This window comes from Niveibacterium umoris (assembly GCF_014197015.1).
In the GTDB taxonomy this organism is placed as follows: domain Bacteria; phylum Pseudomonadota; class Gammaproteobacteria; order Burkholderiales; family Rhodocyclaceae; genus Niveibacterium; species Niveibacterium umoris.
The window spans coordinates 344821-1258608 of sequence record NZ_JACIET010000001.1; the positions used below are offsets into that span (position 1 = coordinate 344821).

General features: G+C 63.1%; 811 protein-coding genes, 8 tRNA genes and 1 pseudogene (2 of these 820 cut by a window edge). 433 read left to right on the forward strand and 387 right to left on the reverse strand.

From position 1 onward, the window contains the following. Both GGR36_RS01510 and GGR36_RS01515 read right to left on the reverse strand, forming a co-directional pair. A protein-coding gene (locus tag GGR36_RS01510; protein ID WP_183631141.1) for a sensor domain-containing protein crosses the window boundary here: on the reverse strand, window positions 1-1224 show its 5' end (the start). The gene continues 1251 nt to the left of window position 1, outside the view; the window shows 1224 of its 2475 coding nt (coding positions 1-1224); the start codon lies at window positions 1222-1224; its stop codon lies beyond the left edge, outside the window. 165 nt (window positions 1225-1389) lie between these two features. Further along, window positions 1390-2109: a type 1 glutamine amidotransferase gene (locus tag GGR36_RS01515; RefSeq protein WP_183631143.1), complete on the reverse strand. Its 720-nt coding sequence runs from the start codon at window positions 2107-2109 to the stop codon at window positions 1390-1392. A gap of 211 nt (window positions 2110-2320) precedes the next feature. Between GGR36_RS01515 and speB the strand changes: the two genes are divergently transcribed. From speB to GGR36_RS21780, 3 genes are read left to right on the forward strand one after another with little or no spacing between them, the layout of a single operon-like run. Beyond that, the gene (gene speB, locus GGR36_RS01520; RefSeq protein WP_183631145.1) at window positions 2321-3247 is read left to right on the forward strand and encodes an agmatinase; all 927 of its coding nucleotides are present in this window, start codon (window positions 2321-2323) and stop codon (window positions 3245-3247) included. Continuing rightward, window positions 3244-4560 carry an NAD(P)/FAD-dependent oxidoreductase gene (locus GGR36_RS01525; protein ID WP_183631148.1) on the forward strand — a complete coding sequence of 439 codons (1317 nt, stop codon included), beginning with the start codon at window positions 3244-3246 and terminating at the stop codon, window positions 4558-4560. Before speB ends, GGR36_RS01525 begins: the two co-directional genes overlap by 4 nt. 28 nt (window positions 4561-4588) lie before the next feature. Further along, a complete protein-coding gene (locus GGR36_RS21780; RefSeq protein ID WP_183631150.1) occupies window positions 4589-4954 on the forward strand; it encodes a cupin domain-containing protein in 366 nt (121 codons plus the stop codon). 55 nt (window positions 4955-5009) lie between these two features. Here GGR36_RS21780 and GGR36_RS01535 read toward each other — a convergent pair whose 3' ends face one another. The 3 genes from GGR36_RS01535 to pdxR all read right to left on the reverse strand — a co-directional run bounded on the left by GGR36_RS01535 (window position 5010) and on the right by pdxR (window position 8628). Next, window positions 5010-6077 carry an OmpA family protein gene (locus tag GGR36_RS01535; RefSeq protein ID WP_183631152.1) on the reverse strand — a complete coding sequence of 356 codons (1068 nt, stop codon included), beginning with the start codon at window positions 6075-6077 and terminating at the stop codon, window positions 5010-5012. A 361-nt stretch (window positions 6078-6438) separates the two neighbouring features. Continuing rightward, entirely contained in the window at window positions 6439-6873 is a 435-nt protein-coding gene (gene dksA / locus GGR36_RS01540) for an RNA polymerase-binding protein DksA (protein ID WP_183631194.1), read from the reverse strand. A gap of 204 nt (window positions 6874-7077) precedes the next feature. Further along, window positions 7078-8628, reverse strand: coding sequence for a MocR-like pyridoxine biosynthesis transcription factor PdxR (gene pdxR, locus GGR36_RS01545; RefSeq protein ID WP_207064331.1), 1551 nt, complete (start codon window positions 8626-8628; stop codon window positions 7078-7080). 131 nt (window positions 8629-8759) lie between these two features. Between pdxR and ald the strand changes: the two genes are divergently transcribed. From ald to GGR36_RS01630, 17 genes are all read left to right on the forward strand, one after another. Then, the gene (gene ald, locus GGR36_RS01550) at window positions 8760-9863 is read left to right on the forward strand and encodes an alanine dehydrogenase (RefSeq protein WP_183631196.1); all 1104 of its coding nucleotides are present in this window, start codon (window positions 8760-8762) and stop codon (window positions 9861-9863) included. A 16-nt stretch (window positions 9864-9879) separates the two neighbouring features. Continuing rightward, complete coding sequence (locus GGR36_RS01555; RefSeq protein ID WP_183631198.1) at window positions 9880-10632, forward strand: gamma-glutamyl-gamma-aminobutyrate hydrolase family protein; 753 nt, start codon at window positions 9880-9882, stop codon at window positions 10630-10632. Between the two features lie 146 nt (window positions 10633-10778). Continuing rightward, window positions 10779-12149: a glutamine synthetase family protein gene (locus GGR36_RS01560; RefSeq protein WP_183631200.1), complete on the forward strand. Its 1371-nt coding sequence runs from the start codon at window positions 10779-10781 to the stop codon at window positions 12147-12149. Window positions 12150-12232: 83 nt separating this feature from the next. Further along, window positions 12233-13624 carry an aspartate aminotransferase family protein gene (locus GGR36_RS01565; RefSeq protein ID WP_207064330.1) on the forward strand — a complete coding sequence of 464 codons (1392 nt, stop codon included), beginning with the start codon at window positions 12233-12235 and terminating at the stop codon, window positions 13622-13624. A gap of 153 nt (window positions 13625-13777) precedes the next feature. Then, entirely contained in the window at window positions 13778-14890 is a 1113-nt protein-coding gene (locus GGR36_RS01570) for a polyamine ABC transporter substrate-binding protein (protein ID WP_183631202.1), read from the forward strand. Between the two features lie 36 nt (window positions 14891-14926). After that, window positions 14927-16024, forward strand: coding sequence for an ABC transporter ATP-binding protein (locus tag GGR36_RS01575; RefSeq protein WP_183631204.1), 1098 nt, complete (start codon window positions 14927-14929; stop codon window positions 16022-16024). A gap of 12 nt (window positions 16025-16036) precedes the next feature. Beyond that, window positions 16037-16978, forward strand: a complete 942-nt coding sequence (locus GGR36_RS01580) for an ABC transporter permease subunit (RefSeq protein ID WP_183631206.1) — start codon at window positions 16037-16039, stop codon at window positions 16976-16978. Then, window positions 16978-17838 (forward strand): ABC transporter permease subunit, encoded by an 861-nt coding sequence (locus GGR36_RS01585; protein WP_183631208.1) that lies wholly within the window; start codon window positions 16978-16980, stop codon window positions 17836-17838. The genes GGR36_RS01580 and GGR36_RS01585 overlap by 1 nt, the downstream gene beginning before the upstream one ends. 43 nt (window positions 17839-17881) lie before the next feature. After that, a complete protein-coding gene (locus GGR36_RS01590) occupies window positions 17882-19321 on the forward strand; it encodes a DUF3138 family protein (RefSeq protein ID WP_183631210.1) in 1440 nt (479 codons plus the stop codon). Between the two features lie 101 nt (window positions 19322-19422). Next, the gene (gabD, locus tag GGR36_RS01595) at window positions 19423-20880 is read left to right on the forward strand and encodes an NADP-dependent succinate-semialdehyde dehydrogenase (RefSeq protein WP_183631212.1); all 1458 of its coding nucleotides are present in this window, start codon (window positions 19423-19425) and stop codon (window positions 20878-20880) included. A gap of 160 nt (window positions 20881-21040) precedes the next feature. Continuing rightward, the gene (locus GGR36_RS01600; protein ID WP_183631214.1) at window positions 21041-22534 is read left to right on the forward strand and encodes an aldehyde dehydrogenase; all 1494 of its coding nucleotides are present in this window, start codon (window positions 21041-21043) and stop codon (window positions 22532-22534) included. A gap of 17 nt (window positions 22535-22551) precedes the next feature. Then, the gene (gene gabT / locus GGR36_RS01605; protein ID WP_183631216.1) at window positions 22552-23823 is read left to right on the forward strand and encodes a 4-aminobutyrate--2-oxoglutarate transaminase; all 1272 of its coding nucleotides are present in this window, start codon (window positions 22552-22554) and stop codon (window positions 23821-23823) included. Beyond that, complete coding sequence (locus GGR36_RS01610; protein WP_183631218.1) at window positions 23823-24953, forward strand: ABC transporter substrate-binding protein; 1131 nt, start codon at window positions 23823-23825, stop codon at window positions 24951-24953. The genes gabT and GGR36_RS01610 overlap by 1 nt, the downstream gene beginning before the upstream one ends. A gap of 61 nt (window positions 24954-25014) precedes the next feature. Further along, the gene (gene glnT, locus GGR36_RS01615; protein ID WP_221229473.1) at window positions 25015-26382 is read left to right on the forward strand and encodes a type III glutamate--ammonia ligase; all 1368 of its coding nucleotides are present in this window, start codon (window positions 25015-25017) and stop codon (window positions 26380-26382) included. Window positions 26383-26562: 180 nt separating this feature from the next. Next, a complete protein-coding gene (locus GGR36_RS01620) occupies window positions 26563-27753 on the forward strand; it encodes an esterase/lipase family protein (protein ID WP_183631220.1) in 1191 nt (396 codons plus the stop codon). Further along, entirely contained in the window at window positions 27750-29000 is a 1251-nt protein-coding gene (locus tag GGR36_RS01625; protein ID WP_183631222.1) for a right-handed parallel beta-helix repeat-containing protein, read from the forward strand. The genes GGR36_RS01620 and GGR36_RS01625 overlap by 4 nt, the downstream gene beginning before the upstream one ends. Before the next feature lie 132 nt (window positions 29001-29132). Next, the gene (locus GGR36_RS01630; RefSeq protein ID WP_183631224.1) at window positions 29133-30575 is read left to right on the forward strand and encodes a right-handed parallel beta-helix repeat-containing protein; all 1443 of its coding nucleotides are present in this window, start codon (window positions 29133-29135) and stop codon (window positions 30573-30575) included. 130 nt (window positions 30576-30705) lie between these two features. Here GGR36_RS01630 and GGR36_RS01635 read toward each other — a convergent pair whose 3' ends face one another. From GGR36_RS01635 to GGR36_RS01645, 3 genes are read right to left on the reverse strand one after another with little or no spacing between them, the layout of a single operon-like run. Then, the gene (locus tag GGR36_RS01635; protein ID WP_183631226.1) at window positions 30706-32229 is read right to left on the reverse strand and encodes a SpoVR family protein; all 1524 of its coding nucleotides are present in this window, start codon (window positions 32227-32229) and stop codon (window positions 30706-30708) included. Next, window positions 32226-33491, reverse strand: a complete 1266-nt coding sequence (locus GGR36_RS01640) for a YeaH/YhbH family protein (protein WP_183634858.1) — start codon at window positions 33489-33491, stop codon at window positions 32226-32228. Before GGR36_RS01640 ends, GGR36_RS01635 begins: the two co-directional genes overlap by 4 nt. A 59-nt stretch (window positions 33492-33550) precedes the next feature. Next, the gene (locus GGR36_RS01645; RefSeq protein WP_183631228.1) at window positions 33551-35473 is read right to left on the reverse strand and encodes a PrkA family serine protein kinase; all 1923 of its coding nucleotides are present in this window, start codon (window positions 35471-35473) and stop codon (window positions 33551-33553) included. Between the two features lie 424 nt (window positions 35474-35897). On the opposite strand from GGR36_RS01645, the gene tig reads away from it, so the two are divergent. The 8 genes from tig (at window position 35898) to GGR36_RS01685 (ending at window position 44343) form a co-directional block, all read left to right on the forward strand. Beyond that, window positions 35898-37208: a trigger factor gene (gene tig, locus GGR36_RS01650; RefSeq protein WP_183631230.1), complete on the forward strand. Its 1311-nt coding sequence runs from the start codon at window positions 35898-35900 to the stop codon at window positions 37206-37208. Window positions 37209-37221: 13 nt separating this feature from the next. Then, window positions 37222-37872, forward strand: coding sequence for an ATP-dependent Clp endopeptidase proteolytic subunit ClpP (gene clpP, locus GGR36_RS01655; protein ID WP_183631232.1), 651 nt, complete (start codon window positions 37222-37224; stop codon window positions 37870-37872). A 27-nt stretch (window positions 37873-37899) separates the two neighbouring features. Next, a complete protein-coding gene (clpX, locus tag GGR36_RS01660; protein ID WP_183631234.1) occupies window positions 37900-39165 on the forward strand; it encodes an ATP-dependent Clp protease ATP-binding subunit ClpX in 1266 nt (421 codons plus the stop codon). A gap of 77 nt (window positions 39166-39242) precedes the next feature. Continuing rightward, window positions 39243-41660, forward strand: a complete 2418-nt coding sequence (lon, locus tag GGR36_RS01665; protein WP_183634859.1) for an endopeptidase La — start codon at window positions 39243-39245, stop codon at window positions 41658-41660. A 228-nt stretch (window positions 41661-41888) separates the two neighbouring features. After that, entirely contained in the window at window positions 41889-42161 is a 273-nt protein-coding gene (locus tag GGR36_RS01670; RefSeq protein ID WP_172200722.1) for an HU family DNA-binding protein, read from the forward strand. 41 nt (window positions 42162-42202) lie between these two features. Further along, window positions 42203-42278 (forward strand) — tRNA-Val (locus GGR36_RS01675). 24 nt (window positions 42279-42302) lie between these two features. Further along, window positions 42303-42379, forward strand: a tRNA-Asp gene (locus GGR36_RS01680). A gap of 62 nt (window positions 42380-42441) precedes the next feature. Further along, the gene (locus GGR36_RS01685; RefSeq protein ID WP_183631236.1) at window positions 42442-44343 is read left to right on the forward strand and encodes a SurA N-terminal domain-containing protein; all 1902 of its coding nucleotides are present in this window, start codon (window positions 42442-42444) and stop codon (window positions 44341-44343) included. 77 nt (window positions 44344-44420) lie between these two features. Here GGR36_RS01685 and fabI read toward each other — a convergent pair whose 3' ends face one another. Further along, window positions 44421-45206, reverse strand: coding sequence for an enoyl-ACP reductase FabI (gene fabI, locus GGR36_RS01690; protein ID WP_183631238.1), 786 nt, complete (start codon window positions 45204-45206; stop codon window positions 44421-44423). Window positions 45207-45317: 111 nt separating this feature from the next. On the opposite strand from fabI, the gene GGR36_RS01695 reads away from it, so the two are divergent. Then, window positions 45318-46508 (forward strand): methyltransferase, encoded by a 1191-nt coding sequence (locus tag GGR36_RS01695; protein WP_183631240.1) that lies wholly within the window; start codon window positions 45318-45320, stop codon window positions 46506-46508. Between the two features lie 48 nt (window positions 46509-46556). Here GGR36_RS01695 and GGR36_RS01700 read toward each other — a convergent pair whose 3' ends face one another. Both GGR36_RS01700 and GGR36_RS01705 read right to left on the reverse strand, forming a co-directional pair. Then, window positions 46557-47429: an HDOD domain-containing protein gene (locus tag GGR36_RS01700; RefSeq protein WP_183631242.1), complete on the reverse strand. Its 873-nt coding sequence runs from the start codon at window positions 47427-47429 to the stop codon at window positions 46557-46559. Beyond that, the gene (locus tag GGR36_RS01705; protein ID WP_183631244.1) at window positions 47426-48727 is read right to left on the reverse strand and encodes a putative bifunctional diguanylate cyclase/phosphodiesterase; all 1302 of its coding nucleotides are present in this window, start codon (window positions 48725-48727) and stop codon (window positions 47426-47428) included. The genes GGR36_RS01700 and GGR36_RS01705 overlap by 4 nt, the downstream gene beginning before the upstream one ends. Before the next feature lie 361 nt (window positions 48728-49088). Between GGR36_RS01705 and GGR36_RS01710 the strand changes: the two genes are divergently transcribed. Further along, on the forward strand, window positions 49089-51482 hold the full coding sequence (locus GGR36_RS01710) for a penicillin acylase family protein (protein WP_183631246.1): 2394 nt from the start codon (window positions 49089-49091) through the stop codon (window positions 51480-51482). Window positions 51483-51569: 87 nt separating this feature from the next. Here GGR36_RS01710 and GGR36_RS01715 read toward each other — a convergent pair whose 3' ends face one another. Then, on the reverse strand, window positions 51570-52712 hold the full coding sequence (locus GGR36_RS01715; RefSeq protein ID WP_425576928.1) for a S1C family serine protease: 1143 nt from the start codon (window positions 52710-52712) through the stop codon (window positions 51570-51572). A 224-nt stretch (window positions 52713-52936) separates the two neighbouring features. Here GGR36_RS01715 and GGR36_RS01720 point away from each other — a divergent pair, with 224 nt between their 5' ends. From GGR36_RS01720 to GGR36_RS01730, 3 genes are all read left to right on the forward strand, one after another. Then, window positions 52937-53374 carry an Hsp20/alpha crystallin family protein gene (locus GGR36_RS01720; RefSeq protein WP_183631248.1) on the forward strand — a complete coding sequence of 146 codons (438 nt, stop codon included), beginning with the start codon at window positions 52937-52939 and terminating at the stop codon, window positions 53372-53374. Window positions 53375-53386: 12 nt separating this feature from the next. Beyond that, window positions 53387-53758 (forward strand): Hsp20/alpha crystallin family protein, encoded by a 372-nt coding sequence (locus GGR36_RS01725; RefSeq protein WP_183631250.1) that lies wholly within the window; start codon window positions 53387-53389, stop codon window positions 53756-53758. A 408-nt stretch (window positions 53759-54166) separates the two neighbouring features. Continuing rightward, complete coding sequence (locus GGR36_RS01730; RefSeq protein WP_183631251.1) at window positions 54167-55498, forward strand: magnesium and cobalt transport protein CorA; 1332 nt, start codon at window positions 54167-54169, stop codon at window positions 55496-55498. On the opposite strand, the gene GGR36_RS01735 is transcribed toward GGR36_RS01730, so the two are convergent. From GGR36_RS01735 to GGR36_RS01755, 5 genes are all read right to left on the reverse strand, one after another. After that, window positions 55495-56664 carry an MFS transporter gene (locus tag GGR36_RS01735; RefSeq protein WP_183631252.1) on the reverse strand — a complete coding sequence of 390 codons (1170 nt, stop codon included), beginning with the start codon at window positions 56662-56664 and terminating at the stop codon, window positions 55495-55497. The genes GGR36_RS01730 and GGR36_RS01735 overlap by 4 nt on opposite strands. A 10-nt stretch (window positions 56665-56674) precedes the next feature. Then, window positions 56675-57577 carry a carbohydrate kinase family protein gene (locus GGR36_RS01740; protein ID WP_183631253.1) on the reverse strand — a complete coding sequence of 301 codons (903 nt, stop codon included), beginning with the start codon at window positions 57575-57577 and terminating at the stop codon, window positions 56675-56677. Between the two features lie 3 nt (window positions 57578-57580). Beyond that, a complete protein-coding gene (malZ, locus tag GGR36_RS01745; protein ID WP_183631254.1) occupies window positions 57581-59410 on the reverse strand; it encodes a maltodextrin glucosidase in 1830 nt (609 codons plus the stop codon). Between the two features lie 94 nt (window positions 59411-59504). Beyond that, on the reverse strand, window positions 59505-60527 hold the full coding sequence (locus GGR36_RS01750) for a GGDEF domain-containing protein (RefSeq protein WP_183631255.1): 1023 nt from the start codon (window positions 60525-60527) through the stop codon (window positions 59505-59507). A gap of 190 nt (window positions 60528-60717) precedes the next feature. Next, complete coding sequence (locus GGR36_RS01755; RefSeq protein WP_183631257.1) at window positions 60718-62706, reverse strand: DUF1631 family protein; 1989 nt, start codon at window positions 62704-62706, stop codon at window positions 60718-60720. Between the two features lie 235 nt (window positions 62707-62941). Here GGR36_RS01755 and GGR36_RS01760 point away from each other — a divergent pair, with 235 nt between their 5' ends. Continuing rightward, the gene (locus GGR36_RS01760; RefSeq protein ID WP_183631259.1) at window positions 62942-64213 is read left to right on the forward strand and encodes a Glu/Leu/Phe/Val family dehydrogenase; all 1272 of its coding nucleotides are present in this window, start codon (window positions 62942-62944) and stop codon (window positions 64211-64213) included. A gap of 55 nt (window positions 64214-64268) precedes the next feature. On the opposite strand, the gene GGR36_RS01765 is transcribed toward GGR36_RS01760, so the two are convergent. Then, the gene (locus tag GGR36_RS01765; RefSeq protein ID WP_183631261.1) at window positions 64269-66221 is read right to left on the reverse strand and encodes an ABC transporter substrate-binding protein; all 1953 of its coding nucleotides are present in this window, start codon (window positions 66219-66221) and stop codon (window positions 64269-64271) included. Between the two features lie 26 nt (window positions 66222-66247). Next, entirely contained in the window at window positions 66248-67492 is a 1245-nt protein-coding gene (locus GGR36_RS01770) for an EAL and HDOD domain-containing protein (RefSeq protein WP_183631263.1), read from the reverse strand. A gap of 555 nt (window positions 67493-68047) precedes the next feature. Between GGR36_RS01770 and GGR36_RS01775 the strand changes: the two genes are divergently transcribed. After that, the gene (locus GGR36_RS01775; protein ID WP_183631265.1) at window positions 68048-69934 is read left to right on the forward strand and encodes a potassium transporter Kup; all 1887 of its coding nucleotides are present in this window, start codon (window positions 68048-68050) and stop codon (window positions 69932-69934) included. Window position 69935: 1 nt separating this feature from the next. On the opposite strand, the gene GGR36_RS01780 is transcribed toward GGR36_RS01775, so the two are convergent. The 3 genes from GGR36_RS01780 to GGR36_RS01790 form a co-directional block, all read right to left on the reverse strand. Further along, complete coding sequence (locus GGR36_RS01780) at window positions 69936-70127, reverse strand: hypothetical protein (RefSeq protein ID WP_183631267.1); 192 nt, start codon at window positions 70125-70127, stop codon at window positions 69936-69938. Between the two features lie 110 nt (window positions 70128-70237). Next, the gene (locus tag GGR36_RS01785) at window positions 70238-71614 is read right to left on the reverse strand and encodes a phosphomannomutase/phosphoglucomutase (protein ID WP_183631269.1); all 1377 of its coding nucleotides are present in this window, start codon (window positions 71612-71614) and stop codon (window positions 70238-70240) included. Window positions 71615-71666: 52 nt separating this feature from the next. After that, window positions 71667-72644: a hydrolase gene (locus tag GGR36_RS01790; protein WP_183631271.1), complete on the reverse strand. Its 978-nt coding sequence runs from the start codon at window positions 72642-72644 to the stop codon at window positions 71667-71669. A 125-nt stretch (window positions 72645-72769) separates the two neighbouring features. On the opposite strand from GGR36_RS01790, the gene GGR36_RS01795 reads away from it, so the two are divergent. Next, window positions 72770-73591 (forward strand): hypothetical protein, encoded by an 822-nt coding sequence (locus GGR36_RS01795; RefSeq protein ID WP_183631273.1) that lies wholly within the window; start codon window positions 72770-72772, stop codon window positions 73589-73591. Here GGR36_RS01795 and GGR36_RS01800 read toward each other — a convergent pair. The 4 genes from GGR36_RS01800 to GGR36_RS01815 all read right to left on the reverse strand — a co-directional run bounded on the left by GGR36_RS01800 (window position 73561) and on the right by GGR36_RS01815 (window position 76220). Then, window positions 73561-73992, reverse strand: coding sequence for a YybH family protein (locus GGR36_RS01800; protein ID WP_183631275.1), 432 nt, complete (start codon window positions 73990-73992; stop codon window positions 73561-73563). The two genes, GGR36_RS01795 and GGR36_RS01800, sit on opposite strands and share 31 nt — an antisense overlap. Beyond that, window positions 73989-75011 carry a lipopolysaccharide heptosyltransferase II gene (waaF, locus tag GGR36_RS01805; protein ID WP_183631277.1) on the reverse strand — a complete coding sequence of 341 codons (1023 nt, stop codon included), beginning with the start codon at window positions 75009-75011 and terminating at the stop codon, window positions 73989-73991. The genes GGR36_RS01800 and waaF overlap by 4 nt, the downstream gene beginning before the upstream one ends. A gap of 75 nt (window positions 75012-75086) precedes the next feature. Then, a complete protein-coding gene (locus tag GGR36_RS01810; RefSeq protein WP_183631279.1) occupies window positions 75087-75287 on the reverse strand; it encodes a zinc-finger domain-containing protein in 201 nt (66 codons plus the stop codon). A gap of 12 nt (window positions 75288-75299) precedes the next feature. Next, window positions 75300-76220, reverse strand: a complete 921-nt coding sequence (locus GGR36_RS01815; protein WP_183631281.1) for a branched-chain amino acid transaminase — start codon at window positions 76218-76220, stop codon at window positions 75300-75302. A 134-nt stretch (window positions 76221-76354) separates the two neighbouring features. Between GGR36_RS01815 and GGR36_RS01820 the strand changes: the two genes are divergently transcribed. Genes GGR36_RS01820 through GGR36_RS01835 form a run of 4 tightly spaced genes read left to right on the forward strand, consistent with a single transcriptional unit; the run spans window position 76355 to window position 78573 of the window. Further along, window positions 76355-76801, forward strand: coding sequence for an NUDIX hydrolase (locus GGR36_RS01820; protein ID WP_183634861.1), 447 nt, complete (start codon window positions 76355-76357; stop codon window positions 76799-76801). A 24-nt stretch (window positions 76802-76825) separates the two neighbouring features. Further along, the gene (gene mnmA, locus GGR36_RS01825; RefSeq protein ID WP_183631283.1) at window positions 76826-77920 is read left to right on the forward strand and encodes a tRNA 2-thiouridine(34) synthase MnmA; all 1095 of its coding nucleotides are present in this window, start codon (window positions 76826-76828) and stop codon (window positions 77918-77920) included. A 31-nt stretch (window positions 77921-77951) separates the two neighbouring features. After that, window positions 77952-78194, forward strand: a complete 243-nt coding sequence (locus GGR36_RS01830; protein ID WP_183631285.1) for a hypothetical protein — start codon at window positions 77952-77954, stop codon at window positions 78192-78194. After that, entirely contained in the window at window positions 78175-78573 is a 399-nt protein-coding gene (locus GGR36_RS01835) for a hypothetical protein (RefSeq protein WP_183631287.1), read from the forward strand. Before GGR36_RS01830 ends, GGR36_RS01835 begins: the two co-directional genes overlap by 20 nt. Before the next feature lie 8 nt (window positions 78574-78581). Here GGR36_RS01835 and GGR36_RS01840 read toward each other — a convergent pair whose 3' ends face one another. Then, the gene (locus GGR36_RS01840; RefSeq protein WP_207064327.1) at window positions 78582-80057 is read right to left on the reverse strand and encodes a wax ester/triacylglycerol synthase family O-acyltransferase; all 1476 of its coding nucleotides are present in this window, start codon (window positions 80055-80057) and stop codon (window positions 78582-78584) included. 96 nt (window positions 80058-80153) lie between these two features. On the opposite strand from GGR36_RS01840, the gene GGR36_RS01845 reads away from it, so the two are divergent. Next, window positions 80154-80411 carry an acyl-CoA-binding protein gene (locus tag GGR36_RS01845; protein WP_183631291.1) on the forward strand — a complete coding sequence of 86 codons (258 nt, stop codon included), beginning with the start codon at window positions 80154-80156 and terminating at the stop codon, window positions 80409-80411. Window positions 80412-80453: 42 nt separating this feature from the next. Here GGR36_RS01845 and GGR36_RS01850 read toward each other — a convergent pair whose 3' ends face one another. Beyond that, a complete protein-coding gene (locus tag GGR36_RS01850; protein ID WP_183631293.1) occupies window positions 80454-80735 on the reverse strand; it encodes a polyhydroxyalkanoic acid system family protein in 282 nt (93 codons plus the stop codon). A gap of 86 nt (window positions 80736-80821) precedes the next feature. Here GGR36_RS01850 and fadD point away from each other — a divergent pair, with 86 nt between their 5' ends. Then, window positions 80822-82501 (forward strand): long-chain-fatty-acid--CoA ligase FadD, encoded by a 1680-nt coding sequence (gene fadD / locus GGR36_RS01855; RefSeq protein WP_183631295.1) that lies wholly within the window; start codon window positions 80822-80824, stop codon window positions 82499-82501. Between the two features lie 174 nt (window positions 82502-82675). On the opposite strand, the gene GGR36_RS01860 is transcribed toward fadD, so the two are convergent. After that, the gene (locus GGR36_RS01860) at window positions 82676-83020 is read right to left on the reverse strand and encodes an ArsR/SmtB family transcription factor (protein WP_242533114.1); all 345 of its coding nucleotides are present in this window, start codon (window positions 83018-83020) and stop codon (window positions 82676-82678) included. A 133-nt stretch (window positions 83021-83153) separates the two neighbouring features. Between GGR36_RS01860 and GGR36_RS01865 the strand changes: the two genes are divergently transcribed. From GGR36_RS01865 to GGR36_RS01885, 5 genes are all read left to right on the forward strand, one after another. Then, the gene (locus tag GGR36_RS01865; protein WP_183631297.1) at window positions 83154-84176 is read left to right on the forward strand and encodes an efflux RND transporter periplasmic adaptor subunit; all 1023 of its coding nucleotides are present in this window, start codon (window positions 83154-83156) and stop codon (window positions 84174-84176) included. A 10-nt stretch (window positions 84177-84186) separates the two neighbouring features. Continuing rightward, window positions 84187-87402 (forward strand): efflux RND transporter permease subunit, encoded by a 3216-nt coding sequence (locus GGR36_RS01870; protein WP_183631299.1) that lies wholly within the window; start codon window positions 84187-84189, stop codon window positions 87400-87402. An 18-nt stretch (window positions 87403-87420) separates the two neighbouring features. Further along, window positions 87421-87639: a YgaP family membrane protein gene (locus tag GGR36_RS01875; protein WP_183631301.1), complete on the forward strand. Its 219-nt coding sequence runs from the start codon at window positions 87421-87423 to the stop codon at window positions 87637-87639. 66 nt (window positions 87640-87705) lie between these two features. Continuing rightward, window positions 87706-88137 carry a thioredoxin TrxC gene (trxC, locus tag GGR36_RS01880; RefSeq protein WP_183631302.1) on the forward strand — a complete coding sequence of 144 codons (432 nt, stop codon included), beginning with the start codon at window positions 87706-87708 and terminating at the stop codon, window positions 88135-88137. 13 nt (window positions 88138-88150) lie between these two features. Further along, a complete protein-coding gene (locus tag GGR36_RS01885; protein WP_183631303.1) occupies window positions 88151-88603 on the forward strand; it encodes an OsmC family protein in 453 nt (150 codons plus the stop codon). Between the two features lie 246 nt (window positions 88604-88849). On the opposite strand, the gene GGR36_RS01890 is transcribed toward GGR36_RS01885, so the two are convergent. From GGR36_RS01890 to GGR36_RS01935, 10 genes are all read right to left on the reverse strand, one after another. Next, entirely contained in the window at window positions 88850-89686 is an 837-nt protein-coding gene (locus GGR36_RS01890; RefSeq protein WP_183631304.1) for an outer membrane lipoprotein, read from the reverse strand. Window positions 89687-89816: 130 nt separating this feature from the next. Next, complete coding sequence (mnmC, locus tag GGR36_RS01895; RefSeq protein WP_183631305.1) at window positions 89817-91739, reverse strand: bifunctional tRNA (5-methylaminomethyl-2-thiouridine)(34)-methyltransferase MnmC2/FAD-dependent 5-carboxymethylaminomethyl-2-thiouridine(34) oxidoreductase MnmC1; 1923 nt, start codon at window positions 91737-91739, stop codon at window positions 89817-89819. 33 nt (window positions 91740-91772) lie between these two features. Further along, window positions 91773-93281 carry a lysine--tRNA ligase gene (gene lysS, locus GGR36_RS01900; protein WP_183631306.1) on the reverse strand — a complete coding sequence of 503 codons (1509 nt, stop codon included), beginning with the start codon at window positions 93279-93281 and terminating at the stop codon, window positions 91773-91775. A 257-nt stretch (window positions 93282-93538) separates the two neighbouring features. Then, complete coding sequence (locus GGR36_RS01905; RefSeq protein WP_183631308.1) at window positions 93539-94642, reverse strand: GGDEF domain-containing protein; 1104 nt, start codon at window positions 94640-94642, stop codon at window positions 93539-93541. Between the two features lie 58 nt (window positions 94643-94700). Further along, on the reverse strand, window positions 94701-97490 hold the full coding sequence (locus GGR36_RS01910) for an AAA family ATPase (protein WP_183631310.1): 2790 nt from the start codon (window positions 97488-97490) through the stop codon (window positions 94701-94703). Between the two features lie 5 nt (window positions 97491-97495). After that, window positions 97496-98206 carry a hypothetical protein gene (locus GGR36_RS01915; protein ID WP_183631312.1) on the reverse strand — a complete coding sequence of 237 codons (711 nt, stop codon included), beginning with the start codon at window positions 98204-98206 and terminating at the stop codon, window positions 97496-97498. A gap of 6 nt (window positions 98207-98212) precedes the next feature. Beyond that, window positions 98213-98491 carry a DUF1294 domain-containing protein gene (locus GGR36_RS01920; protein WP_183631314.1) on the reverse strand — a complete coding sequence of 93 codons (279 nt, stop codon included), beginning with the start codon at window positions 98489-98491 and terminating at the stop codon, window positions 98213-98215. Between the two features lie 2 nt (window positions 98492-98493). Next, window positions 98494-99756, reverse strand: coding sequence for a hypothetical protein (locus GGR36_RS01925; RefSeq protein ID WP_183631316.1), 1263 nt, complete (start codon window positions 99754-99756; stop codon window positions 98494-98496). 33 nt (window positions 99757-99789) lie between these two features. After that, window positions 99790-100894 (reverse strand): peptide chain release factor 2 gene (gene prfB / locus GGR36_RS01930; RefSeq protein WP_183631318.1). Its coding sequence is split into 2 segments (ribosomal slippage): window positions 99790-100812 and window positions 100814-100894, totalling 1104 coding nucleotides; the frame shifts between segments, so codons are not numbered across the junction. A gap of 52 nt (window positions 100895-100946) precedes the next feature. Next, a complete protein-coding gene (locus tag GGR36_RS01935) occupies window positions 100947-102947 on the reverse strand; it encodes a site-specific recombinase (RefSeq protein ID WP_183631320.1) in 2001 nt (666 codons plus the stop codon). Between the two features lie 157 nt (window positions 102948-103104). Here GGR36_RS01935 and GGR36_RS01940 point away from each other — a divergent pair, with 157 nt between their 5' ends. After that, on the forward strand, window positions 103105-103308 hold the full coding sequence (locus tag GGR36_RS01940) for a DUF2116 family Zn-ribbon domain-containing protein (protein WP_183631322.1): 204 nt from the start codon (window positions 103105-103107) through the stop codon (window positions 103306-103308). A 33-nt stretch (window positions 103309-103341) separates the two neighbouring features. Beyond that, complete coding sequence (rpoZ, locus tag GGR36_RS01945; protein ID WP_183631324.1) at window positions 103342-103548, forward strand: DNA-directed RNA polymerase subunit omega; 207 nt, start codon at window positions 103342-103344, stop codon at window positions 103546-103548. 73 nt (window positions 103549-103621) lie between these two features. Here the strand turns inward: rpoZ and aceK are convergent, their stop codons facing one another. From aceK to GGR36_RS01975, 6 genes are all read right to left on the reverse strand, one after another. After that, on the reverse strand, window positions 103622-105463 hold the full coding sequence (aceK, locus tag GGR36_RS01950; RefSeq protein WP_183631326.1) for a bifunctional isocitrate dehydrogenase kinase/phosphatase: 1842 nt from the start codon (window positions 105461-105463) through the stop codon (window positions 103622-103624). Between the two features lie 70 nt (window positions 105464-105533). After that, a complete protein-coding gene (locus GGR36_RS22215; RefSeq protein ID WP_183631333.1) occupies window positions 105534-106802 on the reverse strand; it encodes a diguanylate cyclase in 1269 nt (422 codons plus the stop codon). Between the two features lie 98 nt (window positions 106803-106900). Beyond that, window positions 106901-109039: a prolyl oligopeptidase family serine peptidase gene (locus GGR36_RS01960; RefSeq protein WP_183631335.1), complete on the reverse strand. Its 2139-nt coding sequence runs from the start codon at window positions 109037-109039 to the stop codon at window positions 106901-106903. A 138-nt stretch (window positions 109040-109177) separates the two neighbouring features. Further along, window positions 109178-110242, reverse strand: coding sequence for a type VI secretion system protein TssA (gene tssA, locus GGR36_RS01965; protein WP_183631336.1), 1065 nt, complete (start codon window positions 110240-110242; stop codon window positions 109178-109180). An 80-nt stretch (window positions 110243-110322) separates the two neighbouring features. After that, window positions 110323-113382: an efflux RND transporter permease subunit gene (locus GGR36_RS01970; protein ID WP_183631337.1), complete on the reverse strand. Its 3060-nt coding sequence runs from the start codon at window positions 113380-113382 to the stop codon at window positions 110323-110325. Beyond that, complete coding sequence (locus tag GGR36_RS01975) at window positions 113379-114506, reverse strand: efflux RND transporter periplasmic adaptor subunit (protein WP_183631338.1); 1128 nt, start codon at window positions 114504-114506, stop codon at window positions 113379-113381. The genes GGR36_RS01970 and GGR36_RS01975 overlap by 4 nt, the downstream gene beginning before the upstream one ends. A gap of 326 nt (window positions 114507-114832) precedes the next feature. Between GGR36_RS01975 and icd the strand changes: the two genes are divergently transcribed. Further along, window positions 114833-116080, forward strand: coding sequence for an NADP-dependent isocitrate dehydrogenase (icd, locus tag GGR36_RS01980; RefSeq protein ID WP_183631339.1), 1248 nt, complete (start codon window positions 114833-114835; stop codon window positions 116078-116080). A gap of 162 nt (window positions 116081-116242) precedes the next feature. Then, entirely contained in the window at window positions 116243-116644 is a 402-nt protein-coding gene (locus GGR36_RS01985; RefSeq protein WP_183631340.1) for a hypothetical protein, read from the forward strand. A gap of 100 nt (window positions 116645-116744) precedes the next feature. Here the strand turns inward: GGR36_RS01985 and GGR36_RS01990 are convergent, their stop codons facing one another. The 3 genes from GGR36_RS01990 to GGR36_RS02000 all read right to left on the reverse strand — a co-directional run bounded on the left by GGR36_RS01990 (window position 116745) and on the right by GGR36_RS02000 (window position 118793). Further along, window positions 116745-117350, reverse strand: a complete 606-nt coding sequence (locus GGR36_RS01990) for a hypothetical protein (protein ID WP_183631341.1) — start codon at window positions 117348-117350, stop codon at window positions 116745-116747. Window positions 117351-117359: 9 nt separating this feature from the next. After that, window positions 117360-117989 carry a glycoside hydrolase family 19 protein gene (locus GGR36_RS01995; protein ID WP_244971034.1) on the reverse strand — a complete coding sequence of 210 codons (630 nt, stop codon included), beginning with the start codon at window positions 117987-117989 and terminating at the stop codon, window positions 117360-117362. Between the two features lie 189 nt (window positions 117990-118178). Continuing rightward, a complete protein-coding gene (locus tag GGR36_RS02000; protein ID WP_183631343.1) occupies window positions 118179-118793 on the reverse strand; it encodes a TetR family transcriptional regulator in 615 nt (204 codons plus the stop codon). A 242-nt stretch (window positions 118794-119035) separates the two neighbouring features. Between GGR36_RS02000 and GGR36_RS02005 the strand changes: the two genes are divergently transcribed. Genes GGR36_RS02005 through GGR36_RS02015 form a run of 3 tightly spaced genes read left to right on the forward strand, consistent with a single transcriptional unit; the run spans window position 119036 to window position 124810 of the window. Then, a complete protein-coding gene (locus GGR36_RS02005) occupies window positions 119036-120211 on the forward strand; it encodes an efflux RND transporter periplasmic adaptor subunit (protein ID WP_221229475.1) in 1176 nt (391 codons plus the stop codon). 17 nt (window positions 120212-120228) lie between these two features. Further along, window positions 120229-123390, forward strand: coding sequence for an efflux RND transporter permease subunit (locus GGR36_RS02010; RefSeq protein ID WP_183631347.1), 3162 nt, complete (start codon window positions 120229-120231; stop codon window positions 123388-123390). Further along, on the forward strand, window positions 123383-124810 hold the full coding sequence (locus GGR36_RS02015) for an efflux transporter outer membrane subunit (protein ID WP_183631349.1): 1428 nt from the start codon (window positions 123383-123385) through the stop codon (window positions 124808-124810). The genes GGR36_RS02010 and GGR36_RS02015 overlap by 8 nt, the downstream gene beginning before the upstream one ends. Window positions 124811-124838: 28 nt before the next feature. Here GGR36_RS02015 and GGR36_RS02020 read toward each other — a convergent pair whose 3' ends face one another. After that, complete coding sequence (locus tag GGR36_RS02020) at window positions 124839-125297, reverse strand: universal stress protein (protein ID WP_183631352.1); 459 nt, start codon at window positions 125295-125297, stop codon at window positions 124839-124841. 180 nt (window positions 125298-125477) lie between these two features. Here GGR36_RS02020 and GGR36_RS02025 point away from each other — a divergent pair, with 180 nt between their 5' ends. Further along, on the forward strand, window positions 125478-126599 hold the full coding sequence (locus GGR36_RS02025) for an ABC transporter substrate-binding protein (RefSeq protein ID WP_183631354.1): 1122 nt from the start codon (window positions 125478-125480) through the stop codon (window positions 126597-126599). Further along, on the forward strand, window positions 126596-130105 hold the full coding sequence (locus GGR36_RS02030) for an ATP-binding protein (protein WP_183631356.1): 3510 nt from the start codon (window positions 126596-126598) through the stop codon (window positions 130103-130105). Before GGR36_RS02025 ends, GGR36_RS02030 begins: the two co-directional genes overlap by 4 nt. Window positions 130106-130168: 63 nt before the next feature. Here GGR36_RS02030 and GGR36_RS02035 read toward each other — a convergent pair whose 3' ends face one another. Both GGR36_RS02035 and GGR36_RS02040 read right to left on the reverse strand, forming a co-directional pair. Beyond that, window positions 130169-131341: a response regulator gene (locus GGR36_RS02035; RefSeq protein ID WP_183631358.1), complete on the reverse strand. Its 1173-nt coding sequence runs from the start codon at window positions 131339-131341 to the stop codon at window positions 130169-130171. Between the two features lie 14 nt (window positions 131342-131355). Beyond that, window positions 131356-136440, reverse strand: coding sequence for a PAS domain S-box protein (locus GGR36_RS02040; protein WP_183631360.1), 5085 nt, complete (start codon window positions 136438-136440; stop codon window positions 131356-131358). 280 nt (window positions 136441-136720) lie between these two features. Here GGR36_RS02040 and GGR36_RS02045 point away from each other — a divergent pair, with 280 nt between their 5' ends. Further along, window positions 136721-137470 (forward strand): SDR family NAD(P)-dependent oxidoreductase, encoded by a 750-nt coding sequence (locus tag GGR36_RS02045; protein WP_183631362.1) that lies wholly within the window; start codon window positions 136721-136723, stop codon window positions 137468-137470. A 3-nt stretch (window positions 137471-137473) separates the two neighbouring features. Here GGR36_RS02045 and GGR36_RS02050 read toward each other — a convergent pair whose 3' ends face one another. The 3 genes from GGR36_RS02050 to GGR36_RS02060 are packed head-to-tail and all read right to left on the reverse strand — an operon-like array spanning window position 137474 to window position 140798. After that, window positions 137474-139018, reverse strand: coding sequence for a DHA2 family efflux MFS transporter permease subunit (locus GGR36_RS02050; RefSeq protein WP_183631364.1), 1545 nt, complete (start codon window positions 139016-139018; stop codon window positions 137474-137476). Beyond that, the gene (locus tag GGR36_RS02055; protein WP_183631366.1) at window positions 139015-140271 is read right to left on the reverse strand and encodes an HlyD/EmrA/EmrK family protein; all 1257 of its coding nucleotides are present in this window, start codon (window positions 140269-140271) and stop codon (window positions 139015-139017) included. The genes GGR36_RS02050 and GGR36_RS02055 overlap by 4 nt, the downstream gene beginning before the upstream one ends. Then, window positions 140268-140798 (reverse strand): MarR family winged helix-turn-helix transcriptional regulator, encoded by a 531-nt coding sequence (locus GGR36_RS02060; RefSeq protein WP_183631368.1) that lies wholly within the window; start codon window positions 140796-140798, stop codon window positions 140268-140270. Before GGR36_RS02060 ends, GGR36_RS02055 begins: the two co-directional genes overlap by 4 nt. Before the next feature lie 130 nt (window positions 140799-140928). Between GGR36_RS02060 and GGR36_RS02065 the strand changes: the two genes are divergently transcribed. The 9 genes from GGR36_RS02065 to GGR36_RS02105 all read left to right on the forward strand — a co-directional run bounded on the left by GGR36_RS02065 (window position 140929) and on the right by GGR36_RS02105 (window position 149648). Further along, window positions 140929-143391 carry a heavy metal translocating P-type ATPase gene (locus tag GGR36_RS02065; RefSeq protein WP_183631370.1) on the forward strand — a complete coding sequence of 821 codons (2463 nt, stop codon included), beginning with the start codon at window positions 140929-140931 and terminating at the stop codon, window positions 143389-143391. Window positions 143392-143415: 24 nt separating this feature from the next. Continuing rightward, window positions 143416-143628 carry a cbb3-type cytochrome oxidase assembly protein CcoS gene (ccoS, locus tag GGR36_RS02070; RefSeq protein WP_183634864.1) on the forward strand — a complete coding sequence of 71 codons (213 nt, stop codon included), beginning with the start codon at window positions 143416-143418 and terminating at the stop codon, window positions 143626-143628. Window positions 143629-143963: 335 nt separating this feature from the next. Further along, window positions 143964-145385: a cytochrome-c oxidase, cbb3-type subunit I gene (gene ccoN, locus GGR36_RS02075; RefSeq protein ID WP_183631372.1), complete on the forward strand. Its 1422-nt coding sequence runs from the start codon at window positions 143964-143966 to the stop codon at window positions 145383-145385. A 17-nt stretch (window positions 145386-145402) separates the two neighbouring features. Further along, window positions 145403-146014, forward strand: coding sequence for a cytochrome-c oxidase, cbb3-type subunit II (gene ccoO, locus GGR36_RS02080; protein ID WP_183631374.1), 612 nt, complete (start codon window positions 145403-145405; stop codon window positions 146012-146014). A gap of 18 nt (window positions 146015-146032) precedes the next feature. After that, window positions 146033-146206 (forward strand): cbb3-type cytochrome oxidase subunit 3, encoded by a 174-nt coding sequence (locus tag GGR36_RS02085; protein ID WP_183631376.1) that lies wholly within the window; start codon window positions 146033-146035, stop codon window positions 146204-146206. A gap of 6 nt (window positions 146207-146212) precedes the next feature. Beyond that, window positions 146213-147121, forward strand: a complete 909-nt coding sequence (gene ccoP, locus GGR36_RS02090; RefSeq protein ID WP_183631378.1) for a cytochrome-c oxidase, cbb3-type subunit III — start codon at window positions 146213-146215, stop codon at window positions 147119-147121. Window positions 147122-147238: 117 nt separating this feature from the next. Next, the gene (ccoG, locus tag GGR36_RS02095; protein WP_183631380.1) at window positions 147239-148708 is read left to right on the forward strand and encodes a cytochrome c oxidase accessory protein CcoG; all 1470 of its coding nucleotides are present in this window, start codon (window positions 147239-147241) and stop codon (window positions 148706-148708) included. Further along, window positions 148705-149223 carry a FixH family protein gene (locus tag GGR36_RS02100; protein ID WP_221229476.1) on the forward strand — a complete coding sequence of 173 codons (519 nt, stop codon included), beginning with the start codon at window positions 148705-148707 and terminating at the stop codon, window positions 149221-149223. Before ccoG ends, GGR36_RS02100 begins: the two co-directional genes overlap by 4 nt. A 158-nt stretch (window positions 149224-149381) precedes the next feature. After that, window positions 149382-149648: a hypothetical protein gene (locus GGR36_RS02105; protein WP_183631384.1), complete on the forward strand. Its 267-nt coding sequence runs from the start codon at window positions 149382-149384 to the stop codon at window positions 149646-149648. Between the two features lie 44 nt (window positions 149649-149692). Here the strand turns inward: GGR36_RS02105 and GGR36_RS02110 are convergent, their stop codons facing one another. Beyond that, complete coding sequence (locus GGR36_RS02110; protein WP_183634865.1) at window positions 149693-150136, reverse strand: universal stress protein; 444 nt, start codon at window positions 150134-150136, stop codon at window positions 149693-149695. 149 nt (window positions 150137-150285) lie between these two features. On the opposite strand from GGR36_RS02110, the gene GGR36_RS02115 reads away from it, so the two are divergent. Both GGR36_RS02115 and GGR36_RS02120 read left to right on the forward strand, forming a co-directional pair. Then, window positions 150286-152031 (forward strand): PHA/PHB synthase family protein, encoded by a 1746-nt coding sequence (locus GGR36_RS02115; RefSeq protein ID WP_183631386.1) that lies wholly within the window; start codon window positions 150286-150288, stop codon window positions 152029-152031. Further along, entirely contained in the window at window positions 152021-152428 is a 408-nt protein-coding gene (locus GGR36_RS02120; protein WP_242533111.1) for a SirB2 family protein, read from the forward strand. The genes GGR36_RS02115 and GGR36_RS02120 overlap by 11 nt, the downstream gene beginning before the upstream one ends. On the opposite strand, the gene fnr is transcribed toward GGR36_RS02120, so the two are convergent. Next, entirely contained in the window at window positions 152429-153169 is a 741-nt protein-coding gene (gene fnr / locus GGR36_RS02125) for a fumarate/nitrate reduction transcriptional regulator Fnr (RefSeq protein WP_183631388.1), read from the reverse strand. A 93-nt stretch (window positions 153170-153262) separates the two neighbouring features. Here fnr and hemN point away from each other — a divergent pair, with 93 nt between their 5' ends. The 4 genes from hemN (at window position 153263) to GGR36_RS02145 (ending at window position 156093) form a co-directional block, all read left to right on the forward strand. Further along, the gene (gene hemN, locus GGR36_RS02130; RefSeq protein ID WP_183631393.1) at window positions 153263-154657 is read left to right on the forward strand and encodes an oxygen-independent coproporphyrinogen III oxidase; all 1395 of its coding nucleotides are present in this window, start codon (window positions 153263-153265) and stop codon (window positions 154655-154657) included. A 70-nt stretch (window positions 154658-154727) separates the two neighbouring features. Further along, window positions 154728-155441 (forward strand): sulfite exporter TauE/SafE family protein, encoded by a 714-nt coding sequence (locus GGR36_RS02135; RefSeq protein ID WP_183631396.1) that lies wholly within the window; start codon window positions 154728-154730, stop codon window positions 155439-155441. 15 nt (window positions 155442-155456) lie between these two features. Beyond that, on the forward strand, window positions 155457-155882 hold the full coding sequence (locus GGR36_RS02140; RefSeq protein WP_183631397.1) for a universal stress protein: 426 nt from the start codon (window positions 155457-155459) through the stop codon (window positions 155880-155882). A 4-nt stretch (window positions 155883-155886) separates the two neighbouring features. Beyond that, the gene (locus GGR36_RS02145; RefSeq protein ID WP_183631399.1) at window positions 155887-156093 is read left to right on the forward strand and encodes a heavy-metal-associated domain-containing protein; all 207 of its coding nucleotides are present in this window, start codon (window positions 155887-155889) and stop codon (window positions 156091-156093) included. A 67-nt stretch (window positions 156094-156160) separates the two neighbouring features. On the opposite strand, the gene GGR36_RS02150 is transcribed toward GGR36_RS02145, so the two are convergent. After that, window positions 156161-158218 (reverse strand): sodium-translocating pyrophosphatase, encoded by a 2058-nt coding sequence (locus tag GGR36_RS02150; protein WP_183631401.1) that lies wholly within the window; start codon window positions 158216-158218, stop codon window positions 156161-156163. A gap of 270 nt (window positions 158219-158488) precedes the next feature. Between GGR36_RS02150 and ppa the strand changes: the two genes are divergently transcribed. From ppa to motD, 9 genes are all read left to right on the forward strand, one after another. Continuing rightward, the gene (gene ppa, locus GGR36_RS02155) at window positions 158489-159016 is read left to right on the forward strand and encodes an inorganic diphosphatase (protein ID WP_183631403.1); all 528 of its coding nucleotides are present in this window, start codon (window positions 158489-158491) and stop codon (window positions 159014-159016) included. A gap of 265 nt (window positions 159017-159281) precedes the next feature. Then, entirely contained in the window at window positions 159282-160433 is a 1152-nt protein-coding gene (gene flhB, locus GGR36_RS02160; RefSeq protein WP_183631405.1) for a flagellar biosynthesis protein FlhB, read from the forward strand. Between the two features lie 81 nt (window positions 160434-160514). Continuing rightward, window positions 160515-162614, forward strand: a complete 2100-nt coding sequence (gene flhA / locus GGR36_RS02165; RefSeq protein ID WP_183631407.1) for a flagellar biosynthesis protein FlhA — start codon at window positions 160515-160517, stop codon at window positions 162612-162614. Window positions 162615-162850: 236 nt separating this feature from the next. Beyond that, window positions 162851-164479, forward strand: a complete 1629-nt coding sequence (flhF, locus tag GGR36_RS02170) for a flagellar biosynthesis GTPase FlhF (protein ID WP_221229477.1) — start codon at window positions 162851-162853, stop codon at window positions 164477-164479. Beyond that, the gene (locus GGR36_RS02175; RefSeq protein ID WP_183631409.1) at window positions 164476-165261 is read left to right on the forward strand and encodes a MinD/ParA family ATP-binding protein; all 786 of its coding nucleotides are present in this window, start codon (window positions 164476-164478) and stop codon (window positions 165259-165261) included. Before flhF ends, GGR36_RS02175 begins: the two co-directional genes overlap by 4 nt. A gap of 128 nt (window positions 165262-165389) precedes the next feature. Then, entirely contained in the window at window positions 165390-166145 is a 756-nt protein-coding gene (locus tag GGR36_RS02180) for an RNA polymerase sigma factor FliA (protein WP_183631411.1), read from the forward strand. Window positions 166146-166160: 15 nt separating this feature from the next. Then, window positions 166161-166901, forward strand: coding sequence for a flagellar motor protein (locus tag GGR36_RS02185; RefSeq protein WP_183631413.1), 741 nt, complete (start codon window positions 166161-166163; stop codon window positions 166899-166901). A 217-nt stretch (window positions 166902-167118) separates the two neighbouring features. Further along, the gene (locus GGR36_RS02190) at window positions 167119-167724 is read left to right on the forward strand and encodes a peptidylprolyl isomerase (RefSeq protein ID WP_183631415.1); all 606 of its coding nucleotides are present in this window, start codon (window positions 167119-167121) and stop codon (window positions 167722-167724) included. A 154-nt stretch (window positions 167725-167878) separates the two neighbouring features. Further along, window positions 167879-168709, forward strand: a complete 831-nt coding sequence (gene motD / locus GGR36_RS02195) for a flagellar motor protein MotD (protein ID WP_183631417.1) — start codon at window positions 167879-167881, stop codon at window positions 168707-168709. 134 nt (window positions 168710-168843) lie between these two features. On the opposite strand, the gene GGR36_RS02200 is transcribed toward motD, so the two are convergent. The 3 genes from GGR36_RS02200 to flgA form a co-directional block, all read right to left on the reverse strand. Further along, on the reverse strand, window positions 168844-169320 hold the full coding sequence (locus GGR36_RS02200; RefSeq protein ID WP_183631419.1) for a flagella synthesis protein FlgN: 477 nt from the start codon (window positions 169318-169320) through the stop codon (window positions 168844-168846). A 28-nt stretch (window positions 169321-169348) separates the two neighbouring features. After that, window positions 169349-169654, reverse strand: a complete 306-nt coding sequence (gene flgM, locus GGR36_RS02205; RefSeq protein WP_183631421.1) for a flagellar biosynthesis anti-sigma factor FlgM — start codon at window positions 169652-169654, stop codon at window positions 169349-169351. 198 nt (window positions 169655-169852) lie between these two features. Next, window positions 169853-170560 carry a flagellar basal body P-ring formation chaperone FlgA gene (gene flgA / locus GGR36_RS02210; RefSeq protein WP_183631423.1) on the reverse strand — a complete coding sequence of 236 codons (708 nt, stop codon included), beginning with the start codon at window positions 170558-170560 and terminating at the stop codon, window positions 169853-169855. Between the two features lie 215 nt (window positions 170561-170775). Here flgA and flgB point away from each other — a divergent pair, with 215 nt between their 5' ends. From flgB to GGR36_RS02270, 12 genes are all read left to right on the forward strand, one after another. Further along, complete coding sequence (gene flgB / locus GGR36_RS02215) at window positions 170776-171183, forward strand: flagellar basal body rod protein FlgB (protein ID WP_183631425.1); 408 nt, start codon at window positions 170776-170778, stop codon at window positions 171181-171183. A gap of 14 nt (window positions 171184-171197) precedes the next feature. Further along, window positions 171198-171608, forward strand: a complete 411-nt coding sequence (gene flgC, locus GGR36_RS02220; RefSeq protein ID WP_183631427.1) for a flagellar basal body rod protein FlgC — start codon at window positions 171198-171200, stop codon at window positions 171606-171608. 14 nt (window positions 171609-171622) lie between these two features. Next, window positions 171623-172327 (forward strand): flagellar hook assembly protein FlgD, encoded by a 705-nt coding sequence (locus GGR36_RS02225; protein ID WP_221229478.1) that lies wholly within the window; start codon window positions 171623-171625, stop codon window positions 172325-172327. Window positions 172328-172346: 19 nt separating this feature from the next. Next, window positions 172347-173582, forward strand: coding sequence for a flagellar hook protein FlgE (flgE, locus tag GGR36_RS02230; protein ID WP_183631429.1), 1236 nt, complete (start codon window positions 172347-172349; stop codon window positions 173580-173582). A 71-nt stretch (window positions 173583-173653) separates the two neighbouring features. Next, window positions 173654-174394 carry a flagellar basal-body rod protein FlgF gene (gene flgF / locus GGR36_RS02235; RefSeq protein ID WP_183631431.1) on the forward strand — a complete coding sequence of 247 codons (741 nt, stop codon included), beginning with the start codon at window positions 173654-173656 and terminating at the stop codon, window positions 174392-174394. Between the two features lie 103 nt (window positions 174395-174497). Beyond that, a complete protein-coding gene (gene flgG, locus GGR36_RS02240) occupies window positions 174498-175280 on the forward strand; it encodes a flagellar basal-body rod protein FlgG (protein ID WP_183631433.1) in 783 nt (260 codons plus the stop codon). Between the two features lie 12 nt (window positions 175281-175292). Then, window positions 175293-175964, forward strand: a complete 672-nt coding sequence (locus tag GGR36_RS02245; RefSeq protein ID WP_183631435.1) for a flagellar basal body L-ring protein FlgH — start codon at window positions 175293-175295, stop codon at window positions 175962-175964. A gap of 11 nt (window positions 175965-175975) precedes the next feature. Continuing rightward, complete coding sequence (locus tag GGR36_RS02250; RefSeq protein ID WP_183631437.1) at window positions 175976-177079, forward strand: flagellar basal body P-ring protein FlgI; 1104 nt, start codon at window positions 175976-175978, stop codon at window positions 177077-177079. A 9-nt stretch (window positions 177080-177088) separates the two neighbouring features. Further along, the gene (gene flgJ, locus GGR36_RS02255; RefSeq protein WP_183631439.1) at window positions 177089-177976 is read left to right on the forward strand and encodes a flagellar assembly peptidoglycan hydrolase FlgJ; all 888 of its coding nucleotides are present in this window, start codon (window positions 177089-177091) and stop codon (window positions 177974-177976) included. A 104-nt stretch (window positions 177977-178080) separates the two neighbouring features. After that, window positions 178081-180072, forward strand: a complete 1992-nt coding sequence (flgK, locus tag GGR36_RS02260; protein WP_183631441.1) for a flagellar hook-associated protein FlgK — start codon at window positions 178081-178083, stop codon at window positions 180070-180072. Between the two features lie 20 nt (window positions 180073-180092). After that, entirely contained in the window at window positions 180093-181277 is a 1185-nt protein-coding gene (gene flgL / locus GGR36_RS02265; protein WP_183631443.1) for a flagellar hook-associated protein FlgL, read from the forward strand. Window positions 181278-181282: 5 nt separating this feature from the next. Then, on the forward strand, window positions 181283-181717 hold the full coding sequence (locus GGR36_RS02270; protein WP_183631445.1) for a hypothetical protein: 435 nt from the start codon (window positions 181283-181285) through the stop codon (window positions 181715-181717). A 52-nt stretch (window positions 181718-181769) separates the two neighbouring features. Here GGR36_RS02270 and fliR read toward each other — a convergent pair whose 3' ends face one another. From fliR to fliF, 13 genes are all read right to left on the reverse strand, one after another. Further along, window positions 181770-182558: a flagellar biosynthetic protein FliR gene (gene fliR, locus GGR36_RS02275; protein ID WP_183631447.1), complete on the reverse strand. Its 789-nt coding sequence runs from the start codon at window positions 182556-182558 to the stop codon at window positions 181770-181772. Between the two features lie 23 nt (window positions 182559-182581). Continuing rightward, window positions 182582-182851: a flagellar biosynthesis protein FliQ gene (gene fliQ, locus GGR36_RS02280; RefSeq protein ID WP_183631449.1), complete on the reverse strand. Its 270-nt coding sequence runs from the start codon at window positions 182849-182851 to the stop codon at window positions 182582-182584. 10 nt (window positions 182852-182861) lie between these two features. After that, complete coding sequence (gene fliP, locus GGR36_RS02285; protein ID WP_183631451.1) at window positions 182862-183605, reverse strand: flagellar type III secretion system pore protein FliP; 744 nt, start codon at window positions 183603-183605, stop codon at window positions 182862-182864. Next, a complete protein-coding gene (gene fliO / locus GGR36_RS02290; RefSeq protein WP_242533110.1) occupies window positions 183595-184002 on the reverse strand; it encodes a flagellar biosynthetic protein FliO in 408 nt (135 codons plus the stop codon). The genes fliP and fliO overlap by 11 nt, the downstream gene beginning before the upstream one ends. 235 nt (window positions 184003-184237) lie before the next feature. Then, window positions 184238-184651, reverse strand: a complete 414-nt coding sequence (fliN, locus tag GGR36_RS02295; RefSeq protein ID WP_183631453.1) for a flagellar motor switch protein FliN — start codon at window positions 184649-184651, stop codon at window positions 184238-184240. Further along, on the reverse strand, window positions 184644-185663 hold the full coding sequence (gene fliM / locus GGR36_RS02300; protein WP_183631455.1) for a flagellar motor switch protein FliM: 1020 nt from the start codon (window positions 185661-185663) through the stop codon (window positions 184644-184646). The genes fliN and fliM overlap by 8 nt, the downstream gene beginning before the upstream one ends. A 30-nt stretch (window positions 185664-185693) precedes the next feature. Further along, window positions 185694-186260, reverse strand: coding sequence for a flagellar basal body-associated protein FliL (gene fliL / locus GGR36_RS02305; RefSeq protein WP_183631456.1), 567 nt, complete (start codon window positions 186258-186260; stop codon window positions 185694-185696). 141 nt (window positions 186261-186401) lie between these two features. Continuing rightward, complete coding sequence (locus GGR36_RS02310; RefSeq protein WP_183631458.1) at window positions 186402-187751, reverse strand: flagellar hook-length control protein FliK; 1350 nt, start codon at window positions 187749-187751, stop codon at window positions 186402-186404. A 76-nt stretch (window positions 187752-187827) separates the two neighbouring features. Beyond that, window positions 187828-188295, reverse strand: a complete 468-nt coding sequence (gene fliJ, locus GGR36_RS02315; protein ID WP_183631461.1) for a flagellar export protein FliJ — start codon at window positions 188293-188295, stop codon at window positions 187828-187830. A gap of 75 nt (window positions 188296-188370) precedes the next feature. Further along, window positions 188371-189774, reverse strand: a complete 1404-nt coding sequence (gene fliI, locus GGR36_RS02320) for a flagellar protein export ATPase FliI (protein WP_183631462.1) — start codon at window positions 189772-189774, stop codon at window positions 188371-188373. Then, complete coding sequence (locus tag GGR36_RS02325; RefSeq protein ID WP_183631463.1) at window positions 189774-190490, reverse strand: flagellar assembly protein FliH; 717 nt, start codon at window positions 190488-190490, stop codon at window positions 189774-189776. The genes fliI and GGR36_RS02325 overlap by 1 nt, the downstream gene beginning before the upstream one ends. Before the next feature lie 18 nt (window positions 190491-190508). After that, window positions 190509-191507, reverse strand: a complete 999-nt coding sequence (gene fliG, locus GGR36_RS02330) for a flagellar motor switch protein FliG (protein WP_183631464.1) — start codon at window positions 191505-191507, stop codon at window positions 190509-190511. Continuing rightward, entirely contained in the window at window positions 191494-193224 is a 1731-nt protein-coding gene (fliF, locus tag GGR36_RS02335) for a flagellar basal-body MS-ring/collar protein FliF (RefSeq protein ID WP_183631465.1), read from the reverse strand. The genes fliG and fliF overlap by 14 nt, the downstream gene beginning before the upstream one ends. A gap of 180 nt (window positions 193225-193404) precedes the next feature. On the opposite strand from fliF, the gene GGR36_RS02340 reads away from it, so the two are divergent. From GGR36_RS02340 to fliE, 3 genes are read left to right on the forward strand one after another with little or no spacing between them, the layout of a single operon-like run. Then, window positions 193405-194520, forward strand: a complete 1116-nt coding sequence (locus GGR36_RS02340) for a sensor histidine kinase (protein ID WP_183631466.1) — start codon at window positions 193405-193407, stop codon at window positions 194518-194520. After that, a complete protein-coding gene (locus tag GGR36_RS02345; RefSeq protein ID WP_183631467.1) occupies window positions 194517-195866 on the forward strand; it encodes a sigma-54-dependent transcriptional regulator in 1350 nt (449 codons plus the stop codon). The genes GGR36_RS02340 and GGR36_RS02345 overlap by 4 nt, the downstream gene beginning before the upstream one ends. A 44-nt stretch (window positions 195867-195910) precedes the next feature. After that, window positions 195911-196228 (forward strand): flagellar hook-basal body complex protein FliE, encoded by a 318-nt coding sequence (gene fliE / locus GGR36_RS02350; RefSeq protein ID WP_183631468.1) that lies wholly within the window; start codon window positions 195911-195913, stop codon window positions 196226-196228. 138 nt (window positions 196229-196366) lie between these two features. Here fliE and GGR36_RS02355 read toward each other — a convergent pair whose 3' ends face one another. The 5 genes from GGR36_RS02355 to zwf all read right to left on the reverse strand — a co-directional run bounded on the left by GGR36_RS02355 (window position 196367) and on the right by zwf (window position 202201). Then, a complete protein-coding gene (locus GGR36_RS02355) occupies window positions 196367-197248 on the reverse strand; it encodes an SHOCT domain-containing protein (protein WP_183631470.1) in 882 nt (293 codons plus the stop codon). 64 nt (window positions 197249-197312) lie between these two features. Next, window positions 197313-198962 (reverse strand): glucose-6-phosphate isomerase, encoded by a 1650-nt coding sequence (pgi, locus tag GGR36_RS02360; RefSeq protein ID WP_183631472.1) that lies wholly within the window; start codon window positions 198960-198962, stop codon window positions 197313-197315. A 116-nt stretch (window positions 198963-199078) separates the two neighbouring features. Then, window positions 199079-200062: a glucokinase gene (locus GGR36_RS02365; protein ID WP_183631474.1), complete on the reverse strand. Its 984-nt coding sequence runs from the start codon at window positions 200060-200062 to the stop codon at window positions 199079-199081. After that, window positions 200043-200744: a 6-phosphogluconolactonase gene (pgl, locus tag GGR36_RS02370; protein ID WP_183631476.1), complete on the reverse strand. Its 702-nt coding sequence runs from the start codon at window positions 200742-200744 to the stop codon at window positions 200043-200045. The genes GGR36_RS02365 and pgl overlap by 20 nt, the downstream gene beginning before the upstream one ends. After that, entirely contained in the window at window positions 200744-202201 is a 1458-nt protein-coding gene (zwf, locus tag GGR36_RS02375; RefSeq protein ID WP_183631478.1) for a glucose-6-phosphate dehydrogenase, read from the reverse strand. The genes pgl and zwf overlap by 1 nt, the downstream gene beginning before the upstream one ends. A 358-nt stretch (window positions 202202-202559) precedes the next feature. On the opposite strand from zwf, the gene edd reads away from it, so the two are divergent. The 13 genes from edd (at window position 202560) to GGR36_RS02440 (ending at window position 219278) form a co-directional block, all read left to right on the forward strand. Further along, on the forward strand, window positions 202560-204383 hold the full coding sequence (gene edd / locus GGR36_RS02380; RefSeq protein ID WP_183631480.1) for a phosphogluconate dehydratase: 1824 nt from the start codon (window positions 202560-202562) through the stop codon (window positions 204381-204383). Between the two features lie 8 nt (window positions 204384-204391). Next, window positions 204392-205021, forward strand: coding sequence for a bifunctional 4-hydroxy-2-oxoglutarate aldolase/2-dehydro-3-deoxy-phosphogluconate aldolase (gene eda, locus GGR36_RS02385; RefSeq protein ID WP_183631482.1), 630 nt, complete (start codon window positions 204392-204394; stop codon window positions 205019-205021). Between the two features lie 140 nt (window positions 205022-205161). Further along, window positions 205162-206439: a maltoporin gene (locus GGR36_RS02390; RefSeq protein ID WP_183631484.1), complete on the forward strand. Its 1278-nt coding sequence runs from the start codon at window positions 205162-205164 to the stop codon at window positions 206437-206439. A 154-nt stretch (window positions 206440-206593) separates the two neighbouring features. Continuing rightward, window positions 206594-207691: an ABC transporter ATP-binding protein gene (locus GGR36_RS02395; protein WP_183631486.1), complete on the forward strand. Its 1098-nt coding sequence runs from the start codon at window positions 206594-206596 to the stop codon at window positions 207689-207691. A gap of 136 nt (window positions 207692-207827) precedes the next feature. Next, complete coding sequence (gene malE, locus GGR36_RS02400) at window positions 207828-209027, forward strand: maltose/maltodextrin ABC transporter substrate-binding protein MalE (RefSeq protein ID WP_183631488.1); 1200 nt, start codon at window positions 207828-207830, stop codon at window positions 209025-209027. Window positions 209028-209202: 175 nt separating this feature from the next. Continuing rightward, window positions 209203-210732 carry a maltose ABC transporter permease MalF gene (gene malF, locus GGR36_RS02405; protein WP_338086607.1) on the forward strand — a complete coding sequence of 510 codons (1530 nt, stop codon included), beginning with the start codon at window positions 209203-209205 and terminating at the stop codon, window positions 210730-210732. A gap of 105 nt (window positions 210733-210837) precedes the next feature. Continuing rightward, window positions 210838-211728 carry a maltose ABC transporter permease MalG gene (gene malG, locus GGR36_RS02410; protein WP_183631490.1) on the forward strand — a complete coding sequence of 297 codons (891 nt, stop codon included), beginning with the start codon at window positions 210838-210840 and terminating at the stop codon, window positions 211726-211728. Window positions 211729-211878: 150 nt separating this feature from the next. Further along, window positions 211879-212334, forward strand: coding sequence for a pullulanase-associated domain-containing protein (locus GGR36_RS02415; protein ID WP_183631492.1), 456 nt, complete (start codon window positions 211879-211881; stop codon window positions 212332-212334). Window positions 212335-212398: 64 nt separating this feature from the next. Next, entirely contained in the window at window positions 212399-214042 is a 1644-nt protein-coding gene (locus GGR36_RS02420; protein ID WP_183631494.1) for an alpha-amylase family glycosyl hydrolase, read from the forward strand. Next, window positions 214039-214929 (forward strand): aldo/keto reductase, encoded by an 891-nt coding sequence (locus GGR36_RS02425; protein ID WP_183631496.1) that lies wholly within the window; start codon window positions 214039-214041, stop codon window positions 214927-214929. The genes GGR36_RS02420 and GGR36_RS02425 overlap by 4 nt, the downstream gene beginning before the upstream one ends. After that, window positions 214926-216860, forward strand: coding sequence for a glucokinase (locus GGR36_RS02430; protein ID WP_183631498.1), 1935 nt, complete (start codon window positions 214926-214928; stop codon window positions 216858-216860). Before GGR36_RS02425 ends, GGR36_RS02430 begins: the two co-directional genes overlap by 4 nt. 88 nt (window positions 216861-216948) lie before the next feature. Further along, on the forward strand, window positions 216949-218109 hold the full coding sequence (locus tag GGR36_RS02435) for an ABC transporter permease (RefSeq protein WP_183631500.1): 1161 nt from the start codon (window positions 216949-216951) through the stop codon (window positions 218107-218109). Next, window positions 218109-219278: an ABC transporter permease gene (locus GGR36_RS02440; RefSeq protein WP_183631502.1), complete on the forward strand. Its 1170-nt coding sequence runs from the start codon at window positions 218109-218111 to the stop codon at window positions 219276-219278. Before GGR36_RS02435 ends, GGR36_RS02440 begins: the two co-directional genes overlap by 1 nt. Before the next feature lie 19 nt (window positions 219279-219297). Here the strand turns inward: GGR36_RS02440 and panC are convergent, their stop codons facing one another. The 6 genes from panC to GGR36_RS02470 all read right to left on the reverse strand — a co-directional run bounded on the left by panC (window position 219298) and on the right by GGR36_RS02470 (window position 224297). After that, window positions 219298-220122, reverse strand: a complete 825-nt coding sequence (gene panC / locus GGR36_RS02445; protein WP_183631504.1) for a pantoate--beta-alanine ligase — start codon at window positions 220120-220122, stop codon at window positions 219298-219300. A 56-nt stretch (window positions 220123-220178) separates the two neighbouring features. Then, window positions 220179-220808: a LysE family translocator gene (locus GGR36_RS02450; protein ID WP_183631506.1), complete on the reverse strand. Its 630-nt coding sequence runs from the start codon at window positions 220806-220808 to the stop codon at window positions 220179-220181. Next, a complete protein-coding gene (locus GGR36_RS02455) occupies window positions 220805-221974 on the reverse strand; it encodes a M20 aminoacylase family protein (protein WP_183631508.1) in 1170 nt (389 codons plus the stop codon). Before GGR36_RS02455 ends, GGR36_RS02450 begins: the two co-directional genes overlap by 4 nt. Window positions 221975-222081: 107 nt before the next feature. After that, the gene (locus tag GGR36_RS02460; protein ID WP_183631510.1) at window positions 222082-222657 is read right to left on the reverse strand and encodes a hypothetical protein; all 576 of its coding nucleotides are present in this window, start codon (window positions 222655-222657) and stop codon (window positions 222082-222084) included. After that, window positions 222658-223260 carry a transcriptional repressor LexA gene (gene lexA / locus GGR36_RS02465; RefSeq protein WP_183631511.1) on the reverse strand — a complete coding sequence of 201 codons (603 nt, stop codon included), beginning with the start codon at window positions 223258-223260 and terminating at the stop codon, window positions 222658-222660. It abuts the gene before it with no gap. Window positions 223261-223301: 41 nt separating this feature from the next. Next, window positions 223302-224297, reverse strand: coding sequence for a zinc-dependent alcohol dehydrogenase family protein (locus GGR36_RS02470; protein ID WP_183631513.1), 996 nt, complete (start codon window positions 224295-224297; stop codon window positions 223302-223304). 153 nt (window positions 224298-224450) lie between these two features. Here GGR36_RS02470 and GGR36_RS02475 point away from each other — a divergent pair, with 153 nt between their 5' ends. The 8 genes from GGR36_RS02475 (at window position 224451) to GGR36_RS02510 (ending at window position 233730) form a co-directional block, all read left to right on the forward strand. Beyond that, the gene (locus tag GGR36_RS02475; RefSeq protein ID WP_244971035.1) at window positions 224451-224918 is read left to right on the forward strand and encodes a peroxiredoxin; all 468 of its coding nucleotides are present in this window, start codon (window positions 224451-224453) and stop codon (window positions 224916-224918) included. Next, a complete protein-coding gene (locus GGR36_RS02480; protein ID WP_183631518.1) occupies window positions 224918-225397 on the forward strand; it encodes an FKBP-type peptidyl-prolyl cis-trans isomerase in 480 nt (159 codons plus the stop codon). Before GGR36_RS02475 ends, GGR36_RS02480 begins: the two co-directional genes overlap by 1 nt. Before the next feature lie 32 nt (window positions 225398-225429). After that, window positions 225430-225762, forward strand: coding sequence for a hypothetical protein (locus GGR36_RS02485; RefSeq protein WP_183631520.1), 333 nt, complete (start codon window positions 225430-225432; stop codon window positions 225760-225762). Between the two features lie 211 nt (window positions 225763-225973). Then, entirely contained in the window at window positions 225974-228166 is a 2193-nt protein-coding gene (locus GGR36_RS02490) for an ABC transporter substrate-binding protein (protein WP_242533107.1), read from the forward strand. Further along, the gene (locus GGR36_RS02495; RefSeq protein WP_183631524.1) at window positions 228163-229140 is read left to right on the forward strand and encodes an ABC transporter permease; all 978 of its coding nucleotides are present in this window, start codon (window positions 228163-228165) and stop codon (window positions 229138-229140) included. Before GGR36_RS02490 ends, GGR36_RS02495 begins: the two co-directional genes overlap by 4 nt. Then, on the forward strand, window positions 229137-230588 hold the full coding sequence (locus GGR36_RS02500; RefSeq protein WP_183631526.1) for an ABC transporter permease: 1452 nt from the start codon (window positions 229137-229139) through the stop codon (window positions 230586-230588). Before GGR36_RS02495 ends, GGR36_RS02500 begins: the two co-directional genes overlap by 4 nt. A gap of 8 nt (window positions 230589-230596) precedes the next feature. Next, a complete protein-coding gene (locus tag GGR36_RS02505) occupies window positions 230597-232621 on the forward strand; it encodes an ABC transporter ATP-binding protein (RefSeq protein WP_183631529.1) in 2025 nt (674 codons plus the stop codon). Between the two features lie 215 nt (window positions 232622-232836). After that, window positions 232837-233730, forward strand: coding sequence for a THxN family PEP-CTERM protein (locus GGR36_RS02510; protein ID WP_183631531.1), 894 nt, complete (start codon window positions 232837-232839; stop codon window positions 233728-233730). Between the two features lie 266 nt (window positions 233731-233996). On the opposite strand, the gene GGR36_RS02515 is transcribed toward GGR36_RS02510, so the two are convergent. Together GGR36_RS02515 and aat are read right to left on the reverse strand one after the other, a co-directional pair. Beyond that, window positions 233997-234743, reverse strand: coding sequence for an arginyltransferase (locus GGR36_RS02515; protein ID WP_183631533.1), 747 nt, complete (start codon window positions 234741-234743; stop codon window positions 233997-233999). After that, window positions 234740-235462 carry a leucyl/phenylalanyl-tRNA--protein transferase gene (aat, locus tag GGR36_RS02520; RefSeq protein WP_183631535.1) on the reverse strand — a complete coding sequence of 241 codons (723 nt, stop codon included), beginning with the start codon at window positions 235460-235462 and terminating at the stop codon, window positions 234740-234742. The genes GGR36_RS02515 and aat overlap by 4 nt, the downstream gene beginning before the upstream one ends. Before the next feature lie 264 nt (window positions 235463-235726). Between aat and GGR36_RS02525 the strand changes: the two genes are divergently transcribed. Further along, a complete protein-coding gene (locus GGR36_RS02525; protein ID WP_183634871.1) occupies window positions 235727-237502 on the forward strand; it encodes a M61 family metallopeptidase in 1776 nt (591 codons plus the stop codon). A 41-nt stretch (window positions 237503-237543) separates the two neighbouring features. Here the strand turns inward: GGR36_RS02525 and GGR36_RS02530 are convergent, their stop codons facing one another. Together GGR36_RS02530 and GGR36_RS02535 are read right to left on the reverse strand one after the other, a co-directional pair. Further along, entirely contained in the window at window positions 237544-238062 is a 519-nt protein-coding gene (locus GGR36_RS02530; RefSeq protein ID WP_183631537.1) for a DUF2946 family protein, read from the reverse strand. Between the two features lie 11 nt (window positions 238063-238073). Next, complete coding sequence (locus tag GGR36_RS02535; protein ID WP_183631539.1) at window positions 238074-238892, reverse strand: outer membrane protein assembly factor BamD; 819 nt, start codon at window positions 238890-238892, stop codon at window positions 238074-238076. A gap of 79 nt (window positions 238893-238971) precedes the next feature. On the opposite strand from GGR36_RS02535, the gene GGR36_RS02540 reads away from it, so the two are divergent. Both GGR36_RS02540 and pgeF read left to right on the forward strand, forming a co-directional pair. Beyond that, complete coding sequence (locus tag GGR36_RS02540; protein WP_420847485.1) at window positions 238972-239868, forward strand: RluA family pseudouridine synthase; 897 nt, start codon at window positions 238972-238974, stop codon at window positions 239866-239868. Beyond that, window positions 239865-240611, forward strand: a complete 747-nt coding sequence (gene pgeF / locus GGR36_RS02545) for a peptidoglycan editing factor PgeF (RefSeq protein ID WP_183631543.1) — start codon at window positions 239865-239867, stop codon at window positions 240609-240611. Before GGR36_RS02540 ends, pgeF begins: the two co-directional genes overlap by 4 nt. On the opposite strand, the gene GGR36_RS02550 is transcribed toward pgeF, so the two are convergent. Beyond that, on the reverse strand, window positions 240577-240798 hold the full coding sequence (locus tag GGR36_RS02550) for a hypothetical protein (RefSeq protein ID WP_183631545.1): 222 nt from the start codon (window positions 240796-240798) through the stop codon (window positions 240577-240579). The genes pgeF and GGR36_RS02550 overlap by 35 nt on opposite strands. 167 nt (window positions 240799-240965) lie before the next feature. Between GGR36_RS02550 and GGR36_RS02555 the strand changes: the two genes are divergently transcribed. From GGR36_RS02555 to GGR36_RS02605, 11 genes are all read left to right on the forward strand, one after another. Beyond that, window positions 240966-242705 (forward strand): PHA/PHB synthase family protein, encoded by a 1740-nt coding sequence (locus GGR36_RS02555; protein ID WP_183631547.1) that lies wholly within the window; start codon window positions 240966-240968, stop codon window positions 242703-242705. A 198-nt stretch (window positions 242706-242903) separates the two neighbouring features. Continuing rightward, entirely contained in the window at window positions 242904-243644 is a 741-nt protein-coding gene (phbB, locus tag GGR36_RS02560; RefSeq protein WP_183631549.1) for an acetoacetyl-CoA reductase, read from the forward strand. Between the two features lie 91 nt (window positions 243645-243735). Next, window positions 243736-244476, forward strand: a complete 741-nt coding sequence (gene phbB, locus GGR36_RS02565; protein ID WP_183631551.1) for a beta-ketoacyl-ACP reductase — start codon at window positions 243736-243738, stop codon at window positions 244474-244476. A gap of 120 nt (window positions 244477-244596) precedes the next feature. Then, entirely contained in the window at window positions 244597-245184 is a 588-nt protein-coding gene (gene phaR / locus GGR36_RS02570; RefSeq protein ID WP_183631553.1) for a polyhydroxyalkanoate synthesis repressor PhaR, read from the forward strand. 120 nt (window positions 245185-245304) lie between these two features. Further along, a complete protein-coding gene (gene rimO / locus GGR36_RS02575) occupies window positions 245305-246648 on the forward strand; it encodes a 30S ribosomal protein S12 methylthiotransferase RimO (protein ID WP_183631555.1) in 1344 nt (447 codons plus the stop codon). A 44-nt stretch (window positions 246649-246692) separates the two neighbouring features. Next, window positions 246693-248096, forward strand: coding sequence for an FAD-binding oxidoreductase (locus tag GGR36_RS02580; RefSeq protein ID WP_183631557.1), 1404 nt, complete (start codon window positions 246693-246695; stop codon window positions 248094-248096). Window positions 248097-248196: 100 nt separating this feature from the next. After that, a tRNA-Ala gene (locus tag GGR36_RS02585) sits at window positions 248197-248272 on the forward strand. 31 nt (window positions 248273-248303) lie between these two features. Further along, a tRNA-Glu gene (locus tag GGR36_RS02590) sits at window positions 248304-248379 on the forward strand. A 79-nt stretch (window positions 248380-248458) separates the two neighbouring features. Further along, window positions 248459-248535: transfer RNA gene (locus GGR36_RS02595), tRNA-Asp, on the forward strand. Window positions 248536-248589: 54 nt separating this feature from the next. Then, window positions 248590-248665 (forward strand) — tRNA-Glu (locus GGR36_RS02600). A gap of 79 nt (window positions 248666-248744) precedes the next feature. Further along, a tRNA-Asp gene (locus GGR36_RS02605) sits at window positions 248745-248821 on the forward strand. Window positions 248822-248846: 25 nt separating this feature from the next. Here the strand turns inward: GGR36_RS02605 and GGR36_RS02610 are convergent. Beyond that, window positions 248847-250190: a TAXI family TRAP transporter solute-binding subunit gene (locus tag GGR36_RS02610; protein WP_183631559.1), complete on the reverse strand. Its 1344-nt coding sequence runs from the start codon at window positions 250188-250190 to the stop codon at window positions 248847-248849. Window positions 250191-250294: 104 nt separating this feature from the next. On the opposite strand from GGR36_RS02610, the gene GGR36_RS02615 reads away from it, so the two are divergent. The 3 genes from GGR36_RS02615 to GGR36_RS02625 are packed head-to-tail and all read left to right on the forward strand — an operon-like array spanning window position 250295 to window position 252284. Beyond that, the gene (locus GGR36_RS02615) at window positions 250295-251266 is read left to right on the forward strand and encodes a tRNA dihydrouridine synthase (RefSeq protein ID WP_183631561.1); all 972 of its coding nucleotides are present in this window, start codon (window positions 250295-250297) and stop codon (window positions 251264-251266) included. After that, window positions 251263-251940: a tRNA (guanine(46)-N(7))-methyltransferase TrmB gene (gene trmB / locus GGR36_RS02620; protein ID WP_183634872.1), complete on the forward strand. Its 678-nt coding sequence runs from the start codon at window positions 251263-251265 to the stop codon at window positions 251938-251940. Before GGR36_RS02615 ends, trmB begins: the two co-directional genes overlap by 4 nt. Beyond that, window positions 251937-252284 carry a YkgJ family cysteine cluster protein gene (locus GGR36_RS02625; RefSeq protein WP_183631563.1) on the forward strand — a complete coding sequence of 116 codons (348 nt, stop codon included), beginning with the start codon at window positions 251937-251939 and terminating at the stop codon, window positions 252282-252284. The genes trmB and GGR36_RS02625 overlap by 4 nt, the downstream gene beginning before the upstream one ends. Window positions 252285-252329: 45 nt before the next feature. On the opposite strand, the gene hpnE is transcribed toward GGR36_RS02625, so the two are convergent. After that, complete coding sequence (gene hpnE / locus GGR36_RS02630) at window positions 252330-253658, reverse strand: hydroxysqualene dehydroxylase HpnE (protein ID WP_183631565.1); 1329 nt, start codon at window positions 253656-253658, stop codon at window positions 252330-252332. Further along, on the reverse strand, window positions 253655-254200 hold the full coding sequence (locus tag GGR36_RS02635) for an NUDIX hydrolase (RefSeq protein WP_183631567.1): 546 nt from the start codon (window positions 254198-254200) through the stop codon (window positions 253655-253657). Before GGR36_RS02635 ends, hpnE begins: the two co-directional genes overlap by 4 nt. Window positions 254201-254375: 175 nt before the next feature. On the opposite strand from GGR36_RS02635, the gene GGR36_RS02640 reads away from it, so the two are divergent. The 15 genes from GGR36_RS02640 (at window position 254376) to GGR36_RS02710 (ending at window position 272115) form a co-directional block, all read left to right on the forward strand. Beyond that, window positions 254376-256385: a GGDEF domain-containing response regulator gene (locus tag GGR36_RS02640; protein WP_207064322.1), complete on the forward strand. Its 2010-nt coding sequence runs from the start codon at window positions 254376-254378 to the stop codon at window positions 256383-256385. 175 nt (window positions 256386-256560) lie between these two features. Next, complete coding sequence (gene flhD / locus GGR36_RS02645) at window positions 256561-256878, forward strand: flagellar transcriptional regulator FlhD (RefSeq protein WP_183631572.1); 318 nt, start codon at window positions 256561-256563, stop codon at window positions 256876-256878. Between the two features lie 10 nt (window positions 256879-256888). Next, window positions 256889-257437, forward strand: coding sequence for a flagellar transcriptional regulator FlhC (gene flhC / locus GGR36_RS02650; protein WP_183631574.1), 549 nt, complete (start codon window positions 256889-256891; stop codon window positions 257435-257437). Window positions 257438-257593: 156 nt separating this feature from the next. Beyond that, complete coding sequence (motA, locus tag GGR36_RS02655; RefSeq protein ID WP_183631576.1) at window positions 257594-258448, forward strand: flagellar motor stator protein MotA; 855 nt, start codon at window positions 257594-257596, stop codon at window positions 258446-258448. 89 nt (window positions 258449-258537) lie between these two features. Beyond that, window positions 258538-259503: a flagellar motor protein MotB gene (motB, locus tag GGR36_RS02660; protein WP_183631578.1), complete on the forward strand. Its 966-nt coding sequence runs from the start codon at window positions 258538-258540 to the stop codon at window positions 259501-259503. A gap of 15 nt (window positions 259504-259518) precedes the next feature. Then, entirely contained in the window at window positions 259519-260685 is a 1167-nt protein-coding gene (locus GGR36_RS02665) for a methyl-accepting chemotaxis protein (RefSeq protein WP_183631580.1), read from the forward strand. 20 nt (window positions 260686-260705) lie between these two features. Next, entirely contained in the window at window positions 260706-261071 is a 366-nt protein-coding gene (locus GGR36_RS02670) for a response regulator (protein WP_183631582.1), read from the forward strand. A gap of 41 nt (window positions 261072-261112) precedes the next feature. Further along, window positions 261113-263398, forward strand: a complete 2286-nt coding sequence (locus tag GGR36_RS02675; protein WP_183631584.1) for a chemotaxis protein CheW — start codon at window positions 261113-261115, stop codon at window positions 263396-263398. An 18-nt stretch (window positions 263399-263416) separates the two neighbouring features. Further along, window positions 263417-263917, forward strand: coding sequence for a chemotaxis protein CheW (locus tag GGR36_RS02680; RefSeq protein WP_242533104.1), 501 nt, complete (start codon window positions 263417-263419; stop codon window positions 263915-263917). 42 nt (window positions 263918-263959) lie between these two features. Further along, complete coding sequence (locus GGR36_RS22065) at window positions 263960-266719, forward strand: methyl-accepting chemotaxis protein (RefSeq protein WP_207064321.1); 2760 nt, start codon at window positions 263960-263962, stop codon at window positions 266717-266719. Between the two features lie 48 nt (window positions 266720-266767). Further along, window positions 266768-269026, forward strand: a complete 2259-nt coding sequence (locus tag GGR36_RS22070; protein ID WP_183631586.1) for a methyl-accepting chemotaxis protein — start codon at window positions 266768-266770, stop codon at window positions 269024-269026. A gap of 33 nt (window positions 269027-269059) precedes the next feature. Further along, on the forward strand, window positions 269060-270073 hold the full coding sequence (locus tag GGR36_RS02695; protein ID WP_183631588.1) for a CheR family methyltransferase: 1014 nt from the start codon (window positions 269060-269062) through the stop codon (window positions 270071-270073). Continuing rightward, window positions 270048-270680, forward strand: coding sequence for a chemoreceptor glutamine deamidase CheD (gene cheD / locus GGR36_RS02700; RefSeq protein ID WP_183631589.1), 633 nt, complete (start codon window positions 270048-270050; stop codon window positions 270678-270680). The genes GGR36_RS02695 and cheD overlap by 26 nt, the downstream gene beginning before the upstream one ends. Before the next feature lie 12 nt (window positions 270681-270692). Then, window positions 270693-271781: a protein-glutamate methylesterase/protein-glutamine glutaminase gene (locus GGR36_RS02705; protein ID WP_221229479.1), complete on the forward strand. Its 1089-nt coding sequence runs from the start codon at window positions 270693-270695 to the stop codon at window positions 271779-271781. Between the two features lie 28 nt (window positions 271782-271809). After that, window positions 271810-272115: an STAS domain-containing protein gene (locus tag GGR36_RS02710; protein WP_183631590.1), complete on the forward strand. Its 306-nt coding sequence runs from the start codon at window positions 271810-271812 to the stop codon at window positions 272113-272115. A gap of 66 nt (window positions 272116-272181) precedes the next feature. Here the strand turns inward: GGR36_RS02710 and recJ are convergent, their stop codons facing one another. Together recJ and GGR36_RS02720 are read right to left on the reverse strand one after the other, a co-directional pair. Next, window positions 272182-273873, reverse strand: coding sequence for a single-stranded-DNA-specific exonuclease RecJ (recJ, locus tag GGR36_RS02715; RefSeq protein ID WP_420847486.1), 1692 nt, complete (start codon window positions 273871-273873; stop codon window positions 272182-272184). Beyond that, on the reverse strand, window positions 273870-274895 hold the full coding sequence (locus GGR36_RS02720; protein WP_183631594.1) for a hypothetical protein: 1026 nt from the start codon (window positions 274893-274895) through the stop codon (window positions 273870-273872). The genes recJ and GGR36_RS02720 overlap by 4 nt, the downstream gene beginning before the upstream one ends. Window positions 274896-275054: 159 nt before the next feature. Between GGR36_RS02720 and GGR36_RS02725 the strand changes: the two genes are divergently transcribed. Further along, window positions 275055-276308, forward strand: coding sequence for a lipoprotein-releasing ABC transporter permease subunit (locus GGR36_RS02725; protein ID WP_183631596.1), 1254 nt, complete (start codon window positions 275055-275057; stop codon window positions 276306-276308). Further along, window positions 276301-276984, forward strand: coding sequence for a lipoprotein-releasing ABC transporter ATP-binding protein LolD (gene lolD, locus GGR36_RS02730; RefSeq protein ID WP_183631598.1), 684 nt, complete (start codon window positions 276301-276303; stop codon window positions 276982-276984). The genes GGR36_RS02725 and lolD overlap by 8 nt, the downstream gene beginning before the upstream one ends. Before the next feature lie 20 nt (window positions 276985-277004). Here lolD and GGR36_RS02735 read toward each other — a convergent pair whose 3' ends face one another. The 6 genes from GGR36_RS02735 to GGR36_RS02760 all read right to left on the reverse strand — a co-directional run bounded on the left by GGR36_RS02735 (window position 277005) and on the right by GGR36_RS02760 (window position 283570). Then, window positions 277005-278117 (reverse strand): potassium channel family protein, encoded by a 1113-nt coding sequence (locus GGR36_RS02735; protein ID WP_183631600.1) that lies wholly within the window; start codon window positions 278115-278117, stop codon window positions 277005-277007. Between the two features lie 167 nt (window positions 278118-278284). Then, complete coding sequence (locus GGR36_RS02740) at window positions 278285-279166, reverse strand: Dyp-type peroxidase (protein ID WP_183631602.1); 882 nt, start codon at window positions 279164-279166, stop codon at window positions 278285-278287. A 93-nt stretch (window positions 279167-279259) separates the two neighbouring features. Further along, the gene (locus GGR36_RS02745) at window positions 279260-281614 is read right to left on the reverse strand and encodes a TonB-dependent receptor plug domain-containing protein (RefSeq protein ID WP_183631604.1); all 2355 of its coding nucleotides are present in this window, start codon (window positions 281612-281614) and stop codon (window positions 279260-279262) included. Window positions 281615-281774: 160 nt separating this feature from the next. Next, window positions 281775-282449 (reverse strand): DUF6515 family protein, encoded by a 675-nt coding sequence (locus tag GGR36_RS02750; protein WP_183631606.1) that lies wholly within the window; start codon window positions 282447-282449, stop codon window positions 281775-281777. Between the two features lie 20 nt (window positions 282450-282469). After that, the gene (locus GGR36_RS02755) at window positions 282470-283108 is read right to left on the reverse strand and encodes a glycine zipper family protein (RefSeq protein WP_183631608.1); all 639 of its coding nucleotides are present in this window, start codon (window positions 283106-283108) and stop codon (window positions 282470-282472) included. A gap of 156 nt (window positions 283109-283264) precedes the next feature. After that, complete coding sequence (locus tag GGR36_RS02760; RefSeq protein WP_183631610.1) at window positions 283265-283570, reverse strand: hypothetical protein; 306 nt, start codon at window positions 283568-283570, stop codon at window positions 283265-283267. 184 nt (window positions 283571-283754) lie between these two features. Here GGR36_RS02760 and GGR36_RS02765 point away from each other — a divergent pair, with 184 nt between their 5' ends. The 6 genes from GGR36_RS02765 (at window position 283755) to GGR36_RS02790 (ending at window position 290129) form a co-directional block, all read left to right on the forward strand. After that, window positions 283755-284405 carry a DedA family protein gene (locus GGR36_RS02765; RefSeq protein WP_183631612.1) on the forward strand — a complete coding sequence of 217 codons (651 nt, stop codon included), beginning with the start codon at window positions 283755-283757 and terminating at the stop codon, window positions 284403-284405. 72 nt (window positions 284406-284477) lie between these two features. Then, window positions 284478-285119, forward strand: coding sequence for a phosphoribosylglycinamide formyltransferase (gene purN / locus GGR36_RS02770; RefSeq protein ID WP_183631614.1), 642 nt, complete (start codon window positions 284478-284480; stop codon window positions 285117-285119). A gap of 289 nt (window positions 285120-285408) precedes the next feature. Next, window positions 285409-286257, forward strand: coding sequence for a DUF3108 domain-containing protein (locus tag GGR36_RS22075; RefSeq protein WP_183631616.1), 849 nt, complete (start codon window positions 285409-285411; stop codon window positions 286255-286257). Then, the gene (locus tag GGR36_RS02780) at window positions 286257-287519 is read left to right on the forward strand and encodes an RsmB/NOP family class I SAM-dependent RNA methyltransferase (protein WP_183631619.1); all 1263 of its coding nucleotides are present in this window, start codon (window positions 286257-286259) and stop codon (window positions 287517-287519) included. The genes GGR36_RS22075 and GGR36_RS02780 overlap by 1 nt, the downstream gene beginning before the upstream one ends. Then, window positions 287516-288844 carry a mechanosensitive ion channel family protein gene (locus tag GGR36_RS02785; protein ID WP_183631621.1) on the forward strand — a complete coding sequence of 443 codons (1329 nt, stop codon included), beginning with the start codon at window positions 287516-287518 and terminating at the stop codon, window positions 288842-288844. Before GGR36_RS02780 ends, GGR36_RS02785 begins: the two co-directional genes overlap by 4 nt. Before the next feature lie 109 nt (window positions 288845-288953). Then, a complete protein-coding gene (locus tag GGR36_RS02790; protein WP_183631623.1) occupies window positions 288954-290129 on the forward strand; it encodes a DesA family fatty acid desaturase in 1176 nt (391 codons plus the stop codon). A gap of 112 nt (window positions 290130-290241) precedes the next feature. Here the strand turns inward: GGR36_RS02790 and GGR36_RS02795 are convergent, their stop codons facing one another. Next, the gene (locus GGR36_RS02795; RefSeq protein ID WP_183631625.1) at window positions 290242-291186 is read right to left on the reverse strand and encodes a hypothetical protein; all 945 of its coding nucleotides are present in this window, start codon (window positions 291184-291186) and stop codon (window positions 290242-290244) included. A gap of 473 nt (window positions 291187-291659) precedes the next feature. On the opposite strand from GGR36_RS02795, the gene GGR36_RS02800 reads away from it, so the two are divergent. From GGR36_RS02800 to creD, 4 genes are all read left to right on the forward strand, one after another. Then, window positions 291660-292877 (forward strand): hypothetical protein, encoded by a 1218-nt coding sequence (locus tag GGR36_RS02800; protein WP_183631627.1) that lies wholly within the window; start codon window positions 291660-291662, stop codon window positions 292875-292877. A 178-nt stretch (window positions 292878-293055) separates the two neighbouring features. Next, window positions 293056-293730: a two-component system response regulator CreB gene (creB, locus tag GGR36_RS02805; protein WP_183631629.1), complete on the forward strand. Its 675-nt coding sequence runs from the start codon at window positions 293056-293058 to the stop codon at window positions 293728-293730. Beyond that, complete coding sequence (gene creC / locus GGR36_RS02810; protein ID WP_183631631.1) at window positions 293727-295160, forward strand: two-component system sensor histidine kinase CreC; 1434 nt, start codon at window positions 293727-293729, stop codon at window positions 295158-295160. The genes creB and creC overlap by 4 nt, the downstream gene beginning before the upstream one ends. Window positions 295161-295256: 96 nt before the next feature. Next, window positions 295257-296654 carry a cell envelope integrity protein CreD gene (gene creD, locus GGR36_RS02815; protein ID WP_183631633.1) on the forward strand — a complete coding sequence of 466 codons (1398 nt, stop codon included), beginning with the start codon at window positions 295257-295259 and terminating at the stop codon, window positions 296652-296654. Between the two features lie 71 nt (window positions 296655-296725). Here creD and GGR36_RS02820 read toward each other — a convergent pair whose 3' ends face one another. Continuing rightward, window positions 296726-297517, reverse strand: a complete 792-nt coding sequence (locus GGR36_RS02820; RefSeq protein WP_183631635.1) for a hypothetical protein — start codon at window positions 297515-297517, stop codon at window positions 296726-296728. Further along, window positions 297514-298449, reverse strand: a complete 936-nt coding sequence (locus GGR36_RS02825; protein WP_183631637.1) for a substrate-binding domain-containing protein — start codon at window positions 298447-298449, stop codon at window positions 297514-297516. The genes GGR36_RS02820 and GGR36_RS02825 overlap by 4 nt, the downstream gene beginning before the upstream one ends. 553 nt (window positions 298450-299002) lie before the next feature. Between GGR36_RS02825 and GGR36_RS02830 the strand changes: the two genes are divergently transcribed. Genes GGR36_RS02830 through GGR36_RS02850 form a run of 5 tightly spaced genes read left to right on the forward strand, consistent with a single transcriptional unit; the run spans window position 299003 to window position 305303 of the window. Continuing rightward, the gene (locus tag GGR36_RS02830; RefSeq protein WP_183631639.1) at window positions 299003-300208 is read left to right on the forward strand and encodes an acetyl-CoA C-acetyltransferase; all 1206 of its coding nucleotides are present in this window, start codon (window positions 299003-299005) and stop codon (window positions 300206-300208) included. Between the two features lie 2 nt (window positions 300209-300210). Then, window positions 300211-302361 carry a 3-hydroxyacyl-CoA dehydrogenase NAD-binding domain-containing protein gene (locus GGR36_RS02835; protein ID WP_183631642.1) on the forward strand — a complete coding sequence of 717 codons (2151 nt, stop codon included), beginning with the start codon at window positions 300211-300213 and terminating at the stop codon, window positions 302359-302361. Continuing rightward, entirely contained in the window at window positions 302342-302974 is a 633-nt protein-coding gene (locus tag GGR36_RS22220) for a TetR/AcrR family transcriptional regulator (protein ID WP_183631644.1), read from the forward strand. The genes GGR36_RS02835 and GGR36_RS22220 overlap by 20 nt, the downstream gene beginning before the upstream one ends. Next, window positions 302971-304155 carry a CaiB/BaiF CoA transferase family protein gene (locus GGR36_RS02845; RefSeq protein ID WP_183631646.1) on the forward strand — a complete coding sequence of 395 codons (1185 nt, stop codon included), beginning with the start codon at window positions 302971-302973 and terminating at the stop codon, window positions 304153-304155. Before GGR36_RS22220 ends, GGR36_RS02845 begins: the two co-directional genes overlap by 4 nt. Beyond that, window positions 304152-305303, forward strand: coding sequence for an acyl-CoA dehydrogenase family protein (locus GGR36_RS02850; RefSeq protein ID WP_242533103.1), 1152 nt, complete (start codon window positions 304152-304154; stop codon window positions 305301-305303). Before GGR36_RS02845 ends, GGR36_RS02850 begins: the two co-directional genes overlap by 4 nt. Window positions 305304-305331: 28 nt before the next feature. Here the strand turns inward: GGR36_RS02850 and GGR36_RS22085 are convergent, their stop codons facing one another. Next, entirely contained in the window at window positions 305332-305457 is a 126-nt protein-coding gene (locus GGR36_RS22085; protein WP_256378349.1) for a hypothetical protein, read from the reverse strand. 7 nt (window positions 305458-305464) lie between these two features. Then, window positions 305465-305755 (reverse strand): DUF2917 domain-containing protein, encoded by a 291-nt coding sequence (locus GGR36_RS02855; protein WP_183631648.1) that lies wholly within the window; start codon window positions 305753-305755, stop codon window positions 305465-305467. A gap of 86 nt (window positions 305756-305841) precedes the next feature. Between GGR36_RS02855 and gcvA the strand changes: the two genes are divergently transcribed. From gcvA to ftsB, 6 genes are all read left to right on the forward strand, one after another. Then, complete coding sequence (gene gcvA / locus GGR36_RS02860; protein WP_183631650.1) at window positions 305842-306747, forward strand: transcriptional regulator GcvA; 906 nt, start codon at window positions 305842-305844, stop codon at window positions 306745-306747. A 96-nt stretch (window positions 306748-306843) separates the two neighbouring features. Continuing rightward, window positions 306844-308472, forward strand: a complete 1629-nt coding sequence (locus tag GGR36_RS02865; RefSeq protein ID WP_183631651.1) for a CTP synthase — start codon at window positions 306844-306846, stop codon at window positions 308470-308472. An 88-nt stretch (window positions 308473-308560) separates the two neighbouring features. Next, window positions 308561-309400 carry a 3-deoxy-8-phosphooctulonate synthase gene (gene kdsA / locus GGR36_RS02870; protein ID WP_183631653.1) on the forward strand — a complete coding sequence of 280 codons (840 nt, stop codon included), beginning with the start codon at window positions 308561-308563 and terminating at the stop codon, window positions 309398-309400. Beyond that, window positions 309397-309690, forward strand: coding sequence for a Dabb family protein (locus tag GGR36_RS02875; protein WP_183631655.1), 294 nt, complete (start codon window positions 309397-309399; stop codon window positions 309688-309690). The genes kdsA and GGR36_RS02875 overlap by 4 nt, the downstream gene beginning before the upstream one ends. Window positions 309691-309867: 177 nt before the next feature. Continuing rightward, complete coding sequence (eno, locus tag GGR36_RS02880; protein WP_183631657.1) at window positions 309868-311157, forward strand: phosphopyruvate hydratase; 1290 nt, start codon at window positions 309868-309870, stop codon at window positions 311155-311157. 117 nt (window positions 311158-311274) lie between these two features. Then, window positions 311275-311550, forward strand: a complete 276-nt coding sequence (gene ftsB, locus GGR36_RS02885) for a cell division protein FtsB (protein WP_183631659.1) — start codon at window positions 311275-311277, stop codon at window positions 311548-311550. Window positions 311551-311586: 36 nt separating this feature from the next. Here ftsB and GGR36_RS02890 read toward each other — a convergent pair whose 3' ends face one another. Further along, on the reverse strand, window positions 311587-312135 hold the full coding sequence (locus GGR36_RS02890) for a cob(I)yrinic acid a,c-diamide adenosyltransferase (RefSeq protein WP_183631661.1): 549 nt from the start codon (window positions 312133-312135) through the stop codon (window positions 311587-311589). A 92-nt stretch (window positions 312136-312227) separates the two neighbouring features. Between GGR36_RS02890 and GGR36_RS02895 the strand changes: the two genes are divergently transcribed. Then, window positions 312228-313502 (forward strand): glycerate kinase type-2 family protein, encoded by a 1275-nt coding sequence (locus GGR36_RS02895; protein WP_183631663.1) that lies wholly within the window; start codon window positions 312228-312230, stop codon window positions 313500-313502. A 26-nt stretch (window positions 313503-313528) separates the two neighbouring features. Here the strand turns inward: GGR36_RS02895 and GGR36_RS02900 are convergent, their stop codons facing one another. Beyond that, entirely contained in the window at window positions 313529-313807 is a 279-nt protein-coding gene (locus GGR36_RS02900) for a glycine radical domain-containing protein (protein ID WP_183631665.1), read from the reverse strand. Between the two features lie 202 nt (window positions 313808-314009). On the opposite strand from GGR36_RS02900, the gene GGR36_RS02905 reads away from it, so the two are divergent. The 6 genes from GGR36_RS02905 to GGR36_RS02930 all read left to right on the forward strand — a co-directional run bounded on the left by GGR36_RS02905 (window position 314010) and on the right by GGR36_RS02930 (window position 320342). Next, window positions 314010-314741, forward strand: a complete 732-nt coding sequence (locus GGR36_RS02905; RefSeq protein WP_183631667.1) for a FadR/GntR family transcriptional regulator — start codon at window positions 314010-314012, stop codon at window positions 314739-314741. Beyond that, a complete protein-coding gene (locus tag GGR36_RS02910; RefSeq protein WP_183634877.1) occupies window positions 314734-316239 on the forward strand; it encodes an FAD-linked oxidase C-terminal domain-containing protein in 1506 nt (501 codons plus the stop codon). Before GGR36_RS02905 ends, GGR36_RS02910 begins: the two co-directional genes overlap by 8 nt. After that, a complete protein-coding gene (gene glcE / locus GGR36_RS02915; RefSeq protein WP_183631669.1) occupies window positions 316239-317315 on the forward strand; it encodes a glycolate oxidase subunit GlcE in 1077 nt (358 codons plus the stop codon). The genes GGR36_RS02910 and glcE overlap by 1 nt, the downstream gene beginning before the upstream one ends. A 6-nt stretch (window positions 317316-317321) precedes the next feature. After that, on the forward strand, window positions 317322-318560 hold the full coding sequence (gene glcF, locus GGR36_RS02920) for a glycolate oxidase subunit GlcF (RefSeq protein WP_183631670.1): 1239 nt from the start codon (window positions 317322-317324) through the stop codon (window positions 318558-318560). 72 nt (window positions 318561-318632) lie between these two features. Next, the gene (locus tag GGR36_RS02925) at window positions 318633-319493 is read left to right on the forward strand and encodes an HDOD domain-containing protein (protein ID WP_183631671.1); all 861 of its coding nucleotides are present in this window, start codon (window positions 318633-318635) and stop codon (window positions 319491-319493) included. Window positions 319494-319589: 96 nt separating this feature from the next. Continuing rightward, on the forward strand, window positions 319590-320342 hold the full coding sequence (locus tag GGR36_RS02930) for a protein phosphatase 2C domain-containing protein (RefSeq protein ID WP_183631672.1): 753 nt from the start codon (window positions 319590-319592) through the stop codon (window positions 320340-320342). Between the two features lie 79 nt (window positions 320343-320421). On the opposite strand, the gene GGR36_RS02935 is transcribed toward GGR36_RS02930, so the two are convergent. Together GGR36_RS02935 and corA are read right to left on the reverse strand one after the other, a co-directional pair. Beyond that, a complete protein-coding gene (locus GGR36_RS02935; protein WP_183631673.1) occupies window positions 320422-321510 on the reverse strand; it encodes a trypsin-like serine protease in 1089 nt (362 codons plus the stop codon). A gap of 167 nt (window positions 321511-321677) precedes the next feature. Continuing rightward, window positions 321678-322805: a magnesium/cobalt transporter CorA gene (gene corA, locus GGR36_RS02940; protein ID WP_242533101.1), complete on the reverse strand. Its 1128-nt coding sequence runs from the start codon at window positions 322803-322805 to the stop codon at window positions 321678-321680. 220 nt (window positions 322806-323025) lie between these two features. On the opposite strand from corA, the gene GGR36_RS02945 reads away from it, so the two are divergent. Genes GGR36_RS02945 through GGR36_RS02955 form a run of 3 tightly spaced genes read left to right on the forward strand, consistent with a single transcriptional unit; the run spans window position 323026 to window position 325835 of the window. Next, window positions 323026-324147, forward strand: coding sequence for an NAD(P) transhydrogenase subunit alpha (locus GGR36_RS02945; RefSeq protein ID WP_183631674.1), 1122 nt, complete (start codon window positions 323026-323028; stop codon window positions 324145-324147). Between the two features lie 12 nt (window positions 324148-324159). Beyond that, the gene (locus GGR36_RS02950) at window positions 324160-324462 is read left to right on the forward strand and encodes an NAD(P) transhydrogenase subunit alpha part 2 (RefSeq protein ID WP_183631675.1); all 303 of its coding nucleotides are present in this window, start codon (window positions 324160-324162) and stop codon (window positions 324460-324462) included. After that, the gene (locus GGR36_RS02955; RefSeq protein ID WP_183631677.1) at window positions 324459-325835 is read left to right on the forward strand and encodes an NAD(P)(+) transhydrogenase (Re/Si-specific) subunit beta; all 1377 of its coding nucleotides are present in this window, start codon (window positions 324459-324461) and stop codon (window positions 325833-325835) included. Before GGR36_RS02950 ends, GGR36_RS02955 begins: the two co-directional genes overlap by 4 nt. Before the next feature lie 57 nt (window positions 325836-325892). On the opposite strand, the gene GGR36_RS02960 is transcribed toward GGR36_RS02955, so the two are convergent. Both GGR36_RS02960 and pabB read right to left on the reverse strand, forming a co-directional pair. Continuing rightward, window positions 325893-327308: a DEAD/DEAH box helicase gene (locus GGR36_RS02960; RefSeq protein ID WP_183631679.1), complete on the reverse strand. Its 1416-nt coding sequence runs from the start codon at window positions 327306-327308 to the stop codon at window positions 325893-325895. Window positions 327309-327478: 170 nt separating this feature from the next. Beyond that, entirely contained in the window at window positions 327479-329296 is a 1818-nt protein-coding gene (gene pabB, locus GGR36_RS02965) for an aminodeoxychorismate synthase component I (protein ID WP_183631681.1), read from the reverse strand. Window positions 329297-329578: 282 nt separating this feature from the next. Between pabB and glpD the strand changes: the two genes are divergently transcribed. From glpD to GGR36_RS21590, 5 genes are all read left to right on the forward strand, one after another. Continuing rightward, window positions 329579-331075 carry a glycerol-3-phosphate dehydrogenase gene (gene glpD, locus GGR36_RS02970; protein WP_183631683.1) on the forward strand — a complete coding sequence of 499 codons (1497 nt, stop codon included), beginning with the start codon at window positions 329579-329581 and terminating at the stop codon, window positions 331073-331075. A gap of 61 nt (window positions 331076-331136) precedes the next feature. Next, entirely contained in the window at window positions 331137-332639 is a 1503-nt protein-coding gene (glpK, locus tag GGR36_RS02975; protein ID WP_183631685.1) for a glycerol kinase GlpK, read from the forward strand. Beyond that, window positions 332636-332860, forward strand: coding sequence for a hypothetical protein (locus tag GGR36_RS02980; protein ID WP_183631688.1), 225 nt, complete (start codon window positions 332636-332638; stop codon window positions 332858-332860). Before glpK ends, GGR36_RS02980 begins: the two co-directional genes overlap by 4 nt. Then, on the forward strand, window positions 332857-333603 hold the full coding sequence (locus GGR36_RS02985) for a sulfite exporter TauE/SafE family protein (protein WP_183631689.1): 747 nt from the start codon (window positions 332857-332859) through the stop codon (window positions 333601-333603). Before GGR36_RS02980 ends, GGR36_RS02985 begins: the two co-directional genes overlap by 4 nt. Before the next feature lie 57 nt (window positions 333604-333660). Further along, a complete protein-coding gene (locus GGR36_RS21590; RefSeq protein WP_221229481.1) occupies window positions 333661-333831 on the forward strand; it encodes a hypothetical protein in 171 nt (56 codons plus the stop codon). A 113-nt stretch (window positions 333832-333944) separates the two neighbouring features. Here the strand turns inward: GGR36_RS21590 and GGR36_RS02990 are convergent, their stop codons facing one another. From GGR36_RS02990 to GGR36_RS03025, 8 genes are all read right to left on the reverse strand, one after another. Further along, a complete protein-coding gene (locus tag GGR36_RS02990) occupies window positions 333945-334802 on the reverse strand; it encodes an SHOCT domain-containing protein (RefSeq protein WP_183631691.1) in 858 nt (285 codons plus the stop codon). 195 nt (window positions 334803-334997) lie between these two features. Then, entirely contained in the window at window positions 334998-336224 is a 1227-nt protein-coding gene (locus tag GGR36_RS02995) for a carbohydrate porin (RefSeq protein ID WP_183631693.1), read from the reverse strand. 270 nt (window positions 336225-336494) lie between these two features. Further along, window positions 336495-337586 (reverse strand): ABC transporter ATP-binding protein, encoded by a 1092-nt coding sequence (locus tag GGR36_RS03000; protein ID WP_183631695.1) that lies wholly within the window; start codon window positions 337584-337586, stop codon window positions 336495-336497. Between the two features lie 3 nt (window positions 337587-337589). Beyond that, window positions 337590-338921, reverse strand: a complete 1332-nt coding sequence (locus GGR36_RS03005) for a GH1 family beta-glucosidase (protein WP_183631697.1) — start codon at window positions 338919-338921, stop codon at window positions 337590-337592. 71 nt (window positions 338922-338992) lie between these two features. Then, entirely contained in the window at window positions 338993-339835 is an 843-nt protein-coding gene (locus GGR36_RS03010) for a carbohydrate ABC transporter permease (protein ID WP_183631698.1), read from the reverse strand. Between the two features lie 4 nt (window positions 339836-339839). Continuing rightward, window positions 339840-340826, reverse strand: a complete 987-nt coding sequence (locus GGR36_RS03015; RefSeq protein ID WP_242533100.1) for a carbohydrate ABC transporter permease — start codon at window positions 340824-340826, stop codon at window positions 339840-339842. 75 nt (window positions 340827-340901) lie between these two features. After that, the gene (locus tag GGR36_RS03020; protein WP_183631699.1) at window positions 340902-342158 is read right to left on the reverse strand and encodes an ABC transporter substrate-binding protein; all 1257 of its coding nucleotides are present in this window, start codon (window positions 342156-342158) and stop codon (window positions 340902-340904) included. 119 nt (window positions 342159-342277) lie between these two features. Next, window positions 342278-344401, reverse strand: a complete 2124-nt coding sequence (locus GGR36_RS03025) for a glycoside hydrolase family 52 protein (protein WP_183631700.1) — start codon at window positions 344399-344401, stop codon at window positions 342278-342280. Between the two features lie 136 nt (window positions 344402-344537). Between GGR36_RS03025 and GGR36_RS03030 the strand changes: the two genes are divergently transcribed. The 3 genes from GGR36_RS03030 to GGR36_RS03040 all read left to right on the forward strand — a co-directional run bounded on the left by GGR36_RS03030 (window position 344538) and on the right by GGR36_RS03040 (window position 348208). Further along, window positions 344538-345437 (forward strand): AraC family transcriptional regulator, encoded by a 900-nt coding sequence (locus tag GGR36_RS03030; RefSeq protein ID WP_183631701.1) that lies wholly within the window; start codon window positions 344538-344540, stop codon window positions 345435-345437. Window positions 345438-345649: 212 nt separating this feature from the next. Then, window positions 345650-346831 carry an endo-1,4-beta-xylanase gene (locus GGR36_RS03035; protein WP_183631702.1) on the forward strand — a complete coding sequence of 394 codons (1182 nt, stop codon included), beginning with the start codon at window positions 345650-345652 and terminating at the stop codon, window positions 346829-346831. Window positions 346832-347032: 201 nt separating this feature from the next. Beyond that, window positions 347033-348208, forward strand: a complete 1176-nt coding sequence (locus GGR36_RS03040; protein ID WP_183631704.1) for an ABC transporter substrate-binding protein — start codon at window positions 347033-347035, stop codon at window positions 348206-348208. A gap of 36 nt (window positions 348209-348244) precedes the next feature. On the opposite strand, the gene GGR36_RS03045 is transcribed toward GGR36_RS03040, so the two are convergent. From GGR36_RS03045 to GGR36_RS03085, 8 genes are all read right to left on the reverse strand, one after another. Further along, complete coding sequence (locus tag GGR36_RS03045) at window positions 348245-348901, reverse strand: c-type cytochrome (RefSeq protein WP_183631706.1); 657 nt, start codon at window positions 348899-348901, stop codon at window positions 348245-348247. 90 nt (window positions 348902-348991) lie between these two features. After that, window positions 348992-350068 (reverse strand): ACR3 family arsenite efflux transporter, encoded by a 1077-nt coding sequence (gene arsB / locus GGR36_RS03050; RefSeq protein ID WP_183631708.1) that lies wholly within the window; start codon window positions 350066-350068, stop codon window positions 348992-348994. A gap of 1 nt (window position 350069) precedes the next feature. Next, window positions 350070-351839, reverse strand: a complete 1770-nt coding sequence (gene arsA / locus GGR36_RS03055) for an arsenical pump-driving ATPase (protein ID WP_183631710.1) — start codon at window positions 351837-351839, stop codon at window positions 350070-350072. Between the two features lie 19 nt (window positions 351840-351858). Next, window positions 351859-352671, reverse strand: coding sequence for an arsenite efflux transporter metallochaperone ArsD (gene arsD, locus GGR36_RS22345; protein ID WP_207064317.1), 813 nt, complete (start codon window positions 352669-352671; stop codon window positions 351859-351861). 16 nt (window positions 352672-352687) lie between these two features. Beyond that, window positions 352688-353167, reverse strand: a complete 480-nt coding sequence (locus tag GGR36_RS03070) for an arsenate reductase ArsC (protein ID WP_183631712.1) — start codon at window positions 353165-353167, stop codon at window positions 352688-352690. Then, window positions 353164-353541, reverse strand: coding sequence for an ArsR/SmtB family transcription factor (locus GGR36_RS03075; protein WP_183631714.1), 378 nt, complete (start codon window positions 353539-353541; stop codon window positions 353164-353166). Before GGR36_RS03075 ends, GGR36_RS03070 begins: the two co-directional genes overlap by 4 nt. Before the next feature lie 234 nt (window positions 353542-353775). Next, the gene (locus GGR36_RS03080) at window positions 353776-354336 is read right to left on the reverse strand and encodes a hypothetical protein (RefSeq protein ID WP_183631716.1); all 561 of its coding nucleotides are present in this window, start codon (window positions 354334-354336) and stop codon (window positions 353776-353778) included. Then, window positions 354333-356306, reverse strand: a complete 1974-nt coding sequence (locus tag GGR36_RS03085; RefSeq protein ID WP_183631718.1) for an alkyl/aryl-sulfatase — start codon at window positions 356304-356306, stop codon at window positions 354333-354335. Before GGR36_RS03085 ends, GGR36_RS03080 begins: the two co-directional genes overlap by 4 nt. Before the next feature lie 822 nt (window positions 356307-357128). Here GGR36_RS03085 and imuA point away from each other — a divergent pair. From imuA to GGR36_RS03100, 3 genes are read left to right on the forward strand one after another with little or no spacing between them, the layout of a single operon-like run. Then, window positions 357129-357887, forward strand: coding sequence for a translesion DNA synthesis-associated protein ImuA (gene imuA, locus GGR36_RS03090; protein ID WP_183631720.1), 759 nt, complete (start codon window positions 357129-357131; stop codon window positions 357885-357887). Between the two features lie 43 nt (window positions 357888-357930). After that, window positions 357931-359340 (forward strand): Y-family DNA polymerase, encoded by a 1410-nt coding sequence (locus GGR36_RS03095; protein ID WP_183631721.1) that lies wholly within the window; start codon window positions 357931-357933, stop codon window positions 359338-359340. Beyond that, a complete protein-coding gene (locus GGR36_RS03100) occupies window positions 359289-362471 on the forward strand; it encodes an error-prone DNA polymerase (protein WP_338086610.1) in 3183 nt (1060 codons plus the stop codon). The genes GGR36_RS03095 and GGR36_RS03100 overlap by 52 nt, the downstream gene beginning before the upstream one ends. A 137-nt stretch (window positions 362472-362608) precedes the next feature. On the opposite strand, the gene GGR36_RS03105 is transcribed toward GGR36_RS03100, so the two are convergent. Then, window positions 362609-363820, reverse strand: coding sequence for a hypothetical protein (locus GGR36_RS03105; protein WP_183631723.1), 1212 nt, complete (start codon window positions 363818-363820; stop codon window positions 362609-362611). Between the two features lie 304 nt (window positions 363821-364124). Between GGR36_RS03105 and folE the strand changes: the two genes are divergently transcribed. From folE to GGR36_RS03155, 10 genes are all read left to right on the forward strand, one after another. After that, window positions 364125-364838, forward strand: coding sequence for a GTP cyclohydrolase I (gene folE / locus GGR36_RS03110; RefSeq protein WP_183631725.1), 714 nt, complete (start codon window positions 364125-364127; stop codon window positions 364836-364838). Between the two features lie 7 nt (window positions 364839-364845). Then, window positions 364846-365274 (forward strand): BLUF domain-containing protein, encoded by a 429-nt coding sequence (locus GGR36_RS03115; protein WP_183631727.1) that lies wholly within the window; start codon window positions 364846-364848, stop codon window positions 365272-365274. A 164-nt stretch (window positions 365275-365438) separates the two neighbouring features. Then, window positions 365439-365636 carry a hypothetical protein gene (locus GGR36_RS21600; RefSeq protein WP_221229482.1) on the forward strand — a complete coding sequence of 66 codons (198 nt, stop codon included), beginning with the start codon at window positions 365439-365441 and terminating at the stop codon, window positions 365634-365636. 325 nt (window positions 365637-365961) lie between these two features. Then, window positions 365962-368109: an ATP-binding protein gene (locus tag GGR36_RS03125; RefSeq protein ID WP_183631731.1), complete on the forward strand. Its 2148-nt coding sequence runs from the start codon at window positions 365962-365964 to the stop codon at window positions 368107-368109. Continuing rightward, complete coding sequence (locus GGR36_RS03130) at window positions 368109-368486, forward strand: response regulator (protein WP_183631733.1); 378 nt, start codon at window positions 368109-368111, stop codon at window positions 368484-368486. The genes GGR36_RS03125 and GGR36_RS03130 overlap by 1 nt, the downstream gene beginning before the upstream one ends. After that, window positions 368479-368925, forward strand: coding sequence for a chemotaxis protein CheX (locus GGR36_RS03135; protein ID WP_183631735.1), 447 nt, complete (start codon window positions 368479-368481; stop codon window positions 368923-368925). Before GGR36_RS03130 ends, GGR36_RS03135 begins: the two co-directional genes overlap by 8 nt. 31 nt (window positions 368926-368956) lie before the next feature. After that, complete coding sequence (locus GGR36_RS03140) at window positions 368957-369970, forward strand: sulfate ABC transporter substrate-binding protein (RefSeq protein ID WP_183631736.1); 1014 nt, start codon at window positions 368957-368959, stop codon at window positions 369968-369970. Between the two features lie 45 nt (window positions 369971-370015). Then, window positions 370016-371053: a phosphate ABC transporter substrate-binding protein PstS gene (pstS, locus tag GGR36_RS03145; RefSeq protein WP_183631737.1), complete on the forward strand. Its 1038-nt coding sequence runs from the start codon at window positions 370016-370018 to the stop codon at window positions 371051-371053. A gap of 49 nt (window positions 371054-371102) precedes the next feature. Then, the gene (locus tag GGR36_RS03150; protein WP_183631738.1) at window positions 371103-372401 is read left to right on the forward strand and encodes a CaiB/BaiF CoA transferase family protein; all 1299 of its coding nucleotides are present in this window, start codon (window positions 371103-371105) and stop codon (window positions 372399-372401) included. Between the two features lie 155 nt (window positions 372402-372556). Continuing rightward, window positions 372557-373378, forward strand: a complete 822-nt coding sequence (locus GGR36_RS03155) for an SDR family NAD(P)-dependent oxidoreductase (RefSeq protein WP_183631739.1) — start codon at window positions 372557-372559, stop codon at window positions 373376-373378. A 13-nt stretch (window positions 373379-373391) separates the two neighbouring features. On the opposite strand, the gene GGR36_RS03160 is transcribed toward GGR36_RS03155, so the two are convergent. The 4 genes from GGR36_RS03160 to GGR36_RS03175 form a co-directional block, all read right to left on the reverse strand. After that, the gene (locus GGR36_RS03160) at window positions 373392-374915 is read right to left on the reverse strand and encodes a hypothetical protein (protein WP_183631740.1); all 1524 of its coding nucleotides are present in this window, start codon (window positions 374913-374915) and stop codon (window positions 373392-373394) included. A gap of 548 nt (window positions 374916-375463) precedes the next feature. Continuing rightward, window positions 375464-375850 (reverse strand): MbcA/ParS/Xre antitoxin family protein, encoded by a 387-nt coding sequence (locus GGR36_RS03165; RefSeq protein WP_242533099.1) that lies wholly within the window; start codon window positions 375848-375850, stop codon window positions 375464-375466. 108 nt (window positions 375851-375958) lie between these two features. After that, the gene (locus GGR36_RS03170) at window positions 375959-376270 is read right to left on the reverse strand and encodes a hypothetical protein (RefSeq protein ID WP_183631742.1); all 312 of its coding nucleotides are present in this window, start codon (window positions 376268-376270) and stop codon (window positions 375959-375961) included. Window positions 376271-376629: 359 nt separating this feature from the next. After that, the gene (locus GGR36_RS03175; RefSeq protein ID WP_183631744.1) at window positions 376630-377064 is read right to left on the reverse strand and encodes a hypothetical protein; all 435 of its coding nucleotides are present in this window, start codon (window positions 377062-377064) and stop codon (window positions 376630-376632) included. A gap of 88 nt (window positions 377065-377152) precedes the next feature. On the opposite strand from GGR36_RS03175, the gene GGR36_RS03180 reads away from it, so the two are divergent. From GGR36_RS03180 to GGR36_RS03220, 9 genes are all read left to right on the forward strand, one after another. Then, window positions 377153-377452 (forward strand): helix-turn-helix domain-containing protein, encoded by a 300-nt coding sequence (locus GGR36_RS03180; protein WP_183631746.1) that lies wholly within the window; start codon window positions 377153-377155, stop codon window positions 377450-377452. A gap of 770 nt (window positions 377453-378222) precedes the next feature. Continuing rightward, entirely contained in the window at window positions 378223-379863 is a 1641-nt protein-coding gene (locus GGR36_RS03185) for a cytochrome D1 domain-containing protein (protein WP_476739193.1), read from the forward strand. Between the two features lie 84 nt (window positions 379864-379947). Beyond that, window positions 379948-380259, forward strand: coding sequence for a c-type cytochrome (locus GGR36_RS03190; protein ID WP_183631750.1), 312 nt, complete (start codon window positions 379948-379950; stop codon window positions 380257-380259). Between the two features lie 139 nt (window positions 380260-380398). After that, the gene (locus GGR36_RS03195; protein WP_183634883.1) at window positions 380399-380716 is read left to right on the forward strand and encodes a c-type cytochrome; all 318 of its coding nucleotides are present in this window, start codon (window positions 380399-380401) and stop codon (window positions 380714-380716) included. After that, a complete protein-coding gene (locus GGR36_RS03200; protein ID WP_183631752.1) occupies window positions 380706-381908 on the forward strand; it encodes a cytochrome D1 domain-containing protein in 1203 nt (400 codons plus the stop codon). The genes GGR36_RS03195 and GGR36_RS03200 overlap by 11 nt, the downstream gene beginning before the upstream one ends. Continuing rightward, window positions 381908-382990, forward strand: a complete 1083-nt coding sequence (gene ahbB / locus GGR36_RS03205; RefSeq protein WP_183631754.1) for a siroheme decarboxylase subunit beta — start codon at window positions 381908-381910, stop codon at window positions 382988-382990. Before GGR36_RS03200 ends, ahbB (GGR36_RS03205) begins: the two co-directional genes overlap by 1 nt. Then, entirely contained in the window at window positions 382977-383471 is a 495-nt protein-coding gene (locus tag GGR36_RS03210) for an Lrp/AsnC family transcriptional regulator (RefSeq protein ID WP_183631756.1), read from the forward strand. The genes ahbB (GGR36_RS03205) and GGR36_RS03210 overlap by 14 nt, the downstream gene beginning before the upstream one ends. A 32-nt stretch (window positions 383472-383503) precedes the next feature. Beyond that, window positions 383504-384016 carry a siroheme decarboxylase subunit beta gene (ahbB, locus tag GGR36_RS03215; protein WP_183631758.1) on the forward strand — a complete coding sequence of 171 codons (513 nt, stop codon included), beginning with the start codon at window positions 383504-383506 and terminating at the stop codon, window positions 384014-384016. Between the two features lie 101 nt (window positions 384017-384117). Next, entirely contained in the window at window positions 384118-384807 is a 690-nt protein-coding gene (locus GGR36_RS03220; RefSeq protein ID WP_183631760.1) for a Crp/Fnr family transcriptional regulator, read from the forward strand. On the opposite strand, the gene GGR36_RS03225 is transcribed toward GGR36_RS03220, so the two are convergent. From GGR36_RS03225 to GGR36_RS03235, 3 genes are read right to left on the reverse strand one after another with little or no spacing between them, the layout of a single operon-like run. Further along, window positions 384795-386072, reverse strand: coding sequence for a hypothetical protein (locus GGR36_RS03225; RefSeq protein ID WP_183631762.1), 1278 nt, complete (start codon window positions 386070-386072; stop codon window positions 384795-384797). The two genes, GGR36_RS03220 and GGR36_RS03225, sit on opposite strands and share 13 nt — an antisense overlap. Window positions 386073-386078: 6 nt before the next feature. After that, on the reverse strand, window positions 386079-386300 hold the full coding sequence (locus GGR36_RS03230; protein WP_183631764.1) for a DUF2249 domain-containing protein: 222 nt from the start codon (window positions 386298-386300) through the stop codon (window positions 386079-386081). Next, window positions 386297-386752 carry a hemerythrin domain-containing protein gene (locus GGR36_RS03235; protein ID WP_183631766.1) on the reverse strand — a complete coding sequence of 152 codons (456 nt, stop codon included), beginning with the start codon at window positions 386750-386752 and terminating at the stop codon, window positions 386297-386299. The genes GGR36_RS03230 and GGR36_RS03235 overlap by 4 nt, the downstream gene beginning before the upstream one ends. Before the next feature lie 188 nt (window positions 386753-386940). On the opposite strand from GGR36_RS03235, the gene GGR36_RS03240 reads away from it, so the two are divergent. The 8 genes from GGR36_RS03240 to GGR36_RS03275 all read left to right on the forward strand — a co-directional run bounded on the left by GGR36_RS03240 (window position 386941) and on the right by GGR36_RS03275 (window position 394207). Next, a complete protein-coding gene (locus GGR36_RS03240) occupies window positions 386941-387366 on the forward strand; it encodes a c-type cytochrome (protein ID WP_183631767.1) in 426 nt (141 codons plus the stop codon). 12 nt (window positions 387367-387378) lie between these two features. Continuing rightward, the gene (locus GGR36_RS03245) at window positions 387379-388779 is read left to right on the forward strand and encodes a cbb3-type cytochrome c oxidase subunit I (RefSeq protein ID WP_183631769.1); all 1401 of its coding nucleotides are present in this window, start codon (window positions 387379-387381) and stop codon (window positions 388777-388779) included. A gap of 39 nt (window positions 388780-388818) precedes the next feature. Next, window positions 388819-389433 (forward strand): cytochrome c oxidase subunit 3, encoded by a 615-nt coding sequence (locus GGR36_RS03250; RefSeq protein ID WP_183631771.1) that lies wholly within the window; start codon window positions 388819-388821, stop codon window positions 389431-389433. Beyond that, window positions 389430-389750 carry a cytochrome C oxidase subunit IV family protein gene (locus GGR36_RS03255; RefSeq protein WP_183631773.1) on the forward strand — a complete coding sequence of 107 codons (321 nt, stop codon included), beginning with the start codon at window positions 389430-389432 and terminating at the stop codon, window positions 389748-389750. Before GGR36_RS03250 ends, GGR36_RS03255 begins: the two co-directional genes overlap by 4 nt. Before the next feature lie 232 nt (window positions 389751-389982). Further along, window positions 389983-390786 carry a CbbQ/NirQ/NorQ/GpvN family protein gene (locus GGR36_RS03260; RefSeq protein WP_183631775.1) on the forward strand — a complete coding sequence of 268 codons (804 nt, stop codon included), beginning with the start codon at window positions 389983-389985 and terminating at the stop codon, window positions 390784-390786. Then, complete coding sequence (locus tag GGR36_RS03265) at window positions 390779-391165, forward strand: magnetosome magnetite crystal formation protein family (protein WP_338086611.1); 387 nt, start codon at window positions 390779-390781, stop codon at window positions 391163-391165. The genes GGR36_RS03260 and GGR36_RS03265 overlap by 8 nt, the downstream gene beginning before the upstream one ends. A 6-nt stretch (window positions 391166-391171) precedes the next feature. Further along, window positions 391172-392215: a 4Fe-4S binding protein gene (locus GGR36_RS03270; protein WP_183631777.1), complete on the forward strand. Its 1044-nt coding sequence runs from the start codon at window positions 391172-391174 to the stop codon at window positions 392213-392215. A gap of 3 nt (window positions 392216-392218) precedes the next feature. Then, the gene (locus GGR36_RS03275; protein ID WP_183631779.1) at window positions 392219-394207 is read left to right on the forward strand and encodes a nitric oxide reductase activation protein NorD; all 1989 of its coding nucleotides are present in this window, start codon (window positions 392219-392221) and stop codon (window positions 394205-394207) included. 176 nt (window positions 394208-394383) lie between these two features. On the opposite strand, the gene GGR36_RS03280 is transcribed toward GGR36_RS03275, so the two are convergent. The 21 genes from GGR36_RS03280 to GGR36_RS03380 all read right to left on the reverse strand — a co-directional run bounded on the left by GGR36_RS03280 (window position 394384) and on the right by GGR36_RS03380 (window position 422594). Further along, window positions 394384-395931 carry a nitrite reductase gene (locus tag GGR36_RS03280; RefSeq protein ID WP_183631781.1) on the reverse strand — a complete coding sequence of 516 codons (1548 nt, stop codon included), beginning with the start codon at window positions 395929-395931 and terminating at the stop codon, window positions 394384-394386. Continuing rightward, window positions 395931-397133 carry a heme d1 biosynthesis radical SAM protein NirJ gene (gene nirJ, locus GGR36_RS03285; protein ID WP_183631783.1) on the reverse strand — a complete coding sequence of 401 codons (1203 nt, stop codon included), beginning with the start codon at window positions 397131-397133 and terminating at the stop codon, window positions 395931-395933. Before nirJ ends, GGR36_RS03280 begins: the two co-directional genes overlap by 1 nt. 349 nt (window positions 397134-397482) lie before the next feature. Further along, window positions 397483-397989, reverse strand: a complete 507-nt coding sequence (locus GGR36_RS03290; protein WP_338086612.1) for a nitrous oxide reductase accessory protein NosL — start codon at window positions 397987-397989, stop codon at window positions 397483-397485. Beyond that, window positions 397986-398801 (reverse strand): ABC transporter permease, encoded by an 816-nt coding sequence (locus tag GGR36_RS03295; RefSeq protein WP_221229483.1) that lies wholly within the window; start codon window positions 398799-398801, stop codon window positions 397986-397988. Before GGR36_RS03295 ends, GGR36_RS03290 begins: the two co-directional genes overlap by 4 nt. Next, entirely contained in the window at window positions 398798-399700 is a 903-nt protein-coding gene (locus GGR36_RS03300; RefSeq protein WP_183631785.1) for an ABC transporter ATP-binding protein, read from the reverse strand. Before GGR36_RS03300 ends, GGR36_RS03295 begins: the two co-directional genes overlap by 4 nt. Further along, the gene (locus GGR36_RS03305) at window positions 399681-400946 is read right to left on the reverse strand and encodes a nitrous oxide reductase family maturation protein NosD (protein WP_183631787.1); all 1266 of its coding nucleotides are present in this window, start codon (window positions 400944-400946) and stop codon (window positions 399681-399683) included. The genes GGR36_RS03300 and GGR36_RS03305 overlap by 20 nt, the downstream gene beginning before the upstream one ends. A gap of 10 nt (window positions 400947-400956) precedes the next feature. Then, window positions 400957-403110: a 4Fe-4S binding protein gene (locus GGR36_RS03310; RefSeq protein WP_183631789.1), complete on the reverse strand. Its 2154-nt coding sequence runs from the start codon at window positions 403108-403110 to the stop codon at window positions 400957-400959. A 142-nt stretch (window positions 403111-403252) separates the two neighbouring features. Then, window positions 403253-403651, reverse strand: a complete 399-nt coding sequence (locus GGR36_RS03315; RefSeq protein WP_183631791.1) for a YidB family protein — start codon at window positions 403649-403651, stop codon at window positions 403253-403255. Between the two features lie 181 nt (window positions 403652-403832). Next, on the reverse strand, window positions 403833-405773 hold the full coding sequence (gene nosZ, locus GGR36_RS03320; protein WP_183631793.1) for a TAT-dependent nitrous-oxide reductase: 1941 nt from the start codon (window positions 405771-405773) through the stop codon (window positions 403833-403835). A 762-nt stretch (window positions 405774-406535) separates the two neighbouring features. Next, the gene (locus GGR36_RS03325) at window positions 406536-406877 is read right to left on the reverse strand and encodes a hypothetical protein (protein WP_242533098.1); all 342 of its coding nucleotides are present in this window, start codon (window positions 406875-406877) and stop codon (window positions 406536-406538) included. Between the two features lie 23 nt (window positions 406878-406900). Beyond that, window positions 406901-407458 carry a type I restriction-modification system subunit M N-terminal domain-containing protein gene (locus tag GGR36_RS03330; RefSeq protein WP_242533097.1) on the reverse strand — a complete coding sequence of 186 codons (558 nt, stop codon included), beginning with the start codon at window positions 407456-407458 and terminating at the stop codon, window positions 406901-406903. 372 nt (window positions 407459-407830) lie between these two features. Further along, window positions 407831-410089: an AAA family ATPase gene (locus GGR36_RS03335; protein WP_183631795.1), complete on the reverse strand. Its 2259-nt coding sequence runs from the start codon at window positions 410087-410089 to the stop codon at window positions 407831-407833. After that, window positions 410086-410520, reverse strand: a complete 435-nt coding sequence (locus GGR36_RS03340) for a hypothetical protein (RefSeq protein ID WP_183631797.1) — start codon at window positions 410518-410520, stop codon at window positions 410086-410088. The genes GGR36_RS03335 and GGR36_RS03340 overlap by 4 nt, the downstream gene beginning before the upstream one ends. Beyond that, on the reverse strand, window positions 410517-410993 hold the full coding sequence (locus GGR36_RS03345; protein WP_183631800.1) for a hypothetical protein: 477 nt from the start codon (window positions 410991-410993) through the stop codon (window positions 410517-410519). Before GGR36_RS03345 ends, GGR36_RS03340 begins: the two co-directional genes overlap by 4 nt. Beyond that, on the reverse strand, window positions 410990-413932 hold the full coding sequence (locus tag GGR36_RS03350; protein WP_183631802.1) for a hypothetical protein: 2943 nt from the start codon (window positions 413930-413932) through the stop codon (window positions 410990-410992). Before GGR36_RS03350 ends, GGR36_RS03345 begins: the two co-directional genes overlap by 4 nt. Further along, complete coding sequence (locus GGR36_RS03355) at window positions 413929-415530, reverse strand: site-specific integrase (RefSeq protein WP_183631804.1); 1602 nt, start codon at window positions 415528-415530, stop codon at window positions 413929-413931. The genes GGR36_RS03350 and GGR36_RS03355 overlap by 4 nt, the downstream gene beginning before the upstream one ends. Beyond that, window positions 415527-416885: a site-specific integrase gene (locus GGR36_RS03360; RefSeq protein WP_183631805.1), complete on the reverse strand. Its 1359-nt coding sequence runs from the start codon at window positions 416883-416885 to the stop codon at window positions 415527-415529. The genes GGR36_RS03355 and GGR36_RS03360 overlap by 4 nt, the downstream gene beginning before the upstream one ends. Further along, window positions 416882-417469: a recombinase family protein gene (locus tag GGR36_RS03365; protein WP_183631807.1), complete on the reverse strand. Its 588-nt coding sequence runs from the start codon at window positions 417467-417469 to the stop codon at window positions 416882-416884. Before GGR36_RS03365 ends, GGR36_RS03360 begins: the two co-directional genes overlap by 4 nt. Before the next feature lie 405 nt (window positions 417470-417874). Further along, window positions 417875-420466 (reverse strand): bifunctional aconitate hydratase 2/2-methylisocitrate dehydratase, encoded by a 2592-nt coding sequence (gene acnB, locus GGR36_RS03370; protein WP_183631809.1) that lies wholly within the window; start codon window positions 420464-420466, stop codon window positions 417875-417877. Between the two features lie 45 nt (window positions 420467-420511). After that, the gene (locus GGR36_RS03375; protein ID WP_242533096.1) at window positions 420512-421417 is read right to left on the reverse strand and encodes an HpcH/HpaI aldolase/citrate lyase family protein; all 906 of its coding nucleotides are present in this window, start codon (window positions 421415-421417) and stop codon (window positions 420512-420514) included. A 184-nt stretch (window positions 421418-421601) separates the two neighbouring features. Beyond that, window positions 421602-422594: a malate dehydrogenase gene (locus tag GGR36_RS03380; protein WP_183631814.1), complete on the reverse strand. Its 993-nt coding sequence runs from the start codon at window positions 422592-422594 to the stop codon at window positions 421602-421604. Window positions 422595-422788: 194 nt separating this feature from the next. Here GGR36_RS03380 and GGR36_RS03385 point away from each other — a divergent pair, with 194 nt between their 5' ends. From GGR36_RS03385 to GGR36_RS03445, 13 genes are all read left to right on the forward strand, one after another. Beyond that, on the forward strand, window positions 422789-423517 hold the full coding sequence (locus GGR36_RS03385) for a GntR family transcriptional regulator (RefSeq protein WP_183631816.1): 729 nt from the start codon (window positions 422789-422791) through the stop codon (window positions 423515-423517). Between the two features lie 75 nt (window positions 423518-423592). After that, window positions 423593-423988: a succinate dehydrogenase, cytochrome b556 subunit gene (sdhC, locus tag GGR36_RS03390; protein ID WP_183631818.1), complete on the forward strand. Its 396-nt coding sequence runs from the start codon at window positions 423593-423595 to the stop codon at window positions 423986-423988. 4 nt (window positions 423989-423992) lie between these two features. Then, complete coding sequence (gene sdhD / locus GGR36_RS03395; protein WP_183631820.1) at window positions 423993-424340, forward strand: succinate dehydrogenase, hydrophobic membrane anchor protein; 348 nt, start codon at window positions 423993-423995, stop codon at window positions 424338-424340. Then, a complete protein-coding gene (sdhA, locus tag GGR36_RS03400) occupies window positions 424341-426113 on the forward strand; it encodes a succinate dehydrogenase flavoprotein subunit (RefSeq protein WP_183631822.1) in 1773 nt (590 codons plus the stop codon). A 22-nt stretch (window positions 426114-426135) separates the two neighbouring features. After that, the gene (locus GGR36_RS03405; protein ID WP_183631824.1) at window positions 426136-426846 is read left to right on the forward strand and encodes a succinate dehydrogenase iron-sulfur subunit; all 711 of its coding nucleotides are present in this window, start codon (window positions 426136-426138) and stop codon (window positions 426844-426846) included. Window positions 426847-426853: 7 nt separating this feature from the next. Next, complete coding sequence (locus GGR36_RS03410; protein ID WP_183631834.1) at window positions 426854-427090, forward strand: FAD assembly factor SdhE; 237 nt, start codon at window positions 426854-426856, stop codon at window positions 427088-427090. A 52-nt stretch (window positions 427091-427142) separates the two neighbouring features. Continuing rightward, on the forward strand, window positions 427143-428435 hold the full coding sequence (gltA, locus tag GGR36_RS03415) for a citrate synthase (protein ID WP_183631837.1): 1293 nt from the start codon (window positions 427143-427145) through the stop codon (window positions 428433-428435). Between the two features lie 155 nt (window positions 428436-428590). Further along, a complete protein-coding gene (locus GGR36_RS03420; RefSeq protein ID WP_183631839.1) occupies window positions 428591-431437 on the forward strand; it encodes a 2-oxoglutarate dehydrogenase E1 component in 2847 nt (948 codons plus the stop codon). 35 nt (window positions 431438-431472) lie between these two features. Beyond that, entirely contained in the window at window positions 431473-432723 is a 1251-nt protein-coding gene (gene odhB, locus GGR36_RS03425; protein WP_183631842.1) for a 2-oxoglutarate dehydrogenase complex dihydrolipoyllysine-residue succinyltransferase, read from the forward strand. A gap of 13 nt (window positions 432724-432736) precedes the next feature. Then, window positions 432737-433060, forward strand: coding sequence for a PspC domain-containing protein (locus GGR36_RS03430; RefSeq protein ID WP_183631844.1), 324 nt, complete (start codon window positions 432737-432739; stop codon window positions 433058-433060). An 18-nt stretch (window positions 433061-433078) separates the two neighbouring features. Next, window positions 433079-434503 (forward strand): dihydrolipoyl dehydrogenase, encoded by a 1425-nt coding sequence (lpdA, locus tag GGR36_RS03435; protein WP_183631846.1) that lies wholly within the window; start codon window positions 433079-433081, stop codon window positions 434501-434503. Window positions 434504-434577: 74 nt separating this feature from the next. Then, window positions 434578-435690: a cell division protein ZapE gene (gene zapE, locus GGR36_RS03440; protein ID WP_183631849.1), complete on the forward strand. Its 1113-nt coding sequence runs from the start codon at window positions 434578-434580 to the stop codon at window positions 435688-435690. Between the two features lie 48 nt (window positions 435691-435738). After that, entirely contained in the window at window positions 435739-437697 is a 1959-nt protein-coding gene (locus GGR36_RS03445; RefSeq protein ID WP_183631852.1) for a DNA repair helicase YoaA, read from the forward strand. Window positions 437698-437759: 62 nt separating this feature from the next. Here the strand turns inward: GGR36_RS03445 and GGR36_RS03450 are convergent, their stop codons facing one another. Genes GGR36_RS03450 through ompR form a run of 6 tightly spaced genes read right to left on the reverse strand, consistent with a single transcriptional unit; the run spans window position 437760 to window position 441832 of the window. Further along, the gene (locus tag GGR36_RS03450) at window positions 437760-438587 is read right to left on the reverse strand and encodes a peptidylprolyl isomerase (protein ID WP_183631855.1); all 828 of its coding nucleotides are present in this window, start codon (window positions 438585-438587) and stop codon (window positions 437760-437762) included. Beyond that, window positions 438577-438891, reverse strand: a complete 315-nt coding sequence (locus tag GGR36_RS21815) for a BolA/IbaG family iron-sulfur metabolism protein (RefSeq protein ID WP_183631859.1) — start codon at window positions 438889-438891, stop codon at window positions 438577-438579. Before GGR36_RS21815 ends, GGR36_RS03450 begins: the two co-directional genes overlap by 11 nt. Beyond that, window positions 438888-439187 carry a YciI family protein gene (locus tag GGR36_RS03460; protein WP_183631861.1) on the reverse strand — a complete coding sequence of 100 codons (300 nt, stop codon included), beginning with the start codon at window positions 439185-439187 and terminating at the stop codon, window positions 438888-438890. Before GGR36_RS03460 ends, GGR36_RS21815 begins: the two co-directional genes overlap by 4 nt. Continuing rightward, on the reverse strand, window positions 439187-439723 hold the full coding sequence (locus GGR36_RS03465) for a septation protein A (RefSeq protein ID WP_183631863.1): 537 nt from the start codon (window positions 439721-439723) through the stop codon (window positions 439187-439189). Before GGR36_RS03465 ends, GGR36_RS03460 begins: the two co-directional genes overlap by 1 nt. A gap of 29 nt (window positions 439724-439752) precedes the next feature. After that, window positions 439753-441102 (reverse strand): ATP-binding protein, encoded by a 1350-nt coding sequence (locus GGR36_RS03470; RefSeq protein ID WP_338086614.1) that lies wholly within the window; start codon window positions 441100-441102, stop codon window positions 439753-439755. Window positions 441103-441106: 4 nt separating this feature from the next. Then, window positions 441107-441832, reverse strand: coding sequence for an osmolarity response regulator transcription factor OmpR (gene ompR, locus GGR36_RS03475; protein ID WP_183631877.1), 726 nt, complete (start codon window positions 441830-441832; stop codon window positions 441107-441109). 227 nt (window positions 441833-442059) lie between these two features. On the opposite strand from ompR, the gene GGR36_RS03480 reads away from it, so the two are divergent. The 5 genes from GGR36_RS03480 to GGR36_RS03500 all read left to right on the forward strand — a co-directional run bounded on the left by GGR36_RS03480 (window position 442060) and on the right by GGR36_RS03500 (window position 445992). Beyond that, window positions 442060-442365 (forward strand): hypothetical protein, encoded by a 306-nt coding sequence (locus GGR36_RS03480; RefSeq protein WP_183631880.1) that lies wholly within the window; start codon window positions 442060-442062, stop codon window positions 442363-442365. 110 nt (window positions 442366-442475) lie between these two features. Then, a complete protein-coding gene (locus GGR36_RS03485) occupies window positions 442476-444029 on the forward strand; it encodes an acyl-CoA carboxylase subunit beta (RefSeq protein ID WP_183631882.1) in 1554 nt (517 codons plus the stop codon). Between the two features lie 11 nt (window positions 444030-444040). Then, a complete protein-coding gene (locus GGR36_RS03490; RefSeq protein ID WP_183631884.1) occupies window positions 444041-444388 on the forward strand; it encodes a hypothetical protein in 348 nt (115 codons plus the stop codon). 8 nt (window positions 444389-444396) lie between these two features. Next, window positions 444397-444777, forward strand: coding sequence for a biotin/lipoyl-containing protein (locus GGR36_RS03495; protein WP_183631886.1), 381 nt, complete (start codon window positions 444397-444399; stop codon window positions 444775-444777). 9 nt (window positions 444778-444786) lie between these two features. Then, a complete protein-coding gene (locus GGR36_RS03500) occupies window positions 444787-445992 on the forward strand; it encodes a sodium ion-translocating decarboxylase subunit beta (protein WP_183631888.1) in 1206 nt (401 codons plus the stop codon). Here the strand turns inward: GGR36_RS03500 and GGR36_RS03505 are convergent. The 8 genes from GGR36_RS03505 to recC all read right to left on the reverse strand — a co-directional run bounded on the left by GGR36_RS03505 (window position 445989) and on the right by recC (window position 460319). Further along, on the reverse strand, window positions 445989-447563 hold the full coding sequence (locus GGR36_RS03505; RefSeq protein WP_221229484.1) for a wax ester/triacylglycerol synthase family O-acyltransferase: 1575 nt from the start codon (window positions 447561-447563) through the stop codon (window positions 445989-445991). The genes GGR36_RS03500 and GGR36_RS03505 overlap by 4 nt on opposite strands. A gap of 28 nt (window positions 447564-447591) precedes the next feature. Continuing rightward, window positions 447592-448404, reverse strand: a complete 813-nt coding sequence (locus tag GGR36_RS03510) for an esterase/lipase family protein (protein WP_183631890.1) — start codon at window positions 448402-448404, stop codon at window positions 447592-447594. Between the two features lie 62 nt (window positions 448405-448466). Then, window positions 448467-449204, reverse strand: coding sequence for an HAD family hydrolase (locus GGR36_RS03515; RefSeq protein WP_244971036.1), 738 nt, complete (start codon window positions 449202-449204; stop codon window positions 448467-448469). Window positions 449205-449282: 78 nt separating this feature from the next. Beyond that, window positions 449283-449873 (reverse strand): LOG family protein, encoded by a 591-nt coding sequence (locus tag GGR36_RS03520; protein ID WP_183631892.1) that lies wholly within the window; start codon window positions 449871-449873, stop codon window positions 449283-449285. 27 nt (window positions 449874-449900) lie between these two features. Further along, window positions 449901-451730: an exodeoxyribonuclease V subunit alpha gene (gene recD, locus GGR36_RS03525; RefSeq protein WP_242533095.1), complete on the reverse strand. Its 1830-nt coding sequence runs from the start codon at window positions 451728-451730 to the stop codon at window positions 449901-449903. A 132-nt stretch (window positions 451731-451862) separates the two neighbouring features. Next, window positions 451863-452405: a GNAT family N-acetyltransferase gene (locus GGR36_RS03530; protein ID WP_183631896.1), complete on the reverse strand. Its 543-nt coding sequence runs from the start codon at window positions 452403-452405 to the stop codon at window positions 451863-451865. Window positions 452406-453309: 904 nt separating this feature from the next. Further along, window positions 453310-457002 carry an exodeoxyribonuclease V subunit beta gene (recB, locus tag GGR36_RS03535; RefSeq protein ID WP_183631898.1) on the reverse strand — a complete coding sequence of 1231 codons (3693 nt, stop codon included), beginning with the start codon at window positions 457000-457002 and terminating at the stop codon, window positions 453310-453312. Further along, a complete protein-coding gene (gene recC / locus GGR36_RS03540) occupies window positions 456999-460319 on the reverse strand; it encodes an exodeoxyribonuclease V subunit gamma (RefSeq protein ID WP_183631900.1) in 3321 nt (1106 codons plus the stop codon). Before recC ends, recB begins: the two co-directional genes overlap by 4 nt. Before the next feature lie 113 nt (window positions 460320-460432). On the opposite strand from recC, the gene GGR36_RS03545 reads away from it, so the two are divergent. The 8 genes from GGR36_RS03545 (at window position 460433) to GGR36_RS03580 (ending at window position 469635) form a co-directional block, all read left to right on the forward strand. Continuing rightward, window positions 460433-462082 carry a nuclease-related domain-containing DEAD/DEAH box helicase gene (locus GGR36_RS03545; protein ID WP_183631902.1) on the forward strand — a complete coding sequence of 550 codons (1650 nt, stop codon included), beginning with the start codon at window positions 460433-460435 and terminating at the stop codon, window positions 462080-462082. Window positions 462083-462160: 78 nt separating this feature from the next. Continuing rightward, window positions 462161-463819: a methyl-accepting chemotaxis protein gene (locus tag GGR36_RS03550; protein ID WP_183631904.1), complete on the forward strand. Its 1659-nt coding sequence runs from the start codon at window positions 462161-462163 to the stop codon at window positions 463817-463819. An 83-nt stretch (window positions 463820-463902) separates the two neighbouring features. Then, the gene (locus GGR36_RS03555; RefSeq protein WP_183631906.1) at window positions 463903-464862 is read left to right on the forward strand and encodes a chemotaxis protein; all 960 of its coding nucleotides are present in this window, start codon (window positions 463903-463905) and stop codon (window positions 464860-464862) included. 11 nt (window positions 464863-464873) lie between these two features. Beyond that, window positions 464874-465821 (forward strand): chemotaxis protein, encoded by a 948-nt coding sequence (locus GGR36_RS03560; RefSeq protein ID WP_183631908.1) that lies wholly within the window; start codon window positions 464874-464876, stop codon window positions 465819-465821. A 14-nt stretch (window positions 465822-465835) separates the two neighbouring features. Further along, complete coding sequence (cheY, locus tag GGR36_RS03565) at window positions 465836-466231, forward strand: chemotaxis response regulator CheY (RefSeq protein ID WP_183631910.1); 396 nt, start codon at window positions 465836-465838, stop codon at window positions 466229-466231. 78 nt (window positions 466232-466309) lie between these two features. Further along, entirely contained in the window at window positions 466310-467155 is an 846-nt protein-coding gene (gene cheZ / locus GGR36_RS03570; RefSeq protein WP_183631912.1) for a protein phosphatase CheZ, read from the forward strand. A 62-nt stretch (window positions 467156-467217) separates the two neighbouring features. Next, a complete protein-coding gene (locus GGR36_RS03575) occupies window positions 467218-469179 on the forward strand; it encodes a chemotaxis protein CheA (protein ID WP_183631915.1) in 1962 nt (653 codons plus the stop codon). A gap of 126 nt (window positions 469180-469305) precedes the next feature. Then, entirely contained in the window at window positions 469306-469635 is a 330-nt protein-coding gene (locus GGR36_RS03580; protein ID WP_183631917.1) for a DUF3135 domain-containing protein, read from the forward strand. 296 nt (window positions 469636-469931) lie between these two features. Here the strand turns inward: GGR36_RS03580 and GGR36_RS03585 are convergent, their stop codons facing one another. Beyond that, window positions 469932-470327: a C40 family peptidase gene (locus GGR36_RS03585; RefSeq protein WP_420847480.1), complete on the reverse strand. Its 396-nt coding sequence runs from the start codon at window positions 470325-470327 to the stop codon at window positions 469932-469934. 329 nt (window positions 470328-470656) lie between these two features. Here GGR36_RS03585 and GGR36_RS03590 point away from each other — a divergent pair, with 329 nt between their 5' ends. Beyond that, on the forward strand, window positions 470657-471217 hold the full coding sequence (locus GGR36_RS03590) for a hypothetical protein (protein WP_183631921.1): 561 nt from the start codon (window positions 470657-470659) through the stop codon (window positions 471215-471217). Here GGR36_RS03590 and GGR36_RS03595 read toward each other — a convergent pair. The 4 genes from GGR36_RS03595 to GGR36_RS03610 form a co-directional block, all read right to left on the reverse strand. Further along, window positions 471214-471489, reverse strand: coding sequence for a sodium/substrate symporter small subunit (locus GGR36_RS03595; protein ID WP_183631923.1), 276 nt, complete (start codon window positions 471487-471489; stop codon window positions 471214-471216). The two genes, GGR36_RS03590 and GGR36_RS03595, sit on opposite strands and share 4 nt — an antisense overlap. Beyond that, on the reverse strand, window positions 471486-472913 hold the full coding sequence (locus GGR36_RS03600; RefSeq protein WP_183631925.1) for a PhoH family protein: 1428 nt from the start codon (window positions 472911-472913) through the stop codon (window positions 471486-471488). The genes GGR36_RS03595 and GGR36_RS03600 overlap by 4 nt, the downstream gene beginning before the upstream one ends. Before the next feature lie 29 nt (window positions 472914-472942). Then, window positions 472943-473398 (reverse strand): peroxiredoxin, encoded by a 456-nt coding sequence (locus GGR36_RS03605; protein WP_183631927.1) that lies wholly within the window; start codon window positions 473396-473398, stop codon window positions 472943-472945. Between the two features lie 78 nt (window positions 473399-473476). Continuing rightward, window positions 473477-473857, reverse strand: coding sequence for an Mth938-like domain-containing protein (locus GGR36_RS03610; RefSeq protein ID WP_183631934.1), 381 nt, complete (start codon window positions 473855-473857; stop codon window positions 473477-473479). A 136-nt stretch (window positions 473858-473993) separates the two neighbouring features. On the opposite strand from GGR36_RS03610, the gene GGR36_RS03615 reads away from it, so the two are divergent. From GGR36_RS03615 to thrC, 3 genes are all read left to right on the forward strand, one after another. Next, window positions 473994-475262 (forward strand): pyridoxal phosphate-dependent aminotransferase, encoded by a 1269-nt coding sequence (locus GGR36_RS03615; protein ID WP_183634888.1) that lies wholly within the window; start codon window positions 473994-473996, stop codon window positions 475260-475262. A 382-nt stretch (window positions 475263-475644) separates the two neighbouring features. Further along, complete coding sequence (locus GGR36_RS03620) at window positions 475645-476958, forward strand: homoserine dehydrogenase (RefSeq protein WP_183631937.1); 1314 nt, start codon at window positions 475645-475647, stop codon at window positions 476956-476958. A gap of 7 nt (window positions 476959-476965) precedes the next feature. Continuing rightward, window positions 476966-478396: a threonine synthase gene (thrC, locus tag GGR36_RS03625; protein WP_183631938.1), complete on the forward strand. Its 1431-nt coding sequence runs from the start codon at window positions 476966-476968 to the stop codon at window positions 478394-478396. A gap of 76 nt (window positions 478397-478472) precedes the next feature. Here the strand turns inward: thrC and GGR36_RS03630 are convergent, their stop codons facing one another. The 3 genes from GGR36_RS03630 to GGR36_RS03640 all read right to left on the reverse strand — a co-directional run bounded on the left by GGR36_RS03630 (window position 478473) and on the right by GGR36_RS03640 (window position 481064). Continuing rightward, the gene (locus GGR36_RS03630) at window positions 478473-478616 is read right to left on the reverse strand and encodes a hypothetical protein (RefSeq protein WP_183631940.1); all 144 of its coding nucleotides are present in this window, start codon (window positions 478614-478616) and stop codon (window positions 478473-478475) included. Window positions 478617-478748: 132 nt separating this feature from the next. Beyond that, window positions 478749-479597 carry a carboxylating nicotinate-nucleotide diphosphorylase gene (nadC, locus tag GGR36_RS03635; protein ID WP_183631942.1) on the reverse strand — a complete coding sequence of 283 codons (849 nt, stop codon included), beginning with the start codon at window positions 479595-479597 and terminating at the stop codon, window positions 478749-478751. Window positions 479598-480086: 489 nt separating this feature from the next. Further along, window positions 480087-481064, reverse strand: a complete 978-nt coding sequence (locus tag GGR36_RS03640) for a threonine dehydratase (protein WP_183631945.1) — start codon at window positions 481062-481064, stop codon at window positions 480087-480089. Window positions 481065-481132: 68 nt separating this feature from the next. Between GGR36_RS03640 and GGR36_RS03645 the strand changes: the two genes are divergently transcribed. Beyond that, a complete protein-coding gene (locus tag GGR36_RS03645; RefSeq protein ID WP_183631947.1) occupies window positions 481133-482476 on the forward strand; it encodes an aminotransferase-like domain-containing protein in 1344 nt (447 codons plus the stop codon). Between the two features lie 55 nt (window positions 482477-482531). Here GGR36_RS03645 and GGR36_RS03650 read toward each other — a convergent pair whose 3' ends face one another. The 9 genes from GGR36_RS03650 to GGR36_RS03690 all read right to left on the reverse strand — a co-directional run bounded on the left by GGR36_RS03650 (window position 482532) and on the right by GGR36_RS03690 (window position 489489). Next, entirely contained in the window at window positions 482532-483389 is an 858-nt protein-coding gene (locus GGR36_RS03650; RefSeq protein WP_242533094.1) for a DMT family transporter, read from the reverse strand. 64 nt (window positions 483390-483453) lie between these two features. After that, window positions 483454-484863 carry an NAD(P)H-hydrate dehydratase gene (locus GGR36_RS03655; RefSeq protein WP_183631951.1) on the reverse strand — a complete coding sequence of 470 codons (1410 nt, stop codon included), beginning with the start codon at window positions 484861-484863 and terminating at the stop codon, window positions 483454-483456. Window positions 484864-485069: 206 nt separating this feature from the next. After that, complete coding sequence (locus GGR36_RS03660; protein ID WP_183631953.1) at window positions 485070-485369, reverse strand: tetratricopeptide repeat protein; 300 nt, start codon at window positions 485367-485369, stop codon at window positions 485070-485072. A 323-nt stretch (window positions 485370-485692) separates the two neighbouring features. Beyond that, entirely contained in the window at window positions 485693-485959 is a 267-nt protein-coding gene (gene infA / locus GGR36_RS03665; RefSeq protein ID WP_183631955.1) for a translation initiation factor IF-1, read from the reverse strand. Between the two features lie 105 nt (window positions 485960-486064). Next, a complete protein-coding gene (locus tag GGR36_RS03670) occupies window positions 486065-486268 on the reverse strand; it encodes a cold-shock protein (protein WP_183631957.1) in 204 nt (67 codons plus the stop codon). Window positions 486269-486468: 200 nt separating this feature from the next. Then, complete coding sequence (locus GGR36_RS03675; RefSeq protein ID WP_338086615.1) at window positions 486469-487185, reverse strand: DUF429 domain-containing protein; 717 nt, start codon at window positions 487183-487185, stop codon at window positions 486469-486471. A 92-nt stretch (window positions 487186-487277) separates the two neighbouring features. Beyond that, entirely contained in the window at window positions 487278-488216 is a 939-nt protein-coding gene (locus GGR36_RS03680; RefSeq protein WP_183631961.1) for an arginase family protein, read from the reverse strand. Between the two features lie 24 nt (window positions 488217-488240). Further along, window positions 488241-488987 carry a substrate-binding periplasmic protein gene (locus tag GGR36_RS03685; RefSeq protein WP_183631963.1) on the reverse strand — a complete coding sequence of 249 codons (747 nt, stop codon included), beginning with the start codon at window positions 488985-488987 and terminating at the stop codon, window positions 488241-488243. A 61-nt stretch (window positions 488988-489048) separates the two neighbouring features. Further along, window positions 489049-489489, reverse strand: a complete 441-nt coding sequence (locus GGR36_RS03690; RefSeq protein WP_183631965.1) for a MarR family winged helix-turn-helix transcriptional regulator — start codon at window positions 489487-489489, stop codon at window positions 489049-489051. A gap of 341 nt (window positions 489490-489830) precedes the next feature. Here GGR36_RS03690 and GGR36_RS03695 point away from each other — a divergent pair, with 341 nt between their 5' ends. Together GGR36_RS03695 and GGR36_RS03700 are read left to right on the forward strand one after the other, a co-directional pair. Then, complete coding sequence (locus tag GGR36_RS03695; protein WP_183631967.1) at window positions 489831-490754, forward strand: esterase/lipase family protein; 924 nt, start codon at window positions 489831-489833, stop codon at window positions 490752-490754. A 47-nt stretch (window positions 490755-490801) separates the two neighbouring features. Beyond that, a complete protein-coding gene (locus GGR36_RS03700) occupies window positions 490802-491587 on the forward strand; it encodes a lipase secretion chaperone (protein ID WP_183631969.1) in 786 nt (261 codons plus the stop codon). Between the two features lie 8 nt (window positions 491588-491595). Here GGR36_RS03700 and GGR36_RS03705 read toward each other — a convergent pair whose 3' ends face one another. After that, entirely contained in the window at window positions 491596-492204 is a 609-nt protein-coding gene (locus tag GGR36_RS03705; protein ID WP_338086617.1) for an HNH endonuclease, read from the reverse strand. 54 nt (window positions 492205-492258) lie between these two features. Here GGR36_RS03705 and GGR36_RS03710 point away from each other — a divergent pair, with 54 nt between their 5' ends. After that, complete coding sequence (locus tag GGR36_RS03710; protein ID WP_221229485.1) at window positions 492259-492930, forward strand: hypothetical protein; 672 nt, start codon at window positions 492259-492261, stop codon at window positions 492928-492930. Between the two features lie 9 nt (window positions 492931-492939). Here the strand turns inward: GGR36_RS03710 and GGR36_RS03715 are convergent, their stop codons facing one another. Both GGR36_RS03715 and fusA read right to left on the reverse strand, forming a co-directional pair. Next, window positions 492940-493893 (reverse strand): NAD-dependent epimerase/dehydratase family protein, encoded by a 954-nt coding sequence (locus GGR36_RS03715; protein WP_183631973.1) that lies wholly within the window; start codon window positions 493891-493893, stop codon window positions 492940-492942. Between the two features lie 72 nt (window positions 493894-493965). After that, window positions 493966-496014: an elongation factor G gene (fusA, locus tag GGR36_RS03720; RefSeq protein ID WP_183631975.1), complete on the reverse strand. Its 2049-nt coding sequence runs from the start codon at window positions 496012-496014 to the stop codon at window positions 493966-493968. Between the two features lie 153 nt (window positions 496015-496167). Here fusA and GGR36_RS03725 point away from each other — a divergent pair, with 153 nt between their 5' ends. Both GGR36_RS03725 and GGR36_RS03730 read left to right on the forward strand, forming a co-directional pair. Then, a complete protein-coding gene (locus tag GGR36_RS03725) occupies window positions 496168-497448 on the forward strand; it encodes an Hsp70 family protein (protein WP_183631977.1) in 1281 nt (426 codons plus the stop codon). A gap of 82 nt (window positions 497449-497530) precedes the next feature. After that, on the forward strand, window positions 497531-499414 hold the full coding sequence (locus GGR36_RS03730) for a PAS domain-containing sensor histidine kinase (RefSeq protein WP_183631979.1): 1884 nt from the start codon (window positions 497531-497533) through the stop codon (window positions 499412-499414). Window positions 499415-499423: 9 nt separating this feature from the next. Here GGR36_RS03730 and hpnD read toward each other — a convergent pair whose 3' ends face one another. Both hpnD and hpnC read right to left on the reverse strand, forming a co-directional pair. Then, window positions 499424-500257 carry a presqualene diphosphate synthase HpnD gene (gene hpnD, locus GGR36_RS03735; protein ID WP_183631981.1) on the reverse strand — a complete coding sequence of 278 codons (834 nt, stop codon included), beginning with the start codon at window positions 500255-500257 and terminating at the stop codon, window positions 499424-499426. After that, window positions 500254-501069, reverse strand: coding sequence for a squalene synthase HpnC (hpnC, locus tag GGR36_RS03740; RefSeq protein ID WP_183631983.1), 816 nt, complete (start codon window positions 501067-501069; stop codon window positions 500254-500256). Before hpnC ends, hpnD begins: the two co-directional genes overlap by 4 nt. Before the next feature lie 80 nt (window positions 501070-501149). Between hpnC and GGR36_RS03745 the strand changes: the two genes are divergently transcribed. From GGR36_RS03745 to GGR36_RS03760, 4 genes are all read left to right on the forward strand, one after another. Beyond that, on the forward strand, window positions 501150-501806 hold the full coding sequence (locus GGR36_RS03745) for an ABC transporter ATP-binding protein (RefSeq protein ID WP_183634890.1): 657 nt from the start codon (window positions 501150-501152) through the stop codon (window positions 501804-501806). After that, window positions 501803-504295, forward strand: coding sequence for an FtsX-like permease family protein (locus GGR36_RS03750; protein WP_183631985.1), 2493 nt, complete (start codon window positions 501803-501805; stop codon window positions 504293-504295). The genes GGR36_RS03745 and GGR36_RS03750 overlap by 4 nt, the downstream gene beginning before the upstream one ends. 32 nt (window positions 504296-504327) lie before the next feature. After that, window positions 504328-505377: a lipocalin-like domain-containing protein gene (locus tag GGR36_RS03755; RefSeq protein ID WP_242533093.1), complete on the forward strand. Its 1050-nt coding sequence runs from the start codon at window positions 504328-504330 to the stop codon at window positions 505375-505377. 218 nt (window positions 505378-505595) lie between these two features. Beyond that, window positions 505596-505931, forward strand: coding sequence for a hypothetical protein (locus GGR36_RS03760; protein ID WP_183631989.1), 336 nt, complete (start codon window positions 505596-505598; stop codon window positions 505929-505931). A 55-nt stretch (window positions 505932-505986) separates the two neighbouring features. Here the strand turns inward: GGR36_RS03760 and GGR36_RS03765 are convergent, their stop codons facing one another. The 4 genes from GGR36_RS03765 to GGR36_RS03780 are packed head-to-tail and all read right to left on the reverse strand — an operon-like array spanning window position 505987 to window position 510212. Next, entirely contained in the window at window positions 505987-507795 is a 1809-nt protein-coding gene (locus GGR36_RS03765; RefSeq protein WP_183631991.1) for an acyl-CoA dehydrogenase, read from the reverse strand. A gap of 43 nt (window positions 507796-507838) precedes the next feature. Beyond that, window positions 507839-508501 carry an energy-coupling factor ABC transporter permease gene (locus GGR36_RS03770; protein ID WP_183632000.1) on the reverse strand — a complete coding sequence of 221 codons (663 nt, stop codon included), beginning with the start codon at window positions 508499-508501 and terminating at the stop codon, window positions 507839-507841. Window positions 508502-508519: 18 nt separating this feature from the next. Next, a complete protein-coding gene (locus tag GGR36_RS03775) occupies window positions 508520-509452 on the reverse strand; it encodes an electron transfer flavoprotein subunit alpha/FixB family protein (protein WP_183632002.1) in 933 nt (310 codons plus the stop codon). A 10-nt stretch (window positions 509453-509462) separates the two neighbouring features. After that, on the reverse strand, window positions 509463-510212 hold the full coding sequence (locus tag GGR36_RS03780) for an electron transfer flavoprotein subunit beta/FixA family protein (protein WP_183632003.1): 750 nt from the start codon (window positions 510210-510212) through the stop codon (window positions 509463-509465). A gap of 179 nt (window positions 510213-510391) precedes the next feature. On the opposite strand from GGR36_RS03780, the gene GGR36_RS03785 reads away from it, so the two are divergent. Then, window positions 510392-511009 carry a TetR/AcrR family transcriptional regulator gene (locus tag GGR36_RS03785; RefSeq protein ID WP_183632004.1) on the forward strand — a complete coding sequence of 206 codons (618 nt, stop codon included), beginning with the start codon at window positions 510392-510394 and terminating at the stop codon, window positions 511007-511009. Here the strand turns inward: GGR36_RS03785 and GGR36_RS03790 are convergent. The 8 genes from GGR36_RS03790 to ppx all read right to left on the reverse strand — a co-directional run bounded on the left by GGR36_RS03790 (window position 510993) and on the right by ppx (window position 519330). After that, window positions 510993-511766, reverse strand: coding sequence for a TatD family hydrolase (locus GGR36_RS03790; protein ID WP_183632005.1), 774 nt, complete (start codon window positions 511764-511766; stop codon window positions 510993-510995). The genes GGR36_RS03785 and GGR36_RS03790 overlap by 17 nt on opposite strands. Then, the gene (locus GGR36_RS03795) at window positions 511760-512563 is read right to left on the reverse strand and encodes an enoyl-CoA hydratase (protein ID WP_183632006.1); all 804 of its coding nucleotides are present in this window, start codon (window positions 512561-512563) and stop codon (window positions 511760-511762) included. The genes GGR36_RS03790 and GGR36_RS03795 overlap by 7 nt, the downstream gene beginning before the upstream one ends. A 93-nt stretch (window positions 512564-512656) precedes the next feature. Further along, entirely contained in the window at window positions 512657-514306 is a 1650-nt protein-coding gene (locus GGR36_RS03800) for an acyl-CoA synthetase (RefSeq protein WP_183632007.1), read from the reverse strand. Window positions 514307-514390: 84 nt separating this feature from the next. Further along, window positions 514391-514987 carry an ABC-type transport auxiliary lipoprotein family protein gene (locus tag GGR36_RS03805; protein WP_183632008.1) on the reverse strand — a complete coding sequence of 199 codons (597 nt, stop codon included), beginning with the start codon at window positions 514985-514987 and terminating at the stop codon, window positions 514391-514393. 6 nt (window positions 514988-514993) lie between these two features. Continuing rightward, complete coding sequence (locus GGR36_RS03810) at window positions 514994-515938, reverse strand: MlaD family protein (RefSeq protein ID WP_183632009.1); 945 nt, start codon at window positions 515936-515938, stop codon at window positions 514994-514996. Beyond that, window positions 515938-516717 (reverse strand): ABC transporter ATP-binding protein, encoded by a 780-nt coding sequence (locus tag GGR36_RS03815; RefSeq protein WP_183632011.1) that lies wholly within the window; start codon window positions 516715-516717, stop codon window positions 515938-515940. Before GGR36_RS03815 ends, GGR36_RS03810 begins: the two co-directional genes overlap by 1 nt. Further along, the gene (locus GGR36_RS03820; RefSeq protein ID WP_183632013.1) at window positions 516714-517829 is read right to left on the reverse strand and encodes an MlaE family ABC transporter permease; all 1116 of its coding nucleotides are present in this window, start codon (window positions 517827-517829) and stop codon (window positions 516714-516716) included. The genes GGR36_RS03815 and GGR36_RS03820 overlap by 4 nt, the downstream gene beginning before the upstream one ends. Beyond that, the gene (gene ppx, locus GGR36_RS03825; protein ID WP_183632015.1) at window positions 517822-519330 is read right to left on the reverse strand and encodes an exopolyphosphatase; all 1509 of its coding nucleotides are present in this window, start codon (window positions 519328-519330) and stop codon (window positions 517822-517824) included. The genes GGR36_RS03820 and ppx overlap by 8 nt, the downstream gene beginning before the upstream one ends. A gap of 187 nt (window positions 519331-519517) precedes the next feature. Between ppx and ppk1 the strand changes: the two genes are divergently transcribed. Continuing rightward, window positions 519518-521620 (forward strand): polyphosphate kinase 1, encoded by a 2103-nt coding sequence (gene ppk1, locus GGR36_RS03830; RefSeq protein ID WP_183632017.1) that lies wholly within the window; start codon window positions 519518-519520, stop codon window positions 521618-521620. 11 nt (window positions 521621-521631) lie between these two features. Here ppk1 and GGR36_RS03835 read toward each other — a convergent pair whose 3' ends face one another. Beyond that, a complete protein-coding gene (locus tag GGR36_RS03835; protein ID WP_183632019.1) occupies window positions 521632-523833 on the reverse strand; it encodes a RelA/SpoT family protein in 2202 nt (733 codons plus the stop codon). 65 nt (window positions 523834-523898) lie between these two features. Between GGR36_RS03835 and GGR36_RS03840 the strand changes: the two genes are divergently transcribed. After that, window positions 523899-524651: a M90 family metallopeptidase gene (locus tag GGR36_RS03840; protein ID WP_183632021.1), complete on the forward strand. Its 753-nt coding sequence runs from the start codon at window positions 523899-523901 to the stop codon at window positions 524649-524651. Window positions 524652-524705: 54 nt separating this feature from the next. Here the strand turns inward: GGR36_RS03840 and malQ are convergent, their stop codons facing one another. From malQ to GGR36_RS03860, 4 genes are read right to left on the reverse strand one after another with little or no spacing between them, the layout of a single operon-like run. After that, window positions 524706-526250: a 4-alpha-glucanotransferase gene (gene malQ, locus GGR36_RS03845; protein ID WP_183632023.1), complete on the reverse strand. Its 1545-nt coding sequence runs from the start codon at window positions 526248-526250 to the stop codon at window positions 524706-524708. A gap of 48 nt (window positions 526251-526298) precedes the next feature. Beyond that, complete coding sequence (glgX, locus tag GGR36_RS03850) at window positions 526299-528458, reverse strand: glycogen debranching protein GlgX (RefSeq protein ID WP_183632025.1); 2160 nt, start codon at window positions 528456-528458, stop codon at window positions 526299-526301. Next, window positions 528383-530563, reverse strand: a complete 2181-nt coding sequence (gene glgB / locus GGR36_RS03855; protein ID WP_183632027.1) for a 1,4-alpha-glucan branching protein GlgB — start codon at window positions 530561-530563, stop codon at window positions 528383-528385. The genes glgX and glgB overlap by 76 nt, the downstream gene beginning before the upstream one ends. Before the next feature lies 1 nt (window position 530564). Continuing rightward, window positions 530565-533006 (reverse strand): glycogen/starch/alpha-glucan phosphorylase, encoded by a 2442-nt coding sequence (locus GGR36_RS03860; protein ID WP_207064314.1) that lies wholly within the window; start codon window positions 533004-533006, stop codon window positions 530565-530567. 400 nt (window positions 533007-533406) lie between these two features. On the opposite strand from GGR36_RS03860, the gene GGR36_RS03865 reads away from it, so the two are divergent. Further along, complete coding sequence (locus tag GGR36_RS03865; RefSeq protein ID WP_183632029.1) at window positions 533407-533820, forward strand: host attachment protein; 414 nt, start codon at window positions 533407-533409, stop codon at window positions 533818-533820. Between the two features lie 7 nt (window positions 533821-533827). Here the strand turns inward: GGR36_RS03865 and thpR are convergent, their stop codons facing one another. Genes thpR through ispD form a run of 3 tightly spaced genes read right to left on the reverse strand, consistent with a single transcriptional unit; the run spans window position 533828 to window position 535564 of the window. Continuing rightward, on the reverse strand, window positions 533828-534376 hold the full coding sequence (gene thpR, locus GGR36_RS03870) for an RNA 2',3'-cyclic phosphodiesterase (protein ID WP_183632031.1): 549 nt from the start codon (window positions 534374-534376) through the stop codon (window positions 533828-533830). Next, entirely contained in the window at window positions 534366-534857 is a 492-nt protein-coding gene (gene ispF / locus GGR36_RS03875; RefSeq protein ID WP_183632033.1) for a 2-C-methyl-D-erythritol 2,4-cyclodiphosphate synthase, read from the reverse strand. The genes thpR and ispF overlap by 11 nt, the downstream gene beginning before the upstream one ends. Further along, window positions 534854-535564, reverse strand: coding sequence for a 2-C-methyl-D-erythritol 4-phosphate cytidylyltransferase (ispD, locus tag GGR36_RS03880; RefSeq protein WP_183632035.1), 711 nt, complete (start codon window positions 535562-535564; stop codon window positions 534854-534856). The genes ispF and ispD overlap by 4 nt, the downstream gene beginning before the upstream one ends. 74 nt (window positions 535565-535638) lie before the next feature. Here ispD and GGR36_RS03885 point away from each other — a divergent pair, with 74 nt between their 5' ends. The 12 genes from GGR36_RS03885 to serB all read left to right on the forward strand — a co-directional run bounded on the left by GGR36_RS03885 (window position 535639) and on the right by serB (window position 549715). Next, window positions 535639-536904: an MgtC/SapB family protein gene (locus GGR36_RS03885; RefSeq protein WP_183632036.1), complete on the forward strand. Its 1266-nt coding sequence runs from the start codon at window positions 535639-535641 to the stop codon at window positions 536902-536904. 137 nt (window positions 536905-537041) lie between these two features. Then, on the forward strand, window positions 537042-537857 hold the full coding sequence (amrB, locus tag GGR36_RS03890) for an AmmeMemoRadiSam system protein B (RefSeq protein ID WP_183632038.1): 816 nt from the start codon (window positions 537042-537044) through the stop codon (window positions 537855-537857). Beyond that, the gene (amrA, locus tag GGR36_RS03895) at window positions 537847-538398 is read left to right on the forward strand and encodes an AmmeMemoRadiSam system protein A (RefSeq protein ID WP_183632039.1); all 552 of its coding nucleotides are present in this window, start codon (window positions 537847-537849) and stop codon (window positions 538396-538398) included. Before amrB ends, amrA begins: the two co-directional genes overlap by 11 nt. After that, the gene (gene amrS / locus GGR36_RS03900; protein ID WP_183632042.1) at window positions 538388-539485 is read left to right on the forward strand and encodes an AmmeMemoRadiSam system radical SAM enzyme; all 1098 of its coding nucleotides are present in this window, start codon (window positions 538388-538390) and stop codon (window positions 539483-539485) included. Before amrA ends, amrS begins: the two co-directional genes overlap by 11 nt. Before the next feature lie 47 nt (window positions 539486-539532). Next, window positions 539533-540213 carry an alpha/beta hydrolase gene (locus GGR36_RS03905; RefSeq protein WP_207064313.1) on the forward strand — a complete coding sequence of 227 codons (681 nt, stop codon included), beginning with the start codon at window positions 539533-539535 and terminating at the stop codon, window positions 540211-540213. A gap of 180 nt (window positions 540214-540393) precedes the next feature. Then, on the forward strand, window positions 540394-540963 hold the full coding sequence (locus GGR36_RS03910) for a putative metalloprotease CJM1_0395 family protein (protein ID WP_183632047.1): 570 nt from the start codon (window positions 540394-540396) through the stop codon (window positions 540961-540963). An 81-nt stretch (window positions 540964-541044) separates the two neighbouring features. Next, window positions 541045-544479: a transcription-repair coupling factor gene (mfd, locus tag GGR36_RS03915; protein ID WP_183632049.1), complete on the forward strand. Its 3435-nt coding sequence runs from the start codon at window positions 541045-541047 to the stop codon at window positions 544477-544479. An 84-nt stretch (window positions 544480-544563) separates the two neighbouring features. Further along, the gene (rquA, locus tag GGR36_RS03920; RefSeq protein ID WP_183632051.1) at window positions 544564-545292 is read left to right on the forward strand and encodes a rhodoquinone biosynthesis methyltransferase RquA; all 729 of its coding nucleotides are present in this window, start codon (window positions 544564-544566) and stop codon (window positions 545290-545292) included. A 114-nt stretch (window positions 545293-545406) separates the two neighbouring features. After that, window positions 545407-546723, forward strand: coding sequence for an HD-GYP domain-containing protein (locus GGR36_RS03925; protein ID WP_183632053.1), 1317 nt, complete (start codon window positions 545407-545409; stop codon window positions 546721-546723). Between the two features lie 51 nt (window positions 546724-546774). Beyond that, on the forward strand, window positions 546775-547710 hold the full coding sequence (locus GGR36_RS03930; RefSeq protein WP_183632055.1) for an acyltransferase: 936 nt from the start codon (window positions 546775-546777) through the stop codon (window positions 547708-547710). A 92-nt stretch (window positions 547711-547802) separates the two neighbouring features. After that, a complete protein-coding gene (locus GGR36_RS03935; RefSeq protein WP_183632057.1) occupies window positions 547803-548876 on the forward strand; it encodes a 3-deoxy-7-phosphoheptulonate synthase in 1074 nt (357 codons plus the stop codon). After that, window positions 548873-549715 carry a phosphoserine phosphatase SerB gene (gene serB / locus GGR36_RS03940; RefSeq protein ID WP_183632059.1) on the forward strand — a complete coding sequence of 281 codons (843 nt, stop codon included), beginning with the start codon at window positions 548873-548875 and terminating at the stop codon, window positions 549713-549715. Before GGR36_RS03935 ends, serB begins: the two co-directional genes overlap by 4 nt. Window positions 549716-549784: 69 nt before the next feature. On the opposite strand, the gene clpB is transcribed toward serB, so the two are convergent. Continuing rightward, window positions 549785-552367: an ATP-dependent chaperone ClpB gene (gene clpB, locus GGR36_RS03945; RefSeq protein ID WP_183632062.1), complete on the reverse strand. Its 2583-nt coding sequence runs from the start codon at window positions 552365-552367 to the stop codon at window positions 549785-549787. A gap of 169 nt (window positions 552368-552536) precedes the next feature. Between clpB and GGR36_RS03950 the strand changes: the two genes are divergently transcribed. After that, window positions 552537-553046 (forward strand): phasin family protein, encoded by a 510-nt coding sequence (locus GGR36_RS03950; RefSeq protein ID WP_183632064.1) that lies wholly within the window; start codon window positions 552537-552539, stop codon window positions 553044-553046. A gap of 7 nt (window positions 553047-553053) precedes the next feature. On the opposite strand, the gene GGR36_RS03955 is transcribed toward GGR36_RS03950, so the two are convergent. From GGR36_RS03955 to mobB, 6 genes are all read right to left on the reverse strand, one after another. Beyond that, window positions 553054-554916: a GGDEF domain-containing protein gene (locus GGR36_RS03955; protein WP_183632072.1), complete on the reverse strand. Its 1863-nt coding sequence runs from the start codon at window positions 554914-554916 to the stop codon at window positions 553054-553056. Then, window positions 554913-556694 (reverse strand): GGDEF domain-containing protein, encoded by a 1782-nt coding sequence (locus tag GGR36_RS03960; protein WP_183632074.1) that lies wholly within the window; start codon window positions 556692-556694, stop codon window positions 554913-554915. The genes GGR36_RS03955 and GGR36_RS03960 overlap by 4 nt, the downstream gene beginning before the upstream one ends. Window positions 556695-556819: 125 nt before the next feature. Next, window positions 556820-557269, reverse strand: a complete 450-nt coding sequence (moaE, locus tag GGR36_RS03965; protein WP_183632076.1) for a molybdopterin synthase catalytic subunit MoaE — start codon at window positions 557267-557269, stop codon at window positions 556820-556822. 9 nt (window positions 557270-557278) lie between these two features. Beyond that, window positions 557279-557533, reverse strand: coding sequence for a molybdopterin converting factor subunit 1 (moaD, locus tag GGR36_RS03970; protein WP_183632078.1), 255 nt, complete (start codon window positions 557531-557533; stop codon window positions 557279-557281). Window positions 557534-557536: 3 nt separating this feature from the next. Continuing rightward, complete coding sequence (locus GGR36_RS03975) at window positions 557537-558739, reverse strand: molybdopterin molybdotransferase MoeA (RefSeq protein WP_183632080.1); 1203 nt, start codon at window positions 558737-558739, stop codon at window positions 557537-557539. Then, window positions 558736-559230 carry a molybdopterin-guanine dinucleotide biosynthesis protein B gene (mobB, locus tag GGR36_RS03980; protein WP_183632081.1) on the reverse strand — a complete coding sequence of 165 codons (495 nt, stop codon included), beginning with the start codon at window positions 559228-559230 and terminating at the stop codon, window positions 558736-558738. The genes GGR36_RS03975 and mobB overlap by 4 nt, the downstream gene beginning before the upstream one ends. A gap of 161 nt (window positions 559231-559391) precedes the next feature. On the opposite strand from mobB, the gene GGR36_RS03985 reads away from it, so the two are divergent. Together GGR36_RS03985 and GGR36_RS03990 are read left to right on the forward strand one after the other, a co-directional pair. Then, a complete protein-coding gene (locus GGR36_RS03985; RefSeq protein ID WP_183632083.1) occupies window positions 559392-560159 on the forward strand; it encodes an enoyl-CoA hydratase-related protein in 768 nt (255 codons plus the stop codon). A gap of 79 nt (window positions 560160-560238) precedes the next feature. Beyond that, window positions 560239-561537 (forward strand): hypothetical protein, encoded by a 1299-nt coding sequence (locus GGR36_RS03990; protein WP_183632085.1) that lies wholly within the window; start codon window positions 560239-560241, stop codon window positions 561535-561537. On the opposite strand, the gene GGR36_RS03995 is transcribed toward GGR36_RS03990, so the two are convergent. Genes GGR36_RS03995 through GGR36_RS04010 form a run of 4 tightly spaced genes read right to left on the reverse strand, consistent with a single transcriptional unit; the run spans window position 561534 to window position 567914 of the window. Continuing rightward, window positions 561534-564686: an efflux RND transporter permease subunit gene (locus tag GGR36_RS03995; protein ID WP_183632087.1), complete on the reverse strand. Its 3153-nt coding sequence runs from the start codon at window positions 564684-564686 to the stop codon at window positions 561534-561536. The two genes, GGR36_RS03990 and GGR36_RS03995, sit on opposite strands and share 4 nt — an antisense overlap. Window position 564687: 1 nt before the next feature. Continuing rightward, a complete protein-coding gene (locus GGR36_RS04000) occupies window positions 564688-566253 on the reverse strand; it encodes an efflux RND transporter periplasmic adaptor subunit (protein ID WP_207064312.1) in 1566 nt (521 codons plus the stop codon). Next, window positions 566250-567527, reverse strand: a complete 1278-nt coding sequence (locus GGR36_RS04005; RefSeq protein ID WP_183632089.1) for a TolC family protein — start codon at window positions 567525-567527, stop codon at window positions 566250-566252. The genes GGR36_RS04000 and GGR36_RS04005 overlap by 4 nt, the downstream gene beginning before the upstream one ends. Window positions 567528-567578: 51 nt before the next feature. Further along, window positions 567579-567914 (reverse strand): copper-binding protein, encoded by a 336-nt coding sequence (locus GGR36_RS04010; RefSeq protein ID WP_338086618.1) that lies wholly within the window; start codon window positions 567912-567914, stop codon window positions 567579-567581. Window positions 567915-568067: 153 nt separating this feature from the next. Here GGR36_RS04010 and GGR36_RS04015 point away from each other — a divergent pair, with 153 nt between their 5' ends. The 3 genes from GGR36_RS04015 to GGR36_RS04025 are packed head-to-tail and all read left to right on the forward strand — an operon-like array spanning window position 568068 to window position 570473. Next, window positions 568068-568745: a heavy metal response regulator transcription factor gene (locus tag GGR36_RS04015; protein WP_183632091.1), complete on the forward strand. Its 678-nt coding sequence runs from the start codon at window positions 568068-568070 to the stop codon at window positions 568743-568745. Further along, a complete protein-coding gene (locus tag GGR36_RS04020) occupies window positions 568745-570124 on the forward strand; it encodes a heavy metal sensor histidine kinase (protein WP_183632094.1) in 1380 nt (459 codons plus the stop codon). Before GGR36_RS04015 ends, GGR36_RS04020 begins: the two co-directional genes overlap by 1 nt. 46 nt (window positions 570125-570170) lie before the next feature. Continuing rightward, a complete protein-coding gene (locus GGR36_RS04025; RefSeq protein ID WP_183632096.1) occupies window positions 570171-570473 on the forward strand; it encodes a hypothetical protein in 303 nt (100 codons plus the stop codon). 28 nt (window positions 570474-570501) lie between these two features. Here the strand turns inward: GGR36_RS04025 and GGR36_RS04030 are convergent, their stop codons facing one another. From GGR36_RS04030 to mltG, 6 genes are read right to left on the reverse strand one after another with little or no spacing between them, the layout of a single operon-like run. Next, window positions 570502-571143: an ankyrin repeat domain-containing protein gene (locus tag GGR36_RS04030; RefSeq protein ID WP_183632098.1), complete on the reverse strand. Its 642-nt coding sequence runs from the start codon at window positions 571141-571143 to the stop codon at window positions 570502-570504. Beyond that, window positions 571140-571910, reverse strand: coding sequence for a TatD family hydrolase (locus GGR36_RS04035; RefSeq protein WP_183632100.1), 771 nt, complete (start codon window positions 571908-571910; stop codon window positions 571140-571142). Before GGR36_RS04035 ends, GGR36_RS04030 begins: the two co-directional genes overlap by 4 nt. 57 nt (window positions 571911-571967) lie before the next feature. Further along, window positions 571968-572330 carry a PilZ domain-containing protein gene (locus GGR36_RS04040; protein WP_183632107.1) on the reverse strand — a complete coding sequence of 121 codons (363 nt, stop codon included), beginning with the start codon at window positions 572328-572330 and terminating at the stop codon, window positions 571968-571970. Beyond that, entirely contained in the window at window positions 572327-573370 is a 1044-nt protein-coding gene (gene holB / locus GGR36_RS04045; protein ID WP_183632109.1) for a DNA polymerase III subunit delta', read from the reverse strand. Before holB ends, GGR36_RS04040 begins: the two co-directional genes overlap by 4 nt. After that, window positions 573367-573984 carry a dTMP kinase gene (gene tmk / locus GGR36_RS04050; RefSeq protein WP_183632111.1) on the reverse strand — a complete coding sequence of 206 codons (618 nt, stop codon included), beginning with the start codon at window positions 573982-573984 and terminating at the stop codon, window positions 573367-573369. Before tmk ends, holB begins: the two co-directional genes overlap by 4 nt. Next, the gene (gene mltG / locus GGR36_RS04055; protein ID WP_183632113.1) at window positions 573981-574988 is read right to left on the reverse strand and encodes an endolytic transglycosylase MltG; all 1008 of its coding nucleotides are present in this window, start codon (window positions 574986-574988) and stop codon (window positions 573981-573983) included. Before mltG ends, tmk begins: the two co-directional genes overlap by 4 nt. A 124-nt stretch (window positions 574989-575112) precedes the next feature. On the opposite strand from mltG, the gene ygfZ reads away from it, so the two are divergent. Genes ygfZ through GGR36_RS04070 form a run of 3 tightly spaced genes read left to right on the forward strand, consistent with a single transcriptional unit; the run spans window position 575113 to window position 577159 of the window. Continuing rightward, window positions 575113-576153, forward strand: coding sequence for a CAF17-like 4Fe-4S cluster assembly/insertion protein YgfZ (gene ygfZ, locus GGR36_RS04060; RefSeq protein ID WP_183632115.1), 1041 nt, complete (start codon window positions 575113-575115; stop codon window positions 576151-576153). 8 nt (window positions 576154-576161) lie between these two features. After that, window positions 576162-576458 (forward strand): DUF4936 family protein, encoded by a 297-nt coding sequence (locus tag GGR36_RS04065; RefSeq protein WP_183632117.1) that lies wholly within the window; start codon window positions 576162-576164, stop codon window positions 576456-576458. Further along, entirely contained in the window at window positions 576449-577159 is a 711-nt protein-coding gene (locus tag GGR36_RS04070; protein ID WP_183632119.1) for an NRDE family protein, read from the forward strand. The genes GGR36_RS04065 and GGR36_RS04070 overlap by 10 nt, the downstream gene beginning before the upstream one ends. A gap of 3 nt (window positions 577160-577162) precedes the next feature. Here GGR36_RS04070 and GGR36_RS04075 read toward each other — a convergent pair whose 3' ends face one another. The 5 genes from GGR36_RS04075 to guaB all read right to left on the reverse strand — a co-directional run bounded on the left by GGR36_RS04075 (window position 577163) and on the right by guaB (window position 582388). Then, window positions 577163-578503 (reverse strand): GNAT family N-acetyltransferase, encoded by a 1341-nt coding sequence (locus GGR36_RS04075; protein ID WP_183632121.1) that lies wholly within the window; start codon window positions 578501-578503, stop codon window positions 577163-577165. Window positions 578504-578532: 29 nt separating this feature from the next. Beyond that, window positions 578533-579009, reverse strand: a complete 477-nt coding sequence (tadA, locus tag GGR36_RS04080; protein WP_183632123.1) for a tRNA adenosine(34) deaminase TadA — start codon at window positions 579007-579009, stop codon at window positions 578533-578535. After that, window positions 579006-579224 carry a DUF6116 family protein gene (locus GGR36_RS04085; RefSeq protein ID WP_183632125.1) on the reverse strand — a complete coding sequence of 73 codons (219 nt, stop codon included), beginning with the start codon at window positions 579222-579224 and terminating at the stop codon, window positions 579006-579008. Before GGR36_RS04085 ends, tadA begins: the two co-directional genes overlap by 4 nt. Window positions 579225-579253: 29 nt before the next feature. Continuing rightward, window positions 579254-580837, reverse strand: coding sequence for a glutamine-hydrolyzing GMP synthase (gene guaA / locus GGR36_RS04090; protein WP_183632127.1), 1584 nt, complete (start codon window positions 580835-580837; stop codon window positions 579254-579256). Between the two features lie 90 nt (window positions 580838-580927). Continuing rightward, on the reverse strand, window positions 580928-582388 hold the full coding sequence (gene guaB, locus GGR36_RS04095) for an IMP dehydrogenase (RefSeq protein ID WP_183632129.1): 1461 nt from the start codon (window positions 582386-582388) through the stop codon (window positions 580928-580930). 82 nt (window positions 582389-582470) lie between these two features. Between guaB and GGR36_RS04100 the strand changes: the two genes are divergently transcribed. Beyond that, window positions 582471-582914: a DUF4124 domain-containing protein gene (locus GGR36_RS04100; protein WP_183632131.1), complete on the forward strand. Its 444-nt coding sequence runs from the start codon at window positions 582471-582473 to the stop codon at window positions 582912-582914. A 47-nt stretch (window positions 582915-582961) separates the two neighbouring features. Here the strand turns inward: GGR36_RS04100 and GGR36_RS04105 are convergent, their stop codons facing one another. Next, window positions 582962-583261, reverse strand: coding sequence for an RnfH family protein (locus tag GGR36_RS04105; RefSeq protein WP_183632133.1), 300 nt, complete (start codon window positions 583259-583261; stop codon window positions 582962-582964). Window positions 583262-583276: 15 nt separating this feature from the next. After that, window positions 583277-583711 (reverse strand): type II toxin-antitoxin system RatA family toxin, encoded by a 435-nt coding sequence (locus GGR36_RS04110; protein ID WP_183632135.1) that lies wholly within the window; start codon window positions 583709-583711, stop codon window positions 583277-583279. A gap of 79 nt (window positions 583712-583790) precedes the next feature. Between GGR36_RS04110 and smpB the strand changes: the two genes are divergently transcribed. Further along, window positions 583791-584240, forward strand: a complete 450-nt coding sequence (smpB, locus tag GGR36_RS04115) for an SsrA-binding protein SmpB (RefSeq protein ID WP_183632137.1) — start codon at window positions 583791-583793, stop codon at window positions 584238-584240. A 38-nt stretch (window positions 584241-584278) separates the two neighbouring features. Here the strand turns inward: smpB and ppsA are convergent, their stop codons facing one another. Beyond that, window positions 584279-586648 carry a phosphoenolpyruvate synthase gene (gene ppsA, locus GGR36_RS04120; RefSeq protein WP_183632139.1) on the reverse strand — a complete coding sequence of 790 codons (2370 nt, stop codon included), beginning with the start codon at window positions 586646-586648 and terminating at the stop codon, window positions 584279-584281. A gap of 113 nt (window positions 586649-586761) precedes the next feature. Here ppsA and ppsR point away from each other — a divergent pair, with 113 nt between their 5' ends. Continuing rightward, window positions 586762-587592 carry a posphoenolpyruvate synthetase regulatory kinase/phosphorylase PpsR gene (gene ppsR / locus GGR36_RS04125; RefSeq protein ID WP_183634894.1) on the forward strand — a complete coding sequence of 277 codons (831 nt, stop codon included), beginning with the start codon at window positions 586762-586764 and terminating at the stop codon, window positions 587590-587592. Here ppsR and GGR36_RS04130 read toward each other — a convergent pair whose 3' ends face one another. Genes GGR36_RS04130 through rpsB form a run of 16 tightly spaced genes read right to left on the reverse strand, consistent with a single transcriptional unit; the run spans window position 587593 to window position 602484 of the window. Beyond that, complete coding sequence (locus tag GGR36_RS04130; protein ID WP_183632141.1) at window positions 587593-588384, reverse strand: TrmH family RNA methyltransferase; 792 nt, start codon at window positions 588382-588384, stop codon at window positions 587593-587595. 60 nt (window positions 588385-588444) lie between these two features. Then, window positions 588445-589044 (reverse strand): ribonuclease HII, encoded by a 600-nt coding sequence (rnhB, locus tag GGR36_RS04135; protein ID WP_183632143.1) that lies wholly within the window; start codon window positions 589042-589044, stop codon window positions 588445-588447. Beyond that, entirely contained in the window at window positions 589041-590195 is a 1155-nt protein-coding gene (gene lpxB, locus GGR36_RS04140; RefSeq protein ID WP_183632145.1) for a lipid-A-disaccharide synthase, read from the reverse strand. The genes rnhB and lpxB overlap by 4 nt, the downstream gene beginning before the upstream one ends. Beyond that, window positions 590195-590965 (reverse strand): acyl-ACP--UDP-N-acetylglucosamine O-acyltransferase, encoded by a 771-nt coding sequence (gene lpxA, locus GGR36_RS04145; protein ID WP_183632147.1) that lies wholly within the window; start codon window positions 590963-590965, stop codon window positions 590195-590197. The genes lpxB and lpxA overlap by 1 nt, the downstream gene beginning before the upstream one ends. Continuing rightward, window positions 590962-591399 carry a 3-hydroxyacyl-ACP dehydratase FabZ gene (gene fabZ, locus GGR36_RS04150; RefSeq protein ID WP_183634895.1) on the reverse strand — a complete coding sequence of 146 codons (438 nt, stop codon included), beginning with the start codon at window positions 591397-591399 and terminating at the stop codon, window positions 590962-590964. Before fabZ ends, lpxA begins: the two co-directional genes overlap by 4 nt. A gap of 5 nt (window positions 591400-591404) precedes the next feature. After that, a complete protein-coding gene (gene lpxD, locus GGR36_RS04155) occupies window positions 591405-592430 on the reverse strand; it encodes a UDP-3-O-(3-hydroxymyristoyl)glucosamine N-acyltransferase (RefSeq protein ID WP_183632149.1) in 1026 nt (341 codons plus the stop codon). A gap of 6 nt (window positions 592431-592436) precedes the next feature. After that, window positions 592437-592928 carry an OmpH/Skp family outer membrane protein gene (locus tag GGR36_RS04160; RefSeq protein WP_207064311.1) on the reverse strand — a complete coding sequence of 164 codons (492 nt, stop codon included), beginning with the start codon at window positions 592926-592928 and terminating at the stop codon, window positions 592437-592439. A 23-nt stretch (window positions 592929-592951) separates the two neighbouring features. Next, on the reverse strand, window positions 592952-595246 hold the full coding sequence (gene bamA / locus GGR36_RS04165; protein WP_183632153.1) for an outer membrane protein assembly factor BamA: 2295 nt from the start codon (window positions 595244-595246) through the stop codon (window positions 592952-592954). Window positions 595247-595254: 8 nt separating this feature from the next. Then, window positions 595255-596670: an RIP metalloprotease RseP gene (gene rseP / locus GGR36_RS04170; RefSeq protein ID WP_183632156.1), complete on the reverse strand. Its 1416-nt coding sequence runs from the start codon at window positions 596668-596670 to the stop codon at window positions 595255-595257. Continuing rightward, a complete protein-coding gene (gene ispC, locus GGR36_RS04175) occupies window positions 596667-597878 on the reverse strand; it encodes a 1-deoxy-D-xylulose-5-phosphate reductoisomerase (RefSeq protein WP_183632158.1) in 1212 nt (403 codons plus the stop codon). Before ispC ends, rseP begins: the two co-directional genes overlap by 4 nt. Next, window positions 597860-598669 (reverse strand): phosphatidate cytidylyltransferase, encoded by an 810-nt coding sequence (locus tag GGR36_RS04180; RefSeq protein ID WP_183632160.1) that lies wholly within the window; start codon window positions 598667-598669, stop codon window positions 597860-597862. The genes ispC and GGR36_RS04180 overlap by 19 nt, the downstream gene beginning before the upstream one ends. A gap of 3 nt (window positions 598670-598672) precedes the next feature. Next, the gene (gene uppS, locus GGR36_RS04185) at window positions 598673-599443 is read right to left on the reverse strand and encodes a polyprenyl diphosphate synthase (protein WP_183632162.1); all 771 of its coding nucleotides are present in this window, start codon (window positions 599441-599443) and stop codon (window positions 598673-598675) included. A 33-nt stretch (window positions 599444-599476) separates the two neighbouring features. Then, on the reverse strand, window positions 599477-600034 hold the full coding sequence (gene frr / locus GGR36_RS04190; RefSeq protein ID WP_183632164.1) for a ribosome recycling factor: 558 nt from the start codon (window positions 600032-600034) through the stop codon (window positions 599477-599479). Window positions 600035-600050: 16 nt separating this feature from the next. Continuing rightward, window positions 600051-600767 carry a UMP kinase gene (gene pyrH / locus GGR36_RS04195; protein WP_183632167.1) on the reverse strand — a complete coding sequence of 239 codons (717 nt, stop codon included), beginning with the start codon at window positions 600765-600767 and terminating at the stop codon, window positions 600051-600053. 15 nt (window positions 600768-600782) lie between these two features. Continuing rightward, on the reverse strand, window positions 600783-601682 hold the full coding sequence (tsf, locus tag GGR36_RS04200; RefSeq protein WP_183632169.1) for a translation elongation factor Ts: 900 nt from the start codon (window positions 601680-601682) through the stop codon (window positions 600783-600785). Between the two features lie 46 nt (window positions 601683-601728). Then, window positions 601729-602484, reverse strand: a complete 756-nt coding sequence (gene rpsB, locus GGR36_RS04205) for a 30S ribosomal protein S2 (RefSeq protein ID WP_183632171.1) — start codon at window positions 602482-602484, stop codon at window positions 601729-601731. Window positions 602485-602743: 259 nt separating this feature from the next. Between rpsB and map the strand changes: the two genes are divergently transcribed. Together map and GGR36_RS04215 are read left to right on the forward strand one after the other, a co-directional pair. After that, the gene (gene map / locus GGR36_RS04210; protein ID WP_183632173.1) at window positions 602744-603562 is read left to right on the forward strand and encodes a type I methionyl aminopeptidase; all 819 of its coding nucleotides are present in this window, start codon (window positions 602744-602746) and stop codon (window positions 603560-603562) included. Next, window positions 603562-606138: a [protein-PII] uridylyltransferase gene (locus GGR36_RS04215; protein WP_183632175.1), complete on the forward strand. Its 2577-nt coding sequence runs from the start codon at window positions 603562-603564 to the stop codon at window positions 606136-606138. The genes map and GGR36_RS04215 overlap by 1 nt, the downstream gene beginning before the upstream one ends. 12 nt (window positions 606139-606150) lie before the next feature. Here GGR36_RS04215 and def read toward each other — a convergent pair whose 3' ends face one another. Then, window positions 606151-606684 carry a peptide deformylase gene (gene def, locus GGR36_RS04220; protein ID WP_183632177.1) on the reverse strand — a complete coding sequence of 178 codons (534 nt, stop codon included), beginning with the start codon at window positions 606682-606684 and terminating at the stop codon, window positions 606151-606153. Between the two features lie 9 nt (window positions 606685-606693). Further along, on the reverse strand, window positions 606694-607428 hold the full coding sequence (locus GGR36_RS04225; protein ID WP_183632179.1) for an S-methyl-5'-thioinosine phosphorylase: 735 nt from the start codon (window positions 607426-607428) through the stop codon (window positions 606694-606696). A 125-nt stretch (window positions 607429-607553) separates the two neighbouring features. Between GGR36_RS04225 and typA the strand changes: the two genes are divergently transcribed. Beyond that, window positions 607554-609371: a translational GTPase TypA gene (gene typA / locus GGR36_RS04230; protein ID WP_183632181.1), complete on the forward strand. Its 1818-nt coding sequence runs from the start codon at window positions 607554-607556 to the stop codon at window positions 609369-609371. 68 nt (window positions 609372-609439) lie between these two features. On the opposite strand, the gene galU is transcribed toward typA, so the two are convergent. From galU to smc, 4 genes are read right to left on the reverse strand one after another with little or no spacing between them, the layout of a single operon-like run. Continuing rightward, entirely contained in the window at window positions 609440-610321 is an 882-nt protein-coding gene (gene galU, locus GGR36_RS04235) for a UTP--glucose-1-phosphate uridylyltransferase GalU (protein ID WP_183632183.1), read from the reverse strand. Further along, entirely contained in the window at window positions 610305-612389 is a 2085-nt protein-coding gene (gene ligA / locus GGR36_RS04240) for an NAD-dependent DNA ligase LigA (protein ID WP_183632185.1), read from the reverse strand. The genes galU and ligA overlap by 17 nt, the downstream gene beginning before the upstream one ends. Window positions 612390-612397: 8 nt before the next feature. Further along, a complete protein-coding gene (locus GGR36_RS04245) occupies window positions 612398-613474 on the reverse strand; it encodes a cell division protein ZipA C-terminal FtsZ-binding domain-containing protein (RefSeq protein WP_183632187.1) in 1077 nt (358 codons plus the stop codon). 8 nt (window positions 613475-613482) lie between these two features. Continuing rightward, the gene (smc, locus tag GGR36_RS04250; RefSeq protein WP_183632196.1) at window positions 613483-617010 is read right to left on the reverse strand and encodes a chromosome segregation protein SMC; all 3528 of its coding nucleotides are present in this window, start codon (window positions 617008-617010) and stop codon (window positions 613483-613485) included. A 167-nt stretch (window positions 617011-617177) separates the two neighbouring features. Here smc and dapC point away from each other — a divergent pair, with 167 nt between their 5' ends. The 6 genes from dapC (at window position 617178) to GGR36_RS04280 (ending at window position 623165) form a co-directional block, all read left to right on the forward strand. Further along, a complete protein-coding gene (gene dapC, locus GGR36_RS04255; RefSeq protein ID WP_183632198.1) occupies window positions 617178-618386 on the forward strand; it encodes a succinyldiaminopimelate transaminase in 1209 nt (402 codons plus the stop codon). A gap of 38 nt (window positions 618387-618424) precedes the next feature. Beyond that, entirely contained in the window at window positions 618425-619243 is an 819-nt protein-coding gene (gene dapD, locus GGR36_RS04260; protein WP_183632200.1) for a 2,3,4,5-tetrahydropyridine-2,6-dicarboxylate N-succinyltransferase, read from the forward strand. A gap of 36 nt (window positions 619244-619279) precedes the next feature. After that, a complete protein-coding gene (locus GGR36_RS04265; protein ID WP_183632202.1) occupies window positions 619280-620449 on the forward strand; it encodes a PilT/PilU family type 4a pilus ATPase in 1170 nt (389 codons plus the stop codon). A gap of 17 nt (window positions 620450-620466) precedes the next feature. Further along, a complete protein-coding gene (gene dapE / locus GGR36_RS04270; RefSeq protein ID WP_183632210.1) occupies window positions 620467-621612 on the forward strand; it encodes a succinyl-diaminopimelate desuccinylase in 1146 nt (381 codons plus the stop codon). A gap of 9 nt (window positions 621613-621621) precedes the next feature. Continuing rightward, the gene (prmB, locus tag GGR36_RS04275; RefSeq protein WP_183632212.1) at window positions 621622-622566 is read left to right on the forward strand and encodes a 50S ribosomal protein L3 N(5)-glutamine methyltransferase; all 945 of its coding nucleotides are present in this window, start codon (window positions 621622-621624) and stop codon (window positions 622564-622566) included. 149 nt (window positions 622567-622715) lie between these two features. Then, the gene (locus GGR36_RS04280; protein ID WP_183632214.1) at window positions 622716-623165 is read left to right on the forward strand and encodes a response regulator; all 450 of its coding nucleotides are present in this window, start codon (window positions 622716-622718) and stop codon (window positions 623163-623165) included. Window positions 623166-623243: 78 nt separating this feature from the next. Here GGR36_RS04280 and GGR36_RS04285 read toward each other — a convergent pair whose 3' ends face one another. From GGR36_RS04285 to GGR36_RS04340, 12 genes are all read right to left on the reverse strand, one after another. After that, window positions 623244-623729, reverse strand: a complete 486-nt coding sequence (locus tag GGR36_RS04285; protein WP_183632216.1) for a glutathione peroxidase — start codon at window positions 623727-623729, stop codon at window positions 623244-623246. A gap of 26 nt (window positions 623730-623755) precedes the next feature. Next, entirely contained in the window at window positions 623756-623950 is a 195-nt protein-coding gene (gene iscX / locus GGR36_RS04290) for a Fe-S cluster assembly protein IscX (protein WP_183632218.1), read from the reverse strand. Beyond that, window positions 623947-624288, reverse strand: a complete 342-nt coding sequence (gene fdx / locus GGR36_RS04295; RefSeq protein WP_183632220.1) for an ISC system 2Fe-2S type ferredoxin — start codon at window positions 624286-624288, stop codon at window positions 623947-623949. Before fdx ends, iscX begins: the two co-directional genes overlap by 4 nt. Window positions 624289-624292: 4 nt before the next feature. Then, complete coding sequence (hscA, locus tag GGR36_RS04300) at window positions 624293-626161, reverse strand: Fe-S protein assembly chaperone HscA (RefSeq protein WP_183632222.1); 1869 nt, start codon at window positions 626159-626161, stop codon at window positions 624293-624295. Further along, a complete protein-coding gene (gene hscB / locus GGR36_RS04305) occupies window positions 626161-626697 on the reverse strand; it encodes a Fe-S protein assembly co-chaperone HscB (RefSeq protein WP_183632224.1) in 537 nt (178 codons plus the stop codon). The genes hscA and hscB overlap by 1 nt, the downstream gene beginning before the upstream one ends. Window positions 626698-626773: 76 nt before the next feature. After that, window positions 626774-627097, reverse strand: a complete 324-nt coding sequence (iscA, locus tag GGR36_RS04310; RefSeq protein ID WP_183632226.1) for an iron-sulfur cluster assembly protein IscA — start codon at window positions 627095-627097, stop codon at window positions 626774-626776. Between the two features lie 7 nt (window positions 627098-627104). Next, window positions 627105-627509: a Fe-S cluster assembly scaffold IscU gene (gene iscU, locus GGR36_RS04315; protein ID WP_183632228.1), complete on the reverse strand. Its 405-nt coding sequence runs from the start codon at window positions 627507-627509 to the stop codon at window positions 627105-627107. Between the two features lie 18 nt (window positions 627510-627527). After that, window positions 627528-628739, reverse strand: a complete 1212-nt coding sequence (locus tag GGR36_RS04320; RefSeq protein WP_183632230.1) for an IscS subfamily cysteine desulfurase — start codon at window positions 628737-628739, stop codon at window positions 627528-627530. 41 nt (window positions 628740-628780) lie between these two features. Then, entirely contained in the window at window positions 628781-629929 is a 1149-nt protein-coding gene (locus GGR36_RS04325) for a cysteine desulfurase family protein (protein WP_183634896.1), read from the reverse strand. Window positions 629930-629937: 8 nt separating this feature from the next. After that, on the reverse strand, window positions 629938-630435 hold the full coding sequence (iscR, locus tag GGR36_RS04330) for a Fe-S cluster assembly transcriptional regulator IscR (RefSeq protein WP_183634897.1): 498 nt from the start codon (window positions 630433-630435) through the stop codon (window positions 629938-629940). Window positions 630436-630556: 121 nt separating this feature from the next. Further along, complete coding sequence (cysE, locus tag GGR36_RS04335) at window positions 630557-631312, reverse strand: serine O-acetyltransferase (protein ID WP_183632232.1); 756 nt, start codon at window positions 631310-631312, stop codon at window positions 630557-630559. Window positions 631313-631359: 47 nt separating this feature from the next. Beyond that, complete coding sequence (locus tag GGR36_RS04340; protein ID WP_183632234.1) at window positions 631360-632112, reverse strand: RNA methyltransferase; 753 nt, start codon at window positions 632110-632112, stop codon at window positions 631360-631362. A gap of 94 nt (window positions 632113-632206) precedes the next feature. On the opposite strand from GGR36_RS04340, the gene GGR36_RS04345 reads away from it, so the two are divergent. Both GGR36_RS04345 and GGR36_RS04350 read left to right on the forward strand, forming a co-directional pair. After that, a complete protein-coding gene (locus tag GGR36_RS04345) occupies window positions 632207-633004 on the forward strand; it encodes an inositol monophosphatase family protein (RefSeq protein ID WP_183632236.1) in 798 nt (265 codons plus the stop codon). A gap of 68 nt (window positions 633005-633072) precedes the next feature. Then, window positions 633073-633157 (forward strand) — tRNA-Leu (locus GGR36_RS04350). 132 nt (window positions 633158-633289) lie between these two features. Here GGR36_RS04350 and GGR36_RS04355 read toward each other — a convergent pair. Beyond that, window positions 633290-634330, reverse strand: a complete 1041-nt coding sequence (locus tag GGR36_RS04355; RefSeq protein ID WP_183632238.1) for an alpha/beta hydrolase — start codon at window positions 634328-634330, stop codon at window positions 633290-633292. 56 nt (window positions 634331-634386) lie between these two features. Here GGR36_RS04355 and GGR36_RS04360 point away from each other — a divergent pair, with 56 nt between their 5' ends. After that, window positions 634387-635316: a helix-turn-helix domain-containing protein gene (locus GGR36_RS04360; protein WP_183632240.1), complete on the forward strand. Its 930-nt coding sequence runs from the start codon at window positions 634387-634389 to the stop codon at window positions 635314-635316. A 41-nt stretch (window positions 635317-635357) separates the two neighbouring features. On the opposite strand, the gene GGR36_RS04365 is transcribed toward GGR36_RS04360, so the two are convergent. After that, window positions 635358-635822, reverse strand: a complete 465-nt coding sequence (locus tag GGR36_RS04365; protein ID WP_183632242.1) for a CoA-binding protein — start codon at window positions 635820-635822, stop codon at window positions 635358-635360. Window positions 635823-635984: 162 nt separating this feature from the next. Here GGR36_RS04365 and GGR36_RS04370 point away from each other — a divergent pair, with 162 nt between their 5' ends. Next, on the forward strand, window positions 635985-637079 hold the full coding sequence (locus GGR36_RS04370; protein WP_183632243.1) for a nitroreductase family protein: 1095 nt from the start codon (window positions 635985-635987) through the stop codon (window positions 637077-637079). A 10-nt stretch (window positions 637080-637089) separates the two neighbouring features. Then, window positions 637090-637692, forward strand: a complete 603-nt coding sequence (locus tag GGR36_RS04375) for a DUF3313 domain-containing protein (protein WP_183632245.1) — start codon at window positions 637090-637092, stop codon at window positions 637690-637692. Here GGR36_RS04375 and GGR36_RS04380 read toward each other — a convergent pair. The 3 genes from GGR36_RS04380 to GGR36_RS04390 form a co-directional block, all read right to left on the reverse strand. Beyond that, the gene (locus GGR36_RS04380) at window positions 637650-638462 is read right to left on the reverse strand and encodes an AraC family transcriptional regulator (RefSeq protein WP_183632247.1); all 813 of its coding nucleotides are present in this window, start codon (window positions 638460-638462) and stop codon (window positions 637650-637652) included. The genes GGR36_RS04375 and GGR36_RS04380 overlap by 43 nt on opposite strands. 203 nt (window positions 638463-638665) lie before the next feature. Continuing rightward, complete coding sequence (locus GGR36_RS04385; protein ID WP_183632249.1) at window positions 638666-639169, reverse strand: nucleoside deaminase; 504 nt, start codon at window positions 639167-639169, stop codon at window positions 638666-638668. Between the two features lie 79 nt (window positions 639170-639248). Next, window positions 639249-640322, reverse strand: a complete 1074-nt coding sequence (locus GGR36_RS04390; RefSeq protein ID WP_183632251.1) for a BMP family ABC transporter substrate-binding protein — start codon at window positions 640320-640322, stop codon at window positions 639249-639251. Between the two features lie 271 nt (window positions 640323-640593). Between GGR36_RS04390 and xdhA the strand changes: the two genes are divergently transcribed. The 9 genes from xdhA (at window position 640594) to GGR36_RS04435 (ending at window position 653024) form a co-directional block, all read left to right on the forward strand. Next, on the forward strand, window positions 640594-642057 hold the full coding sequence (gene xdhA, locus GGR36_RS04395; protein ID WP_183632253.1) for a xanthine dehydrogenase small subunit: 1464 nt from the start codon (window positions 640594-640596) through the stop codon (window positions 642055-642057). Then, window positions 642054-644366 carry a xanthine dehydrogenase molybdopterin binding subunit gene (gene xdhB / locus GGR36_RS04400; protein ID WP_183632255.1) on the forward strand — a complete coding sequence of 771 codons (2313 nt, stop codon included), beginning with the start codon at window positions 642054-642056 and terminating at the stop codon, window positions 644364-644366. The genes xdhA and xdhB overlap by 4 nt, the downstream gene beginning before the upstream one ends. Further along, window positions 644363-645388: a xanthine dehydrogenase accessory protein XdhC gene (gene xdhC / locus GGR36_RS04405; protein WP_183632257.1), complete on the forward strand. Its 1026-nt coding sequence runs from the start codon at window positions 644363-644365 to the stop codon at window positions 645386-645388. Before xdhB ends, xdhC begins: the two co-directional genes overlap by 4 nt. Then, window positions 645385-646941 (forward strand): ABC transporter ATP-binding protein, encoded by a 1557-nt coding sequence (locus tag GGR36_RS04410; protein ID WP_183632259.1) that lies wholly within the window; start codon window positions 645385-645387, stop codon window positions 646939-646941. The genes xdhC and GGR36_RS04410 overlap by 4 nt, the downstream gene beginning before the upstream one ends. Beyond that, entirely contained in the window at window positions 646931-648025 is a 1095-nt protein-coding gene (locus tag GGR36_RS04415; RefSeq protein ID WP_183632261.1) for an ABC transporter permease, read from the forward strand. Before GGR36_RS04410 ends, GGR36_RS04415 begins: the two co-directional genes overlap by 11 nt. Continuing rightward, window positions 648022-648948 carry an ABC transporter permease gene (locus GGR36_RS04420; RefSeq protein WP_183632263.1) on the forward strand — a complete coding sequence of 309 codons (927 nt, stop codon included), beginning with the start codon at window positions 648022-648024 and terminating at the stop codon, window positions 648946-648948. Before GGR36_RS04415 ends, GGR36_RS04420 begins: the two co-directional genes overlap by 4 nt. Before the next feature lie 55 nt (window positions 648949-649003). After that, on the forward strand, window positions 649004-650386 hold the full coding sequence (locus GGR36_RS04425) for an 8-oxoguanine deaminase (protein WP_183632265.1): 1383 nt from the start codon (window positions 649004-649006) through the stop codon (window positions 650384-650386). Then, window positions 650383-651702 (forward strand): guanine deaminase, encoded by a 1320-nt coding sequence (guaD, locus tag GGR36_RS04430; RefSeq protein WP_183632267.1) that lies wholly within the window; start codon window positions 650383-650385, stop codon window positions 651700-651702. The genes GGR36_RS04425 and guaD overlap by 4 nt, the downstream gene beginning before the upstream one ends. A 485-nt stretch (window positions 651703-652187) precedes the next feature. Then, window positions 652188-653024: a hypothetical protein gene (locus tag GGR36_RS04435; RefSeq protein WP_183632269.1), complete on the forward strand. Its 837-nt coding sequence runs from the start codon at window positions 652188-652190 to the stop codon at window positions 653022-653024. 178 nt (window positions 653025-653202) lie between these two features. Here GGR36_RS04435 and atzF read toward each other — a convergent pair whose 3' ends face one another. The 9 genes from atzF to GGR36_RS04480 all read right to left on the reverse strand — a co-directional run bounded on the left by atzF (window position 653203) and on the right by GGR36_RS04480 (window position 662988). Further along, complete coding sequence (atzF, locus tag GGR36_RS04440; protein WP_183632271.1) at window positions 653203-655023, reverse strand: allophanate hydrolase; 1821 nt, start codon at window positions 655021-655023, stop codon at window positions 653203-653205. Continuing rightward, window positions 655020-655709, reverse strand: a complete 690-nt coding sequence (locus GGR36_RS04445; RefSeq protein ID WP_183632273.1) for a cysteine hydrolase family protein — start codon at window positions 655707-655709, stop codon at window positions 655020-655022. Before GGR36_RS04445 ends, atzF begins: the two co-directional genes overlap by 4 nt. A gap of 155 nt (window positions 655710-655864) precedes the next feature. Continuing rightward, window positions 655865-657448, reverse strand: coding sequence for an ABC transporter ATP-binding protein (locus tag GGR36_RS04450; protein WP_183632275.1), 1584 nt, complete (start codon window positions 657446-657448; stop codon window positions 655865-655867). Window positions 657449-657458: 10 nt separating this feature from the next. Continuing rightward, complete coding sequence (gene biuH / locus GGR36_RS04455; RefSeq protein ID WP_183632277.1) at window positions 657459-658154, reverse strand: biuret amidohydrolase; 696 nt, start codon at window positions 658152-658154, stop codon at window positions 657459-657461. Window positions 658155-658170: 16 nt separating this feature from the next. Next, window positions 658171-659091: an ABC transporter permease gene (locus GGR36_RS04460; protein ID WP_183632279.1), complete on the reverse strand. Its 921-nt coding sequence runs from the start codon at window positions 659089-659091 to the stop codon at window positions 658171-658173. Between the two features lie 10 nt (window positions 659092-659101). Continuing rightward, a complete protein-coding gene (locus tag GGR36_RS04465; RefSeq protein WP_183632281.1) occupies window positions 659102-660208 on the reverse strand; it encodes an ABC transporter permease in 1107 nt (368 codons plus the stop codon). A 10-nt stretch (window positions 660209-660218) separates the two neighbouring features. Next, on the reverse strand, window positions 660219-661340 hold the full coding sequence (locus tag GGR36_RS04470; protein ID WP_172200094.1) for a BMP family ABC transporter substrate-binding protein: 1122 nt from the start codon (window positions 661338-661340) through the stop codon (window positions 660219-660221). A 485-nt stretch (window positions 661341-661825) separates the two neighbouring features. Beyond that, window positions 661826-662578, reverse strand: coding sequence for a GntR family transcriptional regulator (locus tag GGR36_RS04475; RefSeq protein ID WP_183632283.1), 753 nt, complete (start codon window positions 662576-662578; stop codon window positions 661826-661828). Continuing rightward, the gene (locus tag GGR36_RS04480) at window positions 662575-662988 is read right to left on the reverse strand and encodes an AtzH-like domain-containing protein (RefSeq protein WP_183632285.1); all 414 of its coding nucleotides are present in this window, start codon (window positions 662986-662988) and stop codon (window positions 662575-662577) included. Before GGR36_RS04480 ends, GGR36_RS04475 begins: the two co-directional genes overlap by 4 nt. A gap of 332 nt (window positions 662989-663320) precedes the next feature. On the opposite strand from GGR36_RS04480, the gene GGR36_RS04485 reads away from it, so the two are divergent. After that, entirely contained in the window at window positions 663321-664268 is a 948-nt protein-coding gene (locus tag GGR36_RS04485) for a LysR substrate-binding domain-containing protein (protein ID WP_183632287.1), read from the forward strand. A 52-nt stretch (window positions 664269-664320) separates the two neighbouring features. On the opposite strand, the gene uraD is transcribed toward GGR36_RS04485, so the two are convergent. Beyond that, window positions 664321-664839, reverse strand: a complete 519-nt coding sequence (gene uraD / locus GGR36_RS04490; RefSeq protein WP_183632288.1) for a 2-oxo-4-hydroxy-4-carboxy-5-ureidoimidazoline decarboxylase — start codon at window positions 664837-664839, stop codon at window positions 664321-664323. A 306-nt stretch (window positions 664840-665145) separates the two neighbouring features. On the opposite strand from uraD, the gene uraH reads away from it, so the two are divergent. The 6 genes from uraH (at window position 665146) to GGR36_RS04520 (ending at window position 671106) form a co-directional block, all read left to right on the forward strand. Continuing rightward, window positions 665146-665493, forward strand: a complete 348-nt coding sequence (gene uraH, locus GGR36_RS04495; protein ID WP_183632296.1) for a hydroxyisourate hydrolase — start codon at window positions 665146-665148, stop codon at window positions 665491-665493. Window positions 665494-665495: 2 nt separating this feature from the next. Beyond that, the gene (locus tag GGR36_RS04500; protein ID WP_183632298.1) at window positions 665496-666683 is read left to right on the forward strand and encodes a urate hydroxylase PuuD; all 1188 of its coding nucleotides are present in this window, start codon (window positions 665496-665498) and stop codon (window positions 666681-666683) included. A gap of 13 nt (window positions 666684-666696) precedes the next feature. After that, window positions 666697-667629, forward strand: coding sequence for an allantoinase PuuE (gene puuE / locus GGR36_RS04505; protein WP_183632300.1), 933 nt, complete (start codon window positions 666697-666699; stop codon window positions 667627-667629). Between the two features lie 144 nt (window positions 667630-667773). Beyond that, complete coding sequence (locus GGR36_RS04510) at window positions 667774-669456, forward strand: ABC-F family ATP-binding cassette domain-containing protein (RefSeq protein WP_183632308.1); 1683 nt, start codon at window positions 667774-667776, stop codon at window positions 669454-669456. Between the two features lie 139 nt (window positions 669457-669595). Then, window positions 669596-670600: an allantoicase gene (gene alc, locus GGR36_RS04515; RefSeq protein ID WP_183632310.1), complete on the forward strand. Its 1005-nt coding sequence runs from the start codon at window positions 669596-669598 to the stop codon at window positions 670598-670600. Further along, complete coding sequence (locus GGR36_RS04520; protein WP_183632312.1) at window positions 670597-671106, forward strand: ureidoglycolate lyase; 510 nt, start codon at window positions 670597-670599, stop codon at window positions 671104-671106. The genes alc and GGR36_RS04520 overlap by 4 nt, the downstream gene beginning before the upstream one ends. Before the next feature lie 15 nt (window positions 671107-671121). Here GGR36_RS04520 and asd read toward each other — a convergent pair whose 3' ends face one another. Further along, a complete protein-coding gene (gene asd, locus GGR36_RS04525) occupies window positions 671122-671973 on the reverse strand; it encodes an archaetidylserine decarboxylase (RefSeq protein WP_183632313.1) in 852 nt (283 codons plus the stop codon). A gap of 204 nt (window positions 671974-672177) precedes the next feature. Here asd and rocF point away from each other — a divergent pair, with 204 nt between their 5' ends. Continuing rightward, the gene (gene rocF / locus GGR36_RS04530; RefSeq protein WP_183632315.1) at window positions 672178-673101 is read left to right on the forward strand and encodes an arginase; all 924 of its coding nucleotides are present in this window, start codon (window positions 672178-672180) and stop codon (window positions 673099-673101) included. 66 nt (window positions 673102-673167) lie between these two features. Here the strand turns inward: rocF and GGR36_RS04535 are convergent, their stop codons facing one another. From GGR36_RS04535 to epsL, 24 genes are all read right to left on the reverse strand, one after another. Beyond that, window positions 673168-674271 carry a nucleotidyltransferase family protein gene (locus tag GGR36_RS04535; protein ID WP_183632317.1) on the reverse strand — a complete coding sequence of 368 codons (1104 nt, stop codon included), beginning with the start codon at window positions 674269-674271 and terminating at the stop codon, window positions 673168-673170. Between the two features lie 97 nt (window positions 674272-674368). Then, window positions 674369-674917 (reverse strand): dTDP-4-dehydrorhamnose 3,5-epimerase, encoded by a 549-nt coding sequence (gene rfbC, locus GGR36_RS04540; protein WP_183632319.1) that lies wholly within the window; start codon window positions 674915-674917, stop codon window positions 674369-674371. Then, window positions 674917-675801 (reverse strand): glucose-1-phosphate thymidylyltransferase RfbA, encoded by an 885-nt coding sequence (gene rfbA / locus GGR36_RS04545; RefSeq protein ID WP_183632321.1) that lies wholly within the window; start codon window positions 675799-675801, stop codon window positions 674917-674919. The genes rfbC and rfbA overlap by 1 nt, the downstream gene beginning before the upstream one ends. Before the next feature lie 55 nt (window positions 675802-675856). Beyond that, the gene (gene rfbD, locus GGR36_RS04550; protein ID WP_183632323.1) at window positions 675857-676747 is read right to left on the reverse strand and encodes a dTDP-4-dehydrorhamnose reductase; all 891 of its coding nucleotides are present in this window, start codon (window positions 676745-676747) and stop codon (window positions 675857-675859) included. Window positions 676748-676824: 77 nt separating this feature from the next. After that, the gene (locus tag GGR36_RS04555; protein WP_183632325.1) at window positions 676825-678024 is read right to left on the reverse strand and encodes an acyltransferase family protein; all 1200 of its coding nucleotides are present in this window, start codon (window positions 678022-678024) and stop codon (window positions 676825-676827) included. A 1-nt stretch (window position 678025) separates the two neighbouring features. Then, window positions 678026-679096, reverse strand: a complete 1071-nt coding sequence (rfbB, locus tag GGR36_RS04560) for a dTDP-glucose 4,6-dehydratase (RefSeq protein ID WP_183632327.1) — start codon at window positions 679094-679096, stop codon at window positions 678026-678028. Window positions 679097-679205: 109 nt separating this feature from the next. After that, window positions 679206-680309 (reverse strand): nucleotidyltransferase family protein, encoded by a 1104-nt coding sequence (locus tag GGR36_RS04565; RefSeq protein WP_183632329.1) that lies wholly within the window; start codon window positions 680307-680309, stop codon window positions 679206-679208. Between the two features lie 90 nt (window positions 680310-680399). Further along, window positions 680400-681854 (reverse strand): phosphomannomutase, encoded by a 1455-nt coding sequence (locus GGR36_RS04570; protein ID WP_183632331.1) that lies wholly within the window; start codon window positions 681852-681854, stop codon window positions 680400-680402. A 111-nt stretch (window positions 681855-681965) separates the two neighbouring features. Then, window positions 681966-683288, reverse strand: a complete 1323-nt coding sequence (locus GGR36_RS04575; RefSeq protein WP_183632333.1) for a UDP-glucose dehydrogenase family protein — start codon at window positions 683286-683288, stop codon at window positions 681966-681968. Window positions 683289-683368: 80 nt separating this feature from the next. Beyond that, complete coding sequence (locus tag GGR36_RS04580) at window positions 683369-684463, reverse strand: glycosyltransferase (RefSeq protein ID WP_183632335.1); 1095 nt, start codon at window positions 684461-684463, stop codon at window positions 683369-683371. Further along, window positions 684460-685587 (reverse strand): glycosyltransferase family 4 protein, encoded by a 1128-nt coding sequence (locus GGR36_RS04585; protein ID WP_183632337.1) that lies wholly within the window; start codon window positions 685585-685587, stop codon window positions 684460-684462. The genes GGR36_RS04580 and GGR36_RS04585 overlap by 4 nt, the downstream gene beginning before the upstream one ends. Beyond that, the gene (locus GGR36_RS04590) at window positions 685577-686869 is read right to left on the reverse strand and encodes a cellulase family glycosylhydrolase (RefSeq protein WP_183632339.1); all 1293 of its coding nucleotides are present in this window, start codon (window positions 686867-686869) and stop codon (window positions 685577-685579) included. The genes GGR36_RS04585 and GGR36_RS04590 overlap by 11 nt, the downstream gene beginning before the upstream one ends. Before the next feature lie 22 nt (window positions 686870-686891). Further along, window positions 686892-688208 (reverse strand): hypothetical protein, encoded by a 1317-nt coding sequence (locus tag GGR36_RS04595; protein ID WP_183632341.1) that lies wholly within the window; start codon window positions 688206-688208, stop codon window positions 686892-686894. Then, window positions 688195-689409 carry a glycosyltransferase family 4 protein gene (locus GGR36_RS04600; protein WP_183632343.1) on the reverse strand — a complete coding sequence of 405 codons (1215 nt, stop codon included), beginning with the start codon at window positions 689407-689409 and terminating at the stop codon, window positions 688195-688197. The genes GGR36_RS04595 and GGR36_RS04600 overlap by 14 nt, the downstream gene beginning before the upstream one ends. A gap of 9 nt (window positions 689410-689418) precedes the next feature. Next, window positions 689419-690534, reverse strand: a complete 1116-nt coding sequence (locus GGR36_RS04605; RefSeq protein ID WP_221229488.1) for a glycosyltransferase family 4 protein — start codon at window positions 690532-690534, stop codon at window positions 689419-689421. A 15-nt stretch (window positions 690535-690549) separates the two neighbouring features. Continuing rightward, window positions 690550-691800 carry an oligosaccharide flippase family protein gene (locus GGR36_RS04610; RefSeq protein ID WP_183632347.1) on the reverse strand — a complete coding sequence of 417 codons (1251 nt, stop codon included), beginning with the start codon at window positions 691798-691800 and terminating at the stop codon, window positions 690550-690552. Window positions 691801-691810: 10 nt separating this feature from the next. Then, complete coding sequence (locus GGR36_RS04615; protein WP_183632349.1) at window positions 691811-692524, reverse strand: exosortase C-terminal domain/associated protein EpsI; 714 nt, start codon at window positions 692522-692524, stop codon at window positions 691811-691813. After that, window positions 692521-693429 carry an exosortase B gene (gene xrtB / locus GGR36_RS04620; protein ID WP_183634898.1) on the reverse strand — a complete coding sequence of 303 codons (909 nt, stop codon included), beginning with the start codon at window positions 693427-693429 and terminating at the stop codon, window positions 692521-692523. The genes GGR36_RS04615 and xrtB overlap by 4 nt, the downstream gene beginning before the upstream one ends. A gap of 183 nt (window positions 693430-693612) precedes the next feature. Then, window positions 693613-694515, reverse strand: a complete 903-nt coding sequence (gene epsG / locus GGR36_RS04625; protein WP_242533092.1) for a chain length determinant protein tyrosine kinase EpsG — start codon at window positions 694513-694515, stop codon at window positions 693613-693615. A gap of 138 nt (window positions 694516-694653) precedes the next feature. Further along, entirely contained in the window at window positions 694654-696048 is a 1395-nt protein-coding gene (epsF, locus tag GGR36_RS04630) for a chain length determinant protein EpsF (protein WP_183632351.1), read from the reverse strand. Between the two features lie 13 nt (window positions 696049-696061). After that, a complete protein-coding gene (gene epsE, locus GGR36_RS04635; RefSeq protein WP_242533091.1) occupies window positions 696062-696919 on the reverse strand; it encodes a polysaccharide export protein EpsE in 858 nt (285 codons plus the stop codon). A gap of 34 nt (window positions 696920-696953) precedes the next feature. After that, entirely contained in the window at window positions 696954-697880 is a 927-nt protein-coding gene (locus GGR36_RS04640) for an EpsD family peptidyl-prolyl cis-trans isomerase (RefSeq protein WP_183632353.1), read from the reverse strand. 138 nt (window positions 697881-698018) lie between these two features. Further along, window positions 698019-698687 carry a PEPxxWA-CTERM sorting domain-containing protein gene (locus tag GGR36_RS04645; protein ID WP_183632355.1) on the reverse strand — a complete coding sequence of 223 codons (669 nt, stop codon included), beginning with the start codon at window positions 698685-698687 and terminating at the stop codon, window positions 698019-698021. Between the two features lie 344 nt (window positions 698688-699031). Further along, entirely contained in the window at window positions 699032-700234 is a 1203-nt protein-coding gene (gene epsL, locus GGR36_RS04650) for an XrtB/PEP-CTERM-associated polysaccharide biosynthesis outer membrane protein EpsL (RefSeq protein ID WP_183632357.1), read from the reverse strand. 118 nt (window positions 700235-700352) lie between these two features. On the opposite strand from epsL, the gene GGR36_RS04655 reads away from it, so the two are divergent. Continuing rightward, on the forward strand, window positions 700353-701747 hold the full coding sequence (locus tag GGR36_RS04655; RefSeq protein WP_207064309.1) for an undecaprenyl-phosphate glucose phosphotransferase: 1395 nt from the start codon (window positions 700353-700355) through the stop codon (window positions 701745-701747). A gap of 58 nt (window positions 701748-701805) precedes the next feature. On the opposite strand, the gene GGR36_RS04660 is transcribed toward GGR36_RS04655, so the two are convergent. Next, the gene (locus GGR36_RS04660; protein ID WP_183632359.1) at window positions 701806-702729 is read right to left on the reverse strand and encodes a LysR substrate-binding domain-containing protein; all 924 of its coding nucleotides are present in this window, start codon (window positions 702727-702729) and stop codon (window positions 701806-701808) included. A 115-nt stretch (window positions 702730-702844) separates the two neighbouring features. On the opposite strand from GGR36_RS04660, the gene aptA reads away from it, so the two are divergent. The 6 genes from aptA to GGR36_RS04690 all read left to right on the forward strand — a co-directional run bounded on the left by aptA (window position 702845) and on the right by GGR36_RS04690 (window position 710390). Then, a complete protein-coding gene (aptA, locus tag GGR36_RS04665) occupies window positions 702845-704182 on the forward strand; it encodes an omega-aminotransferase AptA (RefSeq protein ID WP_183632361.1) in 1338 nt (445 codons plus the stop codon). A 31-nt stretch (window positions 704183-704213) separates the two neighbouring features. Beyond that, window positions 704214-705710 carry a CoA-acylating methylmalonate-semialdehyde dehydrogenase gene (locus tag GGR36_RS04670; RefSeq protein WP_183632363.1) on the forward strand — a complete coding sequence of 499 codons (1497 nt, stop codon included), beginning with the start codon at window positions 704214-704216 and terminating at the stop codon, window positions 705708-705710. Window positions 705711-705871: 161 nt separating this feature from the next. Beyond that, window positions 705872-706456 (forward strand): 2-oxoacid:acceptor oxidoreductase family protein, encoded by a 585-nt coding sequence (locus GGR36_RS04675; protein WP_183632365.1) that lies wholly within the window; start codon window positions 705872-705874, stop codon window positions 706454-706456. A 28-nt stretch (window positions 706457-706484) separates the two neighbouring features. After that, a complete protein-coding gene (locus GGR36_RS04680; RefSeq protein WP_183632367.1) occupies window positions 706485-707738 on the forward strand; it encodes a transketolase C-terminal domain-containing protein in 1254 nt (417 codons plus the stop codon). An 11-nt stretch (window positions 707739-707749) separates the two neighbouring features. Beyond that, window positions 707750-708739 carry a thiamine pyrophosphate-dependent enzyme gene (locus GGR36_RS04685; RefSeq protein WP_183632369.1) on the forward strand — a complete coding sequence of 330 codons (990 nt, stop codon included), beginning with the start codon at window positions 707750-707752 and terminating at the stop codon, window positions 708737-708739. A gap of 13 nt (window positions 708740-708752) precedes the next feature. Next, window positions 708753-710390 carry an NAD(P)-binding protein gene (locus GGR36_RS04690; RefSeq protein WP_183632371.1) on the forward strand — a complete coding sequence of 546 codons (1638 nt, stop codon included), beginning with the start codon at window positions 708753-708755 and terminating at the stop codon, window positions 710388-710390. Between the two features lie 153 nt (window positions 710391-710543). On the opposite strand, the gene GGR36_RS04695 is transcribed toward GGR36_RS04690, so the two are convergent. The 3 genes from GGR36_RS04695 to GGR36_RS04705 all read right to left on the reverse strand — a co-directional run bounded on the left by GGR36_RS04695 (window position 710544) and on the right by GGR36_RS04705 (window position 713147). After that, window positions 710544-711464, reverse strand: a complete 921-nt coding sequence (locus GGR36_RS04695; RefSeq protein WP_183632373.1) for an amino acid kinase family protein — start codon at window positions 711462-711464, stop codon at window positions 710544-710546. Between the two features lie 20 nt (window positions 711465-711484). After that, on the reverse strand, window positions 711485-711946 hold the full coding sequence (locus GGR36_RS04700) for a PTS sugar transporter subunit IIA (RefSeq protein WP_183632375.1): 462 nt from the start codon (window positions 711944-711946) through the stop codon (window positions 711485-711487). A gap of 160 nt (window positions 711947-712106) precedes the next feature. Continuing rightward, window positions 712107-713147, reverse strand: coding sequence for a GMP reductase (locus tag GGR36_RS04705; protein ID WP_183632377.1), 1041 nt, complete (start codon window positions 713145-713147; stop codon window positions 712107-712109). A gap of 208 nt (window positions 713148-713355) precedes the next feature. Here GGR36_RS04705 and GGR36_RS04710 point away from each other — a divergent pair, with 208 nt between their 5' ends. Continuing rightward, window positions 713356-714036, forward strand: a complete 681-nt coding sequence (locus GGR36_RS04710; protein WP_183632379.1) for a DUF4124 domain-containing protein — start codon at window positions 713356-713358, stop codon at window positions 714034-714036. A gap of 19 nt (window positions 714037-714055) precedes the next feature. Here the strand turns inward: GGR36_RS04710 and hypB are convergent, their stop codons facing one another. The 9 genes from hypB to GGR36_RS04755 all read right to left on the reverse strand — a co-directional run bounded on the left by hypB (window position 714056) and on the right by GGR36_RS04755 (window position 722938). Then, complete coding sequence (hypB, locus tag GGR36_RS04715; protein WP_420847481.1) at window positions 714056-714760, reverse strand: hydrogenase nickel incorporation protein HypB; 705 nt, start codon at window positions 714758-714760, stop codon at window positions 714056-714058. Between the two features lie 133 nt (window positions 714761-714893). After that, complete coding sequence (locus GGR36_RS04720; RefSeq protein ID WP_183632383.1) at window positions 714894-715256, reverse strand: hydrogenase/urease maturation nickel metallochaperone HypA; 363 nt, start codon at window positions 715254-715256, stop codon at window positions 714894-714896. Further along, the gene (locus GGR36_RS04725; protein ID WP_183632385.1) at window positions 715249-715734 is read right to left on the reverse strand and encodes a hydrogenase maturation protease; all 486 of its coding nucleotides are present in this window, start codon (window positions 715732-715734) and stop codon (window positions 715249-715251) included. The genes GGR36_RS04720 and GGR36_RS04725 overlap by 8 nt, the downstream gene beginning before the upstream one ends. Continuing rightward, complete coding sequence (locus GGR36_RS04730; protein WP_183632387.1) at window positions 715731-717230, reverse strand: Ni/Fe hydrogenase subunit alpha; 1500 nt, start codon at window positions 717228-717230, stop codon at window positions 715731-715733. Before GGR36_RS04730 ends, GGR36_RS04725 begins: the two co-directional genes overlap by 4 nt. A gap of 14 nt (window positions 717231-717244) precedes the next feature. After that, window positions 717245-717805, reverse strand: a complete 561-nt coding sequence (locus tag GGR36_RS04735) for an NADH-quinone oxidoreductase subunit B family protein (protein ID WP_183632389.1) — start codon at window positions 717803-717805, stop codon at window positions 717245-717247. 13 nt (window positions 717806-717818) lie between these two features. Further along, complete coding sequence (locus GGR36_RS04740; RefSeq protein ID WP_183632391.1) at window positions 717819-718529, reverse strand: 2Fe-2S iron-sulfur cluster-binding protein; 711 nt, start codon at window positions 718527-718529, stop codon at window positions 717819-717821. 9 nt (window positions 718530-718538) lie between these two features. Beyond that, window positions 718539-720329 (reverse strand): NAD(P)H-dependent oxidoreductase subunit E, encoded by a 1791-nt coding sequence (locus tag GGR36_RS04745; RefSeq protein WP_183632393.1) that lies wholly within the window; start codon window positions 720327-720329, stop codon window positions 718539-718541. 103 nt (window positions 720330-720432) lie between these two features. Continuing rightward, window positions 720433-721158 (reverse strand): 2Fe-2S iron-sulfur cluster-binding protein, encoded by a 726-nt coding sequence (locus tag GGR36_RS04750; protein ID WP_183632395.1) that lies wholly within the window; start codon window positions 721156-721158, stop codon window positions 720433-720435. Next, the gene (locus GGR36_RS04755) at window positions 721148-722938 is read right to left on the reverse strand and encodes an NAD(P)H-dependent oxidoreductase subunit E (protein WP_183632397.1); all 1791 of its coding nucleotides are present in this window, start codon (window positions 722936-722938) and stop codon (window positions 721148-721150) included. Before GGR36_RS04755 ends, GGR36_RS04750 begins: the two co-directional genes overlap by 11 nt. 169 nt (window positions 722939-723107) lie before the next feature. Between GGR36_RS04755 and hypF the strand changes: the two genes are divergently transcribed. The 3 genes from hypF (at window position 723108) to GGR36_RS04770 (ending at window position 727286) form a co-directional block, all read left to right on the forward strand. After that, window positions 723108-725399 carry a carbamoyltransferase HypF gene (gene hypF / locus GGR36_RS04760; protein ID WP_183632399.1) on the forward strand — a complete coding sequence of 764 codons (2292 nt, stop codon included), beginning with the start codon at window positions 723108-723110 and terminating at the stop codon, window positions 725397-725399. Window positions 725400-725599: 200 nt separating this feature from the next. Next, window positions 725600-726601, forward strand: coding sequence for a class 1 fructose-bisphosphatase (locus GGR36_RS04765; protein WP_183632401.1), 1002 nt, complete (start codon window positions 725600-725602; stop codon window positions 726599-726601). A 145-nt stretch (window positions 726602-726746) separates the two neighbouring features. Further along, a complete protein-coding gene (locus GGR36_RS04770; protein WP_183632403.1) occupies window positions 726747-727286 on the forward strand; it encodes an OmpA family protein in 540 nt (179 codons plus the stop codon). Between the two features lie 3 nt (window positions 727287-727289). Here the strand turns inward: GGR36_RS04770 and GGR36_RS04775 are convergent, their stop codons facing one another. Next, entirely contained in the window at window positions 727290-728627 is a 1338-nt protein-coding gene (locus GGR36_RS04775) for a caspase family protein (protein ID WP_183632405.1), read from the reverse strand. Between the two features lie 424 nt (window positions 728628-729051). On the opposite strand from GGR36_RS04775, the gene GGR36_RS04780 reads away from it, so the two are divergent. The 30 genes and pseudogenes from GGR36_RS04780 to GGR36_RS04920 all read left to right on the forward strand — a co-directional run bounded on the left by GGR36_RS04780 (window position 729052) and on the right by GGR36_RS04920 (window position 766832). Beyond that, on the forward strand, window positions 729052-730674 hold the full coding sequence (locus tag GGR36_RS04780; protein WP_183632407.1) for a ShlB/FhaC/HecB family hemolysin secretion/activation protein: 1623 nt from the start codon (window positions 729052-729054) through the stop codon (window positions 730672-730674). 32 nt (window positions 730675-730706) lie between these two features. Further along, window positions 730707-731480 (forward strand): annotated as a pseudogene (locus GGR36_RS22320) (two-partner secretion domain-containing protein); the annotation flags it as partial. Between the two features lie 324 nt (window positions 731481-731804). Continuing rightward, window positions 731805-739223 carry a hypothetical protein gene (locus GGR36_RS04785; RefSeq protein WP_242533088.1) on the forward strand — a complete coding sequence of 2473 codons (7419 nt, stop codon included), beginning with the start codon at window positions 731805-731807 and terminating at the stop codon, window positions 739221-739223. Between the two features lie 77 nt (window positions 739224-739300). Then, entirely contained in the window at window positions 739301-740341 is a 1041-nt protein-coding gene (gene tssA, locus GGR36_RS04790; protein ID WP_183632416.1) for a type VI secretion system protein TssA, read from the forward strand. A gap of 56 nt (window positions 740342-740397) precedes the next feature. Further along, window positions 740398-740907, forward strand: a complete 510-nt coding sequence (gene tssB, locus GGR36_RS04795) for a type VI secretion system contractile sheath small subunit (protein ID WP_183632424.1) — start codon at window positions 740398-740400, stop codon at window positions 740905-740907. 47 nt (window positions 740908-740954) lie between these two features. Then, window positions 740955-742451, forward strand: coding sequence for a type VI secretion system contractile sheath large subunit (gene tssC / locus GGR36_RS04800; RefSeq protein ID WP_183632431.1), 1497 nt, complete (start codon window positions 740955-740957; stop codon window positions 742449-742451). A 170-nt stretch (window positions 742452-742621) separates the two neighbouring features. Further along, a complete protein-coding gene (locus tag GGR36_RS04805; RefSeq protein WP_183632433.1) occupies window positions 742622-743110 on the forward strand; it encodes an Hcp family type VI secretion system effector in 489 nt (162 codons plus the stop codon). 80 nt (window positions 743111-743190) lie between these two features. Continuing rightward, window positions 743191-743682 carry an Hcp family type VI secretion system effector gene (locus GGR36_RS04810; protein ID WP_183632435.1) on the forward strand — a complete coding sequence of 164 codons (492 nt, stop codon included), beginning with the start codon at window positions 743191-743193 and terminating at the stop codon, window positions 743680-743682. A gap of 27 nt (window positions 743683-743709) precedes the next feature. Beyond that, the gene (locus tag GGR36_RS04815; RefSeq protein ID WP_183632437.1) at window positions 743710-744525 is read left to right on the forward strand and encodes a type VI secretion system accessory protein TagJ; all 816 of its coding nucleotides are present in this window, start codon (window positions 743710-743712) and stop codon (window positions 744523-744525) included. 2 nt (window positions 744526-744527) lie between these two features. Continuing rightward, complete coding sequence (tssE, locus tag GGR36_RS04820; protein ID WP_183632439.1) at window positions 744528-745034, forward strand: type VI secretion system baseplate subunit TssE; 507 nt, start codon at window positions 744528-744530, stop codon at window positions 745032-745034. 9 nt (window positions 745035-745043) lie between these two features. Continuing rightward, window positions 745044-746918: a type VI secretion system baseplate subunit TssF gene (gene tssF, locus GGR36_RS04825; protein WP_183632447.1), complete on the forward strand. Its 1875-nt coding sequence runs from the start codon at window positions 745044-745046 to the stop codon at window positions 746916-746918. Continuing rightward, on the forward strand, window positions 746894-747994 hold the full coding sequence (gene tssG, locus GGR36_RS04830; protein WP_338086619.1) for a type VI secretion system baseplate subunit TssG: 1101 nt from the start codon (window positions 746894-746896) through the stop codon (window positions 747992-747994). Before tssF ends, tssG begins: the two co-directional genes overlap by 25 nt. After that, complete coding sequence (tssH, locus tag GGR36_RS04835; protein WP_183632450.1) at window positions 747991-750717, forward strand: type VI secretion system ATPase TssH; 2727 nt, start codon at window positions 747991-747993, stop codon at window positions 750715-750717. Before tssG ends, tssH begins: the two co-directional genes overlap by 4 nt. 30 nt (window positions 750718-750747) lie before the next feature. Beyond that, window positions 750748-751380 (forward strand): YopT-type cysteine protease domain-containing protein, encoded by a 633-nt coding sequence (locus tag GGR36_RS04840; protein ID WP_183632452.1) that lies wholly within the window; start codon window positions 750748-750750, stop codon window positions 751378-751380. Between the two features lie 115 nt (window positions 751381-751495). Continuing rightward, window positions 751496-752854, forward strand: coding sequence for a tetratricopeptide repeat protein (locus GGR36_RS04845; protein ID WP_183632455.1), 1359 nt, complete (start codon window positions 751496-751498; stop codon window positions 752852-752854). An 82-nt stretch (window positions 752855-752936) separates the two neighbouring features. Then, window positions 752937-755153, forward strand: coding sequence for a type VI secretion system Vgr family protein (locus GGR36_RS04850; protein WP_183632464.1), 2217 nt, complete (start codon window positions 752937-752939; stop codon window positions 755151-755153). Window positions 755154-755179: 26 nt separating this feature from the next. Continuing rightward, on the forward strand, window positions 755180-755659 hold the full coding sequence (locus GGR36_RS04855; RefSeq protein WP_183632466.1) for a DUF6484 domain-containing protein: 480 nt from the start codon (window positions 755180-755182) through the stop codon (window positions 755657-755659). Between the two features lie 13 nt (window positions 755660-755672). Continuing rightward, window positions 755673-756131, forward strand: a complete 459-nt coding sequence (locus tag GGR36_RS04860) for a DUF4150 domain-containing protein (protein ID WP_183632468.1) — start codon at window positions 755673-755675, stop codon at window positions 756129-756131. Between the two features lie 4 nt (window positions 756132-756135). Then, the gene (locus GGR36_RS04865) at window positions 756136-757275 is read left to right on the forward strand and encodes a hypothetical protein (RefSeq protein ID WP_183632470.1); all 1140 of its coding nucleotides are present in this window, start codon (window positions 756136-756138) and stop codon (window positions 757273-757275) included. Beyond that, window positions 757272-758021: a hypothetical protein gene (locus GGR36_RS04870; RefSeq protein ID WP_183632471.1), complete on the forward strand. Its 750-nt coding sequence runs from the start codon at window positions 757272-757274 to the stop codon at window positions 758019-758021. Before GGR36_RS04865 ends, GGR36_RS04870 begins: the two co-directional genes overlap by 4 nt. A gap of 4 nt (window positions 758022-758025) precedes the next feature. Then, entirely contained in the window at window positions 758026-758607 is a 582-nt protein-coding gene (locus tag GGR36_RS04875; RefSeq protein WP_183632473.1) for an imm11 family protein, read from the forward strand. A gap of 33 nt (window positions 758608-758640) precedes the next feature. Then, on the forward strand, window positions 758641-759219 hold the full coding sequence (locus tag GGR36_RS04880) for an imm11 family protein (RefSeq protein WP_183632475.1): 579 nt from the start codon (window positions 758641-758643) through the stop codon (window positions 759217-759219). Window positions 759220-759237: 18 nt separating this feature from the next. Beyond that, window positions 759238-759819, forward strand: a complete 582-nt coding sequence (locus tag GGR36_RS04885) for an imm11 family protein (RefSeq protein ID WP_183632477.1) — start codon at window positions 759238-759240, stop codon at window positions 759817-759819. An 18-nt stretch (window positions 759820-759837) separates the two neighbouring features. Next, on the forward strand, window positions 759838-760119 hold the full coding sequence (locus GGR36_RS04890) for a hypothetical protein (RefSeq protein WP_183632479.1): 282 nt from the start codon (window positions 759838-759840) through the stop codon (window positions 760117-760119). Between the two features lie 12 nt (window positions 760120-760131). After that, window positions 760132-760902, forward strand: coding sequence for an Imm49 family immunity protein (locus GGR36_RS21825; RefSeq protein WP_183632481.1), 771 nt, complete (start codon window positions 760132-760134; stop codon window positions 760900-760902). Between the two features lie 8 nt (window positions 760903-760910). Further along, window positions 760911-761939, forward strand: coding sequence for a DUF2169 family type VI secretion system accessory protein (locus tag GGR36_RS04900; RefSeq protein ID WP_183632483.1), 1029 nt, complete (start codon window positions 760911-760913; stop codon window positions 761937-761939). A 9-nt stretch (window positions 761940-761948) separates the two neighbouring features. Then, the gene (locus GGR36_RS04905) at window positions 761949-763304 is read left to right on the forward strand and encodes a hypothetical protein (protein WP_183632485.1); all 1356 of its coding nucleotides are present in this window, start codon (window positions 761949-761951) and stop codon (window positions 763302-763304) included. A 276-nt stretch (window positions 763305-763580) separates the two neighbouring features. Further along, entirely contained in the window at window positions 763581-765350 is a 1770-nt protein-coding gene (gene tagH, locus GGR36_RS04910; RefSeq protein ID WP_183632487.1) for a type VI secretion system-associated FHA domain protein TagH, read from the forward strand. Between the two features lie 19 nt (window positions 765351-765369). Then, window positions 765370-766164 carry a PP2C family protein-serine/threonine phosphatase gene (locus GGR36_RS04915; RefSeq protein ID WP_183632489.1) on the forward strand — a complete coding sequence of 265 codons (795 nt, stop codon included), beginning with the start codon at window positions 765370-765372 and terminating at the stop codon, window positions 766162-766164. Window positions 766165-766178: 14 nt separating this feature from the next. Then, window positions 766179-766832 (forward strand): glycine zipper domain-containing protein, encoded by a 654-nt coding sequence (locus tag GGR36_RS04920; RefSeq protein ID WP_183632491.1) that lies wholly within the window; start codon window positions 766179-766181, stop codon window positions 766830-766832. A gap of 297 nt (window positions 766833-767129) precedes the next feature. Here GGR36_RS04920 and GGR36_RS04925 read toward each other — a convergent pair whose 3' ends face one another. The 6 genes from GGR36_RS04925 to tssJ form a co-directional block, all read right to left on the reverse strand. Further along, window positions 767130-769166, reverse strand: coding sequence for a protein kinase domain-containing protein (locus GGR36_RS04925; protein ID WP_183632493.1), 2037 nt, complete (start codon window positions 769164-769166; stop codon window positions 767130-767132). A 30-nt stretch (window positions 769167-769196) separates the two neighbouring features. After that, window positions 769197-769862: a type VI secretion system-associated protein TagF gene (tagF, locus tag GGR36_RS04930; RefSeq protein WP_183632495.1), complete on the reverse strand. Its 666-nt coding sequence runs from the start codon at window positions 769860-769862 to the stop codon at window positions 769197-769199. A gap of 2 nt (window positions 769863-769864) precedes the next feature. Next, window positions 769865-773419 (reverse strand): type VI secretion system membrane subunit TssM, encoded by a 3555-nt coding sequence (tssM, locus tag GGR36_RS04935; RefSeq protein WP_183632503.1) that lies wholly within the window; start codon window positions 773417-773419, stop codon window positions 769865-769867. Window positions 773420-773438: 19 nt separating this feature from the next. Beyond that, window positions 773439-774752: a DotU family type VI secretion system protein gene (locus GGR36_RS04940; RefSeq protein WP_183632505.1), complete on the reverse strand. Its 1314-nt coding sequence runs from the start codon at window positions 774750-774752 to the stop codon at window positions 773439-773441. Between the two features lie 125 nt (window positions 774753-774877). Then, window positions 774878-776215, reverse strand: a complete 1338-nt coding sequence (gene tssK, locus GGR36_RS04945; protein WP_183632514.1) for a type VI secretion system baseplate subunit TssK — start codon at window positions 776213-776215, stop codon at window positions 774878-774880. 23 nt (window positions 776216-776238) lie between these two features. Continuing rightward, on the reverse strand, window positions 776239-776718 hold the full coding sequence (gene tssJ, locus GGR36_RS04950; protein ID WP_183632516.1) for a type VI secretion system lipoprotein TssJ: 480 nt from the start codon (window positions 776716-776718) through the stop codon (window positions 776239-776241). Window positions 776719-776916: 198 nt separating this feature from the next. Here tssJ and GGR36_RS04955 point away from each other — a divergent pair, with 198 nt between their 5' ends. The 9 genes from GGR36_RS04955 to GGR36_RS04995 all read left to right on the forward strand — a co-directional run bounded on the left by GGR36_RS04955 (window position 776917) and on the right by GGR36_RS04995 (window position 784191). After that, the gene (locus GGR36_RS04955; protein ID WP_183632518.1) at window positions 776917-778218 is read left to right on the forward strand and encodes an OmpA family protein; all 1302 of its coding nucleotides are present in this window, start codon (window positions 776917-776919) and stop codon (window positions 778216-778218) included. A 191-nt stretch (window positions 778219-778409) separates the two neighbouring features. Further along, window positions 778410-778718, forward strand: coding sequence for a BufA1 family periplasmic bufferin-type metallophore (locus GGR36_RS04960; protein WP_183632520.1), 309 nt, complete (start codon window positions 778410-778412; stop codon window positions 778716-778718). Between the two features lie 7 nt (window positions 778719-778725). After that, complete coding sequence (gene bufB / locus GGR36_RS04965; RefSeq protein ID WP_183632522.1) at window positions 778726-779616, forward strand: MNIO family bufferin maturase; 891 nt, start codon at window positions 778726-778728, stop codon at window positions 779614-779616. Then, entirely contained in the window at window positions 779613-780371 is a 759-nt protein-coding gene (locus GGR36_RS04970; RefSeq protein WP_183632524.1) for an HvfC/BufC N-terminal domain-containing protein, read from the forward strand. Before bufB (GGR36_RS04965) ends, GGR36_RS04970 begins: the two co-directional genes overlap by 4 nt. A gap of 14 nt (window positions 780372-780385) precedes the next feature. After that, the gene (locus tag GGR36_RS04975) at window positions 780386-780895 is read left to right on the forward strand and encodes a DoxX family protein (protein ID WP_183634903.1); all 510 of its coding nucleotides are present in this window, start codon (window positions 780386-780388) and stop codon (window positions 780893-780895) included. A 122-nt stretch (window positions 780896-781017) separates the two neighbouring features. Next, window positions 781018-781281: a BufA2 family periplasmic bufferin-type metallophore gene (gene bufA2 / locus GGR36_RS04980; protein ID WP_183632526.1), complete on the forward strand. Its 264-nt coding sequence runs from the start codon at window positions 781018-781020 to the stop codon at window positions 781279-781281. Between the two features lie 69 nt (window positions 781282-781350). After that, window positions 781351-782193, forward strand: coding sequence for an MNIO family bufferin maturase (gene bufB / locus GGR36_RS04985; RefSeq protein ID WP_183632528.1), 843 nt, complete (start codon window positions 781351-781353; stop codon window positions 782191-782193). Continuing rightward, a complete protein-coding gene (locus GGR36_RS04990) occupies window positions 782190-782957 on the forward strand; it encodes an HvfC/BufC N-terminal domain-containing protein (protein ID WP_183632536.1) in 768 nt (255 codons plus the stop codon). The genes bufB (GGR36_RS04985) and GGR36_RS04990 overlap by 4 nt, the downstream gene beginning before the upstream one ends. 76 nt (window positions 782958-783033) lie before the next feature. Further along, a complete protein-coding gene (locus tag GGR36_RS04995; protein ID WP_183632538.1) occupies window positions 783034-784191 on the forward strand; it encodes a PLP-dependent transferase in 1158 nt (385 codons plus the stop codon). Between the two features lie 37 nt (window positions 784192-784228). Here GGR36_RS04995 and GGR36_RS05000 read toward each other — a convergent pair whose 3' ends face one another. The 4 genes from GGR36_RS05000 to GGR36_RS05015 form a co-directional block, all read right to left on the reverse strand. Beyond that, the gene (locus GGR36_RS05000; protein WP_183632540.1) at window positions 784229-786406 is read right to left on the reverse strand and encodes a carboxy terminal-processing peptidase; all 2178 of its coding nucleotides are present in this window, start codon (window positions 786404-786406) and stop codon (window positions 784229-784231) included. Window positions 786407-786727: 321 nt separating this feature from the next. Next, the gene (locus GGR36_RS05005; protein ID WP_183632542.1) at window positions 786728-787198 is read right to left on the reverse strand and encodes a hypothetical protein; all 471 of its coding nucleotides are present in this window, start codon (window positions 787196-787198) and stop codon (window positions 786728-786730) included. Window positions 787199-787381: 183 nt separating this feature from the next. Continuing rightward, the gene (locus GGR36_RS05010) at window positions 787382-788728 is read right to left on the reverse strand and encodes a hypothetical protein (RefSeq protein WP_207064306.1); all 1347 of its coding nucleotides are present in this window, start codon (window positions 788726-788728) and stop codon (window positions 787382-787384) included. A gap of 97 nt (window positions 788729-788825) precedes the next feature. Continuing rightward, window positions 788826-791231 (reverse strand): alkaline phosphatase family protein, encoded by a 2406-nt coding sequence (locus GGR36_RS05015; RefSeq protein ID WP_183632545.1) that lies wholly within the window; start codon window positions 791229-791231, stop codon window positions 788826-788828. A gap of 196 nt (window positions 791232-791427) precedes the next feature. Here GGR36_RS05015 and GGR36_RS05020 point away from each other — a divergent pair, with 196 nt between their 5' ends. The 4 genes from GGR36_RS05020 to GGR36_RS21605 all read left to right on the forward strand — a co-directional run bounded on the left by GGR36_RS05020 (window position 791428) and on the right by GGR36_RS21605 (window position 799261). Beyond that, window positions 791428-792216 (forward strand): gamma-glutamylcyclotransferase, encoded by a 789-nt coding sequence (locus GGR36_RS05020; RefSeq protein ID WP_183632547.1) that lies wholly within the window; start codon window positions 791428-791430, stop codon window positions 792214-792216. 115 nt (window positions 792217-792331) lie between these two features. Next, entirely contained in the window at window positions 792332-793048 is a 717-nt protein-coding gene (locus tag GGR36_RS05025; protein WP_183632549.1) for a hypothetical protein, read from the forward strand. Between the two features lie 36 nt (window positions 793049-793084). Further along, the gene (locus GGR36_RS05030) at window positions 793085-798454 is read left to right on the forward strand and encodes an AAA family ATPase (RefSeq protein ID WP_183632551.1); all 5370 of its coding nucleotides are present in this window, start codon (window positions 793085-793087) and stop codon (window positions 798452-798454) included. Between the two features lie 81 nt (window positions 798455-798535). Continuing rightward, window positions 798536-799261: a phospholipase D-like domain-containing protein gene (locus GGR36_RS21605; RefSeq protein ID WP_207064305.1), complete on the forward strand. Its 726-nt coding sequence runs from the start codon at window positions 798536-798538 to the stop codon at window positions 799259-799261. Window positions 799262-799275: 14 nt separating this feature from the next. Here the strand turns inward: GGR36_RS21605 and GGR36_RS05040 are convergent, their stop codons facing one another. After that, window positions 799276-800622 (reverse strand): hypothetical protein, encoded by a 1347-nt coding sequence (locus GGR36_RS05040; RefSeq protein ID WP_183632553.1) that lies wholly within the window; start codon window positions 800620-800622, stop codon window positions 799276-799278. Window positions 800623-800970: 348 nt separating this feature from the next. Between GGR36_RS05040 and GGR36_RS05045 the strand changes: the two genes are divergently transcribed. The 12 genes from GGR36_RS05045 (at window position 800971) to GGR36_RS05100 (ending at window position 815564) form a co-directional block, all read left to right on the forward strand. Next, entirely contained in the window at window positions 800971-801063 is a 93-nt protein-coding gene (locus GGR36_RS05045; protein WP_183632555.1) for a potassium-transporting ATPase subunit F, read from the forward strand. Next, complete coding sequence (gene kdpA, locus GGR36_RS05050; protein ID WP_183632557.1) at window positions 801060-802868, forward strand: potassium-transporting ATPase subunit KdpA; 1809 nt, start codon at window positions 801060-801062, stop codon at window positions 802866-802868. Before GGR36_RS05045 ends, kdpA begins: the two co-directional genes overlap by 4 nt. A gap of 14 nt (window positions 802869-802882) precedes the next feature. After that, window positions 802883-804946, forward strand: coding sequence for a potassium-transporting ATPase subunit KdpB (kdpB, locus tag GGR36_RS05055; RefSeq protein ID WP_183632559.1), 2064 nt, complete (start codon window positions 802883-802885; stop codon window positions 804944-804946). A gap of 11 nt (window positions 804947-804957) precedes the next feature. Beyond that, window positions 804958-805533 (forward strand): potassium-transporting ATPase subunit KdpC, encoded by a 576-nt coding sequence (gene kdpC / locus GGR36_RS05060; protein WP_183632561.1) that lies wholly within the window; start codon window positions 804958-804960, stop codon window positions 805531-805533. Window positions 805534-805593: 60 nt separating this feature from the next. After that, window positions 805594-808293: a DUF4118 domain-containing protein gene (locus tag GGR36_RS05065; protein WP_183632564.1), complete on the forward strand. Its 2700-nt coding sequence runs from the start codon at window positions 805594-805596 to the stop codon at window positions 808291-808293. Next, window positions 808286-809002, forward strand: a complete 717-nt coding sequence (locus tag GGR36_RS05070; RefSeq protein ID WP_183632566.1) for a response regulator — start codon at window positions 808286-808288, stop codon at window positions 809000-809002. The genes GGR36_RS05065 and GGR36_RS05070 overlap by 8 nt, the downstream gene beginning before the upstream one ends. A 166-nt stretch (window positions 809003-809168) precedes the next feature. Then, complete coding sequence (locus tag GGR36_RS05075; protein ID WP_183632568.1) at window positions 809169-810566, forward strand: hypothetical protein; 1398 nt, start codon at window positions 809169-809171, stop codon at window positions 810564-810566. A 145-nt stretch (window positions 810567-810711) separates the two neighbouring features. Beyond that, window positions 810712-811305: a hypothetical protein gene (locus tag GGR36_RS05080; RefSeq protein ID WP_183632570.1), complete on the forward strand. Its 594-nt coding sequence runs from the start codon at window positions 810712-810714 to the stop codon at window positions 811303-811305. Between the two features lie 229 nt (window positions 811306-811534). Further along, window positions 811535-813691 (forward strand): YgiQ family radical SAM protein, encoded by a 2157-nt coding sequence (locus tag GGR36_RS05085; protein ID WP_244971038.1) that lies wholly within the window; start codon window positions 811535-811537, stop codon window positions 813689-813691. Window positions 813692-813707: 16 nt separating this feature from the next. After that, entirely contained in the window at window positions 813708-814040 is a 333-nt protein-coding gene (locus GGR36_RS05090; RefSeq protein WP_183632574.1) for a YkgJ family cysteine cluster protein, read from the forward strand. A 173-nt stretch (window positions 814041-814213) separates the two neighbouring features. Continuing rightward, entirely contained in the window at window positions 814214-814963 is a 750-nt protein-coding gene (locus tag GGR36_RS05095) for a GNAT family N-acetyltransferase (protein ID WP_183632576.1), read from the forward strand. Between the two features lie 340 nt (window positions 814964-815303). After that, window positions 815304-815564 (forward strand): hypothetical protein, encoded by a 261-nt coding sequence (locus tag GGR36_RS05100; protein ID WP_183632579.1) that lies wholly within the window; start codon window positions 815304-815306, stop codon window positions 815562-815564. A gap of 18 nt (window positions 815565-815582) precedes the next feature. On the opposite strand, the gene GGR36_RS05105 is transcribed toward GGR36_RS05100, so the two are convergent. The 6 genes from GGR36_RS05105 to GGR36_RS05130 all read right to left on the reverse strand — a co-directional run bounded on the left by GGR36_RS05105 (window position 815583) and on the right by GGR36_RS05130 (window position 827096). Further along, window positions 815583-817478 carry a patatin-like phospholipase family protein gene (locus tag GGR36_RS05105; protein ID WP_183632580.1) on the reverse strand — a complete coding sequence of 632 codons (1896 nt, stop codon included), beginning with the start codon at window positions 817476-817478 and terminating at the stop codon, window positions 815583-815585. A 1000-nt stretch (window positions 817479-818478) separates the two neighbouring features. Then, window positions 818479-819759, reverse strand: a complete 1281-nt coding sequence (locus GGR36_RS05110; protein WP_183632582.1) for a hypothetical protein — start codon at window positions 819757-819759, stop codon at window positions 818479-818481. 234 nt (window positions 819760-819993) lie between these two features. Then, window positions 819994-823380, reverse strand: coding sequence for an ImpA family metalloprotease (locus tag GGR36_RS05115; protein WP_183632584.1), 3387 nt, complete (start codon window positions 823378-823380; stop codon window positions 819994-819996). Between the two features lie 428 nt (window positions 823381-823808). Further along, window positions 823809-825413 carry a diguanylate cyclase gene (locus GGR36_RS05120; protein ID WP_183632586.1) on the reverse strand — a complete coding sequence of 535 codons (1605 nt, stop codon included), beginning with the start codon at window positions 825411-825413 and terminating at the stop codon, window positions 823809-823811. Between the two features lie 16 nt (window positions 825414-825429). Next, window positions 825430-825858: a hypothetical protein gene (locus tag GGR36_RS05125; protein ID WP_183632587.1), complete on the reverse strand. Its 429-nt coding sequence runs from the start codon at window positions 825856-825858 to the stop codon at window positions 825430-825432. A gap of 5 nt (window positions 825859-825863) precedes the next feature. Continuing rightward, complete coding sequence (locus GGR36_RS05130) at window positions 825864-827096, reverse strand: hypothetical protein (RefSeq protein WP_183632589.1); 1233 nt, start codon at window positions 827094-827096, stop codon at window positions 825864-825866. A gap of 602 nt (window positions 827097-827698) precedes the next feature. On the opposite strand from GGR36_RS05130, the gene GGR36_RS05135 reads away from it, so the two are divergent. After that, window positions 827699-829477, forward strand: a complete 1779-nt coding sequence (locus GGR36_RS05135; protein WP_183632591.1) for a helix-turn-helix domain-containing protein — start codon at window positions 827699-827701, stop codon at window positions 829475-829477. Between the two features lie 209 nt (window positions 829478-829686). Here GGR36_RS05135 and GGR36_RS05140 read toward each other — a convergent pair whose 3' ends face one another. The 4 genes from GGR36_RS05140 to GGR36_RS05155 form a co-directional block, all read right to left on the reverse strand. After that, entirely contained in the window at window positions 829687-831168 is a 1482-nt protein-coding gene (locus GGR36_RS05140; RefSeq protein WP_183632593.1) for a sensor histidine kinase, read from the reverse strand. Beyond that, complete coding sequence (locus tag GGR36_RS05145) at window positions 831165-831599, reverse strand: hypothetical protein (RefSeq protein WP_183632595.1); 435 nt, start codon at window positions 831597-831599, stop codon at window positions 831165-831167. Before GGR36_RS05145 ends, GGR36_RS05140 begins: the two co-directional genes overlap by 4 nt. A gap of 2 nt (window positions 831600-831601) precedes the next feature. Then, on the reverse strand, window positions 831602-832924 hold the full coding sequence (locus tag GGR36_RS05150) for a hypothetical protein (protein ID WP_183632597.1): 1323 nt from the start codon (window positions 832922-832924) through the stop codon (window positions 831602-831604). A 133-nt stretch (window positions 832925-833057) separates the two neighbouring features. Further along, window positions 833058-833426 (reverse strand): hypothetical protein, encoded by a 369-nt coding sequence (locus GGR36_RS05155; RefSeq protein WP_183632599.1) that lies wholly within the window; start codon window positions 833424-833426, stop codon window positions 833058-833060. An 810-nt stretch (window positions 833427-834236) separates the two neighbouring features. Here GGR36_RS05155 and GGR36_RS05160 point away from each other — a divergent pair. Beyond that, window positions 834237-834878, forward strand: coding sequence for a Crp/Fnr family transcriptional regulator (locus GGR36_RS05160; protein WP_183632600.1), 642 nt, complete (start codon window positions 834237-834239; stop codon window positions 834876-834878). Window positions 834879-835063: 185 nt separating this feature from the next. On the opposite strand, the gene GGR36_RS05165 is transcribed toward GGR36_RS05160, so the two are convergent. The 3 genes from GGR36_RS05165 to GGR36_RS05175 form a co-directional block, all read right to left on the reverse strand. Further along, window positions 835064-835834, reverse strand: coding sequence for an RDD family protein (locus GGR36_RS05165; RefSeq protein WP_183632602.1), 771 nt, complete (start codon window positions 835832-835834; stop codon window positions 835064-835066). Between the two features lie 121 nt (window positions 835835-835955). Continuing rightward, the gene (locus GGR36_RS05170) at window positions 835956-836456 is read right to left on the reverse strand and encodes an Lcl C-terminal domain-containing protein (RefSeq protein WP_183632604.1); all 501 of its coding nucleotides are present in this window, start codon (window positions 836454-836456) and stop codon (window positions 835956-835958) included. A gap of 212 nt (window positions 836457-836668) precedes the next feature. Then, entirely contained in the window at window positions 836669-837391 is a 723-nt protein-coding gene (locus tag GGR36_RS05175; RefSeq protein WP_183632606.1) for a Crp/Fnr family transcriptional regulator, read from the reverse strand. A gap of 461 nt (window positions 837392-837852) precedes the next feature. Between GGR36_RS05175 and GGR36_RS05180 the strand changes: the two genes are divergently transcribed. From GGR36_RS05180 to GGR36_RS05190, 3 genes are all read left to right on the forward strand, one after another. Continuing rightward, window positions 837853-838470 carry a GNAT family N-acetyltransferase gene (locus GGR36_RS05180; protein ID WP_183632608.1) on the forward strand — a complete coding sequence of 206 codons (618 nt, stop codon included), beginning with the start codon at window positions 837853-837855 and terminating at the stop codon, window positions 838468-838470. Window positions 838471-838757: 287 nt separating this feature from the next. After that, on the forward strand, window positions 838758-839429 hold the full coding sequence (locus GGR36_RS05185; protein WP_183632610.1) for a GNAT family N-acetyltransferase: 672 nt from the start codon (window positions 838758-838760) through the stop codon (window positions 839427-839429). Window positions 839430-839477: 48 nt separating this feature from the next. Beyond that, window positions 839478-839711, forward strand: coding sequence for a hypothetical protein (locus tag GGR36_RS05190; protein ID WP_183632612.1), 234 nt, complete (start codon window positions 839478-839480; stop codon window positions 839709-839711). Between the two features lie 34 nt (window positions 839712-839745). On the opposite strand, the gene GGR36_RS05195 is transcribed toward GGR36_RS05190, so the two are convergent. Both GGR36_RS05195 and GGR36_RS05200 read right to left on the reverse strand, forming a co-directional pair. Then, window positions 839746-842004 (reverse strand): putative bifunctional diguanylate cyclase/phosphodiesterase, encoded by a 2259-nt coding sequence (locus GGR36_RS05195; protein WP_183632614.1) that lies wholly within the window; start codon window positions 842002-842004, stop codon window positions 839746-839748. Window positions 842005-842022: 18 nt separating this feature from the next. Further along, entirely contained in the window at window positions 842023-844902 is a 2880-nt protein-coding gene (locus tag GGR36_RS05200) for a chemotaxis protein CheB (protein WP_207064302.1), read from the reverse strand. A 207-nt stretch (window positions 844903-845109) separates the two neighbouring features. Here GGR36_RS05200 and GGR36_RS05205 point away from each other — a divergent pair, with 207 nt between their 5' ends. Beyond that, window positions 845110-846375 carry a nitronate monooxygenase gene (locus GGR36_RS05205; RefSeq protein WP_183632617.1) on the forward strand — a complete coding sequence of 422 codons (1266 nt, stop codon included), beginning with the start codon at window positions 845110-845112 and terminating at the stop codon, window positions 846373-846375. A gap of 57 nt (window positions 846376-846432) precedes the next feature. Here GGR36_RS05205 and cysK (GGR36_RS05210) read toward each other — a convergent pair whose 3' ends face one another. From cysK (GGR36_RS05210) to cysT, 5 genes are all read right to left on the reverse strand, one after another. After that, window positions 846433-847407 (reverse strand): cysteine synthase A, encoded by a 975-nt coding sequence (cysK, locus tag GGR36_RS05210; RefSeq protein WP_183632619.1) that lies wholly within the window; start codon window positions 847405-847407, stop codon window positions 846433-846435. 93 nt (window positions 847408-847500) lie between these two features. After that, window positions 847501-848439, reverse strand: a complete 939-nt coding sequence (locus GGR36_RS05215; protein WP_183632620.1) for a CysB family HTH-type transcriptional regulator — start codon at window positions 848437-848439, stop codon at window positions 847501-847503. Next, on the reverse strand, window positions 848436-849539 hold the full coding sequence (locus tag GGR36_RS05220; RefSeq protein ID WP_183632622.1) for a sulfate/molybdate ABC transporter ATP-binding protein: 1104 nt from the start codon (window positions 849537-849539) through the stop codon (window positions 848436-848438). The genes GGR36_RS05215 and GGR36_RS05220 overlap by 4 nt, the downstream gene beginning before the upstream one ends. Before the next feature lie 5 nt (window positions 849540-849544). After that, window positions 849545-850435: a sulfate ABC transporter permease subunit CysW gene (cysW, locus tag GGR36_RS05225; protein WP_183632624.1), complete on the reverse strand. Its 891-nt coding sequence runs from the start codon at window positions 850433-850435 to the stop codon at window positions 849545-849547. Window positions 850436-850517: 82 nt separating this feature from the next. Then, a complete protein-coding gene (cysT, locus tag GGR36_RS05230; RefSeq protein WP_183632626.1) occupies window positions 850518-851348 on the reverse strand; it encodes a sulfate ABC transporter permease subunit CysT in 831 nt (276 codons plus the stop codon). Window positions 851349-851646: 298 nt separating this feature from the next. Here cysT and GGR36_RS05235 point away from each other — a divergent pair, with 298 nt between their 5' ends. From GGR36_RS05235 to GGR36_RS05245, 3 genes are read left to right on the forward strand one after another with little or no spacing between them, the layout of a single operon-like run. Beyond that, on the forward strand, window positions 851647-851940 hold the full coding sequence (locus tag GGR36_RS05235; RefSeq protein ID WP_183632628.1) for a DUF2325 domain-containing protein: 294 nt from the start codon (window positions 851647-851649) through the stop codon (window positions 851938-851940). A gap of 5 nt (window positions 851941-851945) precedes the next feature. Next, window positions 851946-852248: a hypothetical protein gene (locus tag GGR36_RS05240; RefSeq protein WP_183632630.1), complete on the forward strand. Its 303-nt coding sequence runs from the start codon at window positions 851946-851948 to the stop codon at window positions 852246-852248. Window positions 852249-852254: 6 nt separating this feature from the next. Then, window positions 852255-853061: a class II glutamine amidotransferase gene (locus tag GGR36_RS05245; protein ID WP_183632632.1), complete on the forward strand. Its 807-nt coding sequence runs from the start codon at window positions 852255-852257 to the stop codon at window positions 853059-853061. Between the two features lie 60 nt (window positions 853062-853121). Here GGR36_RS05245 and GGR36_RS05250 read toward each other — a convergent pair whose 3' ends face one another. After that, window positions 853122-854060, reverse strand: a complete 939-nt coding sequence (locus GGR36_RS05250; RefSeq protein ID WP_207064301.1) for an NAD(+)--dinitrogen-reductase ADP-D-ribosyltransferase — start codon at window positions 854058-854060, stop codon at window positions 853122-853124. Window positions 854061-854213: 153 nt separating this feature from the next. Between GGR36_RS05250 and nifH the strand changes: the two genes are divergently transcribed. From nifH to GGR36_RS05295, 9 genes are all read left to right on the forward strand, one after another. Beyond that, window positions 854214-855095, forward strand: coding sequence for a nitrogenase iron protein (gene nifH / locus GGR36_RS05255; protein WP_172202846.1), 882 nt, complete (start codon window positions 854214-854216; stop codon window positions 855093-855095). 73 nt (window positions 855096-855168) lie between these two features. Beyond that, window positions 855169-856644: a nitrogenase molybdenum-iron protein alpha chain gene (nifD, locus tag GGR36_RS05260; RefSeq protein ID WP_183632634.1), complete on the forward strand. Its 1476-nt coding sequence runs from the start codon at window positions 855169-855171 to the stop codon at window positions 856642-856644. A 176-nt stretch (window positions 856645-856820) separates the two neighbouring features. Next, entirely contained in the window at window positions 856821-858389 is a 1569-nt protein-coding gene (gene nifK, locus GGR36_RS05265) for a nitrogenase molybdenum-iron protein subunit beta (RefSeq protein WP_183632637.1), read from the forward strand. An 82-nt stretch (window positions 858390-858471) separates the two neighbouring features. Beyond that, entirely contained in the window at window positions 858472-858696 is a 225-nt protein-coding gene (nifT, locus tag GGR36_RS05270; RefSeq protein ID WP_172202849.1) for a putative nitrogen fixation protein NifT, read from the forward strand. 14 nt (window positions 858697-858710) lie between these two features. After that, entirely contained in the window at window positions 858711-858908 is a 198-nt protein-coding gene (locus GGR36_RS05275) for a 4Fe-4S binding protein (protein ID WP_172202850.1), read from the forward strand. A 75-nt stretch (window positions 858909-858983) separates the two neighbouring features. Next, a complete protein-coding gene (locus GGR36_RS05280; RefSeq protein WP_183632639.1) occupies window positions 858984-859685 on the forward strand; it encodes a dinitrogenase iron-molybdenum cofactor biosynthesis protein in 702 nt (233 codons plus the stop codon). Continuing rightward, window positions 859682-859957 (forward strand): DUF6129 family protein, encoded by a 276-nt coding sequence (locus GGR36_RS05285; RefSeq protein ID WP_183632641.1) that lies wholly within the window; start codon window positions 859682-859684, stop codon window positions 859955-859957. Before GGR36_RS05280 ends, GGR36_RS05285 begins: the two co-directional genes overlap by 4 nt. Further along, window positions 859947-860261: a N(2)-fixation sustaining protein CowN gene (cowN, locus tag GGR36_RS05290; RefSeq protein ID WP_172202853.1), complete on the forward strand. Its 315-nt coding sequence runs from the start codon at window positions 859947-859949 to the stop codon at window positions 860259-860261. The genes GGR36_RS05285 and cowN overlap by 11 nt, the downstream gene beginning before the upstream one ends. Window positions 860262-860277: 16 nt before the next feature. Beyond that, the gene (locus GGR36_RS05295; protein ID WP_183632643.1) at window positions 860278-860877 is read left to right on the forward strand and encodes an NAD(P)H-dependent oxidoreductase; all 600 of its coding nucleotides are present in this window, start codon (window positions 860278-860280) and stop codon (window positions 860875-860877) included. Window positions 860878-861256: 379 nt separating this feature from the next. Here the strand turns inward: GGR36_RS05295 and modC are convergent, their stop codons facing one another. From modC to GGR36_RS05315, 4 genes are all read right to left on the reverse strand, one after another. Beyond that, the gene (gene modC / locus GGR36_RS05300; protein ID WP_183632645.1) at window positions 861257-862348 is read right to left on the reverse strand and encodes a molybdenum ABC transporter ATP-binding protein; all 1092 of its coding nucleotides are present in this window, start codon (window positions 862346-862348) and stop codon (window positions 861257-861259) included. Between the two features lies 1 nt (window position 862349). After that, complete coding sequence (gene modB / locus GGR36_RS05305) at window positions 862350-863030, reverse strand: molybdate ABC transporter permease subunit (RefSeq protein WP_183632653.1); 681 nt, start codon at window positions 863028-863030, stop codon at window positions 862350-862352. 14 nt (window positions 863031-863044) lie between these two features. Beyond that, window positions 863045-863788, reverse strand: a complete 744-nt coding sequence (gene modA / locus GGR36_RS05310) for a molybdate ABC transporter substrate-binding protein (RefSeq protein WP_183634907.1) — start codon at window positions 863786-863788, stop codon at window positions 863045-863047. Between the two features lie 81 nt (window positions 863789-863869). Then, window positions 863870-864403 (reverse strand): nitrogen fixation protein NifQ, encoded by a 534-nt coding sequence (locus GGR36_RS05315; protein WP_183632654.1) that lies wholly within the window; start codon window positions 864401-864403, stop codon window positions 863870-863872. Between the two features lie 212 nt (window positions 864404-864615). On the opposite strand from GGR36_RS05315, the gene nifE reads away from it, so the two are divergent. The 13 genes from nifE to nifM all read left to right on the forward strand — a co-directional run bounded on the left by nifE (window position 864616) and on the right by nifM (window position 874563). Beyond that, entirely contained in the window at window positions 864616-866019 is a 1404-nt protein-coding gene (nifE, locus tag GGR36_RS05320) for a nitrogenase iron-molybdenum cofactor biosynthesis protein NifE (protein WP_183632657.1), read from the forward strand. Window position 866020: 1 nt separating this feature from the next. Beyond that, window positions 866021-867427: a nitrogenase iron-molybdenum cofactor biosynthesis protein NifN gene (gene nifN, locus GGR36_RS05325; protein ID WP_183632659.1), complete on the forward strand. Its 1407-nt coding sequence runs from the start codon at window positions 866021-866023 to the stop codon at window positions 867425-867427. A gap of 22 nt (window positions 867428-867449) precedes the next feature. Continuing rightward, entirely contained in the window at window positions 867450-867857 is a 408-nt protein-coding gene (locus GGR36_RS05330) for a NifB/NifX family molybdenum-iron cluster-binding protein (RefSeq protein ID WP_338086623.1), read from the forward strand. Continuing rightward, on the forward strand, window positions 867854-868294 hold the full coding sequence (locus GGR36_RS05335) for a SoxR reducing system RseC family protein (protein WP_183632661.1): 441 nt from the start codon (window positions 867854-867856) through the stop codon (window positions 868292-868294). Before GGR36_RS05330 ends, GGR36_RS05335 begins: the two co-directional genes overlap by 4 nt. After that, complete coding sequence (locus GGR36_RS05340) at window positions 868291-868755, forward strand: NifX-associated nitrogen fixation protein (RefSeq protein ID WP_183632663.1); 465 nt, start codon at window positions 868291-868293, stop codon at window positions 868753-868755. Before GGR36_RS05335 ends, GGR36_RS05340 begins: the two co-directional genes overlap by 4 nt. Before the next feature lie 8 nt (window positions 868756-868763). Then, window positions 868764-868982: a CCE_0567 family metalloprotein gene (locus tag GGR36_RS05345; RefSeq protein ID WP_172202867.1), complete on the forward strand. Its 219-nt coding sequence runs from the start codon at window positions 868764-868766 to the stop codon at window positions 868980-868982. A gap of 36 nt (window positions 868983-869018) precedes the next feature. Continuing rightward, window positions 869019-869321, forward strand: coding sequence for a ferredoxin III, nif-specific (gene fdxB / locus GGR36_RS05350; protein ID WP_183632665.1), 303 nt, complete (start codon window positions 869019-869021; stop codon window positions 869319-869321). Between the two features lie 262 nt (window positions 869322-869583). Beyond that, window positions 869584-870486: a Fe-S cluster assembly protein NifU gene (nifU, locus tag GGR36_RS05355; RefSeq protein WP_183632667.1), complete on the forward strand. Its 903-nt coding sequence runs from the start codon at window positions 869584-869586 to the stop codon at window positions 870484-870486. A gap of 42 nt (window positions 870487-870528) precedes the next feature. Beyond that, window positions 870529-871737 carry a cysteine desulfurase NifS gene (nifS, locus tag GGR36_RS05360; RefSeq protein WP_183632669.1) on the forward strand — a complete coding sequence of 403 codons (1209 nt, stop codon included), beginning with the start codon at window positions 870529-870531 and terminating at the stop codon, window positions 871735-871737. Between the two features lie 25 nt (window positions 871738-871762). Further along, window positions 871763-872899, forward strand: a complete 1137-nt coding sequence (nifV, locus tag GGR36_RS05365) for a homocitrate synthase (protein WP_183632671.1) — start codon at window positions 871763-871765, stop codon at window positions 872897-872899. 17 nt (window positions 872900-872916) lie between these two features. After that, complete coding sequence (gene nifW / locus GGR36_RS05370; protein WP_172202872.1) at window positions 872917-873234, forward strand: nitrogenase-stabilizing/protective protein NifW; 318 nt, start codon at window positions 872917-872919, stop codon at window positions 873232-873234. Continuing rightward, window positions 873231-873704 (forward strand): nitrogen fixation protein NifZ, encoded by a 474-nt coding sequence (locus GGR36_RS05375; RefSeq protein WP_183632673.1) that lies wholly within the window; start codon window positions 873231-873233, stop codon window positions 873702-873704. Before nifW ends, GGR36_RS05375 begins: the two co-directional genes overlap by 4 nt. Further along, window positions 873697-874563, forward strand: coding sequence for a nitrogen fixation protein NifM (nifM, locus tag GGR36_RS05380; protein WP_183632675.1), 867 nt, complete (start codon window positions 873697-873699; stop codon window positions 874561-874563). Before GGR36_RS05375 ends, nifM begins: the two co-directional genes overlap by 8 nt. 605 nt (window positions 874564-875168) lie before the next feature. On the opposite strand, the gene GGR36_RS05385 is transcribed toward nifM, so the two are convergent. From GGR36_RS05385 to rsxA, 7 genes are read right to left on the reverse strand one after another with little or no spacing between them, the layout of a single operon-like run. Next, complete coding sequence (locus GGR36_RS05385) at window positions 875169-875453, reverse strand: RnfH family protein (protein ID WP_183632677.1); 285 nt, start codon at window positions 875451-875453, stop codon at window positions 875169-875171. Between the two features lie 12 nt (window positions 875454-875465). Continuing rightward, window positions 875466-876146 (reverse strand): electron transport complex subunit E, encoded by a 681-nt coding sequence (locus GGR36_RS05390; protein ID WP_183632679.1) that lies wholly within the window; start codon window positions 876144-876146, stop codon window positions 875466-875468. A 12-nt stretch (window positions 876147-876158) separates the two neighbouring features. After that, on the reverse strand, window positions 876159-876764 hold the full coding sequence (rsxG, locus tag GGR36_RS05395) for an electron transport complex subunit RsxG (protein ID WP_183632681.1): 606 nt from the start codon (window positions 876762-876764) through the stop codon (window positions 876159-876161). After that, window positions 876761-877834 carry an RnfABCDGE type electron transport complex subunit D gene (locus GGR36_RS05400; protein WP_207064300.1) on the reverse strand — a complete coding sequence of 358 codons (1074 nt, stop codon included), beginning with the start codon at window positions 877832-877834 and terminating at the stop codon, window positions 876761-876763. The genes rsxG and GGR36_RS05400 overlap by 4 nt, the downstream gene beginning before the upstream one ends. Further along, the gene (gene rsxC, locus GGR36_RS05405; protein ID WP_183632683.1) at window positions 877831-879348 is read right to left on the reverse strand and encodes an electron transport complex subunit RsxC; all 1518 of its coding nucleotides are present in this window, start codon (window positions 879346-879348) and stop codon (window positions 877831-877833) included. The genes GGR36_RS05400 and rsxC overlap by 4 nt, the downstream gene beginning before the upstream one ends. A gap of 11 nt (window positions 879349-879359) precedes the next feature. After that, window positions 879360-879890 (reverse strand): RnfABCDGE type electron transport complex subunit B, encoded by a 531-nt coding sequence (locus GGR36_RS05410; RefSeq protein WP_183632685.1) that lies wholly within the window; start codon window positions 879888-879890, stop codon window positions 879360-879362. A gap of 14 nt (window positions 879891-879904) precedes the next feature. Beyond that, the gene (gene rsxA, locus GGR36_RS05415) at window positions 879905-880486 is read right to left on the reverse strand and encodes an electron transport complex subunit RsxA (RefSeq protein WP_183632688.1); all 582 of its coding nucleotides are present in this window, start codon (window positions 880484-880486) and stop codon (window positions 879905-879907) included. Window positions 880487-880780: 294 nt separating this feature from the next. Between rsxA and nifL the strand changes: the two genes are divergently transcribed. From nifL to draG, 5 genes are all read left to right on the forward strand, one after another. Next, on the forward strand, window positions 880781-882364 hold the full coding sequence (nifL, locus tag GGR36_RS05420; RefSeq protein ID WP_183632690.1) for a nitrogen fixation negative regulator NifL: 1584 nt from the start codon (window positions 880781-880783) through the stop codon (window positions 882362-882364). Between the two features lie 4 nt (window positions 882365-882368). Further along, window positions 882369-883889 (forward strand): nif-specific transcriptional activator NifA, encoded by a 1521-nt coding sequence (gene nifA / locus GGR36_RS05425; RefSeq protein ID WP_183632692.1) that lies wholly within the window; start codon window positions 882369-882371, stop codon window positions 883887-883889. 191 nt (window positions 883890-884080) lie between these two features. Continuing rightward, window positions 884081-885577 carry a nitrogenase cofactor biosynthesis protein NifB gene (nifB, locus tag GGR36_RS05430; protein WP_183632694.1) on the forward strand — a complete coding sequence of 499 codons (1497 nt, stop codon included), beginning with the start codon at window positions 884081-884083 and terminating at the stop codon, window positions 885575-885577. Between the two features lie 15 nt (window positions 885578-885592). Further along, window positions 885593-885838: a 4Fe-4S dicluster domain-containing protein gene (locus GGR36_RS05435; protein WP_183632696.1), complete on the forward strand. Its 246-nt coding sequence runs from the start codon at window positions 885593-885595 to the stop codon at window positions 885836-885838. A 9-nt stretch (window positions 885839-885847) separates the two neighbouring features. After that, window positions 885848-886816, forward strand: coding sequence for an ADP-ribosyl-[dinitrogen reductase] hydrolase (gene draG / locus GGR36_RS05440; protein WP_242533086.1), 969 nt, complete (start codon window positions 885848-885850; stop codon window positions 886814-886816). 257 nt (window positions 886817-887073) lie between these two features. Here the strand turns inward: draG and GGR36_RS05445 are convergent, their stop codons facing one another. The 14 genes from GGR36_RS05445 to GGR36_RS05510 form a co-directional block, all read right to left on the reverse strand. Further along, complete coding sequence (locus tag GGR36_RS05445; RefSeq protein WP_183632698.1) at window positions 887074-887706, reverse strand: RBBP9/YdeN family alpha/beta hydrolase; 633 nt, start codon at window positions 887704-887706, stop codon at window positions 887074-887076. A gap of 42 nt (window positions 887707-887748) precedes the next feature. Then, window positions 887749-887964, reverse strand: coding sequence for a TOBE domain-containing protein (locus tag GGR36_RS05450; RefSeq protein ID WP_172196566.1), 216 nt, complete (start codon window positions 887962-887964; stop codon window positions 887749-887751). A 22-nt stretch (window positions 887965-887986) separates the two neighbouring features. Next, complete coding sequence (locus GGR36_RS05455) at window positions 887987-888838, reverse strand: ATP-binding cassette domain-containing protein (protein ID WP_183632708.1); 852 nt, start codon at window positions 888836-888838, stop codon at window positions 887987-887989. A 14-nt stretch (window positions 888839-888852) separates the two neighbouring features. Then, complete coding sequence (ssuC, locus tag GGR36_RS05460) at window positions 888853-889635, reverse strand: aliphatic sulfonate ABC transporter permease SsuC (RefSeq protein WP_183632710.1); 783 nt, start codon at window positions 889633-889635, stop codon at window positions 888853-888855. Window positions 889636-889642: 7 nt separating this feature from the next. Then, a complete protein-coding gene (ssuD, locus tag GGR36_RS05465; RefSeq protein WP_183632712.1) occupies window positions 889643-890815 on the reverse strand; it encodes an FMNH2-dependent alkanesulfonate monooxygenase in 1173 nt (390 codons plus the stop codon). 32 nt (window positions 890816-890847) lie between these two features. Beyond that, window positions 890848-891813, reverse strand: coding sequence for a sulfonate ABC transporter substrate-binding protein (locus tag GGR36_RS05470; protein WP_183632714.1), 966 nt, complete (start codon window positions 891811-891813; stop codon window positions 890848-890850). A gap of 77 nt (window positions 891814-891890) precedes the next feature. After that, complete coding sequence (gene ssuE / locus GGR36_RS05475; protein WP_183632716.1) at window positions 891891-892487, reverse strand: NADPH-dependent FMN reductase; 597 nt, start codon at window positions 892485-892487, stop codon at window positions 891891-891893. Window positions 892488-892785: 298 nt separating this feature from the next. Beyond that, a complete protein-coding gene (locus GGR36_RS05480; protein WP_183632718.1) occupies window positions 892786-894654 on the reverse strand; it encodes a family 2A encapsulin nanocompartment cargo protein cysteine desulfurase in 1869 nt (622 codons plus the stop codon). Next, entirely contained in the window at window positions 894629-895558 is a 930-nt protein-coding gene (locus GGR36_RS05485; RefSeq protein ID WP_172196552.1) for a family 2A encapsulin nanocompartment shell protein, read from the reverse strand. The genes GGR36_RS05480 and GGR36_RS05485 overlap by 26 nt, the downstream gene beginning before the upstream one ends. A gap of 99 nt (window positions 895559-895657) precedes the next feature. Next, window positions 895658-895873, reverse strand: a complete 216-nt coding sequence (locus tag GGR36_RS05490; RefSeq protein WP_338086624.1) for a helix-turn-helix transcriptional regulator — start codon at window positions 895871-895873, stop codon at window positions 895658-895660. Between the two features lie 34 nt (window positions 895874-895907). Further along, on the reverse strand, window positions 895908-896870 hold the full coding sequence (epsC, locus tag GGR36_RS05495) for a serine O-acetyltransferase EpsC (protein ID WP_183632720.1): 963 nt from the start codon (window positions 896868-896870) through the stop codon (window positions 895908-895910). Window positions 896871-896928: 58 nt separating this feature from the next. Further along, on the reverse strand, window positions 896929-897903 hold the full coding sequence (gene cysK / locus GGR36_RS05500) for a cysteine synthase A (RefSeq protein WP_183632722.1): 975 nt from the start codon (window positions 897901-897903) through the stop codon (window positions 896929-896931). Between the two features lie 36 nt (window positions 897904-897939). Further along, on the reverse strand, window positions 897940-898467 hold the full coding sequence (locus tag GGR36_RS05505) for a rhodanese-like domain-containing protein (protein WP_172196544.1): 528 nt from the start codon (window positions 898465-898467) through the stop codon (window positions 897940-897942). A 226-nt stretch (window positions 898468-898693) separates the two neighbouring features. After that, window positions 898694-899701 carry a sulfate ABC transporter substrate-binding protein gene (locus GGR36_RS05510; protein ID WP_183632723.1) on the reverse strand — a complete coding sequence of 336 codons (1008 nt, stop codon included), beginning with the start codon at window positions 899699-899701 and terminating at the stop codon, window positions 898694-898696. 243 nt (window positions 899702-899944) lie between these two features. Here GGR36_RS05510 and GGR36_RS05515 point away from each other — a divergent pair, with 243 nt between their 5' ends. The 3 genes from GGR36_RS05515 to GGR36_RS05525 all read left to right on the forward strand — a co-directional run bounded on the left by GGR36_RS05515 (window position 899945) and on the right by GGR36_RS05525 (window position 902704). Continuing rightward, complete coding sequence (locus GGR36_RS05515; RefSeq protein ID WP_183632725.1) at window positions 899945-900154, forward strand: hypothetical protein; 210 nt, start codon at window positions 899945-899947, stop codon at window positions 900152-900154. Between the two features lie 381 nt (window positions 900155-900535). Further along, on the forward strand, window positions 900536-901363 hold the full coding sequence (locus GGR36_RS05520; RefSeq protein WP_183632727.1) for a crotonase/enoyl-CoA hydratase family protein: 828 nt from the start codon (window positions 900536-900538) through the stop codon (window positions 901361-901363). An 87-nt stretch (window positions 901364-901450) separates the two neighbouring features. Continuing rightward, a complete protein-coding gene (locus GGR36_RS05525) occupies window positions 901451-902704 on the forward strand; it encodes a hypothetical protein (RefSeq protein ID WP_183632729.1) in 1254 nt (417 codons plus the stop codon). Here GGR36_RS05525 and GGR36_RS05530 read toward each other — a convergent pair. Next, the gene (locus GGR36_RS05530; RefSeq protein ID WP_183632731.1) at window positions 902682-903440 is read right to left on the reverse strand and encodes a pseudouridine synthase; all 759 of its coding nucleotides are present in this window, start codon (window positions 903438-903440) and stop codon (window positions 902682-902684) included. The two genes, GGR36_RS05525 and GGR36_RS05530, sit on opposite strands and share 23 nt — an antisense overlap. A gap of 110 nt (window positions 903441-903550) precedes the next feature. Here GGR36_RS05530 and GGR36_RS05535 point away from each other — a divergent pair, with 110 nt between their 5' ends. The 6 genes from GGR36_RS05535 to GGR36_RS05560 all read left to right on the forward strand — a co-directional run bounded on the left by GGR36_RS05535 (window position 903551) and on the right by GGR36_RS05560 (window position 908617). Next, entirely contained in the window at window positions 903551-904192 is a 642-nt protein-coding gene (locus GGR36_RS05535) for a DUF4136 domain-containing protein (RefSeq protein ID WP_183632733.1), read from the forward strand. A gap of 297 nt (window positions 904193-904489) precedes the next feature. Continuing rightward, window positions 904490-905359, forward strand: coding sequence for a putative selenate ABC transporter substrate-binding protein (locus tag GGR36_RS05540; RefSeq protein WP_183632735.1), 870 nt, complete (start codon window positions 904490-904492; stop codon window positions 905357-905359). Window positions 905360-905429: 70 nt separating this feature from the next. Beyond that, complete coding sequence (locus GGR36_RS05545; RefSeq protein WP_183632743.1) at window positions 905430-906245, forward strand: phosphonate ABC transporter ATP-binding protein; 816 nt, start codon at window positions 905430-905432, stop codon at window positions 906243-906245. Beyond that, window positions 906236-907843: a phosphonate ABC transporter, permease protein PhnE gene (gene phnE, locus GGR36_RS05550; RefSeq protein WP_183632745.1), complete on the forward strand. Its 1608-nt coding sequence runs from the start codon at window positions 906236-906238 to the stop codon at window positions 907841-907843. The genes GGR36_RS05545 and phnE overlap by 10 nt, the downstream gene beginning before the upstream one ends. A gap of 44 nt (window positions 907844-907887) precedes the next feature. Next, on the forward strand, window positions 907888-908277 hold the full coding sequence (locus GGR36_RS05555; protein WP_183632748.1) for a tautomerase family protein: 390 nt from the start codon (window positions 907888-907890) through the stop codon (window positions 908275-908277). 28 nt (window positions 908278-908305) lie between these two features. Beyond that, window positions 908306-908617 (forward strand): hypothetical protein, encoded by a 312-nt coding sequence (locus tag GGR36_RS05560; protein WP_183632750.1) that lies wholly within the window; start codon window positions 908306-908308, stop codon window positions 908615-908617. 27 nt (window positions 908618-908644) lie between these two features. On the opposite strand, the gene GGR36_RS05565 is transcribed toward GGR36_RS05560, so the two are convergent. After that, complete coding sequence (locus tag GGR36_RS05565) at window positions 908645-909358, reverse strand: ABC transporter ATP-binding protein (protein ID WP_183632752.1); 714 nt, start codon at window positions 909356-909358, stop codon at window positions 908645-908647. On the opposite strand from GGR36_RS05565, the gene GGR36_RS05570 reads away from it, so the two are divergent. Next, complete coding sequence (locus GGR36_RS05570; protein WP_183632754.1) at window positions 909345-909947, forward strand: arylesterase; 603 nt, start codon at window positions 909345-909347, stop codon at window positions 909945-909947. The two genes, GGR36_RS05565 and GGR36_RS05570, sit on opposite strands and share 14 nt — an antisense overlap. 24 nt (window positions 909948-909971) lie before the next feature. Here the strand turns inward: GGR36_RS05570 and selD are convergent, their stop codons facing one another. After that, window positions 909972-911009 carry a selenide, water dikinase SelD gene (gene selD / locus GGR36_RS05575; RefSeq protein WP_183632755.1) on the reverse strand — a complete coding sequence of 346 codons (1038 nt, stop codon included), beginning with the start codon at window positions 911007-911009 and terminating at the stop codon, window positions 909972-909974. Window positions 911010-911074: 65 nt separating this feature from the next. Between selD and mnmH the strand changes: the two genes are divergently transcribed. After that, window positions 911075-912130, forward strand: a complete 1056-nt coding sequence (gene mnmH / locus GGR36_RS05580; protein WP_183632756.1) for a tRNA 2-selenouridine(34) synthase MnmH — start codon at window positions 911075-911077, stop codon at window positions 912128-912130. Here mnmH and GGR36_RS05585 read toward each other — a convergent pair. After that, window positions 912123-912359 carry an RNA recognition motif domain-containing protein gene (locus tag GGR36_RS05585; protein ID WP_183632757.1) on the reverse strand — a complete coding sequence of 79 codons (237 nt, stop codon included), beginning with the start codon at window positions 912357-912359 and terminating at the stop codon, window positions 912123-912125. The two genes, mnmH and GGR36_RS05585, sit on opposite strands and share 8 nt — an antisense overlap. After that, window positions 912356-912955, reverse strand: coding sequence for a class I SAM-dependent methyltransferase (locus GGR36_RS05590; RefSeq protein ID WP_338086626.1), 600 nt, complete (start codon window positions 912953-912955; stop codon window positions 912356-912358). Before GGR36_RS05590 ends, GGR36_RS05585 begins: the two co-directional genes overlap by 4 nt. 139 nt (window positions 912956-913094) lie before the next feature. Here GGR36_RS05590 and GGR36_RS05595 point away from each other — a divergent pair, with 139 nt between their 5' ends. Then, window positions 913095-913788, forward strand: the 5' end (the start) of a protein-coding gene (locus GGR36_RS05595; RefSeq protein WP_183632758.1) for a bifunctional acetate--CoA ligase family protein/GNAT family N-acetyltransferase. The gene runs 2012 nt beyond the window's last position; the window shows 694 of its 2706 coding nt (coding positions 1-694); the start codon lies at window positions 913095-913097; the stop codon falls past the right edge of the window.

Below are 913788 nucleotides of genomic sequence, written 5' to 3' on the forward strand. Positions count from 1 at the left end.
CATTGCCTGCTGCAGCCTGTCACGCAGCAGGGTGCGATTCGGCAGGTCGGTCAGCGGATCGTGATGGGCCAACCATTCGAAACGCGCCTTGGTGGCGCGCCGCTCGGTTACATCCTCGATCGAGCAGATCAGCTGTTCGGGTTCGCCCTGGGCATTGCGCATCACCGACACCGTGCTGCTGACCCACAGTTCGGCGCCGTACTTGTGGCGCAGTCGCGCTTCAAGGTTGAACGACGATTGCGTGCCGGCGAGGCAGGATTCGAGTTCTACATGGAAACTCTCGCGAGCGCCGTTTTCGGTGATCGCGGCAAAACTGCTGTGCAAGAGCTCGCTGACGTCGTAACCGGTGATGCTGCTGAAGCGCGGGTTGACCTGGACGAAGCGGGTGTCGAGCGCAAGTATCGCGATACCGACCGGTGCGTTCTCGACGGTGAGACGGAAGCGGGCGTCGCTGGCACGGGCGGCCGCTTCGGCACGCTTGATGTCGGTGAGTTCGACATCGATGCAGTACATCTCGGGCTCGCCATAGCGATTGTGGGTCATCACGTGGCTTGAGAACACCGACACCGTTGAACCGTCCTTGCGCAGCAAGTCCAGTTCGCCGGCTGGAATCGGTTCGCCGGTGTCGAGCCAGCGCTGATGCAGGCGGATCACGTCTTCGCGCATCGGCGCGGGAATGATCAGGTCTTCCAGCAATCGACCGCGCGTTTCGGCCGCGGTGTAGCCGTAAAGGCGCTCGCTTGCACTGTTCCAGAACACGACCCGGCGCGACGGGCTGTAGCCCTGCACCGAGATGTTCGGCACTTGCTCCATCACCGCGCGGAAGCGCTGTTCGCTGTCGGTCAGCGCATGCTTGAGCGAACGGTCGGTGGTGACATCGATCAGCACGCCACTCAGCGCTACGGCGCGGCCATCAGCGTCAAACCGCACCACCACCAGATCACGCACGAATACCTCATGGCCATCAGCATGGAGCATCCGGTATTCGATCTCGTAGCGTTCGCTCTCGGCCGCATGGGCGGTGTCGAGCGCGACCGCGAAGCCGCGGTCCTGTGCGTGCAGGCGCGACTGCCAGAAGCCCGGCTGCAGCCATTCTTCGATCGGGAAGCCGAGCAGCGCCGGGGCGAACGGCGACACGAAGGTGAAGCGCCGCGCCGGCAGCTCCGCCTCCCAGAACACCAGATCCAGCCCCTTCGCCAGCTCAGCGAAGCGATCGTCAGACATGCATGCTTGCTCCGTCCGGTTTGGGACGATCGGGTCGCGATGCCCGGTCGTCGCAGGTCTACCCCGTGCCGCCTTGAAGCTTGTCGAGCCTTATAACCCAGAAGTCACGGTGTTGCGTGGATTAACGGCCGCAGCAGACGAAGCTTGAGCGCATGTTTTCGATAATCAGTCGATTCGCAGGTTCTTCGACCAACGGTGATAGATCGCCTCGGCGACCTGTTGGCTCACAGGCAGCGCCGACGGGGTTGCCGCGTGAATGCCCGGGATGCTCTGTACGCCGGGCGACGTGTGCGTCGCGATCTCGGCCTGGCCCTCATGGCTGGTGGTCCAGGCGGCGATTTTTTCGGTGGTGATCTCGCAATGGAACTGCATCGCGATGTGCTTCTCGCCAATGCTGAAAGCCTGGTTCGCACAGTAGGGACTGGTGCCGAGCAGCACGGCGCCGGGCGGCAGGTCGAAGCTGTCGGAATGCCAATGGAAGATCGGGAACTGTGTGGTGCCGAACCATTCGAGCGCTGCATCAGCGGCATGTGCGTCGATCGGGATCCAGCCGATCTCGGCCTGTGGCGCCCGGCGAATCCGTGCGCCGAGGGCGGAGGCCATCAGTTGGCCACCGAGGCAATGCCCGAGCACCGGGACTTCCGCTTGCATCGCGGCGCGGATCAGGCGTTCGGTGTCGCGCAGGTGGGCGAGATCGTCATTCACGCTCATCGGCCCGCCCAGCACGCACAGGCCAGCATAGCTGTCGATCGTGGCCGGGACCGCATGGCCCCGCCAGACCTCGATGATGTCGAGGGTGTGGCCCTGTCGTTCGGCCCAGTTCGCGAAGTGCCCGGGGCCGTCATTGGCGACGTTCTGGATCACTGCAATCGGTTTGCTGCGCATGGGTTTCCTGAGTTTGTCCTGACGGGTGGTCGGGGCAGCGGTCGTGGCCGGGCAATGACCGGCGCACGCCATGCCGAAATTGTCGTTGTCAGCGCAAAAAGTCAAATGGTACTATCACAACTGCAATTACGGAAAACCAATAGAACCATTGCGGTGCATGACGCCTCAGACTGGTGCCCCGGAATGCATAGACTTGCCCAGAGGACCCGCAATGAGTGATCACGCCTTTCCGTTCCTGTCCGCCGGCACCTTCCTTCTCGCGCCGACGCGCCAGCAAGCGCCCGACCGGCCCTTCTGCGTCGCCGGCATCGCGTGGGATGGTTCGGTGACGAACCGGCCGGGCGCACGCTTCGGGCCGTCGGCCATTCGCCGCGCCAGCCAGATGCTGTGCGACGCCGAGCACCCGGTGTTCAACCGCGCGCCACACGGCCATGTCTGCGACGCGGGCGACCTGTTCCTGCCCAACACCAGTCTAGACACGATGCGTGCGGCCCTGCAGCCGCAAGCCGAGGCACTGATTGCCGCGCATCGCATGGCCTGGATCGGCGGCGATCACTCGATCACGCTGCCCTTGTTGCGTGCCTACCGCAAGGTGCTCGGCCGGCCGCTCGCGCTGGTGCATTTCGATGCGCACTGCGACACCTGGACCGACCACTTCGGCGAACCCTCGGGGCACGGCACCTGGACCTACGAAGCCCTGAAGGAGGGCCTGGTGATCCCGGAGGCCACGGTGCAGATCGGCATCCGCTCGGCTGGTGTGCGTGAAGCGCGCGAATACGTGAATACCGTTGGCGGGCGAGTGTTTACCGCGCGCGAGATGCGCGGCGCCGAAAGCCCATCGCAACTCGCCTTTGTCATCGACGAGATTCGCCGCCGGGTTGCGGCCGCAGGCAATCCGCCCCTTTATCTGTCGCTCGATATCGATTGCCTGGATCCGGCCTTCGCGCCCGGAACCGGTACGCCTGAACCGGGCGGAATGACCTCCGCCCAGGTGCTGACGATTCTCGAAGAGACGGCCGATCTGCCCTGGGTCGGCATGGACTGCGTCGAAGTCGCGCCGCCCTACGATGTTTCCGAACTCACCACCAACGCCGCCTCCACCTTCCTGTGGACCTGGCTCGCCGGACAAGCCCGATGAACGCCCCTTTGCCCCGATTCTCCGAAGATGCGCGTGAGCAGTCGCTCACCACACATTCCTACTACCTCGCGACGGCGCCGGCGGCCGGCCCATGGCCGACGCTGCAGGGTGCGGTGCAAGCGGACGTTTGCGTGGTGGGTGGTGGTTTTGCCGGCTTGTCGTCTGCGATCGAGCTTGCTCAGAAGGGCTTCAGCGTCGTGGTGCTGGAAGCCGAGCAGGTCGGCTGGGGCGCGTCGGGGCGCAACGGTGGGCAGGCCATCGTGGGCCACGCGTCGGACGCGCCGTTCGAAAGCCAGCTCGGCGACGCCGATGCCCGCACCGCCTGGTCGGTGACCGTGGAAGGGCTGCAGTTGATCCGCGAACGGATCGCGCACTTCAACATCGATTGTGATTTCGTGCCCGGCTACAAATACCTCGCCGTCAACGAGCGCAAGGCCCATGCGCTGTACGAGTGGTACGAACATGTCACCAGTTTCTACAAGCACCCTTACTGGTCCTGGATCGGGCGCAAGGACATCGGTGCGCACATTGCCAGCCCGCGCTTTCACTCCGGCCTGCACGACACCTTGTCGGGCCACCTGCATCCCTTGAAGTACTGCCGAGGGCTTGCGCGCGCAGCGGATAGCCTTGGGGTGAAGATTTTCGAGAACAGCCGCGTCACAGCGGTGGAACGGGGCGACCGCCCGGTCGTGAAGACGGCCAGCGGACAAGTGCAGGCGCGCTTCGTGGTGTTGGCGGGCAATTGCTATCTCGGCGGCCTGGTGCCGGAATTGCAGTCGCGCATCATGCCGGTCGGCACCTATGTGGTGGCCTCCGAGCCGTTGCAGCCGGACGTGGCAGATTCGCTGATCCGCGAGCGCGCGGCGGTCTGCGATTCGAACTTCGTGCTGGACTACTTCCGCGTCTCGCCCGATCACCGGGTGCTCTTCGGTGGTCGTGTCAGCTACAGCGGCATGACGCCGCCCAATCTCAGGGCGGGCCTCAAGCGCCGCATGCTCAAGACCTTCCCGCAACTGGGCGAGGCGGTGAAGGTCGATTACGCCTGGGGCGGCTTCGTCGATATCTCGATGAACCGCGCGCCGGATTTCGGCCGACTGGCACCGAACATCTATTACCTGCAGGGCTTTTCCGGGCACGGTCTGTCCTTGACTGGCGTGGCCGGGCGCTTGGTGGCCGAGGCGATCGCCGGGCAGGCGGGCCGCTTCGACATCTACGCCCGACTGCGTCACCGACCCTTCCCCGGCGGGAATTTGCTGCGCACGCCCGCGCTGGTGCTGGGCATGGCCTGGTATCGCCTGCGCGACATGCTGTGAACGGCGCGATGCGCGTCAGGGAGTCTTCGTGAGTCGTATTGTTTCGTTCAATGAAAGCAGCGCGGCGCCGGAGGCATTCGCACCGGCAGCGGAGCGCATCGTGTCCGGCAACCCGCAGCAGGTGGCGCTGAATCACTACGAAGGCGCCGACGGCCGTTTGCTCGCCGGTGAGTGGCGCTGTGATCCCGGTGCCTGGCGGCTGGTCTATGACCCGGACGAGTACGAGTTCTGCCAGATTCTGGAAGGGCACATCCGGCTGACGGATGAAGCGGGCAGGGCGCGTGAGTACCGGGCGGGCGATGCCTTCGTGATCGAAGCGGGTTTCCGCGGCACCTGGGAGACTTTGAGCTACTGCCGCAAGCACTACGTGATCTGCCGGATCCCCGCGGCCTGACTATCCGGTGCGGGGGCGGCTCGATTCGCCCCCGCAGCGTGTTCGAAGCGCCAGCTCAGTTGTTCGGCACCAGTTCCACCCGACGGTTCTTGGCCTTGCCGTCTTCACTGCTGTTGCTCGCGACCGGGCTGGCAAAGGACACGCCGACCGGCGTGAGGCGCTTGCGGTCGATCTTGTACTGGCTGGCAAGCACGCCGATCACCGCTTCGGCACGCCGGCGCGACAGATCCATGTTCGCTGCGAAGCCGCCCACGTTGTCGGTGTGGCCGACCACCAGCAGGTTCAAGCCCTGATTGCTCGTCAGCAATCTTGCGATCTGTTCCAGCGTGTCCCTGGACTCGGGCTTCACGTCGGCCTTGCCGGAATCGAAGTACAGGCCGTAGAGCGCAACCCGTCCGCCGGTGTTGATCGCCTGTGCCATTTCCTCCGCTTTGACGGTCACCATCTTTTGCGCCATCGCCTGTTGTTCCAGCAGGTCGACGATCACCACGGTGCGATCGTGGAAGGCCTTGCAGTAGAGATCATCCTTCAGCGAGAAGGCGAGCACGGCGGCGACCGCGTTGCCCTTGGGCAGATCAAGACTGGCGTAACGCTGCTCCGATGTGCGTGAGGTCTGGGCGCAGTTGCCGTTGGTAAAGGCTGCTTCCTTCACACGGTTCTCCGGCCACAACACCATCGCGATGCTCTGGTCGCCGCCGCCGCCGCTGCTGGTGCGCGCGGGGTCGCCGCCGCAGTCGGGGCTCTTGCACTCGAACAGGGTTTTGCCGCCTTTGGCTGCTGCGTCGTTCTGATAGTTGCGTATCGCTTGCAGCGGCGAAACGCCCGCCGGCAGCAGGTAAACCAGCCGCGTGCGGCGGCCCTCAAGCTGACGACTCTGCGTCGGCTCAAACACGTTGTTGTTGTGGGCGTCGCGTTTGTTCGCGTCGGCGACCCGCTTGAGAGGGCCGAGCGGCAATGTCAGCTCGTCGAACTCCTTGGTCTCATACGAGACGATCAAGGCGCCGGCGTAACGGCCCAGCAGGGGCGAGTCTTTCGCGCCCGCGATGTCAGCTTTCGGAATCGATGCATCGCCCAGCGCAATGCCGGAACACAGCAGCAGGAACAAGCTCAGCAGGCGTTTCATTGGGGTCCCCTGTCGGTCAAGTCGCAAAGCGGCAGCATGCAGCCACCAACGGATTGCAGCGTGATATCCGGGTTCATCCTGCCGGGCCGCGTCCGCCAGAGGCTTGATCCAGCTCACGGCGCTCAGGTGCGCATGCGTTGCAGCGTGTGGGGCCTAAAAGCGCGGTGACAAGAAAGGGGGAGCAGACGCGGATGGGTGCTCGACAGCGCGCACCCGAATCCAGGGCGCTTGCCCGCGTGCGCTCGGATGCTTGGGTGGTCTGCGACGCGCGACGGCCCTTTGGGTCAGCGAACCGTGGCGGAGGGGTCGAAATGGCAAAACCGGGAGCAGGGCTCCCGGTCGTTCTTGCTGCAAAGGCGCTTCAGCCGCCGCGCATCTTGCGGCGTTTTTCGTAGCGCTCTTGCGCTTCGACGCTGTACGTCGCGGTGGGGCGGGCGATCAGGCGTGCGATGCCGATCGGCTCTCCGGTCTCTTCGCACCAGCCGAAGTTGCCGGAATCGATCCGCTGCAGGGCTTCGTCGATCTTGTGCAAGAGCTTGCGTTCGCGGTCGCGCACGCGCAGTTCGAGGGTGTGATCTTCTTCGACGGAAGCACGGTCAGACGGATCGGGCGTGGCTTCGTTTTCCTGCAGGTGCAGTGTCGTGTGCTTGGCGGACGCCAGCAGTGCATCGCGTTCGAGTGTCAGTCGCTCGCGAAAGAAGGCGAGCTGTCGCGGCGACATGTAGTCGTCCATCGGGGCCGCGAGCATTTCTTCCTGGGTCGGAATCGTTCTGGGGGCGTCGACGGTTTCGTTCATGGTCTCTTCTCCTGTTGGCCCGTGCCCGGGGTGCGCCGTTGATGCTGTCGCCGGCCCGGTCATGTGCATAGCGTTTCCTTGATGTTCTTGGGCTCGTCTCGCCGCGTGTGCGCACCATACACCACAACCATGTCAGGTGTACGCAGGGCACGCATGTGAGCCTACCGCGAATGTACTGGCAGCGATCTGCCGCCCATCAACTCCTCAGCTACGTCCGGCGGAGGCGGCCTTCACCACGTTGCCCAGCAGGCGGCCGTAGTAGGCAATCTTGTCTGTCGGGACATACGCGTAGCCAACGACCAGGCCACGTTCCTTCTGTGGGCCGATGTAGTAGGTGGACAGCGCACGCACATGCAGCCCCTGTTCGGCGGCTTCCTGGGCCAGCCGTTCGTCGTCGGTGCCGGGCGGCAACTGGATCACCAGGTGCAGGCCGGATTCTTCCTTCGACAGGCTTGCCGCATTGCCGAGAATCGGCTTCAACGTGCGCTGCAATAACTCCCGCCGCTGGCCGTACAACTGCCGGATGCGCCGCACGTGGGTCGCAAAGTGGCCCTGTTCCAGGAAGTCCGCCAGGGCCGCCTGCTGCATCATCTGGCCCGGTCGCTGCAGGTCGTACAGCGCACTGCGGAACGGCGCAACCAGTGCCGGTGGTACCACCATGTAGCCGACCTTGATGCCCGGATACAGGATCTTGGAAAAGGTCCCCATGTAGACCACGCGATCGTGGGTGTCGAGACCTTGCAGCGACGACAGCGGCCGCCCGGTATAGCGGAATTCGCTGTCGTAGTCGTCTTCCAGGATCCAGGCGCTGGTGCGGGCAGCGATGTCGAGCAGCAGGCGCCGCCGCGCGAGGCTCATGACGACGCTTTTCGGATACTGGTGCGAGGGAGTCAGGTAGATCAGCTTGGGTTGAATCTGCAGATCGTCTTGCTGGGGGTTCATGCCCTCGTCGTCGACCAGCACCGGGTGCAGGTTCAGGTCGCGCGACTCGAAGACGCGCTGCGCCCCCCAGTAGCACGGATCTTCAACCCAGGCGGTATCGCCGGCATCGGCCAGCAACTGCGCGCAGAGGTCGAGCGAATGCTGAGTGCCGCCGGTAATCAGAACCTGATCCACCGTTACCCGTACCGAGCGCGAGACCCGCAGGTAGTCGGCAATGGCGCGGCGCAGCGGCAGGTAGCCGCCGTTCTGACCATAGTCCAGCAACTCCGGCCGAGCCTCGCGCCAGTATTTGTTTTGCAGGCGTTGCCAGAGCTTGATCGGGAACACCGAGAAATCGTCGTCGCCCGGAACGAAGGGCTGGATCTCATATCGATGGCCCGAGGCGTGTTCCGCGACCCGGCGGCCACGTACCGACAAAGTGGTCTCATTGACGATAGTGGTGCCTTCAAGTGGTGCGTGCTGCGGTGCAGTGGCACCATCTTGATGCGAATTCTTGATTTGTCGGTTGGGTGCCAATTCGTCAGTGGCTGGTTCGGGCAGGGTGTCGGCGACGAAGGTGCCGCTGCCGGTGCGCGAGCTGACATAGCCTTCGGCCAACAGCTGTTCGAAGGCGGTTACTACGGTGTTGCGCGAGAGCCCAAGATCCCTTGCCAGATCTCGTGTTGAAGGGAGTTTGCTGCCAACGGGAAGGCGCCGTGAGAGCACCGCTGAACGAATCGCTTCGTACAAGCGGCGATGGCGCGGCACGTTTCCCGCGCGGGCGCGCTGGTCCATTTCGGCCAGGATCAGATCGGCAATTGGCAGGGAGCTCACAGTGGTACCGTTGAGATTTTGAAAGTGGCGCTTTCAATAATACCAAAACGGGCTACATTGTCACTACCAATTGGATGCTTCAGCGACCACACTGTGTGGGTGGGACGCAGGGCGCGAGCGAGGGGGGAACCATGCTTGTAGGCGTAACCAAGGAAATCAAGAATCACGAGTACCGCGTCGGCATTACGCCGGCAGGTGCTTCGGAGTTGGTGCGAAACGGGCACCGGGTGATGGTCCAGAGCCAGGCGGGGGCCGGCGTTGGATTCACAGATGAACACTATGTCGCGGCAGGCGCTCAGATCGTGCCGGACGCAGCCACGGTGTTCGCCGAGGCCGAAATGGTCGTCAAGGTCAAGGAGCCGCAGCCGCAGGAGTGCCGCGCGCTGCGCCCGGGTCAGGTGCTGTTCACCTACCTGCATCTCGCGCCGGATCCCGAGCAGACGCGTCTGCTGGTCGATTCCGATGCGGTCGCCATCGCTTACGAAACCGTGACCGACGATCGCGGTGGTCTGCCGCTGCTCGCGCCGATGAGCGAAGTGGCGGGTCGCATGGCGATTCAGGCGGGCGCGAAGGCGCTGGAAAAATCCCAGGGGGGTGCTGGCGTGCTGCTGCCGGGTGTTCCCGGCGTGCCGGCGGCCAAGGTGCTGGTGCTCGGCGGTGGCGTGGTCGGCGTGAATGCTGCCCGCGTAGCGATGGGCATCGGCGCGCAGGTCACGATTCTGGATGTCTCGCTCAACCGCCTCAAGGAACTTGACGCGCTGTATGGCCCCAACCTGCAGACGCTGTATTCGAACCGCGCGAATCTGGAAGAGGCGCTCGGCGAGGCCGATCTGGTGGTTGGCGCCGTGCTGATTCCGGGCGCTGCCGCGCCCAAGCTGATCACCCGCGACATGCTCACGCTGATGAAGCCCGGTTCGGTGATTGTCGACGTGGCGGTGGATCAGGGCGGCTGCGCTGAGACCACGCACGCCACGACGCACCAGGACCCGACTTACATCGTCGATGGCGTCGTGCATTACTGCGTGGCGAACATGCCCGGCGGCGTCGCCCGTACCTCGACGCTGGCGCTGACGAATGCGACCTTGCCCTTCGTGCTGCAACTTGCAAACAAGGGCTATCGCAAGGCCCTTGAGGATAACCGTCACCTGCGTAACGGGTTGAACATCCACCGCGGCAAGGTCACGTACGAAGCGGTCGCTCGCGACCTTGGTTACGAGTACCACGCCGAATTCTGAAACCGGGTTGTTCCGCATGAAAAAGCCCATCGTCCTCGTGCCGGCCTGCAGCAAGATGCTGGGCTTGCATCCCTTCAACGCGGTTGGCAAGAAGTATCTCGATGCCGTCGCGCAGGTGGCCGACTGCCAGCCGCTGCTGATACCGGTACTCGGCGATACGCCCGATCTGGATGCGCTGCTCGATCTGGCTGATGGCGTGATGTTGACCGGCTCACCATCCAACGTGCATCCGAGCCACTTCGACCAGCCGGTGCGCAATCCGGACTTGCCGCTCGACCCGGCGCGCGACGCGGTGACCTTGCCACTGGCGCGTCGCGCGATCGAGCGGGGCGTGCCGATGTTTGCCGTGTGCCGGGGGTTTCAGGAAATCAACGTCGCGCTCGGTGGCACCTTGCATCAGGCGGTGCACGAGGTGGCTGGGTTCAACGATCACCGCGAAGACAAGACCGCATCGCTTGATGTGCAGTACGGCGAAGCCCATCCGGTGACCTTGTCCGGTGCGCTTGCCGACATCGTGGGCGCGACGCGGGTGGGCGTGAATTCGGTGCACGGCCAGGGCGTCGACCGGCTTGCCGATGGTCTGATCGCCGAGGCCGTCGCTGACGATGGCCTCGTCGAAGCCTTTCGCGTGGCGGGGGCGCCTGCCTTTGCGATGGCGGTGCAGTGGCACCCGGAATGGAAGGCCGCCGAGAACCCAGTGTCGGTAAAGATCTTCAACGCCTTTGGTGATGCTTGCCGTCAGCGCGCGCAGGCGCGGAGCGCTGGATGAATCGCGAATCCCGTTTTGTCGTCTGGCTGGCCTGCATGCCCTAGGGGCTGCGGCTTCAGACCAGAGGGTGCGCAGCGAACCCGGGCCCGGGAACGAAAACATCGGGACACATCGCTGCACTCGACAGGAACCCAGAGAGACTGAACATGACGTTGCGTGACAATTTTTCCCATCAGGATATGGAGCGGTGGCTCGACGAGAAGCGCGTCACCGAACTTGAGTGTCTGGTCCCCGACCTGACCGGCGTGGCGCGCGGCAAGATCCTGCCCCGCGAGAAATTCACCCAGGACCGCGGCATGCGTTTGCCGGAAGCAGTGGTGGCTGGCACGGTGACCGGCGAGTATCCCGACTCGGACGAAGGCTATAGCGCCGTCATTTCGGGCAACGACCGCGACATGATCCTGCTGCCCGACCCGGCGACGGTGCGTCTGGTGCCGTGGGCTGTCGACCCGACCGCGCAGGTGATCCATGACTGCTACTTCGGCAACGGCAAGCTGGTCGACTTCGCGCCACGCAGCGTGTTGCGCCATGTGCGCGATCTTTACGCGGAAATGGGCTGGAAGCCGGTCATCGCGCCGGAGCTGGAGTTCTACCTGATCGCGCGTGCGCCGGATCCGGATATCCCGCTGCGTCCGCCGGTGGGCCGTAGCGGCCGCTCCGAGACCAGCCGTCAGGCGTACTCGATCGACGCGGTGAACGAGTTTGATCCGCTCTTCGAAGACATCTACGACTACTGCGATGCAATGGAGCTGGATGTCGATACGCTGATCCACGAAATCGGCGCCGGCCAGATGGAGATCAACTTCCTGCACAACGAGCCGCTCGGCCTCGCGGACAAGGTGTTCTTCTTCAAGCGCACGCTGCGCGAGACCGCACTGCGTCACGACATGTACGCGACCTTCATGGCCAAGCCGATGGCGGGTGAGCCGGGTTCCGCGATGCATGTGCACCAGAGCGTGGTGGATGCGAAGACCGGCGAGAACATCTTCAGCAATCCGGACGGCACCGCATCGAAGGCCTTCTATCACTACATCGGTGGCCTGCAGAAGTACCTGCCGGCGTGCATGGCACTGCTCGCGCCGTATGTGAATTCCTATCGCCGCCTGGTGCGCCACACCGCTGCGCCGATCAACGTGCAGTGGGGCGCGGACAACCGCACCGTCGGCCTGCGTGTGCCGCACTCCGACCCGCGCAACCGTCGGGTTGAGAACCGCGTGATCGGCGCCGACGCGAATCCTTACCTCGCTTTTGCGGCCACGCTGGCGTGCGGCTACCTCGGCATCAAGGAACAGATCGAGCCGACGCCGGAAGCGAGCGGCAGCGCCTATGACTCCGACTACCAGTTGCCGCGCAGCCTCGCCGAGGCGCTCGACCTGTTGCGCGGTTGCGAACCGCTGCGGCAGGTGATCGGTGATCGCTTCGTCACCGTGTATTCGGCGGTGAAAGATCACGAGTATGAGGAATTCATGCGCGTCATCAGCCCGTGGGAGCGCGAGCACCTGCTGCTGCACGTCTGATTTCCGTTCCGGATGAGCCTCGCGGCGAGCGGGGCACGGGACATCGCTTGTCTGCGAAAACGCATTCGAAGGATTACGACATCATGAACATGAACGACAACACCCGGATCGATACCCAGGCCATTCAGGCCATCGACGGCGCGCACTACCTGCACCCGTTCACCGACAACCAGGCGCTGGGCAAGAAAGGCGCCCGGGTGATGGTGAAAGGCGAGGGCATCTATGTGTGGGATTCGGAGGGGCACAAGATCCTCGACGGGATGTCTGGCCTGTGGTGCGTGAACGTCGGTTACGGCCGCAAGGAACTGGCGGATGCTGCGTACAAGCAGCTGCTGGAAATGCCGTACTACAACAGCTTCTTCCAGACCACCAACATCCCTGCCGCGCAACTGGCGAAGCTGCTGACCGAAGTTACGCCGCCGCAGTTCAACCACGTGTTCTTCTCGGGTTCCGGTTCGGAAGGCAACGACACGGTGGTGCGCATGGTGCGCCGGTACTGGGACCTGCTCGAGCAACCGCAGCGCAAGGTCATCATCAGCCGTCACAACGCCTATCACGGCTCGACGATGTGCGGCGCTTCGCTGGGCGGCATGAGCGGCATGCACGCGCAGGGCGATCTGCCGATCCCGAACATCACCCACATCGAACAGCCGTACTGGTACGAGAACGGCCGCGACATGGATCCGGACGCCTTCGGCATCAAGGCGGCGGGCTGGCTGGAAGCGAAGATCCTCGAGGTGGGCCCGGAGAAGGTTGCGGCCTTCATCGGCGAACCGGTGCAGGGCGCCGGCGGCGTGATCATCCCGCCCAAGACCTACTGGCCCGAGATCCAGCGCATCTGCGACAAGTACGGGATCCTGCTGGTCTCGGACGAAGTCATCTGCGGTTTTGGCCGTCTTGGTGAATGGTGGGGCTGCGAGAAGTTCGGCTACAAGCCGGACCTGATGACCTTCGCCAAGGGCGTGACCTCCGGCTACGTTCCCCTCGGTGGTGTCATGGTGGGCGATCGTGTCGCGAACGTGCTGCTCGAGAAGGGCGGCGAGTTCAACCACGGCTATACCTACTCCGGCCATCCGGTAGCGTGCGCCGTGGCGATCGAGAACATCGACATCATTCGCCGCGAGCATCTGGTGGAAAAGGTGCGCGAAGAAACCGGCCCCTACCTGAAGGAGAAATTCGAGGCCCTGGCGGACCACCCGCTGGTGGGTATCGCCGAAACCTGCGGGCTTGTCGCCGGTTTGGTGCTTGTGAAGGACAAAAAGACGCTCGAAGCCTTCGACTCTGCACTGGAAGTGGGCATGGTTTGCCGCGGCCACATGTTCGGCAATGGCATGATCATGCGCGCCGTCGGTGACCGCATGATCATTGCACCACCCTTGGTCATTACCCGTGCCCAAATCGATGAAATGGTGGCGCTGATCCGCCTGTGTCTCGACAAAACCTACGAAGATCTCAAGCAGCGCAACTGGATCTGAGCAGAATTGCAAATTGTGCATGTGCACAGGTCCGATTATTGCTAAGTTTGCTGCATGCGCCGGAATGTCGCTGGGTGAGGGTCACCCGAACATTCCGGCGGGAAGTTTGATTCGTTCCTCAGTCACACGATTTTTGCCACCAGGAGGCTTCTGATGAAAGTGTTCTCGAACCGCACCGTCAAGCGATGTGCGGCAGTTGTTTGTGCCGCGATGTCCTTGGGCGCCTTCGCGGAGGAAGAAAAGGTCCTGAACGTCTACAACTGGTCCGACTACATCGCCGAAGACACGATCAAGAATTTCGAGAAAGAAACGGGCATCAAGGTCCGCTACGACAACTTCGACAACAACGAAATCGTTCACGCCAAGCTGGTGGCAGGCAAGACTGGTTACGACGTCGTGGTGCCCTCGTCCTATTGGGGCAAGATCCAGGCCGACGGTGGCCTGCTGATGAAGCTCGACAAGAGCAAGCTTCCCAACCTCAAGAACCTCGACCCTGATTTCCAGGCGTCGCTGGCGAAGCTCGATCCGGGCAATCAGTACATGGTCAACTGGCTCTGGGGTTTCACTACGGTCGGCATCAACGTTGACAAGGTCAAGGCGGCGCTTGGTGGCACGCCGATGCCCGACAACGTGTGGGACCTTGTCTTCAAGCCGGAATACATGTCCAAGCTCAAGAGCTGCGGCGTGTCCTTCCTTGATTCCGCGACCGAGATCGTTCCGGCGGCGCTGCACTACCTTGGCAAACCGGCCTACAGCAAGAACGTGGCGGACTATGCGCAGGTGCCCGCGTTGCTCAAGAGCGTGCGGCCGTACGTCACGCTGTTCAGTTCGTCCGGGTACATCAACGACATGGCCAACGGATCGATCTGCGTTGCCTTGGGCTGGTCGGGTGACATCAACATTGCTCGTCAGCGTGCGATCGACGGCAAGACAGGCCAGAACATACAAGCGTTGCTGCCGAAGACCGGTGGCATCGTATTCATGGACACGATGGTCATCCCAGCCGATGCGCCGCATCCGGAAAACGCGCACAAGTGGATCAACTACATCATGCGTCCGGAAGTTCACGCCAGCCTGACCAACAAGGTCTTCTACGCGAATCCGAACAAGGAATCGAAGAAGTTCGTGAAGCCGGAAGTCGCCAGCAACCCGACCGTGTTCCTGTCTGACGAGGACATGAAGAAGATGGCGATGCCGGATGCGATCAACAACGACATCCGTCGTCAGATGACACGCATCTACACATCGTTCAAGACCGGCCTGTAAGCGACAGACTGGGCGAAAGACAACGGAGGGAGGGGAATGGTGGTTTCGCAAGCACCGGCGTTTCTGCAGATCAGGGATGTCGTCAAAGACTTTAGCGGCGTGAAGGCGGTCAATCACGTCAGTATCGATATCGCCAAGGGGGAAATCTTCGCGCTGCTTGGTTCCAGCGGTTGCGGCAAGACGACACTCTTGCGGATGCTTGCGGGATTCGAAACCCCGACCTCCGGTCGCATCATCCTCAACGGGCACGATCTGGCGGGACTTCCGCCCTATCTTCGCCCGATCAACATGATGTTCCAGTCGTACGCCCTGTTCCCTCATCTCACGGTAGAGGAGAACGTCGCCTTCGGCCTGAAGCGCGATGGCATGCCCAAGGACGACATCGTTGCCCGCGTCGAGAAGATGCTGAAACTGGTGCAACTGTCGAAGTACGCCAAACGCAAACCTCACCAACTCTCCGGTGGTCAGCAGCAGCGCGTGGCGCTGGCGCGCAGTCTGGCGAAGCGTCCGGATCTGCTGCTGCTCGACGAGCCGCTCGGTGCACTCGACAAGAAGCTGCGTGAAGAAACCCAGATCGAGCTGGTCAACATCATCGAGCAGGTCGGCGTGACCGTGGTGATGGTGACGCACGACCAGGAAGAGGCCATGACCATGGCCTCGCGCATCGCGATCATGAGCGAAGGCAACATTCTGCAGATCGGTGCGCCGAGCGATATCTACGAGACGCCGGCCAACCGGTTCGTCGCGGACTTCATCGGCAACGTCAACCTGATGGACGGCAAGCTGGTCGATGACAACCCCGACCACGTGATCATCGAGTGCGATGACTGCCAGCACTACGTTGGACACGGTATCACCGGCACCGAAGGCATGCCTGTCTCGGTGGCCGTGCGGCCCGAGAAGATCCATGTCACCCGTGAGCGCCCGGAAGGGGCCTACAACCACGTTCGCGGCACGATCAAGGACATGGTCTATTTCGGCAGCCACACCGTCTATCACCTGCAACTGGGCAGCGGTCTGGTGCTCAAGGTCAGCGAAAGCAACATCGCGCGCCATCGCGACGATCCGCTGACCTGGGGCGACGAAGTGTGGGCGAGCTGGACCCCCTTGTCACAGGTTGTTCTTACCCAGTAAGGGCGGTCGCCTATGAGTGCCAATCGTTTCGTGGCGCGTCTGCGCAAATCAAAGCTGCTGAGCGGGCGCTCGGCTGTCATTGGTGTGCCTTACGCCTGGCTACTGGTATTTTTCCTGCTGCCTTTCCTGATCGTCATGAAGATCAGCGTTTCCGAGATGGAGACGGTGCACTTCAAGGATCTGCTCACATACAAGGACGGGCTGCTGCAGCTGACGCTGAAGTTCAGCAATTACGAGTTCATCGCGGAAGACCCGCTCTACTTCAAGACCTACCTCGCGAGTCTGAAGTACGCGGCAATCACCACGGTCATCTCCTTGCTGATCGGCTACCCCTTCTCGTACTTCATGGCGCGAGCAAAAGCCTCGTTGCAACCAGCGCTGCTGATGATGGTGATGCTGCCCTTCTGGACGTCCTTCCTGCTGCGGGTATATGCCTGGAAGGGGCTGCTCGGCGAAAACGGCTGGGTCGCCAACCTGCTCGAATGGTTGCACGTTGACCATCTGCTTGTGGCCGCGGGCCTGATCCCGGCGCTCGGCAAGTTCATGAATACACCGTTCTCGTTGGTGCTGGGCATGGTCTACACCTATCTGCCCTTCATGATCCTGCCGCTGTACGCCAACCTCGCGAAGATGGATCTGCGCCTGCTGGAAGCCGCGGCGGATCTGGGGGCGACGCCGTGGACGACCTTCTGGAAGGTCACCGTACCGCTCTCGAAGGCTGGGATCATCGCCGGCTCGATGCTGGTGTTCATTCCCTGCGTCGGCGAGTTCGTGATCCCTGAACTGCTGGGTGGGCCGGAGACGCTGATGATCGGCCGAGTGCTGTGGGACGAGTTCTTCGGCAATAACGATTGGCCAATGGCTTCCGGAGTGGCTGTCGTGATGATCTTGCTGATCATCGTGCCGCTCGCGATCTTCAACAAGTACCAGGCTGAAGCGCAGGAGGCCCGCTGATGAATGGCAAGAAGCCGCCGATCTTCGGCGAAACGTTCAATCGCCGTTTTGGCAAGTCTTGGCTGGTGGGAGGCTATGTCTTCCTCTATCTGCCGATTGTTGCTCTGGTGATTTACTCCTTCAACGATTCACCGCTGCCGACCACCTGGGGGGGCTTCACCTTCAAGTGGTACGGAAAGCTGGTGAACGACACCGAGATGTTGTCCGGTTTCTGGCTTTCGTTGAAAGTGGCCTTCTTCACCGCGTGTGCCTCGGTGGTCCTTGGCATGTTCGCCGCCTTCACGCTGGTCAAGTACAAGCGCTTCTTCGGGCGCACGATGTTTACCGGCATGGTCAACGCGCCGCTAGTGATGCCTGAAGTGATCGTCGGGCTGTCGCTGCTGCTGATGCTGGTGTCAGTGCAGCGCTGGCTCGGTTTTCCCGAGCGCGGTGCGGCGACGATCTGGATGGGCCACCTGCTGCTTGGTCTGGCCTATGCCACTGTCGTCATCCAGGCGCGTCTGCAGGATCTGAACCCGCAGATCGAAGAGGCTGCGATGGATCTGGGGGCAAAGCCGCATCAGGTGTTCTATCTGGTGACGATGCCGATGATCGCCCAGGCGCTTGCCTCGGCCTGGCTGCTGACCTTCACGCTGTCTCTCGACGACGTCGTGTTGTCGGCGTTCCTGTCCGGTCCGGGCTCCACAACGATGCCACTGGTGATCTTTTCGCGCGCACGTCTTGGTCTGAACCCGAGCGTGAACGCGGTGGCCACCGTGATCATCTTTGTTGTCTCGATAGCCGTCATTACCGCCAGTTACCTGATAGCGCGCGCTGAGCGTCAGCGTGCGAAAGAAATTGCGGCCGCGCAGCGGTCCTGAACCCAAACAGATCCAAACCGATTTGACCCAAGAGGAGAGCCTGATGAAAGTCCTGAAGCTCACGGCGCTTGCGCTGGGTGTTGCGGCCGCGTTCCCGGTCGTAGCCGCCGATACGAACAAAGAGCTGCTCAACGAATTGCGCGCACTCAAGCAGCGTGTGACCGAGCTCGAACAGAAGCTGCAGGCTGAAGAGGCCAAGAAGGCGGTCGCTCCGGCAGCGGCGGCCGTCGCCCCGGCACCGGCTGGCATGACGCCCGACCAGCAAGCCGAGTTCAACCGCGTGACAGTGAAAGCCGAAGCCCTGGAAGATGCGCGCGATGCCTCTGGCCTGCGCGGCATCAAGTTCTCCGGCTACATGGACCCGGTCTACATCTACAACAAGAACCAGAACCGCGCCGGCTTCCAGTTCCTGAATCAGACGGCAGAGGACGGCTACAACTACGACAACTCCTACTTCGGCATGGCCGTGCTGGACATCCTGAAGGAAACCGAGAGCGGCACGCAGTGGCACCTTGCCCTTGCGGCCAACCGTGGCGTCGGCGAGACCTTCAACGCTGGCAACGTGATCCAGGAGGCGTCAGTCTCCGTGCCCTTGGGCGATTTGCAGCACCGTTTCATCGCCGGCCAGATTCCGGACTGGTCGGGCTATGAGTATCTGCCCGGTACGCAGAACAAACTCATCACGCACAATCTCCTGTTCGATTTCACGCTGCCTACCGCGTACACCGGCGCCGGCTATTTCTTGATCGACGGCAAGTGGCAGGTCAAGGCTATGCTCGCCAACATGAACGCAACCAAGCGAAACGCGGGCGAGAAGACGCCGGCGTTCGTCTACCGCGTGGATTACTCCAAGGGCGAGTTCAACGGCTTCGGATTCGCCGGCGTGCATGGCAAGGCACCGAATTTCCGCGCGACGGTGGCAGGGCTGGATACCAACCCGATCACCGGCGAGGCTTATTCGACCAAGGACACTTCGGTCAACTTGTTCGAGGTCGACGGCTACTTCATTCGCGGCGACGTGACCATGCAGGCCCAGTTGTCCTACGGCAAGCAGAAGCAGGCGGCGATTACGGCTGACCCGGAAACCGGCGAACTGCGCGACGCAACGTGGTATGGCGCATCGATTCTTGGCGCCTACAAGTTCACGCCGCAACTCGAAGGTATTGCCCGGGCTGACTACATCAAGAACACGAAGAACGGTGGCGGCCTGCTCGGCTATACCCAGTCGGACGGTCGTAACGGTATCGGCTATGGCTACGTGTTCGACGACGTCTCCGGTTCCTGGGTTGCCGGTGATACCGAAAAGGGCCCGCAGCGCTATGCGCTCAGCCTGGGCCTCGGTTATGCCTTCAACACCAGCACCTCGTTCAAGGCCGAGTATCGCTACGACGCTTCGAACGTTGCGAACTTCCAGGTCACCAGCGACGGGTCTTACCGCAAGAACAACCACTTGCTCGGAGTCGGAACGGTCGTTCAGTTCTGACCGCAGGGGCCGGTCGGTCTGGGGGGAGCGACCGGTCTCTTTTTTTGAATTGGCGGCAGGCCAAAGCGTCGCCGCACATACGCAAGCCACGGACGGGATTCATGGAACTGCAACGCAAAGACCTGCTGCGCCAGCAGGCCTATATCGATGGTCGCTGGTGTGACGCCGACAGTGGAAAGACTGCCGAGGTCATCAACCCCGCGACGGGGGAAATACTGGGGACGGTTCCGATGGCCGGCGCCGCGGAAACGCGCCGTGCAATCGAAGCCGGTCGTGTCGCACAGAAGTCGTGGGCCGCCAAGACTGCCAAGGAGCGCGCGGCGATCCTGCGCCGCTGGTTCGACCTGATGATGAAGCACCAGGACGACCTTGCCCGCATCCTGACCGCAGAGCAGGGCAAGCCGTTTGCCGAAGCGAAGGGGGAGATCGCCTACGGTGCCTCGTTCATCGAGTGGTTCGCCGAAGAAGGCAAGCGCATCTACGGCGACACGATTCCGCAGCACCAGGCCGACAAGCGGCTCATCGTCATCAAGCAGCCGATCGGCGTGTGCGCGGCGATCACGCCTTGGAACTTCCCGAACGCGATGATCACCCGCAAGGCCGGTCCGGCGCTCGCCGCCGGCTGCGCGATGGTGCTCAAGCCCGCGACACAGACACCCTTCTCGGCGCTGGCGCTCGCGGTACTGGCCGAAGAAGCTGGCCTGCCGGCAGGGCTCTTCAGCGTCATCACCGGCTCGTCGACCGAAATCGGCGGCGAGATGACCAGCAACCCGACGATCGCGAAGCTGAGCTTTACCGGTTCGACCGAGGTGGGCCGCATCCTGATGCGCCAGTCGGCGGACACGATCAAGAAGCTCTCGCTCGAACTCGGCGGCAACGCGCCCTTCATCGTGTTCGACGATGCGGACCTCGACCAGGCGGTCGAAGGCGCCCTGATCTCCAAGTTCCGCAACACCGGGCAGACCTGCGTGTGCGCAAACCGGCTCTTTGTGCAGGAGGGCGTGTATGACGCCTTCGCCGCCAAGCTCGCCGCCAAGGTTGGCGCGATGAAGGTTGGCAACGGCATGGAAGACGGCGTGCAGCAAGGCCCGTTGATCGACACCAAGGCGCTGGCCAAGGTCGAGGAGCATGTCGGCGACGTGCTTGCCAACGGCGGGGCCCTCGCCACCGGCGGCAAGCGCCATGCGCTGGGCCGCACCTTCTACGAGCCGACCGTGCTGACCGGCGTCACCCGTGACATGAAGATCTTCCGCGAAGAAACCTTCGGCCCGGTCGCACCGCTGATCAAGTTCAAGGACGAGGCAGACGTCATCGCCATGTCCAACGACACCGAGTTCGGGCTTGCGAGCTATTTCTTCAGCCGCGATATCGGCCGCATCTTCCGTGTCGCCGAGGCGCTGGAGTACGGCATGGTCGGCGTCAACACCGGCCTGATCTCCAACGAACTCGCGCCCTTCGGTGGCGTGAAGCAATCGGGCTTGGGACGTGAGGGGTCGAAGTACGGGATCGAGGACTATCTCGAGATCAAGTACATCTGTCTCGGCGGCATCGACCGCTGATCGCTCACGCATGAACCTACTGCGCGGTCCGATCCAGAAGCTGTGATGCTCGCCGTACCTCTCGTACGGCTGTGCTTCTCGCTTCAGCGTCGAACCGCTCGCGACGGTTCCTGCGCGAGCTTGCCGTGTCAGGAATCCGGAAAGCACAGGAATTGAAGTCATGACTACACAACACAACTCCTGGAACGAAATGGCGGGGCGGCTGCAATTCGATGGCCGCGCGGTCATCAACGGTGAACGTGTCGCCGCCGTGAGCGGGCAGACCTTCGACTGCACCTCGCCGGTCGATGGCCGCTTCCTGGCGGCCGTTGCGCGCGGAGATGCGGCGGATATCGATGCGGCGGTTGCCGTTGCTCGCGCTGCCTTTGAAGACCGCCGCTGGGCCGGGCTATCGCCGCGCTCGCGCAAGCAGATCATGATTCGCTTTGCCGATCTGATCCTCGCGCACAAGGACGAACTCGCGCTCACCGAAACGCTCGACATGGGCAAGCCGATCCGCAACGCCCGCGCCACCGACGTGAATGCCTGCGCCAACACGATCCGCTGGTACGGCGAGGCGATCGACAAGGTCTACGACGAGATTGCACCGACGGGTGACAACGCTCTTGCGCTGATTACCCGCGAACCGGTGGGCGTGGTGGGCGCCATCGTGCCGTGGAACTACCCGATGCTGATGGCCTCGTGGAAGATCGCGCCCGCGCTGGCGGTGGGCAACAGCGTGGTGCTGAAGCCCTCCGAGAAATCGCCGCTGACGGCGCTGCGCCTCGCCGAACTGGCATTGGAGGCGGGCATCCCGCCCGGCGTGTTCAACGTGGTGCCGGGATTCGGCCACGAAGCTGGCAACGCGCTGTCGTTGCACATGGATGTCGACTGCATTGCCTTCACCGGCTCGACCCGCGTCGGCAAACTCATCCTTGTCAATGCGGGGCAGAGCAACCTCAAGCGCGCATGGGCGGAGCTGGGCGGCAAGTCGCCCAACATCGTCTGCGCCGATTGTCCGGATCTGGATCGGGCAGTGGGTGCAGCGATCGGCTCGATCTTCTACAACCAGGGCGAGAGTTGCAACGCGCCGTCGCGCCTCTTCGTCGAGCGCTCGATCAAGGACGCCTTCCTCGAACGTGCGCTGGCGCTGATGCCGAAGTACCAACCGGCCGATCCGCTTGCCGACGACACGGTGATGGGTGCGCTGGTCGACAAGACACAGCTCGACACCGTGATGCGTTACATCGATTCGGGCCGCAAGGAAGGCGCCAAGCTGCTTGTGGGCGGCGAGCAGGCGCGTGCCGAAACCGGCGGTTTCTACGTCGCACCGACGATCTTCGATGGCGTGAAGAACGACATGACGATCGCGCGCGAAGAGATCTTCGGGCCGGTGCTGTCGGTCCTGGCGTTCGATGAGGTCGATGATGCGATCCGCCAGGCCAACCAGACCATCTATGGCCTGCAGGCCGGCGTGTGGACGCGCGACATCAACAAGGCCCACCGCATCGCCCGTGCCTTGCGTGCAGGCACCGTGCATGTGAACCAGTACGACGAAGACGACATCACCGTGCCCTTCGGCGGCTACAAGCAGTCGGGCAACGGGCGCGACAAGTCGTTGCACGCGATCGACAAGTACACCGAACTCAAGACGACCTGGATTGGTCTCGAATGAACGTCAGGAATGTGAACATGGCCAGCAACAAGGAACTCCACGAACGCCGTCTCGCCGCCACGCCGCGCGGCATCGCTGTCGGCAATTCGTTCTTCATCGATCGCGCCGAAAATGCGGAACTCTGGGACGTCGAAGGGCGCCGCTACATCGACTTCGGTGGCGGCATCGCGGTGCTCAACACCGGGCATCGCCATCCGAAGGTGATGGCCGCTGTCGCCGAACAGCTCGAACGCTTCACGCACAGCTGCTACCAGGTTGTGCCCTACGAGAGCTACGTCACCCTGGCGGAGAAGATCAACCAGCTCACGCCGGGCACCCATGCGAAGAAGACGGCGTTCTTCTCGACCGGCGCCGAAGCGGTTGAAAACGTCGTGAAGATTGCCCGTGCTGCGACCAAGCGCTCGGGGATCATCGCCTTTTCGGGCGCCTTCCACGGCCGCTCGATGATGGCCGCAGCGCTGACCGGCAAGGTGGTGCCTTACAAGGTTGGCTTTGGCCCCTTCCCGGGCGAGATCTTCCACGCCCCGTTCCCGGTGCCGCTGCATGGCGTGAGCGTTCAGGATTCGCTTGACTTCATCCAGCACCTCTTCAAGTCCGACATCGAGCCGGCGCGCGTCGCCGCGATCATCCTCGAACCGGTGCAGGGCGAGGGCGGTTTCTACCAGGCGCCGGTCGAGTTCATGGTCGCGCTACGCAAGCTGTGCGACGAGCACGGCATCCTGCTGGTGGCCGACGAAGTGCAGACTGGCTTCGGCCGTACCGGCAAGTGGTTTGCGATGGAGCACTACCCGGTGCTGCCGGACATCATGACCATGGCCAAGAGCATGGCCGGTGGCACGACCCTGTCGGCAGTCTGCGGCCGCGCCGAAATCATGGATGCGCCACTGCCGGGTGGCCTCGGTGGCACCTATGCAGGCAGCCCGATGGCGATTGCCGCCTCGCATGCCGTCATCGAAGTGATTGAGGCCGAAGGCCTGCTCGCGCGCTCCAACGCGCTGGGCGAAAAGCTCAAGGGTTTCCTCAACGAGATGCGCGCCAAGGTGCCGCAGATCGTCGATGTGCGTGGTCCCGGTTCGATGGTCGCGGTCGAGTTCAACGACCCGGCCACCGGCAAGCCGGATGCCGACTTCACCAAGCGGGTGCAGGCGAGGGCGCTCGAAAAGGGCCTGATCCTGCTGACCTGCGGTGTGTATGGCAACGTGCTGCGTCTGTTGTACCCGCTGACGACGCCGGATGCGATCTTCGACGAGGCCATGGGGATCCTCGCCGAAGCATTGCAGGGCAGTTGATGCCCGGCTTCGGTTTGCCGCGCGCGCTGGCCGGCTTGGCTGGCGCGCTGGCATTTCTGTGCGCATCCGGGGGGAGTGCCGCACAGACCGCACGACCCGCGACGGCGGTAGGTGTCAGCCTGCCGCTGTCCGGGGTTTCGGCGGAAATCGGATTGAGTTTTCTGGATGGTTTCAAGGCCTGTCTTGCGGCCGATCCGGTGGGCAAAACACTTGCGTTGCGGGTAACCGACGAGACAGAAGCGGAACTGGCCGCGGAAGACTTGAAAGGCTGGGAAGCCTCCGGCAAGGACGGTGTGCTCATGCTGACTGGTTTCTTCAGCGCGCCGGCGTCAAGCGCAGCGGTGAAGCGTGCCAACGCGGCAAAGATTCCGCTCGTCGCGCCGATGTCGGGTGGCGCTGCGGTCGTCGGTGATGCCGGTGGCTGGGTATTCCCGATCCGCAGCCCGGACAAGGTCATCGTGAGTGGCCTGGTTGCGCAAGGTGCACGTTTGGGTATCAAGCGCCTTGCGGTGCTGGCGACCCGCGACGCGGAAGGCGTCGAACTGGTGCCGATCGTACGTTCGGCGGCCGCGGCAAACGGGGTGCAACTGGTGGCGGTTGCCGAGGCTGAACTCGGTTCGGTGGAACTCGACAAGCAGGCGGCCGCAATACTCAACGCAAGGCCGGAAGGGGTGATCGCCCTCTCGGGCTATCAGTCGACCGCCGACCTGTTCCTGCGCTTGCGCAAGGCGGGCTTCGCCGGGCAGTTGCTGGCTTTCGGCGATGTCGGTTCGCGCCCGCTCACCCGTTTGATGGGGGCGACGGTGCGCGGTGTCGGCATCGGCCTGGCCGTGCCCTCGCCAGCGAACCAGAGCTTTCCGCTGGCGCGCGAGCTTGACGTCTTGATGCGCAAGGCCGGAAAGACGACCGACGAATTCACCCTCGAAGGTTGCATGGCAGCGCGCGTGATCGCCGACGCGATGCGCAAGTCCACCGCCAACCCACCGACGCGCGAGTCGTTGCGCAAGGCGCTGGAAAGCAGCAGGACGGTGGATGTGGGGGGCGTGGTGGTACATCTGCCGCGCGAGGACCGCGACAAGAACGCCGGCGAACTCGTCGTGCTGGGCGCTGACGGACGGATCTTGCGCTGACACAAGAGGCGGCGCGCAATGCTCGCGTTGCCATGAAATACAACAGAGAGAAGGAATCGCCATGACCATGGCCAATGGTGCAGAACTCAACAGCGTCGAAATGCTCAAGGCGCGTCTGCGCGAAGCGGGCGTGCGCTATGTTTTTGCACAATTCACCGACATCCAGGGCGTGGCCAAGGGCAAGACCGTGCCACTCGCGCACCTGGATGACCTGTTCGCGGCCGGCGCCGGGTTTTCCGGCCCGTCCATCTGGGGCACCGGTCTGCCGCGCCACGGCGCCCGCTCGGAGTATTACGGTCGTGGCGATATCACGACCGCGCAGGTTCTTCCGTGGCTGCCGGGGCATGCCCGCATCGTGTGCGATGGCTATGTCGGCGGCGAGCCCTTTGCCCTTTGCCCGAGACAGATCCTGCGTCGTCAGGTCGCGCGACTCGCTGAGCGCGGTTGGCGCCTGAACGCGGGGCTGGAGCCGGAATTCTTCCTGCTTCAACGTAACGCCGACGGCAGTGTGCGCCCGGCTGACCCGCACGACCGGCTGGAGAAACCTTCTTACGACTACAAGTCGCTGACGCGCCAGCAGGCCTTCCTGTGCCAGCTCACCGATGCCTTGCAGACCTGCGGGCTGGACGTGTTCCAGATCGACCACGAAGACGCCAGCGGCCAGTATGAGGTGAACTACCACTACAGCGACGCGCTGTCGGCGGCGGACCGCTTCATGTTGTTCAAGATGGCGGCGCATTCGATCGCCGAGTCGCTCGGCATGGTGTTTTCGATGATGCCCAAGCCGTTTGCCAACATGCCTGGGAGCGGCTTGCACTTTCACCTCTCGCTGGCGGACAAGGAAGATCGCGCCCTGTTCGCGGAACGCAGCGATCCGCAGGGTCTGGGCCTGTCGAAACTTGCGTACCACTTCGTCGCCGGGCTGCTGCACCACGCGCCGGCACTGGCGGCCTTGTGCGCGCCGACCGTCAATTCGTACAAGCGGCTGGTGGTGGGCGAATCGCTTTCAGGCACTACATGGGCGCCCGCGCACATCGGCTACGGTGATAACAACCGCACCACGCTGATCCGGGTCGCACATGCGCGACTCGAATGGCGCCTGCCCGACGCTTCGGCCAACCCTTACCTCGCGCTCGCGAGCGTGATCGCTGCCGGGCTCGATGGCATCGACCGCGCGCTCGAACCCGGCGCGCCTGTGACCGATGATCTCTATGAACTGATGCTGCCGGAGCTGCGCGTGCGCGGCATCCAGCAACTGCCTCAGAACCTTGGCGCGGCGGTGGATGCGCTTGAAGCCGATGCCGTGCTGGGTGAGGCCTTGGGCTCGGCCTTTACCGCTGAGTTCTGCCGCTTCAAGCGGGCCGAGTGGATCGAGTATTCGCGTGCCGTGCACGCGTGGGAAACCGAGCGCTACGCTGATCGCTTCTGACGGGGCGCAACCGGGCTTGTGACGAAATGGCGCCGTGCCGTGGCACGGCGCTACCATGACGCGTCTGCCCCTGAGCTTGTCGTGACCACGGGGCAATCAACCGATTGGTGCGGCACGCACATGAAAATGTCCTGGGCTACACGTGCATCACTTGCTCTGAGCGTGCTCTGCGCCGCATGCATGCCGCCACGCTTCAGCGAGCTGCAGCGCAACGTGCGCGAAGTCGACTCGCTGGCGGTGCTGCATGGCGAGGTCAGCGGTGCTCGCGCGGACAACGAATCCATCATCGTTGCAGCCATCGCCGGCACCGACGACGTGCCGCTTGTCGCAAACTATGGCGAAGTGCTTGCCAATGGTCGCTATCTGCTTCGCGTGACCGCCGGTACCAGCTACCGGCTGGTGGCCTTTCTCGACGCCAACCGCAACCTCAGGCTGGACGAGGGTGAGCGCGTCGGGGTCTTGCCGGCGCGCGCGCTCGGCGTGTCAGGCCGACCGGTGGGAGGCCTCAATATCGCGCTTGATCCGAAAGTTCAATTGAGCACTGCGGATCGCCGTGCATTGGGGGGCTTGAACGCGGTCAAACGCATCGAACTCCCGGTCGCGATGGGCAGTGTGGTCGACATCGACGATGCGACCTTCACGCCCGAAGTCGCGAGCAAGGGGCTGTGGGCGCCGAGCGACTTTCTCAGTGAAGTGGGGGGCGGCGTCTATTTTCTGCAGCCATACAGTGCTGCCAGAGTGCCGGTGCTCTTCGTCCACGGCGCCGGCGGGAATCCGCGGGAATTCGAGGTGCTTATCAACGCACTGGACCGCGACCGCTTTCAGCCCTGGGTCTATTACTACCCCTCCGGCGTGCGTCTGGAAGCCGCTGCGCAGGGCCTCGATTCGATCATTTCGGCCTTGCGCCGAGAACTCGGTTTCTCGCGCATGATCATCACCGCGCACAGCATGGGCGGGCTTGTTTCGATGGCGTACATCAAGCGCCAAGAGGCATCGGGAAAGCGTGACCTGGTGCCGCTGCTGGTCACGCTCGCAACGCCTTGGCGTGGTCATCGTGCCGCGGCACTGGGCGTCAAGCATGCACCGGTGGCAATCCCCTCCTGGATCGACATGCAGGAGGACAGCGATTTACAACAGGCGTTGTTCAGCCGGCCGCTTGCGAGCAGCACGCGCTTTGCGTTGTTGTTCGGATTCCATGGCGATTCAGGCGACGGGACGATCAGCCTGGCAAGTCAGCTGCGGCCGGAAGCCCAGCGCGACGCCGAGAAGGTGCTGGGCTTCGACGAGACGCATACGTCGATCCTGCGCTCAGAGGCGGTGCGCGATAACTGGCTGATGCTTCTGGATTCCGTCGTCCGACCCAAGCATTGAACCGGCCGCGCGGAAGGCCATCGAATCCAGCCGGCGTGGGTGTTCGATGGGGCCGGCGCCAAGCGCTGGCGTCTGAGCCAAGGCTTCACGTGCACGCCCGCATGCGTCATGCTTGTTGGATGATCAGCACTCGATATCTGGCTCTGACGGCGCTCGCGGGCGTGCAAATCCTTGCCGCGCCGATGACGTTTGCCGAGGTTTTGCGGGTCGGGCCGTCTGAACCGATACATACCATTGCGGAAGCCGCGCGTGCGGCCAAGGACGGCGATGTGGTCGAGATCGCCGCCGGCGATTACCGCGGCGACGTGGCGGGATGGACCCAGAAGACGCTGACGATCCGCGGCATTGGCGGGATGCCGCGCCTGTTTGCTGATGGTGCGTCGGCAGAGGGCAAGGGGATCTTCGTCGTGCGCGGCGAGCGCATACGCATCGAGAATCTTGAGTTTCGTGGTGCGAAAGTGCCCAGTCGCAATGGCGCGGGCATCCGCCTGGAGGCTGGCAAGCTGGCCGTGGTCGGCTGCCGTTTTCTCGACAACGAGAACGGCATCCTCACCGCGAACAAGGAGCAGATCGAACTTGACGTCGAGCGCAGCGAATTCGGCAACAACGGCGCAGGCGACGGGCAGAGTCACAACCTGTACGCAGGGGCGATTGCCCTCCTGAAGGTGACCGGCAGCTACTTTCATCATGCGCAGGTGGGGCATTTGCTGAAATCGCGGGCTCGCGAGAGTACGGTCATGTACAACCGGCTGACCGACGAAGCGGAGGGGCGCGCGAGCTATGAGCTGGAGTTCCCTTCGGGTGGCGTTGCCGTGGTGGTGGGCAACATTGTCGAACAGGCCGCCACGACTGAAAACGAGACCATGGTGAGCATCGGAGCCGAAGGCTTGAAATGGCCACGCAATGCGATCTATCTGGCGCATAACACTTTTGTAAACGACCTTCACCAGGGCGCCCGCCTGTTGTTCGCGCGGGAAGGTGTCGCGGTCTGGATGGGCAACAACCTGGCCAGCGGCGTCAGCTTTCCCGGCTCCGCGGGCGACGGCAATCTTGAAGCAGGGGCCGATGTGTTCGAGCGCCCGCAGGCGTACGACTACCGGATCAAGGCGGACGCGGCGGTGCCGCGCAGGCTTTCTGCGCCGTCCGCGCCAGACGGCACGCCGCTTACGCCCGAATTCGAGTATCGCCACCCGATGCAAATCCGCCGCCTGAGCGTGACGCGTTGGCTGCCCGGCGCGCTGCAATGAGGTCGCGAGGTGCATGCAAGGGTCTCAGGGGCGTGCGCGAGCGCTGTCGCGACGCCGACCGCCTGCCTCTGAAACGTCACCCAGGTAAATACCGAACCCGCTGCTGTTCTGCGGGATGACTGGAGCGAGTCCGTGCTGATTCGAAAACGCACCGCCTTTCTGTTGCTTGCCGCCTTGCTTGCGTGTGCGCTCGGTGTTGCCGTGGCCATCGTGGAGTCTGCTGCTTACCCACCGCGCCTGCTGGCGCCGTATGTGCAGCATCGTGCGGCTGGACACGCGCCCTGGATCGAGCGGACTGCCGCCTCGGTGTCGGCGCTCTTGCTGCGTCTGGACCGCGGCCCCGAGCGAACGGCCGCGCTGGAGTACCCGCGTTGGAAACCGCGCGCCATTGCGGCGTCGGATGCTGCCGCGGTGCGGACGCGGCTCGTCGCAAATCCCCTTGAACTGAAGGCAGCGATTGCCGACGCGCGGCCGGGCGATTCGATCCAGCTTTTGCCCGGGCGTTACGTGTTCGACGGCCGTTCGATCGAGGTGACACGCGCCGGCAGGCCGGATGCGCCGATCCGTGTCAGCGCGGCCCGGCCCGGTTCGGCAAAACTCGTCTTCAACATGCTCGAAGGTTTTCATGTACAGGCTGCGCATTGGCATTTCGATGGGCTCGAAATTGTCGGGACGTGCCCGCACGATTCGGACTGCGAACATGCCTTCCATGTCGTGGGCGAGGCGCAGGGCTTTTCGCTGCGCAACAGCGAAATCGTGGATTTCAACGCGCATCTGAAGATCAATGGTTCTGCGGGGCGCTTCCCCGACGGCGGTGTGATCGAGGGCAATATCCTGCGTAACACAAGGGGCCGCGACACAAGTGCGCCTGTCACGCCGATCGATCTTGTCGCGGCCAGTCACTGGCGGATCCGCGCCAACCTGATCGCGGATTTCCAGAAGACCCGGGGCGACCTGATCAGCTACGGCGCATTCGCCAAGGGCGCCGGTGAAGGCAATCGCTTCGAATCGAACGTGGTGCTGTGCGAATACCGTGTCGTCGGTACTGGGTCACGCGAAGTCGGCATGTCGCTTGGCGGTGGCGGTACCGATCGCAGCGCGTGTCGCGACAAGCTGTGCGTGGCCGAGCAGGCTGACAGCGTGCTCAGCAGCAATCTGGTGGCCTTCTGCACGGACGACGGCATCTACCTCAATCGGGCGACACGCTCACTGGTGGCGCACAACACGGTGATCGATACCGCGGGCATTCAGGCGCGCTACGAAGAGACCGGCGGGACACTGCGCAATAACCTGGTCGATGGCGTGGTGCGGCTGCGTGATGGTGCATCGATGCAGCAGCAGGGCAACCGCAGCGATCGTGTGATCGGCGCCTATCTCGGGCTGCATCCGGTGCGCAAGCTGTTTGTCGATTTCGCGGCGCTCGATCTGGCGTGGTCTGGCAGCGGGCCGGGGCGCGTCGATGGCGACGGTGAACGCGACATGTGTGGGCGCTTGCGACAGGGTTCGGCCGCCGTGGGCGCTTTTTCAGATATTGCCGACTGCGCGTCTGCCGAGCACTCCATGCCGGCGAACTGAGTGGTCTTCTTGCGGCGGTCGCCTCGCAAGCTTCCGCCTCGCCTGACAGTGCTGCTTTGTGGCGACCCGGTTGGCCAACTGGCGTGCGGACGCCAAACAGGGAATGGTCGGCCTGTGCCGCGCAGGCGCGCTAAGCCGCCCGCGCCTGCCGCCGCTCGAAGCGCATCTCGCGCAGGGTTTCCACCTTGCCGTCTTCATGCTGGGTTTCGAGGCGAACGTTGAAACCCCACAGGCGCGCCACATGGCGCAGTACCTCGTCCATGCTGTCGCCGATCGGGCGACGATGGTAGGCGTGGTGACGCAGCGTCAGCGAGCGGTCGCCGCGCAGGTCCACGTTCCAGACCTGGATACTGGGTTCGCGGCTGCCGATGTTGTACTGGTCCGAAAGCTTTTCGCGGATCGCGCGATAGCCCGCTTCGTCATGGATCGCGGTGACATGCAGCTTCTGCTTGCGATCGTCGTCGAGCACCGCGAAGAGCTTGAAGTCGCGCATCAGCTTGGGCGAGAGGAACTGCGCGATGAAGCTCTCGTCCTTGAAGCTGCGCATCGCGAAGTCGAAGACTTCATGCCAGTTGCCACCGGCGATGTCCGGGAACCACCTGCGATCTTCATCGGTCGGCTGCTCGCAGATGCGGCGGATGTCGGTCCACATTGCAAAGCCCAGCGCGTACGGGTTGATGCCTGAATACCACTTCGAGTTGTAGGGCGGCTGCATCACCACGTTGGTGTGGGAGTGCAGGAATTCCATCATGAAGCTGTCGGTCAGCAGGCCTTCGTCGTAGAGCGTGTTGAGCAGTGTGTAATGCCAGAACGTGGCCCAGCCTTCGTTCATGACCTGCGTCTGACGCTGCGGGAAGAAGTACTGCGCGATCTTGCGCACGATGCGCACCACTTCGCGCTGCCAGGGTTCGAGCAGCGGTGCATGCTTCTCGAAGAAGTAGAGCAGGTTCTCTTCGGGCTCTGGCGGGAAGCGGACGGTTTGCACTTCGCTCGGCTTGACCTCGTGCGCGGGCAGCGTCCGCCAAAGGTCATTGACCTGGCTTTGCAGGTACTCCTCGCGTTCGTGCTGGCGTAGCTGTTCCTTTTCGAGCGAGAGCTTTGGCGGGCGCTTGTAGCGATCGACGCCGACATTCATCAGCGCGTGGCAGGAGTCGAGCAGCAGTTCAACTTCCTCTTCACCATAGCGTTCTTCGCACTGGGTGATGTAGCTGCGCGCAAAGACCAGGTAGTCGATGATCGCGTCGGCGTTGGTCCAGGTGCGGAAGAGGTAGTTGCCCTTGAAGAAGGAGTTATGACCGTAGGCGGCGTGGGCGATCACCAGCGCCTGCATCGTCATGGTGTTTTCTTCCATGAGGTAGGCGATGCAGGGGTTCGAATTGATGACGATCTCGTAGGCGAGCCCCATCTGCCCGCGCCGGTAACCCTTCTCGGTCGACAGGAAGTGCTTGCCGAAGCTCCAGTGGTGGTAGTTCACCGGCATGCCGACCGAAGCGTAGGCATCCATCATCTGCTCGGACGTGATGACCTCGATCTGGTTCGGGTAGGTGTCGAGCCCATGCGCCTGAGCGACCCGCGCGATCTCGCGGTGGTACTCGTCGATCAGCTCGAAGGTCCACTCGGCTGGTGCCGGAAGGGGCTTGCGTCGCTTCTTCATGCGCTGGTCTTCTTGAAGAGTTCGCGGAATACCGGATAGATGTTGGCGAGCGCCTCGATGCGTTGCATCGCGAAGTTGCCGAAGCTGCCTTGCAGTTTCTCGTATTCCCGCCAGAGATTCTGCGGTTCACCCGGCGTGATCTCGATGTAGGCGAAGTGCTGCACGAAGGGCAGGATGCCCTCGGCGAGCAGTTCGCGGCAGCGCGGCGAGTCGTTTTCCCAGTTGTCGCCGTCCGAGGCCTGCGCGCCATAGATGTTCCACAGGCTGGTGGCATAGCGCTCGCGGATGATGTCCTTCATCAGTTCAAGTGCGCTGGATACGACCGTGCCGCCTGACTCGCGCGAGTGGAAGAAATCCTCTTCATCGACTTCTTTCGCGACGGTGTGGTGGCGGATGAACACCACTTCGATCTTCTCGTAGTTCCGTGTCAGGAACAGGTACAGCAGCATGAAGAAGCGCTTGGCCGTCGCCTTCTTTTCCTCGTCCATCGAGCCGGACACATCCATCACGCAGAACATCACTGCGCGGGTCGAGGGCTTGGGAACGCGGATGCGGTTGTTGTAGCGCAGGTCGACCTTGTCGATGAAGGGGATGCCCTCGATCTTGGCGCGCAGGCTTTCGATCTTCTCGAGCAGATCCTGGATGTCGGGGTGCGAGTCCGGGTGCTTCTTGCGCAACTCGGCGAGCGCATCCTGCGCTTCCCGCAGGTCGGCGGAGTAGGGTGAGCCGATGGCCAGACGTCGCCCGAGTGCGCCCCGCAGCGAGCGGACGATGTTGATGTTGGCCGGCGTACCGCTGGAGGTGAAGCCCGCGCGTTGCAGCTTGTACTCCGGGATCGCGGCGAGTTGCGTCTTCACCAGGTTGGGCAGCGCGAGGTCGTCGAAGAACACATCGAGGAATTCTTCGCGCGAGAGCTGGAAGACGAAATCGTCCTCGCCTTCGCCCTCATTGCTCGCCTTGCCTTTGCCCGATCCGCCTCCGCCGCCGAGCGGACGGTCGACCTCGTCGCCTGCGGCGAACTGGTCGTTGCCGGAAAACACAGTTTCCCATTCGCCGCCGCGCCCCAAGCCGAACTGCGGCTCGGAAATGTCCTTGGTCGGGATCGACACGCTTTCGCCGTTGTCGACGTCGCGGATCGAGCGGCCGTCGATGGCGTCGGCGACGGCCTTGCGGATCTGCTGCTTGAAACGCCGAAAGAAGCGCTGGCGGTTAACCGCGCTTTTGTTCTTGCTGTCGAACCGCCTGTCGATGATGCGGACCATCGTGGGCATCCTCGCGCCTCCGCATTCGGGAGGCGCAACCGTTCAGGAAAGCGTGGCGCTCAGGACGACTTGCGCACGCGCAGATACCAGTCGCACAACAGTCTCACCTGATTCTCGGTATACCCCTTTGTAATCATGCGATTGACGAAGTCCTGATGCTTCTTCTGTTCTTCCTGGCTGCCCTTGGGCGTGAAGGAAATAACCGGGAGCAGGTCTTCCGTGTTCGAGAACATCTTCTTCTCGATCACCGCGCGCAGCTTCTCGTACGAGGTCCAGCTCGGGTTCTTGCCGTTGTTCTTGGCGCGCGCCCGCAGCACGAAATTCACCACCTCGTTGCGGAAGTCCTTCGGATTGCTGATGCCGGCCGGTTTCTCGATTTTCTCCAACTCGTCGTTGAGCGCCGAGCGGTCGAAAATCTCGCCGGTGTTCGGGTCGCGGTATTCCTGGTCCTGTATCCAGAAGTCCGCGTAGATCACATAGCGATCGAAGATGTTCTGTCCGTACTCGGAGTAACTTTCCAGATAGGCGGTCTGGATTTCCTTGCCGATGAATTCGGCGTAGCGCGGCGCCAGGAACTCCTTGATGAAGGCGTTGTAGCGCTGCTCTACCTCCGGCGGGAATTGTTCCTGCTCGATCTGCTGTTCAAGCACGTACATCAGGTGCACCGGGTTGGCGGCCACTTCGCGGTGATCGAAGTTGAATACGCGCGACAACACCTTGAACGCGAAGCGGGTCGAGAGTCCCGCCATGCCTTCATCCACCCCCGCATAGTCGCGGTACTCCTGGTATGACTTGGCCTTCGGGTCGGTGTCCTTGAGATTTTCGCCGTCGTAGACGCGCATCTTCGAGTAGATGCTGGAGTTTTCGGGTTCTTTCAGGCGCGACAGGGAGACGAACTGCGCCAGCATCTTGAGAGTGTCCGGTGCGCACGGCGCCGCCGACAGCGAGCTGTTCTGCAGCAGTTTTTCGTAGATGCGGATCTCTTCGGAGACGCGCAAGCAGTACGGCACCTTCACCGTGTAGATACGGTCGAGGAAGGCCTCGTTGTTGCGGTTGTTCTTGAACTGCATCCATTCGGATTCGTTCGAGTGGGCGAGGATCACGCCATCGAAGGGAATCGCGCCGAAGCCTTCGGTGCCCTTGTAGTTGCCTTCCTGCGTCGCGGTCAGTAGCGGATGCAGCACCTTGATCGGCGCCTTGAACATCTCGACAAATTCCAGCAGGCCCCGGTTGGCGAGGCACAGGCCGCCGGAGTAGGAGTAGGCGTCCGGGTCGCTTTGCGAGTAACGATCGAGCATGCGGATGTCGACCTTGCCGACCAGCGAGGAAATGTCCTGGTTGTTCTCGTCGCCCGGCTCGGTCTTGGCGACCGCGATTTGATGGAGTGCCGACGGGCGCAGCTTGACCACGCGAAACTTGGTGATATCGCCATTGAACTCGTGAAGCCGCTTCACAGCCCACGGCGACATGATCGTGTTCAGGTAGCGGGCGGGTATCCCGTAGTCGCCTTCAAGGATCTTGCCGTCTTCGGCCGGGTCGAACAGCCCGAGCGGCGACTCATGCACCGGCGACCCCTTGATCGCGTAGAACGGCATCTTCTCGATCAGGCTCTTGAGCTTTTCCGCCAGGGAGGACTTGCCACCACCAACCGGCCCGAGCAGGTAGAGGATCTGCTTCTTCTCTTCCAGGCCCTGAGCAGCGTGCCGGAAGTAGGAGACGATGTTTTCGATCGCCTCTTCCATGCCGTAGAACTCGCGGAAGGCCGGATAGATCTTGATGACCTTGTTCGAGAAGATCCGAGACATTCGAGGATCCAGCCGGGTATCGAGCATCTCGGGCTCGCCGATTGCCATCAGCATCCGTTCGGCTGCGGTGGCGTAGGCCAACGGATCGGATCGGCAAAGGTCGAGGTACTCCTGGATCGAGAGTTCCTCTTCCTTGGTGGCATCAAAGCGGGCCTGGTAGGCAGCGAAAATGCTCATGGTCGATCCTCCTCGTCTCATTGCCCGTCAGGCGCGTCGGGCAGGGGCTGGATACATGTCGTTTAACGGCCTCGGCGCCTCAAAGTTGAGAGGTGCTCGCCAAAGTCTCTGTGACGAAGACTGCCGATGATTGAGTCTGGTTCCCCAGCGAGAGATTCGCCAGCGGGTTTTTGTCACTTCACTGCAAATCCTCGGCGAGTCGGGGGTCTCCATGCGTGTTTTCCTTCGCAATCAAGGGTTTGGCTTGCGCGCTTCGCGGTGTATCGGGGGTTCCGGTTGGCCTTGGGCCCTGTGGTAGAATCGAAGGTTTCGAGAACCACCGTAACTGACCGGCGGGCTCTCTGTCCTGCTGTGTCTCGCCAACGGGCGACGCCACGCATGGGTGGCGGAGCGCCCTTCAGTCGCCTTCCAAGGAACACATTGAATGCAGACCAACGAAGTGACGCCTGGCGCGCTTGAGCGCCGCATCGACATGTCGGTGACTGTCGCTGATATCGAACGCGAAGTCGAAACGCGCCTGAAGAAGATGTCCCGCACCGTCAAGATGCCCGGCTTCCGCCCGGGCAAGGTGCCGTTCAAGATCGTTTCGCAGACTTATGGTCCGCAAGCGCGCTCCGAGGCGATCGGGGCTGCGGTCGAGAAGGCCTTTGGCGAGAAGATTCGTGAGCAGAACCTGCGTGTTGCAGGCTATCCGCGTATCGAGCCGAAGCAGGGCGCGGCTGCCGACGTGCTCGAATTTTCGGCGGTTTTCGAGGTCTATCCAGAAATCGCGCTTGCCGATATCAGCGGCAAGCAGATCGAGCGCCCGGTTCTTGCTGTTGGCGAAGCCGAAGTCGACCGCACCATTGAAATCCTGCGCAAGCAGCGCACGACTTTCGAAGCGGCGGATCGTGCTGTTGCGTCGGGCGACCGTGTAACGATCGACTTTGTCGGCAAGAAGGATGGCGAACCATTCCAGGGTGGCACGGCCGAAGATTTTCCGTTCGTTGTTGGTGCGGGCAGCATGCTGCCGGACTTCGAAGCCCAGGTTCAGGGCGTCGAGATCGGTGCAAGCAAGACGTTTGACCTGACCTTCCCGGCCGAATACCAGGCCCAGGATCTGGCTGGCAAGACCGTCCAGTTCGAAATCACCGTGAAAAAGGTTGAAGCACCGAAGCTGCCGGAAGTCGATGCCGAATTCGCGAAGGCGCTTGGCGTTGCCGATGGCGATGTCGCGAAGATGCGCGAAGAGGTGAAGGCGAATCTTGAGCGCGAAGTGCGTCGCCGCATTCAGGCTCAGGTCAAGGAGCAGGTGATGAATCTGCTGCTCGACGCCAATCCGGTTGAAGTCCCGAAGGCCTTGGTCGAAACTGAAAGTGAGCAGTTGGCCGCGAATGCGCGCCAAGATTTTGCATCGCGCGGCATGGATGTTTCGAAGATGCCGATCGAGCCTGCGTGGTTTGCAGATCAGGCGGTGCGCCGGGTCAAGCTTGGCTTGGTTCTTGCTGAAGTCGTGAAGGCGAATCAGCTCCATGCGAAGCCTGAGCAGATCCGCGCAATGGTCGACGACTACGCGTCGAGCTTCGAGGATCCGGCCGAAGTCGTAAAGTGGTACTACTCGCAGCCGCAGCGCCTTGCGCAAGCGGAAGCGATCGTGATCGAAGACAATGTGGTCGAATGGGCGCTCAAGACGGCGCAGGCAACTGACAAAGCCGTCGCGTTCGACGAACTGATGGGCAACAATACCGGCCGCTGAGCGGAAGGACGATATGAACCGAAACCGAACCAGCGCTTCCTGGCAGTCGGACTGGGACCCTCAGGGCCTCGGTCTGGTGCCGATGGTGATCGAGCAGAGTGGTCGTGGCGAACGCGCCTACGACATCTACTCGCGTTTGCTCAAAGAGCGCATTGTCTTCCTCGTTGGTCCGGTCAACGATGCGACGGCCAATCTGGTTGTCGCACAGTTGCTGTTCCTCGAGGCGGATAACCCGGACAAGGATATCTACTTCTACATCAACTCCCCGGGTGGTTCGGTGACGGCCGGCATGGCGATCTACGACACCATGCAGTTCATCAAGCCGGACGTCAGCACGTTGTGTGTCGGGCAGGCCGCCAGCATGGGCGCCTTCCTGTTGTCCGCCGGTGCCAAGGGCAAGCGCATCTCCTTGCCCAATTCGCGCATCATGATCCATCAGCCGTTAGGTGGCTTCCAGGGTCAGGCCTCGGATATCGAGATCCATGCGCGCGAGATCCTGTCCTTGCGCGCCAAGCTCAACGACATCCTTGCGCGGAACACTGGCCAGACGGTTGAACAGATCGAGCGTGATACCGATCGCGACAACTTCATGTCCGCGGACGAAGCGGTGACCTACGGGTTGGTCGACAAGGTGTTGTCGAATCGCCTGCAGGCGGCCGAGTAAGCAGCCCTAATCTAGCGAGACGCGAGCATGGCAGACAAAAAGACCGGTGGCGAGAAGCTGCTCTATTGCTCGTTCTGCGGCAAGAGCCAGCACGAGGTACGCAAACTTATTGCGGGCCCGTCGGTGTTCATCTGCGACGAGTGCATCGAACTCTGTAACGACATCATCCGCGATGAAGTCGGAAGCGATTCGTCGTCGAAGGCTGACCGGAGCGATCTTCCGACGCCGAAGGAAATCGGGTCGATCCTAGATCAGTATGTGATTGGCCAGGATCCGGCCAAGCGCATCCTTGCCGTTGCGGTGTACAACCATTACAAGCGGTTGCGTCATCAGACTCGCACCGACGAGGTTGAGATCTCCAAGAGCAACATCCTGCTCATCGGGCCGACCGGATCCGGCAAGACGCTGTTGGCGCAGACGCTGGCCCGCCTACTGAACGTTCCGTTCGTGATGGCCGATGCGACCACGCTCACCGAGGCAGGTTACGTGGGCGAGGACGTCGAGAACATCATCCAGAAGCTGCTGCAGAAGTGCGATTACGACGTCGACAAGGCGCAGCAAGGGATCGTCTACATTGACGAAATCGACAAGATTTCGCGCAAGGCTGACAACCCGTCGATTACCCGGGATGTGTCCGGCGAGGGCGTTCAGCAGGCATTGCTGAAGCTAATCGAAGGCACGGTGGCCGCGGTACCGCCGCAAGGGGGGCGCAAGCATCCCAATCAGGACTTCGTGCAGGTCGATACGACCAATATCCTCTTCATCTGCGGCGGAGCCTTCGACGGTCTGGACAAAGTCATCCGCAATCGTTCCGAGAACGTGGGGATTGGTTTCGGCGCGACCGTGAAGAGCCGCGATGGTCGCAACGTCAGCGAAGCATTGCGTTCGGTTGAGCCGGAGGACCTGATCAAGTACGGCCTGATTCCAGAGTTTATCGGCCGACTGCCAGTGGTGGCGACCCTGCAGGAGCTGGACGAGGCGGCACTGATCCAGATTCTCGTCGAACCGAAGAATGCGCTGGTCAAGCAGTACCAGAAACTCTTTTCGATGGAAGGGGTTGAACTGGAAGTCCGCCCGAGTGCGCTGCAGGCGATTGCCCGCAAGGCACTCAAGCGCAAGACCGGTGCGCGCGGTTTGCGTTCGATTCTTGAGACAACCCTTCTCGACATCATGTACGAACTGCCGGGTATGGAAAACGTTTCCAAGGTGGTCGTCGACGACAGCACCATCGAAGGGACCGGCCAGCCCCTTCTCATCTACGCAGATCAGCCGAAGGTTTCCGGCTCCAACTGATTCGGCCTTATGAGGTCGGCTTGAAACGTGCATCGGGGATCCCCATATCCCCGATACTCGCCAAGAAGGAAACGGACATGTCAAGCTTGCCAGACCTCCCCCAGGAACAGATTGAACTGCCGCTGCTGCCGCTGCGGGATGTCGTCGTGTTCCCACATATGGTCATCCCGCTCTTTGTCGGGCGTCCGAAGTCAATCAAAGCACTCGAAAACGCGATGGAGTCAGGCAAGAGCATTCTTCTTGTCGCGCAAAAGTCTGCCGCCAAGGATGAGCCCTCGGCCGAGGATCTGTACGAGATCGGGTGTATCGCCAATATCCTCCAGATGCTCAAGCTCCCTGACGGCACCGTGAAGGTGTTGGTCGAGGGGACTCAGCGTGCTCGTTTGCAGGCGGTTGAAGATCAGCGCACCGTCTTCGTGGCGCAGGTCATGCCGCTCAAGGGCGATGAGGTTCAGAACCACGAAGTCGAAGCCATGCGCCGGGCGATCCTTGCGCAGTTCGATCAGTACGTGAAGCTGAACAAGAAGATCCCGCCGGAAATTCTGACGTCGCTGTCGGGAATCGACGAGCCAGGCCGACTGGCAGATACGATTGCCGCGCATTTGCCGCTCAAACTTGAACAGAAGCAGGGCATTCTTGAATTTGTCAGCGTGGTCGAACGCATGGAAAAGCTGCTCTCGCAGCTTGAGACGGAGCTCGACATCCTGCAGGTCGAGAAGCGTATTCGCGGCCGCGTCAAGCGGCAGATGGAAAAGAGCCAGCGCGAGTATTACCTGAACGAGCAGGTCAAGGCGATCCAGAAAGAACTCGGCGAAGGCGAAGAGGGTGCCGATCTCGAAGAGCTGGAAAAGAAGATCAAGGCGTCCGGTATGAGCAAGGAAGCGACTGCGAAGGCGCAGTCGGAGCTCAAGAAGCTGAAGATGATGTCGCCGATGTCAGCCGAAGCGACGGTTGTCCGAAACTTCATCGAGACACTCGTCGGTTTGCCCTGGAAGAAGAAGTCGCGCATCAGCAAAGATCTTGCAGAGGCGCAGAAGGTGCTCGATCGCGACCACTATGGCCTCGAGAAGGTCAAGGAGCGGATCCTCGAGTATCTGGCTGTGCAGCAGCGCGTCGACAAGCTCAAGGCGCCCATCCTTTGCCTCGTTGGGCCTCCTGGCGTGGGCAAGACTTCGCTTGGCCAGTCGATCGCCAAAGCAACGAACCGCAAGTTTGTCCGCATGTCGCTGGGTGGCGTACGTGACGAGGCCGAGATTCGTGGTCACCGTCGTACTTACATCGGGTCGATGCCAGGCAAGATTCTGCAGAACATGACCAAGGTCGCAGTGCGCAATCCGCTCTTTCTGCTCGACGAAGTCGACAAGATGGGTGCGGATTTCCGAGGCGACCCGAGTTCGGCGCTGCTTGAAGTTCTCGATCCCGAGCAGAACAGCACCTTCGTCGATCACTATGTCGAAGTGGAGTACGACCTCTCGGACGTCATGTTCGTGGCGACTGCGAACAGCCTGAACATCCCGGCTCCACTTCTGGATCGGATGGAAATCATCCGGCTTTCCGGCTACACGGAAGACGAGAAGGTGAGCATCGCGCAGCGTTACCTGATTCCGAAGCAGATGAAGAACAACGGAATCAAGCGTGAGGAGTTGTCTGTCACCGAAGATGCTGTCCGGGACATCGTCCGCTTCTACACCCGTGAAGCCGGCGTACGCAGCCTGGAGCGAGAAATCTCGAAGATCTGCCGCAAGGTGGTCAAGGCTGTTGTGCTGCGTGCACGAACGAGCAAGGTCATCGTAAACGCGAAGAGCCTGGACAAGTATCTCGGCGTGCGCCGATTCACGTTTGGCGTGGCGGAAAAGGACAACCAGATTGGTCAGGTTACAGGGCTCGCATGGACGGAGGTCGGAGGCGAGCTGCTTACGATCGAGTCAGTCGTGCTGCCGGGCAAGGGAAAGGTGCTGACGACCGGCAAGCTTGGCGAGGTCATGCAGGAATCGATTCAGGCGGCCTTGTCGGTCGTCCGTAAGCGCGCTAATCAACTCGGTATTGCGGACGATTTCTACCAGAAGAGTGATATTCATATTCACCTTCCGGAAGGCGCCACCCCCAAGGATGGCCCGTCTGCCGGCATTGCGATCGCTACTGCGTTGGTGTCCGTCCTGACGGGAATTCCGGTGCGAGCCGATGTTGCGATGACCGGTGAAATCACCCTGCGCGGAGAGGTTCTGGCAATCGGTGGATTGAAAGAGAAGCTCTTCGCGGCGGTTCGTGGCGGGATACGCACGGCGTTGATTCCGGAAGAAAATGTCAAGGATCTGCAGGATCTGCCGCCCGAGATCCGCGATCGGCTGGAGATCATTCCAGTCAAGTGGATCGACAAGGTGCTTGAGTTGGCCCTCGAAAGAGCGCCCGAACCGGTTGCCGAGGTAGTGACTGAAGACGCGGCGACCCCTCCGCAAGCAAACGGGGAAGTCGCGGGAGCGGTTCTGAAGCACTGATGATTGCTGCAAAGCAGCGGGGCCTGACTGTCTATGCGGCGGTCGGGCCCCGCTGTTTTTTTGTGCAGATGAGCTGGGTCAGAATCGCCGCAAAGCCGCTTGACACCGCGGTTTCCGCTCGTTTATAAAGTCCTGACAGGCTTCTGGATGTGCGGGGAGTTCGCTAACCCGCGCCGGCATTGGCTTGCAGGATCCTATTCCCACTACCGAAGAATTGAGGGGGCTTTTGTGAACAAATCCGAGTTGATCGAGGTCATCGCAAAGCAGGCCGAAATTTCTAAAGCCGCTGCCGGGCGCGCACTGGATGCGACGATTGCAGCGGTGAAACAGTCCTTGAAGAAGGGGAACGACGTAACCTTGGTGGGTTTCGGCACCTTCTCGGTTGGAAAGCGTGCAGCACGCACCGGCCGCAATCCTCGTACCGGCGCGACGATCAAGATCAAGGCGGCCAAGGTTCCGAAGTTCCGCCCTGGCAAAGCACTCAAGGATGCGGTAAACTAGCCTGCTTTACCGGCGCGCCTCTCTGGGCTTGTCGGTTGAGCGGGCGCTTAGCTCAGTTGGTAGAGCGCCTCCCTTACAAGGAGGATGTCGGCGGTTCGAGTCCGTCAGCGCCCACCAGCGTTTCGCTGGACAATCAAGCGCGGAGTGGTAGTTCAGTCGGTTAGAATACCGGCCTGTCACGCCGGGGGTCGCGGGTTCGAGTCCCGTCCACTCCGCCAGAACGAGGCGAACGCAAGTTCGCCTTTTTTGTATCCACTTTTCTTGGTCCCCCGCTCGCAGCATGTTAGACGCAGTCAGAAACAATAAGCGCATTGTCCAGGTGCTCCTGGCGCTCATCGCAATCACGTTTGCGTTCTTTGGCATCGAGTCCTATCTGCAGAATATTGGACGCGATGATTACGTTGCGAAGGTGGGGCGAAGCAAGATTACGCCACCGGAGCTCGATCAGGCCATGCGCGAAGAGCAGGATCGCCTCCGGTCCCAGTTGGGAGAGGCATTCGATCCGGCAATCCTCCAACGTCCTGAGCTGAAGCGCTCCGTGCTGGATCGCCTCGTCGGCCAACGCGTCCTCGCACTCCGACTTGAGGATGGTCACATGCGCGCGACGCCGGAGGCCTTGCAGCAGACGATCGTGGGCATTCCGGCTTTCCAGGAAGACGGCAAGTTCTCGCGCAAGCGCTATGAACAGATGCTGGCCGCGCGGGGCTATTCGCCAGCGCGTTTCGAGGCTGGCCTCGCGCAGGATCTCGCGCAGCAGCAGCTCATCGGGGGGGTTGCGCGGTCTGCGATCGTTCCGGCCGCGGTTGTTGACCGCTGGCTCACGCTGCAGGACGAGTCGCGAGACGTTGCCATGTGGCAATTGCCCGCGAGCAACTATCTCGCGCAGGTGAAACTGCCGGGCGACGCCGCAAAGAAAGAATACGAAGCGAGCCGCTCGAGCTTTGCAACGCCAGAGCAGGTCAAAGTCGAGTACTTGCTCCTGTCGCAGGACGATCTCGCCGCGCAGGTGACCGTGTCGGACGAGGACATCCGCAAGCAATATGACACCAACAAGGATCGCTACTCGGCCCCTGAAGAGCGCCATGCCCGCCACATCCTGATTGAGGCGGCCAAGGATGCGGGTGCCGACAAGCGTGCTGCGGCCAAGTCCAAGGCGGAAGGACTCCTCAAGCAACTGCAACAGAAGCCTGACAGTTTTGCAGCACTTGCGAAGGCCAATTCCCAGGATCCAGGCTCTGCCGCGAACGGCGGTGACCTCGGGTTCTTCGGTCGAGGTGCGATGGTCAAACCCTTCGAGGATGCCGCCTTTGCGCTCAAGCCGGGGCAGCTCAGCGGTGTGGTTGAGACCGACTACGGCTATCACATCATCCGGCTCGAAGAGATCCGTGGCGGTGGGGTGAAGTCTTTCGATCAGGCCAAGCCTGAGATTGCGCAGGAACTCAAGCGCACCGGTGCGGCGAAGCGCTACGCTGAAATTGCCGACAGTTTCGGCAACACGGTCTACGAACAACCGGACAGCCTCAAGCCGGCAGCGGACAAATACAAACTGGCGCTCCGTCAGAGCGAATGGGTTGCCAAGGATGCGAAGGGCTTGCCGGCGCCGTTCAACAACGAAAAAGTCATGACGGCCCTGTTTTCGGCCGATGCGGTCAAGAATCGCCGCAATACCGAAGCGATTGATCTGGGCAACAACGCGCTTGTCTCCCTGCGCGTCGTCGAGCACAAGGACGCAGCAGTGCGGCCGTTCGAGGAAGTGCGCGCAGCCATCGAACAAAAGCTGACCGAGCAGGAGGCGATCAAGCTGGCCACCAAGGACGGCGAAGCGATGATCGAGAAGCTGCGTAAAGGCGAGACGGTCGACGCGAAGTGGGGCCAGTCGGGTGCTGTCTCGCGTGGCAAACCCGGTCCGCTGCCGCTCGATGCATTGAAGGCGGTGTTCCGTGCCCCGGTCGATAAGCTGCCGGCGTATTCCGGTGTTTCGGTGCCTGGCAAGGGCTATGCGGTCTTCAAGATCGCCAGTGTCACCAAGCCCCAGGTGGCGGCAGATGATCCGCGCAGGAAGTCCTTGGCGGAGCAGTACCAGCGTCTGCTGGCCGAAGAAGATCTGCGCGCCTACATGACCGCGCTGAAGGATCGCTATTCCGTCAAGCTGAGCGGGAAGATCGCGGACGCCAAAGAATAAGCGTTGCGACCGCAGAAAAACAAACGGGCCCTAAAGGGCCCGTTTTCGTTTGATGCGCTTGAACTTCGTGGAGCGCGTCAGTCCGCGGCTGCCAGTGCGGTGGTATTGAAGCCGCCGTCGACGTACATGATTTCGCCGGTAATACCCGAGGCCAGGTCCGAACACATGAAGGCCGCCGCATTGCCGACCTCGTCAATCGTGACATTCCGACGCAGCGGTGCATTCTTCTCGTTGAAGGCGAGCAGCTTGCTGAAGTTACCGATGCCTGACGCTGCGAGCGTCTTGATCGGGCCGGCAGAAATGCCGTTGACGCGGGTGCCTTCCGGGCCCAGGCAGGTGGCCATGTAACGCACCGAGGCCTCAAGGCTAGCCTTGGCGAGGCCCATGACGTTGTAGTTGGGCAGCGAACGCACTGCACCGAGGTAGGACATCGTCAGCACCGAGCCATTGCGGCCCTTCATCAGCGGGCGCGCCGCTTTTGCAAGCGCCGGGAAGCTGTAGGCGCTGATTTCGTGGGCGGTACGGAAGGCCTCTCGCGAGAAGCCATCAAGGAAGTCGCCTTCAAGCGCTTCGCCTGGGGCGAAGGCGATGGAATGAACGAGGCCTTCAAGTCCGTCCCACCGCTGGCCGATTGCGTCGAAGAGGGCGGTGATCTGCTCGTCCTCGGCGACGTCGCAGGGAAAGACCAGTTCGGAGTCGAATTCGGCTGCGAACTTCGTGATCCGGTCCAGGAAACGTTCGTTCTGGTAGGTGAAGGCGAGCTGTGCCCCCTCACGATGCATCGCCTTGGCAATGCCGTAAGCAATCGAGCGATTGCTGAGCAGGCCGCAGATCAGGATGCGCTTGCCGGTGAGAAAACCCATATACAGTCTCCTTTTTGCAGATCGCGGATTATATCGGAGGACGACCCCCAAGCCCGATGGCTGTTGCGGCCGCTATGGGTAGTTGTTGGGTGGCGGGCCGAATGTCGAACCATGCAGGTACTTGAAAACACCGCTATCGAGGCGCGCAGGCAAGCGCTTGAGATCGCGTTGCTCGAAGGCGAACCGTTCTGGCGTGACATGCCGTTCCGCGTTGCTCGTCCGGGCTGGGTCGATGCTTATCCAGACCTCGATCATGCGCTTGCGCATCTGTCCGAAGGGGAGCTCACACACCTTCTTGGAGACAACCGTGCGTTGATCGAGTGGCTGTCAGCACGCGTGCAATCATGCCGGCTAGAGGCGGCGCTGATTGATGTACCGCGTCAGCCGGTGGGTGCGCATCGGCCTGATTGCCGTCACGTATGGGGAATCCCTGGCCGCAAGCTCGAGCAGATCGAAGCTTTTCTCGATGCGATCGACACCGGAGCGCACGAAGTGCTCGAGTGGTGCTCCGGCAAGGGCCATCTGGGGCGCCTCTTGAGTCTGCGATGCGGTAGTTCGGTCACTTCGCTGGAATTGCAGGCCGATCTGTGCGCCGATGGCGAGTGGCTGGCTCAGCGCGCCGGGGCGACCCGTCAACAATTCATTGCAGCGGATGCGTTCGCGCCGGACTCGGCCGCGCTGGTCGCAGGGCGTCAGGCTGTTGCGCTGCATGCATGCGGCGATTTGCATCGCACATTGGTGAGCAACGCCATCGCGCATGGCGGGCAGGGTCTGCATGTCGCGCCGTGCTGTTACTACCAGCTCGGATCTGCGAGCTTCACGCCGAATGCTGCCGGTTCGCGCCTTCGACTGTCGCGCGATGATCTGCGATTGGCGGTGACCGAGACGGTCACCGCACCGGCCCGCGAGATCCGCACACGCGACCGGGAGGCCGCGTGGAAACTCGCCTTCGTCGCGTGGCGTGAAATGTCCGAAGGCGCGCCCTACAAGACCTTCAAACCGCTTCCCGAGGCCTGGTTGCGGCTCCCCTTTGCGGCATTCATGACGCAGGTGTGCGCGCGCGAAGGCATTCACGCACCGAGCGGCAAAGTGCTGACCGAGCTCGAAGCGCGCGGCTGGGAACGGCAGCGCGTGATGATGCGACGCTCTGTGGTGCGACTGGCTTACCGCCGGATCCTTGAGTTGTGGCTGGTCTGCGACCTCGCCGTCCCGCTGCTGCACACTGGATATCGTGTGGCGATCCGCGAGTTCTGCGCGCGCAAGCTCACGCCGCGCAACCTGCTGCTCAGTGCCGTACGCTGAGCGGCGATCGAGCGCTTCGCCGTACGCCCGCAAGGGGCGTTGCAAGCGTTACGCCTCGACGCTGTCGAGAAATGCCCGCGCGTCCTCCACCAGACCTGCCAGCCCCTCTTCGTTCACATCGAGCAGGCGCAGGCAGGCTTCGCCAAGCTTGCCCCACTCCCGCGTGGGGCTCAGCCCGGTTGAGGTCTGGAACAGGAATTCGGCCAACTGCACGATCGCGATCAGGCGCTGCGAGGCAGGAGGGAGACCACCGATGTTGAGCGTCAGCGCTACGCTGTCGTGGTGGTAGCGGATCGCGAGACAGGTCTCTTCCGGCATCCACCAGCTTTGCGCGAGCAGACAACCAACGATTGCATGATTCGTCGGGTGGCGCGTTTCCTCGACGTCTGTGAAACGCGCTTCAACGGCATCGTTCGCGAGCTTCAAGGTGGTCGTGTAATCGGCGAACTTGCGCATCAGAACCGGAATGCCGCAGTCGCGGAAAAGCCCGAACGTGTAGGCTTCCTCGGCACGTACGCCGTTGCGGTTGCCGAGTTGTTGCGTGAGCCATCCGGAAACCATCGCGATGCGGGCCGAGGCATCCCAGAAGCGTTCCAGCGCGGGTACCGAAATGAAGACCTTGCGCAGGATCAGTCCCGCAACAGCGCGGCTGGAAACGTCCAGCCCCAGCATCATCAGGGCTTGCGACACCGTACGGGCGCGGAAGCGGAAGCCGAAGTAGGGCGAGTTCGCCGTCTTCATCAGGCCGGCCGCCAGGCTCACGTCGCTGGAAATCAGGGTTGCCAGGCGGTTGAAGTCCGGATTCTCCTTCAGCATCTCTGCGCTTATGCTATCGAGAATGCGCGGTCGCGGCGGAATGCCGATGTCGCGGATCGCCTCGCCAAGCATGCCGTCTATCGCTGCTGTCTGATCCGGGCTCATGCCTGCTTCCTTTGCTTCAACCAAGTGATGAGCGCGTCGCCGTCCATCGGCCGGGCGTGCAGGAAACCCTGTATCGCGTCGACCCCCACGTCCTCCAGTGCGGCTTGTTGCTCCGGCGTTTCCACGCCTTCGGCCACCACCGTCATGCCCAGTTCGCGCGCCATGTTCGTGATCGCACGGACGATCGCCAGGGCGCGCAGATCATGCGGCAGCACCTTGATGAAGGCGCGGTCGATCTTGAGCTTGCTGGCCGGGATGTCCTTCAGGTTGGCGAGGCACGAGTACCCGGTGCCGAAGTCGTCGATGGCCAGCGAGACACCCGCCATTTTTGCTGCCAGCAGATTGCTTTGCACGACTTCCGAGACATCCATGAAAAGCGACTCGGTCAGTTCCAGTTCGATCAGCTCCGGCGGCGCATCACTGCAAAGCAGCGCGGCATGCAGCGCCTGCGAAAACTTGGGCGCCGTGAGCTGGGCGCGCGAGACGTTGATGGCGACCTTGGTGCCAAGGCCGAGCGCGGCAAGCCGGTGAGCGAACATCGCGCCGTACAGCATGCTCCATTCGCCAAGTCGTACGACCAGCCCGGTCTTTTCGGCGACCGGGATGAAGCGCACCGGCGATACCGTTTCGCCGTCGGCAGAGCAGCGCATCAGCGCTTCAACGGCATGTATCGAGCCGTCGAGCGCGACGATGGGTTGGTAGTGCAAGGCCAGGCCGCCACGTTCCAGCGCCATGTGCAACTTGTTCTCCACCACCAGCTCTTCGCGGGCCAGCAGGACGCCCAGGCGACCGGCGACGCGTTCCTCGCCGGACAATACCGTGCGATCACCGCCCAATCGTTTGGCCTCGACCATCGCGCGATCTGCGCGTTCGAGCACGCTGACGGCGTCTTCCTTGGGTTCAAGCACCGCGATGCCGACGCTGCCAGTCGGATAGAGCCGTATGTTGCCGACTTCGAGCGGCAGCTTCACGCAGTCCAGCAGGTCCGCAGCGATCAATTGTGCGGCCGCCGCGTCCACGCCGCGCGCCAGGAACACGAATTCGTCACCGCCCATGCGACAGGGCTGGGCGCGGCCGGCGAGCCGTTCGGCAAGTCGTGTGGCCATGCGTGCGATGACTGCATCGCCGCCGAGATGGCCGAAGGACTCGTTAACGAGTTTGAAGCGATCCAGATCCAGCCAGATCACCGACATGAGCGTGCTCGTCGCCTCCGGTGACTGCACCCATGCGCTCACCGCCGCAAGGCAACCCGCGCGGTCGAGAAAGCCGGTGAGGACATCGATATGCTCTGGCGGCATGGGCAGGTCGCGTTAAAGGACGAGGATGGAGTCCTCGGGTTCCTTCTTGCGTTTTCGGCCGCGGCAGGCGCGACTTGAGCGGTTTCGGCACGCCTGTGCCGACGGCTGGACTGGTCTTTTCTTCGCTGCGCAAGGCTTTGCACCCGTTCCATCATCACGGAAGCATGGCGCGCACGGGACGTGGCGTCGCAATGAAGCCATCAAACACGTTGCCGCCCTTGTGCACCGCAGATTGCGCTCCTCGCCATACGGTCTAGCATGGGCGAGCGCAGCTTTTCAAAACAAGGCCCAGCTGCAACGAACGGCGATAGTCGCGGGGGCGGCGTCGCCAGATCGCGGGCTGGCGATAGGGGGGAGCCGAATGACCAAACCATTGCAATGGACTTTGCCGGGAACGATTTCCCGGCTGGCATTGACCGCGCTTGTGACGCTGTTCATCGCGGGCTGCGGATCGAGCGACGAGGCGCCCCAGGCGCCGACCTACGCGGCAGAAATCCGTTACACGTCGTACGGGGTGCCGCACATCAAGGCCAACGATTTCAAGGGCGCGGGCTACGGTTACGGCTACGCGTTTGCTGCTGACCATGTGTGCCTGTTTTCCGAGGAGGTGGTCACCCTCAACGGTGAGCGCGCGCTGTATTTCGGCGAGAAGGATGCCAACGGCGTGCGAATCACTTACCCGGCGCAGCTGGGTGGCACGCTCGAGAACATCGAGTCCGATTTCTTCTACAAATCGACGATGACGCCCGCCGTCGCGGCGAACATGAAAGCCGCCGCGGGCAGTGATGTGCGCGACCTGGTGGCCGGGTTCGTCGCTGGCTACAACCGCTACCTGCGCGAGGTGGGTGCCGCTGGGCTTCCGCCTAGCTGCCGCAATGCCAAGTGGGTGCGCCCGATCACCGAAGCCGACGCCTATTTCCGTATGAATCAGGCAGCCATGACCGGCAGTTCGATCGCCTTCATTGCACAGATCGCCGCCGCGCAACCGCCCGCGGCCGCGGCGCGGGTGGCGCGGGCTCGTGCGACCGGCAGCCCCGAGGCTCAGCTGAAGCAGTCCGAAATGCTCAAGGCGCTGCACGTGTTCAAGGACGGCCTGATCGGATCGAACGGTTACGGGCTTGGCCGCGAGGTGACCGAGTCGGGCAAGGGCATGGTGCTTGGTAACCCGCACTTCCCGTGGTGGGGCGTGTTGCGCCTGCATCAACTGCACATCACGGTCCCCGGCAAGTACGACGTTTACGGTGCGACCTTGCTGGGTGCGCCCTTGCCGCTGATCGGCTTCAACAAGGACGTTGCCTGGACGCACACCTTCTCCACCGACCAGCGCTTTACGCTGTTTGCGCTGACGCTCGATCCGAAGGACCCGACCCGCTACATGGTCGGCACCGAATCGCGTGCGATGACCGCGACCAAAGTTCAGATTCAGGCGCTGCAACCCGACGGCTCGGTGGTGACGCGCGAACGCACGATGTATGCGACCGAGTACGGCCCGCTCGCGATGGATAGCCTGTTCCAGTGGACGACCAGCACCGCCTACGCCTTCAAGGATGCCAACCGCGACACCTACCGGCTGATGGACCAGGTGTTGCTCAACGGCAAGGCGACCAGTGCTGCTTCGCTGCGGGAAGCCTTGGCGACCTACAGCGAGATGCCCTGGGTGAACACCATCGGCGCCGACAAGGATGGCAATGCGCTGTACGCCAACTACTCGGTGGCGGCCAACGTCTCTGACGCGCAGATCACGAACTGCGTCGGCGCGGGCCTGCCGCAACTCGCCCTCGCGCTTGAAGGAGTCGTCATCCTCGATGGCAAGGACCCGACTTGCAGCTGGACTGGCCACGTGCCGAGCGCGCAGCGCCCGTACGTGCTGCGAACCGACTACGCGATGAACGCCAATGACAGCCACTGGTGGCCGAATCAGAACGTCCGCCTGGCGGGCTACCCCAAGATCATCGCCACCGGCCCCGATGCCGAGGGCGTGGTTCAAGGGGAGCGCACCCGCGCAGGCATCGCCCAGATCGTCGATCGCGTCTCGGGGGCTGATGGCCTGCCGGGTACGAAGTTCACGCTGGCCTCTTTGCAGGAGGTGTACAAGGCGGGCCGTTTCTACCGGCCGGAACGGTGGCTGGGCGAATTCGTCACCGCGTGTCTTGCGGGTGGCCACGCCGATGTCGCTGCTGCCTGCACGGTGCTGCGCGACTGGAACCGCAAGGAGCAACTCGATGCCAAGGGCGCGCTATTGTTCCGCGAGTTCTATGCGCGACTGGGCGAGTTGAAGGATGCGTCGCTGTGGCGGGTGCCTTTCGATCCGGCCGATCCGCTGAACACGCCCAACGGTTTCAACACCGCCAATACCGATGCGTTCACGAAGCTGGCCGATACGGTGAGCTACTTCGGCACGATCGGGTTCGCGCTTGACGAAACGCCCGGCGCCCGCCAGATCCTCACCCGCAATGGCAAGCAACTGGTCATTCCGGGCGGGCGCTACACCTTCAACAACTGGCGCGGCGCGTTGGTCGACGGCAAGTATGTCGACCCGGCCTATGGCAACAGCTACATGCAGTTCGTGACCTTCGACGCCGATGGGCCGGTTGCCGAAGGCATGCTGACCTACTCGCAATCGACTGATTCGTCGTCGAGCCACTATTCGGATCTGACCGAGCTCTACGCGCAACGGCTGTGGGCGAAGCTGCCCTACACCGATGCGCAGATCAACGCCGATCCGAATCTGCGGACGGTGAAGATCTCGGAATGACGAGGCGCGGTTGACACGGTTTCAATGGATTCGGGGGGCGTTGCGGCCCCCCGAATGCCATGCGTGAAGCCTGCGAGCGCCCGCCCTTCAAAGGCGGCTAACGCCTTCGCCCCGTTGCGGCCGCACTTGCACGATGACCGTCTTGCCCTGGCGCAGCACTGACAGCTGGACTTGCCCTGCGCCGCGTTTGTCGTCCAGCAGCGCGAGCAGTTTGTCGACGGAATCGACGCTTTTGCCATCCACCGCGGTGATGATGTCGCCGGCGATGACTGAGCCGTTCGAAGTGACAGTCAGGCCGCGCAGACCAGCCGCCTCCGCGCTGGAACCGCGTTCCACCCGCACGATCACCACGCCGCGTACGTCGAGCATGCGCGCGAGACGGGCATTGACGCGCTCGTCCAATTCAAGCCCAAGGTTCGGTCGCTCGTAACGACCGCTGCGGATGAGCTCCGGCACCACGCGATTGACGGTGTCCGCCGGCACCGCGAAGCCGATTCCGGCGCTGGCGCCGCTCGGGCTGTAGATGGCGGTGTTCATGCCGATCAGGCGTCCGGCGGAGTCCAGCAGCGGGCCGCCCGAGTTGCCCGGGTTGATCGCGGCGTCGGTCTGGATCAGGTGGTGGATCGCGCGACCATCGTCTTCGCCGAGCGAGCGGTCCAGCGCCGAGACGATGCCGCTGGTGAGCGTCCAGTCGAGGCCGAACGGGTTGCCAATCGCGAACACCTTCTGGCCGACACGCAGATCGCGGCTGGTGCCGAGCGGTATCGGCGCGATGCGTTTGTCGCCGAGCTTGATCCTGAGGACCGCGATGTCGTGTTCAGGGCTGGCACCGATCAGTGTCGAGCGGTAGTCGGTGCCGTCCGCAAGCCGCACCGTCGCCTCGCTGGCGCCTTCGATGACATGGTAGTTGGTGACGATGAACCCGCCTTCGTCCCACAGGAATCCCGATCCGCTGCCCTTGGGTACCGAGAACACGTTGCGGGACCAGAAATCGCGCACCCGCTCGCGCGTGGTGATGAAGACCACTGCGTCGCGCGAGCGCTCGAACAGCGCAATCGTGGCCTTCTCGTCGGCCTGAAGCTCGCCGCGGGGCGTAACTGCGCGCGGGCTCGCCGGGTTTGCGGCCCATGGGGCGCCGCCGGTTGCAAGCAGGGCTGCGATCGAGAGCAAGGCCGCCGCAGCGCGCTTCCGACGGGGGGCGGCGGGAACGGACGTGTGCGTGTCGGGCACGATGGGGTCACTCCGTAATCATTCGGGAATCGGCGCGCCGCAACGGGCTCGGGATGAAGCACATGCGGCGCCGCTGCGCTTGCGGTGGCGGTCAGCCCGCGCACGTCCACGCCACATTGGGGTGTGTCGGGTCGTTTTCAAGTCCTTGAAATGCATGACGAAAACCCAAAATTCGAGGGCAGGGCACCGCATTGGTGTACCGCCATGCCGACAAGGAGGCTTTCATGATCTACCGCAGTTTCTTCCCCCGCGAAGTGCTGGCGCAAATCGATCGCCTGCAGCGCGAACTGCAGTCTGTCGAACGCTCGCCCAGCATCCGCGGTGGCGCCCAGGGCAGTTTTCCGGCGATCAACATTGGCAGCACCCCGAGCGCTGTCGAGATCTACGCATTCGCCCCCGGGCTCGACCCGGCAAGCCTCGATCTGCAGATCGAACGTGGCGTCCTCACCCTCTCTGGCGAGCGTGCAACCGACCAACCTGGCGCTGACCAGAAGGCCACGGTGCATATCGCCGAACGCTTCGCGGGTCGCTTCCGCCGGGTCGTCAGCCTGCCCGATGACATCGACGCCGCGGGCGTGACTGCACGCTATCGCGACGGTCTGCTGCACGTCACCGTCCCGCGTCGCTTGGCCGAGCAGCCGCGCAAGATCGAAATTCACTGAGGAGTTGCCAGGATGACCCAAGAGAATGCACAGACCAGCAGCACCCGCGACGAAGACTTCCTGCTGCCGCCGGTCGACGTGATCGAAGATGCGCAAGGCATCCAGATGACAGCTGATCTGCCCGGCGTGTCGAAGGAGCGCCTGGCGATCAAGGTTGAAGGCGATGTCCTGACGCTCGAAGGCGCCGTCGAACTGCCGCTGCCGGAGGGCATCAAGTCCATCCATGCCGAGGTCAGCGCAGCGCGCTTCAGACGAGCATTCACGCTCTCACGCGAACTCGACTCCGAGCGCATCGAGGCGGCGTTCAGCCATGGCGTGCTGCGATTGCGAATCCCGAAGAAGACCCAGGCACAAGCGCGGCGGGTCGAGATTCGCGTCGATTGATTGCGCGAAAGGGCCACGGTGCCGAGGGGTCCGTGGCCGAAGATCCTGTTGTATGGCGATGCGGGGCGATGAAGAGGCGGCGCCTGCTGGCGGATTGCCGTCGCGCGCTGCGCGAACCGGCTATGCGTTGCGACGGGGGGCGCCGCCGCGTCGGGGCGGGGGCGCCGGCAGGTCTCTTCATTGCATGCACGAACGGGATTGATCTGAGCCTGCGAGCTGGAGACTTTTTTGCATTGCCGTGGCACGGCGTTCGGCTTCGTGAGCGATAAAATGTCGAGCTTGTGATCGCAAGGCCTCATGGGCCTTGCGCCCGGTGTCCGGGTGGGGCGTTGCGGAGTGCCGCACGGTAGCCCGAAGCGCCTGACGGACAACCGGGCCGACGAAGCCGAAATGCTCTGAAAGTACGACATGTCCGTTGCAAAAGTGGTCGAGCTCCTCAACAAGCAAAAGCGGGTCGAGGGCATGGTGCATAGCCAGAACATGCAACGGCATGATCTGGTTGAAACGCTGGTGCACCGGCAGCATCAGGCCGAACTTGAGAACCTGCTGGCGAAGCTTTCGTCGTCCGAGATCGGCGCGATTCTCGAAGCCTTGCCGGCAGACGATGCGCTGATGTTGTGGAAGCAGATCCCGTCCGAGCGCGAGAACGAATTGCTGTGGGAAGTCTCCGACGTCGTGCGCGAACAGCTTGCGGGCAGTCAGGAGCCGGGCTTTGCCGAGAGCCAGCTGAATGCCTTCGAACTGGTCGATGGCCGTCTGCGCCAAGTCGCGATCACCCGCCGCAGCGAGCTCGAAGGCGTGCGCCCGATCTGGATCGATCTGCTCAACTCCACCCGCGCCGAGCGCACCTATGTCGGCCAGCATTTCGGGCTGGAGCTGCCCGATCCGGGCGAGGCGACCGATCTCGAAGTCAGCTCGCGCTTCCACATCAACGAACAGGAAGAGATCCACCTGCATTCGAACTTCCTGCTCGATCGTGCGGGCGACTCGCGCAGCGTTCCGGTGGCCTTCATCCTGCACAAGGGCGTACTGTTCTCGATCCGCAACGAGGAACTGCCGGTCTTCCGCCTGCAGCGTCGTCGCGCCCGCACCCAGCCGGGCTATGTGTCTGACTGCTACGACGTGCTGATCGACCTCTACGGTGCCGACGTCGAGTATTCGGCCGATTCGCTGGAAGACATCTACGGCACGCTCGGCAAGGTCGGGCGACAGGTGCTCAGCGAGTCGATGAGCGATGAGGACGCGGCCGGTACGCTGGCGGACATCGCGGAAGAAGAGGATCTGAACGGTCGCATCCGCAGCAACATCCTCGATACGCAGCGCGCCTTGTCCTTCCTGATGCGCTGCCGCGTGCTGTCGTCCGGTCAGTTCGACGATGCCAAGCAGATCCTGCGCAACATCGAATCGCTGAACAGCCACACCGCTTTCCTGTTCGACAAGATCAACTTCCTGATGGATGCGACGATCGGTTTCATCAACATCAACCAGAACCGACGCGTGTCTCAGCTCACCGCCTGGGGGGTGGTGTTCATGCCGCTGAACATCGTGGCCGGTATCGGCGGCATGTCGGAATTCTCGATGATGACGCAGGGCATACCCTGGCCGCTGGCTTACGGCGGCCTGATCCTCGGCATGGGTTTCGCGGGTTGGGGCACCTACGTTGTGCTGCGTTACATCGAGGCCAAAAGGGCCGCCAGCACCCGTACGCCGCGACCGCAGCAAACGGCTTTGCGCACCTAAGGCCGGGTCGCCGGTCTTTCCGTGTTCCCAAGGGCCTTGCCTGCCAGCAAGGCCACCAGCGCCGCGAACACTGCAACCACGAAAAGACCGACATCCAGCCCGCGGTGCTGCGCGATCGCGCCGATCACCGGCGGGCCGATCATGAAGCCGAGGTAGCCACAGCTTGATACCCCGGCGATGCCACGCGCCGGGGTGATACCGGGAATGCGCGCCGCGGCAGCGAACAGCACCGGCACGATGTTCGAGAAACCGATGCCGACCAGCGCGAAGCCGACCAGTGCCGCCCACGGTGTGCCGATCAGCAGGGCGGCAGTCATCGCGGCAGCGGCCAGCCAGCTCGACAGGCGTAGCAACTTCGCCGGGCCGACATGAGCGCGTACCCAATCACCGCCAAACCGCGCGGACGCCATCGCGGCAGAGAAGGCGCCGTAGGCCAGCGCCGCCTGCGCTTGTGGACTGCCCAGTTCCTTCACCATGTAGAGCGCACTCCAGTCGTACATCGCGCCTTCGCCGAGCAGGCCCAGCGCAGCGAGCAGGCCGAGCAGCAGCACCGGTCGCGGTGGCAGGCTGAAGCCGCCTCCGGCGTCGTCGGGCGAGTGGGTTGCTTCGTCCGGCAGCATCCAGCGGCTGGCCAGCAGGATCGTGCCACCGCCGCCGACGCCGGCAACGAGCAGATGTGTCGACGCGGCGATTCCGGCCGTCGCGACGAGGCTGCCGATGCCCGCGCCGACCATGCCCCCGAGGCTGAAGAAACCGTGGAAGGACGACATGATCGGACGGGCATAGGCGTGCTCCACCGCAACCGCTTCCGCGTTCATGGCGACATCGAAGGCGCCGGTCGCGAGCCCGAAAGCGAACATCAGCGCAAGCATCGCGGCATAGCCAGGCATGCCGAGCAAGAGCGTCAGCGGCAGGGCTACGGTCAGGCCGCCGAGCATCACCACCGGCCGCGCCCCGTGTCGTGCGACCCAATGGCCGACCCGCGTCAGCGCGATCAAGGCGCCGATGCCCGAAGCGAGCATCAGGCCGGCGAGCGCCGACTCGCTCAGGCCGTAGTGCGCCTTGACCGTGGGCACATGGACACCCCAGGTCGCGAACAGCAGCCCGCTGACAAAGAAGTGCGCCTTGGTGGCGATGCGCGCGGCGATCGGGCTGGGTTTCGACATGTGCCCCCGCTCAGTAACTCGCAGCGATCGCGGCCTGGAAGGCTTGCGCGTTCATCAGCCCGCAGGTCGCGCCGCTCTCGCTGACCTTGGTGCCGGCATAAAGCGTCGCATTGCGCAGGGCGAGCGAGGCCGGCAGGCCGCGCTGGGTCTGGTCGACAAAGGCCGAAAAGAGCGCATCGCCGGCGCCGATGGTATTGACGACGCCACGCGGCGCGATCGCCGGAAGTTGCAGCGTGGATTGCCCGCGCTCCGACAGCAGAGCGCCGCCGCTGCCCAGTCCGATCACCAGGATGCGTGGATCGTAGCGCTGGCGCAGCGCGGAGATCGCTTCGCCCGGCGTGCAGCGCAGACGTTCGTGCGAGAGGAACAGGATGTCCGCCGCGGCCATGAAGTCGCGGTTGTAGGCGTCGTCGAAGTCCTCCAGCGCATGCACATCGGTCGCGATCGGGATGTCGCGCTCACGTGCCGCCGCCAGCAGCGGGCGGGCGAAGTTGATGTTGCAAACCACTGCGAGCGTGGCGTCGTCAAGCAGGCTGGCGACCCGCTCGGTGGGATAGTGGCGCTCCTGCAGATCCTTTAGATCGCAGTGGATCTGCCGGTTGCCATCTGGTGCAACGAGAATGACGGATTGCGAGGTGGCGGAAGCGTTGCGTGCGACATGCCCGCCAGCCAGCCCGAAGCCGGGCAGGGCGGCCATCATGTGGTCGCCCGGTTCGTCTTCGCCGATCAGCGTGGCAAAGCGCACCTCGTGCCCGAGCCCTGCGAGCGCCACCGCCACGTTCAGGCCAACGCCGGCATGTGCCTGCGTGATGCCGTGAAAGGGGTAGGTGACCGGGTAGTAGGGGAGCGGAAAGCCCTCGATACGCAGGTTGGTTTCGAGCGTGTAGAGCCCTGCGACTGCAATGCGTGCCATGGCTCAATCCTCGCCGAGCAGGATCACATGCGAGCGGGGCGGCAGGATCGTCGTGATCCAGCCCGGCTCGTTCGCGATCGGTTCGCCGCCGGGTGCGCGCCAGCGTTTCTTGTGCAGCGGCAAGACCCACAGTGGCAGGCGTACCGCGTGCGGGCGCTCGCCACGGTTGAGCGCGAACACCGAGACCGAATCCTTCGTGTAGCGCGCGAAGGCGTAGGTGTCGCCCGCCGCCAGCAGGGTCTGATAGGCGCCGTGGCGCAGTTCGGGCCGTGCCTTGCGCAGCGCGATCAGCGCCTTGTAGTGGTCGAACAGTTCGCGGTTCCAGTGGTTGCGGTCCCAGTCGAAGCAGCGGCGGCAATCCGGGTCCTGACCGCCTTCGAGGCCGATTTCATCGCCGTAGTAGATGCACGGTACGCCGGGGTAGGCGAACAGCAGGCTCACCGCGAGCTTCATCGCTTCCGTGTCGGTGCCGACCAGCGTGAAGAAGCGTGCGGTGTCGTGGCTGTCGAGCAGGTTGAACTGGGCAAGCTGGTTGTCGTAGGGGATGCGGCCGCGGGCCGAATCCAGCCAAGCGCCGAACTCCTCGGTATCGAGGCGCGCGTCGTGGTAGGCAATATCGGTACCGGCCAGCCATTCGCGCACCGGATGGGCGAAGCCGTAGTAGTTCATCGCGCCATCTTCCTGGTCGCCCTGCAACCAGCGCGTGGCTTCGTTGAAGTGCTCGCCCATCACATAGGCTTGCGGGTTCTCTTCGCGCAGCGCCTTGCGGAACTCGCGCACGTAGTGCGCGTTGTTGTTCGAGCCGGGGCCTTCGCCGAGCATGTGGATGACGTCGAAGCGCCAGCCGTCGATCCCGTAGGGCTCGCGCATCCAGTGCCGGAGTACCGCATCGGGGCCGGCATAGATCGCGTTGCGCAGCCCTTGCGCACTGAAGTCCAGCACCGGTAGCGACTTGTGGCCGTTCCAGCCGTAGTAGTGGCCGGCTTCATCGAAGTAGTACCAGTCACGCCACGGTGACTTGGGTGACTGCATCGCGCCTTGACTGTCGTGACGGCCGTGCAGGTTGAACCACGGGTGGTTGGTGCCGGTGTGGTTGACCACCGCATCGAGGATCAAGCGCATGCCGCGACCCTTCATGTCGGCCGATAGCGCAGCAAGCGCCTCGTTGCCGCCCAGGTGCGGGTCGACGTTGTAGTAGTCCTCGGTGTCGTACTTGTGATTGCTGCCCGAGACGAAGATCGGGTTGAGGTAGAGCGCGGTGATGCCGAGTTCGCTCTGTAGATAGTCAAGGCTCCGGCGCACGCCGATCAGGTCGCCGCCGTAGAACTCGCTGGCACAGGTTTCCTGGCTTACGGGTTCGCCCCACTGCTTGGCCACCACTTTCATGCGGCCGCTGCCATAGGTGTATTCGCCGGTCTGCACTGCCAGCGATGGGTCGCCCTGGCAGAAGCGGTCCGGGAAGACCTGGTAGAAGACCTGGTCGCGTACCCACAGCGGCGGGGTGTCGCGGCGGTTGATGCGGAACATCTGGTCGCGATGCGGTACGCGGTGGTGCTGACCATCACTGGCCAGCCAGTGCTGCTTGCCGTGCTCGATCACCTTGAAACAGTACACCGTCGGGTCGTTGCCGGAATCCCACGGCAAGGTCGCTTCAAAGCGGTGCAGTTCGGCTTCGCGGCCGGTGTGTTTCATGTCGATGAAGCGCGCTTCGTTGTCGGGTTCGCAACGCAGCATCACCGTCAGGCCTTCGCTGCGTTCGGTCAGCAGCGTGACACGGACACCGGCGTCGGTGCGGACCAGCCAGGGTTCGACCTGTGGGTGGATCAGGAACATGGGATGTCCTCGTTGTGCGATGGCTGCACTCTAGGGGTTGGCAACTGCGCGCGCGTCGGCGGCGCAGGTGGAACTTGCAGGGTGGAGGCCGGGGTCAGATCGCGGCGGTGTCGCGCCGGTCCGAGTCGGAGGCAGCCAATTCCAGCCGGTTGCGGCCCTTGCGTTTGGCGGTGTAGAGCGCGCGATCGGCATGCTCGACCAGATCCGGTATCGACTGGCCGATAGCGTGCAGCGCGAGTCCGGCGGAGACGGTGACTGGCCGCGGCAGGCCCTCGATGCTGTGGTTGGCGGCAGCGTGGATCAGGCGCTCGATGCTGGCCCTCGCTTGCGCGAGATCACCGTGCAGCACTACCAGGAATTCCTCTCCACCCCAGCGGGCGATGACGTCGCCTTTGCGGAGGGTGTCGCGCGCGAGCGCTGCAAAGCTGCGGATCACCTGATCGCCCGTCGCGTGGCCAAAGGTGTCGTTGACCGCCTTGAAATGGTCGAAATCCATCAGGGCGACACAGAAGGGCACCCGGTTGGCGTCCGACATGCGTGTGAGCTGATCGAGGTAGGCCAGCGCCGCACGGCGGTTCTGCAGGCCCGAGAGTTCATCGGTGTCCGAGAGCCGCTTGTAGCGTCCGTACTCGTGCAGGCGACCGGCGACAACGGCGGTGTAGGGCAGCACCAGCATCAGCGCGAGCCATTGCACCAGCTCGAAATTGATGCTCGCACCGTGGATGCCCATGGCTTGCCCCGCCGCGACGGCAATCGGCAATCCCAATGCGGGGATCAGGCACAGCCGCAGCAAGATCGGGGAAGTGAGCGCAAACGCGCCGAACTGAAGCGGCACGACGTAGGCCAGCATGACGATGCCGCGCATCGGTCCGGCAAAGCCCAGTACGAGCGTGCAATTGAGCAAGGCAATGGCGATCTGGGCCTCCGTCAGGCTCGGGTCGCGGAAGCGCAAGTTGAAACCGCTGCGGATCACGATGCAGAAACCGACGGCCGCAGTGGTAAAGGTTGCGACGGGCAACCACAGCGCATAGCGTGGGAAGAGTCCGACAGCCGATGCGACAGCGAGAATGACCGCGGACACCGCATAGAACAGTGCGGCAGCGACACTCCGCCGCATGCGGAGTCTTTGGGCACGCGCAATCTGCTCCGGGGTGTAGGGCGCTGGGGTCACCAAAAGGCCTGGCTCGCGACTCGAATCGTGGAAGAACTAATGCGAGTTACGGCGGCAAACAGTGCGGCTTTAGGGCGTGTTCAGAGGCAGCGCGCGCTGCGCGGCCGTTGGCAGGCTTTGGGGCCTGTCGCGCCCACTAGTGCGCCAGACCCCGCATGCCCTTCAGTGCGCGCGATGAGGCGCCTTCGAACAAGGCGGTATCGTCGAGCCGTGACGCCTCGCCGGTCGATACCTGGCGTTCGAGCACCCGCATCGTCAGGCCCATGACGCCACGCCGGTCGGGGTCACAGATCACCAGCGCCTGACGTGCCGGCCCGATCCAGCCGACGCAGCCACGCACGCGCCGTTTGTCCGGAAGGGCGAACTCGATCCAGTCGCCGGGTGCCAGTGTCGACAGCATCGCGTTCGGCGCCGGTTCGCGGGCGGGAACGCCGCTAACCCGCAGCACCTTGAGGCCGGGCGCCTCGCCGATCGTGCCGAATTCCAGCGTCGGTTGCGGTGCTGCATACGGCAGGTCTTCCGGCGGTGGCTGGCGATTGATTGCGGCGGTATGAAACTGCATGCAGGGCGATAGCAGGTTGCGCGCTGTCGCTTCGTCGATACCGATCGTCGCGAGCCCGTCGGCGGCACGGCGCAGCAGTTCGGGCAGCAAGCGCAATAGTTGCTGGCGCTCTTCGGGCGTGTTCTTCGGCTGCACGCTCCAGATCAGGCGATCGGCGACCGCGAGATGGCTGCGCCATTCGTTGCTCTTGTCGCCGTGCGCGGCAAGTGTTGCCTGCAGCACGCGCAGCCAGTGCTGTTCGAGAAATCCGCGTACCACCGCAGGCACGCCTTCGCTCGACAATGCGCGCACCGCCTTGGCGGCGAAGCGGAGCGCGGTTTCGTCGCGTTCGAGGCGGGCCCCGAGTGCGTTGGACGCCGTGGCCAGTTCGATTGCCAGTTCCCGGCGTTGCGTCGCGAGCGTTTCCACCCGACGAAGCGCGTGTTCGAACACCGACGGATCCCTCGCAAAGCCGCGCAACACGCCGTCGGTGATCGTGGCGATCAGATTGCAGAGCGGGTGCTCAGCCGGCGCCGAGGGCGAGACGCCGCGGCAGCAATCGCCGATCGCGTTGATCAGCCTGCGCGCGACATGGTCTTCGGTTTCAAGCAAGCCGGGGTCGAGCAGGGCGAGCTTGAACATCGGCAGGTAGAGCGATGCAATGGCCGCGCGCAGCGGTGGCGCCAGACGCTTGTCCTGTTCGATCGCGCGGAACACCTGTTCGAGTGCGTCGGCGGCCGCACGTTCGCGCGCCCCGAGCAGCGGGCCGAGGTCGCTGCCGCTCAGCGCCGGGATCTCGCCGCCGGCTGCGGCGGTGGCCTGCTGCGTTTCGAGCCAGCCCAGCACCTGTTCGCGCACGGCGGCGGCGAGCGTGGCTTCGATTGCGATGCCGTTTCCTCCGCCCAGCCGCACCAGCGCTGCGCGGTGCAATTCGCCAAAGCTGCCCTGGCCCCAACCGCCCGCGTCGCTCGCCGGGGTGTGGCGGGCATGCGCCGCGGACGGCTGCGAACTGCGCGCCAGTGACTTGGGTTCGACGCCGTTGCGCTCCAGATCCTTGTTCAGTTGCGCATACAGCGCGTTGAGTGCGTTCGCCAGCGGTGTTTCGATGTTCTCGAGCAGGCGCAGCCGCGCGGCGGGATCGAGGCCGGACTCGTCGCTGAGGCCGCGGATTCCGCAGCAGACCGTTTCGGGGCCGACCGGCAGTTGCTCGGCCGCGGCATCGTCGCTTTGATCGAGCAGCGTCATGTAGCGAAGGTGCAGGCGCCCGAGTTCGCGCTCGCAACGGTTGCGCAGACGCCGCGCGACTTCGTTGATGCGGATGGTGAATTCGAGATCTTCCTCGTGCACCAGGCTGATGCGCGATGCGGTCAGGCCGCGCGCATTCTCGAAGCCGCGGCGGTCGCGCAGGCCGGCCAGTTCGTCGTGGCTGTCGATGGCGGCGCGGCGCAGGCCCTCCAGTGCGTCGGGCTGCGTGAAACCCATGTCGCGGGCGACGCTCTCCAGTGTCTTGAGGAGCAAGTCCCGGCCGGCCGCAACGAGTTGTTCGGACGGGCGGGGGGAAGCCGTGGAAGCGGTGTCGGTCATCGTCTCGAATGGGGGGCGACTACTGCCCGGTCAGTCTGCAGCAAAGGGTGACTATACCGCTGCTGTGCGCCCGCTGGGCGGCGCATCCAAGCAAGTCCCTGTCGCCGGAAACTGAGGCTGCAGCGGCAGCGGCGCGGCAGAATGCGGCGGACGGTGGTGATCCTGCCGTGTGGTGGCCCGTCGGGCCATTTCATAAAAGTTGTCAAAAGCAACACCCGTAACAGGGGGAGACATCATGAACGGACTTTCATACGTCGCTACAACGGCCGGGGGGCCGTGGGCGACCTATCTGGAACAGGTTGAACGTGTAGTGCCGTATCTGGGGCACCTGTCGCGCTGGGCTGAAACGCTGCGGCGCCCGAAGCGTGCGCTGATCGTGGACATCCCGATCGAAATGGACGACGGCAGCATCCGCCACTTCGAAGGCTTTCGCGTGCAGCACAACCTCTCGCGCGGCCCCGGCAAGGGCGGCGTGCGCTTCCATCCCGATGTCACGCTGGAAGAGGTGATGGCGCTATCGGCCTGGATGACGGTGAAGAACGCCGCGGTGAATCTGCCTTATGGCGGGGCCAAGGGCGGTATCCGGGTCGATCCGAAGACGTTGTCGAAGAAGGAACTGGAAAAGCTCACGCGCCGCTACACCAGCGAGATCGGGCTGATCATCGGGCCGGACAAGGACATTCCGGCGCCGGATGTGAACACCAACGCGCAGATCATGGCGTGGATGATGGATACCTACTCGATGAACGTCGGTGCGACGGCCACCGGGGTGGTAACCGGCAAGCCGATCGAGCTGGGTGGTTCGCTGGGCCGTTTGAAATCCACCGGCCGCGGCGTGTTCGTGATCGGGCGCGAAGTCGCGCGGCGCATCGACCTGCCGATCAACGGCGCGCGCGTCGCGGTGCAAGGCTTCGGCAACGTTGGCAGCGCGGCGGCGGAACTCTTCGCCGGCAACGGCGCAAAGATCGTCGCGGTTCAGGACCACACCGGCACCGTCTACAACGCGAACGGGCTCGATATCGCCGAACTGATGGCGACGCTGCGTCGCGACGGTGGCATCGGCAAGTGCCCGGGCGCCGAAGTAATCCCGAACGAGCAGTTCTGGGATGTCGAGTCCGAGTTCCTGATCCCCGCCGCGCTTGAAGGGCAACTCACCCCGGAGCGGGCCAAGCGGATCAAGACCCGCGTCGTGCTTGAAGGTGCCAATGGCCCGACGGTGCCAGAGGCCGACGACATCCTCACCAACAAGGGCGTGCTGGTGGTGCCCGACGTGATCGCCAACGCCGGCGGTGTCACGGTGTCGTACTTCGAATGGGTGCAGGACATCGCGAGCTTCTTCTGGAGCGAGGACGAGATCAACATGCGGCTCGAGCGCATCCTGTCCGAGGCTTTCCGGAAAATCTGGGAGACCGGTCAGCAACACAAGATCCCCTTGCGGACCGCCGCCTTCGTGGTCGCCTGTTCGCGCATCCTGCAGGCACGCGAGGAGCGGGGTCTCTACCCGTAAGGGGGCTGCGTCACGGGGTGACGCGCACGCTGTGCGTCACCCGGCGGGCTTTCGATCAGCTTGCGCAAGCCACGCCGCGTTTGCCGCCGTGCTTGATGCGGTACATCGCGGCGTCGGCGGAGCGCAGCAGCGCTTCGCTATCGGTGCCGTGTTGCGGACTCAGGCTCACGCCGATGCTGCCGCCGACATGCGCGAATTGGGCGGGCCGGACTTCGATCGGCAGGCAGATCGCCTCTTCCGCTTTGTTGGCGACGGCCATCGCCGCTTCGCGATCGCCGACTTCCTGCAGCAGGATCACGAACTCGTCGCCACCGATCCGCGCCACGGTATCGGATTCGCGCACCAGCCGACGCAGTCGCATCGCGATCGTACGCAGCACGATGTCGCCGGCTTCATGACCCTGGGTGTCATTGACGCGTTTGAAGTCGTCCAGATCGATATAGATCAGCGCGACGTGCCCGGTGTGGCGCTGCGCAAGCGACAGTGCGCGTTCAACGCGATCGTAGAAGAGCGAGCGATTGGCGAGTCCGGTGAGCGGGTCGGCGTGCGCCATCAACTGCAGGCGTGATTCGAGTTCGCGCTGGGCGGTGACATCGATGGCCATCGCCACCAGCCTGCTCTGGCGGCCGTCGCTTGAAGGCATCGCGGCGAAACGCCATTCGCAGCGTATCCGTCGGCCGTCGGCCGTATTCGCCCAGGTTTCTCCGGACCGTGTGCTGGACTTGTCGCGGCGTGCGTCGTCGAGCAGGCTCATGAGCGCGCCGCGCTCGGTTTCCGGTGGCACGAAGTCGAGCATGTTGCGGCCGCGCACGTCATCGGACTTCCACCCGAAAGTCGTTTCCGCGGCGCGGTTCCAGTCCTGGATCCGGTTCTCGTCGCTCAGCACGAACAGGGCCAGCGGCGCGGCATCAACAATGACGCGCTGCCGTTCCCGACTGGCATGCAGGCGCCAGTTCAGGCGCAGCACGTATCCGGCTATTGCGGCAAATATCAGCAGGCCTGCGAGTGTGATGACGAGCCAGCGGCGGTTGCGTTCGCTGTCTGCATTGGCCACGTCTTCATACAGGAAGCCCTCCAGTGAAGTGCTTGCAGGCAGCAGCCCGAGGCTGGCATAGGTGTCGGCGATGTGCTGCCAGCGCGCCAGATGCATGTACCCGGGCTGCACCAGTGTCGGCTGCAGCAAACGCTCCATCACCTTGGCTTCAAAGCGCAGGTGGTCGGCACTGTGCCGCTCGCCGTACTGGGTCAGGATCAGATCGATGATCTCTTCCTGATGCTGCATGGCATACGCCCAGCCCTTGAGCGTGGCCTCGCGGAAAGCGCGTACCCGATCGGGGTGCTTGCGGATCTCGTTCTCGGTGGTGAAGAGATTGTCGCCATAGAAATCGATACCGGCGCTGCGCGGCTCGAACAGGTCGTAGGCGACGCCGGCTTCTTTCAGTTCGAAGGGCTCGTCGGTGGAGTAGGCCGACATCGCGTCGAGCTTTCCGGCGATCAGATCGTTGGCGGTGAAGGTGTGCGAGGCGATCTTGAGCGCGTCTGAATCGACACCCGAGCGTTTGAGCAGTGCGAAGAGTTCGGCCGAATTGGGTTCGATCATGACCCGCTTGCCGACCAGGTCCGGCAGGCTGCGGATGCCACTTTCGCGGCGCACCAGCAAGGTCAGCGGCGAATGCTGGAAGATCGCAGCGAGCACCACGACCGGCTTGCCGCCCTGGCGCAGCAACAACAGATCACTGGTGCCCACGCCGTATTCGGCATGACCGGACAGGACTTGCTGAATCGGGTCTTCGCCAGACTGGGCTTCACGGATGTCGACGTCGAGGCCGGCATCCCAGTAGTAGCCCTTGAACAGCGCCGCGTAGTACCCCGCAAACTGGAACTGATGGCGCCACTTCAGTTGCAGGGTTACGCGCTCCTGGGAAGGCGCGGCGTTCGCCGTCAGCGCAGTCGCCAGTGCGCAACCGGCGACCATGAGGACCACGAAGCGCCACAGCGCGTGTAACACGGTTCCGGATTGGCAGAGCGTCCGGGTCATTCCTGAGCCGGTGTCCCGATCTGGGCAGCCCAGGCCATTGCCGATGACTCGGCACCGAACACTGCAGCCGGGTCGAGGCCGGGGCACTTTTCGAGCGCATCGAAGAAGGCTTGCTGGTCGGCGTCTTCAAGCGTTTCGGCCAGATGCAGCAGCGCGCCGAGTGGTCCGCCGCGGTCGATCAAGGCGGCGCGCAGCGTATCGCTGACCGGAAGGCTGCCGAGGATTTCCTCGATCGGCGTGGCGAGCAGGGCAGGCATCATCGAAACGATCCCGGCGAGAAACGCCTCGTCGCGCACCGCGCGCAGCGGGCCATCGGGAAGCTCGGCGAGCAGTTCCATCAGCCGGCCACGGGTCGCTGCCATGATCATCAACGGATTGGCGGGCCCTTCGCTGCCGGAGCGGGCGAACATCAACAATTGCACCCAGCGCTGCAACTGGCGTCGCCCAAGCGCGGTAATCGCATGGCGCAGCGAGTGGACCGGATTGCGTAACCCGGCGCCCACCGAGTTCACCAGCCGCAGCAGATTGACGGCCAGGCTGGGATCCGCCTTCACGACGTTTTCCAGCGCGTCGGTTTCGGCATCCTCGATGACCAGTGACAACAGACGCATCAGCGTCATTTCGCTCTGGTTGAGCTTGCGCTTTTCCAGGACCGTCGGGCGCGCGAAGAAATAGCCCTGGAAAAGCTCGAATCCCAGTTCGTGGCAGAGATCGGCCTGCTCCTGGCTGTCCACCTTTTCAGCCAGCAGCGGCACGCCCAATGGCGCCAGGCGTTCTGCCAATGTGCGGATATCGGATGTCGAGAGCGGCTTGATGTCGACCTTGATGAAGTCGACCAGTTTCAGGAACTCGCGGAACTGGTCTTCTGCGCCGATGTAGTCGTCCAGCGCCAGCATGAAACCCTTTTCGCGCAGCGCCCTGCAGCGATCGAGCACTTCGGGCGTGGGCTCCACGGTTTCGAGGATTTCCAGCACGATCCGATTGCAGGGCAGTACCTCGATCGCATCCGACAGCAGGAAGTTCGCGTCGCAGTTGATGAAACCGAGCCCGCTGCCGAGCGCCGCGTCTATGCCCAGATCGGTGAAGGCGCGCGTTACGACGGTTGCGGTAGCCACCGTGTCGTCCATCACCGATGCCATGTTTTCCTTGCCGCCGCGGAAAAGCAACTCGAAGCCGACGAGTTTGCGATCGCGGTCGAGAATCGGTTGGCGGCCAAGGAAGGCGGTGTTCTGTGCGGTCATTTTCGGGTTTACGGCGATTTGCCGGCGATGTTAAGCGTTTGCGATCCATCGAATGCAAACTTTTGCTATGGGCGCGCTTCGCAATGGCGCGATGCACTGCGATCGGGCGGGCGGAGCCCGCCAGGGGCGTTCGATTGGTGGTGCTACCGCACGATCACCCATGCCGGTCGCGCGCAGAATGACGGCTCAGGCACACAAATGGTCGCCATTGAGACTGTGGGTTGTGCGCTGCCGTTGCAAAAAAGAAGCATCCTGTTGCTTGTCCTGGCTCAGGATCATCAGGGACGCCCGTAAACCTTACGTGGACCGACTACAATGCTGCCCCGGTTCGCGTGCCGGCAGGGGATGTCTGGCCGACACTGTCAATCTCTGTAAATTGGTGCGCGGACGCGGAACGGTCACTCGCGGATAGCGATGGTGTCTTCGATGTTTCATGGGACACTTCGCCGCGATATCAGCGCGCGGTACAGCGAGCAATACGGCTGAATGGCGGCGCTGGAATACGGGATGGACATGGCAGCCTGATCAGGCTCGCCCCGTCCCCGGAGAAGATCCATGTCACACGGTAATGAACAGGTATCCACCCGGGCCTTGACGCTCGCGGCACTCGGCGTGGTGTTCGGCGATATCGGCACCAGCCCGCTTTACGCGCTGAAGGAAGCATTCACGCAGGAGTCCCACCCACTCCCGCCGACGCCCGACAACATTCTGGGCATCCTCTCGCTGATCGTCTGGACCTTGCTGATCGTCGTGACGTTCAAGTACGTCGTGCTGGTCCTGCGGGCGGACAACCACGGTGAAGGCGGGGTGGTGGCGCTGATGGCGCGGGTGATCCATCGCGCCGGGGATTCGCGGCCACGCAAACGCGCGTTTGCGATTGCCCTGGGGCTTGCCGGTGCCGCGTTGTTCTATGGCGACGGGGTCATCACGCCGGCGATCTCGGTGCTCTCCGCGGTAGAGGGTCTCGAAGTAGCGACGCCGGCCGCGACGCGCTTCGTCGTGCCGATCACCGTGGTGATTCTTGTCGGACTGTTCTTCGTGCAGAAGCACGGCACGGCCAAGGTTGGCCAGGTATTCGGTCCGATACTCGCGCTGTGGTTCTCGGTGTTGTTCCTGCTCGGGCTCTACAACATCGGGCGGCACCCCGAAGTGCTCCTGGCCGTCTCGCCGCACTATGCGGTGCGCTTCCTCATCGAGCACGGCACCATCGGTTTTCTGGCACTTGGTGCGGTCTTCCTGACGGTAACCGGTGCCGAGGCGCTGTATGCCGACATGGGCCACTTCGGTGCGCGCCCGATTCGCATTGCCTGGTCGTGTTTTGTACTGCCGGGACTGCTCTCGTGCTATTTCGGCCAGGGCGCGCTGCTGATGTCCGAGCCGGAGGCGATCCGCAATCCCTTCTTCCTTTCCGCGCCGGACTGGGCCATCTATCCGCTCGTCGGGCTGGCCACCGTGGCATCGGTGATTGCGTCGCAGGCGCTGATCAGCGGCGTGTATTCGGTAACGCGGGAAATGATCCAGCTTGGCGTTTGCCCGCGCATTTCGATCCAGCACACGTCCGGCGCGAAGATGGGGCAGATCTATGTGCCATTCATGAACTGGACCCTGATGGTGCTGGTACTCGCGGTGGTGCTCGGTTTTCGCACCTCGAGCAACCTTGCTGGCGCCTATGGCATCGCAGTGTCGATGACGATGGTGATCACCTCCATCCTCGCGTTTTCCTTGGTGCGCCGCGACTGGAAATGGCCGACCTGGGTGGCGGTCCTCGTCTGGGGCCCCTTGCTGATGATCGAACTGGCGTTCCTCGCGGCCAATGCCACCAAGATCCTCGACGGCGGCTGGTTCCCGCTGCTGTTCGGCGGCTTCATCTTCATGCTGCTGTCGACCTGGCGGCGCGGGCGCGAGTTGCTGAGGGTGCGCAGCGAAGACGAGGGCATTCCGCTGGAGCCGTTCATCGAGGGCCTTGTTGCCGATCCCGGCCTGGCGCGGGTGCCGAGCGAAGCCGTATTCCTGTCGCCGCGCAGCGGCGCAGTGCCGCGCGCCTTGCTGCACAACCTGAAGCACAACATGGTGTTGCACGAGACGACCGTGTTTGCCAGCGTGGTTTTCATGCCGCAACCACGCGTGCAAGCGGCACAACGGGTGCTGGTCGAACGCATGGCGGGCGGCTGCTGGCGGGTAAAGCTGTTCTTCGGCTTCATGGAAGATCCGGATGTACCGGCCGCGCTCGAGTGGTGCGCGGAACAGGAGCTCGCGCTCGATCCGATGCGCGTTTCCTACTTCCTCAGCCGTGAGACCTTGCTGCCGACTGAGGGCGAGGGCATGGCCCTGTGGCGTGAGCGGGTGTTCGAGTTCCTCTTCCGCAATGCGACCAGTGCGGCCTCGTTCTTCAAGCTTCCGCCCAACCGGGTCGTCGAACTCGGCAGTCAGATCGCGATCTGACTTAGGCCGACCAGGCCGCCGTGACGCATCGCTTGCGGCCCGCCTGTTCGAGCAGGTTGCAGGCGATCGTGAGGGGGGCGGGCGCCCACGCCAGCAGCAGCGGCAGGCAGATCAGACGAGCACCGAAGCTCGACTTGTAAGCGCCGAATTCAGGGCCTCTGCGAAGGGTGTCTTCCAGAGTGCGCAGACCCACCGCGTCGGGGAATCGCGGGCTTGCCGCTGCGGTCTGCCCGGTGCGCTTCCCGTTGTGCGGAGGCGGAATTCGAATTGCGTCGGTGGTTGCGCGTCATCCGCACCCGTCGCTCAGAAGGGCAACTGCAAGTCCGGCCATGCGTGCCGGATCACGCGTGCAAAGTCGGCGCTGATGCGGGCAAGCGCTGCCTGATCGTCGGCCTCGAAACGCAACACCATCACCGGCGTGGTATTCGACGGGCGCACCAGCCCGAAACCGTCGGCGTACTCGATACGCAGGCCGTCCAGGGTGATGCGTTCAATCTCGCCATCGAAGCGTGCTTTGGTCTTGAGTCGTTCCAACAATCTGGGCGGCTCGCCCTCGGCCATCTTCACGTTGATCTCGGGTGTGCTGACCGCCTTCGGCAGTGCCGTGAGCACTGCGTTGGCGTCGGGGTGTCGCGACAGGATTTCGAGCAGGCGAGCGCCGGCGTAGAGGCCATCGTCGAAGCCATACCAGCGTTCCTTGAAGAACACATGGCCGCTCAGTTCGCCCGCGAGCGGCGCGCCGGTTTCGACGAGCTTGGCCTTCATCAGCGCGTGGCCGGTGTGCCACATCACCGGCTCGCCACCATGCTGGCGGATCCACGGTGCGAGCGTGCGGCTGCACTTCACGTCATAGATCACCTTGCCGCCGGGCACGCGCGACAGCACGTCGGCAGCGAACAGCAGCAACTGGCGGTCGGGGTAGATGATCTCGCCATCCTTCGTGACCACGCCGAGGCGGTCGCCGTCGCCGTCGAATGCCAAGCCCAGTTCGGCGTCGCTGTCCTTCAGGGCGGCGATGACGTCGGCGAGGTTTTCCGGCTTGCTCGGGTCCGGGTGGTGGTTCGGAAACCAACCGTCCACTTCGGAGTACAACTCGGTGACCGTGCAGCCAAGCCTGCGGAACAGATCGGGCGCAGTGTTGCCGGCCACGCCGTTGCCTGAATCGAGCACGATCTGCATCGGCCGCGCGAGCTTTACATCAGACAGGATGCGTTCGATGTAGGCCGGGCGTACGTCGATGTGGGTCACGCTACCGGTGCCGGTGGCGAAGTCGTCATCGACGATACGGCGCCGCAGGTCTGAAATCATCGCGCCGTGCAGCGTCTCGTCTCCCAGAACGAGCTTCAGGCCGTTGTACTCCGGCGGGTTGTGACTGCCGGTGATCGATACGCAACTGTGCGCATCGAGGTGGTAGGCCGCGAAGTAGGTGATCGGCGTCGCCACGCAGCCGATGTCGATCACGTCGATGCCGGCGCGCGTGATACCGGTTGTCAGCGCCTGCGCGAATTCGGGGCCGGAAAGGCGGCCGTCGCGCCCGACCACGATACGCGTCTGGCCGCGCGCCCGCGCTTCCGACCCGATCGCGCGACCGATCTGTGCCACCACGTCGGCGGTCAGCGTCTTTCCGACGATGCCGCGAATGTCGTAGGCCTTGAAAATCTCTTGTGCGGGAGTGGTCATTGCGAATGTCTCATGCTGTAGGCCGGCATTTGCAGCAGGGCGAACGTCCGCTTCAGTTGCCGTGTTCGAAGAAGTGCAGCAGACGGCGCGGCAGCCATTCCAGATTGCCGGGGAAGGCGCCTTCGACGAAACCGACATGGCCCCCCTGGTCGTGGATTTCCAGCTGGACCGAGGGCGAGAGCGCATCGGGCTGCGGATACACCGAGCGTGGGATGAACGGGTCGTTGCGTGCGTGCAGCACCAGCGCCGGAACGCGTATCTGCGGCAGCAGAGGTTTCGACGAGCAGCGCGTCCAGTAGTCTTCGGTGCCGGCAAAGCCATGCAGCGGCGCGGTGATCACGTTGTCGAACTCGTACAGGTTGCGGGCGCTGCGCAGCTTGGTGACATCGAATGCGCCGGGGAAGTGTTCGAGTTTTTCGACGCAGCGAGCCTTCAACGTCGACAGGAAATTGCGCGTGTAGATTCGATTGAAGCCGCGCGCGAGGTGGTGGCCGCAGGCGGTCAGATCCAGCGGGGCGCAGACCGAAGCCACACGTTCCACGACTGCGCCAGCGCCTTCGCCTTCGCGCGCGGCCCAAACCAGCAGCGCATTGCCACCCAGCGACACGCCTGACACGTAGCGGGGCACATCGTCAAAGCGTTCAGCGAAGCGTCGAAGGATCCAGTCGATTTCATCGGCGTCGCCGGAGTGGTAGGCGCGCGGCAAACGGTTGGGCTCGCCGGAGCAGCCACGGAAGTGCGCGACGGCGCCGTTCCAGCCACGCCGATGCAAGGTCGCGAGCAGGGCGCGCGAGTAGTGGCTGCGGCTGGAGCCTTCGAGCCCGTGGAACAGCACCACCAGCGGCTTGCCCGGCCGGCGCGCGAGCAGGTCGACGTCGATGAAGTCGCCGTCCGGCGCCTCCCAGCGCTCGCGGCTGAGTGGCGGCAGCGGGGGCTTGATCGCGAGCGGCCAGATGGTCTGCGCATGGCTGCCGATCAGCCATGCGGGTGGAAGATAGGGAGGAGGAAGCAGTGGGGAATGGAGCGTCATGGCGCAGACTGCAGTGGCACGGATTGCATCGACGAGTATCAGATGATGCCACCGCTGCGGCGGCGGATGACGCATGGACTCGTCCGGTGCAGGCTGCGTCGCACCACGGTGTCACGGAGGACATGATGAATTCGAAGTTGTTGCGTCACCACGCCCCGCTCGGGGCATTGTTTCTGATCGTCCTTGGCCTGGTCGCCGCCGGGCCCTTGCATACGCCGGCGGGCTATCACGCATTCGCGGATCAGCGCTTGTTGTGGGGAATGCCACGCGCGATGGACGTGCTGTCGAATCTGCCATTCCTGCTGGTTGGTCTCGTGGGGTTGGTGGGCGTCGGGCGAGGGCGCTGGCTCGCGGCGCCGGTGCGCTGGTCGATGCGAGCGTTCTTCCTCGCGATCATGCTCACCGCGGCAGGCTCGTGGTGGTATCACCTGCAGCCGGACGATGTGCGCATCGTCTGGGATCGTTTGCCGATCGCGCTGGCCTGCGGCGCCTTGCTCGCCGCGGTGATGGAAGAGTGCAGCAGCGTGCGGCCGCCGCTGGGCTGGTTGCCAACTCTGTTGCTGGCCTCCGGCGCGAGCGTGGCGCTGACCAGTGACGCGCTGTGGCTCGCGCCCGGCGATCTGCGCCCCTACCTTGCGCTGCAATTGACGCTGCTGGTGGTGGTGCCGCTCTTGCAATGGCGCGCGGGCCTTGCCTGGTCGCAACGACGCCTGTGGTTGGCGGCGGTCGGGGCCTATGTGCTGGCCAAACTGCTCGAAGTCGCAGACGCGCCCGTCATGCACCTGACCGGCATGCTGAGCGGCCACACGCTCAAGCACGTATTCGCTGCCCTCGGGGCTTGGCTGGTGTGGCGTGCATTCCGCCTGCGCAAGCTGGCCGGCCCAGCGGTGGAGGCCGGCGCGGGGCGGCCGGCCGCTCAGTGGACGATGCGTGGCGTGTCGTCGTGAAAGTCGTTACTGGCCTCGGGCGAAGGCGAGGCGTGGTGCATCGCAATGCGCCAGCCGAACGGGCCGCGGACATACACGTTGGTCGCGATGATGGGCGGCGGGATGCCGTCCTCACCTTCGACCACGACATGCTGCAACACGCTGCGCACGGCGAGCATGGGGCTCGAATGGAACACGCCATGGTGCACCCGCAGGCGCAGGCGCAGGCCGCTCTCGAACAATTGCTTCCAGGCATCGCGGATCGCGTGCAGGCCCACCAGACGTGCGCCGCCGGGGTGAATGCAGACCACTTCGTCACCTTCCGACCAGACCGCCATCAGGGCTTCGAGGTCGCAGCGGTTGAAAGCGTCGTAGAAGGCGGCCTCGGCGTCCTCGACGCTGGCGTGGAATACGGGGTTCATGCGTGGCCTCCTTGTGCGAGCAATTTGCGCGCTTGCTCTTCGACCGAATCCGGCGTGATCTTGTTCAGGCAGTCGAGGTGGCCCAGCGGGCATTCGCGCTTGAAGCAGGGGCTGCAGGGAAGCTTGAGCCAGATCACCGCCGCCTGCTCTGAAAGGGGCGGCGTGTAGTTCGGGCTGGATGATCCGAACAGTGCCACGAGCGGCGTGCCCAAGGCGGCGGCGACATGCATCAAGCCTGAATCGTTGGTCACCGCATAGCGCGCGTGGGCGATCAGGCTGATGGCTTCGCCGAGCGAGGTACGGCCGCACAGATCCAGCGCCGCGCCGCCCGATTGCTGGACGATTGCGGCGGAGACCGGTGCATCCTTCTTCGAACCCAGTATCCACACCGGCTGACCCTGTGATGCAAGCCGCCGCGCCAGTTCGGCGTAGTGCTTTTCCGGCCAGCGCTTGGCCGGGCCGTATTCGGCGCCGGGGCAGAAGACCACCGGGCGGGGCTCTGCGGCGAGGCCGTACTTCGCCAGCGTTGCGGCGATGGCCGCAGGCTCGCGGGCCAGTTCCGGATTTGGCAGCGGCCGCTGAAGCGCTTGCCCGGGCGCCTCTGCCAACTGTGCGTAACGCTCGACCTGCAGCGGTAGCGCCTGTTTGTCGAGGCAGTGTGCGCGGTTGATCACGCCATACCGCGCTTCGCCGACGAAACCGACTCGTACTGGAATCCCGGCGAACAAGGGAATCAGCGCCGATTTCCATGAGTTGGGCAGGACGTAGGCTTCGTCGTATTCGCCTGCCAGCGAACGGGCTAATTTCCAGCGTCCGACCGGATCGAACGCGCCATGCCCGAACGGGTTGGAGATCACCTTGCGGATCTGCGGCATCGCTTGCAGCGCGGGTGCAACCCAGGGCGGCGCCAGCGCATCGATGACGGCATCGGGGCGGCGTTGCGCCAGGCGCATGAAGAGCGGCTGCGCGGCAACACAGTCGCCGATCCAGTTCGGTGTGACGATCAGAATGCGGGTCATGGGCTCTAGAAGCAATCAGGGGCCGAAGCCCCCGATCCGCAACACGCGCCGGGGGCCCGTGCCACCCGTTTCAGGTCAGTGATGTCCGACCGGGCGCTCACCGGTGAAATGGTATTGCGCGCCGCAATAGGGGCATTTTGCCTCGCCGGTCTTCAAGGGGTCGAGAAATACCCGCGGGTGCCGCGCCCACAGCGGGGCGTCGGGCATCGGGCAGTGCAGCGGCAGATCTTTCGCGGTGACCGCGATGGTTTGGGATTTGTCCTTGTTTTCGGGCATCTTGATGACCTCTCAAACGTAAGCGAGCCAGTCCTTGTGCTCGGGCAGGCGGCCATTCACCAGATCGAAGAAACGCGCCTGGATCTTGGCGGTGATCGGGCCGCGCGAACCGCTGCCGATGGTGCGGTTGTCCAGTTCGCGAATCGGGGTGACTTCCGCGGCAGTGCCGGTAAAGAAGGCCTCGTCGGCGATGTAGATGTCGTCGCGCGTGACGCGCTTGGTGACGATCGTGTAGCCCAGTTCCTTCGCCAGCGTGTGGATCGTGGAACGGGTGATGCCGGTCAGCGCAGAAGCGATCTCGGGCTCGACGATCACGCCGTCCTTGATGATGAACACGTTCTCGCCGGCGCCTTCGGCGACGAAACCTTCGGTGTCGAGCAGCAAAGCCTCGTCGTAGCCGTCGCCGGTCGCTTCGAGGTTGGCGAGGATGGAGTTCGCGTAGGTCGAGGCCAGCTTGGCGCGCGGCATCGTCACATTCACATGGTGACGGGCGAACGAGGCGGTCTTCACGCGGATGCCTTTTTCGAGGCCGTCGTCACCGAGGTACGCGCCCCACGGCCAGGCCGCGATGGCGACATGCACGGTGGCGCCGCGCGTCGAGATGCCCATCTTTTCGGAACCGTAGAAGGCGATCGGGCGCATGTAGCAGCTCTCGAGCTTGTTGGCCCGCACCACTTCCTTGTGTGCCTCGTTGATCGTCGCCTTGTCGTACGGGATCTTCATCATGTAGATGTGGGCCGAATTGAAGAGGCGGTCGGTGTGCTCCTTCAGGCGGAAGATCGCGGTGCCGGTATCGGTCTTGTAGGCGCGCACGCCTTCGAAAACCGACAGACCGTAGTGAAGCGAGTGCGTCAGCACGTGCGTGGTCGCATCGCGCCACGGTACGAGCTTGCCATCGAACCAGATGAACCCGTCACGATCGGCCATCGACATGAGCATTCCCCCTTGAAATCGTTTTGGTGCGCCGCTCGGCGGCGGCGAAAGCGAAGATTTTAGCCGATTCCGCGCCGGCACCGGCAGCCACGCGTGCGCGCGCTAAAATGGCGCTTTACTCGCCGGAGTCCGCTATGCGCTGGAGCCCGCATGTCACCGTCGCCGCAGTGGTGGAAAACCAGGGGCGATTCTTGCTCGTCGAAGAAGAGACGGACTACGGAGTGCGCCTGAACCAGCCGGCGGGCCATCTTGATGAAGGCGAATCGCTGCTTGCCGCGTGTTCGCGCGAGGCGCTGGAAGAGACCGCGCATCGTGTCACGCCGCTGTCCTTGATCGGCGTGTATCAATGGCCGCGACCGCGTGGTGACATCACCTATGTGCGTTTTGCTTTTGCGGCAGAGCTGGCGGGCTTTGACGAAGGCCGCACGCTCGACGCGGGTATCCTGCGCGCTGTCTGGATGACGCGCGACGAGCTTGCCGCCTGCCCGGAGCGGCACCGCAGCCCACTGGTACTGCGGTGCATCGACGATTACCTGGCCGGCCGGCGCTTCCCGCTGGACCTGATCCGGCACTACGACTGAGACACAACGATGAGTGGCAATGGCATGAAAGTGATCGTCGGGATGTCCGGCGGTGTCGATTCTTCTGTGGCGGCGCTGCTGCTCAAGGAGCAGGGCTATCAGGTGATTGGCCTATTCATGAAGAACTGGGAAGACGATGACGACGACGAGTACTGCTCGACGCGGCAGGATCTGGTGGACGTCGCGTCGGTCTGCGACGTGATCGGTATCGACCTCGAAGTCGTGAACTTCTCCAAGGAATACAAGGACCGTGTGTTCGCCGACTTCCTGCGCGAATACGAGGCGGGTCGCACACCGAACCCGGACATCCTGTGCAACAGCGAGATCAAGTTCAAGGCTTTCCTCGATCACGCGATGCAACTCGGAGCGGACAAAATCGCGACCGGCCATTACGCACAGGTGCGGGAATGGCGCAACGATGGCCGCACGACCTTCCAGCTAATGAAGGCCGAAGACGGCACCAAGGACCAGAGCTACTTCCTCTATCGACTGAACCAGGCGCAGTTGTCGAAGACGCTGTTCCCGCTGGGGCACCTGTACAAGCGCGATGTCAGGCAGATCGCCGAGAAGGCCGGCCTGCATGTGTTCGACAAGAAGGATTCGACCGGCATCTGCTTCATCGGCGAGCGCCCGTTCCGCGAATTCCTGATGCGCTACCTGCCGACCAAGCCGGGCGAGATCCGCACGCTGGATGGCGACAAGGTGATCGGCGAACACCAGGGGCTGATGTACCACACCATCGGCCAGCGCAAGGGGCTGCATATCGGTGGTATCAAGGGCAACGACGTGGCCGGGGAGCATGAGGCCTGGTACGCCGCGGTGAAGGACGTGAAGAAGAATGTGCTGTACGTCGTGCAAGGTCATGAACACCCGGCGCTGTTGAAGGAGCGCCTCAGCGCGATCGACCTCAACTGGATCGCTGGCGAAGCGCCGCGTACCCACTGGGTCTATACCGCGAAGCCGCGTTACCGCACCCCAGATTCACCGTGCGAGATCGATGCGCTCGACGCCGAGCGCTGCGAGATCGCCTTCGCCGCGCCGCAGTGGGCGCTGACGCCGGGCCAGTCGGTGGTGGTGTACGAATCCCGCGTCTGCCTTGGCGGCGGCATCATCGCCTGACATGTCAATACGCAGCGCCCGCCATCGCTTGATGCTGGCGCTGCTGATATCGCTGCTGGCGCACGCAGTGTTGCTGCTGGTCGAGTCGCCTGCGGTGCGGACACCGGCAACGCGCCTGCGTGCGTTTTTGCGTCCGCGGCCCCCAATCCAGCAAGCGCACGAAATCAACATGGCGACGACACCTTCCGGGGTGCCGCGGGCGCTCAAGGGCGGGGCGGAAACGGCAGGGCGGCGGATTGTCCGCAGGGGCGAAAGTGCGCGCCGATTTGCCTGACACGCCAAGCGTCGTCGAAAACGCTGCCTCGAAGCGTGGTCAGGAACTCGCCGATGCGGCGCGCGCCGACATCGGCCGCATTTCGCGCGACATGGTGCGGCAGGAGGCCGCACTCGACCCTTCACGCCTGCAAAAGGACTTCGGCAAGCCGCGTGAGTTGCCGAAAGACGCGGTGGCGCGTGCGCTGGAAAAACAGTTCGGCCGGCGCCTGCCGTTTCGCGAAGAATCGCACTGGGTGGACGCAACCGGTGGCATGACCTGGCGTATCGAGACCGAGCTGGGCGCCGTATGCCTGAAGGAGATGCCGGTCACCGCGACGATCACCGCGCCCGGGCAGGGCCCGGGCCACGAACTGCTGGTGCCGATGTACTGCCAGTAGGCGGCGGATCAGTCTTCGCCGAGATCGGCCTTGACGTGCTCTTCGACCTCGTGCGGACGTTCGAGGCGATCCCATGGTTCCATCAGCACCAGCCACATCAGCTTGTCGAATTCGTCGGCGAAGCGGCAGATCACGCGGTCGGGGTCGGGGCAATGCCGGTGGTCGGTGATCAGCCCGAACTGCACCGCGTTGTTGTACGACAGGATGCTCACGCCCATGCCAATGTTGCCGCTCTGCGGCACCCAGAACATCAGTTGGCTGACCTCTGCGCCGCCGAGGTAAAGCGGTTTCTGCGGGCCGGGGACATTGGTCATCACCGCAGACGCCTTGTTGGCGAGCAGGTCCAGCGCTTCTTGCTGCACGAATTTCGGTGCCATGCCGGCAACACCGAGCAGGGTGAAGGCAAGCGCGGCCTGGTAGGAATGCTTCAGTGCCTCCATGCGGCGCTTGGTCTCGTAGAGGCGTTCGAGCGGGTTGTCGAGCCCGACAGGCAGTTCGAGCGCGACGAGGCCGAAGTGGTTGCCGAGCTTCGCCTCCTTGCCGGCGGGGCGCAGATTCACCGGCACCATCGCACGGAATTCGACGCCATCGACCGGATCGCCCTTTTCCTGCAGGTAGGCACGCAATGCGCCTGCAACCGAAGCGAGCAGCAAGTCGTTGATCGAACAGCCCAGTACCTTGCTGACGGCCTTGATTTCCGGCAGCGGCAGCGGTGCCGACCATGCCACCCGCTTGGCGACGCCTGCCTTGCCCTTAAAGCGGGTCTTGGAGTCGTCGGGCATCAGCGCGAGGTGCGCCAGTTCGCCCGCCAGCGCTGCGCCCATCTTGGCGTAATTGAAGGCCTTGCCGGGGTTCATCAGCATGTCCATGTAGCCGAACCACAGCTTGCTGCTGACCGATACCGTACTGAGCCAGGCATCGGTGGCGGGGCTGAAGATCTTCCACCAGAAGGCGTCCGTGTCGGCGTCGTGCTCCGGTTTCGCGATGCGCGGTTTGTGCGCGTGCGCAGCCGGGCCTGGCGCGTCGCGATGCTCGTCGGTAAGCGAGAGCATGACGCCGATCAGCGCTATGCCGTCGGCGATGCAGTGGTGGATCCGCGCCACCAAGGCCGACACGCCTGCAGGCGTGTCGATGATCTGCATTTCCCATAAGGCGCGCGCAGGGTTGAGGGGCTCGCTGGCGAGCCCGGCAACGTGGGCCTTGAGGGCATCGAGATCGCCCATTCCTGGCAGCGCAACCTCGCGCACGTGGTTGTTGATGTCGAATTCCGGATCGTCTTCCCAGTAAGTCGCGGTGAGCGTATGGGTCACGCGCTGGCGAAATCGCGCATAGCGATCGACCATGCGGCGCTGGATCGTCTCGCGCAGGCGAGGGGCATCAACCGGTGCGTCGAACAGCATCACGCCGACGATCTGCATCAGGTTGCTTGGCCGGTCCATGCGCAGCCACGCCGTGTCGATGCTCGACATCTTTTCGCGACCCATTGATTCCTCCCTCATTGTTTTGGGCGTAATAATACGGCTGCGGCGCGAAAGCGTCGCCCGTTATTCTTCACACAACCGGACGACAAGGAGACCGCAATGAGCGACCTGAAGGCGCAATTCGAGGCAGCTGTGGCCGATTCCAAAACGCTGACCGAGCGCCCGGACAATGCGACGCTGCTCAAGCTCTACTCGCTTTTCAAGCAGGCCAGCGAGGGGGATTGCGAAGGCAAGCGCCCGGGGTTCACCGATCCGGTGGGTCGCGCCAAGTACGATGCGTGGGCGAGCCTGAAGGGCACGACCAACGACGATGCGATGAATCAGTACATTGCGCTGGTCAAGGAACTGAAGGGCTGATATCCAGGTGCAAACGGTGGCGGGGAGGCCGCCGTTTCGCTTTCAGGCGGGGCCGAACTCTTCGTCGAAAAACTTGTGGATTTCCGCTTCGAAGGTGCTTCGGAACATCCCGAGCAGGAAGCCCAGCTTGATGCGGATTTCAACCGTGTCGCCATCGACTTCAAGCTGGCCGGTCACGCCTGATCGCGCGAACACCAGCGTGTCGTCCTGCCACTCATAGTCAAGTTGATGTTTGGCCCTCAGGTCGGCCGCGACGCGTTCGGCCGCCGCCCGGGCTTGGTCGGGGGTGAGGGTGTGGGTGCGCCGGATATGGATTTCGCTCATGGTGGGGCGGGAGTTTGCGCCCAAGCGGCGCGGCCTGCCAAGATGGCAATACAAGAAAAACCCGGGGGGCCGGGAGGAGGGGAAGGATGGAACCGATCTGGCTGAAGAGCTATCCGGAAGGCGTGCCGCACGAAGTCGACCTGAGCAAGTATGCATCGGTCGTCGATGTATTCGAGCAGAGCGTCGCCCGGTTTGCGGACAAGGTCTCGTACATCAACATGGGCGTACGGATGACCTACCGCGAACTCGATCTGCTGTCGCAGGCCTTTGGCGGCTACCTGCAGAGCGAACTGGGGTTGATGCCCGGCGATCGCGTCGCGGTGATGATGCCCAACGTGCTGCAGTATCCGGTCAGCGTGTTCGGCACGCTGCGGGCGGGCGGCGTGGTGGTCAATTGCAACCCGTTGTACACCGTGCGCGAGCTGCATCACCAGCTCAAGGATTCCGGCGCGCGCGTCATCGTGGTGGTGGAGAACTTCGCGCACACGGTCGCCGAGGCGATTGTCGGCACCGCGGTCGAGAAGGTGATCGTCACCGGGCTGGGTGACCTGTTCCCGGGCCTCAAGGGCGGGGCGGTTAACTTCGTGCTCAAGTACGTCAAGAAGATGGTGCCGCACTGGCACATCCCTGGCGCGGTACGTCTGAAGGAGGTGCTGCAGCGCGGTGAGCGCGCTGGCTTTCACGCCGTGCCACGAACGCTCGATGACATTGCGTTCCTGCAGTACACCGGCGGTACGACGGGCGTCTCGAAGGGGGCGGTGCTGACGCATCGGAATATTGTCGCGAATCTGCAGCAGGCCTATTCCTGGCTCGCACCCTGGGTGAAGGAGGGCGAGGAGCTTATCGTCACAGCGCTGCCGCTATACCACATCTTCTCGCTCACGGCGAACTGCCTGACCTTCATGCGCATCGGCGCTGCCAATCTGCTGATCACCAATCCGCGCGACATACCCGGCTTCGTTCAGGAACTCTCGCGTTATCGCTTTACCGCATTGACCGGGGTGAACACGCTGTTCAATGCGCTGTTGAACAACGATGACTTCCGTGACCTCGATTTCTCGACGCTCAAGCTCACGCTGGGCGGCGGTATGGCGGTGCAGCGTGCGGTGGCCGAGCGCTGGCAAAAGCTCACCGGCAAACCCTTGCTCGAGGCCTATGGCCTCACCGAAACGTCACCTGCGGTGACCATCAATCCGCTCGACTTGCCAGCCTACAACGGCACGATCGGCCTGCCGGTGCCATCTACCGAGATATCGATTCGCGACGACACGGGTCATGAGGTGCCGCTGGGCCACCCCGGCGAACTGTGTGTGCGCGGCCCGCAGGTGATGGCCGGCTACTGGCAGCGGCCGGACGAGACGCGCAAGGTGATGACCGCCGACGGCTTCTTCTGCACCGGTGATGTGGCGGTGGCCGACGACAAGGGCTTTTTCCGCATCGTCGATCGCAAGAAGGACATGATCCTCGTGTCCGGTTTCAACGTTTACCCGAACGAAGTGGAAGACGTGGTGGCCGGGCATCCGGGCGTCGTCGAAGTGGCGGCGGTCGGCGTGCCGGACGAGAAATCCGGCGAGGCGGTCAAGGTGTTCGTCGTGCGACGCGACGACTCGCTGACCGAGAAGGCCCTGATCGCGTTCTGCCGCGAACGCCTGACGGGCTACAAGGTGCCGGCGCGGGTCGAATTCCGCGACGAACTCCCGAAGACAAACGTCGGCAAGATCCTCCGACGCAGCCTGCGTGACGAGGAACGTGCGCGGGTAGGCTGAGGTCGTATCGGCGCGGCGGGCCGGCTTTGCGGCTGCCGCGTCAGACTATCCACAATTCCTGTGCATCACTCTGTGGATAGCCTGTGGATGGCGGGCGGACGGACTTGGCCACAGGTGCCCCGCCTGCTGTGCCTCATTTGAAGGCAGGTGATGTGCAGCTTTGTGGCCTCGGCTTCAGCCGGACTGCCGGCTCGCCATCAGCGCCTGATGCAGCGCCAGATCCTTTTCCAGTTCCCTCGCCACCGAATCGCACACCAGTGCGCACAAGTCGTAGATGCCAGGGTCCGCGACGCTGATGATCGTGGTGGTGCCACGCGCAGTGCGCGCAACGATGCCTGCATCGGCCAGCACCCTCAGGTGCTTTGATACGTTGGCTTGGCTGCACTGTGCGATGTCGGTGAGCTCACCGACTGAACGCTCGTTCTCGCGCAGGGAATTGAGAATACGCAGACGGGTCGGATCGGAAAGCGCCTTGAAGTAAAGGGCGACGCGGTCGATTGCTTGTTCAGGTAAGGCCATGATGCTGATATCCGTCGGCGGGAGTGCGCGCTCAATATATCCCATTGGTTATCAAGCGAACAAGTCTTGAAAAGATCGCTTAGTGGTTATATATTGATAGGCAGGCTGAACGCTATTTACAAGGACCGAGGGAATGAAGATCCGTAGTCTGCTTTGGATGGCGTGGGGGGTAAGCGTGTTCGCGGGCGCGGCAGACCTGCCGGTCGCCGCGGTGACGCGCTCGCCGGCTGCTGGCGGCTATGTCGCCGACGCGAGCGTGCAGGCCGTAAGGCAGAGCGTCGTTGCGTCACAGGTACAGGGGCGCGTGCTGGAGCTTGCCGTGAAGGCGGGCGACAGGGTCAGGGCTGGGCAGGTCTTGGCGCGCATCGATGATCGGGAGCTGGGCGCGGCAGAAGCCTCCAGCCAGGCTGCAATTGCCGAGGCTCAGGCGAGCCTGGCAAAGGCGGAGTTCGATCTCAGGCGGAACCAGTCGCTCGCGAAGCAGAACTTCGTCAGTCCGTCGGCGGTGGAGCAGACCGATGCGCAGGTGAAGGCGCTGCGTGCGCGGGTTGACGCGCTGCGTGCCGGCGCCAGCGCAGCCTCGGTGTCGCGCAGCCATGCACTGGTCACTGCGCCCTACGACGGCGTTGTGGCGGCGACGCATGTCGAAACCGGGGACATGGCAGCGCCGGGCAAGCCGATTGCAACGCTGTTCCAGCCTGGCGCACTGCGCGCCGTAGCCTTCTTGCCCGAATCCCAGCTCACTGCCGTGCGCGAGGGTCTGGCGAAGGGAATCGCGCCTGAAATCGAGATCGGCGGCAAGCTTCTCGTCGGCACGCGCACCAGCGTATTGCCCGCTGCTGACCCGAACACCCGCACCACCGAAGTCCGTGTCGATCTGCCGGTTGATGCACAAGGCACGCCGGGTCAGTTTGCACGTGCCCGTTTTGCCTTGGGTGAAACACAGCGCCTGGCGATTCCGCAGGCAGCGGTGATCCGGCGCAGCGAGCTGAACGCGGTGTACGTCAAGACCGCAGACGGCCGATTCCAGCAGCGCCAGGTACGGCTCGGAGAGTCGCTCGGCGGCGGTCGTGTCGAGGTGCTCGCCGGTCTGAAGCAGGGCGAGCAGGTGGCGCTGGAGCCGGTCAAGGCGGGCATTGCCGCCGCGGCGAAGTGAGGCTGAGCGAATGAGCCATACCGATAACCGCCTGGGCATCTCCGGCCGCATCGCAGCCCTGTTCCAGCGTAATGCGATCACGCCGCTGCTCGCGCTCGTGCTGTTCCTGCTGGGGGTGTTCGCGGCAGGCATCACGCCGCGCGAGGAAGAACCGCAGATCAACGTGACGATGGCGAACGTGCTGATCCCCTTCCCGGGGGCATCGAGCACCGACGTCGAACGCCTCGTGGCCGGGCCGGCCGAGCAGGTGCTCGACCAGATCGCTGGCGTGGAGCACATCTTCTCGGTGTCGCGCCCCGGTGTCGCCATCCTGACCGTGCAGTTCAAGGTCGGCGTGCCGCGCACCGAAGCGCTGGTGCGCCTCTACGACACCCTGCACAGCAACCGCGACTGGCTGCCTGCGGGGCTGGGCGTGATGGAGCCGATCGTCAAGCCCAAGGGTATCGACGATGTGCCCATCGTTGCGCTGACCTTGTGGACAAAGGACCCGGACGCGGGCGCGTTCGAGCTGGAGCGCGTGGCCCACGCGCTGGAAGCCGAGGTGAAGCGGGTCAAGGGCACGCGCGAAGTCAGCACCATTGGCGGCCCCGGGAATGCGGTGAACGTGTGGCTGGACGCCGATCGCCTCGCGGCCGTGGGCATGTCGGTCGGCCAGGTTACGCAGGCCTTGCAGGCGCGCAATCTGGTGCTGCCGGGCGGCGAACTGGCTGCGGACAGCAAGCTGGTCCGCGTCGAGGTGGGCACCTACCTGGCCGAAGCGCGCGAAGTGGCCGAAGTGATGATCGGCAGCCGCAACGGGCGGCCGGTGTATCTCTCCGACGTCGCACGGGTAGAGGGTGGCGCACCGATGCCGGGCCGCTATGTGTGGCACGGCGTCACCGGCAAGGCGGCGGGGGAGTTCCCTGCCGTAACGCTGCAGGTGACCAAGAAGGCTGGCGAGAACGCGGTGGACGTGGCCGCAGCGGTGATCCAGCGCGTTGAGGCGTTGCACAACCAGCTCGTGCCGTCGAACGTTGAACTGACGGTGACCCGCAACTACGGCCAGACCGCCGACGACAAGGCCACCAAGCTGATCCAGAAGCTCGCTTTCGCGACCGCCTCGGTGATCGCGCTGGTGTGGTTCGCGCTCGGCCGTCGCGAGTCTGCAATCGTCGGTGCGGCGGTGATCCTGACCCTGGCGGCAACGCTGTTCGCGAGCTGGGCCTGGGGCTTCACCCTCAACCGCGTGTCCTTGTTCGCGCTGATCTTCTCGATCGGCATCCTGGTCGATGACGCCATCGTCGTGGTCGAGAACATCCATCGTCACCGCGCGCTGGAGCCCGACAAACCGCTGTGGGAGATCATCCCTCAGGCGGTGGACGAGGTGGGCGGGCCGACCATCCTTGCGACGCTCACCGTCATCGCCGCACTGCTGCCGATGGCTTTCGTCAGCGGGCTGATGGGGCCGTACATGAGCCCGATCCCGATCAATTCGAGCATGGGCATGTTGTTGTCGCTCGCGATCGCCTTCATCGTCACCCCTTGGCTTGCGAACAAGTGGTTGGGTGCCCACCACGGCGGCGCGGGCGAGGCGCATGCCGAGGAAGCCCGCGAGGGCAAGGTGATGGGGCTTGCACGCAAGGTACTCGGGCCCTTCCTTGATCCGCAGTCCGGAAAGTCGGCACGGCGCAAGCTGTGGGCGGGCGTCGGCGGCGCGATCGTGATCTCGCTCGCACTGCCGGCGATGGAGTGGGTGGTGCTGAAGATGCTGCCCTTTGACAACAAGAGCGAATTCCAGGTGGTGGTCGACATGCCGCCCGGCACGCCGGTCGAGGACACCGCGGCGGCGCTGCGCGAAATGGGCGCGGCGATCTCCAAGGTGCCGGAGGTGACCGACTACCAGGCCTATGCCGGCACCGCGAGCCCGATCAACTTCAACGGGCTGGTGCGCCAGTACTACCTGCGCGCCTCGACCGAACTGGGCGACATCCAGGTGAACCTGGTCGACAAGCATCACCGCCATCGCAAGAGCCATGAGATTGCGCTCGCCGTGCGCCCCGCGTTGCAGGCCATCGCGAAGCGCCACGGCGCGCGGGTGAAGGTCGTGGAAGTGCCGCCGGGACCGCCGGTGCTGAGCCCCATCGTCGCCGAGGTCTACGGCCCGGATGACGCTGGCCGTCGCGCGGTGGCGAAGAAAGTGCTGGCTGCCTTCGAGGGTACCGCCTACATCGTCGATACCGACAGCACTGACACCGCCGCCTCGCCGCAAATGACGCTACGCGTGAAACAGGGCAAGGCTGCGCAGCTGGGCGTGAGCCAGTCGCAGATCGCGCAAGCACTCTACGCCGCAGGGCAGGGCGCGGATGCGACCTGGCTGCACGACGGGCAGAGCAAGTACGCGGTACCGGTGCGGCTGCAGTTGCCGCCCGAGAAGCTGTCGAACCTCGACGCGCTGCTGAAGCTGCCGCTCAGCACCGCGGACGGCCGCACCGTGCCACTCGCCGATCTCGTCGACGTGGTCCACGGCGAGCGCGACCGCGTCATCTACCACAAGGATCTGATGCCGGTGACCTATGTGGTGGGCGACATGGCCGGCAAGCTCGACAGCCCGCTCTACGGCATGTTCGGCATCCGCGGGAAGTTGAATGACCTGAAGCTCGACGAAGGCGGCACGCTGGGCCAGACCTTCATCCGCCAGCCGGACGACGCCTGGCAGGGCTATGCGCTCAAGTGGGACGGCGAGTGGCAGGTCACCTACGAAACCTTCCGCGACATGGGTGCGGCCTACGCGGTTGGCCTGATCCTGATCTACCTGCTGGTGGTCGCGCAGTTCAAGAGCTATCTGACGCCGCTGGTGATCATGGCGCCGATCCCGCTGACCATCGTCGGCGTGATGCCGGGGCACGCGCTGCTGGGCGCGCAATTCACCGCTACCTCGATGATCGGGATGATCGCGCTGGCCGGCATCATCGTGCGCAACTCGATCCTGCTGGTCGACTTCATCAACCTGCAGGTCGAGCAGGGGATTGCCTTCCGCGAAGCGGTGATCCGCTCGGCCGGCGTGCGGGCGCAGCCGATCGTGCTGACCGCGGTGGCGGCGATGCTTGGCGCGCTGTTCATCCTCGACGACCCGATCTTCAACGGGCTCGCGGTGTCGCTGCTGTTCGGCATCGCGGTGTCCACCCTGCTCACCCTCGTGGTGATCCCCATCCTGTACTACGCGCTCAACCAGCGCCGCTTTGCCTGAACATAAGGAGATAGAAACATGACCACCGAACGCCTCATCCGCATCATCGCCGGAGCCTTTGTGATGCTCTCGCTCGCGCTGGGCATCCCCGGCAGCCCGATCTTCGTCAGCCAGTGGTTCCTCGCCTTCACCGCCTTTGTCGGCGTGAATCTCTTCCAGAGCGGCATTACCCGCTGGTGCCTGATGGAAGACATCCTCAGCAAGTTGGGCGTCAAGCGTGGCGGCATCCACGGCTGAACTTTCGTTCGTCTGGAACGTCCCCATATCGGAGAAGTGGCGCGTTGCCATCCCACGGAGAATCCCATGCAAATCGTCTGCCCCCACTGCACGACCCTCAACCGTGTGCCGGAAGAACGGCTCAAGGACGGGCCGGTGTGCGGTCAATGCAAAGCGGCTTTGCTGACTGGCGAGCCGGTTGAACTGACCGAAGCCAACTTCGAAGCCTTCGCGTCCAAGAGCGATCTGCCGGCGCTGATCGACTTCTGGGCGGCCTGGTGCGGGCCTTGCCGGATGATGGCGCCGCAGTTCGCGCTGGCGGCAAAAGAGATGGCCGGTGAAGTCGTGTTCGCCAAACTCGATACCGAAGCTCAACCGCGCATCGCCGGCATGTTCAACGTGCGCAGCATCCCGACCCTTTCATTGGTGAAGGGTGGGCAGGAGCTTGCGCGCGAAGCGGGGGCGCGACCTGCGGCAGAGATCGTGCGTTGGGCTCGCGCGGCCGTTGTCCGCGCCTGAACGGGAGCGAGTCATGAGCGACACCGGTTTCAAGCTGCGTCTGACGCAACAACAGAACTACCAGTTCCTCGTCGAGTTCCTCGACAGCGGGATCCCGCCGATCACGACGGACGAGCCGCCGCCGCTGGGCGAAGACGCGGGGCCCAACCCCTCGCGTCTGCTCGCTGCCGCGGTGGCGAACTGCCTTGCGGCAAGCCTGATGTTCGCGCTGAAGAAGTTCAAGAACGAGCCGGATCCGGTGACGGTGGATGTCGACGTCGAGATGGTCCGCAACGAGGCCAAGCGCCTGCGCGTAGGTGCGGTGAATGTGTCGATCCGGCTGGGCAAGTCCGGCGCGCAGTTCGAGCATCTCGATCGGGTGCTCGCGCAGTTCGAGGAGTTCTGCGTGGTGACCCAGAGCGTGCGCGATGGCTTCGATGTGAAAGTGTCGGTAAGGGATTCGGAGGGCGCGCTGCTGAAGGCATGAATCCCCAGAAGCTGGGGAAGAGCCTGTGGATAAGCTGCGTACGACACCCGCAAGTGCCGCGCCCGAAAGGGAATTATTCCCGTTGCCTCATTTTTGAGCAGGTCGTCCGCGCGTCAAGATACGGTGTCCCCAGAGTCTGGGGGGCAAGCTGTGGATGAACACTGTATGGGACATCCAAGCTACTGATGTGAAAGAAAAATGACGGGCTGCACAAAAAACAGGCAGCCCGCGTTCCAGGTGAGAGGCTTACAGCATCGCAGGCGCGGGGTCGGATTCTGCGCCGCTCGCGGTATTCGCGTGACGACTCACCAGCGTGCCAGACTCCACCCTCACCTTGTCGCCGGCATGCCATTGAGATCCGTTGGTCTGGGTAAGCGTACGCCGGCTGCCATCGTCCATTTGGACGGTGATTTCGTACTGTTGCGTCTTGCGGATGCGTTTTTCCGCTTCGTTGCCTGCGAAGCCACCGAGGATCGCCCCGCCGATGCGGGCCACCTGCTTGCCGGTGCCTTCGCCAACCTGATGCCCGAGCACGCCGCCGAGGATCGCACCGCCAATTGCGCCCAGGCCCGTGCCCTGGCCTTCGTGTTCGACGACGCGCACGCTCTCGACCACCCCGCATTCGTCACAGCGGGCCACCTGCACCGGTCTTGATGTGTCCGGGGCGCGGGTCGGAATGGTCGATGCTGGCCGCTGCTGCGCTTCTTCGCTGTGTGCGACTTCAATCGGCCTGGTTTTGCTGCTCTCGTGATGCTTCACCGGCTTGGTCGTCGTGTGGGCGACTTCACGCGAGGGAACGTGTGCGGGTTTCATTTCAGCCGGGGCTTTGGCAGGACTTGCGACGGGTGCCGCGGGTTCGGACGCAGCAGCGACCGGCGCGATGGGCGCGACCGGTGACGACACGGTGCTCCCGGGGGGCTGCGTTGCCATTGCATCGGATTGCGGCGCGCTGGCGTGGCCGATCGGCAATACGCCGGTCAACGCGGCGATGCCGGTCAGACTGAACAGGGTGACAGAGCCGGCTGCGATCCACAGCATCGGATGCATGCGCGATGTTTGCGGCACGGTGTTGGGACTGAGCATGACTGCCTCCTCGTTAGGGGTATGCAGTCACGATAACGCCGCGTGCGTCAAACAGAGGACAGGTGTTACGCACGCTTACATCTGTATCGCGATTGCCACGCCGCCCATGACGGGGGCGTGGCGATCGGATTCAGATTTCCGGAACCGGAGCGCTGCGGATCTTGCGGAACAGGAAGCGCGCCGGATCCACGCGATCGGCGAGGGACTCGGGCAAGGGCGAAGGTTCATTGGCGATGCGGCTCGCAACAAACTCGGCGAGCAGCGAACACCAGACCAGGCCTCGCGCGCCGAAGCCTGAAAGCATGTAAAGGCCAGCGTGGCGCGGAACACTGGTGAGGTCGAATCCACGCCCGCTCATCACCGACGGCAACTCGCCGGCGATCGGCATGCGGTCCAGCGAAACCGGGCGTTGCCCGACTCGCCCGCCGAGGCGGTCCATCGGCGCATTCCTGGCGAACCCCGGCAGCATTTTCTGCAGCTTGTCGAGGTTTTCAAGGTGATCGCCCAGGCGCACATGGGTCGACTCGTCGTCGGCGAAGAAGGTGGCCCCGGCGCTGGTCACGCCATCGATGGCTGGCGTCGCGTAGCCCTGACCGCAGACCACGGTCTTGAGCGCCGGGACCGCATCTTCAGGCAGGTGCGTGACCTGGCCGCGGGCGATGCGCAAGGGCATCCAGTCCGCCAGCGCCAGGCGTTTTGCGTCGGCTGCGTTGGCCAGCACGATGACCGGCGCTTCCGCAATGACCTGACCCTCGCCGGTCACGGCGCGCCACATCTTTCCGACGCGTTGCAGTCGGGCGACCGTCACGCCGAAACGGCCGGTGATGCGACCCGGGAAGCGGGCGAGGTTGGCGACGCAGAGACTCGGTGGATTGATCCAGCCGCCCAGCTGGAAGTACCAGCCACCGAATGCGACCGGCACGCCGGCAATGCCTTCCGCATGCTTCTTGTCGACGTAGCGGACAAAATCCTGCGGCGCCTTGATCGCTTCGACGACCTGGCGCTGCTTTTCTTCCTGCTCGGCGTCGCGTGCCAGATGCAGTACGCCACACGGCGCCCACTTGACCTTCAACTCTTCTGCCTGAAGGCCCTTGATGTGACGCAGGCCGTACAGGAAGCCGGCGCGGGTGATCTGGAACAGGCGGCTGTCGTCGGCCGAGGGCAGCGGCCGGAACGCGCCGGCCAGATTGCCCGATGCGCCCTGCGCCGGTTGTGGTGCGGACTCGAGCAACTGCACGTCCCAACCGCGGGCCGCGAGTCGCTCTGCCATCGAGGTTCCGGCGAGGCCGGCACCGATCACGATAGCCTTGCGCTCGGTCGGGGTCTGTCTGCGCTCAGAAATCGTCGTCGCGCGGCCGCACAGCATTTCGCGTTTGCCGCCGAAGCCGGCTTGCTTGTCGGTGAGGAATCCCGCCTCTGCGAGCGCGGTCCGCACCCAGGCGGAGACCGACCAGGTTGCGATGCGGGTTTCCGAGTGGGCTCGCTCCGCGAGCGCCTCGAATACAGCGGGTGACCACATGTCCGGGTTTTTTCCCGGTGCGAACCCGTCGAGATAGATCGCATCCGCCTGCGCATGCAGTTCGGGCAGCATCATGTGGGCCTCGCCGAAGAGCAGGGTCAGGGTGACCAGGTCTTCGTCGAAGTGCAGGCGGTGGAAGCCCGGCATCTGCAGCGGCCATTGCGCACGCAGCTTGGCGGCGAGGTCCGGCGGGGCGCCGGACGCGGCATGTGCTTCGGCCAGATCCGAGACCGAAAACGGGTGCTTTTCCACCGAAATGAAATGCAGGCGGCGGCTGCGTTTCGGGTCCGTCCGCCAGGCTTCCCAGGTGGCGAGGAAATTGTGTCCGAGACCGAATCCGGTCTCGATGATCACGTAGTCCTCGAGGCCACGCCAGCCGGCAGGCAGCCCGCAGCCACCGAGGAACACATGACGCGCCTGTCCCATCGCCCCTGCGTGGGGGTGATACACGTCGTCGTACTTGATCGAGTACGGCGTGCCGTCTTCGCCGAAGTGGAGGCTCGCAGTATCGAGGGGGCGGTAGTCAGTGCTCACTCTGGGGTGCTCGCGTCGAACGGGTGGTCCAGATTACTCCGGACGCATCTGCGGGAACAGGATGACGTCCCGGATTGCAGGGCTGTCGGTCAGCAGCATGACGAGGCGGTCAATGCCGATGCCGCAACCACCGGTTGGCGGCAGGCCGAATTCCAGCGCACGGACGTAATCGGCGTCGTAGTACATCGCTTCTTCGTCGCCAGCGTCCTTCGCCTTGACCTGCTCCAGGAAGCGCTCGGCCTGGTCTTCCGGATCGTTCAGCTCCGAGAATCCGTTGGCAATTTCGCGGCCGACGATGAACAGCTCGAAACGCTCGGTGATCTCGGGGCGCGTGTCGGACTTGCGGGCCAGCGGGCTGATCTCGGTCGGGTAGTCCACGATAAAGGTCGGCTCCCAGAGCTCGGCTTCGGTGTTCTCTTCGAACATCAGCAGTTGCAGCGTACCCAGACCGACATCACCCTTCACCGGCACCTTCATCGCGGCAAGCTTGTCGCGCATCCAGGCCGCATCGTTGAGCTGCTCCATCGAGAAGCCCGGGTGGTACTTGTGGATCGCCTCGGCCATCGTCAGGCGATGGAAGGGCTTCGACAGGTCGAGTTCGCGACCCTGGTACTGGAATACCTCGGTGCCGAGCGCTTCGCGCGCCGCGTGGCGCAGCAGCCCTTCGGTGAAATTCATCAGGAGGTTGTAGTCGGCGTAGGCCTCGTAGAACTCCATCATCGTGAATTCGGGGTTGTGGCGCGGCGACAGGCCTTCATTCCGGAAGTTGCGGTTGATCTCGAAGACCTTCTCGAAGCCCCCGACCACCAGGCGCTTGAGGTAGAGCTCCGGCGCGATGCGCAAGAACAGTTCCATGTCCAGCGCGTTGTGATGGGTGACGAAGGGCTTTGCCGCTGCGCCGCCCGGGATCGGATGCATCATCGGCGTTTCGACTTCCAGGAAGCCGTGACCGCTCATGTAGTTGCGGATCGACTGTACAAGGCGGCTGCGCGCAACGAAGGTGTAACGCGACTCTTCCGAAGTGATCAGGTCGAGGTAACGCTGGCGGTACTTGGTTTCGACGTCCGTCAGGCCCTTGTGCTTTTCCGGCAGCGGGCGGAGGCACTTGCTCAGAAGCCGGATCTCGGCGGCCTTCACCGACAGCTCGCCGGTCTTGGTCTTGAAGATCGTGCCGACGCAGCCGACGATGTCGCCCATGTCCCAGGTCTTGAAGTCGGCGTATGCATCTTCACCGATCGCGTCGCGGGTAACGTAAAGCTGGATGCGGCCGGACAGATCCTGCACCGTGATGAACGAAGCTTTCCCCATCACCCGCTTGAGCATGATGCGGCCGGCCACCTTGACTTCGACCGGGTTGGCTTCGAGGGTCTCGTTGTCTTTCTCGCCGTACAACTCGTCCAGTTTGCCGGCGGTATTCTCACGACGGAAATCGTTGGGATAGGCCTTGCCGGTCTCGCGCCATTTCGCGAGCTTGGCGCGGCGCTCCGCGATGATGTGGTTTTCGTCCTGGGCCGGGATCTGGGAGTCGTTGTTTTCGGACATGGCGGAAGCTCAAGGCAAGGCACGCGACCGCCCACGCAACGTGGCGATCCGGGGCAAGGGTGCCCCACGGTGCAAAGTCTTGAATTTTGACATATTCCTGCGCCGAAGTGGCCGTCGGATAAGGCTTGCGCCATTGCAGGCCGTGGCTTCTCGGCGCACGGCAGCAGGAACGGTGATTGGACGAAGGGGTGAAACAAGGGCGGCGCCGGATTCGGCGTCAAGCAGACGTGCCACGTCACCGCGTCGGCTGCGCGGCCTCAATCGAACAGCGCGTCGATATCCGCCTGCAACTCGGTATTGTTGTCGGTTTGCTTCGGCCCCTCGATCAGCCCGCGGTCGACCAGATCTTCATAACAATTGACCTGGTTGCGCCCATTTTCTTTCGAGAAATACAGCGCTTCATCTGCGTGACCGAGCATTTCGGCGGGCGGTAGAGAGGGATTGATGCGGGTATAGCCCGCCGAAGCGGTCACTTGTCCGACCTGCGGGAATTCGTGGGTTTCGACGGCCTCACGGAAGCGCTCGAAAATTGCCCGCGCGTCCGTCTCGCTGGTGTTACGCAGCAACACCACGAACTCCTCGCCACCGAAACGGAACAGCTTGTCGCGCTGGCGGAACGAGTGCTTCATCAGTTCGGCCACGCGCAGCAGTACTTCGTCGCCGAACAGGTGGCCGAAGGTGTCGTTGATGCGCTTGAACTTGTCGATGTCGATCACACCCAGCCATGAAGGCCGGTCCGCCGCGTCTTCCTGCCGGCGTTCCGGGTTGGCCTGCTGCGAACGACCGACGCTTGCGATGAAGCGATCGAAGTTTTCATCAAAAGTCTTGCGGTTGAGCAGGTGGGTGAGCGTGTCGAGTTCGGCGTAATCGAGCAGGTCGAGTTGATTCTGATAAAAGTGGGCGACATGCAGGAACGCATCGCGCACGCGCGGTTCGGGTGCGGCATTGCTGGTGGCAACCAGCAGGGCGTGTGGATTGCCGGGATCGCCCATCGCCAGCGCGAGTCGGTAGTTCCCTTCGTCGTTTTCTTCGGCAACGCCATCGCGCGAACGGATCGCGGTATCAAGGAAACTGTCGTCATGCAGCGCGACCGGTGGATGTTCCTCGTCTTCGTTTGCGACATGTTCGCCGCTTTGCGTCGCGACCGCCACGATCGCGCCGACCGGGCCGCTGGGCGAGGCACTGACCGCGTATAGCGTGACTCCCGAGGCGCCGAGCACGTCGCGCATCGCGGTGACGAGGCGCAAGGTCATCTGCTCGCGGTCGCGGCTGGACGACATGGCCCGCACCTGCCCGAGCAGTTTGAACATGCTCTGGTCAGGTGCTCCGGCGAGGCTGGCAAGTCCCTTTTTATCGCTCATGTCTGCGCTGGCGGTGTGGATTAGTCACTTATCGGCAATGTTTGCGCCGGCTTGAGGGCTAGATTTCGCGTCGTAGCACGCCGATCGGAGGCGCCCAGTCCTCGCCGCCCTTCTTCTTGCGGGTCACCAGGGTCAACTGGGCGGGCTGGAAGACGTTCGCATTGTGCGTAACCGGCGTGGTGATCAGGTATTGCGCCCGCGTCGCGCGCAGGAAGGCGCCGACACGGTCGATGTTGGCCACATCAAGGTGCGCGAAGGGTTCATCGATGAAGACGAAGCCGCCGGGCCGTGCGTCGTCCATCAGCAGCGCGACGAGCAGGATCATCGACTTCATCACCTGCTGGCCGCCCGAGGCTTCGCCGTCGTTGAGCGTCTGGATGCCCTTCTGGTCGAAGTCGAACTGCACCTCAAGGCCTGCGGTGTGCAGTGCGAGGTCGTCATTTTCCAGCAACGGCGTGGGGCATTCGACATGGATGCCGGCGAGGTCGCCGAGCGCGCGCAGGTTCTTGCCGTACTGGCGGACCGTGGCACGCAGCTTCGCGATATAGGCCGAGCGCGCGTCATCGACCAGCACCCGGGTGCGTTCGCAGTAGGCATTGCGTTCGCCATAGTCGCGTTCGCGGGCGTCGAGTTCGAGCTTGAGCTTGTCACGCACGATCAGCACTTGCTCATCGGTCGCCCAGTCGCCTTCGGTCAGGCGTCGTTTGAGGCGGGCCAGTTCGTTGCGGGCGCCGGCGAGACCGTTGAACTGTTCGGCAAGCCCGGCCTGAGTCTCCGCGGCCAGCCAGTGGCGCGGCATGCCGCGGCGCTTGCTGCGCAGGCGCATCAGGCGCGCAGCCTGTTCCAGCCGCTGCGGGCGGGCATCGGCGTTCAGCCGGACCAGCGCTTCGCGCGCGACGCGTTCTTCGTCGCGGCGACGGTTGGTTTCGATGTCGACGCCGCGCAGGCTTTCCTCGCAGCGTTGAACCTCGGCTTTCGCTGCGTCGCGATCCCGTTCGGCCTGTGCCAGCGCGGCGCGTGCCGCGGGCAACTCGTTCGCGGCGGCCTCGAACTCCGGCGCGCGCGCCAGCATCAGCTCGGCGGCCTGCAGGCCCAGCAGCTTCTCGCGACAAGCGCGCAGGCGGGCATCGGCCTCGTCCTGGCGTTTCTGGGCTGCCTGCAAGCGGGCATCCAGATCGCGGACTTCGGTATTGAGGTTGTCGACGCGGGCGGTGCGGGCCAGTGCGCCGAACCAGAATTCGTGCGGAACCCCTAGGTGGCGAGCGCCGCGGCGTTCGCGGTGATAACCGTCGGGCGTGATCCAGTCCTGATCCTTGGGCAGCTTGCGCGCCGCGTCGGCGCTTTCGATCCGGCGGATGCGGTTGAGCAGGTCGGCCAGCCAGCGCGGCGGGTCGCCGGCAAAGCGCACGACTTCGAGCAGGCTGCCGGGCATCGGGCCCGGGCAGGGCGCGCGTTCGGCAACCAGGAAGTGGCGGAAACGTTCCCGCTCGCCCAGCGCCCAGGCTTCGTACCGATCGTCTTCGCGTTCGAGCAGCAGCAGCGAACGGTAGGGGCGCAGGATCGCCTCGACCGCACCTTGCCAGGCCGGGTCGGTGACCTCGGTGATCTCGGCCAGTGCGACATGTTCGATGCCGGCAGCGCTCAGTTCGCCACGGAAGCGGCGCACATCCGCTTCCTGCGGCGGGCCTGCCTTGTCGCGTGCCTGGCGCAGTTGTTCGGTGACTTCCTCGAAGCGCGCCTTGAGCGCACGCACTTCGCTGCGCGCGGTGTCGGCGGCGGCGAAGGCGGCGGAGGCCTCTTCCTCGCTGGCGACGGCGTCGGCGCCATGCTCGCGGCCAACCCGTTCGCGCAGGGCATCGCGTTCGGACACAAGGCGCTCCAGGTCGCGCAGGCGGTCGCGTGCGGCCAGCCAGACATGCTCGTGTTCGGCCAGTGCGGCCTTGGCATGGCTGACCTGTTCCTTCGCGCCGCCGCGTTCGACGTCCAGTTCCGCCAGGCGTGCCTGAGCGCGGGCCAGGCTGGCGACGCGCTCACGGGTTTCTACCTTGTCGCCCCGCAGCTTGGCGCGGGCCTCGCCGGTTTCGCGGACGAGTTCGGCCACTTCCAGGCGCGGAATGATCTCGGCTTCGAGCGCTTGCGTTTCGCGTGCAAGGTCGCGCCATTCCAGATATCGGTCCGCTTCCAGACGCTTGGCTTCGGCCTGTGCGCGCAGCTTTTCGAGGTCCAGCGCCAGCGATTCGAGTTCGCGTAGCGCCGTCTGCTGCTCCGAGCGGGCGGCCTGGTAGTTGTCCAGCACTTCCTTGTCGCCGAACACGTCGAAGACCAGGTCGAGCAGCGCCCGCGGCGTGTATTCGCAGAGCTTGTCGGTGTCGCCTTGCTCCAGCGCCAGCACCTTGGCGATGGCCGGGGTCAGGCCGGCGTAGGCCAGTCGCGTCTGGTAGTCGCGCAGGCCGGCCCATTGCGTGGATTCGTCGAGCACTTCGATCGGCACGATGCCGTCTTCGATCACGTATTCGCGGATCCAGTCGCCACCAGCGCGCTTGATGCGGCAGGCGAGCGTGATGTCGTCCTTCAGGCAGGGGAAGAAGGGGCGTTTGCCGGTCGGGCCCGGGCGGTTGGCCACCGTGGCGCGGATCCACGCGACGCCCGCATTCGCGCGGCGCACGTAACGGCGGAATTCCCGCTTGCCGGAACAACGCAGCGCGAACAGCGTACGCAGCGCGTCGAGCAGGGTCGTCTTGCCCGAGCCGTTGGGGCCGACGATGGTGATGATCTGGGCATCCAGCGGCACCGTGAAGCGGCGCCAGAAATCCCAGTGAACCAGTTCGATTTCGCGGATGTGGAACATGCGGGTCAGGCGTCTTCTGTGTGATCGGGGGCGCTGCTGTCGGCAGGTTCGTCTTCTTCGGTCTCTTCGTCGAGCGAGGGCACGCTGTGCCCCGCCGCGGCCAGCACGTCGGCGAGCGTGCCATTGACGATGCGGTCGGCGAGCACGCGGTAGTCGAGCAGTACGTCGAGCAGCGGCCCTTCATGGATCATGTTGTTGCGGCGTTCGATGAACCCGAGGCGGGCGAGCTTGCCGAGTGCGAAGTTGCGCACCTTGGTCTTTCCACCGAGCTGGCTGCCGAAGTCGGCGAGTAGCGACGCCTCGGAAATTGCGCCGGAGACTTCCTCGCCGTGGGTGATGGGTTTTTCCTGGCCGAACATGTCGTTCTGGCCATCGTCGTCGCGCTGGCGCCGGCCCAGCTGCCGTTCGCGCTTGGGCAGGATGATCAGCGCCCAGATCACGATCAGCAGCGCGATCTCGTCGCGCGTCAGGCCCATCGTGCTGGCTTGGTAGTCGCGGCCGCCGAACACGGCGTCGAGCATGTCTTCCTTCAGCCCCACCGCGACATGGGCCGCGAAGGGGTTATCCAGCAAGGTCAGGCCAACCTGAGCCAGCCGATGCTCGAGTTCATGCCGGAAGGTCTCGTCCACCAGCGCGCGCTTGACCTGCGCATCAGTGCGCGGCAGCCAGCGGTGCGCCAGCAGGCGGGCGGTGAGGGTGGTGATGTCGTGTTCCATGGCGCCTCAGTGCTGCGCGAGAAGGGCGGGCGCGAGGTACGCGGCCGCGGCGAGGTTGGTGACCACGGTCAGCCAGAAGCCGATCTGGAAAGAGACTTTGCGGGTCTTGTGGCGGAACAGTTGCTGCGCGAGCAGACCGCCGGGCCAGCCGCCGGCAAGGTCGATCAGGTGCAGGGTGGCTTCGGGGGTACGCCGAGCGCCACGGAATGCGGCGCGTTTGTCGCGGGCATAGGTGGCCGCCGACACGATGCTGAGCAAGCCGTAGAGGGTGATGAGGGTCGGCACGATCACGACTCAGCGCGACGCACGATGTTGCCCGCCGACATGAACGCGACCTCGTCCTGATGGACCGGCACCAGTCGGTCTTCGAGCACCAGTTCGTAGGGCAGTTGCGTGAGGTCAGCGACCGGGCCTTCGGCCTGCGCCTCGACGCCGCCGAGCAGTGCGAGCAGTGAGAGCCGGTAGCTTGCCGGGCCGAAGCCGCCGCCCAGCACCAGGCGCTGCGCTGGCGCGGTTTCGGCGACGTTGATCAGGCGGTCGGTCAGCTTCCAGAGCAGCGAGAGGTCTTCCGATTCCGGTGCGATGTTCTGGTCTACGACTTGCGCGGGCGGCAGGCGGGTGTCGGCTTCCATGCGCTGGACTTCTTCCGACAGCGCGCTCTCGGCGCGGTCCAGGAGTTCATGGCCGCCTGCGACAAAGTGGGTTTGCGGCGAGGCGCCGAGCGCGTCGTTGGCCAGTGCAGCGATCTCGGCGGTGGGCTTGCCGCGCAGCCAGACCATGACGTCGGAGGACGAGACGCCGGATTCGCCGAGCGTGACGCGCTGCGATTCGATCTTGTTGAGCGCGCGCTGGAAAGCGGCATCCACCCGCGCGAGCTTGCTCTGCGCGAGGCCGATGGCGTGGGCGACGCGGGCAATCTCGGGCGTGACTTCTTCGACGTCAAGCAGCGAGCGCAGGATGTCGGTGCCTTTTTCGAGCCAGCGCACGTTGGCGGTAAGGCGGCTGCGCGCCTCGACGATGCGGAACTCGGAGCCCGACGCGATCGCCTCCTCGAAGGATTCGGTCAGTGCATTGAGCTTGGCCAGCAAGTGCTGCAGCACTTCGGGCGTAACCGTGCCAGTGACCTGCATGCCGGCGAGCTGGGTGGTGAGGAAGCCGAGCTCGGCGTCTTCGTCCTCGCCGAAGCGCAGCAGCACCGAGACCGCCGCCATCGCGTTGCGGCCCGCGTCGGTGAGCTGGTACTGGCGGTCTTCGCCGAACACCAGCAGACCGTTTTCCCGCAAGCGCGCGAGCACGGTTTCGAGCTTGATCGGGTCGAGGTAGGCGAAGTGGCGGCGCAGTTCGTCCGGGCCCCAGCGCGGGGTTTCCGCGCGGCCGCCGATTTCGCGCAGCATGTGCAGGCGGATGAAGACCTCTTCGTCACCGCCGCGGAACAGCGTAATGAATGCGGCGACCATCGCCTGCGCGCGGGCGAGCGACCACAGCGCCGGCACGTCGTCGAGCGACACGCCGGCGGCAAGGAAGTCATCGAGATTGAAGCTGTCGTTCATGCAGGGCGGGGCGGCAGCGCCACCCCGGGGTCCTTAGACGCCTTGCTTCAGGCTGGCCTGGATGAAGCCTTCCAGGTCGCCATCGAGCACTGCTTGCGTGTTGCCGACTTCGTAGTTGGTGCGCAGATCCTTGATGCGCGACTGGTCGAGCACGTAGGAGCGGATCTGGTGGCCCCAGCCGATGTCGGACTTGGTGTCTTCCAGCTTCTGCTGCTCGCTCTGGCGCTTGCGCAGTTCGGCCTCGTAAAGCCGCGCACGCAGCATCTGCCAGGCCTCGTCACGGTTGCGGTGCTGCGAACGGTCGTTCTGGCACTGCACGACGATGCCGCTGGGGATGTGCGTCAGGCGCACCGCGGAGTCGGTCTTGTTGATGTGCTGACCGCCCGCTCCCGAGGCGCGGTAGGTGTCGGTGCGCACGTCGGCCGGGTTGATGTCGATCTCGATCGAATCATCGACCTCCGGGAACACGAATACCGAGCAGAAGCTCGTATGGCGGCGGGCGTTGGAATCGAATGGGCTCTTGCGCACCAGGCGGTGGATGCCGGTCTCGGTGCGCAGGTAGCCGTAGGCATAGTCGCCGCCGACCTTGATCGTGGCGCTCTTGATGCCGGCGACTTCGCCTTCGGATTCTTCCAGCAACTCGACGGTGAAACCCTTGCGCTCGCAGTACCGCAGGTACATGCGTTCGAGCATGCCCGCCCAATCCTGCGCCTCGGTGCCGCCGGCGCCGGACTGGATTTCGATGAAGCAGGGGCGTGGGTCCATCGGGTTGTTGAACATTCGGCGGAATTCGAGGCCGACCACCACCTCTTCCACCCCGGTGACGTCGGCGTCGACCGCTTCGACGGTGTCCCAGTCTTCCTCGGCCTGGCCCATCTCGAACAGCTCGCGGCAATCGGTGAGCCGCGCGACGATGTCGTCGAGCGTGAGCACCACGCCTTCGAGCGATTTCTTTTCCTTGCCTAGTTCCTGAGCCCGCGCGGCATCATTCCAGACGTTCGGGTCTTCCAGTTCGCGATTGACTTCTTCGAGACGGCGATGCTTGGTCTCGTAGTCAAAGATACCCCCGTAGGGCGTGCTCGCGGGTCTTCAGATCCTCGAGCTTGTTGGCAATCGCGTTGATGCGTTCGGCGTCCATGCAGGCGCTCCAGACGAATTCGGAAAAACCTTGAATTATACAGGCCGCCCGCTCAGGGGGCGTCTTTCGTGTTCGCAGAACGCGGCGGGATGAACAGATCCTGTGGTCGGCGGGCGATGCGGCGCAGCACGCGGCCGAAGAGATGACGGCCATATGCAAAGCGGACCTGGCGCGACTTCATCGCGGTGTAGAGCGCCAGGCTGAAACTCACCAGCAGGTTCGTCAGGCCGATCGCCGCAACTCCCAGTGAGCAACTCACGACGAGCTGCACTGGCACGTCGAAGCCTTGCGCTGCGAGGCCATAGGCGAGGTTGGCGGCGCCGAACGTGACATGGCGGATGTCCAGCGGCAGGCCGAGCAGAAAGCCGATCGTGCCCATGCAGCCGAGCATGCAGCCGAACAGGAAGTTGCCCATTAGCGCGCCGAGGTTGTTTTCGATGTACGCGGCGACCCGGTTCACCCGTTCGGCGCCGAGCCAACGCTTCAGGCCTGCGAGTTGCCGAATCCGCTGCGGAATCCGCGAATACACGCACTTGTTGTCGTAGTAACCCGAGATCAATCCCGAGAGGAACAGGCACACCCCCGCAATGGCCGCGTGCGGGATTGCGAGGCTTGCGAGCGGCCGCAGATCGGAGAGCAGGATCGTCGCTTTGGCGGTATCCACCATATTCAGACCGAAGGTCTGCATCCAAAGCCAGCCGACGCCGAGGCTGACGCTGAAGGCCACGGCAACGTTGCCGAGGATCGCGATGAACTGGCTGCGCAGCACGTCGACGACCAGGTTCTCCAGCGTGTCGAGCGGCGGTTTGCCGTCGCGCGATTCATCCATCGTTGCAGCCAGCAGGGCGGCGGTCATGGCCGGCTGCTTGGTGGCGATCGTGAAGTGGAACAGGTGTACGACGATGAAGCCGAGGCCGTAGTTCAGGCTGTAGCCAATCGCCTCCCACAGCGGCGGCAGGTGCGCCTTGGCGGTGTAGATCTTGATGATCGCCATGAATGCGACGATCACGCCGGCGCCCGCGGCGGCGCGGAACAGTGCCGCCTGTTCGCTGGCGGTGCTGGTGACATAGTGCTCGCCGGTGCGGCTGGCGTGCTCGGTGACCTGCAGCGCGAGCAGGTCGGTGACCCGGACCAGCAGCGCGCGGATGCTGTTTTTTTCTGCCTCGTGGGCCAGCAGTTCGCGGAAGAACGCGAGCTTCCTGCGCTGTTGCGCTTCCGAACTGTCCGGGGCCGCAAGCACCACCAGCTTGCGCATGCGTTCGATCGTCTGGCCTGCGCGCTGCGCGTCGTAGGTGAGCGCGACACTGGCGCCACCCTGCCGCGCCAGCTTGCGGATACGGGCAACATGTTGCTCGCACTGCTGCAGCAGCACGTCGAGGTGGCTCCAGTCTGGCCAGGGCAGGCTGCGGTCGGAAAGCGCCGCGAAGGCCGCGGACGAAATCGACTGCACTTCGTCGGTCTGCGCCACGAAAGGCGATTCGTGGGACGCCGCGTCGCTGTCATAGCGCAGGAAGTCCGGCTCCAGACCCAACGCCGCGAGGCGGAAGGAGAGGATGCGCAGGGCCTCGATCATTTCCGCTTCCATCCGCCGCTCGTTGCCCGAGTAGGCGCTGCCGAAGCCGATGACGCGCAGCAGTTCGGCGATGACCTGTTCGGGGATCTCGGCGATCCAGTGCTGGCCCTTGGCCTCGCTGACCAGTGCGGCAAAAAGATCCTGCAGGTAGGTATCGTCGTGCGCCGGCGGCAGGATCTTCGAGACGACCCGTTTGGTGATCGCCCCGAAGATGCTGTCGTTGGTCAGGATGCCCAGGTCGGCGAAGAGCGAACGCTGCAGGCGCGAGGCGAACAGGGCCGAGAGGTAGTGCCGCAGGCCCTCGGCGAGGTGAGGGCGGGTCTGCAGCGTCGAGATCAGTGCCCGCAGCCGCTGGGTGGCGGCGCCCGGCGCCTCAAGATCGCGCGGACGAAGCGCCGCGATGATTTCCAGCAGGGCTTGGGCCGAGCGGTCATCGGGTGAGGCGGCGATGTCTTCCAGTATCGGTACGAGTGCTCTCATCGGGTTCCCGGATACACGCTTGGCGGACTATTCTGGCACACTGGCGGAAGACGATCCGCTTCCGGGCGAGACGGCGACGCCAAAACTTGGTAAAGTGCCGCCCCTTTCGCGGGTGGCATGGATTGCCTCCGTTTCCAGAGCGTGGAGACGTACGAAGATGGATGAAGCAGACGTTGCCCAGCAGGAAGTCGAGCTGAGCTTGAAGTTGGCGCTGGAGCGCAAGGAGCCTTCGCTCGCCGCCACCGGCGTGTGCCACTTCTGTGGCGAGGCGCTGGTCGAAGGGCAGAAATTCTGCGATAGCGACTGCGAGGAAGACTACCGTCGCTTGCAGTGGCAGAAATCACAGCGTGTGCGCGGCTGAAGCCGCACAGCGCCAGTATCACGAGGAACAGACATGGCCCGAATCACGGTTGAAGATTGCCTGAAGACGATTCCGAATCGCTTCGAAATGACGCTGGCAGCAGCGATCCGCGCGCGTCAGCTTGCACGTGGCCACACGCCGCAAGTCGATGGCAGCAAGAACAAGTTTGCCGTCACGGCGCTTCGCGAAGTGGCCTCTGGTCACGTCGACCGCAGCATCCTCTCCAAGCTCGAAGCTTGATGGCCGGGCGGGCGACAGCCCGTCCTGACCGATCCGGCGGCCGCATGTCGGCCGCCGATTCCTGAGCGACCCTTCAGTCCTCCGCCTCGGCGAGAAGCTCTGCTTCTCCGGCCGGGGTTTTGCTCGTCTGGGCCGCGTAGAGTTGTTCGAAGCGCAGGCGCTGCGGGTAAGGGAAGAAGTCCTCGACGTAGCCCTCGCGGATCTTGCGCTGGGTTTCCTGCCAGAAACTCGCGTCGAGCAGATCGGCGTGGTGCTTCATGAAGGCCTGCCGTACCTTGGGCAGACCGAGCAGGAAGGTGCCGAATTCTTCCGGGAACACGTCGTTGCGCGCGACCGAGTACCAGACTTCACCGCTCATTTCGACATCCTCGTTCGGCGCGGGCGGGATGCGGCGGAAGTTGCAGTCGGTCATGAACTCGATTTCATCGTAGTCGTAGAAGACCACGCGGCCGTAACGAGTCACGCCGAAGTTCTTCCACAGCATGTCGCCCGGGAAAATGTTCGCCTGCGACATCTCGCGGATCGCGCTGCCGTATTCCTGCACGACATGATCCGTCTGTGCCTCGTCGGCCTTTTCCAGGAAGAGGTTCAGCGGGGTGAGCCGGCGCTCGATGTAGAGGTGTTTGATGACGATCGTGTCGCCTTCCTCTTCGATGCTCTCACCGCACAGTTCGCGGAGTTCGGTAATCAGATCCGGGTGAAAGCGGTGGCGCGGCAAGGCCGCGTCAGAGAATTCGAGTGTGTCCGCCATGCGTCCGACCCGGTCGACCTGCTTGACCATCTGGTACTTGCGCTTGACCGTCGCCCGATCCATTTCCTTCTGGATTGCCTTCTGATCCTTGATGATCTTGAAGACGTAGGGGTACGAGGGCAGCGTGAACACCGCCATCACCATGCCGCGGATGCCGGGCGCGATGATGAACTGATCCTGCGAGTGCAACAGGTGACTGACCAAGTCGCGGAAGAACATGGTCTTCCCCTGCTTGCCCAGTCCCAGCATGGTGTAAATCTCGCTGCGCGGCTTGTTCGGCATGATCGAGCGCAGGAACTGCACATAGCCTGACGGCACTTCCATGTCGACCAGGAAGTAGGCACGCGATAGCGAGAACAGCAGCGAGATTCGCCAGGGTTCGAGCAGGATCGTGTCGAGATAGAGCTTCCCTTCTGGGGTGTGCAGCACGGCGATCGCGAAGGGGTATTCGGCATAGCCGTTGATCGCCTTGCCGATGATGTAGGCCGCCTTGTTCCGGTAGAAGGGCGAATACAGCACCTGGATCTGGCAATTGACTTCGCGCGCGGGCCATTCACCCAAGTGAGCCTCGACCGCGCGCAGGATGTAATCGACGTCGCGGTCGAGATCCTCGAACGGGATCTGCCAGCCGAAGTCCTCGATCACTCGTTTGACGTTCGCCCGCATGCCGCCCTCGTTCGGGTAGTAGCTCGAATAGGTCGGCGGGTAGGACTGGATGTACTCGGTCGAGATCGCCGGGCGGGCGAAGATGTAGTCGTTGTGGAAGTAGGTGCGGTGCAGGATCTTGCAGCACACCGAGTTGAAGAAGCTCTCCGCCAGCTCCGGCTGCTTGTGGTTGATCAGGAAGCCGATGTAGAGCAGCTTCACCTGTTGCCAGGTCTGGTTGTCGAGCTTGTCGGCGTTGAACTCGGCGTGCAGGCGCATCACCGTTTCGGTGACGCGTTCGTCGTAGAACTGCACCCGTTCGCGCACCGCCCGCAATTCGCCCTGCCAGTCGGCGGCTTCAAAGCGCTGTTTTGCGCTGCGAGAAGTCTCGCTGAAGATCCGGTAGTGACGGTTGAAGCCGTCGATAAGCGCCTGCGCGATGGCCTGCGCGGTGTTTCCCCCTGTTGCCAGCACGTCCACGCCGTCCCCCTCGGTGATGTCCGTTGTGCGGTTGCACATCGGCGATTCTAGCGCCGGCTCGATCGCCGGGCGATGGCGGTGGACTAGGCGTTTTCCTCAGGTGCCGCGATCAGTTGTGCGCGATCACCTGATTGCGGCCGAGGTTCTTGGCCTCATACACGGCTGCGTCGGCGCGCTTGAAAAGCGACTCGAACGACTCGCCCGGTTTGAGTGCCGCGACACCAATGCTGCAGGTCACCGGAATTCCGTCAGGGGCCAGCGATTCGACATGGCGCCGCAAACGTTCGGCGCCGAGCGAGGCCTGTGGCAGCGCAATGCCTGGCAGCACCAGCAGCAGTTCCTCTCCGCCGTAGCGGACGGCGATGTCCTGCGGGCGCGAGGTGCCGCGCAAGGCAGCCGCCACCGCGACGAGCACCTGGTCGCCACCCGCATGGCCGTATGTATCGTTGATTTGCTTGAAGTGATCGAGATCGATCACGACCAGCGAGAAGCTGCCGCCGGATTTGTGCGCTTCGGCGACGAGTTCCGGCATCAGTTCTTCGAGCCGGTGGCGGTTGAACAGGCCGGTCAGACGATCGCGCTGGGCCATGTCCTTGACCATCTGGTGCTGCGTTTCGAGCCTGTCGAACAATTCGGCCAGCGTGATCAGGTTGCGCAACCGCACTTCGAGTTCTTCCGGAACCACCGGTTTTTGCACGTAATCATTGGCGCCGGCGCGCAAGATCTCCACCCGTCGGGCGGTATTGTCGCTGGCCGACAGGGCAAGAATCGGCGTGCGGCCGGGCCGGCCTTCCAGCGCCCTCACGAAGCGGATCACATCGAGACCGGTCTTGATTCCGGCCAGCATGAAATCGGTGACGATGAGGGTGAATTGGCGTCGCGCGAGCGCTTCGATCGCCAGTTCGCCGGACTTGATCACCTCGACCGCCAGGCCGATGGTCTGCATGATCCGGGTGCAGAACTGGGCCGTCGACTCGGTGTCTTCGATCAGCAGCACTTTGCCGCTGAGCTTTCGGGTGACTTTGCTCAGCCAGGCATCGATGTAGGCCTCGAACTCCGCCTGACTGGACTTGTGGAAGCATTCCGAGAATCCGGCCGCGAGCGCAGCATCAACATGCGCCTTGTCGCGGTTGGATGTAATCGCGACGAACGGCAGCACATTGCCGCGTTGGTTGGCGCGATTGCACATCAGCAGATCCGAGGCCTGCATGTCGCCCAGCTCGAGCGCCACACACGCCAGATCGATGTTCTCGCTCTCCAGCGCAATCAAGGCCTGGCAGCCGTTCTCCGCCTGCACGACATCGACGTTTCGTGCGGCGAATACCGACGAAAACACGTTGCGCATGAAACGGGATGGGTCGGCGACGAGGGCTTTCACGCGCGCTCCGCGGTATTCACCGGCCGCAGGGTGCGGCCGGTTCGCCCATGGTTAACGGCTGGCGGGCCAGAAAGCTTGAAGGCCCGCCGGCAGGCGATTCAGCGCATGGGCTGGAAGGCCGGATCCCCCATCTGCCACAGGAAGAACGACCACACGTCGGCGGTTTCGTCCAGCGCTTGCCCGATGTTCGAACCAATCCCGTGGCCCGCGTCGTAGTCCACCCGCAAGATCACCGGCTTGCCGTTCGGATTGGCCTTTTGCAGGCGGGCGGCGAATTTGCCGGGCAGCCAGGCTTCGACACGCGGGTCATTCGCGCCGGTGGTCACGATCACCGCCGGGTACGCAACGCCATCCTTCACCCGGTGGTAGGGGCTGATCGCGTACATCGACTTGAAGTGCTCGGGATTCTTGACGGTGCCGAACTCTTCGATGTTGGGCGGGCCGTTCGGCGTGTTTTCCATGCGCAGCATGTCGGAGATGCCGACTGCGCTTTGCGCGGCAGCAAGCAATTCGGGGCGTTGGGTGATCGTGCCGCCGATCGTGATGCCGCCAGCGCTGCCACCGATTCCGGCGAGCTTGCTCGACGACGTGTAGCCATTGGCGATCAGCCACTCGGCACAGGCAATGAAGTCCGAAACAGTGTTCTGCTTGGTCTTGATGTAGCCGCCCTGATGCCAATCTTCACCGAGTTCACCGCCGCCGCGCACATGGCAGACCGCCTGCACGCCGCCGCGTTCGAGCCAGGCCAGCCGCACGGCCGAGAAGCGTGGCTCCATCGAGATGCCGTAAGCGCCGTAGCCGGAGAGGATCGTCGGGTGCTTGCCGTCGAGGGCAGGGTTCTTCTGCGAGAGAATCGACAGCGGCACCAGGACGCCGTCGTGGCTCTTGATCATCACCCGACGTGCCTCTACCCCAGAGGTGTCCACCTTGAGCGGTTTTTGAAGTGTGGTGACCTCGACTTTGCCGCCCGCCAGTCGCAGCACTTGCGCGGGGCGGGTCCAGCCTTCGAGTCGGAGCAGGATCGAGCGGTCGCTTGCTGCGCTGATCTCCCGCACCGTGCCTTCGAAGGGCAATCCGAGTTCGGCTGTCTGGCCGGTCTTGCCGACCTGGATGAGCTTGCTGACACCGCCGTCGAGCGCCTTCACGACCACACCGTCCGCGGTTGCGATCAGTTCCTGGAGTACCGCGTCCCCCGCCTTGAGTGCCAGAACGCGATCGCCGGTGGCCACCGAGATCTTCAGCAGCTCACGCCGGGATGCGTTCTTCTGCGTGATGGCATAGAGCGCGTCACCCACCAGGACAGCATGCGTGACCTTGTCTTCCGGCGTGATCAGGCGGCGCCACGGCGTTTCGCCGTTCGTAGCCTTGGCAAGCGGCGCGACCCAGAACGAGCGGTTGACGGAGTCGCCATGCAGGACTTCGGCCATCAGCCATTTCGAGCCGGGCGCGGTACTGACATAGGGCAGGTCCGCGAGTTCGAATGTGCGCGAGGGTGTGGCACCCCAGCCAAATACCGCGACATCCTTGTCCGCGCTGTCGCCAAGCTTGTGCAGGAACACCGCGCTCTTGTTGTAACGCTCGTCGGCCGGATGGCGGTTGTAGTAGAAGTGCTTGCCGTCCGGCAGCCACGCGATTCCGGACTCGTTCATGCTGCGGCCGTCCGGTTCATTGAGGCCGGCGCGGTCGATGACATCGGGCAAGAACTTGCCGGAAGCGACGTTCATGATCCGCATCACGCTGTTTTCAGAGCCACCTACCGAGATGCCGATCGCGATCAGCTTGCCGTCGCGTGAGGGGGAATACCAGTCGATCGCGTGGTGGCCGCCTTCGCCCGGCATCGCGTCGGGATCGAGCAGCAGGCGTTCGGCCCCGTTCGCGCCGTGACGCACCCAAAGCTTGCGCGCGTTTTCGCCCGGCGCGCGTTTCAGGAAGAAGACCTGGCTGCCGGCCTGTTCATAGCCGCCGGTCACCTCGCCGACATCCGCCAGTTCGCCCAGCCGCTTGCGCAGCGCGTCGCGCCCTGGAATCTGCTTGAGTATCCCGCCGGCATAGTCGGCTTGCGCCTTGAGCCAGGTCTGGAATTCCGGAGACTTCATGTCTTCCATCCAGCGATACGGGTCTACCACGCTGACGCCATGGTAGACATCGGTTACCGGGATCTCGGGGGTGGCGGGTGCAGCGGCCATGGCCAGAGCGGGCAGGGCCAGCAGGGCGCAGCCCAGGGCATTGAGTCGCATCTTCTCTCCTTGTGGGAAGCAGGGCGGGTTGGCGCGAGGAACGGTGCTGCCGGCCGCGCGCCCTGAAAAGCGCGATGCTAGCGCCTTGCGGCGACGCTGTGATGTCGTTTTGTGTCAGGCCCCGATGAGGGGCGGCCGTCAGCGTTCAACGCCCAGCAGTTCGTCGATGTGCGCCAATGCGCCGTCGTCCTTGACCACCTGACGCAGCCAGTCGTGCAGAGGCATGTTGGCCCAGGTGGCGGCCTTTTCGGCCAGGTAGGCGACGGGGCTGTGCGGCTCGGTGCGACGGAAGTAGGCGGCGACCTGACCCAGCATCGCCACGGCTTCTTCCCGGCTCATGCCCCGGTTTGCGCGTTGCCCGGCGTGCTCGGTGCCTGCGCGAGCGCTCTGTGCAGGCGCGTCGTCGTTGGCGGGGTGCTGCGCGGATGCCGCGGCCGACAAGCCACCGCGCTCCGCGATCAGTCGATTGATCAGGTGATGGATGCGTTCGTGCTGGTCACGCAGCAGGCGCAGCGACGGCGCGCTGTCGCCGAGTACCCCGGCGGAGATCAGATCCAGCGTGCGAATGGCGTCCGCCAGCGCATTGAGCGCTTGGCCGGTGGCTTCGAGCCGCGTGAGCGGCGTGGTCCGCGTTGCCGCGTCCCAGGCGGTGGCCAGATCGGCATGTTCCTGCGCGTGTTCATCGTCGCTGCGGTTACCCCCGCTGCGCGCGCGTTCGTAGTCGTCCCAGCACAGGCTGCGGGTTTCGGTTTGCAGCAGCGGCGCGGCCTTGAGCACGTCGAGTGCGCGCTGCAGGAGCCAGGCCAGCGCGCCGGCGCGTTCTTCGGAGTCAGAATCTTCCGGCAGTGGATGCAGGGTGTCCGGGAAGGCCTGCAGCAAGCCTGCGACCAGCCGGAATCCCGCCTCCAACCCGGCCACACCGTTCAGGCGCCCGCTTGCCTCAGCGTAACGGGCGGCGACCCGCAGGTCTTTGGTCCGCGCGTTCAGCAGTGCGGTGGCGATGTCGATGACCTTGCGCCAGTCGGCAACTTTCAGCGTCGTGACCCAGTCGCCCTGATCGAGCGAAGCATCGTCCTCGCGGCGGGCTTCGTCGAGCGCGTCGAACTCGGGCGAGAACGAGAGGTCTTCGCCGGTCGGGTTGCTGCCGGGCAAGGGGGCGAGCAGGGCGGCCAGCAAGTCGGCGGGGGCGTGCGGTGCATTCATCGGGATCTCCGGGCAAGTCCGGAAATTCTAATGTCATGCGATCGTCAGCCCCCGTGATGCCATTCGCATCACGCTTCCGATCACGCCACCTGCAGTCGCCGCCCTGCAAGCCGCTCGCGCAGGCTCTCGAAGCCGAGGTAGATCACTGGCGTGATGAACAGCGTGATCAACTGCGAAAAGATCAGCCCGCCGACGACCGATACACCAAGCGGTTGCCGCAGTTCGGCGCCGGCGCCCAGCCCCAGCGCCAGGGGCAGTGCGCCAGCCAGCGCGGCAAGCGTGGTCATCGTGATCGGGCGGAAGCGCAGCGCGCAGGCCTGGCGGATCGCCTCTTGTGGCGTGGCGCCGGCACGCTGCGCTTCGACCGCGAAGTCGATCATCATGATCGCGTTCTTCTTCACGATGCCGATCAGCAGCACGATGCCGATGCTGGCGATGATCGTCAGCTCCATGCCGAAAAGCCGCAGCGTCAGCAGGGCGCCGACCGCCGCCGAGGGCAGGCCGGCGAGGATCGTGATCGGGTGGATGTAGCTCTCGTACAGCACACCCAGCAGCACGTAGATCACCAGCAGCGCCGCAATGATCAGCACCACCTGGGCGCCTTGCGACTGCTGGAAAGCCGCCGCGTCGCCGGCGAACGCGGTGAGGATGCCGGAGGGCAGGCCGATCGTCTTCTCGGCTTCATGCAGGCGCTTGGTGGCCTCGCCCAGCGCTGCGCCGGGTGCCAGGTTGAACGACACGGTAACTGCCTGCAGCTGGCCCTGGTGATTGACGGCGGTCGGGCCGGCAACGCGTTGCACGCTTGCGACGTTGGCCAGCGGCACCAGCGCGCCACTGGCATTGCGGACCTGGATGCGGCCCAGTGCGCGTTCGTCCTGGCGGAAGGCGTCCGCGAGTTCCAGGATCACTTCGTAGCTGCCGCTGGAGGTGTAGATCGTCGAAACCTGGCGGTCGCCGAAGGCGCTGTAGAGCGCGGTGCGGACGTCGGCGAGCGCAACGCCGTACAGGCTGGCACGTTCGCGGTCGATATCCACGCGGGCATTCAGGCCCTTTAGCTGCGAATCGGTCGTGACGTCGCGGAACAGCGGGTCGGCCGCCAATGCCTGCTTGAGCTTGTCGGCCCATGCGGTGAGTTCGCCGCCATTCACGCTCTGCAGCACGTACTGGAACTGGCTGCGGCTCTGCCGACCGCCCAGACGCAGGTTTTGCGTCGGCGTGAAATAGACGTCGATGCCGGGCAGCTTCTTTGCCTCCTTGCGCAGGCGTTCGATCACGACCGGCATCGGGTCGCGTTCGCTGCGCGGCTTCAGCCGCAGGAACATGCGCGCGTTGCTTTCCGATACCGCGGCGGCGAAGCCTTCGACCGCCGGATCACCGCCAACGACTTTCATCATCCGTTCGGCGTGCCGGAACAGCGCCTCGTATGAAGCATCGCTGGAGGCTTCGGCCGTGACCTGGATCTGCCCGATGTCCTCTTGCGGGAAGAAGCCCTTGGGGCTGGCGGCAAACAGCCACACGCTGCCGACGATCGTCAGCAGGGCAAGGGCGCCGACCGCAAGCCGGTGATTCAGTGCAGTCTCGAGGCTTCGCGCGTAGGCGCGCTGCACGCGCTCGAACCCGTGTTCGAAGTGCGTCAGCCATGCGTGTTGATGCTGTTCGGCTTCGGGCCGCAGGAAGCGGCTGCCCATCAGCGGGATCAGCGTCAGCGAAACCACTGCCGAGACGAGGATCGCCAGCATCACGACCACCGCGAATTCGTGGAACAGCAGTCCGATGACGCCCGGCATGAAGAAGATCGGGATGAACACCGCGACCAGCGACAGCGAGATCGAGATGATGGTGAAGCTCACCTCGCGGGCGCCGGTGACTGCCGCCTGCAGCGGCGGCATGCCGGCCTCGACATGGCGCACGATGTTCTCCAGCACGACGATCGCGTCGTCGACAACCAGGCCCACCGCCAGCGTGAGGCCGAGCAGGGAAATGTTGTCGAGGCTATAGCCCAGCGCAAACAACAGGCCCAGCGTTCCGACCAGCGAGATCGGCAGCGTCACCGAAGGAATCAGCGTTGCGGCGGCATGCCGCAGGAACAGGAACATCACCAGCACGACCAGCGCGATCGTGCCCATCATCGTCAGCTGCACATCGTGGATCGCATCGCGCACCGACACCGAGCGGTCGTTGATGACCTTGATCTGCACCGATCCCGGCATCTGGGCTTGCAGTCTTGGCAGGGTTGCGCGGATCGCATCGACGGTGGCGACGGTGTTGGCATCCGGCTGTTTCTGCACCGCCAGGACGATGGACCGCTCGCCGTCGGCCCAGCTCGCGGTGGTCGTGCTCTCGATCGAATCGACCACCGTGGCGACATCGGCAAGGCGCACCGGCAGGCCGTTGCGGGTCGCGATGATCAAGGGCTTGAACTCGTCCGCGTGTCGTAGCTGGCGGTTGGCCTCGATGGTCAGTGTCTGGTTGGCGCCCCTGAGCACACCGAGGGGCGAATTTGCGTTGGCGGCGCGGATCGCCGCGGCAAGCTGGTCCAGCGTGAGTTCGCGCGCGGCAAGTTTGTCCGGGTCCGCCTGCACGCGGACCGCAAACTTCTTGTTGGCCCAGTTCGATACCTGGGCGACGCCGTCGATCGTCGCGAGCGAAGGCGAGACCAGATTGTCGGCGTAGTCGTTGAGGTCGGGCAGGCTCAACGATGGCGAGGTCAGCGCGAGGATCAGGATCGGCGCGTCGGCCGGATTGACCTTGCGGTAAGAGGGGATGGTGGTCATCTCCTCGGGCAGCGCACGCTGCGCCCGCAGCAGCGCCGCCTGCACATCGCCGGCGGCGGCATCGATATTGCGGCCGGAGGCAAACTCAAGCGTGATCGAGGTGTTGCCCAGCGTGTTGCTGGAACTCATCGTGACCAGGCCCGCAATGGTCGAGAACTGCTTTTCCAGTGGCAGCGCGACCGACGAGGCCATCGTGTCCGGGCTCGCGCCGGGCAGTGACGCATTGACGTTGATCGTTGGCGTGTCGTAACTGGGCAGCGCGGCAACCGGCAGGTAGTGGTAGCCGAGGGCGCCAGCCACCACGGCAGAGATCGAGAGCAGGACGGTCATGACCGGCCTGCGGATGCACAACTCCGACAGGTTCATTGCTTCGCCCCGGCCTTCGGTGCAGCGGGTTTGCCGCTGTCGCGGACGCGTACGCCCGGGCGCAGGTTCTGCCCGCCCATGACGACCACGCGTGTTCCGGCCGGTACGCCGTCGAGCACCGCGAACTCGGCATCCTGGTAACGGATCCTGACCGGTAGGGCCTTGGCACGCTCCTGGTCATCGATGGCATAGACGAACTGGCCGTTCGGGCTCACCTGGATCGCCGCGAGCGGTGCCGTCGGTGCGTCCTTGATCGCGTCCAGCGTCAGACCGACCGTGACCTGCGCACCGGGCCACAGGCGCAGCTTTGCGTTGTCGAAGCGCGCCTTGATCCGCACGCCGCCGGCAACGCTGTCGACCGTGCTGTCGATGAAGTTGAGCTGTCCGTCGAGTCTGCCTTCGGCATCCTTGACCGACACCACCACCGGCCCACGAGCCTGCGCACGGCGCAGTTGCGCGAGGTAGGTCTCGGGCAGCGTGAAGGCGATGTCGATCGGGTCGAGGCGCGTCAGCGTCGTCAGCGCCGTCGCCGAACCGGGTTGCACAAGGCTGCCGACACGCACGTTGATGAGGCCGACTCGCCCTGCCTGTGGGGCTGTGATGTAACCGTGCTCGACCGCGACCTGTGCTTCGGCGATTGCGGCGCGATCGGCAGCGACCGTGGCACTGAGCGCGTCGACATTGCTGCTGCTGGCATCGACCACGCCCTGCGACACAAAGCCGCGCTGCTTGAGTTCGACGTTTCGCAAGAGCGTGCGGCGGGCATCTTCAAGCAGCGCGGTGTCGCGCGCCATCTGTGCCTTGAGCTTTTCGAGCGTGGCGGTCTCGGCACGGCCATCGAGCCGGAACAGCGGCGCACCCGCCGCCACGGTGTCGCCCTCATGCACCAGCACCTCGCGGATCGTGCTGGTCAATTGCGCCCGCACTTCCACGCTGGATACCGGGGTCACGAAGCCACTGGTCTCGAATACCACCGGCAGGGAGCGGAGTTGCACTTCGGCAAGCTGCACGCTGATGGTCGGATCGCCCGCCTTTGGCGCGCTTTGCGAGGGCTGGGTGAGTTTGTAGGCGCCGAAACCCAAGGCGAGGGCCAGCACCGCAAGCAGAATTTTGTTCTTGTTCATCAGGTCAGGTCGGTGGACTTCAGGGGCGGGTTCGCGAGAGGCGAGCACCTTATTGTCGCGCGCCCGGAAGGGCATCGGTGTGACTCGCCTCTGAAAACTTGGTTCGCAATGTAACCAGTTTTTGGCGCGCTTGGTGCAGTGCCGCGAATTCGGCGATAATCGGGCGCTCGGCGCGCAGCGCTCGTTGCGCGCCAGGCCAAGGTCACAACCTCCCTCAATGTCGAGGGGCGGTGTGGCGCGAGGGGACGCAACACCGGCGGTGTTGCGACGCGCATCAGCCTTGTCGACAGAACATCCAACGACCCAATCCTGAGGAAGCAACAGTCATGAGCGCCCAGTCTTTGATCACGGTCCCGGCCGGCGGCCAGAAAATCATTCCCGGTCAGCCGACTCCCAACAACCCGATCATTCCGTTCATCGAGGGGGACGGCATCGGCGTCGATATCACGCCGGTCATGATCAAGGTGATCGACGCCGCTGTGGCCAAGGCCTACGGTGGCGAGAAGAAGATCCACTGGATGGAGGTGTACGCCGGTGAGAAGGCGACCGTGAAGTACGGTCCGGATCAGTGGCTGCCCGCTGAAACCTTCCAGGCGCTGAAGGACTACTCGGTTTCGATCAAGGGCCCGATGACCACGCCGGTCGGCGGCGGCATCCGTTCGCTGAACGTGGCGCTGCGTCAGGAACTCGATCTGTACCAGTGCGTGCGGCCGGTGCAGTACTTCAAGGGCGTGCCGTCGCCGCTCAAGCAGCCGGAACTGACCAACATGGTCATCTTCCGCGAGAACACCGAAGACATCTACGCCGGTATCGAGTGGCAGGCTGAGTCCGAAGGCGCGAAGAAGGTCATCAAGTTCCTGACCGAAGAAATGGGCGTCAAGAAGATCCGCTTCCCGGAAACCTCGGGCATCGGCATCAAGCCGGTTTCCAAGCAGGGCACCGAGCGCCTGGTGCGCGCTGCGCTGCAGTATGTGATCGACAACGATCGCAAGTCGCTGACCATCGTGCACAAGGGCAACATCATGAAGTTCACCGAAGGTGGCTTCCGTGACTGGGCCTACGCGCTGGCGAAGAACGAATTCGGCGCGGTGGAAATCGACGGCGGCCCGTGGTGCAAGTTCACGAACCCGAAGACGGGTCGTGAAGTGATCGTCAAGGACGCCATCGCCGACGCCTTCCTGCAGCAGATCCTGCTGCGTCCGGCCGAATACGACACCATTGCCACGCTGAACCTGAACGGCGACTACATTTCCGACGCGCTGGCCGCACAGGTCGGCGGCATCGGCATCGCCCCGGGTGCGAACATCTCGGACAAGTACGCCTGCTTCGAGGCGACCCACGGCACCGCGCCGAAGTACGCCGGCAAGGACAAGGTGAACCCGGGTTCGCTGATCCTCTCGGCCGAAATGATGCTGCGCCACCTGGGCTGGAAGGAAGCGGCCGACCTTGTGATCAAGGGCATGGAAGGTGCGATCGCCGCGAAGACCGTGACCTACGACTTCGCCCGCCTGATGGACGGCGCGACCGAAGTGTCGTGCTCGGCCTTCGGCGACGCGATGATCGCGCAGATGTAATCGGCACTTCATGGGTTTGAAGAAAGGCGCCCTGCGGGGCGCCTTTTCTTTTTCCGGTCGCGTGACTGACACCTTGCATGGCGGCGATCGGCGGTCTTGAATCAAGTCAGATGGGGGCGTGATGCCCCGCGACGATTCAATCCCTGCTCGAGGAGATTCACCATGCTTCCCTGGTTATGGCTGTGGCAACCCACCTGGAACCTGCCGCTGTCTGGCAGCGTCTCGCAGGATCTCGCACCTGACGTGATCGCCAACGGATTCTTCAGCGCGATTCCGTCGGGTGCCGGCGAAGGCGCACTCGAACAGAAGATCTTCGAGCAGGTGTCATACGGCAGCCAGCTTGGCTGGTTGACCGATCTGGTGCTGGCGGCTTCCGGCAGCGACAAGGTGCCGGCCGAAAAGGTGCAGGAGGCGCGGGCCGCACTTGAGGGTCTGCGGGCGCAAATCGTGAAGATGAAAGATGCCCACCGCGAGCAGATGGTCGCGGAGGCAAGGCGCACGCTGGACGCGCTTAAGGCGCGTGGCGACGGTTCGCTGGACAGTTTGTTGAAGGAGTATCGCTGAGGCGGATGGCGACCGGCGGAAGTGTCCCGAAGACTTCCGCCGTTGAAGCGATGAGGGGTGCTGTGCGCGGAATCGGTAAGGAAGTCTCGCGCGGTTCGACTTATTTCGCCTTCTGGCTCGGACGCACGCCGAACCACCACACGACGCAGGTGGTCGCGAGGTAGAGCAGGGTGTCGATGATGGATTTGACCAGCGTCGCCGCCTGTATCGGGTCGATCACGCTGTTGCCGTTGGGGGCTGCGAGGGTGCGCGCCCAGGCGAACATCACCGTGGCGACAATGACGAGGTAGATGGTCAGGAACGGGCGGATCATGCCGCGCACAAAGTCGACCAGCGTCATCATGATGCGCGCGAACTTGCTCCTGGACTGCGCCTTCGGGTCGAGGTAGGTGGCACGGTCGGCGTCGATGCTGGCTACGTAGGCCTTGGCGGCAGCCTCGTCGGCGCGCGCTTGCGCTTCCAGTTCGGCGCTGCGGACCTGCGCCTCGGCCTGTTCCTCGGCGACCTTCTCGGTCGCCTGCGCGGCGCGGTTGGCCTTCTCGACATCCATTTGTGCAAGCAGTCGGGCGTGTTCGTTGTTGATCTTCACGAGTTCCAGATCCTGCTGCTTGGCCTTGTAATCGAAATAGCGCTGGAACAGCACGCCGATCAGGCCGGTGGCGCCACCACTGAAGATGACGCCGAGGAAAGACATGAGTGCGGCCATGGGGGTCTCCTAGTCCAGCAACGACGAAAAGGCGGTCGCGAACAGGGCCTGGCGGTCGGCCAGCCCGTTGATACCGCCATTGATCCGGCGTGTGAGGGTTACGAAATCGTGCTTGTCGGCGTACAGGTTGAGCTTGTGCAACTTCCAGTACAGGCCGGCGCTCAAGGCCGCCCACATCGGTCGCTCCAGTGCCTCGGGGTCGTCTTCGAAGTCCGGCACATCCGGCAAGTCATTGGCGTTGCTGACGCCTTCCTTCAGCGCTTCGCGCATGCGCTGGGTGGTGATGTGGTAATTGACGCGGCCGGTGACCTGGATCAGCCCACGGCCCATGTAGCGTTTGCCGTCGCCGGGGCGGAAATTGCCCAGCGATTTGGCGAGTGGTGTGCCGTATTCATAGCGCTTCTGTTGCGCAGTCGGACCCCAGATTTCGCGTGTGTAGCGAAGGCGCCCGGATTCGTGGCCAACCTGGGCGAGGAAGCAGGCGAGGCGGTTATGGTCCTCGTCCACATCGCACAGGCGCGCCGCCGCCTGCAGGTGCGGCAGCCACATCTCGGCCCGGTCGGCCTTGCAGGCGTAGATGTTCGCGATCTGTCGGGCAGTCAGCATGGCATCGGCGATCCTCTCGAACGGGCGACGCATGGTTGCGCGGTGGCGCGCACAACGGCGGAGTCCAGTTGAAGTGATAGACGCAGATCGCGCCGGATGCAATGAATGTATTCGTCGCCTTCGCGGCATCCGATGCGCGCCGCTCGGACGTGATCGGCGCGCCGTTGGTGCTGGCCGTGGCGGCGATCGCTGCGGCGTTCGGCAATTGGGGCGAGATGCGTGTTACGAGTGCCGCAGGCCGCGGAAGAAGATCTCGGTCAGCCACGGCGCAAGCCGGGCGAGGTCGTAATCGGCGTCGGTGACCCAGTCGTGCATGATGCCGCCGACGAAGGCGGTCAGGGCGATCGCGCCGTCGGCGGCGTCAAGCTTGGGTGAGACCTGGCCGCGTGCAATGGCCACTTTCAGCACCGATTCGATCTGGCAGCGGCAGCGGCGCTTGTTCTCTTCTTCCCTTGCCAGATATTCGGCGAATTCCGCGCCGCCATCGAAGCCGCGGAACAGGATCTCCAGGACCGAACGCATCCGGGTGTCGGTGGCCACCATCATCAGGATGTCGCGCGCCTGGCGTTCAAGCGCGCCGAGCGGATCTTCGCCCGGGTCTGCAGCCAGCGTATCGAGCATGGTTTCCATCGGCGAGGTGGCCCGATCGCAGACCGCCTCGAAAATCTCGGCCTTGTTCTTGAAATGCCAATACACGGCGCCACGGGTGACGCCCGCCGCGCGCGCGATCAGGTCGAGCGTGGTCGATGCAACGCCCTTTTCGCAGAAAAGTGTCTCGGCCGCGTCCAGCAGTTGTTCGCGGGTGGCTTCGGCTTGTTCTTTGGTTCGTCTGACCATGATGGCGGTGATTGTAATGTGCGGCGATTGAAACCCGGCCTCGCTAAGCTGCAAGCGTGCAGTTGGCGGTGCCCGACACAAAACGACACGATCCGATATTTACAAACATTCGTGTATGTATCTAAAATCCGCCTCCAGTGTCAATCCATGTTCGCCCTAATAGAACCGGGCGGTGCGCTCTACCCCAAGCAGAGGACCCCGAGATGAATCCCTCCAGAAACCAAATTCCATCGGCGCGCGGCGTGCTCGCGCTTGCAGTGCTTTCCGTCGTCCTTGTCGCATGCGGCAAGCAGGGTGGCCAGCAAGGCCACGGTGGCATGCCGCCGGCCGATGTCGCGGTGGCCACGGTTGCCTTGCGCGATGTGCCGGTCGATTTCGAGTATGTAGGCCAGGTCGCAGGTTCGCGCGAGATCGAGGTGCGGGCGCGGGTCACCGGCATCATCGAAAAGCGTCTGTATGAAGAAGGCAGCCTGCTCAAGGCCGGGCAACCGATGTTTCTGATCGACCAGGCGCCGTTCCGCGCGCGCGTGGCTTCTGCCGAAGCGGCGCTGACGCAGGCGCAGGCGCGCCTGAAGCAGGCGGAACGCGAGTACAACCGTATCAAGCCGCTGGCCGCGGAACAGGCCGTGAGCCAGAAGGATGCGGATGACGCCGCTTCGGCCTTCGAACTGGCGCGGGCGGCGGTGAAGTCGGCCGAGGCGGATTTGACGACAGCGCGCATCGACCTGGGTTACACCGAAGTCCGCGCACCGCTCGGCGGTGTCGCCGGGCGCGCGCTGAAGGTGGAGGGCGGTCTTGCTGCTGCTGGCGGCGACAGCCTGCTCGCGACGCTGGCGCAGACCGATCCGGCGCATGTGAACTACGGCGTGGGCGAGGAAGAAGCACTGCGCCTGCGCGACGAAGCCGCCAACGGCAAGCTGGTGCTGCCGAAGGATGGTTTTGCGGTGAAGCTGAAGCTCTCCGACGGCTCGATGCTCGATCGTGTGGGGCGCATCGATTTCCGCGATTACAAGGCCGATTCGAACACCGGCAGCTTTGCCGCGCGTGCGAGCGTGCCGAACGCCGATGGCAAGCTGGCGCCAGGCCAGTTCGTGCGCGTGATCCTGAGTGGTGCGACGCGGCCGCAGGCGGTGGTGCTGCCGCAGCGCGCGGTGCTGGATTCGCCCAATGGCAAGTACGTCTATGTGGTGGGCCAGGGCAAGGAAGGCGCGACGATCGCGCAGCCGCGCCCGGTGCAGGTGGGTGAGTGGGTCAAGCTCGACGGTGATCTGGCGAATGCCTGGGTGATCCGCGACGGCCTCAAGCCGGGTGATCAAGTCATCGTCGATGGCACCGCCCGTATCTTCTTCCCCGGCGCGCCGATCAAGGTTGGCGGCGCAGCGCCGGCAGCCCAATCCGCCCCCGCTGGCAAGCACTGAGCCGGAGGCAAGCAGCCATGTTCTCCCGATTCTTCATAGATAGGCCGATCTTCGCCTTCGTCATCTCCATCTTCATGGTGTTGGCGGGCCTGGCGGCCATGCGCAGTCTGCCGATTGCGCAATACCCCGAGATCGCACCACCTGTAGTGCAGGTGACTGCGGTTTACCCCGGCGCCTCGGCCAACGTGCTTGAGCAGACCGTCGCTGCGACGCTGGAAAACGCCATCAACGGCGTCGAAGGCATGATGTACATGCAGTCGACCTCGACCTCCAGCGGCGTGATGACGATTGCAGTGACCTTCGAGATCGGCACCAACGTCGATCAGGCGGCGCTCAACGTCAATAACCGCGTCAAGCAGGTTGAAGCCAAGCTGCCGCTGGAAGTACGGCGCCAGGGCGTGACGGTGGAGAAGGGCTCTTCGTCCTTCCTGCAGGTGCTCGCGTTCTACTCGCCAGATGGCCGTTACGACGATCTCTACACCTCCAACTACGTCACCCTGAACGTGCTCGATGCGTTGAAGCGCATCCCGGGTACGACCAACGTGCAGATCTTCGGCGCGAAGGATTACGCGATGCGCGTGTGGATCCGCCCGGATCGCATGACGCAGCTCAAGGTGACGGTGGCGGACATCGCTGCGGCCTTGAACGAGCAGAACGCTCAGTTCGCGGCCGGGAAGGTGGGTCAGGCGCCGACAGGTGGCGGGCAGGAAATGGTCTATACCGTGACCACCAAGGGCCGGCTGTCGAGCGTCGAAGAGTTCGAAAACATCATCGTGCGTGCCAATCCGGACGGCTCCTCGCTGCGTCTGAAGGATGTCGCACGCGTCGAACTGGGCTCGAAGGACTACGACTTCATCGGCCGCATCAACGGCCATCCGGCAACCCTCGTCGGCATCTTCCTGCAGCCTGGTGCCAACGCACTGGATGTGGCGGCGGAGGTGAAGAAGACCGTGTCCGGCATGTCGGACCGCTTCCCGCAAGGCTTTACCTACAGCGTTCCTTACGACACCACGCGCTTTGTTGAAGTCTCGATCCGCGAAGTGCTCAAGACGCTTGGCGAAGCAATGGTGCTGGTGTTCCTTGTCGTCTTCCTGTTCCTGCAGAACTGGCGTGCGACGCTGATCCCGACGCTGGCGGTGCCGGTATCGCTGATCGGCACCTTCGCCGGCCTGCATCTGCTCGGCTATTCGATCAACACGCTGACGCTGTTCGGCATGGTGCTGTCGATCGGTATCGTCGTCGATGATGCGATCGTGGTGCTCGAAAACGTCGAACGGATCATGCACGAGGAAGGGCTGCACGCCCGCGAGGCGGCGATCCAGGCGATGAAGGAAGTGACTGGCCCGGTCATCGCGATCGTGCTGGTGTTGTGTTCGGTGTTCGTGCCGATTGCCTTCCTGGGTGGCCTGACCGGCGAGTTGTTCCGTCAGTTCGCGATCACGATTTCGATCTCGGTCACGCTGTCGGGGATCATCGCACTGACGATGACGCCAGCACTGTGCGTGCTGATTCTCAAGCATGAGCACAAGCAGACCAACCCGTTCTTCCTGCGCTTCAACGACTGGTTCCACCGTGCCACCGGCCGCTACATCGGCGGTGTGACCTGGGTGATCCGTCGCTCGGGCATCGGTGCGGCGCTGTTCCTCGGCATGGTTGCGGTGACGGCGGGGCTGTGGAAGTTCACGCCGGGCTCGCTGGTGCCGGACGAGGACCAGGGCTTCTACATCTCGGCGGTGTTCCTGCCGGACGGCGCATCGCTTGAGCGCACCGACAAGGTCGTCAAGCAGGTCATCGACGCGGTGAAATCCAACCCGGCCAACCAGGACGTCGTGGCCTTCACGGGTTTCGACTTCATCGGTGGCGGCTACAAGAACAGTGCCGCGACGCTCTTCGTCACCCAGAAGCATTGGGACGAGCGCAACGTGCCGGTGACCGCCCTGGTGGGCGAGCTGTATGCCAAGACCGCGGGCATCAAGGAGGCGCTTGTGCTGGCCTTCCCGCCGCCGGCGATCTTTGGCCTGGGCAGCACGGGTGGCTTCGAGTTCTACATCCAGAACCGTGGTGACGGTGGCTCGAAGAAGATGGCCGAAGTCGTTGGCGCGTTCCAGGCCGCGGCTTCGCAGAGCAAGATCCTCGCTGGCGTGCAGACGCTGTGGCGCGCCAACTCGCCGCAGCTGTACGTGGATGTGGACCGCAACAAGGCCAAGGCGCTGGGCGTGAATATCGACGACGCGTTCAACACGCTCGCGGCGTCGATGGGCACTTACTACGTCAATGACTTCAACAAGTCCGGGCGTGCCTGGCAGGTGCTGATGTCGGCCGATTCGAGCTATCGCAAGCGGCCGGACGACATCGGGCGCATCTATGTGAAGAGCAGCAAGGGCGGGATGGTGCCGCTGTCTGCCTTCGCCCACGTCGACTACACCGCCGGCCCCGATCTGCTGGAGCGCTACAACAACCTGCCGGCCGTGAAGCTGCTCGGCAACGCCGCACCGGGCTACAGCTCGGGCCAGGCCATCGCCGAGGTTGAGCGGATCGCAAAGGAAGTGCTGCCGCCGGAATTCAGCTACGACTGGACGGGTTCGTCCTACCAGGAGAAGCGGTCTTCGGGTACCTCCGGCCTTGCGCTGGGCATGGCGGTGGTGATGGTGTTCCTGATCCTGTCGGCTCTGTACGAGAAATGGTCGCTGCCGCTGTCGGTGCTGCTGGCACTGCCGTTCGGCACCTTCGGTGCGCTGGCTGCGGTGTGGCTGCGCGGCTTCACGAACGATGTGTACTTCCAGATCGGTCTCGTAACGCTGCTGGGGCTTGCGGCCAAGAACGCGATCCTGATCGTCGAGTACGCCTTGCTGAAGAACCAGGAGGGCTTCCCGCCCGCCGCGGCAGCGATCGAAGCGGCACGCCTGCGCTTCCGCCCGATCATCATGACCTCGCTGGCCTTCATTCTCGGTGTGCTGCCGTTGGCAATCTCGCACGGTGCTGGCGCCGGGGCGCGGCAGAGCGTGGGTACCGGGGTGATGGGCGGCATGCTGGCGGCCACCTTCCTCGCGGTGTTCTTCGTGCCGCTGTTCTACAAACTCGTGATCGACCGCCGCCTGAAGACGCCGGACGATGAACTGATTGCACCCCCGCATCACCCGCTCGCCGAACTGGAGCAGGAAGGGAAGAGCCATGACTGAACGAAACAACAACGCTGACGCAATGCGCCCTGGCCGCTTTGCGCTGACGCTGGCTGCCGCCCTGGTGCTGGCCGCCTGCGCCGGTACGCCGAAGGCACCGCCGCAAATGGACTTGCCCAAGGCGGCCGAGCAAACCGCACCCGCCGCGATCACCGAGTGGTGGCATAGCTTCGCTGACCCGGTGCTGGACGCCTATGTCGCCGAAGCGCTCGCGCACAACAGCGACGTCGAACTGGCCGCCGCCCGCGTGCGCCAGTCGCGCGGTGCGCTGGCCGCGGCGCGTACGAACCTGCTGCCGACGGTGGATGTAGGTGTCACCGGCGCACGGGTGCGGACCTCCGACGACACGCGCCAAGCGGGGCAGCCGCGCTATGCGAACAACTTCAGCGCCGGCTTCACCGTGGCTTACGAGATCGACCTCTTTGGCCGCCTCGCCGCCGAACGTGAGGTGGCGGCGCAGAACCTGGCTGCGAGCCAGTACGGCCACGAGGTCACCCGCAGCGCGACTGCGGCGCAAACCGCGCGCGCCTATTTCACGCTGCTGGCCCTGGATGCCGACGAGCGGCTGTACGCCGGCGAGCTGAAAACCCGCGATGAGCTGCTGGCTCTGCAGAAGCGGCGCTTCGATGCCGGCGTGATCGGCGCCTACGCCTATGCGCTGGTGGAAGCGGAGCGGGCCAGCGTCGCTGCCGCGCTGCCGAAGATCCGTGCCGCACGCGAGCAGGCTGAAGTGGCGCTGTCGCTGCTGCTCGGCCGCAGCCCGCGCGAACTGGCCGAGCGCCTGCCGGAACGTGGCAGCCCGGTGGATGTGCTGGTGCGCGCACCGGAGATCCCCGCCGGCTTGCACGCCGAACTGCTGCAGCGCCGCCCCGACGTACGCGCGGCCGAGGCGCAACTTGCCGCCGCGAGTGCCAACGTCGAAGCGGCGCGCGCGCGCTGGTTTCCGTCGATCAGCCTGACCGGCTTCTTTGGCGGTGCGAGCACCTCGTTGTCCGACGTTCTGGACGGCGCGGCGCGCAGCTGGAACGTGGCCGGCGCGATTGCGCAGCCGCTGGTTGGGCTTGCACGCGTGTCGGCCGATGTGGATCAGGCCAAGGCTCAGCGTGATCAGGCGGAGCTTACCTACCGCCAGGCGGCACGGCAGGCTTACGCCGATGCCTTGTCATCACTGTCTGCGGCACGCGGCGCACGCGATGCGCTGCAGGCCACCGAAACCCTGCGCGACAGCCGTACCCGCGTGTATGAACTGGCAGCGAAGACCTTCGGGGCCGGGCAGACCAGCCGCCTCGACCTGCTGGATGCGGAGCGGGAGCGGCTGGAATCGGAACGCCAGCTCGTCACCGCGCGGCGTGATCGTCTGACGTCGCTGGTCGACGTCTACCAGTCGCTCGGCGGCGGCTGGCAGGCGCCCGGCGGTTAAACCGGGCAGGGCGTAGTGCGGGGGCCGCTCAGGCTGGCGCCCGCACGCGCACCACGAACACCGAACATTCCACCTTGCGCGCGACGCGTTCGGCAACCGAACCCAGTACCCAGCGCTGGATACCGCGGCGGCCGTGCGAACCGATCACGACCAGGTCGACGCCGTTGGCGGTCACTGCGTCGGCGATCTGGTCGTCGGCGCGCAGGCTGTCCGATTCGAGCAGCAGGGTTTCGATGCGCAGGTGAGGGCGGTCGAGGTGCTTGCGGGCCGCTGCGAGCACCGCTTCCCCTTCAGCGCGCCAGACTCGCTGAACATCGACGCGCGAACCGAAGGGCTCGCCGCCGTGGCGGGCGGGCAGAAGGTTTTCGTCCAGCGCGTGGGCGACGATCAGCAGCGCTTCATGCGTAATGGCGAGTCCGGCAGCAACATCCAGCGTGTGGGCCGATGCGTCGCTGCCGTCGATGGCAACCAGAATCTTGTGGAACATGGTCTTTCTCCAGACGGACTAGCATCGCGAGATGGCCGTTATGCGGCCGCCGCGACAGGTTTCATGATGAATGTGTACCCTCCTGGGCGCATTGCTTTGGCGCAAACAGGCTCCGGCCCCTTCAGGGCGGGCGCTTTGTCGCCGTAGTTATTGGGGTGATTCGCAGAATGAGGTTCGCCGATGCCCTCGATTCGCAGTCCCGCCGTGATGGCGTGCGGACTTCTTCTTTGCCTCAACCTCGCAGCCTGCGCCAAGCCTGAACCTGTGCGCATCGGGTTTGTCGGCGGGCTGTCCGGCCGGGTCGCCGATCTTGGCGTGGGCGGCCGCAATGGTGCGACGATCGCGGTGGAGGAACGCAATGCCCACGGCGGCATCAACGGAAGAGCGATCGAGCTGGTGGTGCGCAACGACGAGCAGAAGCCGGACCTGGCGCGTCGCGCGGTCGAGGAACTGATCGAGCTGAAGGTCGCGGCAATCGTGGGCCATACGACCAGCGCAATGTCGGTGACGACGGTGCCGCTGGTGACCGAGCGCCGTGTCGTGATGGTGAGCCCGACCTCGACCGCGGACGAGTTGAGCGGGCGTGACGACTACTTTTTCCGGGTCGTTTCGGCGACCCGGTTCAATGCGGCGCGCAATGCCGCCTACGCGCTATCGCGGGGCCTCAAGCGCGCGGCGCTGATCTATGACCTCAACAACCGTGCCTATTCGGAGAGCTGGTACAAGGCTTTCGCAGCCCCCTTCGAGACGGGGGGCGGCAAAGTGGTGACGGCGCTGAGCTACACCTCCGGCCCGGATCTGCATTTCAGCGAACTGGCCGGCCGCCTGCTCGACGACGGCCCCGATCTGGTCATCATCGTCGCCAACGCGGTCGACACCGCGCTGCTGGCCCAGCAGATCCGCAAACATGATGCAACCGTCCAACTCGCATCGGCCGAGTGGGGCGGGTCGGACAAGCTGATCGAAATGGGTGGTAGCGCGGTGGAGGGCATGCTGGTCTCGCAGTACTACGACCGCAACAACGTGCGGCCCGACTATGTCGACTTCCGGCGTCGCTATCGCGAGCGATTCGGCGAGGATCCGGGGTATGCCGCGGTGTGCGGCTACGACGCCGCCGAGATGGTGATCGATGGTCTGGTCGCGCAGCTGCAAGGTGAAGACCTCAAACAGACGCTGCTGCGGCTCGGCAAGTTCGAGCTCTCGCAAGGACCGATGCAGATCGATCGTTTCGGCGACGCCAAACGGTCGGTGTATGTCACGGTGATCCGTGATGGCCACTACGAGGTTGTGCTCGCGCCATGAAACGCCCTGTGTCGCTGCGGGGCCTGCTTTCCTGGCAGTTTTCGCTCGCGGGAGTCCTGCCGCTGCTGCTGGTGATCGTCGCCTTGCTCGGCTACCTGCTGCCTTCGTTCGAGCGCACGCTGCGCGAGCGCGACAAGGTGCTCGCGAGCGCGGTGACCGAACAGGTCATGACTTTCCTGGGCTCGGCCGAGCTGGCCTTGAACTCCGCCGCGTTCATGCTGCGCAAGGGGGTTGCGCTCAGTCTGGTCAGCCCGATGCTCGACGCGCTGGCGGCTAACGAAGGGGCCACTGACGCGCTGCTGCTGATCGACTACGAAGGCATGGTTTCCGGCGTGGGCCTGCCGCCGCGCACACAGCCCTACCGCGACAATTTCATCGGACTCTCGCAAGTGGGGCAGCCGCACGTCCGCGAGGCGCTCGAGCGTGGCAAACCCGTGTGGTCGCAGACCTACCTGTCGCCGGTCAGTGCGCAGGTGGTCATCGCACGTGCGGTGCCGGTGGACGGTCAGGTGCTGGTGGCCGAGGTCAATGTTGAAAAGCTGTCGCGCAGCGTTTCCGCCCTGCGCGAGGAGGGAGGCGTGTTCGCGGTGCTGCTGGACCGGTCTGGTCGCATCGTTGCGCATCCCGACCCGCGCATGGCGCGGGAACAGGTGAACTTGAGCGACATCCCGCTGGTGCGCCAGGGCATGCGCGGTGAAATTGCAACCGGGCACTTCCCGGTGGACGGCAAGGATTACTTCGGTAGCACGGTGCCGATTCCGCAACTGGGCTGGGTCGCGCTGATCGGGCAACCCGCCGATACCGTCTTCGGCCCCCTGTACGCGGCGGCAGCGATTACGGTGATTGGTGTGCTGCTCGCGGCAGCGATGCTGCTCTACGTCGGCAATCGCACGGCGACGCGCGTCGCGGGCCGGATGGAGCTGGTGGCGGCGCGTGCCCGCGCCATCGTCGACGGCGGCGAGGTAGATCCGCTGCCGCCAACTCGGGTAGTCGAGTTCGCCCGCATCGGCGCGACGCTCGATGCGATCTTCGAGCGATTGCGTACCCGCGAGGCCGAGGTACGCAATGGTGCAGAACGCTTGCGCACCTTGCTGGAAGGCGCGCCGATGGGCGTCATCGAGTTGCGGGTCGAGCCCAGCGGGGGGCATTTCATTGTCGGCATCAACCCGCAGGTGCAGCGCGTACTCGGACTGCCGGCCGAGGGTGCGTTGGGGCATACCTTGCAGGGCGTCTTTCCCGGGTTCGACAACACCGCGCTTGCTCATGCCTGCAGTACCGTGGCGAGCGAAGGCGGCAGCATCGAGTCGCCTGGCTACGAGTACCAGGCGCCGGGCTGTGCCCGTGTGCTCGACATCTTCACCTTCCGCCACCATGCCGGCGTGGTGGCCTTGTGCTTCCACGACGTGACCGAACGCGTGCGCGCCGAGCACGCGCTGCGCGAGTCCGAGTTGCGTTTTTCGGCGGCCTTCCTCGCCGTGCCGGATTACGTGACGCTGTCGCGTGCCTCGGATGGCACGATCTACGACGCCAATGAGGCCTTCGAGCGGATCACCGGCATCCCTCGCGAAGCCGCTATCGGGCGCACCTCGGTGGAGCTGGGCATCTTCGTTCATCCTGAACAGCGTCGGCTGATCGCCAAGGGCACGCTGGAAGACGGCCGTGTGGATCGATTCCCGATCGAGATGTGGCGCGCCGACCGCACCGTGATCGAGGGTGTGGTCAGCACGCGTCTGGTGGAAATCGCCGGCGAGGCCTGCATGGTTGCCGTGATGCGCGATGAGACGGAAGTTCGCCGGGCGCAGCGGACGCTACAGCGCCTTGCGGCGGCGGGCGTCTCCGGTGGCCTGCGCAGTCTGCTCGACGCGGCCGTCGAGGGCGTGGGTGCCGGCGTTGCCGTACTTGCCCGCGCGAGTGCCGCCGACGCGGTGACGCTGTCGGGCTTGCGCACGGTCCAGGACGAAGAGGGTGGCCTCGCATTGCCCGCGCCTGCGCTGGCGCGCGCCATCGAGGCGCGTGCTTTCGCCGACTGGACGCCGCCGCAGGATGAAGCCGAGCGGCTTGCGCAGGCCTTCGGCTTCCATCCGGTGAGCATCGTGGTGGCGCCGGTCAGGTCGGACGAAGGCGGCGCGGAAGCCTTGCTCGTTGCCTTCGGCAGCGCTTTGCAATACGCCGAAACCACGCGCTCGCTGATCAAGGTGGTCGCGGAGCGCATCGGTCAGGAATTCGCCCGTCTGCACGCCGAGCAGGAACTGCGCCGCAGCCAGCAACTGTTCAGCCAGCTCTTCCATGCCTCGCCGGTGGCCCTGGTGGTGAGCCGATTGCCGCGTTTCGCGATCCTCGATTGCAACGAGGTGTTCTGCCGTCAGTACGGCATCCCGCGCGAACATGCAATCGGGCGCAACGGGGCCGAACTGGGGATCTGGGCGGACATCGAGGACCGCAAGGCGCTCTTGGCAGACCTTCTTGCGCGGCGCGAAAGCGCGGGTCGCGAGGCCTGGATGCACGGCCGCGACGGCAACTCGATCCGCTGTGCGCTCACCGCACGCGTCGTGCGCGACGGTGACGACGATCTGCTGATCCTGTCGCTGGTCGATGTCACCGCGATTCGCCGCGCCGAACAGGAAGTGCGGGAACTTAACGCCACCCTGGAAAAGCGGGTGGAGGAGCGCACCGTGCAACTGGTCGACGCCAACCTGGAACTCTCGAACGCGCTGCAGCGGCTGGAGCGGGCGAAGGACGAACTGGTGCAGTCCGAGAAGATGGCGGCGCTCGGCGGCATCGTGGCCGGTGTGGCACACGAACTGAACACGCCGATCGGCAATTGCCTGACGGTGACCTCTACGCTCAGTGAAGCCACCGAAGATTTGCTGCGCGAATCGGAGCAGGGCTTGCGCCGCTCGACGCTCAAGGATTATCTGGGCACCGCAGAGCAGGCGAGCGAGATCCTGATGCGCAATCTCACAAGGGCCGCCGAGCTGGTCGCCAGCTTCAAGCAGGTGGCGGTCGATCGTGCGAGCTCGAAGCGGCGCGACTTCCGCATCTCTGAAGTGGTTGCCGAAACCCTTCTGATGCTGCGCCCGACACTCAAGACCAAGCCCTACCAGATCGAAACCTCGGTCGCCGAAGACGTGGTGATGAGCAGCTACCCGGGGCCGCTGGGGCAGGTGCTCACGAACCTGGTGAACAATGCGGTGTTGCACGGATTTGAAGGGCGTACGCAGGGCAAGGTGCGGATTGATGTGTCCTGCGACAGCGGCGAGCGCGTGCGCATCGCGGTGAGCGACGACGGCGCCGGCATCAGCGAAGCCATGCAGCGCCGTGTGTTCGACCCCTTCTTCACCACCAAACTCGGGCACGGTGGCAGCGGGCTCGGCCTGCACATCGTGCACACCATCGTGACCGGCCTGCTTGGCGGCACCGTCGAACTGCAGAGTCAGCCGGGCGCGGGTACCACCGTGATACTGACAGTGCCGAGCCAGGCGCCCTTGCGGGACGACCCCGATTGAAGGGGCAAGGCAGGGGAAACGGGCCCGCAACAGCCCCTCGAACGCCCTTCAGTCACGCCTCAGTTACCCCTCGGCCATCCCTTTTCCGCCCGATGCGCGGGCGAGTTGCTCGGCCTTTTCCGCGATGTCCGCATCGGAATCGGAAAAGCGCTGCGCGATCTCATTGAAGCGCTCCTGCAACTGCAGGAATGCCTCGACGATATCCGGATCAAAGTGCGTGCCACTGCCGTCCGCGATGATCTGCACCGCCTTGTCGTGCGGCATCGCGGGTTTGTAAACGCGGCGGCTGATGAGGGCGTCGTATACGTCGGCCACGGCCATCAGACGGGCCGATAGCGGAATCGCGTCGCCGGACAGACCCTGCGGGTAGCCGCTGCCGTCCCACTTTTCCTGATGGCCGTAGGCGATGTCCTTGGCGTGGGCGAGAAAGGGGACTTCCATGCCAAGCTGGCGCTCGGCGTGCAGGATCGCATCGCGACCCAGCGCAGGGTGGGTCTTCATGATCTCGAACTCCTCCGGCTCGAAGCGGCCCGGCTTGAGCAGGATGCGATCGGGAATGCCCACCTTGCCGATGTCGTGCAGCGGCGCGGACTTGAACAGCATCTCGACCGTGTGGTCGTCGAGTTGTGCGGCAAAGCGCGGATGCGCCTGCAAGTGCCTGGCCAGTGCGTCGACGTAGAACTGGGTGCGGCGGATGTGGTTGCCGGTCTCGTTGTCGCGCGTCTCGGCAAGCGAGGCCATGGCCATGATCGTCACATCCTGGATCGCCTGCACCTCGCGCGTACGGCGCTGGACTTCGGCTTCAAGGAAGGCGTTCTTGTCCTTGAGGAAATCGGCACTCGCCTTTACCACAAGGTGGGTGTGTACCCGCGCCAGCACGATTGGCGGGCTGATCGGTTTGGTGATGTAGTCGACGGCACCCAGATCGAGCCCGCGTTTCTCGTCATCCATCTCCGCCTTCGCGGTCAGGAAGATCACCGGTATGTCGCGTGTCTGCGGGTTCGCCTTGAGGCGCTCACAGACTTCATAGCCGTCCATGCCGGGCATCATGATGTCGAGCAGGATCAGGTCCGGCGGTGCGGACGACTCGGCGATCTTGATCGCCTTTTCGCCATTGTTGGCGATCTTGACCTTGTAGACGTCCTTGAGCAGCCCGCTCATCAGCGTGAGGTTGTCAGGCGTGTCGTCGACGACCAGAACGGTATGGCGGCTATCGATCGCAGATGTGCTGTCCATGGTTTCCCTTCCAGTCAGTCGATCGTCACGCCAGCACTGCCGGCAGCCGATCTGAGTTTGTCGAGCGCGGTCTCGAAGTCGAACTCGCGGATGGCGGATTCGATCGCTTCACAGTCGGGGCCCAGCGCGGTACGCAGCATATCTGCATGCTGGTCGAAGGCGTCACCCGCCTCCGAATCGTCGTCTGCGAGGAGGGCAACGATGCGTTTGATGACCTCGGCCAGCGCGGCATGATCCACCGCGTTCGCACCGCTTGTTCTGGCTTCGCTCGGCAAGGCGGCCAGCAGCTTCGCGATGAGTGTCGTGAGCAGCGGTTCGAGTTCGGCAAGTCGCGCATCAAGTTCAGTGCGCGCTGCGTCGTCGTGGATCGCGTGCTCAAGTTCGGCCGCGACCGCCTGAACCTCGCCTGCGCCGATGTTGCCAGCCACCCCCTTGCAGGTATGTGCGATGCGCTCGGCGGTGGCGCGATCGCCGTTGTCCAGCGCGCCGCGGATGTCAGCGACCGTGGTGGCTTGACCGGCGGCGAACTTGCGCAGCATGTTCAGGTATAGCGCCTGCTTGCCGAGCACGCGACGCAGGCCCGATTCGCTGTCGAGCCCTTCGATCACCGGCAGTTCGGCGGTAACCACAGGGTGTTCGCCGGGCGGTCTCTTGGGTGTCAGGATGTTCTCGCTGAATGCCCGCGGCGGAATCCACTTCAGCAAGGCCGCCCACAACGTGTCGGGTTCGATCGGTTTGGGTACATGGTCGTTCATGCCCGCTTCCAGGCAGCGCTCACGGTCGCCCTGCATGGCGTTGGCCGTCATGGCCACGATAGGCAGGGCCGCATGCTCGGGCTTGGCGCGTATCGCCCGCGTCGCTGCCACGCCGTCCATGACCGGCATCTGCATGTCCATCAGCACCAGATCGAAAGCCTGGGCGCTGACGCGTTCAACGGCAATCGCACCGTTGTCAGCGACCTCGACCTCGAAGCCCGCGTCGCGCAGCAGTTCGCTCGCGACCTGCTGGTTCAGGTCGTTGTCTTCGACCAGCAGGATCTGCGCGCCGGCGCGTGACTCCAGTTGCTGCAGCAAGGAGGAGCTTGCCCGCGGCACGGCTGAGGTATCGCTGCGTGTGCCACCGAGCGCGCGGATCGCCGCGTCGAAAAGCATCGATGCGTTGACCGGCTTGATCAGGATTTCGTCGATGCCGGCCCCGGATGCGCCGCGCATCACTTCTTCGCGGCCATAGGCCGTCACCATCACCAGTTGCGGGGGCTTTGCGAGCCCAAGGGCGCGTATCCGCTTGGCGGTTTCAATGCCGTCGAGACCGGGCATGCGCCAGTCAAGAAAAACGATCTCGTAGGCTTCGCCGCGGCCTTGCGCGGCCTGGATTTCCTCAATCGCGTCGAGGCCGCTCGGCACCTGCGCGACGCGGAAGGTCATCGATTCGAGCAGGTCGGTCAGTACGGCACGCGCATTGGCGTTGTCGTCGACCACCAGCACACGACGTTCGCGCAGATCCGGTTCCGGTGTGAAACGCCGCGTTTGTGCTTCGCCTTTGGCAAAGCGCGCGGTAAACCAGAAGGTGCTGCCCTCGCCAGGCGTGCTGTCGACGCCAACCTCGCCACCCATCAACTCGGCCAGCCGTTTGCTGATCGCAAGGCCCAGTCCGGTGCCACCGTACTTGCGGGTGGTCGAGGTATCGGCCTGCTGGAAGGACTGGAACAGCCGTGCGCGCTGGTCTTCGTTCAGCCCGATGCCGGTGTCCCGCACCGCGAAGTGCAGCAGCACATCGGTGTCGCGCTGTTCAAGCACGCGGACGATCACGTCGATCTCGCCAGTCTCGGTGAATTTGACTGCGTTGTTCGCGTAATTGATCAGGATCTGGCCGACACGCAGCGGATCGCCGAGCAGCACGTCAGGCACCGATTTGTCGACGTCGAATACCAGCTCGAGCCCCTTGGCAGTGGCCTTCTCCGAGATCAGGTTGGCGACGTTGTCCAGCACGTTCTCCAGCGCAAACTCGGTTTGTTCGACCGTGAGCTTGCCGGCCTCGATCTTCGAAAAGTCGAGGATGTCATTGATGATGCCGAGCAGATGCTGGCCCGATTGCTGGATCTTGCTGACGTAATCGCGCTGGCGCGCTGTCAGCTCGGTTTTCATCGCGAGGTGCGACATGCCGATGATCGCGTTCATCGGCGTGCGGATCTCGTGGCTCATGTTGGCGAGGAAGTCCGACTTCATCTGCGTCGCTTCTTCCGCCATTTCGCGCGCCCGCTGCAGCGCGTCCATCGCGGCGCGGCGTTCCGTGACATCGTAGAACCACGAAAGCAGGCAGCGCTCGCCGTGGTGCTCGATGAAGCGCGAGCTGAGCATGACCCAGAAGGTTTCGCCGTTGGCGCGCCTCAGCTCGGTTTCCTGATCGCGGACTTCGGAGCCGCCGCGCATTCTGTCCAGCAGCGCTTGCCGCTGCCGTGGGTCGGCCCAGAACTGGGTGAAGTTGTAGCCCGGCAGCGCTGCCGCGTCGACGCCGAGCAGTTCGGCGAGCTTGCGATTGCAGAAACGCGCGGTGCCGTCTTCGGCGATGATGCCCACGCCCGCGGGGCTGTCTTGCAACATCGCGCGCAGTCGCGCTTCGTTTTCGGCGATTTCGCGCTCGAGCTTCTTGCGTTCGGTGATGTCGGTGGCCAGCCCGCATACGCCGGTCAGGCGGCCATTGTCGCCATACAGCGGGAACTTGGCGGTGAGCAGCGCGCGGCTTCCAAAGCCGGTTTCTTCCTGTTCGACGAGTGTCCCGCCGGCCATGATGGCGAGATCATCGTTGGCCATGCTTTGCGCGTGCTCGGGTTCGAACAGCTCTGCGTCGGAATGCCCGAGTGCCGCGTCGCGCTTGATGCCGGTCACCGCTTCCCAGCGCTGGTTGACGAGCAGGTATCGACCCTCGGTGTCCTTCAGGTAGATGATCGACGGGGTGTTTTCGATGATGCCTTGCATCAGTTTGCGGTTCTCGCGCAGCGCCTCTTCCGCCTTGCGCGCAGAGCGTTCCGCTTCCTTGGTGCGCGAAATGTCGACGATGACGCCAACCAGGCCCGCCGGGCTGCCGTCGCTGTTTGCAAAACCCGAGACGGTGTAAAGCGTGTCGTGCACCTTGCCGTCGGCGAAGACCATCGGGATCTCGTGCTCGATACGCCCGCCCTCGGCGATGACTCTTTCGTCTTCGGCCTGGTAGGCGCGGCGGTCCTCTTCTGGCAGGTAATCCAGATCGAGTACGCGCTTGCCGACAAAGCTCGCGCGCGCGACGCCGAAGGTCTCTTCGTAGTTCTTGTTGCAGCCGATGAAGCGGGTGCTGGCGTCCTTGTAGAACACGGCATTGGGCATGGCGTCCATCAACGCCTGGGTGACTGCAAGCTGGCGCTCGACCCCCTGCTGCGCGCGCTTGAGTTCGGTGATGTCCGAGGCCATCACGACCGCCTCGCGGAAGCGGCCCTCGCTGGTAAGAATTGCGGATGCCACCAGTTCCGACCAGCGCACCTGCCCGTCACCGGTGAGGAATCGGATGACGGTACGGAACACCGTGGTTTCGGCGCTCGCAAGCCGGGTGAAGCCTTCCGTGAACGCGGCGAAATCGTCCTCGAAGATCAGCGATTCGATGTTCCGGTCGCGCAATTCATCCTGGATGTATCCAAGCCAGTTGGCGAACGCCGGGTTGCTGCGGATCACCAGTCCGGTTGCATCGCAGCTGACGATACCGGTTCCGGCGTTGTCGACCAGTGCGCGGAAATAGGCCTCGCGGTCGGCGAGCTGCGCAGTACGTCGCTCGACCTTGGCCTCGAGCGTGCGGTTGGCGTCTTCAAGCTGCTGCGTCGAGGTCTGCAAGAGGCCGCGCATGGCCTCTTGCGCCGCAGCCAGTTGCGCCACTTCGGCCAGCCGGGCGGGTACCGAGACGGGTTTGTCCAGTTCCAGACGGCCGATGCGCTCGGCCTCGCTGCCGAGCATGGCGAGCGGCCGCGTCACGTTGGCCGCCAGACGGCGACCCAGCACAAACCCGATTGCACAGAGGCCGAGCAGGATCACCACGGCAGGGCCGATCAGGCGTGCGCCGCCGGCCACGAAGTCGCCCTGCGGGATGACGGTGACCGCGACAAAGTTCTGATCACCCGCATGGATCCGGATGGCGCGTGCAAACCATGGATCGGAGGTGTCGGGCGGTGTGAAACGTAGCAGCGCGATATCGTCCTGTCCGCGTTTCTTCCATTCCGCGAAAGCAGCCGCGGTGACCGTGAAGGGCGTCTGCTCGATTGGTGTCAATGCGACCTGCCGCAACGCGTTGTCGGTTGCCGCAGCGGGGTGTTTCGGTGCGCCGATCAGTTTCCCGTCGCTCATCAGCACCGAAACCCGCCCGGAGATGCCGATCTGCAGCGCACTGGTCAGATGCGAAAAATCCTGTAACAGGACATCGAAGGCCATGATGTAGCGCACGCCGGTGGCCGGGTCTGTCCAGCGCAGCGCGGCGGTGATGCCCGGTTCGCCCGTGGTGCGGAAACGGTAGGGCTCGGTCCAGACGACTTCCAGGTCCTTCTTCGTGGCCATGGCCTTCGTGAACCATGGTCGAGTGCGGGGGTCGTAGTCCGATTCTTCCCATTCTTCGGACAGCTGGTCGAGGTTCGACCCGAACTCGATCCACAGGTGCCGCCGTCCCCACGACCCCATGTGCGAGACGCGGTTCTTCCAGCCGTTTTGGGTTTGCAACAGCAGGATCTCGTCGCCGCCTTCACTGGCGATGTGCACCGAACCCAGCAGATCGCGCTGCTTGACGACATCGACCATCAGTCGGTTGAAGGTCGATTGATCGGTCGCGTTGATCACGCGGTTCAGTCCCCAACCCCCGGCAGTCATCGCGATCCGCTCGACCGAACGTACCCCGTCGGCGATGCGTTGTTCAACCTGGGCGCCGGCACGCTCTGCGTCGGCCGAGGCGATCTCGACGAGCATGGGCCGTGCCTGCATGAAGTAGAACAGCAGTGCGAACGACAGCACCGACAGCAACACCAGCAAGACGATCTGGAGCGTCAGGCGGGTGCGCAGGCTGGGCAGGGGCCTTGGTATCGATCCGAACATCGTGCGGATTCCTTCGTCGATGGATGATCGCGGTAGGTGTCGAACACAGGCTGGGCGCAGTGGCTTGCCGCCCGGGATCGCAGTATTTCACCGCCACTCGCGCCTGCATAGCGGTATGAATAGCCCCGAAAAGCTGCGCTGATGTTCGCGGCCTATGCCAGCGGTGAAGGTCGACAATCGCCGCATGCCCTCGGCCACGGGCATTTTCACCGCGACGACATCCCGGCCGGGGCGGATCGCCTATGCTTCCCTGATTCGGGATTGATGACAGGAAGCGAGCATGCAGATCGAAGGGCAGGTGTTTCTCGTCACCGGTGCGGCCTCGGGGCTCGGGGCGGCGGTGGCTCAGGCGTTCGCACAGGCTGGCGCGCACGTGGTCGGCGTGGATCTGCGCGTGCCGAGCGCGCCGCTGGCGGGCTTGGCCGCGTTTGTCGAGGCCGACGTGTGTGATGCCGGCGCACTGCAGGGCGCACTCGCGCGTGCGGGCGAAATCGGCCCCTTGCGCGGCGCGGTGCATTGCGCGGGCATTGCACCGGCTGCACGGGTGGTCGGGCGCGAGGGCCCGCATTCGCTGGATCTCTTCCGGAAGGTGATCGAGGTCAATCTGATCGGCAGCTTCAACCTGATCCGCCTCGCCGCCGACGCGATGAGCCGGAACGCGCCCGTCGCGGATGGCGAGCGCGGTGTCATCGTCACCACCGCATCGGTGGCCGCGTTCGACGGGCAGATCGGGCAGGCGGCCTATGCGGCTTCGAAGGCCGGCGTGGCGGGCATGACGCTGCCGATTGCGCGCGAGCTGGCACGCATCGGCGTACGCATCGCGACCATCGCACCCGGCATCATGCAGACGCCGATGATGGCCGGGATGCCGCAGGAGGTGCAGGACGCCCTGGGCGCGTCGGTACCCTATCCGCCGCGCCTGGGCCGGCCGGACGAGTTTGCCGCGCTCGCCCGCCACATCGTCGAGAACGTGTACCTCAACGGCGAGGTGATCCGCCTCGACGGCGCGATCCGCCTCCCGCCGAAGTAGTCATCAGTGCCCCGAGGCGCCACGCGCGCCAAAGGGCGGCTTGGCCATCCAGGCGACGATGATCAGGGTTCCCATGATGGCGCCGGCGAGCAGCATCAGATCGTTGGTGGCCATCAGGTGGGCCTGTCCGGTCACGACGCGATCCACCTGTGCCAACGCGGCACCGCGATCACCGATGAGCGATTGCCACTGCGCCAAATAGGTGTCGGCCGGCGCATTGCCCGGGTTGAAGTTCTCCGAGAGCTGCGCGTGGTGCAGGGTGGTGCGGTGGTCCCACAGCGACACCATGACCGCCGTGCCGAAACTCGACCCGATGTTGCGCATGAAACTCTGCAGGCCCGAGGCGGCCGCCATGTCCTTGGGTGCGATGCCCGACAGGCTGATCGTGAACAATGGCAGGAAGAAGCAGCTGATGCCGAGGCCAATGAAGAGGCGCGCGATTCCCAGGGTCCAGAAGTCGACGTCGGGCGTGAAGCGCGCGCTCCAGATCGAACTCGCGGCGAACACCAGCATGCCGAAGGTGACGACGCGCCGCGCGTCGGTGCGGTGGATGTTGGCGCCGAGGATCGGCCCGAGCATCACGCCGAACACGCCCGAGAACGCAATCACCTTGCCGGCCCACAGCGGCGTGTAGCCGACCTCGCTCTGCAACCACAGCGGTTGCACTACCACCACGCCGAAGTAGGCCACCATGCCGATCGTGATGCAGACGACGCCAATGGAGTAATTCCGGTGACGGAACATCCGCAGGTCGACCAGCGGATGCTGCTCGCCTAGTTCCCACACGATCAGGAAGCTCAGCGCCACCAGCGAGACGACGCCGAGCGCGATGATTTCGGGCGATTCGAACCAGTCCAGCTCATTGCCGCGATCGAGCAAAACCTGCAGCGCGCCGACACCGATCACCAGCAAGGCCAGCCCGACGCGGTCCAACGGCAACTTCATGCGCGGTGTTTCGCGCTTGTGCATCAGATGCCACGACAGGCCCGCGACGAAGAGGCCAAAGGGCAGGTTGATCAGGAACACCCAGTGCCAGGACAGATGCTCGGTGATCCATCCACCCGCCAGCGGGCCAACGATGGGTGCCAGGATGGTGGTCATCGCCCACAGGCCCATCGCCATGCCGCGCCGGTTGGGCGGGTAGATGCTCGCCATCAGGGTCTGCGACAGCGGAATCATCGCCGCGCCGAAAGCACCTTGCGCAACGCGTGCGATCACCAGCATCGGGAAGCTCACCGCCAGGCCGCAGAACAGCGAAGTCAGCGTGAACAGCAGCGTGGCGACGACGAACATCTTCACTTGCCCGTAGCGCAGGGCGAGCCAGCCGGTCATCGGCAGCAGGATCGCCTCTGACACCGCATAGGAGGTAATCACCCAGGTCGCCTGCGTGTAGCTGACGCCCAGATCGCCCGCGATCGTCGGCACCGACACGTTGGCGATGGTCAGGTCGAGGATGTTCATGAACGAGCCGAGGCCCAGCGCGAGCGTGGCCAGAATCAACTGGCCCAGGCTCAGCGGTGCCGACTCGGTGCGACCGTCCAGACTCATTTGCGCGCTTCGCTGGCGCGGTTGGCGGCGATGATGCGCGCGATGCGGGTGTCGGCTTCACGCGCCTGCATCGCAAAGACATCGGTCTCCTGATGCGTGGCGGGGCGATCCGCGTTGGCGAGCACCGCGCCGTCGCGCCCATGCGTGTCGATCGAGGCGCGCATCGAAAGCCCCACGCGCAGCGGATGCGCAGCGAGTTCGTCCGCCTTGAGCGCGATCCGCACCGGAATACGCTGAACGATCTTGATCCAGTTGCCGGATGCGTTCTGTGCCGGCAACACGCTGAACACACCACCCGTGCCGGACGACAGCCCGACCACGCGGCCTTCGTATTCGGTGGCGCTGCCGTAAAGGTCGGATTTGAGCGTCACCGGCTGACCGATGCGTACGTTGGCCAGTTCGGTTTCCTTGAAGTTGGCGTCGACCCAGAGCTGATCCGGCGGCACCAGCGTCATCAGTGGTGTGCCGGCGGCCACCCGTGCGCCGACCTGCACGGTGCGCTTGGCGACATGGCCACTGACCGGGGCGACGATGGTGGTGCGGGCGAGGGCCAGCCACGCTTCGCGCACTTTCGCGGCGGCCGCCGCCACGCGCGGGTGGGCTTCGAGCGAGGTGTTGTCGACCAGTGCCACCGCGGTGGCCTTCTGGTCACGCGCCTGTTCGAGGCCGGATTCAGCCTCTGACACCGCGGATTGGGCGGCGAGTTGCGCCGCCTGCGCGGCCTGCAGGGTGGTGCGTGCCGCCTGCAGGGCTTCGGGCGAGATGAAATGGTCGCGCTGCAACTGCTCGCGGCGGGCGAACTCGTCGCGCGCCTGCCGCAGCGCAATCGCGGCCTGTTCGGCCTGGTGGCGCAGTCGCTCGACATCGGCGCGTCGTTGTTCGACCTGTGCCCGCGACTGGCTCTCGCCGAGGTAGAGGCCGCGCGTACCGCGCACCGCATCGGCCAGCGCGGCTTCAGCCGCGAGCAGCGCGACACGGGCATCGGCGTCATCGAGTTTGACCAGCGGCTGCCCGGCCTTGACGTAATCGGTGTCGTCGACCAGCACCGCGCTGACACTGCCGGCGACTTGCGGGGCAATCTGCACCAGGTTGCCGCCGACATAGGCGTTGTCGGTGGTTTCGCGGAAGCGCCCGACGAAGGCCCAGTGCAGGACTACCGCAAGCGCGGCAATGGCGAATACCAGTGCGACACGCACCATATTGCGCTTGCGGTTGCCGCTGGCTGCGGCTGAAGGGGTCTGATCCATGCTCATGCTTTCACCCCGTCGGTCCGCGTTGCGCTGCTGGGGCATTGCTCCATATGGCGGGTCCAGGCGCGCAGGGCCCGCGCGAGATCGTCGACGTCGCCGCACTCGGCCGGCGGGGTAAGCGTGTCGTACAGCTGCCAAACCTTGGGGAAGATTTCGCGTACGCGCTGCGCGCCGGCTTCGGTCATGTGAATGTCCACCGAGCGACGGTCGACCGGGCTGGGGATGCGCTCGACCCAGCCACCCGCTACCAGTTCGTCGGTCAGGCGCGTCATGTGCGGCCGCGAGAGACACACCGCCTGGCTGACACGCGACGGGTTGTCGGTGGATTCGGGTGCGCTGTAGATCGACATCAGCACCGACCATGCGGTGGCGTTGAGCCCGTATGGTTGCAGCAGATCGTCGAGGTGTTCCTGGATGCCTCGCGCGATGTGGGTGACCAGGCGCAGCAGCATGACTTGGGGATAGGGCAGGTCGGGATGGCGCTCGCGCACCGAGTCGATCCGTGCCTGGTAGTGGTCGAATGGGATCATGGCTGAAAAGTAGTTACATGAGTAACTATTCTGGCATGATCTGGATCAAATGTGAAAGCCACTTGATCGGGCGACAAATCGGCCGATGGCGATCTGCTAGGCTTGCGGCCCCGCCGCCTTGGCCGTCGAAATGGAGCATTCGTTGTCCGAATACCGTCCAGCCAGTGACTTGTCGCACTGCTATCACTGTGGCTTGCCGATTGCGCCCGGGGCGGTGTTTCAGGTGACGATCGCGGGTGTCGCGCGCCCGATGTGCTGCGCCGGTTGCGAGGCGGTTGCACAGGCAATCGTCGAGGGTGGGCTGACCGAGTATTACCGCCACCGCGATGCCATGCCCGAATCGCGCCGCGAGGCGATGCCGCTTGAAATCGAGCAGCTCGGGCTGTTCGACCATGCCGAATTCCAGAAAGGATTCGTCCGTGCCATTGGTGAGGATGAGCGCGAGGCCGACCTGATCCTCGAAGGCATCACCTGTGCGGCTTGCGTGTGGCTAAACGAGCAGCATCTGGCGCGTCAGCCGGGTGTGACTGCGGTGCAGGTCAACTATGCAACGCGGCGGGCGCGGGTGCGTTGGCGCCCGGCCGAGACGAAACTCTCCGAAGTGCTGGCCGCGATTGCGAGCATTGGCTATCGCGCGCACCCCTACGACGCCGGCAAGAGCGAACAGCTGGCCCAGCGCGAACGCCGCAACGCCTTGTGGCGCCTGCTGGTCGCCGGCTTCGGGATGATGCAGGTGATGATGTACGCCTACCCGGTGTACATCGCCCGCGAAGGCGACATGACGCCGGACATCCTGGCCCTCATGCGTTGGGCCAGTCTCGTGCTGACGCTGCCGGTCGTGCTCTATTCCGCCGCGCCATTCTTCCAGCGCGCCTGGCGGGATCTGCGCTTGCGCAGGCTCGGAATGGATGTCCCTGTCGCGATCGGGGTTGGCGCCGCCTTTCTTGCGAGCCTGTGGGCCACGCTGGTGGGTGGCGGCGAGGTGTACTACGACTCGGTAACGATGTTCGTGTTCCTGCTGCTGTGCGGGCGTTTCCTCGAAATGGTGGCGCGCCAGCGCGCAGTGCGCGGCGCAGAGGAACTGGCGCGGGTGGTGCCTGCGTTCGCCGAACGATTCATCGCGTGGCCCGAAGCCAGGACCGAGGAGGTGCCGGTGATGTCGCTGGCCGCCGGCGACGCTCTGCGCGTGCGGCCGGGCGAGGCGATTCCGGTGGATGGCGTTGTGGTCGAAGGGCAGAGCGAGGTCAACGAATCCTGGCTCACCGGCGAGAGCCGGGCGATCGCGAAACAAGCGGGCGATCGGGTGGCCTGCGGCGGCGTCAATGGCGCCAGTCCGCTGGTGGTCCGCGCCGAGCACGTCGGCGAGGAGACGCGGATTGCATCGATCCGCAGACTGATGGAGCGGGCTTCGGCGGAGCGACCAAAGATCGTCGAGCAGGCCGATCGATTTGCAGCGCGTTTCGTTTTCGTACTCATCATCCTGGCTGTCGGATCTGGGATTGCCTGGTGGTTCATTGACCCCTCCCGCGCAATCTGGATCTTCGCGTCCGTGCTGGTGGTCAGTTGCCCTTGCGCCTTGTCGCTGGCAACACCGGTGGCGCTCACGGTCGCGACCGATGCGCTGGCCCGGATCGGCTTGCTCGTCACCCGGGGTCATGCCATCGAAACCTTGGCGCGTGCAGATCTGTTTGCCTTCGACAAGACCGGCACCCTGACGACCGGTCGGCTGACCCTGGTGGAAACGATCGCGGCGCCTGACGTCACTGATGCTCTGAGGCTCGCAGGCGCGCTGGAGCAGGCATCCGAACATCTTATCGGGCGTGCCATCGCGCAGGCTGCCGGATCCGCCCGCTTGCCACCAGTGGAGGGACTGAGGTCGGTGGCGGGGCGGGGCGTCGAAGGGCACATCAATGGCCGGTGCCTGCGCGTCGGTAACAGGGGTTTCGTGGCTGAACTCGCTGGCCCAGCGCCGGACTGGATGCAAGAAGATGCCGTGCGCACAAACGTCTACCTTGGGGGTGAGGGCGGCTGGCTGGCGCAGTTCATGTTTGACGATGACGTCCGTGAAGACGCGCGGGACGTCGTCAGCCGCATCGAACGGGATAGGGCGCGTGTTGTCATCTTGAGCGGTGACATGCCTGCCGCGGTGGAGGCGGTCGCCCGGCGTTTGGGAGTCTCGGATGCCAGGGGCGGCTTGCTGCCCGAGGGCAAGCACGCGGCAGTGAAATCGTGGCAAGCCGAAGGCCGGACCGTTGCAATGGTGGGCGACGGCATCAACGATGCCCCGGTGCTGGCGCAGGCGCATGTTTCGGTTGCGATCGGAAGCGGAACGGAATTAGCGCGTACGCAAGCCGATCTGGTTCTGCTGGGGGAAGCTCTGCTGCCCCTGTGGAAGGGGCGACTGCTGGCGGGGCGCACGCTACGGGTGATCCGCCAGAATCTGGCATGGTCGTTCGCGTACAACATACTGGCGATCCCCGCTGCCATGCTGGGGTGGGTCACGCCCTGGATGGCCGGCATCGGCATGTCCGCCAGCTCCTTGCTGGTGGTACTTAATGCATTGCGGTTGCGACGCGCAACGAATCCGCGCTGACGCGATCGATCGGAAGAGGTGGCAGTGGAAATCCTGTATTTGCTGATCCCCTTGTCGGTGGTGCTGGTCTTCCTGATCGGACTCGTGCTGTGGTGGTCCGTCCGCTCGGGCCAGTTCGACGACCTTGAAGGGCCTGGGTACCGGGTTCTGATGGACGACGATTCGCCACCGGAACAGGTGAGAACGTCGGTCGTCACGCCTGGCGACGATGCCGCGTTGCATCAAACACAACAGTAGGGAGTTGCCCCCGTTGACTTCGGTCAAGCGTGCAGCCGAGGGCTGTGGAGATAATCGCTTCAACTGAGTGAGTGGGGCGAGAAAGCCCGATTGGCTTGACGTTCCCGCTCGGTAATGTCTCTCTGTTGGGGTTGGGGGTGCGCTGTTGCGCACCCTTTTTTTGTCGACCCCACATTCCCGCGCTGTTAAAATTTGCAGTGCAACACTGCCGCCTGTTGATGGTGGTCAAGAAACTCGCGGGAACTCCCAATAACATCAAACGCACGATGCACCCGGTTGTTGCTTCAAGGGGGGTGGTGCGTCGTTCTCAAATTCCGCTGCTGAGGAAATCCAAGATGCAATCGCAAGCGACTTACAACTACGGAGTCGTGCGGCAGTTTGCCGTCATGACCGTGGTCTGGGGGATCGTGGGCATGCTCGTTGGCGTCGTAATTGCCGCCCAACTTGTATGGCCGGAACTCAACTTTGCCGAGTGGTTCCACTTCGGCCGACTGCGTCCGCTGCACACGAACGCTGTCATCTTTGCGTTCGGTGGTTGTGCGCTGTTCGCGACGTCGTACTACGTGGTCCAACGGACCTGCCACACCACGCTGTTTGCACCGGCGCTGGCTTCCTTCACGTTCTGGGGATGGCAATTGGTGATCCTGCTTGCAGCGATCACGTTGCCGCTAGGCATCACTTCCGGCAAGGAATACGCCGAGCTTGAATGGCCGATCGACATCCTGATCACGCTGGTGTGGGTTTCGTACGCAGTGGTGTTTTTGGGCACGGTTGCCAAGCGCAAGACTTCACATATCTACGTCGCGAACTGGTTTTTCGGTGCCTTCATCCTGACGGTCGCGCTGCTGCATGTGGTCAATTCAGCCGAAGTGCCGGTGACCCTGTTCAAGTCTTACTCTGCTTACGCTGGCGTGCAGGATGCGATGGTGCAGTGGTGGTACGGCCACAACGCGGTCGGTTTCTTCCTGACTGCAGGCTTCCTCGGGATGATGTACTACTTCGTGCCGAAGCAGGCAGGCCGTCCGGTGTATTCCTACCGCCTCTCGGTGGTGCACTTCTGGGCGCTGATTTTCACCTACATGTGGGCGGGTCCGCACCATCTGCACTACACCGCGTTGCCGGACTGGACGCAGTCGCTTGGCATGGTGTTCTCGCTGATTCTGCTTGCCCCGAGCTGGGGTGGAATGATCAACGGCATCATGACCCTTTCGGGGGCCTGGCATAAGCTGCGCGATGACCCGATCCTGAAGTTCCTTGTAACTTCGCTGGCCTTCTACGGCATGTCGACCTTTGAGGGGCCGATGATGTCGATCAAGACGGTCAATGCGCTGTCCCACTACACCGACTGGACGATCGGCCATGTGCATTCCGGTGCGCTGGGTTGGGTCGCGATGGTGTCGATCGGATCGATCTACTACCTGCTGCCGAAACTGTGGGGCCGCAAGGAGATGTATTCGACTCCGCTGGTGACCCTGCACTTCTGGGTGTCCACGATTGGCGTGGTGCTCTACATCGCCTCGATGTGGGTCGCCGGCGTCATGCAAGGTCTGATGTGGCGTGCAACCAACGCAGACGGCACGCTGACCTATGCGTTCGTTGAAGCCGTCAAGGCCAGCTATCCGTTCTGGCAGATTCGTCTGCTTGGCGGCGTGCTCTTCCTCGCCGGCATGGTCATCATGTTCTACAACATGGTGCGCACGATCGCCGGTCAGAAGGCCTTTAACGCGCCGGTCGTTGCACCGGCTGCCGCCCACTGAGCCAGGAGACCTGAATCATGGCAATGAACCACGAACTAGTCGAAAAGAACCTCGGCTGGCTCATCATTCTGACCATCCTCACCGTGAGTGTTGGAGGCTTGGTCGAAATCGTCCCGCTGTTTTTCCAGAAGTCGACGACCACACCGGTCGAAGGAGTCAAGCCGTACGATCCAGTGAGGCTGGTTGGGCGCGACATCTACATCCGCGAAGGCTGCTACAACTGCCACTCGCAGATGGTTCGTCCGTTCCGGGCCGAGACTGAACGTTATGGTCACTACTCGGTGGCGGGTGAGTTTGTGTATGACCATCCGTTCCAGTGGGGCTCCAAACGTACCGGTCCGGATCTGGCCCGTGTTGGCGGCCGCTACTCGGATGACTGGCACAAGGTGCATCTGCGCAATCCGCGCGACGTAGTGCCGGAATCCAACATGCCGGCTTTCTTCTGGCTCGACCGTCCGGCCAAGTCGGACGACATCGAGAAGAAGATGTCCGCGCTGCGCACCGTTGGTGTTCCGTACACCGACGCGGATATTGCCGGTGCTCGCAAACAACTCGAAGGTGTGACCGAACTGGACGCACTTGTCGCGTATTTGCAGGGCATGGGTACCGCGCTGAAGAGTGTGAAGTAACGGGCAGGGCGGCCAGACATGAATCCAAGCCTCATTCATTCGCTGACGACGGTCATCAGTTTTGTCCTGTTCATCGGGATCTGCTGGTGGGCCTATAGCAGCCATACGAAGTCGCGCTTCGATGAAGCCGCCCGCATTCCGTTTGATGACGAGGAGGCAGACATTGCCGCCTCGGACGCCAACAAAGGATGACGCATCATGAGTGATTTCATTTCCCCGTTCTGGGGCTACTACGTCACTGTGCTCGTCGTGCTGAGCTTGCTGTTCTGCGTTTTTGTGCTGTCGCAGAACATGACCAAGAAGCAGCCCGGCCCGGTAGAACTGCATGGCCATGTGTGGGATGAAGACCTGCAGGAGTGGAACAACCCCTTGCCTCGCTGGTGGATGTATCTGTTCTGGATCACCATCTTTTTCGCAGTCGGCTACATCTCGTTGTTTCCTGGATTCGGTTCGTTCGGCGGCAAGTTCGGCTGGACGGCGCACGGTCAGTACGACGCCGAGAAGGCAAAGGCCGACAAGGCTTTTGACGACAAGTTCGCTCGCTTTGCCCCGATGGACGTGAAGGCAATTGCCGCCGATCCAGAGGCGCGCGAGATGGGAAAACGTCTGTTCCTGACCTATTGCCAGCAGTGTCACGGCTCTGATGCCAAGGGCGCGAAGGGTTTTCCGAACCTGACCGACGCCGATTGGCTGTGGGGCGGTGAGCCCGAGAAGATCGTCGAAACGATCACCGGCGGACGTCAGGCCGCGATGCCGACCTGGGCTGCGCTCGGTGGCGATGCGATCAAAGATGTAGCCAACTACGTTCGGTCGCTTTCTGGCCTCGCGCACGATTCGATTCGCGCACAGCGTGGCAAGGACGTCTTCGCGCAGAACTGCGTCGCATGCCACGGGCCGGAAGGCAAGGGCAATCAGGCCATGGGCGCCCCGAACCTGACCGATAAAGTCTGGCTGTACGGATCTTCCGAGGCAACGATCATCGAGACCGTAACAAACGGGCGTAACGGGCGGATGCCGGTTTTTGGCGAACTGCTTGGCGAAAAGAAGATCAAACTGCTCGCTGCCTACGTGTACGGGCTCAGCCACACCGAGGCGGCGGCCAAGTAACGAGACCGACTTGTCTCAAAGACGGGGCGACTCTGCCCGTCAGGACAACCAAGTCACCCGAGCCAAGGCTCGGGTGACTTTTTTGCTGCGTGCCCAACGAAAACTAGCGAACTTCGCATGAGCGATCAGAACCAGAATCAGGGCTCGCCTGGTCATCACCACGGCAAGCCCAAAGTCCGGGCAAAGACAATCCCGATTCGTCCTGTGTCGGCGGCCCTCGACGAAGATCTCTACGAGATCCGCAAGAAGGTCTACCCACGCGCTGTGCATGGGGTTTTTGCGACCTGGCGTTGGGCGCTTGTCTGGATCACCCAACTCGTTTTTTACGGATTCTGCTGGTTGCAATGGAATGGGCGTCAGGCCGTTCTGTTCGATCTGACACATCGAAAGTTCTACATCTTTGGCCTGGTTTTCTCGCCGCAGGACGTCTTCTATCTTGCTGTCTTGCTGATCATTTGCGCCTATTCGCTGTTTCTATTTACCGCGGTGGCTGGTCGGCTATGGTGCGGCTTTGCCTGTCCTCAGACGGTCTACACCCAGATCTTCGTCTGGATTGAACAGAAGCTCGAAGGTGGCCGCAACCAGCAGATCAAGCTCGACGAGGCGCCTTGGGGAGCGCGCAAGCTGGCGATCAAGCTTGCCAAGTACCTCGCCTGGGGGGGTGTGGCGCTCTGGACCGGTATCACGTTCGTCGGGTACTTCACGCCAATCAAGGAACTGCTGCCGAATTTCGCCTCGCTTCAACTCGGCGGCTGGGAAATGTTCTGGATCGCGTTCTACGGTGGCTTCACTTACCTGATGGCCGGCGTAATGCGGGAGCAGGTCTGCAAGTACATGTGCCCGTATGCCCGCTTCCAGGGGGTCATGTTTGATCCGGATACGCTCGTGATCACCTATGACCAAGAGCGGGGCGACCCCCGCGGAGCGCGCCGCAAGGGCTCGGATTACCGTGAAAACGGTTTGGGCGATTGCGTTGATTGCGGCATCTGCGTCCAGGTGTGCCCGACCGGGATCGATATCCGTGACGGCCTGCAGTACGAATGCATCGGTTGCGCGGCTTGTATCGATGCCTGCGATCAGGTGATGGACAAGATGGAGTACCCGCGTGGGCTGATCCGGTATTCGACCGAAAATGCAGTACAAAAGCATTGGGGGCGCAAGGACATCGTTGCGCATGTGATGAGGCCCAGAACCCTCATCTACGGCGCGGTTCTGTGCTGCATCAGCATCGCATTTGTCGCCGGGATATCGATGCGCCAGTCAATCCGGCTCGATGTCATTCGGGACCGTTCGGTAATGGCGCGGGAGGTGGAGGACGACCTCATCGAAAACGCCTACACGCTTCAGGTGATGAATGTCTCCGAGTCGCCTCGTCGCGCATCACTCTCAGTGACCGGGCTTGAGGGCGCGCGAATGGTTGGTGAAACAACTGTGGCTCTTGAACCAGCCAGCACCAAAGTGCTGACAGTTCAAGTTCGAACGCGATCCGATGTCGGGTCCAAAGGTGCGCACAAGATTTACTTCGAACTTCGCAGCAGCGACAACGACATCGTGCTGCGCGAGAAGTCCACTTTCCTGCTGCCATGAATCCAATGAAGACTGCCCATCCGAACACCTCACAACGCCCTTGGTACAGGGAACCTTGGCCTTGGATTCTGTTCGGCTTGCCGGGGATCGTCGTGATCGCGAGCCTTGTGACGCTCTTCATTGCGATCCGGAGTTCAGACTCTCTGGTCGTCGAGGATTACTACAAGGAAGGACTTGCCATCAATCGCACACTGTCGCGCCAGGATGCGGCGCGCGCGGCGGGCCTGAGCGGCACTCTTACGATCAGCGGCGGCGGTGCAGCATTCGCGCTCAGAGCGAATGCAGGTTTCTCAATGCCGGCACGCCTCAGGCTGCATCTTGCTCACCCAACAGACGCGCGACTGGATCAACTCATAATGCTTGAACGCGCGGATGACCTTTATCGTGGCGTGATGCAGCCGGTCGGCGCAGGGCGTTGGCGGTTCCTGATCGAAGACGAGTCGCGCAAATGGCGGATATCCGGGAGCGGAGTGCTGCCGACGACCGCCACCATGGCGCTAGCGCCGGGCGCTTGACAAGCGTCGGGCAAAGGCGGAAAAACTCCCATCCTCGCGAGTCTCGCGCGAGGATGGCGTTTGTCGATGACCGTGTAGCTGCGGCGGCAGACAGTTCAGTGTTTCGTTAGCCCTGTTTGCCCTGCCAATCCGGTCTGGGTTCGACAAGGAGGCGCGTGATGCAGAAACTGGTGTTGGTGCTCTGGCCCTCATTCTGGGTCGCGGTGGTTGCGGAAGCAGTCTTTTTTACCGTGATCAATCCGGCCGAGTTCTATTTGTTCGGATCAACGGTGGATTTTTCCCCGGTCGCGACTTACTCAATCGGATTCTTCTGCTTCTGGATGCTGTGCGCCGCGTCCAGCATCGCGACGCTGTTCTATCAACGCACGCCGCAGGAGATCAACCACCTCCCGCCGCGCCCGCACCACACCGCGCGACTGCATTGAAAGCCAGCGCACGGCTCAATCGATGCCGTGCGCACTTGTAGTCGTCAACGGAAAACCAGTACCGGGATGCTCGAGTGGGTCAGGACTTTCTGCGTTTCGCTCCCGAGCAGGAATCCCGCCACCCCTTTTCGCCCGTGCGATGCCATGAAGATGAGGTCACAGCCGTGCCGTTTGGCTGCGTCGATGATCGATTCGTACGGCAGGTCGCTGACGGACGTATCGGTGTCCGACTGCACGCCAAGGCGGGCGGCTTCCGTCTGCGCGGCCGTCAGGATCCTTTCCGCTTCCTTCTTCGTGGCATCAACGAACTGATCCGGTGATACCGGTACCAGCAAGGCCCCCTCGCCATAGAGCGGTATCGGGTATTCCTGCTGCGCGAAGAAGAATGTGATGCGCGCACCAATTTCGTTTGCGAAGACAACCGCACGGGAAACGGTGGTGGTCGAGAGCTCCGACCCGTCCGTTGGAACAAGAATGTGCTTGAACATGATCTGACCTCCGGCTGAGAGCGGCAACTTCATCTTAGGCGGCAAAGGACGCGCCGCTTTGACCACTGTCAATCGCGGTCGGACGTTTTGGCGCATGAGCTCATTGCGCTGAGTACCATGAATACAGGCATTCAGGGTGGGAGGACGCCATGTGTTCGGACCATGTTCGTGATCGTTCAACGGAATCCGCGAACGGAGCAGCCATCTCATTGGGCACGGTGAGAGAGCAGGTTTCGGCGAGCGTTGATCCATTGGGTGTCGTTGCACCTGTCATGCATGCCCAGGCGGCCTGGTGGTTGCATCCGCTTGAACTTGCCGATCGCATGACCCGTTTTTCCACCGAAGCCTGGGCGCTCTCATGCAATACCCTTGCGCGTGCCGCGGGGGCGAAGACCCAGGACGTCGTAAAACCCCAACCGGACGACACCCGATTCACTGATCCTGTCTGGTCCGAGAACCCAAGCTGGAACGCCCTGAAGCAGTGGTATCTGTTGTTCACCCGTCATGCGCAGGATTCACTGTATGCAACCCCGGGGCTATCAGGGACAGAGCGGCGCCGCGCGGCGTTCTGGTGGCGCCAGTGGCTCAATGCGGTGGCGCCCACCAATTTCCTTTGGCTGAACCCGGTCGCGCAGCGTGCCGCAGTTGCGAGCCAGGGCGCGACGCTCAAGGCCGGCTGGCAGAATTTCATGGAGGATCTGCGTGCAGGTGATATCCGCATGGCCGATCCGAGCGATTTCAAGGTTGGGCGCAACCTTGGCCAGACCCCAGGCGCGGTCGTGGCTCGCACAAGGCTTGTCGAAGTCATCCACTACACACCGACGGCGCAGGCGGTCCATCGGATGCCGGTGGTCATCATCACCCCTTGGATCAACAAGTTCTACATTCTGGATTTGACGTCAAGAAAGAGTCTGGTTCGCTATTTGCGGGATGCGGGTTTCGACGTCTACATCACAAGCTGGAAGAATCCGGACGCCAAGATGCGGGATGTGCGCTTCGACGACTACCTGCTTGAGGGCATCGACGCGACGATCCAGACCGCGCGTACGCTTTCCGGGTCCGACAAGGTGCATGCCGTCGGCTATTGCATTGGCGGGACGGGCCTGTCGATGTACATGGCATGGGCCAACCGGCGCTATGCACCTGAGGCGATGCCAGTGGCCCACTGGACTTTGTTCACGACCTTGGTCGACTTCGCCAAGCCGGGCGACGTCGAGGTCTTCATCGATGAGGGAAGCGTCAGGTACTTGACCCGGGCGATGGAGCAGCGTGGCTATCTGGATGGGCGCGACATGGCGACCTCGTTCAGGCTGCTCAGATCGAACCCCTTGATCTGGCAGTACGTGGTTCAGGGCTACCTGATGGGCGAGAAGCCGCCGGCGTTCGACGTCTTGTACTGGAACATGGATACGACCCGAATGCCGTATGCCATGCATGCGTGGTACTTGCGCGAGCTCTACTTGCAGAACAAGCTGATCGAACCCGACGCGCTGTCGGTGGCGGGCGAGTCAATTGATCTGGGGCGGATCAATCAGCCGCTCTATGCAGTAGCCGCTGAAGACGATCACATCGCGCCTTGGCGCCAGGCGTTTCGCGTGATGAATTTCGTCCGCGGCGAAAAACGCTTCGTCTTGTCATCCAGTGGTCACATCCTTGGCATTGTGAATCCGCCGGTGCAACCGCCCAAGCGTGAGTACTGGATCGCGACCGCACATCGCACCGACAGTGCCCATGCGTGGCGCGAACGGGCGGAACATCTTGCTGGAAGCTGGTGGGAGGACTGGACGGCGTGGTTGGGGGAACGCTGCGGCGAGCAAGTCGCACCGCCTCCGCTCGCTACGGCAGCCTATCCGGAGCTCGCGGCTGCGCCTGGCGAATACGTGCTTGAGCGTTGAACTGGCGGCAATCGGGGTGGATTACGTCTGGCTCAAGGGCGTCCACGTTGGCTGCGCGATCATCTCCGGGTGCGGATTCGTCGCCCGAGGCGTAGGCGTGATGCGATCCGCCTCGTGGGTCGAGCGACGCTGGGTCCGGATCGTGCCGCACGTTGTGGATTCGATACTTCTTGCGTCAGCGATTGCGCTTGCTTGTGCGCTCGGCGTGGTGCCGGTTCGAAATGATTGGCTGAGCGCCAAAGTTGTGGCGCTGCTGGCCTATGTGATGCTCGGCAGCGTTGCGCTCAAACGTGGGCGGACAGACAAAGAAAAAGCGGCCGCTTTCGCGGCCGCCTTGGCGGTATTCGGCTACATCGTGTCGGTAGCGCACACGCATAGCCCGATCCCGTGGCGCTGATCAGACGTTTGCGCGACCGATCAGGCGGCGCAGGCCTTCAGCATCCAGGATCTGGATGTGCTTCTGATGGACGCTGATCAGTCCGTCATCCTGGAACTTCGAGAATGCGCGGCTCACTGTTTCGAGTTTCAGTCCAAGGTAAGACCCGATCTCTTCGCGCGTCATCCGCAGGTGGAACTCGGACGCCGAATAGCCCCTCAAGCGCATGCGTTGCGACAGGTTGATCAGGAAGGCGGCCAGCCGCTCTTCCGCTCGCATCGAACCGAGCAGCATCATGATGCCCTGTTCGCGCACGATCTCGCGGCTCATGAACTTGTGGAACTGACGCTGCAAGGGTTCGATCCGGCGTGACAGTTCCTCAAGGCGCTCGAACGGGATCATGCAGACGTCGGAATCCTCCAGCGCCACGGCATTGCAGACGTGGCGGTCGGTCGAGATGCCGTCGAGTCCGAGGATCTCGCCAGCCATCTGGAAGCCGGTGACCTGATCGCGACCATCTTCGGTCAGGATGTCGGTTTTGAAGAAACCGGTCCGAATCGCGTAGATCGCCTCGAAGGGTTCGCCCGCGCGGTAAAGGTGCTGCTGCCGCTTCACTTTCTTTCGCGCAGTGATGAGTCCGTCGATGCGTTCAAGATCGACATCGTCGAGCCCGACCGGCAGACAGAGTTCCTTAAGATTACATTGGGTGCACGCAGTTCGCAGGTTTACGGCCGTCAGCGCAATGGTGGCGGGTTTTTCCAAGTCTGGTGCTCCAAGTGGGCTAGTTGATGGCAATCAAACGGCTCCTACGGAGTTCATGACACCTTCCGGCATCCACAGAGAGAAAACAAAACAATGAATCAAATTGAGCAGATGCCGGTCTTCGACCGCGATCTCATCCGCCGCTTCGACGTTTCAGGTCCGCGCTACACGTCTTACCCGACGGCGGACCGCTTCAATGAGGGCTTCGGACGCACCGACTTCGCAAGACATCTGGGTCTGCGAGCGCAGGGCGGCCTGATGAAACCCCTCTCATTATATTTCCACATTCCGTTCTGCGATACGGTCTGCTTCTATTGCGCGTGCAACAAGATCGTCACGAAGGATCGCAGTCGTGCCGAACGTTACCTCCAGTACCTCGACAAAGAGATGGGTCTGGTCGCGGCGCAACTCGCCGGATCCCGCCTGGTTTCGCAGATGCACTGGGGCGGCGGTACGCCGACCTTCCTGTCGGACAGTGAAATCCGCGAACTGTTCCGCGCCATCCGTAGTCATTTCACGCTGACCGAAGGGGGCGAGTATTCGATCGAGGTCGATCCCCGGCGGGTCTCGGCTGAAACGGTCGCGCTCCTTGGTGCCGAAGGCTTCAACCGGATGAGCGTCGGTGTGCAGGATTTCGATCCGGTCGTGCAGGCAGCGGTCAATCGAATCCAGTCTGTCGATGAGACGGCTTCGGTCATCAACGCCGCGCGCGCCAATGGTTTCCGGTCCGTCAGCATTGATCTAATCTACGGCCTGCCGTTCCAGAGCGTCGAGCGCGTGAGCCGCACGCTGGACACCGTTCTGAGCCTTTCGCCGGACCGCCTCGCGCTGTACAACTACGCTCATCTGCCGACGCGATTCATGCCGCAGCGGCGCATCAACGCGGCGGATCTGCCGAGTGCCGATCAGAAGCTTGAAATACTGGGCATGGCGATCGACAAACTCACGCGCGCCGGCTACGTGTTCATCGGTATGGATCACTTCGCCAAACCTGACGACGAGATGGCCGTGGCGCAGCGGAATGGGCGCTTGTACCGCAATTTCCAGGGTTATTCGACGCATTCGGACTGCGATCTGCTCGGATTCGGCGTTTCTTCGATCGGCAAGGTGGGCTCCGCCTACATCCAGTCGGCGAAGACTCTGGAGGACTACTACGCATCGATCGACCGCGATGAACTGCCTGTGGTGCGCGGATACGAGATGAGTTTCGACGACCAGCTCCGGTATGCGGTCATCCAGAGTCTGATGTGTCACTTCGAGATCGATTTCGGCGCCTTCGAACAGGGTTGGGGCATCAAATTCTCCGACTACTTTGCGCAGGAACTCGAGGCATTGCGCGGTCACGAGCGCGATGGTTTGTGCACCGTCACACCGCATGGCGTGGAAGTCAGCGTCCCGGGGCGCATGCTCGCTCGCGTCCTGGCCATGGTGTTCGACGCGCATCTGCGCAGCGACCGCGAAGTGGTGCGCTACTCGAAGGTGATCTGAACGCGGGGCTGCGGGCGCTACACTGGCCTCCTTTTCCGCTCGGCGGGTGCAATAAACTGCCGCGAACTGCATGCCTGAAGCTGGATACTTTGCCGCCGCACTGATCGGCCTGTTGGGAGGGACGCACTGCGTTGGCATGTGCGGCGGACTGGTTGCCGCGCTCACGGTCAATCTACCAGGGCAGGCCCGCACGTCGGCCTTGTTGCCGATACACCTCGCGTACAACCTTGGTCGGATAAGCAGTTACACCCTGGCCGGGTGCTTCATGGGTGCGGTGGGGTCGACTGGCTTCCTTCTCAACCGAATCTTGCCAGTGCAGATGGCGTTCTACGTTGCGGCAAACGTCATGCTGCTGTTGCTTGGGCTCTACCTGACCGGCTTGACCGCGCCGCTGGCGCCGATTGAGCGCTTGGGCGGCGTTTTATGGTCGCGCTTGCGACCGTATGGTGCGAGATTCATTCCTGCCCGCAGTCCGCTGACGGCCTATCCGCTCGGGTTGATCTGGGGATTCGTGCCGTGCGGGCTTGTCTACAGCATTCTTGCAACGGCATTGGTGTCTGGGTCGGCGCTTCGCGGTGCGACGCTGATGCTTGCCTTTGGCGTGGGCACCTTACCCAATCTGCTGCTTGCAGGCATGTTTGCGGTGAAGTTGCGAGCTGTTCTGCAGCGGCGCTGGCTGCGTTTGGGCGCTGGGCTCACCGTGATAGCGTTTGGCGCATTCGGGCTTGCCAATGCCAGCTCTCTGGGCGGCAAGCTATGGCAGGGCGTGATCTGCCATGTATGAAGGAGGGGATTGACGATGAAAATCCTGCTGGCCACCGATGGCTCGGCCGCATCGCTCGCGGCAATCGACGCGTTGCTGCGCGCCTTGAGCTTTTTCGCCGCGCCGCCTGCGTTGACACTGGTTACGGTTCATAACCCTGTGCCGATGACGTTTGCGACACGACATATCGAGAGCAGTGCGCTGGATCGTTATTACTCCGACGAAGGCCGCATCGCGTTGGCGCCGGCAGCGAGCCGGTTGAGGGCTGCTGGATTGAGTTTTGATGAGCAGGTATTGGTCGGTCAACCCGCTGAAACGATCGTCGCTTATGCGGTCGACCGCGGATGCGACTGGATCTGGTTGGGCGCGCGCGGCCACAGCGTGCTGGAAAAAGTTCTCGTAGGTTCAGTCGCGGCGAGGGTTGTTCAGCTGGCGCACTGCCCGGTTATGGTTGCGAGGTGAAGTGATGGAAACGGTTACGTTCAAAGTCAGTGGCATGAGTTGCCAAGGCTGTGTCGGCTCGGTCGAGCGGGTTCTGAAAGCGCAGGAGGGGGTCGCCACGGCCATCGTGTCGCTTGATGCGGCTCAGGCGACCGTCGAATTCGATCCGGATCGGGTGTCCTTGCCAGTGCTGCAGGCTGCGGTGCGAGGCGCAGGCTTCGAAACCGACTGACAGCACAAAGGCAAAACGCAAACGGCCGCCCTCGGGCGGCCGTATTTCATGGTGAATCAGCTTGCGGTCAGATCATCGGCAGCAGCGGCACGATCAGCAGCGCCACGATGTTGATGATCTTGATCAGCGGGTTCACTGCCGGGCCGGCCGTGTCCTTGTAGGGGTCGCCCACGGTGTCGCCAGTAACGGCGGCCTTGTGGGCTTCGGAGCCCTTGCCACCGAAATGGCCATCTTCGATGTACTTCTTGGCGTTGTCCCACGCACCGCCGCCGGTACACATCGAGATCGCCACGAACAGGCCGGTCACGATGGTGCCCATCAGCAGGCCGCCGAGGGCTGCCGGTCCGAGGATCAGGCCGACCAGGATCGGTACGACGACCGGAAGCAGCGACGGAATGATCATTTCCTTGATCGCAGCGCCGGTCAGCATGTCGACGGCCTTGCCGTATTCCGGCTTGCCGGTGCCTTCCATGATGCCCTTGATCTCGCGGAACTGGCGGCGCACTTCTTCCACCACCGAGCCTGCTGCACGGCCGACCGCTTCCATCGCCATCGCACCGAACAGGTAGGGGATCAGGCCGCCGATGAAGAGGCCGATGATCACCATGTGGTTCGACAGGTCGAAGGTCACATGCATGTGGCGCGATTCGAGCGCGTGGGTGTAGTCGGCGAAGAGCACCAGTGCGGCCAGGCCGGCCGAACCGATCGCGTACCCCTTGGTGACGGCCTTGGTCGTGTTGCCGACCGCGTCGAGCGGGTCGGTGATGTCACGCACGCTATCCGGCAACTCGGCCATCTCTGCAATGCCGCCGGCGTTGTCGGTGATCGGGCCGTAGGCGTCGAGCGCCACAACGATGCCCGCCATGCTCAGCATCGAGGTCGCTGCGACGGCGATGCCAAACAGGCCGGCGAGCTTGAACGCCACGAAGATCGCGATACACACGAACAGTACCGGCCATGCGGTCGACTTCATCGAAACGCCCAGGCCGGCAATGATGTTGGTGCCATGGCCGGTGGTCGAAGCCTGAGCGATGTGCTGAACCGGCTTGTAATCGGTGCCTGTGTAGTACTCGGTGATCCACACCATCGCAGCCGTCAGCACCAGGCCGACGACGCAGGCGCCGAACAGCGAGAGCGCAGTAATGCTGTCGCCGCTGGCCAGTTGCACGGGCTGCGGGAAAAGCGCGTTGGTGACGAAATAGAAGGCGATCAGCGACAGCACGCCCGCAACGGCGAGGCCGCGGTAGAGCGCCGGCATCACGTTCTTCATGCCGGGGCTGGCCTTGACGAAGCTGCAGCCGATGATCGAGGCGATGATCGACACACCGCCGAGCAGCAGCGGGTAGATCACGGCATTGAGCGGTGCGCCGGCGACCATCAGCGCGCCCAGCGCCATCGTTGCGATCAGCGTCACGGCGTAGGTCTCGAACAAGTCCGCAGCCATGCCAGCGCAGTCGCCGACGTTGTCACCGACGTTATCCGCGATCACCGCCGGGTTGCGCGGGTCATCTTCCGGGATGCCGGCTTCAACCTTGCCGACCAGGTCGGCACCGACGTCCGCACCCTTGGTGAAGATGCCGCCGCCCAGACGCGCGAAGATCGAAATCAGCGACGAGCCGAAGGCAAAGCCGAGAAGGGGCTTCAAAGTTGCCGAGTCAGCGACCGTGGCCCCCTTGCTGACGTACCAGAAGAAAAGGCCGACGCCGAGCAGGCCAAGGCCAACCACCAGCATGCCGGTGATCGCGCCGCCGCGGAACGCAACGTTCAGCGCCGGTCCGATGCCTTTGGTGGCCGCTTGCGCGGTGCGCACGTTGGCGCGTACCGACACGTTCATGCCGATGAAGCCACAGGCACCGGACAGCACGGCGCCGATCACGAAGCCAATTGCGGTGGTCAGATCGAGGAAAACGCCGATGAGGACTGCAAGGACCACGCCGACGACGGCGATCGTCCTGTACTGCCTTGCGAGGTAAGCCGCAGCCCCTTGCTGGATGGCGCCCGCAATCTCCTGCATGCGTGCGTTTCCGGGGTCCTGCGAAAGAATCCAGCTGCGAGAAATGAAGCCGTAAAGCACGGCAGCAAGGCCACAGGCCAAGGCGAAATACAGCGCCATGGTCGTCGACATAGGGGCAACTCCTTTGTTTTGGAAGGTTCAACTGCCTGAAGCGACTCTCTTGGCGTCCGTGTCGTTGTTATTTTGCGATCGCGGGCGCCCGGGCATCCTAATGGAGGCTCGTCGCCCATGGCAACGCGGTTCTTGAGGCGTCTGATCCAGCGCAAGTCCGCTACGCGCCTGGGATGCGCATCGAGTACTTGGGTGCAGTGCAGCAAGCCGTAAGCTTCGGGTGATAAAATTCAATCCGCGCGTTCCCAAATCACACAGAGAGAACAGAACATGAGCCTTCACAACGTGACGCCGGGCAGCAAGGCCCCGGGCGAGTTCAACGTCATCATCGAGATCCCGGCCCACGCCGACCCGATCAAGTACGAAGTCGACAAAGAAACCGGCGCCATGTTCGTCGACCGGTTCATGGGTACTTCGATGCACTATCCGTGCAACTATGGCTATATACCCTGCACGATCGCCGGTGATGGTGACCCGGTCGATGTGCTCGTGGTGACGCCGTTTCCGCTCCTGCCCGGCATTGTTGTCCGCTGCCGGGCAATCGGGCTGCTGAAGATGCAGGACGAGGGCGGCGAAGATGCCAAGCTGATCGCAGTGCCGATCAGCAAGACGACCTCGCTGTACGACAAGGTACGCACCCTCGACGATCTGCCGGAACTGCTGCGCAGCCAGATCGTGCACTTCTTCGAGCACTACAAGGATCTTGAGCCGGGCAAGTGGGTCAAGGTGCTGGGCTGGGGCGGGGAAGAAGAGGCGATCGGCGAAATCATGGCCGGCATCGCCAAGGCCAAGGGCTGAAATCTTTTCAAATAGCCCTAAAGTTCATCGCAAGAACGATCGTTAATAGATTCGTGGGGTGGTTCCCACGCATCGACTCTCTCCTTGAAGGCCGTCCGCGAGACGGCCTTTTCTTTGGGCTGACTGCATCCGGTCTGGCGCCTGGCCTTGCCGGACCGCGGCTCGTGCAGGCCCGGCTGCCGGAATAGCGGCAGTTTTCCCCGCCTGATCGCAGGCTCATGCCAGACCCCGCTGCCGATAATCCGCTACACGGAGTCAATGGGTCATGGCAGAAGACAGCGATCTCGAACGAACAGAACCAGCGTCAGGCCGACGGCTGGAACAAGCACGCGAAGAAGGGAACGTTCCCCGATCGCGCGAGCTGGGGAGTCTGCTTGTCCTGATGGCGGGCGTCGCCTCGTTGTGGGTGCTGGGCGGCTGGGTCTACCAGCGCATGTTGCTGGTCACCCGCGCCGGGCTCTCGCTGGAACCCGCCCAGGTCCGGGACCCGGCGGCGATGATCGCGGCGTTGGACTCCCAGTTCACAGACGCGCTGACGACCCTGTTACCGCTCTTTCTGGTGCTGGTTCTTGCCTCGATGGCCGCTCCGGTGGCCGTCGGGGGCTTCAACGTCTCGACCAAGGCCCTTTCATTCCAAGCCTCGCGCCTGAATCCGATCTCTGGTCTGACGCGCCTGTTCTCGCTGCAGGGCTTGTCCGAGCTGGTCAAGGCGCTGCTCAAGGCCGCGCTGCTTGGCTGGATCGGATTTTCGGTCATGAAGTCACGTGGCGAGCAGTCCCTGCACCTGATGCTGATGGCAGTCGAGCCGGGCCTTTCCGAGTTCGCCGAGATGCTGCTGATGGCGACGGTGACGCTGGTTTCCGGCCTGGCGCTGATCGCCCTCTTCGACGTGCCGTTCCAGCTCTGGCAGTACTACAGCAAGCTCAAGATGACCAAGGACGAGCTCAAGCAGGAGTTCAAGCAGCAGGAAGGCGATCCGCAGATCAAGGCCCGCATCCGCCAGCGCCAGCGCGAAATGGCCCGCCGCCGCATGATGCAGGAAGTGCCCAAGGCCGACGTCGTCGTGACCAACCCGACCCACTACGCGGTGGCGATCCGTTACGACGGTGCTTCGATGAAGGCGCCGCGCGTGGTGGCCAAGGGCGCCGATCTTGTCGCGCAGCAGATCCGCGAGATTGCCCGCGCGAACCAGGTGCCGCTGCTGGAGGCGCCACCTTTGGCGCGCGCGCTGTACCGCTACACCGAAATCGGCGACGACGTACCTTCCGCCTTGTACACCGCCGTTGCCGAGGTCATGGCCTGGGTCTTCACGCTGCGCCATGCAACCGCGCACGGTGTGACGCCGCCGCCTGAGCCGACGCATCTGCCGGTGCCACCACGCCTTGACCCGGCGAACGCCGCCGCAGGCCCGAGATGAACCAGCCGGTTTTGCTCGCCTGGCCAGTAATGACTGACGCCGCGCAACGCGCGGCGGCCACTTTGTTGAAGGAGCCGAAGCATGGCTAGCGGAACCAGTACGCTCGATCTGCGAGATATCTTCTCGACCGCCAACATCCGGCAACTCGCGGCGCCTATCCTGATCGTGATGGTGCTGGCGATGATGGTGCTGCCGTTGCCGCCCTTCCTGCTCGATCTCTTGTTCACCTTCAACCTCGCGGTCGCGGTGATGGTGCTGCTGGTCGGCATGTACACCCGCAAGCCGCTCGACTTCTCGGCCTTCCCGACCGTGCTGCTGATGACGACCTTGCTGCGCCTGTCGTTGAACGTGGCATCCACGCGGGTCGTGCTGCTCGAAGGTCACACCGGGCCGGACGCCGCCGGCAAGGTGATCGACGCGTTCGGCCACTTTCTCGTGGGCGGCAACACGGCGGTCGGCATCATCGTGTTCATCATCCTCACCGTGATCAACTTCGTCGTGATCACCAAGGGCGCCGGGCGCATTGCGGAAGTGGGGGCACGCTTCACTTTGGATGCGATGCCCGGCAAGCAGATGGCGATCGACGCCGATCTCAATGCCGGCCTGATCGACGACAAGGAAGCCAAGCGCCGCCGTTCGGAGATTGCCCAGGAAGCCGACTTCTACGGCGCGATGGACGGTGCGTCGAAGTTCGTTCGCGGCGACGCGGTGGCCGGCATCCTGATCATGGTGATCAACGTCTTCGGCGGCCTGATCGTGGGTATCGTCCAGCACGACCTGACGGCCGCCGAGGCGGGCAAGGTCTACACCCTGCTGGCAATTGGCGATGGACTGGTGGCGCAGTTGCCGGCCCTCGTCATTTCGGTGGCAGCCGGTATGGTGGTGTCGCGAGTCGGCGACGAGCAGGACGTGGGGGGGCAGGTCGTCTCGCAGGTCTTCACCAACCCGAAGGTCATGCTGCTCACCGCCGGCATCCTTGGCCTGCTTGGTCTGATCCCGGGCATGCCGAATTTCGTCTTCCTGTTGATGGCCGGTGTCTTTGGCTGGGGGGCATGGAAGCTGAGCCAGAAAGCAATGGCAGACGCCGCGGCGGCAGAATCGTTTGCGGCACCTTCGCCGACCGCTCCGACCGAATCCAATGAAGCGAGCTGGGCCGACGTGACGCCGGTCGATGTGCTCGGCCTGGAAGTCGGTTACCGCCTGATCCCCATGGTCGACAAGGGGCAAGACGGCGAACTGCTGCGGCGGATTCGCGGCTTGCGCAAGAAATTCGCCCAAGATGTCGGCTTCCTCGCCGCGCCGGTGCATATCCGCGACAACCTCGAACTAAGGCCCAATTCCTACCGGATCACGCTCAAGGGCGTCGAGATCGGCACAGGCGATGCCTACCCGGGCATGTTCCTGGCCATCAACCCCGGCCGCGTCAGTGGCCCGCTGCCCGGCAACCAGACGCGCGATCCGGCCTTCGGACTGCCGGCGATCTGGATCGAAGCCGGGCTGCGCGAGCAGGCGCATGCGATGGGCTACACGGTGGTCGACGCAAGCACCGTCGTGGCGACGCACCTGAACCATGTGATCGTCGGCCACTCGGCGGAACTGCTGGGGCGCCATGAAACCCAGGCACTGCTCGACCACATCGCGAAGGATTCGCCCAAGCTGGTCGAAGACCTGGTGCCCAAGCTCATGCCGCTGCATGTGCTGCAGCGCGTGCTGCAGTACCTGCTCGAAGAGGGGGTCAACATCCGCGACATGCGGACCATCATCGAAACGCTGGCCGAGCAGGCCACCCGGACGCAGGATCCGATGGACCTCGCGGCACGCGTGCGCACCGCGCTGGGCCGCGCGATCGTGCAGCAGATGTTCCCGGGTGGCGCGGAACTGCAGGTCATGGCACTCGACCCGACGCTGGAGCGGGTGCTGCTGCAGGCGGTGCAGTCTGGCGGCGGCGAAGGCGTGCTCGAACCCAACCTCGCCGACAACCTGATGCGCGAAGCGGCGGGGGCGTCGCAGCGTCAGGAAGACCTTGGCTTGCCGGCAGTGCTGCTGGTGCCGAACCAGTTGCGCTGGCTGCTCGCGCGCTTCCTGCGGCGCGCGGTGCCGAACCTGCGCGTGCTGGCGAACTCCGAGGTGCCGGAGTCGCGCAATATCCGCGTCACCGCCATCATCGGGGGCAAGAACTGAGCAGCTTTACCTCCACACAGATTGGCGCCTGCGGGCGCCATTTTGTTTTCGGCGGGTGGTGCGGCAGAAATGGCCGGTGTTTACCGGCGTGTTCTGCCGCTTGACGGAGGAGGGGAGGCGGAATAATCCGATCAAAGCAGGAAAGGCCGGATTCGCCAGGGGTGGAACGGCGCTTGCTGACACAGGACATGCAGCCCACGCCCGTCGTCCAGGCTGCGTAGCACCGGAGGCTCACGATGATCAACGTCAAACGCTACTACGGCCGCACCGCGCGCGATGCGCTCCGGCTCGTCAAGGAAGAGCTCGGCAACGATGCCGTGGTGCTTTCGAACCGGGCGGTCGATGGCGGTGTCGAGATCCTCGCCTTGCCGAGTGAAGAGGTCGGCGCGGTGCAGGCAGGCATTCGCGCGCAGACGCGCGCCCAGCCGGCCCCGCCACCGGCGCCCGAGCCGATCCGCGTGCAAGCGCCCGCACCGCGTGCCGTGGCCGCCAAGGCGCCGCCCCCAGCGATCGCGATGCCGCGCGAAGAAGAACACGATTTCCGCGTCAGCCTGAGCACCCGCGTGGCGCACGCCAACAACACTGCGGAGTCGTTCACTCAAGGGCTGGCAGAGGGCGTGCCGCACGCGGTCAGCGATCCGCGCGCGCAGATTCGCCCCTTCATTCCGCCGCGGGTCGACCGCGCTGGCCGGCCAGTGGAGCCGCCGCTGGAGCGCCCGACGCCGCCGGAAGACCCATGGGCGCAACGCGCCGAGTTGCGCGCCGAGGCTGCGGAACCCTATCCCGCGCGCCCGCAGCCGGCACAGCCGCAGGTTTCGCGCCGCGAACGCCAGGCCGAGGAGCGCGCCGCAGAGATCGCTGCTCGCATGGCGGCCGACGCGGCGGAAGCCGAGAAGGTGCGTGCGCTGGAAGCCGCCAATGCGAAGATGGCCGACGAACTCGGTGCGATTCGCGGCATGATCGAACGCCAGCTCGCCGGCTTCGCCTGGGGAGAACTGACCCGCGGTGCACCGGTACGCGCCCAGATCATGGGCGAACTGCTGGAAACCGGCTTTTCGGCGCAGCTCTCGCGTGAATTGACCGAGACGGTACCGGTCGACGTTGCTGCCGACACCGCGCGCACGATGGTGCGCAACCAGATCAGCCGTCGCATGCTGACACTCGAATCCGAAGCAGATCTGATCGAACGTGGCGGGGTGTATGCGCTGGTCGGGCCGACCGGGGTCGGCAAGACCACCACCGCGGCCAAGCTCGCTGCGCGGTGTGTGGTGCGCCACGGCGCGGACCGGCTTGCGCTGATCACGACAGACGGTTACCGGATCGGCGCGCATGAGCAACTGCGCATCTACGGCCGCATCCTCGGCGTGCAGGTGCACACGGTGCGCGACGCGTCCGAACTGCGCCGCACGCTGCAGGATCTGGCCGGCAAGCACATGGTGCTGATCGACACGATCGGCATGAGCCAGCGCGACAAGATGGTCGCCGAACAGGCCGCGATGCTCTCCGGCGCGGGCTGCGTTCGCCGGCTCCTGCTGCTCAACTCGACCAGCCGCGGCGACACGCTTGAAGACGTGGTGCGTGCCTACGAAGGGCCGGACCTGGCCGGCTGCATCCTGACCAAGACCGATGAGGCGGTGTCGCTTGCCCCTGCGCTGGACGTGGTGATCCGGCACGAGCTGCGTGCCTACTACGTGGCCAACGGGCAGCGCGTGCCGGAAGACCTGCACCTGCCCAACCGTGCCTGGCTGACCCACCGTGCCTTGCGCGAACTGACGCCGGACTCGCCATTCCGGCTTACCCCCGAAGATGCCGGGCTGCTCAGTTCCGCCCCGCGCCTTCGTGGCAACGATGGAGCGCACGCATGAAAGCCGGCTTCGAGGATCAGGCCGCGGGTCTGCGCAAGCTGTTGCGCAAGGCGCCGCCGCAGGTGGTTGCGGTCAGCGTGTTCGGTGCCCGTGCGATGCACTGGTTTGCCGGGCAGGCGCTGACGCGGGCGCAGGGCGGCCGGCATGTGGTGGCTTTCGACGAAATGGCGACCAGCGGAAATTTCGCCGATGCACTGGGTGCCGCGGCGCGCTTCGATCTGTTGCAGGCGGTGGAACGCCATGTCGCGCTTGACGCCGTGCGGGTCGATGCCGGGCCGGGCTTGTCGCTGTTCCCTTCGGCGCGGCTTGCGCGTGCGCTCAACGGTGCCGACCGGGTGCTCAGCGATCGCTTCGCCGATACTTGCCGCGCGCTGCAACGAGGCAGCGATCTGTGGCTGATCCATGCGCGGCCCGACGAGGGGCGGGTGCTCTCGCCGCTGGCCAGCGCAGCGCACCGTATGGTGGTGGTGCTCGACGGCTCGCCGCGTGCGACGACCGAAGCCTATGCCTTGATCAAACGGCTCGACGGCGGGCCATGGCCGCAGATCGACCTGGCGCTCGCGCCGGCACGCGATCCGGACGAGGCCGAAGCGTTGCTGGCCAACCTGATCCTGGTCGGCCACCGGCAGACGGGACTCGCGCTGCGCCGGGTAAGCAGCCTCGAAGCCTGCGCGGCCGCTGCGGCGGCAGTGTCGGATTCGGCAGCGGATGGCGTCTTCCTTGAACGCGTGCTGGGTCTGGCCAAGCGGCGCCAGCGCACATCGATGGCGCTGGCCATGTAGCGGCCTGAGATAAAAAATCCTGAAAAAGGGCTCAATTTCCCTCTCAGGCGGCCGATAGTGTGAGTAGCAACGGCAGGGAGGCTTCGCCGAAGCCTCGAACGAGACCGTAGAAGAGAGAGTCACACGAGATGTACACGGCATCGGGAACGCTAGACAAGAACCAGCTCGTCACGCAGTACGTTCCACTTGTGAAACGTATCGCGTACCACCTGATGGCCAAGTTGCCGGCCAGCGTGCAGGTGGAAGACATCATCCAGAACGGCATGCTGGGCCTGCTCGACGCGATCGGGCGCTACGAAGAGGGTCTGGGCGCCCAGTTCGAGACCTACGCGGTCCAGCGGATCCGCGGCGCGATGCTCGACGGCCTGCGCGAGAACGACTGGCTGCCGCGCAGTCTTCGCCGCGAAATGCGTCGCATCGAGACGGCCATCCACCAGCTCGAACAGCGTTTCGGGCGGCAGCCGACCGAGAAGGAACTCTCCGAGGCGTTGGGCATGACCCTGGTCGACTACCAGAAGATGCTGCAGGAAGCGCGCGGATATCAGCTGGTGTATTTCGAGGATTTCAGCGACGAGGAAGAAGAAGACTTCCTTGAGCGCCATGTGGCAGGACACGAAGCCGACCCGCTGGACGTACTTGAGGACAAGACGATGCGCGAATCGCTGGTGAAAGCCATTGACGATCTGCCGGAACGGGAAAAGATGGTCATGGGCCTCTACTACGAAGAGGACCTGAACCTGCGCGAGATCGGTGAAGTGCTTGGCGTATCCGAATCGCGGGTCTGCCAGCTGCACAGCCAGGCAATTGCGCGCCTGCGTTCGCGCATTACCGGCACGGTGCGTGCCCATGCGGCCAGCACGCGCGGGCGCCGCGCATCGGCATAAGCCAGGGAGCCGGGCGTGGACAAGATCTCCATCTTCGGTCTGCTGCTCGGCCTCACTGCCATCGTCGGCGGGCAGGTGCTGGAGGGTGGCCACGTCGGGTCGCTGGTCCAGCCGACTGCATTCATGATCGTGATCGGCGGCACCCTCGGTGCGGTCATGCTGCAGAGCCCATTCACGGTATTCCGTCAGGGCGTGAAGATGGCTGTGTGGATCTTCGTGCCACCGGCGCCGCCGTTTCGCCGCGTGATCGACCAGATCGTTTCCTGGAGCGGCATTGCCCGCAAGGAAGGCTTGCTTGCGCTGGAAGGGCAGGCTGCTGGCATCAAGGATCCATTTGCCGCCAAGGGCCTGCAGTTACTGGTGGACGGCGTCGAGCCGGAGCGCCTGCGCGAAGTGCTTGAAGTGGAAATCGGCGCGTGGGAGCAACAGCTCAAGACCAGCGCCAAGATATGGGAAGCCGCCGGCGGCTACGCGCCGACCATTGGCATCCTCGGTGCGGTGATGGGCCTCATTCATGTGATGGAGAACCTCTCCGACCCCTCCAAGCTGGGTGCCGGCATCGCGGTGGCCTTCGTTGCCACGATCTACGGCGTCGGTTCTGCCAACCTGATCTTCCTCCCGGTCGCCAAGAAACTGCTGGCGCACATCACGCAACTGGTTGCGGTGCGAGAAATGATGATCGACGGCCTCGTCGGCATTGCCCACGGCGACAACCCGCGCATCATCGAGAGCCGGCTGCAGGGGTATATCGCCTGAGGGCGCTGCGTCGGCGTTCGTATCCGGCGGCGCTGCGGCCGATGCAGCGATTACATTCCAGACACGATTTGCAACGACTTGTCGTCAGCGCCGCAGGGCACTGTCGGGTGATAATTACGAGTTGGCGCGATAGGCGTCGTCTACCGGACCCAAGGCTCTGAAAGTCACCATGTTCCAAAATACTTCGATCGTGAAGCTGGTTTCCTCGTTCTTTCTGATGTCGCTGCTGGCCGCATGTGGCGGCGGTTCTTCGGACAGCGGCAGCGTGACGCCGACGCCGCCGGCCAGTAACTGCAGCGATGCGGGTGTTGCTGCGTCAAATGCCAGCGCTTTCCCCACAGTGTGCATGCTGACCAGCCGCGGCGAGATGGTTTTCGAGCTCTATCCGGCCAGCGCGCCGGCAACCGTCAGCAACTTCCTGAAATATGTGAGTGCGGGTTTCTATTCCGATACGGCGATCCACCGCGTAGTGCCATCCTTCGTGTTTCAAGGGGGCGGCTATACCCGTGAACTGAAGGCAAAGGATGCCTTGTATGGCCCGATCACACTCGAGAGCAACAATGGGCTGAGCAATCTGCGCGGAACCATCGCCATGGCGCGGACCAGCGACCCGAACTCTGCGACGTCGCAGTTCTTCGTCAACACGGTCGACAACCTGATGCTGAACTACGACCCGAACGTTGCTGGCGCCAACGGCTATGCGGTGTTCGGCAAAGTCATTTCCGGTTTGCCGGTGGTTGATGCCATTGGACGTTCGGCGACCAATGCGGTCGAACAGCCGACACCCGGCATTACGGTGTACTGGGTCAAGCAGCTCAAGTAATGGGCGCTGCTGTCGTGTGAGCAGAAGGGGCGATCGATATTCCGATCGCCCCTTTTTGTATGGGCGCCTTGTCGCGCATGACTGCGCGGCTGCGCTCAAGAAGCGGGGCGGATTGCCGTTAATTCTGATGTTCCCTCAACAACGGAAGCTGGTCATGGCGGGCCGTCGCAAGCACGAAGAAGAGCACGAGAACCACGAGCGCTGGCTTGTCTCGTACGCGGACTTCATTACCTTGCTGTTTGCGTTCTTCGTTGTGATGTACGCGCTCAGTTCGATCAATGAGGGCAAGTACCGCGTCTTGTCCAATTCTCTGGTCAGCGCCTTCCGCAATGTCACGACCAATGCGGACGGTATGAATATCGTGCCGCGTGCGTCGATTTCCGGAGCCGTGCCACAGCAGAACCGGCCGCAGAAATCGACCCAGCCCGAATCAAAGGCGCGCACCCAGGCGCGTCAGCAGATGCACAGCATGGCCGAGCAGGTGCGGCGTGTGCTGGAACCCCTGGTGCGCAGCGGTCAGGTCAGCGTGAGCGAGGGCGCGCACGGCATTTCCATCGAAATCAACGCCAGTGCCTTGTTCAACCCGGGTGAGGCTTTGCTTGGGCCGGAGGCTGCACGTGCGCTGAGTGCGGTCGGTCAGGTTGTCGCGCAAGGCGACTTCCCGATTCGCGTCGAGGGGCATACCGATAGCGTGCCGATCTCTACAGCCGCGTACGCCTCGAACTGGGAGTTGTCATCCGTGCGGGCAAGTTCGGTCGTCCGCTTGTTCATCGAAGCCGGCGTCGACGCGCGGCGGCTGACGGTGGCGGGCTACGCCGACCAGCGGCCGGTGGCGGACAACAGCACCGCGGAAGGGCGTCAGCGCAACCGCCGGGTGAGTATCCAGGTGGAATCGATGTTCCCGCCGGAAGCCGAAGGGCCGTCGGTCGGGCCGATCACGCCCAGTCCGGGCGGCGCAGCACTTGGGGCGACTCTGCCCGAGTGAAGGCAGTTTCGGCTTGAGTGTGTGATGTGCCCTCGCTGCGTGCGCCCCGCCGGCATGGGATGAATACCTGCTGCAACGCCAATTGCCGTGAGAACACGACGAATCGTGATGCGAGGTTTTCCGCCGTAGCTGGATCAGGCCTGGCCGAAGAGACGGCCGCCCGGACGTGCCGAGGTGATCCCGTCGGCGTCGTAAAGCGAAGGCCCGCTATGCGCGAGCAGAACGCTCATGGCCTGCTGATTGACGCGTAGCTGGTCACGGATGAAGGTGCCGTTGCGCGCGTTCGCGTCATGGGCGCGCCGCGCCAGCCCAAGGTAGTGCTGCCAGGCGTTCACGGTTTGTTGAGGAAGCAGGGCAATGAAGTCGCCGATCCTTGCCGCGCTGGCGTCGACACCGGCGCGACTCAGCAACAGGGCGCGCGCGTTTTCCGTCTGCTGCAGTTGCCGGACGGCCGCCGTCTTGTCTTCAGCCAGCGTCAGCAGGGCTTCGACCTTGCCGGTGAGCAGCAACTCATGCTCGTCGTCGAGCAAACGCACGAACCGCTCCAGCTGGCTGGATGCTTCAGCCAGCAGAGCGGCGAACTGTGCCTGGAGCAGGGCGTTCGGGGTCAAACCCGGCGCGCCTTTCGATCAGCGCGCATCAAGCCTGACGGGGTTGCGCGGTCAGCATCTGGCGAACGCTTTCGAGCAGCCCGTCTGCGACTTTTTCGGGATTGACCCGGAAGCGGCCTTCGGAAATTGCCTGCTTGAGCTCGCCGACCTTGGTTGCGTCGACTTCCGGCACGCTGGTCAGCGTGCCCTGCAGTTGCTGCAGTTGCGATGCCAAAGGCGAAACTTCCACCTTCGAGCCCGCTTCGGCGCCCGGTTTGGCAGCGCTTTCGCGCGGACCTCGCGCCTTCACGTCGCCGGCATTGCCGACGCCCTTGTATGTGCCTTCGATCTTCATGATGTCGCTCCGGTTATGGCCTGTTCAAAGCCTTCGCGAAAACGGAACTGCCTGTCTTGCACCGTGTTTGCGTAGTCTTCTTCGGCTTGTTGTCAGGTTTAACGGCGCCAACCTGCGGAACTTTAACAATTTTCCATTCAATTCGAGTAGGCCCTGACCCTTGCTCCCGGGCCCGGCGCGGCACTTGGGCTGGTTGCGTCAGGGCGTGATCTCGACGCGCCCGCCAGGCTTGGCGATCCCTTGCAATACCTTGCCGGAATCGAGCCTCACCTGGACAAGCTGCCCCTCGGCGCCGGGCGTCAGCGCGACGCCCTGATTCGCGACTTCGAAGCCTCCGCCCTGCGCTATGACCTGCACCCGTTGCCCGCGTTCCACCACTTGTACCGTCAGCAACTGGCTGCTGAGCAGTGCGCTGCCACTGGCGACCGGCTGGCGCAGCGTGCGGCCGGTGGCTTGCGTGGCAGCGGTGAGCACGCCTGCACCCTGGGCGGCCAGATCGCCGTGGCGCACTTCCCAATCGCTCGTTCCGAGCACGGTTCCTGCAGCAAGTGGCCGCGAGGCGACCAGATAGTCGCCTTCAATCCTTACGTGCGCGGCGACATAAAGCGTCCACGCCGGCGCGCTGCAACTGACTCCGACCGTAGTGCGGCCCCAGGCCCGTTGCCCGCTCGGAAAGAATGCCCTCAGCGTGTTGCACGACTTGGCGTTGCGCGGGATGGCGGTGTCCGCCAACTCGATCTTCACCTCGCCGAGGCCCGGCGTGGCGGCTCGCTGCAGAAAATCGACCACGCTATCGCGGATCGCCGCCCGCGCAGGCGTCATCGGCTCGCTGGCGCGCGCCGCGCTGGCGAAGATCAGTGCGGCGCCAAGCAGCGATGTGAGCAGGAATCGGGTCTCGGTCTTCATCGATGCGGATTGTCACATGGGCAGCGCTTGCCGTGCCGGCCGGCAAGGCTTGCCGTTCGCGGCGGCAGTCAGTGCCTGAATTGCCGGCTTTATCCGTCTCTATTCGGCGCAAGGCCTGCTGTGCGTGGCGACGAGAATGCTGGCACGGAAGCTGCAAAAGGGTGGGCGTGTGTTCCGGACCGCCCCAGGCAGCCCGGGCCACCAGGAGATTTGCGATGACCACCACAGCGATTGACCGTCACCTTGGATTCCAGCAAGCCGCGCTGAATGCGCGTGCTTACCGCCAGGAACTGCTCGCCGCCAACATCGCAAACGCCGACACCCCGCACTACAAGGCGCGGGACATCGACTTCAAGGAGGCACTCATGGGCGCACTGGACGGTAAGGTCAAGCCACTGGCGCTGAATACGACCTCGGCGCGGCACATCGACGCCGGCGAGAAATCGCCGATGTCGCCCTTCGTCAAGTATCGCCAGGAGACGCAATCCGCTGTTGACGGCAACACCGTGGATATGGATATCGAACGTTCCGCCTTCGCCGAGAACGCGGTGCAGTACGAGGCCAGCCTCTCGTTCATCAATGGTCTGCTGCGTTCGATGCAGCAGGCGGTTTCGAACCAGTAAGCGGGCGTTGAACCATGAGCACGCTCAATGTCTTCAACGTTGCCGGTTCGGCCCTCAGCGCGCAGGCACTGCGCCTGAACGCGGTGGCCAGCAACCTCGCCAATGCCGAGAGCGTCGTCAAGTCGGACGGCCAGCCGTATCGCGCCAAGCAGGTGGTGTTCGAGGCGGTTCCCATGGGCAACAGCGGCGCCGCGATGGGCGTGCACGTCAAGCAGATGGTGGAATCCGCCGCGCCCGGGCGCTTGGTCTATGACCCGAAGAATCCGGTCGCCAACGCCGAGGGCTATGTGCAGATGCCGAACGTCGATGTGGTGGAGGAGATGGTCAACATGCTCTCTGCCTCGCGTTCATACCAGACCAATGCCGAGGTCATGAATACCGCCAAGACCCTGATGCAACGCACGCTGCAACTGGGCCAGGGCTGATCGGGAGTTGAATCATGTTCGTTTCGTCTGCGAGTAGCACCAGTAGCGGCGCCGGCGTTGTCAGCCAGGATCTGCTCGACTCGATCAACGGGAAGAGCAAGTCCAAGACGGCCTCAGGTGACGCGAGTCCGGTCTCGCAGGATCACTTCCTGCAGATGCTCACGACCCAGCTGAAGAATCAGGATCCGATGAATCCGATGGACAACGCGCAGATGACCTCGCAGCTTGCGCAGATCAGCACGGTCGACGGGCTCACCAAAGTCAATGCCACGCTGCAGACGATGCTCAGCGCCTTTCAGGCCGACCAGACGATGCAGGCGGCCGCGATGGTCGGACGCGGCGTGCTGGTCGATGGCAAGGGGCTGCAGCTCTACAACGGGCAAGCGCTCGGTGGCGTCGATCTGAGTGGCGCGGCAGACAAGGTGAAGGTCTCGATCGTCGATTCGAGCGGGCTGGAAGTTGCAAACCTCGACCTCGGCGCGATGGACGCCGGTTCCCATGTCTTCACCTGGGACGGCAAGACTTCAGCCGGCGCAGATGCGGCTTCGGGCATGTACTCGGTGAAAGTCAGTGCGGTGCAGGGCGACAAGAGTGTCACCGCCACCGCGCTGCAACTCGGTACGGTGAGCAGTGTGGTCAGTGGTGCCCAAGGCGCCCAGATCGAAGTCGGAAAACTCGGCATGTTCTCGATGTCGGATATCAAGCGGATTCTGTCCTGAGCGGGCGAGGAGAAGGATCATGGCATTTCAGCAAGGCCTCAGCGGGCTTAACGGCGCATCCAAGGCAATCGACGTCATCAGCAACAACGTGGCGAACGGCAGCACGATCGGATTCAAGAGCTCCCAGACCAAGTTCAATGATGTCTATGCGGCCGCACTCAACGGCGCTGCAGCGGGCGTTCAGGTCGGTATCGGCGTGAACGTCGGCGCGGTGTCACAACTGTTTAGTCAAGGCAACATTACGCCGACCGGCAACCCGCTCGATTTGGCCATCAACGGGAACGGATTTTTCCGGGTCCAGCAACCCGCAGGCGCGGTGGCCTATACCCGAAACGGGCAGTTCGAGATCGACAAGAACGGTTACGTCGTCAATGCGGCGGGCTATCGGCTTCAGGGATACCCTGCAAACGCGCTTGGTGTGATCCTTCCCGCGACGCCGCAAGACATCTTTCTGAATACCTCGGACTTGCAGCCGAAGCCGACGACCTCCGCGAAAGTCGGCCTCAACCTTGATTCGCGCCAGACGGTCCCGACGGTGCCCTTCGTCAGTACCGCTGCTGCCCCCCTGCCGGATCCCCTGTCGTACAACTCATCGACCTCGATCTCGATCTACGACTCCCTCGGCAACCCCCACATCTACACGATGTATTTCGTGAAGACCGGCGGCGGTACATGGGATATGCATACCTCGGTGGATGGCGCCGCGACAACCGGCCCGACCGCACTGGCGTTCGACACCTCTGGAGCGCTCACGACGACGATGCCATTGACGGTGACCGCGACGTTTGCGCCGACCTTTGGTTCTGCGACGCCGCTGACCTTCGAGCTCGACTTCACAGGATCTTCGCAGTACGGCAGCGCGTTCGGTATCAACCGTCAGGTGCAGGATGGCTACGCGTCGGGCCGTCTGTCCGGCATCACCATTGCGCAGGACGGCACGATCCAGGGTCGCTACAGCAACGGTCAGTCGAAGATCCTCGGCCAGACTGTGCTGGCGAGCTTTGCCAACCCGAACGGCTTGCTTTCGCTGGGTCAGAACCTCTGGAGCGAATCGCCGGAGTCTGGCCAGCCCCTGGTGGGTAGCCCAGGTTCAGGCAGCCTAGGCCTGGTTCAGGCGGGTTCGGTGGAGGAATCGAACGTCGACCTGACCGGTGCGCTGGTTGATCTGATCACGCAGCAGCGCAGCTACCAGGCCAATTCTCAGTCGATCAAAACGCAAGACCAGATCCTCCAGACCCTGGTCAACCTGCGGTAAGGGTTGGCAGAGGAGGGGTTGTGACCCGCACGTAGCCACAGCAATACAGCCAACGGAAACGGAAACTCAAAATGGACCGTGCGATCTACACAGCGATGACTGGCGCCAAAAGCACCTTGTTGCAACAGGCCGCCGTCGGACACAACCTCTCCAACGCCACCACCGATGGTTTCCGCACCGAGATGCACCGCCTGCGCGCGGTGCCGGTGTTGTCGCCAGCGCAGCCCTCGCGAGCCTTCGTGGTCGACGCCAGCGTCGCCAGCGACTTCACGCCCGGTGCCTTGCAGCAGACCGGACGCCCACTCGATGTCGCGCTTCACGGAAAGGGCTGGTTTGCGTTACAGATGCCGGACGGGAGCGAGGCCTACACCCGTGCAGGCCGTTTCGAAGTCGATGCCAATGGTCAACTCGTTAACGAGCGCGGCTTGCAAGTGCAGGGCGAAGGCGGCCCGATCGCGTTGCCGCCCGACAACCGCTACGAGATCGCAGCCGACGGCACGATCAGCGCGATTCCGCGCACAGGCAGTCGCAATGCGGCCGAAGTTGTCGGCCGACTGAAACTCGTCAACCCGGATGAGGCCAGTCTCAAGCGTGGCGACGATGGCTACTTCCGGCTCGCAAATGGCCAGCAGGCCGACCCGGACGCGAATGTGCGGGTTGCCGGCGGCTACGTCGAAGCCAGCAACGTGAACGTGGTCGAGCAGATGGTGAACATGATCTCGCTGGCAAAGCACTTTGAGTTGCAGACCCGCATGATCTCGTCGCTCGACACCAATGCGAAGACTGCCGATCAGGTACTGGCGATCACCTGATCTGGTCACCGAATTGAACCGGGCTTTGCCCGCTTATCGGGCCTAGCCCTCCGCGCAAGACGGGGAACAATCCTGCCATGCGCGTCGTAGAAGGAGCTTCATCATGATCCCCGCACTGTGGGTGGCCCGTACCGGACTGGATGCCCAGCAGACCCAGCTTGACGTCATTTCCAACAACCTCGCCAACGTCAGCACCAACGGCTACAAGCGCGCGCGCGCGGTCTTCGAAGATCTGCTGTACCAGACCTTGCGGCAGCCCGGTGCGCAGTCGTCGCAACAGACGCAAGTGCCTTCTGGCCTGCAACTGGGTACCGGCGTGAAACCGGTGGCCACGGTGAAGAACCACTCGCAGGGCAACCTGCAGCAAACCGGTAATACGCTTGATGTGGCGATTCAGGGCGAGGGTTTCTTTCAGGTTCTGTTGCCGGATGGCACGATTGGTTACACCCGCGACGGTTCCTTCCAGAAAGACAACACCGGCCAGATCGTGACGTCCAGCGGCTATCCGGTGGATCCGGCGATCACGATTCCGCCCAATGCGCAGTCGGTGACGATTGCGAAAGATGGCACCGTCAGCGTGACCACGGCCGGCTCGGCTACGGCAACCCAGATAGGCACGATGCAGGTCTCGACGTTCATCAATCCGGCGGGTTTGCAGGCGGTGGGTGAGAACCTTTTCCTGGAAACTGCATCGAGCGGCACTCCGACCGCCGGCACCCCCGGTACCAACGGGGCTGGCGTGCTGAACCAGGGCTATGTCGAAACATCAAACGTAAACGTCGCTGAAGAACTGGTGGGTCTGATCCAGACCCAGCGTGCATATGAGTTCAATTCAAAGGTTGTGACGACCGCTGATCAGATGCTCGGCCGGCTGTCGCAGATGTGACGGAGCCTGATCATGCGCGTCCGTAACTTCCTGACGGTGATGCTCGCGGCGGTGTCGCTCGCGGCCTGCGTCACGCCGCCGCTGACCAACGTGCACCAACCGATGACGACCCGCGCGCAACCGCGCCCGGTCCAGGAACCGATTGCCGGCTCGCTGTTCAGCACCAACGCCAGCCAGCGCGGCATGTTCGAAGACCGGCGCGCACGCCTGGTCGGCGACACGCTGACGATCAACCTGGTCGAGAAGACGGCTGCGACGAAGAATGCCAACAGCTCGGCAAGTCGCGATTCCAAACTCTCGGCCGGAATCCCGACGATGACCCACGTGCCGCTGCATTACCTGCAGGGCGTGGATCTTTCGGCCACCACCAGCGACACCTTCGCCGGCAAGGGCGCCTCGGCGGCGAACAACAACTTCACCGGCACGATCACGGTGACGGTGATTGATGTCTATCCCAACGGCAATCTGCTGGTCTCGGGCGAAAAACGCGTGGCGATCAACCAGGGCGACGAGTTCATCCGCTTCTCGGGCGTGGTGAATCCGATGTTCGTCAGTTCGGCCAACGCAGTGAATTCGACCCAGGTGGCCGACGCGCGGATCGAGTACCGCGGTAGCGGCTACATCGACGAAGTCCAGCAGAAGGGCTGGCTGGCGCGCTTCTTTGATGTGATTGCGCCGTTCTGAGGAGCCCTGGCATGTGCAAGCGCATCAAAGTCCTGCTGGCGGCGCTCTCGCTGTGTCTGTGCAATGTCGCGGGCGCCGAACGCATCAAGGACATCGCCAACATCGCCGGTGTGCGCAGCAACCCGCTTGTGGGCTACGGGCTGGTAGTGGGGCTGGATGGCACCGGCGACCAGACGACGCAGACGCCCTTCACCGTTCAAAGCATTGCCAACATGCTCTCGAACATGGGTGTGGCGCTACCAGCAGGCGTGAGCCTTCAGCTCAAGAACGTCGCCGCGGTGATGGTGACTGCGACCTTGCCGCCGTTTGCCCAGCCGGGGCAGGAAATCGATGTGACCGCTTCGTCGCTGGGCAATGCGAAAAGCCTCAAGGGCGGCACCCTGCTGATGACCCCGCTGAAAGGGCCGGACGGGAACGTCTACGCCTTGGCCCAGGGCAACCTGGTCATCAGTGGCGCCAGTGGTGGTGGAGGCGGGTCCAAGGTTACCGTCAACCATGTGTCGGCGGGCCGCATACCCGGCGGTGCGATCGTCGAGCGTGCAGTGCCGATGCCGGTGGGCGCTGCCGACAGCGTGTCGGTCGAGCTGCGGCAGGCTGATTTCGGTACCGCGCAGAAGGTCGCCGAGGCGATTAACCGCAGTGTCGGCAAGCCGGTGGCGATGCCGCTGAACGGTCGCCAGATCCAGGTCAGCGCGCCGGCCGAACCCGACCGCCGCGTGGCCTTCCTCGGCATGCTGGAAAACCTCGACGTCGTGCCGGAACAGGGTGTCGCCCGCGTGATCGTGAATTCGCGCACCGGCTCGGTGGTGATGAATCGCGCGGTGCAGTTGCAGGATTGCGCGGTGGCGCACGGCAGCCTCACCGTGACGGTTACTGCCGACAACCAGGTCAGCCAGCCGAATGCCTTTGCCCGCGGCGAGACCACGACCACCCAGAACACCCAGGTCGACATCAAGCAGGAGCCCGGCAACCTGATCAAGGTGAAGGCCGGCACCAACCTTGCCGAAGTGGTCAAGGCGATCAACGCGGTCGGAGCGAATCCGCTCGACATGATCGCGATCCTGCAGGCGATGAAAGCGGCGGGTGCGCTGCGCGCGGAACTCGAAGTGATCTGAGGCCACGCCATGGCCGTGCCGATCCAGGATTCGATCTTCGACACGCGCCGCCTCGGCGAGCTCAAGCGCCTCTCCGGCGAACGCTCGCCGGAGGCGCTGAAGGCAGTCGCGCAGCAATTCGAAGCGCTGTTCATGCAACTGGTCATCAAGCAAATGCGCCAGAGCGCGAGTTTTGGCGACGCCCCTTTCGATGGCGAGACTGCGCAGTTCTATCGCGGCATGGCCGACCAGCAACTTGCGCTGAACCTCTCGAAGAAGGGCGGGCTGGGCCTGGCCAAGGCGATCGAACGTCAGCTTGGCGCGAGCATGGGCCTGCAAGCGGAGCCTTCGACCGACATTCCGGCGCCACCTCGCACGGCGCCTTTGCCGGGCCATGCGGCAAAGTCTGCCGCCGCGGCAAGCGCCGGGCAGAATCCGCCGGATAACGGCAATGCGGCAAGCTTCATCGACCGCATCTGGAACCATGCCAAGCAGGCCGCGCAGTCGCTCGGTGTGCCGACCCAGTTCATCGTCGGTCATGCGGCGCTCGAGACCGGCTGGGGCAAGTCCGAGATCGCCCGGCCCGATGGCAGCCCTTCCTACAACCTGTTCAACGTGAAGGCAGGTAGCGACTGGAAGGGCGATACCGTCGAGGCTTCGACCATCGAGTACATCGGCGGCGTGGCGACGCGGCGCACCGAACGCTTCCGCGCCTATGCCTCGTACGACGACGCGTTTCGCGATTACGCGCGGCTGATTGGAGCGAATCCGCGCTATGCCCAGGTTGCCGGGCAGTCCGATGCCGCTGGGTTCGCGCGCGCGTTGAGCCGTGGCGGTTACGCGACCGACCCGATGTACGCCGACAAGCTCACCCGCATCATCGGCGGCAACACCCTCCGCGCTGCCCTGTCGTCCTGAGCGCACCCCGCGCGGCCTGCGATCAGCGGGCAATCAAGCTATCCCCGAATTCAGGCAAAGGAATTGCTTAGATAAGCCGTAAACGGCATTACGGGGTGACCATCATGGGCAACAGCGTTCTCTCTATCGGGATTTCCGGCGTCAATGCCGCGCAGGCAGGTTTGGTCACGACCGGACACAACATTTCGAACGCCTCGACGGAAGGCTATAGCCGGCAGCAGATTGTCCAGGGCACCAACCTGCCGGTGTATTCCGGCGCCGGGTACTTCGGGCAAGGCACCAACGTCCAGACGGTGAAGCGGGCCTACAACAGCTACCTCGACCAGCAGGTGCTGACTGCGAACGCGAGCTTCAATGAGCTCGATACCTACTACACCCAGATCAAGCAGATAGACGACGTGTTTGGCGACCCGGCGGCGGGCTTGTCGCCGGCAATCCAGGGGTTTTTCGATGGCGTGCAAAGTGTGGCCGCCAATGCCACCAGCGTGCCGGCCCGCCAGTCGATGATCTCGCAATCGCAGGCCTTGGTCTCACGCTTCCAGACGCTGGATGGCCGCATCAACGAGCTGCGCGATCTCGTAAACGGCGAAATCTCGGGCACGGTGACCGAGATCAACAGCACGGCCAAGCAGATCGGAGAGTTGAACCAACGCATCATCCTCGCAACAGGCTTGGCCAACGGCAGTCAGCCTAACGATCTGCTCGACCAGCGTGCGCAGCTGATCTCGCAACTCAACGATCAGGTTCGCGTGAACACCATCGCGAACGATGACGGTTCGGTCAATATCTTCGTCGGAAATGGGCAGCCCTTGGTGATCGGGGCCAGCGTGTCCACGCTCACCGCCCAGCCGGCACGTGAAGACCTGTCTCGCACGGTGGTGGCAATTCAGCTTCCGACCGGAAGCGGGCAGGAATTGCCGGATGCGGCATTCAGTGGCGGCAAACTTTCCGGGTTACTGAACTTTCGCGCCCAGTCGCTGGACCCGGTACAGAACGGGCTCGGGCGGCTGGCGCTGGGCATCACCGAGACCTTCAATGCACAACACAAACTCGGACAGGATCTCAACGGGGTGCTGGGGGTCGATTACTTTACTCCCTTGGTGGGTCGGACCATCTATCCGAACACCCCGCCGAATGCCGGCACGGCGACGATCGACGTGCCGATCTCCAGCGTTTCTGACCTCACAACCAGCGACTATTCGCTGACTTATACCGCGGCAAATACCTTCCAACTGGTGCGGAAATCAGACGCGCAGGTATGGACGGCCTCCGGTGCTTCGCCCGCTGCGGCGCTTTCCGCGGTGCTTGCGGCCGCGCCGGCACAAGGGTTTTCGATGACGCTCACCGGCGCCCCGGCGGTGGGAGACAGCTTTCTGATCCAGCCAACGCGCGCCGCCGCGAACCAGTTTTCGGTCGCCATCAACGACCCGACTTTGATCGCCGCCGCAGCGCCGATCCGGACCAGCGCGACAAATGCCAACGCCGGCAACGCGTCGATCACTCAGGGCGTTGTCAGCAGCGTCGCGAGCCTGACGCCGCCGCCGGCGCTCGCGCTGCCTGCCACCCTGACCTACAGCGCGGGCAACATTTCCGGTTTCCCGGCAGGGTTTCCGATCACGGTGACGACGCCGGCCGGCGTGTCGACCGGGTACCCGGCGGGTGGGCCGATCACATACTCGGACGGCGCAAAGATCGCGTTTGGCGGGATTTCCTTCACGATCTCCGGCACCCCGAAGAACGGCGACACCTTTACCGTCGATCGCAACCCGGGTGGGGTGGCCGATAGCCGCAATGCGGTGTTGCTGGGCCAGCTGCAGCAGGCCAAAACGCTTGTCGGCAATTCATCGAGCTATCAGTCGACCTATGCGCAACTGGTAGGTGACATCGGTTCGCGCACACGCGAAGTCCAGGTCACCTCTCAGTCGCAGAAGGTCGTGGCCGAGCGCGCCAAGGATGCGCAGCAGTCACTGGCCGGCGTGAACCTGGATGAGGAGGCGGCAAACCTGGTCCGTTACCAGCAGGCCTACCAGGCCGCCGGCAAGGTGATGCAGGTGGCAAGTACCTTGTTCAACGAAATTCTGGCGATCGGTCGCTGATGAAGGATAGGAGCTGAGCCATGCGTGTCTCCACCGCGATGATCTACGACAACGGCACCACGCAGTTCCAGAACCGCGCGGGTGACTTGCTCAAACTGCAGCAGCAGATGTCGACCGGCCGGCGCGTGGTCGCGCCATCCGACGATCCGATCGCCGCGGCGACCGCCTTGACGGTGCAGCAGTCGCGTGACGTTAACGCCGCCTACACGATCAACCGCGGGGCCGCAAAGGATTCGCTACAGATTGTCGAGAGCAAGCTTTCCGGCGTGAGCGAACTCATCTCCTATCTCAAGGAAAAGGCCGTACAGGCGGGCAATGGGGCTCTTGGGCCGAACGATCTCAAATCGATCGCGGTCGATGTGCGGGCTCGTTACGACGCCCTGCTGGGCTTGGCGAACAGCAATGATCCGCAAGGGGGTTACCTTTTTGCCGGGTTTCAGACCAACACGCAGCCCTTTGTCGGCAATATCGCCAGCGGCGTGACCTACGTCGGTGACCAAGGCTCGCGTTCCCTGCAGATCAGTGATTCCCGCGTCGTGCCGGTGAGCAACTCGGGCAACGAGGTGTTCATGGACATCCCCAACCTCAACGGTGCGTTCCATACCTCGGCGGCATCGACCAATACCGGCGCCGCCGTGATCGACGACGGGTCGGTTGTCGGCGCCTATTCGGGCAACCAGTACCAGATCGTCTTTACCGCGCCAGGCAGTTACGACGTCTATGACGTAACGGCCGGCGGGGGGCCGATCTCGACCGGCTCCTACACGAGTGGTTCGTCAATCAGTTTTGCGGGCATCCAGATGTCGATTTCCGGCACGCCGGCGACGGGTGACAAGTTCAACATCGACCCGGGCGGCTATACAGACCTGTTCAATACAGTCAGCACCTTCGTCGGGGCACTCGAGAATTCCACCGGCCCGGCGCTCAACACACAGGTGGTGCAGACGATTGGCAAACTCGACAAGGCGCTGGACAACGTCTTGCGGGTGACCGCTTCGATCGGCTCGCGCGTCAATGAAGTCCAGGCGGCTGATGCGGTCAGTTCGCAGGCCGATGTCCAGTACGCGGCAACGGTCTCGCGCCTGACCGATCTCGACTATGCCAAAGCCAGTTCCGATGTCTCGCAGAAGACGACGGCCTTGCAGGCGGCCCAGCAGGCCTTCATCAAAACGACGGGTCTCTCGCTGTTCAACTATCTGGGTTGATGGCCATGCGCGCCCTGACACCCTTGATCTTCGCGGCCGCGCTCTCAGGGTGCTCGACGATCTCCGGCAATTACCCGAAAGCGCCGCTGTTGCCGAATGCATCGATCTACCTCTGGGACGGCATGGCCATCGCCTTTGAAGACCTGCTGGCGGGTGCGGCGGTTGTCGGGGTGGTGTATTACGTGATCGAGCCGCAGGCGCCCAACTGGTCGGTCCAGACGGTGCGCATGTCGGAAGACCGCTACCGTTTCGAAATGCGGATGAAGCGCTTCCATATGGGCGGGGAAGGCGAGGCGATGCAGTTATTCAAGCGCCAGGCCGAAGACATGATGCGTGCGCAGGGCTATGCCAGCTACACGATCGCGCGCTACGACGAGGGCATGGAGTCCAACTGGATCGCCGAACGCGTTGCGAGTGGCGACATCCTTCTCAAGCGTTGAACCTGCGAAAAGCGCAACGATGTAACGGGCGCCCGGCGCCTTGCAAGGGGAATCAGTTGCCGGCCGCGATCTTCAGGAACATGCCCACGGTGTCGAAGCCGCGTTCGTACAGCGTTTGAAGCGCGCCGGCGAGTAGCGGCAGGCAGGCGCCAACGGCCAGTGTGCCCACGGTCAGCGTGATCGGGAAGCCCAGTGCAAACAGGTTCAGCTGTGGCGCAGCGCGGGTCAGCACGCCGAGCGCGATGTTTGTGATCAACAGCGTTGTGATCGCGGGCAGGGCGAGCATCAGGCCGGTGACGAAGATGCCGGTCGCACTGCGCGCGACAATCTTTGCCGCATCGCCGTGAAAGCCTACGCCTCCCGCCGGCAGCCATTCGAAACTGCGTACGACCGTTTCGACCATCAGCAAATGGCCATTGAGGACGAGGAAGATCAGCGACGCAAAGAGGCCGAGGAATTGCGCCAGCACCGTCGTCTGCCCCGCCGTGCTGGGGTCGTAGAACATGGCAAAGGAAAGGCCCATCTGCAGGCCGATAAGGTCACCGGCAAGATCCACCGCGACAAACACCATGCGGATCGTGAAGCCGATGGCGACGCCGATCATCATTTCGGTCGCGATCGCGCCAACCACCAGAAATGAGCCGGGCGCCACCGCCGGTGAGGGCGGCAGTGCGGGCGCAATCGCCATCGTGATGGCAAGCCCGACAATCAGCCGGATATGGCGGGGAAGGGCGACGTTGTTGAAGATCGGCGCGCTGGCCAGCATCGCCAGAATCCGGAACGCAGGGTAGGCATACAGCGCCAGCCATGCTGCCCAGTCGGTGGTGCTGAAGGTGAACATGCGCGCCGGGCCGGATCGCCCGTCTAGCCAATCAGGCCGGGGATCGCCGCGTACAGGCGGTGGATGTAGTCGGTCATCGTCGTCAGCATCCAGGGGCCCGCGATCAGCAGGGTCAGGAACATCACCATCACTTTCGGCACGAAAGTGAGGGTCATCTCGTTGATCTGCGTCGCTGCCTGAAAGATCGAAAGCACCAGCCCGACCACCAGCGAGGCGATCAGCGGGGGCGCTGAAATCATCAAGACCATTTCGATGGCGTCGCGACCGAGGGCAACTACGGTGGTGGGTGTCATGAATGTTCCCCTAGGCAAAGCTGTTGACGAGGGTGGCCACGACCAGATTCCAGCCGTCGACCAGCACGAACAGCATCAACTTGAACGGTAGCGACACGATGACCGGCGACATCATCATCATGCCCATCGACATCAGCACCGAGGCGACCACCATGTCGATGATCAGGAAGGGCAAGAAGATGATGAAGCCGATCTGGAAGGCGGTCTTCAACTCGCTGGTAACGAAGGCCGGGATGATGACTCGCATCGGCAGGTCTTCCGCCTTCTTCACCTTCGGCGTCTTGGCGAGTTGGGCGAAGAGCGAGAGGTCGGCCTCGCGCATCTGCTTGAGCATGAAACCTTTCACCGGTACCGACGCGCGTTCCAGCGCCACGTCGAATTCGATGCGCCCCTCGGCGAGCGGCTTGTAGGCGTCCTGATACACCCGGTCTGCCACCGGGCTCATGATGAAGAAGGTGAGGAACAAGGCCAGCCCCATGACGACCTGATTGGGCGGCGAGGTCTGGGTGCCCAGTGCGTGACGCAGCAGGCCAAGCACGATGATGATGCGGGTGAAGCTGGTCATCATCAGCACGACCGCCGGGATGAAGACCAGAGAGGTCATCATCACCAGCGTCTGTACGGTGATCGAGTAGTTCTGCGATCCGCCCGGGCCAGGGACGCTGTTGAACGCGGGCAGCGCCTGCGCCAGCACTGGTGTGGCCAGCGCCAGCAGTGGCAGCGCCAGCAGGGTGCGGAGCCGGTTAAGCCTCATGGCGGCCCCTTTTCAACAGCGTTGCCAGCTTGCGCTGGAAGTCGCTTTCGAGCGGTGTTGCCGTTGCGCGCGGTACGTCTTCCGAATTCAAGGTGTGCAGTGCGCTCACCCGCCCCGGCGCAACGCCGAGTACGAGCACGGTGTCGCCCACTTCGACCAGCACCACGCGCTCGCGCGGCCCGACCGCGGCACCGCCGATGACGCTGAGCTGCGCCTGCCCGTTGCCGCTTCGTGCCTGCAGGCGTTTGAGCGCGAGCAGCAGTCCATACAGCGTGGCGAGCACCACGGCGAGCCCGATAACCATCGAGAGGACGCTGCTGCCCGCGTCCGGCACGGATGCGTACGCACCGATTGGCGCAATCAAAAAGGGCAGGGCAAGGGCAATTCGTTTGGGCATCGCAATGTCACAGGTTTGACGTGCGATGCCATTGTCGCTGCCGGCAAGAATTGCCGGCCTGCCGATAAGAGGGAGAAATCGTCTGCTATTCCCGCGCTGTGATTGCTGGGGCCGGGATGGGCTGGCCAGCAGCGCGGAGGACGTCAGGGGCGTTGGCGCATTGCGCCGATCGTACGTGCGCTTGATCGGCGCCGCAGCGGCGAGCGCGCTCGCCGCTGCAGGGCCATCGACCAGATCAGAGGCCGCGTACCTTACGCATGCGTTCGGACGGCGTGATGATGTCGGTGAGGCGGATGCCGAACTTGTCGTTCACGACCACCACTTCACCCTGCGCGATCAGCGTACCGTTGACCAGAACATCCATCGGTTCGCCGGCCAGCGCGTCGAGTTCCACCACCGAACCGTGCGCGAGTTGCAGCAGGTTGCGGATCGAGAGTTTGGTGCGACCGAGTTCGACAGTGATCTGGACCGGGATGTCCAGAATCATGTCGAAGTCGTTCATCGACGTCGGTTTTTCGCCGGCACCGAATTCGGGGAAGGCCGCGCGCGCGGGCTCAGGTGCCGGCTCGGCCATGGCCGCGTCGGCCACCGCCTGTTCCTGCATCGCTGCTGCCCAGTCGTCTTCACTGATTTGTTCTTCGTCAGCCATCATGGCCTCCCAGTTTCGCCGCGATCAGGTTGATCTCGCGGTCCTCCGGCGGCACCAGCCGCTCGATCCGCACGGCGTGGTAGCCGTGGCTGATGCCGTGTTTTCCTTCGAACGCCGGTACGCCATCCACATGGCCCTGTACCAGATCCGGAATGTCGAGCGGGATGATGTCGCCCGCCTTGAATTGCACCACGTCGCGCAGCGATACCGTGGTCTTGCCCAGATCCACCGTCAGCGCCAGTTCGATGCTCTGGATCTGCTTGGACATCAGGCCGACCCAGCGCTTGTCCTGCGTGAGGTGATCGGACTGCATCGTGCTGTAGAGCAGATCGCGGATCGGTTCGACTGTGGAGTAGGGCAGGCAGAAGTGCATGTCAGCCTGCGTGCCGCCAAATTCCAGCGCGAAATTCATCGATACGACGATCTCGCTCGGCGTTGCGATGTTCGCGAACTGCGGGTTCATTTCCGAACGTACATATTCGAACTGGATGCCGAACACCGGCGCCCAGGCTTTTTCCATCTCCGAGAACACCACCTGCAGCAGCCCGCGGATGATGCGTTGCTCGGTGGGCGTGAAGTCGCGACCTTCAACCCGGGTGTGAAAACGACCGTCGCCGCCGAACATGTTGTCGACCACCAGGAACACAAGGTTCGGGTCGAACACGATGAGGCCGGTGCCGCGCAGCGGCTTCACCATGATCAGGTTGAGGTTGGTCGGCACCACCAGGTTGCGGACAAACTCGCTGTACTTCTGCACCTTGATCGGCCCCACCGACACTTCGGTGTTGCGGTGCATGTAGTTGAACAGGCCGATGCGCAGGTTGCGCGCGAAGCGCTCGTTGATGAGTTCCATCGTGGGCATGCGCCCACGAACGATCCGCTCCTGTGTCGCCAGGTTGTAGTTGCGTATGCCGCTGGTATCGGCATCGCCCTGGTCGACTTCATCGGTTTCACCGGTGACGCCACGCAGTAGCGCATCGACCTCTTCCTGCGAGAGAAAGTCTTGTGCCATGGTTGAGTCCCGGTGTGCTCCGTTACGTCCTTACTGAACGATGAATGATGTGAACAGCACGGCCACGATTGGCCCGCCTTCACCCTCGTCGCCGCCTTTTTTCTTCTTCTTCGGCTTCTCGTAACCCAGCGACGTGTTTGCCTCTTCCCTGATCTCGCCGGCAAGCGCTTCGCGGCCCTCCGGGTTAGCGATCTCGGAGGCCTTCTTGCCCGACAGCAGCATCAGGATGCGGTGGCGGATCTCCGGCATCAGTGCCTTGATCTGGTCGCCAGTGTGGGCGTCCGCGACCCGGAAGGACAAAACCACCTGCAAGTACTGTTCGCCGTTTTCCGGTTGCAGATTCACTACGAAGGGTTCGAGCGGCACGAACACCGGCGGCGCCTTCGGATCCACCGCATGCGCGGCGGGTTTTTCTTCTGCAGCCGCTTCTTCTTCACCTTCCGCCGCGGCTTTCTTCTTCTTGCTGAGCAGGAAGAAGGCGCCACCTGCAGCAATCGCCACCACCAGCGCCGCGACGACGATGATGACCAGCATCTTCTTGCTCTTTTTCGGAGCGGCTTCGCCTTCGGCGGCGGGTTTAGCGGGCTTGCTCGACATTGAAAAGTCCTTCTCGGTCAGTCGGTGTTGCCTTGCAGCCTTGCTGGCCGGCGCTGCGCCGGGGTAGAGGCTGCCAAGGAGGATTATTCCCCTTGTTTACGGCTGCCAAAGCGACGAACTGAGGCCTTCACGTCGTCCATTTCAAGCGAAGGTGTCAATCATTCCCCTGCCTGCAGACCACACGGCCCGACTCGCAGCGGGAATCACGTCACCTTCATCCATTTGTGTCCGGCTGCCCGTGCGCGATCCACCGGACCATCCGGGGTTCTCCTGCGACGGGTCTTTCGTGCTGTTTGCGCTCACGTTGACCTGCCCCAGGCTCAGCCCGGCGTCAGTCATCAACTCACGCAAGCGCGGCAAGGACTGCTCGATGGCTTCACGCGCGGCGGGCGTTGCCGTCACGAAGCTGGCGGTGGTCTGGTCGCCATTCACATGCAGCGTGATCTCGACGCGCCCCAGATGCGGTGGCGTCAGGATCAACTCTGCGCGGCCCAGTTCCTTGCCGGCCATCCACACCATCCGATTGCCGACATCGTCGGCCCAGCCTTGCTGCGACACCGGCGTACGGACCGCGAACTGCGGTGCGTCGGTTCGGGCGGCCTCGGCGGTGCGCGACGCCGTCGTGGCCGACAAGGCTTGCGCGGCGGCTTGCGTGGCATCCCCCGCCTGGATGGGCGTGTCGGTGGCAAGCAGTTTCTGCGTAGGCACCGCACTGGCCAGCGCTTCTTTACTGGACTGTGCAGTGATTGCCGCGGCACTGTCTGCGCGCACGGTCGCAAGCACTGACTGGGCGGCGTTGATGTCGGTCGCCTTCGGATGATCAGATGTTGCCGTAGATGACACCTGCGAGGAGAAAAGCGTCGCACCAATCTTGCCGCCATCGGGATCTGCTGAGCTGGCGCCTGGTTGCGCGCCGACAGCCGCTGCCGGCACTGTCGCAGTTGGAAGCAAGTTGGCTCTGCCGGATTGCCCACTGTTAGCCGGTGCATTTCCTGTCGCAGTCGGAGGCGCATTGTTTGCCCCAGGCTGCGCGCCATTCGCTGCGGCAGTTACTGCCGCTGTCGGCAGCAGATTGCCGGCTTGCGGCAAGGCGCTGGCATCGCTTGCCGCTGCCGCGGGCTCGGTTGCGGCAGGCGCGATGCTGGCGGCGGGCGTTGCCTCGACGGCTTTGTCCGCATTGGGTGTGGCGCCGAATGCGGCGAGCAGGGCAGCCGCGATCTGCGCCAGTTGCGCCGGGTCTTCACCGCTCGCCTGCGCGTCGTCAGACTGCTCGGCGGAACCCTTGCCGTCGACAGCCTTGCCTTGTGGCGGCTGGCTTTGCGCGCCTTGGTTCGCCTTGACCTTGGCGTCCAGCGTATTGGCAAAGCTGCCTTGCTGATCGCCTTGTGTGCGCTGTTCGGACGCGTTTGCTGGCGCGCTCCCCTGTACCGGTGACGTCGGTGCGACTGCAGCGGGCATCGGGCTTGGGGTGACAGTGTTCAGTGCTGACATTCCGGACTCCTCGGGGTTTGCCGCCCGTTTGGGTTACCGGCTGATCAGCAAAGCCCGTGCCAGCGGGCTTGAAGGCCTATTCGCCGGCCTCGGACTCGTCGTCAGCGTCCTGCGATTTGCCGCGATAAAGCTTGGCGGAGTGCTCGTCTGTGATGCGCTGCTCGGCGCGGTGTTCCTTGCGCAGGGCGTGGGCTTGCTGGCGCGAGGCGAGGGTGTCGAAAGCCTTCTTGCGATTGCGTTCATCCACCCAGGCCTGCTTGCCTGCGACGACCTGATCGCGCGCGCGGGCGACGACCTGCTCCTGCTCGAACACGGCTTCATCGAGCTTGGCGAGGAAGGTTGAATAGTTGCGCCAGGCATCCGGCGATATGCCGGTTTGCGCTGCGGACTTGAAGCGCTCGTGGTATTCGGCGCGGTATTGCACCAGGATCTCGAGCTTCTGCTCATGCGCTTGCCCGCTCGCCAGCAATTCGCCAAGGCGCTTTGCCGCATCGTCCATGCGGTTTTGGGCGAGTTCGAGAAGGGTTTGCAGTGCGTTGGCCATGCTCGGGTTGCAGCTTCATCCGGCGGGGTGCCGCACTTCAATATATACGCCAAGCTGCCGTGGGCAAAATGCCCATCAGGTTTCAACGCCGAACAAGGTGTGCAGGGCGGCAAGGCTTTGTTCATAACCGGCGCGTTCGTCGATGCCTTGCTGCAGAAAAGCCTCCAGCTGCGGGTAGGCACGTACTGCCTCATCGAGCAGAACATCCGAGCCTGGCTGGTAGGCGCCAACCGCGATCAGGTCGCGTGAGCGCTGGTAGCGCGAGAAGAGCTGCTTGAATCGCCGCACCAGTTCGAAGTGCGTCGGCTTGATCAGGTTGTGCATCGCGCGCGAGATCGATTGCTCGATGTCGATCGCCGGGTAGTGCCCCTGATCGGCCAGCGCGCGCGACAACACGATGTGGCCGTCGAGGATTGCGCGGGCCGCGTCCGCGATCGGATCCTGCTGATCGTCACCTTCCGCCAGCACCGTGTAGAAGGCGGTGATCGAACCGCCGCCTTCCGGGCCATTGCCGGCCCGTTCCACCAGCGCCGGCAGGCGCGCGAATACCGACGGCGGGTAGCCGCGGGTCACAGGTGGTTCGCCGATCGCCAGCGCGATCTCGCGCTGGGCCATTGCGTAACGGGTCAGCGAGTCCATGATCAGCAGCACCTGTTTGCCCTGATCGCGGAAATGTTCGGCGATGGTGGTGGCGTAAGCGGCACCCTGCAGGCGCATCAGCGGGCTGGTGTCGGCCGGCGCGGCCACCACCACCGAGCGGGCCCGGCCCGCGACGCCCAGGTTCTGCTCGATGAACTCCTTCACTTCGCGGCCGCGTTCGCCGATCAGCCCGACGACAATCACCTCGGCTTCGGTGTAGCGGGCCATCATGCTGATCAGCACCGACTTGCCGACGCCGGAGCCGGCGAACAATCCCATCCGCTGGCCGCGGCCGATCGTCAGCATCGCGTTGATGGCGCGGATTCCGACATCGAGGCTGGCGTCGATCGGTGCGCGCGAGAGCGGATTGAAGGGGCGACTCTGCAGCGAGCGGGTGTGCTTGACCTGCAGCGGGCCGTGGCCGTCGAGCGGGCGGCCGGCGCCATCGACGACGCGGCCAAGCAGTTCATCGCCCACCGGCAAGTGCTTGGCACGGTCAGACGCGCGGCGGCGTGGTTCCACCCGTTCTGTGGTGGTGAGCTTGGGTTGCGCGGGGTCGTTGGGCACTACCTGTGCGCCGGGGGCCAGACCGAACACATCGTCGGTCGGCATCATGTAGAGCTTGTCGCCGGTGAAGCCGACCACTTCGGCTTCGACCGAGCCCCCGCCCGGAATCAGGATGCGACAGCCCGACCCGAGCGGCAGTTTCAGCCCGGAGGCTTCCATCACCAGCCCGTTGATGCGGGTCAGGCGGCCGGCGACCTGGTAGGGCGTGGCGACGCTGGCCATCTTGCCGCAATCGACCAGATAGTCACGCCAGGAGGTGGCGAGGCGGCTCATCAGTCGTCTTCCCAGGGATGTTCGCGCGACAGGTTTTCGACCACGCGGCGCCAGCGGGTCGCGACCGTTGCGTCGAGATGCGTGCCGGCCACCTCGATTCTGCAGCCGCCGCGTTCGACGCTGTCATCCTCGATGATGCGGTGGCCAGCGTGGGCGTACTGCTCGCCGAGGTACTGGCGGACGAGGGCCGAGTCTTCGGTATGCACATGCAGCGTCGCGTGTTGCTGGGGCATCTGGTTCAGCGCCTCGCGCACGACAATCAGCAGCGATTCGGGGCGATGCACGACATGATCGCGCACCACCAGGCGCGCCACCTCGAGTGCCAGGGCCAGGATTTCCGCGCCCACCGTTTCGTCGAAGTGGCTCAGGTTCTCGTCGAACTGGCTCAGCAACTGATGCAGCTCCGCCGCTTCCAGGCGACCGCGCGCGCTGCCTTCCTCGTACCCGATGTCGTAGCCGGCCTTGTAGGCCTCCTGGTGGATCTGTTCGACCTCGTCGGCGGTGGGCAGATGGATGCCCGGCGCAATCTCGATCTGTCCGTTGCCTTGCGGCAATTCTGCGGGCTCGGGTTCCGGCGGCAGCACCGCTGGCTCTGGCTCGGCAAGAACCGGCGCCACCTCGGGCTCGGGTTGGGACGGTCTGCCGAAGTCCTCGAACTGGACCCGGCGGTAGGCGCCGGCTGCCTGTGTTGCACGGATGACGAGATCGGTCGACATGGGCTATTCCGTATCCGCTCAGACGAAGTCGTCGCCGCCCTTGCCGCCCAGCTGGATCTGGCCTTCCTCGGCGAGGCGGCGGGCGATCTTGAGGATTTCCTTCTGCGAGGCTTCCACCTCGGAGAGGCGCACCGGGCCTTTCGATTCGAGGTCTTCGCGCAGCATTTCGGCAGCACGCTGCGACATGTTCTTGAACACCTTCTCGCGCATTTCCGGGTTGGCGCCCTTGAGCGCGATGACCAGCTGGTCGGACTGCACTTCGCGCAGGATCGTCTGGATCCCGCGATCGTCCACGTCCATCAGGTTGTCGAAGACGAACATCTCGTCGAGGATGCGCTGCGCCAGATCCGGGTCGTACTCGCGCACATTGTCGAGGATCGCGGTCTCAGCGGCACTGCCGACGAAGTTGAGGATGTCCGCCGCGTGGCGCACGCCGCCGATCGAGGTCTTCTTGAGCTGGGTGGAACCCGACAGCACACGCGTCAGTGCCTCGTTCAGCTCTTTCAGCGCGGTCGGTTGAACCCCGTCCAGCGTGGCGATGCGCAGGAGCACGTCGTTGCGCTGGCGCTCGGTGAAGTGCTTCAGGATCTCGCCGGCGTGGTCGAACTCCAGGTGCACCAGGATCGTGGCGATGATCTGCGGGTGCTCGTTCTTGATCAGGTCGGCCGCGGTGGCGGCGTCCATCCACTTCAGCGACTCGATGCCGGCCGTATCCGAGCCTTGCAGCACGCGAGAGAGCAGGTTGGCCGCCCGCTCGTCGCCGAGCGCCTTGGTCAGCATGATGCGGATCTTCTCGTCGTCCGCCTGTACCGGCGAGCTCTTCGCGGCATAGATCGCGACTTCGTTGATCAGCGCCTCGATGGCCTCGCGGCCTTGCGGGGTGAGCTTGGTCATCGCCAGACCGAGCTTCTGCACCTCGCGCGGCGTCATGTGCTTGAGGATGTCGGCCGCTTCGTCCGGGCCGAGCGTGAGCAAGAGCAGCGCGGCTTTGTTGATTCCCTCTTCAGCGTCGCTCATTCGGCTGGCTCCCCATCCATTCCTTCATCAGCGTGGCGATCACCTTCGGGTTCTTGACCGCGATCTCGCGCACCTTGGCGATCTTGCGGTCGAAGCTCATGCGGGCAATTTCCTCCATCCGCACTTCTGGCGGCAAGAGCTGGTCGTCCGGAATCTCGCCCGCCTCGTTGAGTGTGACCACGACGCCTTCCTCCTCGCCTTCTTCGCCTTCGCCGGGCACTTCCTCGCCGGCTTCCAGTTCCGGCGGGGGCGGCGGGGCCACTGTCCTGACCAGCGGGCGCAGCACGCGCAGCCACAGGAACCCGGCCAGCAACGCAAACAGCAGCCAGCGCCCGATATCCATGGCCAGTGCGCGCAGCTCCGGATCCTTCCACCACGGCAGCTCTTCGCCCTTGCGCAGGAACTCGGTGAACGGCGCATTGGCGACGTTGACCGTGTCGCCCCGCTGGTCGTTATAGCCCACCGCTTCGCGGACGAGCTCATTCACCTGCTTCATTTCGGCATCTGACAGCGCAACGGTCTTTACGTTGCCCTTCGCGTCGCGCTCGGTCTTGTGGTTAACCACCACGGCCACCGACAGGCGGCGGATCTGGCCGAGGGCGCGCTTGGTGTGCTGGACGGTCTTGTCGAGCTCGTAGTTGGTCGTCGACGTTTTGCTCGTCGACAGCGGCTGCGCCTGGTTCGCCGCGCCGGGCGTGCCGGGGGCGGCCGGGGTGGTGATCGGCGCGGTGGCCGGCACCGGCGGCTGATTGCTCAAGGCGCCCGGCACGCCGGCGGGTGCCGGTTGCATGGTGGTGTTGTCGGCCAGTTGCTGGCTGCGGATGGCCTGCTTCGGGCTCGGGTTCGGCGCGAAGGTCTCGGCGGTCTGTTCCTGCTGGTCGAAGTCGATGTCCGCCGTGACCTGCGCGCGCATGTTCGCCTGGCCAACGATCGGCTCGAGGATGCTTTCGATGCGGCGTACGAAGCGGTCTTCGATGTCGCGCACATACTTGATCTGCGTCGCGTCGAGCCCGGAAGGATCCGCCTTGGTGGTGAGCAGGTTGCCGTTCTGGTCGAGCACGCTGACCGCCGACGCGGTCAGTTGCGGCACCGCAGCCGATACAAGGTTCACGATGCCGGCGATCTGTCCGCCGTCGAGTGCGCGCCCGGCATGCAGGGTCAGCACCACCGAGGCCGAGGGTTTCTGTTCGTCACGCAGGAAGGCGGTCTGTTTCGGGATGGCCAGGTGCACACGGGCGTTCTGCACCGCGTTCAATGACCCGATCGTGCGACCCAGCTCGCCCTCCAGCGCGCGCTGGTAATTCACCTGTTCGTTGAATTGCGACAGGCCGATGCGGTTGCCTTCCATCAGCTCGAAGCCGACCGAGCCGCCTTTGGGCAGACCCTGTGCGGCAAGGCGCAGCCGCAGCTCGGCGGCCTGGTTGGCCGGAACGAGGATCGCCGAACCGTTGTCGGTCACCTTGAAGGGGACGTTCTGTGCCTGCAGCGCGGTGACGATGGCGCCACCATCCTTTTCCGCGAGCCCCGAGAACAGCACCGAGTAGTTCGGCTGCTTGCTCCACAGCCACACGCCGGTCAGCACTGCGATCGACATCGCGATGGCCGCAGCGCCGGCGATCTTCTGCCGCGCGGTCAGGCGGTTGAAGTTCTCGCGGATCAGCTCGATCGGAGACTGCGGCGGTGCTGGCTGGTCTGCAGTGAGTTCGGCGTCGGCCATGGTCGTGACCTCTTGGGCGCAAAGGCCCTTTTATGGATGGGCGCATTGTGTTGCCGGCAAGGCAAGTGCAAAGTCCGTTTAAGCGGCAGTTTTTGCCGCCTATTCAGCGCTTGTTGCCGGTTGTGTGCAGCTAATCTGCGGGTAGGGCCGGAAAAAGGGCTCTGAGCGCTCCACCCAATCATGCAAGAGACGATCCAGCCACCTCTCGACGCCGCCCAGCTCGCAGAAGCCTTCCGCCAGTTCTCGGAGGCCTCGGCACAGCTCACGCAGGCCTACTCCGGCCTCGAACGCCAGGTCGAACGCCTGAACGAGCGCCTGACCGGCCTGCTGGCGGCGCTGCCGGCCGGCGTGGTATTGCTCGACGCCTCTGGCAAGGTCGAGCAGGTGAACGCCGCCGGCCGCGCCATGCTGCAGGCCGACCTCGTCGGTACCGACTGGTCCGCCGCCTGTGCGCAACTGCTGCGCCCGAGCGACACCACGGCGGAGTTCGAGACCGGCCCGGAAGACGCCGCGCGCCGGCTCGCCCTGTCGCAGACTGCCGAGGATTCGGCCGGCGGGCGCATCGTGCTGTTGCACGATGTCACCGAGGCTTGGCTGATGCGTCGCAACGCGGCGCGCAACGAACGTTTGGCGGCGATGGGTGAAATGGTCGCGGGTCTCGCGCATCAGCTTCGCACGCCTTTGGCCGCTGCGCTGCTTTACGCCGGTAATCTCGCCGAGCCGACGCTGTCGCCGGCCGACCGCGTGCGCTGCACCGAGCGCACCCTCGAGCGCCTGCGCCACCTTGAGCGGCTGATCCGCGACATGCTGAGTTTTGCCCGCGGCGAGGCGCTCGGCAGCGAAGACTTCGATGTCTGCGAACTTGTCGCCGAACTGGAACACACCATCGAGCCGGTGGCGGCACGGCGCGCTGTGGCGTTCAGCAGCGAATGCCGCTGCGCCGGACTGCGTCTGGCCGGGCACCGCAAGGACATCGCTGGCGCGCTGACCAACCTGCTCGAAAACGCGCTGCAAGCCGTAGGGGAAGGTGGTTCGGTGCGCCTGCTGGCAGACAGCGATGCGGAACGGGTCCGCTTCTCTGTCGAAGACAACGGGCGAGGCATCGACGCGGCGCTGCAGGCGCGCCTGTTCGAACCCTTCTTCACCACCCGTGCCGACGGCACAGGCCTTGGCCTCGCGATCGCGCGCGGCGTCGCGCGTGCGCACGGGGGCGAAATTTCTTTACGATCGACGCCCGGCGAGGGCAGCACCTTTGTGCTGGACCTGCCGCTGCCGGCGCGCGAGGAGCTTGCATGATCGAGACGCTGCACATCCTGGTGGTCGAGGACGATCCGGACATTCGCGACGCGGTGGCTTTTACGCTGGAGACGGCCGGCCACATCGTCACCGCGGTGGGCGACGGCCCGGCGGCGCTGGCGCAGCTCGACCGCAGCGCTTTCAACCTGGTCGTCAGCGATCTGCGCATGCAGCCGATGGACGGGCTGCAACTGCTCGACGCGATCCGTGCTGGTCACCCGCAGCTGCCGGTGATGCTGATGACGGCGTACGGAGATGTCGGCACTGCGGTCGCGGCGATGCGGGCCGGGGCCTGCGATTTCCTGCTCAAGCCCTTCGAGCCGGCGGTGCTGCTCGAACAGGTGAGGCGATATGCGATTGCGGCGCCGGACGAATCCGAAATGATTGCCGAGGACGGACGCACCCGCGAGGTGCTGTCGCTCGCGGCACGGGTCGCCGAAACCGACGCAACGGTGTTGCTGACAGGCGAATCCGGTACCGGTAAAGAGGTGTTCGCGCGCTACATCCACCGCCACTCGCGCCGCGCGGCGGGGCCTTTCGTTGCCATCAACTGCGCTGCGATCCCCGAGACGCTGCTAGAAGCGACGCTGTTCGGCTACGAGAAGGGCGCTTTCACCGGGGCGCAGACTGCGCAGGCTGGAAAGTTCGAACAGGCGGACGGCGGCACGCTGCTGCTCGACGAGATCTCTGAAATGCCGCTGCCGCTGCAGGCCAAATTGTTGCGCGTCTTGCAGGAGCGCGAGGTCGAGCGTGTCGGTGGCAAGAAACCGATTGCCCTGGATATCCGCGTGCTTGCCACCAGCAACCGTGACATGCTCAAGGAGGTCCAGGCCGGCCGCTTCCGCGAAGACCTGTACTACCGGCTCAACGTCTTTCCGATTGCGATCCCGAGTTTGCGGGAACGTCCGCGCGACATCGCGGCGCTCGCCACCCACTTCCTGCAGCGCCATAGCGAGCGGATCGGCAAGGTCGCACGTCTCTCGCCCGAAGCGGCGGCAATTCTTGCCGCCTGGTACTGGCCCGGCAATGTGCGTGAGCTTGAAAACACGTTGCAGCGCGCCGCGATTCTCGCGCGTGGCGACACCGTCGAAGCCGCCGACATGCGCCTGTGCTTGCCACAGATGGGGGCGCAGGCGGAGGCAACTGCGCCGCCGGAAGCCAATCTCCTGCTGGTCGAGTCCGACGAGAAACCAAGCAATATGCGGGATCTGGAGAAACAGCACATCCTTGAAACCTTGAAATCGGTCGGTGGCTCGCGCAAACTCGCTGTCGAGAAGCTCGGCATTTCCGAACGCACGCTTCGCTACAAGCTGCAGCAATATCGCGCTGAAGGCGCTGATGTCTGAAACTGGCACACGGTTTGCTGCTTGGCAGTACGGAGAGGAAGACCATGGACACGCGCGGCATTGAACAGATGATCGGCCAGATGCGCGCCACCGCAGAAGCGGCGGCGGGCAAACCTGCAGCCGCCGAAAGCGGCGACGGCGTCGATTTCTCGCAAGTGTTGCAGGGCGCGTTGCAGCAGGTGAGCCAGGCGCAGAACGACGCCAAAGCCATGTCAGAACAGTTCTCTGCCGGCGATCCAAACGTCAACCTTCAGGACGTGATGGTCAACCTGCAGAAGGCAAACCTCTCATTCCAGCAAATGGTTCAGGTGCGCAATCGTCTGGTCACTGCGTACCAGGACATGATGAACATGCAGGTCTGATCGACCGTCGGCAGGTCTCCAAAAAGAAACGGCGCCCTGGGCGCCGTTCTTGTTTCTGGCTGGGCGAGCCGTATCCGCGCATGAAAAAGCCGCACAACCTTTCGGAGTGCGGCCTTCTGGACCCGTCAAAGCGTCGGTTCAAAGATCCTTGACGATCTGTGCGCGCTTGGCCTGGAACTCGGTTTCGGTGATCAGCCCCTGGTCCTTCAGACGCTGCAGCGCCTTGAGGCGGCTTTCCTGTTTCGCGTAAAACGCGTCGGTACCGGGTTCGGCTGCCGTTGCTGGTTTCGCGGTTGCGGCAGCGCCGGCGGCCGGCGCGGCAACGGCTGCGCCAGCCACCGCGGGCGCAGCGCTTGGTGCGAGTGTCAGCGCGATCCAGTCTTCACGCACCAGTTGTGCCTGGCCTTCGGTGACGCCAATAATCTTGACGTCCTTGGCGGGGGCGGTACGTGATCCGAGATCAAACTTGGGATCCTGACGGGAACCGTAAAGCTTGTTGCCGACCACGTCAGCCTGAAGCAAGCCGATGATGATGTTCAGCTTGCCGTCTGCAAAGAAGATGCGACCCGTATTCGTCAGTACCGGCGCAACGAGGCCAGTCCAGGCATGCTGGCCGCTGATCACGAAGGCGAGGTCCTGGTCCGGCCCTGCGATCTTCAGGGCAGCGACGATTGCAGGCGAAAGTTTCTTGATTTCGTCTTCCGAGAACAGCTCTTTGACATCCCGGAACGGGCGCGCCTGAATCGTTGCAAGCGCAGCGGCCACCTGCTTGACGTCGAGCGAGACCGGTTGAGCATTCGGAGAGCCGCCGTTGCGCGCAACGAGACGTACAAAGTCCACGTCGCCCCAAGTCAGCTTCTTTTCGGGGCTCTTTGTCCATTGTTCGAGGCGCTTTTCATCGCTCGGCCCGAACAGGGTCTCGTCGAAAAGGCCCGCGTGCGAGGGCACCGTTGCCAAGCCAGTCGCAATTGTGAGTGCGGCTACTGCAAGGCTGCGAGCCTTCTTGTGGAGATACTGCATTGCGTGAAACTCCTCAGGTGCGGCTTGGGCGGCAGAGCCTTCGGGTCTTGCCGCCCCGTTGATGTCAGCGGTCGAGCGAGAGTCGCGCACGCGCCAAGCCGATCAGCCGCTGGGTCGAAGCGTCGTAGTCTAGCTCACCGCCGCCGCCCTTGAGTGCGCGCTCGATGCCGCTGGCCAGTTGCTTGCCCAGTTCGACACCCCATTGGTCATAGGAGTTGATACCCCAGATGGCGCCTTGAACGAACACTTTGTGTTCGTAAAGCGCGATGAGGGCACCCAGATGAGCCGGATCGAGCTTGTCGAGCAGCATCATGTTGCTGGGGCGGTTGCCGTCAAAAGTGCGGTGCTTGACCAGCATCTCGGCGCGTTCGCCCGTTACACCGGCCTTGTCGAGTTCGGCGCGGACTTCGTCCGGGGTCTTGCCACGCATGAGCGCCGCCGATTGCGCGAAGCAGCTCGCGATCAGCACAGCGTGGTGTTTCGGATCCATGTCGCTCTGTTCCAGCGCAAGGATGAAATCCAACGGGATCAGATGCGTGCCCTGGTGCAGCAACTGGAAGTAGGCGTGCTGACCGTTGATGCCGGGCTCACCCCAGATGATCGGGCCGGTCTTGTAGTCGACCTTGTCGCCTTCGTTACGCACGCCCTTGCCGTTTGATTCCATGTCGAGCTGCTGCAGATATGCCGGCAGACGATGCAGGTTCTGGTTGTACGGTGCGATTACGACGGAGGGCGAGCCAAGGAAGTTGGCGTACCACACGCCGAGCAGGCCGAGCAGCATCGGCAGGTTCTTTTCAGCCGGCGCGGTACGGAAATGCTCGTCCATCGCATGGGCGCCGGCGAGCAGGGCCTTGAAGTTGTCGGGGCCGATCGACAGCACGATCGGCAGACCGATGGCCGACCACAGCGAATAACGACCACCGACCCAGTCCCAGAAGCCGAACATGTTGTCGGTGGAGATGCCGAACTTGCTCACGGCCGCGGCATTGGTCGAAACCGCCACGAAGTGTTTGGCGATGTCGGCTTCGCTGGCACCGGACGCGAGGAACCAGTCGCGCGCGGAGTGCGCGTTGGTCAGCGTTTCGATCGTCGTGAAGGTCTTCGACGCGATGATGAACAGCGTTGTTTCCGGATTCACCTTGCGCAGCGTCTGGGCGATCTGGGCGCCATCGACGTTCGACACGAAGTGCATCTTGATCGTGTCGTGGCCGTAAGGCTTCAGCGCTTCGCACACCATCAGCGGACCGAGGTCGGAACCGCCGATACCGATGTTCACCACGTCGGTAATCGCGGCACCGGTGCGGCCCTTCCATTCACCGGCGCGAACTTTGTCGGCGAATGCAAACATGCGCTCAAGCACTTCATTGACGTCGGGCATCACGTCTGCACCTTCGACCACGATCGGCGTGTTGCTGCGATTGCGCAGGGCAACATGAAGGACTGCGCGATTCTCGGTGTTGTTGATCTTGGCCCCACTGAACATGGCGTCGCGGCGCGCGGCTACGCCGGTTTCCGACGCCAGTTGCAGCAGCAGTTCGAGGGTTTCATCGTTGATGCGGTTCTTGGAGTAGTCGAGCTGGATGCCGCATGCGTCGGCGACGTAACGCTGTGCGCGGGCCGGGTCGGCCTTAAAGACCTCACGAAGATGCTTGGCGGACCATTGGCCGGCGTGCTGGTCAAGCGCCTTCCAGGCGAGCGTCGAAGTGGGATTCATGGACTACTCCTTTTTTATATCGAGGGGGAGACTGCCGACGGTGCCGTTCGAGCGGCCCCGCATAAAAACGATACGGCGCGCCGGCGAACACCGACGCGCCGCGATGTGAGGCGATGTCAGTGTTTCGCGAGCGCGCGCTCAAGCGCGACAGCGGCGCCGGTGAAAGCAGGGTAGGGCGAGTGGATGACAAAAACCGGCACCGATTCCAGGTACGAACGGAACCGGCCCTTGTCTTCGAAGCGGCTGCGGAACGGTGAGCGATCGAAGAAATCGCCCAGTCGCGGGATGATGCCGCCGCCAATGAACACGCCACCCTTCGCGCCCAGCGTCAGCGCAAGATTGCCCGCAATTGTGCCGAGCATTCCGCAGAACATGTTGACCGAGTCCAAAGCCAGCGCATTCGAGCCATCAAGCGCACCATTGGTGATCGAGGGTGCGTCGATGCCGGGCGACGGGAGGCCACGTACGGCAGCGAGTGACTCGTGCAGCGTGACCAAGCCAGGGCCGGAGATGAGGCGTTCTGCCGAAACGTGCGGAAATGTCGCTCGCGCCACTTCGATCACGGCGGCCTCTTCCGGATTGGTTGCGGCAAGCGTGACGTGACCGCCTTCACCTTCCAATGGCAGATAGCCCTCGGCAGACGGGACGAGGCCCGAGACGCCCAGCCCGGTCCCCGGCCCGAGTACCGCGATCGCCCGGTTCAGCTCCCTTGCCTTGCCGCCAACCTGATGCAGTTCTCCATCGGGCAAGAAGGGCAGTGACAACGCAAGCGCGGTGAAGTCGTTGATGAACACGAGCCGGGTGAAATTCAGCTGCTGCCGCACGGCGTCGATCGAGAATGCCCATGTGTGGTTGGTCATCTTGATGCGGTCGCCGTCGATCGGATTCGCGATACCGATTGCGCCGGAGGTCGGCCTCGCACCGCCTACCTCCGCGAGGTAGGCCTCGATCGCCTCAGCCGGGCCCGGGTAGTTCGCACCCGGCAAGGTGCGGATGTCCTCGATCGGCCCGCCCTCAGAGCGGATGAGGGCAAAGCGCGCGTTCGTGCCACCAATGTCTCCAAGGAGACGAGGGTAGGTGTTAGCGGCACCAGAAGACATGGCAAGGGGTCCTTTCCTGTTGGAGTGCGAATCGAATCGGGAGGCGCTCGGTCTCTGTTCCGGCGAGTGCCTCGCCGAGCAGGGCCCATTTGGCTGCGCCGGAAATGTGTACAACGATGTTGTGCGCGTTCAGAAGACGCGGAGCCGTCATGCTGATGCGCCAGCGGGGCGCCTTGGTGGCGTTTTCGGTAGCGATGCAGGCAGCATTGCTCGCGTCGTGAAGGCCGGCGAGTACTTGCGGTGAATCGGGAAAGATCGACGCCGTATGGCCGTCTTCGCCCATGCCGAGGATCACGACGTCGAACGCTTCGTGATGGGGCGCGAGCGCAGCACTGGCAAGTCTCGCGCCGTGTGCCGGGGTCTCGGCGTCGAATTTGAGCGGTACGAATGCCGCGGCCGATGCCGCATCCCGCAGCAGGTGCTCGCGAACGAGACGTTCGTTGCTGTCGGCGTGGTCGTTTGGGACCCAGCGCTCATCAGACAAGGTGACGGTGACCTTTCCCCATTCGAGCGGAATGCCCCGCAGTTGTCTGAAAAAGCCCAGCGGCGTGCGCCCGCCGGACACCACCAATGTCGCCATGCCGCGGCGGGCGACGCCTTCCTTCAGGCGGCTTGCGACCCACTCGGCGAGTTCAGCATCGAGAGTGGTGGCGCTGTCCGACGCATGCAAGTGAAGCGGCATCAGATTTCCTCGTGCCACGCGTGGCCGTTTCGCCCAAGCAGGGCGCTCGATGCTGCGGGGCCCCAAGTCCCGGCAGTGTAGGACTTTGGCTTCTCACCGCTTTCCGCCCAGGCATCGAGAATGGGTTCCACCCAGCGCCATGCCGCTTCCTGTTCGTCACGACGCACAAACAGCGTCAGGTTGCCGAGCATGGCATCCATCAGCAGTCGCTCATACGCTTCAAGCTGCCGGGCCTTGAAAGTCTCGGAGAAGTCCATGTCGAGGGCGACTTCGCCGAGCCGCATGGTGTTGCCGGGCTGTTTGGCAAGCAGATGCAGGTGCACGGTTTCGTCTGGCTGCATTTGTATGACAAGCCGGTTCACCGGACGGCCGACATGGCAGGTATCGAAAATGCAGTGCGGGATCGGCTTGAAATTGATGACGATCTCGGCGAGCTTTTCCTGCATGCGTTTACCGGTGCGCAGGTAGAACGGGACACCGGCCCAGCGCCAGGAACCGATCTCGGCCTTGATCGCGACGAAAGTCTCGGTGTTGCTGTCCGGCGCGATTCCTGCCTCGTCCAGATAGCCCTTGACCGGCTGCCCGCCCACGGCGCCGGCACGGTACTGGCCGCGCACGGTGTTGTTGCCGACGCTGGCTCCGGTGATCGGTTTCAGTGCCCTGAGCACCTTGAGCTTTTCGTCGCGGACCGAGTCTGGTTCCAACGACGCCGGTGGCTCCATTGCCGTAATGCACAGGAGCTGCAGCAGATGGTTCTGCACCATGTCGCGCATCGCGCCGGTCTTTTCGTAGAACTCGCCCCGTGCTTCAACGCCCAGTTGCTCGGCAACCGTGATCTGCACGTCGCGCACCCATTGGCCGCGCCAGAGCGGTTCAAGCAACACGTTTCCGAAACGCAATGCAAGGAGGTTCTGGACGGGCTCTTTGCCGAGGTAGTGATCGATGCGAAAGATCTGCTTTTCGCCGAAGTACTGGCCGACTTCGTCATTGATTGCCTTGTTCGACGCCAGATCAGTGCCGAGCGGCTTTTCCAGGATCACCCGGCTGTCCGCTGAAATCAGGCCTGCGTCCGCGAGGTTACGACAGGTCGGCGTAAACAGGTTTGGCGCTGTGGAGAGGTAGTAGACGCAGGCTCGCCCGGTGTTGCCGATGACACTTGCCAGTGCTTTGAATGTCTCGGGCTTTGTCGCATCGACCGCCTGGTATTGGATGCGCGCCGCGAAGGACTGCCATGTCCCATCGTTGTAGGCGCCGCCCAGAAAAGTGCTGGCTTGGGCGTGCGCGCGATCCACATAGGCCTGGCTGCTCAGTTCGCTGCGCGCCACCCCGATGATGCGCACTTCTGCCGACAGCATCCCGTCCTGGTGCAGGTGGTACAGCGCCGGGATCAACTTACGCATGACCAGATCGCCGGTTGCGCCGAACAGGACGACATCAAGAGGGGGGATCTGGGACATGGAAAACGCCTGTTCAGATGTGTGAACGCGCCGGCAAGAGGCAGACACGCGCCAAAGAATGTCAGCAAAGTATAAGAAGTAAAACTACAAGCTTTCAAGGAACCGGGGTGGTGCAGTGTTCAGCGGGGTGCAGCTTTTCGGTGCGGGAGTGACGAGCTGTTGCGTGTTCGCAACAGGACGGTGCCTTGGCAGTGGAAATGGATATCTATATAAAACATATGCTTAGTTGACGGTGGCGGTGTGTGCGCTTGGTCTAGATCAACTTCTTGTATTGCTGCATCAACGGTTTCTTGTGTTCGATTTGTAGCATTACTACAATCCGCCGCAGACGTAGTTTGAAACGGTTCCTTACATCTACATGACTCTTCATCCGAAAATCGTCGAGATAACCGAGCGGGTTCGTGAGCGCAGTCGCGCCACGCGTGCCGCTTATCTCGATCAAGTCGCTGCCGCGCCAGTCGCGACGCAGCGCTCGGATCTGTCATGTACGAATCTCGCGCATGCATTCGCCGCAGCTCCGGCGCAGGACAAGATTGTCATCCGCGAGCTTCGCAAGCCCAATCTCGCAATTGTCTCTGCTTACAACGACATGTTGTCCGCGCACCAACCCTTCCGCGATTACCCGGAATGGCTGAAAGAAGCTGCGCGTGCAGCCGGCGCTACTGCTCAGGTCGCGGGTGGTGTTCCTGCGATGTGCGATGGCGTGACCCAGGGCCAGCCGGGCATGGAGCTGTCGCTGTTTTCGCGCGATGTAATCGCGATGGCGACGGCCGTCTCGCTGTCTCACAACATGTTCGACGCGGGCTTGTATCTCGGCGTCTGCGACAAGATCGTTCCTGGCCTGCTGATTGGCGCGCTGACGTTTGGTCAATTGCCGGCAGTGTTTGTGCCTGCCGGTCCGATGCCGACCGGGCTATCCAACGACGAAAAGGCGAAGTTCCGCCAGAAGCACGCCGCGGGGGAATTGGGGCCGGATGCGCTGTTAGAGGCTGAATCCAGGGCATACCACGCTGCGGGGACCTGTACGTTCTACGGCACCGCCAACAGCAATCAGATGCTGATGGAAGTCATGGGGCTGCATCTGCCCGGCGCAGCCTTCGTTGCACCGGGATCTCCGCTGCGCTACGCGATGACTGTCGCTGCCGCCAAGCGTGCCGTGGAGATTACGCGGCAAGGTGGTCAATTCACACCGGTCGGTCAGATGATCGACGAGCGTTCGATCATCAATGCGATTGTCGGTCTGCTCGCTACGGGCGGATCGACTAATCACACGCTTCACCTCGTCGCGATCGCTCGTGCCGCTGGAATCATCATCGACTGGGACGATTTCGATGCCTTGTCGGATGTTGTTCCGTTGCTTGCGAGGGTTTATCCGAACGGTTCTGCTGACGTCAATCAGTTCCACGCCGTCGGTGGGTTGGCCTTCCTGATTCGCGAACTGATTGCTGCTGGTTTGCTGCACGAAGATGTGCAAACGGTGGCAGGGCCGGGACTGTCGCGCTACGCGCGTATCCCGTCGTTGTCTGCGGATGGTTCCTTGCTCTGGGTCGACGCACCGGAGGCTTCTGGTGACACCTCGATTCTGCGTCCGGCCTCAAATCCGTTCAGTGCAGATGGCGGCCTCAAGGTATTGCAGGGCAATCTCGGACGCGCGGTGATCAAAGTGTCTGCCGTGAATGTGAACCATCGGGTGGTAGAAGCCCCAGTTCGCGTTTTTGCCGATCAGGCCGAGGTCATCGGAGCCGCAAAGCGCGGCGAGTTGGAGCGCGACGTTGTGGTGGTGGTGCGCTACCAGGGGCCGCGTGCTAACGGTATGCCCGAGCTTCACAAGTTGACGCCCACCTTGGCTAATCTGCAGGACAAAGGCTTTAAGGTCGCGCTGGTGACGGATGGACGCATGTCCGGAGCCTCAGGCAAAGTGCCAGCCGCGATTCATGTGACGCCGGAAGCCGTAGCGGGGGGGGGCATTGCCCGCCTGCGCGACGGTGATTTGGTACGTGTGGATGCGAATGCAGGATTGATGTCCGCTCTCATCAGCGACGAGGAGTTCGCGGCTCGGGAAGTCGCTGAGCGGGATCTCGTCGGTAACGAATCCGGCATGGGGCGTGAGTTGTTCCGTGTTTTCAGGCAGTCCGTTTGCGGCGCAGAGCAGGGCGCAAGCGTGTTTGGCAGTATTCACTGAGAGAGCGAATGAACCTGATTGACGTTCTGCGTATCGGGCCGGTCATGCCGGTCATTGTGATCCGGAATCTGGAGCACGCAGCGCCGCTGGCGCGCGCGCTGCATCGGGGCGGCATCCGTGTCTTCGAAGTGACGCTGCGGACGGACGTTGCATTGGACGCTGTAAAGGCGATGCGTGATGCTGTACCAGACGCCATTGTCGGCGTTGGCACGGTGACCCGGCCGCAAGATCTTGAATCCGCGGTTTCGGCCGGCGCGATGTTTGCGGTCAGCCCCGGATTGACCAAAGAATTGGCCGAGGCCGCAGTGGCGCCCGCGCTGCCGTTGCTGCCTGGTGTGATGACCCCGGCAGAATTGATGGAAGCCCGTACTTTGGGATTCGAGGCGCTGAAGTTTTTCCCGGCACGGGAGGCGGGCGGCGTCGGAATGCTACGTGCGTTGGCCGGCCCGTTCCCCGATGTCGTTTTTTGTCCTACTGGTGGCGTGACATTCGAGACCGCCCCGAGTTATCTCGAGTTGCCGAACGTGGCGTGCGTCGGCGGTAGCTGGCTCGCGCCGATTGAAATGATGGAACGTGGCGATTGGGATGGTATTTCGCGCTTGGCCGAATCGGCTGCGGCGCTGAGAGTGCAGTCCTGAGGGCTGCGCCAAGTAACATCGTCGCCCTTTGTTTCGAACGAAGGGTGTCGGTCGGAAAGCAGTGAGTAGTTCAGTAGTTTTGTTTTTTCGTAACGGCTGACCACAAATGGCAGCCATTTACAAACCACAGGAGAGGTGACATGAACTTCAAACTCAGCGCAATCGCTGTTGCCGTCGCGGCAGCTACGCTGTCCGCAACGGCTGGTGCCGCTGCGGTCGATTTCCACGGCTATGCCCGTTCGGGCGTGGGCGCATCCACCAAGGGCGGCAGCCTGGTTTGCTACTGGCTGGGTGACCTGGGCCACTTCCGCCTCGGTAACGAGTGCGATACCTACCTCGAGCTCGCGTTCGACGCCAACCTGGCTGAAAAGGGTGAGACCAAGTTCAACCTGCACACCATGGTTGCATCTGGCACGCAGCAGCTGCAGGACTGGGAGCAGTCGGTTCCGTCGTGGCGCCAACTGTGGACCGAAGCGACCAACGTCGGTTCGGGCCCGCTGGCTACCGCAAACCTGTGGGTCGGCAAGCGCTACTACAAGCGTCAAGACATCCACATGACGGACTTCTTCTACAACGCAGTGACCGGTCCGGGCGCTGGTATCGAGAACGCCGACTTCGGCTTCGCCAAAGGCTCCTACGCCTACTTCCGTTATCAGCCGGATTACGGTCCCCAGTCGGACGCCGCTGGCTTCCGCCCGAACTTCGTGAACGGCGGTGTGAAGGCGACCGGCGTGCATGACCTGCGCCTCGAAGGCATCCAGCTGGGCGGCTTCGGCTCCCTGGACGCATTCCTGCAAGTCGTGACCGATTCCAGCCGTGAGAATGCCAAGGCCAAGGGCGGCGAAGCCTTCACCGTGCAGCACACCATCGGTGCTGTCGGTGGCTTCAACCGCGCTGTCATCCAGTACGCCAAGGACGGTGCCAACCTCGACGGTGGCGCGAAGTGGTGGGCTGACGACACCCTGAAGTACACCGGCTTCCGCCTGCTTGATCACTTCGTGTTCGACGTGGATCAGTTCAACGGTTCCGTGACCGTCGGCTACCAGCAGGACAAGGACTTCCCGTGGTACAAGGGCGCCACCAAGACCCAGTACAACCTGGGTGCTCGCGTGTGGTACCACTTCAACGACCTGTACTCGATCGGCGGCGAACTGGGCCATGCTCAGGTCAAGGATGTCGACTACAACGGCGGCAACGCTCCGGAGCAGAAGCTGGACAAGATCACCCTCGCAGGTCAGATCTCGGCTGGCAAGAGCTTCTGGGCACGCCCGGCTCTGCGTGCTTACTACACGTACGCCAAGTGGAACGATGCCGCTCACCCGGCATGCACGGGTCGTGACTGCGGTACCAGCGTTGATATCGGTACCAACGTGACCAACGGCAGCACCTACGGTTTCCAGATGGAAGCCTGGTGGTAAGAACCGGATCGTCACTCGTCTGAGCTGACAATCTGAAAGTCCCCCCGGAGCAATCCGGGGGGCAAGAATTCCAAACCGGGTGATTACACCCTTCGTCGCTGGCACAGCAACCGCCGGCAGGGTCGTTTGACCCAAAGAAATCGGAGAGATTTAGATGGCTGGACTGGTACTCAAGGGCATCAAGAAGTCGTACGGAGATGTGCAGACGCTCCACGGCATCAATCTGGAGATCCAGGACGGCGAGTTCATCGTTTTTGTCGGTCCTTCGGGTTGCGGCAAGTCGACGCTTTTGCGAGCCATTGCGGGTCTCGAAGATATCAGCGCGGGCGAGCTCTACATCGGCAACAAGCAGATGAACGACGAGCCGCCATCGAAGCGCGGTGTCGCAATGGTGTTTCAAAGCTATGCGCTCTACCCGCACATGTCGGTAGAAGAGAATATGGCGTTCGCCCTAAAGCTGGCGGGCGCCTCAAAGCAGGAAACGGCTGCTGCGGTTGACCGCGCAGCCAAGATTCTGCAAATCGAGCCCTTGCTTGCACGTAAGCCGAAGGCGCTGTCGGGCGGCCAGCGCCAGCGCGTCGCAATCGGTCGCGCCATCGTCCGCAAGCCGGATGTGTTCCTGTTCGATGAGCCGCTTTCCAACCTTGACGCGGCGCTGCGTGTTCAGATGCGTGTCGAGTTGTCTAAGCTCCACAGCGAACTGAAGTCGACCATGATCTATGTGACGCACGATCAGGTCGAGGCAATGACCCTCGCGAACCGCATTGTCGTGTTGTCGGCCGGGCGTATCGAGCAGGTCGGAGCGCCGCTGGAGCTCTACCACCGTCCCGCCAACCTGTTTGTCGCGGGCTTCATTGGTTCGCCGAAGATGAACTTCGTACACGGGCAACTGGTTGCCGCGGACGAAAAAGTGGCTCAGATCAAGCTTAAGAGCGGCGCGGTGGTGAAAGCGGCGGTTGATGCTCGCAAATTGAAACCGGGTGCGCCGATCACGTTCGGCGTACGTCCTGAACATGCTTCGATCGACGTTGAGCCTGGCGATAGCACGATGGCCGGCAAGATTCAGGTTGTAGAGCGCTTGGGTGATACGACCTATTTCTACCTTGACGTTGCCGGGTCCGACACGCCGTTCATCGTGCGCGCACCGGGCGACAAGCATGCCAAGGTTGGTGAAAACATCGTTGTCGGTTTGCCGATTCAGCGTTGTTATGTGTTCGACGAAAAAGGGCAGGCCTGCCCGGTGACGTGGTAATCGTCATACAAAAAGGCCGATAAAAATAGAACCAAGTTAGTACGGCATCCGTAGCGCGTGAAGAAGTGTCTGTCGCGTGCGTGTCTTCGCACACGACGTGGCGATCATGGGGTGGACCACTACAAGGAGATGAAGTATGCAAGTCCGTAATCAAGTGAAGCTGTTCGCCGCTTCCGCGGTGGTCGCGCTTTCGGGCGTGATGAGTGCGCCGGTTCAGGCTGCCGAACAAGGCAAGCTCCTGATCTGGATCAACGGCGACAAGTGCTACAACGGTTGGGCAAAGGTCGGCCAGGAATTCACGAAGAAGACCGGTGTTCAGGTGGCTGTCGAGCACCCCGAAGACGCACCGGGCAAGTTCCAGCAAGCTGCTGCAGCCGGCAAAGGTCCCGATATCTGGATCTGGGCGCACGACCGTATTGGTGAGTGGATTGCCGGTGGTCTTCTGCAGCCGCTCGCTCCGAGCAAGAAGGCAAAGGATGCTATCGACCAGCTGGGCTGGAACGCTTTCTCGCTCGGCAACAAAGTCTGGGGCTACCCGCTCGCTATCGAAGCGGTCCACCTGATCTATAACAAGGACCTCGTCCCGACCCCGCCGAAGACCTTTGAAGAAATCGCTGCAATCGACAAGAAGCTGTCGGCTGATGGCAAAAAGGCCATCCTGTGGGACTACACCAACACCTACTTCACCTGGCCGGTGCTGGCAGCCAACGGCGGCTACGCATTCAAGCTGAAGAAGGATGGTACCTATGACCCGAACGATACCGGCGTGAACAACAAGGGTGCCGTTCAGGGTGCGACCCTGCTCGCGAAGATGATTACCGACGGCGTGATGCCGAAGGGTGCTTCGTACGCCGACATGGAAGCCGGTGTGAACCAGGGCAAGATCGCCATGATGATCAATGGCCCGTGGGCATGGGACAACCTGAAGAAGTCGAAGATCAACTTCGGCACCGCCCCGATTCCCAAGGTCGGCGGTAAGGCAGGTGCACCGTTCGTTGGCGTGATCGGCGCGATGGTGAACAAGGCTAGCCCGAACAAGGAACTGGCTGTCGAATTCATCGAAAACTACATGCTTAGCCAGCAGGGCCTGAAGACCTGTAACGCCGACGTGCCGATGGGTGTGCCGGCCGACAAGGCCTTCTACAAGGAACTTGCTGCCGACGCCAACATCAAGGCTGTGATGGAGTCCGCCAAGAACGGCGCGCCGATGCCGAACAACCCCGAAATGGGTCGTTTCTGGGCCTCGATGGCATCTGCTCTGCAGAACATCACCCAGGGTCGTCAGACTCCGAAGGAAGGTCTTGACGCTGCTGCGAAGCGCATCGGATCGAAGTAATCAGTTGTAGGGCGGGTTGCACTGACCCGTCTTGTTTGCCCGCTCCTGCCAGAATCCGATCACTTCGGGATCTGGCAGGTCAGCGCGGTCTTTGCTTGTTTCAATCGGATCTGCGAGCGCCCGGGAGTACCAGTTTCCCGACCGTAGCGGTATCTGCACGTAAGGGATAGGTGTCGTGAACGACCGTCTGACAAAATGGATTGGCCCCGCATTGCTGGCGTTGCTGACGCTGGGCGGCCTTTATCTTGTTTTCCTCGTGTATGTTTCGGGACAAACGGTTGTTGCTACCGTCGGCTTGATCGTAGTGGCCTTGATGGTGTACGTCTATCTTGCTCCTGGTGCGTACTCATATCGCTATCTGTTCCCCGGGGTGGCGGGGGCGATCATATTTGTCGTGTTCCCGATGCTTTACACGATTGCCATCGGGTTTACAAACTACAGTTCCAAGAATCTTCTCGAATTTGATCGGGCGACCAAGTATCTGCTCGAAGAGACGTACCAGACGGAAGGGCAGGTCTTCGCTTCGAGCCTTCATCGGGATGGGCGTGAATACCGTCTGAAGCTTGAGAATCAAGATGTTGGGCTCTCATTTGTCACCGGCCCCCTTGCTCTGAAGAAGGCGGAACGCGTTGTCATTCAAGCCACGCCTGCGCAATCGTCAGAGATTGCACTGGGAGAGGCGGTTGAATTGCGGGAAATCATCCCGCTGCGCAACATGCTCAAGGAGGTCGTCATTCATCTGCCGGATGGCAGTGAGCTGACGATGTCCGGTTTGCGCGAGTTCGCCCCGGTGCGCAAGCTTTACTCCAAGAATCCTGACGGCACGCTTACCAACGTCCAAACGAATCAGATTATCAAACCGAACTTCAAGACTGGCTTTTACGAAACCGCTCAAGGAGAGCAACTGGCGCCGGGTTTCAAGGTTGGCATTGGTTTCGATAACTTCCGCCGCGTGTTGGGTGACGAGTCCATCCAGCAGCCGTCGCTGCGTATCTTTGCGTGGAACGTGACCTTTTCCTTCATGTCCGTGCTGCTTACCGCAGCAGTGGGCATGTTCCTTGCGGTCCTGCTGAACTGGGAGGCAATTGCCGGCCGTGGCGTATATCGGACGCTGCTATTTCTCCCCTATGCTGTTCCTGGCTTTATTTCAATCCTTGTATTCAAGGGACTGTTCAATAATAACTTTGGTGAAATCAATCTGATTCTAAACCAGATCATTGGTGTCAAGCCGCCATGGTTTTCGGATCCTACTCTCGCCAAGGTCATGATCCTGATCGTCAATACATGGCTTGGCTACCCGTACATGATGGTGCTTTGTCAAGGGTTGATCAAATCGATTCCTTCGGACTTGTATGAGGCATCCGCTCTCGCAGGCGCCGGTCCTTTGACGAATTTCTTCAAAATCACGATGCCCCTGATCTTGAAGCCTTTGATGCCTTTGCTGATCTCGTCCTTTGCGTTCAACTTCAATAACTTCGTGTTGATCAGCCTTCTGACGAACGGTCGCCCAGACTTTCTCGATACGAAGATTCCGGCAGGCGAAACCGACATTCTGGTGTCCTACACCTATCGGATCGCGTTTGGTGATTCAGGGCAACAGTTTGGTTTGGCGGCTGCAATTTCTACCGTCATCTTCATTATGGTTGCCATCTTGTCGATCCTGAATCTCAAACTCACGAAGGTCAATCAGCAAGAGGCGCGCTAATTCTTGGCGCAATGATGGAATATGGCTGGGATGGAAGGATTGGCGAACGTATTGCCAATTCTTCCAGACATAGATTGCTGTCGCAGGTTCTGAAAGGTCTGAGTTATGGCTGTCGTACTTGACAAATCTCACCGCTGGCGTGTCGTTGTGGCCCATTTGGGGTTGATCGCGTTCATTTCGCTCTGCATGTTCCCGTTCTTGATGATCCTGTCGATTTCACTGCGACCAGGCAACTTCGCCGTCGGTAGCTTGATCCCGGCGCAGATCAGTTTCGAGCACTGGAAATTAGCGTTGGGGATTTCTTACCAAGGTGATGACGGATCGTTGATCACGCCGCCTTATCCGGTGCTGCTGTGGCTGTGGAACTCGATCAAGATCGCTCTGATATCGGCGACGATTGCCGTGTTGCTCTCAACCACAGCTGCTTACGCGTTTGCGCGAATGAAATTCCGTGGCAAGAAGCACTGGATGACGGCGCTGCTACTGATGCAGATGTTTCCGACCGTATTGGCACTGATCGCTATCTACTCGATCTTCGATTACATGGGCAGCTACGTTAAATGGCTGGGTATTGATAGTCACTGGTCGCTGATTCTCGCTTATGCGGGTGGCATTGCACTCCACGTCTGGACGATCAAGGGTTACTACGACACCATTCCCGTTGAAATTGAAGAGGCAGCAGTTGTGGATGGCGCAACGCATTGGCAAGCATTCAAGTACGTCCTGCTGCCGATGGCCAAGCCAATTCTCATGGTTGTATTTCTGCTGGCTTTTATTGGTGCCATCATCGAATACCCTGTGGCGTCTGTGCTGCTCCAGCAGCAGGATAATCTGACGCTTGCAGTCGGTTCCAAGCTATTCCTTTACGAACAGAAGTATCTGTGGGGCGACTTCGCTGCCGCGGCAATTCTCTCTGGTTTGCCGATCACGTTCGTCTTCCTGCTCAGCCAACGCTGGATGGTCGGCGGGTTGACTGCAGGCGGCGTCAAAGGCTGAGCCAGCAATTTGTCGCAGACCGCAGATGTAGAAGAAAAGGCCACATGTGTTCGCCTGACGTATTGTCAGGCGAACCTAAGTGGTCATGTAGGACGAGAAACTGTGCGTAGTGGATTTCCCTGCGAAGTACTTTCCACCGGAGGACAACCCATGACAACAAAGCGTTACTTCCTCAAGGCAATTGCCGCGCTTGCCCTGACTGCGGCAGCTATCCCTTCTTTTGCTGCTGATGCCTCGGATCCGCCCGAAGGTCAGATTGCAATCAACTATTTCCGGCCGGATGGCAACTATGCCGGTTGGGGTGTGCACGCATGGATCGGTAACCCGGGCCAGCCTGGCACGCCGATCGACGGTGTTGATTGGTTTGGTCCGCTCAAGCCGAAAGGCAAGACCGATGACGCCGGCGTCTATTGGCACATTCCGCATGCCGCTTTTGGCAAGAGCGGCATGGTGAATTACATCATCCACAAGGGTGATACCAAGGAGCAGGGCGGTAAGGATATGCGCTTCGATGGGAACACCACGAAGCAGATCTGGGTGAATTCTGGCGACAAGACGATCTATACGTCGAAAGAAGAGGCGATCGCGGCTCGTCAGGCCAAGTAATCGCAAAGCGAGAATTCCGCCGCCAATCTGGCGGCGGAATTCGTTTGGCGTCATAGAGATCTGAATGCTCATTCGAATCGCCGCCGCCTTCGCGGTCGTCCTGTCGATCCTCTTCGCGTCAACCAGCGCGTCGGCGGATTTTTCCGAGAATCCGATCGTTTATTTCCTGATCACTGATCGGTTTTTCAACGGAAATCCCGCCAATGATCACGCCTATGGGCGAAAGAACGACGGCGCGTCCGAAATTGGAACTTTCCATGGCGGGGATCTCGCCGGCGTTACGCAGAAGTTGAAGTCCGGGTGGTTCTCGGCTCTCGGCGTCAATGCGATCTGGCTCTCAGCACCGTTTGAGCAGATCCACGGCTGGGTCGTCGGTGGTAATGCGGAGTTCAAACACTACGCATATCACGGGTACTACACGACTGATTTTACGGTGCTTGATTCCAATATGGGCACGGTTGAGGAACTGCGTGAATTGGTTGACACCGCGCACTCCCAGGGAATCCGTGTTCTGTTCGATGTGGTGATGAATCACCCTGGCTATCTCGATATCCAGTCGGCGATTGATTTCAAGATTCCGGTCATCTGGCGCGGGGCCGAAAAGGCGGAGCTTGGGAACTATCACGAGTTTATCGACTATAACGCTGACAAGAAGAAGTGGGCCCAATGGTGGGGCGGCGCATGGGTACGCGCGGGATTGCCTGGCTACACGCCGGAAGGCACTGATGACTACACCAAGCAGGTGGCCTACCTTCCGGACTTCCGAACAGACAGCAAAGAGTTCGTATCCCTACCTCCTTTTCTCAAGCGGAAGTCTGATACGCGCGCGGTTGAACTGCAAAAAGCTACGGTCAGGGACTACCTCGTCGGCTGGCTGGCCGAGTGGGTGCGAGAATACGGCGTAGATGGATTTCGCTGCGACACCGTCAAGCATGTGGAGCCCGCGGCGTGGAAACGCTTGAAGGCTGAGGCGGTAGCTGCCCTGAGTGATTGGAAAGCGAAGCACCCGGACAAAAAGATTGACGATGAACCGTTCTGGATGGTTGGCGAGTACTGGGGGCAAGGCATAGAGAAGAGTCCTCTGTACGGGAATGGCTTCGACGCACTGATCAATTTCGATTTCCAGGGGCGTGTCTCATCGTCTCGCGACCTGGATTCGCTCTTTCACGACTATGCCGCGCGTCTTTCAGGCAAGCCGGGATACAACGTGCTTTCTTATTTGTCGTCACACGACACACGACTTTATCCGCGCAATCGCTTGATTGATGGTGGAACGGCTCTTCTACTGGCGCCGGGTGGTGTCCAGATCTTCTATGGGGATGAGACCGCTCGTCCCAATGGGCCGACCGTGCCTTCCGATGCACAGCAGGCGACGCGATCGGATATGAATTGGAATTCGATCAATCAGACAGTATTGGCGCACTGGTCCAAGTTGACCCGTTTTCGCGCGCGCCATCCTGCATTGGCGCGGGGAGCGCATCACCGCCTTGCAACATCGCCTTACGTTTTCTCGCGAGTGATTGATGGCGGCGGCGACGCGATCGTGGCGGCTCTTGGCGCAACAGGAGAGGTGGATATTCCGGTCGCGGGTGTGTTCAAAGAGGGCGCCCAGTTGGTGGACGCCTATTCAGGTCGCGAGTCGACAGTCATAAATGGCAAAGTCCATTTGCTGGGCGAGTCGGTCGTTTTGCTGGAGGAGAGGCGATGATCGCGTCGCGCTACTTTGGCAAGATGTCGCCGATAGCGCTCGGGACTTGGCGCATGCACGAATGGGGCATGAGTTCGGCTGAACTCGCTTCCTTTCTGCAAGGTGCCGTCGAGGCAGGCGTTACGACGATTGACACCGCTGACGTTTATTGCAATTACGGCGGCGAACGGATGCTCGGGGATGCGTTACGGCGCTCTCCGGATCTTCGTGATCGTATCCAGTTGGTCACGAAGTGTGGGGTGCGACTGAAGTCGTCCGACGCGCCGGCGTCACGTGTGAAGCACTACGACTGTTCGCGTGCTTACGTTATTCAGCAGGTTGAGCGCTCATTGCAGTCTCTCTCGACTGATCGAATCGATCTGCTTCTCCTGCACCGTCCGGATCCTCTGTTGGATGCTGACGAACTGGCTGAAGTGTTCTGCGCACTTAAGCAGTCCGGAAAAGTCCGTAGTTTCGGCGTGTCGAATTTCCGGCCGCAACAATTGGAACTCCTTCAGTCGCGGCTACCGTTTCCTCTGGTGGTGAATCAGATCGAGCTTTCGCTCATGCGTTGCAGCCCGATGTTCGACGGAACGCTCGATCAATGCCAGAAGATGCGGATTGTGCCGATGGCGTGGTCTCCACTTGCGGGCGGTCGTTTGCTTTCCAGCGATGCGCGCAATGATGCGCTTGAAGCTGTGCTTTCGGCGATTGCAGGCGAGACAGGTCTGACGCCGGAGCAGGTAGCGCTGTGCTGGCTGATGCGTCATCCCGCCGGGATTGTTCCGGTGATTGGGTCCGGAAAACTTGAAAGAGTCAGGCTTGCGATCGACGCTGCCAGCTACGCTATGGACAGGCAGCACTGGTTCGAGCTGCTGGAAGCCGCCACAGGCTGCGAGGTTGCATGAATACCCGCGCCGCGCGTGCCGTGGCTCCGGCCTCGGTGGCCGGTTTGGTGCGTGCGTTCGCCAACGCAACCCCTTTTCCGGATGGTCCTCGCCTGCTCGCGGACGTAGGCGCAACCAACGCGCGTTTTGCGCTTGAGACCGCCCCGGGGCATTTCGAAGCCATTGAAGTGCTCCGCTGCGACGACTATGCCGGGATCGTCGATGTCATTCGCTCCTATCTCGAACGAGTTCGACTTCCGCGCGTCAGCCATGCTGGTATTGCCATCGCGAATCCGATCGGCGGTGACCTTGTCCGGATGACGAATCGAGACTGGACGTTCTCGATTGAAGAGGTGCGCCAGCGACTCGACCTCTCCACGCTGCTGGTGGTGAATGATTTCACCGCGCTCGCGATGGCGCTCAGGCACCTCAGTTCAGATCAGCGCATGCAGGTCGGCGGGGGCACGCCGCAGCTCAATTCTGTCATCGGCTTGCTGGGCCCCGGAACCGGGCTTGGTGTCTCTGCGCTGATCCCGACTGAGGACCGCTGGGTGACGCTGGGCAGCGAGGGGGGGCATACAAGTTTTGCGCCCAACGACGAGCGCGAACTGGATGTGCTGCGCTATTGCTGGCGGCAGTATCCGCATGTTTCCGGTGAGCGCCTGATCTCGGGGCCGGGTATCGAGCTGACGTACCGTGCGCTGTGCGAAAGGGACGGCGTACCTGCCTTGCCGCGCAAGGCGCGGGATGTTGTGGAAGCCGCGCTCGCGGGGACTGATCCGGTGTGCGTTGAAACGCTGGATTGCTTCTGCGGGATGCTTGGCACGGTGGCTTCAAATCTTGCGGTCACACTTGGCGCGCTAGGCGGCATCTACATTGGCGGCGGCATCGTTCCGCGGCTTGGCGCACGGTTTGAGCATTCACCATTCCGTGCCCGATTCGAGGCGAAAGGGCGGTTTTCGGATTACCTGGCCGATGTGCCGACCTATGTGATCACCGCCCCTTACCCGGCGTTTCATGGTGTCTCGGCGATTCTTGCCGATCATCTGCGCGGGCGCACGACGGGTGACGGCTCGCTGCTAGACAAGATTCGCAGTGCCGCCGTGTCGTTATCGAAGGCCGAGCAGCGGGTGTCGCAACTTGTGCTCGCGCGCCCCCGGACGGTGCTGAACGACCCGATCATCGAGATCGCGCGGCAGGCGGAAGTGAGCCAGCCGACAGTCATCCGCTTCTGTCGCTCTCTCGGTTTTCAGGGGCTTTCGGACTTCAAACTCAAGCTGGCGTCGGGTCTGACCGGTACGGTGCCGGTGCGACACAGCCAGGTGCGGCATGGAGATTCCGCCCCTGATGTGAGCGCCAAGGTAATGGAGAACACTGCGTCCGCGATCCTCAAGCTGCGGGATGTGATCAACGTGTCGGCGATTGAGGAGGCGACGAGGATTCTTGGCCGCGCGCGCCGAATCGAGTTCTATGCCATTGGCAACGCGGCAGTTGTTGCGCTGGACGCGCAATTCAAGTTCTTCCGCTTCCGCATTCCGTGCGTGGCCTATTCGGATACGCACATGCAGATCCAGTCCGCCGAGCTTTTGGGGCCGGGCGATGTGGTCGTCGTCGTGTCCACATCGGGGCGGCCCTCCGACCTTCTGCGCGCGGTGGATGCGGCGCTCGCGGCAGGGGCGGAGGTCGTCGCGATCACTGCCAGCAAGAGCCCCTTGTCGCGCAAGGCAACGGTGAGCATCGGCCTCGATCACGTCGAAGATGGTCAGACCTTCATTTCCATGGTTGTACGGGTGCTGCAACTGGTCGTTGTCGATGTGCTTGCGGTAGGGGTCGCGCTGCAACGTGGCGCAGACAATCCGCTGGGGGCGCTCAGCGACATTACGCAACACGACGACGAACGCCCCTTCGAAAACGAAAACCCCCGGTCGCGCATTTCGCACGTATCGGGCTGATCGCGCAGGCATTCTCGTCGCGCCCCTGCTCTGAGCAGTTTGCAGTGGCCCGCGCTGCGGGCGATATACTGCTGCAGGGAGCTGCCGCATGTTCTTCATCGCCCGTCTCATCTTCCGTAATGCTTGGCGCCATCGACTCCGTACCACGCTGACCCTGCTTGGCATGGTGGTTGCGGTGCTCGCGTTTGGCTTGCTGCGGACCTTCGTGGACGCCTGGTACGCCGGCGTCGAATCCGCTGCAGCCAATCGGGTGATCAGCCGCAATGCGGTGTCGCTGGTGTTTCCATTGCCGCTGTCGTATCGCGATCGCATTCGTGCTGTGCCTGGTGTCAAGCAGGTCAGTTGGGCAAACTGGTTCGGCGGCATCTACAAGGAGCCGAGGAACTTCTTCGCGCAATTCGCGATCGAGCCTGCCAGTTACCTCAAGCTCTACCCGGAACTCTTGTTGAGCGATGAAGAACGTGCCGACTTCATACGCGATCGTCGGGGCTGCATCGTCGGCGCCAAACTCGCGGAAAAATATGGATTCAAGGTCGGTGACACGATCACCTTGCGTGGCACGATCTATCGCGGCGATTGGAGTTTTGTCGTGCGCGGCATCTACCATGCGGCGAGCAAGAAGACCGATGTCTCGACCATGTTCTTCCATTGGGACCTGCTCAACGAATCGCTGAAGAAGATTTCGCCGCGCTACGTGAACAACATTGGCGTGTTCGTTACAGAAGTTGAAGACGCCAACAACGTTGCACAGATCTCGCTCGATATCGATGCTCAGTTCAAGAACTCGGCCGCAGAAACGCTCACAGAGACCGAACAGGCGTTCCAGCTTTCGTTCGTTGCGATGAGCGATGCGATCATCACCGCGATTCGCGCGGTGGCCTATGTGGTCATCATCATTATCATGGCGGTCATGGCCAATACGATGGCGATGACCGCGCGTGAGCGCACCGCCGAATATGCGACGCTGAAAGCGCTCGGGTTCAAGCCAAGCTTCGTGGGATGGCTGATCTTTGGAGAGTCGCTGTTGCTGGCTTGGATCGGGGGCGCTGTGGGGATGCTGCTCACGCTTCCGGCCACGCATGCGCTAGGCGCAAGTCTGGGCGCCTTCCTGCCCGGCCTGGATGCATCCAACGCGACACTGCTCTCGCAATTCTTCGCAGCGACGCTTGTTGGTGTCGTTGCGGCGATTGCCCCGGTGCGCCGCGCGATGAGTATCCGCATCGTGGAGGGGCTTCGCGCCTACGCCTGATGTCCCGAGTCCCGCTTTCCTACTCCATCCGTAACCTTTGCACACGACGCCTTACCACCGTGCTGACGGCGGGCGGCATGGCGCTGGTGGTGTTCGTATTTGCTGCCGTGCGCATGCTCGACGCCGGGCTCAAGCAGACCTTGGTGGCCACCGGCACGCCTGAGAACGTGGTGGTGATCCGCAAGGGGGCCGAGACCGAAGTACAGAGCGGTGTCACACGCGACCAGGCCGGCCAGGTTGAGAGCCTGCCTCAAATCGCCCGCGGGCCCGGTGGTGCCGCAATGGTGTCGAAGGAAACGGTGGTGCTCTACGCCCTACCGAAAAAGGGCAGCGACAAGCCGACCAACGTGGTGATTCGGGGGGTTGGTGAATTTGGCATGACATTGCGCTCGCAAGTACGTCTGAGTGCAGGGCGCATGTTTGCGCCTGGCAGTGCGGAGGTGATTGTCGGCGCCGGCGTGGCCGAGAAGTTTCGCGGTGCCGGGCTTGGTCAGTCGCTCAGATTCGGCGGTCGAGACTGGATCATCGTGGGCGTTTTTGATGCGGGCAAGACGGCGTTCGAATCAGAAATATGGGGTGACGCCGAGCAATTGATCCCGGCGTTCCGGCGTACTGCCTTTTCTTCGCTGTTGGTGCGCTTGAACAGTCGCGATGACTTCGCCGCCGTTCGCGACGCGATCGACAGCGATCCTCGCCTCGGTCTTGAGGCCAAGACCGAACAGCGCTTCTACGCCGACCAGTCAGAGGCGCTTTCGAAGTTCATCACTATTCTCGGCATGACGCTGTCGATCATCTTCTCGATCGGGGCCGTCATAGGCGCGATGATTACGATGTACTCAGCGGTGGCAACACGCACTGCCGAGATCGGCACCCTTCGTGCACTTGGTTTCCGGCGTGCGAAGATCCTCACTGCGTTTCTCGCGGAGTCGCTTTTTCTGGCACTGCTCGGTGGCGTCATGGGTTTGGCTATGGCGTCCGGCATGCAGTGGGTATCGATCTCCACCACGAACTTCCAGACCTTCGCCGAATTGGCCTTCAGCTTCACGCTGACGCCGCGCATTGTCGTGGAGACGCTCGTTTTTTCCCTGGTGATGGGCCTGGTCGGCGGCTTCCTGCCCGCAGTGCGGGCAGCGCGGCTCGACATCGTGACAGCACTGCGCGAGGGTTGAGCCTGTCGCCGCGAGCGGGTCAGACTTCGAGATTGTCGATCAGACGGGTGTTGCCGAGTCGTGCGGCAGCAAGAATGACCAGCGGAATACCGGGTTCAGCGCCTTGCAGGTCGGATTGCCGGCGGATCGCGACGTAATCGGTCTTCCAGCCTGCCATGTCGAGGTGAGTCACGGCGGCGGCTTCCAGTGCCGCAAAGTCCGTCTGGCCCGCGCGCACCGCTTCGGCGATGGCGGCGAGCTGGCGGTGCAAGCGTGGCGCCTCGCTGCGCTCTTCGGGTGTGAGATAACCGTTGCGAGAAGAAAGCGCAAGCCCGTCTGGCGCGCGCACGGTGTCGCAACCCACAACGCGAATCGGCATGGCCAGTTCGCGGACCATGTTCCGGATCACCATCAGCTGCTGGTAGTCCTTCTTGCCGAAGAGTGCTACGTCCGGCTGGACGATATTGAACAGTTTGGTGACGACGGTCGCCACGCCCTGAAAGTGCCCCGGCCGGAAGGCGCCCTCCAGAATGCTGTCTTGTGCTGGCGCGGGCTGCACGAAGTACTGCTGCGGCGTCGGGTATAGCTCGCTCTCATCGGGCGCGAACAGGTGTGCAACGCCTGCTTCGCGCAGTTGGGCGCAATCCGCCTCGAAGGTTCGCGGGTACTTGTCGAAGTCCTCGTTCGGGCCGAACTGCAGGCGATTGACGAAGATGCTCGATACCACCGTGTCGGCGTAGGCATGCGCCTGCTGCATCAGGCTCACATGGCCAGCGTGCAGGTTCCCCATGGTGGGTGCGAAGGCGATCGTGCCGGCGCTCTTGAGTGCCTTGCGCAGACTATCTACGGTGCGGTGGACGTGCATGAATGTGGTTCCGGAAACGAGGGCGGGAGGATGCCTCAGACTGCCCTGACAGGCAATCAGCGGATTCCGCCGGCGGTCAGCAGCCCCAGGCCGACGAATAGCCCGCCAGTGGTGCGGTCGAGCCAGACCGTCACACGTTCGCGCCGGCGCAGCCAAGTGCCGATCGGGCCGGCGGCCATTGCGAAGGTGCCAAACACCAGGGCCGCCATCACGGCAAAGAGCGCACCGAACGCAGCGAGTTGGGCGGGTGTGCTCCAACCACTGTGACGCACGAATTGCGGCAGGAAAGAAAGGAAGAACAGGCCAACCTTGGGATTGATGGCATTTGCGATCAGGCCGCGCATGAAATACGGGCGGAATCCGCTACCCGCTTGCGGCGCTCGGTTGCGGGCGAGACTGGTGCCGCGCGATCGCAACGCCTGGATGCCGATCCAGATCAGGTACGCCGCGCCAGCCATCTGCAGCACCTTGAAGGCGAGCGGCGACGCTGCGATCAGGGCGGAGACGCCAAGAACCGCGAGCAGGGTATGGTTGATGCAACCGGCGGCGCAGCCAAGGGCGAAACCGAGGGCTTCCGCACGGCCGCGCGAAATTCCCAAGGCGAGCACGCCCAGATTGTCCGGCCCGGGTGCGAGTGCCAGCAAGAATGCGGCACCGAGGAAAAGCGCGATCTGATCGAATGTCATTTACAGGGAAGGGCGGTTTCGACGAGATTGACCCAGTAGCTGGCGCCAATCGAGAGGGCTTCGTCGTTGAAGTCGTAATGCGGGTTGTGCAAGGTGCAACCGCCCTTACCGGGGCCGTTGCCGATCCAAACATAACAGCCGGGGCGCTCCTGCGCGAAGTAAGCGAAATCCTCTGCGCCCATGCTCGGGCGCAGGTTCGACAGTACGGCTGCACCGCCTGCGGTAAGCGCGGCGGCCTTCTCGCAGATGTCTGTTGCGGTCACGTCGTTGATCGTTGGGGGGTAGCCACGTCGGTAACGGTATTCAACCTCGACACCGTGCGCGGTGGCGATGCCGGTGGCGACGCGTCCCATCGCCGCCTCGATCCGGTCACGTTCTTCGTGAGAGAGGGCGCGCACCGTGCCCATCAGCGCGGCGCGGTCCGGGATCGCGTTGTACGCCTCACCAGCGTGGAACTGGGTAACGGAAACCACGGCCGGTTCCAGCGGATCGCGCGTACGGGTGATCAGGTGCTGCAGGGACTGGACAAGCGCGGCCCCGGCGACGATGGGATCCAGCCCTTGGTGCGGCATCGCTGCATGCGCGCCGCGTCCGCGAATGTCGATTTCCCACTGGTCTGAACTCGCCATGACCGGGCCTGGGAAGACGCCGAAAGTGCCCACCGGCAGGCCAGGCCAGTTGTGCATGCCGAACACCATGTCGAATGGAAACTTATCGAGCAGGCCATCGGCGAGCATTGCCGGCGCACCGCCTTCGCCTTCTTCGGCGGGCTGGAAAATCAGCACCACGGTCCCATCGAACTTCCGGTTCCTGGCGAGGTACTCCGCGGCGCCAAGCAGCATGGTCGTATGTCCGTCGTGCCCACAGGCGTGCATGCGGCCTGCGTGTCGCGAACGATGATCGAAAGTGTTCCTCTCGGTGATCGGCAGGGCGTCCATGTCGGCGCGCAGGCCAATCGCGCGCTGGCTTGTGCCCGCGCGGATCACACCGACCACGCCGGTCTTGCCGATGCCGCGGTGCGTTTCGATGCCGAGAGCTTCCAGGTGCCGTGCAACGAGTTCGCTGGTGCGGTGCTCGTCGAAGGCCAGTTCAGGGTGCGCATGGATGTCGCGCCTGATGCGCGCGAGCTCCGCATGCCGTGCGCGGATGTCGTCGATGATTCGCATCTCTCCGCCTCAATCAATCGCTCTGCTGGGCATGCAAGTCTAGCAGGGCTCCCGCTTTGACACCCGACAGCTTGCCTGCAGAAGCGCCTGGCTGAGGGTCCGGAATGTCATCGGCTGACGGGTGGGTCGGCCGGAGGCAGAGAGCGGAAGCGTTGCCAGCGCCCGCGCCAGTAGACGACGGCCAAGCCAGCCAGCGCAGCCGCAGCGAACAGCCAATAGGCAATGTTCTCCGTGAATGCCAGCGGATCGCTCGCCATCGAGAAGGTATGTTCCATCGGTAGGCGAATCGTGATCGCGCCCGTCACCAATGCGCGGAACGCTTTCGATGCGGGCCATGCGGCCGGCAGCAGGCTCAAGAGCACGGCGCCGGCCACGCACAGGCGATCGACGACGCCGACTGCTTGCGGAGACCGCTTGACCACCGCGCTTTCGACCCGCATGAAAAGGGCGACGGCGAGGCAGACCAGTGCGCCAAGTGGCAGCACAATCAAGGCCAAGCCGAAGGCCGTGGCACTGATCAGGAACTCGGCGCCGGAAAGCGACGACACGCTGCCCCAGATTCCGGCAAGCCGCAGCCCCAATGCCGCCGAGGGTATGGCGAACAGCAGTGCTGCAATGAAGAATTTGCGGCTGCGAACGAGCAAACGGTTGCCCGGCAGCATCTGCGATGTATCTGTTGTCACTCAGTGAAAACCGTTGCGTATCAGGCCGACGACGACGCCTTCGAGGTGGAAGTTCTCGCCGTCCGGTTCGATAGGCGCGAAATCGGGATTCTCTGCCAGCAGGCGGACACGGTTGCCGCGCCGTTCCAGGCGCTTCACCGTCACGTCGTCACCTAGCCGCGCCACCACGATCTGGCCATTTCGGGCGTCCGGTGTGCGGTGGACGGCGATCAGGTCGCCGTCAAGGATGCCCGCATCGCGCATCGACAAGCCTTTCACCTTGAGCAGGTAATCAGCTGAAGGCGAAAACATGGCGGGGTCGATGTCGATGCGCCGCTCGCAATTTTCGGCTGCGAGGATAGGGCTGCCGGCGGCGACGCGACCAACCACCGGTAGGCCCGTTTCTTCGAGCAGGCGGATGCCGCGCGCGCGACCCTCTTCCATCGCGATTGCGCCTTTGCGGGCCAGCGCCTTGAGATGCTCTTCTGCCGCGTTGGGGGAACGGAAGCCGAAGGCCTCGCAGATTTCGATCCGCGTCGGCGGCCGGCCTTCCTCGCGCACGGTGCGCCGGATCAGGTCGAGGATTTCCGCCTGGCGGGGGGTGAGATCCGATGCTTGAGTCATGCCTGTATTTTTGTACAGAAACCCTGCTTGTGCAAGCGCGATCAGGGGATCAGCACCGCGGCGCCCTGCAGGGTGCCGGCTCGCAGTCGCGCGATGGCCTGATTGGCCTGTGCGAGAGGAAAGCGCGTCACGCTGGTGTGCACCGGTTGGTGCGCGACACGTTCGAGAAATTCGGTGCCATCGCGACGTGTGAGATTCGCCACGGATCGGATTTGCCGCTCGCCCCACAGCCAAGCGTAGGGGAAAGCGGGTATGTCACTCATGTGGATGCCCGCGCAGACCACGATTCCGCCTTTGCGCAGGCTGTGCAGGGATAAGGGAACGAGGGCACCGACCGGTGCGAAGATGATTGCCGCGTCGAGGGCTTCGGGGGCGGGTTCGTCCGATGCGCCTGCCCATGCGGCGCCGAGTTGCAGGGCGAATTGCTGACTTTCGGTATCGCCCTCGCGGGTGAAGGCAAACACTTGCCTTTCCTGTTGCCGGGCGACCTGGGTGACGATATGTGCTGCCGCGCCGAAGCCGTAGATGCCAATGCGCCGTGCGTCGCCTGCCATGTTCAGGGCGCGGTAGCCGATCAGCCCGGCACACAGCAGCGGCGCGAGCGACGCGGCATCCACGCCTTCCGGCAGCGGGAAGCAAAAGCGTGCATCGGCGACGCAATATTCGGCGTATCCGCCGTCGATCTGGCATCCGGTGAAGCGCGCGTCGTCGCAAAGGTTTTCGCGGCCACTCAGGCAATACGCGCACCGGCCGCAGGTGTGCCCGAGCCAGGGGACGCCGACGCGCTGACCGCGGGAAAACTCGCTGACACCCGGGCCCACAGCCTCGACGCGGGCAACGATCTCATGCCCCGGCACGATCGGCGATACGGCCTGCGGTAACTCGCCGTCGAGCAGGTGAAGGTCAGTGCGGCAAACGCCACAGGCCTCCACACGCAACAGCAGTTGACCGTATGCTGGCTGTGGAACGCTGCGTTCGATTTCGACAAGCGGGCCGCCGGGTTGCCGGAGTTGCATTGCGCGAGATGTGCGGACCATGAGACCTCCCGATGAACGGTGCTTGTGGTGCGGCCTTGCTTGATCTAATCCTAGTGGACTTGCTGGTGCATGGCACGGGGGGAGCGCATGGTGTGCGGCGTCGGGGATGATCGAGTTCCGGTAGAATCCCGGCCACGCCCGGGTGGGGTACCGTTGGCGCCGGGCTGCGTTGCACCGCTTTTTGCGTTGCCAGACGCCGACATGGCGCCGTTCGACCTGCGTGATGCGATTTCGCAGAACGTGGTCGTGCTGTGTTTCTACCCGCGTGATGGAACACCTGCCTGTACGCGCCAGGCGATCGAATTCAGCGATCACGAAAGCGACTTCTCCGCAGCCGGGGCGGTCGTAGTCGGGATCAGCCCGGACGATTGCCTGACGCACGCCGCGTTTCGCGATGAGCATGGGATCTCGATCCGCCTGCTGTCCGATCCGGACATGGAAGTGTGCCGACTTTATGGGGTGCTGCACCGACGTGAAGGTTGTGAGCGCGATATCGTTCGCCGCACGACCGTCGTGCTCGACCGCGCCGGTGTTGTCCGTCATCTTATCGATGACGTCCAGCTACGTGGGCACGCAGCCGAAGTACTCAAGCTCGTCAGAGAAATCGCAAGGAACCGCTAATGGAAATCGTCAAGAACGCCGTCGTTACCCTGAACTACACCGTCCACGATCCGGACGGCAACATGATCGATGACGGAAAGAACCCGCTCGTCTACCTGCACGGTGGCTATGACGCGATCTTCCCGCTGCTGGAAGAAGCGCTGCACGGCAAGACGCTGGGCGAAAAGCTCGTGATCAAGCTGCAGCCGGAAGATGCATTCGGCGATTACGACGAGAGCCTCGTCATGATCGAACCGGCCGACCTGTTCCCGGACAACATCGAAATCGGCATGGCCTTCGAACGTGTTGGCGAAGAAGGTGAAGAGGACATGCTGTTCCGCGTCACTGATATCGCCGATGGCAAGGTTGTCGTCGATGGCAATCATCCGCTGGCCGGTACTGCGCTGGTCTTCGATGTCACGGTGGCCGAAGTGCGCATGGCAACTGCGGAAGAAATTTCGCATGGTCATGTGCATGGCGAGGGCGGTCACCACCACTGATCGATGCTGCCGCCTTTGCGCGGCAATCTTTCATGAGCAGCACGCCGGGCGCAGCGCCGGGCGTGCTGTTTTGTTTTGGTGCCGCCGATTTGCAAGATTCCGGCGCTTCCAGTGAATTTGTGGGGCGACGTGGGCCGTATTGTCACGCACCCCTTCAACATTGCGTTGGATCGCTGCTGCTTGGTGCGTGCGCACTTTCTTCGGGCACGGCGAGTGGAGTTTGTCTCGCGGCGCCAAACGTGCTCGAGGCGGCATCTGGCGAATTTCATCGCGATTTAGAGAAGGTCTTGGTATTTGTGGCGCACTGTCAGCTGCTGGAATGGTTTTATTGCGCTTCGCGGCGTGATCGTTCAGTAAAGTACTGACGACCTTCGGAATCCGGCATGAAGTGTGCTGTACGACTGATTTCGTTCAACATGGACCCGCAACTGCTCATGACTCAATCCACTGTCCGAACCCGTGCTGGCGTGATTCGGAATACCTGGACCTGCGGGACATCGATTCCGCGGGTGTTAATGGCGGTTTGTGCGCGTCCATCCATTCAGCTCTTCCCGCTTTGACCCATCAATGAGAACCATGCGCCATCTCGTCGCGACTGCGGTCGCGTCGTGTGCTTTGCTGCTGGCCGGCTGCGGCGACGTCTGGAACAGCCCCTATCCGGCGGCGGAGCGCAACCGCAACTTCCTGCACGAAGAATTCAATTCGCGCCCCAAGCATCTGGACCCGGTGCAGTCCTATGTCGAAGACGAGGCATGGTTCACCTACTCGATCTACGACACGCTCTTCGAATTCCACTACCTCAAGCGACCGTACGAGTTGCAGCCGAGCCTTGCGGCGGCGATGCCCAAGCTCACCTATCTCGACAAGGGTGGCAAGACGCTGCCGGAGTCGGCACCGCCTGAATCGATTGCCGAGACGGTGTACGAGATCCCGCTCAAGGCCGGCATCAAGTTCCAGCCCCACCCGGCTTTCGCGCGTGACGGTGCCGGCAAGCTGCGCTACGAAGGGCTGAACGATCAGACACTCGGGAACAGGAGCCAGATCACCGACTTCGAATACACCGGAACGCGCGAGCTGATTTCCGAGGATTTCGCTTACGGCCTCAAACGGATGGCCCGGCCGAAGCTCGAGACGCCGACGATCGAGATCTACAAGCAGATTGTCGGCATGGAAGAACTTGTCGCGATGCTCGATGCCGACGTCAAGGCCGGCAAGGTCGACCCCGACGGCTGGATCGACTTGCGCAAGTATCCGCTACCCGGCGTGGATACGACCGATCCGCACCGGCTGCGCATCCACATCAAGGGCAAGTACCCGCAGTTCATCTACTGGCTGGCGATGCCGTTTTCCGCGCCGATGCCTTGGGAGGCCGAGAAGTTCTATGGCCAGCCGGGGATGGCCAAGCGCGAACTGACGCTCGATATGTGGCCGGTTGGCACCGGGCCGTTCATGCTCACCCGCAATCGCCCGCTGCGCGAGTTGCTGATGGAGCGCAACCCGAACTTCCGCGAAGAAACCTACCCCTGCGAGGGTACGCCGGAGTATCGCGAACGCGGCTTCATGAAGGACTGCGGCAAGCGCCTGCCGATGATCGACGGCGTCAAATTCGCCTACGAGCGCGAGGCTACGCCGTTCTGGAACAAGTTCCTGCAGGGCTACTACGACTTCTACGCCTCGACCCGCTTCAAGTCGCTCGCCAGCTTCGATTCGGCGCTGCAGATTCAGGGCGGCGGTTTGTCTTTGTCCGACGTGATGAAGAAGCAGGGAATTACACTCGAGACGGAGGTGGAGCCAGCCACCGAGTACTTCTTCGTCAACATGCTCGACGCGACCATCGGCGACGGCGGCGCGACGCCAGAGGCGCGCATGCGCGCCCGCAAGGTGCGGCAGGCGATGGCGATTGCGCTCGACATGGAAGAGTACCTGTCGATCATCAAGAACGGACTCGGGCGCCCGATGCAGGGCCCGATCCCGCCCGGCATTGCCGGTTACAAGGAAGGGGCTGCCGGGATCAATCCGTATGCCTACACCTGGGCCAAGGGGCGCCCGCAGCGACGCTCCATCGAAGATGCCCGGCGCCTGATGGCCGAGGCTGGGTACCCCAACGGGCGCGATGAGAAGACCGGCGAGCCGCTGGTCGTCAATCTCGACGTGTACGACTCATTCGCGCGCGCACAACTCGAGATCGTCATCAAGCAGATGAAGCGCATCGATATCCAGCTGGTGCCGCGGCCGACCGAGTGGAACCGCTGGCAGGAAATGCATCGCAAGGGCGCGGCACAACTCTCGTTCTGGGGCTGGAACGCCGACTACCCGGATCCTGAAAACTTCCTGTTCCTCTTCTACAGCAAGAACAGCAAGGCCAAGTACCAGGGCGAGAACGTCACCAACTACAACAACCCGGAATTCGATCGCTTGTACGAACAGTTCCGCGGCATGGACATCAACGCTGACCGGCAAGCGATTATCGACAAGATGGCCGAGCTGCTGCGGCGCGATTCGCCGGTACTTGCTGGTTGGCACAACGAGGCCTTTCAGCTCTCTCACGGCTGGCTCGGCAACGCGCTGCCGGTGCGCATGATCCACACCAATCGTAAGTACCTGTCGCTGGATCTGGCGCAGCGCAATGCCAGCGTGGCGCAGTGGAACCGGCCGCAAGTGTGGCCGCTGCTGCTGATGTTTGCCGCGATCGCTGCAGTCGGCGTGCTCGGCGTGCGCCACTACCGTCGCCACGAATCCCAGACGGCGCGTACGGAGGCCCCGGAATGATTGCTTACCTGATCCGGCGCCTGCTGTGGGCGCTGCCAACGCTGCTCGGCGTCAATCTGCTGGTGTTCGCGCTGTTCTTCATCGTCAGCAGCCCGGACGACATGGCGCGCGCGCAATTGGGTGCCAAGCGCGTGACGCAAGAGGCGATCGAGCGCTGGAAGGCGGACCACGGTTACAACAAGCCGCTCTTCTACAACGCGAAGGCGGAAGGCACCGCCAAGCTGACCGACACGATCTTCGTGCAGAAGTCCGCCCGCATGTTCCTGTTCGATTTCGGCAAGAGCGATCTGGGGCGTGACATCAACCACGAGCTCTCGGCACGGATGTGGCCCTCGCTGGCCCTGGCGCTGCCGGTGTTCCTGGTCGGTCTCTTCGTCGCCATCGTTGCCGCAATGGTGCTCGCCTTCTTCCGTGCGACGTGGCTGGACTACACCGGCGTGATCGCCTGCGTCGTGCTGATGTCGATCTCCAGTCTGTTCTACATCATCGCGGGCCAATACGTGATCGCGCGCACCTGGAGTCTGGTGCCGATCTCAGGCTACGAGGGTGGATTCGACGCGGTGCGCTTCCTCGCCTTGCCAGTGGTCGTCGGTGTGGTGGCCGGACTGGGTTCGAGCGTGCGCTGGTACCGTGCGATCTTCCTCGAAGAAATCGGCAAGGACTATGTCCGCACGGCACGGGCCAAGGGCTTGTCCGAAGGCGCGGTGCTGTTCCGCCATGTGTTGAAGAACGCGATGATCCCGATCCTCACCGGGACGGTAGTGGTGATTCCGTCGCTCTTCCTCGGCAGCCTGATCAGCGAATCCTTCTTCGGCATTCCGGGGCTGGGCAGCTTCACGATCGAGGCGATCCTGATGCAGGACTTCGCCATCGTCCGCGCCATGGTGTTCATTGGCGCCTTGCTCTACATCCTCGGCCTGATCCTCACCGACATTTCCTACACCTTGGTCGATCCGCGGGTGCGACTGCAATGAAAGACTTCCAGATCGTCGTCCTTTGGTCGGACGTCCTGTTCGCCGTGCTGCTGGTCGCGCTGGCGACCGGCATCCGCTATGCCTTCAAGAAGGAACACCTGCGCCGCGCCTGGCATACCGTGTTCGCCAATCGCAGTGCGATGGCCGCGCTGGTGATCCTGCTGGTGTACCTCTTGGTCACGGTGCTGGACTCCTTCCACTACCGGCCCGCGCTGGATTCCGCTGGTGCAGCGCCGGGGGGCAAGGTGCAGTATTCGGTCGAGGTGCTCTCGGTGCTGGATATCGCCCTGACCACGCTGCGTGATACACGCGAAAAAACGTACTCGGCGCCATTTGCGACCCACTTCTTCGAGAAGCAGATGCTCGAAGGGGCCGACGGCAAGCAGTACCGCGACTATCCGCGCCTGAGCTTCGGTGGTGCGCACCTCAAGGATCCGGAGGGCGACAAGGCCGGCGACATTGCGCGGCGCTCCGCCTGTGGCGTGGGTGTCGGTGTGCTGCTGTGGATCCTGCTGATGCTGCCGATCGTGCGCGGCGTCGCGCGTTCGCACGGCTGGTCGATGCAGCAGGCGGGTGCGGAAGTGTTGCGTGGCGGCACGCAGATCGCGTGGGACGGCTTTGCCTGGTCGCTGCTCTTCGTGCTGGTGCTTGGTGGCGTGCTGGGCAATCTGTCCGGCCACTACCATGTGTTCGGCACCGACGCGACCGGCAATGACGTGCTGTATCAAACGCTCAAGGCGATGCGCGTCGCGCTGATGATCGGCACGCTCGCAACCTTGGTCGTGCTGCCGCTCGGTATCGGGCTTGGCCTCGCCGCCGGCTACTACCGCGGCTGGGTGGACGACACGATCCAGTACATCTACACCGTCATCAGCTCGATTCCGTACGTGCTGCTGATTGCCGCTGCGTCACTGATGATGACCATGGTGATCGAGCGCAATGCCGCGCTGTTCGCGACCGCCGCATCGCGCGCAGACGCCAAGCTGGTGGCGCTGTGCGCGATCATCGGTGCGATTTCCTGGACTACGCTGTGCCGGCTGATCCGCGCCGAAACGCTCAAGCTGCGCGAGCTTGATTATGTTCAGGCGGCGCGCTGCTTTGGCGTGTCGAGCCTGCGCATCATGCTGCGGCACATCCTGCCCAACGCCTTCCACATCGTGCTGATCACGGTGGTGCTGGATTTCTCCGGCCTGGTCTTGGCCGAGGCGGTGCTTTCGTTCGTGGGGGTCGGCGTCGATCCGACCTCGATCAGTTTCGGCATGATGATCAACAAGGCGCGGGGTGAACTTGCCCGCGATCCGCTGATCTGGTGGTCGATCAGCGCGGCTTTCGTCTTCATGGTGAGTCTGGTGCTGGCAGCCAACCTGTTTGCCGACGCGGTACGCGAGGCATTTGACCCGCGCGCGCTGCCGTCGCGCCGTCGCCTGCGTCTGGGGACAGCAAAGTGAATGCACCGATGAACACCACCGAAAAGAATGTCGTGCTCGCCTTGCGCGAGCTCTCGATGCACATCGACAGCGAACGCGGCGTGGTGCGCGCGCTCGATCGCGTCAGCTTCGAACTGCGTGCTGGTGAGACCTTCGCGTTGCTCGGCGAATCGGGCTGCGGCAAGTCGATGACCGCGCTGTCGCTGATGCGACTGCTGCCGCCCGCCGGCCGCATCGCCGGCGGCGAAGTGCAGATGGGCGGGCGCGATCTGTGCAACCTCACCGAAGCGCAGATGCGCCGCGTGCGCGGCGGCGACCTGGCGATGATCTTCCAGGAGCCGGGCACCAGCCTGAACGCGGTGCTGACGGTTGGCCAGCAGCTTGGCGAAGTGCTCGCGATCCATCGCGGCCTCAAGGGTGAAGCGGCGCGCACTGAAGCGATCGCGCTGATGAAGCAGGTGGGCATCCCCGATCCCGAGCGTCGCCTGACCGAATATCCGTTCCAGTTCTCCGGCGGCATGAAGCAGCGCGTCATGATCGCGATGGCGCTCGCCGGCAAGCCCAAGGTGCTGATTGCCGATGAGCCGACCACCGCGCTGGACGTGACGATCCAGGCGCAGGTGCTGGACCTGATGGCGGATCTGCAGCGCGAGCAGCGCATGGCGATGATGCTGATCACCCACGATCTGGGCGTGGTCGCGAAGATGGCGCACCGCATCGGCGTGATGTACGCCGGACACCTGATCGAAGAGGCGCCGCGCGATCGGTTCTTTGCCAAACCCGCCCACCCTTATTCGGTCAAGCTGTTCGAGGCGCTGCCCGAAGGCCATCGCCAGAGCGGCAAGCTCGCCACGATCCCGGGTTCGGTGCCGCCGCTGACGACCGATTTCATCGGTTGCCGCTTCGCGGCCCGCTGCGAACACGCTTGGGATCGTTGTCGCGGCGAAGCGCCACGCTGGTACGAACTGGGCGATGGTCAGCGCGTGCGCTGCCACCTCTTCGATGCCGTCGAGCAGGGCCGCACATCCGGTGCGGTGGCGAGCAAGGTTCAGGAGGCAAAACCCCCGACGCGTGCCGGCGATACGCTGCTCGAAGTGCAAGGCTTGCAGGTGCACTTTCCGATCAAGCGTGGGGTGTTCCAGCGTACCGTCGGGCATGTGAAAGCGGTGGACGGCGTGAGCCTGACGCTCAAGGCTGGGCGGACGTTGGCGCTGGTCGGTGAATCCGGCTGCGGCAAGACTACCGCTGGCAAGGCCATTCTGCGCCTGATCGAACCTACCGGCGGTAGCGCCGCGCTGGGCGGTGCCGATATCGGATCGCTCGATCCGACCGCACTGCGCGCGCTGCGTTCGAAGATGCAGATGGTCTTTCAGGATCCGTTCGGATCGCTCAATCCACGACTGCGTGTTTCGGAGATCATCGACGAAGGCATGGAAGCGCTCGGTATCGGTGGCGACGCCGTTGCGCGACGCGAACGTATCCTGCAGATCATGCAGCAAGTGGGTTTGCGGCCCGAGATGGTGGACCGCTACCCGCACGAGTTTTCCGGCGGCCAGCGCCAGCGGATCGCTGTGGCGCGCGCTTTGGCTGTGTCACCGCAGCTGATCGTTTGCGATGAACCCACCTCGGCGCTGGATGTGTCGGTGCAGGCGCAGATCCTGAATCTGCTGCAGGAACTGCAGTCTGAACTGGGGCTGGCCTTCCTCTTCATCACCCACAACATCGGCGTGGTCGAGTATCTGGCACACGATGTGGCGGTGATGTACCTGGGCCGGATCGTGGAGCAGGGCAGCGCCGAAGAGGTGCTGAAGTCTCCGCGGCATCCCTACACCCAGGCGCTGCTGGCCGCGGTGCCGCGTGCGGACATCCATGCGTCCGCTGCGAATACCTCGGTCAAACCGGTGAAAGGTGATCTGCCTTCGCCGTCGAACCCGCCGCAGGGGTGTCACTTCCATCCGCGATGCCCGCAGGCGCGTGACGAGTGCAAACAGTCGTACCCTGAGGCCCGAAAGGTCTCGGAGACCCGCGTGGTGAGTTGCCATTTCGCACTGTGACGTTCGCTTTGGGCGGTGAACCAAAAGGCGCCCATGGGCGTCTTTCGGTTTTCGCGAAGACCGGAAATGGCCGGGGCGCGTCGGTGTTTCTTACTGTTTCATGCGGCGTTCCGTCCTGTCATAAAAAGTGACCATATATTTAGCGACTTGAGATCGTGGAACACGTGATGCTTCAACCCGAATGAGAACGCTTTAGTTCACAACGGGAGGGTGTCATGGAACGTAAATTCCAACTGCTGGGCGGCATGGTCCTTGCGGGACTGAGCCTTGCTTCCGCGTCTGCATTCGCGGCCCCGATTTCTAGCTGGGGCTTTACAACTGATTCAGGCTTCATCGCCTATCGCGACACCAACAACAGTACTGCTGGCATCACAGGGAGTGCTGCCAATGCGCGCCTGAGTGGTGAGAACGGGTTGATCAGCCTCCAGACTGGCGGCTCGTACGACTTCTCGACGATCGGCGACGTTTATTCGAAGCTTTCGTGGGGGACCCCCGCGGTCCCCGGTGGGGGGCAATCGTCGTTGTCCGTCGGCGCGGCCACGAATGGATCGGTGAGCGGCGTGCTGACAACCAACGGATCTTCGGTGCCGACGATGAGTGTCGTGCACAACAATTTCCCGATCTATGCGCCCTCGCTGCGCAGTGCGACGCTGTTCAACATCCTCAAACTCGATCCGTTGGTGCCGGATTTGCCGCCGTTTGATGCGCCGGCCCTGATGTTTGCGATCCATTACCTTGAAACCGACAACGTCTTGCCCTGCACAGTGGCGAGCCCGACTCCGTGCAACGATATCTTCGTGATTGACGTTGCTGGCGCTGGATTCAATCCACTGGACAAGACCTTCAATCAGACCTTTGAGTATCCAGAGTACGGCTTCTACAACGCGAAACTGTTGGTGGCGGGCGTCGATGTGCTCAGCGATGCGGCCTGCCGTGCCGTGGGGGTCGCCAATGGCTGTATTGGCTTCACCACCGTAGAGAGCGAGGCGAACACTTTCAACGTCTCGTTCTCGATCACCGATAAGCCCTTTGAAACGCCAGAGCCGGCGTCGTTGGGCCTGATTGGCGCTGCACTCGCTTTGCTCGCATATCGTCGCCATACCGCTTGAATGACGTGGCAGACCGAAACAGCGGGCACCAGCCCGCTGTTTCGTTCGGTCACACAAATCGCAAAGGCGTGCTTGGCTTCCGGTCTAACCGGCGCAGCACGGCGTTACGGGCTTTGGATCCCGGCGGGCTATGGCATTGATAAGCAAGGGGTGGCGAGGCTTGTTTCGGCTTCAATGAATTGGCCGCGTGGCGTCATCCAGGCAGGCCTTTGCTCGTGGCTGCACCGACGTCTCAAGACGCGCCGCTCATTTACCAAGGGCAGGTATCAGCCGAGCGTTTCGAAATCGCGCGCCGTCAGTTCGCGCCAAAGGCCGTCGACGCGGCCTTCGAGCGGCCTGAAGCGGGCCTTGTAGTTCATCTTGCGGCTCTCGCGAATCCAGTACCCCAGATAGAGATAGGGCAGGCCGGCGCGCCGGCAGGCGTCGATCTGCCACAGGATCGCGTAAGTGCCGAGGCTCGCCGGTTCGAGGTCGGGATCGTAAAAGGTATAGACGCTGGAAAGCCCGTCGGTGAGGCAGTCGACGATGCTGGCCATGCGCAGCACACCGTTTTCGCGGAACTCGATCAAGCGGGTGTCGATGTGGCTTTGCAGCAGGAAGTGCGAGTACTGCTCGCGACTGTCCTGATCCATGCCACCGCCCGCGTGGCGACTTGCCTGGTAGCGCTGGTACAGCGCGTAGTGTTCTTCGTTGAAGACGAGCGGATGTTCGGCGGCAACCAGCGCCGTGTTACGCGCGATCGCCCTGCGCTGGCTGCGCGAAGGCTCGAATCGTTCAACGGGAACCCGCACCGGCACGCAGGCGCGGCAGGTGTCGCAATGCGGCCGGTAGGTGAAGACACCGCTGCGGCGGAAACCGTTCCTGAGCAGGTCGCTGTAGAGCGGCGTGTCGATCATGTGGCCGGGGGTCGCCACCTGCGATCGCGCGATGCGATCGGGCAGGTAGGAGCAGGCATACGGCGCGGTCGCGTAGAACTGCAGGAAGGCGTAGGGCAGATCCTTCAGTAGCGTCATCTCTCTGCGTTCCCCCAGTCGATGTCCTGCATCTGTGTCGCGCCCCATTTTGCAGCTGTCGCGTCCGGCCCGGCATGCATTGCGAGCAGTCGCGAAAAGGCGCTTCGTGCGATTTCGCGGCCACCCATCGAGGCCAAGTGTGCAGTATTCATCTGGCAATCTATCACCCGGAAATCCCGCCGTTCAAGATCGCGCGCCAGATGGGCGAGCGCGAGCTTCGAAGCGTCGGTTTTTCGCGCGAACATCGACTCGCCGAAGAACACCTTTCCGATCGCCATGCCGTACAAGCCCCCGGCAAGTTCTCCATCCACCCAGGTTTCGACGCTGTGCGCCCAGCCGAGTTCATGCATCTGGCAGTAGGCGGCATGCATCGCTTCGGTGATCCAGGTGCCGCCACCCGGCTCGCGGGGCGCGGCGCAGGCCTCGATCACATCGGCAAACACGGTGTCGCAGCGGATCTCGTAATCGCCGCGACGCAACGCCTTGCGCAGTGATCGCGTGACACGGATTTCCCCCGGCAGTAGCACCATGCGCGGATCGGGGCTCCACCACAGGATCGGGTCGCCCGGCGCAAACCACGGAAAGATGCCTTGCCGGTACGCGGTGAGGAGCCACTCAGGCGTCAGGGCGCCGCCCGCTGCAAGCAAACCGTTCGGCTCGGGCAGCGCGTGTTCGAGGGGCGGGAAACCCGGCGGGTGGGGCGGGAGCCAATGGAGCATTGGTGCGGTCTGGGTGGGTTGGCCATCGTTATGCGTATCGGGCGGAGTATAGGCACAAGCGCCACAGGTCCCGTGCGTGTTGCAAGGTCGCCAATTCGCATGTGACTGCCGCGTCCCCGAAGGATTCTTGGCGGGCCAAACGGGCATGATGAAAAATTGCCGTGCTGCGCGCCTCTGCTGCGCTGCCAATCCCGACCACCGGCCGCTTTCGGCAGGCCCGGCCCATAACAAGACATAGCACCCCAGAGGATTCAATTGTCCGCGTTGCAGCCCGTTCGCTACACGATTACGCCGGCCGACCCGGCTGCCCACCTCTTCGAAGTCACGCTGGAAATCGACACGCCCGCCAGCGGTCAGCGTTTCCTGTTGCCTGCCTGGATTCCTGGCAGTTACATGGTGCGCGAGTTCGCGCGCAACATCGTCTGGCTGAAGGGCGAATGTGACGGTGTCGCGGTCAAGGTCGACAAGGCCGACAAGCACACTTGGGTGCTCGGTCGCGTCGCCGCCGGTGCAAAGGTGTTGCGTCTGACCTACGCGGTGTACGCGTGGGACCTTTCGGTGCGATGCGCCCACCTCGACGCCACGCATGGCTTCTTCAACGGCACGCAGGTCTTCTTGCGTGTCGAGGGCCGTGAGCAAGCGCCGCATCGGGTGCGCATCGATGCCCCGGTCGGGGTTCGCGGCTGGTCCGTCGCGACCTCGCTGCCCGAAGCGGCTGGTCGCGGCGGCGCGAAGCGCAAGGGCTTCGGCTGGTACGAGGCGCCCGATTACGATGCGCTGATCGATCATCCGGTCGAGATGGGGGCGCTAAGCTGGGTCAGTTTCGAGGTGCGCGGTGTGTCGCACGACTTTGCGATCAACGGTCGGCACGATTGTGATCTGGCACGACTCGCCGCCGATGTCGCGCGCGCCTGCGAAGCCCAGTGTGCGTTGTTTGGCGACGCGCCGCCGCCGTTCGAACGTTATGTCTTCATGCTTACCGTCGTGGGCGATGGATATGGCGGACTCGAACATCGCGATTCGACCGCGCTGCTGGCGTCGCGCAACGATCTGCCCTTTCCGGGGATGAAGGACGCCACCGAGGCCTATCGCGGCTTCCTTGGTCTGTGCAGTCATGAGTATTTCCACGCCTGGAACGTCAAGCGCATCAAGCCTGCGGCGTTTGCGCCCTACGACCTGCAGCAGGAAAACTACACCCGGCTGCTGTGGCTGTTCGAGGGTTTCACCTCCTACTACGACGACCTGGCGTTGGTGAGGGCCGGCCTCGTTTCGCACGACGAATACCTGGCGCTTGTCGCTAAGACCGCCGGCGCTGTTGCGCGTGGGGCCGGGCGCGCGGTGCAGTCGGTGGCCGAGTCGTCGTTCGACGCATGGATCAAGTACTACCGGCAGGACGAGAACGCGCCGAATGCGATCGTCAGCTACTACGCCAAGGGCTCGCTGGTGGCGCTGGCACTGGATCTGACGCTACGTGCGAAGAGCGCCGGCAGAAAGTCGCTCGACGATGTGATGCGTTTGCTGTGGGCGCGCCACGGGGCGGGCGATGGCGTGGCGGAAGACGCGATGCCGGGGATCATCCGTGAAGCCACCGGAATCGATGTCACCCGCTTGCTGCGTTCTGCAACCGAGGGCGTGGAAGACCTGCCTTTGGAGAAATTGCTCAAACCTTTCGGCGTGCGTGCGCTGTGGCAGGCGGAGGGAGAGGTTCCGTATGTTGGCGCCAAACTTGCCACTGAAGGCGAGTCGGTCAAGTTCGCTCAGGTCTTTAGCGGTGGGCCGGCACACGCTGCGTGCATCTCTGCCGGCGACCTGCTGATCGCGGTTGATGGTTTGCGGGTGAAGGCCGGTGGGCTGGAGGCGAGACTGACGCGTCACAAGGCCGGCGACCAACTGCGTCTGCATCTGTTCCGTCGTGACGAGTTGTACGAGACCAGCCTGACGCTGGCTGCGCCACTGACGACGACGCTCAAGTTGTCGATCGAGGCTAAGGCGGCAAAGGGGGCGGCGAAGCTTCGCCAGGGGTGGCTTGGCGGAAATTGATGCACAGCGTGTGAGGCTGCCGGCCCGGCAGAAGCGGATTGCTACTCGCAGGGCGACGGGTCGAAACCGAATCGTTTTGGAACGTCGCCCGATTCAATCGGCGCCAGCTTGAGTCGGTGCACACCCAACGTCAGCCAGCCATGCCGCAGGTCGTCGTCGAGTTCAAGTGCGTCGGACAGCGCCACGAGATCCTGGCTGGCGAGAAGGCCGATACCGGCATCGGATTCGATCAGGACGGCACCGGATTCGTCGACCCAGCCGGTTTGCGGTGTTACCGGGCGCCCGGTGTGGGTCAGCAGGCGCGAGGCATCGGAGAGGTCGCGCCCGAATACCCAGGGCGTGTAGTCGAGCCGAACAAAAACCCGCTGCGGCCCGTTCTGGAAGAACCATCGTCCGGCTTCGTCACACTGGTAATTGCGGCCGATGAACTCGGCAAAGCCGCGATGCGTGACGACTGTGTCCTGCAAGCGCCAGCGCCCCTGGCGGTCCAGCGACAGCCAGCCGAAACAGGCAGGGACGTTCGGCCAGCGGGCGAGCGAGCGGAGGACCGCGTCGTCCACCCTTCAGCCTGTTACCAGATCTTCCACCACGGCCGGGCGGCGGGCGACGCATCGGCAATGTAGCGGCTCTTCGGAAAGTTGAGCGCCAGCACGCGCCGGCTATCGGCTGCGAGATCCTTCATGCCGAGCTGGTCGTAGCTGTTGATCATGATCGCCAGCGCTTCTTCGACCGCGGGCGAATTCGGATAGTTCTTGATCGTGGCTTGCGCGCGGTTCGCCGCCGCCAGTTGCGCGTTACGCTTCTGGTAGTAGCGCGCGACGTGGATCTCGTGCTGCGCCAGGGCGTTGACCAGATAGCCCATGCGCACACGGCCGTCTTCCGCGTACTTGCTGTCGGGGAAGCGGGTCACCAGTTCCTTGAAGGCGTCGAAGGAGCTGAGCGCAGCCTTCGGGTCGCGTTCGGTCAGATCCTGTTGACCGACCAGCCCCATGAATCCCTGGTCTTCATTGAAGGTGATCAGGCCCTTCAGGTAGTACGCGTAATCGACGTTGGGGTGGTTCGGGTGCAGCTTGATGAAGCGCTCGATCGCAGCAAGCGCCTGTGCCGGATCCTGTGCCTTGTACCAGGCGTAGGCAATTTCCAGCTGCGCCTGCTGTGCATAGCGGCCGTAAGGGTATTTTGCTTCCAACTGCTCGAAGAGCTTGACCGCGCGATCGTACGAACTGGATTCGAGCAGCTCTTTCGCCTCTGCGTAGATCTCTTCGGCCGGGCGCTGGTCGATCTTGCCGCCCTTGTCCGACTCGAACCACGACGTCAGCGTGGAGCAGCCAGCCAGCGAAACCAGAACCAGCAAGCTTGCGGCTACACTACGCGCTCGCAAAAACGGCATCAAAGCACCTGTGACTAAGCAAAGCGCGGATTATAGCGGAAGCGCTGAACCGGACCTGGACGAAGGGGTCGTACGAAGCCTGACCGTGCCCTTTGAAGAGGCCGGGAGCCGCCTTGACGTGGTGCTGGCGCATCTGATTCCAGAGCACTCGCGCGTGCGCTTGCAAGGCTGGATCAAGGAGGGGCGTCTGACGATAGATGGCGTCTTGGTCGATGACCCCAAGCGCAAGGTGCGCGGCATGGAGCGCCTCGAGCTGGCAGAAGCGCTGCCACTGGAGGTGGTGGCTTCGGCGCCGGAAGACATCCCGCTGAACATCATCCATGAAGACGCCGACATTCTTGTCATCGACAAGCCTGCCGGACTGGTCGTGCATCCGGGTAGCGGCAACTGGAGCGGCACCTTGCTCAATGCGCTGCTGCACCATGCCGAAGACGCCCGCCTGCTGCCCCGCGCGGGGATCGTGCACCGACTCGACAAGGACACCAGCGGCTTGATGGTTGTGGCGCGCAATGAAATCGCGCAGACCGATCTGGTGCGGCAGTTGCAGGCTCGAACCGTCAAGCGCCAGTACTACGCACTGGTGCGCGGCAGCGTCGCCGGCGACACCATTGTGGATGCGCCAATTGGCCGCCATCCCACGCAGCGCACCCGCATGGCGGTGGTGAGCGGGGCGCGCGAAGCACGCACGCACGTGAAAGTCTGCGAACGTTTCGAACGCTGCACCCTGGTCGAATGCGCGCTCGAAACCGGGCGTACGCATCAGATCCGGGTGCATATGGCCCACCTCGGTCACCCTTTGGTTGGTGACACGCTCTACGGCGGCGGCCGGGGCGAACCGGTATTTCACCGTCAGGCGCTGCATGCGTGGCGGCTCGGTCTGATTCATCCAGCGACGCGCGAGGCAATGGCATGGGAGACCGCCTTGCCGCCTGACTTTGCCAGCCTGCTTGAAACGCTCGGCCGGGGGCGCGCATGACTGAGTGGCTTATCCCGGAATGGCCTGCCCCGCGCAACGTACGGGCGCTGTTCTCGACCCGCAAGGGTGGCGTCAGTTTGCCGCCCTACGCTGGTCTCAACTTGGGGACGCATGTCGGCGACGACCCGGTTGCTGTCGCTGCGAACCGCCAGCGCGTGCGTGCCCATGTGCCGGCAGAGCCTTGCTGGCTCGAGCAGGTGCATGGCACGCAGGTGGTGGACGCTGATGCGCCGCTGAGCCGAATCGCTGACGCCGCGACGACGCGCGAAGCGAACGCGGTCTGCGTGGTGATGGTCGCTGATTGTTTGCCTGTGTTGTTCTGCAACCGCGCGGGTAGCGTGGTCGGGGCCGCTCATGCGGGCTGGAGGGGCCTGCATGCGGGTGTATTGGAGGCAACCATTGCGCGGATGGACGTCGCGCCTGAGGATCTGCTGGTATGGCTTGGCCCGGCGATCGGGCCGAAGCACTTCGAGGTCGGGCCTGAAGTGCGCGCGGCATTCGTCGAATCCAGTCCGGAAGATGCGGACTGTTTTGCCGCGGGTGAGGGCGACCGCTGGATGGCCGATCTGTTCGGGCTCGCGAAGGCACGCCTGGCACGCGCGGGCGTGGGTGCGGGAGCGGTGTTCGGAGGAAAACGCTGTACGGTCAGTGATCGTGAATCGTTCTACTCCTACCGGCGCGATGGGCGCAGCGGCAGGATGGGCGCCTTTATCTGGATGGAGGGGAATCTTCCGGCGGCGTGACTGGCTGGTCTTCCAGTGCTTCTTTTTCTGCGCGCCTTCGCCGGCGCGCGCGGCTACCGCCGAGCCAAAGGATCAGGGCCAGCGGGAAAATGAAACCGGAAAACGTCATGATGCCGCCGACGATCGATTCGGCTCCGACAGCGGCCATCAAGGCGACATAGATCCAGGCGATTGCGATGATGTACATGGTTTGGCTGGGGCATTGACCAGGCGCAAGCGTCACGGGTTTGTGCTTGACCTGGTGTTTTGTGCGGTGCAAAAATCAAGCGAAACCGGCGCCAGTTCTAGCTGCTTGGGCTGTAATGCAGTCCGGTGCAGCAGGACAGCGCCGAGCTTTTTGATGCGGAGAACACAATGACGGCTTCCAATGAACAACCTGGCGTTGATCCTTCTGTCTGGCTCAAGGCTGGTCAGGGAATGATGCAGGGGATGTTCGAATTTGTCTCCCGGCAACAGGAGATGCTCAAGCAGGCCGGGATCCAGATTGCTCCGCTTGAAGCTGCGACGGCGGATTCCGAGCCGCTGGTCAAGCTGCAACAGGAAATCGCAGAGCAGCACGCCCGACTGTGGTCGGGCCTGGTCAACCGCAAACCGGGTGAGGCCTACACGCCGGTCATACCCGCCGAGGCGGATCGACGCTTCGCTGCGCCGGCCTGGGCAGAGAGCCCGGTGTTCGATTATTTGCGGCAGGCCTACCTTATCAACGCGTCGTTCCTGACACGCGCGGCGGACGTGCTTCCGGTTGCCGACAAGCAGGCCAAGGGGCGTCTGCAATTCCTGATGCGCCAGTACGTCGAAGCGATGAGCCCGGCCAATTACGCTGCCACGAACCCGGAGTTCGTCAAGCAGGCGGTCGAAAGCAAAGGCGAGAGCATTACCCGCGGCATCCTCAACATCATCGCGGACCTCGAGAAGGGGCGCATCGCGATGACTGACGAGAGCGCTTTCGAGGTCGGCCGTAATCTTGCGGTGACCCCGGGGGCGGTGGTGTTCGAGAACGAACTGATCCAACTGATCCAGTATGCGCCGCAGACCGAGAAGGTCTGCAAGGTGCCGCTGCTGATCGTGCCGCCTTGCATCAACAAGTACTACATCCTCGATCTGCAGCCCGAGAATTCCTTCGTGCAGTACGCGGTGTCGCAGGGCATCACCACTTACCTTGTTTCATGGCGTAATCCGAAGCAGGAACAGGGCCGCTTGGGGTGGGACGACTACATCGAACACGGTGTGCTCGAAGCGATCGAAACCGTGCAGGAAATCAGCAAATGCCCGAAGCCGAACATTCTCGGCTTTTGCGTTGGCGGCACCCTGACCAGCAGTGCGCTGGCAGTGGCCGCAGCGAAGGCCGAACTTCCTGTCGAAAGCCTGACGCTGCTGACTACTTTGCTTGATTTCGAAGAGCCCGGCGACCTGGCGTGTTTCGTTGATGAAGGCAGCGTTGCGACGCGCGAGAACACGATTGGCAAGGGTGGCTTGCTGGCGGGGCGGGAGCTTTCCAGCGTCTTCTCTGCGCTGCGCCCGAACGACCTGATCTGGAATTACGTCGTCGACAAGTACCTGAAGGGGAATGCGCCTCCGGCATTCGACCTGCTGTACTGGAACTCCGACAGCACCAATCTGCCAGGGCCTTTCGCCGCCTGGTATCTGCGCAACATGTACCTTGAAAACAACCTTCGGGTGCCGGGGCGCCTGCAGATGTGCGGCGTTCCGGTCGATCTGGGGCGCGTTGATTGCCCGACCTATATCTTCGCGACCCGCGAAGACCACATCGTGCCGTGGCACTCGTCCTATCTCGGCCGCAAGCTGCTCGGCGGCGAGACGACATTCGTGCTCGGCGCGAGCGGCCACATCGCCGGTGTGATCAACCCGGCAGCGAAGAATCGACGCAGTTATTGGGTCGGCGAGAATTCGACCGCGGTTGCTGATGAATGGCTGGCAAGCGCAGAGGAGCGGCGCGGTAGTTGGTGGCCGCACTGGATGGAATGGCTCAAGGCACGCAGTGGATCATTGGTCGCTGCGCCGAAACGGCCGGGTGCCGGACGGTTCAAGGTCATCGAGCCCGCACCGGGACGCTATGTGAAAGAACCCGCCTGAGGCGGGCAAGGAAGGAGTAGCCGGTCGCGCATCGCGGGACGCGTCCGGATTCGAATATGCCCGCCAAAGGCCGTCACCCGTTCCACGTGTCGGTTGCATCGTCAGGTGCCGGCGCAATCGCGTCACGCCGGCACTGCAATGGATGCGACATGGCTCATGGAGCGAGGGTCGCCTCAACAACGAGAGGAGAAGAAGCAAATGGTTCGAGTTGCTCTGGTAACCGGCGGCATGGGGGGGTTGGGTGAGGCGATCTGCATCAAGATGGCGGCGCTCGGCTACCACGTCGTGACGACTTATTCGCCCAGCAACACCAAGGCGCACGATTGGCTGCAGACAATGAACAACATGGGATATGGCTTCAAGGCCTATCCGTGCGACGTCACTGATTTCGACTCGGCAAAGGCTTGCATTGAAGCGGTGACCAAGGACATCGGTCCGGTCGACGTGCTGGTGAACAACGCGGGCATCACGCGCGACATGACCTTCAAGAAGATGACGAAGGCCGATTGGGATGCCGTGATCCATACCAACCTCGACAGCGTGTTCAACATGACCAAGCAGGTCATGGACGGCATGGTCGAACGCAAGTGGGGTCGCATCATCAATGTCTCGTCGGTCAACGGCCAGAAGGGTGCATTTGGCCAGACCAACTATTCGGCCGCGAAGGCCGGCATGCATGGTTTCACCAAGGCTCTTGCGCTCGAGGTGGCCAAGAATGGTGTCACCGTGAACACGATCAGCCCGGGCTACATCGGCACGAAGATGGTGACTGCGATCCCGCAGGAGATCCTCGACTCCAAGATCCTGCCGCAGATTCCGGTCAGCCGGCTGGGCAAGCCGGAAGAGATTGCCGGTCTGGTGGCGTATCTGGCGTCTGACGAAGCGGCGTTCCTGACCGGCGCGAACATATCGATCAATGGCGGCCAGCACATGTTCTGACCGCGCCGCGAGAGCGGTATCCGGTGCTGCGTCGGGCCTCGGCGCAACACCGGATTGAACAGGTTTTATAACCGAGGCAAAGGAAACAATCATGTCGAAGAAAGTCGCCCTGGTCACCGGGGGTATGGGCGGATTGGGCACCGCAATCTGCAAGTCGCTGCACAAGAACGGGTACAAGGTTGTTGCCAACTACTTGCCGGGTCTGCCGATCAAGGACGAATGGGTGGCAGCGACGCGCGCTGAAGGCTTCGATTTCGAGATCGCCGAGGCTGACGTCACCGACTACGAGCAGTGCGCTGCGATGGTGAAGAAGATCGAGGCGGAGATCGGCCCGATCGATGTGCTCGTCAACAACGCGGGCATCACCCGTGACGCCACGTTCCGCAAGATGGACAAGGGGCAGTGGGATGCAGTCATGTCGACCAACCTCGACAGCATCTTCAACGTGACCCATCAGGTTCTGACCGGCATGGCAGAGCGTGGCTGGGGCCGGGTGATCAACATCTCGTCGGTGAATGGGGTCAAGGGCCAGTTCGGCCAGGCCAACTATTCGGCGGCCAAGGCTGGCATCCTCGGCTTCACCAAGGCGATTGCCCAGGAAGTTGCCAAGAAGGGTGTGACCGTCAATGCCGTGGCGCCGGGTTACATCGGCACCGACATGGTCATGGCGATCAAACAGGAAGTACGTGACCAGATCGTGGCGACCGTTCCCGCCGGCCGACTTGGCAAGCCGGAAGAAATCGGCGATTTGTGCGCCTATCTGGCGTCGGAATCGGCTGGCTACATCACTGGCGCCACCATCAACATCAACGGTGGTCTGCACATGGCGTGATGCGCCGCACACGGCCGCAAGAGGGCTCCGCGAAAGGCGGAGCCCTTTTTGTTTGTGCAGTGCTATACACTACGCCGCACAACAACGAAGACCCGTCCGACAACGAGGGAGGAGACCGTCATGGCACAACTCAGGCTCATCAAGAAGTACCCGAACCGACGGCTGTACGACACGCGCACGAGTTCTTACATCACGCTGGCCGATGTGAAGGAACTGGTAGTCAATCAGGAAGAGTTTCAGGTCGTAGACGCCAAGACCAACGAAGATCTGACCCGCGCCATCCTGCTGCAGATCATTCTCGAAGAAGAGTCCGGTGGCGCCCCGATGTTCACTGTGGATCTGCTGTCGCAGATGATCCGTTTCTACGGCAACGCGATGCAGGGGATGATGGGCAAGTACCTTGAGAACAACATCCACGCGTTCACCGACCTGCAGTCGAAACTGCAGGAGCACGCCAAGTCGATCTACGGTGAAAACAACCCGATGAGCCGTGACTTGTGGACCCAGTTCCTCAACTTCCAGGGGCCGGCGTTGCACAGCATGATGGGCGCCTACATCGACCAGAGCAAAAAGATGTTCAGCCAGATGCAGGAACAGGTCGAAAGCCAGACCCGCAACCTCTTCTCGGGCTTCCAGTTTCCTAACCCCGGCCAAACGGCTGGAACGGTTGCGACGGACGATCAGGACAAGGTGACGCCGAAGCGCTAAACTGCGCGCCTTTCGCGAGTCGCCCGACGGCCTCTCGGTGCGTGGAACGAAAGTTCTCGCTCGGGAGGCCGTAGTCATTCCTGGGCGCAGATCGCACAGCAATCAAGCAAGGCATCGACCATGAATAACCCATCCCGCACTCCCACCGTCGGTTTTGTCAGCCTCGGCTGTCCGAAGGCCACGGTCGACTCCGAGAACATCCTCACGCGTCTGCGCGCCGAGGGCTACGACATCTCTGGCTCGTACGATGGCGCCGATCTGGTGATCGTGAATACCTGCGGCTTCATCGATGCCGCAGTGGAAGAATCGCTGGATGCGATCGGTGAGGCTTTGCACGAGAACGGGCGGGTGATCGTCACCGGTTGCCTCGGTGCCAAGAAAGATGCGGCCGGGCAGGGCATCGTAGAGCAGGTGCATCCGAAGGTGCTTGCCGTCACTGGCCCGCATGCCACCGAAGAGGTGATGAGCGTCGTGCACGAGCATCTACCCAAGCCGCACGATCCCTTCATCGACCTGGTGCCGCCGCAGGGGATTCGTCTGACGCCCCAGCACTATGCCTACCTGAAGATTTCCGAAGGCTGCAATCACCGCTGCAGCTTCTGCATCATTCCGTCGATGCGCGGCGATCTCGTGTCACGACCGATCGGCGAAGTGATGAAGGAAGCCGAAGCGCTGGTGGATGCCGGCGTAAAGGAAATCCTCGTCGTCTCGCAGGACACCAGTGCCTATGGCGTCGACGTCAAGTACCGCACCGGCTTCTGGGGCGGTCGCCCGGTCAAGACCAAGATGTACGACCTGTGCAAGGCGCTCGGCGAACTGGGCGTCTGGGTGCGGCTGCATTACGTCTATCCATATCCGCACGTCGACGACATCATCCCGCTGATGGCAGAGGGCAAGATCCTGCCCTACCTCGACATCCCCTTTCAGCATGCAAGCACCCGGGTGCTCAAGCGGATGAAGCGCCCGGCTGCGGCCGAGAACACACTGGAGCGTATCCGCCGCTGGCGCGAGATCTGCCCCGATCTGACGATTCGCAGCACCTTCATCGCCGGTTTCCCGGGTGAAACCGAGGAAGACTTCAACGAACTGCTGGATTGGCTTTCCGAGGCGCAACTCGATCGCGTCGGCTGTTTTTCATATTCGCCGGTTGAAGGCGCGACCGCCAATGAACTCGACGGTCAGTTGCCCGACGAAGTCCGCGAGGAGCGGCGCGATCGCCTGATGGAGCATCAGGAGGACATCTCCACGCAGCGACTCGAGCGCATGCTAGACCGTGAGATCACGGTGCTGGTCGATGAAGTCGACGACGAGGGTGCCGTGGCCCGTTCGATGGGCGACGCGCCGGAAATCGACGGGCTGGTGATCATTCCTGACGGCACCGATCTGGAAGTCGGGGAGTACGCGCGCGTACGCGTTACCGATGTCGACGTGCACGATCTGTACGCACAGATCATCGAGGATTGAACCCCAACCCAAGCGGCTCATGAGGACGTCTTGCCGGGAGTTGCATGGATCTAGTCGCTGAACTTGTCGCCTTGCTTGGCGGCCCGCACGTGATCACCGCGGACGCAGATCAGGCGCCTTATCTGCAGGACTGGCGCGGCCGCTACACCGGGCGGGTGCAGGCGGTGGTCCGCCCGGCCACGACTGAAGAAGTTGCAGCGGTCGTGCGACTGTGTCGGACGCATGGTGCGCCGATGGTGCCGCAGGGCGGAAACACTAGCCTGTGCGGGGGGGCGACGCCGGACGATAGCGGCAAGGCCGTGCTGATCTCGCTGCAGCGTCTGAACCACATTCGTGCGCTGGATACCGATAACGACACCTTGACCGTCGAAGCCGGCTGCACGCTTGCCGAGGTGCAGGCGGCCGCAGCTGAAGCTGACCGACTGTTCCCATTGTCGCTGGCGTCGGAAGGGACCTGCCGCATCGGCGGCAACCTGTCGACCAATGCGGGCGGAGTCCACGTCCTGAGATACGGCAACGCGCGGGATCTGGTGCTCGGACTCGAGGTGGTGCTGCCAGACGGGCAGGTCTGGAACGGCCTGCGCGCGTTGCGCAAGGACAACACCGGCTACGACCTCAAGCACCTGTTCCTGGGGGCAGAAGGGACCCTCGGCTTGATCACCGCGGCGGTGCTGAAACTTTCGCCACGGCCGCGCAGTGTCTGCACGGCATGGGTCGCGGTGACAGACCCGGCTGCGGCGGTGGCGTTGTTGCGCCGTTTCCGCACCGAGTGCGGCGAGCGGCTCTCGGCCTTCGAGCTGATGAGTCAGATGACCCTGGCGCTGGTGCTGCGCCACATCCCCGGGGCGCAGAATCCGTTGGCAGAAATCCCGTCGTGGTCGGTGCTGGTAGAACTTTCTGACACCCGGGTGGATGCGGCGCTTGATCGGATCCTCGAGTCGGTGCTTGCGCCCGCCATGGAGTCGGGCGCTGTGCTGGACGCGGCGATCGCCAGCAGCGAGGCTCAGCGTCTGGCGCTCTGGGGCCTGCGCGAAAACGCTTCGGAAGCGCAACGCCACGAGGGCGTCAGCGTCAAGCACGACGTTTCGGTGCCTGTAAGCCGCATCCCGGAGTTCCTGCGTCGGGCCGACGCTGCGTTGACTGCCGCGTTTCCGGGCATCCGCATTGTTGCGTTTGGCCATGTCGGCGACGGCAATCTTCATTACAACTGCTCGAAACCAGCGGCGGATGAAAATGCTGAACTGCTGGCCGAGTGGGGTGGTTTGAACCGGATCGTGCATGATCTGGCACACGAACTGGGCGGCTCGATTTCCGCCGAACATGGGCTCGGTCAGCTCAAGCGGGGCGAGATTCGTCGCTACAAGTCCGCGCTTGAAATGGATCTGATGGAACGGATCAAACGGGCCTTCGATCCGGATGGTCTGATGAATCCGGGAAAAGTGCTGTGATCCTCCCGGACGCGGGATGGGCCGCATTTTGTGCGTTTCAATCGCAAGTCAGGGTTGACGTCCCCTGTTTCATAGTCTATGATCTCATCTCTTTCGCGGCGGGGGTATAGCTCAGCTGGGAGAGCGCTTGCATGGCATGCAAGAGGTCAGCGGTTCGATCCCGCTTACCTCCACCAAACAAGCTTGCGAAAGAAAAAGTTGTACCGGGTCCCCATCGTCTAGAGGCCTAGGACACCGCCCTTTCACGGCGATAACCGGGGTTCGAATCCCCGTGGGGACGCCAAGTTTTTGGCGAAGGCAGCGAAAGCTGCCTTTGATTTCGGAACAGGCTGAACACTGATCCGAAAGTGCAGTTCAAGCGCGGAGTGGTAGTTCAGTCGGTTAGAATACCGGCCTGTCACGCCGGGGGTCGCGGGTTCGAGTCCCGTCCACTCCGCCAGTTTTGAAGAGGGCTGTTCCAGCGACAGCCTTTTTTATTTGAAAGTTGTACCGGGTCCCCATCGTCTAGAGGCCTAGGACACCGCCCTTTCACGGCGATAACCGGGGTTCGAATCCCCGTGGGGACGCCAACTTGTTGGCGAGGGCAGCGCAAGCTGCCTTTGATTTCGGAACAGGCTGAACACTGGTCCGAAAGAGCAGTTCAAGCGCGGAGTGGTAGTTCAGTCGGTTAGAATACCGGCCTGTCACGCCGGGGGTCGCGGGTTCGAGTCCCGTCCACTCCGCCAACCATCAGAAGGGCTGACCAAGTGGTCAGCCCTTCGCATTTCCGGCATCGCGTCGGAAGGTGGACTGCACTTCTGCGCGCGATTCTATGAAGCCGCGCACCAGAGCGATGTGCTCGCGCAGGATGTACAACTCGTTCGCATACGCGAGCGGAACTTTGCGGCGCAGCGCGCGTTGTTCGATTGCATCCAGTTGCGTTTGCCACCGCGGCACGTCTTTCGCCTCACCACGGCGCGCTTCCTCCTCGAGAAACTTGAGTTCGCCGTACCAGCGGTAGATGCGCGAACGCGCGTGCCAGCGCAGCAGCGCGGGCACGATGCGCAGGGCGGGCAGCAGGATCGCGATGAGCGGCAACAACGTCCAGATCAACCGGTCGACGAGCACCGCGGCCCAGAACGGCAGCACGCGTTGCAGTAGCGGCGGACCGGAACGGTAGAAGCGGGTGGCTTCGGAACTGGCCGGAAGCTCGTGGTCGCGCGCGGCCGGAAATTCATTGCCTTTCTCGAACAGCCCCGGCGCACGGTGGATTTCCTGCGCGGTCTGCATCAGCAACGCCACCAGCGCCGGATGCAGGTCGCTACGCGCGACAAGGTTCGCAGTCGGGGCGACGAGGGCGAGGTCCTCCGGTGGTTGATCGGCGATCAGATCGATCGCGCCGCGCGGTAAGGTCAGTCGCGTCAGATGCGGCATCAGGCGGGTGTAGGCATCGGCGTGGGCGAAGCCCATCAGCCGGACGCCTGGCATCTTCATCAACTTCTGGACAATCGGGGCTTGCGCGCCGTTCACGGTGATCAGTGCGTCCACCTTGCCGTTGGCCAGTGCCGCGATGGCGGCGTCACCGCCCAGCGGCAGCAGGTTCGGGTCGTCGGTTGGTATGCCGTTGGCGGCGAGGATTTCGAGTGCGAGCAATTGCGCGCCTCCGCCCTGTGCGCCCACTGCGATGCGATAGCCGCGCAGTTGCGCTACCCGGTCCGCCTGCAGGTCACCGCGCACGAACACCCACATCGGCTCGTAGTACATCGCGCCGAGCGTGACCAGATCGGTGGACTCCGGCTCGCGGACGATCCCGCCCTGCAGGAATCCGACATCGGCCTTGCCATCGACGCCTTTCAGGCGACGCAGGTTCTCGATCGTGCCACTTGATGGCTTGAGGACCAGCTTTACGCCCTGTTTTGCGAGCGCGTCGCGGTAGCGTTCCGCGAACAAGGCATAGGCGCCGCCAGGGGCGCCGGTGGTCATCGTCAGCGTTCGCGGCGGCATCGGCGCGAAGTAGTGCAGAACGAGCAGGATGCCGACGAGCGCGCCGACGAGTGCGGCGATGCTCCATAGGATCCACCGGTGTTGAGGCTGGAAGTGTTCTGGTGTGTGCATGGCCTTGCAGCCTAAGCGCCCGCAAGACATGCTGTCCAGCCCCCACGCCAGCGCTCCGGTAGAATGCGCGGCCCCCTAATTCCGCAACACCGCTGGATCACCCGATGCCCCGCTTGCTGCTCGCCCCGATGGAAGGAATGGTCGACGACCTGATGCGCGATGTGCTGACGCGCGTCGGTGGCTACGACCATTGCGTGACCGAGTTCGCGCGGGTGTCGGGTACGGTTTTGCCGGCACGGTGCTATACCCGTATCAGCCCCGAGTTGCTCAATGCAGGCCGCACCTTGGCGGGCACGCCGGTACGGGTGCAGTTGCTCGGCTCGGACCCCGCCTGCATGGGTGACAACGCGGCACGCCTTGCGACGCTTGCGCCGCCGGGCATCGATCTGAACTTCGGCTGCCCGGCGCCGACGGTCAACCGCCATCGGGGCGGCGCAGCGTTGCTGAACGAGCCGCATCTGCTGTTCGACATCGCCCGCGAAGTGCGTGCGGCGGTGCCGCGCGGCATTCCATTCACCGCGAAGATGCGGCTTGGCATCGACGATGCGTCGCGCGCCATCGAGTGCGCGCAGGCCCTTGCCGACGGCGGCGCCGAGGAGCTCGTGATTCACGCCCGCACCAAGGCAGACCGTTACAAGCCACCCGCGCACTGGGCGGAAATTGCGCGCGTCACTGACGTGGTCAAGGTACCGGTCGTGGCGAACGGTGAGGTGTGGTCGGTCGAAGACTGGCGACGTTGTCGCAGCGAAAGCGGCCGCAGCGACGTCATGCTCGGGCGCGGCGCCGTGGCCGATCCCTTTCTTGCTCGCAGGATCCGCGGTACCGCGCCCGCGACGCTTGCCGAATGCTGGAGCGAGTTGCTGGGTCTGCTCGCGGTCTACTGGCGCGCCGTGCTGACAAAGGTCGAAGCCAGGCATGCACCGGGGCGCCTGAAGCAGTGGTTGTTCCTGCTCGAGCGCAACTATCCGCAGGCGGCGCGCTTGCTCGCGGAAGTTCGACCGATGCGCGATGCCGGGCTCGTCGAGGCCGCGCTGATCCGGCACGGAGCGCCGATCTCGCTCGAGGCGGCTGCCTGATGTACGCCAACTCGCGTGGCATCACCAGCGCGCAGGACAGCGTGCACCGCAATCTCGATCGACTGCTGCAACGCCACCTTGCGAGTGGCTTCGAGCGACCGATCGGTGCGGCCACCCGCGATGCCTATGAGGCGGTGATGGCGGATTGGGACGGTCGCGCGCCGCTGCTGCTCGATGCAGGGTGCGGCGTCGGTTGGAGCACGCTCGCGCTCGGTCGTGCGCATCCGCAGCACTTCGTGATTGGCGTCGATCAGTCGGAGGACCGCATCTCGCGTGGCAAACCCGACGCACAGACGAACAACGTGCGATTCGTACGCGCCGATCTGGTGGACTTCTGGCGTCTGTTGCGCGATGCGAAGATCCGGCTCGATCGCCACTACCTGCTGTATCCGAATCCCTGGCCGAAGATCGGCCATCTGTCGCGGCGCTGGCACGGCCACGCGGTGTTTCCAGTCATCCCGCAACTGGGCGGCTTGATCGAACTGCGTACCAACTGGCAGATCTATGCCGACGAGTTCGCTTGGGCGATGGCGCGCGTCACCGGCAAAGAGAGCGCGCCCGCGCTTTACGAGGCTCTTGATCCGCTGACCCCTTTCGAGCGCAAGTACCGCGATTCCGGGCAGAGCCTCTGGCGCTATCAACTGGACCTGCGAGACGAGGGTGGCGCGCGATGAGTGACGCCTGTCGTGCCTGCGGTGCTTGCTGCGCCACTTTCGTTGTCAGCTTTCACATGTCCGAACGCGACGACCAGCCGGGCGGCATGGTGCCGGAGGCGCTCGCCGACGAAGAGACCGCATCGACCTGTCGCATGCGTGGCACCGATCGCGCGGCCCCGCGCTGCGTCGCGCTGGTGGGCAAGGTCGGTGAGGCCGTGCATTGCGGCATCTACGAATTCCGTCCTAGCCCGTGCCGCGAGTTTGCTCCGCACGGCTGGCTCGGTGTCAGCAACGCGGCCTGCAATCGCGCGCGTGCGCGGCATGGCCTCGTGGCGCTGCCCGATCCCTGTCCGCCGCGCTGAGGCCGCGGTTGGGCCGCGCTTAGGCCGCGATCAGGCCGAATTCGCTCAGTCGAAGGTAAACAGCTTCGGGGGCGCTACGCCGAGCGAGCGGAACACGGTGCGCGCCGCCTGCAGACCCGAGCGGACCGCACCTTCAAGCGTTGCCGGATAGTCCGAAGCGACATAGTCGCCGGCGAGCAGCAGATTCTTGACCGGGGTGATCGTGATCGGGCGGAACGCGCCCGGCTCGCAGGCAAACGTCGCGCGTTTCTCGGTGATGACCTGGGCCCACTTTGGCGAGGGCAGGTGGCCTGAATCGGGCACCATCAGTCGTTCGACGTCCTGATGCGCGCGCAGCGCGATTTCCTCACGGCTCAATTCGGTGTCGGCGGCGCTGATCACGCCCGCAAGCATGCCCGCCGGGCCACCCAGTTGGCCGCGATCGAACAGCCACTGCAGGAAGCCGCCATCGAGCCCGATCATCGGCCGTGCGAGGCGCAAGGGCGGGTCGTACGACAGGTAGACGGTTGTGATCGCTTCGTGCTGCATCGCCGCCAGTTGTTCGCGCAGACGTTCCATTTCGGAGAACTCGGCCGTCAGCGCAGGTACCTGCCACGGCGCGGTCGCAAGCACGACATGGCTGTAGCGCCCGTCGAAGGGGTCGCCTTCGAGCGCGAACGAATCATCTGCGCGGGCAATGCCGCGGATCTTCGTCATCGTGTGCACCGACTGCCCGTTGCGTGAAAGGAACAGCACCGCCGGCACCGGCAGCAATTCGGTGAGATCCACTTTGGGAATCAACACTTCCGACGCGCTGGCGCTGGCGGCGACGCTGTCGCGCAGTACGTTCGCAAAGATCTGCGCGGACGCCCGTTCGGCCGGGGTGTTGAGCGCGGCAATGCAGAGCGGTTCCCAGACCAGCCGACGCAGTGTTTCGGTTTGCTGTGCGCGCATCAGCAGGGCGCTGACGGTGATGTCTTCTGCGAGCTTGAATTTCGTTCGCTTGAGCAGGTTCAGCAGGCGCACTGCGGCGCGCCTGTCAGCCCAGTTGAGTCCCTTGGCCCGCAGCAAGCCTACGGCCAGGTGGAGGGGGGCGGGCAGGGCGGCGGCCTGCAGATCCAGCTTGCCCGGCACATGCACGAAGAAGGGTGCGCTGTAGAGCTTCTTCGGGCTGACCTTGAGCATGCGCAGCATGCGCAGCGTTTCGGTATAGGCGCCGACGAGGATGTGCTGGCCGTTATCGACCCGCCAGCCATCCTTCTCGACCACGCGGGCGCGCCCACCCAGCGTCGATGCGCCTTCGAACACCGTCACCCGGATATCGGCGCGCGCCAGCTCCACTGCGCAAGCAAGGCCCGACCAGCCCGCGCCGATCACTGCAACATGCGGACTCATGCGGCGGTCGCGGGGGCGGCGATGTCGGCGACGTGGAAGCGGAAGCTGCCAGCGCGCCGGTCTTCGTAGTACAGCCGCAAGGTCAGCGCGACCGAACGGAAGGCAAGCTCATCCCACGGAATCTCGGCTTCGGTGAAGAGGCGCGTCTCGAGCGATTCCTCGCCCGGTCGAAAGTCCAGATCGAGCAATCGGGCACGGTAAAGGATATGTACCTGGCTGATATGCGAGACGTTGATCAGCGAGTACATGTCACCCACGGCGATGCGCGCGCAGGCCTCTTCGGCGGTTTCTCGCGCGGCGGCTTCTGCGGTGGTCTCGTGGTTCTCCATGAAGCCTGCCGGCAGCGTCCACTTGCCGTGCCGTGGCTCGATCGCGCGGCGGCAGAGCAGGATCTTGTCCTCCCATTCCGGAATCGCACCGACCACCATCTTCGGATTGCTGTAGTGGATCGTGCCGCACGCGTCACAGACGTGGCGGGGCAGGGTGTCACCCGTTGGAATGCGCAGCACGACAGTGGCGCCGCAGTTGGAGCAGAAGTTCATGGCTGGAGGGCGGTTTGAAGGTACGGGCGCCGGGGCCGGCCGCCCAGGCTGCATCGATTCTAAACCAGCGCCCCGGCTCAGCGGCGCGCGACTGAAACGATGCGCCGCAGTACGAGGCTAAAGTTTTCTCAAGTGCGGCCGTTAGCGGGGTGTACGCCGAAGAAAGATTCATTGAATGAATGGTTGCCCCCCGATTTCAGCCCTTGACGTAAACCGGATCGAGCGGCTCAGACTTGCCGGTGATCTGCCATCGCCCAGGGGCGTGGCGCTTGCGATCATGCGCGCGGCGCAGTCGGACGACGTCTCGACCTCCGAACTGTCGCAAATCATCAAGACCGACCCTGCCTTCGTCGCCCGCGTGGTCAAGGCTGCGAATGGCGTGCTCGGGTTCGGCCGGCGCCCCGTTTCCTCGGTTCACGACGCACTGATGGTGCTGGGCTTGCCGGCGGTGCGCACGCTCGCACTCGGGTTCTCGCTGCTCTCGAACTATCGTACCGGCGGATGCCGTCAGTTCGACTACGAGGGGCTTTGGTCGTCGTCGCTGATGCGTGCGGTCGCAATGCAGGCAATCGTCAAGCGCACGCGGGTCGCGCCGCCGGATGAGGCTTACTGCATCGGCCTGCTGTCGCGGATCGGTGAGTTGGCGCTGGCGACGATCTATCCCGACCAATACGGCGAGTTGGCGGCTGAACCGAACGGCGATCCCGACGCTCTGCTGCAGCGGGAAAAAGCCGCCTTCGCGATTGATCACCTTGAACTCGGTGCGCTCATGTTGAGCGACTGGGGCATCCCGGAAGCCTACGTGACTGCCGTGTTGCATCACGAGCATCCGGTGCGCGCGCAGTTGCCGGACGATTCGCGTGAATCGGGCATGTGCATGGCGCTGGCACTGGCAGCGCAATTGGCGCGCTTCTGCGTCACGCCGGCAGTACAACAGCCCGCGCTGATCGGGCGCTTGCTGGAACTTGGGCGCGCCGTGGGCTACGACGCGCCAACGCTCTTCGAAACCTGTGATCTGGCTGCGCGTGAGTGGTCGGAATGGTGCGCACTGCTGCAGTTGCCGCTGTGCCCGATTGAACCTTTCGCGACGCTGGCCGAGCGTCCGTCAGTCGAGGCGCCGGCCGAAACGATCGCTAAAGAAGTGAAGCCTTCCGCAAGAACCGTCGACGATGTGACCGCAATGCCTCCCCGCGCCAACCACATGCGGGTACTGCTGGTCGAGAGTGACGCCGCGCTGCGCACGGGTGTCCGTGCTGTGCTTGACGGTGCCGGTCACGAAGTTCAGGAAGCCGACTCGGTTGCAATGGCCACCGAGCTCGCGCTGGTGATGCAGCCGCACATGATGATCATCGACTGGACCCTGCCGGATGGAAGCGGTCTGGGGCTGGTCGAGCGCCTGCGCCAGACTCGCATGGGGCGCAGCATCTATGTGCTCGTTCTGACCAGCCATGAAAACGAGCAGCGTCTGGTGGATGCGTTCGAATCGGGCGTAGACGACTTCATCACCAAGCCGATCAATGATCGCGTGCTGCTGGCGCGCCTGCGTGCAGGCCTGCGCGTTGTGCGCCTGCATCAGGAGGTAGAGCGTGACCGTGAAGAGGTCCGCCAGTTCGCTTCAGAACTGGCGATCTCGAATCGCCGCCTGTCCGAGACTGCACTCACAGATGCCCTGACCGGCTTCCCGAATCGACGCCACTTCCTCGAACGATTGAAGCAGGAGTGGTCGGCCGCGGGTCGCCACCATCGTCCGCTGGCATGCATGCTGGTGCGCGTGACCGGGTTCGGCCAGATCGCAGAAACCTACGGGCGTGAATTGGGCGACCGTGTCATCGCGCGAACCGCGGAAGTGCTCAAGCAATGCTTGCGCACGCACGACATCGTGGCGCGTGTCGGCGACGGGGAATTTGCGGTGCTCTGTCCGGACACGGCAGCAGGGCCGGCGCAGCTGGTGGCGCAGCGCATCTGTCGGCAGGTCGAAGAGAGCCCGGTTTCCTCGGGCAGGCTGCAGTTGAGTATCTCTGTCGAGATTGGCGTGGCGGCGCGTGACGACGCGATGGACTCCCCGGACGCGCTGATGAATCAGGCCTCAAGTGCGTTTGAGGGGGCAAAAGATTTGCAGGAATCTGCGGGCGCGAATTCCTCGCCGTCGCGCCCCGGTGGCGTGTTGGGCGCTGTAATGCATTGATTTAAAAGCGGTAATCCAGGTGTTTTTCGGCATGTAGGTGAAATTCCTACATGCTTGTGCGCGTTCGCGCCTACATGATTATCCGAACTCGCCCGACTCAAGTTTCTTTAAGGCCGCGGTACTGTTGCTTCCACACGATAAGTTGCCAAAAAGGCAACGGACTGAGGAGGTCACAATGCTTACCGCAAACCTGTCGGAAGAGATTCGCGAGCTGAATCTGTCTTACCTGATGCTGGCCCAGCGGCTGTTGCTGGAAGACCGGCAGTCAGGGATGTTCCGCCTCGGTCTGGGCGAAGACGCTGCCGATGTGATCGAAGCGCTCTCGCCGGCGCAGATTCTGCGCATGTCCTCCTCCGGCATGATGCTTTGCCAGGTCCGCTTCGACGAACGCCTGCTGCTCGAGCTGCTGTCCAATCATGAGCGTGAGCCGGCGGTGGCCAGCATTCACGCGGCGATCCTGGCGGCCAGCCGCCCGGTCGAAAATCTCGCCTGAGGCCGCGACCATGGCTACCCGCAGCGTGGTGCAGGACGCAATCGACACCCAGAGCGCGATCGAGATGATCCGCATGGGCGCCCGCATGCAGATGCTGGAAGCAGAGACCTCGCTCTCGCGCGAACGCCTGCTGCGGCTCTACAAGGAAGTGCGCGGCGAATCGCCGCCCAAGGGCATGCTGCCGTTCTCGACCGACTGGTTCATGACCTGGCAACAGAACATCCATGCCTCGCTGTTCATGGGGTTCCACCGCTTCCTGCAGGAACATGGCGGCCTGCGCGGGCTCGACACCATCCTGTCGGCGTACCGTCTCTACATCAAGCACTGTGAAGAGAATGATCTGGAGCGCGTGCTCAGCATCACCCGCGCCTGGACCCTGATCCGCTTTTTCGACGCCCACATGCTGCAGCTTGCCGGATGCACACGCTGTGGTGGCCGCTATGTTGCGCACGCCTACGACCCGACGCACGACTACGTCTGCGGGCTGTGCAACGTACCCTCGCGTGCGGGCAAGACCCGCCGCGCAGCCCCTCACGCCGAAGCCACAACAACAGTCTGACCTCCTCCTTGCTCGGCAAGGAGCTAAGCCGCCGTCACTTTCGTGTCGGCGGCTTTTTTTGCACTGCAACGGGTGCTCAAGTTTGTCTTGGCGACGCCGTTAGAGCACTGGTCGGGCGTCGAGGCTCGCGCGTTTCTGTAGGAAGGGCAGAAAGCAATGTTCCTGATCATCGGTTACGTGATCATCCTTGCCGCATCGGTCGGTACGTACGCCATTCACGGCAGTCTGGCCGCGCTGTGGGTGCCAACCGAGTACATCGCGATCTTCGGTCTGATGATCGGCGGTCTGGTCGCCGGCAACGGCATCAAGACCATCAAGTCGGTCGCCGGCGCGGTGCCAGGGGTGTTCAAGGGATCGCCCTACAACAAGGCGATGTACGTCGACCTGCTGGCAATGCTGTACGAGATTCTTGCCAAGGTGCGCAAGGAAGGCCTCATGTCGATCGAAGGCGACATCGAGAACCCCGACGGCAGCGCGATCTTCGGCAAGTATCCGAGCGTCACCGTCGATCACCACGCGATGGAATTCCTTACCGATTACCTGCGCATGATGGTGGGGGGCAACCTCAACGCCTTCGAAATCGAAAACCTGATGGACATGGAAATCGAGACCCACCATCAGGAAGCCCACACCCCGGTGCACGCGGTCACCAAGATGGCCGACGGCGTGCCGGCCTTCGGTATCGTCGTCGCGGTGATGGGGGTGGTGAACGTGATGGGCTCGGTCGGCCAACCGCCGGCGGTGCTCGGCAAGATGATCGGTGGCGCGCTGGTCGGCACCTTCCTCGGCATCCTGCTTTCCTACGGTTTCGTCGGTCCGCTCGCGGGTCAGCTCGAACAGAAGATGGAAGAGGGCGGCAAGATCTACCAGTGCATGAAGGTGGTGTTGCTCGCGAGCATGAACGGCTACGCGCCGCAGGTAGCGATCGAATTCGGTCGCAAGGTGCTGTTCTCGACCGACCGCCCGAGCTTCAAGGAGCTCGAAGAAGAAATCAAGAATCGGAAAAAGTAAGGCGCCGTCGGCGCCGCGCCCGCGTGGGCGGCTGCGGCGCCAAACGATGGTTCAAGACTTTCGACGCATAGTTCGCCCAAGACCGGTACATGGCCGAAGCAACCCAACAACCCATTGTCGTCAAGCGGATCAAGAAAGGCGGCGGCGGCGCGCACGGCGGTGCGTGGAAGATCGCCTATGCCGACTTCGTGACCGCGATGATGGCGTTCTTCCTGCTGATGTGGCTGCTCGGTTCGACCACCGAGGGCGACCTCAAGGGCATCTCGGACTACTTCCAGGCGCCACTGAAGATGTCGATGCAAGGGGGCCTCGGCACCGGGGATGCAACCTCGGTGATCCCCGGCGGCGGCAACGATCTGACCAAGTCCGTCGGCCAGGTCGCCAACGCCGACTACGACCAGCCCAAGAAGCGCATCAGGCAGCCGAAGATCATGCCGGCCGACAACGAGTCGATCGAGCGTGCCCGCTTCGAGGAAATCAAGCAGAACCTCGAAGCGATGATCGAGGCTTCACCAGTGCTGCGGCCCTTCGCCAAGCAGTTACTGCTCGACATCACCTCCGAAGGTCTGCGCATCCAGATCGTCGACGAGAAGAACCGCCCGATGTTTGACAGCGGCGGCGCAACGCTCAAGCCCTACACGCGCGAAATCCTGCGCGCGATCGCGGTGACGCTGCACGAGGTGGGTAACCGTATCAGCGTCTCCGGCCATACCGACGCCACGCCGTATGCGGCAGGCGATCGCGGTATCGGCAACTGGGAACTCTCGGCCGACCGCGCCAACACCTGCCGGCGCGAACTGGTCTTTGGTGGTCTCGGCGAAGACCGCATCGCGCGGGTGGTCGGCCTCGCGGCGACGATTCCGCTGAAGGCGGAAGACCCTTACGACGCGATCAACCGCCGCATCAGCATCGTTGTGCTCAACAAGCGCGCAGAAGAGCAGATCGCCAATGCCGGCCGCACGCTTGAAGTCTCGGGTCAGGCACCGTCGGCCGACCAAGTCGGGCGGGAAGTGGGGGCGCAGCCGGAACGTGCGCCGCAGGAATCACAGCGTTGAGAGGATGAGGGAGCCATGAAACTCTCAAGAACAGCCGCGCTCGGGCTAGGCATCGGATGGACCGTCGTGGCGACAGGCCTCGCCTGGGCTATGAGCTGGTCGGCACTCGTCGCCGGGGCTGCCGCAGCGCTTGGCTGGATCGCAGCCGTCTTCGGGCTCGCGGCCACCGTGGATGATGCGAAGAAACCCGCAGTCACACCCCCACAGGTTCCGCCGGTATTGCCGGAAACACTTGGCGCGGCGAGCCAGGGTGCCGCCGATCAATTGCTGGCGATTCGCGACGAGATCAATCGGGTGCGCACCCTCTTGCAGGACGCGATCGCCAAGCTGAGCGCCAGCTTTACCGGCATGCATGCGCATACCCGCGCGCAGCAGGAGATCGCGCTGCAGATCACCTCACAGGGAGCGGGCGACGATTCACAGGATAGCTTCGACCGTTTCATCTCCAATACCTCCGACGTGATGCAGCGGATTGTCGATAGCGTGATCGAGAACAGCCGCATTGCGATGGAACTGGTGGAACTGACCGACACCATTTCAAAGCGCGCCAACGACGTCGAACAAATCCTCGGGGAGATCGGCGCGATTGCAAAACAGACCAACCTGCTCGCCTTGAACGCCGCTATCGAGGCCGCACGCGCAGGCGAAGCGGGTCGCGGATTCGCGGTGGTGGCGGACGAAGTGCGCGACCTGTCTGCGCGTACCGCCGCGTTCTCCAAACAGATCGGTGGCCTCATGCAGTCGATGCGCGACGGGGTGCGCCAGACCGAGAGCGCGATTTCCCAAATGGCCTCGCAGGACATGACCTTCGCGCTCAACTCGAAGGGTCAGGTCGAAGAGGTGCTCGCCACCGTCGAGCGCATCAACCACCAGCGCCAGCAGGGCGTCGCGCAACTGTCCGAGCATTCGACGGCGATGGACAGTGAAGTTGGTCGCGCGATCACCGCAATGCAGTTCCAGGACATGGTGTCGCAGCTGGTCGGCCATGTGATCGAACGTGTCGACGGGCTCGACCGCCTCACCAAGGCACTCGCCGAACTGGCGGGCGCGACAGATCGGCCGGGTGACATCGATCGTGCAGCGACGGCGCTGCAAGCCCAGGTGTCCGCACTGCCGGCGATCAAGGATGTGCATTCCGTTAATCAGGCTCGCATCGCGGTCGGCGATGTCGAGCTGTTCTGACCTGCAGGGAGAAGCAAAAAATGGCGAAGACGGTTCTCACCGTGGATGACTCGGCCTCGATCCGGCAGATGGTCTCTTTCACGCTCAAGAGCGCGGGCTACGACGTACTCGAAGCGGTCGACGGCATGGACGGGCTCGACAAAGCGAAAAGCCGCCAGGTCGACCTGGTGCTCACCGACCAGAATATGCCGCGCATGGACGGGCTCAGCCTGATCAAGCAACTGCGCGGGCAGCCGCAGTACCGCACGGTACCGATCCTGATGCTCACCACCGAATCCTCCGACACGATGAAGCAGCAGGGCCGCGCCGCGGGGGCGACCGGCTGGCTGGTCAAACCCTTCGACCCGCAGAAACTGATCGAAGTGGTCAAGAAAGTGATCGGCTAAGTCGCGATCTGCCTGCGCAGGCGAGCAATGGGGGAGGCAGCATGTCCTTTGACATGAGCCAGTTCCACGAGGTGTTCTTCGAGGAATCTCGTGAGCACCTGGAGAGCATGGAATCCTTGCTTCTGGCGGTGGATGTTCACGCGCCGGAAAGCAGCGACATGAATGCGATATTCCGCGCGGCCCATTCGATCAAGGGTTCGGCGGCAACCTTCGGTTTTACCGACGTGGCCGAACTTACCCACGTCATGGAAACGCTGCTCGATCTGGTGCGCAACAACGCCATCGCGCTGACCGAAGAGATGGTCGATGCCTGCCTGGCCGCCGGGGATGTGCTGAGGGTGTTGCTCGACGCGCACCAGGGGCATGGCGAACCCGACCACGTCGCCGCCGAGGCGATCCGCCAGCGCCTCGCGGTGCTGGCCGACGGTGCGCCACGTAGCGGGGAAGCCACCGCCAAGGGGGGTGTCGGCAGTCGCAAGCAGACCTATCAGCTCGGGTTCGCGGTAACAGCTGGCGACCAGCGCGGCGAGCAGGGCATCGAGAACCTGCTCAACGAGTTACGTGAATTGGGCGAGGTGCTGGAAACGCAGCCCCCCGCAGACGGCGCCAGCACCTGGCAGGTGAAACTGGCCAGTGACGTCGACGCCGACACGCTGCGCTCGGTACTGGAATTTGTCGCCGACAGCGCGTCGGTCACCGTCGAACAACTCGGCGGGCAGGGCAAGACTGCCGATGCAGCGCCCGACGCCTACGGATTTTTCGACGCGGCACCCGGTGCGCCAGCGCAGGAAGAAACCGCCTACGGTTTCTTCGAACCGCTCCCTGCCGCCGCGCCCGCCGCCGCAGTCGAGGAAGCCTACGGCTTCTTCGAACCCCTGCCAGGCGAAGCTGCCGCAGCCCCGGCGGTGAAATCGGCCGGTAGTGATGACGCTTACGGTTTCTTCGAACCCATTTCGACGCCGACCAGCAGCGCCGATGCGGCCGACGGTTCCTATGGATTCTTCGAGCCGATCCGGCAGCCGGCGCCCGAGGTGCTTGCCGCGGCCGCGCCGCTGCCTGCGACCCAACCCGCGCCGGGCAAGCCTGCCGCCGCAGCGCCGGCCGCGGTGCGCGAGGCGGGCGCCGCCAAGCCTGCCGCACGTGGCGACACCGGCTCGATCCGGGTCAATATCGAACGGGTCGATCAGATGATCAACCTCGTCGGGGAACTGGTGATCACCCAGGCGATGATCAGCCAGGCCGCCGGCTCGCTCGACCCGGTGCTTTACGAACGCCTGCACAGCGGCATTGCGCTGCTCGAACGCAACACGCGCGACCTGCAGGAATCGGTGATGTCGATCCGCATGTTGCCGATCTCGACCGTCTTCAACCGATTCCCGCGCGTGGTGCGCGACCTATCCGGCAAGCTCGGCAAGAAGGTCGAGCTGGTTACCAGCGGCGAGCACACCGAACTCGACAAGGGTTTGGTCGAACTGATCTCCGATCCGCTCACCCACCTGATCCGCAACAGCCTCGACCACGGCATCGAATCGCCCGAGCGGCGGCGCGAATCGGGCAAGAGTGAAACCGGTCGCATCAATCTGCGTGCCTACCACCAGAGCGGCAACATCGTGATCGAAGTGGCCGACGACGGCGCCGGTCTCAATCGCAACCGCATCCTCGAAAAAGCACGCGAGCGGGGCTTGCCGGCCTCCGATGCGATGTCCGATCAGGACGTATGGCAACTGATCTTCGAACCGGGGTTTTCTACCGCGGATCAGGTCACCGATGTGTCCGGCCGCGGTGTCGGGATGGACGTGGTCAAGCGCAACATCGGTTCGCTGGGCGGTCGCATCGAGCTCGATTCGATGCTGGGCGTCGGCACCCGGGTGACGGTGCGGCTTCCGTTGACGCTGGCGATTCTCGACGGCATGTCTGTCGGCATTGCGGGCGAGACCTACATCATTCCGCTCGACTATGTGGTCGAGTCGCTGCAGCCGACACCGGCCATGCTCAAGGCCGTGTCGGGTGTCGAACGCTTGCTCGACGTGCGCGGCGAATACCTGCCGATCGTCGATCTGCACGAAGCCTTCGAGACCCCCGGCGAGCGCGGTGCCTACGACGGCGGCATCATGGTGATCATCGAATCGGACGGCAACAAGGCTGCTGCCTTCGTCGACGAACTGATCGGTCAGCACCAGGTCGTCATCAAGAGTCTGGAAGCGAACTACCGCAGGGTGCCGGGCATTTCCGGCGCCACCATCATGGGCGACGGCCACGTCGCGCTGATCCTTGATCCCCCGCAGCTGGTAAGCATGGCGCGCCGCGCCAGCCAGAACGCTGCCTGAAAGCCAGTGGAGACAAGCATGGTCGAAGCCAACATGCAACTGACGGTCGCCCAGGAGGGCAGGGTCATCGCCGGCGAGTTCCTGACCTTCACGCTGGGCGGCGAGGAATACGCGATCGACATCCTCAAGGTGCAGGAGATCCGCGGCTACGACGCGGTAACCCGCATCGCTGGCGCGCCGGAGTTCATCAAGGGTGTCATAAACCTGCGCGGCATCATCGTGCCGATCGTCGATCTGCGGATCAAGTTCAAGGCCGGCAGCGCGGAGTTCACGCCTTTCACCGTGGTGATCATCCTGAACGTCGGCACGCGTGTCGTCGGCGTCGTGGTCGACGGCGTGTCGGACGTGCTGACCCTGGCGCCGGAGCAGATCCGGCCGGCACCGGAGTTCACTTCGGCCATCCGTACCGAATACATCCTCGGGCTTGCCTCGGTGGCCGAGCGGATGCTGATCCTGCTCGACATCGAACGGCTGATGAGCGCCAGCGAAATGGCGCTGGTCGACGAAGCCATCCTCTGAATCCGTCCATCCCACGTCCCAGATTTCGCCCGGAGAAGCGTGATGCAAGCTTTCCTCAAACCCGCGCTGTCGTTGATGAACCGCATGGCGGTCGCACGCAAGTTTGCGTTGATCGGTGTGATCGTCCTGTTGGCGCTCGGCTTCATGGCCTGGCATTTGAACAAGCGCATTGCCACCGATCTTGAGTTTTCCGAGATGGAATCGCTGACGGCGCATTATTACTTTCCGCTGCGGCAGATGATGGAGTTCGTGCAGACCCATCGCGGCCAGGCCCGGCAGGTACTGATGGGCAACGAGGCCGCCAAGGCGAAGCTCAAGGAAGCAGCCGACAAGGTCGAGGCCGCGATCAAGGCCGAGGACGAAGTGATTGCGCATGAAGGGCACCGCTTCGGGCTCGACGAACCTTGGGGCAAGATCAAGCAGGAGTGGGCCAACGTCCAGCAGCGCGCCGTGAGTGTGAGCGCCGACGAGTCGGTCAAGCTCCATTCCGATCTGATCGGGCATATCGTCGACCTGATCGGAACTGTCGCCGACAACACGAACGCTACCCTCGACCCCGAGGTGACCACTTACTATCTGATGACCATCTTCGCGCAGGACGGGCCGGGCGTGATCGAGGCGGTGGGCCGCATGCGCGCGCGTACCGTTTCGGCGATCCTCGCTAAGCAGGTCAGCGTCGCAGATCGGGTCGACATCGCGGTTCAGCAGAGCGCGATTTCGCGCGGCATGCGCGACCTCGATCTGGCCCTGCAGAAGGCGCTGGCGGCCGACGCGAGCGGGGTGATCAAGGAGAAGGTTGCACCGAAGGCTGAAGCGTTCAACAGCAAGCTCAAGGCGGCGCTCGAACTATCGGCGCGAATTCTCGCCGCGGACAAGGTCGATGGCACGCCGGATGAAGTGTGGAGCGTCACTTCTGCCGCCGTGCAGTCGGGCAATGCGCTGCTGGATGCGGCAGCGGACACCTTCGACCAATCGATCGACAGTCGGGTCGAGCGTCTGACGCACGAACGGCAAGCGATTTTCGCTGTGTTTGCAGCGGCGGTGGCGGTGGCGCTTTACCTGTTCCTCGGCTTCCGTGCCGGCATGCTCGCTGCGATCGGCAGCATCCAGAGCGGTGCCCGGCGCATCTCGCAGGGTGACCTTTCTCTGGATGTGCATGTCCCGTCGCAAGACGAATTCGGTGCGATCGCGGTGACGCTCAACACCATGCGAACGCAGCTCAAGGAGCGCACCGAGCGCGAACAAGCGGCGGCAGCCGAGAACCTGCGCATCCGCAATGCGCTGGACAAGACCTCGACCAATGTGATGTTGGCCGACAACGAGGGGAAGATCCTCTACTGCAATGAGTCGGTCACCGTCATGTTGTCGGGCGTGGAAGCTGAGTTGCGCAAGGCGCTGCCGCAGTTCCGTGCGAACGACATCGTGGGACGCAACTTCGACGAGTTCCACCGCAATCCCTCGCACCAGCGCAACCTGCTGGGCGGCTTGCGCGGCAAGCATGTCAGCAACATCAAGGTCGGGCCGCTGAGTTTCCGTTTGACGGCCAACCCGATTACCGATGTGGGCGGGCAGCGCTTGGGTACGGTGATTGAATGGCTCGACCGAACGGCCGAGGTCAAGGCGGAGGAGGAGCTTGCCGGCTTGCTCAAGGCGGCACTCGATGGCGACTTTGAAAAACGGCTGTCAGTGGCCGACAAGGAAGGCTTCTTCCGGCAACTGGCCGAAGCAATGAATCAACTGCTGGGTGTGGTCTCGGGTGGCCTCGAAGACATTGCCCGGGTGCTCAACGCCATCGCGTCGGGCGACCTGACGGTGCGTATCACCTCTGACTATCAGGGCCTGTTCGGGCGTCTGAAGGATGACACCAATTCCACCGTCGATCGCCTGAACGATGTGCTGGGTCGCATCCGCGAGGCCAGTGACGCGGTGAACACGGCGGCGCAAGAGATCGCGGCGGGCAATTCCGACCTCTCCGGCCGCACCGAAGAGCAGGCTTCGAGTCTGGAAGAGACTGCGTCGAGCATGGAAGAACTCAACACCACGGTGAAGCAGAACGCGGACAACGCCGCGCAGGCCAACAAGCTTGCGATGCAGTCCAACGAGGTGGTGCAGCAAGGCGGGGCGCAGGTGCGCAAGGTCGTGACGACCATGGATGCGATCCAGAGCAGCGCCACCAAGATCGCGGACATCATCGGGGTGATCGATTCGATTGCCTTCCAGACCAACATCCTGGCGCTGAACGCCGCGGTCGAGGCTGCGCGAGCGGGCGAGCAGGGTCGTGGCTTTGCGGTGGTGGCTTCCGAGGTGCGCAACCTCGCGCAACGCAGCGCGCAGGCCGCCAAGGAGATCAAGGGCCTGATTGCCGATAGCGTTGAAAAGGTTGGCGAGGGCGCACGCGAAGTGCGCGACGCCGGCGCCACCATCAACACGATGGTCAGCAGTTTCGAAGAACTGGCGCGCCTTGTGACGGACATCTCGCAGGCGAGCCGCGAACAGGCTTCGGGTATCGAGCAGGTGTCGGCCGCGGTTGGCCAGATGGACGAAGTGACACAGCAGAACGCTGCGCTGGTCGAACAAGCGGCCGCGGCGGCCGAAAGTCTGGAAGAGCAGGCGCGCGCGCTGGCCGGTGCAGTCGCTGCGTTCCGGCTCGATGGCCAGGCGGCAGGGGCCTCGCCGATGGTCGAAGCGGTGCGCTCTCCGGTGCGTTCAGCCACCGCCGCTCGTATGGCGTCGGTGGCGCCGGCGCCGGCCAAGCCCCGCAAGAAACCAGCACCCAGCGAATCGGACTGGCAGGAATTCTGATCGACGCTCTGACCACTACACGAAAGCGGTAAAGGGGGAACAGCCGTCATGCGCATCAACGCACCGGTAACGAATCGCGAATACGTGCTCGACGATCGCATCATGATCGTGTCGAAGACCGACACCAAAGGTCGGATCACCTATATCAACCGCGACTTTCTCGATGTGAGTGGCTTCACCGAGGCGGAGCTGATGGGGCAGCCGCACAACATCGTGCGCCACCCTGACATGCCGCCAGAGGCCTTCGAGGATATGTGGAAGTGCCTGAAGGCGGGTCGTCCCTGGATCGGTCTGGTGAAGAATCGCTGCAAGAACGGCGATCACTACTGGGTCGAAGCGCATGCCACGCCGATTTTCGAGGGCGACCAGATCGCCGGATACATGTCGGTGCGCCGCAAGGCCAAGGCAGAGCAGATCGCGGCGGCAGAGGCGTTCTATGCCCAGGTGCGCGAAAAGCGCGCGACGGCGTCGGTACGTGTCGGCCAGGTTGTGGGCAATGGCGTATCCACCTGGCTCGCGAACTGGGCTGATGTGCCGCTGGTGACCAAAGTGTGGGTGGCCAGTGCCGCGATTGCTGCGCTGTCTGTGTTTGCGGTGTGGCGAGCGGGTGGTGGCACATGGGCGCCCGAGGTGATGGGGTCGCTGGGCGGGGCGGCAATACTGCTGGCCTTGATTGCACACTCGGTGTCGCGCCAGCTCAACGACCGGCTGGCGGCCGCAGCGCGCACGGTACAGCGGGTGGCGCAGGGCAATCTCAAGGATCAACTGGACGTGGCGCGCAATGACGAGATCGGCCGCCTGGTGCAGTCGGTGGAATCCATGCTGATCCGGCACGGCTTCGACATGGCCGAGACTGACCGCCTGGTGGTGGAGAGCCTGCGGGTGAAGACCGGGCTGGATAACGTTGCCACCAACGTGATGATTGCCGACCGCGACAACCGCATCATCTACATGAACAAGTCGCTGGAGCGCACCTTCAACGACGCGATCGACGATTTGCGCAAGACCTTCGGCAGTTTCGACGTGAGCAAACTGATCGGCACTTCGATCGACGTCTTCCACAAGAATCCGGCCCACCAGCAGCAATTGCTGGCGCGCCTGAACGGCACGCACAAGGCCATGGTGAAGATCGGCGCGCGAACCTTTGTGCTGACCGTCAACCCGGTGGTGGATGAGCGCGGCGCTCGCCTGGGCACCGCGGTGGAATGGCTTGACCGCACTGCGGAACTGGCGATCGAGGGCGAAGTGGCGTGCATGGTGGAGGGCGTAGCCAACGGCAACTTCGACCACCGCATCGATCTGGCCGACAAGAGCGGCTTCAGCCTGAAACTCTCCGAAGATCTGAACCGGATGGTGGACGTGACCTCTGGCGGTCTGGCGGCGCTGGCGTCGATCCTGCAGGCGATTTCGCAGGGCGACCTGACCCGCAGCATGGAGGGCGACTACCGGGGCGTATTCGGCCAGCTGCGTGACGACGCCAACCTGACGGTGGCGCGGCTGCGCGAACTGATGGGCACGATCCAGCAAGCGACCGACGCGGTGAATACCGCCGCTAAGGAAATCGCTGCCGGCAACGCCGACCTGTCGTCGCGCACCGAAGAGCAGGCTTCGAGTCTGGAAGAGACCGCGGCGAGCATGGAAGAGCTGAACTCGACGGTGCGCAACAACGCGCAGACGGCAGCCGATGCCAGTGCGCTCGCAAAACAGTCCGATGCGGTGTCGCAGCGCGGCGGTGAGATGGTGCGGCAGGTGGTGGGCACGATGGACGCGATCCAGAAGAGCGCGGCGAAGATCGGCGACATCATTGGCGTGATCGATTCGATCGCCTTCCAGACCAACATTCTCGCGCTCAATGCCGCAGTGGAGGCGGCGCGGGCAGGCGAGCAGGGCCGCGGCTTCGCCGTAGTGGCCTCGGAAGTGCGCAATCTGGCCCACCGCAGCGCGCAGGCGGCCAAGGAAATCAAGGGCCTGATCGAAGAGAGCGAACTCAAGGTGCGCGGCGGTGTGCAGCAGGTGCGCGATGCCGGTTCGACGATCGAAGAGATGGTGACCAACTTCCGCCAGCTCACCCGGCTTGTGAACGAGATCGCCGGTTCCAGCCGCGAACAGGCCGAGGGCATAGAGCAGGTGGCCTCTGCGGTTACCCAGATGGATGAGGTTACCCAGCAGAACGCCGCACTGGTCGAGCAGGCCGCGGCTGCGGCGGAGAGCCTTGAAGACCAGGCGCAATCGTTGAGCGCAGCGGTTTCCACTTTCCGGCTTACGCCGGCCGGGAGTCATCCGTCCCACGGGCGCGGCAGGCGTTGAGGGCATTTGCATGAGCGCAGGAAAGCATCACTGATGAGTGACAAACCGGATTCACGAGTTCCGCCCCGCCCGCCGTTGACGGCGCCGCGCACGACGCCACTTGGCGCGACGCCCCGACCCGGCCTCGCGGCCACACGGCCACTCACGCCGACCGGCACTGTTCCACCGGGTGCCGTGCAGCGCGCGAAGATTGTCGAGACGCTTGGCAAGATCGACGTATCGGGGCGCGAGTTTGCCTTCACCTCGGCCGACTTCGAGCGGGTGCGTGGTCTGATCTACAAGCACGCCGGCATCGCGCTGTCGCCGATCAAGCAGGACATGGTGTACAGCCGCTTGGCGCGACGTTTGCGGGCCAAGAGCATGCGCAGCTTCACTGAATATCTCGATGCGCTCGAACGCAACAACGATACGAAGGAATGGGAGGAATTCGTCAACGCGCTGACGACCAATCTCACCTCGTTCTTCCGCGAGGCCCACCACTTCGACACGCTGGCCAAGCAGATGCGGGCGATGCCGCCCAAGCAGGTCTTCAAGATCTGGTGCTGCGCAGCGTCGACGGGCGAAGAGCCATACTCACTTGCGATTACTGCTTGCGAGGCCTACAACTCGCTGACGCCACCGGTGCAGATCATTGCGACCGATCTCGATACCAATGTCCTCAAGCATGGCGAACAGGGCATGTACGGCATGGACCGGGTCGAGCGCCTTGAACGGGAGCGCTTGCAGAAGTTCTTCCTGAAAGGCACCGGCGAGCAGGCCGGCAAGGTGCGCGTGCGGCCGGAACTCCAGCGCCTGCTGAGTTTTCGTCGCCTGAATCTGCTCGAACCGAACTGGCCTGTTCAGGGGCCGTTCGACGCGATTTTCTGCCGCAACGTGATGATCTATTTCGACAAGCCGACGCAGTACAAGATCCTGCATCGCTTCGTGCCCTTGCTGAAACCGGAAGGCTTCATGTACGCCGGCCATTCGGAAAACTTCATGCATGCGGCCGACCTCTTCCGCTCCCTGGGGAGAACGGTGTATGCCCGCGCTGACCAACGGAGCTGACTTTGATCCGCTCGATGCGCACCTTGCGGACAACACCTACTTTGACCGCAACTTCGAGTGCGACGCGGTCAAGGTGCTGCCGGGGGAGTACTACGCGACGACTCGCGACATGGCAATCGTCACCGTGCTTGGTTCGTGCGTGGCAGCCTGCATCCGCGATCGCGACAAGCGTATCGGCGGGCTCAACCACTTCATGCTGCCCGATGGCGGCGAGCGCGGTGTCGTGTCGGAATCCGCACGCTACGGGGCGTTTGCAATGGAAGTGCTGATCAACCGGCTGCTCGGCATGGGCGCGCGCCGTACCAGCCTGGAAGCCAAGGTGTTTGGCGGCGGGCGGGTGATGGCGGCGCTGACCGGATCCAACGTGGGCGACCGAAACGCGGCCTTCGTGCTGGACTATCTCAAGCTCGAGCGCATTCCTGTCGTCGCGCAGGATCTGCTGGATGTGTATCCGCGCAAGGTCTATTTCTTTCCGGTCAGTGGCCGGGTGATGGTGAAGAAGCTGGTGGATCTGCGTAACGAAACCCTCATCGACCGTGAGCGCGCGTACCGCGAGCGCCTCACGCATGCGCCGCGTCACAGCGGCGATGTCGAGCTGTTCGACTAAGGCGAGACGATCATGGCCATTCGCGTACTCGTGGTGGACGATTCGGCGGTGATGCGATCGGTGTTGTCCGAGATCATCAACCAGGCTGACGACATGGAAGTGGTGGGCACGGCGACCGATCCGATCGTCGCGCGCGAAATGATCAAACAACTCAATCCCGATGTCCTCACGCTGGACATCGAGATGCCCAAGATGGACGGGCTTGAGTTCCTCGACAAACTGATGCGACTGCGTCCGACGCCGGTGATCATGATTTCGACCCTGACTGAACGCGGCTCCGATGTGACTTTCCGTGCGCTTGAACTGGGTGCGGTCGACTTCGTCACCAAACCCAAGCTCAATTCTGCGCAAGGCATCAAGGTTTATTCGGATGAGATCTGCGACAAGATCCGCGCAGCGCATCTGGCGCGCTTGCGCTCACCAAGCAAATTCGCGGCCGCCGCCCCGACACCTGGCGCGGCGACGGGTGCCGGCAGCGCAGTCAGCGGGCCGCCCATCGACGCCGCGGTGCTGCGTGACCGCCTGGTGCTGATTGGCGCATCCACAGGCGGCACCGAAGCCATCAAGGAGGTGCTGACGCGATTCCCGGAGCAGATGCCCGGCATCCTGATCGTGCAGCACATGCCCGAAATGTTCACCGGCTCGTTCGCCAAGCGGCTGGACGGCCTCTGCAAGATCCATGTCAAGGAAGCGGAGGACGGCGAAAAGGTGCTGCCGGGTACCGCGTATCTGGCCCCGGGGCATTCGCATCTGCTGGTGAAGAAAAGCGGCGGGCTCTACGTCTGCGAATTGTCGAAGGCGGATCCGGTGAATCGCCACCGGCCGTCGGTCGATGTGCTGTTCCATTCGGCTGCGCGCCATGTCGGCAGTAGCGGCGTCGGCGTGATCCTTACCGGCATGGGCAAGGACGGCGCACAAGGCATGCTGGCGATGAAGCAGGCCGGCTGCTGGAACATCGGCCAGGATCAGGAAAGCTGCGTCGTCTATGGCATGCCACGCGAGGCGGCACAGATTGGCGCAGTGGATGAGGTAGCCCCCTTGAACGAGGTCGCGCAGCGGGTGGTGGCGCGACTCAAGCAGCCCGCGCGGCGCGGCGCATGAGCAGGACAACGACACGAAGGAGCATCAAATGGACGCAAGCGTGACGACGAACGATGGCAAGGGCCTGCTGAAACTTTCCGGCCGCTTTGATTTCAATGCCCACCGCGAGTTTCGCGAGGGGCTCGACAAGCTCGTCGGTCTGCAAGGGGTCAGCGGCTTCACCGTGGACCTGGCCGACGTGAGCTATCTCGACAGCTCCGCGCTGGGCATGCTTCTGCTGCTGCGTGACAAGGCGAAACAGGCGAACAAGGTCGTCACGCTCACTGGCGTCAAGGGCAGTGTGCAGCAGGTGCTGGAGATCGCGAACTTCGCAAAGATGTTCACGATCGCGTGATTGAAAAGCAGGGCGCAGGGAATGGGGCGTTCCCGTCCCTGTGTGATCGCTCACCGCGCCTGATCGCTACACCGCTTCCCAGTGTTCGATCAGCAACTGCAGCGATGCATTTCCCTTGTACTCGTTGGTGGCAAGGCGGAAGGCGGCACGCAGGCGATCCGGCGCGGGGTCGGCGTGGCGGAAACGGATCGCTTCGTAGCGTTCGCTGCCGCGCCGCAGCGTGAGTTTCACATGCGCGTCCTTGAGAAGTCGTTGTGACTCGACTTCGAAGGCGTCTGCGAACAGCGGCGCCGGGAACCCCTGGCCCCAGATTTCGCGCTCGATCAACCGCGCCGCTTCGAGCGACATTTCGTGCGGCGACAACGCGCCGTCGGTTTCCAGACTGGGGTTGAGTGCGCCGTCGTCGGCCAGCGCCTGCACAACCGCATCGAAGCCGGCGGCGAAACGTGCGAAATCGGCTTCGCGGATCAGCACGCCGGCAGCCATCGCGTGGCCGCCGAAGGTGAGGATCAGATCGGGCTGACGCTTGCTGAGCAGATCGAGTGCATCGCGCAGATGCACACCGGCGACGGAACGGCCTGATCCCTTGATTTGCCCGTCATCACTGCGTGCGAAGGCGATCACCGGTCGGTGCAGGCGTTCCTTGACGCGGCCAGCGACGATGCCGACCACCCCCTGGTGCCAGTCCGGATCGAACAGCGCGACGCCATGGGCGGCCGTGTCGCCGAGCGCGTCGAGCATCACCTCGGCGCTCGCCTGCATGTCTTCCTCGATGCTGCGGCGTTCCTGATTCATGCGATCGAGTTCGCGCGCAAGGTGGAGCGCGCGCACCGGATCGTCCGTAATCAGGCATTCGATGCCGAGCGACATGTCGGCGAGGCGCCCGGCGGCATTGAGGCGCGGGCCGAGGCCGAAACCCAGATCGAAGGTGCTCGCCTTCATCGGGTCGCGCGATGCGGCCGCGAAGAGCGCCCGCACACCGGGCTGCATCTTGCCGGCCCGCATGCGCGAGAGCCCTTGATGCACCAGGATGCGGTTGTTCTGATCGAGCTTGACCACATCCGCCACCGTGCCGAGAGCAACCAGATCGAGCAGGTCGGCCAGCTTGGGTTCTTCGCGGTCGGCGAACCAGTTGCGCTGGCGCAATTCGGCACGCAGGGCCAGCATCGTGTAGAACATGACGCCGACGCCGGCAATGTTCTTGCTGGCGAAGCTGCAGCCGGGCTGATTCGGATTCACGATCACGTCGGCGTCGGGCAGGGTGTCGCCAGGCAGGTGGTGGTCGGTGATCAGGGTCGTGATGCCGGCCGCGCGCGCGGCAGCAACGCCCTCGACGCTGGCGATGCCGTTATCGACCGTGATCAGCAAGGCTGGCTTGCGTTCGGCCGCGAGTGCGACGATTGCCGGCGTGAGCCCGTAGCCGAACTTGAATCGGTTCGGCACCAGGTAATCCACCGTACCGCCAAAGGCGCGCAGGGCGCGGATACCGACTGCACAGGCGGTCGCCCCGTCGCAGTCGTAGTCCGCCACGATGAGCATCGGCGCCTTTGCGGCGAGCGTGTCGGCAAGCAGGGTCGCCGCCGCCTGAATGCCCTTCAGCCCCTCGGGCGGCAGCAGGGCGCTCAGGGCGTAATCGAGTTCTTCCTTGCGCGACACGCCACGCGCGGCGTAAAGCCGCGCAAGCAAGGGTGGCAGCCCGGCGTCAGTGAGCCGACGCACCGGCGTCTCAGGGCATTGGCGATGGTTCAGCTGCATCAGGATGCGTTGGGCAGGGGCGCGAGCAGTAACTCTGGCGACTTCGGCTTGAGCCAGAATGCCCACGAGGGCGTAGCGACCGCCAGTTCGATGCCGCTGCGCTCGCCCGGCGCGGTGATCCGTGCCTGTTTGATTTCGCGGCGCTGCATCTGAGCCGCGAGCGGGGCGAAAAGCTGGGCTTCGAGCACGATCAGGGCGTCGAGCCAGCGTGTGGTATCGCGGAAGCGCGCAGGCGCATCCAGTGCATCGATCAGCAAGAGGCTGTCGCCGTCAGCCGGCGTCGTCGCGAATTCGGTCAGCGGCGCGGCGTCCTTGCCGGCGAGGCGTGCAAGGCCCGATCCGACAGGGTTGTCGCTGAACACGCGGGCTGCAGTGCTCTTCGCCTCGCCTTCGAGCGGGCCTTCGCCCCAGAACCAGAGGCTGTTGACGAGACGGCTGCCCGTGTTTTCGCGTGCGCGATTGACCGGGTGATCGTGCAGTGAAACCTGCACCTCGTTCACGATGCGGCCCCAGCGTTTCGTGTCATCGCCTTCCGGCAGGAACAGCGCTACCGGGCGGCCAGCGACGTCGAGCAGGTCACTGAACCTTACCTGTGCCGGCTCACGCAGCTTCAGATAGCCGCGTTCGGGCGTGACCAGGGTGAAGTCACCGACGTCTTTCAGGGCCACACGCAGCGCGCTACCGAGGGCGACGGTTTCGTCCTGCGACAGGGCGAGTGTGCGCGGGTCGGTCAGGATCATCTGGTCGCGTGCGAAATGCAGGCCGACCGGGTCGGCACACAGCCAGATTTCGCCGGCTTGCGGCAGCGGCAGGCCTGCCTCGCCAGCACGACGTAACACGGCTGTGCCCGCCTTCTGCATACCGAAGGTGCTGGCGAATGCGCGGGTGCTGGTGCTGGTCGTGCCGGTACTCAGGCGCGAATGGCCGACCAGCCATGAAAGTCCGGGGAGCGAAATGCTGCGCAGCGCCGAGATGGCGTCGGGCGCTTCGTAACGGAGTCCGGGCAGGACGATTGTGGCGTGCATAAGCTCATTCAGATCAAGGACTTCCCGCGGGGCGGACGGCCGAGTGTAACATGCGTCGAAGTAAGGCCTTCGCCCGTTTGGGCGGAGGCCTTGCGCTTGAATCAACCTTGCCAATTCCCGCGCGTAATGCATGCGGCGGGTATGAGCTGACCGGTGCCGATGAACTACGAACTCCTGATCGGGCTGCGCTATGTGCGGGCCCGGCGCCGCGCAGCGGGCCGCAACAGTTTCATCTCTTTCATCTCGATGGTATCGATGCTCGGCATCGCGCTCGGTGTTGCGGCGCTGATCGTGGTGCTGTCGGTGATGAACGGCTTCCAGCGCGAGTTGCGTACCCGCATCCTGGGCGTCGCTGCACATGCGCAGGTCGTCGCCTACGAGGGTGACCTGCAGAACTGGCAAGAGGCGGCGAAGATCGCGGCGGCTTACCCCGGTGTCAAGGCGGTTGCGCCCTTCGTACAGCAGCAGGGCATGCTGTCGCTGGGGGAATCGGTACGCGGCACGCTGGTACGTGGCGTGCTGCCTGACGCGGAAGACCGCGTCGCGGACTTTGCCAAGAACATGAAGGCCGGGAAGCTGACCGATCTGAAACCCGGCGAGTTCGGCATCATCCTCGGCGCGGAACTGGCCAAGGCAATGGGCGTGATGCCCGGCGAGAAGGTGACGCTGATTGCGCCGACCGGGCTGGTGACGCCGGCCGCGATCCTGCCGCGGCTCAAGCAGTTCACGGTGGTCGGCGTGTTCGAGGTCGGCATGTACGAGTACGACGTCGGGCTTGCGCTGATCCACATGCAAGATGCGCAGACGCTTTACCGGATGGGCGAAGGCGTTTCCGGCGTCCGGCTCGCGCTCAATGACCTGTATGCCGCGCCGGCCGTGGCGCGCGGCCTGCTGAGCAAGCTTGATCCGAGCATCGGCGTGTCGGACTGGACGCGCAGCCATGCCAACTTCTTCCGCGCGGTGCAGATCGAGAAGAACGTGATGTTCATCATCCTCTCGCTGATCGTTGCAGTGGCGGCGTTCAATATCGTCTCGACGCTGGTCATGGCGGTGCAGGACAAGCAGGCGGATATTGCGATCCTGCGCACGCTCGGCGCGTCACCCAAGTCGATCATGACGATCTTCGTCATCCAGGGCGCAATCATGGGCTTGATCGGGCTGGGCATCGGCGTCACCGGCGGCGTGCTGCTGGCGCTCAACGTGGGTGTGGTGGTGCCGGCCATCGAGCATGCCTTCGGCGTGCAGTTCCTCGCCAAGGATGTCTATTTCATTTCCGAGTTGCCCTCGCAATTGCTGTGGAGCGATGTGATCACGATTACCGTGCTGGCCTTCTCGGTCACGCTGTTTGCGACGCTGTACCCGAGCTGGCGTGCGGCGCGGACCAATCCTGCGGAGGCGCTGCGCTATGAGTGATCAGGAAGTGCTCGCCTGTACGGGGCTTGGGCGCCAGTACGGCGACGGCCCCGGCGCGGTCGTGGTGCTCGATGGCGTCGCGCTGAGCGTGGCGCGTGGCGAAAGCGTGGCGATCGTCGGCGCATCGGGTTCCGGCAAGAGCACGCTGCTGCATCTGCTTGGCGGACTCGATCGTCCGACATCGGGGGCCGTGCGCCTGCTTGGCCGTGACTTCTCGACCCTGTCTGAATCCGAACGCGGTCACCTGCGCAATGCCTCGCTCGGCTTCGTTTACCAGTTCCACCACCTGTTGCCGGAATTCTCCGCGCAGGAGAACGTGGCCATGCCCTTGCTGATCCGCCGCATGCCGCGCGCTCAAGCACTGGAGAAGGCCGCGGCGCTGCTCGAATCGGTTGGTCTTGGGCACCGGCTGACCCATTCGCCGGGCGAATTGTCAGGCGGCGAGCGTCAGCGCGCCGCGATCGCGCGTGCGCTGGTGACCGAGCCTGCCTGCCTGCTGGCCGATGAGCCGACGGGCAACCTGGATCGCCACACCGCAGAGACCGTGTTTGACGTGATGCTCGCGCTGCGCCAGCGCATCGGCACCGCAGTGGTCATCGTTACCCATGATCCGGGGCTGGCCGCGCGCGCCGATCGCCGCCTGCAACTGAAGGACGGCGTACTGAGCGACGCCTGACCAGCGATCGCCGCAGCCATTCAGGACAGCGGCGGTTGCTGCAATAGCAGGTCTTCCAGTTCGCGGCGACCGGAGGGCGTGCACATCGCGATCAGCGTGTCCTCTGGCATCAGCACCGCGTCGTCCTGCGGGTTGAAGAGCCAGTCGTTCTGGCCGCGGATCGCGAGCAGCACGTAGTGCGGGCTGCGGGTGCGCAGGCGCTCCAGCGGGCGCGGTTCAAACTGCTCCGGCACCTTCACTTCCTCGACGCGCAAGCGGTGTTCCGAGCGCAGCATTTCGTCGAGGAAAGACACCACGTGTGGCCGGATCATCGCGGCAACGATGCGCACGCCGCCGGTGAAGTCTGGCGACACGACTTCGTTCGCGCCGGCCTTCTTCAGTTTGGCGATGTTGCGCGGCTCGTGGCAGCGCGCCACGATGCGGATGCGCGGGTTGATCTGCCTCGCAGTCACCGTGATCATCAGGTTGAGACTGTCGTCCCCGGTCACCGCGAAGATGCCCTTGGCGCGTTCGAGCTGCGCTGCGACCAACACATCGTCGTCCGACGCATCGCCATGCAGGTAGAGCAGGGTGTCGTCGCGTTCCTTGCGTTCTTCCAGCGTGTGCAGATCCTGGTCGATGGCGGCGAAGGCCCGGCCGGTCATTTCAAGCTCGGCCGCCACGTTCTGACCGACCCGTCCGAAACCGCACACGATGTAATGGTTGCTCATGTTGCCGATCGTGCGTTGCATGCGTTTTCTCCTCAGTGCTGCGTTGAGGTCCACTTCCAGCAGGAAGACGGTCAGGGTGGAAAACAGGAACCAGATCGTGGCCAGCCCGGCGACCCCGATGGCCATCGCGAAGACACGCCCGCCCGGGCTGTGGCTCAAGTCGATGATCTCGCCGAACCCGATCGTCGACACGATGATGAAGGTCATGTACACCGCGTCGAGCCAGCTGTGTTCCGGCCCGCTGATCGCATGGAAGCCGAGGGTGCCGATCAGCATTACCCCGAGCAGCGCGCCGCCGCCCCATACGGCCTTCGCGGAGAGCCGCAGGGAGGTGCGCGACAGCGCATGGGCCACCGCCAACGTTGTGTGATGCTTGTGTTTGCGGCGACGAACCAGCGCGTGGATCGGGTTGGGCAGACGCATGGTCGGATCGCGAAGGGTTCAAGCCCTTCGTAACACGGGCTGGGCGGAGCGATTCCGACTCAGATCAAGCAGGGCGATGGACGCTGACGCGCGAGACACCACCTGTTGCGGGCAGGGGACAGTTGCCCCGTGCCCCCTGCATCCCTTGTGGCGTGCCAGCCGGCGTTTCAGAGCCCGAGCGCAGTGAGCTCGATGCGGCCCTCACGCATCGGCGGGCACCAGAAGTAGGCGCCGGTGACTGGCCGGGTGAATGAGAAGAGGGCGTCGACAACGCCATCCTCGGCGCCGCTCATGCGTCGCAGCTGCGCTTCGAACGCGCCGAACGAGGCGCCGAAGGCGACGAAGTGCAGACCCGCGCGTTCGCCTTCGATCCAGGGCATCGAACGACGCAGCACGAAGGCCTCCGGAGCGAAGGATTCCTGTGCGGTGCGTTTTACATGCGCCGACGGCGGCGCATCGTCGATCTCCTCGTTGCTCTCGCGTTCACGCCCGATGGCGAGATCCTGCTGGCGCGGCCGCATCGCCTCGAAAGCGGAGAAATCGTGCAACCACTGCTGCACCGCGACGAAGCTGGACCCCGCCAGCGCGCCGGCCGATTTCGCGACGATCGCTGCGCTGACCGCCGCATCGTCCTGCGGATTCTCGGTGCCATCCTCATAACCGGTGAGATCGCGCCCTGATCCATGCACGAAGGCATCCGCGACATGGGCAAGCGCGAAGGCGGGAGCGAGCAGTTGTTCGAGCGTGCGGCCGCGCAGCATCAGTTCGCCGCGGTCTTCTCCGCGCAACCACAGCCACAGGTCAGCCGGCGTCGAGGGGATGTCGACACGCGCGCCGGCAATCGCAGGCATCGCGTGCAGACCGTCGATCGAACGGCCAAGCGCTGCGGCCAGCGGTGCGCCGACGCCAAGCACGATCCGCTCTCCATCGACATGGCGAGCGAGCGCACGCAGCGCGTCACCAAGCTCGGCGCCCGGCCGCGCGACCAGACTCAGGAACCGGGCGGCTTTGGGCAAGGGCGAGAGGATGCCAGGTTGAGGCGTGAGCATGGGGCGATCTCCTTGATGGTCGGAGTGTATCGACCGAGATGATCGCAAGACGCGCGCCTTCCTGCCAGCGCTTAAATCAAGTGCGTGCTTCGTTCAGAAGTGGACTTCCAGCCGCGCGGAGTAGTTGGCGAATGTGCGCGCGATGCTCTGTTCCTGGTGCAGTTCGGTCGAGGTGGTGAAACCGGTGGCCGTCAGGTAGTCCGCTTGCAACAGGTTCGATGCGGAGAGCCGCAACTGGAGATCCGGGTTGAAGCGCCACAGGCCGTACACGTCGTAGACGCGCTTGAGCCCCTGGTCATAGGTCTGCGTTTCGGTCTGCTGCACGGTGTAGGAGGGTGTCCAGTTCATGTTGCCGCCGACGGTGAGCGGCACGCTGCGGAAGCGGTAATCGAGGCCTACGTTGGCGGTGCTCTTGGGTTGCTGATCGAGGCGGTTGTTCGGGCCCGGCACGCTTTCGACGCTGGACCAGAAACGGCTCAGGTTGGCGCGAACATCCAGGGGCGGCGCCTCCGCAAACAGTTCCGAGAGGCGGAACTTGGCTTCCAGTTCGATCCCGCGGGTCACCGCCTTGCCAATGTTCTGCGGCGTGCTGACCCAGCGTGGTACCGGCGACCAGTCGACGCTCTGCAGCGAAGTGACGTTGCGGATCAGCTTGTCGATATTGCGTTGGAAGGCGCTGACGCTGAACAGGCCGCCGTTATCGAGGTAATGCTCGAAAGCAAGGTCGAGTCCCCAGGCGAGTTCGGGCTCCAGATTCGGGTTACCGGCGGAGTCGGGGTTGGTGGGCGTGTTCGGCCCGCCGGCAGGGTAACCGGATGCGAGGGTGGGGCGGGGGACGAGCTGCGCGAGGGTTGGCGACTTGAAGCTGCGGGTGATGCCCAGACGCGCCTGGTCCTTGCTCTCTTCACTGAACTTCCAGACGCTGTGGAAGAGCGGGCTCAGCACCGACGCGCTGTTGTCGGCCGTGCCCGAGAGCCATTGGCTGTGCGTCTTTAGGGCTTCCCAGCGCAGGCCGGCGTACATTGACCATAGCGGGGAAATCTCCCATTCGTCCTGCGCGTAGCCGGCCCATCGGGTCGTGCGGGCCTGTACCGAGTCGCCGTATTGCGCCAGTTGCGGTACGCCATCCTGAATCGTCCTAGCCGATTCGTCACGGCGGCCGCCCTCCAGTTCGAGGCCCGCCGACAGGCTGTGGCCGTCGCCGAGGAAGCGTGAATACTTGCCGGCCGCACTCAGCGACGAATCCCGGATGCCGATGCTGTTCCAGTTGTCGTGGATCTGCGTGCCAGTGGCGTCGAACTCCTTGCGGGCGGTGTCGCTGGTATTGCTCGCGATGCCGCCGTTGGCGCGCAGTTCGAGCCGGCTGGCACTGTCGAGTTTATGCCGCCAGTTGCCCATCACCCGCAGCATGGTGTTGTTCGATTGTGTCTGCCAGCTTGCATCGGCGTAGGGCGGCGGTGCCGCACCCAGCGTTTGCGCGAGGTGGCTGTCGCCGTGGTTCGTGCTGACAGAATGCATCAGAAAGGGCTGCACGAAGAGGTTGTCGCCGCCTTCGAGTTTCCAGTTCAGCCGGGCGCTCAGATGCACGCCCTCGCCGGTGGTGTCGCTATGCGTGGTTTCGATTTGCCGCAGCGTCGGCGCGCCTGTAGCCCGGTTGCTGACGGTTGTCAGCGTCGTCGATTCATTGCCTTGATCGCGTTGATAGACGTTGGCGTTGATGCCGTAGCTGAGGTTGCCCGATGTGTCGTTGTGCTGCATCGAGATCGAAGGCTGGAAATGGCCGTTCTCCCACGCGAGGGTCGGTCGCACGTCGCTGAGCTTCTTCACGAAGTCTTCGCGCAGCACGATGTTGATCGTGCCGGCGATGGCGCGTGCGCTGTGCTCGGCGACGGGCGCACGCATGACCTCGATGCGTTCGACCTGCTCGGGCGCCAGTGAATCGAGCGAAAACCCGCGCGGCGCCGGCTCGCCGTTGAGCAGGATCAGCGTGTAGCCATTGCCCAGCCCGCGCATGCGGATCTCGCCGCCGCGCCCGGGGGTGCCGCCAACCGTGATGCCGGGCAGTCGCTTGAGCACATCGCCGAGCGACGTGTCGCCGTGGCGGTCGAGTTCCTCGCGCCCGAACACCATCTTGGCGGCGGTCGAGTCGCGGCGTGCATCGGTGTCGGTCGCTTTCTTGCCCGTGACCACGATTGTCTCGATCTTGGCCTTGTCGTCCTGGCGAGCGGCAGGCGATTTGCCGCCGTGGTTTGATGCCTTCACTGCGGGATTGGCGTCGGGATTCTTCAGTTCACCGTTCGTCGGCGAGACGTCCCCCAATCGGACGACGTGCTCGGCGCGATTGCCGGCAGGGGTGGGCAATTCGGCTGCGCTATCGGAAGCGTGGGCGATACGGATACTGGCGGCGAACAAAAAGGCAATCGACAAGGCGCGGGCGTAAAGGTGCATGAGTGATGCTGCGCTGCGGTGGAGAAAGGGGCGAAGTAGACCACAAGCTTGGGGCTGCTGTCGGTCGCTCCCGTAATTGATTCCAGTGGATGGGCGTGGCGGAGCGACATGTGCGCGCTGCCGCGATCAGGTATCGCGAAAAGGTGAGGATGAGGCGCGCTTACCGGACGGTGTAGCCGCGGCCATCAAGACAGGCTTCCATCGCGCGTCGGTAATCGGCACGGGTGGTGCCGCGCGACTGGGCTTCGCTGCCGCCCTGGGGGCGCGTCGGATCGAAACCGGTCTCACCGACCGACCATTCATGGCAGGTGAAACGATCATCGTCCTGCCGCTCTTTGGTTTGGCCCTTGCGCGGGTAAATGTAGAGCCGGTCAGAGGCTTGCGCGGCGCTTGGGCGCGCACCGGCAGCGGGCAGATCGGGCGGGGCGGTGACGAGGTAGCCGGGCCCGGAGGGGTTGGCAACGTAATAGACGTCATTCGCGATGTAGTAGGTGGTGCTGCCGTACGAGCGCACCACATAGCTGGGCGGCAATAGCGGCACTGAAACGCCGATCGGCGGCGCAACGACGACGAAGCGCGGTCCCCAGGGGCGATACCAGATGCCTGTGGAGAAGTAGTAGCTCACGCCTGCGTAAGGAACTACAAAGGGCTGCACCGGCAGCACGCTGACTTCCAGACCGATTCGCGGGTAGTAGAGGGGCGAACCATAGTGCGGCCCCCAATAGCCGGAGTGGTGGTCGTGACCATGATCGGCCACGGCCAAGCCCCCTACCATCGGCATCAGTGCCAGCAGGAGCAGAGCGAAACGGCGGATGTTGGTTTGGGTTGGTGTCATGGTGTTTCGCGAACCATCGGTCAGCGGATCTCGTACGAACGGCCTTCCATGCACGCGGCGTAGGCGCGCCGGTATTCGGCAGCGTGCTGGCTCAGGCGGTTGTCGTAGCTCGCGAAGCGCGCGTTCTCGCGATCCTCTATGCGTCGGGCTTCCTGCTGGCGCGCGGCATCTGACGCGGCGCCAGTCATCGCGCCGATAACCGCGCCGACGGCAGCACCGCCCGCCGCGTTGCGCGGGTTTGAAACCATTGCACCGATGGCTGCGCCGGTAATCGCGAGCGCTGCGGTGTCGTATCCGGCTGGCGGCACCGGTTCGACGCGCACCATGCGCGGCGGCGGGTCTGCCGGCAGCCGACTGGGATCAAAGCCAGTCTGGTCAACAGCCCAGTTGTAGCACTCGTAATGATCCCGCCGTTGCCGCTCCGGGGTCTGGTTCGCCAGCGGAACGGCGCGGATCTCGATGTTGAGCGGCTGCGCAGGCGGCTGACGCTGTGGTGCGTATACCGGCGGCGCTGCCGGTGTCGCGCATCCGCCCAGCACTGCGACGACGCAGACCCGAATGCTGGCGGCGTCGAACCGTGTGTGCGGAAACAGCGTGCGCATATCTGACTCCAGCATGCCGTGCGTCGCGCTGCAGCGGGCGCGGCGCTGCGGTTCCATGCTTCAAGTATGGATCGGCGCGCGCAGGTTTGTTGCGGAAGTGGGTTTCAAAGTGTGAATCGCGCAACTGCCTGAGGCGCGGCGCCAGTCGCGGTGCTCGTGTCGACGCAAGGCTGGGGTCGAGTGGATTGCGCGCTGCTTCGTCGGCCGATGCGTTCAGCGGCGCGAACGCGCGGTGCCGGGATCTTCCGGTTCGGCTGATTCGACAGCCTGTGCCGCGAGGAGTGCGTTTTCGAACGGGCCCAGACGCCGTGCATCCGACCAGCCGAGCGGATAGCCGAACCAGGTGCCGTCGCGTTCCCGCGCCACGCCACCGTGGTCCAGATGCAGCCACCAGTGCCGATCCGCGCGGATCCACCGCGGCGGCATTTTCAGACGCGGCGGCGTGCCGGTGTCGACGGTCTCGGACGTCGGTGCCGGCATGACGGTTTCTGCGTCATGGGTGGGGGCTGCGCGTTTCATGAGCGCAAATTCTACTGCTTGCAGACGCCAGCACGGCAATGCAAGACACCAAGATTTGCAGTCTTGCCGGGATCGATATCCGGATTTGTGCATTGCGGCGAACGGGCGCGCGGACCGCTGTGCTACCCTGCGCGTCGCCGTTCCCAAGGGTGCGGCCGATCCCCCTGGTGTTCCCGGAGTCCGCATGGAATTGCTCCTTCCCTTCATCGATATCGTTCTGCATCTGGACAAGCACCTCGCGGTGATGGTCGGGCAGTACGGTCCCTGGATCTACGCGATCCTGTTCCTGATCGTGTTTTGCGAGACAGGTCTGGTGGTCACGCCTTTTCTGCCCGGCGATTCCCTGCTGTTCGTCGCTGGCGCGCTGGCGGCAACCGGTGGCATGGATATCGCGCTGCTCTCCGGTTCGCTGTTTTTGGCGGCTGTGCTTGGCGACAACTGCAATTACTGGATCGGGCGCGCGATCGGCCCGCGCGTGTTCCGCTGGGAGAACTCGCGGCTATTCAATCGCCGCGCCTTTGATTCGACCCACGCCTACTTTGAAAAGCATGGCGGCAAGACCATCATCATTGCGCGCTTCATGCCGCTGGCGCGCACGTTTGCCCCGTTTGTCGCCGGCGTGGCGCGCATGACCTACAGCCGCTTCCTGCCACTCGATCTGTTTGGCGGCGCCTTGTGGATCTTCTCGCTGACGCTGGCGGGTTACTGGTTCGGCAATATTGCGTGGGTCAAGGCGAACCTGAGTTTCGTCATTGTCGGCATCATCGTGCTGTCGCTGCTGCCGGCGATCGTCGCCTACGTCCGGAGCCGCGTCGCCAGTCGCGCTGCTGCCTGAATCCCTGGCCCGCGCAGCGGGTTAAACTGTAGGGCCGAGCGGGCTTCCCCGTTCGGCCTTTTCATTTCAGACATGAAAAAAATCGTCATCCTCATCTCTGGTCGTGGCTCCAACATGGAGGCGATCGTTCGTGCGCAGATTCCCGGCGCCAGCATTGCCGCCGTCATCTCGAACAAGCCGGCCGCGAGCGGCCTTGCGTTTGCGCGCGAGAGCGGGCTGGTGGCCGAGGCGATCGACCACACTGCATTCGCCACCCGCGAAGCGTTCGACGCTGCCTTGAGCGCCGCCATCGACCGTCATGCGCCGGATCTGGTTGTGCTGGCAGGTTTCATGCGGGTGCTGGGCGACGATTTCGTAAGGCGCTACGAAGGACGCCTGATCAACATCCATCCCTCGCTGCTGCCGAGCTTTCCGGGCCTGCACACGCACCGCAAGGCGATCGAATCCGGCGCGAAGCTGCATGGCGCGACAGTGCATTTCGTGACGCCGACCCTCGACTGCGGGCCGATCGTCGCGCAGGCCGCAGTGGCGGTGCGCCCGGACGACACCGAGGCGTCACTGGCGGCCCGCGTGCTGGAGCAGGAACACGTCATCTACCCGCAGGCGGTACGCTGGTTCGTGGAGGATCGACTGGTCGTTGAAGGCAATCGCGTGACCGTCCGCGATGCGGCGCTTCCCGACGGCGGCTGGATCGTGCCTTTGGCGGGTGCCTGAAGGCGTGCCTGACGCTCGGGAACTTTTCAAGCGCATCCGGGCCGTACATGTCGCGGTCGCGATATCGTTGCTGTTGCACCTATTGATACTGTCGTCGCCAGGGTGGGAACTGTCGGTGGTGGCGGAGCCGATCCGGATAGAAGCCACTCTGCAATTGCCGCCGGTGCGACATGCCGCAGTGGAAGCCACCCCTCCGAAACAAGACTCCAGGCCTGAAGCGCACCCCAAGACCCGCACCGCACGGGCGCGCGGGGGGCAAAGGCGGGAGGTGCTCGCAAAGGCGCCCGTTGTGGAAACGCAGCCCTCGGTCGCCGACGGCACGACCTCGCAGCCGGTGGAGTCGTCGTCGGCCGCTGGCGCGGACACGGTTGCCAAGGTGCCGGAGGCCGGCGCGGAGAAGCCGGTGGTGGATCCGGTGCCGCTCACGGTGGACCCGGAAGCGACCCAGGCATGGCCGCGCGAAGGTCGAATCCGCTATCAGGTTCGCTATGGCGAAACGATTGAAGTCGGCGAGATGATTCACACTTGGTCGCACGACGGCGAGCGCTACACGATGCGAAGTGAGGCTTCGACTTCGGGGCTCGCGAGGCTGATCAAGCGCTTCAACGGCGTGCAGCAGAGCCAGGGGCGGGTGGGGCCTGAGGGGCTTGCGCCTACAGGTTTCCAGGAAGATCTGAACGGCAAGCAGTCACATGCAGTGTTCGACTGGGCGCAGCGCAAGGTGATCCTGTCGCGACCCGATCTGGTGCGGGAAGTGCCGTTCGTGGGGCTGGCGCAGGACATCCTGAGCCTTGCGCATCACCTCGCCTTTCAGCCGGACGGGATGGAGCAAACGACGCTTTATGTGGTCGGCGGACGTTGGGGGTCGGAGGCGACGCTGTCGCAGATCGCAAACGAGCGCTTGCGTCTGCCCTGGGGCAGCATCGAGGCGCGCCACTTCCACTGCGAAGCGCGAAACGGCGAGTTCATTGTCGACCTGTGGTTGTCGCGGCAGCATCGCAACGCCCCGGTTCGCGTGCGGGTGGACGATCGCAAGCAGGGGCATGTGTTTGATGAAGTGGCTCGCGAGATTGAATTGGATGGCGTGAAGCTGGATATCCAGCCTTCCCGCCAAGAGAAAGACTCCTACAAGGGCTGATGATGCAGATAAACAAGAACCGGCTCGATGAAGCGACGGAAGTACTGGCAGAAGTGTTGCGCTTTGAGGCGCCTTCCGATGCCGTGCTGTCCGATTTCTTCCGCCACAACAAATCCCTCGGCCATCGCGACCGCGGTGTAATCGCGGAAACCGTCTACGCGGTGTTGCGTAATCGCCGCCGGCTCGAAGCCTGGTGCGGCGAACGCGCGACCGGTCGTCGCCTGTTGCTGGCGGCGCTGATCAAGGTTCAGGGCATTTCTTCCCGTCAACTCGAAGGCGCGATTTCGGCGACCGAGCAGCGCTGGCTCGCCGAGCGACAGGCGGCCGTTGCGCCGACGCTCTCGTTTGCCGAACAGGCGGATCTCCCCGATTGGCTGGCAGAGCGACTGGCGCAGGTGCACGGCGAAGCGCAGGCCCTGCGCCTCGCCCAGGCGCTCAACGCACCGGCGCCGCTCGACCTGCGGGTGAACCCGCTCAAAGCCAAGCGCGAGGAGGTGATCGAGCGCTTGCGTGCCGATGGCATGGCGTGCGAGCCGGGCGCATATTCGCCGCTCGCCATCCGCCTTGCCGAAAAGCCGTCGCTGACCAAGCATCCCTTGTTCGTTGATGGCTCGATCGAGGTGCAGGACGAGGGTAGCCAGTTGCTTGGCTTCCTCGTCGGGCCAAAACGCGGCGAGATGGTGGCGGATTTCTGCGCTGGCGCCGGCGGCAAGACACTGCTGCTGGGGGGCTTGATGCGATCGACCGGACGCCTGTATGCCTTTGATACGGCCGAACGCCGTCTCGCCCGGCTCAAGCCGCGGGTAGCGAGGTCGGGCCTCTCCAACGTGCACACCTCGGCGATCGCGCACGAAAACGATGCAAGGCTGAAACGCCTCGCCGGCAAGCTCGACCGCGTGCTGGTGGATGCCCCCTGCAGCGGGCTTGGTACCTTGCGCCGCAACCCGGACCTGAAGTGGCGGCAATCACCCAAGTCGGTCGAGGAACTGACCGGCAAGCAGGGCGCGATTCTCGCCGCCGCGGCGCGTTTGCTGAAGAAGGGCGGGCGTCTGGTGTATGCGACCTGCAGCATCCTGCCCGAGGAAAACGACGCGATTGTCGATGCCTTTCTTGCTGCGCATCCCGACTTCAAGCTGCTCCCCGCACAGGAGATCTTCGCCGGCCAGGGCATCGAGCTGGCCTGTGGCGAGCGTTTGCGGCTTGATCCCATGACGCACGGCACCGATGGCTTCTTCGCAGTTGCGCTGGAGCGGAATGGATGAGTGAAGTCGGAACCAACGGCGAGGCGACCAACGCACTGATCGCCACTTTCGAGTCGGTCATCCACGAGCTCGCCAAGCCGGTTGCCCAGCTTCAGCTTGCGGTGATTGCGGTGGTCGTCATCGCTGCGATGTTCGTCGCGCGCTCGGTCAAGCGCCGCTTTTCGGGCATGAGTACCTGGTCGCGGCTGGTGCGCGCCGCGGCATGGCCGCTGGCCGCGCTGATGATGATGATGTTCGCGCGTGCGGCCTTCCAGTTGGCGGGCTACCGCGGCACCGAACTGGGCATCGCGTCGCAACTGGCCTTCGCGATGTGCGTGCTGCGGCTGATCGAAGTCGCATTGCGCCAGTTCTTCTTCAGGTCCACATGGCTCAAGGGGGCCGAGCGCTACATCGCGATCAGCGTGTGGGCGGTGGTGGCGCTGGATCTGGTGGGCGTGCTTCCGGAGCTGATCGCCTGGCTCGACAGCCTCAGCATGCATGTCGGCAAGCAACAGGTGTCGCTTTGGATGCTGATCAATGGCGCCTTGTCGGTCGCCGGCACCCTGGTGGTCGCGCTATGGATCGCGGGGATGATCGAAGACCGCCTGATGGCGTCGCCGAACATGGACAGCAGCATCCAGGCGGTGTTGTCGCGCGTGTCCCGAGCCCTGCTGGTATTCGTCGGCGTACTGATTGCGATGTCGCTGGTCGGGCTCGACCTGACGACCTTGTCGGTGTTTTCCGGCGCGCTCGCCTTCGGCATCGGCTTCGGCATGCAGAAGATCGCGGCGAACTACATCGCCGGCTTCATCATCCTGCTGGATCGATCGATCCGCATCGGCAACATGATCTCGGTGGGGGCGGATCGCGGCGAGGTGCAACAGATCACCACGCGATACACGGTGCTGCGCGCGCCCACCGGCATCAACGTGATCGTGCCGAACGAGACTCTGATCGGCTCGGTGGTACAGAACGAGACCTTTGCCGACAAGAACGTGTGGATCGGCATCCCGGTCCAGGTGGGATACGGCTGCGATGTGGAGCGCGCGATGCAGGTGCTGGTCGAGTGCGCGGCGGCGGGCGGCGAGCGGGTGCTGAAGGACCCGGCGCCGGTTGCCCATCTACTGGCATTTGCCGACCATGGCATCAATTTGCAGTTGGGGGTGTGGATCTTCGACCCGCTGCAGGGCAACCTGGGCATCAAATCGAACATCAATCGCGAGATCTGGCGCCGCTTCCGTGAAGAGGGGATCGAAATTCCGTTCCCGCAACGCGAGGTGCGTGTCGTCGGCGCACCGGTCGAGAGCGTGCCGGTCTCTGTCGTCGCTCAGGCAGGTGCGGCTTGAACTTCTGCTGCCCAGGCGGTTGCGTGTGGAGCTGCAAACATGGCGGCCGCTGTAACCTTCGCGTAAAATCAATTACTTATCAAAACCAAACCCCGAGGGGATGCCGTTGATGTTTTCTGGATTTTTTGACTTGCCCTGGTGGGGCTACGTGCTGGTTCTTCTTGGCCTGACGCACATCACGATCGCGTCGGTCACGATCTTCCTGCACCGCCATCAGGCGCACCGTGCGCTCGACCTTCATCCGATTCCGAGCCATTTCTTCCGCTTCTGGCTTTGGATGACTACCGGCATGGTCACCAAGGAGTGGGCGGCGATCCACCGCAAGCATCACGCCAAGTGCGAGACGGCTGAAGATCCGCATAGCCCGCAGATCCTTGGCATCAACCGTGTTCTTTGGGGTGGCGTGTTCCTCTATGTGAAGGAGTCGCGCAACAAGGACACGATGGAACGTTACGGCCATGGCACGCCGGACGACTGGATGGAACGCCACATTTACACTCCAGGCCAGAAGGTCGGCATCGTGCTGATGCTGGCGATCGACATCGCGCTCTTCGGCGTGGTCCCGGGTGTGCTGATGTGGGGCGTGCAGATGATCTGGATCCCGTTCTGGGCGGCCGGCGTCATCAATGGCCTTGGGCACTTCTGGGGCTACCGCAACTACGACTGCACCGACGCCTCCACGAACCTCGTCCCCTGGGGCATCCTCATTGGTGGCGAAGAACTCCACAACAACCACCACAGCTTTGCGACATCTGCCAAGCTGTCGTCGAAGTGGTACGAGTTCGACATCGGCTGGATGTATATCCGCATCATGGAAATGCTCGGCCTCGCCAAGGTGAAGAAGACGATTCCGCAGCCGAAGTTTGCGGAAGCGAAGAAGGTCGTTGACCTTGAGATGCTGCAAGCAATCGTGACGCATCGCTACGACGTGATGCGCCGCTACGCCACCAGCCTGAAGACGGTGTATGGCGAGGAACTCGCGAAGCTTGCGCAGCAGCACCAGGGCAAGCTCGACATGAAGCAGTTGCGCCGCTGGCTGGTGTCTGAGCGGACCGAGGGTTTCCCGGCCAAGCTGCAACAGCAGTTCGAGAAGGCTGTGGCCGACAGCCCGCGCTTGCAGCAACTGGTTGCGATGAAGCAAGAGCTCACCGCGATCTGGGCGCGTTCAAGTGCTTCACGCGACCAGCTCGTCAAGCAGTTGCAGGACTGGTGCGCACGCGCGGAAGCGAGCGGCATTCGCCAACTGGAAGAATTCTCGCTGCGCTTGCGCAGTTACGCTGTGTAAGGCGGATCAGTCGCAATCGAACGGGCACCCTCGGGTGCCCGTATTCATTTGTGGCGGCCTGGTGCGGCAGGGTCGTCTGGCCGCTGCGCGTCGCAAATGTGGCTGTGGCCGATTAGCGCGTGGCCTCTTTCTGGTAGTCGGGTGGCGGCAGGAAGCTGGTGTCCGCGACCGGTTTCACGGCAATTGTCTGCACCTCGTGGGTGAAAGTGAGCAATGCGCCACTCGAAGCACGATCCGCCATTTCACTCGTTGCCTGCCCCGCGATCAAACCGCCCAGCAGGCCGCCGACGCTGGTCGGCGTGCTGCTTGCCGAGGCCTTGGCATCGCCACGCTGATCGCTGCAGACATTGCCGGAAGCGCTCCAGCTCATTTTGGTGAGGATCGGGTATCCATGGATCTTTTTCATGTCATTCGCCCACTTGGCGAAACTCTTGGTGCCGGCGCCGCGGATCAGCGAAGCCATCGAAGCGACCACATCCGGCGGCACATAGCGGCCGAACGGATGTTCCGCGGGCCGGGTGGCGGACCGCCAGCGCTGCTCGAACGATTCATTGATGCGTTTGACGTCGCGGATCTGGCCGTTCTCCGGTGTCGTCCATAGCTCCAGCACGACTTCGTTGCGTGCCACCTGTTTCTGCGGATCCTGCATTTCGAGCTTCCACTTGAGCAGGAACTGTTCGGTGTCGAAAGTGTTGATGCGCTTCTTCTCGCCGGATGCCAGCACCGAGAATTCGTTGGATTTCACAGTCAGCGGGCACTTCGCTTCCGAAGGTTCGCGGGGCTTTTCCTTGTCCTTCGGCTGTTTCTCAGGCTCGGGCTTCATCGCCGAACCGCAACCGCTGAGTGCGCATTCGCGATAGCTGCGTTTGGCCGGGTGCAGTGTCCACACCAAGCTACGGTCGAGACGGATGATGTCGGCGCTTCGGCCGTCCCCCGCCAGTTGGCGAAACAGCCAGTTGTCGAACTGGAACTGCGAATCGGTGCGCCGCATGTCGGCACGGGTCGCGACGGTTTGCTGCCCGTGCATCACCGGCATCATGCGGCCGTCGATCGACATGCTGGTGGTCAGCACAGCGGTTGGCGAAGTCGGTCCGCTTTCAGCCGCTGTCGCCGTTCTTGTCGGAGTTGGCTCGGGCGATGCAGAACCCGGGTTTCGCTCGCCGCTGCTCGGATTGCTTGCGCATGCGCTTAGCACCAGCGCTGGCAGTAGCACCGCCGCAAGCTTGATCCCGAGTCCGCGTTGCGTGTCCAGTTGCCCCCGGACCGTGGTGCTACGCGCGGCAGCGTGCGACGTGTTCGGGCGAGAATTCCTGAGGGTCTGTGCCATGTCGTGCGCCTCCAAGGTGTTCACAAGGCCGTGCTGTGCGACGAATGCTGCCGTCGAGGTGTGACATTCATGCCACGGCAGGTGGTGACGCGCGACGCCCATACGCCACAAATATCCTCCCCTAATCGCGTGCCTGAAGCTAGTATTCCCGGCGCATAACGGGCGTGCGGGTGCGTTCAGTCAGGAAAACGGGAGAGCGGACAATGCGGAAGTTGATCGTGGCGGGTGTGCTGGCGGTGTGCTGCGGCGGTGCGCAGGCGAAGAACCTGTTCGAACTCGATGCGCTGGTGAAAGACACTGGCCAGCGAGGGCAAGTCGGATTCACTTCGCTCACCGACCTGCTCGATGCGGTATCGCTTAGCGGCTTGCAGAATACGGTGTCGACATACACCGACATATCCGCTGCCATTGGCACGCTGTACGTGCGCGGCCTGCCGGTGCAGGTGGAGTACAGGGCCGAATCGCCGATCCTCAACTTCCGCGTGCCCTCACTCGGCATCAATATCAATTTCGCCGGGGCAACACGAAGTGCCAGCGAACAGCAGTTCAAGGACTGGATGAAGGGCGAAGGCAAGAATCTGTTGACCTTGATGCTCAAGGAGATGGCACGCGTATCGCCGGTCGATCCGGTCGCCGGCAATCCCGCCAGTCTCATGGCCCAGATGGGCGCCACGGATTTCTCCACGGCTGCGGATTCGGTGTATGTGGGGGAGTCGACTGGCGGACAGATGGCCGGCAACAACTACGCATTGGTGGGGCTGGAATTTGGCCGCTATTCGGCGGGCGGGTTCTCGCAGAACATGACAAAGCTCCCTCTTGGCTGGACCTGGAATCTCGGTAACGGCTACCACTTCAAGCTCGATGCGCCGCTGACCTACAACGATACGGAAGGTGCCAAGACTGGTAGCGCCGCGTTGGGTGGAAGCCTGCGTGTGCCTGTGCTCACGGGTTGGGTGCTGACGCCGGCGATGCGTGTTGGTGCCGTCGGGTCGGCCGACCTGGGCGCCGCGGCGGTCATGTACTCGGCTAGCCTCTCCAGCCGCTTCAGCTTTGCTGCTGGCGATTGGCTGTTCGGCATGACCAACATGGTCGGGCTCTACCGCACGCAGAGCCTCAAATATGGCGACTATGAAATCAACTACGACTTGTCCAACCAGATGTTCCGAAACGGTCTGGATGTGGGTAACACCTTTCCTGAAAACTGGTTCGGTCGCTCCGTGAACTGGCGCGCGTGGATCATCGATACTCGGTTCTACGGTGACGCTCTCTACATCGAGAAGTATCAGGAGTTCGGTTTTGCGGCTGGCACGCGCATCGAATTCGCCGGAGTGTCGATCGAGAAGGCCAATCTTGGCGTGACCTACACCCACGGCGACAACGGTCTCAAGGGCTTCCGCATGAATTTCGGCTACAAGTTCTGACCAGACCCACTGCAGGCGAGGTGTTCGTGCACAAGAGGCGGCCATGGGCCGCCTCTTTCGTTTGCCCTCCGTTCGCGGCCAACGCCGCTCTGTCGGTACCCGCTGCGCCGGCGATCAAGAGTCGGCAACGTCAGTTGGCGCGCTATCCTTGTGGCGTTCTGAACGACCTGCCGCATTCATGAGCCGCATTCTCATCATCGACGACGAACCTGCCATTGCCGACACGCTGGCCTATGTACTCCGCAGTGAAGGTCATCTGGTCCGGCATGTCAAAGACGCTGCCGGTGCGTTGAACGTGCTGCAGGAAGACCCGCCCGACCTGGCCTTGGTGGATGTGGGTCTGCCTGACCTCAGTGGTTTCGAACTGGTGCGCAGGATCCGCGCGTTCTCGATGCTTCCAGTCATCTTTCTCACCGCGCGCAGCGACGAGATCGACCGTGTCACCGGTTTCGAACTCGGTGCGGATGATTACGTCGTCAAGCCTTTCAGCCCGCGCGAGGTGGCGGGGCGGGTGAGGGCGATCCTGCGTCGGGCGGGTGCTGCCACTGCGCCGCAATCCGCACCCACTGCGGAATTCCGGGTCATCGAGCCGGAAGCACGGATCGAGTATCGAGGCCAGACACTCGCACTGACACGCTTCGAATACCGGCTGCTGCTGCACCTGCTGCGCGCCCCAAGGCGGGTGTTCTCGCGAGAACAATTGCTCGACGCCGTGTGGGGCAACGAGCGTGACAGCACCGATCGCACCGTCGATACCCATATCAAGACGCTGCGCGCCAAGCTGCGCGACGTCGCGCCGGACGCCGACCCGATCCAGACGCACCGTGGTCTCGGCTACTCGGTGCAGCCATGAGCCTGTCGCTGCGCATCCTCGTCGGTTACTTCGTCATCGTCGGCCTCACCGGCCTGTTCGCGCTGATGATCGTGGTGCGCGAGGTCAAGCCGAGCATCCGCGAGACCATCGAGGAGTCGATGGTCGACACGGCCAACCTTCTTGCCGCGCTCGCTTCCGATGAATTGCGCGATGGCACGCTGGCGAAGGGGCGTTTCGCGACGCAAGTGCGGGCGTATTCGCAAAGGCAGATTGATGCGCCGATCTGGCACTTCCGCAAGACCTCGCTCGACTACCGCATCTACGTCACCGATGCGCAGGGCATCGTGGTTTTCGATTCCGAGGGGCGTGCCGAAGGGATGGACTACTCGCGCTGGAACGACGTTGCGCGCACGCTCAAGGGCGGCTACGGCGCACGCAGCACCCGCACCGAACCGAACGATGATGCGAGTGCCGTGTTCCACGTCGCGGCGCCGGTGCTCGATGCCGGTCGCGTGATCGGCGTGCTCACCGTTGCCAAGCCGATCTCCAAGGTCGACCCGATCATTGCGCGCAGCGAGAACGTGATCACCCGCTACGGTTTGGCCCTGGTCGCTGCCTCGCTTGCGCTTGGCCTCTTCGTCACGGTGCGGCTCTCGCTTGCGGTGCGGCGCCTGCAGCGTTATGCGCGCGAGGTGTCGGAAGGGCTGCACGCCGAGGTCCCGCAATCGGGCGCACGCGAACTCAACGACCTTGCGCAGGCGATGGCGACGATGCGCGGCAAGCTCGACGGCAAGCAATATGTCGAGCGTTATGTGCAAGCGCTGACGCACGAACTGAAGAGTCCGCTGGCGGCCATCCGCGGGGCATCCGAACTGCTGAGTGAACCTGATCTGCCGGCCGAAGAACGTGCCCGCTTCGCGCAGAATGTGCAGACACAAAGCCTTCGCATGCAATCGGCGATCGAGCGTCTGCTCTTGCTGTCGCGACTTGAAGCGCGTGATAGCGCGCCGGCGCGCCTCCCGGTGCCACTTGGTGCGCTCGCGGAGGCTTGCGTCGACGCTCGTGCCGCGGTGGCGGAACAGCGCGGCATCGTGCTGGACATGCCGCCAGCGGCCGAGTGGCCCACTGTGCGCGGAGACGCCGACCTGTTGGGCTTCGCACTGGGCAACCTGCTCGACAACGCGATCGACTTCTCCCCAGTCGGCGCGCACGTCGAGGTGGGCTTCGGGGTGCAGGGGCCGCTCGTCATGCTCACGGTGCGCGACCACGGGCCGGGTATTCCTGACTATGCCCGCGAACGCATTTTCGAACGCTTCTTTTCCTTGCCGCGCCCCGACGGCAGCCGCCACGGCAGCGGGCTCGGGCTGGTGGTCGCGCGTGAGGTCGCGCAACTGCATGGAGGCCAGATCGAGGTTGATAACGCCGACGGCGGCGGCGTGCTGGCGCGCCTGAGCTTGCCCGCCAGCTGACACTTCACACGCCCTTCACATTCGCCACACGCTGCGCTCAGCAAGGCTCCATCGGGCACATCGACACTTGCCTCGTCTTGTTCAGAGGAGCGTGTGATGAAGGGATTCGTGTCCAAGTTTCTTGTGCTGGCCTTGCTGGTGGCGGTGTTGGGTATCGCGGTAGCAATGGTGCGAGGCGTGATCGAAGACCGCGGGCGTTACCGCGACGATGCGCTGCGTACTGTGAGCAACAGCCTTGCAGGGCCACAGGCGCTTGCGGGCGGTTTGCTGGTGGTGCCCTATACCGAACGCTGGGAAGAGGTCGAGGCGCGCGGCACCGCGCAGGAGCGGCGCGAGCAGAAAGTCGAGACGGGCATGCTCCATGTGCTGCCGGAATCGCTGGATGTCTCCGGCCAGCTGGTGCCGGACGTCCGCAAGCGCGGCGTGTTTCGCATCAATGGCTACACCTTTTCAGGCAGTTTGAAGGGGCGCCTGAAGATGCCCACCGTTGCGGCGGTGAAGCGTACGGTGGAGGGCAGCGAAATCCGTTTCGGTGTGCCGTCGCTGGTGCTGTCGGTCGGCAATGCGCGCGGTCTGCGAACTATCCGTATGAGTGCCGCCGGGCAGTCGCTGGCGGTGGCGCCTGGTACCGGGCTTGGCGGCCTGCCGGCGGGCGTCTCGGCGTCCCTCGCCGCGGTGCCGGATCCGGGCAGCGAATTCGCGTTCGAGATCGCCGCCGAGGTGGCGGGCGCCCAGCGGCTGGATGTGATTCCGCTTGGCATGGAAAGCCGTCTCGTGCTGCATTCGGAATGGCCGCATCCTTCCTTCGTCGGCGACTTCCTGCCCGCTGAACGCACCGTGCGAGACAGCGGTTTCGACGCAAGCTGGCGCACGTCGGCGGTCGCCAGCAATGCACGCGCACAATGGCTGGCGCGCGCGACCGGCGCGGCGCAGGGGCAGGGTGCAGGCGACACGATTTCGCTCGACGGCGGCCCGGCGGTCGCACGTTCGGTTGCCGGGATCGAAAGTTTCGCGGTGGCCTTGATCGACCCGGTCGATGCCTATGTCCTGAGTGACCGCGCCACCAAGTACGCCATGCTCATCATCTGCTGCACGCTTGCCTTGTTCGCGGTGTATGAACTGATCAAGGGCCTGCGGATGCATCCGGTGCAGTACCTGCTGGTTGGCTTCGCAATGGTGCTGTTCTTCATGTTGCTGCTCGCGCTATCGGAACACATCGGATTCGATGCCGCGTACGGCGTTGCCTCAGTGGCTTGTGTGGGACTCATCAGCTACTACGTCAGCGCGATTCTTGGCAGCCTCTGGCGCGCCGGCGGCTTTGCGGTGCTGCTTGGCGGTTTGTACGGTGCGCTGTACGCCATCCTCTGCTCTGAACAGAATGCGCTGCTGCTGGGAACCTTGCTGCTGTTTGCGGTCCTGACCGGCGTGATGGTGCTGAGCCGGAGCGTCAACTGGAACGCCTTGCTGCAGCCTGCGGTGACAGAAAACACGTAGTGGTCGGATGGGTGATGCCGGCCCGCCGAGAGGGTGGGCCGGCATCGCCCGGCGCGCGGATGCGTCATTGCCTAGCGTTGTTTGCCAGTCGAGAGGCGCCACGCCTTCGACACACGATCGAAGTGTTCCCCAAGGCCAAAACTGGCCCATACCGGTCGGGTCGACGCCGCGTACAGCCCTTCGCTGATTGCGTGACGCAGGTGTGCCGCGGTCGCCGGCTCGAGTGCGGTGTTGCAGGCCAGCCAGCGTTCCGTGCGCAGCAAAACGAACTGGCGTTCGATCGAGAGTTCCTTGAGGTCGTCGATCGCCGGTTCCTCCGCGACCAGATACGCAAAGCGTTCGGCATTCAACATCTTCATCGCCGCGGCGGAGGCGGGAAGGGTCTGATAGACGATGCCCTCGGCGTCGAGCACATCCCGCACCTCTGCAAGATCTGCGCTGGCAATCGAAGTGTTGCCGCGCAGCTGGGCGACATTGGCGATCGGTGGCGCTACGCCGCGCTTGGCGTAGACCGCGACATCGAGCGGACCGACGCGTCCGATGTAGTTGAGCACTTCTGCTTCGCCCGGTGCGAACGGCACGCCGAGCACACAGGTGTTCCGGGACTGCTTGGCTTCGAGCAAGAGACGTTTCATCGGCCGTGGGCTACCGAAGCGGATGCCCACGCCCTCGCGATCGGCAAGCAGTTTCATTGCCTCGATGTAGGGGCCGGCTGCCACGCCGCCCTGATCGGTCACGAACGGAGGCGTTTCTGCAACCAGAACATTGATCGGCCCTTGTGCCGCGCATCGGGGCGGGGTGCCGAGCAGGGCGGCCATCAACGATAGCTGCGCTGCAAGTGCGACGCGCGTTGACATGCTCATCGCGCGACGACGCTTACCGGCGTCTGCACAATGGTCGGCAGATCGCGCTGTTGCTTGTGCGTCTGCAAGGCTTCCAGAGCAAGGTTGAGTCCGTACTCTGCTTGTCGCGCCGGAAACTGGTCCGCGGTGACAAGGATGCGACCATCCTGGAGCAGCGGACGGATGGCTGGAATGTTGTCGTAGCCCGCCACCAGAATCCGCCCTCGCTTGTGAGCCTGATCGACCGCGCTGGCAGCGCCGATCGCCATGTTGTCGTTCCCGCACAGCAGCGCCGTCACGTCCGGCACGGCCTTGATCAATTCGTTCGCCGCCGCGCTTCCTCTGGCGACTTCCCAATAGCCTGAGCGGACGCCAGCGACCAGCATTCCCGCGCCCTGCATCGCTTCGCGGAAGCCGTCACTTCGCGCCTTTGCGTTGATGGAGCCCGGCGGCCCTTCGATGATCCCGACCTTGCTACCGGCTTGCAGCTTGCGTGCAACATAGTCCCCAACTGCCCGCGCGCCGGCGAAGTTGCTCGGCCCGACGAACGGAATGCTTACCCCGGCGGTCACCAGGGCGCGGTCATCGAGTTTGTTGTCCAGGTTGATGACAAGGATTCCGGCGGCGATCGCCTCCAGAAGGACCGGAAGCATTGCCGCGGAGTCGGCAGGCACCACCAGCAGTGCGGATACGCGCGCGTTGATCAGTTTCTTGATGATCAGCGTTTGCCCGGCGACGTCGGTTTCCTCCTGCACGCCCTGCACGTCCAGCGCGTACCGGGATGCATGCGCACTCGCATGGCGCTGGGCCCCGTCGGCCATCAGCATGAAGAACTCGTTTTTCAAGGATTTGAGCACCAGCGCGATCGTCGGGCGATCCGCCGCGGCCATTGCCTTGCTCGTCGAGAAGATGGTCGCGAGTGCCGCGCTGGCAAGGAATTCCCTTCGTTGCATGGTGGCCACCTCCTCCTGCGGAATCGCGCACAGGTGCCAAGCTTGGGGCGTCTTGCACGGGTTCTGTCCCATCTGGACCGCGCTGATCGGTGTCGCGCGGGATCCTGCACCTTTCAGGGTCGCGGCGCAGGCATGCGCGGCATCCGGGACGGTGCCAAACCCCTTCGGCTGCGGGGAACCCGATTGACAGTCCAATCATAGGCGCCGTCCCCATGATCGCCAGTGGCGGCGGAGCATTTGATCGCCAATGTTGTTTTCAGTCATGTTGGAATCGGGAAGCCGCGACCCTGGTGGCCGTCTCAGGACACGGAGGAGGGATCGGTCGCGCGGGGCGGGCTTGCCGGGGGCGCTCGCGTCTCGCCGCAAGCCGCTATCCGTCTGCGCGGTGGATGCTTCGCTCGAACCCGCGGTGCTTCGCTGTGGCACCCGGGCACGCAAGGCAATCCGGTCCTGTTGAGGAGCGGACGTTGCAGCCAAACGATAGATAATTTGCCAAGCAATTGCTTGCTCAACTAAGTTGTCGATCGTCTTTCCGGGGGGAGTTCAGAGGCGCATGAGCGAAGCATTCATTTTCGAGGCGATCCGCACGCCGCGTGGCAAGGGCAAGGCCGACGGCAGCCTGCATGAGGTCAAGCCGATCGCGTTGACGGTTGGGTTGATGCAGGAGTTGGTGCGTCGGCACGGTTTCGACACCGCGCGGGTCGACGATGTGGTGATGGGCTGTGTGACGCCTGTGCTGGACCAGGGTGCCTGCCTGCCCAAGATCGCTGCGCTGGCCGCAGGCTGGGACTGGAACGCGGCCGGCGTGCAGATCAACCGGTTCTGCGCTTCGGGGCTGGAGGCTGTGAATCTCGCGGCGCAGAAGGTGCGCTCCGGCTGGGAGGATCTGCTCGTGGCCGGTGGCGTCGAGTCGATGTCGCGCGTGCCGATGATGTCCGACGGCGGTGCCTGGGCGCTGGATGCCGAGACGAGCCTTGCGACCCACTTCGTGCCGCAGGGCGTTGGCGCCGACCTGATTGCCACGCTGGACGGCTACGACCGCGACACGGTCGATGCCTTCGCGCTGGCTTCGCAGCAGCGTGCTGCCGTTGCGCGCGCGGCTGGCCATTTCACTCGTTCGGTGGTGCCGGTGACGGACCGGCTCGGGCAGGTGATCCTCGCCGAGGACGAGTTCATCAAGCCAGCGACCACCCGCGAGGCGCTGGCCAAACTCAAGCCCTCGTTCGAGGCCATGGGCGGCTTGGGCTTCGATGAATTGGTCAAGCGCCGCTATCCGCAGGTGGAACGGGTGCGGCATGTGCATACCCCCGGCAATTCGTCCGGCATCGTCGATGGTGCCGCACTGGTGCTGATCGGCAACGAAGCGGCGGCGAAGGCGAACGGGCTGACGCCGCGCGCCCGCATCGTCGCCACCGCGCTGGCGGGCGACGATCCGATGATCATGCTCACCGCGCCAGCGTTGGCGGCCCGCAAGGCGCTGGACCGCGCCGGACTGAGTGTTGAGGACATCGACCTCTTCGAGGTGAACGAGGCCTTTGCTGCAGTGGTGCTGCGCTTCATGCGCGCGATGGGGGTGCCGCACGAGAAGGTGAACGTGAATGGCGGCGCGATTGCGTTGGGCCACCCGCTTGGCGCGACCGGCGCGATGTTGGTCGGCACGCTGCTCGACGAGCTGGAGCGGCGCAACCTGCGCCGTGGCCTGGTCACGCTGTGCGTGGGCGGCGGCATGGGTATCGCCACGATCATCGAACGGGTGTGAGCATGACGAATCTGCAGAGTTTCCGGATCGAGCGCGGTGAAGACGGTATCACCGTAGTCACCATCGACATGTCGGGGCAGGGCGCGAACACGATGAACGCCCGCTTCCAGGCGGACTTCATCGAACTCGTCGCACAGTTCGAAGCCGAGCGCGAGACGACCACCGGCATCATCCTGACCTCGGCCAAGAAGACCTTCTTCGCCGGCGGCGACCTTGAAGAGCTGATCGGCTACCGGCGCGACGACGCGCCGCGGGTGTTCGCGGCGGTCGGAGCGCTGAAGCACGCGATGCGCCGGCTCGAACGTATCGGTCGGCCGGTGGTGGCGGCGATCAACGGTGCCGCGCTGGGCGGTGGCTGGGAGCTGGCGCTGTGCGCGCATCAGCGCATCTGCACGGACGACGCGCGGATCGAGCTGGGCCTGCCCGAAGTCACGCTGGGTTTGCTGCCCGGTGCAGGCGGCGTGGTGCGCATGGTGCGGTTGCTCGGCCTGCAGCGGGCAGCGCCCTACCTGCTGGAGGGGCAACGCTTCCGCCCGGCGGATGCGCTCGCGGCCGGGCTGGTGCAGCGTCTGGTGCCGGCCGGTGAGGATCTCGTCGCGGCGGCGCGTGCCCTGATCGCCGAGTCGCCCGTTGCGCAGCAGCCTTGGGACACGGAGGGCTTCCGCATCCCCGGTGGCGGGCCGGAGAACCCGAAGACCGCTCAGATGATTTCGGTGGCGCCTGCGGCGCTGCGGGCGAAGACTCGCGGCTGCTATCCGGCGCCCGAAGCAGTGCTGGCGGCGGCGGTGGATTCGACTCGGGTCGATGTCGATACCGCGTTGCGCATCGAAACCCGCTACTTCGTCGAGCTGGCGACCGGCCAGATCGCCAAGAACATGATCGGCACCCTGTGGTTCGGGCTGAATGAAATCAAGCGCGGCGCGCGCCGACCGCAGGGCGTGCCCGCTTGGCAGGCGAAGAGAGTGGGCGTGCTCGGCGCGGGCATGATGGGCGCCGGCATCGCGTGGGCGGCGGCAAGTCGCGGCATCGACACCGTGTTGCGCGATGTCACGCTCGAGCGCGCCGAGAAGGGCAAGGACTACTCGCGCAAGTTGCTCGACAAACGACTCGCGCGCGGTGCGACCACCACAGAGAAGCGCGACGCGACGCTGGCACGCATCACACCTGCAGCCGACGTCGCCGCGCTGGACGGCTGCGACCTGATCATCGAGGCGGTGTTCGAGCAACGCGCCCTGAAGAACACCGTAACCCGCGAAGCCGAGCCGATGCTCGCGCCCGGTGGCGTGTTTGCATCGAACACCTCAACCCTGCCGATCACCGGGCTGGCCGAAGCCTCGGCCGACCCGGCGCGTTTCATCGGCCTGCATTTCTTCTCGCCCGTCGACAAGATGCAGCTGGTCGAGATCATCAAGGGCGCGCGCACCTCGCCCGAGACGCTCGCGAAGGCCTGTGACTTCGTGCAGCAGATCGGCAAGACGCCGATCGTGGTGAATGACTCGCGCGGCTTCTTCACCAGCCGGGTGTTCGGCACTTTCACCAACGAGGGCGCGGCACTGCTCGCCGATGGCGTGCCGGCGGCAGTGATCGAGAACCTCGCGCAGCAGGCGGGCATGCCGGTCGGGCCGCTGGCGGTGATGGACGAAGTGACGCTGTCGCTGATCCTCGCCGTCGCGGATCAGGCCGCACGCGATTGTGCCGAGGCGGGCCTGCCCAACACGCCTCCCTCGGCGCTGGACGTGGTGCGGCGTGTGGCCGAAGCAGGCCGCATCGGCCGCAGCGCGGGGGCGGGCTTCTACGACTACCCCGCCGATCAGCCCAAGGCGCTGTGGCCGGGGCTGGGCGAAGCGTTCCCCGTGCGGCCCGAGGCGGTGCCGCTGGACGATGTGCGCGACCGCATCCTCTTCATCCAGGCGATCGAGTCCGTGCGCTGCCTGGAGGAGGGCGTGCTCGAGTCGATCACCGAGGCCAATGTCGGCTCGATCTTCGGTATCGGCTTCCCGGCCTGGACTGGCGGGGTGATCCAGTTCATCAACGCGACCGGCGTGGCGGCCTTCTGCACGCGCGCCGAACAGCTGGCAGCGCGCTACGGCGAACGCTTCGCGCCGCCGGCGCTGCTGCGCGAAAAGGCCGCCCGTGGCGAAGCCTTCCGCTGAATCCGCCTCGCCGCGCAAGCCGGGGCGCCCCAAGGCGCCACCGGGGCCGGACAACGGCCGCACACGCATTGTGCGATCTGCGGCGCGGCTGTTCCGCGAGAAGGGCTTCCGTGCGGCGACTGTGCGCGAGCTGGCCGAGGCCGCGGGCATGCAGTCCGGCAGCCTGTTCTACTTCTTCCGCAACAAGGAGGAGATCCTCGTCGCGGTGATGGAGGAGGGCATGGCCGATGTGCATGCCGCGGTGGCGGCGGCGCAGGCGAGCGGTGGCCCGGTCGCGGCCTTCCGGCTGATGGCGCAGCGGCATCTGGAGGGCATCCTCGACCGCGATGCCGACCACATGACGGTGATGCTCTACGAGACGCGTGCGCTGCCTTCGGCCGCCGAGCGCCATGTGCGGCAGCTGCGTCGCGATTACGAGGCGATGTGGGAGGCGCAGATCGACGCGCTGATCGCCGTTGGCTGCTGGCGAGGCGCCGAATCGCCGCGCCTTTCGCGCATGGCCCTGATGGGGGCGATGAACTGGGCGGTGCAGTGGTTCCGCCCCGACCGCGGTGACACCATCGAGGCCTTGGTCGACACGCTGGCGCAACTGTTCCTGAAGGAGTCCGAATGAACCCGAGTACCGGGCCGCTGGCCGGCGTGCGCGTCATCGAGATTGGCGGCATCGGCCCCGCGCCCTTCTGCGGCATGTTGCTCGCGGACATGGGGGCCGACGTGGTGCTGCTCGAACGCAGCGGCGGCACACTGGCGCGCCAGCTCTTTGGCGGCGGACGTGAGACGGTGGCCAACCGCGGCAAGCGCTCGCTGGGCATCGACTTGAAGGCGCCGGGCGCGGCGGAGGTGGTGCTCAGGCTGCTGGAGCAGGCCGATGTGCTGATCGAAGGCTTTCGCCCCGGCGTGATGGAGCGGCTCGGGCTGGGCCCGGAGGTCTGCGCGGCTCGCAATCCGAGGTTGATCTACGCCCGCATGACCGGCTGGGGCCAGACCGGCCCGCTGGCACCGCGCGCCGGGCACGACCTGAACTACGCCGCACTGTCGGGCGCATTGGACGCCGGTCGCTGGCATGGTGGCGCACCCTGGGCCCCACCCTCGTTGCTGGGCGATATGGGCGGCGGCGGCATGATGCTCGCGTTCGGCATCGCCTGCGCGCTGCTCGAAGCGCGCCGCAGCGGCCGTGGGCAGGTGATCGACGCCGCGATGACCGAAGGCGCCGCGCTGCTCGCACATGGTCTCTACAACGTCCATGCCAAGCGCGAGCGCTATCCGGGCATCGAGCACATCCTCGATTCCACCGCGCCGTTCTACGACGTCTATGCCTGCGCGGACGGCAAGTGGCTGTCGGTCGCGCCGCTTGAGCCGCAGTTCTACGCGCTGATGCTGCAGGCGCTGGGCCTGCTGGACGACCCGGACTTTCCGGTGCTGGAGCAATACACCGCAGCGCACTGGCCGCGGATGCGTGAGCGCCTTGCGGCGATCTTCGCCGGCCAGCCACGCGAGCACTGGACGTCGATGTTTGCAGATTCCGACGCTTGTATCGCGCCGGTGCTCGACATGGACGAGGCGCCTGAGCACCCGCACTTGCAGGCGCGGGAGGCCTTCATCGAGGTGGCCGGGATCCGCCAGCCGGCGCCCGCGCCGCGCCTCTCGGCCACGCCCGCCTCGGTGCGTAGCGAACCGCCGTTGGCCGGCGAACACACGGTCGAATTGCTGCGCGCGTTCGGGTTCTCCGACGCCGATCTCGACGCGCTGCTCGCGGCCCGCGTCCTCGAACAACTTTCGGAGAACGCCGCATGACCCCGCTGCAGACCACACCCTTGCCCTGGATGACCGAGGACATCGCGATGTTCCGCGACGCCGCGCGCCGCTTCATTGAGGGCGAGCTTGCGCCGCACTGCGAGCGCTGGCGCAAGCAGGGTTTTGTCGACTGCGAGGTCTGGCGCAAGGTCGGCGAGATGGGGATGCTGCTGCCGGAACTAGACGAGGAATGGGGCGGCGCCGGGGGCAACCTCGCACATCAGCTGGTGATGGTCGAAGAGCTGGGCCGCGCCGAAGTGCCAGTCAGCACTTCGGTGCACACGATCGCGGCGCACTACATCCTCGACTACGGCACCGACGAGCAGAAGCGGCGCTGGCTGCCGAAGATGGCGAGCGGCGAACTGCTGGCCGGTATCGCGATGACAGAGCCGGACGCCGGCAGCGACCTGCAGGGCATTCGCACGCGGGCGGTGCACGACGGCGACGACTATGTGATCAACGGCGCCAAGACCTTCATCACCAATGGCGCCACTGCGCATCTGCTGGTAGTCGTTGTGCGCACCTGCGCCGAGAAGGGCGGCAAGGGGCTGTCGCTGATCGTCCTCGAAACTGAGGGGCTGGCGGGTTTCCGCGTCGGCCGCATCCTCGACAAGATCGGCCAGAAGGGTTCAGATACCGCCGAGCTGTTCTTCGACGATGTGCGCGTGCCGGCGGCCAACCTTCTGGGTGGCGCCGAGGGGCAGGCCTTTGCGCAGCTGATGAGCCAGCTGCCCTACGAACGGATGCTGCTCGCGGTGCTGGCGATCGCGGTGATCGAGCGTGCGCTGGAACTGACGATCGACTACACCAAGGCGCGCAAGGCCTTTGGGCAGACGGTGTTCGACTTCCAGAATACCCGCCACAAGCTCGCCGAATGCGCGACCACCGCGCATGTGATGCGGGTATTCGTGAACGATTGCATCCAGCGCCTGCTCGACGGCCGGCTCGACGCGACCGCCGCCTACATGGCCAAGTGCTGGTGTTCAGAGCAGCAATGCAAGGTGCTCGACGAATGCCTGCAGTTCTTCGGTGGCTACGGCTACATGAGCGAGTACCCGATCGCACGGCTGTGGGCGGACGCACGGGTGCAGAAGATCTACGGTGGCACCAACGAGATCATGAAGGAGCTGATCGCGCGGGCGCTGTAACCGCCCGGCGTTGGACCGGGCGGTTGCTTCAGTCGGCGCGCGGGCGCGGCTGGTCAGCGCGGGGGAGGCGGTATTTCGTCGTACGGATGACCGCATCGGCCGCGGCCGCGACTACCACGACAAAAACCGGCGCGAGGAAAAGTTCGAAGGCCATGATGTCCTCAGCTTTCTGCCCACTGCAGGGTGGGCGGGTTGGGGGAAAGAATCGACGACGCACGATCTCGGCGTCGCAGGGTCAGGCGGCTGGCTTCAGTGGCCTCGATCACCAGCTTCCCGCGCCCGGTTACCTGGAAGCTGACGCCGGTATCAAGGATGTGATCGCCGGCCTGATCGGGCGTCGTCAGCCAGATGCGACCTCGCGTGCAGCGCAGTTCAAGTCCTGCGGCATCGGTGAGCGCGAGGACGTCCCCTTGGTCAAGGTTTAACTGCGATTGTGTTAGATTGACTTTCATGATCCGGGGCTCCTGAGTTGCCGTTTTGCTGGCGTAAATTCTCGTCTAGCAGGCGCAAGAGTGGATCGATACTTTCTAACCGGCCTATGAGTACTACTAACAAATCATCGATGCCGAGCCTGCCGCCCCTGGGTGCCTTGCGGGCCTTCGAAGCGGCTGCCCGGCATGGCAGCCTGACCGCCGCAGCAGACGAATTGAGCGTGACGCATGGCGCGGTCAGTCAGCAGGTGAAGTTGCTGGAGGAGTGGCTCGGCGTATCCCTGTTCGAACGCAAGGGGCGCGGCGTGGCGTTGACGCGCGCCGGAGAGGCGCTTGCCGGCACTGCCCACGATGCGCTGATGAGCATCGCCGAGCGTGTGGCGCAGATCAGGCGTCGCGCCAATCCGCGTCGTTTGACGGTTACGACGATGCCGTCGTTTGCGGCGCGCTGGCTGACGCCGCGTATCGGCCGTTTTCTCGAACGCGAGCCGAACATCGAACTCAACATCCGCTCGACCGAGGCGGTGCTGGATCTGGCGATCGAGGGGGTGGATGTCGCGATCCGCTTCGGAGCAGGGCACTACCCGGGCTTTGACTGCGAATTCCTGATGGCCGATGAGTTGCTCGTCGTCGCAAGTCCCGGATATCAGGGCGGAAAACTGCCGCGACGCCCGCAAGACTTGAAGGACGCACAGCTCTTGCACGGCGCCGGTGATGACTGGGGCAGCTGGTTTGCAGCGGCGGGCGTGGCGTACGCGGCGCCTCCGAAGGGCGTTTCCTATACCGATTCCAGCCATGCCCTTCAGGCGGCAGTCGAGGGTGCCGGTGTTGCGCTGACCCGGCGGAGCCTCGTCAAGACCGACCTTGCGAACGGTCGCCTGGTGCAACTCTTCGACGTGGTGTGCCCGGTCGCGTTTTCCTACTGGCTGGTGACCCAGCCGAGTGCGCGAGAGATACCCTTGGTGCAGCGATTTCGTGACTGGATCGTCGATGAGGTGGCGCGCGAGGCCTAGTGCCACGGTCAGTGCAGAAGTCGGGGCCGAAAAGCCGGGTTTGGAGGGCGCGGTCGGATGCGCTATCATCTCTTTTTACCAGCATCCCGTTTCGCCATGACCAAGTACGTCTTCGTCACCGGCGGCGTGGTGTCCTCGCTAGGCAAGGGCATTGCAGCTGCTTCACTCGGGGCCATCCTCGAATCCCGCGGCCTCCGCGTCACCCACCTCAAGCTCGATCCCTACATCAACGTCGACCCCGGCACGATGAGCCCGTTCCAGCACGGGGAAGTCTTTGTGACCGAGGATGGGGCTGAGACCGATCTCGATCTCGGGCACTACGAGCGCTTCACCAGCGCCAAGATGTCCAAGCGCAACAACTTCACCACCGGCCAGATCTACGAGTCGGTGATCAAGAAGGAACGGCGCGGCGAGTATCTGGGCAAGACCGTGCAGGTCATCCCTCACATCACCGACGAGATCAAGCGCTACCTGAAACGCGGCGCTGAAGGCGCCGACGTCGCGATCATCGAAGTCGGTGGCACGGTCGGCGACATCGAATCCCTCCCGTTCCTTGAGGCCATCCGGCAGATGGGCATCGAGGAAGGTCGCAACAACACCTGCTTCATGCATCTGACGCTGCTGCCGTACATCGCGACGGCCGGCGAGCTGAAGACCAAGCCGACGCAGCACTCGGTCAAGGAACTGCGTGAGATCGGTATCCAGCCGGACGTGCTGCTGTGCCGTTGTGACCGCGAGATCCCGATCGACGAGCGTCGCAAGATCGCGCTGTTCTGCAACGTGATGCCGGAAGCGGTGATCGAAGTGCTCGACGCCGATTCGATCTACAAGATCCCGGCAATGCTGCACAACCAGATGCTCGACGAAATCGTCTGCCACAAGCTCGCAATCCTGGCGCGCGCGGCCGACCTGTCGGTGTGGGACAAGCTGGTCTTCGCGCTGCAGAACCCGGAGCAGGCCGTCAATGTTGCGTTCGTCGGCAAGTATGTCGACCTGACCGAATCCTACAAGTCGCTCACCGAAGCCTTGTCGCACGCGGGCATGCACACGCGTTGCAAGGTGACCATCCACTACATCGATTCCGAGCAGATCGAGAAGGAAGGCACCGGCATGCTGGCGGGCATGGACGCGATCCTGGTGCCAGGCGGTTTCGGCCGCCGCGGAACGGAGGGCAAGATCTCCGCGATCCGCTTCGCGCGCGAGAACAAGGTGCCTTACTTGGGGATCTGTTTGGGCATGCAGCTCGCGGTCGTCGAATTTGCCCGCGACGTGGCAGGCATGGCCGGCGCACATTCGACCGAATTCGACAAGAACACCGCCTTCCCGGTGATCGGTCTGATCACCGAGTGGGCTGATCGCACCGGCAAGGTCGAGAAGCGCGACGAGAATTCCGACCTCGGCGGCACGATGCGTCTTGGCGGACAGACCTGCCTGCTGGGCGAAGGCACGCTGGCACGCGACATCTACGGCAAGCCGGAAGTGGTCGAGCGTCACCGCCACCGCTACGAAGTCAACAACACGCTGCTCGCGAAGCTGGAAGATGCCGGGCTTCGTGTCGCCGGTCGCGCACCGGTAACCGACCTGTGTGAGATGATCGAATTGCCGGATCACCCGTGGTTCGTCGGCGTGCAGTTCCACCCGGAATTCACGTCTAACCCGCGTCAGGGGCATCCATTGTTCACCGCGTTCGTGCGCGCCGCGATGGCGCAAGCGTCCAGGCGGTAAGCTGAAATCACGTGGCCGGCTTCAAGCCGGCCATTTTTTCGCCCGCTGTCATGGCAGATGCATGAATGGCGGGAAGTGAGGACACAAAATGAATCTATGCGGTTTCGAAGTTGGTCTCGACAAGCCGTTCTTCCTGCTTGCCGGACCGTGCGTGATCGAGTCGCGCCAGATGGCGCTCGATACCGCTGCAGAACTCAAGAGCATCACCGCCGATCTTGGCATCCCGTTCATCTACAAGTCCTCGTTCGACAAGGCGAACCGGAGCTCCGGTTCGAGCTTTCGCGGGTTGGGGATGATGAAGGGGCTCGAGATCCTTGCCGAAGTGCGGGAGACGGTGAAGGTGCCGGTCGTGACCGACGTACATACTGAACAGGAAGCGCCGATCGTCGCGCAATACGTCGATGTATTGCAGACGCCCGCATTCCTGTGCCGCCAGACTGACTTCATCCGCGCGGTCGCTGCGACAGGCAAGCCTGTGAATATCAAGAAAGGCCAGTTCCTCGCGCCGGGCGACATGAAGAACGTCGTCGCGAAGGCGAAGGAAGCAGCCGGTGGCGCCGACACGATCATGGTGTGCGAGCGTGGTGCGTCATTCGGCTACAACAATCTCGTCTCCGACATGCGGTCGCTCGCGATCATGCGCGAAACGAATTGCCCGGTGGTGTTTGACGCAACGCACTCGGTGCAGTTGCCGGGCGGGCAGGGCGACAAGAGCGGTGGTCAGCGCGAACATGTGCCGGTGCTGGCACGCGCCGCGGTGGCGACCGGCATTGCCGGCCTCTTCATGGAAACCCACCCGGATCCAGCCAAGGCCTTGTCCGATGGACCGAATGCCTGGCCGCTGGCGAAGATGCGTGCCTTGCTGGCGACGTTGCAGGAAATCGATCAACTGGTGAAGCGTCACGGATTCATCGAAACCACGCTGTGATTACGCACGTCGTCCTCCTCAAGTTCAAACCGGGCGTGTCGGCCGATTCAGCCGCCGCCCGTGAGGCGCATGCCGCGATGTGCGCGCTGCCGGCGAAAGTGCCGTTGATCAAGGCCTGGAAATGCGGCTTCAACACGACCCCGGATGTCAGCGGTTGGGACTACGTTCTCGTCTCGGGCTTTGACAGCCGGGAGGCACTGGAGGCGTACTTCGACCACCCCGACCATCTGAAGGTCGTCGCGCTCTGGGAACCGATCTCCGATCTCGCTTTCGGAGACCTGGACGGCTGAAATCTGCGCACGGTCAAAGCGTTGACATGTGTGCGCCTCTAGAATTGAAAAGTTTCATCGGTCATGTGCGTCCGGGTCACTCCCCCGTACTCGGGCGCCGAGCCGCCGCTTGTCGGCGGATCAGAGGGATGCCGCCCCCATAGGCGGCACAGTCTTGATAGAGAAAAGGGAAAAACCATGAGTGCTATCGTTGATGTAGTCGCCCGCGAGATCCTGGATTCGCGCGGTAACCCCACGGTTGAAGCAGATGTGCTGCTCGAATCCGGCGTGATGGGTCGCGCCGCTGTGCCGTCGGGCGCCTCGACCGGTTCGCGTGAAGCGATCGAACTGCGTGACGGCGACGCCGCACGCTACCTGGGCAAGGGTGTCCAGAAGGCTGTGGACAACATCAACACCGAGATCTGCGAAGCACTCGTGGGCCTCGACGCCGAAGAGCAGGCGTTCATCGACAAGACGATGATCGACCTCGACGGCACCGAGAACAAGTCGCGCCTGGGCGCGAACGCGCTGCTGGCCGTGTCGATGGCCGTTGCCCGTGCTGCTGCTGAAGAAGCCGGCCTGCCGCTGTATCGCTACTTCGGTGGCTCGGGCGGCATGAGCCTGCCGGTGCCGATGATGAACGTCATCAACGGCGGCGCCCACGCGAACAACAGCCTGGACTTCCAAGAATGCATGATCCTGCCGATCGGCGCGCCGACCTTCAAGGAAGCGCTGCGCTACGGTGCTGAGGTGTTCCACAACCTCAAGAAGATCCTGGACAAGAAGGGCTACCCGACCTCGGTGGGTGACGAAGGCGGCTTCGCCCCGAACGTCTCTGGCGCTGTCGAAGCACTGGAACTGATCGTTGAAGCGATCGAGAAGGCTGGCTACGTGGTTGGCAAGGACATCGTCCTGGGTCTGGACTGCGCCGCTTCCGAGTACTTCAAGAACGGCAAGTACGAGATGGAAGGCGAGAAGCTGTCGCTGACCCCGGCTCAGAACGTCGACTTCCTGGCCAGCCTGGTCGACAAGTTCCCGATCATCTCGATCGAGGACGGCATGGCCGAAGGCGACTGGGAAGGCTGGAAGCTGCTGACCGATCGCCTGGGCAAGAAGGTTCAGCTGGTGGGTGACGACCTGTTCGTGACCAACACCAAGATCCTGAAGGAAGGCATCGACAAGGGCATCTGCAACTCGATCCTGATCAAGGTGAACCAGATCGGTACCCTGACCGAGACCTTCGCTGCCGTCGAAATGGCCAAGCGCGCCGGTTACACCGCCGTGATCTCGCACCGTTCGGGCGAAACCGAAGACTCGACCATCGCTGACATCGCTGTCGGTTTGAATGCTGGCCAGATCAAGACCGGTTCGCTGTCGCGTTCCGACCGTATCGCCAAGTACAACCAGATCCTCCGCATCGAAGAAGATCTGGGCGATGTCGCGTTCTACCCGGGTCTGTCGGCTTTCTACAACCTGCGTAACCGCTGATCGCGAGCCGGCGAAAGCCGGCTACCGAGTCGCTGGAAAGGGCCGCGTTGCGGCCCTTTCTCATTGATATTCCTATAGAATTCCGCCGTTTCCAGTCTTCGAAGTGATCGGCTCCACATGAAGTGGCCCACCCTGATTCTTGTCGTGCTGCTTGGCGTGCTGCAGTACCCGCTGTGGTTCGGCAAGGGAGGGTGGACGCGAGTTCGGGAACTCGATCAGCAAGTCCAGGCACAGCGCGACAACAACGCGAAGCTGGAAGCCCGCAACGCCGGCCTGGAAGCGGAAGTGCGCGACCTGAAAAACGGTTACGAAGCCATCGAAGAGCGTGCCCGTTACGATTTGGGCCTGATCAAACCCAACGAAACCTACGTCCAGCTTCCCCAGCAGAAATGATCAGGGCCGCTTGGCGGCCCGTTCTGTTTCCGTTGATCAGCTTTCAGTGCGTTGCCACAGCACGTCGCTTCCGCCTGCGGCACGATTCAGGTATCTCCCCAAAACGAAGAGCAGATCCGACAGCCGGTTCAGATATTGCCGTACCGGCGGATGCACGACCTCGTTGGCGCTCAGCGTGATGACCGCCCGTTCCGCGCGGCGCGCCACGGTTCGTGCGAGATGCGCTTGCGCTGCAGCGCGTGAGCCGCCGGGCAGGATGAACTCCTTGAGCGGCGGCAGCGAGTCGTTGTAGTGCGCCAAGGCGTCGTCGAGCCGCAGCACATGGGCCTCGGTGACCATGGTGTAGCCGGGGATGCAAACCTCGCCCCCCAGATCGAAGAGGTCATGCTGGATCTGGCCAAGAAGTGCGCGCACGTCGTCGGGAAGTTCTTCGGTAAGCACGACTCCCAGCCAGGAATTGAGTTCGTCGACCTCGCCAAGCGCGTGGATCCTTGGGCAATCCTTGGCAACGCGTGAGCCATCGCCGAGTCCGGTGCTGCCGTCATCTCCGGTGCGGGTGGCGATGCGTGAAAGGCGGTTTCCCATGAGCGTCCTTTATTCGTTGAGGGGCGGATTATAGGTGGCGCCGCGAGTCTGATACTGTCGGCTCACATGCATTGGCCTTGTGGAGCTAGACCATGATCGCGCCCAGACCGTTCCTTCGACAGTTGTTTGACGCGGCCGTTGCGGCCGCTGATCCGTCGAGATGTCTTGCGCCGAGTCTGCCGGCACCGCCTGCGGGTCGAACGATCGTTGTGGGAGCGGGGAAGGCGGCCGGCGCGATGGCCGAGGGGTTTGAAAGCAACTGGCGGGGCGATCCGGAACGGCTTTCGGGATGCGTCGTCACGCGTTACGGCAACGCACGACCATGTTCTCGCATTGAGGTCATCGAGGCGGCGCACCCTGTACCGGACGAAGCCGGATGCGCTGCGGCGACCCGCATTGCGCAACTGGTGGAGGGGCTGAGCGCAGACGATCTCGTTGTCGTGCTGCTCTCCGGTGGTGCGTCAGCACTCCTCGCAGCACCGGTAGACGCCGTACCATTAACAGACAAGCAAAGCGTGACTGCACAACTGCTCCGATCCGGTGCTCCGATCGAGGCGATCAACTGCGTCCGCAAGCACCTCTCATCCTTGAAGGGCGGGCGCTTGGCTCTGCGTGCATGGCCGGCGTCTGTCGTTACGCTCGCGATTTCCGATGTAGTGGGGGATCTCCCGAGCGTCATCGGCAGTGGGCCGACGGTGCCGGATCCGACGACACGGCAACAGGCTTCGCATTGGCTAGATTCTTTCGGGATTGAGGTACCACGCTCGGTCCGCGACTGGTTGGCGAGTCCTCTCAGCGAAACGCCCAAGGCAGACGACCCGCGCTTTGCGTGCGCGCGTTATCAACTCATCGCTTCCCCATCGGACGCATTGAATGCCGCCGCTGCGCGGGCCGTTGCGGCCGGGGTGCAACCGGTGCTTCTCGGAGATGGAATCGAAGGCGAGGCGCGCGAGGCTGCGCGCACGCTAGGCGCGATCGCGCTGGCGTGCCGCCGGGGATGCGGGCCGGCGAAACCGCCTTGCGTGCTGATCTCCGGGGGGGAGACGACCGTCACGCTCGGGTCGGGCGGTTGTGGGCGCGGCGGGCGAAACAGCGAGTTCGCGCTTGCGCTTGCGGAATACTTCAATGGGGCCGCAGGCGTCTTTGCGCTTGCCGCTGATACCGATGGTATCGACGGCAGCGAGAGCAATGCCGGGGCCTTCATCGACCCCGATACCCTGATGCGCGCAAGCGAACGCGGTTGGCACGCGAAGGCGGCGCTTGCCGCGCATGACGCGTGGGGCTATTTCGACGCGATCGGCGATCTGCTGACCACCGGACCGACGCTCACGAATGTGAACGACTTTCGCGCCATCCTGATTTGCTGACGGGGCGCGGCGGCGCCCCGTTGCGATCAGTGCTGGTGGAACGTACGGTTGATGACGTCCAGTTGTTGCTCGCGGGTCAGTTTGGTGAAGTTCACCGCGTAGCCCGATACACGAATCGTCAGTTGCGGGTACTTCTCAGGGTTTTCCATCGCATCGATCAGCATGTCGCGGTTCAGCACGTTGATGTTCACGTGAAAGCCGTTGCAGCCGAAATAGGCGTCAAGCATGCCGACGAGGTTCTGAACTTGTTCGGTGGAAGCCATGGTTGTCTCCAGGATGAGTTTGTTGCCGGAAGTTGCTGCCATCTAGCGACTGATTAGCCATAGACGTGACAGGGATATTCTGGTTGATGAAACGGCGTTGCGCAATAAGAAATGTGATTCCGTTGATTGAAATCAGAGATCCCGTAAGCGTTCGTCGCGTCAGGAACGATGGACTCCTCCACGCAATGTTCTTGGCGCGCGAGGATCTGGCGACTATGCTGACAACTGCTTGTCAGACAACTGGATGACAGAATTGCCCGATACGGCTTTCCCGTTAAGCAGCGCACACCTCTCCGATCGAGTCAGCGCATTGATCGAAGAAGAGATACGCGCAGCGATCTGGGCGCCCGGCGCCCGCTTGCCGACCGAGCGCGCATTCGCCGAACGATTTGGCGTCAGTCGAGCCGTGGTGCGAGAAGCCATCTCACGCCTCAAGGCTGATGGTTGGGTGCGTTCCCGTCAGGGTGTCGGAGCGTTCGTGGTCGAACAGGTCGGGGGCGCCAATTTTCGACTTGAGCCGGCGATGAAGGACGCACGGAACCTGCGCGATCTGTTCGACCTGCGCAGTGTGATCGAGCCCGGTGCGGCCGCCCTCGCGGCGAGGCGAAGAAGTCCGGGCGACGTTGCGGCATTGAGGCGTGCTTTGCAGGACATGGATGTCGCGCTAAGCAGCGGCGATTCGGAATATGGTGCGGCTTCCGATGATCGATTCCACGACGGTATCGCCGCCGCGACACATAGCCCGCATCTGCAACGTTTGATGTCCGTAGTGCAGCGCAGCCTTTCCGGAACGAGGCTGCCCACGTGGTTGAACCGCGCACCGCTGGACCTCGCTGCGGCGGCGCAGGCGGAACATCACAGGCTGTTCGCCGCGATCGAGGCTGGCGACTCGCTGGCGGCGCAACATGCCGCACATGATCACCTCGTCGCGGCTGCTGGCCGCCTCAACCTGCAACTGGACTCGCGCGATGAATGAACTGGGCCGATTCACTGGCGAACGAGAGCAGGACTTCTCAGGCGTTGACCGTGCGGCCTTGCTTGCCGCGTTGGCACAGATTCTTCCCGGCGACTGCGTACTCAGTGAATTGGAGGATCTGCGCCCTTGGGAGTGCGACGGGTTGGCCGCGATGCGCCAGTTGCCGCTGGTGGTTGTGCTGCCGGAGGATGAGTCGCAGGTGATTGCAGTCGTGAAGGTGTGCTCGGCGCTTGGCGTACCTGTTGTCGCACGCGGTGCGGGAACCGGGCTTTCGGGTGGTGCGATGCCACACGGCCAAGGTGTGCTGCTGGCGATGACCAAGTTCCGCAACATCGTGAGCATCGACCCGCTGGCGCGTATCGCAGTCGTCCAACCGGGCGTGCGCAACAAGGCGATATCCGAAGCGGCGCAGCCCTACGGACTCTATTACGCGCCAGACCCCAGTTCGCAGATCGCCTGCTCGATCGGCGGCAACGTCGCTGAAAACGCCGGCGGAGTCCATTGCCTCAAATATGGGCTCACGGTGAATAACCTGATGAGGGTGAGGGCGGTGACGATCGCCGGCGATGTGGTGGAATTTGGCAATCACGCGCTCGATGCCCCGGGTTTTGACCTGCTCGCGCTGATCACGGGTTCGGAAGGGATGCTGGCGGTGATCACCGAAATCTCGGTGCGGCTGCTGCCGACGCCACAACTTGCACGCTGCTTGCTGGCCACCTTTCAGGATGTGGTGTTGGCAGGCGAGGCGGTTGCCCAGATCATCGCGGCGGGAATCATCCCGGCCGGCCTCGAAATGATGGATCAGGCAGCGATCATCGCGGTTGAAGGCTTTGTCCATGCTGGCTATCCGCTGGATGTCGCGGCGATCTTGCTGGTCGAGTGCGATGGCACTCCGGAAGAAGTCGCGGAGGAGATCGAACGGGTGACTGCGATCCTTTCGGCAGCGGGCGCCCGCGAGCTGAGAGTGTCGCGTGATGAAGACGAGCGGCTGCGGTTCTGGGCGGGGCGCAAGGCGGCCTTCCCCGCGGCGGGGCGCATTTCCCCCGACTACTACTGCATGGACGGCACGATCCCGCGTCGGCGCCTGGGTGAGATGCTTGCGGCCATTGCTGAAATGGAGCGCAAGTACGCGCTGCGTTGCATGAATGTGTTCCATGCCGGCGATGGCAATCTGCACCCGCTGATCCTGTTTGACGCCAACGTGGCAGGTGAACAGGCGCGCGCCGAGGCATTCGGGGCGGAGATTCTGGAATTGTCCGTGCAACTGGGCGGTGCGATCAGCGGCGAGCACGGCGTCGGCATCGAAAAGATTGGCCAGATGTGTGCCCAGTTCGATGACGCCGAACTGCGCATGTTCCATCGCATCAAGGCCGCCTTTGACCCCGATGGATTGCTGAACCCTGGCAAAGCGGTGCCGGCCTTGAACCGCTGTGCCGAAGCTGGGTGGATGCACGTGTCCAACGGCCGCATTCCGCACCCGGAACTGGAGCGATTCTGATGCCACAACGACTCGACCCGGTGCTGGCAGACTGGTGCGCCCGCGTGCAAGACGCGGCAAAACGGCTTGAACCGATCGCGATCCGCGGCGGCGACTCCAAACGTTTTCTCGGCAGTCACCGCGGTGGCGTGGTGCTTGATACGCGCCTCTGGCAAGGCATCGAGTGTTATGAGCCGAGCGAACTGGTCGTCAAGGTGCGGGCGGGTACCCCCCTGGCAGCGCTCGAAGCGGCGCTCGACGAACGCGGCCAGATGCTGGCGTTTGAGCCTCCGCACTTTGGCGCGGCGACGGCAGGAGGAATGGTGGCGGCAGGACTCTCTGGCCCGCGCAGAGCAGCGGCCGGTGCGGTGCGAGATCACCTGCTCGGGGTGACGGTGATGGACGGTCGTGGCGACGTCCTACGATTTGGCGGGCAGGTAATGAAAAACGTGGCCGGCTACGATGTGTCGCGTCTGATGGCGGGTGCAATGGGGACGTTGGGCATCCTTCTCGACGTATCGCTGAAGGTCATGCCGAAGCCTGTCGCCGAAGTGACGCAACGTATGGATTTGTCGCAGCAAGCGGCGCTTGATAGGTGTAATCGTTGGGGAGGGCGCCCGATGCCGGTGTCGGCGACCTGTTGGGTCGAAGGTGCCCTTTACGTGCGGCTTTCTGGCGCCGCCGCGGCGGTGGCTTCCGCTCAGGCTGAGATCGGCGGCGAGTGTCTCGATGCTTGCGTGGCATCGCGCCTCTGGGCATCTGTGCGCGAACAAACCCACCCGTATTTCTCGCGACCGCAACGTTTGTGGCGCGCCTCTGTGCCTGGAACGACCCCAGCTTGGTCTTCGGCGGCGACGCTGGTCGAATGGGGGGGCGCGCTCCGCTGGATTTACGCGGATGCGGGTGACGATTCGCCGCGTGAGTGGGCGATAGCGTCAGGTGGCACTGCGCGTGTTTTCAGACGTGACGGTGCTGAGGCGGTTGCGCCGAAGGTGGCGGACATTCCGCCCAGCCTTGCCGGTTTGCATCGCCGTTTGAAGGCGGCATTCGACCCCGCGGGCGTGCTGAATCGTGCGCAACTCGATCCGGCATGGTGAGCGCAGATGCAAACCCGACTCGCTGATTTCATCCGGGACACCGCCGACGGCGCTGAGGCCGAGGCGATTCTGCGCAAGTGTGTCCATTGCGGCTTCTGCACCGCGACCTGTCCGACATTTCAATTGCTCGGCGACGAACTCGACAGCCCGCGCGGCCGCATTTACCTGATCAAGCAGATGCTCGAGGGCGAACCCGTGTCGGCGCGCACTCGGCTGCATCTAGACCGATGCCTGAGCTGCCGCTCATGCGAGACGACCTGTCCGTCGGGGGTGGAATATGGTCGGCTTGTCGACATCGGCCGCAAGTGGGCGGAAACGCTTGCACCCCCGCGTGCTGCGCCCGAGGCGGCAAAGCGCTGGCTGCTCGCCAACGCCGTGTCCAAGCCAGCGGTGTTCGGGTTCGCCTACCGTGCCGGGCAGCGTTTGCGACCCCTGTTGCCGAAGGTATTGGCAGCCAAGGTCGCCGCGCCTCAATCGCCGGGCACGTGGCCTGCGCCACGCCATTCGCGCAAGTGGCTGGTATTGGGTGGATGTGCCCAGCCCGCGTTGCTACCAGGCGTGAATGCCGCGGCGGCGCGCGTGCTGGATCGAATTGGTATTTCGCTGATAGCGGTGCGCAATGACGGATGCTGTGGCGCGCTGCGCTTTCACCTGAACGACCACGATGGCGGTCGCGCCGATGCGGCTGGGCTTCTGGCGCGTTGGCTGCCGGCGATCGAGCGCGGTGAAGTGGAGGGGGTTGTCGTTACCGCTTCGGGTTGTGGAAGTTTCATCCGCGAATACGCCCATTTGTTTCGGGATGACGCGTCATTGAACGGTGCTGCAGCCCGGGTCACAGAGCGTGTGCTCGACATCTCGGAACTGCTGGTCCGCCACTTCGAAGCGATTACCGCTGTCATGCAGACCGTGTCGGAGCCGCCCAAGAGGCTCGCGTTCCACTCGCCATGTTCCTTGCAACATGGCTTGAAGATCCGTGGTGTGGCGGAACGTCTGCTCGTGGCCGCTGGCTACGAGCTCACTCCGGTGGCCGATGCCCACTTGTGTTGCGGTTCGGCCGGATCGTATTCGATCCTGCAGCCCGAGATTTCAGAGCGACTGCGCGACAACAAGCTGCGGGATCTGGCTGCCGGCATGCCGTGCGGGATTGCGAGCGCAAACGTCGGCTGCATCGCTCATCTGGCGAGTGGTGCCAATACGCCTGTGCGGCATTGGGTTGAATGGCTTTCTGACCAGTTGGACCAATAGATCGTCGACAAGTGCGCCAGAAAACCGGGCCGCGACCCTCAACTTGCTGGCGATCGGGTCGTTAACGCAGGAATGACCATTTCCGGGATTTCCGTGGATCCTATGGATGAGCCAGAAGCCCTGCTGGCAAGAGGGATGACTTTGCCGCCGCAGCCTGAGGCGCTGTTGGCGTTGCAGGCGCTTGCCGACAGCAAGGACCCGGACATGCGCGAGGTCGCAGAGGTAATCTCCCGCGACGCGGCGCTCACTGCCGGGCTTTACCGGATGGCACGCTCGCCCCTGTTTGCGCGACGCACGCCACCGCAGACGGTCGAGCAGGTTGTCTTGTTGATGGGGCTTCCGCGCACCTTGGCTTTGGCACAGGCGCTTTGTCTGCAGGCCTCTTTACCCGGAGAGGCGCAGGTTCTCGCTCGTTTCTGGGCACGTTCGAATGCAATTGCGCAACTGGCGATGCTGGTGGCTCAGTCCTTGCCGGGCGCGCATCGGATCAATGGCGATCAGGCGTACCTCGCAGGGATGTTCCTCGATTGTGGTGTGCCGATCCTGATGCAACGCTTCCCCGGCTATTGTCAGGAAACCGGCCTGGCCGGACAGGCTCGCAAATGGGCCGACGTGCTGACCGAAGATCGCTTGTATGCGTCGGACCACGCGGTTGTTGGTTTTCTGTTGGCGCGCCATTGGCGGCTACCCGATTTCGTCGCCCAGGCTGTACGATTCCACCACGAAGGGGGTCGCCTCCCTTCTCGCTCAATCGACACGCTGGTGTCGATCCTGAAGTTGGCGATGCATCTTTATGCGAGCGAAATGCAGTTGAACGAAGGTGTCGCGGATCTCGACGAGTCGCAGGTGCAAGAGGGCCTGGACATCAATGCCACAGAGTTTCGGGATCTCGTCGAACATGTGCTGGAGCAGTACCGAGGTCTCGAGCATTGACCGATGTCAGGCGGGCCGTTTGTCGATCGATGGGCGGACTATCGATGGTCAGTTTGAGCGACTAGAATTAATAGAAACGATAATTGTGAAAAAAAAGTGCCTCTGACAATCGATACCGTTGTGGCCATGCATCAGGGCGACCGGAAGGAGCAACAGGACCGTGTCGGCCTGTTTCCACATCCGTCGCGGCCCGGAATGCTGCTTGCTGTACTCGCCGACGGCATGGGCGGTCACTCTGGCGGCGCGATGGCCGCCGAGCAGGTGCTGATCAAGGCAAAACAGAATTTCGAGGCGTATTCGCCTGCTTCCGAATCACCCGAAGAATTGCTGCGGGCGATCATTCAGGAAGCCCATGTAGTGATCAAGCTGACGCGCTTTACAAGCGAGCAAGATCCTCACAGCACTGCGTGTGTCCTCCTTCTGCAGCCCGGCAAGGTGACCTGGGCGCATTGCGGTGATTCGCGGATCTACCATTTCCGCGATGACGCAGTGGGTCTGCGCAGCAATGACCACTCCCTTGTCGCGGAGTTGGTGCGAACCGGCCAACTCTCTGAGGCTGATGCCGAGACTTATCCCCATCGGAACCTGCTGCTCTCCTGCTTGGGTGCCGACCGGGAGCCAAAGATCGAAACACGCAGCGTCGAAGGCCTGAGGGCGGGTGATGGCTTCCTGTTGTGTTCCGATGGTCTGTGGGGGCATTGCTCCGATCTGGAGCTCGCCCGTTCGATCTGCAATGAGCCTGCCCGGCAAGCGGCGCGTGGACTGATCGACATGGCGCGTTCGCGGGGGCGTGGCACGGGCGACAATATATCGATGGCAATCATCCGGTTGGTCGAGGCACCAGCCTGATTTCAGGTTCGCAAGACACAACCCTTGAAAAGCAAAACGCCCCGTAAGGGGCGTTTTGCTTTTTGCAGATGCGCCGAGTTCAGGAACGGCGACGGCGTGCAGCCGCGAGTCCGAACAGGCCGAGAGCGGCAAGCGCCAGCGAGCCAGGTTCCGGCACCGCGGTGGTATCGATCCAGCTACGGTAGGAATCAAGCAGGATACCGCCCATACCATCGCCGAATCCGCCCTTGGGCGAGTACCCCATAGCGAAGCCGAACGTGTTGTTCGCAACCAACTGGTATTCGCCATCCACCAGGACGAACGACGGACCGCCCGAATCCCCGCCGCCGATATTGGATTCGACATTATTGCCCAGGCTTGCGCCGCAGACGGCAACGCCGAGAACGGACGGGTCGCAGAAGGTATCGACAGTGGTGCCGTCTCTCAGCGTGCCATCAAAGTCCGCGTACCAGACTTCTTTCTTGCTGGACGGGTCGAAACCGGCTTCGTCATTGGTTTCGGCGAAATCGAAGACGTTCTTGCCGCTGCGCTTCACGCGAAACGCTGGGGATACGTTGTAGCCGTTCCAGCCGTCGCCACTCGTGCCATATCCAACCATCGTAAACACGGTACCTTCACTCACCGGCCCTTTGTAGATCTTGTAGGTCTTCGCTTCGACCGGTGCGGGAGCCGACAGGCGAATGATTGCGATGTCGTCGTTTACGCAGAAACCGGGAACGCCGGAAGGGCAGTTGCCGAAACCGGCGTAGTCGGGGTGCATGTCGACCTTGTTCGCGGTGATCACTGCACGACCTGCGCTACCCGGCGCGCTCGTCGCGTTGAATACAACACGCACATCGTTGCCGGGCTTGTTGATGTCAATCAGGTGGCCATTGCCATCGGAATCGACACAGTGGCCAGCCGAAACGGCATGCCAGCTATCGATCATGGCGCCGGAGCAGATGTAGCTGTCGCCATTGCTGTAACGGATGTTGATGCTCACGACGCCGGAGAACGGGGATGTCGGTTCATTCGCATCCACGCGCGCAGCAGGGGTGTCGGGGAAGGCTCCGGAGGTAATCAGCGGAGAGATGCTGGGGGCGATGGACATCGGAACGGCATGGGCCATCGAGGCCGCGGCGCCAAAACCGATCGCTGCAATCGCGCGAATCAGCGTGCGTGAAGTCATTCGTTGGTGCTCCTGTTGTCGGGTTGAATGCGCCTTGTGGGCGCCAGCACGTCATTAGCATGAAACATGCCCGTCATTCCGATGACATCGTGACTTCAAACACGGCAAGCGTTTCAGGGTGATGGGAAATCGTCCCGCAGTGTAAGTGTAAAAAATCCCGACTGCGTCTAGGTGCTCTGTAGCCATTGCCGACGCCAGAAGATGAGGCCCATCACCGATGCGATGAAAAGCATCATGCCGATCGCGAGCCAGAATCCATCGGCTCGTTCGAGCCAGGGTATCGAGTGGAAGTTCATGCCGAAGATGCCACTTATCAGTGTTGCTGGCATGAACAGCATGGAAACGACGGTCAATGCGCGCACTTCCACGTTCAGGCGCTGGCTTTCGAGCGACAGGTGCAGATCGAGCAGGTCACCCGTCGCGTCCCTGAGGCTATCCAGCGATTCCACAACCTGCACGATGTGATCGTGGACGTCGCGCAGATAGATGTCGGTGCTGCGTCTTACGAAACGTTCATCGGCGCGTTGCAGACCTGCCACCACTTCCCGCAGCGGCCACACAGTTCGCCGAAGCTCTCGCGTGTCGTGCTTGAGGCGATTGATATCGCCAATAAGCCGAGACATGCGCGGCTGGTTCATGGCGTCTTCGACACGTTCGACGCTTCCGGCAAGCGAATCGAGGCAGTTGAAATACCGATCGACCACGGCGTCGAGGAGTGAGTAGGCCAAGTAGTCGGGTCCGCGCTCCCTCGCGGCGCCAACGTTTTTCCTCAATCGTTCCCGAATCGGGTCGAAGAGCCCTCCGGGTTGTTCCTGAAAGGTCAGCACGAAGCTCTCGCCAAGTACGATGCTGACCTGATCCGATATCACTTCGCCAGTTTCAGGGTTGGCACGCCATGCACGGGCGACGGCATACAGGTAATTGCCGTAGTCGTCGAGTTTTGGGCGCTGATGCGTATTCAGGATGTCTTCCAGAGTGAGCGGGTGGAGCCCAAAACGCCGCCCGATCTCGCTCATTACCTCCGGCTCTTGCAGACCGTAAACGTTCAGCCACAGAACACGGTGTTGCGGCGTGTAGTCTCGCGACTCGAGCACCGACGCGAATCGCTGTTCGTGCAGGCCACTATCGTCAAATTCGAAAAGAGTGATGGCCGGATGTTCGGTCTTGATCTCCCCCAGGTGGACCAAAACGCCCGGCGGCTGTCCGATCTTTTTAGCGTAGTCAGGGCGCTTGATCCTTCGTGTGCGTGCGTTCGCGCGGGATTTGGTTGCCATCGGGGCTCCGGTTTGATCCAACTCATTGGTAGGCGGCGTCTCGCTTGCTTGTGCTTCTCAGATCGTGCCTGCAGTCAGTATGATGCCTGCTCGTCGTTGCCGCAGCGCTCCCCCCACGCTCGGAGCCACCCTTCCCGGGTTGGCTGTCGTTCGTGCGCGGCGAGAGGCTTTCCGGCAATTTCATCGGCGCCCCGTGCGCACTTGCTCTCGATTCGAGGGCTGTATCTGACCAGGAGGCTTCATGGCACTGACGATCGGCGTGGTGGCCGAGCGTGCTACCGGCGAACGGCGCGTTGCGCTTGTTCCAGAGGTGGCTAAACGTTTCAGGGCGCTCGGAGTCGAGCTCGTAATTCAACGTGGTGCAGCGGATGGTGCGAACATCGCCGAAGGCGAGTTCGCTGAAGTTCGCTGGGCCGACACGGTTGATGAAGTGCTCGCTGCCGACATGGTGTTGGCAATTCAGCCGTTGGACGACGAGTCAATCTCAAAACTCAAACCGGGCGCAGTGCTTGTCGCCGGGCTGCAGCCCTATCAAAGCGCGGATCGAGCAAAGCTGCTTGCCGAGCGGAAGATCACCTCATTCGCGATGGAGCTTCTGCCGCGCATCTCGCGTGCTCAGAGCATGGACATCCTGTCCTCGCAGGCGGCCTGCTCGGGCTACCAGTGCGTGCTGATCGCCGCGAGCCACTGCACGAAATTCTTCCCCATGATGACCTATGCGGCCGGAACGATCCGCCCGGCGAAAGTCCTGGTCATCGGAGCCGGGGTTGCCGGTCTGCAGGCCATTGCGACGGCGCGACGCATGGGGGCGATGGTCGAAGCCTACGACGTGCGTCCGGAAACCAAGGAGCAGATCGAATCCCTGGGGGCCAAGTTTGTCGACACTGGTGTGTCGGCTGCAGGTACCGGTGGCTACGCGCGCGAGCTGACCGAGGATGAGAAGCGTCAGCAGGCAGAGCGCCTCGGCAAGGCTGTCGCGCAATGCGACGCGCTCATCACCACCGCCGCGATTCCAGGCAAAAAGGCACCGCAGATCATTTCGGCCGAAATGGTTTCGAAGATGAAAGTTGGCGCAGTGGTGGTCGACATGGCGGCCGAATCGGGTGGCAACGTTGCTGGTACGGTCGCGGGTGAAACGCTGCGGGTTGGCCCGGCATTGATCGTCGGACCAGCCAATCTGCCCAGCCGCATGGCCTCGCACGCGTCTGAAATGTTCGCAAAGAACCTCTACAACTTCGTCGTGCCGATGATCAAGGATTCGGCGCTGGCGATCGACTGGAGCGACGAGGTAATCGCGGGTACCTGTCTCACGCACGATGGCGCGGTGCGCCACGACGGCGTGAAAAAGATTCTTGGACTTTGACGGAGCGCCGCAATGGAAGGCTTCTCGGCAATCTACATCTTCATGCTGGCCGCATTTACAGGCTACGAAGTCATCGCGCGCGTGCCGGTGATTCTGCATACCCCGCTGATGTCGGGGTCCAACTTTGTTCACGGCGTCGTGCTGGTGGGCGCGATGGTGGCGCTGGGCAACGCTGATCCGAACGATCCCTTGCAGTTGGCGATCGGATTTATCGCCGTTGTGCTTGGTGCGGCGAACGCTGCGGGCGGTTATGTCGTGACCGAACGGATGCTTGCCATGTTCAAGCGTGATGACCGTAAGGAGGCCGCCAAATGATGGCGACTTGGTTGATCAACATTTCGTACTTCGTCGTTGCGGTCCTGTTCATCCTTGGCCTCAAGGCGATGGCGTCGCCGGTTTCGGCGCGCAAGGGTATCGTCTGGGCCGGTGCCGGCATGGTGCTGGCTACGGTCGTGACCTTCCTGACGCCGGGCATGCAGAACATCCTGCTGATCGTCGTGGCCTTGGCGCTGGGTGGTGCACTGGCGTGGTGGTCGGGCAAGGTCGTCAAGATGACCGACATGCCGCAGATGGTCGCCATCTACAACGGCATGGGCGGCGGCGCGGCGGCGGCAATTGCCGCGCTGGAATTCGCGCGTGGTCATGTCACCGGACCGGTTGTAACGACGCTGGCTACCTTGGGCGCGCTGATCGGGGCCGTGTCTTTCTCTGGCTCGTGCGTCGCTTGGGCGAAGCTGCAGGGTGTGATGCAGAAGGCATTCCGCCTGCCGGCGCAAAACGCGGTGAACGTGGTGTTGGGACTGGTGACGATCGGCTTTGGCGTGGTGATCGTACTGGGTGGTCACCCGTCGCCGCTGCACATCATCGTGTTCTTCGGACTTGCATTGGCGCTGGGCGCGATCCTGACGCTGCCGATCGGCGGCGCCGACATGCCGGTCGTGATTTCGCTGTTCAACGCCTTCACCGGCCTTGCCGTAGGCTTTGAGGGCTACGTGCTCGGGAATCCGGCCCTGATCATCGCCGGTATCGTCGTGGGTGCGGCAGGTACGCTGCTGACCCAGTTGATGGCCAAGGCGATGAACCGCCCGCTCACCAACATCCTGTTCCAGCCGATCACCGGCGAAGCGCAGGCGGGTGGGGCAATCGCAGGCTCGATGAAGGAAGTGTCGGGTCTGGATGCGGCTGCGATGATGCGCTATGCGCAGAAGGTGATCGTCGTGCCGGGTTACGGTATGGCGGTCGCGGGGGCGCAGCACAAGGTCTGGGAAATGGCGCAACTGCTTGAGAAAGAGGGCGTCGAGGTGAAGTTTGCGATTCACCCTGTGGCCGGCCGTATGCCGGGCCACATGAACGTGCTGCTGGCTGAAGCCGGTGTGCCGTACGACAAGATCTTCGACCTCGAAGAGATCAACGCCGAGTTCCCGCTTGCCGACGTTGCGCTGGTGATCGGCGCGAACGACGTGGTGAACCCGGTGGCGCGCACCGACAAGTCGAGCCCGATCTACGGCATGCCGATTCTGGATGCCGACAAGGCGCAGAATGTCATCGTGATCAAGCGCGGCAAGGGGGCTGGCTACTCGGGTATCGAGAATGCGCTGTTCTACGAGGACAACTGCCGCATGCTCTACGGCAGCGCGCAGCAGGCCGTGGCGGACGTGATTGCCCATGTGAAGGAAATGGCCGGTTGATCTTCGCCGAGCCAAAGAAAAAGGCGCCGCAAGGCGCCTTTGCTTTTGGCGCTGTGTTTAGCGCCCGTTCCCGCCAAGCAAGAACGGTATCGGTCGACCGGCCTTGCGCGCGGCGCTGGGCGGACTGCTGGTCTTGCCGGGTACGACAGGCTTCGACTCAGTTTCAGCGTAGGGGCGGTTGAAATCGAATCCGTCGCTGGCCAGATTCGGCTTGCGCTCTAGCGTGTCTGGTGCGGCGTTGCGAGGGCGCTCGCGGTCGGGCGAGGTGTGGGCGCGACGATCGGCATTCTGGTTGCGCAGGATCCGCCGGGCTGAGTCGGACGTTGCGTCCTTGTCGAAGCCGGGAACGATTTCCTGCGTGATCTTCAGCTTGATCAGTTTCTCGATCGCACTAAGTCGCAGGTGTTCGTCCGGGGAGACCAGCGAAATCGCGTTGCCTTGCTTGCCCGCGCGGCCGGTACGGCCGATACGGTGGATGTAGTCCTCGGCGGTCGGCGGCAGCTCGTAGTTGATCACGCACGGCAGATCGTCGATATCCAGACCCCGCGCAGCCACATCGGTTGCAACCAGAACGCGGATCGCGCCGCTCTTGAAGCCTTCGAGCGCTTCGGTACGTTGCTGCTGGTTCTTGTCACCGTGAATGGCGTCAGCGGCGATGCCGTCCTTCTGCAACTGGCGCGCCAGGCGCGCGCAAGCGAGCTTTGTGCTGCAGAACACCAAGACCTGCGGAGCTGCGACATCTTCGAGCAGCAACCAGGTCAGCAGATCGCGCTTCACCGCGCCTGGAACCGGGTGCACGCGGTGCGTGATGGTTTCGCTGACCATGTTGCGGCGCGCCACTTCGATCAGTTGCGGGCTCTTGAGCATCGAGTCGGCGAGCTTCTTGATCTCGTCCGAGAAGGTCGCCGAAAACAGCAGGCTCTGACGTTGCGCGGGCAGCAGGCCGAGAATGCGGCGGATGTCGGGAATGAATCCCATGTCGAGCATCCGGTCGGCTTCGTCGAGCACGACAAATTCGACCTGGTTCAGCGCAATGCTGCGCTGCTCGACGTGATCGAGTAGCCGGCCCGGCGTTGCCACGACGATTTCCACGCCGCGCCGCAGTTCATCGAGTTGCGGCTTGATGTCGACGCCGCCGTAGATGCAAGCGGCGCGCAGCGGCAGGTACTTTGCATAGGTCTGCACCGATTCATGCACCTGCATCGCGAGTTCGCGGGTCGGCGCAAGAATGAGCGCGCGCACCGGATGGCGCGCTGGCGACGCGCTGGTATTGGCCCAGCGCGAAAGCTTGTGCAACAAAGGCAGCGTGAAGCCTGCTGTCTTGCCGGTGCCGGTCTGGGCGCCGCCCATCACGTCGCGGCCTTCGAGTACCACCGGGATGGCCTGGCGCTGGATGGGTGTAGGTTCGCTGTAGCCTGCCTCTTCAACGGCACGCAACAGTTCAGGGATCAGACCGAGTTCGGAAAACGACATAGCTACCCGTCGGGCGCGGCAAGATTCGTTCGAAAGTCAGCCGCGCGGATTTAAGAAGGCGTGAATTATAGGCCCTAGCGTCTCGTCAAGCCCGAACTATTTCTGTTTGTCAAGCCGATTCCAGCGAATGCGTTGCTGATGAGCCACGTTTTCTGGCGTTCCCGGTGGCGTCACGACGCGAGCGAGACTTCGATCAGGCCACGCAGGGCATTACTGACGTAGATCGCTTCGGCGTGCTTCAGATCTGTTTTGCGAAGGACCGACTCGACCGCCTTGCCTTCGTCCAGCAGCACCTGGCGCATCACGCCGGGGAGCAGGCCGCAAGCAACCGGCGGAGTCAGCAAGACGCCGGTGAGGCGAACGAACACGTTCGTGCGGGCGCCCTCGCAAAGCTCGCCAAGCTCGTTGAAGAACAGCGCGTCGAAATGGCCAGCCGATGTTGCCGCCCTGAGCGTGTCGTCGTACATCGCGCGCCGGGTCGTCTTGTGCGCGAGCAGGGGGTCGCGCGAGTCGAGTATCGCGCCGGCAATCGTGACAGTCGGGTGATCCGCCATCGGGTCGAGCACCGCGTGCGTAACGCCGATATCGCCGTTTGCCTTCAGCACGAGGCGTATGCGTCTGGGGACGGCGTCGCGGATTTCGCTGACGGCGCGGGTGAGCACGCCGACAATCTCCTCGCGCTGGAAGCGGAAGCCGAGCGTCCGGGCGCTGCGTTCAAGCCGCGCCAGGTGTCGGTCCAGCAGAGGGCAGTGACGCTCGACGCCCTCCCAGCGTAGCGTTTCGAAGAGTTCGAACTCTGGCGAGAGCGCGGTAACGAAGCGGGCCTTGGCCGTGCATTCAGACCATTCTGCGCGCGGGTTGGAGTCCGCCACGATGCCGCTGCCGATGCCCAGGCGGGTGTTCCGGTCGCGGTCGATTTCCAGCGTCCGGATCGGAACGTTGAGGGCGAAGTCGCCGCCTGGCGCGATCCAGCCCAGCGCCCCGCAGTAAATCCCGCGTGGCTCGCGTTCCAGTTCGCGTATGAGTTCCATGGCGCGGATCTTCGGAGCACCAGTCACCGAGCCGCAGGGGAAGAGCGCGCCGAGGATCTCTCCGATGTCCGCCCTGACCGGCTCGGCCGTGATCGTCGATGTCATCTGGTGCAGCGTGGCGTAGTTCTCGATCTCGAACAGGCGTTCGACCTGCACGCCGCCATTCGGCGTGATGCGTCCAAGATCGTTGCGGATCAAGTCGACGATCATCAGATTCTCGGCGCGATCCTTGACAGAACCGGCGAGCGCATCCGCATGCCCGAGCGGCGCGGTGCCCTTCATCGGTCGCGTTGTCAGCTTGGCGCCGCTGCGAGCGACGAACAGTTCCGGTGATCGCGAAAGCATTACGCCGCCGGGGTGCCGAACAAAGGCGCCGTAGCGTACCGCTTGCGCCTGCCGCAAGCGTGCGTAAAGCGCCAGCGGAGCGCCATAGCTGCGCGCCTTGAGCGGGAAGGTGAAATTGACCTGGTAACACTCCCCGTCGGCGATAAGGGCTCGAATCTGTTCCACCGTCGCGCAATACGCCGACTCCGTGAGCGCCCCAGCAAAGCCGGTGAGGCCTGCGACACGCTCGTCGCGCCGCAATTCATCGATGCCGGCCTGGATCAGCGTGTCGGCGAACGAACGTTCCAGCTCAATGCAGCGCTTCCAGCGCCATGCCGAGAGCAGGGGCCGGCCGGTGTCGGGCAGACGAGCAAGGAGTCGCGGTTCCAGCGCGTAACCCAGCTCGAAGTCGGCGGCCAGCGTAATCCAGTCGCCGGATGCGCTTGCAGCGTCAATCTCCGCCAAGGTGCTGCGCACAGACGCCGCGTCCCAGGCCTGCAGCGCGCTGATTGGTTCGAAGAACAGTCGCGCGACGCCATCAGGGTCGAGATTGTTCTCGAACAACGCGAGTGGCGCGTCGCCGGTCAGCAGCCGGGATAGCGATGCAATGTCAGGAGGTGTCGTGATGCTCACCTGTTTGAGGAGCCGAGCAATGCCTTGGTCGGCGCTGCGACTTGGTGTCGGCGACTCTACCGAGGGGAGCAGGGCGGTAACAACCTTACGGTCGGCATATCTCGTATCGCAGCTGCCGTTTGTTGCCAATTCCCCAAAGTCGTTGCGATTAACCGCAAGAATGGTCTATGGGCGTCGATGGGTTTGGCGCCGTGCGATGGTGTGCGGTGGCCATGGACCGCGCCGACGCATCACAATGCGAACGGGCGATCGGGGTGATACTTCGCGGACTGGAGGGGGCTCTTGGCGGACTTTGACCTGCTTGTCGTCGGCGGCGGAATCAATGGGGCGGGTATCGCGCGCGATGCTGCCGGCCGTGGCCTGTCGGTGATGCTGTGCGAGAGAGATGACCTCGCTTCGCACACCTCCAGCGCCAGCACCAAGCTGATTCACGGCGGGCTTCGGTATCTCGAGCACTACGAATTCCGCCTCGTCCGCAAGGCATTGCAGGAACGCGAGGTCCTGCTCAATGCTGCGCCGCACATCATCTGGCCGATGCGCTTTGTCATGCCGCACGACAGCGGGCAGCGGCCAGCGTGGATGATTCGCGCCGGGCTCTTCCTCTACGACCACCTGGCGCATCGGGAACGCCTTCCGGATTCGCACGCCATTGACCTGCGTCGTCACCCTGCCGGGGCGCCACTCAAACCCGAGATGCGGCGGGGGTTCGAGTACTCCGACGCCTGGGTGCTCGATTCACGCCTGGTCGTGCTCAATGCGATGGACGCGCAGGCGCGCGGTGCGCGCATTGCAACCCGGACTGCGGTCGTCGCTGCCAAGCGCCGCGCGCAGTCATGGGAGGTCGAGCTGGCCAGCGCTGATGGCAGCCGAGAGACGGTTTCCGCGCGATTGCTGGTGAATGCCGCCGGCCCGTGGGTCGGCCGACTGCTTGCAGAAGTCCTGAAGGTGGCGTCGGACAAGCGCGTGCGGCTGGTCAAGGGCAGTCACATCGTGGTGCGCAGGCGTTTCGAGCACAACTACGCGTACATCTTCCAGAACCCCGACAAGCGCATCATTTTCGCGATTCCCTTCGAACAGGCGTTCACGCTGATCGGCACCACCGACCTCGAATACCCCGGTGACGCCGCGCAGGCGGACATCAATGCGGACGAGATCGACTACCTGTGCAGCATGGCCAGTCGCTACTTCGTGGCGCCGGTCAAGCCGCAAGAGGTGGTCTGGCACTACTCCGGCGTGCGTCCGCTGCTCGAAGACGAGTCGAGCGACCCGTCCAGCGTCACCCGCGATTATTCGTTCGAATTCGATGAGTTCGGCGCGCCCTTGCTTTCGGTCTTCGGCGGCAAGCTCACCACCTACCGGAAGCTCGCCGAAGAGGCGCTCGAGTTCATCCTGCCGGCCTTGGGCCGTGCCAGCCCGGACTGGACAGCGCATGCCCCGCTGCCCGGCGGCGACATGCCAGACGGCAGCTTCGAGCGTTTCCGCGCCGATGTTCGACAGCGCTGGCCCTGGTTGCCCGAGTCACTCGCCGATCGACTGTCGCGACATTACGGTACCTGCATCGCCAGCCTGCTGGGCGCCGCAGGCAATATCGAGGATCTGGGCGACGAACTGATGCCGGGGCTCTTCGCGCTTGAGCTTGATTACCTGATGCGGGAAGAATTTGCGCTGTGTGCCGACGACGTGCTCTGGCGGCGAACCAAGCTCGGCCTCACCGCACGAGAGGGCGATGCGGCACGCCTGCAGGCGTGGATGGATGGCAGGCGCAGCAGAAAATCGTAACCGACACGGCACGCTGGCAATGCGGCTGAAAGTGGTGCGACTAACGGATTGAGGGGGACGAATGGCCTATCTGCTGGCGCTGGATCAAGGGACAACCAGCTCGCGCGCAATCGTGTTCGATCACGCTGGCGCACTTGTCGCCATGGCCCAGCAGGAGTTTGCGCAGATCTACCCACAGGCGGGCTGGGTCGAACACGATCCCGAGGCGATCTGGCAGACCCAACTGGAAACCGGGCGTCAGGCGCTCGCGAAGGCGGGGCTCTCAGCTGGCGACATCAGCGCGATCGGCATTACCAACCAGCGCGAAACGACCGTGGTGTGGGAGCGCAGCACCGGCCGGCCGATTCACAATGCGATCGTCTGGCAGGACAGGCGTACCGCGGATACCTGCGAGCAACTCAAGCAGGCGGGGCTGGAGTCCGAATTCAAAGCGCGCACCGGCCTGGTCCTCGATCCCTATTTCTCGGGCACCAAGCTCGCATGGTTGCTCGACGAGGTACCTGGCGCCCGATCGCGGGCAGAGCGCGGCGAGCTTGCGTTCGGAACGATCGACAGCTGGCTCATGTGGTGCCTGACCGACGGCGCGGTGCATGCCACCGATGTCAGCAATGCCTCGCGCACCCTGATGTTCAACATCCACACCCGTTCGTGGGACGACGAATTGCTCGCCCACCTGCGGGTGCCGCGTGGCCTGCTGCCCGAAGTGCGCCCCTCTGCGGCGGACTTCGGCGTCGCTACGTCGGACTGCTTTGGCGCACCGATCCGCATCTGTGGCGTCGCCGGCGATCAGCAGGCGGCGTTGTTCGGGCAAGGCTGTGTCGCGCCGGGCATGATCAAGAACACCTATGGCACGGGCTGTTTCATGCTGATGCATACCGGTGCGCGGCCGACCGCTTCGCGCAATGGTCTGCTCACCACCGCGGCCGCGCAGCCCGATGCACAGCCGGCGTTCGCGCTGGAGGGCAGCGTGTTCGTCGGCGGGGCGGTGGTGCAGTGGCTGCGCGACGGCCTGGGCATCATCCGCAGTGCCGGCGAAGTGGAGGCGCTTGCCCGCAGCGTGCCGGATTCGCAGGGTGTGGTGCTGGTGCCGGCCTTCGTCGGCTTGGGGTCGCCCTACTGGGATCCTTTCGCACGCGGCGGCATGTTCGGAATCACGCGTGGCACCTCTCGCGGCCACATTGCGCGGGCGGCGCTGGAATCGATTGCGTTCCAGTCGGCGGAACTGGTGGCAGCAATGGAAAGCGATGCTGGTCTTGCGATCGAGGCCTTGCGGGTGGATGGCGGCGCGACGGCGAACGACCTGCTGATGCAGATCCAGGCCGATCTGCTGGGTGTGCCGGTGCTACGCCCGAAGGTCACCGAGACGACCGCGCTGGGCGCGGCGTTGCTGGCGGGCCTGAACGCGGGCGTGTGGGATCACGCTTCAGCCACCGATGGCCAGACGCAGGTCGAGCGGGTGTTCGAGCCAGAGCTATCGCGTGACGAGGCGGCATCGCGGCTGTCGGCGTGGCGAGCGGCCGTGCGGCGAACCCGCGGCTGGCTGCAGGAAGCGGACGACGCGTGAACGCGCCGCAGGATCCATGTACTGATGCGCCGTTCTGCTGGCGGGCGACTGGCGATGGACGTGTTTTCATCGAGTGGGGTGGGCGTACGGTCACCGTGCTCGCTGGGGTCGGCGCCGCGCGTTTTCTCGCACGCGTCAAGATGGCCGATGAGCGGGCGGCCCAGTTGCTGATGGCCCGTGCGACCGGAAACTTCCGTCGCGGCAATGAGCGTCGATCATGACGCCGGAGCAATGGATGGTCACGATGGTCGCCGGGTTTGCCGCCGGCGTCCTCAATGCGGTGGCCGGCGGCGGCAGTTTCCTGACCCTGCCGGCCTTGGTGTTCGCAGGTCTTCCCCCGCTGTCCGCCAACGCCACGGGAACCGTCGCCTTGTTGCCGGGCTACATCGCAAGCGCGGCCGGCTTCCGTCGCGAACTTGCCAGCATTGCGCCACGCGGATTGATGGCGACACTGCTGCTCAGCCTCTGCGGCGGTGCGGCTGGCGCCGGCTTGCTGCTTTTCTCGGGCGATCACGCCTTTCGCAGCATCGTCCCGTATTTGTTGCTGCTCGCGACTGTCCTGTTCGCCGCCTCGCCCTGGCTGCTCGCGCAGCGCATGGGGCGAGAGGCAGGGCCCCTCGTGGGCGCGGTGGCGCTCGCAATGGTGGCGATCTACGGCGGCTATTTCAATGGCGGGCTGGGAATCCTGTTGCTGGCGATGTACGGCCTGTTGGGTGAAAAGAGCCTGAATCGCGCCAACGCGCTGAAGAATCTCGTCTCTTCGGTGCTCACCTGTATCGCGGTGGGCGTTTACGCCGTCGGCGGTGTGGTCGATTGGCACAAGGCAGTGCCGATGATGGGGTCCACGATCGTCGGAGGTTACGTCGGGGCGCGTTTTGGCCAGCGCCTGTCGCCGCAGGTGCTACGCGCTTTGATTGTGTTGACGGGGCTGGGTATGTCCCTGATTTTCTTTCGCAAAGTCTGACTGACAGCCGGGGTTTCGCTGACTACATTGATACGAAACCCGCGGAGGATTTCAGCCATGAGCAGAACCTTGATACTTGCATTGATGGCTACCGCCCTTGCTTCGGCGCCGGCGAAGGCGTGTCAGGATGGGGCCGAAGCAAAACAAGGCGCTGCGGCAGGCAAATCCGCAGGGGGAAATCCTTCCAACAAGGGGAGCGACAAGAAGTCGGACGCGAAGAAGGTCTGAACGCCACAGCCCACGCGCGGCCCCGGCATCCGCAGCGCGTGCTGGCGACAATCGAACGGGACATCGCAAAACGATGTCCCGCACGACACGCCCGGGCTGCGTACCGCCGCCTGTTACAAGGTCTTTAGCAGTTCCTCGCGCTTCTTCTCGTATTCGGCGTCGGTGATGAGGCCTTTTTCGTGGAGGCGCTTGAGCAGTTCAAAGCGTTCTTCCTGCTGCCGGATACCTGCGCTTGGTGCCGCGGTCGCTGGTTTGGGACTGGCGGACGTCGCGGGCGTGGCCGCAGGCGTTGCGGCTGGCCGATCCTGAGTCGCGACCGGCACACGCACCCAATCGCTGCGGACCGAGACGGCGTCGCTTCCGGCGGCGGGAAGCAGAACGACGCCTTTCGCGGCGACGCCGCGCTGCGCGAAATCGAAGCTGACGGTCAGCTGTCCGCCGTGCGCGGTCTGCACTTCGTGCATCACATCGCGCCCGGTTTCGCCGACCACAACGTTGAGGGCGCCTCCGGAAATGAACGCACGCCCGGCGGTCGTGAGCTTGCGCGTGTAGCCACGTTCGGTCTTCGGGCCGGTACTGACGAAGAGCACGTCCTGCGTCGGCGTTGCGACGGCCAGCGCGGCGCTCAGTGCCATGCGGACGCGTCTGATCTCTTCTGGCGAGAGCAGTGGAAGCGTCTCGCCGCGCGGTGAACGGTAGGTGAGCTTGGCGAGCGCCGTGGCTACATCGTCTTCGCTCAGATCAAGCGGGTGCTGGTTGAGGGCGTCCTCAGGCGGTCCCCCGCGTGCGGTCAGTTCGACGCGATCGAGCTGATTCCAGTACAACGCGCCGCCCGGCGACGCGCGCCAGCTCTTGACCTTTTCAGGCGTCAGATCGAACAGTCCGGAAAGCGCGTCGTTCGGTGCCGCGAAGGCCGTCATGCCGAACATCAGTCCGGCGACGCACATCAAGATTCGGATTTGTGAAGACATGCCTCTTATCCTTTGAGGAGTGGGGACGAAGGCTCTGGCCCGGAAGGGCTGTGTGCATGCAGCAGTCGCCTGCGTATCAGAACACGCCAGCCATCGAAAAGCCAAAAGGCGGGTGCGGCCAAAGGCCGTCCCCGCCGACATTCGCAAGGCAGGTCCGCTGTCAGCCGATCAGGCTGCAGCGCGCCTGCAAGCGGATCACCACCAGGCTTCGGCCTGAACGCCGATGGTGCTGCCCTTGGTCTGAGTCGGGTCGCGACCGACGCTCTGGGCTTCCGAACTCCAGCGGTACGGGTTGGTCACGCTGTCGCTCCAGGAGGTGTAGTTCCAGTACAGGCGGAAGGTCGGACGCGACCACGGGTCGTTGCCCGCGCTCATTGCCAGCGTCGGTGTGATCTTCCACATCGACTGGGACTTGCCCTGATCCGGGTCGACACGGTTGTAGCCCGCTTCCAGCAGCCAGCGGAACGGTCCCGACAACTGGCCGTCGAGGCGCGCGCCCAGCGCGTATTCGGTGCTGTCGCCGCTGTTGTTCTTCCCTGCGTTCTTGCGGTAGCGGAAGATCGCGTCCCAACCCATCTTCGCGCTCGCGACGAAGCCCGACTGTTGCACCGTCAGGTCGAACACATCCTTGTCGTCCTGGTAGCTGGTGTAGCCGAGGCCGATCAGGTTCGAGCCCCCAAGCACGCCATTAAGGGTGTGGTAGGCAGCGAAGTGGGTGGTCGACTTCGCGTCTGGCGCAGTGGTGGCCGGGCTGGTCGACTTGTCGTCGCGGTTCGAATCCTTGCGGTAGTGGGTGTAGAACGCCAGCGCACCTTCCGGCATCGTGTTGATACCGACAAAGCGGGCGGAAAGCGTGTTACCCGAGAGGGTCGCGAACTTGTCGCCCGACGGATTGCCGTAGATGTCGCCGTTCCAGGCAACCGAGAACTTGCCGACGCCGAAGTCCATGTCTTCAATGCCGACGCCGTCGCCATCGAGGTTTTCCAGGAACTCGTCGTTGATGCCGGTCTGCAGGCGCTGGTAGTAGCGCTTGCCGCCCCAGAGGCGTCCGTTGGCCAGTTGCGGCAGGTTCTCACCGAAGAGGTAGATCTGGCCGAACTCGGTCTTGAGCGTGCTGCTTCCGCCCGGCTCACCCCAGCGCTGATAAGTCTTCGGCATCACCGTCACGCCCCACGCCGACTTGTCGGAAGGCGAGGCGATGCGTCCGGTGAAGGTGGGCTCGATCACCGTGTCGCACTCGTTGCCGAGACGGAACGGGTTGATCGACCCGAGGCCGTAGCAGGCGCCCTTGCCCCCTTCGGCATTGATGCCCATGCCGGCGCGGAAATAGCCGTGAAACTCCAGCGGATCGGCGGCGGATGCGTGCTGGCATACACCGCACAGGGCGAGGGCCAGGATGCTGCAACGTACAGTCTGTTTCATTACGTACTCCTCCTGAGGTTGGGCGCTTTGATAGACGCCTTGTTCGTACTGCTGGTGGGCGTACAAGCCCGTTGAAAAAATCGAGACAACACTTCCCCTGCGGCATGCCAAAGGCATGGTCGCTATGCGGTTCCGGCAATTTCAGGGCGCAAGAAGGGTGGGGTGGCCCGAAGGCCACCCCCAAAACGCCACAGGAAATGGCAGGAGGTGGTGGGTTGCGGGCCGCTTAGGGCGCCGCGCGGGCGTCGGGTATCAACCCGTCGATGGCGTTCATTGCAGGCTCACCGTGCGTCCGTCGTCTGCGAAGACATGGCAATGCGCACCCTGTGGCTGCAACGCGATCTGCGAACCGGAGCGCAGATCCGGCAGGGTGCCGGTGGCCTTCACTGTGACGATGTGGTTGGTGCCGGCGATCTCGGCATACACGATCGTCGTGTCGCCCAGATGCTCGAGCAGATCGATACGGGCCGGGATGCCTTCGCCGGCGCGCGCGATATCGATGTGTTCGGGTCTCACGCCAAGCGTGACGTCGCTCCCGTGGTTGGCCTTGATGATGCCGGGCAGTTCGATCGGCGCCGCGCTACCCACGGCAAGCGAGAACGATTCGGCGCGCGCACCGGCCAATGCGCAGGGAATGAAGTTCATCTTTGGCGAGCCGAGGAAGCCGCCGACAAAGCGGTTCGCGGGGCGCTGGTAGAGGTCCAGCGGGCGCCCCACCTGCTCGATGATGCCGTGGTTGAAGACCGCGATGCGATCACCCAGCGTCATGGCTTCGACCTGGTCGTGGGTGACGTAGATCATTGTGGTGCCGAGTTCCTGATGCAGGCGCGCGAGCTCGATGCGCATCTGCACCCGCAGCGCGGCGTCGAGGTTCGAAAGCGGCTCGTCGAACAGGAAGACCTTGGGCTTGCGCACGATGGCGCGGCCGATCGCGACACGTTGCCGCTGCCCGCCGCTGAGCGCCTTGGGTTTGCGGTCGAGCAGATGCGTGATCTGCAGGATCTCGGCCGCGCGACCGACCGCCTGGGTGATCTCTTCCTTGGGCTTGCCCGCCAGCTTCAGCGCGAAGCCCATGTTGTCGCCGACACTCATGTGCGGATACAGCGCGTAGCTCTGGAACACCATGGCGATGCCACGCTCAGAGGGCTGCACATCGTTCGTGCGGGTACCGTCGATCAGCAGGTCGCCCGAGGTGATGTCCTCAAGGCCGGCGATCATGCGCAGCATGGTCGACTTGCCACAGCCGGAGGGGCCGACGAAGACCATGAATTCGCCATTGCCGACGTCGAGGTTCAGCCCCTTGATGACTTCGGTGTCGCCGTCGTAGGACTTGCGGATGTTGCGCAGGTGCAGCGTTGCCATGACTTACTCCTTGACCGTGGCAGCGGCGCGCTGCCCCAGGATGAAACCGCGGTACCACAGCGCGCTGTCTTTCAGCGTGCGTTGCTGGGTTGCGTAATCGACGTGGACCAGCCCGAAGCGCTTGGCATAGCCGGAATCCCACTCGTAGTTGTCGAGCAGGCTCCACGCGAAATAGCCGCGCAGATCGACGTCGCGGGCGCGCGCCTGGGCGAGGGCGTCGAGGTGCCAGCGCAGGTAGTTCACGCGCAGCGGGTCGTGCACCGTGCCGCCGTTCAGCACGTCGTCGCTCGCGGCGCCGTTCTCGGTGATGTAGATCGGTGGCGGGGTGTAGTCGCGGGCGATACGGACGAGGTGATCGGTCAGCCCTTCGGGGTAGACCTCCCAGCCCATGTCGGTGACGCCGAGTCGGGCCGGTGCTTCGATGCCGCCTTCAGCGCTGCAGAAGGAGCGGGTGTAGTAGTTGATGCCGAGGAAGTCCATCGGCAAGCCGATGATGTCCATATCGCCGGCTTCAACCGCCGGTGCGTCTGCGCCAAGGTGGCGCACGCCATCGGCCGGGTAGGCGCCGCGGAACAGCGGATCCATGAACCAGCGGTTCATGAAGGCATCCGCCAGGCGGGTGGCTGTGCGATCGGCCTCGCTGTCGCGGTTGGCGGGGTAGCAGGGCGACTGGTTGAGCACGATGCCCAATGCAGCGGTGGCTTGCTCGGCGCGCATCGCCTGCATGGCCAGACCATGCGAGAGGAGCAGGTGGTGCGCGACGAGATAGGCTTCCTTGCGGTCGGTATTACCCGGCGCGAACTTGCCGTACTGGTGACCCAGGAAGGCGGTGCACCACGGTTCGTTATGGGTCGCGATGCTCGCGATGCGCTTGCCGAATCGGCGCACGAATTCTGCGGCGTAGTCGGCAAAGCGACGGCAGGTGTCACGGTTGCGCCAGCCGCCGAGGTCTTCGAGCGCCTGAGGCAAGTCCCAGTGATACAGCGTCGCGTGTGCCGCGATGCCGGCGGCGTCGAGTGAATCGAGCAGTCGGGCGTAGAAGTCCCAGCCCTTTTCGTTCCAGGCACCTTGCCCGTCGGGCTGGACCCGAGGCCAGGCGCAGGAGAAGCGGTAGGCACCGACACCCATCTGGCGCATGCAGGCGACGTCTTCCGCGTAGCGGTGGTAGTGGTCGCAGGCAATGTCGCCGGTGTCGCCGTTGGTGGTCTTGCCGGGCGTGTGTGAGAAGGTGTCCCAGATAGACGGCCCACGGCCATCTTCCTGGGCGGCGCCTTCGATCTGGTAGGCGCTTGTCGCGACACCCCAGATGAAGTCGGCCGGAAATGCAAGTTGCATTGCGGACTCCGAATGTGCGGTTTGCATGAGCAGGTTCATTACGCGCGGGCCGTTGTTGTTTGTGTTCGCGGTCAGCCCTTGACCGCACCTTGCGTGAGGCCTTCGATGAGGCGACGCGAGGCGATCACGAAGAGGATCATCAGCGGCACGACCGCGATCGCGGAGCCCGCCGATATCGCGCCCCACGGCACCTGACCGGTGCCCTGCAGGGCCCGCAGCGCCAGCGGCACGGTGAACTTGTCCATGTCGCGGAAGATGATCAGCGGGCCGGCGAAGTTGTTCCAGGTGCCGATGAAGGTGATCAGGCCGAGGGTGCCGAGGGCCGGCGTGATCAGCGGCAGCACGATGCGCCAGTAGATGCCGAATTCACCGCAGCCATCCAGCCGCGCCGCCTCGGTGAGTTCTTTCGGGATCGCGGTGCCGATGTACTGGCGCATCAGGAAGATGCCGAACGCGCCGCATGCGCCGGGGACGATCAGTGCCTTGGCGTTGTTCATCCAGCCGATCCAGCTCATCACCAGCGCGGTCGGGATCATGCCGACGAAGGCGGGCAGCATCACCGTGGCCATCACGACTGCGAACAGCGGTTCCTTGAAGCGGAAGTGGTACATCGAGAACGCGTAGCCAGCGAGCGAGCAGAAGAAGAGGTTCAGCACCGTCACCGCGATCGCGATGTAGAAGCTCCAGCCCAGGTTGTGCCAGAAGTACGGCAGCTTCTGCAGCAGCAGCGCGACGTTGTCGAGGAACGCGTTGCCGAACCACATCGGGGGCGGCACCGACAGGATCTCGGTGTTGGTGTGCGTGGCGAACACGAACATGAACCAGAAGGGCGCGAGCATCACGATGCCACCCAGCCCCACGACCGTGTAGGCGAGCCAGCGCGCCGGGCTGATGCGTTTGGTAACGACGGCCATGGCCTCAGTCCTTTTGGGCAAACAGCTTGTTATTCGCCCAGGTCATCAGGGCGATGATGATGAACAGGATCCAGGCGACCGCGCTTGCGGTGCCGAAGTCGCTGTCGACGAAGGCGGTGTTGTACATGTGCATCGCGGCGGTCTTGCCGGCCTGGTCGATGCCACCGGTGCCGCCGGTGATGATGAAAGGCTCTTCGAAGAGCTGCAGGTTGCCGATGATCGTCAGCGTCACGGCGAAGAACATCATCGGGCGCAGCAGCGGCACGGTGATGTACCAGAACTGCTGGCGACGCGAGGCGCCGTCGATGGTCGCCGCTTCATACAGATCGTTCGGAATCGTCTGCAGCGCGGAGAGGTACAGGACGGTGTTCCAGCCGACGTAGCGCCAGAAGATCAGGCTCGAAATCATCCACTTGGTGTATTGCGGCTGGCCCCAGTCGATGTTGTGGGTCGGGAAGAGCCAGGCAAGCGGGTGGAAGCCAGCGATGCTCAGGTTGCCGATGCTGGTCAGCGTGACGTTGATGACGCCGAAGTCACGCGAGAACAGCGAGTTGAAGACCAGCGCGATCGCCACCGTCGAGGTGATGAAGGGCAGGAAATAGACCCCCACGACGGTATTGCGGTACTTCGCCAGATAGGTGTGCGCAAAGAAGGCCAGGGGGATCGCGACCAGGTGCTGTGGCAGGCCGGAGACGATGGCGATCCAGAACGTGTTGAAGACTGACTTCTGGAACCAGTCGTCGGTCAGCACGAACTGGTAGTTCTCGATGCCAACCCAGTTCATGCCCGCCAGGCCGGTGGAGGGGTCCCAGGTGTGGAACGACAGCCACACCGAAAACAGCAACGGGAACAGCCCGAAGCACACGAACAGGATGAAGAAGGGCGAGATGAACAGATAGGGCGCCCAATCTCGCGCCTGCAGCGTACGGCGCGCGGAGGGCGCGGCGGCTGTGGCGGTTGCGGCAGGGTTGTCAGGCATCGAAGCGACCATTACAGGACTCCAGCAAATCGGGGTGGCCGGGGCAGGCGAGGGATGGGGGTGTCCCACCCCGGCCGGGGGAAGCGATTACTTGCGACGAACGCGACGTTCGATCTGCGCCTTGGCATCAACCAGGGCCGTCTTGATGTCCTTGTTCTGTTCAAGGACCTTGTCGAGTTCGGCGTTCACGATGTCCTGCGCCGTGCTGTCGAACTTGTCGACCGCCACCGCCGGGATCTTGTCGGCCGCAATCTTCCAGAGCTTGCGCGCCGGCTGGCCGCCGAGGAATTCGATCGGCTTGTCGAGGAAGGGGTCGTTCTGCGCTTCGATCAGGGCCGGGAAGGCGTCGAGCGAGCGGAAGGCCTCAAGCTGCATTTCCTTGCTCAGCGACATGAACTGGATGAAGTCCCAGGCTTCCTTCTTGTTCGCAGCCGCTTTCGGAATCGCGTAGAACGAACCGCCCCACGATGCAAATGCGCCGTTTGGAAGCTGGGCCGAACGCCACAGCCCCTTCGTGTTCGGGGCAATCCACGCATTCAGGTGACCGGCCAGCCAGGCGCCCATCATCTGAGTGGCAACCTGGCCACGCTTGAAGCCCTCGGCCCATTCGCTCGACCATGCGCCGATCTTGCCGTCGATGCCGGCCGTCCGCGCAGCCTTGGCCAGTTCGAAGGCCTTCTGGAAGCGCGGCGAATCGACGAGCACCTTGCCCTTCGCGTCGAAGTAGATGCCTTCGCCGTCCTTCAGGCCGGAGCGGATGTAGATGTCCTTGAGGTCGACCGCGCTGGCAAGCAGGTAGGCGCCGGTAGCGGCCTTGATCTTCTTGCCGGCTTCAATGTACGACTCCCACGACTTGGTGAGGTCGGCCTCGGTGAGGCCGGCCTTCTCGAGGATGTCCTTGCGATAGAACAGTGCGCCAGGGCCGATGTCGGCCGGCATCGCGGCGAGGTTGCCGGTGCCCCCGGTGGCCTGGGGCATCGTGAACTTGGCGAATTTCGATTTGTATTGCGCGCCGTTGTAGGGCGCCTTCGAGAGATCTTCAAGGCCGCCGGACTCGGCGAACTTGCCGATGTATCCGACTTCAACCGCCATCACGTCCGGCAGGTTGGATCCGGTCGCCAACGCGGTGGTCATGGCGTTGTGGTGGTCGCCGAATGCGAGGCTGGCCAGCTTGACCTCGACCTCGGGATGCAGCTTCTTGTACAGCGGAATCGCGGCCTTCACGGCTTCGTCGAAGCTCGGGAAGGATGCTACGGTGATGGTCCCCGCGTGGGCGCTGGTGCCCAACGCCAGGCCACAGGCCAGGCCAAGCGCAAGCCGGGTGAGTCGGTGTGTTACACGCATTGTCTTCTCCTCTTGTGTATTCCTGGGGCCGCACCTGTCGTGCGTCCCGCTGTCTCATGGATACATCGTCATTTCTACCGGCGATCGCGATGTTGCCGCCGCCGGGTGCTGCCGTCCCCTCAGTCTGTCGCCTCCTTCAGCCACAGACTGGCGGTGACCCCCCTCGGGTAATACTTGCTGCCAATGGCGTAGCCGGCTTCGATCTGGTCGCTCCAGCTCCAGAACGCGTTGCGCGGGTCGACCAGCCATGCGGCATGGGCCCGGTCGGACCTTGCGGTGCGCGATGCCGGCATGCCAAGTATCTTTCGGGCGACGAACTGCGCCAGATAGATCTTGGAAAGCCATGAATTGTCGCTGCTGGCCGAGAGCTTCCAGCCACCGTCCGCGAAAAGGCACACGCCTTCCTTGAGCACCGCGTCCAGATGTGTGCGCAAGGCCTTCACATAGGCGCCGTAGGGGCCGTCCGGGTTGCAGGCATCGCGACGCCCGCAGAACCACGGGTACACCAGACCCTCGATGGCAGGAATGATGCGCGAGGCGAACCCGGGCGTGCCGGGTTCCAGTACGGCTGGCAGCGTCCCGTCAGGCTGCACGGCGGCAACCAGCGTTTCCGCGCAACGCCTCGCCTGCAGAGCCGCCTGCGCGGCCGCATCGGAGCGACCAAGCCGTGTCAGCAGGCGCTCGAGCGCCAGGTAGCTCGCCCAGCACTTGCCGGCCAGATAGGTGTTGGCGCGCGCCTGACCGAGCGAAGTGTCGAGGCTGTCGTAGGTGGTGATTTCCGCACCGCCCGAGCAGCGACTGCTGTCGGCGTGCATCACGCCATCGCGCTGTTCGGCGTCCGGGTGATCGCGCAGGATCATGCTCTGCAGGCAGTCGAACAGTGTGCCGGCGTTGTCCCGCAGCCAAACCTCGTCGTCGGTTTGTTCCACATACGCGCCGGCACACAGCACCCAGTTCGTGAGTTGCTCGTGCGTCATCTGCGAGAAGCAGCCGCTCAGTCCGCTGCGTTCATAGCAGGAATGCCCCCGGGCCGAGAATACGTTGGCAACGCCCATGTCATGGGTGAAGGCGATGCCGCCGTCGTACTCCGTGCTGTCGCCGGGCAGGCGTGTGCGGTCACGATAGCTGTAATGGTCGCGATACAGATCGAGCACGTTGCGCACTGCCCAGGGGTGGTGCGCAAGCTCATGGAAGAGGTGATCCACCGTCAGGTCGAAGGTGTTGATCATCCGGTACTCGCCTTCATTCACGACCCACAGCGGGCGACCGTCGCGCTGCAGAAGCTGCGTGCTGCCGAGATAGGCGCGCGTCGCATGGGCGAGCATGAAGCGCTGTTCTTCCGAGAGCGCGCTCGCGCGCAGGTTTGCTTCAGCGTCGGCAGCGTCGGCGGCGGCCTCGTCGAAGCGGTCCAGCGCGAAGCGCGCGGCAGATACCGCCGAGTCGAACCAGCGTGTGTAAAGGTAGCTGGCGTCAATGCCGCTGGTGACGATTCCCGCCCGGTGGAACCCGATCGCATAGCGCAGGCGCGTCACCGCACGCGGCGCGACTTCGGCGACCAGCAATCCGCATTGCCCGAGCGCCCAGCCGCGATTCTCGACAAGAGCATCGCCGAGGATCAGACCCGGGTGGAACCCGATGCCGCTCCAGGCTCCCGGTGCGTCCGTAAGGATCGCGACCTCGCGCCCCTGACCGACGCCAACGAGCTCGGGCGTCTTCATGTGGCACATGGCGCGGTAGGGGTCGCTGCCGGCGTAGCCGAACGCCACACGCCGTGCGCGTTCGTGGTTGCTGTTATCAACTTCGATCTCGACGTAGACCGCCGGCACGAATGCTGCCTTCAGTGCGGCTTCGTCGGCGACATCGGGATCGGGTGCCGACAGCGCCGGGGTCAGCACGGTGAAACGCAGGTCGCCGGCGCGCCAGCTGTCGCGGGCAATGCCGAACTCGCGGCGGATCGCCTCATCGGGAAACACGTTGATGCTGACGCTGGCGCCGATGCGGTTCAGATCGTCATGGGCGGTGGAGAAGCGCGCCGCTTCGTCCTGGCTCATCGCGTCGCAGAAGGGGAGGGCGTCGAAGCTGCCAGCCGCGTTCGCGCTTTCGAGCATCACGAACACCGGCTCCTTCGGCGGTTGGCCGCGTTCGAGGTCGAAACCGCCGGACGCACCCGGGTAGCCAAGCGTGAAGCTTGCGAAAGCACCGAGCGGTGAGTGGTGAGCGTTGATGAAGCGCAGGTCAGGCACTGTCGTTCCTCCAATGGGGACGGATCCTACGTGCCGCGAATTCCGATCGGGATGCCCTGCTCAAGGAAAAACTTGCCCTTTTCCCTGATAGCTGGATAAGCTGGATTTATGTGAAACAAACTGGCAGGGCGACGACATGGCACTTCCGGAACTCCTGCCCTTCGGGGCCGACAACGCGATCCAGCAGGCGATCGAGAGCGCTTACCTTCCGGAGTTTTCGGGAACCTTCAAGCTCCAGGGTGCGCACTTCCGCCGCGTGCCACCGGGCTGGTCGTACCCGCGACACAGCCACAGGCACTTCGAGCTTGTCCATGTGGTGGAAGGGCATCAGCACACCGAGACGACCAGCGGCGTGCTCGAACAGGGCCCCGGTGACCTGATGATCGTGCTGCCCGGCGACCTGCATTCCGCGCACAACAAGACCAATCAGTCGATGGGGTACTGGTGCCAGCACTTCGACGTGGATGACGTCGCATTGCGCCAGACGCTGTGCCTTGCCGGAACGGCGGTCTTGCCAAAGGGTTCTCCGGTGGCTTCGGTGGTCGAGCCAGTTGTCCAAAAACTCATTGCTGCGGCGCGACAATCGCACGAGGACAGCTTTGTCGGCAGACTGACCTCGCTTGCCTTGCTGTGCGAACTGCTGTCGGCCCTTGCACGGGGGCTGCAAGCCCAATTTGCCGAGACGCCGCCGTTTCCGCCCAACCACCTTCAGGCGGCAGGAAAACTCGCGCGCTGGATCGAGGCGCAGATTGATGCGCCGCACTCGGAAGAGCCGATAGAGACCCTCGTCACCCGGCTCGGATACAGCACCGCGCATGGTTTGGCGATGTTCACCCGCGTCTATGGCATGTCGCCGCGCCAGTACCGTTCGCGCCTGAAACTGCGCCGCGCGCTCGAGTTGCTGCGCGACCCGATGCGCCCGATTGCAGAAATTGGCGAAGTGCTTGGCTACGACGACCCCGCGCATTTTTCCAGGCAGTTCAAGCGCTGGAGCGGGCTCTCGCCGCTGCAGTACCGGCGCTCGCAGACCGGCTGAATTCCTGATGGGAGCGGGCTTCCGCTGCCCCCGACGGTCCGCGCCGAGTGAGTCTTGACGGCGCGTTTCTGTGCCTCTCCGAACGTGCAAACAGATCAGGGAAAAGGGCTAGTCCGACCCTGATCGGTGCAACCGGCGTCCGTCGCCTGCGTCTTAGTATTCGGCCCACTCCGGCCAGGTTGCCGGGAGAAGAACCGAATCAGGAGACAGCAATGGACACCCTCGGAACCGCTTGCCGCATGCTCGGCGCGGTTGCTTTTCTGTTGTCGGGCTGCGCCAATTCACCCGGGCAGGGCGCGCTGTCGTCTGCGTCAAGCCCGCCCGCATCCGTGCTTCCTGCGAAGGCTGACGTTACTTCCGGCGCAGACCCGATGCCGTCTCTGGCCAGGCTCTATCAGTCGTATTTTCCGGTTGGCATTGCAATCACGCCTGGCCAGGTGATGTTCGGCGGAAACACGCAGATTGCCGAGCAGTTCAATGTCGTGGTTGCGGAAAACGCGATGAAGCCTTTTTCGCTCAACAAGTTCGGCCCTGGCCGCTACGATTTCGATGCAGCGGACGCCATCGTGAATTTCGCCATCACTCGTGGCATCAAGGTGCGCGGCCACGCGCTGGTCTGGCATGAACAGGCGGCAGACTGGATGTTCTACGGCAGCGGCCCGAACGGCGATGCGACCCGGGAGGAACTGACCGAACGCCTGCACACCTACATTCGCGATGTCGTGACGCATTTCAAGGGCCGCGTCTACGCCTGGGATGTCGTGAACGAAGCCTTCATTCCCGACGAACCGGGCAAGCCGCAGATCGACGGCTGGCGCCAGAGCAACTGGTATCGCATCCTCGGGCCGCAGTTCATCGCCTTGGCTTTCAAGTTCGCGCACGAAGCCGACCCCGACGCGCTGCTGTTCTACAACGACTACAACACCGAGAAGCCGGCAAAGCGGGCGATGATCCTGCAACTGATCCGCGATCTGCAGACGCAGGGTGTTCCGATTCACGGCATCGGTCACCAGTCGCATTACACGAGCACCAACCCGTCAGACTTCGGGTCGCTCGAAGAGACGATCGTCCAGGTGTCGAATCTCGGCCTCACCAACCACATCACCGAGCTGGATATCAGCATCAGCAGCAACCCGATGACGGGCTCGGAACCCGAGCTCACGCCGGAACTGGAGCTGGAGCAGGCCCAGCGCTACCACGACTTCTTCAGCATGTGTCTGCGGCAAAGGAAGAACGTCTCGGCGGTGCTGATGTGGGGGCTCAATGACGACGTCTCCTGGTTGCGCAACTGGCCCCACGCGCGCTTCGATGCGCCGCTGTTGTTCACCGGCGAGATGAAGCCGAAAGCCGCGTTCTGGGCGGTGGCGAACCTCGCGAAAAGCGCCAGCCACTGACAGATCAAGGGCGTCGATCCGGGGCACGGGCCCACAGTTCCCGTGGCAGCCCCGCGCTGCCGCAACGCCTGACTTCCTGCGGGGGATTCCGCAACCACGACGCATAAGCGCTCAAAGCGCTTCGTGCAGCATCAGAACATTCTTGCGTGACAAACAATGTGTGGCGGGACGACAACCTGCCCAAGTCGGAGGAGACGGTTCATGAGCAGAAGATCAATCCGCGTCATTGCAGTGACATTGGGCTTTCTGGCGTCGGCGGGTGTATCGGCGGCGGAGTGGGTGGTGGCGCAAGTCGCTGGCTTCACCGGCCCGTCGGCCCATATCGGGCTCGACCTGCGCGCCGGGGCGACGATAGCGATCAATGGCATCAATGCTAGAGGCGGTATCGCGGGGCGCAAGATCAGACTGGTCAGTCAGGACGACGCAAACGATCCGGAAAAGACGGCGGTGATGGCGCGCAGCCTGCTCGAAAAGGAGCATGCGATTGCATTGTTCGGCACCGGCAACAGCGACACGACCGCGGCGGTTATCAAGGCGGGGCTGCTCGATAGCAGCGGCGTTCCCTTGATCGGGCCCCGTTCGGGTGCGGCGAATGTGCTCAAACCCGCAAACGCAAATGTTTTCGTGACGCGTGCGACTTACGTCGACGAATTGTCGGCGCTGTTCCGCCATTGTGCTGGATCAGGTTTCCAGAATATCGCGGTGGTGTACCAGCAGGACGGGTTCGGGAGCGACTTGCTTGCGAGCGCGGAGCGGCTTGCCGACGCGCACAAGATCCGCCTGGTTGCAAAGGTGCCCTATGCGGCAAAGCCGGCGCAGCGCAACCAGGTGACAAGTACGCCGGACGTACGCGCCGCGATCGACGCGCTTGTGCGCGTGCCGCATCAGGCGGTGTTGCTTGCCACCGAATTCGATGTTGCTGCGTCGCTCATATCGACCTACAAGGGGGATGCCAACCCCGGGATGCTGATGACCGTGTCCGCCAACGATGGCGAGTCGCTTGCGCAACGAATCGGTCTTGCACGGGCGCGCGGCGTATGGGTGACCGAGACGGTGCCTGCACCGCGTAACCAGGGCGTACCTTTGGTGCGCAAGTTCATTGGCGACCTGAAGGCTGGCGGCGTCGCCGAAGCAGACATCGAGGACATGAAGCTCACCGCGCCGATGCTGGAAGGCTACGTTGCCATGCAGGTGATCATTGAGGGCCTGCGCCGGGCCGGGCCGACAGCCGATCCGGTGAAACTCGCGCGGGCGGTTCAGGGCATCCGCGATCTTGACCTGGGTGGCTATCGCATCAGTTTCGACGGCGAATCGCGCAGCGGTTCCCGCTTTGTCGAGGTTGGCGTGCTCGATCGCAACGGAGACGTCATCCGGTGATTCGCCCGCGCCGTGGGTCCGACCAGTGAACCGGCGTCAGCGTGTCACCGGCGCCGGCATTTGCGACATGTAATCGGCAAGTGCGTCCAGATCGGCCGCGGCGTAGGGTTTGAGCACGGCGGCCATGTCGGCGTTCGAATTGCCACGTGCGCCGTCGCGGATCATGTTCAATTCGCGCAGAAGGTAGCCATAGTGCTGTGCGGCGACACGTGGGTAGTACCTGGTGGCGTCACCCTCACCGGCGTTGCCGTGGCAGCCGGCGCAATCCCTCGAATAGAGGGCTCTGCCGCGTTCGGTCTGGTTGCCCGGACCTTTCCCTGTGGGGCCGGCCACCGGCAGCGACTCGGCATAGCTGGCCGCATCGGCAATCGCTTCGAGCGAGAGGTCGGGGTCTTCGACGATCGGCGCCATCAGCGCATTGATCCGCTTGCCACTGCGGATATCGATGAGCTGTTTGAGGATCACCGAGGCGTGCTGCCCCGCCAGCCGCGGAATCGTCCCGCTCACGCGGCCCGAACCATCCTTGCGATGGCAGCCGGCGCATTCTGCGAAGACTGCCTTGCCGCGGGTCGGGTTGCCCTTCAGCAGCAAGGCGGCTTGCACTTCGACCGGCGTCATCTTTGGGGGTAATTCGGCCAGAACCCATTGCGGGGCGAGTCCGAGGCAGATCAGTGCAGCCAGCTTGCGGATCATGGGGCGTCATTCCATGCAGGATCGGGTGGTCGCCATTGTTCCCCATCCGGCGGGCGGACGGGGAACCGCGTGGGGGCGGCGACCGCCGCCTCAGCCGCGTTGGCCCGCTTCGTACCAGGGCTTGCTGCTGTTGACGATGCGCACCACCAGCAACATCACCGGCACTTCGATCAGCACCCCGACCACCGTTGCCAGTGCAGCGCCGGACTGGAAGCCGAACAGGCTGATCGCCGCCGCCACTGCCAGTTCGAAGAAATTCGACGCACCAATCAGTGCCGACGGACAGGCGACGTTATGTTTCTCACCGGCCTGGCGATTGAGCCAGTAGGCCAGCGCCGAGTTGAAGAAGACCTGGATCAGGATCGGCACGGCGAGTAGGCCGATCACCAGCGGCTGGCGAATGATCGCTTCACCCTGGAAGGCGAACAGCAGCACCAGGGTCGCGAGCAGCGCCGCGATCGACCAGGGGCCGATCTTCTCCATTGCTGCGTCGAACGCTGCTTGCCCCTTGGCAAGCAGCGCACGGCGCCAGAGCTGCGCGAGGATCACCGGGATCACGATGTAGAGCACCACCGACGTGACCAGCGTGGCCCACGGCACCGTGATCGCCGAGATGCCTAGCAGCAGGCCGACCAGCGGCGCAAACGCGAAGACCATGATCGTGTCGTTGAGCGCGACCTGCGACAGGGTGAATAGCGGGTCGCCATTGGTCAGGCGGCTCCACACGAAGACCATCGCGGTGCACGGCGCTGCCGCCAGCAGGATCAGCCCCGCGATGTAGCTGTCGATCTGGTCGGCCGGCAATAGCGGCGCGAACAGGTGGCGCACAAAGACCCAGCCGAGCAAGGCCATCGAAAACGGTTTGACCAGCCAGTTCACAAACAGCGTGACGCCGATGCCGCGCACATGCTGGCGCACTTCATGCAGCGCGCCGAAATCGACCTTCACCAGCATCGGGATGATCATCACCCAGATCAGCACGCCGACGGGCAGGTTGACCTGCGCGACTTCCATTGCGCCGATGGCCCGGAAAAGATCCGGGAAAACCTGTCCCAATCCGATGCCAACGACGATGCAGAGAAAGACCCATACGGTCAGAAACCGTTCGAACAGACTCATCGGCGCGCCGGCGGATTGCTTGATGGCGACTTCACATTGCACGGACATCTCAGGCTTTCGGGATAACGGGTTGGAGGTGGCTCAGGGTGTCCAGGCGCTCGACGCCGATGGGTTCGTCCTGCTGCAGCGGTACGACGGCATAGCGTTTCGCGTGCTGACGTGCGACGGCTTCGATATCACGCATCTCGTTGCTGGCACGCAGCCGCAGCAGGCGCGATTGCGGACGCGCTGCGGCGACGCTGTTGTTGACGACCCAGGCCCACGGCTCGATGCCGGCTCGTCGCAAATCGGACTGCAGGTTGGCGGCTTCGAGGACCGGCGTCGTTTCGGCCAGTGTCACGATCAGCACCTTGGTCTGTGTCGGGTCCTGCAACTGCATCATCGGTGTGGTGAAGTGCATGCCGGGCGCCATCTGGCGGCTGACCTCGCGGTGGTACGCGCCGGTGGCATCCAGCAGCAGCAAGGTGTGGCCGGTCGGCGCGGTGTCCATCACCACGAACTTGCGGCCGGCCTCGCGGATCACACGCGAGAAGGCCTGGAACACCGCGATTTCTTCGGTGCACGGCGAACGCAGGTCCTCTTCGAGCAGCGCTCGGCCGACGTCATCGAGTTGCGCGCCCTTTGTCGTGAGGACCTGCTGGCGATAGCGCTCGGTTTCGACATGCGGGTCGATGCGGCTGACGCTGAGGTTTTCGAGGACGCCGGTCAGCGTGTCTTCGAGGTGGGCTGCCGGGTCGGAGGTCGTCAGGTGTACAGGCAGTCCGCGCTTGGCCAGTGAAACGGCGATGGCGGCTGCGAGCGTGGTCTTGCCGACGCCGCCCTTGCCCATCAGCATCACCAGACCGTGCTTGTCTGCGGCGATTGCATCAAGAAGCGGGCCCAGGGCCGGGGCGTCGAAGTCTTCAAGTTCTGCGGGCGCTGCAATCGCTGGCGTGTCGCCCTCAAGCAATGCGCGCAATGCGGGGACGCCAACGAGATTGAAGGGTTTCAGCGGCAAGGTGTCGCGCGGCAGCGCGCACAAGGCCTCGGGCATTGAGGCGATGGCGTCGGCTTCGCGCAGCGCAATGGCACGAGCCAGCGGATCTTGCGGGCATTCGCTCTCCGGCAGTACGCCGTTGATCACCAGATGCTGATGGCCAAGTCCGACACTGCTGAGTTCCTGTTGCGTGCGGGCCACCTCGCGCAAGGTCGCGGCCTGTGCGCGGGCAACGAGCACCAGGCGCGTCTGCCTGGGGTCGGCGAGTGCATCCACCGCGGCCTTGTACTGTGTGCGTTGCTTTTCCAGCCCGGCGAGCGGGCCCAGGCAGGAGGCGTCGCCCTTGCCGGCGTCGAGAAAGCTGCTCCACGCGCCGGGCAACTGCAAGAGGCGGATCGTGTGTCCGGTGGGCGCCGTATCGAAAATGATGTGATCGAAGCGGGCGGTCTCGGTCGAGTTGGTCAGCAGCCCGGTGAATTCGTCGAAGGCGGCGATCTCGGTGGTGCAGGCTCCGGAGAGTTGCTCCTCGATTCCGCGCACCACCGCGTCGGGCAGCACGCCGCGCACCGGTCCGACGATGCGGTCGCGGTAGGCGCGCGCGGCGGCCTGAGGGTCGATCTCCAGCGCGGCGAGGCCCGGCACCGCGGCGACGTCGACAATCCGGTTGCCGATTTCAAGCCCGAATACCTGACCGACGTTCGATGCCGGGTCGGTGCTCACCAGCAAAACGTGCCGCCCGCTTTCGGCAAGGTCGATTGCCGTGGCGCAGGCAATGGATGTCTTGCCGACGCCGCCTTTGCCGGTGAAGAACAGGTAGTGCGGCGGTTGCTGGAGAAAGTTCATCGCGGCGCTGCGCCTTCGCTCAGCAACAACGGCTGCCGCTGCAACAGGGCTTGGCGGCGACCGCCTCGCCCTGCAGACCAAGCCAGCGGGTAAGTTCCGCCCGATTCGGGTAGCGGCCGGCGAGTGCAACTTCGCCATCGAGCAGAATCAGCGGCAGGGCTTCGGCACCCGAGCGCTCAAGGAATCCTTTGACGACGGCGTTTTCTGCAAAGGCCATCGGCTGCTGCGCGAGGTTGAAGCGTTCAATCGACGCCCCTTGCGCAGTGGCCCACGCCACATCCGCCGAGAAGCTCACGAGTGCCTGGTCGACGTCGGTGCCACATACGCCGGTGCTGCAACACAGGGCAGGGTCATAGACTTTCAGGGTCTTCATGCTTGTTCCTTTCGTTGCCTCGAAGCACTGCGGATACAGGGCTTCGAGCGCTGCTCGTTGCTCGGTCTTGATGTTGATCGTCGGGCGGATCGATCTTGCGCTGGCTTCGGCCTCGGCAAAGCTCGGGCAGATACCCAGTTCCAGCAATACGCCTGCGGCGACGGTGCCGGTTCGACCTTTGCCTCCACCGCAGTGGAATGCGACTTTCTTGCCGCTTCGGTAAGCCGCGACAACAGCCTGAATCGCGTCGCCGAAGAGTTTGTCCTGCGGTTCGGCGTTGTTGTCGCCAAGCGGGATGCGTTGCCATTCGACCGCTGGCGCCTGTGCCGCCAGGCCTGTGGATTCCTCACGCAGGTCGACCACGACTTCTACCGCTTCGTTGTCGATCATCGCCTGTACGTCGCTGGCAGCACCCAAGTAGATGCGGTCTGCGACGAGTGCCTGATAGGACTTTTCCATGACGGGCTCCTCGCGTTCAGGGCAGCAGCGTACCGATACGGTCGAGCTCGGCCTTGAGGCGCGCGCGGTCGTTCGTGAGTTCGGCAAGCGGCAGCGCGAGGAAGGCTTCGATGCGGGCGCGCAGGATGCGGTAGGCGGTCATGAACGCGGCGTCTATTTCTTCGTCGGTTCCGGTGGCGTGAGCCGGGTCTTCAACCCCCCAGTGCGCGCGCAGCACCGGGCCGATATAGGCCGGGCAGGTTTCGCTGGCGGCATTGCCGCACACGCTCAGCACGATGTCGGGTGTTGCCGGCAGGTTCTCCCACGATTTGCTGTGGTAGCCCTCCGTGTCGATGCCTTCGCGCGCGAGCAACGCAAGTGAGCGCGGATGCACATAGCCGGTCGGCTTGCTACCGGCGCTCATCGCACGCCAGCCCGCGGGCGCGAGGTGGTTGAAGGTCGCCTCGCCAAGGATCGAGCGACAGGAGTTGCCGGTGCACAGGAAGAGAACGTTCATGATTTTTTCGCGGTTCGGGAAGATGAAAGGGGCGGCAGCACTTCGGGGGCACAACACGATGCCTCGCGCAATTCGGCGCATTGCTCGGGATGCCCGGCACAACACTCTTCGGTGAGGTAAGCGACCAGATCGAGCATCAGCGGCAGGTTTGCGCGGTAACGCTGGTAGCGGCCCTCCTGTTCGACGGTTGCGAGGCCTGACTGCACCAGCGCCTTCAGGTGGAAGGATGTATTGGTGGGCGGCAGTTCGAGCGCCTGGGCGATTTCGCTTGAAACCATGCCCTCGTGACCTTTGCGCACAAGCAGGCGAAAGGCGTCGAGGCGGATGCCGGAGGCGAGCGATTCGAAGAGCGTGGTAGCGGTAGTGCGGTCCATACAACAATACTACAACAATAATTGGAGTGTTGCCTGCGTGTTGACGCGAACGCCACGGCTCGCCCGCCATCTCGCGGCAATGCAACCCGCTTATTCAATTGAAAGAGCCGCTATGTCGTACGACCTGGCAAGCGCAAGGCAATCATTGGGCAAGCGCCAGCATCTGGCCGTCCCGGAAAAAAGAATGCCCGAGGGTAAAGCGCCTCGGGCATTCGGCCGATCAAACCAGCGGATTCAACGCAGCGCCGTGGTCGCCTTTGCGTCCGGGTAGGCTTGACGCAGCAGGCCAAGCAGTCGGTCGCGCGCAGCGGTGTCACCGTGAACCGCGAGCAGGCCCATCGAAAGGGCCCGATCAGCTGACAATTGCCCGCTGACCATGTCGCGCAGGGCTGCGCCCGATGCAAGCACTGTCGTGTCGGTGTGAAGACCGTCGACGTGGGTTGCAAGCGACCAGCGTCCTGCCCTTGCACTGACGCGTGTCCAGACGCCCGCCTCAACCTGCAGCACCGCAAAAGCGCGCATCGAACGCGGGGCAGCCGGTAATGCCGCCACGAAGGCGCGCAGACGTTCGTCTGCCCGTTCATGGGCCGCTTGCGTGTCGAGTGCCGTATCGGGGCTCAGCCAGCCGCTGCTGATGGCGTCATGCGCAGCAAAGGCCACCGCGAGTGAGCCTTCGTGCGCAGCAGCCAGCGAATCGCCCATGCCGCCCTCCAGCCCACAAGCGGTCGCCGCCGCGCAGAGCGTGGTCGCGAGCAGGGCTGCTGCCAGCCCCGTTAGCGTTCCTGAGCGGTTCATGGAGTAACGATGTGGAACCAGAACGGGAAGGTGTCGAGCAAGCCCATGAACTCGGCGAAGGCTTCGCGCTTGCCGTCTATCTTCAGCGCGCCTGATGCAACCGCCTGCTCCAGCGTGATTTCCTTGAGCTGGATGGCGTCGAGCGTGCCTTTGCTCAGGGTGAGCTTGGCATCGGCCTGGGCCAGCGGCTTGCCGTAGTTGAGCACCGCGTTCTCAACCGCAAGACCGTATTGCTTCTTCAGATCGGTGAAGTCGATGTTGAGGCCGATCTTCTTGCCTGCAGCCTTCGGCCCGTTCAGACGCACCGCCAGGTAGTCGAACAGCATTTCCGGCGGCATCGCCTTGATAGTGTCAGGTGTGGCGGTGTTGATGCCGCCTGCAGCCGGTACGCCGTTGCGCAGTTCGTAGGCGCCCATCAGATACACGCCGCGCCACGGTCCGCTTTCGGCCTGGTAGCCAAGCTGTTCCAGCGAGTCGGCAAGCAGTTCCTTGCCGGCCTTGCTGTTCGGGTTCGCGAACACGACGTGCTTGAGCGCTTCGGCCGTCCAGCGGTATTCGCCCTTGGCGAAGTCGGCTTTGGCGCGCTTGATCACAGCGGCTTCCCCGCCCATGTACTCCACGTATTTCTTGGCGGACTGTTCGGGCGGCAGGTTGTTCAGATTGGCAGGGTTGCCGTTGTACCAGCCCATGTAGCGTTGATACACGGCGCGCGAGTTGTGGCGCAGTGAACCGTAGTAGCCGCGGTTGGGCCAGAACTTGTCGAGCTCGGGCGGCAGTTTGATCATCTCGGAGATTTCTTCGCCGGTGTAACCCTTGTTCATCAGGTTGACCGACTGGTCGTGCGTGTACTTGTACAGGTCGCGCTGCTTCTTCCAGTAATCGATGATCTTGTCTGTGCCCCACTGCGGCCAGTGGTGGCTCTGGAACTTCACGTCGGTTTTTGCGCCGTAAAGATCAATGGTCTCGTTCAGGTAGCTCGCCCACTTGAGCGCGTCGCGCACCTGCGCGCCACGCAGGGTGAGGATGTTGTGCATCGTATTGGTCGAGTTCTCGGCCATCCACATCGCCTTGAACTGCGGGAAGAAGGTGTTCATCTCGGCCGGCGCTTCGGTGCCCGGTGTCATCTGGAACACCATCTTCACGCCATCCACGACGTACTCTTCGCCGGTCTTCTTCACCTCGTCGGTCGGGATCACCAGGGTGCCGGTGCCGGTCGATGTGGTCTGACCCAGCCCTCCGTTCACGCCGCCGAACTCGTTGCGCGGCAGCAGCGCGCCGTACATGTAGATCGCGCGGCGCGACATGGCATTGCCGGCGATCACGTTTTCACTGACGGCATGCTCGGTGAAGTGCTCGGGTGCGAATACCCGGACCTTGCCGGACTTGAAATCTTCGTCGCTGGCCAGACCGCGTACACCACCGTAGTGATCGACGTGCGAGTGGCTATACACCACCGCAACGACCGGGCGCTTGCCGAGTTTTTCGTTCGCGAAATCGAGCGCCGCCTTGGCGGTTTCGGTCGAGATCAACGGATCGAAAACGATCCAGCCGGTATCGCCTTGAATGAAGGTGATGTTCGAGAGATCGAACCCACGCACCTGATAGATGCGATCGGTGACCTTGAACAGACCGTTGATCATGTTCAGTTGGGCGTTGCGGTAAAGGCTGGGGTTGATCGAATCCGGCGCCGCCTTGTCCTCGCTGATGTACGTCTTGTAGGCCTCCAGATCCCAGACCACTTCGCCCTTGGCGTTCTTGATGGTCAGGGTTGCCGGTGTTGCGATGAAACCCCGGTGCGCGTCTTCAAAGTCGGATTTGTCGTTGAAAGGCAGCTCTTTCAGCACCGCTGCATTGGCGGCTTTGGTGGCGGCGGTGGCAGGTTTGCCGCCGACGGGTTTGGCCTGCTGTGCCCAGCTGGGCGTTGCAAAAGCCATAGCCAGGACTGCAGCCACGGAGATGACAGTCTTCATTGCGGGTACTCCATTTTTGAGTGGGAGAACTGCGGACTGCTTGGTCGCGCCGGACTGCGGTGCGAGGGTCTGGCGATTGTATTACCCGGGTTGTCGTATCAACATTTATTTCGGGAGCCGGGGCGTTTGTTCATGTTGCGTTGCTATGCAAGGGTAGCGCTGTCCCTTTTGTGGATCGGGCCGCGCACTTGTACGGGCTCAGGTGTATCGCGCGCCACCAGGCATTCCCCCAAGTGGTTGCAATGTGCGGGGCGATCGGACGCGGGCCCCGCATTAAGCTGCTTGCTTAGCTTGAATACTGTAATAAAATACAGTTGTTGCCGCGCGATCTTCGCGCTGCATGAAGCGGAGATGTGGGCCATGCAGGATCAGGGCGATGGGTATGGCGGGCCGAGTGCCTGCGGGATCACGGTGGAAGTCGAGTCCGGTGACACCCCCTGTCATCGCAAGGGCGATTGCCTGTGGCATGTCTCGCGCGAGCAGGTCAGGCTGCAAGCCCCGCCCGGCGTGGTGCCCCCTCACACTGCCATGCGGCATGGCGGTCTGCAGCATTTTTGTCCGGTCTGCGACAGCGCGACCTTTGACACAGTGCCCGATCCGCTTTGGTTCGAGCCTGTCGCGACCCGGCCACGCAGGCCCGCCAGCCAGGCGCCGTGGATGCCGTATCCACGCTGCGAGGGGCGAAGTTACTGATCGCCTGCGGTTCGTACAGAGTGCGCCCCGCTTCGTGCCGGCCTCGTCTGCGGGTCCCGGTTTTTCCTACAGGGCTTGCGTTGCGCGCCCTGGTTTCCACGCCACTGTTTTCAGACTCCCTATCGGCTCATGTCGCAGGCCCCGCTTCCGATTTCCGCTCTGCTGCAACGCGCCGACCTCTGGCGCGGGGATGCGCTTGGCCGGGTGGAGGAGGCGAGCAGTACCGGTTTTGACGCGCTGGATGCAGCGCTGCCGGGCGGCGGTTGGCCGCAGGGCGCGCTGACCGAACTGTTGCTGCCGGCGGCGGGGCTGGGCGGCGGACTGGGCGAGGTGTCGCTGCTGATGCCGGCGCTGCGCGCGCTGGAGTCTGACGCCGGCTGGGTGGCCCTGGTGGCGCCGCCCTGGCTGCCGCACGCCGCCGCCTGGCAGGCGGCAGGGCAAAGCCTGTCGCGCCTGTTGATCGTCGAGGCGGGGCGCGACGATGCCGCCTGGGCGAGCGAGCAGTTGCTCGCCAGCGGTGCGGTGGCGGCCTTGCTGGCCTGGCTGCCCGACAGCGATGCGCGCGCGCTGCGCCGGCTGCAACTGGCGATGGCTGAACGTCGCACGCTTGCCTTCGTCTTCCGCGGCGAGCAGCAGGCGACTTCAGCCTCGCCGGCGCCACTGCGTATTGCTCTGGGTGCGTCCGACAGCGGGCTGGCGCTGCGCATCCTCAAACGCCGCGGCCCACCGCTGGCGCAGCCGCTGTTGTTGGAGGTGGCACGTCCGGTCAGTTGGGCCAGGCTTGCAGCGCGGCGTCCGCTGGCTGTGCCGTCGCTACCCGTGGCGCGCCTCGCCAGCGTTGTCGCGCGCACACCGGTACGCGCGCTGGCGTCGGCATTGCGACGCTGAATCGCCACGCCTTGCGTGCCGACTGCACCCGAAAGCGCCTGCAATGCTCTGGCTGGCCCTGCAACTTTTCCGTTTGCCGATCGAGGTCTTCGCGGCCCGCGCGCCGGCCGTGGCGGTGGCGCGCGGCCGTGTGCTGGCGGCCGATGCGGTGGCCGAGGCGGCCGGCGTGCAAGCGGGACAGAAACTTTCCAGCGCATTGGGGCTGGCACCGCAGCTCACCGCCTGCGAGCGCGACCCGCAGCGCGAGGCCGCCGCACTGGCGCGCCTGGCCTGCTGGGCGGGGCGCTTCAGCCCGCAGGTCAGCCTCGCGCCGCCGGATGAATTGCTGATCGAAATCGGCGGCAGCCTGCGCCTGTTCAAGGGCCTCGACGCCTTGCTGGGCGAGGTGGAGGCGGGCGTATCGGCCGAGGGCTACAGCTACCGCATCGGGTTGGCGCGTACGCCGCTCGCGGCGCAGTGGTTCGCACGTGCCGGGGTGGCGGGCCATGAGGCCGATGCCGCAGCCGAACAGGCGCGGCTGGCGGCTTTGCCGCTGGGCGTGATCGGCTTCGATGAACGTGCTGCCCGGCGCCTGGCGGTACTGGGGCTTGCCCGCATCGGCGAGTTGCTGGTGCTGCCACAGGCGTCGCTGGCACGACGCTTCGGGCCGGATCTGCCGCTGCAACTGGCGCAGGCGCGCGGCGAGGTGCCGGATCTGCGCCGCAGCTTCGACTTCCCCGAACGCTTTTCCGAATACCTCGAACTGCCGGCGCGGGTGGAGCAGGCGCCGATGTTGCTGTTCGGCGCGCGGCGCCTGCTGCAGGCGCTGGCCGGCTGGCTCAATGCGCGTGGCGCCGGTTTGCAGCACTGCGTGCTGGAACTGGAACACGAAGACATCGACGACGCGCAACTGGCCCTCGGCTTCGCCGCGCCGACACGCGACGGCGATCGCCTGGTGCGGGTACTGCGCGAACGGCTTGAACGGCTTGCACTGGCGGCGCCGGTGGTGGGGCTGCGACTGGTCGCCGAGCGGATCGAATCGCTGCCCGGCGAGAGCGTGGGCCTGTTTGGCGAAGCCGGCGCGCAACGCATCGCACCGGTGGTCGAACGCCTGCGCGCGCGGCTTGGGCGCGAGGCGGTGCACGGCGTCGCGGTGGTGGCCGGGCATCGGCCGGAATGCAGCACGCGGGCGGTGGATTGGCCGCAAGCCGGCGCGCCGCAGGCCACCCCCACGCGCCCGCTGTGGCTGCTGCGCGAAGCGCGCCCGCTGCCCGAACAAGGTGGCCGTCCGCATCACGATGGCCCGCTGCAACTGCTGACCCGCCCCGAGCGGATCGAGAGCGGCTGGTGGGATGCCGGCGAGGGGCTGGGCGATGTGCGGCGCGACTACCATGTGGCGCTGAGCGCGCGCGGCGAGTGGCTGTGGATCTACCGCGACGCGGCGGGCTGGTGGTTGCAGGGGGTGTTCGGGTGAAGGCGCTGCCGGCCTATGCCGAACTCCACTGCCTGTCGAACTTCAGCTTCATGCGCGGAGCCTCGCACCCGGAGGAACTGGTCGAGCGGGCCCATCGACTCGGCTACACCGCGCTCGCGATTACCGACGAGTGTTCGTTTGCCGGTGCGGTGAGGGCTTTCGATGCCTGGCGCCAGTTGCGTGAGCGCGCGGGCGGGCAGATCGATTTCCGCCTCATCCACGGCGCCGAGTTCCGCTTCGAATGCGGGCTGAAGCTGGTGCTGCTGGCGCAGAACCGCGCCGGCTACGGCAACCTCTCGGCACTGATCACGCTGGGCCGGCGGCGGGCGGAGAAGGGCGAATACCGGCTGGTGCGCGGCGATCTGGAATCGGTGTCACCCAACGGTGCGGTGCCGGATTGTCTTGCCTTGTGGGTGCCCGATGAGGCGCCGAACGAAGCAGATGGTCGCTGGCTCGCGCAGCGCTTTCCCGGCCGCGTCTGGCTGGCGGTGGAACTGCTCAGCGGCCCGGATGACGCGGCACGGTTGGCGAGCTTGCAGGCACTGGCCGAGGCCTGTGGCATGCCCTGTGTGGCGAGCGGCGATGTGCACATGCACGCGCGGCTGCGCCGCCCCTTGCAGGATGTGCTCACCGCCACGCGCCTGGGCACCACCGTGTTCGAAGCGGGCGACCGCCTCTACCCGAATGGTGAACGTCACCTGCGCCAGCCGCTGCGGCTCTCGCGCCTGTACCCGGCTGCCTTGCTGGAAGAATCTGCCCGCATCGCGGCGATGTGCGACTTCACGCTGGAAGAGCTGCGCTACGAATACCCGGACGAGATCGTGCCGCACGGCGAAACGCCAAGCAGCTACCTGCGCCGCGAAACCCTCGCCGGGCTCGCGCGACGCTACCCGGCCGGTGTGCCGGACAAGGTGCATGCGACGGTCGAGCACGAACTCGCGCTGATTGCCGAGCTGCGTTACGAGCCCTTCTTCCTCACGGTCTACGACATCGTCTGTTTTGCCAAGGGCGAGGGCATCCTGTGTCAGGGGCGCGGCTCGGCGGCCAACTCGGTGGTCTGCTACGCGCTGGGGATCACCGAAGTGGACCCGATGCGCGCCTCGTTGCTGTTCGAGCGCTTCCTGTCGAAAGAGCGCAACGAGCCGCCCGACATCGACGTCGACTTCGAACATGAGCGGCGCGAGATCGTGATCCAGTACATCTACCGCAAGTACAGCCGCGAACGTGCCGCGCTGGCTGCCACGCTGATCCGCTACCGCACCAAGGGGGCATTGCGTGACGCGGGCCGCGCACTGGGGTTCGGCATCGAACAGATCGATGCGCTGTCCGGTTCGCTGAGCTGGTGGGACAAGCGCGAGCAGCTGCCGGAGCGGCTCGCCGAGATCGGGCTCGATGCGAAGAGCCCGCGGGTCGCGAAGTGGCTGGCGCTGACCAACATGCTGATCGGCTTCCCGCGTCACCTCTCGCAGCATGTGGGCGGTTTCGTGATCTCGCGCGGGCCGTTGTCGCGCCTGGTGCCGGTGGAAAACGCCGCGATGGAAGACCGCTCGGTGATCCAGTGGGACAAGGATGACCTCGAATCGCTCGGCTTGCTCAAGGTCGATGTGCTGGCGCTGGGCATGCTCACCGCCTTGAAGCGTTCGCTCGATCTGGTGAGCCTGCGGCGCCGACGCGCCTTTACGCTGGCGGACATTCCGGCCAAGGATGCCGCGACCTTCGAGATGCTCTGCCAGGCCGATTCGGTCGGCGTGTTCCAGGTCGAATCGCGCGCGCAGATGAGCATGCTGCCGCGCCTGCAGCCGCGCGAGTTCTACGACCTGGTGGTGCAGGTGGCGATCGTGCGGCCGGGGCCGATCCAGGGCGACATGGTGCATCCCTACCTCGCGCACCGGGCCGACCCGGACGCGGCCCGCGCCGCGATGGCACGCCTGCCGCCGGCGGTGGCCGCGGTGCTGGCGCGCACCTGTGGCGTGCCGATCTTTCAGGAACAGGTGATGAAGCTCGCGGTGGTCGCCGCCGGCTTCTCGCCCGGCGAGGCCGACCAGTTGCGCCGCGCGATGGCGTCGTGGCGGCAGAAGGGCCATATCGACCGTTTCAAGGACAAGCTGCGCCACGGCATGGCCGAGCGTGGCCATCCGCCCGAGTTTGCCGAGGCGCTGTGCCGCCAGATCGAAGGCTTCGGCGAGTACGGTTTTCCGGAATCGCACGCGGCGAGCTTTGCGCTGCTCGCCTACAGCTCGGCCTGGATGAAACGCCACGAGCCAGAGGCCTTCCTGTGTGGCTTGCTCAACAGCCAGCCGATGGGTTTCTACGCGCCTTCACAACTGGTGCAGGATGCGCGCCGCCACGGCGTGCAGGTGCTGCCGGTCGATGTGATGCATAGCGACTGGGACAGTGGCTTCGAGCGTGTCGCCGATGCGCGGCGGCCCGCGGTGCGGCTGGGACTACGCGAGATACGCGGCTTTGCGCAAGCTGCGGCGGAACGCATCGTTGCGGCGCGTACGCGGGCGCCGTTCAGCTGCGTGGATGATCTGGCGCACCGCGCGATGCAGGGCGCGCGCGATCTGGAATTGCTGGCCGGGGCGGGGGCCTTGAAAGCGCTTGCCGGACACCGCCGGCAAGCCGCCTGGCAGGTCAGCGGCGTGCAGCGGCAGGGCGATCTGTTCGACAGCGCGCCGCCGGCCGAGACCCCGGTGGCCTTCGCTGCCCCGCGAGAAGGGGAAGACATCGTCGCCGACTACGCCAGCACCGGGCTGACCCTGGGCCGCCACCCGCTGGCGCTGCTGCGCGACCGCCTTGCGGCGCAACGTTTCCTCGCTGCCGGGGTGATACGCGGTGCGCAGGACAGGGCGCTGGTGCGCGCCGCCGGCATCGTGATCGGCCGCCAGCGCCCGGGGACAGCCAGCGGGGTGATTTTCGTGACGCTGGAAGACGAGACCGGGCAGGCCAACATCGTTGTGTATTCGGATCTTGCCGAACGCCAGCGTCGCGAACTGCTCGGCGCCCGGCTGCTGGGCGTGTATGGGCAGCTGCAGCGCGAAGGCGAAGTGGTGCATGTGCTGGCAAAGCGTCTGGTCGATCTCTCGTCGCTACTTGGGGCCTTGCCAACGGTGAGCCGGGACTTTCATTGAGCCGGGGTACGGGCACGTCTGCACCGGCCTGACGGGCGCACCACATCGCGCACCAGGGAAGCCATCAAACATGTCTTGGTCGCTGCGCGCGCCGCGCCTTGCGCTGCATCCGTCTCGCTCGCTGATTCAGACCTTCCCTAGAAGATGACGGTGATGAGTCGTTTCACGAGTTCTTCGAGCGGCATCATCGTCAGTACCAGCGGCGCCAGAGGCGCGAGCACTGCGACAGTGAGCCGCATCAGCGTGTCGCGCGTGATCGGCGCGAAGCGCATCTCCGCAACGATGCGCAGGCTGTTGTTCAGGTCTGACAGCGACTGGATGTCGGTGCTGCCGAGCAGCGATTCACCCTGCGGTGTCGCGCCGCGCATCCACTTGGTGTCGAACTCGCGGACGTAGCGCTGTGCGAGGGCGCCGTATTCGAGCAGACCGTTGCGCTTGGCTTGCGCGAGCTGGGGCGCGAAGACGAGCAGGGGGCCGAGCACCATCGCCAGCATCACCACCAGCAGCGTGATGATCTCGAACTTGAACGATGGCAGCGTTGCGCCCAGATACAGGATGCGATTGGCCAGGTTGCCGGCGAGCAGGGCACCGTGCGCGAGCAGCAGCGGCATGAAGGCGTAGGCGGTGCCCGACAGGAAGCCGAGTCCGCCGAGGCGATCGGGGTGGATCGGCGAGAGCGCAAGCTCGATGCGCGACACCTGCCACAGGAAGCGCATCCAGATGAAGAGCCGGAAATACCAGCGCAGTAGCAGGAACTGGAAGACCGGCAGGCTGATGTAGCCGAACCAGTAGCCGGCGAGGGTGAGCGAGGTCCCTTCACCCGACGCGATCGAATACCAGGTGCTGGCGTCGAGCGCGGTGTACTGGCGCCAGATGAGCTGAACCCCCAAGCTGTACACCACGCCGATCAGCGCAAGCTCGGCCACGGTCGAATTGCGCAGGCGCATGGCCGACGCGAGCGCAGCCTCGAAGCGCGCGATGGCGCCGGGCGGAATCAGTTGCCGCTCCTGAAACTGTGCCACCAGTTCCCGCATCCTCAGGTGCACTACCAGTTCGGCAATGATCAGCAGCGGCACCACTACCAGGAAGCGGCCGTGTGCTTCGAAGTCGTAGAGAAACGGCACAGCGAGCTTGCCGTGGAGCAAGTTGCCATCGATACCCGCAAGGATCAGCAGCGGCAGCCAGCAGAACAGTGCGATCACGGCGATGCGTTGGCCAACCAGGTGAAGCTGATTGTCCGAAAGGTGGGCGCGACGCAGCATCTGGAACAGCGGGCCGCCCAGCACAAGCGAGAAGTCGGTGACGTTCCGAAGCAGCCTCGGATTGGGCGCATGCGCGCTGATGCTCATTTTGTTTGCCTCCCGACCAGACCGAACTTGTCGGCGATCCGCGATGCGAGACAGGCCGGTTTCACACCACATGGGTTGCACCGCGTACTCGGCCTTCTTTGATTGTGGGCCGCGAGCGGGCGCTACGCCACCCGCGAACAGCGGTAGGCTTGATGCGTCTCAGCGGTGTCGGCTGGGCTCGGACTGGAAAGCGTGGTGATTGCGTCAAGGCTTGGCCGGCACGCCACGGAACGCCATCACATGGTTTGCGGTCGAAGCGGCGTTGTACGACACTCCTTCAACCTCTACCTGAACACGGCCCATCATGAGCGAAGCCACACAGACGCCCGATACACCTGCCGTCCAACCGGTGTCGGCACGTATTCGCGAGCGGATCTACCGCGCCAGACAGCGTTTCCACGCCAACGACAACATCTCGGCCTTCATTGAGCCCGGCGAGCTGGATGCGCTGCTCGATGAAGTCGAAGGCAAGATGAAAGGGGTGCTGGAGAGCCTCGTCATCGATACCGAGAGCGACCACAACACGCAGGAAACCGCGCGTCGGGTGGCCAAGATGTACCTGACCGAGGTGTTCCGGGGCCGCTACATGCCGGCCCCGCCGGTGACCGAGTTCCCCAACGCCGAACGACTCAACGAGCTGATGATCGTCGGCCCGATCACCGTGCGTAGCGCCTGCAGTCACCACTTCTGCCCGATCATGGGGCGCTTGTGGATAGGCCTGATGCCCAACGAGCATTCGAACCTGATCGGGCTCTCGAAGTACTCGCGACTGGCCGAGTGGATCATGAGCCGCCCCCAGATCCAGGAGGAAGCGATCACCCAGATGGCGGAGCTGCTGATGCGCAAGGTCAGCCCAGACGGCCTCGCGGTGGTCATGGAGGCCGATCACTTCTGCATGCACTGGCGCGGGGTCAAGGATTCCGAAACCAAGATGATCAACAGCGTGATGCGCGGATCATTCCTCAAGGATGCGGCGCTGCGCCGCGAGTTCCTCTCTCTGCTCAACCTGAAAAACTGAGGCACCGATGCTCGTACGTTTGCTCTACGCCAGTCGTGCGGCGACGCCGCTCACGTCCACCGTGGTGGATTCGATCCTCGCGCAGTCGCGTGACCACAACCCCAAGTTCGGCATTACCGGCATCCTCTGCTACAGCGACGACCTGTTCCTCCAGGTGCTCGAAGGCGGACGCGACGAGGTGTGCGAACTGTTCAACGCGATCGTGCGCGATGACCGCCATACGAACGTGCGCATCCTCTCGTTCGAAGAGATTCCGGAGCGCCGCTTCGGGGGCTGGACGATGGGCCATGTGAACATGGCGACGGTCAACCCGTCGCTGCTACTCAAGTACACCGAGCGGCCGCAACTGAACCCGTTCAACTGCTCCGGGCAGGCGTCCATGGCGCTGCTGCTCGAGTTGATCGCCACCGCATCGGTCATCGGGCGCTGCGCATGATCCGCTGATCGGGCGCGGTGTCGGCGATTCGCCGGCGAAGACTTTACTGCATCGTTCTTTTCAAAGAAGAAGGGGGCCTTTCCGGCCCCCTTTTCTTATTGTCTGTTCGCGATATCGCCGCGTGCCTTTCCGAAGTTCATTGCTCGCACCAATTAATCCTGCACATGAGGAATGAACTGCAATCAGGAATAAATGCTGAATGCATTGCAGGAATTCCGCCTACACGATTCGATTTTCGCGCTCGATTGCCTGGTTATGGGAATGCATTCCATATTTTCTTGATAAAGCAGCAGGGGGATAAACACTTTGTGGCAAGTGGCATATCTGTGATGGCTGTAAATCAAGTGCCGATGGGCATTTGAGCGATATTGAAATGACTTTGCGATAGTTCAGAAGGCGGAATGCATGGCCGAAAAAGCGGTCTATCGAGAATGTGCATGTCATTTACCAATTGCCGCTCATTCCGAAAAATGCGCCGTTCGTCGTGTCATAAATTATTCACTTCGTCCACCTACGCAATTGGGCCTAAACATGAAAGTAACAGGAGCGGCTAGGGCCTGGCATTGCGGCAATTCTTGAGAGTGCGTTCCGACATGCTTGTCGGAATATGCCTGACAGATACCGGATGCCACCTCATATGGCTGCTTTCTCCGGGTCGAAAACGCACTTGAACGAGGGGCCGGGAACATGCTGAAACTGGGTTTGGGCAAGTACCGATTGATCGTCATCCTGATCACGCTGTTTCTGGTGTTCGACGTCGGCGTGCTCGGGATGACTTTCGTGATTTCGCGGCAGCTGACAGCTGATGCCATGTCGATCAACCTCGCGGGTCAGCACCGCTACCTGATCCAGAAGCTGGCGAAGACCGCCTTGCTGATCGATCAGGATGCGACGCAGGGCACCTTCGACAGTAACGGCACCTCCAGCCTGAACGAGGTCAAGGACCTGATCGCGACCGCAGATCGCTTCAACGCGATCAACGCAACCTTCGATGGTGGCGCGAAGCTGCCGGACATGGTCGAGGATCTGGCTCTGACCCCGAGCCAGGACGAGCAGGCGGCCGCACTGTTTGCGCTGGTGAAGGACCTGTGGGCCCCGATCAACGCCGAGGTGCAGGCGCTCAATCAGCCCAAGCCGGGTTTCCGGCCGGATGTCGGGCCGCTGCTGCAGGTGCTGATCCCGAACAACCTGAACCTGCTGAGCACGACGAACATCCTCACCAGCCGGCTTGAAGCGCTGTCGGCCGCGAAGGCCGCGAAGCTGCGCATGGTGCAGATAGCCGGCATGGTGCTGGCGCTCGCGAACTTCGGATTCATCCTGTACAGCTTCCTCGGCCAGCTCCGGAAGAGCGACATGGCGGTGGAGCGCGCGCAGCGCGAGACGGCGGACATTCTGCGCACCACTCAGGAAGGCCTGTTCCTGCTCGACCCCGAATTCCGCATGGGATCGCAGACATCGAACGCGCTCTCGAAGATCCTCGGCGTCGAAGCGAAGCCGGGCGAGAGCTTCCTCGATTTGCTCAAGCCGCTGGTGACGCCGAAGACCTATGAGACTGCCAAGGAGTACATCGAACTCCTGCTGCGCCACGATGTGAAAGAGAAACTGGTCGCCAGCCTCAATCCGCTCGACTGCATCGAGATCAGCACGGTCCGGCAGAACGGCGCCGTCGAATCACGCTTCCTGCAGATCCGCTTCAACCGGGTGCTCCAGGACCAGAAGGTGACGCACCTGCTGGTCACGGCGAACGACATCACCCGCCGCGTGAAGCTCGAGCGCGAACTCAAGGACAGCGAGCGCCGTGTGCAGGACCAGATGGGCATGATGGTGCACATCCTGCAGGCCGACCCTCGCCAGTTGCAGGACTTCCTGCTGGCGGCAACCGAAGGCCTCAACCAGATCAACGAAGACCTGCGTACCGCCAGCCCGACGACCGGCGTCTCGACGCCACGGGTCGACGCGATGATGCGTGCCACGCACCGCCTCAAGGGCGACGCAGCGGCCCTGAACCTCGAAGCCGTGACGCAGTCGCTGCATGGCTTCGAGTCGCTGCTGCAAGAGTTGCGCGCGCAGACGCGCCGCAGCAGCGACGACCTGCTGCCGGTGGCGGTGCGGGTCAAGGGCTTGTATCAGGAGATCAACGCGATCCAGGATGTGATCGCCCGGATCGGCCAGGTGCGGGGTGTGGTCAGCGTCGAGCCGCCGAAGCCTGCTCACGACCCCGAACTTGCGGCGCAGGCCTTTGTGCGGCAGTGGCGCGGGTTTGCGCAACAGCTTGCGAAGCGGCACGAGAAACAGGTGGAACTGAGCTATCAGGGCCTCGACCTCGAGACGCTGAATCCGCAACTGCGCGAAGCGGTGAACACGATGGTCAATCAGTTCATCCGCAATGCGCTGGTGCATGGCGTCGAGCAGCCGGCGGACCGCAAGAAGCGTGGCAAGTCAGAAGCGGGCCATCTCTCCGTGTACATCTCGAATCAGGGCGACGGCACGCTCGAGCTGAGCTTCCGCGACGACGGACGCGGCATCGACCCGGAACGGATACGCGATGCGGTAGTCCGCTCAGGTCGGTTCTCGGCCGACACCGCCAAGGTGCTCGACGCCCGGCGGTTGACGCTGATGATCTTCGAGCCGGGGCTCTCGACCCACGAAAAGGTCGACGAAGACGCCGGCCGTGGCGTCGGCCTCGATGCCGTGAAGGAAATGATTACCCGTCTGGGCGGGCGCATCCGCATCGGCACGACGACCGGCGAGTACTGCCACTTCCGCGTGCAACTGCCGATGAAGGCCGAACCGCGCGACACCACCATCGATGACACGATCAAGGAGGTCGCCTGATGGCTCTCAAACTGATGATCGTGGATGACTCAAACATCATCCGCAGCAAGATCACCCGCACGTTGTCGCAGCACGACATGGAAGTGGTGGCGACCGCCAGCAACGGCGAGGAGGCAGTGAAGCGCTTCGGCGAGAAGAAGCCCGACGTGGTGACGATGGACCTGACGATGCCGCGCATGGACGGGCTCGAATGCATCCGCGCGCTGCGCAAGCTCAACCCGACGATCCGGATCCTGGTGGTGTCGGCGCTGGCCGACAAGGCGACCGCGATCCAGGCGCTGAAGGAGGGTGCGCAGGGCTTTCTCTGCAAGCCTTTCTCGGAAACCGATCTCACCGAGGCGATGGAAGAACTTCTTGGGGACGACGCAAATGGATGAGCAACAACTTCGTGTCTTCATCGACATAGTCACCCAGTACTTCGAACGGCAGACCGGCAAGGCGCCGGAAGTCGGCAGCCCCTACCTGGGCGAGGCAAGCGCGCTGCCGATCTACGACTTCACCGGGGTGATCGGCATCTCGGGCGAGCGGCAGGGCTGCGTCTACGTCACCGCACACCGTGACCTGCTGCGCCAGCTCTTGCTGCATGTCGGCGAGTCGGATGTGTCGGACACCAACCTGTGCGATCTCGTCGGCGAGGTGGCCAACACCATCTCCGGCAACGCACGCCGCTTCTTCGGGCCGGATTTCATGATCTCGGTGCCGGTGATCGTGTCGGGCAACGCCAAGGCGATCCAGGTGCCGAAGAGCGTCAAGGCCTACATCCTGCCGCTGCGCTGGCACAAGTTCGAAGCCGCGCTGGTGGTGAGCCTGCAGTGAGCGCTGAACCTTCGGGGCAAGGAGACGGAACATGAAACGTTTGACCGGATGGCTGCGCGGCGGGCTCGCGGCGACCATGCTTGTGGCCACGCTGGCCGAGGCGGATACGACGCTGATCAATGCGTCGTCGAACATCAACCAGGATCTCTTTCAGGAGTACAACGCCGCCTTCGTCCGCTACTGGCGCGGCAAGACCGGCGAAGCGGTGACGATCAAGCAGACGCATGCGCAGTCGACCAACCAGGTGGCGCGGATACGCAATGGCGAGGAAGCCGACGTCGTCACGCTTGCCGTGTCGCTCGACATCGACACCATTGCGTCGGCGGGACTGATGCCGACCGATTGGCAGGGGCGCCTTGCCAACCATTCGTCACCCTTCACCTCGACCGTGGTGTTCCTGGTGCGGCGTGGGAACCCGCGGCAGATCAAGGACTGGAACGACCTGGTGCGTTGGGGCATCAACGTCGTCACCTCGAACCCGAAGAGCTCCGGTATTGCGCGCTGGGGGCACCTTGCTGCCTACGGTTACGCCCTGCGCCAACCGGGTGGCAACGACACCACCGCGAAGCTCTTCCTCAAGCGGCTGTATGGCAACAACCGGGTGCTGGAATACACCGCACGCGGCGCCACCACGGCGTTCACGAAGAACAAGATCGGCGACGTGATGGTGACCTGGGAAAGCGAGGCCATGCAGGTGGTCGCCGCCGCACCGGACGAATACGAGATCGTGGTGCCGAGCATGTCGATCGTGGCCGAACCGCCGGTCGCGATGGTCGACAAGATGGTGGACAAGCGTGGCACCCGCAAGCTCGCCGACGCATACCTGCACTACCTGTATTCGCCGGAAGCGCAAGAGATGCTCGTCAAGTACAACTACCGGCCGGCCGATCCGGCGCTCGCCGAGAAATACGCCAAGCGCTTCAAGCCGCTGACGCTATTCCGGGTCGACGAGGTCTTCGGCAGCTGGCAGTCGGCTTTCAAGGCGCACTTCACGGACGGTGGTGTGCTGGACCAGGTGTATGACCCCTATCGCAATGCGTCCTGAGCAGGCTACGTGGGCAAGCTAACCAGGACGACAAAGGAACTGCACATGAACCGAATTCTGCAGACGTGTCTCGCGATCGTTGCGTTCGCGGCCTTGCCGGGCCTCGCAACGGCAGCGGAGGTGACTGGGGCGGGCGCATCGTCGCCGCGGCAGGTCTATCTCAAATGGGCGGCGGCCTATGGCAAGGCGAGCGGCAATACGATCCGCTATCAGTCGATCGGATCGGGTGGTGGGGTGAAGGAAGTCGCGGCGAAGAGTGTGGACTTCGGCGCGTCCGACATCCCGCTGTCGGAATCGGAACTGGAGAAACGCGGGCTCTTGCAGTTCCCGGTGCTGATCGGCGCGGCGGTGCCCTTCGTCAATCTGCCGGGCGTGAAAGAGGGCGAATTGCGGCTGACCGGGCCACTGCTTGCCGACATCTTCCGCGGCCGCATCACCCGTTGGGATGACCCGCGCATCAAGGAAGTGAATAGCGTGTCGCTGCCGTCGATGTCGATCATCGTGGTGCATCGTGACGATGCGGCCGGTGTGTCTTTCCTGCTCACCCATTACCTTTCAAAAGTCAGCGAGGAGTGGCGCGGCAACCAGGGAACAGGCACTGCGGTGCAGTGGCCGACCGGCCTCGGCGGCAAAGGTGACGAAGGGGTCGCGACCTTTGTCGGGCGCCTGCCCGGCGCGATCGGGTACGCCGAATACGGGTATGCGCGCGCCAAGCACCTTGCCAGCGTCAGCCTGCAGAACCGCAGCGGGGCATTCGTCGTGGCGGACGAAAAGAGCCTCTCGGCGGCAGCGGCCGCCGCCGAGTGGGAAAAGAGCGCCTACGGCGAGGTGCTGAGTGACCAGGCCGCGCCGGATGCCTGGCCGATCAGCGGTGCCAGCTTTGTCTTAGTGCAGAAGTCGAGCGAGAAGGTCGGTCAGACGATCGCGGTGCTGAAGTTCTTCGAGTGGTCGTACGCGAACGGCGGAAAGCTCGCGCTCGAATCCGGCTATGTGCCGCTGCCCCCGGCAACCGTGACACAGGTCAGCAATGCCTGGCAGCGCATCCGCGATGCGGGCGGCAAGACTGTCTCGCTGGCGCAGTAGCCGGGATCGCGGGTTCGAAGAAGACGCGGTGATCAGAGAGGCAAGAAGCATGTGGGAAACGAGCGACATCAAGCCCGCAGTAGCGCCCCGGAAAGCCAGCCGCAAGAAGCTGGCGGAACGGGGTGTCCCGCAGCCGGTGGCACATGGTGCCCTGTCGCACATTCGCGTGCTCGATCTGTCGCGCGTGCTGGCTGGGCCGTGGGCAACGCAGTTGCTCGGTGACCTGGGCGCCGAAGTGATCAAGATCGAGCGACCGGGCCACGGCGACGATACCCGTACCTATGGGCCGCCCTGGGTGAAGGACGAGGCCGGCGAAGAGACGGGTTTGTCTGCCTACTATTCGTGCGCAAACCGCAACAAGGAATCGATCACGATCGACTTTACCCGGCCTGCCGGTCAGGCGCTGGTGCGGCAACTCGCCGAGCAGTCCGACGTGCTGGTCGAAAACTTCAAGGTCGGCACGCTTGCACGTTACGGCCTGGATTACGCAACGCTGGCGAAGATCAATCCCCGCCTGATCTACTGCTCGATCACCGGCTTCGGGCAGGACGGCCCGTATGCAGAGCGGTCCGGTTACGACTTCCTGATCCAGGGCATGGGCGGCCTGATGAGCATCACCGGTGCGCCGAACGGCACGCCGACGAAGGTTGGCGTTGCCCTGACCGATGTGATGACCGGGCTCTACGCCAGCAACGCGATCCTCGCTGCGCTGGCCTGGCGCGAACGCAGCGGGGAAGGGCAGCACATCGATCTGGGCATGCTGGATGTGCAGATCGCCGCGCTCGCCAACCAGGCATCGAACTACCTCGCGACCGGTGTCGCGCCCCCGCGGATCGGCAATGCGCATCCGAACATCGTGCCCTATGACGCGTGCCCGACGGCCGATGGCCACATGATTCTGGCGGTGGGCAACGACGCGCAGTTCGCGCGTTTCTGCATGGAAGCGGGAACGGACTGGCTGGCAGATTCCCGCTTCGGTACGAACGCGGCACGGGTGAAGCACCGCGACATCCTGATCCCCCTGGTGCATGAAGTCACCCGCACACGCAGCACGGCTGAGTGGGTGAGCGCGCTCGAGGCAGCGGGCGTTCCTTGCGGGCCGATCAACGACATCTGTCAGGTATTCGACGATCCCCATGTACGCCACCGCGGCATGCGGGTCGAGATTCCGCATCCGCAAACCGGTACTGTGCCCGTGGTACGCAATCCGATACGGATGTCGAAGACGCCGGCGACATATCGTCGCCCACCTCCGGGGCTCGGCAGTGACACCCGCGAGTTGCTGGAGCGCCTGCTCGGCAAGGAAGCGGATGCAATCGATGCCCTCAGCCGCGATCGGGTGATCTGAGCGATCGTCTTTTGCTCGACGTGGCTGGGCCAGCGATCAGCCTCGCTCGGCGAGGTGTCGCCACTTCGATGAATTGCAAAGATTGACGTCACCCTCGCCGCGCGCGGACACTGCAATGATCATCGCTGGAAGCCGTGTTCCTGAGGACGATCGTCATGCCCGTACGCCCGACATCCCCTGTTCCTTGCACGCTGATCACCGGCGCATCGGCCGGTATTGGGGAAGCGCTCGCGCGTTGTTTCGCGCAGGCCGGCCATCACCTGGTGCTTGTCGCCCGCAGCCGCGACAAGTTGCGGAAACTCGCAGACGAGCTTGCGCAGACGCACGGCATCATTGCAATGGTCTGCGTGGCCGATCTGTCACGCAACGATGCGGCGAACCGCCTTCTGGCCACCGTCAAGCGCCGGGGCTTCGCAGTCAACGTGCTGGTCAACAACGCTGGCGTGCTGGCCTTGGGCAGTTTCACCCGCCTCGCACCGGAAACGCACCAGGGGCTGATCGACCTGAACATCGCAGGGCTGACGGCCATGCTGTCGGCCTTCCTGCCGGGGATGGTGGATCGCGCGGCACAAGGCATGGCGGGGCGGGTGCTGAACGTGGCGTCGATTGCCGCGTTCCAGCCCGTGCCGGCGCTGGCAAGTTACGCGGCAAGCAAGGCGTACGTACTGTCCTTGAGCGAATCGCTGGCGGAAGAACTGCGTGGATCGGGCGTCACAGTCACTGCGCTTTGTCCGGGTATCACCGCAACCGACATGCTCAGCGGGGCCCGGGACGTCAGCGAACAGGTGAGCCGCATTCCCGAATTCCTTGTGGGGGATGTCGCCGACGTTGCCCGTCAGGGCTTCGAGGCCTGCATGGCGGGCGAGGCGATCTGCGTTCCCGGCGTCATCAATCGTGCCGCGATGCTGGCCTCGCGCAGTACGCCGAAATGGCTGGTGCGCCGGGTCGGCGGCCTGCTGGGGCGAGCAAGCTTCTGAACGTGCGCGGGGATCAGCGTGTTTCGTTGATAAGCGGTGTGAGCATCGTCCCGGCCATTGCGGAGGCCCAGCTTTCGGCCTCTTCCATTGCGTCTTCGATCGCGCCTTTGGCATAGAGGGCATTCGCACGGGCGAGTGCATCGCGGGCGCGCACCTGTCGCGCTTCGCGCCTTGCAACCGGGTCTGCCTCGTTGGCGCTGGCGTGGCGCGCGGGCACGTCGGCGAGCGCACGTGCGGCGGCTTCGGCCTGGGCCTGCGTTTCAGCTTCGGTACGCATTTGCCGGTCTCGCTCGGCAGTCTTGAAGCGGCGCATCCATTCGGCAAGGTTCTGCGCGGTCCAACGTGCGTCAATCGCTGCAAGCAGCGCGCGATGGCGTGCGCCGAGCAGACGCTCCGCGGCACTCTGGGGTTGCACAAAGGGTTTGGCGACGTAGGGCTTTGCGCCGAGGCCATCCAGCCGTTCGCGCAGACTTGGCATGGGGGAAGCCTCGTTTGCCGGCGACATGAAGGCACGCGCAAGCGCACGTTGCATGTCGACCTGGGTGCTCATGCGAAGCGCGATGCGAACCCCGACATTCGGCGAGTAGCTCGGTCGGGGGTCGATGGTGGCACGTGACCAGAATGCTGGCCAGAAGTTGTCGTCGATGTAGCGCTTGCGCATATCGATTGCGCTCAGCAGCGCCGCAATGGTTCCGGTGGAATGGGTCTTTGAGAGCTTTCGATCGATCGTGAGTACATGCTCACGCGCGACCGGGATTGAGAGCAGGGCAAAGAAGCGCAGGCCGCGGACCAGCAACACCCGCGCGAGCAGCGCGTCGATGGGGGCCTGCGGCAGGGTCGCTTCGATGCGCTGCAATTGCATGCGCTGGCGGCTGATCCACCCCGATGTGCCGACGTGGCCGCGCTGTTGCATGACAGCGAGTTGGATGGCCAGCGAGAGCTCACGAGAATCGATCAGTTGCAAGAGCTCGTAGCCGATCCAGAGCTGAGCTCGACCGCGCGCCAGCACGCGGGTGTCATGCGCTACTTCGAGGCCGAAACCGTCCAGAAGACGGATGGTTGTGACGCGGCGGCCTCGGCTTCGCTTTACGGCGTGGGCAACGAGCCGATGACAGTCGGGGAAGTCGGTCGGAGAGAGAAGAAGACCATCATCAACCCAACTCGCCCTCAGGAGGGCATCCATTCGCCAGAGTGCGACGATCGCAAGGGCGGCCAAGGCGGCCCACATCGGGAAACCATCAAGCAGATAGAGCGCTGCTGCGGCGCCCAAGCATGTGCTGACGCTTGAAAAGACCAGGAGCCCGAGTCGCAGCAAAAGTGCGACCACGGTTGCGAACAGCCGGTATTGTCTCGGCGCGATACCGTGGTCTTGACGAAATCGTGCGAGAAGGGTTTCGGTCAACGGGGAGTTCATGATTCGCGGTTTCCTTAGACTCAAATATAGCGGAAACGCGAAAAACGACAAAAACAATAATCGCAATAGATTGTCACGGCAGGAGACGCCCGCAAGCGGTTTGGCGGCATCCCAAACGGTCAAGCATTGCTTCGATTCACAATTTGGACGCGGCGTGGCACGCCGGGTAATGCTGTCGCCCGAAATGAGAACACGTATGCCAAATCTGTTGTCATACGATCTATATGTATGACTGACTGAAGTTGCGGCAGCCTGCGCTACATCTCAAAATCTACCAATTAGTCTTCGCTTTTTAGATACACACAGTAGAGCAGACGTGCTTTTAATACAGTGAAAGCCTCCTTTGGGTGGCAGTTAGATCACATTTGACACAGTAGTACGGGGAGGCCTACTTCCCGTGCGCAGTTGGTGTCTTCATTGGTAAAGATTTCCCGCAAGACGTGCAACGCCTTCAGCGGATCCTCAAAGAGGGCGGCTGTCGTGTCGACGCGCGGGATGTGGCTGCCGCCTGCCAAGCCTAGTCTTGGTCGCTGTCTGCTACCCAGTTGAGCCCGACAGAAATCGGCGACGCAGACCTTCTAGGCCTTCTGCTTGAGCGGCTACAGCCTCTTGAACGAGCGCCCTGAAACTGCGACCAGCGTGCGGTAGCAAGCAGAACAGCATTCAGGTTGTCAGCTATTGGCTTGATACGCGTCCAAGTAATCGCAGACTCGAACGAGTCCATCGACGCGTCGGATCATCTCGCGCGGACATTCGCCGCCGAGGCTCTCAACTGCACCGTTGAACCACTGTCGTGCCGCCTCATCCTGGCCGCCAACGAGCGCAAAGAGTGAGCGATACATCCGCACGACCTGCACGGACAGTTCCCAGGTTTCGCTGCCTTCTTTGAGCCCGCGGCCGTGCTGTTTCATCCGCGAGACCGTCGAGCGGTCTACGCCGATGGCTGAACCGAGTTCCGCCATCGAAAGATCCAGCCGCGTCCCGACTTCAAACAAGGCGGCTGTGAGTATGCGACCTCGATCCGTGGTCGTCTTTGCTTTTCCGCCGTATTCGATCATTGCGCCATCTCCTGATCAGTCCACGATAGTCGAAGCTCGCGTGCCTTGCGACAGGTCGTTTCCAGGGGGTGAAGGCGTCCGCGACTCCTTAGAGAACGGATCAGTCCCTCAAGCCTTGGGCTCGTCCGGGGAAGGAATGCGCGCACCCATGCTCTTGTCCTCGTCGTCCGGCTGTTCGTCGATGGCGACCCAGTCACAATCGGGCAGTATCTCCGCGCCTACATCGGGCATATCGAGCCATGCCCGCTCTTCCGCAGTGATTGGAAGCCGCGCTCCAGGCCAGTGGCGACGCGGTGCGCCTGCCGATGCACGTCCAGCAGAAGCGCCTGCATCGGCGAACGCCGCGTTCATCATCTCGATCGATACAGGGGTTTGGCCCACCCGGCGAATGATGCTTGCCAGCCGTTGGATTTTGTCCATGCGCGCATTCGACGCGTCAACAGCCTTCGAACTCGCCTCGAGTTGGCGCAATGCGCGCGCACTAGACAGGCGCAACTCGGTCGCCAGCTGAGTGAGCGGCACGGGATTACGTCGGGGCGTGAGCGGACGATAGCGGCGTTCGCGGCTTCTCCAGCGTTGGCTTGCTGCCAGCAATGCCGTACCGCTTGCTATTGCGTGTCCCCGCATGGTCAGCCCCCGCTCACTTGCGACAGGTCGATCTTACCCTCGGCGATCCAGTCCGGCCCGAGGCCGGTTCCGGATATGTGACCGTCAATCGTCACCTCGGTCGAGTGCCTGACTGTCGGCAAAAGCCGCAACGACCAGCGTGCCCCTTCCGTTCAGTTGTGAAACTCAGCGATAAGCTGCATATCACTCAGAGGATCCAAGTCATCGCCAAATGAATCCCAAAAGCGCGTTTCGTCCGCGAGATCAAACGCGTCGACGGCGGGCGTGGTGCCGTCTCCGGCCACTTTCCAAATCTTTCGGATCGCTGTCATCTTCCAGCGATCAGGACCTTCATCATGGATCGGTCGGACAAGGCTGACCCGCGTCCCTTGCTCCGAGCCACCCACTTGCGCGATGAGATCGAGCACTTGAGTAACGTTCATGAGCATGACCGATTCGCCGACGCTGGCCTCACCGTCCCGAATCAGGTAAGTGGCCAAGAACCACGGTCGAAAGTACGAGAGGTGGACGGAGGTCCACACGGTCTGGCCTTCGTCCACAAATCGCGAAAGCACAGGATGACGGGCGCGAACATCAGTAATGAACATCTCAATTCCGGCAAATGTGAACACTATAGATTGTAGCTCTATAGTGCGCGCAGCGTGTCCATTGTGGGCTTTCCTGCGAAAGCTCTGCATGAACCTGCGACAAGCCTTGGGGCGCGCTATCCGATCGGTCCGTCGAAACCGTCACCTGAGTCAGGAAGCGTTTGATGTGGTGTCATCGCGAACGTACATGAGCACGCTTGAGCGCGGACTCAAGAGCCCAACGATCGACAAGCTCGATGAAATTGCGAGCGTGATGGGGGTGCAATCTGCGGCCTTGGTTTGTTTGGCCCATGCGCTTGCTGACGCCAACGATCCCCGCGGGAGGTTGGATCAGATCGCGGCCGAGGCACAAAGCCTGCTGGAGGAGTGGCGCGGGAGTCCTGGATGATTTCACCGAGTCAGGTGGAGCCATCGGTGAACGCGAGAGAAAGAGCGGGCTGCGGATTCCGGTGCAATTGACCTTTGATTCCGGCAGTCGCTCACTGCTTCGCTGGTCATGACCGACTGTGTGTCGGCCTCCTGCCCGAAATGGCAAGACGTCCTCAGCAGAGACCTGACCGTCGAAGTGCGGCTCCCTTCCGTCACCTGCCGTTGGCTCGGATCACGCTACTCGGCCTTAGCGGTCGCTGGGCTCCTCGGTAGTCGATGCGCAAACGTCAGCTAATAAGTTTCGAGGTGCTCATCGGGAGCCGGCCAACAACGGAGGTTCCGTCAAGCCGGATAGCAGACTGTCGAAAGTCAGCTCGACTCTGATACCTGACGGTTGGTGCAGGCACGCAATTCGACTCAAAACAGCATCGTCAAGCGACTACTCGCGCCGCAATCGAGGACGTTGGTGGTGCCGACGAGCGCCGACACATCAGTGCAATCCCATTGTGGTGACGCCGACGCAATTGCGCAGCGGCCTCTGGCGGTAGATAGCCCGAGGTGCCGCGCGCGGTCCAGTGATCTCCTCCGCTCAACGAGCAGCCGTGGCGTCTTGACCCGAATCAATGCTGCGCATACTCCCGGCGCAGAGAGTTGCGCCGTCGCTTCTGATCCGGCTACGTGCAACAACCTCTGGGGGGGGAACACATGAACAAGAATGTCTTGACTGTCGCCATGCTGAGTGCGCTGGCGGCAATTGCGTGCGGTGCGCCGCGGGCGGCCGACAACAAGATGGGAGTCTCCGACGCGGAGGTGAAGTATCAGGCGGGCGGCTCCCCTTTGGCCGATGTCGAGATGTATCAGGACATCAACCCGAAGGCACCGGCGATGAGCAAGGCCGAGTTCGACAAAGCGCGCCAGATCTATTTCGAGCGCTGCGCCGGTTGCCACGGAGTGCTGCGCAAGGGCGCCACCGGCAAGCCGCTTACGCCAGATATCACGATCAGCAAGGGTACCGACTACCTCAAGGTTTTCATCGCTTATGGTTCGCCTGCCGGCATGCCGAACTGGCAAACCTCTGGCGAACTCTCGGAACAGGACGTCGACCTGATGGCGCGCTACGTGCAGCAGACGCCACCGACGCCGCCGGAATACGGCATGAAGGAGATGAAGGCAACTTGGAAGGTCATCGTTCCGCCGGAGAAGCGTCCGACGAAGAAGATGAACAACTACAACCTCGGCAACATCTTCTCGACCACTCTACGTGATGCCGGCCAGATCGCTCTGATAGACGGCGACACCAAGAAAATCATCAACGTCATCAAGACCGGCTACGCGGTGCATATCTCCCGCGTGTCGGCTTCGGGCCGTTATCTGTTCGTGATCGGTCGCGACGCGAAGATCAACATGATCGACCTGTGGATGGAAAAACCCGACAGCGTGGCTGAAATCCGCACCGGCCTCGAGGCACGCTCGGTCGACACCTCGAAGTACAAGGGTTACGTCGACAAGTACGCGATCGCTGGCTCGTACTGGCCGCCACAGTTCGTCATCATGGACGGCAACACGCTGGAGCCGAAGAAGATCGTGTCCACCCGCGGCATGACGGTCGATACGCAGGACTACCACCCGGAACCGCGTGTCGCCTCCATCGTTGCCTCGCACTTCAAGCCTGAGTTCGTCGTGAATGTGAAGGAGACCGGAAAGACGCTGATGGTCGACTACTCGAACATTGACGCGCTGAAGATCACCGAAATCGGTTCGGCGCGCTTCCTGCACGACGGCGGCTGGGACAGCACGAAGCGTTACTTCATGGTGGCCGCCAACCAGTCGAACAAGATCGGTGTGATTGACGCGAAGGAAGGCAAGCTCGCTGGCGTTGCCGATGTCGGCAAGATTCCGCACCCAGGTCGCGGCGCCAACTTCGTGCATCCCAAGTTTGGCCCTGTTTGGGCGACTGGTCACCTAGGCGATGACACCATTGCCTTGGTGGGCACTGACCCGGTCAAGCACAAGGAATATGCGTGGAAGATGGTCGCGCAGTTGAAGGGCCAGGGCGGTGGCTCTCTGTTCCAGAAGACTCACCCCAAGTCCAGCCATCTCTATGTGGATACGCCGCTGAATCCCGATCCGGCGGTGTCCCAAAGCGTCGCGGTCTTTGACATCAAGAACCTGGACAAGGGCTTCAAGGTACTACCGATCGCGGAATGGTCAGGCATCAAGGATGACGGCGCGCGCCGGGTGGTTCAGCCGGAATACAACATGGCCGGCGATGAGGTTTGGTTCTCGGTCTGGTCAGCCAAGAACAAGGAATCGGCAATCGTTGTGGTCGACGACAAGACCCTCGCCCTCAAGGCGGTCATTCGCGATCCACGCCTGATTACGCCAACGGGGCACTTCAACATCAACAACACTCAAAACGACGTCTACTGATGGCGAGCGGCGGCGCAGACGTTGACGCCGTGCGGGGCACCGTCTGCGCGATGAGGGATTTTTGGCAATGATGGGGAGGAGTGTATGAAGGGAATCTGGTTGGGGGCGTTGGCCCTTGCCTTCTTGGCGGTACCGCAAGCGTATGCGAACGCCGAGTTGGCAAAGAAGTACAACTGTCTGGCCTGTCACGCGACAGACAAGAAGGTGGTGGGCCCTGCGTACCAGGATGTCGCGGCCAAGTACAAGGGGCAGGCCGATGCAGCCGAGAAACTCGCGGAAAAGGTCAAAGTGGGTGGCAAGGGTGTCTGGGGGCCGATTCCAATGCCTCCTAACGCCAATGTTCCGGATGCAGATTTGAAGATCCTGGTCGCATGGGTGCTCGCGGGGGCAAAGTAGGTGCAGGGGGGATCATGGGTCCCCTCCGCAATCAAAGAATCACCGTTAGAGCCTCCTCAGACCGGCTAACACATCGGGGGAGCGAGTGAAGCTGAGCAACAGTATCGAATTCGCGGTCCGTTTGGGTGGATTTGCAGGAGTGCTGATCGCGGTTCTGCATACACCGCATGCACTTGCTCAGGACCCTAATGCGACGCGTCAGGCTGAACTCGTGAAACTTGTTAGGCAGGACTGTGGCTCGTGTCATGGTGCGCGCCTGACGGGCGGGTTAGGGCCCGCCTTGACACCGAACGCGTTAATGGATCGGCCACGTGAGGCGATGATTGCCACGATATTGCGCGGTCGGCTTGGCACCCCGATGCCGCCCTGGGCTCCGTTTCTGAGCGAGCGAGAGGCGGAGTGGATATTTGACCGGCTGTTGGCGGGTTTCCCGGAAGAACTGGCGCATGCGCACTGACTCATTCCTGAACATGTGGCGGGCTGCGTTGTGCACCTTTTGCCTGGCCTTGGGATGCGGCTGTGCCACCCAGCCTGTTCCGACCTCACGCGGTACCGGCGACCTGGGGGTAGTTGTCGAGCGCGCTCGCGGCACCCTAGCGATCGTCGATACGTCGCAACGCACTGTGCTCGGCGAAGTGCCGGGGCTCGGCGACCTGTCCCACGCATCGGTCGTATTTTCGCGAGATGGGCGTTTTGCTTTCGTGTTTGGCCGTGATGGTGCCTTGAGTAAAGTCGACCTTCTGAGTCGCGCAGTGGTGCAGCGAGTTCAGCAGGCGGGCAATGCAATTGGCGGGGCGATCAGCCAGGACGGGCGAATCGTGGTCGCGCAAAACTACGAGCCGGGAGGAATCCGGGCATTTGACGCGGATACCTTGGCGCCGCTGGCGGAAGTGCCTGCCGTCTACGGCAACGAAGGTCGGCGTTCAAAGGTGGTGGGTCTTGCTGATGCTCCGGGCAACCGTTTCGTCTACGCGCTCTTCGATGCCGGCGAAATTTGGGTGAGCGACTTCTCTGATCCGCGCGCGCCCCGAACCGAGAAGTATTCAGCCGGCCGGCAACCCTACGATGGGTTGATTACGCCGGACGGGCGCTTCTATCTGGCAGGCCTGTTCGGAGAGGACGGGGTCGCGATGTTGGACCTGTGGCGCCCATCGCAGGGTGTTCGCAAAATCCTTCACCATTGGGGCCAGGGCGAGGAGCATCTGCCCGTGTACAAGATGCCGCACCTTCGCGGCTGGGCCATGGCGGACGGACTTCTCTGGCTTCCCGCGGTTGGAAAGCACGAGGTGTGGGTCGTAGATGCTCGGACCTGGGAAGAGGTGGCCCACATACCGGTCATCGGGCAACCGGTATTCGTCATGGCTCAGCCGGACGGTCGGCAAGTGTGGGTCAACTTCGCGCTGCCGGACAATGGCAAGGTGCAGGTCATTGACGTGCTCTCTCGCGCCGTCGTGAAGTTACTGGAGCCCGGCCGGGCCATCCTCCACCTCGAATTTCAGCCACGTGGCGGCGAGGTGTGGCTTTCGGCCCGCGACGATCACAGGGTTGTTGTGCTCGGCACTGATCATTTTGACCTGCGCCAGAGCATTACCCTTGATGCGCCGTCAGGCATCTTCTTTTCCTCGCGTGCAGCGAAGATCGGCTTTTGATGGCGTTTCACGCTTTCCCCGAACGAACGGCGCCGGGGTTGCAGCCTCGGTCGCTTGAGGTCTTTGCAAACCCAGCCGGGAAGGGCGGCCACAAGCAAGCTGCGACCTCCGAAGAGACGTTTGAGTTCGATCTGATCAATCGCTGGCAACGCGATTTGCCACTCGAGACCGAACCCTTTCAGAAAATGGGAGAGGCGCACGGCCGATCCGGGCGTGATGTTCTGGCTGCGTTGCGTCGCCTTCGGCGTAACGGTGTGGTCTCACGTGTAGGCGTCGTACTCACTCCGAGCGCCTTTGGTTTCTCGACGCTGGCTGCAGTCCGCGTTGCGCCCGAGCAACTTGACGAGGTTGCCGCCTTCATTTCGCGCATGCCCGAGGTGAACCACAACTACGCGAGGGAGCATGACTACAACTTGTGGTTTGTGCTGACCGCGCCGGACAGGGCACTCATCGAAGCAGCACTGCGCAGTATCGGTGAGGTAAGCGGCTGCGTCCCGCTGGATCTTCCAATGCTTTCGGGCTACCACATCGATCTGGGCTTTGACCTGACCGATCTACCCATAAAGTCGACGCGTGCGGTGGCTTCGCGCCTTGGGCCGATGAGCCTTGACCCATCCCAGCGGCGGCTTTTGGCAGAGCTGCAATCGGGTTTGCCTCTTGTGCAGCGACCCTTTGCACGGCTGGGCTCAATGGTCGGTATGCACGAAGGTGAAGTCATCGAACAATTGCGCCAGTGGCTTGCCACCGGCGCGATTCGCAGGCTGGGCGTGGTGGTTCAGCACCACGAACTGGGCTTTCGAGCAAACGCGATGTGTGTCTGGGACGTTCCAGACGACGAGGTGGAAACGGTGGGACTGCAGATGGCATCGATTCCCGGCGTGAACCTGTGCTATCGACGCGCCCGGGTCGCGGGGCGCTGGCCTTATAACCTGTATTGCATGATCCACGGTCGTGAGCGAGAGGCGGTGCTTGGCGTTCGCGAATCCCTCGTCACACGTCTCTCGATCGATCACTTTCCATCTGCCGTCCTTTTCTCGGGACGGCGCTACAAACAGTGTGGTGCGCGTTATGCCGAGCGCTGAACACTCGCGGCGGGCGTTGCCGGCCGAACCGGCCGAACTGGATGCGCTCGATCGCACGCTGATTGCCGCGCTGCAGGACGGGATTGCCCTCGTTGAGCGGCCATATCAGGCGCTTGCCGCCAGATGTGGAATCGACGAACAGGCCGTGGTCGACCGAGTTGCCGCGCTGCTTGAACGCGGTGTTCTGTCCCGATTTGGCCCCATGTTCGATGTCGCGAAAATGGGCGGCACATTTGTGCTTGCGGCGCTGGCGGTTCCTGAGTCGCGCTGGGACGAAGTCAGGGCATGCGTCAATGCACTTGTCGAAGTCGCGCACAACTACCGTCGCGACCACGCATTGAACATGTGGTTTGTGTTGGCAACAGAAACCCCGGCCGGCATCGACGCGGCCATCGCAAAGATCGAGACTGCAACCGGGTTGCAGGTCTATGCCTTCCCGAAGGAGAGGGAGTATTTTGTTGAGCTCAAGTTGGCGATATGAACCAGCAGATGCCCTCTACGAGCGGGCGTGAGATGGATGACGCTGAACTTGACCGTCGTATCGTCTTGGCCACGCAGGCAGGCCTGCCCCTGTCGACAACACCGTTTGCCGCGCTGAGCGAGCAAATGGGGGTCACGTCGGAAAAGATCATTTCGCGGTTCAGTGCAATGCAGAAAGATGGCCGTGTGCGTCGCATCGCCGCTGTGCCCAACCATTACGCGCTGGGATTCACGGCGAACGGAATGGCTGTGTGGGACGTCGATGATGAGCTGGTCGACGCCTTTGGACGGGAGTTAGGGCAACTCAAATGCGTTACCCATTGCTATCGACGGCCACGTCACGTTCCGCTCTGGCCCTACAATCTGTTTGCCATGGTGCACGGGCGCGACCGCGAAGAAGTTCTCGGTCACGTTGCTGAGATCAGAAGCCTGTTGGGCGACGCCTGCCGTGCCCACGAAGTGCTCTTTTCCACCGCAATCCTCAAGAAAACTGGCCTTCGCATCGATCCAGATGCCCGGCCCGGGCAGCGTGCTCGAAAGGACTGAACCGGAGTCCAGTGCCGACCTGTCGCATACGCGCGCCCGGGTGCCGCCGATCCTTGCTGCGTGCGTTACCATCAAGCCCCGTTTGCCACTCGCAGGTCGAAATGGAAAACCGACTCAAGCCCGATATCAACGGACTGCTCTCTCGCCTGCCGCTGTTTGCCCAGGTCGATTCTGGAACGATTGCAATGCTGGCGGCTCGCACAGTGGAAGTGCGACTGGAGAGGGGCAAACTGCTGTTTCAGCAAGGCGATGCTGCCGACGGATTCTATGTGGTCGTCTACGGCCAGGTGAAACTGGGCTTTGCGGCACAGTCCGGCCACGAGAAAGTCGTCGAGATTCTTGGCCCGCAGCAGAGCTTCGGGGAGGCGGTGATGTTCATGGGCCGGCCGTACCCGGTGTTCGCGCAAGCCTTGACCGACACGCTGCTGCTGCACATCCCCGGCGACCCGATTTTCTCGCTCATCGAGCGCAATGGCAGTTTCGCTCGCCGCATGCTCGCGGGCCTGTCCATGCGCCTGCACACGCTGGTGCAAGACGTCGAATCCTACTCGTTGCGCTCGTCGACCCAACGGCTGATCGGCTACCTGCTGCGCAACGCGGAAGAAGCGGACGGCAACACGGCCGAGGTTGATCTGGAAACCAGCAAGCAGGTGCTCGCCTCGCGCCTGAATCTCACGCCCGAGACCTTCTCGCGTATCCTGCATGCGTTGTCCGAAGCCAAACTGATTACGGTGGACGGCAAGCACATTACGATTCACGACATCGCAAAACTCAACGCTTACGAAGGCTGAACGGCTGCCTTCGAGCGTTTGAGGCGAGTGCGTCGGAAGGCTAGGGCAAATCCCCAGACATTGCCGGCAAGGCTTAACTGGGCCAGCAGCAGGAAGACCCCAGCAACGCGCGCAAGTGCCGGCCACAGCACCGACATTGCCAGCGCACACACCGCCGCAAGATGCAGAGACGCCTGCCAGCGCAAGCGGCGCTCGCTCGGCGGTGAATCAAGTCGCGCACCCAGCCCGAGCGCAGCGAGATGCAGCGTTGCGAGGAAGGGCAGGATCTTCAACAGCATCGCGCCGATCACACCGCTAAACACTCCGACCGTCAGCACCACCCCGAGAGCAATCGCAGCGCGCTCCGACAACCAGCCGTCGCCGCCGAACAAGGCAAGCGCCAGCAACGGCGCTGCGATCACGAGCGCAGCCATCGCGCCGCGCCAGCCGCTGCCTGTTGCATCGCCGCGCGTGCGGCGCCGCAGTTGGAACAAGCGCAACGTCAGCAGTGCAAAACCCAGCGCGAAGGCGGCGATCCCCAACGCGAGCCAGCGCGCCAGATCGATCGCTCCTATGAGGGCAGCGGTGCTGATCGTGCTTAGCAATACCGGGAGCGCCCCGGCTGCCAGTGACATAACGGTCGCAGGATAGGGCGGCGTGATGTAGAACATCGGCACCACTAGCACCGCCACGCCAGCCACCAGCGGCAATGCCCAGCCTGCAAGCGCCCACAGCGCATGCAGATTGACCAGGGCAACGAAATGCGTGCCGGCGCCGTGTTCGAGCTGGTGCGCGAGGGCGAAGCCGAGCGCGATGGCGACGGCCAGGCCTGCCACCGCCACCCGCACCAGGCGGCGCGCAGGGTCGCGTGCCGTGGCGTGAAGCAGGCCGGGCGCGATGGCGACGACGAATACACCGCACGCCGCCGCCAGCAGGGCTGCGCCGATGCCGGTGAGGTGGTGGCCAGGCAGCATGAAGCCTGTGACCAGCAGCGCCGCACCGATCACGCTGGCCGGGTGTACCGCCGCGGCGAGCAGGCGCGGCTGCGGAACCATGCTGCCGACGGCCACCGGCAACACCTGGAATAGCGCGCCAAGCATCGCTTGCAGCATCAGCCCTGCGGTGAAGCAATGCAGCACTGCCACCGCATGCGGGTGCCAGCGGCTGGCAAGAACCGTGTCTGGGTGGATCAGCAGCAACAGCGCGCCGGCGATACCGAACACGGGCGCGCCGAGAAAGAAGCGCAGCGGAACCGACAGCGGCGGTGCGTCGCTCACTTCCAGCATGCTGGCTCAGGCGTGGCAGATATGGATTGACACCGTACCGTCTTCAGCAAACTCGGTGCGGTGCGTGAACCCGTTCTGCTTGAGGATGCCGTAGAGCGGCACCGGTTCGCGGTAGAGCAGCAGCACCGCCTCTTCACCACGCGGCAGCGTGTCCAGCGCTTCGAGGATCAGGTGCAAGGGTTGCGGCGGTTCGAGGCCGCGCGCGTCTACGATGCGAGGGGCATTCATTGTGCAATCTCCGGCATACCTAGGCGGGCAATCGCATCGGCCACGACTTGCGGGTGGGCGCTCAGCACCTGATCACACATCGGGTAGAGGATCTGCTCTTCCTTCATGTTGTGGGCTTGCATGATCGAGAACAGCGTGTCGGCGAGGCTGGCTGCCTCGTCGAATTCGCCTGCTGCGATCAAGCGACGTACATCCTCGCACAGCGCGAGCATCTCGCCATGCTCGCTGCGCATCACGGCACTCGGGCCGGCCGACATGCCGGTAGCTGCCTCGAAAGCCGGAAAGATCACGTCCTCTTCGGCACGGAAATGCGCGTCGAGCAGGAGGTGAAAGCGCGCGAAGGCGTCAGCCGCCTGCCGTTGCGCGCGCTGCGCAATGGCCTGCTCCGCACGTGCGAAGACGTCGTCGCAGGCACGGTGGTCGGCCGCAAAATGTTCGATCACGCTTGCCATGACAGAGTCCTTTCAGTCGTTCCGTCCAGTGTCGCGGCGCGACGCCATCGGCAGCCTTGACTCGCATCAACGCCGCGTGCGCCAAGCCAACGCGGGTGGCCGCTTGATTGCAATCAATGTCGCCGACTGGCCCGGGTCACGAGAATGCGCCCACCTTGCAAGCCGCATCCACAAAGGGGAGACGCACCATGAGCGGAGGACTATCGACCTCGATGGCGCGGAATGTTTTCTACGGCGGAACGGCATTCTTTGCCTTCCTGTTCATTGCACTGACCGTAGACACCAACCGCACCTTGCCCAAGCGCGACAACAGCGCAAACATCACACCGGCCGTCGCGCACGGCAAGAAACTCTGGGAGACCAACAACTGCATCGGGTGCCATACCCTGCTTGGCGAGGGGGCGTACTTCGCACCTGAGCTGGGCAACGTCTACCAGCGCCGCGGTCCGGACTTCATCAAGGCCTGGATCAAGAGCCAGCCGACCGGTACGCCGGGGCGCCGGCAAATGCCGAACTTCCACCTGTCCGACAAGGACGTCGACGACCTGGTCGAGTTCCTCAAGTACAGCTCCGAAATCAACACGGCGAAGTGGCCGCCGAACATCGAAGGTTGAGGAGAGCGCACCATGCAATACAAATCCCAAGCGGTTGCGAAACCGTACTTCATCGCGGCGATCGGTCTCTTCGTCGCGCAGATCCTGTTCGGCCTGGTGATGGGCCTGCAATACGTGGTCGGCGATTTCCTCTTCCCGGCCATTCCGTTCAACGTGGCGCGCATGGTGCACACCAATGCGCTGATCGTGTGGTTGCTGATGGGCTTCATGGGCTCGGCCTACTACCTCGTTCCCGAGGAAGCAGAGACCGAACTGCACAGCCCGAAGCTCGCCTTGGCGCTGTTCTGGATCTTCCTCGTCGCGGCCGCGCTCACCGTGCTCGGCTATCTGATGGTGCCGTACGCGACACTCGCCAAGATCACCGGCAACGACTTGCTGCCGACGATGGGGCGCGAGTTTCTTGAGCAGCCGACGATTACCAAGATCGGCATCGTCGTGGTCGCGCTGGGCTTCCTGTTCAACCTCACGATGACCTTCCTGAAAGGCCGCAAGACCGCCATTTCCAGCATCCTGCTGCTGGGCCTTTGGGGCCTGGCGATCATGTTCCTGTTCTCGTTCTACAACCCGGACAACCTGGTCAAGGACAAGTACTACTGGTGGTTCGTCGTGCACCTGTGGGTGGAAGGCGTGTGGGAGCTGATCCTCGGCGCGATCCTCGCCTTCGTGCTGATCAAGGTGACCGGCGTGGACCGCGAGGTGATCGAGAAGTGGCTCTACGTGATCATCACGCTGACGCTGATCTCCGGCATCCTCGGCACCGGTCACCACTTCTACTGGATCGGCGCGCCGGAGTACTGGCAGTGGATCGGTAGCGTGTTCTCGGCGCTCGAACCGATTCCGTTCTTCGCGATGACCGTGTTCGCCTTCAATATCGTCAACAAACGCCGCCGCGAGCATTCGAACAAGGCAGCCGTGCTGTGGGCGCTGGGCACCAGCGTAATGGCCTTCCTCGGTGCCGGCGTGTGGGGATTCCTGCACACCCTGGCCCCGGTGAACTACTACACCCACGGCACGCAGATCACCGCCGCGCACGGTCACATGGCCTTCTATGGCGCCTATGTGATGGTGGTGCTGACGATGATCAGCTACGCGATGCCGGTGATCCGAGGCCGAGCCGCCAACAGCGAGCGCTCGCAGGTGCTGGAGATGTGGAGCTTCTGGCTGATGACGGTGTCGATCGTGTTCATCACGCTGTTCCTGACCGCGGCCGGCATCCTGCAGGTGTATCTGCAGCGCTTCTCCGACACGCCGCAGCCCTTCATGGCGGTGCAGGAGAAGATCGCGCTGTTCTACTGGCTGCGCGAGTTCACCGGCCTCGTGTTCCTGCTGGGTCTGGTGCTCTACATCGCGAGCTTCTTCGTCAAGGGTGAAGCACCGGCCACGAGCGGCAAGCTCGCTGGCGCGACCCGATAGAGGAGGCGCGGGCGGCGCCGGCGTCGCCCGCAACATCGAATGTCTGTAGTGGATATTTGCCCGGCCCCCGCGCCGGGCTTCTTTTTCCGCAAGGCGCGCGAAGCACATCCGCCCGGCGACCTCGCGGTGTGGATCTTCATCCTCGCCGAGTTGCTGGTGTTCGCGGTGCTGTTCGTCGCCTACGCGTTTGCGCGGGCATCCGACCGTACCCTGTTCGACACGATGCAGGCCGGGCTCGATCGCCGTGGCGGCGCGATCAACACCGTGCTGCTGATCAGCGCAAGCTGGTGCGTCGTGCGAGCGGTGCGCAGTGTGAATGCCGCACGCCTTGCCGCGGCGACCCACTGGCTGCTCGCCGCGCTGGCAGGCGGCAGCGGCTTTGTCATCGTAAAACTGCATGAATACGCGACGGTGTTCGGGCAGGGCTATTCGCTCTCGTCAGACCGCTTCCACATGTTCTACATCGGTCTCACCTTCTTCCATTTCATGCATGTGCTGCTGGGCCTGGCGGTGCTCGTCGTGCTGCTTCTGCAAACCCGACGCGGCGCCTATCTCAGCGGACACATGAACGGGCTGGAAAGCGGCGCCGCCTACTGGCACATGGTGGACCTGGTGTGGATCGTCCTCTTCCCCCTCGTGTACGTGCTGCGATGAAAACACCTTCACTCCATCGCGAGGACATCGCCTTCGCGGTGTTGCTGCTCGCCACGCTGGCGACCTACGCGCTCGGCGAATGGGACGGCAAGTACCGCGATGTCTGCCGCAGCGGTCATGTGACGGTCGTCAGCGCACAAGGCGCGGTGGCGGTCGTGCTCGCGCTCGTCACGCTGATCAAGGGCACGCTGGTGGCGCGCGAATTCATGGTGCTGCGCCATGTCAGCCTGCGCTGGCAAGCGGCGGTGCTTGGCTGGCTGCTATTGGCAATCGTGCTGATTGGATTCGGCTGGTACGCGGCCTCCGGGGCATGGTAAAGGGGCCTTTGTCGCGTTTGGAGACCCGCACTGGCCGATCGCGAGCAGCGGACTGCCGTTCAAGCGAGACGCCACATTTCGTTGCTGAGCCAGCCCCTGCGCTGACCGGTCTGATCGAGCGTGCGCTACAGCGCCTTTTGCGTTGCGCGCCCGACGCTGCGTGGCGCCACACTGCCGCGCAAATTGCCGCGAATCAAGGAAGCACCGGGGCGCGCGGCCGATGCTGCGCCCCATGAACGCACGCATCGAAACGGAAGCCACGCTTCCCTACTACGCCCCCAGCAGCGACGAGGTCACGCTCTTCGAGCAAGCCTGGCGCAACCGCTTGCCGGTGCTGATCAAGGGGCCAACCGGCTGCGGCAAGACACGCTTTGTCGCGCACATGGCCGCGAAGTTGGGCCTGCCGCTCTACACCGTTGCCTGTCACGATGATCTGTCGGCCGCCGACCTTGTCGGTCGCCACCTGATCGGTGACGGCAAGACCGTGTGGTGCGATGGTCCGCTGACCCGCGCGGTGCGCGAGGGCGGCATCTGCTACCTCGACGAAGTGGTCGAGGCGCGCAAGGACACCACCGTGGTGCTGCACCCGCTCGCCGACGATCGCCGCGTGCTGCCGATCGAGCGCACCGGCGAGCAGCTCGAAGCGCCGTCCGGCTTCATGCTGGTGGTGTCGTACAACCCGGGCTACCAGAACTTTCTCAAGAGCCTGAAACCCTCGACGCGCCAGCGCTTCGTCAGCCTCGCCTTCGACTTCCCGACCGCAGAGCGCGAGATCGGCATCCTTACCGGCGAAACCGCCTGCGACCCGATGCTCGCGCGCCGCCTGGTCTCCATCGCCGGCAGCCTGCGTACGCTCAAGGACGTCGACCTCGAAGAGGCGGTATCGACACGCCTGCTGGTTTACGCCGCACGCCTGATCGGCTCTGGTGTCGCGCCGCTGGTGGCCTGCCGTGCCGCAATCGTCGAAAGCCTGACGGACGACCGCGAAATCGCCGAGGCCTTGATGGAAGTCGTCGCCGCAACGTTTGGTGCCTGAGTCCAACGTGCCGATGCGCGACGCCGACGACCCCCGCCCGCTCGCGGTTGCCGCCGAAGCGCTGTACCTGATCAACCTGATGCTCGCCCCCGGCCTTGCCTTCGCGGTGCTCGCGTGGCTCTGGTGGCGCCGCCGCCGCACCGCGCATCCGGTCGCGCGAGTCCATCTGGAGCAAGCCTTCCGCGTCAGCCTGGTCGGCGGCGCGTTGATCTTTACCACGCTACTGATCGGCGCGATCGGCGGTTTTCGTGGCCCAGGTGTGTGGGTGGTCGTGATCCTGTACTTCACGGTGGTGCACTCGTCGCTGATCCTGCTCGGCGTTGTCGGCCTGGTCAAAGCGATCAACCGCGAAGCCTGGCGCTACCCGCTGATCGGCTGATACCCCATGAGCGCTCCCGCCGCCGCGCCACGACGCGTGATCCCGATTGCCAGTGTCGACGCCCCGCGCCGCCACCGCCTGCAGACGCGTCGCATCCTGTTCCAGGCCGGCTTCTTCGTGCTGTTCATTCTCGCGCCGGTATTCAACCTGTTGCGGTACGACCTTGTTGCCGGTCATGCCTGGTTCCTCGGCATGCCGTGGCATATCGGCCTGGATGACTTCGCCGCGGGGCGTATCGATGCCGCGCAGGCTGCAGCGCAGGTGCTCCTCAAACTGCTGCTGCCGATCCTTGCCACCGCGGTGGCGGTGCTCGGTGTCGCATGGCGCTGGGGCCGGCTCTACTGCGGTTGGCTGTGCCCGCATTTTTCGGTGGTCGAAACGGTGAATCGCTTGATGCGCCGCGCCAGTGGCAAGCACAGCGTATGGGACGCCCACCCCGGCCCGCTGCTGCACGACGGCGGCGAGCGCTGGCTGATCCGCCCGAACGGCAGCACCGAGCGGCTCGACGCGCGCTGGTGGTTCGTCGTCGTGCCGTTCGCAGTCGGCTTCGCGTTCATCTGGGCGGTGGTGCTGCTGACTTATCTGCTGCCGCCCTTCGAGATCTATCACAACCTCTTCACTGCATCGCTGACCCGTAACCAGGCGCTGTTCATCGGCGTCGCCACGCTGGTGCTGACGGGCGAATTCCTCTTCGCGCGTCACCTGTTCTGCCGCTATGGCTGTGCGGTGGGCATGCTTCAAAGCGTGGCGTGGATCGCGAACCGCCGCGCCATGGTGGTCGGCTTCGCGCGCGAACGCGCGGCGGACTGCGCCACCTGCCCGCAAACGCTGGGGGCCGGTGAAACCGCATGCGCCGACGTCTGCCCGATGCGGCTCAATCCGCGCGACCTCAAGCGCCGCATGTTCGCCTGCACACAGTGTGCGCAGTGCGTGGTGGCCTGCAGCGACATCCAGACCGACAACCCCCGCGGCAGCCTGCTCGAATGGACCAGCGGCGACGCCGCGGCGCACCGCGAAGGCGGCTTTGCCCACAAGAAACACCAGGAGTGAGCGATGGAAGAAGTCGTAGGCGCCGCATGGCACCGCTTCATCACCCGAATCGCAAACCGCAGCTACCCCGAGGCCGCGGTGCAACTCGACGAAGTCGCCAACCTTGCGGGCCCACTGCTGCGTGCATTCGGCGGCGAGCCGGGCCTGCGTGTGGCAAGCGCTGGCGAGACCCGCCACAGCGCACGTCGCCGCTTGATCGACCGCATTGCCGCCACCGGCGACAAAACCACCCACGCCGCGCTGGACAGCGAAACCCTTCGCCTGCCGGAACGCATCGCGCTGTTCCCGGAACGTGCCCGTAATCGCGAGCTCTACCTGTGGTTGATCGCACTGGCCGGCGAAGTCAGCCGCCAGCCCTTGTCGGCGCAGCCCGCCGCTGCGGACGCACCGGCACCCTCAGCCCGGCCCGATGCCTCGCTCTGGGCCCGCGCCCGCGACATCGCGCGAGTCCTGGTGATGATGCGCCCAATCGAATGGGACAAGGCCGACACCCGCACCCATGCCGCGCGCGACGCTTGGTTGCAGCTCAACCAGCAGGCCGTGGCGGCAGTCCTCGCGCGCTACCCGGGCCTCGCGGCGCGCTACCGCCGCCTGGTCGATGCACATCTCGCGCAGCGCCCAGATCCGGCCAAGCTGCCGCCGGACGAAGCCGCCGCCGAACAGGCGATCCGCGCCGCGCTCCTCACGCCCGGCAGCGTCACAGCGCTGCCAGCTGCGACGCGCGACCCGCACCCGGTGCCCTTGTGGCTGATGCCCGCGCTGGACACGCCGCCCCCGCAACCGCTGCACGCCGAATCCGAAGCCGAAGATGATGCGCAACCCGGCAACGAGGCAAACGCCGCGGTGCGCGAACGCAAGCAGGCGCGGCGCGAAGAACTGCCGGACGGCCGCGACGGCTTCGTGTTGCCCTTCCGCGCCGAGAGCCTGCTGTCGTGGGCCGAGTATGTGCGGGTCAACCGCGCCGCCGACGAAGGTGACGAAGATGCTGCCAGCGCGGCGCGCGAGATGGACACCCTGGCCGTGGCGCGCGGCGGCGAAACCTCCACCGCCAAAGTCCGCTTCGATCTCGATCTGCCCGCCGCGGCGCAGGACGATTTGCCGCTCGGCCCCGGCCTTGCCTTCCCCGAATGGGACTGGAAGCGCCGCGCGCTGGTCGACGACCGCGTGCGCGTGCAGCCCATGCGCGCCCGCCACGCCAGCAACACCGAACTGCCCGAAGCGCTGCGTCGCGCCGCGCGCCGGTTACGCGCGCAATTCTCCGCGCTGGCGCCGCAGCGGCGCTGGCTGCGCGGCCAGCAGGACGGTCCCGAGCTGGACCTCGACGCGCTGGTGCGCTGGCAGGCGGAGCGCGCCGCCGGCTGCGTGCAGCCGGAGCCCGGCGTGTACGCAGCACCGGTGCGCGCCGCGCGCGACCTCACCTGCCTCGTGATGGCCGATCTGTCGCTCTCCACCGATGCGCATGTCAGCGACACCCACAAGGTCGTGGACGTCGTACGCGAAAGCCTGCTGCTTATGGGCGAGGCCCTTGACGCCACCGGGGACCCGTTCGCCTTCTACGGCTTCTCGTCACTCAAGCGCAACCATGTGCGGGTGCACACCATCAAGGAGTTCGACGAGGAATACGACGGCGCCGCGCGCGGCCGCGTGCAGGCCCTCAAGCCCGGCTACTACACCCGCATGGGTGCCGCGCTGCGCTTTGCCACCAAGGTGCTCGGCGAACGCCCCAACGCCATGCGGCTGCTGCTCTTGCTGACCGACGGCAAACCGAACGATATCGACCACTACGAAGGCCGCTTCGCGATCGAGGACACCGCCGCCGCAGTGCGCGAAGCCCACCGCGCCGGCCTGCGCCCCTTCTGCGTAACGATCGACCGCGAAGGCGCCGACTATCTTCCGCACCTGTTCGGCCCGCACGGTTTCGTCGTGATCCGCGATCCGCAGGAACTGCCGCAGCGCCTGCCCCAGCTCTACGCCCAGCTCACGGCGGGTTGAGCCAGCAAGTCACCGGCCGGGCACGTCCCCACAGGCGCGCCGGCCTTGACTCCAATCGAGGCTGCTCGTTCTGTTCGCTCTGCCGGCGCTCGGGGCGTGCGGACAACCGGCGCATTGACCCCCTGGCTGCGCCCAACGGTGAAAACGAAAGCCGCTTGGTGCAGGGAAGATACTACTCAGTGACTCGTCCCTTCGTCCTTCTGAGTCTTGTTCCAGACGTTGTACTTGCCGACCGGTTTGTCGGCGGGCAGGCGTTTGACTTCCTTCAGCGTCTTCGCGTCGATGATCACCAGCGCGCCGCCGTCGGTTTCGCGCTCCCATATGCTGACCACCGCGTGGCGGCCGCTGCGGTCGAATTCGACATGGGCGGCGGTCTTGCCGGGGGCGGGTGTGATGGTGCTGGCGGGTTTGAGCGTGGCCTTGTCGATCAGCAGCATCGTGTCCTTCTTCGGGCTCATCATCGCGTCGGCCCAGGCGTAGGGCGTGCTGCTGTGGCTGCGCAGGAAGAAGCCGGGGCCGAGCGCGGGGATCTGCGCGATCTCGCGCCAGCTCTTCAGGTCAATCACCGAGATCACGCTTTCGCGCAGGTTCGGCGTGGCGAGCACGGTCGTGCCTTCATAGGCCCACGTGATGCCCGAGCCGACGTGCGGCATGCCGGCGACCGGCAGCTCGGCGACCTTGACGCGCGCATCGAGATTGACGACCTGCGCGCGGCCACCGCTGCGCGCCGCACCGATCGCATTGCGGTAGGGCGGGTCGAAGAAGAAGTCTTCCATCGACTCTTCCAGCGGAATGCGCCGCACGTTCAGATAGCCGGGCTTGGCGATCGCCTCGCCCATCTTGAAGTCGTGCACATAGCCGTCGTGGATCGGTTCGGCCTTGGGGTCGTAGCTGATCTCCCACAGTTCGGGGATGTCGCGCAGCGCGGCGACGAAACTCTTGCGCGGGCCGGCGTCGTAGATCGCGGCGACGCGCGAGGGCTGATCGCCTTTGAGGTTCGCGACCGCGATGGTCTTGATTGGTTTAAGGTCCGCGTCCATCAGCACGATGGTGCGTGGCAGCGTGTTGGCGGCGGCGACGAACCTGCCGTCGGCGGACACGGCGACGTTGCGGGTGTTGAGGCCGACACGGATTTCGGCGACCGTCTTCAGGTTGTAGAGGTCGTACTTGCTGACCCAGCCATCGCGCGAGGCGAAGAACACATAGCGGCCGTCTGGCGTGAACTTCGGTCCGCCGTGCAGCGCGAACTTGGACGGGAAACGGTCCAGGCGCTCGAAGCGGTCGCCGTCGAGGATGCTGACCGTCGAGTTCCCGGCCTCGACGACGACGAATAGGTTCAGCGGATCGGCTTTGAACTGCGGCGTGTCCGGCAGGCTGCCCGGTGCGAAATGCACGACGCGCGACGTGGCGGTATCGGCCTCGCTCCAGCGCGGTGTGGGCTCCACCGGCGTGTAGAGCCAGCCGGCCAGCGCCTCGATGTCGGCGATCGGTAGGCGGTCGGCAAAGCCCTGCATCTGCGTCGCCGCGCGGCCGTCGCGGATGGTCTTGATCGCCTCCGGCTTCTTCAGCCGTTCGAGGCTTTCCGGCAGCAGCGCCGGCCCCATGATGCCGAGCCGGTCAGCGCCGTGGCAGCTCGCGCAATGCTGCTGGAACAGCGCGGCGGGCTCGGCAGCGTGGGCGAGGGTGCTCACACCCAGCAGTGCGCCAAGGATCAGGCGGCGCATCAGCGGGCCTCGACGACCGGGATCACGGAGCGCGCCGCCGGAACAGACTCCACGCCAATCTCTTCGTCGCTCAGGTAGCAGCCCGGGTCTTCGGCCCAGAAGTCGCCGGTCAGCTGCTGCGCGCGGGTGCGGGTGTTGCCGTTGCAGATCGCCAGGTAGGCGCAGGCGCCGCAGCGGCCGGAGACCGGGCGCGGGCGCTGCTTGAGGCCGGCCATCAGCGGATCGGACGTGTCGGCCCAAATCTCGCCAAAGGCGCGATCCTTCACGTTGCCGAGCGGGTAGTGCCACCACATCGTGTCCGGGTGCACGACACCGAGGTTGTCGATGTTGGCGACATTCACGCCCGACGAATTGCCGCCCCAGCGCACCAGCCGCTCCGCGACGATGGCATGGTGTTGCGGGAAGTGGCGATGCACCCATTGCAACAGGAACACGCCGTCGGCGTCGTTGTTGCCGGTGACGTATTCGCGGGTGCCGCCGGACAGGGCATCGGTCAAGGCCTGCGCGAACAAGGTCACCATCGCGCGCCGCGTCGTCGCGTGCTGCGCATCCGTCTTGCGGTTCTTGTTGCCGCGGCCGGCGTAGTTCAGGTGCGAGAAGTAGAACTTGTCGATGCCCTCGCGCTCGCACAGGTCCAGCAGCGGTTCGAAGTCCTGCGCGTTGCCTTCGGTCATCGTGTAGCGGGCGCCGACCTTCACGCCCCGCGCGTGAAGCAGGCGGATTGCGGCGAGCGAGGCGTCGAACGCGCCTTCCTTACGGCGGAAGTGGTCGTGCGTCGCGCCGATGCCGTCGAGGCTGATGCCGACATAGTCGAAGCCCTGCGCGGCGACACGCTCGGCGAGCGCTGCGTCGATCAGCGTGCCGTTGGTCGACAGCCCGACGTAGAAGCCCATCGCCTTCGCGCGGTCGGCAATCGGCCAGATGTCCGGCCGCAGCAGCGGCTCCCCGCCGGAGAGGATCAGCACCCGCACGCCGGCGGCGTGAAGATCGTCCATCGTGCGGAACACTTCTTCTGTGCTCAGCTCGTTGGGGAAGTCGGTGTCGGCCGAGATCGAGTAGCAGTGGCGACAGGTGAGATTGCAGCGGCGGATCAGGTTCCAGATCACCACCGGGCCGGCCGGTGTGCCGCTGCGCGCGCGAGGTGGCGCCTCGCCGCGTTCGAGCGCGGCGATCAATTGCATGTACTGGCTGATGCGAAACATACCGCCGGCTCCCCCTGTCGTTCGATGCAGGTTATGGGTCAGACCCCAGGGTTGGCCTTGACTGCCATCAACGGCAGCGTCGCATGGCCAACGCGGCTTTATGAACGCTTGCGTGCATTCTTTGGGAAGGCCGTGTGGGCGGCTGAGCAGCACTCATCTCGCTGACTGCTGGGAGCGCGTCAGCTGCAACGGAACGCCTTTTCCAACGGAATCTGCCTACCGTGCTATGCCCGAACGTGAGAGCGGATGTTCTCAAGTTGAACACGCGCTCGACCCGGTTACCCGGTAACTGGTCGCACATTGCGTTCCTATGGCGAGCGAGCAGCAACGTATACATGCTGATGCAAGATCACATCTTCTGGTCGTGATCCATGCCGCCGTCCATGCTCACGGCGTCCGGCTTGATCTCGGCGTAGGTCACCACCTTGCCGCCATATTGCTGCGCGAAGGCGTCGGCGGCGGAGCGCTCGGCAAAGCTCGCGAGCGTCGGGCCCATGCTGCCGTGGCGCTTGGAGCCCTGCACGTAGAAGGCGGCCTTCGCGTCGATCCACGCGTCCTGCGGCTTGTCCCAGTCGGTCTTCGCCATGTCCTGTACATAGGCACCCTTCATCGCGCGCTGCTGTTCGGGCTTGAGCAGGGTCGCGACGATCTCGCGCGTATCGCAGAAGAAGTCGTGCTGGCCGTCGGCCCACACGATCTGGCCCTTGGGGCCGGGGAAGTCGGCCAGCGTCATGCCGTCCAGCGAGCAGGCGTCGCCGCGCGCGATGGACGCCGGTTTGTCGTCGATCGGTGCCTTGCTGCAGGCGGCCAGGGCAAGAAACAGGCCGAGGGTCAGGATGCGGAAAAGGGGTTTCACTTGAATCTCCAGTAGGCAAGGGCCAGCGGTGCGGCGATCCAACCGGCCATCACGCCGCCGAGCACCGCAGGGTTGGCGAGCGCGGGCGGGAAGACGGTGGCAAGACCGTACATTGAGCCGACCTGGTCGAGGCTGAACACGTTGAGGATGCGGAACACGTCGGTCGGGTTGGCGAGCAGCAGCCAGGGCAGGGCGTCACCTGCGCCGCTGCCGCCCAGCGCGATGAGGCCGCCGAGCAACACCAGATCGAACACGATGACGAACAGGAACCAGGCGCCGACCGCGTAGCCCGAGGCGCGCGCGCGGTCGCTTGCCAGTACCGACAGCAGTACCGCGATCGCGAGGAACACCAGCCCGAGCAGGATCGCCGACGCAACAAAGCCGGCGTAGTGGAACAACGCGTCGCCACCCGCGGTGAGGAAGGCCGCGCCGGCAAGCCCGAAGCCGAGCACCGTGGCCACCGTCAGCGTGGCGGCAAGGCCGACGAACTTGCCGACCAGCACCTCGCCGCGCGTTACCGGCAGCGCGAGCAGCAGCTCCATCGTGCCGCGCTCGCGTTCGCCGACGATCACGTCGAAGCCCAGCACCAGCGCGATCAGCGGGATCAGGTAGGTGACCAGCGAGACGAGGCTCGCGATCGTCACGTCGATGCTGCGAAAGCCGACCTGGCCTTCGCTGGCGGCGCCGAAGTAGGCGATTGCGAGCGCGAAGCCGGCGAACACCGTGGCGATGACCCACACCCAGCGGTTACGCACGCGGTCGCGGAACTCCTTGCCGGCGATTGCGGTGATCTGTCGCAGCACGATGCTCATACGGCCTCCTGCGAGTGTTCGAGGAACACGGCTTCGAGCGAAGGCTCGACCAACCGCAGGTCGCTGACACCGGGCTCCGCCGCCAGCTGTGCGATGCGTGCAAGCTTGTCGCCGCGATTCACGCTCAGCGCTACATGGGCCGCGTCTTCCTCGTTCGCGCCAAGGCTTGCGATCAGTCGCTCGCGCGCTTCGGCCGTCACCCTTACCACCAGCCGTACAGGCAGGTCGGCCCGTTCGCGCAGTTCGGCGACGCTGCCCTGCGCGACGATGCGGCCCTCGCGCAGGATCGCCACCTCATCCACCCGCTGCTCGATCTCGGCGAGGATGTGCGAGGTCAGCACCACGGTTGCGCCTTCGGCCTTGAGCTCGGCGATGACGCGGTAGAAATCGTGGATCGCCTGCGGGTCCAGCCCGTTCGTGGGCTCGTCGAGAAACAGCAGTTTCGGCTTGCCCAGCAGCGCCTGCGCAAAGCCGAGCCGTTGCCGCATCCCCTTTGAGTAGCCGCGCACCTTGCGCGTCGCCGCATGGGCGAGGCCCACGCGTTCCAATGCCGCATCGCATTCGGCGCGCGCTGCGCCACGCAGCTTGGCGTAGAAGCGCAGGGTTTCGAGTCCGCTCAGGTTGTCGTACAGCGCGACGTGTTCGGGCAGGTAGCCGATCTGCTGGCGCACTTCGCGGAAGCGCGCGCCGTCGCTGGGCTCGCCGAGCAGGCGCAGCGTTCCGGCGTCCGGCGCGATCAACCCGAGCATCATGCGGAACAGCGTGCTCTTGCCGGCGCCGTTGTGGCCGATCAGGCCGAAGGTGCGACCGGGTGCGACGGCAAGCGACACGCCGCGCACGGCTTCCACTTCGCCGAAGCGCTTGGTGACGCCGGTAAGTTCAATGGCGGGCGCGTTCAAGCCAGTATCTCCAGTCAGGGTGGCGGGGGCGCATCGCGGGCGAGGGTTCTACCACGGTGGGGGCGCGCAGCACCGGGAACTGCCGGGCGGCAAGGCGCAGGGTTTCGACCGCCGGGCTGTTGAGCAGTACGCGGGCCGCGGGGTAGCGCCACATCAGGCGATCCACCAGGTCGGCGGCTTCGAAGGGCACGTCGCCGCGGCCATCGCCGTTGCGATCCCAGCCGAGGTAGCCACTCCAGTGGTTGCCGGCTTTCGGCCCCCACACTTCGTCTTTCGCGCCAACGTAGCGCACGCCTTCGTGGTTGCCGATGAAGTCGTTGCCGTCGACCAGGTTGTGCCAGGAGCCGGCCGACAGGTGCACACCCACTTCGTTGCGCACCACGAGGTTGCCGGTCAGCGTGTTGTCCTGCGCGTCGTAGATAAAGAAGCCGCGGCCGTTGCCGGCGATGATGTTGCCGCTGACTTCCGCGCGCTGGATCGTGCGCAGCATGATGCCGTGGTCGGTGTTGGCCCACGCGATGTTGTTGCGCACCACCTGGTCATGCACCTCCATCAGCGCGAGGCCGCCGCGGTTGTGGTGCACGAAGTTCTTCTCCCAGGTGTTGAAGTAGGAGTTCATGTAGTGCGTGCCGTAGCGGCTGTCGTGGATCTCGTTGCCGCGGAACAGCGCGTGGTGCGACACGTCGACATAGATGCCGTCGCGCGAGTAGCTGATGTGGTTGTCGAGGATCTTCGCGCCCTGCGTGTTGTAGAGCTGAATGCCGTTGCCGCGGTTGGGCGAGAGGTAGTCGCGCTTGCCCGCGATGCGGTTCTTTTCCACCACCACGTCGTTGGCCTTCTCGATCCACAGCCCGAACAGGTTGTAGGCGAGCTGGTTGTTGCGCACCACCGCGCGGTGTGCACCGGGCTGGATGTAGATGCCCGCCTGCTGCTTCTCGAGGTCGTCGCCCGAATCGCGTACGACGAAGCCCTCGACGCGCACGTCGGGCGAGGCGATGCGGATCACATCCCCCGACATGTCTCCGCTGATCGTTGGCATGTTCTCGCCAATCAGCGTGAGCGGCTTTTCGATCCGCAGGTGCTCGCGATACAGGCCCCGCGCCACGCGGATCGTGTCGCCCGGCTGGGCGCGCACGATCGCTGCCGCAATCGACTCGCCGGCCGCCACATGCAGTTCGGCGGCAGCGGCCGTGCCGGTAAGCAGCAGCGTGATCGACAGGAAGGCGACGCGAAGGGCGGAGCACATGCGCTTGAGCCTACGGAGCCTCGCCCCGCACTTCCTTGATCGGAATGAAGTAGCCGTCGCGCCCGATCGGGGTGAGCTTGAGGCCGGCCTTCTCGCGCCGCTTGCGCTCCTGTACCAGCGGCGGGCAGGCGTGGTCGTCGTGGTAGTAGACCATGCAGTCGAGGCACAGCAGGCACTCGCGCTGGTCGATCTTGCCGTCCGCCGCAATCGCCAGCGAGCCGCACTGCATCGCACAGGCCTTGCAGGGGCCACATTCCTTTTTGCGGCGCAGGCCGGAGAGGCGGAAGGTGGTCGGAATCGCGAGCCCCGCGCCGAGCGGGCAGACGTATTTGCAGAACGGCCGCTCGACGAACAGCGACACGCCCAGCACAACAGTGAAGAACAGCTGGAACGGCCAGCTGCGGTTCCACGGACCGACCAGGAAGGTGGTCTTGAAAGGCTCGACCTCGGCGAACTGCTCGGCCATAGTCATCGACCACAGCGACATCGCCATCAGCGCTAAGAACACGCCGTACTTCACCCACTTCAGCTTGTCGTGCAGCGGCTTCGGAAGATGGCGCTGGAAGCGCTTCAGGCCTAGCGTGCCGGCCATCTTGTAGGCCAGCTCCGACAGCGAACCGAAGGGGCACAGCCAGCCGCAGAAGAGCCCGCGGCCCCACACGAACAGCGTGATGAAGATGAACCACCAGAAGATGAAGATGAAGGGGTCGGTCAGGAACAGCTCCCACTCCCAGCGCGAGATCAGGGAGTGGAACCAGGTCATCACATGCGTGATCGAGGGCTGCGCCATCAGCACGCCACCGATCCACACGATGCTGACCGTCCAGAACACATACTTGGGCCAGGCCACCCAGCGCTTGTCGCGGATCGTCGCGCGCGCAGTCAGCCAGTCACGGCGCGAGTAGGTGAAGGCGACGACGGCGAGGAAGACGATGAAGAGGCCGATGCTGACCGCCTTGTCGTGCCAGATCTTCTTCCACGGCGCCTCGGGCTCGCTCACTGCCGGGTGGCCACCTTCGAGCCAGGCATCCGGCAGCCACAGCTTGGCATCGAAGTTGATGAACTGGCGCTGACCGGTCGCCTTGTCTTGCTTGTTGGCGAGGTACACGAAACTGAACGGATACGCGGCCGAGAAGCTCGTGTCGCGCAGGATGAAAATGCCGGACTCGCGGAAAGCCGGGTGACCCTTCGCCTGCAGGGAATAGAGGTTCAGGTAGTCGAGATCGCGGAAGGTGTAGGTGTCGGCGTCCTGCTTCACCTGCACGCGATCGAAGATGCCGCCGCGCACGAAGCCGGAGCCCTTGAAGGAGCCAGCGCCATCGCTGATCACCATCAGCGCGGTCTCATGCGGCTTGAGCCGCGTCATCAACGCACGCCATTCGGTCGCACCCAGCACCGCACGGCCCAACGTCGGGTGGTTCAGCACGCCGACCCACAGGTCGAGGTAGGGCTGGCCGGTATCCGGTTCGCCCACGTCGGCCGGCTGCAGTGTCAGGCGCGATACGGCGCCGGCCTTCACCAGCGCGTCCCAGTCGGCGATGTCACCGACGTCCTTGTAACGCGCGGTCGGGCGCACTTCGCTCTTCAGGATGCCGACCTTGCGTGCCACCTGCTGCGCCGCGCGGGTGATGACCTGATTCTCGGCAACGACGGTCACTGTCGCACCGGAAATTGCATCGAGCCCGACGGTCTGCTTGTCACCACTACCGACCTCGAAATGCTGCGCAACCGATTTGCCGAGGTACTGCCCGACGAAGGCGTCCAGCTTCGTTTCCGGAATCCCCAGCAGAAGAATCGGTTCCGAATGCTTCAGCACGCGGATGCCGGTGAAGCGGCCGGTGGTGTCCATGCCGATCAGTGTGACCACCGGCTTGCCAGAGTAGGCCGGAATGTCGACCAGATCGGTCGAGAGAAAGACGTAGCCGATCGCCTTGTCGCCCTTGAACCCAGTCACGAAACGCGGCTGGCTGTTGCGCACCGAGAAGCGCTCGGCACCCGGCAGCACGGCCTTGCAGTCGGTGTAGGTGCACAGGTCTGGCGAGGTGGAAAGCTCGGGCGGCAGCTTGGCCTCGTAAGCCACAGCGCTGGCGTTGATGGGTTGCAGGCATAGCAGCGCGGCGAACAGGGCAAACGCGGCGCGAAGGATCGCGGTGAAACGGGGCATTGCAAGGCACTCCGGACCTTTGATGCGGCAAAGTGTCGCAGTCCGGGTCGGGGTGCTTCCTTGTCGCGGGGCAAGAAACGCCACGCGCGCGTCACGCCGCGAGACCGGCACGATCTGGCGCCGGTCCGCGGAGGCTTGCAATTCAACCCAGCAGCTTGCCAATCAGGTTCGCGCCTTCGCGAAGCAGGTCTTCATGGCCGTCGAGCGAGCCATTCGGGGTGAGCTGGTTGACGAGCTGCGGCAGCGCCTGGGCGAGGCCGCCGGAGAGCGCGGACGGATCAACGCCGAACCGGCCAGCGAGCGCGCCGAGCGCATCCGACCCGAGCGCGGCGCCCAACTGTTCGCCGCTCACCGGCAGGTTGGCGCCGGTTCCGACCCACGACGCGGCGTGGTCCGCGAGTCCGCCCGCCTTGAGCTGGTCGAGCAGGCCGGCGAGGCCGCCGGGATGATTCTGGAGCAGGTCGAGCGCGACCTTGGCGAAGTCGATATTGCCGGCGTTGCCGCCGAGTACCTGGGAAGCGAGTTGGTCGAGCAGGCCCATGTCAGTCTCCGTGTCGGTTAGGAGCTGTCAGTAAAGGCGAGTTGTGTAACAGATGCCAGCGCGTTCTGCGCAATCGCGGTTCGTGCATCGCGCGCGGCGGGCGCGGCCAGCAGCCCGGCGCCGCACAAGCAAACGGGGAAGGCGCGGCCTTCCCCGTTGCTGTTCCGCGCCTTCGCCGCGATCAGGCCTCGACGATCATCCTTGAGCGCATTTCCAGGTGCAGTGCGTGGCAGAAGTGCGTGCAGTAGATCCAGAACACACCGACCTTGTCGGCCTTGAAGGTCACCGACTTGGTTTCTTGCGGATTGACGATGAACTGGATGTCGTACTTCTCGATCCCGAAACCATGCGTGAGATCTTCCACGTTGTCGAGGTTGGTGACGATGATGGTGACCTCGTCGCCCTTCTTGATCTTGAACTCCTGCAACTGGTATTGCGGCGCATACGAGGCAATCCGCACGGTCACCTTGTTGCCCTTGCGCTCGACACCGGAGAGCTCCGCCTTCTTTGTCGCGAGCGGGAAGTCGTCGAGTTCGAAGACCTGCTTTGCCTTGATGATGTCACGCCGGAAGATGATGAAGTCGTGGGGTTCGGGCCATGCAGGGTCTTCGCGAATCAGCCGCATTTTCTCGCCCGAAATGTCAATCAACTGCTCGTTCTCTGGGTGCAGAGGACCGACAGGCAGAAAGCGATCCTTAGAGAACTTGCAACCAACGTTCAGATACTTTCCATCGGCTTCCTTGGTTTCTGACATCGAAGCATTTATGTGGCCCGGCTGGTAGTGCACATCGATGCGGTCGACGACGTACTTGCTGTTTTTGTCGCCTGCGTAAAACTTGATCGCCGCGTCGATGCTCCACTTCACCACCTGAGAGTCGAGGAACAGCGTGGTGTACGCATATCCGCGGCCGTCAAATGCCGTATGCAGAGGGCCGAGGCCAACCTCAACCTCCGCAACGATGGTCTTGTTGATGTTGTCGAGCTTGCCGTCGAACCACTCATGCATCTTCACCAGATCGATCGTTGTCGTGGTCGGCGAGAGCTTGCCTGCGCAGATGAAGTACTTGCCATCGGGCGAGGCATTCACGCCATGCGGGTTCTTCGGTACCGGCACATAGGCGGTCAGCGCGGTCTTCGGATCCTTGTTGGCCTCCTTGGTGCCGTCGACCACTGGCACCTTGCTGTCGCCGTAGGTCTTGAACTTGCCGGCCTTCACCGCTTCCTCTATGCGGGCGACATGGAAAAACAGGCAGGCGTCCTTCTCAGCGGACATCATGTCCTGATAGTGGACGCCCATCTCGGTGTTGTACTGGTTAGTGGCGGCGAAGGCACCGTCGTAGCTAGTAGCGACGAGGTCGCAGTTACCATCGATCAGTACCTGCCAGCGCACTTCCATCGACTCGGCGTCAACACAGGTGAATAACGAGTGATAGGTTGTTGGATCGTCGGAGGTTTTGCCGTTGTTTGGCAACGGAATCGAGAACTCGGCACCGCAGAACACGCGGGTCGTTCGGTTGATCTTTGCGTCCACCGGGTCACGCTTGTCCGGGAAGATGCCGTGGAAGCCCTGCACGTTCGGAATGTCGACGATTTTGTCGCATTCAAATATATCCAGCCGCAGTCGGCCGAGGCGGGCGTTGAGCTTGTCATTCACCCATGCGTACTTGCCGTCATAGGTTCCGTCGGCATAGCTGCCATGCACATGGTGGGTGTCGCCAACGTGGTACAGCGGCGTGCCATCGGGCTTGGTGCCCATGATGGCCTTCGACTCGTTGGTTGTACCCCAGCCGGTCAGCGGATCTGGCGTGAACACCGGAATGCGCTTTATCTGGCGTCCAGAGGGCAGCCCAAGGACGCGCACGTCGCCCGAGTGACCGCCCGACCACAGGCCATAGTACTCATCGAGCTGGCCGGGCTTGATCTCGTGCATGTCACCTGCTTCGGCGGCCGCAGCTTTGGCGGGGCCGGACTGCGCCGGTGTTGGGCCGTGTTCTCCCTTATTGCAACCAGCAAGGCCCAGTGTGGCGCCGGCCAGCCCGGCCATTGCCGACGTGCCAAGAAATCTGCGGCGGCTGAGGGTGTCCGGCTCTGCCTGCGGATGCGAGTTCTGATTCTTGTCCATCGTATTCTCCTCCGGGAAAGCGGCGCCCCCGGGGCGTGTGCGCCTGGGGGATCAAAATGACGCATGGACTCTAGGCGTCAGAGCGAGAGAAAAAATTGACTCGCGACAATTTGCCAGGCGCCGAGTTCGCATCCCCGAGCTTGGGAAACGTGACGATATTGACTTGCAAGTGCTTGCCATAAGGGTGTCGCTCGCGGAATCTTTGTCAGGAAAATCAAGGGGTAGGAGGTGCGGAAGTGATGGGTGTCTTCTGACCGAATCGAGCCAAGCCGCGGTTCAACTTGGTCGCCGGGAACCTGTCATCCAGGTTGGCCATGGGTGGTAATTCGGAAGGCATCGCCAACGGCGGCTATCTGGCCGGCCGGCACCATGGAATATTGCTAGCTTATCGGCCTTATGTGGAGCTCCACATAAGGCCGAGCACCAGCCGGCGAGCGGTGCGCCGTTCTGACCGCTGCGCTCAGTTTTCCGACGTCGACGGAAAAGAAGCCAAACGCCCGGATTGGGTCGAATCCAAACGGCGACGGGATATAAGAGCTGACATTCGCACGTCCTGCGCTCGCTAGCGCATGAACGTCACCTAAGGCCGAGGACCTGTCGACGAACGGTCGCCTGAACTGACCGCTGCGCTCAGTTTCCTGACATTCACGAAACAAAGAAGCGCACGCCCGCATTGGATAGCGATGCGACGGTCAAGACGAGCGCCGGAGGTCAGCCACGAACGGCACAGCGGTCAACCGGTACCAGCGCCAGTTGCCTGCCTCAGTAGTACTGCCGGATGTAGCTGTAAGCCTTCTCGAAAAGCTCCTCGTCAGCGTGTAGCTTGTACTTGAAGAGCGCCTTACGAAGCGCCTTCTGCACCTCTCTCTCTCCGGCCTTCGTACCTTGCCAACCCGGGAAGCGCACAAGGCGAACGATGTCGTCGATGTCCGCCACTACCCGTTCGACGATGATCGGCGTATCGGCTGTCTTGATCTCGTTGAACAGGTCGGTGAGCGCGGCCTTGCCGCGATCTTCGTCTTCTTCGGGAGGGACTTCCTTCTCGGCTTGAAGTGTCTCCTTCGCGATTTCGAGCAATTGTTTTAGAAACTCGACGCTGTTCAACTGCCCTGATTCAAACCGGTCTTTCAACGCATCAAGGCGCTCAGAAAGTGCTTTGTGTAGAACTCGCCGGCCTTCTTGTTGGTGGCGTCGGCGAACTTCTTGATCAGGTATTCGTAGGCATCGCCGAGGACATCCGAGCCCACGACATGGTTGCCAAGCGGTAGCTTCGAGAAGTGCTCGATCAGGTCCTTAAGCAAGGCATCTGAAAGCCGCTCTTTGTTCGACCACTGAGCGTCGCCGAACACGCCGTAAAGGGTGTCCGGGTTGGCCTTCTCAATCTCGCGCATCGCGCGCTGGAGCGCTGCACCGACATTGCTGGCCTTGGTGCGAATGTCGTTCCAGTGGCAGTCTTCCGGAATCTGGAAGCGGTGCGATTCTGGGAACCACGCGAGTTGTTCGTCGCCAGTTTCATCGACAATTTCCTGGTACTCGTCATCCCAGACATCGCAGATGCGCTTGAAGAAGAGCAGCGGGAAGATGTAAGTCTTGAAGTCAGCGGCATCGACTGGTCCGCGCAGGATATTGGCTGATTCCCAGAGGTGGGATTCAAGTTGCTCGGACGAGATGGTTCGAATGTTCAATCCAGTTCCTTTGTTGCGGCCATACACGCGTTACTGCACGTTTCTCGAGTGAATAGGTGCAAAGGGCGAGACATAGCAGGGAAGAGATGAGGCGCAGTCATCCCGGTGCGCAAACGCGCTGCAATTGAAGGCCCCAAGAATGCGGCTATTGTAGTAGGCGACGATATGCAAGCGAACCGCCGAGAGCATGAAAACGCGCTGACGCGCGGTCGGTCGTGCGTGAGACCTGTGGCGTGATTGCCTACCCTCTGTAGTCCCTCCGAAGTGGCCCGGAGGGCAAGTGCAGCCACCCTTACTACGGCGCGCTCTCCCGGCTAACACTCTTCCATCGCCCTGTCGGGCGACTGAATGCGCCGCCGCTGCGATCGCCGGTCATGACGTGGCGTATTCAATCCACCGTTTGATGCCCACCTTGCGCAAGTCTGCCGCTTTGGGCCGATGGATCGCACCCTCAATCACAGCGCGCATACCGATTAATTGCACTTCTTTTGTTGCCCTGGTGATGGCGGTGTAGACCAGGCTCCGATCCAACAGCTTGCCCTCTCGGATCGCCACGATGACCCGGCGCCACTGGCTGCCTTGACTCTTGTGGACTGTGACGGCGTAAGCCAGGCTCAAGTCCTCCAACAAGTCCATATCGAACGCTCGCTCAACACCGTCATCCCACTCAATAACCCCTGATACCTCGTCCTCGTCCATCATGTCGATGACCTTGATGCGGCCGATGCTGCCGTTTTGTAATCCACGGTCCCAATGATTTCGGCCGCAGATTACAGGGTCGCCCAAGCGAAGCCCAAGGTCTTGGCGACAGTCAAATTGGTGGTTCCAGACCGTCACCGGTTGGTTGTTCCACGTTGTGCGCCGCTGAATCATCTTGTTGATCTCATCAACCAGCGCATTGGACGGACACAGCACAATTGCATCCGACTGATCGCTCAGATACAGGGAGGTCGCCATCTCCGCGATGTGACTGGGATCCTCAGGCTCAAGAAGCGCCACTGCAGCGTTTGCAGTGAGGCATGGCATCCGTCCGTCTCGCACCTCGTTGGCAACTTCCGCGATGTCGCTGCCAAATCGGTTGGTGGTTCCCAGGTGCACGTGGGGAACAACGCCGCATGCCAGGTGGTGAAGGATCAAGCCTGGGCCCACCGGGGGCAATTGGTTTGGGTCGCCAACTAGCACGACCTTGCATCTACCCCCAATCGTTCGCAACACCGCCGCGAAACTGATCAAGTCCACCATCGAGGCTTCATCAATCACCACAGCCAGTTTTGCATCACATTGGCTAGCTTCTGGTGGGCTGGCTTGGCGCTCCATCAGACCCTTGTGAGCCTTGACGAATGAGGCAATGGTTTGTGCCTTGCGCCCTGTGGCATCCACCATCCGACGCACCGCCTTACCCGCGAGCGCGAGTTGAATCACCTCGTAGCCCTGCGCCTCAAGTACCTCGCATACGACCCGCAATACGGTGGTTTTTCCGCAGCCGGCGCCGCCCGTGATCACCGAGAACCGATGCTTGGCTACCAGGTCAACCGCCATCCGCTGCTCGGGGTTGAGCCTAAACCCCTGAGCCTCTTCAACCGCTGAGACGATGCCCGCAAGGTCAAACTGCTTTTCTGCAGGCAAGCCAAGCAACCGTGTGATGCCCATGGCCACCTGCCGCTCCAGGAGGGCGGGGCCCATACCGCAGGCGTTTTCCCCGCTGTCAAAGAGCACGCGGCCGGATTGTCGCGCCCCAACAAGCGCGGCTTCAATGGCCGGGCCACTGTCCTCGGCGGGGCAGTCCAGAAGCGCCTTGAGCCTTTGTCTCAGCTCCGCTTGGGGCACCACCGTATTGCCCGCACCGAACCTGTCGTAGATCACTTGCTCGCACGCTGCGGCGAGCCTTCTCGGATCATCCCAGGTCATGCCCAAGTTGCACGCCAACGCATCGACCTGCTTCCACTTCGCGGCATAGCTCAACAAGCGGTAGCAGTTTTCTTCAACGCGCTGGCGGGACTGCGAACCATGAATCTGAACCAGCTTGCGACCGACTTGGGGGTCAATATCGTGCTGGGCCAGCCACTGGATGGTTTGGCTCAGGTCGTCGCGGGCCCACACTTCAATGAGCATCGCCACTTTTGCAGGCGCGAGCACGTCGACCAAGGCTCGATAGTCTGCTTGGTCTAGCATGTCGTAGAGCTGATGGCCGAATGTATCCCACAGCTTGTTGGCAGTCGCAGGGCCAATGCCTGGCAGATCGGAATGCCCGCTCAAATAGTCAACGATGAGTCGCCCACTTGGCTTGACCATTTCGGCGTATCCCTGTGGAACGTCGATGGTCTTCTCCCTTCGGGTGAAACCTCTGGGCGTGGTGAATTCCTTGCGGCTTAGCCGCCCCTCGACACGCCAGCGTTGCCCCTCCCTGACCACGGCGCCAGCGGCTGCATACCGGTGTAGTCGAACCGTCACATCCTCGTCGACATGGCTGAGCTCGCCATTGGACATGACCTGCTGGCCGCAAAAGATCACTCCAGAGAGCTTGCTTTGCACCCGCACCTTGTTGACCCGCACAAGGAGCTTTCCGCTGTTGAGCACGAAGTCCGGTTTCTCAGGAATGGACCGCCTCGCACGGAGCAGGGGACCTTTCACCAGGGCAGCCTCCCGCTTTCTCCGAGCAGGCTTTGGGTGGCCTCTTGCCTTTGAAGTTGGCGTCGAAGCTCCGCAATCTCGGCTCGGTAGGCTTCGTTTTGCTCCGTCAAGCGCTTGAGTTGAGAACCGGCCGCCTTCGTAGCGGGAGCCGAGCTCTGGATGATGACGGTGGGCGGCACGGTGCTGTGTGCGCTGAGCAAACCTCGAGCGAGCAACATCGCTTCCAGCTCCGGGATGAGCTGATCGCGAATTTCCGGGTTCGTGTAGAACACGTTGCGGTTGAGCCCGGACTCCGCAGCCACTCGGCTGATGCTCAAAACGCCTTGGCGGATGTAGGGCTTGAAGTCCTCCACCTCTTGCCGCCACTGCAGGAATTTCTCCACGTTGGCGCGGCCGTCCAGAGTACCGTTGCTGCCGGTCTTACTGCTCACGACTGGGCTCCCTCGGGGCCGCCAAGCGCTTGCGCCTCTTTGCGAAGATCAAACCTGGTCCATCTCAACGTGTCGAGCTTGTCATAGGTCTGAAGGGCCATTTCCTCGATCCTCCTTTCAGCCGCTTTGCGTTTTGCGATCTCTGTCTCAAGGCGCTGCTGCAAGACAGCGCGAGGGGCCGTTGAATGGCGCCGCGTCTTGCCTTGGGCGCGCAGTGTCTTTTGGACGTCCTTGGCGCGGTCAAACGCCTGCGCAATGAGCGGCTGCCCGCCCCACTGCTTCATCGACAGCACCCGACGCCCCAGGTCAACGTCGAACTTCTTCTTGATGAGCGCGATGACGTTAGCCCAGCTCACTTCCACATCCATGTCGGGCATGACCTCAATGAGCCTCACAATCTTTCGCGCCAGCTCTTCGTCCAGCTTCTCAGGGCGACCCCGCCCCGGCATTTTGCTTTCGGCCTTGCGGGTCATTGCTCGCCCTCGTCCGCGTCCTGGTCATCATCCTCACCCTTGTCGTCGCTCCCGTCATAGGTCAGCTCTTCGCCTGGGTCCTCGTCATTGACGCTGCCCCTCCGCGCCATCCATGGGTTTTCTTCCAGCGCTTGCAGGGCTTGCTGCTCGAGGGCTGCACGCCCCCCCAACGCCTCGAGGTTGCGTTCAAACTCAGGGCGTCCATTGCGTGATCGGTTGAGATAGCGAATGGGCGTGCCATTGGGCACAGTCGAGTCGTCCAGAATCTCGACGTACTTTCGATAAACAAAGGCGTCTTCGAGGTCGGCGCGGAACACGGCATCCTTGATGAGGTCCTTGATCGACTCAAACTCGCCGATCAACATCTGCGCCAAGCGCTCGACCGTCATGTTGGGCTCAATCAGAGCCTTGAGGTGCGCGTCGATGCGGTCCAGGTCATGCACCGCCTCCCGGTTGCGGGCAAGGATCGTGCGCCGCACGACGTGGCAAATCACCTCGAAGAGCTGTTGCTCACGCTCTCGGACCCGTTGATTGGATGGCAAGTGCCCCTTGACGATGCGCTGCGTGGCGCACGCGCCCTCGCAGCCCCGGTGGTTCGTGCACGGGGTCGCGTGGTGTTGATGCAGACACACGCCAAAGCGGGTGGGGTACACGATCAGAAGCTGCTCACCGGCCTTGGCGCTGGGATGGCTGAGCTCAGCGCTGTGAATGGCCTCCATCGTCGCCAGGCGCAGGGTGCGCAGGCCAGCGATCACGGCATAGCCGGACCGCGCGCTCAGGCCGTAGTCGCTGATCATTTCCTCTTGGATCATCTCATCCAGGTCGCTCGGGCCCAGCGAGTGCAACGCCGGAGGAATCACCTGCAGGGTGGCGTGGGCCCGCTCTTCGCCGCTGCGGTAGTCGTAAGCGTTCAACTGATTCATGTCCGTGCGATTGGCCCACATGTTCACGAGCATTCGGCTCAGTTCGGCGCCCCCATGCCGCAAGCTCATGGTGGTGAGCCAACGACGGGGATCGTGTGGGCTGCAATAGGCGGGCACCAGCTTGGCATCGTCTCCCTTCGTTCCACGCAAGGGCATCTGGATTTCCAGCGCTTCAAAGACAGTTTGGAGTCGGGCGTAATTTCCTTGGCTACAGGATTTCAGGCGATACCGAATGTTCTCATCTGACAGTGCGCCTGGCAGGTAGGGTGGCGTATTGTCCAGATGGTCGAAGGCCATAAGCATGTTGCTCAAGCGTCCCGTGTAGCGAATGCGTTGTGTCACCCAAGGCAGACTGTGGATCTGCGCTTTGACTTGACGCAACAGTTCTGCCTCGAGCACCGACCACTCAATGTAACGAGTTAGATTGGTCTCATTCCAGTCCTTATCTGGAAGACCGCATCCGGTCGCGAGGGTAAAGCGCTCACGATCATCCGCCACGGCTGCAGCCCAATCGGGCCTTTGACGCACGGTATGGGCATGGGCCTTTGACAGCTTGGGCCAAACTGTCGCTCGGGTGGCGGATCTAGCTTTATGGCAGCGGCGACGGTAGTCTTCCTCATCCAAGCCGAGATCGCCGTCGAGCAGCATGATCCGACCCACTTGGACCTTGCTGAGGGGACGGCCTCGCAAGTGCTCAAGGTCGGGGGGAAGATAGAGCCGATCGGGATGCTGCTCGTAATGCGCGAGCAGCATCCGCGAGCGCCTTCCCATGTCGGTGAGCCGATCAAAGCACTCGTTAAACATCACCACCATGAAATCCATCAGAGGCTTGGCACCCCAGGCCGCCCCCTTGCTACCCTTCATCAAGACCGTGTTGGACAGCGCGTTGTCATGGGTAGGCAGGCTCGCTTGTTTCATCGCCGCGTGAGTCTGGTGCAGCAGCCTGGCCTCATTCAGGCCGACGGCCTTCTTGGCGTGGCGGGCGTCCTGCCCCGCCTTGCCGCCCCCGTCGGCGGGTTCTGGAGCGACCTCAGACTCAGGCACATCCTGTTGTTGCGGCGCCTGATCATAGGCAGTGGCATCGTGCAGGCGATCATGGATCGACAGGGTCAGCACTTCGTTGATTCGGCTCGGCGCGCACATTTCGATGCCCATCACGCACAGCGCGGCTTGCTGGATCGCGCTCAGGCGTGGGTCACCGTCCGCCATTGCGCAGATCGCATCGGACAAGGCCTGAATACTCGGCCCCAGTTCGACCCCCTTGACCTCTTTGAATCGCCTTCGCTGCAGGACCAAGATCCGATTGAGTGCCAGGCTGGTCTCCTGACTCATGCGCTTAGGCAGTGCCCCAACGACCTTGGCCTTGTGCAACTCATTTACTGCTCTGAATAAATTCAGGAGGGTGTCCAATGCTTTGCCGCCGCTCGTGCCCTCTTGGGCAACCCCACTCACCACGAGCCCTTCGAACGTTAAACCCTGCTTGGACAGTTCGGCGGTGTTTTGAGAACTGAGGCAGCGGCTGATCTCGACGCGTTCGATGAACTTCAGATGCTCAGCGCGGAGTTCCCAAATCGGGGCGTCCGCTTGCCAACCCGACGCGGGAAGCGCGAGATGTCGTAGTGTTCGCAATCCAACCGTGAATTCCCAGCTGCCTTTTACCTTAGATTCCAACACCCAGAGGGCCAGCAACGCATGTGCCGCCTCGCCAAAACTCGGGTGCAACCCAGCCAGCGCCTCTTTGACCAAGTAGAGCGTCACATCTACGGCCTTGAGGCTGTGGAGCGTGCGCAGATCGATCGCCCGGCCCTTTTTATCAAACTGACCGGAGGCTTCTTTGAAGTTCCAACGTTCCGCTTGGTATTTCATGCCTGGCAGACGCTTCGTGAACCGGGCTTCGGTTTCCGCCACAAACTGATGCAGCGCACTTGCTCTTGCTGCCTCCTCGATGTTAACGAGCGCGGCATCACCCCGTCGGCCTTGATCTGCGCGTTGACTCGGTGTCGGGTTGAGCCTCATGGTTTGCTCCCCATCGAATCAACCGATGCGCGCGCAGCCTTGTGTTGCTCAATCTGCGAGATGCGTAACTCGATGAGCTTTTCCAGCAAGGTGTCTCGCTCGACCTCCTGCGTGGCGATGTGACCGAGTGCCCTGTTGCGCTTGATCCGGTTGCGAACATAGTCCAAGGGGATGCGGTGGTCGGCGTCCGCGTTGGCGATCCATTGGCCGCACCCGTAGCAGCTCAAAGGTGCGTATTGGCAGGCGCCTCTTCCGCCGCATTCGCCGATTTCTTCGTTCCCCCCGATTGCGCCACCGACTGCCCCAAGCCGCACCAGCCGTTGCGGCTCTGTTTGGTTGAGGCGACGCATCTCGGCCGAATCAGTGAAAGCGCGAAAGGCTGGAAAGAATGTCCCCAGTTCTTTCAGACCTGCGTTTAAGGCCTCTCGCAACTCCTGTGCTGCCAAGTCAACATAGGTCTTTGCGGTTGCGTCATTCGCGTGCCTAAGAACCGCCTGAATGATGGCCGGGGCCACACCTGAGGCCGCCAGTTGCGTGCCAATGGTGTGTCGCATCGCATTGAAATGGAGCTTGCTGCCGCCCACATCCACCGCCTTCTGGATGGGATTGAGATAAATGTCACTCCATCTGTAGGAAGCCGTGACGACGCCGGAATTGGCGAGTTCATCGCCGCGCGGCGCACCCGCAAAGCGCGGGAATAGGGCCACACGGCCCTTGATCTTCTCTGCAGTCGTTTCATCCAGATCAGGGCTGAGCCCAAAGGCGGGACCGAGGGTCTCAAGCACCCAGCGGATATGCACTTGCAGAATTTGACCCAGGTCCGCAGGGAGCTTGTATGGAATTCTCTCTTGACTGCGGTTCTTTGGTCCCTTGGCGGCGCGTACCCACAACGTGTAGGTTCCCCCTGACTTGCCCGGAACTTCCAGATCCTTGCACCTCAGGGTCCGCAGTGACTCCGGGCGCAGGTAGGTGCAATTGACCAGGTTCCACATCACCCAAACTGGCGATGGGAGCTCACCTGCGGTCATCAATCGCTCCACTTCGATCAGAACGGCGACTTGCATTGTTCGCGAGAACGCTTGCTTGATGATGCGCTGTCGCAACCGATCGGTACTATCCAGGTCACGGGAGACAGGAAACGCTGCACGCTCCAAACCTTGGAATATGGACCCGTTGCCAAATTGCTCGAACCAGCTGCGGAGTGTTTGAATCGAGCTTCGGTGAATCCAATTCGGATCGCTGGCCAGTCGCTCGCGCAGGCCGAGCATGAGCGCTTCGTCAATCTGGCTGATGGGGCCGCTCATGAAGTGGTGTGATTCGTCCGCCGTCTGCGCAGCCTGGATCTTCTTCAGCAGTAGCATTACCCGCGCAAACTCCACGTTGAGCGAGGTTCGCTTGAGCTTTAGTCTACGGGCCAGGATGAGGCCTTTGATCCCCAGTAGCAGCGCGGAATCAAAGCAGCTCAGCGCGCTCAGGTCAAAGTCATCGGTGTAGGTAACCCCTTTGTCTCGGGAGATCGATCTGAACACCAGAGGCGTGGCTTCAATCCATTCAAACGTGGTGTCGCCCACCACCTGCACAACCCTCGATTCGCTCATTTCTTGTCGCCTTTGGTGGGCCGCAGTAGCTTGTCGACCTCGGCTCGTGCCTCTTCGTACAACGCATTGACCGACGTGGTGGCGGCATCCAAGATGGCCCGCCTGCCATACCGCGATGCCATCGCGCTGCCGTCAGACCAACCAAAGCGCGCGTTCATCAAATCGTGGACTACACGCTTGGCGTCCAAGCCCCGCTGACGGATCTCTGTCTCGTACATGTGACTGGCCGCCGAGTGACGCAGCGTGTACGCGCTCATGCCCCTTTTTTCTCCGGCAGGCTCACCCGGCGCAGTCTCAACCCTCATGAGCCCGAGTTTGCGCAGCGACTCGCACATGACATCAAACCGCTCACCAATGGCTTGGCGCGATTTCAAGGGTTCTCCGTTGCTTTTCAAAAATACGAAGCCCTCGCTGACATCCCGACCGTTCGAGGCTATGGCCTGACGGCGAGGTCCGCCGTCCTTGATGTATTCATACAGAGCGTCGGCTGTGAATGGCCACACTTTGATCATCCGCTCGGTGCAGTAGCTCACCTTGCGACTGTTGATGCCCTTCTGACTTGGGACTGACGTTGAGGCCACCGGCGAGACTTTTTGGCGATGGCCCCGGTTGGACACCACACTCACATTCATCACCCCGTCCGATCCCACCTCGATGTCATTGACCCGCAGATTCGCAATTTCTCCCGGCCTGAGGCCCTCGCAACCGAGCATGAACATGGCCCGATCACGCAACAGATACGCGCGGTTCACGCGGGCTTTACCCTGCAGACTCTCGGGCCGCAGATAAGCCTCTTTGATGCACGCCAGAAATGCCTCCGAATCCATGCTTCGAACGTCATAGGGAGAGCTTGCGACAGCACCGCCGACTGAACGTTTGAGCCTGTCACAGACTTGGCGGTACACCGCAGCAAGGCGGTCTTGTTCAAAAGGGGATCGGATGTGGGGCGCCAGGAGCTTGAGGTAGAAGTCCAAGAAACCAGCGATGTCATCTAACCGTACAGCTGCGGTGTTGCCCGTCACGGCGCCCGCCCTGTCTTCGTCCATTTCAGCGTTGCGTGGGTCAATGCACCGTTTGACGGCTGCCGGGTTGTCCAGATCCGCCAAGGGTCTGAAGCTCAGGCTGATGAGGGAATTGATTTCCCTTTCCGTCATCAACACCCCCTCAAGCGCGCGATCGAGGAGGCGAATCTCAAACAGCAGACAAAAGGAGTGGAAGAGCCGTAGGCTCATGGCGAGATTTGCCGCAGTGTTCGGATTAATGGTCTGATCGTTGATGTAGAGAGAACCGGGCGCATTGATACGCCCATCCGCTTCGACCAACACAAATCGCGCGCCAGCCTTCACAAGTTTCATGGCGCACCGTCCCCCGATCTGACCAGCTTGTAGAGTGTGGATTTGCTGATCTTGAAGCGCTGCGCGATGGCTGCTGGCGAGGTATTACGGTCAGCCATCAGTGAGCGCACCTGTGCCACTGCGATTGCGTCCAGGACCGGCTTGCGCCCGCCCTTGGTACCTCTGCGCCGCGCGGCCTGCAACCCTTCTCGGGTGCGCTCACTGATCAGGTTGCGCTCAAACTCGGCTAATGCGCTGAACAGATGGAATACCAGCCTGCCTGTAGCGCTGTGGGTATCGATCTTTTCAGTGATCGATTCGAAGGAAGCGCCGAGCGCCTCGATAGCAGCTACCGTTTGAATCAGATGGGCTAACGACCTTCCGAGCCTATCCAATCGCCATACCACCAGTGAATCGCCCTGGCGCAGCGCCTTCAGGGCTTGCGCAAGTTCAGGTCGGTCCGTTTGCTTGCCGGATGCCGTCTCTTGGTAGATTCGCTCGGAACCGGCCGCACGTAAGGCATCGAGCTGCAGCGCCAGTGTTTGGTCTGCTGTGCTTACTCGGGCATAGCCTATTCGCATCCCAGGCTTTGCGGTCTCACTCATATCCAAGGCTCCTTTTACTGCACTTAGATTGCTGCACTGGTTGTTGCACAAAAACTCGGCCGGATTCATGCGAAACAGGGTGGCTCCAAATACGTGCAGCAACCGAACGTTTGATGCACATCTTGCCAATTTGCATCGACTACCTAAGCGAGCCGTCTGTCTTGGGGGCGACTGCCCCATCAGCAGAAGGGCGTTTCGTTTCGCAGCGCCGGCTTATTGCGACACAAAAGATATACTAACCGCACCTATGACATAGCTAATTAAAAAAAAGCACAACTTTCGCGTTGTGCTTTTTTGGTTGGGTACCAATCATCGAGGAGTGCTAATTTACTGCCGTTTGCCCCTATGGTTTTGTCACCCAAAACCCCTGCACATGGCAGGGGTCTTGGTCGACTTGGATGAGGGTCAGGCTGTCACGCCTTGCGCAACGTCCTTGTACTCGGCGATCTGATCGAAGTTCATGTACTTGTAGATCTTGCTGCCGTCAGCGTTGATCACGCCCATGTCAGCGTGGTACTCCTCGACCGTCGGGATCCGCCCGAGCTTCGATGCGATCGCGGCCAACTCGGCCGAAGCCAGATACACGTTGGTGTTCTTGCCCAAGCGGTTCGGGAAGTTACGCGTCGAGGTGGACACCACGGTCGCACCTTCACGTACCTGTGCCTGGTTACCCATGCACAGCGAGCAGCCCGGCATTTCGGTGCGTGCGCCGGCGCTGCCGAAGACGCCGTAGTGGCCTTCCTTGGTCAGTTCGGCAGCATCCATCTTGGTCGGCGGCGCAATCCACAGTTTTACCGGGATATCGCGCTTGCCTTCGAGCAGCTTGGACGCCGCACGGAAGTGGCCGATGTTGGTCATGCACGAGCCGATGAACACTTCGTCGATCTTCGCGCCGGCGACTTCGGACAGCAGCTTCGCGTCGTCCGGATCGTTCGGGCAGCAGAGCACCGGCTCCTTCAGATCGTTCAGGTCGATCTCGATCACCACAGCGTACTCGGCGTCCTTGTCCGCTTCGAGCAGGTTCGGGTTGGCCAGCCATGCCTCGACCGCCTTGATGCGGCGTTCAAGCGTGCGCTTGTCCTGGTAGCCGTCGGCGATCATGTTCTTCATCAGCACGATGTTGCTGTTGAGGTACTCGATGATCGGTTCCTTGTTCAGCTTGACCGTGCAGCCGGCGGCCGAACGTTCAGCCGACGCGTCCGAGAGCTCGAACGCCTGCTCGACCTTCAGATCCGGCAGGCCTTCGATTTCAAGGATGCGGCCCGAGAACACGTTCTTCTTGCCGGCCTTGGCGACGGTCAGCAGACCGGCCTTGATCGCGTAGTAGGGGATCGCGTGCACCAGATCGCGCAGCGTGATGCCCGGCTGCATCTGGCCCTTGAAGCGAACGAGCACCGATTCCGGCATGTCCAGCGGCATCACGCCGGTGGCGGCGCCGAAAGCCACGAGGCCCGAGCCCGCCGGGAAGGAGATGCCGATCGGGAAGCGGGTGTGCGAGTCGCCGCCGGTGCCCACGGTGTCGGGCAGCAGCAGGCGGTTGAGCCAGCTGTGGATCACGCCGTCGCCCGGGCGCAGCGCAACACCGCCGCGGCTGCTGATGAAGGCCGGCAGCTCGCGGTGGGTCTTCACATCAACCGGTTTCGGGTAGGCCGCGGTGTGGCAGAAGGATTGCATCACCAGATCAGCCGAGAAGCCGAGGCAGGCCAGATCCTTCAGCTCGTCGCGCGTCATCGGGCCGGTCGTGTCCTGCGAGCCGACGGTGGTCATCTTCGGTTCGCAGTAGGTGCCGGGGCGCACGCCCTGGCCTTCGGGCAGGCCGACTGCGCGGCCAACCATCTTCTGCGCCAGCGTGAAACCAGCCTTCGATTCCGCCGGCGGCTTGGGCAGGCGGAACAGTGTCGAGGCGCCGAGGCCGAGGAACTCGCGCGCCTTGCCGGTCAGCGAACGACCGATGATCAGGTTGATACGGCCGCCAGCGCGCACTTCATCGAACAGCACGTCGGACTTGAGCTTGAACTCGGCCACCGTCTCGCCGTTCTTCAGGATCTTGCCGTCGTACGGCAGGATGTCGACGACGTCACCCATCTCCAGCTTCGAGACGTCGACTTCGATCGGCAGCGAGCCGGAGTCTTCCTGCGTGTTGAAGAAGATCGGCGCGATCTTGCCGCCGAGCGTGACGCCACCGAAGCGCTTGTTCGGCACGTACGGAATGTCCTGGCCGGTGGCCCAGATCACCGAGTTCGTCGCGGACTTGCGCGAGGAGCCGGTGCCCACCACGTCGCCAACATAGGCGACCAGGTGACCCTTCTTCTTCAGGTCTTCGATGAACTGGATCGGGCCACGCTTGCCGTCTTCCTCGGGCTTGAAGGCCGCATCCGGGCGGGTGTTCTTCAGCATCGCGAGGTAGTGCAGCGGGATGTCGGGGCGGCTCCATGCGTCCGGCGCCGGCGACAGGTCATCGGTGTTGGTCTCACCCGGCACCTTGAACACGGTGACGGTGATCTTCTTGTCCACTTCCGGGCGCGTGGTGAACCACTCGGCATCAGCCCAGCTCTGGATCACTTCCTTGGCCTTGGCGTTGCCGGCCTTGGCCTTCTCTGCGACGTCGTTGAAGAAGTCGAACATCAGCAGCGTCTTCTTCAGCCCCTCGGCGGCGACGCCTGCGACTTCGGCATCGTCCAGCAACTCGATCAGCGGGTGGACGTTGTAGCCGCCCACCATGGTGCCCAGCAGCTCGGTGGCCTTGGCCTTGGAGATCAGATCGACCTTGATGTCGCCATGCGCAACGGCGGCGAGGAAGCTGGCCTTGACCTTCGCGGCATCATCCACACCGGGCGGCACGCGGTAGGTGAGCAACTCCACCAGGAAGGCTTCTTCGCCTGCCGGCGGGTTCTTGATCAGTTCAATCAGGTCGGCCGTCTGCTTGGCATCCAGCGCAAGCGGCGGGATTCCAAGGGCGGCGCGTTCGGCGGCGTGTTGGCGGTAGGCTTCTAGCACGGTGAGGTCCTCCGGTTTGCTGTCAGGATGCCGTTCGGCATTCGGTTAATTGGGGTTGGGGGTGAAAAACCGTTGCTCGGCCTCGCTGGGCAGCGTCATCCCGGTAGACCGGGCGCGCACGAGCAAATTCCAGTAATGGCGGAACGAGCCGCGATCGTGCAATCGTGTGCCGACGCGGATCGGTCCCCAGTTCGCGTCCTGCGCAGCACAAACGATGCCAGCGGCCTCCGTCACTTCATCGGCGGCTGGGCGCATGCCTTGCAGGATCGGCTCGATCTGCGCGGGGTGGATGCTCCACATCCGCAGGTAGCCAAAGTCGTTGCGGGCGCGGTGGGCGTCTTCCTGCGCAATGCTTGCATCGTCGAGGACCGTGGTGACGTTGTGGGTCGGGATCACCCCATGCGCGATCGCCGCGGACACCACTTCGCACTTGGCACGCACCACCATGGGGTGTGTGAACTGGCCCGGCGAGCGCATTGCGGTGCCGGGGATCGCGCCGTGATGTTCTGAGACGAAATCCATCAATCCAAAGTCGAGCGATTCGATGCCGGGCAGGGCGGCGATCTGCCATGCTTGGTGCAAGGCGCCATGCGTCTCGACCAGCGCATGCAGCGGAATCTCGCGCTTGAGCCCGAGGCGCGATTCGATGTTGCGCAGGGCGGCGAGCGCCGTTTCCACATCCGCTGCGCCGCGAGCCTTTGGTACGGTCACAAACGCGATCCGGTCGGCGGCGCGACCGAGAATGATCTCGAGGTCGTCGTGCCAGCTCGGATGCGTGACATCGTGAATGCGGGCGCCGATGCGTCCGAACAGATTGTCGGCGCCTGCGATCAGGCTGCCGCACAGTTCTGCGTGTGCGCGTTCAGCACCAGCGGGGGCGCCATCTTCGCAATCGAGCGTGATGTCGAAGACCGGGCCCATCTGTTGCTGCAAGGCGATCGCCTTGCGCATGTTCTTTTCCGACCCGCAGTAGTGATCGACTGCGGGAATTGCCGGCAGCGGTCGGCTACCGGCAAACAGCACGGCGTCGGGATGCAGCGGCGCGCCCTCGCGGTCGCCGAAAGGCGGCCGACCCCCTGAGCTGGAGGGAGAGAACCCGGGGCGCGTGCTGTCCATAAGCCCGACGCTGCCTCTGTTACGCCAGCAGGTCTGCGACGCCTGCGCGCTCTTCTTCGAGTTCCTTCAGCGTGAAGTTCATGCGGTCACGCGAGAACTCGTCGATCTCCAGGCCTTGGACGATCTTGTATTCGCCGTTGGCGGTGGTGACCGGGAAGCCGTAGATGATGCCTTCCGGGATGCCGTAGGAGCCGTCGGAAGGAATGCCCATGGTGACCCATTCGCCGTTCGAGCCCAGCACCCAGTCACGGATGTGGTCGATGGCGGCGTTGGCGGCCGAGGCGGCGGACGACAGACCACGCGCTTCGATGATCGCAGCACCGCGCTTGCCGACCGTCGGCAGGAAGGTGTCACGGTTCCAGGTTTCGTCGTTGATCAGCGCCTTGACGTTGTCACCGTTCGAGGTCACATAGCGGTAGTCGGCGTACATCGTCGGCGAGTGGTTACCCCACACGACGAGGCTCTTCAGGCTCGATACATCGCGGCCGGACTTGGCGGCGAGTTGCGACAGCGCGCGGTTATGGTCGAGGCGCAGCATCGCGGTGAAGTTGCCCGGCTTGACGCGACCGAACTTGGTAGCCGTTGCCTTGGCGATGTAGGCGTTGGTGTTGCAGGGGTTGCCGACGACCAGCACCTTGACGTTCGGGTCGGCGTATTGGCCGATGGCTGCACCTTGAACGGTGAAGATCTTGGCGTTCTCGGTCAGCAGGTCCTTGCGTTCCATGCCCGGGCCGCGCGGACGTGCGCCAACCAGCAGTGCGACCTGAGTGTCCTTGAACGCAACTGCGGGATCGTCGGTCGCGATCATGCCGGCGAGCAGCGGGAAGGCGCAGTCTTCCAGCTCCATCATCACGCCCTTGACCGCCTTCTGGGCCTGGGGCAGATCCAGCAATTGCAGGATCACCGGCTGATCCTTGCCGAGCATTTCGCCCGACGCGATGCGGAACAGCAGGCTGTAGCCGATCTGGCCGGCGGCGCCGGTGACGGTTACACGAACGGGAGCTTTGGCCATGGATGACTCCTTTATCTATGCTGGAAAGCGCGGTCCTGCGCGCAGGTTCTGGTTGGACTCCGCGGCGCGTGCCGGCGGCAATGTGGCTATCATCGTAGGTCAGATTTTTGACAGTGTCAAAAGCTAACTGATGTCTTATATAAGACAGGAGATGCTTTATAGACACAGCGAATTTTCTGTGCTTGAATGTGGCCATGGTGAATCTGCCACCCACCTTCAGCCCGCTGTACCGCCAGATCAAGAGCCTGATGATTCAGGCGCTTGAGTCGGGGGAATGGCGCCCCGGCCAGGCTATTCCGAGTGAGCAGGAGCTGGCCGTGCGCTTCCAGGTCAGCCAGGGGACGGTACGCAAGGCGATCGACGAGCTTGCTGCCGACAACCTGCTGGTGCGTCGCCAGGGTAAGGGCACCTTCGTTGCCTCACATGCCGATCCGCGTGCGCTGTTCCGCTTCCTCCGCCTCACGCCGCTTTCTGGCGAAATCGTCGCGCTCAAGAGCGAACCGCTCGACTGCTGGCGCGCGAAGGCCGGGCAGGAGGCCGCGCGCAACCTGTCAATCGAACTCTCGGCGCCGATCATCATCATCCGCCGGGTGCTCAAGCACGAGTCCAAGCCAATCGTCGTTGACGAGATCTACCTGCCGGGCGAGATCTTTGGCGGGCTCAACATCGAAATGTTGCGGGACTGGCAAGGGTCGATCTATGGCCTCTTCGAATCCCGTTTCGGCGTACGCATGCTGCATGCGCGGGAAAAGCTGCGGGCGGTCTCTGCCGATCGTTCCGTTGCCGAAACCCTGGGCGTCGCCGAGGGTGCGCCGCTGCTGTCAGTCGAGCGTGTGGCCTATACCTATGGTGACAAGCCGGTCGAGTGGCGCCGCGGGCTGTATTCCACCGCGGAGCATTACTACCTGAACGAACTGAGTTGAAGTCGCGGCCTTGGTTTGTGGCCGCGGGCGAGCAAACGGCGTGTCGGCGGACGCGCGCAAGTTGAAAGGTGAATCATGTCTGATACAACAATGAAGAAGCCGAGGCCGAAGCATCTCGACCTCAAGGTGATTCGCTTGCCCTTGCCGGGATTCGTTTCGATCCTGCATCGGGTCAGCGGAGCTGGCTTGTTCCTGATGTTGCCGGTGCTGCTCTGGTTGTTCGGCGCCAGCCTCGGTTCGCCGGAGTCGGTCGCGTGTGCGAAGTCCGTCGTGGCACATCCGCTCGCAAAGCTGGTGCTCTTCGGCCTGCTGTGGGCATACCTGCACCACTTCTGCGCCGGTATCCGCTTCCTGATGCTCGACGTCCACAAAGGTCTGGATCTCCCGACCGCGCGCAAGACTGCCGGTGCGGTGCTGGCCGTGAGCCTGACGCTGACGGTGCTGATTGGCGCCAAGATCTTCCTGGGGTAAAGCCATGCAAAAACGAATTGTCGTCGGCGCGCACTACGGCTTGCGCGACTGGATTGCGCAGCGCGTCACCGCCACCGTGATGGCGCTCTACAGCGTGTTCTTCGTGATCAACCTCCTGTGTCTGCCGGCTTTCACCAGCGATGCGTGGCGCGCGATGTTCGCGGGCGGCTTCATGCGCTTCGCTACTTTCCTCTTCTGGCTGTCCTTGTTCTTCCACGCCTGGGTGGGCGTGCGTGACATCTTCATGGATTACGTGAAACCGGTTGGCGTGAGGCTCGCGCTGCATTCGGTTGTCGCGCTCCTTCTGATCGGCTATGCGGGCTGGGCAGCCCAGATTTTGTGGAGGCTGTAAGTGAAAGTCGCTAAGCGTACGTTTGATGCGGTGATCGTTGGCGCTGGTGGCGCCGGCATGCGTGCCGCCATTCAGCTCTCCGAGGCTGGCCTGAAGACGGCGGTACTCTCCAAGGTCTTCCCGACCCGCTCGCACACCGTGGCAGCACAGGGCGGGGTGTCTGCCTCGCTGGGCAATTCGGAACCGGACCACTGGCACTGGCACATGTACGACACCGTCAAGGGCTCGGACTGGCTGGGCGACCAGGACGCGATCGAATTCATGTGCCGCAAGGCGCCGGAAGTGGTGGTCGAACTCGAACATTTCGGCATGCCCTTCGACCGCACCGATGAGGGCAAGATCTACCAGCGCCCCTTCGGCGGCCATATGTCGAACTTTGGCGACAAGCCGGTGCGTCGCGCCTGCGCTGCGGCCGACCGTACCGGGCATGCGATGCTGCACGCGCTGTATCAGCGCAACGTGCGCGCGAACACGCAGTTCTTTGTCGAGTGGATGGCGCTCGATCTGCTTCGCGGCGAAGATGGCCGCGTGCTGGGCGTGATCGCGATGGAGATGGAAACCTCGGAAATTGTGGTGTTCCAGGCCAAGGCGACCTTGTTCGCGACCGGCGGCGCGGGTCGCATCTTCGCGTCGTCAACCAACGCCTTCATCAATACCGGCGATGGTCTGGGCATGGCGGCACGTGCCGGTATCCCGCTCGAAGACATGGAGTTCTGGCAGTTCCACCCGACCGGCGTGGCCGGCGCGGGCGTGCTGATCACCGAAGGTGTGCGTGGTGAGGGCGGCATCCTGCGCAACGCTTCGGGTGAGCGTTTCATGGAACGCTATGCGCCGAACGCGAAGGATCTTGCCTCGCGCGACGTCGTCTCCCGCGCGATGGTCACCGAGATCAACGAAGGTCGCGGCTGTGGTCCGAACAAGGACCACGTGCTGCTCGACATCACGCACCTTGACCCGGACGTCATCAACAAGCGTCTGCCGGGCATCCGCGAGATCTCGATCCAGTTTGCAAACGTAGACCCGATCCGTGCGCCGATCCCGGTCGTGCCGACCTGTCACTACCAGATGGGCGGTATTCCGACCAACTACCGCGGCGAAGTCGTCGTCGATGGCGGTGTGGTGCCGGGCTTCTACGCTGCGGGCGAATGTGCCTGCGCCTCGGTGCATGGCGCGAACCGCCTTGGTACCAACTCGCTGCTCGATCTGCTGGTGTTCGGCAAGAGCTCCGGCGAAACGATGGTCGACTTCATCAAGGGTGAGTCGGCTGCGCTGCCGGAAATCCCGCAGGCGCAGATCGATCGCGCAGTGGCGCGGGTCAATCGCCTCGACACCCAGACGAACGGTGCCGACGTGCATCAGGTGCGCGCGCAGATGCAGCAGACGATGCAGAAGCACTGTGGCGTGTTCCGCTTCAAGGACATGCTTGCCTCCGGTGTCGACAAGATCCTCGAGGTCGAGAAGCTGGTCCAGAAAACCGAGATCAAGGACAAGTCCAAGGTGTTCAACACCGCCCGCATCGAGGCTCTTGAGCTGGAGAACCTGATCGAGGCTGCCAAGGCCACGATGATCTCGGCGAACAACCGCACCGAATCGCGTGGCGCCCATGTGCGCGATGACGCGACTGATTCGCCCGAGACGCCGGATGGCCGCGACGACGCGAACTGGCTCAAGCACACGCTGTGGCATCGCGAGGGCAATCGCATCGATTACAAGCCGGTGGTGTTGAAGCCGCTGACCGTTGACACCATCGCGCTCAAGAAGCGCGCGTACTGATCTGCCATTGGAGGAGAAACGAATGGCAAACCGTACCATGCGATTCCAGATCTACCGCTACGACCCGGACAAGGACGCGGCGCCTTACATGCAGGACGTGTCGATCGAAGTCGACGCGACCGATCGCAAGCTGCTCGACGTGCTCGTCAAGCTCAAGGCGAAAGACGATTCGATTTCGTTCCGTCGTTCTTGCCGCGAAGGCGTGTGCGGTTCGGATGCAATGAACATCAACGGCAAGAATGGTCTTGCCTGCCTGACCGACATCGATTCGTTGAAAGAACCGGTGCAGCTGCGTCCGCTGCCGGGCTTGCCAGTGATCCGCGATCTGATCGTGGACATGACCCAGTTCTTCAAGCAGTACCACTCGATCAAGCCCTACGTCGTCAACAACGACCCGGCACCGGAGCGCGAGCGCCTGCAGTCGCCGGAAGACCGCGAAGAACTCAACGGCTTGTACGAGTGCATCCTGTGCGCAAGCTGCTCCACCTCGTGCCCGTCGTTCTGGTGGAACCCCGACAAATTCGTCGGCCCCGCCGGTTTGTTGGCGGCTTACCGTTTCATCGCGGATACGCGAGATCAGGCGACCAGCGAGCGTCTCGACAACCTCGAAGACCCGTATCGCCTGTTCCGTTGCCACACCATCATGAACTGTGTCGACGTGTGCCCGAAGAATCTGAACCCGACGCGCGCGATCGGCAAGATCAAGGACATGATGGTCCGCAGGGCAGTCTGAGGCCACGATGAGTGCATTGAAGGAGCGTGTGAAGTGGCGCAGCCGTCGAGGCTTGCTGGAACTCGACATTTTCTTCACCCGCTTCTATGAACAGAAGCTGGATACGTTGAGCGATGCCGAGCTGGAAACCTTGCTCGATCTGCTCACGACCGACGACATCGAGTTGTGGAAATGGGTTGGCGGCCGGGAGGAATGCCCGGTCGAAGAATGGAAAGGCTTGATCGCCGCGATCCGTCAGTCGTGACGGGGCGGTATCCGACGGATTACTGCAATCACTGGGATAGAAGGGACGAATCATGACGACGCAACGCACCGCTACGCTGACCATCGATGGCAAGAGTGTCGAGTTCCCGGTGATGTCTGGCGTACACGGGCCGGACGTCATCGACATTCGCAAGCTCTACGGCGCTACCGGCAATTTCACGTTTGACCCGGGTTTCCTTTCGACGGCTAGCTGTCAGTCGAAGATCACCTTCATTGATGGTGACAAGGGCGAGTTGCTGTATCGGGGTTATCCGATCGAGCAACTGGCCGAGAAGTGCGACTTCCTCGAAACGGCCTACCTGCTGCGCGAAGGCGAGTTGCCGACGGTTCGGCAGAAGGAGGCCTTCGTCAACTCGATCAAGCGCCACACGATGGTGCACGAGCAACTGACCCGCTTCTACCAAGGCTTCCGCCGCGATGCGCACCCGATGGCGGTGTGCGTGGGTGTCGTCGGCGCGCTGTCGGCCTTCTATCACGATGCGGCTGACTTCTCCGATCACGAGCATCGCACCGTCTCGTTCCATCGCATCATCGCGAAGATGCCGACGATCGTCGCCATGGCCTACAAGTACTCGGTGGGCGAGCCGTTCATGTACCCGCGCAACGATCTCGACTACACCGAAAACTTCATGCACATGATGTTCGGCACGCCGTGCGAGAAGTATGTGCCGAACCCGGTGCTGGCTCGCGCGCTCGATCGTATCCTGATCCTGCACGCCGACCATGAGCAGAACGCTTCGACCTCTACCGTGCGTCTGGCCGGTTCGTCGGGAGCCAACCCGTTTGCGTGCATCTCGGCCGGTATCGCCTGCCTGTGGGGCCCGGCGCACGGCGGTGCGAACGAGGCCTGCCTCAACATGCTCGAAGAGATTGGCGATGTCTCGCGCGTGGGCGAATACATCAAGCGCGCGAAGGACAAGACCGATTCCTTCAAGCTGATGGGCTTCGGCCACCGCGTGTACAAGAACTACGATCCGCGCGCCAAGCTGATGCGCGAAACCTGCCACGAAGTGCTGCACGAGCTGGGCCTGCACGACAGCAAGCTGTTCAAGCTGGCGATGGAGCTCGAGCGCATCGCGCTGGAAGATCCGTACTTCGTCGAGAAGAAGCTCTACCCGAACGTCGACTTCTACTCCGGCATCGTGCAGAGCGCGCTCGGCATCCCGACTTCGATGTTTACCTGCATTTTCGCCCTTGCGCGCACCGTTGGCTGGATGAGCCAGTGGGAGGAAATGCTTACCGACGCCGACTACAAGATCGGCCGTCCGCGTCAGCTCTACGTGGGTGCCGCCAATCGCGACGTTACCCCGATCGGGTTGCGCTGACATAGCAGCTGGCACGTCGCAACAGTGTTTGACCGCGGGGCGGGTTGACGATCTGGGGGGAGAGTCTCCCCGTCCCGTTTTTTCCGATGTGAGTGGCTTCCGTCGGAACGCTGTGCGGCGTGTTCCATTCACCCGCAGAAAGACAGGTGGCTCCAATGATGAGACAGTTTATGGGCAACTCCTACCTGTTCGGGAGCAATGCGCCGTTCATCGAGGAACTCTACGAGTCCTACCTCGATAACCCGGCCAGTGTTCCGGACCAGTGGAGGGATTATTTCGACGCCCTGCAGAACATGCCGGGCGCGGCGTCGCGCGACGTCGCCCACGCGCCGGTGATCGCATCCTTCGCCCAGATGGCGAAGCAGAACAAACTCACTGCCTCCGCGGTTGGCATTGCGGACAAGCGCCAGATCGGCGTGTTGCAGTTGATCAATGCGTATCGCTTCCTTGGCAACCGCTGGGCACAGATCGATCCGCTCAAGCGTCAGGAACGCCCGCAGATCGCAGAACTGGAGCCATCCTTCTATGGCTTCACCGAGGCCGATCTGTCACAGCAGTTCAATACCGGCTCATTCCACTTTCCTGGCGCGCAACAGGCGACGCTGCGCGAGATCCTGGAATCGGTCCGCGAGACCTACTGCGGCACCATCGCCACAGAGTACATGTACCTCTCGGATATCGGCCAGAAGCGCTGGATCCAGAGCAAGATCGAGCCCAATCGCGGTCGCGCCAACTTCACCGTCGAGCAGAAGAAGCGCATCCTCGAACGCATGACGGCTGCGGAGACGCTGGAAAAATACCTGCATACCCGCTACGTCGGTCAGAAGCGCTTTTCGCTGGAAGGCGGCGAATCGGCCATTGTCGCGATGGATACGATCATCAACCACGCAGGCGGTAGCGGCGTGCAGGAGATCGTCATCGGCATGGCGCACCGTGGTCGCCTGAACGTGCTGGTGAATACGCTCGGCAAGCAGCCGGCGATGTTGTTCTCGGAATTTGAAGGCAAGCACGCCGCCGACCTGTCGGCCGGTGACGTGAAGTACCACATGGGCTTCTCGTCGGATGTCAGCACGCCCGGCGGCCCGGTACACCTGACGCTGGCCTTCAACCCTTCGCACCTCGAGATCGTGAACCCGGTGGTCGAGGGTTCGGTGTATGCGCGCCAGCAGCGCCGTACCGAGGCGGAGAAGGCCTGCGTGTTGCCGGTGCTCATCCACGGTGACGCCGCGGTAGCAGGGCAGGGCGTGAATCAGGAGATGCTGAACTTCTCGCAAACGCGTGGCTTTGGCACCGGTGGCACGATCCACGTCGTCATCAACAACCAGATCGGATTCACGACCTCCGATCCGCGTGACCTGCGTTCGTCGATCTACTGTACCGACGTGTTCAAGATGGTCGAAGCGCCGATCTTCCACGTCAACGGTGACGACCCCGAAGCGGTAGCGCTGGTCAGCCAGATCGCCGTGGAGTTCCGCCAGACCTTCAAGAAAGACGTCGTCATCGACATCATCTGCTATCGCAAGCTCGGCCATAACGAGCAGGACGAGCCGATGGTGACGCAGCCCTTGATGTACAAGAAGGTCAACGCACACCCCGGTTCGCGCAAGCTCTATGCCGACCGTCTGGTAGGCATGGGCGTCTGCACTGCCAACGAACCGGACGCGATGATTACCGAGTATCGCGCTGCGCTGGATCGTGGCGAGTTGCTCTACAACCCGGTGCTCTCGGGCTATACCCGCAAGTTCGCGCAAGACTGGTCGCCTTTCCTCAAGAAGGCCTATACCGACGAATGCGACACATCGGTGCCGGTCAACGAACTGCGCCGCCTGTCGCAGCGCCTGACCGATGTGCCGGCCAACATCACGCTGCACTCGCGCGTTGCGAAGATCATCGAAGACCGCAAGGCGATGGGCGAGGGCAAGCTGCCGCTCGACTGGGGCATGGGCGAGAACCTCGCATACGCGTCGCTGGTTGCCGAAGGCTTCGGCGTGCGTCTGTGCGGGCAGGATGCCGGTCGCGGCACCTTCTTCCACCGCCACGCGGTGTTGCATGACCAGAACCGTGAAGTCTGGGATGCCGGCATCGTCGTACCGCTGCAGCATGTGCAGGAAAACCAGGCGCCCTTCACCGTGATCGACTCCGTGTTGTCGGAAAACGCCGTGCTTGGCTTCGAGTACGGCTTTGCGACGGCCGAGCCGAACCACCTGGTGGTTTGGGAAGGCCAGTTCGGCGACTTCGCAAATGGCGCGCAGGTCGTTGTCGACCAGTTCATTAGCTCGGGCGAAGCCAAGTGGGGCCGACTCTCTGGCATCACGATGCTGCTGCCACATGGCTACGAAGGGCAGGGGCCGGAGCACTCTTCGGCGCGCCTTGAGCGTTACATGCAGCTGTGTGCCGAAGACAACTGGCAGGTCTGTGTGCCGACCACGCCGTCGCAGATCTTCCACCTGCTGCGGCGCCAGATGGTGCGCAAGCTGCGCAAGCCGCTGGTGGTGCTGACGCCCAAGTCGCTGTTGCGTCACAAGGATGCGGTGTCGTCACTCGATGAACTGGCGGAAGGCCGCTTCCGTACCGTAATCGGCGAAGTCGATCCGATTGATCCGAAGAAGGTGACGCGTGTCGTGTTGTGTTCCGGCAAGCTCTACTACGAGCTGATCGCCGAGCGTCGTGCGAAGGCACACGACTTCACTGCCGTCGTGCGTATCGAGCAGCTTTATCCCTTCCCGAACGAGGCCTTTGCCGAAGAGCTGGCGAAGTACCCGAACGCCAAGGAAGTGGTGTGGTGTCAGGAAGAGCCGCGCAATCAGGGCGCGTGGTACTGGATCGTGTCGCGCCAGCATCTTGCGCGCTCGCTGGGCAAGAACCACCACCTCTACCTCGTCAGCCGTCCCGCTTCGGCATCGCCGGCAGTCGGCTACTACGCGAAGCATCAGATCCAGCAGAAGGCTGTGATCGAAGGCGCGTTCGGTGAACTGAATCAGGACGTGGCACCGAGCCGCTGAGGCCGCGCGTCAGAAAGAACAAAGAGGGAAGATAAATGCTGATCGAAGTGAAAGTTCCGCAGCTCTCCGAATCGGTGTCCGAAGCCACCTTGGTGAACTGGCACAAGAAGGAAGGCGAAGCTGTCGCACGCGACGAAAACCTGATCGATATCGAGACCGACAAGGTCGTGCTCGAAACCCCGGCCCCGGCGGCTGGCGTTCTGGTCAAGATCATCAAGGGCAACGGTTCGAGCGTCACCAGTGGCGACCTGATCGCGCAGATCGATACCGAAGCTGTTGCGGGCGCAAGCGCTCCGGCTGCCGCGGCGACTGCTGCGGCGCCGGCTGCACCCGCCGCCGCAGCACCGGCAGCGTCCGGCATGGGGCCGGCGGCACGCAAGATCCTCGCCGAAAAGGGCGTCGATGCCGCCAATGTTCAAGGTACCGGCCCCGGCGGGCGGGTCACCAAGGCCGATGCGCTGGGCACCACCACCCATACGGTGACCAAGGCGGCAGTTGTCCAGTCCACGCTGCCGGCAGTCGGCCAGACCGCGTCGGCCTTGCCGCAGCCGCCCGCACCGGTTGCGGTCGAGTCGGTGTTGGCCGATCGCCCCGAGCAGCGCGTGCCGATGAGCCGGCTGCGCGCCCGCGTCGCCGAGCGCCTGCTGCAGTCGCAAGCCACCAACGCCATCCTGACCACGTTCAACGAGGTCAACATGGCGCCGGTGATGGAGATGCGCAAGAAGTACCAGGAGAAGTTCGAGAAGGAGCACGGCGTCAAGCTGGGCTTCATGTCCTTCTTTGTGAAGGCCGCGGTTGCCGCGCTGAAGAAGTATCCGGTGCTGAACGCCTCGGTCGACGGCAATGACATCGTCTACCACGGCTATTTCGACATCGGTATCGCCGTCGGGTCGCCGCGCGGCCTGGTGGTGCCGATCCTGCGCAATGCCGACCAGATGACGCTGGCCGAAATCGAGAAGAAGATTGCCGAGTTCGGCGCCAAGGCGCGCGACGGCAAGCTGTCGATCGAAGACCTGACTGGCGGTACGTTCTCCATCTCGAATGGCGGCATCTTCGGTTCGATGCTGTCGACGCCGATCATCAACCCGCCGCAGTCTGCGATTCTCGGCATCCATGCGACGAAGGATCGCCCGGTGGTCGAGAACGGGCAGGTCGTCGTGCGCCCGATCAACTACCTCGCCATGTCGTATGACCACCGGATCATCGATGGCCGCGAAGCGGTGCTTGGTCTGGTGACCATGAAGGAAGCGCTGGAAGACCCGGCGCGCCTGCTGCTCGAAATCTGACCGGGTAACCACCATGTCCGTCGCCGACGAAATTGCGAAACTGCATCAGTTGAAGGAGTCGGGTGCGCTGACCGACGCGGAATTCGCTGCTGCGAAAGCGCAACTGATCGGCGGCGACGCGCCGCGCCCGGCAGCATCGGGCGCGGCCATCAACGGTTTGCGGCGTTCGCGCGACGACCGTTGGCTGGGCGGCGTTTGTGGTGGCCTTGGCAGGATGACCGGAGTGGAATCGTGGGTGTGGCGGCTCCTGTGGGTGCTGTCGGCCTGCTTTGCAGGGGTGGGGGTGTTCGCCTACATTCTCTGCTGGATATTTGTACCCGACGAGAACGCCGGGTAAACGCGATCGGAGCGATCAATGGCTCAGGAATTCGATGTACTGGTAATCGGCGGCGGCCCTGCAGGCTATGTGGCGGCGATCCGTGCCGCGCAGCTTGGGCTGAAGACAGCCTGCTGCGAGTTCAATGCTTACGCCGACCCGAAGGGCGAGCCGCGACTGGGGGGCACATGCCTCAACGTGGGTTGCATCCCGTCGAAGGCGCTGCTCTATTCGTCAGAGCTTTATGACCATGCGACGCATGCCTTCCTGATGCATGGCATCAAGGTCGAAGGTGTGTCGATCGATGTGCCGTCGATGATCCGCCGCAAGGACAACATCGTCACGCAGCTCACCGGCGGCATCAAAGGGCTGTTCAAGAAGTACAAGGTGAACTTCCTGGCCGGTCATGGCAGCTTCATCGCTGAAGTCGACGGTCTGTGGAAGATGAAGGTCGGCAACGAGGAGGTGCTCGCCAAACACGTCATCGTCGCGACCGGCTCGCGCGCCCGCCACCTGCCGGGCATCCCGGTCGACAACGCCTTGGTCGTGGATAACGAAGGCGCACTCAAGACCGAAGCGGTGCCCAAGCGCCTGGGTGTGATCGGCGCCGGTGTGATCGGGCTGGAGATGGGCAGCGTCTGGAAGCGGCTCGGCTCCGAGGTCACGATCCTTGAAGCGGTGCCGGACTTCCTTTCGGCGGCCGATCAGGCGGTTGCGAAGGAAGCGTGGAAAGTCTTCACGAGCAAGCAGGGCCTGAAGATCCATCTCGGGGTGCAGATCAAGGAAGTCAGCACTGGCCCGAACGGCGTGTCGATCAAGTACGAGAACGACGACGGCGATCAGATTCTCGAATGCGACAAACTGGTCGTGGCGGTCGGTCGCGTGCCGAACACGGACGGCCTCAATGCTGCAGCCGTCGGTTTGAAGCTCGATGCCAAGGGCCGCATCGAAGTCGACGACCACTGTTCGACCAACCTGCGCAACGTGTGGGCGGTCGGCGACGTGGTGCGCGGCCCGATGCTGGCGCACAAGGGCATGGAAGAAGGCGTGATGGTGGCCGAGTGCATCGTCGGCCAGGCCGGCCACTGCAACTACGACACGATCCCTTGGGTCATCTACACCCAGCCGGAGATCGCCTGGGTCGGCAAGACCGAACAGGATCTGAAGGCCGCCGGCATCCCGTACAAGGCCGGCCAGATCCCGTTCATGGCCAACGGCCGTGCGCTGGGGCAGGGTGATACCACCGGTTTCGTGAAGGTGCTTGCGCATGCCGAGACCGACCAGATCCTTGGCGCCCACATCATCGGTACCAATGCATCGGAGCTGATCGCCGAAGCGGTCGTCGCGATGGAATTTGGCGCTTCGGCGGAAGACATGGGCCGTATCTGCCATGCCCATCCGACCTTGTCCGAAGTGATGCACGAAGCGGCGCTTGCCGTGGATAAGCGCACGCTGCACTTCTAATGCTCGCACCTCTGGCGGCCGTTCACCGGTCTATCGACCGAGAACGGCCGCCTTTCGTTTCAAGAAGCACCCTCATGCCGCATCAGATTCTGAACGTCCCAGAGTTCGGCGTCCGCGACGCCTACGAATCCCTGCTCAAGAGCCGCGGGTACAAGGCCGATGTCGCGCAGCGCGGCGCCATTGCGCGCCTGCAAGCGCTTTACAACGACCTCCTCGCCTTCAAGGCGGTGCGTCGCAGCCGCCTGCGCAAGCTCATCTTCAATCCGCATCCGCCGCGTAGCGTCTATCTCTGGGGCGGTGTCGGGCGCGGCAAGAGCTTCATCATGGATTGCTTCTTCGACGCGGTGCCCTATCAGCGCAAGCGTCGGGTGCACTTCCATGCCTTCATGCGTGAAGTCCACGAATCGCTGCGCAGCTTCAAGGACAGCGAAGATCCGCTGATACAGGTCGCCGAGCGCATCGCTCGACAGACGCGCTTGCTGTGCTTCGACGAATTCCATGTCTCCGACATCGCCGATGCGATGATCCTTGGGCGGCTGCTCGATGCCCTGTTCCAGCGCGGCGTGATATTCGTGATGACGTCAAATTACCCTCCCGACGGCCTCTACCCGAACGGCCTGCAGCGGCAGAACTTCCTGCCGACGATCGATCTGATCAAGCGTCGTTTCGACGTACTCGAAGTCGACCATGGCACCGACTACAGATTGCGCGCGCTTGAACGGATGGATATCTACGTCGTTCCCGCCGGCCCGCAGGCAGATGAGCAACTGGCCGGCGAATTCCGGCAGATTGCAGGGGCAAAAGGGACTGCGGCCGAAATCGAGGTGCTCGACCGTCCCCTTGCCGCCAAGCGGGTTCATGAAGGGGCGGTATGGTTCGATTTTGCAACCCTGTGTGGCGGGCCGCGTTCGCAGAACGACTACCTAGAGCTCGCGCGGCGCTACCACACGGTGATCCTGTCGGACGTACCGGTCATGTCGCGCGAACAAGGCAACGAAGCCCGACGCTTCACCTGGCTGATCGATGTGCTGTACGACTGCCGGGTCAAGCTCATCATCAGCGCTGCGGCGCAGGCACCGGATCTTTACCGCGACGGACCCAATGCGCAGGAGTTTCCCCGTACGGTGTCGCGGCTGATCGAAATGCGCTCGCGTGAGTACCTGGCCGAACGCCATCGGCCTGTCTGAGGGCGCGCGGCGGCCGTGCTACCATCGCCGGCCAACGCGCCCGCAGCCATGAAAGAACTCTCCTCTTACTTCGCCGAAGACGGCGCGCTCGCCCAACGGATTGCCGGTTATCGTGCCCGCCCGCAGCAGTTCGAAATGGCGCAGGCGATTGCCGACGCGATCAAGGGCAACCGGGTGCTGGTGGCTGAAGCCGGTACCGGTACTGGCAAGACCTTTGCCTATCTGGTCCCCGCCTTGCTGAGCGGCGGCAAGGTGATCCTCTCTACCGGCACCAAGACGCTGCAGGACCAGCTTTTCCACCGTGACCTACCGGCCGTGCGTGACGCGCTGCGGGTGCCGGTGAGCGTGGCCTTGCTCAAGGGGCGCGCCAACTACCTCTGCCATTACCACCTCGACCGTGCGCAGAGCGACGGGCGCTTTGCCACACGCGAAGACGCACTGCACCTGCCAAAGATCGTCCGCTGGGCCAAACACACGGCAAGTGGTGACAAGTCAGAGTGCCCCGACGTGTCGGAAGACGCCGGTGTGTGGCAGCAGGTCACCTCGACCCGTGACAACTGCCTCGGGCAAGAGTGCCCCAACGTCAAGGACTGCTTCGTGCTGGCCGCTCGCCGCGCCGCCCAGGAAGCGGAAGTCGTGGTCGTCAATCACCATCTGTTCTTCGCGGATGTGATGCTGCGCGACACTGGCCTCGCCGAACTGTTGCCGGCATGCAATACCGTCATCTTCGACGAAGCGCATCAGCTGCCCGAGACGGCCAGCCTGTTCTTCGGCGAAAGCGTGTCGACCGGGCAGGTGCTTGATCTGGCGCGCGATACACGGCATGAAGCGATTGCCGGGGCGAAGGATTTCATGCCCCTGCAGGACGTCACGCGCACGCTGGAAAAGGCTGCGCGCGATCTGCGGCTGGCCTTTCCCGGTGACAACCAGCGGTTGGGCTGGAATCAGCTTGCTTCGCTGAAGGCGTTGGAGCCTGCGCTCGATGCCCTTGAAAAAGAAGTTGCCGGGTTTGCGGCCTTGCTCGAAACCCAGGCGCAGCGCTCAGAAGGGCTGGAACGTTGCTGGCAGCGATGCTCCGAACTGGCCGAACGCCTGCAGCGATGGCGCTTGCCGCCGGGACCAGAGTTGGTGCGGTGGGCTGAGGTCTACAGCCAGTCTGCCGCACTGAATGCAACGCCGCTGCATGTGGCGGGCCTATTCCGCAAGCAACTCGAAGGTACCGCCCGTTCGTGGATCTTTACCTCGGCGACGCTGGCCGTCGGGCGGGACTTTCGCCACTACTGCGCGGAACTGGGCCTGGATGCGCTGGATCCGCCGCCCGAAACTGCCGTCTGGGGCAGCCCCTTCGACTACGCGCAACAAGCCCTGCTGTATGCGCCGGAAGGCATGCCCGATCCGAACGACCCGAGCTATGTCGATGCGGTGGTTGAGGCGGCGGTACCGGTGATTCGCGCGGCGCAGGGTCGTACCTTCGTGCTGTGTACCGCGCTGCGCGCCATGCAGCGGATCCACGACCAGTTGCAATCGCGTTTTGAACGCGAGGCGATGGACTTCCCGCTGTTGATGCAGGGCCAGGGTTCTCGCAGCGAATTGCTCGAACGCTTCCGCAAACTTGGCAATGCCGTCCTCGTCGCAAGCCAGAGCTTCTGGGAAGGCGTCGACGTGCCGGGTGATGCCTTGTCCCTGGTGGTGATCGACAAACTGCCCTTTGCGCCGCCCGATGACCCGGTGCTCGCGGCGCGCATCGAATGGATGCGCGGCGAGGGGCGCAACCCCTTCATGGACTACCAGTTGCCGCGTTCGGTGATCAACGTGAAGCAGGGTGCCGGGCGGCTGATCCGCACCGAGCGCGATCGCGGCGTCCTGATGATCTGCGACCCCCGCATGATCGACAAACCCTACGGTCGCCGGGTCTGGCAGAGCTTGCCGCCAATGGGGCGCACGCGACGTTCGGCAGATGCGATCGCGTTTCTTGAGAGCCTGCCGCCTCCGGCTTCAGCAGCCTGAGGCCAAGCCCGGAAAAACAAAACGGCCCGCGAAGGGCCGTTTTGCTGTGAAGCACGCTTGGATTACTGAATCTTTGCGGCCTTCTTCAGCTCGGCGATGTGGGCTTCGACGGCTTGCTGCTGCAGGCGCTGCTGCAGCTGGCCCTTGACCTGATCGTAGGCCGGCGGCGTGGCGTCGCGCGAGTCTTCGAGCAGGATCACGTGATAGCCGAAGTCGGTCTTGACCGGCTCGGTCGTGAACTTGCCCTTCTGCAGCTTGCCGAGCGCTTCGCCAAACGGCTTCACGTAGGCGTCCGGCGAGTTCCAGCCGAGGTCGCCGCCGTTGTCCTTCGAACCGGTGTCCTTGCTGTCTTTCGCGAGGTCAGCGAACTTGGCGCCACCCTTGAGCTTGGTGATGATCGCCTTGGCGTCGTCTTCCTTCTCGACCAGGATGTGGCGTGCCTTGTATTCCTTCTTGGATGCCTTGGCGGCGATTTCGTCGTAGGCTTTCTTGATGTCCGCTTCCGGAATCGGATGCGTCTTCACGTAATCCTCAAGGTAGGCACCGACGAGCGCCGAGCGTTGCATCAGCTGCATCGCAGTCTGGAAGCGCGGGTTCTTGTCGACGCCCTTCTTCTTGGCTTCCTGGGCGATCACCTCACGGCGGATCAATTCCTCACGGATCGCGTTACGCACTTCGGCATTGTCGGGTGCGCCGCGTTGCATCTGTTCCTGCATGAACAGGTCGGCCTGAGCCTGGGGGATCGCGGTGCCGTTCACCGTAGCAACGGTGCCCGACTTGGCAGCCGGAGCAGCGGCCGGCTTGGCGGCAGCTTTGTCGTCGGCGAAGGCCGCAACCGAGATGGCGGCGGCGACAAGACCGACGATCAGTCGGCTGATTTCACGTTTCATGGGGTTCCTCTGGTTTGGTCGAACTTAGGGGTGAAGCAGATTCGTCCGGCGTTCGCGCGTCGATGGCGAGCGCGTGAATCCGGGCGGGGATCATATCGGCGAGTTGTGAATAGACGTCGCGGTGACGGGCAACGCGGGACTTGCCGGCAAAGGCGTTGGAAACGATGCGCAGATTGAAATGCCCACCGCCGCCCGCTGCGCCTGCGTGGCCGGCATGGCGCGCGCTGTCGTCCTGCAACTCCAGCACCTGCGGCGCAAGTGCAGCAAGACGGGTGCGGATTTCGTCGAGGAGCGGCGAGCTCACGGGAGTACCCGTTTGAACGGGCGGACCGTGGTGTGCACGAATACGCCTTCGGTCACGTATGGGTCGGCAGCCAGCCAGGCTTCCGCTTCCGGCTGGCTCGCGAATTCCGCCACGATCAGGCTACCGGCAAATCCGGCCGGGCCAGGATCAGGGCTGTCGATGGCGGGCATCGGACCCGCAAGGATCAGGCGGCCGGCGTCGGCCAGAGCCTGCAGCCGCGCCAGATGCGCCGGGCGCACGGCAAGCCGTTTTTCGAGACTGGCGGGCGCGTCTTCGCCGAGCAGGGCATACAGCATTACTTGCGTTCCTCGTCCAGATAGCGAGACAGCATCAGGCTCTGGGCGATCACGAACAGGATCATCAGCCCGGTGCCGCCGAAGAGTTTGAAATTGACCCAGACCGATTCAGAAAACTGGTACGCCACCGCGATGTTGATGACGCCCATCGCCGCGAAGAAGGCCATCCACGAGTTGTTCAGCTTGACCCAGGCTTCTTCCGGCAGCTCCAGCTGCGAACTGAAGATGGACTTCATCGGATTGCGCTTGAAGCCCCAACGCGTGACAGCCATCGCAACGGCCATGCCCCAGTAGATGATTGTCGGCTTCCACTTGATGAACGTCGGGTCATGCAGCACCAGGGTCAGCGAGCCGAAGATCACCACGATGACGGCGGAGAACCACATCATCGGTTCCACCTTGCGGCGTATGGTGAGCGCCCACCCCAGCTGGATCACGGTGGCCGCCATCGCCACCCCGGTCGCGACATAGATGTCCGCGAACTTGTAGGCGACGAAGAACAGCAGAACGGGGAAGATCTCGAACAGGATTTTCATATCAGCCGCGCATTATAGCCATGTGGGGTTCAAGCGCCGCCGGCGGCACGAAGGGTGGTGATCAGGATCTGCGCCTGCAGGCCGCCACCGCTGCGCGGCAGCAAGTCCAGCCGCCCGCCGTGGGCGCGTGCGACGCGGTCGACGATGGCAAGGCCCAGTCCTGATCCACGCGCGTCGGTACGGGCAGCTTCGAGTCGGGTGAAGGGCCGCTTCAGGCGTTCAACCTGGTCCGGCGGGATGCCCGGCCCGCGATCGAGCACCGACAGCACGATTCCAGCATTGCGACGTTCGCAGCAGACTTCGATCGGGCTTTCCTCGCCGGCGTAACGCAGGGCGTTGTCAATCAGATTGGAGAGCGCGCGGCGCAGCGCCTTGGGTTTGCCCTGAAAGCACATCTCGCAGTCATCCACCGCCCCGGCAACGACGTTGGCCAGTCCGCGACGCTGGTAGCTCGCGACAAGATCGTTTGCGAGCGCGGCACCGTCCATCTCGACCTGGTTCTCGTCAGCGCTGCCGCGCGCGAAATCGAGGAACTGGCCGATGATCTTGTCCATTTCTTCAACGTCAGCCGACATCGCATCCACGTCGTCCTGATGCGCGCCCGTCATCTCGATGCCGAGGCGCAAACGCGCCAGCGGCGTGCGCAGATCATGCGAAACACCCGCGAGGATCAAGGCGCGATCGGATTCGAGTTGGGCGAGGTCATCCGACATCTGGTTGAATGCCCGGCTCACTTCGATGATCTCGCTCGGGCCTTCTTCCGCAAGCCGTGGTGCCGGTTCGCCGCGGCCGATCATGCGGGCTGCCTGGGTGATTTCCGCGAGCGGCCGTGCGACGCGTCGCACGATCACGTAAGCCCCCAGCATCGCAAGGACGCCCGCGGCGATGCCCCAACCCAGCCACTCGGCCTTGCGCACACGTTCGAAACGCTCGCGCGGCAGCATCACCCAGAACAGGTCTGCTGGATCGTCGGGGTCAATCTGGAAGCTGACCCAGATGCCTTCGATGCCTTCGCGACTGCCGGCAAAACGGGTGTTGTTCCCCAACTGCCGACGCACTTCGGTCTCGATCACGTTGATGGTGGGCGAGTCGGGCAGGGGGCCGAGCTCGTCGCCGGGTTCGGCCGGATAGATGCGGATCCCTTCCTGCACCGACAGGTCGCGCAAGAGCGCAAGACGCAGCAGCGGGTCGGCGTTGACCAGGGCGGCGCGGGTCAGGTTCACCACGCTGACCAGCATCTGGCCAAGCTGCCGGGCCCGCGGTTCGGACTCGAAACGGACGAACAACTGATACCAGGCGCCGAGGGCCAGGCCGATCAGCAGCGCAATCAGGAAGAAGGTGCGCCACAGCAGACTGCGTGGCGCGAATTGAACCGTCACCAACCTAGCCGCGCTGGCCGTCCGGGACGAAGACGTAGCCGAAGCCCCACACCGTTTGCAGGTAGCGGGGGCGTGACGCTTCTTCTTCAACCAGCTTGCGCAGCCGGGAAATCTGCACGTCGATCGAGCGGTCGAAGGCGTCGTATTCGCGGCCGCGTGCAAGTTCCATCAGCTTGTCGCGCGACAGCGGCTGGCGCGGGTGCTGCAGCAAGACCTTGAGCAGCGCGAACTCGCCGGTGGTGAGCGACATTTCCTCGCCGTCACGGGTCAGCGACCGGGTTGCAAGGTTCACCGTGACGCGGCCGAAGCTCACCACCTCTTCGTCTTCGGTCGGTGCGCCGGGCGGTGTGCGCGGCTTGCGCCGCAGCACGGCATGGACACGCGCGACCAGCTCCCGCGGATTGAAGGGCTTGGGCAGATAGTCATCCGCGCCCATTTCGAGGCCGACGATGCGGTCGACTTCGTCGCCCTTGGCCGTCAGCATGATGATCGGCAACTCGTTGCCGTTGCCGCGCAGGCGTCGGCATATGGAAAGGCCGTCTTCGCCCGGCAGCATCAGGTCGAGTACCAGCAGGTCGGCGTGCTCGCGCGTCAGCGCCCTGTCCATGGCTGCAGCGTCGGCAACCGCCTTGACGCCAAAACCCTGCTCTTCAAGATAGCGCTCGAGCAGGTTGCGCAGGCGGGCATCGTCATCAACGATCAGAATGCGGTGGCGTTCTTTGTTTTCCATGGCGCAATCGTAACGGGTCGGGCGACGCGTCGCCAGCGCAGGCGAAGTAACCGTTCGTTGCGGAATCCGCGACATGAAACACCTCGTTACAAGAAGATGACTGTCCCGAACATATGATTCGACGCCACAGGGGAACATGCGTCCACCGGGCAGGGATTCGATGCCCTGACTGTCAAGCGAGGATTCAGATGGAGATACCGATGCGGCGAAGATTGAGTGGCGTGGTCATGATGACCGTGCTGCTTTGCTTCGCCCATCCGGTCCGTGCCGAGGGAATGCGCTTCGGACATGGCTTTGAACGGCATCAAGGGCAGAGCCCGCTGCGCGAGGAACTTCGGGCAGAGCGCCGTGAGACGCGTCAGGCTTGGCGAGATCGCCAGATCGAGGGCGCCGATGATCCGAATCGTGCGCGTCGTCTTGACGCGCGCTTCGAACAGGAAGGACCCGGCCAGGCGCGACGCCTGACCCCGGAAGAGCGGCGCCAGCTTCGCCGCGAGCTGCAGGACGCCGCACGCGAACTCTACAGTCGTTGATGGGTCCTTGGGTCGCGCTTGATGGCCATCAAGCGGCCGATGTGTTGCAGGGCGTAGCTTGTCGCTTGTGAGCCGCGCTTCTGCGTCGGCTCCGGATTGGCGAGGCTGTCATGACCCTTCCCCCGAAACTTGCCCAGCTGCTCGATCAGCGGCGCGCGGCGATCATGGCCTCAGGCGGGAGCGACAAGCTTGCCGCACGGCACGAAAAGGGACAGCTCGGCGCGCGCGAGCGCCTCGATGCGCTGTTCCAGAGCGGCACCTTTCAAGAGTTCGGCACCCATGTGCAGCACGATGCACACGCGTTCGGCATGGAAGGCAAGGTCTTGCCATCTGATGGCGTGGTTACCGGCACTGGATTCGTCGATGGGCAGCATGTTGCCGCATTCAGTCAGGATTTCATGGTGCACGCCGGCACCTTGGGAAAGGCACACGCAAACAAGATCGTGCGGCTGATGCAATTCGCGCTCAGCCAGGGCATACCGCTCGTCGCGTTCAAGGATTCCGGTGGTGCCCGCATCCAGGAGGGTGTCGATGCACTCTCTGGCTATGGCGACGTGTTCTACGCCAACGTGCTGTTGTCTGGGGTGGTGCCGCAGATCGCGGCGGTGCTTGGGCCATGCGCGGGCGGCGCCGCCTATTCGCCGGCACTGATGGATTTCATCGTGATGACGCGCCGCAACGCGCAGATGTTCATCACCGGGCCGGAAGTCATCAAGGCAGTCACCGGCCACGCCACCACGATGGACGAGATCGGCGGTGCCGAGATGCACGCCAGTGTCAGCGGCAACGTGCATTTCCTCGCCGAAGACGATCAGCATGCGATCGCAATCGTCCGCGCCTTGCTGTCGTATCTGCCGGCCAATAACACCGAAGACCCGCCGCACCGGCTTGACCCCGGCCTCGACCTTTCTCTCGATGAAGGTCTCGACGCGCTGGTGCCCGATGAATCGAACGAACCGCTCGACATGTATGCGGTCATCCGCCGATTGGTCGACGACGGCGATCTGCTCGAGGTGCACGCCAGCTTTGCGCGCAACATCATCGTGGGGCTGGCGCGGATCGGCGGCGTGGTGGTCGGCGTCGTCGCGAATCAGCCGCAGGTGATGGCGGGGGCGCTCGATATCAATGCGTCGGACAAGGCCTCGCGCTTCATCCGCTTCTGCAATGCCTTCAACATTCCGCTCGTCACGCTGGTCGACGTGCCGGGCTTCCTGCCGGGGGTCGAGCAGGAACGTGGCGCGATCATCCGCCATGGCGCGAAACTGCTGTTTGCATACGCCTCCTGCACGGTTCCTAAGATCACGCTGGTGCTGCGCAAGGCTTATGGCGGTTCTTACCTTGCCATGTGCAGCCAGGAGATGGGCGCGGACCTGGTATTTGCCTGGCCGACCGCCGAGATTGCGGTGATGGGGGCTGACGCGGCGGTCACACTGCTGCATCGCCGCGAGATCGCCCAGTCGGAAGATCCGGTCGCGCGCGCGGCCGAGTTCGCGGCCGCGTATCGCGATGAGTTCGCCTCGCCCTATGCGTCTGCGGCCCACGGTTACATCACCGATGTGATCCAGCCGCGTGAGACGCGCGCCGCGCTGCGACTTGCGCTGCGCAAGACGCTCGCCAAACGCGAGCGGCGCCCGGCGAAGAAGCACGGCAACATTCCCCTGTAAGGCTTGCCGGCATGTCGCTACCGATTGCCCTACAGATCTACCTGCTCGCTGCGGTGGTCAGTTTCGCAGTGGCGGGGCTGATCCATGTGCTGGTCCGTGTGCTCGAAGCCACCCGAAGCGCGGGGGGCGACAAGAATGGCGGCGCCCAGCCTGGCTTTGCCACGGCGAGTGCAGGCGGAGGCGTGACACCCGCTCAAGTGGCCGCAATCGCCGCCGCTCTGTCCGAAGTGCTGGGCGATGCACGCATCGTCCGCATCGAACCGGCCGAGGGGCGCCATAACTGGGTGACCGGGGCGCGCAGCGCGCTCCACGACTCTCATCATCTTGCCCGCTCGCCGGGCCGCAGCGCGAATCAGTGAGGTTCGGCATGGAACGTACTTTCCGGGTCACCGTGGATGGGCAGCCCTTCATGGTCACCGTTGAAGAAGTCGAAAACCCGGGCGGCAACGCGCAAGCGCTGCCCGCGGGCGGTGCGGTCAGCGGAAGCGTCGGCATCGCGCCGCCCACGCCTGCGCAGCCTGAGGCCGCACCCGCTGTGGGCGCAGTGATCAGTCACCTGGGCGGCACGGTGGACGAAGTCTATGTCCGTGTCGGGCAGGTCGTCGCTGCAGGCGAGCGTCTGGCGACAGTCGAGGCCATGAAGATGAAGAACGCGATCCTTGCCAGCGCTGCCGGTACCGTACGCTCGGTCGAAGTTGCGGCCGGCGATACCGTGTCGGCGGGGCAGGTTCTGCTGCGCCTCGGTTGAGGCGGCGCGATGCACGACATCCTGAACTTCCAGCTCTTCCAGGGGGTCGCTACGCTTGTCGCGGCGGAACCCAAGATCGCCATCGGCCGCATCGTGCTCATCATGCTCGGCTGCCTGCTGGTCTGGCTGGGCAAGAAGGGCATCCTCGAAGAGCTGCTGATGGTGCCGATGGGGCTGGGCATGGCAGCGGTGAACGCGGGTGTGCTGTTCGTATCCCCCGGCAAGGCCGCGACCCTGTTTGTCGATCCGCTCGCGAACGGTACCGACGCCGTCATGAACCAGCTGCAGATCGACTGGCTGCAACCGATCTATACGCTGATGTTCAGCAACGGCCTGATCGCCTGCCTGGTGTTCATGGGCATCGGTGTTCTGCTTGACGTGGGTTACGTCATGGCGCGGCCGTTCCAGAGCATGTTCCTCGCGCTGTGCGCGGAGCTGGGCACGGTGCTGGTGTTTCCGATCGCGCTGGCGATGGGCATGACGCCCGGCCAGTCCGCCTCGGTGGCACTGATCGGCGGTGCCGACGGGCCGATGGTGCTGTTCGCCTCGCTGGTGCTGGCGCGCGAGCTGTTCGTGCCGATCACGGTGGTCGGCTACCTGTATCTGGGTCTGACCTACGGGGCCTATCCCTGGATCATCAAGGCGCTTGTGCCGGCGCACATCCGCGGCATCTCGATGGCCGAGACCCAGGTCAAGCCGATTCAGGCCTCGCACAAACTGGTGTTCGCGGTGGTGGCCTGTGTGGCGCTGTGTCTGCTGTTTCCGGTCGCCGCGCCCTTGTTCCTGTCGCTCTTCATCGGCGTGGCAGTGCGTGAGGCGGGGCTCAAGCACTACACCGCATTTCTCGGCGAGCAGGTGCTGTACGGCGCGACCTTCTTCCTCGGGCTGACCCTCGGTGTGCTATGTGAAGCTGGCACGCTGCTCGAACCGGTGGTGCTCAAGCTCTTGCTGCTGGGCATGCTGGCCTTGCTGCTGTCGGCGCTGGGCGGGCTGGCCGGAGGTTACGCGATGTACTTCGCGACCAAGGGGCGGTTCAACCCCATGGTCGGGGTCGCCGGCGTGAGCTGCGTGCCGACCACTGCCAAGCTGGTGCAGAAAATCGCGACGGAAGCTTCGCCGACCGCGATGATCCTGCCGCAGGCGCTGGGCGCGAACATCAGCGGCGTGATCACGACCGCCGTGCTCGCGGGCATTTATGTAGCGCTGCTGCGCTAGGCACTTTCGCCTGAGTTTCTAGTTCGGCTAGAGCCGGAAGCGCGCGTGCGTGGCGTGCGGGTCGCGTTGGCCTTGGCTTCAGGCCTGCCGCCCCGGATCAGCACCGGCGCAGCCGCTTTGCGCCGCGGCGCCGATCTGATCGGAACCACCTTGCTTTGCGCGGCAGCCAGATACTCCTGGAAGCTGTCGCGGATCGCCTGCGCGAAAAGCTCCGGCTCCGGCATCTGTTCGCGACAGAAGGTGGGTGACACGATGATCTTGCCGTCGTAGCTCGTGACCGCGAAGACCAGCCCCATGCCGTCGGTGATCGGCATGATCGCCGAGAAGTAGGTCATGCGCGCGCCGATCAGGTACAGCGGCTGGCTCGGGCCCGGCACATTGGTGATGGTGCAGTTCGCCCGCGGCGCACGCTTGTCGACTTCCATCGCCGCGCGGGTCAGGAACTTGCTGGTGAAGGCCAGCGTGGCTGCCGATGCGTGGTGGCGGGTGTCGGTCAGTTCGGTCGCCGAGACCGCGTGCTCCAGCAACTCGTGCTCGGTCTGCTCCTTGATCATGCGCAGCCGCTCGACCGGGTCGGCGATGTCGGTACCCAGTTGCACCCGGATCCATGCGACCTCGCGCGGATCGCCCGCTTCGCTGTCGGCGTCGCGCATGTACACCGGCGCCATCGCCCACAGGCTTTGCTCGGGCAACTCGCCCTGCAGGTCGAGGAAGCTGCGCAGGGCGCCGCCGCACACGGCCAGCACCGCGTCGTTGATGCGCGCGCCCGGCACCAGATTGCGGATCAGCTTGAAGTCGGCAAGCGGAAAACGACGCGTATCGAACGCCCGATACGGCGACACCGGCGCGTTGAAACGCGTCAGCACGATGCGCGAGGGTTTGTTCAGCACGTCGTGGATGAAAGTGCTCACCATCGGCGCCAGCGTACGCACCAGGTTCAGCCCCGGCCGCACCAGGCGGCTCGGCGGCCACACGCTGCCGACCAGGCCACGCGCCATCATCGTCAGTTCGCCGGGCGGCGTTTCCGGGTACCAGGGCTCGGGTGGCTCGATCGGATTCGGCTGGGGCGATGTGTCGTGCAGCAGCGAAGTGATTTCGCTGCCGTGTTCAACGTCCAGCGCGGCGTGGTGCAGTTTGGTGACGATCGCAAAGCTGCCGGGCGGCAGGTCGACAAAACTGTCCAGCCCCTCGATCACATACATTTCCCACAGGGGTCGGTTCAGGTCCAGCGGGCGCGCGTGGATGCGCGAAACCTGGATGCAGAACTGGCGCCAGTCGCCCGGCTTGGGCAGGGCGATGTGGCGGACATGGAACTCCAGGTCGAAGTACTCGTCCTCGATCCAGTACGGAAAGTCGAGGTCGAACGGCAGCCGTTTGAGCTTCTGGCGGAAGATCGGCGACTGGTGCAGACGGCCTTCGATGTGGGCCAGGATGTCCTTGAATCGGATGCGCCCGCCCGGCGCCGTCGACTGATCGTAGATGTGGATCAGCGTGACGTTCGAGTTGGCGTGCGCGTTGTCCGAATACAGGAAAGCGGCATCGTGTTGGCTGAGTTGGCGCATGGCAGTCATCGTGCGGGCGGCGATTGGGTGGCGGCGATCAGATCGGAAGCGCGTCGTGGGTCAGCAGGCGGTACAGCCGCCCACCAAGCCCGGTCGGTTTGAACGGCTTCCAGTCCCCTTCCGGTTGAGACAGCCGATCCGCGACGATGTTCATGACCACCGCGTTGAAGCCGAGGCCGAGGTGGCTCCCCGGCACGCGGATGTTCTCGTGGATTTCCGGATTGCCATCGATGGTCGCTTCCTGAGGCGGAATGACACCGTCGCTCAGCGAGTAGAGGCAACTCATCGGAATCGGCAGGGTCTTGGCTTGCCGCAGATCCTTCGCTTTCGGTTGCGCAAGATGGCCGTTCGGACCCAGCGGATGCGCAATCAATCGGTAGATCGCCTTGACCAGCGGCGGCGACTGGCTGCCCTCGGCGCCCATCGTCACCGGGCTGCCGAGCGTGACGATCGAACGTACGCATTCGGGCGCGGCGGTGGCGCCGTACAACGCAAACAGGCCACCCAGGCTCCAGCCGACCAGGCTGACCTTGCGCCCGCTCTTAAAGTGCATGAAGCGGATCTTCTGCTGCAGCGCATTGGCTTGCCGCGTCTGGAACCCCAGGTTGCGACCCAGGCCCCAGGTGTGGACGTCGTAGCCGCGGTTCCGCAGGAAGATCTTGAGGGCAATCATCGAGCCCTCGTCACCGAGGAAGCCGGGCAGCAGCAGCACGGGATGGCCGTCGCCGCGCTCGGCGCTCGCCAGCAAGGGCAAGCCCGCCGGCAGGGCGGCGATTTCAAGCAGTGCGCGCGGCTCGATCAACGAATGCAGCGTGTGCGGCGCACCGGTGTGACTGTGTCGGGTCGTCATGACCAGACAGTTTGTTTCACATTCGTACTGATTGCAAAGGCAGCGGTCGTTCGCGGGACATTTCAGGCCGCAGCGGCCTGCCGTTGCTGCGGTGCGGCAAGGTCCAGCGCATTGCGTACCCGTTCGCAGAATTCCTCCGGCGAACGCGAGATCACCTCGTCCGGTACCTCGAATTTCTTGGTGAGCCGTTTGTGATCCTCGAAACCGTAGGACACGATGAAAGGGTGCATCCCCGACGCCACTGCAGCATTGAAATCGCTGACCTCGTCGCCACAGGCGTAGCAGCGCGCCGGGTTGATCGCAAAGCGTTCGCGCGCCATCTTGAACGGGTGCTTCTTCTCGTCGCTCAGGCTCAGGCAGGCCATGAAGTCGATGGCGGTGAGGTCGATGTCGTGGCGGGCGAAGAGTTGTCGCAGCGTGGTGGCCGGCTCGAAGGTCACGTTCCGAGTGACCAGTCCGACGCGGATGCCCGGCGCCTGGATCAGATCGCGCATCAGGCTCGCCACACCGGGGTAGAGCTGGGCTTCTTCCCGGTACACCTCGGTCAGCGTAGTCAGGATCTGCTTGCGGCTGTGCTTGCCGAACTGCTTCTTGAGATTGCCGGGGAATTCCTTGATGCCGCCGAGGTACTTGAACAGCTTGCGGCGCTTCTGGAAGCGTTCCAGGTCGCCGATCTCCATGCCGTGTCGGGCGAAGGTCGTATCGATCGCGCTGAACGCATCGATCGTCGTGCCGTCCGCGTCAAACAGGATCAAGCGTTCCTTGCTGGTGTACATGGCCATCGTCTCCGAGATGGCCATGATTCTGCGGCGTACATATCACTGAAATATTAAGGCGCCGCGCCTGTCGCGCAACCCGTTGCGGGCAGTGCCGCCCGCTCAACCTTGCTGCGAAGTCAGCGGCGGAGCGACCCAGTCATCGACCGGCGCTTGCCAGGTACTCATCGCCGCCAGCAAAGCCTCTGGCGTGTCACCGACGCAGAACAGATCAAGGTTCTCGCGCTTGACGAAACCTTCGTCGACCATGTGTCGCACCATCGCCAGCAGCGGTTCGTAGAAGCCGTCGACGTTCAGCAGCCCGATCGGCTTGCGGTGGATGTGCAACTGGCCCCAGGTGATGATTTCGAACAACTCGTCGAGCGTGCCGAAACCGCCGGGCAGGGCGATGAAACCCTCCGCGCGTTCGGCCATGGCCGCCTTGCGGGTGTGCATCGAATCGACCACCAGCATCTCGGTCGCGCCGCGGTGTTCGAGTTCGCGTTCCACCATGAACACCGGGATCACGCCGAACACGCGCCCGCCGGCCGCCAGCACCGCATCGGCCACCGTGCCCATCAGGCCGACATGCCCGCCGCCCCACACCAGTTCGATCCCTTCACGCGCGAGCGCGCGGCCGAGTTCAACGGTGGCATCGCGATACACCGGGCGGCTGCCATCGCGGGCGCCGCAGAACACACAGATGGAATTCATGGGAACGATCCGTCGGGCTCGCAAAGCTCAGACTCTAGCAAGCGAGTGTGAAACTCGTTCGCGCGCCAACTGGCCGCCCAGGCCAGAGCGCCGCCGCGTCGGCGTGCGGCAGGCTTGTTCGAACACCTGGTCGTCGCCGGATATCTCCACTGCCTCGGTGGCGCGGGTCACCGCGGTGTAGACCAGCTCCCGCGTCAGCACGGCGCCGGCGCTTTCCGGCAAAAGAAGATGCACCCGCGCGAATTCCGAGCCCTGCGATTTATGCACCGTGATCGCGAAGGCGTCCGCGTGTTCGGGCAGGCGACTGGGTGTCAGGTAGCGCCAGTCGCCGTCCGCTTCCGGAAAGGCCACCGCAAGCGCGCCGTCCGGCCCCAGCACGCAGAGCCCGATGTCGCCGTTGAACACCCGCAAGGCGTAATCGTTGCGCAGGATCATCACCGCGCGGCCGCGGTACCACGGGCTGCTGCTGGCCGGGCCGGTGAGCCGGCGCACGCGGCTGCCGACCAGCGTGTTGATCGCCGCGACACCGCGTGGTCCGGCCTGTACCGCGCACAGCACGCGGAAGCGCTCCAGCGCCTGCATCAGCGCGGCCGGGTCGCGCGCGGTGGCGGCGTCACCCAGGGCGGCGAAGTAGGGCGCATAGCCCGTGAGCAGGGCCTCGCGCACCGTATCGCCGGGGGCATCGCCCGCATCGTCGAACCAGCGCAGGGCGCCGTTTTCGCCCGCTTGCAGCCACGCCAGCGCGGCCTCGCCCCGTCCTGCGTTGATCTCACCCGCTAGTCGCCCGATGCCCGAATCGGCCCGAAAGCGTCGGCTCTCGGTGAGCCACATCACCGCATCCGGCAGGGCGGCCGGCGGGCCGTCGTGGTCGATCAGCGTGTCGGTTTCGCCACCGGCCAGCGCGGCCAGCGTGGCGCTACAGGCTGGCGAGAATGCCATCGTGGAAGACAGCTCGGCAAACACCGCGCCGGCCTCCACCGCGGCAAGCTGGTCCTTGTCGCCGAGCAGAATCAGCCGCGCGCCGGTGGGCATCGCTTCGACCAGCCGCGTCGCCAGCGCCAGATCCAGCATCGAGGCTTCGTCCACCACCAAGGCATCGATCGGCAGCGGGTTGTCGCGATGGTGGCGGAAGCGCCCGGCCTCGCTGGTGACACCGAGCAGGCGGTGGATCGTCCACGCCTCGTTCGGCAAGCGTTCACGGATCGCCGCGGGCAGGTCCGCGGTGCGGCGGCGCAGGGTATCCATCATCCGCGCGGCGGCCTTGCCGGTGGGCGCCGCGAGCGCGACCCGTGTGTCCGGCTGCAGCGTCAGCAGGGCCGCGAGCAGGCCGACCACGGTGTGCGTCTTCCCGGTACCCGGCCCGCCGGAAATCACCGTCAGCCCGCCTTGCAGCGCAAGTGCCGCGGCCAGCTTTTGCCGGTCCGGCCCGCTGCGTGGTGCGTCGGCGGGGAAGAGTTGGTCGAGCTGGGCACGCAGGCGCGCGATGTCGGCATCGGCCAGCCCAAACGGCTGCGCCAGCGCATGCAAGGCGGTCGCGAGGCGACGTTCGTAGTCGTGGTAACGCCACAGGTACAGGCGGCCGCTGCCATCGGCGAACAGGGGCGCCGGTTCGGCGGAAGCGTCGTCCGCCACCACGCCGGTCGCGATCAGCGCGGCGTGCAGCTCATCCGGTGGCATCGCCTGCCACGGCGGCGGCAGCCCATCCACATGGGCGCAGACATGGCCCTCGGCGGTGGCGGCCGACACCAGTCGCGCGGCGGCTTCGGCGAGGGCGACGGCGGGCTCGCTGGCGCCGGCGCGCTGCGCCCAGCGGGTTATGTGGTGGGCGAAGCCGTCAGGCAGGGGGGAAGTGGGCATCATTGAAGCCCGCTTTCGAGATGCATTCGGTTCGACCTTGCTTCGGACGGGAGCAGGCAGGACCGGTGCCTCGGTGCGGCAGAGAGCTGTCTGCGGCTAGTACGCAATTTGGATACGTTGTCGTTGAGCGCTCTAGAAATCATCGCGGCAGAGCCCGAATACAGCGGTGTCACGTGGCGTCGTCGAGATGTTCGGACGAATTGTCGCCATTCTTAACGTGCCTTCATGCGCCAGCCCCGACCGACCGAGCGTGGCGATCGAGCGAGTGTTCTCAGTATCCGTTGTGGCACAGATCCTGAAGATATTTGGCTGGCGTTTTGCCCATCCAACGATTAGGGATGTAGCAGCCAAGGCCAAACCCTTGCCCCAGAACATGGGGAGCAAAAAGTAGCCGAAATCCGCCGTGCTGCCTCTCACCCGCAAGGCGATACATCCGGCGATCGCGCGTTCGTTCGCGGGTTCGATGACCCAATGGAACTCATCTCCTGAATCCCACCGTGCGGCGCAACCCGAAAAGAATCCCTCGGTCTCCGATACATCGGTGTGTCGTGACCATTCCATGAAATGCGTGACTGCGTCGCTGCTCGTTGCGTCAAAAACGCTTCGAGCGTCGGCCGCTGTTGAACGCCTTAGCCGGACGAGGTCATTGGCGAGGACGGCAGGTGGATGTTTCATGGCTTGACGTTCGGTTCATCGACGAGCATTTCGATTTGGGCCGGGAAGGTTGGGCTGAGTCGCGCGAAGCCCTCCTTTGGGGGGCGGCTTGCGATGGGTGTTGGTGATTTGCTGGCGTGCGTTGGCCGGGAGTCCGTCCCGGCGGCCGGGTTCCTTTCTCTTGCTTGCCCAAGAGAAAGGAACCAAAGAGAAGGGCACCCGGCGTTCGCGGTCAGGCGCAAGCGCCTGACTTCCCTCGCGTGCTCGCGAAGTCGGGCGGCTGCGGAACTCGGCCCTGCGGGCCTCAGACAGTCCTCGCCGTCGGCGCTGCGCGCCGATCCCCCGACCCCGCTGCGCCACTCGGCGCTCTCGACGGGACCCAAAGTCAAAACCATCTGTTGATCGACGCGGCCGGGTTGTTCGTAGCCGGGTTGGAGCGGAGCGGAATCTGGGGCTGCTGCCGTCAACGGTGCAACCGCACCTCCCGGACTCCGGCCTTCGGCCTGTGTCCGGGCTACGGAAACAAGGAAACGGTCAATCGTCGACGCCTTTCCATCCCCCTCTGAAACGCCGAGCAGCGCAGCGTTGCCGGGTTCCGACGTGCGTAGCACGGCGGGGCCGAGGACTGTTCGAGCACCGAGCGAAGCGAGGGCGAGTTCCGCAGGCCCCCGGCGACGCGAGCAGCGCAGGGGACCGTGCGCGAAGCGCGCGGCGTTGAAGCGGGGGGCACTTCTTTGCCTACTTTCTTGTTGCCACAAGAAAGTAGGGCGCCCGCCGGGGCGCGACCCGGCTTCAGCGGACACACCATCGCCGCGCAACATGGCCGATCGCAAGCCGCAAACACAGCAACGTTGGGCTTCGCAAAGCTCAGCGCAACCTACGACCGTGTCGCTAGCCACTTCGCTGAGCGTCAGTGCGTGGCCGGTCATAAGGTCAAAACTCCGCCGTCACCACCCCCCGTAATCAAAGCATCCAACGCTTCAACATCCGCGCGACTCGGCCGCCGGAAATACACCCCGGCCTGAGCGCCATCCTCAGCCAACCACCCCGGCCGTACGCCCCGAACAAACAAATAGAGCGCCCCCCCGATGTGGCTGTCGTAGTCGTAGTGCGGCAGCCGTAGCTTCAAGTGACGGTGCAGCGCGACGAGGTAGAGCAGGTATTGCAGGTGGTAGCCGTGCGAGGCCATTGCGTCGGCGAGCGCTTCGCCGCGGTAGTCGTCGGCGTTGAAGCCGAGCATGTTGGATTTCCAGTCCAGCACCCAGTAACGGCCTTCGTGTTCAAACACCAGGTCGATAAAGCCGGAGAGGTAGCCGTGCAGGCTCTGGAAGCCTAGCGGCGGCATGCGGTAGCCACGTTCGGCGAGCCAGGCGTTGAGGCGCGCGGCGCTCAAGGTCGACGCCGGCAGGTTGAAGCCCATTTCGATGAGTCGCTGCTTCATCGGCAGGTCTGCCAGGTGCAGGCCGGCTGGCAGCGGTGTGCTGACGACGTCGCGGATCAGGCCGGTGAGTTGGGCCACCTGACGAGCCTGCTCGCCACGGCTGCCTTCGATGCCGCGTTGCGGGTGATCGCGCAGCGCGGCGCGGGCGGCGGCGTCCCAGCTTGCCGGGTCGGTGAAATCGGCTCGCTCGAAGGCAGCGTGCATGCAGTCGCCGGCCGATGCGCCACGCGGAAAGTGCAGTACGTCGTCGGGCGGGATGCTCGCCGGCGTCGGGCCGAGCGGGCGCGGCGCGGCGAGGGCGTCATGGTCCTGCTCGGCACCGTGGGCACTGTGCGCGCCTTGCACGAGGCGGCTGAAGCTGCCGATCTTCCATGCGTCCGGAATGTGCGCCGGCGCAGGCAGGGCGGTGAGCTGGTCGAGCGGCGGCGGGGCCAGCTCAAGCCGGGTGGCGGCTGCCGCGGGCAGCGGTGTCAGCGCGATGTCGCCAGCGGCGGCATCGGCAATGCGATGCCACGCGGCATCGATCTCCGTGGCAGTCGCCTCGCCAGCGTCCCACACCTGCTGATCGCTGCCAGCGCCGGCGGCGATCCAGTTCAGCACGCTGCGCGCCGATTCCTTGGTACTGACGCTCTTGCCGGCGGGCTTGAGGTAGTTGCCGACGACGACGTAGCTGCGGAACACCGCGCGGGTCAGCGCGACGTAGGCGAGCCGCACGTCTTCGGCGGCGCGTTCGCGTTTGCGGGCCTGTTTGATCGTGTCGTCGTCGCCGGCTTCGGGGCGGTAGTCGAGCACGATGCGGCCGTTCGCGTCGTGGTATTCGACCGCGTCGCCGCTGGCATCGTTGCGGCGGTGGCCGTCCCACAGGAAGGGCGTGAAGGTGATTGGGTACTCCAGCCCTTTGGACTTGTGGATCGTGACGATCTGCACCAGCTTGCGGTCAGATTCCAGCCGCAACTGCGCAACCTCTTCATGGCGATCGGCCTGCAACTGGTCGGCAAACCAGCGCATCTGCGCCTCGGGCGAGCGATGGGTATCGCTGGCCTGCTGCAGCAACTCCGCCAGATGAAGCAGGTTGGTGAGCCGGCGTTCGCCGTCGCCGGCCGCGAGCATGCGGGCGACCACGCTTTGCGCGGCATCGTCGCCGGCCAGCCAGCGGCGCAGCATCATGCCGATGCCGCGGTTGTTCCACAGTTCGCGCCATTCGACGAAGCGGGTGACCTGCGCTTGCAGGCGCGCTTCGTCGTGATCCAGTGCAGCGAGCGCTTCGGCGGTTTCGCCCATCAGCGTGGTGGCGAGGGCTGCGCGCAGCAGGCCCACGCGCGCAGGCTCGCGCACCGCGTGCAACACGCGGGCGAGCTCGGTGGCTTCCAGTGTCTGGAACACGTCGGACTGCGAGATCTCGACACTGGCAACGCCGACCTGCGCCAGTGCGGTTTTGATCAGCGCGGCCTGCTTGTGGCTGCGCACCAGCACCGCAATGTCTGCCGCAGCGAGCGGGCGGCCGCCGATGCGGATTTCGCCGCGCTGGCCGGCAGTGAGCAGTCGCGCGATTTCACTGGCGCAGGCCGCGGGCACCTGAGTCATCGCCGTGCCGCGCAGCATTGTACCGCCGGCTTCGCCGGGCGGCAGTTGCCACAGGTGCAGTGCCGCATTGGGCGTGCCGCTCTCGTCGCTGAAGACCGGGCGCGGCTTGGCGCCGACCCGCACGGTTTCGTAGCCCAGCTTGGGCAGCACGAAGGCGCCGGGGTTGGCGTTGAACAGCGTGTTGAGCGCGTTGATCAGCGGGCCGGTGGAGCGCTGGTTCTCGCGCAGCGTGTAGCGGTGCCGGGCCGCGTCGCCGGCGGCAAGGTAGGTGTGCAGATCGGCGTTGCGGAAGCTGTAGATTGCCTGCTTCGGGTCGCCCACGAGGAACAGCGGCCCCGCCGGATCGCCGGCATAGATCTTCGAGAACACCTCGAACTGCACCGGGTCGGTATCCTGAAATTCGTCGATCAGCGCGGCGGGGTAGTGCTCGCGCAGCGCGGCGGCGAGCCACGGGTTCGCGCCGGAGGTGAGCGCGCGGTGCAGGTTGGCGAGCATGTCGTCGTAGGCCACCACCCGCGCACGCCGCTTCGCGGCACGCAGCGCTTCGCCCGCGGTGGTGAGCATGCGGCGAATCAGCACAAGGCGCGCATGTTCGAGCGCCTGTTCGGCACTGATCCGGGCGGCGACCAGCGCCTCGGCTGCGTCGAAGAACGCGTGTTCCGGCGCGGTGCGGTTCTTGTTGAGCTTGCCTGCGATGAAGCCAGCGCGCATCAGACGCAGCGGCGATTTGTCGCTCGACGGCGCGACGGCGGTGCTCAGTTCGTCGCCGCTGTCGAACCACGCTTCCCACTCGGCCGCACTGGCGTCGATCAGGTGCGGCTTGTACGACGCTGCGTTGAGATCCTTCGCTGCGGCGGCTTGTTTGAGGACTTCGGCTGGCGGCGGGACGGCTGCAAATGCGGCCCGCGCTTCGTCGAACAGTTGCCGGAGCGTATCGGGCGACGGCGCGTCTTTGGGCGCCGCGGGCCATTCCACTCTCGCCAGCGGGCGCGCGAGCGATTCGCGCAACAGCTTGGCCCAGGTGTCTGGCGTGTCCTTGCGCAACAGCAGCCATGCAGCAAGGGAGGGCGGCAGGGTGTCGATGGCGACTTCGCGCCGCCAGAAATCGGCCACCGCTTCGCGGATCAGCGCATGGTCGTCGGGCGTAACTTCCAGCTTGAAGGGCAGCCCGGCCGCGAAAGGGGTGTCGGCCAGCGCGCGCTGGCAGAAGCCGTGGATCGTGAAGATCGCCGCTTCGTCGAAGGTCTGCAGGGCCAGTTCGAGCTGGCTGCGCAGGCGTGCCTCGTCCGCGACACCGCTTGCACGCACCGCAGCGAGCAATTGCGGCACGAAGGGGTCGCCTGCGCTGCCGCGGCCTTCGAGGTGGGCAAGCGTTTCGACGATGCGCAGGCGGATCCGCTCGCGCAGTTCCGCCGTGGCGGCCTTTGTGAAGGTGACGACGAGAATCCGCTCGACCGGCAGGCCGTGTTCGAGCAGGAGCCGCAGATACAGGCCGCAGATGTTCCAGGTCTTGCCGGTGCCGGCCGAGGCTTCGATCAGGCTGATGCCGGACAGCGGGCAGGCGAAGACGTCGAGATCGCGCAGCGTGCTCATGCCGTGCGCTCCGCGTCGGTGATCAGCAGGCTGAACACATCCAGCGCGACTTGCTCGAATTCCGCATCCAGCGGATCGGCGACGCCGCGCAGCGCGAGCTGGTAGTGGGGGTCTTCATTCTCTCCGGCGAACATCGCGCTGTCCCACTTCTTTCGGGCTTCGGAGAGGTGTTGTCCGCTCTCCACATAGGCCCAGGCACTCTTCGGGTAGAAGTGCAGCGGCCGCGTCTGGCCGAGGCGATACCAGCCAAGCAGGCTTTGCAGGTGGGCGAGCGCGGTGGCGGGGGCTAGTGGCGCCAGCGTCAGCGTCTCGTCGCTGGCGAGGTGCTGCGTGGTTGCGACCGCGCCGCTCGGCGCCGCGGCACAGAGCACCAGGTGATGCAGGATCGCCTCGACGCGGTCGGCCGCGCGCAGGGCGTCGAGTCGGTAGCGGTACTGACCGCTCGCGCGCAGCCCGGCGAGGTTGCCGCTCAGGCGCCATGTCTCGCCGGCCAGATCGAAGTTCAGCGCGATGGGCACCGGCGCCAGCGCCGCTTCGTCGCGCAGTGGTTGCAGCTTCTGCGAAAAGGCGGCGAGCTGCGCCACCACATCGGCGCGCTGCACGTTGCCCAGGGCGCCGTGCGGGTACTCGTTGCCCGCTGCGACGCGGGCGCGCAGTTGGTCAATCGAACTGCCGGCAAGTACGTCAGCCTCCAGCCGCTGGAAGACGGCGCGGATGCCTTCGTAGTCGGCGACGAAGGGTTCCTCGTCCGCCAGCGCGTCTTCACCCTTGGCGAGCTGGATGCCGAGCCGCTCGCGTAACAGGGCACGCGAGGGGTTGCGGAAGAAGCGGATGAAGCGGTCCAGCGGCACGTCTCGCAGTGAAGCGTCGATGGCGAGCGGGGTGGTGAAGAAGGGCGGGGCCGTGCTGCTGGCGTCCTGCGCCTCGTCATCATCGTCCGCATCGGAAGACGAAGGCCCGAGCGGCGCTTCGGGCGCGCACTGTGCGTCGGCGAGGCCCGCGCGCAGCGCGTCGCAGAGTTCTGCGTTGTGGCTGTGCAGGCGGGGGTCGGCGCTGGGCAGGAAGAGATCCAGCGCGAAGGGTTGCAGCGGGTGTTCCACCAAGAGCCGGGCGCGCGCAGCGGCGATGCCCTCCGGCGAGGTATCGGTCGCGGTCAGTTCGGCGAACGCATCGAGCAGTTCCGCCACGAGTACCGAGGGCGGCAGCGCGGCGTTGTCGCGCAGGCTGCGGCCGGTGTAGGCAAGGATGAAGTGATCCCGCGCGCTGAGCAGCAGGTCGAGGAACAGGTTGCGGTCGTCGAAACGGCGCTGGCGGTCGCCCCGGCGCGGGTGGCGCGCGAGCAGGTCGAACTCAGCTGGCCGGTCGGTGCCGGGGAAGGCGCCGTCGTCCATGCCCAGCGCGCAGACCACCCGGTAGGGCAAGGGGCGCAGGCTGGCCATCGCGGCGAAGGTGACGCCGCCAGTGGGCACCCCGCCGCGCGCAGGCTGTTCGAGCAGGTCAGCGAGCGCGCGGATCACGAAGTCCGGCGTAAGGTCGGCGTCGCCGGCAGCATCCATCTGCCGATGTAGCTCGGCCACCGTCGCGCGCAAGGTGCGCAGATCTTCCGCCCATTCGAAGCTCGGGGGGATGTAGCGTGCGAGCAGGTCGTCCAGCTCAACGCGCCAGGCTTCGGCGCTGCGCGGCGTGCGCCAGCGCTGCCGCGTGTCGGCCAGATCCTGTACGAAGCGCCAGAGCTGGCCAAGTGCCTGCGCGGCTTGCCCTTCGGGATTGGCGGCGCCGGTTCGGCCGGCGAACACGGCGTCGTCGCCCAGCGCGTAGGCGAGGAAGAGCCGCTCCAACCCATCGGCGAAGCTGTGCACATCGTGTTCCGGCAGGCCCAGTTCGCTGCGCTGGCGGGCGTCGAGCCCCCAGCGGATGCCGGCGCTGGCGACCCAGTCGCGCACCGTTTCGAGCGCTGCATCGTCGAGCTGATAGCGCGCCGCAATCGGTGCGAGTTGCAGCAGATCGAACACCGCGCTGGCCGGGAAGCGGCCGGGCAGCAGATCGAGCAGGGCGGCGAGCGTACTCGCGACGAGGTTCTCGCGCGTCTGGCCGCGGCCGGTAATGGTGTAGGGGATGCGCCGCGCCGGCGGGGCGGTGCCGAACACGGCGTCGATCAGCGGCGCGGCGGTGGCGAGATCCGGCACCACGACCAGCACATCGCTCGGCCGGATCGGCGAACCCGGCGCGGCTGAACCAGCGCCAAGCAGCGCCAGAAGCCGATCTTGCAGGGCTTCGAGCTGGCGGGTGAGCGAATGGCACACATGGACTTCGATGCTGCGGTCGTCCGCTTCCAGGGCGAAACTCGCCGGTCCCAACTCCTGCAGGTCGAGTACGGCGTTCTGCACGTGGCCCAGCAGCGTGGCGGCCGGGGCTTCGTCGAACCGGCTGTCGGCTTCCTCGAGGGCGTCGTCGTTTTCGAACAGCAGGTCGATATGAGCCTGAGTCTGCCGCCCCCAGGCAGCGAGCAGGCGGTTGCCGACCTCGTGAAAGTCGGACCGACCCTGTGCGGCGAGAAAGCTGAGGCGGCGTGCCGGTACGATTTCGAACCAGTGCTCGCGGCAGGGATTGAGCACGTAAAGCTGCACCGCGCGGTAGTCCGCGAATGCGCGCAGCAGGTCAAGGTGCAGCGGGGGCAGGGCGGGCAGGGCGAATACATGCACCGGGCCGCAGTCGGCCGGCGCGGCGGCGCGCTGGGGCTGCTCCTGCAGCAAGCGGATGAACGGGTGCTGCCCGGCGACGCCCAATGCGCTGGTCACCCGGCGCCACAAGTCACCCAGCCAGTCGGCAGTGTCGCGATCGTTTCCGGCGGGTAGCGGCAGTGCGCGACGCAGTCGCCACTGTTCCACCCAGTCGGGCCGGTAGGTCACGGTGTCTGTAAACACGCGGGCGACTTGCTCGGCGAGTTCGAAGCGCATCACCGCGTCGGCATCGGCAAGGTAGCCGGCAACGCCGGGGTGACTGTGCACGAAATCTCCGTCGTTCAATTGCACCAGAATCGCCCACGTCAGCCGGCCGGTGTCGAGCGGTGAGCGCTCTGGCGCCGGCATCCACTGCCCGACCTCCTGCCACAGCCACTGGCCGAGGAAGGGAAAGTCCACTTGGGCGCAGAGCCCGAAACGGTCCGCCATGTCGAGCTCGATACGGCGGCGCACGGCGGTGTTCGGCACGATGACCGTCTGCCGGTCGAACGGGCCGGGCTGCTCGGCCGTAAGGCGGGCAAGCAGGATCTGTTCAAGGGTTTCGAAGCGGTTGGCGAAGCTGACGCGGATCGGCATGGGGCAAGTCTATCGCGAGCCAAGCTCGCCCGATGAGCCACGCCGCGTGGGGCGTGGCAGCCCGTGCGCAAAGTCGGCGACAATCAGGCGCTTGGTCTTGAGGTGATGCATTCATGGCTCGTATCTACCCCGACGGTTGGGAAGCGCTGGCGAACGGCGCATCGCCCAGCCTGGTTCGACTGCTCGACACGCTGCGCCGCCTGGGCGAAGCCTTGCCTGACGATTGGGCGGTGTTTCACGGTGTGCATTGGCAGCATGGCGCTGACGGCCAAGCGCTGTTTGGCGCGGTGGATCTGGCGCTGGTGGCGCCATCTGGCGCCTGCGTACTGATCGAGCAGCGCACCGGTTTTCTGCGCGAATCGGCCGAGGGCCTCCTGCGCGGCAGCGCGGCGCAAGCGGTGAACGTGGCGCACCACCTGGGGCGCGCGGTGGCGGTGCTGCGCGAGAAACTCGCTCGCGTGGCCAGCGATGCATCGGTGACTGGTCTGCTTTTCCTGCCGGATTATCGCGTTCGCCAACCGCAGACCGCGGGCCTGGACCCGGCGCTGATCATCGATGCCGATCAACGCGAGGCGCTGGTGGCGCGGGTGCTGACGCTCGACGCCGGTGTTGCCGCAGATGCGGTACGTCACGCCGCGGTGTCGGCGTTTCTAGCGGACGAATTGTCGCTGACGCCGGACGTCGGCGCGGCCGCCGATGCGTCGCGTGCGCTCTACACCCGCCTCTCGGGTGGCCTCACAGAATGGGCGCGGCGGCTGGAAATGTCACCCCACCTGTTGCGGGTCGTGGGCACGGCGGGATCCGGCAAGACGCAGCTCGCGTTGGCGGTCTATCGCGATGCGCTGGCAGCCGGGCGGCGGCCGTTGTACGTGTGCTTTAACCGCCCGCTGGCGGACCATGTGGCTGCGCTGGTGCCGGCCGGCGGCGAGGTGGCTTCTTTCCACCAACTGTGCGTGAACGTGCTGCGCAGCACCGGACTCTCACCCGACCTGCGGCAGCCCGACGCCTTCGCCCGGGTGGTGGTGGCGTTTGCGGCGATGGCGATTCCGCCAGAGTGGGTGTTCGACGAGATCATCATCGATGAGGGGCAGGATTTCGAACCGGGTTGGCGCGATGCCGTGATGCGGCTGGTGCGGCCCGGTGCGAGGGCCTGGTGGCTCGAAGATCCGATGCAGAACCTCTATGCGAAGCCTGCTGCCGACACGGCGGGCTGGGTGACGCTGCGCTCCGAAACCAACTACCGCAGTCCCCGCGCCATCGTCGACATGCTCAATCGGCTGATGCCGGCGGAACTGAGGCAGGTACCGGGTAGCCCGATCGCTGGCGATGCGGTCTCGCTGGAGCAGTACGCCGACCGCGAGGGGCTGGTGGAGCGGACCCGGCGGGCGCTGACGCAAGCGATCGGTCTGGGCTTCGAGCGCAGCCAGATCGCCTTGCTGAGCTTTCACGGGCGCGAGCGCTCGGCGCTGGTCGGCCTCGACCGCCTTGGGCCGATTCCGCTGCGCCATTTCACGGGGCGTTACGACCTGCTAGGCATGCCGGAGTTCTCGGCCGGCGACGTGCTGTGCGAGACGGTCTACCGCTTCAAGGGGCAGAGCGCGCCGTGCGTGATCCTGAGCGAGGTGGACTTTGCAGCGCTGGACGATGCGGCGCTGCGGAAATTTTTCGTCGGCGCGACCCGCGCGACGATGAAACTATTCGTCGTGGCGTCCGATTCCGCTGCTCAGGCTTTGATTCAAAAGGGAATCTCAAACGATGCCTAAAGTCGCTTCATCCCCCGCCGTTAATCGGACGAACAGCACTTGTGAACGTGCGATCGTGACCAACACGGCGAGGGTCGAATGAGGGAAATCGGGACGAGAGTCGTTCTCGGTGTCGGGGTGGCGCTGGGGGCGGGGGTCGGTGCCTGGTTGGGAGGGGCTGTTGCCGGTGCTGTCTTGGCAGCCGGTATTGCTTTGCTGCTGACCTGGTTTCTCGAGCGGCGCCAGCGCGAATCGGTGCGTGCGATGGCTGATCTGGTGGCCCAGATCAACCGCGATGGCGACTTGTCCCGGCGTGCACCGGTGACCGCTGGGGTGGCAGGCGATCTGGCAGGCGCACTGAATAATCTGGTCGATGTCGTTCAGGGTGTTGTTGCGAAAGTCATCAGTGATTCGCGCCGTGTCGCAGAAGTTTCCGACCAGCTCGCCGCCCGTGCCGAACGCATGAGCACCAGCACCAATGCGCAGCGCGACGCCGCCAATCAGATGGCGCAGGCGACGGAACAGATGACCGCCAACGTTTACGAGGTGGCGGAGCACGCCTCGCAGACTGCTCGCATCGCGCAGGAAGCGCGCGAGCTGTCGATCGCCGGCGGCGACGTGGTCAACAACGTGTCGCAGGAAATCGAGCGCATCGCGCAGTGGGTGGAGCAGTCGGCGTCGGTGGTGGCATCGCTGGGGGATCGTTCGCAGGCGATCAGCGGCATCGTGAATGTGATCCGCGAAATCGCCGACCAGACGAACCTGCTGGCGCTGAACGCGGCAATTGAAGCTGCCCGGGCAGGGGAGCAGGGGAGGGGTTTCGCCGTGGTTGCCGACGAGGTGCGCAAGCTGGCCGAACGTACTTCAAACGCGACGCGCGAGATCACCCAGATGATTGCAGCCATCCAGGGCGATACGGCGAGCGCTATCGCCACCATCGAGGAAGGCAGTCGTCAGGCGCGCAGCGGCGCCAAACTGGCCAATTCGGCGTCGGATTCGCTGCAGGCGATAGATCGCGGCGCCACAGCAACGATGGAGAAGGTCGATGCGATCGCGCTGTCGATCCAGGGCCAGAGCCGCGATGCCGAAGCGATCTACGGGTCGGTGCAGCGGATCCTGAAGATGATCGAACAGAACGCGCAGGCCTCGGAGGAAACGCGCGCGGAGGCCGGGCGGCTGGGAAATCTGGCCGGGAACCTCGGAGAAATCGACAAGGTATTCCGGCTCTCGGAATCGGGTGCAAAGGCAATTGACGTCCATGTCGAGTTGCCGGGCGTGGCGCAGGCCTCTGCCAAGGCGGTGGGCGACGCGCTCGATCAGGCAGTTGCGAGCGGGAAGATCACGCTGGAGGCGCTCTTTGACGACCGCTACCAGCCGATTCCGGATACGAGACCCCAGAAATTCCACACCAAGTTCGATGCGCTGACCGATGAGATCTTGCCGGCGATCCAGGAGCCGATTCTGGAACAGCACGAGGCGGTTATCTACGCCGGGGCGGTGGATCGCCGGGGTTACTTCCCGACCCATAACAAGCGCTTCTCGCAGCCGCTGACGGGGAACTTCGAGAAGGACATGGTCGGCAACCGCACCAAACGGATCTTTGACGATCCGGTCGGCAAGCGCTGCGGTGCCCATGAAATGGAGTATCTGGTGCAGACCTACCGACGCGATACCGGCGAGGTGATGCACGACGTTTCAGCGCCTATCTATGTCCAGGGCCGCCATTGGGGCGGGTTCCGGATTGGTTTTCGTGCTTGATAACCCTCAAGTCGGTGAACTTGGTGCCGTAAGTGTTAATGACGCCTGTGACAACGCGGGCGGATACGGAGTTGGAGAGACGAATGTCCGAACTACTGAAGAGCATTGACGCGCGGACGCGCCTGGCTGGAACGAACAAGCTCGAGATCCTGCTCTTCACCCTGGGCGAGGATTCCCGGACGAAGCGCCGCGAGACCTTCGGCATCAACGTTTTCAAGGTGCGCGAGGTGATGCGCACGCCGCCCATCACTGCGGCGCCCGACATGCAGAGCGCGGTGGAGGGCATGGTATCGCTGCGCGGCCAGCTGGTGCCGATCGTTGATCTCGCGAAGTACACCGGCGTGAATACCGACGGCAAACGCGAAATCATGATCGTGACCGAGTACAACGGCCACACGCAGGGGTTTCTGGTGGAGGCGGTCGATACGATCCTGCGGTTGGACTGGGCGCAAATGCGCGTTCCGCCCGAAATGCTGACCTCGCGTCTCGGCGGCCTGGTGACTGCAGTCACCGAACTCGACGACAACCGCCTGATCATGATGCTCGACGTCGAGAAGGTGCTGTCCGAGACCACCAAGTACGACGATGACTTCCTGTTCAAGGATCTGCCGAAAGTCCGCAAACGCGACGCGACCGTTTTCTACGCCGACGATTCGGCGGTGGCACGCAAGCAGATCGAACGCACCCTCAAGGAAATGGGCGTTCGTGGCCTGAATGCGGTGAACGGACGTGCAGCCTGGGACGAACTGGACAAGTTGGCCGGCCATGCCGAAATTGTCGGCAAGAAGCTGAACAAGCTGGTCACCGTGGTGCTGACCGACATTGAAATGCCCGAAATGGACGGCTACATCCTGACGAAGAAGATCAAATCCGATCCGCGCTTCGAAGGGATCCCGGTACTGATGCATTCGTCGCTGTCTGGGATGTCGAACCAGGTGCTGGGCAAATCGGTCGGCGTGGATGCCTACGTCTCGAAATTCGAACCGCACCGGCTCGCGGAAGCGCTCATCAAGTACATCGATGGCGATCAGGAAATGCTTTGACGGGAGCAGCAATGGAACAAGCGCACGGAAATCTGCTTGAGTCGGTCGATGCCCGCACGAAGCTCGCGGGCTCGAACAGGATGGAAATCCTGCTGTTTTCGCTGGGCACGACCGAGACCTTCGGGATCAACGTTTTCAAGGTCCGTGAAGTCTCCAAGACGCCCTTCATTACCAAGGCGCCGAACATGCCTGCTGGCGTGGAAGGCTTGATCTCGTTGCGTGGCAACGTGATTCCGGTGCTCTCGCTCGGGCGCATCCTCAATCTGCACAAGGCGGATGCGGGACTGGGCGGGTCGATGATGGTGACCGAGTACAGCAAGCGCACGCTGGGTTTTCTGGTGAGCGATGTTGACCGAATCATCCGTGTCGAGTGGGACAAGGTTCGCCAGCCCGAAAACGTCTCGTCTTCGGCGGTGAGCTTCATTACCGCGATCACCGAGTTGCCGGATGGTCGCCTGGTGTCGATTCTGGATGTCGAGACGATTCTCGCGCAGACCTTTGGCGAGGCCCCCATCGGCCAGATCGTGCCGCTCGGAAAAGAAGTCGAATCGAACATCTTCTTCGTTGATGACTCCTCCATTGCCCGCAAGAAAATTGCAGAGGTGCTCGACAAGCTGGGCGCCCGGCACAAGCATGCGATGAACGGGTACGAGGCCTGGACGCGGCTGGAAGGCATGGCCTCCCATGCGCAATTGCAGAAACGCCGCCTCGCCGACGAGCTGAACCTGATCCTGGTGGATGCAGAAATGCCGGAGATGGACGGGTACGTGCTGACCCGGAATATCAAGAGCGACGTTCGCTTCGAGGGGATTCCGGTGGTGATGCATTCATCCCTCTCGTCCGAGGCGAACCGTGCGATGGGCAAGTCAGTCGGCGTCGATGCTTATGTGGCAAAGTTCGATGCTGAGGTGCTTGCCGAGACGCTGCGCCCATATCTGATGAAGTCGCACAGGGATTAACCCCGGAGAAAAATATGTCCGATCCCAAAATGAAATTCCTCGTGGTTGATGACTTTTCGACGATGCGTCGCATCGTTCGCAACCTTTTGAAGGAATTGGGCTACACCAACGTTGATGAAGCGGAAGACGGTGCGGTTGCGCTGCAGAAATTGCAGGGCGGCGGTTTCGACTTCGTCGTCACCGACTGGAACATGCCCAACATGACCGGTATTGAGTTGCTGCAGGCGATCCGTTCGAGTGCCACGCTCAAGGATCTGCCGGTACTCATGATTACCGCCGAGGCCAAGAAGGAAAACATCATCATGGCCGCACAGGCCGGTGCGAGCGGCTACATCGTGAAGCCCTTCACCGCGGCAACCCTGTCGGAAAAGATGGGCAAGATTTTCGAGAAGCTGGGCAAGACGGGCTGAATCGCTAGTGCGTAGTTGCAAGCGCAGCGTGCGGGATGTTGACGCGCCGAAGGTGTGAGATACCAACAGGAGCCGGAAATGGCAAAACGGCCAGCGAATGACGGATCGGGTGACAACGAGGAACTCCAGGAGCTGTTCGACAGCATTGCGAGTGAGGCGGCTGCACCACCCCCTCCGGCGGATTCAGAGGGCGATAGCGACGAGCTGCAGAGTCTTTTTGACAACGTCGCCGCGCAATCCGCAGCAGGTGAGCAAAACGTGATCGAGGGTGTGGCGCGGGAAGTTCCGTCCGAGCCGGCAACGCCCGAAGAGCGTCAGGAGGCGGTCTTTACCAAGATCGGCCAGATGACGCGGATGTTGCACGACACGCTTCGCGAGCTCGGTTACGACCGCATGCTCGAGGAGACCGCGAAGGCCATCCCTGATGCCCGACAGCGCTTGTCTTACATCGCGACGATGACCGAGCAGGCGGCCAGCCGTGTGCTCAACGCGACCGACATCGCACAACCGATCCAGGATCGCCAGGAGGAAGGTTCCCGCGCGCTGCGCCAGCGTTGGGACCAGCTCTATGCCAAGCAACTCTCGGTCGAAGAATTCAAGGTGCTGGCGCAGGACACACGCAGCTTCCTTGGTCAGGTGGCTGACGACAGCAAGCTGGTGAATGAGCAGTTGCTCGAAATCATGATGGCGCAGGACTTCCAGGATCTGACCGGGCAGGTGATCAAGAAGATCGTGGATCTCGCCGCGGCCCTGGAAGAGGGGCTTGTGAATGTCCTTCTGCAGGTGGTGCCGGACAGCAAGCGACCGACGGTTGGGCTGAGCGAGAGCCTGCTCAACGGCCCGGTCGTGAGTGCCGATGGCCGCGAGGACGTCGTGACGAATCAGGAACAGGTCGACGATCTGCTCGAAAGCCTGGGCTTCTGAGGAAACTCGCCAGGGTTTAAGTAGCGCAAAGGCTATAGGCAATCGGTGAATCGGAGCGAGCTATGAGCGATTTTGGGGGGATGGAAGATCTCCTTCAGGACTTCCTGATCGAAGCGGGCGATCTGCTGTCGGGCGTCGACAACAAGCTGGTCGACCTCGAACGCACGCCGAATGACACCAGTCTTCTGAACGAGATTTTTCGCGGCTTTCATACGATCAAGGGTGGTGCCGGCTTCCTCAACGCAACGGAACTGGTGACGCTGTGCCACCTGACCGAGAACCTGTTCGACAAGCTGCGGAATGCGGAACTCGCGATCACGCCCGATGCGATGGACGTGATTCTTGCCGCGACTGGCGCGGTGCGCGACATGTTCAACGATCTGGAGCGCGGTCAGCAGCCTGCGGCGGCCGATCCACACCTGATTCAGCAACTCAAGCTGGCGATCGCGGGCAACTTGCCCGCTGGCGGGGCAAAGGCGGCTGCGCCAAAACCCGCACCGGCTGCGGCGCCTGCGCCGAAAGCCGAGACGGCCTTGGTGCCGGTCGCGCCGGTAGTGGTCAGCCACCCGATTGGCGAAGACGGTATTGACTGGCATGCGCTGTACGCTGCCGTTACCGGCGTGGAGCCCACCACGGTGGCGCCGGTTGCCGCGCCCAAGGTTGTTGTCGCGGCTGCGGAACCGGAAAAGCAGCTCGACGATCATGTGGCCGAAGAAATCATCAAGGCTGCGATCGGCCGGCGCGCGAGCGACAAGCCTGGCTACAGCGGGCCGACAGGGCGGCGTGAAGTTGAACGCACCCGCGACAACTCGATTCGCGTCGACACCTCGCGCCTCGATCAGGTGCTGAATCTTTCGGGCGAAATCGGCCTGACGAAGAACCGGCTCAATGCACTGCGTTCCGACATCCTCAACGGCCGCAGTGATTCGGAAACGCTGCATGCACTCGACGTTGCGGTGAGCCAGCTCGACCTGCTCGTCTCCGACCTCCAGAACGCTGTCATGAAGACCCGGATGCAGCCGATTGGCCGGCTGTTCCAGAAGTATCCCCGCATCGCTCGTGACCTCGCCCGCAGCCTCGGCAAGGACGTCGAACTGATGCTGACCGGGGAAGAGACCGAGATCGACAAGACGATGATCGAGGATCTGTCGGATCCAATCATCCATTTGATTCGCAATGCGGTGGATCATGGTGTCGAACCGACCCAGGATCGCCTTGCTGCGGGCAAGACCGAGAAATCAGTGGTTCGCCTCGAAGCGCGGCAAGAAGGCGACCACATCGTGATCATCGTCGCCGACGATGGTCGCGGCATGAACGCGGAACGTCTGCGTGCCAAGGCGCTGGAAAAGGGCCTCATCACCGACGAAGAAGCCAACACCATGGATGAACGTCAGAGTTACAACCTGATCTTCCTCCCGGGCTTCTCGACTGCCACGGCGGTGTCTGACGTTTCCGGCCGCGGGGTCGGCATGGATGTGGTGAAGACCAACATCCAGAAGCTCAACGGCACGATCGACATCCGCTCCACGCAGGGCAAGGGAACGACCTTCATCATCTCGTTGCCGCTGACGCTAGCGATTCTGCCGGTGCTCGTGGTGCGCTTGGGAGAGCAGCCCTTCGCGGTACCACTGTCCATGGTTCGCGAGATCCTGCCGATCGAAGCGAAGCATGTGCAGGAGGTTGGCGGGCGCGCAACGATGGTGGTGCGTGGCGAAGTGTTGCCGATCTACACCTTGTCCGGTCTGCTGGGTTGGCCGCAAGAATACCTGCCGGAGTATGGTGTGCTGATGCAGACGGCGGAGCGGAACTATGTACTCGCGATCGACACGTTTGCCGGCCGCGAGGACGCGGTGATCAAGTCGCTGGACGCATTCAGGCCGAAGGGGGTCGCTGGTGTGACCACCCTGGCAAACGGCCAGATCGTGCTGATCCTCGACATGAAGGAACTGCTGGGCACCAATGCCGACGCGGGTGGAACCACGCGGGAGGCGTTGCTGCGCGATCGCATGCCGGCCGCAGCCTGATCTTCGTTCTGTCTCGGAGTAAGGCCCGCCTCGGCGGGCCTTTGTTTTTTCCGCGACAGCTAGCACTGACTTTGGCGGATGTCGAGCGTAGTATCGATTCGCGCGGAGTGTGGCGGGAGAGAGAGCATGGCCGGCCTCGACATGGATAGTCTTGCAGATCTGGCGGGCGTCGGTCCCGAAGAATATGTCGCCAGACGCCGTGCGCTGATTGAAGCCGAGATCTGCGCAGCGGCCCCTGATCGGCGCGAACGACTTCGCGAACTGCAGAGTGCCATCGAAGTGATGCGGGCAAAGACGCTCGACCCCGAACGCATCCTCGTTGAATTGCTCGCGATGTTGGCAGATCGAGTCTCGATGCTCGGTAGCGCCGCGGAGCGGTTGCAAGCGGCAGTGTGCATGAGTGAGCAAACGGCGGCGTCGTCCTGTTCCTTGTTACGTGCGCCACGTTCCGAATGAACCATGGCTGATACGTGAACCGCCTCGTTTCCCAGTCGCTGGCACTCCCCCGCAGGCGGCAGAACGACTCCTGCGCGACTGCTGGGCCGCGTGATCTTGGTTGAAAGCAAAGCTGAGAGGCTGCGTTCCAGCCTCTTGGTCGCTGGTGCGCAGTCTCACGGTGCAATCAAGTTTGGACTGACTGCAGTGCGAGTACCCCGCATGGCGTGTGAGCGCGGAACTCGCGGGGAAGACTTGTCGAGTCGGACTACAACACTGGCTGCTGCGTTATCGGCGTTTCGTCGCCGACAAGGCGATTAGCGAACCGGCTGTGTGACCTGGGCGCCGGATTCTTCACCGACGAGGCGTCGCGCACCATTGAACCGCGTACGCCAGTAGCTGTCGGTCATGTCCTCGACACGTACCTTGCCGCCGGCAGAGGGTGAATGCAGAAACTGGTTGTCCCCCATGTAGATGCCGACGTGGGAGAAAGTGTGTCGCATTGTCTTGAAGAAGACGAGATCGCCGGGCTTGAGTTCGGCCGGGTCGATACGTTCGCCCATGTTGGACATTTCGCGTGCCGTCCGCGGCAGGTTCAGGCCCAGTGCATCCATGAACACACGTCGGACAAGCCCGCTGCAATCAAAGCCCGTGTCCGCATTGGTGCCGCCGAAGCGGTAACGGATGCCCAGATACTGCAGGCCCGAGTTCATGAGGTCGCCGGCACCACGCGACGCTCGGTCGAAGATCGACTCGCGCGGCGAAGCCTGAACGGCGGGCGAACTCGGACCGCCTGCAGGAATGTGCTCGGGAGGCTCTGCTGCTACTGCCGATCCAAGCAATGCGGACAGGAATAGCGCGCAAAGTGTTGTTTTTATGACCATCGCGCGACTATAGCGCGGCAGATCTTCACGGTAAACCCTTGATTTTTCTCTAGACGGTGTCTTGAGTGGCTGTTAGCCGCGTAACACGCCGATTTGGTCAAGGATGCCGAGTGAATGACGCATAAAATGTATCCACTTGTTTCTCTGCCCGGCGACTCATGAAGGCCATCATTTTTCTCTTGTTATCTGGCGCTACCGCATTGGGTGTGTGGCTGGTTCAACGCAGTGTTGCCGCCATTCGCGAGGCAAGGGACGGTGCGCATGCGCGTGAGCAGGAACTGTTGCTACAAGCGGGTTCAAGCGGCGCGGGATACGTTTTGCCGGCCCCCGATGGAATGAGACGGTCGTCGCTTGACGCATTTGCTGAATTGCTCTTGCACGAGGAAAGGGCTGTTCATGGACTGCTGAAGACCGCAGTGCCCGAGTACGAGATTCTGGTGAATGTGGACAGCCGTAAGCTGCTCGGTCAAGACGCTTCGTTAACGCCGCATTTGCTTGATTTTGTTGTGTGCAGCAAGGATTTCCGCCCGCTTGCGGTGATAGCGCTGGATTGGCCGCATGATCCGAATGCGGCGATCCGATCAAGGACGTTGACCGATCTTGCCAACCGTGGCCTCAAGATCGCCCACTGGCGGGTTGAGCAACTGCCTGAGCGTGTGGCCGTTCGCGGCTGGTTGCTGGATCGTCTGGTGCCAGGGGAACGTCGCTTCGCCGCCTAGTCTCGCGTTGTGTCCCGGTACTTGCTGTCGAGCTTGTTCATTGCCCACGTGTGGATACCTACTATCGCGAGATAGATCAGCAGCGCGCCCTGTGCAGCGAAGTAGAAACCCAGTGGAAAGCCGAATAACGACCATTGATTGAGTTGTTCAGGCATGAAACTGGTGACAACGGTCACGAGAAACCACACGGCAAGCAGCGTCAGGGTAAGCGCCAACGTCTTGCGCCAATGGCGCCGCGCAGCGGCTGATTCTCCGCGCGGCGCATCGGTCACAGAACTTCCCCTGCCCAGTCTGCAAGCCTTGAGCGCTCACCACGCTGTAGCGTGATGTGACCGCTGTGCTTCCACCCCTTGAAGCGATCCACCACATAGGTCAGACCGGAACTGCCTTCGGTCAGATATGGGGTGTCAATCTGTGCGATGTTGCCCAGGCAGACAACTTTGGTTCCTGGACCGGCACGGGTGATAAGGGTCTTCATCTGTTTGGGCGTAAGGTTCTGCGCTTCATCGATGATCAGGAACTTGTTGATGAAGGTGCGCCCACGCATGAAATTCAGACTTTTGATCTTGATGCGGGTCCTGATCAGGTCGCGCGTTGCAGCGCGGCCCCACTCGCCACCGTAATGTCCGCCTTCCTCGGCGTTCCCGTTGAGGACATCCAGGTTGTCTTCCAGGGCACCCATCCAGGGGGCCATCTTTTCCTCTTCGGTCCCCGGGAGGAACCCGATGTCTTCACCGACCGGAACGGTGATCCGGGTCATGATGATTTCGCTGTAGCGCTTTGTCTCAAGAACCTGGGTCAGACTCGCCGCAAGGGTGAGCAAGGTTTTGCCGGTGCCTGCCTGGCCAAGGAGAGACACGAAGTCGACCTCAGGATTCATTAGCAGGTTCAAGGCGAAGTTCTGTTCCCGATTCCGTGCGGTAATGCCCCACACATTGTTCTTCTGATGGGAGAAGTCGATCAATGTCTCAAGTACGACCGTCGGCCCCGTTTTTTCGCGGACAAGCGCATACAGAGGACGCTCGCCTTCCTGGTAAACGAACTCGTTGACCACCATCTCGGCACAAAGCGGGCCTCTGAGACGGTAAAAGGTTCGGCCGTTCTCCTTCCAGGACTCCATCCCCTTGCCATGCGCGTCCCAGAAATCGGCCGGCAATTCGCGGACGCCTGTGTAAAGCAGATCGGTGTCTTCGAGAACCTTGTCGTTGAAGTAGTCCTGCGCTTCCAGGCCCATCGCACGCGCTTTGATGCGCATGTTGATGTCCTTTGACACCAGGATCACCGGCCGCTTGGATTGCTTCGTGGCAAGGTGGTGAACGACAGCCAGGATCTGATTGTCCGCCTTGGCTGTCGGCACATTGACCGGCAGCGTGAGCGGGATGGCCTCTGTCTGCAGGAACAGGCGACCAGTTGCCAGTTCGCGTGACGGTTCGGTCAACGGGATTCCGGTGTCGATGGCTTCGGGCAGGGATGAAACGATCTCGTCCATCATCCGGCTCGCCTGCCGCGCGTTTCGAGCGACTTCGGACATGCCCTTCTTGTGGCTGTCGAGTTCTTCCAGGGTCTGGATCGGAATATAGATGTCGTGCTCTTCGAAGCGGTACAGGCAATTCGGATCGTGCATCAGCACGTTCGTATCAAGTACGAACAGCTTGGTCTTGGCGGCAGTGCTTGCATGCTGGCGTTTTGCGTTCATGAGCTAGAGCTTCCGCTTGAGGTCGTAGGTCAGAGCGTTGCGACGAATTCGAGCACTTCCCGGGCATGACCCGGAACCTTTACACCGCGCCATTCGCGGCTGATCTCTCCTTTCTCATTGATGACAAACGTGCTGCGTTCAATTCCGCGTACCTGTTTTCCGTACATGTTCTTGAGCTTCATGACACCGTAGGCGGCGCACATCAGCTCTTCGGGGTCGGAGATGAGTTCAAAGGGAAACTCCATCTTCGCCTTGAAGTTTTCGTGAGACTTCACGCTGTCGCGGGACACGCCAAGGATATCCGCGCCAAGGCGCACGAATTCGGCATGCAGTTCCTTGAACTGGAGGCCTTCTTGGGTGCAGCCGGGAGTGTTGTCTTTCGGGTAGAAGTAGATGACCAGTTTGCGCCCCGCGAAGTCGCTGAGGGCTATGGTCTTTCCGCCAGTGGCGGGGAGAGAAAATTCAGGTGCCGCGGATCCGGCCATCGCTGTCTCCGGAGATTGATCCGGCTCCAGAGTATCCGAGGGCCCATACCACTCGCAAATCGGTAATTCCGTGCGCCGCTAAACCACTGATTCCACGATCAATGCTGCGATGACGCTTCGCCCCTCGGCGGCCAGAATGTTGTAGGTGCGGCACGCCGCGGCGGTATCCATGATCTCGAATCCGCGCTGCGCTTCGATCAACGGCCTGAGCAGAGAGGGGGAGGGGAAGCGCTGGCGTCTGCCGGTTCCGATCAGCGTTATGCCTGCCTCGAGAAGGGCCAGTGCTGCAAAGTCATCGGCTGTGAGTGCCTCCATGCTTGGCTTCCCCCAAGCTGGATCCAGGAGTTTGGGGCCCACCAGCAGAGAGCCCTCATGGCGCTCGCCATTGATCTTGAGGAAGCCATCCCCATGCCCTGTGATGACGTTGATGCCTGCGGCGAGGTCGAGGTTGAGTTTCATCGTTTGCTGCACCGCGATTGCGGCAGTGGTGTGCCTTGGCTACGATTATAACCTTTTGATTTCGCGGGGCTCGGGGCTGGACCTGACGCACGCACACTTGGAGAAGATCATGACTGCGGGAAATCTGGTGCGAATAATGGGCGAATCCGGACACGAGCAAGTGGCCGCCGCCCGTGCCGCGCGCCCGCTGCATATGTCAGCCAAGTTGGCGAATGTCTGTTACGAGATTCGCGGCCCGGCGCTGGCGCGGGCGAAGCAGATGGAGGAGGAGGGGCAGAAGATCATCAAGCTGAACATCGGCAATCTTGCGACGTTCGGTTTGCTTCCGCCTGATGAGATTGTTCAGGACATGATCCGGAACCTTCCGGACGCGGCCGGATATACCGACTCGAAGGGCCTGTTTGCACCTCGCAAGGCGATCGTCCACTACACGCAGGAAAAGGGAATTCCCGGTGTTTCGATCGACGATGTGTACATCGGGAACGGCGCCTCCGAGCTGATCGTGATGAGCATGCAGGCGCTGCTCAATACCGGCGACGAGATCCTGCTGCCGGCCCCGGACTATCCTCTCTACACCGCTGCGGTAAGCCTTTCAGGGGGTACGCCACGTCACTACATCTGCGACGAACAGAGCGGCTGGCTGCCGGATCTCGAAGACATCCGCCGGAAAATCACGCCGAATACCAAGGGCATCGTCGTCATCAATCCGAACAATCCAACGGGCGCGTTGTATCCGGTCGAGCTTCTGCGCGAGATTGTGGAAATCGCGCGCCAGAATGGGCTCATCGTGTTTGCCGACGAGATCTATGACAAAACCTTGTACGACGGCGAAACGCATACCAGCATCGCGTCGCTGGCCGAGGATGTGCTGTTCGTCACCTTCAATGGTCTCTCCAAGAACTACCGTTCGTGTGGTTATCGCGCGGGTTGGATGGTGATCTCGGGCGACAAGCGGCGCGCTCAGGGTTACATCGAAGGCCTCAACATCCTCGCGACCATGCGGCTGTGTTCGAACACGCCTGGGCAACTCGCGATCCAGACCGCACTCGGCGGATATCAAAGCATCAAGGATCTGGTGGCGCCTGGCGGGCGACTCGCACGTCAGCGCGACCTCGCAGTTGACCTCCTCAACCAGATTCCCGGCGTCTCGTGTGTGAAGCCCAAAGCCGCGCTTTATTGCTTCCCCCGGCTTGATCCGAAGATCTATCCGATCTCTGATGACCAGTTGTTCATCCTCGAAATGCTTGAGGAAACGCGAGTCCTGGTGGTGCAAGGCACCGGGTTCAACTGGCCCACGCCCGATCATTTCCGCGTGGTATTCCTGCCACACGAAGACGATCTGCGCGAGGCGATCGGGCGGATTGCACGCTTCCTCGATCAATATCGCCGGCGGCATACGGCCTGAACACGCTAAACTTGTGCGTCGGTGTCGCCGCTTGCGACATGTGACGGCGCGGAAACTGCGGCGCGCCAGACGCGTCCGATGTGGGTGACCAACGATCGCAGCTGCGGCATTTCGTGGTGTGTTGCAGCTGGATCGGGTGGCTTCTTCGGGCGCAGATGAAGGCGAGGTTTTGCCTCTGCAGATACTTAACTTTGATGGCGCGTGACCGACGAGTCATCGATTTCGTGGGGGAGCCGCACCCGGGTTCCCCCCCGAATTGCAAGATGCTTCGGAGCAGCCCTGACCCGGCCGGCTGAGCCCGAAGCGGTGTTGAAAGCGTGCGCCCTTTGTCGTACCTACACGATTTCCTTATTCCCTCTCTCCATTTCAAGAAACACCTGTCATGAAACCGATCAACGTTGGCCTGCTGGGCATTGGGACTGTTGGAGGCGGCACATTTACCGTGCTGTCCCGCAATCAGGAAGAAATCACGCGTCGTGCGGGGCGTCCGATTCGAATTGCGACAGTCGCTGATCGGAACACCGAACTCGCAAACAAGATCGTGGATGGCAAGGCAAAGGTCACCGCGGATGCGTTCGAGGTGGTTCGCGATCCCGAGATCGATATCGTCGTCGAACTGATTGGCGGTTACGGCATTGCACGCGAACTCGTGCTCGAAGCCATCGCGAATGGCAAGCATGTTGTCACGGCCAACAAGGCGCTGCTCGCGCTGCATGGCAACGAGATCTTTGCCGCAGCCCAGAAGAAGGGCGTGATGGTCGCATTCGAGGCCGCCGTGGCCGGCGGCATTCCGATCATCAAGGCGCTGCGCGAGGGGCTGACCGCCAACCGCATCGAATGGATCGCCGGCATCATCAACGGCACCACCAACTACATCCTCAGCGAGATGCGCGACAAGGGTTTGTCGTTCGATACGGCGCTCAAGGCGGCGCAGGCGCTGGGATATGCGGAAGCCGATCCGACATTTGATATCGAAGGTGTCGACGCCGCGCACAAACTCACGATCATGAGTGCCATTGCATTCGGCATCCCGATGCAATTCGAGAAGGCCCATGTGGAAGGTATCTCGCAACTCACGCGTGAGGACATTGCCTACGCGGAGGAACTTGGCTACCGCATCAAGCTGCTTGGCATTACGCGACACACGGCGCGGGGCGTGGAATTGCGCGTCCACCCGACACTCATTCCTGCTCGCCGTTTGATCGCAAGCGTCGAGGGCGTGATGAACGCGGTGCTTGTAAAGGGTGACGCTGTTGGCCATACGCTGTACTACGGTCGTGGTGCCGGGGCTGAACCCACGGCCAGCGCTGTTGTGGCCGACCTTGTGGACGTCACTCGCATGCATACGGCTGATCCGGAGCATCGCGTTCCGCATCTAGCCTTCCAGGCGGACCAACTGGTCGATATCCCCGTGCTGGCCATCGGTGACGTCGAGACTTCGTTCTATCTGCGCATGCAGGTGTTTGATCGACCGGGCGTGCTGGCAGATGTGGCGCGCATCCTTGCTGACAACGGCATTTCGATCGAGGCAATGATCCAGAAAGAGCCGCCGGAAGGCGTCGACAAGGCCAGCATCATCTTGCTGACACACCGCGTTCTTGAGCGCAATGTGCTTGCCGCGATCGAGCGAATCGAACAGCTCGCGACTGTCGACGGTGCCGTTACAAAGATCCGTCTGGAAGAATTGGGCAACTGAGATGGCGATGAAATACGTCTCCACACGAGGGCAGGCCGAGCCCAAGCAGTTTCTTGACATCCTTCTAGGCGGATTGATGGAGGATGGCGGGCTTGCGATGCCGGAACGCTATCCGAGATTCACGCCTGACGAACTTGAGGCACTGCGTTCGAAGTCGTATCCAGATCTGGCGTTCGCCGTGCTTTCGCGATTCGCCGACGACATTCCGACGGAGGACCTCAAGGCGCTGATCGACCGCACCTACACGGCGGCGGTGTATTGCAACGCGCGCGATGCGTCGAGGGCGAACGAAATCACGCCGCTCACGACACTCGAACCTGATCTGCACCTCCTTGAGCTCTCGAACGGTCCGACGCTGGCGTTCAAGGACATGGCGATGCAGCTGCTGGGCAACCTGTTCGAGTACGCGCTGGCGCGTACCGGTCAGTCGCTCAACATTCTTGGGGCGACCTCCGGTGACACGGGCTCGGCCGCGGAGTACGCCATGCGCGGCAAGCGCGGCGTGCGCGTCTTCATGCTCTCGCCGTGGGGCAAGATGAGCCCCTTCCAACGTGCGCAGATGTATTCATTGCAGGACGAAAACATCTACAACATCGCGATCCGTGGCATGTTCGATGATGCTCAGGACGTAGTGAAGGCGGTTTCAAACGACCTGACCTTCAAGCGCGAGTACGCGATCGGCACGGTGAACTCGATCAACTGGGCGCGTGTCAGTGCCCAGGTGGTGTATTACTTCAAGGCGTATTTCGCGTGCACGCGGGGTGCCGGCGAGGAAGTGTCGTTTGCAGTTCCCTCGGGCAACTTCGGCAATATCTGTGCTGGACACATTGCGCGCCAACTCGGACTGCCAATCCGGAAGCTCGTTCTTGCGACAAACGAGAACGACGTGCTCGACGAGTTCTTCCGGACGGGTGTCTATCGTCCGCGCGGCACGGCCGAAACTCACGAAACGTCGAGCCCCTCGATGGATATTTCGAAGGCCTCGAATTTCGAACGTTTCATCTTTGACCTTGTGGACCGCGACAGCGCCGTCTTGCGCGATCTGTGGGGCGAAGTCGATGCGGGGGGCGCCTTCGATCTGGCGGCGACGCCTTATTTTGCGCGGATCGCGGACTATGGGTTCGTCTCAGGCAGCAGCACGCATGCCGATCGCTTGAACACCATTCGAGAGACGTCTCAGCGCTATGGCGTTACCGTGGATCCGCACACCGCCGATGCGCTCAAGGTGGCAGCGGCTTACCGCGAAGCCGGTGTGCCGATGGTCGTGCTGGAAACGGCCTTGCCGGCAAAATTTGAGGAGACCATCGTAGAGGCGCTCGGGCGCAGTCCAGAGCGACCGGCAGGCTACGAAGGCATCGAGGCGTTGCCGCAACGTGTCGAGGTCATGGATCCCGGTGTCGCAGCGATCAAGCGATTCATCGTCGCACACGTGTCCTGAGTGCAGTTCGTAGCGCACCAACAAAAAGGCCGGGATGTCCCGGCCTTTTCATTTCCTATTGGTGGCGCGTCAGCCCTTAGAGGTAGATGACTGCCGGGAACACCGTGACCGCCAGGATGTAGATCAGCCACTCGATGTTGTGACGGGCAAGAAATCCGGTGAAATGCAGCACCAGGACAACGATGGAGACTATGTAGTACAGCACGAAGAATACGGACATCGAGGTGATTCCTGAACGCGCTCCCGGAGTGCTGAAGCGCCAAGCTCAAATGGGGTAGAAAAAAGCAATCAGCATATATAGCGTTTCCGGCGCGAGCTCGCAAGCATTCGGGCGTCAGACAATTTCGTTCATTCAACGCTCGGTGTGGCGGAGGGAAAGGTCGATTGCCCTCACGTCTTTTGTAAGGCGCCCGATCGAAATGCGATCAACGCCAATCTCAGCAATTGCGCGTACGGCCTCCAGATCTACGCCGCCACTTGCTTCGAGCTCGGCCTTTCCGGCGCTCATCTTCACCGCTTCCCGCATTGCATCGAGCGACATGTTGTCGAGAAGGATCATCTTTACACCGGCTGCAAGCGCTTCGCGAAGCTCGACCAGGTTTTCGACCTCGACTTCGATGAATACGTTCGAGGGGGCGATCGCCTTTGCTGCATCTACTGCCTTTGCGATGCTGCCGGCAGAAATGATGTGGTTTTCCTTGATCAGGATACCGTCGTAGAGGCCAACGCGATGGTTGGTGCCTCCGCCGATTGCCACCGCATATTTCTGAGCAAGACGAAGACCGGGCAGGGTCTTGCGGGTGTCGACGATCTTCGCTTTCGTACCGGCAACCGCGTCGACATAGGCGCGCGTGGTGGTTGCCGTGGCGGAAAGAAGCTGCAGAAAATTCAGCGCAGTGCGCTCAGCGGTGAGCAGTGAGCGGGCGCTTGCGAGTACATCGCACAGCAACTCTCCGGACTCAACGCGGTCACCGTCTTTCGCGTGCCATACCACGGTGCAGTCAGGTTCAAGGGCCGCGAAGGTTGCGGTGAACCATTCTGTACCGCAGAGGATGGCGGATTCGCGGGTCACCACACGTCCACGGGCGTTGCGATCCGCCGGGATCAATTGCGCGGTAAGGTCTCCGGTTCCAATGTCCTCGGACAAGGACGCGGCGACGTTGCGAAGGATCTCCGCTCGCAGTTGTTCATTGATGTGCATGGCAGGTTTTCTCGCTAGCTCGGCCCGAATCCGGGTCTCTGCGTCGGGGGGCAGGCGATGTCCGACGTCCGGTGTCTAAGGTATACGCCATGGCGGCGGTCGCCAAGCCTTGGACGCAAAGACAGCCCCCCGCTTGGGCAAAACGTTGCCGCAACCCCATCAACATGCCTCAACGTGCACGCCTTGTACAGCCAGCTGCGCCGCGGCGTCCCCATTTCCGGACGGAGCTATGCGTGGAGGGTGCGCGCTTCACCGGGATCGAGGCGACCGCACACCGTGCGTGCTGATCATCACCCGGAAATTGCATCCAGCGTTCCCCAAGCTTTTCGACCCGGGGTTGAGCCGCATGTGCAGAAGCGATGTCAGCCCCACGCAAGGCGGTATCGATCGATGCGCTGACATACACCTCAAATGGCGCTCGGAAAGTCAACGCCGACCCGCCTCGCTAAGACGGGTGCCCATGCTTGGGTTCTGTTGCGATGAGCATCCTCAGGCGGCACAGGGAAGTTGAAGCGCGGGCGCGAGGATTTCTGCAAACACTTTGCTATCGACGTTGCCGCCGCTCAGGACCACGCCGACGCGCGTGGCGCTGGCTGTGTCTCTATCCTGAATTGCCGCGGCCAGCGAGGCCGCGCCGGCACCTTCCGCCACGTTGTGTGTGGCAGTGAAGAGCAGTCTCATCGCAGCAGCGACCTCGTCATCACTCACCCTGATGAAGCGCGCGGTGCCTTCACGAATCAACGCCAGCGCTGCGGGGTCTGTGCGTCGGCACGCCATCCCGTCAGCGAGGCGTGTGCTGACCGCTGCTTCCTCGTTGCGTCCCGTCTCGAAGGCGACGGCGTAAGCTGGGGCGTGCGCGGAGACGACACCGACGATTTCAGTCGAGAGTCCGAGTGCATCGCGTGCGGCAATCATGCCGCACAGACCGGATCCCATGCCAACAGGGACATACACGGTATCGAGATGCTCGACGCCCTGGAGGAACTCCAGTGCATACGTAGCAACGCCCGCGACGAGGTCAGGGTGGAAGGCGGGAACCAGGTGCCAGCCGTTGGTATTGGCCAGCATTGCGGCGTGCTCCCGTGCCGCCTGGAAGTCCTCGCCGAATTCGATCAGGTTGGCTCCAAGCGCGCGCATTGCTGCGTTCTTTTCGCTGCTGTTGTCGCGCGGGACGACGACATGGACCCGGAAGCCGTGCGCGGCGCCCGCAAGCGCGATCGACTGCCCGTGATTCCCCCGGGTTGCGCAGACAACGTCCCTTGGCGCCTTTGTGCCTGCGAGCGACGCGAAGTAGTTGAGGCCGCCCCGCACCTTGAATGCGCCAGTCGCGAGATGGTTCTCATGCTTGACCCAGACTTCCTTGCCCAGACTTGCGCACAACAGCGGCCAGCGGTAATGCGGCGTGGGGGAACAGAAGGGGCGAATGCGATTTGCCGCGTGCTGGATGCAATCGTGGGTCGGCTTCATGGCGATTCCGGCTTGTCAGTGGTCAAGGTAAGTGGCATTTTGTATGCACTTTTGCGTGGATTGTGTGCATGACAAGCTGGCGCCCCGATTTGCAGGATGTGAATGGGCCACTGTTTCTGGCCGTGGTGGAACAGCTTGCGGAGGCTATCCGCAGCGGTCGCCTGCGTCCGGGCGATCGCCTGCCGACACACCGGCTGATGGCCGATCTCCTCGGCATCAACGTCAGTACCGTGACGCGCGCGTACCGCGAGGCCGAGCGCAGGCGACTGATCGGAGGCGAGGTGGGGCGCGGCACCTTCGTTCTTGGTGCTGCTTCAGAGGCAAGGTTGTTTGCCTTCGCCGACCGCCCACAGGACACCCTGATCGATCTGTCGACCAACACGCCGCCAGGTTCCGGCGATGACGCCCTGAGCCGCACCGTGCTGACCATGGCCGAGGAGGGAAGCCTCGCACGCCTTGTGGACTACCCGACGCCGGGCGATCTCTATCTTCATCAGGCTGCCGCACAAACCTGGCTCGCAATGCGGGGCATCGATGCGCCTCATGAAGCCCTGATCGTGTGTGCCGGCGCGCAGCATGCAATGGAAGCCGCGCTCGCGGCGGCCGGTGAAAGGGAGATTGGCTGTGAGTGCCTGAGCTGGCCAGGCCTCAAGGCGATTGCGCGAAGTCGCGACCTGCGACTGCACCCATTGCCGATCGACGACGATGGAATCCTCCCGGAGGCCCTGGAGCGCGCGGCACAACACGGCTTGCGTTGCCTGGTATGCATCCCGACCCTGCACAATCCCACGGCGCGCACCTCAAGCCTGGAGCGGCGTCGGGCAATCGTCGAGATCGCGCGTCGATACGATCTGATGGTGATCGAGGAGGACGTCTATGGCGCGCTGGCATCAGAGGCACCTGTTGCACTCGCGGCCCTTGCGCCGGAACGGGTGTGCCATGTGACCGGCCTGTCGAAGACCGTTTCCCCGGGGCTTCGCATCGGCTATCTGCTTCTGGCGCCGGGTCTCGTGTCCAGGCGATCTGCGCTTGAGCATCACACGCAGTGGTATGTCTCGCCACTGAGTGCGGAGGTGGCGCGGCGCTGGATCAGCGATGGAACCGCTGCGCAGCGGGTCGCTCAGCAACGCCACGAACTGGGCGAGCGCTGGAAAGTGGCGCTCACCTGCGTTGGGCAGCACCAGCCCGCCGGTGCGCATGAGTCGCCGCATCTGTGGCTACCATGTGCCGATGCTCGTGCGGCCGTGCGCGTGAGCGAGGCGGCGCGTCGCGCCGGGGTGGCGGTGGTGCCATCGGATACATTCGCGGTCGGACGCATGTCAGCACCGGCCGGCATCCGCGTTTCTCTTGGGGCGGCAAGCAGCCGTTCACGCTTGCGCGAAGGGCTCAACCGCCTCGCCGCGGTGCTTTGACTTTGGGGCGCTCTCGCGAGCGACAGGTCCAGCCTGCAACTGCGCTTGGCTGCCGCTATCGGGTCCGAGGGTGCGCACTATCCCAGGCGATCAGCAAGCCGGAAGTGCCGATCACCGCGATGCCGGCCAGCGTCGCTGCCGTGGGTGCATTGTCAAACACGATCCAGCCCAACAATGCCGCCCAGATCAGCTGGGTATACACGAGAGGCGAGAGCAGCGATGCCGGTGCGTCGCGGAAAGCCCGTGTCAGCAGGTAATGCCCGCTGCCGCCAAGCACCCCAAGTGCGGCGATCAATGCAGCATCAACGGCACCAGGCCAGGGCAGCGAATCGACCAGAAAGGGCTGCAGTGCGCTCAGCGAGAGCGTTCCGGCCAGCGCCGTGTAGTAGAGCATGGTGACCGGGTGCTCGCTTGAACTCAGCGTCCGAGTCATCAACTGGTAAGCCGCGTAAGCGACTGCCGCCGCCAGCGCACAGGCAACCCCAAGCGGATCAAGTCCATTCCCCGGCCGGGTAAGCATCAGCACGCCTGCAAAACCGATAGCGATTGCGCTCCATCGGATGTGGCCGATTCGCTCGCCGAGAATCGGGCGAGCGAGGATCGCGACCAGCAGCGGTGACGCAAATAGCAGCGCTGTCGCTTCGGCGAGTGGCATACGTTTGAAGGCCGCCATCGCCAGAACCGTCACGGCCACCAGAGACAAGCCCCGCAGCGATTGCAGCAAAGGGCGTTTGCTTGCGAGCAGTCGCCCGCGCCATCGCGGGGCGAGAAATACCGTCATCAGGATGAAGTGCGTGACGTAACGGCCCCAGGCCAGCATGGCAACCGGCCAGGTGCGCGAAAGGTGCTTTGCGATTGCGTCCAGGCATGCGAACAGAACGACTGCGACGCAAAACAGAGCCACGCCCCGCATTGGGCGCTCGCGACGAACGTCGGTCATTGAATGCGCAGCGCCGGGCGACGTGGCTCGGGCAGCGTCACCGGCGCACGCCTCGTGCGATGTCGCCAACCCAGCGGTTTCGGACTGCGCGTGCGGCAAGTGCTACCTCGGACGCCGTGATGCCAATCGCGCCGCTGCTGCTACGCGCAAGTTCATCAGCAGCCGCCCCGTGCAGGTGAACCCCGGCTTCGAGCGCCATCTTGGCAGGCCAGTGCTGAGCAAGCAGGCTGGCAACAATGCCCGTCAGCGCGTCGCCCATGCCGGCGGCCGCCATGCCGGGGTTGCCGGCGGTGTTGATCGCCCAGGTGCCATCGGGATGCGTCACGACGCTGCCCGCGCCTTTGAGGACGACATGGGCGTGATAGCGCTCAGAAACCATTTTCGCCGCACGCAGCCGATCGTCCTGAATGGCCGCTGTGCTGGAATCGAGCAAGCGGGCGGCTTCGGCAGGATGGGGTGTCAGGACGGTTGGCGCTGAACGGCTCAGCACCAGCGCCCGCAGTCCCGGATGTGCGCTCAGCAGGTTGAGCGCATCGGCATCGAGGACGATCGGGCCGGAAAAGCTGAGCGCACGCTTCAGGTGCGAAAGTGCGGCTTCACTCTGACCGAGGCCCGGGCCTGCGGCGATAACAGAGGCCACGCGGTTGATGTCGTCGGGCGTGCGCATCATCAGTTCGGGATAGCTCGGGTCCAGCGCGGGAGCATCGACTGCCAGCGCGGCGACAAAGACGCGGCCGGCGCCAAGCACGAGCGCTGCCCGCCCTGCGATCCACGCCGCGCCTACCATTCCGGTAGCCCCTCCGAGGATTGCGAAGTCGCCGAATTGGCCCTTGTGGCTGTTGCGCGGCCGGTTTGTCAGGTATTCCGCGAAATCGGCTGGCTGGATGCGCCGTCCCGAGTCTTGCGGGGCTGCGTCCTGCAGGCCGAGGGTGTCTGTATGCAAGGAGCCGCAATGGTCGGGGCCGTCGAGGGTCAGGAGTCCGGGTTTGAGCGCAATGAAACTGAGGGTGTCGGTGGCACGAACTGCGCTGCCCAGCACGCGCCCAGTACCCGCGTCGAGCCCGCTCGGGATATCGAGGGCCAGGCGCCGACATGCGAGCGCGTTGAAACGTCTGATCCAGTCCGCGTACTTACCAGCAGGGGGGCGCGTCAGGCCAATGCCGAACAGCGCGTCGACCGCGATAGCCCACGGTCCGGAGTCAAAGTCGCTCGCGACCTCTCCGCCCGCTTCGCGCCACTGGCGAAACGCGGCCGCTGCGTCGCTGGGCATGTCTGCCGCGTTTCCTGCAAAGGCGACGGTAACCGGCCAGGCTGCACGCTTGAGGTGTGTTGCGAGCACGAATCCGTCGCCGCCATTGTTGCCGGGGCCGGCCATGACGAGCACAGGCCCGCGCTGTTCGCACAGACGTTCGACAAGACTGAATGCCGCCAATCCTGCGCGTGCCATCAGCGGCGGTTCGGCCGAGGTGTGCCGCGCTTCTATCTCGCGCAGTGCATCGCAGGAAAGTATGAGATCTGAAGGTGCTGCGCCCACGTGAGTCCTCCCGGATGTTTCTATTCTAGGACTTTGGACGGGGACCCTGAAACGACAACTCCGGCGCGGGGCCGGAGTTGCGTGGTATTGCGCTGACGGGCGGGTGTGCCGCCGCAGAGTCAGTGCAGCGGGATCGCAGCGACCGGCGCGTTGACCCAGACCGCACCGCGGGTCGGGTCGAGGCGCTGTGCTTCGCCGTAGGCCTCGTTGGCTTGCGCAAACCGGCTCAGTTTGCGGTAGCAGTAGCCGAGACCCTGCCAGGCGTCGGAGCGGTCCGGCACAAAGCTGAGTGCCTTGCGGAACGCGCTCACGGCTGCTTCGAACTGACCTTCGCGCGCAAGGCTGATCGCGGACGCAAGGTGGTTCTCGGCGATCTCGACGGCGCCGGTGGTGAAGCGATGTGATGTCTCGTTGTTCATCATTTGGTTTCCTGGTGTGGATGTGTGTGCCGACACTCGCGAAATATTGCGGTGACCGCTTGCATTCGTTATGGAAGGAGTGTAAGCGCCGAGGCTCGGCTCCTCCATTCAGGATTTCAATCTGATGAAAAGCGGGACTTGGACTGCCTTGGCAGCGAGCCGGCAGAACAAATACTGATGGCGATCTGCTGCGCCCGCCGCCGTGAAGCATGTCGTCGATCAATTGTCGCCGACGTATGCGTGGACGCGTCGCAAGCGAGTCCGAGGGGGGAGGTAGGTAAGGCGTGCAGTCGCCAGGCGACCGGAGCCACGCCTTTGCAAGTTCAGCGTGCCGGACCGTTCGATCCGTCACCGAACGCGGGGCCACGGTCGTCCTTGTGGCGGAAGGTAATGCGACCCTTGGTCAGATCGTAGGGTGACATCTCGAGCGTGACCTTGTCACCGGCAAGGATGCGGATGCGGTGTTTGCGCATCTTGCCCGACGCATAGGCAATGACGCCGATCCCGTTGTCAAGCGTGACCTTGAAGCGCGTGTCGGGCATCACTTCCTCGACCACGCCGTTCATTTCCAGCAGTTCTTCCTTGGCCACTCATGGCTCCTGTCAGGTGCAGAACGAGCGCTCTGCAGGGTTAGTGCGGTACAACAAAAAAGCCCGGGCGGGCCGGGCTCTTCTGCGAAATCGGCGATTGACCGATTACTCGGGGCGAATGTTCGAAGCCTGCTTGCCCTTCGGGCCAGTCGTGACGTCGAAGTTCACGCGCTGCCCTTCGGCGAGCGTGCGGAAGCCCTTGGTCTGGATTGCGGAGAAGTGCGCGAACAGATCGTCGCCGCCTTCGTCCGGGGTGATGAAGCCGAAGCCTTTGGTTTCGTTGAACCACTTAACGGTACCGGTAGCCATGTATCTAGCGTCCTGATGTGATGTTTGGGCATTCGCCTTGCCCGGGAAAGATGAAAATCAAGACGGAGATCGAGAACCGGAGAACCGCACGCAGAACTGCTGCGGGGCCTAGCTACTGCAATTGCACACTGCTTGAATTTCGGCGAGCCGCGAGTGTGGACGCTGCGCCGCGAATTTGCAAGACATTTTTGTGCGGTGTGTCAGCGCAGGCTGTCGGCGCCAGCGATCCAGCCTTCGATCGGGTCGATCGAAGGCGGCAGCGCATAGCCGCTGTGGCGCTGCGTCCAGGCCGTCGCTGCTTGTGTCAGGGCAAGGATTGCGTCGAGCGTATCGCCGCTCGCGTCTTCGATCGCATCGACCCGCAATGACTTGCCCAGATTGAGGCTCAGGGCCGCGTTGATACCTGCATTCAGGACCCCGTCGATGATGGTGATGCGGGCGGTGCGACGTGCATCATTCCAGCGCGCAGGGTCGTCGCTCTTGTACGAGCCGGCTGCATGGCGGCGCGCAACCAGTGCAGGATAGGCTTCGACCGCCACCCGACTCGGATCACCCTGGTGCATGCCCGGTATTGTCAGGCCGGCAGCGAGCAGGCGCGGTGCGCCGGCGAGGAACATGAGGCCGACCGGTGGGTTGACCAGCTTGAACGGACTATGGCTCTTCGCTGGCGCGTCTGTGGCGCGGTGCGGATAGCGTGCGCCGTAAGGGCGTGACGAGCGATAGGCATCAAGGGCCTGCTTGAAGGCGTCCTTACCCATCGCCGTGCAATGCGCGACCAGTGACGCCCAGTCAGTTGGCCATCCAAGGTCCCAGACCCCCTCTCGTGGCAGGCCAAACGGGAAGTCAAATGCACCCAGCCATGGACCCGGGGTGTGCAGCATCTCGTCGAAGGATGCCCACGTCGAAAGCCGGCTCACGTTCTCGCAGTGGACTACGCCGGCGTCGAACCATCCATGCGCGGCAGTGATGGGCTTGCGATTTGATGGTGCCGATGTGAAGTCGACGCCTATCAGCCGCATGACACATCGCTGGGCGTCACTCGCCAGCCGCCGCTGAAAACCTTTTGCGCCGTTGTGATCGTGGCAAGGTATATCGATACAGTGTCACTGATATCGTTGGCGTAGCCCCCGGCCATGGCAAGTGCGACCGGGGTTCCGGTGGATGTGCAGGCGCTCAGTACAGACACATCCCGTGCCATGAGGCCTTCCTTGCTCAGTGCAAGGCGACCGAGACGATCGTCGTGGTAGGGGTCCGCGCCGGCGAGATAGATCACGAACTGTGGCTTCGCGCGATCGAATACCTGATCGAGTCCGTTGGCGAGCGCAGCGAGGTACGGTGCATCGCCGGTATCGTCCGGCAACTCGATATCCAGGTCGCTGACTTGCTTGCGGAAGGGGAAATTCCGCGCGCCGTGGATGCTGAATGTGAATACGCTGGCGTCGCCAGACAGGATTGCTGCAGTTCCGTCGCCCTGATGGACGTCGCAGTCGATCACCGCAATTCGCGAGATGCAGGTCTCAGCCAGCAGTGTGCGTGCGGCGACCGCAGCATCGTTGAACACGCAGAACCCCGATCCGAAGTCGGCGTGCGCGTGGTGCGTACCGCCAGCCAGATTTGCGGCGCAGCCTTCGGAGAGTGCTGTCCGGCATGCGGCGACGGTGGCGCCGACCGATCGGCGCGAGCGTTCGACCATTGCGGGCGTCCAGGGAAAACCAATGCGCCGTTGCTCTTGTGCTGACAAGCGGCCCTCGGATACGCGCTTAACGTAGTCGCGTGCGTGGGCACGCTCAAGCATTTCGTCTGATGCGGCGTCGGGAACCAGGAAATCCTGCGGCGAAAATCTTGCTGTTTCATGCAGCGCGTCGCGAAGCATCCGGTATTTCGCCATCGGAAAGCGATGGCCCGGTGGCAGCGGCAGGTCAAAGTGGTCGGTGTAATAGAGTTTCACCGGCGTTGGCTGCCATTCGTGCGTTTATTCCGGGTCCTGATTGAAAACCGGCGGCTGGTAGCCAATCTTGCGCAGGCCTTCGCTGAGTGCGCGCGAAAGCTTGCGGCCTTCCGAGGTCTTGCGGAAGGCTACGTGAACGCTCTTGAGTTCGAGCAGGCGCGGATTCATGACCAGTTGCCCGCGCAACCCGGTCAGGCGAGTGTCGTTGCCCATCAGGTTCGCGAATACCTTGGAGTCCACCACGGCGAGGTCGACGCGGCCGGCCGCAAGTTTCATGAGGTTGCTGGCATCATCGAGCGTACTGTCGGCCGGCTGATCGCCGCTGGCGATGCGCCTGTCGAGCGCAGTGGTATTGATGTAGCCCTCGACCACGCCAATACGCAGAGCCTTGAGGTCTTCGATGGTGACCCAGGTGCTCGGCGAATCCGACCGCTGCGCGAAGCCCAGCGGGCTTTCGCCTACCGGATCGGAGAGTTCGGTGCGCCGTGCACGGTCGGCGGAGTAGTAACTCGGAAAATAGCCGGCGAACCCTTTCGCCGATTCACCGACGGCAACGGCTTTGGGCCAGGGGAAGTACTCGACGACCAGGCGGTATCCGGACGCGGCGAGCGCGCGGCGGACCGTATCGGTAACCGTTCCCCCGGCGCTGACGCTGGCGCTGGCGTAGGGAGGCCATTCCAGCGATGCCAGTTTCACAACATGTTCGTCCGGTGCCGCAAGGGCAGGGTGCAGTCCGCACAAGGTGAGCAGGGCAACGAAGATGAAGCGCATGGATCAGGTCGCAATCGGAATTCGGGCGCCTTCCCCCCGGTTGGCGCAACCGGCCGCTATGTTACTCAAGATCGGCGCTTTGCTGCGGCGCCGCGTCCTGAATAATCGCAGCGAGTCGACGCAGTATTCGGTCGGCAGGCGCGCGGTCTGCGGGCGCAAGACCTTGCAGCAGCGCTGAAGCGTAGCGGTCGAGGCAGGCGTTGATGTTTTCTACGGCCTGACGCCCGCTGGGCGAAATCTCGACAAGGATCGATCGTCCGTCGTCCGGATTCGGGCGTGTTATGACTTGTTGTGACGCTTCCATTGCCTTGATGCTGCGGGTTACCCAAGCCTTGTGCAGTCCGGTCATGGACGACAGGGCTTGCGGCGTCACAGGCCCGTTCCGCACTAGCAGGCTGGCGATACGGTGTTGGGCATCGGCACCCAATCCGTGGCGTCGGGCGGTCGTCTGCTCGACGGCCAGGAATGCGCGTGCGAACTCCCTGAGGGCGGTGTTGTGCATCCGTCACTTTCTAATCGACGTCAAACTCTCGGATCAAATATATGGTTGTTAATCGCAACCATTTGCCTGCGTAACTCAACATGGCGACAGCATTCTCGCCATACGCTGCGATGCCGCTACCGCAATGCAACGTGACATCGCCTGAAACCTCGCTATACCAATAAAACTGTGCGTTACGTAGTTAATGCTGCGATCCGGAAATTGCCTCTTCGCATGCGGCAGAAATGCAATATCGATTGCATGGCGTGTATCCAACGTGAAGGCGCAGGGCCGTGGGGGCACAGATCCGCGCTACGCACCCGTATGGCTGAAAAGACTAAACAACCTTGGGGGAGAACAACATGATTCGCAAGTGCTTGCTTGTGCTGTTGTGTTTCATTGCCGTCCTGCAGTCGTCCCTGGCACGCGCAGACACTTACACACAGACCCGTTATCCGATCGTTCTGGTGCACGGGATGCTGGGTTTTGATTCGATTGGCGCGATCAACTACTGGTACGGGATTCCGGAGGCGCTCCGTGCGGGCGGTGCGACCGTCTTCGTTGCATCGGTCTCTGCGCTGAACAGCAACGAAGCGCGTGGCGAGCAGGTGCTCAAATACCTGCAGGTGCTGCAGGCGAAATACGGCTACCAGAAGTTCAACCTGATCGGACATAGCCACGGCGGCGCAACATCCCGATATGTGGCTGCGGTGGCCCCGGGATTGGTGGCTTCGGTGACGACCGTCGGCGCACCGCATGACGGTAGCAAGGTTGCAGACGCCATAAAGGCTGGCGCCGGTGCAACCGGCACCACCGACCTCGTCACCGCGCTGGTAAACGGGCTCGGCCAGTTGATCGGGCTGCTGTCGGGCAACGGCTCGCCACAGGATGCGCTTGGCACACTTGCATCGCTGAACACGGCGGGTGCGCGAGACTTCAACCGGCGCTTTCCGGCGGGCGCGCCGACCCAGTCTTGCGGCCAGGGGCCGGAACTCGCTGCAAATGGCGTGCGCTACTACTCGGCAGGTGGAACATCGGTTGCAACCAATGTGCTGGACGTGCTCGACCCGATGCTGATTGCTTCTTCGCTGGTCTTCGGGTTCGAAGCGAACGACGGACTGGTATCGCGGTGTTCGTCGCATTGGGGCAAGGTGCTGCGCGACGACTACGGCTGGAACCACATCGACGAGATCAACCATCTCTTCGGGCTTCGCGGCCTCTTCAGTTCTGATCCAACCGCGTTTTACCGATCACAGGCCAACCGTCTGCGGAACCTTGGACTTTGAAGCGGGTTGCTGGCGCAACGGCCGTTGTCATTGCGGCAGTTGCCTGGATGTTTGGGCGAGGTGAGACCTCGGGTGGCATCCGCCCGGATCGGGTGCCTGAGGCGGCGCAGGCTGTGGTGGCGGAGGCGCGTGGTGAGGTATTCCCGTTTTCACGCGCGGAGCCCGCTGTCGGCGAACTCGACACGATCCGTGCGCAGATCGTCGGCGGCGTGCTTGCTGGCACCGACCCCGATGGTGCGTGGGTCTGCGCCGGCCCGGGGCGACTGCGTGCTGACCATCAGATCCGTCGCCGGATCGATTGGTACGGTAACCAGCTGGGTCGATTCACGCCCGAGGCGATTGCCGCAGCCATGGCGCAAGAGGCGGACGAGGCTTGTGGTCGCGGTGCCGGACTCGCCGCACGCGCGATCTGGCAGGCCTATCGCGAGGCCCAGACGATAGACCTGCCGAGTATCGGCCGGCTCGATGCCAAAGCGCTGGCCAAGCGCCTTGAGACGATCTCGGCGGCACGCCGGCGCGCCATGGGGCAAGACTGGGGTGAGGCGTTCTTTGGTGCAGAGGAACGCCTCCTGGCCGAGCGCCTGAGCGCTCCGCCACCCGTGTCTGGGGTGCCGCTGCCCTTGCCGGATGCCGATGCGCGGATCGCGGCGGTGGAGGCTGCCTGGGCCAACTGGGCGCAACGGATCTCTGTCAGCAAAGAAGAAATCCGCAAGCTCCAGCAAGACAAGGGACTTTCAGATGCCGAGCGTGAAGCGCAGGTCAATGCGATCGTCGAGGCGCATTTCGAGCCTGCCGAGCGCCTCCGGGCCCGCACTGTCCTCGGCGACGGGTGACGCGTTGTTCAGCCGAGCAAGACGCGACTGTGGCTGGAAACGTGGCGCGCCAGGAAGTCCATCTGGTCGGCAAGGATGTTGCGGTTGGAGAGGATCAGGAATTCCGCCTTGCTCGGCACATACGGCGCATACAGCAGCTGCATGTGCGACTGTTCCGGCGTCCGGCCGCCCTTGCGTTGGTTGCAGGGCCGACAGGCGGTGACGACATTCATCCACACATCGCGTCCGCCCTGGGAAACAGGCAGAACATGGTCGCGTGTCAGTTTGCCGGAAGCGAGGTGCGTGCCGCAGTAAGCGCAGATCTGGCGATCGCGATGGAAGAGTTCGCGGTTGGAAAGCGGCGGCACCTTGTGTAGCGCGCGCTGGCTGAGCGCCTTGCCGCGTATCGCGATGATGCTGTTGGTCGTGATGACCGATTGCAGCCCTGTCTCGCGGCGCATGCCGCCGAGAATCGTGAATTCGTTGTCCCCGGCAGCCCATGCGACCTGATCGCGGGCGTAGTAGATCACCGCATGCTGCCAATTCACCCAGCGGAACGGCTGGCCATGGACATCGAGTGTGAGGATCAGCGGCCGTCGCGAATTGCCCGCGACCGTGCCGCGTTCAACGAGGATCACGGCGACTCCCTCTCTAGAATCTGCTAGAGCATACGCCTCGCATGTGTGATTTCAATGTCTTCTTCCAAGCTCTTCGCTGCGCCTGCCGATAAACGTTGCTTGGCAATGCTGCTGCTGTCGATCATCGTGCATGCGATGGCCCTGGGCTTGTTTCCACCCTTGCACGCAGGTGCCCGCAGTCTGCGTGTGCGAATCCAGCAGCTCAAGCCTCAGACAGGGCCTGGCGCGGACAAACAGTCGGTATCTGCGTCTGAATCGATTCCCGTGATGGCTCACAGTGCGATGAAGGTGCCGCGCGCAATCGTGCCCTCGCCGGCGACGGCCCCTCAGCCATCGAGCAAGGAAGAGAACACTCGACAACAAATGCGCGAACGACAGCCCGCGAGGGGCGAAAGTCCCCCGGCTCGCCTGCCCGACAGCGCACCGATCGTGCCTGCGGAGGCAGGGTTGGATGCCGCGACCATGCGCGGGGTACGCGTCGCCTTGGCGCAGGGCTTGGGTGGCATCGAGGTGCCGCCCGGTTTGGCCGGTGCCCGAACCGAAGCTCGCATGGTCTTCGGCGGCGGGCGTTTGCTCGCGCTGACCTTCAGCGGGGATTCTCTTGCACGCGAATTTGAGAACGTCCTGCGGCCGTCACTGATGCGTTCAGCCGCCGCAATTCGGTTGCCGGCTGACCTGCGCGACGCGCGCTTCGAGATCACGCTTGCGCTGGAGTTCGATGGCTGATCGAGTACGTCAGCGACCGCCTACCGTTGCGCGAAGGCCTTCGGCGACCGTGTAGGGCGGTTGCCAGGACAAGGTCTCGACCAGATCACTGGTGTCGACTTCAAGCGAGCCGAGCAATCGCTGCGCTTCTTCGCGCTTCCCTAGCAGGGTTAGCGCACCCAGCAGCAATGGGCTTGGCACGCGGAGCAAGCGTTCCCGCTTTTGCAGCGCGTGCGCAATGTGCCGGATGAGTTCAGGTGTGCTCATTGGCGCTCGGTCGCTGATAAGAAAGGTGCGGCCGGCCGCGCGCGGATGCTCGCCGATGCGTACCAGCGCATCGACAAGGTTGCCGACAAAGACCAGATCGCGGCGGTTATCGACGCTGCCCAGCGGCAGCAAGTAGCCTTTTGATACTGCACTGACCAGCTGCGCGAAGTTGGCGCCGACTCCGGGGCCGTAGATCAGCGGGGGGCGCACGATGGCGCTTTCGATGCCGCTCGCGCGAATGGCCTGTTCCGCCTCCAGTTTCGATACACCATAGGCGTCGTGCGGGGCGGGCGTGTCGTCGGGCCGGAAGGGCCGGCCCGGCTGGGTCTGCTCACCGTTGACCTTGATCGAGCTGAGATACACCAGTCGCCGCACGCCCGATACGCGCGCCGCCGCACACAGGTCCGCTGTGCGTTCCACGTTCACCCGCCGGAAAGCTTGCAGCGGGTCAGCCTCGGTCTCGCGCATGACATGCACCCGGGCGGCCAGGTGCCAGATGGCGTCGACGCCGGCGGTGGCAGGTCCCCAGTCAACGAAATTGTTGAGATCGCCGACGACGACCGATTCGTCCCAAGGCCCGTCGCAAGGGCTGCGCAAGGCTGCGCGAACGCGGTAGCCGTGCGCGCGCAATGCGGGAATCAGCGTGCGGGCGACGAAACCGGTCGCGCCGGTCACCAAGGCGAGGGGGGGATCAGGTAGGGGGGCGGGCGGCTGCATGGCCGCGATTCTGCCTCAAGCCGCGAGGCATCCGGTGCGACGCCAGTTGCGGCATCGCACCGGATAGGTGGATCACTCTTCGTCGACCGGTCTGAAAGCCGACGTGAGCTGTTGCTGCACGTTGGGCGGTGCCGGCTCGTAGTCGCACAGGGCGAGCGTGTAGCTGCCTTGCCCGCCGGTGATGGACTTGAGCCTGCCCTGGAAGTCGTTCAGCTCTGCCAGCGGCGCGCGGGCATTGATCGTGACCATGCCGCCACGGGCGGTGCCGGTATCGGTGACCTGACCCCGGCGCAGCGCGAGTTCGCCATTCACATCGCCGATCGCTGCCTCGGGAACCGTCACCTCAAGATCGACGATCGGTTCAAGCACGATGCCACGGGCTTTGGCGACCGCGTCGAGGAAAGCCTTGCGACCCGCGGTGACGAAAGCGATTTCCTTGCCGTCCACCGGGTGGGTCTTGCCATCGTAGACCGTGACTTCCAGATCCTGGACCGGGAAGCCCGCGATGGCGCCGCCCGACAGGACATCACGGACGCCTTTCTCGACCGCCGGGATAAAGGTGCCCGGTATCGCGCCGCCTTTCACCGCGTCGAGGAAGCGGAAGCCTTCGCCGCGCGCGAGCGGGGCGATGCGCAGGTACACCTCGCCGAACTGTCCGGCGCCGCCGCTCTGCTTCTTGTGGCGGTGGTGGCCTTCCGCGGGCAGCGTGATCGTTTCGCGGTAGGGAATCGTCGGCGGGTGGCTGTCGACTTCCAGCTTGTACTGGGCACGCATCTTCTCGAGGATGCGCCCGAGGTGCAGTTCGCCGAGTCCGCGGATCACCGCTTCGTGCGTTGTCGGATCGTGCTCGACGGTGAGGCCCGGGTCCTCGGCCGCTAGGCGGTGCAGGATCTCGGCGAGCTTCTGTTCGTCGCCGCGGCGCTTTACCCGTACGGCGAGGCCATACACCGCATGCGGAATCGGCAGCGGATGGAAGTGGATCACTGCGTCTTCCGGAGCGTCGTGGAGCACCGCGTCAAAGGTCATGTCGTCGATCTTGGTGATCGCGCAGATTTCGCCGGGGCCGGCACGCTCGATCTGCACCAGCTGCTTGCCCTGCATGCGGTACAGGTGAGAGACGCGGAATGGTTTGCGCGCTTCGCCGGCGTACAGCATGGTGTCGGCGGTCAGCGTGCCTTGCAGCACGCGCACGACGCCGATCTTGCCCATGTATGGGTCCACTTCGATCTTGAAGACGTGTGCCAGCGCGTGGTCGGCCGGGTCGTGGCTGGGTTCCAGCGGCTCCGCGGCAGCGGCATCGCCGTTCGGCCATTTCTCGAACAGGGGCGGGTTGCCTTCGAGCGGATTGGGTGCGAGGCGCACCATGAAGTCGATCAGTTCTGCAATGCCCGCGCCGGTGCGGGCCGACACGAACAGCACCGGCACCAGATGGGCTTCACGCAGGGCGCGCTCAAAGGCATCGTGCAGCGAAGCCGGCTCAATTTCCTCGCCATTCAGATAGCGCTCGGTCAGTGCTTCATCGACTTCCACAACCTGCTCGACCAGCGCTCGGTGCGCGTCGGCGACAGAACTGAAGTCCGTCGCGTCGCCGCTGAGGTTGAAGAAACAGTCGACCACTCGTGATCCGCCGCCTGCGGGCAGGTTGATCGGCAGACATTCGCGACCGAACGCTTCCTGTAGCGAGCCGACCAGGGCCGGCAGATCGATGCGTTCAGCGTCGATCTTGTTGACGATGACCATGCGGCAAAGTTTGCGGGTCTGCGCCCAAAGCATGGCGCGGCGGGCGGTGATTTCGATGCCGTTCTGGGCGTTGATGACAGTGGCCACCGTGTCGGTGGCATCGAGTGCCGCCAGGGCCTGGCCGGCGAAGTCGGGGAATCCCGGTGTGTCGAGGAGGTGGACCAGCGTGTCGTCGCGTTCAAAGTTTGCGACAGCGAGTTTGGCGGAGTGACCGTGTTCCTTTTCAAGCGGATCGTAGTCGCAGACGGTCGTGCCGCGCTCGATGCTTCCTGCTACCTGGATTGCGCCGGTCGAGACGAGCAAGGATTCGATCAGTGTCGTCTTGCCGGCGCCCGCGTGGCCCAACAGGGCTAGGGTCCGGACGTCTTGCGGGGTACGCATGGCTGTCTCCTTTTGTGAGTATTGTCGACCTCGACGCTACACCCTTGCCGGGGCGAGCGCATTTGACGCGCATCAGCGCCGAGAGACGGGCCGGCGCTGGACTTGAGCGAGCCGCTGTCGTAGCATCCGCGCCCCTCCCGCATCCACGCTTCCATGTTTCAGCAGCCCGCCCGCGCCTGCGGCATCGATTTCGGCACCTCCAACTCGACGCTTGGCTGGTTGAACCCCGGTGCGCCGACACTCATCGCGCTCGAAGACGACAAGCCGACTTTGCCCTCTGCCGTGTTCTTCAATGCCGACGAGGACAGCATCTGCTTTGGTCGCGAGGCGCTTGGCGAGTACCTGGACGGCTACGAAGGGCGTCTGATGCGGGCGCTCAAGACCTTGCTCGGTTCCAGCCTGATGGACGGGCATACCGAAGTGCTGGGGCGCAGACTGCCTTTCCGCGACCTGCTGCGGCACTTCATCGCCGAGCTCAAGCGGCGAGGGGAGGCCGGAGCCGGGCGGGTTTTCGATCACGCGGTATTCGGTCGTCCGGTGCAATTCGTGGACGACGATCCTGTCGCGGACCGGCTTGCCGAAGACACCCTGGCGCAGATCGCCCACGCCATCGGATTTCGCGAAGTCAGCTTCCAGTTCGAGCCGATCGCGGCGGCTTTCCATTACGAACAGTCACTGAGCACCGAAGAACTGGTCCTGATTGCCGATATCGGCGGCGGCACGTCGGACTTCTCGCTGGTGCGCCTCTCGCCCGTGCGGGCGAAACAGGCGGAGCGCCGGGATGATCTGCTCGCCAATGCCGGGGTGCATATCGGCGGCACGGACCTCGATCGCGCCTTCAATCTCGCGCAGATCATGCCCTTGCTCGGCTTTCGCTCAAAGAAGAAGAACGGCAACGAGCTGCCCGCAACCCCGTTCTTCAACCTTGCGACCTGGCACACCATCAACTTCTGCTATACGCGCGCCGCCTGGACCGAGTTCCAGGACATGTACCGCGACGCCGCCGAGCGCGACAAGCTGGAATTGTTGCTGAACCTCGTCAGCGAGCGCGCGGGGCACTGGCTTTCGCTGCAGGTCGAAGAGGCCAAGATCGCCTTGTCGGAGCAGGCGGAAGTCATGCTCGACCTGGGGCGGCTCCATCGCAAGGCGGGCGTGGTCGCGCCGCCTCGTATCGCGCGCGCGGATTTCGATCTGGCCATCGCGGCACTGGTGAACCGCGTCGGCGAAACGGTTGAGACGATGCTGGCCTCGGCCGGCGTCGACAAAGCGCGAATCGACACGGTGTTCTTCACCGGGGGTTCAAGCGGCGTGCCTGCGCTGCGGCAGCGCATTGCAGCAGCAGTGCCGAACGCCCGCGCGGTCGAAGGGGATCTCTTTGGCAGTATTGGTGCGGGCCTGGCGGTCGAGGCGGCGCGACGTTACGGTTGCGCCTGAGGCCAGCAGAAACACGCCGCTCTTGCCGCGGGGCTCGCGATTCAGCTCAAGAATTCCGGTCGGTTGCCGAATTCTGTGATTGATGCGCGCCAAAGACCCAAGCTCCGCTCCCGACGCCAACCCGGAACGCTCTGACGACGATCCCCTGTTCTTCGTGCTCGGAGAACAGGGCATCCATTTCGTCCAGAAGCTGCTGCTTTTTGTTCTGGCGTCGGTGGGCATTGTTGTCCTGATCTATTCCCTCGAGGGGCGCTTCGAAACCGGCCGTCTGGTGTTCTACGGGGGGATCATGCTGGTCGCGCTGGCGACCATGCTGCTGCAGCGTGTCGGCATGGCGCTGCGTGCCTTGCAGCTCTTGCTGTGGGGGCTGTGGGTGGCGATCGCGCTGCGGATAAGTCTGGTAGCCGGGCTGCGCACGCCGATCACGATTGCCTATCCGGTGTTGCTGATCATCGCGGGCTGGTTGTTCAGCCGCACCGCAGCGTACGCCATGGCGGCAGCGACCGTGGTGCTGGCGGTGCTTCTGACGGTCTTTGCGCAAGCCGGGTGGCAACAGACCGCTGCGGAAAAACCTGATCTCGACTACTTCTTTTCGGTCGTCGTGGCCTCGCTTGCGGGTGTGATCCTCACCGTCCATGCCGCGCGCAACATGCGCAAGAAATACGAAGACGTACGCGCCTTGAGCCGGGAAAACGAACGTCGGCTGGAAGCGCAGCGTGCGGCGGATGCGCGATTCACGCAGGCATTCCGCTCCAACCCCTTGCCGGCCAGCATCGCGACGCAGGCAGAGGGGCGCCTGCTGGCGATCAATCCGGCCTGGGAGCGTGCATTCGGCTGGGCTGAGGCCGAAGTGCTGGGTCGCACGACACTGGAACTCGGTCACTGGGACGGCGGCCACGACGCTCGCGTCAGCTTTCTCGCGCAACTGGACGAACACGGCCGGCTGACCGGCTACGAGTGCCGGTTGAAGAGCCGGAACGGCGAAGCGCGAAGTTATCTCGCATCGACCGAAATCATGGAAAGCGGCGGTCAGGCGTGCGTCTTCTCGGTGTTGATCGACGTTACAGAGCGCCTGCAGGCCGAACAAGCTGTACGGCGGCTGAACGAAGAACTCGAGGCACGGGTGGAAGCGCGCACCGCCGCCCTGCAAACGGCGAATCGTGAACTCGAAGAAAACATCGGCCTGCTGCAAGCGACGCAGGAGCAACTGATGCATGCAGACAAGCTGGCGTCGCTGGGATCGCTGGTGGCGGGCATCTCGCACGAGCTGAACACGCCGATTGGCAATGCGCTGACGCTCGCGTCGACCCTTACCGACCGTATCCGCGAATTCAACGCCGATGTGGCAGCGAAGAAGCTCAGCCGCAGCGGCCTCGCGGCTTTCTCGGATGAACTGCGCGATACCGGCGAACTGTTGCAGCATTCATTGCGGCGGTCGGCAGATCTGATCGCGAGCTTCAAGCAGGTGGCGGTGGATCAGACGTCGGAACGGCGTCGCAGCTTCGACCTGCGGCAGGTCATCGAAGATGTGCTGGACACTCTGCGGCCCACGATCCGCCGCAGCGAACACCAGATCGAGGACGCTGTGCCGGAAGGCATCGTGATGGACAGCTACCCCGGCCCCCTCGGCCAGGTGCTGATCAACCTGATCCAGAACGCGCTACTGCACGCGTTCGCTGATCCGGACGGCGGCGTGATCCGGCTCGAAGCGAGCACGGCGGAAGATCAGACCGTCACGCTGACGGTGTCGGACAATGGCAACGGTATCGCGCCAGATGCGCTGGGCCGCATCTTCGACCCCTTCTTCACCACACGGCTTGGGCAAGGTGGTTCGGGGCTGGGCCTTTCAATCGTGCATCGCATCGTGACGCGCCTGCTGTGTGGCACGATCCGTGTCGATTCGACGCCCGCGGCAGGCACGTGCTTCACCATCCGTATCCCGCGCGTGGCGCCTGAAAAGCTCTGAACGCGCTGATCAGGCGCGCACTGCGGTCCACCACGCGAGGCAGAGCTTGCGCACTGGCCCCAGCGACACGCGTTGGGTCAGCACCTGGTAACCATCGGCGGCGATTTCCTTGAGTAGTGTGCGATAGATCGCGACCATGACAAGGCCAGTGCGCTGCGCCTTGCGGTCTTCCTTCGGCAGCAGCGCCAGCGCCTGATCGTAGTGCTTTTCGGCACGCTCGACTTGGAACTGCATCAGTGCGCGGAAGTTGTCTGAGTACTTGCGGTCGATGATCTCGCGCGCCGGCACCCCGAAGCGCTGCAGGTCTTCGACCGGCAGGTAGATACGTCCGCGTCCGGCATCTTCACCGACATCACGGATGATGTTGGTGAGCTGGAAGGCCAGGCCCAGTTCATGGGCGTACTTCTGCGTCTGACGATTGGTGTACCCGAATATCTCGGCGGCGAGCAGGCCGACCACGCCGGCCACACGGTGGCAGTACAGCGACAGACCCTTGAAGTCGAGGTAGCGTGACTGGGTCAGATCCATCTCCATGCCGTCGATGATCTCGGACAGGTTTTCCTGCGGCAGATTGAACTGCTGCACCAGCGGCGCCAGCGCCTGACCCACCGGGTGCTGTGGGGTGCCCGAATACACTGCCGCGAGTTCCTTGCGCCACCAGGCAAGCTTGGTGCTCGCGATCTGTAGGTCGGGTGTCTCGTCCACAACGTCGTCGATCTCGCGGCAAAACGCATAAAGGGCGGTGATCGCCCTGCGCTTGTCCGGCGGCAGGAACAGGAAGCTGTAGTAAAACGAAGATCCGCTGGCGGCGGCCTTCTGTTGGCAGTACTCGTCTGGATTCATCGTTTCATCCGGATGGCGCGCCCGATCAGGCGCAACCAGTCGATCCTTGTGAGGACGGGGCGGTGGCGGAACACATCGTAATCGTTGGCCTCGATCGCGGCACAGATCTGCAGGCCGCCCTGCACGACGAGGCGCAGTTCCCAGCCAAATCGCCCCGGCAACGCGAGCGCCAGCGGAGCGCCCGCAAGCATCATCTTGCGCGCACGATCGACCTGAAAGCGGAGCAGGGCGCGCCAGTTCTCATCGACGCGGGCGGCGGCGATCTGCGACTCATCGACGCCGAAGTGTGCCCTTTCGTCGGCCGGCAGGTAGATGCGGCCCTTCTGCCAGTCAATCGCCACGTCTTGCCAGAAGTTGATCAGTTGCAGGCTCGTGCAGATGTCGTCGGACCACGCGATGTGCTGCGCCGAATCGGCGTTGAAGAGGCGCAGCATCAAGCGCCCCACCGGGTCGGCCGAGCGTCGGGTGTAGTCGCGCAGTTCGGCGAAATCGGCGTAACGGGTTTTCGCGACGTCCTGGCTGAAGGCATCGAGCAGGTCGCGCAGCAGCGTGGTTGGCAGGCGATGGATTCGCACCGCTTGCGCGAGGCGTGCGAACATCGACTCGCGTGGCGTTTCGCCCCGGTCTATGGCATCGATCTCGCGCCGATAGTCGTTCAGGCGCGCCAAGCGCAGCACGGCTTGTGCGTCACCTTCGTCCGCGATGTCGTCTGCGCTGCGGGCAAACGCGTAGAGCGCCTCGACAGCGGGGCGCAGACGCCGCGGCAGCAGCAGGGATGCAACCGGGAAGTTCTCGTAGTGGTCGACCGGCATGGGGGCGGCAGTATAGCGGAGCGGCACGCCATGCCCTGCCGCGTGGCGTACTCGAAATGCAGGAAATGGAGGCGGCGGCGATGTTGCAGGTGCAGGGGCTGGCGAAATCCCTGGGTGGGCGACCCCTCTTCGCCGGGCTTGAGTTGTCTGTCGCAGCGGGCGAATTCGTCGCGGTGATGGGGGAATCCGGCACCGGTAAGTCGACCCTGCTCAACCTGATTGCCGGGCTTGAACGCGCCGACGCCGGATCGATTGCGGTTGGCGAATGTGCGCTCGCGGATTTGGATGACCGCAGCATCACCTTGTGGCGTCGGCGAGCGCTGGGCTTCGTGTTTCAGGCTTTTCACATCCTTCCGCACCTCAGCGTGCTCGACAACGTCGCCTTGCCCTGTCGCCTGAACGCGATGCCTGCCAGCGAAGCGCGTTCCACTGCGCTTGCGATGCTATCGGGGGTAGGGCTTGCCGAACGGTCTGCGAGCGCGCCTGGTGAGCTATCGGGTGGCGAATTGCAGCGTGTTGCCATTGCCCGTGCGCTGGTTCATCGGCCGCAACTGGTGCTGGCCGATGAGCCGACCGGCAACCTTGATCCCGACAATGCAGCGCGGGTGCTGCAACTGCTGGCGGGGGAGGTGCGACGGCGAGGCGCCGCGTGCCTCATGGTGACGCATTCACAACAGGCGGCATCGGTGGCGGATCGGGTGCTGGTCTTGCGCGAGGGGCGACTGCAAGCGCCATGAAACTGCTGGCGAGCCTGTTCCTCGCAAGCCTTGCGCAACGCCGGCTGGCCAGCGCGCTGAGCCTGCTTGCGGTGGCGCTGGGCGTTGCGCTCGGGGTAGCGGTGAGCAGCGTGAATCGTTCGGCGCTCGACGAGTTCGCCCATGGGGTAAGGGTGATTTCGGGGGAGGCCGACCTGCAGCTTTACGGGCCGCGCAATGGCTTCGACGAGGCCTTGTTTCCACGCGTTGCGCTGCTCGAAGGCGTCGACATCGCAAGCCCGGTACTCGAACTTGACGTTCGGGTGGCCGGGCGCGACGAGACGCTCAAGGTGCTGGGGCTCGATCTGCTGCGCGCTGCGGCCATCCAGCCATCGCTCCGCCCGCAGCTTGCCCGGGGCGAGAGTCGGATGAACGTGTTCGGGAGCGATACGGTGTTCCTCTCTCCGGCGGCGTTGAAGGCGCTGGGGCTGAAGCAGGGTGACGTGCTCCCGCTACAGGTCGGGCTCGATCAAGTGGAACTGCGAGTCGCCGGCACTGCCATCGGCTTTGTGCCGGGGCAGCGCGCCGCCTTGATGGACATTGGTGCTGCGCAATGGCGCTTGCGACAGCTCGGGCGCCTTTCGCGAATCGACCTGCGGCTTTCACCCGGCGCAGTGGCGACGGACGTACGCGCTGCCCTTGGGCATGTGCTGCCGCCTGGCGTGTTCGCGGTCGAACCGGACAGCCGCGAGGCACAGGCAGGCGCGATGTCCCGCGCGTACCGAGCGAATCTGACGATGCTGGCGGTCATCGCGCTCGCGACAGGGGCATTCCTGGTGTTTGCCACACAGACCTTGTCGGTGGTGCGTCGGCAAAGTGAATTCGCACTGCTGCGGGCGCTTGGCGTCACGCAGGGCGGGCTGCTCCGCGGCGTGCTTGTGGAAGGCGCCAGTATCGGGCTCTTTGGCGGGCTGGTCGGGCTGCTGCTGGGTTATGCGCTCGCCGCCGTGGCGCTCGCGCTTTTCGGTGGCGACCTGGGCGCTGGCTATTTCGCAGGTTCGCGGCCGACGCTGCAAGTCGACGTCTACGCCAGTGTCGGATTCGTTGTGCTTGGCATGCTCGCCGCCCTCGGTGGCTCGCTCTGGCCTGCGTTGCATGCCGCGCGGGGAGCGCCCGCATTGGCCTTGCGCGCGGGCCATGACCCCGCGCCCCCCCATGTGCGCGGGCGCCCTGTGTGGGCCGTGGCGATGCTGTGCATGGCCACGGTACTTGCCATGCTGCCCGCACTGGACGAGTTACCCTGGGGTGGCTACGCGGCAGTCGCTTGTGTGCTGGCCAGCGCGGTGTGCTTGCTGCCGAATGCAGCCCTTGTGATCACCAGCGCCCTGGCCAAGGCGCCGGGCCTGATGTTCGGCATGGCGCGCGCACGGGTGGCCGCCGCCTCCAGCCACGCGGTCATCGCAGCGGGCGGTGTGCTCGCGAGCGTGGCACTGGCAGTGGCGATGGCCATCATGGTGGCTTCGTTCCGCCATTCAGTGGAAGACTGGCTGGCGGTGGTGCTGCCTGCCGATATCTATCTGCGGGGTGGCCGATCTGCGCCGGCCGCCGGGCTCGAACCGGTAGTCGCCGACAAGGTGCGGTCAGTGCCCGGCGTGGCGCGAGTCGATCCGATCCGCCATGAGCAGATCCGCGTGTCTGCAGAACAATTGCCGCTGGCTCTTGTGGCGCGCCCGGTGCCAGCGGGGCGAGCGGGCAGGGTGTTCCCGATGCAGCGTGAAGTTCCTGTCACCGGCCCGGCGGTGTGGATCTCGGAAGCGGTGGCAGATCTGCATGGCTGGCAACCGGGACAAACCATTGCACTGCCCATCGGTGGCGCGCTGCACTCGTTCCAGATCGCCGGCATCTGGCGGGACTATGCGCGCCAGAACGGAGCGGTGCTGATCGATCTCACCCTGTATCGCGAATTGACCGGGGATCTGCGTTTCAATGATCTGGCGGTGTTCGCTGCGCCCGACGCAAGCGCCGAAGGGTTGCGCACGCGCTTGCGTGAGACCCTCGGCGACAGGGTGGAGATCGCGAGCACCGAAGAGATTCGTCGCCTCAGCCTCGGCTTGTTTGATCGTACCTTCGCCGTGACCTATGCGCTGGAGGCCTGCGCCGTGCTGATCGGGCTTTTCGGGATTGCGGCAAGCTTCGCCGCGCTTGCGGCAGCGCGGCGCAGGGAGTTCGGGATGCTGCGGCACCTGGGCGTGACCCGGCGCGAGATCGGCGCAATGCTGGCCTGGGAGGGCGCCCTGGTTGCCCTGATCGGGGTCTGTGCTGGCGCCATGGCCGGGGGCGGAATCAGCGTGCTGCTGATCCGGGTCGTGAATCGACAGAGCTTCCACTGGAGCATGGACTTCGCCGTGCCGTGGCAAAGTCTTGCCCTTTTTGCGCTCGCGATGCTTGGGGTTTCGGCGCTGGCCGCGGTGTTGGCAGGGCGCTCGGCGATGCTCCAAACCGCGGTTCACGCGGTGCGAGAAGACGCATGATCGGGAATTCGCGCCGACGGTTTCTGCGGGCAATGAGCGTGGCACCCTTGGTGTCGGCGCAGTCCTTGTATGCCGCCCCAGTGGCATATCCGGTACTCGCACCGCGTCGACTGGTCTTTCCGCATGACCATGGCGCACACCCCGAGCACCGTATCGAGTGGTGGTATGTGACAGGCTGGCTGGCAGCTCCAGGCGTTTCACCCTTCGGTTTCCAGGTCACGTTCTTCCAGTTACGTCCGGGGACTGATGAATCCAACCCCAGCCGTTTCGCGCTGCGGCATGTGGTTGTGGCCCATGCTGCGCTGGCCTGGCCGCCCGCGGGCCGCTTGCTGCATGCAGCCAGATCCGCCCGCAGCGGCTTGGGGCTGGTTGGGGCGCAGGTCGGCGATTGCGGACTCATGCTTGATCGTTGGCGAATGAACAGGACGGGAGAAGGCTTCCGGATCGAGCTCGACGCTGGCGAATTTGCACTTGCTTTGCGGCTGGACACCAAAGGGCCGCCGCTGCTGCATGGACTTGGCGGCTTCAGCCAGAAGGCACCCGGCATTGAACATGCCAGCATGTACTACAGCCTCCCGCAAGTGACGGTGAGCGGCTCGGTGCGAGTCGCGGGCCGGGCATTCCCGGGGCGCGGTGCGGCCTGGTTCGATCACGAATGGTCGAGCACCCTGATGCACCCGCAAGCAGCAGGTTGGGACTGGACCGGGCTCAATTTGCACGATGGCTCGGCGTTGATGCTGTTCCGTATGCGCGACCGAGGCGGCAACGCACTATGGAGCGGAGGCAGCCTGCGGACGCCGGATGGTGATGCCGCCCGTTTCAATCCCGGCGAAGTGCGTTGGCAGCCTTCGCGCAACTGGCGCAGCCCGCGAACTGGCGTGCAGTGGCCGGTGATGCAGGCGGTGCGGTTTGGCCAGCGAGTCATCCAGCTGGAGCCGCTTTTCGACGACCAGGAACTGGACGCGAGAGCCACGACGGGGACTTTGTATTGGGAGGGTGCGGTGCGTGCGCTGGAAGCGGGCCGGGAAATCGGGCGTGGATACCTCGAACTGACAGGCTATGACGGACCGCTGGTTCTGTGAGACAGGGTGGAGAGGATCGGGATTGTGTAGTCCTGACTCCGGACTGATATAACACATTACATAATACAGATTATGCGGTATGTGGGTTCGCTTTGAGCAGGCGATTGGCGCGTCTCCCTGGTCTGCCCAAACACGCACGATCGGGACGGAATCAGGACTGAAGTAATCCGCCTGGACGCCGTTGACACCGATTCCCGCCAAGCAAGGAGGATCGTGCGATGCGCGCAGACCTGCCGGATGTTTCCTTCTTTGCGCTGATCTACCGCTACTTCTGGCCCTTCCAGTACTTCAGGGACGCATCGCGCGGCTCGCGGATCGAACAGGTCCAGAACTATCGTTTCAACCGCACCATGAGCCGATACCTTCCCGGTTTCGCCGTGAAGTGGTCGTGTCTTGCCGCGGCGTGCTTTGGTGTGGGTGATTTCTGCGAGGCTGCGCTTCAGGTGCTGCTGCCTGCAGTGGTTTGCTATCTGAGTGCGACGGGGTCGATGCTGGTTGTCGTCCAGGTCGTTTTGGCCTGGCTCTGGTTCCTGCACTACCCGGAGCGGTTCTGAAATAGAGTTGGAGCGCCAGGATTGCTGGCGCTCCTGTGTGACGCGATGCCCCGGATCAGAACATCGCTTCGTCAAGCGTGAGCGCGCTGCCTGCGCCCTTGCACACGGTGTGCGAATAGCTTGCCGCATGCGGCAGCACATGCTCGGCAAAGAAGCGCGCGGTGACGATCTTCGTCTTGTAGAAGTTGCTGTCGCCCGTGCCTTCGCTGAGCTTTCGTTGTGCGGCAATGACCGCACGCGCCATCTGCCAGCCGCCACACACGATGCCCATCAGTTTGAGCATGGGCACGGCGCCCACATGAGCGGCCTTGATATCGCTACCGAAGGTGGCAAGGATGTATTCGACGGCTTGCTCCAGTGCGCTGACGCCTTGGGCCAGCGCAGCGCGAACAACCGCGACGTGTTCGCCCATCATTCCGCCCTCGGCTTCCGCGAGATTGCCATCAAGCCGCCGCATCATGCCGATGACGGCTTTGACGGTCTGACCGCCTTCGCGCGCCATCTTGCGACCGATCAGGTCATTCGCCTGGATGCCGGTCGTGCCCTCGTAGATGGCCGAGATCCGTGCATCGCGCAGGTATTGCGCGGCGCCGGTCTCCTCGATGTAGCCCATGCCACCGTGGACCTGAACGCCGAGTGATGCCATTTCGATGCCCGTTTCGGTACACCAGCCCTTCACGACCGGGATCATCAGATCCGCAAAGGCCTGGGCCTTGGCGCGCTCGGCATCGTCCGCGTGGTGATGGGCATGATCGAGTGCCGCGGCGGTCACGTAGGCCAGCGCGCGCATCGCCTCGACATGCGCCTTCATCGTCATCAGCATGCGGCGTACATCGGGGTGCTTGATGATTGCAACCTTGCCACCGCCCTTGATGCCGAGTTCCGTGCCCTGGGTGCGCTCGCGTGCATACTGCAGCGCCTTCTGGTAAGCGCGTTCGCTGATCGCAAGGCCTTCAAGTCCGACCGAGAATCGCGCCTCGTTCATCATGATGAACATGTATTCGAGGCCGCGGTTTGCCTCACCGACCAGGTAGCCGACCGCGCCGCCCTTGTCGCCGTAAGACATTACGCAGGTCGGGCTGGCGTGAATGCCGAGCTTGTGTTCGATCGACACGCAATGCACGTCGTTGCGTGCGCCCAGCGAACCATCGTCGTTCACCATGAACTTCGGCACCACGAAGAGCGAAATGCCTTTTACGCCCTCCGGGGCATCGGGCAAGCGCGCCAACACCAGATGGATGATGTTGTCGGTCATGTCGTGCTCACCGTAGGTGATGAAGATCTTCTGACCGGAAATCAGGTAGCTGCCATCGGCTTGCGGGATCGCCTTGCTGCGCACTGCCGCGAGGTCGGAACCGGCCTGCGGCTCGGTGAGGTTCATCGTGCCCGTCCAGGTCCCGGCGACCATCTTGTCGAGGAACTTGGCCTTGAGGGCATCGGAGCCACGCAACACCAGCGCCTCGATGGCGCCCTGGGTCAGCATGGGGCCGAGCGAGAAGGCCAGGTTGGCCGACTTGAACATCTCGGAAACCGGCGTCGAAACGAGCTTCGGCAGGCCCTGGCCGCCAAATTCCTGCGGGCAGCCGATGGCGGTCCATCCCGATTCCGCGAACTGCTGGTAGGCCTCTTTCCAGCCCGGCGCGGTCGCGACAGTGCCGTTGTTCCAGATTGCGCCGTTCTGGTCGCCGACCTTGTTCAGGGGGGCGAGCACGCCGCTGGCAAATTTGCCGCCCTCCTCCATGATCGCGTCGACTACGTCCGGCGTGGCTTCTTCGCAGTTCGGCAGATTGGCTAGCTCGCCGAGCCCGGCGAGTTCATGCAACACGAACTGCATGTCGCGGATCGGCGCAATGTACTGACTCATGATTGACTCTCCCCCAAAACATCGCGGCCCCGCGCCGCGCAATTCACTTGTTCGTCAGGTAGCGACGGTCGTCGAAACTCGATACCCAGCCAGGGAAGAACACCACCAGCAAGGTCGCTGCCATGCCGCTCAACCAGGCTTCGGCAAAGCCGAGCAACAGGAAGTACGGCAGGTAACCTTCGAGCAATCCGGCAAGGTCGGCGCCCCCCAGCGCCTGAAACCCCGTTGCCACCAAACCAACGCTCAGCATGCACGCGGCCGATACCGCGCACGCGTTTCCGAAGATGAAAACAAAGATGTGATTCGGCAATCTCTCTCGCAGGGCGCGATCGCACAGATCACTTATCCATGCCGGCATGACGCCGAGCAGGACGAAATTGAATGGCCATGAAGCGAGGTCGCCGCCGGTGCCAAGCACCGAGGCCAGGCTGCCGATTGCGATGGCAAACACCGCGCGAGCGCGCCCGAACCACAGCACGAGCACCGTCACCCCAAGCAGGTGCAGGCGGAATCCCGGTGCCAGGTTTGCCTTGAGGCTCCAGGCCAGCATCAGCAGCACCGACGCGCCAAGCAGGCGACCGAGCACCGGGCCGGCTATCAGGCTCCGCCATGCGACGCGGCGAGACTCGAACAACAAGGCCGCGAGCATGGCGACCGCTGACAACAGCGCGCTGCCGGGCGGGAGGGTGTCGATGCTGAAATCCACCGTCCCGCCCCGTTTGCCTTAGTTGATCGCCGCGGTGAGTTGCGGAACGAGTTCGAACAGGTCGCCCACCAGCCCGTAGTCGGCAACCTGGAAGATCGGCGCGTCCGGGTCCTTGTTGATCGCCACGATCACCTTGGAATCCTTCATGCCGGCCAGATGCTGGATGGCGCCCGAAATACCGATGGCGATGTAGAGCTGCGGCGCCACGACCTTGCCGGTCTGGCCCACCTGATAGTCGTTGGGCACATAGCCGGCATCCACCGCTGCGCGGGAAGCGCCCATTGCCGCGCCGATACGGTCGGCCAGCGGCTCAAGCACGCTGTGATAGTTCTCGCCGCTACCCAGACCGCGACCACCCGACACGATGATCTTGGCAGCGCCCAATTCCGGGCGTGCGCTGACGGTGAGTTCGCGTCCGACGAGCTTCGAGATGCCGAGGTCCGCGGCGGCGGCAACCGGTTCGACTGCCGCGCTGCCACCGGATGCTGCCGCGTCGAAGGCGGCGGTGCGTACGGTGATCACCTTGATGGCATCGACACTCTGCACCGTTGCCAGGGCATTGCCGGCGTAGATCGGGCGCACGAAGGTGTCTGCAGATTCAACGGCGATGATGTCCGAGATCTGCGCAACGTCGAGCAGGGCCGCCACCCGAGGCATGAAATTCTTGCCGAAGGTGGTCGCGGGCGCGATCACGTGGGTGTATGCGGGCGCCAGCGTCACCACGAGGGCGGCCAGGTTTTCCGCCAGATGGTCGGCGTAATGGCTTGCGTCGGCCAGCAGTACTTTCGTTACACCGCTGACCGTGGCAGCTGCCGTGGCCGCCGGTGATGCATTGTGGCCGGCGACCAGCAGGTGGATATCGCCACCGATCGCTTTTGCGGCCGAAAGGGTGTTGAGGGTCGAGGGTTTGAGCGAAGCGTTGTCGTGCTCAGCAATCACAAGAATCGTCATGTGGCTATCCTCACAGTACCTTGGCTTCGTTCTTCAGTTTTGCGACGAGTTCCTGCACGTCGGCAACCTTCACACCCCCTGCCCGCTTCGGTGGCTCGGAGACTTTGAGCGTCTTCAGACGCGGCGATGGATCGACGCCAAGGTCTGCCGGCTTGACGGTTTCGAGCGGCTTCTTCTTGGCCTTCATGATGTTTGGCAGGGTCGCGTAGCGCGGTTCATTCAGTCGCAGATCGGTCGTGACGATCGCGGGCAGCGCGACATCCACGGTTTCGAGACCGCCGTCGATTTCGCGCATGACCACGGCGCGCCCACCGGTGAGCTGGACCTTGGACGCAAAGGTTGCCTGCGGCCAGCCGAGCAGCGCGGCGAGCATCTGGCCGACCTGGTTGGCGTCGTCATCGATCGCCTGCTTGCCGAGGATGACGAGCTGCGGCTGTTCGCGCTCAACGATCGCCTTGAGCAGCTTTGCGACCGCCAGCGGCTGGAGTTCCGCGTCGGTTTCGACGAGAATCGAGCGGTCGATGCCGATCGCCATCGCGGTGCGCAGGGTTTCCTGACTGGCAGCGGTGCCGCAGGAAACGGCGACCGTTTCTGTCGCGATGCCGCCTTCGCGCAGGCGCACAGCCTCTTCGACGGCAATTTCGTCGAAGGGATTCATCGACATCTTTACGTTGGCGAGTTCGACGCCCGTGCCGTCGCCCTTGACGCGCACCTTGACGTTGTAATCGACGACTCGCTTTACCGGAACCAGGATCTTCAACTCGGTCTCCTTCAATCGGACGCTGGGTTGGCGCATTGGGCGCCGCGACCGACATTATCGCGCCTCCGGGCCGAAACATTGACAGGCAGGGTCTCGGACCGGACAATCACCCATACGTTAGCGTATGGAATGAACCATACGGTATCGTATGGTCATCCCCCCTGTCAATCGTGGAAACAATGGAAAAGAACGCTGTGAAGACTCGTGCGTCGGCCACGAACCGCCCCCCTCTCGATCGCAAGGCCTGGATTCAGGCCGCAACCGATGCGCTTGCGGAAGAAGGGCTTGCCGGGCTCAGGGTGGAGGTGCTCGCCAAGCGGTGCGGTGTCACCAAGGGCAGCTTCTACTGGCACTTCCGCGATCGGCAGGAACTGCTCGACGAGGTACTCAACCTGTGGAAGGACGGTCGCATCCGCGACGTCAGCAAGCAGACAAGAGGCGAGCCAGGCAAGCCGCTTGAGCAGATCGTGCGCGTGATCGATGTGTATTCCTCGTCGCGCAACCGCCGCGGCATCCAGATCGAATTGGCCGTGCGCGATTGGGCTCGCCGCGACCCGAAGGCAGCGGCCGTGGTTGAAGAGGTGGATCAATGGCGTCTGAAAAACGCCAAGGATCTCTTCGTCGCCTCAGGCATGACGCCGCAGGAAGCGGCAAGCCGTTCCTTGCTGCTTTACGCCTATTCCTTCGGTCTGAGTCTGATGATCTACGAACACTTCGATGGTGATGTGGTTGCGCTGCGCTCGCAGATCGCAAACTTCATCGCACGCGGGGGGGCGCCGGTCACAGCCGGCCAGTAAGCCCCGGCAGCGCCGCGACAGCGTTGGCGCCGGTTTGCGCGATGACCCGTTCAAGCGTGTCGCCGCGCAACTCGGCTACCAGGCTTGCGTAGCGCAGCAGTTCAGACGGAAGCGAGGGGCCGCCCGGGCGCCATGCGGGGGGAATGTCCGGTCCGTCGGTTTCCAGCACAATCGCTTCGAGCGGCAGATCACGCACGAGCGCACGGATGCGGCTTGATCCGTCGTACGTCATCGCGCCACCAAAACCGAGCTTGAATCCCATCGCGATGAACGTATCCGCCTGCTGGCGGCTGCCGTTGAAGGCGTGCGCGATGCCACCTCGAACCGTGATACGGCGCAGGTGTTTGAGGACATCGTCTTGCGCGCGGCGGATATGCAACAGAACGGGCAAGCCAAATTCGCGCGCGAGCTTGAGTTGCGCGACATAGAAGGCCTCTTGTCGGGTGCGATCGGCATCGGCGACGAAGTAATCCAGCCCGATTTCGCCTACCGCGACTGCCCCGCCGTTCTGCAGTTGCGCTCGGAGTTGCTCGAGCCCGGATTCGTCCGTGTCGCCTACGTAAAGCGGATGAATCCCATAGGCTGGCACCACGTCCTGATGCTGCTCGGCCAGCGCCTGCACCGGCGCAAAATTCGCCGGTGAGACGCCAGGTAGCACGAACGTGGCGACGCCCGTGGCGCGCGCATCCTCGATGACCTTGTTCCGTGTCTCCGCGTATTCAGTCGCGTCCAGATGGATGTGGGTATCGATCAGCACTGCTGTGGCATTCGGCGGCTTGACCAGACAGGCGGACGTTTCTCGATGAAAGCGTCGATGCCCTCGCCGGCATCGGCGGTCATCATGTTGCAGGCCATCGTTTCTGCTGCAAGCTGGTGTGCGGCTTCGATCCCCATCTCGAGCTGCCGGTAGAAGAGCCGTTTGCCCGCGGCGATTGCCGACGGGCTCTTGGAACAGATGTTGCGCGCCAAGTGCATCACGGCGTCGTCGAGTTGCTCGGGGGCGATCGATCGATTGATCAGCCCCAGCTGCGCAGCTTCCTGTGCGCTGACGAAATCGCCGCTCACAAGCATCTCGAAAGCCCGCTTGCGCCCCACGTTGCGCGACAGTGCAACCGAAGGCGAGCTGCAGAACAGCCCCAGATTGATCCCAGAGACGGCGAAACGCGCAGTGTCGGCGGCGATGGCGAGGTCGCACATAGCGACTAGTTGGCAGCCGGCGGCGGTGGCGATGCCATGAACCCGAGCGATCACTGGCTGCGGCAGTGTCAGCAGGCTGTTCATCAATTTGCCGCAGCGCGAGAACAGGGTTTGCTGAAAGGCTTTTTCAGGGTGGGCGCGCATTTCCTTCAGGTCGTGTCCGGCGCTGAAGGCCTTGCCGGCGCCAGCCAGCACGATGACCCTCACCGAAGGGTCTTCTGCAACCTGCCCTAACGTGCTTCCCAAGGCTTCAATCATGGCCATCGACAGCGCGTTGTATTGCGCGGGACGGTTCAGCGTCAGCGTCGCGATGCCGTCTTTGTCGCTGCGAAGTACGAAGGGTTCTGACTCAATCATTTGCGATGCTCCTTATGCTGGTCGCCGAGCAGCGAGTGCTGGCGATCGTCATCGTCACGCATGCCGGCTGCCAGTCTTGCCGCGTTCTTCGGGTCACTGGATGGCGTCGGTCGAACGCGCCCGTTCGCGGAGCACGTACTTCTGGATCTTGCCGGTCGATGTCTTGGGCAATTCGCCAAACAGGATGCGCTTGGGCGTCTTGAAACGGGCCATGCGCTCACGACAGAAGGCGATCAGTGTCTGTTCGTCGACGGTGGCGTTCTCGCGCAGTTCGACGAAAGCGCACGGCACTTCACCCCACTTCTCGTCGGGCACTGCAACCACCGCCGCCGCGAGTACATCCGGGTGCTTGTAGAGGACGTCTTCCACCTCGATAGACGAGATGTTTTCACCGCCTGAGATGATGATGTCCTTGGACCGATCCTTGATCTTTACGTAGCCATCGGGCTGCATCACCGCGAGGTCGCCGGTGTGGTACCAGCCGCCGTGAAAGGCATCCGCGGTCGCCTGCGGATTCTTCAGATAGCCCTTCATGACCAGGTTGCCGCGGAACATGACTTCGCCCATCGTCTCGCCGTCCCGCGGCACCGGCATCATCGTCAGCGGATCGATCACATCGATACCTTCCTGGGCGTGATAGCGCACGCCCTGCCGGCCGTTGAGCCGCACTTGCTCGTCGAGCGGCATCGAAGACCACTCTTGATGCTTGGCGCAGACCGCGGCCGGGCCATAGGTTTCAGTCAATCCGTAAACATGCGTAACGTCGAAGCCGATCTTCGCCATGCCTTCGATGACGGCGGCTGGGGGCGGCGCAGCTGCAATCAGCCCGCTGACCTTGTGGTTGATCCCTTCGCGCCACGCCGCCGGGGCATTGGCCAGCATCGAATGGACGATGGGCGCGCCGCAATAGTGGGTGACGCCTTCGCTGCGGATTGCCTCAAAGATCAGGCGCGCATCGACGCGGCGCAGGCACACGTTGGTGCCGCAGTTGGCAGCCATCGTCCAGGCGAAGCACCAGCCATTGCAATGAAACATCGGCAAGGTCCACAGATACACCGACTGCGGCGGCATACCCCAGGAGACGATGTTCGACAGCGCATTGAGATAGGCGCCCCGGTGGTGATAAACCACGCCCTTCGGATTTCCGGTTGTGCCGGAGGTGTAGTTGAGCGAGATCGCGTCCCACTCGTCATCGGGCGCTTCGAGTGGCGCCTCCGGTGTGCCTTCTGCGAGTAAAGCCTCATAGTCGAGGGTGCCGATCGCATCGCCGATTCCGGTGTACTCGCTATCAAGAATATCGACGACCAGCAGATCAGGCCGGTTGGCAATGCGTAGCGCTTCTCGCACCGTCGCCGAATACTCGCGATCGGTCAGCAGGACTTTGGCTTCCGCGTGATTCAGGATGAACGCGATCGCTTCGGCGTCGAGCCGGGTGTTGATCGTGTTGAGCACGGCACTGCAACCGGGTACGCCGAAATGGCATTCATACATCTCGGGCGTGTTGTTGAGAACGACCGCCACCGTGTCGCTCTTGCCAACACCGCGGCCTCGCAATGCGGATGCGAGGCGCTTTGCGCGCGCGAAGGTCTGTGCCCAGGTGTAACGACGCTGGCCGTGCACGACCGCAGGACGTTCCGGATAGATGTAGGCGGCGCGCTCGACGAAGGTCAGCGGCGACAGCGCCACATGGTTGGCGGCGCACATGTCCAGACCGTTCGCATAGGGACTGACTTGGCGTTCCATTCTCTTCTCCCCCCGAAGAAATCCCGGATGGCGCCTCCCCCGAGGCGCCATCCGGATCAGCATCAAGCGAACCGAACTCGGTCGCTAGCCGGGCGTGCAGCGCTTGGCATCTTGCGCCGCAAGCCAGGTGGCGGCATCTTTTGCGATGCGTTCAGTCGCGCCACGCAGCGCGAGCGCCCCCGCACTCGGGTCAGCGGACGTTGCCGCGTTGCGAATTTCGAAGGCCTTCTGGGCCAGCACTTCGTCCGCACGTTCGCCGCCCAGCACCATGCTTCCCGCTGCGTAACCGATGCTGCTGCCGTCTCGCGCAAAGACCTGGACGAATTCGTCCAGTTTCACCGTCAGCTTGCAACGGCCCACGCCTGCGGCTCCTGACAGCATGCGCGCGAGTTGCGACTCGACCAGTTGCGCGGGTGTCGCGCTCCACCGATTGTCGGCGTAGCTCAGTCGTCGCGTGGTCTGGTCTTCGGCATAGCGATACTGCATGGCGAGTCCGCTCAGGGCGGGAGCCCCGATTACCTCGACCCGGCGCAACGGCAAGGGGCTCATCGCACTGCCGGGTGTAGCTGGAAGCCCGAGGTCATGCACGATCGCCGCACCGGTCTCGCCGGGGCGTGATACGCAGCCACTGGCCAGGGCAATGAGCGAAATCGAGAGAGCGGTCAGGAATATGCGATACATGGCGGATCAGGGCTTTGCGGGCGGTGTATAGCCGCGCTCTCCCGGGCCCGGCTCGGCGCGCGGCCGGCCGAACACGATCGATTGCGGATTGCGTTCCAGGGTGTTGATCAAGGTGGTCAGCTCGCCGCTGGTCTTTCGCAGTTCGTCGAGTGTTTGCCCGAGGCGCTCGCCGCCGTCGGCGATGACACGTGTCTGGATGTCGCCCCCCAGCGATTCCCACCGATTCGTCAGTGCCTGCAGGCCCGCCAGGGTTGAGCGTAAGGAAGCCAGTGTCTGCGGCAATTCACCAGTCGTCTTGTCCAGATTCGCAAGGGTGTGATTGATGTCGTCGGAGTCGAAGCGGGCGAGCACCTTCTTCGCGCGTTCTATCAGCTCCGGCGCATTCGCCAGCGTCTCATCGAGGTGCTTGGTGCTCGATGAAATATGCGCGAGGCTCTGCTCAAGGTTTGCACGGTTGGTGTCGCTGAGGATCAGGTTGAGCTTGTCAGCGACGTCCCGGATGCGATTCAAGGCAAGGACGGCGGCCTCAACCGGATTGGTGTTCGAGGGCTTGAGCTCGATCCGGGGTAATTCGCCTGCAGGGGCGTCGAGCGGGCGCGGGTCGCTGCCATCGTCTTCGAGCTGCACATAGATGAAGCCGGTCAGGCCTTGCGTCGCAAGCTTTGCGCTGGTGGCTTTCGACAGTTGCAGGCTCTCGTCCAGTCGCAGGCGGATCAGGATGCGACGTGGTGTTTCCGGGTCGAGGTCGATGTCGGTCACGCGGCCGGCGCGTATGCCGCGAAAGCGCACGGCAGCCTGCTCGTTGAGGCTACCCACGCTGCCATCGGTATAGAGGTAGACGTCGTAGGTGCGCTCGGTTCGCCCGGCGAACCACCAGAAAGCGGCGGCGGTCGCCAGACCGACGACGATCGTGAAGATGCCCACAGCAAGCGCGTAAGCGCGGTTTTCCATCAGTCAGTACCTTTTCCGCGGTTCAACGCATGGAGGCTGCGCTCACTCAGGAAGAAGCGCTCGATGAATGGGTGCTTGACCTGCACCACATCCGCGAGGGAACCGGTTGCCAGTATATGTCCCTCGGCCAGCACTGCGAGCCGGTTGGCCAACGCAGCAAGGGTGTCGAGGTCGTGGGTGACGAAGACCACGGTCAGGTGCAGGGCTTCGTGAAGGGTACGGATCAGTTTCACGAACGAGGCGCTGCGGTCCGGGTCGAGGCCGGCGGTGGGTTCATCGAGCAGCAGTAGTTCTGGGTCCAGCGCCAGTGCGCGCGCCAAGGCGACCCGCTTGATCATGCCGCCCGACAACTCGGCGGGCATGCGCCAGGCCGCGTCGCGATCGATTTCGACCATGCCCAGCTTCGTGAAAACCAGATCGCGAATTTCCGCTTCGGGCAGACAGCGCAATTCGCGCAGCGGAAAAGCGATGTTGTCGAACACATTTAGCGCTGAAAACAGCGCGCCGTGCTGGAACAGCATGCCGAAGCGGCGACGACGGGCCGCCAGCGCATCCCGGTCGCCTTCATGCAGGGGTTCGCCAAATAGCCTTACTTCGCCTTCGGTCGGCGCCAGCAGCCCGACGATCTGGCGCAACAGCGTGGTCTTGCCGCTGCCCGATCCGCCCACCAGCGCCAGCAATTCACCGCGCTGCACGGTGAGATCGATGCCACGCAAGACCCAGTGGCGGCCGAAGCGCGTGCCGATACCGCAGAGTTCGATCGGTGGCGCGACGCTCATCCGCGGCCCAGTCCGATGTTGCGGGTCGCGAGCGCAAAGATCGCGTCCATCAGGATGACCAGAGTGATGGCTGCTACGACCGAACGCGTGGTGTTGCCAGACAGGCTTTCGGTGTTCGGTTCGACCCGGAGGCCGAAATGGCACGCAACCAGGGCTATGGTCGTGCCGAACACTGCGCCTTTGGTCAGCGCGATCCAAAGGTTCGGGAGCGGCACCGCCTTGGGCAGGTTTGCGATAAAGAACTGGAGGTCGAGCCCCAACTCGAAGTAGGCGGCGATCATGCCGCCGGCCAGCGCGATCGCGCAGGTCCATGACACCAGCAAGGGCATCGCAATGGCGAGTGCGACCACCTTGGGAAACACCAGGCGCAGATGGCGTGGGACCCCCATGGTTGCCAGCGCGTCGATTTCTTCGGTCACCCGCATCGTGCCGAGCTGTGCAGTCATGGAAGAGCCCGAACGCCCGGCTACCAGCACCGCGACAAGGACTGGCCCCAACTCACGGATGATGCCGATGCCGAGTACATCGACGATGAACGCCTCGGCACCGAAGCGCTTGAGTTGCAGGGCGAACAGGTAACTCAGGACAACGCCGATGAGGAAGGCTACCAGCGCCGTCACCGGCATCGCGCGCACGCCAGCCTTGTAAAGGTTGGCCGAAATTTCGCGCCATGGAATGCGGCTCGGGGTCCGCAGCACGTACGCACATTCAATCACCAACTGCCCCAGCAGGGCGACGAAGCACGAGACATGAGCAGCGACTTCAAGCGAACCGCGGCCGATGTCGGCAATGACGCCGAAGGGATCCCGCGGCGCACGCTTGGCGGGCTGTTCGGCGACATGCGCGCGCAAGCGCTCAAACAGCGCCTCGTATTCCCCCGGAATCTTTGCCGATGCTGGGGTCTTGCGGCCCCAGGCACGCCAGAGCAAGAGCGCGCCGTAGGTGTCAAGTGCGGTGACTGCGCTCAGATTCCAGTGCACGGACGTGTCCGCACTGCGCACGGCGACGCGCAGTGATTGCGGTGCGCGTGTCAGTGTCGAAAGCGTCCAGTTTCCGGCGAGGGTGACCTCGTTGCCGTCGCGCGACAACGAGGGTGGTGCTCGATCAGGCATCGCGGCTTCCCGCGCGCCCGCGACTGACGCGCAATCGAACCGGCATACCGCAGGCTTCCCACTGAATCCCCTCCTCTTCCAGCATCGATGCAGTGAGGGGGCGATTTTGCAGATCCTCGGCGCGAGCACTGACCTGAAAACCTTTGCGCGAACCGGTGACCAGCAGTTCCGGTGCATCGGCATCGTCGCGCGTGCGATGCAGGATGAAGGCGACCCGCAGGCAAAGGATCAACAGCCAGTCTGTCTCGCTTGGCTGCAGCGCGAGTACGCGCTCGAGCTTGCCGCGATGTCCGAGCGCAAGGCAGGCGAGTCGTGTCTGATCCTTGCGCGAGAACCCTGGCATGTCGGCATTGGCCAGTATGTAGGCGCTGTGCTTGTGGTAACTGGGGTGCGCGATCGATAGGCCAAGCTCGTGCAGGCGCGCTGCCCAGACCAGGAACCGACGGTCGATATGATCCGGGTCGATGGCGGCCGGCATCGCCTGAACCAGAAGTTTGCAGGCCGTATTCGCCACGCGCATCGCTTGCGCTGCATCGACTTCGTGGCGCCGCATGAAGGTCTCGACGGTTACATCGCGAAGATCCTGATGCGAGAAACGACCGATCAGGTCATACAGCACCCCTTGTCGCAAGGCGCCATCGCAGAAGGTCACCTGATCAAGGCCGAGCGCTTCCATCGCGGCGGACATGATCGCAAAACCACCGGGCAGCACCGGGAGTCGGTCGGCACGCGTACCGGGAATCGTCAGGCGGTTGACGTTGCCCGCACGCAGCAGTTCCTGGCGCAACTGCGCCATGCCTTCGCGCGTGATGCCACCTTGCGAGAAGTGGTTCAGTTCAAGCAGTTCCGCAATCGCTTTCGCGCTGCCGCTTGAAGCGATCGCCAGTTCCCAGCCGACTTCCCTGTAGGTGTGCGCGATCGTTTCGAGCTCTCGCATCGCCGCAATTTCTGCGGCGCGCAACCCCGCCTTGTCGATGCGCCCTTCGGGGAAGAACTTCAGGCTGTAGCTGACACAACCCATGTAAAGCGATTCGAGGACGATTGGTTCGAGCCCGCGACCGATGATGAATTCGGTCGAACCGCCTCCGATGTCAAACACAAGTTGTTTGTGGCCCGGATCAGGCAGGGTGTGCACGACCCCGAGGTAGATCAGGCGCGCTTCTTCGCGGCCGGAGATGACCTCGATCGGGAAACCAAGGGCCTGCTCGGCCTGTTCCAGGAAGCTGCCGGCGTTCTTGGCGACCCGCAGGGTGTTGGTCGCCACTGCGCGCACTTCGTCAGCGCGGAAGCCTCGCAACCGTTCGCCGAACTTGCGCAGTGCCGACAGACCCCGTGCTTGCGAGGCGATGTCGAGTTGTTTGTCGGGGGTCAGGCCGCCAGCAAGGCGAACCGGTTCCTTGAGGTTGTCGAGCGCAAAGATCTGGTCGCCTACGACGCGCCCGACGATGAGTCGGAAGCTGTTCGAGCCGAGATCGACTGCAGCGATAAGCTCGTGTTTCATTGTCTTGGCTGCTTTTGGGTCTTGCGAACCGGGAGGCTAAGGTCGCTAGTTTAAACGGCGCCCCGCTAGCCTGTGTTACGGATACGGGCCTCGCGCGGGCATCTCGGCCCCCGTTAGCGGACTCGTGGTTAACGGTTTCGCGTGAAATGCCACACAATAACGAACCTTACCGAAGAGGCTGGGAAGAATGACTCGTATGCAATGGCAGCGGCAGCATCCTGCTGAACACTACCTGAATCGCGAACTTTCGCTGCTGGCCTTCCAGAGACGCGTTCTGGCACAAGCTGCAGACCCCACCGTGCCCCTGCTGGAGCGCCTCAAATTCCTCTGCATCGTATCGAGCAATCTCGACGAATTTTTCGAGATTCGCGTCGCCGGTGTGCGCGCCAAAACGGCCCTCGGTGCCGATTCAAGCTCACCTGACGCGATTGCGCCGCGCGATCTGTTCTCGCGACTTTGCCGCGAGGTGCACGGCATCATCGCGGAACAATATGCCCTGCTGAACGATACGATTCTTCCGGCTCTTGCCGCCGAGGGCATCCGTTTTCTGCGGCGCAGCGTATGGACGCCCGAGCAGCAGGAGTGGATTCGCGATTACTTCTACCGCGAAATGATGCCGGTGCTCACGCCGATCGGGCTCGACCCGGCCCACCCGTTTCCGAGGGTCCTCAACAAGAGTCTGAACTTTGCGGTGGAGCTCGAAGGCCGCGATGCCTTTGGCCGTGTTTCGAACGCTGCGATCGTACAGGCGCCGCGCGCGCTGCCGCGAGTGATCCACCTTCCAGCCCACCTTGGCGGAAGTCCCCATACTTTCGTCTTCCTCTCTTCGATCCTGCACGCGCACGTGGGTGCGCTGTTCGAAGGCATGACGGTGCTCGGTTGCTACCAGTTCCGCGTGACCCGCAACAGCGACTTGTTATTCGACGAAGAGGATGTGAAGGATCTGCGGGCAACCCTTCAGGACGAACTGCAGCAGCGCCATTTTGGAGATGAGGTGCGCCTGGAGGTGGCGGACAACTGTTCCGACGCGATGGCCGAATTCCTGCTGCAGCAATTCGACCTGCGTCGCGAAGAGATCTACCAGGTGCCCGGCATCGTAAACCTGGTGCGCTTGATGCAGGTGCCCGACTGGGTCGACCGCCCGGATTTGAAGTTCAAGCCGTTCCAGCCGGTGGTGCCAAAGGAACTCGATTCTCGTTGCGACATCTTTGCGGCGATCCGCAAGCGCGATCACCTGCTGCATCACCCGTTCCAGAGCTTTGCACCAGTGATCGACCTTTTGCGGACGGCCGCAGACGATTCGCAAGTTCTGGCGATCAAGATGACCGTGTATCGCACCGGTACCGACTCAGTGCTGATGGAACACCTGATTCGTGCCGCACAGAAAGGCAAGGAAGTCACCGTTGTCGTGGAGCTGATGGCGCGCTTCGATGAGGAGGCCAACATCGGCTGGGCGTCACGTCTGGAACAGGTAGGTGCCCACGTGGTTTACGGTGTCGTGGGCTACAAGACCCATGCCAAGATGCTGATGGTGGTGCGTCGCGAAGAGGCTGAGGGGGGCTCGCCGGGTGTGCTGCGGCGCTACGTCCATCTCGGGACCGGCAATTACCATCCCAGAACGACACGTTTCTATACCGATTTTGGCCTGTTCACAGCCAATGAGCAGATCGGCGCCGACGTCAGCGATATCTTCAAGCAGCTGACCGGGCTCGGCCACCCGCGGGCGCTGCGGCACTTGTGGCAAGCGCCGTTCACCTTGCAACCGAGTGTGGTGGCCGCGATTCGGAACGAGTCAGAGATCGCGCGCAACGGTGGCAAGGGTCGCATCATTGCGAAGCTCAATGCCTTGCTGGAGCCGGAAACCATCGAGGCGCTCTACGAAGCGAGTGCCGCGGGTGTCGAGATCGACCTCATCGTGCGCGGGCCGTGTGCCTTGCGCCCGCAAGTGCCGGGGCTGTCCGAGAATATCCGTGTGCGGTCGGTAGTCGGGCGCTTCCTTGAACATACACGGGTACTGTATTTCGGCGCCAATGGTGAAGACAGGGTCTACCTGTCCAGTGCCGACTGGATGGAGCGCAATTTCTTCCGCCGCATCGAAACCGCCTTCCCTATCCTTGATCCGAAACTTAAGCGGCGTGTCATCAAGGAAGGCTTGCGGCCTTACCTTGGTGACAACTGCCAGGCTTGGGATCTGGACGGCAGCGACGGATCGTATCGCCGCAAGCAGGGACGCACCCAGCGTCGTTCGGCACAGGAAATCCTGCTCAACGAACTGGTGGGCGGCACCTGACAAGGGGTTGATCAGGCGCGACGCGCCCGATCTACCCCCTCTACCTCGCCGATCAGAGCCAGCGCCCGCTGGCTCTGACTCGCGTTGCGCACTTCAACGGTGAAGCGCATGAATGCGCGTCCGCCCTTCGACATGGTATTCACTGCGACGACGTTGAGCTTTTCGCGCGACAGGATTTCAGAGATGTCGCGCAGAAGTCCCTGGCGATCGTGCGCCTCGACCGCGATATCGATCGGGTAGACATCGCTGACGTTGCCGACCGGTTCCGTGTCTCCCCACGCCGCAGCAACGACACGTTCCGGGTGTCTGGATGCGACGTGCTGGTAGTCACGGCAATCGGACCGGTGGATCGAGACGCCCTTGCCGCGGGTGACGAATCCGCTGATCGGGTCCGGCGGCGCCGGTTTGCAGCAGCGACCGAGCGTAGTCAGCAACTTGCCGACGCCGTACACAAGGATCTTGTCGTCGCGACCGCGCGCCCGGCTGCGACCAAGCACTACATCGGGCGCCGGCTCGGCATGCGCGGCGTCACCGTGCAAGGCGATCTGGATCTGGCGTGCGCCGACATCGCCACGCCCCACGGCCAGCAGGAAGGCGTCGGTCGTCTTGAATCCAAGGCGGCTTGCAAGCTCATCCAGGCTCGAATGGGCCTGGCCTTCGCGCTGCAACTCCTTGAGCGCAATCGTGCGTCCCTGCGACAGCGTCTCGGCCTCTTCCTGCAGCGTGAACCAGCGTCGCACCTTCGCCCGGGCATTCGAGGTCGCGAGGTAACCGAGCTGGGGATTGAGCCAATCGCGTGACGGGCCCCCCTGCTTGGCAGCAATGATGTCCACGACCTGGCCGTTATCCAGGGTCGTGTTGAGCGACACCATCTGGCCGTTGACCTTTGCACCCCGGCAGCGGTGGCCGAGATCGGAATGAACGCGGTAGGCAAAGTCGATCGGCGTAGCGCCCTGCGGCAGGTCGACCACCCTGCCCTGCGGCGTCATGACGTAGATGGTGTCGTCCAGCGATGCGTTCTTGTAGTGGGATTCCCACTGTGCCGAATCGCTGATTTCATCGCGCCAGGAAAGAAGCTGGCGGAGCAAGGCGATCTTTTCGTCGTATTCGCCGGTTTCGCGGGCACCTTCTTTGTAACGCCAGTGCGCGGCGACGCCCAATTCGGCGTGGCGGTGCATTTCCCAGGTGCGGATCTGCACTTCAAGCGCGCGGCCGTCGGCAGCCCGCACGGCAGTGTGCAGGCTCTGGTAGTTGTTGCCCTTGGGCTTTGAAATGTAGTCGTCGTATTCGCCGGGAATCGGTTGCCAGATGGTGTGCACGATGCCCAGCGCGGTGTAGCAGTCGCGCACATCCTTCACCAGCACCCGCAGTGCGCGAACGTCGTACACCTGCGAGAAATCCAGGTGCTTGGCGCGCATCTTGTTGTAGATGGAAAAGATGTGCTTGGGGCGCCCATACACTTCCGCCTCGACACCCGCACCGGCGAGGTCCGACTTGAGGCGCGCGATCGATGTTTCGATGAAGGCTTCACGCTCCACCCGACGCTCGTCGAGCATCTTGGCGATGCGCTTGTAGGTTTGCGGTTCGAGGAAGCGGAACGAGAGATCTTCAAGTTCCCACTTGAGCTGCCAGATGCCGAGGCGATTGGCCAATGGCGCATAGAGATCCATGCTCTCGCGCGCCAATTCCTCGCGTCCATCGACGTCGTGCTCGGTGAGATAGCGAAGGGTCTGGGTCCGGCTCGCCAGACGTAGCACGACGACACGGATGTCTTCGACCATCGCGAGCACCATCTTGCGCAGCACTTCCGTCTGCGCACGCAAATCGGTGGTGCCGGCTTGGGTCGCCTTTCGCGTAATCAGGCGCAGGCCGGCAAGACGTGACAAGCCTTCAGTGAGGCGGGCCACGTTGCGCCCGAAGCGCCGTTCGATTTCTTCGCCCGGTTGGTCGACGAATTCGACCACCGCAAACAGCAGTGCGGCGAGGCGGGTGTCGAGGTCGAGCTTCAGCGGCACTGCGATCAGCGCCATGCCGAGAGCATGGCGGAGCGTTGGTTCGCCGGTACGCAAGGCATGGTCGCCGTACAGCGGGACGATCCAGTCCAAGGCTGCCTGAAGGGGCGCGATTGATTCGTCCCCCAAGCCTTCCGCGAGGGCGGCAGCTTTCAGGAGCGATGCGTCATTGCTGTCGAGAGAGTGAGCGACCTGAACCATGCGCGCATTATTCCACAAGGGCCGAGCGGGCCAATTCGGAGTCAGACCGCTGCTAGACTCATTTGATGATCCAGATAAAGAATTGGTTGCGGCGTCGTCATAACGTTGGGGCTCTTCCTGACACGGTGTGGGAGGCGGTGGAGGCGTCCCTGCCCTTCCTTGCACGCCTTGATCCGGCATCTCGCCAGCGGCTACGCCAACTCGCCATTGAATTTCTCGAACAGAAGGAGTTTTCGGGTGCAGCAGGCCAGGAGCTCGGTCATGAGCTTTGCCTTTCGGTCGCTCTGCAAGCCTGTCTGCCGGTATTGAATCTCGGACTGGCGGCCTACGATGGCTGGGTGGGAATCGTCATTTACCCTGGCGACTTTGTGATCCCGCGCAGCGTCGTCGATGAAGCCGGTGTCCTGCACGACTACGAGGAGGTCGCACTTGGAGAGGCGTGGCTGGGTGGCCCGGTAGTGCTCTCCTGGTTCGATGACCCGTCCGAATACGAGGGCGCGAATGTCGTGATCCACGAGTTCGCCCACAAACTCGACATGCTCAATGGCGACGCGGACGGCCTGCCACCGCTGCATGCGGGCATGTCAGGCGAGGCGTGGCATGACGCATTCGAGGCCGCCTATGCGGACATGTGTGCGCGGGTCGATGCGGAGGAAGACACGTTGATTGACCCCTATGCGACCGAAGATCCGGCAGAGTTCTTTGCCGTGACCAGCGAGGTCTTCTTTGTGTCGCCGGAAGTGCTTTTCGATGAATATCCGGACGTCTATCGCCAACTTGCAGCGTTCTACCGCCAGGATCCACTTGCCCTCGGATAACGGGAAAGAAAAAGGGCCGCATGGCGGCCCTCTTCTCTTGCTTGGGAGTAGGCTTTACGGCAGCGGCTTGTCTGCCGGCCACTCGGCCAGTTTCGGCATCTTGTCGGCCCCGGTACGGCCGGTCAGAGCGCACAACTCCGCGAGGCGTCGTGAGGGTTCCGGGCCCACGTAGTCCCACTTGAAGCGCCAGGTCCAGCAACCAACCTGCCCCGGCGTGTTCATGCGGTGGTAGCCATCCAGACCCAGCACATCCTGCAACTGGTAGATCGCCATCTTCGCGACCGATCCGGCGGCCGCGCGGATCATGGTCCAGTGGATGTCGTGTCCATCGGTCGCAAGGTAGTGGCGGGCGAAATCGCGTTCCCGTTCGGTACACGTCGCCCACCAGCCACGGATCGTGTCGTTATCGTGCGTGCCGGTATATACGACCGTATTGGGTACGTAGTTGTGCGGCAGGAAGTTGTGGTCCGGACCCGCGGCAAACGCGAACTCGAGAATGCGCATGCCCGGCAGTGCGAAACTGTCGCGCAGGTCTTCGACATCCGGCGTGATCACGCCGAGGTCCTCGGCGATGATCGGAAGCTTGCCCAGTGCTTTCTCGATTGCGGCAAACAACGCCTTGCCCGGGCCCGGCACCCAACGTCCGTGAATTGCGGTGGGTTCGGACGCGGGGATTTCCCAGTAGCCGGCGAAACCGCGGAAATGATCGATGCGAACCACATCGGCGAGCGCAAGTTGGCGCTTGATGCGCTCGATCCACCATGCGTAGCCGTCCTTGTCCATCGCCGCCCAGTCATACAGCGGATTGCCCCAACGCTGACCGGTGGCAGAGAAGAAATCGGGCGGCACGCCGGCGATGACCGTCGGCCACTTGTTCTCATCGAGGTAATAGAGGTCCGGGCGTGCCCAGCAGTCCGCACTGTGGTGTGCCACAAAGATCGGCATGTCACCGATCAACTGGACGCCGCGCTCGTTCGCGTAGGCCTTTACCGCCTTCCACTGGCGGTCGAAACACCACTGGACAAACTTCCAGAAACTGATCGATTCGGCGAGTTCCTTGCGCGCCTTCGTCAGGGCCTTCGCCTCGCGTTTGGCGAGCGGTGCATCCCAGTCCGGCCAGAGTTTGCCCCCGAATCGCTCGTCAAGGGCCATGAACAACGCGTAGTCGTCAAGCCAGCTGGCTTCTGCCTTGTTGAATGCGGCGAAATCGGCCTTGTCGGCATCGCTGCCCTTAGTGGCAAAACCCGCTGCCGCTTCGCGCAGCTTGGCATTGCGGAAAGGCACTACCTTGGCGTAATTGACGCGCTCGTCGCTGAATCCCTCGCGCTCGGCGTTGGAGATCGGCGCAAGCCAGCCCTTGCGGATGAGTTCGTCAAGATCGACCAGCATCGGATTGCCGGCAAATGCCGAAACGCTCATATACGGCGAGTCAGCCGGGCCGATCGGCATCAGCGGCAAGACTTGCCAGAGGGTTTGGCCGGCGCCGACCAGCCAATCGACAAAGTGATAGGCCGCCGGTCCGAGATCGCCGCAGCCATTGGGGCCGGGGAGCGATGTGGGATGCAGCAATACGCCGCTGGTGCGTCTATCAAAGACCATCTGCGAGTCCTTTCTTCATTTTGGTGAATGCATCAGACCGAACGGCATTCAGGGGGTGCCGACCGGGAGAGAGAAAAGTGCTGCCACCGCCCTGTGGGCGAGCGTGTAGCGCGTGGTACAACTCGCCGGCTGGAAGGGTTCTTCCAGGTCGGTGTCGAATACCCGCTGCCACGGGCCAGGCGGCAGTTCGAACTGGACTGCCTGGACATCGCCGTTGAGCAAGAGCGCAAGTCGTGGGCCGCGGGTCCCCGGCGAGGGCGTGAAGATTGCACTGAAGCTGTGTTCGTGGCTCTGGTTCCAGTCTTCCGCCGTCATCACGCCGCCATGCGGGTTGTACCAGACCAAGTCGTAAGGCGCGTGTGCAGCATCCATGCGACCGCCCCACATGGCGTTTGGCATCGCGCCGTGCACGCCCCGCAAGCGAATCAACAGGGCAACGAATTCGCAGAGTTTTTCGTCGAACTTCGACCAGTCCAGCCATGAAATTTCGCTGTCCTGGCAATAGGCATTATTGTTCCCGCCCTGGGAGCGGCCGAACTCGTCTCCCGCCAGCAACATCGGGGTGCCGCGCGAAAGCAAAAGCGTGGCAAGCAGGGCTCGCTTGAGGCGCCGCCGTTCCATCAATACAGCCGGCTTCGTCGACGGGCCCTCTTCGCCGCAATTCGTGCTCAGGTTGTGCGAGTGCCCGTCACGGTTGTCCTCGCCGTTAGCCTCGTTGTGTTTTTCCTTGTAGGAAACGGAGTCTTCGAGCGTGAAGCCATCATGAGCGGTGATGAAATTGACGCTGCACAGCGGTGCCCGGTGTGAACCTTGGAAGATGTCACTGGACGCCATGATGCGGCGTGCGAACTCGCCCCGGCTGCGGCTGTGCTGGAGCCAGAAGCCACGTGCGGTATCGCGGAACTTGTCGTTCCACTCCATCCACGCAGTCGGGAACTGGCCAAGGCGATAACCGTCATGCCCCAGATCCCAAGGTTCTGCGATGCGTTTGACCGTCGAGAGAACGGGGTCTTGTTCGAAGGCCACGAAGAAGGCCGCATCAGGATCAAACCCGTGGGCGCGTCGACCGATCGCGGGAGCGAGATCAAAACGGAAGCCATCAACGCCGAAGTTGTTCACCCAGTATCGCAGTGAATCGAGCACCAGCTGAGTGACCCGGGGGTGGGCAACATTGACTGTGTTACCGCAGCCGGTGAGATTCTCGCAGTGCGAAGGATCATTGGGCTGCAGGCGGTAGTAGCTCTGGTGGTCAATACCGCGGTATGACAGCGTGGGGCCCGTCTCACCCGCTTCGGCGGTGTGGTTGTAGACGACGTCAATGACGACTTCAAGACCTGCCGCATGCAGCGTATCCACCATCTCGCGGAATTCGGATTCCGGTGATGGTGTGGTGCGAGACCAATAGCGCGGCTCTACCGCAAAGTAGGCCAGCGGATTGTAGTTCCAGTAGTTCGTCATGCCGCGCGCAACGACATGCTGCTCGGGAATGCCGAACTGAACGGGCAGCAGTTCGATCGTGGTTACCCCGAGCTTGAGCATGTGCTCGATCAGCGCAGGATGACAAACCCCCAGGTACGTACCACGCAGTTCCTCGGGCACCTTCGGGTGCTGCAGGGTCAGGCCCTTTACGTGCGCCTCGTAGATGACGGTCTGCTCGGGCGGAACGCGCGGCCTGACGTCGCCGGTGGACGGAAGGTCAAGGACGACACGCGCCTTAAGCGCCGAACGTCCATTGTCCGCAGTGCTGAACGAACGATGGCCGTCCGGATGCCGCATCTCGAAACCGAAATGCTCATTCTTCCACCGGAATTCGCCCACGATCTCGCGCGCGTAGGGATCCAGCAGCAGCTTGTTCGGATTGAAACGGTGGCCTCTTTCCGGCTCGTACGGTCCGTGTACGCGATACCCGTACACGAGACCAGGACCGACCGACTCGAGATAGCCGTGCCATACGTCCCCCGTCCGCGCGGGCATGGGGAAGCGGGTAATCTCGGTCGTGCCGTCGTGGTTGAAAATGCACAGCTCAACGCGCGTCGCGTTGGCCGAGAACAGCGCGAAGTTGACGCCTTCTCCATCGGCGGTTGCGCCAAGCGGCCACGCGCGCCCATTTGCAAGTCGGGACGGAAGGTGCATCAGGAAACGTATTCGAGAATTATGGTCGCCAGAGGCGGCAAGGTGACGAGAATGGATTGCGGGTGGCCCGCCCACGGCACCGGCTCGCTGGCGACAGGATTGCCATTCCCGATATTGGCACCGCCATAGAGTTCCGAATCCGAGTTCAGCGCTTCACGATACGTACCTGCACGAGGGACGCCGATGCGGTAAGCGTGGCGCGGCTCCGGCGTGAAATTGCAGGCACTCACCACCAACGCATTTTCATCCTTGCCGAAGCGCGCGAACACCAGCGTGGACCAATCTGCGTTGTGCATGTCTAGCCACGCGAAGCCTTCGTGCTCGCAGTCACGTTGATGCAGCGCGGGCAGTCGCTTGTACAGCGCGTTGAGGTCCTTCACAAGCGTTTGAACACCGCGATGCAATGGATGCTCAAGAAGGTGCCAGTCCAGGCTGTTGTCGTGGTTCCACTCGCGGCCCTGCGCGAACTCGCCGCCCATGAACAGGAGCTTCTTGCCCGGATGGCACCACATGAAACCGTAGTACGCGCGAAGGTTCGCGAACTTCTGCCAAGCGTCGCCGGGCATCTTGTCGAGAAGAGAGCCTTTGCCGTGCACGACTTCGTCATGCGAGAGCGGGAGAATGAAATTCTCGTCAAACGCATAGACCAGCCCGAACGTCAGCTGATCGTGGTGGTAGCGGCGATGAACCGGCTCACGCTTCATATACTCCAGCGTGTCGTGCATCCATCCCATGTTCCACTTGTAGTGGAAACCAAGTCCGCCAGCGTAAGTCGGTCTGGAGACGGCAGGCCACGCCGTAGACTCTTCCGCCGCCATGATCGCGCCGGGGCAGTGCTCTCCAACCACTTCGTTTGCGCGTCGCAGGAAACCAATCGCCTCAAGGTTTTCACGCCCGCCGTAAATGTTGGGTACCCACTCGCCAGGTTGGCGCGAATAGTCCCGGTAGAGCATGGAGGCAACCGCATCGACCCGTAGGCCATCCGTGCCCCAGCGTTCAATCCAGTAAAGCGCGTTGCCAACGAGATAGTTGCGAACTTCGGTGCGGCCGTAATTGAAGATCAGCGTATTCCAGTCCGGGTGATAGCCTTCGCGTGGATCCGCGTGTTCGTACAGGGCTGTGCCGTCGAAACGTCCGAGTCCGTGCGGGTCGGTCGGGAAGTGCCCGGGCACCCAGTCGAGAATTACGCCCAAGCCTGCTGCGTGGGCAGCATCGACGAAACGACCAAAGCCATCTGGTGTGCCGAAGCGTGCCGTGGGGGCGTACATACCAACGGGTTGGTAGCCCCACGAACCATCGAACGGGTGCTCAGATATCGGCATCAGTTCGAGATGTGTGAATCCCAAGTCGCGCGCGTACGGGATCAGATCAGCCGCAAGCTCATCCCAGTTCAGGAACCGGTTTTGATCTTCCGGTACGCGTTTCCACGAGCCAAGGTGTACCTCGTACACACTCACCGGCGCGTCAAGGAAGTTCGCTTCGCGACGTCCCTCTGGTAGCGCACGCCGTGGCGGCAGTTTGGCGACGACGCTGGCTGTGCGCGGGCGAAGCTCGGCACCGAATCCGCACGGATCGGCCTTGCTCATGAGCTCGCCATTTTGGCTGCGGAGCTCGAATTTATAGAGCGTGCCGACACCTACGTCAGGAATGAAGATTTCCCAGACGCCGCACTCGCGCCGCAGGCGCATGGGGTTCCGACGGCCATCCCATTGATTGAAATCGCCGACCAAGGACACGCGCTGGGCGTTTGGCGCCCAGACCGCGAAACTCGTACCCGCAACGCCTTCAATTTCCCGCAGGTGGGCGCCGAGAACCTCAAACGGTCTCAGATGTGTGCCCTCTGCCAACAACCACGCATCGGTCTCTCCCAAGATGGGCGGGAAGCGATACGGGTCGTGGACGTCCGAAACTGTTCCGTTGTGCCAGGTGACCCTGAAACGGTACGCAAACGTTTCGCGACGACGCGGAATGATGCCTTCGAAAAAGCCGTCCGCGTGGATGCAATCCAGCGTGAGGACGTCTCGCCCATCCGCCAGATCCACGCCTACCACTTCGGTGGCGCCAGGAAAAAACGCCGACAGTCGCAAGCGACCGTCAGCGTCAGTGTGCATTCCGAGCACGGAGAACGGATCTCCGTGCCGGGCTTCGAGTAGTGCCGCTATGTCGTCGGCTGTCAGCATGTCAGCGAGTCTTTATGCCCCAGATGTTTTTGCAGTATTCGCCGATCGTACGATCGGACGAGAACATACCCATCCCGCTGATGTTGTGGACCACCTTCGTCAGCCACGTCGCCTTGTCACGGTAAGCCGCATCGACGTGACGGTGCGTTTCGACATAGGCAGCAAAGTCAGCGAGCAGGAAGTATTGATCACGCCCGAGCAGTGTATCGACGATTGCCTGATAGCGAGTCGGCTCTTCCGGGGTGAAATAGCCGCTTGCGATCATGTCGAGCACTGCCTTCAGATCTGCGTTCCCCTCATACCAAGCACGCGGATTGTAGCCCTCTTGCGACAGCTTCTCGACTTCTTCGGTGCGCAGGCCGAACACGAAGATGTTATCGAGACCAACGTTTTCAGCGATTTCGATGTTCGCGCCGTCCCAGGTGCCAACGGTCAGTGCGCCGTTCAGAGCGAACTTCATGTTGCCGGTGCCGGAAGCTTCGGTGCCTGCCGTCGAAATCTGTTCGGAGATGTCAGCCGCCGGGAAGATCTTCTCAGCCACAGAGACGCGGTAATCCGGCAGGAACACAACCTTCAGCCGATCCTTCAGACGCGGGTCGTTGTTAACGGTGCGGGCGACATCATGAATGAGGCGGATGATGAGTTTCGCCATCTTGTACGCGGACGCAGCCTTGCCGGCGAAAATGTGCACACGCGGCTGCCAGTCGGCATTCGGGTTTGCAATCATTTCGCGATAGCGCTGGATCACGTGCAGAACGTTCAGCAACTGACGCTTGTACTCGTGGATGCGCTTGACCTGGATATCGAACAGCGCGTTCGGATCAACAACGATGCCCGTCTCGCGCTTGATGTACGCAGCCAGACGCTCTTTGTTGGCGAGCTTTACCTTCGCCACCTCGGCGCAGAACGCTTCGTCGTTGGCGTACTTCTTCAGCTTCGCAAGCTGGTCCAGGTCGATCTGCCACTGACCGCGGAGCTTCTTGCCGATCAACTTGGTCAGCCCCGGGTTGCACTGGCCGAGCCAGCGACGCGGCGTCACGCCGTTCGTGACGTTGGTGAAGCGATCGGGGAAGATCTTCGCGAAGTCCGCGAAGATGGTCTGGACCATCAGATCGGAGTGCAGTTTTGCGACGCCGTTCACTTTGGTCGATGCCACGATCGACAGGTTGCCCATGCGGACACGCTTTTCGCCGTCTTCGGCGATCAACGAAACGCGGTTCAACAGCGCAGTATCGCCAGGGAAGCGCGCAGCGACCATCGTCAGGAAGCGGCGATTGATCTCATAGATGATGTCGAGGTGGCGCGGCAGAAGGTACTGCATGATGCCGACCGGCCAAGTCTCGATCGCCTCCGGCATCAGGGTGTGGTTCGTGTAGGAGATGATGCGCGAGGTCTGGTACCAGGCGTCTTCCCACGACAGGCCGTGCTCGTCCATCAGCAGACGCATCAGTTCCGGCACGGCGAGCGCCGGGTGCGTATCGTTCAGCTGGATCGCGGCCTTCTCGTGCAGGTTTTCCAGCGTGCTGTACGCGCGGATGTGCCGTGCAACGATGTCCTGCAATGAAGCCGTGACGAAGAAGAATTCCTGGCGCAGACGCAGCTCACGACCCTGCGGGGTGCTGTCATCCGGGTACAGAACCCAGGAGATGTTCTCGGCCTTGCTGCGGGTTTCGGCAGCGCGAGCGTAGTCGCCGCGGGTGTGCGCCGACAGATCCAGTTCTTCAAGCGCGGTGGCCTTCCACAGGCGCAGTGTCGAGACGCGCTCAGTGCCGTGCCCCGGAATCACCATGTCGTAGGCACGTGCCATTACACGCTCCGACGGGGTCCAGACCGGGCGGCCATTCACATACTCAACCCAGCCGCCGAACGGCACGATGTAGTGAATGTCGCGACGCGGGAATTCCCACGGATTGCCGTTGGCCAGCCAGTTGTCCGGCATTTCGACTTGCTTGCCGTCCTGGATGCGCTGCGTGAACATGCCGAACTCGTAGCGGATGCCATAACCGAAGGACGGCACACCGAGCGTGGCGAGGGAGTCGAGGAAGCAGGCTGCGAGGCGGCCCAGGCCACCGTTACCCAGCGCGGCATCCGGCTCGGTTTCGAGCACATCGGCCGGTTCGAGCTTGAGCTTCTTCATTTCAGAAGCGAAATCCTTGTCGAGGTTCAGTGCGGCGAGCGCGTTGCTCATGGCACGACCGATCAGGAATTCGGCGGAGAGGTAGTAAGCACGACGAGCGCCCACTGCATTGTCGTCATGCTGCGTCTGCAGCCAGCGGGCCGCCAGACCTTCACGGGCCGTCAGCGCAGTAGCGCGCATCCAGTCCGTGGGGGTTGCCGTCGCCTGCGTGGCGCCGACTTCGTTCTTGAGGTGCCGCTCGACGGAAACGTCGAATGTGACGTCAATACCACCTTGGTCGAGGGGTTCGGAGCCCATCTTGTTCATCACTGCTCCTTGAAGGGACAACAGGCCAGGAATTCGGGGGGACATGGGTTTGACTCCTTTGCGCTAACAGCGCTTTTTGTCTGCCAAACCGCTCCGGTGCTGCTCTCAACATACATAGCACATTTGGGAGCCGTGATGCTGTCATCTGTCAGCAATATCGGTCCTGCGCCCGGGGCGGTAACGTGGGGCGCAAGTTACCGGGGGTGCCCCTCGGGTTCTTGATCTGCATTGCTTGATAAACGCTGCTTATCGCGCGGCCAATCCCGCCGGAACGCGGGTGTGCTGGGAACGCACCTTAAAGGCGACGAGCCTCTGCTCGATTCCTTTTCCTTGTTCAAACAACGGTCTAGTCTGAAATTTCGTGCCGCTTCGCACGGTCCAACGTTTCAGGAGGTATCACATGTCGATCACCTGGGTGCTCGTTGCCAATGCCCGTTCTGCCACGCTTTATGAAAATCAAGGTCCGAACAAAGGTTTGACCATCGTCAAACAGATCGAGCCCGAAGCGAACGGCCTGGTGGACGACATCTCGATCGGCGCGATGGACCGAACGGCTTGGCACGGGCCCGGAGACCTTCGACGAAACAGGGCAAAGGGATTTGCACACAGGCTGGCCGGGGAATTGCGCAGCGGGCGCAATCGCAATCGCTTTGCGCAGGCAGTGTTGGTCGCGCCGCCTGCTTTCATGGGTTTGTTGAATGCCGAACTGGATTCACCCACGGCCCAGCGCGTGAGTGGGCGTCTCGAGAAGGATTACACGAAGAATTCCACCAGCGATCTCTGCGGAAAACTGGGTGACTGCCTCTGCCCGTGATGCGGCATTAGTCCCCTCCCCCGGCAAGCGGCCAGCGCGCGACGATTTCATAGCGCGCACCGCTTGCATTCCCGGCGATTGATCGCGCCAGTACGAATTCATTGCAGCGCCATAAGCCCAGCGCCAATGGCGCTGGGGTGCGGGGGGCGCAGGCATTGCGCAGCAGGGTCAGATGCGCTTGCGTCAAGGCTGCCGGGCGATAGCCCAGGCTGCTCGCCGCGACTGCATCCGCGATGAGTGCGGCCAGTGCCGTAACCTCGGGCGGCGACACCCGTGGTCCGGCCCATACGATGCGGTTGTGCGGCCAGAAGCCCACGTAATCGATAGGCATGTCAAAGGCTTGGGCATGGATGGAATCACCTGCCGAAATTGCTGCCTGGGCTTGTTTCTGGTCCAGCGGGCCGAGATATGCCAGCGTGCAATGAAGTGACTCGGCCTCCATCAACCGCCCGCGTTGCACTGCCTGAGCCTGCTCGCCCAGCGCAGCAAGCGCGCTACCAAGTTCTCGCGGAGGCCAGAGCGCAAAAAAATAGCGATGCGCGCTGCTAGCGCTCACGCCTCACCAACAGCGCAACCGCTTCGGCGGCGATGCCTTCACCGCGACCTGTGAAACCGAGGCGCTCGGTCGTCTTGCCCTTGAGGTTGACGGACTCCACGTCAATCGAAAGGTCAGCGGCAATATTGGCTGCCATTGCAGGCACGTAAGGCAGCACTTTGGGCGCCTGGGCAATGATGGTGGCATCGACGTTTCCTACGCTCCAGCCGGCGCCATGTACTGCCTTGACAGCCTCGCGCAGCAGGACGCGGCTGTCGGCACCGGCATAGCGCTCGTCGGTATCGGGGAAATGGCGACCAATATCGCCAAGCCCGGCAGCGCCCAGAACGGCATCGGTAATTGCGTGCAGCAGCACATCGGCATCGGAGTGACCGAGCAGTCCACGATCAAACGGAATATCGACGCCGCCAATGATCAATTTGCGACCTGGCACCAGGGCGTGCACGTCAAATCCCTGGCCGATCCGGAACGGCACATTCATTTTTGCTCCCTCGCCGCGCCGAGGATCCGGGCGGCCATTGCGAGGTCTTCGGGAAAGGTCACCTTGAAATTGGAGGCGTCCGACGGCACGAGCCGGGGTCTGTGCCCGCAGGCCTCCATCGCCGACGCTTCGTCGGTCACCTCGGGATGTGCGGCAAGCGCGTCACGCAACATCCCGATACGGAACATTTGTGGTGTCTGAGCCTGCCACAAGCCGTCGCGGGCAATGGTCTCGGCGACGCGGCCTTGCTTGTCGGCACGCTTGAGCGTGTCGGCGACTGGTACGGCCAGCAGGCCTCCGACCGGGTCCTCAGAAAGGGCTTCCAGCATGCGGTCAACCACTGCCGACGATATGCAGGCGCGTGCGGCGTCATGCACCAGCATCCAGGTGTCGTCCGGTACATATTGCGCGATCATTTCCAGCGCCTTGGTCACGCTTTCTGCTCGTGTTGCGCCGCCACACATGAGCACCTGCAGGCGCGGATCGTGCGGCCAGTCGTACTGCGCCCACCAGACATCGTCCGGCGCGAGCACGATCCACACTGTCTCAAGGCGTTCCACGGCCAACAGGGCATCGATGGTGTGGCGAATGACCGGCAGGCCCAGGAGATCCAGATACTGTTTGGGATGGGGCGCGCCCATCCTGCTGCCGCTGCCTGCTGCCGGCACCAGCGCGTGGAAACGGCTCGAATTCTTGATCGGAGTCATGCGTAGATTCTAGCTTGGCGCGCCGGCCATGCCTTGCAGACCTATGCTATTGCTGCGACCAGGAGGCAATCACGATGAACATCGCCCACGCGCAAGTGCTGTCGAGCTTCCAATTGCTGATCGTCAGCGCCGGCATCGGTTTCCTGATCGGGCTGGAGCGAGAGCGCAAGGCCTCGGCGCAGGCAGGGGTACGCACCTTCACGCTGGTTGCCATCTGCGGTGCGTTGGCGGCCTTCATCAGCCAACTGCTGAATAGTCCATGGATCGTGGGAACCGGGCTGTTTGCCACAGCAGTCATGATCATCGCCGCGCACCTGCGCAATCCGGACCAGAGTGACCCTGGGACAACGTCCGTTGCAGCGCTGCTTGCCTGCTATCTGCTCGGCGCCCTGGTGTGGCTTGGCCAGACGCCCTTTGCAGTCGGCGTTGCGGTGCTCGTCACTGCACTGTTGTACTTCAAGGCTGAACTCTCCGGCATCGCGAGTCGCCTGACCCATTCGGAATGGATCTCGATGCTGCAGTTTGCGGCGCTGAGTCTGGTCGTATTGCCGATCCTGCCGGATAAGGGTTTCGGCCCTTACGACGCACTCAACCCGCATCAGATCTGGCTGATGGTGGTGCTGATTTCGGGCGTAAGCCTTGTCGGGTACGCCTCGCTGCGTCTTTTTGGCGACCGCTACGGCACGCTGCTTGTCGGATTTGCCGGTGGGCTCGTCTCGTCGACCGCCACGACGCTGGTGTTTTCGCGGCATGCCCGCAGCAATGCCATGTTCGCCCCGGCTGCCGGGCGCGTGATCCTGCTCGCCAACCTGGTGATGCTCGTTCGGTTGAGCCTGTTCGCCATCGTGGTGGCGCCCGCCAGTTTTGTCCCAATCGCCAGTGTGATGCTTGCCGGGCTTCTCCCTGGTCTGATCTGGATCGTGTTTGCGTGGCCCAGCGGTGCAGACCCCGCGAGTCTGCCCTTGCCGCAGACACGCAACCCGACCGAAGTCCGCGTCGCATTCGGTTTTGCAGCGCTTTACGGGGTGGTGGTGGTCGCCTCGACCTGGCTCATGGAGACCGTCGGTGCCGGCGGTTTGTACCTGGTTGCACTCGTTTCAGGTGCTACGGACGTCGATGCCATTTCGCTTTCGAGCCTGCAGCTTCAGTCAGCCGGCAGGCTGCTCCCGACGGCCGCGGCCACTGCCATTACGATTGCCGCGCTCTCCAATCTCGCGTTCAAGACCGGCGTCGCCATGATCGTTGGCGGTAGTGCGATCCGGCGCCCGATCGCGATCGGCATGGGGGCGGTTGCGAGCGGTATCGCGGCCGGGTTGTTTGTCCTGCATGCCTCCAGCTAGCGCTCGCGGCGGGAAGGTGCCGGTGGGGAACTCTGCTTGGTGCAGGTCGAAAGGAGTCATCACGCAGGCGTTCAGTGTTGGTGGTGGCTCCTATAATTCAGTCGAGTAACGGGTGTTCGAATCCGCAAGGAGGTTCCATGGGCATCGCAAGTGTTCGTCCGCCAGCCGTCGCAGGACTCTTCTACCCTGGCGATCCGCGCGAACTTGACGCGATGCTTGAGCACCTGTTCGCGCGCACTGGCAATGGTGCCTTCACGGTGTGCCCGAAAGCGATCATCGTCCCGCACGCCGGCTACATTTATTCCGGGCAAACTGCGGCGCAGGCCTTCGCACGGCTCAAACCCTGGGCCGCGACACTCTCGCGCGTGGTGATACTTGGGCCGACGCACCGCGTACCGCTGCACGGTATCGCGCTACCCGCGTCGGACGGATTTGCGACGCCTTTCGGAACGGTCGAGGTGGATCGTGGCGCGCTGGCGAAGGTGCGCGCGCTGCCCGGCGTGTGTGTATACGACGCCGCGCATGCAGGCGAACACAGCCTCGAAGTGCAGCTCCCGTTCCTGCAGCTTGTGCTCGATCACTTCAAGGTCGTGCCGCTCGCGGTCGGGCGTGCGGACTCTCAAAGCGTTGCGACCGTGATCGAGCAGCTCTGGGGTGGGCCGGAGACGCTCTTTGTCGTGAGCACCGACCTCTCCCACTTCCATGCCTACCGCGAAGCGCAGGAACTCGACAGCGAGACCGTGCGCCGGATCCTCGCGCTCGAACACGATATCGACCCCGAACTCGCGTGCGGGGCTTATCCGCTCAACGGTTTGATGCGCATCGCAGAGCAACACGGCATGTCGACCCTATTGCTGGAACAGTGCAACTCGGGTGATACCGCGGGCGACCGGCGACGCGTGGTGGGTTACTGCTCGGTTGCGCTGTTCGAGCCCACACGTCATGCCCACTGACACTGCACTGGGTCCATTGCTGATAGCACATGCGCGTCATGCGATTGCGCAGGGGCTTGGTCTTGATTCTGAAGTGCCACCCGACGCACCTGCCCTGCATGAACAGGGTGCGGTATTCGTGACGCTGACGCAGGATGATCGCCTGCGGGGTTGCATCGGCTCGCTGGTGGCCTACAGACCGCTGGGCGAGGATGTGCGTGCCAATGCGTTTGCCGCGGCCTTTCGCGATCCGCGCTTCGCGCCGCTGACTGCGCACGAATGGGCGGGAACGGATCTCGAAGTTTCGCTGATTGGCCCGACCGAGTGGCGCGTGTGCGCCAGCGAAGCTGAGGCCATCGCGTGGTTGCGGCCCGGTGTTGACGGTGTGATCCTCGAACACGCGGGGCTTCGCGCGACCTTTCTGCCTCAGGTATGGTCTTCGTTGCCGACCTCTGCTCTGTTCTTGTACGAGCTGCGACGCAAGGCCGGGATGCGTGGCGACCGTTGGCCCGCGGACATGCGGGTAGGCCGCTATCAGGTCGAGAAGTACCATGGCGCCTGAACGACCCGCATCTGATCCGGCATACCCGGCGCGCTGGTGGCACCTGCTTGACGACGGCCGCATCCAGTGCGATCTGTGCCCGCGGGAATGCCGGCTGCACGCCGATCAGCGCGGCGCCTGTTTCGTGCGGGAACGTCGCGGCGATGCCATGGTGCTCAGCACTTACGGGCGCAGCTCGGGCTTTTGCATCGATCCGATCGAGAAGAAACCGCTGAACCATTTCTATCCGGGTAGCAGCGTGCTGTCTTTCGGCACGGCGGGCTGCAACCTGGCGTGCAAGTTCTGCCAGAACTGGGATATCTCCAAGTCGCGAGACATGGACAGGCTGATGGATCGCGCATCACCGACCCAGATCGCGGAGGCAGCGGTGGCCCACGGTGCGCGCAGCGTCGCCTTCACCTACAACGACCCGGTGATTTTCGCCGAGTACGCGATCGACACCGCGGTGGCCTGCCACGAACGCGGCGTTCACACGGTGGCAGTTACGGCGGGCTACGTCTCACCGCCGGCGCGTCGCGAGTTCTATGCGGTGATGGATGCGGCCAATGTAGACCTCAAGGCCTTCTCGGATGACTTCTACGTGAAGATGACCGGCGCAAATCTGGCTCCGGTACTCGATACGCTGGTCTGGCTGCGCCACGAATCCTCGGTATGGTTCGAGATCACGACCCTGTTGATTCCGGGCGCCAACGATGGCGACGCCGAAATCGAAGCCATGTCTGCCTGGATCATGCGCGAGTTGGGTCCTGATGTGCCCTTGCATTTCAGCGCCTTCCACCCTGACTTCAAGCTCACCGACCGCGGCCCGACACCGGCGGCAACGCTCTCGAAAGCTCGCCAGATTGCTCGCGCTGCGGGCCTTCATCATGTCTATACGGGAAATGTTCACGATCCCGAGGGTGGGACGACCTATTGTCACGCCTGCAAGCTGCCGTTAATAGTCAGAGACTGGTACAGCATCCTCGCCTATCGCGTCGACGACTCTGGATGCTGTTCTGCGTGCGGCACTCCGCTCGCCGGGCGTTTCGGCGCCTTCAGCAAACCGTTCGGACCACGGCGAATTCCCGTGCATCTTGACGCAAGCTGATGCGGCAAGCTTGGCCGCTCAACTCGACATGAAAGGTTGCAGCAGGCATGGCCCGCTTCGTTCACCGCCACACAGAAATGAGCATCCAGGCAAAAGGGGCCTGGTTGTCGGCCATGCTGTCGCATGTGCCCGACGCGGTGGCCTTGACGATCTGTTTTGCGGCGGCTCCCATCGCCTCACGCAATGCACGGGAATTCGTGTTTGCCGAGGCGTTCCAGCGCGCTGGATATGCAACCCTTCTGGTCGATGGGCTGACCCAGTACGAGGAAAAACGTGACCCGGATTCGCGTTTCGATGTGCCCAAACTCGCCGACCGCCTGGTGTCCGTCGTCGAGTGGCTTCATCACCAACCGCATCTCGGTCAACTCGCCTACGCGATTTGCGCGAGCGGAACCGCTGCAGCAGCAGCCGTGAAAGCGGCGGCGGTAGTCGACCCCGCACCATTTGCGCTGATCTGTCGCGCCGGTCGCGTGGATCTTGCCGGCGCCTCGCCGCTGCGCGCGAACCGGATCCCCTTGCTGGCGATTGCGGGCGGCCCCGCTGACGCGAACCGACGGCCGGCCGAGCACGCGTACGCGCTGATCGAGAGTGCGAAGCACTGGCATGAGGTACCCAATGCGAGCGAGCGCTTCATCGAGCCCGGTGCCCTTGACGAGGCGGCCAGCGCCAGCCTGGGTTGGGCCGAACGCTGGCGCCCGGCCACATTGGACCTCGCCGGCAACGGTTAGCGAGGCGGCTGCGCTGGCGGATTGCGGGCCTGCGCCTATCAACAAGCAGCGGCGGGCCTTCCGGACGCGCAGCTGGCGAAGAAGCGCGCCGTGTCGCAGCGCCGCACATTCCAGCCTCAGACCTGATCGTACCCTCGCGCACTGCTTGCACCGGGGCTAAGCTTTTCTGAGGAGGCCCCGATGGTCGGTGCAGTCGATGCCAGCTTCGTCGCGCGAACGTTTGCGTCCGCCTCGACGCAAGGGGTGTCTTCGCGCCCAAAATCGGCATCCAAGCAAACCACTCCCGAAGAGACCCAGAAGCTCAACGAGCTCAAAGCGCGTGATCGCGAAGTCCGCGAACATGAGCAGGCGCACATCTCTGCCGGGGGGGCCTTGATCCGCGGTGGCGCCAGTTATAAGTACGAAACCGGGCCCGATGGCAAACAGTATGCGATCGGGGGCGACGTCTCGATAGACGTCTCGCCGGGACGCAACGCTGCCGACACCATCCGTCGCGCCGAGCAGATCCGCGAGGCCGCGCTCGCGCCGAAGGAACCCTCGGCGCAGGACTACAGTGTCGCCGCCCAGGCTTCAGGCATGCAGGCCAAAGCACAGGCGGAAGCGTCAAAGTCCGGCCAAGATTCGCCTGCTGGCCAAGGCGGATCCGCATCGCCGCCCAACGCGGCGTCGGCCACCGCCGTTCGCGCTTATCAGATTGCCCAGGACGCCTTTACGTCGATCGCCGGAAGCCTCATCGCCGCACGCGCCTGAAGCCGCTTGGCGCGGCGCACGCGCCGTGGCACCCGGGGTGGCGCGCGTATAATCGCGCGCCTTGCCAACCCGTCTCTTCCCATGAACCAGCCGCTCTCCCTTCGTCTGCCGGCGATCGATGCTCTACAGTTTCCGGCTGAAGGTCGCCGGCTCGATCTGCCCCGCCTGCATGGTTCTGCCGATGCGCTTGCGCTTGCGCAGCTGGCGGGCGGTCATCCGCTGGTGGTCATCACGGCGAATCCGCTGGACGCACAGCGTCTGCGGGACGAGATCGCATGGTTCGCACCTGGTCTGCGAGTGCATCTGCTGCCCGACTGGGAGACCCTGCCTTACGACGCGTTCTCACCGCATCAGGATCTGGTTTCCGAGCGGCTGGCAACCCTTTACGCGATCCAGCGCGGCGAGGCGGACATCACCCTGGTACCGGCGTCGACGGCGCTGTATCGGCTTTGCCCGCCCTCCTTCCTTGCGGCGCATACGTTCTTCATCAAGCAAGGCGATCGTCTCGATGCGGATGCGCTGCGTGCGCAGATGGTGATCGCCGGCTACGAGCATGTGACGCAGGTTGTGCGGCCCGGCGAATTCTCGGTGCGCGGAGGCCTGATCGACCTCTTCCCGATGGGCTCCGCCCTGCCCTACCGGATCGAACTGTTCGATGAAGACGTCGATACCATCCGCACCTTCGATCCGGATTCGCAGCGGACGGTCTACCCGACCAAGGAAATCCGCTTGCTGCCGGCGCGCGAATTTCCGCTGGACGAGAAGGCGCGTGCGGCATTCCGCGCGAGGTTTCGCGAAGTGTTCGAAGGCGACCCCTCGCGAAGCCCGATCTACAAGGATGTTTCCAACGGGCTTGCGCCTGCCGGTATCGAGTACTACCTGCCCCTCTTCTTTGAATCGACGGCGTCGGTCTTCGAGTTTCTGCCCGCCGGCGCAGCGCTGGCGCTGCACGGAGATGTATCGGGCGCAATCGAGGATTTCTGGCGCGAGACCAACAGCCGTTACAAGCTGATGGCGGGCGACCCGGTGCGGCCACTGCTGCCGCCGGCCCAGTTGTTCCTGTCGGCGGAGCAGTTCTTCGTCGCGTCGGGACAACGACCGCGCATCGCGTTGGGGCTGAAAGCCGACGCGCTTGCCAGCGACGCCCTGCCCGAACTGGCGGTGGAGCGACGGGCACCGGACCCAATGCATCGCATGAAGGCATTTGCGGCCGGTTTCGCCGGGCGCATCCTCGTTATCGCCGAGTCTGCCGGGCGCCAACAGACCCTGCTCGAATACTTCGCCGAATATGGCTTGAAGGCTCAGGCCTCCGCAGACCTTGCGGGTTTTGCGGCTGGTGATGCGCGCTTTGCGGTACTGCATGGCCCGCTTGCGAGCGGCTTTGTTGTCCCGCAGAGCGGCCTGGCGATCATTACCGAGAACGAGCTGTACGCCACCCAGGCGCGCACCCGTAGCCGGCGTGACAACCGCAAGGCTGCAACGGTCGAGGGCTGGCTGCGCGATCTGTCCGAGCTTCACGTAGGCGATCCGGTGGTCCACGTGTCGCACGGTATCGGTCGCTACCTGGGCTTGGTGCATCTTGACCTCGGTGAGGGCGAGACGGAGTTCCTGCACCTCGAATACAACGCCGGCGACAAGCTCTATGTCCCGGTTTCGCAGCTGCATGTCATCAGCCGCTACGCCGGCGCCGATCCGGAAAACGTCGACCTGCATCGCCTTGGCAGTGGCCAGTGGGACAAGGCCAAACGCAAGGCAGCCCAACAGGTGCGCGACACGGCCGCGGAGTTGCTGGCGCTCTACGCCAAGCGTGCGGCGCGCGAAGGGCATCGCTTCGATTTCAAGCAGCATGATCTGGAGGCGTTCGCGGAGGGCTTCGGTTTCGAAGAGACCCCCGACCAGCTTGCTGCGATCGAGGCGGTGGTCGCCGACATGCGCTCCGGCCGGCCGATGGACCGCCTGGTGTGCGGCGACGTCGGCTTCGGCAAGACCGAGGTGGCGCTGCGGGCAGCCTTCATAGCGGTCGCCGACGGCAAACAGGTTGCCGTACTGGCCCCGACTACCCTGCTCGCGGAACAGCACTACCAGACCTTCGCCGACCGTTTCGCCGATTGGCCTGTGAAGATTGCCGAGCTGTCACGTTTCCGAAGCGCCAAGGAACAGGCGGATGCCCTGAAGCTGCTGTCGGAAGGCAAGGTCGACATCCTGATCGGCACACACCGTTTGCTGCAGAAGGACGTCGAGTTCAAGCGGCTGGGGCTGGTGATCATCGACGAGGAACACCGCTTCGGCGTGCGGCAGAAGGAAGCGCTGAAAACCCTGCGCGCGGAAGTCGACATCCTCACGCTCACCGCCACGCCGATCCCGCGGACGCTGGGCCTTGCCATGGAAGGGCTGCGCGAGTTCTCGGTCATCGCCACGGCGCCGCAGAAGCGGCTGGCGATCAAAACTTTCGTGCAGAAGCATTCGAAAGGCGTCGTTCGTGAAGCGGTGCTTCGCGAGTTCAAGCGCGGTGGGCAGGTGTACTACCTGCACAACGAAGTCGAGACGATCGAGAACATGCGTCAGGAATTGACGCAGATGCTGCCGGAAGCGCGCATCGTGGTGGGCCACGGCCAGTTGCCCGAACGCGAGCTGGAACGGGTGATGCGCGACTTCACCGCGCAGCGGGCCAACCTGCTGCTGTGCACAACGATCATCGAGACCGGCATCAACATTCCGACGGCCAACACCATCATCATCCACCGCGCCGACCGCTTCGGGTTGGCGCAGCTGCACCAGTTGCGGGGTCGGGTCGGGAGATCGCACCACCAGGCCTACGCTTACCTGCTCACCGACCCTCATGCCAAACCGACGGCGCAGGCGCAGAAGCGGCTGGAGGCGATCTCGATGATGGAAGAGCTGGGCTCTGGTTTCTACCTCGCCATGCATGACCTGGAAATCCGCGGCGCCGGCGAAGTGCTGGGCGAGAACCAGAGCGGCGAGATCCAGCAGATCGGCTTCTCGCTTTACTCAGAGATGCTCAAGCGCGCGGTGCGCGACCTGCAGTCCGGCAAGGAGCCGGATCTCGCGCAGCCGTTCGACGTGACCTCCGAGATCAACCTGCATGCGCCAGCCCTGCTGCCCAGCGACTACTGCAGCGATATCGGCGAACGTCTCACCTTGTACAAGCGCATGGCGAATGCGGAGCAAGTCGATGACCTGCAGGCGATCCAGGAAGAGTTGATCGACCGCTTTGGCGAGTTGCCGCCGCAAGGCCAGACGCTGCTCGATACGCACCGCCTGCGCATCGCTGCCAAACCACTGGGCATCATCAAGATCGACGCGTCGGAATCGCGCATCAACCTGGCGTTCGAGCCGAATCCGCCGATAGAGCCGATCCGGATCATCCAGTTGATCCAGAAAAACCGTCAGTACAAGCTCGCCGGACAGGACAAGCTGACGGTGACGGTGTCCTCCGAGACCCTGAAGGATCGTGTGTTGCGAGTTCGTGAGGTGCTCAAGGCGCTGGGTGGATAGCGCAAAGAGGTTTGCCCGCAAGCAACCCGCACCGGCGCGCGCGATGCTAAGGTTCGGTTTCCCGCACCCACCTGTGAAGAAACGATGACCAACGAAGCCATCGCAGCACAGCAGCAACCCACGCGCAAAGAAGCATCGACTGGCCTCCCTGACTACATGAGCGAGGTTTACGACTGGGCCTACGTGAACCCCAAGTGGGTCCGTTTCCTTGATCGCAACGCGGTCGTCAGCACCCTTCTGTTCGGCAATGCCGGGCGTCTGATGCGCGCATACCTGAACCGGATCCGGCCTGGCATGCGGGTATGGCAAGTGGCGCACGTCTATGGTGATCTGGTGCGCAAGGTGGCCGAACGCGTTGGTGCCGACGGCCATTTTGATGTGACCGACGTGACTCCGATCCAGGTCTCCCAGGCGAAAAAGAAGCTCGCCAATGTTGCGCAGGCCCAGGTCATCGAACATGACGCCTCGTCTTGGGGGGGCGGACCGGAATACGATCTGGTCTGTAGCTTCTTCCTCTTGCACGAGGTGCCTGATCCGCTCAAACGCGCGGTGGTCGACCGCATGCTTAGCCGCGTCGGGCCGAACGGTAGCCTGCTGTTCGTTGACTATCACCGTCCGGCGCCGTGGCAGCCGGTGGGGTGGCTGCTCAGATTGGTGAATCGGTATCTCGAACCCTTCGCCTACACACTGTGGCGGACAGACATTCGCGACCTGGCGAGCACGCCGAACGCGTTCTCCTGGCGCAAGCGCACGATCTTTGGCGGTGTGTACCAGATCGTCGAGGTCACGCCGCTCCACTCCGCGAGTAAATAAGTCAATCCGGCGCCCGCATTGGCTTCACCGGGGTTCGCTATGGATGCCCTACGGCAGCGCTCAAGCCAGGGCTTTCCGGGCCGTTTACAACGGCAGGAGGGCTGACTGACCACTATGTCGGGAACAACAGACGCGCACTACATCCTTCCCGATCAATTGCGGGTCGGGCTCTACATCCACCTCGACCTGTCGTGGATGGATCATCCGTTCTCGTTCTCCTCGTTCAAGATCCGCAACGATGCGCAGATTGCGCAAGTGCGCGCGCTGGGCCTCGCGCGCATCCGTTACTCGCCGGATCGCAGCGATTGCGAACCCGCGCCGCTGGTAGTGCAGGCTCAAGCCGAATCCGAATCCGAGCCGGCGCCAGAGACCATCATCGCGAATCACGCTGAGCCCGATCCTGCGATTCTGGCAAAGCGCGAACGCGCCGAGCGGCTCAAGGCGCGGCGGCGCAAATTTGCGCGCTGCGAGCGCGACTTTATGCGCGCAACGCACACCGTCAAACTGGTGAACCAGAACCTCTTCTCCCGTCCGGACTGGGCACGTGAGGAGACCAAGGTCATGCTCGGGAAGCTGGTCGAGTCGCTGATGCAGGACGGTGACATGGCGATCAACCTGATGGCGGATCGCGTGGGCGGCGAAGATGTGTACGTCCATTCGTTGAACGTTGCCGTCCTGTCGCTGATGCTCGCGCGGGAACAGGGGATGAGCCAGGATGAGTTGATGGCGCTCGGACTGGGGGCTTTCTTTCACGATATCGGCAAGCTCGATGTACCGCCCAAGATTCTGCTGAAGCAGGAGCCTTTGACCAGCGCCGAAAACGCGCTGATGAAGGAACACGTCGTCTTCGGCGCAAGAATTGGTGCAAAGATGGGCTTGTCGGCAGAAGTGCTGGCGGTGATTGCGCAGCACCATGAACATGTCGATGGCAGCGGCTACCCGCGCGGGGCCACGGGCGACAAGCTGACCTTGTTGGCGAAGATCGTCGCGATTGCCAACACGTACGACAACCTGTGCAACCCGGCGAACCCGCAACGTGCGATGACGCCGCACGAGGCGCTGGCCTTGATGTATGCGCAGTACCGCAACCGGTTCGAAGCGGCTCCGCTGAACACATTCATCCGCTGCCTTGGCGTTTATCCGCCGGGCACGATCGTCGTCCTGAACAATGACGCGTTCGGCATGGTTGTTTCGGTGAACTCGAGTCGCCCGCTCAAGCCTGATGTGCTCGTTTACGACAGCGCGATACCCAAGGAAGAGGCCATCATTCTCAGTCTGGAGCAGGAGACTGAAATCCAGATCGCGCGCACACTGAGGCCCGGGCAACTGCCGAAAACAATCTTCGAATACCTTTCGCCGCGCAAGCGTGTCGCCTACTTCTTTGATGCACACGCTGCGGCAGGCGCCGACGAAGTGGGCGAGGCAGCCTGAATTGCGAGGGGTCAAGCGGGCTTGCGCGGCCTTCCCGTAGAATACGGGCCTATGACCAAACGCCCCCCGCTCGCCAAAAAATCTCTGGCCCGTCGCATCGTCGCAATCGCCAAGGGCTGCATCAACAGTCTCATCATCGGCCTCAATACCCTGCTGGTCTTCGCGGCGATGATCCCGTTTGCGTTGCTCAAGGCAGCGATTCGCACTGCCGGCGTTCGTCGTGTCGCGGATACCGTGCTCAATGCTCTGGCGGCGAGCTGGGTGAAGATCAACGGCCGATGGATCACCGCCTCACAACGCATCCGGTGGGACGTCGAAGGCATCGACGAACTCAAGTTGCGCGGCTGGTATCTGGTCAGCAGCAACCACCAGAGCTGGGTCGATATCCTGGTGCTGCAAAAGGTCTTCGACGGTCACATCCCCTTCCTCAAGTTCTTCCTGAAGAAGGAATTGATCTACGTGCCGGTCATTGGCTTGGCGTGGTGGGCGCTCGACTTCCCGTTCATGCAGCGCAAGGGCGGCATGGGCAAGGGCAAGACCGATCTGGCAACGACCCGCAAGGCCTGCGAGCGTTTCAAGCTGATTCCGACCTCGGTGATGAACTTCCTCGAAGGTACGCGATTCACCCAGGAAAAGCACTTCAAGCAACGCTCGCCCTACAAGCATCTGCTCAAACCGCGCGTCGGCGGCATCGCGACCGCGCTGGCAACCATGGGCGAGACTTTCGATTCCCTGCTCGACGTGACCATCGTCTATCCGCCGGGGGTGCCGACATTCTGGGACATCCTGTCGGGGCAGATGAGCGAGGTCGTCGTGCGGGTGCGTCCGCTTCCGATCCCGCGTGACCTGCTTGGGGGAGACTACGAGCGCGATGCTGCTTTCCGCGCCCGTATGCAGACCTGGGTCTCCGAGATGTGGCAGGCCAAGGACCAGCAGATAAGCGATTTGCTCGCGCGGCCTGCGCCAGCGAAATCCGCTATCGGCTGAGCTTCAAAGCAGCGCGAGCGGAGCCGCAATCACGGCGCGCCGCCCGGATCGCGTAAAATCCGGCCTCCGCAGAAATTCCAGGAGTGCGCGCGATGATCGCCCAGACAGAAAACCTCAACGTCGTCGGCCTCGACCCGATGCCCTCGCCGAGCGAGATCAAGGCACTCGTCCCGATGACCGAAGCTGCCGCGGCTACTGTCGTGGCTGGTCGCAAGGCGCTGACCGGCATTCTGGATCGCGAGGATCCACGCCTGATCGTGGTGGTCGGCCCCTGCTCCATCCACGATCCGATCGCCGGCATGGACTACGCCAAGCGGATCAAGAAACTCGCTGACGAGGTGTCCGACACCTTGTGCGTCGTGATGCGGGTTTACTTCGAAAAGCCGCGCACCACCACCGGGTGGAAGGGCTTCATCAACGACCCGCACATGGACGACTCCTTCCGTATCGTCGAAGGCATGGAACGCGGTCGACGCTTCCTGCGCGATGTGGCCGAGATCGGCATGCCTGCCGCAACCGAAGCGCTCGACCCGGTGGCACCGCAGTACTACGGCGATCTGGTGAGCTGGACGGCGATCGGCGCGCGCACTTCCGAATCACAGACGCATCGCGAGATGGCGTCTGGGCTCTCGACGCCGGTCGGCTTCAAGAACGGCACAGATGGCTCGCTCGATGCCGCGATCAACGGCATTCTTTCTGCAGCCGCGCCGCACAGCTTCCTCGGCATGAACGATCGCGGCGAAGCCTCGATCATCCGCACCTGCGGCAACAAGTACGGGCACGTCGTGCTGCGCGGCGGCGGTGGTCGCCCGAATTACGACAGTGTCTCAGTGAAGCTTGCCGAACAAGCCTTGCTCAAGGCCGGTCTGCCGATGAACCTGATGATCGACTGCTCCCACGCCAATTCCTGGAAGAAGCCGGAATACCAGCCCCTCGTCATGCGCGATGTGGTGCATCAGATCCGCGAAGGCAACTCATCCATCGTCGGCGTGATGATCGAAAGCTTCATCGAAGCCGGAAATCAGCCGATTCCGAAGGATCTCTCGCAACTCAAATACGGCTGTTCGGTCACCGACGGCTGCGTCAGCTGGGAGACCACTGAAGAAATGTTGCGTCACGCTCATGAAGTGCTGGCGCCCGTCATTGCTGCGCGAGGTCGCGGGTGAGCGAGTCGTTGATCGTTCAGGGGTCGAACGTCTCGACCCCTGCACTCAAGGGTATTGCGCGACTGACCGGCGCCTCTGCGATCGAGCAGATCCATCCAGACGCCTTTCGTCTGTTGGGTGCCCGCGATCACGGCGAGTTGGCGGAGTCTTGCAAGGCGGCGCAGCTGGACTTTGGCTGGGTTCCGGTCAATCGCACGCTTACGGAGTTCGGGTTGTTCGTCACCGACATGGACTCGACACTGATCACGATCGAGTGCATCGACGAGATCGCTGACATGATCGGCGTGAAGCCGCAGGTTTCCGAAATAACCGAAGCCGCGATGCGTGGTGAGCTCGATTTCGCCGAATCGCTGACGCGTCGGGTCGCCTTGCTGGCCGGACTGGACGTCGGCGCGCTGGAGCGGGTTTACAACGAGCGGCTCGCGCTCAACCCCGGCGCCGAGCTCCTGATGCAGCGCCTGAAAGCTTCTGGCGTGAGAACGGTGCTGGTATCGGGCGGTTTCACCTACTTCACTGATCGGCTCAAGGCCAGACTCGGTTTCGACCATGCATTCGCCAATGTGCTGGAAGAATCCGACGGCAAACTCACCGGGCGCGTAAGCGGCGCAATCGTCGATGCGGCCGCCAAGCGTAACGCCCTGACCAGCTTGCGCGAGCAGTACCAGCTTGATGCTGCAGCCACGATCGCCGCGGGCGACGGTGCCAATGACCTGGCAATGTTTGGTGCTGCCGGACTCTCGTTTGCATTTCGTGCGAAACCGGTGGTGCGGGCGCAAGCCAGCTACGCGCTCGATTTCAGCGGCCTTGACGGCATCCTGCCCTTGCTCGGTGCGGCTTGAATTTGCCGTTGCGCCGAAAGAAAAGGCCCGGTTTTCACCGGGCCTTTTGCATGGGAGCGCGGGTACGACTCAGCTTGGCTTGCGGAAGGCGACCCGTCCGCCCTCTGCATCGACAACGACCGTGTCCTTGGCGCCGAAGCGCCCTTCGAGGATCAGTTTCGCGAGCGGGTTCTCGATGTGCTCCTGGATCGCGCGCTTGAGCGGTCTTGCACCGAACACCGGATCGAAGCCTGCCTTCGCCACCTCGTCGAGGGCGGCGTCGCTGACGTTCAGGCCGACTTCGAGCCGTGCCAGGCGTTTCTCGAGGTAGCCGAGCTGGATGCGCGCAATCGAACGGATATGCGCGTCGGCCAGCGCGTGGAACACCACCACTTCATCGATGCGGTTAATGAACTCGGGGCGGAAGTAGGTCTTCACTTCCTGCATCACCGCATCCTTCACCGCTTCGTAAGTCTGGCCGGCCATCGCCTGGATCATCTGGCTGCCCAGGTTCGAGGTCATCACGATTACCGTGTTCTTGAAGTCTACCGTCCGCCCCTGCCCATCGGTCATGCGGCCGTCGTCAAGTACTTGCAGCAGCACGTTGAAGACGTCCGGGTGCGCCTTTTCGACTTCGTCGAACAAGATCACTGAATACGGCTTGCGCCGCACCTGTTCGGTCAGGTAACCCCCTTCCTCGTAACCGACGTATCCGGGCGGCGCGCCGATCAAGCGGGCTACCGAGTGTTTCTCCATGAACTCGCTCATGTCGATGCGGATCAGATGCTCTTCGCTGTCGAACAGAAAACCGGCGAGCGTCTTGCACAGCTCGGTCTTGCCGACGCCGGTCGGCCCGAGGAACAGGAAGGAGCCGTACGGACGCCCTTCTTCGGACAGGCCGGCACGCGAACGTCGGATGGCGTCGGAAACGCGTTGCACGGCTTCGTCCTGCCCGATCACGCGTTCGTGCAGCTTCTCTTCCATCTTGAGCAGCTTTTCTCGCTCGCCCTGCATCATCTTGCTCACCGGGATGCCGGTGGCACGTGACACGACCTCGGCGATCTCTTCCGCGCCGACCTGTGTGCGCAGCAGTCGGTTGGGCGAAGTGTCAGCGCCAGCCCCCTCGGCCGCCTTGAGCTGCGCCTCGAGCTTCGGCAGCTCGCCGTACTGCAGCTCGCTCATCTTCTGCCAGTCGCCCTTGCGCTTGGCTTCGTCCATCTGCACGCGCAGCTTGTCGATGGCTTCCTTGATGTGCTGGCTGCCTGCGACTTTTGCCTTCTCCGCTTTCCAGATCTCGTCGAGATCGGCGTACTCCTTGTCGAGTCTTGCGATTTCTTCTTCGATCAGCCCGAAGCGACGGATCGATGCTTCGTCCTTCTCCTTCTTCACCGCTTCGCGTTCGATCTTCAGCTGGATCAGGCGGCGGTCGAGCTTGTCCATTGCCTCCGGTTTGGAGTCGATTTCCATCTTGATCTTGGCCGCGGCCTCATCGATCAGGTCGATGGCCTTGTCCGGCAGGAAGCGATCGGTGATGTAACGGTGCGAGAGTTCGGCCGCGGCGACAATCGCCGGGTCGGTGATGTCGACGCCGTGGTGCAGTTCGTATTTCTCTTGCAGGCCACGCAGGATCGCGATGGTCGATTCCACCGTCGGTTCGTCGACCAGCACCTTCTGGAAGCGCCGCTCCAGCGCAGCGTCCTTTTCGATGTACTTGCGGTACTCGTCGAGCGTCGTCGCGCCGATGCAGTGCAGTTCGCCGCGCGCAAGCGCCGGCTTGAGCATGTTGCCCGCGTCGATCGCGCCCTCGGCCTTGCCGGCTCCGACCATGGTGTGCAGTTCGTCGATGAAGACGATCACCTGGCCTTCTTCCTTGGCGATGTCGTTGAGCACTGCCTTGAGTCGTTCCTCGAACTCGCCGCGATACTTCGCACCGGCCAGCAATGCGGCCATATCGAGCGACAGCACTCGCTTGCCCTTCAGTGTTTCTGGCACCTCGCCATTCACGATGCGCTGTGCAAGCCCTTCGACGATCGCGGTCTTGCCGACGCCCGGCTCGCCGATCAAGACCGGGTTGTTCTTGGTGCGGCGCTGCAGAATCTGGATTGAGCGGCGAATTTCGTCGTCTCGGCCGATGACCGGGTCGAGCTTGCCGCTGCGGGCACGTTCGGTCAGATCGAGGCAGTATTTCTTGAGCGATTCGCGCTGTGCTTCGGCGTCGGCGCTGCCTACACTGGCGCCGCCGCGCACCGCCTCGATCGCTGCTTCCAGCGCCTTGCGCTGCAGGCCGAATTCGCGCGCAAGCTTGCCGGCTTCGCCTTTGTCTTCGGTCAGGGCGAGCAGGAACATTTCGCTGGCGATGAACTGGTCACCGCGTTTCTGCGCTTCCTTGTCGGTGAGGTTCAGCAGATTGCCTAGATCGCGGCCGATCTGGACTTCGCCGCCAGAGCCTTGCTGCTTTGCAATGCGCGCCATCGACTGTTCGAGCGCGCGCTTGAGCGGCGGCACATTGGCGCCAGCTCGCTGCAGAAGCGATACGGTGCCGCCGTCGTCCTGGTTGATCAGCGCAAGCAACAGGTGCTGCGGCTCGATGGTGGGGTTGTCATTGCCCACCGCGATGCTTTGGGCATCGGCGAGCGCGGACTGGAATTTCGTGGTCAGCTTGTCGAAACGCATGGTGGCATTCCTCCTTGTGTCGTTGTTGCCAACATGGGGCATCCTGCAGCCATTTCAACCGCCATCGAGCGCTGCTTGATGACCATCAAGCGGAAAGACGCCGATGGCGCGCCGCAGCAATTCGAGTGCTATGGTTAAAGAAGTGCCAACCACCCGTGGAGAGACGAGCATGAGCAGCGAACAGAACGCCAGCATTCAAGCCACCCAGCAACGCAACCTCGAACTGGCTACCCAGGTCGCCCAGCTCTCGTTTGACAATGCGCGCAAGATGATCGAACTGCAGGTCAACCTCGCCCGCGGCTTGCTCGAAGATGGGCTTGCGAACGCGACCGAAGCGGCTGCGATCTCGAACCCGACAGAGGCGATGGAAATCCGCACGCGCCTGGCGCAGCGGACGGCAGAACGCATGATGGGCGCGACCCGCGAGATCGTGACGATTGCTGCGAGCGCCCAGGCGGAGATGGGGAAACTGCTCGGCCAACCGCTGGTTGGCGCGAACGACGTTACCGAGAGCTTGCAGAAGGCGTTCGGCGCGGCCGGCTTCAATCCGGCAGACGCATTTGCGGTCGCCCAGAAGACCTTTGACGCCGCGCGCAGTACTTACGAGCAGCTTGCGAAGGCCTCGATGGACGCGATGGCCGGCGCCGCAACGGGTGCTGTTCGCAAAACCGGCAAATGATCGAGGGTTAAAGTTGGGCTGACGAGCCGTGTGGATCCGGCCGACCGGGCCGGTCGATAGCCGGATCGCACCGATAAACGCGCCGCTTGCCGGCGCGTTTTGCTCTGAGCAAGGCCGCGTCGGCGAGCGACAGCAGCGCTTCGACGTGAGAGCCGTGAGCGGGATACGCCGCTACGCCGGCCGAGAAGCTCAGTTCCGAAATGCGCCTTCCGCCCTGTGCGTCCAGTTCGACGTGCCCGAACGCATCGAGGATGCCCTTGATGCGCGACTCGGCACCCTCCGCATCCAGCCCGGTCAGCACGAGGCAAAACTCCTCGCCGCCGTAACGACAGCAGAAGTCGCTCACACGCGTCTGCTCGCGCAACAAGCCGGCCAATTGCCGCAGCACCTGATCGCCCATGGTATGTCCATGCAGATCATTGATCTGTTTGAAACCATCCAGATCGAGCATCGCCACCACAATTGAACCGCCATCACGCGCCGCGCGCTCCAGTTCGCGCGGCAGTACTTCATTCAGGAAGCGCCGGTTGTAAAGCAGGGTCAAGGGGTCGGTAATCACCTGTTCCTGCAGCGCGGACTGCAGCGCCTGAATCTCGCTCAGACGAGTCGAAAGATTGTCATTGAGTGCCTGCACCGTCGCGCGCGCCGCCTCGGCGTGTTCGCGGCGCTGACGCTCGAAGTCGCGCTCGACCTGGCTGCGGTACAAGTCATAACGCGCCTGCACTGCAAAGCGTTCGACGCGTGCGGCATGGTGCTGCAGCGCGCGATAGCCTTCACGATGCCTGCGTTCATAGACGTAAGCCTGTTCCCAGTTCTCAAGATCCGCAAAGAGCGAAGCGGCCTCCGAGAGAAGATGTAGATGCGCCACATGATTGAGCGCTGCGGGAGTCGTCGCCTCAGCCTGTCGAAACACCGCCAGCGCTTCCTCGAGACGCCCTTCCGCCCGAAGCAGCGCAATTTCGATCCGCAGTGAATCCTGCAACATCGCTGGCGGTCTCTCCCCGGTCGGGGCTTGGGCCGCCAGATTGAACCAGGCCCGGGCTCCATCAATGTCACCGCCCATCAGCAGGGCCAGCGACATCATCAGTTCGTGATAATGACGTTCAGGGGGCCGGTCGGGTATGTCCGAAACGGCGGCGAGCGTCTGCTGCGCGCGCTCGACCATCCCGAGATCAAGCTGGATGGAGGCGACATTGGCCGCGAGCAGAAAGAAGGCCTCGCGCATGTCGAGCATGCGTGCGGTATCAAACGCATCTGCGAGGAGCGCCTCGCCGGTACGAAGATTTCCGAAGCGCTGATGGGCAACGCCGAGGTTCATGACTGCAAACACCCGCTCGGGAGACGGCGTAGTGCCCTGCAGCAGGGCGACGGCCTCGTAGCCCAGCCTGAATCCGGTTTCTTCCTCGCCGCGAAGGCTCAAAACCCGCGCCCGCGCAGCCTGGGCCCAAGCGCGATCGATGACGTGGGCGGCCTCACCTTCATGATCCAGCCATGCCAGAAGTGCGTCCGCGGCGTCGTCTGCGCCTTGCATCATCCGGTCGCGTGCGGCATGCAACAAAGCCAGCGCGCGCCATTCCGCGTCGCCTGCAGCTTCGAAGACCCTGGCAAGGTGCGTGGCGTATTCGGTGCCGCTGCGTACGGCCTGCCGATCGAACTGGTCGACCGACAGCAGGACCAGATCGATGCGCGCGGTATCGGCGGCGTCCCCTCGCCGAACCGTGGCTTCGCGAACGCCCGATGCGATCCGCCGGACGGTCTGCGGCCACCCCAGGCGGGCGCGCCACAATTCATTGGCGGTCTCGCGCCAGTCGCGCCCGAATGATTCGAGGCCTTCAAGCCCGATCGGCGCCCTGCCCAGCGGTTCGATCATTGCGCCACCCGAACTGCTCGCTTGCCGACCACCCGGTTGCGGCCACTCGCCTTGGCGCAGTAGAGCGCCTCGTCTGCCAGCGCGAACCACGCGTCGATACCGGCCGCCGCGGGGTCGAGTCCAACCGGCATCTCTGCAACGCCGGCCGAGAAACTCACGGCGAAGTGCGTTCCATCCTGAGCGGTCTGCTGCAACCCGGCAAAGCGTGTCCGCAGGGTATCCAGCCGTTCGATGGCCTGATCGAGCGCGCAATCGGGGAAGGCAATCGCGAACTCCTCGCCACCGAAGCGCGCCACGACCACTCCGTCCGACTCCAGCGGTCGCAGCACCTCAGCGAGTGCCTGCAACACCGCATCGCCGACGCCATGACCGTGAGTGTCATTGACGCGCTTGAAGTGGTCGGCATCGACCAGGCACAGGACGACCTGCCGTTCCTCACGGTTGCAGCGCGCCACCATGGTGGGGAGCAATTCCTGCAAGAAACGGCGGTTGTAGAGCCCGGTCAGTGGATCCCGGATCGCCTGATCACGCAGCGCCTCCTGCAGGCGCTCGATTTCCTGGACGCGCGCTTCGAGCGCTGCATTCAGCGCTTCGATCTCGGCGCGGGCTAGATCCGCTTCCTTGCGACGGCGGACCTCGAAATCGCGATCAATGATCGCCTTGCGCACCTCATAGCGGGTGTGCAGAGAAAGGAAATCGGCGCGCTGGAACTCCCGATCCATCTCGATCGAATAGTCATGGTGCTGGCGGGCGTAACGAAAGGCACTGCGATCGTCGCCGAGGGCATGCATGAGTTCGGATGCTTCAAGCAGAATCTGCAATTCGTAGAGCGGGTCGTCGATATGCAACGGGTCGGTTTCGGCGCGGCGCAGGGTCGCGAGCGCCTCGTCGAAGCGCCCTTCGCGCCTGAGCAGACGAAGCAAGGCTATCCGGTAATAGAGCTGGTTCTGCGAGTCGATGCCCTCGCCACCAAAGGATTCGACCTCGTCGAGACAGCGTCGCGCTGCGGCCAGTTGCCCCAGAGCGGAACAGGCCTCCGACCGGACGATCTGGAAGTAGGCGTATTCGCGCAGGTCGTAGTCGCGCTCGACATGCGGGGCAAGCGCCTCCAGAAATCGCGATGCCTCCTCCGCCCGCCCGAGCTGGATCAGGTCATACGCGAGGTTGCCGGCGCAGATATTGGTCATCCCCGTCACGGACTGCTCTTCCACCAGACGAAGTGCCTCGCGCAGATGGGGCTCGGCGGCCGCAAAATTCCCGAAACGCATGTACATCACGCCCACGTTAAGGGTGACCATGCAGAGTACCGGGGTGGGCGGTATGCCTTGCAGCAGTTCGAGCGCCTCGTACCAGGCGGTAACCGCTTCGGCGTGAAGCCCCTCATCGACGCGGATTGCACCGCCGGAATTGAGGAGCCGCCCCAGGTCTGCCGCATCAAGCCAGCGTCGCGCTTCCGGCAACATGCGATCGATCAGCGCCAAGGCTTCGACGCGCTGTTCAAGGTCCGCCAGCGCATTGGCTTCCACTACGACGAGGCGCAGGGCGTTGCGCGGGTCTCCTTGCTGGGACAGGGCTTCGCGGATACGCACCGCCTCGGCGATGAAGGCCTCCGGTTCATTCGCCATGCGCGCCCGGATCGAGAGTTCGAGCATTTCGCCGCACAGTATCTGGTGCTGGTCGCCCGCGGCATGTCCGGCGCGCGTGATCGCCTGAGCCAGTTCGTGCGCCTGTTGCGGGTCGCGAAGCAGCAGATGCCACGCTTCGTCCACGTCGCGCATGAATGGAGGGGCCTCAGAATGGGCGAAGCCGGCTTCCGGATACGTCACAGTGGTTCCAGGGCGAATCGAAGACTCCTGAATTTACGACATATCCCCGCGCCGTGGTATCGGGGGACGTCCCTTGCTCAGGACTTCTGCCAACGCTCGGCGGCCGTGTCGTCCGCGTCACGCGCATCCACCCAGCGGCTGCCTGCTGCGGTTTCTTCCTTCTTCCAGAACGGTGCGCGCGTCTTGAGGTAATCCATGATGAACTCGCAGGCCGCAAACGCTTCGCCGCGGTGGGACGCCGCCACCCCGACAAAGACGATCTGTTCTCCCGGCAGCAGGCGACCGATGCGGTGGATGATGCGGACTTCACCCAGCGTCCAGCGCGTGCGCGCCTCGGCCTCGATCGCGCTGAGCGCACGCTCCGTCATGCCCGGGTAGTGCTCCAGCGTCATCGCGGAAACGCCGTCGGAGGCGCCGCGGACCAATCCGACAAAGCTCGCGACCGCGCCGCAGTCGGTACGTTGCCCTGTCAGCGCACGCGTTTCCGCGCCGACATCGAAATCGTCATGACGGACGGAAACGCTCATCGCCGCCTCTCAGCCCCCGGTGACCGGTGGAAAGAAGGCGATTTCGTCACCGTCGCGCAGCGGGTGGTCAGGAACCACCATGTCCTGATTGACTGCCGCCCGCACGGCGCGCCCCGGCCCGAGTGCCGCCCAGTCGCCACCGCGCGATGCAAGCTGCGTGCGCAGTTGGCCCACCGTTGCAACGCCCGCAGGCAGCTCGATGACCAAGCTGCTCTGGCCAATGGCTTCGCGCAAGGATGCAAAGAACAGCACCGACACCGACATGACTCAGAGGACCTCTTGCAGGTTGATGAATCGGATCAAAGATCCCAGCGCAATGGTTTCGCCTGGCGGCACGACGACCAATCCGTCAGCCCAGGCACAGGAAGTCAGTACCGCGGAGCCCTGCTTCTCGTAGAGCATCGCACAGCCACTCTCATTGACACGGGCGCGCAGGAATTCGCGGCGGCTCTCCGGTCTCTTCCATTCGAACCCGGCGGTGACCAACCGTTCCCGCAGGCGTGCATCGCGCAAACCCTGGCGTTTGCGCAGATAGGGCAGTACCAGCATCACATAGGTGACAAAGGCCGACACCGGATTGCCCGGCAGGCCGATGAAATCAGCTTGCCCGACTGTTCCGAAGGCTAGCGGTTTACCGGGTTTGATCGCGATCTTCCAGAGCGCAAGGCGGCCTTCAGTTTCGACAGCCGCCTTCACATGGTCCTCTTCGCCGACCGATACCCCGCCGCTGGTGAGCACGAGGTCGTGCTCTGACGAGGCCAGGCGCAGGGCTTCACGCGTCGCGCCGAGGTCGTCCCGCACGATGCCCAGATCGGTGACGTCACATCCTGCCTGGCGCAAGAGCGTGGCGAGCATGTACCGGTTGGAGTTGTAGATCGCGCCGGGCGGCAAGGGTGTGCCTGGCTCGCGCAGTTCATCGCCGGTGAAGAAGCACGCGACTTTCAGGCGCCGCCGCACGCTCACGCTGGCTGCGCCCACCGATGCCGCGAGCCCGATCTCGGCACCGCCGAGACGCGTGCCGCCGGGCAACACCAGCGCATCGGCGGCGATGTCTTCGCCCCTGCGTCGGATGTTCTGTCCTGTGCGCGGCAATTCGTCGATCAGTACATGGTCGCCGTCCTGCCGAGAGTGCTCCTGCATGACCACGGCGTCGGCCCCTGCAGGGATTGGTGCACCGGTAAAAATGCGCGCGGCGCTTCCCGGCGTCAGCGGCTGCCCGTTGGCGCCGGCCGGTATCCGCTGACTCACCGGCAGACGTGTTCCGGCAGCGGGCACGTCGTTCGCGCGCAATGCGTACCCGTCCATCGCCGAGTTGTCTTGCGGCGGCACTGCCAACGTTGAATGCAGGTCGTTAGCGAGCACGCGACCCGCGGCCTCCATCAGCGCGACAGTCTCATCGCCGGCCAGCACGTTTGCTGCGTCCAGCAGGGCGTTCAGTGCATCTTCGTAGGAAAGCAAGGGCGATTTCATGCGAGCCCCACGGTGTTCAGGATGAACTCGGCAATGCGCGCCGGGTCATTGAGGTCGAGTTGCGGCAGGCCGACGTCGAGGGCCGTGTCGCTGGCAATTGCAATCACGTTCGGGAAGTGATCAAACAGCAAGGCATGCCCTGCGGCTGGGCGATGCACTTCGATCTTGGGAATGTCCGAGGTGCGAAAGCCTTCGACCAGCACCAGATCCACCGCGGAAAGGCGCGCAAGCTGGTCGTCCAGCGTAGGCTCAGGTTCGTCCCGCAACTCGTGCATCAACGCCCAGCGCTGCCCGCCCGCCAGCAGCACCTCGCAGGCGCCGGCTTCGCGAAAGCGGAATGAGTCTTTCCCCGGCTTGTCGACGTCAAACCCGTGGTGGGTGTGCTTGATCAGGGAAACCCGCAGGCCGCGTGCCCGAATGACGGGCAGCATCCGTTCGATCAAGGTGGTTTTGCCGGAGCCGGAATAACCGGCGATACCGAAGACCTTCATGGAAGCAAAGAAGAAACCGGAAAGGCCGAAGCATCGCACAGATGCGCCACGCCCTGCCATTGCCCGCCGACAAGGAAATCTGCGCGACGACAGTCCCGCGCCGGTCGCCCCACTATACTGCGCCGTATGGATAACATTCCGCAAACCGGGGAGCTCCTGACGTGACGGCACTCATCACCACCGAGACGCGCGAGCGCGTTCGCATCATCCGCATCAACCGGCCGGACAAGAAGAACGCGTTGACCGCCGCGATGTACGAATCGCTGATCGACGCATTTTGCGAGGCTGAAAGCGATGCCGGCGTGAGGGCCTTGCTGATCGCCGGGTCAGAACACGCCTTCAGTGCTGGCAACGACATCGCTGATTTCCTGGAACACCCGCCGCTCGACGACACGGCGCCGGTGATGCGGCTGCTGCGTCTGCTCACCGAGTTGCGCAAGCCGATGGTAGCCGCGGTGTGCGGTCCCGCGGTCGGCATCGGCACCACCCTGCTGCTCCACTGCGACCTTGTGGCGTGCGGCGAACAGACCACCTTCGCTGTGCCCTTCGTGAACCTGGGGTTGTGCGCCGAGGGTGGTTCCAGCCTCTTGCTGGCGCAACGGGTGGGCGCGGCGCGCGCGAACGAGTGGTTGCTGCTCGGCGAACCGTTCACCGCGAATGTGGCCGCCAGCGCCGGGCTGGTGAACGTGGTTCTGCCCAACGCCGAGGTGTTCGACCACGCGCTCGGCTGGGCGATCAAACTTGCCGCAAAACCGCCCCAGGCCTTGCGCGGTACCCGTGAGCTGATCCGTCAGGCGAGCCAGGACGCGGCGCGTCGCACGATCGCCGCCGAAGCCGAGCTCTTCAAACAGTTGCTGCAGTCAGATGAAGCCAAAGAGGCATTCGCTGCCTTCGTCGAAAAGCGCAAGCCTGACTTTTCCCGCTTCTGATCGCCACACGGGCTGACTTTTGTCAGGAGTCAGGCGGGCAGACGCCGGATACTTGCACCTCCAGAATTTGGAGCCGCCGATGAAGGAAGCCCCCGCCCCAAGGCCCGGTAAGGGCGCAGCCCTTGCGTCATGGCTCAACCAGCGCTGCGCCTGCGTGACGCTCGATCGCGCGCAATTGCGCAAGGAATTGCGCGGCGACCAGCACGATGGCGCGCTCATCGCGATGATCGAGGAGGCGCGCCCCCATCTGTTTTCCGAGACCACCCTGTACGTTGGCGAACGCGATCTTGGGCGGATCAGAGCCTTCGTCGCAGCGCACGAAAGGATCGTTGCACTCGAAGGCTGGCAGCAGATGGCGCTGTCCGACGCGCCATCGGCAGCATCGACCCCCTGCAACGCGCGTAGCGTGTTCATGGGATACGACTTACACCTCGGCGACACCGGGCCGCAGCTCATCGAGATCAATACCAATGCGGGAGGCGGCCTGCTCAACGCGGTGCTGGCGCGGGCGCAGCGCATGTGCTGCAACGCCACGCGATTCGAAGCGGAGAACGACCCGACCGAGACCGCATTCATCGAGATGTTCCGTGCGGAGTGGGCGGCCGTGCGCGAAGACGCGCCTTTGCGACACATCGCAATTGTCGACGACGCCCCCGCCGAACAATATCTGTTGCCTGAGTTCCTCCTCTTTCAGCGCCTGTTTGAACGCGCCGGACTGAGTGCCAGCATCTGCGATCCGCGGGACCTTTCGGTCTCCGGCGGGCGACTGATGTTGGGTGGGCAGGCAGTCGATCTGGTCTACAACCGCAGCACCGATTTCTACTTCGACGCCCCCGCGAGTGCCGCACTGAGAGAAGCCTGGATGCGGCAACGCGCAGTCATTACGCCGCATCCGCGGGCCCATGCGTTGTACGCCGACAAGCGTCACCTTGCGCGCCTGAGCGATGCAGCCTTCCTGCGCTCGATCGGCGCAGCGGACAACGACATTGCCTTGTGCCTGGCGCTGGTGCCAGAGACCCGCCGGGTGGTTGCAGCCGACGCGGCAACGCTCTGGCGGGAGCGCGGTGACTGGTTCTTCAAGCCAGCAACCGGGTTCGGCGGCAAGGCTACCTATCGTGGCGACAAGCTGACCAGACGGGTCTTCGACGAGATTATGGCTGGCAACTACGTGGCGCAGCGCCACGTGCTGCCGGCGGCACGGGTGCAGTGTGTGGGCGGTGAAGAGGTGCAACTGAAGAGTGACTTGCGTGCCTATGCCTACGCTGGCGCCGTCCAGTTGTTTGCAGCACGCCTGTACCGTGGCCAGACCACCAACTTCCGCACGCCGGGGGGCGGCTTCGCAGCCGTAGAAGCGATTCCTGATGCGGGTACGGACTAGATGCCGTGCACTGCGACCTTGCCGGCCGCACCGCGTGGATGTTCCAGCCGCCAGCCTTTCACCAGCGCGTAAATCGCGGGGATCACCACAAGCGTCAGCACCGTCGATGAAACCATGCCGCCGACCATCGGCGCAGCGATGCGGCGCATCACCTCCGAACCCGAGCCGTGGCTCCACATGATCGGCAGCAGGCCTGCCATGATGGCCACCACCGTCATCATCTTTGGCCGTACCCGCTCTACCGCACCTTCCATCACTGCAGCGTAGAGATCCTGCGCGCTCGGCAAAGTGCCCTCGCCCGCCCGTTTGGCACTGATGTCGCGCCAGGCGTGGTCGAGGTAGATCAGCATCACGACGCCGGTTTCGGCAGCAACGCCGCCCAGGGCAATGAAGCCCACCGCCACCGCCACCGACAGGTTGTAGCCCAGCGCCCACATCAGCCATACGCCGCCGATCAGTGCGAAGGGGACCGAGAGCATCACGATGAAAGTTTCGGTGAGGCGCCGGAAGTTCAGGTAGAGCAGCAGGAAGATGATCAGCAGCGTTACCGGCAGCACCACCTTCATCTTCTCGATCGCGCGCTGCATGGATTCGAACTGGCCGCTCCAGCTGGCGTAGTAGCCGGGCGGGAACTTCACCTTGTCGGCCACCGCTTTCTGCGCGTCCTTCACATACGAACCGATATCGCGGTCACGTATGTCGATGTAGATGTAGGCGGAAAGCAGCGCGTTCTCGGTTCGGATCGCCGGCGCCCCGCGGGTGATCGACACCCGCGCCACTTGCCCCAGCGGCACCATCGCGCCGCCCATCGTCGGCACCAGCACCTGCGAGGCGATCTGCTGCGGGCTGTCGCGCAGTTCGCGCGGGTAGCGCACCGTCACGCCAAAGCGTTCGCGCCCCTCAACGGTGGTCGTCACCATTTCGCCGCCGAGCGCGGTGGCGATCACGTCCTGCAACTCGCCGACGCCCAGCCCGTAGCGCGCCAGTGCTTCGCGGTCCGGCTCGATGTCGAGGTAGAAACCGCCGGTAATGCGCTCGGCAAACGCGCTGGTGGTGCCCGGCACCTGCTTGACGACCGCTTCGATTTCCTTGGCGAGACGCTCCATCTCATCCAGATCCTTGCCGAAGACCTTGATGCCGATCGGCGTGCGGATGCCGGTGGAGAGCATGTCGATGCGCGCCTTGATCGGCATCGTCCAGGCGTTCGATACGCCGGGGAACTGCAAGGCCTTGTCCATCTCGGCGATCAGCTTGTCGATGTTCATGCCGGGGCGCCATTCGGCCTCCGGCTTGAGGTTGATCACCGTCTCGAACATCTCGGTCGGCGCCGGGTCGGTGGCAGTGTTGGCGCGGCCGGCCTTGCCGAATACCGAGGCCACTTCGGGGAAGCTCTTGATGATGCGGTTCTGCGTTTGCAGCAGCTCGGCCGCCTTGGTGATCGACATCGCCGGCAGCGAAGTCGGCATGTAGAACAGCGTGCCCTCGTTGAGCGTGGGCATGAACTCGCTGCCCAGGCGCGACGCCGGCCAGGCGCTTGCCAGCAAAGCCAGCAGCGCCAGCGCGATGGTGCTCTTCTTCCAGCGCATCACCGCCGCGATGATCGGGCGGTAGGCCCAGATCAGCGCGCGATTCACCGGGTTGCGCGCCTCCGGCATGATGCGGCCGCGCACGAACAGCATCATCAGCACCGGCACCAGCGTCACCGACAGCAGCGCAGCGCCTGCCATCGCGAAGGTCTTGGTCCAGGCTAGCGGCGCGAAGAGCCGGCCCTCCTGCGATTCCAGCGTGAACACTGGCAGGAAGGACACGGTGATGATCAGCAGCGAAAAGAACAGCGACGGCCCCACTTCCTTGCAGGCCTCTACCATCGCCTCTGCGCGCGATTCGCCGGGCTGGAGCCGCTCGATGTGCTTGTGCGCGTTTTCGATCATGACGATGGCGGCGTCGACCATCGCGCCGATGGCGATTGCGATGCCGCCCAGGCTCATGATGTTGGAGTTCATGCCCAGCGCGTGCATCGCAATGAAGGCAATCAACACCCCTACCGGCAGCATTAGGATCGCGACCAGTGCGCTGCGCACATGCAGCAGGAAAACAATGCAGACCAGCGCAACGATCAACGACTCTTCGATCAGCGTGCCCTTGAGGGTTTCGATCGCGCGGAGGATCAGCTCTGATCGGTCGTAGACGGGCTTCAAGGTCACCCCTTCCGGCAGGCCGGACGAGACCTCGCCGATCTTGTCCTTGACGTTGCGGATCACCTCCAGCGCGTTTTGCCCGAAGCGCGCGCTGACGATACCGCCAACCACTTCGCCCTCACCGTCCAGCTCAGCCAGCCCGCGCCGCTCGTCCGGCACAAGCTCGACCCGCGCGATATCGCTGATGCGCACCGGCGTGCCGTTGGCGGCCTTGAGCACGAGGCCGGCAATGTCGGCGGTGCCCCGCAGGTAGCCACGGCCGCGCACCATGTATTCCGTTTCCGCCATTTCGACGACACGGCCGCCGACATCGCGGTTGGAGCTGCGGATCGCTTCGCTGACCTTTTTGAGCGGGATGCCATAGGCGCGCAGCTTGATCGGATCGACCGTGACCTGATACTGCTGCACGAAGCCGCCGATCGAAGCGACCTCGGCTACGCCATGTGCCTTGCTCAGTTGATAGCGCAGGTACCAGTCCTGAATCGTGCGCAGTTCGGCGAGCGTCTTGTTCTTGGCGACCAGCGCGTACTGATATACCCAGCCTACGCCAGTGGCGTCGGGCCCGAGCTGCGGCGCCACCCCGGCCGGTAGCCGGCCAGCGGCAGAGTTGAGGTATTCAAGTACGCGTGAGCGTGCCCAGTAGATGTCGGTGCCATCTTCGAAGATGACGTACACGAAGGACGCACCAAAGAAGGAGAACCCCCGCACGACCTTCGACTTGGGCACCGAAAGCATCGCCGTGGCGAGCGGATAGGTCACCTGATCTTCGACCACCTGCGGCGCCTGCCCCGGGAACTCGCTGTACACGATGACCTGCACGTCGGACAGATCCGGCAGCGCATCGAGCGGCGTGCGCATCACCGCCACCACCCCTGCGATCACCACGAACACCGTTGCCAGCAGCACCAGGAAACGGTTGCGGGCCGACCAGTCGATCAGGGCGTTGAGCATGTCAGTGGCCTGCGTGCGGGTCGCCGGATCCAACGGCGGCGGGTACGAGCTTCGTAACCACCCACTCGCCAGGTTTGCGTTCGACGAAATCGAACTGCACCGCGTCGCCCGCCTTCAGGCCTTTGGCCAGCGCGTTGTTGGCGAGCACGAAGTCCATCGTCATCGCTGGCCACTTCAGGCTGGCGATCGGCTCGTGCGCAAGGGTGAGCTCCCCGCTCGTGGCGTCGATCGCCTCGATGCGACCCTTGCCGTGATGTCCGACGCTACTGGTTGCCGCGGGCGCTGCAGACGGTGCCGATGCGGCCGTGAGCCCCTGCACCGCCGTCTTGAGATTGCTTTCGGCATCGATCAGGAAGTTCGCGCTGACGACCACCAGATCACCCGCCTGCACCCCTTCGAGCACCTCGACAAACTCGCCGGAGCGTGCGCCAAGCTTTACGCCGCGAGATTCAAAGTGCCCTTCGCTACGCTGCACCAACACGATCTGCCGTGTGCCGCTGTCGATCACCGCCGAAGTCGGGACGGTGACCACCGACCCGCCCGGCGCAGAACTCAGCGTCATGGATGCGAACAGCCCGGGCTTGAGCAGCCCCTGTGGATTGGCCAGCTCCACCCGCACCGGCACGGTACGCGTTTCTGCGTTCAGCGTCGGATAGATGTAGCTCACCGTGCCTTCGAAAGTTTTGCCGGGGTAGGCGTTCAGCGTGATGCTTGCCTTGCGGCCCGTCTGCACCGCGGCGATGTCCTGCTCATTGACGTCGACAATCGCCCACACCGACGACAGATCAGCGATCTGGAACAGCGTGTCGCCAGGCATGAATCGCATCCCCTGCAGTGCCTTCTTCTCCATCACGACACCCGACACTGGCGAGCGGAAACCGAGCGTGCGGCGAGCATCACCCTGCTTGGTCAGATCCTTGATCTGCGTGTCGGACACTTCCCAGTTCTTCAGCCGCGCCAGCGAGGCGTCGGCCAGTGCGCGCATGCTTTCATGTGCGCTCGCATCGCCCTGTGCCAGAGATTCGGCCCCCCGTGCGGCAATCGCGTACTCCCGCTGCGCCGACACCAGCTCGGGGCTGTAGGCCTCGAAAAGCAATTGCCCGCGTGCCACTTGCTGTCCGGTCGCATTGACCAGCAAGCGTTCGACCCAGCCTTCGAATCGGGGCGCCACCGCAACAGTGCGACGTTCGTCGATCTCGATGCGGCCGAGCGCGCGCACGTTGCGTTCGAGCACACGCGCTTCTGCGGGTACGGTACGCACGCCGAGTTTCTGGACCTTCTCCGGGCTGATCCGGATCTGCCCTTCGGCGGCGTTTGCGGTGTCGTCACCTTCGAAGACCGCGATGTAGTCCATCCCCATCGGGTCCTTCTTTGGCACCGGAGAGGTATCAGGGAGCCCCATGGGGTTGCGGTAGTACAGCAGCTTGCGGCCTGTTTTCGACTGCGAAGTGTCGGGGGCGGCAAGCGCCGGCGCAGGCGAGGCGTGCCGCTGACCGAACCAGTAACCGGCGCTGAGCGCGGCGACCACGGCCGCAGTCGTCAAGGCGAGTGTTGCGCTGCGCTTCACAGGGGTTCTCCGATCAATCGTTCGATCTCAGCGAGCCGCATCTGCTGTTCGGCGCGCACCCGGATCAGGTCTTGGCGTGCCTTGCGCAGACTGCGCTGGGCATCGAGCACGGTGGCAAAGTCCACCTTGCCGTTTTCATACCCCGCAAGGGCTGACTGAAAAGTCGCTTCGCTCTGCGGGATCAGGGTCGAGGCGGTAAGCGTTTCCACGCGGTTGAGCCCTTCAAGCGAAGCGACTAGCCCTCCCAGTTCGCCAGCCAGCCGATACGCGAGCGATTCTGAACGCGCGTTCGCCGCTTCGAGCATGCGCTCTGCTTCGCGCTCCTGGCTACGGCGGGTGTCGAACTGCAAGGGCAGGTTCACTTCAAACATCAACTGCCATTCGTTGACGCTGCTGCCGCGCTGCACCGGCGTGATGCCGAGGTTCAGATCCGGCATGCGATTACGGTAGGCGAGTTCGCGACTCTTCGCGGCGCCTATGGCCTTCTCGGTCTCTGCTGCGAGTTGCGGGTTGCGGGCTTTGAGCCGCGCGACCAGGCTGTCCATCTCGAGCGCCGCGGGTGGCGGCACCTTGCGCAGGGCCTGCGGTTCGGCGAGCGGCGCCTTGGGGGGTCTGGCGATCAGCGCGTTAAGCAAGACCTGGGTGCCCTTGCGCTCTTGTTCAAGCATCAACTGCTCTTGCGCGATGCCTGTCAGTTCCACCTGCGCGCGAATCACATCCTGCTGGGCAGCCAGGCCGGATGCATAACGGCTGCGCGCGAGCGATTCAAGGCGTGTGTCGATCGCGGCAATGTCGCGTGCCTGCTCCTCGAGGCGGACGACCTGCCAGTACTGCGCGTAGCTGCGCTTGACCAGTGTCGCGAGTTCCAGCGCCGCGTCGTCGGCGCTGCGCTCAGCCTGGCGCGCGCCGGATTCGGCGATCTCTTGTCGCAGTGTGCGCTTGCCCCAGAAGGGTAGCTGCTGACTCAGCGTGTACTGTGTGCTTCCCACTTGCGCTGGCGACAGGCGTACGCCGGTGCTGCCGCCGTTGTTCACATCCATCAGCTCGATCTTGAGCATCGGGTCTGCCAGTGCGCCAGCAGGCTGCACCCGCTCCCGCGCAGCGGCGGCCTCAAGTTGGGCGGCGCGAACCGTGGGGTTCGCCGCCCGCGCCAGATCGAGCAGTTCGTCGACCGAACGGCCCGGCGGCACCCCGTCGGCCAGCGACGGCACGCTCAGCGCGAACAGCGCGCCGGTAATGCATACCACTGACAGATCTCGAAGCGATGGCATCATGAACATTGCACTTTGCGGTGAGCGGACCGGCACAGCCTACAGGCTTGCGGTCTACTTGCGGTGAAGCTGCGTGACAGTGAGCGCGCCATGGACATCTTCCGCCAGGAAGTGAATCTGGTCACCCGGCTTCAACGAATCCAGCCATGCGGGATCCTTCACCTTGAAGCTCATCGTCATGGCGGACATCTGCAGGTTCACCAGCGGTCCGTGCGAGATCGTCAACTTTCCGTTGGCCTTGTCGACCTTCTTCACAGTGCCTTCGGACAGGGCCGTCATGCTCGCCCCGGCGGCAGGCGCCGGCGCCTGATGCCCCGCGTGTGGATCGGCCGCTTGCGCGGCAGGAAGACCAAGACTCAGGAACACAACCAAGGCGGCTACGGTACGCACGGGAAAACCTCCAATCACGGGCACGTCAGAATGGTGTCGATGATGTGCCCGCGGTTCTGTCGCCACGCTGACCGCAAGATTACATTCCTGTCAGGAATGGCGCTGCCGGCCTGACGATGCGGCACAATCGGGGCAGGAAGGAGTCCGGAGCCGATGCGCATCCTTATCGTCGAAGACGAACCGAAAACAGGCGACTACCTTAGGCAAGGGCTCAGCGAGGCGGGCTTCGTGACCGATCTGGTGCGCGATGGCCTCGACGGCCTGCATCTGGGCCTGAGTGGCGACTACGACCTGATGATCCTCGACGTGATGTTGCCCGGGATGGACGGCTGGACGCTGCTTCAGGCCATTCGCCGCAACGACAAGGCGACACCGGTGTTGTTCCTGACCGCACGCGACCAGGTCGAAGATCGGGTACGCGGACTCGAAAGCGGCGCTGACGACTACCTCGTCAAACCCTTTGCGTTTGCCGAGTTGCTGGCGCGGGTGCGAACACTGCTGCGCCGCGGCAAGGTGCGGGAGTCTGACACCCTGCAGGCGGCCGATCTCGAACTTGATCTGCTGCGTCGTCGCGCCAGCCGCGGCGGCCAGCGCATCGACCTCACAGCGAAGGAATTCGCGCTGCTTGAGTTGTTGCTGCGACGACGCGGTGAAGTGTTGCCGCGTTCCCTGATTGCCTCGCAGGTGTGGGACATGAATTTCGACAGCGACACCAACGTCATCGAAGTCGCGGTACGGCGGCTGCGCGCCAAGGTGGATGACGGTTTCGAGCCGAAGCTGATCCGAACGGTGCGCGGCATGGGCTACGTGCTCGACGAGTCGGGTAGCTGATGCGCCGCCCCGCTTCACTCGGCTCGCGACTGGCCTGGCTTTACTCGCTTGCCGCGGCGGGCGTGTTCAGCCTGGCGGCCTGGCTGATCGAGCAATCGGTTGAGGCGCACTTCGTAGAAGAAGACATGATGGTGATGCAGGGCAAATTCGACATCGTTCGCGATGCGCTCGCACAACTCGACAGCGTTGCGGAGTTGCAAGCACTGCCCACACGCACCCGCGACGCTCTGATCGCACACCCCGGTCTCGCGCTGCGCGTGGCGCGCAGCAATGGCGAAGTGCTCTATTCGTCGGCTCCGGCAGGCGAAGCGCTGCCCGAGTTCCCGCTGGTGATGGGCGCGCCGGAGGTACACAAGTGGTCGCGACACGGTATCGACCGCCGCGGTTTCACGGCCGAGGCGCCGGTTGCGGTGGCTGGCGAGCCCCCGCTGCTGGTTACGGTGGCGCTGGACATTGCGCATCACGAGCACTTTCTCCGCGGCTTCCGTCAGAGCCTGGCATTGGTGGTCGGCAGCGCGATCCTGCTGGTTGCCGCGCTGAGCTGGCTGATCACCCGTCGCGCGCTGCGTCCGATCCGCCAAATGGCGCACCTGGCGAGTGAAATGTCGGCCTCCCGGCTGGGGGAGCGGCTTAAGGTCGAGCGCTTGCCGCGCGAGTTGCATGAACTGGCCGAGGCCTTCAACGCGATGCTGGCGCGCTTGCAGGACGCGTTTGCGCGGCTGTCGGAGTTCTCGTCAGACCTCGCACACGAGCTGCGCACGCCGATATCGAACCTGACGATGCAGACCGAGGTATCGCTCTCGCGCCCCCGGACAGCAGACGAATACCGCGAGGTGCTGTTCTCGAGCCTTGAGGAGTACGAACGCCTGTCACGCATGGTCGCCGACATGCTCTTTCTTGCTCAGGCTGACAACGGCCTGATGGTGCCGCGCCGAGAATCGTTCGCCTTGCATGACACCGCGGATGCATTGATCGAATTCTTTGAGCCGCTCGCCAGCGAGCGAGCGCTTGTGTTGATCCGCAAGGGCGAAGCGCGGATCGAAGCGGATCCGCTGATGATCCGGCGGGCTATCGCGAACTTGCTGTCGAACGCGATTCGTCACGCAGACACCGGGACGGCGGTCGAGATCAAGATCGAGACGGCCGATCGCGAGTGTTGCGTGTCAGTGAGTAACACGGGGGAGACCATTCCGCCGAATCACCTGAACCGCCTGTTCGATCGCTTTTACCGCGCCGACGCGTCGCGTACCCGCAGCGCTGAAGGCGCCGGTTTGGGTCTCGCAATCACCCGTTCCATCGTCCTCGCGCATGGCGGCCGGATCGATGTCGCATCCGAAAACCGCTTGAACGTTTTCACACTCTGGCTGCCACTCGACTGACGAGCCTGCCACGCGTACTCGTATCCCACATCACCCGAGCATACCCATGACCGATTCCACCGATCCCGACGAAGTTGCCAACCGTATCGCCTTGCTTGCCGACCTGATTTTCGTAGCCTGCAAGAGCGAATCCGAGATGCCGCTGGAGCTGTGCATCGCGGCCATGGGCTTTGCCGCGCGGGCGCTGAGCGCTTCGGATGTGCTGCAGCACGGCGGTGACCCGCAGGAGCGGATGGATGCGATCAAGAACCTGTTCGTGGCGGCCTTCGCGCACGACATGCAGGCGACGATCGCCGCGGTCGAGACTGAGCGGGTGATGCTTCGTATGACAGGCAGGCAGTCAGACTGAGAACGCGCTGCCAAGCTGATTCAGGACGCTATTCGCGGCCACCCGCGAGACGCAACCGGGCAGCGACAGCCGCGCGCTCATTGGCGAGCGCCCAACCGAGTGCGGTCAGGCCACGATCGCTGCGCAGGTTCGGATCGGCACCGGCGGACAGAAGCCTCTCGACGATCGCCAGATAACCGCCTCGCGCCGCAAGCATCAGTGCAGTTGCGCCGTTGTCGGCTCGCGCGTCGGTCACGGCGCCGGCCTCGAGCAGCCGCCGCACGATCGCCTCGTGGCCCATGTAGCTGGCGTAGTGCAGTGGTGACCAGGCATTGCGCACTTCGAGTGGCGCGTGGGCGGCAATGAAGGCTTCGACCGTCTCAAGGTGCCCGTTCATCGCCGCCAGGGATATTGCCGTCTCACCATGGCGACTACGCACTTCCGGGCGGGCGCCGCGCTCCAGCAGGTAGGTGACGATTGCGGTCTGGCCTTCACGTGCGGCCTGGATCAGCAAGGTACTGCCGTTCTCGTCGAGCCCATCAATTGGCCCGCCTTCGTCAAGATAGTCCCGCACCGGCGCAATGCGCCCGAGTTCAGCGCCGGTGCGCGCCGACGGAAGACTGGCAGCCGCCAGCGCAGACGCTGAAAGCGTCAGCCAGATGCAGCAAACGGCGCACCACGCCTGCCTCATCGCGCCGCGTCCTTGAACAACCGGAAGAAGTTGTTGGTGCTCGCCTCGGCGACTTCGTCGACCGAGATGCCCCGCAGCTTCGCGATTTCATGGGCGACGTACGGTACGTACGCGGGCTGGTTCAACTTGCCGCGGTAGGGCACCGGTGCGAGGTAAGGCGAGTCGGTTTCGATCAGCAGGCGATCGAGCGGCATGCGGGCGGCGACATCCTTGATCTGGGTCGCATTCTTGAATGTCACGATGCCCGAAAACGAGATGTAGAAACCCTGATCCATCGCGCCGGATGCGACTTCCCACGTCTCGGTGAAGCAGTGCATGACACCACCACACGCCTCCGCGCCCTCCTCGCGCATCAGGCGCAGCGTATCGGCGGCTGCGTCGCGGGTGTGCACGATCAGGGGCTTGTCGCAGGCTCGCGCAGCACGGATGTGCTGGCGGAAGCGCTCCCGCTGCCACTCGGGCTGGTCCTTGTGCCAGTAGTAATCGAGTCCGGTTTCGCCTATCGCCACCACCTTCGGGTGCTGCGCGAGTTCAAGCAAGCGCGCCACGTCCGGGTCCTCACCTTCGGTGTGTTCCGGATGCACGCCTACCGAACAGAAGACGTTGGCATGCGCCTCGGCAATCGCCAACACGCCAGGCAGGCGTTCGACGCTGACGCCCGCGCACAGTGCGTGGCTTACCCCGGCCTCGCGCATGCTCGTGAATAGACTTGCGCCGAGGTCGACGAGGTCAGTGAAATCGATGTGGCAGTGGGAATCGACGAACATGGGTTTCTAAATGGCAACGGCGGCAAGATGCCGCCGTATCGGTTGGGTGCGAGGCAGTCAGATGGTGTGCGTGGGGCGGTTGGAACCGATGTGCGCGCCGAGCACCTGCTCGATCTTCACGCGTACGGTGGAACCGCTCTCGTCTTCGGTGAACTGGACGCCGACGCCCTGCGTGCGGCCGGCTTGGGCGTTGGGCGGCGAACACCACACCACCTTGCCTTTTACCGGCAGTTTTGCGGGATCGTCCATCAGTTGCAGCAGCATGAAGACTTCGTCGCCAAGCCCGTAGGTCTTGTTGGTCGGAATGAACAGCCCGCCGTTCTTGATGAAGGGCATGTAGGCCGCGAACAGCGCCGACTTCGAGTTGATGCTCAATGACAGTACCGCCGGACGGGCGATCGAGGGGGCAGGCGTGCTCATGCATTTCTCCCGGTGGCCATGCGGCGACAGTAACGCAGCAAGGTGTCTTCGAGCAGCAAGCGGGCGTTGAGCGGATGCGCGGCAACGCGCCGCAAATTCAATCCGTCATTGTAACAACCGAGCGCCTCTTCGGCGACGACACCTCGGACCAGGCTCGCAATCACCTTCTCCGCATCGCGGAAGTAGCGTACTGGCGCACCGAGCGCGGCGGCGCCGATGTCTGCGTACCAGCGCAGCAGCCAGTCGGCGAGACGCGGCATGTCGAAGCCTGCGGCCTGGGCATCCTTGCTGCGCAGCCAGGTGTCCCAGGTGCCGGCAAGTTCGACCGGATCGCGTTGTGGCAGGCTTCCGATGTCCTTCAGGAAGCGTGCGCGGCAGGCCGCGAGCGGCCCGCTTGCCACTTCTTCGGCTGCGACTGGCATGCCGCCGGTAAAGCCGAGCCAGGCTTCGGCGTCCTTGACGCCTTGCGTGGCCAGCCAGGCAGACGCGGTGCGTGAATCCGACGCGGGAAAGTCCCAACGCTGCGCACGACTGCGCAGGGTCGGCAATAGGCGATCGGGGGCGCGCGTCACCAGCAGGAACAGCACGCCGACTGGCGGCTCTTCGAGCAGCTTGAGCAGCCCGTTTGCAGTCACCGCGTTCATCGCCTCTGCCGGATCGACCAGTACGACACGCCGCTCGTCGCGGTGGCCTTTCTTGGTCAGTGCTTCCTGCAACTGGCGGATCTGTTCGACCTTGATCTGCCGTGACTTGGCGCCATCCTTGTCGTTGTCGGCACCCTCCTCCGCGGCTTCGTCGGATTCCGGAACGATGCGGAACAGATCCGGGTGCGTCCCCGCGATGCGCCAGACACAGGCTTCGCAATGTCCGCAGGCCTGACCGTCGGCGGCCGGGCTGTCGCACAGTCGCGCAGCCGCGACCGCTTCTGCGAACAGGCGCTTGCCGCCTCCCGCCGCACCGCAGAACAGCAGCGCGTGATGGCCACGTTCGCCCGCTGTGGCGAGCCTGCGCCAAAGCGTGTCGTGCCAGGGCAGGATCATGTAAAGAACCGCTCCGCAAGCACCTTAAGCATCTCGTCGTAAATCGCCTCTGGTGAGCGCGTCGCGTCAAGCACGTGGAAGCGCGATGCGCACTGTCGGGCGCGTTCAAGGTAAGCGTTGCGGACGCGGCCGAAGAAGTCCGCCTGCTCGCGTTCGAAACGGTCGCTTTCACTCCGGTTCGCAGCGACACGCGCGGCGGCGATTTCCGGTGCGAGATCGAACAGGAAGGTCAGATCCGGCTGCCGTTTCGGGTGAACCCATGCTTCGAGCGTTTCAAATTTCGCGGCGGGCAAGCCCCGGCCGCCCACCTGATAGGCGTAGGTGGCGTCGGAAAACCGGTCGCTCACCACCCACTGACCGGCCGCGAGCGCGGGCTCGATCTTTACCGCCAGGTGTTCGCGCCGTGCAGCGAACATCACCAGCGCCTCGGTCTCCAGATGCATCGCGTCATGCAGTGCGAGTTCGCGCAGTTTCTCCGCCAGCGGGGTGCCGCCAGGTTCGCGTGTCTGGACAACCTGCAGCCCCTTTGCCGCAATCCACGCCACGGCGGCTGCGATCTGTGTGCTCTTGCCGGCGCCGTCGATGCCTTCGAATGTGATGAAGCGTCCGCTCATCCGTGATTGCCCTTGTGCTTCTGATAGCGCGCCACAGCCCGATTGTGTTCGTCGAGCGTACGCGAAAATTCGCTCGAACCGTCGCCGCGGGCCACAAAGTAAAGATAGGGGCTGCGCTGTGGATGTAGCGCTGCATGCAACGAGGCCTCGCTTGGCATGGCGATCGGCGTCGGTGGCAGGCCGCGGCGGGTGTAGGTGTTGTAAGGGGTGTCGGTCTGCAGATCGATCTTGCGCAGATTACCGTCGAATCGATCGCCGAGGCCGTAGATCACCGTCGGATCCGTTTGCAGCGGCATGCCGATGCGAAGCCGGTTGTAGAACACCGAAGCGATCATCCCGCGGTCGGCGGCGGTGCCGGTTTCCTTCTCGATCAGCGAAGCCATGATCAGCGCTTCATACGGGCTCTTGAGCGGAAGATCTGCTTCCCGTGCCGTCCAGGCCTTGTCGAGGTGTCGTGACATCGCGCGCTGCGAACGCGCGAACAGGGACAGATCGCTGCCGCCTTTGGCGTAGAAGTAGGTGTCCGGCATGAACATGCCTTCAGGATGTTCTGACTCGATGCCCAGCCGCTTCATGAGTTCCGCGTCGGTGAGGCCCGCTGTTTCCGTCTTCAGGCCTGGCAGGCGCGCGATCTCGTCACGCATGCGGCGGAAAGACCAACCATCAACGAGCGTGAACTCGCCCTGCGACGCATCGCCCCGTACCAGTCGCTTGAGCAGATCCCAAGGTGTAACCCCTTCGACGAATTCGTAGCTACCCGCCTTCACCCGGTTTGCATGGCCGCTGGCGCGCGCAAGGATTTCGAACAGCCAGGGGTTCAGATCGACTCCCGATGCAGCCACCTGCCGCGCGACCTGCCGCATGCTGCTGCCGGACCCGATCTCGATTTCCAGGGGTGACGTGCGCAGCGCTACCGGGCTGGTGAGCATCCAGAACAGCAACACCGCCAGCAGCGACAAGGCCAGCAGCGCAGCGAGGACCAAACGGGAAAAATATGAACGCATCAAGGGAACCGCAGCGCCGATGTGGGGACGAATACCAGGAGGCGTCGCGCAGGCGCCCCTTGTGGGGGTCGTATAATAGCCCCACATGCGCATTACCTGAATTCACACCAACTCCGAGAGCCTCATGCAATCACCCTGGCTGCTTCACCTCGATCAGATTGGCGCCCGTTTTGCCGAGGGCGGATCAGGCAGCGTTTCGTTTGGCGACGATGCGCGTGCGGAAACCACCCGTGCTGCCAACGGGACGATCGTGGTGCCGCTCACGCATCTTGCGACCTTGAGGGCATCAGGCGAAGACGCTTCTGCGTTCCTGCACAACCTCTTCTCGAACGACATCAAGAAGCTTGAACTGCACGGCGCGCAGTGGAACAGCTTCAACAGCCCCAAGGGGCGCATGCTCGCGAGCTTTCTCGTCTGGCGCGACGGCAACGATTACATGTTGCAACTGTCTGCCGACCTGCTGGCGGCAATGCACAAGAAACTCGGCATGTACGTGCTGCGGTCCAAGGTTCGGCTCAGCGATACGACGCCAGACCTCGCCGCGATCGGGCTTGCCGGCCCGGCAGTTGCGACGGCGCTGGATGCGGCTGGCCTCACGCTGCCGCCGGAAGCGATGAGCGCGACCCAGGGCGCGATCCAGGTCGTCAGGGTCGACCCCGCGCGCGTGCAGGTGATTGCACCAATCGCACAGGCCGCGGATCTCTGGAAGAAGTTCGCGGCGGCAGGCGCAGTGCCGGCCGGGACTGCCGCCTGGCGCTGCCTCGATATCCGCGCTGGCATTCCGGTTATCACGCAGTCCACTCAAGATGAATTCGTCGCGCAGATGCTCAATTTCGAATTGATCGGCGGCGTCAGCTTCCAGAAGGGCTGCTACCCCGGCCAGGAGATCGTTGCGCGCACGCAGTATCTCGGCAAGCTCAAGAAGCGGATGTTCCTCGCGCACGCGGAGACGGCCCTTGCGCCTGCCGCCGGGCAGGATCTGTATGCACCTGATTTCGGCGACCAGTCCTGCGGCAAGATCGTCCAGGTCGCGCCAGCGCCGGGCGGCGGTTTCGACTTGTTGGCGGTGGTGCAACTATCCAGCCGGGATGCGGATCAGGTGCGCATTGGCAGTCCCGATGGCGACATCATCCGCTTCCTGCCACTGCCTTACACCGTCAGCTGATCGCGCGCATGGCGGCGAGCGTCTTCATCTACTACGCACTGCGGGCGGGGAGTGAAGAGCACGCTGCCGTGAGCGCTGTCGAATTGCTGGAGACAGTTGCCCGACGCTGCGGCGCGACTGGGCGGCTGATGCGCCGCGCCGACGACCCTCTGACCTGGATGGAAGTGTACGAGGGCGTCACCGACGTCCAGCGCTTGCGGACCGAACTGGATACCGCCCTTGAACGGAGCGGACTCGCAGCGTGGCTTGCCGGGCCGCGACATATCGAAGTCTTCGTGACGGTTCAAGCGCCCTCGTGTGCCTGATTCTGCTGGCGTGGCACGTCCATCCTGAGTTCCCGCTGGTGGTCGCGGCGAACCGAGACGAGTTCCTTGATCGGCCCACCCTGCCCGCACATCGCTGGCACGATCACCCGACCATCTTCGCCGGCCGCGACAGCCGTGCCGGCGGCACCTGGATGGGCATCACCGCCGACTGCCGCTTTGCTGCACTTACCAATTACCGCGATCCGGCGCTGCATCGCGAAGATGCTGCAAGCCGCGGGCATATCGTGCGAGACGCCCTGCTCTCTAAGGACATCTCCAGCTTCCTCGAAAGCCTGCGCGACGCCCGCGATCGCTACAACCCGTTCAATCTGCTTGTCGGTGATGCACAGACGCTTTTCTGCCTGGAGAGCCGTGGTGGCTCGATTCAAACCTTGCCGCCCGGGATTCACGGCCTTTCAAATGCGGACCTGAATACATCCTGGCCAAAAGTCGAAACCGGCAAACGCCGGCTCGCGGCGGTCTTGCCGGCACTACCTGCATGCGAGCGGTTGTTCGAGCTGCTGTCAGATACCGAGCAGGCGCCCGACGACGCCCTGCCCGCTACCGGCGTTCCGATCGAATGGGAGCGAATGCTTTCGGCAGCCTGCATCCGTGCGCCCGGATACGGTACGCGCAGCCAGACTGTCGTGCTGTGGCCGAAAGGCGGAGCGGCCGTGCTCAGTGAACGCGTGCTGGCGTAAGGGTCAGCGCGCAGCCAGCGCCAGCGTCATCGGCAGATGCGGAATGTTGGCTTCCATGAACTCCGGCCCCGTCACGACAAAGCCCAGCCGGGTGTAGAAGTCTGCGGCAGAGGTCTGCGCGTTGAGCGCGACTGCCTTGTGTCCGCCTGCGCTCGCGGCGGCAAGCATCCAGCGCATCAGCGCCACGCCAACGTCTTTGCCGCGCCAGGCTTTGACCACCGCCACCCGGCCGATATGGCCGTCCGGCAATAACCGGGCGGTGCCGATCGGTGTACCTGCGGCATCGACAGCAAGCGCATGCAGGCAGTTTGGGTCGATCGCATCCCACTCTAAATCTTCAGGGACCTGCTGCTCAACGACGAAGACCGGGTGTCGCACAGCGCGCAAGCGTGCCAGATCGTTCGCCCATTCAGCGCGGCGTACGGTGAAAGGCAGGGGCTTGATGGGTTTGACGTCCGGACCCAGCGCGCAATCGAGTCGCCAGCCCGCTGCATCGCTGCGCACATGCGCCTCCGTCCCGAGCGGCAGGCTCACCTTGTCGGGGATGTGGCCGAAAGGCAGGCTGGTCAGGATCGGGATGTCGAAGCGGGTGCGCAGGTGCGCCACCACCGCGTCCATGTCGTAACCGTTGTCGGGCGCTCCGATACGGTAGCCGCCGAAGTCGCCCAGCAATACCGCCTGCTGGGTCGCGAGCACGCCGGCGTGATGCAGTTGATAGAGCATCCGTTCGATGCGGAACGGCGGCTCCGAGATGTCTTCAAGGAACAGGATTCCGCCGGGGATAGCCGGCCACCACTGGGTTCCCAGCAGGTGCAGCAACATCGTGAGGTTGCCACCCCACAGCCGGCCCTTTAGCTCTCCACGCCAGGGCTGCGGCAGCGCGACATCAAAATGGTCCTCACCGGTCTCAAGCAAGCGCAGCAGGTGGTCGAGCGCGAAATCGCTAGGCGTTGCGGCGCCAAGGTCTGCAGCCGCCATTGGCCCCTGAATGCCGGACGTGGCCCCGCTGGCGAGCAGCGGCAGATGTGTCGCAGTCAGATCGCTATGTCCGACCCAGATCTTTCGCGCGGCTGCCAGTCGCGTGAAGTCGATTCGCCCGAGCAGACGGGAAATGCCGTAACCGCCGCGCGCGGCCATCGCCACGTCGATGTCCGGATCGGACGCCATTCGCTCGATTGCAGCGATGCGTTCGTCGTCGCTTCCGGCAAAGCGCTGTTCGCAACACAGCAAGGAGCGGTCGCGCTTGACCAGGTGGCCCCGCGCGAGCAAAGCCATTTCAGCGCGATCGACCGCGGTCGGGTCGGCGAGAAAGCCGGAAGGTGCGAATAAGCCAAAGGTTGCCATGGGGCGGCAGTGTAGCGCCCCCGGCCGGATCAGGCGATCAGCGTGCGGCTGCGCCGGGCGGCAAAGAAACTGGAGAGCAATCCGCCACAGTCATCGGCAAGCAGACCCCCCTCGATCACCGCATGATGATTGAGCTGGCCCACAGCGAAGAGGTCGGTGACGCTACCTGCCACCCCTGTCTTGGGGTCACGTGCGCCGAATACGACCCGCGCGATGCGGGAATGAAAGATTGCGCCGCTGCACATCGCGCAAGGCTCCAGCGTCACATAGAGCGTGCAGCCGGGCAGACGGTAGTTTTCAAGGTTCTGGCCCGCATCGCGCAGTGCCATGACTTCAGCGTGAGCTGTCGGATCACTGCGCAGGATCGGTTGATTGAAACCGCGACCGACCACGATGCCCTCACGAACGACCAGCGCCCCGACCGGAACTTCGCCGGCGGAACCCGCCTCACGTGCGAGCGCGAGCGCCTCGCGCATGAAGGTCTCGTCTTCCGCCAGGAAACTCATTTCTCAGGCGCCCCGCCCCCGCGCCGCCAGGATGCAAGCAGCAAAGTCGCAAGCCCGAGCAGGATCTCGTCGATGAACGGAATCACATCCGGTATCACCAGGTCGAGCAGGAACAGGACGAGCATCACAAGAAACAACTGCGGAAAGCGCAGCCTCTCGGCGTAACGAAGCAATGCGCCCGGCAGAAATCCGCTGAGCAAACGCGAAATGGCCATCCTGATTCCTCCTGCCTCTCAGCGCGCGATCATTCCCACTCGATCGTCGCCGGCGGTTTCCCGGAGACGTCGTACACCACCCGGTTGATGCCGCGCACTTCATTGATGATGCGATTCGAGACGCGACCGAGCAGGTCGTATGGCAGATGCGCCCAATGCGCAGTCATGAAGTCTTGCGTCTGAACGGCGCGCAGCGCGACGACATAGTCGTAGGTGCGGCCGTCGCCCATTACGCCAACGCTCTTGACCGGCAGAAACACTGCAAAGGCCTGGCTGGTGAGTTCGTACCAAGTCTTGCCGGAGTTTTCGTCGACCGTTTTGTGCAACTCTTCGATAAAGATCGCGTCGGCGCGGCGCAGCAGATCGGCGTAGTCCTTCTTTACTTCCCCAAGAATGCGCACGCCGAGGCCCGGGCCAGGGAACGGATGACGATAGACCATGTTGTGCGGCAGCCCGAGGGCCACGCCCAATGCGCGCACCTCGTCCTTGAACAACTCGCGCAGCGGTTCGAGGAGCTTCAGGTGCAGCGTATCGGGCAAACCCCCAACGTTGTGGTGACTCTTGATCGTCGTGGCCTTCTTCGACTTCGCGCCGCCCGACTCGACCACATCCGGGTAGATCGTTCCCTGTGCCAGCCACTTGGCATTACTCAACTTCCCGGACTCGCTCTGAAATACCTCAACGAATTCCTTGCCGATGATTTTGCGCTTTACTTCCGGATCGGTCTCGCCGGCGAGCTTGCCCATGAACTGCGCACTGGCATCTACATGGATAACCTTTACGCCCATGTTGCGCGCGAACATGTCCATCACCATCTCCGCCTCGTTCAGGCGCAACAGACCATGATCGACGAACACACAGGTCAGCTGGTCACCAATCGCGCGATGCAACAGCGCTGCCGCCACTGAAGAGTCGACTCCGCCCGAAAGACCGAGGATCACCTCCTCGTTGCCGACCTGCTGGCGGATCTTCTCGACCGCCTCTGCGATGTAATCGCTCATGATCCAGTCCGGCTTCGCGCCGCAGATCTCTCGTACGAAACGCTGCAGGATCGCCGGCCCCTGCAGGGTATGCGTCACTTCAGGGTGGAACTGGACCGCGTAGAAGCGGCGATCCTCATCGGCCATCGCGGCGATCGGGCAGGAAGGCGTCGAGGCCATCAGCTTGAAGCCCGGCGGCATCTCAACCACCTTGTCACCGTGACTCATCCAGACCTTGAGCATGCCGTGACCTTCGATGGTGCGGAAATCCTCGACACCACCGAGCAGGCGCGTGTGGCCGTGCGCACGGACTTCCGCATAGCCGAATTCGCGCTCCTTGCCCGGCTCGACCCGCCCGCCGAGCTGCTGCGCCATCGTTTGCATGCCATAGCAGATTCCCAGCACCGGCACGCCGAGTTCGAACACCGCTTGCGGTGCCTTGTCGGTCGCTTCTTCGTAGGCCGACATGTGGCTGCCAGAGAGGATGACGCCCTTGGCACCAAATCCACGCACGAAGTCGTCGGAAACGTCGCAGGGGTGAATCTCGCAATAGACGTTTGCCTCGCGGACGCGACGAGCAATCAGTTGGGTGACCTGGGAGCCGAAGTCGAGAATCAGGATCTTGTCGTGCATGGCAGTCTTCGCTGTGGGGTGTTGCGCTGAATGAGCAAGGGGCAAGGCTCGCGCCTTACCCCTTGATTCGAACCGTTGTCGCGTGCGACCTCAGTCGATGTGATAGTTCGGTGCTTCCTTGGTGATCTGCACGTCGTGTACATGCGATTCGCGCATCCCGGCAGACGTGATCTCAACGAATTCCGCACGGGCATGCATGTCGGCAATCGACGCACATCCAACATAGCCCATCGACGAACGCACGCCGCCCATGAGCTGGTGGATCACCGCGGTGACCGGCCCCTTGTACGGCACACGGCCTTCGATGCCTTCCGGAACCAGCTTGTCGGCATTGCCTTCGTTGTCCTGGAAATAGCGATCGCTGGAGCCTTGCTGCATCGCACCGAGCGAACCCATGCCGCGATAGCTCTTGTACGAACGGCCCTGATACAGAACCGTCTCACCGGGCGCCTCTTCGGTACCCGCGAACAGCCCGCCGAGCATGACGCACGAAGCGCCCGCAGCAATCGCCTTCGAAATGTCACCCGAGAAGCGGATGCCACCATCGGCAATCAGCGGCACGCCAGTTCCTGCAAGCGCGCTGGCCACGTTGTCCACCGCGGTAATCTGCGGAACGCCGACGCCTGCAACGATACGCGTGGTGCAGATCGAGCCGGGGCCAATGCCGACCTTGACGCCGTCGGCGCCGTTATCGACGAGGGCGCGCGCCGCATCGCCGGTAGCAATATTGCCGCCGATGACCTGGACTTTGGGGAAGGTCTTCTTGACCCAGTTGACGCGTTCAAGCACGCCCTGCGAGTGGCCGTGCGCGGTATCGACAATCATCACGTCGACACCCGCTTCCACCAGCAATTCCGCACGTTCTTCGGTACCTGCGCCGACACTGATCGCGGCACCGACGAGCAAGCGACCCAGATCATCCTTGGCGGCGAGCGGGTGCTCGGTCGATTTGAGGATGTCCTTCACGGTCATCAGACCGCACAGTTCCCCGGCGTCGTTGAGCACCAGCACGCGTTCGAGACGGTGCTTGTGCATCAGGATCTTGGCCTCTTCGACCGACGCGCCTTCCTTGACGAAGACGAGGCGCTCGCGAGGGGTCATGATCGCGGAAACAGGCTGGTCATACTGCGTTTCGAAGCGAAGGTCGCGATTGGTCACGATACCAACGACGCGCTTGCCTTCGACCACCGGCAGGCCGGAGATGCGATGCTGGCGGGTAACGGCGATGACTTCGCGCACGCTCATCGAAGGCGGCACGGTAATCGGATCCTTCAATACGCCAGACTCGAACCGCTTCACTTTCGCGACTTCACGGGCCTGATCGCGGGCGCTCAGGTTCTTGTGAACGATCCCGATGCCGCCTTCCTGGGCGAGCGCGATGGCAAGCCGCGCTTCGGTTACCGTATCCATTGCGGCGGAAACCAGCGGAATGTTGAGGCGGATATTGCGAGTCAGTTGCGTTGCAAGGCTGACATCGCGGGGCAGAACCGTGGAGTGGGCGGGGACGAGAAGGACATCGTCGAACGTCAGTGCTTTCCTGACGAGTCGCATGGCTGTCATCCTTTCGGGCAAATACGTATTATACCGGGATGCCGGTTTTGCCGGCAAATCAACGGTTTCGCGGAGCTACTGCATGAAGCACCTGACGCTCGTACTGCTATTCGCGCTCGGCGCGCAAGGGATAGCCCTCGCCGGCGATGTCTACACCTGGAAAGACAAGAACGGTGTTGTGCACTACGCCGATCAACCACCATCGGATGTGGATGCGAAGCAGGTCCGCAGCAACGCGCCTAGCTCCGGTATCGGCAGCACGCAGAGCGAGCTAACGAAAGCGGATAAGGATTTCAAGGAAAAGCAGTCAAAACAGGGCGAAGCGGACAAGAAAACCGAAGAAGCGGCTGCCCGCAAGGCTGCGCGCGATCAATCATGCAACGCGTTGCGCAGCCGGATCGCGTTGTTTGAACAGGGTGGCCGGATTGCGACGAATGAGGGCGGCGAACGCGTGTTGCTGTCGGACGACCAGATCGCCGCGGAACTCTCGAAGATGCGGACGCGTCAGGCCGCCGAGTGCAAGTGACGCGCCAGAATTGATGCAGATATCAGGAGGCTTCGGCCTCCTGTTTTTTATGCCTCGCCGCCGCCTTTCTTCATGAGCTTTCCGTCTTCGGCGCGCTTGCGACGCACTTCTTTTGGATCGGCCAGCAGCGGGCGATAGATTTCGACGCGATCGCGGTCCTTGAGTACCGTGTCAGGCTTCGATAGCTTGCCGAAAACGCCGACTTTCAAATTTGAGCGATCAATTTCGGGGTGCTTTTGCAGCATTCCGGATGCGTCGATGGCCTGCTGTATCGAGCTGCCTTCCGGAAGCGCCAGGGATATGACATCCGCCTTGTGCGGTCGCGCATAAACCACTTCTACATGCATCGGTTGTGACCTCAGTTATGCTGCTCGGAGCACTTCGGCGCGTTTGACGAAGGCGTCCACAAACGTATTTGCGATGTGGTGAAAGACCGGACCCACGGCCTTTTCAATGAGTTTGTTCGAAAACTCATACCTGAGGCTGAATTCGATCTTGCACGCGGTATCACCCAAGGGCGTGAAAACCCAGTCGCCGGCAAGGTGATGAAACGGCCCTTCGACAAGGCGAATGTCCATCCGTGTTGGATAGTCTTTGGCATTCTCAGTGGCGAAATGCGATTTGATGCCGTGGTAGCTGATATGCAGGCGCGCCGATGTGTGAACATCGGTTCGCGCGAGTACCTCGCTTCCGCCACACCACGGCAGGAACGCGGGATAGTCCTCTACCCGATCGACCAGATCGAACATCTGGACAGGCGTGAACTCAACCAGAACAAGTTTACGGACTTCCGCCATGAGCAGGGCGACACGATATCGGAATTGTTAGAATCCACCATTTTAGCGGCTCAACCCGCTTTGGGCATCCGGCATACACATGAGCATCATCGACAACCGCAAGGCTACGCACGATTACTTCATCGAAGAGCGCTTCGAAGCCGGAATGGTGCTCGAAGGCTGGGAAGTCAAGGCGATTCGCGATGGCCGGGTGCAGATCAAGGAGGCCTATGTGATCGTGCGCGACGCGGAGATCTTCGTGATCGGTATGCACATCAGCCCGCTGCCTACCGCTTCCACGCACATCAAACCCGACCCGGTTCGGACCCGCAAACTGCTGCTGAACGCTGGTGAGATCTCACGCCTGATCGGCAAGAGCGAGCGCGCTGGGTATGCATTGGTTCCGCTCGATCTGCACTACACCAAGGGTCGCATCAAGATGGCGATCGGCTTGGGTAAGGGCAAGAAGATGTTCGACAAGCGCGAATCGGAGAAGGAGCGCGACTGGGAGCGCGAAAAGCAGCGCCTCGTCCGCGACAAACGGGCATAAAAAACGGCGGGCATGGCCCGCCGTTGTGCTGTTCGGACTCAGTGTGTCCGGTGTTCTGCCAGACGCAGCCAGGTGTCGAGCACAGTGTCAGGATTCAGCGAGATGGACTGAATCCCCTCGTCCATCAGCCATTCGGCGAAGTCCGCGTGATCGGATGGCCCTTGCCCGCAGATGCCCACATATTTGCCGAGCCGGTTCGCTGTATTGATGGCCATCTTGAGCAAGGCTTTCACCGCATCGTCGCGTTCATCGAAGGCGTGCGCGACGAGTCCCGAATCACGGTCAAGCCCTAGCGTGAGTTGGGTAAGATCGTTCGATCCGATGGAGAAGCCGTCGTAGTGCTGCAGGAAGGCCTCAGCGAGCAGCGCGTTCGACGGGATCTCGCACATCATGACCAGCTTGAGACCGTTCTCGCCGCGGCGCAGCCCGTTCTCGGCCAACAAATCCACCACCCCCTTGCCCTCGGCAACAGTACGCACAAAAGGCACCATCAGCTGCACGTTCGTCAGGCCGAGTTCATCGCGCACACGGCGCATCGCGATGCATTCGAGTTCAAAACACTCGCGATACGAATTGGCGATGTAGCGGGATGCTCCGCGGAACCCGAGCATCGGGTTTTCCTCTTCCGGTTCGTAGATCTCACCGCCAAGGAGTTTGCGGTATTCGTTCGATTTGAAGTCCGACAAGCGGACGATGACCGGTTTTGGCCAGAACGCCGCAGCAATCGTCGCGACCCCTTCGACCAGTTTCTCGATGAAGAATTGGCGCGGAGTGGCGTAGCCACGCGCACGGCGTTGGATCTCCTCTCGCAAGCCGGCCGGGACCTGCGCAACGTCGAGTACTGCTTTCGGGTGGATGCCGATCATGTTGTTGATGACAAATTCCAGCCGCGCCAGACCCACACCGGCGTTGGGAATCTGGGCAAACTCGAAGGCAAGCTCCGGGTTCCCGACATTCATCATGATCTTCACGGGAATCTCGGGCAGATTACCGGTGTCGCGCGTGATCACCTCGAATTCCAGCTTGCCGCGATACACGTAACCGGTATCGCCTTCCGCACAGGACACCGTCACTGATTCGCCTTCTTCCAGCAACTCGGTGGCGTCGCCGCAGCCGACGATCGCCGGGATGCCCAGTTCGCGCGCGATGATCGCAGCGTGGCAGGTGCGCCCGCCGCGATTGGTCACGATTGCCGAGGCGCGCTTCATGACGGGCTCCCAATTCGGGTCGGTCATGTCGGTTACCAGGATGTCACCGGCCTGAACATGGTTCATCTGCGAAGCATCGGCCACGATGCGCACGACGCCTGCCCCAATCTTCTGGCCGATCGCACGACCTGAGCACAAGACCTTGCCGTGCTGCTTGATCCGGTACTTCTCCATCACATGCCCACTGGCTTGTGACTTCACGGTTTCCGGCCGGGCCTGAAGGATGTAGAGCTTGCCGTCGCCCCCGTCCTTGCCCCATTCGATATCCATCGGGCGCCCGTAGTGCTTCTCGATGATGTCGGCGTAGCGGGCGAGTTCCAGAACATCCGCGTCGGTGATCGAAAAGCGGTTCCGGTCAGCCTCGGGGACATCGACCGTACGCGTCGAACGGCCGGCCGCGCGCGACTCGGTGAACTCCATCTTGATCAACTTGGAACCGAGGTTGCGTCTGATGATCGCTGGCTTCCCCGCTTGCAGCATCGGCTTGTGCACGTAGAACTCGTCCGGATTCACGGCACCCTGCACCACCGTCTCGCCGAGCCCATAGGCCGCCGTGATGAAGATTGCATCCTTGAAGCCCGACTCGGTGTCGAGCGTGAACATCACGCCCGAGGCGCCCAGGTCCGATCTGACCATGCGCTGCACGCCGGCCGACAAGGCCACGTCCGCATGTACAAACCCCTTATGCACCCGGTAAGCAATGGCGCGATCGTTGTACAGCGAGGCGAATACCTCCTTGATGGCGTGCAGGATGTTCTCGTAACCATGCACGTTCAAGAACGACTCCTGCTGCCCTGCAAACGAGGCATCCGGTAGATCTTCTGCTGTCGCTGAAGACCGCACTGCGAACGACCCCTCCCCTTCCATCGCGAGGCGTTCGTAGTGCGACTTGATCTCGGCTTCCAGGGCGCCCGGAAACGGCGTTTCGACGATCCAGCCCCGGATTTGCGCCCCCGCGCGAACCAGAGCTTCGACATCGTCCACGTCCAGCGCATCCAGTACCGCGTTGATGCGACCGGCGAGCCCCCCATGCGCGAGGAACTCGCGGTAAGCGTCTGCAGTCGTCGCGAACCCACCCGGCACCCTTACGTGCGATGCCGCCAGCTGACTGATCATCTCGCCGAGCGAGGCGTTCTTGCCGCCGACTGCGTGCACGTCCGTCATGCGCAGCGATTCGAACGGTATGACATAGCGGCTCATGGCTTTAGCCTTTCGTTGTAAGTTAACTGCGATAACAGGAAAATCCCATTCTAGTCAGCCTTCTTGCTGCACCGCATCGACGTTTTCCCTGATCCCGGAGCCCGCCCGTGACTTTGCAACAACGCCAGACTCGCACCGTTTTCTTTGTTTCCGACGGCACCGGCATCACCGCGGAGACGCTCGGCCACAGCCTGCTGGCCCAGTTCCCGGAGGCCAAGTTCCGCCATGTCCGCGTGCCCTTCATCGACTCGGTCGACAAGGCGAAGGACGCAGTCTTCCGGATCAATGATGCGGGCAAGCGGGACGGCATGCGCCCGCTGGTCGTGTCGACGCTGGTCAATCAAGTCACTGCGGATACGCTTCGGCAGGCGCAGGCGCACTTCGTCGACCTGTTCCTGACCTTCATTGAACCGCTCGAGATGGAACTGGGGATGAAGTCGGCCCATACCATCGGTCGATTCCACGGTATTGCGGACGGGAGCAGCTACACGCGTCGCATAGATGCAATCAACTTCACGCTGTCTCACGACGACGGTGTTTCGCACGAGAACCTGGACGAAGCGGACGTGATCCTGGTTGGGGTGTCGCGTTCGGGCAAGACGCCGACCAGCCTGTACCTGGCGATGCAATTTGGTGTGCGAGCGGCGAACTACCCGCTGATCCCGGAAGATTTCGAACGCAACCGGATTCCCCAGGAGCTGACCAAGCACCGCACGAAATTGTTCGGGCTCACGATTACTCCGGAACGCCTGTCCCAGATACGCCAGGAGCGCCGACCGAACAGCGTTTATGCGTCACTGGAGAACTGCAAATTTGAAATCGAGGCGGCCTCCCGGCTGATGCGGAGGGAGCAGATTCCCTTTATTGACTCGACGGCACGTTCGATCGAAGAAATCTCCGCCAAGATCATGCAGGACATCCGGATCGACAAGAACGGCTTTTGATCAGGATGCAGCCGTCGCGCGCTGCCGCCGTTGTTCGAACAGGCAGATCGCTGCAGCTGCCGCTACGTTGAGCGATTCGACGCCCTCGGCCATCGGGATCAGGATGCCGTGTCTGGCCAGCGCGGCCACTTCGGCGGACAAACCCTGCCCTTCGGCGCCGAAGACCCAGGCACTCGCGCCACGCAGATCGCGTTCAAACAAGGAGGTAGCCCCATCGAGCCGGGTTGCCATCACGGTCCCTGGATAGCCCCGGAGCAAAGCGACGAGGTTTTCGGTTTCGTGAATGTGCAGGTGGAAATGCGCACCCATTCCGGCTCGAAGTACCTTCGGCCCCCACGCCTGGGCGCAACCCGGACCCAGTACGGCAGCGCGCACACCCGCGGCAGCTGCGGTCCGCAACATTGTGCCGACGTTGCCCGCGTCCTGAACGCCATCGAGCACAAGCCAGTCATCAAAAGGATCGGGCGCGTCGGTATTGCGCGTCCATTGCACGGTGGCGAGGATTCCCGCAGGCGTTTCAACTGGGCTGATCGTTCGGAACAATGGATCGGGCAGTACAAAGCAAGGCGTCGGCTTCGCCGCAACCAATAGCGCTGATACCTCGGTGGTTTCGCGCGCCGACTCGGCAATCACGATCTCGCCGAGCGACCGCGAAGCCGCAATCGCTGCCTCGACGAGATGCACGCCATCGAGCACGGTGACGCCCTCCTCCCGACGTGTGCGTGCCGACTCACTCAGTTTGCGAAGGCGTTTGAGCAGCGGATTGTCACGGGAGGTAATCGGCTTGAGCATCGTGAGTGCTGATCGTTCGGTTGGGATAGGCGTCAAATCGTGCGCCAGAAAACCTTTGAATCAGAAGAGTCGACCTTGCGCGAGTATTTCTCGAACGGGAGAAAACGTGGTTCGGTAGAAGTCGGGGACCCCATGTTGGCGAAGTGCAGCCATGTGGGCGGCCGTTGGATACCCCTTGTGCTGTGCCAGACCGAGGTGGGGATAGCGTTCGTGCAAGGCTTCCATTTGTGCGTCACGAACTGTCTTCGCAAGGATCGACGCTGCGGAGATTTCTTCGACCTTGGCGTCGCCTCCGACCACCGCGCGCACTGTGCAATCGAGGTCAGGGCACCGGTTGCCATCTACCCACACTTCGGCTGGCGAGACGCCAAGCGCCTGCACCGCACGTTTCATCGCAAGCATTGTGGCACCGAGAATATTGAGTTGATCGATCTCGGCAGGCGAGGCTTCCGCCACACTCCAAGCCAGTGCGCGCTCTCGTATCTGCAAGGCGAGCGCAACACGCTTCTTCGCGGAGAGCGCTTTCGAATCGTCCAAGCCCGATATAGGGCGCTGCGGATCAAGGATGACGGCCGCCGCGACGACTGCGCCACACAGCGGCCCACGCCCGGCTTCATCGACACCAGCGAGCAATCCCACGGGGCGCTGTAACGTGGTCATGGAGCCTTGCCACCAATCATTCCGAGAATCGCATCCGCGGCACGGCTCGCGTTGTCCTTGCGCAGACTCAGGTGCAGCGATTTGAAGCGTTCGGTCAGAGCTGAAACCCCGTCGGTGTCGTCGAGCCACTTGAGTGAAGCTTCGGCGAGCTTTTGCGGTTCGCAATCTTCCTGCAACAGCTCTGGCACCAGGAATTCCTTGCACAGGATATTCGGGAGCCCGACGTACGGCAGGTACATCATTTTCTTGATGATCCGGTACGACCAAGGAGCGATCTTGTACGCAATCACCATCGGCCGCTTCAGCAGGGCCGCCTCCAGCGCAGCGGTACCACTTGCCAACAAGACGACATCAGAGGCGGTCATGGCCTCGTGGCTATGTCCGAACATCAGTTTCAGCGGGAAATCGGCTGGTAGTTCGGCGGCAAGCATGGCGTGCTCAAACAGTGCACGGGTTTCGCGCGTCACCAGCGGAACAAGAAAGCGAACATCCGGCCGCGCTTCATGAATGCGTTTGGCCGCGCCCACGAAATCCGCAGCCAGTTTGCGCACCTCACCCTCGCGGCTGCCCGGCATCAGTGTGATGATCTGGGCATCCCGAGGAAGACACAGCCGTTCTCGCTCGCCTTGCCGATCAGGCTCCAGTTCAAATTCGTCGGCGAGCGGATGGCCAACGAAGGTGGCTGGAAGACCGACCCGCTGATAGAGCTCTGGTTCGAATGGAAAGAGGCATAAGACGTGGTCGGCCGACCGCTTGATCTTGTTGACGCGGCCGCCTCGCCAGGCCCAAACCGAAGGGCTGACGTAATGGACCGTCGGAATACCCGATGCTTTCAGACGCCGTTCGACACCAAGATTGAAATCCGGTGCGTCTATGCCGATGAAGACATCGGGCGCCTCACGTTTGATTCCGGCCAAGAGTTCACGCCGGATGCTCAGCAGTTCTGGCAGACGGCGCAGTGCGTCGGCGAATCCGTTCACTGCCAAGCGCTCGGCAGGAAACCAGGACTCCATACCCTCCCGGACCATGGAAGGGCCGCCGATACCGACAAAGCGTGCGTCCGGCAAGCGACGCTTGATCGCGGCCATCAGGCGACACCCCAATAGATCGCCCGACGCCTCGCCGGCGACCATCGCAATACAGACCGCCATCAGCGAACGATGCCGCGCCCGGCTACAGAGATGAAGTCAACCATGGGTTGCACTTCCTTGACGGACTGGGCGAGTTCAGCAAGTTGAATACGCGCTTCTTCAAGTGTGTTGCCGTTGCGATACAAGATTTTGTAGGCGCGCTTGATTGCGGTGACCGCTTCAGGCGCAAACCCTCTGCGCCGCAAGCCTTCACTATTGGTGCCATGCGTTGCCGCCGGATTGCCTGATGCCATGACGTATGGCGGCAAATCCTGCAACAGGATCGTGCCGCCACCACACATGCTGTGGGCGCCAATGCGTACGAACTGGTGAACGGCAGTCATGCCACCGAGGATCACCCAGTCACCAACGCTGACATGGCCAGCAATGGTGACGTTGTTCGCCAGGATGGTTTGATTCCCCACCTGGCAGTCGTGACCGATGTGCACATTGGCCATCACCCAATTGTCATCGCCGATCCGGGTCACGCCGGCGTCTTGCACGGTGCCGGTGTTGAAGTTGCAGTATTCGCGGATCGTGTTGCGATCACCGATCTCTAACCGGGTCGGCTCACCTCGGTACTTCTTGTCCTGAGGCATTTCCCCTAGGGAACAGAACTGGAAGATGCGGTTGTCGCGCCCGATGCGGGTGTGGCCGGTAATCACAACATGCGGCCCCACCGTCGTACAGGCGCCGATCTCGACATGCTCGCCAATAACGGAAAAGGGGCCGATCTCGACCCCTTCTGCGATGCAAGCGCCCGGATGAACGATTGCGGACGGATGAATCATTTGAGCCTCTTGAAGAAGCACATCAAGTCAGCTTCGGCGGCGACCTGGCCATCAACTGTCGCCACACCCTGGTATTTCCAGAGGTCACCCTTGTTCTTCACCAACTTCACGTCGAAGACCAACTGGTCCCCAGGTACGACCGGACGCTTAAAGCGCACGTTATCGATCCCGGCGAAATAGGCAACGGTATTGCAATCGGGTTTCAGATCACGCGTCTTGTAAGAGAGTATGGCGGCTGCCTGTGCCATCGCTTCGATCACAAGCACTCCTGGCATCACTGGGAAATGTGGAAAGTGTCCTGTGAAGAACGGCTCATTGATTGTCACGTTCTTCATCGCCCGAATGGTCTCGCCGGGAGACATTTCGATCACTCTGTCGATCAACAGGAACGGGTAACGATGCGGGAGGTATTCCATCACCTCGCCGATTTCCATAATGCTCAAGGCTTCCTCTCCAAGTCTGCAATGCGCTTTTCTAATTCACGCAACCTCGTTACCAGCGCATCAAGGTGTCTGAAGTGGGCTGCGCTTTTCATCCACTCGCCATGCGGCATTGCCGGCATGGCGGAGGTAAATATTCCTGCTTCGCTAATTGTCTTGCTGACCAGCGTGCGCGCTGAAACGACCGTTCCATCGGCGACTTCCAGATGCCCACTGATCCCGGCCTGACCGCCGACCATCACACGCGCCCCAATTCGGGCACTTCCGGCAACGCCTACACAACCTGCCATCGCACTGTGGTCACCTATCTTGACGTTGTGTGCGATCTGGACAAGATTGTCCAGTTTCACGCCGTTACCGATTTCAGTGTCATCGAGGGCGCCGCGATCGATTGTCGTGTTCGCGCCGACTTCCACGTCGTCACCGAGAACGGTTCGTCCAATCTGGGGGATCTTTATCCACGCGCCATCCCGCTGACGCGCGTATCCGAATCCGTCAGATCCCAGCACAGCGCCCGAGTGGAGAATGCAGCGCTGGCCGATGACCGTCTCACTATAGACCGATACGTGGCCGAAGATTCTGCTTTCGGCCCCAATCTTCGTTCCCCGCTCAATGACGCAGCAGGGCCCGATAGAAACGCCCTCGCCGATTTCGCAATCTGGGCCCACGTAGGACAAAGGCCCGACATGCACCGAAGGCGGCAAATCGGACTCAACCACTGCAGTCGGATGAATACCCGGCGCACCGAACTGGGGCGGATTGAGCCATTGGGCCAAGCGAGCGTAGTAGAGATAAGGATCTTCGGTAACGATCCTGGGCCGATCGGTTGCATCCTCTGCAGAGGGCGCAACGATGAACGCCGTTGCCGCACTGCGCATCAGCGCTGACTTGAATTTAGGATTGGCTAGAAACGCGATTTCGCCCGCCTGAGCAGTGGCAAGGCTGCCAACCTGACAGACGATCGTCGCGCCGTCACCGGCAAGTCGACCGCCGAAGCGGTCAACAATTTCACTAAGTGTTGGCACGCCGAATTACTTGGCGTTCAGGGCCTTGATGACCTTGTCGGTAAGGTCGACCCGGGGGCTGATAAAGATCGCGTCCTGAAGGATGGCGTCGAATTTCTCTGCCTCGGCAATCTCGCGAATCGTCCGATTTGCGCGTTCGAGCACACCAGCCAATTCTTCATTACGCCTTTGATTCAGATCCTCACGAAACTCGCGCTGGCGACGCTGGAATTCCCGATTCAACTCAGCGAACTCACGTTCCTTGGTTTTACGGTCACTTTCCGACATCGTGACCGCATTCTTCTCGAGATTTTCCTGCATCCCCTGAAGCTGTTTTGTCAGCTTCTGCAGGTCTTGGTCACGCTTTTCGAATTCTTTCTCCAGCTTCTTCTGAGCCACGACAGCAGGTGCCGACTCGCGCAATACTCGGTCCGAATTCACGAAACCAATTTTGCTCTGGGCCATGGCGGTCGCCGACAGACCAAGCCCGATCAACAGGGCCACGAACGCACGAGTCATTCTCACAACTATCTCCTTCGACATCAGAAAATATTGCCTAGCTGGAACTGGAACCGCTGCGTGCGATCCCCTTCCTTACTGTTCAGAGGCTGACCGAAGCTGAATTTGAGCGGGCCGATCGGAGAGATCCATGCCAAGCTCAAACCGGCACTATACCGAACATCGGCGAGCACAACCTTCTGGTCCGCTGCCCATACTTGCCCGCCATCGACAAACAAACCAAGCCGGAAGCTCTTGTCAATGTTCGTCATGGGAGGAGTGAAGAAGTATTCAGCACCGTAGGTCAGCAGTTGTGTACCCCCCAACGCGCTTCCGCTACCCGAACGCGGCCCCAGCGAGTTGTCATCGTAGGCACGAACGGAGCCGATACCGCCCGCATAGTAGTTCTTGTAGAACGGGACCGGCAGGCCGCCGTAACCGGATGCATAGGAAGCGTTGCCGTGGAACTGCAGTGTTGCGTCTTTGAAGAACAGCGGAATGAAGTACTGCGCCTGGTAATTGAGACGGTAGTAGCGTTGCTCAGCGGGCGGTACGGCAACTTCTGCGACAAAGCGTTGATACAGACCCGATACAGGCGTAAGGGAGCTGTCGCGCGAGTCATTTGACCATGACCCAGTCAGCAGGAATGTGTTGGTCAATTCCCCGAACTTGTTCACGAAGTCGATGTACTGCACATCGCTCGTGGCACCGATCTTGGTTCGCGTCGAATCAAACGAGGCACCGAAGTAGATCGCATCGTCTTCTGCAATCGGATAACCAAAGGTCATGCCGAGGCCACTCGACTGCGTCGTGTAGTAGGCAACGTTTGTTGTGGCCGACGGGTTGTAGTTGCGGTGATACAGGCTGTAACCCACGCTGACACCATCCGGCGTGAAATACGGATTGGTGTACGAAAGAACAAGCGTGCGATTCGACTTGCCCGTATTCAGGTTCAGGGATAGTGCGTTGCCGGTACCGAACAGGTTGTTTTGCGAGAGTGAGCCCTGCAAAACGAGATGCTCGGTCGTAGAATAACCGGCGCCGAGCAGGAAGTTGCCCGTCGCACGCTCCTTGACCGTTACGTTCAAATCGACTTGGTCGCTTGTTCCGGCAACGGGTTGAGTGTCGAGATTGGTTTCTTCATAGAAGCCGGTACGATCAAGTCTCACCTTGGAGCGCTTGATTTTGGCGCCGTCGTACCAAGTACTCTCGAACTGCCGCAGTTCGCGCCGTATCACTTCATCTTTGGTACGGGTGTTGCCGGCAATGTTGATCCGGCGGATATAGACCCGCTTGCCTGGATCCACAAAAATGGTCAGGGAAACAAGGCGTTTTTCTTTGTCGAGTTCCGGCGCCGCATTGACGTTTGCAAACGCGTAACCTTCATTGGACAGGCGCTCGCTTATCAGGCGGGTCGTTTCAGTGAGATTGTCACGCGAAAAAACGTCACCGGGACGCAACAGGACAAGTGCCTTTGCCTCTGCGTCACTGATAATCAGATCGCCTGCCAGCTTTACGGAATTAATCCGGTATTGCTCGCCTTCCGCCACTCCAATTGCAATATAGACATCTTGCTTGTCTGGCGTGATCGACACCTGCGAACTGTCAACATTGAAGTCGAGGTAGCCGCGGTTCAGATAGTAGCTTCTGATGGATTCAAGGTCGCCCTGCAGTTTTGGCTTGGAATACTCGTGACTCTTTGAAAGCCAATTTACCGGCGGAAACCAGTGTTTGGGTTTGGCGGAAATCTGTGACTTCAGTTCGGATTCCGAAAACACCTTGTTGCCGGAAATGCCAATCTGCTTAATGGCCGCAATATCGCCTTCCGCGATCTTGAACTTCAACGCAACGCGATTTCGTTCGAGCGGTGTAATCTCGGTCGTGATCGTCGCGCCGTAATAGCTGCGATTCAAATACTGCCGCTTGAGTTCCTGTTCAGCGCGCTCGAGCAAGGAGCGATCAAGGATCCGGGATTCGGCGATGCCTGCGTCGCGTAAACCTTTTCGCAGGTTGTCGCTCTCGAACGCACTGTTCCCGTCAAACTCGATCGATCCGATGGCCGGCCGCTCATCGACCACGACCACGAGCACGCCGCCGTCCACTTCAAGGCGGACATCCTTGAAAAAGCCTGTCGCGTAAAGTGCGCGTATGGCTTGGGCCGCACGTTCTTCGGTGACTTTCTCGCCGACCTTGACCGGAAGGTAGTTGAATACCGTTCCGGCCTCTGTGCGCTGCAGGCCCTCCACACGAATATCCTTGACCACGAAGGTGTCGAACGCGTGGGCGGAATCGGCGGCGAACAGGGCAGCGAGCAACCCCGGAATCAGCTTAAGTTGCATTGGGAGGATCAAGAGAGCAAACGGATTTTCAGCCGCGAGATCATCGGACCGAAATCGTTAAAAATGGAATTCGCCACGGGACTCAAGTCGTTGTACAGCGCAACGACCATCAGGCTTATCAGCACAACCATGCCGACTTGCTGACCTGCTTCGAGCGTCGCTTGCCTGACGGGCCGACCCAGTACAACTTCCGCCAGATAATACATGATGTGCCCGCCATCGAGGACCGGGATCGGTAACAGATTGAAGATCGCGATACTGAGGCTCAGAAACGCGACAAAACCAATGAACACATCGATACCGCGTTGTGCGGATTCGCCCGCGTAACCGGCGATTGCGACAGGACCGCTTACAGTTTTGATCGAGAGTTGGCCCGAAATGAGTCTCCCAAGGACCTTCAGCGAGAATACCGTGGTGTCCCATGCCTTCTGAGTCGCATGAGCCAGAGATTCGAAAGGTCCGTAAGAGACTGACATCACCATCCGGGTTCGCCAGGCGTTGTCGGCCGCGAAGGCGATATCGATCTTGCCGACCTCTTGCCCATTCTCCACACGTAGGGCCGGTTGAAGAATCACGTCGATGTCTGCACCGTTGCGCTCTACAAGTGCGTCCAAGTGTTGATTGCTGGAACGTCGAACGATCGAGGCGACCTCATCCGCGGTCGCGACGGGACTTGTTCCGAGACGCTTGAATCGGTCGCCAGGTTTCAATCCGGCGCGATCCGCCGGTCCTCCGGAAAGCACGGTCCCGACGACAGGCGCTAGCACAGGTCGCTCCGGGGCGAAACCGAGCCCAGAGAGTGGATCGCCTTGTTGCATGTCGATGCCGTTCGAAGGAATTGCGACCTGGATTTCTTTCGTTGAAGTGCCTCGCAGGATCGAAAGCGAGACAGATTCTCCCTCGACAAGATCCTTCAGCAGCGCCCAGCGTACCTCACTCCATGTCGGAGTTTCCCGGCTCCCAACCTTGGTCACCTGATCCCCGGCAACGAGGCCAACCGATGCAGCAAGGCTTTTCGGGGGAGGTTCTGCAAGGATGGGTCGCAACTCGGTCACGCCCAGCATGAACGTGAACCAGTAGATAAATATGGCAAGCGCAAGGTTGGCGATCGGTCCCGCTGCGACGATTGCGATGCGCTGCGCAACGGGTTTGCGATTGAACGCAAAAGGGAGGTCGGCCTCCGGGACAGGTTGCTCGCGCTCATCGAGCATCTTCACGTATCCGCCAAGCGGAATCGCCCCAACTACCCATTCCGTAGAGTCTGGCGACTTCTGCCTACGAAGAAGTACTCGACCGAAACCAAAGGAATACCTTAGAACACGAACGCCAAAGAGTCGGGCCGTTGCGTAGTGACCGAACTCATGGATCGGAACCAGGATGGCGATCGCGACAATGAACGCGCCGAGCGACCAAAGTATGCTCACGCTGCACTCATCCTGTTTTGTTCAATGATTCTTCGGGCGCTATGCCGCGCGCGCAGATCGGCTTCGACTACTGACTCGATTGTTCGGTCATCAGGGGGATTGCAGCTTTCAAGGACCCCTTCGACCGTTCGTGAAATATCGGTGAATGCGATCTCACGACCGAGGAATGCCGCGACCGAGACTTCATTCGCGGCATTCAAGACCGCGGGTGTCAGGCCACCAGCATCCAGCGCCTGATAGGCCAAGCCCAGGCAAGGGAAGCGCTGCAGATTCGGGGGCTCGAAAGTCAATCCAGCAAGTGTCGAAAAATCGAGCGGCTTGACCCCGGCGTCGATTCGATCAGGATAAGCCAGCGCATGTGCAATCGGAGTGCGCATATCGGGATTGCCGAGTTGAGCAATCACTGATCCGTCGACGTATTGGACCATCGAATGAATGACGCTCTGCGGATGAATGACGACCTCGATCTGGTCGCCGGGGATACCGAAGAGCCAGTGGGCCTCTATCACCTCGAGGCCCTTGTTCATCATCGTTGCAGAGTCCACTGAAATCTTCCGACCCATTACCCAGTTAGGGTGGGCTACTGCGCGCTCCGGAGTTACCGACTGCAACTCTTCAATGGGAAGCGTGCGGAAGGGACCGCCGGATGCGGTAAGCAGAAGCTTGCTGACGCCGCATTCTCTCAAACCGTAGTCAAAGCCAGGTGGCAGAGATTGAAAGACAGCATTGTGTTCGCTATCAATCGGCAGCACGGTCGCGCCATGCGTTCGGGCTTCGCGCATAAAGAGGGCGCCCGACATGACCAGAGCTTCCTTGTTGGCAAGCAACACTCTCTTGCCTGCCCTGACGGCCGCCATGGTCGGTGCGAGACCTGCGGCACCAACGATTGAAGCCATCACCGTCGTGACTTCTGGGCAAGATGCGACTTCACACAGCGCATCAGGCCCGATCAGAATTTCGCAGTTTGTCCGTTGATGCCCCAAATGGTGCAACAACTGCCGACGCGCAGTGTCGTCGGGTACGACCAGCACTTGCGGTTGGAATTGATCTGCAAGTTCGGCCAGACGGTCCATGCGACTGAAACCAGTGAGCGCGTGGATGCGATATCGGTCGGGGTGCCGCGCAACGACATCGAGGGTGCTGGTCCCGATCGAACCTGTCGCCCCCAGGATGGTGAGAACCTGGAACGTCACAGATGCAAGTTCCATATGCTGACCCAAAGCGCCACGAGTGGAAGCGTTGAGGTCAGACTGTCGATTCGATCGAGGACGCCACCGTGACCCGGCAAAAGTGCCGACGAATCCTTTGCGCCCGCCTGTCGCTTGATCATGGATTCAAAGAGATCACCCAGCACGCTCAGTGCAGTCAGGCCCACAAGAAGAGCCATAGCGAGTGGCCAAGTGAGGTGCTCTGGCACGAATCTCATCTTGATCGCGAAGACTGTCGCACCATAGAGCATCACGGCAAGCGTTCCCGCGTACACACCCTCCCAGCTCTTGCCGGGGGAGATTTCTGGAGCGAGCTTGCGACGACCAAACGCCCTCCCGCCAAAATAGGCGCCAATGTCTGCGACCCAGACCAAAGCCATCGCTGCCAGCATGAACCAAGGATCCACTTCCCGCAGGCGCGCGATCGCCACTGCGGCAGGCACGAGAACAACAAGGCCTGCACACAGAGAAAGAACCCCCGACCCGACTGCCCAACGATGCTTGAGCCAAGGCGGAACTGCGATCATCCAGAACAAAGCAGAGACGGTGAACAGCACGGCATCCAAAAGTCGGATGTCCGCAATCATGATCGCCGCGCTTAAACCTGCAACGATGACTGCATAAGCCCAGCGCGCAGCGCTCCGAATGCGCAGCAAACCAGCCCACTCCCAGCCAGCCACCAAGGAAATTACGCCGCATGCGCCCCACCAACCCCATGTTGGGAGCATGAAGATGGCCGCCAAAAGGGCAAAGAGAAGCACCAGTGCGGTGATTACGCGCTCGCGCAGCATCTGCTACTCCGCCGCCGCTGGGGGGTGCAATTGTTCGCTTGTGCGGCCAAATCGTCTTTCGCGGCCACGGTAGGATTGCAACGCGAGATCAAGCGCAGCGACGTCGAATTCAGGCCAAAGTGTTTCGGTGAAATAAAACTCGGTATAGGCGAGTTGCCACAGGAGGAAGTTGCTGATTCTTTCCTCTCCGCCTGTACGAATGAAGAGGTCCGGCTCGGGCGCATCAGCGAGACAGAGATATGGCGCGAGATCCTCTTCTTCGAACCCGCCCCGTTTTTCGGGATGAGCCGCCAGCATCGACTCAACCGCGTTGAGAATGTCCCAACGGCCTCCGTAGTTTGCAGCGATGGTTAAGGTGAGGCGCTCGTTGTCAAAGGTCAGAGCTTCCGCTTCGGCGATCATCTCCCGAATTTGCGCATCAAAGCGTGACAGATCGCCAATGACACGGAAGCGGATGCCGTTGCGATGCAGCTTTGCGATCTCTTGCTGCAGTGCCTTTAGGAACAGACCCATCAAGAAGCTGACTTCTTCTTCGGGCCTTCTCCAATTCTCGGAACTGAAGGCGAAAAGCGTCAGATGACGAATGCCACGGTCGACGCACGCGGAAACGATCTGGCGGACGGTTTCAAGCCCGCGCTTGTGTCCGGCGACACGCGGCATCAAACGCTTGCGAGCCCAGCGTCCGTTGCCGTCCATGATTATGGCAACGTGCGTCGGCACCTCCGCTACATTGGGGATATCACGCGTCGAGCTAAAAATGCGGCCGATGGCCATTGTGTGGAGACTCCGCTCGTAGTTGCGGCGTCATCAGACCTGCATCAGGTCTTTTTCTTTTTCGGCGAGAAGCTTGTCTACTTCCGCGATGTAACGATCGGTCAGTTTCTGAACGTCCTCTTCCGCGCGACGTTCCTCATCTTCTGAAATCTCTTTGCTCTTGACTGATTCCTTGAGCTGGCTGTTCGCGTCACGCCGGAGATTACGGACGGCCACGCGTGCATTCTCGGCCTCAGATCGAACGACCTTGATGAGATCCTTGCGACGCTCTTCCGTGAGCGCAGGCATCGGGACGCGCACAACATCACCCATCGTCGCGGGATTCAGGCCGAGATCGCTATCGCGAATCGCCTTTTCCACCTTCGCGATCATCCCCTTCTCCCATGGTTGAACCCCAATCGTGCGGGCATCCAGGAGGTTGATGTTCGCGACTTGATTCACTGGGACCATCGAACCGTAATAGTCGACCTGCACATGATCAAGCAAGCCGGTATGAGCGCGGCCAGTGCGCACTTTCCCGAGGTCATTCTTCAATGCCTCGAGCGACTTCTGCATCTTCTGTTCGATCTGCTTCTTCAGTTCGGCGATCATTTCCAGAGTCCTTGCGTCAGATGTGCACCAAGGTGCCTTCATCTCCGCCCATTGCCACCCGTTTGAGGGCGCCGGGAACGAAGATGCTGAATACCTTGATCGGCAACTTCTGGTCGCGACACAGCGCGAAGGCTGTTGCGTCCAATACCTGCAGATTCCTCGCGATGGCCTCATCGAAGCTGATTCGCGAATAGCGCGTCGCGGAGGGATCCTTCTTCGGGTCCGCAGAGTACACGCCGTCGACCTTTGTTGCCTTCAAAACGATTTCTGCGCCGATCTCGGCGCCACGCAGGGCGGCAGCGGTATCCGTTGTGAAGAATGGATTGCCCGTGCCGGCTGCGAAGATGACTACCTTTCCGTCTTCCAGGTAGCGAATGGCCTTGCCACGGATATATGGCTCGACCACCGCTTCCATATTCAGCGCGGACTGGACGCGCGCAACGACGCCAACGTGTTTCATTGCGTCGGCCAGGGCCATTGCATTCATGACTGTGGCCAACATGCCCATGTAGTCGGCTGTTGCGCGATCCATCCCGCTTGCAGCACCGGCCATGCCGCGGAAGATGTTGCCGCCACCGATGACCACCCCAACCTCGACGCCGAGATTGACCACCTCCGCCACTTCCTGAACGATACGGGAGACGACGTCACGGTTGATCCCGAAAGCGTCGTCGCCCATCAGGGCTTCACCTGAAAGCTTGAGCAGGATGCGGCGGTAGGCAGGTGTGGTCATGGTAGCTGGACTTCCTCAGCGTTGGGCAGCGGCAGCAGCGGCTTGCGCGGCGACTTCAGCGGCAAAGTCCGTCGTCTTCTTCTCGATGCCTTCGCCCACGATGAACAGGGTGAACCCGTGCACCTTGGCGTTCTTGGCCTTGAGCAGTTGCTCGACAGTCTGCTTGCCATCTTCGGCCTTCACGAAGACCTGGCCCAGGAGGGTGACATCTTTCAGGAACTTCTGGACCGAACCTTCGGCGATCTTTTCAAGCATGGCTTCCGGCTTGCCGGACTCCTTTGCCTTCTCGATCGCGACACGGCGTTCGGTTTCAATCAGTTCTGCGGAAACACCAGAGGCGTCGAGCGACTTGGGCTTGTTCGCAGCGATGTGCATCGCAAGGTCCCGTGCCAGCGCGTCGTCCCCACCTTCGACGTCAATCAGGACGCCGATCTTGGAGCCGCCGTGGATGTATTGAGCGACCTTGCCTTTTGCTTCGACGCGGACGAAGCGGCGGATCGACATGTTCTCGCCGATCTTGCCAACCAGTGCGGTGCGCACCGAATCAACCGTACCCTCGCCAAGCGGGAGTGCGGACAGCGCTGCGACATCGGCCGGAGCCTGCGTCGCCACCAGTTCAGCGCAGTCGCGCGACAGCTTGAGAAAGTCGTCGTTCTTCGCAACAAAGTCGGTTTCGCTGTTGATCTCAACGATCGATGCGAGCTTGCCGTCTGCCGAAATGTAAGTTGCCACAACGCCTTCGGCTGCAACGCGGGCTGCGGCCTTAGAAGCCTTGCTGCCAAGCTTCACGCGCAGAATTTCTTCTGCCTTGACCATGTCGCCGGCCGCCTCAGTAAGGGCCTTCTTGCACTCCATCATCGGGGCGTCGGTCTTTTCCCGAAGCTCCTTGACCATGCCTGCGGTGATTTCCGCCATGCTGACTCCTGAATTCAATTAATGCCGAAAGGAACAGACGCAGCGCTTAGGCTTGCTCTTCCGTGCCTTCGTCCACTTCGACAAACTCGTCCGCCTCGCCGGCAGCGACGATTTCGTTGATGACCTGGCTGCGGCCCTCAAGCACGGCATCGGCAACGCCGCGTGCGTACAGGCGGATCGCACGGCTCGAATCATCGTTACCCGGGATCACGTAATCCACGCCCTCAGGGGAATGGTTGGTATCGACGATTGCGACGACCGGAATGCCCAGCTTCTTGGCTTCGGTGATTGCAATCTTGTGATAACCGACGTCGATGACAAACAGTGCATCGGGCAGACCGCCCATTTCCTTGATGCCGCCGATCGACTTCTGGAGCTTCTCGAGTTCGCGCGTCGCCATCAGCGCTTCCTTCTTCGAGAGCTTCTCGATCGAGCCATCCTCAACCATCTGCTCCATGTCCTTCAGGCGCTTGATCGACTGCTTGACCGTCTTGAAGTTGGTCAGCATGCCACCCAGCCAGCGCTCGTCCACGAACGGCATGCCGGCGCGGCCAGCCTCTTCGGCCAGGATTTCGCGTGCCTGACGCTTGGTGCCAACGAAGAGAATCGTGCCGCGGTTGCTCGCAAGCTTGCGCACGAAGGCAGTCGCCTCCTGGTACTTGGCCAGGGTCTTCTCGAGGTTGATGATGTGAATCTTGTTGCGATGGCCGAAAATGAACGGGGCCATCTTGGGGTTCCAGAAACGCGTCTGGTGGCCGAAGTGAACACCGGCTTCCAGCATCTGGCGCATAGTGACGGACATATAGATTCTCCGATCTAAGGGTTAGCCTCCGCTCCTGGTGACCGCGCAGAGATCGCGGTCTCGCCCGCATGTGCGGGACCCTTGCAACAGGAGCGTGCGTAGTTCGTCGCACCCCCCATGGGCACGACCAAGCCAGCCATTCTAGCAGCTTGCACCGTACCCCCTCAAGCTCCGCTGCTGCTCGCGCGATGAATGGGTTTGGCGACCCCGCACGAAAGGCGATAACCTTCGCGTTTGTCCCGAAGCAGCCAGAACAACAATGAGTGTTTCAATCAAGACCCCCGACGAGATCGTCGCCATGCGCGAAGCCGGCCGCCTGGCTTCCGAAGTCCTGGATTTCATTACGCCGCATGTTCAGCCGGGCGTGACTACGGAAGAACTTGATCGGCTTTGCCACGATTACATGGTCAACGTGCAGGGGACCATCCCGGCGCCGCTGAACTACGCACCGCCAGGCTACAAACCGTACCCGAAATCGATCTGCACTTCGATCAACCATCAGGTGTGCCATGGCATTCCGGGCAACAAGCAATTGAAGCGCGGCGACATCGTCAACCTCGATATCACCGTCATCAAGGACGGTTTTCATGGCGATACGAGCCGCATGTTCGTGGTCGGCAATGAGGGGAGCATCCTCGCCAAGCGGCTTTGCCAGATCACTTATGAATGCATGTGGCTCGGCATTGCGCAGGTGAAACCGGGCGCCCATCTGGGCGACATCGGCCATGCCATCCAGAAACACGCAGAGGGGGCTGGCTTTTCGGTCGTTCGGGAGTTCTGCGGACATGGCATCGGTCGCAACTTCCATGAAGAGCCACAGGTCGTGCATTACGGCCGCCCCGGCACCGGGCTGGAACTCAAGGCAGGCATGATCTTCACGATCGAGCCGATGATCAATGCCGGCAAGGCTGCGATTTCGGAGTTGCCTGATGGCTGGACCATCGTGACCAAGGATCGCAGTCTCTCTGCCCAATGGGAGCACACCGTCGTGGTGACCGATGACGGCGTGGAAGTCCTTACTCGATCGGCCGGCGCACCGGCGATCCCGGAAATCGTTGCCAAGCACTTCTTTGCCTGATGGCTACGGTGGTGCCTACTGACAGCCTACGGGCGACAGGCGATTCGCTGCGAAAGCGTGTCACCGACGGCCGAACGGAACTTCGCGCTGCATTCGAGGCGCATCCGGATCCAGTGCGCCTTCTGCGCGACAACGCGAACCTGGTCGACGGTGTGCTGCGAGACATCTGGCAGGTTGCGGGCGTTCCGGATGCTGCTTCCCTGATCGCTGTCGGCGGGTACGGTCGAGGTCAGCTCTTCCCGAATTCTGATGTCGACCTGTTGATCTTGCTGGCGGAGGAGCCCGACAGGCCCACCCAACAGCGGATTGAAAGGCTTGTTGGCCTGTTCTGGGACATCGGTCTCGAAGTCGGTCACAGCGTTCGAACGCTTGAAGAATGCGCAGAAGAATCGGCGCGTGACGTCACCGTTCAGACCAACCTGCTGGAGGCTCGCCTGCTTGCCGGCGACGCCGGGATATTCGAGAGGATGCTCGAACAGCAGCGCGCGGCACTTGATCTGCCCGCCTTCTTCATCGCCAAGCGTGCAGAGCAGGAGCAGCGCTACAACCGCTTCAACGACACCCCCTATTCGCTTGAACCCAATTGCAAGGAAGGGCCGGGCGGTCAGCGTGACCTGCAGACGATCGTCTGGATCGCACTGGCGTCAGGCCTTGGTGCGAGTTGGGAGTCGCTGGCCACCGAAGGGTTGATCACAGCAGAGGAGTGCCGGGAACTCAGCAAGGCAGAGCGGTTTTTGCAGGAAGTCCGCATCAGGCTCCACCTGCTGACCCGGCGGCGCGAAGATCGCCTGCTGTTTGATCATCAAGAGGCGCTGGCCAAAGCGCTTGGCGTGAGCGCAACTTCGACCCGGCGCGCATCGGAAGTCATGATGCAGCGCTACTACCTGGTCGCCAAGAAGATCACGCAGCTCAATACCCTCTTGCTGCAGAACTTTGCGACCCGCATCCTGCCGGCCGGCCTGGATGCGCCGATTCCGATCGATGATCGTTTCTGCAAGCGCCAGAATTTGCTGGACGTCTTCGATGACAGCCTCTTCACCCATAGTCCGGACGCAATCCTTGACGCGTTTCTGTTACTCGAGCGTCACGACGAACTCAAGGGGATGACGGCGCGAACCTTGCGCGCCCTGTGGCAATGCCGTGGGCGCGTCGACGCTGCATTCCGACGCAAACCAGAAAACCGCAAACGCTTCCTGGAGCTTTTCCAGCAGCCGCAAGGCATCACCCATGTATTCCGCTGGATGAATCAGTACGGAATCCTGGGTCGTTACATACCCGCGTTCGGTCAGATCGTCGGCCAGATGCAGCACGACCTGTTCCACGTCTACACCGTGGACCAGCACATCCTTCAGGTCATGCGCAATGTCCGCCGCATGACCATGGATGAACACGCGCACGAATATCCGCTTTGTACGCGCTTGATCAGCGGTTTGGACCGCCATTGGCTGCTCTACGTGGCGGCCCTGTTCCATGACATCGCCAAGGGGCGTGGCGGCGACCACTCCAAACTCGGCATGGGCGACGCGCGGCGATTCTGCGAAGACCACGGCCTCAGCGCGGATGACACCGACCTGGTCGAATGGCTGGTCGAGCATCATCTGACGATGTCCCAGATTGCGCAGAAAAGCGACCTTTCGGACCCTGATGTCATTCGGGGTTTTGCCGCATTGGTGGGCGATGAACGCCGACTCACTGCGCTGTATTTGCTGACTCACGCGGACATTCGCGGCACCAGCCCGAAGGTCTGGAATGGGTGGAAGGCCAAGCTGCTCGAGGATCTGTTTCTGACCACCCAGCGGCTACTGCGGGGAGATACGCCCGTTCAGGCAAAAGGAGTCAGCGAACGGCAGCACGAAGCGCGCACCCGCCTGCGCTTCTTCGGCCTGATCGAGAACGTCGAAAGAGCGCTTTGGGATGAACTCGACACCGTGTACTTCATGCGCCATGACATTGACGAAATCGTCTGGCACACGCGCATGCTCTACTATCGACCGTCCGGTGGCGATGCGGTCGTCAAGGCCCGCCCAAGCCAGATCGAGCGTGGCTTGCAGGTCATGGTGTATGCGCCCGACTCTCAGGATCTGTTCAAGCGGCTCTGCGGCTTCTTCAGCCGCCACGGCTTGAGCATTCTCGATGCGAAGATCCATACGACGCGGCACGGCTACGCGCTCGATAGCTTCGTACTGCTCGACCCCGCAGGGGATGAGAACTATCGGGATATCGTGCCGATGATCGAGCACGATCTGGCTGAGCGCCTGCGCACCAATGCGCCGATCGACAAGCCAGGCACCGGTCGGCTTTCGCGCCAGGTGCGGCATTTCCCGATCACGCCGGAAGTCACCATCCGTCCCGATGAGCGCGGGCAGTACTACATCCTGTCGGTTGCGACGGCTGATCGGCCGGGCCTGCTTTTCGACATAGCCAGCGTGCTTGCCGATAACCGCGTCGATCTGCATACCGCAAAGATCGCAACGCTCGGCGAGCGCGCGGAAGACACCTTCCTGATTTCAGGACCCGATCTCGATGCGACCAGCGCGATCGTCAAGCTTGAAGGGGCGCTGCTCGCCAAGGTGTAGGCAGCGCCGCATCTAGTCGTCGTTGCCGGCGTCCAATCCGGGGAACAGGACCTCGGTGTATCCGAAGCGGGTGAAATCCTGTACCCGCATCGGATACAGGATGCCGTCCAGATGGTCGCATTCATGCTGTACCACCCGCGCATGAAACCCGGTGGCCTCGCGTTCGATGCGTTGCCCTTCTGGGGTATAGCCGCTGTAACGCAAGGCGACATGGCGCGGCACGACCCCGCGAAGCCCCGGCACCGACAGGCAGCCTTCCCAGCCCTCCTCCAGCTCCTCTCCTATCGGTTCAATGACAGGGTTGCAGAGGATTGTCAGCGGAACTGATTCAGCGTCGGGATATCGCGGATTCTTTCCGACACCAAAGATGACGACACGCAAATCCACGCCAATCTGCGGGGCCGCGATCCCGGCGCCGTTGAGATGGCGCATGGTGTCCATCATGTCAGTGATGAGGTCTGCCAAGGCAGCCGTGCCGAAAGCGTCCACCGGCTTTGCCACCCGCAACAACCGCGGGTCGCCCATGCGCAACACGTCTCGAATCATTTCCGGTCCCTAGCTGCAGACGCGATCGATCACGTGGCGCACGCGCGTCATGGCTTCCTGCGCCGTCTGCTCGATCTGCTCGAAACGGATTTCGTGTTCGCTGTCGGCGCGCCCGGCCGCCCAATTCACGACCACGTTTAGCGCCGCGTATGGCAAGTCGAGTTCGCGTGCCAATGCGGCCTCGGGCATGCCGGTCATGCCGACCACGTCGGCGCCGTCGCGCGCAAGGCGGTTGATTTCCGCCGCCGTTTCAAGCCGCGGGCCTTGTGTTGCGGCGTACACAGCGCCGTCCACCACGGCTTCGCCCGACTCGGCTGCCGCGGCAAGAATGCGGCGCCGCAACACGGAGTCATAGGGCTCGGTGAAATCGACATGGACCACCGGACCATCCACGCCATCGAAAAAGGTGTTTCTGCGGCTGTGTGTGTAGTCGATGATCTGGTGCGGAACGACCAGCACGCCGGGGGCAAGATCGGCACGAATGCCGCCCACCGACGCAACCGACAGCACGCCCGTCGCTCCTGCGTGCTGTAACGCCCACATATTCGCGCGGTAATTCACCATGTGCGGCGGAATCGTATGGCCGTAACCGTGGCGCGCCAGAAATACGACGTTCGTACTGCAGACATGCCCGAACAGCAAGACGCCCGAGGGCTCCCCAAATGGCGTCCGGACGATCTCCCGGCGTTCGATATTGAGGTTTGCAAGCTGGGTGAGTCCGCTTCCGCCAATGATGGCAAGCATGGATGAGGCCTTCGCGTCGATTTTTGCGGGGGCCAAAATGGTAGCACGTCACTTTTCGGATTTACGCTGCGCTGCCACATGCCCGTGCTAGAATCCGCCCCTTTTTCAAAGACTTGGGACATCCCATGAGCCGCGCAATCCGCAATATCGCCATCATCGCCCACGTTGACCACGGTAAAACCACCCTGGTCGACCAGCTCCTGCGCCAGTCCGGCACCTTCCGTGAAAACCAGCAGGTGGCCGAGCGCGTGATGGACTCGAACGATCTCGAGAAGGAGCGCGGCATCACGATTCTTGCCAAGAACTGCGCGATCCAGTACGGCGAGACCCACATCAACATCGTCGACACCCCGGGACACGCCGACTTCGGCGGCGAGGTGGAGCGCGTACTGTCCATGGTCGACGGCGTGCTGCTGCTGGTCGACGCGGTCGAAGGCCCGATGCCGCAGACCCGTTTCGTGACCCGCAAGGCACTCGCGATGGGGCTCAAGCCGATCGTCGTGATCAACAAGATCGACCGCCCGGGCTCGCGTCCGGACTGGGTGATCAACCACACCTTCGATCTCTTCGACAAACTCGGCGCGACCGAAGAGCAGCTCGACTTCCCGGTCGTGTACGCCTCGGCACTCAACGGCTACGCGATGCTGGAGGCTGACAAGCCCGGCACCGACATGACCGCCCTGTACGAAGCGATCCTCAAGCATGTGCCGCAGCCAACGGTCGACGCTGATGCACCGCTGCAACTCCAGGTGTGCTCGCTGGACTATTCGACCTATGTCGGTCAGCTCGGTATCGGCCGTATTCGCGCCGGCCGTATCCGCCCGAACCAGGAAGTCGTCGTCATGTACGGCGACGAAAACCGCGGCAAGGCCAAGGTTGGCCAAGTCCTGACCTTCAAGGGACTCGAGCGTAGTCAGGCGGAATCCGCCGAAGCGGGCGACATCGTGCTGGTGTCGGGCATCGATCAGGTGAACATCGGCGTCACGATCTGTGATCCGGAGAAGCCGGAAGGCATGAAGCCGATCGCCGTCGATGAACCGACGCTGACGATGAACTTCATGGTCAACTCGTCACCGCTCGCCGGCCGCGAAGGCAAGTTCGTTACGAGCCGCCAGATCCGCGAACGCCTCGAAAAAGAACTGCTCAAGAACGTCGCTCTGCGCGTGAACTACACCGGTGACTCCGACGTGTTTGAAGTTTCGGGGCGTGGCGAACTGCACCTCACCATCCTCCTCGAAAACATGCGTCGCGAAGGCTATGAGCTGGCGGTTGGTCGCCCGCGCGTGGTGTTCAAGGAAATCAACGGCGAGAAGTGTGAGCCGTACGAAATGCTGACGGTGGATGTCGAAGAGAACCACCAGGGTTCGGTGATGGAAGAACTGGGTCGCCGTCGTGGCGAACTGCAGGACATGCAGCCGGATGGCAAGGGCCGTGTGCGTCTCGAATACCGCATCCCTGCGCGTGGCCTGATCGGCTTCCAGGGCGAATTCCTGACCCTGACGCGCGGCACCGGCCTCGCGAGCCATGTGTTCGACGACTACGGCCCCATGGCCGGTGTGATGGCAGAGCGCCGCAACGGCGTGCTGATTTCGCAGAACGACGGTGAGGCGGTGGCTTACGCGTTGTGGAACCTGCAGGACCGTGGCCGAATGTTCGTCAGCCCGGGTGAAGCGCTGTACGAAGGCATGATCATCGGTATCCACACCCGCGACAACGATCTGGTCGTAAACCCGATCAAGGGCAAGCAGCTGACCAACGTGCGCGCTTCGGGCACCGACGAGGCTGTGCGCCTGACGCCGCCGATTTCGCTGACGCTGGAATCGGCAATCGAGTTCATTGCTGATGACGAGATCGTCGAGATCACGCCGAAGTCAATTCGCCTGCGCAAGCGTCACCTGAAGGAAACGGACCGCAAGCGCGCGGCCAAGAACGACGCCGCCTGATAGGGCGATTCAAGACAAAGGGCAGCCGGAAGGCTGCCCTTTTTCACTTCTGCGCCCGTAGCGCAGGTTCAGGGCTGCGCCGAACCAAACTTCTCTTCAAGGTAACGGCTGAAGTCGGTGCCGATTTCGCCGTGGCGCATTCCGAGCTCGACGGTTGCCTTCAGATAGCCCAGCTTGTCGCCGCAGTCATACCGGGTTGCGTTGAACCGATAGGCAAGTACGGATTCTTCACGCAGCAGCGCCGAAATGGCATCGGTCAGCTGAAGCTCTCCATGGGTGCCCGGTTTCAGGTTGCGCAGGTGTTCAAAGATCTGCGGCGTGAGCACGTAGCGGCCCACAACGGCGAGATTTGATGGCGCCTCTTCCGGTTTCGGTTTCTCCACGATTCCGGAGATCCGTCGTACATCGCCCGAATCCTTTTCGGTACTCACCACGCCGTAGGCGCCGGTGGCCTGCCGAGGCACTTCCATAACGCCCAGCACCGAACAGCGGTGGTAGTTGAATACCTCCGACATCTGCGCCGTGACTGAACTGGGGCCATCGAGCAGATCGTCAGCAAGAAGCACGGCGAAAGGCTCGCTGCCGACCACCGGTTCTGCGCACAGCACCGCATGCCCGAGTCCCAGCGCCTCTGCCTGGCGGATGAAGATGCAGTTCACGCCCTTCGGAATCGTGTCCTGCACGATCTTCAGCAAATCGAACTTGCCGCGCGACTCAAGTTCGCTCTCCAGTTCGTACGCTTTGTCGAAATGGTCGGCGATCGCACGCTTGGTCCGACCGATGATGAACACCATGTCGGTGATCCCCGCGTCGGCCGCCTCCTCCACCGCGTATTGGATGATCGGTTTGTCGACGATCGGCAGCATTTCCTTCGGCATGACCTTGGTTGCCGGCAAGAAGCGGCTGCCAAGGCCTGCCACCGGGAAAACCGCTTTACGGATTCGTTTCATTGTTCTCGCTGATTTGGATGGAAGGCTGCATCGCCGTGGCGAGCAAGGCCCGAAGGCCGGATTCGTCGAGAATCGTGATGCCCAGTTGTTGCGCCTTTTCGAGCTTGGAGCCTGCTTCCGCGCCCGCCACGACGAAATCGGTCTTCTTCGACACTGATCCGGCAACCTTCCCCCCTTGCGCTTCGATCAGGGAGGTTGCCTCGTCGCGAGACAGCGCAGGCAAGGTGCCGGTCAGCACGAACGTCTTGCCGGCGAACGGTGCTGCGCTTTCGCCCACAAGGCCGGAAGCCTCAGGCCAATGTACCCCGGCAGAGCGAAGCTCTTCGATGACCTGACGGTTGTGGGGCTCGCGGAAGAAATCAAGGATGCACGCTGCGACGACGGGCCCGACATCTGCCACGCCCAATAATGCTGCTTCGTCCGCTGCCATCAAGGCATCGAGCGAACCGAAGTGGCGCGCAAGGTCCTTGGCGGTTGCCTCGCCAACATTGCGGATACCCAAGGCATAGACGAAGCGTGCGAGCGTTGTCTTGCGGCTGGCTTCGATTGCGGCAACGAGGTTCTGTGCGGATTTTTCCGCCATCCGTTCAAGGCCCGCCAGCGCAAGCACGCCCAGTTTGTACACGTCGGCTGGCGTGCGGACGATCGCAGCATCGACAAGCTGATCGACGATCTTGTCGCCAAGCCCTTCGATATCCATCGCGCGCCGGGATGCAAAATGCAGCAGGGCCTGTTTGCGCTGCGCCGGGCAATAGAGCCCGCCAGTGCAACGGTGGTCGGCTTCGCCCTCCTCTCGCACAACCGCCGATGCACATACCGGGCAGCTTGCAGGCATGACGAAGGGGCGCGCATCGCTCGGCCTGCGCTCGGGCAGCGATGTAACGATTTCAGGGATCACGTCGCCGGCACGCCGCACCACGACACTGTCGCCGATCCAGACGCCCTTGCGATCGATGTCGTCCTGGTTGTGCAGCGTTACGTTGGTGACCGTGACTCCGCCCACGAATACCGGTTCGAGCCTCGCTACCGGTGTCAGCTTGCCGGTGCGCCCGACCTGCACTTCGATGTCCGCCACGCGGGCGATCACTTCCTGCGCAGGGTACTTGTGCGCCACCGCCCAGCGTGGTTCCCGCGTGCGGAACCCCAGCCTGCGCTGCAGCGCGATCGCATTGACCTTGTAGACCACGCCATCGATGTCGAAGGGCAGACTGTCGCGCAGCGCGCCCACCCGATTGTGGAAGGCAACCAATCCGTCCGCGCCCCGCGCAACACAACGCTCGTCGCACACAGGAAAACCCCAGCTGGCCAGCTGATCCAGCAGCGCCGCGTGGGTGGGCGCTTCGTCCCAGCCGAGTGTTTCACCCAGACCGTAGGCGAAGAACGACAGTGGGCGCTGCGCGCTGATCGCGGGATCGAGTTGACGCACACTCCCGGCCGCCGCATTGCGCGGATTCACGAAAGTCTTTTCACCGCGCGCTTCTTGGCGGGCGTTCATGCGCGCGAAATCGTCTCGCCGCATATACACCTCGCCGCGCACTTCGAATATCGCCGGCGGCGTATCGGTCCGTAGACGCAGCGGGATCTGACGAATCGCGCGAATATTCTGGGTGACGTCTTCGCCAGTTTCGCCGTCGCCCCGCGTGGCGGCCTGGATCAACACGCCATTTTCGTAGCGCAGACTGATCGCCAAGCCATCGAATTTGAGTTCCGCTGCGTAGTCGACAGGCGGATCGCCCTCATTCAGCGCAAGTTCCTTGCGCACCTGGGTGTCGAATGCGATCGCACCACTCGCCTCGGTATCGGTCTCCGTGCGGATCGACAGCATCGGGATAGCGTGGCGAACCGGCGCAAACTGCGACAGTGGTTTGCCGCCAACACGCTGCGTGGGTGAATCGGCACTTTGCAGTTCCGGGAACTGCGTCTCGATCGATTGCAGTTCCTGGAACAGCCGGTCGTACTCGGCATCCGGAACTGTGGGCGCATCGAGTACATAGTAGGCGTGATTATGGCGTTCGAGTTCCGCGCGCAGCCACTTGGCCCGCTCGAACGCTTCGCGGGTCGCGATCATGCCGCCGCTCACACGAACAGGCGCAGGGCCAGTCCGCTCCCTGCAGGCACGCCTTGTCGATCCATCTGTTCCTGGAACTGCTCGATCTGTTCGCGGATCATCGCCAGAGAGGCGTCGCTCAGCGCGCGGCCGTTGTCATCGACAAGGTGCCCGTGCAGCGCAGCAGCAAGCTGCCGTGCAAATGCCACCATCCTGTCGAACACCTGGACGCCGGCGCCGACTCTCGGCACATCAAGGCTCAGGGTCACTCCGGACGATGCCCCCTGGCGCAGGGTCTCGGGCGTAAACAGCGAAGCATCCCGATTGGCAACCACGTACAGACTGCAGCCCGCATCGTCGCGGGCATGGAAGCAACCATCGTTGTCGAGCACCAGTCCGGCGGCCTCGGCAAGGCCGCGGAGCTTGGTGCCTGCGAAGGCCTGATCGCCTGCCACCACATTGATCGCGATCTGGATATCGAGCGCGGCACAGAACTGGTCGACACCCTGTGCAAGCGCGAGCGCCTCGCTGCGGTCCATGAAACGCGGCACCGCCATGAACTGATCGCACACGCGCTGGATGGCTGCAGTGAAGGCCTCGATTTCGCGCTCGCCAACGGCACCCCGCCGATCAGCCAACTGCATCGCGACGCTCAGCCGCGTGAAATTGCGTTTGTCGTTGGCGTCGAGTGCAATCCATGCGTGCTCTGCGTCGTCGAAAGCGTACCAGCGCACTGATCGGTGGATCTGAGCGAGCGGCCCGCCTGCGCCATTGACAACCGCGCCCCCCACCACGCCAGCCGGCGCTTCGATCCTGACCACGCAATCGATCGCGCGGGCTTCAAGCGGCAGATCTGGCTCCGCCGCGCGGCCAATTGGCGGTCGTGGCGGAAGTTTGGATGCCGCCGGCTCTACCCGGCCGGATGGGTCTGCCTGTTCGCCCGCTGTCGCGGCGCCTTCAAGCAATACATCGCGATGCTCCGAGCGGAAGGCTTTCTCTGCGTTGCGACGCGCCTTGCGCTCCTGCCACGCGTTGTAGCCCAGCACCAGCACGACGACACCTGCGCCGGAACCGATCAGACCGTAAAGGAGTTCGTTGCCTGCCATGAGACCTCTCAAGCCGCGACTGGATCGGCCAGCCGCAGCGCTTCTTCTATATCGACTTCGACCACGCGGGAAACGCCCTGCTCCTGCATCGTAACGCCGACCAGCTGGCGCGCCATTTCCATCGTGATCTTGCTGTGACTGATGAACATGAACTGCGTGATTGCCGACATGCGTTTGACCATCGCGCAGAATCGTTCGGTGTTGGCATCGTCGAGCGGCGCATCCACTTCGTCCAGAAGGCAGAACGGCGCCGGGTTGAGCTGAAAGAACGAAAACACGAGTGCGATGGCGGTGAGCGCCTTCTCGCCACCGGAAAGCAGATGGATCGAGCTGTTCTTCTTGCCGGGCGGTCGCGCAACAATCTGCACACCGGCATCAAGGATCTCGTCGCCTGTCAGGATCAACTGCGCTTCGCCGCCGCCGAACAATTGCGGGAACAACTCGCCGAAGTGGCGATTCACCGTATTGTACGTTTCCTCCAACTGCTCGCGCGTCTCGCGGTCGATCCTGCGAATGGCGTCTTCCAGCGTGCCGATCGCCTCGCTCAAATCCGCGGACTGCGCGTCAAGGTAGCCCTTGCGCTCTTCGGATGCGAGTAATTCTTCCACTGCCGCAAGGTTTACCGGCCCCAGTTCGGCAAGCTCGCGCGTGAGACGGTTGATTTCGCGAACCAGGGTCTGATCCTTCGGGCCCGCCGCAAGCCGTGCTGCGAACTCCGCTTCGTCGACTTCGATCTCGGCGAGACGTTCGTCATATTGCTGTTGCCCGAGTTCGGCCGCCTGCTGTTTAAGTCGCGCATCCGCCAAGGATTCGTTGAGCGGTCGAAGCGCCAATTCTGCTCGCAGGCGCGCCTCGTCCAGCTCCCGCAGGCGCGAAGCCGCAGCATCAAGCGCCTCGCGGCAGGCGCTGAGCCGTGCTTCGCGCAGCTCACGATTGGCGAGTGCCTCTTGCAGCGCATCGGCCATCGGGGTTTCGTCCAGACCCGCCTGTTCGGCCTCGGCAGCATCGCGTTCGCGCGCACAACGGTCAATCTGCTCTTCGGCTTGTGCAATCTGGCGTGCCAGATCATCAAGTTTGCTGCGGCATTCCCTTTCCGAGAACAGCGCTTCCTGTACCTCGCGGGCGAATTGCTGCTCTTGCATGCGCAGCGCCCGCACCGCTGCGTCTTGCTCGCTTGCCACGGCCTCTGCCGCTTCCAGGCGTTCGCGCAATTGCTCGGCTCGTTCGTCCTGGACGCCCTGCGCCTCAATGGCTCTTTGCAGGTGACTGCGTTCAAGTTCGACCAGCGCATCGAGCTCTTCAAGATCCCGGCGCAACTGATCGGCGCGTTCATCAAAACGCTGCCGTGCCTGACCGAGTTGCACCGCGGCGAGTTGTTCGCGGTGACTGGTCTGTTGCGCAATCTGATGCTCGCGGCGCAGATTGGTGAGCGCTTCTTGCGCCCGCTGGCTTGCGCTCTCCGCTTCGGCCAGCGCCGCATGCCCTTGCTCGGCCTCCAGCGCAAGGCCTTCAATACGTGCATCGAGCTCTTCGATCTCGCGCTCGCGCTCAAGCGCGCCGTGCGCCCCAGCGTCCGCGCGCAGCCACGAGCAGCCGAAGCGCGATAGCTCGCGCCCGGCGCGGTCCACCAGGCGCACCTGTGCCGGCAGTTGCGGCGCCTGGCTCAGCCATTCGCGACAATCTTCCACGGCCCGCACTTGCGATAGCCATGCAGCAACCGGCGCGACCCACGCGGGGTTCTCGACGCGGACAAGATTCAACAGGGGCAGTCCGGGCAAGCCTTGCATGTCGGCCGGCGCGCTGGGCGCGTCCCCGTTCCAGGCAAGGGCGATCGATGTGGGCGGTTGTTCTCCAAGCGCCGCGGCAATGCCCTCAGGCGACTGGACCGGAAATGCGCCGAAGCGCTCACGCAGAGCGGCTTCGAGCGCTGCTTCCCAGCCCGTTTCTACGCGCAGTTCGCGCCACAGCGGACGCGCCGCATCGATCTGGTGCCGTTGGATCCAATCGCCCATCGCGCCCGGTGCTGCAGCCTTCTGCTGGATGCGCGCAAGCGCCTCGCGCCGGGCGCGAGCCTCGGTGAGGCTGCGGCTGACCTGCCGTTCCGTGTCTTGCGCAGCGCGCACCGCCGCTAGCTGATGCGGCAGCGCAGCCGCGCCTTCGTCCAGGGACTCTTGCAGTGCAGCCAAGCGATGTGCCGCGATTTCCGCCGCAGCTTCTGCCCGCGCCAGCGCTTCGAGGTCCGGCGCCTGTAGGCCGTGCCGCTCCCCGTCAACGCGCATCCGGCGCTGCGCGAGGGTATCGAGCGCACGCAGCGCGCTCGCGCGGTGTGTCTCTTCAACGCGAAGCTGTTGTTCCGCACTGCCCAGTTCGTGCCGCAAGGAGCGCGTGGCCGCCTGCGCGCCTGACAATGCGTCTTCCGCTGCGGGCAGGCGTGCGGCCAACTCTTCGTGACGCGCCTGTGCCTGCTCGCACCGCAGCGCCGCTGCATCAAGCAGGTTTTCCCAGCGCTGACGATCTGCTGCGGCACTGGTATGTTGAGCCTGCCAGCGCGTCTCGTCGGCAATGAGTTGCCCGACGCGGCTGCCAAGCATTTGCCGTCGCTCCCTCAGGCGCGTGATTTCGCCCTCGATGCGGGTCACCTCTCCGTTCGCCGCGTAGAGGTCCGCCTGCGCGCCGTGCAGAGCGTCCGAGGCCTGGTAATGCGCATCGCGGGCGTTTTCGACCAGCGATTCAGCCTCTCGCAGCCGCGCCAACTCAGCTTCGATGCGGGCGCTCGTCTCCGCCACGGCCGCAGCCACGCGCGCGGCGTCTTCGCGGGCTTCGTTACGCCGCAACAGCCACAGCAGGATCTGCTGTTCGCGAAGGGACTCGTTGAGGGCTTTGTAGCGCCGCGCGACTTCGGCCTGACCGGAGAGCCGATCAATCTGCGCGCCAAGTTCGTTCCTGATGTCTTCGACCCGGGCCAGGTTGTCGCGGGCGTCCGACAGGCGCCCTTCGGTCTCGCGTCGGCGCTCCTTGTACTTGGTGACGCCGGCGGCCTCTTCGAGGAAGCCGCGCACATCTTCCGGGCGTGCCTCGATGATGCGCGAGATCATGCCTTGTTCGATGATCGCGTAGGCGCGTGGACCAAGGCCGGTGCCCAGGAAAAGGTCGATCACGTCCTTGCGGCGCACGTGGACGTTGTTGATCCAGTAACTCGATTCACCGCTGCGGTCGAGCACCCGCTTGACCGAGATCTCGGCGTATTGGGACCACTGCCCGGCGGCGCGGCCCTCGGAGTTGTCGAAGACCAGTTCGACGCTGGCCCGGCTCACCGGTTTGCGGGTGGTCGAGCCGTTGAAGATCACGTCCATCATCGATTCGCCGCGCAGCGCGCCCGCGCGCGATTCGCCGAGCACCCAGCGCACCGCGTCGATGATGTTGGATTTGCCGCAGCCGTTCGGCCCGACCACACCCACCATCTGGCCTGGAGTGAGCACGGTCGTCGGATCGACGAAGGACTTGAATCCAGCGAGTTTGAGTTTGGAGAGTCGCACGTGAGATGGGGACGAACCGTCGGGAGCGCCACTGTCGCCGGCGCGGCGGTCAAAACGGGTGGCTATAATACCACCCCCGCATGGCGTGCCGAGACACGCGTGAGCGGCACCGGATCATGCGGTGCAAGGCCTTGACTTGCGGGGAGCGCCTGCCTTCTGGAGACCGAATGAATCCCCGCCTGGATCTGCTGCAACCCTACCCGTTCGAACGACTGCGGCAACTCTTTAACGGTGTCGAAGCCCCCGCAGACAGGTCGCCGATACGCCTCTCGATCGGAGAGCCCCAGCACGCTACGCCGGCTTTCATTCAGGAAGCCCTGGTGATGAATCTGCGAGGCCTTTCGGCTTACCCGACGACCGCCGGCGGCGATGGGCTGCGGGAAACCATCGCACACTGGCTGACGCAACGCTACGACCTTGCGCCGATCGACGCCACGCACGAGGTGTTGCCTGTCAGCGGTTCGCGTGAAGCCCTGTTCGCATTCGCGCAGGCGGTGGTGGATGGCTCGCGCCGCGACCCGCTGGTGGTCTGCCCCAACCCCTTCTACCAGATCTACGAAGGGGCCGCGTTGCTGGCCGGTGCGCAGCCGGTGTTCCTGAACCAGCTGCCCGAGTATGACTTCCGGCTCGACATGGATAGCCTGAGCGATGAGCAATGGTCTCGCGTGCAGCTGATGTATGTGTGCTCGCCGGGCAATCCGACCGGAAAGGTGTTGCAGCTGGAAGACTGGAAGCAGATCTTCGAACGCGCGGATCGACATGGTTTCGTGATCGCTGCCGACGAGTGTTATTCCGAGATCTATTTCGATGAAGGCGCGCCCCCGCTTGGCGCCCTGCAAGCGGCGCGACGCCTTGGCCGGAACGCTTACGAGCGGCTGGTTGTGTTCTCCAGCCTTTCCAAGCGGTCAAACGTTCCTGGCCTGCGTTCGGGATTTGTCGCGGGCGACCGTCAGGTGCTGAAGCAATTCCTTTTGTATCGCACCTATCACGGCTGTGCGATGAGCGTGCCGATCCAGGCAGCAAGCATGGCAGCGTGGCGCGATGAATCACATGTGCGAGAGAACCGTACCCTCTACCGCAAGAAATTCGCTGCGCTTGAGCCGATCCTCGGGCCGGCGCTGGCGACCCGCTTGCCTGATGCTGGCTTCTATTTCTGGGCAAAGACGCCCTGCGACGACCGCGAGTTTGCACGCGCCCTCTTCGCCGATACGCATGTCACCGTGCTTCCCGGTCAATTCCTGTCGCGCGTATCCGCTGGCGTAAACCCCGGCGAAGGCTTCGTGCGCATTGCCCTTGTCGCCCCCCTTGACGAATGTATCGAGGCCGCTGAACGGATCGCGGGCTTCGTTTCGCGCCGCTTCGGCCAGCAAGCTTGATAAGCTGTCACCCAATTCACTTAGCTGAGGTCCCCCTGATGAGCAATCTGCAAACCGTTATCGAGAGCGCCTGGGAACAGCGCGCAGACATCAACCCCGGAAACGTATCGGCCGAGCTGCGCGAGGCCATCGAGCACACGATCGGCGATCTGGACGCCGGCCGCGTTCGCGTGGCGGAAAAGCTTGATGGCGCCTGGGTGACGCATCAGTGGGTGAAGAAGGCAGTGCTGCTGTCCTTCCGCGCCAACGACAACGTGATGAGCGATGACGGCGTCAGCAAGTACTTCGACAAGGTCCCGACCAAGTTCGCCAACTGGACCGAGGCTGACTTCCGCGCCGCCGGTTTTCGGGCCACGCCGGGCGCGGTGGCGCGCCGCGGCAGCTTCGTGGCACGGAACGCGGTGCTGATGCCTTCGTACCTGAACATTGGTTCGTATGTGGATGAGGGCACCATGGTCGACACTTGGGTGACCGTGGGTTCCTGCGCCCAGATTGGCAAGAATGTGCACCTTTCGGGCGGTGTCGGGATTGGCGGCGTGCTCGAACCGATGCAGGCCAACCCGACCATCATCGAAGACAACTGCTTCATCGGCGCACGCTCGGAAGTCGTCGAAGGCGTGATCGTGGAGGAGAACTCGGTCATCTCGATGGGCGTGTACATCGGCCAGAGCACCCGCATCTACGACCGTGAGACCGGCGAAGTGAGCTACGGACGCATTCCGGCCGGATCGGTCGTGGTGTCGGGCAACCTTCCCTCTTCCGATGGCAAGTACAGCCTGTATTGCGCCGTGATCGTGAAGAAGGTCGACGCAAAGACGCGCGCCAAGACCAGCATCAACGAACTGCTGCGCGCCTGACCAAACCCCTGAACGAGCCACAGAGAGCGGCGGACCATGATCCTCGACAAGCTGTTCCAGCTGATGGGCGAAAAGCACGCCTCCGACATCTTCGTGTCGGCCGGCGCGCCCATCCACATCAAGATCCAGGGCACCGTGATGCCGGTGAACCAGCAGGTGATGGAGCCTGCGGTGATCCAGCGCATGGCGTACGAGATCATGACGCCGGAGCAGATCCAGTCCTTCGAGAAGACGAAGGAGCTGAACCTGTCGTTTGGCCGCCGCGACCTGGGCAACTTCCGGGTCAACATGTTCTGGCAGCGGGGCTCGATCGCGATCGTCGTCCGCTTCATCCAGGGCGAGATTCCCCCGCTCAATTCCCTCGGGTTGCCCGACTCATTGGCCGATTTGATCCTTGAAAAGCGCGGGCTGGTGCTCGTGGTGGGTTCCACCGGCTCGGGCAAGTCGACCACGATGGCGTCGATGCTCGACCACCGGAACTCGACGAAACCGGGGCACATTCTCACGCTCGAAGATCCGATCGAGTATCTGTTCCGCCACAAGCGCTCGGTGGTGAACCAGCGTGAAGTTGGGCTCGATACGCACGACTGGCATATCGCGCTGAAGAACGCGATGCGACAGGCGCCCGATTGCATCCTGATCGGCGAGATCCGCGACCGCGACACGATGCAGGCGGCGATTGCCTATGCGCAGACCGGTCACCTGTGTCTGGCCACGCTCCACGCGAATAACGCGTATCACGCGCTGAACCGGATCGCGAACTTCTTCCCGCTTGAAAACCGCGGCCTGTTGTATCTCGACTTGTCGGTTGCCTTGCGCGCGATCATCTCGCAACGGCTGGTCAAACGGCCCGACGGGCGACGCATTCCCGCGGTTGAACTGTTGTCGAACACCCGGCACATCTCGGACCTGATCGAAAAGGGCAACTTCCCGGAGATCAAGGAAGCGATGGAGCAATCGCTGGCCCCAAGTTCCCAGACTTTCGAGCAGGACCTGTTCCGCCTGTACAAGGAAGGGACGATCGCCCTCGACGAGGCGCTTGGCAATGCCGACTCGCCGACGAACCTGTCGTGGCTGATCAACAATCAGCAACTCGGCGGTTCGGAACCGGACGCCCAGTCTGCTCCGCCCATCATCGATTTCGAGAAGAGCGAAACTGACGGCGCGTCGTTCAAGTCCTTCACGCTACATATGGACGATGCCTGATCCAGGCTCCCGACTGAATGAATCATCCAGTTCACACCCCTACCCGGGCGCTCACCGAAGCGCTGATCCGTCGCGCGTCGGTGACCCCGAAGGACGAAGGATGTCTTGAACTGATTGAAGAGCGCCTCGCGTCGCTCGGCTTTCACTTCGAGCGCATCGAAGCCAACGGCGTCAGTAACCTTTGGGCACGGCGCGGCACCGCGAGGCCGCTCGTGTGCTTTGCCGGCCACACCGATGTCGTGCCTACCGGACCCTTGGTGGAGTGGGAAAGCCATCCTTTCGAACCCTCTGAGCGTGACGGCTTCCTTTATGGTCGTGGTGCAGCGGACATGAAGGCCTCTCTCGCGGCCTTTGTCACCGCCATCGAGGCATTTGTGGCGGCGCGTCCGGCGCATCCCGGCTCGATTGCCTTGCTGCTCACCTCCGATGAAGAAGGCGTCGCGACCCACGGCACCAAGATCGTCGTCGAGAAACTCGCCGAACGTGCGGAGGCCATGGATTACTGCATCGTCGGCGAACCGACCTCGGTCGATCAGCTTGGCGACATGATCAAGAATGGTCGCCGTGGTTCGTTGAACGCACTGCTTCGCGTGATCGGTGTGCAGGGCCATGTTGCCTACCCGCAACTGGCGCGCAATCCGATTCACCTGATCGCGCCGGCACTTGCCGCGCTGACGGCGATCGAATGGGATCAGGGGGATGAGTACTTCCCGCCGACCACCTTCCAGGTATCCAATTTCCACGCCGGTACCGGTGCAACCAATGTGATTCCCGGTGTTGTGGAGTTACGGTTCAATTTCAGGTTCTCGCCGGCGAGCCCGGCAGAGAAGCTCAAGCACCGGGTGCACGAAATCCTCGATGCCCATGGTCTGCATTACGAGATCGACTGGCAGTTGTCGGGCGAGCCGTTTCTCACGCCGCGCGGGAAACTCGTCGACGCGATGGAGGGTGCAATCGAGGCCGCGACGGGTGTAAAGCCCGCGCTGTCGACGACTGGCGGCACTTCGGACGGCCGCTTCATCGCCAAGCATTGCCCCGAGGTAGTCGAGTTCGGACCGGTGAACGCGAGTATCCACAAGGTCAACGAACGGATCGCCGTGTCCGCCATTGAACCCTTATCCGCCGTTTATCGCGGCATTCTTGAACGACTCCTCAGCACCTGAGCGCACGCCATGCACCACGACGCGGAACACTGCAACGACGAAAACTGCGATCACGATCATTCGCACGATCCGCGCGATGAACTGGTGACGGTCCGCGATCTTCTGCGTTACGCGGTCTCTCGATTCAATCGGGCACGGCTGGTCTTCGGTCATGGTACCGACAACGCTTTCGACGAAGCGGCTTACCTGATTCTGCATACGCTGCACCTGCCGCTCGATCGCCTCGACCCGTTCCTGGATGCGTGCATACCTTCGAATGAGCGCGCCGAAGTATTGGCAGTCATCGACGAGCGCGCCGAATCCCGCAAGCCCGCTGCCTACCTGACGGGTGAGGCCTGGCTTGGACCATACCGCTTCACGGTCGACGAACGTGTCATCGTGCCGCGCTCGTACTTCGGCGAGTTGTTGCAGGATGGTTTTGCGCCATGGGTGCCGGACCCTGACGAAATCACCGATGCGCTGGATCTATGTACCGGCAGCGCATGCCTCGCGATCTTGATGGCACATGTTTTTCCGAACGCAAACATCGACGCTGTAGATCTGTCTGCCGATGCGCTTGAAGTGGCGGCACGCAACGTCGAGGACTACGGCCTTGAGCACCAGGTGCATCTGTTGCAATCGGACGTTTTCTCGGCGCTTGGTGGGCGCTGCTATGACCTGATCATCAGCAATCCACCCTACGTCACGCAAGATGCGATGGATGCCCTGCCGCCCGAATATCTGCATGAGCCCGCGATGGCGCTGGGTTCAGGCACGGATGGGCTCGACGTCGTCCGCAAGATCATTGCGCAGGCACATGCCCATCTGAAACCCGGCGGCCTGCTGGCAGTCGAGGTTGGGCACAACCGTCATCTGGTCGAAGAAGCGTGGCCCGATCTGCAAATGACCTGGCTGAACACGGCCGGTGCAGACGAAGGGGTTTTCCTGATTCGACGCGAGGACTTGCCTGCCTGACACCGCGAACTGTTTGTCATGTCCGGCTGTCGACGATCTTTACAGTGTCCGCTAAACTCAAGCTCACGTGCGCCGGTGCCGTATACGCAAGAACGAGCGCGCGATGCATTGCGCTTGTTTGAAGCCCCCAACCGCGACCCGGACACACAATGACTACCGATCGCCCTATCCTGCTCGTCGAGGACAACCCCGACGATGAGGCCCTTACGCTGCGCGCCTTCACAAAGAATCGCATTGCCAATACGGTTATTGTCGCCCGTGACGGCGTCGAAGCGCTGGATTACCTTTTTGGTACTGGTCGCCACGCCAATCGGGACATGACGCAGATGCCTGCCGTGATGTTGCTGGATCTGAAACTGCCGCGCATCGATGGACTCGAAGTCTTGCGCCGGGTGCGGGCCGACGTTCGCACCGCGCTTCTTCCGGTGGTGGTGCTGACTACGTCCCGCGAGCAGCAGGACATTCATGACGCGTACGCACTGGGTGCCAACAGCTACATCCGCAAACCCGTGGATTTCGAGCGCTTCATCCAGACGGTAGGCCAGCTTGGCATGTATTGGTTGTCGTTGAACGAGCCCGCGGATTCTCCAGCGGGCTAAGCCCACTGTTCGACTTTGCAGCTTGAAACAACAAGGGCGACCCTCGGCCGCCCTTGTTGTCCTGACCCCCGTGCTTTGTCAGCCCAGCAGTTCTTCGATCTTGCTGGCGATTTCCTCTGGCTTGGTGGCCGGCGCAAAGCGGTCTACGACGTTGCCATCGCGGTCGACCAGGAACTTGGTGAAGTTCCATTTGATTGCGGTGGTTCCAAGCAGGCCGGGTGCTTCCTTGGTGAGGTACTTGAACAGGGGATGGGCGCTGTCGCCGTTCACATCCACTTTTTCCGATACCGGAAAACTCACGCCGTAGTTCTTTTCACAGAAGGCGCCAATTTCAGCCTCGCTGCCGGGTTCTTGAGCGCCGAACTGGTTGCACGGGAATCCGAGCACCTCGAAGCCGCGCGATGCGTACTTCTTGTGGAGCGATTCGAGGCCGGCATACTGCGGGGTGAAACCACAATTGCTTGCCGTATTCACGATCAAGAGGACTTTCCCGGCGTAGTCCGCAAGATTCAGCGGCTTGCCATCGAGCGTTCGGCTGGAAAACGAGTGGATTTGTGCAGTCATCGGTTCGCTCCTGATAAGAATCACGCTCAGTCGGCTTCGTCCATCCAGGTTGCCTGGATGGCCTCGAGGATTTTTTCGCCACAGCGTTTGGGGTCGTCATCGAAACCCGGCAGGGCAATGACCCAGTTCATCAGATCGACGAAATTGACACGCGTCGGGTCGGCATCCGGGTGCAGATCCGCCAATGCGATGGCGATCTCGCGTACGTCAGTCCACTTCATCGCTTGCCCTCCCTTGCCATGTTGATCGTGTAACGCGGTATCTCGACGACCAATGGCGTCGAGCCCACCACTGCCTGGCACGAGAGGCGTGAATTCGGCTCGAGGCCCCAGGCCTTGTCGAGCAAATCCTCTTCGAGTTCCTCGGCGGCTTCGAGACTGCCAAAACCTTCCCTCACGACCACGTGGCAGGTCGTGCAGGCGCAGGACTTCTCGCAGGCGTGCTCGATTTCTATACCAGCGCCCAGCAGCGCGTCGCAGATCGACGTACCGGGAGCAGCTTCAAGCACTGCGCCTTCGGGGCACAGTTCGACGTGGGGCAATACGATCATCTGGGTCATGCGCTCATACCTTCAGGTCTTCAACCCGTTGCCCTGCCAATGCCGCACGTATCGTCTTGTCCATGCGGCGGGCAGCAAAGGTCTCTGTGAGTTTGTTGATGGCGCCAAGCGCGTCCTTGATTGCCTTGGCATCGTCGCCGGCGTTGAGCTGTGTCAGCGTGCACAAGGACCTGAGGATCGCATCACGTTCGTCGGCATCCAGCAGGTCGCCGTCCGCCGCAAGCGCAGATTCGACCGATTCGATCATGCGTTGCGCCTCGACCTGCTGCTCACGCAACGCCCGCAGGCGCATGTCGGCATCAGCATGGTCGAAACCTGCGCGCAGCATGCCTGCGATTTCGTCGTCGCTCAGCCCGTACGATGGTTTGACACTGATCGACGCTTCGACGCCGGACGCCATTTCGCGCGCAGCAACCGACAGCAAGCCATCGGCATCGACCTGGAAGGTCACGCGAATGCGCGCAGCGCCGGCGGCCATCGGCGGAATGCCTCGCAATTCAAAACGCGCCAGCGAGCGACAGTCGCGCACCAGTTCGCGTTCGCCCTGAACCACATGAATCGCCATCGCGGTCTGGCCATCCTTGTAGGTTGTGAACTCCTGTGCCTTTGCCGTCGGAATGGTCGAGTTCCGGGTGATGATCTTTTCAACCAACCCGCCCATCGTTTCGATGCCGAGTGAAAGCGGGATCACATCCAGCAATAGCCAGTCGTCTTCGTCGCGGCGATTGCCGGCGAGCACATTGGCCTGGATCGCCGCGCCGATCGCAACCACCTTGTCCGGATCGATGTCGGTGAGGGGCTCACGCCCGAAGTGCTTTTCGACAGCACGACGGATCTGGGGCATGCGCGTGGCGCCGCCGACCAGTACCACGCCATGCACGTCTTCGACACCAAGCCCTGCGTCGCGAAGTGCCTTGCGTACCGGTACGATCGTGTTCGCAACCAAACTGGCGGTCAGCGCTTCGAACTGGTCACGGGTGACCTCAAGTGATAGTTCGGTGCCGTCGGACAGTTGCAGCGTCGCGCGCTCGCGCTCGCTGCGCGACAGCGCTTCCTTGACCCTGCGGCACTCGACGAGCACCGAACGCGCATCCTCAGACGAGAGCTCACCCAGGCCGGCTTCGCCGCGCAACCAGGTCGCCAAGGCCTGATCGAAGTCGTCGCCGCCAAGCGCTGCATCGCCACTTGTCGCCAGCACTTCGAAAACGCCACGCGACAGCTTGAGGACCGAGAAATCGAAAGTGCCGCCGCCGAGGTCATACACCGCATAGGTGCCCTCGGTTTCGTTGTCGAGACCGTAGGCGATCGCCGCGGCCGTGGGTTCGTTCAGCAGGCGCAGGACGTTGAGTCCGGCGAGCCGGGCAGCATCCTTGGTGGCTTGTCGCTGCGCATCGTCAAAGTACGCAGGCACCGTAATGACCGCGCCGACGAGCTCGCCACCGAGGTGGCTTTCGGCGCGCTCCCGCAGGACTTTGAGGATTTCGGCCGAAACCTCGACGGGGCTCTTTACGCCGGCAACAGTGTTGATACGCACCATGCCTTCAGCGTCAACGAAGCTGTATTGCTTGCGCGCACCCGCCTCGATGTCGGCGAGGCCACGTCCCATGAAGCGCTTGACCGAGACGATCGTGTTCCGTGAATCCGATGCCTGATGAACGGCGGCATCCTTGCCGACTTCGACGCTGCCGTCGGGGAGATAGCGGACGATAGACGGCAACAGGATGCCGCATTGCTCACCGCGAAGACATTCCGGCAGGCTGTGACGCACCGTCGCGACCAGCGAATGCGTAGTGCCGAGATCGATGCCGATTGCGTGTCTGTGCTCGTGGGGCGCCGCGGATTGCCCGGGTTCGGCGAGTTGAAGAAGTGCCATCAGTTTTCCAGGGTTTCGAGTGCGCTGCCGATTTCTTCCTGCAGCCGTTCGAGAAACATCAGTTGCCGTACGCGCGAGGTTGCGGCGATCAGGTCGCCACGCTGATCGAAGTCGGCCGCGAGCGATTGCTCCATCTCTCGGGTGTCATGCCGCAATTCGCGCAGCAGATCGTCGAGTGCATCGACATCACCAGTCTGCTCTGCCTCTTCCACCGCCTCGCGCAACATCATCTGACGCATCAGGAACTCGGGCGGCATTGCAGTGTTCGACTCGATTCTTGGATCAACCCCCGCAAGATGCAGCAAATAACGGGCACGCGGCACCGCCTTGCGCAAAACGCGGTAGCCCTCGTTGGCGTGGGCTGCCCATTGCATCGCGACACGCCGCTCGTTTTCCGCCAGGTGCGAGAAGCGGTCCGGGTGGATCTTTGCCTGCACGTCGAGGTAGGCCGATTCGAGCGAGCTCAGATCCACCGCGTAGCGTCGGGGCAATCCAAACAGGGAGAAGTAGTCGCCAAGCGCGTCTGAAAAGTTCATTGGTATCTGTAAAGACAACGCCGCCGTGCGCATCGGTGCGCCGCGGCGGCGTCGCAACGGCCGAGCGGAAAGCGGATCAGACGTTGAAGCTCTCGCCGCACCCGCACTGATCCTTCACATTCGGGTTGTTGAACTTGAAGCCCTCGTTGAGGCCCTCGCGCACAAAGTCCAGTTCGGTGCCATCGATGTAGGGCAGGCTCTTCGGATCAACCAGAACCTTCACGCCGAAGCTTTCGAACACGATGTCCTCAGCCTGCGCCTCATCGGCGTACTCAAGCTTGTAGGCCATGCCGGAGCATCCCGATGTCTTCACGCCGAGCCGGATACCGACCCCTTTGCCACGACGGGAGAGGAAGTTTTCGACGTGCTTGGCAGCACTCGCGGAGAGCGTAACGGCCATGATTCCCTCAATCTGCCTTCGGCGTAGCCTCGACCTGTTTCTTGCGATAGTCCTCGACCGCCGCCTTGATGGCGTCTTCGGCGAGGATCGAGCAGTGGATTTTAACCGGCGGCAACGCGAGTTCTTCTGCAATCGCCGTATTCCGGATATCCATCGCCTGATCGAGCGTCTTGCCCTTGACCCACTCGGTGACGAGGGACGACGACGCAATCGCAGAGCCGCAACCGTAGGTTTTGAACTTTGCGTCTTCGATCACGCCGGTCTCGGGGTTCACCTTGATCTGCAACTTCATGACATCACCGCAGGCGGGCGCGCCCACCATGCCAGTGCCGATGCCGATCTCGGTCTTGCCGAAAGATCCGACATTGCGCGGATGCTCGTAGTGATCCAGAACCTTTTCGCTATAGGCCATTTCGGTACTCCTTGTTCTTCAGTGCGCGGCCCACTGGACCGTGTTGAGATCAACGCCTTCCTGAACCATCTCCCACAGCGGGGAGAGCTCGCGGAGCTTGCCAATCTTCTTGTGAAGCAGATCGATCGCGTAGTCGATCTCTTCTTCGGTCGTGAAGCGACCAATCGTGAATCGGATCGAGCTGTGCGCAAGTTCATCGTTGCGCCCCAAAGCACGCAGCACATACGATGGCTCAAGCGATGCAGACGTGCATGCGGAACCCGACGAAACCGCCAGATCCTTGATCGCCATGATCATCGACTCACCTTCAACATAGGCAAAGCTGATGTTCAGGTTGTGCGGCACGCGATGGATCATGTCGCCGTTGATATACGTTGCCTCGATGTCCGACAAGCCCTTCAGCAGGCGATCCCGCAGCTTGCCGATGCGAACGTTGTCTGCAGCCATGTCTTCCCGTGCGATGCGAAACGCTTCGCCCATGCCCGCGATCTGGTGGGTCGCGAGGGTGCCCGAGCGCAAACCGCGTTCATGCCCGCCGCCGTGCATCTGCGCTTCAAGTCGGACACGTGGCTTGCGACGCACATACAGCGCGCCAATACCCTTCGGACCGTACGTCTTGTGCGCTGAGAACGACATCAGGTCGACCTTCAGTTTTTCAAGATCGATTTCGACTTTTCCGGTCGCCTGAGCAGCATCGACGTGGAAGACGATGCCGCGTTCGCGACAGATCTCACCGATTTCGGCGATCGGCTGAACGACGCCGATTTCGTTATTCACGAACATCACCGAGACGACGATCGTATCTGGCCGTATTGCCGCCTTGAACTGCTCAAGATCAATCAGCCCGTTGTCTTGCACGTCGAGATAAGTGACCTCGAAGCCCTGACGTTCAAGCTCACGGGTTGTATCCAGCACCGCCTTGTGTTCAGTCTTGACCGTGATCAGGTGCTTGCCCTTGCCCGCGTAGAAGTGAGCGGCGCCCTTGATCGCGAGGTTGTTGGATTCGGTCGCGCCTGACGTCCAGATGATTTCCTTGGCGTCGGCATTGACCAGCGCTGCGACCTGTTCGCGCGCTTCTTCGACTGCGCGCTCGGCTTCCCAGCCAAATGCATGTGAGCGGCTTGCCGGATTGCCGAAGTGTTCCGTCAGATACGGAATCATCTTCGCAGCCACACGCGGATCGACCGGTGTCGTCGCGGAATAATCGAGATAGATCGGAAACTTCAGCATCGCATCCACTCCAAACGGGGTTCCCCGCATTTCACATGGGCTCAAACCGCAACCGCGGCGAGCGTTCTCAATCCGTTAACTGTCTCTTCAAGCGTCGTGCAAAATCGGGCGAGGTCGTCACGCGATGTATCCGCGCCGAAGCTCACGCGAATGGCGCCGCGTGCAAGGGTTTCATCGACCCCCATCGCCAGCAGAGTGGCCGAGGGGCGCGGATCGGCGCTTGAACAGGCCGAACCGCTTGCGACCGCAAAACCGGCCCGATCCAGCTTGGACACCAATGTCTCGCCATCGATTCGCTCGAAGGCGAAGAAAACCGTATTCGGCAGGCGCTCGGCGCCGGCGCCAAATACCTTGGCGCCCATCCGCGAAACGGCTGCGACCAAGCCATCGCGCAGATCGGCCAAGCGCCCGCTGCGCGCATGCAGATCCGCAGTGGCAAGCTCGCAAGCCTTGCCGAAGCCAACGATCGCCGCCACGTTCTCGGTGCCTGAGCGCAGGCCGCGCTCTTGCCCACCCCCCGCGATCAACGGTGCAATGTCGACACGCTTGTCGAGAACCAATGCACCTGCACCCATCGGCCCACCGATCTTGTGCGACGACACGGTGAGCGCGCTCACGCCCCAGTCACGGAAGCTCACCTTGATCTTGCCGAGCGCCTGGACTGCATCGGTATGGAACACCGCACCCGCCCGCCGCGCAGCCGCAGCCAACGACGCGACGTCCTGCACGACGCCGGTTTCATTGTTCGCACACATGACCGACACGATTCGCGGAGTGCCAGTCATCAGCGCATCAAACTCTGATGTCTTGATGCGCCCGCTTTCATCTACCGCCGCAGTCGACAGCGTCCATCCTGCTCTCTGAAGCTGTCGCGCGGGTTCACGGACGCAGGGGTGTTCGGTCGCGCCAACCACGATGCAGCCCGGCTTTGACACCGCCGCCACACCCTTGATGATCAGGTTGTTTGCCTCCGAGCCACCGGACGTGAAAACCACCTCGGTCGGATGCGCGCCGACGGCAGCCGCGACTTGCTGCCGCGCGTGGTCAACCGCTGCCCGCGCGTGCCGCCCGTAGTCGTGCCGACTCGAGGCGTTGCCGAAGCGTTGCCCCATGTAAGGAAGCATCGCTTCAAGCACCCGCGGATCAAGCGGCGTCGTCGCGTTGTGGTCGAGGTAGGTCGGCGCAAACATCGTGGCCATCAGGCAGAAGCGATTGCCTCTGCCTTTCCTTTGATCTTGCCCTTGGCTACGCACGCCCGCTCGTCATGGAGAACCGCCTGACCCTGCATACGCGCTTGCTGCTGAACGACCAGCGCACCCAGCGTCACCGAATGCAGATATTCATACATGCGCTTGTTCAGGTTCGACCACAGGTCGTGCGTCATGCAGCGGTGTTCGTCCTGACAGTTTTCCTTGCCGCCGCATTGGGTGGCATCGAGCGGTTCATCAACGGCGATGATGATGTCCGCTACCGAAATTTCCGGCGCCGGACGGGACAGGCAGTAGCCGCCACCTGGGCCGCGCACGCTGGCGACCAGGTTATGCCGGCGCAATTTGCCGAAGAGTTGTTCAAGGTAGGACAGCGAAATTCGCTGGCGCTCGCTGATTCCCGACAGGGTGACCGGGCCGTCGCCTTCGCGTAGCGCCAGGTCAATCATTGCCGTCACGGCAAAACGCCCTTTGGTTGTCAGTCTCATTAGCCAGCCCCGCATCGGAACGGGCGTCGAGGATATGCTCGATGCGCCGCTCAATAGTTGATCGATTTACTCAAGAATACAATTCCCGAGCAAATCAGTCAAGTTTGGGCCTCTTGCGCCGTCAATCGACCATCTTCGAGAGCCCGCTCGGGTCGAACGCGTCGCACGCAGCAAGATCACCGTCCAGTTCCACGCCGGCCGCTTTGAGGCGCCCCATCAAGAGTTCAAAGCGACGGTCGGTTTCTACGGCGTGGTCAAGAAGGCCATGCAGCGCCTTGGCAACCGGATCGTCCATATTCTGTGTGACGCCGTAAGCGGAAAAACCCATTTCCATCGCTTTCTCTTCGCGTGCCTGATCCTTGGCCGACTCGATGATCCGGGCAGGATTGCCAACGGCCGTCGCGCCAGCGGGTACGGGTTTCACGACCACCGCGTTCGACCCCACCTTGGCGCCCGCTCCCACCGTGAAGCCGCCGAGGACTTTCGCGCCTGCTCCGATCACCACGCCGGCTTCAAGCGTCGGATGGCGTTTGGTGCCGCGGTACAGCGACGTTCCACCGAGCGTGACACCCTGATAGATCGTGCAGTCATCACCGATGTCTGCGGTTTCCCCGATTACAACGCCCATGCCGTGATCGATGAATACCCGGCGCCCGACCGTTGCCCCCGGATGAATCTCGATACCCGTCAGCCACCGTGCAATCTGCGACAGGAAGCGAGCGGGCCAGGTGAATCCGCGTCGCCACAGCCCGTGGGAAATCCGGTGAAAAATCAGTGCGTGCACACCGGGATAACAGGTCAGCACCTCCCAGCGCGAACGGGCCGCAGGGTCGCGTTCGAGAACGCTGGCGATGTCTTCACGCAGTCGCGCAAACATGGGGTGCCTTCAATCGGTTGAAGAAGAATCGGTGTGAGCAGTGAATCCTAGGAATCCCTAGTATTTCGGTCAACTTTTGCCTCGAAGCTCGTGAGCATGCCGCGCAGGATTGCGACCTCCTCACGCTCGACGGCCGCTCGTCCGAACAGTCGGCGCAGGCGCGGCATCAGACGTCGCGGTTTCTCCGGATCGAGAAAGCCCGACTCGATCATTGCGCGTTCGAAATGCGCGACGAGACGCTCGACATCATCATGCGTGGCGACTTCGCCAAGCTGCTGTGGCAAGGGCGCCAACCTGCCTTCGAGCGCGCATCGCCGGAGCTCATAGGCAATGACCTGCACTGCAGCGCCCAAATTGAGGGAGGCATATTCCGTGTTGGCCGGAATCGTTACGGCGCGCTGGCACGCCATGACCTCTTCATTCGACAGCCCAAAGGTTTCGTTGCCGAAGACGACCGCGACATCGCCCTGTGCCGAAAAGGCCAGCAACTCAGGCGCGACCTCACTCGCCCATCGCGGCGCGGCGCACATTTCACGAATGCGCGAGGTCATCGCCGCCGCCAGAACCGTCCCTTCGAGCGCCTCCTCAAGCGTGTTGACGACGCGCGCCGCATCCAGCACATCCGTGGCGCCGGACGCACGAGAAGAGGCCTCCGGGTGCGGAAACGACTTTGGCGCGACCAGTACCAACTGGCTCAAGCCCATCGTCTTCATCGCCCGCGCAGCTGCACCGATGTTGCCGGGGTGGCTGGGCCGGGAAAGGACAACGCGAATACGGCTCAGCGCCAAAGGCTCAGTCATAGTAGAATGTAGGGTTTCCCGATTTCGAACAGCCCGACGCTAGTTCCGGGCCAACGACCGAGCGGCAGCCGCCGCAACAAGGCAGACGCAATTCATGCACCCGACGCTCAACATCGCCGTCAAGGCCGCGCGCCGCGCAGCCAGCATCATCAACCGCGCCTCGATGGATCTCGACCAGATCGAAGTCCGCGCGAAACAGCCCAACGATTTCGTCACTGAAGTAGATCGCGCAGCAGAAGCAGCGATCATCGAGACGATCCGTGAAGCCTATCCGGACCATGCGATTCTAGCAGAGGAGTCCGGCGCCTTCGGCGACAGCGAGCACCAGTGGATCATCGATCCGCTCGACGGCACGACCAATTTCATCCACGGCTTTCCGCAATACGCTGTGTCGATCGCCTATGCGCAAGCCGGCGTCGTGCAGCACGGCGTGGTGTTCGATCCGACACGCAATGAACTCTTTACCGCGTCGCGTGGCCGCGGCGCGTTCCTGAACGACCGCCGCATCCGCGTCTCCAAGCGCATCCGCCTGAGTGACGCGCTGGTCGGCACGGGCTTCCCGTATCGCGCCTTTGAGCATGCAGAGGCCTACATCAAGATCTTCCGCGAACTGACCGAAAAGACGGCCGGTCTGCGTCGCCCGGGTTCGGCATCGCTCGATCTCGCGTACGTCGCTTGCGGTCGTTTCGATGCGTTTTTTGAAATCGGCCTTGCACCTTGGGACTTCTCGGCCGCAGCGCTGATGGTTCAAGAGGCAGGTGGTCTGGTCAGCGACTTCGCTGGCGATGCGGACTACGTCAACACCGGCAACATCGTCGCCGGCACCCCCAAGGTCTTCTCGCAACTCATGCAGATCATCCAGACCCACAAGGGTGACGCGCTGACTGCCTGAAACTGAAAGAGTCGAAGGGCGCAGTTCCAGCGATCACGCTATACTGCCGCCCCTCGACTCACCAGTGTGCGGGTGTGGCGAAATTGGTAGACGCACCAGATTTAGGTTCTGGCGCCGCAAGGCGTGAAGGTTCGAGTCCTTTCACCCGCACCACCGTTCTTGTTGGGATTCCCGGATTGTCGATCTGACGGGCTGGCCCCGTCCTCAAGGCATTTTCCCGGGGAATCTTCCCTCGTTTTCCCGAAGCTTTTTCCGTTTTCCCAACGGGACCCCTCCCCCTCCGGATCACCTCTGCGACGAGAACGCGTTGGAGAAGTGCGGCACCATGAACTTCACCGGAAAGTTTGTCGGCATGCTGTGCGTCGCGTCGATCAACTCAAGATGATGTTCCACGCCCTTGGCGTCCAGTAATCGTGAAAACGCCTGGCTGCCGGCGACGATCCAGGCGTATTCATCGTCCTTGCCAACCACAATCCGGATCGACTTCAGCCGCACCGCCTGTGCAAGGTAGGCATCGATCTTTTCCTGCGGCGCACCGAAACCCCGTTCCCAGTTGTCGATAATTCGCTGATCGTCCGGCGTTCCGTCGAACCGGGGTATCTCTGCGTGCGGGCGAGGCAGCGCCGGATTCGGGGAAAACGCGGCGCCGTATGCCCGTTTGATTTCGCTGTTCCAGCTATCCCAGGCAGACTTGATCTGGCCCGGAGCGACCAGTCCCGGGGCGAATGCGAGCACCGATTGATAGACGTCCGGGTGTCTCATGCCAAGGTGGATCGCGCCAAAGCCTCCCATCGACGCGCCCGCTATGCCTCGGCCTTGGGATGTCGGAATGGTGCGGAGCGTGCTGTCCGCCCACGCCACCAACTCCTTCACCACATGGTCTTCCCAACGTCCGGTGACTGCCGAATTCACATAGAAGCTGCCCCGAAGACTGTTTGTTCCATCCGCCTCCACGATGATGAAGGGTGTCACGTCGGGCTTGCGCATTTCCGTGTCGAGTGCATCCTTGAAATACGAGAGGAAGCCCATGCCTCCGCCAAAGCCATGCAGGTAGTACACCACCGGGAAACGGCGCTCTGGATCGTCAAAATAGGCCGGTGGAAGGTAGACCGAAAAGTAGCGAGACGCAGCCTCCTGCAAGATGCCGTCATGTACGGCCTCTGAACGCAGCTCCTCGAAGAGCAGCAGGGATCGGGCCGCGGTTGTTGGCTGGCGCGCGCTGACCTCCGCTTTGACGGGTGTCGCTGCCTGCACGTCACAGGCAAGAAATGCGGCGCCCAAGGCACAAACACCGAAAAGCGTTGCAAGTTTGATGGCTGGTTTCATGATCGGGTACGCGAGTTCAACATGGCATTCATCCTGACCGCCTGCGAGCGTCCAAAGTGAACCTTTCTTGCGATTCGCCGCCGACGAGTGATGCGCTCGCTGCGATCCGCCGCTTGCTGGTTCATATCGAAGCCAACCTGACCGAACCTTTGAGTCTGGCCGATCTGGCCGCCGCAGCGGACTATTCGCCTTTCCACCTGCATCGCGTGTTTGGTGCGCTGGCCGGTGTTCCCTTGATGAGCTACGTGCGTAACCGTCGGCTCGATGAGAGTGTGGTGGATCTGCTGAACGACCGCGGATCTGTTCTCGATCTCGCGATCCGCTATGGATTTGGATTCGAGCAGAGCTTTACGCGTGCGTTTTCGCGACGCTTCGGCACGACGCCCGCCCGTTTTCGCCGATCGCCCAAGGCGGTACGTATTGCCGCCCCACTTGCCGTTCAGGAACCACGCGGCGGCGGAATCCTGGCAGAGCCGGCGTTTCTCGTGTGTCCCCAACGTGTCCTGGTCGGCCGTTCAAGTCAGGTCGCGCTTGATCGCGATCGCATCGAAGGCCTGGCGAATGGCGCAGCGCGCGCGTTCATGCAGACGGACGCGCCGAGAATTCAGGCTTGTCTCTCACGCCAGGTCTATTTCGGCTATGTCAAACCTGTGCACCCGATGACAGGGTTTGCCACCTATGTGCCGTCACTGGAGGTTCGGCCGGATGCGCCGCTGCCCTCCGGGCTACAGCGCTACGTGATCCCCGCCAGACGCTTCGCCGTGTTCCGTTACGTGGGTTGGCACGCCCCTGAAGCGTTGAATTTTGCCAAGTTGAGCGCGCTGCTGGACAGCATTTTCCTTGACTGGCTACCGCATGCAGCCTGGCGGCTTGATCCGGCGTTTCATCTGGAATCGGTCGATCTGAGCCGCTGCAGCCCCGACTTCACCGAAGCGCAGATCCATATCCCCGGCGCGCCGATCGGAAAGCCGATCGGTCGCTGTTGAACGGCGCATCAAGCGCAGGCGAAGCCGCCGGGTGAAACGCATCATTTCGGCACGCGCCCGCTCAGCCCCAGGCAGAACCTGAACGCCCGGTGTGCCAGATCGACGGGCGGCACATACATCATCGGGCATCCTCCCTCGATCACCGTCATGCCCGCCGCGCGACACACGTCCATCGCCTCGGCGCTGACGCTCCCTTCGCCAAACGATCGATGCAGCCACAGCGCGCGCACGCCGCACGACGCGGCCTCCTTGGCCACCTCCACAGCGGCTGCAGGGGTGGTCACCACCATGACACTGCCGACGTGGGCAGGCACATCGGAGAGGCGTCTGTAGCAGGGCTCGTCGCCGATTCTCTCGGCCGCCGGATTTACGAGGAACACCGTGTGCCCTGCATCACGTAAGCGTTTCGCGATCAGCGCTCCCGGGCCGCTGCCAGTGCGCGATGCGCCGGCAATTGCCACGTATTGGCTCTGCAGAAAGATGGCGACATCGGTCGGCATGTTCATGACGTCTCCCGCTGGCAATCGAGTGACGCCAGTGTCGCAATCGCAGCTCCTGAATGTATTGCGGTGGCTCAGAGCGGCAGGCGTCGCACATGCCGACTGGGTGCTTTTCTCGCTGACGTTTTTTTCCTATAGCCGCGCTGCGAGAACTGGCCCAATGGGGCCATGAAAACCCAGCGGACACGGCACATGAAACGACGTGACCTCCTCCTGGCAGGTGCTCGCCTGCTTTGCTTCTGCAGCCTGCCCTCAATCGCTCTCGCGGCAAACGACAGGCGCAGAGAGCCGGAATGGCTCCCCGAAGCCTTAAGCATGCTCGCAGACGCCGCGCGCGCGCCAAGCAGTCACAACACCCAGCCGTGGCACGTCGAACTGCATGAACGCAATCGCTGGACGCTGCGAGTTGCGCCGGGCAGAAGCCTGATGGTTGTGGACCCGGATGGGCGTGAGCGGAGCCAGAGCCTCGGCGCATTCATCGTTGCGCTGGAAGTTGCCGCCGCAGCCCGTGGGCTACGGCTCGAAGTGACCAGCACGACATCCCCTGACGCGCCCATCGCGCTACACCTCCTTCCCGGCCCTCGCGATACCTCGTCACTCGGGGCGCTGCGTCGGCGCCGCACCCTGCGCAAAGCCCTGGCTCCGTTGGCTGACATGCAACCCTGGCTTTCGCAGCTCTGCGGAAAAACGGAGACGGCGCGGTTCATTGCGGCCGGAACGCCGGAGGCGGCGGCGATCGATAGAGCAACCCTGCTGGCCACTGAAGAACAGTGCAAACAAGACGGCGTCTGGCACGAACTGGCGCGCTGGATTCGCTGGCGACCCGGCGATGTCGTGGCGAACCCGACCGGCATCACACCGCAGACGATGGAACTGACCTGGCTGGCGCGACGCTGGGTCGAAGCAAGCTACAGCGCCGACGATGTGCTGGCACCCGCCTTTCGTACCCGCACGCTGCAGCAGACTGCGGCGCAGCTGGCAGAAGGCTCTGGCTGGTTGGTCTTCGCGACGGACGACAACACCGCACACGACTGGCGCAACACCGGTGCAGACCTCATGCGTATCTGGCTCGAGGCGGTTCCGGCAGCTGTTGCGCTCCATCCCATGTCTCAGGCAGTCGAGGTGACGTCCCGGCGCGCGGCCCTGGAGTCGGCGCTGGGGCTTACCCACCTGCAGATGCTCGTGCGCGTTGGCAGACGCGCGTATCCGCCCGAAACGGTCAGCCCCCGGCTTGCGGCGCACCTTATTTCGGGCTGGCGTTGAGGAGATCATCATGCATTCAAGGAAATCATCCATCGTGGCCGGCGTTATCGCGCTAAGCGTTCTGTCCGCCTGCGCGGTACTCGATTCCCGGCCAGACAGCACGGCTTCGGCCGGCAGCTGGAACATCGTGCGCAAATCCGAGAGCGTGGAGGTAATGGTTCGCAAGGGCGTACCAGAAGGGGCGCTGAAAACCCCCGGCCTGGGGACGGTGCGCGTCCACAGCAGCTTTGCAGGTGATGACGTCGAAGAAGTACAGCGGATCGCGGATGCGCTCACGAGCAAGCTCAAGACAGAGTTGCCGGCCGCTGGCGACGGCGCTTCAACGCTTAACGTGACGATCAGCGAACTGAGCCCGGTTTCGCCAGCATTGAACGTGGCCTCGGCCCTTCTCGTCTTCTATCCACTGGACACCGGCGGCGCCACCATCGAGGCCGAGCTCGTCGACTCCGGAGGTACACGTGTGGCGGTGTGGCGCGAACGACTCTCCGGCGGTCTGGGGCTCACCGGCAGTCTCTCTCGCTGGGCAAAGGTCAGGAACGCCGTCGTGGCATGGGGGGAAGCGTGCGCACATCAACCGCCCTGGCTCATGCCCGCCAAAGTGGCCGCGTTGTAAAGGCTCAGCAAGTCAGGCCGTGGCGTCGCCATGCGTCTGAATTGTGTGGGCGTCGTCCCGGTCAGCTGGCGGAAGTCCGCAATGAAATGCGATTGATCGAAGAAACCGGCACGCAACGCGAGATCGGCATCGCTTGCGGCGTCGATCATCCCCAGGCTCGCGTACAAACGCTGCACCCGAGCCAGCGATTTGGGCGCGAGCCCGAACGAAGCCCACACCCGGCGCTCGAGCGTGGCCTTGCTGATACCGAGTTGGTCGGGCAGCCGCGCGATCGGCATGGCGTTGATAAACCCCATGACCCGGGCACATTGCCTGGGCGACCACACCAGGCGGTCTTCCCAACGTCCGATTGCCGTCTCGATCGATTCGAGGACTTTCGTCAGGCCGTGGTCTGCCTCGTCAGCGAGTCGCTCGGCGCATAGATGCGGCCAAAGGCGCTCAAGCGGCTGCATCCAACCGGCGAGCGCCTCGGCAGAACAACCGATGACGGCCGGTGCGACGCCGCCTGCCAGCTTGACCAGCCATGCGCACGCGCGCGCATCACAGCTCACCGCCCCTGCACCGCGGATCGGGCCGAAGCTGACCGCGCCATCAACCGACGATTCAAGTTCCCCGATGCGGACCCGCACTGCGCCTTCGACCAGAAAGAGCAAGTGCACCCGAGCCCCCGCCAACAGCGGCAGGTGTTCGTGCGGCATCAGCTCGACCCAACTCAAACGTTCGAGCCAGGGGAGAAGCGAGTTTGGGATCGGCAGATCGACGAGGCGCATGGACCCGGCGTGACGAATGGTCTAACTCGCGATTGTTGGTCTTTGTGCTGAGCGGGTTCCTGATCTGAATCGGTCCACGTGCAGATTCGGTGATCCGGCGTGTGATCGACGGTACTTCGTCAAGGGGTCGCCGTTAGGGCAACACGCCCGCGTCGGCTCTGGTTTGCCCTTCTCGCCCGAGCCATCCCCGGACGACCAATGGGCTAGCGGGAAATCCAGAACGCGCGCTGCATCGCGATGGTTTCAGCCGCGATTTCGGGAATCGGTCCGATCAACTTCACCGGTTTCTGCGAGTGTGCGAACACGTACTCGGATGAAATACTCAGCGTCGGGTTTTCCGCATGGTTACCGGTCGCTGACAGCAGTTGCGCTTCGGTCATGCCGAAAACCACCCGACCGATGTTCGCCCAGTAGGCAGTGCCGGCGCACATGCAGCACGGTTCCACTGCGGTGTACAGCGTGCAGCCCCACAGGTAGTCGGCGCTGAAGTTCGTTGCCGCGACGCGCGCCAGCGTCGATTCGGCGTGATTCACCGTGTCGATGTTGCACTGTTCAAGCAGCACGGTTTCCTGATCGGGCCCGACCAGGATGGCGCCGAACGGGTGGTGACCCAGGCTCACCGCGCGCTCGGCCACGGCGTTGGAACGTCGCAGGTGGCGCAGGATCTGCTCATGGGTAGGGTCGAGTCCCTGGGCGGGATAGCGCATGGCAACTCCTTCAATCGGGCGAACGAAAACGCCCGGCGGCGCCGGGCGTCTCCACTTCCAGTTTCAGATAGCGCGCGGCCTATTTCGGCACCGAGCCTTCGACGCCTTCGACGTAGAAGTTCATCTTTGCCAGTTCGCTGTCCGGCAGCGACTTGCCTGCTGCGATGAACTCCTTGCCGGTCTGGTCCTTGAGCGGGCCAGTGAAGGGGTGCAGCGTGCCGGCCTTGATGCCGTCGCGGCGTTCTTCAGCCAGCTTCTTCACATCCGCCGGAACGGCCGGGCCAAAGGCTTCGATGTTAACCGCGCCCTGCTTCACGCCGTACCAGATCGGCGTCGGCTTCCAGGTGCCGGCCATGACCTTTTCGACCGTCTCGTTGTAGATCGTGCCCCAGTGCAGCACCGAGGCGGCCAGGTGCGCCTTGTCGCCGAACTTGCTCATGTCCGAATCCCAGCCGAAGGCGTACACGCCCTTCTCTTTCGCGGCCTGGACGATGGCCGGCGAGTCGGTGTTCTGCATCAACACATCGGCGCCTTGCGCGATCAGCGTCAGCGCGGCCTCACGCTCCTTGCCCGGATCGAACCAGGTGTTCACCCACACCACGCGTGTCGTCACGGCCGGGTTGACACTGCGCGCACCGATCGTGAAAGCGTTGATGTTGCGGATCACCTCAGGAATCGGGAAGGAACCGACCACGCCCAGCTTGCCGTTCTTCGTCATCTTGCCGGCCACGACGCCGAGCATGTAGGCACCTTCGTAGGTACGCACATCGTAGGTGCCAAGATTCTTGCCGGACTTGTAGCCGGTTGCGTGCATGAACACCGTCTTCGGGAAGGCCTTCGACACCTTCTCCATCTGGTTCATGTAGCCGAACGAGGTCGCGAAGATCACCTTGGTGCCCTTGCTCGCCAGATCGCGGAACACACGTTCCGAGTCGGCCGTCTCGGGCACGTTCTCGATGCCCTGTGTCTTCACCTTGTCGCCGAACTTGGCATCGACTTCCTTGCGGCCCACGTCGTGCGAATAGGTCCAGCCATGATCGCCGGTCGGGCCGATGTAAACGAAGCCGGCCTGCAAGGGCTCGGCCGCCTGAGCGGCACTACTGATACCCAGGGCCAGCGTGACGCCAGCCACAAGACACTTGAATCGGGACATTGAACGCTCTCCTGTTGGAATTTCGCCGCCAGCCCGTTGGCCGGATTGCGGACTGGGATCGACTGTATCGAGTCAGGCCCCTGCAACCCATCCCGCACCGCTTATGAGCGGTATTCGTCCAGCGCAGGTCGCTTTCGCGTCGCGCAGGCGGGTGACCTTCATAAGCACAGCCGGATAACCCCTATCCGCCCTGCCCCGCTTCGCATTGGCGGCGCAACTGATACCTTCGAATCACCCCAGCGCAACGGTGATTGCGCAAGAGAGAGCAGCAATGAGCGCACGACCTATCCATTTCTACTTCCGCGGCGAAGTTCGCCAGATCAGCGGGGCACCGACCACGCGCAGCGTGCTGCAATGGCTGCGCGAGGACGCACACGCCACCGGCACCAAGGAGGGCTGCGCAGAAGGTGACTGCGGGGCCTGCACCGTGGTGCTCGGCGAGCGCGACGATGCGGCGCCCGGCGGCTTGCGGCTCAGCGCCGTCAACGCCTGCATCCAGTTCCTGCCCACGCTCGACGGCAAGGCGCTATTCACGGTGGAAGACCTCGCCCAGGGCAGCGAACTGCACCCGGTGCAGCAGGCGATGGTCGATTGCCATGGCTCTCAATGCGGCTTCTGCACCCCCGGTTTCGTGATGAGCCTGTGGGCCGACTACGAAGCGCGGCCCGTGGCGCCGACGCGCGACGAGACGCTCAGCGTGCTCTCCGGCAACCTGTGTCGCTGCACCGGCTACCGCCCGATCATCGATGCCGCGACTGCGGCGCACACGAAGCCGCGCGTCGCACTCGACCGTACCCCGGTGCGTGCTGCGCTGGACCGGATCGCGGCCCTGCCCGCGCTCGACTACGCCTGCGACGACGCGCACTTTGCTGCCCCGCGCACGCTCGCGGCGCTCGCGACGGCCTATGCCGCCCGGCCGCAGGCGCGCCTGCTCGCCGGTTCCACCGACATCGGTCTGTGGGTCACCAAGCAGATGCGTGCGCTCCCTGATCTGATCTATCTCGGCGCCGTCGCCGAGTTGCGCTGCATCACCCGCGAGGCTGACCAGTTGCTGATCGGCGCCGGAGTCACGCTCACCGATGCCTTCGCCGCCCTGGTCGACGTGTTGCCCGCCTGGCGCGAACTGGCCGAGCGCTTCGCATCGATGCCGATCCGCAACGCCGGCACCCTGGGTGGCAATATCGCCAACGGTTCGCCGATCGGCGACTCGATGCCGGGGCTGATCGCGCTCGGCGCGACGGTGGTGCTGCAGCAAGGTGACGTCACCCGCGAGATTGCACTCGAAGATCTCTACCTCGGTTACCAGAAGACGGCGCTGCAGCCCGGCGAATTCGTGCGCGCGGTGTGCGTGCCACTGGGTGAATCCGCCCCCGCTCACTTTCGCACCTGGAAGCTCAGCAAGCGCGCCGATCAGGACATCTCGTCGGTATGCGCCGGCATCGCGGTGTGGCTCACCGAGGGCCGCGTCACGTCGGCGCGGGTCGCGTTCGGCGGCATGGCGGCGACGTCGAGCCGGGCACGCCACTGTGAAGCCGCCTTGATCGGCCAGGCATGGTCCGCGGAGACGGCCCGCAACGCCATGGCAGCGCTGGATGCGGACTTCACGCCGCTCACCGACATGCGGGCGAGCGCCGGCTATCGACGCACCGCGGCGCGCAATCTGGTCTGGCGCTTCTGGCTGGAGACCTGCACCACACAGGCGGCAGTCACCCGCCTCGCGGAGGTGTCAGCATGATGATCCCGCGTGGCGTCATCGGCGCATCCCTGCCGCACGAAAGCGCAAAACTGCATGTCAGCGGCCGTGCGCACTACACCGACGATCTGCCGCTACCGGCCGGCGCGCTCCACGCCGCATTCGGCAGCGCCCCGGTCGCCCACGGGCGCATCACGTCGCTGGACCTGTCCGCCGTTCGCACTGCGGAGGGCGTGGTCGCGGTGCTCACCGCCGCCGACATTCCTGGCCAGAACAATTGCGGCCCGGTATTGCACGACGACCCGATTCTCGCCGAGGAATTGGTGCAGTTCTGGGGCCAACCGCTCTTTCTCGTCGTCGCCACCAGCCACGACGCCGCGCGCCGCGCCGCGCGCCTCGCCCGCATCGAATTCGAGACCTTGCCTGCGGTGCTGACGGCCGAAGCGGCTATGGCGGCCGAGAGTTGGGTGTTGCCGCCGGTGCACGTGCGCCGCGGTGACGCGGTGAGCGCACTGGCCACCGCCAAGCATCGCTTGCAGGGCAAGGCAAGCCTCGGCGGACAGGAACACTTCTACCTCGAAGGTCAGATCGCCATCGCCACGCTGCGCGACGACGATTCGATGCACCTGAACGTGTCGACCCAGCATCCGACCGAGATGCAGCACATGGTGGCGCATGCACTGGGCTGGCGTGCGCATCAGGTGAGCGTGGAATGCCGTCGCATGGGCGGCGGCTTCGGCGGCAAGGAATCGCAGTCGTCGCAGATCAGCTGCGCCGCCGCAGTGGCAGCCTGGCACACCAAGCGCCCTGTGAAACTGCGGCTGGATCGTGACGACGACATGACGGTCACCGGCAAGCGCCATGACTTCCATATCGAGTGGGACGTCGGCTTCGATGCCGAAGGTCGCATCCTCGGGCTGGCGCTCACACTAGCGTCGCGCTGCGGCTTCTCGGCCGACCTCTCCGGCCCGATCAACGACCGCGCAATCTTCTGCGCCGACAACTGCTACTACCTCGACGCGGTTGCGATCCGCAGCCTGCGCTGCAAGACGAATACCGTGTCGAACACGGCCTTCCGCGGTTTCGGCGGCCCGCAGGGCATGTTCGCGATCGAAAGCATCATCGACGACATCGCGTGTCATATCGGCCGCGATGCACTCGAAGTGCGGCGGGTGAATTTCTATGGCGACAGCCGTGGCAGCGCCCGCAATGTCTCGCATTACGGCATGAAGGTGGAAGACAACATCGCCCCGGCGCTGGTCGAGCAACTGGTGCGCGATTGCGACTACGCCGCGCGTCGGGTGGAGGTCGCGCGCTTCAATGCCGGCAGCCCGGTCATCAAGCGCGGTCTGGCGCTGACGCCGGTAAAGTTCGGCATCTCTTTCACCGCCACGATGTACAACCAGGCCGGCGCGCAGGTGGCGGTGTATTCGGACGGCACCGTGCTGCTGACCCATGGCGGCACCGAAATGGGCCAGGGCCTCTACACCAAGATCCGCCAGATCGTGGCGCACGAATTCGGCCTGCAGGTGGAGGACGTGCGCCTCTCGTCCACCGACACCAGCCGCGTGCCGAACACGTCGGCGACGGCTGCGTCGAGCGGCACCGACCTCAATGGCAAGGCAGCCCAGGCGGCGGCACGTGCGATCCGGGGGCGCCTGGCCGCCTTCATCGCAGCGCGCAATTCGGTGAATCCGGAGCATGTGGTATTTGCCGGCGGACGCGTCATCGCAGGTAGCGAGATCATCTCCTTCATCGAACTGGTCGGGCAGGCCTATCGATCGCGCATCCAGCTCTGGGACGCCGGTTTTTACAGCACGCCAAAGATCCACTACGACCCGCACACCATGATGGGTCGCCCCTTCTACTACTTCGCCTATGGCGCCGCGTGTGCCGAGGTGGCACTCGATACGCTCACCGGCGAGAGCCGCGTGTTGCGCGTCGACATCCTGCACGACGTCGGCCGCAGCCTGAACCCGGCGATCGATATCGGCCAGATCGAGGGCGGCTTCATCCAGGGCATGGGCTGGCTGACCAGCGAAGAGCTGTGGTGGAAACCGGACGGACGGCTGATGACGCATGCACCGTCCACCTACAAGATCCCCGCGGTGTCCGACTGCCCGCCGGTGTTCAACGTGAAGCTTTTCGAGGGCGAAAACGTCGAGGACGCGATCCACAAATCCAAGGCTGTCGGTGAGCCGCCCTTGATGCTCGGCCTCGCGGTGTTCTTCGCGCTGCGAGATGCCTGTGCAGCGGCTACCGGAGGGCCGGTCGAGCTCTCGGCCCCCGCCACACCGGAGGCGCTGTTGCGCGCCATCGGTGGCCTTGCTGTCGAAGCGGCCGCGGCATGAACGAATGGCTCAACCAGATCGCGCCGCTGCTGGCAGCGGATGGGTCACTGATGCTGATCACGGTGGTGATGGCTCAGGGCTCCACGCCGCGCGAGGCGGGTGCGGCGATGGTGGTGAGCGCCAGGCAAACAGCCGACACCATTGGCGGCGGCCACCTCGAATGGGAAGCCACGGCGATTGCGCGCGCCCTGTTACGTGACGGCACCCGCCTGCGCACCGTGCGATTCTCGCTCGGCGCAAGCCTCGGGCAATGCTGCGGCGGCGCGGTGTGGCTGCTCTTCGAGCGCATCGAACCCGACAGCGCGCTGATGTGGCGGCATCGCGCCGCGGCGCTTGCACGTGGCGAGCACCTTGCGCGTACGGTGGCGAGCATCGACGTGCAATCGACGTGGTCGCTGCTGCCCAGCGGCCATGCTCATGCCAGGTTCGCCCGCGATCCGGATGGCAGCAGCTGGCAGTTTCAGCAACAGATCGGCGAGCCGCCCTTCCCGATCTGCATCTTTGGTGCCGGCCATGTCGGCGAAGCGCTGGTGCGCGTACTCGCACCACTCGGCGCGCAGATCGACTGGATCGACCCGCGCGACGACGTATTTCCCGCCGGGCTACCGGCCAACGTGCGCACCCATTGCACCGACGCACCGGAACAGGCAGTGGCAGACGCCCCGCCCGGCACCTGCTTCATCGTGCTGACGCACAGCCACGCGCTGGATTTCGAGCTGTGTCTGGCGATCTACCGCCGCAAGGATTTCGCCTACTTCGGCCTGATCGGTTCCGCGACCAAACGCGCAAAGTTCGAGCACCGCCTCATTGAACGGGGCATTGCGCCCGAGCGCATGGATGAACTGACCTGCCCGATCGGCATCGACGGTATCCAGAGCAAGCTGCCGCAATCGATAGCCATAGGCGTCGCCGCACAACTGCTGCAGTTGCGCGAGACGCGAATGCTGCTGCAACACGCCTCGCAACAAGCGGCATCGGTATTCGCCGACGCGCACTGCAACGCCAACGGAACCCAGCGATGATTCCAGAGCCACCCGTACCTCTCCACGGCGAACCCCGCCTGCAGTTGCTGCACATCTCAAAACGCTACCCCTCTGTGCTGGCAAATGACGATGTCAGCCTGGTCGTGCGACCGGGCGAAATCCACGCCGTGCTGGGCGAAAACGGTGCAGGCAAGAGCACCCTGATGAAGGTGATCTACGGCGCGGTGAAAGCCGACATGGGCGAGATCATGTGGAACGGACGTCAGGTCGATATCCCCGACCCCGCCGCCGCCCGCGCGCTGGGCATCGGCATGGTGTTCCAGCACTTCTCGCTGTTCGAAACGCTGACCGTGGTGGAGAACATCGCGCTCTCACTCGGCGGTGAATTCGATCTCGCGAGCCTTGCGGTCAAGGTGAAGGAAGTGTCGCAGCGCTATGGCCTGCCGCTCGATCCGTTGCGCCACGTGCACAGCCTTTCGGTCGGAGAGCGGCAGCGGGTCGAGATCGTGCGCTGCCTGCTGCAGAACCCGCAGCTCTTGATCCTCGACGAGCCGACCTCGGTGCTCACGCCGCAAGCCGTGCGCAAGCTGTTCGAAACGCTGCGCCAGCTTGCCAGCGAGGGCGTCAGCATCCTCTACATCAGCCACAAGCTCGACGAGATCCGCGAACTGTGCGAACGCGCCACCGTGATGCGCGGCGGCCGCGTCACCGGCGAAGCCGACCCGCGCCAGGAAAGCTCGGCCAGCCTCGCACGCATGATGATCGGCCGCGAACTGCCGCACTGTGTGGCGCCGGTATTCGACGGCGAGCGCAAGCCGCTGCTGGAGGTCCGTGCACTGTCGCGCGAGCCGGACGATGCCTTCGGCACGCGCCTCACCGACATTGCGCTCACCGTGCATAGCGGCGAGGTGGTCGGCATCGCCGGCATCTCCGGCAACGGGCAGACCGAACTGCTCGCCGCGCTGTCGGGCGAAACGCCGGTCGCGCGGGACATGGTGCAATTGTGCGGTGAGGCCGTGGGCCACCGCGATGCCGGCGCGCGGCGTGATCGCGGGCTCTCGTTCGTGCCGGAAGAGCGGCTCGGGCGCGGCGCAGTGCCGGCGATGTCGCTCGCCGACAACGCGCTGCTCACCGCACACCGGCAAGGGCTGGTGCGCCACGGGCTGCGCCGCTTCGCCGCGGCGCGCGAATTTGCCCAACGCTGTATCGAGCGCTTCGACGTGCGCTGCGGTGGTACCGGCGCGGTGGCGCGCAGTCTTTCCGGCGGCAACCTGCAGAAGTTCATCGTCGGGCGGGAAATCATGCAAGCACCCAAGGTGATGATCGTCGCCCAGCCGACCTGGGGCGTCGATGTCGGCGCTTCGGCCTTCCTGCGCCAGACCCTGCTCGACCTCTCGCGCAGCGGAGTCGGCGTGCTGGTGATCTCGGAAGAACTCGAAGAGCTGTTCGAGATCTGCGACCGCATCGCGGTGCTGGCCGGCGGGCGCCTCTCGCCCGCGGTGCCGCGCGAACAGACCAACGCCGAGGCGATCGGGCTCGCGATGTCCGGCCTCTTTGCCCAACCCACGCCGGAGAGCGCCCATGCTGCTTGAACCCCGCGCCACCCCGTCGCGCTGGATGAACTACGCTGCGCCACTGCTCGCGATCCTGCTGACGCTCGGCGTCGGTGCGCTGCTCTTCACCGCACTCGGCAAAGACCCGAAAGAGGCGTTCCATGTCTTCTTCATCGGCCCGCTGGCGGACGCCAACGGCTGGAGCGAGCTACTGCTCAAGGCCGCCCCGCTGATCCTGATCGCCGAAGGGCTCGCAATCGGTTTCCGCGCCCGGATCTTCAACATCGGCGCCGAGGGCCAGCTGATTATGGGCGCGATCTTCGGTGGCGGCGTCGCAATAGCATTCCCCGAATCGCAAAGTGCCTGGCTACTGCCGGCTATGGTGCTCGCTGGCGCAACCGGTGGTGCGCTGTGGGGCGCGATACCGGCACTGCTCAAGACGCGATTCAACGCCGAAGAGACCCTCACCACGCTGATGCTGGCCTACGTCGCCAACCTGGTGCTTGCCTGGCTGGTGAGCGACCCGTGGCGTGATCCGGGCGGCATGAATTTCCCGCAGTCGGTGATGTTCGGCGACGCCGCGCTGTTCTCGATGCTGTTCGAGGGGCTGCGCCTGAACACCTCGGTGTTCATCACCGGGGTCGCCGTGCTGCTGTTCTGGCTGTTCGTGTCGAAGAGCTTCCTGTCCTACCAGGTCACGGTCGGTGGCCTTGCGCCGCAGGCCGCGCGCTACGCGGGCTTCCCGGCCAGCCGCACGGTCTGGCTCAGCCTGGTGCTCTCCGGCCTCACCGCCGGGCTGGCCGGCATAGGCGAAGTCGCCGGCCCGGTCGGGCAACTGAACCTGAACATCTCGCCGGGGTATGGCTACGCCGCGATCATCGTTGCCTGGATCGGGCGTCTACACCCTGTTGGCATTGTGTTCTCTGGCCTCTTGATGGCGCTGATCTACCTCGGCGGTGAAGCCGCGCAGATGGCGCTGCAAACACCGGCCGCGATCACCGGCATCTTCCAGGGCATGTTGTTGTTCTTCCTGCTTGCCTGCGACGTGTTCATCGACTTCCGCCTGCGCAAGCCACTCGAAAAACGCCGCGCCGCCGCGCTCGCCAAAAAGGCCATCGCATGATCGAACACCTGATCCCGATTCTCGCCGGCACCTTGGGGGCTGCCACGCCGTTGATCTACGCCGGGCTCGGCGAACTGGTTGCCGAACGCAGCGGCGTCATCAACCTCGGCGTCGAAGGCATGATGCTGATCGGCGCCGTCGCCGGCTTTGCCGCCGCGGTGGAAACCGGTGGCGGCGCAGGGGCCGGCTTCCTTGCGGGCGCTGCCGCCGGCACCTTCGCGGCGCTGTGCTTCGCGGTGCTCACGATGTCGCTGGCCGCGAACCAGTCCGCTGCGGGGCTCGCACTGACGATCTTCGGCATCGGCCTCTCCGCCTTTATCGGCCAGCACTACGTCAGCCACAGCCTGCCCGGCCTCAAGCCGGTTGCGCTGCCGCTGCTCTCGTCCATTCCGCTACTCGGCCCGGTGTTCTTCACTCAGGACATGGGCGTGTACCTGTCCTTCGTGTTCTTCGGCATCGTCTGGTGGGTGCTGGCGAAGACCAAGCTGGGCCTGATGCTGCGCGCGGTTGGCGAATCGCCCGAATCGGCGCATGCGCTGGGCTTTCCAGTGTTCGCGATCCGCTATGGCGCGGTGCTGTTCGGCGGTGCGATGGCAGGCATCGCGGGGGCCTACCTCTCGACCGTCTACACCCCGATGTGGGTGCAGAACATGAGCGCCGGGCGCGGCTGGATCGCCGTGGCGCTGGTCGTATTCGCAACCTGGAGGCCGGGCCGCCTGCTGCTCGGCGCCTGGCTGTTCGGCGGCGTCACGATCCTGCAGTTCCATGCGCAAGCGCTGGGCGTGCGGGTGCCATCGCAGTTGCTCTCCGCCCTGCCCTACATCGCCACCATTGTGGTGCTGGTGCTGATCTCGCGCGACCGCAAGCTGCTGCAGCTGAACCTGCCCGCCTCGCTCGGCAAGAGCTTCGTGCCAGGGCGCTGATTCCCAATTCAATCCGGCGACGCCACCTGAAGCGTTGCCGTGCAGGACCTGAACCATGACGACGCTTTTGCTGCAGCACGCCGATGTGCTGCTGACGATGGACGCTGCGCGCCGCGAGATCGCGGACGGCGCAGTGCTGATCCGCGATGGCGTGATCGAAACCGTCGGCACCACCGATGAACTCGCCGTGCTCTGCGCGCACGCCGGTGTGGCGCCGGACGAAACGATCGAGCTGCGCGGTCATGTGCTGATGCCCGGCCTCGTAAACACCCATCACCACATGTACCAGAGCCTGACCCGCGCAATGCCTGCCGCGCAGGACGCGGAGCTGTTCGACTGGCTGCGCGCGCTCTACCCGGTCTGGGCCGGGCTCACGCCGGAGATGATCCATGCTTCGACGCAGACGGCGATGGCGGAGCTGATCCTTTCTGGCTGCACGACTTCGTCCGACCACCTCTACATCTATCCGAACGGCAGCCGGCTCGACGATTCGATCGCCGCCGCGCAGGAGATCGGCATGCGCTTCACCGCGTGCCGCGGCAGCATGAGCGTGGGCCAGTCGAAAGGCGGCTTGCCGCCGGACGAAGTGGTGGAGCGCGAGGACGCGATCCTCACCGACACCCGGCGACTGATCGAGACCTGGCACGACCCGCGGCGGCATTCGATGCTGCATGTGGCGGTGGCGCCCTGCTCGCCCTTCTCGGTGTCGCGTGAGTTGATGCGCGAATCGGCCGAGCTGGCGCGCCACTACGGCGTGCGCCTGCACACCCACCTCGCCGAGAACGACAAGGACATCTCGTACAGCCGCGAAGTCTTCGGCATGACGCCGGCCGAATACGCTCAATCGCTGGGCTGGACGGGCGACGATGTATGGCACGCGCACTGCGTGAAACTGGACGCGCCGGGCATTGCGCTCTTCGCACGCAGCGGCACCGGCGTGGCGCACTGCCCATGCTCGAACATGCGACTGGCCTCTGGCATCGCGCCGATTCCGCAGATGCGCGCGGCGGGGGTGCCGGTCGGTCTGGGCGTCGACGGTTCGGCATCGAACGACGGTGCGCACATGCTAGGCGAAGCGCGGCAGGCGATGCTGCTGGCGCGCGTCGGCCACGGCCCCGCTGCGCTCAGCGCGCGCCAGGCGCTGGAACTGGCAACGCTGGGCGGCGCCCGCGTGCTGGGCCGCGACGACATCGGCGCGATCGCGCCCGGCATGAGCGCAGATTGCGTTGCGTTCGCGACTGGTGGCGTCAGCCTTGCGGGCGGCGCGGTGCACGACCCGGTTGCCGCGCTGCTGTTCTGCACCCCGCCGCAGGTGAGCCTGTCGGTGATCAACGGCCGTGTGGTGGTGCGAGAAGGTCAGCTCACGACGATCGACCTGCCACGGGTACTGGAGCGCCACAACCGCTTCGCGATCGCGCTCGCAGCGGGGCACGCATGAATCGCCAGCTTCACCTCGTTCGCGGAACGGTGCTGCACTTCTTGCGCGACCCGGGGCCTACCGATGACGCTTCGGCCTGCGAATTCTTCGAGGATGGTGGACTGCTGATCGAAGCCGGCCACGTCAGTGCGGTCGGTGACTGGGATCGGGTAGCAGCGCTGCTGGAACCGGAAGCCCGCGCGCACGCCCAGTTGCACGATTACCGAGGCCACCTGATCCTCCCGGGGCTGGTCGACACGCACATCCACTACCCGCAGGTAGGGGTGCTGGGTTCCTTCGGGCGGCAACTGATCGACTGGCTCACCGAGTACACCTTCCCGGCCGAGACCGCGTTTTCAGATCCGGCGGTGGCACATCAGTGTGCCGAGTTCGTGGTGCGGAGGATGCTCGCGCACGGCACCACCACGGCATCGGTGTTCGCCACGGTGCATCCGCATTCGGTCGACGCCTTCTTCGAGGCCGCGTCCCACTTCGATCTGCGCATGCTCTGCGGCAAGGTGATGATGGATCGCAACTGCCCGGATTCACTGCGCGACACCGCCGTGAGTGCCGAACACGACAGCCGCGCGTTGATCGAGCGCTGGCACGGCCACGGCCGCCTGCGCTACACGCTGACCCCGCGCTTCGCGCCCACCTCGACGCCACAGCAGCTGGACGTGGCCGGTGCGCTGTACGCCGCGTGGCCGGACCTGCATGTGCAATCGCACCTCGCGGAAAACAAACGCGAGATCGAATGGGTGCGCGAGCTCTTCCCCGACCGACGTAGCTACCTTGATGTGTATGCGCACCACGGCTTGATCGGCCCGCGCACGATCTACGGCCACTGCGTGCATCTGGATGAGGCCGAACGCAAGTGGATGGCCGACACCCAAACGGCGGCCGCGTTCTGCCCGACGTCGAACCTGTTCCTCGGCAGCGGCATGTTCGACTACGGCGCCGCACGCGAAGCGGGCATGGCGGTGGGGCTGGCGACCGACGTCGGTGGCGGCACGTCCTTCTCGCTGATCCGCACGCTGGGCGAGGCCTACAAGGTGTCGCAGTTCTGCGCGCAGCCGCTTGCGCCGCTCTCGGCCTGGTATCTGGCGACGCTGGGGGGCGCCAGGGCTTTGGGGCTCGATCGCTTCATCGGCAACTTTGTGGCCGGCAAGGAAGCGGACTTCGTTGTGCTGGACCTGCACGCCACCGAAGAGCTGGCATGGCGGATCTCACATGCCTCGACGCTGGCAGAACGCCTGTTCGCCCTTCAAACGCTGGGTGACGAGCGCTGCGTCGTGGCCACTCACGCGATGGGACGACCGGTGTTCCGCCGCGACTAAGCCTTCCAGAAGCTAAAAGAAGAAAAACGCTTGCCGCTAGGCAATTGCCACTGCCGAGCCCCAATTCGATCCGAGTATTGCGCGTTTCAATGCCATTTTCGAGATAGGCATCTTGAATTGGCGCGTCAATTCACCGCCAATCTGGTGCAAAGAAACGTTCTCAAAACCCAGTTTGGTGCTTTGCGCACTGCAATTGGCCGCCTCCGGTAAAATACGATCCACCCCGCCTTCACCCAACGGCCTTTGCCTCCTGGCGCCGGGCTGATTTGTTGTGCAAATACGTCAATCATGAATTGGCGTATTGCACACAGAAACCAGCAATTACGGGCGATATTACGGAATGATTATCCGGGGTATAAGCCCCCCCTCTACCTACCACTGCTAGCATCGATTCGACTCCAATCGCTGCCCGGTCGAAAGACGTGGCGCAGACATGTTGTCCAGATCGTTCAACTGCCAGCCCAAATACAGACAGGGAGATTCACATGAAAGCAAAACTTTCGATCGGCGCCTTTGCCGTATTCAGCGCCCTCGCCGCCACACCGGCCTTCGCCGCGGACTGGAGCGACACCTCGGCCAGCTGGCGTTATGGCACGCACTTCGCCGAACCGGCGATTGAAGGGGCCATCAAGAAGAACATCTTCGCGCTGACCCATGTCAGCGGCTACAAATACGGCACGAACTTCTTCAACGTCGATTTCCTGCTGTCGGACGAAAACGACCCGGCAGCAGGCGGCAAGGGTGGCGCGCAGGAAGTCTATGCCGTCTATGCGAACCAATTGCACCTGGGCAAATTGACTGGCTCGGATCTCTCTTTCGGCCCGGTTCGCGACATCGCCCTCACCACGGGTTTTGACGCCAGCGCCAAGAACACCGACTTCGCCGCGCGCGTCCGCAAGTTCACCTTCGGCCCGACACTCAAGTTCGGCGTACTGGACGGCTGGTTCGACCTGAGCCTGCTGTACTACAAGGAAACCAACCACAACGGCATCGTCGGCACGGACGTGAACTTCGACAGCACCTACCGCGTCGCAGGCGCGTGGGACATCCCCTTCAGTGCAGGTCCGGTGCCGCTGAGCTTCAACGGTTTCTTCACCTATACCGGCGAAAAGGGTAAGGACGGCTTCGGCGCTGATACCAAGCCGGAAACGCTGGCTGACCTGTTCCTGATGGCCGACGTGGGTGCGCTGGCAGGCAAGAAGGGCACGTTCAAGGCCGGTATCGGTTACGAGTACTGGACGAACAAGTTCGGCAACGACCACACCCAGGTCATCGGCTCGAACGCCTACACCCCGATGATCAAGGCGGAAGTTCACTTCTGATCTTGTCAGAGCCGCAATAACGAATCGGCCCGCACAATGCGGGCCGATTTATTTGTCGCTACGCAATTTTCAATTCGGGTTGCGGCCCATTTCGGCGACGGCGTTTCATTGCAAGCGGACGCGTCTGAATCTTCGCTTGTCGATTGCGCCCATGCTCTTCCGGCTCGCTTGGATTAACTCATTTTGCGCGCTGCGCGAGGTACGCACGCCAGCCGCCAAAATGGGTAATGTCTTCGGCCCCCTCGGCCGCGATCGCCTCGCAAGTAAAGCCCTGCACCGTCGATCCGTCCGCGAGTTTCACGACGCCAATACCGAGCGGCGCCGGAATAGCGGCAACGAAGCTGCCAAACTCGCGTGCCGGCATCTCCCACACTTCCATCTGCACTGCCCCGCCGCCCGTTCCTACGCGGATCATGCCGGGTCGGAACGGCGGCCCGCCGGGTAAAGCCACGAACTTGTATTCCGGGGCAGATTCGACAGCCGCAATCAACCGCGCGCCGCGGCTGGTGAGTTGTCCGTTCAAGGGCAGACCACTGAGGTGGGCACCGCACACCGCGACGCGCACTTGCCCGCTGGGCAGCGACAGAGGCGCCGATGCCACCGGCTGCGGCAGCCCTGTTGCGCCAAGCGGCGCGCCGAGCGCGCGCTGCATGCGCCCAGCGAGCCGCAGCAACGGGCCATCCTGGTGCGCTGGTGCAAACAGCGTCACGCCGAATGGCAGCCCATCCGTCTGAAAGCCGGCCGGCACTGCAGTCGCCGCGTAGTCGAGCAGGTTCATGAAGTTGGTATAGGTGCCGAGATTCGCGTTGAGCCGGATCGGATCGGACAGCATCTCGGCGATCGTGTAGATCGTGCCGGCAGAAGGCGTGAGGATCGTATCTACGTCCTGCCACACGGCATCGCACTGCCGCTTGGCGGCCTTCAGCCTGTAGCCGTAGTCGTATGCATCAGCGGCCGACCAGCGTTCCGCGCCGCCGATGATCTCGCGGATCACCGGCAACAAGGCATCCGGCTGCGCATCGAAGAAACCGCGGATCGCCGCATAGCGTTCGGCGACCCAAGGGCCCTCGTACAGCATCTTCGCAGTATCGAGAAAGGGCTGCAGGTCGACTTCGACGATCTCGCCGCCGAGCGCGGCAATCCGCTCAATCGCTTCAGCGAACAGGCGTTCGGCCTCGGCATTGCCAAAGAAGGCCAGCTGCGAGGCCTTCGGCACGCCAACGCGGAATGATGTAACGCGCCCAAAGTCGAAGCCATGCCCTTCCTGCTTGCGGGCAAAACAATCGTCGGCATCAAAGGCCGCGGCCACGCTCGTCACCAACTCGGCATCGTCGGCCGTAAGCGCGAAGACCGATACGGTATCGAGCGAGCGGCAGGCCGGCACAACGCCGGTTGTGGATAGCCAACCCAGGGTCGGTTTGTGCCCGATCAGATTATTGAAAGCCGCAGGCACCCGGCCGGAGCCCGCGGTGTCGGTGCCCAGCGCGAAGCTGACATAGCCCTTCGCCACCGCCACCGCAGACCCCGAACTCGACCCGCCTGAGATGTATTCAGGATTGAAGGCGTTGCGGCACGCGCCCCAGGGCGATCGGGTGCCGTTAAGCCCGGTGGCGAACTGGTCGAGGTTGGTCTTGCCGATCGGGATCGCACCCGCATCGATCAGACGCTGCACGACGAATGCGCTGGCCTGTGGCGTGTAGGCAAACTCGCGGCAGGCGGCGGTCGTCGGCACACCGGCCAGATCGATGTTGTCCTTGATCGCAAACGGGATGCCGTAGAGCGGCAGCGACGCGGGGTCGCGCCCGGCGAGCGCCTGCGCGTAGCGGCGGACGGCCTCATCCGACAGGCGCGTGATCCACACACAGTTCGGATCTTCTGCGGTGCGCCGAAGCACCTCGTCCACCACATCGAGCGGTGTCAGCCTGCCTTCGCGATACGCCGTCTGGAGACTGGCGATATCCAGGCTCTGCGCGTGCAGCGCCGCGTCGGGTTTGCTCATGCGCGCCCCTTTGCGAGCAGCGTTTCGCCGGCGCCGGTCAGCGCCGCGAGACTCGCAGTCCAGCCCACGATGCCGCCTTGCGCTCGCACCATATCGAGCGTCGTCTGCTTGAAGTGCGGGAAGTAGCTGGCGGTGGCTTCTTCGACCAGCAGGCAGTTGTAGCCGCGGTCGTTCGCTTCACGCATCGTCGTCTGCACGCAGACCTCGGTGGTGACGCCGGCAAAGATCAGGGTATCGACGTTGCGGCGCGCGAGCCATTCACCCAGATCCGTCGCATAGAACGCACCCTTGCCCGGCTTGCGCAACACACGCTCGCCCGCCAGGGGCGCCAGTTCGGGCACGAAGTCGCTACCGGTTTCGCCATCGATCAGGATGCGGCCCATCGGCCCGGCATCGCCGATGCGCTTGCCAGGCGCGCCGCGCTGCAGCTTGGCGGGCGGACAGTCAGACAGGTCCGGCGCATGAGCCTCCTTGGTGTGCACGATGCTCATGCGCACACTGCGCGCCCAATCAAGCAATTGCCGCGCAGGGGCAATGCACCCCGCAAGCTGAGACACATCGTTGCCCAGAGCCTCGCCAAAACCACCCGGCAGCAGGAAGTCGCGCTGCATGTCGATCATGATCAGCGCGCTGCGCGTGGTCTCGAAGCTGAACGGCGCGGGTTGTGCGTCGATACCCAGTTCCATAGCCCCTCCTAAGGAAGATCTGAATAAGTGGCTGCGACGGCGCATCGCTGCGTTACGGCGCGCTCACTCCTGCGCCTATCCAACAGATATGTCTTGGTCGCTGCGCGCGCCGCGCCTTGCGCTGCATCCGTCTCGCTCACTTGTTCAGACCTTCCCTAAGCGTGCGCCTCGCCGGCCATGTAGCGCCCCAGTGTCGCGACATCGGCGCCGGCGCGCGGGCACTCGTACCCGATCTGCCCTGCGTGCATCACCAGCAGGCGATCCGAAAGCTCCAGCAGTTCGTCCAGGTCCTCGCTCACCAGCAGCACCGCGCAACCGGCATCGCGCGCCGCGCGCAGCCGGGCATGGATCGCCGCCACTGCGCGGAAGTCGAGCCCGAACACCGGATTCGCCACGATCAATACCCGCACCGGGCCTTGGGCGCCGGCGCTCAGCTCGCGGGCCAGCACGGCGCGCTGCACATTGCCGCCGGAGAGCGAGGCGATCGGCGCGCCCGGCCCCGGCGTGCGCACGCCGAAGTGTTCGATCATGCTGCGCGCCTGCTCGGCGAGCGCCTTGGGCCGCAGCCAGGGGCCGCGTGCGAGCGGCGCTTTGTCGAAACTGCGCAGCGCCATGTTGTCGGCCACGCTCATCTCGCCCACACAGGCATTGCGCAGCGGTTCTTCCGGCAGGCTGCGCACGCCCAGCGCCTGCATCTCGTGGCGCCGCTGGCGGTAGGGTTTGCCGTCGATCGTGACGCTGCCGCTGAGGTGCCGGCGTTGCCCGAGCAAGGCTTCCACCAGCTCGCGCTGGCCGTTGCCGGACACGCCTGCAACACCGACGATCTCGCCTGCCCGCACGCTGAAGCTCGCCTTGTCCACCGCCGGCACGCCGCGATCACCAATCACCGTGAGCGCGCTGACCCGCAACACTTCGTCACCGGTCGTGTGGCTGCTGGTCGCGGGCGACGGCTCGGCTTCGGGCGACGCTTCGTCGGCGCCCATCATTGCGACGGCCAGGCGATGGGGGTCGGTTTCCGATACTTTTGCCCCGGCCACATGCTTGCCACGCCGCAGCACCGTCACCGCATCGGCAAAACGCATCACCTCGCGGAACTTGTGGGTGATCATCAGTACCGTCAGCTTGCCGGCCTGCGTGCGTGTCTGCAGATAGCCCAGCAGCTCGTCGGCCTCCCCCGGTGTGAGCACGGACGTCGGTTCGTCGAGGATGATGAAGCGGCGCTTGAGGTAGAGCTGCTTGATGATCTCGACCTTCTGCTTCTCGCCCGCCGCCAGCTCGCCGGCGAGCGCGTCGAGCGGCACGCGGAAGGGCATCTCGGCGAGCATGGCTTCAAGCGCGGCGCGCTCGCGCTTCCAGTCCAGCAGTGCGGGCAGGCGCGGCTGGGCAAGCAACAGGTTTTCGGCCACAGAGAGATTCGGTGCCAGCGTGAAGTGCTGGAACACCATGCCGATGCCCAGCGCGGCCGCTTCGCGCGGGTTGCCGATGCTTCGCTCGCGGCGGTCGACACTGACGCTGCCGCTATCCGCCGGCTGGTAACCGATCAAGCATTTGACCAAGGTGCTCTTGCCGGCGCCGTTCTCGCCCAGCAGCGCGTGGAAGCTGCCGGCGGCGACATGGATCGACACATCATCGAGCGCGACGAAGTCGCCGAAGCGTTTGGTGAGGTTCAGCACCTCGACTTCTGCCGCCTCGCCTTGCGGGGCTTCAACCCCCGGAACAACGATTGCCGACTCGAACATGGCGCGCGCCTCAGGCGTCCGGCCATGCGGCCAGCGCAGCGAGCACCGAGGCCGAATCCGCCACCGCGCCGAACACACCACCTTGCATCAGCACCATGTTGATCGCGGCAAGGTGATTGTTGTAGTCGGTCGCGCCGCAACCATCGGTGACCAGCAGGCATTCGAAGCCGCGGTCGTTCGCTTCGCGCATCGTGGTGTGCACACACACATCGGTGGTGATGCCGGTGAGCACGATGTTGCGGATGCCGCGGGTGTGCAGCACCAGCTCCAGATCGGTCGCGCAGAAGGAACCCTTGCCGGGTTTGTCGATGATCACTTCGCCCGGCAGCGGGTAGAGCTCGGGAATGATGTCCCAGCCCGGCTCGCCGCGTACCAGGATGCGGCCACAAGGCCCGGCGTCGCCAATCCCCGCACCGATGCGCTGCGAGCGCCAGCGCTTGTTCGCCGGCAGATCCGACAGATCGGGGCGATGGCCCTCGCGGGTGTGGATCACGTGCGCACCGGCCGCACGGAACTTCGACAGCAGCTTGCCGATCGGTTCGATCGGCGCGCGGGTCAGCGAGATGTCGTAGCCCATCGTGTCGACATAGCCGCCCTTGCCGCAGAAGTCGGTCTGCATGTCGATGATGACCAGCGCGGTGTTCGCGGGCGTCAGCGCACCATCGAACGGCCAGGGATAGGGCTTTGATTCCAGGGTCAGGCTCATGGTCGTGCCTCGGTCATCAGCGATTCAGGGATAGCTCGCCCGGCGCGCCCTTGAGGCTGGTATCGCGCGAACAGGTCAGCGTCATCAGCAGCAGGGTCAGCGCGTAGGGCGCAGCATTGAAGAGGTAGTAGCCGGACGAGATGCCGACCGACTGCAAGGCCGGCCCGATCGCCCCGGCGGCGCCGAACATCAGCGCAGCCAGCACACAGCGGCGCGGCTGCCAGCGCGCGAAGATCACCAGCGCAACGGCCATGATCCCCTGCCCGTTCGAGAGCCCTTCGTTCCAGCTGCCCGGATAGAACAGCGACAGGAAGGCGCCGCCCACCCCGGCCAGGGCACCACCAAATACTGTGGCCGCGATGCGGATCGGGATGACCGCGGCGCCGGCCGCGCGTGCGGCGGCCTCGCTATCGCCAACCAGGCGCAGCGTCAGGCCGAGTCGGGTATTCGCGAACGCCCAGTGCAGGGCAAACGCCAGCACCAGACCCGCGACGAAGAGCGGGTTGATGTCGAGCGCCGAACGCAGCGCGGGCGAATCGCTCCACGCTCCGAAGTGAAACGCGGTGAGCGTGGGCGCCTGAGGCTGTATGTAGGCCTTGCCCCAGTAGAAGGCCAAGCCGGTGCCGAGAAGCATCAGGGCGATGCCGAGCGCGATGTCGTTAACCCGCCGCAAGCTCGCGAGCAGCCCGTGCAACAGGCCGAACACGGCGCCGGCACCGGCCGCGGCGAGCACCCCGAGCCACGGCTGGCTGCTATGCAGCGAGGCGGCGTACGCACTCATCGCCCCCATCACCAGCGTGCCTTCGAGGCCAAGGTTGATGCGCCCCGCCTTCTCGGTGATCGTTTCGCCCAGGCTCACGAACAGGAAGGGTGTGCTGACGCGGATCGCGCCGCCCAGCATGGCCAACAGCACCGCAGTGATCGCATCGACGTGCATCGGGGCCTCCTCAGACGCTGACGTCAGTCTTGGCTGCCAGCGCTGGCGTGGGCGAACGCCGCGGCGTTGCCAGCTGCGGCAGCCGCCACGCATGGCCGCGCAGGGTTTCGATCGCGATCAGCACGACGAACAAGATGCCCTGCAGCACCAGCACGGTGGCGTCCGGCATGTCCAGCCGGCGCTGTAGCAAGCTGCCGGCGGCGCCAATGCCGCCGATGAGGATGGCGGCGGGGACCACGGCCAGCGGGTTCTGCCGTGCAATGAAGGCGATCAGGATGCCCGCATGGCCGTAGCCGACCAGCACCGACGCGTTGCATGCGCCATGCACCGCCGCGACTTCGATCATGCCGGCAAGCCCGGCCATGGCGCCGCCAGCAGCGCACAGCCCGATCACCCACGGTGTGACAGCGAGCCCCGCCATCGCCGCGGCGCGCGGGTTGCCGCCCACCACGCGCACGGCAAATCCCCACACGGTGAAGCGCAGGAAGACCCAGGCCAGCAGTGCACACACGACACCGACCGCGAGCCCCACATGGACATCGAGCCCCGGCAGTGCGCCCAGCATCGCTTCCGGCGCCAAGGGATAGGTCGAGGGCTTGTTGAGACTCGCCGGATCGCGCAGCGGCCCCTCGACAAAATGATTCATCAAGGCCACTGCGATGTACGAGAGCAGCAGGCTGGAGATCGTCTCATTGACGCCGCGCCACTGACGCAGCGCACCCGCAAAGCCAATCAGCACCCCACCGGCAAGCATGCCGGCCAAGGCCATGGCCAGCCACAGCAGCAGGTTCGGGCTGCCCGCGAGTGGCACGGCCACCGCCGCGGCGCCCAGCGCGCCAAAGGCCAGCGCTCCTTCGCCGCCGATGATCACCAGGCCTGCGCGCGCTGGCAGCGCAACCGCAAGGCCGGTGAGAATCAGCGGTGCCGCGCGCAGCAGGGTGTTCTGCCAGCCGAATGCATCGCCAAACGCACCGGCGAAAATGGTTTCGAGCACCTCCAACGGCGCCTGCCCTTCCAGCGCCACAAACAGCGAAAACAACATCAACGCGATCGCCAGCGCTGCAAGCGGCAGCAGCGCATCGATCAACGGACGTGGGCGGGCAGGCGCGGCACTCATCTGCGTGGCCTCAGACCGAACCGATCACGCCTTCGACGAGGTAGTTCATGCCTTCAAGCTCGATCGCCTGCTGCGCGAAGCTCTTGCCTGCGGCGATCACTTCCTTGCCGGTGTTGTCTTTCAGCGGGCCCTTGAAGATCACGAATTCGCCCTTGAGCATCTTCGCCTTCACCTCGTCGGCGGCCTTTCGTGCCTTGTCGCCCACCGCAGCCCCGTAGGGCGACATCTTCACGAAGCCCTCTTTCAGACCGCCGCGCACGAAGTTCGGGAAGGGTTTGCCCTCCTGCAGCGCCTTCACGAAGGTCGTATTGGGGGTCACCCAGTCCCATTCCGCGCCGGTGAGGTAGCCCTTCGGGGCCAGTTTGGCCTGGCTGGCGTGGTAGCCACAGCTGAAGGCGCCACGGCGCTCCGCGGTTTCGACCACGACCTTGGGGCCATCCACATGGCAGGTCAGCACGTCGCAGCCCTGGTCCAGCAGGCTGTTGGCCGCTTCCGCCTCCTTCACCGGCATCGCCCAATCACCGGTGAAGATCACGCGGGTCGTCGCATTCGGGTTCACCGAACGCGCACCCAGGGTGAAGGCGTTGATGTTGCGCAGCACCTGCGGAATCGGCTTGGCCGCCACAAAGCCGAACTTGCCCGTCTTGCTGGTGAGTCCGGCGACGATGCCGCTCAGGTATTCACATTCGTCGATGTAGCCGAAGTAGCTCGCGACGTTCTTCGGGTGCTTGCCTTCCGACCACAGGCCGCCACAGTGCGCGATGTGCGCGTTGGGGTACTTCTGCGCCACTTTCAGCACGTGCGGATCGAAGTAGCCGAACGAGGTGGCGAACACCACGGCGGCCTTGTCCTGCACGATCATCGCTTCCATCGACTTTTGCACAGCAACGGTTTCCGGCACTTTCTCTTCTTCGATGACCTTCACGCCGGGCAGCTTCTTCAATGCCGCAGCAGCCTGCGCGTGGGCCTGGTTGTATCCGAAGTCGTCACGCGCACCGACATAAATGAACCCGACCGTGATGCCGCCCGCCGCCAGCGCGTCGCGCACCGACGCGGGCAGCAGCCCCAGCGCAGGCGCCGCCGCCGCGGCCTTGATGAAATTGCGACGCGAAAAGCTGGAACGATCCTGCATGGCGTTTCTCCCTGATCGATGTCATTGGCCGGAGGGCGTATCACTGACAGCGCATTTCTTGTACGCCGTCTTGTATGCAAGATACGCAAAGCGCGTGCCAGTCTTGTCATCGAACCCGCCGCGATGTGCCTGCCAAGGCTGGAGGGCGCGCGGGCAGTACGCAGAAGGCTGAGCGGGCAACATGGGTCGTACGGGATGCGCCGGCGGCGCAATCGGGAGCACGCGGGAACCCCCCGATTTACGAGCCGCCTTGGTGCGGCGCGCACCGTTGGCGTGCTCCATCGCGCTGGAGAACGAGGCGTGACGACGACGAAGCTGTCCGGTGCGACAGCCCGTTCTTAAGGACCGCAAAAGGAGGCAGCGAGACGGCCGCCTCGCCACGTTTCGCACACAAAGCGACTCCGCCAACGCGAAGAACGGACTTGGTGGCGGCAGCGTCGCGCTTGAGCTGCGCCTACCGGAGCAGCCACGTCGCTACGACCTGCTTAACCGCGCCCTGTTCGGCGCGCTTCGTAGAGCTTATGCAGCGTGATCTTGCGCACCTCTGCGCGGCTCGCCTCGATGTGAGCCGCAAGTAATGAGGTCGCCCGCTCGCTGCTGCGCCGCCGGATGGCGCGCAGGATCGCGGCGTGTTCCGCGTAGGTGGTCTCGATGCGCTCGCGCTGCGTGAAATCGAGGCGCCGCACGATCCGGATGCGCTCGGTCACGTCGGCATGCACCCGCGCCATCTCGGGATTGCCAGCGGCCTCGACCAGCGCCATGTGGAAGGCTTCGTCCTGCAGCGCCACGCTGCGCCCGTCGTTGTCGCGCTCCGACTCATCAAGCAGCCAATAAGCTTCCAGACGGGTCAAAGCGGAGAGGGATTCCTTGCGATCGCACAAGCGGCGCACCGATTCCAGTTCGATCAACTGACGCAGGTCGTAGAGGTTCTCGAAGCGATCGAAATCGTAGGGGTTCACGCTCCAGCCATTGCGGAACTGAACGCTGAGGAAACCCTCGCGCTGCAACTGGTACAGTGCTTCGCGCACCGGTGTGCGTGACACGCCTAGCCGCTCGGCAAGCTCCGTCTCGGTAAAGCGGTCGCCGGGAAGCAGCCGAAACTCAGCAATGTCGTCCTTGATCGCGGCATAAACCGCCTGGGCTCGGGTCGCCGGCTGTTCCGCAGCACGCGCGCTGGCAACGCTGCGGCGCCCCCCTTTCGACGGCAGCTTGGGCTGCGAGGTATGACGCGCTGTCATGCTTGCGACTCGTTCTTCAGGCTTACATGCGCAGCAACGATGCGCCAGCCACCATGCTCCGGGAGATCCGATCTCACCCAGGTCTGGCTCTGTCGCCCACCGCCTTCCCGATCGGTATAGCGAAACACCAGGTTCACGGTACCGAGATCCGTGCCGTACGTGCTGACCTCGCAACGCACGATCCGCCTTGGCGGGCTCTGCAGTGGCAAGCTGGCGCGGAAGGCGACCACAGCGTCGTAGCCGTACTGCTCGTCTGCCAAACCGAAGCGCAGTGTGTTTTCCCCCGGCATGAAGAAACGATCCAACGCAAGGCGATCGTTACCCACCAGGGCCACCTCATAGCGTTCGGCAATCGCCGTCAGCTCATTCCGGATGGCAGGAATATTGATCTGATCCGAAGGAATCGGCATCACTCACCTTGCGTGCAATTTTGTGTACAAGATAAGAATAACGCAGGTTCCGGGCCACCGCGCTTGGCGCGCGATTGCGTGCTTCGCGATAGCGTCGCGTGCCAACACTCTGGTTGCGCATACGTGGGCCCGCTTCCGTCGGCGCAAGCGCGCCAGTCCTCGCCAAGCTGCGCATCCATGCACCATACGCCAGCGAAGGGACACCGCCGAAGGCACCACCTCGGTGCCGTGAGGCCAGACGTTTGCCTCATCGATGCATGGGAGATAGCCGCCACGTCCGTGGAACGAGACTTGCATAGCTTGCTGCGTTGCAACGTACAAACGGAAAGAACATGGCCAACAACTCCTGGGACACGATGGACGTCCACCTGCTGCGCGTGCTCCACGCAGTGCTGGCCGAATGCAGCGTCACCAAGGCGGCGCTGCGCCTGAACCAGTCGCAACCTGCCGTCAGCACCGCGTTGCGACGGCTGCGCGATATCACCGGCGACCAACTGCTGGTGCGCTCACGCAACGGCATGACTCCGACCGAACGCGGCGCCGCACTGCTTGAGCCCGTCAAGCTGGCGCTGGCGCAGATCGAAGCGATCGCAGTGCGCCAGGTGCGCTTCGACCCGGCAAAGTCACGCCGCGTCTTCAACATTGCCACGCCGGACTACCTCAATGCGGTGGTGCTGGGAGAGATCGTCGCGCGGTTGCGCAAGATGGCGCCGCACTCGCAGGTGGTGTTCCATTCGCTTGGCCCCGACAGCGACTTCACGCAGGCGCTCGAATCCGGTGAACTGGATGTCGTGATCGGCAACTGGCCGCAACCGCCCGAGTTGCTGCGCATGACGCCCTTGTTCGAGGACGATCTGGTGTGCGTGATGCGCAAGGATCACCCCTTCGCCCAGCGACCGCTCACCACCGAGCGCTATCTCGAAGCCGAACATCTGGCGCCGACGCCCTATTCGGTCGGCCGCCGTGGCGTCATCGACATGCACTTGGCCCGCGAGCGGATCAAGCGCAATGTGGTGGCCTATGTGCCCTACTTCGGCCTGGTGCCCTACCTGCTGCTGCAGACCGACATGATCTTCACCGGCCCGCGCGTCTTCGCCGAGCACTTCGCGAAGCTGATGCCGCTCGCCGTGACCGAGGTGCCAATCGATTTTCCGAAGATGGCCTTCTATCTGCTGTGGCACGACCGCACACACCTTGCGGATGAATGTCGCTGGTTCCGCGAGCAGATCGTCAGCGTGGCGCGCAAACCGCAGGAGCGCGTGCTCAACGCTGCGGCGTAAGGCGCGCCGGGTGCGCGAGTGCCGCGCCCGCGTTGTGCGGGCAAAATGCGGATCAGGCGACGCGATCAGCGAGTCGCAGCGCTGCGATCCGCGCGATCTGCGTCAGCGCTTCGTCGAACTCGGCCTCCGGCGTATGTGCCAGGCGCTCGGCGAAGCGGCTGATGATGCCGCGGCGATCATAGCCGCGCACCGCGAGGATGAAGGGAAAACCGAAGCGGGCGACGTAGGCGGCGTTGAGTTGCTGGAGCTGCGCAAACTCTTCCGGACTGCAGGCATCGAGGCCTGCTCCCGACTGCTCGCCGCGTGATTCCACGGTCAGTTCGCCTCGGACGGCCGCACGGCCGGCAAGCTCCGGGTGTGCTCGGATCAACGCCAATTGCAGATCGCGCGGCGCCGCACGCATCGCCTCCACCAACGCCGCCAGCAGCGCGGCCCGGTCGGCAAACGGGCCGGCCGACCAGGCCGTCTCGGCCACCCAGGGGGAGTGCTCGAAGATGCCGTCGAGGGCGGCAACGAACGCGTCCCTTGTGAGGCCAGACAGGGCAGCGGCGGAGATCGGCGTAATCGGCATGAAAGTGCTTGATCGCAAGTGTTTGTCGGGTTCGGCGGGCAGTGGCAAGACCGCTCGATGCCCGTTGGATGCTTCCAGCCTAGGGACCACCCCCCGGGGCACGCAAGCGGCGATTCCGAATAGCCAACTTCGCCGTTTCCGGATGTGCCATCGCAAATCCATGTCCCACAAGGCTTGCGTGGCGGCTCCGGCGGCGCCCTCATGCGCGGTGGCGGATACGGGGTATCCACCGATGCAGACCAAGCCCTTCCTACAATCCGGTCATGCGCCGGCCTCCCGCCAGCCTCCCCCCGGATCGGAATGAAGATGGGACGACTCACCACCCATGTGCTCGACACCGCCCACGGCCGGCCGGCCGCCGGCATCCCCTACACGCTGACCACGGCCGATAGCGCTGTGCCGCTCGCGCAGGGCGTCACCAACGCCGACGGTCGTTGCGACAAACCGCTGCTCGAAGGTGCGGCGCTGAAGACCGGGCGCTATGTGCTGCGTTTTGAAGTCGCCGCCTACTTCCGCGCCGCCGGGGTGCAACTGTCGGAGCCGCCCTTCCTCGACGAAATCAGCATCGCCTTCGGCGTGGCCGACACCGCAGCCCACTACCATGTGCCGCTACTGGTCTCGCCCTGGGCCTACAGCACCTACCGGGGCAGCTGAGCATGGATCACGCCTACCTCATCGAAGTCGCCAGCATGTTGCTGCGCTGGCTGCACCTGATCGTCGGCATCGCCTGGATCGGTTCCTCGTTCTACTTCGTCTGGCTCGACAACTCCATCAAGCCGCCGACCGACCCGAAGCTCAAGGAGGCCGGCGTCGGCGGCGAGCTGTGGGCGATGCACGCGGGGGGCTTCTACAACCCGCAGAAGTACCTGGTCGCGCCCAAGGCGTTGCCGAAGGAACTGCACTTCTTTTTCTGGCCGTCCTACTCCACCTGGATCACTGGCTTCCTGCTCATCTCGGTGCTGTACTACTTTCAGGCAGCAACCTGGATGGTCGACCCGGCGGTCGCGCAGATCAGTGCAGCGCAGTCCGTACTGATCGGGCTTGGCACGTTGGCCGGGGGCTGGATCGTCTACGACCTGCTCTCGCGCCTGCTGATCGAACGCAGTCAGCTCGTTTTCGCGGTGATCTACACGCTCTTCGTCGCCGCAGTGGCCTGGGCGCTGACGCACCTGCTCGCAGGTCGTGCCGCGTATATCCATGTCGGCGCGATGATCGCCACCACGATGAGTGGCAACGTGTTCTTCATCATCATCCCGAACCAGCGCAAGCTCGTGGCGGCGATGAAGCGTGGCGAAGCACCCGACCCCACGCTGGGGAAGAAGGCCAAGCAGCGTAGCGTGCACAACAACTACCTGACACTGCCGGTGCTGTTCGCGATGATCAGCAACCACTACGCCTTCACCTACAGCCATCCGCAAGGCTGGCTGGTGCTGGTGTTGATCATGCTCGGCGCAGCGCTGATCCGCCACTTCTTCAACCTTAAGCACAAGGGCGAATGGCGTTGGGAATACCCGGCCGCCGGTGGCGCGATCCTGCTCGCAGTGCTGTGGTGGACTGCGCCGACCCCGACGAGAGTGGACACCTCGAAGCCCGTTCCCACGCTGGCGCAAGTGATGCCGGTGATCCAGGCCCGCTGCACCGCCTGCCATGCCGAAAAGGCGACGATGATGCCCTCCGCGCCCGGCGGCGTGATGCTCGATACCGAGGCGCGCATCCGCCAGCATTCGCAGCGCATTTTCGCCCGCGCCACCCAGACCAAGGACATGCCGCTGGGCAATATCACCGGCATCACCGCAGACGAACGCGCGTTGATCGCCGCCTGGTATCTCGGCGGTACGCACTGAGGCAAATGCGACAATGACCCACGCTTCGTATCCGCGCGACCTGATCGGCTACGGCCGCACGCCACCGCATGCGCACTGGCCCGGCAACGCGAAGATCGCGGTGCAGTTCGTGCTCAACTACGAAGAAGGTGGCGAGAACTGCGTGCTGCATGGCGATGCCGGCAGCGAGCAGTTCCTCTCGGAACTCTTCAATCCTGCAAGCTACCCGGACCGCCACCTGTCGATGGAGTCGGTTTACGAATACGGCTCGCGCGTGGGCGTGTGGCGCATCCTGCGCGAGTTCGAGCGCCGCGGTCTGCCGCTCACCGTGTTTGGCGTGTCGATGGCGCTCGAACGCCACCCCGAGCTCACCGCCGCCTTCAAGGCACTGGGCCACGAGATCGCCTGCCACGGCTGGCGCTGGATTCACTACCAAGCGCTGGACGAGGCCACCGAACGCGAACACATGCGCATCGGCATGGAGATCATTGAGCGCCTCACCGGCGAGCGCGCGCTGGGCTGGTACACCGGCCGCGACAGCCCCAACACCCGGCGACTCGTCGCCGACTACGGCGGCTTCCTCTACGACAGCGACTACTACGGCGACGACCTGCCATTCTGGACGCCAGTGACCAGGAGTGACGGCACGACTGCCCCGCAGCTCATCGTGCCCTACACGCTCGACACCAACGACATGCGCTTTTCGCTGCCTCAGGGCTTCAGCCAGGGCGAGGACTTCTTCACCTACCTGCGCGACGCCTTCGACGTGCTCTATGCCGAAGGCGCAGAGGCACCGAAGATGCTGTCGGTCGGCATGCACTGCCGCCTGCTCGGTCGCCCCGGGCGCATGCGTGCGCTGCAGCGCTTCCTCGACCACATCGAGGCGCACGACCGGGTCTGGGTGTGCCGCCGCGTCGATATCGCCCGCCACTGGCACACGCACTTCCCGCCGCCGCAGTCCGCCTGAGCGGGCGCGAGGCCGCAGCCCGCCTTGCGCTGCGACATGGTGGCCCCTTCTGGCACGTGAGCCTCCGGATACGCCGTGCGCGAAAAACCACGGCCGGTCGTGCGCGGGCGGCTATCATGCCGGTCCTCTTTGAAGTAGCGCCCCATGATTTCCGTCCGTAATGTCACGCTGCGTCGCGGCGTAAAGGTCGTGCTCGACCGCGCATCCGTCACCTTCACCCCCGGCGAGAAGATCGGCCTTGTCGGCCGCAATGGTGCCGGCAAATCCTCCTTCTTCGGCCTGCTCAACGGCACGCTGCATGAAGACAGCGGCGAGTTCTCGATCCCCGCCGCGTGGAAGATGGCGCAGGTGGCACAGGACATGCCCGAGACCGAGCAGAGCGCAACTGACTTCGTGATCGAGGGCGACACCGTGTTGCTGGCTGCACAGGCCGAAGTCGCCGCTGCAGAAGCGAGCGACGACGGCATGCGCATGGCGCACGCCTACATGGATCTGCACGACGCTGGCGCGCACGACGCCGCGGCCCGCGCGCAGGCGCTGATCCTCGGCCTGGGCTTCTCGGTCGCACAGCTCGACGAGCCGGTGAACAGCTTCTCCGGTGGCTGGCGCATGCGCCTGCAGCTGGCGCGCGCACTGATGTGCCCGTCCGATCTGCTGCTGCTCGACGAACCGACCAACCACCTCGACCTCGATGCGCTGGTGTGGCTGGAAGCCTGGCTCAAGCGCTACCAGGGGACCATGGTGGTGATCAGCCACGACCGCGAGTTCCTCGACGCGGTGACGCAGGTGACGGTGCACGTCGATAACGCCAAGCTCGTGCGCTATGGCGGCAACTACAGCAAGTTCGAAGACATGCGCGCCGAGCAGCTGGTGCTGCAGCAGGCCGCGATGGCCAAGCAGGCGGACAAGATCGCCCACCTGCAGAAGTTCATCGACCGCTTCAAGGCCAAGGCCAGCAAGGCCAAGCAGGCGCAGAGCCGGGTCAAGGCGCTCGAACGCATGGAAAAGATCGCGCCGGTGCTGGCCGACGCCGAGTTCAGCTTCGAGTTCAAGGAGCCGCTCAACGTCCCCAACCCGATGCTGTCGATGCTCGACGCGAGCTTCGGCTACCCTGCGCCGGACGACGCGCCGGCCGGGACGCCGCCGACGGTGATCGTGCGCAACATCAACCGCTCGGTGCTCGCCGGTCAGCGCATCGGCATCCTCGGCGCCAACGGCCAGGGCAAGTCGACGCTGGTGAAGACGGTGGCGCACGCGCTCGCGCCGATCGCCGGCGAGATCAGCGAAGGCAAGGGCCTGAACATCGGCTACTTCGCGCAGCAGGAACTCGACGTGCTCGATCCGGCCGCGTCGCCGCTGCTGCACATGACCCGCCTCGCCAAGGACACGCCGGCTCACCTGCGCGGCCCTGGCCAGAGCGGCACCGAGCAGGCGCTGCGTACCTTCCTCGGCACCTTCAATTTCAGCGGCGACATGGTGCACCAGGCGGTCGGCACCATGAGCGGCGGCGAAAAGGCACGCCTGGTGCTGTGCATGATCGTGTGGCAACGCCCCAACCTGCTCCTGCTCGATGAGCCGACCAACCATCTCGACCTCTCGACCCGCGAGGCGCTCGGCGTGGCGCTCAACGAGTTCGAAGGGACGGTGATGCTGGTCAGCCACGACCGCGCCTTGTTGCGCGCGGTGTGCGACGAGTTCTGGCTGGTCACCCATGGCGGCGTGGAACCCTTCGACGGCGACCTCGACGACTACCAGCAATTCCTGCTCGACGAGGCGCGCCGCATGCGTGAACAGGCGGCCGCTGCCCTCAAGAAGGCTGCCGCCTGACGCCAGCCTCCACGGCGCGCACCGCGACAAGCCAAGTGCGCGCCGGGTGGGTCATATTCGGTTCCAGCGATTCGCGCCATTCCGCTGCGCATAGCCCTATCGCGCTAAGCTGGAAGGGTCGACCTCTCGGACCCTCGCCATGGCCGCAGTCATCTTCGATCCGGACGCGCCGGATTTCACCCGCCGATTCACGAACCTCGCCGACCCACGCCTCGGCGCCGAGGCCATCGCCTGCAGCGACGAGTTCTTCGCAGCGCGCGGCCGCATGCTTTCGCCCGATGAACCGGTATTCATCCCCGGCAAGTACGACGAACATGGCAAGTGGATGGACGGCTGGGAATCGCGTCGCAAGCGCGGCCCCGGCAACGACTGGTGCGTCGTTCGGCTGGCCCGCGCCGGCCGCATCACCGGCTTGGATATCGACACCCGACACTTCACCGGCAATTACCCGCCCGGCGCATCCATCGAAGCCTGCCGGTGCGAGCGCGGAGACCCGGCGGCGGATGCCGTGTGGACGCCGCTGTTGCCGACCGTTGCGCTCAGGGGCAACGCGCACCACTACCACGCGATAGAGAACGACACGGCGTGGACGCATGTACGCCTGTCGATCTACCCCGACGGCGGCATCGCCCGCCTGCGCGTGTACGGCCGCCCGGTGGCGGATTGGGCCGAAGGCGCTGAATTGGATCTCGCCGCCGCCATCAACGGCGCCTATGTCGTCGCCACCAACAACGAACACTTCGGCCGTGCGGCCACCCTGCTACTACCCGGCCGCGGCGCGAACATGGGCGATGGCTGGGAAACCCGCCGCCGCCGCGAGCCCGGCAACGACTGGTGCATCATCGCGCTGGCTGCGCCGGGCATCATCGAGCGCGTGGAAGTCGATACCGCCCATTTCAAGGGCAACTACCCCGATGCCTGTTCGCTGCAGGCCGCCCACCTGGCGGACGGCACCGAGCAGACGCTGATCACGCAGAGCATGTTCTGGCCCGAGTTGCTCGCGCCGCAGAAGCTGCAGATGGATGCGGTGCACGGGTTCGACGACCTCGCCAAGCAGGGCCTCGTTACCCATGTGCGCTTCAACATCTTTCCCGACGGCGGCGTGAGTCGCCTGCGTCTGTTCGGCAGAGCAGCCGGGGCGTGAGCACGCTTCCCATCGAACCCCTCACCCGCGAGGCATTCGCGCCCTTCGGTGATGTCATCGAGGCGAGCGATGCTGTTCGACACTTCCCGATCAATGGCGGCAACACCGAGCGCTACCACGATCTCGCGCGGCTCGATCCGGGGGGCGATGGGCGCATCATCGCCAGCATCTTCCGCGGTCAGCCGCGCTCGTTGCCGTTCTCGATCACGATGCTCGAACGCCACCCGCGCGGCTCGCAAGCCTTCATTCCGCTCAATGGCCGCGACTATCTCGTTGTCGTCGCCACCGCGCCGGCTGCAGGTGCGCTGCGCTGCTTCCTCGCGCGCAGCGTTCAGGGCGTCAACTACGCCGCCGGTACATGGCACCACCCATTACTCGCGCTGGATGCGGTCAGCGATTTCCTGGTGCTGGATCGCAGCGGACCGGGAGCGAATTGTGATGAGGTCGTGTTGGGCGACGCATGCCTGATCGAGCCGCACATACTTGCGGCGGCACGTTTGCGATAGGGATCCGCGCGAACGTCAAGGCCGCGCGAAAGTCGCCATCGAGGCCCCCATCCTCACCGCACCTGCGGGCGCCCAAGCCTTGTTGAACTGCAAGGGCCCATCCTTGAACAGCAGCACCACCGTCGAGCCAAGCAGGAAGCGTCCCATTTCAGCGCCCTTCTCCAGTACGATCGACTGATCGTCGTACGACCATTCCCTCAACTGACCCGGGCGCGGCGGGTTAACGACGCCATGCCAGACGGTCGCCATGCTGCCGACGATCGTCGCGCCAACCAGGGTCAACACGAACGGACCGAACTCGGAATCGAACAGGCACACGACGCGCTCATTGCGCGCGAAAAGCCCGGGCACGCCACGTGCGGTCGTCGGATTCACGGAAAACAGCGCACCGGGAACATGGATCATCCGCAAGAGCCGCCCGGTGCAGGGCATGTGAATCCGATGGTAGTCGCGCGGGCTCAGGTAGAGCGTCGCGAAGTGGCCGTTATCGAACTGTCGGGCAAGATCGGCGTCGCCGCCGACAAGTGCTGCGGTGCTGTACTGGTGCCCTTTGGCCTGAAAGATCTGATCGCCCGCGATCTTGCCGAACTGGCTGATCGCACCGTCGACCGGGCAGATCAATTCACTGTCGGCCAGCGGCCTTGCGCCCGGCTTGAGCGCGCGGGTGAAGAACTCATTGAAGGTCGGGTAGCTCGTGATATCCGGATTGGCGGCTTCCGACATATCTACGCCGTAGCGCGCGGCGAAACGGCAAATCGCTGAATGGGTGACGCTACCGCCTTGCCAGGATGCAAAGCGCCCAGCCAGCGTGGTCAGCAATTGTTTGGGTAGCAGGTACTGCGGGAGGACGGCGAGGCGATCGGACACGGCGAGACTCGAATAGGATGTAGAGGGGGATTGTAGCCAGCCGGGCGACCTAACGTCATGCCGGCCCGACGTCGCCTCACCCTTCACGCGCACATTCACGCTTGATTGCCTTCCGTTTATCGCCATTTCGCGTCGCATGCACGATTGCGCCCGCCACGCTTATCGGTGTGAAATCGCGCATCGTTAACACTGTGCGTGCCCGACATGAAAACCCGTATCAGCCTGATAGGCGCTCCCACCGATATCGGCGCCGGCAGTCGCGGCGCGTCGATGGGGCCCGAAGCCCTGCGTGTCGCCGATATCGGACCGATTCTTCAAAGCCACGGACTGGATGTCGAAGACTGGGGCAATATTTCCGGCCCTAAGAATCCATGGCTCCCGCCCGAAGACGGTTATCGTCATCTGGATGAAGTCGTGGCATGGAACCGCGCCGTGCACAATGCGGTGTACAGCGAACTGGTTCGGGATCGCTTGCCCATCATGCTGGGCGGCGACCACTGCCTTGCGATCGGGTCGATCAGCGCGGTGGCACGACGTTGCCGCGAAACCGGCAGGAAACTGCGGATCCTCTGGCTCGATGCGCACGCAGACTTCAACACCAGCCAGATCACGCCGAGCGGCAACGTCCACGGCATGCCGGTCGCCTGCCTGTGTGGCTTGGGCCCCCAGTCGTTGGTCGAGATCGGTGGCGTGACGCCCGCAATTCAGCCTGAGTGGATTCGCCAGATCGGCATCCGCAGCGTCGACGAAGGCGAAAAGCGGCTCGTCCACGCAAAGAATCTTGAAGTGTTCGACATGCGCTTCATCGACGAAGCCGGCATGCGTGCAGCCATGGAACTCGCGCTCGATGATCTAGAACCGGACACGCATCTGCATGTGAGCTTCGACGTCGATTTCCTCGACCCGGAGATCGCACCGGGCGTCGGCACCACCGTGCGCGGCGGGCCGACTTACCGCGAGGCGCAATTGTGCATGGAGATGATTGCCGACACCGGCATGCTGGGTTCGCTCGATGTCGTTGAACTCAACCCCGCCCTCGATGTGCGGAACCAGACCGCCGACCTCGCCGTGGATCTGATCGAGAGCCTGTTCGGCAAATCGACCTTGATGCGGATTCCGCGTCGCTAACTTCGCGACTTCTCAAACAACAACGCCGGCTTCGTGCCGGCGTTGTTGTTCGTACTGCTGAACCAATCAGGCGCGTGCATCGCCCCAGCGTAGCAGGCAGGTGTCGTCGCCGACGTACATCGTGTCGCCCTTGCGATCCACGCAATACTGTGGCGAGGCGATCATCTCTTCGAAGACCATGTCTTCGCCCAGACGGGTGTACTCGAAGAGCACACTGCGGATCACCTTGGCGCCGTGGCGCAGGTGGCTTCCGTGCCCGATCCAGGCGGGGCCGATCACGCTGCAGCCCGGTTCGATCCTGACACCGGAGCCGATGTACACTGGCCCGACGATCTGCACGCTATCCCACGCTATGCGCGTGTTCAGGCCGACCCAGATGCCCGGTGACACCTCGTGCCCCGGCATGTCCATCTGCGCAATTTCGCCGCGCAACACACGCATCAGCACCGAGTAGTAGTCTGAGACGCGGCCGATATCGATCCAGTTGAAGAAGCGCTTCTGCGCATAGAACGGCAGCCCCTTTTCGACCAGCAACGGGAACAACTGGCTGCCGATATCGAACTCGGTATCCGGCGGGATCAGATCGAGCACTTCCGGTTCGAAAATGTAGATACCGGTAGAGGCGGCTGTCGACTTTGCATCCTCGGGCTTCGGCTTTTCCTGGAACGAGGTCACCCGCCCGGACTCGTCGGTCACGACGATGCCATAGTTCTTGGTGTCTTCGCGCGGCACGTCCAGCGTCACGACGCTCGCAATGGCGCCCTTGGTCTTGTGTTCAAAGAGGGCGGCCTTGATATCCAGATCAACGATGGCATCGCCGCACAACACGATAAAGGTGTCGTCGAAGAAGTTACCGAAATCCTGGATCTTGCGCATGCCGCCAGCAGAGCCGACAGGCTTGCAGACGACCTCGCCGTTCTCACGCACGCCTTCGTACGAATAGCCCAGTTCCACCCCGAAACGGCGACCATCTCCAAAGTAATTCTCAAGCTTCCAGTGCATGAATGCCACGTTGATCATGATCTCCTTGACCCCGTACTGGGCAAGGTGATCGATCAGGTATTCCATCACCGGTTTGCCAAGTATCGGCACCATCGGCTTTGGCGTGTGCTTGGTCAGTGGTCTTACGCGCGTGCCCTGCCCGGCTGCAAGGATCAGTGCCTTGGCCATGGTCTTTCTCCCTTGTTCTGTTCTTGATAGTGGCATTTCACGCCCCCCGGCGCGGAATGCCAACGATTCAAGTCAATTCAATCCGCGATGAAGCGCATCAGGCGAAGGTGTCGCAGTCTGCCAGCGCCCTGCCCTGCTGATCCTTTGCCGAGAGGCTCGGTTCAAGGCCGTCCAGCGGCCACGCAACGCCGACCGACGGGTCGTCCCACTTCAGGCAGCGCTCATGCGCCGGCGCGTAGTAATCCGTCGTCTTGTAAAGAAAGTCGGCCGACTCGGACAGCACGACAAAGCCGTGTGCAAAGCCCGCCGGCACCCATAGTTGCCGATGGTTCTCTTCGCTCAGTTCCACGCCCACCCACTGCCCGAACCGGGGCGATGATTTGCGCATGTCCACCGCCACATCGAATACGCGACCTTTGGCAACGCGTACCAGCTTCCCCTGCGGTTGCTGCAACTGATAGTGCAAACCCCGCAGCACGCCGCGCGAAGAACGGGAATGGTTGTCCTGCACGAACTGCACATCCAGCCCGGTCGCATCGCGAAAGGTGTTGGCGTTGAAACTTTCCATGAAGAACCCGCGCGCGTCGCCAAAGACCTTGGGTTCAAGGATCAGCACTTCGGGTAGCGCGGTCGCCGTCACTTTCATCAGAACACCTTGTCATCGAGAATGCGGGTCAGGTACTGCCCGTAGCCGCTCTTTGCGAGCGGCTTGGCGAGCGCCATGAGTTGCTGGTCGTCGATCCACTTCCGGCGCCAGACGATTTCTTCCGGACAACAGATCTTGAGGCCCTGACGCTTCTCCAGGGTCTGGATGAACTGGCCGGCCTCGATCAGGCTGTCGTGGGTACCGGTGTCCAGCCAGGCGTCGCCACGCCCCATCACCTGCACATCCATCTGCCCGCGTTCCAGGTAGATTCGGTTCAGATCGGTAATCTCCAGTTCGCCACGCGCCGAAGGCTCGAGGTTGCGCGCGAACTCGACCACCTGATTGTCATAGAAATAGAGGCCGGTCACTGCGTACCGGCTCTTCGGCGCCTTCGGTTTTTCCTCCAGGCTAACCGCCCGCCCGCTCGCGTCGAACTCGACCACGCCGTAACGTTCTGGATCGTGCACCGGGTAAGCAAATACCGTCGCACCGTCGGCTCGCGCATCAGCCGCTTCAAGTCGCCTCTGAAGGTCGTGGCCATAGAAGATGTTGTCGCCGAGCACGAGCGCGGATGGCGCGTCGCCAACGAAGTCCGCACCGATCGTGAAGGCCTGCGCCAGCCCATCAGGGCTCGGCTGCACCGCGTAGCTGATCTCGATACCCCAGTGCTTTCCGTCGCCAAGCAGCTGCTCAAAGCGTGGCGTGTCCTGCGGAGTCGAGATAATCAGGATCTCGCGAATTCCCGCGAGCAACAATGCGCACAGCGGGTAATAGATCATCGGCTTGTCATACACCGGCATGAGCTGTTTGCTCACCGCCAGTGTCACCGGGTGCAGCCGGGTACCGGACCCGCCGGCCAGGATGATGCCCTTACGTTGAGTCATGAGGGTTCCTCGATTCAATTTCGCGCGTTTGAGGTGGGCTCTGTGGCCTTCGTGGTTACTTGCCCAGGATTTCGGTCAGCATCCGTTCGACGCCCTGCTCCCAACGCGGGAGCGTCAGCCCGAAGGCTTCCTGCAGACGATTAGTCGCGAGGCGCGAGTTCAGCGGACGTTTGGCGGGCGTGGGAAAGCTTGTCGTCGGCACAGGCGCAATCTCCTGTACCGCCAGAGATTCGCCTGCACGACGCGCGAACCCGATGACGAAATTCGCATAGCCGTGCCAGGAAGTTTCGCCCCCAGCAACAAGGTGATACAGGCCGCACAGTTCGGGTTGATTGCGCGTCGCTCGAATTGCATGAGCGGTGACATCCGCCAGCAAGTCGGCGCCAGTCGGCGCACCGATCTGATCGTCGATCACGGTCAGGCGATCGCGTTCGCGGGCGAGCTTGAGCATGGTCTTCGCGAAGTTGCCGCCGCGCGCCGCGTACACCCAGCTCGTGCGGAAGATCAGGTGACGACAGCCGCTATCGCGGATCTGCTGCTCGCCTTCGAGCTTGGTCGAACCGTAGACGCTCAAGGGGCCAACCGCATCCGATTCGGTTCGCGGCGCTTCTCCGCTGCCGTCGAACACATAGTCGGTGGAGTAATGCACGAGCAATGCGCCTGCTGCCGCGGCTTCACGTGCCAGCACGCCCGGCGCCAGCGCATTGATCTCGCGCGCCAATTCCGGTTCGCTCTCTGCCTTATCTACGGCCGTGTGCGCAGCCGCATTGACAATGACATCCGGCTTCACGGCACGCACAGTCTCCGCCAGACCGTCGAGATTGGTGAAGTCGCCGCAGTAATCGGTGCTGTCGAAATCGACGGCAACGATCTGCCCCAGCGGCGCAAGCGCTCGCTGCAACTCCCAACCCACCTGACCACCCTTTCCGAAAATCAAAACTCGCATGCGGTTCCCCGGCACTTGGAAGCAATAAGCTGATAGCAAGAATTGTGGCGTTGTTCATCAACCATTGCGGATTGGAATCATTGCACAGGCTCTGCCTGGAGGCGCAGTTGCCGGAAGTCTCGCCATTTCTTGCACAAAACCCTGCCGGCTCTAATTCCGGGCCATTCAACGGTGACGCATGTCACAGACGCGATTGCAACCACAACAAACGTGTTCAGGATGATCGCAACGACATACAGCTCGATCGATACGTTACGCCACTGGGCGTGGAACAGAGGGCTACTGAAGAGCACCCAAAGTGTGAGGCCATGTAACAGGTAAATGCTGTAACTCACTTCGCCAAGCCAGACGGCAGCACGCGCGCGTAAAGCGCCCCACATCGTATTCCCGCTTGCAACCGCGACGAAGAACACAGGCAGGCCGATTGATTCCGGAACATCGGTTAGCAAGGTGAGCGCAAAACAGAACACCCCAAACACGCCGAACGCACTCGTTTTGGCGAGCCCAGCCAGTTGCGGCACCCTGACCCAATGCGCCCCGGCGACTCCGCCTGCGAAAAGCGCCAAGATCTTCGCATCCGGCCAACCAAGGTGCCATGCAATAAGCATGACGCACAGCCCAACCGAAGCCGCAAACACATTCTTCGACTTCAATGTGAGCAGGGCCGCAACTGGAAGGACAAAGTAGAAAAGCCACTCGTACGTTAACGTCCACTGGACGCCCGCAATCATCCGCCATGTTGCGTTGACACCGTTCAAGTCCGAGGTCTGGCTAAAGGTGAACAGCAGCCAGTGCACGATATGCCGCGCAAATATCAAAGGGCTCTCAACGATGTACCCGCCTGCGAGGAGAAAGGTGGAGGCCACGAGAACAGCAACGACGGTATAGAACAGGGGCACGAGTCGCGCCATGCGCGACAAGAAGAAGCCAAACCAGTCAAACCGCTTTCCTTGCTCAAGCACGCGACCCCAAAACAGAAAGCCGGTCACCATGAAGAAGAGTGCAACGGCACATTCTCCAGAGTTCGCGAGCAGCTTTGACGGAGGCAGTTCCCATTTTCCGCGCTGTAAATAGAACCAAGTAATCGAGGCATGATGAATGTACACCGCGATGGCCAGGTAACCGCGAAGCGAATCGATTGTTACCAACCGATTCGGAAGCTCATTTTGGCTTCGCCAACCGCTGGGCACTAAAGGCAAAACGATTCTGGCTGCCGTCAGTCCCGCCGCAAGAATTGCAAACGCAGCGACGTGCAGAAGAGTCGCTTCCTCCGCCATTTCAAACGGCTTCTCGTCCTGCGTAGTTCTTCGCCACCCAATCACGGTAGGCACCACTCAGCACGTTCTGCACCCAGTCCTGGTTATCCAGGTACCACTGAACGGTCTTACGGATACCCGTCTCGAAAGTCTCGGCCGGCTTCCAGCCCAGTTCGCGCTCGATCTTTCGGGCGTCGATCGCGTAGCGTCGGTCATGGCCAGGGCGATCCGTCACATAGGTAATCAGGCGCGCATAGCTGCCCTCTGCACTCGGCTTGAGTTCGTCGAGCAACGCGATGATGGTCTTCACGATGTCGATGTTCGGCTTCTCGTTCCAGCCGCCGACGTTGTACACCTCGCCCACCTTGCCCTTGGCCAGGATCGTGCGGATCGCGCTGCAGTGGTCGGTGACATAGAGCCAGTCGCGAATCTGCTGTCCATCGCCGTAGATCGGCAACGGTTTTCCCGCCAGCGCGTTGGCGATCATCAGCGGAATCAGCTTTTCGGGGAAGTGATACGGCCCGTAGTTGTTCGAGCAATTGCTCGTCGTAACCGGCAGGCCGTAGGTGTGGTGCCAGGCCCGCACCAGATGATCACTGGCTGCCTTGCTCGCCGAGTAGGGGCTGTTCGGCTCGTAGGTGTTCGTTTCGGTGAACGGCGGATCGTTCGGGCCTAGAGAGCCGTAAACCTCGTCGGTGGAAACATGGTGAAAGCGGAAGTCCGCTTTCGCTTGACCTTCAAGGCCATTCCAGTACGCGCGTGCCGCTTCGAGCAAGGTGAACGTGCCCTCGACGTTGGTTCGAACGAATTCGCCGGGGCCGTGGATCGAACGATCAACATGCGATTCGGCGGCGAAGTGCACGATCGCACGCGGGCGATGTGTCGCGAGCAGAGAATCGACCAACGCGCGGTCACAGATATCGCCCTCGACAAAGGTGTGCCGGCTATCGCCTTCAAGCGATTTGAGTGTTTCCAGATTGCCCGCGTAAGTCAGCTTGTCCAGATTCACGACTGGCTCGCCGGTTGTCGCGATCCAGTCAAGAACAAAATTGCCGCCAATGAAACCGGCCCCGCCGGTAACGATAATGGTCATGTGAGTCTTTCGGAATCCGGGGTGGTTGTTTGCTTAGGCGACTATTCTAGCGCGCACGAAAAAGGCCGGCACTTCGGCCGGCCGTAGGGCATGCTCGACCTGTGCAGGCTTAGGCTCTGGCGTCGCCCCAGCGCAACGTGCAGCTGTCGTCTCCGACGTACTTCGTCTCGCCGTTCCTGTCCACACAGTACTGCGGCGAAGCGATCACCTCGTCAAAGACCATGTCCTCCCCAAGTCGGGTGTACTCGAACAGCACGCTACGGATCACTTTTGAGCCTGGCCGCAGGTGACTGCCGTGGCCGATCCATGCAGGCCCGATGACGCTGCATCCCGGGTCGATCCGGACACCCGAACCAATGTAAACCGGTCCGACGATCTGTACGCTGTCCCACGCAATCGAGGTATTCAGCCCGACCCAGACACCAGGTGCACACTCCTTGCCGGGCATGTCCATCTGTGCCACCTCGCCGCGCAATACGCGCATCAGGACCGAGTAATAGTCCGTGACTCTTCCAATATCAATCCAGTTGAAGAAGCGTTTCTGTGCAAAGAACGGCAGTCCTTTTTCGACCAGCAGCGGAAACAATTGACTACCGATGTCGAACTCGACGTTCGGTGGTATCAGGTCGAGCACCTCCGGTTCGAAAATGTAGATGCCGGTAGACGCGGCGGTAGATTTCGCATCTTCGGGTTTTGGTTTTTCCTGGAAGGAAGTAACACGGCCCGATTCGTCCGTTACGACAATGCCATAGTTCTTGGTTTCCTCTCGAGGCACATCGAGGGTGACGACACTGGCGATGGCGCCCTTCGTCTTGTGCTCGAAAACTGCTGCCTTGATATCAAGATCAACAATGGCATCGCCGCACAGCACGATAAACGTGTCATCGAAAAATCCGCCGAAGTCCTGGATTTTTCGCATCCCCCCGGCAGAACCCACCGGTTTACATACGACTTCACCGTGCTCACGCACGCCTTCATACGAGTAACCGAGTTCCACGCCGAAACGGCGACCGTCGCCAAAGTAGTTCTCAATCTTCCAGTGCATGAAAGCCACATTGACCATGATCTCCTTCACGCCGTAGTTGGCGAGGTGATCGATCAGATACTCCATCACTGGTTTGCCGAGAATTGGCACCATCGGCTTTGGCGTGTGCTTTGTCAGTGGTCGTACGCGCGTGCCCTGTCCGGCAGCAAGGATCAGTGCCTTGGCCATTTTCTTCTCCCTAAGTAATGTGACGGAACCTTCGAACCCGAATGCAATGCTCCGGTCCCGACACCAGCAACCAGTTCCACCGCGGTCGAGTCACTCGACCTTGAGTTGCCCTTTGAGCCGTTGCAGACATTCGGCCACAAGCTGCTCTGCTCGTGCCTGATCCCCTGCTTCGGCATAGCAACGCAGCTCTGGCGCATTGCCGGACGGTCGGAAATGCACGATCTCGTCGCTCTCGAGATAGATCCGCAAGCCATCGGTTTGGTCTTGCCGCTTCGCGCTGCCGCAGATCGAACCAAAGAGCGCTGCAAATGCCTCTGGCGATTCAGCGAACTCGCCGATCAGCTTTTTGCTCAGGGCCGTCGGGAAAGATTGGATGCGGTCGCTAGCGGTAAAGCGTGTGGGCAACAGACCCGGAAGCGCGGAAACCTTGACGCCCCGCTCTCTCGCCATGTGCAGCACGCACAGCATTGGGAGCACAGCATCACGAGTCATCAGTGGCGCTAGCGTGCGGCCATCCCGTTCGATGGGCGAGCCAACCAGAAAGCCACCGTTGGGCTCGAAACCAACAACCTGTGTCACGCCAGCGGTAATCAGCTTTTCGATTCCCTCGATGACATAGGGCGAACCGATGCGCGTACGGATCACTTGCTCGAACTTGCCGCACAATTCGACAGCGCTGTTCGAACTTACGGTCGTTACAACCCCCTGAGCACGTAGATACTGCGCGCTCAGAATGCCAACGACATCGCCACGAAACCAGTCGCCGTTCTCGTCGCCCAGCAAAGGGCGATCTGCGTCGCCATCGGTCGACACGATGGCATCGAACCGGTGCTGAGCCGCCCAGCGCCGTGCCTGTTCAATATCGGCCTTGCTGACCGCCTCGGTATCGATCGGCACAAATTCATCGGTACGCCCGAGCGAAATCACCTCCGCGCCCAGTGCCGAAAGGATCGACTTCAACACCTCGCGCGCCAGGCTTGAGTGCTCGTAAAAGCCAAGCCGCATCCCCGCAAAGCACCGAGGCGGGAAGAAGTCAACATACCGGGCGACGTACGCATCGTAGGCATTGCGGTTAATCGACGGCAATGCAACTGTCTGTGCGCCCAAAGGCACATCGACCACCGCCGCGCTGATCTTCGCCTCGTCGGCCTTGGTGATTTCGCCGTCGGCTCGATAGAACTTGATGCCATTTCGGTCGAAGGGAATGTGACTACCGGTCACCATGATGCCCGGCACGCATCGCTCCTGAGCGTGAAAGGCCAGCGCCGGAGTGGGCACAGCGCCACAGAAATCGATCGCCAGGCCACTATCGTGAATTGCCGCCGCGCAGGCGGCCGCGATAGCAGGACTACTGGGCCGAAGGTCCATCGCAATGGCAATGCCGCCCGACTTCTGCGGAATCGCCCCAAGAAATGCTGAGGCATACGCGTAGCAAACTTCGCTGGTCATGTCGGCAACCAAGCCGCGCGCACCGCTGGTGCCAAAGCGGACACCGCTTGTGTCCTGGATTTCTTGGATCGATACGCTTCGCGTGGAGTTTTCCATCTTGTGCAATTCCAAATTGATTACGACAGCCTTCTATCTGCGCCACAACCCCGTCGAGTGCCTACCCATAGGTCTTGGCCGGCATCGTCGACGAACACGTTGCCCCTTTGATCAAGCCCGGCCGATCGGCTGATAAGTGAGGCCGGCTGCACGCGGCATCGCCGGGTCGTAGAGATTGCGGCCATCGAACACCACTGGGCTACGCAGCACCGCTTTGATGCGCTCGAAATCCGGGCTGCGGAATTCCTTCCACTCGGTCACGATGACCAGAGCATCAGCGCCTTCCAGCGCATCCATAGGGTTTTTGGCATACGCCAGGCGCGGTTCGTCACCGAAGATGCGCTTGGCCTCATGCATAGCCACCGGGTCGTATGCGCTCACAGTCGCGCCGCGCTTGAAAAGCTCCTCGATCACGACGCGACTCGTTGCCTCGCGCATGTCATCAGTGTTCGGCTTGAAGGCGAGCCCCCACAACGCGAAATGTTTACCGGAAAGGTCCGCTCCAAACTGCTTTACGACCTTGTCGACCAACACCATTTTCTGTGCATCATTGGCTGCCTCAACGGCGTTAAGCACCTTGAGGTCCTGCCCCGCATCGGCACCGCTCTTGATCAGCGCCTTCACATCCTTCGGGAAGCACGAGCCGCCATAACCGCAACCGGCATAAAGAAAGTGATAGCCGATCCGCGGGTCAGAGCCGATACCCTGGCGCACCAGTTCGATGTCCGCGCCCAACTTCTCAGCCAGCAACGCCAGCTCGTTCATGAACGAGATCCGCGTTGCCAGCATCGCGTTAGCGGCGTACTTGGTCAGTTCCGCTGAACGCACGTCCATTACCACCAGCTTGTCGTGATTGCGCTGGAACGGTGCATACAGCGCACGCATCAAGTAGATCGCGCGTTCGTCTTCTGCGCCAATCACGATGCGGTCGGGCTTCATGAAGTCATCAACCGCAGCGCCCTCTTTCAGGAATTCCGGGTTGGAGACAACCGAGTACTCCAGATCAAGACCACGCTTTGCCAACTCGTCTGCCACCGCCGCGCGTACCTTGTCGGCCGTGCCAACAGGCACCGTGCTCTTGTCGATGATCACCTTGTAATCGGTCATCAGGCGGCCGATGTTGCGCGCCGCTGCCAGCACGTACTTCAAATCGGCAGAGCCGTCCTCATCCGGCGGCGTACCCACCGCGATGAACTGAATTGTTCCAAAGCGCACCGCTTCTTCCACGTCGGTCGTGAAGTGCAATCGGCCGGCCGCCACGTTGCGCTCGACTACCTTGTCCAGCCCTGGCTCATGAATAGGAATGCCGCCTTCTTTAAGGATGCGGATCTTGTTGGGATCCAGATCCAGACACAGCACATCGTTGCCCATCTCGGCGAGGCATGCGCCCGACACCAAACCGACATAGCCGGTGCCTACCACAGTAACTTTCATCGTTTTGAGTTCCGATTAGTTCGAAGAGAATAATGAGATGCCGTGCTGAAACGGGAAGCGCATCGCACAACGCCCGGGCCTTAGGAGTTGAATCCGTAAACTGCACACAGTTCACGGTGAACTCGCTCCATCGTGAAGTGCTCAGCGAAGCGAGCCTTTCCGGCCTCGCCCATTTCACGCCAGCGTTGTGGGCTCACTCGCATCAACGCAGTTGCCAGTGCATCGGCGGATTCGGGTTCAACCATGACGCCTGTCACACCATCATCGACAACTTCGGGTAGGCCGCCCACGCGGGTCGCAAGAACAGGCAACCCAGCCCGCATTGCTTCTGCAGCGATCAGACCAAAGCCTTCCCAACGCGACGGCACCACCAAGACTTGCGCCGAAGCGAAGAGCGTTTCCAGATCGCCCGGCGATACCCAGCCGATGCTCGTCACGTTTTCGGGAGTCGCAAGGATCGTGCCGTCGGAGAGCACAGAAGATCCCGCCACGACCGCGTGCACCCTGTCGCCCAGCATTCGCAGGGCATCGAAAAGCACATCGACCCCCTTCTGTCGATCAAGTCGCCCCACAAAGAGCACCCGCAACCGTCCATCAGGCCACTGAGGTGCACCACCCAGTGGCACAGGCCGTCGCCGTGAAACTCCATTTCGCACGACAACAATGCGCGCCGGCGCAATGCCATTCGCCAGCGCCGTGTATCGTTCATGATCGGAAATGCAGACAATCACGTCGCTCAGCCAGGACATTACGCGCTCGACGGCTACCACCATCGTGCGTGCTGTCCCAGACAAAGGTCGATCCCAGGCCCAGCCATGCGCGCAATAAACCACCCGTGCAGATCGATATGCCAGCGCCAAGAATGGCCTTACCAGAGCACCGGCAAACGTCGAATGAACGTGTACTACATCGACTCGCTCGCGGCGTGCGACAGCTAACGATTTGATTGCCAAGCGCACGGCATTTGATGCCCGCCCGCCCACATCCGGATACGTTTCAACCTTAACGCCATCGGGTACTGGCAACTCCTTGCGCTGTGATTCCGGAATCACGACGAGCACATTGTTCGCGCCAAATTCGTCGCACTGCAGCGGAATCAGCTCGCGCAAGTAAGTGGCAATGCCCCCTTTGATGGTTTCGGCACAATGCAGGACACGGCCGTGCGAAGGGCTCACTTCGCCACCTCTCGGCACGCCGCGAGCACCTGGCAGGCCGCAGCTTCCCAAGAAAACTTCGCCGCCTGCACGCGCCCTTTTGCGACGAGTTCAGCACGCAGATCAGCATCGCCTGCAACGCGCACCAACTGCGCCGCCAATTCATCCGCATTGTGCGGATCAAAGAACACGGCCGCATCGCCACACACTTCCGGAATCGAAGCCGCGCGCGCCGCTACGACCGGGCAGCCACAAGTCATTGCCTCCAGCGGCGGAATACCAAACCCCTCGTAAAGCGAAGGAAATACAAAACACATCGCTCCCTCATACAAGGCGCGAAGCTCACCGTCACTTACGTACCCCAACCACTTCACACGATCGGAATGCACCAGACCGGCTGAGCCAAACACTCGGGCGTTTGCCCCGCCCGCAATCGCAATATCAAATGGGGGGTCATCGAGCTTCGCGATGGTGTCGAGCACCAGACGGAAGTTCTTGTGGGCCGCCATGCTGCTCACCGCGAGAACAAACGGGCGATCCGCCAATCCAAATCGTGCAATCGCGCCTACGTCGGCTGGCACACGAAGGATGTGCTCTCCACCCTCAATCACCACATCAATCTTCTTGGCCGGAATACCGAAGCGCCGGGTTAACTCACCCTTCGAGAACTCCGAAACGGTGATGATTCGACGACTCATCAAACCGAGCAATGGCATCAAGATTCGGTACCACCAGCGAAATCCACGGCTAAATGCGCGCGGAATCGCTGCGGTCGCCGCATCGTGAATCACTACCACCTGGCTGCGAACGCCGGCCGGCGCTGTATTGCAAAGACTAAGCAACAAGCGTCCCTTGACAGCGCCGCGCAAATCCAGTTGCTCCCATAGTTGCCCATCACGCTTGCCGACAGCACTCACCGAAATATTGCGAAATTGATGACGCTCGGGAACCGTGCGGGGGATCAGAACTTTGAATTCCAATTCAGCCAATCTCGGATCTGAGCGATCAAGCAAACTATCAATAGCGTTAAGCACTTCGTAGGCAAAACGATCGACCCCGGTGGCGCGCCGCCCCAAAAACCGGCCGTTTACAACAATTGTCGATGATGAAGCTGCTGTTAATGATCCTACTGCGTCACTTTGCATCTTTGGTCACCAATCGCGCCAATTCAACAACGGAGCGAACTTTCCATACCCCTGAATCTTCGACAATTTCGATTGGCGATCCACCAACCGCTATCTCCGAAATCGATCCAGGCCTTCCCATGACAAATCCGGTTGCAGCAGCTATTTTGCCCGCATCAATGGTCACCTTTGGCTCGTCGATTTTGCGCTCAGCCCAAACAAAGCACCTGGTGCGCCTTTTCTCTTCGACGATCACACCTCGTACGCCACTTCCGATATTCAATTCCTTGAATGACGCCGAGTTCAATAGTGGGTTTATGTATTTGGCGACGTAACCCATCGGCTTATACCCACCATCCCTACGAACGATCCCAAACCGGTGCTCCTTGTTGCTCTCATCGTTCCCGGAGTCCAGGAGCGTGTACCACCAAACACCCTTAACCCAATCTCTAGCGCGCGCCAATAAAACGTAGCGAGCGTAATACGCGGCCGCCTCATCCTCTGCAACACCATATTGGCCACGGTTGGTTGGCCAACCGATTTCCGTCACGTAAACAGGCATAGCTCTACCGGGGGAAGCCGCTGCGACCTTCTTATGCAACATATCTAGCCACTCAATTGAAGTCTCTGGCAAATTGTTGCGTGCCTTTTGAAGAACGTACGGATGAACGGAAATTGCATCGGACCAAGAAAGCCCACCGGACGATATAAATCCATCCACCCATCTATCATCAAGCCCTTCGATGGCGCCAGCCACAATCTCAACGGACGTTCGCTCTCGCCTAAGAGCTTGAGAGACAGACTTGAGTAAACGAACATAATCATCGGGACGCCCCAATGTCCTCGGCCTCCTCGGAGAGCCAAGACCTATGTTCCATTCGTTCCACACCTCATAACTGCTGACTTTATCTCCAAAATACCGATCAACAAATAGCGCATATTTTGTGAAAGCCTCAATTGCAACATCGGTGGTCGGGAGATCGCCGTCCTGAAAGGCCTTGTTTCCGTAATTCAATATGATTAGCGGAATAACATTTAGGCGCTTGGAGTTATCAACTGCCCTATTGAGGTCGGCCAGACTCGCGGGGAACTCTCTGGTTCCAACGGTTGACTCCAGCCGATGCCAGAACACTTCATCGCGAAAGCTATTGAACCCTAGATTCTGTATAGATGGAAAAACGTCACCATAGGAATCCCAGTTAGTTCCAAAGTGAATACTTACCCCAATCTTAAACTGCTCTGAGGCAACAACACATGAAGAAGCAACGAGCCAAGACAGCAGCGTCAATTTGCCGAGCAGCATGGTAACGGGGATAAATCCTGACCTAGTTCTTGGCAATTCTCTCTCCGTCGGGTATTCCAACATAGAACGCAGCTCCAAGAATCAGCATTAACTGGTAGATTTGGATGTAGCCAAATAGACTTAACAAGAGCCAAGTCGAATAGATTGCAGCAACTCCTGCTTGCAGAACGGAAGAAGACGACAGAGCCCGATGCAGCACCCTCCTCCAGTACATCCAAGTAATAGCAAGCCAAAATACAAGCCCAACAAAGCCACTATTTAGAACTACAGCAAAGAATCCGTTGTCGATCGGAACGTAGGCGCGCGGAGCACCATTGAAGTGCCAACCAAGTCCAAAGAGCCACGCAAAGAGACCCTCTCCCGACAAGATATTTGCGTAGTAGGAGATTCCGTAAATGCGATCTTCGATAGAAGATGATGAGAATACGACCGACGAAGAGGCGAAAAGATGCTCAATGATTGCCCTAGAAAAGAACAGCAAGACACCGCAACCCAGAAACAGGATTGGGATTGCCGCTACAAGGTGCGCTCTTTTGTTTTCTCGTGCCCGCACAAGAAGAAAAGACGCGAACGACGCACTTGCAAAGCATAGATAGGCAGAGCGCGTAAGGGTGGAATAGCATCCAATTGCCAGCACCAGCATAATGGGTAGCGCAAGGATTCTCCTCGCAACCCCGCCGCCCTGCGTCCAGGCAACAGTCAATGCGGCGCCAATGGAAAGAAAAAACCCTAGATCTTCGGAATGCGCAAAGAACGCATTGGCTCTAATGTTTCCACCAAATCCAAGATTGAAGGCGCCAGATTCCACTGCAATTGTCCGTCCAAAATCAAACTGATCGTGCAGCAGGTGCTGTGCCGTTCCAATGATCGCCATCACGACACCTAGAGCGACCAACACAAACGCAACGACGGCACTGTTCCTCGTCGGTCGAAGCGACCTCATGAAAGGCTCTGAAAACAGATAGAAATAGTATAAAAAGAAGGAGAACCAAACCCCAAAAAAGCTAACACCTCCCGAATCCGCATGGTAGGCAGAGGCGCCGAGCAAATAACATAGAAACGCCCATAACAATCCAACAATTAGTGGATCCATATCTAGAGAGCGCCGGCGCTGAAGGTAGGAGCAAAACAGCGCAAAAGCAATAACAGTCCACATTAGAATGGTTATTGGCACGGCACGCCTACCCACCAACTTTACCATTGAGTATGTCCATAATCCGTCAATGGTAATGAGCAGCCAGACAACTACGAATGCAAAGCGCGTGAGCTGGGAAAGCAATCCACCAGCCTCTTCTTTCTGTACCCCCTTATGCATAGACAATGTGTCACTTACGAGCATTTTCGTTACTCAGTAAGGCGCTGACGAACATCTCTCGATATCTTTCAACCACCTTTGTTGGTTCAAATAATTGCGCAGCAACAAGCGTTCGTTGGCTAGCCATTGAATATGAATCAAGATCCTCGAGTACGCCAAGCATTGTTTGAAGTAGCGCGTCCGGATCGGTTGGATCGTAGAGCCATCCCGTCTCTCGGTTCTTTATGAGTTCGGGTGAGCCACCTGTGTTCGTCGCGATAACTGGTAGTGCGTGCGCAAATGATTCAAACAACACCCGCGCCAGTGGTTCATCCCAAAGTGAGGGGACTACCGGGATGTCGATCTGGTCGTAGAAAGCGTCAGGGCGTGTATGCCCGAGAAATCTAATCGCCGTTTCACTTCCCGCCGTAGCGCGCAGGTGCTTCTCGTAGCAATCGTCGCCAACGCCTGCGATCCTGAGTTCGACTGGCCGTTTGACACTGGATTTGAGTCGGAGAAATGTTTCGATAAGGTGCCCGACACCTTTGGTCGCCGCAAGGCGACCGATATAGCCGAAGACGACCGGGCGGTCGCCATCGGGGGGTGGGCGCGCTACGACAGGCGCCGGCGGGCTATACGCGTTATAGACAACCTGGGTTGCCGCATTGGGAAACCCACCGCACTCCGTGTGCTTTGCGAGGATAAAGTGACTGTTGCCGACGACGACATCAACGTGCTTGCTGGCGCGCAAGCGGGGACTGGAGAGGGTACGACATGCAAAGCAGCGCCCTGGGCCGCATTGCTTGTCGTTCTTGAACATCGCAGTGTTTGGACACAGCAGATAGTAGTCGCGCAGCGTATGGACGATCGGAATGCCAGCGCGCTTGAGGAGCGGCCATAGCGCAACAGAGATTCCAGACAGGTTGTTCGTATGAACAACGTCGGGAGCGAAGGCTTTGATCACGGCCGCGACTTCACGCGCTGCTGCGTGGTTCCATGTGTCAACAGAGTGCCAAAGTAGCTTCCCCGCTGCGCCTTTGAGCGGGATTACCTGGGCTGCATTGCGCCGGCGGCGGCGAACCACTCGGACACCGGCGATTTCCTCTTCGCAGTCGGTGTCGCCGGTGACGACAACCATAACTTGATCACCCCGCTGCACGAGGGCTTCCGCGAGAAAACGAATGGAGCGCTCAGCGCCCCCGACGTCTTGAGGGTGGTAGTAGGTGTTGACGATCGCGATTTTCATTCCGCGCTTTCAGCTTGTGTAGGTTTGCGCGGCACACCGGGCCCAGGTGTACTGTCGGACATGCTCGATGCATGCAATGCGCGCGGATGAATCGCGACTTAATGTGATGGCGCCTTCAATCTTTGCTGCTATATCGCATAGGTCGTCCGGGTCGCACAGCCAGCCGGTGGTGCCCTCAGCAATAACCTCTGGAATCGCGTGTACGCGACAACCGATAGATGGCAGCCCTTGCGCTCCCGCTTCGAGAAAAACGAGGCCGAACCCCTCTATCCGTGTCGGGTCCGGCTCAGCCGGGAGCAGGAATACCGAAGCCGCCCCGTAAGCGCCTCGTACGACGTCATCGGGCTGCCGTCCAGCAAATACCGCATTTACCTTGAGTTCGCGCGCGAGCGCTTCCAATTCGGCCTTATAGCCTTTATCTACTTCGCCACCAATTGCAAGGTAACGTAGTCGGGATCGTTTCGCTCTTTCAATCTGGCCAATCGCGCGCAGAGCTTTTGCATGCCCTTTTCGGCGGTCGAGCCGTGCTACGGTAAGGATGATTTCGTCCCCGTCCTGAGCGCCAGCGAGTGAGCGCGCCGCCTCGCGCCAAGCTGGCAGAGTCGGCTCGAACCAATGCGAGCCAACTCCAAGGGGGGTTACTTCTTGCCTGTTACCCAGGCCTTCCGGGAAGGCGCTGCGAACGAGATCAAGCGTGAATGCACTGTTGGCAAAAGCGGTGTCAATTCGTTTGGCGGCGCGTTTTGCACCAAGAAGACGCAGAAATTTCGAGCGCCCGAGGATCAGCGCGTCGGTTCCGTGAAAGGTCATCGATACAGGGATGCTTTTCGGTGCGATCGACCAATGAAGTGCAATGAGCATCGGCCAATCCGCCACATGAATCCGATCAAACGACTTTTCCCGAACGATCTTGTTGATCGCCGATACTGCCGCGAACAACCCGCGCGGGCGGAATACGCCACCGGGAAATCTCGTAATGCGGTCGTGATGCTCAGCCTCGCCATGACTTGAGAAAGTCGGCGCCAGGACGTGCAGATCAACGCCACCCGCCTCTGCGGCCGCGAGCAGCTCAGCACAATACCGCCCCACGCCCCCTGGGTAAGGCGGGTATTCATGGGTGAGCATCAATGTTGTCATGAATCAGGTTCTCGTATTTCTGTCGCGCCGATGTGCCCAGTAAACAGCAAGAGCAATCATGACTGCGAGTAAAGACTCGGCTGAAATGCACACGATAGCAGCGCCTTTCCAGCCGTTTGATGGAATAACCAGGTAGCCAGCAACGATGTATGCGACTACGACCAGGAGTTGTATCTTCGTCCTCAAGCCCTGAAGCCCAGCCCCTGTCAGCGCATCTGAGAGGACGTAGTGGACGGACTGAATGAAGGGCAGCAGGAAGAGGATTCGCAACACCTCAGGAGCCGTAGCGAACGATTGCCCCAAAATGTGTGGTACGAGCGGCGCAAACACGTACATTGAGCATCCAACTACCACGCCGTAAGGAACTGAAACGCGGAGAAGTTTGAGTGACAACGCGACAGCGTCACTCATCCCACCTTCGCCCGCGCGGAAAAATCGTGCAGCACTTGCGTCCAGCAGCGCACGTACCGGCATGAACGCCATTGTGGTGAGACGATACGCGGAGGCATAAGCGCCAAGCGCACCGGCTGATGAAAAGTGCGCGAGCATTATCTTGTCGGCGTCCGTGTAAACCGCCTTTGCACCAATTCCGGACGCAAATGCAATCCCCATTCTCATGCGGCTTGAGATCGCCCCAAAATCAAAAGACAACCCGCCTGAGTTCCGAGCCATGCTTCTTACGTATATGATCGCCGCGCTTGTGGAAAGAACAATTGAAGTCGTAACCCAAGCAGCAGACGTTCTTGGCACCAGCCCCACCACCAAAGCCCCTGTCGCAGCGAGCCGGACAAGGGCAACAGACAATGTTGCAATAGCAGAGCGCCTGAAATCCTCAAGAGCCGAGAAGTATTGCGCCGCGAGCAAAACCGTGCGCGAAAGCAGTAACTCGACAAACAAGACCCCGCAAACAACCCAAGGGGATACTTTGGTGTCGTAGATCAAAAATCCAACGGCAGTGCCGCCAATTACCAACATCACGCCACAAATATAGGTGAGCGTGAGGGCGCTTCCAACCCATAGCCGAGCTGAGGCGTGATTGCGCGACACTTCCATCAACATTACATTGCCCATTCCCAGACCCGAGAACGGGATTAGCACCGCTGCCATTGCGTTGGCCGCCGCTATCTCGCCGAATTGGTCTACGCCGAGGACGCGAGCAAGTAGAACAAACTGCAGCGCTTGAACTAGGACAACCGCCATGTTTCCACTGAGGAGCTTCGCGACTCCGGCGACGAAGTTTGACTTTGAGGTCATATTTCCCGAATTACCGGATCATTAGCTTGCGTGTGCCAAATGGTGTGGCGGCGACAAGATCCGTAAGAAAGGCTTCCATCACCGGCCACGCGGTCTGAGCATCTTCTTGTCCGCGAATCTGGATCGAAGCACGGACCAGAATGCCGTCCGGAATGCGTCCAGAGATCCCCTCTAACAGGATGTGCACGCGTGTTGCGACGGCACTCTCGCTATAGATATCTCCAATTCGGATCCAATACATGACGGCCTCGCCGCCGTGGGGACCTTCCGTCACCATTTTCGACCCAATAACCGGACCATGGTCGGCTGCTATTCCCGAGAATTGGGCTGAACTAAACTGCTTCACTTTGTGGCCCTGCGCGACATAGCAGAGATCAGGGCGGTGAACCTTGACCTCCTGACGCTGCTTTGCGCCCCAGGCAAGCGCAAGCATGACGACTTGCCCCTTGCTATTGACGTACGTCCGCATCAAGGTTTGATCGTACGGTTGATCCATGTTTGGGGCCTCCCCGGTGCTGAGGCTTACCTGTGCGTAGGGTGACGGCAATTCCGCCCAGTCGCCAAATCGTCGCGGCACCGTTTCTTCAAGGCGCGGAGCGTTTTCCACTGCCACCAAACGTGGCGTTATCGCCCAAGCAGTAAGGGCTGCAAGAACACAGGCAACCGCCAGTACGATCGAAGCCTTAAGAGATATGCGAGGCAAGACATTGAAGACTGAGTTCATGAGCGCAGCCCCTTGTGCTCGTACCAAAGGACAGAGGCTCGTCGCAGCAACCCATCGAGGACGATGATCAAGGCAAGCGCACTGATGAACAGGACCATGCCGGAAAACTTGTGAAGGAACCCCTGCCCGGCTTCATCACCCATATGGAAGGTAATGAGTGACAGGGTGACAACACGAATCAGATTGGCGGTGAAGCTGATCGGGACGATGAGCGTCGCGAGCAGTATGTTTCGGAATGCGGTTTCGTGACGAGTAACGTTCAGGTAAAGAAGCCCCAGTGCTTCGAGTGTGAAGAGCGAATTGAGGCCCGCGCAAGCGTCTGCGACAAGTAGTTGATAAGGTCCGATGCTCAATACGACGCCGTTACGCGCTATCGGGTAGTCGAGCCAATAGAGGACATGCTCCGCCCCCCAAGAGACGGCTATCTTCATTGGCTGGGTGAGGGTGTCGGTAATTGACCCTGGTAGCGGAATCATGAAGAACATGAAGAAAAACGCGAACCAGATGCGCCGGAGAACATTCGTCCCGAAAAAAACAGCGACACCGCCCGCCAGCAACGGTATCAGCGACCCGACTTCCAATAGGTAGACTGCCTGGGACCGGCCTACGATATACATCGCAAGGGCAACTACGATCGCGATGCCGCCGGAATATGGTGCGGGATCAAATTGGATGGACGGGTCCGCCGCAAGCTGACGTGATTTGAACCATAAGAACCACATCGAGACACCCAACACGATTGGGCCGTGAGCGTTTTGATCCGTACTCCATAGCCCGTTGAGCAAGTCACTGAATGTGGGTACGTACAGCACACCAAGGCCGACCAACAACACTGCCCATGCCGCAATAGTTGTGTTGCGGGACGGCTGGACTGCCTGAGGAGTAGTGGGCGTCGTTGCGGACATTTCGTTGCTTGATTTCGGTTTTACTTCATGTGCTACAAGTGACATCCGCACGCAGCCCGATCGACCATCGCATGTCATACGGCGTGACTCTGCAGCCCGAATCGACCAACCGCGAAAATGCAGCCCAAGCCTGCGAGAACCAGGCCGCGGCGCTATTGCGTGCAGCCTGTCTGGGTTGCCAGATCAATATGCGTTGAGGACGGAACCCAGCAATTGCGCGCGTGACCCCGCGAGCGAGCCTGAAAGGGCGTGCAATTGATCAGCCGAGGTATAGTCGCGACGAGCCACGACTAGAGAAGCCCCCGCCCGCGCGCTTGCGACTTGTGCATCGGCCCCTGTGCTGGCCGACGGTGTGTCGATAATGATTGCGTCGAACGACTTGCTTGCTTGTTCAATCAGCCTGGAAAACTGGGGTCGCGACAGTAGCTCTTGCGGGTTGGGAGGCACTGCACCAGCGGGCAACACCGACAACCCGACAAGCGACGGGATACGCACGACCGCCTCGCCGTTAGCGCGACCAGATAGCACCGCTGACAGACCAGACCCCCGTGGATCGAGTTTGAAGAGTTTGTCCTGCGTCGGATTCCGTAGATCCGCGTCGATAAGCAGCGTGCGCTCGCCCAGTTGCGAAAAAACGATAGCAAGATTCGCAGCAATGTAGCTGCGCCCATCGCCGCGATCAGGGCTCACGATCGCAAGCGCCTTCTGCGCGACATCGTCACTGAACCAGCGAACCATCAACTGGCTGCGCAGCGCCCGGAGTTGCTCAACGGCGGGGCTGAAGGGGTTGAACGCAGCAATGAGCTTTTCGCTGAGCGACTCGTCAGCAGGACTGAGGTATGGATAGTCGAACTGGCGAGCAAGGGCGAAGTCAATATCCGCCTGGTTTAGCAGACCGAGGCTGATTGCTGCGTCGCCGAAGCGCAAGCCCTTTGCCTTTTGCTCGCGAATGATGCGCTCTGCGCTTTCGACATCGAGCCGACCCGAGTCAATCAGGATTGCGCCGATCGAACGATCGCGTCCCTGGCTGGCTGCGCTTCGCGCCGCCGCGGACGCTTCAATGACGCTGGGCTGATTCATGTCCATGCTCGTACTTTCTCTTTGTTACCGCTCGGCAGGCGCGGGGGGTGCGCCCAACGTTGTTTCCGATTGATGCTGGCTGCAAGTTCGCGTCGTTGCCGACGCGCCTTGCCAGGGGTGGTTGCCCGCCGCGATGAAGCTTCGTCACGCGCTTACAGTGCGTCGAAAGCCGATCCGATGCTTACGGCTTGGCAACGCCACCGATTCGAGCACGGCAAGTACGGGTATGCCGAGCGATTCGACAAGGTCTTCGCGGGAGCGGATCCTGCGGTTACGCATCTCCTGCAGCAGCGCCACGCCGACACCGAGCAAGCCGCCAAGGAACGCCGCGACAATCGTGTTGAGCAGCAGCTTCGGGCTTGAATGCTTGATGGGCACATCGGCCGGCGTGAGCACGGTGATGTTGGTCTGCTGCGTCTGACTTTCTAGGCTGGTTTGCGAAAGCCGCTGGCCGACTATGTCGTATGCGCGCTGGGCGGCTTCGACGTCTTTCTGCAAGACCGCCACTTCATCACGCTGCGCGCGCAATTCGAGCACCTTCTGCTTCTGTGCTTCGAGTGATGCACGCAGTTCTGCTTCGCGTTGCTGATTGACGACGTTCGACGTTCCGACCGACGACGCGACTTGCCGCATTTCGGAGTCGAGCTTCGACTTGAGCGCATCAAGCTCTGCCTGGGTCCGCTGGTATTGCGGGTGGTTCTGGCCCAGTTGCCCCGCCATCTCTTTGAGCTTGGCTTCCTGGCGAGCAACGTCGGCCCGGAGGGACTGGATGACCGGGCTGTTGATGACGTCAGGCGACGTGTCCATTCGCCCGGCTGCCTGCCGTTGGCGGGACGAGCTATCGGAGCGCTGTGCCTGGATCGCGGTCAGCTGTGACGAAAGTTCGGCATAGCGGGCATTTTCGACGTCGAGACGATCATCGGTCGCAACAATGCCCTTCTCGCGCTGAAACTTTGAGAGTCGCGTCTGTGCGGCCTCCAGATTGTCGCGAAGTTGCTTCGCGCGATCGCCGAACCAGGCGGCGTATTCCTTGGCGGGATCAACCTTCAATTCAAGGTTGGTGTCCATGTAGGCCCGCGCAAAGGCGTTCGCGACCGTGGCGGCAAATTTAGGATCTGCGCCGGTGAAAGCAACGTTGATCACGCTCGATTCGCGCGATGGTTTGACGTCGAGTTTCCTCTGCAACGCATCGGCGAAATACGTAACTACCGTTCCCTTGCCTTCTCCTTCGTCTTGCCACTGGGCAATCGCCTCGGGGCTCTTGTCGAACCCGAGCATCTTGACCACGCGCTGCGCGACGCGATCGCTCGTGATGATGTCGACTTGCGTCGCCATGTAGCCTGGCATCATCTGGGCTTGCATCATTGCGCCGTAGATCGGGTCGCTCGACTTGACATCCACGAGAACTGAAGTCGTGGCGGTGTACTGTTTCGGCAGCACGAGACTCAGCGTAATCGCCGTTCCGACAATCACCGAAAAGATCGTTGCAATGATCTTCCAGCGCGCCTTGAGAATGAGGATGAACTGTTGAAAGGTCATTTCGCGGCGTCTCTTAGAAGATGCTTTCTTTGACGTACACGACGTCGTTTGCTCGGATCAGTTCATCCAGCGCAGGCTCGATGATCTGGGTCTTGCCGTCGTCGCCCCGGCGGTGAATGCGCAATCCGCGCTGGGTGCCCTTTGGCGTGAGGCCGCCACCACTTGCGAGTGCCTGCATGACGGTCATGTCACGCTCGACGCGGAACACGCCGGGACGCTGGACTTCCCCGTAGATGTAGAAGACCGACGCTCGATGGACATATAGGATGTCACCGCCTCTCAGGGTGAGGTCGTCTTGCGCATCGCCGCGCAGGAACATCGACGCGATATCTACTTCTCGCCTGATCTGCTTCCCGTCACGCACGCCAGAGACGATCACAACGTCGGAGCCGGTTGCTGCGATGCCGCCGGCTTGCGAGAGCATGTCGGACAGCCGGGTATTCGCGGTTTCGAGCGGGTAGCGTCCAGGGCGGTTAACCTGGCCCAGCACTGCAACCTGGTTGCCCCGGATCTGCAGCAGCAGGATCGATACCTGAGGTTGCACCACGAAGCCGCCATCTTTCAGCCGCTTGGCGATCTTGGCTTCAGCAACAGGAAGCGACAGCCCACCAATCTGGACCACGCCAATCAGCGGATACGTAATGCTGCCGTTCTCTGAAACTCGTGTCTCAAGAAGGAGGTCCGGACTCTGAAACACACTGATGCGAATCACGTCCCCCGGGCCAAGCAGGTACTCCGCCCCCTTTTCGGCGGCGGGCTGCTCCCCAGCCGCTAACGCGAAGCCGTTCGGAATACTCGCGCCTGCCAACGCAATCGCGATGACGCGCATGAAACGAAGGGCTTGTACTAGTAATGCTGATTGCGTGAGCATGTGTGGACTGCCTGATCAGGTGCGTGATGCCGGACTACTTAAGACCCTTGATGCCCTGCTGCATGCCTTCCGCAGGTGCAGACTGCGATGTGGATGGCTCGGGCGTAGTAACCGATGGTGAAGTCGCCTCTTTGGCAAAGTCGCCGACATAGTTGATCTTGCCCGCCGAGCGAAGGCGCTTGACCTCGGCAGCCACTGCTTCGGATTTGGCTTGGTTGCTCAAGAACTGCTCGATCGCTTGTTTCGCTTTGGCTTGCTCGACCGGTTCGGTGCGCGAGGCTGCGATCTGAAGCACGATAAAGCCCTCTCCGCGCGGGACGATTGTTACCTCGCCGTCCTTCAAGGTGTGCAGGCGTCGCGCGGCATCAAGCGGCAGTTGTTCTGCAGGCTTCACGAACGCATTGGCTGCAAAGCGCACGTTTTCCGCCCGAAGCACGTTGATCAAGTCGTCCATCGACTTGCCGGCGTCAAAGTGGCTTTTGACAAGCGACTGCTTGCTTCCATCTGCGATCGCCAGTTCGCGAAAACTGTATACGCGGCGCTGCGCGAAGAGTTCCGGATGTTCGCTGTAATAAGCCGATACCGCCTGATCGGTGGGTTTAGCCTGGCCGTTTGCGACCTGTTCGAGATACGCGCGCGCAATGACTTCACGGCGAGCGGCCTCGATCGCCTGAACGACGCGGGGATCTCGATCGAGTTTCTTTTCCTTTGCGGCCTGAACGAGAAGCGACTCTTCGACCAGACGATCTAGCGCTTGCTTGCGGGCCTGATTGACGTCCGCCCCGGCTGGGATGTTCGCCTTTCCTAGAAGGCCATTAAGTTGATGAACCGTTACTTCTTCGTCATTGACCTTGGCTGCGACCTGTGTCGAGCCAGACTCTTTGGATTTGGAGCCACAAGCTGCGAGCATCGTGACAACGAGCAACGCCACACCAACATGACGAATAGAAACAGCAAACATCGAAACCTCTGGATGGTGGCGCCCGGAAATCGGGCAAGAACCGGAAATTTGCCAGAATTATCAGCGCTGGCAAGTCGCCAAGGTCGTCTGTCGCACGTCGGGTGTGACCTGCTTCCCGACGTGCGACAGAGAGGGGGATTAGCTGCGGGTTGTGCGGCGGCGAGCGATCGCACCCACCATGCCAATACCTGCCAGCATCAGTGCCCACTGATCAGGTTCCGGCACCGCAGCGGTGATCACCTGCAACGAGTAATCACGGGCGGCGATCGATGCGAAGCCCTTGTTCGCAGCGTCTGCGTACAAGAGGCTCTCAGCCCAGAAATTGATCTTGGGTGCGTTGGCGTACTTAGTGCCCGTGAGCGTGTAAGTGGAGCCAATGGACCAAACGTCCGAGCCGCTCTTTACCCCGTCTTTGCTGAACACGTCAGCCTTGACCACGGAGCCCTTGTGAGCGCCAGGAACAGAGATCCCGCTCGTGAGCGAGGCGAACACTTCGCTGTTCTTCTTGATCAGGGAGTACGTACCCGATTGGCTCAGTTCGAGCGATTTGAAGGCGTAGCCTGAATCAAGCGTCAGCGAGAACTTCAGCGCATCGAACGCATCGTCGGAATCGCCCTTCCTCGCAATCACCGACAACGCGTCGGTATCAAACAGCAGCGAGCTGCGGTCGGAGGACAGGCTGATCGACCCTGCGGCAAATTTGCTGCTGTCATAGCTCACATCAAAGCCCTTACCATCCAGGGTCGTGACGGAAGCTGACGCAGCAACGGAGCCGATAGCCGCAATGGCGGCAACGATGACTTTCATTGCAGTTGAACGCATGGGAGTGACCTCAAGTTTGTTGGTCGGGCGCTTCTACAGATGCAATCCACGTGCCAAGTGCATCCCCCATGTGAAGAACGGAGCATGACGTAGCCGTGGTGCATATGCAGATGGCAACTTACGCTGCCTGCACCGCGTTGGAGCGTGGAGTCTAGCGAGCGCATCTTTGCACCGCAACATGACATAGGTATTGCCCGCGACTTATTGCCTTGTGCGCCATAGAGCCTCTTCATGCACCCATGCAAATTGCTTATCGCACATGGATTCCGACGCTTTCTGCGGCAGGATCAAGAAGCTCTAGCAAACGCAATCACCTACTTCATGCACCATCAAAACCCAATTTGCACCGTCACTGTGCCCGTGTGGTCTATGTAGTCGCGCTGCGGCCAGTTCGAGTCTCGCCGTTCCCCCCGGTAACCAAGATCAAGACCCAGCCAGCGAGCAAGGTCGTAATGGAGACTCACCCCCAAGGACTGGAAGTTATCCTCCCGCTCGGGCACCAGACTGACGTCATGAACGGCGCCAATGTAGCTGCGCTGTCCCGCCTCGATCTGGCCAGCCAAGCTTAGCTTGCCGGTGATCGCCCAAACCGGTGAGATGCGCAGCGCCTTCGTCGCCGCAGCTTCGTATTCATTGTCGCCGGCGGCACCCATGGTTCGGTAAGCGGTCACAGCAACGACCGTTGAGCCGGAAGGTTCCCATGTCCATCCCAGCTTGAAGTTTGGGCCCGAGAAGTCTTGATTGCTGTAGTGCTCATTTCGCCTTTGCAGGTAGCCAAACTGCCCCTCGAGGCGAGAGGAGCCGCTCGCCGACCACAATGCACGAAGATATGCGCTGCGTTCGTGGTATGCGGAGTCGCCGTAGTCCTGCGGGATGCGATTCGGGTAATCCACGTTGGTCTGCTGCAAGACCAGATCGAGTCGGTTTCCGTAATTGGTGACATACCTCACGCCGCCCTCTGCGCTGTGACCATCGAGATCATTACCGCGGTCAAGTGTGTTGCTGTTCCTCGACTGGTTGACAGTGCCTGCTGCGACAATATGCCAGCTCGCGATGACAGGGACATCGAGATCAAGGCGCACGGCATCACGCGTGATCACATTGCGGCGTGGCAAGTTCAGATCGGCGAAGTTTGCGAGCTGCGATGTTCGAGTCCAGACCAGTCCGGTCTGAATCTGACCGGGGAAGTCGCCAGACCAGCCCGTCTTGATGTCCTGTTTGTCATAATCGAGTTGTGAAAAACGGCTAAAATGGGCCCTTCCGATGTTGAAGTTCCCGTAAAGTCTTTGCCTGCTTAAAGTGGTGTCGAACCCCAGGTAGGCGTAGCCGCTTGTAATGTTGTCCGACTGCACCTCACCAGTGGCCTCTCCATCCAGCCTGAAGAGGTTTGAGTCGCGCTGATACGTCACTCCTGCCCCGTAACGCAGGGGCGTCGGGTCTTCAGCCTTGGCGCATTGGGGAACCGCCAGTGCCGAGAAAAGGATCACATTCACGAGGCTGAGGCAGGCGGAGTTCTTGCTAGAGATGGTCATCGGAGTCGTACTTAGGTTATTCGTGTGGAACACGCACACGATCAGAAGTTCGCAAAACGGGCGTCATAGTATGACGCTCGGCTTTCAAATTCAGTGCCAACGGATTCTCGCTTAAACAATGCTTGCTCGACTTGAAGCTCATCGTACGCCGCTGCGAAACAACGTCACCCTGTCAGGGGTGGTGGAGACTTTTCTTGATCCTGTTGTCGTGATCCTGACGCTCTTCGCGTGCGCCCTTATCTTCGGTGAAGCCATCGATGCCGACTATGTGATTCTCTCGCTGATCGCGTTTTCGCTGAGCTTTCCCGGAAACACCTTGTTGAGTGATCCGCTTCGCCGAGTGGCGAAGGATGCGTTCCTCAACTCGATGATTCTGGCCGGTATTCTGTTGCTCCTCGGATACGCGACCGGATACGCCAGCTATTTCCCATCCGACCTTCTGTTCGCGTGGTTTGCCTCGCTGCCGATCGTTTTGTTCTCATCCCATGCGTTGGCTCGTCTTGCGATACCACGTCTTCTTAGTCTCTCAGAGGCTGAGGTTTCAGCGGTTGTTTGTGGATGCAACGACATAGGTTCACAGCTTGCTACGCATTTTCAGAGCAATCGGTTCTTGGGCGTTCGACTGAAGGGATTCTTTGATGACCGGAGCCGGGAACGACTCGGTGCTGGCGATCATGTCCAGTTGCTGGGCGCGCTCTCTGAGGTTGCCAGTTACGTGAAGCAGCATCGGATCGATCGCATCTACCTTGCGCTGCCGATGGCGACTCAGCCCAGAATTTTGGCCCTTCTGGACGACCTCAAGGACACCACAGCGTCGATCTATTTCGTACCTGACATCTTTGTAACGGACTTGATTCAGGGTCGGACCGAATCGGTTGCTGGGATGCCGGTCGTCGCAGTTTGTGAGACGCCGTTCAGCGGCTTTAACGGACTAATCAAGCGGGTTGAAGACATCGTCCTATCTTCGATCATCTTGCTTCTCATTGCCCCGATTCTGGTTGCCGTGGCGATTGGCGTAAAGCGGAGCTCCCCTGGCCCTGTGATTTTCAAGCAACGCCGGTATGGGCTCGACGGCAAGGAGATCATGGTTTACAAATTCAGGTCGATGTCGGTCACTGAGGACGGTGCGAAGACGTATACCCAAGTTACACGCAACGATTCGCGCGTAACCCCGTTTGGTGCATTCATCCGAAAGACTTCGCTTGATGAACTGCCGCAGTTCATCAACGTACTTCAGGGGCGCATGAGTATTGTTGGCCCGCGCCCTCACGCGATTGCAGTGAATGAGCAGTATCGCAGTCTCATTCCAGGGTACATGGTCCGGCACAAGGTAAAGCCGGGTATTACCGGGTGGGCACAAGTGAACGGCTATCGCGGCGGGGATGACCTTGAGCACATGAAGGGGCGCATTCAATACGACCTTGAATACTTGCGGCATTGGACCATCACGATGGACATCTGGATCATCATCAAGACCGCTCTGCTGGTAGTGCGAGACGAAAGCGCATACTGATCCAACAGATTTGCGAATGACGGGCACCTGGGCTTTTGCCCGGGTGCCCGTTTTGTTTTTACTCGGCGCGATGAGCTTCGAGCAGGCAGTCGATGAAGGTCTGGGTCACTCGTGATGGCTGCGGTGCGTGGCGCACCAGCGCTGCGAACTTGACGTCGTACGACAGCAGGGACGGCCGCAGCCGCCTGATCTGACCCAGCTGTTCAAAGGAGTGGGCGTAGTGATCGGGCAGAAAGCCGACGAATCGCCCGGATTGCACCAGCATCGCAACCGCCTCCTGATCGTATGCCGTGGCAGCGCGCCGCAGCTGGACGTCGTGACTGAGTTCCATGTTCGGAGAGTGATACCCGAGACCCGCGTATTTCTCGGCACGCACCTCGTCCCAACCCAGGCGGTCGTCATCCGCCTCAAAGAGTTTGTGGTCTCTCCCACAGAACAGGAACATCCGCTCGTTGAATAGCGGGTGATAGTCCAGACTCGCAGACAGCCGGTGCATTGGAGCGATGCCCAGTTGGAACTGCCCATCCATGACACCCCGCTCGATCGTGTTCAGCGGGGCAACATGCAACTCGATCGTCACGTCGGGCGCCTTGTCTGCAAACAACCCCAGCGCATGACTGACGCGTGCTGCCGGATTGGTCGCGATCTTGTCGAACAGACCCAGCGTGATTGAACCGGTCATGCGTTGGTGGAGTTCTTCGACCCCGCTCCGAAAGGTGTCGATCGCGGCGAGCAGCCGCAATGCGTCGGCATAGATCTGCTGTCCTTCCGCAGTCAGCGCAAACCCGCCGCGTCCGCGATGGCACAGCACTAGCCCGAGCCGCTCTTCCAGATCTTTGATGTGGCGGCTGACCGTCGACACGCCTATGTTGAGTTCAAGCTCTGCGGCGGCCAGACCACCGCATTCGGCAACCGTCTTGAAGACACGCAGCAAGCGGATATCGAGGTCACTGACCTGTCCAAGCAGAATTCGAGGACGCACGGGCCATTACTTTCATAAATGCGCAAGTGAAGCGCGATAGATTGCAATTTAATGCAAGCGAAGGCTTGCGAGAAGATGCGTGCATCGATAAGCACCCGCCCCACCGGGAGAGAACATGAAGATGGAAAGCCTGAACTGCGGCCTCAGCGCCGAACAGCTCGAAGCGCACTGGATGCCTTTCACCGGCAACCGCGACTTCAAGAAGAACCCGCGCCTGATCACCCGTGCCGAGGGCGCATACCTTTTTGACGCAGGCGGACGCCGGATCTTTGACGGGCTATCCGGCCTGTGGTGTTCGGGGCTGGGCCATTGCCGCCCTGAAATCACCGAGGCGATCAGTCGTCAGGCGGCCACGCTGGATTACTCACCAGCCTTCCAGTTCGGCCACCCGACCGCCTTCCAGCTGGCCCACCGGATTAAGGAAATGACGCCGGCGGGGCTCGACTATGTGTTCTTCACCGGATCGGGTTCGGAGTCAGCCGACACCGCTCTGAAAATGGCTCGCGCCTACTGGCGCCAGAAGGGCAAGGCGACCAAGACGCGCCTGATCGGCCGTGAAAAGGGTTACCACGGTGTGAACTTCGGCGGCATCAGTGTCGGCGGCATCGGCGGCAACCGCAAGCTGTTCGGCCAAGGGGTCGAAGCCGATCACCTGCCGCACACCCAGCTCAAGCAGAACGCCTTCAGCCGCGGCATGCCGGAATACGGCGCCCACCTTGCGGATGAGTTGCTGAACCTGATTGCGCTGCACGACGCCTCGAACATCGCAGCCGTCATCGTCGAGCCCTTTTCCGGGTCCGCTGGTGTGGTGATTCCACCGCAGGGCTATCTCAAGCGCCTGCGCGAGATCTGCACCCAGCACGACATCCTGTTGATCTTCGACGAAGTCATCACCGGGTTTGGCCGCGCCGGTTCGCTGTTCGGCGCCACCGCCTTCGATGTCGTGCCGGACATCCTGAACGTTGCCAAGCAGCTGACCAACGGTGCGATGCCGATGGGCGCGGTGATCGCCAAGGAAGAGATCTACCGCACCTTCATCGAGACGGGCGGCCCGGAATACATGCTCGAATTCCCGCACGGCTACACCTACTCCGCCCACCCGTTGGCCTGCGCCGCCGCGATGGCCTCGCTCGACGTCCTTGAGAAGGAAAACCTCGTCGCACGTGTCGCCGAACTGGCCCCGTACTTCGAGAACGCAGTGCATAGCCTCAAGGGCAGCAAGTACATCACCGATATCCGCAATTACGGTCTCGCGGCTGGCATCACCTTCGAGGCCTATCCCGGCGAACCCGCGCGTCGCCCGTACGAAATTGCGATGAAGTGCTGGGAGAAGGGTTTCTACGTCCGCTACGGCGGCGACACGATCCAGCTCGCCCCGCCCTTCATCGTCGAGCGCGAGGAGATCGATCGCCTGGTGAACGCGCTGGGCGACGTGATCCAGTCGCTGCCCTGATCCCACTTCCATGAATCCGCAGGATTGCTCCATGAATACCGTAGGTCACCTCATCAACGGCGCACTGGTCGCCGACGCCGCCCGCGTGCAGAACGTCTACAACCCGGCCACCGGCGAAGCGACGAAACAGGTTGCCCTGGCATCTGCCGAAACCGTGCAAGCGGCGATTGCCGCAGCGCAGGCTGCCTTCCCGGCCTGGCGTGACACCCCGCCGATCAAGCGTGCGCGGGTGATGTTCCGCTTCAAGCAATTGCTCGAGGAAAACGCCGACAAGATCTGTGCGCTGATCACCGACGAACACGGCAAGGTGCTCAATGACGCGATGGGCGAGTTGCAGCGCGGCATCGAGAACGTCGAATACGCCTGTTGCGCGCCGGAACTGCTCAAGGGCGAGCACAGCAAGAACGTCGGCCCGGCGATCGACTCGTGGAGCGAATTCCAGGCGCTCGGCGTCACCGCCGGCATCACCCCGTTCAACTTCCCCTGCATGGTCCCGCTCTGGATGTGGCCGATGGCGGTGGTATGCGGCAATACCTTCGTGCTGAAACCCTCGGAGCGCGATCCCTCCTCCACGCTTTTCATCGCGCAACTGGCGCAGGAAGCCGGTTTGCCGCCCGGGGTGCTCAATGTCGTCAACGGCGACAAGGTGGCAGTCGACACCCTGCTCAGCGATCCGCGGGTGCAGGCGATCAGTTTCGTGGGTTCGACCCCGATCGCCGAATACATCTACGCGACCGGTTGCGCCAATGGCAAACGGGTGCAGGCGCTGGGCGGCGCCAAGAACCACGCGATCGTGATGCCCGACGCCGATCTGGATAACGCGGTCAGCGCACTGATGGGGGCCGCCTATGGTTCCTGTGGCGAGCGCTGCATGGCGATCCCGGTGGTGGTGGCGGTCGGAGACGAGACCGGCGACGCGGTGGTCGCGCGCCTCAAGGCCGAGCTCGCCAAGATGAAGGTGGGCCCTGGTACCGACAACGGCAACGACATGGGCCCGCTGGTCACCCGCGAGCACTTCAACAAGGTCAAGGGTTACGTAGACCTGGGCGCTGACGAAGGCGCCAGCCTCGTCGTCGACGGCCGTGGCATCAAGGTGCCGGGCCACGAGGCGGGCTACTTCCTCGGCGGCTGCCTGTTCGACCATGTCACCCCGCAGATGAAGATCTACCGCGACGAGATCTTCGGGCCCGTGCTGTCGGTCGTGCGGGTCGAGAGCCTGCAAGCCGCCATGGACCTGATCGACGCCCACGAGTACGGCAACGGCACGTGCATCTTCACCCGCGACGGCGAAGCCGCCCGTTACTTCACCGACAACATCAAGGTCGGCATGGTGGGCGTCAATGTGCCGCTACCGGTTCCGGTGGCGTATCACAGCTTCGGTGGCTGGAAGCGCTCACTCTTTGGCGACCTCTCCGCCTACGGCCCGGATGCTGTGCGCTTCTACACCCGCCGCAAGACCATCACCCAGCGCTGGCCGTCGGCCGGCGTGCGCGAAGGTGCCGTCTTCACCTTCCCCAGCAATCGCTGATCCTGATCATTCAGACATGGCCCGCCTTGCGCGGGCCGCTTCCTGTTTGCCCAATGTCAAGGTCTCTCCCCCGCCGGCGCCCACAATCTGCCGCGTCATGACGGCGTAACTTACCGTCTGACATCCAGTTGGCGCACTACATCGACTTCGGGGGAGGCACGATGTTCCAGGTTCGCATACATGGGCGCGGCGGTCAGGGGGTCGTCACTGCAGCGGAGACGCTGTCGATCGCCGCATTTCTCGACGGCGAATGGGCGCAAGCCTTTCCCAGCTTCGGTTCCGAGCGCACAGGCGCGCCTGTCGTCGCCTTCTGCCGCATCGATCACAAGGAAATCCGCTCGCGAGAGCCGGTGATGAAGCCGGACGCTCTGATCATCCAGGACCCAACCCTGCTGCACCAGATCGACGTCTTCGCCGGCCTGGCGAGCAACGGATTCGTGCTGATCAACTCGACCAAGAGTTTTGAAGACCTTGGCTTGGGGAGCCTTGCCGAACGCTATCCACCTGCCCACCTTTGCTGCCTGCCGGCGACCGAGATTTCGTTGCGGCATGTCGGCCGCCCGGTACCCAACATCCCGCTGCTGGCCGGTTTCGCCGCCATCACCGGGCTGGTGAAACTCGAATCCATCCACGCCGCAATTGGCGAGAAGTTCAAGGGCAAGACCGCCGCCGCCAACATTGCCGCCGCGACCGACGCCTACGCCACCGCGCGCTCGCTGGCCGCGCTGCAACCGGCAGAGATCTGACCACCGCCCCGTCAGAAGGGAGTCATCCGTGCTCAAACAGATTGAAGGTTCGCGCGCCGTCGCCGAAGCGGTCGCGCTGTGTCGCCCTGAGGTCATCAGCGCCTACCCGATCTCGCCGCAGACGCACATCGTCGAAGCGCTGTCCGAATTCGTCCGTACCGGCGAACTGTCGCCCTGCGAGTACATCAACGTGGAATCGGAATTCGCGGCGATGTCGGGCTGCATCGGCGCATCGGCGATGGGGGCGAGAACCTACACGGCCACTGCGTCGCAGGGCATCCTGTTCATGGCCGAAGCGGTCTTCAACGCGTCCGGCCTCGGCCTGCCGATCGTGATGACGGTCGCCAACCGTGCCATCGGCGCCCCCATCAATATCTGGAACGACCATTCCGATTCGATGGCGCTGCGCGACAGCGGCTGGCTGCAACTCTTTGCCGAGAACAACCAGGAGGCGCTGGATCTCCACATCCAGGCTTTCAAACTCGCAGAGGCCTTGTCGCTGCCGATCATGGTCTGCATGGACGGGTTCATCCTGACGCATGCCTACGAACGGGTCGACATACCTAGCCAGGCGCTGGTCGACGCTTATCTACCGCCTTATGTGCCACGGCAGGTACTGGACCCGGACGACCCGGTGTCAATCGGCGCAATGGTCGGGCCTGAAGCCTTTACCGAGGTGCGTTACCTCGCTCATGCGCGGCAGATGCAAGCGCTGGAGCTGATTCCCGAACTGGCGCTCGAATTCAGGCAGGCATTCGGGCGCGACTCCGGTGGCCTGATCTCGCCTTATTTCAGCGACGAATCCGAAACGGTTGTGGTCGCGCTCGGTTCGGTCCTCGGCACCATCAAGGATGTGGTGGACGAGTTGCGCACGGAAGGCAAATCGATTGGCGTGCTGGGCATCAAGACCTTCCGCCCCTTCCCGCTCGATGCGGTGCGCGAAGCAATCGGGCATGCGAAGCGGGTTGTCGTCATCGAACGCAGCTTCGCGATCGGCCAGGGCGGCATCGTTGCCGACTCGCTGCGCAAGGCGCTTGCGGGCTTGCACATTCCTACCCACACCGTCGTCGCAGGCCTTGGTGGCCGCCCGATCACCACGGTGTCGCTCGACCGCCTGTTCCGCACGGCACTCTCAGGCGAACTGGGGAACCTGACTTTCCTCGACCTTGACCACGCTGCGGTAGACCGGGTGCTCGCCCACGAGCGCGAGGTGCGCCGCAGCGGACCGGGGGCCAACCGCATGGTCCAGGAAATCGCACGCGCCAACGTGCGCATCGTCTAGGAGCGCGCAGCATGACTGTCCAGCAGATCAGCTTCTACCAGACCGGCACCTTCACCGTCGGCAACCGCTTGCTCGACGAGGCACAGCGCACTGTGCAGGCGACGGTCGCCCGCGCCAACTCGCTCACCTCGGGGCACCGCGCCTGCCAGGGTTGCGGTGAGGCCCTCGGGGCACGCTACGCGATGGATGCGGCGATGCACGCAACCCAGCGCCAGATGGTCGTCGTCAATGCCACCGGCTGCCTTGAAGTCTTTTCGACGCCCTACCCCGAAACTTCATGGCAGGTGCCGTGGATCCATTCGCTGTTCGGCAATGCTCCCGCGGTAGCCACCGGCGTCGCAGCGGCCTTGCGGGTCAAGGGCCGGCAGGACGTGCGCGTCGTCGCACAGGGCGGTGATGGCGGCACCACGGACATCGGCTTCGGTTGCCTGTCAGGGATGTTCGAGCGCAACGACGACGTGCTCTACATTTGCTACGACAACGAGGCCTACATGAATACCGGCGTGCAGCGCTCCTCTGCTACACCGCCGGCCGCCCGCACCGCTACCACCCCCGCGATGGGCGACGCGCCGGGCAACCAGTTCGGTCAGGGCAAGTTCCTGCCCGAAATCGCGATGGCGCATCGCATTCCCTATGTGGCCACCGCCAGCGTCGCCGACCTGCGCGACCTCGAAGCCAAGGTCGAAGAGGCCATCCACCTGCGCGGCGCGCGCTACATTCATGTCATGGTGCCCTGCCCGCTGGGCTGGGGCGCCGCCTCGCACGACACCATCCGCCTCGCAAGGCTGGCCTCGGAATGCGGTTTGTTTCCGATCTTCGAGGCACGCAATGGTGAAGTGGCCGACGTGCGCAAGATTCGCCATCGCGTACCGGTGGAAGACTTCCTGAAGCCGCAGAAACGATTCGCGCACCTCTTCGATCCCGAACCTGATACCCGCCGCATCGCGCTGATCCAGGCGCATGCCGATCGCAACATCCAGCGCTACGCGCTGTTGCCCTGAGCGGAGCCCGACCATGGACAAGCCCTTTGCCATCACGCTGGACCCCGGCTCATCACTGGCCAACCGTACCGGTTCTTGGCGCACGCTGCGGCCGGCGTATTCCGACCACTTGCCGCCCTGCAATAACGCCTGCCCGACCGGCGAGAACATCCAGGCCTGGCTTTACCACGCCGAGAGCGGGCGCTATGAGGATGCGTGGCGCGCTCTGGTGCGCGACAACCCGATGCCGGCGGTGACCGGCCGCGTCTGCTACCACCCTTGCGAGAACGCCTGCAATCGCGGTCGGCTGGACGAATCGGTGTCGATCCATGCCGTTGAGCGTTTCCTGGGTGACGAAGCGATTGCGAAGGGCTGGACCTTCGAGCCGCCGCCGCAGCGCAGCGGCAAGCGGGTGCTTGTCGTCGGGGCCGGCCCGTCCGGTTTGGCCGCGGCCTATCACCTCGCTCGCTTTGGGCACGAGGTGGAGATTCGTGAAGCCGGTCCGATGGCCGGCGGCATGATGCGCTTCGGCATTCCGAAGTATCGGCTGCCTCGCGAAGTGCTGGATGCGGAAGTCCGGCGTATCGAGGCTCTGGGCGTCACGATCCGCCTCAATGCCAAGGTCGACAGCCTGCTCAAGGCCCGCGATGAAGGCGGGTTCGACGCGGCCTTTGTCGCGGTGGGCGCGCACCTCTCCAAGCGAGCCTGGGTTCCGGCCGGCGAAGCAGCCCGGATCATGGATGCGCTGAGCGTGCTGCGCGGGGTCGAGATGGGCGAGAAGCCCCTGCTCGGTCGCCGCGTGCTGGTGTATGGCGGCGGCAACACTGCCATCGACGTGGCGCGCACCGCCCGCCGCCTGGGGGCCGAAGAGGCTGTCATCATCTACCGTCGCACCCGCGACCGCATGCCTGCACATGACTCCGAGGTGCAGGAGGCGCTCGACGAAGGGGTCATGTTCCGCTGGCTCTCGACGATCAAGATGGGCACCGACAGCGCAGCGGGCGAGACGTTCACGATCGAGAAGATGGCGCTGGACGACACCGGATTCCCGCAACCGACCGGCGAGTTCGAAACCATCGAAGCCGATTCGCTGGTGCTGGCCCTGGGGCAGGAAGTCGACCTGTCGCTGCTCGACGACGTCAAAGGACTGACACTGCACAACGGCGTCGTGAAGGTGGATGCGCACATGATGACCGACTGCCCGGGGATCTTCGCGGGCGGCGACATGGTGCCATCGGAACGCACGGTCACCGTCGCACTCGGGCACGGGAAGAAGGCCGCCCGTTACATCGATGCATGGTTGCGCGGCACCCGCGTCGAGGACACGCCCAAACATTCGCTTGCCAGTTTCGAGCGCCTCAACCCGTGGTACTACACCGACGCCCCGCGCACAGTGCAGGCCGAACTCGAACGTGCCCGGCGCGAGTCGAGCTTCGACGAAGTCGTCAGTGGGCTGAATGCCGACAACGCCCTGTTCGAGGCGCGGCGCTGCCTGTCGTGCGGCAACTGTTTCGAATGCGATAACTGCTACGGCGTCTGCCCAGACAACGCGGTGATCAAGCTTGGGCCGGGCAAACGCTTCAGCATCAATCTTGACTACTGCAAGGGCTGTGGTCTGTGCGCCGAGGAATGCCCGTGCGGCGCGATCGACATGGTGCCGGAATCGATCTGAGCCCGTTTGGCGGGAGAACGCTGCTGCGCGGGCACGGAAGCCATCGCAGTTAGCGCAATGGGCCAGCGGATCTTCGGCGCCCGGGCCAACGCGAGCCCAACGCCGATCGCTCGCCGAGGATCGGCGCCATTGCGTCGCCGCATTTGGCGCTGCTCAAGTCCCGCCGAAGTAGCGCAATGTGTCGGCCCCGAAGTCCGGCCCGCGACGCGACCGGATCAAGGAGCCGATGCCTTCGCTGCCCAGCACCTCAAGCAGCAAGGCGTTCGGCACGCGGGCGTCGAGCAGTTTCGCCGAACCAATGCCGCCCTTCAAGGCATCGACAACCGGCGCAAGCCTTGCGCGCAGATCCGCCGCCAAGCCCCCCGTGGATGCGAGCAACGCCTCCGCCGCAGCAATGCCCAGGCTCGACTGGACGTGCCCGTTCGCGTCAGTGAGCCCAGGAGAGTCGGCCATCACCAGGAGCTTTTCGGCGTGCATTGCCTCGGCGATCCGCGCAGCGGCGGCATCGGCGTCCACAAAGGTGGCAGCGCCATCGTTGCCGGCGGCGATCGGCATGATCACCGGCACGAAATTGCGTGTCTGAAGCAGACGAATGATTTCGGCATCAATCCCGGCAACCTCGCCGAACACGACTTGGCCGGTTTCCGGCGATCCGTCGGCGTGCATCACACCCCGAATCAATGGACCATCCAGGCCACTCAGCCCAACCGCCTTGCCGCCGTTTCGATTGATCAGGGCAACGATTTCCTGATTGAGTTCTCCGAGCACCATCTCGACATAGTCACGCGTCTGCGTCGCGCCGGATCCGTCAGTTGCCCCGCCTGTGTCGGCAAGCCCCAAACGACGGAGGAAGGCAGGGATGTTCGGCCCACCACCGTGCACCACCACCAGACGAATGCCTACCAGCTGCAGCAAGGCTACGTCGCGCGCAAAACCCGCCTTGAGCGACGGATCAGCAACCGCCTGCCCGCCAATCTTGATGACCAAGGTCTTGCCATGCAGGCTGCGGATGTAAGGGAGCGCCTCACCAAGAATGGCTGCGCGCTGGCGCGGGCTGAGAGCGGCGGTGGGCATAGGCGTTGTGGTCCAAGAGGTCAATCATGTACCCGGATCGGGGCGAAGCAACGCGCGACCGACGCAGCGTCGGCCGCACTCCGCAGGCTTTCCCTGAAGCTGCGCTCGCCGAAGTGCGTGGCGATCGACGACAGCAATTCCAGATGCTGCTGCGGTGAATCCGACGGCACGATGAGCGCGAGGAAATCGGACACCGGCTTGCTATCGGGCGCATCGAATGCGAGCGGAATTTGCGGGCGCGCGAATACCGCCACCGGCCGCTTCGCCTCGGCCATCCGGGCGTGTGGAATTGCCACGCAATAGCCCAGACCGGTCGATCCAAGCTGCTCGCGCGCGGCGAGGCTCTCGGCGATCCGGTCTCGCGGCAGGCAATGCCGACGCGCCATGTGCCGGGCAATCTCCTCGAGCAAGGCATGCCGCGTCGTCACATGCAGATCGATCAAAACGTCATCGGGTTCAAGGAGGGGGTGGTCTGCATTCATGTTCGCAAAGTCCGGTTGCAAATAAGTGAAGTCGGACATCCAGTCGGGTTCGGTCGCGGGCCCAGAGGGCTTGGTGCCCATCTTGCCCGCCGGTACGCCGGTACCTATCGAAATGCTCGGCCCGGTGCGGCAGCCGTGGGGCTCCGCCGCGTACGACGGTTCAGGACTTCCCGAAGACCTCGTTAAGCTGTTGGCCGACGCGGATGAAGGTCGTCCGTTTCGAGAGCTCCTTGAGCTTGCGGGCGCCGACATAGGTGCAGGCCGAACGCACGCCGCCGAGCAAATCCTGCAGCGTGCCGTCTACCGGGCCGCGGTAGTCGATGAGCACTTCCTTGCCTTCCGATGCGCGGTACTCGGCCACGCCGCCAGCGTATTTCTGCATGGCGGTGCGCGAGCTCATGCCGTAGAAGCGCATCTTGCGGGCACCGTCGATCTCCACCAGTTCGCCAGAACACTCATCGTGCCCCGCCAGCATGCCGCCGAGCATGACGAAGTCCGCACCGCCACCGAAGGCCTTTGCAACGTCACCCGGCGTCGTGCATCCGCCGTCGGCGCAGATCAGGCCGCTGAGACCATGCGCCGCATCGGCGCATTCGATGATGGCCGAAAGTTGCGGATAGCCGACCCCGGTCATCTTGCGTGTCGTGCACACCGACCCCGGACCGATGCCTACCTTGACGATATCGGCCCCGCCCAGAATCAGCTCTTCGGTCATCTCGCCGGTAACGACGTTGCCGGCCATGATCGTCAGCGCGGGGAACTCTTCCCGCAGCTTATGGATGAAGTCGACGAAGGCCTTGGTATAGCCGTTCGCGACATCGATACACACCGCCGTGATGGCGGTGCCAGCCCGCTCCATGACACGGCGGAACTTCTTGATGTCGGGCGCCGCGATTCCCATCGAATAGAAGTTGGTCGCGTCCGGCGGCAGCGAAGTGAAATGCGCGACCAGCTGGTCTTCGTCGTAATGCTTGTGAAGGGCTGTCGCAAGCTTTTGCCGGGCGAGTGCGTTCGCCATCTCGAAAGTGCCGGTGACGTCCATGTTGGCCGCGATGATCGGCACGCCACGGTAGTGACGCTTGGAATGGTGGAAGACGTAATCCCGCGAGATATCAACCTCAGAGCGGGAGGTCAGCGTCGAGCGCTTCGGACGTATCAGCACGTCCTTGAAGTCGAGTTTGAAATCCTGTTCGATGCGCATGTTTCAATCCTCTCTAAAACTGGGTGCCGCGGATCTTGTCGGGCCGCGCAAACGCGCATGATGCACTCTTTCGCCCCGGCGGCACGTCCCCAATTGGACTAGATACCGTGGGCTGGGCGTTGCTGCACGGGTCGCAAAAACACACCGACACCTTCAACGGTGATCGATCATAATCCTGTCGTCCGGAGCAGCGTGGAAGGCGTGTCCAGTGGCCGCGCGGCGATCATCAAGACGGGCATTACATCTTCTCGAACCAACGACGACCATGAAGCTCCTTATCGCCCTCTTCGCTTGCTGGATGCTCGCTTCGCCGCTCGCGCATGCCACCACGTTCAAATGCCAGGCGGCGAACGGCCGCGTGATCTTTCAGGACATTCCCTGCTCTGCCGAGACGACCACTGCCAATGTCACCGGCGCTCAGACAATGGTGGCGCCCGACGCGTGGCGTTTCGAGCGCATTGATGAAGCGGGCGGCAGGGGCATCTGTCTGATTGTCTCGCCCCCGATCGCGATCGGCTCGCGCAGCCGCTCAGCCGGTCAGGTGCAGATCCGGATCGAGCACACGAAAGAAATGGTGGAGGCGCTGATTACGCCGGTCGCACAGGTCGGATCGCCAACAACACCGTTTGATTCGAACCTGGCCGAGGTCGGCATCTATGTCCCGGGGCAGCGCTTTCTCGGGGATGTGCGACTCACCCCGGCGGGCGCCCTGCGCGTCGGTGCTGCCGACACCGCCTTGCTCACGGACTATCTGGTCCACGACGACAATCTGACCGTACGGGTGCGCTACATGAAGGCCAACGGCCTGCGTGAGAGCGTGCGTCAGACAATGAGCGGATTTGTCGCAAACCTGCAACTCGCGAAGGACTGCGTTCGGACGCTGCGCTGAGCTCGACGCTTGCGTTTGCTCAGGCTTGCGCCGCTTCGCTGGCACTCTGCCGTGCGTGCAAGGCCTGCGATTCGCGCGCGGATGAAATCCAGTCGAGCCAGACATCCATCCCCTCGCCGCTGCTTGCCGACAGTTGGATGATCTCGATCGCCGGATTGACGGTGCGAGCGTAATCGCAGCAGCGCGCGACATCGAAGCGAAGGTGTGGCAGCAGGTCGATCTTGGTGAGGATCATCAGATCGGCGGCCGCGAACATGTCCGGATACTTGAGCGGCTTGTCTTCGCCCTCGGTCACCGACAGGAACACCACTTTGTGGGCTTCGCCAAGGTCGAAACCGGACGGGCACACCAGATTTCCGACGTTTTCGATGAACAGCACGCCGCTGACCGGCATCGAAAGCTTCTCCAGTGCCTTCTCGACCATGGCTGCATCGAGATGGCACCCGCGCCCGGTATTGACCTGCAAGGCTCGGACACCGGTTTCGCGAATGCGTTGCGCATCGAAATCGGTCTGCTGATCGCCCTCGATTACCGCAAGGGGCAGGCGATCTGCCAGGCGCTTGAGCGATTCAACCAGCAAGGTGGTTTTCCCTGAACCCGGGCTGGACACCAGGTTGAGAGCCAGCACGCCGGCACGAGCGAAGGCCGCGCGATTGCGCGCGGCGATTTCGTCGTTGCGGCCAAGGATGTCTTCTTGTATTTCGAGTACACGAGCCTGGCTCATTCCGGGGATTTCAACGCCAGCCGGGCCATGCCCGAAATGCAGCGACTCGCTGGCCGGCACCGTCTTGGGTCGCGAACGCGCCGTCGGACGGTACGGATTTCCACACCCACACACCTCACACATACAGCCCCTTCTACCTCGTTTCCGCGATGGCCTTGCGCTCTTCAACGACGATGGAACGAACACGCATCTCGGTGCCTTGCAGGATTTCCAGCCCACCACGCCCGCAGATTCCACAGGGCTGGTAACGAATCTCGATAGCCTGCTCCCCACCGCAATCATGGCAGCGCGCCCGTGCTGGCAACCGTAACACATGTACAGTGGCGCCCTCGGCACGTGTATGCAACATGGCGCTCGTCAAAGCAAACAACAAGGCGTCTTCTTCGACACCGGCCAGGTCACCCAGTTCTAGCGTAATGGCGAGCACCCGCGCGCCAGGCTCGGCGCTGCGTTCCACAATGGCGACGACCTGTTCGGCCAGCGATGCCTCATGCACAGAGAGCCTCCGACACGCCTCGCGCCCGCACCACCCAATCGATCAAACCCCGCCACGCAGCTTCAACGCCTTCGTTCGCCGCGGCAGACAAGGGCGCGCCGAGTTCGAAGGACTCCCCGCGCACCGACAGGATCTCTGCACGAGGCGATGCACCGCCGACCACTTTCGCGTGAACCTCAAGCAATCCTTGTGGCGACACCGCATGCGTCGAATAGCTCGCATCCGCCTGGGCCGATACCGACTCGAAGCGGGCACCGGCTTCGCCGGATGCGCGCGCGTCGATGAACAGCACGCGGCGACGCCCGACTAAATCCAGGGCGTGTTCGATGTTCAGTTGGAAGTCGACAACCACTTCAACATCGTCCGCACGCTGATCCACCAGCCAGCCAGCCAGCTTGTCACCGAGCAGCGGGCCCACCGCATCGTCACCGCGACCGGGATTGCCAAAGGCCAGAACCAGCAATGGCGCGGGCGTCACAGCACCGCCTCGCGGCTAAGTTCCCCATTCCCGCCCTTGACGAGACGGCTCACCACATCGCCATCCGGTGCGATTGCCTCGATGCTGAGCGGCATCTTGCCCACGGCATGCGTTGCGCACGACAGGCAGGGATCGTAGGCCCGAATTGCAACCTCGATTCGGTTCAGCAGACCCTCGCTGATCTCGCGGCCATCAAAACACTCTGCCGCCACCGCCCGCACCGATTCGTTCATGGCAGTGTTGTTGCTGGTCGTCGAAACGATCAGGTTGGCCATGGTGACCAGGTCATTCGAGTCGATCTTGTAGTGATGGAACAGCGTGCCACGCGGTGCTTCGATAACGCCGACGCCTTCGCGCAATGGCTTGCCGCTGCGGGACAGATCTGTCCCGGTGATCTCCGGATCATCCAGCAACTCGGCAATCGCTTCGGCGCAGTGAAGCAGCTCGATCATTCGCGCCCAGTGGTAAGCCAGTGTCGCCTGTACCGGCTGCCCTGCGCCCTGCGCCATGAAGTCCACCCGCGCCGCCTCGGCACGCGGCGTGGGAATGTGATCGCAGTTGTTGACCCGCGCCAGCGGCCCCACGCGATACCAGCCCTGCTCCTTGCCCAAGGCCGTCAGGAAGGGAAACTTCATGTAGCTCCACGACTTGACCTCTTCGTGAAGGATGGCGTTGTAGCCCCGGTAATCGAAGTGATCGAGAACGATCCCGCCTGCTGCATCCTTGACACGGATGCCACCGTGGTACAACTCGAGCCCGCCGTCCGGCGCAACCAGGGACAGGAAGTTCGAGTTCGCCGCTGCGAAACCGCGGTTTGCCGGCTCGTCCGCAAGGTAGAGCTGGCGCGCGATTGCCAGCCCGTGCGCTGCCCAGCCCAATACGGTCAGGATGTCTGACTTGAGGTAGTCACGTTCTTCCTGCGACAGCGGCTTGTTGAAGCCACCTGGCACCGAGCCGGTGCCGTGCACCCGTTTGCCGGTCAGCACGCGAATCACTTCCTGCCCGAACTTCCGCAGTTTGACGCCGATGAGGCCGATTTCAGGGTGGTCGGTCAGAACGCCCACGACGTTGCGGTGTGGAACCGGGTCGTCGTAGCCGAACAGCAGGTCCGGCGATGCAAGGTGGAAGAAATGCAGCGCGTGCGACTGCAACATCTGGCCAAAATGCAGCAAGCGTCGCAACTTGGTCGCCGTGGGCGAGATCGGCTGATTGCCCGACACGAAGAAGTCCGTGGCTTTGGACGCCGCCAGCAGGTGGCTCACCGGGCAGATGCCGCAGAGCCGCTGCACCAGCGTCGGTACTTCCCAGTAGGGGCGCCCCTGGATGAACTTCTCGAAGCCACGAAACTCGACAACATGCAGGCGCGCCTGACGCACCACACGGTTCTCATCGAGCAAGAGTGTGACCTTGCCATGACCTTCGACACGGCTAACCGGTTCGATCGCCAGACGTTGCAGACCGATCGTTTCGGTGGCTGTTTCCAGATTTTCGTACATGCTCGGGCTCCGGCTCAGTCGAAACGACGGTTTTCGTAGGCAAGTTGCGGTTCGCGCCCTTCGACCAACGCGGACAGCAGTTCCCAGAACGCGTCGGCAGGGGGCGGGCAACCCGGCAGCACATAATCGACCCGCACCACTTCGTGGATCGGCCTTACCTTGTTCAGCAGCAGGGGGATCTCTGCATCGTGCGGAATGTGCGGATTCTCGATTCCGGGGGCCTCGATGTAGGCCTCACGCAGGCACGATTCAAGCGAAAACTTGTTGCGCACGGCCGGGACTCCACCTGTGATCGCGCAAGAGCCCACGGCAACGATATAGCGGCAGTGCGCGCGGAATTCGCGCAGCACTTCGACGTTTTCGACATTGCACAGGCCCCCTTCGATCAGCCCGACGTCGACATGTTCGGAACAGTGCTTGATGTCGGTCAGCGGCGTGCGGTCAAAAGTGACGATCTGGGCGAGATCCACGATCCGTTCATCGACGTCGAGAAAGGACATGTGGCACCCGAAGCAACCGGCAAGCGAGCAGGTCGCGACTTTCAGGCGGGGTGGATGTTCGACTGGGGCGTTCATGATTGCTCGATTCTCAGTACTTGGATTCGAATTCGCATTCGATGGCCTGGGTATCGAATCGGCGCTCGCCGATCGGTTGCTCGTAGCCACGGCGTTTGACCAGCAGCGCACCGGTCGGGCAAACCTGCACCGCCCGGTCATTCGCCTCGATATTGGTGTCCTTGAGCAGGCCCGTCGACGAGTTGACCACGAGTTGCGTGTCGATACCGCGGCCGCTGAGCCCGAAGAGCTCCTTGCCGTCCGCATCCCGGCTGGCGCGCACACACAGCGAACAGTTGATGCAGCGGTCACGATCGAGCACCACTTCGGGGTGCGAGGCGTCCATGCTGCGGCTCGGAAAACGGTGCGGCAGAGAGGTGTCTTCCATGCCAAGGTGATAAGCCACCGCTTGCAGCTGACAGTTACCGCTCTTCACGCAGAATGGGCAGAAGTGGTTGCCCTCGATGAACAGCATCTGCACGATGCGGCGGCGCGCGTCCTGGATGTCCGGTGCTTCACTTTCAACCTTGGCACCGGCACTGGCCGGCGTCGTACAACTCGCGCTCAGCCAGCCATTGACCCGGACGGTGCAGACCTTGCAGCTGCCATGCGGCTGGAACTCGCGGTGATGGCACAGATGCGGGATGTAGTGACCGGCGGCCAGCGCCGCATTCATGATGGTCTGGCCCGCTTCAAAAGCGACGGGCTTGCCGTCCAGAGTGAAGGTGTTTTTCGTGTCGCTCATCGGTCGTTCTCAATCGCTGTGAATCTGGTCAAGTTGATCGTGCCGCCCGGTCAGCGCGCGCGACTCGGTAACCGACGCATCCAGATCGAACTCGGGCACAAAGTCCGCTTCCGCCAGCAGTCGGCTGGTGTATTCCTCCGGGAATCGCTTGATCGTATCGAGCAGCGTATTGGGGGCTGTCTCGCCCAAGCCGCAGTGGGAATACGCCTTGACGAATTCACCGATCGAACTCACCTGTTCCAGATCTCGCTGGGTACCCTGGCCGTCAGCGATCTTGTCGGCGTAGTGCTTGAGCATCTGGGTGCCGACTCGACAAGGGGTACAGAAACCGCACGACTCGTGGGCGAAAAAGTGTGCAAACTGCCGCGCCACATCGACCATGTCGCGCAGATCGTTGAACACCATGATGCTGCCGCCGGTTGAGAGGTCGGCGTAGCTCACGCGACGATCGAACTCGGCGCGCCCGACACAGGTGCCCGCCGGGCCGCCAACCTGCACCGCTTTGGCGTTCTCGCCACCGCAGCGCGCGAGCACCTCGCGAACCGTCGTGCCAAGCGGCAACTCATAGATTCCGGGGCGCTGGCAATCGCCCGCGATCGACAGCAACTTGGTGCCGCGCGACTTGGCTTCGCCGTGAGCGGAGAACCAGTCGGCCCCTTTCCATGCGATCTGGGCAGCCTGCACGAACGATTCGACGTTGTTGTTGATCGTCGATTGACCGAACAGCCCGATCTTCACCGCGGACGGCGGCCGCACGCGCGGGATGCCGCGTTTGCCTTCCAGCGATTCGAGCAAGGCAGACTGTTCGCCACAGACGTAGGCGCCCGCGCCAAGGTGGATGCGCAGGTCGAAATCCAGCCCGCTCTCGCAGACGTTCTCGCCCAGCAGGCCGGCGGCACGACGTTCGGCCAGCACGGTCTGCAAGCCTTCCATCATGTACTCGTACTCGCCACGCATGTACACATAGCCCTTCTTGGCGCCGACGAGCAGTCCCGCAATCGTCATGCCTTCGAACAACTCGTCGGCATACTTGGCGAGCAGCACGCGGTCCTTGAACGTGCCCGGCTCGCCCTCATCGGCATTGCAGGTGATGTAGTGGGTACCCTTGGTATCGAAGGCGCCGCGCCACTTCCGCCCCACCGGAAAACCGGCACCGCCGCGCCCCTGCAGACCCGAGCGTTCAACTTCGTCCAGCGTCGCCGGCAATCCGCGGGCGAGCGCAGCGCGAATGGCCTCTCCCGGCGGGATTACGGTATCAAGGGTGATGCCACGTTCGCGGATGCCGTCATCAACATGAAACCATTCGGCAGGCCACTCGCTGGCCGGAACACCGTGTTCGATCAGCGAGGCCATCTTTTCGATGCGGGCTTCGGTCATCCGCGTGAAAACACGGCCGTTCACCAGGCCCGCTGGCGCTTGCTCGCAGTGACCGGTACACGACGTCATCGATACGGTCACACGCCCATCGGCGCGTGGCTGACCGAGGGTCACACCCAGGCGGTCGGCAAGGCGCTTTGCCACGATCTGACTCCCCGCCATGCGGTCAGTCACCGAGTCGCTGAAATACACGTCGAATTGCCCACGCGGCGTGGTGTGCAGAAAGCTGTAGAACTCGACGCAACCCCTGACGCGGGCAATCGGCAGGTTGAGCACGTGCGCGAAGAACTGGATTGCCTCTTCCGGAACGTAGGAGCGGCTCGCTTGAACTTCGCGCAGCATTTGCAGCAAACGGTGGCGCGCGTGAAGGTGACGCGCAGCAATGTCGTGCAGCGTCGCTGACTGACCGAGGGGGGATGCCATGTCGTGTCCCTGAGGGAAATATCGCCAACCGCAATTGATACGCTTGGTGCGGCGCGCCCCTCTTGTCCGGGATCAAGCGCCGACAGTGGGCGCGCTTGCTTTCTCAATCACCCTTGTTTTCGCTCGGTGGGCAAGCAAGCTCCTCACCGATATCGTGGGTGTCATAGCGCCGCTGCCCGATCGGGACCGCAAAGGCTGCCTTCTTCGGAACGATTGCGCCGACCGGGCAAACCTGGGCGGCCGCGTCGGTGATCGAGAAACGTGAATCGCCGAGCAGACCGCTCGGGCTGTTGACCAGCAAACGCGCCTCTATGCCCCGACCAGCCACGCCAAATACCTGTTTGTGGTCGACATCACGGCTGGCCCTTACGCACAGCTCACAAAGGATGCAACGGTCATAGTCGATCATCGCGTCGGGATGGGAGGCGTCGAGTTGCCTGCGCGGATACTGGTGGGCGTAGTGCGTGTCTTCCATGCCAAGGTGGTAGGCAACCGCCTGCAGCTTGCAATTGCCGCTTTGCTGGCAGAAGGGGCAGTAATGATTGCCCTCGGCGAAGAGCATCTGCACCACGCGTTTGCGGTAGCCCTGGATCTCCGGCGTTTCGCTCTCGACCTTCATACCCTCGGTGACCGGTTCGAAGCACGCCGACGTGAACTTGCCGTTGGCCTTGACCGAACAGAGCTTGCACGAGCCGTGCGGCGGGAATTCCGGCCGGTAACACAGATGAGGAATGTAGTGTCCGGCGTCGGCCGCGGCCTGCAGGATGGTCTGCCCCTGCAGGAACGGCAATTGCACGCCATCGAAGCTGAAGTGTCCTTTATCCGCCATGATGGCCCTCCTTGGCGACGTCGGCGCCGAACATGGACCTTGCCTCGCTCAATTCCGCATCAAGATCGAAGCCTGGATCGCCGCCTCCGTCATGGATGCGCGCTTCGAAAGCCGCACGGAAATGCGCCAAGGCATCGAGCATCGGATTCGGTGCGGTCTGACCCAGGCCGCAATGGCTGAGCGCGCGCGTGACCTGGCCCGCGCTCTCCATCTCATTCAGGTCCGCCGTCGTTGCCTTGCCCTCGACGACCTTGTCGATCAGCTGTCGCATCACGGTCGTGCCGACCCTGCACGGCGTGCAGAATCCGCAGGACTCGTGCTGGAAGAAGCGCGCGAAGTTCTGCACAACGGCGACCACGTCGCGCGTCCAGTCGAACACCATCAGCGAACCGGTGGTGGGGAGATCCTCGAAGGCAATCTTCCTGTGGAACTCCGACGCGCCAATCAGGTGACCCGATGGCCCGCCGATCTGGATTGCCTGCACCGCCGTCGCGCCGCAGTCACCCAGCACCTCGCCGATGCTGACACCGAAGGGATACTCGTAGATGCCACGCTTGGGCACGTCACCCGAGATCGACAACAGCACCGTCCCACGTGACTTCTCGGTTCCCAGACTTGAAAACCACGCACTTCCCATCGCCGCCACCTGGGCTGCCTGGATGAAGGTCTGAACGTTGTTGACCACCGTCGGCTTGTCGGCGTAACCGCGCACCGCCGGGAAAGGCGGCCGCACGCGTGCCTGGCCGCGCTTGCCTTCGAGCGACTCGATCAGCGCCGATTCCTCGCCACAGATGTAGGCGCCGGCGCCAAGATGAATCGAGATGTCGAAATCGAAGCCCGACCCGAACAGGTTGCTCCCCAGCAACCCCTCTTCCCGGCAGCGTTCGAGCACAGCCTCCAGATGCGGCAACAGGTATTCATACTCGCCGCGCAGGTAAAGGAATCCCTGTCGGGCCCCAACCACGAAGCCGGCCAGCGCCATCCCTTCGAAAAGTTCTCCAGAAAACCGGTTGAGCAGCACCCGATCCTTGAACGTGCCCGGTTCGCCCTCATCGGCGTTGCACACGACAAAGCGCTGCACGCCCGGCGCTTCCATGCAGAAGCGCCATTTATGCGCTGTCAGGTAACCCGCGCCGCCCCGCCCGCGCAGGCCGGAGCGTGAAAGTTCCGACAAGGTGCTTGCCGCCCCACGTGCAATTGCAGCCTTCAACGCCGCGCCGGGCGTCATGTGTAGATCGAGCATCGGCCCGGTGCGCCTGATGTTGTCGCGCACCGCGAACCAGTCCCGCGGCCAGGCCTCCAGGGCGATTCCTGCGTCGACCAGATCGGCCATTTCGTCAATGCGCGTCGCATCCAGGCGGGTGACCGCCAGGCCATTGACCATGGCGGCGGGTCCCTGGTCGCTCATGCCTGTGCACGAGGTAAGATCAACGGTCACCGAGCCATCGCGTCGCGGCACGCCGGGTTTGACGCCCAATCGCTCGCAAAGGCGGTTCATCAGGCCACGCGAGCCGAGCATCTGATCGGTGATGTTGTCCGAGAACCGGATGTCGTAGCGCCCGCGGGGCACTTCGTGCAAGAAGGCGTAGAACTCTACGACGCCCTGCACCTGCGAGTGGGGCAGCCGCAGGTGGCGCGCGAAGAAGTCAATCGCCGCCGGGGGGACATGCGAGTATGAAGCCTGTACCGCGCGTAACATCTGCAGTAATTGGTACGGATCGTCGCGATACCGCGCGGAAATCCTCGCAAGGACCCGATCCAGGCTGGACGACAATGGCATTGCGCACCTCCGCAACGAAACCCCAGGGTGACATACCGCGTACTCGAATGATTCTAGGCGTCGAGCCAGAGCCTCTTTTGCGCCGCGTCAGGGAACGTGATCATCGATACGGCAAGCTCGGCATGTGCCATATGCGCCAACATTCGGTGCCGCCAGCCCCTTGCAGGCCATGATCCCCACACCCGTGCCAATCCAGCGGATTCGTTTCGACATCACCGGGGTCGTCCAGGGCGTCGGTTTCCGTCCGAGCGTGGCGCGACTCGCGCAAGGCCAAGGTCTGCACGGTTTTGTGCAGAATCAGGCGGGGGTCGTCCGGATCGAGGTCGAAGGGCACGCCGATGCTCTGCGTGCATTCGAGACTGCGCTGCAACAGTTGCCACCGCCCTGCCGCATCGACCACATCGAACAACTCACGCTGCCGCCCGAGGGCGATCGCCGCTTCCGCATTGAAGACAGTACGAACCCGGGCGCAGGGATCCCGACCCTGTTGCCGGATACTGTCACCTGCCCTGAATGCCTCGCCGAAATGCGCGACCCGCTCAACCGGCGCTATCGCTACCCCTTCATCAGTTGTGCGGTGTGCGGCCCGCGTTACAGCATCAGTGAGGCGCAGCCCTTCGATCGCGCCCGCACCGCACTGGGCGACTTTCCGATGTGCGACGCATGCGCCGCGGAATACCGGAACAGCACGGATCGCCGCTTTCACGCCCAAACCATCACCTGCCCCACCTGCGGCCCGACGCTCAGTCTGGTCACAATGACCGGCAAGCTGCTTGCTAACCGGGACAAGGCGATCGAAACCGCCGCGGCCCGTCTTCGCAACGGAGAGATCGTCGGGCTCAAGGGCTTGGGAGGATTCCAGTTACTGGTGGACGCCAGCAATTCAGACGCCGTGCAGCGCTTGCGCCTGCGCAAACGCCGGCCCGCCAAGCCGCTGGCAGTCATGGTTGGATCACTGGATGAGGCGTCGCTGCATGTGGCGCTTGATTCAGGCGCCCACACGCTGCTGACGGATCGCGCTGGCGCAATCGTCCTGCTCAAGCGTTGTGGGGACGCCATCGCCGCCGAGGTCGCGCCCGGCAGCCCGATGCTCGGCGTGATGCTGCCTTCCAGCGGACTGCACGCACTTCTTCTTGATGCCTGCGAGACACCGCTGGTGGTGACCAGTGGTAATGCTTCTGGCCAACCCATCGCCATCGACAATGAAGAGGCGGCCAGAGACCTTGCCGGCATCGCCGATTGCCTGCTGGTCCATGATCGCCGGATCACCCACCGACTCGATGACTCGGTGGTACAACTCATCGCGGGCAAACCGCAGATGCTGCGCCGCGCGCGCGGACATGTGCCGCTGACGATGCCATTTGCCGGGCCGCGCGGCATGCTGGCGTGTGGTGCGCACCAGAAGAACACCGTGGCAGTGAGCCTCGGCGGCGTCGCGGTGATGAGCCAGTACAACGGCGATCTGGATTCGGTAGCCGCGCGGGAACAGCATGGGACCGCGTCACGGGAATTGATCGGCTTGCTCGACGCCCCGCCTGCAAGGGTGATCGTAGATGCAAACCTCGACTACGCCAGCGCCATGGCCGGCGAGGCTCTGGCCGCAACGGCGAATGCAGAACTCGTTCCGGTGTGGCATCACCTCGCGCACCTGCACGCGACGGCTAGCGAACATGGCGTCGCGCTCCCATTTACTGGCTTCGCGTGGGACGGCAGCGGCATCGGCGGCGGCAACGTGGTACGGGGCGGCGAATGCTTCGCGCTCGATACGAACGGAGCAAGGCGCGTGGCGTCCCTGCGGCAGTTCCCTCTCCCGGGTGGCGACCGCGCCGCAGAAGAACCTCGCCGCGCGGCACTGGGCCTGTTATTTGCGTTAGAAGGCGCAGCCGCGCTTGAACACCCGGCGATTATCGCGGCCTTCACCCGTGCCGAACGCGCGGCACTGCTGACGATGTTGCAAGGTGGCGTCCGCTGCCCTGCATCGACGAGTATCGGACGCTTGTTTGACGGGGTGGCTTTCCTGCTTGGCGTCGCTCGCGAATGCTCGTTTGAAGGCGAAGCGGCAATGCAGCTGCAATTTGCCGCCGAAGCTGCAATGGGGGCTGAACCCTTGCCATTTGGATTAGCGCGCGGCGAACTGGACTGGCGCCCGCTGCTGCAGGCGCTGCTGGAGGGGATCGAATGCGGCGATGCGCCCGCTACGCTGGCGGCGCGATTCCACGCCACACTCGCCGCGATGACAGTGCGTGTGGCGCAGTCCCAGGGGCTTGAACGCGTTGTTCTGGGCGGCGGCTGCTTCCAGAACCGACTGCTTGTTGAACTCGCGGACCAGGCGCTGCGTTCAGCCGGTTTCTCGGTGTTCTGGCCGCAAGAGGTGCCCGCCAACGACGGCGGCCTGTCGTTCGGGCAATTGGCGGCCGCACACATGGGCCACCTCGTGGCCGACGAAGGCCCCTACGATTGACCCTCTTGTCCGAGGCTCTGCGCATTGACTCGCGTGGGCTGCGCGCTCGAGCTTGCGGACATCGACCTGACTGAATTGCTCCGCCTCGCGGCACTTCGGGCCATCCCTACTGTTGCAGCCCCGGCGCTGCTCGCATACTTCAACCCGCACCCGCCGGTTGATCGACACCGACGGCTCGACAGGACAACGGGGAACGAATCATGGAACGCGTCACGCTTACGCAATACCTGCTCGAACAACAGCGGGACCGCAATGTCATCACCGGCGACCTGCGCCTTCTGATCGAAGTCGTAGCGCGCGCCGTACGCGCGATCAGCGTGAATGTCGGCAAGGCGAACATCTCTCGTACCGTCGGTTCCGGCTATGCCTCCGACGACGAGCCACCGCACGCGGAACCGATCCATCAGGTGGCAAACGAGATCCTGCTGATGTCCAACGAATGGGGCGGCCACCTCGCCGCGATGGCCTCGGACACCATGACCGAACCCTACGTGATTCCGAACCGTTACCCGAAGGGCGAATACCTGCTGGTGTTCAATCCGCTCGATGCCACCAACAACCTCGAATACAACGTTTCGGTCGGCACGATCTTCTCGGTGCTGCAGTGCCCGCCCGGACAGACGCCGGACACGCAGGCCTTCCTGCAACCGGGCAGCCGCCAGCACGCCGCCGGCTACGCCTTGTATGGCCCACAGACCCTGCTGGTGCTGACTGTCGGATCGGGCGTAGTTGCCTTCACCCTCGATCGTGAGTTCGGCACCTGGTTTCTCACCCAACGCGACATGCAGATCCCGCAGGAGACCAAGGAGTTCGCGATCAATCACTCGAATGCGCGGCTCTGGGATGCCCCGATCACGCGCTACATCGACGAGTTGCTGGCCGGTAAGGACGGACCGCGCGGCAAGGACTTCAACATGCGCTGGGTTGCCTCGATGGTTGCGGACATGCACCGCCTGATCACGCGCGGCGGCATCTTCATCTACCCGAAGGACAAGCGCGATCCGAGCAAACCCGGCCGCTTGCGCCTGCTCTACGAGGCCAGCCCGATGGCGATGATCGTGGAACAGGCCGGCGGCAAGGCTTCGACCGGCACCCAGCGCATCCTTGACGTGGTTCCGGAAGCACTCGACCAACGCATTCCAGTGGTCATGGGGTCAAGCAGCGAAGTCGATCGTCTGCTCGGCTACTACGCGGAAATGTAACTGGCAGCGGCGCATGCCGGACGGGCCGAATGTGGCGGCCAGTCTGGCGACAAAGCCTATTTGCGCCGGTCCGTGCATCTTGATCTTGACTACTGTCCGCGCTCCGCTAACGTGCAGATCGTCCCCTATCACTGCAGGAAATCCTATGTCGCGCATTCCGTCCCGCCTGCTTCCGCTGCTGCTCGGTTCCATGCTGTCCTGGGCCTCTATCGCCCACGCTGAAGAAGTCGTTGACCTGGGCACCAACGTGCCAGACGCCAAAACAGTATCTGAAGGCCTTTTCCCGGAAGACACCTGCAAGGAACTAGAAGCGAGCGGCTTCAAGTGCATGGGCTTCAAGCCGGCGGTCCGCTTCTCGCTGCCCGGCGCATCGTTCGCGCGCGGATCCGCCGAACTGAGCGAGCAACTGCGCAACCAGCTCGACGCATTTGCGGAAGTACTCAAGACAAAGACCGATACCAGCTACAAGATCGTCATCGAGGGCCACACCGACATCACCGGTTCGGACGCCCTCAACGAGAAACTCTCGTACAAGCGCGCCCAGGCGGTTCGCAACTATCTGATCGCCAAGGGCGCACAGCCCGGGCAGCTTGAAGCCGCGGGCCTCGGATCCAAAAAACTGCGCAAACCCGACGATCCCGCAGGTGCGGAAAACCGCCGGGTCGAGATCGGGCGCCAGAAGTAAGCGCTATTTGCGCGAATTGTCGAGCGTGGGTGGCGGCGTAAAGCCGAGCGCCCGCGCCCGACCCTCGTAACGCGATGCGAGATGCGGCTGATCGGTCGCCCGATAGTGCAAGGCCAGTTCGTAGCTCGCAATACCGTTGCCTAGTTCCACGGCGAACTGCAACCATCCCTCCCAGCGCTTCAGATCCTGCGCCAAGCGGTGAGCCCCATTGCGATACATGCGTGCGATCCGCGCCGCCGCATCCTTGTCCCCTCGAGCGGCTTTGCCGAGTTCGCCTCGATACTCGTCGTCGCCGAGTTCAACAGCGAATGCGCTGCGAAACAGCTTTACATCCCGTGAATTGAGTGCCGTAGCCGCTTCGCGAGCGCCGTCGCGCGCCACGACCGCGCTCGCCGCAAATCGCCCATCGGGAAAGGCACGCAGGTAGGCATCGGTACGTCCGATCACGTCACCAGGCCAGTACGCCGCATTGATCTGATTCCATGCACTTTGCTCGTCTTCGGCCAGCGGAAGCGTCTCTGTTCCCAGCCCTAGTCGCATCCGGCTGCGGGTGTTCTCGGCAATGTACGGAACCTGCGCAATCTGCCGGATCGCGCGAACCGGATGGTTCTCCATCGTGCGGGTGACATCCGCCTTCACCATCCGGAAGAAGTCGGAGAACGACACGTCGTCTGGCGCCTGGTTCAGTACCTTGACGAAGGAGCCCGTATAGAAGGTGTTCTGCGCCGGATCGACGGGAGAGATCGCAGGACGGCCCGCCCCGGTGGCGAACGCCACAAGCGCTCCGGGCGGTGCTTCGATCTGGTTGAGACCATCGGCGTCGCGCACGACCGAGGTTATGGACGTCCGGCAGGCGTCGATCACCGCCATCGTCAGCGCCTCCGGGCGTTGTGGCAACGCATCAAGCACGTCGCGCCGCAGTCTGACTGCCTGCCCAAGCAGATCTCGTGGCTTTCCCGCTGGATTCAAACCGGAGGACAGCAGAAGGTTCTCGGCTTCGGCCTGCACTCCGTGACCGGAAAAGAAGAACAGGGCAAGTGCAGTCGGGCCCGCAGCCCTCACCTTTTCCGCGAAGTCGCGAATCGCGGCGAGAAATGCCGGCGTGATGAGGTCTGCGGCTGTCGTCACCTGGAACCCCCTGCGCTCAAGCGCGGAAGCCACATCCCTTACGTTCTTCGGGATTGGTGGCAAATCAAACGGATCTGGATAGCTGCGATTCCCGATTACCAGCGCGAGTCGCTGCTGTCCCTGCACCGCCCCGATTCGCGTCGCGGCGGCAAGCAGCGGCAAGGCGAGAAATTGTCGTCGGGAAATAGGGTTTCTGACGCGGCCGCTGCTCATGGGGGCTCCGATTCTGGATTCGGCTGGATTGTACGGCCGGCACGCGCGCTTCCGTCACGGGGTGCCGCTGGGAAGCCCATATTCTTTCAGGGTGCGACGCGCTGCACACACAGCGTCGCTTGCAGACGGCATACTTGCGGTTCCCGTCCGGCAATAGGGGCCGAGTGCGGCGGCATGCATAGCGCGGTTTCAGATGCGCTAACAGAGATGGCGTTGCGGGCGGAAGTGCCGCGTAGCGCCCTCCCGCACGCGTCCCGAGTGAGACCCCCAGCAAAGAGGTAGAACGTTGACGCTCGCCCAACCGCTGTGCCCCGAACACTGGAAATATAGTCTGCGGCACGCAGATTCGTTGCGCGTCATGCGGCTGGTTGCCGCGAGTCTGGCTTTCTGTTGCGTTCCACAGAGTTTCGCGCAGACGCCTCGCGTGGTCCCCAAAGTGGAGGAGTTGAAGCGGGACATCGAACAAGCGGCACCCAGTCGCGACCAGGCGGCGCCGCTCCCGGACCGGTCGTCACCGCCGCCACGAGAATTGGGCAAACCGGCCGACGAAGTGCGTATCGACATCCGCGCGTTTCGTGTGACGGGCCTTTCAGAGGCCGATCCGGCAAAACTCGAAGCGCTGCTCGCGCGGTTTGCCGGCCCTCAGCGCAGCTATGAAGATCTTTCCAATGCGGCCGCCGCCGCAACCGAGTACCTGCAAAGCGAACTTGGTTACTACCTCGGGTACGCCTACCTGCCCGAGCAGTCGCCGAGCGATGGAACGGTCGAGATCGCAGTGCTTGAGGGACGCCTGGACCAGATCAAGCTTGCCTGGAATCCGAAGAGCCTGATCAGGCGCGAGGTTCTTGAAAGTCACCTGCAAGCGATCAAACCGGGCGAAATCCTTCGGGTGAAGGACGTCGAACGTATGGTCTTCCTGATGAACGACCTGCTCGGCGGCAACGCGCGCTTTGAGGTCATGGCCGGTCGAACTCCCGGTACTGCGACCCTGGTCGTGACCCCCGAACCCGATGCTCGGCTGGGCGCGCAGCTTACCTTCGACAACATCGGCTCGCGTTACTCGGGGGAATACCGTGCCAGCGTCGGCGGATCTCTGATGAGCCCCTTCGGAATCGGAGATGGGTTATCGCTCAACGGTGTCGTCTCTCAAACCGGGGGGCTTGCGTTTGCGCTGGCCAACTACACCGTGCCGGTCAGTCGCTATGGACTCAAGCTGGGCCTCTCGGTGTCTTACCTGAAGTATCAGCTCAACGAGGACGATTTCCCGCTCGGGCTCAACGGCACGACTACCGCCTACTCCGCCTTCGGTCTCTATCCGCTGATCCGCGGCCGCAACCTGAACGTGTTCCTGCAACTCGGTACCGATCTGAAAGACTTCGTCGACAATCAGAGCGGGCTGTCGATCGAGAACCGGAAACGCACGAAGCTTGGCTGGACCGGCGTGGTCGGAGATGGTCGCGACCAGTTTGCCGGCGGCGGCATCAACTCGTTCTCTGCGCTGTGGAGCCAGGGGACGGTCACGCCCGACAACCCGGCGAACGGACTTGACAACGACCACCGCTTTTCGAAGCTCGCCCTATCCGCGTCGCGCTTGCAGGCGATTTTGCCCAACCGTGTGCTCCTGTTCGCCCGATACAACGGTCAGCTCGCGTTTGCGAATCTCGATTCGACCGAACGATTCGGCCTCGGCGGCGAGTCCGGGGTGCGGGCCTATGCCCCGGGAGAAGGCGCCGGCGATAACGGACACATCGGCACGCTCGAGTTTCGCCTCCTGCCACCGGCGCAATGGTTCGACGCAGCCCGGGAAATATCGGTTTCAGTCTTCGGAGACTGGGGCTACGCTCAATTACGACACGATGCGTCGAAGCAACCCAGAGATTTCGACAACTCTGTCTATATCGCAGGCGTAGGCCTCGGATTCAACTGGGAAAGTCCCCGCCGATTCACGCTCCGGAGTTCGGTCGCGTGGCGCACGACGGGGCGTGGAGTCAGCGATTCCGGTGACCGTGTACCGCGGATCTACTTTGTCGCAAACCAGTCCTTCTGAATTTGGCGTCACGCCTGACAGGATCCTCGCCAATGGCACGCTCCACGACACTTCCCGCCCCGAATCTGCGACGCCGCAATCCGACGCTGGCTGCCGCGCTTGCCCTCGCGCTTTTCGGCGCCCCGCTGGCCTTCGCCCTGCCGACCAATCCGGTCGTCGAGCACGGCAAGGTGAAGATCCAGAGCCCCGCTCCCAATGCATTGAACGTGGCGCAGACCAGTGACCGCGCCATCATCAACTGGAGCACGTTCAACATCGGCAGCGGCGAGCGGGTGGAGTTCGCCCAGCCCTCTTCGAGTTCCATTGTCCTCAACCGGGTGCTGGGCATGGATCCGAGCCGGTTGCTGGGCGACATCAAGGCCAACGGTCGCGTCTTCCTTGTGAACCCAAACGGCATTGTGTTTGGGCGGGACGCCCGGGTCGACGTGGGTGGGCTGGTCGCTTCGACCCTGTCTCTTGGCAGCGACGACTTTCTCGCCGATCGCTTCCGCTTCCGCGCTCCGGGCACCCCTGGCGCGATCCGTAACGAAGGCAGCATCACTGCGGGCGCTCACGGTATCGCGCTGATCGCACCGGAGATCGAGAATCGCGGGACGCTGGCAGCCGATGGCGCACAGGTCGGGCTCGTCGCCGGCAACTCCGTGCTGGTGGACGTGGAAGGCGACGGACTGATGCACTTTCGCATCGACGAAGGCAGCCTTGCGCCACGCGTCGATCAACTTGGGCGCATCCAGACCGACGGCGGCAGCGTCTCGATCCAGGCGCGCGCCCGTGGCGCATTCGCAGACACCGTGCTGAACATGGAAGGTGTGGTGCAGGCGCGTGCCCTTGGCGCGCAGGCCGGGAAGATCGTACTGGACGGCGGCCCGGCCGGCATCACCCGCGTCGCCGGTGCGCTGGACGCCGGCAGCGCTCGCTCGGATGGCGGTCAGATCACCGTGACCGGCGAGAAAGTCTTGATCGACGCCGGTGCGCGTCTGGACGCTTCGGGCGCCAACGGCGGGCGGATTGCTCTTGGGGGCGGTGCGCAGGGCCGTGACACGACGATCCCTAATGCAGACCAGCTCCATGTTGCGTCCGGGGCCTCAATTACCGCGCAAGGCGGGGGTGCCGGACAGGGCGGGAACATCGTGCTGTGGTCGAACCGAAACACGGTCGTGGCCGGTGCGATATCAACCCGAGGTGGCAAAGGCGGCTTCATCGAGACGTCGTCCGCTGGCGGGCTCGATCTGCGCGTCGCACCGGATGCAGGGGTCGGCGGATCGTGGCTGATTGATCCCTACGACGTCGAGATCGTCAAAGGCGCAAGCAGCAACATCACCGTTACGCCGTCGCCACCTTCCCCCCCGACTGCCTTCACTCCCAACGCAAGCGGCGCCAAACTTGATGTGGACGTGCTGGACGCTGCGCTTGCGGGCGGAGCAAACGTCACGGTGACTACCTCTGCTGCTGGCGCGGAAGCGGGTGACATCACCCTGAAAACCGATCTCAAATACAGCAATGCCGGAAACAACAGCCTGACCCTGCATGCCGATCGGAACATCATTCTGAATGGGCAGATCCTGCCCAAGGCGTCCACGTCGGCAGACCGCCTGAACCTGATTCTCCAGCCCGGCGGCTCCGGCGAGATCCAGTTGCAAAACGGCACCATCGATCTGGGCCTCGGCGGCTTTACTGCCAGCGGTACCGTCAAATTGATGGCACCGGTCACACTCAACGCGGCGACAGCGAATTTTGGTGCCGTGTACGGCGCCAACACACTCACAGTCACCGCAACCGGCCCTGTCAGCTTCTCTGGAACTGTAGGGGCGGGAACCGGAGGGGCGCTGAGCAGCCTCAACGTGTCCGCGAGCACAATCAGCAGCAGCGCCGGCATCGTGACGACCGGGGCAACGACGCTGACCGGCGCGACCACCCTGAACGGTGCCTACACGACTACGAATGCGAACTTCCGTGTCAACGGAGCAAGCACTCTCGGAAGCGATGTCGATGTTGCAACCGGTAGCGGAACGATCACCTTCAGCGGCACGGTGGACGGCAGCCACACCCTCCAGACCACATCAAGTGCCGGGACGAGCTTTACCGCTGCCGTTGGCGGCGCCTCGCAACTGTCGAGCGTCCAGGTGACTGGGCCGGTCACGGCTGGCGGCGTCAATAGCAGCGGTGGAATCCTGTTCAATGGCACCGCCCGCCTCTCTGGCGGATACAACACGACGAACACGTCGATGATGGTCAACGGCGCGACGCAACTGGCCGGCGATGTTTTCATCGTAACCGGTAGCGGCGCCGTAAGCTTCGGCAGTTCCATCGACGGTGCGCATGTCTTCGAGACCACCACAACCGGCACAACGACTCTCAGCGGGCCAGTAGGCAGCTCTACTCGTCCCAATACGGTAATCGTGAACGGCCCTGTCATCGCCGGCGCAGTCGCCACGTCAGGCGCGATTTCCTTCCGCGACATTGCGTTGCTAAGTGGGGCCTACAGCACATCGGGTGGCGCCTTTTCGGTGGATGGCGCGACGACCCTGGGTGCTGACAGCTCTGTTACCTCCGGTGCGGGAACGATCAGCTTCAAGGCCTCGGTAGACGGCGCACACAGCCTGTCGACTACTTCCACTGCCGGCACCACGTTTTCGGCCGCGGTGGGGACTAGCGCGCCACTGAGCAGCCTCACAGTTACGGGACCAGCGACTGCCGGCAACATCGCAACAACTGGCGCAATCACCTTCAACGGAAGCGCGATACTAGGTGGTACTTACACCACGTCCGGCGGCGCGTTCAACACAACTGGCGCAATCACGCTCGGCGCCGCGACGGCGATATCAACCGGATCGGGCGCAATCACATTGGGTGGCGCCGTGGATGGCGCGCAAACGCTGTCCCTTTCCAGTTCGGGGACTACCACGCTTTCGGGGCAGATAGGGGGTACGAGTCCTCTGGTGAGTCTAACGACCGATGCCGGGGGCAGCACGCTCATCGACGTTTCGGGTTTAAGTTACCCCACTCAAGCCACGATCTCCACAACCGGCAATCAGACCTTCAACGACGCAGTCTCTATTGCGCAACCGACGCTGCTCAAAAGCACCGGTGGTGTCATCAGTTACGCGTCGATGACAACCGACGGAAACGGGCTCGCTGTGCGAGACACCGCGAATCCATGCGATCTCATGTCCGGAGCATTCTCGACATCTGGCTCGCTGCCCTGCCTCGCCCTGCAAGGCGCTACAACGCTGACGGCAACGGCGCCGCTTACGCTCTCCGGAACGATTGACGGTGCGTATGCACTGACGGTCGGAGGCAGTTTCACCAAGGTTTTTGCTGCGCCCATTGGCAGCACCACGCCCCTCGCGAGTCTTGATGTCACCGGCACTGGCGTTGCGCAACTCGGCAGTATCCGCACGAATGGCCCGATCACATTAGCCAGCCCGATGCAGTTGGCGGGCTCATACGCAACGGGTGGCGGCAGCTTTACCACCACGACCTCGGGGGTCACGACGCTTTCTGCAGATACTGAGGTGCATGCTGCAGGTGGAGCGATCACGCTGTCCGGCACCATGAACGGCGCGAGAAATCTCCTCCTGGACACGAGTGGCGTCACCCGCCTGGAAGCCGCCATTGGTGCCACGACGCCGCTGGCGAGCCTGACGACTGACGCATCCGGGGCGACCGTGCTAGCAATAAGGGGGATGAGTTATCCCGCCACACCCTCAGTGACGACCTCAGGCAATCAGATCTACAACGATGCGGTCACTCTTGAGCAGCCAACCTTCCTCAAGACCACGGCGGGCACGATCCTCTTCCCGTCTGGGCTGAGTACCGCCGGGTTCGGGTTCGCAACTCGCAGCGGCGCCACTGGTTGCGACGGACTCGCAGGGACCCTACCGGCTGTCGGCACCCTGCCCTGTCTTGATTTGCTGGGGCCGGTCACGCTAAACGCCGGTTCAGCGCTGACCTTCTCTGGCACTGTAAATGGTGCTCATGCGCTGGTGGTGACGGGCAATGCCAACAAGACTTTCGCCGCATCCGTCGGTGGATCTACTCCGCTCGCATCTCTGACCACTACAGGAACAGGCCTCACCTCACTGCGGGGTGTTGCGACAAGCGGCACAATTACGATTGGCGACGCGGCTGCGCTGAACGGCAGCATCGTCACAACTGGGGGTGGATTCACGGCCGGGGGGGTGACGACACTCGCTGGCGACGCATCAATCACGACCGGTAGCGGCAGTATTGCCTTTGCTGGGTCGGTCGACGGCGCGCACGCGCTAACGACCAGCAGTTTTGGCTCAACCCAATTCACCGGCGTCGTGGGTGGAACAACCCCGCTCACCGCCCTGAGCTCTAGCGGCGGCAGCATCACGGCGACGCAGTCGATTTCGACCACCGGTGCGGTGACCCTGAGCGGGAGCACGGTCAACGCATCCGGCATCACTGCCGGTGGCCCGATCACTCTGAATGGCCCGGCGTTCATCAAGGGCACCTTCACCACGTCGAACAACGCGTTCAACGCCAGCAACGCGGTTCAACTCGCAGGCGATGCCACGATCTCGACCGGCAGCGGCTCGATTCTTTTTGCGTCCACCGTCGATGGCCCGCATAGTCTGAACACCGCGTCGAGCGGCTCAAGCAGCTTCTCCGCGGCGATCGGCGGCACGGCCCCGCTGACCAGCTTTTCTGCCAGCGGCCCGGTCAGCGTCGGAAACGTGCGCACCACCGGCCTGCTCTCCTTCAGCGGCCCAACGACGCTGGCTGGCACCTATTCCACGACCAGCGGCAACTTCACTGTCAGTGGCGCTGCCACCCTGGGCGCCGACGTCTCGGTCAGCAGTGGTGGAGCGATCAGCTTTGGCGACCACCTGGACGGCGCGCACAACCTCGCACTGAACGCCCCCGGCGCGATCAACTTTACGCAATCGATTGGGGCAAGCACGCCGCTCACCACGCTGAACGTCACCGGTGCCGCCGTCTCGTCAGCACTGCCTGTGCATGCGAGCGGCGCGGTCACTCTGACAGCGGCCACCCTATCGCTCGCGGGTATCGATGCCGGGGGGCCGGTCAATCTGGTTGGCGCCAGCAGCCTGAGCGGCGCCTACACGACAACGAATGCCGACGTCACGCTCAATGGCGCTGCCTCTCTCACCGGTGCGACTTCAATCTCAACCGGTGGCGGGGCAATTGCCTTCCTTTCTTCGCTCGACGGCGCCCATGCGCTGACGACGTCCTCGACAAGAGGAACACGCTTTGTCGGGCCGCTTGGCAGCGCAACCCGCTTGACAAGCGTCTCGGTCACCGGACCGGTCGAGATCCACAGCGCTTCGACGACGGGCAATTTCACTGTCTCCGGTCCCGCGCTAATCGGCGGCGCCCTGGACCTGACAAGCGGCTCACTTTCGGTCGGCGGCGCAACGCGCCTGCTTGCCGACACGTCCGTACGGGCGCACGCGGGCAGCGCGGCGTTCACCGGCGCGGTAGACGGCGCGAGCACCCTGACCGTCCTGTCAGCCAGCGGCGCAACGTTTGGCGCACCGGTCGGAGCCTCATCCGCACTCAATGGCTTGTCGGTCACCGGTCCCGCCAATCTCGCCGACGTCAGCACCCACGGCGATGTCACGGTCGCCGGCCCGGCAGTGCTCGGCGGTAACTACCTGACCAGCGGCGGCGACTTCCGCATGAGCGGCGCAACAACGCTCTTGCGCGACACCAGTATCGAAACTGGCGTCGGCGCCATCGCGCTGTCCGGAAACATTGACGGCGCGCATAGCCTCACCGTGAGCAACACCGGAACGAGCACTTTCGGCGGGCAACTCGGCTCGACCTTCGCGCTTGCCACACTGTCCGTCAACGCCGGCACGCTCCAGATCACGGGTGATACACACAGTAGCGGCGACGTCGCGCTGAGCGCTTCAGGGCTTGTCATCAATGGCATCAGTGCCGGAGGCGCGATCAGCCTCAGCGGCCCGTCCACGCTGAGCGGCCATTTCAGCACCGCGAACCGTAGCTTGACCATCGGCGGCAAGACCACCCTCTCGGGCGACACCGACGTCAGCACAGGCACCGCTGGCGCGAGCTTCTCGGGCACCGTCGACGGCGCCCACCGCCTCAATCTGACGGCTTCCTCCGCACAGTTCCTCGACGCCGTTGGGGCTGACACCGCACTGACCGGGCTGCAGGTGACGGGCGACACCAACGCAGGCAGCATCAGGACAACCGGCGCCATGCTGTTCGACGGCGCGGCCAGACTCAACGGCAACTACCAGACTGGCGGCGGCAACTTCACCGTCCGAGGCGCTACCGCGATGCTGGGCGATGTCAGCGTCAATGCGGCCGCCGGCAGCATCCGTTTCGAAAGCCCCGTGGACGGTGCTCATCGCCTGGGCACTGCATCGAGTACCGGCACCACCTTTGTTGGCACGATCGGCGGCACAACGGCGGCGACCGGCGTAACGGTCGCGGGCCCGCTGACCGCCAACGACATCAACATCAACGGGCCCTTGCAGGTATCCGGAGACGCCCGCCTCGGTGGCCGTTACCAGACCAACGGGGGCGCACTTACCCTCAACGGAAACCTCGAACTTACTGGCGACGTCGCGCTAAGTTCAGACGCCGGCACGCTCACGTTGACAGGTGCGGTCAATGGTCACGAGAACCTCACCCTCTTCAGTACCAATGCCATCTCGCTCTCCTCGCCCGTCGGAGCCAGCACTGCGCTTCGTTCCCTGAACGTGACCGGACCGGCCAATCTGGTCGGCGTGCACAGCACCGGTGCAATCTCGATCTCTGGCAATTCGACGATTGCCGGCAGATTCATTTCGGACGCGGGTGAAGTTTCGCTATCCGGACAAATCCTGCTTGCCGCCGACACTTCCATGGATGGCGCCACTGCAAAACTCTCGGGAACAGTCGATGGCGCGCACACATTGGCAGTGAACGCGAGCGACCGGGTGACGCTCAACGGTGCGATGGGCACCTCCACCCCCATCGACAGCCTCACCGTGAGCGCCGGCACTCGTATTGACGAAGCTGTAACGCAGCTCGCGACCCGCAAGGAGCAGACGTGGAACGGACCTGTCTGGCTTGGCTCCGATAGCAATCTTGCCAGTCGTGAAGCTGGCGCAATTACCTTCAACGGACCGGTGAACAGTGGCAGTGGCGCCCGCCTGTCCGTCGCCACCACAGGATCAACGCGCTTCACCGCGCCGATCGGGGCCGAAGGCGCGCTTGGTTCTCTCGTGACCGACAACACGGGCGCCGCATCGGAATCCACGACACTCGACTTCGCTACCCCGGCCGGGCGCCCGACGGTGCGAACGACCGGTGACATCAACATCGCCGACGCGCTCGTCACGCACAGCGCGTTCCGCTTCGTAGCCGGCGGTCGCATCACCGCAGACAACGCGGCAAATCGTCTCGATCCGTCCGCGAGCGTTGGCGTCGAAGCGGACAGCGCGGGGTTGTTCAATTCGGCCGGACTCCGACTCGGCGACGTTCGTCTGGCCAACGGCGGGCGTCTAGCCAGCGACGGCATCCTGGCCATCGATGGAAATCTGCGCCTTGATGGAGGCACCCTTGCGATCGTCAGCAACGCCATACCCACAGTGCTGACGCGGTACACGGACGAAGCCCTCAATGAAGCGATCCGGCGCACTGGTCTGAGCACCTATCGTTTCCAGTCAGCAGAGCTTCCCGAGTACAGCGCGGCAATCGAACAAGGCAGCACATCCACGATACAAACGGCTGCGGGCAGTCTGCTGTCCCTGCAAGCCAGTCAAGGTGCATCGATCAATCTCGAAGGCAAAGACAATGCCGTCCACGGAGGCATCTCCGCCAGTAGCGGGAAGTTCGGCGATAACTCGCGCTTCGTCCCGACCGCCACCACAGTCCCAGTAGGTTTTGTGCGATTGCACTCAGACGAGCTCAATGTTGCCGGGGCGCCGTCCACAGATCAGGACCGCCTGGCTGCGGGCATTCTCGGCGACGCGATCAAACTCACCGCTGCGCGCCTGAAGACCGGCACCGATGGCTTGATCAAGGCACGCTTGCCATATATCGATGCCCAAGGCGTTCCGACCTCGCTGCCAGGTGTCCAGTTCGACATCCTGACGCCAGGGCTCACGGCTCGGGGCTACGGCACCCCAGCGCAAAGCGACTGGATCCGGATACAGGTTGGCGACGGTCAACGCGGCGGTTTCGTGACCCTGACACCCAAAGGCGCGTTCCGGCCCGACTTCGCCGTCTTCGCAGGTGGTGAGAGCGCGCAGATACCGTTCTATGACGGCACCAACGTGCTAACCGAGATCCAGATCTATTACAACGGGGCGCTCTCTCAGAACGCCAACCTTGTAGGTGCGCTTACCGCCGTTTCGGCCGTCGCTGAAGATGCGCGGCGCCAGAAGATCGAAGACTCGGTGCGCACCGAAAACGTCACACGGCGACTCCGGGCCGGAGTCATTGCCGAAGTGGGCCCTGGACGGCCAGCCACGACCGACACTGAAGGACTTGGTCGCCCAGAACTCTGCGAACCGGGTGAATATTCACTGTCATGCAAGTAGTCGATGCGTCATGATCTGTGCAAAATAAGCAGGCATCATCGGCACGCGAACCAGCACCACTTTCCAGAGGGGGTATCGTGGATCTTGAGGATTGGCTGAAACCGGTTTCGGACGAGTCCGCCTGCGGGCCCAACCTCGAATACGACCCGGCTTTTCTCGAACTCGAAGAAGCCGCGAAAGTGCAGCCGGACCAGGAGTTCGGCACCGACAGTAGCGGCAACGTGCGTCGCATAGAGGGCAGCGGCCCCGACTGGCCGCAGGTACGTCGTCTTTCAACCGCCCTTCTCACCCGCACCAAAGATCTTCGCGTTGCGATCTATCTGATGCGGGCGCTCACGCGGACCGAAGGCTTCAAAGGATTCGCCGAGGGTCTTGCGCTGGTTCATGGCCTCCTCGATCGGTACTGGGAAGGGATACATCCTGAGCTCGATGCAGAGGATGACAATGATCCGACGATGCGGGTCAACGCCCTTGCTCCGCTGACCTCCGTCGAAGCCGTAGTGGGCGATTTGCGTGAGGCTTGGCTGGTGCGGACGAGGCAAGCCGGGCCAGTCACGGTTCGCGACATTGAAGTCCTCGCCGGCAAATTGCCCGCCCGCGGTGACTCTCCCCTGACAGAAACGCAGATCACCGGAATGCTCTCGGCCGGCCTCGCCGAGGACCCCGAGTTGCCGTCTCGCGTTCGCGCCGCCTTCGATGGCGTAAAAGCGGTGGAAGCACTGCTTGGCGACAAGGTTGGCAGCGCACAGGCGATTGATCTAAAACCAATTCTGGCGTCGCTTTTTTCCGTTCGGCAACTCATTGAACGGGTGGCACCGGAAGCAAGCCCGGCAGAGGCGTCAAGCGATGGCGAGGCCATCCAGGCCGGCGCATCTCAGGGCGGGATACAGGCCACGGCAAGACCGGGAGAAATTCGCACGCGCGAAGACGTTGTTGCCACACTTGAGCGCGTTTGCGACTACCTTAAAAAGAACGAACCGGGCAATCCGGTCCAGTTGGTGCTTCGACGCGCGCAACGCATGATGAACATGAACTTCCTTGAGTTGTTGAATGACATGGCTCCGGACGGACTCTCCCAGGCAGAGACAGTCGTTGGCGCCAAGCTTGAAAGCGAGTAAAGCCCGTCGCGGCCTCGCAATTGGGGCCAAGACTTCACACCTGACCGGAGGCAGACATGGCGGATAGCAGCCAGAAATTCATCGCGCGGAATCGCGCACCGCGCGTTCAGATCGAATATGACGTCGAACTCTACGGCGCGGAAAAAAAGGTTCAGTTGCCGTTCGTGATGGGCGTGCTCGCCGATCTCTCCGGCAAGCCGGCGGAACCGCTGGCGCCCGTTGCTGACCGCAAGTTCCTCGAGATTGATGTCGACAATTTCGACAGCCGCCTCAAGTCCATGAAACCGCGCGTCTCCTTTGCCGTGCCAAACACGCTGACTGGCGAGGGCAATCTCAACGTCGAATTGACGTTCGAGAGCATGGACGACTTTTCGCCGGCGGCAGTCGCGCGCAAGGTCGACGCATTGAACAAGCTTCTGGAAGCCCGCCAGCAGCTCTCCAACCTCATTACTTACATGGACGGGAAGACCGGCGCCGAAGAGCTGATTTCGCAGGTTCTTAGCGACCCTGCGCTGCTCCAGACGCTGGCTGCGGCCCCGAAACCTGCCGAAGAGCCGGGCGCCTGAGCGCCCCTCATCGGTAAATCCATCGACATCAGCCGGAGGCAACCCGAATGGCCGATAACCAGATGCAGACTGAATCGCAAGCTGCAACCACCGCGCAGGAAGGTAACGAGTTCTCGTCGCTTCTTCAGCGTGAATTCAAGCCGAAGACCGACGAGGCGCGCGATGCGGTCAGCCGCGCAGTCCAGACCCTCGCTCAACAAGCCCTGTCCCAGACCCAGTTGATCGGTGCAGACGTCATCAAGACGATCGAATCGATGATCGCCGAGCTGGACAAGAAGCTGTCCGAGCAGATCAACCTGATCATGCACAACGAAGACTTCCAGAAGCTGGAAGGCGCCTGGCGCGGGCTTCATTACCTCGTCAACAACACGGAAACCGACGAGCAGCTGAAGATCCGCGTAATGAACATCTCCAAGAACGACCTCGGCAAAACGCTGAAGCGTTACAAGGGTACGGCCTGGGATCAGAGCCCGCTGTTCAAGAAGCTGTACGAAGAGGAATACGGCCAGTTCGGCGGCGAGCCTTTCGGCTGCCTTGTTGGCGACTATCACTTCGACCAGAGTGCACCGGATGTGGAGTTGCTCGGCGAAATGGCCAAGGTGGCTGCATCCGCCCACGCGCCCTTCATCGCCGGCGTTTCGCCAACCTTGATGCAGATGGGCTCGTGGCAGGAGCTAGCCAATCCGCGTGACCTGACCAAGATCTTCTCGACCCCCGAATACGCCGCCTGGCGCTCGCTGCGCGAGTCCGACGACGCACGCTACATCGGCCTGGCCATGCCGCGCTTTCTCGCACGCCTTCCGTACGGTGCGCGCACCAGCCCGGTCGAAGCCTTCAATTTTGAAGAGGATACCGGCGCGGCCGACCACAGCAAGTACACCTGGGCGAATTCGGCCTACGCAATGGCGGTGAACATCAATCGCTCTTTCAAACAATACGGTTGGTGCTCACGGATCCGCGGCATCGAGTCCGGCGGCGCAGTCGAAGGCCTTCCGGTGCACAGTTTCCCGACGGACGATGGCGGCGTGGACATGAAGTGTCCGACCGAGATTGCGATCAGCGATCGTCGTGAAGCGGAACTCGCAAAGTGCGGCTTCATGCCGCTAATCCACCGCAAGAACTCCGATTTCGCGGCCTTCATCGGGGCGCAGTCCCTGCAAAAGCCCACCGAGTACGACGACCCGGATGCCACCGCCAACGCAAACCTTGCAGCGCGCCTGCCCTACCTTTTTGCATGCTGCCGTTTTGCGCACTACCTCAAGTGCATCGTGCGCGACAAGGTCGGTTCGTTCAAGGAGCGCGATGACATGGAGCGCTGGCTCCAGAAGTGGATCATGAACTATGTCGACGGTGATCCGGCGCACTCGTCGGAAGAAACCAAGGCGCGTCGTCCGCTTGCTGCCGCAGAAGTCAGGGTCGAGGAAATCGAGGGCAACCCCGGCTACTACTCTTCCAAGTTCTTCCTGCGCCCGCACTACCAGCTCGAAGGCCTCACCGTTTCACTTCGTCTGGTGTCGAAGCTGCCTTCGCAAAAGGCCGCCTGAAATGCGCCCGGCGCAAGCCGGGCGCACATGTCTCACCGCAGCACCGCATTGTTACATCGCCGACATTGCTGGAGGTCGGCACTGGATCGGGCGGGCACTCCGATTAGTGCTCATGACGAACCCGCTCGCGACGAGCGCGATCAGCACGCAACCAACGAAGGAGAGGCACCATGGCAGTTGATATGTTCATGAAGATCAAGGGAATCGACGGTGAATCCCACGACAAGACGCACAAAAAGGAAATCGATGTGCTCGCCTGGAGTTGGGGCATGTCGCAGTCCGGCACCACCCACATGGGCGGCGGCGGCGGTTCCGGCAAGGTCAACGTCCAAGACCTCTCGTTCACGAAGTGGGTCGATGCGTCCTCTCACGCGCTGATGCTGTCCTGCTGTAACGGCGAGCACCACGATGACGCAGTTCTGGTCGTCCGCAAGGCCGGCAAGGACCCGCTTGAGTACATCAAGATCACGATGAACGAAGTGATCGTTACCTCGGTAAGCACCGGTGGCAGTGGTGGCGAAGATCGACTGACCGAGAACGTCACCCTGAACTTCGCCAAGGTGAAGTTTGAATACCAGCCGCAGAACGACAAAGGCGGCGCAGAGGGCGGTCCGAAGATCGTCGGTTGGAACATCGCAGAGAACACCCCGTTCGGTTAAGCAGCGCATCGGGCCTTGGAGAACGCCGCTCTCCAAGGCCTTTTTTCCACCTTTATCCCCAGTGACGGAGACTCGCAGCGATGTCCCAGCGCGACATGTTTGCCAAGATCGAAGGCACAAAACAGGGCGTCATTAAGGGCGAGTCGGTAGACCCTCAGCACCCTGACGAGATTCACGTACTCAGCTGGGCTTGGGGCATGGACGCATCCCAGGAAGCCCTCGGCACCCGCAGTGGCCGCACGTCGATGCAGGAACTGGAGATCACCAAGCGCGTCGATTCCGCGACGACCCCGCTGATGGCCGCTCTCCGCAACAATGAACTGATCAAGAAACTCACACTGACCGTCCGCAAATCTGGCGGCGTTGACGCGCTGGATTACTTCTCGATCACTCTTGAGAAGGCACGCATCACCCATCAACGTATCGAAGGCGGCAATGAAGCCGACAGCACGGTGCTTTCTGAAGTGATTCGCGTCGGGTTCCAGAAGATCGCAGTCCAGTATCAACCCCAGACCAAGTCCGGCGGATCTCGCGGCGCAATGATCTTCGAGACAGACGTTCAGCCCGACTAACGCATTCCCAATTTCAGGAACACGCAGATGAACCCGGTTGCCGCAGCAGAACAAGCCATTCGCGACGCAGATCCCGATGCCGCGCTCAAGCATCTGCAAGATGGCGTGCGCGCCAACCCGTCGGACCCCAAGTTGCGTGTATTCCTGTTCCAGTTGCTGTCTGTGCTCGGTCAGTGGGACCGGGCCTTGAATCAATTGAACGTCGCCGCGGAACTGGATGCCTCGACGCTGGCAATGGCGCAGATGTATCGCGAAGCCTTGCGTTGCGAAGTACTCCGGGCGGAAGTGTTTTCCGGCCGGCGTTCGCCGCTGATTTTCGGCATGCCGCAGCAGTGGCTTGCTCTGCTGATCGAATCCCTGCTCACCGCTGGACAAGGCGACGCTGCGCACGCTGGCCAACTGCGCGAGGCCGCCTTCGAGCAAGCACCGCCAACCTCGGGAACACTCGACGGTGAAGCCTTCGACTGGATCGCAGACGCCGATATGCGCTTGGGCCCCGTCTGCGAGGCAGTGATCAACGGCAAGTACTACTTCGTGCCCTTTGAGGCGCTGAGCAGGATATCTATCGAAGCGCCCGAAGATCTGCGCGACCTTGTCTGGATGCCCGCCCATTTCGAATTCACCAACGGCGGAGAAGCGGTCGGTGTGATCCCGACTCGCTATGCCGGCTCGGAATCGGATCCTGATCCTCTGATCCGGCTGGCCCGCAAGACCGAGTGGAATGAACCTGCAAGCGGTGTATTCCATGGACTGGGCCAACGCATCTTCACGACCGATGCGGGAGACCACCCCCTGATGGGCATTCGCGAGATTCGCTTTACACCGCAGACAACCGCCGAGTAAGCATGGTCGAACAAACGCCGCTGGACCGCCTGCAACCCGCACTGCTCGACCGGCTGACCGACGACGAGCCAGACAAGAAAATCGAGCCGAGGGAAAAGCGCGTGCTGTCCAAGAGCCAACTGCGCGCGGCCGTGTTGCGCGACCTTGGCTGGCTCATGAATGCGACGCGACTCGCGGCAACCGAAGACCTCAGCGACTATCCGGAGGTCGAACGATCCGTGATCAACTTCGGGCTGCCGGCGTTTTCCGGCGAGACTGCGTCGACTCTCGAGGTCGCGGACCTCGAACGTGCCATTCGCGAGGCGATCCTCCGTTTTGAGCCCCGGATTCTCGCCGATACCCTGGTTGTGGAAGCGGTCACGCTCGACAGCGTGCTCAACTGGCACAACATCGTCAGCGTAAAGATTTCGGCCCAGCTTTGGGCGCAGCCGGTTCCCCTTGAACTGTTGCTGCGTACCGAGGTTGACCTGGAAACCGGCCAGGTCGAACTGGCTGACACAAAGGGCTGATTCAGGAACATGGATCCGCGCCTGCTCCGTTACTACAACGAAGAACTCCGGCACCTCCGCGAGATGGGGGCGGAGTTCGCTTACCAGTTCCCGAAGATCGCGGGGCGCTTGGGTATCGACGGCATCGAGGTGACTGACCCGTACGTCGAACGCCTGATGGAAGGCTTCGCCTTTCTCACCTCACGGGTTCAGCTGAAACTCGACGCAGAGTTCCCTCGCTTTACCCAGCGCTTGCTGGAGATGCTGTATCCGCATTACCTCGCGCCGACGCCTGCGATGGTGGTGGCGCAGATCCAGCCGGCGCTGGGTGACCCGAACCTTGGCGCCGGCGTTCCGATCCCTCGGGGCACAGCCCTGCAAGGCGCGATGGGAAAGAACGACGTGACGGCCTGCGAGTTCACCACGGCGCAGGAGGTCACGCTGTGGCCACTCGAGATTGCTGAGGCGCGCTATTTCTCGTTCGCGCCCGATCTTCCAGTGCCAACCCTGCCAGCCGGCGCGCGCGTCAGAGGTGGCGTGCGCCTGCGATTGCGTGCGACAGCCGGACTCACATTCAAGGAGATCAAGGCCGACCGCTTGCGCTTCTACCTTGGTGGCGCAGATGAAGTGGCCTACCGGCTGCATGAATTCATTGGCGCATCGATGCTTGGCGCCATCGCTGCCCCGCCGGGGCAAGCGTCCGTCTGGCACAAAGTGCTCGACGCGGAACAGGTCCGGCTCGTCGGTTACGACGATGACGAGGCCCTGCTCCCAACAACGACTCGGGCGTTTGGCGGCTATCGCTTGCTACAGGAGTATTTCTCCTTTCCGCAGCGATACATGTTCTTTGAGGTATCGGGTCTGAGCCAGGCTTTTGCCCGACACGATGGCAACGAGATCGAACTGTCCCTGCTGTTTGGTAGAGGTGACGCGGCGCTCGAGGGCGTTGTCGAAGCGGCCAACTTCTTGTTGCATTGCACACCGGCGATCAACCTGTTCTCTCGCCGCACGGACCGGATTCATGTCGACGACAGCAACCACGAATTCCAGGTAATCGTCGATCGGACGCGGCCGATGGATTTCGAGGTCTACGACCTCCAGGAAGTCACCGGCCACGGCACCGGCCCAGACAGTGAACAGCGATTCGAGCCTTTCTACGCGGAGATCCGCGGCGACGAATCCCACTCGCACGGTTTCTACACACTCCGTCGCGAACCGCGCCTGTATTCGGACAAACAGAAGCGCGTAGGCGCGCGTTCGAGCTACATCGGTAGCGAAGTCTTCATCTCGCTGGTCGATCCGAAAGAGGCGCCCTACCGCGCGGACCTGCGCCAGCTCTCGCTGCGCGCACTGTGCTCGAATCGCGACCTGCCTATCCTTATGCCGCTGGGCCTGACCAAGAGCGACTTCACGCTCGACATCTCGGCCCCGGTCGAAGCGATACGTGTAATCAAGGGGCCGTCCAAGCCTTATGCGGCGATAGCCGATGGCGCCACCGCCTGGAAGCTGATCAGCCACCTGTCGTTGAACCATCTCTCGATGATCGATACCGACAAGCAGACCGGCGCGGCAGCGCTGCGCGAACTGCTTGACCTGTACGCCAGCACGGCGGACGCCGGTATGCGACGTCAGATCGAAGGGGTGCGTTCCATTTCATCCGAGCCGATTGTTACTCGCCTACCCATGCCAGGGCCTTTGTGCTTTGGCCGTGGCATGCAGATATCGCTCGAAGTCGACGAACTCGCCTTTGAGGGCGGTAGCGCCTTCCTTCTTGGTTCGGTCATGGAGCGCTTTTTTGCGCGCCATGCCAGCCTCAACAGCTTTACCGAGACAGTCCTGCGCTCACTGACGCGCGGCCAGATCATGCATTGGAGGGCACGGTGCGGACTGCGGCCGACGCTATAAGACAGGCGAGTCGCGACGCCCTGTTCGACGCGATCGCGCGCGAGCCGTGGAAGCACGATTTCTATCAGGCCTTGCGCCGACTCGAGTGCCTTCACCCCGAGCAGCCGCGATGGGGCCAGGCGCTCAAACCGGCTGACGAACCGCTGCGGCTGGGCCAGGAACCGGCAATGTCTTTCGCACCGGCCAGCCTGTCAGCTCTGGCGCGCCCTGCATCAACACCGACACCGAGGCTCGAGGTACGCTTCTTCGGCCTCTTCGGGCCCAACGGCCCCCTACCCCTGCACCTGACCGAATATGCCCGCGGTCGCCTGATGAATGCCGGCGATCCGACGTTCGCGCGTTTCGCCGACATCTTTCATCACCGTCTGCTCACCCTGTTCTACCGTGCCTGGGCGCAAGCCCAGCCGACCGTCAGCCTTGATCGGCCGGCAGAAGACCGCTTCGGCTATCACCTTGGTGCAACATTCGGCCTTGGCATGCCCAGCGTCCGGAACCGCGATGCACTTCCAGACATGGCCAAGCTGCACCACGCCGGCCTGCTGAGCCGGCAAGTGCGCAACGCCGAGGGCCTCGCGCAGTTCGTCGCCGGCTCGCTGCGCCTTCCAGCCCAGGTGGAACAATTCGTCGGCCACTGGATGACGATGGACCCTCGCGACCGCACCCGCCTTGGTGGCGCGACTGCACGCCTGGGTCGCAACGCACTTTCCGGTTCGCGGGTGTGGGATCGACAGCACAAGTTCCGCCTGCAACTCGGGCCGATGTCGATCGATCAGTACCTCGGGCTGCTGCCAGGCACCCCGGGCATCGCCACCCTTGCCGCCTGCGTGCGCAATTACGTTGGCGACGAATTCGCATGGGACGCACGCCTCTGCCTGCGCCAGGCGGATGTGCCCAAGCTCCGACTCGGTCGGCGCGCCAGTCTTGGCATGACCACCTGGCTCGGCGCGCGCAAGCAATTGCGTGACGCGGACGATCTGGTGCTCGATGTCGAACGCATTCTCAAACGGTCCGCAGCACGTTATCAAGATGCCGGCGGCGGCCCCTCCAACCTCAATCACCAAGCGAGAAACCCATGAGCGAAATCAGTCGCGTCGCACTCTTCGGCAAGCTCAACAGCCTGGGTTACAAGGCCATCGAGGGCGCCACCGTTTTCTGCAAGCTGCGCGGGAATCCGTATGTCGAGCTTGTGCATTGGATTGCCCAGATCCTGCAGAACCCCGATTCGGATCTGCACCACATCGTGCGGCACTTCGAACTGGACTCCGGCAAGCTCGCCGGCGACATCACCAACGCGCTGGATCGGCTTCCGCGCGGCTCGACGGCCATCTCCGACCTTTCGGAGCACGTCGAGAACGCCGTGGAACGGGGCTGGGTGTATGGATCATTGCTCTACAAGGACACCCAGGTCCGCACCGGCTACCTCGTGCTCGGCGCGCTCAAGACCCCCAGCCTGCGCAACGCACTATCGAGCATTTCCAAGCAGTTCGACCGTATCAAGCCCGACACCCTCAGCGATGACTTCTCGCGCATCGTTGCCGGCTCGCCCGAAGACGGAGAAGCCGCGTCGGATGGCAGCGGCGCGCCGGGAGAAGCGAGCGGCGCGATTGCACCTGCTGCAATGGGCAAGCAGGAGGCTCTGAAGAAATTCACCGTCGACCTGACCGAGCAAGCGCGCGGCGGAAAGATGGACCCGATCGTCGGGCGTGACGACGAGATCCGGCAGGTTGTCGATATCCTGATGCGGCGCCGCCAGAACAATCCGATCCTGGTGGGCGAAGCCGGCGTCGGCAAGACGGCGGTTGTTGAAGGCTTCGCACAACGCATCGCGCGCGGCGATGTACCGCCAAGCCTGAAGGATGTCGTGTTGCGCTCGCTCGACGTCGGCCTGCTCCAGGCCGGCGCGAGCATGAAGGGCGAGTTCGAGCAGCGCCTGCGCTCGGTGATCGAGGAAGTCCAGTCCAGCCCCAAGCCAATCATCCTCTTCATCGACGAGACGCACACCCTGGTCGGCGCGGGTGGTGCAGCCGGCACCGGCGATGCAGCCAACCTGCTCAAGCCTGCGCTTGCCCGCGGCACCTTGCGCACCATTGGCGCCACCACCTTCGCCGAGTACAAGAAGCACATCGAAAAGGACCCTGCCCTGACCCGCCGCTTCCAGACGGTGCAGGTTGACGAGCCTGACGAGCCCAAGGCGATCCTGATGATGCGCGGCGTCGCCTCGACGATGGAACAGCACCACAAGGTGCAGATCCTTGACGAAGCGCTTGAAGCTGCGGTCAAGCTCTCGCATCGCTACATCCCGGCGCGCCAGTTGCCGGACAAGTCGGTGAGCCTGCTCGATACGGCAAGCGCGCGCGTGGCCGTCAGCCTGCATGCCGTACCGGCCGAGGTCGACGACAGCCGCAAGCGCATTGAAGGCCTGGAAACCGAGCTGGCGATCATCGGCCGCGAAAAGGCGATCGGCATCGAGATCGGCAAGCGCGAGGTCGACGCCAACGAACAGTTGGGCCACGAACGCGAGCGCCTCGCGGCCCTGGAAACCCGCTGGGCGGCCGAGAAGGAACTCGTCAACCGGCTGCTCGACCTGCGCGCCAAGCTACGCGCCGGCATCAAGCCGGTCGAAGGTACCGGCAGCAAGCTAGAAGCTGCGGCCGATGCGGTCGCAAGCACCGTCGTGCCCGCCGCCGACGAAGCTGCCGAACAAGCCGAGCGCGATGCGCAACTTGCTGAACTGAAGGCGGTGCAGAGCCAGTTGGCCGAATTGCAAGGCGAGAATCCGCTGATCCTGCCAACAGTGGACTATCAGGCGGTTGCCAGCGTCGTCGGCGACTGGACCGGCATCCCGGTCGGCCGCATGGCGCGCAACGAAGTCGAGACCATCCTGAACCTCGCCAAGACACTCGGCGAACGGGTGATCGGCCAGGACCACGCGATGGAGATGATCGCCAAGCGCATCCAGACCTCGCGTGCCGGCCTCGATAATCCGCAGAAACCGATTGGTGTCTTCATGCTCGCCGGCACGTCCGGCGTCGGCAAGACGGAGACAGCGCTAGCTCTGGCCGAGGCACTGTATGGCGGAGAGCAGAACCTCATCATCATCAACATGAGTGAGTACCAGGAGGCGCACACCGTCTCCACGCTCAAGGGCGCCCCGCCGGGATACGTCGGCTACGGAGAAGGCGGCGTGCTGACCGAGGCGGTGCGTCGCAAGCCTTACTCGGTCGTGCTGCTCGACGAAGTTGAGAAAGCCCACCCTGACGTGCATGAGATCTTCTTCCAGGTCTTCGACAAGGGCTTCATGGAAGACGGAGAGGGCCGCTTCATCGATTTCAAGAACACGCTGATCCTACTGACCACCAATGCCGGCACCGAAATGATTGCCGGCATGTGCCGCGATCCGGAATTGCTGCCCGATCCGGAAGGCCTCGCCAAGGCCCTGCGCGAGCCCTTGCTCAAGATCTTCCCGCCTGCCCTGCTCGGCCGCTTGGTCACGATTCCCTACTACCCGCTGTCCGACGAGATGCTCGGCAAGATCGTCAAGCTGCAACTCAACCGCATCAAGAAGCGGGTCGAGGCGCGTTACAAGATTCCGTTCGAGTATTCCGACGATGTGATCAAGCTGGTCGTTTCCCGCTGCACCGAAAGCGAATCCGGTGGCCGCATGATCGATGCAATCTTGACTAACACCATGCTGCCGGACATCTCCCGCGAGTTCCTGACACGGATGATGGAAGGAAGTCCAATCACGCGCGTCACGGTCGGCATTGAGAACAACGATTTCACATACGGTTTCGATTAACTCGAAGCCTATCGCGATCAGGAGACAGCTATGGCTTCCGTCTACGCTCAGTCAGCAACCAATCTCGGTGGCTCTTGCAGCGAATTTGAGCAAACGGTTTACATCAACGCGACCGGCTGGAATGACCCGGATCCGAAGAAACGCGGCGGCGCATTTCAGGCCGGCAAGGGTCTTGGCGACGGCGTCTGCTCGGCTCTTTCCGCTATGTACCTGGGTTCCCGTGCTGATTGGTCAGTATTCAAGAATGCAATCGTATCGCCGGGGGGACTCGCCCACATTCGAGGCCTTCAGAATCTCAACATTCATGCCGGCAACATTGGATCTTTTAACTTCGACAACATCTCGCAGGTCTATCAGGACGTCATGAGGCTCTTTGGAGTTTCGTTCAGTGGCCAGCAACGAACCGCCCAAAACAGCGAAGCAGCCGAAGGTGCCATCGGTATGGTGCGACAAGACGGGTTGTACTACTTCTCATTCTGGGGGCCTTTCGGCGGTCACACCGTCGCGCTCGCCAAGAAGGGAGACGCTTACAAGGCCTTCGATCCCAATTTTGGGGATGCGACGCTTCCTGACGCTGCCGCGTTCTCCCGATTCGTCAGTTGGTGGATTCCGAGCTATTACCCCGGCATCAATCGTTGGTTCGTGCAACGCTACTTTTCGTGAGCAGTACTAGGTCTGCCCCTAGACAACTGATTGGTACAAGCGAACGCCACCGACGACGCACCCAGGCCGCAGTCCGCAAATCCTCTTTGCACGCCCCTGATGTTGGATTGATCAAATGCTCACTGAGACCCAAGCGCCCGCGACATCGAACGTTTCCCCTCAAACCATGACGTTCGATGAGGCGGTTGCCTGTGCGGTGGAACTGCACCGCCGCAATCAATTTGATGCGGCGGAGAGCCTATACCTCAGAATCCTCGACGTCGCGCCCGGTCACCCAGACGTCCTGCACTTTCTTGGCGTACTGGCCAATCAAAGAGGCCGCGTCGGTCAGGCTGTTGAACTGATCAAACAGGCAATCAACGCCGTTCCAGACTTCCCCGACTTCCATAACAACCTCGGCAACATTCTGGCGCTGTCCGGTCGACTGAACGAAGCCGAAGCCCACTATCGGCGGGTGCTTGAGCTACGTCCGGAGAGTCCGGACACGCTGTCTAACCTGAGCACGCTGTTCCGGGCCCAGGATCGATTCGACGAGGCCGAGGCCCTGCTCCAACGTGCGCTGGGCATCGCGCCTGATCATCTGAAATCGCTGAACAACTACGGCCTGCTGTGCGACCGGTTGGGCCGCTGTGACGAGGCAGTCGGTTTCTACACGCGGGCCATTTCCCTGATGCCCAGCCACGCCGACGGTCACCATCTGCTGGGCGCACTGTATTTCACCCAGGGGCGACTTGAAGAAGCGGCTCGGGTCTACAAGCACTGGATGGATTCGATGCCGGACCACCCCACCGCGCGGCACATGTATGCCGCGTGCAGCGGCGTGGATGTGCCGCAGCGCGCCGCGGACGACTATGTCGAGCGTACTTTTGATCTCTTTGCAGACAGCTTTGAACAGCAGTTGCAGCAGAAGCTTTCCTACCGTGCCCCGGAGCTGGTGGCCGCGGCGGTCACGCGGGAACTTGCGCCGCCAGCCGCCACACTCGACATTCTCGATGCCGGATGTGGAACCGGACTTTGCGGCCCGCTATTCAAACCATGGGCGCGTCACTTGACCGGCGTCGACCTTTCCGCAGGCATGTTGCAGAAGGCAAGCGGAAAGGCGTGTTACGACCAGTTGATCAAGGCGGAATTGACGGCATGGATCGCCGCGCATCCCGATCAATTCGATGTGATCGTGTCGGCGGACACGCTGTGCTACTTCGGTTCTTTGGCGGAACCGATCGCTGCAGCTGCAGCGGCACTCCACGCAGGGGGCCTGCTGGGCTTCAGCGTCGAAGCGACGGATGTGTCGCTCGCGCCTGAAGGGCATAGAATCAATCCACACGGTCGGTACAGCCACACTACTGCGCATATCGAAGCATGCCTCGCACAGGCGGGGCTTTCCGCAGTTTCGATTGACTCCGAGATCTTGCGTACCGAGAACGGCAAACCGGTTGACGGTTTCGTTGTGGTCGCAAGCAAGACACCTGATTAGTCGACCGAGCCGTGCGAGCCACACAACTGAACCGCTCTTTGGACAACCCACCGATGTGCCTACGGCACGCCGGGAGACGCCTATGCAACTCGCGAGCCTCGTGAAAATCGTATCGCCGCTCGGCGGCGATTTGCTGTTTCGTTCGATGCACGGCCAGGAGGAAGTGAGCCGCCTCTATGAGTACAAGGTCACGGTTCTCTCGCCAAAGGACCAGATCGAACTCAACGACCTGATCGGCAAGACAGTATCGGTTCAGGTCGCACTCGAAAATGAAAAGATCCGCGAGTTCAACGGGTTTGTCACCGCGATGGCACAGACCGGCATTGAAGGTCGATACCACCGCTACCAGCTAACGGTCAGACCATGGGCTTGGCTGATGTCCCGCACGGCGGACTGCAAGATATTCCAGCAGAAGAGCGTTCCCGACATCATCAAGGCGGTATTCGCGGATCACGCAGTTGCCGATGTGAAGTTCTCGCTCTCCGAGTCCTATTCGCCCCGCGAGTACTGCGTGCAGTATCGTGAATCAGATCTTGGGTTCGTGTGCCGCCTTATGGAGCAGGAGGGAATCTACTTCTACTTCAAGCACAAGGACGGTCGCCACACGATGGTCGTGACGGATTCGTACGCCGGTCACAGCGCAAGCCCCGGATTCGAATCCATCGACTTCGTGCCCGATTCGGTCCGCGGCATCGAGACACGCAGCGGGCTTCGCGAATGGCGCCTGTCCCGAGAGATCCAGGCGTCGAAATACGCGTTGACCGATTTCGACTTCACCAAGCCGGGCTCCAACCTGCTCGCGACCAAGGCCGGCACCGTACCGGGCAAACACGCACAGGCTGATCACGAGGTCTTTGACTACCCAGGCGAATACGAGGTGCGCTCAGAGGGCGAACGATTGGCCCGCGTCCGGATCGAGGAACTGCGCCACCAGTTCGAACTTTGCCGAGGCAATGGCAATGTGCGCGGCCTCGCCTGCGGCGCCCTGTTCAAGCTCACCGATCACCCACGCGCAGATCAGAACCGCGAATACCTCATCCTCAGCGCGAGTTACACGATTGAACACGGTGGCCATGAAACTGGGTCAGGGTCCGGGGATGTGTTTGAAGTCTCCATCGAAACAATCCCGAGTCGACAGCCCTTCCACCCGGTGCGCGCCACACCCAAGCCTTTTGTCCAGGGCCCTCAGACCGCAATCGTCGTGGGGCCATCGGGCGATGAGATCTACACCGACAAGTACGGTCGGGTGAAAGTGAAGTTCCATTGGGACCGCTACGCCGATGGCCACGAGAACAGCTCCTGCTGGATCCGCGTGTCGCACCCCTGGGCTGGCAAGAACTGGGGCATGGTGGCGATTCCTCGCATCGGCCAGGAGGTCATCGTCGAGTTCCTCGAAGGCGACCCGGACAGGCCGATCATCACTGGCCGCGTGTACAACGCGGACCAGATGCCGCCTTACGATCTGCCCGCCAACATGACCCAGACGGGCATCAAGACTCGGTCGACAAAGGGCGGTGGCCCGGCCAACTTCAACGAGCTGCGCTTCGAAGACAAAAAGGGGAGCGAGCAGGTCTATCTGCATGCGGAGAAGGACCAGGCGATCGAAGTCGAACACGACGAGACGCATTGGGTGGGCCACGACCGCGCGAAGACCATCGACCACGATGAGATCGTGCATGTGAAGCACGATCGCACCGAACAGGTCGACAACAACGAAAGCATTACGATCGGTGTGAATCAGACCGAGACGATAGGAAATAACCGAATCGTCAGTGTCGGCACCAACCACTCTGAAACCATCGGCTCGGCGATGAGTATCGTCGTGGGCACATCGCTCACCGAATCCGTCGGCGTCAACTACGCCGAGACCGTTGGTGGGGCGATGGAACTCACCGTCGGCGCGGCGCTGCTGATTACCGTCGGCGCGGCGATGGCGGAAGTCGTCGGCGCGGCCAAGAGCGAAACAGTTGGCGGATCGAAATCGGAGAGCGTCGGGTCCAATCGTACCGTCACCGTGGGCGCCGACATGACCGAAAGCGTCGGCGGAGGAATGTCGGTGTCGGTATCGAAAGACGCCAAGCAGGCGATTGGTGGCAAGCAGATGGTCGAAGTTGCCAAGGAAGCCACACTGCAGGCCAAGAAGGTACAGATCACCGCCGACGACGAGATCAGCTTCAAGACGGGCAGCGCCGAGATTATCATGAAGAAGAACGGTGACATCACAATCAAGGGCGGCAAGATCACCGTAAAAGGTAGCGGCGACGTCGTACTCAAAGGCAGCAAGGTCACCGCGAATTGAGGGGTTTGACTATGGGCGCACACAGCTTGCAATCCCGTCGGCCGATCGCAAGGCAGGACGCAGAGCTTTCGCAAACGACGCCGCTTTCCGGCTGGATTACCGGTGTCGGCGGCGATGGTCGCTTGCACGTCGATTTTGCCGGTAACGCGTACGGGCCCCTGCCCGCGCGCAGCGTCGTCGATCTGAGCGCCGGTGATCTTTCGCCCGCGGGCGAACCCACGCCGGTACTGCTGGCGTTTGACCGCGGCGACCCCAAACTACCCATCATCATGGGAGTTCTGCGTGACGCCGTGCTGTGCTCGAAGCCTCACAGAAACGCGTCGCCCAATGACCTCACCGTCGGCGATCACTTGCAGTTCAGCGCGCGGCAAGACATCACCCTGCGCTGCGGCGAGGCAACGATCACCCTGCAGGCGGACGGGCGCATCGTCATCAAGGGCTCACGCCTGATTTCCCGCGCCTCCGAATCCAATCGTATTCGCGGCGCCTCGGTCGCGATCAACTGACAGGGCGCCCACCATGCCGGTTACGGTCGGAGTCAATTTCCTGTCGGTGGTGCACAAGGACAGCAATGGCATCACGATGGCCTTCCCCGACGTCTGCCAGACGCCCAGCCCGGCCGGCCCGATTCCGATTCCCTACCCGAACATCGCCAAGTCGTCCGACGCCGCGCAGGGGGCCGAAACCGTCAAGTGCGACGGCAATCCCACCTGTGTGAAGGATTCCAACTTCTCGATGAGTACCGGCGACGAAGCCGGAAGCGCAGGCGGCGGTGTGGCCTCCGGCAAGATCAAGGGGAAGGCCGAATTCGTGCTGTTTTCGTTCGACGTCAAATTCGAAGGCAAGAACGTCGCCCGGGCGACGGACCTGATGCTGCACAACGACAAGAACACGCCACCATTCCCGGTGATTCAGGGGCCGGTCGTCGCGCTCGGCGACGACAAGGGCGTTTGCATGTATTGCGGAAAGCCGCTCTGACCGCATGGACGTACTCGCCTACGGAATGGTCACGGCACTTGGCGGCGACGCCGCAACCAGTTGCGCTGCCGCCCGCGCCGGTCTGGTGCGCTCTCGGACGCTTGAGCATTTCCGCATGCGTTCGGCGGTCAGCGGTGAAGAAGAGCCGGTGATCGGGCACCCGGTGGTGCTGCTGACCCAGGGCTTCGAAGGCAACGCCCGCCTGCTTCGGCTCCTGCATGGCGCGTTGTCTGATCTTGCAATCCATGCCAGCACCCGCGGCATTTCACTCGATGGTCTGTCGGCCTACCTCGCACTGCCCGCCAGCGACCGCACCGACACTGGCGACGAATTGATCGCGGACGCTTCTGTCCGCAGTTCGCGACAGCAGGACCGCGAACCAGGCGCATCGCCGATCGACGAACACGCAAGGGGCGCCCGTCTGCTGCAAGGCGCTGCCGCCCTGGCACGCTGGCCCGCAGCCCCCTTCCTCGCCGGCGTATTTACCTCTGGGAATGCGGCGGGGCTGGCTGCGCTGCGCGCAGCCGCGATCGACTTGTCCAGCGGTCGCTGCACGCGCGCTCTGGTTATCGGCGTTGATTCACTGCTCGACGCGTCCACCTTGAACTGGCTGCAAGTGCAGGCCCGTCTGAAATGCGACGGCGCGCCCAGCGGTCTGCAACCCGGCGAGGCGGCGTGCGCGCTATTGCTGGCGGCGGCGGAACCAACGCTGGCACTAGGGCGGATTGCGAAAATGGCTGTCGCCGAAGAACCTGACAATCTCTTCGCCGGCGCCACCTGCACCGGCGCAGGTCTCGCGCGCGTACTTGCCGAGGGAGATGCTGCACCCCCGGATCAGCCCGTGTGGCTGATCAGCGACCACTCCGGCGAAACCTGGCGCGGATCGGAACTTGGGCACGCCATTACCCGCATGCGCTCGCAGTCAGCGCGTTACGCGACACCCGCGATCGACTACCCCGCCATCGCATTCGGCGACACCGCCAGCGCAAGTTCGCTGGTCGCAACGATCTGGGCGCTGCGCGCCTTCGCACGCCACTATGCGCCCGCGGACGGCGCAATCATCGCCGCCAGTTCCGAGGGTTCGCTGCGTGCCGCCGTGACGGTGCAGCGCGTTGCCACGACCGAAACAGGAGTGCGCACATGAGCGATGAGCACCAGCGCGGCGCCAAGAAGGGCGAGTTCTGCGGCATACCGGGGAACCCATGCGAATGCGGGAACGACTACATCAAGATCTGCGAGCCGGGTTGGAGTTCCCACACGTTCGCGCGCCTGGTCAAGGCAAAGGCAGGCAAGTTCGCTTTCGAAAAGAAATACGAAGCCCATCATGTCATGTGTGTGGCGCCAGTGTCGGCCGAGGTAATCGCAAAACCGGCAATTGAGGGCGTTGTCAAGGCCACCAAGTGGTGCATCAACAATTCGGACAACATGCTGGCGATGCCGCTGTGGGGTCACACCGTGATGTGGTACTGCGATATCACGGAAGATGGCGGCGAAATCAAGGACGATTCACCCGCCCCGCCGTTCGCAAACATTCCGCAGCATGACTGGGACCACAACTGCAAGCAAGGCTATACATGGGAAATCGAGCAGGAGGCGAAGAAGCTCGCCGACAAGCTCAAGGAGATGGGACACAAGGCACAGCCAAAAAATCTGGCGGGCGCACTCAATGCGCTGTCATCACGATTCAAGACCACGCTGGCCACGCGCGGTGGGCGAAAAGGGGGCACGCACAAAATGTTCATCGACGGGGCCTCCGATTCCGAATGGTGTCACCCGTTTTCGATGGCGTCCGACGGCAAAGTGACCTCCAAAGGCTTCCCCGTGCGCAGTTTCGACGAGCGCGTTGCCAAGTGGATCAAACGCATTGCAGAAGCAATCAAGGAGGGGTGAACACATGTCCAACTATGTCATCTGGAAATACGCGAGCTACCCGGCTGGATGTGTCCTTCAGGACATCAGCGGCTTTGAAGACACCTACAAACTGAAGAACGGAACGCCGCTGACCGGCCAGTTCCCGCGGGGAGTGTCGCTGCACATGAATCCCGACTTCCCTGACGATCTGGCGCTGGGCGACTCGCTGCTCAATAGCGACATGATCGTCGTCGGGTCGGCACGACTGAAAGACTTCCTCATCGCAAGAGCGATCCCGAATCTGGAGTTCCTTCCGGTCGCAATCGTCGATCACAAGGGCCGCCTTGCAAGCGAGGACTACTTCATCGTCCACCCCACGGTGCCCGTCGATTGCCTCGATCGCAAAGCCTCGGCCTATGAAGAAGACATTCTCGATCCAGACAGCATCGGCTTCATTTCGAAACTTGTGCTCGACGAAGCAGCAATTCCCCCCGATCGCCAGATCTTCAGCATGGCCGGATACTGGGATCTCACCTTCGCCCGGCGCGACCTCGCAGAGGCGCTTATCGCGGCAGGCTTCACCGGCATTCGCTTTATCGAGCCGTCCGAACATCCCGAAAGCTGAACCGGAGATCATTACGTCGCATCGGAGCGCCAAATGGGTTTCAGTGTGTGGACTTACTCGGATTCGTCGGGCGCCTGCTCGATCACCGAAGCGCGCGGCCTTGACCCGATCATGCCGCTCAAGGACGGCAGTCCGGCGCTATCGCTTCTTTCGGGCGCGTCTCTGGTGAGCGGGATGAATCCGGACCAGCCCGATGACATTGCCCTACTCGACAACGTCCACAACACGGACGGAATCCTCGTCGTCTCTGCTCGCCTGAAGACCTTTCTTAAATCGCAAGATCTGACGCATGTCGAGTACCTGCCACTCACGGTCGAAGATCACAAAGGGCGCGCGGTGTCGGAACCTTTCTTCGTAGTGCACCCGCTGCAGCCCGTCGATGCCATTGATCTCGAGGCCTCGGGTTGCAGGATGAGTCGGATAAAGAAAGATCGCATTCAGAGCATGGAGAAAATGGTGTTGCGGACTGCCGAGATCCCCGCAGACCGGCAACTCTTTCGCCTGAAGGGCCTGTGGGGGGTCACGCTGGTTCGCGAATCCTTGGCGCAGGCCATCACAGCGGCGGGGTTCACTGGCCTGCGCTGGCTCCCGATCGATGCTTATCCCGGCTAATCTGCCCAAGCAGACCTAATGTCCAATTACCTGATCTGGAAGTACGAGAGCTATCCGGGCTCCTGTGTCCTCAAAGACATGACCGGTCTGGACATGACCTACCGCCTCAACGACGGCACACCGCTTGCGTTCGGGTTTCCGTCGAACGTATCGATCCACATGAACCCGGATTACCCGGATGACCTCGTTCTTGGCGACTCGCTGCGAAACTCGGACATGCTGATCATTGCCTCCGCGCGGCTAAAGGACATTCTGGCCGCCAGGCAGATTCCGAAACTGGAGTTCCTCCCTGTGAGCATCATTGACCATAAGGGGAGCATCGCTAGTTCCGACTACGCGGTGATTCATCCAGTCGACCCGGTCGATTGCCTTGACCGGGAGAAGTCGATCTATGAGACCGGTTTCCTTGATCCAGACGCTATCGGAGATATTTCGAAACTGGTTCTCGATGAGGCGCTCATTCCGCCGGATCGCCAGATCTTTAGACTGGCCGGCTACTGGGATCTGAACTTCGCGCGGCGCGACCTCGCAGAGGCGCTGACGGCGGCAGGCCTAACCGGTATCCGCTTCATCGAATTGTCCGCGCATCCCGAAACCTGACCCTGACTGCTCCACGCCATGACACTCACCGTCGGCAAACTGCTCAAGGCCTTCTACGCCGATCCGCTGTACTGGCCGGCAGATGAAACCGGGCGCGCACACGCTGGCGAGCGCATCGTGGTCAACGGTGTCGTGCAGAATGATCGCGCAACCGAGGAGATCATCGATGCGCTGCGCGATGAGGACGTCGTCGAAGTCATCGGCGGGGAAGTCTGGGGCGGAGGCATCGACGTGAACGATGAACCAACCTTCGAAGCGCTGCTCGACCGCTGGCTGCGCGCCCATGCGAACACCCCCTGAAGCGGAAAGACCGTGATCCTCGCCGACTACCTCGAACCGCTTGCCTACGACATCGCCTTCTGGTCGCTGGGACAGGTATCGCCGGATGTGCGCGCGCAAGACCAGGGGCCGCTGAGCGTTGAGCTTGTGCGCAAACTGCGCGCGGCAGCCATCATCGTTCTGCTCACCAAGGCGGACGTCGATGGCTACTGTCACAACCTGATCCGGGCCGCTCGCGTGCGAGAGCGCTATCTCGAACTTGTGCGCAAGGACGGGCTTGTCGACGACCATCACTTCTGTGCCGGGCGCATCGAAGGTTTTCTGGCCGCCTGCGCCGCTGAAGACTTCGCGCTCGCCCGCACCATCGCTTCGCTCTCCCCCGGCGCCTGGCGGTCCGGTCACGAATACGAGGACGACTTCTGCTATGCGCAGGCACTCTTCAACCTGCTGGCACCGCAACGTGACGGCGTTGCGCTGGCTGCCATTTGCGCGCGCTGGAAGGGCGCACTGAAGGGCGCACCGGGCAATCGTCTCGCGGTGATCGAAGCGCTGCGCAGCAACGATGCCAGTGCCTTTGAAGCGTCATTCGAGGGATTACTCGATGAGCGCGCAGAGCGGATCTCGGCAGACATCGCACGCGGGCAACTCGAAGAGGCGCCGGTGATCGCCGACCGTCTGGTGTATGTGGAAGGTCTCGCACTGCTGCGCATCGCGCGCCGGCTGGGCTTCCCCTTGCAGCCCGACTATCGCTATTGCCCGTCGCTGGCGATGCAAGCGATGGTCAAACCGTTTCCCGGCGAATAGGTCTGGCGATGCCCCATCCCGAGATCGAAAACACCCTCGGTTTTCCAAGCGAATTGCTGTTCCTGGCGGACGAGTCCTCGCGCCCGCTGTGCGTGGTGCTTTTGCAAGCCAGCTACGTCATCGGAGAAGGCGGCGCGCTCAGCCGTTGCGAAGCCCCCGTGCCGATCGAACTTGCCGGCACCCATCATGGCGATCCAGCTTGCAGCAGCCCGCGCCTCGAATCACCGATAGCATTCTTCAAACCGACGACCGACGTCGTGCTCCTGGGTCATGCCCACGCGCCAAGGCCTCAAACGACCGAACTGCAGGTCGGCTTGCGCGTTGGCGCTCTGCAGAAAGTGGTCCGCGTCACCGGCGATCGCGTCATGAGCAAGGTGCTCGGTCGCCACAGCATTTCGCATCCGGCGACATTCGAAACCCTGCCACTGATCTACGAACGCGCCTTCGGTGGCACCGACACCCGCGACCCGAAGCCTGGCGTGCTGCGCTGCGAGCCCCGCAATCCGGTCGGTCGCGGCTATCGCGACCCGACGCTCGGCCAGGACGAAGAAGTCCTGCTGCCGAACCTCGAAGACCCGGATCACCCCTTCCGCGGCTACGGTGACCAACCACCCCCGGCAGGGTTCGGATTCATTGCCCCGCATTGGCAGCCGCGCGCGCGCCTTGCGGGTACTTACGACGAAGCCTGGGACAAGTCCCGCAAGCCCCTGCTCCCGCTCGATTTCGATCGGCGATTCTTCAACGCAGCCAGCCCCGGGCTGATCTCACCCAGTTACCTGCGCGGCGACGAGCAGGCGCTGGTCGCCAATGCATCCCCGGAAGGGCGAATCGAGTTTCAGTTGCCTGACACGGCCACACCGCACTGTCAGCTCAGCTTGCGCGGCCATCGGGTCGAGGAATTCCCCCTCTTGCTCGACACCGTCATCATTGATCTGGACGCGCGACGCCTGCTGTTGCAGCGGCGCGGGCACGCCGTCCTGCAACGGGGCCCGGAAGATGTAACGGGTGTTCGCATCCTGCGCCGTCGTCCCGGCTGATCCATCGATATGGCACTCACGACCCGCAGCTTCAAACTGGACCTCTACCTCGAACACATCGAGGAAGCGGCATTCCTTTACGAACAATGCATCGCACTGCGACGGCAAGCCGATTTCGCCTGGCGCCGCCTCGAGGATTTCGAAGCGCGGCTGGAGGCCCACCTCGATGCCTTGGTAATCGGCGGCCCGTTGGCGCTCGAATTGTGCGAACGGCGTGCGCATGAAGGCGAGCCAGGCGAAGTATTTGCCGCCGTCTCGGTGTTCTGCCGTCACCAGCGCGCCACGGAGTTCGGGCGCAGTCTGCGTGCACTCACCGAAGCCGAACAAGCGCATCGCGATGCGCTGGCCGCGGCGCTAGCACGAGAACTCCCGCCGGGCTGGGTCGAGCACTGCGGAAGCGCCCTGCAGCGCCACGAACCCGCACTGCAGCAAACCTTGCTCGACGTCACAGCCTTGCGTCGCCTGCCGCTCTCGGCGTCAATCCTCACTGCACCGCTCGGCGAACACGCCGGATGCTGTAGCGCCGCTGCGCGGGCGCTTGCCCGGCTGCGCGATCCGGCTTCGCAGCCGCTTCTGACAAAGCTCGCAGGTCACGCCTCGCCGCAAGTACGGATCGAAGCGCTCGCGGGCCTGCTGGCGCTGGGTGCGCCTGAAGCACTCGCGCAAGCAGGCACCTACGCGTTGCAGGAGCCACGAGCGTTGATCCTGCTCTCGCTCGCAGCAGGCCCCGGTGCGCTCGACATCCTTCTCACCGCGCTCCAGCAGGCATCGACATCCGGCACCGCCGCGCTCGCACTGGGCCTGTTCGGAGACCTGCGCGCGGTACGTCCGTTACTCAACGCCTTGCGGAACGAAGTCCTCGCCGCCCATGCCGCATGGGCGCTTTACCTCATCACGGGTGCCCCCTTGTTCGGCGAAGAGTTCGTCCCGGAGCCCATGGAGGCAGACGAACGCTTTTCGCACGAAACACATGCAGTGCAAGAGCACGGGGCTGCCGACGACCGTGGCGACGGGCGCCCCTTCGGCACAAGGCAACGCCTCCTCAGCCGATCGGTCGCAGCATGGAATGATTGGCTGGGTGCCAACGCGGCGCGGTTCGAGGCAGGCCGCCGTTATCGGCTCGGCCGGCTTGCAGGTCCGGCCAGCGTGCTCGAAACCCTCAGTGAGCCCCAGTTGCCGGATTCCGTCCGTCAGGCCGCAGCCGAGGAAGCACGCATACGCTACGACTGCGACCTGCCTTTCGAATCGAGCCTGCCGGTTCGCCATCAGGTGCGCGCCCTGCGTGGCCTGGCGCGCTGGCTGGAACAACACCAGGCGCGATTCAACGCCGGCCGGTGGTATTTTGCGGGGCGTGAACTCCCATGACCAAGCGTTACCCATATGCAATACAAGCCCCAGCAGGTGCGACGTGCGGGCGCGTGCCGAGTCCAGGACGCCGATGTCTGGTCGCGTAATGAGTGCCCCCCTTCACGTCTGCCTAGCCGATCTGAGAGGATACGAGGCACATTCAGCAGGTCGAGTCTGGCTTGGACTCACAGTACGTACGTTTCCGGGCACCCCGGGGCACCACACGTTCTCACGGCATTCAATCCGAAGGGCCTTGACTAGAGGCTCGCCCAAGCGAGCCGAGGCAATGACGACATGAGACTCATCGTTACCAGTTTCAAAGGCTTGCCCCCGTTGCAGCCGATCGAAGCGGAGTTTGGGCAGTCCGGTGGCAGCATCGGCCGCGAACCAGGGAATCAGTTGGTCCTGCCCGATCCGGAACGGCACATCTCGCGACTCCATGCGCAAGTGATCTGGGAACGTGGCGTTTTCCTGATCGAAGACCACGGTGGAAACCCCACTCTCATCAATGGACGACCGGTCGGGCGCGGCAACCGGACAGCGCTCGCCAATGGCGATCTGCTTGCCATCGGCGGCTACGAGTTGCGGGCAGAGGTGGAGCGCGCAGGAGTGAACTCCCATGCGGCGCCGACCACGCCGACAGTAGCGAGCGACCCGCTCGGCCTGTTCGGCAGTGCGCCGTCCAGCGACCCGTTCGGCGCGCCCGCCATGTCAGCGGCCGCGACGCCGCCAATCATGCCGCCTCGTGCCGCCGCTCCGATGCCCGCGCCGGTCGATGATCCGTTTGCAGTCTTCGCGGCCGCCGTGCCCACGCCCCCTGCGGCGACGAACACGGCACCATTGCCCGATCCGTTCGCAGCACCGCCGCCAGCGCCGAAACCAAGCGCGCCGCTGGGGATGGACCTGAATCTTGCGCCAGCCGCATCGGTGGATGATCTGTTCGGGCTTGGCGGGGGCAAGGGCGCAGCAGACCCGTTTGCCGGCACAGCGCTCTCATCGCATACCGACGCGCCGGCCAGCGCACCGGCTGCAATCGATCCGCTCGCGTTGTTCGGGGCCGCGCCTGCGGTCGCGCCGTCCGCCGCACCACTGCGCGACGACGCCCCGATGCTTGGCGAAGCCTTCACCCCACCACGCCCACTTGCGCCACAGAGCGCAGAGCCCCCGGCTGCAATGGCGCCACCGCCACAGCCAGCGCCCGCGCCAGAACCGGCTCCCGGCATCGTCTTTTCGTGGTCTGAGCCGGCAACGCCAAGCCCGGCCACCCCATCCAGCGCCGACACCGCCGAACGTGTGGTGCCGGCTGCGGGCACCGGGGCCGATCCGGGTGTCTCGGTGCGCATGGAATCCACGCCCTTTGCAACGCCGGTTGCGGCGCCGGCACAGCAAGCACCTGCGCCGACTGCGACGCCCCCCTCCGCGCCCGCGCCTGCACCGCTGCCAGCCGGCAACGAGGCCACACCGCCGGACGTTCTGCTGGCCGCATTCCAACGCGGGCTCGGTTTTCCATTGCAACCCGCCGACGGGCTATCGCCCGAGCGCATGGAGCAGATCGGCCGGGTGTTGCGCGAATCGGTCGCCGGCACGATGGCGCTTCTCACCGCACGCGCGCTGACAAAGCGCGAGATCCGCGCCGAAGTGACAATGATCGTGAGCAAGGAAAACAACCCGCTCAAGTTCGCGCCGGATGTCGAATTCGCGCTGGTTCAACTGCTCGCGCCACAGGGTCGTGGCTTCATGGAGCCAGTCAAGGCGATGCGGGATGCCTATGACGATTTGCGCTCACACCAGTTCGGCTTCATGGCCGGCATGCGTGCGGCCCTCACCGGCGTGCTCGCGCGCTTCAAGCCGGAACAACTCGAAGGGCGCATTTCGGCCCGAGGCTTCCTCGACAACGTCCTGCCCGGTTCGCGAAAGGCACGCTTGTGGGACCTCTATGAACAGCATTACGCTGACATCTCGCGCGAAGCGGAAGATGACTTCCAGACGCTGTTCGGTCACGCCTTCCTGAAGGCCTACGAAGAACAGATCGATCGCCTGGCGTCCGACCCAGGCCGCGAGTGACCCAGCCGCGGAGCCCCCGATGCTCGACCTAGAAACCGCCTATCTCACCGACCAGGGTGGCCGGTCGCGCAATGAAGACGCCTGCGGCTACTGGAGCTCCGACACCAGCGGCTGCTGGGTCGTGTCCGACGGCGCCGGCGGGCATGGCAGCGGCGACATGGCTTCACGTCTGGTCGTCAGCCGCATTCTCGAATCCTTTTCGGCCAATGCCCATGTCGGGTCTGATCGCGCTGTCGAATTGCTGCGCAGTGCCAACGACGCGGTGATCAACGCCAAGCGCAGCGGCGCCACGCAGGACGACATGCACGCCACCGTCGCCATGCTGATGATCGATCGCAATCGCGACGAAGCCATCTGGGGCCACGCGGGTGACACGCGGATCTACCTCTTCCGCGACGGCCAGGTCGCCTATTGCACTCGCGACCACAGCCTGGTGCAAAACCTCATCGACGCCGGCTACGGCAGCACCGCGATGATCCGCAGTCACCCGCAGCGTAGCCTGCTGACATCGGCGATAGGTTCGGCCGAATCGATCGAACTTTCAGTGGCCGGCACGCCCTTGCGCATCCAGCAAGGCGATGTATTCCTGATGTGCACCGATGGCTGGTGGGAATACGTTGAAGAAACCGACATGACGCGTCTGCTCGCGCACAGCACTTCGCCCGCCGACTGGCTGCAGCAGATGAGCGAAGCCTTGCGGGCAAAGGTAAGCTCGGGAAACGACAATTTCACCGCGATCTGCGTGCGGGTCGGTTCTGACGAACCCACCACGATCATCCGGACCGCGACGACCGCCACCACAGAACCAGCATGACCCGGAGAGCAAAAATGAAAAGCCATATCCGCATTGCGACCTACCTGGCGCTGACACCCTTCCTGCTCACCAGTTGCGCGACCACAGATCAGAAGACGCAGGATGCAGCCGTCGGCGCGGCAATCGGTTGCGCCGCGGGCGCCCTGCTCGCCAAGGTGACCTCGAACGACGTTGGCACCGCCTGTGCTGCAGGCGCTGTGGTCGGCGGCATCATCGGCTATCAGCGTGCGCGCAACAGCGAGATCGAGGAAGCGCGCAGGGCAGCCGACGCGGCGAAGTCAGTCGAGGGGGCAAAATCCTCGCCGGTACAGACCGACACGGTGAAAGTCACTGACCGTGAAACCGGGAAGACCGAAACGGTCCAGGCATTCAAGTCGGTGTCGGTTGATATTCCCCTGAGTCAGGTCGACACGCAGGATGGCCGCGAAGCGATGCGCAAGCTCAACGACTACGCCCGCAAGGTCGCCACTGAGCGCGGTGAAACGGTCGACATGACCATCGCCGTACCGTCGGAAAAAGTAGGCAAGACCAAGGTCGCCGCTCAGCAAACCCGTGAGGCGGCTGGCAAGGGCGCGGTGGTGCGCAATGTGGTGATCGACCCTCGCACGCCCGCAAACGTGCAGCGCGTGACCATCGAAGTCAAGAATCCGGCCCGACTCGAAGTCTGAGCGACTCAGGCGAGCAGCGCGACGACTTCGAAGGCGTTGTCGTCGCGCACTGCCCACATGCCCTGTCGCGCAGGGCGAAGTCGAAAACGCAGCGCCACGCAAGGCGCTCGCAGCTTCGGTCTGCAATTGCAATAGGTCACATACCGCGGCGCAGTTGTATCGTCCAGCGGAGCAGCAAACGCGTGCCACTTGCCCGACGCAAATGGCGTACACCGAAGCCGCATACGAACCCACGACCCCGCGGCTTCGTGCAGTTGCCCGTCGTTTGCACGCAGTCGGCCAACCCAGCGAAACAATCTACTTCTTACCGCCCAGTAGCTGATCCAGATCGCGGTTGAGCTTCTTCATGTACTCCTCTTCCGAGGGGTTGCCGTCGCTTCCCGCGCCTTTGCCTTTGCCGCCCGGTTTCTTTTCGGCAGGCGGTGTCTTCTCTGCGCGCGGCGCAGGGGCCTCCGCAGGCTTCTTCGCCGGGGGCGATACGACCGGCGCATCGGTCTCATTGACCGAGAAGGTCGCCAGCCCATACGCGGCGCCACAGTTGGCCGTACCGTCAGCGCACTGCACACTGCCCGCCATGGCCTTGATGCCTGCGCGCGAAAGCGCAGCTTCGACTTCAGCCACCGTCGCAGAAGCAATGCCCTCGCGTGGCGAGAAACCGAGTTTGTCGAACTGGCGTGGCGATTCCGACACCAAGGCCATGACCTCCCAATCACCACGCGGTTGGTCGGCATCGAAAGTCCAGTTCGGACGAGGGAATCGGACGGCCTTGCCCGCGGCGATCTGGTTTTCCGGGTCGAGGGCGTTCGGGAAGATCAAGGACAGGGTTCCTGCACCCTTGTCGTGCAACAAAAGGTAGAGGTAGCCCGATTTGGCTGAACTGAGGCTGAAGCTCAGGGCATCCTTTCCGATGACGACGGGTGACTTCACCTTTTCGACCACGACGCCAAAATCGACGCCTGCGTTCGTCAGAAGAGCTTCTTCCGCTTGGGCGAGCGACACAGGCTTGGGCGGCTCCACCGGCTGTGCCAGCGGCGCAGAAACCGTTGCGACCGGCGATTGCGCAGCGGGCGGAGCTACCTGGGGTGCAGACACCGAGGCGACGGGCGGTGCCACCGGAGCTTGCCGCCCGAAAACCAAGTAGCCGCCGATGCCGATCACAACCAGACCGCCAAGCGCCGCCCCGATCAGGATCGTGTTGCTGCGTTTGGGCGTCGCGCCTTGCGCCACCGGTGGCGCAGGTCTTTGGGCCGGAGCAGCCGCAGGCCGCACAACCGTTGCATCGGGCGCGCTTGCAACCGCGCGTTCCGCCGGTTTGGCGCGCGCAGCCGGCGAAACATTCGCCACCGGCGCGAACACCGTTGCGTTGCTACCAAACCCAACCAGCTCGCGCATGGCAGCGATCGACTGCGGGCGGTCTTCGGCCTTCACGGCAAGGCAGCGATCGATGCCTTGCAGGAAGCTGTCGTCATAGCGCCCCGCCGCGATCGTCGCCAGCGGTTCGTAGCTGTCCTGCATCATCCTGCCGACCGAAGGTGGTGGCGTCTTGCCAGTGATCATGAAGTACACCACGGCACCGAGCGCATAGATGTCGGTCCACGGCCCCTGCTTCATGCCGGGCATTTCAGCGTATTGCTCGATCGGCGCGTAGCCCGGCTTGAGGATCACGGTGAGCGCCTGCGTCATGTCGCCGATCACGCGGCGCGCAGCGCCAAAATCGAGCAGAACGGGGCGATCGTCGCGCAGCAACATGATGTTGTCCGGCGCAATGTCGCGGTGAAAGCAGCTCTGGTTGTGGATGATTTCGAGCGCATCCATCACCGGGGAAAGGATCTTGCGGATCCATGCCTCGTCCGGCGGCGAACCGCGCTCCTTCAGGGCATCGCGCAACGTGATGCCGTCGTAGAAGGGCATCGCCATGTAGGCCGTGCCGTTGGCCTCCCAGAAGCGGTACACCTTGACCAGCGCAGGATGATCGAATTGCGCCAGCAGCCGCGCCTCGTTCACGAAACTGCGCCGGCCCACCTCGAAGGTCTCGCGATGCCGCTCCGAGCGCACCGCCACGGATGAATCGTTCGCACGCGACGCCAGCGACGAGGGCATGTACTCCTTGAGCGCCACCTTGCGTTCGAGCGAGTGGTCATGCGCCAGATAGACGATGCCGAATCCGCCCTCACCCACCAGGCCAACGAGTTCAAATTCGCCCAGTCGGGTTCCCACCGGCAATGCGTTGTGCGAGGAATTGTCACGCGCTGCAGCCGGCGCAGGCGCCGGCGGCGGGGTTGCGGCAGCTGCGCCGCCGAGTACTACCGTCTTGTCGTCGTTGGAATCAGACACGGGATTCTTCCGCTATTGCTTTCGTCTGCCTCAGGCACCGAAAGTCTGGTCGATCATTGAGGTGTAACGCGCTGCAGCCGGCAGGTGCTGATGCAGGAAGGCCCTTCCCCCCGCCTGCCACCAAAGCGTGTAGCCGCGCAGCACCTGCGCCAGCACGCCATCGGCAAGCGTACCAAGATCCGGGCCGCTCGCGGTGCGATCCAGTTCGACCGGCGACGCGCGCTGCAACAAGGCATTTGCCGCCTGACTTGGCATCGCCGGAAACAGCGCCGGCAGACCGATCGCGGCGAGGCTCGCCTCAAAACCATCGACCGTCGCGTCGTGCGCAAGGCAGGCCCGCGCAGCTGCTTCCGCACGATCCAGCCAGGAGGAGAGCAAGTCGAGGGTTGCGCGTTCAAGCAAGACGCCGTCGAGCGGCGCACACACCGTCAGCGGGAAGTAGCGCCCGACGCGATCAACCGAGGGCAGCAGCACCCCCGCCCAGCCCTGGGAGCCGAGCACGCCCGGCGTAAGCACGAAACGCCAGACCGGCGCGGTGAGATAGCGGTCGAGCCACGCCGGACCGAGCGCCCGCTGACTCTCGGCCATGCAAGCCTGGAGCCAACCGTCCCACGCACTGACGAAAGCCGGATCGAGACGTCGCTGTGCAAAGTCGCCAAGAGCGGGCAGCTTTCCGTACCAGCCCGGGCCGCCCATGCTCAGAGGCCCGACGGACAGCGGAACTCGCTGAGCTCGCGCAGCCGGAACGGATTCTGCACGCTGCTCGCGGTCACCTCGAACGTGGCTGTACGGCCATCGACATCGAAGGTGACCTTGAACTTCTCGGGCGCGCCAAGCCCGTCGACCTTGGCCTTGTCGAACAGGCGGAACAGCGCCCACGGCCCCTCGGTACTGAATCCGGAATTGCCAGACGCTGCAGCAGGCGCCACCTGAACCCGCGCAGAAAGTCCACCCTTGGTCCCCGGCCACTGGATCGACTGCAGCATCTGCGGGCCGTGGGCATATTTCACCAGCTGGCCATCGACGTCGAGCGTGAACTGCGTGATCGACGGATCCATGTCGGTCGGCTTGAAGTCGAGCCGGATCGAACCGCCGCTGCGGAAGAACACGTCACGTATCGTCGCCGCGCGCTGGAACTGCACGAGATTTCCCGAGCCTCCGAGCGACTGTTCCTGCACTTTCTTGAAGCTCCAGGGCCGCGTCGAGGTATCGACGAACTGCGCGAGGTTCTTCTGGAAGAAGTCGTCCATCAAACCACCGGGCGAGAACAGGCGCGCGAAGTCTTCGCGAGTCACATCGCGATTGCTGCCCTTGACGAAGGGGTAACGGCCGTCGATCGCCTGCTGGCAGAACTGGCCGACCTGCGCCCCAACGCTCGCAGACAGATTCTCGCGGGTGGCGGTGAGGGCTTGGGACGTGCCAGCGGCGGAGAGTTGCTGCAGCATCGAGCGCAGCGGCTCGGGCATCCTTGCGCTTTCCGCCTTCACCTTGACTGCGGTGTCGCCGGGCGGGGGTGCCACCTTGTCCCGCAAGGCGGTTTCGGTTGCCGTGAGGTTCACGTAGACCTCGTTGAGCAAGGCAATCGTGGCGTCGATTGGCGCCGTTTTGCCATCCCCGGTGACGAGCGAGCGCACTTGGGTAAAGCGGTCGTCCACCATGATCTCCAGCCCGCCGCCTGCCGGCGCCGCCGCAGGGGCCGCGTCGCCCAGCCCAAGCATCTTGCCGAGTTCCTGTTTGGCTCCGCTGACTTTCTCGCCAGCTTTGTCGACCAACGTCTTGTCTTCGGCGCGCTTGGTCAGGGTCGTTTCGCGCGACACCGCACGCAGGAACTTCGGCAGCGGTGAATCCGGCGCAGACAGCACCCGAGCGACCTGGATGCTCTGTTGCAGGCTGCCCGACTTGACCAGCGTGACATCGGCAAGAAACTCTTCCCACACCTTGGCATAGTCGGCCAGGTAGAGACGTCGTACGTCATCCGACACCTTGCCGGCATCGCCAAGCTTTGCGCTCTCGGTACCCAGCACCCACGCCTGCTCTTCGGCGAGTTGTTTGGAAACGCGCCCCACCTCCCGGTCAAAGCCCTTGTAGTACCCATCGTAGGTATAAAGACCCGGCACCCCCTTCGTGAGCGGCTGCCCGCTCTTGCGAATGAAGACCAGGGCCGCCGATGACCCTGCGGCGCGTTCGATCGTGAAATCCGGAATGTCGTTGCCTACGCCCTGACGCTTCAGGCGGCTATAGACCCGCGCCGGCAAGCTGAAGCCCAGCAGTTTGTTGCGCGCGTCAGCAATCAGTTGGGCGTTGGCAGGCAGTGGCGACAGCACCGCGCCATCCGCAAACAGCGCATCCACATGGGCAGACAGTGCTTGGCGCTGGTCGGTGGTGGCTTCCTGCGGCAGGTTGCGCGACCAGTCGAATGCTATCCACGCCTTCAGCGCATCGGCGTTGAAGTGCGCGGGTTGATTGAGCATCAGGTAGGTCTTGAGCGCCTCGTAGGTGTACTCAAGATTGTCGGTCGTCAGGCTACCCCTCAACTGAGCCTCGACCCGGTTCGAGATCCGCGGCATCAGCGTGTCGCGCAAAAGACTGCGATAGGCCTGCTCGGCTGCTGCGTCCAGCTTGTCGCCCTGCCCCAGACCGAAACCCATCGACATCGGTGATTCGCCACCCGGACGCGACGCCGTGTGTGCAACGCCCTTGACCCCCTCGATCACCGGCAACACGCCGAGGATGTCGTCGATCGGTGCCTTGTTCGCGTCGCCCACGATCGGCTTCAAGGCTGCCACCTTGGCATCGACCTCGCCGACGTATCCGCTGTTTCCGATGTACGAAAGCGTCCAGGCCAGCAACAAGCCCAAGCTGATCAGCGCAACCGCACCAAAGGCCGCAAGACGGATCAGCCCCCGGTTGCGTTCCCACTTGATGTTTGTCCCGCCAAGCCGCTGCTCGGCAAAGACTACCTCCCGAAGCAGGCGCGTCAGGAAGTAGCTCTTGCCGCTGCCGGCTTGCGGCGGCAGGACACGACGCTCAAGCCCGAAGGCGCCGCCGAGACTCGCCAGCACGCGGTCGATCGGGTTGCCTTCCTGCGTGCCGCTGGTGAAATAGACGCCGCGCACCTGTAGCGGATGGTCGAAACCGGACGGCGCCAGCACCTTGTCGAGGAAGTCGCGCAGCAACTTGCCCGCCGCTGCGAACTGCTGCGGAAAGGCCGCGATCAAGCCACGTCGCATCAGGTCACGTTCGGTTTGCAGGCGCTCGAGGAAAACCCGATCAATGCGCGACTGCAGACCGGCCAGGCGCTCGCTCAGCAGCGCCTCGGGCACGCCCTGCACATCCGGCGCAAAGGTCGTGCCCCACACCTGATCGCGGGCGTCCTTGCCGAGATCGCCGAAGAATTCCATGAAGCCGGCGATCAGGTCGGCCTTGGTTACCAGCACGTACACCGGCAAGCGAACGCCCAGTTCGGTGTAGAGCTCCTGTATGCGGGTGCGCAGTGCGGCCGCGTGCGCGGTGGCGGCGGCTTCGCTCTGTGTCAGAAGATCGCCGATGGAAACCGTCAGCAGCACGCCGTTGAGCGGCTGGCGTGGCCGGTGCTTCTTCAGCAGGCCAAGAAAGCCCTGCCACGCCGTGCGATCTGCTGACTGGTCGGAATCCTGCGTCGTGTAGCGGCCGGCGGTGTCGATCAATACCGCCTCGTCGGTGAACCACCAGTCGCAATTGCGGGTACCGCCAACGCCCTTGATCTGGTGCGTTCCGAGCTTGTCGGCGAGCGGGAAACGCAGGCCGGAGTTGATCAGCGCGGTGGTCTTGCCCGAACCCGGCGCGCCGATGAACACATACCACGGCAGTTCATACAGATAGCGGCTGGAGCCGATCGAGGCAAGGCGTGCAAACGCGCCGGCCTTCTTGTCCGCCCCAAGCTGGCTTTGCTTGAGAACCGCTACACCCTCGGCGAAGCGTTGCCGCAGCACCTGGACTTCCGGCGAGTCCGCTTCTCCTGCGGAATGACCGGCGATGCCATCGAGCAGTTGTGCATTGGCCTTGCTCGCCTTCCATTTGCGGTAGGCAAATCGCCCGACCACGAACAGCACGACCAGCCCGATCAGGATCCAGCGGACCAGTGCCGGTTCAAGCGGCGCATGCCCGGCGATCGCGATCAGCGGGCCGATGAACCAGACCACCAGGGCAAATGCGATCAGCCCGAACAGGCCAAGCACCACCGGATGCAACAGCGCCTTGAAGAAGCTTTTCATCGGAAGACCTGTAGACGGTTCAGACCCCGCCTGCGGCGGGGAAGACGATGATTTCGACACGCCGGTTCTGCGCGCGCCCCTCGACGGATTCATTCGACGCGACCGGTTCGCTCTCCGCGCGCCCTTCGGTCTGGATTCGCTGCCCGCTGCCGATCTTCGGCGCCAGCGCTTCGCCCACCGCATCGGCGCGCGACTTCGAAAGGTGCCAGTTGGACGGGAAACGCGCCGAGCGGATCGGCCGGTTGTCGGTATGGCCGCGCACCAGCACCGCGCCGCCGACCTTAGCCACCGCTGCGCCGACGCGGTCGAGGATCTCGACGAAACTGGGTGCGAGCGTTGCGCTGCCCGGCTCGAAAACGCCATCGCCAAGGGCGGTAACGATGCTGCGGTCAGACAGGTCGCGCACCACGATGCGACCGGCCTTGATGTCGTCCTGCAGCAGGCTGGAGAGGCGGTCAGGCGCCTTGATTTCGACCTGCTTGGTCACCACCGCGGCCGGAGGTTTCACGTTGAGGGCAAGAATGTCGGAAAAGGTCGGGTCGGAACGCCGATTCAGCGCGAACGACAACCCGGTGAACACAAGTGCGAGCACCAGCGCGGCAATCGCAGCAACCGCCCAGATCGGCACGCTGTCACGCAGTGGGGTTCGGCTGGTCGCAGTCGTACGCCACGCGGGCGAGAGTTCGCGATCGGGTTCGCCGCGCGCCTTCGCAAGCATTTGCGAGAGGCGCTCACGCACCTGATCGAGTTGCGCGCGACCGTTCTGAAGCACGCGATAGCGGCCTTCGAAGCCCAGGGAAAGGATCAGGTAGAACAGTTCCAGCAAGGGGCGATGCGCCTCCGGTTGCTCCGCCACCTTCGCGAGCAACTGGAACACCTTTTCGCCACCCCAGGCCTCGTTGTGGAACTGCACCAGCAGACTGCGCTGTGCCCAGATCTTTTCGCCCCAGGGCGTATTCGCCGCGGTCTCGTCGAGGAAGGTGCACAGCGCGTATCGACCTGCAACGACATGCTCGTTCAGGGCACCACGCGCCCGTGCACGGTTTTCGAATTCCTGCACCGCGCGCCCGAGCATGTCGCGCAGCCCGGAAGGATCGGGATGGGTCGCCTGCCGCAGCTGGGGAACCAGGTTCAACAGGGGTGTCGCCGCCGCCACGAGCGGATTCAGGCCGGTATCCCAGTCAAGCGCACCCAGTTCAACACGCTCGAAACGCCCCCCGCCGCCGAGAGAAGGCGCCCACGCTGGTGCTGGCGATGCCGCCCGCGCCCCCGGCGAAGGGATGATCAGGGTCCGGTCGGTGGGCATCTGCCCGAAGGGATCGTCTTGCGCCATCGCGTCTCACCCGTTTCCATGGGCATCGGATCGTCCCGATCGCCCCGAATTGTGTTGAACCCCTACTGCTGCCCAGCGAACCTCATCACACGCAAGGCCAGTGAAACCCTGTGAACGCTGAGCCTTTAGTTACGGATCGCCCAGAGCGACAGCTCAAGCCCGGGGAATTCGCCGGCCACATAAATGCCGAGGCCACCAGAGGACTCAAGCTGCTTCCACAGATCACCCGTCGCATCGAGTTCGAAATACGAGAACCCGGCGTGATAAGGCAATTGCCGTGGCGCCACCGGCAATGGCCGCAGGCCGATGCCCGGCAGTTGCAGGTTCACCAGTTCGCGAATCCGTTCCACCGGCCCCAGCTTCGCTTGCGTCGGGAAGCGGCTGCGCAGCGCTTCCCCCGGCACCTGGGCATTGACCGCAAGCACGAACCCGGCATGGCGCAGCAGACCGCGATCGGTGATCAGACCAACGTAGCGCCCCTGCTTGTGATCCTGCAGTTCGATCGGCACCGCGGTCTGTTCGAGTACTGTCGCCAGCGCCTTGCGGATCTCGCGCACCAGCGGCAGGAAGCACAGGTCGAGCGCGTCGTGCGCGTAAGCCGGGAACGCATCCGGGCGTCGTTCGGCGCGCGTGAGTGTGGCCAGTTCGCCGGCGAGTTCGAGCAATCGCTCGTGCAAGCGCTCGGGATGCAGCGCCGACAACTGTGCAAACTGGTCCAGCACCGGTTGATGCCGGTTAGTCAGCACCAGGAAGAGGAAATCGGCAAATTCGGAGACGCCGCCCGCACCCGGCTGCGCCAGACGGCCCGCCAGCGCATCGCCCCGTTGGCGCAGCAGCGCGCAGACTTCCTTCAGATAGCCACTGAGTACGTTCGAGACTGCACACGACACCACCGGCGGCACATAGCCGCGATCGAGCAGCAGGCTGTTGTCCGGGCGCCGTTCGGCGACGCGGACGATGCCTATCCGCACGAATGCGTCGGTCAACGGGCCAGCCAGTTCGATACGCAAGCGCGGATGTCCCACTTCGACCGGCGCGGCCTGCGCATCGGCCGTGTGGGCGTCGAGCACCTGGGTCTCGGCAGGCTCATAGCGCGCCAGGCGTGTAGCGGCGTCGGCGGCACCCGACACTTCGATCGCCTGGGGCCGGCGTAGCGGTAAGGCGAGGCACACCAGTGCATCTTTCGTGTCAGGCGGAAAGTCCAGCGGCGGTGGCGCGAGATCCACGGCAGGGAAATCGAATGGCGTACCGTCAGGCAGTATGCCGCGCCCTTCGAGCAGCGCGACCTTGCCGGCCGCCAGCGCAGCCTCGTCAATGACGAGGTGAGAGAAGCCCCAGAAATGCGCATGGATACCGCGCGTGCGGGCCTCGACCCACCACTCGCCGTGACGGTCCTGCTGCTGGAAATGCTGGGGCTGAAGGAACAAGCCTTCGGACCAGACGACCTTGCTGTACCAGGACATCGCTCTCTTCCGGAACGGGGCGCTCAGGGCGCCGGAGTAATCGTGACGCGGTCGCGCAGTACCGACACCTTGTAAGCCGTGGTCTTGTTCGCCGGTACCGGCACGACGGCGCGCCACTGCGTCTTGTTCGGATCACGAAAGGCGACGAACACACCCAGCGCCTTGGCCTCCTGCATTGGCGCCAACCGGCTGCTCACACTGTCACCCGGCCTGAGGGTGACCTCTTCTCGTGAAACCATTGTTGCGCCAAGCGCCTTTTCGTCGCCGTCGAACAGCGAGAAGAAGTCGGCGGCCTCGAACGGACCGGCATTGCCAAGCAGGTAGTAACGCACCACGACCGGTGTCGCCCGCCCCTTCGCGTCGGGGTTGACGCCGGCGTCGGCGGACACCGCGAGTTGCACGATGGTAGGTGGTGGCGGTGGCGCCAAGGCCTTTCCGCCACAGGCGGCGAGCATCAGGCAGAAACCGGCAGACAGCAGACTTCTCTGTGTTACACGCATCATGCAGAGTCACCCTCAGTGTGTTGCGTTCGTCATCGGCGCCTGCGGATTATCACGAGCCAGCGCCCGCGCTGCAACGACAGCTTGCAACGACAGTGAATACGGTCGCAGTCTCGGCGAAGTTTCTGGCGCCTTTGGCCGCGCAGTGCTACGAATCAGTGTGCGATCAAGCTTCCATCGCACCAGGGAGGTCACAATCTCATGGCAGACCATCACGGCGGATACCCGCACTTCCCCTCGATCGCCCGCAAACCCGGCCCGCTGACGCTCTGGCTGCTCGCGCTCATTGCCGCTTGCGCAACCTCGACGCTACCAAAGGACTCCGCACCTGCGACCCCGGCACCGGCGCAGGCCGTGGTCGCGGCGCCCGCCCCGCAACCGCCCCCTCCGCCGCCCACGCCGGTTCCCTTCGAGCAGGCGATCGAGAAAGCTGCCACCGCGCTCTTCGGTAGCGTTGCGCCAGACGCCGCAGGGGCGAAACGGCTGGTGGTGATCGATCCGCTGATCGACGGCATGACCGGCGAGCAGACGCAGGCTACCCGCCTGATGCAGACCCGACTATCCCGCATTGCAAAGGAACGTTACCCGCAGTTCGACGTGCAGCCTTTCAGCGTCGAGAACCTGCGGCGCAAACCGCTGGTCCTGATCGGGACATTCACGGGCATCGACGGCCAAGGCCGCACGCAAGGCACCCGCGAGGCTTACCGGATCTGCCTCGCCCTCGCCGACCTCGACAGCCGCACGCTGGTCGGCAAGGGCGTCGCCCGCGCCAAGATGGAAGGTATCGACGTTACCCCGCTGGCTTATTTCCGGGACAGCCCCGCCTGGGCGCTCGATTCCGTCACCGAGGGCTACATCAAGACCTGCCAGGGCAGCCGGGTCGGCGATCCGATGGATGGCTTCTATGTTGCCCGCATCGTTTCGGCGGCGAGCGTGCAGCGGGCAATCGAAGCGTACGACGCCGGCCGTTACCTCGAATCGCTAGAGCACTACAGTGTCGCGATGCAGGCGGCCGCCGGCGACGAGTTGCGGATCCTCAACGGGGTGTACCTCGCCAATATGAAACTCGGGCGCAAAGACGCCGCGAAGGTGGTATTCCAGCGCATCGTCGATTTCGGCCTCGAGCGCAAGCGCATGGCGGTACGCTTCCTGTTCAAACCCGGATCGACCTCGTTTGTCACTGACCCGCAAGTCAGCAATGCCTACCCGGTCTGGCTGGCCGAACTGGCGAAGCGTTCCGCACAACGCAGCGCCTGCCTGGAAATCGTCGGCCATACCAGCCGCAGCGGGCCCGAAGCACTCAATGAGCGGATCTCCGTCCTGCGGGCTGAAACCATCAAGCAGCGACTCGAGGCGCAAGCGCCGGAGCTGCGCACCCGCACCATCGCAAACGGCGTCGGATCGCGCGAAAACCTGGTCGGAAACGGGCGCGACGATGCCACCGATGCGCTCGATCGACGGGTGGTCTTCAAGGTCGTCGATTGCGCCGCGCCGACCGCCTGAGCCAAGCATCACCACCAGCAGCCCTTCTCACCGCGGATCGGTCTCCCGATCCGCCCCTCACGGGTTTCGCCGCTGGGCGAAGTCCGATTCACATCCGCTGTAAGAAATTGGCGCCTCGCGCTGTCTACCGGGACAGTTGCCCGCTGCTGCATCCCGCAGCAGCACCGGCACACCTTCTCAGGAGCCTAACCATGAACACCAAATCGTCCGCCCGTCCGGTCACTGCACTCTGCATCGCCGCCGCACTGGGCTTCGCCGTATCCCAAACGACAGCTGCAGCGGAATCCGCCAGTGACAAGGAGAAGTGCTTCGGCGTCGCCCTCAAGGGCAAGAACGACTGCGCCGCGGGCGCAGGCACCAGTTGCGCCGGCACCTCGAAGGTCGACTTCCAAGGCGAATCCTGGAAGTACGTACCGAAGGGCACCTGCGAAAAGACCGCTTCGCCGACCTCGCCGACCGGCTTCGGTCAGCTCAAGGCCTTCAAGGCAAAGAAGGTCTGAGCCAGCGATGAGCGCGACGCCCCCGATCGGCGCATGCCCGACCCCTGCCAGCCTGCCGGTCGGTGCAGGCATCGGGCTCAAGGCGCAGCACTTCGCGGACGCCCGGAATGCCCCAACACAGCCGGCATTCTTCGAAGTGCACGCCGAAAATCACCTCGGCGCCGGGGGGCCGTCACATCGCATGCTGGAGTGGGTGCGGCGCGATCATGGCCTGTCGATACACGGTGTCGGCCTCTCGATCGGCGGGCCCGGCCCGCTTGATCGTGAGCACCTCGCGCGCATCGCACAGTTGGTCGCGCGGCACCAGCCCGACGCGTTTTCCGAGCATCTGGCCTGGTCCAGCCACGGCGGCGAGTTCTTCAACGACCTGCTGCCCTTGCCCTACAACCGCGCCACCCTTGAACGTGTCTGCGCCCACGTAGTGCAGGTGCAAGATGCCCTCGGCCGCGCGATCCTGCTGGAGAACCCGTCCACTTATGTCGAGTTCGCATCCAGTTCGTTCAGCGAAGCCGACTTCATCTCGGAAGTCGTCAAACGCACCGGATGCGGCCTGCTGCTTGATGTCACCAACTTTCACGTCTCGTGCACCAACCACGCGCGCGACCCATGGGCTTGCATCCAGGCGATGCCGCTCGAAGCGGTGGGCGAAATCCACCTCGCAGGCTTTGCACCGGACAGCGACGACGCCGGCGCACCGCTGCTGATCGACGCGCATGACCGCGCCGTAGTAGCCGAGGTGTGGTCGCTCTACCACCGGGTGCTTGATCGGATCGGCCCGACGCCGACGCTGATCGAGTGGGACAACGACCTGCCCGCTTACAGCCGCCTGCTGGACGAGGCTGCCGTGATCAAGCGCTGCCTTGCGCCCGCAAGTCACCCACAAGAAGCGGCCGCATGAACAGCGTAGACGCCTTCGCCGCCGGACTGCGCGACATATCGCACCCGGCGCCAGCCGACCTGCGTTGCTGGCACGGTGGCAGCACCGCGCGACGCTTCGCGGTGTACCGGAACAACCGCGCAGCATCGCTGATCGCCGGGCTGGAAGATGCCTTCCCGGTCACGCGCGAACTGGTGGGTCAGGATTGCTTCCGCGCGCTGGCCTCGGGCTTCATCGAAGCCCATCCGCCGCGCTCGCCAGCATTGTTCGAGTATGGCGACGCGCTGCCCGACTTCATTGGCGACATCGACGCGCTCAAGCCATATCCCTACCTGTCCGATGTCGCCCGCCTCGAACGGTTGCGGGTGGTGGCCTGGCACGCGGCCGATGCACAGGCGTTGAAGCCCGCGGACTTCGCCGCCTGCCTCGCGGACGTCGAAACCCTTCCGGTCCTGAAGTTCCGCATGCTGCCCTCGTTCGCACTGCTCGAATCGGACTGGGCTGTGTACGCGATCTGGGCTTCGCACCAGGGCGACGACCCGATGACGGGCGTGCAGGTCGATCGCCCGGAGACGGTCGCCGTCGTTCGCCCGTACGACGACATCCACCTGCACCTGTTCGACGCCGGCACCGCAGCGCTGATCGGCGCGCTCGCGGCCGGCGAGACACTCGGCGCGTCGATCGCGCTCGCCAGTACAACCGACCCTGAATTCGAACTCGGTACCGCGCTGACACGCCTGATCGCGTGTCAATGCGTGGCTGCCATTACCTCATGACTGGAGTCAGCACCATGCCGCAACCCTCACGCTTGCGCGGTCTCGTCGACAAGGCGATAGACCTCGCCGGAAAGATCCCGGACAGCGCCATTGCCGCCCTTGGCCGTTTTTCGGTCGCCGCCATCTTCTGGAAGTCGGGGCAGACCAAGGTTGAAGGCTTCTCGATCGACCTGATCGAGCGCAGTTTCAGCATCGGTCTGCCGCATCTCTCCGCCTCGGCGGTGGATCTGTTCCGCGACGAGTATCACCTCCCGCTGCTCGATCCAGCCCTTGCCGCAACTGCGGCCGCGTTTGCCGAGCACTTCTTTCCGGTTCTGCTGCTGCTCGGGCTTGGCACCCGCTTCGCCGCGCTGGCACTGTTCGGCATGACGATGGTGATCGAGGTGTTCGTCTATCCGGACGCTTACCCGACTCATGGCGTGTGGGCGACCGTATTGCTGTTCCTGATCGCGCGTGGCGGTGGTGTGCTGTCGCTGGACCACCTGATCGCGCGTCGCGCCTCGATGTCTGTCGTAACCCGATAAATTTCTGCGGGCGCGACGTAAGAAATCAAAGGCTCGCCCCGTCTACTCCCATGCACACCCCGTGCATCTGCCGCCGGCCAGCGCCGTCGGACACGCACCATCCAACCAGAGAGGACTTCATCATGATCAACGCCAAATCCGGAATCGCCATCGCCGCTGCTGCCGCTGCACTGTTCGCCATGGGCGCCGCCCCGCTCACCGCCGCTGCGGCGGACGACATGGGGGGCGTCAAGTGTGTCGGCGGCAACAGCTGCAAGGGCCACTCCGAGTGCAAGACGGCCAAGAACGAGTGCAAGGGCCAGAATTCCTGCAAGGGCCAAGGCTGGACAAAGACCAAAACTGCCGCCGAATGCACCAAGGCTGGCGGCAAGGTCGACAAGTCCTGAGCCTGAATCGGGGCCGGCGCAGTATCACCGGCCCTTCTTCACATCAAACCCGCCTGACCTGGAGTCTCCATGAATCGCGCCTTGCACGGATTCGGACTTGGCCTGCGCGTCGAGCACTATCGTGACTTCGTCGACACCCGGCCAGCGGTCGACTGGCTCGAGATCATCTCCGAAAACTACATGGTGCCGGGCGGCAAACCGCTGCACTTTCTCGACACGATCCGCCGCGACTATCCGATGGTGATGCACGGCGTTTCGCTTTCGATTGGGTCGGCCGATCCACTCGACCGCAAATACCTCGGCGAGCTCAAGGCCCTGGCGGACCGTGTGCAACCGGCGTGGATTTCGGACCACCTATGCTGGACCGGCGTCGATCACCATAACCTGCACGACCTGGTGCCGATGCCCTACACCGAAGCCGCGCTGCAACACCTGTGCGAGCGCATCGATCAGGTGCAGAGCTTCCTCGGCCAACAGATCCTGCTCGAAAACGTGTCGAGTTACGTCGCCTTCGCGCAGGACGAAATGAGCGAGTGGGACTTCGTCGCCGAGATCGCCCGCCGCGCCGATTGCCTGCTTTTGCTCGACGTTAACAACGTTTACGTCAGCAGCATCAACCACGGCTTTGATGCCCGGCGCTACATCGACGCGATGCCGGCATCACGGGTCCGACAGATTCACCTCGCAGGCCATGAGGACCACGGCGACTTCCTGATCGACACGCACGACCACCCAGTGTGCGATCCGGTCTGGACCCTCTACGACTACACCCTGCGCCGCGTCGGCGCGGTGCCGACGATGATTGAACGCGACGATCACATTCCGCTTCTGGCTGAACTGCTCGCCGAACTCGATCATGCACGTGAGGTTTCGCGCCTTGCATTGGGGCAACACGAGGCGGTGACCGCATGAACACGCTGCACCAGACCCAATGTACCTTCCAACAGGCGATCCTGACACGGCGGCTTCCCGATGGTTTGCTGGCCGATAGCACCGGCACTGCCGCCGCTCGCTTCGAGATCTACGCCGAGGCTTACCGCGCCCGCCTGCTCACGGCGCTGCGCGACAACTATCCGGTGCTGCGAGCCGTGCTCGGCGATGAGGACTTCGACGCGCTCGGGCTCGCCTACATCGCCGCACACCCTTCTCGTCACCCGTCGATTCGCTGGTTCGGCGATGCGCTGCATGCATTCGCAACAAGCGACCCCGCGCGATTGCCGCATCCCGCACTCGGCGACCTGATCCGTATGGAGTGGGCGCTGCGGCATGCCTTCGATGCAGACGATGCAACGCCATGGTCACTCGACGAACTCGCAAGCACGCCGCCAGAGGGGTGGCACTTGCTGCGCTTTGCGCTGCACCCATCGGCCTGTTTGCTCGATGTGGAATGGGCGGTAGAGGCCGTGTGGCATCAGCTCACCGCAGACCCGGATGCGAGCGTCGAACCTCCCGAGGAAGATCCGCACACGCTGCTGATCTGGCGGCAGGGTCTGGACACCCGATTCCGTTCGCTCGACGCGGTGGCATCGCAATTCATCTACGCACTCGCGGACGGCGCGACGTTCGGCGAGGCGTGCGAGCAGGTATCGCCGTTGATGCCGGAAGAAGAGATCGCACAACGGGTCACTACGATGCTGGCACAGTTCATTGCCGACGAGGTACTGATCCGCACCTGAGCCGTAATCCGATCGGGCTCGGCATGTCCGGCGCCCGCGCTACACTGTCGCGCATTCGCCTGCCGGAGCCGCTTTCGTGAGCAAAGACTCGTCCCCAGTTTTCCACCCCGAAACCCTCACCGCGCAAGCGCTCGGTCGTGTTGCGGAGCCCTATCGCGACATCGTGCCGCCGCTGCACCTGTCGACGACCTTTGAGCGCGCCGACGATGGCAGCTACCCCGGCGGCCGGGTGTATTCGCGCGACGCCAGTCCCGCCTACGATCAGGCCGAAGCACTGCTCGCCGAACTCGAAGCCGGCGACAGCGCCCTGCTCTTCTCGTCCGGAATGGCCGCAGCCGCGGCGGTGTTTCAAGCGCTCGAACCCGGCCAGCGCGTGCTCGCGCCACGCAACATGTACTGGGCGCTGCGCAAGTGGCTGATACTCTTCGCCGAGCAGTGGCAGCTGGATCTCGCCTTCTACGAGAACGCCGATCTCGCCGACCTCGAAGCCAAGCTGGCGATCGGCGCCCCGAAACTCTTGTGGATCGAGAGCCCCGCCAATCCGACCTGGGAGCTGACCGACATCGCAGCAGCCAGCGCACTGGCGCACCGCGCCGGCGCACAGGTCGCAGTGGATGCAACGGTGCTGACCCCGGTGCACGGGCAGGCGCTGAAGATGGGTGCCGACATCGTGATGCACTCGGCGACCAAGTATCTCAACGGGCACTCCGACGTCGTCGCCGGCGCGCTGGTCGCGCGCAAGGACGCGCCACTGTGGCCGCGCATCCGCACGGTCCGCGCGCTTGGCGGTGCGGTGCTGGGGCCGTTCGAGGCCTGGCTGTTGTTGCGCGGCATGCGCACGCTGTTTCCGCGGGTCCGCACGGCGAGCGCCTCGGCCATGAAACTTGCCGAGGCATTGGAACGCCACCCGGCCGTGTCACAGGTCAGCTACCCGGGCTTGCCCTCCCACCCGCAGCACGCGTTGGCGCAGCGGCAGTTCAGCAACGGATTCGGAGGCATGCTGTCGGTGCGCATTCGCGGCGGCGAAAGCGCCGCGCGAGCCGTGGCCGCAAAGCTTCGGATCTTTAAACAGGCAACGTCGCTCGGATCGGTGGAAAGCCTTGTAGAGCACCGCGCCAGCGTGGAGGGGCCGGGCACCTTCTGCCCCGATGACCTTCTGCGGGTATCCGTCGGCATCGAACACAGCGACGATCTGATCGCCGATTTCGTTCAGGCACTCGACAGCATCGCCTGAACCATTCGGGCGGCAGCCCACCTGCCGCCCGCTCCAATCACTTCTTCGTAAGGCGCAGGTCCGCCGGCACGACACGCACGGCAAGCTTCGGGTTGGCTGTCAGCAAATCGACTTCGTCGCTGAGCACATGGGCACTCTCGGTCAGCAGGGCGTCGGGGCGTTCGCGTTTCTTCTTGCCCGCTCCTCTCGAACGCTCAATGGAACGTTCGTTGTCGAGCAAGCCGTCATCCGACGACGCCTGCAGGTCCTCATCAATCTCTGCCTTCGTTTTGCCGGCTTTTGCGCCGTTCTCGCGCGCCTCTTCCTCAGCCCGTTTCTTGGCCCGCGCTTCCATCGCGTCGCGCTCGGCACGCCGCTCCGCTTCATTGAGCGAGATCGTGGCGCGCTTGCGCAGGACCGCGATTTCGTTAGCGTCGTCGATGATTCGCTTGAGCGTTTTCTCGGCCGACATCCGCGCTTCGTGGCGGCTGCGCAACGAGGGAATCACCGCTGTCAGATCCCCGGCCGGCAGATAATCGGCTGGTTTGATCTGGCTCGCCGGCAAGGCGTTGTCGAAGCTCGACTCGCCCATATGCTCGATATCGTTCAGCAGCGGGTAGGCAATATCAGGCGTGACCCCACGCAACTGTGTGGTGTTGCCATTGATCCGGAAAAACTCGGCCACGGTGAACTTCACTTCTCCGTAAGTCGGTTTCTCCGACTTCAGCAACTGGTCCAGACTGATTACCGTTTGCACGGTGCCTTTGCCGAAACTCGGTTCGCCCAGAATTACGCCGCGCCCGTAATCCTGGATCGCCGCCGCGAAGATTTCGGAGGCCGATGCGGAGAAACGGTTGATCAGCACCGCCATCGGCCCGGTCCAGCTGTAGCCTGCCCGTGTGTCGGCCTCCACAGCGATCTGCCCTTTGGCATCGCGCTGTTGCACCACTGGCCCCTGGTCGATGAACAGGCCCGTCAGTTCCACCGCTTGTCGCAGCGAGCCGCCGCCGTTGTTGCGCAGATCGATGACGACGCCTTCAACCTTGTCCTTCTTGAGTTCGCCCAGCAGGCGTTCGACATCCCGCGCGGCGCTCTTGTAGTTCTTGTCGCCCGATCGACGCGCCTCGAAATCCTCATAGAACGATGGCAGGGTGATCACGCCGATCTTGTGGGCCCCGTGTGCATCCTTGATCTCGATTTCGGATTTCTTCGCGGCCTGCTCTTCGATGCTGATCTTCTTGCGCGTCAGTTGCACCCGCTTGTGTTTGGTGTCCGGTCCCGCGTCGGCCGGCAGCACGTCGAGCACCACCACCGTATCGAGCGCACCGCGGATCTGGCTGACCACGTCGTCCAGACGCCACCCCAGCACTTCTGAGATCGCGCCGTCTGCGCCCTGCCCGACGCCGACGATGCGATCGCCAATCTGAAGCTTCCCCGACAAGGCTGCGGGGCCACCCGGCACCAACTCACGGATCATCGTGTAGTCGTCGCGCGATTGCAGTACTGCACCGATGCCCACCAGCGACAGCTTCATCGAGATGTCGAACTCTTCAGAGGCCTTCGGGCCGAGGTAGTTGCTGTGCGGGTCGATCGCCGTCGCGTAGGCATCCATGAAGATCTGGAACACGTCGTTCGGGTTGACCTTGTCGATGCGGCCGAGATAACCCTCGTAACGCTTGTCGAGCGTGCTCCGGATCGCATCGTCCTTCTGCCCCGCAAGCTTCAGGCGCAGCCAGTCGTTCTTGACCCGCTTGCGCCACTGATCGCGGATCTCGTCCATCGTTCGCGGCCAGGGGGCGTTCTTGCGGTCGTATTCGATCGACTCCTGGCCGGTGAAATCGAATGCCGTTTTCAACACCTGCCGCGAGTAGGTGAAGCGCTCGACCTGGCGGTCGCGGTACAGGTTATACAGCGTGAAGGGAAAGCGAACGTCCTCGTTCGAGATCGCATTGTCGAGTTTTGTCCGCGCTGCGGAGAAAGCGTCGATATCGGCTTGCAGGAACAGCAGCTTCTCGGGATCGAGCGACTGGAGGTAACGGTCGAACACCTTAGCCGACAGCGCATCGTCCAGCCTCGGTGCGGTGTAGTGATAGCGGGTCAGCAAGGTGGCGATCATTTTCGCGGTGGCAGCCTGGTATTGCTGCGGCCCCAGCGGTACCCGCGCAGGCCCTTCCAGCGCCAGAACATGCCCGAGCGGCGCAAGCAAGATCAGCAAGCACAGCAAAACCTTCTTCATCCGACTTCTCCGAGAAACATCAGCCTGACAGCACACCATCGGCGCGACACTGCCCCAGCCAAGGGTAGGCAAATGTACGTCAAAACCGCGGGATGGGGCTGCTGGAGACAGCGCAAATGGGGTCGCTGTAGCACTTGCTTACACAGAATGTGCGGTGACTGCTCTGACACACATCTCCACAGAGACATCCATGGAGATGGCACGCCTCTGAGGGCAATGCACTGGCTGACGGCATCCCCTCAGCGAGACTCCCGCACCGGGCCAAGCCTGGTCTGACGGGTGGCACGGCCTCAACGCAAGATCAAGTGAGCAGCGGACGCCTCACCGTGCCCTGGCCGCGCGAAGTCTCGTTCTGGGGCCGACCTGCCGCGGCCTGGGTTGCGTGACCAGTACCGGATGCCCCTTGAAGCCGCGTAGCCCGAGAAAACGCCCGGGTTCCAGCGTGCAGACCTTTTGAGCCAGCATTTCGACGCGCGCGCCGCCAATCCCCGCGGTATGCAGCACACCGCGGGCAAACTCGATCTCGGGGATGCGCCCCAGAAGGACCACCGCGCTCCTGCCGAGTACCCCCAGGCCAGAGTCTCGGGCATCACGCCAGTCCGCGGCCATGCCCTTGGCGCGCAGCTCCGCGCACAAGGTTCGCCCGCCAAATCCGCGCCCGCCAACAACCCGGATACGTGCCTTCGCCGGCACGGTCACAGGCGTGCGCCAATGCCAGCGAAGTGCGCCAATGCCCCATGAGCGACAGGCATCGCCAATCCGGATGAACTCGTCCTTGTCGCCTTCACGCATCAACTGTATCGCCCACCTAGGTCGGGAGCGCTTACTCTACCCGGCGCAGCGCCCATTCACCCGTGATGCAAGTCCGCAGGCTGATGTCTCGAAAGCAGGCCATTGCTCGCTGCGCAGCGCGAAACCGGCACCATCGTGGCGCATCAGGCACAGCAACACGCCGCCGGCGTTGCCCGCGCTGCATCAGAAGTATCGGCGACAGTCCTCTTCCCAACCTACCGGCCGTTTCGCAACCGGCGGCACCGGCTGCTTGACCTTGGTCTTGTCGTAGCTGCAGTCGAGCGTCGCGCAGGCGTTGGCCTCGTGAGCGGAACAATAGTTCCAGGCATCGCTGTAGGTCTTGCAAGCGGCATCCGGGTTGTTGTTGTCGAGCTTGGCCTGAATGCACAGCGTCTGTTTCGCACTCGCACTTGGTTTGTCGACCCAGCGCGCGGCACAACGTTGCTTGGCCTCGGCGGCAGTGGGTGCGCCCGGCGTTGCCATCTCGCGCAACCAGCACGCTGAAACGAAGTCGGCCTGTTCGTCCTTGATCAGATCGAAGCTACCTTTGCAACTCGCGTGCGGGTCACCGGGGCAGCAGTTGTAGCTCGTCACGTCGGGGTGATTGGTCGCGATCCAGGGCGTAATCCGGGACTGACCGCCAAGTTGGGTTTCACCCACATCCAGAATACCGACCGAGTGCGCGTCGACCATCTTCGCCCAAGTCTTGCGCGCGGTGGATCCAAATACCGCCACCGGCAAGGTCTTGGTGGCACTCGCGTCCTGCGGGGCGGTCACCAGTTGCAACATCGGCGTGAGATACACCGCTCCCTTGTCGTCGCTGTTGAACCAGGCCTGCGGATCGGGCAGCAGCGCATCTTCACCGCTGCCGGGCGCAGCGATCGGGCGCGAATCGACGATCGTCTCGTAGGCAAACGGGTTCTTCGCGCCGGCAGCGCCCATTACCCGGCCCCAGCGGCACATGGTGAAGTTGTCGAGATAGTCCTTGCCGCTCAACGCAGGAATCGGCGGATAGTCGAGGAACAGCACCGAGCGTTGCGTCGCCATCGGCAGCCCCAGCGGCAGGTAGAACGCCCAAGGCTGGCCGGCGCGCGGCTGAGGATCCCAGCACTTGGGCGAGGCCTGCGCCTCGCACGCCTTGGTGCCCTTGAGCGCCGCCTGTGCGTGTGCGGCGTCGAGCAATGTCGGGTGCACCTGGGCGTAACGTCGCGCGGTAGCGCTGGCCGGGCTGATGCTCACCTGCACCTGCTCAACGCCCGCGACGACCGGGAAGCTCACGCTTACCTTGGCCTTCTTGACACCATCCCGCTGCAGCGACTGCAAGGTGAAACCTTCGATGGTCTTGGCAAGATCGGGATACTTGGCCGCATATTCGGACGGCAGCCAGCTTGCGTCTGGATACAGCGACTGGACGACGGACTTCGGTCCGAGGGTGTAGCTGACGGCATCGGCCGCACGGGCACCGGGCGCGTACTGCATGACCAGCAGCAACAGACAGGCGCAGAGGCGCCAGCAACGAAAGAGATTCATGGCAGGGACTCCCTGAGGGGGCAGCAAAGGGCGCGTCGTTGCGCCTTGAAGTGTTCCGCGACGCCGCACGTATCTGCAGCGCCGCGGCTCCGTCAGATCAACCGATCCGGCGCGACAGGTCGTCGATCAGGGCGTGCAGCGACTCCAGACTGGTCGCCCGCGCCAGGATGTCATCGGAAATCTTCTCGGCTTCCGATGCGCTGAGCTTCCCGCGCGCCAGTGCCCACACGATGCGCGGCGTCATCAGCCGATGCAGGTCGTTGAGCTCAAGGTGCTGCCGCGGTTTGCCCTTGCTCGGGAAGTCGCTGTCGTAGGGCGGCTTGAGCGTCGGCGCGTCGTGCCTGGGCGTGGTGCGCTGAAACACCGCTTCAAAAGTCGGCGCCTTGTCGGTGCGGTCGCCCAGCGCCCAGCTCGCCTTCGGAATGCCATACCAGTGCAGCAGCGTGGCCAGGATCGAGGTCGAGTCGTAGGCCACCGGCGTCGAAGAGCGGAACACGGTCTTCTCGTTGATCCACGGCGACACCAGGATCGTCGGCACCCGCACGCCCATCATGTCGAAGCGGTAGCCGTCGATCACGTCATTCGGCCACGGGTTCTCGGCGTAAGGCGGCGGCACATGGTCGTAGATGCCGCCGTGCTCGTCGAAGGTGATCACGAACAGCGTCTCGTTCCACGCCGGACCCGCCTTCATCGCGTTGAAGAGTTCGTTGAGTGCCTGCTCGCCGGGTACCACATCGGGCCCGGGGTGATAAGAAGTGGTCCCTGCCGAGCCTACCCACACCGGTTCGAGGAAGCTGAAAGCGGGCAGCTTTCCGGTCAGTGCGTCTTCCTTGAACTGGTCGATACCCGCGATGAACTTGGCGGTATTCGCGTCCACCGACGGAATCTGACCCTGCAGGTAAAGGTGATAGGTGTGGACAAAGTTCATCCACACGATGGAGTTGTAGATCTTCCAGTCGGTGAAGCCGTTGGTCCACAGCACCTTCCATACCGACTGGCGATGCCAGGTATCCGGCCAGTCGATGTACTGCACACCATTCTGGAAATTGTTGAGCTGACGCAGCGCCGACCCGCTGAACGCGAAGGCGCGGTTGGAATCGGTCGCCCCAGGCATCGAGCTGAACCAGGCATCCGACACCGCGTAATGCTTTGCAAGCCCGTTGAGCACCGGGAGTTGTTCCGGCGAGTAGGTCCACATCACCGAATCGGCCGCGTTGTTCCAGACGAAGCCCCCCATATTCGGGGTCATGCGCTTCTCGTAGCCGTGGCTGTCCTTGTAGAAGTACTGGCGCATCACGTCCGAATGGTCGTGGTACGGATCAACCGTCAGGAAGTTCAGCGAATAGTCGTCGCTCAGCTTGCCGTCCTTGTACTTCTCGAGATAGACCTTGCGCTCGCCGCCCTTGCCGTCCGACGCCAGGTTGTACATCTCGGTGCTGGCACCGTCGAAAGGCCGATCATCACCGACGAAGTGGATGCCGGTTTCGCCCTGCTCGTACAGCCAGCCGCAGACATGATCGAAGGAGCGGTTCTCAAGCATCAGGTACACGACATGCTTGATCTTGTCGCGCATGAAATCGATCGTACCGGGGACGTTCTTGCGCGCCACGTCAACCGGCCTCAGGGCCTGGATGCCGAGCAGGTTCGTCTGCGCCGCAAACGCTTCGGGCAGCACGCCGCTGCGCACCGGCCCGGTCAGCGGGTTCTCGCTTTTCGGGTCGAATTGCCACAGCCGGTAGCTCCGATCGGCCGGCACCCAGTCGAGCACATGTTCGCCGATCGCAATCAGTTTGTGACTCGCGTCGATGTCTTGCCACTGCCCGTGCTGGATGCTTGGTCGGGCAAGCGGAAATTCGTTCTGGGGATCGAAACTCCAGACCGCGTATTCGCCGGTCGCCGGCACCCGGTCGAGCACATAGTTGCCCAGCGCGATCAGTTCATGCCCATCGGCAATCGTGTCGAACGCACCCTGCGGCGACCACGGCTTGGGCAGTGGATCAGACTGACATTTCGCCAGCGGAAGCGGATTCGGGTCGAAGTTCCAGAGCTGGAAGGTGCCCCGCCCGCTCTGCGGAATCAGGTTCAGAACGAAGCCGCCCAGCGGGACCAGCATCAGGTTCTTGCCGGAGTCGAAACTCTTGCTGGCGCCATCGGGGTTGCCGAAGTCCGGACGCGACCACCAGAACTTCGACTTCGGCCACAGGCCCTTCTGCACCGGCGCACCGGCAAGGGGGTCGGGGCTGGCTGGATCGAACTCGAACAGGCGATACGGGAAGCACGCCTGATAGGACTCCAGCGCGACCGGCCCCCACTCCAGCAAGTAACGCCCGATCGACAGCATCTGGTGACTGCGATCGAAGGTCGCCTTCGGGCTGAGCGGCACCGGCTCGAACAGCGCGGTGCTGTCGAGATCCAGCCGCCACAGACCGTAACTGTCATCGGTTTCGCTGCGGCTGATCACATAGTCGTGTCGAGCGCCCGCGCTCGGGGTACTGAGGGTCATCGGTGATCTCCTGTTGGGGCGCGGATCGTGCCGCGCACGCTGTTTTCGTTCTTCTGCTGCACAAACTCGTTTAACCTTAGGCGCTAAACACCGCGCGCGCCAGACGCGCAGCGAAAGGTCCGGAATGCGAGCCTTCGCGCCGCCCGCATCCTAACCCTGAAAAGTAACGCCCCCCAATATCAAGGAGCCACGACAGGTGTTCTGGTACTTTGGCTATGGTTCAAACATGGACTTGCGCTCGCTGCGCGCCAAGGGCGTCGAGCCGACCGAATCGCGGCGCGCGGTGCTGCACGGTTGGCGCCTGCGTTTCAACGTTCACCACTTCTTCCGCCATGAAGGTGGTGTCGGCAACATAGAGCCGACGGGTAATCCGGCCGATCAGGTCTGGGGCGTGGTGCACCATTGCGATGACCCTGACCTGGAACTGCTCGACGCGGCGGAGGCCTATGGCCACGGCTACGACCGCATCGCGGTAACCCTGGAGACCGGGAGTGGGCCAATGAAGGCTATCGCCTACGTGGGCATCCCCTCCTTCATCGATGAAGATTGCCGGCCCACGCAGCGATACCTCAACATCCTGATCAAGGGCGCCACCGACAACGGCCTTGATGCGGACTACATCGCGGCGCTGCGTCGACACCCCGTTCACCAGAAGCTGCCGGTACCGCCCTTTCTGCCACCGCCCGGCGACTATCCCGTCTACACCGCAGAAACGCTGGCGGAGCAGCCGATGCTGACCGCACTCGCCGGTGCCGTGTTCGACATGACCGACGCGCGCTGGCAGCACAGCTTTCTGCAAGGCTTCTTCGGAGGGCGCGACATGACGCTCTTCCACCTCAAGCGGCTCGACCATTCGGACGGCAGCGAGACCCTCGACGACATCCGCCACAACCGCCTGAGTGCAGCGCAGCGTCAGTACCTTGATGAGTACCTCCACGAATACAGTGCAGAGTACGTGTACGTGGGACGTTTCGTTTACGACTGAGCGTGGCGCCCCACCCGCAAACCCGCACCAGCGCTGACTCTGGCGAGAAGATCGAATTGCAGCGCGGCGCGGCTCAAAGTAGGCTTTCAATACCCGACAGATAAGAGGACACACCATGGACCAGTTTCCCGAAGCGCTGCCACACGGCCCGATAGAAGAAGTTTTCCCGAACGTGTTCTTCGTGACCGGCACCATGAAGACCGAGTTGATGAATGCGCACTGGCATTTCAGCCGCAACATGACGATCGTGCGCGAAGGCGACAGCCTCACGCTGATCAACACCGTGCGGCTGACCGACGAAGGCCTGGCAGCACTCGATGCGCTCGGACGCGTCACCAACATCGTCAAGATCGGTTCCCTGCATGGCCGCGATGACGCCTTCTACAAAGCGCGCTACGGCGCGACCTTCTGGGCAATGCCCGGCATGCAGCACGAACATGGCCTCGTTGCCGACAAGGAACTTGTGCCCGGCGGCGAGATGCCCTTCGCCGGTTGCAGCGTGTTCGATTTCCGCACCATCAAGCTGCCCGAATGCATCCTGCACATCGACCGCGAAGGCGGCATCCTGGTCGCCTGCGACGCCCTCCAGAACTGGGAGACCCCGGACGAATTCTTCTCCGACGAATCGCGCAGCATGATGACCGGCATGGGCTTCTTCCAGCGCGGCAACTTCGGGCCGGTGTGGATGCAAGTGAATGAACCAGCGGCCGACGATTTCACGCGCCTGAAGGAACTGAGCTTCCGCCACGCACTGTGCGGTCACGGCCAACCGCTGCGCGACATCGCCAAAGACGCCTACACCGAACGCGCGAATACCGTGTTCGGCGTCTGATCGGGTGGCACCGATCGCCCTGGCCTGACGCCGCACGTGGTCACGATCCCCGGATACGAGATCGGCGCCAGCGTCCACCGCGCGCGCCAGAGCACGCTGTTTCGTGCCAGCCGCCTGTCAGACGGCGCCGCGGTGCTTATCAAGACGCTCGATGTCGAATACCCCGGCAAGCAGGGCATCGCCGCCCTGCGCCGCGAGTACCAGATCACCGAGCGCCTGCAGCCGGTCGCTGACGTCATCCGTATCGCGGGTCTCGAGACCTGGGGCAACGGCAACCTCGCGCTGGTGTTCGAGCGCTTCGGCCACACGCTGGCCGAGGAACTCGACGCGCTGCCTGCCCGCCGCATGCCGCTCAGCCGCTTCTTCCCGCTCGCAGTGCGAATTGCGGAAGCGCTCGGCCAGGTGCACGAATGCGATGTCGTGCACAAGAACATCGAACCCCACAGCATTCTGATCGACCGTGAAGGCGGTGTCAGGCTGATCGACTTCGGGATCTCCTCCGAACTCTCGCGCGAGCGGCCGAACTACGGCGTGTCGCGCAAGCTCGAAGGCGCCCTCCCCTACATCTCGCCGGAACAGACCGGCCGGATGAACCGCGACCTCGATTACCGCTCGGACTACTACTCGCTTGGCGTGCTGCTGTTCGAGCTGCTGACCGGCGAAACACCGTTCAAGACTGACTCAATCCTGGAGTGGGTGCACAGCCACATCAGCAAACAGCCGCCCTCGGCCAGCACCTTGAACCCGGCGGTGCCGGAAATGCTGGCGGCGATCGTCCTGAAACTGATGGCGAAGAACGCCGAAGACCGCTACCAGAGTAGTTTCGGCTTGATTTCGGATCTGCGGCGTTGCGAACGCGAGCTGCTCGACCACGGCGGCGTACGTCCCTTTGCTCTGGGCACACAGGACATCTCGCGCCGTTTCCAGATCCCGCAAAAGCTCTATGGCCGCGAACCCGAACTCGCCGCCCTGCTCGCGCTGTTCGACCAGGTTGCCGCAGGCAGCACGCAGATCTGCATGGTTGCGGGTTACTCCGGCGTGGGCAAGTCGGCCCTGGTCAACGAGATCAACAAGCCGCTGGTACGCCAGCGCGGCTACCTAATCCAGGGCAAGTTCGACCAGTTCCAGCGCAGCACGCCCTACTCGGCGGTCGCCGTCGCCTTCCGCAGCCTGGTGCAGCAGCTCCTTGCAGAAGCCGGTGAGCGGCCGCAACACTGGCGCGAACGCCTGGTCACGGCGCTCGCACCGAACGCGCAAGTCTTGATCGATCTGGTGCCCGAACTCGAAATGATCACCGGCCCGCAGCCGGCTGTGCCCGAGCTGCCGCGCACCGAGGCACAGAACCGCTTCCAGATCGCGGTACTGAATTTCGTGCGCGTCGTCACCAGTGAGCAACCGCTGGTGATTTTCCTCGACGACCTGCAATTTTCCGACGCATCGACGCTCAACCTGATCCGCTGGCTGGCTAACGCGCGCGACCTTTCTCGCTTGCTGCTGATCGGTGCCTATCGCAGCAACGAGGTCGACATCGGCCACCCGCTGCGCCTCGCGCTGGACGAGATTGAGGAGAGCCGCCCAGTGCACGAACTGCCGCTGCGGCCGCTCGATCAGGCTTCTGTCGAGCAACTCGTGGCCGACACCCTGCATGTCGAGCGCGGCGCCTGCGTGCCGCTCAGCGCGCTGCTGTTCGACAAGACCCAGGGCAACCCGTTCTTCCTGACCGAAATGCTGCGCACGCTGGAACAGGCGCGTGCGATCAGCTTCGTACCCGAGGTAGGCCGCTGGCGCTGGGACATGGAGGCGGTGCGGCGCAGCGGACTGAGCAGTAACGTCGTCGAGTTCGTTGTCACCAACCTGCGCAAGCTCCCGCCGGATACGCAGCGCGTGCTGCAACTCGCCGCATGCATCGGCAGCACTTTCGACCTGCGCACGCTGTCGGTCATTCACGAGCAGTCTATGGACGACACCGGCGAGGCGTTGCTTCCTGCGCTGCGCCAGCACATGGTGATCCCGCTGCAGCAAGACTACACGCTGGTCGGCAAGGCGGCCGGCGCCGATGAGGGCTCGCCGGGTGACGGCGTGAACCCGGCCTACCGTTTCCAGCACGACCGTGTGCAGCAAGCCGCCTACGAGCTGATCGACGCCGAACGCAAACAGGCAGTCCACCTCTCGGTCGGTCGTTTGATGCAGCGGCATGCCAACTCGCGGGAGCGCGACGAGCGCCTCATCGACATCGTCGGCCACCTCAACGAAGGTCGTCGCCTGATCGATGATCCGGCAGAGCGGCTTGCGCTGGCGCGCCTCAACCTGGCGGCGGGCACGCGCGCGCAAGCATCATCGGCCTACGAATCGGCGCTCGGGTATCTGCAGATCGGGCAAGACTTGCTACCGACCGATGCATGGGAGAGCGAGTACGAGCTCGCCCTCGCGTTAGCGATGGAATACCAGCAGTGCGCCTACCTCACCGCACGCTACGAGGATGCCGAGCGCTGGATCGAGCTGATGCTTGCGCGCGCACGCACCAATCTCGAAAAGGCCGAGATCCTGTCCATGCGCACCCGCCAGTACGCCACCACCGGGCGGATGGAAGAGTCGATCCAGGCGGCGATCGCGGGGCTCACGCTGCTCGGCCTGCGCATCACCGACAACCCGGATCGCGCCGCGATCCAGCGCGAACGTGCCGCGGTGCGACGCAACCTCGCAGGACGCCGTATCGCCGAGCTGATCGACGCCCCGGCGCTGCGAGATCCAGAAAAGCTGATCGCGATCCGCCTGCTGATGGAGATCTTCCCCGCCGCGTTTCTGTCTGGCAGCGGCAACCTGTTCCCCTTCCTGGTACTCAAGTCGGTGAACATCTCGCTGCGGCACGGCAACAGCCCGGAGACCGCGTTTGCGTACGCAGCCTACGGCATGCTGCTGTGCGGCGTGCTCGATGACCCCGCGCTCGGCTACGAATTCGGCAAGCTCGCGGTGGCAATGAACGACCGGCTCGACGACATCGCGCTCAAGTCGCGGGTGATCTACGTCTATGCGATGTTCGTGCACCACTGGAGCAATCACTGGACGACGATGACGCCATGGTTCCGCCGCGGCATCGAATCCGGCTACCAGTCGGGCGACCTGCTCTATCTCGCCTACAGCGCGCAGGACTGCATCATCTGGGACCCGAAGCTCGATCTCGAAACCGCTGAGCAGGAACACGCCGACTATCTGAACATCGTGCGTGACTGCGAATACCAGGATTCGCTCGACTCGGGCACGCTGTTCCTGCAGATGCAGCGCAACTTCCTCGGCCGCACCCACGGCCTGTGTTCGATGAACGACGCGAGCTTCAACGAGCAGGCCTGCGTCGACGGCATGCTGGCGCGGCGCTTCATGACCGGCGTCGCGAACTATCACATCTACAAGGCCGAGATCTGCCACTTCTACGGCCAGTACGAAGAAGCCCTGCTGCACATCCGCACCCAGGACAAGCTGATCGCCTCGTCGATGTCGCTGCCGCAATTGGTGCGCTTCTACATCGTCGCCTTCCTCACGTTCGCCGCCGTGCTTCCCGGCATGGAAGCCGACGAACAGACCCGCACGCGCCAGCGCTTGCAGGCCGATCTCAAGCGCATGCGTCGCTGGGCGCGACACTGTCCGGACAACTTCCTGCACTTGCAGTGGATGATGGAAGCCGAACTGGCGCGCCTTGACGACCGCGTCGACGCCGCGCTACGGCTCTACGAGAAAGCCATGGATGCCGCGCGGACGCAGGAATTCCGTCGCGACGAGGCGATGGCCAACGAACTGGCCGCACGCCACCTGCTTGCCGCGGGCCGGCGCAAGGCCGCGGTCGGTTACCTGCGCGCCGCACGTCACCTGTACGAGCGCTGGGGTGCGCGGCGCAAGGTCGACCTGCTCGACGAAGAATTCCCGCAGATCCTGCGCTCGCCGGGCACACGGGCGGTAAGCGCGGTGGCGCGTGCCGAACTGCGAGAGGGCACATCGGCGGAGGTCGATTCGGCGACACTCGACATGGCCTCGCTGATGAAAGCCTCGCAAGCCATCTCCAGCGAGATCGTGCTCGAACAACTGTGGACCACGACGATGCGGATCATGCTGGAAAACGCGGGCGGCCAGCGCGGTTGCTTCGTGATCCGGCGCGATGGCCAACTGGTTGTGGAAGGTCTGTGCGAAGTCGGCCGCGAATCCGACGCGCCGGCACGTTCGATCACCGTGCGCAGCACCGACGACACTGCTGCGCTGCCGATCACGATCGTCTATCACGTGCTGCACACCAACACACCGGTGGTGCTGAACGACGCCAGCCAGGCCGGGCATTTCTCGCGCGACGCCTACCTGCTGGCACGCAAGCCGCAATCTGTGCTGTGCATTCCGCTGATCCGCCAGGGCAAGTTCGAAGGCGCGATCTACATGGAGAACAGTCTCGCGACCGGGGTCTTCACCGAAGACCGTATCGAGGTCATCAAGCTGCTCGCGGCACAGGCCTCGATTTCGATCGAGAACGCGAAACTCTACGAAGACCAGTTGCGCCTCATCGCCGCCCAGCGGCGTTTCGTCCCCAGCCAGTTCCTCGAAAGCCTCGCCCACCCGGACATCGCGACGGTGGACCTCGGCGAGCATGTCGCCAAGAAGATGAGCGTGATGTTCGCCGACCTGCGCGGCTTCACGCCGCTCGCCGAACGCCTCGATCCGCAGACGGTGATCGAGATCCTCAACCGCTACTTCGTCAGCATGGAGCCGGCGATCATCCAGGCGGGCGGTTTCATCGACTCGTTCGCCGGCGACGAGATCAAGGGCCTGTTCGACGGCACGCCGGATTCGGCGGTGCGCGGCGGCATCGCGATGTGGCGGGCGCTGGAGGCCTTCAACCTCGCCTCGCAGGAGCTCGGCCACCCCGAGTTGATGATGGGGATCGGCGTCAATACCGGGCCGGTGGTGCTGGGCACCGTGGGCGGTCACAACCGCATCCAGTGTTCGGTGATCGGCGATGTGGTGAACCTGGCTTCGCGCATCGAACAGCTCACCAAGGTCTACCGCGCGCGCTTCCTGATCGGCCAGCAGACCTACAACGGCCTCAGCGATCCGGAGGCGTTCGCGATCCGCATGGTGGATCGCGTTGCGGTGAAGGGCAAGAACGTCGCGGTGGAACTGTACGAGGTGCTCGACGCCGACACGCCGCAGCGGCGCGCAGCCAAGCTTGCGACGCGCGACCGGCTCGCCGCCGCGATGGCGCAGTACTTTGCGCGGGATTTCAAATCCGCATGGGCGGCATTCGAACAACTCGCCCAAGAAGACCCGGAGGATGCGGTGCCACCGCTGTTCGCGGAACGCTGCGTGCGTTACCTGCAGGCGCCACCACCGGACGACTGGCAAGGTTTCGAGCGCCTCACGCAGAAGTGATCACCGCCGGATAACGGAAACCCCACCCTCACCCGCGGCGGCCACCCGGCTGCGCGACACCTCCCGACTGGAGTCCACACCATGGCCACGCGCAAACCGAGCAAGAGCAACGTCATCGCCGATCGTTCGCAGACCCTGCAGACTTTCGACCTCCTCGACCTGCAACAGTACACCCGGGAGAAGTCCTACTCGAACAATGCGAGTCGTGACTTTCACTTGTTCTACGTCGGGCGTGACGATGTGCACGACATCCTCAAGCACATCCTTTCGCGGGTCAGCGTCTCGCTCTACCTGAACATGTTCGGCTATGACGACGACGAACTGAACGACATCGTCATGGCCAAGGCGATGGATCCGCAGATCACGGTGCTGATCACACTCGACAAGAGCCAGGCCGGCGGCATGCATGAAAAGCGCCTGCTCGATTCGGACATCGCCAAAGACCCCGCCGCGTTCAACACGCATTTCGTGATCGGCCAATCCGCAACCCATCAGATCAGCCACACCAAGGGATTCGTCGCCGACGGCCTGGTCGGTTGCGAAGGCTCGACGAACTGGTCAGCCTCCGGCGAAGGCACCTTCGTCGTGACCGGACAGGCCGGCGGCGTCGGCTACAAGGCGCAGAACAACACGCAATCGGTGTTCACCGACCCCGACACGATCCATCGTTTCCAGGCGGAATTGATCGCCGAACATCTGGCCGCGCGCGCACAGCAGGCGGCAAGCAAACCCGCGGGCGCAGCGTCGGACACCGCTGCCACAACACCCGCCGCAGGCAAGCCGGCAAAGAAATCCGCAAAACGCTGATGGCCGCCAACCGCTCAGGCAGCGCTGCCTAGCGGCTTGCAGCCGAAGCACGGGGACAGGCTGGCGCCGCCAGCCTGTTTGCAGCGCGCGACCGCCTCGTCAAAGCTGTACATCGGCGCGATCTTCACCGGGTCGAAGCACAGATCCATCTGCGCGAGCGCGCAAATCGTCAGCGTGTCGTTCGCGTCCGGAGGATTTGGCGCGCCCTCGCCGTCGGCGGCGCCGAACCAGCGCTGACAGGCCTGCGCCTTCGCCGCCGCAGGATCGAAGGGCTTGCCTTGCGCCAAGGCATCGGCATACAGGCTAAGCCAGGTCGCCGCGACCAGATCCTGTGCCTCGTATTTCTGGATATTCGGAATCTTCGATGGGTCGCTGGTGCATTCGCCGGTGACACCGGCCGCAATCATGTGGTTCGCGATCATGTACGGCGTGAGCTTGGCGCTGTCAGGATGCAGGCGCACAAGCCCGACCTGCAGCACATCGACGGTCGGCGAACCGTTCTTGTCCTTCGGCAGCTGATCCTTGTAGCGTGTGCGGAACCAGCCCGGCGCCTGCGGATCGTAGAGCGGCGACCCGCACACCAGCAGCGGCAGCGTCAGCGGGTTCGACCTGTTCGAAGGCGGATCGAGCATCAGTTCGAGCATCGCCCGCACATAGTTGAGCCCCTTCTTCTCGTCGTCGTAGAACTGCGAGGTCAGGCTGATCGGGAAGTAGTCGTTCGGATACTCGCTCTCGCCCGATCCGGGCGCGGCAATCGGGTTCACGTCAAGAATCGAGTGATACAGCGACGTCTCGGTGATGCCGACGCAAGTCAGCAACTGCGCCCAGCGCCGCAGCGTCATGTTGTTGAGGTAGTCGGCGGTGCGGTACGCCACGATAGGCGGGTAGTGCATCAGCGTCACCGCGCGGTGGTTGGCGATCGGCATGCCGAGCGGCAGGCACGGCAGCCATTCGGAGGGGCCGTCGCTGCGATTGACCGGGTAACCCGCCATCGGATTCCAGGCCGGCGTGCGCTTGCAGGCGTCTGCCCCTTTGAGCGCAAGGCCAAAGTGCCTTTCGTCAAGCATCGCGACATGCATGTCCGCAAACTGTCGCGCCTGCGCTTCGTATCCGGCTGCCGGTTCGAAGCTGACGCGGTAACGCCCCTCGTGCTTATCCACCCGCAGCGATCCCGTGACAATGCCGATCCCGTCCTCGGCCAGCGAACTTGCGGTGAAGTGCGCAATTACATCGGCATAGGTCTTCAAACCCAGCTTCTTGCGGGTCGCCGGCTCAAGCAAGGCGGGCTTCGGGAAGATGCGTTCCTGGTATCGCGCACTGCCGGGCAGCTGGTACTGGATCACGACGAATACCTCGCTCAAGGATTTGCCGGCGGACCTGCCGGGAGTGGCGCCGACCGCATGCTGACCGATGCAGCCAGTACGACACGGCGCTGCGATGATGCCTGATGCCGCCGATTCCTTGAAGCCCGGCGTTCCCTCATGCTCGCCCAGCCCGCCGCGCGGCACGCGAGCCCGGATCTTTACGGATTCTTGATACCGCGCCCTTGGATCTTTCCCCCGTCTTTACGCGCCGCTGTCTAGAGTTGAAGCATCCAATCAGTGCATGCCGGGAGGCATCGTGGATCTGTTCTTCATTCTCGTGACCGTGGCGTTCTTCGCCGCGACCGGCGCCTTGTGCGCCCTCTTCGACCGCATCAGGAGGCGCACATGAGCGCGCTCCACTTCATCGCCCTGGGGCTGGTGATCGCACTGGTGATCTACCTGGTGCTGGTGCTCTTCAATCCGGAGGACTACTCATGACAGCCAATGCCTTTCTGCAGGCAGGGCTCTACGTTGTTGTACTGCTGGCACTTGCCTGGCCGCTGGGCCACTACATGGCCCGCGTCTTCGAGGGCAAGCTGCCGATGTTCGTGCGCTGGCTCGCCCCGCTCGAACGCGGCCTCTACCGCCTTGCAGGCGTGTCACCCCAAGACGAAATGGACTGGCGCCGCTACGCAGTCGCCGTGCTGCTCTTCAATGCAGCCGGCCTGTTCGTCGTCTACGCGCTGCAACGCGTGCAGGTCTGGCTACCGTTCAACCCGCAGGGGCTCGCCAACGTGCCGGCCGACCTCGCGTTCAACACCGCAGTGAGCTTCGCCACCAACACCAACTGGCAGAGCTACAGCGGCGAAGTGGTCATGTCCTACTTCACGCAGATGCTGGCGCTGACGGTGCAGAACTTCGTTTCCGCCGCGACCGGCATCGCCGTGCTGCTGGCGCTGGTACGCGGCTTCGTGCGCCGCGAGACCGGTGACCTGGGCAACTTCTGGGTCGATCTGACCCGTTCCACCGTGTACCTGCTGCTGCCGCTGTCGCTGATCCTCGCGGTCATCCTTGTCGGCCAGGGTGTGGTGCAGACCTTCTCGCCGTACAAGGAAGTCGCGCGGGTTGAAGCTACGGCTTACGACGAGCCGGTCGTCGATGCATCCGGCGCCGCGGTGCTCGACAAGAACGGCAAGCCCGTCACCAAAGCAGCGCAAGCCAGCACCCAGACGCTGGCGCTCGGGCCGGCCGCATCGCAGATCGCGATCAAGCAACTCGGCACGAATGGTGGCGGCTTCTTTGGCGTGAATTCCGCGCACCCGTTCGAGAACCCGACACCGTTGACCAACTTCCTCGAAATGCTGGCGATCCTGCTGATCCCCGCGGCGCTGTGCTTCACGTTCGGCCGCATGGTGCGTGACGAGCGTCAGGGCTTCGCCCTGCTCGCCACGATGACGATCATCCTCGTCGCGCTGATGGCAGTCTGTATCGGCGCCGAGCAGAGCGGCAACCCGATGTTCGACAGGATGGGGCTCGCTACCGCGGCGTCCGACGCGCAATCCGGCGGCAACATGGAAGGCAAGGAAACCCGCTTCGGGATCGTCAATTCCGCGATATGGGCAACGGTGACCACGGCGGCTTCGAACGGCTCGGTCAATGCGATGCACGATTCGCTGACGCCACTCGGCGGCCTGGTGCCGATGTGGCTGATGCAACTGGGCGAAGTGATCTTTGGCGGCGTCGGCTCGGGCCTCTACGGGCTGATCGTCTTCGCCATCGTCGCGGTGTTCATTGCCGGCCTGATGATTGGCCGCACGCCCGAATATCTCGGCAAGAAGATCGAATCCTTCGAGGTCAAGGTGTCGGCCGTCGCGATCCTCGTGCCGTCTGCGGCGGTGCTGATCGGTACCGCAATCGCAGTGCTCGTCGACCCCGGCAAGTCTGTCGTCGCCAATCCGGGCACGCACGGGTATTCGGAAATCCTCTACGCCTTCTCGTCGGCGGCCAACAACAACGGTAGTGCCTTCGCCGGTCTGGGCACCAACAACTTCTTCTACAACCTCGCGCTGGGGCTGTGCATGCTCTTCGGGCGCTTCTGGGTAATCGTGGCGGTACTCGGCATTGCCGGTTCGCTGGCCGCGAAGAAGCTCGTCCCGGTGTCGAGCGGCACCTTGCCCACCCACACGCCAATGTTCGTCGGCCTGCTGATTTGCACCGTAGTGATCGTCGGCGCGCTGACCTTCCTGCCCGCGCTCGCGCTTGGACCGATCGTCGAGCATCTTCAGATGATCGCAACGCGCTGAGACGGAGAAAGAACATGAAAGAAACCCTTTCGATGTTTGACCGCACGCTCGTGACCGAGGCGGTGGTTGAATCCTTCAAACGCCTTGGCCCGCGCGCGCAACTGCGCAACCCGGTGATGTTCGTGGTGTGGCTGGGCAGCATCCTGACCACCGGGCTGTTTGTCGAGGCGCTGCGCGGTGAAGGCGAAGCCCCCGCCGGATTCATCTTCGCGATCGCGCTGTGGTTGTGGTTCACCGTGCTCTTTGCCAACTTTGCCGAAGCGATCGCCGAAGGCCGCGGCAAGGCACAGGCCGCCGCGCTGCGCGGTCTGCGCAAGACCGTATGGGCGAAGAAACTGCTTGAACCCCGCTACGGTGCCAAAACACATCTCACGCCTTCGGAAGACCTGCGCAAAGGCGATGTGGTACTGGTGTCGGCCGGTGACACCCTTCCGGGCGATGGCATGGTGATCGAGGGCGTCGCCTCGGTGGATGAATCGGCCATCACCGGCGAATCCGCACCGGTGATCCGTGAAGCCGGCGGCGATTTCTCGGCCGTGACCGGTGGCACCCGTGTACTGTCGGACTGGCTGGTGGTACGCATCGAGGCGAATCCCGGCGAGACCTTTCTCGACCGCATGATCGCAATGGTCGAGGGCGCACAGCGCAAGAAGACACCAAACGAGATCGCGCTGACGATCCTGCTGGTGATGTTCACGCTGGTCTTCTTGCTGGCGGTGGCCACGCTGCTGCCCCTGTCGGTGTTCTCGGTCGAAGCAACCGGCGCGGGCACGGTGGTCACCGTCACGGCGCTGACGGCCCTGCTCGTCTGCCTCATCCCGACCACCATCGGCGGCCTGCTGTCTGCGATTGGTGTCGCTGGCATGGGCCGCATGATGGCAAAGAAGGTCATCGCCACCTCGGGCCGCGCTGTGGAAGCCGCCGGCGACGTCGATGTGCTGTTGCTGGACAAGACCGGCACGATCACGCTGGGCAATCGCCAGGCAAGCGCCTTCGTCGCCGCACCGGGCGTCACCGACAAGCAACTTGCCGAAGCCGCGCTGATGAGCTCTCTGGCCGACGAAACGCCTGAGGGCCGCTCCATCGTCGTACTCGCCAAGGAGAAGTTGAGCACGCGGGGTCGCGACATCAGTGCCGACGGTGCCGTCTTCATCCATTTTTCGGCCCACACCCGCATGAGCGGCATCGACTGGAACGGACGCTCGATCCGCAAGGGCGCCGCGGAAGCCGTGCGTACGCATGTCGAATCGCTGGGTGGCTCGATGCCGCGCGAAATCACGCACGCGGTCGAGGACATCGGCCGGCGTGGTTCGACACCGCTCGTGGTCGCCGAAGGCACGCGCGTGTTGGGTGTCGTCGAGCTCAAGGACATCGTCAAGGGCGGCATCAAGGAGCGTTTCGCCGAGCTGCGCCAGATGGGCATCAAGACGGTGATGATCACCGGCGACAACCGGCTCACCGCCGCGGCCATTGCGGCCGAAGCCGGCGTCGACGACTTCCTCGCCGAAGCGACGCCGGAAGCCAAGCTCAGGCTGATCCGCGAGTACCAGAAAGACGGCCGTCTGGTCGCCATGACGGGTGACGGCACCAACGACGCCCCCGCGCTGGCGCAAGCCGACGTTGCAGTCGCGATGAACAGCGGCACGCAGGCCGCGAAGGAGGCCGGCAACATGGTCGATCTGGATTCGAACCCGACCAAGTTGATCGAGATCGTCGAAACCGGCAAGCAGATGCTGATGACGCGCGGCTCGCTGACCACTTTCTCGATCGCCAACGACGTCGCCAAGTACTTCGCGATCATCCCGGCGATGTTCGTCGCCACGTACCCGCAACTGGGCGCACTGAACGTGATGGGGCTCGCCACGCCGAACTCAGCGATCCTGTCGGCGGTGATCTTCAACGCGCTGATCATCGTCGCGCTGATCCCGCTAGCCCTCAAGGGCGTCGCCTATCGCCCGCTCGGCGCCGCCGCGCTGTTGCGCCGCAACCTCGCGATCTATGGCCTTGGCGGCCTGATCGTGCCCTTCATCGGCATCAAGGCCATCGACCTGATCCTGGTCGGGCTGCATCTGGCCTGAGGAGAAATGCCATGCTGAAAGAACTCCGCCCCGCATTGGTGTTGCTTGGCGCCTTTACCCTGATCACCGGCGCGCTCTACCCCGCCGCCGTTACCGGCATCGCGAAGCTCGCGTTCCCGAAGCAAGCTGAAGGCAGCGTGATCCTGCGTAGCGGCAAACCAGTCGGCTCGATACTGATCGGCCAGACCTTCACTTCCCCGAAGTACTTCTGGAGCCGCCCGTCCGCCACCAGCCCGATGCCGCACAACGCGGCGTCTGGAAACGGTTCGAACCAGGGCCCGCTGAATCCGGCGCTGACCGAAGCGGTCAAGGCGCGCATCGAGGCCTTAAAAGCGTCCGACCCGCAACAGCACGACCCGATCCCGGTGGACCTTGTGACCACATCCGGCAGCGGCCTCGACCCGCACATCAGCCCGGCCGCCGCCGCGTGGCAGGCGCCGCGCGTGGCCCGCGAACGCGGCCTGGACCGCGCTCGGGTCGATGCACTGATCGCGCAGCACACACAAGGACGCCAGCTCGGCGTGCTCGGCGAACCGCGCGTCAATGTGCTGATGCTGAATCTCGCGCTCGATGCGCTCAAATATTGACTGGACTGAGGCCACTCTGCCACCCGTCGCGCAATAATCCGGACCGATGGACATCTCGCCATGACCGACGACCGACCCGACCCGGACGAGCTGCTTGCCAGTATTGAAGCCGAAGCGCAGAAGGCCCGGCGCGGCAAGCTGCGCATCTTCTTCGGCGCGAGTCCCGGTGTCGGGAAGACCTACGCGATGCTCACGGCCGCGCAGCAACTGCAGGCGCAAGGCGTCGATCTGGTGGTCGGCGTGGTCGAGACCCACGGCCGCGAAGAGACCGCCCGCCTGATGCAGGGGCTGGAAGTACTGCCCCGCCGCACCATCGATTACCGCGGCCACACGCTGAACGAGTTCGACCTCGATGCCGCGCTGGCCCGCAAGCCCGACCTGATCCTGGTGGACGAACTCGCGCACACCAACGCGCCGCAGTCGCGCCATCCCAAGCGCTGGCAGGACGTCCATGAACTGATCGAGGCGGGCATCGATGTCTTCTCGACGATCAACGTCCAGCATCTGGACAGCGTCAGCGACGTGGTGGCCAGCATCACCGGCATCCGGGTGTTCGAAACCGTGCCCGACCACGTCTTCGACGATGCGGACGAGATCGTGCTGGTGGACCTGACGCCGGAAGAGCTGCTGCAACGCATGCGCGAGGGCAAGGTCTATCTGCCCCAGCAGGCTGAGCGCGCGGTGCAGAACTTCTTCCGCAAGGGCAACCTGCTTGCCCTGCGCGAGCTGGCCCTGCGACGCACGGCGGACCGCGTCGACGAAGATGTCCGCATCTACCGCAGGGAGCGCGCCGTCAGCCGGATCTGGAAGACCGGCGACACGCTTCTGGTGTGCATCGGTGCCGATGGTGTCGGCGAGCGGTTGATCCGCACCGCTGCGCGCATGGCAACCGAGCTGGGCGCACCGTGGGCGGCGATTTATGTCGAAACACCCGCCCTGCAACGCATCGACCCCGCGATCCGGCAACGCACGCTGAAGGCACTGAATCAGGCTGAATCACTCGGCGCACGAGTGGCGGTGCTGGCCGGTGAAGATGCCGCCGAGGTGGCCGCGCAATACGCTCGGCAGGAGAACATCGGCCGCATCGTGGTCGGGCGACGACGCACCCGCAGGGTGCTGTGGCGGCCAGGGTTCGGCGAACGTCTCGCTGACAAGGTGCCCGAGATCGACCTCCTGCAGCTGGGACGCGACCAGCCTCGCGAAATCCCCGGGGCTTACGCGCGGGATGCAGTCAAGACGATTGCCGATCCGCAAGTCGTCAAGCGCTATGCCGTCACCGCAGCGGCAGTGGTCGCGGTGACGGTGCTCGCCACACCGCTGCGCGCCAGGCTGGACCTTGCGAACATCGTGATGCTGTTCCTGCTCGCAGTGTTGTTTTCCGGGGTGAAACTCGGACGCGGACCCGCGGTGTTTGCGGCCTTCCTGTCGGTGGCCTTCTTCGACTTTTTCTTCGTCCCGCCGCGCCTGTCCTTCGCCGTCAGCGACGTTCAGTATCTGGTGACGTTTTCGGTGATGCTGGCGACCGGATTGATTTCCGGCCAACTCGCAGCCGGGCTGCGCTTCCAGGCGACCGTCGCGGAGAACCGCGAAGGGCGCGCTCGCGCGCTGTACGAAATGGCGCGTGAGCTATCCGCTGCGCTGACCACAGAGCAGATCATCGAGATATCGAAACGCTACATGGAGCGCGCCATTGAGGGCGAAGTCACCTTGCTGCTACCCGACCGGGAGGACCGCATCCGCCTCGCCCCGGACCTTGCGGCAAAGGGGCTTGATGACGGCGTCGCCCAGTGGGCGCTGGACCATGGCGAAGAAGCGGGGGCGGGTACCGCGACCTTGCCGGCCAACCGCGCGCTGTATCTTCCGCTGCGCGCGCCGATGCGGGTGCGCGGGGTCATGGCGGTGAGCCCACGCGACGGCACCTTGGCGCCCTCCCCCGAACAACGGCAACTGGTTGCGACGAGCGCAGCGCTGATTGCGATCGCCCTAGAGCGTGTCCATTACATCGAGGTCGCGCAGCACGCGTTGCTGCAGATGGAATCGGAGCGGATGCGCAACTCCCTGCTCGCGGCGCTATCGCATGACCTGCGCACGCCCCTGACCGCGTTGGTGGGCTTGTCAGACACGCTTGCCATCAACCCGCCTCGGGATCTGGCCGAGCGCAGCGCGATCGAAGGTGCAATCCGGGAACAGGCGCATCGGACCAGTACCCTCGTCGAGAACCTGCTCGACATGGCGAAGCTGCAAGCCGGGGGCATCAAGCTTCGCAAGCAGTGGCAACCAGTGAGCGAGGTCATCGCCTCAGCGCTGGATTCGCGCGCCGAACTGCTGCGCGATCACACGGTGCGGATCGAACTGCCGGAAGACCTCCCCTTCCTGGAGTTCGACGCGGTGTTGCTCGAACGGGTGTTCACCAATCTGTTCGAGAATGCCGCCAAGTACACCCCGCCCGGCAGCCAGATCCTTGTGCGGGCGTTTCCGACGGAAGATACCGACGGGCACCGCGTCGTCGAACTTAGTGTCGCCGACAACGGGCCCGGCGTGCCGCCCGGCCGGGAAGCCTGGCTCTTCGAGAAATTCACCCGCGGCACCGAAGAATCATCGATCGCCGGCGTCGGATTGGGCCTTGCGATCGTGCGGGCCATCGTCGAGGCGCATGGCGGCAAGGTGCGCGCCGAGAACAGACCCAGCGGTGGCGCCTGCTTTACGCTCACCCTCCCTGCCGGTGACCCACCGGAACTTACCGAGTTACCCGATGCGTGACCCCGAAGCCGCCGGCGCCATCCATATCCTGGTGATCGAAGACGATCCCCAGATCCGACGCTTCGTGCGCGTCGCACTTGAAGGCGAAGGCCTCCAGGTCAGCGAAAGCGACACCGCGCGACGAGGCCTGATCGATGCCGCGACGCGACGCCCGGATCTGCTGGTTCTTGATCTGGGCTTGCCGGACCTCGACGGTATCGACGTGATTCGTGACCTGCGCACCTGGTCGAACGCGCCGGTGCTGGTGCTGTCTGCCCGCACCGACGAGGCCGACAAGGTGGCAGCCCTGGACGCAGGCGCCGATGACTACCTGACCAAACCTTTCGGCGTACCGGAACTGCTCGCACGCATTCGCGCGCTGAAACGCCGCATTGTCCGAGTCGCGGAACCGGAAGGCGCCGAAATCCGCTTCGGCGAGATCCGCCTCGACCTTGCGCGGCGTGAGGTCACCCGCGCAGGCACGGCCATCCACCTCACTCCGATCGAGTACCGTCTGCTGGCGCTGCTCGCCTCCAATGCCGGCCGCGTGTTGACGCAGCGCCAGTTGCTGAAGGACGTATGGGGCCCGGGCCACATGGAAGACGGCCATTATCTGCGGGTCTTCATCGCCAATCTCCGTAAGAAGCTGGAAGCGGACCCGCTACGTCCAACCTACATCAAGACCGAAACCGGCGTCGGTTACCGGCTGATGCTCGACGCGCCGCGCTAGCGCCAAAACACGATCTACAGCCTCTGCGCGGAGACGGGATCATCTTTCGCGGCCACTCCTTGAGGCGGCTCAAACAGTGAAGCCCGATGCCGATTGTGGCCCTGATGCGTCGGGGGGAGAATGTGATCGACCATCAACCAGCATGGCCTCTGTCCGGGAGCGCATCGTGAAATTCGAAGCGATACAGGCAAACACCACGGCTTGCTCAGGAATCACCCGCGCGCTCGGTTTGGCGCTCTCGGCGCTTCTGGCACTCGCGCTGGCCGGCTGCGCCAGTTGGCTGGATCGCTCGACCCCAGAGCAGGAAAAGGCCCGCCGCTTCGAGTCGCAACTGCAGCTGCGGGTGATGCGTTTTGCCGACGGCTACGTCGATGCAGTGTCGCGCGCCGCCGCAAAAGTGGAGGCCGACGCCACCGATTCGGCGCTGCGCTATCGCCTGGTGGAATTCCAGATCAAGCAATCCACTGCCGCAATCCAGATCGCTGCCGGCCCGAATCCGAACATCAATGCGGTCGACATGGTGGTGCTGGCGGCGCTCACTCACGCTACGGTCAAGCAGAACCTGGTGCCACTGATCGGCGCAACCAAGGCCCAACCGGTGATCGAGACCTTCTCGCGCATGGAAACCGGCGCATGGTCGCTGGTCGACTTCCTCACCCCGGCGCAACTGGCCGATTTGCACCGGCGGCTCGACGCCTGGGCGCCCGACGCAGCCTCGCTGGACAGCGTCGCGTTCAATCGCCTGGCTGATTTCGCCAAGGCGAGCGGCTTGCCGGCCGACGACCAGAACGCTGCCGGCAGCATCCTCGTGTTGATCGGCGCCGACCCGCTCGCCGGCATGAATCCGGCACTGCAGGAAGTGGAGCGCAGCCGGATTCTCGCGGAGCGCGCGATTTACTACGCCGAACGCACCCCGATGCTGATGGACATGCAGATGCGTGCCCTCAGTACCGCAATCGCCAACATGCCCGAAAGCCGCTCGCTCCTCTCGACCTCAAACCGTGTTGGCGAATCGGCCGCCCTGCTCGCCGAAACCGCCGCAAAGATGCCGGACACTTTCAGCAAGGAACGTGAAGCGACGATCCGGCAGTTGCTCACTGCGCTGGAGCAACAGCAAGGTGCCATGAAGGAGTTGCTGGTCGAAGTCCGAGGGAGCCTCGACGCCGGCCGCGGCGCATCCGATTCGATCCAGGGTGTGCTCGACCGGACCGACGCCCTGATGCGCAGGCTCAAAGTCGGCGAACCGCCCCCACCGGGCGCAGTGCCCGGGCGCCCCTTTGACATCACCGAATATACCCAGACCGCAATTGCGCTGGGCGAAGCGACAAAACAGATGCAGGCACTCGTCACGATGCTCGACCACGACGTCCCCGCTGCGACGCGGCTCGGAGATGCAATGCGCGGCCACGCGGAGCGCCTGCTCGATCACCTCTTCAAGCGCGTCATGCAGGCGTTCGGCATGCTTTTCGTCGGCGTCTTGCTGATCGTGCTTGCGTCCCGACTGTTCGGCGCCTATCTGGCACAGCGAACCGCACGGATCGCATCCGGCGGCAAGCCGACGTAAGCGCGGAACCCGAGCTATGCCATTACAGTTACATCGGCATCAACAGAAATGGGACCTTTCTTCATCACGGCATGACTTGGATTCACCTCATTGCCGTGAAACAGGGCTAATCTTGCCCGGATTCTTCCAACCCAGGAGCGTGAGAATGAACTTCAAGAAACTCGCAGCAGCACTACTGTTTGCCGGTATTGCCGGCACAGCCTTCGGCGCAGATGCAGGCGCCGCCGTTGTGACCGTTCCGGGCAAGGCCATGGTTGCTGGCCAGGTGACCTACACCGGCGAAGTCACCGCGGTCGACGCCACCACACGCGTCGTCACCGTGAAGAACGCCAAGGGTGAGAGCTACGAAATCGTTGCCGGTCCCGAGGTCAAGAACTTCGCCCAGATCAAGGTTGGCGACGCTTTGGTCATCAAGGCAGTGCAGGCGCTGACACTCGAGCTCAAGAAGGGTGGCGCTGGCATTCGTGAGCGCACCGACGCCGTTGATGGCGTTCGCGCCGCCGAGGGCGAGAAACCCGGTGCCGCCGCGGGTGCAAAGACCACGGTGATCGCCGATGTGGTTGCCGTGGACCGCAAGACTGGCGTCGTGACCCTGAAGGGCGTGCATCACTCGATGAAGCTGAATGTGAAGGATCCGGAGCAGCTCAAGCTCATCGAAAAGGGTGACCAGGTCAAGGGCACCTACGTCGAGGCCATCGGCGTCGCCGTCATGCCGGCGGCCAAACCCGCCGCCAAGTAAGACCAGCGCTGCAACGCACCGGCCGGGCGCGCATCACCGCGCCCGGCCGGTGCCGTTTACGGGCTGCAGTGCGCGAGCGGCATTTCGCAGCAAGCGCATTGAACCGGATCAGGCGAGTGCAATCAAAGCCTTATCCCGTACAATCCGCCCCCTCATGCAAGCCGCAGCGCCTTCCCTCCTCTCGTATCCGCCGTTTCGCCGCGGGCTGAAACGCGCACCCTTCCTGCCCATGAGCCGCGCCGAAATGGACGCGCTGGGCTGGGACGTGTGCGACATCATCCTGGTGACCGGCGACGCCTACATCGACCACCCGAGCTTCGGCATGGCGCTGATCGGTCGCGCGCTGGAAGCGCAGGGCTTCCGCGTCGGCATCATCGCGCAGCCGGACTGGACCTCGGCCGAGCCTTTCCGGGCGCTGGGCCGACCGGCGCTGTTCTTCGGCGTGACCGCCGGGAACATGGATTCGATGATCAACCGCTACACCGCCGACCGGAAGATCCGCTCGGACGACGCCTACACGCCGCACGCCGAAGCCGGCAAGCGGCCCGACCGTGCGGTGACGGTGTATGCGCAGCGCGCGCGAGAGGCCTACCCCGACGCGAACATCGTGATCGGCTCGATCGAGGCGAGCCTGCGCCGCATCGCGCACTACGACTACTGGTCGGACAAGGTGCGCCGCTCGGTGCTGCCGGATTCGAAAGCCGACCTGCTGATCTTCGGCAGCGCTGAACGCGCCGTCATCGACCTTGCGCATCGCCTCGCCGCCGGTGAGGCGATCGAGAACATCCGCGACCTGCGCGGCACCGCCTTCATGGTCAAGCGCGGCTGGAAGCCTGCGGAAGACTGGGTCGAGCAGGACTCAACCGATCTGGACCGCCCCGGCCGCATCGACCCGCACCCGGATCCCTACGCGATGGAACCGCAGCAGACGGCGAGCGCCCCGAACGCCGATGGTTCGATGCCGGTGCGCATCGTGCCGGCAGCCGAGCGCGTCGCGGCCCGCAAGGCGCAGCGCGCCAAAACGGTGATCCGCCTGCCGGCCTTCGAGCAGGTGAAGGACGACGCGGTGCTGTACGCCCACACCTCGCGCGTGTTCCACCTCGAATCCAACCCCGGCAACGCGCGTGCGCTGGTGCAGGGTCATGGGGACCGCGACGTGTGGCTAAACCCGCCGCCGGTGCCGCTGACCACCGAGGAGATGGACTGGGTCTTCGATCAGCCCTACGCCCGCGCACCGCACCCGATATACGGCGATGCGCACATCCCGGCGTGGGAGATGATCCGCTTCTCGATCAACATCATGCGCGGCTGCTTCGGCGGCTGCACCTTCTGCTCGATCACCGAGCACGAGGGCCGCATCATCCAGAGCCGCTCCCACGAGTCGATCCTCAAGGAAATCGAGGAGATCCGCGACAAGATCCCCGAGTTCCGTGGCCACATCACCGATCTGGGCGGCCCGACGGCCAACATGTACCGCATGGCCTGCAAGGACCCGAAGATCGAGTCTTCGTGCCGGCGCCTCTCATGCGTGTACCCGGGCATCTGCGAGAACCTGAACACCGACCACACGTCGCTCATCGAGCTCTACCGCAAGGCGCGGCGGATTCCGGGCGTCAAGAAGATCACCATCGGCTCGGGCCTGCGTTATGACCTCGCGGTGCGCTCACCGGAGTACGTGAAGGAGCTGGTGACGCACCACGTCAGCGGGCTTCTGAAGATTGCGCCGGAACACACCGAAGAGAACACGCTGTCGAAGATGATGAAGCCGGGCATCGGCACCTACGACAAGTTCAAGCGCCTGTTCGACAAGTTCTCGAACGAGGCCGGCAAGAAGCAGCACCTCGTGCCCTACTTCATCGCCGCCCACCCCGGCTCCACCGACGAGGACATGCTGAACCTCGCGCTGTGGTTGAAGGCCAACGACTTCCGCCCGGACCAGGTGCAGACCTTCACGCCGACGCCGCTGGCGATGGCGACCGCGATGTACCACACGCGCAGGAACCCCTTGCGCAAGGTCAGTCGCGATTCGGAGATCGTCGAGACCGCGCGCTCCGGTGTGCAGCGCAAGCTGCACAAGGCGTTGCTGCGTTACCACGACCCGGCCGGACATGAGCTGATCCGCGATTACCTGCATTCGATCGGGCGCGACGACCTGATCGGCAACGGCCCTCACCATCTGGTGCCGCGTGCCGCACCAGCCCGCTTGCAACGCGGCGCGAACAAGCCTCGCGCGGGCAGTGACTTCGTCCACGCAATCACACCGAACAGCCGACCGAAGTCCGCTGCCGGCAACAAACCGGGGGCGCCGCGACCGGTAGCAGCGCGCCCTGCGGCAGGCGCGGCAAAACCGCGCACGGCACCACGAAAGCCCGGTCGCCCGCGCTGACCAACGCATTTCCTGCATGAGTACCAGCACCGAAAGAAACCCCTGCCTCGCCTGCGGCGCTTGCTGCGCGCATTTCCGCGTCTCGTTCTACTGGTCTGAAGCCAGCGCCAAGGGCCTGCCCGAGTCGCTGACCGAGCAGATCAACCCGTTCTTCGCCTGCATGGCTGGCACCAATGATCCCGTCGCGCCACGCTGCGTTGCGCTTGGCGGAACCGTTGGCGCGCAGGTCGCCTGCACGGTCTACGAGCAGCGCCCGGAGGCCTGCAAGGAAGTCGAAGCCGGCGACGACAAGTGCAACCGCGCCCGCGCGCGGCACGGCCTCCCGCCGTTGGCACCCAGCGCTGCCTGATTCGCGTCGGCGCCTTGCCGACCGGATCGCGAGGCCGGGTGAATAAGTCACACGCCCGATGCGGCAAGCCGGGGCGCGCTCCTCTCGCAAGCCTCGTAAATTCTCTCCATGCCCGCTGCACATAGAAACAGAGCGGCGGGCACCCGGTGCAGCCCCCAACCGAGGAGAGAATCATGCAAGCCACTACCGCAGCCACCACGACCTACAACATCCACGCCTACCCGGCCCACCTGATCGACGCCATCACCCTCCCCCATGGTGAGCGCGCGGTGCTGCGCCCGGTGCTGCCGCAGGACGCGGCACTGGAACAGAAGTTCGTCGCCGGCCTCTCGCAGGGCGCCCGTTTCAACCGCTTTCACGGCCACCTGAGCGAGCTGAACGAACGCATCGCGATGCAGCTCACCTACATCGACTACATCCACCAGATGGGCTTTGTGGTGACCCTGCGCGAGGGCGACGACGAGATCGTGATTGCAGATGCCTGCTACGTCCTCAACGACGACGGTGACACCGCCGAGTTCGCGATCGCGGTGTCCGACAAGTGGCAAGGTCAGGGTCTCGGCACCCAGCTGATCAAGGCGCTGAGCGACGCAGCGCGCCACAGCGGCGCACGTTGGCTGTACGGCGAAGTGCTCGCCAGCAACAGCAACATGCTCGCCCTGATGGTGCAGTGCGGCTTCACGGTGCGCCCGCACCCCGGCGACGACACGCTGGTGCGGGTCGAGCGCAGCGTCAACGCCCCCTGCCGCGCCCACCGCAATCCACGCAACACCGGCCTGCTGGCGGCCATCAGCCAGGCGCTACCCCAATGGCTGAACCTCGGCCCGAACGCGGCACCGGCGCGCGTGCAGCAACCCGCGCTGAGCCAGCATCCCGCCTTCGGCCGCAGCTATGAGCGCCAGTTGCTCGGCCCGTTCATCTGAGGCGCCGCCCCGCCCCTCGACAAAGCCGCCTGCGGGCGGCTTCTTCATGTCAAGTGTGAAAAGGTCACATTCCGGGCGCGACCTGTGCCGACGACCCGAAATCGCCCGCCCTCTAAAGTCTCTCCATGGCCACGCGACTGCAACAACGCAGCGGAACGTGAAGCCACAGATCAGGGAGCGCGACATGAACACGACTTCAATCCAGCACGCCGCAAAAGCAAACATCTCGATCGAGAAGGACATGTTCGAGACATATCCGGCACGGCGCCAGCCCTGCGCACGTTTCGCACGCTGAGCAGCCACGCCGGTCGCTCCACACAACCCTCACCAGGAGCCGATCATGAGCATGCACACAACACTGCACCGCGCCGATGCCGGATTTGCCGTATCGCCCGGCCCGAGTGTCGCCACGATACTGGTCGCAGCGGTCGCTGCGGTCCACAACGCGCTCGCCCGACTGACCTCGCCCCAGGCAAGTGAAGGGGATGCCGAACGGGCAGACTTCCTCGCGCAGGCACGCGACCACGCCGACCTTGAAATGCGCGAACGCGCATGGGACGCCCTGCAGGCGCGCAGCCGTTCAATGCCACCCGTGCTCTGACCCGCCCCTGCGCCCGGCTCAGGTCGGGCGCGCTGCGGCACGCCGGGTGCCGTGCAAGGCATCGAGCGCCGCGCCGCCTTCCGCCTCCAGCTGCGCCACCGCGTATGCGTAGCCTTGTTCCACGATCTGGTCGAACTTGCTCCACTGCAGCAGCCCGACCCGTTCAAGCGGCGGGTTGAAATACAGGTCGGTCATGCGTTGCGCCTCACCCTGGCGCGACATGCTGTAAAGGATCGTGACATTCATCAGGTAAGCCGACAGCGATGGCAACCGGTAGCGGCGCATCGCACGCGGCACCAGGCGGTCGCGCAACAGGGCCCAGGTGCCCGGAACTTCGTCGAACTCCATCCGCCGCGGCTTCTTGAAATTGAGGTCGACGCCGATCACCGTAACCACGCCGCGCATGCGCTGCATGACATCCACCGGGAAGTTGTTGAAGGTGCCGCCGTCGCACAGCAGGTCACCGTCCATGATCACCGGCGGCAAGGCGCCAGGTATCGCGATGCTCGCCCGCAGCGACTTCGACAGGCTGCCGCGAAACAGGGGTTGCTCGCGCGCCTGTGAGTAGTTGGTGGCAACGCAGAAGGCGTTCTTCCAGAGATCTTCGATCTCGATCTCGCCGCCGAAGAGTTGTTGCATGGCTTCGCTGATGATGCCGCGCAAACGCCGGCCCTTGATCAGCGAAAGCATCGGCAGCCAGTTGAAGTCGCCGGTCGGGTTGGTGCGGAACGCGCGCCGCGCGATTTCGGTGGCGCGCGCGAGCGGCAGATCCGATGCCACCAGGGTCGCCATCACGGCGCCCATGCTGGTGCCGCCCACGCAGTCGATCTCGACACCCCGCTCCTGCAGCGCCCGCACGATGCCAAGATGCGCAAAGCCGCGTGCGCCGCCCCCAGCCAGCACCAGCCCCACCGCCTTGCGTGCCTGGATGCGCGCGAGGCGTGCGATGTCCCGCTCAAGCGTCGGTCGCACATGCACATGATCGGCAACCGGTCGCCGCGCCAGCCATTGGCCTGTTGCCCGCGGACATGGACTGTCTGCCGCGTGCAGCAGCACGAGTATCTGCGCCGCCTCGGCGCGCTGCGGACGGTTATCGAGGCAGGCCGACTCGATCGGGTGAATGGCGATCGGCTGCGAGGCATCGGCGAACAGCAGGATCTCGTCGCTGTGGCGGCTGCAGCGCTGCGTCCAGGCCGTCGCCGTCGCGTCGCTGACCAGCAGCACGAAGTCACTGTCGGCCTCGATCTCGTCGATCAAGGTGGCGATCCGGCGATTGAGCTGTGCGTCGTCCGCGCGACCGTTGGCGGCTCCGGTCTCGCCCAGTTCGCGATCGATCGTCGCCGCATCGACCCAGCGCACCTTGCCATGCACCGCCATGGCCGCCGCCAGTCGTTCGCCAAGCACCGCGAGATCGATGCCGGCGGTCACCGGAAACAGCCCGATGGTGACCGGAAGCGCGAGCGGATTGCGTTGCCGTTCCGTCTGAAAACGCAGGATGATCCGCCGTGTCAGCGCCAACGACAGCTGCGGGCTGCTGCCAAGCAGTGCAAGGAAGGCGCTCTTGTCGAGGCGCACTAGCACCGAGTCGCGCACCGCCACCACCGTTGCCGAACGCGGTGCATCGGTGTACAGGCTCATCTCGCCGATGATCTGGCCGCGTCCCATTTCACGCACCATGCGCTGAACGCCGTCGTCGCCGGTGACATAGGCGCGCAGTCGTCCGCTCACCGAGAGGTACATCGTGTCACCCGGCTCGCCCTGCACCATCAGCGTCTCGCCGCCAGCCAGTTCGATCCACGTCAGGCTGGAGAGCAGCATGGACATCGCGGCAGGTTCGATCTCGCCGAGAAAGTAATGCAGGTATCGCGCAAGCAACGGATCGAGATGCGGTGCGCGCGCGGATGTCAGACTCATGGCGGTGCCTCGGCAAGGCCGGCAAACTGCTCGAGCCAGCAAAAGGGGGAAAGGGACGCATGGGTCGGAGGCAGTCGGCGGTGCCCAAGCGGCCCAGCGCGACGAAGCCTTCGAATCGCCTTCAATATCGGCAATTGCCGGGCACGGGTCAAACTATTTGCTGGCGGCGGACCACCTTTGGGGCGCGCCGACGCGCGCGCCGGGGCGATTCACAGCTTCAACGTTCTGGGAACCTCGGTGGGACCGGTGTCAGCCCTTTTACGAAATGCGTTTGATGGCGATCGAGCGACCGCTCTTCGCCGGGAAGCGTCGGTGAGTCCCTCAGCCATGAGCCGCCGCGTGTCAGCCATCACCCGAATCGTCGGGCAACGGCACCGGCAGCCCCTGAAATCGCCCGCAAGGGGGTCAAGAGTAAGAACCGTGTTTGAAGGCCTCCAACGCTCCCTGTGACTGTGGGCCGTCAGGCTATTGGTCGTTCGCGCCGCGGCTTCTCGCGTCGCTGGGTGAAAAAGTCACATTCTCGGCGCGACCTGTGCCGGCGACCCGACGCCGCCCGCTCTCTAAAGTGTGCTCATCGACGCGCCACTGCAACGAAGTGGCGCCAGGACAAGAGCCAGAAAAGGGAGCACATCATGAACACCACTTCGATCCAGCATTTCGCCGCACCGCGCGCACTTGAGGTCGTTCGGTTCGAGGACAACGGCGACATGCCGGCAGGCAAGCGCCCGTGCGTCCGTTTTGCACGCTAAGGCCGGCGCAGCCGCATTCCTGCCAGTCACTCAAACCGTCTGCGGCAACACGTCTACAGACCTCGAATCACCGTCAGGCTCCGAGCAGTAGCTGGCGGGGCTTGTGACCCGTACATGTGCGACGAGCGCGCCTGGCACGCAAGTCCGCCAAGCAATAATCCACCCGATAAAGCCGACATCGCGCGTCATCACCCCTTGATGGCGCCTGCGATCGCAGCGGTCGACCGTTTCGGATTACGCCGCGTCGCGCCTCAACCGGCGAATTCAGTGTGAGGGTCGCTAGAGACCACCGTGCTGACCCAGCGCTGTGCGTACGCGAAGTTGTCAGTCACCTCCGGCATACGTGGCGCGCTCGCGCCAACAGCGTTCGCGCTCATTGCCTGCTGCTTTGCACGAGCCCGAGCCAGCCGCTCCAGGGTCTGATGTTGGGTCGGCCGAACTTGCCGCGGCTGAACCAGGTCAGCCTTCCGCGAGGCATACCGCTCGGTCCATGTTGCCTGGTTTTCGGCGAGCCACTGCCGATCGAATTCGGCAAGCACCGTCGCGTAATGCCCTGCGAACAACACGCTTGCGGCACTCGGCTGGCGCGTTTCTTCGTCAAGGAACGCGCCGCGTTCCCCAAGCCCGTCCAGCCGTTCCCGCAAACACGGCGTCGGACGCGTCTCGTCCGGCGCATCCGCCAGCACACGCGCAAACGCGCAATGCAGTTCGGTCCGGGTTGGGAGTTCCACCGCGACACGAATACCGGCATGCGGAAGGTAGGACGGGGACGCCTCGATATCCGCGCGTGCCCAGAAATTCGGCCAGATCGCTTCGGTCAGGATACGTTCCTGAACGGCCATGCGCGCGATCGACCTGGCCACCAGCGCGCTTCTGCCCGCGCGCGCAACCATGTTGTCGACAGACAGCACATGCTGGCGCATCAAACCGTTGCATTGTGCGACATGGCGCTGGAGTTGCCCGCGAAGCCGCCTGCTCAGCGCGGCGTCCCAGCCCGTCCGGGCGAGGCACGCATCGATCAAGGTCAGTGCACCGAGCTGCCGACTTAGCCAACCGACGGACCCAATGCGACCTTTGGCGCTCGTCACGGCATGCTGGACTGCCACCGCGAAGGTACGGGCATCGACCGATTGCATGAGTTCGATGCCAATTACGAGAGTGCGCTTGCGTCGCCACGCGATGCCGGGCACTTCAACCAATGCGATGCCGTAGTCCGTTACCAGAACGATATCGGTGACCGGTTGCGTCTGCGCACTGGCGCATGCCTTGCACACAATCCGGTGGAGCCAGGGATAGTCGGACGCCGAAAGGGATTTGCCTTCTACGCTTGCCGCACGAATAAGCGCCGAGCGCCAGCGCCACACCGTCAGCGACAGCCCGGCGATCAGCACCACGATGCCGAATGCACCATCCAGGAAGAAGGCGCCAAAGAAGCTCAGAAACAGCCCGCTGGCACTGGCTGACACGCCAAGCAACGCGTACAGGACAAGCGTATTGAAGGTGGCCGCGCCGCGGCTGAATTGTTTGTTCATGATGGATACGGGGTGAAAAGAGTTGCAGCCCGCGACGGATGTCGCGAACTACCCACGCAGACGCGAATTCAGGCGCGACCGGTACTTGCTCGGTCGCTCAGCTCATTCGCCAGCGCTTTACCAGGCAAGCGCCAGCCTTCACCGCCCTCACCGCAACGCCGCCCCGGGTGAGTCCCCGGAGCGTGTGCGATCGGAATATGCGTTGCAGGACTGGCGCAACTTGACGGGTGAGGATCAGAACGGATATGCCGGCATGCTGGTCTCGATGTCCAGCCACTGTCCCGTCGCCAGCTGGTTATGCTTGCCGTTGGCCAGCGCGTAGAAACCGCGGGTCGCCGCCGGCAGGCCGAGGTCGGAGATCGAGTCCAGCGCGGTCTGGCTCAACGGGATGCCGTACATCGCGAAGTGCTTGCGCATGTCCTGGCCGATGATCTTCGAACTCAGTACGTAGAACAGGTCTTCGTTGCTGATGGTGTTGTTGGCGAAGCGCCCCATCCCGTACTTGCCCTTGTTGTTGGCGTCCCAGGCTTTGGCGACAAGGCGGTCGGCTTTGGTCAGCAGCTGGAAGAATTCCAGCGTGCTATCCATCGTCGGCTTCGCCAGTCCGGCGCGCAGCTTGGCGTACTGGAAGGCCATCTGGAAATGCACGGCACGCATCGGGTCCTGGCTTGCGCCCTGCCACAGGCGCACTTCCATGTCGGCGCGCAGGGCCTCGTCGGCCAGACCGGTGCCCCGGTTGGCAACGATGTCGGCGTAGAGCCCGGTGTGGTCCAGGTTGTGACCGGTATCGACGCCAATCAGCGCGTATTCGCGCAGCATCGTTGCGCTGGCGAGGATGTTGTTGTCGCACTCGACGACGCAGCCCTTGCCGTTCGGCGCGATGTGCATCACGCGCTGCACCGTGTTATGGCCCAGCTCGTGCGCCCAGCCCCAGCCGACGTCGATGCCGGCAAAACCATCCGACGGATTCCCTGAACACAGGAAGCCGCAGGCCGCAATCCAGCCGATGAAGTGCTGCACGTTCGGTGCGCGGTGCAAGGGGCCATCGCAGGTCCAGCCAAGCTGGGTGCAGACGTTCTGGGCCAGCGCCGACATCGGCATGTTGTTGTAGCCGTTGGCATAGTGGTTGCTGTCGAAGAGGATGCCCTTGATGCGGTCGACCACGTACACCTTCGGGTCGGTGGTGCCGATGACCTTCTGTGCGTAACCAATCGTTTGCTGGATCTCGCCGCCGACCAGTTTGCTGGTCTGCCAGCCGAAGTCGGCGCGTTTGAGCGCGGCCACCGCCTCGTCAATCTCCGCCTGCGAGGGATTGCGGGTGAAATCGAAGTGCGCATACTTCGCGGCGCCCTTGATGCGCAGCTTCACCACCGTACCGGCGGTAGCGCCGCTATACCGCAGTTCGAGCGGACCACCGAACGGGGTCACGAAGCTGTTGTCGGTGCCTGCCGTGAGCGGGATGTTGAAGGATTGCGGACGACGCGGACGGGCGTAGGTCTTGTCGGCAACCGGATCGCCGTAGCTGCGCACATAGCTCGTCTGCACGCCCAAGCCGGTCGCACCGGCGGCATCGACGATCTGGATCGTCACCGGCTTGCCCGGGATCGCGCCGCGGCCGATCAGCGTGATGCCGCTGGTCTGCGCAATGGTCACGTCGATGTCTTCGTAGCTGTTGCTCACCGCGATGCTGGCTGCGGCGGCCGGCATGTAATCGCCGGCGCCCTTGGGCGGAATGGTGGTCGTGGTGCGGTTGAACACCAACCACGAGTCCGACGCGTAGGCGCGCAGGAAGTCGTCCGAATCGCCCTTGCTTGACAGCGGCGTGCCATAGACCTGGCTGCGGCGCTGCACGTCCGCCCACAGCACGAGCAGCGGGTAGAGCTTGCTGTCCGGGTCGGCAAATACGTTGATGCCGCGCGACTGCAAACTCGCCAACGCGCTCATCACCGCGTCGATCGGCTTCAGCGGCGTGGTATCGGTAAAGTCCAGCGTCAGGTCGGTGCGCTGCAGCAGGCCGAGGGTGGTGATCAGCGCGCCGAACTGGTCGGCTCGCGCCAGAGTGTCGGCCCGGGTGCGTCCTGAGCCGACTGATACAGCAGCGGCCGAGGCGTAATAGTTGCCCGGGTAGCCGCCCAGAGACATGCCCATCGCACCGAGCACGGTGCGGCCGCCTGTGGAGTCGATCCAGTTCGGGTGCATGTAGATCACCGACTTGCCGGCCTCGAGGTAGCGGCGCACGAGCGCGGCGAGCCCGGGGCTGTCAGTCGTCTTCGCGCCGAATACGATCAGGTTCAGCGAGCTCCAGCAGGTGTTGGTCGGGTCGTCGACCTTGCAGGTACTCAGCACCGCGTTCACGCCGGCTCGTGCGGCGAAGAGCTTGACGTTGTTGGCGTCGTAACCTGCAACGCCAACCTGCAGCGTGGCCGGTAACTTGCCAGCGCCGTTGCCGGTCACCAGCCAGGTGAATGCACGCGTGAACAGCGGAAGATGTTGCTGCTCGCGGGTCGTGCCGGCCATCCACCCGAGCACGTCCGCTCCGTAGGCAAGGCCCCGGCCGGTGCCGACACGCGCGATGGCCGCCATGCCTGTGCCGTTGTCGGACAGGATCAGGGGCGCGGCGATCGTCGTCTTGGTCGCGGTGATCGAGCTGCTGTTGGTGCCGTGGTTCAGGCTCAGGTCAGTCAGCTGCAGGCCATAGATGCCCTGAAGTGCGCCCTGCTGCCATTGCTGAAGCGCGCTGGCGGTGCTGATGGCCTGCGAGAGCAGGTCTTTCTGGTTGGCCGTGCTCAGGCCGCTCGGGTCACCGCTGCTCAGCGCCTTGGTGATCGGGCTAACCGTGGGCGCGGGCGGGGTGCCGGTGCCGCCGGTCGTGGTGCCGCCAGTCGAACCGCCGGTGGTCGTGCCTCCGGTGGTGGTTCCGCCCGTGGTCGTGCCTCCGGTACTCGTACCACCATTCGTGGTTCCGCCCGTCGAACCGCCTGTGGTGGTGCCACCGGCGGTCGTACCACCAGTCGCGGTTCCGCCGGTCGTGGTTCCGCCCGTCGTGGTGCCGCCGCCAGTTGCCCCGCCCGTGGTGGTGCCGCCTGTCGTAGTGCCGCCAGTCGAACCGCCTGTGGTAGTGCCACCGGTGGTCGTACCACCAGTCGCTGTTCCGCCGGTCGTTGTACCTCCCGAGGTGCTCCCGCCGTTATTGCCACCTGTTGTCGAGCCACCGCCATTGGTGCCTCCCGTCGCGGTGCCGCCAGTCGTTCCCGTGCCGCTACCCGACCCGGTATCGGTGCCGGCGCTGCCGCCCGAACCCGTGGTACTGCCGCTGCCGCTCGAAGCATTGTCGTCCGGCGTCCCTCCGGTCGTGGTGCCAGCGCCGATCCCGCCCGGTTCCGCGTTCGGGTCCAAGTTGCCGGCCGTCGAGCCACCGTTTCCCGGCGTGCTGCCCCCCGAGGTGCTGCCGTTGTCGGTCGAGCTGCCGCCACCGGTCCCGGTCTGGCCGCTGCCGCCACTGGCAGAGCCGTTTCCGGGGCTGGAATTTCCGTCCGAGCCGCCACCACAGGCGACGAGGAGCGCCAAGACTGCCGACGCGGCTACACGACCGATCAGGATTTTGTAGTCAGCTTTTTTCATTGGTTCGCCAATCAACACAAACGCCCCCGGCGCGCTCTGCGACGCGGAGTGCCAATTTGAAGGAAATTCAAACGTCTGCCCGCGCGCTTCCTCGGTCTGCGCGGCGTTCCGTCGCGGTACCACGCGCTGCGATCCGTGCGCGGGTCACGACCGTGAGGCCGAGGCCGGGTTCGCCCGCCTCGTGCATGACACCAAGGCGAGCCAGACCCAACATGGACAGCATGGTAAGAAGCGAGCCGCCCAAGGCCTACTGCATGTCTGCTCGATCGTCCTGCAGCAGCGCTCAGGGCAATACGCACCGAGCAGTGCAAGGCCGGTTCAGTGAGGCGAGAAGCGGTCGCTCCGTTGAAGAAGGAAGGCTTATTCTTCTGGTCGACAGAGGCGACCAGGTGGCAACCCGCGATCAATCGGGCGCAGTGAGGGGCGGGCTAGATCGTGCGGGAATCCGCCGGAGACCGATGCGAAGTCTCGTTCGCAGCATGCGGGAACGATGTCACACGGACATCATTGCGTCCGGCCTTCTTGACTTCATACATGGCGACATCTGCCCGGCGCAGCAACTCCTCAGCGCCGCAGAGTTCGTCGTTCGCAATCGTGAGCCCGATACTCGCACCGACGTGCGCGATCGCGCCGCCATCGAGTTCGATCGGTTCCAGCACGGTATTGCGGATCTTGTGGAGGATCGTCACGGCGGTGGCCTCGTCGGTGACGCCGTCGAGCACGATCACGAACTCGTCACCGCCAAGTCGCGCCAGCGTGTCGGTGCGACGCAGGCCACGTTTGAGGCGTGCCGAAACGGTCCGAAGAACATGGTCGCCCGCATCGTGACCGTAGGTGTCGTTCACCTGTTTGAACCAGTCGAGGTCGATCATCGCGATCGTGAAGCCGTCTTGCCGATCACGCGCGTGGGACGCCACGCGATCCTTCAAGGCGCGTTCGAATCCGAGTCGGTTCAGAACCCCGGTCAGGTTATCGGTCACCGCGAGTTCCTGCGCTTCGGCCTCGGCGCGTTTGCGGTCGGTGATGTCGTTGGCAAGCCCCTGCATCGTGCCCTCGCCTGACGGCGTCAGCACGAGCTGTATCCAGCGTGAAACGCCGATCGCGTCACGCAACTCGAAGTCACCGGAGGCGGAGCGTTCGCGCTCGAAAACGCGCTGTCGCAGGGCCGCGATCTGTGCCGCCAGCTCCGGGAGCAGTTCCTCGAGTGTCGGGTGCGCGTCGTGCCGGGTGGGCCCCCCCAGCACCCGCACGCAAGCGGGATTCCAGGATTCCATGCGGGCCTCGGCGTCGAGCGTGAAGATACCGGTCTCCGCGTTCTCGATGATCAGTCGCAAGCGCTGCTCATCGCGCTCGCGCAATTCACGCAAGTGTCGCTCTGAAGTAATAAGGCGCGACATGCCATCAATCAGGCGGTTGGTGTCGACAACCAGACTGCCGAGCTCGTCATGTTCGTGCCCGGGCGGGATCGCCACCGCGCCGCCGGGCCGGCCCTCGATCCGGTGCAACTCAAGCGAAATACGGCGGATCGGACGTGTCACAGCCATTGCGACCGCAAGCAGCACCGCAATCGCAACTGCCAGCACCTGCAAGCCTTGCATGGCTGCCGTGCGACTCGCGACATCGAAACGGCGCTGGCGCAGGTGCGAGTCATTGAGCTCGACCTCGATCTGGCAGACCGTCTCAGTTTTCGAGAACGGCGAATTCACTGCACGCGTGATGACCGGATTGCTCGGCATGCTGCGGCCACCCGCCACCGCCATGACACCTTCGCGCGTACGAATCGCGGCGCGATGGATGATGCGGGTGCCGCCCAGGCCGGCGAGCGTCTCGCTGGCGAGTTGTTTGTCGGACACGAAACATGCAGCGCTCGCGGTGCCAGAAATGGCGTCAAGCAAGGTCTCGACCTGGCGATTGACCTCGGCGCGCTCCTGTTCCTGCTGGTACTGGATCGAGCCAATCGTGAAGCCCACGCCAACGACACCCGACACTGCCAGCACGATTGCCGCAGTACGAAGTCCGATCTTGCGGGACAAGGCGAAGGCCATTGCGTTACAACCCGAACTCGAAAACGATGCGCACCCGGGAATCGACTTTCGAGCGCTCGACATAACCCACACCACCGGGATTACGTCTCACGAAGTCCAGCACCTGCTCTGCCGAACCTGCCTGCACCGGCGGCGATGCTTGCCCGGTGAAGGTCAGTCTGACCCAGTAAGCCTTTACTTCAGCAAGATCGCGACCGAGCAGGCGCTGGTAGAACTCGGCCTTTTCGTTTCCGCCGTCGCGCGCGAGGTCAACCGGGTAGACCGGCGTGCCATCCGGCAATCTGCGGACGCGACCCATGTAGAAGTTCACCACCTGGTCCTTGGACAGGCGTTCCAGTTTGGCGACCGGATTCGCGACCACGACCAGATCCGCCGCCGCGAGCGACGGGAAGACAGCGGCCAGTACCGCGATGAGGAGCCAAAATGCTTTCATGTTCTTCAGAATGCGAAATCCAGCGCGGCGCTGAAGACCCAGAAGCGGAAATGGTCGGGAAGATCAGCATCCCCGAACCACAGGGTGGAACTGCGCGTACCCGACACGCGGTCGGCCTGCAGCTTCACCGCGATGTTCTGCATCGGGTCGTATCGCACACCGAGCGCAACGCTGCGTTGATCGCTGAGGTTTACCTGCAACAGTCGGTTGGCTGCCGCTTCGACCGGAGCAAGCGCGGGCACGGGCGGCAGACCGGTCGTGGGATTCAGATCGTTCGATCGTGCGGCAGACAGCACAAGGTAAGGCGTCACCGGCCCCACCCGGTACCCCGCGTGCGCGTAGCCCGAGTAATAACCCTGGATGGCGTCGGAATTGGAGTGGAAATAGCTCGCAGCAAGAATCGCTTGCCACCCCCCCGCCTGATAGCTTAGCGACCCGACCAGATACCCGAACTGGCGCCCCTTGACCGACAGACGATCGGCCAGCTCCGGGCCGCCCGGGATCCCGTAATCGCGCAGCACGGTGAAGAGCTCCTCGAGCGGGAGTTCATCCTTGAGCTTGATGCGTGAGTACCCGAGTCGGCCGCTCCAGGGTTCGCCCTGATACTCCAGGTAAGCGCCGACCAGTGGCGAACCATTGAGCGAGTAATTACGCACTTCATCCACCGGAATCGTGCTGCGCGCCGTACCGATGTACGCCTTGGTCTTGATTGCCGCCGTACCGACCGGCCAGAGGTAGCTGACATCCAGGCCGTCGAGCGACTGGATCGGCAAGGTACCGTAGTATTCGGTTGGCGGCCGCACCGGGAGGTACGTGTAGCCCACGTTGGTGGAATCGGCGAGCGGGTAGACATCAAAACCAAGTCGGCCAGCGCGCGCGGTCACACCCGCTTCCGACAGGTAGCTCAGAAAGCCCCAGGTCAGCTCCGGCCGCCAGGAGCCGTCGTAGCGGTAACGCGAAACGAGTTGCCCCACGGCGCTCCATGCGGAGAGGTACCGGTAGCTGGCCTGGATACCCACGCGGGAATCAGGTTCAAACGAGCCATGGCTGCGGCCAGTGCCCGAAGGTGCCTGCGAGACGTCGCGCCTGAAATCGGCACCCGCCACATCGGACCAGGCCCAACCCAGCGTACCGAACCCCCCGAACTGCAAGGACTGCTCGGCCAGCGTGTCGGCGTCGCCCGCGGATGCGGCCGCACTGAACAGCGCGGCCAAAGCAATTACACCGTGACGCACCACGTCAGCCTCCGTTACGACCAGCCAGGATTCGGTTATCGGCGCGCGGGCGCCAGACTTGAGTGCGCGTGGCGGTTGAGCGTCGAATGCCTTTCCGGCACAGGCTGGCCGGCGCAGCTTGCAGCTTGATGCCACCGCGCATATCGGCCGACCCCCCCTCGTCGCACATGCGATGGCGCATCGCTGAGATCAGCGCGCTAGCGGCCTCGTTACCGGGCACAGCGCCATCGACGCGACAAATCGTCTCGTTCATCATCACTTCGGCTCTCTTCAACGTTGCGTTCCTGCTCGCCAACCACCCACCTGCATTCCTGTGTGGCGCGGGCATTTGAATCACATCGGCCATCTGCCCCGCTCCCATTGCTGGTTTTCACCACGTCTGCCCGGAATGACCTCTCCGGTAAGTCGCGCAACGACGACGCGCTTGTCAGTCATCCAGCGCCATCCAACTGCATGATCGTGGCGAAGACCAACGATATGCGGCATCCTAGAAAGATCGCCGCGCGTGGCCTACTGCAAACCTGCTCGATCATCCTGCAGCAGTGCTCCTCAGCCGCGGAAGTTCAAACAGGGGCTCGAATGCGCGGCGAGGTGCGAACGCGAAGATGAGCGACGAACTCGAGCATGATTACGTGCCGGAGATGCGGCACTACCAGCCATTTTTTCTGCGCTACCGCGATCAGCCGGTTCGATTGAGCATTCTTCAGTCTCATTTCGGACTGGTAAGAGTCAGCCCTTCCGACGCACGTCCGCTGAGTGCCGAAACCGCGCTTCAGATGAGTGAATGGCTCCACGCGAACGGCGACCCGCACGCGTTCGCCTGGCTTGCTTCCGAGTTGGACATGGGCGCCGGAGACGGGCTGGTTTACTACCTCCGCGCACATGACAGTCTGGAAGCCGCGCTTGAGGAATTCACGCGCCTTACCGCCTTGCTGCTGCCCGACGGGCGGATCGCCTGGAGCAGCGACGGCCATCGCCTGCACATCACCCTGGCGCCGGTGCGGCAAGCGACGCGACTGGGCGTGCGCTTGCGTTACGAATCGATCCTGGTTTGGTTTGTGCGCGTGCTCAACTACGTCACCAGCTCGGAATTGCCGATTTCGCAGATACAGGTGATGTCCCACGAGGGCGCCAACCCGGCGGTTCTGGCTACGTACCTGGGTGTGAGGCCCTCCCTTGGCGGCGAGGAATTCGTCCTGGAGTACCCCGCCGAAGTATTGAAGATCCACTTGCCGGGTGCGAGTGCCGCCTTGCGCAACACGATTCGCCCGCTCTACGACCAACGCCTCACCCTTACGAAAAAGGACCATGGCAATACGACCCGGGTCGCAAGCAGGGTCGCGAACTGGATGTCGAAGCTCGATGACCTGAGCGACGCCAACCTCGACGCGGCTGCAAGCGCCTTGGCGGTTGGCGCGAGCACGCTGCGTCGCCAGCTGGCGGAACAGGGTTGCCGCTTCTCCGCCCTGCTCGCCGCCATGCGCGCGCATCAGGCGATGAACGCGATTCTCGGCTCGGACGAAAAGATGGAGAGCCTCGCGCAACGGCTTGGCTATGCCGATCGCAATACCTTCGAGCGCGCCTTCCGCGAGCGCTTCGATGTCACGCCTGCGCTATGCCGGCGCGCCGCACGCGAGTTGCTGTCCGCCCGACGTTTCGCAACTTGGAGTGCCCCCCAGAACTGGTCGCGCCACAGTCCCTCGCTTGCGCGATTGAGAAGCGCCCTCGCCGACGGCAGCGGCGATGCCAACACCTGGCTCGAATCGCTCGAGCGCGATCCTGTGCTCCTGTTGCGAATCCTCGCCCATTGCGCGGAACCGGCACAGGGCGCGAGCGAGACCTGCATTGTGGACACGGAACTGCTTGCGTCGCTGTCGCCACGGACGCTCCTGACCCTGGTCGAAGCATGCGTCCCGATGGCGAGTGGCACGCGGGCAATGCCGACGCAAGAGGGAGAAGACATCTGGCGTTGCGGCGAACTTGCGTCCCGCGCGGCGCGACTGATCGCCGGGCAACTCGCGCCGGCAGACGCGCCCGTTATCGCCCTCGCCGCCTTTGCACACAACCTCGGGGCCCTAGTGATCCCCGCGCAGGCGGATGCCGTCGTCGAGGGCATTGATTGCACCTGGTTGCTGCTGGCGGCGTGGCATGTACCCGCGCAACTGCTGCGCTTCTTGCGCGCCCGCCATGCCCCCATGGACGCCGCGGGCGAAGCGCTGGCGCTAGCGATCGCGTGGGCGGAGGCAGCAACAACCGGCAAGGCCGCGAAGAGGCGCGCCGAGGTCGAAGCTCGGATTGCGGCACGGCTCAATTGGGATCTTGCTGACGCGCTGACAGACCTGCTACATGCTGATTCCGGCGCCGCGTTGAGCGAACAGGAGTGATGCGCGGCCCCGCGCGGGCCGTATCGTTCTCGCAGTAACCGATCGCGGCGCTCAGATCGCTGGACGAAGGCGCGCCTTACGGTTTGATCCGTCGAATCGGCTTGCAAGCCGATCCGGAGCAGAGCGAATCCATTGCTGGGAAACCGGCGCGCAAACGGAATCTAACGTCGTGTGCGCTCGGGATCTGCCTGGCCGCCGTGGGAGCGATGTTAGTCCCGCGCGCGCATTGGAATATCGAGGGTCAGCGTGGTGCCCTTGCCGTCCTCGCTCTCGGCACGAACGCCGCCACCGAGCACGTTCTCAACGATATTGCGCACCACATACAAACCCAGGCCGGACCCGCCAATACCGAACTTGGTGGTGAAAAAAGGCTCGAAAATGCGCGGCAGATTGGCTGCCGGAATGCCGCAGCCATTGTCGCCCACCGAGATCCGCACATTGTGCACATCAACCCGCCAGCCGCGCACGGTCACGGTGCCGGCGGACCGCCCCGCGAAGCCGTGGACAATCGCGTTCTCGACGAGATTGGAAAGCGCTTGACTGAGCGGATCAGGATAGCTCAACAAGGTCAGGTCCTTGGGGACGTCGACGACGATCGCATAGGCGCTGTCACCGCGCCCCTCCCGAATGGTCGCCACGGTATCTTCCACGATCTGACGCAGATCGAAGACTTGCGGTTTTTCACTCCGGATCTCGACCGCCACACTCCTGAAGTTCTTCAGGAAATCCGAGACGCGCTGTACGTTGCGCAGAAGGAAATCGGCGCCACACTTGGCGTCAGCAATGAATCCATCCAGATCCGATCGCTTGATGCCACTGGCGGCGATCTTGCTGATTTCGCCTGAGCGTTCTACGAGCGTCGTCGCGACTGCCAGACTGATGTCAATCGGCTTGCTGAGTTCCAGCGAAACCCCTTCCACCAGCGACCCGAGCGCCGCCATCTTCTCGGAGCGCATCAACTCAAGCTGAGTGGCCTGCAACTCACGTGCGCTCTCCTCGACGCCGACCCGCAGGCCACGCTCGGTTTCAATGCTGACAGCAATGCGATCCAGAAGCTGGTTGAACGTGCCGATCAGGGCTCCCACTTCAGTTGCTTGAAGCAATGGCGGGCACTGCACACGCGCAGAACTGCCAGGTTCGATTTCCCCGATCTGCTGCGTAACCCGTGCAAGATTGCGCGACAAGACTTGGCGGATGATCTGCATCGAAATGAGCGCACTCAGACAGATCAGACCGAATATCCATGCGACCAGTTCGAGTGCCGACTGTCGGGCGCGATCAGCAACCCAATCGGCATTCGCCCCAACCTCCAGGGTGCCAACTTGTTCGGTGCTGAGGAAAGGTGAGCGAATCGGGTATTGCTGGATACCCGAAATTTCGGTAGCACCAGCCCGCTTGCGAAACGCGAGTGTGCTGTTGTTGCCGATCAACCTGGCGCTCGCAACCACCTCATTGTTGAGCAGACCGGACACCACGTCATTTGCGATTTCGATATTGCCGGCAAAGGCGGCCACCGCCGCTGATCGCTCCACCGTCGCCACCAGACTCTGCACCATTTCTGCGCTTTCCTGCGCCGAATGCCGGTACTGCATCACATAGACGAAAAGGCCTGCGACGATCGCAAGCACCAACGCCGTTCCGCCAACGAGCGCGGACAGCAGCCCTTCGAGGGTGTGAAAACGCAGGCTCATCGCGCTTCCAATGTCAGAACTACCTTCACCTGACGCCCCGATGGTTCAAAGTCGAAATAGCCAATGGCGCCCGGGTTGTTTCTGATGATCATCAGCATGGCGTCACTATCCGAAACGGTCTGTGGCGGCGAGCCCTGGCCAGTGAAGAACAGGCGTGCCCAATAGGCATTGATTTCAGAGACTGGCTTTCCGGTCAAATCATAATAGAAGCGCTGCCGCAGTGCAGAGTTCACCGGATGGTCCAGCGGCAAGGCAAACTCGCCATTAGCGAATGTCTTGCTGCGTCCGAGAAAAATGTTGACGGCGTCCTTTTCACTCAAGCTTGAAATCGGATTCCTGGCATTGACGACCACAAAAATCCGGCTGTTCTGAGCTTGAGCGGGAACGCTCAGGCAGATCCATGCAAAGGCAAGAAGAACAATTCGACGCATGATCAGAACAGGACATCAACGGTTACGGTCAAGACACAGGTATCGACGCGCAAGGGCGTGACATCGCTCAAGCCGGCGCCCTGCCGGTACCAGAGCCAACGGCCCTCTGGCGGCGCCGATACGCTATCGATCTGGAATTTCAGCGCCACATTGTTTGCAACATCCCCGCGCGCGCCGAAAGACCAAGTGCGCTGGGTCATGCCGCGCTGGTTGATGGCGGCGGAGCCCGCTGCCCAGAGCGGCGTCAGCAAAGGATTGGCCGGTTGCGCGAGTGTAATGCTCCGGTGGTCGGTACTGTTGGCGTACATCACATACGGTAACCAGGCCCCGAAGCGATAACCCACGCTCAGATAGGCCTTGTTCCCGCGCGGCAATGACAGGCGTTCCACCGAAGTGCGGCTGAGTTCTCCGATCACTTGCCAGCGCCCGTCGTCATAGGACGCACCGATGCCGGTATAGGTCAGGTCGGTGTCGCGAACCTTGAAGGCGTCCAGCAAAGTAGCTGCCTGCGGCCACACTGGAAGGGCCATCTGCAATCCATCCGTAAGATCGCTTGGCGCCGCGTAATCGAGATCAAGGCGCGATCGTGTGTAACCCAAGCGCCAGCGCCAATACAGGTTCTCCCAACTGATATTGAGGCCCACTGCAGGCGATACGGCGAACTGGATCGGGGTGCTGGTCAGCTTGACGTCGGCAGCTTGAGAGCGGCCCGCGAAGAACTTGGTTTTGAGTTGGCCTTCACCGAGACTCGTCCACCAGGTCACGTCGCCCCCATCAAGCGAGTACAAGGGCAGCCAGCCATAGAATTCAACCGGCGGCCGGACCCAAGAGTAGGTGTAGGAGATATTGCGCTGATCTGAGAGCAAGAAGAGGTCGAGACCCACTCGCCCAAGTCGAAACGTGGTCGCGGGAATCGGCTCCCACTTCCCAAACGCCCACTCCACGCTGTTGTTGAGCGTGTTATTGACCTTGTCGCGCGCCACCACCTGACCCACCAGTTCCAGGTCAGACAACAGCCGGTAGTTCAGTTGAAGTCCGAGTCGGCTGTCCTGACGCGCCGAAACGCGATCGATCTCGTCGATGTTCTGCGAAATTTCCCGGATGAATGGCATGCCCGCCTGACTGCTGTAGGCGATGCCCAGGGTGCCGAACCCGTGCAGAGAAAAGTCTGAATCGAGCGCGCCAATCTCAGCCGCCTGCGCAAACGAACAAACCAGAACAATGGCCGCAAGACCTGCACGAAGCATTGACTCACCCACTCTTTTAAACGACATCCGATCACCCAAATACGAACCCGCTTGCAACCGCCCTTGGAACGCGCTCATTCGCGCGCTTCAGGAAAGGGCGTCATCGCCCCTCTGGGTGCCTTTCAACGATCGACAACATTGCGCAACCGCTTCGTTCAAAAATCATGGCAAGCCGCGCATAACCGCACGTTTCAAATCAGCCGCATGGCCATCAATGCAATTGAAAGTCGAAATCAGCCGTCCATTCCGATGTGGAAAGTCCGTCGGAATAGATCCGGGCGACATACTCATATGGAATCTCGAGAACGGCCCTGTCGAACACTGGCAGCTTGAAGAACCGCTTCAAAACAACGACCAGTTGATCCCCGTGGGTAACATGCAGATCATCCTTGACCCGCTCCGCGGCAAGTTCCTTGCGCCGCCCTCTTCCTTCCCCCTCCAATTGGAGCGTATAGCGTGCGCCAGGCCTCGCATTGAATTGCCGGGGGACCTTCACCGGAAAGCGGTCATAAACGAAGCCGTTTACCTGCAATACAACGACATGTCCGCCCGGTTCCGCGGCGGTAGCTGCATTGGACATGAACCTAACCTTGCAAAGCGAATGGAGAATGCCCGGCGTAGCAGACGCCGGTCTTACGTGTCACCTTTGCCACTCTGCGGCACCCCGATGCCGTATCTACCGGGCATCCGGCCCAAGAGGCGATATGCAGGATGTTAGGAGGTGCGCCGTTCGAGACCTACTGCAAACCTGCTCGACACTCCTGCAGCAACGCTCGATCGGCCCGGCACCTCAGGCCCCCGCGAAGATCGGGCCGCGAGACCCGTGCGCACCGCAGAGCACGCCCCAGCGAGCCGGTCCTTCCTTGGATCCGGCGCGACACGCGGGCGCACACGCACCATGCAGGCCCTCACGCCTTCACTGCTGCGGGCGTGGATGCTGCCGCCCAGAACGTCGACCACCACTTTCCGGAAGATGTAGAACGCAGGCCCGGGCCCCCACCAAGTCGCGAATGAAGAAGGGATCCAACATGCGCGCCAGGTGCATCGCTCGAACTCCACATCCAACGTCCGCCATGCCGATCCGGCTCCGTGCTGCGCCTTTCCATCACACCGAATCCGCCCACCGACGATCCAAAGCGCCGGCGCGATGATCGATTGCCAGAGGGCTTCAGGGCCCAGCGCCGAAATAGCCCTTCGCGAGTGATCTCCATTGCCAGCAACGACGCATCAACGCGAAAACGGCTCCCGGCATTCGACAGGGGCTCGATGCCGGTGCGCCTGCTACAAAACGCAGTCCGATTGCGACAAGCGTCGGGTCGATCCCCCAGCAACGATTCCCGCCAACGCGGGCTTGCGCTATCGTTAATCCCCCCTGCCGCAGATCAGAGACATGAAGACCGCTCCAGCATCACCCGCTGCACTCAAGGACGAAGTGCTCCAGGCCATGGCCGCCCATGGTGGCGTGCGTACCTTTCCCGCCCAGTCAGTGCTGATCAACGAAGACGACGACAGCGACTCGATCTTCATCATCCTGTCTGGCCGCGTGAAGGTGTTTGGCGCGTCGGCGCAGGGCCGCGAGGTCATCTACAACACGCTTGCTGCCGGCGAGTATTTCGGCGAGATGTCACTCGATGGCGGTTCACGCTCGGCGTCGGTGATGACGCTGGAGCCTACGACCTGCGTGGTCGTACCGGGCAGCAAGGTGCGCGACTTCCTGGGCTCGCACCCGGACTTCGCCCTGCACCTGATCCGCAAGCTGATCGGCCTGGTGCGCCATTCCACCGACAACGTGAAGAGCCTTGCGCTCGACGACGTTTACAGCCGCGTCGCGCGGCTGTTGAACGACCGTGCGCAGGAGATCGACGGCAAGCTCGTGGTCGCCGAGAAGCTCACCCAACAGGACATCGCGGAGCGCGTCGGTTCGTCACGCGAGATGATCAGCCGCATCTTCAAGCAACTCACCCAGGGCGGCTACATCTCGGTCGACAGCAAACAGATCGTGCTGCTCAAGAAGTTGCCGGCCGGCTGGTAGAACCGGGCCGCGGCGGGGAATCTCCTCACGCCGTACGCCGCACGTTGCGAGCCGTCCGGACACGAAGATATTGCGTACTGAGGATTCGCTCCTCGCTGCAGCGTCAGTCAGATCGCGGTCCTGCGCCCCTTTCTTGACGAGGTAGAGGCCGGCATCGGCCGTCACTGAACGGCGCTGGTCGCGCCCTAGGTTTGTGCTTCGCGTTCGTCGACGACGACGGTGTGCGCGATCTTGTCTTGAATCGCCTGCCGGTTAACGTCCCACAGCACCTGTACGAAGCCGAACATGCCGGTCGCCAGCCCGGCCGCGTAGCCGCCGTAACGGCTGAAGCAATTCACGATGCTCAGGGGTTTGCCGGTCAGTTCCACGACCCGGATGCGTTGCAGCCGTTTGCCCAGCGTCTGGCCGCGCCACCAGAACGGCACCAGCGAGAAATAGACGGCGGCCCAGCCGAAGTTGAGTCCGTGGGCGCGCGCGAATGCAAGCGCCTGTTCGACAAGCCCGAGTTCTTTCGGGGTTCGCGCAGCGTCGAGTTCCTCTTCAAGCTTCGCGATCCGCTCGGCATCGCTCAGCTTTGCACTGGCGACGGACGCATCGTCGTCCGCAAGCACCTTCTCAGCCTTGCTTGCCGGTGCCGTATCGCTGCCGCGCCAAAGGGTCTCCGCCCCCAAACCCAGAAGGCACGCAATTGCCAGCGCCATCAGGGTGACCTTGCCGACAGGCAATTCCGACCGACGTTGTTTCAGCCTGGCAGCAAGCAGGCCGGCCGCAGCGAGCATCCACAGTCCATCAATGCTGGAAAGCAGCCCGACCACCACCAGATCGATTCCCATCGCGATGCCGCGCGACACAGGGCGGGCCAGCGGCGCGCCCAACAAGGCAGGCGACACGTTCAGCGCCTCTGGTGCCACGACCGCGCGCGCGTTGAGGGACTTCAGGCTGAACCGACTTGGCATGCGATCACCATCGCTGCATCCCCGACGAACAAAGCGGGCGTGCCTTTACGGGACGCCCGCCGTGCGAAACGCTAACAACACCCAGCACGCACTGTCACGCCGGGGCCACCGCAGGAACCGGTCAGAAATTCGAGCGGACGAGGCGCAGGCCGAACTTGCGTTCGCCCGAGTTGCCGAAGACTCGACCATTACCGAAGTGCACCAGCCACGCGTTGAGGTTATCGTCAAAACCCGGGCGGCTGGCCCAGGTCTGCGTCGGCGGGGTGTTCGGGAACAGCGCCTGGTCAATCATCGGCTTCTTCTTGTTCTTGACCACCAGAGCAACCAGTTCGTCGCGGGTCGGCAAGCGCCATTCTTTGCCGCTGGCTTTGGCTTCCGACGCAGCCTGGGCCTTTGCCGCCGGCAGCTTGAACAACACCGGCTTGCCCGCGCACTTCTGGCCGTCCCACGCCATACCCTCGACACAACGCTTCCAGACAAGGTGTGCCGTATTGTCTACGACCTCTTGCCCATCAGCTGAGACTGTGTAGCGCTCCTCCGCCACGGCAGGCGTCGCGGCAGTCAGCAAGAGGGCCGCCGCTGCGAGCGACACACCAAGGACGGATGAACAAACTCGTTTCATGATCACTCCCTGTTCGGATTCATGCTTCGTTCTTGTATCTGGGTTCTGCCCAACACACGTGCTTCGCACTGCCCGCCGTGGCGAGTCCGCCGGCGCAACGCCCGTAGCTTGTGAATATAAGGGATGAGCCCGGCGCTGAGCCATCCTTCGCCACGGCAAACTTGTTCGGCAGTGCGCCATGCTTCATGACGTGACCGCCGATGTTGTCGAATTCAATGCGCCGCAGCTTGTGTGGCACTCGATTCGCCAAGCTGGGTCATGACACCCGCGCGCGCGACATCGCTGCTCAGGCGCTCAGCGAGCAGACTGATCAGGTGGAAGCCGAAGGACGGGTCCTGGTAATAGAGTTGCTTGACCGTGCTGTCGTGGATCTGCAGCACGGTGCACGGCGTGATGCACCGAGCCGTGCGTGTGCGGACGCCCTCGGGCGAAAACAAAGCAATCTCGCCGAAGATGCGACCGGGCTCGATCCTCTTGCACAGTTCGACCAGCTCCATCTGCCCCTCAACCAGCAGGTAAAGGTGTTCTGCACGGTCGCCCTTGTTGAACAGCGTTTGCCCAGCCTTGAGCTTTCGCGCTTTCATGTAGGGTTTGAGCCAGTAACCCACGTATTCGGCAGCGGCTTGTGCACGCCGTACGCGGCGCGAGATGCGCGTGACTTCGATCGCACGGTAGATGTTGATCGGCAGCAGCACAGCCGCGATGGCCAGCGTGGTGTAGGACGGGTGAAGTGCCCCGTAGATGATCAGCCCGCAGTTGCTGCCAACCGCGAGCCAGCGCAGCGGCATCATGGTACGCACCAGCGCGCCCGCCATAACCAGGCCAACCCCGATCACGACCGCAACATGCGCCACGACCTGCTCGGGCGAAGCCATGACCCCCGCCAGATACGCCGAGGCAGCCGACTGCATCTGCTGCGTAAGCGTGTCACTCATGCCCAACGCCTGCGTTCTCATCCATGGCAGGAAGCCTTGCGGCGACGAAACACCGGAAACGGTCCCCGACCCGGAGCGCTCCGGATTGGCGCGGACATGGCGTCAGAGCGTGCCGGCCGCCGAACGTTGCTGCGCTTCTCGAAGACATTGGCCCCCTCAACACCGATCGACACGTGCATGGCAAGGACTCACGACACCCACGGCAACACCACAAGGCGCGGGGTGGCGCCTAGATTCGATCCACTGGCGCCTTTAGTCAATACATCGCCCCAACAAGGATCGGCCAGCGGCTAAATCAGTCGGCGCTGCGCCCCTGTCAAGTGTGAATAAGTCACACCGGCACTGCGCAAAGCTGACGGGAAAAACGACGATCGCCTGCGTAGAGTCAGCCCAACGCCCTGCGGACTACCGGCCCGGGGCACAAATAAGCCAGGTCGAACCGACGACCTCAGGAGCAGATCGTGCAAGCCCGCAGCGCCGAACACAGCAACACATTCTTCGTCCACGCCTACCCCTCAACCCTGATCGACGCGCTCATTTCGCAAGACGAAAACGCACCACATCTGATCCCGGCGCCGTCGGACGCGCAAGCGCCGACCCGGACGTCCCCGTCGGATACAGGCGCCGCACGCGTTGGCCGCATGCACGCGAACCGGCATGGACTCAGTGATCGTTATGTCCATCAGATCAGCTGCGTCGACCTGATCCACCAGATGGGCTTCGTGATTACCACCGGCGATCGTGGTGGCGACATCGTGATCGCGGACGCGTGCTACGTACTGACAGACGATGGTGACACCGCCGAGTTTGCGATTACGGTCTCGTTTGGCTGGCAGGGCCGCGGTCTCGAAAACCGCTTGATCGACGCCCTCTGCGTCGCCGCCCGGCGCGCCGGCGCACGCTGGCTGTGCGGCGAGGTGTTTGCCAGCAACACGGCAATGCTCGCGCTGATGCATGACTGCGGATTCACGCTGCGCCCCGACCCCGCGGACGACGCGCTGGTGCGCGTCGAGCGCAACGTCAATGCCGCGGCGCCTGCGGAGCGCGCAGCCCGACTTGCGGGGACGACACGTCGCTAGTGTCCGCGATCGCTGAGCGCAGCACGCCCCTGCCGTCTGGTGGCTACAGCTCGCCACCGCTTGCGCGACGCGGCGCGAAACCGGGCAAACCGCGCACGTACCCACCCACGCAAGGTCAGCCGTCCCCAGGGCGGCTGTGTCTCATCCGGGGGATGTGAATTAGTCACAAATCGGGCGCGACTTGCTGCGGCGAACCACGGGCGGGTCATCGCTAAAGTCACTCCATGCCCTCTGCGACCAAGCGAGGGTCCGAGAGAAGAGCAGATCACGACCACAAGCCCCGTGCCATGCAAACCAGAACACACGACACCGCCACCCCGCTGGAACTTCACGCCTACCCGTCGCACCTTGCGCGCGCGATTGACCTGCGCAGTACCCCGATGCTGCAGGTCCGCGCCGCACGCACGCCCATCGAGGCGCTGTCAGTCTCTTGCGCCAAAGACACAGATGCTGGCGCCCCCGCCCTGCGCTTTCAGGGCAATGCGAACGGCTTGCCGCAACAACTCGCGCCCCACATCACCTGCATCGACATCGCCCACCAGATGGGATTTGTCGTCACCCGAAGGCAAGGAGACGCGGACCACCTGATCGCCGATGCCTGCCTGGCCCTGTCAGACGACAACGACATCGCCGAGTTCGCAGTCACGGTGGCGACGGCCTGGCGCGGCCGCGGGCTCGGCATGCAGTTGCTGGGTGCGCTGATCCACGCCGCTCGCCATATCGGCGTGCAGCGCCTGCATGGCGAGTTGATGGCGGACAACCGCGCAATGCTCGCGCTGCTGCTGCGATGCGGCTTCACGGTCAGACCGCATCCGATCGATGCTTGCCTGGTTCGTGTCGAGCGCGATCTCACGCCACCTTCCAGCAGCTTCCGATTCGCGCGGCGCCACACCCACCTTCTCGACACCTTCCGCCATGCCCTGCCGCAGTTGTTGATGCCGATGCATGCCGCCGCCTGAAAGGTCCGGTGAGCCGCATCCATGTGAGTTGCCCTTCTGGAGCCGAACATGAGACTCGATGCCCAGCTAACGATCGTGGACACTTGCGGCACTGCACGGCAAGGTGGCGAGGTGACTGACACCGGTACGACAACTGTCGGCGACACACCGCTCGCATCGCGCCCGGATGACGACAGGAACTACTTCCTGGCGCAGGCTTCCAGTGAGCGACACCTGCGACTGCGGATGCTGGCCCTGGCCTTGCAGGATCAGACCGGGCGTACCTTTCCGCCCGCCTTCTGAAGCACGCAAGACAAGCGCCTGCTGGCGCCGCAAGCTATCCGCCAGGCAAGAATCTGGTCGCAGCGGCCTGCCACGCCCTTACCCAGGACGGCAGCTCTTCCGGCGGCATCGGCCGCGCGATGCCATAGCCTTGGGCGACGCGGCAACCCAGACCGACAAGCAGTTCGCCGTGCGCCTGCGTTTCCACGCCTTCCGCCACTACCCCGCAGTGGAAGGCTTCTGCGAGTCGCACCACGATCTCGACAATGCCGCGATCGTCCTTGTCGCCGAGCATGTTGCACACAAAGCTACGGTCGATCTTGAGGACATCGATCGGCAGCGTGCGGAAGTAAGTAAGCGATGAATAGCCGGTACCGAAATCATCCAGCGCGACACGCAAGCCCATGCTGCGACAGCGTTCGAGCACGCGGGCGGCCTGGTTCATGTCGGACAGGGCGGCGGACTCCAGGATCTCCAGTTCAAGGCTGCGCGGGTCGACGGCAGGGTGCCGTGCAAGCGCAGCCTGCATGCGGTCGGCGAAATCCGGCTGCAGAAGGTGTTCCGCGCTGACGTTCGCACTCGCCGTGAGGGCAAGGCCCTCCGCGTTCCAGGAAACGATCTGCGCCAGCACCGAATCGATCACCCATTCGCCAACGCCGCGCTGCAATTCACTGCCGGCAAGGCTCGCGAGAAACTCGCCCGGCATCAGCAGCCCCCTTTCGGGATGCTGCCAGCGAATCAAGGCCTCGGCACCGACCACTTCGCCACTGACGAGATCCACCTTGGGCTGGTAATGCAGCACGAATTCGTTTTCGTTGAGCGCCTCGCGCAATCGCATCAATTGCAGTCGGTGCGTCTGGGCCTTGCGATCACGATCTGGATCGAACAGGAAAAAGCGATTCTTGCCCGCTTCCTTGGCCTGGTACATCGCATGGTCGGCGTGGCGCAGCAAGGGCTCGGCATCGACGTCGTCGGTGGGGTACAGGGTCACGCCTATGCTTGCCGATACTGCCAGCTCCTGCCCCTGCACCAGTACCGGCGTAGCCACCGCACACAGCAGGCGTTCGAGCGCCACTTCGACTTCGTTTGCTTCGCTCAGGTCGTTGATCAGAATCGCAAATTCATCGCCGCCGATACGGGCGATCGTATCGTCACCGCGCAGTTGCCCCTGCAGGCGCCGCGTGATCTCCACCAGCAACTCATCGCCCACCGCGTGGCCGTGCAGATCGTTCACCGGCTTGAAACCATCCAGATCGAGATAGCACACCGCCAGCAGCTTGCCCGCCCGCCTCGCGTGCGCAATGGCGCGCTCAAGGCGGTCTGCCAGCAGGCGTCGGTTGGGTACGCCGGTGAGGGAATCGAAGTGCGCGATGCGATCGAGTTCGGCCTCGTGCAGCTTGCTGGACGTTATGTCAGACGAGATGCCGACGTACTGCTGCAGCTTGCCCTCATCATCGCGGATCGCGGAAATCGCCAGCTTTTCGGCGTAGGTCTCGCCAGTCTTGCGGCGGTTCCAGATTTCGCCCTGCCAGAAGTCGCGCTCGTGCAGCGAGGCCCACATTCCGGCATAGAAGTCCGTGCCATGGCGTCCTGAAGCGAGAATGCGCGGGTTCTGCCCCACCACCTCGTCGCGGGTGTAGCCGGTAATCCGGGTGAAGGCCGGGTTGGTGTCGACGATCCGCCCCTCCAGATCCACGATCATGATGCCGTCGTAGCTGTGCGCAAAGACGCTCGCCGAAAGCCGCATCCGCGCCTCGGCGCGCTTGCGTTCGCCGATATCGGTTAGCGTCACGAGAATCGCCGCATCCGGCGCTTGGCCGGCGATACGGACAAAGTCGACCTGCGCATGGATCAGTTCGCCATCGCTCTGGCGCAGAGCAAGGTCGACGTGCTGCCGCCCACCGCATTCCTTGCGCAGCATGGACGCCATCGCGGCGCGCCAAAGCGGCAGATCGCCATCGCTGACCAGCGCATCGAAGCGGCGCCCTACGAGCACGGCGCGCTCAGCTCCAAACATGGTCGCAGCGGTGAGGTTGAGTGCTCCGATGATGCCGTCTGCCGACAGCGTCAGGTAACCCACCGGCGCGTTCTCGTAGAGCTGCTCGTAACGTTTGAGGGCGTGTTCAAGTTCGCTCTGGACGTGAACGAGCTCTTCGTTCTGCATCTCGAGCTCGATCTGGTGCACCTGCAGTTCATGCACCAGCCGTAGCGATGAAGGCTCGTCATCAGGCAATAGCAGGCGCCGGGCGGCAAGCTTGCGCTCCGCCTCCTGGCGTAACTCGACGGCGTTACGGCCGACGTTCCCTGTCACCATGCCCCCTCCCCAACCGAACTACGGCAGGGGTCTGTAAATTTTGAGTTCAGCTTCGAGCTTCCTGATTTCGCTGATATCGATGAAGGTGATGACAACCCCGTCGATGATGTTGTCCTGCGTACGGTACGGCATGATCCTGATCCGGTACCAGCGTCCATCGCGCGCGCCGGCCTGGCGCTCCTGGAAAACCAGCGTGCGCAGCACTTCTTCAGCGTCTTCCTTCAGTTCAGGATAGTCCAGATCGGTCACCACATGCGTCAGGGGGCGGCCGATATCGCTCGGAATCAGCTTGAAGAGGTTGGTCGCATGCGAGGTGAATCGGCGTAGCCGCATTTCGCTATCGAGGAAGATCGTGGCGATTTCCGTGCTGTTGAGCAGGTTCGCCATATCGTTCTTGACCGAAGTCAGGTCATTGATCTTGGCGTTAAGCTCAGAGTTCACCGTCTGGAGTTCCTCGTTGAGCGACTGCATCTCTTCCTTTGAGGTGGTCAGCTCTTCATTGGTCGATTGCAGTTCCTCATTCGTCGACTGCAGTTCCTCGTTGCTCGACTTCAGTTCCTCCATCGAGGTCTGCATCTCTTCCTGCGTCAGCTTCATGGCGGCACGCACCTGCTCGAGCTCTTGCAGCAAGGCGTCGTGGGTTGCGCTAGTCGTGGTCTTGCGCCGGCCCTTGTTTACGACAGGGGCAGGCGCGTCCTGAAAGACAACCAGCACCCGGCCATTGAGCGGCTCAGGTTTTGCAAGCGGCTGAACGGTCACGTTCACCAATTGCGGGCCGGCGTGGGTGCTTACCTCCACCCCATGCAGCGTGACCGACTGGTGGTCGCGCAGCACCTTGGCGATGACCCCGGTCAGCGCCTCGCGCAGGCCTTCACGCGCCATCGCGTGGAGGTTGATGTTGACCTTGCCCGCCGCGGGCTCCAGGTATTTGCCGGTGCGCCCGCTGATATACAGGATGTCGCCATCACCATTCACCAGCACCGCAGCCGGCGCGAAGTTCTGCTGGATAAACGAGTCCGTAAGTTGGCCCATGTCTTCGGCACGTTCATTCTTTGGCATATCGCTGTCCACCGTTGTCTCGCGCGACGCGCGTCGAGGAAATTCCAGTTCCGAAATCGGCAAGCTCTGGTCCAGCCGATGAAATACGCGCGCCACCCGGTTCGCCGGCTTGAACAGACCGCCATGCGCACCGAGGGTCTCGGCGCTGCCAAGAACCAGAACGCCGCCGCGGTTGAGCGCGTAGTGAAACAACAGCAAAAGCTTCTGTTGCAAGCGCGGCCGGAAATAGATCAGCAGGTTCCGACAGCAAAGGATGTCGAGTCTAGTGAACGGCGGATCGGAGATGACGTTCTGCGGCGCAAACACCACCATTTCCCGGATGTCCTTGCGAATCCGGTAACCGTCGCCCTCCACTGAGAAGTGCCGCGCGAGGCGTTCCGCCGATACGTCAGCCGCAATGCTTGCCGGATAGACGCCGCGGCGCGCCGTCTCGATCGCATCGGCATCGAGATCGGTCGCGAAGATCTGCAGATCGAAACGGGCGGCGGGCCGCAGCGCGTCCAGCGCTTCCTTGAAGACCATCGCGAGGGAATAGGCTTCCTCGCCGGTTGAGCAGGCAGGCACCCAGGCCCGCAGCGTCCTTCCGTCGGGCACGGCGGACAGCAGGGCCGGAATCGCTTCGTCGCGCACGGTGCCCCACACATGCGCATCCCGAAAGAAGTTGGTTACCCCGATCAACAGTTCGCGGAACAGCAGATCGAGCTCGCTCGGATTGGCGAGCAGATAGCGCACGTAATCGCCCATATCGCCGAGCTTGTGCAGGGCGATGCGCCGCTCCATTCGTCGTACAAGCGTATTGGTCTTGTACAACGAGAAATCATTGCCAGTGCGCTCGCGCAGCATGGCGAGGATGCGTTCGAGATCGTTGAGCGGCTTGCCCGCACCGCTTGTCGCCGGTGCGCGTCCGGCATTCGCATCAAGCGCCTCTGGGCCCGCCGTCGACGCGGCCCGGAGCGGACTGCGCAAGTGACCAAGGATGCGCTCAGGCAGCGCTTCCGCCACTGCGACAATATCCACGACACCGGCTTCGATCGCGCAGCGCGGCATGCTGTCTGCCTGCGCACTCGAGGGCTCCTGAGCGAGCGTGAAACCCCCATTCGCCTTGATCGCCCGCATGCCGGCAACGCCGTCGGAACCCATGCCGGAAAGAATGACGCCCACCGCGCGTGCCTCGCAGACCTTCGCCAGTGCGTGCATGAAGAAGTCAATGGGCAGCCGCATGCCACGTTGCTCGCCCGGCGCGATCAGGTGCAGTGCGCCCTCCGCCAACGAAAGATCCTTGTTCGGGGGAATCACGTAGACCCGATCGGCTTGAAGCGGCATCCCTTCGCTCGCTTCGCATACCGGCAAAGAGGTCGCGCGCTGCAACAGCGCCGCCAGGCTGCTCGGATACTTCGGAGCCAGATGCTGCACAACCACATAGGCAATGCCAGCAGCGACCGGCACATGGGCGAAGAAGCGCTCCAGCGCATCCAGCCCACCCGCCGAACAGCCGATTCCGATCACCGGGAAGTCGACTGAACTGTTCAGGTCCCGATCAACACCCGGCAGCGTCGGGTCACCCGCCTCGCGGCTTGCGATTTCTGTCGTGTGGATGGAGGGCGGGATCATCAGCGGGCCTTGAAAGCAGAACGTCGTTGACTCTATCAGGCCATGGTCGGGCGAAGCCGCGCGTTGGCGCGGTCGCAGGTACGCGGGTAGCGCAGCACGCCGCTTAGACAGCCAATTCTCCGACTTGCCTCGAAACTGCCATTGACTTGAAACATTCAGCCGCGAAAGTGCAGGCCGTACGCAGCAAACGCGGTCTCGCGCCAGCGTACGGAGCCGTATGCCGCACAAAACCTGCCTCGGCCGTCAAGGCACCCGCTTCAGATTAAGGCCCTACAATGACGGGCCCTGCGCCGCGAGGCGGGAAAAGAACGATTCCGGCGCCCTCCCAACGCCGCCCTTTGATCACCCTTCCACTGCCGGCGCAAGATCCAGAACCCAGACCATTCCAGGTGCGGGATTACCGCGCTGCAGGCATGGCGCCACAGAGAGATGCTCATGAAGTGTGTAGATGATTTCCGCCTCAAGTTCGGCACGCGCGAACTGGTGCCCATCATGATCGGTGGCATGGGCGTCGACATTTCCTCGGCCGAACTTGCGCTCGAAGCGGCGCGGCTCGGCGGCGTGGGCCACATTTCCGACGCGATGGTGCAGACGGTCTCGGACCGTCGTTTCAACACCAAGTTCACCCGCGACAAACTGCAGTTCTACAAGTACAACGTCGCCAATTCGGACAAGTCGGCGGTCCAGTTCAACCTCGCGCAGTTGGCCGAGGCCACCCGCCTGCATGTCGGTTCGACGATGGACGCCAAGCGCGGCGACGGCATGATCTTCATCAACTGCATGGAGAAGCTGACGATGAACGCCGCGCGCGATACGCTGCGCGTGCGCCTTGCCTCGGCGCTGGATGCCGGGATCGACGGCATCACGCTGTCGGCCGGCCTGCACCTGGGCTCGTTCGCGCTGATCGAAGATCACCCGCGCTTCCGCGACGCCAAGCTCGGCATCATCGTCTCGTCGCTGCGCGCGCTACAGCTTTTCCTGCGCAAGAACGCACGACTCAATCGCGCGCCCGACTACATCGTGGTCGAAGGTCCGCTGGCGGGCGGGCACCTTGGTTTTGGCCTCAACGAATGGCAGAACTTCGACCTCGCGACCATCGTCGCCGAGATCGTTGCCTGGTTGAAGGCGGAAGAACTCGACATCCCGGTCATCGCGGCCGGCGGTATCTTCACCGGCACCGACGCAGTGGGCTTTCTTGAGAACGGCGCCGCCGCCGTACAGGTGGCAACGCGCTTCACGGTCACCACCGAATGCGGCTTGCCGGAGAAAGTCCGGCAGCACTACTTCACTGCCGACGAAGCAGACGTCGAGGTGAACGGTGTCTCGCCGACCGGCTATCCGATGCGCATGCTCAAGAGCAGCCCGGCGATCGGCGATGGCATCCGGCCGAACTGCGAAGCCTATGGGTACCTGCTCGACGGTTCCGGCAACTGCGCCTACATCAACTCCTACAATCGCGAAGTTGCCGCCAATCCGGATGCGCGCAAGGTCAAGGTGATGGACAAGACCTGCCTGTGCACCCAGATGCATAACTTCGACTGCTGGACCTGCGGCCACTACGTCTATCGCCTCAAGGACACGACCCACCGCCTGCCGGACGGTTCCTATCAGGCCCTGTCAGCCGAACACGTGTTCCGCGACTACCAGTTCAGCACCGACGGCAAGATCGCGCTGCCGAACCGGCTCGTTGCAGCGGTTTGAGTTGAACGAAAAAGGGCAGGCTGACGCCTGCCCCTTGCTCGAATCGGTTACGCCCGTTCAGAGCGGCATGCCCGAGGCGTCGAACATGCCGTCGAAGAGGATCGAGCTGAGGTAACGTTCGCCCGAATCCGGCAACACGACGACGATCGTCTTGCCGGCATTTTCCGGCTTCTTCGCGAGCCTCACGGCTACTGCAGTCGCCGCGCCGCACGAAATACCAGCGAGGATACCCTCCTCCTTCGCCAAGCGTCGCGCGTATTCCACCGCCTCTTGATTGCTGACCTGCTCGATCGCATCGATCAGGGACAGATCGAGCACCTGCGGCACGAACCCGGCCCCGATGCCTTGAATCTTGTGCGGCCCCGGCTTGGGCGCCTCGCCGTTGCGCGTCTGCGTCAGCACCGGGCTCGCCGTCGGCTCCACCGCCACCGATTGGATCGCCTTGCCTTTGGTGTTCTTGATGTAGCGCGTCACACCGGTAATCGTGCCGCCGGTACCCACACCGCCGACGAAGATGTCGATCGCGCCATCGGTGTCTTCCCAGATTTCGGGGCCGGTCGTCGCTTCGTGAATCGCCGGGTTGGCCGGATTCTTGAACTGTTGCAACAGCACATACTTCGAATCGGATGCGGCGATTTCCTCGGCCTTGGCGATCGCACCGCTCATGCCCTTTGCGCCTTCGGTGAGGACGAGCTTTGCGCCGTAGGCGAGGAGCAGCTTGCGCCGTTCGATGCTCATCGTCTCCGGCATCGTCAGCGTCAGCGGAATGCCGCGCGCGGCGGCAACGAAGGCCAGCGCGATGCCGGTATTGCCGCTGGTGGGCTCCACCAGTTCCTTACCCGGCCCGAGCAAGCCGCGCTTCTCGGCATCCCAGATCAGGGCAGCGCCGATGCGGCATTTCACCGAGTAAGCCGGATTGCGCCCTTCGATTTTCGCGAGCACGGTAGCTTGGGCGCCGTCGAGTACCCGGTTGAGTCTGACCAGCGGCGTGCGGCCGATGGACAAGGAATTGTCGGCAAACCAGTTGGACATGTCTGACTCCTGTCGAAGGGGGTTGGAGAGAGGCGCAAGTTTAGTGCGAGTCGCAGCCATTCGACGCATCCTGCATCGGCAGGGGCTGCCCGATCACTCGTCGCTATCGCGCTCGGGGTTGATCGATTGTCGCACCACCGCCTCTTCAAGTCGCGGCGAGCAGAATTCGATGAAGCGATAAGCGTAGCCGCGCAGGTAGTGGCCGCGGCGGATCGCAATGCGCGTCACGTTCTCTGCAAACAGCGCTGCCGAATCGAGCTTGCAAAGCGAGGTGTCGCGTTCGGGATTGAACGCCACCGATGCGACGATACCGATGCCAAGTCCGAGTTCGACATAGGTCTTGATCACATCGGAATCGAGCGCCGACATCACGATGTCCGGCGCCAAGCCCTGACTGGCAAAGGTCTGGTCGATACGCGCACGACCGGTGTATCCCTCGTGATAGGTGATGATCGGGTAGTCCGCCACCGCCTCGAGCGTTACCGGCGTCACCGCGGTGAGCGGATGGCCCTGCTGCACGATCACAGCGTGATGCCAACGGTGGTATTCGAAGCTGGCGATATCCGGGGCGCCATCGAGCGCCTCGGTCGCGATGCCGATGTCGGCATCGCCCGCTTGCAGCAGCGCCACGATTTCCGCCGGGCTGCCCTGGTGCAGTTCCAGATGCACTTTCGGAAAGGCCTGCTTGAAGCGCGTCACCACCGGCGGCAGCACGTAGCGCGCCTGGGTGTGAGTCGTCGCGATCACCAGTTTGCCCTCGTCGCGCTGGCTGAATTGCTGCGCCAGGCGCTTGATGTTGCGCGCATCGAGCAGCATCCGTTCAACGATCTCGACCAGTTCCTTGCCCGGTTCGGTCAGCCCGAGAAGGCGCTTGCCACGGCGGATGAAGAGCTCGACGCCGAGTTCGTCTTCCAGATCCTTGATGTGTTTGCTGACGCCAGACTGCGAGGTGAACAACGCACTGGCCACCTCGGTCAGGTTGAAGTTCTGGCGCACCGCCTCGCGGATGATGCGAAGTTGCTGAAAGTTCATGATGCAGTTCCGGTAGCAAGTGCGCCCGCTGCGGGGCGCGAGAAGACAGCCAGCTGAGAGGGTACGACACGCACGCGGGATCCTTCGATCAGGCCCAGTTCGCGCACCCGTGTGCGCGAGAGTTCCACCTCGACCTGCTCCGGCACACCGGGCTGTGCTTCGCCCTGCAATTCGATCCGCGCGTTGGCGCCAAAGCCGAGGATACGTGTGACGGTGGCACCGATGCCTTGCGTGTGCCCTTCCCCAACAAGAATATCGAGTTCATGCGGACGCGCGAAGGCAACGACCTCCTCGCCATGCGGAAGCTCGCTGCTGCCATGCGGATGCGCATGGCCACCCAACGAGACATGACTGCCGTCGACGCGGCCGTGGAAGAGATTTACCGCACCGAGGAAGCCGTACACGAACGGCGTCTTCGGCGCATCGTAGACCTCGTCGGGCGTGCCGACCTGCTCGACCTTGCCGTGATTCATCAGCACCACACGGTCGGCCACTTCCAGCGCCTCTTCCTGATCATGCGTCACGAAGATGCTGGTGACGTGGATCTCGTCGTGCAGGCGGCGCAGCCAGCGGCGCAGTTCCTTGCGCACCTTGGCGTCGAGCGCGCCGAAGGGTTCGTCGAGCAGCAGCACGCGCGGCTCGACCGCCAGCGCACGGGCCAGCGCGATGCGCTGGCGCTGGCCGCCAGAGAGCTGCGACGGAAAGCGATCGGCGAGCCAGTCAAGCTGCACGAGTTCGAGCAACTGCTTCACCTTCTTCGCGATCACCGCTTCGCTCGGGCGTTCCTTGCGCGGCTTCACGCGCAGCCCGAAGGCCACGTTGTTGAACACCGTCATGTGCCGGAACAGCGCGTAGTGCTGGAATACGAAGCCGACGTTGCGCTCGCGCACATGGGTGTCGGAAGCGTCTTCGCCTTCGAGCAGCACGCGGCCCGCGTCGGCCGATTCCAGCCCTGCGATCACGCGCAGCAGCGTGGTCTTGCCACAACCGGACGGGCCCAGCAGCGCGACCAGTTCGCCGGTCGGGAATTCAAGCGACACATCGTCGAGCGCAACGAAGTTGCCGAAGCGTTTCTGGATGCCTTCAACCTGGATGCTCATTGCACTTACTCCGGACGCAGGTCGTCGCTCGCCGCCCGTGCGGCTTGCCATTCAACCCAGGATTTGATGACGAGGGTGACCAGCGCCAGCATCGCAAGCAGGGATGCCACCGCGAAGGCCGCGGAGAGCTGGTACTCGTTGTAGAGAATCTCGATATGCAGCGGCAGCGTGTTGGTGTAGCCACGGATATGGCCCGACACCACCGACACCGCGCCGAACTCGCCCATCGCGCGGGCGTTGCACAGCACCACGCCGTAGATCAGGCCCCACTTGATGTTGGGCAGCGTGACATGCCAGAAGGTCTGCCAGCCCGATGCGCCAAGCACGATCGCGGCCTCCTCCTCTTCCCTGCCCTGCGCCTGCATCAGCGGAATCAGTTCGCGCGCGACGAACGGGAAGGTAACGAAGATGGTCGCGAGCACGATGCCCGGCACCGCGAAGATGATCTTGATGTTGTGATCGGCAAACCAGGTGCCGAACCAGCCATGGGTGCTGAAGATCAGCACGTAGATCAGGCCTGCGATCACCGGCGACACCGAGAACGGCAGGTCGATCAGCGTGATCAGGAACTGCTTGCCGCGGAACTCGAAGCGCGCGATCGCCCATGCGGCGGCGACGCCGAACACCAGGTTCAGGGGCACCGCAATCGCGGCCGCGAGCAAAGTGAGCGTTACGGCCGATAGCGCATCGGGCTCCACCAGTGCGGCCAGATAAGCATCCCAGCCTTTCTTGAGCCCCTCGACGAACACGGTGGCCAAGGGCAGCAGCAGGAAGAGCGAGAAGAACAGCAGCGAGACGGCGATGATCGTCCACTTCACCCAGGCGGACTCGCGCGTTGCCGGGTTGTCCTCATAGTGCCGCGGTGCAGCGTGCAGATTGAGTGTGACCGTGCTCATCAGCTCACCTCCCGCCGGGCCGCCCCAAGGGAGGTGGGCGCCCCCTCGGGGGGCAGCGCGCGTAAGCGTGCGTGGGGGTACATCAAGCACTCCTCCCGATGCGGCGCGCGCTCCAGGCGTGCAGGTTGTTGATCAGGAACAGCAGCGCAAACGACACCACCAGCATCACCGCGGCGATCGCAGTGGCCCCGGCATAGTCGTACTGCTCAAGCTTGGTGATGATCATCAGCGGCGTGATCTCGGAGACCAGCGGAATGTTGCCGGCGATGAAGATCACCGAGCCGTATTCACCCACCGCGCGCGCAAAGGCCAGCGCGAAACCGGTCAGGAGTGCCGGCAGCAGCAACGGCAGCAGCACCTTGCGGAACACCTGCCAGCGCTGTGCGCCCAGCGAAGTGGCCGCCTCTTCGATCTCGGTCTCCAGGTCTTCCAGCACCGGTTGCACGGTGCGCACGACGAAGGGCAAACCGATGAAGGTGAGTGCCAGCAGCACACCCAAGGGGGTGTAGGCGATCTTGATGTCGTAGGGCGCCAGCAAGGCACCGACCCAGCCCTTGGGCGAATAGATCGTTGCGAGCGCGATACCCGCCACCGCGGTCGGCAGCGCGAAGGGAAGATCGACCAGCGCATCGACGATGCGCTTGCCGGGGAAGCGATAGCGCACCAGCGCCCAGGCGAGCAGGAATCCGAAAATGGTGTTGATCGTGGCCGCCAGCAGCGAGGCGCCGAAGGTCAGCCGATACGAAGCGAGCACGCGGGGCGCGGTGGTCGCTTCCCAGAACTGGGTGAGCGTGAGCGTGGCCGATTTGGCAAACACCGCAAAGAGCGGGATCAGCACGATCACCGACAGGTAGAACAAGGTGTAGCCCAGCGACAGGCCAAAGCCGGGCAGCACGCGGCGGGCGGCACTCATGGCCGGCTCCACGGCTGTTCAGCTGCAGATGGCGCGCTTGCTGCGCGCTCGTATCGGATCTTCATGAACGGACGCTCCGTATCGGGGAGCACCGAGTCTATGGGTGCAGCCTTGGAAGGCTAAACAATAAAAACTCAATTCCATATGCAGATTCGCGCGTAAGCGCTCAGGCGGATTCGAGCGGATGGCCATGCCCACGGCAATGCGGCCATCGCGCATAAGCACTTCAGAATTCCTTGGTTGGGCGGCCAAGGCGAGCGCCGTAGATTGATGTCACCTCAATCGCCGGAGAAGCAAGATGACTGCACTCATCGTCGGCGGCGACCGGGTCGCCCCGCTGGCCCGCAGCCTCGCGGCCGCGGGTTACCCCGATGTGCGCCACTGGAGCGGGCGCAAGCCGGGCGACCTGCACCACCGCCTGCCGCCCAGCACCCGCCTGGTGGTGGTAGTGGTTGACCAGATCAACCACATGATGGCCAGCCGCATCCGCACGGGCGCCCAGGCGCAGGGCGTGCCGATCGTGTTCTGTCAGCGCTCACGCACCCAGCTCGACGCCGAGCTGCGTCGAATGCAGCTGGCGCAAGCTGCCTGAAACCCATGAGTGCCGCACTCACGACCCGACAGATCAACGCCATCCGTGCGGCCCTGGGCAAGCACAGCTTCACGCCGCTGGAGGTGGCCCAGCTCGACTACCACGTGATCCGCCATACACAGGGCCTGGGCCCGAAGAGCATCGCCGGCATCCGGCAGTGGTTGCTCGAAGCCGGCCAGGCCGTGGGGCACTGGCAACACGACGACTGCCACTCGCAGCGCGAGCGGCGGCGCGCTCAGCGCATCGCCCAGGCGATCGCGCTGCTTGAACGGCATGGTTACAGCGTGATTGAACCGCGCAAGGGCTGACCCAGCATGTGCCAGTTGCTCGGAGTAAGTGCGCGCAAACCCGTCTCCGCGGCCTTCGCGCTTCAGGGCTTCCTGCTGCGCGGCGGCGAAACCGATCAGCATGCCGACGGCTGGGGCATCGGCTACTACCAGGGCGAGCATGCCCGCATGCTGCGCGAAGCCCGCGCGGCGGCACATTCAGGGCTCGCACTTCGCATCCGCGAGCAGCAGATCCGTTCGCGCAACTTCATCGTGCATGTACGCAAGGCCACGCGTGGCGGTATTGCCGAGCGCAACTGTCACCCCTTCCGCCGCGAGCTGTGGGGGCGTAGCTGGTTGTTTGCGCACAACGGCGATCTAGGCTCAGCGCTGCCTTGGTCCCACGGACTTTTCCAGCCGATAGGCGAGACCGATAGCGAGCGCGCGTTCTGCCTGCTGCTGAACCAATTGGTCGATCACTTTGGTCTGCGTCGACCACCCGACGATGTGCTGGATGCTGCGATAAGCGCCGCGGCGGACCGGCTCGCGCAGCATGGCAGCTTCAACTTCCTGCTGAGCGACGGCAACCGGCTCTATGCCCGCTGCGCGACGCAGCTATTCCATGTCGAGCGCCGCTACCCCTTCGCGCAGGTGGAACTGATCGACTGCGCACAACAGATTGATCTGGCGCGGCACAACCATCTGGACGACCGCATCAGCGTGATCGCGACCCAGCCCCTGACGCGTGGCGAAAACTGGCAGGCGTTTGCGCCGGGTGAATTGAAAGTGTTCGAGCGCGGTGCCGAAAGGAACATCCGCACTGCCCTGGAAACACGTCCGCTGATCTACGCGTGAGGCCACGAGCCGTTGCGGGCTGGCCGTCGCAATTGGATTGGGCGCGTTGGCAATCGGCGCTCATGACCGTTTGCGTGCCCCCGTTCGATCCGCAACTGACTGGCGGACTGGCACCCCCGAATCACCCACGCCGTAAACACCGCCGATCGCCAGCACCTCGTCCTCGCCCTGCAGGCGCGCAGCCATGAGGCGTGCGACACAGAAAATGCGGGGAATCGGCACTGCGGTCTGGATCACGCTATCGCCGAACTCCTCGGCGCGTTCGCGCTGGAAGGTGAAGGAATTGACGTTGTTGAGCAGCACGAGCGACTGGCCGTCGTGCTCACCAAGAATCTCATGTGCTTCCCAGCGATTGAGGCCGCGGAATAGCGTGAAATGGCTCGTATCCGGAAAGCGCCGTTTGAGTTCGTACTGCGTCCAGGTGTAGACGAGGTCCAACTGCGCCTCGAGCGCATTGGTGTTGTACAGCCCGGTTGCGCGCTGTTCCAGGTACAGGCGATAAGGTTCGCCGGAGAAATCGCGAATCGGCGCGCGATGATGACGCGGCAAAAGTCCGAAGCGGGACTCGACCCACGCCTTGAGCACAGCGCCCTCAACGCTGTCGGAGTTGAAGTGCCAGCCGCGGATCAGCTTCAGGTAATTGAGCCTGCCGCGCCGCTTCGATACGCCTTGCGAATAGCCTGCGTCTTCCAGCGCATCGAGCCTGAAACTCACGCTCATGTAGTCGTAGAAAAGCTGCAGGCGAACATCCTCTGCGGGTTCTGCATCGAGCAGCGCAAAGAAGTCGCGGTGCAACTCCAGCACGCCGTCGAGCACCAGTGCAGAGGGATGCTGCTGATAGGTGTAGCTCCCCAGGATTACCGCTGGCAGATTGCAGCGGTTGATCGATAGGCGCGCCCAGGGCGGCAGCGTCGGATTGTCGCAAGCCTTGTCGCCATCCCTACACAGTGCCAGCGCTTTGTCGCATGCCGCACTGCCATTCGTAGCACCGTCAACCACGTTTTCTCCTTGTTTTTCAAACGCTTGAATCTATTTCGACGGGTCTGGCACGCGCATTGCGATTTTGAGTGCGAGACGTCAGTGCGGTGATTGCCCGATTTCACGCAACTCATGTGCCTGACCCGAAAAACGTTTCCCTCAAGGAGAAGCACCATGGCAAAGCTTCGTCAATGCGCGATTTACGGCAAGGGCGGCATCGGCAAGTCGACCACCACGCAGAACCTCGTCGCCGCTCTGGCCGAGGCCGGCAAGAAGGTGATGATCGTCGGCTGTGATCCGAAAGCCGACTCCACCCGCCTGATCCTGCACGCCAAGATGCAGAACACCGTGATGCAACTGGCCGCTGACGCCGGGTCTGTCGAAGACCTCGAACTGGAAGACGTGCTGCAGATCGGCTTCAAGGGCATCAAATGCGCCGAGTCCGGTGGCCCGGAACCGGGCGTCGGTTGTGCCGGCCGTGGCGTGATCACCGCGATCAACTTCCTCGAAGAAGAAGGTGCTTACTCCGACGACCTCGACTTCGTGTTCTACGACGTTCTGGGCGACGTGGTGTGTGGCGGTTTCGCGATGCCGATCCGCGAAGGCAAGGCGCAGGAAATCTACATTGTCGTGTCGGGCGAGATGATGGCGATGTACGCCGCCAACAACATCTCGAAGGGCATCGTGAAGTACGCCAACTCGGGCGGCGTTCGCCTTGCAGGCCTGATCTGCAACAGCCGCAAGACCGACCGCGAAGACGAACTGATCATCGCGCTGGCCGAGAAGATCGGCACCCAGATGATCCATTTCGTGCCGCGCGACAACGTTGTGCAGCACGCAGAGATCCGCCGCATGACGGTCATCGAATACGACCCGACCGCCAAGCAGGCCGACGAGTACCGCGAACTCGCACGCAAGATCGTCGAGAACAAGAAGTTCGTGATCCCCAATCCGCTCGAAATGGAAGAGCTGGAAGAACTGCTGATGGAGTTCGGGATCATGGAAGTGGAAGACGAGAAGATCGTCGGCAAGACTGCCGCCGAACTCGCAGTCTGATTCAGCCACTTCACGATCCAGCGATTGAACCAGTGCGCCGTGTCCGGCTAGGGGCCGGCGCAGGGAGAACGTAATGACTGAACTGACCCGAGAAGCGGCCCAGGCCCTCATTGAAGAGGTGCTTGAGGTCTACCCCGAGAAGGCCAAGAAGGACCGCGCCAAACACTTGATGGTGAACGACAAGACCATCGAGCAATCGAAGAAGTGCATCACGTCGAACCGAAAGTCGGTGCCGGGCGTGATGACGCAGCGCGGCTGCGCCTACGCTGGCTCGAAAGGTGTGGTCTGGGGCCCGATCAAGGACATCATCGACATCTCGCACGGCCCGGTGGGCTGTGGCGCCTACTCGCGCGGCGGCCGCCGCAACTACTACGCCGGCACCTCGGGCGTGGATGCCTTCTGCGACATCAACTTCACCTCCGACTTCCAGGAGAAGGACATCGTCTTCGGCGGCGACAAGAAACTCGCCAAGCTGATCGATGAACTCGAGGGCCTCTTCCCGCTGTCGAAGGGCATCTCGGTGCAGTCCGAATGCCCGGTCGGCCTGATCGGTGACGACATCGAGGCAGTGTCGAAGAAGAAGGCGGCCGAGATCGGCAAGACGATCATCCCGGTGCGCTGCGAAGGTTTCCGCGGTGTATCGCAATCGCTGGGGCACCACATTGCGAACGACGCGGTGCGGGACTGGATCATCTCTAACCGCGACGATCAGGCGTTCGAGAGCACGCCTTACGACGTTGCGATCCTGGGTGACTACAACATCGGCGGCGACGCATGGGCCTCGCGCATCCTGCTTGAAGAGATGGGCCTGCGGGTCGTCGCCCAGTGGTCGGGTGACGGCACCCTGGCGGAAATGGAAAACACGCCGAAGGTGAAGCTGAACCTGCTCCACTGCTACCGCTCGATGAACTACATCGCGCGGCACATGGAAGAGAAGTACGCGATCCCCTGGCTCGAATACAACTTCTTCGGCCCGAGCAAGATCGCCGAGAGTCTGCGCGACATCGCTTCGCACTTTGACGACACGATCAAGGAAGGCGCCGAGCGCGTCATCGCCAAGTACACGCCGGCGATGAACGCGATCATCGCGAAGTACAAGCCGCGCCTCCAGGGCAAGAAGGTGATGCTGTACGTCGGCGGCCTGCGTCCGCGCCACACCATCGGTGCCTATGAAGACCTGGGCATGGAGGTGATCGGCGCCGGTTACGAGTTCGCGCACAACGATGACTACGACCGCACGATGAAAGAGATGAAGGACGCCACGCTCATCTACGACGACGTGACCGGCTACGAGTTCGAAGAGTTCGTCCGCAAGCTCAAGCCCGATCTGATCGGCTCCGGCATCAAGGAGAAGTACGCCTTCCACAAGATGGGCGTGCCTTTCCGCCAGCTGCACTCGTGGGACTACTCCGGCCCCTATCACGGTTTCGATGGTTTCGCGGTCTTTGCCCGCGATATGGACATGACCGTGAATAACCCCTGCTGGGGAATGCTCAAGGCGCCTTGGCTCAAGGAAGAAACCAGCGCCGACGATCTCAAGGCCGCCTGAGCCTACGCGCTTGCCGTACTGCGGAATCCGGGGGGCTCCCCTGCCCCGGATTCCGGTCTGCAGCGCGTAGCCGCCCGCCCCAAGGAAAGTCCGTGTGAGCACGTGTGGCTAACGCCACACGGCCGATCAAGCTTCGCCCGCGTCCACAGCTAGTTGGCCGGGCAAGGAGATGCAAGATGCAAACCGTCGAAGATACGAAACCGTGTTTCCCGCTCTTCAACGAGCCGGATTATCGCGAGCTCATCAAGAACAAGCGCGAGACCTTTGAAGAGACCGTCTCGAAAGAGAAGATCGCCGAGACCTTTGCCTGGACGACCACCCAGGAATACCAGGATCTCAATTTCAAGCGCGAAGCGCTGACGATCAACCCGGCCAAGGTCTGCCAGCCGCTCGGCGGCGCCCTGTGCGGCATGGGCTTCGAGAAGACCATGGTCTACATCCACGGCTCGCAAGGCTGTGTGGCCTACTTCCGCACCTACTTCAACCGCCATTTCAAGGAACCGATTGCCTTTATCGCCGACTCGATGACGGAAGACGCGGCGGTGTTCGGTGGCCAGAAGAATGTGCACGAAGGCCTGCAGAACGCGACCAAACTGTACGACGCGAAGATGATCGCGGTGTGCACCACCTGTATCGCGGAAGTCATCGGCGACGACCTCGGCGCCTTCATCGGCAACGCGCGCAAGGAAGGCCACGTCGAGAAGGACTTCCCGATCCCTTACGCGAACACCCCCTCCTTCGTCGGCTCACACATCACCGGCTGGGACAACATGTTCGAAGGCATCGTCAGCTACTTCACGCAAGCGACGATGGACGGCAAGGTGGTTGGCAGCAACAAGAAGATCAACATCGTTCCGGGCTTCGAGACCTACCTGGGCAACTACCGCGTCATCAAGCGGATGCTCAAGGAGATGGATGTCGACTTCACCTACCTGTGTGATCCCGAAGAGGTGCTCGACACCCCTGCCAACGGCGAATATCAGATGTACGCCGGCGGCACGACGATCGACGAGGTGAAGGACGCACCGAACGCGATCACCACACTGATGCTGCAACCGACTTCGCTCGAGAAGAGCAAGAAGTTCATCGAGTCGACCTGGAACCACGAAGTGCCGAAGCTCAACATCCCGATGGGTGTCGAGTGGACTGACGAATTCCTGATGAAGGTCTCCGAAGTCACCGGCAAGCCGATCCCCGAATCGCTGCTCAAGGAGCGCGGTCGCCTGGTCGACATGATGACCGACTCGCACGCCTGGTTGCACGGCAAGAAGATGGCGCTGTTCGGCGACCCCGACTTCCTGCTGGGGCTCACCAAGGTGATGCTGGAACTGGGCATCGAGCCGACCCACATCGTCTGCAACAACAGCAACAAGCGTTGGGAAAAGGCGATGAAGAAGCTGCTCGAATCCTCGCCCTACGGTGTGCACGCCAAGCTGTATCCGGGCTGCGACCTGTGGCACATGCGCAGCCTGTGCTTCACCGACAAGCCGGACTTCATCGTTGGCAGCACCTACGGCAAGACGATCCAGCGCGACACGCTCTACAAGGGGCCGGAGTTCGAAGTGCCGCTGATCCGCCTGGGCTTCCCGATCTTCGATCGCCACCACCTGCACCGCATGACCACGCTGGGTTACGAGGGCGGCATGTACCTCGTCACCACGCTGACCAATGCAGTACTGGAGCGGCTGGACGAGAAGACCAAGTTCATGAACGACACCGACTACAACTTCGACATCGTTCGCTGAACCCAGCACAGCCGAGCACGGCGTGCCGATCGCGGTTTTGCTCCGCGACGGCACGCCGACTCGACGAACCCGGAGCCAAGACATGGCCAACATCATGGTACGCAAGGCCCCAGATGGTGGGTTGTCGTTCTACCTGCCCAAGCGCGACATCGAGGACCGAATCACCTCGATCGAATTCGACACCCCTGAGAAGTGGGGTGGCGAAATCCGGCTCGGTAACGGGGGCGTCTACTTCATCGATCCGATCCCGGCCCCTGCACGGCTGCCCATCTCGGTGCGAGCCCGTCGGGTGGACGGCGTCGAATAGCAAGGAGAACCATCATGGCAATGAAAATCATCGTCGCCGAATGCAGCAGCTGTGGCGACTGCATCAAGGTCTGCCCGACCAACTCGATCTTCGACAAGGGCGGCATCGTCAAGATCAAAGCCGACACCTGTAACGAATGCGAAGACCACGACGAAGGCCCGCGCTGCCAGGCCACCTGCGCCTCGGGCGACGCTTGCATCGTCTACATGTGACCCGCGGCGGCGGTGTCGTGCAGCAATTGCAAACACCGCCGCAGTTGCCCTCGTTTCGGAAGTCCGGAGCTCGCCATGAACACATCGATCACGCGTGAAGCCGCGCTGCGTATTGGCCTTGCCGCAAGGGCACTGGAAGTCAGCCCGCGCGAACTGACGCTGGCCCTTGCAGAGAAGCTCGATCTGCCGTTATCGGAAACGAAGCTCGCCGGCTGTTCGGTGGAGCTCTTGCGCGAGGCGATGGACGGAGACGGTGGCATCTGTGTCGCCGAAAAGGAAGATCTCAAGAAAGCGGTGCGACTGCTTTGGGGCGAAGGCGTGACGGGCAGCGAACTGCCGCGGACAGATGCCTATAACGATGGCGACATGCCGCGCTCAGTTCGGCTTGCATGCGCCTCGAACAACGGCGAAATGCTGGATGGACATTTCGGTTCCTGCGAGCGCTTCCTCATCTACCAGGTTTCAGCCGACGATTTGCGCCTGGTTGACGTGCGCTCAACGCTCGAAGCCGATCATGCCGAGGATAAGAACGTCGCCCGCTCAGCCCTCATCGCTGATTGCGATGTGCTCTACGTCCAATCGATCGGAGGCCCTGCGGCAGCCAAGGTGATCCGCGCCAACGTGCATCCGGTGAAGATCCCCCTGCCCGGCCCTGCACGCGACAGTGCGGTTCGCCTTCAAGCCTCCCTCGCGAGTCCGCCGCCATGGTTGGCCCGCGTGATGGGGGTCACCCCGCCGTCGCTCGAACGCTTCGCCAGAGCGGACGAAGACGCATGATCACCGCGGACTTTCTCAAACAGGTGTGCGGCGCGCTGGCTCACGGCAAGGCACGCCAGGCGGGCGTGGATACCGCGTTACGCGAAGCCTTCCCTGGCATGCCGTTCACGCTTTGCAGCGACAACGACATTCCCTCCCGCCTGCAACCGCTCGCGCGGGGCGAAGGGTTTGCGCTCTACGGCATCAACACCGCGGGGCACTGCGCGGCACTGACCAGCAATACGGATACCGCCAGCGGCCTCGCGATTGCCCTGACCGACGATGAAGACTGAACTGGCAAGCACGCCTCAGGCCGACAGCCCGACACGCGACCGATACTGCAGCTTCGTCGGCCTCGACTGTAGCGGCCAAGCGCAGCGGCTCGTCGCCCTGCTGCGGCCTTACATCGATGATCCCGCTCGCACCAACGGATTCTGGCAATTGTTCGCTCGCAAGCTCGCGGCGGAAAGCGGCCCCAAGCATGACCCGCTGTTCCTGATCCATGCGCACCTGAACATTCTGCGGGAGCAACTCGAGATGCACGACGACGAGACGGCGCTCGCCTTGCTCGACCAGATCGAAATCGAGTGTTGCTGACGCAGGATCGCGACCGATGAATATCCTGATCGTTCTCGCCCATCCACATTTGGGCAGCTTCAACCACGGCATCGCACAACGCATCGCGAGTGAGCTGGCCGCAGTCGGCCACACCGTTACGCTGCGCGACCTCTGCGCCGAGCGCTTCGACCCCAATTTCACCGAGGACGAGTTGCTGCGCGGCAACGTGGCGCCACCACTGATTCGCGAGCACGCGGATGCGGTCCTCGCGGCCGACGGCATCGTCGTCGTACACCCAAACTGGTGGGGCCAGCCGCCGGCCATTCTGAAAGGCTGGCTCGACCGCGTCCTCAGGCCGGGCGAGGCCTACTGCTTCGGTACCAACGACCGTGGCGAAGGCGTCGTTATCGGCCAACTCAAGGCCCGCGCCGCATTGGTTGTCACGACCTCAAACACCCCCCGCGAAGCGGAGCTCGAACGCTACGGCGATCCGCTCGACAACTTGTGGAAGCGCTGTGTTTGGGGTTTCTGCGGCATCGACAAGGTCGAGCGCATCAACTTCGAACCGGTGATCGGCAGTTCAGATGAATGCCGCAGCGCATGGCTGACTCAGTGCGCGCGACAAGCGCTGGCGCTATTTCCAAGCGCCGAGTAAGCCGCCCGAGCAAATCCTCAACACCCCAAACAAGGCCTGCCATGTGTGATCCCAAGCCCAACCCCGCATCCTCATCACTTCACGAAACCGTCTGCCGAATTACGCACGGCATCCCGTGCAAGGCAGCACATGGTCTTGGCGCAGCATTCAAGCGACTGATCGGGAGGCCCGCCACGGAAAAGGCGTGTTGTGGCGGGCACGAAAAGTCGGCCACTCGTAACAACGCTGGATGCGGAGGGCGCGGCGCCGGTGGCGAGCCGCATGCCTGTGGATGCGGCGCGAAGAACGGGCATGACACGGTGGGCGGCTAGGCCGAGCCGCTTCGTTCCATGCAGTGCGGTCGCCAAGCCCCGAGGTCGCATCGCGGCCGGCCGGCCGCTCACTCAAGCAGTGCCACGGCCTTGATCTGGGCCCACACCGCGAGGCCTGGCGTTAGGCCTAACTGACTGACAGCACGCCGGGTAAGCCTTGCGAACAGAGGAACGCCGGATGCGACGAGTCCGACCAGACACTGCGACGGATCGTCAGCCGGAACGATATCGCGAATAGTGCAGGCGAATCGGTTCTGGATGCTCGATGCGTTATCCCCGCTCAATGCGATGCTGACATCACGGGCGAGGATACGGACGCGCACCGATCGCCCCACGTTCAGCGGGCGTTGCGAAACCGCAATGTCGCCACCGGAAAAGCGCAGTTGAGTGAGATGCCATTGCTCATCGTGGCCCACGACCTCAGCGCTGATTACAACCCCGGCTTCGTGCTCCCGCGCGAGCGGCAGATCGAGCCGTGACAGCGCTTCGTCCAGCGGCGCACTAGCCAGCACCTTGCCCTGTTCGAGCAGCACCAGATGGTCTGCCAGGCGCGCGGCCTCCTCGACCTGGTGCGTCACGTAGAGCAACGGGATCTCAAGCTCGTCGTGCAGCCGTTCGAGGTAGGGCAGGATCTCCTGCTTGCGTGCCGCGTCCAAGGCAGAGAGCGGTTCGTCCATCAACAGCAGACGGGGTTGCGTAAGCAGGGCCCGCGCGATCGCGACGCGCTGCCGCTCGCCCCCGGACAACCGATCGGTGGCGCGGCCCAATAGATGCTCAATACCCAGCAAGGCGGCGACCTTTGGCAATGTCAGCACGCCACCCGTCGCCGCGGTGCGCTTGCTACCGTAGGCGAGGTTTCCGCGCACATCGAGATGCGGGAACAGGCTTGCTTCCTGGAATACGAAACCGATCGGACGACGCCAGGTCGGCAAGAAGTGAGACCGTTCTGTGTCTTGCCAGACTTCGCCATTGACCGACAGGTACGCGCTGGCCGCGCGCTCCAACCCTGCGACGCAGCGCAACAGTGTGGTCTTCCCCGATCCGGAATGGCCAAATAGCACCGTTACGCCGCGCCCGGGCAGCGCGAGATCCGCTTCGAGTTCGAAACCGGGGTATCGATGCTGCAAGCGCAGGCGTATCCGCTGTTCGCCAGTGGCCATATCAGCTGCGCCGAGCCTGCGGATTGAGGGTGTAGAGGAGCAGCAGCACGATGAACGAGAAGCCCACCATGCCAGCAGCGAGCCAGTGCGCGCGGGCATATTCGAGCGCTTCCACATGGTCGAAGATCTGCACAGACACCACGCGTGTCACACCCGGGATGTTGCCGCCGATCATCAACACGACACCGAATTCGCCCACGGTATGGGCGAAGCCGAGGATAGCGCCGGCGAGAAAACCTGGTCGCGCAAGCGGCACCACGACCGACCAGAACGCATCCCACGGCGAGGCACGCAAGGTGGCGGCCACTTCAAGCGGGCGCGGGCCGATGGCCTCCATGGCGTTCTGGATCGGCTGCACGACGAATGGCAGCGAATAGAACGTGGAAGCGACGACGAGCCCACCAAACGTGAATGGCAGCAGGCCGATGCCCAGCGCTTGCGTTGCTCGCCCCACCGGCCCGTCGGGTCCCATCAACAGCAACAGGTAGAAACCCAACACCGTGGGTGGCAACACGATAGGCATGGCGACCAGCGCACTCGCCACGCTGCGCCAGCGCGATCGTGTATGCGCAAGCCACCACGCAATCGGGGTCCCGAGCAGCAACAGCAGCAGCGTCACCGTTGCAGCAAGCTTGATGGTCAGCCAGATCGCCGACCAATCCTGGGATTCAAGCGCAGTCATGGGCGCCGCAATGGTCAAAGCCCATACCCGTAGGCCCTGATGACCGCCCTCGCTTTGTCGCCCTTCAGGTACTGAAGCAGGGCCAACGCAGCCGGCTTGTCAGCGCCACGAGCAAGCAGGACGGCATCCTGCCGGATTGGCGCGTAGAGAGACTCCGGCACGATCCAGGCCGAGCCGCTTACCAATGCGCCGTCTTTCCAGACTTGCGACAGCGCGAGCAGGCCCAGTTCGGCGTTGCCGCTCGCGACAAACTGGTAGGCCTGCGCGATGCTGTTGCCCTGCACCAGCTTCGCCTGCAATCCGGCGTGGAGACCGAGGCGGGTCAGCGCCTCGGTCGCGGCCTCACCGTAAGGCGCAGTCTTGGGGTTCGCGATCGCAAGCCGCTCGAAGTTTCCCTGCCGCAGTACGCCCCCCTTGTCGTCCACCACACCGGGCTTGGCACTCCAGAGAACCAACTTGCCGATCGCGTAGGTATAGCGCGTGGCGGCCACCGCGTTGCCTTCCCGCTCCAGGCGCGCGGGTGTCTCGTCGTCGGCCGCGAGCAGCAGGTCGAACGGGGCGCCGTTCTTGATCTGCGCATACAGTGCCCCGGTGGCGCCGGGAGACAGACGCACATGGTGGCCGCTGGCGCGCTCGAACTCGTCGGCGATCTGGCGCATCGGCGCCGAAAAATTGGCCGCAACGGCGACAGCCACTTCGTCCGCCCACGAGCGCGAACAAACCCCAAATACGGCGCACAGCACCACAATCGATCTGATCACCGGTATTGCTCTCCTGTCGTTCTGGCGCCGGGCCAAGGCGCTGGACGTGGCCAATCATAGCGAAGACAGCGGAAAGGATCAGTCTTCGGGCCCGAAACACACGGCAAGGTCGCTGCAATCGGCGCAATTGGGCGACTTGCAGATGGGTACCTCGGCGCGCAGGCACAGCTGACGGTAGAAGAATTTCTTCCACTTCATGTCGCGATCGTTGAGTGCCGCCAGGCTCGGAAAACGCAGATTGAGGATTGCCGACAGCTCGCGACGCGATGGCAAACCCATGTCCTGCCAAAGGTGTTCGTCACGTTGCGCGGCAGTCGCGATTGCCGCCGCGATCCACACCGAAAGTTCGTCGCGCGGTGAGGCGTGTTCGCACAGCAACGCAAACAGCTCGTCGAACTCATCGAAAGGGGCACTCGCGCTGCGACCATTTGTCAGCGGCACACCGGGCAGGCAACGGGCGCAAAGCGCAGCAAAAGCGGCATCGTCGAGGCCCCGAATCAACGGCTGCGCACCGATGCGCTGACTCTGGGCGATCGCGCAGGCGACGACGATCTGCTCGAGGGGCGGAACGACTTCGGCGAGATGTGAAAGGCTTGGTTCGGGTGCATTCATCGCGAACTCCTTTGCCCCCTCTTCAGCAAGGATCAGACCATCGCCGCACCAGCACGGCGGGCCGTCGTTTGGGCGGAGCGCACTGTGCAAATGCCGACAATTTGTCGCATTCGTCACCAGTGGCAGGCGCCGAAAACCTTGCGCTACCGGGCGTTTGCGGCGCGGGCACAGCGCTTGCAGGTGAGGCTGCACGATCCAGACAGGCATCTACCGTGAAAGCTTCCGAGATCACCGCCCTGCAGAATGAGCCCGCCTGCGCCCACAACGCCGGCGAGAAGAGCGGCTGCGCGCGCCCCAAGCCGGGTGCAACGGCCGGTGGCTGCAGCTTCGACGGCGCGCAGATCGCGCTGCTGCCGATTGCCGACGTCGCCCACATCGTGCACGGGCCGATCGGCTGCGCGGGCAATTCCTGGGACAACCGCGGCACACGATCCAGCGGCCCGGTGCTCTATCGCACAGGCATGACCACCGACCTCAGCGAGCAGGACGTGATCATGGGGCGCGGCGAGAAGAAGCTGTTTCACGCAATCAAGCAGGCGATCGACGAGCAGGCGCCCGCGGCCGTTTTTGTCTACGCCACCTGCGTCACGGCGCTCACCGGTGACGATCTCTCCGCGGTCTGCAAAGCGGCAGAAGCGCGCTGGGGCGTGCCGGTGGTGCCTGTCGATGCGGCGGGTTTCTACGGCAGCAAGAACCTCGGCAACCGCATCGCCGGCGAGACCATGCTCGATCATGTGATCGGCACGCGCGAGCCTGAGCCGGTTTCGGTGGCGTGGGTGCCGGGCCAGCGGGTACACGACGTGAGCCTGATCGGCGAATACAACATCGCCGGCGAGTTCTGGAATGTCGCGCCGCTGTTCGACGAACTCGGGCTGCGCATCATCGGCACCTTGTCGGGCGACGCCCGCTACCGCGAGGTGCAGACGCTGCATCGTGCCGAAGCCAGCATGGTGGTGTGCGCGAAAGCCCTCTTGAACGTGGCGCGCAAGCTCGAGAAGCGCTGGGGCGTGCCGTACTTCGAGGGCAGCTTCTACGGTGTCGCTGACACCTCGGAGGCGCTGCGCGCCTTTGCCGGCCTGCTGCGAGACGCGGATCTGAACGCGCGTACCGAGGCGCTGATCGCACGCGAGGAGGCGTGGATCAACGCAGCACTCGACCCGTGGCGCGCGCGCCTGCAAGGCAAACGGGTACTGCTCTACACCGGCGGCGTGAAGTCCTGGTCCATCGTCTCTGCTTTGCAAGACCTGGGGATGCAGGTGGTGGCCACTGGCACGAAGAAATCCACCGCCGAAGACAAGGCACGCATTCGCGACTTGATGGGCGAGGACGCGGTGATGATCGACGACGGCAGCCCCAAGGCGCTGCTCACCGCCTACAAGGACCTGCGCGCCGACATCCTCATCGCGGGCGGACGCAACCTTTACACCGCGCTGAAGGCGCGCATCCCCTTCCTCGACATCAACCAGGAACGCGAATTCGGTTATGCCGGATACCGCGGCATGCTCGAACTCGCGCGCCAGCTGGCGCTGAGCATCGAAAGCCCGGTTTGGGATGCGGTGCGCCGCCCAGCCCCATGGGCGCGCAGCAAGCTGGCCGGCACGCCGGTGGGAGCCTGACATGGCCGAAGTGATCAAACGCAGCAAGCCGCTCTCGGTCGATCCGCTGAAGACAAGCTCCACGCTCGGTGCGAGCCTCGCTTTCCTCGGCTTGCAACGGGCGATTCCGATGATGCACGGGTCACAGGGCTGCACCGCCTTCGGCAAGGTGTTTCTGGTGCGCCACTTCCGCGAGAGCATTCCGCTGCAGACCACGGCGATGGACCAGATCGCCACGGTGATGAGCGCCGACGAGAACGTCATCGAAGGCCTCAAGACGTTGTGCGAGAAGAGCCACCCGGATGTGATCGGCCTGCCCACGACCGGCATCGCCGAAACCCAGGGCAGCGACATCCACCGCCTGGTGCGCGAGTTCCGCGCCAGCCACCCGCAGTACGCACAGGTGGCCATCGTGCCGGTGAACACGCCCGACTACATCGGTAGTCTGGAAAGCGGTTTCGCGCTGGCGGTCGAGGCGATCATCCAGACGCTGGTGCCGCACACCCGCCATGCGGGCCGCCGGCGCCGTCAGGTGAACGTGCTCGCGTCGGCCGCGCTGACGCCGGGCGACATCGAGGTGATCCGCGATTGGTGCGAAGCGTTCGGGCTGCGCGCCGTGGTGCTGCCGGACCTTGGCGATTCACTCGACGGCCACCTGATCGAAGCCGAGCACTCACCGCTGACGCTCGGCGGTACGCCACGTGAAGAAATTGCCGCAATGGGCGACTCCGTCGCCACGCTGGTCATCGGCGATTCGCTCAAGCGCGCGGCCGACGAATTGCATCTGCGCACCGAAGTGCCCGACTTCCGATTCGACCACCTGATGGGGCTCGATGCCTGCGACCGTTTCACGCAAACGCTGGCGGAGATCTCCGGCATCACGGTCCCGGCACGGATCGAGCGACAACGTGCCCAACTGCAGGATGCCATGGTCGACAGTCACTTCATGACCGGCTTCCTCCGCGTGGGCATTGCAGGGGAGCCCGACCTGCTTGCGGGCATGACGGAATTCTTGACCAGCAATGGCTGTGAGGTCGTAACAGCCGTTGCCCCGGTGCGCGCCGAATCCCTCGTGCGCCTGCGCTGCGCCACCGTCCAGATTGGCGACCTGCAGGATCTTGAACAGGGAGCACAAAGCCAGCATGCCCAGTTGCTGGTTGGTAGCGCGCACCTTGCACCGTGCGCCGGGCGACTCGGTATTCCGCTGCTACGCGCAGGCTTCCCGCAATACGACCGGCTGGGCGGCTTTGCCCGCCCCTGGGTGGGCTACCGCGCAGCGCGGCAAGCCCTGTTCGACATCGCCAACCTCGTCCTGGAGCAACACCATGACATTCCGGCCTACCGATCCGTTTTTTGGTCAGGCGGACCCCGCGACCGCGAAGACCACCCTCTCCCTTCGCAAAGTCGCGCTGGCGTGGTCCGCCACTGACCCCGAGCCGGGCACGCTGCGGGTGGCATTCGCCAGCCGCGACCGCGTTCATGTCGACCAGCATTTCGGCGCCGCCGAAGGCTTCGTCATCTTCACGGTAGACGCTGAGCGTGCCCGGCTGGCGGGGGTGCTGGAATTCCCGCCCGAGAACATGGACGGCAATGAGAACAAGCTCGGCGAGCGGATCCGGGCGCTGGAGGGCTGCGCGGCGGTCTACTGCCTGGCAGTCGGCGGCTCGGCAGTGCGCCAGCTGCTGGCGGCCAACATCCAGCCGATCCGGCTCGAGAACGCTGCATCGATCGATCCGCTGCTCAACAGCATCCGCGACGCGATCAATGCGGGCGGCGTGCAATGGATAGACCGCCGCATTCATCGCGACACCGATGATTCGCGTTTCGAGCGCATGGCCGCCGAGGGTTGGCAGGAATGATGGAACGCACTGCACGCGTCATCGCGATCCACCCAGGGCATATGGACGTAGCCGTGCAGCCCGCTGCAGCCTGCAGCGCCTGCGGTGCGCGTAAAGCCTGCCAGGGCGAATCCGCAGATCGCGTATTCGCTCTGCCGCTCGCCCCTGGCGTCGTGCTCGGCGCCGAGGTGTCGCTCGCGCTTGAGGATCATCGCCTGCTGATGACTGCCGCCCTTGCCTACCTGGTGCCAGCGGTGGGCTGCGTGGTCGGCGCCGTACTCGGGCAGATACTCGGCCACGGCAACCTGACCGCCCTCGCAGGCGCCCTGACTGGCTTGTTCGCCGGCCTGCTCCCCGCGCGCGTATTGACCGCGCGCCTGGGCGACGACTGGAACCAGCCCGCCATACACAGTTGCAGTCCCCTCCCCCCTTCGGACAAGCGGAGCTCCGAATCATGACGACCACTACCACCGTGCCCGACCCGATCTTCGAAACCGACTTCATGCGCGAAATGCTGCGCCAGATGCGTGCGCTGGACAGCTATGGCGTGCACGACGGCAAGAGCGTTGAGCAGCTGCTTGCACCCTTCGTGCTGACCAAGGAAGCCCGCGCGGCAATTCCGCTGCTGGGCGATCCGGATGAAGTCACGCTCGCTCGTGTGCGTGCCTTCTACAACGCCATCGCGGTGCTGATCGAAAAGGAATGCGGAAACATGGCCGTGCCGCTGGTGCATCTGTCGCACGAAGGCTTCGGCCGCGTGATCATCACCGTGGGCAAGCTCGTTGCACTGGATCGCAGCCTGCGCGATGTGCATCGCTTCGGCTTCGATTCCTTCTCGAAGATGAAGACGGAAGCGGACAAGCAGCTCGCCGTGGCGATCGAACTCGTTGGCCGCCACCCGGACGTGGCCGGCCTGTGAGCGCTGCCATGGACAGCCCGACACTCGAATCGCTGGAAAAGGACGTCCGCCGCTTGCGGCGCATCGCATCCGAATGGGCAGGCCAACTGCATGACCTGGTCGAGGATCGACTTCCCGCCGCGTTCCACGAGATTCCCGGCATCTCGCAATCCACCTACGACGCGTGCCAAGCCTGGGCCGAAGCGGAAGCCCGGTTGCGCGCGGCACGTACTGAACACCCCTTGTGAGTCACCCCCCCTTCTCACCATCACAGGAGCAACACCATGTCTGACATTACCGGTATCACCCGCGGCGGCACCCCATGGACGCCTGAATTTGCTGTCGAGCTCGATGCAAAAAAGTGCATCGGCTGCGGCCGCTGCTACAAGGTCTGCACGCGTGACGTGCTGGAACTGATCGATAGGAGCGAAGACGATCTGCCCGAAGACGACGATGACGACGACAGCGAGAGCATCTCGTCCGTGATGTCGCTCGCCGACCCGATGGACTGCACCGGCTGCGGTGCATGCAGCCGCGTTTGCCCCAAGGCTTGTTTCACACACAGCGCGATGCCGCTGGCAGCCTGACGCCCGCCCCGCCTCACCCGCACCGGCCGCATTGATTGCGGCCGGTGGCGCTTCATCCGCGGCCCGACCGCCGATCACGCCGCTGCGGCGCCTTCCCCACAGCGCCTTGTCGCAAGTCCGACAATCGCGCCACGCTCGCCCGCCCTAGCCCTTTCCGCACAGGCCTTTGCGAGCGACGAGCTCACTTGGCACACGCTTTGCAGTAGCACCTTGCAAGCACCGTTCAGCGCGGTGCGCCCTCAAAGTCGTCAAGGAGCCTGCCATGTGGGACTACACCGAAAAGGTCAAGGAACACTTCTTCAACCCACGCAACGCCGGCCCGCTGGAACAAGCGAATGCGGTTGGTGATGTCGGCTCCATCCAGTGCGGTGACGCACTTCGCCTGATGCTGGATGTCGACCCGGAAACCGAGATCATCCGCGATGCGCGCTTCCAGACCTTCGGCTGCGGCTCGGCGATTGCGTCGAGCTCGGCGCTCACGGAGATCGTCAAGGGCAAAACCCTGGACGAAGCACTCAAGGTCAGCAACCAGGACATCGCCGCCTTTCTCGATGGGCTGCCACCGGAAAAGATGCACTGCTCGGTGATGGGCCGCGAAGCGCTGCAAGCCGCGATTGCGAACTACCGCGGCGAGGCATGGAAGGACGACCACGAAGAAGGCGAGTTGATCTGCAAGTGCTACGCGATCGATTCGGCGCTGATCGAACGGGTGGTGCGCGAGAACGGCCTCACGACACTCGAACAGGTAACCCACTTCACCAAGGCTGGCGGGGCCTGTGCGTCGTGCCACGAGAAGATCGAGGACGTGCTGATCTCGATCGTCGCCGCTCGTTGCGAAGCCGGCGCAATCGAGGCAGCTCCGGCCGCCGCCGCGCCGGCACCGATCGACACCGTTGCTGCCGAGAAACCGCGCATGACCAACCTCCAGCGCATGCGCAAGATCGAAGAAATCATCGAATCGGTGCGCCCGATGCTGCAGAACGACCATGGCGACATCGAGATCGTCGACATCGTCGGCAAGAACATCTACGTGAACCTCAAAGGCGCCTGCATGGGTTGCGCGCTCGAAGCCGCCACGCTTGGGGCGATCCAGCAAAAGCTGTTCGAAGAGCTGGGCGAATACGTGCGCCTGCTGCCCGCAAGCCAACTCGAGATGGCGCGCTGAGCGCACCAAGAAGCCAATCCGACCCCCTACGGAGCGCCCGACATGAAACCGATCTATCTCGACAACAACGCCACCACGCCGTGTGACCCCGCCGTGGTCGCTGCCATGCTGCCCTTCTTTACCGAACAGTTCGGCAACGCATCATCGATTCACAGTTTCGGCAATCAGGTGGGCGTTGCGCTCAAGAAGGCGCGCGCGCAGATCCAGGCCTTGCTGGGCGCCGAGCACGACTCGGAGATCATCTTTACATCCGGCGGCACCGAGTCGGACAACACGGCAATTCTCTCCGCGCTCAAAGCGCAGCCAGAGCGCAACCAGGTCATCACTACCGTCGTCGAACACCCAGCCGTGCTCGCCTTCTGCGACCGGCTCGAGAAGGAAGGCTACGTCGTGCATAAGCTGCGGGTGGATGGTCGTGGCCGCCTCGACATGGACGAGTACCGCGCGCTGCTGACCGACCGGGTCGCGATCGTTTCGGTGATGTGGGCCAACAACGAAACGGGCACGATCTTCCCGGTCGAGGAGATGGCCGAGTACGCCCACGCGCGCGGTATCCAGTTCCATACCGACGCCGTACAGGCGGTCGGCAAGCTGCCGATCGACCTGAAGCGCACGAAGATCGACATGCTCTCGCTATCGGGCCACAAGCTGCATGCGCCCAAGGGTATCGGTGTGCTCTACCTGCGCCGCGGCACACGTTTTCGCGCGCTGCTGCACGGTGGCCAGCAGGAACGCAGCCGCCGCCCTGGCACCGAAAACGCACCGGGCATCATCGCGCTGGGCAAGGCAGCCGAACTCGCCATGCAACACATGGAGACCGAGAACACGGACGTCCGCTTCCTGCGCGACAAGCTTGAGAAAGGCATTCTCGCGCGCGTGCCGCGCGCCTTCCCGAACGGCGATCTCCACTGCCGGCTACCGAACACCAGCAACATTGCGTTCGAGTTCGTCGAGGGCGAAGGCATCCTGCTGTTGTTGAACAAGCTGGGTATCGCGGCCTCCAGCGGATCGGCCTGTACTTCGGGCTCGCTCGAACCCTCGCATGTGATGCGTGCGATGGGTATCCCCTACACCGCGGCGCACGGCAGCATCCGCTTCTCGCTGTCGCGCTACAACACGCTTGACGAGATCGAACGCGTCATCGAGGCAGTGCCGCCGATCATTGCGCAGTTGCGCAAGATCTCGCCCTACTGGAACGAGAGCGGTCCAATCGAAGACCCGGACAAGCTGTTCCAACCCGCCTACGCCTGATTTGCGCAACGCAACGGAGACCGCGATGCCCGCATTCGTCACCGTTAATGACACAACCCTGCGCGACGGCGAGCAGACCGCAGGGGTTGCATTCAGTCGCGCCGAGAAGCTGGATGTAGCCCGCAGGCTCGACGCCCTCGGCGTGCCGGAAATGGAAGTCGGCATCCCGGCAATGGGCGAGCACGAGCGTGCCAGCATCCGCGCGATCGCGGCCCTTGGCCTGCACGCACGCCTGATGGTGTGGGCGCGGCTCACGGAGTCGGACGTGCGCGCCTGCGCAGGGCTTGGCGCGCATCTGATCGACATCTCCGCACCAGCCTCCGACCAACACCTGGCCCGCAAACTCGGCCGGTCGCGTGAATGGTTGCTTGGCGAGATCGCTCGTCTGGTGCCACTCGCGCGCGGCGTCGGGCTGGGCGTTTCGATCGGGCTGGAAGACGCGTCGCGCGCGGACCTTGGGTTTCTCGTTCGCATCGCCCAGGTCGCCGAGGCTGCCGGTGCCATCCGGCTCCGCTTCGCCGACACGCTCGGCGTCATGGAGCCCTTCGGCGTACGGCGGGCGATTCGCACGCTCAAACGCCACTGCGGCCTGCAGATCGAGATGCATGCGCACAACGACCTGGGCATGGCCACCGCGAACACGCTGGCCGCTGCCCGCGCCGGCGCGACGCATGTGAACACCACCGTGAACGGCTTGGGTGAGCGCGCCGGCAACGCTGCGCTGGAGGAAGTCGTGCTCGGCCTCGGTCAGTGTTACGGCATATCGACCGGCATCGATCTGACCGCATTTCCGGTGCTCGCGGAACGCGTCGCCGCCGCATCCGGGCGACCGATTCCCGCGCAGAAGAGCCTGACCGGCGCCAACGTCTTCACCCACGAAGCCGGCATCCATGTCGACGGCCTTCTGAAGGATCCGAGCAACTATCAGGGTTTCGACCCCGCATTGGTCGGCCGCTCGCACCGCGTCGTGCTTGGCAAGCATTCCGGCAAGGGTGCGGTGAAGTCAGTCTTCGCCCGCCTGGGCCACCCGCTCGGCGACACGGAAGCCGACGCCCTGCTTGGCCGGGTACGGCAGTTCGTTGTTGCGACCAAGCGCGCCCCCAACGACGACGATCTGATGCGCCTGTTTGACAGCGCCACCCCCAAGCCACTGCCCTGCTGAACGAACGCGAGGACACCATGCACGCCCCCTCCCCCACGCTGGCCGACGACCTTGCCGAACTCGAAACGATCGAGGACTTCCTCGCCTACTTCGGTATCCCGTACGAACGTTCGGTAGTGCAAATCAACCGGCTGCACATCCTGCAGCGCTTCCACGACTACCTGCGCAGTGCCGACGAGCCGCCGGTCTACGAGCAGTGGCACGAGCGCCTCGCTCGCGCCTACGACGACTACCTGAACTCGGACGCGATCACGCAAGGCGTGTTCCGCGTCTTCAAGCGCGCCCGTGGCATCTCCACCGTGCAGCTCAGCGACATCGGGCGGGCCCCGCGATGAACCCGCAGTTCGAACTTGGCGATGTGGTGCGAGTCGTGCGCAACGTGCGCGACGACGGCACCTTTCCCGGCGCCACCCGCGGCGATCTGCTCGTGCGCCGAGGCAGCCTCGGGCATGTGGTCGACGTCGGCACCTTCCTGATGGATCAGATCATCTACTCGGTCCATTTTCTGGACGCCAAACGGATTGTCGGCTGCCGCGAGGAAGAACTGCTCCCCGCTGGCGCCCCTTGGGCGGAATCTCAGTTCGAGACGCGGGAACGGGTGCGCAACCTGAAAGCACTGTCTGTCGACGGCGAGGTACGGGTGCCCGTTGGCGCGGTGGGCGAAGTGCTCAAAGTGATTCGCGATGTCGCCGACGACATCGCCTACCACATCCATTTCCCGGTGTTCCCTGGCCGCACGCTCCAGGTGCGCGAGCGCACCCTTGGCCCGGTCACACCAGCGATTCAGGAGACGAGTGATGCCTGACGCCACCACAAGCCAAGCTGTTGCACACGCCCCGTCGCGCTACCTCACGATCAAGCATGCGCAGGCCTTGTTCCAGCAAGCGCCCGACGCGCTGTCCGATGCACAACGCGCACGCGTCGACGAAGTGGTGGCGCGCCAGCTGGCGATCGAGCAGCGTGTGCTGATGAGCGACGAAGCCCGCCGTGTCGTGGTCAGCAGCAACATGGTGGACGCTGGCGTAACCGAGGTCATGTCGCGCTTTGAAAGCGAGGCGGACTTCGTCTGCACACTCGCAAAACAGGGGCTCACGCAAGCCGCGCTGCGCGAAGAGCTGACGCGCGACATGACCGTCGAAGCGGTGCTCGATGCGGTGTCCGCCAACGTCCCGCCGGTCAGCAAGCAAGACATCGAAATCTTCTACCGCCTGCATGCCGATCGCTTCCACACACCGGAGCGTCGCACGGTCAGGCACATCCTCATCACGATCAACGACGACCTTGCCGGCAGCGGCCGGGTCGCCGCGCGTGCGCGTATCGACCAGATAAGGGCTCAGTGCGCGCGCGATCCGGAGCAGTTTGCGAAGCAGGCCTTGCGCCATTCGGAGTGTCCGACGGCGATGCAAGGCGGTCTGCTCGGTCCGGTCACGCGCGGCCAGCTGTTCCCGGCGCTCGATGCAGCCCTGTTCTCGATGGCGACAGGCGAGCTATCCGGCGTACTCGAGTCGCCGATGGGCTTTCACATCCTGTGTTGCGATCACATCCGCCCCGCGGGGCGTGTGCCGCTGGCAAAGGTGCGCGACAAGATCCGCGTGCAGATTCTGGGCACGCGCCGCGCTCACTACCAGAGGCAGTGGCTGCGTGGCCTGATCGCCCGAAAGTAGCGTCGCAATAGCGGCGTCAGCCCTTGCGCACGGTGGGGCCTGTTCCGCGGGCGCGCCAGTGCCAAGACGCACGCACAAGCACACACTCACGCACGCGCACACACCCACGCGGCCGCGTTGCGGCGCCCATTTCACGCTTTGGCTAAATGACGCAATTGCAGGTCGGCCAACGCACGCAACGCGTGCCTCAAGTGTGGCGTGGCGCGCGTCGGGCTGTTTGCGGAATTCAGGCGACGTGCCCATCGGGCCACCAAGGTGGGCATGCCAGCCAGGACCAAGGCCGTTCGCCTCGTGAGAGCCGGCGATTCGGGCGCGCTCGCTTTTGATGCGAAGCTCGGCAAGATGGTTGCGTCTGTGCGCTCCGATGTCCTCAAGCGGGAAGCAACAATTGCGATTAGGCGTCCGCGGTGGCTATGGCGTGCCCTTCGCGTTCGAGCATGAGGTGATACCGGCCAAGGGCTGACGCGCGGCCCGAAAGCCTCCCCACATCCACGCATTAGCCCGACCCACTCAGTCGTGGATCGGGCAGGCGATAGGTCATTCGGCCGGCTTGCAGCGACAAGCCATTGTTTGGCGGAGTGCTGCAGCAAGAACTCGCCCGACGATCAGGCTTCGTCGCTGTCCAGCTCGAAGCCCGGGCGCCGCGGCACAGTCATTGGATCGCACTGGATCGGGCGATAGATCTCCACCCGGTCACCCGCCCGCAGCGGCGCATCGAGCTTGACGGCCTTGCCGAAGATGCCGACCCGCTGGCTCGCGAGGTCGATGTGCGGGAACTGTGCGTAGATACCGGACTCCTCGATCGCGTCCCGTACCCGCGTGCCCTCTTCCACTTCGATGTTGAGCCAAGCCTGCCGGCCCGGCTCTGCGTAAGCGATGGATACTTTCATGTTGCCTCCCGGTTAAGCGCCACAGTGACTGGGTTGGGTGACAGCGCCACAGGCCCTGCTTGCGTCGCGCCGCATTTCGATCCGTTTGCGCAGTGCCAGCAACAACCCCAGCGTGAGGAAGCCGCCTGGCGGCAGAATCATCATCAGCGTGCCGCCATAACCCGGCAGCACCCGCGTTTCGAGGAAGGCGAAGTGCGGTCCGAGGAGCAGGCTGGCCTGCGAGAACAGCGTGCCACTACCGATGATTTCGCGCACAACGCCGATCGAAGTCAGCGCCGCGGTGAAGCCCAGCCCCATGAAGAGTCCATCGGCACCCGACGCGAGCACGCCGTTCTTGCACGCAAAGGCTTCCGCACGCCCAAGGATTGCGCAGTTGGCGACGATGAGCGCGATGTAGAGACCCAACACCTTGTAAAGGTCGTGCATCCAGGCGTTGAGACCAAGATCCACCAGCGTCACGATGGTCGCGATGATTGCGATGAACACCGGGATGCGGACCTGCTCGGTCACCACACCACGCACGGAAGACACGGCCATGTTGCTCACCACCAGCACCGCGGTGGTTGCGAGCCCCATGCCGAGCCCGTTCGTGGCGGTCGAAGTCAGCGCCATCGTCGGGCACATGCCGAGGATCTGCGCGAGTACCACGTTCTGATCCCAGAGCCCGTTACGGATGATGTCTTTGGTTTTCATGGGAGCCTCGTCTCAGTGTTCGGCGTAGATTGCCGCGTGGTTGGCCTGGTGGAATTCGAGCGCTTCCTTCACCGCCTTCACAACGCCGCGCGGGGTGATCGTGGCGCCGGCAAACTGGTCGAAGTCACCGCCGTCCTTCTTCACCAGCCAGCGCGCGGTCGTCAGCGCCTTGCCTTCGAAGGCGTGCACCCAATCCGACTTTGCAACTTCGATCTTGTCACCCAGGCCCGGTGTTTCCGCATGGCGCAGCACACGTACGCCCTGCACGACACCTTCGCGTGAGATCCCGACCAGGATCACGATCGGGCCGGCGTATCCGATAGAGCTTGTCTTGAACACGGCGCCCTGCTGCACGCCGGCCTTGCTGGCCTTGTGCACTTCGACATCGAGCCCGGCGCGATCTTTGACGAGAACGACGTCCGCCAGCAGGTTGTTGTCGTTGAAGCCGGCGGGCAGCACCTGCCGTAGCGAGGCTTCAAGATCCTGCTCTTCGGCGATATGGATCGCCGGCGCGGTGAAACCGTTGGCCACCACCAGCGCCGCCGCAGTCAGCGTGCTGAATAGCGCCAGCAACACGCCCTGATAACTGATGCCTTCTCGCAGCGCGGCGACGTTCATTTCGATTTTCCTTTCTGCACGGACGCTGGTTTTCCAGTGAAGGTGCGGCCGTAGACCCGGGGCTTGATGAGACGGTCGATCGCCGGTGTCAGCGCATTCATGAGCAGCACCGCAAACGCAACCCCTTCCGGATAGCCGCCGTAGGTGCGGATCACCCAGGTCAGCAGACCGCAGCCCAGACCGAACACCACCTGTCCGGCTCGCGTGCTTGGCGAGGTGACGTAGTCAGTCGCGATGAAGAAGGCGCCGAGCATCGCGCCGCCAGACATCAGGTGCGTGGTCCAGTCGATGTAGCGCGCCGGGTCGACCGCATGCCCGATCGCAGCCGGAACCGCGATTGCGGCGAGCATCGCCACCGGGACATGCCAGGTGATGATGCGCATCGTGAGCAACGCCACCCCACCGGCTGCGATCAGCCAGGTCGAGGTCTCGCCAAGGCTGCCAACGCGGGCGCCGACCCAGTTGAAGGCATGGCCCGGCAACTCGGTATGCAGCAGATCAACACCGCGTGCAAGGTCAGTCTTCGCATGGCCCAGCAGCGTGGCGCTGCTCATGGCGTCGGGGACCGGGATATGGCCGAGCGTGATGAGCAGACCATCAAGCAGGCCGGGCGCTCCCGCCGGTACGACCCAGTAGGTCATCTGCACCGGGAAGGAAACCAGCAGCGCGATCCGCGCAATCATCGCGGGGTTGAACAGGTTGTTGCCCAGCCCGCCGAAGACCTGTTTGCCGAGCGTTGTCGCAAAGAGCCCACCGACGACACCGATCCACCACGGCGCCCAGGGCGGGAGCGAAAGCGCGAGCAGCCAACCAGTCAGCAGCGCGGACCCGTCCTTGAGCAAAGGCGCGGGATCGCGCCCCGCCCAACGCAGGCACACCGCCTCACCGGCCAGCGCTGAGGCAATGGTGATGAGCCAAAGCCAGAAGGCGGGCGAGCCGAAGAGCCAGAACCCATAGACCGTGGCCGGTACCAGGGTCGCGACAACCTTGAGCATCACGACGCTGACCGATTCGCCGGCCCGTGCATGCGGCGACGCCACAGTTTGAAGAATCATGCTTTGGGCGCTCATGCGCTGGCCCCTCCTGCGGTGTTGGCGGATGCTGAAGTTGCGGCCTGCTGCGCAGCTGCCTGTTGTGCAGCGCGCTCGGCCTTTCGCCGTGCAGCGGCTTCAACGCGCTCGCGTGCCTCGCGTTCGAGACGCTCCTTGCGCGCCTGCGCAAGGCCTTTCGTGAACTCGGTGCGCTTCTTCTGCTGCGCGCGTTTCCAGACCTCGCCCTTGGCGTGATAGAAGGTCTGCACCAACGGCACATGCGATGGGCACACGTAGGCGCAACAGCCGCAGGCCAGGCAATCGTCGAGGCCCTTGGCCTCCGCCTTGTCGTACTCGCCAGCATGGATGTGGGCCGATAGCTCCAGCGGCAGCAGCCCCATCGGGCAGGCCTTCACGCAGGAACCGCAGCGAATGCAGGCCGAAGGAGCGGTGTCGGTGATCTCGCCCGCTGTCAGCGCCAGAATGCCGCCGCAGCCCTTCACAGTCGGCACCTGCGCATGCGGCAAGGCCACGCCCATCATCGGGCCGCCCATGACCAGCCTTGCAGGGGTTTCCTTCAGGCCGACAAAGCGCAGCAGGTCTTCGATCAGGACGCCGATCGGCGCCAGGACGTTGCCCGGTTGTGCCACCGCACCGCCATTGACCGTAACGATGCGGCGATAGAGCGGCTCGCCGACCCGCACGGCACGGTGGATGGCAGCGCAGGTACTGACGTTGTTGACCAGCACGCCGATGCTCGCGGTACGCGCGCCGGAGGGCACTTCCTTGCCGGTGAGCACCTGCACCAATTGGCGGTCGGAACCCATCGGGTAGCGCGCCGGCACCGGGCGAATCTCGATCGAGGCAAAACCCTCGGCCGCCTTGCGCATCGCTGCGGTGGCCTCGGGTTTGTTGTCCTCGATGCCCACCAGTGCTTTGGTCGCGCCGGTGGCGTGCATCAGGATTCGCACGCCATCGATCACTTCGTCGGCGCGCACCCGCATCACGCTGTCGTCGCTTGAAAGATACGGCTCGCACTCGCCACCGTTGATGATCAAGGTATGCACCGAGAGCTTGAGGCCCAGTTGCGCCTTGGGGGCCGACGGGAAGGTCGCGCCGCCGAGGCCGACGATGCCCGCATCCGCAATGCGCTGGGACACCTCCGCCGGCGTGAGGCTGAACGGATCAACTTGCGGCGTGAGCGGCTCGCCAGCTTCGTCCTTGCCGTCCAGCTCGATCGTGATCGCGGCAAAGGGCAAGCCGGACGGATGCGGCGCAGTCACCTCGCCGATCGCGCTGATCACGCCGGAGCTTGGGGAATGAACGGGCGCCGACACATTGCCTTGCGCGGCAGCGATCAGCTGGCCACGCAGCACGCGCTCCCCGACCTTTACAACCGGCAACGCCGGCGCACCCACGTGCTGCAACAGCGGCACACACAACCTTTCGGGCAGCGGCATCACTCGCAGCGGCACGTCGGCAGCTGGCCGCTTGTGGTCGTCGTGCGGATGTACGCCCCAGCGCACACCATTCAGAAGTTCACGCAATCCCATCTTGCTACTCCTCAGACGGCCAGAGCCGGTTTCGTCCAGTTCCAGTCGCGCAGCGTTACCGGCACTGGCTCAAGGCCAATCGCGCCGGTCGGGCACTCTTTCTCGCAACTGCCACAGCCGGTGCAGGCGCCGTGCAGCACGCCGTGAATCTGCTTGGCCGCACCGATCACTGCGTCGGTCGGGCAGACCTTGAAGCAGCGCGCGCAACCAATGCAAAGATGCTCGGCCACCTGCGCGAGCTTCGGCCCGCTATCGGCCTTGCCACCTGCGCCAAGGCTTACGCCCATCTTTGCTGCGATTGCCTCGGCCAGCGCACGGCCACCCCCGGGGCAGCAATCGACGCTTGCTTCGCCACGCGCGATGGCGTTCGCGGCACCGGAGCAACCGGGAAAGCTGCACTGCCCGCAGTTCGTGCCGGGCATCAGCTCGATCAGCTCTTCCACCAGGGCGTCGCCCTCAACATGGAAGACCTTCGCGGCATAGCCGAGGATCAGCCCCAGAACGAGGCCGAGGAACATCACACTGGCAATCGGCGCAATCATTTCAACCTCCCCGCTCAACCGAGCTTCATTCCTGAAAAACCCATGAACGCGAGCGCCAGCAGCGACGCCAGCACGAAGCTGACCGGCGCGCCCTCGAAGGTCTGTGGCACCTTCGCAAGCGACAAACGTTCGCGAAGGCCAGCGAACATCGTCAGCACCAGCGTGAAGCCCACCGATGCGCCGAAGCCCACCATGACGCTCATCGCAAAGTTGTTGGCCTGCTGCACGTTGAGCAGGGGAATGCCCAGCACAGCGCAGTTAGTGGTGATCAGCGGCAGGTAGATGCCAAGCGTGCGGTAGAGCTCCGGCGTGACCTTGCGCACCACCATCTCGATGAACTGCACCGCAGCCGCGATGACGAGGATGAAGGTCAGGATGCGCAGGTAGTTCAGGCCCAGCGGTGCGAGCAGGTAGTGTTCGAGCGCCCAGCACGCGCCGGACGCCAGCGTGATCACGAAGGTGGTTGCGAGCCCCATGCCGAAGGAACTGTCGAGCTTCTTCGAGACGCCCATGAAGGGGCACAGGCCGAGGAATTTCACCAGCACCACGTTGTTCACCAGCGCGGTACTGACAAGCAGGATCAGGTATTCACTCATGTCGGTTGAGACCTCCTGCCCTGCTTTTCGCATGGAGCGTGCCAAGTCGATGCATACCGCACCGGGCCAGTGCGTAAATGCCGCTCCTGTGGGCATCCGGCGGGAACAGCGCATGCACCGGAAGGGGTCTGCATCTGCGAAAACCCGTGTCGGGGTTCCAACAAACCGACGTTGCGTTGTGACGAATCCTCACAACGACACTCGCATTTGACGTTGCTCAAGCGTGGCGTTGAGTCGCGAGAATTCGGCACGGTTGCTGCATCGACGCAACGGAGCGTTCACACGAGGCCCGCCATGCCAGAGCAGAAGAAGACCGCCACCGCAAAGAAGGCCGCCCCAGTGGTTGCCCGGAAGATTCCTGCCGCGCTGTTCCGCGCCGCGGTGGAGCAGGCCGACATCGCGATCTCGATCACCGACCCGCGCGCACGCATCGAATACGTGAACCCCGCCTTCACCCGCGTTAGCGGCTACAGCGTGGGCGATGCCGTCGGGCAGCATCAGTCGATCCTGTCGAACCACACCACGCCTCCCGACGTGTACAAGTCGATGTGGCGCCGTATCACCGCCAAGGAAACATGGACCGGGCGTCTGGTGAACCGCCGCAAGGACGGCGCCCCTTACCTGGCCGATCTCACCGTCACGCCAGTGCTGGACGAGGCGGGCCAGATCACCCATTACCTGGGCCTGCAACGCGACATCACTGCGCTGCACAAGCTCGAATGCGCGGTGCGCAACCAGAAGGCGCTGATCGAGTCGGTCGTCGATGGCGCGCCACTCGTACTTGCCTTGCTGGATATTGGCGACCGCGTCGTACTCGACAACCTCGCCTACAAGGCGCTGATGTCCGACCTCGGCATGGCCGAGCCGGCCAAGGTGCTGCTGGACGCGATCCGCAACGAACTGGGCAGCGGTTTCGGCCCCTTCAAACCCGGCAGCCACGCCTTCCTCGACCGCCAGGTGCGGCTCGACCGCCCGCACTGGCGCTCACCACGCTGGTTCTCGTGTTCGGCGGTGTGGGTTGCAGCGGACAGCGACGAGGCGGACGACTTCTACGCCAGCAAGGGTGAAGCCTTCCTGCTGCTTGTTGCCACCGACGTCAGCCGGCAGGTTCAGGAGCAGGAGAAAGCGCGCATCGCGGCGCTGCAGGCGGTGATGGCCGAAGAGAGCCGTCAGCAGGCACTGCGCGAGAGCTTGTCAGCCGCGGTCTATCAGATGGAGGGGCCGCTCAACATTCTCGGCTCTGTCGTCAACATGATGGGCCGACGCGGCTGCGATCCGGCCCAGGCGGCACTGGCAGAGGCGCTCAAGGCCGGACAGACCGCGCTGGACACTCTGCGAAGCGCGATACCGGCGCGCGCACCCGAGGCCAGCACGGCGGTCAACCTCAATGAAGTGGTGCGTGACGTGCTGGACCTGTCGGCGGTTCGCCTGCTCGCCGCCGGTGTATCGGTCAGCTGGCAGCCGCAGCTGGTGCTGCCGGCCATCCAGGGCTCGCCCACGCGTCTGCGCGCCCTGCTCAAGGCGCTGGTGGACAACGCGATCGAGGCGATGAATGTGAAGGGTTGGCGACAGCGCGAACTGAACATCTGCACCCGCACGCTGCACGACAGCCTCGAGGTGCGCATAGCGGACAGCGGCCCCGGCTTGCCTGACGAACTGCGACTGAAGGCCTTCGAACCTTTCTTCAGCACCAAGAAGCAGCAGGGCAATCACCTCGGCACCGGGCTGGCCGCCGCTCAGCAGGTAGCGGTGGATCACGGGGGCAGCATCGAGTTGGGTAACGCGGCGGGCGGTGGCTGCACGGCGCTGCTGGTATTGCCGCTGCTCCGCCACGCCTCGCCATCCTTGGCGACGCTCAACAGTCGCGAGATCGGGTAAGGCCATGGATACCGAAGGCGCACTCCACCGCAACCAGCTTGAAACGCTCTATCGCGTCAGCGTGATCCTGTCGCGCACGCTCGACGTGAAGCAGGCGCCGCAGGAAGTGCTGCGGGTGCTGGAAGAATCCGCCGGACTCACTCGCGGCATGATCAGCGTGCTCGATTCCGAGAGTGGTGAACTGGTCGTCAACGCCTTGCAGGGCGTCGAAGCCGAAGCGTTCGAGCCAGTCCGTTACCAGGCTGGCGAGGGCGTGCTCGGCCTGATCCTGGAAGAAGGCAAGACAGTCGCCCTGCCCTCCATCGCGAGCAATCCGCGCTTCCTCAACCGGCTCGGCATCTACGAACGGCGCCTGCCCTTCATCGCGGCCCCCATCCACGTCGGTGGCACCCTGCATGGTGCGCTCGCGGTGCAACCGAACCGCCTCGATGATGGCCAGCTCGCGGTACGCGCACGCTTCGTCGAGATGGTCGCCAACCTGATCGGCCAAAGCGTCAAGCTCTCGCTCGACGTTGCGCATGAAAAGGAAACCATCGCCGAAGAACGCGACACCCTGCGGCGCACGGTGCGGGGCCAGCACGGCTTCGACAACATGGTCGGCCACTCGGCCGCGATGCGCCGGATCTTCGAACAGATCCGCATGGTGTCGAAGTGGAACACCACCGTGCTGATCCGTGGCGAAACCGGCACCGGCAAGGAGCTGATCGCCAACGCGATCCACTACAACTCACCTCGCGCGCGCGGGCCTTATGTGCGCCTCAACTGCGCCTCCCTGCCCGAGAACCTGCTCGAATCCGAGCTTTTCGGCCATGAGAAAGGCGCCTTCACCGGCGCCGTAGCGGCGCGCAAGGGGCGCTTTGAAATGGCCGACGGCGGCACGATCTTCCTCGACGAAATCGGCGAAATCTCGCCCGCCTTCCAGGCCAAGCTGCTGCGTGTGCTGCAGGAAGGTGAACTCGAACGCGTCGGCGGTGGCCGTACGGTCAAGGTGGATGTGCGCGTGATCTCTGCGACGCACCGCGACCTTGAGGACGCGGTCGATGAAGGCAAGTTCCGCGAAGACTTGTACTTCCGCCTCAACGTGATGCCGATCACCGTACCCCCGCTGCGCGAGCGTCTGGAGGACGTACCGGAAATCGCACGCCACCTGATCGGGCGTGTCGGTCAAGCGCAGGGGCGGCCCCTTGATCTCAGCGAGGCTGCGATCACGCGACTGATGCAGTACAACTGGCCCGGCAACGTCCGCGAAATGGAAAACTGCCTGGAACGCGCCGCAGTCATGTCGGAAAGTGGCCACATCGACTGCGACCTGATCCGTATCGACCGCCAGCGCGAGCTGGCCGCTGCGGCTGCCGCCAACCGCATCGACCTGGATGACCCGACACTGGATGAACGCGACCGCGTGATTGCCGCCCTCGAACAAGCCGGCTGGGTGCAGGCCAAGGCTGCACGCCTGCTCAACATGACCCCGCGCCAGATCGCCTACCGCGTGCAGACGCTGGGTATCGAGGTAAAGCAGTTTTGACCGGCGCTGCGCCGTCCCGCATCTGCCCGCCAGGACGACAAATACCCGCCCTGTCCTGTTTCGCACACGTCAGTGTGTAGGCTAAGTGACACAAGGTGGAAGCAGCAGCGCTCAAACCAAGACGCCACGGTGAAAACACGCATCGGCACGGCAATTGCTGAACCGGGGACAGACATCCTCGGGAGCGCTCCATGCCGACGCCTGCAACTTTGAACCCGACCGCACCGATCAGCGGTTGCGCCAGCGGCCGCTGTGGCTCCAGCTCGCAACAACTCGACGAGCTGGATGCCAGCGTCACGCAACGTGTGCAGGACCACCCCTGCTACTCCGAAGAGGCGCACAAGTACTTTGCGCGCATGCATGTGGCGGTGGCGCCAGCCTGCAACATCCAGTGCAACTACTGCAACCGGAAGTACGACTGCAGCAACGAGTCGCGTCCGGGTGTCGTCTCCGAGGTTTTGACGGCCGCACAGGCGGTGAAGAAGACCCTGGCGGTTGCAGCCGCCATCCCGCAGATGAGTGTGTTGGGCATTGCCGGACCGGGCGACGCACTCGCCAACCCCGAGCGCACCTTCGAAACCTTCGCCGGACTGAGCGAACGCGCGCCAGACCTCAAACTCTGCCTGTCGACGAACGGCCTGATGCTGCCGCAGTACGTGGACAAGATCGCGGACTATCACGTCGACCACGTCACGATCACGATCAACTGCATCGACCCCGACATCGGCGCGCAGATCTATCCATGGATCTTCTGGAACCACCGGCGTGTCACCGGCCGTGAAGCCTCCGAGATCCTCATCTCGCAGCAGCAGAAAGGGCTGGAGATGCTGGTTGCGCGCGGCATCCTGGTCAAGGTCAATTCGGTGATGATCCCGGGCATCAACGATCAACACCTCAAGGAAGTCTCTCGCGTGGTGCGCGCCAAGGGCGCGTTCCTGCACAACGTCATGCCCTTGATCTCGGACCCGGTGCACGGGACGCATTTCGGCCTGACTGGCCAGCGCGGCCCCACCCAACAGGAATTGAAAGCCTTGCAGGATGAGTGCGCCGGCGACATGAACATGATGCGCCACTGCCAGCAGTGCCGAGCCGACGCGGTCGGCATGCTGGGCGAAGACCGCGGCGCCGAGTTCACGCTCGAGAAAGTCGAAGCAATGCAGATCGACGAGCATGCCGCCATGGGCCGGCGCATCGCACTGCGTGCCGCGATCAACGCAGAACTGGCCGAAAAACGTGCCGCGCGACACGCCACCAATGCCCAGGTCATCGCGTTGCACCGTGCAGCCCCGGCACCCGGTCGCGCGGTACGCATGGCGGTTGCGAGCAGCACCGGCGCCGTCATCGACACGCACTTCGGCCATGCGAGGTTCTTCCACATCATCGAGGTCACCGCCGACGGCGTGCAGGCGCTGGGTACACGCGCCGCCGCGCAGTACTGCGGCGGCGAGGCCGACTGTGGCGAGGCTGAGAACACACTCGCGCGAACGCTGGCTTCGCTTGCCGACTGTGAGGTCATGCTCTGTTCGCGAATCGGCATCGAACCCTGGGGCAAGCTCGAGGCTGCAGGCATCCGGCCCGACGGCTCCCACGCAATGGAAGCAGTGGCCCCCGCGGCGCAGGCGGTATGGCAAGCGATGCTCGAAAGCGGGCAACTCGCCGACGCGCCCGCCCACCAGCGTCGCGCATAAGCGGAGCCCGCCGCAATGGCACTCGAAATCATTGCTGGCTGCGTCAACTGCTGGGCCTGTGTCTCGCTCTGTCCGCACCAGGCGATCATCGAGGCGCAACCGCACTTCCTGATCGACCCGCTGCGTTGCACCGAATGTGTTGACGCGCATGCCACGCCGCAATGTGCAGCGATCTGCCCCGTCGAGGGCGTGATCGTGGATGAACTGGGCGAACCGCTGAACCCGCCCGGCTCGCTTTCGCCTCCCGCGCGCGTGGGATGATCCACAGGCATGTCTGGCGACGGCACACTTGCACCGCTCGACATGCCACCGATGCAATGCGCGTGGCCCCCGGGAGTGGCGGCCCAACGCATTCGGCTGCACGCACGCGGTGCCATGCTCGGCCTCGCGCTCGGCGATGCACTCGGGGCGACGGTGGAGTTCATGACGCCACGCGAGATACGCGCCACGCATGGATGCCACACACAGATCCGCGGCGGCGGCTGGCTGCGGCTGGCACCCGGTCAGGTGACGGACGACACCACGATGGCCTTCGCCGTCGCCGATACACTCCTCGCCTCGCCGACGCCCGATGCTGCCGACTTCGGCCGTGCATTTGATGCCTGGATGCGGAGCAAACCCGTCGACATCGGCAATACCGTACGGCGCGGAGTGATGCGCTTTCGCAGAACCGGCGAAGCCTGTGTGGCCCCCTCCGACGACGCGGGCAACGGCGCGACAATGCGCTGCGCGCCAGTAGCGATCGCCCTGCTTTGGGCTCCACCCGACACGGTGCGACAGATCACGCTCGCGCAGGCGCGCGTCACGCACCACAACCCGCTGACAGACGCTGCAACGCTGTGTGTCGTGCGCATGATCCAGGCCGGCATCCTGGGCCACGGCATCCGCGGCGTCATCGCGCTGGCCCACGCCCTGGCGAGCGCGCACACGCTTTTCCAGTTTCGCGCGAAACCGCAGAGCAACCCCACCGGCTACATCGCTGACACCATGCGCGCCGTGCTGCAGGCCATCGACATCACCGACAGTTTCGAAAGCGCATTGATCGACGTCGTCAATCGCGGTGGCGATGCCGACACGACCGGCGCAATCACCGGCGCAATCTTCGGCGCAATGGTGGGCGAGCCGGCACTACCGGCCCACTGGCTGTCGGCGCTGCGCGCCGATGTCGCGGCGGACTGCAGACGCTACGCCGATCGTCTCGTCGAGCGGCCGTTACTGAACTTCAGCTTCGAGGCCTAGCGAAACTCGCAAGCAGACTGCGGGGGAAATCCCCGCGGGACTCAACCCTGGAACCACACTCGGCCACCACGCAAAACGAAAACGATGCTGGCAGTTTGCAAACACTTTCCCGCTGTGTTCCGGACTCCCTTGGGCAAACGGGACGTTCCCGCCAGTTGGCGACCCGACGGCCACGCCGTCTTCTGTCTGTTGCTCAACAACCGGGCGGATCGGTCCGGCCAGCCACGGTCGCCTGTCGTCCTTGCGCGCTTAGGCCCTCAGGCAGACCCGAGGTATTTGACCCAGTCGAATTGAGAGCGCCGACCATCTCCGCGGCGGCGGCGCGGACCGGCCGGCTTGTCGCCCTCTGCGTCGAGCGGTCCGAGCGGAAAATCGCCGTGCGAGCGACGCAACAGATTGAAGATCTCCAACCCGTCCCGCCACGGTCCGTGCCCCGAATCCACGTTGATATGGCCCGCCGCACCGATATTCACAAACCGGCTGCCCCAGCGGTCCGCCAGCCAGGCCGCGCGCATCACACGAACCCACGGGTCATTCGTGCTGGCGACGACTACGCTTGGGAACCCCAACGGTTCATCCGGCAATGTGTTGCTCAAACCGAACTTGTCCGGATCGGCCGGCGCCACCAGCATGGCGCCCGCAATCCTTTCACGATAGGCCTGCGCCACATGCGCGGTGGCGAGGCAACCAAAGCTGTGCGCGACGATCCAGACATGGCCACGCGCACGGTCCAGTTCCTGCCTCAGACTGCCCGCCCAGCGCGCCAGGTTGGGTTCATCCCAGTTCGACTGCTCGACCCGGATGCTGCCTTCGACCTGGCGTTCGAACCAGCTCTGCCAATGCGCCGGCCCGCTGCCATGCAGGCCGGGCACCACGAGTACGGTAGACATGGATACCTCCTTGCGTCGCGGCCCGCGCCACGGTGCGCCGGCCTACAGCGTCGCGATAGACACTTCGGTGGACTTCACCAATGCGACGACTTCAGAACCGATCTTCAACCCCAACTCGTCGACGGAGCGCGTCGTGATCACCGAGGTAACGATACCCGACGGGGTCTCGACATCCACTTCGCTGACAACATCGCCGCGCACGATCTCCTTCACCTTGCCACGGAACTGGTTACGTACGTTGATCGCTTGAATGGTCATTTTGCTCTCCTGTTGAATCGGTTTAGATGGCCCAGCGGACCTGATTGACCGTGCGTTGCAGCGACACGTCGCCAACCTGCTCCGGCTCCGCCACGGGTTCCGCTGGCGGTTGCTGCAACACCTTGCGCAGCAGATAGTCCTCGAGTGCCGCAAAACGCGGGCTGCCCCGCTCGCGCGGGCGCGCGAGATCGACAGACAAGTCCAGCGTGATGTGGCCCTCGTCGATCAGCACAACGCGATCGGCCAGTGCGATTGCTTCGGCCACGTCGTGCGTAACCAGCAGCGCAGTGAAACCACGCTCACGCCAAAGGCCTTCGATCAGTGCGTGCATTTCAATGCGCGTCAGCGCGTCGAGCGCACCGAGCGGTTCGTCGAGCAGCAGTAGGCGCGGGCTATGAACCAGGGCTCGCGCCAGCGCAACCCGCTGCCGCTGCCCGCCCGAGAGCCTCGCTGGCCATTCGTCGGCGCGCTCGGCGAGCCCGACTTGCGCGAGTACCTCACGCGCCCTGCCCAACTCGGTGTCCGGCAGGCCGAGTGCGACGTTGTCGATGACGCGCTTCCAGGGCAGCAGGCGCGAGTCCTGGAACATGATTCGGGTATCGCCGCGTGCGTCGCGCTGCGCGCCACCGAAGCGGATCTCGCCGTCGGTCTTGTCGTCGAGGCCTGCGACCAGTCGCAGCAACGTGCTCTTGCCACATCCGCTGCGCCCGACGATCGCGACGAATTCGCCCGGGGCGACGTTCAAGCTCAAGCGGTGCAGCACCTCGCGTTCGCCGAAACGTTTGACGACCTGCTCGATCTGCAGCGGTATGCCGCCGGCCGCGCCCCTCGCCCGTTGGGCCACAGCACGGGTTTCCTGAGAATCAATCTGCATATGCCGTGCTCCGCTCAAACGGGTTGATAGCCGGGGTGCCAGCGCAACCAGCTGCGCTCAAGCGCACGTGCCAGCACATCCGCCAGCTTGCCGAGCAGCGCGTAGAGCAGGATGCCGACCAGCACCACATCGGTCTGCAGGAACTCGCGCGCGTTCATCGTCATGTAGCCGATACCCGCGTTCGCCGAAATCGTCTCGGCCACGATCAACAGCACCCACATCAGGCCGAGCGAAAAGCGCACACCAACCAGGATCGACGCGACTGCGCCGGGCAGGATCACATGCCGGTACAGCTGCCACCCGGATAGCCCGTAACTCTTGGCCATCTCGATCAGCGCCGGGTCGACCGAGCGAATGCCGTGAAAGGTGTTGAGGTACACCGGGAAGAACACGCCCACCGCCACGAGAAACAGCTTGGCCGCTTCGTCGATGCCGAACCACAGGATCACCAGCGGGATCAGTGCCAGCGGCGGGATGTTGCGCAGCATCTGCAGGCTGGTATCGAGCAGGGTTTCGAGTTTGCGGAAGCTGCCGGTCGCGAGCCCGAGCGCCAGGCCCAGCCCGCCGCCGATGGCGAAGCCGAGCAAGGCCCGGCGGCTGCTGACGAGCACATGACTCAGCAGCTCGCCCGACGAAGCCAGCCGGATCGTTGCACGCAAGATATCGAGCGGTGCCGGCAGCACGCGGCTGGAGATCAGCCCGGTCTGCGCCGCAACTTGCCACGCCACCAGCAACAGCACTGGCGGCACCCATGGCAACAAGGCCTGCGTACGGCGGCTCACTTTCAGAGTAGTCATCGCGCCCTCAGCTTTGCGATGCCTTCGGCACGAAGTGGTTGGCGACCACCTCACCGAACGGCCCGGTCAGACTGCCGCCCGGCAGCGTTTGATTCGGTGCGCCATGCTCAAGCGGCAGCAGCGGGAAGACCAGCTCCGCGAAGCGATAGGCTTCTTCAAGATGCGGGTAGCCAGAGAGAATGAAGGCCTCTGCGCCGACATCCTGGTATTGCTTGAGCTTCGCGGCGACCTGCTGGGGGTTGCCGACGATCGCTGTGCCTGCGCCACCCCGCACAAGCCCGACACCGGCCCACAGGTTGGGGCTGATTTCCAGATCTGCGCGGGTGCGGCCCCGGCCAGCGCCGTGCAGCTCCGCCATGCGCCGCTGGCCAACCGAATCCATCCGCGCCAGCGCGGCCTGCGCGGTCGCAACGGTGTCGTCGTCCAGCCGGCTGATCAGGCGCTCGGCATCGGCCCAGGCCTCTTCTTCGGTCTCGCGCACGATCACATGCAGGCGCACACCAAACTTCACGGTGCGGCCGCGCTTGGCGGCGCGAGCCCGCACATCGGCAAACTTCTTCGCAACCTCCTCGGGCGGCTCCCCCCAGGTCAGGTAGGTTTCAACCTGCTCGGCGGCAAGTTCGTGAGCCGGCTCCGACGAACCGCCAAACCACACCGGCGGGTGCGGTTTCTGCACCGGCGGATAGAGCAGCTTCGCGCCCTGGACTCGCAGATGCTTGCCCTCGAAGTCGTAGCTTTCACCATCGTGGCTACGCGCGATGATCTCGCGCCAGATGCGGATGAATTCGGCCGATGCCGCGTAGCGCTCGGCATGCGACTCGAACAAACCATCACCCGCAAGCTCGTTGGGGTCGCCGCCGGTCACCAGATTCACCAGCAGGCGCCCGCCGGAGAGGCGGTCAAACGTCGCTGCCATGCGCGCCGCAAGGGCGGGCTGCGTCAGCCCCGGTCGCAGCGCAACGAGAAAACGCAGTTGCTTCGTCGCTGCGATCAAGCTCGATGTGACCACCCACGGGTCTTCGCACGAACGGCCCGTCGGCGTCAGCACGCCGTAGTAGCCGAGCCGGTCGGCCGCCTGCGCGATCTGCTGCAGGTAGTCCAGATCGACGCTGCGGGCGCCCTCGCTGGTACCAAGGTAGCGGCTGTCGCCGTGAGTGGGCAGGAACCAGAAGATCTTCATGGCGTTCATTCCTGTCTGCGATGACTTCGCGCTCAGCGACGCGCCGGCAGCGTGGCGTCCTTGACCTGGATCGCCTTCGGAATCAACTTCAGGTCGTAGAAGGTGTCGGCGAGCTTCTGCTGCTCGGCCAGCACCGCGTCGTCAATCGGCCTCACGCTCAGGTTGTAGCGGTTCAGTGCCTGTTCGATCACGGCCGGATCCAGCCCCTGCAGCGTCGTCAGCTGCGCCGCTGCGGCGCGCGTGTCCTTCTTGATCTGCTGGCCGAGCTTGTGCGCTTCATCGAAGAGGATGCGGATCACGTCGGCACGCTTTTCCGCGAATTCGCGTTCGGCGAGGAAGAAGGCGTGGTTGTAGACCACCCCCTGCCCGTCCGCGAGGATTCGGGCATCGATCTGCTTCTCGGCGGCCGACTGGAACGGTTCCCAGATCACCCACGCGTCGATCGCACCACGCTCGAAGGCGGCACGCGCGTCAGCCGGCGGCAGGAAGACGGGCTGGACGTCGCTGTACTTCAGGCCGTGCTTTTCGAGCAGCTTGACCAGCAGGTAGTGCACGTTCGAGCCCTTGTTGAGCCCGATCTTCTTGCCTTTCAGATCGGTAACGCTGCGTATCGGGGAGGCCTTGGGCACAAGCACCGCTTCGGCTGCCGGCGCAGGCAGTTCGTAGCCGACGTAGACAAAGTTCGCACCTGCGGCCTGCGCGAAGATCGGCGGCGCCTCACCGACGTAGCCAAAGTCGATCGAGCCGACGTTCAAGCCTTCGAGCAACTGCGGCCCTGCGGGAAACTCGACCCACTTGATCTCCAGTCCCTTGCCCGCGAGCTGCTTCTCGACGGTGCCCTGCGCCTTCAGCAAGGACAGCACGCTGGCGGACTTCTGGAAGCCGATGCGCAGCAGTTTTGGGTTGTATTCCGCAAGCGTGGCCGGCGCGACGAGTGCGGCGGCCAGCGCCAGGCTGGCCGTGGCAAATTGGCGACGATACTGATTGAAGACGGACATTCGGATTCTCCGTAGTACTGGGTGAGGATGTGTGCGCGCCTGCACCGGCGCGACTCGTTCGAAGTCGAAGGGGGCGCTCAGGCGCTGCAACGCGCCGGCGAGAAACGCATGAACCCGTGCGACGCGTTCAGCTTGGCAACGCGGGGTGACGCACCAAGGTGCTGCGCCAGTGCGTTGACGCCGTCGTCCAGCCGCGCCGCAAGCGCCGGTGCGAGCTGCAGCCCGCCGCCGGAATCGCTGCCGATTTCGCTGTCCAGCGCAAACACAGCCCGGCCGATCTGCGCGGCCGAGAGGCTCGCCAACACCGGGCGCAGCGCATAGTCGATCGCCAGCGCATGCGCGAGGCTGCCGCCGGATGCAATCGGCCATACGAACTTGCCCTCGAAACCGCGCTGCGGCAGCAGATCGAGAAAGGTTTTCAGCAGGCCGCTGTAGGCTGCCTTGTAGATCGGCGTCGCCAGCACGATCGCACTTGCGTCCGCCACCGCGTTGAGCGCAGCAACAATCGCCGGGTGGCTGCGATCGGCCAGCAGCAGCGCTTCAGCCGGCAGGCTACGCAGCGACAGCGTCGCGACGTCCAGTTCGGCGGCCTCAATGGCGTTGCCAACATGGGCCAGCAGCTTCGCTGAACGCGAGTCAGCCGATGGACTGCCTGCGATGGTCAAGATGCTCACGTTGCTTTCTCCTTGGTGAATCACGCCCGAGGACGCGGGCCTCGCAAACGGAAAACACCGCTGCGGAGTCCGCAATCTAGGCAATGCGGCGCGCATCGCGAACCAAGGAATTCAGCGAAGCATTTCACCCTTCTTCTGCATTGCGTATTCATCCGCCGCCGGTCGCGACACAGCGAGATTCATCGCCTTCGGCTTGTGCCAGACGGACCGGGTGCTAACCGCGGCATCCACATCGACCTCGAGAATGAAAGAGGCCCCGTCGCCTTGCGGGCGAACGGGGCCTTGCTCCTGTCGCGACTCAGTGTGCGCGGTTGCTCGACAGCCGACGCACGACCGACACGAGCGCATCGACTTCAGCGCAGGTGTTGTAGAACGCCAATGACGGACGCACCGTCGCTTCAAGTCCAAAGCGGCGCAGGATCGGCTGGGCGCAATGATGGCCGGAGCGCACCGCAATGCCTTCACGGTTCAACGCTTCACCCACCTCTTCGGTGCGATAACCCGCCAGCACGAAGGACAGCACGCTGGCCTTGTCCGCGGCAGTGCCGATCAGCCGCACGCCCGGCACCGGCTTGAGTGCATGCGTCGCATACGCCAGCAGATCGTGCTCATAGCGCGCGATGTTCTCCAGGCCAATACGCTCGACGTAATCGATCGCAGCCCCAAGACCCACTGCGTCCGCAATGTTTCCGGTACCGGCTTCGAAACGGTTGGGCGGTGGCTGGTAGATCGTGCGCTCGAAGGTGACGTCGGCAATCATGTTGCCGCCGCCCTGCCAGGGCTGCATCTTCTCGAGGATATCGCGCTTGCCGTAGACCACGCCGATGCCAGTCGGCGCGAACACCTTGTGCCCGGAGAACACGAAGAAGTCCGCATCCAGCGCCTGCACATCGACACGCATGTGCGACACGGACTGGGCGCCATCGACCAGCGCCTTGGCACCAACGCTGTGTGCCAGCGCGACGATCTCGCGCACCGGCGTGATCGTACCCAGCGCGTTGGAGACCTGCGTGATCGCCACGAGCTTGGTGCGGTCGTTGAGCAGCTTGCGGTATTCCTCGAGCAGGATCTGGCCTGAGTCGTCCACCGGGATCACGCGGATCTTCGCGCCCACCTGCGCCGCGAGCTGTTGCCAGGGCACGATGTTGGCGTGATGCTCCAGGTTCGACACGACGATCTCGTCACCGGCACCGACGTTCTGCACCCCCCAGGTCTTCGCGACGAGGTTGATCGCCTCGGTCGCGCCGCGCACGAAGATCACCTCTTCCACCGAACTCGCGCCGATGAATTTGGCAACCTTCTTTCGCGCGCCCTCGTACGCATCCGTCGCCCGCGCGGCAAGCTCATGCGCGGCACGGTGGATGTTGGAGTTTTCGTGCGCGTAGAAGTACGCCAGCCGATCGATCACCGCCTGCGGCTTGTGTGTAGTCGCAGCGTTGTCGAACCAGATCAGCTGCTTGCCGTTGACACGCTCCTGCAGGATCGGGAAATCGCGGCGGACGGCATTGACGTCGAACGGCGGATGCCCGCTCGGCTGCACCTGCGGCTGCACCTGCGGCGGCTCCTGCGGCAATGCCACATGATCGACAAAGTAGTAGCCGGGCGCGCTGCGTGCTGCTTCCGGCGAAACCGCTCGCGGCGAATCGGTTCCTGCGAGCAGCGCACGCAGTTCGGATTCACCGGGCAAGCCGAAGGACTGGGCGGTAACACGGTCATCCCGCGGCACTTCGACCTGAGGCTGTGCGCCGAGCGCCTGTGCGTCACCGAGAAAGTAGTACGGCGAGGTCGTCGGCGTTGCGCTTGCGACCTGCGGCGGCGTGACCGAGGGCAGCGCCGCGGCGTAGGCCTCCGGCACGCCGAGCGACGCACCGCCGGCACGGCCGGCGGCTGGCGAAGCCTCGGGCAGCGACTCCGGAATACCGGTCGGCGCGGCAGCCGAGGGCGCGAACATCGGTGCGCGACCTGCCAGATCGAGCCGGGGCTCCGGCGCCTGCGCTTGAGTCAGCGTACTGCCACTGAAGCCGTCGAAATTCGGCGGCGTGGTACCCGGCAGCGCAGCAAAGAACTCACCCGCAAGTCGCGCAAGCGTTCCGACATCCGGCAAGCCCGGCGGCGCCGCGGGCGCAAGGCCCGCGAGCCCCTCACTTGTAGGTGTCGGGATAGTCATGGTACTTGCCGATCTCCACGTCTTCGAGCACTGCCAGCGCGTCGTCCGTCAACACCGCGAGCGAGCAATACAGCGAAATCAGGTAGGACGCGATCGCATTGCGGTTGATGCCCATGAAGCGCACAGACAGGCCCGGGCTCTGTTCGCCGGCAAGGCCCGGCTGGAACAGACCAACAACGCCCTGGCGCTTTTCGCCAACGCGGATCAGCAGGATCTTGGTCTTGCCATCAACAACCGGCACCTTGTCCGATGGAATGAGCGGGATGCCACGCCAGGTCAGGAACTGCGACCCGAACAGGCTGACGGTGGGCGGCGGCACGCCACGGCGGGTGCACTCGCGGCCAAAGGCGGCAATCGCCAGCGGGTGGGTCAGGAAGAAGGCAGGCTCTTTCCAGACTTTGGTAATCAGTTCGTCCAGGTCGTCCGGCGTCGGCGCGCCGGTCAGCGTGAACACGCGCTGCTCTTCAGCGACGTTGGCGAGCAGACCGTAATCGGGGTTGTTGATCAGCTCGGATTCCTGACGCTCCTTGATCGTCTCGATCGTCAGGCGAAGCTGCTCTTTGATCTGGTCATGCGGGCTGCTGTAGAGATCCGATACGCGGGTATGCACATCGAGGATCGTCGTGACCGCGTTGAGGAAGTACTCGCGCGGCTGTTCCTCGTAGTCGACGAAGGTCTGCGGCAGTTCCGACTCGTCGCGCTGCGAACAGGCGACTTGCACATTGGCCGGATTCTTGACCTTGTTCAGCCGGTAGATACCGGCTTCGACCGGCAGCCACTGCAGCAGATGGACCAGCCAACGCGGCGAAATTACCGACAGTTGCGGGACGGTCTTCGTGGCATTCGCCAACTGGCGGGCGGCGTTATCGCCCAGCGCGGTCGGAATGCTTTGGTGGTCAGCCATGAACGCTACTCCTTATGCAAAATCTTGAAATGAACTGCACTAAATTTCCAATCGCTCACCTTGCAACACGGCCTTGACCGTCTCAACCGCCTATCGCCATCAAAAGTGTGTGTACTCGCGGGGCCGAGCCAAGGACTCACAACGGGCCATCACGATCGAGAGCCGCACACCGAAGGCGTCGGCAAGCTTTGCCGCAGTGAGAATTGAGGGCACCACATCGCCGCGCTCCACCTCACCCACGTAGGTGCGATTGAGGTCAGCCTTCTCGGCGAGCAACTCCTGCGACCAACCACGCTCGCCACGCAGTAGCCGCACGGCGCGCCCAAAGAGGGCTGCATCAAGTGCTGTGTCAGATTCCCGCGCCATCGTTGATCACTTCCTGCCGCGTGTTGGCCTGCGTTACATGACTTCCCGGTGGCACGCTGCGCGTGAGCCAGATGTTTCCGCCGATTGACGAGCCCTTGCCAATCGTGATGCGACCAAGGATGGTTGCGCCGGCGTAGATCACGACATCGTCTTCGACCACTGGATGACGCGGTGCGCCTTTGAGCAAGTTGCCGTCCGCGTCTTGCTCGAAGCGCTTGGCGCCCAGAGTCACCGCCTGGTATAGACGCACGCGATTACCAATCACTGCCGTTTCGCCGATCACGACACCTGTGCCGTGGTCGATAAAGAAACTCTCACCAATCGTTGCGCCGGGATGGATGTCGATGCCTGTTTCCGAGTGCGCGATTTCCGACACGATCCGGGCGATGAGCGGCACACCCAGTCGATAGAGCTGGTGTGCCAGGCGGTGATGAATCACTGCCAGCACGCCGGGGTAGCAAAGCAGCACTTCGTCCACGGTGCGAGCTGCCGGGTCGCCGTTGAACGCTGCGGTCACGTCGGTATCGAGCAGGCGGCGCACAGCCGGCAAAAGGCTCGCGAAACTGCGCACGATTTCAACCGCACGCAATTCAAGCTCGGTCGGGCTGGACGGTGCTTCACGCGCCGCGTACTTGAGTTCCAGCCGCACCTGCGCGAGCAGGCTGTTGAGGGCCGCATCCAGCGTATGGCCGACGTAGAAGTCCTCGCTCTCCTGGCGCAGATCGGCGGGCCCGAGGCGCATCGGAAACAGCGCACCGCACAGCGCGGCGGCGATCTCGTTGAGGGCGCTGCGCGAGGGAAGCTCCCTACCGCCGAAATCGCGCCCGCGCCGCTGCGCGCTACGCCAAGTGTCGCGAGCCTCACGCAGCCCTGCGACCACGCGATCGAGGTCCCAGTTGGGCTGCGCGCTGAGCAGATGCGCGGAGACGGTGGCCTCGTCGCTCATCGTGCAGCCCTCTTCGCTGTTGCGCGACTGCCGCCCTTCGACGGCCGAGGACGGGCTCTCATACGGGCAACCCGCTCGCGTCGAAGACGCCGTCGAACAGGATGGAACTCAGATAGCGCTCCCCCGAATCCGGCAGCACGACCACGATCGTCTTGCCTTCGTTCTCGGGCTTCTTCGCCAGGCGGGCCGCAACCGCAGCCGCCGCGCCGCAAGAGATGCCGGAGAGGATCCCTTCCTCGCGGGCAAGGCGCCGCGCGTACTCCACCGCCTCTTCGTTGCTGACCTGCTCGATCGCATCCACCAGCGAAAGATCCAGCACCTGCGGCACAAAGCCCGCGCCGATACCCTGGATCTTGTGCGGCGCGGGCTTGGGCGGCTCGCCATTGCGCGTCTGCGTCAGGACGGGGCTGGCGGCCGGCTCAACGGCAACCGACTGGATCGCCTTCTTCTGCGTACCCTTGATGTAGCGCGTTACGCCGGTGATCGTGCCGCCAGTGCCGACACCCGAGACCAGAATGTCGATCGCGCCCTCGGTGTCCTGCCAGATCTCCGGGCCCGTCGTAGCCTCGTGAATCGCCGGATTGGCCGGGTTCTTGAACTGTTGCAGCAGCACGTATTTCGGATCGGATGCAGCGATTTCCTCGGCCTTCGCGATCGCGCCACTCATGCCCTTCGCGCCTTCGGTCAGCACCAGCTTCGCACCATAGGCAAGCAGCAACTTGCGACGCTCGATGCTCATCGTCTCAGGCATCGTCAGCGTGAGCGGAATACCGCGCGCCGCGGCGACAAACGCCAGCGCGATCCCGGTGTTGCCGCTGGTTGGTTCGACCAGCTCCTTGCCCGGCCCAAGCAGCCCACGCTTCTCGGCATCCCAGATCAGCGCTGCGCCGATACGGCACTTGACGGAGTAGGCCGGGTTGCGGCCCTCGATCTTTGCCAGCACCGTGGCCGGCGCGCCGTCGAGGATGCGGTTGAGTTTGACCAGCGGCGTGCGGCCGATGGACAGGGAGTTGTCAGCAAACCAGTTCGACATGTTGCGCTCCAGAAATGGCGGGAATCCGCGAATCGTTCAGTCCTGAACCCAAGGCAGACCGTGCAGGCGCCAACCGCCAACGCGGCCGCGCTGCTGCGAGGCATCGAGATCGCCCTCAAAGCCTTCGAGGACGTTGAATACGTTGGCGAAGCCCGCCTTCGCGGCGGCCTCGGCGGCGTCGGCCGAACGCTTGCCGCTGCGGCACAGCAACAGCACGACGGCGTTCTTGCCTGTCTTGCTTTCAAGCTCACGGACAAAACGCGGATTGCGGATAAGCGAGGTGCCGGTCATCCACGCCACATGCAGCGTCTCGGGCACATGACCAACGAACTTGCGTTCTTCTGCGGTACGTACGTCGACCAACAGCGCGGCACCTTCGCTGAATAGCGCCCAGGCCTCCTGCGGCGTAACCCGCCCCGCATAGGGCAGGCCGGCGTCTCGCGCCGCGGCACGCGCACGCTCAAGGATCGCTTCGGCAGCGGCCGACGGTTCCGAACCGCTTGCGGTCGCGCGAAAGCCGTTCGCGGCAAGCGGGCTGGTTTGGGATGTTGCGATGAGGGCCATGTCTTCCTCCACGAATCGCCCGCCAGGCGGGGCGTTCAGCGCGGCAAAGCGCGCGATGGAGAAAGCGTAGGCGCGCAGCGCTCACACGCGAACCAAGAAAAATTCCAGTACTTAGTCAATTTCCGTTCATTCCCATATTCGCGATATGGGATTCGCCCACGACGGACGCGGTAAACAGAAAACGGCCCGGCAAATGCCGGGCCGCTTGTGCCTGGGGAGATCAGGATTACTTGCCGTAGATCTGATCGAACACGCCACCGTCGGCAAAGTGCGTCTTCTGCGCTTTCTGCCAGCCGCCGAACACCTCGTCGATGGTGAAGAGCTTCACCGGCGCGAACTGCTTGGCGTATTTCGCCGCAGCCTTGGCGTCGCGGGGGCGGTAGTAGTGCTTGCCGGCAATGTCCTGGCCTTCCGGCGAGTAGAGGTATTGCAGGTAGGCCTCCGCCACCTTGCGTGTGCCCTTCTTGTCGACCACCTTGTCGACCACCGAGACCGGCGGTTCGGCGAGGATCGAGATCGACGGCGTGACGATATCGAACTTGTCGGGGCCGAGCTCCTTCACGGCGAGGTAGGCCTCGTTCTCCCACGCAATCAGCACATCACCGATGCCGCGTTCGGTGAAGGTGGTGGTGGCGCCGCGCGCGCCGGAGTCCAACACCTTGACGTTCGAGTAGATGCGTTTGACGAAATCGCGCGCACTGGCGTCGGTGCCGCCGGTGTGCTTGAGCGCATAGCCCCATGCGGCAAGGTAGTTCCAGCGCGCGCCGCCGGAGGTCTTCGGGTTGGGCGTGATCACCTCGACACCGCTGCGTGCCAGATCCGCCCAGTCGGTGATCTTCTTCGGGTTGCCCTTGCGCACCAGGAACACGATCGTCGACGTGTAGGGCGAGGCGTTGCTCGGCAGACGCTTCTGCCAATCCGGCGGCAGCGACTTCGCGCGCGCCGCGATCTCGTCGATGTCGTAGGCCAGCGCCAAGGTCACCACGTCGGCATCGAGGCCATCGATCACGGCGCGCGCCTGCTTGCCCGAACCGCCGTGGGATTGTTTGAACGTGACGGTCTCGCCCGTCTTGCCCTTCCAGTACTTCGCGAATGCCGCGTTGTAGTCCGTGTAGAGCTCGCGGGTCGGATCATAAGAGACGTTCAACAGGGTCGTATCAGCCCAGGCGGTGCCGATGGTACCCAGGGCAATCGCAAGCGCGATCAGGGTGCGGCGGGGGTAGTTGACGTGCATTGGGGGCCTCGTTGGCGTTCGTTATCGGGTGGGGTGACTCTAGCGATACCGCCACGCCAGGCTAACCAAGAAATTCTGGATTGCTTTTTACCCCCAAGTGACAAACCGGGCGGCCAACTGTGAAAAGGTCACTTTCTGGCTGCGACCAGCGTCATCGTGCCGCCATCTGGCCGAGCCTAAATTGTCGCCACGTTGATGATCTCGTCAGCGCCCCCCGGAAACGAAGCAGAAATGGAGTCAGTCATGAAACCCAGTCGCCTCGATGACCAGATGAATTCGATCCTTGCAGTCGCCTTCATCGCTCTTACCGTAACCACTGCCGGCAACGTTTTCGTCGGCGCAAGCTTTGGCCGCCAGAGCGTCGAACCGCAAATGGTCGCAAAAGCGCAATCGCAGCCGAACACCCAGCAAGCGGCAAAAAAGCCCGCCACCGTGGTCGCCGCAGCGCGCTGAAACGCGCGAGTCGGCCAGGGCACATACCCACCGCCACCCCAGGAGATCTGCCGCACAGCGTTCACGAGACGCCGTTGCGCAGTGTTCCCCTCCCTCCCCCGCCAGATTTACCGCAACTTCCCGTGTTGCGCACGTCACACGCAATAGCGTTTCAAACACACCGGCGATGCCGTCTGTGGCAACCCTCGCCCGCGCGACGCCCCACAGGGTCAAACACCCGACTCGGCCGAATTGAAGTGCCCCTTCCGTCCCGGAGCAAGCGGCCAGGATCGAGCGGGCACATGCTATTTTCCGCCATCAGCTGTCAAACCCGGCGCCGTGCATGGGCGCTCCCCCCTCGTTTGCAGCCCACCACTTCCACAGAACGAGGAGGCCCATGCCATGAGTGACAACATCCCTGCCCTGCAGACCCTCATCCTCTCGCACGAGAGCGGCGTCGCACGCGTTGCGCTGAACCGACCCGACAAGCTCAATGCGCTGAACGAGAGCATGTGGCGCGAACTGCGCGACGCGTTTGCCTGGGCCGACAGAACGCCCGAAGTCCGTGTCGTCGTGCTGCACGGCAACGGCCGCGCCTTCTCTACCGGGATCGACCTCGCGATGATGGCTGGACTTCGCGAGCGCGTCAGCCATGCGGATCTGGCGCGCAGCCAGGAACTGCTGCGTCACCTGATTCTTGATCTGCAGGATTGCGTCAGCAGCATCGAGCGCTGCCGCAAGCCGGTACTCGCCGCGATCCATGGCCCCTGCATCGGTGGTGCCGTCGACATCATCAGCGCCTGCGACATGCGCTACGCCAGTGAGAACGCAGTGTTCTCGGTACGCGAGATCGATATCGGCATGGCGGCCGATGTGGGCACGCTGCAAAGGCTGCCGCGCATCATTCCGGACGGCATCGCGCGCGAGTTGGCCTACACGGGGCGCAACGTGCTCGCCGCTGAAGCCGCGGCTTTCGGCCTGGTCAACCGCGTCTTCGAAACGCCGGAAACGCTGCAGCAAGGGGTCGCCGAGATCGCGGCTGCAATAGCAGCCAAGTCCCCTCTGGCCGTGCGCGGGACCAAGGAGATGCTCAAATACGGGCGCGACCACTCGATTGAGGATGGGCTGCGCTACGTAGCAAGCTGGAATGCATCCGCCCTGCTTTCCGAAGATCTGCAAGAAAGCGCCCTCGCAATGATGCAGAAGCGGCCGCCCCGTTATCGCGACTGAAAGCCCGTTTCCTGGCAATGGCGACTGGTAATCCAGCCGCTGCGATCCAGAATGAAACTGTGATTTCACTCGTTAGAGGGAGAGGATATGCGTCGCACCTTGATGGCCGCCGCAGTCGGCGGCGTGCTGGTGGGTCTGGCCGGCAATGCCGTGGCACAGAGCAAATCCGCCAAGACGGCACAGGTCGTGAAGCCCCCGGTCGCACAGGCCTGGATCGACGTCGCCACCTTTTCAGGAATGATGGGCGGCATGCCGGGCGGCGACGTCATGGGCGGCCTTTCCAGCCTCTTCGGCGGGAAGAAGGACGGCGGCAACAGATTCGGCATGACCCAGGCCGGCAGCAGCGGGCGCTGGCTCGACGTGACGCTTGCCACGCGCCGGAACCCGTCGCTCACTGAAGGCACGCAGACCGTGCCGGCGGGCAGCAAACTGGCGCCCAGCCTCGCGCTGCTTGCGACTCCTCCGGAGAAACCGCGCCCGGTTCCCGAAACCGATGATGAGGTCAGCGAGCCGGAACCGATGGAACGCCCCAAGGGCAAGATCTATTTCTACTGGGGCTGCAGCGAAACCGTGCGCAACGGTCAGCCCAAGGTGCTCGACATGGCGACCGCGTCGCCCAACGATTTCGCCAAGTTCTTCCAGGCTCGCCGTGCTACCCAGCGCGGTGCACACCAGGCGCCTGGCCGGCCGGTGTGGCCCAACACTCGCGATACGCGCAAGGTGCCGGAGGGCGCATCGCTGGTCGGCGAGCACAGCTTCAGCGGCGAGGGCGTGCCAGAGGGCTTCCGCATCGCCATTGCCGCGCAACAGGATTTCATGCCCCAGATCGATCTGCGCCAGCACGACGCGGGCACCGCGACGCAGCTTGAATGGGCAGTGCTGCCAACGGCACGGGCGTATTTCCTCTCGGCGATGGGCGCGCGAGGCGAACAGGAAATCGTCTTCTGGTCTTCCAGTGAGGTGCCGGAAACGGGCTTCGGCCTGCTCGATTACCAGACCAATCCCGCCGTCGACAAATGGCTCACCGAGAAAGTACTGCTCGCCCCCTCCACGCAGAAATGCGCAATCCCGAAAGAAGTGTTCGGCGACAAGGGTGCCATGTTGCGGATGATCGCCTACGGCAGCGAAGCGTCCTTCGCTTATCCGCCGCGTCCGAGTGACCCGAAGATCGCCTGGGAACCCGACTGGTCTGCGCGCATCCGCGTCAAGTCAGTCGCCAACACCATGCTGGGCATGCCCGGCATGGGCAATGCGATGCGCGGCGAAGACCCGGCGCAGAAACAGCCGAAACAGGAGGCGCCCGGCGCGCTTGATCTGCTCAAGGGGATTCTGGGTCGCTGAGCGGCATGCCGCATCCGGCAAGGGCCTCGCACCAGCCGAATTCGGCCACCCGCTCGGCAAACGCACCGCTCAGCGGCGCCGCCAGCACCAAGGGGGCACCGCTGTGCGGGTGCTGCAGCGTCATGCGCGCGCAGTGCAAGAGCAGGCGTGCGCAGCCGTAGTGTTCGGCGAACATCCGGTTATGGCGACCCTTGCCGTACGTCGCATCGCCGATCACCGGATGCGAGATGTGCTTGAGGTGACGACGGATCTGGTGGCGGCGCCCGGTTTCTGGCGAGAGCAGCACCAGCGCGTAGCGGCTGCTCGGGTGACGATCGTCGGGAACGGGCAGTTCGACCGTCGCGAGCCGGCGGTAAGCGGTGACCGCCTCCTGTGCGGGCACCAGCGCGTCGATCGGCAATTCATATTCGTCACGCACAACTTTCAGCGGATGCGCAATCACGCCGCCCTCGTCGGGCCAGCCGCGCACGACTGCAAGGTAGCGTTTTTCAACGGCACGGGTTTCGAACTGCGCGGCAAGCGTCGCTGCAACCTCGCGCTCGAAAGCGAACACCAGAACGCCGGAGGTGCCCTTGTCGAGCCGATGGACGGGGATCACCCTGCGCCCGATCTGGTCGCGCAGCAGCTGCACCGCAAAGCGCGTTTCGTGACGATCGAGCACGGAACGATGCACCAGCAGGCCGGCAGGCTTGTCGATCGCGACCAGGTGTTCGTCGTGGTAGAGCAGCTTGAGCATCGCTTCGGCGCCAGGCAAACAGTTTCCGGATGTTACCGGCGTGCGTGGTGTATTGCCTGGCTGTCGCTGCAAGCGGGATACTTGCGCCATTCGCACCGGGGACCTTCGCCATGCCTGCTTTCATCGCCCGACTCTCGCGCACGATTGCCATTGCTCTGCTCGCTTCGAGCATTCTTGCCGGCTGCGCTTCGACGCGCCTCACCAGCGCATGGCGCGACAGCGATTACCAGGGACCGCCGATGAAGAAGCTGGTGGTCATCGGCGTGTCGGAAGAAATTGCCGCGCGCCGCGTCTTCGAGGACGATTTCGCGAAGGCCTTGGGCGATGCGGGCGTTGCCGCCATCCCCGGCTATCGCCTCTTGCCCGACAAGCCGCAGCGCTCGGTCGAAGAAATGCGCGACGCTGTCGCCAAGTCCGGCGCCGACGGCATCCTGGTCGCACGCGCGCTGCGTACCGAACGCCGCACACAGTATTCGCCCGGCACGATGACGGTGATGCCCGCCTATGGGTATCGCAGCTTCTGGGGTTACTACGGCGCCGCGACGGTGGTCAGCGAACCGCGCATATATCAGTACGACATCGTCACGATCGAGACCAACCTGTGGCCCGCGACCGAAGGCAAGGTCCTGTGGTCAGGTCTGAGCGAAACCACCGACCCCGAGAGCATCAAGAAATCGACGGCGGAGCTGGCCAAGATCGTGATCGGCGCGCTTCGGGAACAGCGCTTGATCGCCGCACCGCCGGCGAAGTGATCCACAACTCAACGAATCCAGCCTCCGCATTCAGGCACGGTTTGCCCTCGGGCGGCATGCGTGCCTGAGTAATCGACCTCACAAAGTTGTTACCGACGTGCTGCGAGCGACATCTCGGAGTCACCCGCTGTCGACTTCCCTTGAGCGACGACTCGACACCAACGCACATGCGGCGCTTGGCGCGCCTTGCCACCGCTATAATCCGCCCGCGGTCTGAGTACCGCCCCGACGCAAGATCCCAACGAGTAAGCCCCGGCAGGCAAGGCCCCGTGCCAGGGTGGTTTTTCTGGAGCCAACATGCTGACCCTATTCCGTCGCCACGCATCGCGTGGCCTGGCGGCGCTCGCGTTCGCGACGCTTGCCTTTCCCGCCTTCGCCCAGGTCAAGGAACTCAAGGTTTCCGCCATTCCGGACGAAGCGCCGACCGAGTTGCAGCGCAAGTTCGCGCCACTCGGCAAGTACCTCGAAAAGGAACTCGGCATGCCGGTGAGCTTCGTACCGGTCACTGATTACGCAGGGGTTGTCGAGGCGCTCGCCGCCAGGCGCATCGATCTGGCCTGGCTGGGTGGCTTTACCTTCGTGCAGGCGAAGTTGCGCACCGGCGGCACCGCGATCCCGCTGGTCCAGCGTGCCGAAGATGAGAAGTTCACCAGCCGTTTCATCACCGCCGACCCGGCAATCAAGACGCTCGCTGACCTCAAGGGCAAGACTTTCGCCTTCGGTTCGGCATCGTCGACCTCGGGTCACCTGATGCCGCGCTACTTCCTGCAGCAGGCTGGCCTCAACCCTGAAAAGGACTTCAAGACCGTTGCCTTCTCCGGGGCCCATGACGCCACCGTCGCCTTTGTCGCGTCGGGGCGTGCCGATGCGGGCGTGCTCAACGCCTCGGTGTGGGACAAGCTGGTGGAGAGCGGCAAGGTCGACACCAACAAGGTCCGTGTGTTCACCACGACGCCGGCTTACTTCGACTACAACTGGACGGTGCGCGGCGATCTCGACGCCACTATCGCGAAGAAGCTGCGCGAAGCCTTCCTGAAGCTCGACCCGGCAAACCCGGAACACAAGGAAATCATGGCGCTCCAGCGCGCCAGCCGCTTCGTGCCGACGAAGGCAGAGAACTACTTGAGCATCGAGCAGGCGGCGCAGGCCGCTGGCCTGCTGCGCTGATCAGCTGTCCGAGTACCCCGGTCGCGTCGAACGCGCAGCCGGGGCCTGTCTTCCAGCTTCAGGCAGCACCATGGATATCCGCATTTCCGGCCTGCGCGTCGCGTATGGCGCCCATCAACCCGGCCTTGCCGGCGTCGACCTGACGCTCGCGAGCGGCGGGCAACTTGCGATCATCGGCCCGTCAGGTGCAGGCAAGACCAGCTTGCTGCGCTGCCTTGGCACCGCGTTGCGCCCTGGCGGCGGCGTGCTTGAACTCAACGGCGCGCACCCCTGGCAGATCGGTCGCAGCCGCCTGCGCCTTCTGCGCAGCCGCATCGGCATGGTGCATCAAGCGCCCCCTTTGCCGCCCCGGCAGCGTGTCGTGACCGCCACGCTTGCGGGCCGACTCGGCCGGTGGCCCACATGGAAGTCCTTGCTGTCCTTGCTCGTGCCGCAGGACATTGCCGGCGCGCGTGCCGCGCTGCAGCGCGTCGATCTGCAGGACAAGCTGTTTGAACGCTGCGATCAGCTCTCGGGCGGGCAATTGCAACGCGTTGGCATCGCTCGTGTGCTCTACCAGGCGCCTGCACTGGTGCTCGCCGACGAACCGGTCTCGGCGCTCGACCCCGTGCTGGCGGATCACACGCTGGCCGTGCTCTGCGACGATGCGCGCCAACGCGGCGCCACACTGGTCGCCAGCCTGCATGCGGTCGAACTCGCGCTCGCGCGCTTCCCGCGCATCGTCGGCGTGCGCGAGGGCTGCATCGCATTCGACAAACCTACCGCGGAAGTGACCGACGAGGATCTCAAGGCGCTGTACGCCTCCGAACGCCTTACGCCTGGTCCGTCTCCCGCCCCGTTTGACGGCGCGCCACGCGTGCTCGCGACCGGGTTGCCATGCTGCTGAAGCGCGACGCGCGCGACCCGGCGCTGGCCGGGCGCTTGCTGCTTGGTCTTTTCGCCTGCGTACTCGCGTGGCCGCTGGGGCACCTGGCGGGTGTCAATCCCACAGCACTGGTCGAACCCGCAAATCTGCGCGTGGTCGGCAGCTTCCTGTCCGGCTTCTGGCCCCTCGCGCACGACCGCTTCTTCCTTGGCCTGCTCGGCGATGCGCTGCTGCAAACCCTTGCCATCGCCACGGTCGGCACCCTGCTGGCGTTGCTGATCGCGGTGCCGCTGGCCATCGGCAGTGCCGTGTCGCTTTCGATCAGTGCAATCGGGCCTGCCGAGAGCAGCCATTGGCGCACGGCGGTGCGTCAGACCCTGCGCGCGCTGACGCTGTTGCTGCGGGGTATTCCGGAACTGGTCTGGGCGCTGCTGTTCGTGCGTGTCTTCGGCCTCGGCCCAAGCGCGGCGGTGCTGGCGCTGGCGCTGACCTACGGCGGCATGCTGGCCAAGGTGTTCGGCGAGATCCTCGATTCGGTCGATCGCCGCCCGGCACAAGCGATTCTCGCCGCCGGTGGAAGCCGGTTCGAAGCCCTGGCCTATGGCCTGCTGCCGAACGCCGCTGCAGAACTCATTTCCTACACGGTCTATCGTTGGGAATGCGCACTGCGTGCTGCCGTCGTGATGGGGCTGGTTGGCGCCGGCGGGCTGGGCCAACTGATGGACCAGTCAATGAAGGCCTTCAATGGCGGCGAGATCGCCAGCATTCTCAGCGCCTTTCTGCTGTTGGTGCTGCTTTCCGATGCGCTCTCCAGCGTGCTGCGACGCTGGATGGCGGCCGCGCCGGCGCAGGGCCACCAGCGCTGGATCACGGCCTGGGGGCTCGTCACGCTTGCGGGTTTTGTCTGCATCGCGTCGTGGCGCCATATCGGTCTTGACCTCGGCGCACTGCTCAGTGATCGGGCAGGCAGCGACATCGCCCGCTTCCTGCGCGAATTCATCCCGCCATCGCAAGACCCTGCCCTGCTCGCCAAGATCGGCAGCGGAGCCTTGGAAACCCTTGCCACCTCATTGGTCGGCACCCTGCTCGCGGCTTGCATGGCCGTCGCGCTGGCGCTGCCCGCCGCTGGCCGCAACGGGACACTGCCCAAGGCGCTGACGCGCTTCGTGCTGAATCTGCTGCGCGCGGTGCCCGAACTGGTCTGGGCCACCCTCACCGTGCTCGCCGCCGGGCTCGGCCCTTTCGCAGGCGCATTGGCACTGGCGCTGCACACCGGCGGCGTGCTCGGCCGCCTCTACGCCGAGGCGCTGGAAAACGCACCACCCGCCGCCGAGATCGCGCTGCGCAACAGCGGTGCCCCGCGTGCCCTTGCCTTCCTGTACGGCGCGTTGCCCGAAGTCGCACCACAGTGGCTTGCCTACACGCTGTATCGCTGGGAGATCAATATCCGCATGGCGGCCGTGATGGGTTTCGTCGGCGCCGGCGGGCTCGGTCAGTTGCTGTACTTCGAACTGTCTTTGTTCCGCCTCGATAATGCCTGCAGCGTGATCATCGCGATGCTCCTGCTCGCACTCCTGGTCGATCAAGCCAGTGCGCGCCTGCGTCGCCGCATGGGCTGAAGTCGCCCGCCCCTGTCAGCCCACAACCGGAAGCAAACACCGCCATGCCACTCGCCCGCATCGAAACCCGCCGAGTCTGGGCGCCCGAGCAAGTCCAGGCCATCATTGAAGCGATCTACCAGGCGCAACGCGAAGCCCTGAAGGTGCCGGAAGACGATCGCCAGATCCGCTTCTACTCGCTGCCGCCGGAACACTTCCATGTACCGCCGGGCAAGAGCGAGAACTATACGCTGGTGGAAATTACGCTGTTCGCGGGGCGCTCAGTCGATGCGAAACGCGCGCTGTACAGTGCCATCGTCCGCAATCTCGGCGCACTCGGGATCGCGGCAAATGATGTGCTGGTCGTCGTTCACGAGGCGCCGCTTGAGAACTGGGGCATACGCGGCGGTCAGGCTGCGTGCGACGTCGAGCTCGGTTTCCGGCTGGATGTCTGAGCACACATGCAGCGTTGGAGGGCTCCGCATGACGCAATCCTTGTCGCCACAATTGCAGCGCAAGGTACGGCAACTCTTCACTGACGAGCAGTCCGTCCTGGCCATTCAAGCGCTCGAAACGGGCTGCGGCGACGCCCTTCCGCTGATCGCGTCGCAAGGCGACGTCGGCCTCGAGCGCGTGCGCGCGGCGGCACTCAAGCTCAGCCAAGGCTCACTCGACAAGCTCGACGAAGCGATCAAACTGGCGCAGACCGACTGGCGCGATGTGCTGCTTGCCGCCGGGTTTGGCCACAGCGTTACAGCGCATCAAAGCTGGCTGAACGAGGCGCCTCAAGGCTGACGTTAATCAGTCATCGTCGTTGCACGCTTACGCCACTGCGCGCAGGCTGTCGCTGACGAGTTGTCCGGCCGCCATGCGGATAACCCGGCCGCAGCGCGCGGCGAGTCGTTCATCGTGGGTCACGAGAACCAGCGTGGTGCCGGCTTCGCGGTTCAGGTCGAACATGAGGTCGGCAATCTGCTCGCCGGTAACGGCGTCGAGGTTCCCGGTCGGTTCGTCCGCGAGCAGCACCGCCGGCTGCACCGCGAACGCGCGCGCCAGCGCCACACGCTGTTGCTCGCCACCGGACAAGTGCTTCGGATAGTGCCCGGTGCGGTGAGTCAGCCCCACCCGGTCGAGCCAGCGTCGCGCGACGACAGCGGCGTCACGACGCGCTGCAAGTTCCAGCGGCATCATCACGTTTTCAAGCGCGGTCAGTGCCGGCAACAGCTGGAACGCCTGGAACACGAAACCGAGGGATTCGCCACGCAGCGCGGCACGCCCGTCTTCGTCCAGCGAAAACAGTTCGTTTCCACGCAGTCTGACGCCTCCCGAGGTGGGAACATCGAGCCCCGCCAGCAGTCCGAGCAGCGTGCTCTTGCCCGAACCCGATTCGCCGACGATGGCGATCGTTTCGCCCGCATCAACCGCGAAGCTGATCTGCTGCAGAATTGTGAGCGGGCCGTCGACACCGTCGACGCGTTTGAGCAAATCCACTGCTTCCAATACGGGCGAGGTATCCGGGTTCATGTTGCGCATCATCGCTTTGTTCTGTCTTCTCTGGTCTGGAGTGTGCCACGCGGGCACGGTGCTGGTGTTTGGCGATTCCCTCTCGGCCGGTTTCGGCATGCGCGCCGATCAGGCATGGCCGACCCTGTTGCAGGCGCGCCTGAAGCAACAAGGCTTCAAACAACAGGTGGTCAATGCCAGCGTCAGCGGTGAAACAACGGCCGGCGGGCGCACACGCCTTCCCGCCGCGCTTGCCCAGCACAAGCCAGACGTCGTGGTGCTGGAGCTGGGCGCCAACGACGGCCTGCGCGGACTCCCGCTCAAGCCGATGCAGGAGAACCTCACCGAAATGACCCGCGCGGCGCGACAAGCCGGCGCGAAGGTCGTGATCGTCGGCATGCGCCTGCCCCCGAACTACGGCCCCGACTACACCGAAAAGTTCCACGGCAGCTTTGCCAGCGTCGCAAAAACGGAAGGCGCGGCACTGGTGCCCTTCCTGATGGATGGATTCGCGCAGACAAGCGAATGGTTCCAGGCCGACGGCCTTCACCCCACCCCGGCCGCCCAGCCCCGCCTGCTGGACAATGTGTGGCCCGCCATCCGGCCCTTGCTCAAGCGCTAGGAAGGGATGGCAGCGCCGGCGCGATCAGCCGATCCGCACCATCGCGGGCCCCTCGACCAACTGACCGATCACCGCGGCCTCCCCGAAGCCATCGTCACGGAACGCAGCCAGAACGGCGTCGGCGGCATGCGGCGCACAACTTACCAGCAAGCCACCCGAGGTCTGGGGATCGGTCACCAGCACGCGCTGCCAGGCTTCGAAACCGTCCGGTGTCAGCACGTCGGCGCCGTAACCGTTCCAGTTGCGGCCCGAGGCCCCGGTTGCCATGCCCTCCCTGGCAAACGCAATCGCCTGTTCGATCAGCGGCAAAGCCTCGAACGAAACGAGCGCGGCAAGCTTCGAACCCCGCGCGATTTCGAGCAGATGCCCGGCAAGGCCGAAACCGGTGACGTCGGTCAGTGCATGCACCGCCGGCATCTTTGCGAGTGCAGTGCCTACCCGATTGAGTTTGGTGGTGTGGCGGATCATTTCGGCGTAGCCCGCATCATCCAGGCGCCCTTTCTTCAGCGCAGCACTCAGCACGCCAACGCCGAGCGGCTTGCCGAGGATCAGTACGTCACCTGCCTGGGCGTCGGCGTTACGCTTGACCTGGTCCGGGTGCACGATTCCCAGCGCCACAAGACCATAGATCGGTTCCGGGATATCGATCGAATGGCCACCCGCGATCGGGACGCCGGCCTCGCGACAGACCGCCGCGCCACCCTCGAGGATGCGACCGACGACGTCCAGCGGCAGTTTGTCGAGCGGCATGCCGAGCAGCGACAGCGCCAGGATCGGCTGGCCACCCATGGCGTAGACATCCGAGATTGCATTGGTCGCAGCAATGCGCCCGAAGTCGTAAGGGTCATCGACGATCGGGGTAAAGAAATCGGTGGTCGCGACCAGGGCCTGCGTGTCGTTGAGACGATACACAGCGGCATCGTCCGACGTTTCGTTGCCCACCATCAATTCGGCGGGAACCAGCCCTGCCGGGGCCGCAGCCAGCAGGCGGGAAAGCACGGCGGGGGCGATTTTGCAGCCGCAGCCGCCGCCGTGGGAAAATTGCGTCAGTTTGATTTCCATGTCCGGACCTCGGCGGAGAATCGCCGGATTTTACCCGTCCGCCGTCACCCCACCCCGGAGTTTCCATGCAGACACCGCGCGGCATCGCCCGCATTTCCGATCTTGATGGCTTCGACGAGATCATCGACGTACGTTCGCCGGCCGAATTCGCCGACGACCACATCCCCGGCGCCATCAACTGCCCGGTGCTCGACAACGAGCAACGTGCGCAGATCGGGACAATCTACAAACAAGTGTCTGCCTTCGATGCCCGCAAGCTCGGTGCGGCTCTGGTCGCAGAAAACATCGCGCGCCACCTGATCGCGAAGTTCCAGGACAAGCCCAAGCACTGGCGCCCGCTGGTGTATTGCTGGCGCGGCGGCCAACGCAGCGGGGCCTTTACGACCTGGATGCGGATGATCGGTTGGGACGCCTGCCAGCTCGAAGGCGGTTACAAGACCTTCCGCCACCACGTCGTCGAACAACTCGCCACGCTTCCGCAAACATTCCGCATGGTCGTCGTCTGCGGTGCCACCGGCAGCGGCAAGACGCGCCTGCTCGATGCGCTGGGTGCGGCCGGCGCGCAGGTGCTGGATCTGGAGGGGCACGCCCGCCACAAGGGGTCGGTGCTGGGCAGGCTGCCGGGCATTCCGCAGCCGACGCAGAAGACTTTCGAGACGGAACTATGGACGCGGTTATCCCGCTTTGATGCCGCCCGCCCGGTGTTCGTGGAAGCCGAGAGTCGCAAGATCGGCAGCATTCACATTCCCGACACCCTGATCGCGCACATGCGTGCCAGCCCGTGCGTGGCGATCGAGGCGAGCCGCGACGCGCGTCTGAAATTCCTGCTGGAGGACTATGCCTACCTCGGCAACGATGTCCGCGACCTGCAGGAGCGGATCGAGTGCCTGCGGAGTTTCCAGAGCAACGAGACGATCGATCAATGGCACGCCTATGCGCAGCAAGGCGACCTCGCCCGGCTGTTCGCGGAGTTCATCGACAAGCACTACGACCCGCTCTATCGCCGCTCGCAGAACCACAATTACCAGCAGTTTCCGCAAGCGCGGCAATGCGTGGTCGACGACCTGTCGCCCGCCACGCTGGCGAAGGTCGCCGACGACTTGATCCACTCGATCACATGACCTGAACGCTGATCTTGCGCTCCTTCCAGAACATGCCGTGCAGCCGGCCCTGGAATTCCTGAAGCACCGAACTGCCTACATCGGGAAAAATCAGCTCTGCAGCCGGGCGCGTTCCATCGCCGGGCTCGCGACGAATCTCCGGCACGTCCACGCCGCAGTATTTCTTGACCAGTTCGCGGATGTCGTCGTCGGTGGCGTCAGGGTTGATGTTTGCAATCCAAAGGTTCATCGCATCGCCTCCCTATTAGGAAAATCGCAGACCGACACCACAGGGCGCCGGGCGCACAGATGCTGCACACACATTGCACGGGGTTCGCTGATATCGCCTTGCCCGAACGCAAGCACTTCCAGCCCATGTGCCAACGCCCACTGTTTGAGCTCGTCGGGCGCCAACAGGAAATCCGGATTGTGCGGGCGCCCGAAGCGCTGTTGCCCATGCATGAACGTCTCGTATATCAACACCCCTCCGGGCGCGAGCATTTGCGCCAGCTCAGCCATGCGCGGGCGGAACAGGTAGTTCGTAACCACTATCCCCGCATAGCGTTCGCCTGACAACGCCCAGTGCTCGCCTTCGAGATCGCAGTGACGGCATTCGATACCGGGCACGCCGGCCATGGTCGCCAGCGCCTCTGCATCGCGATCCACCGCAACGACCGAGTGCCCGCGTTCTGCCAGCCAGCGAGCGTGGCGGCCGAGCCCGCTGGCAAGATCCAGCACTGCGCCATTGGGGATCAAGGTCGCATGGGCAATCACCCAGGCCGAAGGCGCTCCGGGCACCCGCAATTGCGCGCTTTGCCCGGAAGCGGGCGCACTGGCATCAGACACACTGGCCACCTTTCACCTAAACACTGGACAATAGACCGGCGTGGCCAATCCGGCGACGCTGATGGCCGCCTGACCCATCGCAAGTGAGACGTCAGCCGCGCCGCCTACGATGCCGCCACCAACCGGATCGGGTCACAGCATGGACGAGCAGCACTACCTCTCCCCCCTCTTCGTGCCGCAGGTCGTCGCGGTTATTGGCGCAACGCCGCGTGAAGGGGCGCTCGGCAATGTTCTGGTGCAGAACATGCTCGACAGCGGCTTCAAGGGCAAGCTGTATTCGGTCAATCCGAAGTACCAGGAAGTGCTCGGCACCCCATGCGTGCACAGCATTGGCGATGTGCCGCAGCGGGTCGACCTCGCGGTGGTGGCGACACCCGCGCCGACGGTGCCGGATGTGATCGCGGCCTGCGGGCGCGCCCGTGTGCGCACCGCGGTCATCCTCTCCGCCGGATTCGCGGAAAGCGGCGCGGATGGCGCGGCGATGGAGCGCGACATCGTGCGACTGGCCGAGAAACACGGCATCCGCATTCTCGGGCCAAACAGCCTTGGCATCGCCCGTGCGATTGCCGGCCTCAACGCCACTTTTGCGCACGCGGCGCCCAAGGCGGGCAGCATCGGCTTCATCTCGCAATCGGGCGCCCTGTGTGCAGCGATCCTCGACTGGGCCAAGACCACCAACGTCGGGTTCTCGAGCGTCGTATCGCTGGGGGGATCCTGCGACCTGGACTTCGGCGAGATCCTCGATTACATGATCTGGGATTTCCGCACCGAGAGCATCCTGCTCTACATCGAAGGCATCCGCGATGCGCGCCGCTTCATGAGCGCATTGCGTA

What these genes read in the sequence shown, in the direction of transcription:
- GGR36_RS01515 (WP_183631143.1), bottom strand. Translation starts at nt 2,109, where the DNA reads ATGCGCAGCAAACCGATTGCAGTGATCCAGAACGTCGCCAATGACGGC.
- speB (WP_183631145.1), top strand. Translation starts at nt 2,321, where the DNA reads ATGAGTGATCACGCCTTTCCGTTCCTGTCCGCCGGCACCTTCCTTCTC.
- GGR36_RS01525 (WP_183631148.1), top strand. Translation starts at nt 3,244, where the DNA reads ATGAACGCCCCTTTGCCCCGATTCTCCGAAGATGCGCGTGAGCAGTCG.
- GGR36_RS01535 (WP_183631152.1), bottom strand. Translation starts at nt 6,077, where the DNA reads ATGAAACGCCTGCTGAGCTTGTTCCTGCTGCTGTGTTCCGGCATTGCG.
- dksA (WP_183631194.1), bottom strand. Translation starts at nt 6,873, where the DNA reads ATGAACGAAACCGTCGACGCCCCCAGAACGATTCCGACCCAGGAAGAA.
- ald (WP_183631196.1), top strand. Translation starts at nt 8,760, where the DNA reads ATGCTTGTAGGCGTAACCAAGGAAATCAAGAATCACGAGTACCGCGTC.
- GGR36_RS01555 (WP_183631198.1), top strand. Translation starts at nt 9,880, where the DNA reads ATGAAAAAGCCCATCGTCCTCGTGCCGGCCTGCAGCAAGATGCTGGGC.
- GGR36_RS01560 (WP_183631200.1), top strand. Translation starts at nt 10,779, where the DNA reads ATGACGTTGCGTGACAATTTTTCCCATCAGGATATGGAGCGGTGGCTC.
- GGR36_RS01565 (WP_207064330.1), top strand. Translation starts at nt 12,233, where the DNA reads ATGAACATGAACGACAACACCCGGATCGATACCCAGGCCATTCAGGCC.
- GGR36_RS01570 (WP_183631202.1), top strand. Translation starts at nt 13,778, where the DNA reads ATGAAAGTGTTCTCGAACCGCACCGTCAAGCGATGTGCGGCAGTTGTT.
- GGR36_RS01575 (WP_183631204.1), top strand. Translation starts at nt 14,927, where the DNA reads ATGGTGGTTTCGCAAGCACCGGCGTTTCTGCAGATCAGGGATGTCGTC.
- GGR36_RS01580 (WP_183631206.1), top strand. Translation starts at nt 16,037, where the DNA reads ATGAGTGCCAATCGTTTCGTGGCGCGTCTGCGCAAATCAAAGCTGCTG.
- GGR36_RS01585 (WP_183631208.1), top strand. Translation starts at nt 16,978, where the DNA reads ATGAATGGCAAGAAGCCGCCGATCTTCGGCGAAACGTTCAATCGCCGT.
- GGR36_RS01590 (WP_183631210.1), top strand. Translation starts at nt 17,882, where the DNA reads ATGAAAGTCCTGAAGCTCACGGCGCTTGCGCTGGGTGTTGCGGCCGCG.
- gabD (WP_183631212.1), top strand. Translation starts at nt 19,423, where the DNA reads ATGGAACTGCAACGCAAAGACCTGCTGCGCCAGCAGGCCTATATCGAT.
- GGR36_RS01600 (WP_183631214.1), top strand. Translation starts at nt 21,041, where the DNA reads ATGACTACACAACACAACTCCTGGAACGAAATGGCGGGGCGGCTGCAA.
- gabT (WP_183631216.1), top strand. Translation starts at nt 22,552, where the DNA reads ATGGCCAGCAACAAGGAACTCCACGAACGCCGTCTCGCCGCCACGCCG.
- GGR36_RS01610 (WP_183631218.1), top strand. Translation starts at nt 23,823, where the DNA reads ATGCCCGGCTTCGGTTTGCCGCGCGCGCTGGCCGGCTTGGCTGGCGCG.
- glnT (WP_221229473.1), top strand. Translation starts at nt 25,015, where the DNA reads ATGACCATGGCCAATGGTGCAGAACTCAACAGCGTCGAAATGCTCAAG.
- GGR36_RS01620 (WP_183631220.1), top strand. Translation starts at nt 26,563, where the DNA reads ATGCCGCCACGCTTCAGCGAGCTGCAGCGCAACGTGCGCGAAGTCGAC.
- GGR36_RS01635 (WP_183631226.1), bottom strand. Translation starts at nt 32,229, where the DNA reads ATGAAGAAGCGACGCAAGCCCCTTCCGGCACCAGCCGAGTGGACCTTC.
- GGR36_RS01640 (WP_183634858.1), bottom strand. Translation starts at nt 33,491, where the DNA reads ATGGTCCGCATCATCGACAGGCGGTTCGACAGCAAGAACAAAAGCGCG.
- GGR36_RS01645 (WP_183631228.1), bottom strand. Translation starts at nt 35,473, where the DNA reads ATGAGCATTTTCGCTGCCTACCAGGCCCGCTTTGATGCCACCAAGGAA.
- tig (WP_183631230.1), top strand. Translation starts at nt 35,898, where the DNA reads ATGCAGACCAACGAAGTGACGCCTGGCGCGCTTGAGCGCCGCATCGAC.
- clpP (WP_183631232.1), top strand. Translation starts at nt 37,222, where the DNA reads ATGAACCGAAACCGAACCAGCGCTTCCTGGCAGTCGGACTGGGACCCT.
- clpX (WP_183631234.1), top strand. Translation starts at nt 37,900, where the DNA reads ATGGCAGACAAAAAGACCGGTGGCGAGAAGCTGCTCTATTGCTCGTTC.
- lon (WP_183634859.1), top strand. Translation starts at nt 39,243, where the DNA reads ATGTCAAGCTTGCCAGACCTCCCCCAGGAACAGATTGAACTGCCGCTG.
- GGR36_RS01685 (WP_183631236.1), top strand. Translation starts at nt 42,442, where the DNA reads ATGTTAGACGCAGTCAGAAACAATAAGCGCATTGTCCAGGTGCTCCTG.
- fabI (WP_183631238.1), bottom strand. Translation starts at nt 45,206, where the DNA reads ATGGGTTTTCTCACCGGCAAGCGCATCCTGATCTGCGGCCTGCTCAGC.
- GGR36_RS01695 (WP_183631240.1), top strand. Translation starts at nt 45,318, where the DNA reads ATGCAGGTACTTGAAAACACCGCTATCGAGGCGCGCAGGCAAGCGCTT.
- GGR36_RS01700 (WP_183631242.1), bottom strand. Translation starts at nt 47,429, where the DNA reads ATGAGCCCGGATCAGACAGCAGCGATAGACGGCATGCTTGGCGAGGCG.
- GGR36_RS01705 (WP_183631244.1), bottom strand. Translation starts at nt 48,727, where the DNA reads ATGCCGCCAGAGCATATCGATGTCCTCACCGGCTTTCTCGACCGCGCG.
- GGR36_RS01710 (WP_183631246.1), top strand. Translation starts at nt 49,089, where the DNA reads ATGACCAAACCATTGCAATGGACTTTGCCGGGAACGATTTCCCGGCTG.
- GGR36_RS01720 (WP_183631248.1), top strand. Translation starts at nt 52,937, where the DNA reads ATGATCTACCGCAGTTTCTTCCCCCGCGAAGTGCTGGCGCAAATCGAT.
- GGR36_RS01725 (WP_183631250.1), top strand. Translation starts at nt 53,387, where the DNA reads ATGACCCAAGAGAATGCACAGACCAGCAGCACCCGCGACGAAGACTTC.
- GGR36_RS01730 (WP_183631251.1), top strand. Translation starts at nt 54,167, where the DNA reads ATGTCCGTTGCAAAAGTGGTCGAGCTCCTCAACAAGCAAAAGCGGGTC.
- GGR36_RS01735 (WP_183631252.1), bottom strand. Translation starts at nt 56,664, where the DNA reads ATGTCGAAACCCAGCCCGATCGCCGCGCGCATCGCCACCAAGGCGCAC.
- GGR36_RS01740 (WP_183631253.1), bottom strand. Translation starts at nt 57,577, where the DNA reads ATGGCACGCATTGCAGTCGCAGGGCTCTACACGCTCGAAACCAACCTG.
- malZ (WP_183631254.1), bottom strand. Translation starts at nt 59,410, where the DNA reads ATGTTCCTGATCCACCCACAGGTCGAACCCTGGCTGGTCCGCACCGAC.
- GGR36_RS01750 (WP_183631255.1), bottom strand. Translation starts at nt 60,527, where the DNA reads ATGCGGCGGAGTGTCGCTGCCGCACTGTTCTATGCGGTGTCCGCGGTC.
- GGR36_RS01755 (WP_183631257.1), bottom strand. Translation starts at nt 62,706, where the DNA reads ATGACCGACACCGCTTCCACGGCTTCCCCCCGCCCGTCCGAACAACTC.
- GGR36_RS01760 (WP_183631259.1), top strand. Translation starts at nt 62,942, where the DNA reads ATGAACGGACTTTCATACGTCGCTACAACGGCCGGGGGGCCGTGGGCG.
- GGR36_RS01770 (WP_183631263.1), bottom strand. Translation starts at nt 67,492, where the DNA reads ATGACCGCACAGAACACCGCCTTCCTTGGCCGCCAACCGATTCTCGAC.
- GGR36_RS01775 (WP_183631265.1), top strand. Translation starts at nt 68,048, where the DNA reads ATGTCACACGGTAATGAACAGGTATCCACCCGGGCCTTGACGCTCGCG.
- GGR36_RS01785 (WP_183631269.1), bottom strand. Translation starts at nt 71,614, where the DNA reads ATGACCACTCCCGCACAAGAGATTTTCAAGGCCTACGACATTCGCGGC.
- GGR36_RS01790 (WP_183631271.1), bottom strand. Translation starts at nt 72,644, where the DNA reads ATGACGCTCCATTCCCCACTGCTTCCTCCTCCCTATCTTCCACCCGCA.
- GGR36_RS01795 (WP_183631273.1), top strand. Translation starts at nt 72,770, where the DNA reads ATGAATTCGAAGTTGTTGCGTCACCACGCCCCGCTCGGGGCATTGTTT.
- GGR36_RS01800 (WP_183631275.1), bottom strand. Translation starts at nt 73,992, where the DNA reads ATGAACCCCGTATTCCACGCCAGCGTCGAGGACGCCGAGGCCGCCTTC.
- waaF (WP_183631277.1), bottom strand. Translation starts at nt 75,011, where the DNA reads ATGACCCGCATTCTGATCGTCACACCGAACTGGATCGGCGACTGTGTT.
- GGR36_RS01810 (WP_183631279.1), bottom strand. Translation starts at nt 75,287, where the DNA reads ATGCCCGAAAACAAGGACAAATCCCAAACCATCGCGGTCACCGCGAAA.
- GGR36_RS01815 (WP_183631281.1), bottom strand. Translation starts at nt 76,220, where the DNA reads ATGTCGATGGCCGATCGTGACGGGTTCATCTGGTTCGATGGCAAGCTC.
- GGR36_RS01820 (WP_183634861.1), top strand. Translation starts at nt 76,355, where the DNA reads ATGCGCTGGAGCCCGCATGTCACCGTCGCCGCAGTGGTGGAAAACCAG.
- mnmA (WP_183631283.1), top strand. Translation starts at nt 76,826, where the DNA reads ATGAAAGTGATCGTCGGGATGTCCGGCGGTGTCGATTCTTCTGTGGCG.
- GGR36_RS01830 (WP_183631285.1), top strand. Translation starts at nt 77,952, where the DNA reads ATGCTGGCGCTGCTGATATCGCTGCTGGCGCACGCAGTGTTGCTGCTG.
- GGR36_RS01840 (WP_207064327.1), bottom strand. Translation starts at nt 80,057, where the DNA reads ATGGGTCGCGAAAAGATGTCGAGCATCGACACGGCGTGGCTGCGCATG.
- GGR36_RS01845 (WP_183631291.1), top strand. Translation starts at nt 80,154, where the DNA reads ATGAGCGACCTGAAGGCGCAATTCGAGGCAGCTGTGGCCGATTCCAAA.
- GGR36_RS01850 (WP_183631293.1), bottom strand. Translation starts at nt 80,735, where the DNA reads ATGAGCGAAATCCATATCCGGCGCACCCACACCCTCACCCCCGACCAA.
- fadD (WP_183631295.1), top strand. Translation starts at nt 80,822, where the DNA reads ATGGAACCGATCTGGCTGAAGAGCTATCCGGAAGGCGTGCCGCACGAA.
- GGR36_RS01860 (WP_242533114.1), bottom strand. Translation starts at nt 83,020, where the DNA reads ATGGCCTTACCTGAACAAGCAATCGACCGCGTCGCCCTTTACTTCAAG.
- GGR36_RS01865 (WP_183631297.1), top strand. Translation starts at nt 83,154, where the DNA reads ATGAAGATCCGTAGTCTGCTTTGGATGGCGTGGGGGGTAAGCGTGTTC.
- GGR36_RS01870 (WP_183631299.1), top strand. Translation starts at nt 84,187, where the DNA reads ATGAGCCATACCGATAACCGCCTGGGCATCTCCGGCCGCATCGCAGCC.
- GGR36_RS01875 (WP_183631301.1), top strand. Translation starts at nt 87,421, where the DNA reads ATGACCACCGAACGCCTCATCCGCATCATCGCCGGAGCCTTTGTGATG.
- trxC (WP_183631302.1), top strand. Translation starts at nt 87,706, where the DNA reads ATGCAAATCGTCTGCCCCCACTGCACGACCCTCAACCGTGTGCCGGAA.
- GGR36_RS01885 (WP_183631303.1), top strand. Translation starts at nt 88,151, where the DNA reads ATGAGCGACACCGGTTTCAAGCTGCGTCTGACGCAACAACAGAACTAC.
- GGR36_RS01890 (WP_183631304.1), bottom strand. Translation starts at nt 89,686, where the DNA reads ATGCTCAGTCCCAACACCGTGCCGCAAACATCGCGCATGCATCCGATG.
- lysS (WP_183631306.1), bottom strand. Translation starts at nt 93,281, where the DNA reads ATGTCCGAAAACAACGACTCCCAGATCCCGGCCCAGGACGAAAACCAC.
- GGR36_RS01905 (WP_183631308.1), bottom strand. Translation starts at nt 94,642, where the DNA reads ATGAGCGATAAAAAGGGACTTGCCAGCCTCGCCGGAGCACCTGACCAG.
- GGR36_RS01910 (WP_183631310.1), bottom strand. Translation starts at nt 97,490, where the DNA reads ATGTTCCACATCCGCGAAATCGAACTGGTTCACTGGGATTTCTGGCGC.
- GGR36_RS01915 (WP_183631312.1), bottom strand. Translation starts at nt 98,206, where the DNA reads ATGGAACACGACATCACCACCCTCACCGCCCGCCTGCTGGCGCACCGC.
- GGR36_RS01925 (WP_183631316.1), bottom strand. Translation starts at nt 99,756, where the DNA reads ATGAACGACAGCTTCAATCTCGATGACTTCCTTGCCGCCGGCGTGTCG.
- GGR36_RS01935 (WP_183631320.1), bottom strand. Translation starts at nt 102,947, where the DNA reads ATGAGAGCACTCGTACCGATACTGGAAGACATCGCCGCCTCACCCGAT.
- GGR36_RS01940 (WP_183631322.1), top strand. Translation starts at nt 103,105, where the DNA reads ATGGATGAAGCAGACGTTGCCCAGCAGGAAGTCGAGCTGAGCTTGAAG.
- rpoZ (WP_183631324.1), top strand. Translation starts at nt 103,342, where the DNA reads ATGGCCCGAATCACGGTTGAAGATTGCCTGAAGACGATTCCGAATCGC.
- aceK (WP_183631326.1), bottom strand. Translation starts at nt 105,463, where the DNA reads ATGTGCAACCGCACAACGGACATCACCGAGGGGGACGGCGTGGACGTG.
- GGR36_RS01960 (WP_183631335.1), bottom strand. Translation starts at nt 109,039, where the DNA reads ATGCGACTCAATGCCCTGGGCTGCGCCCTGCTGGCCCTGCCCGCTCTG.
- tssA (WP_183631336.1), bottom strand. Translation starts at nt 110,242, where the DNA reads ATGAATGCACCGCACGCCCCCGCCGACTTGCTGGCCGCCCTGCTCGCC.
- GGR36_RS01970 (WP_183631337.1), bottom strand. Translation starts at nt 113,382, where the DNA reads ATGAACCTGTCGGAGTTGTGCATCCGCAGGCCGGTCATGACCGTCCTG.
- GGR36_RS01975 (WP_183631338.1), bottom strand. Translation starts at nt 114,506, where the DNA reads ATGAACAAGAACAAAATTCTGCTTGCGGTGCTGGCCCTCGCCTTGGGT.
- icd (WP_183631339.1), top strand. Translation starts at nt 114,833, where the DNA reads ATGAGCGCCCAGTCTTTGATCACGGTCCCGGCCGGCGGCCAGAAAATC.
- GGR36_RS01985 (WP_183631340.1), top strand. Translation starts at nt 116,243, where the DNA reads ATGCTTCCCTGGTTATGGCTGTGGCAACCCACCTGGAACCTGCCGCTG.
- GGR36_RS01990 (WP_183631341.1), bottom strand. Translation starts at nt 117,350, where the DNA reads ATGGCCGCACTCATGTCTTTCCTCGGCGTCATCTTCAGTGGTGGCGCC.
- GGR36_RS01995 (WP_244971034.1), bottom strand. Translation starts at nt 117,989, where the DNA reads ATGCGTCGCCCGTTCGAGAGGATCGCCGATGCCATGCTGACTGCCCGA.
- GGR36_RS02000 (WP_183631343.1), bottom strand. Translation starts at nt 118,793, where the DNA reads ATGGTCAGACGAACCAAAGAACAAGCCGAAGCCACCCGCGAACAACTG.
- GGR36_RS02010 (WP_183631347.1), top strand. Translation starts at nt 120,229, where the DNA reads ATGTTCTCCCGATTCTTCATAGATAGGCCGATCTTCGCCTTCGTCATC.
- GGR36_RS02015 (WP_183631349.1), top strand. Translation starts at nt 123,383, where the DNA reads ATGACTGAACGAAACAACAACGCTGACGCAATGCGCCCTGGCCGCTTT.
- GGR36_RS02020 (WP_183631352.1), bottom strand. Translation starts at nt 125,297, where the DNA reads ATGTTCCACAAGATTCTGGTTGCCATCGACGGCAGCGACGCATCGGCC.
- GGR36_RS02025 (WP_183631354.1), top strand. Translation starts at nt 125,478, where the DNA reads ATGCCCTCGATTCGCAGTCCCGCCGTGATGGCGTGCGGACTTCTTCTT.
- GGR36_RS02030 (WP_183631356.1), top strand. Translation starts at nt 126,596, where the DNA reads ATGAAACGCCCTGTGTCGCTGCGGGGCCTGCTTTCCTGGCAGTTTTCG.
- GGR36_RS02035 (WP_183631358.1), bottom strand. Translation starts at nt 131,341, where the DNA reads ATGGACAGCACATCTGCGATCGATAGCCGCCATACCGTTCTGGTCGTC.
- GGR36_RS02040 (WP_183631360.1), bottom strand. Translation starts at nt 136,440, where the DNA reads ATGTTCGGATCGATACCAAGGCCCCTGCCCAGCCTGCGCACCCGCCTG.
- GGR36_RS02045 (WP_183631362.1), top strand. Translation starts at nt 136,721, where the DNA reads ATGCAGATCGAAGGGCAGGTGTTTCTCGTCACCGGTGCGGCCTCGGGG.
- GGR36_RS02050 (WP_183631364.1), bottom strand. Translation starts at nt 139,018, where the DNA reads ATGAGTCTGGACGGTCGCACCGAGTCGGCACCGCTGAGCCTGGGCCAG.
- GGR36_RS02055 (WP_183631366.1), bottom strand. Translation starts at nt 140,271, where the DNA reads ATGAGCATGGATCAGACCCCTTCAGCCGCAGCCAGCGGCAACCGCAAG.
- GGR36_RS02060 (WP_183631368.1), bottom strand. Translation starts at nt 140,798, where the DNA reads ATGATCCCATTCGACCACTACCAGGCACGGATCGACTCGGTGCGCGAG.
- GGR36_RS02065 (WP_183631370.1), top strand. Translation starts at nt 140,929, where the DNA reads ATGGAGCATTCGTTGTCCGAATACCGTCCAGCCAGTGACTTGTCGCAC.
- ccoN (WP_183631372.1), top strand. Translation starts at nt 143,964, where the DNA reads ATGCAATCGCAAGCGACTTACAACTACGGAGTCGTGCGGCAGTTTGCC.
- ccoO (WP_183631374.1), top strand. Translation starts at nt 145,403, where the DNA reads ATGGCAATGAACCACGAACTAGTCGAAAAGAACCTCGGCTGGCTCATC.
- GGR36_RS02085 (WP_183631376.1), top strand. Translation starts at nt 146,033, where the DNA reads ATGAATCCAAGCCTCATTCATTCGCTGACGACGGTCATCAGTTTTGTC.
- ccoP (WP_183631378.1), top strand. Translation starts at nt 146,213, where the DNA reads ATGAGTGATTTCATTTCCCCGTTCTGGGGCTACTACGTCACTGTGCTC.
- ccoG (WP_183631380.1), top strand. Translation starts at nt 147,239, where the DNA reads ATGAGCGATCAGAACCAGAATCAGGGCTCGCCTGGTCATCACCACGGC.
- GGR36_RS02100 (WP_221229476.1), top strand. Translation starts at nt 148,705, where the DNA reads ATGAATCCAATGAAGACTGCCCATCCGAACACCTCACAACGCCCTTGG.
- GGR36_RS02105 (WP_183631384.1), top strand. Translation starts at nt 149,382, where the DNA reads ATGCAGAAACTGGTGTTGGTGCTCTGGCCCTCATTCTGGGTCGCGGTG.
- GGR36_RS02110 (WP_183634865.1), bottom strand. Translation starts at nt 150,136, where the DNA reads ATGTTCAAGCACATTCTTGTTCCAACGGACGGGTCGGAGCTCTCGACC.
- GGR36_RS02115 (WP_183631386.1), top strand. Translation starts at nt 150,286, where the DNA reads ATGTGTTCGGACCATGTTCGTGATCGTTCAACGGAATCCGCGAACGGA.
- hemN (WP_183631393.1), top strand. Translation starts at nt 153,263, where the DNA reads ATGAATCAAATTGAGCAGATGCCGGTCTTCGACCGCGATCTCATCCGC.
- GGR36_RS02135 (WP_183631396.1), top strand. Translation starts at nt 154,728, where the DNA reads ATGCCTGAAGCTGGATACTTTGCCGCCGCACTGATCGGCCTGTTGGGA.
- GGR36_RS02140 (WP_183631397.1), top strand. Translation starts at nt 155,457, where the DNA reads ATGAAAATCCTGCTGGCCACCGATGGCTCGGCCGCATCGCTCGCGGCA.
- GGR36_RS02145 (WP_183631399.1), top strand. Translation starts at nt 155,887, where the DNA reads ATGGAAACGGTTACGTTCAAAGTCAGTGGCATGAGTTGCCAAGGCTGT.
- GGR36_RS02150 (WP_183631401.1), bottom strand. Translation starts at nt 158,218, where the DNA reads ATGTCGACGACCATGGCGCTGTATTTCGCCTTGGCCTGTGGCCTTGCT.
- ppa (WP_183631403.1), top strand. Translation starts at nt 158,489, where the DNA reads ATGAGCCTTCACAACGTGACGCCGGGCAGCAAGGCCCCGGGCGAGTTC.
- flhB (WP_183631405.1), top strand. Translation starts at nt 159,282, where the DNA reads ATGGCAGAAGACAGCGATCTCGAACGAACAGAACCAGCGTCAGGCCGA.
- flhA (WP_183631407.1), top strand. Translation starts at nt 160,515, where the DNA reads ATGGCTAGCGGAACCAGTACGCTCGATCTGCGAGATATCTTCTCGACC.
- flhF (WP_221229477.1), top strand. Translation starts at nt 162,851, where the DNA reads ATGATCAACGTCAAACGCTACTACGGCCGCACCGCGCGCGATGCGCTC.
- GGR36_RS02175 (WP_183631409.1), top strand. Translation starts at nt 164,476, where the DNA reads ATGAAAGCCGGCTTCGAGGATCAGGCCGCGGGTCTGCGCAAGCTGTTG.
- GGR36_RS02180 (WP_183631411.1), top strand. Translation starts at nt 165,390, where the DNA reads ATGTACACGGCATCGGGAACGCTAGACAAGAACCAGCTCGTCACGCAG.
- GGR36_RS02190 (WP_183631415.1), top strand. Translation starts at nt 167,119, where the DNA reads ATGTCGCTGCTGGCCGCATGTGGCGGCGGTTCTTCGGACAGCGGCAGC.
- motD (WP_183631417.1), top strand. Translation starts at nt 167,879, where the DNA reads ATGGCGGGCCGTCGCAAGCACGAAGAAGAGCACGAGAACCACGAGCGC.
- flgM (WP_183631421.1), bottom strand. Translation starts at nt 169,654, where the DNA reads ATGAAGATCGAAGGCACATACAAGGGCGTCGGCAATGCCGGCGACGTG.
- flgA (WP_183631423.1), bottom strand. Translation starts at nt 170,560, where the DNA reads ATGAAGACCGAGACCCGATTCCTGCTCACATCGCTGCTTGGCGCCGCA.
- flgB (WP_183631425.1), top strand. Translation starts at nt 170,776, where the DNA reads ATGACCACCACAGCGATTGACCGTCACCTTGGATTCCAGCAAGCCGCG.
- flgC (WP_183631427.1), top strand. Translation starts at nt 171,198, where the DNA reads ATGAGCACGCTCAATGTCTTCAACGTTGCCGGTTCGGCCCTCAGCGCG.
- GGR36_RS02225 (WP_221229478.1), top strand. Translation starts at nt 171,623, where the DNA reads ATGTTCGTTTCGTCTGCGAGTAGCACCAGTAGCGGCGCCGGCGTTGTC.
- flgE (WP_183631429.1), top strand. Translation starts at nt 172,347, where the DNA reads ATGGCATTTCAGCAAGGCCTCAGCGGGCTTAACGGCGCATCCAAGGCA.
- flgF (WP_183631431.1), top strand. Translation starts at nt 173,654, where the DNA reads ATGGACCGTGCGATCTACACAGCGATGACTGGCGCCAAAAGCACCTTG.
- flgG (WP_183631433.1), top strand. Translation starts at nt 174,498, where the DNA reads ATGATCCCCGCACTGTGGGTGGCCCGTACCGGACTGGATGCCCAGCAG.
- GGR36_RS02245 (WP_183631435.1), top strand. Translation starts at nt 175,293, where the DNA reads ATGCGCGTCCGTAACTTCCTGACGGTGATGCTCGCGGCGGTGTCGCTC.
- GGR36_RS02250 (WP_183631437.1), top strand. Translation starts at nt 175,976, where the DNA reads ATGTGCAAGCGCATCAAAGTCCTGCTGGCGGCGCTCTCGCTGTGTCTG.
- flgJ (WP_183631439.1), top strand. Translation starts at nt 177,089, where the DNA reads ATGGCCGTGCCGATCCAGGATTCGATCTTCGACACGCGCCGCCTCGGC.
- flgK (WP_183631441.1), top strand. Translation starts at nt 178,081, where the DNA reads ATGGGCAACAGCGTTCTCTCTATCGGGATTTCCGGCGTCAATGCCGCG.
- flgL (WP_183631443.1), top strand. Translation starts at nt 180,093, where the DNA reads ATGCGTGTCTCCACCGCGATGATCTACGACAACGGCACCACGCAGTTC.
- GGR36_RS02270 (WP_183631445.1), top strand. Translation starts at nt 181,283, where the DNA reads ATGCGCGCCCTGACACCCTTGATCTTCGCGGCCGCGCTCTCAGGGTGC.
- fliR (WP_183631447.1), bottom strand. Translation starts at nt 182,558, where the DNA reads ATGTTCACCTTCAGCACCACCGACTGGGCAGCATGGCTGGCGCTGTAT.
- fliQ (WP_183631449.1), bottom strand. Translation starts at nt 182,851, where the DNA reads ATGACACCCACCACCGTAGTTGCCCTCGGTCGCGACGCCATCGAAATG.
- fliP (WP_183631451.1), bottom strand. Translation starts at nt 183,605, where the DNA reads ATGAGGCTTAACCGGCTCCGCACCCTGCTGGCGCTGCCACTGCTGGCG.
- fliO (WP_242533110.1), bottom strand. Translation starts at nt 184,002, where the DNA reads ATGCCCAAACGAATTGCCCTTGCCCTGCCCTTTTTGATTGCGCCAATC.
- fliN (WP_183631453.1), bottom strand. Translation starts at nt 184,651, where the DNA reads ATGGCTGACGAAGAACAAATCAGTGAAGACGACTGGGCAGCAGCGATG.
- fliM (WP_183631455.1), bottom strand. Translation starts at nt 185,663, where the DNA reads ATGGCACAAGACTTTCTCTCGCAGGAAGAGGTCGATGCGCTACTGCGT.
- fliL (WP_183631456.1), bottom strand. Translation starts at nt 186,260, where the DNA reads ATGTCGAGCAAGCCCGCTAAACCCGCCGCCGAAGGCGAAGCCGCTCCG.
- GGR36_RS02310 (WP_183631458.1), bottom strand. Translation starts at nt 187,751, where the DNA reads ATGTCAGCACTGAACACTGTCACCCCAAGCCCGATGCCCGCTGCAGTC.
- fliJ (WP_183631461.1), bottom strand. Translation starts at nt 188,295, where the DNA reads ATGGCCAACGCACTGCAAACCCTTCTCGAACTCGCCCAAAACCGCATG.
- fliI (WP_183631462.1), bottom strand. Translation starts at nt 189,774, where the DNA reads ATGAGCCGCCTCGCCACCTCCTGGCGTGACTATCTGGTCGATTGCGGC.
- GGR36_RS02325 (WP_183631463.1), bottom strand. Translation starts at nt 190,490, where the DNA reads ATGTCGACCGATCTCGTCATCCGTGCAACACAGGCAGCCGGCGCCTAC.
- fliG (WP_183631464.1), bottom strand. Translation starts at nt 191,507, where the DNA reads ATGAGCGACGCTGAAGAGGGAATCAACAAAGCCGCGCTGCTCTTGCTC.
- fliF (WP_183631465.1), bottom strand. Translation starts at nt 193,224, where the DNA reads ATGGCCGACGCCGAACTCACTGCAGACCAGCCAGCACCGCCGCAGTCT.
- GGR36_RS02340 (WP_183631466.1), top strand. Translation starts at nt 193,405, where the DNA reads ATGCAAGAGACGATCCAGCCACCTCTCGACGCCGCCCAGCTCGCAGAA.
- GGR36_RS02345 (WP_183631467.1), top strand. Translation starts at nt 194,517, where the DNA reads ATGATCGAGACGCTGCACATCCTGGTGGTCGAGGACGATCCGGACATT.
- fliE (WP_183631468.1), top strand. Translation starts at nt 195,911, where the DNA reads ATGGACACGCGCGGCATTGAACAGATGATCGGCCAGATGCGCGCCACC.
- GGR36_RS02355 (WP_183631470.1), bottom strand. Translation starts at nt 197,248, where the DNA reads ATGCAGTATCTCCACAAGAAGGCTCGCAGCCTTGCAGTAGCCGCACTC.
- pgi (WP_183631472.1), bottom strand. Translation starts at nt 198,962, where the DNA reads ATGAATCCCACTTCGACGCTCGCCTGGAAGGCGCTTGACCAGCACGCC.
- GGR36_RS02365 (WP_183631474.1), bottom strand. Translation starts at nt 200,062, where the DNA reads ATGTCTTCTGGTGCCGCTAACACCTACCCTCGTCTCCTTGGAGACATT.
- pgl (WP_183631476.1), bottom strand. Translation starts at nt 200,744, where the DNA reads ATGCCGCTTCACTTGCATGCGTCGGACAGCGCCACCACTCTCGATGCT.
- zwf (WP_183631478.1), bottom strand. Translation starts at nt 202,201, where the DNA reads ATGTCCCAGATCCCCCCTCTTGATGTCGTCCTGTTCGGCGCAACCGGC.
- edd (WP_183631480.1), top strand. Translation starts at nt 202,560, where the DNA reads ATGACTCTTCATCCGAAAATCGTCGAGATAACCGAGCGGGTTCGTGAG.
- eda (WP_183631482.1), top strand. Translation starts at nt 204,392, where the DNA reads ATGAACCTGATTGACGTTCTGCGTATCGGGCCGGTCATGCCGGTCATT.
- GGR36_RS02390 (WP_183631484.1), top strand. Translation starts at nt 205,162, where the DNA reads ATGAACTTCAAACTCAGCGCAATCGCTGTTGCCGTCGCGGCAGCTACG.
- GGR36_RS02395 (WP_183631486.1), top strand. Translation starts at nt 206,594, where the DNA reads ATGGCTGGACTGGTACTCAAGGGCATCAAGAAGTCGTACGGAGATGTG.
- malE (WP_183631488.1), top strand. Translation starts at nt 207,828, where the DNA reads ATGCAAGTCCGTAATCAAGTGAAGCTGTTCGCCGCTTCCGCGGTGGTC.
- malG (WP_183631490.1), top strand. Translation starts at nt 210,838, where the DNA reads ATGGCTGTCGTACTTGACAAATCTCACCGCTGGCGTGTCGTTGTGGCC.
- GGR36_RS02415 (WP_183631492.1), top strand. Translation starts at nt 211,879, where the DNA reads ATGACAACAAAGCGTTACTTCCTCAAGGCAATTGCCGCGCTTGCCCTG.
- GGR36_RS02420 (WP_183631494.1), top strand. Translation starts at nt 212,399, where the DNA reads ATGCTCATTCGAATCGCCGCCGCCTTCGCGGTCGTCCTGTCGATCCTC.
- GGR36_RS02425 (WP_183631496.1), top strand. Translation starts at nt 214,039, where the DNA reads ATGATCGCGTCGCGCTACTTTGGCAAGATGTCGCCGATAGCGCTCGGG.
- GGR36_RS02430 (WP_183631498.1), top strand. Translation starts at nt 214,926, where the DNA reads ATGAATACCCGCGCCGCGCGTGCCGTGGCTCCGGCCTCGGTGGCCGGT.
- GGR36_RS02435 (WP_183631500.1), top strand. Translation starts at nt 216,949, where the DNA reads ATGTTCTTCATCGCCCGTCTCATCTTCCGTAATGCTTGGCGCCATCGA.
- GGR36_RS02440 (WP_183631502.1), top strand. Translation starts at nt 218,109, where the DNA reads ATGTCCCGAGTCCCGCTTTCCTACTCCATCCGTAACCTTTGCACACGA.
- panC (WP_183631504.1), bottom strand. Translation starts at nt 220,122, where the DNA reads ATGCACGTCCACCGCACCGTAGATAGTCTGCGCAAGGCACTCAAGAGC.
- GGR36_RS02450 (WP_183631506.1), bottom strand. Translation starts at nt 220,808, where the DNA reads ATGACATTCGATCAGATCGCGCTTTTCCTCGGTGCCGCATTCTTGCTG.
- GGR36_RS02455 (WP_183631508.1), bottom strand. Translation starts at nt 221,974, where the DNA reads ATGCGAATCATCGACGACATCCGCGCACGGCATGCGGAGCTCGCGCGC.
- lexA (WP_183631511.1), bottom strand. Translation starts at nt 223,260, where the DNA reads ATGACTCAAGCATCGGATCTCACCCCCCGCCAGGCGGAAATCCTCGAC.
- GGR36_RS02470 (WP_183631513.1), bottom strand. Translation starts at nt 224,297, where the DNA reads ATGGTCCGCACATCTCGCGCAATGCAACTCCGGCAACCCGGCGGCCCG.
- GGR36_RS02480 (WP_183631518.1), top strand. Translation starts at nt 224,918, where the DNA reads ATGGAAATCGTCAAGAACGCCGTCGTTACCCTGAACTACACCGTCCAC.
- GGR36_RS02485 (WP_183631520.1), top strand. Translation starts at nt 225,430, where the DNA reads ATGAGCAGCACGCCGGGCGCAGCGCCGGGCGTGCTGTTTTGTTTTGGT.
- GGR36_RS02490 (WP_242533107.1), top strand. Translation starts at nt 225,974, where the DNA reads ATGCGCCATCTCGTCGCGACTGCGGTCGCGTCGTGTGCTTTGCTGCTG.
- GGR36_RS02495 (WP_183631524.1), top strand. Translation starts at nt 228,163, where the DNA reads ATGATTGCTTACCTGATCCGGCGCCTGCTGTGGGCGCTGCCAACGCTG.
- GGR36_RS02500 (WP_183631526.1), top strand. Translation starts at nt 229,137, where the DNA reads ATGAAAGACTTCCAGATCGTCGTCCTTTGGTCGGACGTCCTGTTCGCC.
- GGR36_RS02505 (WP_183631529.1), top strand. Translation starts at nt 230,597, where the DNA reads ATGAACACCACCGAAAAGAATGTCGTGCTCGCCTTGCGCGAGCTCTCG.
- GGR36_RS02510 (WP_183631531.1), top strand. Translation starts at nt 232,837, where the DNA reads ATGGAACGTAAATTCCAACTGCTGGGCGGCATGGTCCTTGCGGGACTG.
- GGR36_RS02515 (WP_183631533.1), bottom strand. Translation starts at nt 234,743, where the DNA reads ATGACGCTACTGAAGGATCTGCCCTACGCCTTCCTGCAGTTCTACGCG.
- aat (WP_183631535.1), bottom strand. Translation starts at nt 235,462, where the DNA reads ATGCTCCATTGGCTCCCGCCCCACCCGCCGGGTTTCCCGCCCCTCGAA.
- GGR36_RS02535 (WP_183631539.1), bottom strand. Translation starts at nt 238,892, where the DNA reads ATGCCGTTTTTGCGAGCGCGTAGTGTAGCCGCAAGCTTGCTGGTTCTG.
- pgeF (WP_183631543.1), top strand. Translation starts at nt 239,865, where the DNA reads ATGACTGAGTGGCTTATCCCGGAATGGCCTGCCCCGCGCAACGTACGG.
- GGR36_RS02550 (WP_183631545.1), bottom strand. Translation starts at nt 240,798, where the DNA reads ATGTACATCATCGCAATCGCCTGGATCTATGTCGCCTTGATGGCCGCT.
- GGR36_RS02555 (WP_183631547.1), top strand. Translation starts at nt 240,966, where the DNA reads ATGACGGCTTCCAATGAACAACCTGGCGTTGATCCTTCTGTCTGGCTC.
- phbB (WP_183631549.1), top strand. Translation starts at nt 242,904, where the DNA reads ATGGTTCGAGTTGCTCTGGTAACCGGCGGCATGGGGGGGTTGGGTGAG.
- phbB (WP_183631551.1), top strand. Translation starts at nt 243,736, where the DNA reads ATGTCGAAGAAAGTCGCCCTGGTCACCGGGGGTATGGGCGGATTGGGC.
- phaR (WP_183631553.1), top strand. Translation starts at nt 244,597, where the DNA reads ATGGCACAACTCAGGCTCATCAAGAAGTACCCGAACCGACGGCTGTAC.
- rimO (WP_183631555.1), top strand. Translation starts at nt 245,305, where the DNA reads ATGAATAACCCATCCCGCACTCCCACCGTCGGTTTTGTCAGCCTCGGC.
- GGR36_RS02580 (WP_183631557.1), top strand. Translation starts at nt 246,693, where the DNA reads ATGGATCTAGTCGCTGAACTTGTCGCCTTGCTTGGCGGCCCGCACGTG.
- GGR36_RS02610 (WP_183631559.1), bottom strand. Translation starts at nt 250,190, where the DNA reads ATGCACACACCAGAACACTTCCAGCCTCAACACCGGTGGATCCTATGG.
- GGR36_RS02615 (WP_183631561.1), top strand. Translation starts at nt 250,295, where the DNA reads ATGCCCCGCTTGCTGCTCGCCCCGATGGAAGGAATGGTCGACGACCTG.
- GGR36_RS02625 (WP_183631563.1), top strand. Translation starts at nt 251,937, where the DNA reads ATGAGTGACGCCTGTCGTGCCTGCGGTGCTTGCTGCGCCACTTTCGTT.
- hpnE (WP_183631565.1), bottom strand. Translation starts at nt 253,658, where the DNA reads ATGAGTCCGCATGTTGCAGTGATCGGCGCGGGCTGGTCGGGCCTTGCT.
- GGR36_RS02635 (WP_183631567.1), bottom strand. Translation starts at nt 254,200, where the DNA reads ATGAACTTCTGCTCCAACTGCGGCGCCACTGTCGTGCTGCGCATTCCA.
- GGR36_RS02640 (WP_207064322.1), top strand. Translation starts at nt 254,376, where the DNA reads ATGAATGGTTGCCCCCCGATTTCAGCCCTTGACGTAAACCGGATCGAG.
- flhD (WP_183631572.1), top strand. Translation starts at nt 256,561, where the DNA reads ATGCTTACCGCAAACCTGTCGGAAGAGATTCGCGAGCTGAATCTGTCT.
- flhC (WP_183631574.1), top strand. Translation starts at nt 256,889, where the DNA reads ATGGCTACCCGCAGCGTGGTGCAGGACGCAATCGACACCCAGAGCGCG.
- motA (WP_183631576.1), top strand. Translation starts at nt 257,594, where the DNA reads ATGTTCCTGATCATCGGTTACGTGATCATCCTTGCCGCATCGGTCGGT.
- motB (WP_183631578.1), top strand. Translation starts at nt 258,538, where the DNA reads ATGGCCGAAGCAACCCAACAACCCATTGTCGTCAAGCGGATCAAGAAA.
- GGR36_RS02665 (WP_183631580.1), top strand. Translation starts at nt 259,519, where the DNA reads ATGAAACTCTCAAGAACAGCCGCGCTCGGGCTAGGCATCGGATGGACC.
- GGR36_RS02670 (WP_183631582.1), top strand. Translation starts at nt 260,706, where the DNA reads ATGGCGAAGACGGTTCTCACCGTGGATGACTCGGCCTCGATCCGGCAG.
- GGR36_RS02675 (WP_183631584.1), top strand. Translation starts at nt 261,113, where the DNA reads ATGTCCTTTGACATGAGCCAGTTCCACGAGGTGTTCTTCGAGGAATCT.
- GGR36_RS02680 (WP_242533104.1), top strand. Translation starts at nt 263,417, where the DNA reads ATGGTCGAAGCCAACATGCAACTGACGGTCGCCCAGGAGGGCAGGGTC.
- GGR36_RS22065 (WP_207064321.1), top strand. Translation starts at nt 263,960, where the DNA reads ATGCAAGCTTTCCTCAAACCCGCGCTGTCGTTGATGAACCGCATGGCG.
- GGR36_RS22070 (WP_183631586.1), top strand. Translation starts at nt 266,768, where the DNA reads ATGCGCATCAACGCACCGGTAACGAATCGCGAATACGTGCTCGACGAT.
- GGR36_RS02695 (WP_183631588.1), top strand. Translation starts at nt 269,060, where the DNA reads ATGAGTGACAAACCGGATTCACGAGTTCCGCCCCGCCCGCCGTTGACG.
- cheD (WP_183631589.1), top strand. Translation starts at nt 270,048, where the DNA reads ATGCCCGCGCTGACCAACGGAGCTGACTTTGATCCGCTCGATGCGCAC.
- GGR36_RS02705 (WP_221229479.1), top strand. Translation starts at nt 270,693, where the DNA reads ATGGCCATTCGCGTACTCGTGGTGGACGATTCGGCGGTGATGCGATCG.
- GGR36_RS02710 (WP_183631590.1), top strand. Translation starts at nt 271,810, where the DNA reads ATGGACGCAAGCGTGACGACGAACGATGGCAAGGGCCTGCTGAAACTT.
- GGR36_RS02720 (WP_183631594.1), bottom strand. Translation starts at nt 274,895, where the DNA reads ATGCACGCCACAATCGTCCTGCCCGGACTCCGTTACGAAGCGCCCGAC.
- GGR36_RS02725 (WP_183631596.1), top strand. Translation starts at nt 275,055, where the DNA reads ATGAACTACGAACTCCTGATCGGGCTGCGCTATGTGCGGGCCCGGCGC.
- lolD (WP_183631598.1), top strand. Translation starts at nt 276,301, where the DNA reads ATGAGTGATCAGGAAGTGCTCGCCTGTACGGGGCTTGGGCGCCAGTAC.
- GGR36_RS02735 (WP_183631600.1), bottom strand. Translation starts at nt 278,117, where the DNA reads ATGCGTCTGCCCAACCCGATCCACGCGCTGGTTCGTCGCCGCAAACAC.
- GGR36_RS02740 (WP_183631602.1), bottom strand. Translation starts at nt 279,166, where the DNA reads ATGCTCACGCCTCAACCTGGCATCCTCTCGCCCTTGCCCAAAGCCGCC.
- GGR36_RS02745 (WP_183631604.1), bottom strand. Translation starts at nt 281,614, where the DNA reads ATGCACCTTTACGCCCGCGCCTTGTCGATTGCCTTTTTGTTCGCCGCC.
- GGR36_RS02750 (WP_183631606.1), bottom strand. Translation starts at nt 282,449, where the DNA reads ATGACACCAACCCAAACCAACATCCGCCGTTTCGCTCTGCTCCTGCTG.
- GGR36_RS02755 (WP_183631608.1), bottom strand. Translation starts at nt 283,108, where the DNA reads ATGGAACCGCAGCGCCGCGCCCGCTGCAGCGCGACGCACGGCATGCTG.
- GGR36_RS02760 (WP_183631610.1), bottom strand. Translation starts at nt 283,570, where the DNA reads ATGAAACGCGCAGCCCCCACCCATGACGCAGAAACCGTCATGCCGGCA.
- GGR36_RS02765 (WP_183631612.1), top strand. Translation starts at nt 283,755, where the DNA reads ATGGAATTGCTCCTTCCCTTCATCGATATCGTTCTGCATCTGGACAAG.
- purN (WP_183631614.1), top strand. Translation starts at nt 284,478, where the DNA reads ATGAAAAAAATCGTCATCCTCATCTCTGGTCGTGGCTCCAACATGGAG.
- GGR36_RS02780 (WP_183631619.1), top strand. Translation starts at nt 286,257, where the DNA reads ATGATGCAGATAAACAAGAACCGGCTCGATGAAGCGACGGAAGTACTG.
- GGR36_RS02785 (WP_183631621.1), top strand. Translation starts at nt 287,516, where the DNA reads ATGAGTGAAGTCGGAACCAACGGCGAGGCGACCAACGCACTGATCGCC.
- GGR36_RS02790 (WP_183631623.1), top strand. Translation starts at nt 288,954, where the DNA reads ATGTTTTCTGGATTTTTTGACTTGCCCTGGTGGGGCTACGTGCTGGTT.
- GGR36_RS02795 (WP_183631625.1), bottom strand. Translation starts at nt 291,186, where the DNA reads ATGTCGATCGACGGCCGCATGATGCCGGTGATGCACGGGCAGCAAACC.
- GGR36_RS02800 (WP_183631627.1), top strand. Translation starts at nt 291,660, where the DNA reads ATGCGGAAGTTGATCGTGGCGGGTGTGCTGGCGGTGTGCTGCGGCGGT.
- creB (WP_183631629.1), top strand. Translation starts at nt 293,056, where the DNA reads ATGAGCCGCATTCTCATCATCGACGACGAACCTGCCATTGCCGACACG.
- creC (WP_183631631.1), top strand. Translation starts at nt 293,727, where the DNA reads ATGAGCCTGTCGCTGCGCATCCTCGTCGGTTACTTCGTCATCGTCGGC.
- creD (WP_183631633.1), top strand. Translation starts at nt 295,257, where the DNA reads ATGAAGGGATTCGTGTCCAAGTTTCTTGTGCTGGCCTTGCTGGTGGCG.
- GGR36_RS02820 (WP_183631635.1), bottom strand. Translation starts at nt 297,517, where the DNA reads ATGAGCATGTCAACGCGCGTCGCACTTGCAGCGCAGCTATCGTTGATG.
- GGR36_RS02825 (WP_183631637.1), bottom strand. Translation starts at nt 298,449, where the DNA reads ATGCAACGAAGGGAATTCCTTGCCAGCGCGGCACTCGCGACCATCTTC.
- GGR36_RS02830 (WP_183631639.1), top strand. Translation starts at nt 299,003, where the DNA reads ATGAGCGAAGCATTCATTTTCGAGGCGATCCGCACGCCGCGTGGCAAG.
- GGR36_RS02835 (WP_183631642.1), top strand. Translation starts at nt 300,211, where the DNA reads ATGACGAATCTGCAGAGTTTCCGGATCGAGCGCGGTGAAGACGGTATC.
- GGR36_RS02845 (WP_183631646.1), top strand. Translation starts at nt 302,971, where the DNA reads ATGAACCCGAGTACCGGGCCGCTGGCCGGCGTGCGCGTCATCGAGATT.
- GGR36_RS02850 (WP_242533103.1), top strand. Translation starts at nt 304,152, where the DNA reads ATGACCCCGCTGCAGACCACACCCTTGCCCTGGATGACCGAGGACATC.
- GGR36_RS22085 (WP_256378349.1), bottom strand. Translation starts at nt 305,457, where the DNA reads ATGGCCTTCGAACTTTTCCTCGCGCCGGTTTTTGTCGTGGTAGTCGCG.
- GGR36_RS02855 (WP_183631648.1), bottom strand. Translation starts at nt 305,755, where the DNA reads ATGAAAGTCAATCTAACACAATCGCAGTTAAACCTTGACCAAGGGGAC.
- gcvA (WP_183631650.1), top strand. Translation starts at nt 305,842, where the DNA reads ATGAGTACTACTAACAAATCATCGATGCCGAGCCTGCCGCCCCTGGGT.
- GGR36_RS02865 (WP_183631651.1), top strand. Translation starts at nt 306,844, where the DNA reads ATGACCAAGTACGTCTTCGTCACCGGCGGCGTGGTGTCCTCGCTAGGC.
- kdsA (WP_183631653.1), top strand. Translation starts at nt 308,561, where the DNA reads ATGAATCTATGCGGTTTCGAAGTTGGTCTCGACAAGCCGTTCTTCCTG.
- eno (WP_183631657.1), top strand. Translation starts at nt 309,868, where the DNA reads ATGAGTGCTATCGTTGATGTAGTCGCCCGCGAGATCCTGGATTCGCGC.
- ftsB (WP_183631659.1), top strand. Translation starts at nt 311,275, where the DNA reads ATGAAGTGGCCCACCCTGATTCTTGTCGTGCTGCTTGGCGTGCTGCAG.
- GGR36_RS02890 (WP_183631661.1), bottom strand. Translation starts at nt 312,135, where the DNA reads ATGGGAAACCGCCTTTCACGCATCGCCACCCGCACCGGAGATGACGGC.
- GGR36_RS02895 (WP_183631663.1), top strand. Translation starts at nt 312,228, where the DNA reads ATGATCGCGCCCAGACCGTTCCTTCGACAGTTGTTTGACGCGGCCGTT.
- GGR36_RS02900 (WP_183631665.1), bottom strand. Translation starts at nt 313,807, where the DNA reads ATGGCAGCAACTTCCGGCAACAAACTCATCCTGGAGACAACCATGGCT.
- GGR36_RS02905 (WP_183631667.1), top strand. Translation starts at nt 314,010, where the DNA reads ATGACAGAATTGCCCGATACGGCTTTCCCGTTAAGCAGCGCACACCTC.
- GGR36_RS02910 (WP_183634877.1), top strand. Translation starts at nt 314,734, where the DNA reads ATGAATGAACTGGGCCGATTCACTGGCGAACGAGAGCAGGACTTCTCA.
- glcE (WP_183631669.1), top strand. Translation starts at nt 316,239, where the DNA reads ATGCCACAACGACTCGACCCGGTGCTGGCAGACTGGTGCGCCCGCGTG.
- glcF (WP_183631670.1), top strand. Translation starts at nt 317,322, where the DNA reads ATGCAAACCCGACTCGCTGATTTCATCCGGGACACCGCCGACGGCGCT.
- GGR36_RS02925 (WP_183631671.1), top strand. Translation starts at nt 318,633, where the DNA reads ATGACCATTTCCGGGATTTCCGTGGATCCTATGGATGAGCCAGAAGCC.
- GGR36_RS02935 (WP_183631673.1), bottom strand. Translation starts at nt 321,510, where the DNA reads ATGACTTCACGCACGCTGATTCGCGCGATTGCAGCGATCGGTTTTGGC.
- GGR36_RS02945 (WP_183631674.1), top strand. Translation starts at nt 323,026, where the DNA reads ATGGCACTGACGATCGGCGTGGTGGCCGAGCGTGCTACCGGCGAACGG.
- GGR36_RS02950 (WP_183631675.1), top strand. Translation starts at nt 324,160, where the DNA reads ATGGAAGGCTTCTCGGCAATCTACATCTTCATGCTGGCCGCATTTACA.
- GGR36_RS02955 (WP_183631677.1), top strand. Translation starts at nt 324,459, where the DNA reads ATGATGGCGACTTGGTTGATCAACATTTCGTACTTCGTCGTTGCGGTC.
- GGR36_RS02960 (WP_183631679.1), bottom strand. Translation starts at nt 327,308, where the DNA reads ATGTCGTTTTCCGAACTCGGTCTGATCCCTGAACTGTTGCGTGCCGTT.
- glpK (WP_183631685.1), top strand. Translation starts at nt 331,137, where the DNA reads ATGGCCTATCTGCTGGCGCTGGATCAAGGGACAACCAGCTCGCGCGCA.
- GGR36_RS02985 (WP_183631689.1), top strand. Translation starts at nt 332,857, where the DNA reads ATGACGCCGGAGCAATGGATGGTCACGATGGTCGCCGGGTTTGCCGCC.
- GGR36_RS21590 (WP_221229481.1), top strand. Translation starts at nt 333,661, where the DNA reads ATGAGCAGAACCTTGATACTTGCATTGATGGCTACCGCCCTTGCTTCG.
- GGR36_RS02990 (WP_183631691.1), bottom strand. Translation starts at nt 334,802, where the DNA reads ATGTCTTCACAAATCCGAATCTTGATGTGCGTCGCCGGACTGATGTTC.
- GGR36_RS02995 (WP_183631693.1), bottom strand. Translation starts at nt 336,224, where the DNA reads ATGAAACAGACTGTACGTTGCAGCATCCTGGCCCTCGCCCTGTGCGGT.
- GGR36_RS03000 (WP_183631695.1), bottom strand. Translation starts at nt 337,586, where the DNA reads ATGGCAACGCTGCACCTGCGCAACATCCGCAAGTCCTACGACGGCGAC.
- GGR36_RS03005 (WP_183631697.1), bottom strand. Translation starts at nt 338,921, where the DNA reads ATGCAACTTGCATTTCCGGCCGACTTCATCTGGGGTGTCGCGACAAGC.
- GGR36_RS03010 (WP_183631698.1), bottom strand. Translation starts at nt 339,835, where the DNA reads ATGGCCGTCGTTACCAAACGCATCAGCCCGGCGCGCTGGCTCGCCTAC.
- GGR36_RS03015 (WP_242533100.1), bottom strand. Translation starts at nt 340,826, where the DNA reads ATGGTCGCTTCGATGCCTGACAACCCTGCCGCAACCGCCACAGCCGCC.
- GGR36_RS03020 (WP_183631699.1), bottom strand. Translation starts at nt 342,158, where the DNA reads ATGCGTGTAACACACCGACTCACCCGGCTTGCGCTTGGCCTGGCCTGT.
- GGR36_RS03030 (WP_183631701.1), top strand. Translation starts at nt 344,538, where the DNA reads ATGGCACTTCCGGAACTCCTGCCCTTCGGGGCCGACAACGCGATCCAG.
- GGR36_RS03035 (WP_183631702.1), top strand. Translation starts at nt 345,650, where the DNA reads ATGGACACCCTCGGAACCGCTTGCCGCATGCTCGGCGCGGTTGCTTTT.
- GGR36_RS03040 (WP_183631704.1), top strand. Translation starts at nt 347,033, where the DNA reads ATGAGCAGAAGATCAATCCGCGTCATTGCAGTGACATTGGGCTTTCTG.
- GGR36_RS03045 (WP_183631706.1), bottom strand. Translation starts at nt 348,901, where the DNA reads ATGATCCGCAAGCTGGCTGCACTGATCTGCCTCGGACTCGCCCCGCAA.
- arsB (WP_183631708.1), bottom strand. Translation starts at nt 350,068, where the DNA reads ATGTCCGTGCAATGTGAAGTCGCCATCAAGCAATCCGCCGGCGCGCCG.
- arsA (WP_183631710.1), bottom strand. Translation starts at nt 351,839, where the DNA reads ATGAACTTTCTCCAGCAACCGCCGCACTACCTGTTCTTCACCGGCAAA.
- arsD (WP_207064317.1), bottom strand. Translation starts at nt 352,671, where the DNA reads ATGGAAAAGTCCTATCAGGCACTCGTCGCAGACCGCATCTACTTGGGT.
- GGR36_RS03070 (WP_183631712.1), bottom strand. Translation starts at nt 353,167, where the DNA reads ATGAACGTTCTCTTCCTGTGCACCGGCAACTCCTGTCGCTCGATCCTT.
- GGR36_RS03075 (WP_183631714.1), bottom strand. Translation starts at nt 353,541, where the DNA reads ATGGACCGCACTACCGCTACCACGCTCTTCGAATCGCTCGCCTCCGGC.
- GGR36_RS03080 (WP_183631716.1), bottom strand. Translation starts at nt 354,336, where the DNA reads ATGAACCGCTCAGGAACGCTAACGGGGCTGGCAGCAGCCCTGCTCGCG.
- GGR36_RS03085 (WP_183631718.1), bottom strand. Translation starts at nt 356,306, where the DNA reads ATGAAGACTGTCATCTCCGTGGCTGCAGTCCTGGCTATGGCTTTTGCA.
- imuA (WP_183631720.1), top strand. Translation starts at nt 357,129, where the DNA reads ATGTCGCAGGCCCCGCTTCCGATTTCCGCTCTGCTGCAACGCGCCGAC.
- GGR36_RS03095 (WP_183631721.1), top strand. Translation starts at nt 357,931, where the DNA reads ATGCTCTGGCTGGCCCTGCAACTTTTCCGTTTGCCGATCGAGGTCTTC.
- GGR36_RS03105 (WP_183631723.1), bottom strand. Translation starts at nt 363,820, where the DNA reads ATGAGCATCAGCGCGCATGCGCCCAATCCGAGGCTGCTTCGGAACGTC.
- folE (WP_183631725.1), top strand. Translation starts at nt 364,125, where the DNA reads ATGAGCGAAGCCACACAGACGCCCGATACACCTGCCGTCCAACCGGTG.
- GGR36_RS03115 (WP_183631727.1), top strand. Translation starts at nt 364,846, where the DNA reads ATGCTCGTACGTTTGCTCTACGCCAGTCGTGCGGCGACGCCGCTCACG.
- GGR36_RS21600 (WP_221229482.1), top strand. Translation starts at nt 365,439, where the DNA reads ATGAGGAATGAACTGCAATCAGGAATAAATGCTGAATGCATTGCAGGA.
- GGR36_RS03125 (WP_183631731.1), top strand. Translation starts at nt 365,962, where the DNA reads ATGCTGAAACTGGGTTTGGGCAAGTACCGATTGATCGTCATCCTGATC.
- GGR36_RS03130 (WP_183631733.1), top strand. Translation starts at nt 368,109, where the DNA reads ATGGCTCTCAAACTGATGATCGTGGATGACTCAAACATCATCCGCAGC.
- GGR36_RS03135 (WP_183631735.1), top strand. Translation starts at nt 368,479, where the DNA reads ATGGATGAGCAACAACTTCGTGTCTTCATCGACATAGTCACCCAGTAC.
- GGR36_RS03140 (WP_183631736.1), top strand. Translation starts at nt 368,957, where the DNA reads ATGAAACGTTTGACCGGATGGCTGCGCGGCGGGCTCGCGGCGACCATG.
- pstS (WP_183631737.1), top strand. Translation starts at nt 370,016, where the DNA reads ATGAACCGAATTCTGCAGACGTGTCTCGCGATCGTTGCGTTCGCGGCC.
- GGR36_RS03150 (WP_183631738.1), top strand. Translation starts at nt 371,103, where the DNA reads ATGTGGGAAACGAGCGACATCAAGCCCGCAGTAGCGCCCCGGAAAGCC.
- GGR36_RS03155 (WP_183631739.1), top strand. Translation starts at nt 372,557, where the DNA reads ATGCCCGTACGCCCGACATCCCCTGTTCCTTGCACGCTGATCACCGGC.
- GGR36_RS03165 (WP_242533099.1), bottom strand. Translation starts at nt 375,850, where the DNA reads ATGATCGAATACGGCGGAAAAGCAAAGACGACCACGGATCGAGGTCGC.
- GGR36_RS03170 (WP_183631742.1), bottom strand. Translation starts at nt 376,270, where the DNA reads ATGGACAAAATCCAACGGCTGGCAAGCATCATTCGCCGGGTGGGCCAA.
- GGR36_RS03175 (WP_183631744.1), bottom strand. Translation starts at nt 377,064, where the DNA reads ATGTTCATTACTGATGTTCGCGCCCGTCATCCTGTGCTTTCGCGATTT.
- GGR36_RS03180 (WP_183631746.1), top strand. Translation starts at nt 377,153, where the DNA reads ATGAACCTGCGACAAGCCTTGGGGCGCGCTATCCGATCGGTCCGTCGA.
- GGR36_RS03185 (WP_476739193.1), top strand. Translation starts at nt 378,223, where the DNA reads ATGGGAGTCTCCGACGCGGAGGTGAAGTATCAGGCGGGCGGCTCCCCT.
- GGR36_RS03190 (WP_183631750.1), top strand. Translation starts at nt 379,948, where the DNA reads ATGAAGGGAATCTGGTTGGGGGCGTTGGCCCTTGCCTTCTTGGCGGTA.
- GGR36_RS03200 (WP_183631752.1), top strand. Translation starts at nt 380,706, where the DNA reads ATGCGCACTGACTCATTCCTGAACATGTGGCGGGCTGCGTTGTGCACC.
- ahbB (WP_183631754.1), top strand. Translation starts at nt 381,908, where the DNA reads ATGGCGTTTCACGCTTTCCCCGAACGAACGGCGCCGGGGTTGCAGCCT.
- GGR36_RS03210 (WP_183631756.1), top strand. Translation starts at nt 382,977, where the DNA reads ATGCCGAGCGCTGAACACTCGCGGCGGGCGTTGCCGGCCGAACCGGCC.
- ahbB (WP_183631758.1), top strand. Translation starts at nt 383,504, where the DNA reads ATGGATGACGCTGAACTTGACCGTCGTATCGTCTTGGCCACGCAGGCA.
- GGR36_RS03220 (WP_183631760.1), top strand. Translation starts at nt 384,118, where the DNA reads ATGGAAAACCGACTCAAGCCCGATATCAACGGACTGCTCTCTCGCCTG.
- GGR36_RS03225 (WP_183631762.1), bottom strand. Translation starts at nt 386,072, where the DNA reads ATGCTGGAAGTGAGCGACGCACCGCCGCTGTCGGTTCCGCTGCGCTTC.
- GGR36_RS03230 (WP_183631764.1), bottom strand. Translation starts at nt 386,300, where the DNA reads ATGAATGCCCCTCGCATCGTAGACGCGCGCGGCCTCGAACCGCCGCAA.
- GGR36_RS03235 (WP_183631766.1), bottom strand. Translation starts at nt 386,752, where the DNA reads ATGGCAAGCGTGATCGAACATTTTGCGGCCGACCACCGTGCCTGCGAC.
- GGR36_RS03240 (WP_183631767.1), top strand. Translation starts at nt 386,941, where the DNA reads ATGAGCGGAGGACTATCGACCTCGATGGCGCGGAATGTTTTCTACGGC.
- GGR36_RS03245 (WP_183631769.1), top strand. Translation starts at nt 387,379, where the DNA reads ATGCAATACAAATCCCAAGCGGTTGCGAAACCGTACTTCATCGCGGCG.
- GGR36_RS03250 (WP_183631771.1), top strand. Translation starts at nt 388,819, where the DNA reads ATGTCTGTAGTGGATATTTGCCCGGCCCCCGCGCCGGGCTTCTTTTTC.
- GGR36_RS03255 (WP_183631773.1), top strand. Translation starts at nt 389,430, where the DNA reads ATGAAAACACCTTCACTCCATCGCGAGGACATCGCCTTCGCGGTGTTG.
- GGR36_RS03260 (WP_183631775.1), top strand. Translation starts at nt 389,983, where the DNA reads ATGAACGCACGCATCGAAACGGAAGCCACGCTTCCCTACTACGCCCCC.
- GGR36_RS03270 (WP_183631777.1), top strand. Translation starts at nt 391,172, where the DNA reads ATGAGCGCTCCCGCCGCCGCGCCACGACGCGTGATCCCGATTGCCAGT.
- GGR36_RS03275 (WP_183631779.1), top strand. Translation starts at nt 392,219, where the DNA reads ATGGAAGAAGTCGTAGGCGCCGCATGGCACCGCTTCATCACCCGAATC.
- GGR36_RS03280 (WP_183631781.1), bottom strand. Translation starts at nt 395,931, where the DNA reads ATGCGCCGCCTGATCCTTGGCGCACTGCTGGGTGTGAGCACCCTCGCC.
- nirJ (WP_183631783.1), bottom strand. Translation starts at nt 397,133, where the DNA reads ATGTTTCGCATCAGCCAGTACATGCAATTGATCGCCGCGCTCGAACGC.
- GGR36_RS03295 (WP_221229483.1), bottom strand. Translation starts at nt 398,801, where the DNA reads ATGAGCATCGTGCTGCGACAGATCACCGCAATCGCCGGCAAGGAGTTC.
- GGR36_RS03305 (WP_183631787.1), bottom strand. Translation starts at nt 400,946, where the DNA reads ATGTGCTCCGCCCTTCGCGTCGCCTTCCTGTCGATCACGCTGCTGCTT.
- GGR36_RS03310 (WP_183631789.1), bottom strand. Translation starts at nt 403,110, where the DNA reads ATGCCCCGTTTCACCGCGATCCTTCGCGCCGCGTTTGCCCTGTTCGCC.
- GGR36_RS03315 (WP_183631791.1), bottom strand. Translation starts at nt 403,651, where the DNA reads ATGGGCCTGCTCGACCAACTCGCTTCCCAGGTACTCGGCGGCAACGCC.
- nosZ (WP_183631793.1), bottom strand. Translation starts at nt 405,773, where the DNA reads ATGGACAAGAATCAGAACTCGCATCCGCAGGCAGAGCCGGACACCCTC.
- GGR36_RS03345 (WP_183631800.1), bottom strand. Translation starts at nt 410,993, where the DNA reads ATGACCCGCAAGGCCGAAAGCAAAATGCCGGGGCGGGGTCGCCCTGAG.
- GGR36_RS03350 (WP_183631802.1), bottom strand. Translation starts at nt 413,932, where the DNA reads ATGAGGCTCAACCCGACACCGAGTCAACGCGCAGATCAAGGCCGACGG.
- GGR36_RS03355 (WP_183631804.1), bottom strand. Translation starts at nt 415,530, where the DNA reads ATGAGCGAATCGAGGGTTGTGCAGGTGGTGGGCGACACCACGTTTGAA.
- GGR36_RS03360 (WP_183631805.1), bottom strand. Translation starts at nt 416,885, where the DNA reads ATGAAACTTGTGAAGGCTGGCGCGCGATTTGTGTTGGTCGAAGCGGAT.
- GGR36_RS03365 (WP_183631807.1), bottom strand. Translation starts at nt 417,469, where the DNA reads ATGAGTGAGACCGCAAAGCCTGGGATGCGAATAGGCTATGCCCGAGTA.
- GGR36_RS03375 (WP_242533096.1), bottom strand. Translation starts at nt 421,417, where the DNA reads ATGCGCAAGGCGATCGCCTTGCAGCAACAGATGGGCCCGGTCTTCGAC.
- GGR36_RS03380 (WP_183631814.1), bottom strand. Translation starts at nt 422,594, where the DNA reads ATGGCCAAAGCTCCCGTTCGTGTAACCGTCACCGGCGCCGCCGGCCAG.
- GGR36_RS03385 (WP_183631816.1), top strand. Translation starts at nt 422,789, where the DNA reads ATGGTGAATCTGCCACCCACCTTCAGCCCGCTGTACCGCCAGATCAAG.
- sdhC (WP_183631818.1), top strand. Translation starts at nt 423,593, where the DNA reads ATGTCTGATACAACAATGAAGAAGCCGAGGCCGAAGCATCTCGACCTC.
- sdhD (WP_183631820.1), top strand. Translation starts at nt 423,993, where the DNA reads ATGCAAAAACGAATTGTCGTCGGCGCGCACTACGGCTTGCGCGACTGG.
- GGR36_RS03405 (WP_183631824.1), top strand. Translation starts at nt 426,136, where the DNA reads ATGGCAAACCGTACCATGCGATTCCAGATCTACCGCTACGACCCGGAC.
- GGR36_RS03410 (WP_183631834.1), top strand. Translation starts at nt 426,854, where the DNA reads ATGAGTGCATTGAAGGAGCGTGTGAAGTGGCGCAGCCGTCGAGGCTTG.
- gltA (WP_183631837.1), top strand. Translation starts at nt 427,143, where the DNA reads ATGACGACGCAACGCACCGCTACGCTGACCATCGATGGCAAGAGTGTC.
- GGR36_RS03420 (WP_183631839.1), top strand. Translation starts at nt 428,591, where the DNA reads ATGATGAGACAGTTTATGGGCAACTCCTACCTGTTCGGGAGCAATGCG.
- odhB (WP_183631842.1), top strand. Translation starts at nt 431,473, where the DNA reads ATGCTGATCGAAGTGAAAGTTCCGCAGCTCTCCGAATCGGTGTCCGAA.
- GGR36_RS03430 (WP_183631844.1), top strand. Translation starts at nt 432,737, where the DNA reads ATGTCCGTCGCCGACGAAATTGCGAAACTGCATCAGTTGAAGGAGTCG.
- lpdA (WP_183631846.1), top strand. Translation starts at nt 433,079, where the DNA reads ATGGCTCAGGAATTCGATGTACTGGTAATCGGCGGCGGCCCTGCAGGC.
- zapE (WP_183631849.1), top strand. Translation starts at nt 434,578, where the DNA reads ATGCCGCATCAGATTCTGAACGTCCCAGAGTTCGGCGTCCGCGACGCC.
- GGR36_RS03445 (WP_183631852.1), top strand. Translation starts at nt 435,739, where the DNA reads ATGAAAGAACTCTCCTCTTACTTCGCCGAAGACGGCGCGCTCGCCCAA.
- GGR36_RS03450 (WP_183631855.1), bottom strand. Translation starts at nt 438,587, where the DNA reads ATGAAACGTGAAATCAGCCGACTGATCGTCGGTCTTGTCGCCGCCGCC.
- GGR36_RS03460 (WP_183631861.1), bottom strand. Translation starts at nt 439,187, where the DNA reads ATGCTGTATGCCCTGCTCGGCGAAGACGCGCCCGCCAGTCTCGAAAAA.
- GGR36_RS03465 (WP_183631863.1), bottom strand. Translation starts at nt 439,723, where the DNA reads ATGAAAATCCTGTTCGAGATCTTCCCCGTTCTGCTGTTCTTCGTCGCC.
- ompR (WP_183631877.1), bottom strand. Translation starts at nt 441,832, where the DNA reads ATGGAAAACAAAGAACGCCACCGCATTCTGATCGTTGATGACGATGCC.
- GGR36_RS03480 (WP_183631880.1), top strand. Translation starts at nt 442,060, where the DNA reads ATGATGACCGTGCTGCTTTGCTTCGCCCATCCGGTCCGTGCCGAGGGA.
- GGR36_RS03485 (WP_183631882.1), top strand. Translation starts at nt 442,476, where the DNA reads ATGACCCTTCCCCCGAAACTTGCCCAGCTGCTCGATCAGCGGCGCGCG.
- GGR36_RS03490 (WP_183631884.1), top strand. Translation starts at nt 444,041, where the DNA reads ATGTCGCTACCGATTGCCCTACAGATCTACCTGCTCGCTGCGGTGGTC.
- GGR36_RS03495 (WP_183631886.1), top strand. Translation starts at nt 444,397, where the DNA reads ATGGAACGTACTTTCCGGGTCACCGTGGATGGGCAGCCCTTCATGGTC.
- GGR36_RS03500 (WP_183631888.1), top strand. Translation starts at nt 444,787, where the DNA reads ATGCACGACATCCTGAACTTCCAGCTCTTCCAGGGGGTCGCTACGCTT.
- GGR36_RS03505 (WP_221229484.1), bottom strand. Translation starts at nt 447,563, where the DNA reads ATGACTGCCATGCGCCAACTCAGCCAACACGATGCCGCTTTCCTGTAT.
- GGR36_RS03510 (WP_183631890.1), bottom strand. Translation starts at nt 448,404, where the DNA reads ATGACGACCCGACACAGTCACACCGGTGCGCCGCACACGCTGCATTCG.
- GGR36_RS03515 (WP_244971036.1), bottom strand. Translation starts at nt 449,204, where the DNA reads ATGGCCATCTCGGAGACGATGGCCATGTACACCAGCAAGGAACGCTTG.
- GGR36_RS03520 (WP_183631892.1), bottom strand. Translation starts at nt 449,873, where the DNA reads ATGAATTCCATCTGTGTGTTCTGCGGCGCCCGCGATGGCAGCCGCCCG.
- recD (WP_242533095.1), bottom strand. Translation starts at nt 451,730, where the DNA reads ATGCCCACTTCCCCCCTGCCTGACGGCTTCGCCCACCACATAACCCGC.
- GGR36_RS03530 (WP_183631896.1), bottom strand. Translation starts at nt 452,405, where the DNA reads ATGAAACATCCACCTGCCGTCCTCGCCAATGACCTCGTCCGGCTAAGG.
- recB (WP_183631898.1), bottom strand. Translation starts at nt 457,002, where the DNA reads ATGAGCACGCTGCGCGATCTCGACGTCTTCGCCTGCCCGCTGTCCGGC.
- recC (WP_183631900.1), bottom strand. Translation starts at nt 460,319, where the DNA reads ATGCCGATCCGCGTCAGCTTCGCCAACCGCTTCGAAACCCTTGAACAG.
- GGR36_RS03545 (WP_183631902.1), top strand. Translation starts at nt 460,433, where the DNA reads ATGGCTCGTATCTACCCCGACGGTTGGGAAGCGCTGGCGAACGGCGCA.
- GGR36_RS03550 (WP_183631904.1), top strand. Translation starts at nt 462,161, where the DNA reads ATGAGGGAAATCGGGACGAGAGTCGTTCTCGGTGTCGGGGTGGCGCTG.
- GGR36_RS03555 (WP_183631906.1), top strand. Translation starts at nt 463,903, where the DNA reads ATGTCCGAACTACTGAAGAGCATTGACGCGCGGACGCGCCTGGCTGGA.
- GGR36_RS03560 (WP_183631908.1), top strand. Translation starts at nt 464,874, where the DNA reads ATGGAACAAGCGCACGGAAATCTGCTTGAGTCGGTCGATGCCCGCACG.
- cheY (WP_183631910.1), top strand. Translation starts at nt 465,836, where the DNA reads ATGTCCGATCCCAAAATGAAATTCCTCGTGGTTGATGACTTTTCGACG.
- cheZ (WP_183631912.1), top strand. Translation starts at nt 466,310, where the DNA reads ATGGCAAAACGGCCAGCGAATGACGGATCGGGTGACAACGAGGAACTC.
- GGR36_RS03575 (WP_183631915.1), top strand. Translation starts at nt 467,218, where the DNA reads ATGAGCGATTTTGGGGGGATGGAAGATCTCCTTCAGGACTTCCTGATC.
- GGR36_RS03580 (WP_183631917.1), top strand. Translation starts at nt 469,306, where the DNA reads ATGGCCGGCCTCGACATGGATAGTCTTGCAGATCTGGCGGGCGTCGGT.
- GGR36_RS03585 (WP_420847480.1), bottom strand. Translation starts at nt 470,327, where the DNA reads ATGAACTCGGGCCTGCAGTATCTGGGCATCCGTTACCGCTTCGGCGGC.
- GGR36_RS03590 (WP_183631921.1), top strand. Translation starts at nt 470,657, where the DNA reads ATGAAGGCCATCATTTTTCTCTTGTTATCTGGCGCTACCGCATTGGGT.
- GGR36_RS03600 (WP_183631925.1), bottom strand. Translation starts at nt 472,913, where the DNA reads ATGAACGCAAAACGCCAGCATGCAAGCACTGCCGCCAAGACCAAGCTG.
- GGR36_RS03605 (WP_183631927.1), bottom strand. Translation starts at nt 473,398, where the DNA reads ATGGCCGGATCCGCGGCACCTGAATTTTCTCTCCCCGCCACTGGCGGA.
- GGR36_RS03610 (WP_183631934.1), bottom strand. Translation starts at nt 473,857, where the DNA reads ATGAAACTCAACCTCGACCTCGCCGCAGGCATCAACGTCATCACAGGG.
- GGR36_RS03615 (WP_183634888.1), top strand. Translation starts at nt 473,994, where the DNA reads ATGGGCGAATCCGGACACGAGCAAGTGGCCGCCGCCCGTGCCGCGCGC.
- GGR36_RS03620 (WP_183631937.1), top strand. Translation starts at nt 475,645, where the DNA reads ATGAAACCGATCAACGTTGGCCTGCTGGGCATTGGGACTGTTGGAGGC.
- thrC (WP_183631938.1), top strand. Translation starts at nt 476,966, where the DNA reads ATGAAATACGTCTCCACACGAGGGCAGGCCGAGCCCAAGCAGTTTCTT.
- GGR36_RS03630 (WP_183631940.1), bottom strand. Translation starts at nt 478,616, where the DNA reads ATGTCCGTATTCTTCGTGCTGTACTACATAGTCTCCATCGTTGTCCTG.
- nadC (WP_183631942.1), bottom strand. Translation starts at nt 479,597, where the DNA reads ATGCACATCAATGAACAACTGCGAGCGGAGATCCTTCGCAACGTCGCC.
- GGR36_RS03640 (WP_183631945.1), bottom strand. Translation starts at nt 481,064, where the DNA reads ATGAAGCCGACCCACGATTGCATCCAGCACGCGGCAAATCGCATTCGC.
- GGR36_RS03645 (WP_183631947.1), top strand. Translation starts at nt 481,133, where the DNA reads ATGACAAGCTGGCGCCCCGATTTGCAGGATGTGAATGGGCCACTGTTT.
- GGR36_RS03650 (WP_242533094.1), bottom strand. Translation starts at nt 483,389, where the DNA reads ATGCGGGGCGTGGCTCTGTTTTGCGTCGCAGTCGTTCTGTTCGCATGC.
- GGR36_RS03655 (WP_183631951.1), bottom strand. Translation starts at nt 484,863, where the DNA reads ATGGCACGCGCAGGATTGGCGGCATTCAGTCTTGTCGAACGTCTGTGC.
- GGR36_RS03660 (WP_183631953.1), bottom strand. Translation starts at nt 485,369, where the DNA reads ATGAACAACGAGACATCACATCGCTTCACCACCGGCGCCGTCGAGATC.
- GGR36_RS03670 (WP_183631957.1), bottom strand. Translation starts at nt 486,268, where the DNA reads ATGGCTACCGGTACCGTTAAGTGGTTCAACGAAACCAAAGGCTTCGGC.
- GGR36_RS03685 (WP_183631963.1), bottom strand. Translation starts at nt 488,987, where the DNA reads ATGCGCTTCATCTTCGTTGCCCTGCTCACCTTGTGCGGACTGCACCCT.
- GGR36_RS03690 (WP_183631965.1), bottom strand. Translation starts at nt 489,489, where the DNA reads ATGCACAACACCGCCCTCAGGGAGTTCGCACGCGCATTCCTGGCCGTC.
- GGR36_RS03695 (WP_183631967.1), top strand. Translation starts at nt 489,831, where the DNA reads ATGATTCGCAAGTGCTTGCTTGTGCTGTTGTGTTTCATTGCCGTCCTG.
- GGR36_RS03700 (WP_183631969.1), top strand. Translation starts at nt 490,802, where the DNA reads ATGTTTGGGCGAGGTGAGACCTCGGGTGGCATCCGCCCGGATCGGGTG.
- GGR36_RS03710 (WP_221229485.1), top strand. Translation starts at nt 492,259, where the DNA reads ATGTCTTCTTCCAAGCTCTTCGCTGCGCCTGCCGATAAACGTTGCTTG.
- GGR36_RS03715 (WP_183631973.1), bottom strand. Translation starts at nt 493,893, where the DNA reads ATGCAGCCGCCCGCCCCCCTACCTGATCCCCCCCTCGCCTTGGTGACC.
- fusA (WP_183631975.1), bottom strand. Translation starts at nt 496,014, where the DNA reads ATGCGTACCCCGCAAGACGTCCGGACCCTAGCCCTGTTGGGCCACGCG.
- GGR36_RS03725 (WP_183631977.1), top strand. Translation starts at nt 496,168, where the DNA reads ATGTTTCAGCAGCCCGCCCGCGCCTGCGGCATCGATTTCGGCACCTCC.
- GGR36_RS03730 (WP_183631979.1), top strand. Translation starts at nt 497,531, where the DNA reads ATGCGCGCCAAAGACCCAAGCTCCGCTCCCGACGCCAACCCGGAACGC.
- hpnD (WP_183631981.1), bottom strand. Translation starts at nt 500,257, where the DNA reads ATGAATCCAGACGAGTACTGCCAACAGAAGGCCGCCGCCAGCGGATCT.
- hpnC (WP_183631983.1), bottom strand. Translation starts at nt 501,069, where the DNA reads ATGCCGGTCGACCACTACGAGAACTTCCCGGTTGCATCCCTGCTGCTG.
- GGR36_RS03745 (WP_183634890.1), top strand. Translation starts at nt 501,150, where the DNA reads ATGTTGCAGGTGCAGGGGCTGGCGAAATCCCTGGGTGGGCGACCCCTC.
- GGR36_RS03750 (WP_183631985.1), top strand. Translation starts at nt 501,803, where the DNA reads ATGAAACTGCTGGCGAGCCTGTTCCTCGCAAGCCTTGCGCAACGCCGG.
- GGR36_RS03755 (WP_242533093.1), top strand. Translation starts at nt 504,328, where the DNA reads ATGAGCGTGGCACCCTTGGTGTCGGCGCAGTCCTTGTATGCCGCCCCA.
- GGR36_RS03760 (WP_183631989.1), top strand. Translation starts at nt 505,596, where the DNA reads ATGCGCGCAGACCTGCCGGATGTTTCCTTCTTTGCGCTGATCTACCGC.
- GGR36_RS03765 (WP_183631991.1), bottom strand. Translation starts at nt 507,795, where the DNA reads ATGAGTCAGTACATTGCGCCGATCCGCGACATGCAGTTCGTGTTGCAT.
- GGR36_RS03775 (WP_183632002.1), bottom strand. Translation starts at nt 509,452, where the DNA reads ATGACGATTCTTGTGATTGCTGAGCACGACAACGCTTCGCTCAAACCC.
- GGR36_RS03785 (WP_183632004.1), top strand. Translation starts at nt 510,392, where the DNA reads ATGGAAAAGAACGCTGTGAAGACTCGTGCGTCGGCCACGAACCGCCCC.
- GGR36_RS03795 (WP_183632006.1), bottom strand. Translation starts at nt 512,563, where the DNA reads ATGATTGAGTCAGAACCCTTCGTACTTCGCAGCGACAAAGACGGCATC.
- GGR36_RS03800 (WP_183632007.1), bottom strand. Translation starts at nt 514,306, where the DNA reads ATGGAACGCCAAGTCAGTCCCTATGCGAACGGTCTGGACATGTGCGCC.
- GGR36_RS03805 (WP_183632008.1), bottom strand. Translation starts at nt 514,987, where the DNA reads ATGTATCGCATATTCCTGACCGCTCTCTCGATTTCGCTCATTGCCCTG.
- GGR36_RS03810 (WP_183632009.1), bottom strand. Translation starts at nt 515,938, where the DNA reads ATGGAAAACCGCGCTTACGCGCTTGCTGTGGGCATCTTCACGATCGTC.
- GGR36_RS03815 (WP_183632011.1), bottom strand. Translation starts at nt 516,717, where the DNA reads ATGAGCGTCGCGCCACCGATCGAACTCTGCGGTATCGGCACGCGCTTC.
- GGR36_RS03820 (WP_183632013.1), bottom strand. Translation starts at nt 517,829, where the DNA reads ATGCCTGATCGAGCACCACCCTCGTTGTCGCGCGACGGCAACGAGGTC.
- ppx (WP_183632015.1), bottom strand. Translation starts at nt 519,330, where the DNA reads ATGAAACACGAGCTTATCGCTGCAGTCGATCTCGGCTCGAACAGCTTC.
- ppk1 (WP_183632017.1), top strand. Translation starts at nt 519,518, where the DNA reads ATGACTCGTATGCAATGGCAGCGGCAGCATCCTGCTGAACACTACCTG.
- GGR36_RS03835 (WP_183632019.1), bottom strand. Translation starts at nt 523,833, where the DNA reads ATGGTTCAGGTCGCTCACTCTCTCGACAGCAATGACGCATCGCTCCTG.
- GGR36_RS03840 (WP_183632021.1), top strand. Translation starts at nt 523,899, where the DNA reads ATGATCCAGATAAAGAATTGGTTGCGGCGTCGTCATAACGTTGGGGCT.
- malQ (WP_183632023.1), bottom strand. Translation starts at nt 526,250, where the DNA reads ATGGTCTTTGATAGACGCACCAGCGGCGTATTGCTGCATCCCACATCG.
- glgB (WP_183632027.1), bottom strand. Translation starts at nt 530,563, where the DNA reads ATGCTGACAGCCGACGACATAGCGGCACTACTCGAAGCCCGGCACGGA.
- GGR36_RS03860 (WP_207064314.1), bottom strand. Translation starts at nt 533,006, where the DNA reads ATGAACAAGATGGGCTCCGAACCCCTCGACCAAGGTGGTATTGACGTC.
- GGR36_RS03865 (WP_183632029.1), top strand. Translation starts at nt 533,407, where the DNA reads ATGTCGATCACCTGGGTGCTCGTTGCCAATGCCCGTTCTGCCACGCTT.
- ispF (WP_183632033.1), bottom strand. Translation starts at nt 534,857, where the DNA reads ATGAATGTGCCGTTCCGGATCGGCCAGGGATTTGACGTGCACGCCCTG.
- ispD (WP_183632035.1), bottom strand. Translation starts at nt 535,564, where the DNA reads ATGACTCCGATCAAGAATTCGAGCCGTTTCCACGCGCTGGTGCCGGCA.
- GGR36_RS03885 (WP_183632036.1), top strand. Translation starts at nt 535,639, where the DNA reads ATGAACATCGCCCACGCGCAAGTGCTGTCGAGCTTCCAATTGCTGATC.
- amrB (WP_183632038.1), top strand. Translation starts at nt 537,042, where the DNA reads ATGGGCATCGCAAGTGTTCGTCCGCCAGCCGTCGCAGGACTCTTCTAC.
- amrA (WP_183632039.1), top strand. Translation starts at nt 537,847, where the DNA reads ATGCCCACTGACACTGCACTGGGTCCATTGCTGATAGCACATGCGCGT.
- amrS (WP_183632042.1), top strand. Translation starts at nt 538,388, where the DNA reads ATGGCGCCTGAACGACCCGCATCTGATCCGGCATACCCGGCGCGCTGG.
- GGR36_RS03905 (WP_207064313.1), top strand. Translation starts at nt 539,533, where the DNA reads ATGGCCCGCTTCGTTCACCGCCACACAGAAATGAGCATCCAGGCAAAA.
- GGR36_RS03910 (WP_183632047.1), top strand. Translation starts at nt 540,394, where the DNA reads ATGGTCGGTGCAGTCGATGCCAGCTTCGTCGCGCGAACGTTTGCGTCC.
- mfd (WP_183632049.1), top strand. Translation starts at nt 541,045, where the DNA reads ATGAACCAGCCGCTCTCCCTTCGTCTGCCGGCGATCGATGCTCTACAG.
- rquA (WP_183632051.1), top strand. Translation starts at nt 544,564, where the DNA reads ATGACCAACGAAGCCATCGCAGCACAGCAGCAACCCACGCGCAAAGAA.
- GGR36_RS03925 (WP_183632053.1), top strand. Translation starts at nt 545,407, where the DNA reads ATGTCGGGAACAACAGACGCGCACTACATCCTTCCCGATCAATTGCGG.
- GGR36_RS03930 (WP_183632055.1), top strand. Translation starts at nt 546,775, where the DNA reads ATGACCAAACGCCCCCCGCTCGCCAAAAAATCTCTGGCCCGTCGCATC.
- GGR36_RS03935 (WP_183632057.1), top strand. Translation starts at nt 547,803, where the DNA reads ATGATCGCCCAGACAGAAAACCTCAACGTCGTCGGCCTCGACCCGATG.
- clpB (WP_183632062.1), bottom strand. Translation starts at nt 552,367, where the DNA reads ATGCGTTTCGACAAGCTGACCACGAAATTCCAGTCCGCGCTCGCCGAT.
- GGR36_RS03950 (WP_183632064.1), top strand. Translation starts at nt 552,537, where the DNA reads ATGAGCAGCGAACAGAACGCCAGCATTCAAGCCACCCAGCAACGCAAC.
- GGR36_RS03955 (WP_183632072.1), bottom strand. Translation starts at nt 554,916, where the DNA reads ATGATCGAACCGCTGGGCAGGGCGCCGATCGGGCTTGAAGGCCTCGAA.
- GGR36_RS03960 (WP_183632074.1), bottom strand. Translation starts at nt 556,694, where the DNA reads ATGCGCGACGTGGACGAAGCGTGGCATCTGCTGCTTCGCGACCCGCAA.
- moaE (WP_183632076.1), bottom strand. Translation starts at nt 557,269, where the DNA reads ATGAGCGTTTCCGTCCGTCATGACGATTTCGATGTCGGCGCGGAAACG.
- moaD (WP_183632078.1), bottom strand. Translation starts at nt 557,533, where the DNA reads ATGTCGGTGTCGGTGCTGTTCTTTGCATCCTTGCGCGAAGCCATTGGC.
- GGR36_RS03975 (WP_183632080.1), bottom strand. Translation starts at nt 558,739, where the DNA reads ATGAAATCGCCCTTGCTTTCCTACGAAGATGCACTGAACGCCCTGCTG.
- mobB (WP_183632081.1), bottom strand. Translation starts at nt 559,230, where the DNA reads ATGAAGGTCTTCGGTATCGCCGGTTATTCCGGCTCCGGCAAAACCACC.
- GGR36_RS03990 (WP_183632085.1), top strand. Translation starts at nt 560,239, where the DNA reads ATGAAGGAAGCCCCCGCCCCAAGGCCCGGTAAGGGCGCAGCCCTTGCG.
- GGR36_RS03995 (WP_183632087.1), bottom strand. Translation starts at nt 564,686, where the DNA reads ATGCTCAACGCCCTGATCGACTGGTCGGCCCGCAACCGTTTCCTGGTG.
- GGR36_RS04005 (WP_183632089.1), bottom strand. Translation starts at nt 567,527, where the DNA reads ATGATGCCATCGCTTCGAGATCTGTCAGTGGTATGCATTACCGGCGCG.
- GGR36_RS04015 (WP_183632091.1), top strand. Translation starts at nt 568,068, where the DNA reads ATGCGCATCCTTATCGTCGAAGACGAACCGAAAACAGGCGACTACCTT.
- GGR36_RS04020 (WP_183632094.1), top strand. Translation starts at nt 568,745, where the DNA reads ATGCGCCGCCCCGCTTCACTCGGCTCGCGACTGGCCTGGCTTTACTCG.
- GGR36_RS04025 (WP_183632096.1), top strand. Translation starts at nt 570,171, where the DNA reads ATGACCGATTCCACCGATCCCGACGAAGTTGCCAACCGTATCGCCTTG.
- GGR36_RS04030 (WP_183632098.1), bottom strand. Translation starts at nt 571,143, where the DNA reads ATGAGGCAGGCGTGGTGCGCCGTTTGCTGCATCTGGCTGACGCTTTCA.
- GGR36_RS04035 (WP_183632100.1), bottom strand. Translation starts at nt 571,910, where the DNA reads ATGTTCGTCGATTCCCACTGCCACATCGATTTCACTGACCTCGTCGAC.
- GGR36_RS04040 (WP_183632107.1), bottom strand. Translation starts at nt 572,330, where the DNA reads ATGAGCACGCCTGCCCCCTCGATCGCCCGTCCGGCGGTACTGTCATTG.
- holB (WP_183632109.1), bottom strand. Translation starts at nt 573,370, where the DNA reads ATGATCCTGCCCTGGCACGACACGCTTTGGCGCAGGCTCGCCACAGCG.
- tmk (WP_183632111.1), bottom strand. Translation starts at nt 573,984, where the DNA reads ATGAGCGGACGCTTCATCACATTCGAAGGCATCGACGGCGCCGGCAAG.
- mltG (WP_183632113.1), bottom strand. Translation starts at nt 574,988, where the DNA reads ATGCGTTCATATTTTTCCCGTTTGGTCCTCGCTGCGCTGCTGGCCTTG.
- ygfZ (WP_183632115.1), top strand. Translation starts at nt 575,113, where the DNA reads ATGCAATCACCCTGGCTGCTTCACCTCGATCAGATTGGCGCCCGTTTT.
- GGR36_RS04065 (WP_183632117.1), top strand. Translation starts at nt 576,162, where the DNA reads ATGGCGGCGAGCGTCTTCATCTACTACGCACTGCGGGCGGGGAGTGAA.
- GGR36_RS04075 (WP_183632121.1), bottom strand. Translation starts at nt 578,503, where the DNA reads ATGGCAACCTTTGGCTTATTCGCACCTTCCGGCTTTCTCGCCGACCCG.
- tadA (WP_183632123.1), bottom strand. Translation starts at nt 579,009, where the DNA reads ATGAGTTTCCTGGCGGAAGACGAGACCTTCATGCGCGAGGCGCTCGCG.
- GGR36_RS04085 (WP_183632125.1), bottom strand. Translation starts at nt 579,224, where the DNA reads ATGGCCATTTCGCGTTTGCTCAGCGGATTTCTGCCGGGCGCATTGCTT.
- guaA (WP_183632127.1), bottom strand. Translation starts at nt 580,837, where the DNA reads ATGCACGACAAGATCCTGATTCTCGACTTCGGCTCCCAGGTCACCCAA.
- guaB (WP_183632129.1), bottom strand. Translation starts at nt 582,388, where the DNA reads ATGCGACTCGTCAGGAAAGCACTGACGTTCGACGATGTCCTTCTCGTC.
- GGR36_RS04100 (WP_183632131.1), top strand. Translation starts at nt 582,471, where the DNA reads ATGAAGCACCTGACGCTCGTACTGCTATTCGCGCTCGGCGCGCAAGGG.
- GGR36_RS04105 (WP_183632133.1), bottom strand. Translation starts at nt 583,261, where the DNA reads ATGCATGTAGAAGTGGTTTATGCGCGACCGCACAAGGCGGATGTCATA.
- GGR36_RS04110 (WP_183632135.1), bottom strand. Translation starts at nt 583,711, where the DNA reads ATGGCGGAAGTCCGTAAACTTGTTCTGGTTGAGTTCACGCCTGTCCAG.
- smpB (WP_183632137.1), top strand. Translation starts at nt 583,791, where the DNA reads ATGAGCATCATCGACAACCGCAAGGCTACGCACGATTACTTCATCGAA.
- ppsA (WP_183632139.1), bottom strand. Translation starts at nt 586,648, where the DNA reads ATGAGCCGCTATGTCATACCGTTCGAATCGCTGCGCATGACGGACGTG.
- GGR36_RS04130 (WP_183632141.1), bottom strand. Translation starts at nt 588,384, where the DNA reads ATGCTCAAGCCGATTACCTCCCGTGACAATCCGCTGCTCAAACGCCTT.
- rnhB (WP_183632143.1), bottom strand. Translation starts at nt 589,044, where the DNA reads ATGACCACGTTACAGCGCCCCGTGGGATTGCTCGCTGGTGTCGATGAA.
- lpxB (WP_183632145.1), bottom strand. Translation starts at nt 590,195, where the DNA reads ATGGCGGTCTGTATTGCGATGGTCGCCGGCGAGGCGTCGGGCGATCTA.
- lpxA (WP_183632147.1), bottom strand. Translation starts at nt 590,965, where the DNA reads ATGATTCATCCGTCCGCAATCGTTCATCCGGGCGCTTGCATCGCAGAA.
- fabZ (WP_183634895.1), bottom strand. Translation starts at nt 591,399, where the DNA reads ATGGAAATCGGCGAGGTGATGGAATACCTCCCGCATCGTTACCCGTTC.
- GGR36_RS04160 (WP_207064311.1), bottom strand. Translation starts at nt 592,928, where the DNA reads ATGACTCGTGCGTTCGTGGCCCTGTTGATCGGGCTTGGTCTGTCGGCG.
- bamA (WP_183632153.1), bottom strand. Translation starts at nt 595,246, where the DNA reads ATGCAACTTAAGCTGATTCCGGGGTTGCTCGCTGCCCTGTTCGCCGCC.
- ispC (WP_183632158.1), bottom strand. Translation starts at nt 597,878, where the DNA reads ATGGAACTTGCATCTGTGACGTTCCAGGTTCTCACCATCCTGGGGGCG.
- GGR36_RS04180 (WP_183632160.1), bottom strand. Translation starts at nt 598,669, where the DNA reads ATGCTGCGCGAGCGCGTAATCACCGCACTGGTGCTTCTCTTTGCCCTT.
- uppS (WP_183632162.1), bottom strand. Translation starts at nt 599,443, where the DNA reads ATGGCCATCGGCCGCATTTTTAGCTCGACGCGTGATATCCCCAATGTA.
- frr (WP_183632164.1), bottom strand. Translation starts at nt 600,034, where the DNA reads ATGATCGCCGAACTGAAGAAGCAGATCGAACAGAAGATGCAGAAGTCG.
- pyrH (WP_183632167.1), bottom strand. Translation starts at nt 600,767, where the DNA reads ATGACCACACCTGCCTACCGCCGCATCCTGCTCAAGCTTTCAGGTGAA.
- tsf (WP_183632169.1), bottom strand. Translation starts at nt 601,682, where the DNA reads ATGGCGGAAATCACCGCAGGCATGGTCAAGGAGCTTCGGGAAAAGACC.
- rpsB (WP_183632171.1), bottom strand. Translation starts at nt 602,484, where the DNA reads ATGTCCGTCACTATGCGCCAGATGCTGGAAGCCGGTGTTCACTTCGGC.
- map (WP_183632173.1), top strand. Translation starts at nt 602,744, where the DNA reads ATGAGTGTTTCAATCAAGACCCCCGACGAGATCGTCGCCATGCGCGAA.
- GGR36_RS04215 (WP_183632175.1), top strand. Translation starts at nt 603,562, where the DNA reads ATGGCTACGGTGGTGCCTACTGACAGCCTACGGGCGACAGGCGATTCG.
- def (WP_183632177.1), bottom strand. Translation starts at nt 606,684, where the DNA reads ATGATTCGAGACGTGTTGCGCATGGGCGACCCGCGGTTGTTGCGGGTG.
- GGR36_RS04225 (WP_183632179.1), bottom strand. Translation starts at nt 607,428, where the DNA reads ATGCTTGCCATCATTGGCGGAAGCGGACTCACCCAGCTTGCAAACCTC.
- typA (WP_183632181.1), top strand. Translation starts at nt 607,554, where the DNA reads ATGAGCCGCGCAATCCGCAATATCGCCATCATCGCCCACGTTGACCAC.
- galU (WP_183632183.1), bottom strand. Translation starts at nt 610,321, where the DNA reads ATGAAACGAATCCGTAAAGCGGTTTTCCCGGTGGCAGGCCTTGGCAGC.
- ligA (WP_183632185.1), bottom strand. Translation starts at nt 612,389, where the DNA reads ATGATCGCGACCCGCGAAGCGTTCGAGCGGGCCAAGTGGCTGCGCGCG.
- GGR36_RS04245 (WP_183632187.1), bottom strand. Translation starts at nt 613,474, where the DNA reads ATGGCAGGCAACGAACTCCTTTACGGTCTGATCGGTTCCGGCGCAGGT.
- dapC (WP_183632198.1), top strand. Translation starts at nt 617,178, where the DNA reads ATGAATCCCCGCCTGGATCTGCTGCAACCCTACCCGTTCGAACGACTG.
- dapD (WP_183632200.1), top strand. Translation starts at nt 618,425, where the DNA reads ATGAGCAATCTGCAAACCGTTATCGAGAGCGCCTGGGAACAGCGCGCA.
- GGR36_RS04265 (WP_183632202.1), top strand. Translation starts at nt 619,280, where the DNA reads ATGATCCTCGACAAGCTGTTCCAGCTGATGGGCGAAAAGCACGCCTCC.
- dapE (WP_183632210.1), top strand. Translation starts at nt 620,467, where the DNA reads ATGAATCATCCAGTTCACACCCCTACCCGGGCGCTCACCGAAGCGCTG.
- prmB (WP_183632212.1), top strand. Translation starts at nt 621,622, where the DNA reads ATGCACCACGACGCGGAACACTGCAACGACGAAAACTGCGATCACGAT.
- GGR36_RS04280 (WP_183632214.1), top strand. Translation starts at nt 622,716, where the DNA reads ATGACTACCGATCGCCCTATCCTGCTCGTCGAGGACAACCCCGACGAT.
- GGR36_RS04285 (WP_183632216.1), bottom strand. Translation starts at nt 623,729, where the DNA reads ATGACTGCACAAATCCACTCGTTTTCCAGCCGAACGCTCGATGGCAAG.
- iscX (WP_183632218.1), bottom strand. Translation starts at nt 623,950, where the DNA reads ATGAAGTGGACTGACGTACGCGAGATCGCCATCGCATTGGCGGATCTG.
- fdx (WP_183632220.1), bottom strand. Translation starts at nt 624,288, where the DNA reads ATGACCCAGATGATCGTATTGCCCCACGTCGAACTGTGCCCCGAAGGC.
- hscA (WP_183632222.1), bottom strand. Translation starts at nt 626,161, where the DNA reads ATGGCACTTCTTCAACTCGCCGAACCCGGGCAATCCGCGGCGCCCCAC.
- hscB (WP_183632224.1), bottom strand. Translation starts at nt 626,697, where the DNA reads ATGAACTTTTCAGACGCGCTTGGCGACTACTTCTCCCTGTTTGGATTG.
- iscA (WP_183632226.1), bottom strand. Translation starts at nt 627,097, where the DNA reads ATGGCCGTTACGCTCTCCGCGAGTGCTGCCAAGCACGTCGAAAACTTC.
- iscU (WP_183632228.1), bottom strand. Translation starts at nt 627,509, where the DNA reads ATGGCCTATAGCGAAAAGGTTCTGGATCACTACGAGCATCCGCGCAAT.
- GGR36_RS04320 (WP_183632230.1), bottom strand. Translation starts at nt 628,739, where the DNA reads ATGCTGAAGTTTCCGATCTATCTCGATTATTCCGCGACGACACCGGTC.
- GGR36_RS04325 (WP_183634896.1), bottom strand. Translation starts at nt 629,929, where the DNA reads ATGTTTGCGCCGACCTACCTCGACCACAACGCGACGACGCCGCTTGAT.
- iscR (WP_183634897.1), bottom strand. Translation starts at nt 630,435, where the DNA reads ATGAGACTGACAACCAAAGGGCGTTTTGCCGTGACGGCAATGATTGAC.
- cysE (WP_183632232.1), bottom strand. Translation starts at nt 631,312, where the DNA reads ATGTTTGCGCGACTGCGTGAAGACATCGCCAGCGTTCTCGAACGCGAC.
- GGR36_RS04340 (WP_183632234.1), bottom strand. Translation starts at nt 632,112, where the DNA reads ATGACTGAGCCTTTGGCGCTGAGCCGTATTCGCGTTGTCCTTTCCCGG.
- GGR36_RS04345 (WP_183632236.1), top strand. Translation starts at nt 632,207, where the DNA reads ATGCACCCGACGCTCAACATCGCCGTCAAGGCCGCGCGCCGCGCAGCC.
- GGR36_RS04355 (WP_183632238.1), bottom strand. Translation starts at nt 634,330, where the DNA reads ATGAAACCAGCCATCAAACTTGCAACGCTTTTCGGTGTTTGTGCCTTG.
- GGR36_RS04365 (WP_183632242.1), bottom strand. Translation starts at nt 635,822, where the DNA reads ATGAACATGCCGACCGATGTCGCCATCTTTCTGCAGAGCCAATACGTG.
- GGR36_RS04370 (WP_183632243.1), top strand. Translation starts at nt 635,985, where the DNA reads ATGAAAACCCAGCGGACACGGCACATGAAACGACGTGACCTCCTCCTG.
- GGR36_RS04375 (WP_183632245.1), top strand. Translation starts at nt 637,090, where the DNA reads ATGCATTCAAGGAAATCATCCATCGTGGCCGGCGTTATCGCGCTAAGC.
- GGR36_RS04380 (WP_183632247.1), bottom strand. Translation starts at nt 638,462, where the DNA reads ATGCGCCTCGTCGATCTGCCGATCCCAAACTCGCTTCTCCCCTGGCTC.
- GGR36_RS04385 (WP_183632249.1), bottom strand. Translation starts at nt 639,169, where the DNA reads ATGCGCTATCCCGCCCAGGGACTCGACCCTACCCATGAGCAGATCCTG.
- GGR36_RS04390 (WP_183632251.1), bottom strand. Translation starts at nt 640,322, where the DNA reads ATGTCCCGATTCAAGTGTCTTGTGGCTGGCGTCACGCTGGCCCTGGGT.
- xdhA (WP_183632253.1), top strand. Translation starts at nt 640,594, where the DNA reads ATGAGCGCACGACCTATCCATTTCTACTTCCGCGGCGAAGTTCGCCAG.
- xdhB (WP_183632255.1), top strand. Translation starts at nt 642,054, where the DNA reads ATGATGATCCCGCGTGGCGTCATCGGCGCATCCCTGCCGCACGAAAGC.
- xdhC (WP_183632257.1), top strand. Translation starts at nt 644,363, where the DNA reads ATGAACGAATGGCTCAACCAGATCGCGCCGCTGCTGGCAGCGGATGGG.
- GGR36_RS04410 (WP_183632259.1), top strand. Translation starts at nt 645,385, where the DNA reads ATGATTCCAGAGCCACCCGTACCTCTCCACGGCGAACCCCGCCTGCAG.
- GGR36_RS04415 (WP_183632261.1), top strand. Translation starts at nt 646,931, where the DNA reads ATGCTGCTTGAACCCCGCGCCACCCCGTCGCGCTGGATGAACTACGCT.
- GGR36_RS04420 (WP_183632263.1), top strand. Translation starts at nt 648,022, where the DNA reads ATGATCGAACACCTGATCCCGATTCTCGCCGGCACCTTGGGGGCTGCC.
- GGR36_RS04425 (WP_183632265.1), top strand. Translation starts at nt 649,004, where the DNA reads ATGACGACGCTTTTGCTGCAGCACGCCGATGTGCTGCTGACGATGGAC.
- guaD (WP_183632267.1), top strand. Translation starts at nt 650,383, where the DNA reads ATGAATCGCCAGCTTCACCTCGTTCGCGGAACGGTGCTGCACTTCTTG.
- GGR36_RS04435 (WP_183632269.1), top strand. Translation starts at nt 652,188, where the DNA reads ATGAAAGCAAAACTTTCGATCGGCGCCTTTGCCGTATTCAGCGCCCTC.
- atzF (WP_183632271.1), bottom strand. Translation starts at nt 655,023, where the DNA reads ATGAGCAAACCCGACGCGGCGCTGCACGCGCAGAGCCTGGATATCGCC.
- GGR36_RS04445 (WP_183632273.1), bottom strand. Translation starts at nt 655,709, where the DNA reads ATGGAACTGGGTATCGACGCACAACCCGCGCCGTTCAGCTTCGAGACC.
- GGR36_RS04450 (WP_183632275.1), bottom strand. Translation starts at nt 657,448, where the DNA reads ATGTTCGAGTCGGCAATCGTTGTTCCGGGGGTTGAAGCCCCGCAAGGC.
- biuH (WP_183632277.1), bottom strand. Translation starts at nt 658,154, where the DNA reads ATGAGCCTGACCCTGGAATCAAAGCCCTATCCCTGGCCGTTCGATGGT.
- GGR36_RS04460 (WP_183632279.1), bottom strand. Translation starts at nt 659,091, where the DNA reads ATGCACGTCGATGCGATCACTGCGGTGCTGTTGGCCATGCTGGGCGGC.
- GGR36_RS04465 (WP_183632281.1), bottom strand. Translation starts at nt 660,208, where the DNA reads ATGAGTGCCGCGCCTGCCCGCCCACGTCCGTTGATCGATGCGCTGCTG.
- GGR36_RS04470 (WP_172200094.1), bottom strand. Translation starts at nt 661,340, where the DNA reads ATGCAGGATCGTTCCAGCTTTTCGCGTCGCAATTTCATCAAGGCCGCG.
- GGR36_RS04475 (WP_183632283.1), bottom strand. Translation starts at nt 662,578, where the DNA reads ATGACAGCGCGTCATACCTCGCAGCCCAAGCTGCCGTCGAAAGGGGGG.
- GGR36_RS04480 (WP_183632285.1), bottom strand. Translation starts at nt 662,988, where the DNA reads ATGCCGATTCCTTCGGATCAGATCAATATTCCTGCCATCCGGAATGAG.
- GGR36_RS04485 (WP_183632287.1), top strand. Translation starts at nt 663,321, where the DNA reads ATGGCCAACAACTCCTGGGACACGATGGACGTCCACCTGCTGCGCGTG.
- uraD (WP_183632288.1), bottom strand. Translation starts at nt 664,839, where the DNA reads ATGCCGATTACGCCGATCTCCGCCGCTGCCCTGTCTGGCCTCACAAGG.
- uraH (WP_183632296.1), top strand. Translation starts at nt 665,146, where the DNA reads ATGGGACGACTCACCACCCATGTGCTCGACACCGCCCACGGCCGGCCG.
- GGR36_RS04500 (WP_183632298.1), top strand. Translation starts at nt 665,496, where the DNA reads ATGGATCACGCCTACCTCATCGAAGTCGCCAGCATGTTGCTGCGCTGG.
- puuE (WP_183632300.1), top strand. Translation starts at nt 666,697, where the DNA reads ATGACCCACGCTTCGTATCCGCGCGACCTGATCGGCTACGGCCGCACG.
- GGR36_RS04510 (WP_183632308.1), top strand. Translation starts at nt 667,774, where the DNA reads ATGATTTCCGTCCGTAATGTCACGCTGCGTCGCGGCGTAAAGGTCGTG.
- alc (WP_183632310.1), top strand. Translation starts at nt 669,596, where the DNA reads ATGGCCGCAGTCATCTTCGATCCGGACGCGCCGGATTTCACCCGCCGA.
- rocF (WP_183632315.1), top strand. Translation starts at nt 672,178, where the DNA reads ATGAAAACCCGTATCAGCCTGATAGGCGCTCCCACCGATATCGGCGCC.
- GGR36_RS04535 (WP_183632317.1), bottom strand. Translation starts at nt 674,271, where the DNA reads ATGGCCAAGGCACTGATCCTTGCAGCCGGGCAGGGCACGCGCGTAAGA.
- rfbC (WP_183632319.1), bottom strand. Translation starts at nt 674,917, where the DNA reads ATGAAAGTGACGGCGACCGCGCTACCCGAAGTGCTGATCCTTGAACCC.
- rfbA (WP_183632321.1), bottom strand. Translation starts at nt 675,801, where the DNA reads ATGACTCAACGTAAGGGCATCATCCTGGCCGGCGGGTCCGGTACCCGG.
- rfbD (WP_183632323.1), bottom strand. Translation starts at nt 676,747, where the DNA reads ATGCGAGTTTTGATTTTCGGAAAGGGTGGTCAGGTGGGTTGGGAGTTG.
- GGR36_RS04555 (WP_183632325.1), bottom strand. Translation starts at nt 678,024, where the DNA reads ATGGCGGAGGAAGCGACTCTTCTGCACGTCGCTGCGTTTGCAATTCTT.
- rfbB (WP_183632327.1), bottom strand. Translation starts at nt 679,096, where the DNA reads ATGACCATTATCGTTACCGGCGGGGCCGGTTTCATTGGCGGCAATTTT.
- GGR36_RS04565 (WP_183632329.1), bottom strand. Translation starts at nt 680,309, where the DNA reads ATGGCCAAGGCACTGATCCTTGCTGCCGGACAGGGCACGCGCGTACGA.
- GGR36_RS04570 (WP_183632331.1), bottom strand. Translation starts at nt 681,854, where the DNA reads ATGGAAAACTCCACGCGAAGCGTATCGATCCAAGAAATCCAGGACACA.
- GGR36_RS04575 (WP_183632333.1), bottom strand. Translation starts at nt 683,288, where the DNA reads ATGAAAGTTACTGTGGTAGGCACCGGCTATGTCGGTTTGGTGTCGGGC.
- GGR36_RS04585 (WP_183632337.1), bottom strand. Translation starts at nt 685,587, where the DNA reads ATGCAAAGTGACGCAGTAGGATCATTAACAGCAGCTTCATCATCGACA.
- GGR36_RS04590 (WP_183632339.1), bottom strand. Translation starts at nt 686,869, where the DNA reads ATGCTGCTCGGCAAATTGACGCTGCTGTCTTGGCTCGTTGCTTCTTCA.
- GGR36_RS04595 (WP_183632341.1), bottom strand. Translation starts at nt 688,208, where the DNA reads ATGCTCGTAAGTGACACATTGTCTATGCATAAGGGGGTACAGAAAGAA.
- GGR36_RS04600 (WP_183632343.1), bottom strand. Translation starts at nt 689,409, where the DNA reads ATGAAAATCGCGATCGTCAACACCTACTACCACCCTCAAGACGTCGGG.
- GGR36_RS04605 (WP_221229488.1), bottom strand. Translation starts at nt 690,534, where the DNA reads ATGCTCACCCATGAATACCCGCCTTACCCAGGGGGCGTGGGGCGGTAT.
- GGR36_RS04610 (WP_183632347.1), bottom strand. Translation starts at nt 691,800, where the DNA reads ATGACCTCAAAGTCAAACTTCGTCGCCGGAGTCGCGAAGCTCCTCAGT.
- GGR36_RS04615 (WP_183632349.1), bottom strand. Translation starts at nt 692,524, where the DNA reads ATGAACTCAGTCTTCAATGTCTTGCCTCGCATATCTCTTAAGGCTTCG.
- xrtB (WP_183634898.1), bottom strand. Translation starts at nt 693,429, where the DNA reads ATGTCCGCAACGACGCCCACTACTCCTCAGGCAGTCCAGCCGTCCCGC.
- epsG (WP_242533092.1), bottom strand. Translation starts at nt 694,515, where the DNA reads ATGGACATGAATCAGCCCAGCGTCATTGAAGCGTCCGCGGCGGCGCGA.
- epsF (WP_183632351.1), bottom strand. Translation starts at nt 696,048, where the DNA reads ATGACCTTTCAACAGTTCATCCTCATTCTCAAGGCGCGCTGGAAGATC.
- epsE (WP_242533091.1), bottom strand. Translation starts at nt 696,919, where the DNA reads ATGCTCACGCAATCAGCATTACTAGTACAAGCCCTTCGTTTCATGCGC.
- GGR36_RS04640 (WP_183632353.1), bottom strand. Translation starts at nt 697,880, where the DNA reads ATGTTTGCTGTTTCTATTCGTCATGTTGGTGTGGCGTTGCTCGTTGTC.
- GGR36_RS04645 (WP_183632355.1), bottom strand. Translation starts at nt 698,687, where the DNA reads ATGAAAGTCATCGTTGCCGCCATTGCGGCTATCGGCTCCGTTGCTGCG.
- epsL (WP_183632357.1), bottom strand. Translation starts at nt 700,234, where the DNA reads ATGACCATCTCTAGCAAGAACTCCGCCTGCCTCAGCCTCGTGAATGTG.
- GGR36_RS04655 (WP_207064309.1), top strand. Translation starts at nt 700,353, where the DNA reads ATGCTTGCTCGACTTGAAGCTCATCGTACGCCGCTGCGAAACAACGTC.
- aptA (WP_183632361.1), top strand. Translation starts at nt 702,845, where the DNA reads ATGAAGATGGAAAGCCTGAACTGCGGCCTCAGCGCCGAACAGCTCGAA.
- GGR36_RS04670 (WP_183632363.1), top strand. Translation starts at nt 704,214, where the DNA reads ATGAATACCGTAGGTCACCTCATCAACGGCGCACTGGTCGCCGACGCC.
- GGR36_RS04675 (WP_183632365.1), top strand. Translation starts at nt 705,872, where the DNA reads ATGTTCCAGGTTCGCATACATGGGCGCGGCGGTCAGGGGGTCGTCACT.
- GGR36_RS04685 (WP_183632369.1), top strand. Translation starts at nt 707,750, where the DNA reads ATGACTGTCCAGCAGATCAGCTTCTACCAGACCGGCACCTTCACCGTC.
- GGR36_RS04690 (WP_183632371.1), top strand. Translation starts at nt 708,753, where the DNA reads ATGGACAAGCCCTTTGCCATCACGCTGGACCCCGGCTCATCACTGGCC.
- GGR36_RS04695 (WP_183632373.1), bottom strand. Translation starts at nt 711,464, where the DNA reads ATGCCCACCGCCGCTCTCAGCCCGCGCCAGCGCGCAGCCATTCTTGGT.
- GGR36_RS04700 (WP_183632375.1), bottom strand. Translation starts at nt 711,946, where the DNA reads ATGAATGCAGACCACCCCCTCCTTGAACCCGATGACGTTTTGATCGAT.
- GGR36_RS04705 (WP_183632377.1), bottom strand. Translation starts at nt 713,147, where the DNA reads ATGCGCATCGAACAGGATTTCAAACTCGACTTCAAGGACGTGCTGATA.
- hypB (WP_420847481.1), bottom strand. Translation starts at nt 714,760, where the DNA reads ATGAGCCAGGCTCGTGTACTCGAAATACAAGAAGACATCCTTGGCCGC.
- GGR36_RS04730 (WP_183632387.1), bottom strand. Translation starts at nt 717,230, where the DNA reads ATGTACGAAAATCTGGAAACAGCCACCGAAACGATCGGTCTGCAACGT.
- GGR36_RS04735 (WP_183632389.1), bottom strand. Translation starts at nt 717,805, where the DNA reads ATGAACGCCCCAGTCGAACATCCACCCCGCCTGAAAGTCGCGACCTGC.
- GGR36_RS04740 (WP_183632391.1), bottom strand. Translation starts at nt 718,529, where the DNA reads ATGAGCGACACGAAAAACACCTTCACTCTGGACGGCAAGCCCGTCGCT.
- GGR36_RS04745 (WP_183632393.1), bottom strand. Translation starts at nt 720,329, where the DNA reads ATGGCATCCCCCCTCGGTCAGTCAGCGACGCTGCACGACATTGCTGCG.
- GGR36_RS04750 (WP_183632395.1), bottom strand. Translation starts at nt 721,158, where the DNA reads ATGGCGGATAAAGGACACTTCAGCTTCGATGGCGTGCAATTGCCGTTC.
- GGR36_RS04755 (WP_183632397.1), bottom strand. Translation starts at nt 722,938, where the DNA reads ATGCCATTGTCGTCCAGCCTGGATCGGGTCCTTGCGAGGATTTCCGCG.
- hypF (WP_183632399.1), top strand. Translation starts at nt 723,108, where the DNA reads ATGATCCCCACACCCGTGCCAATCCAGCGGATTCGTTTCGACATCACC.
- GGR36_RS04765 (WP_183632401.1), top strand. Translation starts at nt 725,600, where the DNA reads ATGGAACGCGTCACGCTTACGCAATACCTGCTCGAACAACAGCGGGAC.
- GGR36_RS04770 (WP_183632403.1), top strand. Translation starts at nt 726,747, where the DNA reads ATGTCGCGCATTCCGTCCCGCCTGCTTCCGCTGCTGCTCGGTTCCATG.
- GGR36_RS04775 (WP_183632405.1), bottom strand. Translation starts at nt 728,627, where the DNA reads ATGAGCAGCGGCCGCGTCAGAAACCCTATTTCCCGACGACAATTTCTC.
- tssB (WP_183632424.1), top strand. Translation starts at nt 740,398, where the DNA reads ATGGCGGATAGCAGCCAGAAATTCATCGCGCGGAATCGCGCACCGCGC.
- tssC (WP_183632431.1), top strand. Translation starts at nt 740,955, where the DNA reads ATGGCCGATAACCAGATGCAGACTGAATCGCAAGCTGCAACCACCGCG.
- GGR36_RS04805 (WP_183632433.1), top strand. Translation starts at nt 742,622, where the DNA reads ATGGCAGTTGATATGTTCATGAAGATCAAGGGAATCGACGGTGAATCC.
- GGR36_RS04810 (WP_183632435.1), top strand. Translation starts at nt 743,191, where the DNA reads ATGTCCCAGCGCGACATGTTTGCCAAGATCGAAGGCACAAAACAGGGC.
- GGR36_RS04815 (WP_183632437.1), top strand. Translation starts at nt 743,710, where the DNA reads ATGAACCCGGTTGCCGCAGCAGAACAAGCCATTCGCGACGCAGATCCC.
- tssE (WP_183632439.1), top strand. Translation starts at nt 744,528, where the DNA reads ATGGTCGAACAAACGCCGCTGGACCGCCTGCAACCCGCACTGCTCGAC.
- tssF (WP_183632447.1), top strand. Translation starts at nt 745,044, where the DNA reads ATGGATCCGCGCCTGCTCCGTTACTACAACGAAGAACTCCGGCACCTC.
- tssH (WP_183632450.1), top strand. Translation starts at nt 747,991, where the DNA reads ATGAGCGAAATCAGTCGCGTCGCACTCTTCGGCAAGCTCAACAGCCTG.
- GGR36_RS04840 (WP_183632452.1), top strand. Translation starts at nt 750,748, where the DNA reads ATGGCTTCCGTCTACGCTCAGTCAGCAACCAATCTCGGTGGCTCTTGC.
- GGR36_RS04845 (WP_183632455.1), top strand. Translation starts at nt 751,496, where the DNA reads ATGCTCACTGAGACCCAAGCGCCCGCGACATCGAACGTTTCCCCTCAA.
- GGR36_RS04850 (WP_183632464.1), top strand. Translation starts at nt 752,937, where the DNA reads ATGCAACTCGCGAGCCTCGTGAAAATCGTATCGCCGCTCGGCGGCGAT.
- GGR36_RS04860 (WP_183632468.1), top strand. Translation starts at nt 755,673, where the DNA reads ATGCCGGTTACGGTCGGAGTCAATTTCCTGTCGGTGGTGCACAAGGAC.
- GGR36_RS04865 (WP_183632470.1), top strand. Translation starts at nt 756,136, where the DNA reads ATGGACGTACTCGCCTACGGAATGGTCACGGCACTTGGCGGCGACGCC.
- GGR36_RS04870 (WP_183632471.1), top strand. Translation starts at nt 757,272, where the DNA reads ATGAGCGATGAGCACCAGCGCGGCGCCAAGAAGGGCGAGTTCTGCGGC.
- GGR36_RS04875 (WP_183632473.1), top strand. Translation starts at nt 758,026, where the DNA reads ATGTCCAACTATGTCATCTGGAAATACGCGAGCTACCCGGCTGGATGT.
- GGR36_RS04880 (WP_183632475.1), top strand. Translation starts at nt 758,641, where the DNA reads ATGGGTTTCAGTGTGTGGACTTACTCGGATTCGTCGGGCGCCTGCTCG.
- GGR36_RS04885 (WP_183632477.1), top strand. Translation starts at nt 759,238, where the DNA reads ATGTCCAATTACCTGATCTGGAAGTACGAGAGCTATCCGGGCTCCTGT.
- GGR36_RS04890 (WP_183632479.1), top strand. Translation starts at nt 759,838, where the DNA reads ATGACACTCACCGTCGGCAAACTGCTCAAGGCCTTCTACGCCGATCCG.
- GGR36_RS04900 (WP_183632483.1), top strand. Translation starts at nt 760,911, where the DNA reads ATGCCCCATCCCGAGATCGAAAACACCCTCGGTTTTCCAAGCGAATTG.
- GGR36_RS04905 (WP_183632485.1), top strand. Translation starts at nt 761,949, where the DNA reads ATGGCACTCACGACCCGCAGCTTCAAACTGGACCTCTACCTCGAACAC.
- tagH (WP_183632487.1), top strand. Translation starts at nt 763,581, where the DNA reads ATGAGACTCATCGTTACCAGTTTCAAAGGCTTGCCCCCGTTGCAGCCG.
- GGR36_RS04915 (WP_183632489.1), top strand. Translation starts at nt 765,370, where the DNA reads ATGCTCGACCTAGAAACCGCCTATCTCACCGACCAGGGTGGCCGGTCG.
- GGR36_RS04920 (WP_183632491.1), top strand. Translation starts at nt 766,179, where the DNA reads ATGAAAAGCCATATCCGCATTGCGACCTACCTGGCGCTGACACCCTTC.
- tagF (WP_183632495.1), bottom strand. Translation starts at nt 769,862, where the DNA reads ATGGGCGGCCCGGGCTGGTACGGAAAGCTGCCCGCTCTTGGCGACTTT.
- tssM (WP_183632503.1), bottom strand. Translation starts at nt 773,419, where the DNA reads ATGAAAAGCTTCTTCAAGGCGCTGTTGCATCCGGTGGTGCTTGGCCTG.
- GGR36_RS04940 (WP_183632505.1), bottom strand. Translation starts at nt 774,752, where the DNA reads ATGGCGCAAGACGATCCCTTCGGGCAGATGCCCACCGACCGGACCCTG.
- tssK (WP_183632514.1), bottom strand. Translation starts at nt 776,215, where the DNA reads ATGTCCTGGTACAGCAAGGTCGTCTGGTCCGAAGGCTTGTTCCTTCAG.
- tssJ (WP_183632516.1), bottom strand. Translation starts at nt 776,718, where the DNA reads ATGATGCGTGTAACACAGAGAAGTCTGCTGTCTGCCGGTTTCTGCCTG.
- GGR36_RS04955 (WP_183632518.1), top strand. Translation starts at nt 776,917, where the DNA reads ATGGCAGACCATCACGGCGGATACCCGCACTTCCCCTCGATCGCCCGC.
- GGR36_RS04960 (WP_183632520.1), top strand. Translation starts at nt 778,410, where the DNA reads ATGAACACCAAATCGTCCGCCCGTCCGGTCACTGCACTCTGCATCGCC.
- bufB (WP_183632522.1), top strand. Translation starts at nt 778,726, where the DNA reads ATGAGCGCGACGCCCCCGATCGGCGCATGCCCGACCCCTGCCAGCCTG.
- GGR36_RS04970 (WP_183632524.1), top strand. Translation starts at nt 779,613, where the DNA reads ATGAACAGCGTAGACGCCTTCGCCGCCGGACTGCGCGACATATCGCAC.
- GGR36_RS04975 (WP_183634903.1), top strand. Translation starts at nt 780,386, where the DNA reads ATGCCGCAACCCTCACGCTTGCGCGGTCTCGTCGACAAGGCGATAGAC.
- bufA2 (WP_183632526.1), top strand. Translation starts at nt 781,018, where the DNA reads ATGATCAACGCCAAATCCGGAATCGCCATCGCCGCTGCTGCCGCTGCA.
- bufB (WP_183632528.1), top strand. Translation starts at nt 781,351, where the DNA reads ATGAATCGCGCCTTGCACGGATTCGGACTTGGCCTGCGCGTCGAGCAC.
- GGR36_RS04990 (WP_183632536.1), top strand. Translation starts at nt 782,190, where the DNA reads ATGAACACGCTGCACCAGACCCAATGTACCTTCCAACAGGCGATCCTG.
- GGR36_RS05000 (WP_183632540.1), bottom strand. Translation starts at nt 786,406, where the DNA reads ATGAAGAAGGTTTTGCTGTGCTTGCTGATCTTGCTTGCGCCGCTCGGG.
- GGR36_RS05005 (WP_183632542.1), bottom strand. Translation starts at nt 787,198, where the DNA reads ATGCGTGAAGGCGACAAGGACGAGTTCATCCGGATTGGCGATGCCTGT.
- GGR36_RS05010 (WP_207064306.1), bottom strand. Translation starts at nt 788,728, where the DNA reads ATGAATCTCTTTCGTTGCTGGCGCCTCTGCGCCTGTCTGTTGCTGCTG.
- GGR36_RS05015 (WP_183632545.1), bottom strand. Translation starts at nt 791,231, where the DNA reads ATGACCCTCAGTACCCCGAGCGCGGGCGCTCGACACGACTATGTGATC.
- GGR36_RS05025 (WP_183632549.1), top strand. Translation starts at nt 792,332, where the DNA reads ATGGACCAGTTTCCCGAAGCGCTGCCACACGGCCCGATAGAAGAAGTT.
- GGR36_RS21605 (WP_207064305.1), top strand. Translation starts at nt 798,536, where the DNA reads ATGGCCACGCGCAAACCGAGCAAGAGCAACGTCATCGCCGATCGTTCG.
- GGR36_RS05045 (WP_183632555.1), top strand. Translation starts at nt 800,971, where the DNA reads ATGAGCGCGCTCCACTTCATCGCCCTGGGGCTGGTGATCGCACTGGTG.
- kdpA (WP_183632557.1), top strand. Translation starts at nt 801,060, where the DNA reads ATGACAGCCAATGCCTTTCTGCAGGCAGGGCTCTACGTTGTTGTACTG.
- kdpB (WP_183632559.1), top strand. Translation starts at nt 802,883, where the DNA reads ATGAAAGAAACCCTTTCGATGTTTGACCGCACGCTCGTGACCGAGGCG.
- kdpC (WP_183632561.1), top strand. Translation starts at nt 804,958, where the DNA reads ATGCTGAAAGAACTCCGCCCCGCATTGGTGTTGCTTGGCGCCTTTACC.
- GGR36_RS05065 (WP_183632564.1), top strand. Translation starts at nt 805,594, where the DNA reads ATGACCGACGACCGACCCGACCCGGACGAGCTGCTTGCCAGTATTGAA.
- GGR36_RS05070 (WP_183632566.1), top strand. Translation starts at nt 808,286, where the DNA reads ATGCGTGACCCCGAAGCCGCCGGCGCCATCCATATCCTGGTGATCGAA.
- GGR36_RS05080 (WP_183632570.1), top strand. Translation starts at nt 810,712, where the DNA reads ATGAACTTCAAGAAACTCGCAGCAGCACTACTGTTTGCCGGTATTGCC.
- GGR36_RS05085 (WP_244971038.1), top strand. Translation starts at nt 811,535, where the DNA reads ATGAGCCGCGCCGAAATGGACGCGCTGGGCTGGGACGTGTGCGACATC.
- GGR36_RS05090 (WP_183632574.1), top strand. Translation starts at nt 813,708, where the DNA reads ATGAGTACCAGCACCGAAAGAAACCCCTGCCTCGCCTGCGGCGCTTGC.
- GGR36_RS05095 (WP_183632576.1), top strand. Translation starts at nt 814,214, where the DNA reads ATGCAAGCCACTACCGCAGCCACCACGACCTACAACATCCACGCCTAC.
- GGR36_RS05100 (WP_183632579.1), top strand. Translation starts at nt 815,304, where the DNA reads ATGAGCATGCACACAACACTGCACCGCGCCGATGCCGGATTTGCCGTA.
- GGR36_RS05105 (WP_183632580.1), bottom strand. Translation starts at nt 817,478, where the DNA reads ATGAGTCTGACATCCGCGCGCGCACCGCATCTCGATCCGTTGCTTGCG.
- GGR36_RS05110 (WP_183632582.1), bottom strand. Translation starts at nt 819,759, where the DNA reads ATGAACAAACAATTCAGCCGCGGCGCGGCCACCTTCAATACGCTTGTC.
- GGR36_RS05115 (WP_183632584.1), bottom strand. Translation starts at nt 823,380, where the DNA reads ATGAAAAAAGCTGACTACAAAATCCTGATCGGTCGTGTAGCCGCGTCG.
- GGR36_RS05125 (WP_183632587.1), bottom strand. Translation starts at nt 825,858, where the DNA reads ATGAAAGCATTTTGGCTCCTCATCGCGGTACTGGCCGCTGTCTTCCCG.
- GGR36_RS05135 (WP_183632591.1), top strand. Translation starts at nt 827,699, where the DNA reads ATGAGCGACGAACTCGAGCATGATTACGTGCCGGAGATGCGGCACTAC.
- GGR36_RS05140 (WP_183632593.1), bottom strand. Translation starts at nt 831,168, where the DNA reads ATGAGCCTGCGTTTTCACACCCTCGAAGGGCTGCTGTCCGCGCTCGTT.
- GGR36_RS05145 (WP_183632595.1), bottom strand. Translation starts at nt 831,599, where the DNA reads ATGCGTCGAATTGTTCTTCTTGCCTTTGCATGGATCTGCCTGAGCGTT.
- GGR36_RS05150 (WP_183632597.1), bottom strand. Translation starts at nt 832,924, where the DNA reads ATGAGCGCGTTCCAAGGGCGGTTGCAAGCGGGTTCGTATTTGGGTGAT.
- GGR36_RS05155 (WP_183632599.1), bottom strand. Translation starts at nt 833,426, where the DNA reads ATGTCCAATGCAGCTACCGCCGCGGAACCGGGCGGACATGTCGTTGTA.
- GGR36_RS05160 (WP_183632600.1), top strand. Translation starts at nt 834,237, where the DNA reads ATGAAGACCGCTCCAGCATCACCCGCTGCACTCAAGGACGAAGTGCTC.
- GGR36_RS05165 (WP_183632602.1), bottom strand. Translation starts at nt 835,834, where the DNA reads ATGCCAAGTCGGTTCAGCCTGAAGTCCCTCAACGCGCGCGCGGTCGTG.
- GGR36_RS05170 (WP_183632604.1), bottom strand. Translation starts at nt 836,456, where the DNA reads ATGAAACGAGTTTGTTCATCCGTCCTTGGTGTGTCGCTCGCAGCGGCG.
- GGR36_RS05175 (WP_183632606.1), bottom strand. Translation starts at nt 837,391, where the DNA reads ATGAGTGACACGCTTACGCAGCAGATGCAGTCGGCTGCCTCGGCGTAT.
- GGR36_RS05185 (WP_183632610.1), top strand. Translation starts at nt 838,758, where the DNA reads ATGCAAACCAGAACACACGACACCGCCACCCCGCTGGAACTTCACGCC.
- GGR36_RS05190 (WP_183632612.1), top strand. Translation starts at nt 839,478, where the DNA reads ATGAGACTCGATGCCCAGCTAACGATCGTGGACACTTGCGGCACTGCA.
- GGR36_RS05195 (WP_183632614.1), bottom strand. Translation starts at nt 842,004, where the DNA reads ATGGTGACAGGGAACGTCGGCCGTAACGCCGTCGAGTTACGCCAGGAG.
- GGR36_RS05205 (WP_183632617.1), top strand. Translation starts at nt 845,110, where the DNA reads ATGAAGTGTGTAGATGATTTCCGCCTCAAGTTCGGCACGCGCGAACTG.
- cysK (WP_183632619.1), bottom strand. Translation starts at nt 847,407, where the DNA reads ATGTCCAACTGGTTTGCCGACAATTCCTTGTCCATCGGCCGCACGCCG.
- GGR36_RS05215 (WP_183632620.1), bottom strand. Translation starts at nt 848,439, where the DNA reads ATGAACTTTCAGCAACTTCGCATCATCCGCGAGGCGGTGCGCCAGAAC.
- GGR36_RS05220 (WP_183632622.1), bottom strand. Translation starts at nt 849,539, where the DNA reads ATGAGCATCCAGGTTGAAGGCATCCAGAAACGCTTCGGCAACTTCGTT.
- cysW (WP_183632624.1), bottom strand. Translation starts at nt 850,435, where the DNA reads ATGAGCACGGTCACACTCAATCTGCACGCTGCACCGCGGCACTATGAG.
- cysT (WP_183632626.1), bottom strand. Translation starts at nt 851,348, where the DNA reads ATGAGTGCCGCCCGCCGCGTGCTGCCCGGCTTTGGCCTGTCGCTGGGC.
- GGR36_RS05235 (WP_183632628.1), top strand. Translation starts at nt 851,647, where the DNA reads ATGACTGCACTCATCGTCGGCGGCGACCGGGTCGCCCCGCTGGCCCGC.
- GGR36_RS05240 (WP_183632630.1), top strand. Translation starts at nt 851,946, where the DNA reads ATGAGTGCCGCACTCACGACCCGACAGATCAACGCCATCCGTGCGGCC.
- GGR36_RS05245 (WP_183632632.1), top strand. Translation starts at nt 852,255, where the DNA reads ATGTGCCAGTTGCTCGGAGTAAGTGCGCGCAAACCCGTCTCCGCGGCC.
- nifH (WP_172202846.1), top strand. Translation starts at nt 854,214, where the DNA reads ATGGCAAAGCTTCGTCAATGCGCGATTTACGGCAAGGGCGGCATCGGC.
- nifD (WP_183632634.1), top strand. Translation starts at nt 855,169, where the DNA reads ATGACTGAACTGACCCGAGAAGCGGCCCAGGCCCTCATTGAAGAGGTG.
- nifK (WP_183632637.1), top strand. Translation starts at nt 856,821, where the DNA reads ATGCAAACCGTCGAAGATACGAAACCGTGTTTCCCGCTCTTCAACGAG.
- nifT (WP_172202849.1), top strand. Translation starts at nt 858,472, where the DNA reads ATGGCCAACATCATGGTACGCAAGGCCCCAGATGGTGGGTTGTCGTTC.
- GGR36_RS05275 (WP_172202850.1), top strand. Translation starts at nt 858,711, where the DNA reads ATGGCAATGAAAATCATCGTCGCCGAATGCAGCAGCTGTGGCGACTGC.
- GGR36_RS05280 (WP_183632639.1), top strand. Translation starts at nt 858,984, where the DNA reads ATGAACACATCGATCACGCGTGAAGCCGCGCTGCGTATTGGCCTTGCC.
- GGR36_RS05285 (WP_183632641.1), top strand. Translation starts at nt 859,682, where the DNA reads ATGATCACCGCGGACTTTCTCAAACAGGTGTGCGGCGCGCTGGCTCAC.
- cowN (WP_172202853.1), top strand. Translation starts at nt 859,947, where the DNA reads ATGAAGACTGAACTGGCAAGCACGCCTCAGGCCGACAGCCCGACACGC.
- GGR36_RS05295 (WP_183632643.1), top strand. Translation starts at nt 860,278, where the DNA reads ATGAATATCCTGATCGTTCTCGCCCATCCACATTTGGGCAGCTTCAAC.
- modC (WP_183632645.1), bottom strand. Translation starts at nt 862,348, where the DNA reads ATGGCCACTGGCGAACAGCGGATACGCCTGCGCTTGCAGCATCGATAC.
- modB (WP_183632653.1), bottom strand. Translation starts at nt 863,030, where the DNA reads ATGACTGCGCTTGAATCCCAGGATTGGTCGGCGATCTGGCTGACCATC.
- GGR36_RS05315 (WP_183632654.1), bottom strand. Translation starts at nt 864,403, where the DNA reads ATGAATGCACCCGAACCAAGCCTTTCACATCTCGCCGAAGTCGTTCCG.
- nifN (WP_183632659.1), top strand. Translation starts at nt 866,021, where the DNA reads ATGGCCGAAGTGATCAAACGCAGCAAGCCGCTCTCGGTCGATCCGCTG.
- GGR36_RS05335 (WP_183632661.1), top strand. Translation starts at nt 867,854, where the DNA reads ATGATGGAACGCACTGCACGCGTCATCGCGATCCACCCAGGGCATATG.
- GGR36_RS05340 (WP_183632663.1), top strand. Translation starts at nt 868,291, where the DNA reads ATGACGACCACTACCACCGTGCCCGACCCGATCTTCGAAACCGACTTC.
- GGR36_RS05345 (WP_172202867.1), top strand. Translation starts at nt 868,764, where the DNA reads ATGGACAGCCCGACACTCGAATCGCTGGAAAAGGACGTCCGCCGCTTG.
- fdxB (WP_183632665.1), top strand. Translation starts at nt 869,019, where the DNA reads ATGTCTGACATTACCGGTATCACCCGCGGCGGCACCCCATGGACGCCT.
- nifU (WP_183632667.1), top strand. Translation starts at nt 869,584, where the DNA reads ATGTGGGACTACACCGAAAAGGTCAAGGAACACTTCTTCAACCCACGC.
- nifS (WP_183632669.1), top strand. Translation starts at nt 870,529, where the DNA reads ATGAAACCGATCTATCTCGACAACAACGCCACCACGCCGTGTGACCCC.
- nifV (WP_183632671.1), top strand. Translation starts at nt 871,763, where the DNA reads ATGCCCGCATTCGTCACCGTTAATGACACAACCCTGCGCGACGGCGAG.
- nifW (WP_172202872.1), top strand. Translation starts at nt 872,917, where the DNA reads ATGCACGCCCCCTCCCCCACGCTGGCCGACGACCTTGCCGAACTCGAA.
- GGR36_RS05375 (WP_183632673.1), top strand. Translation starts at nt 873,231, where the DNA reads ATGAACCCGCAGTTCGAACTTGGCGATGTGGTGCGAGTCGTGCGCAAC.
- nifM (WP_183632675.1), top strand. Translation starts at nt 873,697, where the DNA reads ATGCCTGACGCCACCACAAGCCAAGCTGTTGCACACGCCCCGTCGCGC.
- GGR36_RS05385 (WP_183632677.1), bottom strand. Translation starts at nt 875,453, where the DNA reads ATGAAAGTATCCATCGCTTACGCAGAGCCGGGCCGGCAGGCTTGGCTC.
- GGR36_RS05390 (WP_183632679.1), bottom strand. Translation starts at nt 876,146, where the DNA reads ATGAAAACCAAAGACATCATCCGTAACGGGCTCTGGGATCAGAACGTG.
- rsxG (WP_183632681.1), bottom strand. Translation starts at nt 876,764, where the DNA reads ATGAACGTCGCCGCGCTGCGAGAAGGCATCAGTTATCAGGGCGTGTTG.
- GGR36_RS05400 (WP_207064300.1), bottom strand. Translation starts at nt 877,834, where the DNA reads ATGAGCGCCCAAAGCATGATTCTTCAAACTGTGGCGTCGCCGCATGCA.
- rsxC (WP_183632683.1), bottom strand. Translation starts at nt 879,348, where the DNA reads ATGGGATTGCGTGAACTTCTGAATGGTGTGCGCTGGGGCGTACATCCG.
- GGR36_RS05410 (WP_183632685.1), bottom strand. Translation starts at nt 879,890, where the DNA reads ATGATTGCGCCGATTGCCAGTGTGATGTTCCTCGGCCTCGTTCTGGGG.
- rsxA (WP_183632688.1), bottom strand. Translation starts at nt 880,486, where the DNA reads ATGAGTGAATACCTGATCCTGCTTGTCAGTACCGCGCTGGTGAACAAC.
- nifL (WP_183632690.1), top strand. Translation starts at nt 880,781, where the DNA reads ATGCCAGAGCAGAAGAAGACCGCCACCGCAAAGAAGGCCGCCCCAGTG.
- nifA (WP_183632692.1), top strand. Translation starts at nt 882,369, where the DNA reads ATGGATACCGAAGGCGCACTCCACCGCAACCAGCTTGAAACGCTCTAT.
- nifB (WP_183632694.1), top strand. Translation starts at nt 884,081, where the DNA reads ATGCCGACGCCTGCAACTTTGAACCCGACCGCACCGATCAGCGGTTGC.
- GGR36_RS05435 (WP_183632696.1), top strand. Translation starts at nt 885,593, where the DNA reads ATGGCACTCGAAATCATTGCTGGCTGCGTCAACTGCTGGGCCTGTGTC.
- draG (WP_242533086.1), top strand. Translation starts at nt 885,848, where the DNA reads ATGTCTGGCGACGGCACACTTGCACCGCTCGACATGCCACCGATGCAA.
- GGR36_RS05445 (WP_183632698.1), bottom strand. Translation starts at nt 887,706, where the DNA reads ATGTCTACCGTACTCGTGGTGCCCGGCCTGCATGGCAGCGGGCCGGCG.
- GGR36_RS05450 (WP_172196566.1), bottom strand. Translation starts at nt 887,964, where the DNA reads ATGACCATTCAAGCGATCAACGTACGTAACCAGTTCCGTGGCAAGGTG.
- GGR36_RS05455 (WP_183632708.1), bottom strand. Translation starts at nt 888,838, where the DNA reads ATGCAGATTGATTCTCAGGAAACCCGTGCTGTGGCCCAACGGGCGAGG.
- ssuC (WP_183632710.1), bottom strand. Translation starts at nt 889,635, where the DNA reads ATGACTACTCTGAAAGTGAGCCGCCGTACGCAGGCCTTGTTGCCATGG.
- ssuD (WP_183632712.1), bottom strand. Translation starts at nt 890,815, where the DNA reads ATGAAGATCTTCTGGTTCCTGCCCACTCACGGCGACAGCCGCTACCTT.
- GGR36_RS05470 (WP_183632714.1), bottom strand. Translation starts at nt 891,813, where the DNA reads ATGTCCGTCTTCAATCAGTATCGTCGCCAATTTGCCACGGCCAGCCTG.
- GGR36_RS05480 (WP_183632718.1), bottom strand. Translation starts at nt 894,654, where the DNA reads ATGACTATCCCGACACCTACAAGTGAGGGGCTCGCGGGCCTTGCGCCC.
- GGR36_RS05485 (WP_172196552.1), bottom strand. Translation starts at nt 895,558, where the DNA reads ATGGCTGACCACCAAAGCATTCCGACCGCGCTGGGCGATAACGCCGCC.
- epsC (WP_183632720.1), bottom strand. Translation starts at nt 896,870, where the DNA reads ATGAGCGACGAGGCCACCGTCTCCGCGCATCTGCTCAGCGCGCAGCCC.
- cysK (WP_183632722.1), bottom strand. Translation starts at nt 897,903, where the DNA reads ATGTCGAACTGGTTTGCTGACAACTCCCTGTCCATCGGCCGCACGCCG.
- GGR36_RS05505 (WP_172196544.1), bottom strand. Translation starts at nt 898,467, where the DNA reads ATGGCCCTCATCGCAACATCCCAAACCAGCCCGCTTGCCGCGAACGGC.
- GGR36_RS05510 (WP_183632723.1), bottom strand. Translation starts at nt 899,701, where the DNA reads ATGCACGTCAACTACCCCCGCCGCACCCTGATCGCGCTTGCGATTGCC.
- GGR36_RS05515 (WP_183632725.1), top strand. Translation starts at nt 899,945, where the DNA reads ATGAAACCCAGTCGCCTCGATGACCAGATGAATTCGATCCTTGCAGTC.
- GGR36_RS05520 (WP_183632727.1), top strand. Translation starts at nt 900,536, where the DNA reads ATGAGTGACAACATCCCTGCCCTGCAGACCCTCATCCTCTCGCACGAG.
- GGR36_RS05525 (WP_183632729.1), top strand. Translation starts at nt 901,451, where the DNA reads ATGCGTCGCACCTTGATGGCCGCCGCAGTCGGCGGCGTGCTGGTGGGT.
- GGR36_RS05530 (WP_183632731.1), bottom strand. Translation starts at nt 903,440, where the DNA reads ATGCTCAAGCTGCTCTACCACGACGAACACCTGGTCGCGATCGACAAG.
- GGR36_RS05535 (WP_183632733.1), top strand. Translation starts at nt 903,551, where the DNA reads ATGCCTGCTTTCATCGCCCGACTCTCGCGCACGATTGCCATTGCTCTG.
- GGR36_RS05540 (WP_183632735.1), top strand. Translation starts at nt 904,490, where the DNA reads ATGCTGACCCTATTCCGTCGCCACGCATCGCGTGGCCTGGCGGCGCTC.
- GGR36_RS05545 (WP_183632743.1), top strand. Translation starts at nt 905,430, where the DNA reads ATGGATATCCGCATTTCCGGCCTGCGCGTCGCGTATGGCGCCCATCAA.
- phnE (WP_183632745.1), top strand. Translation starts at nt 906,236, where the DNA reads ATGCTGCTGAAGCGCGACGCGCGCGACCCGGCGCTGGCCGGGCGCTTG.
- GGR36_RS05555 (WP_183632748.1), top strand. Translation starts at nt 907,888, where the DNA reads ATGCCACTCGCCCGCATCGAAACCCGCCGAGTCTGGGCGCCCGAGCAA.
- GGR36_RS05560 (WP_183632750.1), top strand. Translation starts at nt 908,306, where the DNA reads ATGACGCAATCCTTGTCGCCACAATTGCAGCGCAAGGTACGGCAACTC.
- GGR36_RS05570 (WP_183632754.1), top strand. Translation starts at nt 909,345, where the DNA reads ATGTTGCGCATCATCGCTTTGTTCTGTCTTCTCTGGTCTGGAGTGTGC.
- GGR36_RS05565 (WP_183632752.1), bottom strand. Translation starts at nt 909,358, where the DNA reads ATGATGCGCAACATGAACCCGGATACCTCGCCCGTATTGGAAGCAGTG.
- selD (WP_183632755.1), bottom strand. Translation starts at nt 911,009, where the DNA reads ATGGAAATCAAACTGACGCAATTTTCCCACGGCGGCGGCTGCGGCTGC.
- mnmH (WP_183632756.1), top strand. Translation starts at nt 911,075, where the DNA reads ATGCAGACACCGCGCGGCATCGCCCGCATTTCCGATCTTGATGGCTTC.
- GGR36_RS05585 (WP_183632757.1), bottom strand. Translation starts at nt 912,359, where the DNA reads ATGAACCTTTGGATTGCAAACATCAACCCTGACGCCACCGACGACGAC.